Source organism: Pseudomonas sp. LS.1a (assembly GCF_022533585.1).
Taxonomy (GTDB): Bacteria; Pseudomonadota; Gammaproteobacteria; order Pseudomonadales; family Pseudomonadaceae; genus Aquipseudomonas.
Genome location: NZ_CP092827.1, coordinates 4125332 through 4925000, shown reverse-complemented (window position 1 = coordinate 4925000; position 799669 = coordinate 4125332). Strand labels below are relative to the sequence as shown.

Annotated in this window: 702 protein-coding genes, 12 tRNA genes, 5 rRNA genes, 1 other RNA gene and 7 pseudogenes (2 of these 727 cut by a window edge); 410 read left to right on the top strand and 317 right to left on the bottom strand. The window is 63.3% G+C overall.

Going from position 1 to position 799669, the window contains the following annotated elements:
* From MKK04_RS22735 to MKK04_RS22700, 8 genes are all read left to right on the top strand, one after another.
* Window positions 1–441, top strand: a 23S ribosomal RNA gene (locus MKK04_RS22735); it begins 2451 nt to the left of the window's first position.
* A gap of 130 nt (window positions 442–571) precedes the next feature.
* Window positions 572–687 (top strand): 5S ribosomal RNA (rrf, locus tag MKK04_RS22730).
* A gap of 260 nt (window positions 688–947) precedes the next feature.
* Complete coding sequence (gene recC, locus MKK04_RS22725) at window positions 948–4430, top strand: exodeoxyribonuclease V subunit gamma (RefSeq protein WP_207837894.1); 3483 nt, start codon at window positions 948–950, stop codon at window positions 4428–4430.
* Window positions 4427–8104, top strand: a complete 3678-nt coding sequence (gene recB / locus MKK04_RS22720; RefSeq protein ID WP_241106006.1) for an exodeoxyribonuclease V subunit beta — start codon at window positions 4427–4429, stop codon at window positions 8102–8104. The genes recC and recB overlap by 4 nt, the downstream gene beginning before the upstream one ends.
* Complete coding sequence (recD, locus tag MKK04_RS22715) at window positions 8101–10176, top strand: exodeoxyribonuclease V subunit alpha (RefSeq protein WP_207837890.1); 2076 nt, start codon at window positions 8101–8103, stop codon at window positions 10174–10176. Before recB ends, recD begins: the two co-directional genes overlap by 4 nt.
* Window positions 10177–10381: 205 nt before the next feature.
* The gene (locus tag MKK04_RS22710) at window positions 10382–10948 is read left to right on the top strand and encodes a YfiR family protein (protein ID WP_241106005.1); all 567 of its coding nucleotides are present in this window, start codon (window positions 10382–10384) and stop codon (window positions 10946–10948) included.
* Window positions 10945–12216, top strand: coding sequence for a diguanylate cyclase domain-containing protein (locus tag MKK04_RS22705; protein ID WP_207837886.1), 1272 nt, complete (start codon window positions 10945–10947; stop codon window positions 12214–12216). Before MKK04_RS22710 ends, MKK04_RS22705 begins: the two co-directional genes overlap by 4 nt.
* A 4-nt stretch (window positions 12217–12220) precedes the next feature.
* Complete coding sequence (locus MKK04_RS22700; RefSeq protein WP_207837879.1) at window positions 12221–12712, top strand: OmpA family protein; 492 nt, start codon at window positions 12221–12223, stop codon at window positions 12710–12712.
* A gap of 188 nt (window positions 12713–12900) precedes the next feature.
* Here the strand turns inward: MKK04_RS22700 and MKK04_RS22695 are convergent, their stop codons facing one another.
* Window positions 12901–13851 (bottom strand): LysR family transcriptional regulator, encoded by a 951-nt coding sequence (locus tag MKK04_RS22695; RefSeq protein WP_207837876.1) that lies wholly within the window; start codon window positions 13849–13851, stop codon window positions 12901–12903.
* Between the two features lie 132 nt (window positions 13852–13983).
* Here MKK04_RS22695 and MKK04_RS22690 point away from each other — a divergent pair, with 132 nt between their 5' ends.
* Together MKK04_RS22690 and mmsB are read left to right on the top strand one after the other, a co-directional pair.
* Window positions 13984–15510, top strand: a complete 1527-nt coding sequence (locus tag MKK04_RS22690; protein ID WP_063913430.1) for a CoA-acylating methylmalonate-semialdehyde dehydrogenase — start codon at window positions 13984–13986, stop codon at window positions 15508–15510.
* 10 nt (window positions 15511–15520) lie between these two features.
* Complete coding sequence (gene mmsB, locus MKK04_RS22685; RefSeq protein ID WP_063913429.1) at window positions 15521–16408, top strand: 3-hydroxyisobutyrate dehydrogenase; 888 nt, start codon at window positions 15521–15523, stop codon at window positions 16406–16408.
* A gap of 480 nt (window positions 16409–16888) precedes the next feature.
* Here mmsB and MKK04_RS22680 read toward each other — a convergent pair whose 3' ends face one another.
* The 4 genes from MKK04_RS22680 to dmeF all read right to left on the bottom strand — a co-directional run bounded on the left by MKK04_RS22680 (window position 16889) and on the right by dmeF (window position 20055).
* Window positions 16889–17866, bottom strand: a complete 978-nt coding sequence (locus tag MKK04_RS22680) for a hypothetical protein (protein ID WP_241106004.1) — start codon at window positions 17864–17866, stop codon at window positions 16889–16891.
* A 10-nt stretch (window positions 17867–17876) separates the two neighbouring features.
* Window positions 17877–18365: an Hcp family type VI secretion system effector gene (locus MKK04_RS22675; protein ID WP_207837871.1), complete on the bottom strand. Its 489-nt coding sequence runs from the start codon at window positions 18363–18365 to the stop codon at window positions 17877–17879.
* A gap of 307 nt (window positions 18366–18672) precedes the next feature.
* Complete coding sequence (locus tag MKK04_RS22670; RefSeq protein ID WP_003258412.1) at window positions 18673–19017, bottom strand: cupin domain-containing protein; 345 nt, start codon at window positions 19015–19017, stop codon at window positions 18673–18675.
* 96 nt (window positions 19018–19113) lie between these two features.
* The gene (gene dmeF, locus MKK04_RS22665) at window positions 19114–20055 is read right to left on the bottom strand and encodes a CDF family Co(II)/Ni(II) efflux transporter DmeF (protein ID WP_207837868.1); all 942 of its coding nucleotides are present in this window, start codon (window positions 20053–20055) and stop codon (window positions 19114–19116) included.
* Between the two features lie 70 nt (window positions 20056–20125).
* Here dmeF and MKK04_RS22660 point away from each other — a divergent pair, with 70 nt between their 5' ends.
* Window positions 20126–20401: a metal/formaldehyde-sensitive transcriptional repressor gene (locus tag MKK04_RS22660; RefSeq protein WP_207837861.1), complete on the top strand. Its 276-nt coding sequence runs from the start codon at window positions 20126–20128 to the stop codon at window positions 20399–20401.
* Window positions 20402–20795: 394 nt separating this feature from the next.
* On the opposite strand, the gene MKK04_RS22655 is transcribed toward MKK04_RS22660, so the two are convergent.
* From MKK04_RS22655 to MKK04_RS22625, 7 genes are all read right to left on the bottom strand, one after another.
* Window positions 20796–21728 carry a phosphatidate cytidylyltransferase gene (locus MKK04_RS22655; protein WP_063913426.1) on the bottom strand — a complete coding sequence of 311 codons (933 nt, stop codon included), beginning with the start codon at window positions 21726–21728 and terminating at the stop codon, window positions 20796–20798.
* A gap of 1 nt (window position 21729) precedes the next feature.
* On the bottom strand, window positions 21730–22353 hold the full coding sequence (locus MKK04_RS22650; RefSeq protein WP_087503209.1) for a lysophospholipid acyltransferase family protein: 624 nt from the start codon (window positions 22351–22353) through the stop codon (window positions 21730–21732).
* Between the two features lie 10 nt (window positions 22354–22363).
* Complete coding sequence (locus MKK04_RS22645; RefSeq protein ID WP_233687090.1) at window positions 22364–22795, bottom strand: hypothetical protein; 432 nt, start codon at window positions 22793–22795, stop codon at window positions 22364–22366.
* Window positions 22792–24177 carry a phosphatase PAP2/dual specificity phosphatase family protein gene (locus MKK04_RS22640; protein WP_233687089.1) on the bottom strand — a complete coding sequence of 462 codons (1386 nt, stop codon included), beginning with the start codon at window positions 24175–24177 and terminating at the stop codon, window positions 22792–22794. Before MKK04_RS22640 ends, MKK04_RS22645 begins: the two co-directional genes overlap by 4 nt.
* Complete coding sequence (locus MKK04_RS22635) at window positions 24178–25932, bottom strand: bifunctional alpha/beta hydrolase/class I SAM-dependent methyltransferase (RefSeq protein ID WP_207837855.1); 1755 nt, start codon at window positions 25930–25932, stop codon at window positions 24178–24180.
* Window positions 25933–25962: 30 nt separating this feature from the next.
* Window positions 25963–26568: a CDP-alcohol phosphatidyltransferase family protein gene (locus MKK04_RS22630; RefSeq protein ID WP_233694098.1), complete on the bottom strand. Its 606-nt coding sequence runs from the start codon at window positions 26566–26568 to the stop codon at window positions 25963–25965.
* Between the two features lie 161 nt (window positions 26569–26729).
* Entirely contained in the window at window positions 26730–27611 is an 882-nt protein-coding gene (locus MKK04_RS22625) for a LysR substrate-binding domain-containing protein (RefSeq protein WP_241106003.1), read from the bottom strand.
* A 77-nt stretch (window positions 27612–27688) separates the two neighbouring features.
* On the opposite strand from MKK04_RS22625, the gene MKK04_RS22620 reads away from it, so the two are divergent.
* Window positions 27689–28453, top strand: coding sequence for a sulfite exporter TauE/SafE family protein (locus tag MKK04_RS22620; protein ID WP_207837847.1), 765 nt, complete (start codon window positions 27689–27691; stop codon window positions 28451–28453).
* On the opposite strand, the gene MKK04_RS22615 is transcribed toward MKK04_RS22620, so the two are convergent.
* Window positions 28443–28757, bottom strand: a complete 315-nt coding sequence (locus tag MKK04_RS22615; RefSeq protein ID WP_063913418.1) for a putative quinol monooxygenase — start codon at window positions 28755–28757, stop codon at window positions 28443–28445. The two genes, MKK04_RS22620 and MKK04_RS22615, sit on opposite strands and share 11 nt — an antisense overlap.
* A gap of 154 nt (window positions 28758–28911) precedes the next feature.
* Between MKK04_RS22615 and MKK04_RS22610 the strand changes: the two genes are divergently transcribed.
* The 3 genes from MKK04_RS22610 to ggt all read left to right on the top strand — a co-directional run bounded on the left by MKK04_RS22610 (window position 28912) and on the right by ggt (window position 32367).
* Entirely contained in the window at window positions 28912–29502 is a 591-nt protein-coding gene (locus tag MKK04_RS22610; RefSeq protein WP_233687086.1) for an NAD(P)H-dependent oxidoreductase, read from the top strand.
* Between the two features lie 183 nt (window positions 29503–29685).
* Window positions 29686–30582 carry a LysR substrate-binding domain-containing protein gene (locus tag MKK04_RS22605; RefSeq protein WP_063913416.1) on the top strand — a complete coding sequence of 299 codons (897 nt, stop codon included), beginning with the start codon at window positions 29686–29688 and terminating at the stop codon, window positions 30580–30582.
* Between the two features lie 117 nt (window positions 30583–30699).
* Window positions 30700–32367 (top strand): gamma-glutamyltransferase, encoded by a 1668-nt coding sequence (gene ggt / locus MKK04_RS22600; protein ID WP_233694102.1) that lies wholly within the window; start codon window positions 30700–30702, stop codon window positions 32365–32367.
* A 136-nt stretch (window positions 32368–32503) separates the two neighbouring features.
* Here ggt and MKK04_RS26760 read toward each other — a convergent pair whose 3' ends face one another.
* The 3 genes and pseudogenes from MKK04_RS26760 to ypfJ all read right to left on the bottom strand — a co-directional run bounded on the left by MKK04_RS26760 (window position 32504) and on the right by ypfJ (window position 35484).
* Window positions 32504–33367 carry a methyl-accepting chemotaxis protein gene (locus MKK04_RS26760; RefSeq protein WP_416775519.1) on the bottom strand — a complete coding sequence of 288 codons (864 nt, stop codon included), beginning with the start codon at window positions 33365–33367 and terminating at the stop codon, window positions 32504–32506.
* Window positions 33359–34288 (bottom strand): annotated as a pseudogene (locus tag MKK04_RS26755) (methyl-accepting chemotaxis protein); the annotation flags it as partial. The pseudogene MKK04_RS26755 and the gene MKK04_RS26760, both read right to left, overlap by 9 nt.
* Before the next feature lie 308 nt (window positions 34289–34596).
* Window positions 34597–35484, bottom strand: a complete 888-nt coding sequence (ypfJ, locus tag MKK04_RS22590) for a KPN_02809 family neutral zinc metallopeptidase (RefSeq protein ID WP_207837835.1) — start codon at window positions 35482–35484, stop codon at window positions 34597–34599.
* A 227-nt stretch (window positions 35485–35711) separates the two neighbouring features.
* Here ypfJ and pcaH point away from each other — a divergent pair, with 227 nt between their 5' ends.
* Together pcaH and pcaG are read left to right on the top strand one after the other, a co-directional pair.
* A complete protein-coding gene (gene pcaH / locus MKK04_RS22585; protein ID WP_003251597.1) occupies window positions 35712–36431 on the top strand; it encodes a protocatechuate 3,4-dioxygenase subunit beta in 720 nt (239 codons plus the stop codon).
* Window positions 36432–36441: 10 nt separating this feature from the next.
* Window positions 36442–37047: a protocatechuate 3,4-dioxygenase subunit alpha gene (gene pcaG / locus MKK04_RS22580; RefSeq protein WP_046616363.1), complete on the top strand. Its 606-nt coding sequence runs from the start codon at window positions 36442–36444 to the stop codon at window positions 37045–37047.
* 87 nt (window positions 37048–37134) lie between these two features.
* Here the strand turns inward: pcaG and MKK04_RS22575 are convergent, their stop codons facing one another.
* From MKK04_RS22575 to MKK04_RS22560, 4 genes are all read right to left on the bottom strand, one after another.
* Complete coding sequence (locus MKK04_RS22575; RefSeq protein WP_241106002.1) at window positions 37135–37575, bottom strand: cupin domain-containing protein; 441 nt, start codon at window positions 37573–37575, stop codon at window positions 37135–37137.
* Window positions 37576–37697: 122 nt separating this feature from the next.
* A complete protein-coding gene (trmA, locus tag MKK04_RS22570) occupies window positions 37698–38783 on the bottom strand; it encodes a tRNA (uridine(54)-C5)-methyltransferase TrmA (protein WP_233694103.1) in 1086 nt (361 codons plus the stop codon).
* Complete coding sequence (locus tag MKK04_RS22565; protein ID WP_233687084.1) at window positions 38780–40075, bottom strand: NCS2 family permease; 1296 nt, start codon at window positions 40073–40075, stop codon at window positions 38780–38782. Before MKK04_RS22565 ends, trmA begins: the two co-directional genes overlap by 4 nt.
* Before the next feature lie 279 nt (window positions 40076–40354).
* Complete coding sequence (locus MKK04_RS22560) at window positions 40355–41575, bottom strand: MFS transporter (RefSeq protein WP_207838223.1); 1221 nt, start codon at window positions 41573–41575, stop codon at window positions 40355–40357.
* A gap of 344 nt (window positions 41576–41919) precedes the next feature.
* On the opposite strand from MKK04_RS22560, the gene MKK04_RS22555 reads away from it, so the two are divergent.
* The 3 genes from MKK04_RS22555 to MKK04_RS22545 are packed head-to-tail and all read left to right on the top strand — an operon-like array spanning window position 41920 to window position 44532.
* Window positions 41920–43356 carry a cytochrome ubiquinol oxidase subunit I gene (locus tag MKK04_RS22555; protein ID WP_233687083.1) on the top strand — a complete coding sequence of 479 codons (1437 nt, stop codon included), beginning with the start codon at window positions 41920–41922 and terminating at the stop codon, window positions 43354–43356.
* Between the two features lie 3 nt (window positions 43357–43359).
* The gene (cydB, locus tag MKK04_RS22550; protein WP_063913408.1) at window positions 43360–44367 is read left to right on the top strand and encodes a cytochrome d ubiquinol oxidase subunit II; all 1008 of its coding nucleotides are present in this window, start codon (window positions 43360–43362) and stop codon (window positions 44365–44367) included.
* Window positions 44368–44376: 9 nt separating this feature from the next.
* Window positions 44377–44532, top strand: coding sequence for a DUF2474 domain-containing protein (locus MKK04_RS22545; RefSeq protein WP_085626848.1), 156 nt, complete (start codon window positions 44377–44379; stop codon window positions 44530–44532).
* A gap of 117 nt (window positions 44533–44649) precedes the next feature.
* Here MKK04_RS22545 and MKK04_RS22540 read toward each other — a convergent pair whose 3' ends face one another.
* Complete coding sequence (locus MKK04_RS22540) at window positions 44650–45774, bottom strand: methyltransferase (RefSeq protein WP_241106001.1); 1125 nt, start codon at window positions 45772–45774, stop codon at window positions 44650–44652.
* 96 nt (window positions 45775–45870) lie between these two features.
* On the bottom strand, window positions 45871–46578 hold the full coding sequence (locus MKK04_RS22535) for an autoinducer binding domain-containing protein (RefSeq protein ID WP_207836546.1): 708 nt from the start codon (window positions 46576–46578) through the stop codon (window positions 45871–45873).
* A gap of 213 nt (window positions 46579–46791) precedes the next feature.
* Between MKK04_RS22535 and MKK04_RS22530 the strand changes: the two genes are divergently transcribed.
* Window positions 46792–47568, top strand: coding sequence for a ferredoxin--NADP reductase (locus MKK04_RS22530; RefSeq protein ID WP_207836544.1), 777 nt, complete (start codon window positions 46792–46794; stop codon window positions 47566–47568).
* 123 nt (window positions 47569–47691) lie between these two features.
* Here MKK04_RS22530 and mscL read toward each other — a convergent pair whose 3' ends face one another.
* Entirely contained in the window at window positions 47692–48111 is a 420-nt protein-coding gene (mscL, locus tag MKK04_RS22525) for a large-conductance mechanosensitive channel protein MscL (protein ID WP_207836542.1), read from the bottom strand.
* 177 nt (window positions 48112–48288) lie between these two features.
* Here mscL and radA point away from each other — a divergent pair, with 177 nt between their 5' ends.
* Complete coding sequence (gene radA, locus MKK04_RS22520; RefSeq protein ID WP_207836540.1) at window positions 48289–49659, top strand: DNA repair protein RadA; 1371 nt, start codon at window positions 48289–48291, stop codon at window positions 49657–49659.
* Window positions 49660–49836: 177 nt separating this feature from the next.
* On the opposite strand, the gene MKK04_RS22515 is transcribed toward radA, so the two are convergent.
* Window positions 49837–51354 carry a nucleobase:cation symporter-2 family protein gene (locus MKK04_RS22515; RefSeq protein ID WP_207836538.1) on the bottom strand — a complete coding sequence of 506 codons (1518 nt, stop codon included), beginning with the start codon at window positions 51352–51354 and terminating at the stop codon, window positions 49837–49839.
* Between the two features lie 263 nt (window positions 51355–51617).
* The gene (locus MKK04_RS22510) at window positions 51618–51977 is read right to left on the bottom strand and encodes a PilZ domain-containing protein (RefSeq protein ID WP_207836536.1); all 360 of its coding nucleotides are present in this window, start codon (window positions 51975–51977) and stop codon (window positions 51618–51620) included.
* Between the two features lie 178 nt (window positions 51978–52155).
* On the opposite strand from MKK04_RS22510, the gene MKK04_RS22505 reads away from it, so the two are divergent.
* The 3 genes from MKK04_RS22505 (at window position 52156) to yjiA (ending at window position 55535) form a co-directional block, all read left to right on the top strand.
* Window positions 52156–54222: a carbon starvation CstA family protein gene (locus tag MKK04_RS22505; protein ID WP_063913400.1), complete on the top strand. Its 2067-nt coding sequence runs from the start codon at window positions 52156–52158 to the stop codon at window positions 54220–54222.
* A gap of 13 nt (window positions 54223–54235) precedes the next feature.
* Window positions 54236–54433 (top strand): YbdD/YjiX family protein, encoded by a 198-nt coding sequence (locus MKK04_RS22500; RefSeq protein ID WP_013974210.1) that lies wholly within the window; start codon window positions 54236–54238, stop codon window positions 54431–54433.
* Between the two features lie 124 nt (window positions 54434–54557).
* Entirely contained in the window at window positions 54558–55535 is a 978-nt protein-coding gene (yjiA, locus tag MKK04_RS22495; protein WP_233694104.1) for a GTPase, read from the top strand.
* Here yjiA and MKK04_RS22490 read toward each other — a convergent pair.
* Complete coding sequence (locus MKK04_RS22490; protein ID WP_241106000.1) at window positions 55495–56982, bottom strand: methylenetetrahydrofolate reductase C-terminal domain-containing protein; 1488 nt, start codon at window positions 56980–56982, stop codon at window positions 55495–55497. The two genes, yjiA and MKK04_RS22490, sit on opposite strands and share 41 nt — an antisense overlap.
* A gap of 315 nt (window positions 56983–57297) precedes the next feature.
* On the opposite strand from MKK04_RS22490, the gene metE reads away from it, so the two are divergent.
* Together metE and MKK04_RS22480 are read left to right on the top strand one after the other, a co-directional pair.
* Window positions 57298–59589: a 5-methyltetrahydropteroyltriglutamate--homocysteine S-methyltransferase gene (gene metE / locus MKK04_RS22485; protein ID WP_241105999.1), complete on the top strand. Its 2292-nt coding sequence runs from the start codon at window positions 57298–57300 to the stop codon at window positions 59587–59589.
* 173 nt (window positions 59590–59762) lie between these two features.
* Complete coding sequence (locus MKK04_RS22480) at window positions 59763–60482, top strand: SDR family NAD(P)-dependent oxidoreductase (protein ID WP_241105998.1); 720 nt, start codon at window positions 59763–59765, stop codon at window positions 60480–60482.
* Window positions 60483–60545: 63 nt separating this feature from the next.
* Here MKK04_RS22480 and MKK04_RS22475 read toward each other — a convergent pair whose 3' ends face one another.
* A complete protein-coding gene (locus tag MKK04_RS22475; protein WP_233687078.1) occupies window positions 60546–61724 on the bottom strand; it encodes an acetyl-CoA C-acetyltransferase in 1179 nt (392 codons plus the stop codon).
* A gap of 175 nt (window positions 61725–61899) precedes the next feature.
* Between MKK04_RS22475 and MKK04_RS22470 the strand changes: the two genes are divergently transcribed.
* Both MKK04_RS22470 and MKK04_RS22465 read left to right on the top strand, forming a co-directional pair.
* Window positions 61900–62166, top strand: a complete 267-nt coding sequence (locus MKK04_RS22470; protein WP_063913395.1) for a PepSY domain-containing protein — start codon at window positions 61900–61902, stop codon at window positions 62164–62166.
* On the top strand, window positions 62163–62699 hold the full coding sequence (locus tag MKK04_RS22465; protein WP_233687076.1) for a cytochrome b/b6 domain-containing protein: 537 nt from the start codon (window positions 62163–62165) through the stop codon (window positions 62697–62699). Before MKK04_RS22470 ends, MKK04_RS22465 begins: the two co-directional genes overlap by 4 nt.
* 55 nt (window positions 62700–62754) lie before the next feature.
* On the opposite strand, the gene MKK04_RS22460 is transcribed toward MKK04_RS22465, so the two are convergent.
* The 4 genes from MKK04_RS22460 to MKK04_RS22445 are packed head-to-tail and all read right to left on the bottom strand — an operon-like array spanning window position 62755 to window position 66877.
* Window positions 62755–63852 (bottom strand): agmatine deiminase family protein, encoded by a 1098-nt coding sequence (locus MKK04_RS22460; RefSeq protein WP_241105997.1) that lies wholly within the window; start codon window positions 63850–63852, stop codon window positions 62755–62757.
* A gap of 3 nt (window positions 63853–63855) precedes the next feature.
* Window positions 63856–64941: an extracellular solute-binding protein gene (locus tag MKK04_RS22455; protein WP_241105996.1), complete on the bottom strand. Its 1086-nt coding sequence runs from the start codon at window positions 64939–64941 to the stop codon at window positions 63856–63858.
* Window positions 64942–64943: 2 nt separating this feature from the next.
* On the bottom strand, window positions 64944–65840 hold the full coding sequence (aguB, locus tag MKK04_RS22450) for an N-carbamoylputrescine amidase (RefSeq protein WP_207836475.1): 897 nt from the start codon (window positions 65838–65840) through the stop codon (window positions 64944–64946).
* A complete protein-coding gene (locus tag MKK04_RS22445; protein ID WP_241105995.1) occupies window positions 65837–66877 on the bottom strand; it encodes an agmatine deiminase family protein in 1041 nt (346 codons plus the stop codon). The genes aguB and MKK04_RS22445 overlap by 4 nt, the downstream gene beginning before the upstream one ends.
* Before the next feature lie 135 nt (window positions 66878–67012).
* On the opposite strand from MKK04_RS22445, the gene MKK04_RS22440 reads away from it, so the two are divergent.
* From MKK04_RS22440 to MKK04_RS22430, 3 genes are all read left to right on the top strand, one after another.
* Window positions 67013–67873: a LysR substrate-binding domain-containing protein gene (locus MKK04_RS22440; protein WP_207836471.1), complete on the top strand. Its 861-nt coding sequence runs from the start codon at window positions 67013–67015 to the stop codon at window positions 67871–67873.
* A gap of 251 nt (window positions 67874–68124) precedes the next feature.
* The gene (gene fabV / locus MKK04_RS22435) at window positions 68125–69336 is read left to right on the top strand and encodes an enoyl-ACP reductase FabV (RefSeq protein ID WP_087503177.1); all 1212 of its coding nucleotides are present in this window, start codon (window positions 68125–68127) and stop codon (window positions 69334–69336) included.
* A 167-nt stretch (window positions 69337–69503) separates the two neighbouring features.
* Window positions 69504–70412: an alpha/beta hydrolase family protein gene (locus MKK04_RS22430; RefSeq protein ID WP_241105994.1), complete on the top strand. Its 909-nt coding sequence runs from the start codon at window positions 69504–69506 to the stop codon at window positions 70410–70412.
* Between the two features lie 44 nt (window positions 70413–70456).
* Here MKK04_RS22430 and MKK04_RS22425 read toward each other — a convergent pair whose 3' ends face one another.
* The 4 genes from MKK04_RS22425 to MKK04_RS22410 are packed head-to-tail and all read right to left on the bottom strand — an operon-like array spanning window position 70457 to window position 72428.
* A complete protein-coding gene (locus tag MKK04_RS22425) occupies window positions 70457–70798 on the bottom strand; it encodes a HopJ type III effector protein (RefSeq protein ID WP_207836460.1) in 342 nt (113 codons plus the stop codon).
* Window positions 70791–71087, bottom strand: coding sequence for a DUF1244 domain-containing protein (locus MKK04_RS22420; protein WP_003260708.1), 297 nt, complete (start codon window positions 71085–71087; stop codon window positions 70791–70793). The genes MKK04_RS22425 and MKK04_RS22420 overlap by 8 nt, the downstream gene beginning before the upstream one ends.
* Before the next feature lie 9 nt (window positions 71088–71096).
* Window positions 71097–71834 (bottom strand): dihydromonapterin reductase, encoded by a 738-nt coding sequence (gene folM, locus MKK04_RS22415; RefSeq protein ID WP_063913386.1) that lies wholly within the window; start codon window positions 71832–71834, stop codon window positions 71097–71099.
* A gap of 33 nt (window positions 71835–71867) precedes the next feature.
* Entirely contained in the window at window positions 71868–72428 is a 561-nt protein-coding gene (locus tag MKK04_RS22410) for an antibiotic biosynthesis monooxygenase (protein WP_087503172.1), read from the bottom strand.
* Window positions 72429–72647: 219 nt separating this feature from the next.
* On the opposite strand from MKK04_RS22410, the gene MKK04_RS22405 reads away from it, so the two are divergent.
* On the top strand, window positions 72648–73583 hold the full coding sequence (locus MKK04_RS22405; protein ID WP_207836459.1) for a MerR family transcriptional regulator: 936 nt from the start codon (window positions 72648–72650) through the stop codon (window positions 73581–73583).
* On the opposite strand, the gene MKK04_RS22400 is transcribed toward MKK04_RS22405, so the two are convergent.
* Complete coding sequence (locus tag MKK04_RS22400) at window positions 73568–74185, bottom strand: hypothetical protein (RefSeq protein ID WP_207836457.1); 618 nt, start codon at window positions 74183–74185, stop codon at window positions 73568–73570. The two genes, MKK04_RS22405 and MKK04_RS22400, sit on opposite strands and share 16 nt — an antisense overlap.
* A gap of 59 nt (window positions 74186–74244) precedes the next feature.
* A complete protein-coding gene (locus MKK04_RS22395; protein ID WP_207836446.1) occupies window positions 74245–74673 on the bottom strand; it encodes a PAS domain S-box protein in 429 nt (142 codons plus the stop codon).
* 127 nt (window positions 74674–74800) lie between these two features.
* Between MKK04_RS22395 and MKK04_RS22390 the strand changes: the two genes are divergently transcribed.
* Window positions 74801–75256: a flavodoxin gene (locus MKK04_RS22390; protein ID WP_241105993.1), complete on the top strand. Its 456-nt coding sequence runs from the start codon at window positions 74801–74803 to the stop codon at window positions 75254–75256.
* A gap of 127 nt (window positions 75257–75383) precedes the next feature.
* Here the strand turns inward: MKK04_RS22390 and MKK04_RS22385 are convergent, their stop codons facing one another.
* Complete coding sequence (locus MKK04_RS22385) at window positions 75384–76280, bottom strand: LysR family transcriptional regulator (RefSeq protein WP_241105992.1); 897 nt, start codon at window positions 76278–76280, stop codon at window positions 75384–75386.
* Window positions 76281–76376: 96 nt separating this feature from the next.
* On the opposite strand from MKK04_RS22385, the gene MKK04_RS22380 reads away from it, so the two are divergent.
* The 4 genes from MKK04_RS22380 to MKK04_RS22365 all read left to right on the top strand — a co-directional run bounded on the left by MKK04_RS22380 (window position 76377) and on the right by MKK04_RS22365 (window position 79576).
* A complete protein-coding gene (locus tag MKK04_RS22380) occupies window positions 76377–76763 on the top strand; it encodes a CidA/LrgA family protein (protein WP_207836417.1) in 387 nt (128 codons plus the stop codon).
* Entirely contained in the window at window positions 76753–77439 is a 687-nt protein-coding gene (locus MKK04_RS22375) for an LrgB family protein (RefSeq protein WP_024087732.1), read from the top strand. The genes MKK04_RS22380 and MKK04_RS22375 overlap by 11 nt, the downstream gene beginning before the upstream one ends.
* Window positions 77440–77615: 176 nt before the next feature.
* Window positions 77616–78521 carry an alpha/beta fold hydrolase gene (locus MKK04_RS22370; protein ID WP_207836415.1) on the top strand — a complete coding sequence of 302 codons (906 nt, stop codon included), beginning with the start codon at window positions 77616–77618 and terminating at the stop codon, window positions 78519–78521.
* A 140-nt stretch (window positions 78522–78661) separates the two neighbouring features.
* Window positions 78662–79576, top strand: coding sequence for an SDR family oxidoreductase (locus MKK04_RS22365; protein ID WP_207836413.1), 915 nt, complete (start codon window positions 78662–78664; stop codon window positions 79574–79576).
* Window positions 79577–79929: 353 nt separating this feature from the next.
* Here the strand turns inward: MKK04_RS22365 and MKK04_RS22360 are convergent, their stop codons facing one another.
* The gene (locus MKK04_RS22360) at window positions 79930–80712 is read right to left on the bottom strand and encodes an IclR family transcriptional regulator (RefSeq protein ID WP_241105991.1); all 783 of its coding nucleotides are present in this window, start codon (window positions 80710–80712) and stop codon (window positions 79930–79932) included.
* A gap of 174 nt (window positions 80713–80886) precedes the next feature.
* On the opposite strand from MKK04_RS22360, the gene hmgA reads away from it, so the two are divergent.
* The 3 genes from hmgA to maiA are packed head-to-tail and all read left to right on the top strand — an operon-like array spanning window position 80887 to window position 84128.
* A complete protein-coding gene (gene hmgA, locus MKK04_RS22355) occupies window positions 80887–82188 on the top strand; it encodes a homogentisate 1,2-dioxygenase (RefSeq protein WP_207836411.1) in 1302 nt (433 codons plus the stop codon).
* A 2-nt stretch (window positions 82189–82190) separates the two neighbouring features.
* A complete protein-coding gene (gene fahA / locus MKK04_RS22350; protein WP_207836409.1) occupies window positions 82191–83483 on the top strand; it encodes a fumarylacetoacetase in 1293 nt (430 codons plus the stop codon).
* A 12-nt stretch (window positions 83484–83495) separates the two neighbouring features.
* Window positions 83496–84128 (top strand): maleylacetoacetate isomerase, encoded by a 633-nt coding sequence (gene maiA, locus MKK04_RS22345; RefSeq protein WP_207836406.1) that lies wholly within the window; start codon window positions 83496–83498, stop codon window positions 84126–84128.
* On the opposite strand, the gene MKK04_RS22340 is transcribed toward maiA, so the two are convergent.
* The gene (locus MKK04_RS22340) at window positions 84122–84928 is read right to left on the bottom strand and encodes a SirB1 family protein (RefSeq protein ID WP_207836398.1); all 807 of its coding nucleotides are present in this window, start codon (window positions 84926–84928) and stop codon (window positions 84122–84124) included. The two genes, maiA and MKK04_RS22340, sit on opposite strands and share 7 nt — an antisense overlap.
* A 124-nt stretch (window positions 84929–85052) precedes the next feature.
* Between MKK04_RS22340 and MKK04_RS22335 the strand changes: the two genes are divergently transcribed.
* Complete coding sequence (locus MKK04_RS22335; protein ID WP_207836396.1) at window positions 85053–86072, top strand: Leu/Phe/Val dehydrogenase; 1020 nt, start codon at window positions 85053–85055, stop codon at window positions 86070–86072.
* Window positions 86073–86299: 227 nt separating this feature from the next.
* Here MKK04_RS22335 and MKK04_RS22330 read toward each other — a convergent pair whose 3' ends face one another.
* The 3 genes from MKK04_RS22330 to MKK04_RS22320 all read right to left on the bottom strand — a co-directional run bounded on the left by MKK04_RS22330 (window position 86300) and on the right by MKK04_RS22320 (window position 87328).
* Window positions 86300–86563, bottom strand: a complete 264-nt coding sequence (locus MKK04_RS22330; protein ID WP_063913370.1) for a YebG family protein — start codon at window positions 86561–86563, stop codon at window positions 86300–86302.
* Window positions 86564–86665: 102 nt separating this feature from the next.
* The gene (locus MKK04_RS22325) at window positions 86666–86929 is read right to left on the bottom strand and encodes a DUF3077 domain-containing protein (RefSeq protein WP_063913369.1); all 264 of its coding nucleotides are present in this window, start codon (window positions 86927–86929) and stop codon (window positions 86666–86668) included.
* A gap of 156 nt (window positions 86930–87085) precedes the next feature.
* Window positions 87086–87328 (bottom strand): hypothetical protein, encoded by a 243-nt coding sequence (locus tag MKK04_RS22320; RefSeq protein ID WP_241105990.1) that lies wholly within the window; start codon window positions 87326–87328, stop codon window positions 87086–87088.
* Window positions 87329–87775: 447 nt separating this feature from the next.
* Between MKK04_RS22320 and MKK04_RS22315 the strand changes: the two genes are divergently transcribed.
* On the top strand, window positions 87776–88246 hold the full coding sequence (locus MKK04_RS22315; RefSeq protein ID WP_087500522.1) for a phosphate-starvation-inducible protein PsiE: 471 nt from the start codon (window positions 87776–87778) through the stop codon (window positions 88244–88246).
* A gap of 3 nt (window positions 88247–88249) precedes the next feature.
* On the opposite strand, the gene MKK04_RS22310 is transcribed toward MKK04_RS22315, so the two are convergent.
* Together MKK04_RS22310 and MKK04_RS22305 are read right to left on the bottom strand one after the other, a co-directional pair.
* Complete coding sequence (locus tag MKK04_RS22310; RefSeq protein WP_241105989.1) at window positions 88250–88540, bottom strand: DUF3509 domain-containing protein; 291 nt, start codon at window positions 88538–88540, stop codon at window positions 88250–88252.
* 121 nt (window positions 88541–88661) lie between these two features.
* Window positions 88662–89009 (bottom strand): HPF/RaiA family ribosome-associated protein, encoded by a 348-nt coding sequence (locus tag MKK04_RS22305; protein ID WP_063913366.1) that lies wholly within the window; start codon window positions 89007–89009, stop codon window positions 88662–88664.
* Between the two features lie 232 nt (window positions 89010–89241).
* Here MKK04_RS22305 and MKK04_RS22300 point away from each other — a divergent pair, with 232 nt between their 5' ends.
* The 6 genes from MKK04_RS22300 (at window position 89242) to MKK04_RS22275 (ending at window position 95624) form a co-directional block, all read left to right on the top strand.
* Entirely contained in the window at window positions 89242–89547 is a 306-nt protein-coding gene (locus MKK04_RS22300; protein WP_207836392.1) for a DUF3649 domain-containing protein, read from the top strand.
* Window positions 89544–91121: a PepSY-associated TM helix domain-containing protein gene (locus MKK04_RS22295; protein WP_241105988.1), complete on the top strand. Its 1578-nt coding sequence runs from the start codon at window positions 89544–89546 to the stop codon at window positions 91119–91121. The genes MKK04_RS22300 and MKK04_RS22295 overlap by 4 nt, the downstream gene beginning before the upstream one ends.
* Window positions 91121–91447, top strand: a complete 327-nt coding sequence (locus MKK04_RS22290) for a DUF3325 domain-containing protein (protein ID WP_207836388.1) — start codon at window positions 91121–91123, stop codon at window positions 91445–91447. Before MKK04_RS22295 ends, MKK04_RS22290 begins: the two co-directional genes overlap by 1 nt.
* Before the next feature lie 22 nt (window positions 91448–91469).
* A complete protein-coding gene (locus tag MKK04_RS22285; RefSeq protein ID WP_172827532.1) occupies window positions 91470–92027 on the top strand; it encodes an RNA polymerase sigma factor in 558 nt (185 codons plus the stop codon).
* A complete protein-coding gene (locus MKK04_RS22280; RefSeq protein ID WP_233694115.1) occupies window positions 92024–93001 on the top strand; it encodes a FecR family protein in 978 nt (325 codons plus the stop codon). Before MKK04_RS22285 ends, MKK04_RS22280 begins: the two co-directional genes overlap by 4 nt.
* A 220-nt stretch (window positions 93002–93221) precedes the next feature.
* The gene (locus tag MKK04_RS22275) at window positions 93222–95624 is read left to right on the top strand and encodes a TonB-dependent siderophore receptor (RefSeq protein WP_233687068.1); all 2403 of its coding nucleotides are present in this window, start codon (window positions 93222–93224) and stop codon (window positions 95622–95624) included.
* Window positions 95625–95653: 29 nt separating this feature from the next.
* Here the strand turns inward: MKK04_RS22275 and MKK04_RS22270 are convergent, their stop codons facing one another.
* Window positions 95654–96529, bottom strand: coding sequence for a helix-turn-helix domain-containing protein (locus MKK04_RS22270; protein ID WP_207836375.1), 876 nt, complete (start codon window positions 96527–96529; stop codon window positions 95654–95656).
* A 263-nt stretch (window positions 96530–96792) separates the two neighbouring features.
* Here MKK04_RS22270 and MKK04_RS22265 point away from each other — a divergent pair, with 263 nt between their 5' ends.
* Window positions 96793–97695 carry a DMT family transporter gene (locus MKK04_RS22265; RefSeq protein ID WP_233687067.1) on the top strand — a complete coding sequence of 301 codons (903 nt, stop codon included), beginning with the start codon at window positions 96793–96795 and terminating at the stop codon, window positions 97693–97695.
* Between the two features lie 134 nt (window positions 97696–97829).
* Here MKK04_RS22265 and MKK04_RS22260 read toward each other — a convergent pair whose 3' ends face one another.
* Window positions 97830–98804, bottom strand: coding sequence for a 2-hydroxyacid dehydrogenase (locus MKK04_RS22260; RefSeq protein WP_241105987.1), 975 nt, complete (start codon window positions 98802–98804; stop codon window positions 97830–97832).
* Window positions 98805–98983: 179 nt separating this feature from the next.
* Complete coding sequence (locus MKK04_RS22255) at window positions 98984–99931, bottom strand: LysR family transcriptional regulator (protein WP_015271759.1); 948 nt, start codon at window positions 99929–99931, stop codon at window positions 98984–98986.
* 191 nt (window positions 99932–100122) lie between these two features.
* Here MKK04_RS22255 and MKK04_RS22250 point away from each other — a divergent pair, with 191 nt between their 5' ends.
* The 4 genes from MKK04_RS22250 to MKK04_RS22235 are packed head-to-tail and all read left to right on the top strand — an operon-like array spanning window position 100123 to window position 104902.
* The gene (locus tag MKK04_RS22250) at window positions 100123–101652 is read left to right on the top strand and encodes an efflux transporter outer membrane subunit (RefSeq protein ID WP_241105986.1); all 1530 of its coding nucleotides are present in this window, start codon (window positions 100123–100125) and stop codon (window positions 101650–101652) included.
* Entirely contained in the window at window positions 101649–103826 is a 2178-nt protein-coding gene (locus MKK04_RS22245; protein ID WP_207836354.1) for an FUSC family protein, read from the top strand. The genes MKK04_RS22250 and MKK04_RS22245 overlap by 4 nt, the downstream gene beginning before the upstream one ends.
* A gap of 4 nt (window positions 103827–103830) precedes the next feature.
* A complete protein-coding gene (locus tag MKK04_RS22240; RefSeq protein ID WP_008097766.1) occupies window positions 103831–104031 on the top strand; it encodes a DUF1656 domain-containing protein in 201 nt (66 codons plus the stop codon).
* A gap of 10 nt (window positions 104032–104041) precedes the next feature.
* On the top strand, window positions 104042–104902 hold the full coding sequence (locus tag MKK04_RS22235; RefSeq protein WP_207836351.1) for an efflux RND transporter periplasmic adaptor subunit: 861 nt from the start codon (window positions 104042–104044) through the stop codon (window positions 104900–104902).
* 85 nt (window positions 104903–104987) lie between these two features.
* On the opposite strand, the gene MKK04_RS22230 is transcribed toward MKK04_RS22235, so the two are convergent.
* Window positions 104988–105437 (bottom strand): universal stress protein, encoded by a 450-nt coding sequence (locus MKK04_RS22230; RefSeq protein ID WP_241105985.1) that lies wholly within the window; start codon window positions 105435–105437, stop codon window positions 104988–104990.
* Window positions 105438–105708: 271 nt separating this feature from the next.
* Between MKK04_RS22230 and MKK04_RS22225 the strand changes: the two genes are divergently transcribed.
* The 5 genes from MKK04_RS22225 (at window position 105709) to MKK04_RS22205 (ending at window position 111782) form a co-directional block, all read left to right on the top strand.
* A complete protein-coding gene (locus MKK04_RS22225; protein ID WP_063913352.1) occupies window positions 105709–106617 on the top strand; it encodes a LysR family transcriptional regulator in 909 nt (302 codons plus the stop codon).
* Window positions 106618–106852: 235 nt separating this feature from the next.
* Window positions 106853–108394, top strand: a complete 1542-nt coding sequence (locus MKK04_RS22220; protein WP_241105984.1) for an MFS transporter — start codon at window positions 106853–106855, stop codon at window positions 108392–108394.
* Window positions 108395–108422: 28 nt separating this feature from the next.
* Window positions 108423–109484 carry an HlyD family secretion protein gene (locus tag MKK04_RS22215; protein ID WP_087500494.1) on the top strand — a complete coding sequence of 354 codons (1062 nt, stop codon included), beginning with the start codon at window positions 108423–108425 and terminating at the stop codon, window positions 109482–109484.
* Window positions 109481–110932 carry an efflux transporter outer membrane subunit gene (locus tag MKK04_RS22210; RefSeq protein ID WP_241105983.1) on the top strand — a complete coding sequence of 484 codons (1452 nt, stop codon included), beginning with the start codon at window positions 109481–109483 and terminating at the stop codon, window positions 110930–110932. The genes MKK04_RS22215 and MKK04_RS22210 overlap by 4 nt, the downstream gene beginning before the upstream one ends.
* 55 nt (window positions 110933–110987) lie before the next feature.
* Window positions 110988–111782, top strand: a complete 795-nt coding sequence (locus tag MKK04_RS22205; RefSeq protein WP_207836330.1) for an SDR family NAD(P)-dependent oxidoreductase — start codon at window positions 110988–110990, stop codon at window positions 111780–111782.
* Window positions 111783–111911: 129 nt separating this feature from the next.
* Here the strand turns inward: MKK04_RS22205 and MKK04_RS22200 are convergent, their stop codons facing one another.
* From MKK04_RS22200 to yaaA, 15 genes are all read right to left on the bottom strand, one after another.
* Window positions 111912–112724: an SDR family oxidoreductase gene (locus MKK04_RS22200; RefSeq protein ID WP_233687062.1), complete on the bottom strand. Its 813-nt coding sequence runs from the start codon at window positions 112722–112724 to the stop codon at window positions 111912–111914.
* A gap of 151 nt (window positions 112725–112875) precedes the next feature.
* On the bottom strand, window positions 112876–113340 hold the full coding sequence (locus tag MKK04_RS22195) for a hypothetical protein (protein WP_015271749.1): 465 nt from the start codon (window positions 113338–113340) through the stop codon (window positions 112876–112878).
* A gap of 98 nt (window positions 113341–113438) precedes the next feature.
* Complete coding sequence (locus tag MKK04_RS22190; protein ID WP_207836554.1) at window positions 113439–114893, bottom strand: mannose-1-phosphate guanylyltransferase/mannose-6-phosphate isomerase; 1455 nt, start codon at window positions 114891–114893, stop codon at window positions 113439–113441.
* Window positions 114894–114928: 35 nt separating this feature from the next.
* On the bottom strand, window positions 114929–115576 hold the full coding sequence (locus MKK04_RS22185) for an alginate O-acetyltransferase AlgF (protein WP_063913345.1): 648 nt from the start codon (window positions 115574–115576) through the stop codon (window positions 114929–114931).
* Between the two features lie 17 nt (window positions 115577–115593).
* Complete coding sequence (locus MKK04_RS22180; protein WP_233694124.1) at window positions 115594–116751, bottom strand: alginate O-acetyltransferase; 1158 nt, start codon at window positions 116749–116751, stop codon at window positions 115594–115596.
* Between the two features lie 10 nt (window positions 116752–116761).
* A complete protein-coding gene (locus MKK04_RS22175; RefSeq protein WP_063913343.1) occupies window positions 116762–118219 on the bottom strand; it encodes an MBOAT family O-acyltransferase in 1458 nt (485 codons plus the stop codon).
* Between the two features lie 182 nt (window positions 118220–118401).
* Window positions 118402–119505 (bottom strand): mannuronate-specific alginate lyase, encoded by a 1104-nt coding sequence (locus MKK04_RS22170; protein ID WP_207836321.1) that lies wholly within the window; start codon window positions 119503–119505, stop codon window positions 118402–118404.
* Window positions 119506–119512: 7 nt separating this feature from the next.
* The gene (locus tag MKK04_RS22165) at window positions 119513–120955 is read right to left on the bottom strand and encodes an alginate O-acetyltransferase (RefSeq protein WP_063913341.1); all 1443 of its coding nucleotides are present in this window, start codon (window positions 120953–120955) and stop codon (window positions 119513–119515) included.
* 13 nt (window positions 120956–120968) lie between these two features.
* A complete protein-coding gene (gene algG, locus MKK04_RS22160) occupies window positions 120969–122528 on the bottom strand; it encodes a mannuronan 5-epimerase AlgG (protein ID WP_063913340.1) in 1560 nt (519 codons plus the stop codon).
* A gap of 22 nt (window positions 122529–122550) precedes the next feature.
* Entirely contained in the window at window positions 122551–124029 is a 1479-nt protein-coding gene (locus MKK04_RS22155) for an alginate export family protein (RefSeq protein WP_063913339.1), read from the bottom strand.
* Entirely contained in the window at window positions 124026–125453 is a 1428-nt protein-coding gene (gene algK, locus MKK04_RS22150) for an alginate biosynthesis TPR repeat lipoprotein AlgK (protein ID WP_233694126.1), read from the bottom strand. Before algK ends, MKK04_RS22155 begins: the two co-directional genes overlap by 4 nt.
* Window positions 125454–125465: 12 nt before the next feature.
* Complete coding sequence (locus MKK04_RS22145; protein ID WP_063913337.1) at window positions 125466–126632, bottom strand: alginate biosynthesis protein Alg44; 1167 nt, start codon at window positions 126630–126632, stop codon at window positions 125466–125468.
* 36 nt (window positions 126633–126668) lie between these two features.
* On the bottom strand, window positions 126669–128150 hold the full coding sequence (locus MKK04_RS22140; RefSeq protein WP_207836306.1) for a glycosyltransferase family 2 protein: 1482 nt from the start codon (window positions 128148–128150) through the stop codon (window positions 126669–126671).
* A 73-nt stretch (window positions 128151–128223) separates the two neighbouring features.
* Window positions 128224–129540 carry a nucleotide sugar dehydrogenase gene (locus MKK04_RS22135; RefSeq protein ID WP_063913336.1) on the bottom strand — a complete coding sequence of 439 codons (1317 nt, stop codon included), beginning with the start codon at window positions 129538–129540 and terminating at the stop codon, window positions 128224–128226.
* Between the two features lie 867 nt (window positions 129541–130407).
* Window positions 130408–131187 (bottom strand): peroxide stress protein YaaA, encoded by a 780-nt coding sequence (gene yaaA / locus MKK04_RS22130; RefSeq protein WP_061552453.1) that lies wholly within the window; start codon window positions 131185–131187, stop codon window positions 130408–130410.
* A 137-nt stretch (window positions 131188–131324) separates the two neighbouring features.
* Here yaaA and MKK04_RS22125 point away from each other — a divergent pair, with 137 nt between their 5' ends.
* From MKK04_RS22125 to moaE, 5 genes are all read left to right on the top strand, one after another.
* A complete protein-coding gene (locus tag MKK04_RS22125) occupies window positions 131325–132452 on the top strand; it encodes a polysaccharide deacetylase family protein (RefSeq protein ID WP_233694127.1) in 1128 nt (375 codons plus the stop codon).
* Window positions 132453–132814: 362 nt separating this feature from the next.
* On the top strand, window positions 132815–134209 hold the full coding sequence (locus MKK04_RS22120) for a PhoH family protein (RefSeq protein WP_013974146.1): 1395 nt from the start codon (window positions 132815–132817) through the stop codon (window positions 134207–134209).
* Window positions 134210–134345: 136 nt separating this feature from the next.
* Window positions 134346–134816 carry a cyclic pyranopterin monophosphate synthase MoaC gene (moaC, locus tag MKK04_RS22115; protein ID WP_003251775.1) on the top strand — a complete coding sequence of 157 codons (471 nt, stop codon included), beginning with the start codon at window positions 134346–134348 and terminating at the stop codon, window positions 134814–134816.
* Complete coding sequence (gene moaD / locus MKK04_RS22110; RefSeq protein WP_207836551.1) at window positions 134816–135061, top strand: molybdopterin converting factor subunit 1; 246 nt, start codon at window positions 134816–134818, stop codon at window positions 135059–135061. The genes moaC and moaD overlap by 1 nt, the downstream gene beginning before the upstream one ends.
* Before the next feature lie 2 nt (window positions 135062–135063).
* Window positions 135064–135510: a molybdopterin synthase catalytic subunit MoaE gene (gene moaE, locus MKK04_RS22105; protein WP_025340575.1), complete on the top strand. Its 447-nt coding sequence runs from the start codon at window positions 135064–135066 to the stop codon at window positions 135508–135510.
* A gap of 131 nt (window positions 135511–135641) precedes the next feature.
* On the opposite strand, the gene rhlB is transcribed toward moaE, so the two are convergent.
* A complete protein-coding gene (gene rhlB / locus MKK04_RS22100) occupies window positions 135642–137105 on the bottom strand; it encodes an ATP-dependent RNA helicase RhlB (protein WP_207836302.1) in 1464 nt (487 codons plus the stop codon).
* A 101-nt stretch (window positions 137106–137206) separates the two neighbouring features.
* Window positions 137207–137863: an alpha/beta hydrolase gene (locus MKK04_RS22095; protein WP_233687060.1), complete on the bottom strand. Its 657-nt coding sequence runs from the start codon at window positions 137861–137863 to the stop codon at window positions 137207–137209.
* 332 nt (window positions 137864–138195) lie between these two features.
* On the opposite strand from MKK04_RS22095, the gene MKK04_RS22090 reads away from it, so the two are divergent.
* The 4 genes from MKK04_RS22090 (at window position 138196) to MKK04_RS22075 (ending at window position 142353) form a co-directional block, all read left to right on the top strand.
* Window positions 138196–139224, top strand: coding sequence for an amino acid ABC transporter substrate-binding protein (locus MKK04_RS22090; RefSeq protein WP_013974141.1), 1029 nt, complete (start codon window positions 138196–138198; stop codon window positions 139222–139224).
* A gap of 67 nt (window positions 139225–139291) precedes the next feature.
* Entirely contained in the window at window positions 139292–140470 is a 1179-nt protein-coding gene (locus tag MKK04_RS22085) for an amino acid ABC transporter permease (RefSeq protein WP_207834461.1), read from the top strand.
* A 10-nt stretch (window positions 140471–140480) separates the two neighbouring features.
* Window positions 140481–141578, top strand: coding sequence for an amino acid ABC transporter permease (locus MKK04_RS22080; protein WP_207834463.1), 1098 nt, complete (start codon window positions 140481–140483; stop codon window positions 141576–141578).
* A gap of 10 nt (window positions 141579–141588) precedes the next feature.
* Window positions 141589–142353, top strand: a complete 765-nt coding sequence (locus MKK04_RS22075) for an amino acid ABC transporter ATP-binding protein (RefSeq protein ID WP_003251792.1) — start codon at window positions 141589–141591, stop codon at window positions 142351–142353.
* 172 nt (window positions 142354–142525) lie between these two features.
* On the opposite strand, the gene algW is transcribed toward MKK04_RS22075, so the two are convergent.
* The gene (gene algW, locus MKK04_RS22070; protein ID WP_207834471.1) at window positions 142526–143689 is read right to left on the bottom strand and encodes a Do family serine endopeptidase AlgW; all 1164 of its coding nucleotides are present in this window, start codon (window positions 143687–143689) and stop codon (window positions 142526–142528) included.
* Window positions 143690–143856: 167 nt separating this feature from the next.
* On the opposite strand from algW, the gene MKK04_RS22065 reads away from it, so the two are divergent.
* The 4 genes from MKK04_RS22065 to MKK04_RS22050 all read left to right on the top strand — a co-directional run bounded on the left by MKK04_RS22065 (window position 143857) and on the right by MKK04_RS22050 (window position 148900).
* A complete protein-coding gene (locus MKK04_RS22065) occupies window positions 143857–144615 on the top strand; it encodes a Nif3-like dinuclear metal center hexameric protein (protein ID WP_063913327.1) in 759 nt (252 codons plus the stop codon).
* A gap of 237 nt (window positions 144616–144852) precedes the next feature.
* On the top strand, window positions 144853–145770 hold the full coding sequence (gene cysD, locus MKK04_RS22060) for a sulfate adenylyltransferase subunit CysD (RefSeq protein WP_013974136.1): 918 nt from the start codon (window positions 144853–144855) through the stop codon (window positions 145768–145770).
* A 15-nt stretch (window positions 145771–145785) separates the two neighbouring features.
* Window positions 145786–147687: a sulfate adenylyltransferase subunit CysN gene (gene cysN / locus MKK04_RS22055; protein WP_241105982.1), complete on the top strand. Its 1902-nt coding sequence runs from the start codon at window positions 145786–145788 to the stop codon at window positions 147685–147687.
* A 688-nt stretch (window positions 147688–148375) separates the two neighbouring features.
* Window positions 148376–148900 (top strand): hypothetical protein, encoded by a 525-nt coding sequence (locus tag MKK04_RS22050; protein ID WP_241105981.1) that lies wholly within the window; start codon window positions 148376–148378, stop codon window positions 148898–148900.
* A 96-nt stretch (window positions 148901–148996) separates the two neighbouring features.
* Here the strand turns inward: MKK04_RS22050 and MKK04_RS22045 are convergent, their stop codons facing one another.
* Window positions 148997–149476: an Lrp/AsnC family transcriptional regulator gene (locus MKK04_RS22045; protein ID WP_241105980.1), complete on the bottom strand. Its 480-nt coding sequence runs from the start codon at window positions 149474–149476 to the stop codon at window positions 148997–148999.
* A gap of 127 nt (window positions 149477–149603) precedes the next feature.
* On the opposite strand from MKK04_RS22045, the gene MKK04_RS22040 reads away from it, so the two are divergent.
* Complete coding sequence (locus MKK04_RS22040; RefSeq protein WP_207834484.1) at window positions 149604–150800, top strand: methionine gamma-lyase; 1197 nt, start codon at window positions 149604–149606, stop codon at window positions 150798–150800.
* Between the two features lie 198 nt (window positions 150801–150998).
* On the opposite strand, the gene MKK04_RS22035 is transcribed toward MKK04_RS22040, so the two are convergent.
* Together MKK04_RS22035 and MKK04_RS22030 are read right to left on the bottom strand one after the other, a co-directional pair.
* Window positions 150999–151424, bottom strand: a complete 426-nt coding sequence (locus MKK04_RS22035) for a hypothetical protein (protein WP_241105979.1) — start codon at window positions 151422–151424, stop codon at window positions 150999–151001.
* Between the two features lie 93 nt (window positions 151425–151517).
* Complete coding sequence (locus MKK04_RS22030; protein WP_241105978.1) at window positions 151518–152336, bottom strand: lipid II-degrading bacteriocin; 819 nt, start codon at window positions 152334–152336, stop codon at window positions 151518–151520.
* Between the two features lie 246 nt (window positions 152337–152582).
* Here MKK04_RS22030 and MKK04_RS22025 point away from each other — a divergent pair.
* Window positions 152583–152720: pseudogene (locus tag MKK04_RS22025) on the top strand (PLP-dependent transferase); the annotation flags it as partial.
* 265 nt (window positions 152721–152985) lie between these two features.
* Here the strand turns inward: MKK04_RS22025 and MKK04_RS22020 are convergent.
* Window positions 152986–153423 (bottom strand): YhcB family protein, encoded by a 438-nt coding sequence (locus MKK04_RS22020; protein ID WP_207834492.1) that lies wholly within the window; start codon window positions 153421–153423, stop codon window positions 152986–152988.
* A gap of 135 nt (window positions 153424–153558) precedes the next feature.
* Here MKK04_RS22020 and MKK04_RS22015 point away from each other — a divergent pair, with 135 nt between their 5' ends.
* From MKK04_RS22015 to zapE, 3 genes are all read left to right on the top strand, one after another.
* A complete protein-coding gene (locus MKK04_RS22015) occupies window positions 153559–154194 on the top strand; it encodes an alpha/beta hydrolase (protein ID WP_015271727.1) in 636 nt (211 codons plus the stop codon).
* A 25-nt stretch (window positions 154195–154219) separates the two neighbouring features.
* Window positions 154220–155569, top strand: a complete 1350-nt coding sequence (locus tag MKK04_RS22010; protein WP_233687059.1) for a tryptophan--tRNA ligase — start codon at window positions 154220–154222, stop codon at window positions 155567–155569.
* A gap of 164 nt (window positions 155570–155733) precedes the next feature.
* Entirely contained in the window at window positions 155734–156828 is a 1095-nt protein-coding gene (gene zapE, locus MKK04_RS22005) for a cell division protein ZapE (protein WP_207834496.1), read from the top strand.
* Between the two features lie 33 nt (window positions 156829–156861).
* Here the strand turns inward: zapE and MKK04_RS22000 are convergent, their stop codons facing one another.
* Both MKK04_RS22000 and MKK04_RS21995 read right to left on the bottom strand, forming a co-directional pair.
* The gene (locus tag MKK04_RS22000; RefSeq protein ID WP_207834649.1) at window positions 156862–157782 is read right to left on the bottom strand and encodes a GlxA family transcriptional regulator; all 921 of its coding nucleotides are present in this window, start codon (window positions 157780–157782) and stop codon (window positions 156862–156864) included.
* Window positions 157783–157994: 212 nt separating this feature from the next.
* On the bottom strand, window positions 157995–159035 hold the full coding sequence (locus MKK04_RS21995; RefSeq protein WP_233687058.1) for an NADP(H)-dependent aldo-keto reductase: 1041 nt from the start codon (window positions 159033–159035) through the stop codon (window positions 157995–157997).
* 256 nt (window positions 159036–159291) lie between these two features.
* On the opposite strand from MKK04_RS21995, the gene rplM reads away from it, so the two are divergent.
* From rplM to MKK04_RS21960, 7 genes are all read left to right on the top strand, one after another.
* The gene (gene rplM / locus MKK04_RS21990) at window positions 159292–159720 is read left to right on the top strand and encodes a 50S ribosomal protein L13 (RefSeq protein ID WP_003260798.1); all 429 of its coding nucleotides are present in this window, start codon (window positions 159292–159294) and stop codon (window positions 159718–159720) included.
* A 14-nt stretch (window positions 159721–159734) separates the two neighbouring features.
* Complete coding sequence (gene rpsI / locus MKK04_RS21985; RefSeq protein ID WP_003260797.1) at window positions 159735–160127, top strand: 30S ribosomal protein S9; 393 nt, start codon at window positions 159735–159737, stop codon at window positions 160125–160127.
* Window positions 160128–160391: 264 nt separating this feature from the next.
* The gene (gene petA, locus MKK04_RS21980; RefSeq protein WP_015271723.1) at window positions 160392–160985 is read left to right on the top strand and encodes a ubiquinol-cytochrome c reductase iron-sulfur subunit; all 594 of its coding nucleotides are present in this window, start codon (window positions 160392–160394) and stop codon (window positions 160983–160985) included.
* Window positions 160985–162196, top strand: coding sequence for a cytochrome b (locus tag MKK04_RS21975; RefSeq protein ID WP_025340560.1), 1212 nt, complete (start codon window positions 160985–160987; stop codon window positions 162194–162196). Before petA ends, MKK04_RS21975 begins: the two co-directional genes overlap by 1 nt.
* Complete coding sequence (locus tag MKK04_RS21970; RefSeq protein ID WP_207834506.1) at window positions 162196–162975, top strand: cytochrome c1; 780 nt, start codon at window positions 162196–162198, stop codon at window positions 162973–162975. The genes MKK04_RS21975 and MKK04_RS21970 overlap by 1 nt, the downstream gene beginning before the upstream one ends.
* A 117-nt stretch (window positions 162976–163092) precedes the next feature.
* Window positions 163093–163716 (top strand): glutathione S-transferase N-terminal domain-containing protein, encoded by a 624-nt coding sequence (locus MKK04_RS21965; protein WP_241105977.1) that lies wholly within the window; start codon window positions 163093–163095, stop codon window positions 163714–163716.
* Between the two features lie 10 nt (window positions 163717–163726).
* Complete coding sequence (locus tag MKK04_RS21960; protein ID WP_207834508.1) at window positions 163727–164152, top strand: ClpXP protease specificity-enhancing factor; 426 nt, start codon at window positions 163727–163729, stop codon at window positions 164150–164152.
* Window positions 164153–164203: 51 nt separating this feature from the next.
* On the opposite strand, the gene MKK04_RS21955 is transcribed toward MKK04_RS21960, so the two are convergent.
* The 5 genes from MKK04_RS21955 to MKK04_RS21935 form a co-directional block, all read right to left on the bottom strand.
* Complete coding sequence (locus tag MKK04_RS21955; RefSeq protein ID WP_046616516.1) at window positions 164204–164422, bottom strand: YgdI/YgdR family lipoprotein; 219 nt, start codon at window positions 164420–164422, stop codon at window positions 164204–164206.
* 101 nt (window positions 164423–164523) lie between these two features.
* Window positions 164524–165102 (bottom strand): BON domain-containing protein, encoded by a 579-nt coding sequence (locus tag MKK04_RS21950; protein WP_063913315.1) that lies wholly within the window; start codon window positions 165100–165102, stop codon window positions 164524–164526.
* Window positions 165099–165692 carry a phosphoheptose isomerase gene (locus MKK04_RS21945; protein ID WP_012274070.1) on the bottom strand — a complete coding sequence of 198 codons (594 nt, stop codon included), beginning with the start codon at window positions 165690–165692 and terminating at the stop codon, window positions 165099–165101. Before MKK04_RS21945 ends, MKK04_RS21950 begins: the two co-directional genes overlap by 4 nt.
* Window positions 165693–165778: 86 nt before the next feature.
* A complete protein-coding gene (locus MKK04_RS21940; protein WP_051098564.1) occupies window positions 165779–166150 on the bottom strand; it encodes a YraN family protein in 372 nt (123 codons plus the stop codon).
* Entirely contained in the window at window positions 166150–167967 is a 1818-nt protein-coding gene (locus MKK04_RS21935) for a penicillin-binding protein activator (protein WP_207834512.1), read from the bottom strand. The genes MKK04_RS21940 and MKK04_RS21935 overlap by 1 nt, the downstream gene beginning before the upstream one ends.
* Before the next feature lie 186 nt (window positions 167968–168153).
* Between MKK04_RS21935 and rsmI the strand changes: the two genes are divergently transcribed.
* From rsmI to lpxC, 18 genes are all read left to right on the top strand, one after another.
* A complete protein-coding gene (gene rsmI, locus MKK04_RS21930; RefSeq protein ID WP_207834514.1) occupies window positions 168154–169029 on the top strand; it encodes a 16S rRNA (cytidine(1402)-2'-O)-methyltransferase in 876 nt (291 codons plus the stop codon).
* 67 nt (window positions 169030–169096) lie between these two features.
* Window positions 169097–169456: RNase P RNA component class A (rnpB, locus tag MKK04_RS21925), an RNA gene on the top strand.
* Window positions 169457–169764: 308 nt separating this feature from the next.
* Window positions 169765–170220 carry a division/cell wall cluster transcriptional repressor MraZ gene (gene mraZ / locus MKK04_RS21920; RefSeq protein WP_004575120.1) on the top strand — a complete coding sequence of 152 codons (456 nt, stop codon included), beginning with the start codon at window positions 169765–169767 and terminating at the stop codon, window positions 170218–170220.
* Window positions 170217–171164 (top strand): 16S rRNA (cytosine(1402)-N(4))-methyltransferase RsmH, encoded by a 948-nt coding sequence (gene rsmH / locus MKK04_RS21915; protein WP_063913311.1) that lies wholly within the window; start codon window positions 170217–170219, stop codon window positions 171162–171164. The genes mraZ and rsmH overlap by 4 nt, the downstream gene beginning before the upstream one ends.
* Entirely contained in the window at window positions 171161–171454 is a 294-nt protein-coding gene (gene ftsL, locus MKK04_RS21910; RefSeq protein WP_025340552.1) for a cell division protein FtsL, read from the top strand. The genes rsmH and ftsL overlap by 4 nt, the downstream gene beginning before the upstream one ends.
* Window positions 171454–173196: a peptidoglycan D,D-transpeptidase FtsI family protein gene (locus MKK04_RS21905; protein WP_172827529.1), complete on the top strand. Its 1743-nt coding sequence runs from the start codon at window positions 171454–171456 to the stop codon at window positions 173194–173196. The genes ftsL and MKK04_RS21905 overlap by 1 nt, the downstream gene beginning before the upstream one ends.
* Window positions 173193–174683, top strand: coding sequence for a UDP-N-acetylmuramoyl-L-alanyl-D-glutamate--2,6-diaminopimelate ligase (locus MKK04_RS21900; protein ID WP_241105976.1), 1491 nt, complete (start codon window positions 173193–173195; stop codon window positions 174681–174683). Before MKK04_RS21905 ends, MKK04_RS21900 begins: the two co-directional genes overlap by 4 nt.
* The gene (locus tag MKK04_RS21895; RefSeq protein WP_207834518.1) at window positions 174676–176043 is read left to right on the top strand and encodes a UDP-N-acetylmuramoyl-tripeptide--D-alanyl-D-alanine ligase; all 1368 of its coding nucleotides are present in this window, start codon (window positions 174676–174678) and stop codon (window positions 176041–176043) included. The genes MKK04_RS21900 and MKK04_RS21895 overlap by 8 nt, the downstream gene beginning before the upstream one ends.
* On the top strand, window positions 176043–177125 hold the full coding sequence (mraY, locus tag MKK04_RS21890; protein WP_063913308.1) for a phospho-N-acetylmuramoyl-pentapeptide-transferase: 1083 nt from the start codon (window positions 176043–176045) through the stop codon (window positions 177123–177125). The genes MKK04_RS21895 and mraY overlap by 1 nt, the downstream gene beginning before the upstream one ends.
* Window positions 177126–177131: 6 nt before the next feature.
* Complete coding sequence (murD, locus tag MKK04_RS21885; RefSeq protein WP_063913445.1) at window positions 177132–178478, top strand: UDP-N-acetylmuramoyl-L-alanine--D-glutamate ligase; 1347 nt, start codon at window positions 177132–177134, stop codon at window positions 178476–178478.
* Complete coding sequence (gene ftsW / locus MKK04_RS21880; RefSeq protein ID WP_063913307.1) at window positions 178475–179689, top strand: putative lipid II flippase FtsW; 1215 nt, start codon at window positions 178475–178477, stop codon at window positions 179687–179689. Before murD ends, ftsW begins: the two co-directional genes overlap by 4 nt.
* The gene (murG, locus tag MKK04_RS21875) at window positions 179679–180758 is read left to right on the top strand and encodes an undecaprenyldiphospho-muramoylpentapeptide beta-N-acetylglucosaminyltransferase (protein WP_063913306.1); all 1080 of its coding nucleotides are present in this window, start codon (window positions 179679–179681) and stop codon (window positions 180756–180758) included. Before ftsW ends, murG begins: the two co-directional genes overlap by 11 nt.
* On the top strand, window positions 180751–182199 hold the full coding sequence (gene murC / locus MKK04_RS21870) for a UDP-N-acetylmuramate--L-alanine ligase (protein ID WP_063913305.1): 1449 nt from the start codon (window positions 180751–180753) through the stop codon (window positions 182197–182199). The genes murG and murC overlap by 8 nt, the downstream gene beginning before the upstream one ends.
* Complete coding sequence (locus MKK04_RS21865; protein ID WP_207834520.1) at window positions 182196–183152, top strand: D-alanine--D-alanine ligase; 957 nt, start codon at window positions 182196–182198, stop codon at window positions 183150–183152. The genes murC and MKK04_RS21865 overlap by 4 nt, the downstream gene beginning before the upstream one ends.
* A 5-nt stretch (window positions 183153–183157) precedes the next feature.
* A complete protein-coding gene (locus tag MKK04_RS21860; RefSeq protein ID WP_012274056.1) occupies window positions 183158–184027 on the top strand; it encodes a cell division protein FtsQ/DivIB in 870 nt (289 codons plus the stop codon).
* Window positions 184028–184041: 14 nt separating this feature from the next.
* The gene (gene ftsA / locus MKK04_RS21855) at window positions 184042–185298 is read left to right on the top strand and encodes a cell division protein FtsA (RefSeq protein WP_015271706.1); all 1257 of its coding nucleotides are present in this window, start codon (window positions 184042–184044) and stop codon (window positions 185296–185298) included.
* 55 nt (window positions 185299–185353) lie between these two features.
* Window positions 185354–186550 (top strand): cell division protein FtsZ, encoded by a 1197-nt coding sequence (ftsZ, locus tag MKK04_RS21850; RefSeq protein WP_003260772.1) that lies wholly within the window; start codon window positions 185354–185356, stop codon window positions 186548–186550.
* A 112-nt stretch (window positions 186551–186662) separates the two neighbouring features.
* Window positions 186663–187574: a UDP-3-O-acyl-N-acetylglucosamine deacetylase gene (lpxC, locus tag MKK04_RS21845; RefSeq protein WP_207834522.1), complete on the top strand. Its 912-nt coding sequence runs from the start codon at window positions 186663–186665 to the stop codon at window positions 187572–187574.
* 192 nt (window positions 187575–187766) lie between these two features.
* On the opposite strand, the gene MKK04_RS21840 is transcribed toward lpxC, so the two are convergent.
* Window positions 187767–188222 carry a DUF721 domain-containing protein gene (locus tag MKK04_RS21840; RefSeq protein ID WP_063913301.1) on the bottom strand — a complete coding sequence of 152 codons (456 nt, stop codon included), beginning with the start codon at window positions 188220–188222 and terminating at the stop codon, window positions 187767–187769.
* A 321-nt stretch (window positions 188223–188543) separates the two neighbouring features.
* On the opposite strand from MKK04_RS21840, the gene secA reads away from it, so the two are divergent.
* The 4 genes from secA (at window position 188544) to MKK04_RS21820 (ending at window position 194375) form a co-directional block, all read left to right on the top strand.
* Window positions 188544–191279 (top strand): preprotein translocase subunit SecA, encoded by a 2736-nt coding sequence (gene secA, locus MKK04_RS21835; RefSeq protein WP_207834524.1) that lies wholly within the window; start codon window positions 188544–188546, stop codon window positions 191277–191279.
* A 172-nt stretch (window positions 191280–191451) separates the two neighbouring features.
* The gene (gene argJ, locus MKK04_RS21830) at window positions 191452–192669 is read left to right on the top strand and encodes a bifunctional glutamate N-acetyltransferase/amino-acid acetyltransferase ArgJ (RefSeq protein ID WP_063913299.1); all 1218 of its coding nucleotides are present in this window, start codon (window positions 191452–191454) and stop codon (window positions 192667–192669) included.
* Window positions 192670–192801: 132 nt separating this feature from the next.
* The gene (locus MKK04_RS21825; RefSeq protein WP_207834526.1) at window positions 192802–193434 is read left to right on the top strand and encodes a glutathione S-transferase family protein; all 633 of its coding nucleotides are present in this window, start codon (window positions 192802–192804) and stop codon (window positions 193432–193434) included.
* Window positions 193431–194375, top strand: a complete 945-nt coding sequence (locus tag MKK04_RS21820; RefSeq protein WP_061303700.1) for a Nudix family hydrolase — start codon at window positions 193431–193433, stop codon at window positions 194373–194375. The genes MKK04_RS21825 and MKK04_RS21820 overlap by 4 nt, the downstream gene beginning before the upstream one ends.
* A 142-nt stretch (window positions 194376–194517) precedes the next feature.
* Here MKK04_RS21820 and MKK04_RS21815 read toward each other — a convergent pair whose 3' ends face one another.
* Genes MKK04_RS21815 through MKK04_RS21805 form a run of 3 tightly spaced genes read right to left on the bottom strand, consistent with a single transcriptional unit; the run spans window position 194518 to window position 198071 of the window.
* Entirely contained in the window at window positions 194518–195084 is a 567-nt protein-coding gene (locus tag MKK04_RS21815; RefSeq protein ID WP_241105975.1) for a cob(I)yrinic acid a,c-diamide adenosyltransferase, read from the bottom strand.
* 1 nt (window position 195085) lies between these two features.
* A complete protein-coding gene (locus MKK04_RS21810; RefSeq protein WP_233687055.1) occupies window positions 195086–197116 on the bottom strand; it encodes a sensor histidine kinase in 2031 nt (676 codons plus the stop codon).
* Window positions 197117–197153: 37 nt separating this feature from the next.
* On the bottom strand, window positions 197154–198071 hold the full coding sequence (locus MKK04_RS21805) for a putative 2-dehydropantoate 2-reductase (protein ID WP_241105974.1): 918 nt from the start codon (window positions 198069–198071) through the stop codon (window positions 197154–197156).
* Window positions 198072–198171: 100 nt separating this feature from the next.
* Here MKK04_RS21805 and MKK04_RS21800 point away from each other — a divergent pair, with 100 nt between their 5' ends.
* From MKK04_RS21800 to MKK04_RS21790, 3 genes are all read left to right on the top strand, one after another.
* Window positions 198172–198657, top strand: a complete 486-nt coding sequence (locus MKK04_RS21800; RefSeq protein WP_013974099.1) for a YajQ family cyclic di-GMP-binding protein — start codon at window positions 198172–198174, stop codon at window positions 198655–198657.
* 113 nt (window positions 198658–198770) lie between these two features.
* Window positions 198771–199613, top strand: a complete 843-nt coding sequence (locus tag MKK04_RS21795; RefSeq protein WP_207834551.1) for a mechanosensitive ion channel family protein — start codon at window positions 198771–198773, stop codon at window positions 199611–199613.
* A gap of 116 nt (window positions 199614–199729) precedes the next feature.
* Entirely contained in the window at window positions 199730–200974 is a 1245-nt protein-coding gene (locus tag MKK04_RS21790) for an MFS transporter (RefSeq protein ID WP_207834553.1), read from the top strand.
* A 133-nt stretch (window positions 200975–201107) separates the two neighbouring features.
* Here the strand turns inward: MKK04_RS21790 and MKK04_RS21785 are convergent, their stop codons facing one another.
* Window positions 201108–202655, bottom strand: a complete 1548-nt coding sequence (locus MKK04_RS21785; RefSeq protein ID WP_013974096.1) for an AmpG family muropeptide MFS transporter — start codon at window positions 202653–202655, stop codon at window positions 201108–201110.
* 43 nt (window positions 202656–202698) lie between these two features.
* Window positions 202699–203052 carry an MGMT family protein gene (locus tag MKK04_RS21780; RefSeq protein ID WP_233694137.1) on the bottom strand — a complete coding sequence of 118 codons (354 nt, stop codon included), beginning with the start codon at window positions 203050–203052 and terminating at the stop codon, window positions 202699–202701.
* A 166-nt stretch (window positions 203053–203218) separates the two neighbouring features.
* Between MKK04_RS21780 and MKK04_RS21775 the strand changes: the two genes are divergently transcribed.
* The 5 genes from MKK04_RS21775 to groL all read left to right on the top strand — a co-directional run bounded on the left by MKK04_RS21775 (window position 203219) and on the right by groL (window position 207989).
* A complete protein-coding gene (locus tag MKK04_RS21775; protein WP_207834555.1) occupies window positions 203219–204229 on the top strand; it encodes a DUF481 domain-containing protein in 1011 nt (336 codons plus the stop codon).
* 182 nt (window positions 204230–204411) lie between these two features.
* Window positions 204412–205143, top strand: coding sequence for a HugZ family pyridoxamine 5'-phosphate oxidase (locus MKK04_RS21770; RefSeq protein WP_063913289.1), 732 nt, complete (start codon window positions 204412–204414; stop codon window positions 205141–205143).
* A gap of 67 nt (window positions 205144–205210) precedes the next feature.
* A complete protein-coding gene (locus MKK04_RS21765; RefSeq protein ID WP_063913288.1) occupies window positions 205211–205672 on the top strand; it encodes an FxsA family protein in 462 nt (153 codons plus the stop codon).
* Window positions 205673–206006: 334 nt separating this feature from the next.
* Window positions 206007–206300 carry a co-chaperone GroES gene (locus MKK04_RS21760; RefSeq protein WP_003260750.1) on the top strand — a complete coding sequence of 98 codons (294 nt, stop codon included), beginning with the start codon at window positions 206007–206009 and terminating at the stop codon, window positions 206298–206300.
* A gap of 48 nt (window positions 206301–206348) precedes the next feature.
* Window positions 206349–207989 (top strand): chaperonin GroEL, encoded by a 1641-nt coding sequence (gene groL, locus MKK04_RS21755; protein WP_063913287.1) that lies wholly within the window; start codon window positions 206349–206351, stop codon window positions 207987–207989.
* A gap of 393 nt (window positions 207990–208382) precedes the next feature.
* Here the strand turns inward: groL and MKK04_RS21750 are convergent, their stop codons facing one another.
* Complete coding sequence (locus MKK04_RS21750; RefSeq protein WP_207834565.1) at window positions 208383–209111, bottom strand: phosphatase PAP2 family protein; 729 nt, start codon at window positions 209109–209111, stop codon at window positions 208383–208385.
* Between the two features lie 183 nt (window positions 209112–209294).
* Between MKK04_RS21750 and colR the strand changes: the two genes are divergently transcribed.
* The 5 genes from colR (at window position 209295) to MKK04_RS21725 (ending at window position 213007) form a co-directional block, all read left to right on the top strand.
* Window positions 209295–209978, top strand: coding sequence for a two-component system response regulator ColR (gene colR, locus MKK04_RS21745; RefSeq protein WP_063913285.1), 684 nt, complete (start codon window positions 209295–209297; stop codon window positions 209976–209978).
* Complete coding sequence (locus MKK04_RS21740; RefSeq protein WP_241105973.1) at window positions 209968–211275, top strand: sensor histidine kinase; 1308 nt, start codon at window positions 209968–209970, stop codon at window positions 211273–211275. The genes colR and MKK04_RS21740 overlap by 11 nt, the downstream gene beginning before the upstream one ends.
* 110 nt (window positions 211276–211385) lie before the next feature.
* Window positions 211386–212069, top strand: coding sequence for a class I SAM-dependent methyltransferase (locus MKK04_RS21735; RefSeq protein ID WP_207834569.1), 684 nt, complete (start codon window positions 211386–211388; stop codon window positions 212067–212069).
* 6 nt (window positions 212070–212075) lie between these two features.
* Entirely contained in the window at window positions 212076–212777 is a 702-nt protein-coding gene (locus MKK04_RS21730) for a lipopolysaccharide kinase InaA family protein (protein WP_063913282.1), read from the top strand.
* Window positions 212774–213007 carry a hypothetical protein gene (locus MKK04_RS21725; protein WP_063913281.1) on the top strand — a complete coding sequence of 78 codons (234 nt, stop codon included), beginning with the start codon at window positions 212774–212776 and terminating at the stop codon, window positions 213005–213007. The genes MKK04_RS21730 and MKK04_RS21725 overlap by 4 nt, the downstream gene beginning before the upstream one ends.
* A 167-nt stretch (window positions 213008–213174) precedes the next feature.
* Here the strand turns inward: MKK04_RS21725 and MKK04_RS21720 are convergent, their stop codons facing one another.
* The 11 genes from MKK04_RS21720 to MKK04_RS21670 form a co-directional block, all read right to left on the bottom strand.
* The gene (locus MKK04_RS21720; RefSeq protein ID WP_207834571.1) at window positions 213175–216219 is read right to left on the bottom strand and encodes a multidrug efflux RND transporter permease subunit; all 3045 of its coding nucleotides are present in this window, start codon (window positions 216217–216219) and stop codon (window positions 213175–213177) included.
* A 12-nt stretch (window positions 216220–216231) separates the two neighbouring features.
* A complete protein-coding gene (locus tag MKK04_RS21715; protein ID WP_207834573.1) occupies window positions 216232–217380 on the bottom strand; it encodes an efflux RND transporter periplasmic adaptor subunit in 1149 nt (382 codons plus the stop codon).
* A 233-nt stretch (window positions 217381–217613) separates the two neighbouring features.
* The gene (locus tag MKK04_RS21710; protein ID WP_207834575.1) at window positions 217614–218711 is read right to left on the bottom strand and encodes a DUF1513 domain-containing protein; all 1098 of its coding nucleotides are present in this window, start codon (window positions 218709–218711) and stop codon (window positions 217614–217616) included.
* 2 nt (window positions 218712–218713) lie between these two features.
* On the bottom strand, window positions 218714–219778 hold the full coding sequence (locus tag MKK04_RS21705; RefSeq protein WP_207834578.1) for an imelysin family protein: 1065 nt from the start codon (window positions 219776–219778) through the stop codon (window positions 218714–218716).
* Window positions 219779–219798: 20 nt separating this feature from the next.
* A complete protein-coding gene (locus MKK04_RS21700) occupies window positions 219799–221226 on the bottom strand; it encodes a di-heme oxidoreductase family protein (protein WP_241105972.1) in 1428 nt (475 codons plus the stop codon).
* 196 nt (window positions 221227–221422) lie between these two features.
* Window positions 221423–222760, bottom strand: a complete 1338-nt coding sequence (locus MKK04_RS21695) for an imelysin family protein (RefSeq protein WP_207834582.1) — start codon at window positions 222758–222760, stop codon at window positions 221423–221425.
* A gap of 157 nt (window positions 222761–222917) precedes the next feature.
* Complete coding sequence (locus MKK04_RS21690) at window positions 222918–224972, bottom strand: putative bifunctional diguanylate cyclase/phosphodiesterase (RefSeq protein WP_207834585.1); 2055 nt, start codon at window positions 224970–224972, stop codon at window positions 222918–222920.
* Window positions 224973–225397: 425 nt separating this feature from the next.
* A complete protein-coding gene (locus tag MKK04_RS21685) occupies window positions 225398–226366 on the bottom strand; it encodes a TauD/TfdA family dioxygenase (protein WP_144171236.1) in 969 nt (322 codons plus the stop codon).
* A gap of 29 nt (window positions 226367–226395) precedes the next feature.
* A complete protein-coding gene (locus MKK04_RS21680) occupies window positions 226396–227133 on the bottom strand; it encodes a TSUP family transporter (protein ID WP_043935892.1) in 738 nt (245 codons plus the stop codon).
* Between the two features lie 190 nt (window positions 227134–227323).
* Entirely contained in the window at window positions 227324–229780 is a 2457-nt protein-coding gene (locus MKK04_RS21675; RefSeq protein WP_207834587.1) for a membrane-bound PQQ-dependent dehydrogenase, glucose/quinate/shikimate family, read from the bottom strand.
* A 212-nt stretch (window positions 229781–229992) separates the two neighbouring features.
* Entirely contained in the window at window positions 229993–230895 is a 903-nt protein-coding gene (locus MKK04_RS21670) for a GntR family transcriptional regulator (RefSeq protein ID WP_015271681.1), read from the bottom strand.
* A 93-nt stretch (window positions 230896–230988) separates the two neighbouring features.
* On the opposite strand from MKK04_RS21670, the gene MKK04_RS21665 reads away from it, so the two are divergent.
* Window positions 230989–231738: a hydroxypyruvate isomerase family protein gene (locus tag MKK04_RS21665; RefSeq protein WP_054573318.1), complete on the top strand. Its 750-nt coding sequence runs from the start codon at window positions 230989–230991 to the stop codon at window positions 231736–231738.
* Window positions 231739–231856: 118 nt separating this feature from the next.
* Here MKK04_RS21665 and MKK04_RS21660 read toward each other — a convergent pair whose 3' ends face one another.
* Window positions 231857–232453, bottom strand: coding sequence for a superoxide dismutase (locus tag MKK04_RS21660; protein WP_039612983.1), 597 nt, complete (start codon window positions 232451–232453; stop codon window positions 231857–231859).
* Window positions 232454–232736: 283 nt separating this feature from the next.
* Entirely contained in the window at window positions 232737–233336 is a 600-nt protein-coding gene (locus MKK04_RS21655) for a LysE/ArgO family amino acid transporter (protein ID WP_207834591.1), read from the bottom strand.
* A gap of 104 nt (window positions 233337–233440) precedes the next feature.
* Between MKK04_RS21655 and MKK04_RS21650 the strand changes: the two genes are divergently transcribed.
* The 3 genes from MKK04_RS21650 to MKK04_RS21640 all read left to right on the top strand — a co-directional run bounded on the left by MKK04_RS21650 (window position 233441) and on the right by MKK04_RS21640 (window position 236333).
* Window positions 233441–234331, top strand: coding sequence for a LysR family transcriptional regulator ArgP (locus MKK04_RS21650; protein WP_207834594.1), 891 nt, complete (start codon window positions 233441–233443; stop codon window positions 234329–234331).
* Window positions 234332–234380: 49 nt separating this feature from the next.
* Complete coding sequence (locus MKK04_RS21645; protein ID WP_207834596.1) at window positions 234381–235376, top strand: NAD-dependent epimerase/dehydratase family protein; 996 nt, start codon at window positions 234381–234383, stop codon at window positions 235374–235376.
* Between the two features lie 87 nt (window positions 235377–235463).
* Window positions 235464–236333: an ATPase gene (locus MKK04_RS21640; protein WP_207834598.1), complete on the top strand. Its 870-nt coding sequence runs from the start codon at window positions 235464–235466 to the stop codon at window positions 236331–236333.
* Between the two features lie 107 nt (window positions 236334–236440).
* On the opposite strand, the gene MKK04_RS21635 is transcribed toward MKK04_RS21640, so the two are convergent.
* A complete protein-coding gene (locus MKK04_RS21635; protein WP_207834600.1) occupies window positions 236441–237490 on the bottom strand; it encodes an alkene reductase in 1050 nt (349 codons plus the stop codon).
* Between the two features lie 17 nt (window positions 237491–237507).
* Complete coding sequence (locus MKK04_RS21630; RefSeq protein WP_063913266.1) at window positions 237508–237810, bottom strand: ArsR/SmtB family transcription factor; 303 nt, start codon at window positions 237808–237810, stop codon at window positions 237508–237510.
* A gap of 150 nt (window positions 237811–237960) precedes the next feature.
* On the opposite strand from MKK04_RS21630, the gene MKK04_RS21625 reads away from it, so the two are divergent.
* The gene (locus tag MKK04_RS21625; protein ID WP_207834602.1) at window positions 237961–238545 is read left to right on the top strand and encodes an acyl carrier protein phosphodiesterase; all 585 of its coding nucleotides are present in this window, start codon (window positions 237961–237963) and stop codon (window positions 238543–238545) included.
* Window positions 238546–238667: 122 nt separating this feature from the next.
* Here the strand turns inward: MKK04_RS21625 and MKK04_RS21620 are convergent, their stop codons facing one another.
* Entirely contained in the window at window positions 238668–239456 is a 789-nt protein-coding gene (locus MKK04_RS21620; RefSeq protein WP_207834604.1) for a lysophospholipid acyltransferase family protein, read from the bottom strand.
* Complete coding sequence (gene olsB / locus MKK04_RS21615; RefSeq protein ID WP_207834606.1) at window positions 239456–240211, bottom strand: L-ornithine N(alpha)-acyltransferase; 756 nt, start codon at window positions 240209–240211, stop codon at window positions 239456–239458. The genes MKK04_RS21620 and olsB overlap by 1 nt, the downstream gene beginning before the upstream one ends.
* A gap of 161 nt (window positions 240212–240372) precedes the next feature.
* Here olsB and MKK04_RS21610 point away from each other — a divergent pair, with 161 nt between their 5' ends.
* The 6 genes from MKK04_RS21610 to MKK04_RS21585 all read left to right on the top strand — a co-directional run bounded on the left by MKK04_RS21610 (window position 240373) and on the right by MKK04_RS21585 (window position 245225).
* The gene (locus MKK04_RS21610) at window positions 240373–241260 is read left to right on the top strand and encodes an acyl-CoA dehydrogenase family protein (RefSeq protein WP_241105971.1); all 888 of its coding nucleotides are present in this window, start codon (window positions 240373–240375) and stop codon (window positions 241258–241260) included.
* A 175-nt stretch (window positions 241261–241435) separates the two neighbouring features.
* Window positions 241436–242518 carry a serine hydrolase domain-containing protein gene (locus tag MKK04_RS21605; protein WP_207834610.1) on the top strand — a complete coding sequence of 361 codons (1083 nt, stop codon included), beginning with the start codon at window positions 241436–241438 and terminating at the stop codon, window positions 242516–242518.
* On the top strand, window positions 242515–242811 hold the full coding sequence (locus MKK04_RS21600) for a hypothetical protein (RefSeq protein ID WP_063913260.1): 297 nt from the start codon (window positions 242515–242517) through the stop codon (window positions 242809–242811). Before MKK04_RS21605 ends, MKK04_RS21600 begins: the two co-directional genes overlap by 4 nt.
* Before the next feature lie 44 nt (window positions 242812–242855).
* On the top strand, window positions 242856–243437 hold the full coding sequence (locus tag MKK04_RS21595; protein ID WP_207834612.1) for a YceI family protein: 582 nt from the start codon (window positions 242856–242858) through the stop codon (window positions 243435–243437).
* A 1-nt stretch (window position 243438) separates the two neighbouring features.
* Complete coding sequence (locus MKK04_RS21590) at window positions 243439–244596, top strand: phospholipase D-like domain-containing protein (protein WP_207834614.1); 1158 nt, start codon at window positions 243439–243441, stop codon at window positions 244594–244596.
* Window positions 244597–244646: 50 nt separating this feature from the next.
* Window positions 244647–245225 (top strand): DJ-1/PfpI family protein, encoded by a 579-nt coding sequence (locus MKK04_RS21585; protein WP_233687045.1) that lies wholly within the window; start codon window positions 244647–244649, stop codon window positions 245223–245225.
* A 118-nt stretch (window positions 245226–245343) separates the two neighbouring features.
* On the opposite strand, the gene MKK04_RS21580 is transcribed toward MKK04_RS21585, so the two are convergent.
* Window positions 245344–245742: a nuclear transport factor 2 family protein gene (locus MKK04_RS21580; RefSeq protein ID WP_025340507.1), complete on the bottom strand. Its 399-nt coding sequence runs from the start codon at window positions 245740–245742 to the stop codon at window positions 245344–245346.
* Between the two features lie 115 nt (window positions 245743–245857).
* Here MKK04_RS21580 and MKK04_RS21575 point away from each other — a divergent pair, with 115 nt between their 5' ends.
* Both MKK04_RS21575 and MKK04_RS21570 read left to right on the top strand, forming a co-directional pair.
* Window positions 245858–246448 (top strand): GNAT family N-acetyltransferase, encoded by a 591-nt coding sequence (locus tag MKK04_RS21575; protein ID WP_063913256.1) that lies wholly within the window; start codon window positions 245858–245860, stop codon window positions 246446–246448.
* Window positions 246445–247317 carry a carbon-nitrogen hydrolase family protein gene (locus tag MKK04_RS21570; protein WP_233694143.1) on the top strand — a complete coding sequence of 291 codons (873 nt, stop codon included), beginning with the start codon at window positions 246445–246447 and terminating at the stop codon, window positions 247315–247317. Before MKK04_RS21575 ends, MKK04_RS21570 begins: the two co-directional genes overlap by 4 nt.
* Window positions 247318–247436: 119 nt before the next feature.
* On the opposite strand, the gene MKK04_RS21565 is transcribed toward MKK04_RS21570, so the two are convergent.
* Window positions 247437–248960 (bottom strand): fumarate hydratase, encoded by a 1524-nt coding sequence (locus MKK04_RS21565; protein ID WP_025340505.1) that lies wholly within the window; start codon window positions 248958–248960, stop codon window positions 247437–247439.
* A 277-nt stretch (window positions 248961–249237) separates the two neighbouring features.
* Here MKK04_RS21565 and MKK04_RS21560 point away from each other — a divergent pair, with 277 nt between their 5' ends.
* Window positions 249238–250158: an iron-sulfur-binding ferredoxin reductase gene (locus tag MKK04_RS21560; protein WP_233694144.1), complete on the top strand. Its 921-nt coding sequence runs from the start codon at window positions 249238–249240 to the stop codon at window positions 250156–250158.
* Between the two features lie 136 nt (window positions 250159–250294).
* Here the strand turns inward: MKK04_RS21560 and pyk are convergent, their stop codons facing one another.
* A complete protein-coding gene (pyk, locus tag MKK04_RS21555; protein WP_063913252.1) occupies window positions 250295–251749 on the bottom strand; it encodes a pyruvate kinase in 1455 nt (484 codons plus the stop codon).
* 179 nt (window positions 251750–251928) lie between these two features.
* Here pyk and MKK04_RS21550 point away from each other — a divergent pair, with 179 nt between their 5' ends.
* From MKK04_RS21550 to sbcB, 3 genes are all read left to right on the top strand, one after another.
* Window positions 251929–252315, top strand: a complete 387-nt coding sequence (locus MKK04_RS21550; RefSeq protein WP_207834621.1) for a tetratricopeptide repeat protein — start codon at window positions 251929–251931, stop codon at window positions 252313–252315.
* Window positions 252316–252438: 123 nt separating this feature from the next.
* Window positions 252439–252798 (top strand): PilZ domain-containing protein, encoded by a 360-nt coding sequence (locus tag MKK04_RS21545; RefSeq protein ID WP_207834632.1) that lies wholly within the window; start codon window positions 252439–252441, stop codon window positions 252796–252798.
* A gap of 75 nt (window positions 252799–252873) precedes the next feature.
* Complete coding sequence (gene sbcB / locus MKK04_RS21540; RefSeq protein WP_233694145.1) at window positions 252874–254307, top strand: exodeoxyribonuclease I; 1434 nt, start codon at window positions 252874–252876, stop codon at window positions 254305–254307.
* Window positions 254308–254391: 84 nt separating this feature from the next.
* Here sbcB and mvaT read toward each other — a convergent pair whose 3' ends face one another.
* A complete protein-coding gene (mvaT, locus tag MKK04_RS21535) occupies window positions 254392–254769 on the bottom strand; it encodes a histone-like nucleoid-structuring protein MvaT (protein WP_063913248.1) in 378 nt (125 codons plus the stop codon).
* 282 nt (window positions 254770–255051) lie between these two features.
* Here mvaT and purU point away from each other — a divergent pair, with 282 nt between their 5' ends.
* Window positions 255052–255903 carry a formyltetrahydrofolate deformylase gene (gene purU / locus MKK04_RS21530; protein ID WP_023662871.1) on the top strand — a complete coding sequence of 284 codons (852 nt, stop codon included), beginning with the start codon at window positions 255052–255054 and terminating at the stop codon, window positions 255901–255903.
* 296 nt (window positions 255904–256199) lie between these two features.
* Here purU and MKK04_RS21520 read toward each other — a convergent pair whose 3' ends face one another.
* The 5 genes and pseudogenes from MKK04_RS21520 to MKK04_RS26745 form a co-directional block, all read right to left on the bottom strand.
* A complete protein-coding gene (locus MKK04_RS21520) occupies window positions 256200–257192 on the bottom strand; it encodes a lysylphosphatidylglycerol synthase transmembrane domain-containing protein (RefSeq protein ID WP_207838239.1) in 993 nt (330 codons plus the stop codon).
* A complete protein-coding gene (locus MKK04_RS21515; RefSeq protein ID WP_207838237.1) occupies window positions 257189–257953 on the bottom strand; it encodes a DUF2334 domain-containing protein in 765 nt (254 codons plus the stop codon). The genes MKK04_RS21520 and MKK04_RS21515 overlap by 4 nt, the downstream gene beginning before the upstream one ends.
* Window positions 257946–259067, bottom strand: coding sequence for a glycosyltransferase family 4 protein (locus MKK04_RS21510; protein ID WP_207838236.1), 1122 nt, complete (start codon window positions 259065–259067; stop codon window positions 257946–257948). The genes MKK04_RS21515 and MKK04_RS21510 overlap by 8 nt, the downstream gene beginning before the upstream one ends.
* A gap of 226 nt (window positions 259068–259293) precedes the next feature.
* Complete coding sequence (locus tag MKK04_RS26750) at window positions 259294–260058, bottom strand: methyl-accepting chemotaxis protein (RefSeq protein ID WP_370464237.1); 765 nt, start codon at window positions 260056–260058, stop codon at window positions 259294–259296.
* Between the two features lie 93 nt (window positions 260059–260151).
* Window positions 260152–261168, bottom strand: a pseudogene (locus tag MKK04_RS26745) (cache domain-containing protein); the annotation flags it as partial.
* 169 nt (window positions 261169–261337) lie between these two features.
* On the opposite strand from MKK04_RS26745, the gene MKK04_RS21500 reads away from it, so the two are divergent.
* Window positions 261338–262813, top strand: a complete 1476-nt coding sequence (locus tag MKK04_RS21500; RefSeq protein ID WP_241105970.1) for a helicase HerA-like domain-containing protein — start codon at window positions 261338–261340, stop codon at window positions 262811–262813.
* Between the two features lie 156 nt (window positions 262814–262969).
* On the opposite strand, the gene MKK04_RS21495 is transcribed toward MKK04_RS21500, so the two are convergent.
* Together MKK04_RS21495 and MKK04_RS21490 are read right to left on the bottom strand one after the other, a co-directional pair.
* The gene (locus MKK04_RS21495; RefSeq protein WP_085590382.1) at window positions 262970–264442 is read right to left on the bottom strand and encodes an inorganic phosphate transporter; all 1473 of its coding nucleotides are present in this window, start codon (window positions 264440–264442) and stop codon (window positions 262970–262972) included.
* A 312-nt stretch (window positions 264443–264754) separates the two neighbouring features.
* Window positions 264755–264955 (bottom strand): hypothetical protein, encoded by a 201-nt coding sequence (locus tag MKK04_RS21490; RefSeq protein WP_063913241.1) that lies wholly within the window; start codon window positions 264953–264955, stop codon window positions 264755–264757.
* A gap of 488 nt (window positions 264956–265443) precedes the next feature.
* Between MKK04_RS21490 and pcaR the strand changes: the two genes are divergently transcribed.
* The 9 genes from pcaR (at window position 265444) to pcaC (ending at window position 275132) form a co-directional block, all read left to right on the top strand.
* Complete coding sequence (pcaR, locus tag MKK04_RS21485; protein WP_063913240.1) at window positions 265444–266334, top strand: pca regulon transcriptional regulator PcaR; 891 nt, start codon at window positions 265444–265446, stop codon at window positions 266332–266334.
* A gap of 326 nt (window positions 266335–266660) precedes the next feature.
* A complete protein-coding gene (locus MKK04_RS21480) occupies window positions 266661–268007 on the top strand; it encodes an MFS transporter (RefSeq protein ID WP_207836748.1) in 1347 nt (448 codons plus the stop codon).
* Window positions 268008–268244: 237 nt separating this feature from the next.
* Complete coding sequence (locus tag MKK04_RS21475; RefSeq protein ID WP_015271654.1) at window positions 268245–269105, top strand: CoA transferase subunit A; 861 nt, start codon at window positions 268245–268247, stop codon at window positions 269103–269105.
* On the top strand, window positions 269102–269881 hold the full coding sequence (locus MKK04_RS21470) for a CoA-transferase subunit beta (protein ID WP_063913238.1): 780 nt from the start codon (window positions 269102–269104) through the stop codon (window positions 269879–269881). The genes MKK04_RS21475 and MKK04_RS21470 overlap by 4 nt, the downstream gene beginning before the upstream one ends.
* Window positions 269878–271083 carry a 3-oxoadipyl-CoA thiolase gene (gene pcaF / locus MKK04_RS21465; protein WP_207836767.1) on the top strand — a complete coding sequence of 402 codons (1206 nt, stop codon included), beginning with the start codon at window positions 269878–269880 and terminating at the stop codon, window positions 271081–271083. The genes MKK04_RS21470 and pcaF overlap by 4 nt, the downstream gene beginning before the upstream one ends.
* 188 nt (window positions 271084–271271) lie before the next feature.
* Window positions 271272–272561 (top strand): MFS family transporter, encoded by a 1290-nt coding sequence (locus MKK04_RS21460; RefSeq protein WP_207836746.1) that lies wholly within the window; start codon window positions 271272–271274, stop codon window positions 272559–272561.
* A gap of 9 nt (window positions 272562–272570) precedes the next feature.
* Window positions 272571–273923 (top strand): 3-carboxy-cis,cis-muconate cycloisomerase, encoded by a 1353-nt coding sequence (locus MKK04_RS21455; RefSeq protein ID WP_207836745.1) that lies wholly within the window; start codon window positions 272571–272573, stop codon window positions 273921–273923.
* A gap of 11 nt (window positions 273924–273934) precedes the next feature.
* Window positions 273935–274726 (top strand): 3-oxoadipate enol-lactonase, encoded by a 792-nt coding sequence (pcaD, locus tag MKK04_RS21450; protein ID WP_207836742.1) that lies wholly within the window; start codon window positions 273935–273937, stop codon window positions 274724–274726.
* Between the two features lie 10 nt (window positions 274727–274736).
* Window positions 274737–275132 (top strand): 4-carboxymuconolactone decarboxylase, encoded by a 396-nt coding sequence (gene pcaC, locus MKK04_RS21445; protein ID WP_003259581.1) that lies wholly within the window; start codon window positions 274737–274739, stop codon window positions 275130–275132.
* 112 nt (window positions 275133–275244) lie between these two features.
* On the opposite strand, the gene MKK04_RS21440 is transcribed toward pcaC, so the two are convergent.
* The 6 genes from MKK04_RS21440 to ttgA all read right to left on the bottom strand — a co-directional run bounded on the left by MKK04_RS21440 (window position 275245) and on the right by ttgA (window position 284472).
* A complete protein-coding gene (locus MKK04_RS21440; RefSeq protein ID WP_241105969.1) occupies window positions 275245–275769 on the bottom strand; it encodes an Mpo1 family 2-hydroxy fatty acid dioxygenase in 525 nt (174 codons plus the stop codon).
* Between the two features lie 193 nt (window positions 275770–275962).
* The gene (locus MKK04_RS21435; RefSeq protein ID WP_207836738.1) at window positions 275963–276886 is read right to left on the bottom strand and encodes a LysR family transcriptional regulator; all 924 of its coding nucleotides are present in this window, start codon (window positions 276884–276886) and stop codon (window positions 275963–275965) included.
* Window positions 276887–277087: 201 nt separating this feature from the next.
* Complete coding sequence (locus MKK04_RS21430; protein WP_241105968.1) at window positions 277088–278344, bottom strand: OprD family porin; 1257 nt, start codon at window positions 278342–278344, stop codon at window positions 277088–277090.
* 363 nt (window positions 278345–278707) lie between these two features.
* The gene (locus MKK04_RS21425; RefSeq protein WP_063913230.1) at window positions 278708–280165 is read right to left on the bottom strand and encodes an AdeC/AdeK/OprM family multidrug efflux complex outer membrane factor; all 1458 of its coding nucleotides are present in this window, start codon (window positions 280163–280165) and stop codon (window positions 278708–278710) included.
* Window positions 280162–283314 (bottom strand): multidrug efflux RND transporter permease subunit TtgB, encoded by a 3153-nt coding sequence (ttgB, locus tag MKK04_RS21420; protein WP_207836723.1) that lies wholly within the window; start codon window positions 283312–283314, stop codon window positions 280162–280164. Before ttgB ends, MKK04_RS21425 begins: the two co-directional genes overlap by 4 nt.
* Window positions 283315–283317: 3 nt before the next feature.
* Window positions 283318–284472, bottom strand: a complete 1155-nt coding sequence (ttgA, locus tag MKK04_RS21415; protein WP_063913228.1) for a toluene efflux RND transporter periplasmic adaptor subunit TtgA — start codon at window positions 284470–284472, stop codon at window positions 283318–283320.
* Between the two features lie 258 nt (window positions 284473–284730).
* On the opposite strand from ttgA, the gene ttgR reads away from it, so the two are divergent.
* Entirely contained in the window at window positions 284731–285363 is a 633-nt protein-coding gene (gene ttgR / locus MKK04_RS21410; protein ID WP_207836720.1) for an efflux transport transcriptional regulator TtgR, read from the top strand.
* Between the two features lie 252 nt (window positions 285364–285615).
* Here the strand turns inward: ttgR and MKK04_RS21405 are convergent, their stop codons facing one another.
* Window positions 285616–287067, bottom strand: a complete 1452-nt coding sequence (locus MKK04_RS21405) for an MDR family MFS transporter (protein ID WP_241105967.1) — start codon at window positions 287065–287067, stop codon at window positions 285616–285618.
* A gap of 440 nt (window positions 287068–287507) precedes the next feature.
* Between MKK04_RS21405 and MKK04_RS21400 the strand changes: the two genes are divergently transcribed.
* Window positions 287508–288377, top strand: a complete 870-nt coding sequence (locus MKK04_RS21400; RefSeq protein WP_003259571.1) for an isocitrate lyase/PEP mutase family protein — start codon at window positions 287508–287510, stop codon at window positions 288375–288377.
* Window positions 288378–288399: 22 nt separating this feature from the next.
* Here the strand turns inward: MKK04_RS21400 and MKK04_RS21395 are convergent, their stop codons facing one another.
* Window positions 288400–289305, bottom strand: coding sequence for a LysR family transcriptional regulator (locus tag MKK04_RS21395; protein ID WP_207836705.1), 906 nt, complete (start codon window positions 289303–289305; stop codon window positions 288400–288402).
* A 103-nt stretch (window positions 289306–289408) separates the two neighbouring features.
* On the opposite strand from MKK04_RS21395, the gene MKK04_RS21390 reads away from it, so the two are divergent.
* Window positions 289409–290284, top strand: a complete 876-nt coding sequence (locus MKK04_RS21390) for an MBL fold metallo-hydrolase (protein WP_207836703.1) — start codon at window positions 289409–289411, stop codon at window positions 290282–290284.
* Between the two features lie 27 nt (window positions 290285–290311).
* Window positions 290312–290926 (top strand): NAD(P)-dependent oxidoreductase, encoded by a 615-nt coding sequence (locus tag MKK04_RS21385; RefSeq protein ID WP_233694150.1) that lies wholly within the window; start codon window positions 290312–290314, stop codon window positions 290924–290926.
* Between the two features lie 98 nt (window positions 290927–291024).
* On the opposite strand, the gene MKK04_RS21380 is transcribed toward MKK04_RS21385, so the two are convergent.
* Window positions 291025–291900, bottom strand: coding sequence for a LysR substrate-binding domain-containing protein (locus MKK04_RS21380; RefSeq protein ID WP_207836698.1), 876 nt, complete (start codon window positions 291898–291900; stop codon window positions 291025–291027).
* A gap of 114 nt (window positions 291901–292014) precedes the next feature.
* Here MKK04_RS21380 and MKK04_RS21375 point away from each other — a divergent pair, with 114 nt between their 5' ends.
* Window positions 292015–293652: a 5-guanidino-2-oxopentanoate decarboxylase gene (locus MKK04_RS21375; RefSeq protein ID WP_207836692.1), complete on the top strand. Its 1638-nt coding sequence runs from the start codon at window positions 292015–292017 to the stop codon at window positions 293650–293652.
* Between the two features lie 136 nt (window positions 293653–293788).
* Here MKK04_RS21375 and MKK04_RS21370 read toward each other — a convergent pair whose 3' ends face one another.
* Entirely contained in the window at window positions 293789–294709 is a 921-nt protein-coding gene (locus tag MKK04_RS21370) for an AraC family transcriptional regulator (RefSeq protein ID WP_196178570.1), read from the bottom strand.
* Between the two features lie 202 nt (window positions 294710–294911).
* Here MKK04_RS21370 and MKK04_RS21365 point away from each other — a divergent pair, with 202 nt between their 5' ends.
* On the top strand, window positions 294912–295205 hold the full coding sequence (locus MKK04_RS21365) for a putative quinol monooxygenase (protein WP_063913220.1): 294 nt from the start codon (window positions 294912–294914) through the stop codon (window positions 295203–295205).
* Between the two features lie 82 nt (window positions 295206–295287).
* Entirely contained in the window at window positions 295288–295521 is a 234-nt protein-coding gene (locus MKK04_RS21360) for a hypothetical protein (RefSeq protein ID WP_207836682.1), read from the top strand.
* Here the strand turns inward: MKK04_RS21360 and MKK04_RS21355 are convergent, their stop codons facing one another.
* Both MKK04_RS21355 and MKK04_RS21350 read right to left on the bottom strand, forming a co-directional pair.
* The gene (locus MKK04_RS21355; protein ID WP_063913219.1) at window positions 295522–296127 is read right to left on the bottom strand and encodes a flavin reductase family protein; all 606 of its coding nucleotides are present in this window, start codon (window positions 296125–296127) and stop codon (window positions 295522–295524) included.
* A 118-nt stretch (window positions 296128–296245) separates the two neighbouring features.
* Entirely contained in the window at window positions 296246–296611 is a 366-nt protein-coding gene (locus tag MKK04_RS21350) for a heme utilization protein (protein ID WP_241105966.1), read from the bottom strand.
* 343 nt (window positions 296612–296954) lie between these two features.
* On the opposite strand from MKK04_RS21350, the gene MKK04_RS21345 reads away from it, so the two are divergent.
* Window positions 296955–297707: a COG4705 family protein gene (locus MKK04_RS21345; protein ID WP_063913217.1), complete on the top strand. Its 753-nt coding sequence runs from the start codon at window positions 296955–296957 to the stop codon at window positions 297705–297707.
* A 243-nt stretch (window positions 297708–297950) separates the two neighbouring features.
* On the opposite strand, the gene MKK04_RS21340 is transcribed toward MKK04_RS21345, so the two are convergent.
* The 4 genes from MKK04_RS21340 to bglX form a co-directional block, all read right to left on the bottom strand.
* On the bottom strand, window positions 297951–299270 hold the full coding sequence (locus tag MKK04_RS21340) for an MFS transporter (protein WP_063913444.1): 1320 nt from the start codon (window positions 299268–299270) through the stop codon (window positions 297951–297953).
* Between the two features lie 278 nt (window positions 299271–299548).
* Window positions 299549–300883: a sigma-54-dependent transcriptional regulator gene (locus MKK04_RS21335; RefSeq protein ID WP_241105965.1), complete on the bottom strand. Its 1335-nt coding sequence runs from the start codon at window positions 300881–300883 to the stop codon at window positions 299549–299551.
* Entirely contained in the window at window positions 300877–302634 is a 1758-nt protein-coding gene (locus tag MKK04_RS21330) for a sensor histidine kinase (RefSeq protein WP_063913215.1), read from the bottom strand. The genes MKK04_RS21335 and MKK04_RS21330 overlap by 7 nt, the downstream gene beginning before the upstream one ends.
* Before the next feature lie 147 nt (window positions 302635–302781).
* Window positions 302782–305073, bottom strand: coding sequence for a beta-glucosidase BglX (gene bglX / locus MKK04_RS21325; protein ID WP_233694152.1), 2292 nt, complete (start codon window positions 305071–305073; stop codon window positions 302782–302784).
* 186 nt (window positions 305074–305259) lie between these two features.
* Here bglX and MKK04_RS21320 point away from each other — a divergent pair, with 186 nt between their 5' ends.
* Both MKK04_RS21320 and MKK04_RS21315 read left to right on the top strand, forming a co-directional pair.
* The gene (locus tag MKK04_RS21320) at window positions 305260–305877 is read left to right on the top strand and encodes a TPM domain-containing protein (RefSeq protein WP_241105964.1); all 618 of its coding nucleotides are present in this window, start codon (window positions 305260–305262) and stop codon (window positions 305875–305877) included.
* A 345-nt stretch (window positions 305878–306222) separates the two neighbouring features.
* Window positions 306223–307437 (top strand): class I SAM-dependent methyltransferase, encoded by a 1215-nt coding sequence (locus tag MKK04_RS21315; RefSeq protein ID WP_207836649.1) that lies wholly within the window; start codon window positions 306223–306225, stop codon window positions 307435–307437.
* A gap of 146 nt (window positions 307438–307583) precedes the next feature.
* Here the strand turns inward: MKK04_RS21315 and MKK04_RS21310 are convergent, their stop codons facing one another.
* From MKK04_RS21310 to MKK04_RS21300, 4 genes and pseudogenes are all read right to left on the bottom strand, one after another.
* Window positions 307584–308351, bottom strand: coding sequence for a sulfite exporter TauE/SafE family protein (locus tag MKK04_RS21310; protein WP_207836647.1), 768 nt, complete (start codon window positions 308349–308351; stop codon window positions 307584–307586).
* A gap of 76 nt (window positions 308352–308427) precedes the next feature.
* On the bottom strand, window positions 308428–309402 hold the full coding sequence (locus MKK04_RS21305) for a hypothetical protein (RefSeq protein ID WP_241105963.1): 975 nt from the start codon (window positions 309400–309402) through the stop codon (window positions 308428–308430).
* Between the two features lie 562 nt (window positions 309403–309964).
* Window positions 309965–310078: pseudogene (locus MKK04_RS26740) on the bottom strand (DUF4917 family protein); the annotation flags it as partial.
* Window positions 310079–310162: 84 nt separating this feature from the next.
* Window positions 310163–311044: a helix-turn-helix domain-containing protein gene (locus tag MKK04_RS21300; RefSeq protein WP_241105962.1), complete on the bottom strand. Its 882-nt coding sequence runs from the start codon at window positions 311042–311044 to the stop codon at window positions 310163–310165.
* 445 nt (window positions 311045–311489) lie between these two features.
* Between MKK04_RS21300 and MKK04_RS21295 the strand changes: the two genes are divergently transcribed.
* From MKK04_RS21295 to MKK04_RS21230, 14 genes are all read left to right on the top strand, one after another.
* Complete coding sequence (locus MKK04_RS21295; RefSeq protein ID WP_207836634.1) at window positions 311490–311684, top strand: Flp family type IVb pilin; 195 nt, start codon at window positions 311490–311492, stop codon at window positions 311682–311684.
* 36 nt (window positions 311685–311720) lie between these two features.
* Window positions 311721–312239, top strand: coding sequence for an A24 family peptidase (locus MKK04_RS21290; RefSeq protein WP_241105961.1), 519 nt, complete (start codon window positions 311721–311723; stop codon window positions 312237–312239).
* A gap of 15 nt (window positions 312240–312254) precedes the next feature.
* Window positions 312255–313589 (top strand): AAA family ATPase, encoded by a 1335-nt coding sequence (locus tag MKK04_RS21285; protein ID WP_207836622.1) that lies wholly within the window; start codon window positions 312255–312257, stop codon window positions 313587–313589.
* Between the two features lie 12 nt (window positions 313590–313601).
* Window positions 313602–314414, top strand: coding sequence for a Flp pilus assembly protein CpaB (gene cpaB / locus MKK04_RS21280; RefSeq protein WP_063913207.1), 813 nt, complete (start codon window positions 313602–313604; stop codon window positions 314412–314414).
* Window positions 314415–314477: 63 nt separating this feature from the next.
* Window positions 314478–315989 (top strand): type II and III secretion system protein family protein, encoded by a 1512-nt coding sequence (locus MKK04_RS21275; protein WP_233687033.1) that lies wholly within the window; start codon window positions 314478–314480, stop codon window positions 315987–315989.
* A 15-nt stretch (window positions 315990–316004) separates the two neighbouring features.
* Complete coding sequence (locus MKK04_RS21270) at window positions 316005–316286, top strand: hypothetical protein (RefSeq protein WP_063913206.1); 282 nt, start codon at window positions 316005–316007, stop codon at window positions 316284–316286.
* Between the two features lie 14 nt (window positions 316287–316300).
* On the top strand, window positions 316301–317644 hold the full coding sequence (locus MKK04_RS21265) for a TadE/TadG family type IV pilus assembly protein (protein WP_241105960.1): 1344 nt from the start codon (window positions 316301–316303) through the stop codon (window positions 317642–317644).
* A 9-nt stretch (window positions 317645–317653) separates the two neighbouring features.
* Window positions 317654–318124, top strand: a complete 471-nt coding sequence (locus MKK04_RS21260; protein ID WP_233694157.1) for a TadE/TadG family type IV pilus assembly protein — start codon at window positions 317654–317656, stop codon at window positions 318122–318124.
* Window positions 318124–318630, top strand: a complete 507-nt coding sequence (locus MKK04_RS21255) for a TadE/TadG family type IV pilus assembly protein (protein WP_063913203.1) — start codon at window positions 318124–318126, stop codon at window positions 318628–318630. The genes MKK04_RS21260 and MKK04_RS21255 overlap by 1 nt, the downstream gene beginning before the upstream one ends.
* Window positions 318624–319841: an AAA family ATPase gene (locus tag MKK04_RS21250; RefSeq protein ID WP_207836596.1), complete on the top strand. Its 1218-nt coding sequence runs from the start codon at window positions 318624–318626 to the stop codon at window positions 319839–319841. The genes MKK04_RS21255 and MKK04_RS21250 overlap by 7 nt, the downstream gene beginning before the upstream one ends.
* Before the next feature lie 3 nt (window positions 319842–319844).
* On the top strand, window positions 319845–321287 hold the full coding sequence (locus tag MKK04_RS21245; protein WP_233687029.1) for a CpaF family protein: 1443 nt from the start codon (window positions 319845–319847) through the stop codon (window positions 321285–321287).
* Entirely contained in the window at window positions 321284–322270 is a 987-nt protein-coding gene (locus MKK04_RS21240) for a type II secretion system F family protein (protein ID WP_241105959.1), read from the top strand. Before MKK04_RS21245 ends, MKK04_RS21240 begins: the two co-directional genes overlap by 4 nt.
* Before the next feature lie 26 nt (window positions 322271–322296).
* Window positions 322297–323265: a type II secretion system F family protein gene (locus MKK04_RS21235; RefSeq protein ID WP_207836585.1), complete on the top strand. Its 969-nt coding sequence runs from the start codon at window positions 322297–322299 to the stop codon at window positions 323263–323265.
* Between the two features lies 1 nt (window position 323266).
* Complete coding sequence (locus MKK04_RS21230; RefSeq protein ID WP_207836582.1) at window positions 323267–324310, top strand: tetratricopeptide repeat protein; 1044 nt, start codon at window positions 323267–323269, stop codon at window positions 324308–324310.
* Window positions 324311–324342: 32 nt separating this feature from the next.
* Here MKK04_RS21230 and MKK04_RS21225 read toward each other — a convergent pair whose 3' ends face one another.
* The 6 genes from MKK04_RS21225 to MKK04_RS21200 form a co-directional block, all read right to left on the bottom strand.
* Window positions 324343–325353, bottom strand: a complete 1011-nt coding sequence (locus tag MKK04_RS21225; protein ID WP_241105958.1) for a DUF4917 family protein — start codon at window positions 325351–325353, stop codon at window positions 324343–324345.
* 210 nt (window positions 325354–325563) lie between these two features.
* Window positions 325564–327270: a SulP family inorganic anion transporter gene (locus tag MKK04_RS21220; RefSeq protein WP_207836578.1), complete on the bottom strand. Its 1707-nt coding sequence runs from the start codon at window positions 327268–327270 to the stop codon at window positions 325564–325566.
* A 164-nt stretch (window positions 327271–327434) separates the two neighbouring features.
* Window positions 327435–327508, bottom strand: a tRNA-Gly gene (locus MKK04_RS21215).
* A gap of 111 nt (window positions 327509–327619) precedes the next feature.
* Window positions 327620–328507, bottom strand: a complete 888-nt coding sequence (gene phaG / locus MKK04_RS21210) for a (R)-3-hydroxydecanoyl-ACP:CoA transacylase (RefSeq protein ID WP_207836576.1) — start codon at window positions 328505–328507, stop codon at window positions 327620–327622.
* 449 nt (window positions 328508–328956) lie between these two features.
* Entirely contained in the window at window positions 328957–329649 is a 693-nt protein-coding gene (locus tag MKK04_RS21205) for a pseudouridine synthase (protein ID WP_233694161.1), read from the bottom strand.
* 9 nt (window positions 329650–329658) lie between these two features.
* On the bottom strand, window positions 329659–329871 hold the full coding sequence (locus MKK04_RS21200) for a cysteine-rich CWC family protein (RefSeq protein WP_233694162.1): 213 nt from the start codon (window positions 329869–329871) through the stop codon (window positions 329659–329661).
* A gap of 143 nt (window positions 329872–330014) precedes the next feature.
* Between MKK04_RS21200 and MKK04_RS21195 the strand changes: the two genes are divergently transcribed.
* On the top strand, window positions 330015–330464 hold the full coding sequence (locus MKK04_RS21195; RefSeq protein ID WP_241105957.1) for a hypothetical protein: 450 nt from the start codon (window positions 330015–330017) through the stop codon (window positions 330462–330464).
* 147 nt (window positions 330465–330611) lie between these two features.
* On the opposite strand, the gene MKK04_RS21190 is transcribed toward MKK04_RS21195, so the two are convergent.
* On the bottom strand, window positions 330612–331718 hold the full coding sequence (locus MKK04_RS21190) for an enoyl-CoA hydratase/isomerase family protein (protein WP_233687025.1): 1107 nt from the start codon (window positions 331716–331718) through the stop codon (window positions 330612–330614).
* A 126-nt stretch (window positions 331719–331844) separates the two neighbouring features.
* Between MKK04_RS21190 and ung the strand changes: the two genes are divergently transcribed.
* On the top strand, window positions 331845–332537 hold the full coding sequence (gene ung / locus MKK04_RS21185; RefSeq protein WP_063913189.1) for a uracil-DNA glycosylase: 693 nt from the start codon (window positions 331845–331847) through the stop codon (window positions 332535–332537).
* Window positions 332538–332657: 120 nt separating this feature from the next.
* On the opposite strand, the gene MKK04_RS21180 is transcribed toward ung, so the two are convergent.
* The 5 genes from MKK04_RS21180 to MKK04_RS21160 all read right to left on the bottom strand — a co-directional run bounded on the left by MKK04_RS21180 (window position 332658) and on the right by MKK04_RS21160 (window position 338174).
* A complete protein-coding gene (locus MKK04_RS21180; protein ID WP_207833014.1) occupies window positions 332658–333689 on the bottom strand; it encodes an AbrB family transcriptional regulator in 1032 nt (343 codons plus the stop codon).
* Window positions 333682–335196, bottom strand: a complete 1515-nt coding sequence (locus MKK04_RS21175; protein ID WP_207833012.1) for a tripartite tricarboxylate transporter permease — start codon at window positions 335194–335196, stop codon at window positions 333682–333684. The genes MKK04_RS21180 and MKK04_RS21175 overlap by 8 nt, the downstream gene beginning before the upstream one ends.
* 3 nt (window positions 335197–335199) lie before the next feature.
* Entirely contained in the window at window positions 335200–335658 is a 459-nt protein-coding gene (locus MKK04_RS21170) for a tripartite tricarboxylate transporter TctB family protein (RefSeq protein WP_207833009.1), read from the bottom strand.
* A 199-nt stretch (window positions 335659–335857) separates the two neighbouring features.
* Complete coding sequence (locus MKK04_RS21165; protein ID WP_207833007.1) at window positions 335858–336838, bottom strand: Bug family tripartite tricarboxylate transporter substrate binding protein; 981 nt, start codon at window positions 336836–336838, stop codon at window positions 335858–335860.
* A gap of 46 nt (window positions 336839–336884) precedes the next feature.
* A complete protein-coding gene (locus MKK04_RS21160; protein WP_207833022.1) occupies window positions 336885–338174 on the bottom strand; it encodes an OprD family porin in 1290 nt (429 codons plus the stop codon).
* A gap of 200 nt (window positions 338175–338374) precedes the next feature.
* Between MKK04_RS21160 and MKK04_RS21155 the strand changes: the two genes are divergently transcribed.
* Both MKK04_RS21155 and MKK04_RS21150 read left to right on the top strand, forming a co-directional pair.
* Complete coding sequence (locus tag MKK04_RS21155) at window positions 338375–339046, top strand: response regulator (protein ID WP_063913183.1); 672 nt, start codon at window positions 338375–338377, stop codon at window positions 339044–339046.
* A complete protein-coding gene (locus MKK04_RS21150) occupies window positions 339039–340418 on the top strand; it encodes a sensor histidine kinase (protein WP_207833005.1) in 1380 nt (459 codons plus the stop codon). Before MKK04_RS21155 ends, MKK04_RS21150 begins: the two co-directional genes overlap by 8 nt.
* Before the next feature lie 109 nt (window positions 340419–340527).
* Here the strand turns inward: MKK04_RS21150 and MKK04_RS21145 are convergent, their stop codons facing one another.
* The gene (locus MKK04_RS21145; protein WP_207833003.1) at window positions 340528–341334 is read right to left on the bottom strand and encodes an HDOD domain-containing protein; all 807 of its coding nucleotides are present in this window, start codon (window positions 341332–341334) and stop codon (window positions 340528–340530) included.
* A 55-nt stretch (window positions 341335–341389) separates the two neighbouring features.
* Window positions 341390–342331, bottom strand: a complete 942-nt coding sequence (gene ygfZ / locus MKK04_RS21140; protein WP_241105956.1) for a CAF17-like 4Fe-4S cluster assembly/insertion protein YgfZ — start codon at window positions 342329–342331, stop codon at window positions 341390–341392.
* 133 nt (window positions 342332–342464) lie between these two features.
* Between ygfZ and MKK04_RS21135 the strand changes: the two genes are divergently transcribed.
* Both MKK04_RS21135 and MKK04_RS21130 read left to right on the top strand, forming a co-directional pair.
* On the top strand, window positions 342465–342719 hold the full coding sequence (locus tag MKK04_RS21135; protein WP_003252043.1) for an FAD assembly factor SdhE: 255 nt from the start codon (window positions 342465–342467) through the stop codon (window positions 342717–342719).
* The gene (locus MKK04_RS21130) at window positions 342703–343161 is read left to right on the top strand and encodes a protein YgfX (RefSeq protein WP_241105955.1); all 459 of its coding nucleotides are present in this window, start codon (window positions 342703–342705) and stop codon (window positions 343159–343161) included. Before MKK04_RS21135 ends, MKK04_RS21130 begins: the two co-directional genes overlap by 17 nt.
* A 118-nt stretch (window positions 343162–343279) precedes the next feature.
* On the opposite strand, the gene nadB is transcribed toward MKK04_RS21130, so the two are convergent.
* Window positions 343280–344884 carry an L-aspartate oxidase gene (gene nadB / locus MKK04_RS21125; RefSeq protein ID WP_241105954.1) on the bottom strand — a complete coding sequence of 535 codons (1605 nt, stop codon included), beginning with the start codon at window positions 344882–344884 and terminating at the stop codon, window positions 343280–343282.
* Between the two features lie 434 nt (window positions 344885–345318).
* Between nadB and rpoE the strand changes: the two genes are divergently transcribed.
* The 10 genes from rpoE (at window position 345319) to pdxJ (ending at window position 355346) form a co-directional block, all read left to right on the top strand.
* Entirely contained in the window at window positions 345319–345900 is a 582-nt protein-coding gene (gene rpoE / locus MKK04_RS21120) for an RNA polymerase sigma factor RpoE (RefSeq protein WP_003252049.1), read from the top strand.
* A 31-nt stretch (window positions 345901–345931) separates the two neighbouring features.
* Complete coding sequence (locus tag MKK04_RS21115; RefSeq protein WP_063913177.1) at window positions 345932–346522, top strand: sigma-E factor negative regulatory protein; 591 nt, start codon at window positions 345932–345934, stop codon at window positions 346520–346522.
* A gap of 12 nt (window positions 346523–346534) precedes the next feature.
* The gene (locus MKK04_RS21110) at window positions 346535–347500 is read left to right on the top strand and encodes a MucB/RseB C-terminal domain-containing protein (protein WP_241105953.1); all 966 of its coding nucleotides are present in this window, start codon (window positions 346535–346537) and stop codon (window positions 347498–347500) included.
* A 222-nt stretch (window positions 347501–347722) separates the two neighbouring features.
* Window positions 347723–349123: a DegQ family serine endoprotease gene (locus tag MKK04_RS21105; RefSeq protein WP_370464236.1), complete on the top strand. Its 1401-nt coding sequence runs from the start codon at window positions 347723–347725 to the stop codon at window positions 349121–349123.
* A 181-nt stretch (window positions 349124–349304) separates the two neighbouring features.
* Complete coding sequence (gene lepA, locus MKK04_RS21100; RefSeq protein ID WP_025340425.1) at window positions 349305–351104, top strand: translation elongation factor 4; 1800 nt, start codon at window positions 349305–349307, stop codon at window positions 351102–351104.
* Between the two features lie 5 nt (window positions 351105–351109).
* Window positions 351110–351964 carry a signal peptidase I gene (lepB, locus tag MKK04_RS21095; RefSeq protein ID WP_063913173.1) on the top strand — a complete coding sequence of 285 codons (855 nt, stop codon included), beginning with the start codon at window positions 351110–351112 and terminating at the stop codon, window positions 351962–351964.
* 161 nt (window positions 351965–352125) lie between these two features.
* Window positions 352126–352815 carry a ribonuclease III gene (gene rnc, locus MKK04_RS21090; RefSeq protein ID WP_003258487.1) on the top strand — a complete coding sequence of 230 codons (690 nt, stop codon included), beginning with the start codon at window positions 352126–352128 and terminating at the stop codon, window positions 352813–352815.
* Window positions 352808–353710, top strand: coding sequence for a GTPase Era (gene era / locus MKK04_RS21085; RefSeq protein WP_063913172.1), 903 nt, complete (start codon window positions 352808–352810; stop codon window positions 353708–353710). The genes rnc and era overlap by 8 nt, the downstream gene beginning before the upstream one ends.
* Window positions 353711–353878: 168 nt before the next feature.
* Window positions 353879–354562, top strand: a complete 684-nt coding sequence (recO, locus tag MKK04_RS21080) for a DNA repair protein RecO (RefSeq protein WP_241105952.1) — start codon at window positions 353879–353881, stop codon at window positions 354560–354562.
* 61 nt (window positions 354563–354623) lie between these two features.
* On the top strand, window positions 354624–355346 hold the full coding sequence (pdxJ, locus tag MKK04_RS21075) for a pyridoxine 5'-phosphate synthase (protein ID WP_153670549.1): 723 nt from the start codon (window positions 354624–354626) through the stop codon (window positions 355344–355346).
* A gap of 125 nt (window positions 355347–355471) precedes the next feature.
* Here pdxJ and MKK04_RS21070 read toward each other — a convergent pair whose 3' ends face one another.
* Together MKK04_RS21070 and MKK04_RS21065 are read right to left on the bottom strand one after the other, a co-directional pair.
* Window positions 355472–356854, bottom strand: a complete 1383-nt coding sequence (locus tag MKK04_RS21070; protein WP_241105951.1) for a heavy metal sensor histidine kinase — start codon at window positions 356852–356854, stop codon at window positions 355472–355474.
* Window positions 356851–357525 carry a heavy metal response regulator transcription factor gene (locus tag MKK04_RS21065; RefSeq protein ID WP_207832990.1) on the bottom strand — a complete coding sequence of 225 codons (675 nt, stop codon included), beginning with the start codon at window positions 357523–357525 and terminating at the stop codon, window positions 356851–356853. The genes MKK04_RS21070 and MKK04_RS21065 overlap by 4 nt, the downstream gene beginning before the upstream one ends.
* Before the next feature lie 348 nt (window positions 357526–357873).
* Between MKK04_RS21065 and MKK04_RS21060 the strand changes: the two genes are divergently transcribed.
* Window positions 357874–358077, top strand: coding sequence for a hypothetical protein (locus MKK04_RS21060; protein WP_207832988.1), 204 nt, complete (start codon window positions 357874–357876; stop codon window positions 358075–358077).
* A 69-nt stretch (window positions 358078–358146) separates the two neighbouring features.
* Here the strand turns inward: MKK04_RS21060 and cmoB are convergent, their stop codons facing one another.
* Window positions 358147–359103: a tRNA 5-methoxyuridine(34)/uridine 5-oxyacetic acid(34) synthase CmoB gene (cmoB, locus tag MKK04_RS21055; RefSeq protein WP_207832986.1), complete on the bottom strand. Its 957-nt coding sequence runs from the start codon at window positions 359101–359103 to the stop codon at window positions 358147–358149.
* Entirely contained in the window at window positions 359100–359843 is a 744-nt protein-coding gene (gene cmoA / locus MKK04_RS21050) for a carboxy-S-adenosyl-L-methionine synthase CmoA (RefSeq protein ID WP_207832984.1), read from the bottom strand. The genes cmoB and cmoA overlap by 4 nt, the downstream gene beginning before the upstream one ends.
* 214 nt (window positions 359844–360057) lie before the next feature.
* On the opposite strand from cmoA, the gene MKK04_RS21045 reads away from it, so the two are divergent.
* The gene (locus tag MKK04_RS21045) at window positions 360058–361248 is read left to right on the top strand and encodes an alpha-xenorhabdolysin family binary toxin subunit A (protein ID WP_207832981.1); all 1191 of its coding nucleotides are present in this window, start codon (window positions 360058–360060) and stop codon (window positions 361246–361248) included.
* A 1-nt stretch (window position 361249) separates the two neighbouring features.
* Window positions 361250–362185: an alpha-xenorhabdolysin family binary toxin subunit B gene (locus MKK04_RS21040; RefSeq protein WP_207832979.1), complete on the top strand. Its 936-nt coding sequence runs from the start codon at window positions 361250–361252 to the stop codon at window positions 362183–362185.
* A 6-nt stretch (window positions 362186–362191) separates the two neighbouring features.
* On the opposite strand, the gene MKK04_RS21035 is transcribed toward MKK04_RS21040, so the two are convergent.
* From MKK04_RS21035 to MKK04_RS21015, 5 genes are all read right to left on the bottom strand, one after another.
* Window positions 362192–362584, bottom strand: a complete 393-nt coding sequence (locus MKK04_RS21035) for a protease inhibitor I42 family protein (protein WP_207832976.1) — start codon at window positions 362582–362584, stop codon at window positions 362192–362194.
* A gap of 170 nt (window positions 362585–362754) precedes the next feature.
* Window positions 362755–365175: an endopeptidase La gene (gene lon, locus MKK04_RS21030; protein WP_207832975.1), complete on the bottom strand. Its 2421-nt coding sequence runs from the start codon at window positions 365173–365175 to the stop codon at window positions 362755–362757.
* Between the two features lie 217 nt (window positions 365176–365392).
* The gene (locus tag MKK04_RS21025) at window positions 365393–367804 is read right to left on the bottom strand and encodes a glucose/quinate/shikimate family membrane-bound PQQ-dependent dehydrogenase (protein WP_063913161.1); all 2412 of its coding nucleotides are present in this window, start codon (window positions 367802–367804) and stop codon (window positions 365393–365395) included.
* Window positions 367805–367836: 32 nt separating this feature from the next.
* Window positions 367837–369171 (bottom strand): carbohydrate porin, encoded by a 1335-nt coding sequence (locus MKK04_RS21020; protein WP_233694167.1) that lies wholly within the window; start codon window positions 369169–369171, stop codon window positions 367837–367839.
* Window positions 369172–369473: 302 nt separating this feature from the next.
* The gene (locus MKK04_RS21015; RefSeq protein ID WP_207832970.1) at window positions 369474–371519 is read right to left on the bottom strand and encodes a TonB-dependent receptor; all 2046 of its coding nucleotides are present in this window, start codon (window positions 371517–371519) and stop codon (window positions 369474–369476) included.
* Window positions 371520–371684: 165 nt separating this feature from the next.
* On the opposite strand from MKK04_RS21015, the gene MKK04_RS21010 reads away from it, so the two are divergent.
* Window positions 371685–371906, top strand: a complete 222-nt coding sequence (locus MKK04_RS21010) for a VF530 family DNA-binding protein (RefSeq protein WP_003252112.1) — start codon at window positions 371685–371687, stop codon at window positions 371904–371906.
* A 1-nt stretch (window position 371907) separates the two neighbouring features.
* Window positions 371908–372543 (top strand): Pr6Pr family membrane protein, encoded by a 636-nt coding sequence (locus tag MKK04_RS21005; RefSeq protein ID WP_063913158.1) that lies wholly within the window; start codon window positions 371908–371910, stop codon window positions 372541–372543.
* Window positions 372544–372589: 46 nt separating this feature from the next.
* Here the strand turns inward: MKK04_RS21005 and MKK04_RS21000 are convergent, their stop codons facing one another.
* The 3 genes from MKK04_RS21000 to MKK04_RS20990 all read right to left on the bottom strand — a co-directional run bounded on the left by MKK04_RS21000 (window position 372590) and on the right by MKK04_RS20990 (window position 377128).
* Window positions 372590–373351, bottom strand: a complete 762-nt coding sequence (locus MKK04_RS21000) for a siderophore-interacting protein (protein WP_207832967.1) — start codon at window positions 373349–373351, stop codon at window positions 372590–372592.
* The gene (locus tag MKK04_RS20995; RefSeq protein WP_207832965.1) at window positions 373344–373889 is read right to left on the bottom strand and encodes a PadR family transcriptional regulator; all 546 of its coding nucleotides are present in this window, start codon (window positions 373887–373889) and stop codon (window positions 373344–373346) included. The genes MKK04_RS21000 and MKK04_RS20995 overlap by 8 nt, the downstream gene beginning before the upstream one ends.
* A gap of 89 nt (window positions 373890–373978) precedes the next feature.
* Window positions 373979–377128 carry a transglycosylase domain-containing protein gene (locus tag MKK04_RS20990; protein ID WP_207832962.1) on the bottom strand — a complete coding sequence of 1050 codons (3150 nt, stop codon included), beginning with the start codon at window positions 377126–377128 and terminating at the stop codon, window positions 373979–373981.
* Between the two features lie 420 nt (window positions 377129–377548).
* Here MKK04_RS20990 and MKK04_RS20985 point away from each other — a divergent pair, with 420 nt between their 5' ends.
* The gene (locus tag MKK04_RS20985) at window positions 377549–378967 is read left to right on the top strand and encodes an amino acid permease (RefSeq protein WP_207832959.1); all 1419 of its coding nucleotides are present in this window, start codon (window positions 377549–377551) and stop codon (window positions 378965–378967) included.
* A 123-nt stretch (window positions 378968–379090) separates the two neighbouring features.
* Here the strand turns inward: MKK04_RS20985 and MKK04_RS20980 are convergent, their stop codons facing one another.
* Entirely contained in the window at window positions 379091–380710 is a 1620-nt protein-coding gene (locus tag MKK04_RS20980) for an FMN-binding glutamate synthase family protein (protein ID WP_207832957.1), read from the bottom strand.
* A 182-nt stretch (window positions 380711–380892) separates the two neighbouring features.
* Complete coding sequence (locus tag MKK04_RS20975) at window positions 380893–385161, bottom strand: DEAD/DEAH box helicase (RefSeq protein WP_241105950.1); 4269 nt, start codon at window positions 385159–385161, stop codon at window positions 380893–380895.
* Between the two features lie 136 nt (window positions 385162–385297).
* Here MKK04_RS20975 and MKK04_RS20970 point away from each other — a divergent pair, with 136 nt between their 5' ends.
* A complete protein-coding gene (locus tag MKK04_RS20970) occupies window positions 385298–385711 on the top strand; it encodes an NUDIX hydrolase (RefSeq protein WP_233687020.1) in 414 nt (137 codons plus the stop codon).
* On the opposite strand, the gene metR is transcribed toward MKK04_RS20970, so the two are convergent.
* Window positions 385695–386612, bottom strand: coding sequence for a transcriptional regulator MetR (gene metR / locus MKK04_RS20965; RefSeq protein WP_207832952.1), 918 nt, complete (start codon window positions 386610–386612; stop codon window positions 385695–385697). The genes MKK04_RS20970 and metR overlap by 17 nt on opposite strands.
* A gap of 196 nt (window positions 386613–386808) precedes the next feature.
* Here metR and MKK04_RS20960 point away from each other — a divergent pair, with 196 nt between their 5' ends.
* A complete protein-coding gene (locus MKK04_RS20960) occupies window positions 386809–387804 on the top strand; it encodes an alpha/beta fold hydrolase (protein WP_241105949.1) in 996 nt (331 codons plus the stop codon).
* Window positions 387805–387903: 99 nt separating this feature from the next.
* Here MKK04_RS20960 and MKK04_RS20955 read toward each other — a convergent pair whose 3' ends face one another.
* The 7 genes from MKK04_RS20955 to MKK04_RS20925 form a co-directional block, all read right to left on the bottom strand.
* The gene (locus tag MKK04_RS20955) at window positions 387904–388239 is read right to left on the bottom strand and encodes a GlpM family protein (protein ID WP_025754578.1); all 336 of its coding nucleotides are present in this window, start codon (window positions 388237–388239) and stop codon (window positions 387904–387906) included.
* 26 nt (window positions 388240–388265) lie between these two features.
* Window positions 388266–389594: a sigma-54-dependent transcriptional regulator gene (locus MKK04_RS20950; protein WP_013973972.1), complete on the bottom strand. Its 1329-nt coding sequence runs from the start codon at window positions 389592–389594 to the stop codon at window positions 388266–388268.
* Window positions 389591–391495, bottom strand: a complete 1905-nt coding sequence (locus MKK04_RS20945) for a sensor histidine kinase (protein WP_207832950.1) — start codon at window positions 391493–391495, stop codon at window positions 389591–389593. The genes MKK04_RS20950 and MKK04_RS20945 overlap by 4 nt, the downstream gene beginning before the upstream one ends.
* Before the next feature lie 73 nt (window positions 391496–391568).
* Window positions 391569–392303 carry an amino acid ABC transporter ATP-binding protein gene (locus MKK04_RS20940; protein WP_003258023.1) on the bottom strand — a complete coding sequence of 245 codons (735 nt, stop codon included), beginning with the start codon at window positions 392301–392303 and terminating at the stop codon, window positions 391569–391571.
* Entirely contained in the window at window positions 392300–392971 is a 672-nt protein-coding gene (locus MKK04_RS20935; RefSeq protein WP_047595781.1) for an amino acid ABC transporter permease, read from the bottom strand. The genes MKK04_RS20940 and MKK04_RS20935 overlap by 4 nt, the downstream gene beginning before the upstream one ends.
* Complete coding sequence (locus MKK04_RS20930) at window positions 392972–393718, bottom strand: amino acid ABC transporter permease (RefSeq protein ID WP_063913147.1); 747 nt, start codon at window positions 393716–393718, stop codon at window positions 392972–392974.
* 142 nt (window positions 393719–393860) lie between these two features.
* Window positions 393861–394778 carry a glutamate/aspartate ABC transporter substrate-binding protein gene (locus MKK04_RS20925; protein ID WP_025340398.1) on the bottom strand — a complete coding sequence of 306 codons (918 nt, stop codon included), beginning with the start codon at window positions 394776–394778 and terminating at the stop codon, window positions 393861–393863.
* 451 nt (window positions 394779–395229) lie between these two features.
* Between MKK04_RS20925 and MKK04_RS20920 the strand changes: the two genes are divergently transcribed.
* Window positions 395230–399255, top strand: coding sequence for an NEL-type E3 ubiquitin ligase domain-containing protein (locus MKK04_RS20920; RefSeq protein ID WP_241105948.1), 4026 nt, complete (start codon window positions 395230–395232; stop codon window positions 399253–399255).
* A gap of 43 nt (window positions 399256–399298) precedes the next feature.
* On the opposite strand, the gene glpD is transcribed toward MKK04_RS20920, so the two are convergent.
* From glpD to MKK04_RS20900, 4 genes are all read right to left on the bottom strand, one after another.
* The gene (gene glpD, locus MKK04_RS20915; RefSeq protein WP_207833020.1) at window positions 399299–400837 is read right to left on the bottom strand and encodes a glycerol-3-phosphate dehydrogenase; all 1539 of its coding nucleotides are present in this window, start codon (window positions 400835–400837) and stop codon (window positions 399299–399301) included.
* 242 nt (window positions 400838–401079) lie between these two features.
* Window positions 401080–401835, bottom strand: a complete 756-nt coding sequence (gene glpR / locus MKK04_RS20910) for a DNA-binding transcriptional repressor GlpR (protein ID WP_207832945.1) — start codon at window positions 401833–401835, stop codon at window positions 401080–401082.
* 244 nt (window positions 401836–402079) lie between these two features.
* Entirely contained in the window at window positions 402080–403579 is a 1500-nt protein-coding gene (gene glpK, locus MKK04_RS20905) for a glycerol kinase GlpK (protein WP_207832943.1), read from the bottom strand.
* Between the two features lie 51 nt (window positions 403580–403630).
* Window positions 403631–404482 (bottom strand): MIP/aquaporin family protein, encoded by an 852-nt coding sequence (locus MKK04_RS20900; RefSeq protein WP_063913144.1) that lies wholly within the window; start codon window positions 404480–404482, stop codon window positions 403631–403633.
* Between the two features lie 303 nt (window positions 404483–404785).
* Between MKK04_RS20900 and ybaK the strand changes: the two genes are divergently transcribed.
* On the top strand, window positions 404786–405256 hold the full coding sequence (gene ybaK, locus MKK04_RS20895; RefSeq protein WP_016488787.1) for a Cys-tRNA(Pro) deacylase: 471 nt from the start codon (window positions 404786–404788) through the stop codon (window positions 405254–405256).
* Between the two features lie 141 nt (window positions 405257–405397).
* Here ybaK and MKK04_RS20890 read toward each other — a convergent pair whose 3' ends face one another.
* Both MKK04_RS20890 and argF read right to left on the bottom strand, forming a co-directional pair.
* Window positions 405398–406507: an ABC transporter ATP-binding protein gene (locus tag MKK04_RS20890; RefSeq protein ID WP_207832941.1), complete on the bottom strand. Its 1110-nt coding sequence runs from the start codon at window positions 406505–406507 to the stop codon at window positions 405398–405400.
* Window positions 406504–407424, bottom strand: a complete 921-nt coding sequence (gene argF, locus MKK04_RS20885; protein WP_207832939.1) for an ornithine carbamoyltransferase — start codon at window positions 407422–407424, stop codon at window positions 406504–406506. Before argF ends, MKK04_RS20890 begins: the two co-directional genes overlap by 4 nt.
* A 398-nt stretch (window positions 407425–407822) precedes the next feature.
* On the opposite strand from argF, the gene MKK04_RS20880 reads away from it, so the two are divergent.
* Together MKK04_RS20880 and grxD are read left to right on the top strand one after the other, a co-directional pair.
* Window positions 407823–409931, top strand: coding sequence for a molybdopterin-dependent oxidoreductase (locus tag MKK04_RS20880; protein ID WP_241105947.1), 2109 nt, complete (start codon window positions 407823–407825; stop codon window positions 409929–409931).
* A gap of 91 nt (window positions 409932–410022) precedes the next feature.
* A complete protein-coding gene (grxD, locus tag MKK04_RS20875) occupies window positions 410023–410358 on the top strand; it encodes a Grx4 family monothiol glutaredoxin (RefSeq protein ID WP_003254949.1) in 336 nt (111 codons plus the stop codon).
* A gap of 57 nt (window positions 410359–410415) precedes the next feature.
* Here the strand turns inward: grxD and bfr are convergent, their stop codons facing one another.
* On the bottom strand, window positions 410416–410889 hold the full coding sequence (bfr, locus tag MKK04_RS20870) for a bacterioferritin (RefSeq protein WP_063913140.1): 474 nt from the start codon (window positions 410887–410889) through the stop codon (window positions 410416–410418).
* Between the two features lie 201 nt (window positions 410890–411090).
* Window positions 411091–411309, bottom strand: coding sequence for a bacterioferritin-associated ferredoxin (locus tag MKK04_RS20865; RefSeq protein ID WP_003254947.1), 219 nt, complete (start codon window positions 411307–411309; stop codon window positions 411091–411093).
* A 224-nt stretch (window positions 411310–411533) separates the two neighbouring features.
* Here MKK04_RS20865 and MKK04_RS20860 point away from each other — a divergent pair, with 224 nt between their 5' ends.
* Complete coding sequence (locus MKK04_RS20860; RefSeq protein ID WP_003254945.1) at window positions 411534–412136, top strand: peroxiredoxin; 603 nt, start codon at window positions 411534–411536, stop codon at window positions 412134–412136.
* 159 nt (window positions 412137–412295) lie between these two features.
* On the opposite strand, the gene rnt is transcribed toward MKK04_RS20860, so the two are convergent.
* Together rnt and pyrC are read right to left on the bottom strand one after the other, a co-directional pair.
* Entirely contained in the window at window positions 412296–412907 is a 612-nt protein-coding gene (gene rnt, locus MKK04_RS20855) for a ribonuclease T (RefSeq protein ID WP_243434194.1), read from the bottom strand.
* Window positions 412908–412966: 59 nt separating this feature from the next.
* A complete protein-coding gene (gene pyrC / locus MKK04_RS20850; RefSeq protein WP_207832935.1) occupies window positions 412967–414013 on the bottom strand; it encodes a dihydroorotase in 1047 nt (348 codons plus the stop codon).
* Between the two features lie 130 nt (window positions 414014–414143).
* Between pyrC and MKK04_RS20845 the strand changes: the two genes are divergently transcribed.
* A complete protein-coding gene (locus tag MKK04_RS20845) occupies window positions 414144–415118 on the top strand; it encodes a flagellar protein MotY (protein WP_241105946.1) in 975 nt (324 codons plus the stop codon).
* Between the two features lie 293 nt (window positions 415119–415411).
* The gene (locus tag MKK04_RS20840; RefSeq protein ID WP_013973956.1) at window positions 415412–416629 is read left to right on the top strand and encodes an argininosuccinate synthase; all 1218 of its coding nucleotides are present in this window, start codon (window positions 415412–415414) and stop codon (window positions 416627–416629) included.
* A 69-nt stretch (window positions 416630–416698) separates the two neighbouring features.
* On the opposite strand, the gene MKK04_RS20835 is transcribed toward MKK04_RS20840, so the two are convergent.
* Window positions 416699–417181 carry a hypothetical protein gene (locus MKK04_RS20835; RefSeq protein WP_207832931.1) on the bottom strand — a complete coding sequence of 161 codons (483 nt, stop codon included), beginning with the start codon at window positions 417179–417181 and terminating at the stop codon, window positions 416699–416701.
* 366 nt (window positions 417182–417547) lie between these two features.
* Between MKK04_RS20835 and MKK04_RS20830 the strand changes: the two genes are divergently transcribed.
* Window positions 417548–418171 (top strand): response regulator transcription factor, encoded by a 624-nt coding sequence (locus tag MKK04_RS20830; protein WP_207832929.1) that lies wholly within the window; start codon window positions 417548–417550, stop codon window positions 418169–418171.
* Window positions 418172–418228: 57 nt separating this feature from the next.
* Here the strand turns inward: MKK04_RS20830 and MKK04_RS20825 are convergent, their stop codons facing one another.
* The 7 genes from MKK04_RS20825 to metG all read right to left on the bottom strand — a co-directional run bounded on the left by MKK04_RS20825 (window position 418229) and on the right by metG (window position 423980).
* Entirely contained in the window at window positions 418229–418405 is a 177-nt protein-coding gene (locus MKK04_RS20825) for a PA3496 family putative envelope integrity protein (protein ID WP_207832927.1), read from the bottom strand.
* 104 nt (window positions 418406–418509) lie between these two features.
* Window positions 418510–419148 (bottom strand): endonuclease III, encoded by a 639-nt coding sequence (gene nth / locus MKK04_RS20820; protein WP_013973953.1) that lies wholly within the window; start codon window positions 419146–419148, stop codon window positions 418510–418512.
* 4 nt (window positions 419149–419152) lie between these two features.
* A complete protein-coding gene (locus MKK04_RS20815) occupies window positions 419153–419677 on the bottom strand; it encodes an Rnf-Nqr domain containing protein (RefSeq protein WP_233694760.1) in 525 nt (174 codons plus the stop codon).
* A complete protein-coding gene (locus MKK04_RS20810; protein ID WP_233694761.1) occupies window positions 419670–420272 on the bottom strand; it encodes an RnfABCDGE type electron transport complex subunit G in 603 nt (200 codons plus the stop codon). Before MKK04_RS20810 ends, MKK04_RS20815 begins: the two co-directional genes overlap by 8 nt.
* A complete protein-coding gene (locus tag MKK04_RS20805; protein ID WP_207832921.1) occupies window positions 420269–421243 on the bottom strand; it encodes an RnfABCDGE type electron transport complex subunit D in 975 nt (324 codons plus the stop codon). Before MKK04_RS20805 ends, MKK04_RS20810 begins: the two co-directional genes overlap by 4 nt.
* On the bottom strand, window positions 421240–421788 hold the full coding sequence (locus MKK04_RS20800) for an Rnf-Nqr domain containing protein (RefSeq protein ID WP_241105945.1): 549 nt from the start codon (window positions 421786–421788) through the stop codon (window positions 421240–421242). The genes MKK04_RS20805 and MKK04_RS20800 overlap by 4 nt, the downstream gene beginning before the upstream one ends.
* Window positions 421789–421940: 152 nt before the next feature.
* Window positions 421941–423980: a methionine--tRNA ligase gene (gene metG / locus MKK04_RS20795; RefSeq protein ID WP_063913130.1), complete on the bottom strand. Its 2040-nt coding sequence runs from the start codon at window positions 423978–423980 to the stop codon at window positions 421941–421943.
* Between the two features lie 158 nt (window positions 423981–424138).
* Between metG and apbC the strand changes: the two genes are divergently transcribed.
* Window positions 424139–425233 (top strand): iron-sulfur cluster carrier protein ApbC, encoded by a 1095-nt coding sequence (gene apbC, locus MKK04_RS20790; RefSeq protein WP_016713757.1) that lies wholly within the window; start codon window positions 424139–424141, stop codon window positions 425231–425233.
* Between the two features lie 167 nt (window positions 425234–425400).
* On the opposite strand, the gene MKK04_RS20785 is transcribed toward apbC, so the two are convergent.
* Window positions 425401–425610, bottom strand: a complete 210-nt coding sequence (locus tag MKK04_RS20785) for a cold-shock protein (RefSeq protein WP_003254922.1) — start codon at window positions 425608–425610, stop codon at window positions 425401–425403.
* Between the two features lie 327 nt (window positions 425611–425937).
* Here MKK04_RS20785 and dcd point away from each other — a divergent pair, with 327 nt between their 5' ends.
* Together dcd and MKK04_RS20775 are read left to right on the top strand one after the other, a co-directional pair.
* Complete coding sequence (gene dcd / locus MKK04_RS20780) at window positions 425938–426504, top strand: dCTP deaminase (RefSeq protein WP_003258001.1); 567 nt, start codon at window positions 425938–425940, stop codon at window positions 426502–426504.
* A 94-nt stretch (window positions 426505–426598) separates the two neighbouring features.
* Window positions 426599–426826, top strand: coding sequence for a hypothetical protein (locus tag MKK04_RS20775; RefSeq protein ID WP_063913128.1), 228 nt, complete (start codon window positions 426599–426601; stop codon window positions 426824–426826).
* Window positions 426827–426850: 24 nt separating this feature from the next.
* Here the strand turns inward: MKK04_RS20775 and MKK04_RS20770 are convergent, their stop codons facing one another.
* The 4 genes from MKK04_RS20770 to MKK04_RS20755 form a co-directional block, all read right to left on the bottom strand.
* Window positions 426851–427966, bottom strand: coding sequence for a succinylglutamate desuccinylase/aspartoacylase family protein (locus MKK04_RS20770; RefSeq protein ID WP_207832917.1), 1116 nt, complete (start codon window positions 427964–427966; stop codon window positions 426851–426853).
* A 234-nt stretch (window positions 427967–428200) separates the two neighbouring features.
* Window positions 428201–428539: a hypothetical protein gene (locus MKK04_RS20765; protein WP_233687016.1), complete on the bottom strand. Its 339-nt coding sequence runs from the start codon at window positions 428537–428539 to the stop codon at window positions 428201–428203.
* A gap of 107 nt (window positions 428540–428646) precedes the next feature.
* Complete coding sequence (locus tag MKK04_RS20760) at window positions 428647–431088, bottom strand: penicillin acylase family protein (protein ID WP_241105944.1); 2442 nt, start codon at window positions 431086–431088, stop codon at window positions 428647–428649.
* A 378-nt stretch (window positions 431089–431466) separates the two neighbouring features.
* The gene (locus MKK04_RS20755) at window positions 431467–432807 is read right to left on the bottom strand and encodes an aminotransferase-like domain-containing protein (protein ID WP_207832910.1); all 1341 of its coding nucleotides are present in this window, start codon (window positions 432805–432807) and stop codon (window positions 431467–431469) included.
* 155 nt (window positions 432808–432962) lie between these two features.
* Here MKK04_RS20755 and MKK04_RS20750 point away from each other — a divergent pair, with 155 nt between their 5' ends.
* A complete protein-coding gene (locus MKK04_RS20750; protein WP_241105943.1) occupies window positions 432963–434159 on the top strand; it encodes an MFS transporter in 1197 nt (398 codons plus the stop codon).
* Window positions 434160–434221: 62 nt separating this feature from the next.
* Here the strand turns inward: MKK04_RS20750 and MKK04_RS20745 are convergent, their stop codons facing one another.
* From MKK04_RS20745 to MKK04_RS20730, 4 genes are read right to left on the bottom strand one after another with little or no spacing between them, the layout of a single operon-like run.
* On the bottom strand, window positions 434222–434419 hold the full coding sequence (locus MKK04_RS20745) for an SEC-C metal-binding domain-containing protein (protein WP_003258907.1): 198 nt from the start codon (window positions 434417–434419) through the stop codon (window positions 434222–434224).
* A gap of 7 nt (window positions 434420–434426) precedes the next feature.
* Window positions 434427–434912: an LEA type 2 family protein gene (locus MKK04_RS20740; protein WP_207832906.1), complete on the bottom strand. Its 486-nt coding sequence runs from the start codon at window positions 434910–434912 to the stop codon at window positions 434427–434429.
* Window positions 434913–434914: 2 nt separating this feature from the next.
* Entirely contained in the window at window positions 434915–435391 is a 477-nt protein-coding gene (locus MKK04_RS20735; protein ID WP_063913121.1) for a YchJ family protein, read from the bottom strand.
* 2 nt (window positions 435392–435393) lie between these two features.
* Window positions 435394–435888 carry a DUF6231 family protein gene (locus MKK04_RS20730; protein WP_207832904.1) on the bottom strand — a complete coding sequence of 165 codons (495 nt, stop codon included), beginning with the start codon at window positions 435886–435888 and terminating at the stop codon, window positions 435394–435396.
* Between the two features lie 159 nt (window positions 435889–436047).
* On the opposite strand from MKK04_RS20730, the gene MKK04_RS20725 reads away from it, so the two are divergent.
* The 4 genes from MKK04_RS20725 (at window position 436048) to MKK04_RS20710 (ending at window position 438674) form a co-directional block, all read left to right on the top strand.
* Window positions 436048–436740: an OmpA family protein gene (locus MKK04_RS20725; RefSeq protein WP_063913119.1), complete on the top strand. Its 693-nt coding sequence runs from the start codon at window positions 436048–436050 to the stop codon at window positions 436738–436740.
* Between the two features lie 89 nt (window positions 436741–436829).
* Window positions 436830–437549 carry an OmpA family protein gene (locus tag MKK04_RS20720; protein WP_207832902.1) on the top strand — a complete coding sequence of 240 codons (720 nt, stop codon included), beginning with the start codon at window positions 436830–436832 and terminating at the stop codon, window positions 437547–437549.
* Between the two features lie 98 nt (window positions 437550–437647).
* On the top strand, window positions 437648–437923 hold the full coding sequence (locus MKK04_RS20715; RefSeq protein ID WP_051100302.1) for a DUF1145 domain-containing protein: 276 nt from the start codon (window positions 437648–437650) through the stop codon (window positions 437921–437923).
* Complete coding sequence (locus MKK04_RS20710) at window positions 437916–438674, top strand: collagen-like protein (RefSeq protein WP_207832900.1); 759 nt, start codon at window positions 437916–437918, stop codon at window positions 438672–438674. Before MKK04_RS20715 ends, MKK04_RS20710 begins: the two co-directional genes overlap by 8 nt.
* 85 nt (window positions 438675–438759) lie before the next feature.
* Here MKK04_RS20710 and MKK04_RS20705 read toward each other — a convergent pair whose 3' ends face one another.
* The gene (locus MKK04_RS20705) at window positions 438760–439224 is read right to left on the bottom strand and encodes a CopD family protein (protein ID WP_207832898.1); all 465 of its coding nucleotides are present in this window, start codon (window positions 439222–439224) and stop codon (window positions 438760–438762) included.
* Between the two features lie 98 nt (window positions 439225–439322).
* Here MKK04_RS20705 and dinG point away from each other — a divergent pair, with 98 nt between their 5' ends.
* The 5 genes from dinG (at window position 439323) to pdxH (ending at window position 446886) form a co-directional block, all read left to right on the top strand.
* On the top strand, window positions 439323–441467 hold the full coding sequence (gene dinG, locus MKK04_RS20700; protein ID WP_207832895.1) for an ATP-dependent DNA helicase DinG: 2145 nt from the start codon (window positions 439323–439325) through the stop codon (window positions 441465–441467).
* 79 nt (window positions 441468–441546) lie between these two features.
* Complete coding sequence (locus MKK04_RS20695) at window positions 441547–443781, top strand: beta-galactosidase (RefSeq protein ID WP_241105942.1); 2235 nt, start codon at window positions 441547–441549, stop codon at window positions 443779–443781.
* 216 nt (window positions 443782–443997) lie between these two features.
* Window positions 443998–445143 (top strand): serine hydrolase domain-containing protein, encoded by a 1146-nt coding sequence (locus MKK04_RS20690; protein ID WP_207832891.1) that lies wholly within the window; start codon window positions 443998–444000, stop codon window positions 445141–445143.
* Between the two features lie 99 nt (window positions 445144–445242).
* Complete coding sequence (locus tag MKK04_RS20685; RefSeq protein WP_241105941.1) at window positions 445243–446220, top strand: OmpA family protein; 978 nt, start codon at window positions 445243–445245, stop codon at window positions 446218–446220.
* Window positions 446221–446238: 18 nt separating this feature from the next.
* Window positions 446239–446886 (top strand): pyridoxamine 5'-phosphate oxidase, encoded by a 648-nt coding sequence (gene pdxH / locus MKK04_RS20680; RefSeq protein ID WP_063913111.1) that lies wholly within the window; start codon window positions 446239–446241, stop codon window positions 446884–446886.
* A gap of 127 nt (window positions 446887–447013) precedes the next feature.
* Here the strand turns inward: pdxH and MKK04_RS20675 are convergent, their stop codons facing one another.
* Complete coding sequence (locus tag MKK04_RS20675) at window positions 447014–447247, bottom strand: hypothetical protein (protein WP_207832887.1); 234 nt, start codon at window positions 447245–447247, stop codon at window positions 447014–447016.
* Window positions 447248–447394: 147 nt separating this feature from the next.
* Between MKK04_RS20675 and MKK04_RS20670 the strand changes: the two genes are divergently transcribed.
* Complete coding sequence (locus MKK04_RS20670) at window positions 447395–447859, top strand: glycine zipper 2TM domain-containing protein (protein ID WP_207832885.1); 465 nt, start codon at window positions 447395–447397, stop codon at window positions 447857–447859.
* 69 nt (window positions 447860–447928) lie between these two features.
* Here MKK04_RS20670 and nhaA read toward each other — a convergent pair whose 3' ends face one another.
* The 8 genes from nhaA to MKK04_RS20630 all read right to left on the bottom strand — a co-directional run bounded on the left by nhaA (window position 447929) and on the right by MKK04_RS20630 (window position 456977).
* Entirely contained in the window at window positions 447929–449104 is a 1176-nt protein-coding gene (nhaA, locus tag MKK04_RS20665) for a Na+/H+ antiporter NhaA (protein WP_207832883.1), read from the bottom strand.
* 304 nt (window positions 449105–449408) lie between these two features.
* A complete protein-coding gene (locus tag MKK04_RS20660; protein ID WP_015271531.1) occupies window positions 449409–451016 on the bottom strand; it encodes an NAD(P)/FAD-dependent oxidoreductase in 1608 nt (535 codons plus the stop codon).
* A 103-nt stretch (window positions 451017–451119) separates the two neighbouring features.
* Complete coding sequence (locus MKK04_RS20655; RefSeq protein ID WP_241105940.1) at window positions 451120–451794, bottom strand: COG3650 family protein; 675 nt, start codon at window positions 451792–451794, stop codon at window positions 451120–451122.
* Window positions 451795–452034: 240 nt separating this feature from the next.
* Window positions 452035–452736, bottom strand: coding sequence for an ABC transporter ATP-binding protein (locus MKK04_RS20650; RefSeq protein WP_013973921.1), 702 nt, complete (start codon window positions 452734–452736; stop codon window positions 452035–452037).
* Window positions 452737–453504, bottom strand: a complete 768-nt coding sequence (gene livG / locus MKK04_RS20645) for a high-affinity branched-chain amino acid ABC transporter ATP-binding protein LivG (protein ID WP_063913106.1) — start codon at window positions 453502–453504, stop codon at window positions 452737–452739.
* Entirely contained in the window at window positions 453501–454757 is a 1257-nt protein-coding gene (locus tag MKK04_RS20640; RefSeq protein WP_063913105.1) for a high-affinity branched-chain amino acid ABC transporter permease LivM, read from the bottom strand. The genes livG and MKK04_RS20640 overlap by 4 nt, the downstream gene beginning before the upstream one ends.
* Complete coding sequence (gene livH / locus MKK04_RS20635) at window positions 454754–455677, bottom strand: high-affinity branched-chain amino acid ABC transporter permease LivH (protein WP_025340356.1); 924 nt, start codon at window positions 455675–455677, stop codon at window positions 454754–454756. The genes MKK04_RS20640 and livH overlap by 4 nt, the downstream gene beginning before the upstream one ends.
* A gap of 184 nt (window positions 455678–455861) precedes the next feature.
* Window positions 455862–456977 carry a branched-chain amino acid ABC transporter substrate-binding protein gene (locus tag MKK04_RS20630; RefSeq protein WP_075046119.1) on the bottom strand — a complete coding sequence of 372 codons (1116 nt, stop codon included), beginning with the start codon at window positions 456975–456977 and terminating at the stop codon, window positions 455862–455864.
* 358 nt (window positions 456978–457335) lie between these two features.
* Here MKK04_RS20630 and MKK04_RS20625 point away from each other — a divergent pair, with 358 nt between their 5' ends.
* On the top strand, window positions 457336–457647 hold the full coding sequence (locus MKK04_RS20625) for a DUF2288 domain-containing protein (protein WP_207832877.1): 312 nt from the start codon (window positions 457336–457338) through the stop codon (window positions 457645–457647).
* A 204-nt stretch (window positions 457648–457851) separates the two neighbouring features.
* Complete coding sequence (locus tag MKK04_RS20620; RefSeq protein WP_207832876.1) at window positions 457852–458739, top strand: NAD(P)-dependent oxidoreductase; 888 nt, start codon at window positions 457852–457854, stop codon at window positions 458737–458739.
* Here MKK04_RS20620 and MKK04_RS20615 read toward each other — a convergent pair.
* Both MKK04_RS20615 and rapA read right to left on the bottom strand, forming a co-directional pair.
* Complete coding sequence (locus tag MKK04_RS20615) at window positions 458639–460903, bottom strand: putative bifunctional diguanylate cyclase/phosphodiesterase (protein WP_241106819.1); 2265 nt, start codon at window positions 460901–460903, stop codon at window positions 458639–458641. The genes MKK04_RS20620 and MKK04_RS20615 overlap by 101 nt on opposite strands.
* 319 nt (window positions 460904–461222) lie before the next feature.
* On the bottom strand, window positions 461223–464069 hold the full coding sequence (gene rapA / locus MKK04_RS20610; RefSeq protein ID WP_241105939.1) for an RNA polymerase-associated protein RapA: 2847 nt from the start codon (window positions 464067–464069) through the stop codon (window positions 461223–461225).
* Window positions 464070–464232: 163 nt separating this feature from the next.
* Here rapA and MKK04_RS20605 point away from each other — a divergent pair, with 163 nt between their 5' ends.
* The 7 genes from MKK04_RS20605 to MKK04_RS20580 all read left to right on the top strand — a co-directional run bounded on the left by MKK04_RS20605 (window position 464233) and on the right by MKK04_RS20580 (window position 469120).
* Entirely contained in the window at window positions 464233–464928 is a 696-nt protein-coding gene (locus tag MKK04_RS20605; protein ID WP_207832872.1) for a M949_RS01915 family surface polysaccharide biosynthesis protein, read from the top strand.
* Window positions 464929–464991: 63 nt separating this feature from the next.
* Window positions 464992–465321 (top strand): aspartate-semialdehyde dehydrogenase, encoded by a 330-nt coding sequence (locus tag MKK04_RS20600; RefSeq protein ID WP_207832870.1) that lies wholly within the window; start codon window positions 464992–464994, stop codon window positions 465319–465321.
* Window positions 465322–465388: 67 nt separating this feature from the next.
* Entirely contained in the window at window positions 465389–465550 is a 162-nt protein-coding gene (locus MKK04_RS20595) for a hypothetical protein (RefSeq protein ID WP_075046112.1), read from the top strand.
* Between the two features lie 135 nt (window positions 465551–465685).
* Window positions 465686–465802 carry a cytochrome c oxidase subunit CcoM gene (ccoM, locus tag MKK04_RS26550; RefSeq protein WP_003254862.1) on the top strand — a complete coding sequence of 39 codons (117 nt, stop codon included), beginning with the start codon at window positions 465686–465688 and terminating at the stop codon, window positions 465800–465802.
* A 266-nt stretch (window positions 465803–466068) separates the two neighbouring features.
* Window positions 466069–468057, top strand: a complete 1989-nt coding sequence (locus MKK04_RS20590; protein WP_207832868.1) for an FUSC family protein — start codon at window positions 466069–466071, stop codon at window positions 468055–468057.
* Complete coding sequence (locus MKK04_RS20585; protein ID WP_207832866.1) at window positions 468044–468250, top strand: DUF1656 domain-containing protein; 207 nt, start codon at window positions 468044–468046, stop codon at window positions 468248–468250. Before MKK04_RS20590 ends, MKK04_RS20585 begins: the two co-directional genes overlap by 14 nt.
* A gap of 12 nt (window positions 468251–468262) precedes the next feature.
* Complete coding sequence (locus tag MKK04_RS20580) at window positions 468263–469120, top strand: efflux RND transporter periplasmic adaptor subunit (RefSeq protein ID WP_241105938.1); 858 nt, start codon at window positions 468263–468265, stop codon at window positions 469118–469120.
* An 81-nt stretch (window positions 469121–469201) separates the two neighbouring features.
* Here MKK04_RS20580 and MKK04_RS20575 read toward each other — a convergent pair whose 3' ends face one another.
* A complete protein-coding gene (locus tag MKK04_RS20575; RefSeq protein WP_241105937.1) occupies window positions 469202–469960 on the bottom strand; it encodes an SDR family NAD(P)-dependent oxidoreductase in 759 nt (252 codons plus the stop codon).
* A 111-nt stretch (window positions 469961–470071) separates the two neighbouring features.
* Between MKK04_RS20575 and MKK04_RS20570 the strand changes: the two genes are divergently transcribed.
* Together MKK04_RS20570 and MKK04_RS20565 are read left to right on the top strand one after the other, a co-directional pair.
* Window positions 470072–470980, top strand: coding sequence for a LysR family transcriptional regulator (locus MKK04_RS20570; protein ID WP_207832860.1), 909 nt, complete (start codon window positions 470072–470074; stop codon window positions 470978–470980).
* A gap of 122 nt (window positions 470981–471102) precedes the next feature.
* The gene (locus tag MKK04_RS20565; RefSeq protein ID WP_015271519.1) at window positions 471103–471432 is read left to right on the top strand and encodes a DUF2025 family protein; all 330 of its coding nucleotides are present in this window, start codon (window positions 471103–471105) and stop codon (window positions 471430–471432) included.
* Window positions 471433–471565: 133 nt separating this feature from the next.
* Here MKK04_RS20565 and MKK04_RS20560 read toward each other — a convergent pair whose 3' ends face one another.
* The gene (locus tag MKK04_RS20560; protein ID WP_207832857.1) at window positions 471566–474151 is read right to left on the bottom strand and encodes a bifunctional diguanylate cyclase/phosphodiesterase; all 2586 of its coding nucleotides are present in this window, start codon (window positions 474149–474151) and stop codon (window positions 471566–471568) included.
* Window positions 474152–474202: 51 nt separating this feature from the next.
* Window positions 474203–475277 (bottom strand): annotated as a pseudogene (locus MKK04_RS20555) (diguanylate cyclase).
* Between the two features lie 130 nt (window positions 475278–475407).
* Here MKK04_RS20555 and MKK04_RS20550 point away from each other — a divergent pair.
* The 16 genes from MKK04_RS20550 (at window position 475408) to MKK04_RS20475 (ending at window position 493289) form a co-directional block, all read left to right on the top strand.
* Entirely contained in the window at window positions 475408–476499 is a 1092-nt protein-coding gene (locus MKK04_RS20550) for an MBL fold metallo-hydrolase (RefSeq protein ID WP_233694771.1), read from the top strand.
* A 647-nt stretch (window positions 476500–477146) separates the two neighbouring features.
* Window positions 477147–478683: ribosomal RNA gene (locus tag MKK04_RS20545) — 16S ribosomal RNA — on the top strand.
* A gap of 85 nt (window positions 478684–478768) precedes the next feature.
* Window positions 478769–478845: transfer RNA gene (locus MKK04_RS20540), tRNA-Ile, on the top strand.
* A 26-nt stretch (window positions 478846–478871) separates the two neighbouring features.
* Window positions 478872–478947 (top strand) — tRNA-Ala (locus MKK04_RS20535).
* A gap of 233 nt (window positions 478948–479180) precedes the next feature.
* Window positions 479181–482072 (top strand): 23S ribosomal RNA (locus tag MKK04_RS20530).
* A gap of 130 nt (window positions 482073–482202) precedes the next feature.
* A 5S ribosomal RNA gene (gene rrf, locus MKK04_RS20525) occupies window positions 482203–482318 on the top strand.
* Together the 16S, 23S and 5S rRNA genes with 2 tRNA genes alongside form the textbook arrangement of a ribosomal RNA operon.
* Window positions 482319–482661: 343 nt before the next feature.
* Window positions 482662–484305 carry an acetolactate synthase large subunit gene (locus tag MKK04_RS20520; RefSeq protein ID WP_241105936.1) on the top strand — a complete coding sequence of 548 codons (1644 nt, stop codon included), beginning with the start codon at window positions 482662–482664 and terminating at the stop codon, window positions 484303–484305.
* A 298-nt stretch (window positions 484306–484603) separates the two neighbouring features.
* A complete protein-coding gene (locus tag MKK04_RS20515; protein WP_241105935.1) occupies window positions 484604–485500 on the top strand; it encodes a nitrilase family protein in 897 nt (298 codons plus the stop codon).
* A gap of 10 nt (window positions 485501–485510) precedes the next feature.
* The gene (locus tag MKK04_RS20510) at window positions 485511–486665 is read left to right on the top strand and encodes a hypothetical protein (protein WP_207838185.1); all 1155 of its coding nucleotides are present in this window, start codon (window positions 485511–485513) and stop codon (window positions 486663–486665) included.
* Window positions 486662–487651, top strand: coding sequence for an asparaginase (locus MKK04_RS20505; RefSeq protein ID WP_063913054.1), 990 nt, complete (start codon window positions 486662–486664; stop codon window positions 487649–487651). The genes MKK04_RS20510 and MKK04_RS20505 overlap by 4 nt, the downstream gene beginning before the upstream one ends.
* A 90-nt stretch (window positions 487652–487741) precedes the next feature.
* Entirely contained in the window at window positions 487742–488293 is a 552-nt protein-coding gene (locus MKK04_RS20500) for a UPF0149 family protein (RefSeq protein ID WP_241105934.1), read from the top strand.
* Between the two features lie 360 nt (window positions 488294–488653).
* Complete coding sequence (locus MKK04_RS20495) at window positions 488654–489283, top strand: glutathione S-transferase family protein (protein ID WP_207838193.1); 630 nt, start codon at window positions 488654–488656, stop codon at window positions 489281–489283.
* Between the two features lie 27 nt (window positions 489284–489310).
* Window positions 489311–491347 (top strand): pyridoxamine 5'-phosphate oxidase family protein, encoded by a 2037-nt coding sequence (locus MKK04_RS20490; protein WP_233688339.1) that lies wholly within the window; start codon window positions 489311–489313, stop codon window positions 491345–491347.
* A gap of 173 nt (window positions 491348–491520) precedes the next feature.
* Window positions 491521–492417 (top strand): LysR family transcriptional regulator, encoded by an 897-nt coding sequence (locus tag MKK04_RS20485; RefSeq protein ID WP_241105933.1) that lies wholly within the window; start codon window positions 491521–491523, stop codon window positions 492415–492417.
* A 355-nt stretch (window positions 492418–492772) separates the two neighbouring features.
* Window positions 492773–493012 (top strand): type II toxin-antitoxin system RelB/DinJ family antitoxin, encoded by a 240-nt coding sequence (locus tag MKK04_RS20480; RefSeq protein WP_207838200.1) that lies wholly within the window; start codon window positions 492773–492775, stop codon window positions 493010–493012.
* Complete coding sequence (locus tag MKK04_RS20475) at window positions 493002–493289, top strand: type II toxin-antitoxin system RelE family toxin (protein ID WP_241105932.1); 288 nt, start codon at window positions 493002–493004, stop codon at window positions 493287–493289. Before MKK04_RS20480 ends, MKK04_RS20475 begins: the two co-directional genes overlap by 11 nt.
* 299 nt (window positions 493290–493588) lie before the next feature.
* On the opposite strand, the gene MKK04_RS20470 is transcribed toward MKK04_RS20475, so the two are convergent.
* The 3 genes from MKK04_RS20470 to MKK04_RS20460 all read right to left on the bottom strand — a co-directional run bounded on the left by MKK04_RS20470 (window position 493589) and on the right by MKK04_RS20460 (window position 498702).
* Window positions 493589–494125, bottom strand: coding sequence for a BRO-N domain-containing protein (locus tag MKK04_RS20470; protein ID WP_241105931.1), 537 nt, complete (start codon window positions 494123–494125; stop codon window positions 493589–493591).
* A gap of 200 nt (window positions 494126–494325) precedes the next feature.
* Complete coding sequence (locus MKK04_RS20465) at window positions 494326–495576, bottom strand: ribonucleotide-diphosphate reductase subunit beta (protein WP_087502863.1); 1251 nt, start codon at window positions 495574–495576, stop codon at window positions 494326–494328.
* Between the two features lie 246 nt (window positions 495577–495822).
* Window positions 495823–498702 carry a ribonucleoside-diphosphate reductase subunit alpha gene (locus MKK04_RS20460; RefSeq protein ID WP_207830696.1) on the bottom strand — a complete coding sequence of 960 codons (2880 nt, stop codon included), beginning with the start codon at window positions 498700–498702 and terminating at the stop codon, window positions 495823–495825.
* Window positions 498703–499531: 829 nt separating this feature from the next.
* On the opposite strand from MKK04_RS20460, the gene MKK04_RS20455 reads away from it, so the two are divergent.
* Window positions 499532–500230, top strand: a complete 699-nt coding sequence (locus MKK04_RS20455; RefSeq protein ID WP_207830699.1) for a response regulator transcription factor — start codon at window positions 499532–499534, stop codon at window positions 500228–500230.
* Window positions 500227–501834, top strand: coding sequence for an ATP-binding protein (locus MKK04_RS20450; protein WP_207830700.1), 1608 nt, complete (start codon window positions 500227–500229; stop codon window positions 501832–501834). Before MKK04_RS20455 ends, MKK04_RS20450 begins: the two co-directional genes overlap by 4 nt.
* A 3-nt stretch (window positions 501835–501837) precedes the next feature.
* Here MKK04_RS20450 and MKK04_RS20445 read toward each other — a convergent pair whose 3' ends face one another.
* Both MKK04_RS20445 and MKK04_RS20440 read right to left on the bottom strand, forming a co-directional pair.
* Complete coding sequence (locus MKK04_RS20445; protein ID WP_207830702.1) at window positions 501838–502539, bottom strand: 4'-phosphopantetheinyl transferase family protein; 702 nt, start codon at window positions 502537–502539, stop codon at window positions 501838–501840.
* Between the two features lie 109 nt (window positions 502540–502648).
* Entirely contained in the window at window positions 502649–503440 is a 792-nt protein-coding gene (locus MKK04_RS20440) for a dienelactone hydrolase family protein (protein WP_233688334.1), read from the bottom strand.
* A gap of 129 nt (window positions 503441–503569) precedes the next feature.
* Between MKK04_RS20440 and MKK04_RS20435 the strand changes: the two genes are divergently transcribed.
* From MKK04_RS20435 to MKK04_RS20420, 4 genes are all read left to right on the top strand, one after another.
* Window positions 503570–504175, top strand: a complete 606-nt coding sequence (locus tag MKK04_RS20435; protein WP_013973837.1) for an outer membrane beta-barrel protein — start codon at window positions 503570–503572, stop codon at window positions 504173–504175.
* Between the two features lie 150 nt (window positions 504176–504325).
* Window positions 504326–505003: a response regulator gene (locus MKK04_RS20430; RefSeq protein ID WP_233688333.1), complete on the top strand. Its 678-nt coding sequence runs from the start codon at window positions 504326–504328 to the stop codon at window positions 505001–505003.
* On the top strand, window positions 505000–506346 hold the full coding sequence (locus MKK04_RS20425) for an ATP-binding protein (protein ID WP_241105930.1): 1347 nt from the start codon (window positions 505000–505002) through the stop codon (window positions 506344–506346). Before MKK04_RS20430 ends, MKK04_RS20425 begins: the two co-directional genes overlap by 4 nt.
* Window positions 506347–506757: 411 nt before the next feature.
* Complete coding sequence (locus MKK04_RS20420; protein WP_025340279.1) at window positions 506758–508080, top strand: dicarboxylate/amino acid:cation symporter; 1323 nt, start codon at window positions 506758–506760, stop codon at window positions 508078–508080.
* Between the two features lie 204 nt (window positions 508081–508284).
* On the opposite strand, the gene tsaA is transcribed toward MKK04_RS20420, so the two are convergent.
* From tsaA to MKK04_RS20400, 4 genes are all read right to left on the bottom strand, one after another.
* Window positions 508285–508977 (bottom strand): tRNA (N6-threonylcarbamoyladenosine(37)-N6)-methyltransferase TrmO, encoded by a 693-nt coding sequence (gene tsaA, locus MKK04_RS20415; protein ID WP_063913040.1) that lies wholly within the window; start codon window positions 508975–508977, stop codon window positions 508285–508287.
* Window positions 508978–508983: 6 nt separating this feature from the next.
* Entirely contained in the window at window positions 508984–509445 is a 462-nt protein-coding gene (locus MKK04_RS20410; protein WP_013973832.1) for a DUF1456 family protein, read from the bottom strand.
* 48 nt (window positions 509446–509493) lie between these two features.
* Entirely contained in the window at window positions 509494–510204 is a 711-nt protein-coding gene (locus MKK04_RS20405; RefSeq protein ID WP_207830709.1) for an rRNA pseudouridine synthase, read from the bottom strand.
* Between the two features lie 77 nt (window positions 510205–510281).
* Window positions 510282–510734 (bottom strand): GNAT family N-acetyltransferase, encoded by a 453-nt coding sequence (locus MKK04_RS20400; protein WP_063913038.1) that lies wholly within the window; start codon window positions 510732–510734, stop codon window positions 510282–510284.
* Between the two features lie 213 nt (window positions 510735–510947).
* Between MKK04_RS20400 and MKK04_RS20390 the strand changes: the two genes are divergently transcribed.
* From MKK04_RS20390 to MKK04_RS20375, 4 genes are all read left to right on the top strand, one after another.
* Window positions 510948–511661, top strand: a complete 714-nt coding sequence (locus MKK04_RS20390; RefSeq protein WP_442964573.1) for a hypothetical protein — start codon at window positions 510948–510950, stop codon at window positions 511659–511661.
* Window positions 511662–511858: 197 nt separating this feature from the next.
* On the top strand, window positions 511859–512704 hold the full coding sequence (locus MKK04_RS20385; RefSeq protein ID WP_207830714.1) for a DUF6502 family protein: 846 nt from the start codon (window positions 511859–511861) through the stop codon (window positions 512702–512704).
* A complete protein-coding gene (locus tag MKK04_RS20380) occupies window positions 512701–514374 on the top strand; it encodes a DUF5666 domain-containing protein (RefSeq protein WP_241105927.1) in 1674 nt (557 codons plus the stop codon). Before MKK04_RS20385 ends, MKK04_RS20380 begins: the two co-directional genes overlap by 4 nt.
* A gap of 54 nt (window positions 514375–514428) precedes the next feature.
* On the top strand, window positions 514429–515178 hold the full coding sequence (locus tag MKK04_RS20375) for a hypothetical protein (protein WP_241105926.1): 750 nt from the start codon (window positions 514429–514431) through the stop codon (window positions 515176–515178).
* 71 nt (window positions 515179–515249) lie between these two features.
* Here MKK04_RS20375 and rimO read toward each other — a convergent pair whose 3' ends face one another.
* Window positions 515250–516581: a 30S ribosomal protein S12 methylthiotransferase RimO gene (gene rimO, locus MKK04_RS20370; RefSeq protein ID WP_063913033.1), complete on the bottom strand. Its 1332-nt coding sequence runs from the start codon at window positions 516579–516581 to the stop codon at window positions 515250–515252.
* Window positions 516582–516816: 235 nt separating this feature from the next.
* Between rimO and MKK04_RS20365 the strand changes: the two genes are divergently transcribed.
* Complete coding sequence (locus MKK04_RS20365; protein ID WP_207830722.1) at window positions 516817–518727, top strand: potassium transporter Kup; 1911 nt, start codon at window positions 516817–516819, stop codon at window positions 518725–518727.
* A 285-nt stretch (window positions 518728–519012) separates the two neighbouring features.
* Here MKK04_RS20365 and MKK04_RS20360 read toward each other — a convergent pair whose 3' ends face one another.
* The 4 genes from MKK04_RS20360 to MKK04_RS20345 all read right to left on the bottom strand — a co-directional run bounded on the left by MKK04_RS20360 (window position 519013) and on the right by MKK04_RS20345 (window position 523496).
* Window positions 519013–520305: a virulence factor family protein gene (locus tag MKK04_RS20360; RefSeq protein WP_241105925.1), complete on the bottom strand. Its 1293-nt coding sequence runs from the start codon at window positions 520303–520305 to the stop codon at window positions 519013–519015.
* On the bottom strand, window positions 520305–522947 hold the full coding sequence (gene mprF / locus MKK04_RS20355) for a bifunctional lysylphosphatidylglycerol flippase/synthetase MprF (RefSeq protein WP_207830726.1): 2643 nt from the start codon (window positions 522945–522947) through the stop codon (window positions 520305–520307). The genes MKK04_RS20360 and mprF overlap by 1 nt, the downstream gene beginning before the upstream one ends.
* Window positions 522948–523208: 261 nt before the next feature.
* Window positions 523209–523285: transfer RNA gene (locus MKK04_RS20350), tRNA-Met, on the bottom strand.
* Between the two features lie 134 nt (window positions 523286–523419).
* Window positions 523420–523496, bottom strand: a tRNA-Met gene (locus tag MKK04_RS20345).
* 221 nt (window positions 523497–523717) lie between these two features.
* Here MKK04_RS20345 and dinB point away from each other — a divergent pair.
* The gene (gene dinB / locus MKK04_RS20340) at window positions 523718–524776 is read left to right on the top strand and encodes a DNA polymerase IV (protein ID WP_241106818.1); all 1059 of its coding nucleotides are present in this window, start codon (window positions 523718–523720) and stop codon (window positions 524774–524776) included.
* Window positions 524777–524944: 168 nt separating this feature from the next.
* Here the strand turns inward: dinB and MKK04_RS20335 are convergent, their stop codons facing one another.
* The 3 genes from MKK04_RS20335 to MKK04_RS20325 all read right to left on the bottom strand — a co-directional run bounded on the left by MKK04_RS20335 (window position 524945) and on the right by MKK04_RS20325 (window position 529060).
* Window positions 524945–525898, bottom strand: a complete 954-nt coding sequence (locus MKK04_RS20335) for a hypothetical protein (protein WP_063913028.1) — start codon at window positions 525896–525898, stop codon at window positions 524945–524947.
* A gap of 20 nt (window positions 525899–525918) precedes the next feature.
* On the bottom strand, window positions 525919–527634 hold the full coding sequence (locus MKK04_RS20330) for a proline--tRNA ligase (RefSeq protein ID WP_063913027.1): 1716 nt from the start codon (window positions 527632–527634) through the stop codon (window positions 525919–525921).
* Window positions 527635–527794: 160 nt separating this feature from the next.
* Window positions 527795–529060 (bottom strand): OprD family porin, encoded by a 1266-nt coding sequence (locus tag MKK04_RS20325; protein ID WP_207830729.1) that lies wholly within the window; start codon window positions 529058–529060, stop codon window positions 527795–527797.
* A gap of 690 nt (window positions 529061–529750) precedes the next feature.
* On the opposite strand from MKK04_RS20325, the gene MKK04_RS20320 reads away from it, so the two are divergent.
* Together MKK04_RS20320 and MKK04_RS20315 are read left to right on the top strand one after the other, a co-directional pair.
* Complete coding sequence (locus MKK04_RS20320; protein ID WP_207830731.1) at window positions 529751–530170, top strand: HIT family protein; 420 nt, start codon at window positions 529751–529753, stop codon at window positions 530168–530170.
* On the top strand, window positions 530171–530377 hold the full coding sequence (locus MKK04_RS20315) for a SlyX family protein (protein WP_063913024.1): 207 nt from the start codon (window positions 530171–530173) through the stop codon (window positions 530375–530377).
* A gap of 172 nt (window positions 530378–530549) precedes the next feature.
* Here MKK04_RS20315 and MKK04_RS26520 read toward each other — a convergent pair whose 3' ends face one another.
* Window positions 530550–531143: a cold-shock protein gene (locus MKK04_RS26520; RefSeq protein WP_207830733.1), complete on the bottom strand. Its 594-nt coding sequence runs from the start codon at window positions 531141–531143 to the stop codon at window positions 530550–530552.
* 281 nt (window positions 531144–531424) lie between these two features.
* Between MKK04_RS26520 and MKK04_RS20305 the strand changes: the two genes are divergently transcribed.
* The 17 genes from MKK04_RS20305 to MKK04_RS20225 all read left to right on the top strand — a co-directional run bounded on the left by MKK04_RS20305 (window position 531425) and on the right by MKK04_RS20225 (window position 544433).
* On the top strand, window positions 531425–531754 hold the full coding sequence (locus MKK04_RS20305; RefSeq protein WP_207830735.1) for a ribbon-helix-helix domain-containing protein: 330 nt from the start codon (window positions 531425–531427) through the stop codon (window positions 531752–531754).
* Window positions 531755–531846: 92 nt separating this feature from the next.
* Window positions 531847–532068 (top strand): FmdB family zinc ribbon protein, encoded by a 222-nt coding sequence (locus MKK04_RS20300; protein WP_003254776.1) that lies wholly within the window; start codon window positions 531847–531849, stop codon window positions 532066–532068.
* Between the two features lie 93 nt (window positions 532069–532161).
* Window positions 532162–533937, top strand: coding sequence for an aspartate--tRNA ligase (gene aspS, locus MKK04_RS20295; RefSeq protein ID WP_207830737.1), 1776 nt, complete (start codon window positions 532162–532164; stop codon window positions 533935–533937).
* A gap of 114 nt (window positions 533938–534051) precedes the next feature.
* Window positions 534052–534798 (top strand): YebC/PmpR family DNA-binding transcriptional regulator, encoded by a 747-nt coding sequence (locus tag MKK04_RS20290; RefSeq protein WP_013973810.1) that lies wholly within the window; start codon window positions 534052–534054, stop codon window positions 534796–534798.
* Between the two features lie 186 nt (window positions 534799–534984).
* A complete protein-coding gene (ruvC, locus tag MKK04_RS20285) occupies window positions 534985–535509 on the top strand; it encodes a crossover junction endodeoxyribonuclease RuvC (protein WP_004375291.1) in 525 nt (174 codons plus the stop codon).
* Window positions 535510–535618: 109 nt separating this feature from the next.
* A complete protein-coding gene (ruvA, locus tag MKK04_RS20280; protein ID WP_015271473.1) occupies window positions 535619–536236 on the top strand; it encodes a Holliday junction branch migration protein RuvA in 618 nt (205 codons plus the stop codon).
* The gene (gene ruvB / locus MKK04_RS20275) at window positions 536233–537279 is read left to right on the top strand and encodes a Holliday junction branch migration DNA helicase RuvB (protein ID WP_087502834.1); all 1047 of its coding nucleotides are present in this window, start codon (window positions 536233–536235) and stop codon (window positions 537277–537279) included. The genes ruvA and ruvB overlap by 4 nt, the downstream gene beginning before the upstream one ends.
* A 125-nt stretch (window positions 537280–537404) precedes the next feature.
* Window positions 537405–537857, top strand: coding sequence for a tol-pal system-associated acyl-CoA thioesterase (gene ybgC, locus MKK04_RS20270; protein ID WP_015271472.1), 453 nt, complete (start codon window positions 537405–537407; stop codon window positions 537855–537857).
* A 2-nt stretch (window positions 537858–537859) separates the two neighbouring features.
* Window positions 537860–538555 carry a protein TolQ gene (gene tolQ / locus MKK04_RS20265; protein WP_063913019.1) on the top strand — a complete coding sequence of 232 codons (696 nt, stop codon included), beginning with the start codon at window positions 537860–537862 and terminating at the stop codon, window positions 538553–538555.
* A 14-nt stretch (window positions 538556–538569) separates the two neighbouring features.
* Window positions 538570–539022 carry a protein TolR gene (tolR, locus tag MKK04_RS20260; protein ID WP_003254760.1) on the top strand — a complete coding sequence of 151 codons (453 nt, stop codon included), beginning with the start codon at window positions 538570–538572 and terminating at the stop codon, window positions 539020–539022.
* Complete coding sequence (gene tolA / locus MKK04_RS20255; RefSeq protein WP_063913018.1) at window positions 539022–540131, top strand: cell envelope integrity protein TolA; 1110 nt, start codon at window positions 539022–539024, stop codon at window positions 540129–540131. The genes tolR and tolA overlap by 1 nt, the downstream gene beginning before the upstream one ends.
* Before the next feature lie 26 nt (window positions 540132–540157).
* Window positions 540158–541429 (top strand): Tol-Pal system beta propeller repeat protein TolB, encoded by a 1272-nt coding sequence (gene tolB / locus MKK04_RS20250; protein WP_063913017.1) that lies wholly within the window; start codon window positions 540158–540160, stop codon window positions 541427–541429.
* A gap of 54 nt (window positions 541430–541483) precedes the next feature.
* Window positions 541484–541984, top strand: coding sequence for a peptidoglycan-associated lipoprotein Pal (gene pal / locus MKK04_RS20245; protein ID WP_015271469.1), 501 nt, complete (start codon window positions 541484–541486; stop codon window positions 541982–541984).
* Window positions 541985–541990: 6 nt separating this feature from the next.
* Window positions 541991–542797 (top strand): tol-pal system protein YbgF, encoded by an 807-nt coding sequence (gene ybgF / locus MKK04_RS20240; RefSeq protein ID WP_233687520.1) that lies wholly within the window; start codon window positions 541991–541993, stop codon window positions 542795–542797.
* A gap of 160 nt (window positions 542798–542957) precedes the next feature.
* Window positions 542958–543605, top strand: a complete 648-nt coding sequence (gene queE / locus MKK04_RS20235) for a 7-carboxy-7-deazaguanine synthase QueE (RefSeq protein WP_207830739.1) — start codon at window positions 542958–542960, stop codon at window positions 543603–543605.
* Window positions 543606–543622: 17 nt separating this feature from the next.
* Window positions 543623–544297, top strand: coding sequence for a 7-cyano-7-deazaguanine synthase QueC (queC, locus tag MKK04_RS20230; protein WP_207830742.1), 675 nt, complete (start codon window positions 543623–543625; stop codon window positions 544295–544297).
* A 60-nt stretch (window positions 544298–544357) separates the two neighbouring features.
* A tRNA-Lys gene (locus MKK04_RS20225) sits at window positions 544358–544433 on the top strand.
* 314 nt (window positions 544434–544747) lie between these two features.
* Here MKK04_RS20225 and MKK04_RS20220 read toward each other — a convergent pair.
* The 4 genes and pseudogenes from MKK04_RS20220 to MKK04_RS20210 form a co-directional block, all read right to left on the bottom strand.
* A complete protein-coding gene (locus tag MKK04_RS20220; protein WP_241105924.1) occupies window positions 544748–545707 on the bottom strand; it encodes a cation diffusion facilitator family transporter in 960 nt (319 codons plus the stop codon).
* A 155-nt stretch (window positions 545708–545862) separates the two neighbouring features.
* A complete protein-coding gene (locus MKK04_RS26735; RefSeq protein ID WP_402799486.1) occupies window positions 545863–546618 on the bottom strand; it encodes a methyl-accepting chemotaxis protein in 756 nt (251 codons plus the stop codon).
* 102 nt (window positions 546619–546720) lie between these two features.
* Window positions 546721–547707 (bottom strand): annotated as a pseudogene (locus tag MKK04_RS26730) (PDC sensor domain-containing protein); the annotation flags it as partial.
* Window positions 547708–547992: 285 nt separating this feature from the next.
* On the bottom strand, window positions 547993–549345 hold the full coding sequence (locus tag MKK04_RS20210) for an APC family permease (RefSeq protein ID WP_241105923.1): 1353 nt from the start codon (window positions 549343–549345) through the stop codon (window positions 547993–547995).
* A gap of 445 nt (window positions 549346–549790) precedes the next feature.
* Here MKK04_RS20210 and MKK04_RS20205 point away from each other — a divergent pair, with 445 nt between their 5' ends.
* Together MKK04_RS20205 and nadA are read left to right on the top strand one after the other, a co-directional pair.
* On the top strand, window positions 549791–551299 hold the full coding sequence (locus tag MKK04_RS20205; RefSeq protein WP_241105922.1) for a YdgA family protein: 1509 nt from the start codon (window positions 549791–549793) through the stop codon (window positions 551297–551299).
* Window positions 551300–551576: 277 nt separating this feature from the next.
* Entirely contained in the window at window positions 551577–552635 is a 1059-nt protein-coding gene (gene nadA / locus MKK04_RS20200) for a quinolinate synthase NadA (RefSeq protein ID WP_241105921.1), read from the top strand.
* A 109-nt stretch (window positions 552636–552744) separates the two neighbouring features.
* Here the strand turns inward: nadA and MKK04_RS20195 are convergent, their stop codons facing one another.
* Window positions 552745–554181 (bottom strand): M48 family metalloprotease, encoded by a 1437-nt coding sequence (locus MKK04_RS20195; RefSeq protein WP_063913009.1) that lies wholly within the window; start codon window positions 554179–554181, stop codon window positions 552745–552747.
* A 122-nt stretch (window positions 554182–554303) separates the two neighbouring features.
* On the opposite strand from MKK04_RS20195, the gene MKK04_RS20190 reads away from it, so the two are divergent.
* Together MKK04_RS20190 and MKK04_RS20185 are read left to right on the top strand one after the other, a co-directional pair.
* A complete protein-coding gene (locus MKK04_RS20190) occupies window positions 554304–554543 on the top strand; it encodes a sulfurtransferase TusA family protein (RefSeq protein WP_008097503.1) in 240 nt (79 codons plus the stop codon).
* A gap of 19 nt (window positions 554544–554562) precedes the next feature.
* Window positions 554563–555633, top strand: a complete 1071-nt coding sequence (locus MKK04_RS20185) for an AI-2E family transporter (RefSeq protein WP_063913008.1) — start codon at window positions 554563–554565, stop codon at window positions 555631–555633.
* An 89-nt stretch (window positions 555634–555722) separates the two neighbouring features.
* Here the strand turns inward: MKK04_RS20185 and MKK04_RS20180 are convergent, their stop codons facing one another.
* Both MKK04_RS20180 and MKK04_RS20175 read right to left on the bottom strand, forming a co-directional pair.
* Window positions 555723–556196: a peroxiredoxin gene (locus tag MKK04_RS20180; protein WP_241105920.1), complete on the bottom strand. Its 474-nt coding sequence runs from the start codon at window positions 556194–556196 to the stop codon at window positions 555723–555725.
* An 11-nt stretch (window positions 556197–556207) separates the two neighbouring features.
* On the bottom strand, window positions 556208–556768 hold the full coding sequence (locus MKK04_RS20175) for a glycine cleavage system protein R (RefSeq protein ID WP_013973793.1): 561 nt from the start codon (window positions 556766–556768) through the stop codon (window positions 556208–556210).
* Between the two features lie 259 nt (window positions 556769–557027).
* Here MKK04_RS20175 and dapA point away from each other — a divergent pair, with 259 nt between their 5' ends.
* The 5 genes from dapA to MKK04_RS20150 all read left to right on the top strand — a co-directional run bounded on the left by dapA (window position 557028) and on the right by MKK04_RS20150 (window position 560733).
* Window positions 557028–557915, top strand: coding sequence for a 4-hydroxy-tetrahydrodipicolinate synthase (gene dapA / locus MKK04_RS20170; protein ID WP_063913006.1), 888 nt, complete (start codon window positions 557028–557030; stop codon window positions 557913–557915).
* A gap of 15 nt (window positions 557916–557930) precedes the next feature.
* Window positions 557931–559052, top strand: a complete 1122-nt coding sequence (gene bamC, locus MKK04_RS20165; RefSeq protein ID WP_207830760.1) for an outer membrane protein assembly factor BamC — start codon at window positions 557931–557933, stop codon at window positions 559050–559052.
* Entirely contained in the window at window positions 559053–559811 is a 759-nt protein-coding gene (locus MKK04_RS20160; protein ID WP_207830762.1) for an MBL fold metallo-hydrolase, read from the top strand.
* Between the two features lie 30 nt (window positions 559812–559841).
* Complete coding sequence (gene purC / locus MKK04_RS20155; RefSeq protein ID WP_004375217.1) at window positions 559842–560552, top strand: phosphoribosylaminoimidazolesuccinocarboxamide synthase; 711 nt, start codon at window positions 559842–559844, stop codon at window positions 560550–560552.
* A 91-nt stretch (window positions 560553–560643) separates the two neighbouring features.
* Window positions 560644–560733, top strand: a tRNA-Ser gene (locus tag MKK04_RS20150).
* A gap of 53 nt (window positions 560734–560786) precedes the next feature.
* Here MKK04_RS20150 and MKK04_RS20145 read toward each other — a convergent pair.
* The 3 genes from MKK04_RS20145 to MKK04_RS20135 form a co-directional block, all read right to left on the bottom strand.
* The gene (locus MKK04_RS20145) at window positions 560787–561059 is read right to left on the bottom strand and encodes a DUF3077 domain-containing protein (protein WP_025340252.1); all 273 of its coding nucleotides are present in this window, start codon (window positions 561057–561059) and stop codon (window positions 560787–560789) included.
* Between the two features lie 138 nt (window positions 561060–561197).
* A complete protein-coding gene (locus tag MKK04_RS20140; RefSeq protein WP_144174751.1) occupies window positions 561198–561461 on the bottom strand; it encodes a hypothetical protein in 264 nt (87 codons plus the stop codon).
* A gap of 333 nt (window positions 561462–561794) precedes the next feature.
* Entirely contained in the window at window positions 561795–562412 is a 618-nt protein-coding gene (locus MKK04_RS20135; protein WP_063913001.1) for a LysE family transporter, read from the bottom strand.
* Between the two features lie 254 nt (window positions 562413–562666).
* On the opposite strand from MKK04_RS20135, the gene MKK04_RS20130 reads away from it, so the two are divergent.
* Both MKK04_RS20130 and mqo read left to right on the top strand, forming a co-directional pair.
* Entirely contained in the window at window positions 562667–562858 is a 192-nt protein-coding gene (locus MKK04_RS20130; protein ID WP_003254720.1) for a YhfL family protein, read from the top strand.
* Between the two features lie 328 nt (window positions 562859–563186).
* Window positions 563187–564824 (top strand): malate dehydrogenase (quinone), encoded by a 1638-nt coding sequence (gene mqo, locus MKK04_RS20125; protein ID WP_207830766.1) that lies wholly within the window; start codon window positions 563187–563189, stop codon window positions 564822–564824.
* A gap of 167 nt (window positions 564825–564991) precedes the next feature.
* On the opposite strand, the gene MKK04_RS20120 is transcribed toward mqo, so the two are convergent.
* On the bottom strand, window positions 564992–565327 hold the full coding sequence (locus MKK04_RS20120) for an ArsR/SmtB family transcription factor (RefSeq protein ID WP_207830768.1): 336 nt from the start codon (window positions 565325–565327) through the stop codon (window positions 564992–564994).
* 50 nt (window positions 565328–565377) lie between these two features.
* On the opposite strand from MKK04_RS20120, the gene xenA reads away from it, so the two are divergent.
* Entirely contained in the window at window positions 565378–566469 is a 1092-nt protein-coding gene (gene xenA, locus MKK04_RS20115) for an NADH:flavin oxidoreductase/NADH oxidase (protein ID WP_233687523.1), read from the top strand.
* Window positions 566470–566592: 123 nt separating this feature from the next.
* On the opposite strand, the gene MKK04_RS20110 is transcribed toward xenA, so the two are convergent.
* The 5 genes from MKK04_RS20110 to MKK04_RS20090 all read right to left on the bottom strand — a co-directional run bounded on the left by MKK04_RS20110 (window position 566593) and on the right by MKK04_RS20090 (window position 573135).
* Entirely contained in the window at window positions 566593–567840 is a 1248-nt protein-coding gene (locus MKK04_RS20110) for an NAD(P)/FAD-dependent oxidoreductase (RefSeq protein WP_241105919.1), read from the bottom strand.
* Window positions 567841–567842: 2 nt separating this feature from the next.
* Complete coding sequence (locus MKK04_RS20105; protein ID WP_233693761.1) at window positions 567843–569420, bottom strand: aldehyde dehydrogenase (NADP(+)); 1578 nt, start codon at window positions 569418–569420, stop codon at window positions 567843–567845.
* Window positions 569421–569576: 156 nt separating this feature from the next.
* Entirely contained in the window at window positions 569577–570524 is a 948-nt protein-coding gene (locus MKK04_RS20100) for a dihydrodipicolinate synthase family protein (protein WP_063912993.1), read from the bottom strand.
* A gap of 44 nt (window positions 570525–570568) precedes the next feature.
* Window positions 570569–571495, bottom strand: a complete 927-nt coding sequence (locus MKK04_RS20095) for a 4-hydroxyproline epimerase (protein ID WP_241105918.1) — start codon at window positions 571493–571495, stop codon at window positions 570569–570571.
* A gap of 23 nt (window positions 571496–571518) precedes the next feature.
* Window positions 571519–573135, bottom strand: a complete 1617-nt coding sequence (locus tag MKK04_RS20090) for an APC family permease (protein ID WP_063912991.1) — start codon at window positions 573133–573135, stop codon at window positions 571519–571521.
* Window positions 573136–573513: 378 nt separating this feature from the next.
* On the opposite strand from MKK04_RS20090, the gene MKK04_RS20085 reads away from it, so the two are divergent.
* A complete protein-coding gene (locus MKK04_RS20085) occupies window positions 573514–574296 on the top strand; it encodes an AraC family transcriptional regulator (RefSeq protein ID WP_207830783.1) in 783 nt (260 codons plus the stop codon).
* Here the strand turns inward: MKK04_RS20085 and MKK04_RS20080 are convergent.
* Window positions 574284–575171 (bottom strand): LysR family transcriptional regulator, encoded by an 888-nt coding sequence (locus tag MKK04_RS20080; RefSeq protein WP_207830786.1) that lies wholly within the window; start codon window positions 575169–575171, stop codon window positions 574284–574286. The two genes, MKK04_RS20085 and MKK04_RS20080, sit on opposite strands and share 13 nt — an antisense overlap.
* A 140-nt stretch (window positions 575172–575311) precedes the next feature.
* Between MKK04_RS20080 and moaB the strand changes: the two genes are divergently transcribed.
* Window positions 575312–575851, top strand: coding sequence for a molybdenum cofactor biosynthesis protein B (gene moaB, locus MKK04_RS20075; protein ID WP_241105917.1), 540 nt, complete (start codon window positions 575312–575314; stop codon window positions 575849–575851).
* Between the two features lie 130 nt (window positions 575852–575981).
* On the opposite strand, the gene MKK04_RS20070 is transcribed toward moaB, so the two are convergent.
* Both MKK04_RS20070 and moaA read right to left on the bottom strand, forming a co-directional pair.
* Complete coding sequence (locus MKK04_RS20070; protein ID WP_207830788.1) at window positions 575982–576881, bottom strand: bestrophin family protein; 900 nt, start codon at window positions 576879–576881, stop codon at window positions 575982–575984.
* Window positions 576882–576901: 20 nt separating this feature from the next.
* Window positions 576902–577906, bottom strand: a complete 1005-nt coding sequence (gene moaA, locus MKK04_RS20065) for a GTP 3',8-cyclase MoaA (protein WP_207830792.1) — start codon at window positions 577904–577906, stop codon at window positions 576902–576904.
* A 339-nt stretch (window positions 577907–578245) separates the two neighbouring features.
* Here moaA and MKK04_RS20060 point away from each other — a divergent pair, with 339 nt between their 5' ends.
* Complete coding sequence (locus MKK04_RS20060) at window positions 578246–580576, top strand: FdhF/YdeP family oxidoreductase (protein ID WP_207830795.1); 2331 nt, start codon at window positions 578246–578248, stop codon at window positions 580574–580576.
* A gap of 117 nt (window positions 580577–580693) precedes the next feature.
* Here MKK04_RS20060 and MKK04_RS20055 read toward each other — a convergent pair whose 3' ends face one another.
* Complete coding sequence (locus MKK04_RS20055; RefSeq protein WP_046616476.1) at window positions 580694–581155, bottom strand: Lrp/AsnC family transcriptional regulator; 462 nt, start codon at window positions 581153–581155, stop codon at window positions 580694–580696.
* A 92-nt stretch (window positions 581156–581247) separates the two neighbouring features.
* Between MKK04_RS20055 and MKK04_RS20050 the strand changes: the two genes are divergently transcribed.
* Window positions 581248–582429: a trans-sulfuration enzyme family protein gene (locus MKK04_RS20050; RefSeq protein WP_063912985.1), complete on the top strand. Its 1182-nt coding sequence runs from the start codon at window positions 581248–581250 to the stop codon at window positions 582427–582429.
* A 123-nt stretch (window positions 582430–582552) separates the two neighbouring features.
* Here the strand turns inward: MKK04_RS20050 and MKK04_RS20045 are convergent, their stop codons facing one another.
* Window positions 582553–582789, bottom strand: a complete 237-nt coding sequence (locus tag MKK04_RS20045) for a YdcH family protein (protein WP_207830797.1) — start codon at window positions 582787–582789, stop codon at window positions 582553–582555.
* Window positions 582790–582906: 117 nt separating this feature from the next.
* On the opposite strand from MKK04_RS20045, the gene MKK04_RS20040 reads away from it, so the two are divergent.
* From MKK04_RS20040 to MKK04_RS20020, 5 genes are all read left to right on the top strand, one after another.
* Window positions 582907–583272: a 5-carboxymethyl-2-hydroxymuconate Delta-isomerase gene (locus MKK04_RS20040; protein WP_207830800.1), complete on the top strand. Its 366-nt coding sequence runs from the start codon at window positions 582907–582909 to the stop codon at window positions 583270–583272.
* A 164-nt stretch (window positions 583273–583436) separates the two neighbouring features.
* Complete coding sequence (locus tag MKK04_RS20035; RefSeq protein WP_241105916.1) at window positions 583437–585074, top strand: phosphoethanolamine transferase; 1638 nt, start codon at window positions 583437–583439, stop codon at window positions 585072–585074.
* 200 nt (window positions 585075–585274) lie between these two features.
* Window positions 585275–586408 carry a ribonuclease D gene (gene rnd / locus MKK04_RS20030; protein ID WP_207830805.1) on the top strand — a complete coding sequence of 378 codons (1134 nt, stop codon included), beginning with the start codon at window positions 585275–585277 and terminating at the stop codon, window positions 586406–586408.
* A complete protein-coding gene (locus MKK04_RS20025; RefSeq protein ID WP_063912980.1) occupies window positions 586405–586698 on the top strand; it encodes a YcgL domain-containing protein in 294 nt (97 codons plus the stop codon). Before rnd ends, MKK04_RS20025 begins: the two co-directional genes overlap by 4 nt.
* A 2-nt stretch (window positions 586699–586700) precedes the next feature.
* On the top strand, window positions 586701–587633 hold the full coding sequence (locus MKK04_RS20020; protein WP_207830807.1) for a D-2-hydroxyacid dehydrogenase: 933 nt from the start codon (window positions 586701–586703) through the stop codon (window positions 587631–587633).
* 131 nt (window positions 587634–587764) lie between these two features.
* On the opposite strand, the gene MKK04_RS20015 is transcribed toward MKK04_RS20020, so the two are convergent.
* Window positions 587765–588358 carry a nitroreductase family protein gene (locus tag MKK04_RS20015; protein WP_241105915.1) on the bottom strand — a complete coding sequence of 198 codons (594 nt, stop codon included), beginning with the start codon at window positions 588356–588358 and terminating at the stop codon, window positions 587765–587767.
* Window positions 588359–588502: 144 nt separating this feature from the next.
* Here MKK04_RS20015 and MKK04_RS20010 point away from each other — a divergent pair, with 144 nt between their 5' ends.
* Both MKK04_RS20010 and MKK04_RS20005 read left to right on the top strand, forming a co-directional pair.
* Entirely contained in the window at window positions 588503–588952 is a 450-nt protein-coding gene (locus MKK04_RS20010; RefSeq protein WP_063912977.1) for a YcgN family cysteine cluster protein, read from the top strand.
* Window positions 588953–588993: 41 nt separating this feature from the next.
* A complete protein-coding gene (locus MKK04_RS20005; protein WP_241105914.1) occupies window positions 588994–590202 on the top strand; it encodes a hypothetical protein in 1209 nt (402 codons plus the stop codon).
* 130 nt (window positions 590203–590332) lie between these two features.
* Here the strand turns inward: MKK04_RS20005 and MKK04_RS20000 are convergent, their stop codons facing one another.
* From MKK04_RS20000 to MKK04_RS19990, 3 genes are all read right to left on the bottom strand, one after another.
* Window positions 590333–590671: a DUF2892 domain-containing protein gene (locus MKK04_RS20000; protein WP_207830813.1), complete on the bottom strand. Its 339-nt coding sequence runs from the start codon at window positions 590669–590671 to the stop codon at window positions 590333–590335.
* A 62-nt stretch (window positions 590672–590733) separates the two neighbouring features.
* Window positions 590734–591204, bottom strand: a complete 471-nt coding sequence (locus MKK04_RS19995; protein ID WP_015271348.1) for an RNA methyltransferase — start codon at window positions 591202–591204, stop codon at window positions 590734–590736.
* Window positions 591205–591276: 72 nt separating this feature from the next.
* Window positions 591277–591648, bottom strand: a complete 372-nt coding sequence (locus MKK04_RS19990) for a YajD family HNH nuclease (protein ID WP_003259546.1) — start codon at window positions 591646–591648, stop codon at window positions 591277–591279.
* Between the two features lie 132 nt (window positions 591649–591780).
* On the opposite strand from MKK04_RS19990, the gene MKK04_RS19985 reads away from it, so the two are divergent.
* Complete coding sequence (locus MKK04_RS19985; protein ID WP_207830815.1) at window positions 591781–592059, top strand: hypothetical protein; 279 nt, start codon at window positions 591781–591783, stop codon at window positions 592057–592059.
* A gap of 154 nt (window positions 592060–592213) precedes the next feature.
* Here the strand turns inward: MKK04_RS19985 and MKK04_RS19980 are convergent, their stop codons facing one another.
* Entirely contained in the window at window positions 592214–594256 is a 2043-nt protein-coding gene (locus MKK04_RS19980) for a S9 family peptidase (RefSeq protein WP_241105913.1), read from the bottom strand.
* Between the two features lie 138 nt (window positions 594257–594394).
* Between MKK04_RS19980 and MKK04_RS19975 the strand changes: the two genes are divergently transcribed.
* Genes MKK04_RS19975 through MKK04_RS19965 form a run of 3 tightly spaced genes read left to right on the top strand, consistent with a single transcriptional unit; the run spans window position 594395 to window position 596220 of the window.
* A complete protein-coding gene (locus MKK04_RS19975) occupies window positions 594395–594901 on the top strand; it encodes a hypothetical protein (protein WP_063912972.1) in 507 nt (168 codons plus the stop codon).
* Between the two features lie 14 nt (window positions 594902–594915).
* On the top strand, window positions 594916–595689 hold the full coding sequence (locus MKK04_RS19970; RefSeq protein WP_013973756.1) for a class II glutamine amidotransferase: 774 nt from the start codon (window positions 594916–594918) through the stop codon (window positions 595687–595689).
* 9 nt (window positions 595690–595698) lie between these two features.
* Window positions 595699–596220 (top strand): DUF2937 family protein, encoded by a 522-nt coding sequence (locus MKK04_RS19965; RefSeq protein ID WP_207830821.1) that lies wholly within the window; start codon window positions 595699–595701, stop codon window positions 596218–596220.
* A gap of 134 nt (window positions 596221–596354) precedes the next feature.
* On the opposite strand, the gene MKK04_RS19960 is transcribed toward MKK04_RS19965, so the two are convergent.
* Entirely contained in the window at window positions 596355–597266 is a 912-nt protein-coding gene (locus MKK04_RS19960; RefSeq protein WP_063912969.1) for a LysR family transcriptional regulator, read from the bottom strand.
* A gap of 128 nt (window positions 597267–597394) precedes the next feature.
* On the opposite strand from MKK04_RS19960, the gene MKK04_RS19955 reads away from it, so the two are divergent.
* Genes MKK04_RS19955 through MKK04_RS19940 form a run of 4 tightly spaced genes read left to right on the top strand, consistent with a single transcriptional unit; the run spans window position 597395 to window position 601067 of the window.
* Complete coding sequence (locus MKK04_RS19955) at window positions 597395–598681, top strand: MFS transporter (RefSeq protein ID WP_013973753.1); 1287 nt, start codon at window positions 597395–597397, stop codon at window positions 598679–598681.
* Window positions 598682–598690: 9 nt separating this feature from the next.
* On the top strand, window positions 598691–599470 hold the full coding sequence (locus MKK04_RS19950; RefSeq protein ID WP_233693757.1) for a 5-oxoprolinase subunit PxpA: 780 nt from the start codon (window positions 598691–598693) through the stop codon (window positions 599468–599470).
* Window positions 599467–600153: a 5-oxoprolinase subunit PxpB gene (pxpB, locus tag MKK04_RS19945; protein ID WP_207830832.1), complete on the top strand. Its 687-nt coding sequence runs from the start codon at window positions 599467–599469 to the stop codon at window positions 600151–600153. Before MKK04_RS19950 ends, pxpB begins: the two co-directional genes overlap by 4 nt.
* Window positions 600150–601067 (top strand): biotin-dependent carboxyltransferase family protein, encoded by a 918-nt coding sequence (locus tag MKK04_RS19940; protein WP_233693756.1) that lies wholly within the window; start codon window positions 600150–600152, stop codon window positions 601065–601067. Before pxpB ends, MKK04_RS19940 begins: the two co-directional genes overlap by 4 nt.
* A 114-nt stretch (window positions 601068–601181) precedes the next feature.
* On the opposite strand, the gene MKK04_RS19935 is transcribed toward MKK04_RS19940, so the two are convergent.
* The 3 genes from MKK04_RS19935 to MKK04_RS19925 form a co-directional block, all read right to left on the bottom strand.
* Window positions 601182–602360, bottom strand: coding sequence for a vWA domain-containing protein (locus tag MKK04_RS19935; RefSeq protein ID WP_013973749.1), 1179 nt, complete (start codon window positions 602358–602360; stop codon window positions 601182–601184).
* Between the two features lie 13 nt (window positions 602361–602373).
* Window positions 602374–603219 (bottom strand): AAA family ATPase, encoded by an 846-nt coding sequence (locus tag MKK04_RS19930; protein WP_013973748.1) that lies wholly within the window; start codon window positions 603217–603219, stop codon window positions 602374–602376.
* 210 nt (window positions 603220–603429) lie between these two features.
* Window positions 603430–604503, bottom strand: coding sequence for a DUF748 domain-containing protein (locus MKK04_RS19925; RefSeq protein ID WP_207830836.1), 1074 nt, complete (start codon window positions 604501–604503; stop codon window positions 603430–603432).
* 134 nt (window positions 604504–604637) lie between these two features.
* On the opposite strand from MKK04_RS19925, the gene cysK reads away from it, so the two are divergent.
* Window positions 604638–605612, top strand: a complete 975-nt coding sequence (gene cysK, locus MKK04_RS19920) for a cysteine synthase A (RefSeq protein WP_241105912.1) — start codon at window positions 604638–604640, stop codon at window positions 605610–605612.
* A 173-nt stretch (window positions 605613–605785) separates the two neighbouring features.
* The gene (locus tag MKK04_RS19915; RefSeq protein ID WP_063912961.1) at window positions 605786–606721 is read left to right on the top strand and encodes an aspartyl/asparaginyl beta-hydroxylase domain-containing protein; all 936 of its coding nucleotides are present in this window, start codon (window positions 605786–605788) and stop codon (window positions 606719–606721) included.
* A 245-nt stretch (window positions 606722–606966) separates the two neighbouring features.
* Here MKK04_RS19915 and MKK04_RS19910 read toward each other — a convergent pair whose 3' ends face one another.
* Complete coding sequence (locus MKK04_RS19910; RefSeq protein WP_207830839.1) at window positions 606967–608619, bottom strand: cyclic peptide export ABC transporter; 1653 nt, start codon at window positions 608617–608619, stop codon at window positions 606967–606969.
* A gap of 32 nt (window positions 608620–608651) precedes the next feature.
* A complete protein-coding gene (gene azu, locus MKK04_RS19905) occupies window positions 608652–609101 on the bottom strand; it encodes an azurin (protein ID WP_063912959.1) in 450 nt (149 codons plus the stop codon).
* A 181-nt stretch (window positions 609102–609282) separates the two neighbouring features.
* Here azu and MKK04_RS19900 point away from each other — a divergent pair, with 181 nt between their 5' ends.
* Both MKK04_RS19900 and MKK04_RS19895 read left to right on the top strand, forming a co-directional pair.
* Complete coding sequence (locus MKK04_RS19900) at window positions 609283–610266, top strand: TauD/TfdA family dioxygenase (protein ID WP_241105911.1); 984 nt, start codon at window positions 609283–609285, stop codon at window positions 610264–610266.
* Between the two features lie 644 nt (window positions 610267–610910).
* Entirely contained in the window at window positions 610911–611171 is a 261-nt protein-coding gene (locus MKK04_RS19895; RefSeq protein ID WP_015271332.1) for a DUF3077 domain-containing protein, read from the top strand.
* A 172-nt stretch (window positions 611172–611343) separates the two neighbouring features.
* Here the strand turns inward: MKK04_RS19895 and MKK04_RS19890 are convergent, their stop codons facing one another.
* The gene (locus MKK04_RS19890; protein WP_241105910.1) at window positions 611344–612288 is read right to left on the bottom strand and encodes an RHS repeat-associated core domain-containing protein; all 945 of its coding nucleotides are present in this window, start codon (window positions 612286–612288) and stop codon (window positions 611344–611346) included.
* Between the two features lie 493 nt (window positions 612289–612781).
* Here MKK04_RS19890 and MKK04_RS19885 point away from each other — a divergent pair, with 493 nt between their 5' ends.
* From MKK04_RS19885 to MKK04_RS19870, 4 genes are read left to right on the top strand one after another with little or no spacing between them, the layout of a single operon-like run.
* Window positions 612782–619249 carry a non-ribosomal peptide synthetase gene (locus tag MKK04_RS19885; RefSeq protein WP_241105909.1) on the top strand — a complete coding sequence of 2156 codons (6468 nt, stop codon included), beginning with the start codon at window positions 612782–612784 and terminating at the stop codon, window positions 619247–619249.
* A 1-nt stretch (window position 619250) separates the two neighbouring features.
* Window positions 619251–627074, top strand: a complete 7824-nt coding sequence (locus MKK04_RS19880; protein WP_241105908.1) for a non-ribosomal peptide synthetase — start codon at window positions 619251–619253, stop codon at window positions 627072–627074.
* A 1-nt stretch (window position 627075) separates the two neighbouring features.
* A complete protein-coding gene (locus tag MKK04_RS19875; protein WP_241105907.1) occupies window positions 627076–630420 on the top strand; it encodes an amino acid adenylation domain-containing protein in 3345 nt (1114 codons plus the stop codon).
* A gap of 12 nt (window positions 630421–630432) precedes the next feature.
* On the top strand, window positions 630433–642264 hold the full coding sequence (locus MKK04_RS19870) for a non-ribosomal peptide synthetase (protein WP_241105906.1): 11832 nt from the start codon (window positions 630433–630435) through the stop codon (window positions 642262–642264).
* Window positions 642265–642533: 269 nt separating this feature from the next.
* On the opposite strand, the gene MKK04_RS19865 is transcribed toward MKK04_RS19870, so the two are convergent.
* Together MKK04_RS19865 and pvdO are read right to left on the bottom strand one after the other, a co-directional pair.
* Window positions 642534–644987: a TonB-dependent siderophore receptor gene (locus MKK04_RS19865; RefSeq protein WP_241105905.1), complete on the bottom strand. Its 2454-nt coding sequence runs from the start codon at window positions 644985–644987 to the stop codon at window positions 642534–642536.
* A 126-nt stretch (window positions 644988–645113) separates the two neighbouring features.
* A complete protein-coding gene (gene pvdO / locus MKK04_RS19860) occupies window positions 645114–645974 on the bottom strand; it encodes a dihydropyoverdine dehydrogenase (protein WP_241105904.1) in 861 nt (286 codons plus the stop codon).
* Between the two features lie 646 nt (window positions 645975–646620).
* Between pvdO and MKK04_RS19855 the strand changes: the two genes are divergently transcribed.
* Complete coding sequence (locus MKK04_RS19855; RefSeq protein ID WP_207830857.1) at window positions 646621–647502, top strand: DMT family transporter; 882 nt, start codon at window positions 646621–646623, stop codon at window positions 647500–647502.
* 3 nt (window positions 647503–647505) lie between these two features.
* Here the strand turns inward: MKK04_RS19855 and MKK04_RS19850 are convergent, their stop codons facing one another.
* A complete protein-coding gene (locus MKK04_RS19850) occupies window positions 647506–647964 on the bottom strand; it encodes a DUF4265 domain-containing protein (RefSeq protein WP_207830860.1) in 459 nt (152 codons plus the stop codon).
* Window positions 647965–647977: 13 nt separating this feature from the next.
* Window positions 647978–648853: a DMT family transporter gene (locus MKK04_RS19845; RefSeq protein WP_063912951.1), complete on the bottom strand. Its 876-nt coding sequence runs from the start codon at window positions 648851–648853 to the stop codon at window positions 647978–647980.
* A 250-nt stretch (window positions 648854–649103) separates the two neighbouring features.
* Between MKK04_RS19845 and aceK the strand changes: the two genes are divergently transcribed.
* Window positions 649104–650819, top strand: coding sequence for a bifunctional isocitrate dehydrogenase kinase/phosphatase (gene aceK, locus MKK04_RS19840; RefSeq protein ID WP_233693744.1), 1716 nt, complete (start codon window positions 649104–649106; stop codon window positions 650817–650819).
* Window positions 650820–650930: 111 nt separating this feature from the next.
* Here aceK and MKK04_RS19835 read toward each other — a convergent pair whose 3' ends face one another.
* Complete coding sequence (locus tag MKK04_RS19835; RefSeq protein WP_241105903.1) at window positions 650931–651791, bottom strand: DUF6279 family lipoprotein; 861 nt, start codon at window positions 651789–651791, stop codon at window positions 650931–650933.
* A gap of 131 nt (window positions 651792–651922) precedes the next feature.
* Here MKK04_RS19835 and MKK04_RS19830 point away from each other — a divergent pair, with 131 nt between their 5' ends.
* A complete protein-coding gene (locus MKK04_RS19830; protein WP_013973728.1) occupies window positions 651923–652759 on the top strand; it encodes a CvfB family protein in 837 nt (278 codons plus the stop codon).
* Here MKK04_RS19830 and MKK04_RS19825 read toward each other — a convergent pair whose 3' ends face one another.
* Entirely contained in the window at window positions 652760–653140 is a 381-nt protein-coding gene (locus MKK04_RS19825) for a hypothetical protein (protein ID WP_013973727.1), read from the bottom strand.
* A 294-nt stretch (window positions 653141–653434) separates the two neighbouring features.
* Here MKK04_RS19825 and MKK04_RS19820 point away from each other — a divergent pair, with 294 nt between their 5' ends.
* A complete protein-coding gene (locus MKK04_RS19820) occupies window positions 653435–654394 on the top strand; it encodes a YihY/virulence factor BrkB family protein (RefSeq protein WP_207830868.1) in 960 nt (319 codons plus the stop codon).
* Entirely contained in the window at window positions 654391–654927 is a 537-nt protein-coding gene (gene def, locus MKK04_RS19815; protein WP_063912947.1) for a peptide deformylase, read from the top strand. Before MKK04_RS19820 ends, def begins: the two co-directional genes overlap by 4 nt.
* On the opposite strand, the gene MKK04_RS19810 is transcribed toward def, so the two are convergent.
* A complete protein-coding gene (locus MKK04_RS19810; protein ID WP_233687546.1) occupies window positions 654882–655250 on the bottom strand; it encodes a GNAT family N-acetyltransferase in 369 nt (122 codons plus the stop codon). The two genes, def and MKK04_RS19810, sit on opposite strands and share 46 nt — an antisense overlap.
* Before the next feature lie 354 nt (window positions 655251–655604).
* On the opposite strand from MKK04_RS19810, the gene MKK04_RS19805 reads away from it, so the two are divergent.
* The 5 genes from MKK04_RS19805 to MKK04_RS19785 all read left to right on the top strand — a co-directional run bounded on the left by MKK04_RS19805 (window position 655605) and on the right by MKK04_RS19785 (window position 658682).
* The gene (locus MKK04_RS19805; protein WP_003254632.1) at window positions 655605–655862 is read left to right on the top strand and encodes a DUF2790 domain-containing protein; all 258 of its coding nucleotides are present in this window, start codon (window positions 655605–655607) and stop codon (window positions 655860–655862) included.
* Between the two features lie 261 nt (window positions 655863–656123).
* A complete protein-coding gene (locus MKK04_RS19800) occupies window positions 656124–656549 on the top strand; it encodes a YybH family protein (protein ID WP_207830876.1) in 426 nt (141 codons plus the stop codon).
* Between the two features lie 43 nt (window positions 656550–656592).
* Window positions 656593–656937, top strand: a complete 345-nt coding sequence (locus MKK04_RS19795; protein WP_013973721.1) for a YciI family protein — start codon at window positions 656593–656595, stop codon at window positions 656935–656937.
* 21 nt (window positions 656938–656958) lie between these two features.
* Window positions 656959–657444, top strand: coding sequence for an SRPBCC family protein (locus tag MKK04_RS19790; RefSeq protein ID WP_063912944.1), 486 nt, complete (start codon window positions 656959–656961; stop codon window positions 657442–657444).
* On the top strand, window positions 657444–658682 hold the full coding sequence (locus MKK04_RS19785) for an RNA polymerase sigma factor (protein ID WP_207830879.1): 1239 nt from the start codon (window positions 657444–657446) through the stop codon (window positions 658680–658682). Before MKK04_RS19790 ends, MKK04_RS19785 begins: the two co-directional genes overlap by 1 nt.
* Before the next feature lie 126 nt (window positions 658683–658808).
* Here MKK04_RS19785 and MKK04_RS19780 read toward each other — a convergent pair whose 3' ends face one another.
* Entirely contained in the window at window positions 658809–659279 is a 471-nt protein-coding gene (locus MKK04_RS19780) for a MaoC family dehydratase (protein WP_196182458.1), read from the bottom strand.
* 34 nt (window positions 659280–659313) lie between these two features.
* Complete coding sequence (locus tag MKK04_RS19775) at window positions 659314–660258, bottom strand: alpha/beta hydrolase (protein ID WP_207830882.1); 945 nt, start codon at window positions 660256–660258, stop codon at window positions 659314–659316.
* A 219-nt stretch (window positions 660259–660477) separates the two neighbouring features.
* Between MKK04_RS19775 and fadD2 the strand changes: the two genes are divergently transcribed.
* On the top strand, window positions 660478–662166 hold the full coding sequence (gene fadD2 / locus MKK04_RS19770; RefSeq protein WP_241105902.1) for a long-chain-fatty-acid--CoA ligase FadD2: 1689 nt from the start codon (window positions 660478–660480) through the stop codon (window positions 662164–662166).
* A 359-nt stretch (window positions 662167–662525) separates the two neighbouring features.
* Window positions 662526–664223, top strand: coding sequence for a long-chain-fatty-acid--CoA ligase FadD1 (gene fadD1 / locus MKK04_RS19765; protein ID WP_233687548.1), 1698 nt, complete (start codon window positions 662526–662528; stop codon window positions 664221–664223).
* Between the two features lie 149 nt (window positions 664224–664372).
* Here fadD1 and MKK04_RS19760 read toward each other — a convergent pair whose 3' ends face one another.
* Window positions 664373–665680 (bottom strand): NAD(P)/FAD-dependent oxidoreductase, encoded by a 1308-nt coding sequence (locus MKK04_RS19760; RefSeq protein WP_241105901.1) that lies wholly within the window; start codon window positions 665678–665680, stop codon window positions 664373–664375.
* A 24-nt stretch (window positions 665681–665704) separates the two neighbouring features.
* Entirely contained in the window at window positions 665705–667069 is a 1365-nt protein-coding gene (locus MKK04_RS19755; RefSeq protein ID WP_207830889.1) for a glutamine synthetase family protein, read from the bottom strand.
* Between the two features lie 534 nt (window positions 667070–667603).
* Between MKK04_RS19755 and hrpA the strand changes: the two genes are divergently transcribed.
* Both hrpA and MKK04_RS19745 read left to right on the top strand, forming a co-directional pair.
* Window positions 667604–671509, top strand: coding sequence for an ATP-dependent RNA helicase HrpA (hrpA, locus tag MKK04_RS19750; protein ID WP_207830891.1), 3906 nt, complete (start codon window positions 667604–667606; stop codon window positions 671507–671509).
* 237 nt (window positions 671510–671746) lie between these two features.
* The gene (locus MKK04_RS19745; RefSeq protein WP_233693743.1) at window positions 671747–672868 is read left to right on the top strand and encodes a beta-ketoacyl-ACP synthase III; all 1122 of its coding nucleotides are present in this window, start codon (window positions 671747–671749) and stop codon (window positions 672866–672868) included.
* A 198-nt stretch (window positions 672869–673066) separates the two neighbouring features.
* Here MKK04_RS19745 and MKK04_RS19740 read toward each other — a convergent pair whose 3' ends face one another.
* A complete protein-coding gene (locus MKK04_RS19740) occupies window positions 673067–674311 on the bottom strand; it encodes a putative porin (RefSeq protein ID WP_025340175.1) in 1245 nt (414 codons plus the stop codon).
* 262 nt (window positions 674312–674573) lie between these two features.
* Between MKK04_RS19740 and MKK04_RS19735 the strand changes: the two genes are divergently transcribed.
* Complete coding sequence (locus MKK04_RS19735; RefSeq protein WP_207830895.1) at window positions 674574–675701, top strand: GNAT family N-acetyltransferase; 1128 nt, start codon at window positions 674574–674576, stop codon at window positions 675699–675701.
* A 125-nt stretch (window positions 675702–675826) separates the two neighbouring features.
* Here the strand turns inward: MKK04_RS19735 and MKK04_RS19730 are convergent, their stop codons facing one another.
* From MKK04_RS19730 to MKK04_RS19715, 4 genes are all read right to left on the bottom strand, one after another.
* Window positions 675827–677659, bottom strand: a complete 1833-nt coding sequence (locus MKK04_RS19730) for an ABC transporter ATP-binding protein (protein WP_207830897.1) — start codon at window positions 677657–677659, stop codon at window positions 675827–675829.
* Window positions 677660–677722: 63 nt separating this feature from the next.
* Window positions 677723–678280: a peptidylprolyl isomerase gene (locus tag MKK04_RS19725; protein ID WP_207830899.1), complete on the bottom strand. Its 558-nt coding sequence runs from the start codon at window positions 678278–678280 to the stop codon at window positions 677723–677725.
* Window positions 678274–679086: an alpha/beta fold hydrolase gene (locus MKK04_RS19720; protein ID WP_063912932.1), complete on the bottom strand. Its 813-nt coding sequence runs from the start codon at window positions 679084–679086 to the stop codon at window positions 678274–678276. Before MKK04_RS19720 ends, MKK04_RS19725 begins: the two co-directional genes overlap by 7 nt.
* 13 nt (window positions 679087–679099) lie before the next feature.
* A complete protein-coding gene (locus tag MKK04_RS19715; protein ID WP_012273620.1) occupies window positions 679100–680023 on the bottom strand; it encodes a LysR family transcriptional regulator in 924 nt (307 codons plus the stop codon).
* 48 nt (window positions 680024–680071) lie between these two features.
* Between MKK04_RS19715 and MKK04_RS19710 the strand changes: the two genes are divergently transcribed.
* The 4 genes from MKK04_RS19710 to MKK04_RS19695 all read left to right on the top strand — a co-directional run bounded on the left by MKK04_RS19710 (window position 680072) and on the right by MKK04_RS19695 (window position 683713).
* Complete coding sequence (locus MKK04_RS19710) at window positions 680072–680386, top strand: hypothetical protein (RefSeq protein WP_063912931.1); 315 nt, start codon at window positions 680072–680074, stop codon at window positions 680384–680386.
* A gap of 111 nt (window positions 680387–680497) precedes the next feature.
* Entirely contained in the window at window positions 680498–681097 is a 600-nt protein-coding gene (locus tag MKK04_RS19705; protein WP_039612586.1) for an FMN-dependent NADH-azoreductase, read from the top strand.
* A 285-nt stretch (window positions 681098–681382) separates the two neighbouring features.
* Complete coding sequence (locus MKK04_RS19700) at window positions 681383–682264, top strand: carboxylate/amino acid/amine transporter (RefSeq protein ID WP_233693741.1); 882 nt, start codon at window positions 681383–681385, stop codon at window positions 682262–682264.
* A gap of 72 nt (window positions 682265–682336) precedes the next feature.
* Window positions 682337–683713 carry a purine-cytosine permease family protein gene (locus tag MKK04_RS19695; RefSeq protein ID WP_207830906.1) on the top strand — a complete coding sequence of 459 codons (1377 nt, stop codon included), beginning with the start codon at window positions 682337–682339 and terminating at the stop codon, window positions 683711–683713.
* A 321-nt stretch (window positions 683714–684034) separates the two neighbouring features.
* On the opposite strand, the gene MKK04_RS19690 is transcribed toward MKK04_RS19695, so the two are convergent.
* Entirely contained in the window at window positions 684035–685336 is a 1302-nt protein-coding gene (locus MKK04_RS19690) for a mechanosensitive ion channel family protein (protein ID WP_207830909.1), read from the bottom strand.
* Window positions 685337–685439: 103 nt separating this feature from the next.
* Between MKK04_RS19690 and MKK04_RS19685 the strand changes: the two genes are divergently transcribed.
* Window positions 685440–686801 (top strand): DEAD/DEAH box helicase, encoded by a 1362-nt coding sequence (locus MKK04_RS19685; protein ID WP_241105900.1) that lies wholly within the window; start codon window positions 685440–685442, stop codon window positions 686799–686801.
* Window positions 686802–686926: 125 nt separating this feature from the next.
* Here the strand turns inward: MKK04_RS19685 and MKK04_RS19680 are convergent, their stop codons facing one another.
* A complete protein-coding gene (locus tag MKK04_RS19680) occupies window positions 686927–687199 on the bottom strand; it encodes a hypothetical protein (RefSeq protein ID WP_025340165.1) in 273 nt (90 codons plus the stop codon).
* A 268-nt stretch (window positions 687200–687467) separates the two neighbouring features.
* On the opposite strand from MKK04_RS19680, the gene MKK04_RS19675 reads away from it, so the two are divergent.
* From MKK04_RS19675 to MKK04_RS19660, 4 genes are all read left to right on the top strand, one after another.
* Window positions 687468–687746 carry a BrnT family toxin gene (locus tag MKK04_RS19675; protein ID WP_207830913.1) on the top strand — a complete coding sequence of 93 codons (279 nt, stop codon included), beginning with the start codon at window positions 687468–687470 and terminating at the stop codon, window positions 687744–687746.
* Window positions 687724–687978 (top strand): BrnA antitoxin family protein, encoded by a 255-nt coding sequence (locus MKK04_RS19670; RefSeq protein WP_046614667.1) that lies wholly within the window; start codon window positions 687724–687726, stop codon window positions 687976–687978. Before MKK04_RS19675 ends, MKK04_RS19670 begins: the two co-directional genes overlap by 23 nt.
* 77 nt (window positions 687979–688055) lie before the next feature.
* Window positions 688056–688451: a transcriptional regulator gene (locus MKK04_RS19665; RefSeq protein WP_241105899.1), complete on the top strand. Its 396-nt coding sequence runs from the start codon at window positions 688056–688058 to the stop codon at window positions 688449–688451.
* 106 nt (window positions 688452–688557) lie between these two features.
* Window positions 688558–689484 (top strand): DMT family transporter, encoded by a 927-nt coding sequence (locus tag MKK04_RS19660; RefSeq protein ID WP_233687551.1) that lies wholly within the window; start codon window positions 688558–688560, stop codon window positions 689482–689484.
* Window positions 689485–689610: 126 nt separating this feature from the next.
* Here the strand turns inward: MKK04_RS19660 and MKK04_RS19655 are convergent.
* Window positions 689611–690782: pseudogene (locus MKK04_RS19655) on the bottom strand (MFS transporter).
* Between the two features lie 106 nt (window positions 690783–690888).
* Here MKK04_RS19655 and ptrR point away from each other — a divergent pair.
* Complete coding sequence (gene ptrR, locus MKK04_RS19650; RefSeq protein ID WP_207830922.1) at window positions 690889–691782, top strand: putrescine utilization regulator PtrR; 894 nt, start codon at window positions 690889–690891, stop codon at window positions 691780–691782.
* A gap of 124 nt (window positions 691783–691906) precedes the next feature.
* Window positions 691907–692035 (top strand): PA1414 family protein, encoded by a 129-nt coding sequence (locus MKK04_RS26515; RefSeq protein WP_009683677.1) that lies wholly within the window; start codon window positions 691907–691909, stop codon window positions 692033–692035.
* A gap of 183 nt (window positions 692036–692218) precedes the next feature.
* Here MKK04_RS26515 and MKK04_RS19645 read toward each other — a convergent pair whose 3' ends face one another.
* Both MKK04_RS19645 and speB read right to left on the bottom strand, forming a co-directional pair.
* Window positions 692219–693598: a sodium:solute symporter gene (locus MKK04_RS19645; RefSeq protein WP_207830924.1), complete on the bottom strand. Its 1380-nt coding sequence runs from the start codon at window positions 693596–693598 to the stop codon at window positions 692219–692221.
* Window positions 693599–693731: 133 nt separating this feature from the next.
* Window positions 693732–694682, bottom strand: a complete 951-nt coding sequence (gene speB, locus MKK04_RS19640; protein WP_063912914.1) for an agmatinase — start codon at window positions 694680–694682, stop codon at window positions 693732–693734.
* A 224-nt stretch (window positions 694683–694906) separates the two neighbouring features.
* Between speB and MKK04_RS19635 the strand changes: the two genes are divergently transcribed.
* The 3 genes from MKK04_RS19635 to MKK04_RS19625 all read left to right on the top strand — a co-directional run bounded on the left by MKK04_RS19635 (window position 694907) and on the right by MKK04_RS19625 (window position 698289).
* Window positions 694907–695800: a LysR family transcriptional regulator gene (locus MKK04_RS19635; RefSeq protein WP_063912913.1), complete on the top strand. Its 894-nt coding sequence runs from the start codon at window positions 694907–694909 to the stop codon at window positions 695798–695800.
* Between the two features lie 141 nt (window positions 695801–695941).
* Window positions 695942–697507, top strand: coding sequence for a methyl-accepting chemotaxis protein (locus MKK04_RS19630; protein WP_233693740.1), 1566 nt, complete (start codon window positions 695942–695944; stop codon window positions 697505–697507).
* Window positions 697508–697689: 182 nt separating this feature from the next.
* A complete protein-coding gene (locus MKK04_RS19625) occupies window positions 697690–698289 on the top strand; it encodes a tRNA-uridine aminocarboxypropyltransferase (protein ID WP_233687554.1) in 600 nt (199 codons plus the stop codon).
* Window positions 698290–698386: 97 nt separating this feature from the next.
* On the opposite strand, the gene MKK04_RS19620 is transcribed toward MKK04_RS19625, so the two are convergent.
* The 3 genes from MKK04_RS19620 to MKK04_RS19610 all read right to left on the bottom strand — a co-directional run bounded on the left by MKK04_RS19620 (window position 698387) and on the right by MKK04_RS19610 (window position 701018).
* On the bottom strand, window positions 698387–699745 hold the full coding sequence (locus tag MKK04_RS19620) for a TolC family outer membrane protein (RefSeq protein ID WP_207830932.1): 1359 nt from the start codon (window positions 699743–699745) through the stop codon (window positions 698387–698389).
* 312 nt (window positions 699746–700057) lie between these two features.
* Window positions 700058–700423, bottom strand: a complete 366-nt coding sequence (locus MKK04_RS19615; protein WP_207830934.1) for a YbaN family protein — start codon at window positions 700421–700423, stop codon at window positions 700058–700060.
* 7 nt (window positions 700424–700430) lie between these two features.
* Window positions 700431–701018 (bottom strand): YecA/YgfB family protein, encoded by a 588-nt coding sequence (locus tag MKK04_RS19610; RefSeq protein WP_025340148.1) that lies wholly within the window; start codon window positions 701016–701018, stop codon window positions 700431–700433.
* Between the two features lie 246 nt (window positions 701019–701264).
* Between MKK04_RS19610 and recQ the strand changes: the two genes are divergently transcribed.
* Window positions 701265–703412 (top strand): DNA helicase RecQ, encoded by a 2148-nt coding sequence (recQ, locus tag MKK04_RS19605; protein ID WP_207830937.1) that lies wholly within the window; start codon window positions 701265–701267, stop codon window positions 703410–703412.
* Between the two features lie 150 nt (window positions 703413–703562).
* Entirely contained in the window at window positions 703563–704000 is a 438-nt protein-coding gene (locus MKK04_RS19600) for a MarR family transcriptional regulator (RefSeq protein WP_207830940.1), read from the top strand.
* A 161-nt stretch (window positions 704001–704161) separates the two neighbouring features.
* On the opposite strand, the gene MKK04_RS19595 is transcribed toward MKK04_RS19600, so the two are convergent.
* Window positions 704162–706348, bottom strand: coding sequence for a patatin-like phospholipase family protein (locus tag MKK04_RS19595; protein WP_207830942.1), 2187 nt, complete (start codon window positions 706346–706348; stop codon window positions 704162–704164).
* A gap of 67 nt (window positions 706349–706415) precedes the next feature.
* Here MKK04_RS19595 and MKK04_RS19590 point away from each other — a divergent pair, with 67 nt between their 5' ends.
* The gene (locus MKK04_RS19590) at window positions 706416–706697 is read left to right on the top strand and encodes a SelT/SelW/SelH family protein (protein ID WP_003259082.1); all 282 of its coding nucleotides are present in this window, start codon (window positions 706416–706418) and stop codon (window positions 706695–706697) included.
* 1 nt (window position 706698) lies between these two features.
* Here MKK04_RS19590 and MKK04_RS19585 read toward each other — a convergent pair whose 3' ends face one another.
* Window positions 706699–707589: a DMT family transporter gene (locus MKK04_RS19585; protein ID WP_233693738.1), complete on the bottom strand. Its 891-nt coding sequence runs from the start codon at window positions 707587–707589 to the stop codon at window positions 706699–706701.
* A 184-nt stretch (window positions 707590–707773) separates the two neighbouring features.
* Window positions 707774–708541, bottom strand: coding sequence for a helix-turn-helix transcriptional regulator (locus MKK04_RS19580; RefSeq protein ID WP_241105897.1), 768 nt, complete (start codon window positions 708539–708541; stop codon window positions 707774–707776).
* 131 nt (window positions 708542–708672) lie between these two features.
* On the opposite strand from MKK04_RS19580, the gene MKK04_RS19575 reads away from it, so the two are divergent.
* On the top strand, window positions 708673–709485 hold the full coding sequence (locus tag MKK04_RS19575; protein WP_207830947.1) for a UDP-2,3-diacylglucosamine diphosphatase: 813 nt from the start codon (window positions 708673–708675) through the stop codon (window positions 709483–709485).
* Between the two features lie 41 nt (window positions 709486–709526).
* Here MKK04_RS19575 and MKK04_RS19570 read toward each other — a convergent pair whose 3' ends face one another.
* Complete coding sequence (locus tag MKK04_RS19570; RefSeq protein ID WP_015271286.1) at window positions 709527–709838, bottom strand: DUF962 domain-containing protein; 312 nt, start codon at window positions 709836–709838, stop codon at window positions 709527–709529.
* A 153-nt stretch (window positions 709839–709991) separates the two neighbouring features.
* Between MKK04_RS19570 and MKK04_RS19565 the strand changes: the two genes are divergently transcribed.
* Window positions 709992–711053, top strand: coding sequence for an AraC family transcriptional regulator (locus MKK04_RS19565; protein WP_207830949.1), 1062 nt, complete (start codon window positions 709992–709994; stop codon window positions 711051–711053).
* Here MKK04_RS19565 and MKK04_RS19560 read toward each other — a convergent pair.
* Window positions 711010–712464, bottom strand: coding sequence for a TrkH family potassium uptake protein (locus tag MKK04_RS19560; protein WP_207830951.1), 1455 nt, complete (start codon window positions 712462–712464; stop codon window positions 711010–711012). The genes MKK04_RS19565 and MKK04_RS19560 overlap by 44 nt on opposite strands.
* 102 nt (window positions 712465–712566) lie before the next feature.
* Between MKK04_RS19560 and MKK04_RS19555 the strand changes: the two genes are divergently transcribed.
* On the top strand, window positions 712567–713124 hold the full coding sequence (locus MKK04_RS19555) for an NAD(P)H nitroreductase (protein ID WP_207830955.1): 558 nt from the start codon (window positions 712567–712569) through the stop codon (window positions 713122–713124).
* Between the two features lie 145 nt (window positions 713125–713269).
* On the opposite strand, the gene MKK04_RS19550 is transcribed toward MKK04_RS19555, so the two are convergent.
* The 5 genes from MKK04_RS19550 to MKK04_RS19530 all read right to left on the bottom strand — a co-directional run bounded on the left by MKK04_RS19550 (window position 713270) and on the right by MKK04_RS19530 (window position 716967).
* Complete coding sequence (locus MKK04_RS19550; protein ID WP_207830975.1) at window positions 713270–714610, bottom strand: sensor histidine kinase; 1341 nt, start codon at window positions 714608–714610, stop codon at window positions 713270–713272.
* Between the two features lie 60 nt (window positions 714611–714670).
* Window positions 714671–715087 (bottom strand): Spy/CpxP family protein refolding chaperone, encoded by a 417-nt coding sequence (locus MKK04_RS19545; RefSeq protein WP_025340137.1) that lies wholly within the window; start codon window positions 715085–715087, stop codon window positions 714671–714673.
* A gap of 102 nt (window positions 715088–715189) precedes the next feature.
* Window positions 715190–715867, bottom strand: coding sequence for a response regulator transcription factor (locus tag MKK04_RS19540; RefSeq protein WP_025340136.1), 678 nt, complete (start codon window positions 715865–715867; stop codon window positions 715190–715192).
* Window positions 715868–716072: 205 nt separating this feature from the next.
* Window positions 716073–716372, bottom strand: a complete 300-nt coding sequence (locus MKK04_RS19535) for a YciI family protein (RefSeq protein WP_012273585.1) — start codon at window positions 716370–716372, stop codon at window positions 716073–716075.
* A 1-nt stretch (window position 716373) separates the two neighbouring features.
* A complete protein-coding gene (locus MKK04_RS19530) occupies window positions 716374–716967 on the bottom strand; it encodes a septation protein A (RefSeq protein WP_063912900.1) in 594 nt (197 codons plus the stop codon).
* Window positions 716968–717034: 67 nt separating this feature from the next.
* On the opposite strand from MKK04_RS19530, the gene MKK04_RS19525 reads away from it, so the two are divergent.
* The 6 genes from MKK04_RS19525 to MKK04_RS19500 all read left to right on the top strand — a co-directional run bounded on the left by MKK04_RS19525 (window position 717035) and on the right by MKK04_RS19500 (window position 723635).
* Window positions 717035–717895: a PHP domain-containing protein gene (locus MKK04_RS19525; RefSeq protein ID WP_207830958.1), complete on the top strand. Its 861-nt coding sequence runs from the start codon at window positions 717035–717037 to the stop codon at window positions 717893–717895.
* A 13-nt stretch (window positions 717896–717908) separates the two neighbouring features.
* Window positions 717909–718538 carry an L-threonylcarbamoyladenylate synthase gene (locus MKK04_RS19520; protein WP_207830960.1) on the top strand — a complete coding sequence of 210 codons (630 nt, stop codon included), beginning with the start codon at window positions 717909–717911 and terminating at the stop codon, window positions 718536–718538.
* 125 nt (window positions 718539–718663) lie between these two features.
* Window positions 718664–719389 (top strand): segregation and condensation protein A, encoded by a 726-nt coding sequence (locus tag MKK04_RS19515; protein WP_207830977.1) that lies wholly within the window; start codon window positions 718664–718666, stop codon window positions 719387–719389.
* On the top strand, window positions 719376–720146 hold the full coding sequence (gene scpB / locus MKK04_RS19510; RefSeq protein ID WP_207830963.1) for an SMC-Scp complex subunit ScpB: 771 nt from the start codon (window positions 719376–719378) through the stop codon (window positions 720144–720146). The genes MKK04_RS19515 and scpB overlap by 14 nt, the downstream gene beginning before the upstream one ends.
* 274 nt (window positions 720147–720420) lie before the next feature.
* Entirely contained in the window at window positions 720421–721488 is a 1068-nt protein-coding gene (gene rluB / locus MKK04_RS19505) for a 23S rRNA pseudouridine(2605) synthase RluB (RefSeq protein ID WP_207830965.1), read from the top strand.
* Window positions 721489–722216: 728 nt separating this feature from the next.
* Window positions 722217–723635: an amino acid permease gene (locus MKK04_RS19500; RefSeq protein WP_172827514.1), complete on the top strand. Its 1419-nt coding sequence runs from the start codon at window positions 722217–722219 to the stop codon at window positions 723633–723635.
* Between the two features lie 176 nt (window positions 723636–723811).
* On the opposite strand, the gene MKK04_RS19495 is transcribed toward MKK04_RS19500, so the two are convergent.
* Window positions 723812–724696 (bottom strand): LysR substrate-binding domain-containing protein, encoded by an 885-nt coding sequence (locus MKK04_RS19495; RefSeq protein WP_207829551.1) that lies wholly within the window; start codon window positions 724694–724696, stop codon window positions 723812–723814.
* Between the two features lie 151 nt (window positions 724697–724847).
* On the opposite strand from MKK04_RS19495, the gene ydiJ reads away from it, so the two are divergent.
* Window positions 724848–727868 carry a D-2-hydroxyglutarate dehydrogenase YdiJ gene (ydiJ, locus tag MKK04_RS19490; protein WP_233693733.1) on the top strand — a complete coding sequence of 1007 codons (3021 nt, stop codon included), beginning with the start codon at window positions 724848–724850 and terminating at the stop codon, window positions 727866–727868.
* A 140-nt stretch (window positions 727869–728008) separates the two neighbouring features.
* On the opposite strand, the gene MKK04_RS19485 is transcribed toward ydiJ, so the two are convergent.
* The 4 genes from MKK04_RS19485 to phhA all read right to left on the bottom strand — a co-directional run bounded on the left by MKK04_RS19485 (window position 728009) and on the right by phhA (window position 730901).
* Window positions 728009–729205, bottom strand: coding sequence for an MFS transporter (locus MKK04_RS19485; protein WP_207829555.1), 1197 nt, complete (start codon window positions 729203–729205; stop codon window positions 728009–728011).
* 91 nt (window positions 729206–729296) lie between these two features.
* A complete protein-coding gene (locus tag MKK04_RS26510) occupies window positions 729297–729425 on the bottom strand; it encodes a hypothetical protein (RefSeq protein ID WP_256202935.1) in 129 nt (42 codons plus the stop codon).
* 291 nt (window positions 729426–729716) lie between these two features.
* Window positions 729717–730073, bottom strand: coding sequence for a 4a-hydroxytetrahydrobiopterin dehydratase (locus MKK04_RS19480; RefSeq protein WP_003254532.1), 357 nt, complete (start codon window positions 730071–730073; stop codon window positions 729717–729719).
* Between the two features lie 39 nt (window positions 730074–730112).
* Window positions 730113–730901, bottom strand: a complete 789-nt coding sequence (gene phhA / locus MKK04_RS19475; RefSeq protein WP_003260109.1) for a phenylalanine 4-monooxygenase — start codon at window positions 730899–730901, stop codon at window positions 730113–730115.
* A gap of 256 nt (window positions 730902–731157) precedes the next feature.
* Between phhA and MKK04_RS19470 the strand changes: the two genes are divergently transcribed.
* Entirely contained in the window at window positions 731158–732717 is a 1560-nt protein-coding gene (locus tag MKK04_RS19470) for a sigma-54-dependent transcriptional regulator (protein WP_233687559.1), read from the top strand.
* 155 nt (window positions 732718–732872) lie between these two features.
* Here MKK04_RS19470 and MKK04_RS19465 read toward each other — a convergent pair whose 3' ends face one another.
* Window positions 732873–733127 (bottom strand): DUF2790 domain-containing protein, encoded by a 255-nt coding sequence (locus tag MKK04_RS19465; protein ID WP_003260110.1) that lies wholly within the window; start codon window positions 733125–733127, stop codon window positions 732873–732875.
* Between the two features lie 396 nt (window positions 733128–733523).
* Between MKK04_RS19465 and acs the strand changes: the two genes are divergently transcribed.
* The 13 genes from acs to astE all read left to right on the top strand — a co-directional run bounded on the left by acs (window position 733524) and on the right by astE (window position 748319).
* The gene (gene acs, locus MKK04_RS19460; RefSeq protein WP_207829557.1) at window positions 733524–735485 is read left to right on the top strand and encodes an acetate--CoA ligase; all 1962 of its coding nucleotides are present in this window, start codon (window positions 733524–733526) and stop codon (window positions 735483–735485) included.
* 629 nt (window positions 735486–736114) lie between these two features.
* On the top strand, window positions 736115–736900 hold the full coding sequence (locus tag MKK04_RS19455; RefSeq protein WP_233693731.1) for an ABC transporter substrate-binding protein: 786 nt from the start codon (window positions 736115–736117) through the stop codon (window positions 736898–736900).
* Window positions 736901–736988: 88 nt separating this feature from the next.
* Window positions 736989–737678 carry an ABC transporter permease gene (locus tag MKK04_RS19450; RefSeq protein WP_003260113.1) on the top strand — a complete coding sequence of 230 codons (690 nt, stop codon included), beginning with the start codon at window positions 736989–736991 and terminating at the stop codon, window positions 737676–737678.
* The gene (locus tag MKK04_RS19445; RefSeq protein WP_063912889.1) at window positions 737675–738373 is read left to right on the top strand and encodes an ABC transporter permease; all 699 of its coding nucleotides are present in this window, start codon (window positions 737675–737677) and stop codon (window positions 738371–738373) included. The genes MKK04_RS19450 and MKK04_RS19445 overlap by 4 nt, the downstream gene beginning before the upstream one ends.
* A 22-nt stretch (window positions 738374–738395) precedes the next feature.
* A complete protein-coding gene (locus MKK04_RS19440; RefSeq protein WP_025340127.1) occupies window positions 738396–739160 on the top strand; it encodes an ABC transporter ATP-binding protein in 765 nt (254 codons plus the stop codon).
* A 98-nt stretch (window positions 739161–739258) separates the two neighbouring features.
* Window positions 739259–740239 (top strand): transcriptional regulator ArgR, encoded by a 981-nt coding sequence (gene argR / locus MKK04_RS19435; protein WP_207829567.1) that lies wholly within the window; start codon window positions 739259–739261, stop codon window positions 740237–740239.
* Window positions 740240–740669: 430 nt separating this feature from the next.
* On the top strand, window positions 740670–741890 hold the full coding sequence (locus MKK04_RS19430; RefSeq protein WP_241105896.1) for an aspartate aminotransferase family protein: 1221 nt from the start codon (window positions 740670–740672) through the stop codon (window positions 741888–741890).
* A gap of 142 nt (window positions 741891–742032) precedes the next feature.
* Complete coding sequence (gene aruF, locus MKK04_RS19425; protein ID WP_063912886.1) at window positions 742033–743052, top strand: arginine/ornithine succinyltransferase subunit alpha; 1020 nt, start codon at window positions 742033–742035, stop codon at window positions 743050–743052.
* A 78-nt stretch (window positions 743053–743130) separates the two neighbouring features.
* A complete protein-coding gene (astA, locus tag MKK04_RS19420) occupies window positions 743131–744159 on the top strand; it encodes an arginine N-succinyltransferase (RefSeq protein ID WP_063912885.1) in 1029 nt (342 codons plus the stop codon).
* A complete protein-coding gene (astD, locus tag MKK04_RS19415) occupies window positions 744160–745623 on the top strand; it encodes a succinylglutamate-semialdehyde dehydrogenase (RefSeq protein WP_233693730.1) in 1464 nt (487 codons plus the stop codon). It begins immediately after the preceding gene.
* Window positions 745624–745646: 23 nt separating this feature from the next.
* A complete protein-coding gene (gene astB, locus MKK04_RS19410) occupies window positions 745647–746996 on the top strand; it encodes an N-succinylarginine dihydrolase (protein WP_241105895.1) in 1350 nt (449 codons plus the stop codon).
* 14 nt (window positions 746997–747010) lie between these two features.
* Window positions 747011–747301, top strand: a complete 291-nt coding sequence (locus MKK04_RS19405) for a hypothetical protein (protein WP_063912882.1) — start codon at window positions 747011–747013, stop codon at window positions 747299–747301.
* 10 nt (window positions 747302–747311) lie between these two features.
* Window positions 747312–748319, top strand: coding sequence for a succinylglutamate desuccinylase (gene astE, locus MKK04_RS19400; protein ID WP_207830131.1), 1008 nt, complete (start codon window positions 747312–747314; stop codon window positions 748317–748319).
* Between the two features lie 21 nt (window positions 748320–748340).
* Here astE and MKK04_RS19395 read toward each other — a convergent pair whose 3' ends face one another.
* Window positions 748341–749618: a M91 family zinc metallopeptidase gene (locus tag MKK04_RS19395; protein ID WP_241105894.1), complete on the bottom strand. Its 1278-nt coding sequence runs from the start codon at window positions 749616–749618 to the stop codon at window positions 748341–748343.
* A 265-nt stretch (window positions 749619–749883) separates the two neighbouring features.
* On the opposite strand from MKK04_RS19395, the gene alaS reads away from it, so the two are divergent.
* From alaS to mgtE, 8 genes are all read left to right on the top strand, one after another.
* Window positions 749884–752508, top strand: a complete 2625-nt coding sequence (gene alaS / locus MKK04_RS19390; RefSeq protein WP_207829579.1) for an alanine--tRNA ligase — start codon at window positions 749884–749886, stop codon at window positions 752506–752508.
* Window positions 752509–752610: 102 nt separating this feature from the next.
* Window positions 752611–753846, top strand: coding sequence for an aspartate kinase (locus tag MKK04_RS19385; RefSeq protein ID WP_013973645.1), 1236 nt, complete (start codon window positions 752611–752613; stop codon window positions 753844–753846).
* 165 nt (window positions 753847–754011) lie between these two features.
* Window positions 754012–754200, top strand: a complete 189-nt coding sequence (gene csrA, locus MKK04_RS19380) for a carbon storage regulator CsrA (RefSeq protein ID WP_003254503.1) — start codon at window positions 754012–754014, stop codon at window positions 754198–754200.
* Between the two features lie 72 nt (window positions 754201–754272).
* A tRNA-Ser gene (locus MKK04_RS19375) sits at window positions 754273–754363 on the top strand.
* A 106-nt stretch (window positions 754364–754469) separates the two neighbouring features.
* Window positions 754470–754546: transfer RNA gene (locus MKK04_RS19370), tRNA-Arg, on the top strand.
* A gap of 71 nt (window positions 754547–754617) precedes the next feature.
* Window positions 754618–754694, top strand: a tRNA-Arg gene (locus MKK04_RS19365).
* Between the two features lie 72 nt (window positions 754695–754766).
* A tRNA-Arg gene (locus tag MKK04_RS19360) sits at window positions 754767–754843 on the top strand.
* A 432-nt stretch (window positions 754844–755275) separates the two neighbouring features.
* Window positions 755276–756718, top strand: coding sequence for a magnesium transporter (gene mgtE / locus MKK04_RS19355; protein WP_025340118.1), 1443 nt, complete (start codon window positions 755276–755278; stop codon window positions 756716–756718).
* Window positions 756719–756943: 225 nt separating this feature from the next.
* Here the strand turns inward: mgtE and MKK04_RS19350 are convergent, their stop codons facing one another.
* Entirely contained in the window at window positions 756944–757270 is a 327-nt protein-coding gene (locus tag MKK04_RS19350) for an Arc family DNA-binding protein (protein WP_003254499.1), read from the bottom strand.
* A gap of 69 nt (window positions 757271–757339) precedes the next feature.
* On the opposite strand from MKK04_RS19350, the gene MKK04_RS19345 reads away from it, so the two are divergent.
* From MKK04_RS19345 to MKK04_RS19335, 3 genes are all read left to right on the top strand, one after another.
* Entirely contained in the window at window positions 757340–757627 is a 288-nt protein-coding gene (locus MKK04_RS19345; protein ID WP_207830141.1) for a hypothetical protein, read from the top strand.
* Entirely contained in the window at window positions 757617–758210 is a 594-nt protein-coding gene (gene phnN / locus MKK04_RS19340) for a phosphonate metabolism protein/1,5-bisphosphokinase (PRPP-forming) PhnN (RefSeq protein WP_241105893.1), read from the top strand. The genes MKK04_RS19345 and phnN overlap by 11 nt, the downstream gene beginning before the upstream one ends.
* Window positions 758211–758321: 111 nt before the next feature.
* Window positions 758322–758398 (top strand) — tRNA-Arg (locus MKK04_RS19335).
* Window positions 758399–758415: 17 nt separating this feature from the next.
* Here the strand turns inward: MKK04_RS19335 and MKK04_RS19330 are convergent.
* From MKK04_RS19330 to MKK04_RS19320, 3 genes are all read right to left on the bottom strand, one after another.
* On the bottom strand, window positions 758416–758742 hold the full coding sequence (locus MKK04_RS19330) for an AzlD domain-containing protein (protein WP_233687563.1): 327 nt from the start codon (window positions 758740–758742) through the stop codon (window positions 758416–758418).
* Window positions 758739–759473 carry an AzlC family ABC transporter permease gene (locus MKK04_RS19325; protein WP_241105892.1) on the bottom strand — a complete coding sequence of 245 codons (735 nt, stop codon included), beginning with the start codon at window positions 759471–759473 and terminating at the stop codon, window positions 758739–758741. Before MKK04_RS19325 ends, MKK04_RS19330 begins: the two co-directional genes overlap by 4 nt.
* A 335-nt stretch (window positions 759474–759808) precedes the next feature.
* Window positions 759809–760342 carry a hypothetical protein gene (locus MKK04_RS19320; protein WP_063912875.1) on the bottom strand — a complete coding sequence of 178 codons (534 nt, stop codon included), beginning with the start codon at window positions 760340–760342 and terminating at the stop codon, window positions 759809–759811.
* A 215-nt stretch (window positions 760343–760557) separates the two neighbouring features.
* Between MKK04_RS19320 and MKK04_RS19315 the strand changes: the two genes are divergently transcribed.
* Complete coding sequence (locus MKK04_RS19315) at window positions 760558–761556, top strand: sensor domain-containing diguanylate cyclase (RefSeq protein WP_207829596.1); 999 nt, start codon at window positions 760558–760560, stop codon at window positions 761554–761556.
* A gap of 206 nt (window positions 761557–761762) precedes the next feature.
* On the opposite strand, the gene lpdA is transcribed toward MKK04_RS19315, so the two are convergent.
* Genes lpdA through MKK04_RS19295 form a run of 4 tightly spaced genes read right to left on the bottom strand, consistent with a single transcriptional unit; the run spans window position 761763 to window position 766709 of the window.
* Window positions 761763–763142 (bottom strand): dihydrolipoyl dehydrogenase, encoded by a 1380-nt coding sequence (gene lpdA / locus MKK04_RS19310; RefSeq protein ID WP_063912873.1) that lies wholly within the window; start codon window positions 763140–763142, stop codon window positions 761763–761765.
* Between the two features lie 2 nt (window positions 763143–763144).
* A complete protein-coding gene (locus MKK04_RS19305; RefSeq protein WP_207829599.1) occupies window positions 763145–764416 on the bottom strand; it encodes a dihydrolipoamide acetyltransferase family protein in 1272 nt (423 codons plus the stop codon).
* The gene (locus MKK04_RS19300; RefSeq protein WP_013973637.1) at window positions 764417–765475 is read right to left on the bottom strand and encodes an alpha-ketoacid dehydrogenase subunit beta; all 1059 of its coding nucleotides are present in this window, start codon (window positions 765473–765475) and stop codon (window positions 764417–764419) included.
* A gap of 1 nt (window position 765476) precedes the next feature.
* A complete protein-coding gene (locus tag MKK04_RS19295; protein ID WP_233687567.1) occupies window positions 765477–766709 on the bottom strand; it encodes a 3-methyl-2-oxobutanoate dehydrogenase (2-methylpropanoyl-transferring) subunit alpha in 1233 nt (410 codons plus the stop codon).
* Window positions 766710–766907: 198 nt separating this feature from the next.
* Here MKK04_RS19295 and bkdR point away from each other — a divergent pair, with 198 nt between their 5' ends.
* The 3 genes from bkdR (at window position 766908) to MKK04_RS19280 (ending at window position 770375) form a co-directional block, all read left to right on the top strand.
* A complete protein-coding gene (gene bkdR, locus MKK04_RS19290; RefSeq protein WP_012273540.1) occupies window positions 766908–767393 on the top strand; it encodes a Bkd operon transcriptional regulator BkdR in 486 nt (161 codons plus the stop codon).
* A 273-nt stretch (window positions 767394–767666) separates the two neighbouring features.
* A complete protein-coding gene (locus MKK04_RS19285) occupies window positions 767667–768908 on the top strand; it encodes a glutamine synthetase family protein (protein ID WP_241106817.1) in 1242 nt (413 codons plus the stop codon).
* Window positions 768909–769034: 126 nt separating this feature from the next.
* Window positions 769035–770375, top strand: coding sequence for an MFS transporter (locus tag MKK04_RS19280; protein WP_063912867.1), 1341 nt, complete (start codon window positions 769035–769037; stop codon window positions 770373–770375).
* Window positions 770376–770575: 200 nt separating this feature from the next.
* Here MKK04_RS19280 and MKK04_RS19275 read toward each other — a convergent pair whose 3' ends face one another.
* From MKK04_RS19275 to flgA, 5 genes are all read right to left on the bottom strand, one after another.
* A complete protein-coding gene (locus MKK04_RS19275; protein WP_241105891.1) occupies window positions 770576–771145 on the bottom strand; it encodes a hypothetical protein in 570 nt (189 codons plus the stop codon).
* A gap of 149 nt (window positions 771146–771294) precedes the next feature.
* A complete protein-coding gene (locus MKK04_RS19270; protein WP_207829625.1) occupies window positions 771295–772038 on the bottom strand; it encodes a flagellar brake protein in 744 nt (247 codons plus the stop codon).
* Window positions 772039–772118: 80 nt separating this feature from the next.
* The gene (locus tag MKK04_RS19265; protein ID WP_207829627.1) at window positions 772119–772586 is read right to left on the bottom strand and encodes a flagella synthesis protein FlgN; all 468 of its coding nucleotides are present in this window, start codon (window positions 772584–772586) and stop codon (window positions 772119–772121) included.
* 49 nt (window positions 772587–772635) lie between these two features.
* Window positions 772636–772950, bottom strand: coding sequence for a flagellar biosynthesis anti-sigma factor FlgM (gene flgM / locus MKK04_RS19260; RefSeq protein ID WP_063912863.1), 315 nt, complete (start codon window positions 772948–772950; stop codon window positions 772636–772638).
* Between the two features lie 164 nt (window positions 772951–773114).
* Window positions 773115–773867 (bottom strand): flagellar basal body P-ring formation chaperone FlgA, encoded by a 753-nt coding sequence (gene flgA, locus MKK04_RS19255; RefSeq protein ID WP_207829642.1) that lies wholly within the window; start codon window positions 773865–773867, stop codon window positions 773115–773117.
* 77 nt (window positions 773868–773944) lie between these two features.
* On the opposite strand from flgA, the gene MKK04_RS19250 reads away from it, so the two are divergent.
* The 25 genes from MKK04_RS19250 to fliF form a co-directional block, all read left to right on the top strand.
* Window positions 773945–774874, top strand: a complete 930-nt coding sequence (locus MKK04_RS19250; protein ID WP_207829652.1) for a chemotaxis protein CheV — start codon at window positions 773945–773947, stop codon at window positions 774872–774874.
* A 51-nt stretch (window positions 774875–774925) separates the two neighbouring features.
* Window positions 774926–775753, top strand: coding sequence for a protein-glutamate O-methyltransferase CheR (gene cheR / locus MKK04_RS19245; protein WP_233687569.1), 828 nt, complete (start codon window positions 774926–774928; stop codon window positions 775751–775753).
* Between the two features lie 366 nt (window positions 775754–776119).
* Entirely contained in the window at window positions 776120–776530 is a 411-nt protein-coding gene (gene flgB / locus MKK04_RS19240; protein ID WP_063912859.1) for a flagellar basal body rod protein FlgB, read from the top strand.
* Window positions 776531–776532: 2 nt separating this feature from the next.
* A complete protein-coding gene (gene flgC / locus MKK04_RS19235; protein WP_024087485.1) occupies window positions 776533–776976 on the top strand; it encodes a flagellar basal body rod protein FlgC in 444 nt (147 codons plus the stop codon).
* A gap of 12 nt (window positions 776977–776988) precedes the next feature.
* Window positions 776989–777690, top strand: a complete 702-nt coding sequence (flgD, locus tag MKK04_RS19230) for a flagellar hook assembly protein FlgD (protein WP_241105890.1) — start codon at window positions 776989–776991, stop codon at window positions 777688–777690.
* 28 nt (window positions 777691–777718) lie between these two features.
* Window positions 777719–779041, top strand: coding sequence for a flagellar hook protein FlgE (flgE, locus tag MKK04_RS19225; protein ID WP_207829663.1), 1323 nt, complete (start codon window positions 777719–777721; stop codon window positions 779039–779041).
* Window positions 779042–779089: 48 nt separating this feature from the next.
* Complete coding sequence (locus tag MKK04_RS19220; RefSeq protein ID WP_025340098.1) at window positions 779090–779272, top strand: hypothetical protein; 183 nt, start codon at window positions 779090–779092, stop codon at window positions 779270–779272.
* Window positions 779273–779432: 160 nt separating this feature from the next.
* Complete coding sequence (gene flgF / locus MKK04_RS19215) at window positions 779433–780173, top strand: flagellar basal-body rod protein FlgF (protein WP_233687571.1); 741 nt, start codon at window positions 779433–779435, stop codon at window positions 780171–780173.
* 47 nt (window positions 780174–780220) lie between these two features.
* The gene (gene flgG, locus MKK04_RS19210; RefSeq protein ID WP_013973621.1) at window positions 780221–781006 is read left to right on the top strand and encodes a flagellar basal-body rod protein FlgG; all 786 of its coding nucleotides are present in this window, start codon (window positions 780221–780223) and stop codon (window positions 781004–781006) included.
* Window positions 781007–781041: 35 nt separating this feature from the next.
* Window positions 781042–781737: a flagellar basal body L-ring protein FlgH gene (gene flgH / locus MKK04_RS19205; protein WP_013973620.1), complete on the top strand. Its 696-nt coding sequence runs from the start codon at window positions 781042–781044 to the stop codon at window positions 781735–781737.
* A gap of 12 nt (window positions 781738–781749) precedes the next feature.
* Window positions 781750–782859 carry a flagellar basal body P-ring protein FlgI gene (locus tag MKK04_RS19200; RefSeq protein ID WP_015271237.1) on the top strand — a complete coding sequence of 370 codons (1110 nt, stop codon included), beginning with the start codon at window positions 781750–781752 and terminating at the stop codon, window positions 782857–782859.
* 11 nt (window positions 782860–782870) lie between these two features.
* Window positions 782871–784025 (top strand): flagellar assembly peptidoglycan hydrolase FlgJ, encoded by a 1155-nt coding sequence (flgJ, locus tag MKK04_RS19195; RefSeq protein WP_241105889.1) that lies wholly within the window; start codon window positions 782871–782873, stop codon window positions 784023–784025.
* 12 nt (window positions 784026–784037) lie between these two features.
* Complete coding sequence (flgK, locus tag MKK04_RS19190) at window positions 784038–786080, top strand: flagellar hook-associated protein FlgK (protein WP_207829691.1); 2043 nt, start codon at window positions 784038–784040, stop codon at window positions 786078–786080.
* Between the two features lie 13 nt (window positions 786081–786093).
* A complete protein-coding gene (locus tag MKK04_RS19185) occupies window positions 786094–787656 on the top strand; it encodes a flagellar hook-associated protein 3 (protein WP_207829705.1) in 1563 nt (520 codons plus the stop codon).
* A gap of 377 nt (window positions 787657–788033) precedes the next feature.
* Window positions 788034–788963 (top strand): ketoacyl-ACP synthase III, encoded by a 930-nt coding sequence (locus tag MKK04_RS19180; RefSeq protein WP_025340093.1) that lies wholly within the window; start codon window positions 788034–788036, stop codon window positions 788961–788963.
* A gap of 410 nt (window positions 788964–789373) precedes the next feature.
* Window positions 789374–790813: a flagellin N-terminal helical domain-containing protein gene (locus MKK04_RS19175; RefSeq protein WP_233687573.1), complete on the top strand. Its 1440-nt coding sequence runs from the start codon at window positions 789374–789376 to the stop codon at window positions 790811–790813.
* Between the two features lie 76 nt (window positions 790814–790889).
* The gene (locus tag MKK04_RS19170) at window positions 790890–791243 is read left to right on the top strand and encodes a flagellar protein FlaG (protein WP_233693726.1); all 354 of its coding nucleotides are present in this window, start codon (window positions 790890–790892) and stop codon (window positions 791241–791243) included.
* A gap of 83 nt (window positions 791244–791326) precedes the next feature.
* The gene (gene fliD, locus MKK04_RS19165; protein WP_233693725.1) at window positions 791327–792715 is read left to right on the top strand and encodes a flagellar filament capping protein FliD; all 1389 of its coding nucleotides are present in this window, start codon (window positions 791327–791329) and stop codon (window positions 792713–792715) included.
* A gap of 127 nt (window positions 792716–792842) precedes the next feature.
* The gene (gene fliS / locus MKK04_RS19160; RefSeq protein ID WP_061304368.1) at window positions 792843–793244 is read left to right on the top strand and encodes a flagellar export chaperone FliS; all 402 of its coding nucleotides are present in this window, start codon (window positions 792843–792845) and stop codon (window positions 793242–793244) included.
* Between the two features lie 16 nt (window positions 793245–793260).
* On the top strand, window positions 793261–793554 hold the full coding sequence (locus tag MKK04_RS19155; protein ID WP_241105888.1) for a flagellar protein FliT: 294 nt from the start codon (window positions 793261–793263) through the stop codon (window positions 793552–793554).
* A gap of 165 nt (window positions 793555–793719) precedes the next feature.
* Complete coding sequence (fleQ, locus tag MKK04_RS19150) at window positions 793720–795195, top strand: transcriptional regulator FleQ (protein ID WP_063912846.1); 1476 nt, start codon at window positions 793720–793722, stop codon at window positions 795193–795195.
* 189 nt (window positions 795196–795384) lie between these two features.
* A complete protein-coding gene (locus MKK04_RS19145; RefSeq protein ID WP_207829744.1) occupies window positions 795385–796602 on the top strand; it encodes a sensor histidine kinase in 1218 nt (405 codons plus the stop codon).
* Window positions 796602–797957: a sigma-54-dependent transcriptional regulator gene (locus tag MKK04_RS19140; protein WP_063912844.1), complete on the top strand. Its 1356-nt coding sequence runs from the start codon at window positions 796602–796604 to the stop codon at window positions 797955–797957. Before MKK04_RS19145 ends, MKK04_RS19140 begins: the two co-directional genes overlap by 1 nt.
* A 221-nt stretch (window positions 797958–798178) precedes the next feature.
* Complete coding sequence (gene fliE / locus MKK04_RS19135) at window positions 798179–798511, top strand: flagellar hook-basal body complex protein FliE (protein WP_013973606.1); 333 nt, start codon at window positions 798179–798181, stop codon at window positions 798509–798511.
* A 15-nt stretch (window positions 798512–798526) separates the two neighbouring features.
* On the top strand, window positions 798527–799669 hold the 5' portion of the coding sequence (fliF, locus tag MKK04_RS19130; protein ID WP_207829745.1) for a flagellar basal-body MS-ring/collar protein FliF. 636 nt of this gene lie beyond the right edge of the window; only the first 1143 of its 1779 coding nucleotides appear in the window; its start codon is at window positions 798527–798529; the stop codon falls past the right edge of the window.

Here is a 799669-nt window from a genome sequence, read left to right as displayed (position 1 = left end):
GCCCAAGAGTTCATATCGACGGCGGTGTTTGGCACCTCGATGTCGGCTCATCACATCCTGGGGCTGAAGCCGGTCCCAAGGGTATGGCTGTTCGCCATTTAAAGTGGTACGCGAGCTGGGTTTAGAACGTCGTGAGACAGTTCGGTCCCTATCTGCCGTGGACGTTTGAGATTTGAGAGGGGCTGCTCCTAGTACGAGAGGACCGGAGTGGACGAACCTCTGGTGTTCCGGTTGTCACGCCAGTGGCATTGCCGGGTAGCTATGTTCGGAAGAGATAACCGCTGAAAGCATCTAAGCGGGAAACTTGCCTCAAGATGAGATCTCACTGGGATCTTGAATCCCCTAAAGGGCCGTCGAAGACTACGACGTTGATAGGTTGGGTGTGTAAGCGCTGTGAGGCGTTGAGCTAACCAATACTAATTGCCCGTGAGGCTTGACCATATAACACCCAAGCAATTTGCTAGCGCAGATTGCGGTGGTGAAGACGAAAGAACCGAAAGTTCGCAACTTCACAAGATCACATATCCGGATTCGCTGGGCTGTCCATATGGACATTCTGGCAACAGAATTTCTTGACGACCATAGAGCATTGGAACCACCTGATCCCATCCCGAACTCAGTAGTGAAACGATGCATCGCCGATGGTAGTGTGGGGTTTCCCCATGTGAGAGTAGGTCATCGTCAAGATTCATTTCGCAAAACCCCTATCTGCGCCTGCAGGTAGGGGTTTTGTCTTTGTGGCGCAAAAACTCCCGGGCATACGCGCCCCCTGTGGGAGCGGGTTCACCCGCGAACACCGGCAAAGCCGGTGCCATCCACCGCGTCGCCTGTTTCGCGGGCTCGCCCGCTCCCACACTGATCGCGTCAGCCTGATGGCACTCGGCCCTTTCAGGCATCCGCGTGATATCGTTCCCCCTCAGCCACCAGCGCCTGCCAGAGACCTCCCGATGCCCAACACCACCCACCTCCACCCCGGCTTCATGATCGTCCACGGCAACCGCCTCGACGACCTGCGCAGCCTGGTGGTGAGCTGGATGCGTCGCTACCCCTTGGCGCCGCTGGAAAACGAAATCGCCCTGGTACAAAGCAATGGCATTGCCCAATGGCTCAAGCTGGCCCTGGCCGAAGACCCGCAGGACGATGACCAGGGCGGCTGTGGCATCGCCGCCGCCATCGACGTGCAACTGCCGGGCAGCTTCATGTGGCAGCTTTACCGCAGCGTGTTGGGCCGTGACGAAATTCCCGAAGTGTCCCTGCTCGACAAGGCACCGCTGACCTGGCGCCTGATGCGCCTGCTCCCGGCCTTGATCGAACGCCCGCATTTCGAGCCGCTGCGGCGCTTCCTCACCGACGACAGCGACCTGCGCAAGCGCTACCAGCTCGCCGAGCGGCTGGCCGACCTGTTCGACCAGTATCAGGTCTACCGCGCCGACTGGCTCAAGGATTGGGCCGCTGGCGAGCACATCCTCAACACCGCTCGCGGCGAGCGCAAGGCGCTGCCCCCGGGCAACCGCTGGCAGGCCGAGCTATGGCGTGCATTGCTGGAGGATGTGGGCGAGCAGGGCATGGCGCAGAGCCGCGCCGGGGTCCATCAGCGCTTCATCGAACGGATCAACAGCCTGGAACAGGCACCTGCCGGTCTGCCGGCCCGGGTGATCGTATTCGGCATCTCCTCGCTGCCAGCCCAGGCCCTTGAGGCACTGGCCGGTCTGGCACGCTTCAGCCAGGTGCTGCTGTGCGTGCACAACCCCTGTCGCCACCACTGGGCCGATATCGTTGCCGACAAGGACCTGCTGCGCCACCAGTACAAGCGCCAGCAACGCAAGCAGGGCATGCCCCTGCAGCTGGACGACCAGTCGCTGCACCAGCATGCCCATCCCTTGCTGGCCGCCTGGGGCAAGCAAGGCCGCGACTACATCAACCTGCTCGACAGCTACGACGACCCTGGCAGTTACCAGGGCGTGTTCAGCGATGGCCGCATCGACCTGTTCAGTGACGGCTCGCCCACCACGCTGCTCAACCAGCTGCAGGACGATATCCTCGAACTGCGCCCGCTCGCCGAAACCCGCGAGCGGTGGCATCCAGTTGACCCGGCGAAGGACCGCTCGATCCGCTTCCACATCGCCCATAGCCCGCAACGCGAAGTGGAGATCCTCCACGATCAGCTGCTGGCCCGGTTCAGTGCCGACCCTACCCTGCGCCCACGTGACGTGATCGTCATGCTGCCGGCCATCGACACCTACGCGCCGCATATCCGCGCCGTATTCGGCCAGTTGCAGCGCAACGACCTGCGTTACATACCGTTTACCCTGACCGACCAGGGCCAGCGTGGCCGCGAACCCTTGCTGATTGCCCTCGAACACCTGCTCAAGCTGCCGGACAGCCGCTTCGCGGTCAGCGAAGTGCTCGACCTGCTGGACGTACCGGCAGTGCGGGCCCGTTTCGGCATTCGTGAAAACGACCTGCCCACGCTGCACCGCTGGATCGAGGGGGCCGGCATCCGCTGGGGCCTCAATGCCGAGCAGCGGGCCAGCCTGGGCTTGCCCGCAGGGCTTGAGCAGAACAGCTGGCGGTTCGGCCTGCGGCGCATGCTGCTGGGTTATGCCGTGGGCGTGGGCGAGGCCTGTGATGGCATCGAACCCTACGATGAAATCGGTGGCCTGGATGCGGCACTGATCGGCCCGCTGGTCGCCTTGCTCGACGCCCTCGACGTGGCCAGCCAGGCCTTGTCCGAGCCTGCCACTGTCAGCCAGTGGGGCGAGCGCCTGCATGCCTTGCTGCAGGTGTTTTTCCTGGCCGAGGGCGAGCGCGACGAGTTCCTGCTGATGCAGTTGCAGGATCTGCGCGATAGCTGGCTTGAAGTGTGCGAGGCCGTCGGCCTGCAAGACCCATTGCCGCTGACCGTAGTGCGTGAAGCCTGGCTGTCGGGCCTTGACCAGGGCAAGTTGTCCCAGCGCTTCCTCGCCGGCTCGGTGAACTTCTGCACCCTCATGCCGATGCGCGCCATCCCGTTCCGGGTGGTCTGCCTGCTGGGCATGAACGATGGCGATTACCCCCGCGCCCAACAGCCGCTGGACTTCGACCTGATGGCCAGCGACTATCGCCCCGGCGACCGCTCGCGCCGTGAGGATGACCGTTACCTGCTGCTCGAAGCGCTGCTGTCGGCACGCGACCAGCTGTATGTCAGCTGGGTCGGGCGCAGTATCCGCGACAACAGCGAACGCCCGGCCTCGGTGCTGATCGGCCAGTTGCGCGATCACCTGGCGGCCGGCTGGCAGCTGGCAGGCGCGGAGCAGGGGCAGCCAGCACAACCGGGTGAGCACCTGTTGCACGCCCTGACCCAGGAGCACCCGCTGCAACCGTTCAGCCCACGCTACTTCCAGAAGGGCAGCCCGCTGTTCAGCTTTGCCCACGAATGGCAGGTGCTGCACCAGCAGGGCCAGGAAGACGAGCAGGGCGACCCAGGCCTGCCGCCTTACCATGACGATGAGGCCTTGAGCCTGACCCAGCTGAATGACTTCCTGCGCCACCCGGTGCGGCACTTCTTCAGCCAGCGTTTGAAGGTGTACTTCGAAGCGCTGGAAGCGCCGACCCCGGACGAGGAACCCTTCGTCCTCGACACCCTGCAACGCTACGGCGCCAGTGAAAGCCTGCTTGGTGCAGCGCTGGCCGAGCCGGACAATGCCGAACAGGCCCTGCAGGCCCAGGCTCGGCGCTTGCAGGCCTGCGGCATGCTGCCACTGGCCGGTTTCGGCGAACTGCTGCAGCGCGAGCTGATCGAGCCCCTGCCAGACCTGCTGCAACGCCACCGCCAGCTATTGCAACGCTGGCCACAGCTGGTCGAAGGCGCATTGCCGGTGCATTTCGAGCACGGCCCGCACCGTCTTGAAGGCTGGCTGGGCCGGGTATTCCAGGCGGATGACCAGAGCCTGCTCGGCATCACCACCGTACCCAACACCATCAGCGCCGGGCGTAACGCCCTCAAGTGGCACCGCCTGATTGCGCCCTGGGTCACGCACCTGGCGGCCTGCGCAGCGGGTTACCCCTATAACAGCGCGTTGGTGGCCAGCGACCTGACCCTGCTGCTTGCGCCGCTGCCGCAAGCGCAGGCGGCGCAACTGCTGGGCGACCTGCTGGTGGCCCGCCAGGCGGCGATGAATGCGCCGTTGCCGGTCGCGGCCAAGACCGCGTTCGCCTGGCTGGCCCAGGACGATAGCGACAAAGCCCTGGCTGCTGCAGCCCGCGCCTACGAAGGTGACGAGCGCACCAGCTTCGGCGAGCGCAGTGAAAGCATCGCCCTGGCCCGCCAGTTCCGCGACTTTGCCGCGCTCACCGCCGATGAAACCTTCGAAGGCTGGTGCGAAGCCTTGTACCGCCCATTGTTCAACGCCCCGTGGCAAACCCTGGGCAACCCGGAGAAAGGCGCATGACCCAGGACCGTCCCCTGGCACTGAGTTTCCCCCTGCATGGCAGCCAGCTGATCGAGGCCAGCGCCGGCACGGGCAAAACCTTCACCATTTCGGCGCTGTACCTGCGCCTGATCCTCGGTCACGGTGGCGAGCAGGGCTTCGACCGCGAGCTGCTACCACCGCAAATCCTCGTGGTGACCTTCACCGACGCCGCCACCAAGGAACTGCGTGAACGTATCCGTGCGCGCCTGGCCGAAGCTGCGCGGTTCTTCCGTGGCGAGCTGGAGGCGGCCGACCCGCTGCTGCACCAACTGCGTGACGACTACCCGGAAGAAGCCTGGCCACGTTGTGCCGGCCGCCTGGAAATCGCCGTGCAGTGGATGGACGAGGCTGCGGTGTCGACCATTCACGGCTGGTGCCAGCGCATGCTGCGCGAACATGCCTTCGACAGCGGCAGCCTGTTCACCCAGACCCTGGAAACCGACCACAGCGAGCTGCTGGGTCAGGTCATGCGCGACTACTGGCGGCGCTTCTGCTACGGCATGCAAGGCGATGCGCTGGCCTGGGTGCGTGGCCACTGGGGCAGCCCCGACGCCTTGCTGCCGCGGATCCGCCCGCTGTTCGGTCGCGTGCGCGCCCAGCAGGACGGGCCAGAGCCGGCGGCGCTGATCCAGGCATCGCTGCAGCAGCGTGGCGAGCAGTTGGCCCGGCTCAAGGCGCCCTGGGCGCAGTGGGCCGAGGAATTGCGGCAGATCTGCCGTGATGCGCTGGCCGCCAAGCAGGTCGACGGCCGCAAGATGCAGGCCCGTTACTTCGAACCTTGGTTCGACAAGCTCTGCGCCTGGGCCGCAGACGAACAACTGGTGGAGCTCGACCTGGGCACCGGCTTCACCCGCCTGACCCCGGCGGGCATGGCGGAAGCCTGGAAGGGCGAGCCACCCGAGCACCCGGCCCTCTATGCCATGCAGAGCTTGCAGCAGCAGTTGCAGGCGCTGGATAGCCCGGATGCCCCATTGCTCGAGCATGCCGCCAACTGGGTATCGGCGCGCTTCGAAGTGGAGAAACGCCGGCGTGCGGAAATGGGCTTCGACGACATGCTCCTGCGCCTGCAGCACGCCCTGGCCAGCGAGGCCGGCGAGCGCCTGGCCAGCCTGATTCGCGAACAGTTCCCGGTGGCGTTGATCGACGAGTTCCAGGACACCGACCCGGTGCAGTACGGCATCTTCGAGCGCATCTACCAGATCAGCGAAAACCGCGCCGAAACCGGCCTGTTCATGATTGGCGACCCCAAGCAGGCGATCTATGCCTTCCGTGGCGCCGACATCTACACCTACCTTGCCGCCCGCCGTGCCACTAGTGGTCGGCTGCACAGCCTGGACACCAACTACCGCTCCAGCAAGGCCATGGTCGCGGCGGTCAATCAGGTGTTCCTGCAGGCCGAAGCGCGTCAGGCAGGGCGCGGTGCATTCCTGTTCCGCGAGGCCGATGACAACCCGCTGCCGTTCATCGAGGTCCGCGCCAAAGGCCGTGGCGAGCAGCTGTTGATCGACGGTGAAACCTGCGCAGCGCTGCAATGCTGGCATCTGCAGAGCGAAGAACCGGTCTCCGGCAGCGTTTACCGCCAGCAACTGGCAGCCAGTTGCGCCAGCCATATCGTCGCCTTGCTCAATGGTGGCCAGCAGGGCACGGCTGGTTTCCAGAATGCCGATGGCGAACTGCGCCCGTGCCTGCCATCGGACATCGCCATCCTGGTGCGCGATGGCCATGAGGCGCAAATGGTCCGCGCTGAGCTGGCCGCGCGCGAGGTGCGTAGCGTGTACCTCTCCGACAAGGACTCGGTATTCGCCGCCCAGGAAGCCCACGACCTGCTGGCCTGGCTCAAGGCCTGCGCCGAGCCCGACTCGGAGCGCCTGCTCAAGGCCGCCCTGGCCAGCCTCACCCTCGATCTGTCGCTGGCTGCGCTGGACCGCCTGAACCAGGACGAGCGGGTCTGGGAAGACTGGGTCATGCGTTTTCGGCGTTACCGCGACACCTGGCAGCGCCAGGGCGTGCTGCCAATGCTGCGGCACCTGCTGCATGACTTCCAGCTGCCGCGCACGCTGATCCGCCGCAGCGACGGCGAGCGGGTGCTGACCAACCTGCTGCACCTGGCCGAGTTGCTGCAACAGGCCGCAGGCGAGCTGGACGGCGAACAGGCGCTGATCCGCCACCTGGCCGAGCACCTGGCCAGTTCCGGGCAGGCCGGTGAAGAGCAGATCCTGCGCCTGGAGAGTGACGAGCAGCTGGTGAAAGTGGTGACCATCCACAAGTCCAAGGGCCTGGAATACCCCTTGGTCTACCTGCCGTTCATCTGCACCAGCAAGCCGGTGGACGGCAGCCGCCTGCCGCTGGCCTGGCATGATAGCCAGGGCAACGCCCATCTCACCCTCACACCGGACCAGGAACAGATCGACCGTGCCGACGACGAGCGCCTGGCCGAAGACCTGCGCCTGCTCTACGTGGCCCTGACCCGTGCCCAGCATGCCTGCTGGCTGGGTGTCGCCGACCTCAAGCGTGGCAACCAGAAGAGCTCGCAACTGCACCGCTCGGCGCTCGGCTACCTGCTGGGTGGCGGCCTCGCCTTGCCGGGCTCGCAGCAACTGACGGACTGGTTGCAGGCCCTGGCCGCGACGTGTCCGCACATCAGCTGCCCGGGCTTGCCGCAGGCGGATGAACAGGTGTATCGCATGCCGCACGCCGAAAGCGAGTTGCTGCCTGCTCGCAAGCCGCGCCGTGCGGCGGGGGCCGAGCATTGGTGGATTGCCTCGTACAGTGCCCTGCGCGTCGGCGACCAGACCCTCGGTGCCGACAGCTCCCAGGCCCAGCAGTTACTGGATGATGAAGTGGTCGATACCCAGGTGCTGCGTGAGGTCCCGGCCGACAGTGGCGATATCCACCGCTTCCCGCGCGGGTCCAACCCCGGCACCTTCCTGCATGGCTTGCTGGAATGGGTTGGCCGCGAGGGCTTCAGCCAGGTCAGCGGCAATGCGCAACTGATCGAGCGAACCGTTGGCCAGCGCTGCAACCGTCGTGACTGGATCGGCTGGATTCCCACCCTGACCCACTGGCTGCAGCGCCTGCTGGGCGAAGCGCTGCCGCTGCCGGGCAACGACCTCAGCGTGACGCTCGGGCAGTTGCGCCACTACCAGATAGAAATGGAGTTCTGGTTCGCCAGCCACCAGGTCGATGCCGAACAACTCGATCGCCTGGTGGCACGCCACACTCACCCTGGCCTGGCACGCCCGGCGGCGCAGCCGACCGTGCTCAATGGCATGTTCAAAGGGTTCATCGACCTGGCCTTCGAGCTGGACGGGCGTTACTACGTGACCGACTACAAGTCCAACTGGCTGGGCCCGGACATCCAGGCCTACGATGCCCTGGCCATGGAAAAGGCCATCCTCGAACATCGCTACGACCTGCAGTACGTGCTGTACCTGCTGGCCCTGCACCGCCAGTTGCGCGCCCGCCTGCCGGACTACGACTACGACCGCCATGTCGGCGGCGCCCTGTTCATCTTCTTGCGAGGCGCCAGCAGCAGCGGCCACGGCGTTTACCACGCCAAGCCACCGCGTGAGCTGATCGAAAGCCTCGATGCGCTGTTCCGTGGCGAGCACCCGCCCGCACAGCAGGACCTGTTTGCCGGAGCCGTGATATGAGCCGAAGCCTTGTCGACCTGTTGCCCACCCCGCTGCACGCCGAGCACCTGCTCGCACTGGCGCCACAGCGTGACAGCGGCGACCTGCTGCAACTGCTCGACCGCTGGGTAGAGCGGGGCTGGCTGCGTGCCCTGGACCGTGCGTTCGTATCGTTCCTGGAAGAGCGAGTCCCTGGTAGCGACCCCCTGCTGTTGCTGGCCGCCGCCCTGGCCAGTCACCAGCTGGGCCACGGCCATGTCTGCCTCGACCTGCAGCAAACCCTGGCCGAGCCCGATTTCGCCCTGTCGTTGCCGCCCGAAGGCGACGCCTTGACCGGCCCCTTGCTGCTGCCCTCGCAATTGCTGGCCAACCTCGACCTGCACGCCTGGCGCCAGCGCATTGCCGCCAGCCCCCTGGTGGCCGCCGGCGATACCCCTGGCCAGCAGGCGCGGCCTCTGGTGCTTAGCGGCGAGCGCCTGTACCTGCGCCGTTACTGGAGTTACGAGCGGCGCATCGACCATACCCTGCGCCAGCGCCTGACCCTGGCCGAAGCGCCTCCAGCCGACCTGCCTGGCCGCCTCGCGCAGCTGTTCGACGGTGGTGCGCCGGCTGGCCAGGTGGACTGGCAGAAGCTCGCCTGTGCCCTGGCCACCCGCGCCGGCTTCAGCATCATCACCGGCGGCCCCGGCACGGGTAAGACCACTACCGTGGTGCGCCTTTTGGCCTTGCTGCAGGCGCCGGCGGTGGAGCAGGGCAGGCCGCTGCGCATTCGCCTGGCCGCGCCGACCGGCAAGGCAGCCGCGCGCCTGACCGAATCCATTGGCCAGCAGGTCGAGCGCCTGCAGGTCAGCGCCGAGGTGCGCGGGCAAATCCCGACCGAGGTCAGCACCGTGCACCGCTTGCTCGGCAGCCGCCCCGGTTCGCGGCACTTCCGCCACCATGCCGGCAACCCGCTGCCGTTGGACGTGCTGGTGGTCGATGAAGCGTCGATGATCGACCTGGAAATGATGGCCAACCTGCTCGATGCCCTGCCGCCACGGGCACGCCTGGTGCTGCTGGGCGACAAGGACCAGCTGGCCTCGGTCGAGGCCGGTGCGGTATTGGGTGACCTGTGTCGGGATGCCGAGGAGGGCTGTTACTCCCCGGCGACCGAGGCGTGGCTGGAACAGACCGGTGGTGAGTCGCTGGCGGGCAGTGGCCTCAAGGCCGGCGATGAGCAACGCAACCCGTTGGCCCAGCAGGTGGTGATGCTGCGCTTTTCGCGGCGTTTCGGCGAAGGTAGCGGCATTGGCCAACTGGCCCGGCTGGTCAATCGTCAGGACTCCCACGCGGCACGCAACCTGCTGGCCGCACCGCCGCCCGATGTGCACAGCCTGGCCCTGAAGCACGAACAGGACCGTGCCTTCGACCGCCTGCTGCTCGACGGCCTCAACCGCGGCAGCGACGGCCCGCAGGGTTACCGCAGCTACCTGCGCACCCTTGGCCGCTTCCGCCCGGCACTCGATACCGCCGTTGACGACCCCGCGTGGGAGCAATGGGCGGGCAAGGTGCTGCACAGCTTCGAGGACTTCCAGCTGCTGTGCGCGGTACGCCGGGGCGCCTGGGGTGTCGAAGGCCTCAACGAGCGGGTGGCGCGGGTGCTGCACAATGCGGGGCTGATCGACAGCCAGCAGCCCTGGTACGAAGGGCGCCCGGTGCTGGTGACCCGCAACGACTACGGCCTGGGCCTGATGAACGGTGACATCGGCATTGCCCTGCGCCTGCCGGATGAGCGCGGCGAGCCCCTGCTGCGCGTGGCCTTCCCGCGTAACGACGGCAGTGGCGGCGTGCGCTTCGTCCTGCCCAGCCGGCTGAATGAAGTGGAAACGGTATTCGCCATGACCGTGCACAAGTCCCAGGGCTCGGAGTTCAGCCACACCGCGCTGGTGCTACCGGATGCGCTCAACCCGGTGCTGACCAAGGAGCTGGTATACACCGGCATCACCCGCGCCAAGCACTGCTTTAGCCTGGTCGAGCCTCGCCAGGGTATTTTCGAAGAAGCGGTTGCGCGCAAGGTGCGGCGTATTTCCGGGTTGATGCTGGAGCAGGTTTAGCCCTGTAGTGAGCCAAAAGGAGATCCTCTGTGGGAGCGGGCGCGCCCGCGAACACGGGCGCAGCCTGTGCCAACCACCGTGGTGCCTGCTTCGCGGGCACGCCCGCTCCCACAGGGATCGCATTAGCTCCGCGCCTTTCATACAAGCATGCGGCCATGTGCTATCGTTGCGCCGATATTGGAAAGGGCCTTAAGAGATTTCCCACATGAACATGGCCGCCAGGCGAGTGATGAGCTGTGCGCTTTCGCTATTGCTGGCCGCCCTGTTCCTTTCCGCAGGCCCGGCCCAGGCAGACCCCGCCATGACTGCCGCCCAGGCGCAGCAACGGGCCAAGGCCGTCACCCAGGTGGTGCTGGGCATCTTCAGCTATGCCCGCTGGCCCGTCGAACCCTCGCCTTTGCGCCTGTGCCTGGTCGGCCCGACCGAATACGCCGATGACCTGATCAAAGGCCATGTGCAGGAGTCCGGCCGACCGCTGCAGGTGCGGCGTCTGCTGGCAGGCGATAGCCAGGTCGCCCAGGCCTGCGACGCCATCTACATCGGCAAGCTCGACCAAGGCCAGCGCGACCGGCTGTTCGAGCGTGTCAGTGGCCACCCGGTGCTGAGCATCAGCGAGGCAGACGACCCGTGCACGGTCGGCAGCCTGTTCTGCTTGCGGGTCAGCGACCAGCAGGTAGCCTTCGAAGTCAACCTCGACTCGGTGGCACGTTCCGGCGTGCGCATCCACCCCAGCGTGCTGCAATTGTCGCGGCGCCGGGCAGGTCAGCCATGAAGCCGACCCGTAAGCGCGGCGTGCGCCCGACCCTGCGTTCGGTGCTGGGCCGTGGCCACCTCAGCGTCGCCTTGCTCGCCGTGGGCCTGGCCGGTATTTCCCTGACCCTGCTGGGCGTGCTCGCCCTGCGTGTTTACGCCAACGACAACCTGCAGCTGATCGCCCGCTCGATCAGCTACACCGTGGAAGCGGCGGTGGTGTTTGACGACAGCGCTGCGGCCAATGAATCGCTAGCGCTGATCGCCAGTGCCGAGGAAGTGGCCGAAGCCAGGGTCTTCAATAGCGAAGGCGAGCAACTGGCGCATTGGCAGCGCAGCGATACCGGCGTGCTAGCGCGGCTGGAGACGCAGGTTGCCACCGCCTTGCTGGATGAACCGGTCAATCTGCCGATTACGCACCAGCAACAGCAGGTCGGGCGCATCGAACTGGTCGGCCAGGGGCGAAGCCTGTTGCTGTTCCTGCTCAGTGGACTGGCCGGCATCCTGTTCTGCACGGTGCTCAGCGCCTTGGCTGCCCAATACCTGTCGCGGCGTCTGCTCAGTGATATCGTCCGCCCGCTGCGCGGCCTGGCCAGTGTTGCTCACGCCGCCCGCCGCGAGCGCAGTTTCGACCGGCGCGTGCCGGAAGCGCCGATTGCCGAGCTCAACGAACTGGGCAATGACTTCAATGCCCTGCTGGACGAGCTGGAGGTTTGGCACAGCCACCTGCAAAACGAAAACCAGACCCTGGCCCACCAGGCCAGCCATGACAGCCTGACCGGCCTGCCCAACCGCGCCTTCTTCGAGGGGCGCCTGAGCCGCAGCGTGCGCAATGCAGAACGGAAGCAGGACCACCTAGCGCTGCTGTTTCTCGACAGCGACCACTTCAAGCAGATCAACGACACCCTCGGCCATGCGGTGGGCGACGAAGTGCTGATCAGCGTGGCCGACCGCGTGCGCGCCCAGTTGCGCGAGCACGACCTGGTGGCGCGCCTGGGTGGCGACGAGTTCGCCGTGCTGCTGACGCCTTTGCAGTCGCGCCAGGACGCCGAGGACATTGCCGAGAAGATCGTTGCCAGCATGAAGTTGCCGGTGCAGCTGGACAGTGGCCGCAGTATCGCCACCTCGTTGAGTGTCGGTATTGCCTATTACCCGGATGACGGCGCTGACCCCGCCAGTCTTCTGAATGCTGCCGATGCGGCGATGTACCAGGCCAAGCGCAAACGCCGTGGCCATTGGCAAGTGGCGCAGACGGAACAGTCCGCCGGTGAAAACAACAACAGGAGTTGAACCCGTGATACAGGCTTTGCGTTTCCCCCTTTGGGCATTGCTGCTCGCCGTGCTGGCACTGACCGGTTGCCAGAGCACGCCACCCAAAGGCCTGACGGCCGAACAGATTGCCGTGCTCAAGCGTGAAGGTTTTACCCCGACCGACGAAGGATGGGCCTACGACTTGTCCGGCAAGGTGCTGTTCGGCAGCGATCTGGACAGCCTCAACAGCCAGAGCCAGGCGATCGTCGAGCGCATTGGCAAGGCGCTACTCAGCGTTGGCATCCAGGGCGTGCGGGTGGACGGGCATGCCGATTCGTCGGGCAAGGCGGCGTATAACCAGCAACTCTCAGAGCGCCGCGCGCAGAGCGTGGCCAAGGCGCTGGTCGAGGTAGGCATGCAGGCGCAGAACATCCAGTCCCGTGGCCTTGGCAGTAGCCAGCCGGTGGCGGACAACCGCACCAGCGCCGGGCGTACCGAGAACCGGCGCGTGTCCATTGTGGTGGCTTCCTACTGACCGCAGCCTCACAGGCCAGCACATCCGCGTGGAACGGGCTTGCCCGCGAAGCAGGCGACTCGGTGCCTGGCACCGGCTGCGCCGGTGTTCGCGGGCACACCCGCTCCTACAGGTCCTGCGCATGCCTTGAATCCGGCGCAGACCTTGTGGGGAGCTGGCTTGCCGGCGATGGCTACGCAGCAGCCCCCTCATTCCTGAGCAAAGCGCATCTCTCGGGTCTCGCCCATCAACAACGGCGCATTCGCCTCCGTCACCCCTCGGATGTAATCCCAAAGCAGGGTAATCCGCTTCAACTTGCGCAAATCCTCCCGGCAATACATCCAGAACTGCCGCGTCACCTCGATCTCTTCCGGCAACACCGTCACCAGCCGCGGGTCCTGCGCAGCCAGGAAGCACGGCAAGATCGCCAGCCCACGCCCCTGCAACGCTGCCGTGTACTGCGCAATCACGCTGGTACTGCGCAAATGCGCGCTGGCGCTGGGGATCAGGTTGGCCAGGTACAGCAGCTCCGAACTGAACGCCAGGTCGTCCACGTAACTGATGAACGGGTGCCTGGCCAGGTCCGCGATCTGGTTGATCGGTGCGTGGTTGTCCAGGTAGTCCTGGGTCGCGTACAGCCGCAAGCGGTAGTCGCACAGCTTGCAACATACATAAGGGCCGTGTTCCGGCCGCTCCAGGGCGATGACGATGTCCGCCTCGCGCTTGGACAGGCTGATGAAGTGCGGCAGCGGCAGGATATCCACCGAAATCGCCGGGTAGGCATCGACAAAGTGGCTTAGCTGCGGGGTGACGAAGAAGCTGCCGAAGCCTTCGGTGCAGCCCATGCGCACGTGCCCCGACAACGCCACGCCTGACCCCGACACCTGCTCGCAAGCCATGTGCAGCGTGCTCTCGATCGACTCGGCATAACTCAGCAGGCGTTGGCCCTCGGCGGTGAGGACAAAGCCGTTGGTCCGGGATTTCTCGAACAGCAAGGTGCCCAGTGCCCCCTCCAGCGAGCTGATGCGCCTCGACACCGTGGTGTAGTCCACGTTCAGGCGCTTGGCGGCGCTGCTGGCCTTGCGGGTACGCGCCACTTCAAGGAAGAACTTCAGGTCGTCCCAGTTGAGTGCACTCAGGGATGTGAGGTCTTTTTGCATGATGATCCGGTTTTTTTGTGCGTTCTTGTTGGATGTTTGCACATCTATACTCGAAACAAGCCTCAGGACGCCACCTCGCGTTTGCCCGGCAATGGCGATCTCGTCCCGACAATAATTCCAAGGAGAACGCAGATGAACGCACCGCAATCCCCTAACCAGACCAAAATCGAGCAGGTCAAGCTGCTGATCGACGGCCAATGGGTCGAGTCCAAGACCACCGAATGGCGCGACATCGTCAACCCGGCTACCCAAGAAGTGCTGGCGCGCGTACCGTTCGCCACCGTCGAAGAAGTCGACGCAGCCGTCGCCGCTGCCCACCGCGCCTTCCAGACCTGGCGTAACACGCCGATCGGCGCGCGCATGCGCATCATGCTCAAGCTGCAGGCGCTGATCCGCGAACACACCAAACGCATCGCCCAGGTCCTCAGTGCCGAGCAGGGCAAGACCCTGGCTGACGCCGAAGGCGATATCTTCCGCGGCCTGGAAGTGGTCGAGCACGCCGCCTCCATCGGCACCCTGCAGATGGGCGAATTCGCCGAGAACGTTGCCGGCGGCGTCGATACCTACACCCTGCGCCAGCCGATCGGCGTGTGCGCCGGCATCACCCCGTTCAACTTCCCGGCGATGATCCCGCTGTGGATGTTCCCCATGGCCATCGTCTGCGGCAATACCTTCGTGCTCAAGCCGTCCGAGCAGGACCCGCTGTCGACCATGCTGCTGGTCGAGCTGGCGCTGGAAGCCGGCATACCGGCCGGCGTGCTCAACGTGGTGCACGGCGGCAAGCAGGTGGTGGATGCCATTTGCACCCACCAGGACATCAAGGCGATTTCCTTCGTCGGCTCCACCGAAGTGGGCACCCACGTGTACAACCTGGGCAGCCAGCACGGCAAGCGCGTGCAGTCGATGATGGGCGCCAAGAACCACGCGGTGGTGCTGCCCGATGCCAACCGCACGCAAACCGTCAACGCCCTGGTCGGTGCCGCCTTCGGCGCGGCGGGCCAGCGCTGCATGGCCACTTCGGTGGCGGTGCTGGTGGGCAAGGCCCGCGAATGGCTGCCGGATATCAAGGAAGCGGCCAGCAAGCTCAAGGTCAGTGCCGGCTGCGAGCCAGGCACCGATGTCGGCCCGGTGGTTTCCAAGCGCGCCAAGGAGCGTGTGCTGGGCCTGATCGAAAGCGGTATCAAGGAAGGCGCCAAGCTGGAGCTCGACGGCCGTGACGTCAAGGTGCCAGGTTACGAGCAAGGCAATTTCGTCGGCCCGACCCTGTTCTCGGGCGTGAAGACCGACATGCAGGTTTACACCCAGGAAATCTTCGGCCCGGTGCTGGTGACCCTGGAGGTCGATACCCTCGATGAGGCCATCGCCCTGGTCAACGCCAACCCGTTCGGCAATGGCACCGGCCTGTTCACCCAGAGCGGCGCGGCAGCACGCAAGTTCCAGAGCGAAATCGACATTGGCCAGGTCGGTATCAACATCCCGATCCCGGTACCGGTACCGTTCTTCAGCTTCACCGGCTCGCGTGGCTCCAAGCTCGGCGACCTCGGCCCGTACGGCAAGCAAGTGGTGCAGTTCTACACTCAGACCAAGACCGTCACCGCCCGCTGGTTCGATGACGACAGTGTCAATGACGGTGTGAACACCACCATCAGCCTGCGTTAAGGAGACAGTCATGCGTATCGCATTCATCGGCCTCGGCAACATGGGCGCACCCATGGCCCGCAACCTGATCAAGGCCGGGCACCAACTGAACCTGTTCGACCTGAACAAGGTCGTGCTGGCCGAGCTGGCAGAACTGGGCGGGCAGGTCAGCCCCTCGCCCAAGGACGCGGCGGCCAACAGCGAGCTGGTGATCACCATGCTGCCGGCTGCTGCGCATGTGCGCAGCGTGTACCTGAACGAAGACGGTGTGCTGGCAGGCATTCGCCCGGGCACGCCGACCGTGGATTGCAGCACCATCGACCCGCAGACTGCGCGTGATGTGTCCAAGGCCGCAGCGGCCAAGGGCGTGGACATGGGTGATGCGCCGGTGTCCGGTGGCACTGGCGGCGCGGCGGCAGGCACCCTGACCTTCATGGTGGGTGCCAGCGCCGAGTTGTTCGCCACCCTCAAGCCGGTACTGGAGCAGATGGGCCGCAACATCGTGCACTGCGGTGAAGTCGGCACCGGGCAGATTGCCAAGATCTGCAACAACCTGCTGCTGGGCATCTCGATGATCGGCGTGTCCGAGGCCATGGCCCTGGGCAACGCGCTGGGCATCGACACCAAGGTGCTGGCCGGTATCATCAACAGTTCGACCGGGCGTTGCTGGAGCTCGGACACCTACAACCCGTGGCCGGGCATCATCGAAACCGCGCCGGCCTCGCGTGGCTATACCGGTGGCTTTGGCGCCGAGCTGATGCTCAAGGACCTGGGGCTGGCCACCGAGGCAGCACGCCAGGCACATCAACCGGTGATCCTGGGGGCCGTGGCCCAGCAGCTGTACCAGGCCATGAGCCTGCGCGGCGAGGGTGGCAAGGACTTCTCGGCGATCGTCGAGGGTTATCGTAAGAAGGATTGACGAGCGAGGACTTTATCGCGGGCCGGGCGGCCTTCCCTCTGTAACTGCGCACCAGAGGGGAGGGGGCCCGTACTGCGATGTTTTTTGAGCATTATTTAGGCAAGGGGGGTAAGTAATACATGAAAACTCCCAAACCAAAAAATGCGATAGTCAATATCAAAAGCGAGGAGCCCATGAAGATTAGGAGGGTCTTGATTTTTGAAGGTAGATTATTTATTTCCTTGATGTCAATGAGGTTTTTTCGTGCATAGATTTTAGGAGTGAGCAGTATGAATGATATATTCGTTAGTCGAAAGAATTTTCCCATCAAGCCAGCATGTAGCCAGAGTTTCTTTTCGCCGGTTATTGCATTGCAATTTAATAAAAATCCTTCAATGTAATCAATTTTGCGGTGAGCGATATATATTGTTAATGCCAGGTTCAAGAAAAGTAAAGTTGTGACTGTCATGCTGTAGACTAAAAAAATCCAGTGCATGATTGTCATGTTGCTACTGCCTCGTATAGAAGTTCCCCAGCCCAGGCGCCTGCTTCATTCCCAAATTTTCCGCCTGCCATTCCCCCCACTGTACCGCCGAATATCCCACAAGCGAGTGCTCCGGTTCCACCTGTCGCTACGCCAAACACCACGCTGCAAGCAGCACCAAGAAGAAGCTTGCCACTGGCTGCCCCAGCAGTAGTACCCAACAAGCCCAAGGTTAATGAACTAACCTCGACATAATGCGCCTTTTTGCATTCCTCCTCGCGTCCGAGCGTACAGGCTTTATGTATCTCCAGTCCCGTGGCAGCGACGTCTAATGCAATCCCTACATACGTTCCTTTCTTGATCAAATTAGCAGCCGTCGCCACGCCTGAGACTTTGTTGGCATATCCTGCAATCTCGCCGGTATGCAAATAACTCTTTGTGGATATCCCCAGCGTCCTTTTGATCGAGCCTTTGTTCCTTATCCCGGAACCGTAAGCAGCCAGCTTGTTCAGCTGCTCATCCAACTTCATGAACAAGACGGCACGCTTTGCATAGAACTGATCGCGAGCCGCCATGGCCCCTGACCCGAGATGCTGTTGATGCAGCTTCTCGATATCCATCAAGGTGGCCTCGATGGCTTTCAGGTGCTTGCTCCACCCTTCACTGACTACACCAGCGCCCACAGATGCATGCGCGATGAGGCTCTTCAAGGTCTCGAAATTGTCCAGGAAAAAGTTATCCACACCTTGGCCGTTGCGCATCAGCCCCATGTGCGCAATTGTCGCCTGTCTCATCATCCAGGCTTCCTGGCTGGTGCAGGAAGCCGTGGTGGGATCGCCGATGATGATAAGTTCACCGCTACGGACCACAGTATTGGCGATGTGCGAATTCAGCACGTCAAACTTTTCCAGGGAATGACCGGCCAGCGCCAGGTCGGATTTCAGCCTATGATAGTTTTGCAGCTTGAGATTGAGAAACGCCCGGGCTTCAGACATAGCCTTGTCCTCACGCGTATTTCTTGTTGCCGATCCGGTCCCAGCCGCCGGCGATATTGCCGCCACCGGCGCCATCAATGCGGCGTTGCTGGGTATAGGTGGTCTTGATCCGGCCGTAGTTGAGCTGCACCACTTCCAGCGGTACGCCGGTGTCCACGCTTTGCGAATACTCGGCGATGATCACTTCCTCGAGGATGATTTCGTAGTACTTGAGTTTGTCACCACCCGCGCGGCAGAGTGCCAGTTTCACTTCCTTGAGATGTTGCCCGGTGCAACTGGCTTCCATCAGTTTGCAACTGGCACTGTCGAGGTATTTGGTGAAAGTGAAGTTGGTGACAGAGGTCCGTCCGGAAGTAGCGCCGCCAGCGGAGCTTGCAGTGGCGGATGTGCTTTGGCTGACCCCGAAGTCGTAGCCAAGCACTTCGATCCATTTACTGTATTGCGCGTCCAGTGCTTCACCTGGAATGTTGTCGATTTGAATGTAGGCGTCGAAAGCCATGTTTTCTTCTCCCTGACAATTGAATCAATTGGGTATTGCTGCCCGACGCCCCGGCTGATTTTCAGAGCCTAGGCCTGCGATGAATCGGGGGCAATGCTTCAGGGGATGAAGAGGTGCAGTTCAGAAATGGACTACAAATGAAGGGGGAAAGCTGAATTCATATGTCAAAAAATGTAACTGTTATCCTTGCAATAGGATGGTTGTTATTCAGCTCTTGGTTCCTTTGGTCATCATGTTTAATTGCGAGCAGAGTCATGTGGGAATTTTCGCTCATCCCACATGACCCAAACCAAGGTCCGCTTATGAATCAGGCAAAGACGAAGTACTTGCGCACAGTCTCGACCACTTCCCAGGTGCCTTTCATTCCCGGCTCGATCACGAACACATCACCCGCTTTCAGGTGCTTCGGCTCTTCGCCTTCCGGGGTGATGATGCAGTAGCCATCGAGGAAGTGGCAGAACTCCCACTTCTCATAGTTGACCTCGAACTTGCCCGGGGTGCAGATCCAGGTGCCCATGATCTTGCTGCCGTCGGCCGACAGGTAGGCGTTGAGGTTGACGGTGTGCGGATCGCCGCCGATGCGCTTCCACTTGGTGGCGTCCACGACCGGTGTCGGGCAGGTTTCGCGCAGGACGGTGATGAAATCGGACATGGCACAACTCCTGGTGACTGGCTGAATGACTCGTCACCATAGGGCCATCGGCCGAGCCGCAGTTGCCTGGGCTCGACGTCCAGCTGTCTGGTCGCGCTATGCCAGGCGGTTGACCTCGACGGTGATGTGCGCCAGTTCTTCGTGTACGCCCAGGGCCATGCGCACGCTGTCGGCGCTGAGCTCGGCCCGGGCGGCCAGGCCGAGAATGCAGGCGTACTGGTCCTTGCCCACGCGCCACACGTGCAGGTCGGTGATGCTGGCCGGCACTGGCAGCTGCGCCACCACTTCACGGATTTCTTCCACCACCGGCGCATCCATCTCCGCATCCAGCAGCACCCGCCCGGTATCGCGCAGCAGGCCACGGGCCCACAGCGCCACCAGCAGCGCACCGACCAGGCCCATGACCGGGTCGAGCCAGCCGGCGCCCCAGTACTTGCCGGCCAGCAGGGCGACGATCGCCAGCACCGAGGTAGCGGCGTCGGCCATCACATGCAGGTAGGCCGAGCGCAGGTTCAGGTCGTGGTGATGGTGGCCGTGGTCGTGGTGATGATCATGGCCATGGTGGTGATGATCGTGATGGTGATGGTCGTCACGCAGCAGCCAGGCACAGATCAGGTTGACGGCCAGGCCCACGGCGGCGATGAAGATCGCCTCGTCATAGTGGATCGGCCCCGGTGTCAGCAGGCGCTCCACCGACTGGAACGCCATCAGCCCGGCCACGCCCAGTAACAGCAGGGCGCTGGAGTAGCCGCCGAGAATCTCGATCTTCCAGGTGCCGAAGGCAAAGCGCCGGTCGCCGGCATAGCGCCGAGCGGCGGCGTAGGCCAGCAGCGACAGGCCCAAGGCCAGGGCATGGGAACTCATGTGCCAGCCGTCGGCCAGCAACGCCATGGAATTGAAGAACCAGCCCCCGGTAATTTCCGCCACCATCATCACCGCGGTCAGCCACACCGCCAGGCGCGTCTTGCGCTCGGCGCCCAGGTTGCTGGTATGGAACTGGTGGCTGTGCTGCCAGCGGTCTGAGGTTTGTGTCGCCATGGTTTATCATGCTCCCGGAACATCGAGAAATATACTATACCCCAGTATACCTAGCATGGTGTGGAACCCAATGGCACATACCCTGAAGAGCAAGAAGCAACTGCTGACCCGGGTGCGCAAGATCAAAGGCCAGGCCGCTGCCCTGGAGACAGCGCTGGAGCAGGACAAGGACTGCCTGGCGATCCTGCAGCAGATCGCCGCCGTGCGCGGCGCGGTGAACGGGCTGATGGCCGAAGTGATGGAAGGGCATATCCGCGAACACCTGGTGGCGGACGGGCTAAGTGCCGAGCAACGGCAGGACGAGGCGGACAAGGTGGCGGCGTTGCTGCGGTCGTACCTCAAGTAGCCGGTTGAAACGATCGGGGATACCCAGGGGGTAAACGTTCTTCACGGAGTGGTGGGAATTAGCAACCGGCGATGTGCTCGTCGGAAGATAGGCTCAAGGCTACCAGATGTCAGTCTTGAGTTTTGAGGTGATGCGTAAATCGAGCGCCGCCCGCGCGGCGCATCGCGAGCTGCGCTCGCTCCTACGTTTGTTTCGGGCCAGTAACGCCTATGACAGGCGCGCGCGACCGCCTTGTTTGTACGACGCGATATCAAGCCATGCGCCAAAGCGTTCGCGCGCAAATCCCCCAGGAATAATTGGCCCGAAACAAACGTAGGAGCGAGCGCAGCTCGCGATGCGCCGCGCGGGCGGCGCTCGATCTTGCAGGCACTAGAAAACCAAAGGTGAACACATACTAAGCCCACCAATACCGCACAAAGTGGAAGAACACCGGCGCGGCAAAGCACACCGAATCCATACGGTCGAGCATGCCGCCGTGGCCTTCGATCATGTGCCCCCAGTCCTTCACCCCGCGGTCGCGCTTGATCGCCGACATCACCAGCCCGCCGAAGAAGCCCATGGCGTTTACCGCCAGCGCCATCAGCGCGGCCTGCCAGAAGGTGAACGGGGTGATCCAGCACAGCAGCGCGCCGATCAGGGTGGCCAGGGCCACGCCACCGGCCAGCCCTTCGACGGTCTTGGACGGCGACAGGTTGGGCGCCACCTTGTGCTTGCCGAACAGCTTGCCGCACACGTACTGCAGCACGTCGCTGATCTGCACCACCAGGATCAGCCAGGCGATCAGCAGCAGGTTGCGGCCCTCGTAACCCGGGATGTCCAGGGTCATCAATGCCGGCACCGATGACACGCAGTACACCGCGATCATCAGCCCCCACTGCACCTTCGAGGCGCGCTCGAGAAAGCGCGTGGTGTCGCCGCCGAAGCTGGCCAGGATCGGCAGCAACAGGAACAGGTACACCGGGATGAAGATGCTGAACAGGCCGTACCAGTCCATGGCGATCAGCACGTACTGCACCGGCAGTGCCACATAGAACGCCGCCACCAGTGCCGGGTAGTCACTGCGCCGGGTCGGGGTGAGGGTCATGAACTCGCGCAGGGCGTAGAACGATACGCCGTAGAACAGCACGATCACGCCGTACTTGCCGAACACAAAGGCGATGCCGATCACCAGCACCATCACCCACCAGGCGTTGATGCGGGCGTTGAGGTTGTCGATCACCGCGTGCGGGGCCGGGCCGGCGCGCCATTTGAGCAGGCGGCCGATCACGCTGGCGAGCAGCAGCAGGGCGCCGATGCCGGCGAACAGGGAAAGGGTGTTGTCGTCCATCTCAGGCATCCTTGGGGGCCAGGTTCAGCAGGGCCTGGCTGGCCCGCTCGAGGAAGGCTGGCTTGCTTTCATCCGGCTGCAGGTGCAGCGGTTCGCCAAAGCTCAATGTGCACAGCAACGGCAATGGCAGGGCGCGGCCCTTGGGCATCACCCGGTTCAGGTTGGCGATCCACACCGGCACCAGCTCGACGTCGGGGTTGGCTGCTGCCAGGTGGTACAGCCCACTCCTGAACGGCATCAGCGGCTCGTCGCCGAGATTGCGGGTACCCTCCGGGAAGAAGATCAGCGAGTCGCCCTGGGCCACGGCTTCGAGGATCGGCTGCAACGGGCTGCCCTGGCCGGCGCTGTGCTGTCGGTTGATCAGCACACCATTGAAGACCTTGCGGATAAGAAAATCGCGAATGCCCGGCCTGGCCCAGTAATCGGCACCGGCTACCGGACGGGTACGCTTGCGCAGCGGCTGTGGCAGCGAGGCCCACAGCAGTACGAAGTCGCCATGGCTGCTGTGGTTGGCGAAGTACAGGCGCTGCACTGGCAGCGGCGTACAACCCAGCCACAGGGCACGGGCGCCGGTGATCAGACGGGCGGCGGAAGTGATGAGGTAGGCGGTCAGGTTGGCGAGCATGGATCGGTAGTCATCCCTTCAAAGGCAGTGTCAGCAGGGTAGCCAGCGCCAGCGACAGCTGCAGGCCCAGGCACACTGCCTGGCGGCGTAACAGGGCCAGCGCGGCCTGGCTGCGGGCAGGCCAGGCGCGGGCGTCGGCGGCCTGCGGTTTGAGTTTCAGCTCGAACAAGGCGCGGTCCAGGGCCTGGGTGTCTGCCGCCAGGTCGCGGCTAGCGGCCAGGTAGGCGAACAGTTCGGCATCCACGGCGACGCGGATGGCCCAGTACTTGTGCAGTACGCCGAGTACCAGCAGCGCAATGCACAGCAGGCTGGCCAGCGGTTGCAACTGGGCACCCAGCAAGGGCGCCAGGCCGTAGGCCAGGGCCAGCAAGGTGAGGCCGTCCGACAGGCGTTCCAGTTGTTTGCCACGGCCCAGCAGGCTGGCCACCACATACAGCGTCATGGTTGTGTCCCTAGCTGTTGCAAGGCTTGGCGATGTGCGCTGTGCAGGACCACGCCGGGGCGGGCCTTGCGGATCAGCGCTTCGGCCTGGCGAGCATCACTGCAGCGGCCTGTGAGTACCAGCCAGGCGGCCACGGCGCTGGCGCTGCGCGAATAGCCCAGGGCGCAGCAGACCAGTACCGGGCCTTGGGAGCGCAGGCGTTCGATGGCGATGGCGGCCTGGTGCAGCAATGGGCTTTCCGGGGCGATCAGGTCCAGGGTAGGAAAACATGCGTAGCCATGCGCTGCCTGACCGGCTGACGCGGACCCTGTGGGAGCGCCCTTTCGCGACACAAGGCCGCTCCCACAAGTGTCTGCGACAGGGCGGCCAACAATGCACGGTAGCTCTGCACACAAATCGACCACCGCAGCGAACTGCGCGCCATGCCCTGGAATCCGCCCCAGGTAGACGCCTTCACACACTTCATCCGCCTGCGGATGCCGCCAGGTCCATAGCCGCGAATTGACCCACGCCCCCACCAGGTACGGCGCCAGCAGCCAGCTGGCTGCATTCGACAAGCGCCCATCGGCGCCTTTCTGGAACCCGCCTGCGCCGAGCACGGCATAGTTCAGCGCCACCAAAACCAGCGACACGGCCGGCCAGCTCAACCACAGCCAGGTACCGCCGAACGTAACGGCAGGCACTGCGCACAGCAGCCCACCCACTGTATAGAACAACGCCAACCGCCAACGCTTGGCATCCCGCGCAAGGCTTACCTGCTGCCACGGCAGCGGCCCCCGATATGGCCACAACCAGACGCAGACAAACCCGGCCAATGCCCCTGTGGGAACATCGACGAAATGGTGCTGCCAGGTGGTCAGCACCGATACCCCGATCAGTGCCATCCAGCCGTGCATCAGCCAACGCCAGGGCTGGCGCTGCACGTGCCGGGCAAACATCGTCCAGATGATCACCAGCAGGGCAATATGCAGCGAAGGCGCCTGGTTGAACGGCTGGTCGAAGCCCATCAGCACATCGAACATCCAGCCGAATACCCCGCCCAGTTCCGGCCGCTCGAAGGTGAAGCGCAGCGGCCAGAGCAGGAAGCAGCTGACGCTGATCAGTTGCGCGGTGAGCAGCGCCAGCGCGTGCCGGTCCATTTCCTGGCGCGTGCGCGGCAGCAGGAAGGACAAGCCGTAGAGCAGGTCGATCGACCAGTACGGGATGATCGTCCACGGCCACAGCGGCATGTTGCGTTCCCAGCCAAACACCAGGCTGCCGACATCACTGCGCCCGGCCGTGTGATTGTTCGCCAACCCGTAGCTGAGGAAAAACAGCGGCCCCAGCAGCAGAAGCCAGAACACGCCTCGGCGGATCAGCCCTGGCTCGCGTGATGGGCTCATTCAGCGCACCCGTTGTGCCAGGCTGACGCTGAAAATGCCCCATTCATCGATGCGCTGGGCCAGCTTGCGGAAGCCCGCCGCCTCTACCAGCTGGTCCATTTCGGCCTGGCTGCGGCGGCGCATCACCCAGGCTTCGCCGCCGCGGTGGCTGGTGAGGGCGCGGGCGATCATTTCCAGTTGCGGGTGCCACGGCTGGCCGGTGTAGACCAGGTAGCCGCCATCCTCCAGCGCGTCCGCCAGGCCCGCCAGCGAGTTGCCCACCAACTGGTTGCTGGCGAACAGCTCGTACAAGCCGGAGACCACGGCCAGGGTCGGAGGTTGTTCCAGGGTGGCCAGGCTCTGGCGGTCGAAGGCATCGCCGTGGACGAAGCGGGCGATGTCGGCCAGGCCCTTTTCGGCGATCAGTGCGCTGCCTTGCTGCACGTTCAGTTCGCTGTAGTCGCGCAGCAGGACCGAGTCCGGCAGCTGTTCGAGTTCCTGCAGGGCCTCGAGGATGTAGCGGCCATGACCGGCGGCGATATCGACAATGTGCACCGGCCGTTGCTGTTCGCGCAGGTGGGCGATGGCCAGGCGCAGCAGTTCCTCTACGTGCAGCTTGCGCTGGCGGATGCCGCGCCAGCCGATGGCGTTGAGGTAGTTCTGGTCGACCAGGCGGCCGAGCTTGCCTTTGCCGGTCGGCTGGTTGCGGTACACGTAGTCGAGGGTACTGCCCGAATCGAAACCGGTGTCGAAACCCAGCTTCACCCCTTCGGACAGCCCTTTGCCCAGGCGTAGCCCGGCGCGGGTAGCACGCCAGTAAAGGTCGCGGGGCGAGTTGCGCGGTAGCGGTGCGGCCAGGCTTTCGGCCTCGGCGCAGCTGGCGCCGGTCTTGTCGGCATCGAGCAGCGATGGCAGGGCGGCGGGGCTGGCGAAGCAATGTTCGACAAACCGCTCGATGCGCCGCAGGGCATGGGCCCGATCACGCTCGCCAAGGGTGTCATGGAAGAAGCCTGGCAGGATGTGCATTTCCTTGCGCGCACTGCCCAGGCGTTCGAAGAAGCGTTCCTGCGGCTGGCGTTCGACCACGAAGTCGGCACCGGATACCAGCAGCTGGGTCGGCAGCTGAATGGCCTGGGCGTCCGCCACCACCCGGTCGGCGGCTTCGTACAGGCCCAGCAGCATGGTCACCGAAATCGGCCGGCTGATCAGCGGGTCGGCCACGTACGACATGACCCGCTCAGGGTCGTGGGTAAGCAGGCGAGGCTTGACGTAGCTGTTGACGAAGAAGTTGCCGCGCAGGGCCTTCAGCAGCTTCAGGCCGGTGCGGGCGAACGGCACGTACAGTTTGACCTTGAACGCTGGCGAGGCCAGCACCAGGCAGCGCACCTTGGGCGCGTAGTCGTGGGCCCAGGTGGCGACCAGCACGGCCCCGACGCTCTGCGCCAGCACCACCAGGTCCTGTTCGGCGATACCGTGGCGGGCCTGGATATGCTCGATGAAGGTCTGCACATCGCGCACGCTGGTGGCGAACCCCGGGCTGTCGCCGCGCGCGCCCGGCGACTGGCCGTGGCCACGGGCATCCCAGGCGAAGAAATCGTAGCCTGGCATGTCCAGTTCATCGGCCAGGTGGGCCATGCGCCCGCCGTGTTCGTGACCGCGGTGGAACATCACCACGGCCCGGCGTGGCTGGTGTTGGTTGCGGGTGGCAGGCCAGTGACGGTAGTGCAGCTCGACGCCGTCATGGGTGGAGAAGTGCAGCGCTTGCGCTTGGCGCATGGTCGACATCCTTTTGCGACGGCAGTGGGCTCAGCGGGTTTCGGCCAGCCCTTGGCGAACCCGGTTGTAGAGGGTATAGAGCGAGAGTGCGAGGATGACCAGCAACAAGCCGTTGACCCAGGTGCCATTCAGCAGGCCGAAGGCGACACCGGTGCCCAGCACACCGAAGGCAAAGGCCCGGTCGCTCTTGCCCATGGGCCCGTCGTAGCGCCTTGAGGCGCCGGCCAGCGGGCCCATGACACCGGCGTATTCGCTGAAGGTGGCGCTGAGCACTACGAGTACGACCAAGGTTGGCGAGACACCGACCAGCAGGGCGAAGGGCAGGTACAGCGCGGCGTCGGCGATCACGTCGCAGAGTTCGTTGAGGTAGGCGCCGAGGGTGGATTGCTGGCCGAATTCCCGGGCGAGCATGCCGTCGACGGCGTTCAGCGCCATGCGCAGCAGCATCCAGACCGGTACCAGGATGAACAGCCAGGTGAGATGGGGCAGGGCGGCCAGCAGCAGGCCCAGCAGGACTGACAGCAGGGCCGCGGCGACGGTGACCTGGTTGGCGCTGACACCGCGGTCGTAAAGGCGCTGGACTGCTGGGCGGAGCAGGGCCTGGAAGCGCGGTTTGAGCTGGTAGATCGATGCCACTGGAAAGTCCTTTTCGGTGGGTCGTTAGGGCACCATTGTGTGTGAGCATTCTTCGCGGGTAAACCCGCTCCCACAGGTACTGTGTCAATCTGAGAGACAGCGCATACCTGTGGGAGCGGGTTCACCCGCGAACACGGGCGAAGCCCGTGCCATCCAGTCCGTCAGCGGGTGAGGGTGGTTACCAACCCTGCGGCATACCCCGGCAATGCCGCAAAATCCCGTGCACATACCAGCAACCGACGGTTGGCCCATGGTTCCGTCAGCGCCACCCAGTGCAACGGCAGCACCCCCTGCCAACGCTTCACCGCGGCCAGCGGCACCACCCCCACCCCGGCCCCGCCCGCGACCATGCGGATCACCCCATCGAACCCCTCGGCCCGCACCCGAACCCGCATGCGCCGCCCTTCGCGCAGCGCCTGCTCTTCCAGGTACAACGCCAATGCACTACTGGCCCCCAGGCCGACATAGCCATGGGCCAGGCTATCGATGAAGCTGGGTGCGACCTCGCTGGCCAACGGGTGGCGCAGCGGCGTTACCAGCACCAGCGGGTCGTCGCGAAACGGCCGGGTCTGCAGGTGCTCGCTGGGGGCAGCGGTGGACACGATGCCCAGGTCTGCCATGCCCTGGGTAATCGACTGCACGATGCGCAAGCTCGGCAACTCCTGCACATCCACGCTGACCCCGGGGTTTTCAGCCAGGTAGCCGGCCAGCAGTTCCGGCAGGTACTCCGTGAGCGCCGCCGTGTTGCACAGCAGGCGCACCTGGCCCTGCTGCCCTTGCGCGTACTGGCCCAGGTCGAACTGCAGGCGTTCGACCTGCTGCGTTATCAACCGGGCATGCTGCAGCAGCGCCTGCCCGGCCGGAGTTGGTTGCACGCCACGGCGGTTGCGTTCCAGCAAAGGGATGCCCAGCGATGCCTCCATGGCACGGATGCGCGCACTGGCTGCCGCCAGTGACAGATGGCTGCGGCTGGCGCCGGCGGTGATGTTGCCGCACTCCAGGGTGTGCTGGAACAGCCTGAGGTCGATCAGGTCGAAATGCATGTGGCTCTGTCCTGGCAAGAGTCTGGCTGAGTATATGGCAGATTTTCAGCCTGGCCGGCGCACGCCATCATCGGCCCATGAATACCTTGCTAGCTTTCTACCAGAACATTGGCCCAGCGCTGTCGCTGCTGGTGGTAATGACCTTCCTGCTGGCCGGCGCGGTGAAAGGGGTGATCGGCCTCGGCCTGCCGACCATCGCCATGGGCCTGCTGGGCCTGGCTATGCAACCGGCGCAGGCTGCGGCGTTGCTGATCGTGCCCTCGACCCTCACCAATCTGTGGCAGTTGGCCAGCGGCGGGCACCTGCGGGAGTTGCTGGTGCGCCTGGGGCCAATGCTGGCGATGATCTTCGTCGGTACCGTGCTCGGCAGCGCCTGGCTGGGGATCAACAGCGGCCCGTGGGCCGTGCATGCACTGGGCGCGGCCTTGCTGGTGTATGCGCTGTACGGGCTGGTCGGCCCGGGCTTGCACCTGGCGCCGGGGCGGGAGCGTTGGCTGGGGCCGCTTTGCGGGCTGGTTACGGGCGTGGTCACGGCCGCGACCGGGGTATTCGTGATGCCGGCGGTGCCCTACCTGCAGAGCCTGGGCTTGAGCCGGGAGCAGATGATCCAGGCCCTGGGCCTGTCGTTCACGGTTTCGACGCTGGCCTTGGCCATTGGCCTGGCCGGGCAGGATGCCCTGGGTGGCCAGGCACTGGGTGCTTCGCTGCTGATGCTGGCGCCGGCCTTGCTCGGCATGCTGGCCGGCCAGTGGCTGCGTCAGCGTATCAGCGCGTTGCTGTTCAAACGGTGCTTCTTCATCGGCCTGGCCGCACTCGGCGGCCATCTGCTGATCAGCGGCTAGCGCTTGAGGCGCTGAGCATGTCGATCATCTGGATGTCGAAATCGCGCTCCAGGTAGTCCATGCGCTTTTCGAAGAACGCGGTCATGTGCGGCAGTGCCGAATGCACATCCAGCGCGGCCTTGTCGGCCCACACCTCGAAGAATACGAACAGGCTCGGGTCCTGCTTGTCGCGCAGCATGTGGTACTCGATGCAGCCCGGCTCCTGGCGGCTTGGCTCGACGTAGGCGCGGAACAGGGTTTCGAACGCTTCAGCCATTTCCGGGCGGGTCTTGGCTTTGAGGATGAAGGCGTACTGCTCACTCATGGGTCGCTACTCGGTGATGGGAGGTGATGCGATTCTAATGCAATAATGTGTTGTTTATTCGTGACTTGAAGTCAATTGTATTTTGCCCCTGCATGCCTGTATCCCGTGCCCGCGAGCCCCTAACCTGCCGGCCTGAATTTTCCGCGAGGCGCGCATGAAAAAGATCCTTTTGCTCAACGGTGGTAAACAGTTCGCTCATTCCGATGGTCGCCTCAACGCGACCTTGCATGAAGCGGCCATCGCTCATCTGGACCGGGCGGGATTCGATGTGCGCCAGACCTTCATCGACGGTGGCTATGATGCCCGGGAAGAAGTGGAGAAGTTCCTCTGGGCCGATGTGGTGATCTACCAGATGCCAGGCTGGTGGATGGGCGCGCCATGGACCGTAAAGAAATACGTCGATGACGTGTTCACTGCAGGCCACGGCAGCCTGTATGCCAACGATGGCCGTACCCGTGCGGACCACTCGCAGAAGTACGGCAGCGGTGGCCTGGTGCATGGCAAGCAGTACATGCTTTCGCTGACCTGGAATGCGCCGCAGCAGGCATTCGACGACCCGAGCGATTTCTTCGAGGGCAAGGGTGTGGATGCGGTGTATTTCCCGTTCCACAAGGCCAACCAGTTCCTCGGCATGACCGGGCTGCCGACTTTCCTGGCGGTGGATGTGATGAAGCGGCCGGATGTGCCGGCTGCCTTGGCGGCCTATGAGGCGCACCTGGACAAGGTATTCGGCAAGGCACGGTAAGGTTCTACCTGTGCCGGCCTCTTCGCGGGTAAACCCGCTCCCACAGGTACTCCACAGTCTTTGAGAACCGCGCAGCACTTGTGGGAGCGGGTTTACCCGCGAAGAGGCCCGTACAGGCACCGCTGGACTTGGCCTCGACAAGCGGCTATCTAATCCCTGCAGAGACCAACCACAGGCGCAAATGTGAAAACCCGATCCGAAGAACTTCAGGTATTCGTCGCCGTCATCGACAGCGGCTCGATTTCCGCCGCTGCCGAGCAGATAGGCCAGACCCCGTCTGCCGTCAGCCGCACCCTGTCGCGCCTGGAGGGCAAGCTGGGCACCACACTGGTCAACCGCACCACCCGGCGCATGGACCTGACCGAGGAGGGCCGCTTCTTCCTCGAACGCGCGCGGCTGATCCTGGAGCAGATGGACGAGATGGAAGAGCGCCTGTCGATGAACCGCCAGACCCCCACCGGGCGCCTGCGCATCAACGCTGCCGCGCCGTTCATGCTGCATGCCATCCTGCCGTGGATCGGCGAGTTCCGCCGCCAATACCCTGGCATCGAACTGGAGCTCAATACCGACGACCTGATCATCGACCTGCTGGAGCAGAGCACCGATGTGGCGATTCGCATCGGCGAACTGGCCGACTCCAGCCTGCACGCGCGCAGCCTGGGGTGCAGCCCGGTACAGGTGCTGGCCAGCCCGGCCTACCTCGAACAGCACGGCACACCGCAGCGGGTCGAGGACCTGGCCAACCACTGCCTGCTCGGCTTCAGCCAGCCCGAATCGCTCAACCACTGGCCTCTGCGCCATGCCCAGGGTGACCGCTGGAGCATCCGCCCGTCGCTGATCGCCTCCAGCGGCGAAACCTTGCGCCAACTTGCGCTGGCCGGCGAGGGCATTGTCAGCCTGTCGCACTTCATGACCCACGAGGACATCCGCACCGGGCGCCTGCAGGTGTTGCTGAGCGAAGCCAACAACGGCTACCGCCAGCCGATTCATGCGGTGTATTACCGCAACACCCAGCTGGCGCTGCGTATCCAGTGTTTCCTCGATTTCATCCAGCGCAAGTTGGCGATGTACGCCAGCTGAGTTGCCTGAACGCGACAGATCCTGTCCACAGGCGGCGAAACTTCCTGCGGTTGATTGCACAGTCGAAGCGCTTCGGCCTTACTGAACGCTCAACAAAAACAACACCAAGGAAGTGTCATGCGTATTGTTCCGTTCCAGTACCTTGCCCTCGCAGCCGCGATCCTGAGCGGTTCCTCGGTTTATGCCGCCTCCCTGGAGGGCGGCGCGGTGGCTGCGCCTGATCAATATGGTGCACAGGTGGCCGCCGACATCCTCAAGAAAGGCGGCAACGCGGTGGATGCGGCAGTGGCCACGGCGTTCACCCTGGCGGTGACTTATCCGGAGGCCGGCAACATCGGCGGTGGCGGGTTCATGACCCTGTTCGTCGACGGCAAACCCTACTTCCTCGACTACCGCGAAGTCGCGCCCAAGGCCGCCACGCGCAACATGTACCTGGACGACAAGGGTGAGGTCATCGAGAACCTCAGCCTGGTCGGGGCACGCGCTGCTGGCGTACCTGGCACGGTGATGGGGTTGTGGGAGGCGCACCAGAAGTTCGGCAAGCTGCCCTGGAGCGAACTGCTGACCCCGGCCATCGGTTATGCGAAAAACGGCTTCAAGGTGGCGGCAAAGCAGTACCAGTACCGCAACGATGCCCAAGGCATGTTCAAGACCGCGACCAATTTCAACGACTACTTCGGCAACATGAAGGTTGGCGAGCTGTTCAAGCAACCGGAAATGGCCCAGACCCTGGAGCGCATTGCCGACAAGGGTGTGAGCGAGTTCTACCAGGGCAAGACCGCCGACCTGCTGGTGGCGCAGATGCGGGCCGACAAGGGCCTGATCACCAAGCAAGACCTCCAGGACTACAAGGCCGTATGGCGTGAGCCGATGGCCGTGAGCTGGCGTGGCAACGTGGTCTATACCGCGCCACCACCTAGCTCCGGTGGCGTCGCCCTGGCCCAGCTGCTGGGCATCAAGGAAAACCGCGCGGCGGACTTCAAGGGGGTGGCGCACAACTCGGCGCAGTACATCCACCTGTTGGCCGAGATCGAGAAGCGCGTATTCGCCGACCGCGCCGACTACCTCGGCGACCCGGCCTTCACCAAAGTGCCTGTGGACCAGCTGGTGGCCAAGGACTACCTGGCCAAGCGCGCCGCGCAGGTCAACCCGAAAGCGATTTCCGACACTGACCAGGTCAAACCGGGCCTGGAGCCGCACCAGACCACGCACTTCTCGATCGTCGACAAACAGGGCAACGCGGTCAGCAACACCTACACCCTCAACCTCGACTACGGCAGTGGTGTGGTGGTGAAAGGCGCCGGCTTCCTGCTCAACGACGAGATGGACGATTTCAGCGCCAAGCCGGGGGCGGCGAATGCCTTTGGCGTGGTGGGCGGCGATGCCAATGCCATTGCGCCGGGCAAGCGCATGCTGTCGTCCATGAGCCCCAGCCTGATGACCCGCGATGGCAAGGTCGAACTGGTCATCGGTACCCCGGGTGGCTCGCGGATCTTCACTTCGATCTTCCAGGTGATGAACAACCTGTACGACTACGGCATGCCGCTGGACAAGGCAGTGGCGGCACAACGTGTGCACCATCAGTTGCTGCCCAAGGACACCATCTATTTCGACAGCTACGCACCCCTGACCGGGCCTGTGGCTGATGAACTGAAGAAGATGGGCTATGTGCTGGAGGACCAGGGCTGGGAGATGGGGGATATCCAGGCGATCCGGGTGGATGGGACGAAACTGGAGACCGCTTCCGATCCGCGTGGGCGTGGGGTAGGGATGATCGTCAAGTAATACCTGTTCCATCGCTGGGAGGGCTGTGCCCTCCTTTCGCGACACAAGGCTGCCCCCACAAAGACCTGCGTACGCCGATCAATGTGGGAGCGGCCTTGTGTCGCGATGGGCCGCAAAGCGGCCCCGAATTCCAGGATCAGACGCGGAACTGGCTGACCAGCGTCTGCAACTGCCCACCCAACCGCGCCAGCTCCACGCTGGATGCCGCCGTCTCGTCACTGGCCGCCGCCGTCTGCTCCGACACGTCGCGCACATTCAGGATGCTGCGGCTGATCTCCTCCGCCACCGCACTCTGCTGCTCCGCCGCTGCGGCAATCTGCTGGTTCATCGACTGGATGCTCGATACCGTGCTGGTGATGCTCTCCAGCGAAGCCCCGGCCTTGCGCGCCAGCTCTACGCTGCTGTCGGTCAGGGTGCGGCTGCCGTGCATGGCCGTAGCCACTTGCTGGGTGCCGTGCTGCAGGCTGGCGATCAGCTCTTCGATCTCTTCGGTGGATTTTTGCGTGCGCTGGGCCAGGCCGCGCACTTCATCGGCGACCACGGCAAAGCCACGCCCGGCCTCGCCGGCACGCGCCGCTTCGATCGCCGCGTTCAGCGCCAGCAGGTTGGTCTGTTCGGCCACCGACTTGATCACGTCCATCACGCTGCCGATCTTCTGGCTTTCCTGCTGCAGCAGGTTCATGGCCTCGGTGGAGCGGTGCATGTCTTCGGCCAGGCGCTCGATCTGGCCAATCGCCTCACCCACCACGCGGTCGCCGGCACGGGCTTCGTCATCGGCACCGGTGGCAGCATGCGAGGCCTGTTCGGCATTACGTGCCACTTCCTGAACGGTAGCGGCCATTTCGTGCATGGCGGTGGCCACCTGGTCGGTCTCGACCTTCTGGCTGTTGGCGCCGGCGCTGGTCTGCTCGGTCACCGCCGACAGTTCCTCGGCGGCGCTGGCGATCTGGGTGACGCCGTCGCGGATGCCGCTGATCAGCTCGCGCAGGGTGCTGCCCATGCGCGCGATGCCCTGCTGCAGCACGCCCAGTTCGTCGCGGCGGGTAACCCGCAACTGCTGGGTGAGGTCGCCGCTGGCGATCTTTTCCACCGCCACCAGGGTGTCGCGCAGCGGGCGGGTGATCTGCCGGGTGATCAGCACTGCCGCCAGTACGCCGACCAGCAGCGCCAGCAGCGTGGCGATGGTCTGCAGGCTGCGCGCCTGAGTGCTCTCGATGTCGCGGCGCTGCAGCTGGATCTGGTACAGCGCGTCGCTGCGCTTGACGATGTCGGCACCCTGTACGGTCATTTCGGCGCGCGCAGTGGTGATGTTGGCGACTGCATCGCGGAACTGGCGCACGGCGTCACGGTAGGCCAGCACCGAGCCTTCGAACTGTTGCACGCGCGTGTCTTCGGCGGGCAGCTGGCGCTTGAGGTTGTCGATTTCGGCCAGGGCGGCGTCCAGCTGGCGCAGGGCGGCCTGCTCGTTGGTGGCGCTGTTGTCGGCGATGTAGCCGCGGACGTCGATGCGTACCTGCAGCAGTTGCTGGCGAGCCTTGCTGATCAGCTGGTACTGGGCCAGGCGCACGCTGTCGGCTTCGGGGCGTGCCATGACTTCCTGGCTGAGGATGTCCATGGCCTGGTCGGCGCGGCTGGCCGAGCCGTCCATGGCCGTGCGCGCGGTGCGGGTGGCGTCGTAGCCCTGGCGCATTTTGTTCAGCGACACCTTGTAGGCGCTGATGGTTTCGCCCAGTTCACCCAGCAGCTTGATGTTTTCCGGGCTCTTGAAGGTGCTGGCCAGGTAGGCCTGCTGCTTGCTGAAGGCGTCCAGCTTGGCCTGGGTGTTGGCGGCGGCGGCATCGTCGCCGTTGGCGATCATGTACTGCAGGCGCGCAATACGCAGGTCGGTCAGGTCCTTGTTGAGCTGGCCGATATCGCCCATCCAGTTGCTGCGGTCGATCAGGCTGCCCAGGCTGGTCCAGCCGGTCAGGGCCAGCAGGCCGGTGAGAATCAGTACCAGGCCGAAGCCCAGGCCGAGTTTGAGGTTGACGCTGATGTTGGCGAACCAGTTGTTCATGCACGCTCTCCAGAAATTTTTTCGCTCGCTTGATCGTCGATCGCCAGGCGTTGTTGTTCTGGATGCCTGCTGACTCGTGCAGGGGTTATCGGCAGTGATGGGGGAAGCTGAAACGCTTTTTCAGCAGATTTGTAACTGACTTGATTGGGGCTGCATGGCAGCCCCATGAAGCCTTAGAGGTTGCGCGCACTGAAGGTATCGCAGCGGTTCACCTCACCCTCGGCAAACCCGGCCTTGAACCAGCGCACCCGCTGCGCCGAGGTGCCATGGGTGAAGGAGTCCGGCACCACGCGGCCGCGGCCCTGCTGCTGCAGGCGGTCATCGCCAATGGCATTGGCCGCGTTCAGCGCCTCTTCGACGTCACCCGGCTCCAGCCAGTTCAGGCGCTTCTGCGCCTGGTAGGCCCATACGCCGGCCAGGCAGTCGGCCTGCAGCTCCTGGCGCACCAGCAGGCCGTTGTCGCCTTCCATGCGCTGGCCACTGCGGCGCGCGGCATCGACCTTGGCCGACACGCCCAGCAGGGTTTGCACATGATGGCCGATTTCGTGGGCGATCACGTAGGCCTGGGCAAAGTCGCCGGCGGCGGCGAAGCGGGTTTCCATTTCGCGGAAGAACGACATGTCCAGGTAAACCCGCTGGTCCGCCGGGCAGTAGAACGGCCCCACCGCCGCCGAGGCAAAGCCACAGGCCGAATTGACCTGGCCGCTGAACAGCACCAGCTTGGGGTCGCGGTACTGCTTGCCGCCCTCGGCGAACAGGGCTTTCCAGGTGTCTTCGGTATCGCCCAGGATCGAGGCGACGAACTCGGCCTGCTGGTCGTTGGCCGGCGGGGCCTTGCCACCCGCACCGCTGGGCACCTGCTGTTGCTGCTGCTCCATCTGGCCGGCGAGCTGGCCGAGAATCTGCAACGGGTCCTGGCCGGTGAGCCAACCGATGCCGACAATCAGCAGCACTGCGCCAAGCCCCAGCCCCTTGCCGCCGCCGAAACGCATGCCGCCGCCACCACCTTCACCTCGGGCATCGACCACATTGTCGCTGCGTCGGCCTTTTCGCCATTCCATGAATGTTCTCCGGAGCTTGAAACAAGAAGGCAAAGATTAGTCCACGACAGCGGCGAGTGTCAGGCCAAGGTGTTTATCCATAACCAAATGGTTATGTTTGAAATGCCTGATTTCAATATTCATTGCGCGCTACCTGCCTGAAACTGCATGTGGGAGCGGGCTTGCCCGCGACAGGGTTTCGTAGAAGCCCCCCTCGCATTTCCATAATTCCAAGAGAGGAAACCGGCATGCCCGCCCAGGACAACAGCCGCTTTGTGATCCGTGATCGCAACTGGCACCCGAAAGCCCTTACGCCTGACTACAAGACGTCCATTGCCCGCTCGCCGCGCCAGGCGCTGGTCAGCATCCCGCAGTCGATCAGCGAAACCACCGGTCCGGACTTTTCCCACCTGGGCTTCGGCGCCCATGACCATGACCTGCTGCTGAACTTCAATAACGGCGGCTTGCCGATCGGTGAGCGCATCATCGTCGCCGGCCGTGTAGTCGATCAGTACGGCAAGCCAGTACCGAACACCCTGGTGGAAATGTGGCAGGCCAACGCCGGCGGCCGCTACCGTCACAAGAACGACCGCTACCTGGCACCGCTGGACCCGAACTTCGGTGGCGTCGGCCGCTGCCTGACCGACCGTGACGGCTACTACAGCTTCCGCACCATCAAGCCGGGCCCGTACCCATGGCGCAACGGCCCGAACGACTGGCGCCCGGCGCACATCCACTTCGCCATCAGTGGCCCGTCGATCGCCACCAAGCTGATCACCCAGCTGTACTTCGAGGGTGACCCGCTGATCCCGATGTGCCCGATCGTCAAGTCGATCGCCAACCCGCAAGCCGTGCAGCAGTTGATCGCCAAGCTCGACATGAGCAACGCCAACCCGATGGACTGCCTGGCCTACCGCTTCGACATCGTGCTGCGTGGCCAGCGCAAGACCCACTTCGAAAACTGCTGAGGACCCCGCCATGCCAATCGAACTGCTGCCGGAAACCCCTTCGCAGACCGCCGGCCCCTACGTGCACATCGGCCTGGCCCTGGAAGCGGCCGGCAACCCGACCCGCGACCAGGAAATCTGGAACCGCCTGGCCAAGCCGGATGCGCCCGGCGAGCATATTCTGCTGATCGGCCATGTGTATGACGGCAATGGCCACCTGGTGCGGGACTCGTTCCTGGAGCTCTGGCAAGCCGACGCCAACGGTGAGTACCAGGATGCCTACAACCTGGAAAACGCCTTCAACAGCTTTGGCCGCACGGCTACCACCTTTGACGCGGGTGAGTGGACGGCGCATACGGTGAAGCCAGGCGTGGTGAAAAACGCCGCCGGTGTGCCAATGGCACCGCACATCAACATCAGCCTGTTTGCCCGGGGGATCAACATCCACCTGCACACGCGCCTGTATTTCGATGATGAGGCCGAGGCCAATGCCAAGTGCCCGGTGCTCAATCTGATCGAGCAGCCGCAGCGGCGCGAGACCCTGGTGGCCAAGCGTTGTGAGGTGGACGGGAAGACGGCGTATCGCTTCGATATCCGTATTCAGGGGGAAGGGGAGACAGTCTTCTTCGACTTTTGAATCAGGCCGTTCGCGATCTGCCGACTAAGCTGCGCCCCGTGTTGCGTCAAGCCACGCGCGCTGACAAGCGTGGCTTGGCGCATGGGTTTAAGGCTGTTTCGAAGTCTGCTCGACATCGTAGCCTTTGGGTTGATGAACGTAGAGCAGGCAGTTAGAGGCAGCAACGCAGCCGCTTTCATGGGCAACTCCTGCAGGTATCCGCAGGAAGCTGCCCGTCGGGTATTCGGTGCGCGTGCCCTCGACCACTGTGAAAGCGGTTCCTTCAAGCACCACTTTCGAAATGCTGGCGCTGTGAGTGTGAGCAAAGGCGTGTGTTCCCTTCCTGATCTTGATAAGCGCGGAATAGGGCTGTGCCCCAGTCAATTCACCCATCAGATTGGCGTAACTGATCATGGCTCCTCCGGGCGGTAAAGGCTTCCATTCCAGTTCAGCATGATCAGGTATGGAAATTACATCCTCATTACCGGCATTGGCCATCGCAGCACTGACGAGCAGCATGATCAGTAGGGTTGTGTTGAGTTTGGGCATGGGGTCTGGCCTCCGATGGTCGAAGGCCTGAACTTAACGGCGTGCAATTGCTTTTTCCATTTGGAATAGCTTCTCGCTGGATGGAGCTTTGGCAAGCCAGGGTGACCCTTTTATCCGCGCCTCTATCGGCGTACCAGCAATACCCCACTTTCCATGTGGTGGGTATAAGGGAACTGGTCAAACAATGCGCACCGCTCGATGCGGTGGGTGTCGTGCAACTGGGCAATGTTCGCTGCCAGTGTCTCCGGGTTGCACGAGATGTACAGGATCCGCTCGAAACGCCGGGTCAGCTCGCAGGTATCCGGATCCATCCCCGCCCGCGGCGGGTCGACGAACACCGTACCGAACGCGTAGCTCTTCAGGTCGATGCCTTCCAGTCGGCGGAACGGTCGCACCTCATTCAGCGCCTGGGTCAGCTCTTCTGCCGACAGGCGCACCAGCCGCACGTTATCCACAGCGTTCTCGTCGAGGTTGCTCAATGCGGCATTGACCGAGGTCTTGCTGATCTCGGTAGCCAGCACCTGGCGCACGCGAGTGGCCAGCGGCAGGGTGAAGTTGCCGTTGCCGCAGTACAGCTCCAGCAGGTCGTCGTCACGCTCGCCAATGGCCTCGAAGGCCCAGCTCAGCATCTTCTGGTTCACCGCGCCGTTGGGCTGGGTGAACGCGCCTTCCGGCTGGCGATAGCTGAACACACGGCCAGCGACGTCGAGCTTTTCCACCGCGTAGTCACGGCCGATCACCAGGCGCTTGCCCTTGGAGCGGCCAATGATGCTCACGCCCAGCTCTTCGGCCAGTTGCCGTGCGGCCACTTCCCAGGCCTCGTCCAGCGGGCGGTGGTAGCACAGGGTGACCATGGCATCGCCGGCCAGGGTGGTGAGGAACTCCACCTGGAACAGGCGGTTGCCCAGTTCCTCGCTGGCCTGCCAGGCCGCCTTCAGGCGTGGCATCAGTGCATTGATGCGCTGGCTGGCGATGGGGAAGTCGTCGATCAGGATCGCCTTGTGCTTCTCGCCCGGGGCGAACATGGCGTAGTGGCGCTGGCCGTCTTCGCGCCACAGGCGGAACTCGGCGCGCAGGCGGTAATGCTCGCGCGGCGAGTCGAAAACAGCCGGCTCCGGCGCGCCGAACGGCGCCAGCAGCTCGCGCAGCCGGGCCACCTTGGCGTCCAGCTGGGTGGCGTAGGAGGAGGGGTCGAAAGCAGCACTCATGCGTTGAACCAGCCCAGCTTGATGACGAACAGGATGGAAAGGATCACCAGGGCCGGGTTCAGGTCGCGGTGGCGGCCGGAGATCAGCTTGACGGCGGTCCAGGAAATGAAGCCGAAGGCGATGCCGTTGGCGATCGAGTAGGTCAGCGGCATGGCCAGGGCGGTCACTACCACCGGTGCGGCTTCGGTGACGTCGTCCCAGTTTATTTCCGCCAGGCCCGAGGCCATCAGCACCGCGACGAACAGCAGCGCCGGGGCCGTGGCGAAGGCCGGCACGCTACCGGCCAGCGGGGCGAAGAACAGCGCCAGCAGGAACAGTACCGCGACCACGATGGCGGTCAGGCCGGTGCGGCCACCAGCGCTCACGCCTGCGGCGGATTCGATGTAGCTGGTGGTGGTCGAGGTGCCCAGCAGGGAGCCGGCCATGGCTGCAGTGCTGTCGGCGATCAGGGCACGGCCCATCTTCGGCATGTGGCCGTCCTTGCCCATCAGCCCGGCGCGCTTGGCCACGCCGATCAGGGTACCGGAGTTGTCGAACAGGTCGACGAACAGGAAGGCGAAGATCACGCTGATCAAGCCCACGTCCAGCGCGCCGGCGATGTCCAGTTGCAGGAAGGTCGGGGCCAGCGATGGCGGCATCGAGACCACGCCGCCGAATGGTGTCACGCCCATCAGGATCGAGGCGATGGTTACGGCGAGAATGCCGATCAGCACGGCGCCGCGCACTTTCAGCGACTCCAGGCCGACGATCAGGAAGAAGCCCAGGGTGGCGAGGATCGGTGCTGGCTGCTTGAGGTCGCCCAGGCCCACCAGGGTAGCCGGGTTATCGACGACGATGCCCGCGTTATGCAGAGCAATCAGCGCCAGGAACAGGCCGATACCCGCGGCGATGGCCGAACGCAGCGGCAGCGGGATGCTGTTCACGATCCATTCGCGGATGCGGAAGATCGACAGCAGGAAGAACATCACCGCTGACAGGAACACCGCGCCCAGCGCCACTTGCCAGGTGTGGCCCATGTGCAGGACCACGGTGTAGGTAAAGAACGCGTTCAGGCCCATGCCCGGCGCCAGGGCGATCGGGTAGTTGGCGATCAGGCCCATGGTCACCGAGCCGATGGCCGCGGCCAGGCAGGTGGCGACGAAGATCGCACCCTTGTCCATGCCGGTCTCGCCGAGGATGCTCGGGTTGACGAACAGGATGTAGGCCATGGCCAGGAAGGTGGTGACGCCCGCGAGAATCTCGGTGCGCACATTGGTGTTGTGTGCTTTCAGTTGAAACAGCCTTTCCAGCATGCCCGCTCCCAAGGCGCCCCCGGCGCCATGAATGTATCGACCCCATCAGCAAAGCACAGACCGTACCGGTTGCCGTGGTTTTGTGTGGGGCGGAAAAAAGCCGCGCATCATACCAGCATGCTTGGCGGGGGCCTATCGCCGTTGGGGAATGGTAATTTTTTCCCTGTGCCGGCCTCTTCGCGGGTGAACCCGCTCCCACAGGTACCCCACCAGGCCTGATGGCGACGCGCTCCTGGTGGGAGCGGGTTTACCCGCGAAAGGGCCGGTACAGGCTACAGATCAACCGTTATGCAACCGATCTCGCTTGGCCAGTGTGGGGAACAGTCTTATCCACACCCCAGTCACCACTAAAGTGCCCACTCCGCCCAGTACCACCGCCGGCACCGTCCCAAACCAGTGCGCCGTAACCCCCGATTCGAACTCGCCGAGCTGGTTCGAGGCACCAATGAACAAGCCGTTCACCGCGCTCACCCGCCCGCGCATTTCGTCCGGCGTCTCCAGCTGCACGAAGGCGCCGCGGATGACCATGCTGATCATGTCCGCCGCGCCCAGCACCACCAGTACTGCCAGCGAGAACCAGAACGAGGTCGACAGGCCAAAGGCGATGGTCGCCACGCCGAACACGCCCACTGCCGTGAACATGGTCCGCCCAACGTTGCGCTCGAACGGGAAGCGCGCCAGCCAAAGCGACATCAGCAACGCTCCCACCGCTGGCGCCGAGCGCAGCAGGCCCAGGCCCAGCGGGCCGGTCAGCAGGATGTCCTTGGCGAACACTGGCAGCAGCGCGGTGGCCCCGCCCAGCAGTACGGCGAACAGGTCCAGCGAGATGGCGCCCAGAATGTCGGGCCGGCTACGGATGAAGCGGATACCGGCCAGCAGCGATTCGATGCTGGCGCGCCCGCGCTGGGCCACCTGGCCGCGTGCCTGCAGGCTCAAGGTCAGCACACAGGCGATGGCGTACAGGGCTACGGTGGGGCCGTATACCCAGATGCTGCCGAAGGCATACAGGAAACCGCCCACCGCCGGTGCCACGATGGTTGCCGTCTGGGTGGCCGAGGCCGAAGCCGCCACCGCGCGCGGGAACAGCCCGGCCGGTACCACGTTGGGCAGCAGCGCCTGGGTCGCCGGCATTTCGAACGAACGCGTGGCACCGAGCAGGAAGGCGAGGGCGAAGATCAGCTCGCGGGTGACGTTGTCGGTTGCGCTGCCCAGCGCCAGTGCCAGGGCTATCAGCCCCTGCAGGCTCTGGCACAGCGCTGCGACCTTGCGCCGGTCATAGCGGTCGGCGACATGCCCGGTGTGCAGCATGAACAGCACCCGAGGGGCGAACTCGACCAGGCCGACCAGGCCCAGGTCCAGCACATTGCCGGTCAACTGGTAGAGGTGCCAGCCAATGGCCACGGTAAGCATCTGGAAGCCGCTGGCGGTGAACACGCGGGCCAGCCAGAAGGCCAGGAAAGGGCGGTGGTGACGCAACAACTGCGGTGCGGAATCGGACATCGGAAACCAGGGGCCTCGGCGCAGTAGAGGGGGGCGCAGCGTATCATCTGTTTGTAACAACCGGTTACTGTTTGCCGGGGTCGGCACTTTTTCACGCGTCATGAAAGGGGGTGGGGCAACGGGTCACGCGGCAATCAACCACACGGCCCGTCAGGCCATTCAGGACTATGCTTCCTAGCAATCGTTGATCTGGATCAATCGTTCCAGATGTAACGATCGGGCCCTCGGGCCGAAATCCCTGCGATCGAACAGAACAATTCCAACGCGCCGCACTCGACTACCGTGGGGGCAGTGGGCGACGGGGCCAGCGGCCCGGACGCCGGATTATCTGAAGAGGAAGCACCATGTTCGGAATAGAGGCCTTGGAACTCGCCCGAATGCAGTTTGCCTTTACCGTGTCGTTTCATATCCTGTTCCCGGCCATCACCATTGGCCTGGCGAGCTACCTGGCAGTCCTCGAAGGCCTCTGGCTGCGGACCAATAACCAGGTCTACCGTGACCTTTATCACTTCTGGTCGAAAATCTTCGCCGTCAACTTCGGCATGGGCGTGGTTTCCGGGTTGGTCATGGCCTACCAGTTCGGCACCAACTGGAGCCGCTTCTCCGACTTCGCCGGCGCCATTACCGGCCCGCTGCTCACTTACGAGGTGCTGACCGCGTTCTTTCTCGAGGCCGGCTTCCTGGGGGTCATGCTGTTTGGCTGGAACCGCGTCGGCCGTGGCTTGCACTTCTTCTCCACGGTGATGGTGGCGCTTGGCACCCTGGTCTCGACCTTCTGGATCCTCGCCTCCAACAGTTGGATGCAGACCCCACAAGGCCACGAGATCATCGATGGCCGGGTGGTGCCGGTGGACTGGCTGGCAGTGGTGTTCAACCCCTCGTTCCCCTACCGCCTGGCGCACATGGCCACTGCCGCGTTCGTCTCCACTGCCTTCTTCGTCGGTGCCTCGGCGGCCTGGCACCTGCTGCGCGGGCGTGACAACCCGGCAGTGCGCAAGATGCTGTCGATGGCCATGTGGATGGCGCTGATCGTCGCCCCGATCCAGGCGGTGATCGGTGACTTCCATGGCCTCAACACGCTCAAGCACCAGCCGGTGAAGATCGCCGCCATCGAAGGCCACTGGGAGAACGTGCCCGGCGAGCCGACCCCGCTGATCTTGTTCGGCATCCCCGACATGCAGGCCGAAACCACCCGCTTCAAGCTCGAGATTCCGGCACTCGGCAGCCTGATCCTGACCCACAGCCTGGACAAGCAGGTGCCGGCGATGAAGGAGTTCCCGCCCGAAGACCGGCCTAACTCGACCATCGTCTTCTGGTCGTTCCGGATCATGGTCGGGCTGGGTTTCCTGATGATCTTCGTCGGCCTGTGGAGCCTCTGGCTGCGCAAGCGCGGCACGCTCTACACCTCGCGGCCGTTCCTGTACCTGGCCCTGTGGATGGGGCCTTCCGGGTTGATCGCGCTGCTGGCCGGCTGGTTCACCACCGAAATCGGCCGCCAACCCTGGGTGGTGTATGGCCTGATGCGCACGGCAGACGGTGTGTCGAACCACAGTTATGCCCAGCTCGGCTTCACCCTGGTGGCCTTCGTGGTGGTGTACTTCGCCCTGTTCGGCACCGGCCTTGGCTACATGATGCGCCTGGTGCGCAAAGGGCCGCAGACCGGTGAGGGTGACGAGCACAGCCCCGGTGGCCCAGGCACCAAACGCACGCCGGCGCGGCCGCTGTCCGCCGCCGATGATGGCCGAGAGGCCAACTCCGCCAGCCTGAGCAAGGGGAACTGAACCATGGGTATCGACCTTCCGCTGATCTGGGCCGTGATCATCATCTTCGGCGTCATGATGTATGTGGTGATGGATGGTTTCGACCTGGGGATCGGCATGCTCTTCCCGTTCGTCAAGGGCGAGCATGACCGCGATGTGATGATGAACACCGTCGCCCCCGTGTGGGACGGCAACGAAACCTGGCTGGTGCTGGGCGGTGCCGGGCTGTTCGGGGCATTCCCGATGGCTTATTCGGTAGTGCTGGAGGCCCTGTACCTGCCATTGATCCTGATGCTGATCGGCCTGATCTTCCGCGGCGTGGCCTTCGAGTTCCGCTTCAAGGCCAAGGCCGACAAGCGCCATATCTGGGACAAGGCGTTCATCTGGGGCTCGCTGATTGCCACCTTCTTCCAGGGCGTGGCGCTGGGCGCCTTCCTCGAAGGCTTCAAGGTGGTCGACCGGCATTTCGCCGGCGGCACACTTGACTGGCTGACCCCGTTCAGCCTGTTCTGCGGCCTGGGGCTGATCGTTGCCTACACCCTGTTGGGCTGCACCTGGCTGATCATGAAGACCGAAGGGGCGCTGCAGCAGAAGATGCACGACATCGCCCGGCCGTTGGCGCTGGTGCTGCTGGTGGTGATCGGCATCGTCAGCCTGTGGACACCGATCGCCTACCCGCAGATTGCCGAGCGCTGGTTCAGCATGCCTAACCTGGTCTGGTTCATGCCGGTGCCGCTGCTGGTGCTGGTAACCTTCTACGGGTTGCTCAAGGCGGTGGCGCGCAATGCCCACTACACGCCGTTCCTGCTGACGTTGGTGCTGATCTTCCTTGGTTACAGCGGCCTGGGCATCAGCCTGTGGCCGAATATCATCCCGCCGTCAATCTCGATCTGGGACGCCGCGGCGCCACCGCAGAGCCAGGGCTTCATGCTGGTGGGCACCCTGTTCATCCTGCCGTTCATCCTCATGTATACCTTCTGGAGCTATTACGTGTTCCGCGGCAAGGTTACCCATGAAGACGGCTATCACTAGGAGGGCCGCATGATGACCGGCAAGCATGGTTTGGACGAGAAGAAACCCCTGTGGCAGCGGCTGGGTTGGCTGCTGCTGATCTGGGCGATGAGCGTGGCGGCTCTGGGTGTGGCGGCCTGGGTGATGCGCCTGTTCATGGGGGCCGCGGGGCTGACCACCCATTGAGATAAGCCTGTTCTGGCCCTATCGCCGGCAAACCAGCTCCCACAGGTACTGCACTGCCCGTGAATGCAGTGCAGTACCTGCTGGAGCTGGCTTGCCGGCGATAGGGCCGGTACAGGCTTACTTGCGGGCTTTCAGGATAACGAACTTGGGCGTTGCGGCCACCTGCTCAACCCCACGGAACAACCGCGCCAGCTTGCTGTGATAGCCCAGGTGCCGGTTACCCACGATATACAGCGCACCGCCCACCACCAGCGCTTCCCGCGCCTGCTGGAACATGCGCCAGGCGAGGAAGTCACCCACTACCTGCTGCTGGTGGAACGGCGGGTTGCACAGCACCACGTCCAGCGACTGCTTCTCCACCCCCGCCAACCCATCGGCTGCCTCGAACACCGCCGGGCGCTCACCCAGCGCGGCCTGCCAGTTCTCTTGTGCCGATTGCACCGCCATGTACGACTCGTCGACCAGGGTGTACTGGGCATCCGGGTTGTCCAGGGCGCTGGCTATCGCCAGCACGCCGTTGCCGCAACCCAGGTCCGCCACCCGCGCACGGCCCAGTTCGCGGGGCAGGTGCGGGAGGAACGCCCGGGTGCCGATGTCCAGACCCTCACGGCAGAACACGTTGGCGTGGTTGACCAACTCCAGCGCCGGCGCGTCAAGACGGTAGCGGCTAGGGTAGGGCGAGCGGGCGACAGGCCGTTCGGCCACCGTTGCTGTCAGCAACCGAGCCTTTTTTTGCGCCAGCGAGGCCTGCACCGGGCCGATGTACTTCTCCATAAGGTCACCGGCAGCCCGTGGCAGGTGCTTGATCATCGCCCCGGCAATCACCTGTGCACCGGGCGCCAGGTGGCCTTGCAGGCGGATCAGCTGTTCTTCGAGCAGGGCCAGGGTCTTGGGCACGCGCACCAGCACCCGGTCGAACGGGCCTTGCCAGTATTCGCTGGCCGGCACGAACGGCACGCTGTCGAACGGCAGGCCATTGCGCGCCAGGTTCTTTTCCAGGGCCAGGTGCGCCAGGTGCGAATCGCCACTGCTGACCACCTGCAGCTTGCCCGCCAGGCTGGCGGCCAGGGCGCCAAAGCTGTCATTGAGCACCAGCACCCGGCAGTTGGCCGCGGGGGCCTGTTCGTGCAGCTGCGCAAGCAGGTACTCGTCGGCGGCATCGAAAGCCTGCAGCGGGTCGTTGGCCTGTTCCGGCTGGCGGATCAGGTCGAGTTCGGCGTAGGGGGTGGTCAACAGGGGCATGGCGTCTGGCTCGGGTACGAAACTGCCCGTTGCGGTTCGCTCCGGGCTTTGCCGGGCGATTCTACAGGGCTTTGCCCAAGGTCGCAGGTTTGAAGGTCAGATCCAGCCACGCAGGGCGGCGATGGCGATGGCGCCGGCCTTGTTGGCGGCGTTGGTCTTGGTGATGACACTGCGGATATGGAAGTTCACCGTGCTTTGCGACAGCGACAGGATGCAGGCCACGTCGGCGGCGGTCTTGCCGGCGGCCGACCATTTCAGCACTTCAAGTTCCCGATCGCTCATTTTCGGCGCCGGCGGGCACAGTGCATTGAGGTGGTGTTCGCCAAGCACCGCATGCAGGGTGTGGCACAGCCACTGCACGTTGCCGGCCTTGCCGTAGAGCTCTGCCATATTGATGCTGCCGGCAGGCCTGGCCACGCTGATCTGGCTTTCGTTGTGATGCAGATCGTGCAGCGACTGTGTCCAGCCATGGCGCAGACCGTGCTGGCAGGCGATTTCACGAAACTGCGGGGCTTCACGATACAGCTCGTCGGTCCATTGCACTGGCATGGTCGAGGTGTGGCTCAGGTATGCGGCCGCGTCCTGCTTGTAGAGCTCGTCGCCCTGATAGCGCTCGATCCAGCCGCTCGGGTAATTGCTGTAAAGGTACAGTCTGGGTGTTTGCGTGGCGATCTGGATGCGAATGTTCAGCCCGAGATATTCCATGCCCAGGTCCTGTGCCAGGCAAACCGCGATGTCGAACAGCTTCCGTGGGCTGCGTTCGCTGGCAAACGTATGAAGATGCTCGGGTTTCCAGTGAAGCATCTGAACAACTCCTTGGGTTCCAGGATTCATTCCGTTTGGGTGCCCGGATGATTGTAGGAAAAGACCTACGATCCCGCTGGGAATTTTTTGTTATAGCACTCAGGATTTTCTGCGACTTCGGCAGGATCGCCGCAGATGAGGCCCTACAAAGCAGTGGTTTTTATCCGCGCTACTTTGCGCGACACTGTGCGCACGCCAAACCTGGAGCCCGATATGACCGCTAGCGCCGAAAAGTTCACCCGCCAGACCCTGCTCGATGTTCAGCCACTGACGCCGAACCTCTTCAGCCTGCGGGTTACGCGCGATGCGGGGTTCCGCTTCCGTTCCGGCCAGTTCGCCCGCCTGGGCGTGACCAAGGCCGATGGCAGTGTAGTGTGGCGTGCCTACTCCATGGTCAGCGCGCCCCATGACGAGCACCTGGACTTCTTCTCCATCGTGGTGCCTGGTGGGGAATTCACCAGTGAGCTGAGCAGGCTGGGGGCGGGCGATGCTCTGCTGATCGATCGCCAGGCCTTCGGCTTCCTTACCCTCGACCGCTTCGTCGGTGGCCGCGACCTGTGGTTGCTGGCGACCGGTACTGGCATTGCGCCGTTCATGTCGATCCTGCAGGACTTCGAGGCTTGGGAGCGTTTCGACAACATCAAGCTGGTGTATTCGGTGCGCGAAGCGAAAGAGCTGGCCTATGTGGATGAAATCGCCGGGCTGGAGCAGCGCGATTACCTGGCCGAGTTCGCCGGCAAGTTGCAGTTCATTCCGGTGGTGACCCGTGAACAGCACCCGGGGGCGTTGAACCAGCGTATTACCACGCTGATCGAGAATGGCGAACTGGAGAAGGCGGCGGGGCTGGAGCTGTCGCCGGAACATTCGCGGGTGATGCTGTGTGGCAACCCGCAGATGATTGACGATACGCGCAAGGTACTGAAGGCGCGCGACCTGCAATTGAGCCTGAGCAAGCGGCCGGGGCAGGTGGCGGTAGAGAATTACTGGTAAGGCCGTTGGGGGAGCGGCGGTGCGGCGGTCCGATCTGCCCGCGAACACCGGCGGAGCCGGTGCCATCCACCGCGTTGGATTCTTCGCGGGCCTGCCCGCTCCCACAGCGCTCCCTATCTAACCTCAGGGCAAACGGTTCTGGTTCTGCGCCTTGAGCAAATCGCGGATCTCGGTCAGCAAGGTCTCTTCGGCAGTCGGCACAGGCGGTGCAGTCGGCGCCACGGCCTCTTCACGCTTGAGCTTGTTGATCGCCTTCACCCCCATGAAGATGGCAAAGGCCACGATCACGAAGTCGATCACGGTCTGGATGAACTTGCCATAGGCCAGCACCACCGCCGGAACGTCACCTTCGGCAGCCTTCAGGGTAACTGCCAGGTCGCTGAAGTCCATGCCACCGATCAACAGGCCCAGTGGCGGCATGACCACGTCACCGACGAAAGACGAGACGATCTTGCCGAAGGCCGCGCCGATGATGATACCGACCGCCATGTCGACGACATTGCCTTTGACCGCGAAGGCCTTGAACTCACTGATCATGCCCATGTTTGGTTCCTTGTAACAAAAGGTAAGGTTTACGCAGTGTAAGCCACTTGAACGCTTCATGCGTTGTGCTCTGGGCTACTGACTGCGGTTAGAACGAATAGTTTTGTCGCATCCCGAGGCGTTCGAGGCACGTCCAGCTCGGCTATCATGGCGGTTTTTTCCAGGAGACCCCCAGCCATGGCCAAGGCCAAGCGCTTGTATGGCTGCACCGAGTGCGGTGCGACCTTCCCCAAATGGGCCGGCCAGTGTGGCGAATGCGGGGCCTGGAACACTTTGGTCGAGACCATGATCGAAAGCGGCGGCGCCGCTGCGCCCAGTAGCGGCCGTGCCGGCTGGACCGGTCAGCAGGCGCAGATCAAGACCCTGGCCGAAGTCAGCGTCGAGGAAATCCCGCGCTTCACCACCAGCAGCACCGAACTGGACCGCGTGCTGGGCGGTGGCCTGGTGGATGGCTCGGTGGTGTTGATCGGTGGCGACCCCGGCATCGGCAAGTCGACCATCCTGCTGCAAACCTTGTGCAACATTGCCGTGGGCATGCCGGCGCTGTATGTCACCGGCGAGGAGTCGCAGCAGCAGGTGGCCATGCGCTCGCGGCGCCTGGGCCTGCCCCAGGACCAGCTCAAGGTGATGACCGAAACCTGTATCGAGACCATCATCGCCACGGCGCGCCAGGAAAAGCCACGGGTGATGGTAATCGACTCGATCCAGACCATTTTCACCGAGCAGCTGCAATCGGCGCCCGGCGGCGTGGCTCAGGTACGCGAGAGCACGGCGTTGCTGGTGCGCTACGCCAAACAGAGCGGTACGGCGATTTTCCTGGTCGGCCACGTGACCAAGGAGGGCTCGCTGGCCGGGCCACGGGTACTTGAGCACATGGTCGATACCGTGCTGTATTTCGAGGGCGAGTCCGATGGCCGCCTGCGCCTGCTGCGGGCGGTGAAGAACCGCTTTGGCGCGGTCAACGAGCTGGGCGTGTTCGGCATGACCGACCGTGGCCTTAAAGAAGTGTCCAATCCGTCGGCGATCTTCCTCAACCGCACCCAGGAGGAAGTGCCGGGCAGCGTGGTGATGGCGACCTGGGAGGGCACCCGGCCGATGCTGGTTGAAGTGCAGGCGCTGGTCGACGACAGCCACCTGGCCAACCCGCGCCGGGTGACCCTGGGCCTGGACCAGAACCGCCTTGCCATGTTGCTGGCAGTGCTGCACCGCCATGGCGGTATTCCTACCCATGACCAGGACGTGTTCCTCAACGTGGTCGGCGGGGTGAAGGTGCTGGAAACGGCTTCGGACCTGGCGCTGCTGGCGGCGGTGATGTCCAGCCTGCGCAACCGTCCCCTGGCCCATGGCCTGCTGGTGTTTGGCGAGATCGGCCTGTCCGGCGAGGTGCGGCCGGTGCCCAGTGGCCAGGAGCGCTTGAAGGAGGCGGCCAAGCACGGCTTCAAGCGGGCCATCGTGCCCAAGGGCAATGCGCCGAAAGAGGCGCCGGCGGGGTTGCAGGTGATTGCCGTGACCCGGCTGGAGCAGGCCCTGGATGCGCTATTTGAGTAATTTGTAGCTTGTACCGGCCCTTTCGCGGGTAAACCCGCTCCCACAGGTACCGCATCAGCTTCAGGGTTGTGCAAACCCTGTGGGAGCGGGTTTACCCGCGAAAGGGCCGGCACAGGCAAAACGAAAAAGGGGCCGACGATGCGCATCGGCCCCCCCACCTCACCGCTCAGTCAGCAGTCAATGCTCGGCAACCGCACTGCGCCTGACCGTTTCATTGCCATGCTCGTCCAGTTCCAGCATCGGCACTTCATTACCCTCGGCATCGAACAGCTTGCCATCCTTGAAGTAGTCGCCATCACGCAGCGCTGAAATGTCCGAGTACTGGATGGTGCGCTCGTACGCGGCGGCAAACACCGACTGCTGGTCCGAGTTGCCGGCGGTGAAGTGGTTGAAGATCAGGTTCAGCAGGATGGCCATGATCGCCGCCGAGCTGATGCCCGAGTGGAAGATGGTCTCGAACCAGTTCGGGAAGTGGTGGTAGAAGGTCGGTGCGGCAATCGGGATCATGCCGAAGCCCAGCGAGGCAGCGACGATGATCAGGTTGACGTTGTTCTTGTAGCTGACCTTGGACAGCGTACGGATACCGCTGGCCGCCACGGTGCCGAACAGCACGATGCCTGCGCCACCCAGTACCGGGGTAGGGACTGCTGCTATCACCCGGCCCATGATCGGCAACAGGCCCAGCACCACCAGGATCACGCCACCGGTGGCCACCACGTAGCGGCTCTTGACCCCGGTCACGGCTACCAGGCCGACGTTCTGGGCGAATGCGCTCTGGGTGAACGAGCCGAAGATCGGCGCCAGGACGCTCGACGCCATGTCGGCGCGCAGGCCGTTGCCCAGGCGCTTGGAGTCGACCTTGGTGTCGATGATCTCACCCACGGCGAGGATGTCGGCCGAGGTTTCAACCAAGGTCACCATGATCACGATGCACATCGACAGGATTGCGGCGATGTGGAATTCCGGCATGCCGAAATGAAACGGCGTGGGGAAGGCGAACATCGGGCCCTCGGTGACCTTGCTGAAGTCGGCCATGCCCAGCGCCCAGGCGATCAGGGTGCCGACCACCATGGCCAGCAGGATCGACAGGCGCGAGATGGCCGCGCTGCCCAGCTTGCTCAACAGCAGCACGATGGCGAAGGTCAGTGCTGCCAGGCCGATATTGGCCACGCTGCCGAACTCCGGCGATGCGCTGTTGCCACCCATTACCCAGCGGGCGGCCACGGGCATCAGGGTCAGGCCGATGGTGGTGATGACAATGCCGGTCACCAGCGGTGGAAAGAACTTGGTGATGCGCGAGAACACCGGGGTGATCAGAAAGCCGATCAGCGACGCTGCCATGACCGCGCCGAGCACGCCTGGCAGGCCACCGCCGCCCTCGCTGCTGAGGATTGCCCCCATGGTTGCCACACCGGCGAACGAAACACCCTGCACCAGCGGCAACTGGCAGCCGAAGAACGGCAAACCGAGGGTTTGCAGCAGGGTGGCCAGGCCACCGGCAAACAGCGAAGCGGCGATCAGCATGCCGATTTCGGCGCCGTTCAGGCCCGCGGCCTGCCCCAGGATCAGGGGTACCGCGACGATCCCCCCGTACATGGTCAGCACATGCTGCAGACCATAGGCCAGGTTGGCCCCAAGGCCGAGGTTTTCATCCTCGGGGCGCTTGGCGGGAGACGTGCTAGTGGACGTAGTCATGGAGCAGGCTCTCTGTTTATTGTTGTGGCGCTACTGTAGACACTTCCTGCAAATGATTTCCACAAGAATTGTATACAATATTTTGATTGGAGCGCGCACAAGAGCGCCCGCAAGGTGTGTGAGCATCCAATGCAGAACGCGTACCAACTCTTCAGAGGCTGTACTAGAGGGGTGTGTACAAAACGCTGCTACCCAGGCTTAAAGCTGTCTGGGTAGACAGGAAACACAAGGTGAGGAAGCCATTAGCTAGCTAAGAGATTTCATTATTCGATGAGTTCGCGCAGCTCACGCATCATTTCGGTGCTGTCGGCCACGTTCAATTCCACAAGACGGTGCAAATGGCTCATCGACTCGAGGTCGATGTACAGGCAGATGAAGCCCAGGCGGTCCGGTTCTTCATGGCGCAGTTCAACTTGCATCTGCACACGTGTATCGGGGTCCAGTTGAATGATGGCGTCGAAATCCTGGGTCAGGTCGGCATCCCAGTTGGCCGGGCGCTCGATCAGCAAACCCTTGAGTGAAAGGTCCAGCAGCTTGGCAGGCCAGCGTTGCAGGCCCTGGCGCAGTTCGGTGGGGGCGTCGAAATCGATGCGCTGAAAGCGGCGGCGTTCGTGTTCGCTCATGGGATAGATCCTCGAATAGGTCCTCAGGGGACATCCTGACTATAGTTAGAGTGGTATGTGCATCAGGTACCGCAATCTGGCCGCAGAGGCTCTAGACCAAAGCAAGTGTGGCAATGCGCGATGACTCGCCCTAGACTCGATGGGCGGTCTTTTCCAATCCACCAGCTGGAAGCAAACCATGAACAACAATAATAGCCTGCTACGCCACATTCCGTGGCTGGCGCTGGCAGTCATAGGAGCCTGTGCGCTGGGTGTGGTTGCCCTGCGTCGCGGCGAGGCGATCAATGCCTTGTGGATCGTGGTCGCGGCGGTGGCCCTCTACCTGGTCGCCTATCGTTACTACAGCCTGTTCATCGCCACCAAGGTGATGCAACTCGACCCGCGCCGAGCCACCCCGGCGGTGCTCAACAACGACGGCCTGGACTACGTCCCGACCAACAAACACATCCTCTTCGGTCACCACTTCGCCGCCATCGCTGGCGCAGGTCCCTTGGTCGGCCCGGTACTCGCCGCGCAGATGGGCTACCTGCCCGGCACGCTGTGGCTGATCGCCGGCGTGGTGCTGGCCGGTGCGGTGCAGGACTTCATGGTCCTGTTCCTGTCCACCCGCCGTAACGGCCGTTCGCTGGGCGACATGGTGCGCGAGGAGATGGGCCGCATTCCGGGCACCATTGCCCTGTTCGGCTGCTTCCTGATCATGATCATCATCCTTGCGGTGCTGGCGTTGATCGTGGTCAAGGCCCTGGCCGAAAGCCCGTGGGGCATGTTCACGGTGATGGCGACCATCCCGATCGCGATGTTCATGGGCATCTACATGCGCTACATCCGCCCGGGCCACATCGGTGAGATTTCGGTCATCGGCGTGGTGCTGCTGCTGGCCTCGATCTGGCTGGGGGGCCAGATTGCCGCAGATCCGACCTGGGGTCCGGCGTTCACCTTCACCGGCGTGCAGATCACCTGGATGCTGGTGGGCTATGGTTTCGTCGCCGCAGTACTGCCGGTATGGCTGGTACTGGCGCCACGTGACTACCTGTCGACCTTCCTCAAGATCGGCACCATCGTTGGCCTGGCCATCGGTATCCTGATCATCGCGCCCGAGCTGAAAATGCCGGCGCTGACCCAGTTCACCGACGGCACCGGCCCGGTGTGGAAGGGCACCCTGTTCCCGTTCCTGTTCATCACCATCGCCTGTGGTGCGGTGTCCGGCTTCCACGCGCTGATCTCCTCGGGGACCACGCCGAAGCTGCTGGACAACGAAACCAACGCCCGCTACATCGGCTACGGCGGCATGCTGATGGAATCGTTCGTCGCCATCATGGCCATGGTCGCCGCTTCGGTAATCGAGCCGGGCGTGTACTTCGCCATGAACAGCCCGGCCGCGGTGGTCGGTGCCGACGTGGCGTCGGTGGCGCAAACGGTCAGCAGCTGGGGCTTCCTGATCACCCCTGAGCAGCTCGAGGCCACCGCCCGCGACATTGGCGAGCACACTGTGCTGGCCCGTGCCGGTGGCGCACCAACCCTGGCGGTGGGTATCGCGCAGATCCTGCACCAGGTGCTGCCGGGTGAAAACACCATGGCCTTCTGGTACCACTTCGCGATCCTGTTCGAGGCCCTGTTCATCCTCACTGCGGTAGACGCCGGCACCCGTGCCGGGCGCTTCATGCTGCAGGACCTGCTGGGCAGCTTCGTGCCGGCGCTCAAACGCACCGAATCGTGGACCGCCAACCTGATCGGTACTGCCGGCTGCGTGGCCCTGTGGGGCTACCTGCTGTACCAAGGCGTGATCGACCCGCTGGGTGGCATCAACACCTTGTGGCCGTTGTTCGGCATCTCCAACCAGATGCTGGCCGGTATCGCCCTGATGCTCGGCACCGTGGTGCTGATCAAGATGAAGCGCCAGCGCTACGTCTGGGTCACCCTGCTGCCGGCCGTGTGGCTGCTGATCTGCACCACTACCGCAGGCCTGATCAAGCTGTTCGACCCGAACCCGGCAGTCGGCTTCCTGGCCCTGGCCAAGAAGTACAGCACTGCACTGGACGCCGGCCAGGTACTGGCCCCGGCCAAGGACATCGGGCAGATGCAGCATGTGATCTTCAATGCCTACACCAACGCCGGCCTGACCGTGCTGTTCCTGTTGGTGGTGTTCAGCGTGCTGTTCTTCGCTGTCAAGGTCGGCTTCGCCGCCCTCGGCCGCAAGGAACGTACCGACAAGGAAACCCCGTTCCAGGCCCTGCCGGACGCTTGAGAGGACTGCTGCGATGTTCAACGACCTGGGTCGACTGGGTAAATACCTGGGGCAGGCAGCCCGCCTGATGGTCGGCATGCCCGACTACGACAACTACGTCGAGCACATGCAGACCAAGCACCCGGACAAGCCGGTCATGACGTACGAGGAGTTCTTCCGCGAACGCCAGGAAGCGCGTTACGGCGGCAAGTCCGGGCCCAAGTGCTGCTAACGGCCCGCGCTAGCCTGATCGGCTAGCGCGGTCTTTGTGGGAGCGGCCTCGTGTCGCGATAGGGCCGCTCCCACAAGGGCCGTGGTACACCTTCAAAATTCTCACTGCACAGGAGATGTTCTGCGTGCAGACGCCTATTCCCGTAACCGTGCTCACTGGCTTCCTCGGTGCCGGCAAGACCACCTTGCTCAAGCACATGCTCAAGGCCGAGCACGGCCTGAAAATCGCCGTGATCGAAAACGAATTCAGCGAGGCCGGCATCGACAGCCAGCTGCTGGGCGACGAGCCGGTGCAGGTGATGACCCTGGCCAATGGCTGTGTGTGCTGCAGCATCCACGGCGACCTGACCCGCGCCTTGTACCTGCTGCTCGAACGCCTGGATGCCGGCGAGATCGCCTTCGACCGCCTGGTAATCGAATGCACCGGCCTGGCCGACCCGGCGCCGGTGGCACAAACCTTCTTCATCGACGAGGAACTGCGTGAGCGCTATATCCTCGATGGCATCCTCACCCTGGTCGATGCCGCCCACGCCGAGCTGCACCTGACCCAGACCATCGCCCAGGCCCAGGTCGGCTTTGCCGATCGCCTGCTGCTGAGCAAGACCGACCTGGTCGAGCCCGCTGCGGTCGAGGCCCTGCGCGAGCGCCTGGCCCGCATCAATGGCCGGGCCGCGATCCGTGTGGTCGAGCATGGTCGCATCGACCTGGCTGAACTGCTGGATGTGCGTGGTTTCAACCTCAACCCCGATCTGGGCGCGAACCTGCGGCCGGCGCTGCGCCCGCTGCTCAAGCCCGCTACCCCGGACCGGATCTCCACCTTGGTGCTGCGCACGGAAACCGCGCTGGACATCGACCGCCTCAGCGACTTCATGAACGAACTGCTGGAAACCCACGGCAAGCAGCTGCTGCGCTACAAGGGCGTGCTGAACATTGCCGGTGAAGCGCGCAAGCTGGTGTTCCAGGGCGTGCTCAAGCTCTACGGCTTCGACTGGGATGCCGAGTGGGCCGAAGATGAAACCCGCGAGAGCGTGATGGTGTTCATCGCCGACGAATTGCCCGAAGCTAGGATTCGGGCTGGGTTCGAGGCGCTGGCTGCGGGCTGAGCTGACGCGGTGTCTGGGCCTGGAACCACTGCGGCCATGAACTGCGGTGGCGTGTCTCCAGCTCGATACACGGGATCAGGCGCTCGGTCAGCAGCGCCGTTTGCCGCACCGCCTTGGCAGTGCGGTACTTGGCGCTGTGGATGCACTCGCGGTCGCCGAACTCGCAGCGGTTCAGCGCCGTGCCGCCGCAGGGGCCATTGGCCAGGCCCTTGGGGCAGGTTTCCGGGCAGATGTACAGGGTGTCCTCCAGGCGGCAACGGCCGCAGGTGTCGCAGCCTACCAGCGGGTGCTTCACCGCGTGTTCCACCTTGTGCAGCACCCGCGCGCCAAGGCGTGTAGTCCACAAAGGCTGGCGCACGGCCCAGCCAAATGCCTTGCTCAGGCCATTACGGCGGCTGAACAGCAGCGAATGCATGCCGTGCATCAGGTGATAGCGCGCTTTTTCTTTGAACGACGCATCGACCCGTGACTCGCCCTGGCGCCAGCTCGCCTGTGGCGGGTGGAAGCTGACTGCCGGCAGACCGGGCATCTGCCAGCTGGCATGCCAGGCCGGCGCCCATTGTTCCAGCGTGTGGATTTGCGCCTGCCAGTGCTCGATGCGTGCTTCCAGGGCCAGCAGTTGCTTGAGTTCGTGAACCCCCGACAGATGCACGCCGGCATAGCCCATCAGCTTCACGCCGATGATCTGCAAGGCCAGGCGGTCGATGCTGCGCGCCTGGGCAAAGGCCTTGGACTGCGCCGCTTCCGCTTCGAGCATGTCGCGCATGGACGGCGTGACGGTCACGCCCGCCACGTGCTCGAGCATCGTCGCCCGCCCGTGGGTGAGGCTCATCAGGCAGGCCAGCATCGGCCTGGGCGTGGCCTGGCGGCTCATCCAGTGCATGGCTTCCTGGTGTTTGCCAGCATCGAAACCCAGTTGCAGGGTGAGGAAGTCGGCGCCTGCCGCCAGCTTTTTCTCGGCCTTGAAGTATTGGGCACCGCCTTCTTCCTCGCAGTACTTGAACGGGTTCAGCGCAGCGCCAAGCAGCCAGTGCGGGCAGGCCTGGCGGGCGATCTGCAGGGCTGCGACCGATTCCAGGTAGCGCACCGGGCGCTGGCCAGGCTGGTGGCCGGGCAGGCGGTCGCCGGTGAGCAGCAACAACTGGTCCAGGCCGGCGGCATCCATGCGTTGCAGTTGGGCGAGCAGGTGGTGGCGTTCGCGGTCCTTGCCGGAGAAATGCGGCAGGGCGGGTACCGGGTTGCTGAACGAGGCGAGGGCGTCCAGTGGCGACATGTCCAGCGGGCTGCCGACGCGGTCGCCAATGGCCACGGTCATTGGCCAGCCGCACAGGTGCGCACGGGCCAGGATCGCCTCCATGGCGGCGAAGCGTTCTGCGGAGGCTTTGGGGACGAACTCCATGACGCAGACGAAGGTGTTTTCGCGCAGCGCGGTTTTCAGCAGGCTCATGGGGCCGGGTACCTGGTGTGGTCAGGGTGGCATTGTGCGGCAGAAGGCGGGTGAGGTCATGTCCGAATGCGCAGGGTGGTGCTCTGAATGAGACATCCAAGGTTGCCTGTAGCGGCCCTTTCGCGGCTAAAGCCGCTCCCACAGGGTGGCGCGGTACCGGTGGGAGCGGCTTTAGCCGCGAAAGGGCCGGTACAGGCAGCACAACAACATGAACATGAGTAAATCTTGAGTTCATCTCAAATTTAATGAGTTTGTCTCAAGATGCAAGCATCCGGAAAATCCCCTCATTCATTTATGCATGCTGAGGGACAAGACATGGCACTGGCACACAACCTGGGCTTTCCACGTATCGGTCGCGACCGCGAACTGAAAAAGGCCCTGGAAGCCTACTGGAAGGGTGAACTCGACGAAGCCGGCCTGCGCGCCGTCGGCCGTGAGCTGCGTGCCCGCCACTGGCAGGTGCAGAAAGACGCCGGCATCGAACTGCTGCCGGTCGGCGACTTCGCCTGGTACGACCAGGTGCTGACCCACTCGCTGACCTTCGGCGTGATTCCGCAGCGTTTCCGCAGCCAGGACACTGCCAGGCCGACCCTGCAGACCCTGTTCGCCATGGCCCGTGGCGCCGTGGGTGACAGTTGCTGCGGTGGCGCACACGCCCAGGAATTGACCAAGTGGTTCGACACCAACTACCACTACCTGGTCCCCGAATTCACCGTCGACCAGCAGTTCGCCCTGAGCTGGGAGCAGTTGTTCGAAGAAGTGGCAGAGGCCCAGGCCCTGGGCCACGCGGTCAAGCCGGTAGTAATCGGCCCGCTGACCTACCTGTGGCTGGGCAAGGCCAAGGGTGGCGATTTCGACAAGCTGGAGCTGCTCGACCGCCTGCTGCCAGTGTATGACCAGATCCTCAACCGCCTGGCTGCCCAAGGTGTGGAATGGGTGCAGATCGATGAGCCGATCCTGGCCCTGGACCTGCCTCAGGACTGGAAGAACGCTTACGAGCGCGTCTACAACATCCTTCAGCGGGCGCCACTGAAAAAGCTGATCGCCACCTACTTCGGCGGCCTGGAAGACAACCTGGGCCTCGCCGTCAACCTGCCAGTCGATGGCCTGCACATTGACCTGGTACGGGCGCCCGAGCAGTACCCGACCATCCTCGATCGCCTGCCGGCCTACAAGGTGCTGTCGCTGGGCCTGGTCAACGGCCGCAACGTCTGGCGCTGCGACCTGGAAAAGGCGCTGGCGGTACTGCGCCATGCCCATGAGCGCCTGGGCGAGCGGCTGTGGGTGGCGCCGTCCTGCTCGCTGCTGCACAGCCCGGTGGACCTGGCCCGTGAGGACCAGCTCGATGCCGAACTGCACAGCTGGCTGGCCTTTGCCGTGCAGAAGTGCCAGGAAGTGGCGCTGCTGGCCAAGGCCATCAATGTTCCGCAAGCCGACGACGTGACCACAGCACTGGCGCAGAGCCAGGCCGTGCAGGCCAGCCGCGCCGCTTCGCCGCGTATTCACAAGCCTGCCGTGCAAGCCCGCCTGGCGGCCATCAAGCCCGCTGACAGCCAGCGTCAGTCGGCGTTTGCCCAACGTATCGTCAAGCAACGTGCGGGGCTCGACCTGCCGGCGTTCCCGACCACCACCATCGGCTCGTTCCCGCAGACCTCGGCGATTCGCCTGGCACGCCAGGCCTACAGGCAGGGCAAGCTGACCGAGGCCGATTACGTCGAGGCCATGCACAGCGAGATCCGCCATGCGGTGAAAACCCAGGAGGACCTGGGCCTGGATGTGCTGGTACACGGTGAGGCCGAGCGCAACGACATGGTCGAGTACTTCGCCGAGCAGATCGATGGCTATGCATTCACCCGCTTCGGCTGGGTGCAGAGCTATGGTTCGCGCTGTGTGAAGCCTGCGGTAATCGTTGGTGACCTGAGTCGGCCGAAGGCCATGACCGTGGAATGGATCAAGTACGCCCAAGGCCTGACCAGCAAGGTGATGAAGGGCATGCTGACCGGCCCGGTGACCATGCTGATGTGGTCGTTCCCGCGTGAAGACGTGAGCCGCGAAGTGCAGGCGCGCCAGCTGGCTCTGGCAATCCGTGACGAAGTGGTCGATCTGGAAGCGGCGGGTATCAGGATTGTGCAGATCGACGAAGCGGCTTTCCGTGAAGGCCTGCCGCTGCGCCACGGTGCCTGGGCCCACTACCTGGAGTGGGCCACCGAGGCCTTCCGCCTGTGTGCCTCGGGGGTGCGTGACGAAACCCAGATCCACACCCACATGTGCTACAGCGAGTTCAACGACGTGATCGAGTCGATCGCGGCGATGGATGCCGACGTGATCACCATCGAAACCTCGCGGTCGGACATGGAGTTGCTGGCGGCGTTCGAGCGCTTTGCCTACCCCAACGAGATCGGCCCGGGTGTGTATGACATTCACTCGCCACGGGTGCCGACCCGTGAGGAGATGGTCAAGCTGCTGCGCAAGGCTGCCCGGCGTATCCCGGCCGAGCGTCTGTGGGTCAACCCGGATTGCGGGCTGAAGACCCGTGCCTGGCCGGAGACCGAGGCCGCGCTGATCAATATGGTTGCCGCTGCTCGTGAGTTGCGCGCTACCGCCTGATCATTTACTGCCGGTACCGGCCTCTTCGCGGGTAAACCCGCTCCCACAGGGACCGTGCATATCTTGAATGCAGTGGTGCGCCTGTGGGAGCGGGTTCACCCGCGAAGAGGCCGACACAGGCACTACAAACTCCTAGAATGCCGACTTCAATCAAATCGACAGGAAGTGATGCGATGCGAGTTCTGGTAGTCGGCGCCAGCAAGGGCCTGGGCAAGGCGTTCATGGAAGGTTTGGGTAAACCGGGCGACACCTTGATTGGTGTGTCGCGCAACAAGCCAGCGGCAGTGAGCGTTGGCAAGGATGTCCAGGCCCAGTGGATCGAGGCCGATCTCGGCCAGCCGGTCGCCGCCGTCGAGGCAATTTTCCGCGTGCTGGCCGAGGGTGGCGTGGATACGCTCATTTATAACCTCGGCCTGTGGGAAGCGGAGGCCTTCGAGGCGCACTACAGCTTCCTCGATGATCGTGATGTGGAATTGCAGCGCATGGTCGATTGCAACATCACCGCGACCATCCTGCTGATCAAGCGCTTGCTGCCGTTGCTGCTCGAAAGCGGAAAACCACGGATCATCCTTACCGGTTCCACCTCGGGCCTGCCCCAGAGTGGTCGCCCTGAAGTGACTTTCGCCGCCTCCAAATTCGCCCTGCGCGGCATCGCCGAGGCATTGCGTGAAGGTTATCGCGGGCAGGGGCTTGGGGTGACGTGCCTGAACCTGGGCTACCTGAATACCGAGGATGGCCTGGATGTGCCGTTGCCCGAGGCTGCAGCACGTGGGGAAGGGGGGCTGATACCGCTGCATGACGTGGTGCTGATGGTGCGCACGCTGCTGGAGTTGTCGGCGGCGAGCTATGTGCGCGAACTGACCCTACCGGCTATTGCCGATGAGCGGTTCTGAAGCCTGAGGTTACTCAGTAAGCAGGCCCGGCCTCTTCGCGGGCCTGCTCATATCAATCCGAGATCACCGCTCGATTGCCAAGGCTACCCCTTGGCCGCCACCAATGCACAGTGTCGCCAGGCCTTTCCTGGCATCGCGCTTGATCATCTCGTGCAGCAGGGTCACCAGCACCCGGCACCCGGACGCACCAATCGGGTGGCCGAGGGCAATCGCCCCGCCATTCACGTTGACCCGCGCGGCATCCCATTCCAGCGCCTTGCCCACGGCCAACGCCTGCGCGGCAAAGGCTTCGTTGGCTTCGATCAGGTCTAGCTCGGCCAGTTGCCATCCGGCCTTGTCCAGGCAGCGCTGGGTGGCCGAAACCGGGCCAATGCCCATGATCGCCGGGTCTACGCCGGCACTGGCATAGGCCGCGATCCTGGCCAGCACCGGCAGGCCCAGGGCCTTGGCCTTGGCGGCGCTCATCAGCAGCACGGCGGCGGCGCCGTCATTCAGGCTTGAGGCGTTGCCGGCGGTAACGCTGCCGTCCTTCTTGAACGCCGGGCGCAGTTTGCCCAGGGATTCGGCAGTGGTATCCGGACGCGGCTGCTCGTCCCGCGCGAAGACTTTGGGTTCTCCCTTTTTCTGCGGCAGCACGATCGGGGTGATTTCATCATCGAAGCGGCCGGCCTCTATCGCGGCCACTGCCTTGCGCTGCGACTCGGCGGCGAAGGCGTCCTGCTGCTCCCGGCTGAGGCCGTACTGGTCCACCAGGTTTTCGGCGGTGATACCCATGTGATAGTCGTTGAAGGCATCCCACAGGCCGTCGGTGATCATGCTGTCGATCAGCTGGCCATGGCCCATGCGCTGGCCGGTGCGGGCCGAGGGCATTACGTAGGGGGCAAGGCTCATGTTCTCCTGGCCGCCGGCGATTACCACCTCGGCGTCACCGCAGCGGATGGCCTGAGCGGCCAGGTGTAGCGCCTTGAGGCCCGAGCCGCAGACCTTGTTCAGGGTCAGTGCCGGTACGCTGAAGGGCAGGCCGGCCTTGATCGCAGCCTGGCGTGCCGGGTTCTGCCCGGCGCCGGCGGTAAGCACCTGGCCGAGGATGACTTCGTCGACCTGCGCCGGGGCCAGACCGGTCTGCTCCAGCAGGCGCTTGATCACGGCGGCACCGAGGTCTACTGCAGGCACAGTGGCCAAGGCGCCCTGGAAGCTGCCGATGGCGGTACGGGTTGCAGCGACGATGACCACGTCGTTCATGTTGTTGTTCTCCGTGCGATGGGCGTAATGCCTCAAGCATCGGTGGCTTTGGCTCATTTGTTAAGTTTGTTTTTCTTTGCGATTGATGTGCAAAGCAAATGAATGAGCGTAAAGCGGCGTGCAGAACTATGCTAAGGGATGCGCTACTACATTCATCTGGATGGAGTTCACGCCCATGCGTACATTGATCGCGCTGACCCTTTTGATTGGCAGCAGCACAGTATTCGCCGCCACCGAATGCACCACCGCCGACAAAAGCACCTGGCAGGATCAGGAAAAATTCCAGGCGCAGCTCAAGGAGCAGGGCTACAAGATCAACAAGTTCAAAGTCACCAAGGGCAACTGTTACGAGATCTATGGTTTCGACAAGGATGGCAAGAAGGTCGAGATCTACCATGACCCAGTGACTGGCAAGGCAGTCAAGAGCGAGTACCACGAGTGAACAGCGACGGCACGGTGCAGCTGTGGGATCCCCTACTGCGGCTGTGCCACTTGTCGATGGCCGTGGTGTTTTTCGCCAACTACTTCTTCAACGAAGCGGGAGAAGACTGGCACCAATGGTTGGGCTATTACGCACTGGCCGTTGTGGTGGTGCGTGTGATCTGGGGTTTTGTCGGGCCACGCAGCGCGCGCTGGGCCGACTTCTGGCCAACCCCGGCAAGCCTGGTCGGGCATGCCCGGGCGCTGCTGCATGGGGAGCTTGACCATCACATGGGGCATTCGCCGATTGGCGCCCTGGTGATGGTGCTGATGATGACCGGCATCGCCGGTCTGGGCCTGACCGGGTGGGCCTCACAGGAGGTGGACGCGCTGTTTGGTGTCGACTGGCCGTTGGACCTGCACAGCTGGTTGGCCAACGCGGTGCTGGTGCTGGTTTGCGTGCATGTGCTGGGCGCTATCTACGAGAGCGTGCGCATGCGGGAAAACCTGCCGTGGTCGATGATCACCGGGCGCCGTCGGCAGCCCCGCGATTGACAGTGCCGGCCTCTTCGCGGGCTTGCCCGCGAGAGGCCAGCACAGGCAGCATCTGCTACACCGCCGGGCACTGATGGGTCACACAGTGAATCCCCCCACCCCCGGCAGCAATGGCATCGATATCCAGCTGCACGATATCCCGCCCCGGATACAACGCCGTCAGCAGCCCCCGCGCTTTCTCGTCCGCCGCCCCATCGCCAAACTGTGGCGCAATGATCGCGCCATTGAGCACGAAGTAATTGATGTACCCCGCGGCAAAGTCGTCATTGCCTTTGCTGAACCTGTTACGCCGCCCGTGCAGCGGCGGCGACACGACATGCACCTGCAACTTGCGGCCCTCGGCATCGGTGGCCCGTTTGAGGATCTCCAGGTGCTGGCGCGTCACGGCGTAGTCATACGAGTCCGGGTCGTTATCCAGGTTGGCAATCACCACCCCTGGCCTCACGAAGCGGGCATAGAAGTCCACGTGCCCGTCGGTGATGTCCTGGCTGGCGATGCCCGGTAGCCAGATGATCTTGCTCAGCCCCAGGCGCTCCTTGAGCTCTGCCTCGACCTGCGCCTTGCTCCAGCCTTTGTTGCGGTTGGCATTGACCCAGCTGCTCTCGGTCATGATGCCGGTGCCGTGGCCGTCCACTTCGATGGCGCCGCCTTCACCCACCAGGGCGCTGCGCTGGTAGCGGGCGCCGGCCAGCGTGGTGACGCGTCTGGCCAACTGGACATCGTTGCTGTGACGCTGCTTGTTGCCCCAGCCATTGAAGTTGAAGTCTACCGCCGCCAGGGCTCCGTCATCATCGACGACGAAGTTGGCGCCGATGTCGCGCATCCAGATGTCGTCCAGCTCGCACTCGACGAAACGTGTGCGATGGCTGCCACAGTGCTGCTCGGCCAGCTTGCGCTCGCTGGCCCGGCAGAACACTGTCACCGGCTGATAGCGCGCGATGGCCTGGGCGATGCGACCGAGGGCGGCCCGTACATCGGCGGTGAAATCCTCCCAGATCGCATCCTGGGCACCAAAGGCGATGAACGCGCGCTGCTGCGGCTCGCCTTCGTCCGGCATGAACCAGCGTCCGGGTTCTTCGGCACGGGCCAGGCCCAGCGGCAGGCCGAGGCTGGCGACCAGCGACAGTTGCAGGAAGGTTCTACGGCTTGGCATGGCTCAGTCCTGTGCAGTCTTGAAACGTGTCCACACGCGCATGCGTGCGCGCATGTCGGCCTGTGGGATATCGCGGCCCGGGATCAGCCGGGCATAAGTGGCTTGGTCGAGGTAGATATCGGGGTTGTCGCGCATGCGCGGGTCCACCGCCTGGCGTGCCTTGGCGCTGGCGGTGGGGTAGCCGGTGAAGTTGCTGATGGCCGTCATGTTCGCCGGGCGCATGACGAAATTGATGAAACGATAGGCGTATTCCGGGTGCTTGGCATCGGCCGGGATGGCCATGGTATCCATCCACACTGTGGTGCCCTGGCGCGGCACGCGGTACTGGAAATCGAGATGCTTGCCCGCGGCCTCGGCGGTACGCTGCGCCTGGATCACATCACCGCTGTAGCCCAGTGACAGGCACAGGTTCTCGTTGACCAGTTCGGTCACTGGTTGCGACTGGAATTTGCGTATGTACGGGCGAATCGCCTTGAGCAGTTCACTGGCTGCAGCCAGATCTTCGCGCTTGGCACTGCGTGGCTCGCGGCCCAGGTAGTTGAGGACCACTGCCAGCACTTCGTCGGGCGAGTCGATGACCGAAATGCCGCAGTCGGCGAACCTGGCGGCCAGCTCCGGCTTGAACAGCAGGTCGAGGTTGTCCAGCGGCGCATCGGGCATGCGCTGGCGGACTTTGTCGGTATTCACCGTCAGACCGATGGTGCCCCAGGTGTAGGGCACGGTCGCCTGGCTGGCCCTGGGGTACCGGGCGTGCAGCTGGCGCAGCCCGGGCTCGATGTCGTCAAGGGCCTCCAGGCGGCTGTGGTCCAGTGGCTGCAGGCTGCCGGCGCGCATCAGGCGCTCGGCGACGGTATCGCCGGGGAAGACCAGGTCGTAGCCACTGCGCCCGGACATCAGCTTGGCCTCGAGCACTTCGCTGCCGTCCATCACATCGTAGATTACCTGGATGCCGGTTTCGGCTGTGAACTGCTTGAGGATGTCCTCGGCAAAATAGTCGGCCCAGTTGTACAGGTGCAGCACGGGCTGCTCGGCCTGGGCCTGGCAGGCGCAGACGGCCAGCGCCAATGCAGCTAGAGTGTGGCGTTTCATGCTCAGGCCCTCAGGGTGTGTGGGAGGCGGCCGTCCAGGGTCAGCAGCGTGGCGTACATTTCCGGGCGGCGATCGCGGTAGATGCCCCAGCTCAGGCGGTCTTCCCGCATGCCGGCCAGATCCAGGTCGTGCAGCCAGATGCCGCTGCTGTCGCGGTCGGCTTCGGCAAGCATGGCGCCCTTGTGGTCGCAGATGAACGACGAGCCGTAGAAGCGCATGGCCAACCCGGCATCGCTGGCGGCGACCTCCTCGCCCACGCGGTTGGCCGCTACCACCGGCAGCAGGTTGGCGGCGGCATGGCCGCGCATGGCTACCTGCCAGTGGTCGCGCGAGTCCAGGTCGGCACAGCCGGGCTCGGAGCCGATGGCGGTGGGGAACAGCAGCACTTCGGCGCCCATCAGTGCCAGGCAGCGGGCGGTCTCGGGGAACCACTGGTCCCAGCAGATACCGATGCCCAGGCGGCCAAAGGCGGTGTCCCAGACCTTGAAGCCGGTGTCGCCGGGGCTGAAGTATTCCTTCTCCTGGTAGCCGATGGCGTTGGGGATGTGGGTCTTGCGGTATACGCCAAGCAGGCGGCCGTCGGCATCGGCCACGGTCAACGAGTTGAAGAAAGCATTGCCTGCGCGCTCATACCAGCTCAGCGGCAGCACCACGCCCAGCTCGCCGGCCAGTGCGGCGAAGCGCTGCAGGATCGGGCTGGCGGGGTAGGGCTGGGCGAGGGCCTGGTGCTGGTGGTCTTGTTCGATGCAGAAGTACGGGGTGGCGAACAGTTCCTGCAGCAGGATCACCTGGGCGCCTTCGGCGGCGGCCTGGCGTACCAGTTGTTCGGCGCGGTCGAGGTTGCCGGGCAGGTCCCAGCTGCACGGCATCTGGGTGGTGGCGACGCGCAGCAGGTTCATGGCTGCACCTCGGGCTGTTGCTGGGTGATGCAATGAATGCCGCCACCGCCATGGGCAATGTGGTCGATGCGCACCGGTACGATCTCCCGCCCCGGGAAGGCGTGGGCCAGTTGCGCGGCGGCTTCCTGGTCGGCGGCGATGCCATAGGCCGGCATGATGATCGCGCCGTTGGCAATGTAGAAGTTGGTGTACGAGGCGCAGAATACCTCGGCGTCCTGGTCGACGGCGGCGCTGGCTTCATACAGATCGAGCAGTTCGAAGTGCCGGCCTTGGGCGTCGGTGGCCAGTTCCAGGGCGCGGCGGTTTTCCCGCACCACTTCGGCGTACACCGAGTGCTGGTCATGGATGGCGTCGACCAGCAGCACGCCAGGGCGGGCGAAGGCGCATACGCCGTCGATGTGGCCGTCGGTCATGTCGCCGGTGATGTACTGTGGGTCGCCTGGTAGCCAGATGGTCTTGCGGATGCCCAGGTAGCGGGCGAAGCAGGCCTCGAACTCGGCCTTGCTCACACCAGGGTTGCGGTTGGGGTTGAGCAGCACCGACTCGGTGGTGATCAGAGTGCCTTCGCCGTCCACATGAATCGCCCCGCCTTCGTTGCGCAGCGATGTGCTGAAACCGTCCAGGCCCAGGTGGTCGAGGATGCGCCGGCCAAGGCTGCGGTCCTGGCCGTGTCGAGACTTGCCACCCCAGGCGTTGAAGCGCCAGCTCAAACCGGCCAGGCCATGCTGTGGGTGGCAGATGAAGCTCGGGCCGCTGTCCCGGCACCAGCTGTCGTCCACGGTCATTTCGACCAGCTCGATATTGGCGCCGCAGAGGGCGCGGGCGCTTTGCAAGGCCGAAGGGTCGACCACCATCTTCACTGGCTCGAAGCGGGCGATGGCCGCCGCGACCCGGGCGTAGTCCTGCTGTACGTCGGCCAGGTGCACGTGCCAGCCGCTTTCCCACAGGGCCTGGTTGTGCGGCCAGACCATCCAGGTTGCAGCGTGGCGGGCCCATTCGGCGGGCATGCGCCAGCCGCTGTCGAGGGACAGGTGCATAGTGAACTCCGATCTATTAAGGATTTTTATCAACGAAGCCCGCCGTCGCGGGTGTTGAGGTCCATGCTATGGCTAGGCCTGGCCGACGACAAACGATAGATTTAGCGCACATCTGATCAGCAGGGCTTATCAAACATGCTCAAACACTGGCCACCCCTGAATGCCTTGCGCGGCTTCGAGGCCGCTGCGCGGCTGGGCAGCTTTCACAAGGCCGCCGAAGCGCTGAACCTGACCCAGTCGGCCATCAGCCAGCAGATTCGCAGCCTGGAAACCTACCTGGAGCAGCCGCTGTTCCACCGCAGTGGCCGAAGCGTGAGCCTGACCGACGCCGGGCACGACCTGCTCAGCACCACGCAATCGCTGCTGCAGCACCTGGCCGTTGGCATTCGCCGGCTCGACCAGTACCGCAAGCCCAACCAGCTGGTGGTCAACACCAGCCCGGCCTTTGCCAGGCACTGGCTGCTGCCGCGGCTGGCCGACTTTCATCAGCGCTGCCCGGATGTCGACTTGTGGTTGTTCACCAGTTTCGAAGTGCCGGAGATGGCGACCGAGACCATCGACCTGGCCATCCGCGACGACCTCAGTGCCCAGGCCGAGTGCAGCTTCAGCGTGCTGCACCAGGACCAGCTGTACCCGGCCTGCCACCCGGCATTGCTGCAAACGCCGATGTCGCGGCGCACCACCTTGCATGGCGAGCGCGAGATGGACTGGAGCCACTGGCAGCTGGAGGGGGGCGAGGACGTGGGGCAGCAGGGCAAGGGGCTGAACTTTTCCGACCCCGGGCTGCTGCTGGATGCGGCGAGCGAGGGGTTGGGGGTGGCCCTGGTCAGCCAGTTGCTGGCGCGGCGGGCGGTGGAGGAGGGGCGTTTGCAGGCGTTGTCGGCGCAGCGCGTGCGTGGGCCGGCGTGGGCTTGCCTGGTGCATCGGGATAGCCAGGATGATCCGTTGGCCCGGCAATTCCTGGAGTGGCTGAAAGAGGCTCTCTTGTCAGATTGATGTTGCCAGTGCCGGCCTCTTCGCGGGTGAACCCGCTCCCACAGGTATTGCGCAGCCCAAAGGATTTGCGCGGTTCCTGTGGGGGCGGGTTCAGCCGCGAAGAGGACGGCGAAGGAAAACCTCGGTTTTGCATCCCCAAGATCACCCCGTAATATGTGTCGGATAACCTGCGGGGGTAGTCTCACCCTCTGATCAATCGGAATCGCCCATGGCGGCGCTTCCCCCGGCATAAACCTGACGAGGTACAGACATTGGCCATCATTCATCCTAAGGTCCGCGGTTTCATCTGCACCACGACTCACCCGAAGGGCTGCGAGCTCAACGTCCGTGACCAGATCGAAGCCACCCGCAAGCTGGGCGTGCGCGAGGATGGCCCGAAGAAGGTCCTGGTCATCGGTGCTTCCAGCGGCTACGGCCTGGCAGCCCGCATCACCGCGGCGTTCGGCTTCAAGGCCGACACCCTGGGCGTGTTCTTCGAAAAGCCAGGCACCGAGACCAAGGCCGGCACCGCTGGCTGGTACAACGCTGCCGCCTTCGACAAGTTCGCCAAGGCCGAAGGCCTGTACAGCAAGTCGATCAATGGTGACGCCTTCTCCGACGAAGCCCGCGCCAAGGTCATCGAGCTGATCAAGAACGAAATGGGCGGCAAGGTCGACCTGGTCATCTACTCGCTGGCCTCGCCGGTGCGCAAGCTGCCGCAGACCGGTGAACTGGTGCGTTCGGCCCTGAAACCGATCGGCCAGCCGTACAAGTCGACCGCCATCGACACCAACAAGGACACCATCATCGAGGCCAGCATCGAGCCGGCTACCGAGCAGGAAATCGCCGACACCGTCACCGTCATGGGTGGCCAGGACTGGCAGCTGTGGATCGACGCCCTGGCTGGCGCCAACGTGCTGGCCGAAGGCGCCCGCACCGTGGCCTTCAGCTACATCGGCACCGAAATCACCTGGCCGATCTACTGGCACGGTGCGCTGGGCCAGGCCAAGCAGGACCTGGACGAAACCGCCCTGCGCCTGGACAAGAAACTGGCCGGCGAAATCAAGGGCGGCGCCAACGTGGCGGTGCTGAAGTCGGTGGTTACCCAGGCCAGCTCGGCCATCCCGGTGATGCCGCTGTACCTGTCGATGGTGTTCAAGATCATGCAGGAGAAGGGTGTTCACGAAGGCACCCAGGACCAGCTGGACCGCATGTACCGTGACCGCATGTACCGTGCCGACGGCGCGCCGGCCGAGGTCGACGAGAAAGGCCGCCTGCGCCTGGACGACTGGGAACTGCGTGATGACGTGCAGGATGCCTGCAAGGCCCTGTGGCCACAGGTGACCACCGAGAACCTGTTCGAGCTGACCGACTATGCCGGTTACAAGAAGCAGTTCCTCAACCTGTTCGGCTTCGAGCGCGCTGACGTCAACTACGACGAAGACGTGGCTACCGATGTGAAGTTCGACTGCATCGAGCTGTAATCGGCTTTAGCCTGTACCGGCCTCTTCGCGGGTAAACCCGCTCCCACAGGCATCTCACCAAGCCTGAAGGGAGTGGGGAACCTGTGGGAGCGGGTTTACCCGCGAAGAGGCCGGTACAGGCTATAAAATCTTTGCTAGCTTTGGCGCACGACAACAGGGAATGTGCCATGAGCAGCCTCACCCAGCCCGCCACTGCCTTTCGCCACACCGCAGCCGACGGTTACAGCCTCGGCGGCTTCCGCTGGCGCCACGCCCGACCTGACCCCCAGCGCCCGCTGGTGATCATCAACGCTGCCACCTCGGTACGCTGCCGCTACTACTCGCGTTTCGCCGACTACCTGTTCGCCCAGGGTTGCGATGTGCTGACCTACGACTACCGTGGCATCGGCGAATCCCGGCCGGCCTCGCTGCGCGGCTTCCAGGCTTCCTGGAGCGACTGGGGCCGGCTGGATTTCGAAGCCATGCTGGTGCACGCCGCAGAACATTTCCCCGGCCAGCCGGTGGACGTGGTGGGGCACAGTTTTGGCGGCTGCGCAGTGGGGCTGGCACCGTCGGCGAGCAAGGTACGCCGGGTGGTGATGGTCGGCGCGCAATTCGCCTACTGGCGCGATTACGCGGCCGACCAGCGCTGGCAACTGTTCGGCAAGTGGCATGTGGTCATGCCGCTGCTCACCCGGGTGTTCGGTTATTTTCCCGGCAAGCGCCTGGGTTGGCTGGAGGACACGCCATCCGGCGTGGTGCACGACTGGACCACCCGTACCCCACGCTATGAGCACCGACCCAGCGGGCGTACGCTGGAGGCACTACCGTTCGCCCAGGTGCGGGCGGCAACGCTGGCCATCAGCCTGACCGATGACCCCTTTGGTACCGTGGCGGCGACCGAGCGTTTGCTGGGTTATTTGCAGGGCGGCGAACGCCAGCACCTGCGCATTGCGCCTGTGGATATCTCGGTCGATGAAATTGGCCATTTCGCGTTTTTCCATGACCGGTTTCGCGAAAGCCTGTGGCCGGTGGCCTTGCAGTGGTTGCAGCAGGGTGGGTTGGCGGGTGGGGTGCCGGGAACCATCATGGATTGATGGTGGGGTGGAAAATCTGGGGCCGCAAAGCGGCCCCGGCTATCTCAAGCCTTGCGCGCAAGCGGCAGCTCGGCAAACTTGACGCCCGCCAGCCCATGCTTGATCAGCGCGCGGATATTGCCATGGTCGCTGCCCTCGGGCGTGGCCACCACGTCACGGTAGTGTTCGCCAAAGGCCAGCAGTGCTTCCTGGTCACTCAGCCCTTCCAGCAGCGCCAGCCCCAGGGTCTTGCAGGAACCTTCGTTCTGCCCGGCCGCATTCGCCACGCCGCCATTGTCGAAGGCCTGAGGCTGGTAGTTGTAGTTGTCGGCAATGAACGCCAGGGTGTCGGCAAACACGTGTTGGCCGCTGGCCAGGCTGGCGCGCAGGGTGTTCAGGTCAGTCACGGGGTTTTCCTTTTTCGAACGCCGCCTGTTGGTCGGCGCTGGCTTCTTTCTGGTATTGGGCTTTCCACTCGGCGTAGGGCATGCCGTACACCGCTTCGCGGGCGTCATCCAGGCTCAGGTCGAGCTGGCGCTCGTCAGCCGCGGCCTTGTACCACTTGGACAGGCAGTTGCGGCAGAAGCCGGACAGGTTCATCAGGTCGATATTCTGCACGTCGGTGCGCTTTTGCAGGTGTTCGACCAGGCGCCGGAACGCGGCGGCCTCGAGTTCGAGCTGTTGCTGTGGGGTCATGGGCTTCTCTCAGGTCATGCGGTTCTTCAGGTGGCGGCCACCGTTGATGACCACCTGGCTGCCGGTGCTGTACTGGCTGGCGAGCAGGTACTTGACCGTTTCGATCAGCGGGCCGGCGCCGGGTTCGAACTCCAGCAGGGCCTTTTTCAGGGTTTGCTGGCGGTAGGCTTCGTCACCCCCTTCCTTGAGGATCAGCAGCCCGGGCAGGATACCGTTCACATGCACCTTGGGCGCATATTTTTCGGCGAACGACAGCACCATGTTCTGCAACGCGGCCTTGGTCGCGGCATAGCCGATGTGGCTTTTGCTGCCGCGCGATGAGGTTTCGTCGCAAATGTGGATGATGTCGGCCTTTTCCACCTTGGCCAGCAGGTCGCCCAGGGCCAGGTTGAGGTGGTAGGGCGCTTCGACGTGCAGGCGGAACATGGTCTCGAGGTTGTCGAGGCCATCGTCGAGCCACAGCGAGGCGTTGTGGATGATGGCGCGCAGGCCGTCGTAATGGTTGTGCAGGTAGTCGATCAGGGCCTGGCGGTCGGCCGCCTGGCACAGGTCGGCCTGGAACTGCACGATGTTCGGGTGGGCCGCCTGTGGCTGGACGCTGCGGCTGGCACTGACCACCGTATGGCCGGCCTGTGCCAGTTCAAGGGCCAGGGCCAGCCCGACGCGCTGGCTGGCTCCGGTAACGAGAATGGGGCTGTTCATGTTCGGGGCGGTCAACTTGTCTGTCCTTTGGTTGCCGCCCAGCATACCCGAACTGTCTACCGCGTGTACGGCCTGGCCTCAGCGGCTGCGCAGGGCGCCAGCAGTGGCCGGGGAGGCATGCAGCCAGCCGGCCAGCAGGCGGGTGGACAGGGGGATGAACAGGTAGACCATCACCGGTGTCAGGCCCAGGGTGCTGAGCAGTACCCGAGGCACCAGGTCCAGTGCTGCCAGCCAGTGGCCGAACACCAGGTTGAACACCAGTGAAACCGGGAAGAAGGCCAGCCAGATGGCCACGGCCTGCTTCCAACGCGGCGGTTTTTGCACCATATTGGTGCCAAACCAGTCGTCGATGCCGCTCACGCGCGCCTCTTTGGGGCGTTCGAACAGGCCGTTGCCGCGTTGCAACCAGGCTCGGCGCGAGGCGGAATGCTCCCAGGCATGCAGGGTCGGTTCGTCGCTGAAGCGGAAGATGATCTGGAACTCGTCGCTATCGCGGGGTGGCGCGAGGATGCCCGAGCCAAGGTAGCCGGGGAAGTCGGTGGCCAGCTGTTCGCCTTCATGCAGCCAGGCCAGCAGGTCCTGGTAGCGGCCATGGGCGGCGCGGCGCGACACCATCAGGGTGACGGGTGGGGTAGACATCGTGTATCTCCTGGCAACGGGGCTGGCGGGTAACCGGCCCCTTTGGCTGCGTGGCCCGGGGTGTTGGGCGACGCAGGCATACATGCAAGAATCGGGCGCGGATTATCGCCCATGTGCGATGCTCGGTAACTGTCAGCTGGCAAACGGTCGCGGCCCAGCGTCTGGTATTGTCGTAGTAAACTAGGTGTTCAACTTGCGCACACAGGGTACCCCGTGCAGATGAACGAACAGGGACGTAGTCCGGTAATCGATGCGGGCCTCGCGCAGCAGGACCTGTTTCCGATCCGTGAAGTTTCCCGCCTGACCGGCGTCAACGCCGTGACCTTGCGTGCCTGGGAGCGCCGCCATGGCCTGATCCAGCCAACTCGCACCGACAGTGGCCACCGCCTGTATTCCCAGGCCGACATCGATGACATCCGCCGCATCCTTGGCTGGCTGGAGCGTGGTGTGGCGGTGAGCAAGGTCGCCAGCATCCTCGCGCGCGGCCATGCCCTGGCCGGGCAGGCAGGTGGCGCGACGGACACCTGGGTGCGCTGGCAGCAGCAGATTCGCCAGGCGCTGCAATGTTTTGACGTGGCCGGCCTGGACCGCCTGTTCGACGAGGTGTTTGCCGCCTGCACCCTGGACCAGGTATTCAGCGAAGTGTTCATGCCGGTATGGCATGACCTGGCGGTCGGGAAAGGTGGCTACGGGCAGGTCAGCGAGTGGTTGTTCCTCGATCAGTTCCTGCGTGGCCGGGTGTTAGCCCGCTTGCAACTTGCCCGTGCACCGCGCAGCCGCAGGGTGCTGCTGGCGCCGTTGCCGGGGCAGTGCCACGAGCTGGAATTGCTGGTGACCAGCCTGACTCTGGGCAGCGATGAAGTTGGCGTGACGCCACTGGCGAGCGGGCAGCCGCTGGCGGAACTGGCACTGGTCTGCGAGCGCTTGAAGCCGGATGCCCTGGTGCTGTTTTCCCACCAGTCGCCCACGATGGAACTCACCCGGCGCCTGACGCGCCTGGTGGCAGGGCTGGAGTGCCCGTTGTTACTGGCGGGTGAAGCGGCGGAACTGGCACAGGACAGCCTGGCTGGCAGCCCGATCGCCTGCCTGGGCGCGCAGGGCAGCGTGATGCGCCAGCGTTTGCGGCAGTTTCTGGCCGGTCAGCTCGATACCTGAGTGTGAAGCTCGGGGTGGGCGCGGCGATGGGCCTGGAGGATATAGTCGCGCAGGCGTTCGATCTCTTCGGTGGGGCTTTGGCTAAGGTCGTAGGCGGCCAGGTCCTGGCCGATGCGCCGGCCCAGCACGCCATGCAGTTCGATGGGAGGGATGCCGCCAGGGGCAAAGCGCAGTTCGAAGCGGGCTGGTGCCGCTGGCAGGCCACGGACTTCCAGCAATGTACCCTTGAACGAGATATCGCGAACCCACAGGCCGCTTTCCTGCCCATGGGTATCGAGCAGTGCACTCGGCTGCTCCATCGACAGGCGCCAGGGGCGCAGCATGGGGCCGTCCTCGTAGATTTCCGGTGAGCCCAGTTGCAGGTGCAGGGCGTGGAACTCGTCCTCCACCAGTTGCAGCGGGAAGCTGATCTGCTGGTTGTTGAACTGGGCCTGCAAGGTTACCTGCTCGTTGGCCACCAGGCGGGTGAGCAAGCTCTGAATGCGGCGGTCGCCATTGACCAGCAGGCTCGACATGGGGTCAGCCAGGTTCAACTGTGGCGAATGCTGCATGTTCTGTATGAAATCCAGTTCGTCCTGGGTCAGGAGCGCTTCTGCTTGCATGATCGAACTCGGTGGTGGCGATTTCTTCAACGGAATTGACCGTGCGTGACGTACTTGGTTCAGGCGCGTTCGTCGGGTTTCGGACGAACGCGCAGTTCGGCCAGTTCCCGCTCCAGTTCGACCTGGCGAGTGACGTCTTTCTGGATACCGATGAAGTAGGTGCGCTGTTCAGCGTCGTGCCTTACCGGGGTGATCGACAGCTCGTTCCAGAAGGCGCTGCCATCCTTGCGGTAGTTGCGCAGCACTTCGCGGCACGGGCGGCCTTCGGCCAGGGCCTTGCGGATGCGGGCGCGGCCAAGCTGGTCACGGTCGTCGGCCTGCAGGAAGCGGCAATCCTGGTAGAGGATTTCGTCACGGCTGTAGCCGGTCAGGCGTTCGAAGGCGGCGTTCACGTAGATGAGGATGGTGTCGTCGCCTTCCTGTTCGGCGACCACGATGCCGTCATTGGACGCATCGACCATGGATTGCAGCAGTTGCGCGTTGATCATGTTCGGGCCATTGAGTAAACAAGGGTGCGAAGCAGGCTGAGGATGGTGACTTTGGTAGAGGCGGCCTTTTGCCAGCGCCGGATGCTAGTATCCTACGTTTTCACTCAGTTTCGGAATCCTCTACCCGATGAAAGTCGCCATTATTTCCGGATCGGTCTACGGCACCGCCGAAGAAGTCGCCCGTCACGCTGAAACGCTGCTCAAGGCTGCGGGCCTGGAGGCCTGGCATGCGGCGCGCGCTACCTTGCAGGACCTTGAAGGTTTTGCCCCCGATGCCTTGCTGACTGTGACCTCGACCACAGGCATGGGCGAGCTGCCGGACAACCTCATGCCGTTGTACAGCAGCATTCGCGATACCCTGCCCGCGGCCTGGCGTGGCCTGCCGGGTGCGGTGATTGCGCTGGGCGACTCCAGCTATGGCGATACCTATTGTGGTGGTGGCGAGCAGATGCGCGAGCTGTTCGCCGAACTGGGCGTGCGGGAAGTGCAACCGATGCTGCGCCTGGATGCCAGCGAGACGGTGACCCCGGAGGCGGATGCAGAGCCTTGGTTGGCTGAGTTGGTGAGTACACTTAAAGCCTGACGGTTATTTTTCGCCTGTACCGGCCGCTTCGCGGGTGAACCCGCTCCCACAGGTACTGCACAGATTTCAGCGGCTGTGGTGTTCCTGTGGGAGCGGTTTTACCCGCGAAGAGGCCAGCAAGGGCAACTCATTCCTTGCTGTCGAGCACCGGCCACTCGTTCACCAACGCCAACCACGCCTGCGCCGCCCGTGACAGGTACGCCCCACGCCGCCAGATGAACGCGATATCCCAACGCAAATCCTCTGGCGAGCGCAGCGGCAAACGCACCACCCCGGGGCGTTCCAGCGCTTTCGCCACCACACGGGGCAGCAACACCACGCCCTGGCCCGCCGCCACCAGCGCCGCGAGGAAGTCCGCCTGGCCACTGCGCCCGCCTTCTTTCGGGGTGAAACCCTGCTGCTGGCACGCCTTCAGCAATCGGTCATTGAGCACGAAGCTGCGCTGGTAAAGCAGGAACGGGGTATCGGCCAGCTGCTGCAGGTCCACCCTGTCCTCGCCCGCCAGCGCGTGGCCGACCGGCAGCAGGGCGTCCAGCGGTTCGTTGCAGAACGGCTGGTAGTCGAACGCCTCGTCACTGGGCGTCAGGCTACCACCCAGTTCCAGTTCGCCACTCCTGACCGCCTGTTCGATGTTGCGGCTGCCGCCTTCGAGCAACTGGATCGCGATGTTCGGGTGACGCCGCCGATACTCGGCGAACAACCCGGCGAACAGTGCGTCGCTGCCCAGCATCGGCAAGCCCAGGCGCAGTTCGCCGCGGCCCATCTGGCTGAGGTCGTCCAGTTCGCTGAGCAGCGCCTGACGTTGGCGCAGCAAGGCTTCGCCTCGCTCCAGCACAATGCGTCCGGCAGCGGTCAGGTGTAGCTGCGAGGCCTGGCGCTCCAGCAGCGGATGGCCCACATCTTGCTCCAGCTGGGCCACCTGTTTGCTCACTGCCGACTGGCTGATGTGCAGGGTCTGCGCCGCCTGGGTGAAACCGCCGCGGTGGACCACTTCGATAAAGCTGCGCAGCTGTTTGAATTCCATGATCGCAATTCCATTCTGGAATGGTGTTCAGTCTAACAATTCGCTTCTGGCCTAGGCAGCCGAATCTTAAAATGAGGGCCTGTCGAGGATCCCCCCATGAAACCTGCGTTATTGAAAAAAGCCCTGCGCCTGCTTGTCGAGCTGGCGATCCTCTGTGCCCTGTTCCTGCTCGGCGGCCAGCTTGCCACCTGGCTGGGCTGGCCGATTCCCGGCGGCGTGATGGGCCTGGCACTGCTGCTGTTGCTGTTCGCCTCGGGTGTGCTCAAGCCGGCCATGCTGCAACTGGGCGCCGGCTGGCTGATGGCTGAGATGCTGTTGTTCTTCATCCCGGCGCTGATGAGCCTGCTCGATTACGGCGCCCTGATCCGTGCTGAGGGCTGGCGCATCTTGCTGGTGATCGCCGTGAGCACCCTGATGGTAATGGTGGTGACCGCGTTGACCGTGGAACTGGTGTGCCGCTGGAGGTTGCGCCATGAGCCTTGAACCCATGCCGCTGTTCTGGCTGGCCCTGACCTTGCTGGCCTACCTGGGCAGCCGCTGGTTGTACCGGCGCAGCGGGCGCTACCTGCTGTCGCCGCTGATCCTGGTGCCGGTACTGTTGCTGGCGGTGGCCGTGCCGCTGCACACCGCCTATGCCGAGTACGCCCGCAACACCCACTGGCTGATGAGTGTGCTTGGCCCGGTGACCGTGGCCTTCGCGGTGCCGATCTGGCAGCAACGGGCCATGCTGGCGCGCCACTGGCCGGCACTGATGGTGGGCATGGTCGCTGGCAGCAGTGCTTCGATCGCCAGTTCCTGGGGGTTGGCTCATATGTTGGCGCTGGACAGTGCGACCAGCCTGTCGCTGGTGCCGCGTTCGATCACCACGCCCTTTGCCATGCCATTGGCCCATGACCTGGGTGGCGTACCGGAACTGACGGCGGTGTTCGTGATGTTCACTGGTGTGCTGGGTGCCATGTTCGGCGGCGTGCTGCTGCGCTGGTTGCCGTTGCGCACGCCGCTGGCACGGGGCGCGCTGTTTGGTGTCGGCGCCCATGGCGCCGGGGTCAGCCGGGCACAGGAGGTGGGCCGCGAGGAAGGCTCGGTGGCCGGCCTGGTCATGGTCCTGACCGGGCTGCTCAACCTGTTCGCGGCACCGCTGCTGGCCATGCTGCTCTGACCGTTCGTGCCACTGACTCGCCAAGTCATCAAGCTGGCTGGCAACGCAAGTTCCAGCCCATGGGCTGCTGGCTAGACTCAGCCTCGACATAGAGAGCACATGTAAGTGCCGAGGTGACATGCAATGACCGCAGCCTTGCTCTATTCCGCCAACACCACTTCACCGGGACCGTTCTGATGCCTATGGCCGAAATTCCATTGTGCGTCTGGCGTACCCGGGGACAGAGTTTCGATTTCCGGGGCCAGAGCATCCGCTACTGGACCGCAGGGCAAGGAGAGCCCCTGCTTCTGTTGCACGGTTTCCCCACCGCCAGTTGGGATTGGCACTACCTGTGGGGGCCTCTGGCCCAGCGCTTCCGGGTTATCGCCTGCGACATGCTTGGCTTTGGCGATTCGGCCAAACCGGTCGATCACGTCTACAGCCTGATGGAGCAGGCCGACCTGCAGCAGGCCTTGCTCGCCGAGCTGAGGGTCGACCAGCCGGTGCATCTGCTGGCCCACGATTACGGCGGCAGTGTGGCCCAGGAACTGCTGGCGCGGCATCATGAACAGCGCGCCAGTATTGCCAGCTGCGCGTTCCTCAACAGCGGGCTGTTCCCCGAAAGCTGCCGCATGCTGCTGATCCAGAAGCTGCTGCTCAGCCGCCTGGGCTGGCTGGTAGGGCGCTCGTTCGGGCGCGACGACCTGGTGCGCAACGTGACCCAGGTCTACGGCCCTTGCTCCCACCCCAGTGAAAGCGTGCTGGATGACTTCTGGAGCCTGATCACCGCCAACCGTGGCACGCGCATCCTGCACAAGCTGGTGGGATACGTGCCGGAGCGCAGGTTGCACCGCGACCGCTGGGTTGGCGCGATGCAGCATGAAGGCGTGCCGCTGCGCTTCATCAATGGCATGGTCGACCCGCTGTCCGGCGCGCACATGGTGGAGCGCTACCGGCAACTGGTGCCGGAGCCGGACACCGTACAGTTGCAGGGCATCGGCCATTACCCGCATACCGAAGCGCCGGTGCAGGTGCTGCGCCATTACCTGGCCTTTCGTGAACAACCGCCGAGCTATCACCAGCAGAAAGTGGCGTGGTACTGACAGGGCCTCATCGCCGGCAAGCCGGCCCCATAACCATCGCGCTGCGTTATTGCCAGGCATTCAGCCTGCGTGAGCTTGATTGTTCACCCGCCGCTGGCGGCGGACACTCGGCTGACCTGAATCTGCCTGGAGCCATGAGCATGAGCGAGCCTGTCCGTCTGCAAGATCGCGTGGTGATCGTCACCGGAGCCGGCGGCGGCCTGGGCCGCGCCCATGCGCTGCTGTTTGCTGCGCGTGGCGCCCGGGTAGTGGTCAACGACCTCGGCGGCTCCACCCATGGTGAAGGTGCCAGCGCCTCCGCCGCCGACCGGGTGGTAGAGGAGATTCGTGCAGCCGGTGGCCATGCCATTGCCAACCATGATTCGGTCAGCCACGGCGCGCGTATTGTCGAGCAGGCCCTGGACAGCTTCGGCCGGGTCGATGTGCTGGTGAACAATGCCGGCATCCTGCGTGACAAGACCTTCCACAAGATGGAGGACAGCGACTGGGAGCAGGTCTACCAGGTGCATGTCGAGGGGGCTTACAAGGTCACCCGCGCCGCCTGGCCGCACATGCGCGAGCAGAACTGGGGGCGGGTGATCTTCACCGCTTCCACGTCCGGCATCTACGGCAACTTCGGCCAGGCCAACTACGGCATGGCCAAGCTGGGCCTGTATGGGCTGACGCGTACTTTGGCAATCGAAGGGCGCAAGCATGGCATCCTGGTCAATGCCATCGCTCCCACGGGTGGCACCCGCATGACCGAAGGGCTGATCCCGCCCCAGGTGTTCGAGCGGCTCAAGCCTGAGCTGGTCAGCCCACTGGTGGTGTACCTGGGCAGCGAACAGTGCCAGGGCAGCGGTGAGCTGTTCGAAGTGGGCGGCGGCTGGGTGGGCAAGGTGCGGTGGGAGCGCAGCTTGGGGGTAGGCTTCGATCCGCGTGAAGGCTTTACCCCGGAGCAGGTGGCGGAGAACTGGGCACGGATTGGCGACTTCGACGGGGCGGTGCACCCTCAGGACAGCTTGCAGGCGTTGCAGCAGATGATGGCGAACTTGCAGAAGTATCCGCTGGGCTGAGCTTTGTACTACCTGTGCTGGCCTCTTCGCGGGTAAACCCGCTCCCACAGGTACACCACAAGCCTCTGGGGTCTGTGCAATACCTGTGGGAGCGGGTTTACCCGCGAAGAGGCCAGCACAGGCGAAAAATTTTTCAGGGCAGATAAAAAAGGCCGCTGCAAGCCGCAGCGGCCAATCGAGACGTCAGATCAAGGAGCTTCAAAATCTACGTCGGTGAACCTCGCAGGCCTGAAAGGCGGGGGGGAGAGCCCTTCATGCCGGCCAGTGAGTTAAGAATAAGCGCCTGATCCTGTAGGAAAAATAGCCGCTTATGACATTCACCTTTACGTATCGGGCAATAGTGCCGCAGGCGCTCAACCTGCGGGCGAATAGCCCATGCGCCAGCTGGTTTCCCGCGCTGCCGCCAGCAGCCGTTGCGCCGCCGGGCCATGCTCGTCGGCATGGAAGATCGACGTAGGCCCGACCACGGTCATCACCGCAGCGATCTGCCCCATGGCATTGAACACCGGTGCCGACAGCGCATCCACGCCCGGCATCAACAGCCCGTGTACATGGTGCAGGCCACGTTCACGAATGCCCGCCAGTACCGCCTGGTAGTCGGCGGCGCTGTTCTGCAGGGCGGCCAGTTCCCGGTCACGCAACTCCACGGTCTCGCGCTCGGGCAGGTAGGCGGCGAACACCAGCCCGGTAGACGACGTGAGCAGCGGCAGTACCGAGCCGATCTGCGTTACCACGGTGACCGCGCGCACTGCCGGCTCGATGCTGACCACTGTCGCGCCCTGGTTGCCCCATACGGCAACGAAGCAGCTTTCGTTCAGTTCATCGCGCAGTTGCGACAATGGCAGCGCGGCAATCTTCAGCACATCGATGCTGCCCAGCGCCGCCAGCCCTACCCGCAGTGCCTCGCGCCCCAGGCCGTAATGGTTGGTGGCCGCATCCTGCTCGGCAAAACCGCTGGCGATCAATGCCTGCAGGTAACGGTGCACCTTGCTCGCCGGCATCTGCACATGTTCTGCCAGGCGCGACAGGGAGGTGGACGGAGAGAGCTCGGCAAGGGCCTTGAGGATGTCGGTGCCGACCTCCGCCGAGCGGACTTTCTGCTTGCCGTTGTCGGCGGGGGAGCTGGCTTTGGCCATGGACATCTTCTTCCGGATTCTTCGAGTCGCGCCTTTATAGCTTGACGCATTGTCCGTAGCAAATTACGTTATTCGTAATCTGATTACGATAAAAACAATGCAGACGCGCTGCCACCCCGCCCCGGGCCAGCAGCCAGCTGCCAGCAACGGCTCGGCCAGAGCCCGGAGGCATCGATGAATCGCGATACGTCACCCGACCTTCACTACCTCAGCGGCTTCGGCAACGAGTTTGCCAGCGAAGCGCTGCCGGGGGCCTTGCCGGTCGGGCAGAATTCGCCGCAGAAGGCGCCCTATGGGCTGTATGCCGAGTTGCTCTCGGGCACGGCGTTCACCATGACCCGCAGCGAGCAGCGCCGCACCTGGCTGTACCGTATTCGCCCGTCTGCCTTGCACCCGCGTTTCGAGCGCCTGGCGCGCCAGCCGCTGACCGGCCCGCTGGGGGCCATCACCCCCAACCGCCTGCGCTGGAACCCCCAGCCGATCCCCGCCGAGCCGACCGACTTCATCGAAGGCTGGCTGCCCATGGTGGCCAACGCCGCCGCGCAAAAACCGGCCGGCGTGAGCATCTACATCTACCGCGCCAACCGCTCAATGGAGCGGGTGTTCTTCAACGCCGACGGTGAGCTGCTGCTGGTGCCGGAACAGGGCCGCCTGCGCATCGCCACCGAACTGGGGGTGATGGAGGTCGAGCCGCTGGAAATTGCGGTGATCCCGCGTGGCATGAAGTTCCGCGTCGAACTGCTCGACGGCCAGGCCCGTGGCTACATTGCCGAAAACCACGGCGCGCCGCTGCGCATCCCGGACCTGGGCCCGATCGGCAGCAACGGTCTGGCCAACCCGCGCGACTTCCTCACCCCGGTGGCGCACTACGAAGAGGCCGATGGCCCGGTGCAACTGGTGCAGAAGTTTCTTGGCGAACACTGGGCCTGCGAACTGCAGCACTCGCCACTGGACGTGGTCGCCTGGCACGGCAGCAACGTGCCGTACAAGTACGACCTGCGCCGCTTCAACACCATCGGCACGGTCAGCTTCGACCACCCGGACCCGTCGATCTTCACCGTGCTGACCTCGCCGACCAGCGTGCATGGCCTGGCCAACATGGACTTCGTGATCTTCCCGCCACGCTGGATGGTGGCCGAAAACACCTTCCGTCCACCATGGTTCCACCGCAACCTGATGAACGAGTTCATGGGCCTGATCAACGGTGCCTACGACGCCAAGGCCGAGGGCTTCGTGCCGGGCGGTGCCTCGCTGCACGGGGTGATGAGCGCCCATGGCCCCGACGCCGAAACCTGCGAAAAGGCTATTGCCGCCGACCTGGCGCCGCACAAGATCGACAACACCATGGCCTTCATGTTCGAGACCAGCCAAGTGCTGCGCCCGAGCCTGCAAGCCCTTGAATGCCCGCAGTTGCAGGCCGACTACGATAGTTGCTGGGCCACCTTGCCGAGCACCTTCAACCCGAACCGGAGATAACCATGAACCAGACCGCCATTGCCCGTAGCTGGGTCGAGCACGCCAACGGGCACAGCGACTTCCCGCTGCAGAACCTGCCGTTGGGCATCTTCAGCCGGCCGGGTGAAGCCAGGCGCTGTGGCGTGGCCATCGGCGACGCGATCCTCGACCTGGAGGCGGTGCTTGCCGCCGGCCTGTTCGACGGTGCCGCCAAGGCCGCCGTCGAGGCCACCCGTGGTGGGGCGTTGAACGCATTCTTCGCCCTCGGCCGCGGTGCCCGTGTTGCCCTGCGCGAGCGCCTGCTGGTGCTGCTGGGCGAGCACAGCGAACACCAGGCGGCGCTGCAGGCTGCACTGTATCCGGCCAGCGCTTGCCAGCTGCATGTACCGGCGCAGATCGGTGACTACACCGACTTCTACGTGGGCATCGAGCACGCCAAGAACGTGGGCAAGCTGTTCCGCCCCGACAACCCGCTGCTGCCCAACTACAAGTACGTGCCGATCGGTTATCACGGCCGCGCCTCGACCATTCGCCCGTCCGGCACCGATGTACGCCGGCCCAAGGGCCAGACCCTGCCGGCCGGGCACACCGAGCCGAGCTTCGGCCCCTGCGCGCGCCTGGACTATGAACTGGAACTGGGCATCTGGATCGGTCAGGGCAATGACATGGGCCAGGCGATTCCGGTAGGCGATGCCGCCGAGCACGTGGCCGGCCTGTGCCTGCTCAACGACTGGTCGGCGCGCGATATCCAGGCCTGGGAATACCAGCCGCTGGGCCCGTTCCTGTCCAAGAGTTTCATCACCACCGTCTCGCCCTGGGTGGTCACCGCCGAAGCGCTGGAGCCGTTCCGCTGTGCCCAGCCGGCACGCCCGGAAGGCGACCCGCAGCCACTGTCGTATCTGCTGGACAAGCGCGACCAGGCCGCCGGTGCATACGATATCGAGCTGGAGGTGCTGCTGCTGACCGAGCGCATGCGCGAGCAGGGCCTTGCCCCGCACCGCCTGACCTTGAGCAACACCCGCAGCATGTACTGGACCGTGGCGCAGTTGGTCGCGCACCACAGCGTCAACGGCTGCCAGCTGCAACCGGGCGACCTGTTCGGTTCGGGCACGCTGTCGGGCGCCACGCCAGGTTCGTTCGGCAGCCTGCTGGAGATCACCGAAGGCGGCAAGCACCCGGTGGAGCTGGCCAGCGGCGAGGTGCGCAAGTTCCTCGAAGACGGCGACGAGATCATCCTGCGTGCCCGCTGTGCGCGTGATGGTGTGGCCAGCATCGGCTTCGGCGAATGCCGTGGCACGGTCATCGCGGCCAACTGAGGAGGCAGGGGCATGGAGCTGTACACCTATTACCGTTCCACCTCGTCCTACCGGGTGCGCATTGCCCTGGCACTGAAGGGGCTGGCCTACCAGTCCCTGCCGGTCAACCTGCTGCAGGGTGAGCAGCGTGGTGCAGGCTATGTCGCCGTCAACCCGCAGGGCCGCGTGCCGGCCTTGCGCACTGACGGCGGTGAGCTGCTGGTGCAGTCGCCGGCGATCATCGAGTACCTGGAAGAGGTTTATCCACAGCCCGCGCTGCTGCCTGCCACGGCCGAGGCGCGCGCCAAGGTGCGGGGAGTGGCGGCGATCATCGGCTGCGACATCCATCCATTGCACAACGTCAGCGTGCTCAACCGGCTGCGTCAGGCCGGCCAGGACGAGAGCCAGGTCAACCAGTGGATCGGCCACTGGATCAGCCAGGGGCTGGCGGCAGTGGAGCAACTGATTGGCGATCACGGCTTCTGCTTCGGTGATGAGCCGGGCCTGGCGGATGTCTACCTGATCCCGCAGTTGTACGCGGCCGAACGCTTCAACATCGACCTCGACAGCTTCCCGCGCATCCTGCGGGTTGCCGCCCTGGCGGCCGGTCACCCGGCGTTCGCCCAGGCCCACCCCGCACAGCAGCCGGACAGCCCGGCTCAGTGAATGGAACGGTTCGCCGCCGGAAGCTTGCCGATACGTTCGGACAGCTTCAGGCGCTGGACCGGGTCTTCCGTCAGCAGTAACGCATGCTCCAGGTCGAAGCGCTCGGCCTGCGGGCAATCCAGGTGCTGGTAGAGCGAGGCACGGGTCACGTAGTCGCTGACCTGTACCGGCCCCAGTTGCATGACTCGCTCGGCATCGATCAGCGCCGCCAGGTGGTCGTCGTTGCTCATGTGCAACTGGCGCAGGTTGCGCGAAAGGCGTTGCAGCATCTGCTGCGGGCTGGCGCTGCGCATGTGCTCGGCAGTCAGCGCTACCTGCGGGCCGAACTGGCGCGCCAGCAGCTCACGGCAATCGTTAGGGTACAGGCGCCGGCCACCACAGGGGTCGAGCAGGTGATCGGCACCTGGTACGCGCAGCAGGAAATGGCCGGGGAAGCCGACGCCCTCAAGGGGGATGGAGAGGCGCCAGGCCAGTTCCAGGGCGAGGATGGCCAGGGTCAGCGGTTGGCCACGGCGGCGCTGCAGCACCTTGTCCATCATCGCGGCATGCGGGCGCAGCGGGTGGTATTCATCCTGCTGGAAGCCCAGGGCAGTGAGTTGGCGCAGCAGTGGCTGGGCCAGTTCGCACAGCGGCAGCATCGGCAGGTTGGCGCTGATCTCGCGCTGCAGGTCATGCAGCTTGGCAAGGCTGGCCGCGGGCTCGACGCTGGGGTCGTGCTCGGCGGCAATCCACAATGCGGCTTCCAGCAGGGCGACGGGCTCGCGTTCCAGGCAGGCCAGGCAGGCTTGACGTGGCTTCATGGGGCTTCTCCACACACGCTTGAGTATTAGCCGCGGCGCGCGGTTTCGTCCAGTGGTCCGGCGGCGGCGCCAGCCCAAGGGCCGTGCCTATACTGGAAGGAGCACCTCGTAGGGGAGCCTGTCGATGTTCGCGCTGATGCAAAGCACCCGTACCCAGTCGTTGCACTTGTTCACCCACCCGCCCACCGGCCTGAAGGCCGTGGTGGTGATCCACAGCGAGCAGCTGGGCCCGGCCATGGGCGGCTGCCGCTACCTGCCTTACGCCGATGATGAAAGCGCCATGACCGACGCCATTCGCCTGGCCCAGGGCATGAGCTACAAGGCGGCGCTGGCCGGCCTGCCACTGGGGGGCGGCAAGGCGGTGATCATGCGCAACCCGCATGTGGAAAACCGTGCTGCGCTGTTCGAGGCCTTTGGCCGCTTCATCGACACCTTGCAAGGGCGCTTCATCATCGCCGTGGACAGTGGCACCTCGACCCTGGACATGGACTGCATTGCCCAGAGTACTCCGCATGTGACCAGCACCACGGCCTCGGGTGACCCCTCACCGCATGCGGCGATGGGGGTTTTTGCCGGCATTCGTGCGACCACTTCGTTCCGCCTTGGCAGTGATGACCTGCAAGGGCTGCGGGTGGCGGTGCAAGGGCTGGGCAATGTCGGTTATGCGCTGGCGGAGCAACTGCATGCGGCGGGTGCGGACCTGCTGGTGAGTGATCTGGACCCTGGGCGGGTGCGGCTGGCGGTGGAGCAGTTCAATGCCCATCCGGTGACCAACGATGCGTTGATCAGCACCCCTTGCGACATCTTTGCCCCTTGCGGCGTGGGGCCGGTGTTGAACGGGCAGAGCGTGATGCAGTTGCGTTGCGCGGCAGTGGCGGGGGCGGCGAACAACCAGTTGACCACCTTGCAGGTAGCCGACCAGCTGGAGTCGCGCGGGATACTGTATGCACCCGACTACGTGATCAATGCCGGTGGGTTGATCTATGTGGCGCTCAAGCATCGTGGCGAAGACCTGGGCACCATCACTGCGCACCTGGCGCGGATACCTTCGCGGCTGACCGAAGTGTTTGGCCATGCGCAGGCAGAGAAGCGCTCGCCGGCACGGGTGGCGCAGATGCTGGCGGAGCGGTTGCTCTACGGCTGAAGGTTGATACCGGCTTTGCTGGCCTCTTCGCGGGCACGCCCGCTCTCATGGAGTTGCACATAACTCATTGAATTAGCAGGGACTCTGTGGGAGCGGCTTTAGCCGCGAACACCGGCGCAGCCGGTGCCATGCACCGCGTTGGATTCTTCGCGGCTAAAGCCGCTCCCACAGGAATACCTCCAGCCCAGCGCTTGTGCCGTACCTGCTGGAGCGGCCAGTGCAGGCAATTACTCGGCCGCTGGCGCTTCGAGCAACTCGGCCAACGCATCCGGCTGGCTCTTGAACGCCCTTGCGAACACATCGCGGTTCCTGGCCATGTAGATACCGGCTTCCTCGACCTGCTGCTCGGTCAGCGAGGGTACAGCCTTGTGCAGTACTTCGGCCAGGCGCTCGGCCAGTTCGAGCATCTTGTCGTGACGGTCTGCTTCGGCCTTATCCATGAACAAGCGCTCCGGGTCGCGGCTGCTGCGGTACACCACTTCGACGGCCATTCATCACCTCTATGCCTTTTGCTGGGTTTATACTGTATCCATATACAGTAATGGCAATGTTGATTGGTTCGCAAGCAGAAATTGTAGCGTGGCGCAAAGGGCTTACTGCTTCATGCCCAACTCAGCATCATCCATCAGCGCCTTGGCCATCGCGCTCAAGTAGTGCGCAGCCCAGATCATCATCGGTTTCTCGTCCATCAGGCCGGTGATGGTCAGTTCGCGTACATAGCCCATCAGCTCTGAGGACTGCTCGCGGGCGTCCCGGCAAGGGATGCCTGGCTCGATGCGGAAGAGTGGGTGGGTGCCGTTTTCACCTTGGAAGAAGGTGGTTTTGCCGACGGTGAATTGGGTGTCTTCTGTGGTCATTTTTGAATCCCCTGAAAATTCTCGACTGCCTGGACGGGCCCTTTCGCGGGTGAACCCGCTCCCACAGGTACTGCATCTACCTCAGGGCCTGTGGAGATCCTGTGGGAGCGGGTTTACCCGCGAAGAGGCCAGCCCAGACAACGCAACACTCAAACCTCAGTGCAAAGTCCGAGGCTCAGCGGGCCTCTGCACCTGAACTAGTGCCGACTCAAGCAAAGCCCGCAACGTCTCCAGCTCATGCATTGAGGTCATCATCAAAATCGATGCTGGCGACTTGGGCTGAAGCAACAAGGCCTGATGCACCACGGTGGCTGCGCACAACGCATAGTCCGTAGCCTGGATCAGGGTGTCTTCAAGGGAAGGGGGGGTGTGGGGTGGATCGGGGACTACTTTCAGCATGATGAAGGCCTGTTCAAGTTTGGGCCACCACCTCCTGCTGTCAAACAGGAAGGCGGCAGCTGTGCATGGGTTGACAGACCGGTGAACAGAACCAAAAGCCGGCGCACACGAGGTGCCCCATGACAGCTGCCATAAAGGCAAAGCCATGTGGTTAGTTCAGGGCGGCCTGTCAAAGCCGGTCGCTGTTTGGCAGCGACGATCCGAGACTAGTGCCCATCCCCGAACACCACAATGGCAGGGAGTATCTTTGGGAAATGCCCTACAAGGAAGGGGTTAAATCTGATTTTTCCCAGCACAGGGCCGTGTTTCTGGCAACTTGCCACGCCTCAAGGTGCCTTGCGGCAATCGGTCGCCTTCCAAGGCAGGGGCCTGGCCCTTTAACTGCATGGCACAAGCGTCACAGCGGTGACGCATCATCCTTCAAGACGTATCGGGGAATGGAACATCGTGAACATCAAATGGGCAGAAAAGCTGCGCAAGGGCCTGCACGGCTCGGCCGACTCGCTGGGCAACCTGTGCGTCGAGGCATTCCATTACCTGGCACTGTTCGGCATCGGCGCGATCACCGCCTATGCGGCGGTGATGACGTTCATGGACATGCTCGGCAAGGGTGGGGTCAGTGTCGATGACATCCTGCTGCTGTTCATCTACCTGGAACTGGGGGCGATGGTCGGTATCTACTTCAAGACCAACCACATGCCGATCCGCTTCCTGCTGTACGTGGCCATCACTGCGCTGACCCGCCTGCTGATCGGCGACGTCTCGCACCACAAGGCGCCGGACGCAGGGCTGTTGTACGTGTGCGGTGGCATCCTGTTGCTGGCGTTCGCGATCCTGGTGGTGCGCTACGCCTCTTACCGCTACCCCTCGACCAAGGCGCTGGATGCCAGCGGCAAGGAAGTGGAGGAGGGCAAGTAGCCCTCAGTTGGCCATGAAGTGGCGCGGCTCGTGGCGTGCATCGCGGGTCAATGCGGCCAGCACCTGCATGGGGTTCTGGCTGAGTTCGATGGCCAGGCCCAGGCGGATGCTGTCGATTACCCGCTGCAGGCGCACCGGGTCATTGCGCTGGGCCTGGGTGATGAGGCGCTTGGCGACCACGCCGGCGTCGTCGGACAGGGTCAGCATGATGCTGCCGTCGAGGTTTGCAATACTCAGGTTGACCCGGTATTCGGGGGCGAATGCAGCACTGATTCGTTCGAATGGGTTGCTCATGGTCTTGCTTCTGCGCTGAATGGATGCAGCAGTTGACCGGGAGTATCGCCGGTTGGTTCAGCGCCAGCGATCGATACAAACGAAAACGCCCGGCATCAGGCCGGGCGTTTTGCATTGCCGATCAGGCGTCCGGATCACTCAGCTCCAGGGCGCCGCGCTTGCTGCGCAGTTTGCCGTAGAAGTGTTCCAGCGCGTGGTTGAGCTTGGCGGCGGCACCGTCGACCGCCTGGTCCAGCGAAGTGGCGGTGTGGGTCACCGAAATCGGTTGATGGCCTTTGGGGCGAGCCTCCATCTGGCAGCGTTTGTCATGCGGTCCGGGCTTGGCGCCGTTCTCGTCGCGCAGGTGAACCTCGATGCGGGTGAGGTCGTCCTCGTAACGTTCCAGCGAGTTCTGCAGTGTGCTGCGGACCCACTGGTCGAGCCGGGCATTGCCTTCGAAATGGTTGCTGCTGTTGACCTGGATTTGCATGATTCAATCCTTATTCAGCTTGCTCGCATGGAGACGCGCCTAGGCCTTTGAGACCCTTGGTATTTCTGCGTCTCTTGACTCTAAGGTCAGGCAATGGCGTGACGAATTCAAGCCCTTTTTGAAAATAAATTTCTTGTTGCATTCAAGGCGACAGGCGGCGAATCGCTCGGCCTTTGCTTATGAGAATTGAAATCATTATTATTGCAGCCCCGTAAACGCCCGGACCTTCGCCATGACGCGCAAAACCGCCGGCCTCTCGCTCAGCTATCGCATGGCCGTGACCTCACGCAGCCTGGCCGCGCTGCTGGGCGGCTACCTGCTGGCGTCCATGGCCAGCGTCTGTATTGCCCTGGTAGCGCCACTGCCACAGGTCGATGCCACGCTCACCGGCCTGCTGCTGTCATTCGTCTTCTACCTGCTGGCGTTCATCTGGTGCTTCGCCTGCCGCAGCGCTTTGCGCGCCTGGCTGGGCGTGCTGGCGCCAAGCGTGCTGCTGGGGGTGATCAGCGGGTTGGCCTACTGGATGAAAACCCCATGAAAGAAGGCTTCCGCCAGGCCATGGCCTGGCTGCACACCTGGACCGGACTGATCTTCGGCTGGCTGTTGTTCGCCATCTTCCTCACCGGCACGCTGTCGTATTTCAAGGAAGAAATTACCCACTGGTCGCAGCCCGAAGTGCGCAGCCATGCACTGGACCCAATCCATAGCCTGGAGGTGGCCCAGCGTTACCTGCAGGATAACGCCGGGCACTCGGGCACCTGGCTGATCCGCATGCCCAACGCACGCGAGGCCGCCTTGAGCGTGGGCTATCGCGACCCCAATGGCGGGCCGCGCGGCTTCGCCAGCAAGACACTCGATACCCAGACCGGCCAGCCGGTCGAGGCACGCGACAGTCGCGGTGGCGAGTTCTTCTACCGCTTCCACTTCCAGTTGCAGATGCCTCACCCCTTCGGCCGCTGGCTGTCGACGTTCTGTGCCTTCATCATGCTGCTGGGCCTGGTCACCGGCATCATCACCCACAAGAAGATCTTCAAGGAGTTCTTCACCTTCCGCCCCGGCAAGGGCCAGCGCTCCTGGCTGGACGGGCACAACGCCATCGGCGTGCTGGTGCTGCCGTTCCATCTGATGATCAGCTACAGCAGCCTGGTGCTGTTCATGTACCTGGTGATGCCGGCCGGCATCATGGCCAGCTACGGCAATGACACCGGCAAGTACTTCAACGACCTGTTCGGCCGTAACGATGCGCCCAAGGCGGCCCAGGTGGCCGCGCCGCTGGTACCGTTGCCGAGCCTGTATGCCAAGGTGCAGGACCTGCAACCGGGCGCGCGTATCGGCCGTATCCAGGTGGACAATGCCGGCGACAGCAATGCCCGCGTCACCTTCACCCAGTCTGCGGCCGACCATGTGGCCTATCGGCGCAGCGCCAACTGGACCTTCGATGGTGCCAGTGGTGCGCTGCTGAGCCAGGGCAAGCCGGAGAGCGGGGCGATGATGACCGCCTTCAGCTTTGCCGGCCTGCACATGGGCAACTTCGCCAGGCCCTGGCTGCGCTGGCTGTACTTCTTCTTTGGCGTGGCCGGTACTGCGGTGATCGGTACCGGGTTGGTGATGTGGCTGGGCAAGCGCCAGCTCAAGCATGCCAGGAGCGAACGGCTGCCGGGTGGACTGCGCCTGGTCGAAGTGCTCAATATCGCCAGCATGAGCGGCCTGCTGCTGGCCGTGGCGGGCTTCTTCTGGGCCAACCGCCTGATCCCCATGGGCGTCGAAGGCCGGGCCGACTGGGAGGTCAATGCCTTTTTCATCACCTGGGGCCTTTCGCTGGTGCATGCCGTGCTGCGCAGCGGGCGCCGGGCCTGGGGCGAGCAACTGGTACTCGGCGCGCTGGCCTTCGCCTTGCTGCCGCTGCTCAATGGCCTGACCACCGGCCAGGGCTTGAACCATTCGCTGCAGGCGGGTGACTGGGCCATGGCCGGCTTCGACCTGACCGCGCTAGGCACCGGCCTGTTCCTGGCCTGGCTGGCCGGCAAGATGTTGCGCAGCCCCAAGCCAGTGGCCAAGCGCGCCCCTCGTGCAGCAAAAAAACCGAGCACTGAAACGGCGGAGGCAAGCTGATGCTGGGTAATGCACTGATCGCCTTCGCAGGCTTCGTTGCCCTGTGCCTGGCCATGGAGAAACATTTCACCGACCTGCTCGGGCGCAAGCCGCGCCCGGGGCAGTTGCGCCTGTTGCGCAGCGCCGGCTGGCTGCTGCTGGTGCTTTCGCTGCTGCTCAGCGTGCACCTGCGCGGCATGGCCCATGGCCTGGTGGAGTGGACTGCAGTGCTGATGGCCGGGGTGACCCTGTGGGTGTTCGGCCTGCCATACCAGCCCCGCCTGCTGCTGGGCCTGGCGGCCGCCAGCGTGGTGCTGGGGCCGTTGCTGGCCGTGTTCGCCGAGTGACCCGGTGAGCGAGCCGGGCGACATGACCGAGGCGGATGCCGAAAGCGGCGGCGGGCGTGCGCGCTTCGTCCAGGTGTTCCTGGCCCAGCGGGCACGCATGGAGGCACTGGTGAGCCGCCGGGTCGGCTGCCGGGCCACGGCATCGGACCTGGTCCAGGAGCTGTTCCTGCGCTTCTGGCGCCGCCCTGAGGTCAAGGTCGAGGCGCTGGACACCTACCTGCTGCGTTGCGCCGGCAACCTGGCCATCGACCACCTGCGCAGCGAAGGCAGCCGTGAACGTGCGGCCGAAGCTGTGTTGCCGGTGGATGCAGCGGCCATGGCCCAGGCGCCGGAGCAGGCCGTGGAGGTCGACCACGACTTGCAGCGCATCGAAGCTGCCTTGCGTGCCTTGCCTGAACGCACCCGGCAGATCTTCCTGCTCAACCGCATCCACGGCTGCAAGTACGGCGAGATCGCCAAGGCCATGCAACTGTCCCAGAGTGCTGTGGAAAAGCATATGATGCGCGCCCTCGAAGCGTGCAAGGCGAGTGTTGCCGAGCCCGCGTCCACCCCACGCCGGCCAGGGAGTGCCCGTCGATGAGCCGTTTACCGCAGATCACCGAGGCGCAGTCCCGGGCCGCGCTGCAATGGCTCAGCCGAATCAACGAGCAGCCCGCGCAGGCCGAGGGGGCGGCGTTCAAGCGTTGGTTGTTGGCCGACCCCGGGCATCGCGCAGCCTACGAACAGGCCCAGGCGCTGTGGCAGAGAAGTGCCATCCCGGCGGCGCGCCTGGCTGATGAAGAGCATGAAGGCCTGCAGCGCTACCTGGATGCCATGGCCAGGCCACCGGCCACGCGCCGGTGGCGGGTCGGGGCGATTGCAGTGGCGGCCTGCCTGGTACTGGCCTTTGGTGTCGCCGGTGGTTGGCACCCGGGATACTGGTTGCAGGACCTGCGAGCCGACTACAGCAGCACCGGGCAAGTTCGCCAGGTAACGTTGGCTGACCAGTCACAAGTGACGCTGGATGCGGGTAGTGCGATTGCGGTGGATTTCGCCCACGGCGAGCGTCGTGTGCGGCTGTTACATGGCGCGGCGTTCTTTCAGGTCTCGCATACCGGCGAGCCGTTCGTGGTCGAAGCAGGTGGTGGCGAGGTGCGGGTGCTCGGCACCCAGTTCGAAGTGCGCGAGCAGGACGATGGTGCCCACGTCACGGTACGCAGCGGGCGGGTGGCGGTGAGCCCGGCACCGGGCGCCATATCGCGTGAACTGACGGCCAACCAACAGGTGGCCTACGCTGCCGGTCGGGTGGGCGATACCCAGGCAGTGGACAGCGACAACCGCCTGGCCTGGCGACAGGGCTGGCTGAATTACTACCAGGTGCCGCTGGCACAGGTGGTCGAGGACCTGGGGCGCTATTACCCGGGGCGCATCCTGTTGCTCGATGGTGAGCTGGGGCAGCGCAAGGTCAGTGGTAGTTTCCCGGTGGCCGAGCCGTTGCTGGCGCTGGATTCGCTGGGCAAGGTAATGGGCTTTTCGCGGCAGACTGTGCTGGGGCGGTTGACCCTGGTCCGGTAGGCGCCTGTGCCGGCCTCTTCGCGGGCTTGCCCGCTCCCACAGGTACTGCACCGGATTCGAAACTTGTGCAGTCCCTGTAGGAGCGGGCAAGCCCGCGAAGAGGCCGGCACAGGCAGAAAATATTTTTCAGTCAACAGGTGAGGTAACAGGACGTGGCATCCGTGTAATGAGTGGAAGTGCGATTCATTCGCAGTCAAATCCCTCTCACAGGTCAGCGTCCATGAAGTTCACCCCGCGTTGTGTCCCCCTCTGGCTAGGCCTTTCCGTGCTCCCGGCACTCGCTGTCGCCCCCCTGGCCTGCGCCGCCGAGCAACAGCAGGCGTACGCCTTTGCCCAGCCGGCGCAACCCCTGGTCCAGGCACTCAGCGCCTTCAGCCGCACCACCGGCCAGAGCGTGGTCTACACCCTGGAACTGCCCGGCGTGCAGGCGCCGGCGCTGAACGGCAGGTTCAGCGCCGAGCAGGCCCTGCAACAGCTGCTGGGCACTACCGGGCTGGCCTGGCGCCGCGTCGATGCACGCACCCTCACCCTTGAGGCGGTGGACACCTCCGGCGCCCTCAACCTGCAGGCCACCACCGTGACCTCGCAACTGGACGACTACAGCTACCAGCCCCCGGCTACCGCCTCGATCATGCGCGGGCAGGGCCCGAGCCAGGACATCCCCCAGGCAATCAATGTGGTACCGGCCCAGGTCATCCGTGACCAGGCCCCGCGCAACCTCGACGACGCCCTGGCCAACGTCAGCGGCATCACCCAGGGCAACAACTTCGGCGGTACCTCCGACACGGTGATGAAGCGCGGCTTCGGCGACAACCGCGACGGCTCGATCATGCGCGATGGCATGCCCGTCGTGCAGGGCCGCAACCTCAGCGCCAGCACCGAGCGGGTCGAAGTGCTCAAGGGCCCGGCCTCGCTGCTGTACGGCATCCAGGACCCGGGCGGGGTGATCAACGTGGTCAGCAAGCGCCCGCAACTCGAGCAGTACAACGCCCTGACCGTGCGCGGGTCCACCTACGGCAGCGGCAAGAACGGCAGCGGCGGCGGGCTCGACAGCACCGGTGCGCTGGGCGACAGCAACTTCGCCTATCGCCTGATCGTCGATCACGAGGATGAGGACTACTGGCGCAACTACGGCGTGCACCGCGAATCGCTGGTGGCGCCGTCGCTGGCCTGGCTGGGTGAAGATACCCAGGTGGTACTGGCCTACGAGCACCGCGAATTTCTCTCCCCCTTCGACCGTGGTACGGCGTTCGGCAACAACGGCCACCCGCTGGACATCCCGGCCACGCGGCGCCTTGACGAGCCGTTCAACGACATGGAGGGGCGTTCCGACCTGTACCGTCTGGAAGTCGACCACCAACTGGCCGATGACTGGAAGCTGCACTTCGGCTACAGCTTCAACCGCGAAACCTATGATGCCAGCCAGGTGCGGGTGACCGGCGTAAATGAAGAAAGCGGCACGCTGGCGCGCAGCATCGACGGCACCCACAACGCCATGAGCCGTGACCAGTTCGCCACGCTGAGCCTGGCCGGTAATGTGGAACTGGCCGGGATGCAGAACGACCTGCTGTTCGGTGTCGATCATGAGGACCGCAAGATCTTCCGCGGCGACCTGATCCGGCAGACGGCCCGATCCACCTTCAGCTATGTGAGCCCGGTCTACGGTCAGGAAGTGGAGGGCACCCAAGTCGGTGCCAAGGAGAGCGACCAGACCGACAAGCTGCGTACTGATTCGCTGTTCTTCCAGGATGCCCTGCACCTGGACGACCACTGGATCCTGGTGGCTGGCGCACGCTTCCAGCAATACGACCAGTTGGCCGGGCGCGGCCGGCCGTTCCTGGTCAACACCGACACCAGCGGCCAGAGCTGGGTACCGCATGCCGGTGTGGTCTACAAGGTCGATGAGCAGCTGTCGCTCTATGCCAGCTACAGCGAATCGTTCAAGCCCAACTCGACGATTGCACCCTTGAGCATTGGCGGTGGCCTTACCCAGACCCTCGACGGCAGCTTTGCCCCGGAGGAAGGCAAATCATGGGAGCTGGGCGCCAAACTCGACATGCCTGGCCGTGTCACGGGCACTCTGGCGTTGTTCGATATCACCAAGCGCAACGTGCTCGTTTCCAACTTTGACACCAGTACGCGCGAAACGGTGTACAGCAATGCCGGGGAGGTCAGCTCACGGGGCGTCGAGCTGGACCTGACCGGCCAGCTGAGTGAGCGCTGGAGCCTGATCGGCAGCTACGCCTTCACCGATGCGCAAGTGACCAAGGACCCGGACCTCAAGGGCAACCGCCTGCAAAACGTGGCCCGGCACAGTGGTTCGCTGTCGGCGGTGTATGACTATGGCAGCCTGTTCGGTGGCGATCGCCTGCGCATTGGCGCGGGGGCGCGGTACGTGGGCGAGCGCGCTGGCAACCCGACCAACACCTTCGACCTGCCGTCCTATACCGTGGCCGATGCCTTTGCCAGCTACGAGACCAGGCTCGACGAGCACAAGGTGCTGTTGCAGCTGAACGTGAAGAACCTGTTCGACAAGGTTTACTACAGCTCGGCGGTGAACCAGTACTTTGTGGCCATTGGCGATGCACGGCAGGTGAGCTTGTCCAGTACCTTCGAGTTCTAGGTATTTGGGGCCGCAAAGCGGCCCCAGTTTCACGAATTGAAGGCTAAACGGTATTCGCCCGGTGTTGCACCGACCGCCTGGCGGAACCGGTTGCTGAAATGGCTGGCACTGGCAAACCCGCACAACAGGGCAATCTCCCCCAACGGCATCCCCCCCAGCCGCAACAGCTGGCAGGCCCGATGCAGCCGCCGGGCCAGCAGGTACTGGTGCGGCGGCAGCCCGAAACTGGCGCGGAACATGCGGGCAAAGTGGTATTCGGACAGGTTGCAGCGCAAGGCCAGTTCACCCAGGGTGATGGGCTGGTCGAGGTGCGCTTCGATGTAGTCGACCAGCTGCCGGCGCAGGTTCGGTGCCAGCCCGCCTTTCAGGCGCAGGCCCTGGCGCAGCCCGACCTGGCTGAGCAGCGCATGGTCGACGATCTCGTGTGCAAGGCTGCTGGCCAGCAGGCGTTCGCCAGGTTCATCCCAGTCCAGGGTTATCAGCTGGCGAAAGCGCGTGGCTTGTTGCGGGTCATCGAGAAAGGTCGCTTCCTGCAGTTGCAGCTCACGCGGTTCACGGTCGAGCAGGCGCACGCAGCCCAGGGCGAATTGCGCCTCGCTGACATACAGGTGTGCCAGGCGGATCGCGCCATTGACCACCCAGTTCGACTCGTGCCCGGCCGGCATCACGCACAGCTTGTCGGGCGCCCCTTTGTCGCCCGGGCGCTGGCGGCGGAAGGTGCCAGTGCCGTCGGCGATGTAGCACGACAGGGTGTGATGGCTCGGTGCCTGGTAGTCGCGGGCATCATCGCGGTTGCTCCACAACGCCGCTGCCAGCCCGTCGCCCAGGTGCGCGCTCAGCTCCAGCCGGGCGTGGGGCGAGGCGTGCATGGCGTTGAACACTTGCAGCTGGGTGAGTGGGGTCATGGGCGGTTCCTCTTGCCAGCCATCCTACTGCGCCTTGGGCAGGCTTACAGCTACCCGCGGGACAAATGCGCAAGTTTGTGCAAGCGCGTGGGTGTTCGACAGGAGAACACTGAAATGCCTCGGCGAGGGCTGCGCCCTCGATTCGCGGCTAAAGCCGCTCCCACAGGGACCGCGCAGCCCAGTGAGCTGCGCGGTCCCTGTGGGAGCGGCTTTAGCCGCGAAGCGCCGGGCACCGATCTTGAAAGGCCCAAGGAACCGCCGCCATGAACCTGTCACTCTACCTGCTCACCGTCCTGATCTGGGGCACCACCTGGATCGCCCTGAAACTCCAGCTGGGCGTGGTCGCCATTCCGGTCTCGATCGTCTACCGCTTTGCCTTGGCCGGGCTGATCCTGTTCGCCTTCCTGCTGCTCACCCGGCGCCTGCAGCCGATGAACCGACGTGGCCACCAGATCTGCCTGGCCCAGGGCCTGTGCCTGTTCTGCGTCAACTTCATCTGCTTCCTCAGTGCCAGCCAGTGGATCGCCAGCGGCCTGATCGCCGTAGTGTTCTCCACCGCCACCCTGTGGAACGCGCTGAACGCACGGATCTTCTTTGGCCAGAAGATCGCCAGCAATGTGCTCGGCGGCGGCGCCTTGGGCTTGCTCGGCCTGGGCCTGCTGTTCTGGCCGGAGCTGTCGCACCAGGCGGCCAGCCGCGAAACCCTGTACGGCCTCGGCCTGGCCCTGCTCGGCACGCTATGCTTCTCGGCCGGCAACATGCTGTCGAGCATGCAGCAGAAGGCCGGGCTCAAGCCCATGACCACCAATGCCTGGGGCATGGTCTACGGGGCAGCGATGCTGGCGGTGTTCTGTGTGGTCAGTGGCGTGCCGTTCAGCATGGAGTGGAACGTGCGCTACATCGGCTCGTTGCTGTACCTGGTGGTGCCGGGCTCGGTGATCGCCTTTACCGCCTACTTGACCCTGGTCGGGCGCATGGGGCCGGAGCGGGCAGCGTACTGCACGGTGCTGTTCCCGTTGGTGGCGTTGAATGTGTCGGCGGTGGCCGAGGGATATCAGTGGACGGCGCCGGCCTTGTTGGGGCTGGTGGCGGTGATGGCGGGGAATGTGCTGGTGTTTCGCAAGCCCAGAGTCAAGTTGGCTGAGGGTGTTGTGGTGGCCAAATAGGTAATGTGTTGCCTGCACCGGCCTCTTCGCGGGTAAACCCGCTCCCACAGCTACCCCGCAGCCCTCAGAGCCTGTGCAATACCTGTGGGAGCGGGTTTACCCGCGAAAGGGCCGGTGCCGGCAGTAGAGGGCTATCAGCCCTTCCACACCTGCGGGTTCACCAGGTCCCGCGGCCGCTCACCCAGCAGGGCCGCGCGCAGGTTGTCGATTGCCCGGTTGGCCATGGCCTCGCGGGTTTCGGCGGTAGCTGAGCCAACGTGCGGCAAGGTCAGCGCATTGGGCAGCTTGAACAGCGGCGAATCGCTCAGCGGCTCTTTCTCGTACACGTCCAGGCCCGCACCACGAATGGTACCGTTCTGCAGTGCATCGATCAGCGCAGCTTCATCCACCACCGGCCCGCGGGCGATGTTGATCAGGAACGCGCTCGGCTTCATCAGTTGCAACTCACGCGCACCGATCAGCTTGCGGGTGGCATCGGACAACGGCACCACGATGCAGACGAAATCGGCTTCGGTCAGCAGTTGCTCCAGGCTGCGGAACTGCGCCCCCAGCTCTTGCTCCAGCGCGGTCTTGCGGCTATTGCCGGAATAGATGACCGGCATGTTGAAACCGAACCGGCCGCGACGGGCAATGGCGGCACCGATGTTGCCCATGCCGACGATGCCCAGGGTCTTGCCATGCACATCGCTGCCGAAGTGGGCCGGGCCCACGGTGGCCTGCCAGTTGCCGGCCTTGGTCCAGGCATCCAGCTCGGCGGTGCGGCGGGCGCAGCCCATGATCAGCGAAAAGCCCAGGTCGGCGGTGCTTTCGGTCAGCACGTCGGGGGTGTTGGTCAGGGCGATGCCGCGCTCGTTGAAGTAGTCCAGGTCGTAGTTGTCGTAGCCGACCGACACGCTGGATACCACCTCCAGCCTGGCCGCGCCTTCAAGCTGCGCCCGGCCGAGCTTGCGGCCAACGCCGATCAGGCCATGGGCCTCGGGCAGGGCTTCGTTGAACTGGGCGTTGATATCGCCGAGCTTGGGGTTCGGGATGATCACGTTGAAGTCTTGCTGCAGGCGTTCGGCCATGGCCGGGGTGATACGGCTGAAGGCCAGGACGGTCTTTTTCATCGGGCTACGTCTCTGCAAGGCGGTGGGGCGGTGGTGGTTTCTTCGCGGGTGAACCCGCTCCCACAGGTATTGCACAGGCGTGGAAGGCAGTGGTGTACCTGTGGGAGCGGGTTTACCCGCGAAGAGGTCGGCAATGGTTAGCAACCTACCATTGTCCGCCCCCGCAATACAGCAGCTTTTTAGTTGGCGATCATCACCTGATGGGTTTTCAGGTCCGCCTCATGCGCCGCGAGAATCTCCGGCAGCGAGTTGCGCAGGTACTCGACCCAGGTCTTGATCTTGGCATCCAGGTACTGCCGCGACGGGTAGATGGCGTACAGGTTGAGCTCCTGCAGCCGGTACTCGGGCAGTACCCGCACCAGGCTGCCGTCGCGCAGGCCGTCGATGGCCGAATAGATCGGCAGCACGCCCACACCCATGCCGCTGCGGATCGCAGTCTTCATGGCATCGGCAGTATTGACCATGAACGGCGAGCTGGTGATGTTGACCATTTCCTGGCCTTCCGGCCCGTCGAACAGCCATTTCTCCAGCGGGATCACCGGGCTGACCATGCGCAGGCAGGCGTGCTTGAGCAGGTCGGCAGGCTTGTGCGCCACGCCGTGGCGGGCGATGTAGGCGGGCGAGGCGCAGACGATGCTGTAGGTGATGCCCAGCCGTTGGGACACGAACCCTGAGTCGGGCAGTTCGGTGGCCAGCACGATGGACACGTCATAGCCCTCGTCGAGCAGGTCGGGCACGCGGTTGGCCATGGTCAGGTCGAAGGTCACGTCCGGGTGCGATTCGCGATAGCGGGCGATGGCGTCGACCACGAAGTGCTGACCGACCCCGGTCATCGAGTGCACCTTCAACATCCCGGCCGGGCGGGCATGGGCATCGCTGGCCTCGGCCTCGGCTTCTTCGACATAGGTAAGAATCTGTTCGCAACGCATCAGGTAGCGCTTGCCGGCTTCGGTCAGCGCAATGCGGCGGGTGGTACGGTTGAGCAGCCTTGTTTGCAGATGGGCTTCCAGGTTGGAGACCGCCCGCGACACGTTCGCGGTGGTCGTATCCAGTTGCCCGGCGGCAGCGGTAAAGCTGCCGAGTTGGGCTACGCAACTGAAAGCACGCATGTTTTGCAGGGTGTCCATGGGTCACTCTCGATGTAGAGGACAAAATTGTGTCACGAAGTAACGTAAAAGAGATGAAAAGTTGCCTTCGACCAAAGGCGGATTATCGCCGTTTTGGTAACAAAGATTCGCAGGAATCCACGCTTATCGCCAGTGCTGACGCCCCCTAGAATTGCCCGGCCTCTTCACCTCTTCCTCGGGAAATCGCAGCTGTGCCGCGTCGCATCATCAGAACGCTCAATGCGTTCAGTGCCTGTGCCCTTGCCCTCACCTTGAGCGGCTGTATCGGAACCTGGGGCATTGCCCCGCAAAGCAAGACGCTGCAAGCCAACACCCTGACCACCGACGCGGCCATACGTGAAGCCGCGACCGACGCCCATTGGCCCGACCAGCAGTGGTGGCGCGCCTATGGCGACCCACAGCTGGACCGCTGGGTTGCCCTGGCCGTGGCCGGCAGCCCGAGCCTGGCCATGGCTGCGGCGCGGGTACGCGAAGCCAGGGCCATGGCCGGTGTGGTCGAGTCGGCGGAAAAGCTCCAGGCCAATGGCCAGGCCACGCTCAAGCGCCACAACTGGCCTGAAGACCAGTTCTACGGCCCGGGCGCGCTGTCCGGCGCCAACACCTGGGACAACAACGCCGCGATTGGCTTCAGCTACGCGCTCGACTTGTGGGGCCGCGAACGCAATGCCAGCGAGCAGGCCGTGGACCAGGCGCACATGAGCGTGGCCGAAGCCCGCCAGGCGCAGCTGGAGCTGCAGAACAACGTGGTGCGCGCCTACATTCAGCTGAGCCTGCACTTCGCCCAGCGCGATATCGTCAAGGCCGAGCTGGAACAGCAGGAGCAGATCCTGGCCCTGGCCAAGCGCCGTCTGGATGCCGGCATCGGCACCCACTTCGAAGTCAGCCAGGCTGAAGCGCCGTTGCCGGAAACCCACCGCCAGCTCGACAGCCTCGACGAAGAAATTGCCCTGGCCCGCAACCAGCTGGCCGCCCTGGCCGGCAAGGGCCCGGGGGAGGGTACGCAGTTGCAGCGCCCGAGCCTGGCCCTGGCCGCGCCACTTAAGCTGCCGTCGAACCTGCCGGCCGAACTGGTCGGCCAGCGCCCTGACGTGGTTGCCAGCCGTTGGCAGGTAGCCGCTCAGGCGCGTGGCATCGATGTTGCCCACGCCGGCTTCTTCCCCAACGTCGACCTGGTCGGCAGCCTTGGCTTCATGGCCACCGGCGGTGGCCCGCTGGAATTCCTCACCGGGCGCAAGTTCAACTACAACGTCGGCCCGGCCATCAGCCTGCCGATCTTCGACGGTGGCCGCCTGCGCTCGCAGCTGGGCGTGGCCTCGGCGGGCTATGACGTGGCCGTGGCGCGCTACAACCAGACCGTGGTCGGTGCGCTGAAGAACATCTCCGACCAGCTGATCCGCCGCGAGTCGATGAAAGAGCAGTCGCACTTCGCCGCCGAGTCGGTCGCGGCCGCGCAGAAAACCTACGACATCGCCATGGTCGCTTTCCAGCGTGGCCTTACCGACTACCTCAACGTGCTCAACGCCCAGACCTTGCTGTTCCGCCAGCAGCAGGTGCAACAGCAGGTGCAGGCCGCCCGCCTGATTGCCCATGCCGAGCTGGTCACCGCCCTGGGCGGCGGCTTGCAGGCCGGTCAGGACGTGCCGGAAGAGGAGCGTCAGGCAGCACCGAAAACCCCGGCCACCCTGGCCATTTTCGACAAGAAGCCGGATAACGCCGAATGAGCACTTCCAGTTTGCCCTTGCGCTGGCTGCAGAGCCTGGAATGGCGCCGGGGCTTCTTTGCCTGGGCGCGCACCGACGGGGTGACCTGGGTGTACATCTTCAAGGTGCTGGCCGCTGCATTCATCACCCTGTGGCTGGCCATGCGCCTGGAGCTGCCGCAACCGCGCACGGCGATGATCACCGTGTTCATCGTCATGCAGCCGCAAAGCGGGCATGTGTTCGCCAAGAGCTTCTACCGGGTGCTCGGCACCCTGGCCGGCTCGGCGATGATGGTGGCGCTGATCGCCATCTTCCCGCAGAACACCGAGCTGTTCCTGCCCAGCCTGGCCCTGTGGGTAGGCCTGTGCTCGGCCGGTGCCATGCGCTACCGCACTTTCCGCGCCTATGGCTTCGTGCTGGCCGGCTACACCGCGGCGATGATCGGCCTGCCGGTGCTGCAGCACCCCGACCAGGCGTTCATGGCGGCGGTATGGCGGGTGCTGGAAATCGCCCTGGGCATTCTGGTGTCGACCTTCGTCAGCGCCGCGATCCTGCCGCAGTCGGCCAGTGCCGCCATGCGCAACGCCCTGTACCAGCGCTTTGGCGTGTTCGCCGGGGTGGTGGTCGAGGCCCTGCGTGGCGACAGCCAGCGGGACCGCTTCGAGAGCAGCAACGTGCGCTTCGTCGCTGAAGCAGTGGGCCTTGAGAGCCTGCGCAACGTCACCGCCTTCGAGGACCCGCACATGCGCCGGCGTTCTGGTCGCCTGGTGCGCATGAACAGCGAATTCATGGCCATCACCACGCGCTTCAATGCCCTGCACCGTTTGCTGGAGCGCCTGCGCGCCCGTGGCCCGCTGCAGATCGTCGGCGCCATCGAACCGGGCCTGAACACCCTGGTGGAACTGTTGCAACCTTACGTGGGCCGGGCGCTGACCGACGCCGATGCGCTGCGCCTGACCCTGGAGCTGGCCGCCTACAAGGAAGGCCTGCAGGCCCAGGTGCGCGGCCTGCGCGCCGAGTACCTGGCGACCGAGCCGAGCGAGTCCGACCTGCTCGACTTCCACACCGCCTTCGAGCTGCTTTACCGCTTCGTCGACGAGATGTACAGCTACGCCGAAACCCACGCCTCGCTGGCCGCGCACCGGCACGAACGCGAGCAGTGGGATGAGCCCTACGTGGCGCAGACCAGCTGGCTGGTGTCGTTGGCCGCCGGTGTGCGCGCCTCGGCGGTGCTGTTGCTGCTGGGCAGCTACTGGCTGTTCAGCGACTGGCCCAGCGGCGCCATGATGACCCTGATCGCCACCGTCACCGTGGGCCTCTCGGCGGCCTCGCCGAACCCCAAGCGCATGTCGTTCCAGATGGCTTGCGGCACAGCGATCGGTGCCTTTGTCGGCTTCTTCGAAACCTTCTTCGTGTTCCCCTGGATCGACGGTTTCCCACTGCTGTGCATGGTCCTGGCACCGGTGTTCGTGCTGGGCGCGTTCCTCTCGTCACGGCCAGCCTATGCCGGCTACGGCATCGGCCTGCTGGTGTTCTTCGCCATCGGTTCGGTGCCGAACAACCTCACCGTGTATGACCCGTACACCTTCATCAACGACTATATCGGCATGGTCATTGGCATGTTCGTCTGTGCCGCGGCCGGGGCGATCATCCTGCCGCCCAACAGCCGCTGGCTGTGGAGCCGCCTGGAGCAGGAGCTGCGCGAGCAGGTGCTGTTTGCCATCAGCGGCCGCCTGCGAGGCATCGGCACCGCCTTCGAAAGCCGCACCCGTGACCTGCTGCACCAGGCCTATGGCCTGGCCGCTGGCAAGCCGCAGGTGCAGAGCCAGCTGATGGGCTGGATGTTCACCGTGCTGGAGATCGGCCACGCGGTCATCGAGCTGCGCAAGGAGCAGGCCCGTGCGCCGGTGCACCCGGCCTACGCCGAGTCGCAGCCCTGGCGCCAGGCGATCCGCGTGATGGGCCGTGCCCTGGCCCGGCTGTTCCTGCAGCCCAGCGCCAGCAACCACGAACGCGCGCTGGTGGCAGTGGACCACGCCATCGCCCGTGTGCAGGCCACCGACGAGCCCTTCGCTCGTCACTTCGACACCTCGGTGCTGCGCCGCGCGCAAAGCTACCTGCATTTCATCCGTTCTTCCCTGCTCGACCCACAGTCGCCGTTGGCACCGGCGAAAGGACTGCACGATGCTCCGTGAAACCATGCCCCGTGAAATCGCCTTCCATGGCGTGTACATGCCCACCATGACCTTGATGTTCCTGTTCGCCCTGGGCCTGGCCTGGGGCCTGGACCGGTTCATCGCCAGCCATGATGGCTACCGCTTCTTCTGGCACCCGGCGCTGCTGCGCCTGAGCCTGTTCGTCTGCCTGTTCGGCGCCCTGGCGCTGTCGCTCTACTGGTGAGAATCCTTCGATGAAAAAGTTCTTCAGCCTGATCGCCACCCTGCTGGTGCTGACCGCTGCCGTGGTGATCGGTCGCCAGTTGTGGCTGCATTACATGACCACGCCATGGACCCGCGACGGCCGCGTGCGTGCCGATATCATCAACGTCGCCGCCGACGTGCCCGGCTATGTGGTGGACGTGCCGGTCAAGGACAACCAGCGGGTGAAGAAGGGCGACTTGCTGATCCAGATCGACCCCGAGCACTACCAGCTGGCAGTCGACCAGGCCAAGGCGCAGGTTGCATCGCGCAAGGCCACCTGGGAGATGCGCAAGGTCAACGCCAAGCGCCGTGCCGACATGGACAACCTGGTGATCTCCAAGGAAAACCGAGACGACGCCAGCAACATCGCCAACTCCGCCCAGGCGGACTACCAGCAGGCCCTCGCCGAACTGGCCGCAGCCGAGCTGAACCTCAAGCGCACGCAGATCGTGGCCACCGTGGACGGCTACGTGACCAACCTGAATATCCACAAGGGTGACTATGCGCGCACCGGTGAAGCGGTGATGGCGGTGGTCGACGAAAACTCGTTCTGGGTGTATGGATTCTTCGAGGAGACCAAGCTGCCGCATGTGAAGGTGGGTGACCAGGCCGAGCTGCAGATGATGAGCGGCGAGCGCATCAAGGGCCATGTGGAGAGCATCGCCCGCGGCATCTACGACCGCGACAACCCGCAGAGCCGCGAGTTGATCGCCGATGTTAACCCGACCTTCAACTGGGTACGACTGGCGCAGCGGGTGCCGGTGCGCATTCATATCGATGAAGTGCCGGACGGGTTTTTGCTGGCGGCGGGGACGACTTGTACGGTGGTGGTGAAGCCGAGCGAGGGATGAGCCGGGGTGAGGAAGTGCGGCTCCTGGCCTCTTCGCGGGCTGCCCGCGAAGAGGCCAGGAGCAATGAACACTTCTCGCAGAGCAGTTAGCTCGCAGCCCCTACCAACACTGGCACCTTCACCCGATCAATCACCTTGGCGCTGATCGACGGGTCCAGCAACCGCCCCAGCCGCGACAGGTGGCGGTGGCCCATGATGATCAGTTCACAATTCAGTTCCTGCGCCTTGGCCACGATCGCCTCGACCGGCTGCCCGGCTACCATGCAGCTCTGGCTGGCGAAGCCGGCTTGCTGCAGCTCGCGCACCGCCTTGGCCACGGCCTGGTCGGCCTGGTGCTGCTCTTCGCAGGCGGCGGGGTATTCTTCCAGTTCCTCGGCGGTGTAGGGCGCGGGCTGGTCGTGGACGGCGAAGGTAGAGTCGATGGCCAGCAGCACGTGCAGTTCGTGCTCGTCGGGGCGGCAGTAGCGGCGGGCGAGGGTGAGCAGGGCGGTGGATGCAGGGGAGGCATCGATGGCGATCAGGACGGGGCTGGGCATGTGGAATCCTTGTTCCAGGCTGGCTGAGGGGTTGTCTGTTCTGGCCTCTTCGCGGGTAAACCCGCTCCCACAGGTGCGCCACAATATTCAGAATCTGTGCAGTCTCTGTGGGAGCGGGTTCACCCGCGAAGAGGCCGAACCTGCCGTTCCTCATTCTTGGCTCAACCCACCCTCAGGATAAATGCCCCACCACGCACGAGCGCATTGCGTCTGGTGCATTCCACCAACCTGCTACCATCGCCATTCCTCACAGCTGTAACGGAAAACGGCCATGCAACTCCCGGACATGAACCTGCTCGTCGCCCTCGATGCCCTGCTCGACGAGGGCAGCGTGGTTGGCGCGGCGCAGCGCATGAACCTGAGCCCGGCGGCGATGAGCCGGACCCTGGGGCGTATCCGCGATGCATTGGGGGACCCGATTCTTGTCCGCGCCGGCCGTGGCCTGGTGCCGACGCCGCGGGCGTTGGCCCTGCGCGAGCAGGTGGCGGCACTGGTGGAACAGGCTGGCGAGGTGTTCCGCAGTGCCGACGAGGTCGACCTGCCCAAGCTCGACCGGGCCTTCAACATTCGCACCAATGACCTGTTCATCGCCCTTTACGGCGCCCAGTTGCTGCGGCGCATGCACGAGCAGGCGCCGCGCACGGTGCTGCGCTTCGTGCCGGAAAGCCCCGGCGGCGATGACGACAGCGTGCTGCGCGACGGCCGTACCGACCTGATCATCAGCTCGACCGTGGACCTGGGCCCGGAGATCAAGGTGCAGAGCCTGTTCCAGACCTACTACGTGGGCCTGGCGCGGCGTGACCACCCAATCTTCGAGCAACCGATCACGCCGACCAGCTTTGCCAGTTATCCACAGATCAGCGTGTCCCGCCGTGGTCGGGCCAACGGGCCGATCGATGTGGAGCTGGCCAACTTCAAGGTGCAGCGGCGGGTGGCGCTGATCACCCCGAGCTTTCACTCGGCGCTGTTCTCGCTGCCGGATTCCGACCTGATCCTGCCGATGCCGGCGAACATCCTCAACAGCGTGCACAAGCTTGGGCTGCCGCTGCGCTCGTTCCAGATCCCGGTGCCGCTGGAGCGGGTGACCGTGCTGCAGGCATGGCACCCACGGTTTCACAATGACCCGGCGCATCGCTGGTTGCGGCAGACCCTGAAGGCTTGCTGCAGTGTCGACCCTTGAGTGATGTTCCGCCTGTGCCGGCCTCTTCGCGGGTGAACCCGCTCCCACAGGACAGCACAAGCCTTGAGAGGTGTGGTGTACCTGTGGGAGCGGGTTCACCCGCGAAGCAGGCGACTCGGTTTTGAAGTGAATTGCGTCTAACGCAACATAAACCTACCGAGAAGTCAGTTTTCGTCAGCATTCGACCTTCTTAGACTTGCTCCAGTCGCAAATTTGTTGCTGGAGATGTCTGCCCATGAGTTCCCTGTCCGCCCCGTCTGCCGCGCTTGCCGCCGCCCCCGCGCCGGCCGCGCCTGCGCAGACTGCGTTTGGCCTGCAGGTAGTGGTCGGGCTGTTCGGCGTGTTGCTGGCCGTGCTGTGCGCGGGCCTCAACGAGTCGGTGACCAAGATCTCCCTGGCCGATATCCGCGGGGCCATGGGCATCGGTGCCGACGAAGGCGCCTGGCTGCTGGCGGTTTACAGCGCCGCCTCGGTCTCGGCCATGGCCTTCGCGCCATGGCTGGCCACCACGTTCTCGCTGCGGCGCTTCACCATGAGCGCCATCGGCCTGTTCGCCGTGCTCGGCCTGCTGCAACCGTTCGCCCCCAACCTGCACAGCCTGATGCTGCTGCGTGTGCTCCAGGGCTTCGCCTCTGGCGCGTTGCCACCGATGCTGATGAGCGTGGCGCTGCGCTTCCTGCCGCCGGGCATCAAGGTCTATGGCCTGGCCTGCTATGCCCTCACCGCTACCTTCGGCCCCAACCTCGGCACACCGCTGGCAGGGCTGTGGACCGAATACGTCGGCTGGCAATGGGCGTTCTGGCAGATCATCCTGCCCGCGGCGCTGGCTGCTGCCTGCGTCGGTTGGGGCCTGCCGCAGGACCCGCTGCGCCTGGAGCGCTTCAAGCAGTTCGACTGGCGCGGCCTGCTGCTCGGCCTGCCGGCCATCAGTTGCATCGTGCTGGGCCTGTCGCTGGGCGACCGCTGGGGCTGGTTCGATTCGCCGCTGATCTGCTGGCTGCTCGGCGGTGGCCTGCTGTTGCTGGTGCTGTTCATGTACAACGAATGGTCCGAGCCGCTGCCGTTCTTCCAGTTGCGCATGCTGTCGCGGCGCAACCTGAGTTTCGCCCTGGTGACCCTGGCTGGCGTGCTGATCGTGCTCTCGGGCGTGGGCAGCATCCCGTCGGCCTACCTGGCGCAGATCCAGGGCTACCGCCCGGCGCAGACCAGCCCGCTGATGATGCTGGTCGCCATGCCACAGCTCATCGCCCTGCCGCTGACGGCGGCGCTGTGCAACATCCGTGCGGTGGACTGCCGCTGGGTGCTGGGTATCGGCCTGGCGATGCTGGCGGTGTCCTGCGTGGGCAGCAGCCTGTTGACCAGCCAGTGGATCCGTGGCGATTTCTACCCGTTCTACCTGCTGCAGGTGTTCGGCCAGCCGATGGCGGTGCTGCCGTTGCTGATGCTGTCCACCAACGGCATGACCCCGCAGGAAGGCCCGTTCGCCTCCAGCTGGTTCAACACCGTCAAGGGCATCGCCGCAGTGATCGCCGGTGGCCTGCTGGACGCCTTGGGCACCCTGCGCCGGCACTTCCATTCCAACCACCTGGTGGACAGCCTGGGCAACGCCCCGCTGGTCGACGATAACGCAGCCGGCCTGGCCAGGCGTATCCACGACCAGGCGCTGGTGCTGACCTCGGCCGACCTCTATCTGGTCATGGCCTGCATTGCCGTAGCCCTGATCTGCCTGATTCCTTTCGTGCCTACCCGGGTCTATCCGCCGCGCGCGGTGGCCTGAACCCTGGATGAATTCGAGAACCACTGAAATGACCAACAACCGCAAAACCCTGTTCATCGGCTCGGTGCTGGCCGTGGCCGTCCTGGCCGGCATCGTCGGCCCCTGGATGTTCGGCAGCGACCACCGCCAGAGCACCAATGACGCCTATGTGATCGCTGACTACACCGTGGTCGCGCCCAAGGTCGCCGGCTTCATCAAGGAGGTGCTGGTGGAAGACAACCAGCAGGTCAAGGCCGGTCAGTTGCTGGCAACCATCGATGCCCGTGACTACCAGGCCGCGCTGGATGCCGCACAGGCGCAGTTGCTGGTGGCCCAGGCGCAAAGCGCCGATGCCCGCGCCACCCTCGAGCGCCAGGCGTCGCTGATTGCCCAGGCTGAGGCGGCGGTGAAGGCGGCCCAGGCCGAAGCTGCGTTCGCCGACCATGAGGTCAACCGCTACAGCCGCCTGGCCGAGCAGGGTGCCGGCACCGTGCAGAACGCCCAGCAGGCGCGCAGCGGGGTCGACCAGGCCCGTGCGCGCCTGGCCAATGCCCAGGCGGCACTGGTCGCGGCGCGCAAGCAGGTGGATATCCTTACCGCCCAGGTGGCCAGCGCCGACGGCCAGTTGAAGCGGGCCGAAGCGGGGCTGGAAAAGGCTCAGCTCGACTTGTCCTACACCCGCATCACCGCGCCAGTGGACGGCATGGTCGGCGAGCGCGCCTTGCGTGTCGGTGCCTACGTCAACCCGGGCGCTCGCCTGCTGTCGGTGGTGCCGTTGCAGCATGCCTACGTGGTCGGCAACTTCCAGGAAACCCAGCTGACCCACGTGCAGCCCGGCCAGGCGGTGAGCATCAGCGTCGACACCTTTGCCGGTGAGAAGCTGCAAGGCCATGTGGAAAGCATCGCTCCGGCCACCGGCGTGACCTTCGCCGCCGTAAAGCCGGATAACGCCACCGGCAACTTCACCAAGGTGGTGCAGCGCATCCCGGTGAAGATCGTTTTCGATGATGGCCAGCCGCTGCTTGCCCGCCTGCGCGTGGGCATGTCGGTGGAAGCGACCATCGACACCCGTGGCGACAAGCTCGACGGCAAAGAGGTAAGCGCACGATGAAACCGGCATTACGCTTGAGCCCGTTGCTGCTGGCCGTGTTGATGGCTGGCTGCACGCTGGGCCCGGACTTCCAGCGCCCTGACAGCCAGGCACCGCAGCAGTGGGCGCCGCTGCAAGGTGAGGCGGCAGTCAGCCAGCCGCAGGCCGAACCGCTGGAACTGCGCTGGTGGGAAAGCTTCCACGACGCCCGCCTGAGTGCCTTGATCCAGCGCGTTGCCGAGCGCAACCTCGACCTGCAGATGGCCAGCGCCCGCCTGCTGCAAAGCCGCGCCCTGCGCAGCACCGTGGCTGCCGACGAAGTACCGTCGGTGGATGTGAATGCTGGCTACAGCCGCGCGCGCAACAGTGCCGAAGGCCTGAGTGACCCGTCCGGCAAGGCGGGCAAGGAAGCCTTCAACCTCTGGCAGGGCGACCTGGTGGCTGGTTGGGAGCTGGACCTGTGGGGCCGCGTGCGGCGCCAGGTCGAGGCTGCCGATGCCACGGTCGAAGTGGCCGAGAACGATCGCCGTGGCGTGCTGCTGGCATTGCTTGCGGAAACCGCCGGCAACTACATCCAGCTGCGCGCCGTGCAGCACACCATCGATGTGACCCGCGACAACCTCAAAGTTGCCCAGCACAGCCTGAAGTTGTCTGAAAACCGCCAGGCCGAAGGTGTCGCCACGCGTCTGGACGTGGCCCAGGCCAGTGCCCAGGTCGCCTCGATCGTGTCGCGCCTGCCAAGCCTGGAAGCACGGCGCGATGACCTGATCAACGCCCTCAGCCTGCTCGCCGCCGAACCGCCGCGCAGCCTGCAGGCCGAGTTGCTGCAGGGCGGCGAACTGCCTGCGCCGCAGCAGACGTTCGCCATTGGCTTGCCGTCCGAACTGGCTGAGCGCCGCCCGGACATTCGCCAGGCCGAGGCCCGCCTGCATGCCGCCACCGCCAGCATTGGCGTGGCCAAGGCCGACTTCTACCCCAGCATCCGGCTGTCGGGCAGTGTCGGGTTCCAGGCCATGCAGCTGTCCGATTTCGGCGCCTGGGATTCGCGCCGCTTCGCCTTCGGGCCGCAGCTGTCGCTGCCGATCTTCGAGGGTGGCCGGCTCACGGGCACCCTGGAACTGCGCGAGGCGCAACAGCAGGAAGCGGCGCTGAACTACCGCAAGGTGGTGTTGGGCGCCTGGCATGAAATCGACGATGTGCTACGCCTGTACAACGCCAGCCAGCTGCGCCGCGATCACTTGGCCGAGGCAGTGCGGCAGAACCGCATCGCCCTGGAAACTGCCCAGCGCCAGTATGTGGAAGGGGCAGTGGACTTTCTCAATGTGCTGACGGTGCAGGGTGCATTGCTGGCCAGCGAGGAGCAGTGGATTGACAGTTCGGCGGCGGTGTCGCAGGCGCTGGTGGGGCTGTACAAGGCTCTGGGGGGGGGCTGGCAGGCGTTTGATGAGCAGCCTGTGAAGAAAGTGTGATTTTTGGGGCTGCCAAGCAGCCCCGGCAATTGTCCTGATTACCGAGGAGGCACAAATGCACATTTCCCTGAACGGCAAGCGCGCCATCGTCAGCGGCTCCACCGCCGGCATTGGCCTGGCCATTGTCACTGGCCTGGCCGAGGCGGGGGCCGAAGTGGTCCTCAACGGTCGCACCCAGGCCCGGGTCGACGAAGCCCTCAAGGCCGTGCGCGAGCGCCTGCCGCAGGCGCGCATCATCGGCATTGCTGCCGACCTGGGCACCCAGGCCGGTGCGCAGCAGCTGTTCAACCAGGTGCCGCACACCGACATCCTGGTCAACAACCTGGGTATCTTCGAGCCCAAGCCGTTCTTCGAGATCGGGGATGAGGACTGGCAGCGTTTCTTCGACGTCAATGTGCTCAGTGCCGTTCGCCTGTCGCGCCACTATGCCCAGGGTATGGCCGAGCGCAAATGGGGGCGGGTGGTGTTCCTGTCCAGTGAGTCGGCGCTGCAGATTCCGACCGAGATGATTCATTACGGCATGACCAAGACGGCGTTGCTGGCGGTGTCGCGCGGGTTGGCCGAGACGCTGGCTGGTACCGGGGTGACGGTGAATTCGGTGCTGCCGGGGCCTACGCGTTCGGAGGGGGTGGGTGACTTCTTTGCCAAGCTGGCCGAGGAGCAGGGGGTGTCGACTGCAGAACTGGAAGCCAACTTCCTGGCTGAGCACCGGCCGACCTCGCTGATCAAGCGGCTGGCGACGGTGGAGGAGGTGGCGAACATGGTGGTGTACCTGGCATCGATGCAGGCCAGTGCTACCACCGGGGCTGCCTTGCGGGTGGATGGCGGGGTGCTGCGTTCCATTGCCTGATCTGTTTTGCCTGTACCGGCCTCTTCGCGGGTAAACCCGCTCCCACAGGGAGAGTGTGATTCCGAAGATTGCACTGTACCTGTGGGAGCGGGTTTACCCGCGAAGAGGCCAGCACAGGCAACCCGTCAATCAGAGCGGGCGCAGTAGGCCAAACCGCTTGCGTAGCGCCCAATCCAGCAACCGCCGCGGTAGTAACCGGGCCATCAACGGCAACGCCATGCTGCCATTGCCCAACCGCACCACCGCCGGCACCGGCGACTTCCCGACCGCCGCCAGCACGCCCTGGGCAAACACCGCCGCTGAAGTAGGTTTGTCCTGCGAAGCCCGCGCCCGAGCCTGCACCTGCTCGCGCAACGGCCACCATGCCGAATCCGCCGCCAGCACCTGCTCGGCCTGGCGCTGGGCATTGCTGGCGAACTGCGAGGCAATCGCTCCTGGCTGCACTTCCATGACCTGCACACCAAACGGCGCCAGTTCCAGGCGCAAGGCATCGCTCAGGGCGTGCACGGCTGCTTTCGAGGCGCAGTAGGCGCCGGCGAACGGGGTGACCAGCACGCCTGATACGCTGCCGATGTTCACCACCAGGCCCCGTGAGCGGCGTAGCTGTGGGAACAATGCGCGGGTAACGCCAACCACGGCGAAGACGTTGGTTTCGAACTGCTGGCGCAGGGCATCCACACCGCCATCGAGCAGCGGGCCCATGGCGCCGTAGCCGGCGTTGTTGATCAGGATATCGAGGTTTTCCAGTTCCTCGGCCAGGCGGGCCAGCGCCTCGCTGTCGTTTACATCAAGTTGCCGGGCGGTGTAACCAGCGGCACTCAGCTGTGCGACATCCTCTGGTTTGCGGGCGGTGGCCCAGACTTGGTGGCCGGCGTCGCGGAAGGCGTCGGCCAGGGCGCGGCCGATGCCGCTGGAACAACCGGTGATCAGGACGGTGGGCATGGTTGGGGCCTGTTGTCAGGGAGGATTGGTTTTTCCTGTGCGGGCCTCTTCGCGGGTAAACCCGCTCCCACAGGTACACCACAGAATTTGAGACCTGTGTGGTCCCTGTGGGAGCGGGTTTACCCGCGAAGAGGCCCGCACAGGCGATAAATCAGTTGGCAAACGTACCTTGCAGGTGCTCTGCCCGAAATTCCAGGGTCTGCGGCCGGTACCCGGAGCGCAGGGGTGGCAATGGCAGGCAGTCTTTCCACTCGGCCCCTGGCTGCAGTTCACCCGGCCCACGGTAGCGCGGGGCGTTGTAGGTATTCTCGGCCAGGTTCACGGTATCGCCCGGCGCATAGGCCGCCACTCGCCAGCGCAGTTCGGTGAGCGGCACGTCGTTGCCGTTCTTCATGCGCACCTGCAGGGCGCGGTCGGCGGGGCAGTGTTCGGGGGCGTAGGTCAGGCGCAGGTCCAGACGGGCCAGTTGCGAGGTTTCGCGGGTGTCCTGCCAGACGACGAACAGGGCCACCAGGCCCAGGCCGCATACGGCAGCCAGCGAGATCGGCAGGGCCTTGGCCGGGTAGCGCAGCAGCAGCACCAGCCAGGTGAGGATGAGGAAGGCACCGATGATCATGGGGCGGGCAGACCTTGATTGCGCGGGGTCTGACCATCGTAGCCCGAAATGGGGAGTGGCTCAAAAAGCGGGGCCGCAAAGCGGCCCCAGGGTCTTGCTTACTGCGCGATGGTCTTCACCGAAATACCACGCTCGATCGGTGTGGAGGTACGCCCATACACATCCTCGAAGCGTTCGATGTCATCCTCGCCCAGGTAGCTGCCGGACTGCACTTCGATGATCTCCAGCGGGATCTTGCCCGGGTTGCGCAGGCGGTGCACCGAGGCGATCGGGATGTAGGTCGACTGGTTCTCGGTCAGCAGGAACACGTTCTCGTCACAGGTCACCTCGGCGGTGCCGGACACCACGATCCAGTGCTCGGCGCGGTGGTGGTGCATCTGCAGCGACAGGCTGGCGCCCGGCTTGACGGTGATGTGCTTGACCTGGAAGCGGCCACCCATGTCCACCGAGTCGTACGAGCCCCATGGGCGATACACTTCCAGGTGGTTCTGGGTTTCGCTGCGGCCCTGCTCGTCGAGGGTCTTGACCATCTGCTTGACGCCCTGGACCTTGTCCTTGTGGGCAATCATCATGGCGTCCTTGGTCTCGACCACCACGATGTTCTCCAGGCCGATCACCGACACCAGCTTGCCGTTGCCGTGGATCATGCAGTTGCGGCTGTCCTGCACCACCACATCGCCCTTGGTGACGTTGCCGTTGTCGTCCTTCTCGTGCACTTCCCACAGCGACGACCAGCAGCCAACGTCGCTCCAGCCGGCCGACATCGGCACCACGCAGGCGCGCTGGGTCTTTTCCATCACCGCGTAGTCGATGGAGTTGTCCGGGCAGCAGGCGAAGGTGGCCTCGTCGATGCTCAGCACATCACCGTCTTCCTGGCTGCGCTCCAGCGCCAGTACGCAGGTGTCGTAGATGTCGCCGTCGTGCTTCTTCAGCTCTTCGAGGAAGCGGCTGGCACGGAACAGGAACATGCCGCTGTTCCAGAAGTAGCCGCCGGCCTGGACGAACTCGGCGGCGCGTTTTTCGTCGGGCTTCTCGACGAACTGCGCCACGCGCGCCACGCCTTCAGGCAGCAGGGCGTCCTGGCTGGAACGGATGTAGCCGTAGCCGGTTTCCGGCTTGGTCGCCGGCACGCCGAACAGCACCATCTCGCCACGCTCGGCGGCCACGGTGGCCAGGGCCAGGGCGCGTTGCAGGGCCTTCTGGTCCTCGATCACGTGGTCGGCGGGCAGCACCAGCATCAGCTCGTCGCGGCCTTCGTTGACCAGTTTCATGGCCGCCATGGCCACGGCCGGCGCGGTGTTGCGGCCGAACGGTTCCATCAGGATGCCTTGGGTTTCCAGCTTCAGCGCGGCCAGTTGCTCCTGGACGATGAACTTGTGGTCCTTGTTGCAGACCACGATCGGCGTGTCCATGCCTTCGAACACCAGGCGCTCGAGGGTTTGCTGGAACAGCGTGTGTTCACTGGTCAGGGCCAGGAACTGTTTGGGGAACTGCTTGCGCGACAGAGGCCACAGACGGGAACCGCTACCACCAGAAAGAATTACCGGGATCATCATGTTTCTCCAATAGTCGTTGAGAGGCAGGGGAATCAGTTGCTAGCCACGGGGCGAGTTACCCACACCGGCGACAAGGCGTTGCCGGAACCCGTTACGTACAGCACTGCGGCTTCGCCGCGCTCCAGGGCGACGGGTTTGACGTCACCCACTTTCTTGTCTCCTTGGTACAGCGCCAGGTTGACCTTGACCGGGTTGATTTCGCGTTCGCCACGGCCGTTGGCGGCCACCGGCTTGACCACTTCGGTCTTGCCGTCGGCAGTCTTCAGGGTCAGTTGCTGGTCGCTCAGGTTCTGCACGCGAACCAGGGCTTTCTGCTTGTTCTTGAACGGCGGCTCTTCGATCAGCTGCGGGTTGCCGCTGGCGCTGTTGACCAGGGTGTAGTACTTGTCCGAGGCCAGCTTGACCGGCACGCTCTTGCCGCCGACCTGGGCGGTGTAGTCGCCCCCTGGCAGGAAGCTGAAGTCGCTGCTGGCCTGGGCGCCAACCTGCTTGATCTGGGTGTTGCCGACCGAGGCTGCAGCCGGTGCGCTGGAGGCGTTGTACAGGCGTACGAAGGTCGAGCCTTTCGGTGCGCTCGGGCCGTACAGCGCGGCGTCGGCGCCGGCGAAGGCCTGCATGGAGGCCAGGGACAGGCCGGCTGCGAGGGTGAGGGCTTTGGCAATGGAAGTCTTGGTAGTCATGTGTATGTTTCCTCTGATCAGTGGGTTGTCCGGGTGGACGACAAAGCCAGGTTTTCTTCGGATTTACGGGTGTTCTTCAGCTGGGCGATCCACTGTGGATCGAAGCTGCTGAGGTCGTTCTTCATTGGCAGATAACGTTCGGGGAATTCCCACACCACCACTTGCGGGGCGGCGTTCTTGAAAGCATCGCTTTGCAGGTACTTGAGCATCGGCAGTAGCGGGCCATGGCCGTCTTCGGCGTAGTTGGCCACGTCGCTGCGCAAGGCCTGCTGCAGCGCGCCGAGGAAGTTCCAGTGCGGGTTGGCGCTGTAGCTGGTGCCTACCAGCGCAACCGGGATCTGTGTGTCGGCAAACAGTGCGTCACCGGCTTCACCTTCGGCCTCGACCGGGCGAGTGGTGCGCTGCTGCAGGTTGTCCGGGGCCGGCAGCAGGTTGCTGAACAGCGGGTCCAGTGGCAGGAAGTTGGTCAGGTCGCCCTTGTACGGCGCGGTACTGCCGGCTTCGGTGATGAACGTCTGTGGGGCGCCATTGAGCAGGCTCTGGCGGCTTACCGCTTCGGCCAGTGCCTGTGCCGCCACTTCGGCGCCCATCGGCGTCCAGTGGGTGTCGGTGCGCAGGAACACCTGGCCGCGGGCCTTGGCCTGCTCCATAGGTGCCATCAGGTCCGGGGCGAACACGTTGGCCTGGCGCACCTGGGCATGGAACTGGTTGTACAGGTCGTCATGCAGGCTGGTCGGCAGCTCATTGCCCAGGTACTCGGCATACACCCGCGCCTTGGCCGGCACGATCGCCAGCACCAGCTGGCTGCCGTGCTGCTGCAGGGTGTCGCGCACGCCACGGATCAGCGCCAGGTTTTCCTGCATCAGCTGCTCGGCACCGGCGGTGGGCTTGAACTCTTCGTCACTGAACAGCCACTGGTCGCGGCCCAGAACCACGCCGGGGCGGCCTTCGTTGAACAGCTTGAAGTCCATCGCCGCCCACAGGTTGGTGCCCAGGCGCTTGATCGGGAACTGCTCGTCGTAGTGGGTCTCGGCGGCCTTGGCCAGCTTGCCGTTGAGCAGGGTCATCTGCTCGGTACGCTGGAAGCTTTGCAGGCCACCGGTGGACCACACGCCCATGCCCACCAGCAGGCCAAGGAACGACAGCGAATAGGTAATGCGTAATGTCCGGGTCATGTCATCAACCTCAGAACTGGAAGTAAAGGAACGGCGAGTAGCTCTGCGCCGAAAGCTTGAGGATCGAGGCCACGAACAGCAGCAGCACCAGGGCGCGGGTCATCACCCGGGTCCAGTCCAGGCCGATCGAACCGTCGTTGTTGACCTCCACCGGGGTGGCCTTGGGCGTTGGCCTGGCGTTGCGGTAGAAGTCGCGCAGGCCGAAGAACGCCAGGGTGATGTAGGCGACCACCAGGGTGGCTACCTGCAGGCCGGTGAGCTGGGCACGGTTGAGTTCCGACAGCTGCCAGTCGCCGAAGCTGAACATGGCGCCGTACATGCGGCCGGCCACTTCCAGGTTCTCGGCACGGAAGATCACCCAGCCGACCACCACCAGCAGGAAGGTGAACGCCCACTTCACCGGGTTGAAACGCTGCGGGTTGGTGTCGATGCCCAGCGCGCGCTCGATGGCCAGCCACATGCCGTGCCAGGCACCCCAGATGATGTAGGTGAAGTTGGCGCCGTGCCACAGGCCGCCCAGCAGCATGGTCAGGAACAGGTTGCGGTAGGTGTTGAAGGTGCCTTTGCGGTTACCACCCAGGGTGATGTACAGGTAGTCGCGCAGCCAGGTCGACAGGCTGATGTGCCAGCGCCGCCAGAACTCGGTGATCGACTGGCTGATGTACGGCTGCTTGAAGTTTTCCATGAAGCGGAAGCCCATCATCAGGCCCAGGCCGATGGCCATGTCGCTGTAGCCGCTGAAGTCGAAGTACAGCTGCGCGGTGTAGGCCAGGGCGCCGAGCCAGGCATCGCCGGTGGTCGGGTTCTGCAGGGCGAAACAGTGGTCTGCCACTACCGCCAGGGTGTCGGCGATGAACACTTTCTTGATGAAGCCCTGCATGAAGCGGGTGCAGCCTTCGGAGAACTTGTCCAGGGTGTGGGTACGGTTGTTGAACTGGTCGACCAGGTCCTTGAAGCGCAGCACGGGGCCGGCGATCAGGTGCGGGAAGATCGCCACGAACGCCGCGAAGTCGATCAGGTTGCGGGTGGCCGGGGTATCGCCGCGGTACACGTCGATGATGTAGCTGATCGACTCGAAGATGTAGAACGAGATACCGATCGGCAGCAGCACATGGGTGAGGATGAACGGCTCCAGGCCGAACGAGGAGATGATCGCGTTGAGGCTGTCGACGCCGAAGTTGGCGTACTTGAAGTAGCCGAGGATCGCCAGGTCGACACCGACGCCGAGCAGCAGCCAGCGCTGCGCGGGCTTGGTGCGTACACCGGCGGCGCCGACTTTCAGGCCGATCCAGTAGTTCCACAGGGTGACCCCGGCGAACAGGGCCAGGAAGTCCACCCGCCACCAGGCGTAGAAGATGTAGCTGGCGACCAGCAGCAGCAGGTTGCGATAACGTTGCCCGCTCAAGTAGTACAGGCCGAGGAAGATCGGCAAGAACAGGAACAGGAACACGTTGGACGAGAAGACCATCCCGGTTCTCCTTTTTGTTCACAGCATCCGGGGCAAAGCGCCCCCCAAACCCCCCACATGTTCGTGGCGGGCTACCTAGATTCCTGTGGGAGCGGGTTTACCCGCGAAGAGGCCGGCACAGGCACCGCACATGGCAGGTCTGGCCTTTTCGCGGGTAAACCCGCTCCCACAGGGGTTTTGCGTTACTTTTTCGATTCTGCGCTCGGGTCGTAGACCCGGGTCAGGTCGCCGCCCAGCCGGAAGCTGTTGAACGGCTGCATGCCACGCTTGCGTTGCAGGGTGTCGCCACTGCACGCATACAGGCTGCAGTAGGGCTCCATCCACGCGTACTTGCTGTCGATCTTCAGGTCTTTCATGTCCTGTTTCTCGCCATTGCGGGCCTTGAACGCGCTGGGGTCCTTCGACCCGTTCAGCACCCGCTGCGCCAGGCGCTGCAGGGCGTTGTTGTTCTCGCCACGCACATCCACGCCATTGACCTGGGCGAAGCTGGCGATCATCGCCAGCGGTGGCAGGGCGTAGTTGTGGTAGGCCAGGGCGCGTTGCTTGCGTTTCAGTTCGTTGGGCAGGAAGCCCTGCTGGTCGACCTGGTTGGCGCCAACCCGGTATTCCTTCACGGCCCAGTCGAACAGGTCGCGACGGTCGGTGGCCACGGCGCTGGCCATTACCGCCCAGGCTGCCCAGTAGCTGTGGTTGTTGATCTTCTCCAGCGGCAGGTCGCTCCAGTCGCGCACGGTCTGTTCGGCCAGCCGGGCAAACCATTTTTCGATCAGCTCGGCTTCGGCCTGGTGCGCGGCCAGCGGCTGCGAACTGGAGAACTTCAGGCGCAGCCACGAACCGCTCATGCTGCCCAGTGCCCATTTGCGCATCGACTTGCCGGTGTGGTTGTAGTCGGTGGACATCAGCGCATCGGCGCGGGCCCAGCTGCCCAGCCAGGCCAGGGTGCAGTCGAGCTGTGCCGGGCGGCCGTCACGCATGTACTGGCCGATCATCTTGCTCACACCTTTCTCAAGGGTGGTGATGTCTTCGGTGGACTTGCGAAAGGCCTTTTCCGAGGCGGCATTGAGCGTGGCCCGCGCCTTGTCCGAGCCTTCGTACTTGCTGCGGAACTGCAGGGCGCCGGTGTACGGCTTGGGGGCAGCCTCGCAGCGGAAGTTGCCGTCGCCGGTCTTGAGCTTTTCGATCCCCTCGTAGTAACCCTGGGGTGGTACCAGCGCGGCGTGCGCGGCACCGCCGCACAACGCAAGGGCAAGCAGGGCGGGGCGGGAAATTCGCTTGAACGGGATCATGGTCGCCTCACTGGCCGGCCTGCGCGGTCTGCGCGGGCACGGCGAAGTTGTTGCGTTTGCAGAGCTTGGCTTCGACCTTCTGGGTACCGCTTTCCGGCCCCTGCACCTCGAACGCCAACAGGCTCTGGCTGGCCCAGTCCTCGTCTTCGCGCATCTGGAAGACGAAGCGGCCGTCGGTGTCGGAGGTTTCCGGTTTCTCCAGCTTGATGTCCTCGTGGCGGCCGTTGAGGTACCAGAGGGTGGCCTGCAGCACCTTCACCGACGGGTCTTCGAACTTCACGTCCATTTGTATGTTGCGGTTGACCAGGTCCTTGAGCACGCCACCCTTGCCGTTGACCATCAGCTCGTTCTTGCCGGGCTTGAGGGTGGCGCTGGCGCTCATCAGGGCCGGGCGGTCATCGCAGCCGTCGTCGAGCAGGCCAAGGATTTGCCGCCAGATGGTTTCCTGGTCCAGGCGATACAGCGGGGAGAATTCCCAGATCAGGATCTTCGGCGGGTTCTTCTGGAATTCTTCGCTGCCCAGGTACTGGATCATCGAGCCTTCCAGGCCACCGCCAGGGAAGGCCACGTTCAATACATCGGCACCAATGTACTGTTGCAGGAAGCCCGCAAAGTTGTAGTTCTTGCCGCTGTGACTGGTACCCACCAACGTGATCTGCGCGTTGCCGGCGTCACCGAACAGGTCGTCACCGCCACCGTCGGAGCCTTTCGGCTCGGTGGCGAACTGGTCCATGTACTGAACGGCGTAACTGGTGCCACAGAGCTGGCCGGCGACGTTATGCAAGGTGCCGGTCTTGCCCATGCGCCCGGACTTCTTCGTCTCGAACTCCTTGCGCGGGATGCCTTCGAAGGCCGGCATCTTGTGCACGGTGTCGGCCACGATCTTCGCCGCACGCTCGGCGCCATACGGCGTCCAGTGCTGGTCGCCACGGAAGTAGAAGTCCTTGCCCTGGTCGGCAGCGGCCAGCTGTTCGTTGGTCAGTGGCGACAGGTCGGGCACGTTGTAGCCCATGCTGGCGAAGCGCTTGAGCATGGCCTGGTAGTTGCCCAGGGCCTTCTGGTAGTCGAAGGCGGCTTTTTCCGCCGGGTTGAGCATGTTGCGGTTCACCAGGCCACGGGTCGGCTGGTACACCACCACCAGTTCCACGCCGCGCTTCTTGAACGCGTCGTGCACCTGCTGCAGGCGCTTGTAGCCGGCAGGGGTGGTGTTGAACTCGGTGCGCAGGTCTTCGCGGGTACGGAACAGCCAGTCGCCCTGGGCCTGCACCAGCGTGGTGAAGTTCTGCTGGTAGCGGGTTGTGTAGCGGCTGGCGTCATGTGCTTCAGGGCACAGCTGGCAGCAGGGCTCGGCGCTGAAGGTGGGGGCCTTGACGTCTTCGGCGCGCACGCCCTGGCTGATCGCCAGGAGGGCGGCGGACAGGCCCAGCAGTTTCATCAGATGTGGCGTCATGGTCTGGGCTTCCTTAATCGATCATTTCGGTCTGGCGTTCGACCGGGTCGATCAGCACAGCCTTTTGCTGGCGTACCAGCAGGTCGAGGATTTCGTCCTGGCGTTCGCCGAGGACGCCGTTGAGGCTGATGCCGCTGGCCTTGCGCGGGGCGAGCATGGACACCTTGTACAGTTCGACCGACAGTGGCGAGTCGATCGACAGTGGGCCGGAGCCGTTGGCCGACAGTTCGCCACCGACCAGAATCAGCGACACCTTGGTGTCGAACGGGTCGAGGGCGATGTCGCGGTCGGTATCGGACAGGTCCTTGATGTGGCCGTACACACCCACCAGGCCGTTGGCCATGGCGACGTTTTCGTACAGGCGAATGTTCACGCTGTTACGCACGCGGATGCCGTGGCGGCGGTTGTTGATCAGCTTGTTGCCCCAGATCAGGTTGTCGCCGCTTTCGTACAGGGTGATACCGTCGGTGTGGTTGCGGTAGATCTCGTTGTAGGCGATCAGGTTGTTGACGCTGTTACGGTCGATCACCACGCCCGAGAGCTTGTTGTCGAAGCTCTTGTTGTTGATGATCCAGCTGTCGTTGACCTCACGCGACACGATGATGCCGTGCTTCTTCTTGGTGCCGTACACCGTGTTGCCGGCGATGATCAGCCGGTGCGAGCGGTCGTGCGGGTCGATGCCGTAGACGATGTTGTCGCGGTAGGTGCTGTCCTTGACCACGAAGTCCTGGGTCTCGTAGCAGTAGAAGCCGTACCACATGTCGCTGAACTCGGAGCCGATGATCCAGCCGGTGGGTTCAGGGCGGCCCATGCGCTTGGCCATGTTCGGCGTGTACTGCGAGATACTCACGCCATACGACTTGGACTTGGCATAGCCGAAGCTGGCCATTTTCGTATTGACGATGTAGGTCTCGGTGCCGCCCCACGACAGCAGGAACGGGCGGAATTCCTTGGGCGAGCGGAAGGTCGCCGGGCCGTTGTCCTTTTCCCGCCAGCCGGTCACCTGGGTGTCGGTGACGAACAGCTTGCCGTCGTTGACCAGGAACGAACCGCCTTCCTGGGACAGGCGCAGTTGCTTGACCTTACCGTCGATCTCGAGGATGCCCTTCGGCCCGACCACGATCGGCAGGCGCGCCAGGTAAACGCCCGGCTCGACTTCGCTGAGGTACTGCCTGGGTACCTTCTTGCTCAGTTCGACCAGGTCGACATGGCCGTCATCGACGAAGATCGCCTGCGGAATGCCATGCTGGCGCTGGACCCACTCGGCCGCCTTGTTGTCGCCACCGACGAATTCCTTGAGGGTATCCTCCTGGAACATGCGGCGCAGGCTGACCTTGCCCTTGTGGCGGCGGTCGATTTTTTTCTGCACCGCATCAAAGGTGTAGCCGGTCAGGTCAGGCAGCTTCGGCGGGTCCATGTGCAGCGGCTCGATCGGTGCGCTGGAGACCGTATAGGTCTTGGCTTGCTGCAGTTCCTTGGCGATCACCTGGGGTTCTGCGGCAGCGACCAGGCCACTGGCCAGCAGCAAGGCGCTGGCCAACAGGCTGTGGCGTAAGTGCGGGTGAAGGTTCATAACGGTAAGTCCTCTACCGGCCTCAGAAGCGCCAGATCACATCGACGAAGGCGCGGTGCATGTACGAGTCCGCTTCCTTGCCGTAGGCATCGCCCGGCTTGAACACACCGGCACGCAGACGCACCAGGGCAGATGGCTCGTCGATGGCCTGGCTCATCGAAGCTGGCAGCAGGCCTTGCTTGAAGTACTTGGTCACGACCACGTCCATCTCCTGGCCAAGGTCTTTTTCGCCATCGACCAGTGGGCGGTTCACACCGTTGTCGTTGACCACCGCGTTGATGCCGCTGGAACCGATGTTCTGGTTGCCATCGACACGCCAGAACTTGTGGTAGATGAAGCTGGCGTCGTAGTCGTCGCGCAGCTGCCAGGAGGCGAACAGGGTGGCCGCCTGCAGGTTGCCCAGCTCGCCACGGAAGGCTTCACCAAAGCGGTGTACGCGCGAACGGGTACCGGTGTAGTTGGAGCGGTTGCTCTCCAGGCCGGTCTGCTCGTAGTTGCTCGAACCGTCGTCGCCACCACCGCCGCTGCCACGGGCGTAGGCCGCACCAACCTGCCATTGCGGGTCGAGGCGCAGGCGGACGCCGAAGTCGGTGGCCCAGGCGTTGACGTCACCGCTCTGCTTGCCGGTGGCCACGGTCTGGTCGCCGACGACCTGGCTGCTGAGGGTGTCGCGGTCACCGGTCAGCCAGGTGACGCTGCCCCAGTAGTTGACGGTGTGATCGTTGCGCCAGTTGTAGGCGTCGCTGTTGGCTTCCAGGCCCAGCCAGGTGAGGTCGCCGGTGCGGGTCTTGTCCAGCGCATCGACGGTTTCGCCCGGGTTCTTCAGGCTGCCGCCGTCGTGGGTGTGGTGGGCGCGTACGCCGACCCAGTGGCCAGGGGTCCACTGCGTGGCGACGTTGCCGTAGAGGTGTGTGCGGTCCTTGTCTTCCGGGGCCAGCTCGGTGAGGTCGGTGCGGTATTCGCTGAAGCGCTGGGCCACACCCAGGTCGGCCTTGAGCAACGTGGTGTCGAAGGTCCAGTTCAGCGCCTCGATGTTGGTGTCACGCCACATGCCATCGTCGCTGCGCAGGCGCTGGCGACCGAAACGCAGTTGCTCGCCAGGGTAGGCGGTGAGGCCGCTGTAGCCGACCCAGAATTCGCGCATGGCCAGGTAGCTCTTGTCCTGCTCGCGGCCGTCGGCGGCGGTGTCGGTGCTGGTGCCGTCGTCGTTCTGGCGCAGGGTGTCGGTTTCGATGGTGTCGGTGGCGGTGACGGCCTGGCCCATGGCATAGGCGCTCCAGTTGCCACGCTCGCCATATACCCAGGGGCGCAGATCGAGACCGAGGCCGTTGACGTCGCCGCCGGAGCGGGTGCCCAGGTCACGGTCGTCTTCCGACTGGCCGGTGATTTTCACATCCAGGCCGAAGTTCTTTTCAGCGGTCATTGCCGCCAGGGTCGGGCAGGACCACAGCAGGGCGAAGCTCAGGCCGATGCCAGCTTTCACGAGGGGATTGAGCGTCATAGCGAGTCCTCACCGGTTACTTCTTTTTCGTCGTCTTGCAGGGCTTCGATGGCCAAGGTGCTGTTGGCGCCTTGGCTCATGCTGCCGCGCGCCTGTTTTTCTTGGGCCAGCAGTTGCTGGGCCTGGCTGCGCTGGTCAGGCGTGAGTTGCTGGTCGAGCTGCTGCAGCAGTTCAGCGGACTGTGGCGTCGGGTTGACCTGGGCCAGCTGGGCGAAGACCCAGGCGTTACCCGGTTGCGGGCGAATGCCGTGGCCTTCGCTGAACAGCTGGGCCAGGGCATAGTCGGCGCTGTTCTGCCCACCGCGGGCGGCGGCCAGCAGGTGGTCGACGGCCTTTTGCGGCTCGACGTTGCCCAGGTAGCCGCGGCGGTAGAGCTGGCCCAGGTAGTAATGGGCGCTGACTTCGCCGGCGTCGGCGGCAGCCTGCAGGTGTTGTTCGGCTTTGGCCGCATCCGCAGGTACGGTCTTGCCTTCGTAGTACAGGCGGCCCAGCAACAGTTCGGCGCGTGGCTGTTCAGCTTCGCGGCCTTTGTCGATGTAGGCCATCAGCTGGTCGGTATCGCCCAGCTCGGGGAAGTCGTACACCAGCTGCGCCAGGCTGACCCAGGACGCCGGGTTGGCCGGGGCTACCTGTTCGAGCAGGTCCTTGGCGGTTTTCTCGTCGGTCTGGCCGAGGCTGCGGTCAGCCAGTACCCGGGCAACGCTGTCGACCCGGGTGGCCGGTACTGCACCACGGGCGTAGGCAGCCTTGAGCTGGCCGAGCAGGGCGGCCTGCTGGTCGGCCTGGCCACGCTTCTGGTACACGGTGGCCAGCTCGACGTAGCAGATGTCGGTGCTGTTCAGCGCGGCCTTGCAGATGTTCTCCACTTCGCCCAGGTGCTGGTCGTAGGTGCCCTGGGTGCGGTACAGCAGCACCTGGGCCAGGCCCGCTTCCGGGTTGCCGCCGGCGCGCCACTGGTCGATCTGCTGTTGCGCGTTGACCTTGGGGAAGCTTTGCGGGTAGCTCAGGTAGAGCATCGCCAGCGGGATCAGGGTGTTGCTTTCGCCCTGCCTGGCGGCTTGCTTGAGCAGGGTCTCGGCTTCTTCGCGCTCGGCCTGGGTGCTGTCGGGCTTGGCCACCAGCAGGCGGCCCAGGCGCGCCTGGGCACGCGGCGAAATGGCGGCCGCGGCGCGGTAGGTGGCCTCGGCTTCCTTGATTTTCGCGGGGTCGCGGGTGGCGACCTTGATGTCGGCCAGGCCCACTTGCGCTTCGCTGTAGCCCAGGTCGGCCAGGGCCTTGTAGTTGCGCTCGGCCAGTGCCGTGTCACCGCGCTTCATGGCTTCGTTGGCCAGGCGCTGGTCGGGCAGGCCGGCACAGCCAGCCAGGGTGATGGCTGCAGCCAGGGCACACAGGCCCAGGCTGGCGCTTTTCTTGTAGGGAATCATGTTGTGATCCTCTTACAGCCCACGGGCCATGGCTTTGTCGATCAGCCAGTTCAGCGACGGGCCACGGTCGCTGTTGACCGAAGCCGGGCGGCCGGCGAGTTCGGCGGGCAGGGCGCTGTCGGGCTTGATCTGCACGCGGATGTCGGCGGCCAGGTCTTCGCTGTTGAGGCTGGCGCTGCTGACGATCTGGCCGGTGCGCACTTCGTCTTCGCCGGCTACCTGGAAGTTGACCCGGGTACCTGGCTTGACCTCGTCGAACTGGCGGTAGGTGAAGCGCGCCTCGATCATCGGGTTGGTGGTGCGCGGGATCAGCTGGAAGATCGGCTGGCCCTTGGCGGCGTACTGGCCGTTGTCCACCAGCTGGCGGGCGACCACGCAATCACATGGGCTGGTAAGGGTGCCGGACAGCTGCTTGCCGAACAGTTCCTCGATCTTCGCCGGCTCCAGCTGTGCGTCCTCCAGGTTGCCCTTGAGCATGTCCAGCATGCTGGTGGTGAAGCTGGCCAGTGGCGCGCCCTTGGCGATCTGCCCACCGCTGTCGACCAGGCTGTTCACGGTGCCGTCGCGCGGCATGGTGATGGTGGTGGTGGGCACTGCGACCACGCCGGCTTCGGCATGGCTGACGAAGTACATGCCGTACAGCGACTTGGCGATGAAGCCGAAGGCGGCGACACCGACCACGAACACGCCGAGGGTGACGGTGACCGCCTTGAGGCGGCCGAAGGCGCTCAGGCCACTGCCGCCATCCTTCTGCTTGCGTGCCTTGGTGAAGTTGTCGCGCTGCAAGGTGCTGAGCACATCGCCGGCAGTGATCAGCTCACCCGAGAGGTGCGAAGTGATGATATGGCGCAGCGTGGCGATGTCGCGTGGCTCGAGGTTCTGGAACTGCGCGCCGGTGCGGCCACTGTCCGGGTGGTAGGAGCGCACCTGGAACTCGATGTCCATCGACAGGCCGAGGTTGTCGACCGTGAACTGCAGCCGTCCGCGTAGTACGTCGCCAACCGTCAGTTGTTGCTTGGTGTGGAAGCTCAGGCCACCGGCAGAGAGGTCGTCGACCTTCACATCGTGGGCCTGGCGCTGAGGGTCGAGGAACCGTAGCTTGGCGGGGATGCGTACCCGGGCATGCTGGCGCTGGGCTTCGGACTCATGCACGACGTTGACGTTCACGGCGGTATTCATGTGGTTTGTTCCTGTTAGTTCCGATCCGGGTTGGGCTCACACGACCATGAACAGCACAGCGACGAAGATGCTGGCAGCCGAGAAGGTCATGGTCCGCGAGGACCAGGTGTTGAACCATTGTTGAAAGCTGGCGAGGTCACGCTTGAGGGCAGTGGGCTGACGCGTCCAGGACTGCTTGTCGAGGCGGAAGAACACGTAGATCTTCATCAGCGCGCCGATGATCTGGTTGTAATAGAGAATCAGCGGGTAGGCCGGGCCTACGTTGTGGCCGGAGCACAGCAGCATGATGGTGAGGATCAGGCGGGTGATGCCGATCCACAGCAGGTACACCAGCAGGAAGCCCAGGCCGAACTTGAGGCTGGCGATCACCGCCACGGTCAGGCCCAGCAGGCTGGTCCACATCGACACGCGCTGGTCGAACAGGACGATGCTGGTGAACAGCCCCAGGCGGCGCAGGCCCAGGCCAAGCGCGCGGGAGTTCTGCCGCAGGTTGTTGCCGTACCAGCGGTACATCAGCTTGCGGCTGGCCTTGAGGAAGCTCTTCTCCGGCGGGTGCTCGACCGTGTTGATGGCGGCGTCCGGCACGTAGAAAGTGTCGTAGCCCAGGCGCATCAGGCTGAACCAGCTGGACTTGTCGTCACCGGTAAGGAACTTGAAGCGGCCCAGGCGCCAGTGCATCAGCGAGTCGCTTTCGACGTCGGCGATGAACTCGGGGTTGGTCACCACGCTGGCGCGGAACATCGACATGCGCCCGGTCATGGTCAGCACGCGCTTGGACAGGGCCATCGAGCACATGTTGATGTGGCGCTGGGCGAAGCGCAGCTTGTGCCACTCGCTCATGATGTAGCCGCCACGCACTTCGCAGAACTCGTTGGTGGTCAGGCCGCCGACGTTGGGGAACAGCTTGAACCACGGCACGGTCTTGCGTACCACGCCATCGCCCAGCACGGTGTCGCCGTCGATCACCGCCACCACGGCGTTGTCGTCCGGCAGCATGCGCGAGATGGCACGGAAGCCGTAGGCCAGGCCGTCACGCTTGCCGGTACCGGCGATGCGCACGATGTCCAGCTTCACGTGGGCTGGCGGGTTGTATTTGGCCCACAGGCTTTTCACCAGCAGTTCGTCCGACATTTCCACCAGCGAGCAGACCACGGTGGTGGGGAAGCCACAGTTGATCGCTTCGCGGATCACCGAGCTGTACACCTGGGCGGTGGTGAGTGCTTCGATGCGGAAGCTGGTCACCATCAGGTACACGTGGGACGGGTCGGTGTCCTTGCCCATCTTCTGCACCTTGCGGCGCAGGTACGGATACACGCCGTAGAGGAAGATCATGCCGCGGATGAAATGGGTGGCGCCCATGGAATAGCGCCAGATGCCGACTGCGCCGACCAGGAAGATGAAGTGCTTCGACTGCGAGTCGAAGATATCGGCTGGCAGGGCCAGGGCGATCAGCATGAGCAGACTCATGTAGAGCAGCCAACCGGCGCACTGCAACAGCACTGTCTGGAGCCTTTGCATGTTCAGCATCCGTCGAGAATTCGGGAAAAGGTGGGCAGCGGGGGTGGGGAGGCCCCCGCTGCCCGGCCAGCACTTACCAGCAGATGCCTTCGGTGCGGCTGGTGGCGCAGGTCGGTTTGCTCATGAAGCCGACCAGGTCGATCACGTGCTTGCCGGCCGGTGCTTGCTGGGCCAGTGCACGGAACTGCTCGTCACGGTTGCCCAGGACGATGATGTCGGCGTTGTCGATCACCTTCTGGAAGTCGGCGTTGAGCAGCGACGACACGTGCGGGATCTTCGATTCGATGTAGTCCTTGTTGGCGCCGTGGACGCGGGCGTACTGGACGTTCTCGTCGTAGATGTCCAGCTGGTAGCCCTTGCCGATCAGGCGCTCGGCCAGTTCCACCAGCGGGCTTTCACGCAGGTCGTCGGTGCCGGCCTTGAAGCTCAGGCCGAGCAGGGCGACCTTGCGCTTGTCGTGGGCTTCGATCAGCTCGAAGGCGTTCTGCACCTGCGACTCGTTGCTGCGCATCAGCGAGTCGAGCAGCGGTGCGCGTACATCGAGGCTGGCGGCACGATAGGTGAGGGCGCGCACGTCCTTGGGCAGGCACGAGCCGCCGAAGGCGAAGCCAGGGCGCATGTAGTACTGGGACAGGTTCAGCACTTTGTCCTGGCAGACCACGTCCATCACCTCACGGCCATCCACGCCTACGGCTTTGGCGATGTTGCCGATCTCGTTGGCGAAGGTGACCTTGGTGGCGTGCCATACGTTGCAGGTGTACTTGATCATCTCGGCCACTTCGATCGGCTTGCGGATGATCGGTGCGTCGAGCTCTTCGTACAGGGCCTGCAGGATGTCGCCGCTGGCGCTGTCCAGTTCGCCGATGACGGTCATCGGTGGCTGGTCGTAGTCCTTGATCGCGGTGCTTTCACGCAGGAATTCCGGGTTGACCGCGACACCGAAGTCGACGCCGGCTTTCTTGCCCGAGCAGTCTTCGAGGATCGGGATCACCACGTTCTTCACGGTGCCTGGCAGCACGGTGCTGCGTACCACGATGGTGTGACGGCGCTCGCTATCGCGCAGTACGTAGCCGATTTCGCGGCACACCGACTCGATGTATTCCAGGCCCAGGTCGCCGTTCTTCTTGCTTGGGGTACCCACGCAGATCATCGATACGTCGCTGGCACGGATGGCTTCGGCGAAATCGGTAGTACCGCGCAGGCGGCCGTTGGCGATGCCCTGTTGCAGCAGTGCTTCCAGGCCAGGTTCGACGATGGGGGACTTGCCCTGATTGATCAGGTCGATCTTGGTGCTGGACACGTCCACACCGATCACTTCATGGCCTCGCGCCGTCAGGCAGCCTGCACAGACTGCACCCACATAACCCAAACCAAAGATGCTGATACGCATCGCTATCACCTCATGTGTTTATCACGCCGGCCTCTCCGGGAAGAGCCGGGCTGGGTTGATTAACAACAGTTTTCGGGCGCACGGATCCATGGCGAAATGCACACTTCGCCGAGCGCAGGCAAAATAAATCCGGAGCGCAAAAAGTTATGCACTCAAATGTGGCAGTAAAAAGCCATTAATTAAAAAACGTGCCCTGGAATGCAGCCGTCTTTATTGCAATGCGCTACATGGCGCGTTGCTGTGCTTGTTTTTTCAAGTGGAAAAATCCTTTGAAATCAACCACTAGGACGATATGTAAGGGACGCGTCTCTCCTGCGTGGACAGGGTTTTCAGGGGGTGCCTGTCATACCTGTCGAAGTTGTTGGGGCTGGTAGTGGATACCTGCCGTTGTCACTTGTAAGTCATCTCTCACAGCCCGGGGGCAGGAAAATCGTTACGGCACTATGAGCGATTCGTCGTAGCAGAAGTTCCGGAGTGGGTTCGGCGCGGATGAAAGATTTCTAAATATTTTTTCAGTGGCGGACAATTTCAATCTGATAGCACACGGGTGTTTTACCCCGATATATAAAGGGCGAAACTGTTGCGAGATATTTTTATGCCAGCATCGAAAAATATTTTGAAAAATTCGTCAAAAAAGCTACGAACGGTCTTATGGCGTTTGGCTATAAGTAGGGTGGTGGCGATTTATTGACGCCAGGTTTATGACGTAATGGCGATATGAAGTGCGCCCTGTTGCGGGGCAGGAGAGGTGCGTAATGGCTGCTGGCCTCTTCGCGGCTAAAGCCGCTCCCACAGGTTTTGCACTGGTCTTGAGTTCAGTGGGGGGGCTGTGGGAGCGGCTTCAGCCGCGAAGAGGGCGTGACAGGATCACTCGGAAGGATGATCGCGCAGGAACACCAGGTGGTCAGGCTTCGACTGCTCGGCACTGTAGTAGTACCCCTGCACATCGAACTGCTTGAGCTGCTCCGGGTCACTGATGCGCTGCTGGATGACGAAGCGGCTCATCATGCCGCGGGCTTTCTTGGCGTAGAAGCTGATGATCTTGTACTGGCCGTTCTTCAGGTCCTTGAAGTCGACGTTGATCACCCGGGCCTTGAGCGCACTGCGTTTCACCGCACTGAAATACTCGTTGCTGGCCAGGTTCAGCAGCACGTCATCGCCCTGTTCGGCCAGGGCCTGGTTCAGCCATTCGCTGATGCGTGTGCCCCAGAAGGCGTACAGGTCCTTGCCGCGGGCGTTGGCCAGCTTGGTGCCCATTTCCAGGCGGTAGGGTTGCATCAGGTCGAGCGGGCGCAGCAGGCCGTACAGGCCCGAAAGCATGCGCAGGTGCTGCTGGGCGTAGCTGAAGTCATCCTCGCCCAGGCTCTCGGCGTCGAGGCCGGTGTACACGTCACCCTTGAACGCCAGCAGCGCCTGCTTGGCATTGGCCGGGGTGAAGTCCGGGGTCCAGCTGCCGAAGCGCGCGGCATTCAGGCCGGCGAGCTTGTCGGACAGGTGCATCAGTTCGCTGATCTGCGCCGGCGACAGGTCGCGCAGTTGCTGGATCAGTTCCTGGGAGTCGTCCAGGTACTGGGGCAGGGTGAAACGCTCGGTCACCGGCGGGGTGTCGTAATCGAGGGTCTTGGCGGGGGAAATCACCGTCAGCATCGGGTCGGCTCCTGGCATCGTTGACCGTGGATTCTACGGGCTGGGCGGTGCAAGTCCAAACTATGGCGACGATAGTCACAGACCATGGCCGGTGCAGGCGCTATAGTGCGCGTTTTGCCGTTGCGGAGCCTTCAACCGTGCGCATTGCCTCTGCCTTGCTGGCCGCTCTGCTGAGCCTGGCCGTGCAAGCTGCCCCGTTACCCCAGGCGAGCCTGGACCGCAGCCTGTGGCCCGAACAGCTGGACAGCCCGGCGCTGTTCGATGTGGCCTCGCGCGCCGAAATCCTCTCGTTCGCCCAGGTGCTGCACGAAAGCGAGCAGTTGGACGACGCAGCGCTGGCGGCACGCTTGGGGCTGCGGCAGATCAACCTGCAGAAGGTGCGCCTGGTGCGGGCGCGCATGTGGCAGCGGTTGTGGGAAGGTTATCAACAGGCGCAGCGCAGTTGCGAGCAGGATGCGTCGTTCTGTTACCCGGTAACGTCGATGGCGGAGTTGCGTGCTCAAGCGGCGACGTTCGCTGCCGATGTCGGCACGTTCTACACCGGCTGGGTCGAGCCGAGTCACCAGTTCCATGTGCGCTACCTGGACGAGCAACTGCGCAAGGCTGCGTTGCTGCCACAGACCAGTAGCGAGCTGGAGCGGCTGTCCTCGCGCGAGCGCAACGGGGATGAACTGAACGACCGCATGTTCCTGCTGACCTTCGTCGGCGGGCCCGGGCCGGAGGGCGGCAGCACCGACCTGCTGGCTGATTACCTGCGCCGGCAAAAGCTTGAAGGCACGTTCTTCGTGCTCGGCAACCGCCTGCAGCAACGCCGCGACGCCGGGGTGGCGAATGCCTTGCGTCAGCTCTATGGCGGGCAGTGCGTGGGGATACAGGGTTGGGAGTACCGCTCCCATGCGCTGTGGAATGGTTGGCAGGACTCGTTGCGGCGTAGCCAGGCGCGGGTGCAGGCAGACCTGCCGGAGCAGTATGTGCCGTTGTTCCGGCCACCTTACGGGCAGCGTCGGGCCGATGGCGAGGCATTCATGGCCAGCCAGCAGTTGCGGGTGTCATTGTGGGACATCGATGCCCAGGATGATGGCGCACTGAGCGCCGAGGCCTCGGCGCAGCGGGTGCTGACCTTGATGCTGCTGTGGCGCAAAGGGGTGATCCAGTTCCATGACAGCCTGCCCAAGGCGCAGCCGGCGGTGGAGTGGTTGTTGCGCAATACCGCGCAGAGCGGGATTGGTTGGGAGGACTGTCAGGCGTATGCCTGGCGGGAGTAGGGGGCCGCTTTGCGGCCCATCGCCGGCACGCCAGCTTCCACAGGTACCGTGCATGGGCTGCTGGCGATGGCCTCGGCAAGGCCAGCCTGAATTTTTACTGTAGTCCTCACGCGCCCCCTCGCCAACCCCTGTTCGTCATTTGGAAAAATAAACTTCACCTACACGTAAAAAGACTTTTTTTAGTCATCATTTTTGCGGTATGAAGAAACCAGACAGCCGATTCCTGCAGCACAGGTGGCGTCATCCAGGCCCACCTAGCCAGGTTCGCTTCCCGCCCGTAACAACGCGGATACGGGGACAGCGGCAGTCACTCTGCGGCGTAACAGACCACGCCGTGTGGCTTCGACATAAGGTGACCGAGTATGGATGACCAAGGACGCAACCCTTCCTCCAGCAAGCCTATCCTGTATGTGCTCGATACCAACGTCCTGATTCACGACCCTAACGCGTTACTGAACTTCGAGGAGCACCATGTCGCCATCCCGATGACGGTGCTGGAGGAACTCGACAAGCTCAAGACCGGCAAACAGACCATCGCCGCCGAATGCCGCCAGGCCATTCGCCTGATCGACCAGACCCTGGGTGACGCCTCGCCCAGCGATGTCGAGCAGGGCGTTCCGATCCAGCGTGGCAAGAGCGGGCCCAAGGGCTTCCTGTCCATCCTGATGACCCCGCGCAACGAGCCGAACAAGCTGCTGCCGGAAAACCTCAACGACAACATCATCATCAACCAGTTGCTCGAAGTACGGGCCCGGCGCACCGACCTGGACGTTGTGCTGGTCACCAAAGACATCAACATGCGCCTGAAGGCACGTGCCTGTGGCATCGCGGCCGAGGACTACAGCACCGACCAGCTGGTCGATGACGTGTCCTTGCTGTCCAAGGGCTACCATTCGGTCACCGGCTCGTTCTGGGACCGGGTGAGCAAGGTCGATACCCGCCAGGAGCGTGGCCGTACCTGGCACCGCGTGCAATTGATCGACAACCTGCCGGCGGTGCATGTCAACGAGTTCATCATCGATGAACAGGGCTTCGTCGGCTGGATCAAGGGTATCCGCAACGATGAGTTGCTGTTGCTCGACCTGCACCAGGAACCGCTACTGCACCAGGAAGCCTGGGGCCTGAAGCCGCGGGACATCCATCAGAGCCTGGCGCTGTTCGCCCTGCTCGACCCGGATATCCACCTGGTCAACCTGACCGGCGCCGCCGGTTCCGGCAAGACCATCCTGGCCCTGGCCGCGGCCATCGAGCAGACCATGGTCAGCAAGCGCTACCGGCGCATCATCGCCACCCGCAGTGTGCAGGGGCTGGACCAGGAGATCGGCTTCCTGCCGGGCACCGAGGCCGAGAAGATGGAGCCCTGGCTGGGCGCCATCACCGACAACCTCGAAGCCTTGCACATGGATGACGAAAGCACCCATGGCAGCGTCGAGTACATCCTCGAACGCGTGCCGTTGCAGTTCAAGTCGCTGAACTACATCCGTGGCCGTAGCTTCCAGCAGAGCCTGATCCTGATCGACGAGTGCCAGAACCTGACACCGCACCAGATGAAAACCATCATCACCCGTGCCGGCTCCGGCTCCAAGGTGGTCTGCCTGGGTAACCTGGCGCAGATCGACACCCCCTACCTGTCCGCGACCAGCTCGGGCCTGACCTACCTGACCGAGCGCTTCAAGGACTTCCCCCATGGCGTGCACATCACCCTGCAGGGCGTGCCACGCTCGGTGCTGGCCGAGTACGCCGAGTCGCATCTGTAACCCTCTGCGCCGGGCGGTTCGCCGCCCGGCCTCTTCGCGGGCACGCCCGCGAAGAGCCCGTACCGGTTGACGCATCCCTCTGCTCAAACCTGACTCACAGGTTTACACTGCGAGTTCCCTTCACAGGAGCAGAGCAGTGCTGACACATCTTGATTCCCAGGGGCGGGCCAACATGGTCGACGTCACTGAAAAGGCCGTGACCGAGCGCGAGGCCACCGCCGAGGCGCGGGTGCGCATGTTGCCGCAGACCTTGCAGATGATTGTCGACGGTGAACACCCCAAGGGCGACGTGTTCGCCGTGGCGCGCATCGCCGGGATCCAGGCGGCCAAGAAGACCAGCGACCTGATCCCGCTGTGCCACCCGCTGATGCTGACCAGCGTCAAGGTCGAGCTCAGTGCCGAGGGGCAGGACGCCGTGCGCATCGTCGCCCGCTGCAAGCTGGCCGGGCAGACTGGCGTGGAGATGGAGGCGCTGACCGCCGCCAGCGTGGCCGCGCTGACGATCTACGACATGTGCAAGGCTGTGGATAAAGGTATGGTCATCGAGCAGGTGCGCCTGCTGGAAAAACTTGGCGGCAAGAGCGGCCACTACAAGGTGGAGGCGTGATGAAGGTCAAGGTGATGTACTTCGCCCGTTACCGCGAACTGTTGGGCGTGGATGCCGAGCGGGTGGAGGGCGTGTTCAAGGTGCTCGATGATGTGCGCCAGGCTTTGGTGGCCAAGGGCGGGCAGTACGAAGTGCTGGCCGAGCAGAACCTGATGTGTGCGCGCAACGAAGAGCTGTGCAAGCTCGATGAGCCGCTGGCAGAGGGCGATGAAGTGGCGTTCTTCCCGCCGGTGACCGGAGGCTGAACATGGCTGTGCGAGTACAGGAAGGCGCGTTCGACCCGGGGGCCGAGACCAATGCCATGCATGCGGCCAATGTCGGCGTAGGTGCGGTGGTCGGTTTTGTCGGTTATGTGCGGGACTTCAACGATGGCCGCGAAGTGGCGGGGATGTTCCTTGAGCACTATCCGGGCATGACCGAAAAGGCGCTGGCCAAGATCGTGGTCGAGGCCGAGCAGCGCTGGCCGTTGCTCAAGGTGGAGGTGCTGCACCGCATCGGTGCGCTGGAACCGGGCGAGCCGATCGTGTTCGTCGGCGTGGCCAGTGCCCATCGGCAGGCGGCGTTCGATGCCTGCAACTTCATCATGGACTACCTGAAGACCCGGGCGCCGTTCTGGAAGAAGGAAAATACTCAGGAAGGGGCAAGGTGGGTGGAAGGGAAGCAGAGTGACCAGGATGCCGCTGGGCGCTGGTAGATCCTTGTTTGATGGCCGGGGCGTAGCCCCGGTTCGACGGGTAAACCCGCTCCCACAGGTACTGCACAGGTTTCGAAAGCTGTGGAGTACCTCTGTGGGAGCGGGTTTACCCGCGAAGAGGCCGGCACAGGTCAATGGTGCTTGCGCGGCACCGGCTTCAGCAGCTCATCCGGCGGCATTTCACACTTGATCTTGCGCCCCAGCAGCTCTTCGATCGCCGGCAGCTGGTAGGAGTCATCCTCGCCGGCAAAGCTGATCGACACGCCACTGGTCCCCGCACGGCCGGTCCGGCCAATGCGGTGCACATAGTCGTCCGGGTCTTCCGGCAGGGTGAAGTTGATCACGTGGCTGATGCCATCGATGTGAATACCACGCCCTGCCACGTCGGTGGCCACCAGCACGGTGATTCGCCCTTCGCGGAAGTTTTCCAGGGTACGGATACGCTTGTGCTGCGGCACGTCGCCCGACAACTGCGCGGCATTGATGCCGTCGCGCACCAGTTTTTCCTCGATGCGCCGCACTTCGTCCTTGCGGTTGGCGAATACCATCACCCGTTCCCACTTGTTCTGGGTCACCAGGTTGTACAGCAGCTTGTACTTGTCGCTGCCGGCCACCGCATACACGTGCTGCTCCACCGTTTCGCTGGCCACGTTTTCCGGCTCGATCTCGACGATGGCCGGGTTGGTGGTCCACTGCTTGGCCAGGTTCATCACGTCGTCGGTGAAGGTGGCGGAGAACAGCAGGGTCTGGCGCTCGCTTTTCGGCGGCGTCTGGCGAATGATCTGGCGTACCTGGGGGATGAAGCCCATGTCGAGCATGCGGTCGGCTTCGTCCAGCACCATTACCTCGACCATGTCCAGGTGCACCTCACCGCGCTGGTTGAAGTCCAGCAGGCGGCCCGGGGTGGCCACCAGGATGTCGCAGTGGCGCGCTTCCAGGGCCTTGAGCTGCTTGTCGAAGTCCATGCCGCCGACAAAGCTCATCACGTTCAGGCCGGTGTACTTGGTCAGGGCGATGGCGTCCTTGGCGATCTGCACCACCAGCTCGCGGGTGGGCGCGATGATCAGCGCGCGTGGCTCGCCCATGTAGCGTTCCTTCGGCGGCGGCGTCTGCTGCAGCTGGGAAATGATCGAGATCAGGAACGCCGCCGTCTTGCCGGTACCGGTCTGGGCCCGGCCGATGGCGTCCTGGCCACGCAGGGTGTAACCCAGCACCTGTGCCTGGATCGGTGTGCAGTACGGGAAGCCCAGGTCGTGGATGGCGTGCATCAGCTCGTTGGACAGCTTGAAGTCGTGGAAGCGGGTCTTGCCTTCTTGCGGCTCGACCACGAAGTCTTCGGGTTTCCACAGGCTGGCCTGCGGCTTGGGCTTGCGCTCGCGACGCGGTTTGTCCTTGGCCGGCTTGTCGGTGGCTGGCGTAACGGCGGCAGGCTGTTCAGCCTCGGCAGTGCGGTTGGCGCGCGGGGTGGCCGGCTTTGCTGCGGGCCGGGCCTCGCTGGCTGGCGCGGGCACAGGCGGGGTCACGCTGGCAGCAGGAGCGACGGCCTGTGGCGCGGCGTCTCCCTTGCCGAATATTTTCTTGAGTGCCTTGAGCACGATCGTCTCATCAACTGGTTAAGGAATGTACGCCGGGCAGTGTAATGCAAGATTCAGGCGCGGCGTAGCGGAATAGCCTCACAACTACAGGCTGCCTTGGCTTATTGCAATTGCTGGCCCAGCCAGTCGTGGATGTCGTTCAGCTCTTCCACCGCCACTTCATGTTCCATCGGGTATTCGTGCCAGCGGGCGGCGACGCCCCAGGTATTCAGGTACTCGAAGGCGGTGCGGCCCATGGACGGGATCACCACCGGGTCGTGCACGCCGTGCAGGCACAGGGCCGGGGTGCGTTGCTGGCAGGCGCTCAACTGATGCTGGTCGTTGAAGGTGGGGGCGTAGGTGGACAGGGCGATCACGCCACCCAGCGCTTCTTGCCACTTTATATAGGCAGTGTGCAGCACCACCGCACCGCCTTGGGAGAAACCGGCCAGGAAGATCCGCGACAGGCTGATGCCCTTGGCCTGCTCGGCCTTGATCAGGGCAATGAGCTGTTCGGCCGATTCTTCCAGCTGTGCTTCGTCGATGGCGCGGGCCGGGGTCATGGCCTTGATGTCATACCAGCTGGGCATGGCATAGCCGCCGTTGATGGTTACCGGGCGGGTGGGTGCCTGGGGCATGACGAAACGGGTGCTGAGCAGGCGTTCCTGCATGAATTCGGCCACTGGTAGGAAGTCGTAACGGTCGGCACCCAGACCGTGCAACCAGATCACACAGGCGTCTGCGGTTTTCTGCGGTTCGAGAATCAACGGGTTGGTCATGACTGCTCCGAAAGTGTGCGGGTCTTGTTATGGCGTGCGTGAAAAGAAGGCGCTGGAAATGATTGTCTGAAAAAGAATGTCGCAACGATACAACTTTCCCTACTTGACGAGCGCTTAAACGCTACAGCCAGAAATTTTGGTACGCGCTTTGCAATTCAACCTGTGATGCAAAGGGCAGGCCGTGACGGTAACACCCTTAGCACGCGAAGGCTGTCACAGAACAGTCCATTGCGCCATTTGACCCAATAACAAGCCAATACGGGTCGGACACGCCTCAAAAGGGTGCGGTGCAATTCCGGCTCGATACAACAAGAGCGATTTGGAGGTTGTGAATGAAGATGTTGAAAACCACCCTGGCAGTCCTGACCGCTGCCGCCGCGCTGGGCGCCGTGAGCAACGCCCAGGCCGGCGCCACCCTCGATGCGGTAAAGAAGAAGGGCTTCGTCCAGTGTGGCGTGAGCGACGGTCTTCCAGGCTTCTCGGTACCTGATGCGCAGGGCAAGATCGTTGGTATCGACGCCGACGTGTGCCGCGCCGTGGCCGCCGCCGTGTTCGGCGATGCCACCAAGGTCAAGTTCAGCCAGCTCAACGCCAAGGAACGCTTTACCGCCCTGCAGTCGGGCGAAGTCGACGTGCTGTCGCGCAACACCACCTGGACCAGCTCGCGTGATGCCGGCATGGGCCTGGTATTCGCCGGTGTTACCTACTACGACGGCGTTGGCTTCCTGGCCAACAAAAAGCTGGGTGTATCCAGTGCCAAGGAACTCGATGGCGCGACTATCTGCATCCAGGCCGGTACCACCACCGAGCTGAACGTATCGGACTACTTCCGCGCCAATGGCCTGAAGTACACCCCGATCACCTTCGACACCTCGGACGAAAGCGCCAAGTCGCTGGAGTCGGGCCGTTGCGACGTGCTGACCTCGGACAAGTCGCAGCTGTTCGCCCAGCGCTCCAAGCTGGCCGCGCCGACCGAGTACGTGGTACTGCCGGAAACCATCTCCAAGGAACCGCTGGGCCCGGTGGTGCGCAAGGGCGACGAAGAATGGTTCAGCATCGTCAAGTGGACCCTGTTCGCCATGCTCAACGCCGAAGAGGCGGGCATCACCTCGAAGAATGTCGAGGCCGAAGCCAAGAGCACCAAGAACCCGGACGTCGCCCGCCTGCTGGGCGCGGATGGTGAGTACGGCAAGGACCTCAAGCTGCCCAAGGACTGGGTAGTGCAAATCGTGAAGCAAGTCGGTAACTACGGCGAAGTGTTCGAGAAGAACCTGGGCCAGAGCACCGACCTGAAGATCGACCGTGGCATGAACGCCCTGTGGAACAACGGCGGCATCCAGTACGCGCCACCTGTGCGCTGATGGCTGCACCCTGCGGCGGCATCCCGCCGCCGCAGGCTGTTCGAATCCCTACTGTCCGGGGCACTTCATGCAAAATCAAATCGGCGCACCCAAGGGCTTGTCCCTTAACGATCCGCGTGTGCGCGCGTGGCTGTTCCAGATCCTCACGATCGTCTTCGTGGTCGGCCTGGGCTGGTACCTGTTCCACAACACGCAAACCAACCTGCAACACCGGGGTATCACCTCGGGCTTCGACTTTCTCGACCGCAGTGCCGGCTTCGGCATCGCCCAGCACCTGATTCCCTATGTGGAATCCGACAGCTATGCGCGGGTGTTCGTCATCGGCCTGCTCAACACCCTGCTGGTGACCTTCATCGGTGTGGTGCTGGCGACCATCCTCGGCTTCATCATCGGTGTGGCGCGGTTGTCGCCGAACTGGATGATCAACAAGCTGGCGACCGTGTATGTGGAGACCTTCCGCAACATCCCGCCGTTGTTGCAGATCCTGTTCTGGTACTTCGCCGTGTTCCTAACCCTGCCGGGACCGCGGGGCAGTATCAATATCGACGACACCTTCTTCATCAGCAACCGTGGCCTTAACATGCCCGGCGCGTCCATGGCCGAAGGCTTCTGGCCGTTCGTCGTGGCCCTGGTCCTGGCGCTGCTGGCCATCGTGGTAATGGTGCGCTTTGCCAACAAGCGCTTCGACGAGACCGGTGTACCGTTCCACAAGTTCTGGGTGGGGCTGGCGCTGTTCATCGCCATTCCGGGCGTTTGCGTACTGCTGTTCGGCAGCCCGGTGCACTGGGAAGTGCCGCAATTGAAAGGATTCAACTTCGTCGGCGGGTGGGTGCTGATCCCCGAGCTGCTGGCGTTGACCCTGGCGTTGACCATCTATACCGCAGCGTTCATCGCCGAAATCGTGCGCTCCGGTATCCGTTCGGTCAGCCATGGCCAGACCGAGGCCGCGCGCTCGCTGGGCCTGCGCGAGGGCCCGACCCTGCGCAAGGTGATCATCCCCCAGGCACTGCGGGTGATCATTCCGCCGCTGACCAGCCAGTACCTGAACCTGGCGAAGAACTCGTCGCTGGCGGCCGGTATCGGCTACCCGGAGATGGTTTCGCTGTTCGCCGGTACCGTGCTCAACCAGACCGGCCAGGCCATCGAGGTGATCGCCATCACCATGAGTGTCTATCTCGCCATCAGCATCAGCATTTCGCTGCTGATGAACTGGTACAACAAGCGCATTGCGCTGATCGAGCGGTGAGGATACGCCCGTGAATGCCCATGTTTTCAAACCCGATATGCCGCCACCGGTGAAAACCGTCGGCGTGCTCGCATGGATGCGTGCCAATCTGTTCTCCAGCTGGCTCAACACGCTGCTGACCCTGTTCGCCATCTATCTGGTGTGGCTGATCGTGCCGCCGTTGCTGCAGTGGGCGTTGCTTGACGCCAACTGGGTCGGCACCACCCGTGCCGACTGCACCAAGGAGGGCGCCTGCTGGGTGTTCGTGCAGCAGCGCTTCGGCCAGTTCATGTACGGCTACTACCCGGCCGAGCTGCGCTGGCGCGTGGACCTGACCGTGTGGCTTGCCGTGCTCGGCACCGCGCCACTGTTCATCAAGCGTTTCCCGCGCAAGGCCTTCTATGGCCTGGGCTTCCTGGTGCTGTACCCCGTGCTGGCCTACACCCTGCTGCACGGGGGCGTCCTGGGCCTGGAAAACGTAGCGACCAGCCAGTGGGGCGGGCTGATGCTGACCCTGGTGATCGCCACCGTGGGCATCGTCGGCGCCTTGCCGCTGGGCATCCTGCTGGCCCTGGGGCGGCGTTCGAAGATGCCGGCGGTGAAGGTGGTGTGCGTGACCTTCATCGAGTTCTGGCGCGGCGTGCCGTTGATCACGGTGCTGTTCATGTCGTCGGTGATGCTGCCTTTGTTCCTGCCCGAGGGCATGAGCTTCGACAAGCTGCTGCGGGCGATGATCGGCGTGATCCTGTTCCAGTCGGCGTACATCGCCGAGGTGGTGCGGGGCGGCCTGCAGGCCATCCCCAAGGGCCAGTACGAAGCCGCCGCGGCCATGGGCCTGGGTTACTGGCGGGCGATGGGCCTGGTGATTCTGCCGCAGGCGCTCAAGCTGGTGATCCCTGGCATCGTCAACACCTTCATTGCCCTGTTCAAGGACACCAGCCTGGTGATCATCATCGGCCTGTTCGACCTGCTGAACAGCGTCAAGCAAGCTGCCGCCGACCCGGCCTGGCTGGGCATGGCTACCGAGGGCTACGTGTTCGCCGCCCTGGTGTTCTGGATTTTCTGTTTCGGTATGTCCCGCTACTCCATGCATCTGGAGCGCAAGCTGGACACTGGCCACAAGCGTTAGGAGTTTCGAAATGAGTGAAGCGATCAAGCAGCCTGCCGGCCCCGAAGGCATCATCCAGATGCAGGGCGTGAACAAGTGGTACGGCCAGTTCCATGTGCTCAAGGACATCAACCTGAACGTGCGCCAGGGCGAGCGCATCGTGCTGTGCGGGCCGTCCGGCTCGGGCAAGTCCACCACTATCCGTTGCCTCAACCGCCTGGAAGAGCACCAGCAGGGGCGCATTGTGGTCGATGGCGTGGAGCTGACCAACGATCTCAAGCAGATCGAGGCGATCCGCCGTGAGGTGGGCATGGTGTTCCAGCATTTCAACCTGTTCCCGCACCTGAGCATCCTGGAGAACTGCACCCTGGCACCGATGTGGGTGCGCAAGATGCCCCGGCGCAAGGCCGAGGAAATCGCCATGCATTACCTGGAGCGGGTGCGTATTCCGGAGCAGGCGCACAAGTACCCTGGGCAGTTGTCCGGTGGCCAGCAGCAGCGTGTGGCGATTGCCCGTGCGTTGTGCATGAAGCCGAAGATCATGCTGTTCGACGAACCGACCTCGGCGCTGGACCCGGAAATGGTCAAGGAAGTGCTCGATACCATGGTGGGCCTGGCCGAAGATGGCATGACCATGCTTTGCGTGACCCACGAGATGGGCTTTGCCCGGACCGTGGCGAACCGGGTGATCTTCATGGACAAGGGCGAGATCGTCGAGCAGGCGGCGCCGGATGACTTCTTCGACCGGCCGCGCAGTGACCGGACCAAGTTGTTCCTGAGCCAGATCCTGCATTGATGCAAGAGGGGCCGCTGACGCGGTCCACTGTGGGAGCGGCCTTGCGTCGCGAAAGGGCCGCAAAGCGGCCCCAGGCATTTATGCTGCGAAGCTGAAATCCTGGGGCCGCTTTGCGCCCCATCGCGACGCAAGGCCGCTCCCACAGGTTTGCGAAACAGCCAGGATTGCAGCGTTACTTCTCTTCTTCTTTGGCGACTGCCGGCGCCGGTGGCGGCCGCAGCCCCACCTCGGCGATCAGCTTCAACTGCTGCCCATTGCGCATCACCTCGATGGTGATCTTCTCGTTGGGCTTGATCCGCGCCACCTGGTTCATCGATTTGCGCCCGTCGCCGGCTGGCTCGCCGTTGATGCTCAGGATCACGTCACCCAGCTGCAGCCCGGCCTTCGCCGCCGGCCCCTCGCGGAAGATTCCCGCCACCACGATGCCCGGGCGGTCCTTCATGCCGAACGACTCGGCCAGTTCCTGGCTCAGCGGCTGTACCTCGATGCCCAGCCAGCCACGGATGACCTGGCCGTGCTCGACGATCGACTTCATCACCTCCAGCGCCAGTTTTACCGGGATGGCAAAACCGATGCCCTGCGAACCACCGGATTTGGAGAAGATCGCGGTGTTGATGCCGATCAGGTTGCCGTTGGCATCCACCAGCGCACCCCCGGAGTTGCCCGGGTTGATCGCCGCGTCGGTCTGGATGAAGTCTTCGTAGTTGTTCAGGCCCAGCTGGTTGCGGCCGGTGGCGCTGATGATGCCCATGGTCACGGTCTGGCCGACGCCGAACGGGTTGCCGATGGCCAGCGACACGTCGCCGATGTGAATGTTGTCGGAGCGGCCGATGGTGATCGCTGGCAGGCTCTTCAGGTCGATCTTCAGCACCGCCAGGTCGGTTTCCGGGTCGCTACCAATCACCCGGGCCAAGGTTTCGCGGCCATCCTTCAGGGCGACGACGATCTGGTCGGCGCCACTGGTGACGTGGTTGTTGGTCAGCAGGTAGCCCTCGGGGCTCATGATCACCGCCGAGCCCAGGCTCGATTCCCAGCGGCGCTGCTTGGGCAGGTTGTCACCGAAGAAACGGCGGAACTGCGGGTCTTCGAACAGCGGGTGGGCGCTCTTGTTCACCACCTTGGTGGTGTACAGGTTGACCACCGCCGGGGCGGCCAGGGTCACGGCATCGGCGTAGGACACCGGGCCTTGCATGATCCGCGAGGTCTGCGGTGCCTGCTGCAGGTTGACGTCCTGGCTGGGCAGGCCGACCCATTCCGGGAAGCGCTGGATGATCAGCATGGCGATCAGTAGGCCGGTAAGCAGGGGCCAGCCAAAGTAACGCAAAGCCTTGAACATGAATGAATCCTGGAAAGAGCGGGTACGGTGGCCGCGCGGTGGGGCATGAGCGCGCGCGATCATACACCGGTTCCCCCAGTGCCGGCGACGGCTCATAATGGCCGGCATTATACGGGCGTTGCATGGGCGTTGTGCCCGAGAAAAACGCAGATTTCGAGGAGATTTTCATGGCTGTCGCTCTGAACACCCTGGTCGAGGAAGCCGAGCGTTACCTGGGCAGCGCGAAGATCCAGGATTATTGCCCCAACGGTTTGCAGGTAGAAGGCCGGCCGCAGGTCAGCCGCATCGTCAGCGGTGTTACCGCCAGCCAGGCGTTGCTGGATGCGGCGGTCGAGGCCCAGGCCGACCTGGTGCTGGTGCACCATGGCTACTTCTGGAAGGGTGAGAACCCGTGCGTCACCGGTATCCGGCAGCGCCGGCTGAAGACCCTGTTGAACAACGACATCAGTCTGCTGGCCTTCCACCTGCCGCTGGACGTGCACCCGGATGTGGGCAACAACGTGCAACTGGCGCGGCAGCTGGACATCACCGTCGAAGGGCCGCTGGACCCGGAAAACCCCAAGGTGGTCGGGCTGGTCGGCTCGCTGGCCGAGCCAGTGACCGCGCGCGACTTTGCCCGGCGGGTGCGAGAGGTGCTGGGGCGTGAGCCGTTGCTGGTCGAAGGCGAGCAGATGATCAGTCGGGTCGGCTGGTGCACCGGGGGCGGGCAGGGCTACATCGACACGGCGATCGCGGCCGGGGTAGACCTGTACCTGACGGGCGAGGCGTCGGAGCAGACCTATCATAGTGCCCGCGAGAATGGTGTCAGCTTCATTGCCGCCGGGCACCATGCCACCGAGCGCTATGGGGTGCAGGCGCTGGGTGATTACCTGGCGCGGCGGTTTGCCGTGGAGCACCTGTTCATCGATTGCCCGAACCCGATCTGACATCGGCGTCGCCTTCTTCGCGGGTGCGCCCGCTCCCACAAGTACGCGCTGCACCTGTGGGAGCGGGCGTGCCCGCGAAAGGCCGCAGAGCGGCCCAATTCCAGCCCAAACCCCCAGTCATATCGTTAGACTTTTTCGATCTAGCCGGCCTCCTAAATAGAAGCAGCCGCTGTGATAAAGTGGCTCGCTCGAACACGGCCCGCAGGCCGTCCATAAGATCGTTTTTCGTGAGTAGCCATGGTCGACAAACTGACGCACTTGAAACAGCTGGAGGCGGAGAGCATCCACATCATCCGCGAGGTGGCCGCCGAGTTCGACAACCCGGTGATGCTGTACTCGATCGGCAAGGATTCCGCCGTGATGCTGCACCTGGCGCGCAAGGCCTTCTTCCCGGGCAAGCTGCCGTTCCCGGTGATGCACGTCGACACCCAGTGGAAATTCCAGGAGATGTACAGCTTCCGCGACAAGATGGTCGAGGAAATGGGCCTGGAGCTGATCACCCACGTCAACCCCGAGGGTGTGGCGCAGGGCATCAACCCGTTCACCCATGGCAGCTCCAAGCACACCGACATCATGAAGACCCAGGGCCTGAAGCAGGCGCTGGACAAGCATGGTTTCGACGCCGCCTTCGGTGGCGCGCGCCGCGACGAAGAGAAGTCGCGGGCCAAGGAGCGCGTGTACTCGTTCCGTGACAGCAAGCACCGCTGGGACCCGAAGAACCAGCGCCCGGAACTGTGGAACGTGTACAACGGCAAGGTCAACAAGGGCGAGTCGATCCGTGTCTTCCCGCTGTCGAACTGGACCGAGCTGGACATCTGGCAGTACATCTACCTCGAAGGTATCCCGATCGTGCCGCTGTACTTCGCCGCCGAGCGTGAGGTCATCGAGAAGAACGGCACCCTGATCATGATCGACGACGAGCGCATCCTCGAACATCTCACCGATGAAGAGAAAGCGCGCATCGTCAAGAAGAAGGTGCGTTTCCGTACCCTCGGCTGCTACCCGCTGACGGGCGCTGTCGAGTCGGAAGCCGAGACCCTGACGGACATCATTCAGGAAATGCTCCTGACTCGTACGTCCGAACGCCAGGGCCGTGTCATCGACCACGATGGCGCCGGTTCCATGGAAGACAAGAAACGCCAAGGCTACTTCTAATTTCAGGGTTACTCCATGTCGCACCAATCTGATCTGATCAGCGAGGACATCCTCGCCTACCTGGCCCAGCACGAGCGCAAGGAACTGCTGCGCTTCCTGACCTGCGGCAACGTCGACGACGGCAAGAGCACCCTGATCGGGCGTCTGCTGCACGACTCGAAGATGATCTACGAGGACCACCTCGAGGCCATCACCCGTGATTCGAAGAAAGTCGGCACCACCGGCGAGGAAGTCGACCTGGCACTGCTGGTCGACGGCCTGCAGGCCGAGCGCGAGCAGGGCATCACCATTGATGTCGCCTACCGCTACTTCTCCACCGCCAAGCGCAAGTTCATCATTGCCGATACCCCGGGCCATGAGCAGTACACCCGCAACATGGCCACCGGCGCGTCCACCTGCGACCTGGCGATCATCCTGGTCGACGCCCGCTACGGCGTGCAGACCCAGACCCGCCGCCACAGCTACATTGCCTCGTTGCTGGGCATCAAGCACATCGTGGTCGCGGTCAACAAGATGGACCTCAAAGGCTTCGATCAGGACGTCTTCGAGTCGATCAAGGCCGACTACCTGAAGTTCGCCGACGCCATCAACCTGACCCCGAGCAGCCTGCACTTCGTGCCGATGTCGGCGCTCAAGGGTGACAACGTGGTCAACCCCAGCGAGCGTTCGCCGTGGTACGCCGGCCCGACGCTGATGGAAATCCTCGAAACCGTCGAAGTGTCGGCCGACCGTAACTTCACCGACCTGCGCTTCCCGGTGCAGTACGTCAACCGCCCCAACCTGAACTTCCGTGGCTTCGCCGGTACCATTGCCAGCGGCGTGGTGCACAAGGGTGACGAAATCGTCGTGCTGCCGTCGGGCAAGAGCAGCCGCGTCAAGTCCATCGTCACCTACGAAGGTGAGCTGGAAAACGCAGGCCCTGGCCAGGCCGTGACCCTGACCATGGAAGACGAGATCGACATCTCCCGTGGCGACCTGCTGGTGCATGCCGACAACGTCCCGCCGGTCACCGACCAGTTTGACGCCATGCTGGTGTGGATGGCCGAGGAGCCGATGCTCCCGGGCAAGAAATACGACATCAAGCGCGCTACCAGCTACGTGCCGGGCTCGATTGCCAGCATCACCCACAAGGTCGATGTGAACACCCTGGAGCAGGGCGCTGCCAGCGCACTGCAACTGAACGAGATCGGCCGCGTCAAGGTGTCCCTGGACGCCTCGATCGCCCTGGACGGTTACGACAGCAACCGCACCACCGGTGCGTTCATCGTCATCGACCGCCTGACCAACGGTACCGTCGGCGCGGGCATGATCATCGCCCCGCCAGTGTTGCCGCACGGCAGCACCGGTCATCATGGCAAGCTGTGCCATGTGGCCACCGAAGAGCGCGCCCTGCGCTTCGGCCAGCAGCCAGCCACCGTGCTGTTCAGCGGCCTGTCCGGCGCAGGCAAGAGCACCCTGGCCTACGCCGTGGAGCGCAAGCTGTTCGACATGGGCCGAGCGGTGTACGTGCTCGACGGCCAGAACCTGCGCCACGACCTGAACAAGGGCCTGCCGCAGGACCGCGCCGGCCGTACCGAGAACTGGCGCCGCGCCGCCCATGTGGCGCGCCAGTTCAACGAAGCCGGTCTGCTGACCCTGGCCGCGTTCGTGGCTCCGGATGCCGAGGGCCGTGAGCAGGCCAAGGCGCTGATCGGCAAGGAACGCCTGCTGACCGTTTACGTCCAGGCCTCGCCGCTGGCCTGCCGCGAGCGTGACCCGCAAGGCCTGTACGCTGCCGGTGGCGACAACATCCCGGGCGAAAGCTTCCCGTACGATGTGCCGCTGGACGCCGACCTGGTGATCGATACCCAGTCCACCAGTGTGGACGAGGGCGTCAAACAGGTGCTGGACCTGCTGCGTCAGCGTGGCGCGATCTAAGCACTGGCTTGCAAGAAAAACCCCGCTTCGGCGGGGTTTTTTGTTTTTGCCCGACTTGCGTGCGCGGCCCCTTGTAGGAGCGGCCTTGTGTCGCGATGGGCTGCGCAGCAGCCCCAGCATAGCCACGATCCGTACAGACTTCATATGAGTAACCGCGCAAAGCGTGAGGCTGTCGCTGGCAGGTCCGTTTCGTTTGAACGGTTGAAGTGACTTGCGCAGCGTCACTTCACGGGTGTTTTTATCAGTCGGAAGTGCTCTTGGTAGTCTTTCATCCGTTCGCACCCCTGTTTGTAGGGGTCCATATCACAGCTGAATTTTTCATGCTCACGGTCAGGAAGTATTAGGGGGCGCTCACCGCTGCACCCTGATAACAGCAGGACACTGAGTAATGTCAGATGTTTCATGGATATGATCTCCTGGTGATGACTGAAACCTGCTTTTGTCGCAAGTCAAGGTTGGTGTTTTTAAAGATTGCAATCGTATTGGTGCTGTTTTGCGTAGGTATTATCTCGCGCTCTGTAAGTTGAGTCTGCGGGAATTTATGTGGTCTTGATCTTCTTAGGCTGTAAGATTTTTTACTGGTTCCATCGGGGGGATTTCTGGCTGTTTATAAGGGGCGGTTCCGAGGAAAATGGGCTTGCAAGCTTAGGTAGACGGCTTGTTAACTTTCTTGAAATCGAGGTTTGTAATGGGGAAGAGTAAATATCGGAAGATTCAATACAAGCCGTTTCAGAATTCTGGAGGCGAATTGCTTCCTCCAAATGAGGCGATGCAGCCGGGACAATTCATCAGGTCCCGCAGCGGCAGGTTTCTGCTTCGTCTCCGGCACGATGGAAACCTGGTCCTAGAAGAGAATGGCTCCGTTATCTGGGTCGCAGACGAAAGGCAGGCATATAGTTATACGCTCCATACCAAGAAGCGTGAACCGCTGCAGTTCGTCGTCAGTAATTCTGGTTTTCTGTATGACCCGGCTCGCGAGCGACTGTGGGCCGCAGCGAGTACGGAAACACTTGATAGATCCTATTGGGAGAATAATTATCTCAACGTAACCGACACTGGCAATATCTTGATTTTTGATGGACGCAATGCAGAGGTTCGATGGGCGCGGTTTGGTTTCGTGCCGGGACGGATACCCGAAAAACCAAAAATTTACCCAGAGATATATCCGCCAATTCCACGTCCGTTGATTAGCATTCCTCATGATTTTCCATAGGGATTATCGTGCTCTTTGATTGTAGTAACGTTATAAGCTGCAAGCATGTCTTGCAGCTTATAATGTGTCCCTGGATAGGTGGGCTGAGTTTATCGCTCAGATGTGTCGTTCTGTTACCGGAATTACTCGTTTGCTTTTCACCTCTTTGTAGGAAAAGCTCGAGTAGATCTCCTTTACGCCTGGCAATCGCTGCAAAACCTCTCGCGCAAACTCCCCAAACGACTCCAGGTCCCGCGCCAGGATCTCCAGCAGAAAATCATACCTCCCGGAAATGTTGTGGCAGGCGACAATCTCGGGAATCTCCATCAACCGCTGCTCGAACGCCAGCGCCATGTCCTTGGTGTGCGAGTCCATCATGATGCTGACGAACGCGGTCACGCCAAACCCCAGCGACTTGGGCGAGAGGATGGCCTGGTAGCCGGTGATGTAGCCGTTGTCCTCCAACAGCTTGACCCGTCGCCAGCAGGGCGAGGTGGTCAGTGCCACCTTGTCGGCCAGTTCGGCAACGGTGAGGCGGGCGTTGTCCTGCAGGGCGGCGAGCAGGGCGCGGTCGGTGCGGTCGAGGCTTGAAGGCATGTTTTGCCCTCCTGATCCGGTAATTATTGTTTTTGTTCCAGCAAACACGCGGATGCGTGGGTAACTTTGGAAAAAATCGGGCAGCTCGGTGGCATAAGCTTATAACAAACCACAAGAGGCTGTTGCGATGCGCGACTCCCATAACAACACCGGTTTTTCCACACGGGCCATTCACCATGGCTACGACCCGCTTTCCCACGGCGGCGCCCTGGTGCCGCCGGTGTACCAGACCGCTACCTATGCCTTCCCCACCGTGGAATACGGCGCTGCGTGCTTCGCAGGGGAGGAGCCCGGCCATTTCTACAGCCGCATCTCCAACCCGACCCTGGCCCTGCTGGAACAGCGCATGGCCTCGCTGGAGGGCGGCGAGGCGGGGCTGGCATTGGCGTCGGGCATGGGGGCCATTACCTCGACGATCTGGACCCTGCTGCGGCCCGGTGACGAGCTGATCGTCGGGCGCACGCTGTATGGCTGCACCTTTGCCTTCCTGCACCATGGCATTGGCGAATTCGGCGTGAAAATCCGCCATGTCGACCTGAACGATGCCAAGGCCCTGAAGTCGGCGATCAACAGCAAAACACGAATGATCTACTTCGAAACGCCGGCCAACCCCAACATGCAACTGGTGGATATCGCCGCGGTGGCCGAGGCGGTGCGCGGGCATGATGTACATGTGGTGGTCGACAACACCTACTGCACGCCCTACCTGCAGCGGCCGCTGGAGCTGGGAGCGGACCTGGTGGTGCATTCGGCGACCAAGTACCTCAGTGGCCACGGTGATATCACTGCCGGCCTGGTGGTGGGACGCAAGGCGCTGATTGACCGTATCCGCCTGGAAGGGTTGAAGGATATGACCGGGGCGGTCCTGTCACCCCACGACGCAGCGCTGCTGATGCGCGGGATCAAGACCTTGGCCCTGCGCATGGACCGACATTGCGCCAATGCCCAGCAGGTGGCGGAGTTTCTGGCTCGGCAGCCGCAGGTGGAGCTGATTCACTACCCGGGGTTGCCGACGTTTGCCCAGTACGAGCTGGCGCAGCGGCAGATGCGTTTGCCGGGCGGGATGATCGCCTTCGAGCTCAAGGGCGGTATCGAGGCCGGGCGCAGGTTCATGAATGCCCTGCAACTGTTTGCCCGGGCGGTGAGCCTGGGCGATGCCGAGTCGCTGGCGCAGCACCCGGCGAGCATGACCCATTCCAGCTATACGCCGCAGGAGCGGGCGCATCACGGGATATCGGAGGGGCTGGTGCGCTTGTCGGTGGGGCTGGAGGATGTGGAGGACCTGCTGGCGGATGTCGAGCAGGCGCTGGACGCGTGTAGGTAAATTGCCGAAGCTCTCTCTTCGCGGCAAAAACCGTTACGGCATCACTGGATGCTGACATCAAGCTAGTTAGGTGGTGCAAAGCTGATGTCAATGGTGTGGTCGCCCGAAGAGAGAGCAAACAACGGCGTATCGTCAATGTCGTAGAGCATACGGTTCCTGATGATCAGGCCGCCACTGTTGCAGCCGAGAACCTGATAGTCAGGTCCGCTTCCTGGGTTTCTTTTGAAGAAAAATCGCAGTAGCAAGTGAGAATCCGGCTGATAGGAAATAAATAAGCGCAGTCATGTTCATCGATATTGTGTTGTCGGTGTAAGCGAAGGAAACAAAAATACCAAGAGTTGCTGTCGCGAAAGTTGGGATAAATTCAAGAAAAAGTCTGATGGCCTTGGGTAGTTTGCCAGTGAGCAGCTTGTTTGCTATCGTTCCTCCAAGCATGAAAAATACTGAAAATGTGGTAGAAATTATTAGCAGTACTATATACATCGATAACGCGGGTATGCCTGAAGTGTCATACGGGTCACCAGGGTTTTCGAGCGCAGCTTCCGAAGCGCTAAACAATAGTGCTGTTGCAATTACGTTCAAGGCTGAGGCCGTGGCTGTACAGAGCGTTTTCGAGATATTCATAATCCACCTTGAATTCAGTGGGCTAAGATAGTATAGAATAAAAGCCAATTCAATGGTGTCGCCCGTGCTGCGCTTCGTTGTCGCGGCCTCCCATTAATTTGCTATGTTTAGCGGTAGGTCGCCTTCAATTAGAATTTCGTAGTCTTGTGCATTTGCAACGCGCCCAACTTCACGAAGCAGTGTCGTGGCTTTCTCGTCGAAGCCGCCGCGGTGGCTGCTCGCATTTGCATCATATTTATCCGAATAGGCGCGAACCACACCGACGAAAATGAGCTTTCCGTCACTACCCTTATTCAGGTCGCCAATAACTCGTAGGGTAATAGAACCTAGGTAGATGCGTGATATATTACTATCCATGCCTGTGTTATATGGGAAGGTGACATCAATCCGACTAGTGCCTGCGCTTGCTCTAGCGAATGTTGCCTGTAGTTGAGGAATTTTATGCAATTCGGGTGCGATGCCTATATTGTTTATGTTGACTTTAGCCTGCTGCCCTTTCCCTAAAAGCCAGTGTGCAATTGCTCTGAACGGAGTGAACCACCCCCCAGAAAATTCAATAGGTTGAGCTAAGGGGGCAGTATCAAGATTTTCTTTGGTGTACTCAAATGCTTTGTTCCAAGCATCTGGAATACTGATGCTCGAATTGGCCAGCATTATTGCGTCTGCACCAGACCCAGCTTTGAGTTCACGAATCAGGAAACCGTCAAGCGTAAAAGCGATGGGACGGGTGTACTGCATTTTAGGAAGATGCAGGTTTAGCATTTCCCTCCAGTGGCCTTGTGCATAGCCAGCGCTACGCTCCTCAATGGCACGACCTATCATGGCTGCGGGGTGTGGTGTTTGTAAGCCATTAGGACGACTTGTGCCGTAATTATTTGGATAGATATACAAAGCCGGAAGTTCAATACTCATATGTCATCTCTGAGTGGGTTATTGAAAATTTCAGTAGGGAAGCCCTGCGAGCGCTCTTGGTTACGCGAATGGACATGAGAGGGTGTTTCAATATTCTTATGCCATAGGCCGTTCTGAATGTTTTTATAGTGTGCCTAATGACGACTTTTTTGTATGTCAGAAGAGCGGCCAAACAGGGTGTAGGACCACACCTGATGATTTGTAGGATCTTGCTGCTTGGGCGCATCAAGGCAGGCTGGGCGATGCATTACGCACTCCAGCCATACTGCGAAGGAGCGGGCGCATCACGGGATATCGGAGGGGCTGGTGCGCTTGTCGGTGGGGTTGGAAGATGTGGAGGACCTGCTGGCGGATGTCGAGCAGGCGTTAAAGGCTTGCAGCTAGGTTGCCTGGGGCGGTCCTCTTCGCGGGCACGCTCCTTTCATAGAACTGCCCATAACTCATTGAGTTAGCAGGGGCCCTGTGGGATTGCTCGCAATTTCATTTATCTACGCGACAGTGCAGGCCAAGGGCTGGGCAATCTCCCACAGGCATTGCGCAGATTTCGGATGCGGTGGCGTACCTGTGGGAGCGGGCGTGCCCGCGAAGAGGCCAGTGAATCCAGCCCACAAAAAAGGCCTCTTGCGAGGCCTTTGTCATGTTCGGCAGATCAACGCTTGAGCCCGTAGCTCTCGTCGAGCATGCCCGGCGCGTTCGGCGCTTTCGGCGCGTAGTCGCGTGGCACTTCGGCGGTGTCCTTCGGTGGGGTCAGGCGGTCGCGTGGGCCCTGGCTGCCTTCGGAGTGCAGGGCGGCCAGCAGGCGCTGGCGCGTGACGTCATCAAGGGCCAGGCTGTTGGCGCCTTCGGCCAGGTGGTCCTGGACGTCCTGGTAGCTCTGGGTCAGTTTCTTGACCAGCACGGCGGTGCTATTGAAGTGGGTGACCACTTCGTTCTGGTAGCTGTCGAAACGCTTCTGGATGTCATCCAGCTGACGCTGGGTGCTGCTCGGCGCGGCATTGGGCAGCAGGCGAGCGACGACGAAACCGACTACCACGCCGATGACCAGGGCCAGGGTCGGCAACAACCAAACAAGGAGCGAGAGTTCCACGAGTCCTTCCTCTATAAACGGCTTTGCTTTACGTTAACGGCTCAGACCTGCGCTGTATACCGCGAGCGATCGCAAATCAGAACAGAATTCCTCACCTAGACGAATCGACCCCTCCCGAGGTCACGGAGTAGTGCCTTGCTTGTCCGCGAAACCCCCTTGTTCATCGATGGCCCCAGTGGCCAGCTGGAAGCCTTGTACCTGGACGTGGCCAATGCCCGTGGCGTGGTGCTGATCTGCCACCCCAACCCGGTCCAGGGCGGCACCATGCTCAACAAGGTGGTCTCGACCCTGCAGCGCACCGCCCGTGACGCCGGCTATGTGACCCTGCGTTTCAACTACCGTGGCGTCGGGCAGAGCGCCGGCAGTCATGACATGGGCGCTGGCGAAGTGGCCGATGCCGAGGCCGCTGCGGCCTGGTTGCGCGAAAAGCACCTGGGCCTGCCGCTGGTGCTGATGGGTTTCTCGTTCGGCGGCTTCGTCGCCACCAGCCTGGCCGGCCGCCTGGAAGCTGCCGGAGTAGAGCTGCAACAGCTGTTCATGATCGCCCCGGCGGTCATGCGCCTGACGGCGGAGTTCCCGCTGCCGCAGCGCTGCCCGATCACCGTGGTGCAGCCGGACGCCGACGAAGTCGTCGCGCCGCAGCTGGTTTACGATTGGTCCGACAGCCTGTCGCGCCCCCATGAGCTGCTGAAAGTGGCAGAATGCGGACACTTCTTCCATGGCAAGCTGACCGATCTGAAGGATCTGCTGCTGCCGCGCCTTTCGAACTGAGCCAAGCCTGAATAAGCGAACACCCATGACCACGCGCATTCTTACCGGTATCACCACCACCGGCACTCCGCACCTGGGCAACTACGCCGGCGCCATTCGCCCGGCGATCCGTGCCAGCCAGCAGCCCGGTGTCGACTCGTTCTACTTCCTGGCCGACTACCACGCCCTGATCAAGTGCGACGACCCGCTGCGCATCCAGCGTTCGCGCCTGGAAATCGCCGCCACCTGGCTGGCCGGTGGCCTCGACCCGGACAAGGTGACCTTCTACCGCCAGTCCGACATCCCGGAAATCCCCGAGCTGACCTGGCTGCTGACCTGCGTCAGCGCCAAGGGGCTGCTCAATCGCGCGCATGCCTACAAGGCTTCGGTGGACAAGAACCTGGAAAACGGCGAAGACCCGGATGCCGGCGTGACCATGGGCCTGTACAGCTACCCGGTGCTGATGGCCGCGGACATCCTGATGTTCAACGCCAACAAGGTGCCGGTCGGCCGTGACCAGATCCAGCACGTGGAAATGGCCCGCGACATCGGCCAGCGCTTCAATCACCTGTTCGGCCAGGGCAAGGACTTCTTCGCCCTGCCGGAAGCGGTGATCGAGGAGAGCGTGGCGACCCTGCCGGGCCTGGACGGGCGCAAGATGTCCAAGAGCTACGACAACACCATCCCGCTGTTCACCAGCGCCAAGGACATGAAGGACGCCATCTCGCGCATTGTCACCGACTCGCGTGCGCCTGGCGAAGCGAAAGACCCGGACAACGCGCACCTGTTCACCCTGTTCCAGGCCTTCTCGACGCCGGCGCAGTGCGCCGAGTTCCGTGAAGAGCTGCTGCAGGGCCTGGGCTGGGGTGAAGCCAAGCAGCGGCTGTTCCAGCTGCTGGATGGCCAGCTGGCCGAGAAGCGCGAGTACTACCACCAGCTGATCGCCCGCCCGGCGGACCTGGAAGACATCCTGCTGGCCGGCGCCGCCAAGGCCCGCAAGATCGCCACGCCGTTCCTCGAGCAGTTGCGCGAGGCCGTTGGCCTGCGTTCGTTCCGCAGCAGCGTGCAGGCCAGCACCGAAGTGAAGAAGAAGGCCGCCAAGAGTGCACGTTTTGTCAGCTTCCGTGACGACGACGGCAGCTTCCGCTTCCGTCTGCTGGCCGCCGACGGTGAACAACTGCTGCTGTCGCGCAGCTTCGCCGACGGCAAGAGCGCCGGCGCCGTGAGCAAGCAGTTGCAGCAGGGTGGCGAGGCGGATGTGCGCGTCGAAGGCCTGGGCTTTGGCCTGTGGCTGAACGGCGAACAGGTTGCCGACGGGCCGCAGTTCGACAGCGCCGAAGCCCGTGATGCAGCCATTCAAAGCCTGCGTGCAGCGCTTCAGCCACAACAGGACTGAGGCATTTCGCCTGTAGGAGCGGGTTTACCCGCGAACACCGGCAAAGCCGGTGCCATCCAGCACTTAGTTGGTCTGGATGAGGCATATTGACGCAAGTCGCATTGCCATTAAGCGGGCCTGTCGCTACAGTGACGGCCCGTTTTTTGTTGCCTCGCTAACGAATCATGACGCCCCTAGAACGATATCAAGCAGATCTGAAACGTCCCGACTTCTTCCATGACGCGGCGCAGGAAACTGCGGTGCGTCACCTGCAGCGCCTGTACGACGACCTGGTACACGCGCAGAACAACAAGCCGGGCGTGTTCGGCAAGCTGTTCGGCAAGAAGGAGCAGACCCCGGTCAAGGGCCTGTACTTCTGGGGTGGGGTAGGGCGCGGCAAGACCTACCTGGTCGATACCTTTTTCGAGGCGCTGCCGTTCAAGCAGAAGATGCGCACGCACTTCCACCGCTTCATGAAGCGTGTGCACGAGGAAATGAAAACCCTCAAGGGCGAGAAGAACCCGCTGACCATCATCGCCAGGCGCTTCAGCGAAGAAGCCAAGGTGATCTGCTTCGACGAATTCTTCGTGTCGGACATTACCGACGCGATGATCCTCGGCACCCTGATGGAAGAGTTGTTCAAGAACGGCGTATCGCTGGTGGCTACCTCCAACATCGTGCCCGACGGCCTGTACAAGGACGGCCTGCAGCGCGCGCGCTTCCTGCCGGCCATCGCCATGATCAAGCAGTACACCGACGTGGTGAACGTCGACAGCGGGGTCGACTATCGTCTGCGTCACCTCGAGCAGGCCGAACTGTACCACTACCCGCTCGATGAGGCGGCGCACCAGAGCCTGCGCGCCAGCTTCAAGGCCTTGACTCCTGAGTGCACCCAGGCGGTCGAGAACGACGTGCTGATGATCGAGAATCGCCCGATCCAGGCCCTGCTGACCTGTGACGACGTGGCCTGGTTCGACTTCCGCGCGCTGTGCGACGGCCCTCGTAGCCAGAACGACTACATCGAACTGGGCAAGATCTTCCATGCCGTGCTGTTGAGCAACGTGGAGCAGATGGGCGTCACCACCGACGACATCGCCCGCCGCTTCATCAACATGGTGGACGAGTTCTACGACCGCAACGTCAAGCTGATCATCTCGGCCGAGGTGGAGCTCAAGGACCTGTATACCGGCGGGCGCTTGGCCTTCGAGTTCCAGCGCACCCTGAGCCGCTTGCTGGAGATGCAGTCGCACGAGTTCCTGGCGCGGGCGCACAAGCCCTGAGAATCCGGGGCTGCAAAGCAGCCCCGGAAGGCCTCAAGCCTCCTGCATGAACTGCTGCCGATACTGGTTCGGCGACAACTCGGTGTGCTGGCGGAACAGCCGCGCAAAGAAACTGGCATCGTCATAGCCGACCTCGTAACTGATGGTCTTGATGCTCTTGCGCGTGCTCGACAGCAACCCCTTGGCCGTCTCGATCCTCAACCGTTGCAGGTAGTGCAGCGGTTTGTCCCCCGTCGCGCCCTGGAAGCGGCGCATGAAGTTGCGAATGCTCATGCCGTGGTTGCGAGCCACGTCCTCGAAGCGGAACTTGTCGGCGAAGTGTTCCTCCAGCCAATGCTGGATCTGCAGGATGATCAGGTCCTGGTGCAGCTTCTGCCCGCCAAAGCCCATGCGCCCGGGGGTGTAGTTGCGCTGTACTTCGTAGAGGATGTCGCGGGACACGGCGCGGGCCACGTTGGCGCCGCAGAAGCGTTCGATCAGGTAGATGTACAGGTCGCAGGCTGAAGTGGCGCCGCCAGCACAATAGATATTGTCGGCGTCGGTCAGGTGCTTGTCTTGGTTCAGGCGGATCTTCGGGAAGCGTTCGGCAAAGCTGGTGAAGAAGCGCCAGTAGGTGGTCGCTTCCTTGCCGTCGAGCAGGCCGGACTCGGCCAGCCAGAACACGCCACTGGCCTCGGCGCACAGCACCGCGCCGCGGGCATGCTGTTCACGCAGCCACGGCAGCACCTGTGGATAACGTTGCAGCAGGTTGTCGAAGTCGTCCCAGAAAGCCGGGAGGATGATCACATCGGCGTCGTCCAGGCCGCCGTCGACCGGCAGTTGCACATGGCTGAAGCTGTCCACGGGCTGGCCGTCCGGGCTCACCAGGCGGATCTCGAACATGGGCTGCAGGCCCAGGCCCAGCTGTTTGCCGTAGCGCAAGCTGGCGAGGTGGAAGAAGTCCTTGGCCTGCATCAAGGTCGAAGCGAACACCTTGTCAATGGCCAGGATGCTGACGCGCCGCAGCGACGCGGGGGGTTGGGTAAACATCATTGTCATTGTTCTTATAGGGTAGAGTGGTCAATCACCGGCTGGATCGTCTTATTTTTTGGCGATTGTGTCTAGCCTGCCGGACTGCGCGTGTTTCTTCGCGGGCTCGCCCGCGAAGAAACCGGTACAGGGTCGGCTCAAGGTGCCGGGTTTGGCTGCTCTTGGTGAATCGCCTCGATCGCCGCCAGCAGTTCATCACTCAGGCTCAGCTCGAGGCTGGCCAGGTTGCTGTCCAGCTGCTCGAGGCTGGTCGCACCAATGATGTTGCTGGTCACGAACGGCTGCCGGGTGACGAACGCCAGGGCCATCTGCGCCGGGTCCAGGCCATGTTCGCGGGCCAGTTGCACATAGCGGCTGCAGGCCGCCACGGTCTGTGGGTTGGAGTAGCGGGCAAAGCGGCTGAACAGGGTCAGGCGTGCGTTTTCCGGGCGTGCGCCGTTCTCGTATTTGCCGGAAAGCATGCCGAACGCCAGCGGCGAATAGGCCAGCAGGCCGCACTGTTCGCGGATGGCCACTTCCGCCAGGCCCACTTCGAAGCTGCGGTTGAGCAGGTTGTACGGGTTCTGGATCGATACCGCCCGTGGCCAGCCGCGGCTTTCGGCCAGTTGCAGGAACTTCATGGTGCCCCACGGCGTTTCGTTGGACAGGCCGATGTGGCGGATCTTGCCTGCGCGCACCTGCTCGTCGAGCACTTCGAGGGTTTCTTCCAACGGGGTGAAGTGGTCCTGTGGCAGGTGCTGGTAGCCCAGCTTGCCGAAGAAGTTGGTGCTGCGCTCGGGCCAGTGCAGCTGGTACAGGTCGATGCGGTCGGTCTGCAGGCGCTTGAGGCTCTCGTCCAGCGCCGCGACGATGTGCTGGCGATTATGCTTGAGCTGGCCGTCGCGGATGTGGCTGATGCCGTTGCCGGGGCCGGCGACCTTGCTGGCCAGCACCCAGTCGTCGCGATCGCCATTGTCACGGAACCAGTTGCCGATGATGCGCTCGGTGGCGGCATAGGTTTCGGGGCGGGGCGGCACCGGGTACATCTCGGCGGTGTCGATGAAGTTGACCCCCGCGGCCTTGGCCCGGGCAATCTGCTCGAAGGCCTCGGCCTGGACGTTCTGTTCGCCCCAGGTCATGGTGCCCAGGCACAGGGCGCTGACGGTGAGGTCGGTACGGCCGAGCTGGCGGTATTCCATCGGGTAGACACTCCTTGGCAAAGAAGCTCATCAAAGCAGGTTGAAATTTTTCGCGCAATCTGGATAATTCGGCACCTCTCCGTGTGGCGGAAGTGATGCACCACCACGCAGGAAGAACCCCGTCGAACATTGGCGTGCCTGACCCGAGCCCCCAAAGCGTCAGCGTTCGGCTGCGCGCTTGCCCTTGGCAAGCTGTGCACTATCCAGTAAGATTCGCCGTCTATTTTTCGCTGGGCGGCCTCTGAGGCTTTAGAGAATGAAAACTTTTACTGCTAAACCGGAAACAGTAAAGCGCGAGTGGTTCGTAGTCGACGCCGCTGGCCAGACCCTGGGTCGTCTGGCTACCGAAATCGCTAGCCGTCTGCGTGGCAAACACAAACCAGAATACACCCCTCACGTTGACACCGGCGACTACATCGTCGTTATCAACGCTGAACAGGTTCGTGTGACTGGTGCCAAGTCTTCCGACAAGATGTACTACTCCCACTCCGGTTTCCCGGGCGGCATCAAGGAAATCAACTTCGAGAAGTTGATCGCCAAGGCCCCTGAGCGTGTTATCGAAACTGCGGTCAAAGGCATGCTGCCGAAGAACCCGCTGGGTCGCGACATGTACCGCAAGCTGAAAGTGTACGCGGGTGCTGCTCACCCACACACTGCTCAGCAGCCTCAAGAACTGAAGATCTAACGGGATAGTTCATTATGTCGGCGACTCAAAACTACGGCACTGGCCGTCGCAAGACCGCAACCGCTCGCGTATTCCTGCGTCCGGGTACTGGTAACATTTCCATCAACAACCGTTCTCTGGACGTGTTCTTCGGTCGCGAAACCGCTCGCATGGTTGTTCGTCAGCCGCTCGAGCTGACCGAAACCGTTGAGAAGTTCGACATCTACGTCACCGTTTCCGGTGGTGGTGTCAGCGGTCAAGCCGGTGCGATCCGTCACGGTATCACCCGCGCTCTGATGGAATACGACGAAACCCTGCGTGGCGCTCTGCGTCGTGCTGGCTACGTCACCCGCGACGCTCGTGAAGTCGAGCGTAAGAAAGTGGGTCTGCGTAAAGCGCGTAAGCGTCCTCAGTACTCCAAGCGTTAATACCGCTTCGGCAGTCGAAAAAAGCCCGGTTCCTTGGAACCGGGCTTTTTTTATGTCTTGAACTAACCTGTCAGCATGTCAGTGACCACTTGTCGCATAGACGCAGATCAAGCAAAGCACGGGTAGTCGCCCCTGGTTGGGGTAATCACCTTGTCAGTGTGTGGATTTGTTTCTTACCATGGCGGCCAATTTTTAGCGCCATTGACACAACCTAAGTACAGGGTCTGGTTCAACAGGCCAAGCAAGCTGATGGGAGAGGACTGAATGAGCAATGACGGCGTCAACGCAGGCCGGCGCCGCTTCCTCGTAGCCGCGACATCCGTAGTCGGGGCGGCGGGGGCAGTGGGGGCTGCGGTACCGTTCGTGGGGTCATGGTTTCCCAGTGCCAAGGCGAAAGCCGCGGGTGCACCGGTGAAGGTCAATATCGCCAAGGTCGAGGCCGGGCAGCAGATGGTGGCCGAGTGGCGTGGCCAGCCTGTGTTCATCGTGCGGCGAACGGACGAGATTCTCGGCAACCTGAAAAAAGTCGTCGGTGATCTGGCTGACCCCGAGTCCAAGGCCTCGGTTCAGCCGACCTACGTCGATCCGCAGGTTCGTTCGATCAAACCGGAAATCCTCATCCTCGTCGGCCTGTGCACGCACCTGGGCTGCTCGCCTACCTTCCGCCCGGAAGTCGCACCCGCCGACCTCGGCCCGAAATGGGTCGGTGGCTATTTCTGCCCGTGCCACGGCTCCCACTACGACCTGGCTGGCCGTGTCTACAAGTCGCAGCCGGCGCCTCTCAACCTGCCCGTGCCACCGCACTCTTACGAGTCGGACGAGATCGTCGTCATCGGCGTTGACCAGGAGAACGCATGATGAGCAAGTTCATGGACTGGATTGATGCTCGCTTCCCCGCCACCAAAATGTGGGAAGACCACCTGAGCAAGTATTACGCGCCCAAGAACTTCAACTTCCTGTACTTCTTCGGCTCCCTGGCGCTGCTGGTGCTGGTCAACCAGATCGTCACCGGTGTGTGGCTGACCATGAGCTTCACGCCCTCGGCGGAAGAGGCGTTCGCCTCGGTCGAGTACATCATGCGTGACGTGGAATACGGCTGGATCCTGCGCTACCTGCACTCCACCGGTGCATCGGCGTTCTTCATCGTGGTCTACCTGCACATGTTCCGAGGCCTGCTCTACGGCTCCTACCAGAAGCCGCGTGAACTGGTATGGCTGTTCGGCATGCTGATCTACCTGGCGCTGATGGCCGAAGCGTTCATGGGCTACCTGCTGCCGTGGGGCCAGATGTCGTACTGGGGTGCCCAGGTGATCATCTCGCTGTTCGGTGCCATCCCGGTGATCGGTGGCGACCTTACCCAGTGGATCCGCGGTGACTACCTGATCTCGGGCATCACCCTGAACCGCTTCTTCGCCCTGCACGTGGTCGCCCTGCCAATCGTGATTCTCGGCCTGGTGGTGCTGCACATCCTTGCCCTTCACGAAGTGGGTTCGAACAACCCCGATGGCGTCGACATCAAGAAGAAAAAGGACGAAAACGGTATCCCGCTGGACGGTATCCCGTTCCACCCGTACTACACCGTCAAGGACATTGTCGGCGTGGTGGTGTTCCTGTTCGTGTTCTGCGCCGTGGTGTTCTTCTTCCCGGAAATGGGCGGTTACTTCCTGGAAAAACCGAACTTCGAGCAGGCCAACGCCTTCAAGACCCCAGAGCACATTGCGCCTGTGTGGTACTTCACACCGTTCTACGCGATCTTGCGTGCGGTACCTGACAAGCTGATGGGTGTTATCGCCATGGGTGCGGCGATTGCCGTGCTGTTCGTGCTGCCCTGGCTCGACCGCAGCCCGGTGCGTTCAATGCGCTACAAGGGCTGGATCAGCAAGCTCTTCCTGCTGGTGTTCTGCGTGGCCTTCGTCATCCTCGGCGTGCTGGGCGTACTGGCGCCGACACCTGGGCGTACCTTGCTGTCGCAGGTGTGCACGGTGTTGTACTTCGCCTACTTCCTGCTGATGCCGTTCTACACAAGGCTCGAGAAGACCAAACCGGTTCCGGAAAGGGTGACTGGCTGATGAAAAAGTTGATTGCAGTATTTTTGCTGGCAGTGATGCCTGCCTTTTCCTTCGCGGCCGAACCCGGCCTGGAGCTGGACAAGGTCGACATCGACCTGAGTGACAAGGCCGCCATGCAGGACGGTGCGCGTACCTTTGCCAACTATTGCATGGGTTGCCACAGTGCCAAGTTCCAGCGTTACGAGCGGGTGGCCGATGACCTGGGCATCCCGCACGAGCTGATGCTGGAGAAGCTGGTGTTCACGGGGGCAAAGATCGGTGACCACATGCAGATCGGCATGAAGCCCAGTGACGCCAAGACCTGGTTCGGTGCGGCACCGCCCGACCTGACCCTGGTTGCCCGGGTGCGTGGCACCGACTGGCTGTACACCTACCTGCGCAGCTTCTACGAGGACCCGTCGCGGCCTTACGGGGTGAACAACAAGGTGTTCCCGAACGTCGGCATGCCCAACGTACTGGTTGGCCTGCAGGGCAACCAGCATGTTGGTTGCAAGCAGGTGCAGACCGTGATCGATGGCAAGAAGCAATTCGACCCGTTGACCGGCACCCCGATAACCCATGAAGCCTGCGACCAGCTGACCATTACGCCGAATTCCGGTACCCTGACGACCGAGCAGTTCGACGAGAAGGTCAAGAACCTGGTGACCTTCCTGGCCTATTCGGCCAACCCGGTCAAACTGGAAAGCCAGCGCATCGGTACCTACGTGTTGCTGTACCTGGCTTTCTTCTTCGTATTCGCCTACTTGCTCAAGCGTGAATACTGGAAGGACGTGCACTGATCACGCAGTAGTTTCTGGTTGTTGAACGCGCCCGTGGTGGCTTGGCAGATCTGCCAGGTCACCACGGGCGCGTTTTCATTTACAGTTTCACAAGCATCCCGTGCGAGGAGCCGCTACATGGGCGCAACCAACAGGTTAGCCTGCTATTCCGACCCCGCTGATCACTATTCTCATCGGGTACGCCTTGTGCTCGCCGAGAAGGGCGTCAGCGTGCAGGTCATCGATGTCGACCCTGGTCGCCTGCCACCCAAGCTGGTCGAGGTGAACCCTTACGGCAGCGTGCCGACCCTGGTCGATCGTGACCTGGCGTTGTATGAATCGACCGTGGTGATGGAATACCTCGAGGAGCGTTACCCGCATCCGCCGTTGATGCCGGTGTACCCCGTTGCGCGCGGCAACAGCCGTTTGCTGATGCACCGTATCCAGCGCGACTGGTGTGCCCTGGCCGATACCGTGCTCGACCCGCGTAGCAGCGAGGCTGCTCGTGCCGAGGCGCGCAAGGCCTTGCGCGAAAGCCTGACCGGGGTCTCGCCATTGTTCGGCGAGTTCGCCTGTTTCATGAGCGAGGAGCAAAGCCTGGTCGATTGTTGTCTACTGCCCATACTCTGGCGTTTGCCGGTGTTGGGAATCGAGTTGCCGCGGCAAGCCAAGCCGCTGCTGGATTACATGGAGCGGCAGTTCGCCCGCGAGCCTTTCCAGGCGAGCCTGTCCTCCGTAGAACGTGAAATGCGCAAGCTTTAAGGAGCCGTTGATGAACTCCAGTCGCCCCTATCTGGTTCGAGCACTGTACGAGTGGATCGTCGACAACGATTGCACGCCCCATATGCTGGTCAATGCCGAGTTCCCGAAAGTCCAGGTGCCGGACGGTTTCGCCAGTGATGGCCAGATCGTCTTGAATATCTCGCCAAGCGCCGTGCGCAGCCTGCACATGGACAACGATGCGGTCAGCTTCGAGGGCCGTTTCGGCGGCGTGGCTCACTCGCTGTTCGTGCCGGTTGGCGCCATCCTGGGCATCTACGCCCGCGAAAATGGCCAGGGTATGGTCTTCGAACTGGAGTCGCCGGATGGCGACGACCTTGAGGACGATGATGTACAGCCGGATGACGATGGCCCGCCGGAAGGGGGCGGCCAGCCGCCGCGTCCGACTGGGCGACCAAGCCTGAAAGTGGTCAAGTGACAAAAAAGGCGATCCAACCGGATCGCCTTTTTCTTTGCCGCCAACTTTGGGTTACAGGTCGCTGATGGTGCGTACCTGGTCCTTGTTGATGCGGGTGCGCTTGCCGTCGAGTTGCTGGAACTCGTAGAAGCCGGCGTCGCGGTCGAACTTCGGTGCGTCGACGGCCTGGATTTCACGGCCATCGTTGAGGGTGATCAGGCTTGGGGTGGAGCAGCCGGCCAGGGTGGCGAAAGTGCCGAACAGCAGGGCGGGCAGCAGAAGCTTTTTCATGCGGTGTTTCCTGGGTTTACGAAAGGTGGGGCAGTGTTGTTGCCTGTGCTGGCCTCTTCGCGGGCTTGCCCGCGAAGAGGCCAGCACAGGCAATCAGTGAATCAGTCGATGTACTCGAACAGCTTGACGATCTTCTGCACGCCCGACACACCCTGTACCACGGCAGTGGCCGAGTTGGCCTCCTGCTGGGTCACCAGGCCGAGCAGGTAGACGATGCCGTTCTCGGTAATCACCTTGATGCGCGAGCTGGGGACGGCATTGTCGGTCAGCATCTGGGCCTTGATCTTGGTGGTCAACCAGGCGTCGTTGTTGCGCGCCAGGATGGAAGAGGGCTGCATCACCTGCAGTTCGTTGTGCACTTTCTTGACCCGCTGCACCTGGCTGGCGGTCTGCTCGGCGAGGCTCTTGAGGTCGGCACGTGGGGTCTGGCCGGCCAGCAGGACGATGCCGTTGTAGCTGCTGACAACGATGTGCGAACCTTTGTCCAGGTCAGGGCTGGCCTTGGCGATATTGACCGAGGCCTTGGTTTCGATCAGCGAATCGTCGATCTTGCTGCCGATGGTGCGCGTGCCGCGATCATCTTCGATCGGCGAATTGCGGGTAGAGGTCAGTACCGAGCTGCAACCGGTGACGCTCAGGCACAGGGTCAGGGCCATCAGGCCGAGGCGCATAGGGGTCATTCTTCACTCCCGAACAGTTGGCTGTCGATCAGATCACACAGGCAGTGGATCGCCAGCAGGTGGACTTCCTGGATGCGTGCGGTAACCGTCGAAGGTACGCGGATTTCCACGTCTTCGGGCAGCAGCAGCGAAGCCATGCCGCCGCCGTCACGGCCAGTCAATGCTACGACAATCATTTCGCGGTCATGTGCGGCCTGGATCGCCTGGATGACGTTGGCCGAGTTGCCGCTGGTGGAAATCGCCAGCAGAACGTCGCCGGGCTGGCCCAGGGCGCGGATCTGCTTGGAAAAGACTTCGTTGTAGCTGTAGTCGTTGGCGATCGAGGTCAGGGTCGAGCTGTCGGTGGTCAGCGCGATGGCCGGCAGGCTCGGGCGTTCGCGCTCGAAGCGGTTGAGCAGCTCCGAGGAAAAATGCTGGGCATCGCCGGCCGAGCCGCCGTTGCCGCAGGCGAGCATCTTGCCCTCGTTGAGCAGCGCGTTGACCATGACCAGGCTGGCCTGCTCGATGTGCGGTGCCAGGATGTCCATTGCCTGTTGCTTGGTATCGATGCTGGCCTGGAACAGCCGGCGAATTCGGGATTGCATGTCCATCTGGTGACCTTAAATGGGGCGGTGGCCTTTGCTACGCGCAACAACGACCAGCCCGCGAAACATAGAGCAAAAAAATCGGAGTGGGTTCAGCATTCGAAGGCATTTTTCAGCCATTGAAGCGGTCTGCCTGCATGGTGGCTGCCCTGCAGGGCGACTACGTCGAAGCGGCAGGGGTGGTTGCCCCAGTGGGGCTCCTTCTGCAGGAACAGGCTGGCGGCGAGCACCAACCGTTTCTGCTTGCGCCCGTCGATACTGCCGAGGGCGCCACCGAAGCCCGCGTGCAACCGGTAGCGGACTTCGACGAATACTACTGTATCGGCGTCGAGCATGACCAGATCAAGCTCTCCACCTTTGCATCGCCAGTTGCGCGCCAGCAGTTGCAGACCCTGCCCTTGAAGGTACTCAAGGGCCTGGGTTTCTGCTGCCTGCCCGGCGCGGGTGGGCGACGCTGCTGCCATCAGCGAGGGGTGTCAGGCAGGCGCTGGACCTGGCCGCCGGAGAACTCGGCCCAGGGCAACTGGCGTTCGACGCGCTGGTTGGCGTTCATGCTCAGGCTGCCCGAAAGGCCCAGTACGCGGTTGTCCGGCAGCGCTTTCAGCTGGCCCAGGCGTGGCGCCAGGCTGTAGGCATCGATGCCCATGGCATACAGGCGGCCCAGGCTGCCGGCGGCTTGCGGCCACTGCTGCACGACCTGCTGGCGCAGGCTGTTGCTGGTGTCGAGCAGCCACGGCGTTTCGCAGAAGCGGATGCCGTTCATGTCGTTGTACTGGTTGACGTCACCACTGGCGCTGTACAGGTTCGAGGTGGCGTAGACCGGTACGTCACCGGCGTACTGGAAGTTCAAGGTCGGCTTGATCTGCTGGGCCTGTTGCGGGGTCGAGGCGAGGAAGATGAAGTCGATGTCCTGGCGGCGCGACGGCTGTGCGGCGATGCTGCCGCCTACCGTGCTCTGCAGGCTCTTGGCGCGGCCCTCGCTCTGGCGCAGTTGGAACAGGTCGGCAATCTGCTGGGCCAGGGCGACCGGCTGGGCGATGCGCTCGGCGGCGAGCAGGGTGCCACCGTTGCCCTCCCAGTCCTGGCGGAAGGCGGCAAGCACGCGGTCGCCCCATTCGCCGCTCGGCACCAGGGCTACGGCGCGGACCATGCCATCGGCGCGGGCGCGGCGTGCCACTTCACGGGCTTCGTCTTCGGCAGCCAGGCCGAACTGGAACAGCTGCGGCGGAGCCTTCTGGCCGGCGTCGGCGTAGTTCAGGGCCAGGGTAGTGATCGGCAGTTGTGGCTTGGCAGCCAGTTGCTTGACCAGCGGTTTTTCCAGCGGGCCAATGACCAGCTGTACGCCAGCGGCCTGGGCCTGGCGATAGAAGTCGTCGAGCGAGCCGATGCGCGAGCTGTCGAATACCTGCACGGCTGGCGCCTGCTGGCCGGCTTGCTGGGCCTGGAAGTGCGCAGCCATGAAGCCGTCACGCAAGGCGCGGGCAACACCGGCCAGCGGGCCTTCCTGGGGCAGCAGCAGGGCAATCTTGGTCAGCGGCTGGCTGGCCAGCTCCTTGAGCTTGGTCAGCGCCAGCGGCAGTTGCTGGGCGGCCGGGTGGTCCGGGTGCTGCTTGACCCAGGCTTCGATAGCCGCTTGCTGCTGCTCCAGGGTGCCGGCGCTTTTTACCGCGAAGGCCAGGCTGGTCCAGCCGGCCAGGGTCTGGTCGTTGCCTGGCTGCTGCAGTTGCTCTGCCGGCAGCGAGGCGACCAGGGCCCAGATGGCGTCATTGTTGGCGCTGGCGGCCTGGCCGCTGAGCAGCGGGGCCAGCAGTACGCGCTGTTGCGCGGCGGCCAGGGCCTGGCCATCGGCTTCGAGGGCGGCTGCGTGCACGCTGTAGGTGCGCGCCTGTTGTTGTTCTGGCAGTTCGGCGACGCGTTGCAGGCTGGGGTGAGCCAGGGCGGTCAGTGCAGCCTTGGGCTGGTTGCGGCTCATGGCCAGCTCGGCACCGAGGGTGCTGGCGAACACTTGCTGGGCCGGCTTGAGCGTGTCCAGCGGCACCTGCTCAAGGATGCGTGCGGCGCGTGGGAAGTCCTTCTGCTTGTAGGCCAGGTCGGCTGCGCTCAGGCGCAGCAGGGCGGCGTCTTCCGCGGACTTGCTGGAAGCTGCCTTTTCGAGCAGTTGCTCGATGCTGGCGTCCGGGGTGCGTGGCAGTTCGCCCAGGCTGGATGAGGGCGAGCTGGCACAGGCTGCCAGCAGGGCGGCAAGGCAGAGGGCTGTGAACAGCCGCAGGCAAGCGATCATGTAAAGGTCCTGTTACTCGATCAAGGTGGCCGGCAATTGTACCCAAGCGCTGGCCGGGGCGCGATGTCGCCGTGTCGATCCTTCACTATAGGTGGCCTGCCATCGGTCGTCGGCGAGTTTCTTTGCGCCCTGTTGCAGGCGCTCGGGCTACAATGGCGCCTTTGATCCGAACGACAGGTGTGCGCAGTGACTGATGTGGCAGGGGCTTCGAAATCCACCGTGGGGACGCTGTACGTGGTCGCAACCCCCATCGGTAACCTCGACGACATGAGCGCTCGGGCGCTGAAGGTGCTGGCGGACGTGGCCCTGATCGCGGCGGAAGATACCCGTCATTCGATCCGCCTGCTGCAGCACTTCGGCATCGACACGCCGCTGGCGGCCTGCCATGAGCACAACGAGCGTGACGAGGGCGGGCGTTTTCTTGCCAAGTTGCTGGCGGGTGAGAATGTGGCGTTGGTTTCCGATGCAGGCACGCCGCTGATTTCCGATCCGGGCTACCACCTGGTGCGTCAGGCGCGGGCTGCAGGGGTGAACGTGGTGCCGGTGCCGGGCGCCTGCGCGCTGATCGCCGCACTGTCGGCGGCCGGCCTGCCGTCGGACCGCTTCATCTTCGAAGGCTTCCTGCCGGCCAAGGCGGCGGGGCGTCGGGCGCGCCTGGAGCAGGTAAAGGAGGAACCGCGCACGCTGATCTTCTATGAGGCCCCGCACCGTATCCTGGAGTGCCTTGAAGACATGGAGGCGGTATTCGGTGGCGAGCGCCCGGCGCTGTTGGCGCGAGAGCTGACCAAGACCTTCGAGACCCTCAAGGGCCTGCCCCTGGCCGAACTGCGCGCATTCGTTGCCGGTGACAGCAACCAGCAGCGCGGTGAGTGCGTGGTGCTGGTCGGTGGCTGGAGTGCGCCGGAGGGCGAGCAGGCGATCAGTGCCGAGGCGCGGCGGGTGCTCGACCTGCTGCTGGCCGAGCTCCCGCTCAAGCGGGCGGCGGCGCTGGCCGCGGAAATTACCGGGGTGCGCAAGAACCTGCTGTATCAACTTGCCCTGGAAAAGCAGAAAACCGAGTAGTGGCTAATTGATATAAATGCCGGTATTGCTTGTCCTTGGGCGCGCGTGCCGTTAATCTTGGCGGTGGAGAGTCGATCGGACAGTCGCTGCCTGCTTTTGTTCCGCAATAGCAGGGGGAGGAAAGTCCGGGCTCCATAGGGCAGAGTGCCAGGTAACGCCTGGGAGGCGCGAGCCTACGGAAAGTGCCACAGAAAATAACCGCCTAAGCACTTCGGTGCCGGTAAGGGTGAAAAGGTGCGGTAAGAGCGCACCGCACGGCTGGCAACAGTTCGTGGCTAGGTAAACCCCACTCGGAGCAAGACCAAATAGGGTTCCATCAGGCGTGGCCCGCGTCGGAACCGGGTAGGTTGCTAGAGGCGTCCAGCGATGGCCGTCGTAGAGGAATGACTGTCCTCGACAAAACCCGGCTTACAGATCGACTCTCCACCTTTCCTTCCCTGCTTGATTCGATAGCAGATGCCCGCTGGTAATACCGAAAAAATCTTACTCTTGATAAATCACTTTAACTTCGAACTCCACCTGCTTGCGTGGGTTTGATTTTTCTCGTGTTTTTTTCTCCTTGGTAATCCTTCCGCATTCCCTTATTGCGCTAAATCTCGGTCCTGTAAGGCTTTTCCTTCCGAACGTGCCTTGACGGTGCTGCGGGCGGATTCCTATAGTGTGCGCAAGTGGCAGAAAGTGGGATGAAGTGGGTTTTCTGGCACAAAAAAGCTAACATTGTGGGGAATCGCAGCCGTGTTCCGCGGAGCCAACGCCGTCAGCCTCGATGCCAAGGGCCGTCTCGCCATGCCGAGCCGGTACCGTGACGAGCTCGATTCGCGTTGCAATGGTCAGCTGATCGTGACCATCGACGCCGTTGACCCCTGCTTGTGTGTTTATCCCCTCGATGAGTGGGAACAGATAGAAGCCAAGTTGCGTGCCTTGCCATCGTTGCGTGAGGAAAACCGCCGCCTGCAGCGTTTGCTGATCGGTAATGCGGTTGACCTGGAGCTCGATGGCAGTGGGCGTTTCCTGGTGCCGCCCCGTCTGCGTGAGTACGCCAAGCTCGACAAGAAGGCGATGCTGGTGGGGCAACTGAACAAATTCCAGCTGTGGGATGAGGATGCCTGGAACGCGGTTTCGGCAGCTGACCTTGCAGCTATTCAACAACCGGGCGCCATGCCCGACGAATTGCGTGACCTGATCCTGTGACCATAGATAGCGGCTTCAACCACATTACCGTCCTGCTCGACGAAGCTGTCGAGGCATTGGCCCTGCGCGCCGACGGTTGCTATCTGGACGGCACCTTTGGCCGTGGCGGGCACAGCCGGTTGATTCTCAGCAAGCTCGGGCCGCAAGGGCGGCTGCTGGGTTTCGACAAAGATCCACAGGCGATTGCCACGGGGCAAGCGCTGGCGGCCGAAGACGGCCGCTTTGTCATTGTGCAGCGCAGCTTTGCCGAGCTGGGCGCGGAAGTGGCCGAGCGCGGCCTGGATGGCAAGGTCAGCGGCGTATTGCTGGACCTGGGCGTTTCCTCGCCGCAGCTGGATGACCCTGAGCGGGGCTTCAGCTTCCTCAATGATGGCCCGCTGGACATGCGCATGAACCCGGACCAGGGCATCAGTGCCGCCGAGTTCATCGCCACTGCACCTGAAGAAGAAATTGCCCGCGTGTTCAAGGAATACGGCGAAGAGCGCTTCGCCAAGCGCATGGCTCGCGCCGTGGTGCAGCGCCGCGAACAGCAACCGTTCACCCGCACCGGTGACCTCGCCGAGGTGCTGAAGGTGGCCAACCCGGCCTGGGAGAAGGGCAAGAACCCGGCGACCCGCGCCTTCCAGGGCCTGCGCATTCACGTCAACAACGAACTGGGTGACCTCGAGGCGGGCCTCGAGGCCGCGATCGATGCGCTGGAAGTTGGGGGCCGCCTGGCGGTGATCAGCTTCCACTCGCTGGAAGACCGCATCGTCAAACTGTTCATGCGCAAGCTGGCCAAGGGAGAGGCCGACAACCTGCCGCGCAACCTGCCGGTTCAGCACAAGGTCTTCGAGCCGAAAATCAAGCTCATCGGCAAGGCCCAGTTCGCCTCCGAAGCCGAGCTCAAGGCCAACCCACGGTCGCGTAGCGCCGTGATGCGCGTGGCGGAGAAACTGCGGTGAGCAGGCTGTTTGCCAAACCCTTGCCAGGCGGAAGCTTCCTGATGCTTCTGCTGTTCGTTGCCGTGCTGATTTCGGCCATCGCCGTGTCCTACAGCGCGCACTGGAACCGTCAGTTGCTCAATACCCTGTACGGCGAGTTGAACGAGCGCGACAAGGCCCAGGCCGAGTGGGGCCGGCTGATCCTCGAACAAAGCACCTGGACCGCCGCCAGCCGCATCGAAAACCTGGCCTCCGAGCAACTGAAGATGCGCGTACCTTCGGCTGACGAAGTACGGATGGTGGCGCCATGATGAAGCTCGAAGGTGCACTCTACCCGTGGCGCTTCCGCGTGGTGATCGGCTTGCTGGCGCTGATGGTCGGTGCCATTTGCTGGCGCATCATCGACCTGCAGGTGGTCGACCGTGACTTCCTCAAGGGCCAGGGCGATGCGCGCAGCCTGCGTCACATCCCTATCCCGGCGCACCGTGGGCTGATCACCGACCGTAACGGCGAACCGCTGGCAGTCAGCACCCCGGTCACCACCCTGTGGGCCAACCCCAAGGAAATGCAGGCCTCCAAAGACCGCTGGCCACAGCTGGCCGCCGCGCTGGGGCAGAACCCGCAGCAACTGACCGAGCGCCTGACCCAACAGGCCAGCAAAGAGTTCATCTACCTGGTCCGCGGCCTGACCCCGGAGCAGGGCCAGCATGTGCTCGACCTGAAAGTGCCGGGTGTATACGGCCTGGAAGAATTCCGCCGCTTCTACCCGGCCGGTGATGTCACCGCGCACATGGTCGGCTTTACCGACCTCGATGACCACGGTCGCGAAGGGGTGGAACTGGCCTATGACGAGTGGCTGGCCGGTGTACCCGGCAAGCGGCAGGTGATCAAGGACCGGCGCGGCCGGCTGATCAAGGACATTCAGGTAACCAAGAACGCCAAGGCAGGGAAGACCTTGGCGTTGTCGATAGACCTGCGCCTGCAGTACCTGGCCACCCGCGAACTGCGCAACGCCATTGCCGAACAGGACGCCAAGGCCGGCAGCCTGGTGATCATGGACGTCAAGACCGGTGAGGTTCTGGCCATGGTCAACCAGCCGACCTACAACCCCAACAACCGCCGCAGCATGTTCCCGGCCGCAATGCGCAACCGCGCGATCATCGACGTGTTCGAGCCAGGCTCCACGGTCAAGCCGATCTCCATGAGCGCGGCGCTGCAGAGTGGCCGCTGGAAGCCGACCGACAAGGTCGAGGTGTACCCCGGCAGCCTGCAGATCGGCCGCTACACCATCAAGGACGTGTCCAAGAGCGAGGGCCCGATCCTCGACCTGACCGGCATCCTGATCAACTCCAGTAACGTCGGCATGAGCAAGATCGCCTTCGACATCGGTGGCGAGGCCATCTACCGGGTCATGTCCCAGGTCGGCCTGGGCCAGTACACCGGCCTTGGCTTCCCCGGCGAGCGCGTCGGCAACCTGCCAAACCACCGCGAGTGGCGCAAGGCCGAGACCGCGACCCTGTCCTATGGCTACGGCGTGTCGGTGACCGCCCTGCAGCTGGTGCATGCCTACGCGGCGCTGGCCAACGACGGCAAGATGGTGCCGCTGTCGATCCTCAAGGTCGACAAGGCCCCGGAAGCCGTGCAGGCCATTCCGAAGGAAACCGCCGAGACCGTCCAGGGCATGCTGCAGCAGGTGATCGAAGCTCCGCGCGGCGTGTTCCGCGCCCAGGTGCCGTTCTACCACGTGGCCGGCAAGTCCGGTACCGCGCGCAAGGCCACCGTGGGGTCCAAGGGCTACACCGAAAACGCCTACCGCTCACTGTTCGCCGGCTTCGGGCCGATGAGCGACCCACGCTACGCCATCGTCGTGGTCATCGACGAACCGGGCAAGGGCGGCTACTTCGGTGGCCTGGTTTCGGCACCGGTGTTCAGCAAGGTCATGTCCGGCACGCTGCGCCTGATGAACGTGCCGCCAGACAACCTGCCGCCACCAGCCCCCGTCGAACAATCGCAAGTCAATGCAGCAGCAACCGCCAAGGGAGGGCGTGGATGATGACAATGCCATTGAGCAAGCTTTTCGCTCACGCCAGCCGTGACCCGCTGATCCGTGAACTGACCCTGGACAGTCGCAACGTGCGCCCGGGCGACCTGTTCCTGGCCGTGCCGGGTGCCAAGGTCGATGGCCGCGAGCATATCGCCGATGCCCTGGCCCGTGGCGCTGCCGCCGTGGCCTATGAAGAACAGGGCGCGAGCGTGTTGCCAATCACCGATGTGCCGCTGATCCCGGTCAAGGGCCTGATCGCCCAGCTTTCGGATATCGCAGGTCGCTTCTATGGCGAGCCGAGCCGCCAGCTGAACCTGGTGGGCGTGACCGGCACCAACGGCAAGACCAGCGTCACCCAGCTGGTGGCCCAGGCGCTGGACGTGCTTGGCCAGCGTTGTGGCCTGATCGGCACCCTGGGTACCGGCTTCTATGGTGAGCTGCAGAGTGGCCGCCTGACCACGCCCGACCCGATCGCCGTGCAGTCGACCCTCAACGACCTCAGGAAAGGCGGCGCCAAGGCCGTGGCCATGGAGGTTTCCTCCCATGCCCTGGAGCAGGGGCGTGTCGCCGCGCTGGAGTTCGACATCGCGGTCATGACCAACCTGTCCCGCGACCATCTGGACTACCACGGCAGCATGGAGGCCTACGAGGCCGCCAAGGCCAAGTTGTTCGCCTGGCCGGGCCTGCGTTGTCAGGTGGTCAACCTGGATGATGACTTTGGCCGTCGCCTGGCCGCGGACTTTGCCCGCCGCCCGAGTGCCGACCATATCGAGACCCGGTTGCTCAGCTATAGCCTGGAGAACCCGGAGGCCTCGCTGTTCTGCCGTGAGGCCGTGTTCAATGACGATGGCGTGCGCGCCACCCTGGTCACCGCCCAGGGTGAACGTACCCTGCGTAGCCAGTTGCTGGGCCGCTTCAACCTGAGCAACATGCTCGCCGCCGTGGCGACCCTGCTGGCGCTGGACTATGCGCTGGATGAAATCCTCAAGGTCACCCCGCAGCTGCAGGGGCCGGTCGGCCGCATGCAGCGCCTGGGAGGCGGTGACAAGCCGCTGGTGGTGGTCGACTACGCACACACCCCGGACGCCCTGGAAAAAGTACTCGAAGCCCTGCGCCCGCACGCCCACGGCAAGTTGCTGTGCCTGTTCGGCTGCGGCGGCGACCGTGACCGCGGCAAGCGCCCGCTGATGGCCGAAGTGGCCGAGCGCCTGGCTGACCGCGTGCTGGTCACCGACGACAATCCGCGTACTGAAGACCCGCTGCGCATCTTTGACGACATCCGCCCGGGCTTCACCAAGCCTGCCGAAGTCGAGTTCGTTGCCGGTCGTGGCGAAGCCATCGCGCATCTGATCGCTACCGCCGCTGCCAACGATGTGATCGTGCTGGCCGGCAAGGGGCACGAGGATTACCAGGAGATCAATGGCGAGCGCCATGACTTCTCCGATCTGACCGAGGCCGAAAAGGCACTTGTAGCCTGGGAGGCTCCACATGCTTAAGCCGATGTCACTCAGCCAGCTGACCACAGCACTGAGTGGTCAACAAGTCGGTGCCGACGCCACGTTCACCGGCGTCAGCATCGACAGCCGCAGTGTTGGCGCCGGGCAGCTGTTCGTTGCCCTGGCCGGCCCGCGCTTCGATGGCCACGACTACCTGGCCGATGTAAAGGCCAAGGGCGCTGTCGCGGCCCTGGTCGAGCGTGAAGTGGCCGATGTAGACCTGCCGCAGCTGTTGGTGGCCGATTGCCGCCTGGCCCTCGGCCAGCTTGGCGCGCTGAACCGTGCTGCCTTCGACAAGCCGGTGGTGGCCATCACCGGTTCCAGCGGCAAGACCACGGTCAAGGAGATGCTCGCCAGCATCCTGCGTACCCGTGGCCTGGTGCACGCCACCCGCGGCAACCTGAACAACGACCTCGGTGCGCCACTGACCCTGCTGGAGATCGCCCCAGAGCACAGCGCCGCGGTGATCGAGCTGGGCGCCTCGCGCATTGGCGAGATCCGCTACACCGTCGGCCTGACCCGGCCTCAGGTGGTCATCATCAACAACGCCGGTACCGCCCACGTTGGCGAGTTCGGCGGCCCGGAAAAGATCGTCGAAGCCAAGGGCGAGATTCTCGAAGGCCTGGGCGAGGGCGGCACTGCCATCCTCAATCTGGCCGACAAGGCCTTCGATATCTGGCGCAAACGTGCCGGCAACCACCGCATCCTCAGCTTTGCCCTGGACAACCCGCAGGCTGACTTCCATGCCAGTGACATCGGCCGTGATGCCCGTGGCTGCCCGTCGTTCACCCTGCATGGGCCTGATGGCAAGGTGCCGGTGCAGTTGAACCTGCTGGGTACGCATAACGTCAGCAACGCCCTGGCCGCCGCCGCCGCTGCCCATGCCGTTGGTCTGAGCCTGAGCGGCATCGCCGCCGGCCTGGCTGCCGTGCAACCGGTCAAGGGCCGTACCGTGGCGCAGATCGCGCCGAACGGCGTGCGGGTGATCGACGACAGTTACAACGCAAATCCCACCTCCATGTGCGCAGCCATTGATATACTCGCCGGCTTTTCCGGACGCACCATCCTGGTGCTTGGGGATATCGGCGAACTGGGGCAATGGGCGGAGGAAGGCCACCGTCAGGTGGGTGACTACGCGCGTGGCAAGGTAGACGCCCTGTACGCGGTGGGCACCAACATGACACACGCGGTCAAGGCGTTCGGCGCCAATGGCCACCATTTCGCTACTCAAGCTGAACTGATCGACGCGGTTGGCGCCGAGAATGCCAGCGACACCACTATCTTGATCAAGGGCTCGCGCAGCGCTGCGATGGAAAACGTCGTGGCGGCATTGTGCGGTGCCAGCGGGGAGAAACATTAATGCTGCTGCTGTTGGCCGAGTATCTGCAACAGTTCCACAAAGGCTTCGCGGTCTTCCAGTACCTGTCCCTGCGCGGGATTCTGGGTGTGCTGACCGCGTTGTCCCTGGCGCTGTGGCTGGGGCCGTGGATGATCCGTACCCTGCAAATCCGCCAGATCGGCCAGGCCGTGCGTAACGACGGCCCGCAATCGCACCTGTCCAAGTCCGGCACCCCGACCATGGGCGGGGCGCTGATCCTGTCCGCCATCGCCGTCAGCACCCTGCTGTGGGCCGACCTGACCAACCGCTACGTGTGGGTGGTGCTGATCGTTACCCTGGCATTCGGTGCCATCGGCTGGGTCGACGACTACCGCAAGGTGATCGAAAAGAACTCGCGCGGCCTGCCAAGCCGCTGGAAGTACTTCTGGCAGTCGGTGTTCGGCCTGGCAGCCGCCATCTTCCTGTACAAGACCGCACCGACCAGCGTCGAAACCACGCTGATCCTGCCGTTCGTAAAGGATGTCACCATTCCGCTGGGCATCGGCTTCGTCGTGCTGACCTACTTCGTCATTGTCGGCTCGAGCAACGCGGTCAACCTTACCGACGGCCTCGACGGCCTGGCGATCATGCCGACGGTGATGGTCGGTGGTGCCCTGGGCATCTTCTGCTACCTGTCGGGCAACGTGAAGTTCGCCGAATACCTGCTGATCCCCTATGTGCCGGGCTCGGGCGAGCTGATCGTGTTCTGCGGCGCGCTGATCGGTGCCGGCCTGGGCTTCCTGTGGTTCAACACCTACCCGGCGCAGGTGTTCATGGGTGACGTTGGCGCACTGGCGTTGGGCGCCGCGCTGGGCACCATCGCCGTGATCGTTCGCCAGGAAATCGTGCTGTTCATCATGGGCGGCGTGTTCGTCATGGAAACCCTGTCGGTGGTGATCCAGGTTGCCTCCTTCAAGCTGACCGGCAAGCGCGTGTTCCGCATGGCGCCGATCCACCACCACTTTGAACTCAAGGGCTGGCCAGAGCCACGGGTGATCGTCCGTTTCTGGATCATCACCGTGATCCTCGTGCTGATCGGCCTTGCAACCCTGAAACTGAGGTAGATGAGCGTGTCTTTGATCGCTTCCGACCAATTCCGCATCGTTGTCGGCCTCGGCAAGAGCGGCATGTCCCTGGTTCGCTTCCTGGCGAGCCGGGGCGTTGCCTTTGCGGTCGCCGACACCCGCGAGCAACCGCCGGAACTGGACACCCTGCGCCGTGATTACCCGCAGGTGGAAGTGCGCTGTGGTGAGCTGGACGTGGACTTCCTGTGCCGCGCCAACGAGCTGTACGTAAGCCCCGGCCTGGCCCTGGCCACCCCGGCCCTGCAGCAGGCGGCCGCGCGTGGCGTGAAGCTGTCCGGTGACATCGAACTGTTCGCCCGCTACGCCAAGGCCCCGATCATTGCCATCAGCGGCTCCAACGCCAAGAGCACCGTCACCACCCTGGTTGGCGAAATGGCCGCCAAGGCCGGCAAGCGCGTGGCGGTGGGCGGCAACCTCGGTACCCCGGCGCTGGACTTGCTGGCCGATGATGTCGAGCTGTACGTGCTGGAACTGTCCAGCTTCCAGCTGGAAACCACTGACCAGCTCAACGCCGAAGTGGCCACGGTGCTGAACATCAGCGAAGACCACATGGACCGCTACAGCGGCCTGCCGGCCTACCACCTGGCCAAGCACCGGATCTTCCGTGGCGCCAAACAGGTTGTCGTCAATCGTCAGGACGCCCTGAGCCGCCCACTGCCGGTCGAAGGCCGCCCATGCTGGACCTTCGGCCTCAACCAGCCAGACTTCAAGGCCTTTGGCCTGCGCGAAGTGGACGGTGAGAAATACCTGGCATTCGAGTTCCAGGCGCTGATGCCGGTGCGCGAACTGAAGATTCGTGGTGCCCACAACCAGAGCAATGCCTTGGCGGCGTTGGCCCTGGGGCATGCTGCCGGCCTGCCGTTCGAGCCGATGCTCGAAGCCCTGCGCGAGTTCGGTGGCCTGGCCCATCGCTGCCAGTGGGTGCGCGAGCGCAACGGCGTGAACTGGTACGACGATTCCAAGGCCACCAACGTCGGTGCTGCCCTGGCCGCCATCGAGGGCCTGGGTGCCGATATCGAAGGCAAGCTGGTGCTGATCGCCGGTGGCGATGGCAAGGGCGCCGACTTCGCTGCACTGCGCGAGCCGGTCCAGCGCTTCTGCCGTGCTGTGGTACTGCTTGGCCGTGATGCCGAGCGCCTGGCCGAAGCCCTTGGCGATGGTGTGCAACTGGTCCGCGTGAAAACCCTCGACGATGCCGTGCAGCAATGCGCCGAACTGGCCCAGGCGGGTGATGCCGTGCTGCTGTCGCCGGCGTGCGCCAGCCTCGACATGTTCAGGAACTTCGAAGAACGCGGGCGCCTGTTCGCCCAGGCAGCGGGAGGCCTTGCATGATCTTCGGCATCCTCAAGCCCTATCCGTCGCCGCTGATCAGCGGCCGTGGCATCGACCTGGACTTTGCGATGCTCGCTGGCTGCCTGGCATTGCTGGGCCTGGGCCTGGTGATGATCACCTCGGCGTCCTCGGAAGTGGCTGCGGTGCAGTCGGGCAACCCGCTTTACCACATGTTCCGCCACCTGGTGTACGTGTTCCTCGGCCTGGTCGCCTGTGGCGCCACCATGCTGGTGCCGATCGCCACCTGGCAGCGCATGGGCTTCATGATGCTGCTGGGGGCCTTCGGCCTGCTGGTGCTGGTGCTGGTGCCGGGTATCGGCCGCGAAGTGAACGGCTCCATGCGCTGGATCGGCTTCAGCTTCTTCAACGTGCAGCCCTCGGAAATCGCCAAGGTGTTCGTGGTCATTTACCTGGCCGGCTACCTTGTACGCCGGCAGACCGAGGTACGCGAAACCTGGATGGGCTTCTTCAAACCGTTCATCGTGCTGCTGCCCATGGCGGCCCTGCTGCTGATGGAGCCGGACTTCGGTGCCACCGTGGTGATGATGGGCGCGGCGGCGGCCATGCTGTTCCTGGGCGGTGTGGGGCTGTTCCGCTTCAGCCTGATGGTGGTGCTGGCGGTGGTCGCGGTGTTCGTCCTGGTACAGGCGCAGCCTTACCGCATGGCGCGCCTGATTACCTTTACCGACCCGTGGTCCGACCAGTTCGGCTCGGGCTACCAGCTGACCCAGGCGCTGATTGCCTTCGGCCGTGGCGAGTGGCTGGGCGTTGGCCTGGGCAACAGCGTGCAGAAGCAGTTCTACCTGCCTGAAGCGCACACCGACTTCGTGTTCTCGGTACTGGCCGAAGAACTCGGCGTGGTCGGCTCGCTGCTGACCATCGCGCTCTTCGTGTTCGTGACCGTGCGTGCCCTGTACATCGGCCTGTGGGCTGAAAAAGCCAAGCAGTTCTTTGCCGCTTATGTCGCCTTCGGGCTGGCGTTCCTGTGGATCGGCCAGTTCCTGATCAACATCGGTGTGAACGTCGGCCTGCTGCCGACCAAGGGCCTGACCCTGCCGTTCCTCAGCTACGGGGGCAGCTCGCTGGTGATCTGCTGTGCCTGCGTGGGGCTGTTGCTGCGTATCGAGTGGGAAAGCCGCACGCACCTGGGCAGTGAGGAACACGAGTTCAGCGAAAGCGATTTTGCCGAGGAGACCAATCATGGCCGCTGACGGCAAGAATGTACTGATCATGGCGGGCGGCACCGGGGGCCACGTGTTCCCGGCCCTGGCCTGCGCCCGTGAGTTCCAGGCACGTGGTTACAGCGTGCACTGGCTGGGCACCCCGCGTGGCATCGAGAATGAACTGGTGCCCCAGGCTGGCCTGCCGTTGCACCTGATCCAGGTCAGTGGCCTGCGCGGCAAGAGCAAGCTGTCGTTGCTCAAGGCGCCGTTCACCCTGGTCAAGGCCGTGCTGCAGGCGCGGCGTATCGTGCGTGAGCTCAAGCCGGTATGCGTGGTCGGCTTCGGTGGCTATGTGACCGGCCCGGGCGGCGTCGCCGCACGCCTGTGCGGCGTACCGCTGGTGATCCATGAGCAGAACGCCCGCGCCGGCACTGCCAACCGGTTGCTGGTGCCACTCTCGGCACGGGTTTGCGAAGCTTTCCCGAACACCTTCGAGGCCAGCGACAAACGTCGCACCACCGGCAACCCGGTGCGCCCGGAGCTGTTCATGGACGCGCATCGCGCGCCCCTGACCGAGCGCCGTGCACGCCTGTTGGTGCTCGGTGGCAGCCTGGGCGCGGAACCATTGAACAAATTGTTGCCTAAGGCCCTGTCCGAGGTGCCCGCCGCGCTGCGGCCAGAGGTGTTCCACCAGGCTGGCAAGCAACACGCGCCGATCACCGCCGAGCGTTATCACGAGGCGGGTGTCGAGGCGCAGGTAGAGCCCTTCATCAAGGACATGGCCCAAGCCTATGGCTGGGCCGACATGGTGGTGTGCCGGGCCGGTGCCCTGACCGTCAGCGAGCTGGCGGCAGCAGGCCTGCCTTCGGTGCTGGTGCCATTGCCCCACGCGATCGACGACCACCAGACCCACAACGCCCAATATCTGGCCCGGGAAGGTGCTGCCTTCCTGATGCCACAAGCGACAACTGGCGCAGCGCAGCTCGCTGAACGCCTGAACGAGGTGCTGATGCAACCCGAGAAACTCAACGTCATGGCAGGCACCGCACGGCGCCTGGCCAAACCTGCCGCAACCAGCACCGTGGTCGATATCTGCCTGGAGGTGGCCCATGGTTGAGAGCCAGAAAGCCATGCCCCAGCCGAAGATGGGCCGTATCCGCCGTATTCACTTCGTCGGTATCGGCGGCGTGGGCATGTGCGGCATTGCCGAAGTGTTGCTGAACCTGGGCTATGAAGTGTCCGGTTCCGACCTGAAGGCCTCGCCGGTCACCGAGCGCCTGGAATCGTTCGGTGCCGAGATCTTCGTCGGCCACCGCGCCGAGAACGCCGCCACCGCCGATGTGCTGGTGGTGTCCAGCGCCATCAACCCGGCCAACCCGGAAGTCGCCACCGCCCTGGAGCGGCGCATTCCGGTGGTGCCGCGTGCCGAGATGCTCGCCGAGCTGATGCGCTACCGCCATGGCGTGGCCGTTGCCGGTACCCACGGCAAGACCACCACCACCAGCCTGCTGGCTTCGGTGTTCGCTGCCGGCGGCCTGGACCCGACCTTCGTCATCGGCGGCCGCCTGACCGCTGCCGGCACCAATGCCCAGCTCGGCACCAGCCGCTACCTGATTGCCGAAGCGGACGAGAGCGATGCCAGCTTCCTGCACCTGCAGCCGATGGTGGCCGTGGTCACCAACATCGACGCCGACCACATGGCGACCTACGAAGGTGACTTCAACAAACTGAAGAAAACCTTCGTCGAGTTCCTGCACAACCTGCCGTTCTACGGCCTGGCCGTGATGTGCCTGGACGACCCGGTAGTGCGCGAGATCCTGCCACAGGTCAAGCGCCCGACCGTGACCTATGGCTTCAGCGACGAGGCCGACATCCGCGCCATCAACGTGCGCCAGAAGGGCATGCAGACCCACTTCACCGTGCTGCGCCGTGACCGCGAGCCGCTGGAGGTGTCGGTGAACATGCCCGGCAACCACAACGTGCTCAACGCCTTGGCCACCATCGCCATCGCCACCGACGAAGGCATCACTGACGAGGCCATCGTCCAGGGCCTGTCCGGCTTCCAGGGCGTCGGCCGCCGCTTCCAGGTGTATGGCGAACTGCCGGTCGAAGGCGGCAGCGTGATGCTGGTCGACGACTATGGCCACCACCCGACCGAAGTGGCTGCGGTGATCAAGGCCGTGCGCGGTGGCTGGCCAAGCCGCCGCCTGGTGATCGTCTACCAGCCGCATCGCTACAGCCGTACCCGCGACCTGTACGACGATTTCGTCCAGGTGCTGGGCGATGCCAACGTGCTGCTGCTGATGGAAGTCTACCCGGCTGGCGAAGAGCCGATCCCCGGTGCCGACAGCCGCCAGCTGTGCCACAGCATCCGCCAGCGCGGCAAGCTGGACCCGATCTACATCGAACGTGGCGTCGACCTGGCGCCACTGGTCAAGCCACTGCTGCGTGCTGGCGACATCCTGATCTGCCAGGGTGCCGGTGATGTCGGCGGCCTGGCCCCGCAATTGATGAAAAGCCCGCTGTTCGCTGGCGCCAAGCAGGAGAAGTCGAAATGACCAGCGCCTACGAAAAGCTGCACTCGACCCTGGACGTCAAGGCGTTCGGCCGTGTTGCCGTGCTGTACGGCGGCAAGAGTGCCGAGCGTGAAGTGTCGCTCAAATCCGGCGCTGCGGTGATCGACGCGCTGACTACCGCCGGTGTCGACGTGGTCGCCATCGACGTGGGTGACGACCTGCTCGACCGCCTGCAAAGCGAGAAGATCGACCGCGCCTTCATCATCCTCCACGGCCGTGGCGGTGAAGACGGCAGCATGCAAGGCCTGCTCGAGTGCCTGGGCATCCCGTACACCGGCAGTGGCATCCTTGCCTCGGCACTGGCCATGGACAAGCTGCGTACCAAGCAGGTGTGGCAGAGCCTGGGCATTCCGACCCCGCGCCACGCCGTGCTGGCGAGCGAAAGCGATTGTTTGCAGGCCGCTACGGAACTGGGCTTCCCGCTTATCGTCAAACCGGCCCATGAAGGTTCCAGCATCGGCATGGCCAAGGTGAACAGCGCCCAGGAACTGGTCGCCGCCTGGCAGGATGCTGCCAGATACGATTCCCAGGTACTGGTGGAGCAGTGGATCCACGGGCCGGAGTTCACCGTCGCGGTATTGCGTGGCCAGGTGCTGCCACCGATCGCCCTGGGTACGCCGCACGTGTTCTACGACTACGACGCCAAGTACATCGCCAACGATACCCAGTACCGCATTCCGTGCGGCCTGGACAGCGTCAAGGAACAGGAACTGATCGACCTGACCGCGCGCGCCTGCGATGCCATCGGCATCGAAGGCTGGGGGCGGCTGGACGTGATGCAGGACGAGCAGGGCCGGTTCTGGCTGCTCGAAGTCAACACCGCACCCGGCATGACCGATCATAGCCTGGTGCCCATGGCGGCCCGCGCGGCCGGCCTGGACTTCCAGCAACTGGTGCTGGCAATCCTGGCCGAAAGCGTGGCGACGCGAGGTTAACAACCATGCAAGGCGCGATGATACGTCAGCAGCAACCCGTTACCGGCCGTAGCAAGCCGGTGCCGCGTGGTGCCAGTCGGCTGGTGGCTGACGAGCCCGTATCGGCGCGCCTGCCGCGGCCAAGCCTGGGGGGGCTCAAGCGCCTGCTGTGGCCGGTGCTGCTGGTGGCGGCCGGGTTTGGCGCCTATGAGGGCGCCATTCGCCTGATGCCATACGCCGACCGGCCGATCACCAAGATCGACGTGCAGGGTGACCTCAGCTACATCAGCCAGCAGTCGGTGCAGCAGCGTATCGCGCCCTACGTGGCGGCGAGCTTCTTCAGCGTCGACCTGCCGGCGATGCGCGCCGAGCTCGAACAGATGCCGTGGATTGCCCATGCCGAAGTGCGCCGGGTATGGCCCGACGAGGTGGTGATCCGCCTGGAAGAACAGTTGCCGGTGGCACGCTGGGGTGACGAAGCCTTGCTCAACAACCAGGGCCAGGCATTCACCCCGCGCGAGCTGGCCAACTACGAGCATCTGCCGCAGCTGGCCGGGCCGCAGCGTGCTCAGCAACAAGTCATGCAGCAGTATCAGGTATTGAGCCAGATGCTGCGCCCCCTGGGCTTTTCCATCGCTCGCCTGGAGCTGCGCGAGCGAGGCAGCTGGTTCCTGACCACCGGCGCGAGCAGCGCCGGGCCGGGCATCGAGCTGCTGCTGGGGCGCGACCATCTGGTGGAGAAAATGCGCCGTTTCATTGCCATATACGACAAAACACTCAAAGACCAGATCACCACTATCGCCCGCATTGATCTGCGTTATTCCAACGGACTTGCCGTTGGTTGGCGGGAACCGATTGCACCGACGACGGCCCAACCCGCCGTTGCGAAGAATTAGAGAGAGGCAGGACCATGGCAAACGCGCATAGCGGCAAAATGATCGTCGGGCTGGACATCGGCACCTCCAAGGTGGTGGCGCTGGTGGGCGAAGTGGGCGAGGACGGTACCCTGGAGATCGTCGGGATCGGTACCCATCCCTCCCGTGGCCTGAAAAAAGGCGTGGTGGTGAACATCGAGTCCACCGTGCAGTCGATCCAGCGCGCCGTGGAAGAGGCGCAGCTGATGGCCGGCTGCCGCATCCACTCGGCCTTCGTCGGCGTGGCCGGCAACCACATCCGCAGCCTGAACTCCCACGGCATCGTCGCCATCCGCGACCGCGAGGTCAGCCTGGCCGACCTGGAGCGCGTACTCGACGCCGCCCAGGCCGTGGCCATCCCGGCCGACCAGCGCGTGCTGCACACCCTGCCGCAGGACTACGTGATCGACAACCAGGAAGGCGTGCGCGAGCCGCTGGGCATGTCGGGCGTACGTCTGGAAGCCAAGGTCCACGTGGTCACCTGCGCGGTCAACGCGGCGCAGAACATCGAGAAGTGCGTCCGCCGCTGCGGCCTGGAAATCGACGACATCATCCTCGAACAGCTGGCCTCGGCCTACTCGGTGCTGACCGACGATGAAAAAGAACTGGGCGTGTGCCTGGTGGACATTGGTGGTGGCACCACCGACATCGCCATCTTCACCGAGGGCGCGATCCGTCACACCGCGGTGATCCCGATTGCCGGCGACCAGGTGACCAACGATATCGCCATGGCCCTGCGTACCCCGACCCAGTACGCCGAAGAAATCAAGATCCGCTACGCCTGCGCCCTGGCCAAACTGGCTGGCGCCGGCGAGACCATCAAGGTGCCGAGCGTGGGTGATCGCCCACCGCGCGAGCTGTCGCGCCAGGCCCTGGCCGAGGTGGTGGAGCCACGTTACGACGAGCTCTTCACCTTGATCCAGGCCGAATTGCGCCGCAGCGGCTACGAGGACCTGGTGCCGGCCGGCATCGTCCTGACCGGCGGCACCGCGAAGATGGAAGGCGCCGTGGAACTGGCCGAGGAAATCTTCCACATGCCGGTACGCCTGGGCGTACCGCACAGCGTTCGGGGGCTTAGCGACGTGGTTCGCAACCCGATCTATTCCACCGGCGTGGGCTTGCTCACCTACGGCCTGCAGAAGCAGACCGAAGACCTGCCCTTGACCGGTAACAGCAGCAACAACAGCTATGGCGATGAACCGAAGGCTCCAGTGCTTGAACGCTTCAAGCGCTGGGTCCAGGGCAACTTCTAAGTTTCAAAGCAGTAGTGGTAGGCGCGACAACTAGAGAACTGTAAGGAGAGGGAAAATGTTCGAGCTCGTAGACAACGTCCCGCAAAGCCCGGTCATCAAGGTGATCGGCGTTGGTGGTGGTGGTGGCAACGCCGTCAATCACATGGTCAAGAGCAGCATCGAAGGCGTGGAATTCATCTGCGCCAACACCGATGCCCAGGCGCTGAAAAACATCGGCGCGCGCACCATCCTGCAATTGGGCACTGGCGTGACCAAAGGCCTGGGTGCCGGTGCCAACCCGGAAGTCGGCCGCCAGGCCGCGCTGGAAGACCGTGAGCGCATCGCTGAAGTGCTGCAGGGCACCAACATGGTGTTCATCACCACTGGCATGGGCGGCGGTACCGGTACCGGTGCAGCGCCGATCATCGCCGAAGTGGCCAAGGAAATGGGCATTCTCACCGTTGCCGTGGTGACCCGTCCGTTCCCGTTCGAAGGCCGCAAGCGCATGCAGATTGCCGATGAAGGCATCCGCATGCTGGCTGAAAGCGTCGACTCGTTGATTACCATCCCCAACGAGAAGCTGCTGACCATCCTGGGCAAGGATGCCAGCCTGCTGTCCGCCTTCGCCAAGGCTGACGACGTACTGGCCGGTGCCGTGCGTGGTATCTCCGATATCATCAAGCGCCCGGGCATGATCAACGTCGACTTCGCCGACGTGCGTACCGTGATGGGTGAAATGGGCATGGCCATGATGGGTACTGGCTGTGCCAGCGGCCCGAACCGTGCGCGTGAAGCCACCGAGGCAGCAATTCGCAACCCGCTGCTGGAAGACGTCAACCTGCAGGGCGCCCGCGGTATCCTGGTGAACATCACCGCAGGCCCGGACCTGTCGCTGGGCGAGTACTCCGACGTGGGTAGCATCATCGAAGCCTTCGCCTCCGACCACGCCATGGTCAAGGTCGGTACCGTGATCGACCCGGACATGCGTGACGAGCTGCACGTGACCGTAGTGGCCACTGGCCTTGGCGCGCGCATCGAGAAGCCTGTGAAGGTGGTCGACAACACCCTGCAGACTGCCCAGCAGGTGTACGAGGCATCCAACCCGGCGCCGGTTCGCCAGGAGCAGCCTGCGGTCAACTACCGTGACCTGGAGCGCCCGACCGTAATGCGCAACCAGGCCCATGCAGGGGCTGCTGCAGCCGCTAAACTGAACCCTCAGGATGACCTGGACTACCTTGATATCCCGGCATTCCTGCGTCGTCAGGCTGATTAATGGAATTTATCAGGGGTATAAAGGTGATTGGTATTCATCAAAGGTTGGGTCTGTTATCATCCCCAGCCTTTGTTGATACCTGTTCGCAATTTGCGCTGAAGCGGCCAATGCCATGATTAAACAACGCACCCTGAAGAATACCATCCGTGCCACAGGTGTCGGTCTGCACTCCGGGGAGAAGGTTTACCTGACCCTCAAGCCTGCACCTGTTGACACCGGCATCGTCTTCCGCCGCGCCGACCTCGACCCTGTGGTCGAAATCCCGGCGCGCGCGGCCAACGTCGGCGAGACAACCATGTCGACGACGCTGGTCAACGGTGACGTCAAGGTCGATACGGTCGAGCACCTGCTCTCCGCCATGGCGGGCCTGGGCATCGATAACGCCTACGTCGAGCTCTCCGCCTCGGAAGTGCCGATCATGGATGGCAGCGCCGGACCCTTTGTATTCCTGATTCAGTCTGCCGGCCTGGAAGAACAGGACGCAGCCAAGAAGTTCATCCGCATCCTGCGTGAGGTAACCGTGGAAGAGGGCGACAAGCGCGCCACGTTCCTGCCTTTCGACGGCTTCAAGGTGAGCTTCGAGATCGACTTCGATCACCCGGTCCTCAAGGGCCAGACCCAGAGTGCGGTCGTCGACTTCTCCAGCACCTCGTTCGTGAAGGAAGTCAGCCGCGCGCGTACCTTCGGCTTCATGCGTGACATCGAGTACCTGCGCAAGCACAACCTTGCGTTGGGTGGCAGTGTCGAGAACGCCATCGTGGTCGACGAGACCGGTGTGCTCAACGAAGACGGCCTTCGTTCCGATGACGAATTCGTCAAGCACAAGATCCTCGACGCCATTGGCGACCTTTATCTGCTGGGCAACAGCCTGATCGGCGAGTTCAAGGGCTACAAGTCCGGACACGCGCTGAACAACCAGCTGCTGCGCAAGCTGATTGCCGAAAAAGACGCCTGGGAAGTGGTCACTTTCGAAGATGCCAGCACGGCACCGATCTCGTACATGCGCCCTGTTGCGGCCGTGTAAGTTCGAACACTCTCTAGTTCATTAAGGCCACCTTCGGGTGGCCTTTTTTATGGCTGACGCATTTTGCCCGGCAGGTCCGGCCATTCGCGGGCACGCCCGCTCCCACAGAGTCCCCGCTAATTCAATGAGTTATGTGCAGTTCTATGAGAGCCGGCGTGCCCGCGAATGGACTGCGCAGTAGTCCCGAAGGTGTCAGCGCTTGTCCTGGGCATGAGCTGCCAGCCTTTCCAGTGCCGCGCGCAGCTTGGGGTCGTTGATGCCCTCGGCGGTATCGCGCAGGCTCTCGGCCGCGTTGTTCGACAGCTCTGCGGCATGGCCACCACGCTTGGCCGGCACCAGCGGCGGCTGCACCTTGTACAGGATACGCCTGAGGTTGCCGAATGCTTCCATCGCCTGTAATGCCGCCAGCAAGCGTTTTTGCTGATAGCGCAGACGAGTGGCCCAGTGGCCGTCGGTTACCACCAGCAACAATGTGCCATCGCGCCACGACGCCACATGGCAGTGCTCGCGGGCGGCCGGTTGCAGCTGGCTTTCCAGCAGGCGCTGCAGGTGTTCCAGGCGTTCAGCCTGGTTCAGCAGCAGGCGCAGCGGGCGCACCTGGCGGAGCAGGGCGGAGGGCGGCTGGGCGGGGGAGGGTTTGTAGGCCATGGGAGTACGCATGAGGTTACATGGTCCGCAGTCTAACACCTCTATAGCCTGTCCCGGCCTCTTCGCGGGTGAACCCGCTCCCACAGTTAACAAGAGACAAGACTCATTCTCGATACGTTTCATCTTCCCGAACCTTGAACTCAGGGAAAATGCCCCTATCTAAAACAAGCCCCCGCCAAAACGCTGTACAAGCATCGTGGCAATCCACCACTTTCTTCACCATCGTTTCCGGGTAGAATGCTCGTTCGCATGCGGCCTCAGGGCTGCACGGGCGACTCATGGGGCCGCCCTCCATCCCTACGTGTGGAAGATCCTGCCGATATGTTTGCGCCTTTGTTAAAGAAACTTTTTGGAAGCAAGAACGAGCGTGAAGTCAAACGCATGCTCAAGACGGTGAACATCGTCAATGCTCTCGAAGAGAAGATGGTGGCCCTCTCCGACGAGCAACTGCGGGGCAAGACCGCAGAGTTCAAGGAGCGCCTGGCCAAAGGCGAGACACTGGACCAGTTGCTGCCTGAAGCCTTCGCCGTGGCCCGTGAGGCCGGCAAGCGCGTGATGGGCATGCGCCACTTCGACGTGCAGCTGATCGGTGGCATGACCCTGCACGAGGGCATGATCGCAGAAATGCGTACCGGTGAAGGCAAGACCTTGGTCGGTACCCTGGCCGTGTACCTCAACGCACTGTCCGGCAAGGGCGTGCACGTGGTCACCGTCAACGACTACCTGGCCCGCCGCGACGCCAACTGGATGCGCCCGCTGTACGAGTTCCTCGGCCTGTCGGTCGGCATCGTCTCGGCCTTCCAGCCGCCGGAAGAAAAGCGCGCCGCCTACGCGTCCGACATCACCTACGGCACCAACAACGAATTCGGTTTCGACTACCTGCGCGACAACATGGCGTTCAGCCAGGAGGAGAAGTTCCAGCGTGAACTGAACTTCGCCGTGATCGACGAAGTCGACTCCATCCTCATCGACGAAGCGCGTACCCCGCTGATCATCTCCGGCCAGGCCGAGGACAGCTCCAAGCTGTACATCGAGATCAACCGCCTGATCCCGCGCCTGAAGCAGCACATCGAGGAAGTGGAAGGCCAGGTCACCCAGGAAGGCCACTTCACCATCGACGAGAAGAGCCGCCAGGTCGAGCTGAACGAAGCCGGTCACCAGTACATCGAGGAAATGCTCACCCAGTCGGGCCTGCTGGCCGAGGGCGAGAGCCTGTACTCGGCGCACAACCTGAGCCTGCTGACCCACGTCTACGCCGGCCTGCGCGCGCACAAGCTGTTCCACCGCAACGTCGAGTACATTGTCCAGGACGGCCAGGTCCTGCTGATCGACGAACACACCGGCCGTACCATGCCCGGCCGTCGCCTGTCCGAAGGCCTGCACCAGGCCATCGAAGCGAAAGAAAACCTGAACATCCAGGCCGAGAGCCAGACCCTGGCTTCGACCACCTTCCAGAACTACTTCCGCCTGTACACCAAGCTGTCCGGCATGACCGGTACCGCCGATACCGAAGCGTTCGAGTTCGCCCAGATCTACGCCCTCAACGTGATGGTCATTCCGCCGAACAAGCCGCTGGCGCGCAAGGACTTCAACGACCTGGTGTACCTGACCGCCGACGAGAAATACGCCGCGATCATCGCCGACATCAAGGAAAGCATGACCCAGGGCCGCCCGGTGCTGGTGGGTACTGCGACCATCGAAACCTCCGAGCACATGTCCAACCTCCTGAAGAAGGAAGGTATCGACCACAAGGTGCTCAACGCCAAGTACCACGAGAAGGAAGCCGAGATCATCGCGCAAGCCGGTGCGCCAGGTGCCCTGACCATCGCCACCAACATGGCCGGTCGTGGTACCGACATCCTGCTGGGCGGTAACTGGGAAGCCGAAGTGGCCGCCCTGGAAAACCCCACCGCCGAGCAGATCGCCCAGATCAAGGCCGACTGGCAGAAGCGCCACCAGCAAGTGATCGAGTCGGGTGGCCTGCACGTGATCGCTTCCGAGCGCCACGAATCGCGCCGTATCGACAACCAGCTGCGTGGCCGTTCCGGCCGTCAGGGCGACCCGGGTTCCAGCCGCTTCTACCTGTCGCTGGAAGACAGCCTGATGCGTATCTTCGCCTCTGACCGGGTGAAGAACTTCATGAAGGCGCTGGGCATGCAGTCGGGCGAGGCCATCGAGCATCGCATGGTCACCAACGCCATCGAGAAGGCCCAGCGCAAGGTCGAAGGCCGCAACTTCGACATCCGCAAGCAGTTGCTGGAATACGACGACGTGGCCAACGAGCAGCGCAAGGTGATCTACCACATGCGCAACAGCCTGCTGGCCGCCGAGAACATCGGCGACACCATCGTCGAATTCCGCAAGGAAGTACTGGACGCTACCATCAGCCAGCACATTCCGCCGCAGTCGCTGCCCGAGCAGTGGGACGTGGCCGGCCTGGAAGCTTCGCTGGCCAGCGATTTCGCCATGAAGCTGCCGATCCAGCAGTGGCTCGACGAGGACGATCACCTCTACGAAGAGACCCTGCGCGAGAAGCTGCTGAACGAAATCACCAGCGCGTACACCGAGAAGGAAGACCAGGCCGGTATCGAAGCCCTGCGTACCTTCGAGAAGCAGATCCTGCTGCGCGTGCTGGACGACCTGTGGAAAGACCACCTGTCGACCATGGACCACCTGCGTCACGGTATTCACCTGCGTGGATATGCGCAGAAAAACCCGAAGCAGGAGTACAAGCGCGAATCCTTCAGCCTGTTCCAGGAGCTGCTCGAGTCGATCAAGCGCGACACCATCCGTGTGCTGTCACACGTTCAGGTACGCCGCGAAGACCCGGTCGAAGAGGAAGCCCGCCTGCGCCGCGAGGCCGAGGAACTGGCCAGCCGCATGCAGTTCCAGCATGCCGCCGCTCCGGGCCTGGAAAGCGAGCAACTGAGCGAGGAGGGCGTCGAAGTGGCCGTCGCCTCGGCACCGGTGCGCAACGAACAAAAGCTGGGCCGCAACGAGCCGTGCTGGTGTGGTTCGGGCAAGAAGTTCAAGCATTGCCACGGGCAGATCGAGTGATCTGACCTGAATGGGGCCGCGTTGCGGCCCTGTCGCGACACAAGGCCGCTCCCACAGGGATAGCGCACAGCCGCAACGCTGCGCCGTCCTATGTGGGAGCGGCCTTGTGTCGCGATGGGGCGCGAAGCGGCCCCGCTTTTCGATATCAACCGTATTTTCTAGGAGCGCTCTAATGGCTGTTGGTCTTGGTCCTTTGCCCACCCTGCACCCGGTTCCGGGTTTTGAACTCGGCATCGCTTCTGCCGGCATCAAGCGCCCGGGGCGCAAGGATGTGGTGGTCATGCGCTGTGCCGAAGGCTCCAGCGTGGCTGGCGTGTTCACCCTCAACGCCTTCTGCGCGGCGCCGGTGATCCTGTCCAAGCAGCGTGTACAGGGCACCGTGCGCTACCTGCTGACCAACACCGGTAACGCCAACGCCGGCACCGGCGCGCCAGGCCTGGCCGCCGCCGAACGCACGTGCGCCAAGCTGGCCGAACTGGCCGGTGTACCGGCCGAGTCGGTACTGCCGTTCTCCACCGGTGTAATCGGCGAGCCGCTGCCGGTCGAGAAGATCGAAGGCGCGCTGCAGGCCGCCCTCGACAACCTGTCGGAAAACCACTGGGCCGAAGCTGCCACCGGCATCATGACCACCGACACCCTGCCCAAGGGTGCCAGCCGCCAGTTCCAGCACGATGGCGTGACCGTTACCGTCACCGGCATCAGCAAGGGGGCAGGCATGATCCGTCCGAACATGGCCACCATGCTCGGCTACATCGCCACCGACGCCAAGGTGGCACCAAAGGTGCTCAAGGACCTGATGCTGGACGGCGCCAACAAGTCGTTCAACCGTATCACCATCGATGGCGACACCTCGACCAACGACTGCTGCATGCTGATCGCCACCGGCAAGGCCAACCTGCCGGAAGTCACCGAAGCCAGCGGCGCACTGTTCGAAGCGCTGAAGAAGGCGGTGTTTGAAGTGTGCATGGAAGTGGCCCAGGCCATCGTCCGTGACGGCGAAGGCGCTACCAAGTTCGTGACCGTGCAGGTCAACGGCGGTGGCAACCACCAGGAGTGCCTGGACGTCGGCTATGCCGTGGCCCACTCGCCACTGATCAAGACCGCGCTGTTCGCTTCCGACCCGAACTGGGGCCGCATCCTCGCTGCCGTTGGCCGTGCCGGCGTACCAGAGCTGGATGTGAGCCTGATCGATGTGTACCTGGACAGCGTGTGCATTGCCAGCAAAGGCGGCCGCAGCCCGAGCTACACCGAAGACCAGGGTGCCAAGGTAATGGCCCAGGAAGAGATCACCATCCGTATCGAGCTGGGCCGTGGCCAGTGCAGCGAAACCATCTGGACCACCGACCTGTCCCACGAGTACGTGAAGATCAACGCCGAGTACCGTACCTGATGTAATTGGGGCCGCTTTGCGGCCCTTTCGCGACACAAGGCTCCTGCGTACACCGCTTCATGTGGGAGCGGCCTTGTGTCGCGAGAGGGGCTGCAGAGCAGCCCCAAAATTCCCAAACGATGGAGCCGAACCATGAGCTATCACCTGATCATCGGCGACAAGCTGTATTCCTCCTGGTCGCTGCGTGGCGCCCTGGCTCTCGAGCTGGCTGGCGTGCCCTACGAAGAAACCCTGATCAAACTCAACCAGCCTGACACCCGTCAGCGCATCCTCGCCTTCTCTGCCACCGGCAAGGTACCGCTGCTCAAGACCGGGCACGGTGTGATCGCCGACTCGCTGGCCATTGCCGAATACCTCAACGAACGCCACCCCGACGCCCAGCTGTGGCCTGCCGACGTGGCGGCCCGGGCCCAGGCCCGTTCGGCCTGCGCGCAGATGCACAGTGGCTTCTTCGCCCTGCGCGGCGCGATGCCGTTCGACCTGTCGCGCGACCAGGCGCTGGACAGCGTGCCGCTGGAGGTTCAAATCGATATCGACCGTATCGTTGCACTGTGGTCGGAATGCCGCCTGGCGGCCAAGGACAGCGGCCCGTTCCTGTTCGGCAAGCCGAGCCTGGCCGATGCCTTCTTCGCCCCGGTGGCCGTGCGCCTGCGCACCTACCGCGTGGAAGTGCCTGCGCAGGCGGCTGCCTATATCGAAACCATTTACCAGTGGCCGGCCTTCCAGGCCTGGCAGCAGGCTGGCCTGGCGGAGCGTGAAGGGTGAAACGGATTCATGTTGTAGCCGCCGTCATTCGTGGTACTGACGGCCGCATTCTGATCGCACGCCGTGCCGATACCCAGCACCAGGGCGGCCTGTGGGAATTCCCGGGCGGCAAGGTGGAAGAGGGTGAAGGTGTCGAGGCAGCGCTGGCCCGCGAGCTGCGCGAGGAGCTGGGCATCGAGGTGAGCCGTTCGCGCGCGCTGATCAAGGTCAGCCACGACTACCCGGACAAGCAGGTGCTGCTGGACGTGCGCGAAGTCGAGGCGTTCACTGGCGAGCCGCATGGCGCCGAGGGCCAGCCACTGGAATGGGTTGCCCCACGCGATTTGCCTCAGTACGAATTCCCCGAGGCCAATAAACCGATCGTTGCGGCCGCGCGCCTGCCGGACCAGTACCTGATCACCCCCGATGGCCTGGAAGTGCCGCAGATGCTCAAGGGCATCCAGAAGGCGGTGGCCAGCGGCATTCGCCTGATCCAGTTGCGTGCCCCGGACATGTACGACCCCAAGTACCGCGATGTGGCGGTGGATGCGGTCGGCCTGTGCGCGGGCAAGGCGCAGCTGATGCTCAAGGGGCCGCTGGAGTGGCTGGGTGACTTTCCTGCCGCGGGTTGGCACCTGACGGCTGCACAACTGCGCAAGTATGCCGCCAACGGCCGGCCGTTCCCCAAGGAGCGCTGGCTGGCGGCGTCCTGTCACAGTGCTGAAGAGTTGGCGCTGGCGGAGCAGATGGGCGTGGACTTTGTCACCCTGTCGCCTGTCCAGGCGACCCGGACTCACCCCGAGGCGGTGCCGTTGGGGTGGGATGAGGCGCAGCGGTTGATCGCCGGCTTCAACAAGCCGGTCTACCTGCTGGGTGGGGTAGGGCCGGGTGAGCGCGAGCAGGCTTGGGAAGCGGGGGCGCAGGGTGTTGCCGGGATCCGGGCGTTCTGGCCCGAGATCTGATTCGCCTGTAATTGGGGCCGCTTTGCGGCCCGATCGCGACACAAGGCCGCTCCCACAAGGACGGCGCAGCGTTGCGGCTGTGCGCTATCCCTGTGGGAGCGGCCTTGTGTCGCGATAGGGCCGCAAAGCGGCCCCAGAAATATCAGCCTTTCGGTTTCTCAGCAGGCTGCCACAAAACCTCTGCCACCCCCTGCCGTCGCCCAATGATCCGCGCCGCCACAAACAGCAGGTCCGAAAGCCGGTTGATATACGCCAGCCCAACCCCCGCCAACGGCTCCAGCGCATTCAACTGTTGACACCGCCGCTCCGCACTGCGCGCCAGGCTGCGGCACACATGTGCCTGTGCCACCAGCGCCGAACCACTGGGCAAAATGAAGTTCTTCAACGGCCCCAGCTCTTCGTTCCACACATCGATCGCCGCCTCCAGCCGTTCCACCTCCGCCTGGTTCAACGCCTGGTAACTGGGCATCGCCAGCTCACCACCCAGGTCGAACAAGCGGTGCTGACACGGCGCCAACACCGCGCTCACTTCATCCAGCCCTTGTTCGGCCAGCCCCGCCAGTAGCAAACCCAACTGGCTGTTCAGGCTGTCCACCTCGCCAATGGCCTCGATCCGTGGGTGGTCCTTGGGCACCCGGCGTCCGTCGCCCAGGCCTGTTTCGCCTTTGTCGCCGGTGCGGGTGTAGATCTTCGACAGGCGGTAGCCCATGTCACTTCTCCGTTTTGGCCGGCGCCGCCGTTGCCGGCTGGCCGAGGGGCAGGCGCAGGGTGAAGCAGGTGCCCTGGCCGGGCGTGGACTGTACTTCCATCTGCCCCTTGTGGTTGTTGGTGATGATGAAGTACGAGACCGACAGGCCCAGGCCGGTGCCCTGGCCGATTTCCTTGGTGGTGAAGAACGGCTCGAAAGTGCGCTTGCGCACCCCCTCGGGCATGCCGACGCCGTTGTCCTCGACCTGGATTTCCGCCCATGGCGGGTTCAAGCGGGTACGCAGGATGATGCGCCCGGGCTCGCTCGGCTGCGGCCGCTGGTGGATGGCCTGGGCGGCGTTTTTCAGCAGGTTGAGCAGCACCTGCTCCAGTTCGTTGGCGGTGCATGGCACCGGCCCCAGTTCGGGGTCGAACTGGCGCACGATGGCCTGGCCCTTGAAGTCGAAGCCGATGGCCAGGTCGAAGTCGTTGCTGGCAATCTCCACCGCCTGGTCGATCAGCGCCGGCAGGTCGCATGGCGCCAGCTGGCGATTGCTGCGTCGGCTGAAACTGAGCATGTGGGTGACGATCTTTGCCGCCCGGGCACCGGCCTGCTGGATGCCGTCGAGCAATTGCGGCACTTCGCGGCTCTCCAGGTAGCGGTTGACCGTGGGCAGGTCGATGCCCAGTTCCTCGGCCTGCTCCTGGTTGCGCGGCAGCTCTGGTGACAGGCGCCGGCGGATGTTCTGCACGTTGTGCAGGATCGCGCCTAGCGGGTTGTTGATCTCGTGGGCCATCCCGGCGGCCAGGCCACCGACCGAAAGCATCTTCTCCGATTGCACCATCATTTCTTCCAGCGACAGGCGCTGGGTGATGTCGTCGATGCGGATGACCACGCCACGGCCGCCGCCACCGGTCAGCGGGTAGAAGGTCAGGGCGTAGTGGCGCAGGTCGTCGCCCTTGGGCCAGGTGACCCGCTCGATCTTCGCAACGCGGTGTTTCTCCACGGTTTCCTTCAACTGCGGCAGGAACGGCTTGAGCGGTTCGAAGGCGATGAAGATCGGCTGGTTCAGCGCTTCGTCCAGTGGCGTGCCGGAAAGCACCGTGGCTTCGTGGTTCCACTGGGTCACGTAGAGCTGTTCGTCGAGGGCGATCAGCGCCGAGGGCATCGAGTCGATGATGCTGTTGAGGTAGTTCTGGAAACCGGTGAGTTTTTTCTCGATCTTGCTGCGCACCTGGACTTCCAGCTCCAGTTTGCGGTTGGTGTGGCGGGTTTCCTCGGCCAGGCCCTGGGCCTGGTCATAGGCCTCCTGGAACTCGTCGCGGGTGCGCTTGAGTTGCTGTTCGCGGGCCTCGATGCGCGAGAGCATGGTGTTGAACGCTTCGGCCAGGCTGCCGATTTCGTCGTCGTTGCCGCGCTGCGCACGCAGGGCATAGCTCTCTTCGCGGGTGACCTGGCGGCTGAGCTCTTCGAGCTGGTTGATCGGCTGGGTGATCAGGCGTTTGATTTGCCGGGCAATGACGATCCACAGCAGGATGCTGAACACAAGGATGCCCAGGCTGGCACTGAGAGTGCCGGTGTAGAAGGCTGTGGGCAATTCGCTGCTGGCCACCAGCAGCAGGTGCGCTGGCGGGTTGGCGTCACGTGGCATGCGGATCAGCTGGGTGCTGCGAAACTCCATCAGGCGCCAGCCGTCAATGTCGCGAAAACGCCTGGGCAGGGCCAGCGGCTCGCCGTGCTGCAACTGCGCCAGTATGCGGCCATCGCCTCCATAGACAGCGGCGGCGCGCAGCGGCGTATAGCTGTCCAGTTCCTTGAGCAGGGCGCTGGCGGTGTCCGGCGCATCGCCGGCGCGTGCCGCCAGCTGCGGGTTGGCCACCAGCCGGCCGATGGTGTGCAGTGCCTGCGGTGCCATGCTTTCCTGGGTAATCCAGTAGGCGGCGCTGATGAAAGTGAGGTTGGCCACCAGCAAGATGGTCACCAGCAACACCAGCAGGGCCGCCAGCAGTTTCTGCCCGACCGGGAGGTTTTCCAGGCGTTGGCGCAAGGTCATGGGCTAGGCAATATCCGTATCCGTTTAAAGGGCCGCGTCAGTCGCAGGGCAAACCACGCACGCGCAGGTTATCGACCAGGCGCTGCAGCAGGCGTTCCAGCTCTGGCAGCTGCAGGCCATGGCGGCCGGCGGCGCGACAGGCGTGGCCAAGCAGGTAGTGCACCTCGGTGCGTCGGCCTGCGCGTACATCCTGGTACATGGAAGAGTAGTTGGCCGCGGTGGCGAGGATCACCCGCTGTACTTCTTCGTCCAGCCCGTCTGCCGCTTCTGGCTGGCCACAGCGGCGCAGCAGTTGGGCCAGCTCGTCGCACAGGGCATCCACTTCACCCAGGTGCCCCAGCAGCCCGCCGTTCTGGCAGTCGTGCAGTACGGTCAGCGGGTTGATGGCACAGTTGAGCGCCAGCTTGCGCCACAGGCGGGTGAGGATGTCCAGCGTCCACTCGGCGGGGATACCCGCCTGGTGCAGGTCGTCGAACCAGGCCGGGATCGTCGGGTTGCGTGGGTCACCCAGCCAGTTGAAGCCGTGGCCGGCAAAGCGTACCTGCCAGTCACCCTCGCGAAACGCCCCTTCGGTACTGGAGGCGAAGATGCAGCGCGTGCGCGGCACCAGGTCGGCGACTTCGTCCTGGCTGCCCAGGCCGTTCTGCAGCAGTAGCACTTCGGCGCCCTCGGCCAGACGCGGTGCCACACCGGCAATAGCCGGGGCGGCGTCGTAGGCCTTGCAGGCCACCAGCAGGCGATGGATCGGGCCGGGTGCCTGCGCGGTTTCGGCGGGGATGGCGTAGTGGCGGGGCTGTTCCTGTTCGACCAGGGTCAGGCCGCCGGCCTGCTGGTAGGCCTGCAGCCGTTGCCCGTCACGCAGGATCAGGCGCACTGCCTTGCCCGCGCGCGCCAGGCGGCAAGCCCATAGGCTGCCCAGGCTGCCGGCGCCGAGAATATGCCAGGTGCTGCTCATATGCGTTTCGCAACCCGTTATAATGAGCCCGCATTTTAACCGTCAAACCCAGCGCGCTCCATCTTCAGCCTGAGCGCGCTTTTATTTTGGGAGAACAACCATGCCTTCGTTCGACGTGGTATCGGAACTGGACAAGCACGAAGTGCAGAACGCGGTCGACAACGCCATCAAGGATCTGGACCGCCGCTACGACCTCAAGGGCAAGGGTACCTTCGAGTTCAAGGACAAAGAGCAGACCGTGATGCTCACCGCCGAGGAAGAGTTCCAGCTCGAAGCGATGCTGGAAATCCTGCGCCTGGCGCTGGTCAAGCGCAAGATCGACGTGAAGTGCCTGGAAACCAAGGACCCGTACGCCTCGGGCAAGGAAAAGAAGCAGGAAGCCAAATTCCGCGAAGGCATCGACAAGGACCTGGCGAAGAAGATCGTCGCCACCATCAAGGATGCCAAGCTGAAAGTGCAGGCCGCGATCCAGGGCGAGCAGGTGCGCGTTACCGGTAAAAAGCGTGACGACCTGCAGGAAGCCATTGCCCTGCTGCGTACCAAGGAATTCGACATGCCGCTGCAGTTCAACAACTTCCGCGACTGATCGCAGGGTTGTCCGGAACCCCGATGGCGTAATGATGTCCATGGGGGCCATGGCCGCCGAACCGACGGCGGCCTGCTATACGTGTACATGCCGCTCGGCATCAGGAGATGAATATGGATTTGAGCGCTGAAGTCGATCAGCTGGTCCGCCAATCGCAGACCTGGGTCCCCTTGATCATGGAATACGGCAGCCGCCTGCTGCTGGCACTGCTGACCTTGGCGATCGGCTGGTGGCTTACCAACGTGGTCAGTGATCGACTCGCCAGGCTGGTGGGTTTGCGCGTACAAGACCCGGCACTGCAGGGCTTCATCCGCACCCTGGCTAACATCATCCTCAAGGTCATGCTGGCGATCAGCGTTGCCTCGATGATCGGCATTGAGACCACTTCGTTCGTGGCCGCGATTGGTGGTGCCACGCTGGCCATCGGTCTGGCGTTGCAGGGCAGCCTGGCAAACTTCGCCGGTGGTGTGCTGATCCTGCTATTCCGCCCGTTCCGCATCGGCGACTGGATCGAGGCGCAAGGCGTGGCCGGTACCGTTGACAGCATCCAGATCTTCCACACCGTGGTGCGTACCGGTGACAACAAGACCGTGATCATGCCCAACGGCAGCCTGTCCAACGGCATCATCACCAACACCAACCGCCAGCCGACGCGCAAGGTGGTATTCGACGTGGGCGTGGACTATGAGGCCGACCTGCAGAAGGCCCGCAACGTGTTGCTGGAGCTGGCGCAGGACCCGCGTGTGCTGTCCGACCCGGCGCCGCAGGCGGTGGTCGCGACCCTGGGCGACAGCTCGATCACCGTGTCGTTGCGCTTGTGGACCAAGACCGCCGATTACTGGGATGTGATGTTCATGCTCAACGAGCATGCGCGTGACCGGTTGAAGGCCGAAGGGATCGACATTCCGTTCCCGCAGCGGGTGATTCGCGTGGTGCAGGAGACTGCAGCGCAGTAATACCGCGCTGAAGCCGGGGCACAAAGCGGCCCCGGCTTTTTTACACTTGTTCACAGCAATACCCCGGGATTTCTGGCATATAGCCTGACCCCACCTGCCACACCCGATACGCCATCATGAAACCACTGCTGTACATCACCCCCCTGCGCGCCTTGCTGTTCGGCCTGACCCTGGCCCTGTTCGAGCTGCTCACCTACCTGGCCAGCGACGCCGTCATGCCGGCCATGCCGGTGGTGGTCGGCGACCTGAACGCCAGCCCCGAATACATTCCCCACGCCCTCAACCTGTACCTGCTGGGCGGCGTGGTGCTGCAATGGCTGATCGGCCCGCTGGCCGACCGCTATGGCCGGCGCCCGTTGCTGCTGACCGGTTGCGCGTTCTTTGGCGCGGCCTGCCTGGCCTCCTTCTGGGTCCACGACATCGGCCTGTTCAACGTGCTGCGCCTGCTGCAGGGTATCGGCCTGGGCTTTGTGGTCACGGTCAGCTACCCGGCCCTGAACGAAGCCTTCAGTGAGGCGGACGCCGTGCGCATGATGGCCCTGCTGGCCAATATCGCCTTGCTCTCGCCACTGCTCGGGCCGCTGGTGGGCACCTTGTTGCTGCAGTGGCTGGACTGGCGCTGGCTGTTCGTGGCCTTTGCCATCGGCGCGGTCGTGGCCTGGCTGCTGCTGTACCGGCTGATGCCGGAAACCCTGGGCGTGGAGCGCCGTGACGGCTCGCGCCTGGCGTTCACGCCGATCCACCTGCTGCCGCTGCTGGCCGGTTACGGCCAGTTGCTGGCCAACCGTCGCTTTGTCGCTGGCAGCGCAGCCCTGGGCCTGGTCGGTTTGCCGCTGATTGGCTGGATTGGCCTGTCACCGGTGCTGCTGATCCACGACGAGGGGTTGAGCACCATGGCGTACGCCTTGTGGCAGTTGCCGGTGTTTGGCGGACTGATCCTTGGCAACCTGATCATCAACCGCATCGCCGACCGCTATCCGTTGCCGGCGCTGGTGCGCGGTGCGTTGTGGCCTTACCTGGCCGGCCTGTGCCTGATGCTGCTGGCGACCTGGTACTGGCCAAGCGTGACCAGCGTGGTGGCGGGCATGTCGCTGTACGCGCTGGGGTTGGGCGTGGCCAACGCGGTGCTGTATCGCATGACGCTGTTCGCCAGCGAGCAGAGCAAAGGCCTGGTCTCGGCCATGCTGGGGATGATCACCATTGCCTTGCTGGGGCTGGGTGGGGCGGTGCTGGCGATGATTGGTGCCGGGGCCAGCTTGCTGCACTTTGCCCTGGCGGCGGGTGTGGCGGGGGCCTTGGCGCTGTGGCCGCTGTGGTTCGTGGTGGGTGGGCGGCCTGGGGAAGGGGCTGTCACTCAGTAATCTTTGATTACCTGTACCGGCCTCTTCGCGGGCTTGCCCGCTCCCACAGGTACTGCACAGCTCTCAAGGGCTGTGCTTTACCTGTGGGAGCGGGCAAGCCCGCGAAGAGGCCGGTACAGGCAATACAAATCTGTCAGGGCCGCTCGGCCGCCGAACCTTCCTCAGCCACCGGCTTGCCCGGCCCGGCTTCCTGGCGCCACTGCAGGGCAATCAGGATCAACGTCGGCACGCCCAGCAGGGCAGTGATCAGGAAGAAGTCGTGGTAACCGAACTTCTCCACCATGACCCCTGAATACCCCCCGATCAGCCTCGGCAACAGCAGCATGATCGAGCTGAGCAACGCATACTGGGTAGCCGAGAACTTCAGGTTGGTCAGGCTCGACAGGTAAGCGACGAAAGCCGAAGTGGCCAGGCCGGAGCTGAAGTTGTCCAGCGAGATGGTTACCACCAGCATTTGCAGGTTCGGGCCCATGTCGGCCAGCATCAGGAACAGGATGTTGGTGCCCGCCGAGGCCGCACCGCCGATGAACAGGATGGGCATGATGCCGAAGCGCACGATCAGCAGGCCGCCAACCCCGGCGCCGACCAAAGTCATGATCAGGCCGAAGATCTTGCTGACGCTGGCGATCTGGTCCTTGGTGAAGCCCATGTCGATGTAGAACACGTTGGCCATCACGCCCATGACCGTGTCCGACATGCGATAGGTGGCGATCAGGCCGAGCAACAGCAAGGCCTGCCAGCGGTAGCGGGCGATGAAGTCGTTGACCGGGGTCAGCACCGGGGCCAGGCCGCGACGGCCCAGGCTCGACAGGCACGCCCAGGTCAGCAGCACATAGAGGATCAGGCGCAGGAAGGCGCGGTCTTCCAGCAGCAGGTCCAGTGGCGTGGCATCACCGGAGATGACGCTGGACCAGCCGGTATTGAACATCTGGGTGAAGCTGGCCGGTACTGACACCAGCAGGATGATCAGCACGAACACCGAGGCCAGTTGGTGCACCAGCCCATAGCGCGCTGCCGACAGCTGGGTACGCATGGGCACGGGTGGCTCGCGCATGATCAGGGTGGTGAATACGGCGGGCAGCATCATCACCGCGAACATGACGTAGGTGCCGGCCCAGGCCTTGTGCAGGTAGCTGAAACCGGTGGAGCCGAACCACTCGGCGAAGAACAGTGCACCAGCCGTGGCCAGCAGGGCCGCCACCCGGTAGCCGGCCATGTAGCTGGCGGCGAGCGCGGCCTGGCGCTGGTCGTCGGCGATTTCCAGGCGGTAGGCATCGACGGCGATGTCCTGGGTGGCCGAAGCGAAGGCCACCAGTACCGCCAGGGCGATCAGCCATGACAGGTGCTGCTGCGGGTCGCACAGGCTCATGCCGACCAGCCCGATCACCACCAGCGCCTGCGACAGCAGCAGCCACGAACGCCGGCGCCCCAGGCTGCCGAGCAGCGGCAGGCGCCATTGGTCGAGCAGCGGTGACCACACCCACTTGAAGGCGTAGGCCAGGCCGATCAGGCTGGCGTAACCAATGGTCTCGCGGGCCACGCCCGCTTCGCGCAACCACACCGAAAGGGTGGAGAACACCAGCATGTAGGGCAGACCGGCGGCGAAGCCGAGCAGCAAAAGTACCAAGGTTGACGGGCTGGCATAGGCAGCAAGCGCAGCGCGCCAGGTTTTACGGGGCATGGGCCAACATCTGCCTCAAGTTTGCGAAAACAAAGCGCGCACTCTAACCGCTGTGCTCCATCGGGCGCCAGCCATGGCGCGTCATATCCACACGATTGTTGGTTACATTTACACCCTCCGCGCGCAGCCGCGCCCGTTGTTCATCCCCCGACGGGGTACCCAGTGCCAGGCTCAGCCGGCCGCCTGCGCCGAGCACCCGGTGCCAGGGCAGACGGGTGTCCGCGGGCAGTTGCCCAAGGGTGCGCCCGACCCAGCGTGCCGCCCGCCCAAGCCCCGCCAGCTCGGCCAGCTGGCCATAGCTGACCACCTTGCCGGCCGGTACTTGGCCGAGTACCGAATACAGCGCCGTCCGTCGGCCCTCGGCGGTGTCGAGGGCATGCTCATATCCATCAGACATCAGGCCCCCCCTGGGCTGCAGATGAAACCGGACCGGCGGTCTGGCAAATGAGAGTTGAACTCAACGGCATGCTCCCGGTCTGTCCTTGCTCTGGTCGTCGTTATCTGGATAATGCCCGGCTTTTTTCGTCAAATCGAACCCGTAGTCTGCAAACAATAGCCCGCTTATGTATTCTAGATCCTTGTTGTGCCTGCTTGCTGTTTCCCTGTGCGCCTCCCCGGTGTTCGCCGACACCGTGTGGATGAAGAACGGTGATCGGCTCAGCGGCAAGATCAAAGTCTTCGACGGCGGCAAGCTGCTGCTGGAAACCCCCTATGGCGGTTCCATCGCCCTGGACTGGAAAGAGGTCCAGACCCTGCAGAGCGACCAGGAAATGCTGGTCAAGCAGGACGCCTACAGCGGTGAGCGGGCCAAGTCGCTGAAGGCCGCCGAGCCCGGCAAGGTGACCCTGGCCAATGGCGATGCGCCGAAGACCGTGGAGCTGGCCAGCATCGAGCAGATCATGAAGCCCAAGCCGCTGGTCGAGGACTTCGTGTGGAAGGGCAACGTTGACGTGGCGCTGGACTACAAGCGCGCCGAGAACGACACCGACGACTACGACGTCGGTTTCAAGACCAGCGCCCGCCATGGCCGCTGGCGGCACAACGCCGAAGGCGAATACAACCGCGAGACCAAGGACGACGTCACCACCACCGACAACTGGAGTGCCGAGTATGCCCTGGACCGCTTCCTCACCGAGAAGTGGTTCTGGCAGGGGCGCATGGAGTACAAGCGCGACCGCATCGAAGACCTGGCTCGCCAGCGCACCGTGGGTACCGGCCCGGGTTACCAGTTCTGGGATGACGAACTGGGCGCGTTCTCGCTGGGTTCGCTGATCAACCGCACCGACTTCGAATACCAGGATGGCGCCAAGGACAACTTCTATTCTGCGGCGGTGAAGTGGGACTACACCCGCTACCTGATCGGCAAGAACGTGCAGCTGTTCACCAACGGCGAGTTCGCCAAACCGCTGGGTGGCGTGGCCGATTATGCACTGGATGCCGAGGTTGGCCTGCGCTACAAGGTCACCGAGTGGGCCTCGCTCAACCTCAAGGCGGAGAAGGACATCATCACCGGTACGCGGGACAGTGACCTGGACAAGACCCGCTATACCGCAGGCTTCGGCGTTACCTGGTAAACCGCCGGGCGCGCGTTGCGCCCCTTTCGCCACACAAGGCCGCTCCCACAAAGGCAAGATGTACATCGGTCTCTGTGGGAGCGGCCTTGTGTCGCGATGGGCTGCAAAGCAGCCCCATTGGCACTGGATCTGATAATGCTTATCTTGTCCCCATCCAGTCTGCCGCCAGGAGCCGCCCCCAAGTGAGTACCAACGCCATCCGTCCCGCCCGGGAGCTGCTGCTGAAGGAATACCGCGGCGTGCTCTCGACCCATTCCAAGTCGATGCCCGGCTACCCCTTCGGCTCGGTCGTGCCGTACTGCCTGGACGCCCAGGGCAACCCGCTGATCCTGATCAGCCGCATCGCCCAGCACACCCACAACCTGCAGAAAGACCCCAAGTGCTCGCTGCTGGTAGGTGAGCGCGAAGCCGAGGACGTACAGGCCGTGGGGCGCCTGACGGTGATGGCCGAGGCACACAAGCTGGTGGAGGAGGCCGCCATCGAGGCCGCCGCCGAGCGTTACTACCGCTATTTCCCGGACGCAGCCAACTACCACAAGGCCCACGACTTCGACTTCTGGGTGCTGCAGCCGGTGCGCCACCGCTACATCGGCGGCTTCGGCGCAATCCACTGGCTCGACCAGGTGACCCTGGCCAACCCGTTCGCCGGCAAGGCCGAGGCGAGCATGGTCGAGCACATGAACAATGACCACGCCAACGCCATCGCCCATTATGTGGAGCTGACCGATTTGCCACGCCATGCGCCGGCGCAAATGGTCGGGGTGGACAGCGAAGGCATGCACCTGCGTATTGGTCAGGCGGTGCACTGGTTACCTTTCCCCAGTACTTGCAACACACCGACACAAGTCCGCGAAGCCCTGGTTTTACTGGCCCGCGCCGACCAGTGGCCGGTTGCGACGGAAGTCGAGGGTTGAAAAGCCGAGCGCACGCATCCATCTGTTGGTCTTACAGGAAGGTTCTCTTCCAACGAGGAATGCTTTGATGCGTGCTTTTCTATTGTTGTTTCTCCTGTTTCCCGTGCTGGAGCTGTTCGTCTTCGTGAAGGTCAGTGCCGCCATCGGTTTTTTCCCGGCGCTGCTGCTGATCATCGCCGGCTCCGCCCTGGGTGTGCTGGTGATGCGGGTGGCCGGGCTGGCCACCGCATTGCGCGCCCGTGAAAGCCTGCAGCGCGGCGAACTGCCCGCCGAGGACATGTTCCAGGGCATGATGCTGGCTGTTGGTGGTGGCCTGCTGTTGCTGCCAGGTTTCATCAGCGACGTGCTGGGCCTGCTGTGCCTGCTGCCATTCACCCGTCACCTGGCTGCGCGCAAGATGCGCGAGCGTGCCGAGGCCCAGGCCATGCGCCAGCGCGCCTTCCAGGACGACCCGTTCCAGGCACAGCCGCGTGATGGCGGGCACCGTCCGAACGTGATCGAAGGCGAGTACGAGCGCCGCGACAAGTAACAACCGGGGGCCGCTTCGCGCCCCTTTCCCGACGCAAGGCCGCTCCGGCAGGGGACGCATACCTCCTGTGGGAGCGGCCTTGTGTCGCGAAAGGGGCGCGAAGCGGCCCCAGCTTTTTACGGGGCCAAAGACGCTAGTGAAAAATTTTCTGAAGCAAGCCTTGTAATTGAATATGGCGGCCTCATGTAGTGGTCACCGCAAGGTTTCTGGTGGCAACACCAGGCATAACTCAGGTGGTTCGCCCATTGCGGGCCACCCCCGGCAACGCCGGACAGCATCAACCCGCCGGTGTCGACACCGGCCGATGAAAACCACTATTTGGGAGAGATCGACAATGAAGCTTCGTCCTCTGCATGACCGCGTAGTCATCCGTCGCAGCGAAGAAGAATCGAAAACCGCTGGCGGTATCGTCCTGCCAGGTTCGGCCGCTGAAAAACCAAACCGCGGCGAAGTTGTCGCCGTCGGCACCGGTCGCATCCTGGACAACGGCGAAGTGCGTGCGCTGGCCGTGAAAGTGGGTGACAAAGTGGTTTTCGGCCCTTACTCGGGCAGCAACACCGTGAAAGTCGATGGCGAAGACCTGCTGGTCATGGCCGAGAACGAAATTCTCGCCGTTATCGAAGGCTGATTTCCCCGACTTCCCGTTACTCCAAAGAATTCCAAGGATTAAACGATCATGGCTGCTAAAGACGTAAAATTCGGCGATTCCGCTCGTAAAAAAATGCTGGTTGGTGTCAACGTTCTGGCTGACGCGGTAAAAGCTACCCTGGGCCCGAAAGGCCGCAACGTAGTGTTGGCCAAGAGCTTCGGCGCGCCGACCATCACCAAGGACGGCGTATCCGTCGCCAAAGAAATCGAGCTGAAAGACGCTTTCGAAAACATGGGCGCCCAGCTGGTCAAGGAAGTTGCTTCCAAGGCCAACGACGCTGCCGGTGACGGCACCACCACCGCTACCGTTCTGGCTCAGGCCATCGTCAACGAAGGCCTGAAAGCCGTCGCTGCCGGCATGAACCCGATGGACCTGAAGCGCGGCATCGACAAGGCCACCGCTGCCGTTGTCGCCGAGCTGAAGAACCTGTCCAAGCCATGCGCCGACTCCAAGGCCATCGCCCAGGTAGGTACCATCTCCGCCAACTCCGACAACTCCATCGGTGAGATCATCGCCGAAGCCATGGAAAAAGTCGGTAAAGAAGGCGTGATCACCGTTGAAGAAGGCTCGGGCCTGGAAAACGAACTGTCCGTTGTAGAGGGCATGCAGTTCGACCGTGGCTACCTGTCGCCGTACTTCGTCAACAAGCCGGACACCATGGTTGCCGAGCTGGAAGGCCCGCTGCTGCTGCTGGTCGACAAGAAGATCTCCAACATCCGTGAGCTGCTGCCAGTTCTGGAAGCCGTTGCCAAGGCCGGCCGCCCACTGCTGATCGTTGCCGAAGACGTTGAAGGCGAAGCCCTGGCTACCCTGGTAGTCAACAACATGCGCGGCATCGTCAAGGTTGCAGCGGTCAAGGCCCCAGGCTTCGGCGACCGTCGCAAGGCCATGCTGCAGGACATCGCCGTCCTGACTGGCGGCCAGGTCATCTCCGAAGAAATCGGCCTGTCCCTGGAAACCGCTACCCTGGAGCACCTGGGTAACGCCAAGCGCGTCATCCTGTCCAAGGAAAACACCACCATCATCGACGGCGCTGGCGCCGACGGCGAGATCGAAGCACGCGTCAAGCAGATCCGTGCCCAGATCGAAGAGACTTCCTCGGACTACGACCGTGAGAAGCTGCAAGAGCGTCTGGCCAAGCTGGCTGGCGGTGTTGCCGTGATCAAGGTGGGTGCCGGCACCGAAGTTGAAATGAAAGAGAAGAAAGCCCGCGTTGAAGACGCCCTGCACGCTACCCGTGCAGCCGTTGAAGAAGGCGTGGTGCCTGGCGGTGGTGTGGCCCTGGTTCGCTCCCTGGCTGCCATTGCCAACCTCAAAGGCGACAACGAAGACCAGAACGTCGGTATCGCCCTGCTGCGTCGCGCCGTTGAAGCGCCGCTGCGCCAGATCACTGCCAACGCCGGCGACGAGCCAAGCGTTGTCGCTGACAAGGTCAAGCAAGGTTCGGGTAACTTCGGTTACAACGCTGCCACCGGCGAATACGGCGACATGATCGAGATGGGCATCCTGGACCCAGCCAAGGTCACCCGTTCGGCGCTGCAAGCTGCTGCTTCGATCGGCGGTCTGATGATCACCACCGAAGCCATGGTTGCCGACCTGCCGGAAGACAAGCCAGCTGCTGGCATGCCTGACATGGGCGGCATGGGTGGCATGGGCGGCATGATGTAAGCCAGCCTTACCCCCTGCACCATCAGAAAGCCCCGGCTCGTGAGAGCCGGGGCTTTTTTATTGTCGTGGGTTGTGTGGCGCCTGGGAGATCGAGCGCCGCCCGCGCGGCGCATCGCGAGCGAAGCTCGCTCCTACATTTGTTTCGGGCCAATTATTCCTGTGGGATTTGCGCGCGAACGCCTTGGCGCATGGTTCGATATCGCGTCGTACAAACAAGGCGGTCGCGCGCGCTGGCACAGGCGATACTGGCCCGAAACAGATGTAGGAGCGAGCTTCGCTCGCGATGCGCCGCGCGGGCGGCGCTCGATTTACGCACCACCTCAAAACTCAAGACAGGCACCTGGTAGCCTTGAGCCCATCTCCCGGCGAAAGGGCCGCAATGCGGCCCCTGGGTCAGGCGACGCTACGCTCAGCGGCAGGTACCTCAGCCATTCCCCGACGATACAGAACCAGGTAATACGACCCCAACCCGATCAACCAGCAGAACACCGCCGTCCACACGTTATGCGAAAGGAAGTGCGCCCCTTGCATCATCCTGCCAACCGACAGCACTGAGCCGGCTATCAGCGCCACTGCAAATGCCACCCGCGCCAGCCGCGGCTTGCGGTCACGCAGCATGAAGAACAAGCCAAACAGGCAGAACCCGGTCGCCGCATGCCCGCCCGGCCAGCACAGCCCGGGCTTTTCGGTTGCCGGTCGCGGTTCCAGCAGCTTGCTGTAGGTCTCGGTGCCGCCAAACTGGGTCAGGCTCCACGGGCACTGCACCTGGGTGACCTTTTTCAGCGGCGTGACAAACGCCGTGGACAGGCCCAGTGCCAGCACCAGGCAGCCCAGTTCACGGCGCCAGCCGAACAGGCGCTTCACGAAGAAGCTGGCGGCAAAGGTCAGTAGCGACAGCACGCCCAGCAGGATCACCACTTGCTTGACCCGGTCATGCAGGATGTTCTCCAGCAAATAACTGTGGCGGCCGATGAACTGCCCGGCAGCAGGGTCGAAGAACAGGTTGGCAATGTCCATGTCGATCGAGGTCAGTTCCAGCAGGATCAAGCCCAGCGCGGTCGCCAGGGGGAGCCCAAGGTACAGCCAGAAATTGATCGGGCGAGGGCGGGTTGGTTGCTGCATGACGGCTCCAGGGCGCGAAAAAGATCGGGCATTGTCGACCGCCCGCTATCCTGTGTCCGTGAAGGATCAGTGAAAAAACCGTCAAGTGCGGTGAATTATCCCTGGGGCTGGCACCCTGCAGGCATAGGCCTTAAGCTGCGCCTGCCGCGCACCACAGCGAGAAGCGCCGCACAGGAGAAACCGATGCGCATTCTTTTGGTTGAAGACAACCGCGATATCCTGGCCAACCTGGCCGATTACCTGGGCATGAAAGGCTACACCGTCGACTGCGCCCAGGATGGCCTGTCCGGCCTGCACCTGGCTGCCACCGAGCACTACGACCTGATCGTGCTCGACATCATGCTGCCCGGCATCGACGGCTATACCCTGTGCAAGCGCCTGCGCGAAGACGCCCGCCGTGACACGCCGGTGATCATGCTCACCGCCCGCGACCAACTGGACGACCGCCTGCAAGGCTTCCGCTCCGGTGCCGACGACTACCTGCTCAAGCCCTTCGCCCTGTCGGAGCTGGCAGCCCGCATCGAAGCTGTGCTGCGCCGAGCCCAGGGTGGCGGGCGCCGCACCCTGCAGGTGGCCGACCTCAGCTATGACCTCGACACCCTTGAAGTCAGCCGCCAGGGCCGCCTGCTCAAGCTCAACCCGGTCGGCCTCAAGCTGCTGGCGGTGCTGATGCAGAAAAGCCCGCACGTATTGCGCCGCGAAGTGCTGGAGGAAGCCCTGTGGGGCGATGATTGCCCCGACAGCGACAGCCTGCGCAGCCACGTGCACCAACTGCGCCAGGTGATCGACAAACCGTTCGAAAAACCGCTGCTGCATACCGTCCATGGCGTCGGCTATCGCCTCGCCGAGGGCCGTGATGGAGTTTAAGCAAAGCCTTGCCCAGCGCATCATCATCGCCTTTGCCCTGATGAGCGCGTTGGTGGCCGGGGCCTTCGCCTTCGGCATTGTCGGCACCGTGCACCTGGTCGAAGAGCGGCTGATTTCCTCGGTGCTGGGCGGTGACCTGCAGCGCCTGCTGCGCATGGACAGCGTCAGCGACTGGAGCCACCGGCCACGCCCCGACCAGTTGTTCTACTTCAGTGGCGGGCGTGACGACTTCGAGCTGCCCAAGGACCTGCGTCATCTCGACCGCGGCTTCCACGAGGTATTCCGCGACCAGCTGTCGTACCACGCCATGGTCGAGATCGTCGATGGCCGCCGTTATGTGCTGCTGCAGGACCAGAGCGACTTCGAAGAGCGCGAGCGCGTGCTGTTTGCGGTAGTGGTAGTGGGCTTCGTGCTCAGCCTGGTGCTGGCGGTCATCCTCGGCTGGTTGGTGGCGCGTCGGGTGATGGCGCCGGTGATCCGCCTGGCGCGCCAGGTTCGTCACCGCGACCAGTTGCTGGGCCTGGCCCCGCCGCTGGCGCCGGACTATGCCGCGGACGAAGTCGGCCAGCTGGCGGTAGCCTTCGACGATACCTTGGGCCGCCTGCGCGATGCGCTGACCCGCGAACGGTTGTTCACCAGCGACGTCAGCCACGAACTGCGCACGCCCTTGATGGTGCTGGCCACTTCGTGCGAACTGCTGATGGAGAACCCGACGCTGGACGCCCGCTCGCGCAGCCAGGTGGAACGTGTGGCGCGTGCCACGGAAGAAATGCGTGAACTGGTCAAGACCTTTCTGATGCTGGCCCGGGCACAGCGCGACGAGGGCGCGGTGGCTTCACGGGCCACCCTGCGGGAAGTGGCCGACGAACTCGTCGGGGTCTGGCGCGACACCATCGAGCAGAAAGGCCTGGCCTTGTATTTCGATGGCCGCGTCAGTGCCAGCCCGGTGCTGTACAACGCCACCTTCCTGCAGTCGGTGATGGGCAACTTGCTGCGCAATGCTGCGCATTACACCGACAGCGGCTACATCCGCCTGAGCCTGGAAGCCAACGGTTTCAGCGTAGAGGACAGTGGCGTGGGTATCCCGGAAGAACAGCGCGAGGCGATGTTCCGGCCGTTCGTGCGCGGCGATGAGCGGCGCGGCGAGGGCCTGGGCCTGGGCCTGTCGCTGGTGCAGCGGATCTGTGACGACCAGGGCTGGCGTGTCACCCTGACATCGACCTTGCCGCACGGCTGCCGTTTCAGGGTGGACCTGAGCAATACTGCGGCCAAGGGCGACCCGGAGGCTTTGGTCTAGTAATTTGTCGTAACAGGTCATGCGGGGCTCAACATTTTTTTCACATCGGCATGACCTGATTCCTACGCTCGCTTACCTAATGTGGGCGGAATGGAGTCAGGAGATGCCCAATGCGTAGCCCCATCAAGCTTGAATTTTCCGAGAAGTACGACAAAGAACATGCGCGCGAGTACTTTCTCAAGCACCAGGATGGCCTGGCGCGTCGCCTTTCCCACAAGCGAGATGAGCAGCTGGCGCGTCGCGCCCTGGCATTGGCGGGTGAGCCTGGCCTGGTCCTCGACCTGCCATGCGGTGCCGGCCGCTTCTGGCCGTTGCTGGCAGAAAAGCCCAACCGGGTGATCATCGGCGCCGACAACTCCGAAGCGATGATCGAGACAGCCTGTACCGCGCAACCGCCAGAGGTGGTGGCGCGGGTACGTCCTTTGCAGACATCGGCGTTTGCCATCGACTTGCCAGACAACTCGGTGGACAGCATTTTCTGCATGCGCCTGTTCCACCACATTGGCGAAGCGGCCCACAGAAAAACCATTCTTTCGGAATTTCAACGGGTTAGCCGTGATAGTGTGATCCTGTCATTGTGGGTGGACGGTAATTTCAAAGCCTGGCGCCGGAAGAAGCTGGAACAGCGTCGCAGCGCCAGGAAGGGCGACCAGGACAATTACCAGAACCGATTTGTGTTACCGGCCGAAACGGTCGAAGAAGAATTCCGAGCCGCCGGCTTCAGAATCCAGGAACGCCTCGACTTCCTGCCGTTCTATGCCATGTGGCGGGTCTATGTATTGCGTAAGGGGTAGTGTTTGATGGCTGTAGCCCAGAAAGGGGAGTCGCGGTTCGATTTTTACTGGCGCCAGCAGGGCGAGTGGGTCGAGGAGCCTAACCAGCGCCGTGGTGGCGAGAGTGGTGTGCAACGCCTCAACGATGGCAATGGCAAGCTGCTGTATGCCAAGCGCCAGGTCGGGCATATCTACCGGAGCCTGCTGCACCCTTTCGGTCGGCCAACCGTATTGCGTGAACTCGATGCGCTGAACAGCTTCGAGCAACTGGGCGTGCGCGTACCGCGCATCGTCTTCTGTGGCGCCGAGCGTGATGCCGACCACCAGTGGCGTGCGCTGCTGGTGAGCGAAGCACTCGACGGTTTCGTCGAGCTCGACACCTGGCATGCCGAAGGTGCCCGCGAGCGTTACCCGCAGGTGGTGCATGAGCGCATGCTCAAGGACCTGGCGGACAACCTGGCGCGGATGCACCTGGGGCACTGGCAGCACGGCTGCCTGTATGGCAAGCACGTGTTCATCAAGGTAATTGGCGAGGGTGAGCAGGCTCGGGTCGAAGTCGCGCTGCTGGACCTGGAAAAGTGTCGGCGACGTATCAGCTGCCAGCGCGCGGCGGGCAATGACCTGCGCCAGCTGCGCCGCCATTCGTCGATCAATGACGCAGAATGGCAAACCCTGCTCTACTTTTACCAGATGGCGTTTGGCAGCGCTGTCAAAGGGTTAGGGCAATGAAACTAGAAATAGCTCGAGCTTTGTTCCTGGTAGCTGGCCTGGCGGTGACCACCGTGGCGGTGGCCGCCTGGGAAGAGCCGAGGCCGACAGTGTTCAGCAAGGCCGAGACGGCTGACCAGTGCGCGTTGCCGCGGGAAGTGAAACCGCAGCAACAGGCCGAGGTCGCGCCGGATCAGGACCTGCTGCTATTCCTGTTCGGCATGCGCCAGGGGTTGCGGCCGTTCGGTTGAACCCGGTGTAGATGGATGCCAGAGGCCTCGCGATTGCGGGGCCTCTGGCATTTTTGCTTCTGCATTGCCGGCCTCTTCGCGGGTAAACCCGCTCCCACAGGTACTGCACCAATTTCGGATACCGGTGCCGTACCTGTGGGAGCGGTTTTACCCGCGAAGAGGCCGGTTCAGGCAACCGATGTCTGTCTGGCCACCTCTTTGTGCGCCAGCAAGGTGTAGATACAAGGCAACACAAACAGGGTGAACAGCGTGCCAATCGACATCCCGGTCGCAATCACCGTGCCGATGTCAAAACGGCTGACCGCCCCCGCCCCGGTCGCCAGGATCAGCGGCACCATGCCGAACACCATCGCTGCCGTGGTCATCAGCACTGGTCGCAGGCGAATCGCCGCGGCTTCCTCGATCGCTTCGCGCACGCTCAGGCCGCGTTCCTCACGCAACTGGTTGGCAAACTCGACAATCAGGATGCCGTGCTTGCTGATCAGCCCGATCAGCGTCACCAGCCCGACCTGGGTGTAGATGTTCATGCTCGATACGCCGAGGAACAGCGGCAGCAGCGCGCCACAGATCGACAACGGCACGGTCACCAGAATCACCAGCGGGTCGCGGAAGCTTTCAAATTGCGCCGCCAGCACCAGGAAGATGATTGCCAACGCCAGGCCGAAGGTCACCCACAGCGCACTGCCTTCCTGCACGTACTGGCGGGCCACGCCGGCATAGTCGAAGGCGAAGCCTTCCGGAGCCTCTTCGCGGGCGATGCCCTGCACGGTCTGCAGTGCCTCGCCCAGGCTGACCATGGGCACGCCCTGGATGATCGCCGAATTCAGCTGCTGGAACTGGTTGAGCTGGCGCGGACGGGCGCGGTCGGTGAGGGTGATCAGGGTCGATAGCGGCAGCAACTGGCCCTGGTCGTTCTTCACGTAGTAGTTGTTCAGCCAGCCGGGGTTATCGCGGTACGGCCGCTCGACCTGGGCAATCACCTTGTAGCTGCGGCCTTCGAGGGTGAAACGGTTGATTTCCGCTTCGCCCAGCAAGGTCGCCAGGGTGCCGCCCAAGGTGTCCATCGACACCCCCATCTGCGCCGCCTTGGCCCGGTCGATGTCCACCACCACCTCGGGTTTGTCGAAGGCCAGGTCGATGTCGAGGAAGGCGAACTTGCCGGACTCCTGGGCGCGGGCCTTGATGCGCTGAGCCACATCCAGCAGTGCCGGGTAGTCGCCAGCGCTGTTGATCACGAACTGGAATGGCAGGCCCTCGCCGGTGCCGGGCAGCGACGGCAGGTTGAAGCCGAAGATCTGCAGGCCGCTGATTTCCTCAAGCTTGCTCTGCACCAGCGGCAGCAGTTCCATCTGCGTGCGCTCGCGCTCGTTCCAGGGCTTGAGCAGGAAGCCGCCGATGCCGGTCTGCACGCCATTGAAGCCGTTGATCTGGAATGACGAGTAATACTCCGGGAACGCCTTGAACAGCGGAGTGAATTGGTCGGTGTAGGCGTTGAGGTAATCAAGGTTGGCCGGCTGCGGCGAGCTGCTCATCATGAAGATCACCCCCTGGTCCTCGTTGGGCGCCAGTTCGTTCTGGGTGAACTTCAGCAGCACCGGGATCAGGCACAGGATGATCACGGCGAACACCAGCACCACTGGCCGGCTGTCGAGGGTAGCGTGCAGCAGGCGCTGGTAGCGCACCTTCAGGCGTTCGAACAGCACGTCCAGGCGATGGGCCAGGCCGCTGGGGTTCTGCTCCTGGCGCAGCAGCAGGGCACACATCATCGGCGACAGGGTGAGGGCAACGATGCCGGAGATGATCACTGCACCGGCCAAGGTCAGGGCAAACTCCTTGAACAGTGCGCCGGTGAGCCCGGTAAGGAAGCCGATCGGCGCATACACTGCCGCCAGGGTAATGGTCATGGACACCACCGGCATGGCGATTTCCCGGGCGCCCTCAAGGGCCGCGTCGAACGGCGATTTGCCTTCTTCCATGTGCCGGTGGATGTTCTCCACCACGACAATCGCATCGTCCACCACCAGGCCGATGGCCAGCACCATGGCCAGCAGGGTCAGCAGGTTGAGCGAGTAGCCCATCATCTGCATGAAGAACAGCACGCCGATCATCGACAGCGGGATGGTCACCACCGGGATCAGCACCGAGCGCAGGGCACCGAGGAACAGGAACACCACCACGATGACGATCAGTACCGCTTCGCCGAGGGTCTTGATCACTTCGTCGATGGAGGCCTGGATGAACAGCGTGGCGTCGTAGGCGATCGATACCTTCAGCGCCGAGGGCAGCTGGCTTTCCAGCTCGGGCATGATACGCCGGACTTCCTTGATGACGTCCAGCGGGTTGGCGGCCGGTGTAGCCTTGATGCCGATGTACACCGATGGGGTGCCGTCGAACGAGCTGACCGTGTCGTAGTTTTCCGCACCCATCTCGACCCGCGCCACATCGCCCAGCAACACGCGGCTGTCGCCACTGGTCTTGACCGGTAGCGCGGCGAACGCTTCGGCCGACTTCAGTTCGGTGCTGGCGTTGATGCTGGTGACCACGTATTCGCCCTTTACCTCACCGGCCGCGGAGAGGAAGTTGTAGCGGCGTACGGCATTGGTCACGTCGGTGGCCGACAGGCCGAAGCCTGCCAGTTTCACCGGGTCGATCCAGATGCGCATGGCGAACACCTGGTTGCCGAGGATCTCCGCTTCGGCCATGCCCGGCAGGGTGGCCAGCTTGGGCTGGATCACCCGCGACAGGTAGTCGGTGATTTGCGGGTTGCTCATCTCCTTGCTGTAGAAACTGATGTACATCAGCGCCGAGGCATCGGCGGCTTCCTTGCTCAGTACCGGGTCTTCCGAGTCCTGGGGCAGCTTGTTGCGCACTTCGTTGGCCTTGGCCAGCAGCTCGGTGAACAACCGGTCGCTGTCAGCGCCGATACGTGCGTAGATGGAAATGATCGAGAAGTTCTGCCGGCTCACCGAGGTCATGTAGTCGATGCCTTCGGCGCTGGCCAGGCTTTGCTGCAGCGGCTGGGTGATATAGCCCTGGATGGTCTCGGCGTTGGCACCGGGGTAGGCAGTGGTCACCGTGATCAGGGCGTTTTCCATTTGCGGGTACTGGCGGATCTGCAGCTTGTTCCAGGCCTGGAAGCCCAGCAGCAGGATCAGCAGGCTGACCACGCTGGCCAGCACCGGGCGGCGGATGAACGGGTCGGTGAACGCCATGCCAGCCTCCTGTCAGTCCTTGCCCGGCGCGCCCTGTGCGGGCTTGAGGGCTTTGTCCTGGCCAATGCGGATTGCGGCGCCGGGGGTGAGCTTCAGTTGGCCGGCGGTGACCACCTGTTCCCCCGCCTGCAGGCCCTTGCTGACCACCACCACGCCGTCACGGCGCTCGCCGGTCTGCACCGTGCGCTGCTCGGCGGTGAGCTGCGGCTGGCCCTTGTCGTCGTTTTCCGGCTTGCCGTCCTTGTCCTTCTTCGGCGTGGCGACGTACACCGAGTTGCCATACAGGGTGTAGGTGATGGCGCTTTCCGGCACTACCACCTGTGGCTGCGGGTTGGGCAGCAGAATCAGCAGGCTGGCGAACATGCCCGGCAGCAGCTTGCCGTCCGGGTTGGCCATGGTTGCGCGCACCAGCAGGTTGCGCGTGGTTTCCTCGACCTTGGGGTTGATGGCGCTGAGGCTGGCGGGGAAGGTCTGGCCCGGGTAGGCGGCCACCTGCACCAGTACCTGCTGGCCCAGGCTGAGGTGTGGTAGAGCCTGTTCCGGTACGTTGAAGTCGACGTAGAGGCTGGATGTGTCCTGCAGGGTGGCGATCACCGTGCCGGCGGCCAGGTAGTCGCCAACGTCCACCTGGCGAATACCGATGGTGCCGCTGAACGGGGCGCTGATGCTTTTCTTGGTCTTCGATGCCTTGAGCTGGTCGACCACCGCCTGGTTCCGTCGGTACTGGGCGGTGAGGCGGTCAAACTCGCCGCGGGAGATGGCCGAGTCGCCGACCAGCTGGCTGCCACGGCCGAAATCGACCTTGGCCAGGCCCAGGTCGGCCTGGGCGGTGCCGAGCAGGGCGGTTTCCTGGTCGTCATTGAGCTGCAGCAGCAGCTGCCCGGCCTTTACCTGCTGGCCCGAGTCGAAGTGCAGGGCTTTGACGATGCCTTCCACCTCCAGGCTCAGCTCCACGCCCTGTAGCGCCTTGAGGCTGCCGACGGCGGGCAGGCGCTCTTGCCACGGGCGCTGTTCGGCCAAGGCGGCCGCCACGGTGATGGGCGGCTTGGGGGCAGTGAAGATCTGGATCTGCTGGTAGATCGAAAAGGCTTTGTAGCCCCCCAGGGCCAGCACGATCAGCAGAACCACGGCCAACATGATGAGCATGCGGCGGCGCAGCATAGGTCCGGTTCCTTGGATGCGGTTGTTATTCGCTTGGACACGACAACGGGCGATCCTGCCCACGTGTGAATGGGGGAAGTATTGACTGTTTTTTGTTGGATGGAGGGATAAATGCCTGTGAGGGCCCCTTCGCGGCTAAAGCCGCTCCCACAGGGACCGCGCAGTCAGTGGGTTGCGCGGTTCCTGTGGGAGCGGCTTTAGCCGCGAAGGGGCCAGTACAGCCAACCCGAAAATCAGACGAGATGCAGGTGGTTGTCCCAGAAACCGGACGGCAGGTTCATCGGCTGCCCGACCAGCTCGGCCTTGCGGCAATCATAGAACCGGCAACGGCCCTGCCCGGAGGTGACGACAAAACCGTCCTGCACCGCGCCCACCCCCGCACAATCGGGCATTGGCGCATCCAGCCGTACCGCGCCACTGTCCAGGTCCCAGATGAACAGGCGATTGGCCCGTGGCGCGGTCAGCGCTACCAGCCGCAGCTCACTGTGGATAGCCACGCTGGCGGTGTACTGGGCCATGGCCTGCAACTGCCGCTCCGGCACCGGGAAGGCCTTGAACGGCTCGCCCGGGCGCTTGATTGCCAGCAGTTCGGCGGTTTCATCGGCATCGCCCATGAACTGTTGGCAGGCGGCGATCGTGCCATCGCTGCCCACCGCCAGGTGGCGCACGCTGTTCATCTGCTGGGCCAGGGTTTCCTTGCTCAGCAGGGTACCGTCGCGCTGCATCAGCACCAGGCTCGGTTCCATGGCGTCGAGGTTCATCTCCACCCGGCTTTCGGCTTCGGTGCGGATACCACCATTGGCCACGATCAGCGTCTCGCCGTCCGGCAGCCAGGCCACTTCGTGCGGGCCGATGCCGTGGGTCGGAATCTCGCCGCTATGCACCAGGCGCTCGCCCTCGAAGCGGTATACACCGAGTACGCCACGCCCCGGGTCGGTGGTGTCGTTCTCGGTGGCATACAGCCATTCGCCACCTTTGTGGATGACCGCGTGGCCGTAGAAGTGCCGGTTCGGCTGCGAGGTGACGGTCTGCAGCAGGCGCCCGTCGCGCAGGTCGACCAGGTAGCTTTCAGTGCCGGGCCGGCGGGCGACGAACAGGGCGATCGGTAGTTGCGGGTGATGGATGATGGCATGGCAACGTTGGGCGACCTGGGTGCTGAACACCGGGGTGCCGTCCAGGCGGAACCCGACCGCATAGTGCTTGCCGTCGCCGTCGTCACGCGCCGACAGCAGCAGGGGCTCGCTGCCTTTGTTGCGGAACAGGCTCCAGCCGCCCAGGGTGAGGGCGCTGAGCAATACGCTACCGAGTTTGAGGGCCTGGCGTCGCAGCATGATCAGTCACCGTCGTTGGCATTGAAGCCCAGCTGGATGTTCAACGCCTTGGCCAGGTCGCCTTCGTGCAGGCGGTGGACGGCGTTGAGGCTGTCGTAGATCTGGTTCAGGGTTTGCTGGCCGGCGTCGTCGGCCAGCAGCTCGCCCAAGGTCTTCTGGTTGTCGGCCAGCAGTTTGAGCGAGGCAGCGTAGGCGGCGTCGATCTTGTCCGCCAGGGCTTTCTGATCGCTGGACAGCAAGCCGCGCAGGCCTCGGTTGTCGACCCCGACCCAGACCGCTTCGGCGGCCTTGAGGCTGGCCTCCAGGCTCTTGAGCGAGCTGTGGCTGCGCCAGGCTTCGGCCTGCAGTGGCTGCGGGATACCCTTGCTCTGGCGGCCCATCGGTGCACCGAGCTTTTTCTTCAGGCTGTCCAGGGCGGTGACCTGGGCGCGCAGCAGGTCGGCGATGGCCTCGTGGGAATCGGCGTAGCGCTGGTTGGGGAACTTGGTCATCTGCGAGAGCATGCCGTCGGTGCTGTTCCAGCCCTTGAGGATCTCTTCGGCCAGGGCTTTCTGGTGTTCAGCGATGGCCACCAGCAACGGGCAGTAGCGGGCTTTCTGCTCGGCAGTGGCGATATCCGGCTTGCTGTCGAAGAGGATGTACTCGTAGGCCGACAGGCCACGTACCACCACGCTGGCCTTGCCCAGGGCCGCGGCATCGACCGGCTGGTCGGCGTTGACCAGCTGCTCGACCTGGCGGCCGACCAGGTTCTTCTTGTCGGGCCAGAACTGTACCTGCCAGGCACGGTTGCCTTCGGCCAGCGGGCCGACCAGCAGCGGTTGCAGCTCGGCCCAGGCCTTTTGCGCGTTGAGGAAGTCGGTACGGGCCTTGTCCAGGGTTTCCTTGCCTTCGCAGTAGGCCAGGGCGCTGGCGGCCAACGTGCGGTCGGCTTCGACCCAGCGGCTGTAGGTAGGCAGGATCACCTGCTTGGCGATGGCAGCGGAGGTCACGGCTTGCGGGTCCTGCGGCGAGCAGGCGCCGAGGGCGAGTGCGGCGAGGCTGGTGAACAACAGTTTGGGTCGGAACATGCCCGGCTCCTATGCGCTTTTTAAAGTGAGTTCAGGAACGCCAGCAACGCGGCACGTTGCCCGGCATTGAAAGTGAGTACGAAATTGCGTGCCGCCTCGGCCTCTCCTCCGTGCCAGAGCACGGCTTCGAGCAGGTTGCGGGCGCGGCCGTCGTGCAGGAACTGGCTGTGCCCACTGACCGTTTCGCTCAGGCCGATGCCCCACAGTGGCGGGGTGCGCCAGTCCTGGCCGTTGGCGGCGAACTCGGTGCGCTCGTCGGCCAGGCCCGGGCCCATGTCATGCAACAGCAGGTCGCTGTAGGGGCGGATCAGCTGGTTGGCCAGCTCCGGCTCGGCGGCATTGGCGGCGGTGGTGAACTGCGGCGTATGGCAGCCCTGGCAGCCGGCCTGGTAGAACAGGTTCTTGCCCGCCAGCACCTGCAGCGAGCCCACATCGCGGCGGGCCGGCACGGCCAGGTTGCGGGTGTAGAAGGTGACCAGGCGCAGGATGTTGTCGCTGACTTCCTTCTCGTCACCGGCACCGTTGCCGTTGGGCGCGGCCAGGCAGTCGGCCTGCGCCGCGGTGCAGTCGTCGTTGGGCAGCAGGGTGGTGGTCAGGCCCATGTCGCCGGCAAAGGCGTGCACGTTCTGCTGGTTGACGTTGGGCTGCCCGGCCTTCCAGCCGAAGCGGCCGACCACGGTCTTGCCCTGGGCGTCGTCCCACACCCGGTTGGCCCGGCCGCGGATGCCGTCGCGGTTACGGTCGTCGGGGTCTTCGTTGGCCAGCAGGTCGGCTTCGGGGATGGCTTCGAGCAGGCCCAAGCCGATCATTGGCGGCGCCACCCGCGCCGAAAAGCGCGTGTCGGGGTGCATCACGCCATAGCCAAGCTGGGTGATCTGCAGGGCCGGCTTGCGCAGTTCGACCTGGTGGCCGTCCTTGAACGACACCTTTTCGCTGGTATAGCTCACCCGCACCTTGCCTTCTGGCGTCACGCCCGGGATGGCCATGTCCTGCAGCTGGGTGCCATAGACCGGTTCCGGCACCACGCCGAGGCGCTCCACCACCTTGGCCAGGTAGGGCTGGTCGGGGATTGACAGGCGTACCAGCATCGATACGGCATTGCTGTCGTCCGGTTCTGGCGGGTGGCCGCGGCCGTCACGTACGTGGCAGTTCTGGCAGGCATTGGTGTTGAACAGCGGGCCCAGGCCGTCACGTGCGGTGGTGGTGGACGGGGCGATTACCCAGGGGTTGCGGAAGAAACTGTTGCCGACGGCGAAGTCCAGGCGCCGCTCGGGCGAGAGGTTGGCCGAGGGCAGGGAATAGGCATTGCGGTCAGTGCGCTGCACGGTGGCGTTGCCGCCCGACAGCGCTTCGCCGGGCTCGGCCTGGGTGAAACGCGGGGCGTCGTCACAGGCGGCGAGGGCAAAGGCCAGCAGCAGGGGGGAGAGTCGGGACAGCGACAAGGACATCGAGAATCCTGGGCGTGAGCGAAAAACCGGCGTGCAAGCTTAGCAGGGTGGGGGAGTTTGAATAAGAGCAATTTGCAATTGCTGGATGAAATCGGTGTCAGTTGGCCATGGTTTGTGGGTGCCTGGTCGGGCCCAATCGCCGGCAAGCAAAAAAGGCGACCCGAAGGCCGCCTTTTTCAGAACCGCTACAGCAGGATCAGAACTCGTGATCCGCGGTATCCGGGTTCAGGTTGGCAATACCCAGCTTGCCCGCGGCCTGCTCGATCGCACCGGTCTGCTTGACCAGGGCGGCAATGGCGTCGCGTACGATCTGGTTGCCGGCAGCGTTGTCGGCCGCGATCAGCTGATCGTAGTGCTCGCCCTTGAGGGCGTGGTCGACGATCACCTGGATCTTGGCTTCGGTGGCTTCGAGGTCGGCCTTGAGGGTGGCGTCGGCGGCCGGGTCGACCTTGGCCACCAGTGACGACAGGCTCGGGCCGGTCACCTTGGTGCCGTCCGGGCGGGTGTACTCGCCCAGGTAGACGTTGCGGATACCCTTGGCGTCGTAGAAGTGCGAGTAGTGGGTGTTGTCGCTGAAGCAGTCCTGCTCGTCTTCCGGCGAGTTGGCTTCCAGCGAAACCTTCATGCGCTCGCCAGCCAGTTCGCCCAGCGACAGGCTGCCCATGCCGAACAGCATCTTGCGCAGGCCGTCGTTGACCGGCTCGGCTTCCAGCTTGGCTCGGTAGTTGTCTGCCACGTTGGGTGCCCAGTTGCCGACCATCTCTTCGAGGTCCTTGACCAGCAGGTCGGTGGCTGCTTTCAGGTAGGCACGGCGGCGGTCGTTGTGGCCGCCGGTGGCGCCCTTGCCTTCCAGGTAGTCCGACGCAGGGCGGTTGCCAGCGCCCGGGCCGGTGCCGTTCAGGTCCTGGCCCCAGAGCAGGAACTCGATGGCGTGGTAGCCGGTGGCAACGTTGGCTTCGGAGCCGCCCAGCTCGTTCAGGCTGGCCAGCTTCTCGGGGGTGATGTCCTTGACATCGACCTTCTCTTCGCCCACCTGGATCTCGGTGTTGGCGATGATGTTGGCGCTGGCCGCCGGGTTGCCCAGAGCGTGCTCGTAGCTCTTGTCGACGTAGTCGATCAGGCCTTCGTCCAGCGGCCAGGCGTTCACCTGGCCTTCCCAGTCGTCGATGATGGTGTTGCCAAAGCGGAAGGCTTCGGTCTGCAGGTACGGAACGCGCGAGGCGAACCAGGCTTCCTTGGCGGCCTTCAGGGTTTCGTCGTTGGGCTTGGCCAGGAACGCGTCGACCGCGGTCTGCAGGGCCTTGGCGGTGCTCAGCGAGTCGCTGTAGACGGTGTAGACCAGCTCGGCGTAGTGCTTGACCACGGCTTTGCCGGCAGCTTCGTCGACAGCCCCGGGCGCTGCAGCGGTGGTGCTGGCGGCAGCAGGTGCCTGGGCTTGCGGCGCGGCGGCCTTGTCGTCCTTGCCTTCACCGCAACCGGCGAGAGCGATGGCAATGGCCAGCAGACTGGCGGAGGCCAGAGGCATTCGAATCATTATTGGTTTTCCTGCATCGTGTGGTTGGACCAAGGGGTGGACCGTGCGCCGTGGCACGCGAAACCACAACATCATGCGAAAGATTTGCATTTGCTGTAAAGGGGCGGGCGTGCAATTCGGGTAAATGCCGGTCACGGCCTGTAACCGGGCAGGCGGTTCAGAACATCGAAACCTGGTTGCGCTGCGCCTGCTTGAGGAAGTTGGTCAGCTCACGGGCCGACAGCGGCTTGCTGTAGTGGTAGCCCTGGCCTTCGTGGCAGCCCTGGGCGACGATGTAGGTTTCCTGTTCGGCGGTTTCCACGCCTTCAGCGATCACCTGCATCCCCAGGCTCTTGCCCAGCTGGATGATGGCGCGAACGATGGTGGCGTCATCATCGTCGTCCAGCAGGTCCTGGACGAAGCTCTTGTCGATCTTGATCTTGTCCAGCGGCAGCGATTTCAGGTAGCTGAGCGACGAGTAGCCGGTGCCGAAGTCGTCGATGGCAATCAGTGCTCCGGAGCGGCGCAGGCTCAGCAGGTGCTGGGCGGCGGTGCTGATGTCTTCCATCAGGCCGGTCTCGGTGACTTCCAGCTCCAGGCTGCGTGGCGGCAGGCGGTAGGCCTGCAGCAGGTTGTTGACCACCCGCGGCAGTTCGTTGTGGTGCAGCTGTACGGTGGACAGATTGACCGCCATGCGCAGGTCGCTGAAGCCCATGTCGTGCCATTCGCGCAGCTGCCGGCAGGCCTGGTCGAGCACCCACTCGCCGATGCTGATGATGCTGCCGTTCTGTTCGGCGAGGGGGATGAACTGATCTGGCGGCACCATGCCCAGCTCCGGGTGCTGCCAGCGCAGCAGTGCCTCGACACCAACCACGCTGTGGTCGCGGTAGCTGATCTGTGGTTGGTACACCAGGTACAGCTGGTTGCGCGCCTGGGCTTCGCGCAGGTCCTTTTCCAGCTCGCGACGGCGGCGCATCTCGCTGTCGACGCTGGCGATGTAGAACTGGTAGCGGTTGCGCGAACGGGCCTTGGCCAGGGTCATGGTCTGTTCGGCTTTCTGCAGCAGCTTCTCGGTGCTGTCGCCGTCTTCCGGGAACAGGGTGATGCCGATGGTGGCGCGTAGGCGGATCTGCTGGTGGTGGTCGAGGTCGAACGGCACTTCCAGGTCGTCGAGGATACTCTGTGCCAGCTCGGCCGCCTCGTAGGGCTGCTCGATATTGGCCTGTACCAGGGCGAACTGGTCACCGCCCAACCGTGCCAGGGCGCCCAGGCGGCCGCTGTGGGCGCGCAGGCGGTCGGCCAAGGCCAGCAGCAGCTGGTCGCCGACCTGGTAGCTGAACTGCTCGTTGATGCCCTTGAAGTCGTCCAGGCCTACGCATAGCACCGCCACACGGTGTTGCAGGCGGCCGCCGTCGACGAGGATCTTGTCCAGTTGCTGCTGCAACTGCTGGCGGTTGGGCAGGCCTGTGAGGAAGTCGTACTGCGCCATGCGTTGCAGGCTGTTTTCCGCTTCATGGCGCAGGTGGGTATTGCGCTCGATCGAGGCCAGCAACTGGTTGGCGGTGTTTACCCACAAGCCCAGTTCGTTCTTCTCGTGGCCCTTTAGCAGCGGCAGTTGGTGCTGGCTGGGGCGGTCGGGGTTGATCTGGGTAAGGTGCTCGATGATCTTCGACAGCGGTTTGGTCAGTAGCCAGTGGTAGACCAGGTACAGCACCAGGCCCATGGCCAGGGCCCGCAGCACACCGGAAATGAAGATGATCACGGCGTTGATCAGAAAGTCTTCGCCGTAGGACGAGGTGTCGAGGGTGATGCTCAGGTCGCCATAGTATTCGCTGTAGGGGCCGCGGCCGACCAGTTGCGTGGTGTAGGTACGTTCCTGGCCGAGGATAAGGTCGGTCAGCCAGCGCATGGGCGTGTCCTGCAGCGGGCGGGACTTTTCTGCCAGCATGGTTTCGTTGGGATGGCCGATGGACGCCATGCGTACCGATTCGTCCTGGAACAGGCCTTCCATCACCTGCATGCCCATTTCGCGGTCCAGGCTATATACCGCCTGGGTCGAGGGGTCGCGGAACATGTCGAGGATGCGCTGGGCATCGTTGTTCACGGCCTGGCGGGTCTTGTAGGTGTCGTAGACGATTTGCGCACAGCTGAGCACGACACCGACCGCCAGCGCCGACAGCAGCACGACCCTGAGCAACTTGACCGACAAGCTGTTCCGCAATTCCAGCTTCAATGGGGTTTCCTTAATCCATACGCATGGCATCATTTTGCCATCAACGATGACGATACACTATCGGCCGACCATTAGTAGTGTATCGGTTGCCTGACCCCGCAACTTGAATGCGCTGTATCAATCTTCCAGAGGTTTGATGTTAGCGTGGTATGCGGGTTGAGCAAGCATTTTGCGGGTGGGGCGCAGGTGAAAACTGTGCAGGCCACTTCGCGGGCAAGCCCGCCCCCACAGGCATTGCACATTCTTCGAACAGTGTAAAGCCTGTGGGAGCGGACCGGGATTTGCTCGCCGCTGGAGAAGCGGACGGATCCCTGCGATGAAAGGCAACCACCTGTGTACGCATGCAGACGAGCACAGCATCCGCCATCAGGCAGGCACTGTGAAGGCACGCGTTATCGGGCAGTTACAGTAGTGCGGGGAAAGGGTTATTGGCGATTGGCACTGCTGGCCGGCCATTGTTCAAGTTCGGCACAGGGCGGGGTCAGGAACATGTCCGACTGAAACCGAATCCCGCAACTGTAATCGATGAAGGCAGGCGCGTTCTCGGCGGCGGCAATATTGTATTTCTGGAACGGCAACATGGCCCTGCGCACCGGCGACTGGTTGAGAATATTCTTGAATACCATGCTGGTGTCATCGGCAATCCACAGCCGACGGACTTTTCTTTTCATGTTGCCGTCAGTGAACTGGTGGCGTGCATGCAATACTCGCAAGTTGTCCATGACCAGGATTTCGCCGGGTTCCAGGCTAATGTTGGTGATGTAGTCCGGGTTGGTTGAATATTTATCCTGGATATATTGGAAGGCGGAACTGGCCCATTCCGGACTGAACGCAGTGCTGTCATAGCGGTAGCGAATACGCAGTTTGTTCTCGTTGACCTTTTCGAAGACAGAACAATCGATCGACAGAAGGTCATCACGGCAGTACGTGACACTGCCACTGGTCATCAGGATCTTCAGGATGTCGGGATGATTCACCAGCAGGTCATTATAAATGCGTTGCCCATCCACCAGGAAGTTATCACCGCCAAACTGCGGTTTGGAAACGCACTGCAGAATGACGTATTTGGGCGGGGTAATCTTCCTGGCAACCCCATCGATATACGCCATGCCATTGAGGAACGAGCCATCCGTATGGGGATAGAAGTCGCTCGACAGTTCGCCGTGGTAGTCGTCCCTGAACGCTTGCCAGTCCTTGTTGATCGGATCGCCGCCGCCGACCACGCCAGTCTTGTCGGATTTGGTATGGAACTGGATCAGGCCGAACCGGCCTGCCACCGCGCGAAAGGCCTCGAGCGAATCGTCCTCGGGGTTGATTACACAATATCCATGTTCATGAAGAAAAGTCGAGATCCCCTGGGTGTCCTTGGAATCAAACTTTTTACGCGCGATCATTTCAAACTCCTTGTTTGAATGGATGAAGCTCAGACGTTTTGAATAAAATGGTCCACAATCATTTTCAAACCGAAGAACGTCACCCCGGCTTTAAGCAGGATGGCGCCAACACGTTGCGATATTCGATTTCGAAGAAAGCCGCCCAGGTAGGAACCGGCGGTGGAGGCGGTGATCATGATGATGATCAACTGGGCATAGTCCATGAAGGCAAAGCCGGCAAAGACAAAGGCAGCTACTTTCAGACCGTGCAATACACTCATCTGCATGGCGTGGGTGACGATGACCTGATCCTTGTTGATGTTCATCCTCATCAGGATCGGCTGGGAAATAAGCCCGGTGACGGCAACGAACAGTGATAGAAACGTTTGCAGGAAGCCAACGATGGCAAAGTTTTTCAGGACAAAGCCGAGCGAGGCGACCAGCTTGGTCCAGGTAATCGCCAGGATGAAGATGCCGAGAATCAACGACAGGTACTTTTCCGGGAAATGCCCAATGAAGAAGTAACCGATGGCTGCCCCTGAAAGGCAGCCGATGACATAACGCGGGAGAATCTCGATTTTTGCGTGCTTGTAATCGAAGGCGAAGCGGCTGCCGTTGCTGACCATCTGAATCAGGCCATGCACCGGCACAACGGCAGAAATGGGCAGGAACTGCGGCATGACTGCCAATAGGCCAATCCCGCCGCCTACGCCGATAGCGGCAGTCATCAAAGAAGTTAGAAAGCTGACGCCCACCAAAACATATAGGCCAGCGGATAGTTCAAACATTGTCACTCCTGTCTGATTGACATGAATTCAAGCGGGCACTTCTGTACCGCAGTTGCTCGTTGCTGTTTGTGGCGCGCACGCAGCCACCCGACGGCGCACGGCGCGCCATCGGCTGTCGATGATTGGTTGATAGCGGGTATGTCAGCGCCTGGCTTTCAGTGCCGAGCAGCGCCTTTACGCAGCGGGCGCGCTATTTCTCCGGCAGCGCCCAGGCAATGATGCTGTCACCCAGCTTGGTCGGAATCCGGTCATGCCCGCCGACCACGGCAACAACGTACTGCCGCCCTTCGCTCATGTAGGTCAGGGGCGAAGCCTGGTTGCCGGCCGGTAGGCGCTCCTCCCACAGCAATTCACCACTTTCGCTGTTGTAGGCGCGCATGAAACGGTCGATGGCAGCGCCAATGAAGGTCACGCCTCCTGCTGTAGCCACGCCAGTGGCGTCGCTCGGAGTGCCGATTTCGAAGCGCAGTTTCGAGGCGATGCCCAAGGGCCCACTGTCATAGCCGGTGCCGAACGGGCGGCTCCAGCGCACTTCACGTGTGCGCAGGTCGATAGCGGAGATGAACCCCCAGGGTGGTGCGATGCACGGCTGTTCCAGCGCTGACATCCATGGGTCCTTGATTGCCCCGAACGGCAGACCGGCCTGGACGCGGAACCCCTGGTTATTGCCTGGCGACTCCTGGAACGACTTGGCATTGATCGCATCGAGCTGCTCCCGTGGAACCAGCCCCTGCATGTACGGCAGCCGCTGGTTGTTGATGATCAGCAGGCCTCGTTGCAGGTCCACCATCACCCCGCCCCAGTTCAGGCCGCCGTGATGGCCGGGGAAGATCAGGCTTTGCTGGCCGACCACCGGTGGCGTAAAGATCCCTTCGTAACGCGCCTGGCGAAACTCGATGCGGCATTGCAACTGATCGAACGGCGTCAGGCCCCAGGCATTGGTTTCGTTCAGCACTTCCGGGGTTTTCGATGGGCGGCCCATGGTGCTCGGCATGCCCGGTGACAGCGGCTGCGTGGCCGCGGTGTAGTCCCCAGGGGCCGTGCCTTGCGGGACGGCAGCCTGCACGACATCGACCAGCGGTTCGCCGGTGGCGCGGTCGAGGACGAACAACTGGCCTGATTTGGTGGCTTGAATGACTGCCGGGCGTGGGCCGCTGCTCGTGGGGAAATCGATCAGCGCCGGTTGTGGGCTCAGGTCGTAGTCCCAGAGGTCGTGATGGACGGTCTGGAAATGCCATTTGACCTTGCCGGTGAGCGCATCCAGGGCCACCAGTGAAGAGCTGAACTTGTCTTCCTGTTCGGTACGGGTACCGCCATAGAAGTCGCCTGCAGCATTGCCGGTGGTGATGTAGACCAGCCCCAGTTCGTCGTCGGCGGAAATCGGCGCCCATGAGTTGGGCGTGCTGAGCGTATAGGTTTCATCGGCGTCGGCAGGCGCAGTGCTGTCGGGGCGACCGAGGTCCCAGGCCCACTTCTGTTTGCCGCTGACTGCGTCGTAGGCGCGAACCACACCTGACGGCGCCGGGCGCACATCCGAGTCAAGCACCCGGCCACCGGTAATGACCACACCGCGGATTACCAATGGTGCAGAAGTGATGCCGGTGGAGCCTTTGCGGAACGTGCCCAGGCCGTCCTTGAGGTCGGCAAAGCCTGCCGTGCCGAAATCTGGGCAGGCCTGCCCGGTGAGCGCATCAACTGCACCCAGGCGGATGTCGTTGGTGCCCCAGATGATGCGTTTGGCGCACAGGCCACTGGCATTGGGTACTTCGTAGTACGAGACACCACGGCAATAGGCACCACCGTTGGCGAAATAGTCCGGGTCGACTTTCGAGTCGTAGCGCCAGTTCTCCTTGCCGGTAGTGGCGTTCAACGAAATGATGATTTGCTTGGGCGTGCAGGTATACAGCGAGTCGCCAACCTTGATTGGCGTGGCCTCGTTCAGATACTTGGTTTTTTCGCCAGGCTGTTTCACATCGCCATGATGATACTCCCAGGCCTTGACCAGGCCGGAAACGTTGCTTGGGGTAATCTGCGCCGCAGCGGAATAGTGGTTGCCGAGGTTGGAGCCGGCATAGGCGGTCCAGTTGGTCTTGTCGTGGGACGCGGCGACATTGGCGTCCGGTGAGGTCACAGTACTGCGGCTGAAGGGTTGCTGTGTATGCGCGGTGATAGCGGGCGAGTCGGCCAGGTGAACGGTGTTGGGGAAGAACAGCGGTGTCAGGATGGTGGCCGCCATCAGCAGCGGCAGCCCCCCCATGATGCTGAAATACAGTGCCTTGTTGACTTTGGCAAAGTCGCGCCGGACAAGAGGCCAGAAGGCCAGAAAGATCACACTGAGAAGTACCAGCCATGCCAGACGTGGGATATAGGCCCAGCCGTTGTAGCCGGATTCCCAGATTGCCCAGCCGTAGGTGGCCAGGGATGCTGCACCGTAGAGATAGATGCCGAGCGACTTCTTCAGGCCCATGAGTGCGGCTGACAGCAGCAATGCGGTACCCATCATTGCGTAGTAAGGCGAGCCGCCGGCACTGACCAGCGTGCTTCCCTGACAGGCCAGCGTCAGGCCAAGCAGGGCCAGCAGAATCGTGTACACCCCGAACAGCAGGCTGGAGACCCCCGTCCCGTTAGCCAACGTTCCTTGTTTCATTGCAATCATCCCTGTGTGATTCGGTGCCACAGTGCGTCCGAGCGGCGCGCATAATTGCTTATTCTTGCAATGAAATACAATAAGTGGCGCGAAATTTACTCCTGGCGCTGAATCTCAGGGCGGTTTTGTATCTTGCGTGAAAAGAAGGCAATGTCTAAGCTGCCTTCCCTGATCTGAACGCGCGGGTAATGAAAGGTAGGCGGGGGAAGGGGTTACGCCTGCTGGCTTTCCAGCAAGGCATCCTGACGGGTCTTGAGCCGGCCGACTTCGTCCAGATGTTTCCAGAGAAACTGAGCGGCTTCTTCACGCCGACCGGACTCGATCAAGTCGAGCAGGTGCAGGTGCTCCAGGCATTGCGTCATCAGGCGACTGCGGTCGACGTTGGCTTTGTAGCTCATGAAGCGTCTGAGCTGGTTTTGCCGGCGTATGGCATCTATGAAGAAGAGATTGCCCGAGCACTGCACGATCATTTCGTGAAACTGGGCGCCAATTTCGAACAGTTGGGCACGTGACAGCTGGTGAATTTCGCCGTCGAGCATGGCCTGCTGTTGCTCCCGGGCTTTGGCAAATGCGGCCTGGTTGACCTTGTAGCCTGGCTCGCGCAGTGCGGCCGGCTCGATGGCCATGCGGAAGCGGTAGCTCTGGATGTGGGTCTGGGCGTTGTGTACGAATTCGTTAAGGCTCCAGCCTTGCCCGGGCTTGCGCTCGACCATGGCTTCGCTGGCCAGCCGGTTGAGGACCTTGAGCAGTTGCCCGCGGGGCACGGAGTAGCGTCGCAGTAATTGGGCCTCAAAGAATTCGGCAGGGACTTCCCCGCTGAGGATGTCGTCCACCACGCGCAGGTAGAAGTCTTCGAATGGGTCGCAGGTGGGCGGTACAGTGGTTTCCTGGATCTGCCCGGCGTCCTGTTTCAGAAAGTAGCCGCGATTGGGCTCCTGCACCGCGATGTTCCACTCGGCGAGCAGGGCAAATACCCTGCGAATGGGGGAGCGGGAGACATCGAAGGCTTGGGCGAAGGTCTGCTCGCGCAATGGCTCGCCGGCCTTCATCGACCGGGCGCGGATCATCTCGATGACGCGAGGGGCCAGCTGCAGGGCGAGATCTTTCTTTATCACAGGCTGTATTCCGAATGGTTATCTTCAGTCGATCCAGCAGATTCGGGTCGGACTGGGGGCAGGAAAATACCACACACGGATGGATCTATACGCATGCTCAAATTCAATGCTCATCTCGGCTTCCAGTTCAATGAACTGCCTTTTCTGCAGCGTATCGAAGCCGCTGCCGCCGCCGGATTTCGTGCGGTGGAATTCCCGTCGCCCTATGAATTCGATGCGAGTTTGTTGGCTGATCAACTGGCGCAATATGGGTTGCCATTGGTCCAGTTCGCTGCGCCGGCTGGCGTTTCCAAGGGTATTGCCGCGGTGGCGGGCAAGGAGCCCGAGTTCCGTGACGGGTTACGCCAGGCCGTCAGCTATGCCCGCGCACTGGCGTGTGCGGATGTGCACCTGATGTCCGGGGTAACCCATGAGGATGGCGCCGACAAGGTGTATGCGAGCAACCTGGACTATGCCGTGAAGTATTTTGAAGACCAGGGGCTGCGGCCATTGATCGAGGTGATCTGCACGCAGGCAATGCCGGGGTATTACATGTCCGACTTCGGCAAGGCGCAGCGGGTACTGGAGGCGCATCCCGGTATGGGGCTGATCCTTGATCTTTATCATGCACAGTTGCTGACCGGAAATGCTGCCGATGTGCTGGCGCAGTTCTTTGAGCGGACAGTGCATGTGCAGGTGGCCGACTGCCCGGGGCGGCATCAGCCGGGGACGGGGCAGATGGATGTTGCAGGGTTGCTGGCGGCGCTGGAGCAGCGCGGGTATGCAGGGTGGGTTGGATGTGAGTATCGGCCTACGGGTGCCACTGTAGATAGCCTTGGCTGGCTTGATCGGTACGTTTCCTGAAAATACGGCGTTCTGGCCCCTCGCATGCCCCGAAAAAAAATCCGATACCAGAGGACTGGCATCGGATTTTCGAAGAGCCCCGGCGTGGCGCCGGGGTTCTGTCTCAAGGCTGGATGACTCAGGCCTTGAAGGTCTTGCCTTCGAACTGTTCGGCAACGAAGGCCCAGTTGACCAGGTTCCAGAATGCCTCGACGTACTTGGGACGCAGGTTGCGGTAGTCGATGTAGTAGGCGTGTTCCCAGACGTCGCAGGTCAGCAGCGGGGTGTCGCCGCTGGTCAGCGGGCAGCCGGCGCCGATGGTGCTGGCCAGGGCCAGGGAACCGTCAGCCTTCTTCACCAGCCAGCCCCAGCCGGAACCGAAGGTGCCAACCGAGGTCTTGGTGAACTCTTCCTTGAACTTGTCGAAGGAACCGAAAGCGGCGTTGATGGCGTCAGCCAGGGCACCGGTCGGCTGGCCACCGGCGTTTGGTGCCAGGCAGTTCCAGTAGAAGGTGTGGTTCCAGACTTGAGCGGCGTTGTTGAAGATGCCGCCCGAAGAGGTCTTGACGATCTCTTCCAGGGTCTTGCCTTCGAATTCGGTGCCTGGGACCAGGTTGTTCAGGTTCACGACATAGGTGTTGTGGTGCTTGTCGTGGTGATACTCCAGGGTTTCCTTGGAGATGTGCGGCTGCAGGGCATCGTGGGCGTACGGCAGCGGCGGCAATTCAAAAGCCATGGTGGATCTCCTGATTCAGGTCTGTTTGCGGTTTGCGCAAGGCCGATCACGGGCGGCCCGATGAGCGTCGGCGAGTTTGTACTCTTTGCGACGCAAGGGCTGGATCATAGCACCGGGCCCGGCGCATAACCACGCAACAAAGATAGGGAATAGAGGTTCCAGAGCGGGTGGGGCGTGCCGACCGGTGGTGCTCGGCTTACCCCTTGTGGCGCCTGTGAGATCGAGCGCCGCCCGCGCGGCGCTCGATCTCACAGGCGCTAAAAATGTTGTGACAAGCCCAGAGTCAGTTGAAGATCAACTGCGCCGCCACCGCGAACATCATCACCGCCACCATGAGGTCGAGCATGCGCCAGGTCGCTGGCCGGGCCAGCCACGGTGCCAGCCAGGCCGCGCCGATTGCCAGGGTCGAGAACCACAGCAGCGAGGCACTGGCGGCACCGGCCACGTAGGCACCAGGTGCGGTCTGCTGGGCACCCAGCGAGCCGATCAGCAACACCGTGTCGAGGTACACGTGCGGGTTCAGCAGGGTCACCGCCAGGGCACTGAGCAATACCGCGCGGCGTGAGCGTGCTCCCTGGCCTTGCTGATGCTGCAGGCTCTGCCTGGAGCAGGCGCTGCGCAAAGCCTTGGCGCCGTACCAGATCAGGAACACCGCGCCGCCCCAGCGGGCGATCGCCAGCAAGGTCGGGTTGTGCGCCAGCACCGTCGCCAGGCCGAACACCCCGGCGGCCACCAGAATGGCGTCACAAATGATGCACAGGGCCGCCACCGGCAGGTGATGCTCGCGGCGCAAGCTCTGGGCGAGGACGAAGGCGTTCTGTGCACCGATGGCCATGATCAGGCCGAAGGCCACGAGCATGCCGTTGAGATAGCTTTGCCACATGGCGTGCTCTCCAGAAATGAATTGCCGTAAAAGATGCTGGCCATTGTGATGAACTGCGCTGTATAAGAAAAACAAATAGAGCTGATCAGTCATTAGGGAAATCGATGTTCGACTACAAGCTGCTGGCCGCCCTCGCCGCGGTGATCGAACAGGGTGGTTTCGAACGCGCGGCGCAGGTGCTTGGGTTGTCGCAGTCGGCCATCTCCCAGCGCATCAAGCTGCTTGAGGCGCGGGTCGGCCAGCCGGTGCTGGTGCGAGCCACACCGCCAAGCCCGACCGAAGTCGGCCGCCAGTTGCTCAACCATGTGCAGCAGGTGCGCCTGCTTGAACGCGACCTGCAGCGCCAGGTGCCGGCGCTGGACGAGGAGGGCATGCCGGAGCGCCTGCGCATCGCCCTCAACGCCGACAGCCTGGCCACCTGGTGGGCCGGCGCAGTGGGCAATTTCTGCGCACAGCAGAACGTGCTGACCGACCTGGTGGTGGAGGACCAGGAAGTGGGCCTGAAACGCATGCGTGCGGGCGAAGTGGCGGCCTGCCTGTGTGGCAGCGAGCGGCCGGTGGCCGGGGCGCGCAGCCTGCCACTGGGCGCCATGCGCTACCGGGCGCTGGCCAGCCCCGGGTTCATGGCGCGGCATTTTCCGCAGGGCTTCGCTGCCAGCCGCCTGGCCCGTACCCCGGCGATCGTGTACGGCCCGGACGACTTCCTGCAACACCGCTACCTGGCATCGCTGGGCATCGCGGATGGCTTCCTGCACCACTTGTGCCCGTCGTCCGAAGGCTTCCTGCGCATGACCGAAGCCGGCCTGGGCTGGGGCCTGGTGCCCGAATTGCAGGCCCGCGAGCAACTGGCCAGCGGCCAGTTGGTGGAAATCTGCAGCGATACCCCCATCGATGTGCCGCTGTACTGGCATCATTGGCGCAATGGCGGGCAACTGCTCGCGCAACTGACCGACCACCTGCGGCACACCGCACGGCAATGGCTGGTGCCCTTGTAGCCACGGCTGGCGTCAGTTGCATCTGAAATCTGGCAAGACGGAGTCTTACATGCGAATTCTGGTCACCGGCGCGAGTGGCTTCATTGGCGGGCGCTTTGCGCGCTTTGCCCTGGAGCAGGGCCTGGACGTGCGGGTCAGCGGCCGTCGGGCCGAAGGGGTCGAGCACCTGGTCAAGCGCGGCGCCCAGTTCATCCCCGGCGACCTGGGTGATGCCGAGCTGGCCCGTCGCCTGTGCCAGGGCGTCGAGGCCGTGGTGCACTGCGCTGGCGCGGTGGGCAACTGGGGGCGCTACCAGGACTTCTACCAAGGCAATGTGGTGGTCACCGAAAACGTGGTCGAGGGCTGTTTGAAGGAGCACGTACGACGCCTGGTGCACCTGTCATCGCCATCGATCTACTTCAATGGCCGCTCGCGCCTGGATATCCGTGAAGACCAGGTGCCGCGCCGCTTCCACGACCACTATGGGCAGACCAAGTACATGGCCGAGCAGAAAGTGTTCGGTGCCCAGGAGTTCGGCCTTGAGGTGCTGGCGCTGCGTCCGCGTTTCGTCACCGGCGCCGGCGATGCCAGTATCTTCCCGCGGCTGATGCAGATGCAGCGCAAGGGGCGTGTGGCGATCATCGGCAACGGCCTGAACAAAGTCGATTTCACCAGCGTGCACAACCTCAACGAAGCGCTGCTCAGCGCCCTGCTCGCCGACGACCGGGCGCTGGGCCAGGCCTACAACATCAGCAACGGCCAGCCGTTGCCGCTATGGGACGTGGTCAACTACGTGATGCGCCAGATGCAGCTGCCGCAAGTTACCCGCTACCGCTCCTACGGCCTGGCCTACAGCCTGGCCGCGCTGAACGAGGCGGCCTGCATGTTGTGGCCGGGGCGCCCGCAACCGACCCTGTCGCGCCTGGGGATGCAGGTGATGAGCCGCGATTTCACCCTGGATATCAGTCGCGCCCGGCAGTACCTGGACTACCAGCCCAAGGTCAGCCTGTGGACGGCGCTGGATGAGTTCTGTGCCTGGTGGAAGCACCAGCCGCCGGGGCAGTGAAGCCGCCGGGCCGACAATGGACATCAACACGCCGCGCTGGCGGTTTATACTCGTGCCTCTTTGCGACTACCGCGGTTGAATGTATCCATGCGTAACCATGCTCACGATGACTACGATGACGTGCCTACCCTGCGGGCCGGCACCCATGACGATGACGAACTGATGCCGGCGCACGTGGTGCGCAGCCGCCAGAAAGCCGCTCGCGGTGCCAGCACGGCACCGCTGTGGGCATTGCTCGGGGCCTCGTTCATCGCCTTGGCGGGCCTCGGCTGGTGGAGCTTCCAGCAGATCTCGCTGATGGAGCAGCAGCTGGTGGCGACCCAGGAAAGCTTTGCCCGCATCAGCGAAGAGGCGGCCGGGCGCCTGCAGGCGATCAGCGGCAAGGTGGCGGCCAGCGAGTCCGGCGCCACTACCAGCAGCGAGGCGCTGAAGCTGCAGCTGCGCCAGTTGCAGAAGGGGGTGGCCGGGCAGACCGGCGACCTGGGCAAGCGCCTGGAGCAAGTGCTGGCCGATACCCGTGAACAGCAGAAGGCCGTGACCGAGCTGCAAAGCCAGTTGCAGGCGCAGTTGAAGCTGGTGAATGGCGAACTGGCCGCGTTGCGCTCGGGTCAGGTCGATGGTGGCAAGCTGGATACCCAGTTCAAGGGCCTGAACGAACAGGTTGCTGCGCTGAAGGCCGCGCAGGTGGATGGCGCCAAGCTGGACGGGCAGCTCAAGAGCCTGGGCAGCGAAGTGGCGGCGCTGAAGAAGCAGGGTAACCCGAGCGCGGCCATCCAGGACCTGGAGCAGGACATCCTGGTGCTCAAGAGCCAGATCGACAACCGCCCGGCTGCGTCGTCGGCGGGTGGTGCTTCGGTGCAGGAGTTCGATGCGTTCCGGGCGCAGACGACCCGCAACCTGAATACCTTGCAGAGCCAGATCCAGAACCTGCAGCAGCAGATCAACGCCCGGCCCTGAGATTACCTGAGCCTTCTTCGCGGGCACGCCCGCTCCCACAGGGGCAGCACAATCTTCAAGCTTGTGCTGTACCTGTGGGAGCGGGCGTGCCCGCGAATGGCCCTCAATCACAACCGCGGATAGTCGATATACCCCACCGCCCCCTTGCCATAGAAGGTCTCCGGCCGCGCCTCGTTCAGCGGCGCATCCGCCGCCAGCCGCGCCGGCAGGTCAGGGTTGGCGATGAACGGCACGCCAAACGCCACTGCATCGGCCTTGCCACTGGCCAGGGCCGCATTGGCGCTGGCCTTGTCAAACCGCTCATTGACGATGTACGGGCCACCGAACGCCTCTTTGATCAGCGGGCCGATGCTGTCATCGGCTTCCCGTTCCCGCGAGCAGATGAAGGCGATGCCCCGCTTGCCCAGCTCACGGGCCACGTAGGTAAAGGTTTCGGCACGGTCGGCATCGCCCATGTCATGGGCATCGGCACGCGGCGCCAGGTGCACGCCCACGCGGTTCGCGCCCCACACCTCGATGGCCGCATCGGTCACTTCCAGCAGCAGGCGCGCACGGTTTTCCAGCGAGCCGCCGTAGTGGTCGGTGCGCTGGTTGGTGCTGCTCTGCAGGAACTGGTCGAGCAAATAACCGTTGGCACCGTGGATCTCCACGCCATCGAAACCGGCAGCCTTGGCATTCTCGGCGCCGCTGCGGTAGGCCTCGACGATGTCGATGATTTCTTCGGTTTCCAGCGCGCGCGGGGTGGGGTAGTCGCTGAGCGGGCGCACCAGGCTTACATGGCCCTTGGGCTGGATCGCGCTGGGGGCCACCGGCAGTTCACCGTTCAGGTAGCTGGGGTGGGAGATGCGGCCAACGTGCCACAGCTGCAGGAAGATGCGCCCGCCAGCGGCATGCACGGCCTTGGTCACGTTGTTCCAGCCACGCACCTGCTCGTCGTTCCAGATACCGGGGGTATCCGGGTAGCCGACGCCCATGGCGCTGACCGAAGTCGCCTCGCTGAGAATCAGCCCGGCACTGGCGCGCTGCACGTAGTACTCGGCCATCAGCGCATTGGGCACGCGGCCTTCGTCGGCCCGGCAGCGGGTGAGCGGGGCCATGATGATGCGGTTGGGCAGTTGCAGGTCGCCCAGGGTGATCGGATCGAAAAGCGTGGTCATGACGGTTACCTGCCTGTTCAGAGTGCTTGGCGCAGTTGTTCGAGAAACGCCTGGATGGTGGTTTCGTTACGTTTGAAGAAGTGCCATTGGCCGATCTTCTGGCTGCTGATCAGCCCGGCGCGCTGCAGGGTGGCCAGGTGGGCGGAAACGGTCGACTGCGACAGGCCGCAGCGTTGGTCGATCTGCCCGGCACACACACCGTTCTCGGTGCTGTGGTACTGGTCGGGAAACTGCGTTGCCGGGTCCTTCAGCCAGCTGAGGATTTCTCGCCTGACCGGGTGGGCCAGCGCTTTTATGATTTCGTCGAGATCGAGAGGCATGGGTTGAGGCTCGTTGTAGCGGTATATCGCGATAGGGCGAAATGTAAATCGTGGTTTCCCGATATACAAATACCAAGAGGTTCTGAGCTGAGTGCGAATCGCTATATCGCGTTATAACGATATACTGGCCGGCGGTGTTAGACTGCGCTCATGAACTACCTCGCACACCTGCACCTCGGCGGCCCGGCGCCGCAACAACTGCTTGGCAGCCTGTATGGCGACTTCGTCAAGGGCTCGCTGGAAGGGCGCTTCCCACCTGCGCTGGAGGCGGCCATCCGGCTGCATCGGCATATCGACAGCTATACCGACCAGCACCCGTTGGTGCAGGCGGCACTGGCGCGCTTCCCACGGGAACGGCGGCGTTTTGCCGGCATTGTTCTGGATGTGTTTTTCGACCATTGCCTGGCGCGGCATTGGCGGGATTATGCCGAGCAACCGTTGGAGCAGTTCACCGGGGACTTTTATCGGGTGTTGCTGGCGGAGCCCGAGTTGCCGGGGCGGCTGGCGCGGATTGCGCCGTTCATGGCGGCGGATGACTGGCTGGGGGCGTATGGGGATTTTGCCACGCTGGAGCAGGTGTTCAACGGCATTGCCCGGCGCTTGTCGCGGCCGGAGGGGATGGTTGGGGTGATGGGGGAGCTGGAGCGGCTGTATGAGCCATTGCTGGCGGACTTCAGGGCGTTTTATCCGCAGTTGCAGGTGTTTGCAGCGGCTGGCCGGTTGTCTGGCTGTTAGTCCTGTGCCAGCTTCTTCGCGGGTGAACCCGCTCCCACAGGTACAGCGCTATCTTCGGGATCACACTATCCCTGTGGGAGCGGGTTTACCCGCGAAGAGGCCGGTACTGGCAGTGCAAGAATTCAGGCTGCCCGCGCCTGCCGCCGTGGCGCCAGCTCAACGTCTTCAACCCCGAACAACGCCAGGTGAATCGCCTGCTGCGCCTGCAACGCCAGCACCGCTCGCTCCTTGCCCACGCTGCCGATCGGCTGCAGCAGCTGAATGCAAACCTCCCCACGCGGCTGGGCGAACAGGCGCATCAGGTGCGACACCAGGTCATCATCACCAATGAACGGCGCAATCGGGTCGATCTGGCCAGCGCGCAGGTACTGGATGGCGACCGGCTGCACCGCCACGCCGCGGTCGATGGCGCCTGCCAGCAGGCGGCCATGGAAGGTGCGCAGGTTACGGCCGTTGGTGGTGGTGCCTTCCGGGAAGATCAGCAGCGGCCGGGCCAGGCCCAGTTGCCCGGCGATCTGTTCACGCAGGCGCTGGCTGTCGCCCCCGCCACGGCGGATGAACAGGGTGCCGGCCTTCTCCGCCAGCCAGCCGGCCACCGGCCAGTGGCGCACCTCGGCCTTGGACAGGAACGACAGCGGCAGCAGCATGCCGAGCAGGGGGATATCGGTCCAGGACACATGGTTGCTGACCCACAGCATCGGCCGCTGCGGCAGCTCGCCAACCACCCGCACATCGAAGGGCAGGGCCGCGACCAGGCGCTTCATGAACAGGCAGGTCCAGCGCTGGCGGCGCTCGATGGGCGCCTTGAACCCCAGGCGTTCGCCCAGGGCGATCACGCTGGCCATCAGCATGCCCTGCAGCAGTACCAGCAGCAGTCGAGTCAGGCGGGCCAGTACCCGCAGCTTCGGCATCAGACCGCTGCCTTGAAGTGGCGGGCGTAGCGCGGGCACAGCTCGTCGCGCTTGAGCAGGATGAACACGTCGGCCACCTGGAAGTCTTCGTCCCAGCATGGCTCGCCGCAAATCTTCGCGCCCAGGCGCATGTACGCCTTGAGCAGCGGTGGCATTTCGGCGATGACGTTGTGTGGCAGGGCCAGGTTGGGCAACGGGTTCTTTGGCTCGGCACGCAGGTGCTCGGTGCACAGGTAGCGGTCACGCAGGCGCTGCATCACCGCGTGGGCCTGTACTCCGCCATCTTGCATGGGGATGCTGGCGCAGCCCATCAGGTAGCTGTAGCGGCCTTCGTTGAGCACTTCGGCCAGTTCGCCCCAGAGCACGGCGATGGTGCCTCCGTTGCGGTAGTCGGGGGCTACGCAGGTGCGGCCCAGCTCCAGGATCGGGCCCTGCAGCTGCAACAGGCCGTGCAGGCTGAATTCTTCTTCGCTATAGAAGCGGCCCAGGCTGCTGGCGGCCTGATGGTCGAGCAGGCGGGTGGTGGCGACCAGCTCGCCGGTACTCAGGTCGCGTACGCCAATGTGGCGGCAGTGCACGTCGTAGTCGTCCATGTCCAGGCCTTGCTCGGCACCTTTGAGCCTGGCCTTGAATTCGGCGCTGAACACTTTGTAGCGCAGGGCCTGGGCTTCTTGCAGGGCCGCGGCGCCAACCAGGCGTTCGGCTTGCAGACGGCGTTCGGTGCTGTTGTCGCCAGCGTGAGCGATCCGAGTCATTACGAGTCTCCATAAGCCAGCCATGAAGGGTTGCGGCCGGTCGGCTTTGTTGTGCAAAGTCAGCCTAGGTAGACGGGGTGTCACCCCTGTGAATCTTTGGTGATGCTTGCGTGACACCCCCCTGAGTCTTAACAGAAAGCCCCTCAGCAAGGAGCCGACCGATGGCCTGGTTGCAACGACTCAACGACCCGCTTCGCCAAGGGTTGGCGGGCACCCTGGGCGAAACCTACGCAGTGCTGCTCGAGCGCCTTGGCCCGGTTGCCCCGTTCGAACTGGCGGTGCTCGGTGGGCGCGCAATGGCCACCCCGGGCCTGGCTTTCCTGGTCGGCTACCAGGCCGCCTTGCGCGTGCTGTGGCCCAGTGCCCCACCCAGCCTCGGTGCCCTGTGTGCCACCGAACGGCGCAGCGTGCGGCCGGCGGACATGCGCACGCGCCTGGACGGCTTGCGGCTGACCGGCAGCAAGGATTTCGTCACTGCGGGCCTGGAGGCGGAATGGCTGCTGGTGGCGGCGCGCAGCGAGGCGACGGGGGCGGCGCCGCAGTTGAACCTGGCGGTGGTCTACCCCGGGGAGCCAGGGGTGACGCTGGAAGCGCTGCCCACCCTGCCGCTGATGCCAGAGGTGGGCCATGGGCGGCTGGTGCTGGAGCAGGCTGCGTGCGAGTTGCTGGCCGGTGATGGTTGGGATGCCTATGTGAAGCCGTTCCGTTCGCTGGAGGACTTGTATGTGCTTACGGCGTTGACGGCCTGGCTGTATGGCGTTGGGCAGGAGTGCGCCTGGCCGCAGGCCCTGCGCCTGCAGTTGCTTGGGCTGCTGGCCGGGTGTGCCGAGGGTAGCCGGCAGTGTGCCGATAGCGTTGGCTGCCATTTGTTGCTGGGCGGGTTGTTTGCGCAGTTCCAGGCGCTGCGGGGGGAAATCGATGCCGCGTTGGCGGCGGGGGCGGCGCATTGGGCGCAGATCTGGCAGCGTGACCAAGGGGTGATGGCGCTGGCGGCGGCGGCGCGGGAGAAGCGGCTGAACAAGGCGTGGGCTGCTGCGGGATTGTCATGAATGCCTGGTAGGTTGGTGTGATCCGATGATTCCTGGGGCCGCTGTGCGGCCCTTCGCGGGCTTGCCCGCTCCCACAGGTATGTCGCTGACTCCATGAATGGTGCGATCCCTGTGGGAGCGGGCGGGCCCGCGAAGGGCTGCAAGGCAGCCCCAAATAACGCGAGCCTGTACTGGGATGCTGAAAGGTCTGCTGCTGTTTTTTTGTATGGCCATGGCCCCTGCCAAGGCTGAGGTCTGGCCTGACCCTGACTGGCACAACGACCCTGCCCCCCTCGACTGGCAAGCCGTCGACGCCTACGCCTTCCCCGCACGCACCACTGCCGAACGCAGCGGCATCCGCACCGACGCGCTGCTGATCATCCGCGACGGGCGCATCCTCCACGAACGCTACGCCCCCCCGACCAGCGCCGCCACCGCCCACCTCACCTGGTCGATCAGCAAGAGCGTGCTTGCCACGCTGCTGGGGGTAGCCCAGGGCGAAGGCCGCTTCCAGCTGCAGGACCCGGTCACCCGCTTCTACCCGGCCATGCAGGCCCATCCTGGCGTGCGCATGGCCGACCTGCTGCATTGGGCCAGCGGCCTGGACTGGCAGGAGGACTACGAGTACGCCCCGCTCAAGTCATCAGTGGTTGCCATGCTGTATACCCGTGGCCGCGAGGACATGGCGGCCTATACGGCAGCGCGGGACACGGTGGCCAGCCCGGGCCAGCGGTTTCTCTACTCCAGTGGCGACAGCAACCTGCTGGCCGCCGCGCTGCGCGGCATGCTCGATGCCAGTCAGTACCCCGACTACCCCTGGCATGCGCTGTTCACCCCGTTAGGGATCGACAGCGCGGTATGGGAGCGTGACAGGGCGGGGACCTACGTGGGCTCGTCCTACCTGTACCTCAGCGCTCGCGACCTGGCACGCATCGGCCTGCTGATGCAGCGTGAGGGGCGCTGGCAGGATCGGCAATTGCTGCCCAGGCCCTGGGTGGCCTTCAACCGCACGCCGTTCGCCGCGGCCGAAGCAGTGCCCGGCGAGGCCAACCCCGGCGGACACTGGTGGCTCAACCAGCCGCTGGCCGGCGCTGCACGGCCTTGGCCGAGTGCGCCTGCCGACACCTACGCAGCCCTTGGCCACTGGGGCCAGGCGCTGTACGTGCTGCCCGCGCAAAAGCTGGTGATCGTGCGATACGCCGATGACCGCGACGGCAGCTACCAGCACGACGAGATGCTCAGGCGAATACTGGTGGCGCTGGCCGGGAAGGGGGCATGAAGCGGGTAGTACTGCTGGTATTGCTGGGGCTGGTGTACTGGGCCTGGCACGAGCGCCAGGCCCTGGCGGACTTCCCCGGTATCCTTTCGGCCTACTCGGCCAAGGAATACTGCTCGTGCCGCTTCGTCATGGGTTTCGAACCGGCGTATTGCCAAGGCTACGTGAAGCAATGGCTGCCGCTGAGCCTGCTGGAGGAAAACAGCCAACAGCGGCAGGTCACCGCCGAAGGCCTGGGCCGACGCAATCAGGCCGCCTGGCAAGGCCCGCGCGAGGGCTGCCGCTTGCTGCCATGAAGGCGGGCGGGTAAGGTTGGCGGTCTGGTTTCACGAGATCTGTCATGTTCAAGCTGCCCCGCCTGCTGCCCGCCTTGTTGCTGGCTTTTTGCCTGCCCGCCCACGCCAACTGGCACCTCGATGGCGAGTCTTCGCGCCTTTCGTTCATTACCGGCAAGAACGGTAACACCGCCGAAGTGCACCGCTTTCTGGTGCTGCATGGCACGGTCGACCGCAAGGGCGTTGCCGGGCTGAGTATCGAGATGGACTCGGTGAGCAGTGGCGTTCCGCTGCGTGACGAACGCATGCGCGAGGACCTGTTCGAGGTCGAGCGTTTTGCCGAAGCCAAGGTGCAGGCGCAACTGGACCTGCGGCCGATCAACGACCTGGCCAACGGTGCCCAGATCGAGCTGCGCCTGCCGCTGACGGTGACTCTGCATGGCCAGTCGCACAGCTACAACGCTTTGCTGCTGGCCACCCGCCTGGACGAGCGACGCTTCCAGGTGGTGACCCTTGAGCCCCTGGTGCTGCGCGCCGAGGATTTCGGCCTGCTGCCCGGGCTGCAACGCCTGCGCAAGTTCGCCGGGCTCACGTCCATCAACCCGTCGGTGCCGGTTAGCGCGGTGCTGATCTTCACCGCCCGCTGACATGCCGGGGCCGGTCTTCCCCTGGCGGGATGGCAACCAGTTCGAACTGCTGATCGACGGCCCCGAGTTCTTTCCGCGCATGCTCCTGGCGATCATGCGCGCCGAAATCCAGGTCGACCTGGAGCTGTACCTGGTCGAGGCCGGTGACTGCGCGGATGCGGTGGTCGAAGCGTTGGAGCAGGCCGCCCGACGCGGCGTGCGGGTGCGCTGCCTGTTCGACGACTATGGCTCGCTGGCTTTCAACAGCAAGCTGCGTCAGCGCCTGCTGGACGCGGGTGTGTACCTGCGCTGGTACAACCGCCTGCGCTGGAAGCGCGGCCTGCGCAACCTGTACCGCGATCACCGCAAACTGCTGCTGGTGGATGAGCGCTGGGCCGTGGTGGGCGGCACGGGCGTTACCGACGAGTTCTGGACGCCGGGCGAGGCGACCAGTGAATGGCACGAGGTGATGGTGCAGATGCAGGGGCCTGTGGTGAACGACTGGCAGTTGCTGTTCGACCGCCAGTGGCACGCCAACAACCGTCGCACCGCCTGGCGCCCCGCCGAGGGCTTTGGCCTGCCGCGCCTGCCCAAGGTGCCTGCGCAGGGGCAGGGCATGGGCCGGGTAGCCTATGCCGACGCCCGCCAGCACCAGGACATCCTGCATTCGCTGGTGCGGGCGATCAACAGCGGCAAGCAGCGAGTGTGGCTGGCCACACCTTACTTCCTGCCGACCTGGAGCGTGCGCCGCTCGCTGCGACGGGCTGCCGGCAAGGGGGTCGATGTGCGGCTGCTGCTGACCGGTCCGCGCACTGATCACCCCTCGGTACGTTACGCCGGGCACCGCTATTACCCCCGTTTGCTGCGCGCCGGGGTGCGCATCTACGAGTATCAACCGTGTTTCCTGCACCTGAAGATGGTTTTGATCGACGACTGGGTCAGTATCGGCTCATGCAATTTCGATCACTGGAACCTGCGCTTCAACCTCGAGGCCAATATCGAGGCCCTCGACCCGCCGCTGACGGCGGCCGTGCAGGCCAGCTTCGAGCGTGATTTTGCCTTGAGCGAGGTGGTCGACCTCGGGCAGTGGCATGCCCGGCCGCTATGGCGCCGGGTGAAGCAGCGGTTGTGGGGTTGGCTGGACCGGTTGGTGGTCAACTTGCTCGACCGTCGCGACTGAGACCGGCTATCGTGCAGTGACTTCTCAAGGCAATCGAAGGAGTGGGTGCGATGACGGCGAAGAAAATTCTCATGCTGGTTGGTGACTACGTCGAAGACTACGAGGTCATGGTGCCGTTCCAGGCGCTGAGCATGGTCGGGCACACGGTGCATGCGGTATGCCCGGAAAAGGTCGCGGGGCAGACGGTGCGTACCGCGATTCATGATTTTGAGGGCGAACAGACCTACAGCGAAAAGCCGGGGCACAACTTTGCCTTGAATTATGACTTTGTGCGGGTGCGGGCCGAGAGTTACGACGCGTTGTTGATCCCGGGTGGCCGTGCGCCAGAGTACCTGCGTCTGGATGAAAAGGTGCTGGAGCTGGTGCGTGCGTTCGACCAGGCCGGCAAGCCGATCGCGGCGGTATGCCATGGTGCCCAGTTGCTGGCAGCGGCCGGTGTGCTGGAAGGGCGTGAATGCAGTGCGTACCCGGCGTGTGCGCCGGAAGTGCGCCTGGCGGGTGGGACATTCATCGATATCGCGGTGGACCAGGCGCATGTGGACGGCAACCTGGTGACGGCACCGGCATGGCCGGCGCATCCGGCGTGGCTGGCTGCCTTCCTCAAGGTGCTTGGTACCCGTATAGCCTGACAGGGCCTCTTCGCGGGCATGCCCGCTCCCACATGTACCTCACTGCTCTGAAGTCGTGTGGGATCCTTGTGGGAGCGGGCGTGCCCGCGAAGAGGCCAGTACAGGCAATCCCCCCTGATCAGGCCACCTGCTCGACCCAGTCATTGAGGTTGTAGTAGTTGGTCACCCGGGCAATCTTCCCACAGTGGATATAGAAGAACGCCCCCGCCGGCAGCACATAGGTCTGCCCGTTGGCCGCCGGCAACCCTTCGTCATCGGCCAGATATTCCCCATGCACGGTGAACTCCGCCGCCGCGCGGCTGCCGTCGGCGTTCTGCATCACCACGATATCGGCCAGGCGCTCGCGGTAGCAGCGGTTCATCTTGTCCATGAACGCTGCAAACCGGGCCTTGCCCATCTGCCGCTCGCCCTGGTTGATGTCGTGGATCACATCCTCGCTGAGCAGGGCGAGAAAGGCGGGCATGTCTCCAGCGTTGAAGGCGGCGTAGTAAGCATTTACCAGTTCGGTAGCGGTCATGGAACAATACCTGTCGTGGAGGGAAAAGGCGGGTCGTTGCTCCGGATGATAGGGTTTCCCCTCAAGCCCGGCTTAGCCGAGCGCGTCATCCACATCGACAAAACGACCGCCAAGCATGGAAATACGCCTGTTGCACGGCGCCGCTATCGCGCCTTACATCGATGACCTCGCTCGCCTGCGCCTTACCGTGTTCCGCGAGTTTCCCTACCTTTATGACGGCACCCCGGAGTACGAGGCCGAGTACCTGGCCACCTATGCGCGCTCCGGGCGCAGCCTGGTGGTGCTGGCGCTGGACGACGGCAAGGTGGTCGGCGCCTCCACCGGCCTGCCGCTGGTGGATGTCGCCCCCGAGTTCCAGCAGCCGTTCCTGGCCCAGGGGCGTGACCCGGCCAGCGTGTACTACTTCGGTGAATCGGTAGTACTGCCCGAATACCGTGGCCAGGGCCTGGGGGTGCGCTTTTTCATCGAGCGCGAGTCCTACGCGCACAAGCTGGCCGAGTTCGATTACTGCGCGTTCTGCGCGGTCGAGCGGCCAGGGGTGCATCCGCGGCGGCCAGTGGACTACAAGCCGTTGCACGGCTTCTGGCGGAACCGCGGCTTCCTGCACGACCCGTCGCTGCGCACCAGCTACGCCTGGCGTGACCTGGACGAGCAGGAAAGCTCCGACAAGCTGATGTCGTTCTGGCTCAAGGAACTGCCGATATGATCCGTCTGGCTGCCTGCCAGTACGCCATCGAGCTGCATGAAACCTGGGACGCCTACGCCGACCACCTGCAAGGCCTGTGCGCCGAGGCGGTGGAGGCGGGGGCCCGCCTGCTGCTGTTGCCGGAGTACGCCGGGCTGGTGCTGAGCGGGCAGCTGAGTGCCGAGCAGCGGGGTGACCTGAAGGCTTCCATCGCCGGCATCCAGCCGCTGATCGAGCCATGGAAGGCGCTGTGCGAGAGCCTTGCCAGGCGCTGGGGGATCTACCTGCAACCGGGCAGCGTACCGGTGCTGGACAGTGATGGGCGCTACCGCAACCGTGCCTGGCTGTTCGGCCCCAAGGGTGTAATGGGCTACCAGGACAAGCTGATGATGACCCGCTTCGAGCGGGAGCAGTGGGACATAGCCGCGGGCCAGGGGCTGCAGGTGTTTGAAACCGAACTGGGGCGCCTGGGGATCCTGATCTGCTACGACAACGAATTCCCGATGCTGGCCCGGCGCCTGGCCGAGGCTGGTGCCGACCTGATCCTGGCGCCGAGCTGTACCGACACCGAGGCCGGTTACCACCGGGTGCGCATTGGCGCGCAGGCGCGGGCGTTGGAGAACCAGCTTGCGGTGTTGCAGAGCCCTACGGTCGGGCTGGCGCCCTGGTCGCCGGCGCTGGACGAGAATATCGGCCGGGCAGGGTTGTTCGTACCGCCGGATCACGGGATGCCGGGGGATGGGGTGGTGGCCTTGAGTGAGGCATTGAGCCCGGTGTGCAGCCAGTGGCTGGTGTGTGAGGTGGATCTGGAGGAAGTGCGGCGAGTGAGGCGGGAAGGGCAGGTTTTTACCCGCAGGGACTGGCCGGAGCAGTTCGAACGAATTGTGTAGAACAGGGGCGGCCTCTTCGCGGGTGAACCCGCTCCCACAGGTAGCGCGTAGCCCCAGGCTTGCGCTGTCCCTGTGGGAGCGGGTTTACCCGCGAAGAAGGCGACACGGTTACATCAGGCTTACTTCACTTCGACTGCCAGGCTCTGGGCAATCTTGCTCTGCCACAGGGCAGGGCCAGTGATGTGTACCGACTCACCGTTGCTGTCCACGGCGACGGTCACCGGCATGTCCTTGACCTCGAACTCGTAGATCGCTTCCATGCCCAGTTCGGCGAAGGCCAGGACCTTCGACTTGCGGATGGCCTGGGCCACCAGGTAGGCAGCGCCGCCAACGGCCATCAGGTACACGGCCTTGTTGTCCTTGATCGCTTCGATGGCGGCAGGGCCGCGCTCGGACTTGCCGATCATGCCCAGCAGGCCGGTCTGTTCGAGGATCTGGCGGGTGAACTTGTCCATGCGGGTAGCGGTGGTCGGGCCGGCTGGGCCTACCACTTCGTCACCGACCGGGTCGACCGGGCCGACGTAGTAGATGAAGCGGCCTTTCAGGTCCACCGGCAGCTCTTCGCCGCGGTTGAGCATTTCGACCATGCGCTTGTGCGCGGCATCGCGGCCGGTCAGCATCTTGCCGTTGAGCAGGATGGTTTCGCCCGGCTTCCAGCTGGCGACTTCTTCCGGGGTGATGGCGTCGAGGTTGACGCGACGGGCGCTCGGGCCGGCTTCCCAGACGATTTCCGGGTAGGCGTCCAGCGACGGCGCTTCCAGCTCGGCCGGGCCGGAGCCATCGAGCACGAAGTGGGCGTGGCGGGTGGCGGCGCAGTTGGGGATCATGCACACCGGCAGCGAAGCGGCGTGGGTCGGGTAGTCCATGATCTTGACGTCGAGCACGGTGGTCAGGCCACCCAGGCCCTGGGCGCCGATGCCCAGCTGGTTGACCTTCTCGAACAGCTCCAGGCGGATTTCTTCCAGGCGGTTCTGCGGGCCACGGGCTTTCAGTTCGTGGATGTCGATGGACTCCATCAACACTTCCTTGGCCATCACTGCGGCCTTCTCGGCGGTACCGCCGATGCCGATGCCGAGCATGCCAGGCGGGCACCAGCCAGCGCCCATGGTCGGGACGGTCTTCAGTACCCAGTCGACGATCGAGTCGGACGGGTTGAGCATGGCCATCTTCGACTTGTTCTCCGAGCCGCCGCCCTTGGCCGCGACATCGACCTCGACCTTGTCGCCGGGGACGATGGAGTAGTGGATCACTGCCGGGGTGTTGTCCTTGGTGTTCTTGCGGGCACCGGCCGGGTCGGCCAGGATCGAAGCGCGCAGGACGTTTTCAGGCAGGTTGTAGGCGCGACGCACACCTTCGTTGATCATGTCGTCGACGCTCAGGGTGGCGCCGTCCCAACGCACGTCCATGCCCACGCGCACGAACACGGTGACAATACCGGTGTCCTGGCAGATCGGGCGGTGGCCGGTGGCGCACATGCGCGAGTTGATCAGGATCTGGGCGATGGAATCGCGCGCAGCAGGCGACTCTTCACGCAGATAGGCCTCGTGCATGGCCTGGATGAAATCGACGGGGTGGTAGTACGAGATGAATTGCAGGGCATCGGCGACGCTCTGAATCAGGTCGTCTTGCTTGATCACGGTCATGCAGCGCGCTCCTCTTAAAGACGGGAACATTCATATAGACGCTCGACGGTGCCGACCAGCGTGTCGAAACGCCTTGCAAAGGCGCGCCGGCAGCATGGCCGACGCAAAAGGGCGCGGCAGTATAGCGTGCCTCTCCGTCTGAAACACCTGCGAGTGGTCTGGACCATGGTCGGCAGGGGGCAGGCATTGTTCTTGCTGCCTTGCTGTAGAGATAGGATGCTGGGAGGGGGCCGCAACGCGGCCCCGGAAACCCAAGAGCTGGAAGAGATAGCTGAACATGCCCGAACTTTGCGTGGGCGAGCGCCGCTGGGCGGTGCCGGCCGGCAGCAACCTGCTCGATGCCTTGAACGAGGCCGGGCTGAACGTGCCTTACAGCTGCCGCGCCGGCAGCTGCCATGCCTGCCTGGTGCACTGCCTGGCCGGGCAACCGCTGGATGCGCTGCCCGAGGCCATGGCGCTGGACAAGCATGCCTTGGGCTGGCGTCTGGCTTGCCAGTGCCGTGTGGTCGAGGACCTGCATGTAGCGTTGTTCGACCCGCAACAGGATGGTGTGCCGGCTCAGGTCTGTGCCCTGGACTGGTTCGGCGATGTGTTGCGCGTGCGGCTGCGGCCCGAGCGGGCACTGCGTTACCAGGCGGGGCAGCATGTGGTGTTGTGGAAGGGTTCGGTAGCGCGGCCGTATTCCCTGGCCAGCCTGCCGGGGGAAGATGACTTTCTGGAGTTTCACATCGATTGCCAGCGCCCAGGTGCTTTTTGCGACAAGGTCCGTGGCCTGCAGGTGGGTGATGTGCTGCGCCTGGGTGAATTCAGGGGCGGGGCTTTGCATTACGACCCGGACTGGCAGGATCGGCCGCTCTGGCTGCTGGCTGCCGGAACGGGGCTTGCTCCGCTGTGGGGCATCTTGCGCGAGGCAGTACGGCAGGGGCACCGTGGCGAGATTCGGGTACTGCATGTGGCGCGGGACAGCACCGGGCATTACTTGGCAGAGCCGTTGCGGGAAATGGCGAATGTGAATGTCGAGTTGGTACTGGTGGAGCAGTTGGATGAAGCGTTGGCCGGGTTGCGGCCTTCAACGCGGCAGACGGTGGCGCTGGTGTGCGGGGCACCGGGGAGTGTCGAGCGGTTTGCCCGACGGCTGTTCATTGCCGGGGTGCCGCGGGGGCAGGTGTTTGCTGACGTGTTTGTGGAGCATGCCTGAGGCATTTGTGTTGATCGTGCCGGCCCATTCGCGGGCACGACCGCTCCCACAGGTGCAGCGCTAGCCTCAGGCTTGTTGCTAACCCTGTGGGAGGGCGTGCCCGCGAACGGGGCCATGGCGCGGCCCCTTGGCGGGATCAACCGACCAGCGGATCACCGACATGCAGGATCTTCATGCCATTGGTGCCACCGATGGTGTGGTAGCTGTCACCTTTGGTCAGGATCACCCAGTCACCTTGCTCCACCAGGCCACGCTTGAGCAGTTCGTCGACCGCTGCCTGGCTCACCTTGTCGGCCGGCAGCGAGGCCGGGTCGAAGGCGATCGGGTACACGCCGCGGAACATCGAGGCACGCGCCTGGGTAGCACGGTGCGGCGACAGGGCGAAGATCGGCACGTGCGAACGCAGGCGCGACATGATCAGCGGGGTGTAGCCACTCTCGGTCAGGGCGATGATCGCCTTCACGCCCGGGAAGTGGTTGGCGGTGTACATGGCCGCCAGGGCGATGCTCTCGTCGCAGCGCTCGAAGGTGGTGTGCAGGCGGTGGCTGGACTTCTGGCTGGTCGGGTGCTTTTCGGCACCCAGGCAGATGCGGGCCATGGCCTGGACGGCTTCGATCGGGTAGGCACCGGCGGCACTTTCAGCCGACAGCATTACCGCGTCGGTGTTGTCCAGCACGGCGTTGGCCACGTCGGACACTTCGGCGCGGGTCGGCATCGGGTTCTGGATCATCGACTCCATCATCTGGGTCGCCACGATCACCGCCTTGTTGTTGCGGCGGGCGTGCTGGATGATCTTCTTCTGGATGGCGATCAGCTCGGCGTCGCCGATTTCCACGCCCAGGTCGCCACGGGCAACCATCACGGCGTCGGAGGCGGCAATCAGCTTGTCGAGGGTCTCGTCGTCGGCAACGGCTTCGGCGCGCTCGATCTTGGCCACCAGCCAGGCGCTGCCGCCGGCTTCGTCACGCAGCTTGCGCGCGTATTCCATGTCGCTGGCGTCACGCGGGAAGGACACGGCCAGGTAGTCCAGGTCCATTTCCGCGGCCAGCTTGATGTCGGCCTTGTCTTTTTCGGTCAGGGCCGGCGCGGTCAGGCCGCCACCTTTACGGTTGATGCCTTTGTGGTCCGACAGCGGGCCACCGATGATCACCACGCAGTGCAGGGCGTCTGCGGTGGCGGTCTCGACGCGCATGACCACGCGGCCATCGTCGAGCAGCAATTCGTCACCAACGCCGCAGTCCTTGACCAGGTCCGGGTAGTCGATACCGACGATGTCCTGGTTGCCTTCGGTCAGCGGGTGGGCGGTGGAGAAGGTGAACTTGTCACCGATCTTCAGTTCGATGCGCTTGTTGGCGAACTTGGCGATGCGGATCTTCGGACCCTGCAGGTCGCCCAGCAGTGCAACATGGCGGCCGTTCTTGGCGGCGATGTCTCGGATCAGGCGCGCGCGGGCCTTGTGCTCGTCCGGAGTGCCGTGGGAGAAGTTCAGGCGTGCCACGTCCAGGCCGGCGAGGATCAGCTGTTCGATCACTTCCGGCGAGTTGCTGGCGGGGCCAAGGGTGGCGACGATTTTGGTACGGCGGATGCTCATGCACAGACTCCTATAGTGAAGCGCAGCGAAAGGCTACTCCTCAATTGCGCTGTAGTCATTGTTCCGTTGCACTACCTGCGACCAAGGCAGGGTGGCATTTGAACGGGCAGGGTATCCTTGCAAAAGGGTGTGAAGATTTGCCGGCAAAGGCCGATACACTGGCATCAAAGGAGACCCCCATGCGAGCCCTGATCGTTTTAGTCTTGGCGGCCAGCGCCGTCGGCTGCACCCGCTGGTCCATGGACCACCACCTGAACAACGCCTACCGCGCCTACGACCGTGGCGATTGCGCACGGGTCATGCTCGAGCTGTCGCAGGTCGACCGCACCAGCCGTGCGCGCCCGTTCATCCACCCCGAAGTGTCACTGCTGCGCGGCCAGTGCCTGGAGCGCCAGGCGTTGTACGTGGATGCCGCGCAAACCTACCAGTACCTGATCCAGCAGTACCCGGGCAATGAGTATGCCTATCGCGCCCAGGCACGCCTGCAGACCCTGGAGAAACTCGGCCATTTGCGCGGCGCCGAAGCCGCCGTGGCCCACCCGGTGAGTGCCGCACCTTGGCGTTAACACCAAGGTGTGATTTATTTCACGGGATTTGCCGCGCGCGCTGCGCTAATCTGTAACTCAGCTGTTACAACAACCGCCAGTTCCTCGTATTCCTGGCATCGGATACGGACTGCACTTGCGATCATGTTCAACAAGCGCCACATCGAACGCCATCAGCTGCCTTGTGTTCTCAAGGTGTTCAACCGCTTTACCGGTCAGTCGATCGGCCAGCTGGGCAACGCCTCCGAAGACGGGCTGATGCTGATCAGCCAGCTACCTGTACTGGTAGGGCCCGACTATGAGCTGCAATTGCGCCTGCCGCTGGTCGGCGGCGGGCATCAGTTCGTCAACCTCACCGCCAGCTGCCTGTGGTGCCGCGAAGACCAGACGCCCGGCCACTACGATTCGGGCTTCATGCTGCTGCAGGCGCCCCGCGAGTACGACGAATTCGTCCGCTCGTTGCGTGACTATTTCAGTTTCCGCCCTGCCAACGCTTCCGTCTGAGCCCCGCGCTCTGGCTCGCTGGAGTCGTGCCGGAATCGCGCTAGAATCGGGTCGACCTCGATACAGGACGACCCCGTGACCTCCAGCATTTTCTGGCACGACTACGAAACCACCGGCATCAACCCGCGCTGTGACCGGCCGCTGCAGGTGGCCGGCGTGCGCACCGACTTCGACCTCAACGAAATCGACGAGCCGATCAGCCTTTATTGCCGGCCCTCCGACGATATCCTGCCGCACCCGGCCGCCTGCCTGGTGACCGGCATCACCCCGCAACTGCTGGCCGAGCAGGGCTTGTGCGAAGCCGAGTTCATGACCCGGGTGCACGCGCAACTGGCGCTCCCAGGTACCTGCGGCGCCGGCTACAACACCCTGCGCTTCGACGACGAAGTGACCCGCTACAGCCTGTACCGCAACTTTTTCGACCCTTATGCCCGAGAATGGCAGGGCGGCAATAGCCGCTGGGACCTGATCGACATCGTGCGCACGGCCTATGCATTGCGCCCGGACGGCATCGAGTGGCCACAACAGGATGGGCGCACCAGCCTGCGTCTGGAACTGCTGAGCAAGGCCAATGGCATCGACCATGGGCATGCCCACGAAGCGCTTTCCGACGTGCGGGCAACCATCGCCCTGGCCCGCCTGATCCGGCAGAAACAGCCCAAGTTGTATGAGTGGCTGTTCCAGTTGCGCAGTAAGCATAAAGTGATGGAGCAGGTCCGTTTGTTGCAGCCACTGGTGCATATATCCGGGCGCTTTTCGGCGGCACGTAATTACCTTGGTGTCATATTGCCATTAGCCTGGCACCCGCGTAATCGCAATGCACTGATTGTGTGCGACCTGCATCAGGAAACCCTACCGTTACTACGGGAAAGTGCTGAAGTTCTACGCCAGCGTTTGTATACCCGCCATGAAGAACTGGCCGAGGGTGAATTACCCGTGCCGCTCAAACTGGTGCAGATCAATCGCTGCCCGGTACTGGCGCCACTCTCGGTATTGCGCCCGGCCGATCAACAACGGTTGGGCCTGGACTTGACGTTGTTACAATTGCGCGGCGAAGCATTGGCCAAGCAACAGGCGCAATGGCAAGACAAGCTGGAACACATCTACGGCAAGGAAGACTTCACCCCGAGTGAAGACCCGGAACAACAGTTGTATGACGGTTTTCTGGGGGACCGTGACCGCCGCTTATGCGAGCAAGTTCGTGCACTGGAACCGGCGCAGTTGGGCCGCGGGCACTGGATGTTCGATGATCCGCGCCTGCCTGAACTGTTGTTCCGCTATCGGGCGCGCAACTTCCCGGAGACCTTGACCGGCGAAGAGCGGCAACGCTGGTTCAGCTTCTGCCAGCAACGCCTGAGTGACCCGCAGTGGGGGGCGCCGAATACGCTGGGCGACTTCGAACGGGCGCGGCAGCAGGCCTGGGAAGGCGCCGACGAGGCGGGGCGGCGTGTGCTGGAGGCCTGGCAGGTGCATGCCCGGCAATTGCAGGCACAGTTTGCAGTTGGCTGAGCGCTGAAAAAAACGCGGACAAACAAAAACGCCGGCAATGTGCCGGCGTTTTCGTTGCGATAAGCAAAAGGCGTATGCGGACTATCAGTCCAGCAGGGTTGCCCAGCTTTCAACCACATCGCCACCCCACTTGGCTTTCCACTCTTTCAGGGTCTTGTGGTTGCCGCCTTTGGTTTCGATCACTTCATTGTTGTGCGGGTTCTTGTATTGCTTGACCTTGCGCGCACGCTTGGTGGCGGTAGTCTTGACCGCACCACGAGGGGCTTTGCTCAGTTTCGAATCTGGGTCGAGCAGGGCAATCACGTCGCGCAGCGACTTGGAGTACTCGCCCATCAGGGTGCGCAGTTTGCCTTCGAACTCCAGTTCTTTCTTCAGCTTGTCATCCTGCGACAGGTTGGCCAGGCGGGCCTGAAGTTCCTTGATGGCTTCTTCGGTAGCGCGGTACTCGTTGATCAGGGACATGGAGTGTTCCTTAATGCGTTTCAGAAATGTGTGGGGCAATAATAGACAGGCGATACTCGCAAGTAAACATATTGTTGGGCAATTAACTGTTAATTAAGCTGTGACAACATATCTCTGCGTGAACAAAAATTTACAATTAACCCGGCATTTCGTCATGTCTGTCAGAGAGTGACGGCGGTGCATCTCGACAGCTACACAGGCTACGGCCGCTGCGATCAATACTGCGTTTTTCCTGGCGGGCCGCTAGAATGAGCGCCTTTGCGAAGTTCTGGAGTCTCATTCATGCGCACCTATCGTCTGGTGATCGCCTGCCCCGACCGTGTTGGCATCGTGGCGAAAGTCAGTAATTTCCTGGCCTTGTACAATGGCTGGATCAACGAAGCCAGCCACCACTCCGATGAGCAGAGCGGTTGGTTCTTCATGCGCCATGAAATCCGCGCCGAATCGCTGCCGTTCGGTATCGAAGCCTTCCGCGAAGCGTTTGCGCCGATCGCCGAAGAGTTCTCCATGACCTGGCGCATTACCGACTCGGCGCAGAAAAAGCGCGTGGTGCTGATGGCCAGCCGCGAGTCGCACTGCCTGGCCGACCTGCTGCACCGCTGGCACACCGATGAGCTGGACTGCGAGATCCCCTGCGTGATTTCCAACCACAACGACCTGCGCAGCATGGTCGAGTGGCACGGTATTCCGTTCTTCCATGTACCGGTCGACCCCAAGGACAAGGCCCCGGCCTTTGCCGAAGTGTCGCGCCTGGTGCAGGAGCACGCTGCCGATGTGGTGGTGCTGGCCCGCTACATGCAGATCCTGCCGCCGCAACTGTGCCAGGACTATGCTGAAAAGGTGATCAACATCCACCACAGCTTCCTGCCGTCGTTCGTCGGCGCCAAGCCGTATCACCAGGCCGCCCTGCGTGGTGTGAAGCTGATCGGCGCGACTTGCCACTACGTCACCGAAGAGCTGGACGCCGGCCCGATCATCGAGCAGGACGTGGTGCGTGTCAGCCATGCCGACAGCATCGACGACATGGTCCGCTTTGGCCGTGATGTGGAGAAGATGGTGCTGGCCCGTGGCCTGCGTTACCACCTGGAAGACCGGGTGCTGGTGCATGGCAACAAGACTGTGGTGTTTGACTGACAGAGTCGGGTTGTCGGTGAGATCCTGGGGCTGCTGCGCAGCCCTTTCGCGACGCAAGGCCGCTCCCACAAAGTGAGGTGCGCCCCATTCCATGTGGGAGCGGCCTTGTGTCGTGAAAGGGGCGCAAGGCGTCCCCGGCAATCCTGAGGGATACGCAATGGCCAAGACCCGCAACAACCCCACCGCCTCACCCCCACCCACCCTCGGTGAAGGCTGCCTGGCGCGCTACGACCCCGAAGCCCTGGCCGACACCGATGGCACCGATTTCCCCGGCGCCGCCGAACTTTGGCAGCAGCTCAACCCGCCTGACGCCGCCAGCGCTCCAGCAGCGGGCGCGCCAGCAGGCACACGAACACTGGCCCACCCGCCAGCAGATAAAAGTAGTAAGTGACCGCCCGCCATATCAGGATCGCCGCAGCCGCGGTCGAACTGCCCACCAGTGGCGTCAGCAGGCTGGCCGAAGTCAGCTCGGCGGCACCGGCACCGCCAGGCAGCAGGCTGAACTGGCCGGCACTGAGCGACAGCATCTGCACCAGGAAGCTGGGGATCCACGCCAGGTCTACCCCCAACCCTCTCAATACCAGGTACAACACGCTGTAGCGCAGGCCCCAGTGGGCGCAGGTCAGGGTGAACACCAGGGTCAGCGTGCGCTTGGGCAGGCGCCAGGTCTGCGCCAGTGCGTCGATGAAGCGCAGCAGTTTGCGCGCCCAGCGGCGCTTGCGCTGTCGGCTCATGCCCAGCCGGCGCAGCAATCTGCCGTTCACGCGCATCACCGTGCGCCGGTAGCGCAACAGGCCGATCACCCCGGCCAATGCCGTGCACAGCAGCAACGCGCTACCTAGTAACATGCTCTCCTGGCTGCGGCCCAGACTGTGGAACAGCGCATAGCCGGCAATCGCCAGCATCGCGCAGAAAAAGAACACCAGGTCGTTCAACTGGTCCATGGCAAACACCGCGCCGCTGCGCGCCGGGCCGATACGGTCGCGTGCCAGCAGGGCCATCAGGGTCAAGGGGCCACCGCTGCCACCGGGGGTGGTACAGATGGCGAACTCGGTGGCCATCACCACGCCCAGGCTACGCAGGCGCCCAAGCCTTGCCCCTTGCTGGCCAAGCAGCAGGCGCAGGCGAATGGCGTTGATGACCCAGCACAGCAGGATCATGCCCAGCAAGGTCAGCATCAGGCTGGGTGCGAAGCGCTGCAGCCTTGGCAGCAGCTCACTGCCACCGAGCAGGGCCGGCACCAGCACGGCGCCGAGCAGTGCCAGGGCCAGCCAGGCCAGACGGCTCATGCGCTGGCCTGGCGGTCGAGCCAGGTGGACTTGGTCAGGGGCTCGCGGCCCTGTGCCAGCAGGGTGCGCACGGTGTTCAGCCAATAGTCGCGCGATGCGCGATGGCGCATGTCCACCGGATGCAGGCCCAGGCGCAGGGTCTCGGCGTCGCGCCAGCGCCGGCATTGCCAGTCGCACAGCACCCGTGACAGGCCGCGACGCCAGGCGCTGCGGGCGCTCCAGACCAGCCCAGGAGCCTTGATCGCGGTAAAGTCTGGCAAGCGGTACAGGTGCTGTGGGGTGCTGGTGTAGCGCAGCGGCAGGCAGCGCAAGGCCTGGCGGGTGCCTTCGCTCATCAGCCAGGCGGGCGCGACGAAGCCGGCCACTGGCCAGCCCTGCTGGCCGAACAGGGCCAGGCCTTGCTCCAGGCGTTGCAGGGCCTGCTGCCGGTCGAGGGCGTAGAACTCACCTTCATGGGTATAGATGCGGCGCATGAAGTATTCGCCGGGCGTGCGCGGTGGCGGGCCGTTGTCGGCATGGTAGAAACCGTGCAGGGCGAGCTCGTCGCCACGGGCCAGGCGCCGTTCGAGCAAGCGACAGAAGGTGGGCGAGCGCTGCAGCGCGTTGCGGTGATGAAAGTCCGGCACCACCAGCCAGGTCATGGGGATGCCGCCGATGGCGTCGATGGCCTGGACGAAGGGTTGGTAGTCGGGCCAGGTCTCGGGTGCTACATCGTGCAGCACCAGCATCAGGCTGCGCGACGCTGGCAGTGGCTCAGCCATGGGCACGAACCTGCGGCTGGTGGCCGAGCACGGCCTGGTAGTGCTGCAGCAGGCCGGCGACCACGTTGTCCCAGGAATAGTGCTGCTCGGCATGGCGACGGGCCTGTGCCCCGAGTTTGCGCACGCCGGCCTCGAACGCCTCTTGTACGGCCGTCGCCATGGCCTGGCTATCGTTGGGGCGGCACAGGCGCCCGCACTGTTCGTTGACGATTTCGCCGAAGGCCCCGGCGCGCACGGCCACCACCGGTGTGGCGCTGGCCATTGCTTCGAGAATGACCAGGCCGAAGGTTTCCTGGTCGCCGGCGTGTACCAGCAGGTCGGCGCTGGCCATCAGCCGGGCGACTTCCGGCGCCGGGCAGAAGTGGTCGATCACACTGACGTTCTGGGGCACGTTGGCCGGCATGTTCGAGCCCACCAGCAACAGGTGGTAGGGGTGGCCCAGGTGCTGCATGCAGTCGAGCAGCACCGGCAGGTTCTTTTCCCGTGAGCCACGGCCGGCGTAGATCAGCAGGCGACTGGTGTCGGCAATGCCCAGTTCGGCACGCAGCTGCGGGTCGCGCCGGCTGGGGTGGAAGGTGGCCAGGTCCACGCCCAGGCGCTGCACATGCACATCGCGCACCCCGAGGCGGCGCAGCTTGTCGGCCATGACCTGGCTTGGGGCCAGGACCCGGTCGAAATTGCCGTACAGTTTGCTGACATAGGCTTCAACGTTAGGGGTGAACCAGTTGCCCATGCGGTTGCTGACCAGCAGCGGCAGATCGGAATGGTAGAAGCCGATCACCGGCACATCGAGCTTGCGTCGGGCCTCCAGCGCAGCCCAGGCGGTCAGGTAGGGGTCGCCGACTTCGATCAGGTCGGGTTTGAGCCTGCGCAGTACATTGCACCAGGGGGCCAGGCGCACCGGGAAGCGGTAGCCATTGCCGAACGGCAGCGGTGGTGCGGGTACCTGGTAGATACCATCGGCGTGTTGCGCGCTGGCACCGGGTATCAGCAAGCTGTGGCGCACGCCCTGGATGGCGTCGAGGCGGTGGTGTTTGGCATCAAGATAGGTACGTACGCCGCCGCTGGCGGGGGCGTAGAACATGGTGATGTCGGCGATGTGCACGATCAGCATCCCTCCGGGATCGTCTTCGGGTCCGTCATCCGGCGCTAGCGGGCCGGCGATGACGCGCCTAAAGGTTGACCTATCAGAAGGATAGTTTGTTCGATCGGGGTTGGGTGGGGCAGGGTAAGGCGGGGGAGCGGTGTGGGCTTCTTCGCGGGCTTGCCCGCTCCCACAGGAATTACACAGGCCTCAGGGGCTGTGCAGTTGCTGTGGAAGCGGGCGACGCGGTGTGTGATCAGATGCGGAAGCTGCCCACCAGATGCTTCAGGCGGCCGGCCTGCTGCTCCAGGTCGGAGCAGGCGCGCAGGGTGGCCTGCAGGTTTTCCACGCCTTCCTGGTTGAGCATGTTGATCTCGTTGATATCCATGTTGATCGCCTCGACCACGGCGGTCTGCTCTTCGGTGGCGGTGGCCACCGACTGGTTCATGCCGTCGATCTCGCCGATACGTACGGTAACGCTGTCCAGCCGCTCACCGGCCTGGTTGGCGATCTGCATGCTGTCCTGGCTGTGGCGCTGGCTCTGGTCCATGGTTTCGACCGACTCGCGGGCGCCAACCTGCAGTTCTTCGATCATGGTCTGCACCTGCTGCGCTGACTCCTGGGTGCGGTGCGCCAGGTTGCGTACTTCATCGGCGACCACGGCAAAACCACGCCCGGCTTCACCGGCACGGGCCGCTTCGATGGCCGCGTTCAGCGCCAGCAGGTTGGTCTGCTGGGAAATGCTGGTGATCACTTCGAGGATCTGGCCGATGTTGACGGTCTTGCTGTTCAGCGTCTCGATGTGCGCACTGGAGGTGACGATCAGGTCGGACAGGCGGTTCATCGCCGCAATGTTGCGCTCCACCACCTGTTGCCCTTCCTCGGCCAGCAACCGCGCCGAGCTGGCGTGCTGCGAAGCCTGGGCGGCGTTGCCGGCAATTTCCTGGGCGGCGGCGCCCAGTTCGTTGATGGCGGCAGCTACGCTGTTGGTGCGGTTGGACTGCTCGTCGGAGTTGGTCATCGACGAGTTCGAGGCACTGATGACCCGCAGGGCCACTTCGTTGACCTGTTCGGTGGCCGAGGACACTTCGCGGATCGAGTTGTGGATACGCTCGACGAAACGGTTGAAGGCGCTGCCCAGGATGCCGAATTCGTCGTGGTTGTGGATGCGCAGGCGCTTGGTCAGGTCGCCTTCACCTTCGGCGATGTCTTCCATGGCGCGGGTCATGGTGTGCAGCGGCTGCATCAGCACGCGGATCAGCAGGCCGAGCAGGCCGATGATGATCACCACCGCTACCAGCGTGGCGATCACCGCCGAGGTGCGGAAGGTGCTGAGCATCGAGAAGGCCTTGTCCTTGTCCACCGACAGGCCGATGTACCAGTTGGCCGACGGCAGGCCGCTGATCGGAGTGAAGGTCAGCAGGCGGGCCTGGCCTTCGCTCTGCACTTCGGTCAGTTCACCGGTCAGTTTCGGCGTGTGCTGCGGGAACAGGTCCGACAGCGACTTCATCACCAGGTCTTTGTCCGGGTGCACCAGGATCTTGCCCTGGTCGTTGACCAGGAAGGCGTAGCCCATGCCGCCGAAGTTCAGCGAGTTGATGATCTGCACCAGGCCGTCCAGGGCCAGGTCGCCACCGACCACACCGACACCACTGGACACTTTGTCGATGATGCCGATGACCATCTTGTTGGTGGCCATGTCGATGTACGGCTCGGTCAGGATCGCACCGGCGGCGTTCATGCCGTCCTTGTACCAGGGGCGGGTGCGTGGGTCGTAGCCGTCGGGCATCTTCGTGTCCGGGCGCACGCTGAAGCCGCCGTCGACCTTGCCCACGTATACCGTGAGAAAGCTTGAGATCAGTGCATTCTGGCCCAACAGGGTTTCGGCGTTTGTCGGGTCCTGGGCAATGTTCTGTGCCAGGTTTTCCACCAGCTTGATACGGCCTTCGAACAGGTTGCGGATGTTGGTTGAAGTGGAGGCGCCCATTTCAGCCAGATAGTTTTCCAGGTCCTCGCGGATCGCATTACGCTGGAGGTAATCGTTGTAGAGCGTGAACAGGCTGAAGGCGAGTATCACGATCAGTGATGCGGCCAAAAGAATCTTGTGGCTGAAACGAAGGCTTTTGTTCATGGCGTAATCGGTTCCGCTAAGGTTTTATATCAGGCGTTTGCACCCGTGGAGTCACAATGCAGTGCAACATCCCGAAAAGTCCCTTTTCGGTTGTCCCTCTCTATTAAGGCGAATATCACCCACAGGTATCGGCCGAATTAAGGCAAAGCTTGAGCAGAGGATTAAAGAGATGTCGGAATTTTCGACCATCGTTGTAGGCGCTGGCCCGGATGGCCAGCCAGTTGGGCAAGCGATGAGGCTGGCCAACCGCCATGGCCTGGTGGCGGGTGCGACGGGTACTGGCAAGACCGTCACCCTGCAGCATCTGGCGGAAGCGTTCAGTGATGCGGGGGTGGCCGTGTTCGCCGCCGATGTCAAAGGCGACCTGTGCGGCCTGGGCGCTGCTGCTGCGCCGCAGGGCAAGGTGGCCGAGCGTATCGCCGGCATGCCCTGGCTAGGGCACAGGCCGCAGGCTTACCCGGTGAGCCTGTGGGACATTGCGGGCCAGTCCGGCCACCCGCTGCGCACCACCCTCAGTGAAATGGGGCCGCTGCTGCTGGGCAACTTGCTGGAGCTGACCGACAGTCAACAGGCGGCGCTGTATGCGGCGTTCAAGGTGGCCGACCGCGAAGGCCTGCTGCTGCTCGACCTCAAGGACCTCAAGGCGCTGCTCGCGCACCTGAAGGACAACCCGCAACTGCTGGGCGAAGACAGTGCGCTGATGACCACGGCCTCCACCCAGGCCCTGTTGCGCCGGCTGGCTACCCTGGAGCAGCAGGGCGCCGAGGCGCTGTTCGGTGAACCTGGCTTGCAGCTCGAGGACCTCTTGCGGCCAGACCCGGACGGCCGTGGGCGTATCCACCTGCTGGACGCGAGCCGGTTGGTGCACGAGGCGCCCAAGGTGTACGCGACCTTCCTGTTGTGGCTGCTGGCCGAGTTGTTCGAGCAGTTGCCCGAGCGCGGCGATGCCGACAAGCCGGTACTGGCGTTGTTCTTCGATGAAGCGCACTTGCTGTTCAACGATACGCCCAAGGCATTGCAGGATCGCCTGGAACAGGTGGTGCGGCTGATCCGCTCCAAGGGCGTGGGGGTGTACTTCGTCACCCAGTCGCCGGGGGACTTGCCGGATGCGGTGCTGGCCCAGTTGGGCTTGCGCATTCAGCATGGCTTGCGGGCATTTACCGCCAAAGAGCAGAAGTCGCTGCGGGCGGTGGCCGATGGCTTCCGCCCCAACCCGGCGTTCGACACCCTGGCGGTGCTGACCGAGCTGGGGATTGGCGAGGCGCTGGTGGGGACGCTGGAAGAGAAGGGCACGCCTGCGATGGTGCAACGGGTACTGATTGCACCACCGCAGTCGCGTATCGGGCCGTTGAGCGGGACTGAGCGCAGTGCGCTGATTGCCGCTTCGCCGCTGGCGGGGCGTTATGACAAGCCGGTGGATCGTGAGTCGGCCTATGAGATGCTGACCCAGCGCAAGGGCGAACCGGTGGAGCCGGCGCCGCAACCCAAGGCGGATGAGGAGAGCTTTGCCGACAAGGCCGGTGAGTTCTTGCAGAGTGCGGCGGGGCAGGCGATCAAGTCGGCGGTGCGCCAGGCGGCCAACCAGTTGGGGCGCCAGTTGGTGCGGGGCTTGATGGGGTCGTTGCTGGGGGGCAAGAAAAGGTAGGTTGCCTGTAGCGGCCTCTTCGCGGGTAAACCCGCTCCCACAGGTTCTCCACAGATATCAAGAGCTGTGCATGAGCTGTGGGAGCGGGTTTGCCCGCGAAGGGGCCGCTACAGAAAAAAGGCGACCCGAAGGCCGCCTCTTTCAGAACCGTATCACTCAGCCAATGGCTTTGGACGCCAGCCAGAACAGGCCGGCCGCCAGGCCCATCGACGCAGGCAGGGTCAGTACCCAGGCCAGCAGGATGGTCTTCACGGTGCCGCCTTGCAGGCCGCTCTTGTTGGCAACCATGGTACCGGCCACGCCGGACGACAGCACGTGGGTGGTCGATACCGGCAGGGCGAAGATGTTGGCCATGCCGATGGCGCAAGCCGCGGTGATCTGCGCCGACATGCCCTGGGCATAGGTCATGCCCTGCTTGCCGATCTTCTCGCCAACGGTCAGTACCACGCGCTTCCAGCCGACCATGGTACCCAGGCCCAGGGCCAGGGCGACGGCCACGATTACCCAGAACGGGGCGTACTCGGTGGTTGCGGTCAGGTCTTTGCGCAGTTTTTCCAGGTCGGCCTTTTCACGGGCTTCCAGGCCCGGCAGCTTGCCGACCTTCTTCGCCGTGTCGTCCAGGCACAGCAGGTAGCGACGCACTTCGACACGCTTGTCGGCACTCAGGCTGTGGTAGTCGGTAACGCCTTGCAGCGAGGACTGCAGCGCGGCAATGGTCGGCTCGGTCTGCTGCGGGTTGCAGCTGAACTGCTCCGGCAGGTCGCTGGACTTGGCCTTGCCCAGTGCCAGGAACTCGCCCAGGGTGGCGGCGTTGCGCTGGTAGAACTGGCTCATGTGCAGGGTGGCGTCGCGGGTACGCTCGATCTGGTAGGTGGTGCTGTTCAGGTCGAGGACGAACTTGGCCGGGACGATACCGATCAGCACCAGCATGATCAGGCCGATGCCTTTCTGGCCGTCGTTGGAGCCGTGCACGAAGCTCACGCCCATGGCCGAAACCACCAGTACCAGGCGGTTCCAGAACGGCGGGTGCTTCTTGTCGTCGAGCTTGCGGCGCTGCTCGGGGGTCTTGTGCATCTTCGACAGCGGGCGCCACCACTTCAGGCCGATCAGCACCAGTGCTGCAACGGCGAAGCCGGCCATGGGCGAGACCACCAGCGACATGGCGATGTCGATCGCCTTCTGCCAGTTGACACCGTCGCCCAGCGGGATGTCGTTGATCAGGGCATTGGCCAGGCCGACACCGAGGATGGAGCCGATCAGCGTGTGCGAGCTGGAGGCGGGGATACCGAAGTACCAGGTGCCCAGGTTCCAGGTGATGGCCGCAGCCAGCAGCGAGAAGACCATGGCCAGGCCGTGTCCGGTGTTCACATTGATCAGCAGCTCTACCGGCAGCAGGTGCACGATGGCATAGGCCACCCCGACACCGCCGAGCAGAACGCCAAGGAAGTTGAACACGCCGGAGAAGAACACGGCGAGGTGCGGCGGCATGGCTTTGGTATAGATGACGGTAGCTACCGCATTGGCGGTGTCATGAAAGCCATTGATGAACTCGAAGGCGAGTACGAAGGTCAAGGCGAGCAGCAGGCTCACCAACACCCAGGCATCCAGTCCGCTGAATAATTCGATCATGAAGGTTGTCTGGCGGTCTTAGGGGGGCGGGATTATGCCAGAAAACGTTGGCAATCGATGCATCTGCGACAGACCGACGGCAATCTTCCTGACGTGAGCGCGATGTGCATGTCAGGGCGTGCAGGCAGGGAAATGTCTGCGAAAAATCGCGAAATCTGGCTAAAACCGGCAAAATGATGGAGAAAAAGCCGCTTCCCTACTATTCAAACGGTCGTATGAAATTTGTGTGATTCCATTTCATCTTCGGCCTGACAGTAAAGATCGACCGCGCCCGGCTGGCCGGGCGGCGACGCGCTGGCGTGGTCCCGTGAGTCAGGGATTGTCGCTGCGCAGTTCCTTTTCCATACGTTCCAGTTCCTGGCTGAAGGCCTGGTCGCGCACGCTGGCACGCTTGCGCCAAGGTTTGCGTTCCGGGTCCGGTTGTGCGGCGTAAGTGGTGACTTCACCACCGTAAACATCCTTGTAACGCTCCGCCTGGCGCTCGAGTTCCGCGCGCAGTTCATCTTTCGTCACAGTAGTACCTGAATCAAGTTCGATGAGTATTGTTGTGCGTTGTACCGCGTGCACATGCCTTGCTGGCCGCAACGGCTTGATACAGCGGAAGGTTCCGTTACCACGGCATCGTCGAGGCCTGCGCAATCGATTATAGCAACCGATATTGCGCCGAACATCGTTGTTTACCCAACCCTTACATCACCTGACGCAAGTAACGGGATGCGTCCGACAACAGTTTGGGCCTTTCGTGCAAGTTTGAAAGGCAAGACGGACAAAAGTTCGCTGCAATGCAGTAGCGGGTCCGTTGACCGGGAGGGTAATGAAAAACGGCCTCGCCAAAAGGCGAGGCCGTTGCCTGGGGACTTCTACGGTGGGTACCTGACCAGTCTCTCCAAAGAAGCCACAAGTGGCAGGAGAAAGGTATAAGTAAAAGTGTCAGCGGTCAATTGCGATTATCGGCCGTTTGTTCGATAATCGCACGAGTGGGCGTTTTTTTGAGGTGTGCGATGAGTGACGAAACCCTGGTCAACGATTCCGTCAATCCAGAGTCGGCCAATCCAGAGCAGGCACGATCTGCCTCGGCAGCCCTGGCACCGCCGATCGTGGCTTCCCCGGCCAAACGCATCCAGGCCTTTACCGGCGACCCGGACTTCATGACCTCCCTGGCGCGTGGCCTGGCTGTGATCCAGGCCTTCCAGGAACGCAAGCGCCACCTGACCATCGCCCAGATCAGCCACCGCACCGAAATCCCCCGGGCGGCGGTGCGCCGTTGCCTGCACACGCTGATCAAGCTGGGTTACGCCACCACCGACGGGCGCACCTATTCGCTGTTGCCCAAAGTGCTGACGCTGGGGCATGCGTACCTGTCGTCGACGCCGCTGGCGATTTCTGCCCAGCCTTACCTGGACCGCATCAGCGATCAGCTGCACGAGGCGGCCAACATGGCCACGCTCGAAGGTGACGACATTCTTTATATAGCCCGTTCGGCCACGGTGGAGCGGCTGATCTCGGTCGACCTGTCGGTGGGCGGGCGCCTGCCGGCCTATTGCACATCGATGGGGCGCATTCTGTTGGCGGCCATGGATGACACCAGCCTGCGTGAATACCTGGAACGTGCCGACCTGAAGGCGCGAACCAGCCGTACCTTGCATGACCCCGAGTCGCTGTTCGCCTGTATCCAGCAGGTGCGTGCCCAGGGCTGGTGCGTGGTGGACCAGGAGCTGGAGCAGGGGCTGCGCTCGATTGCCGTGCCGGTGTATGACGCCTCGGGGCAGGTGTTGGCTGCGTTGAATGTGAGTACCCATGTCGGGCGGGTGACGCGCAGTGAGCTGGAGCAGCGGTTCCTGCCGATTTTGCTGGCGGCTAGCCGGGACCTTTGTCATCAGCTGTTTGGCTGAGCCTGCAGGGGGCCGCAAAGCGCCCCCTTTCAAATCTGGAACAGGCAAAACCGTTTCCTGTGCGATAAACGCACAGTGTCGTTCGCAGTCAATTGCGCCTCCACCGCCCGCTGATTAATGTCTCCGCAGTCGGCTATGCCGACCGAACAAGAAAAACATAAGAGGCACTTACCATGAATACTGTCCCCTCGCTGCCGCGGCCGCACCCGTGCGCAGTACCGTTGTATCCAGGCTGACGCCGGCTCCATTCCCCCAAAACCATTGTCCTCTGTACCGTTTGATCGTGTGCAGTGGCCTGGCTGTGCCCCTCATTCTGGATAACAATAATGAACCAAGCGCAAACCAACGTCGGCAAAAGCCTCGACGTCCAGTCGTTCATCAATCAGCAGCCGCTGTCCCGCTACCAGTGGCGGGTGGTGCTGTTGTGCTTCCTGATCGTCTTCCTCGATGGCCTGGACACCGCCGCCATGGGCTTCATCGCCCCGGCCCTGTCGCAGGAGTGGGGGATTGACCGCGCCAGCCTCGGCCCGGTCATGAGTGCTGCATTGATCGGCATGGTGTTCGGTGCCCTCGGCTCCGGCCCGTTGGCCGACCGCTTTGGCCGCAAGGGCGTGCTGGTGGGCGCAGTACTGGTGTTCGGCGGCTTCAGCCTGGCCTCGGCCTTCGCCACCAACGTCGACCAGTTGCTGGTATTGCGCTTCCTGACCGGCCTGGGCCTTGGCGCAGGCATGCCCAACGCCACCACGCTGTTGTCTGAATACACCCCCGAGCGCCTCAAGTCGCTGCTGGTGACCAGCATGTTCTGTGGCTTCAACCTGGGTATGGCCGGTGGTGGTTTCATTTCCGCCAAGATGATCCCTGCCTACGGTTGGCACAGCCTGCTGGTGATCGGTGGCGTGCTGCCGTTGCTGCTGGCGCTGGTGCTGATGGTGTGGTTGCCGGAGTCGGCGCGGTTCCTGGTGGTGCGCAACCGGGGCACCGACAAGGTGCGCAAGACCTTGTCGCCCATCGCGCCACAGGTGGTGGCCGAGGCGGGCAGCTTCAGCGTGCCGGAACAGAAGGCGGTGGCCGCGCGCAACGTGTTTGCGCTGATTTTCTCCGGCACCTACGGCATGGGCACCATGCTGCTGTGGTTGACCTACTTCATGGGCCTGGTGATCGTCTATCTGCTGACCAGCTGGCTGCCAACCTTGATGCGCGACAGCGGTGCGAGCATGGAGCAGGCTGCCTTCATCGGCGCACTGTTCCAGTTCGGTGGCGTGCTGAGTGCCGTCGGCGTGGGCTGGGCCATGGACCGCTTCAATCCGCACAAGGTGATCGGCATTTTCTACCTGCTGGCCGGGGTCTTCGCCTACGCCGTGGGGCAGAGCCTGGGCAATATCACCGTATTGGCCACGCTGGTGCTGGTTGCCGGCATGTGCGTGAACGGCGCCCAGTCGGCGATGCCGTCGCTGGCGGCGCGCTTCTATCCGACCCAGAGCCGCGCCACGGGCGTATCGTGGATGCTGGGTATTGGCCGCTTTGGGGCGATTCTCGGCGCCTGGAGTGGTGCGACGCTGCTGGGGCTGGGCTGGACCTTCGAACAGGTGCTCACGGCATTGCTGGTGCCGGCGGGGCTGGCGACCGTAGGTGTGATCGTGAAAGGGCTGGTGAGCCACGCTGACGCGACCTGACGCAATGGCCTCATCGCCGGCAAGCCAGCTCACACAGGAATGCATCAGGCCCAGGGCCGGTGCCGTGCCTGTGGGCGCTGGCTTGCCGGCGATAAGGCAGTACAGCAGCCAGGGGAGATAGGTAGGGATGCAATAATTGGTTCGATAATCGCACGAATAGTCGATTATCGGATTGTAAGCCGCCCATGAGTCTCCTTAATCTGAGCTTACCGAAGCACCCTGACCAGGAGTCTCCAAATGGCTGCAATTCTCCCGCTTCACGAAGCCGTGAAGCAGTTCATCCAGGATGGCGATACCGTCGCCCTCGAAGGTTTCACTCACCTGATCCCGACAGCCGCCGGCCACGAGATCATCCGTCAGGGCAAGCGCGACCTGACCCTGGTGCGCATGACTCCGGACCTGATCTACGACCAGCTGATCGGCGCCGGTTGCGCCAGCAAGCTGATCTTCTCCTGGGGTGGTAACCCGGGTGTCGGTTCGCTGCACCGCCTGCGTGATGCCGTCGAGAAGCAGTGGCCACACGCCATCGAAATCGAAGAGCACAGCCACGCCGACCTGGCCAACGCCTATGTCGCCGGTGCTTCGGGCCTGCCGTTCGCCGTGCTGCGTGCCTACGCCGGCTCCGACCTGCCGAAGGTCAACCCGCTGATCAAGAGCGTCACCTGCCCGTTCACTGGTGAAGTGCTGGCAGCCGTGCCCTCGGTACGCCCGGACGTGACCGTGATCCACGCGCAAAAGGCCGACCGCAAAGGCAACGTGCTGCTGTGGGGCATCCTCGGTGTGCAGAAGGAGGCCGCCCTGGCCGCCAAGCGCTGCATCGTCACCGTCGAGGAAATCGTCGACGACCTGCAGGCCCCGATGAACGCCTGCGTGCTGCCGACCTGGGCGCTGAGCGCGGTATGCCTGGTACCGGGTGGTGCGCACCCGTCCTATGCCCACGGCTACTACGAGCGTGACAACCGCTTCTACCAGGCCTGGGACCCGATCGCGCGTAGCCGTGAATCGTTCACCGCCTGGATCGACACCTACATCCGTGGCACTGCCGATTTCAACGAATTCAAGGCCAAGCTGGCCAGCACTGCGGAGGCCGCACAATGAGCTACTCCACTTCCGAAATGATGACCGTCGCCGCAGCCCGTCGCCTGCGCAACGGTGCTGTGTGCTTCGTCGGCATCGGCCTGCCGTCCAAGGCTGCCAACCTGGCGCGCCTGACCTCGTCGCCTGACGTGGTGCTGATCTACGAATCCGGCCCGATCGGCGCCAAGCCAAGCGTGCTGCCGCTGTCGATCGGTGACGGCGAGCTGGCCGAAACCGCTGACACCGTGGTGCCGACCGGCGAGATCTTCCGCTATTGGCTGCAAGGTGGTCGCATCGACGTCGGCTTCCTTGGCGCCGCCCAGGTCGACCGCTTCGGCAACATCAACACTACCGTGGTCGGTGACTACCACGCCCCGAAAACCCGCCTGCCGGGTGCCGGTGGCGCACCGGAAATCGCCGGTTCCGCCAAGCAGGTGCTGATCATCCTCAAGCAGTCGCCGCGTGCCTTCGTCGACAAGCTGGACTTCATCACCTCGGTTGGCCACGGTGAAGGTGGCGACTCGCGCAAACGCCTTGGCCTGCCAGGCGATGGCCCGGTCGGCATCATCACCGACCTGTGCATCATGGAGCCGGAAGCCGGCACCCATGAATTCGTCGTCACCGCCATCCACCCGGGCGTGACCCGTGAGCAGATCATCGCTGCCACTGGCTGGGCGATCCGCTTTGCCGATGATGTGCAGACCACTGCCGAACCTACCGAAGTCGAGCTGTCCGCCCTGCGTGACCTCGAAGCCCGCACCGCCGTGGCCCATGGCCAGGTGGCAGGAGAAGCCTGATGCGCGACGTATTCATCTGTGACGCCATCCGCACCCCGATCGGCCGCTTCGGCGGCGCCCTGGCCGGCGTGCGGGCCGACGACCTGGCCGCCGTGCCGCTGAAGGCGCTGATCGAGCGCAACCCCGGCGTGCAGTGGGATCAGGTTGACGAAGTGTTCTTCGGCTGCGCCAACCAGGCCGGTGAAGACAACCGCAACGTGGCGCGCATGGCGCTGCTGCTGGCCGGCCTGCCGGAGAGCATCCCGGGCGTTACCCTGAACCGCTTGTGCGCGTCGGGCATGGATGCCGTTGGCACTGCCTTCCGCGCCATTGCCAGCGGCGAAATGGAACTGGCGATTGCCGGCGGCGTCGAGTCGATGTCGCGTGCCCCGTTCGTCATGGGCAAGGCCGAAAGCGGCTATTCGCGCAACATGAAGCTTGAAGACACCACCATCGGCTGGCGTTTCATCAACCCGCTGATGAAGAGCCAGTATGGTGTGCACTCCATGCCGGAAACTGCCGACAACGTGGCCGACGATTACCAGGTTTCGCGCGCTGACCAGGACGCTTTCGCCCTGCGCAGCCAGCAGAAGGCAGCTGCCGCCCAGGCCGCCGGCTTCTTCGCCGAAGAGATCGTGCCGGTGCGTATCGCGCACAAGAAAGGCGAGACCATCGTCGAGCATGACGAGCACCTGCGCCCGGAAACCACACTGGAAGCCCTGACCAGGCTCAAGCCGGTCAACGGCCCGGACAAGACCGTCACCGCTGGCAATGCCTCGGGCGTTAACGACGGTGCTGCGGCGCTAATCCTGGCTTCGGCCGAGGCGGTGAAGAAGCACGGCCTGACCCCACGTGCCCGAGTACTGGGCATGGCCAGTGCCGGTGTTGCACCGCGGGTGATGGGTATTGGCCCGGTGCCGGCGGTGCGCAAGCTGACCGAGCGCCTGGGTATGGCGGTGAATGATTTCGATGTGATCGAGCTCAACGAAGCCTTTGCCAGCCAAGGTTTGGCGGTGCTGCGCGAGCTGGGTGTGGCCGACGATGCGCCGCAGGTGAACCCTAACGGCGGTGCCATCGCCTTGGGCCATCCGCTGGGCATGAGCGGTGCGCGTCTGGTGCTGACCGCGCTTCACCAGCTGGAGAAGAGTGGTGGGCGCAAGGGCCTGGCGACCATGTGTGTGGGTGTCGGCCAAGGTTTGGCGCTGGCCATCGAGCGGGTTTGACCTGTACCGGCCTCTTCGCGGGCACGCCCGCTCCCACAGGGGGACCACGCCTCCCGCTGTGGGAGCGGGTTTACCCGCGAAGAGGCCGGCCCTGCCAGACACAAGGCCAATTGCCAGCCAGATTGCGGAACGAGTGTGTTACCAGGTGTGTCTAGAATTACCTGCGACCCTCCAGGAGTAAAACCGTCATGACCTCAGCCTATTACACCGGCGAAGAACGCAGCAAACGCATCTTCGCTATCGTTGGTGCCTCTTCAGGCAACCTGGTGGAATGGTTCGACTTCTACGTCTACGCCTTCTGCGCAATCTACTTTGCCCCGGCTTTCTTCCCCTCCGACGACCCCACCGTGCAGCTGTTGAACACGGCGGGCGTATTCGCCGCGGGCTTTTTGATGCGCCCCATCGGTGGCTGGATCTTCGGCCGCCTCGCTGACCGCCATGGTCGCAAGAATTCCCTGATGATCTCGGTGCTGATGATGTGTTTCGGCTCCCTGATGATCGCCTGCCTGCCTACCTACGCCAGCATCGGCACCTGGGCCCCGGCGCTGCTGTTGCTGGCCCGGCTGATCCAGGGCCTGTCGGTAGGCGGCGAATATGGCACCACTGCCACTTACATGAGTGAAGTGGCCCTGCGCGGCCAGCGCGGCTTCTTCGCCTCGTTCCAGTACGTGACCCTGATCGGTGGCCAGTTGCTGGCGGTGCTGGTGGTGGTGATCCTGCAGCAGTTGCTTACTGAAGAAGAGCTGCGCGCCTGGGGCTGGCGCATTCCGTTCGTGGTCGGTGCCATCGCCGCGCTGATCTCGCTGATGCTGCGCCGCTCGCTGCATGAGACCAGCAGCGCTGAAACCCGCAAGGACAAGGATGCCGGCACCATCAAGGGCCTGTTCCGCGACCACGCGGCGGCCTTCATCACCGTGCTCGGTTACACCGCAGGCGGTTCGCTGATCTTCTATACCTTCACCACGTACATGCAGAAGTACCTGGTCAACACCGCCGGCATGACCGCGAAAAACGCCAGCTACGTGATGACCGGTGCGCTGTTCCTGTTCATGGTGCTGCAGCCGTTCTTCGGCATGCTCTCCGACCGCATCGGCCGGCGTAATTCGATGATGCTGTTCGGCGCCCTGGGTACGCTGTTCACCGTGCCGCTGCTGATGGCGCTGAAAACCGTGAGCAGCCCGTTCATGGCCTTCGTGCTGATTACCCTGGCGTTGTGTATCGTCAGTTTCTACACATCGATCAGCGGTCTGGTGAAGGCTGAGATGTTCCCGCCGCAGGTGCGCGCGCTGGGTGTAGGCCTGGCCTATGCAGTGGCCAACGCGGCGTTCGGCGGTTCGGCCGAGTACGTGGCCCTGGGCCTGAAGACTCTGGGCATGGAAAACACTTTCTACTGGTACGTGACGGCGATGATGGCGATTGCCTTCCTGTTCAGCCTGCGCTTGCCGAAGCAGGCGGCGTACCTGCACCACGATAATTAAGGACGTGGCATGACCAACCAACTGTTCGACGCCTACTTCACCGCGCCGGCCATGCGCGAGATCTTCTCCGACCGTGGCCGCCTGCAGGGCATGCTCGATTTCGAAGCGGCGCTGGCTCGGGCCGAGGCGGCTGCCGGGCTGGTCCCGCACAGCGCGGTAGCGGCCATCGAGGCGGCTTGCCACGCCGAGCGCTATGACGTTGGCGCCTTGGCCAATGCCATCGCCACTGCTGGCAACTCGGCGATCCCGCTGGTGAAGGCGTTGGGCAAGGTGATCGCCAGTGGCGTGCCCGAGGCCGAACGCTACGTGCACCTGGGCGCCACCAGCCAGGACGCGATGGACACCGGCCTGGTCCTGCAGCTGCGCGCTGCCCTCGACCTGATCGAGGCCGACCTTGGCAAGCTGGCCGATACCCTGTCGCGTCAGGCCTTGCAGCACGCCGACACGCCGCTGGTGGGGCGCACCTGGCTGCAGCACGCCACCCCGGTGACCCTGGGCATGAAACTGGCCGGTGTGCTGGGCGCCTTGACCCGTCACCGCCAGCGCCTGCAGGAGCTGCGCCCACGTTTGCTGGTGCTGCAGTTCGGCGGCGCCTCCGGCAGCCTGGCCGCCCTGGGCAGCAAGGCGATGCCGGTGGCCGAAGCCCTGGCCGAGCAGCTCCAGCTGACCCTGCCCGAGCAGCCCTGGCACACCCAGCGCGACCGCCTGGTGGAGTTTGCCTCGGTGCTGGGCCTGGTTGCCGGTAGCCTGGGCAAGTTCGGCCGTGATGTCAGCCTGCTGATGCAGACGGAGGCGGGGGAGCTGTTCGAGCCTTCCGCGCCGGGCAAAGGCGGTTCCTCGACCATGCCGCACAAGCGCAACCCGGTGGGCGCCGCAGTGCTGATCGGTGCCGCGACCCGGGTGCCGGGCCTGGTATCGACGCTGTTCGCGGCCATGCCTCAGGAGCACGAACGCAGCCTTGGCTTGTGGCATGCCGAATGGGAAACCCTGCCGGACATCTGCTGCCTGGTCTCTGGTGCGCTGCGCCAGGCCCAGGTGATTGCCGAGGGCATGGAAGTGGATGCCGCGCGTATGCGCCGTAACCTCGACCTGACCCAGGGCCTGGTGCTGGCCGAAGCGGTGAGCATCGTCCTCGCCCAGCGCCTGGGCCGCGACCGCGCCCACCACCTGCTGGAGCAGTGCTGCCAGCGCGCCGTGGCCGAACAGCGCCACCTGCGCACCGTGCTGGGTGACGAGCCGCAGGTCAGCGCCGAACTGTCCGCCGAAGAACTCGATCGCTTGCTCGACCCTGCCCATTACCTGGGGCAGGCCCGCGTCTGGGTGGCGCGCGCCGTGTCCGAACATCAACGTTTCACTGCCTGAAGGAGACCGCTGTGGCGCACTTGCAACTGGCCGATGGCGTTTTGAACTACCAGATCGATGGCCCGGAAAACGCCCCGGTGCTGGTCCTGTCCAACTCGCTGGGCACTGACCTGGGCATGTGGGACACGCAGATTCCACTGTGGAGCCAGCACTTTCGCGTGCTGCGCTACGACACCCGTGGCCACGGTGGGTCGCTGGTCACTGAAGGCCCTTACCGCATCGAACAGCTGGGGCGTGACGTGCTGGCCCTGCTCGATGGCCTGGACATCGCCAAGGCGCATTTCGTCGGCCTGTCGATGGGTGGCCTGATCGGCCAGTGGCTGGGCATCAATGCAGGCCAGCGCCTGCACAGCCTGACCTTGTGCAACACCGCAGCCAAGATCGCCAACGACGAGGTGTGGAACACCCGTATCGACACCGTGCTCAAGGGTGGCCAGCAGGCCATGGTCGACCTGCGCGATGCCTCCATCGCCCGCTGGTTTACCCCGGGTTTCGCCCAGGCCCAGCCAGCGCAAGCCCAGCGTATCTGTCAGATGCTGGCGCAAACCAGCCCGCAAGGCTATGCCGGCAACTGCGCCGCGGTGCGGGATGCCGACTACCGCGAGCAGTTGGGCCGCATCCAGGTGCCTACGCTGATCGTTGCCGGTACCGAAGACGTGGTGACCACCCCGGAGCACGGCCGCTTCATGCAGGCCGGTATCGCGGGTGCCGAGTACGTCGACTTCCCGGCGGCGCACCTGTCCAATGTCGAGATCGGCGAGCGCTTCAGCCGCCGCGTGCTCGATTTCCTGCTGGCTCACTGAGGACACCGCCATGGATGAGAAACAACGTTACGACGCCGGCATGCAAGTACGCCGTGCTGTGCTTGGCGATGCCCACGTGGACCGCAGCCTGGAGAAGCTCAACGACTTCAACGGCGAGTTTCAGGAGATGATCACCCGCCACGCCTGGGGTGACATCTGGACCCGCCCGGGCCTACCGCGGCATACCCGTAGCCTGATTACCATCGCCATGCTGATCGGCATGAACCGCAACGACGAGCTGAAGCTGCACCTGCGCGCGGCGGCCAACAACGGCGTGACCCGCGACGAGATCAAGGAAGTGCTGATGCAGAGCGCGATCTATTGCGGCATTCCGGCGGCCAATGCCACCTTCCACATGGCGGAGTCGGTGTGGGATGAGCTGGGCGTGGAGTCGCGACAGCAGTAATGCCTGTACCGGCCCTATCGCCGGCAAGCCAGCTCCCACAGCGACCGTATCGACCGCAAGTCATGTGCAGTTCCTGTGGGAGCTGGCTTGCCGGCGATAGGGCCATGAATGTTTACAGGGTCGCATTCTTCTGCCGCATGGTCACGGGCCCGGCGTTGGCCTCGACGGCGCGTTTCAGGGCCGGGCACAGGCCGAGCATGAACGCAGCTTCTGCCACCACGAACAACGGCCCGATGATCAGCCCGCTGACATCATCGACAAACGCCGGCTTGCGGCCTTCGTAGTAATGGCCGACGAACTGGATGATCCAGCCCACCACGAACGCCCCCAGCCCGGCTCCGAGCCACAGCGCTGTCGTCTGCATTGCCAGTACCTGGCCGACCCACAGGCATAGCCCCAGCAACAACCCCATCACCAGCCCGAAGCGCAGGTCCAGACGCAGGTAGAACCAGACCGAGGCTGCTGCTGCCAGCAGGGCAGGGGACAGCCACATGCCGGCCACGTCCCAACCCGGGCGCGACAGCAGGATGGTGACCGCCAGTACGATCATCGGGATACCGACGAAGTGGGTGGCGATATTGCGTGGGTCGCGGTGATAGCTGGCGTATTGGCTCAGGTGGTCGACGAGGGTTTTCATGGTTGTGCCTCCCTGGTTGCCTGATCGAGGTGTATTGCCTGTTCTGGCCTCTTCGCGGGTGAACCCGCTCCCACAGGTACAGCGCAGCCCTCAGGAACTGTGGTGACCCTGTGGGAGCGGGTTCACCCGCGAAAGGGCCGCTACAGGCGACCGGTATAGCTCAGGATAGACCGCCCCTGCCACCATCATCAGCTCAGCGAATGGCAGCAGCCCGCACTGGCGTATCCAGCCCCACCAGCGTCTCGATCATCGCCCGCGCCGCCGGCGACAGTCGGTAACCGCTGCGGCTGACGACGCCACAGCGCACGCTCAGCACCTCCAGCGCCGGCGGCAGGTTGCGCCAGTGCAGGCGCACCAGGCGGCCGCTGGCCAGGTCTTCGGCAACGGCCTCCTCGCTGGCGCTGCCGATGGCGTCGCTGGCCAGCACCACACTGCGCAGCACTGCGAGGTGCTCGGTCTGCAGGTGCGGGGTGAAGTCACTGCGCCCGCTCAGGTTGGCCAGGCGCTTGCGCACACCAGGGGCGAGCAGGGCGCTGGCCAGCGGGTAGCTGAACAGGTCGTTGGTCGACAGGCTGTCCTTGGCCAGCAACGGGTGCCCCGGGCGGCAGAAGAACAGGCCGGGGCGCGGTGAAAGGGGCTCGGTGTGGAAGTTGGGGTCGGCTTCGAACGGGCGTATATCGTCGACGAAAAACTCGATCTGTTCCCGGCGCAGGGCCTGGCCGAGGCGTTCGGCGTTGTCCACCAGCAGCGAGGTGCGGATGCCAGGGTAGCGTTCGAGGAAGTGGCGCAGGGCATCGGGCACCAGGCGCACGGCCAGCGCCGGGCCGCTACCGAAATGCAGCTCGCCGGCGTCGAGCTTGGTCATCTGCAGCACTTCGTTGCTCAGTTGTGTGGCACCTTGTACCAGGCGCCGGGCATGTTGCAGCACCACCAGGCCTTCGGGGGTGGGCGGCAGGGCTTTGCTGGCGCGATCGACCAGTGGGCAGCCGAAGCTGTGCTCCAGGCTCTGGATGGCGCGGCTGAAGGCGGGTTGGGTGATACCCATGGCCTCGGCGGCGCGGACGAAGCTGCGGTATTCGGTGAGGGCGATGAAGTAACGCAGCTGACGGAGGTCCATTTCACGGCTCTGGGGCGGGGATCAGGGACCTATTCAAGCGGTTGCTGCATATGTCGTCAAAGAAGGTTTATTGATTTGTTTATAGCTTGAAGTTATTTGTGGTGGCATCTGGCCTCTTCGCGGGTAAACCCGCTCCCACAGGTTCACCACAGATTCTGAAACTGTGGTGAACCTGTGGGAGCGGGTTTACCCGCGAAGAATTCAAAGCAGATTCAGCGGGTAACTCACGATCAACCGGTTCTCGTCGAACGAGTTGGTGCTGAAGTCCCGGCGCATGGTGGAGTTGCGCCACTTCACCGACAGGTCCTTGAAGCTGCCCGACTGCACCACGTAGGCCAGCTCGGTTTCCCGCGCCCATTCCTTGCCATCGTCCACGCCGCCTGCGGTGACGTTGTCACCTTTGATGTAGCGGTTCATCAGGGTCAGGCCTGGCACGCCGACGGTGGCGAAGTTGAAGTCATGACGCACCTGCCAGGAGCGTTCCTTGGCATTGTCGAAGCTGGAGTTGTAGCTGTCGTTGGCCAGGGTGCCGCCGCTGGTGCCGTTGACCCGCATCCAGGCGTTGTCGCCGCTGACCTTCTGCAGGCCGACGTAGAAGGTGTGGCCCTGGTACCGCGCCGAGAGCATGGCCGAGGCGGTGCGGTTGTCCAGTTCGCCAGCGCGTTCGGCGCCGTCTTCCTTGCCAATGAAGTAGCCCAGGTTGGCGCCCAGGGTCCAGTCGCCCAAGGGTTGGCTGTGCACCAGGTTGAAGTACTGCTGGCGGTAGATGTCCTTGAGCTGGGCATCCCACAGGCCGATCATGGTGCGCTTGTCGTTGAAGGTGTACTCGCCGCCGCCAAAATTGAAACGGTCGGAGGTGAACGCGGCCTTACCGTTCAGCGACATGTCCTCCATGCTGGCGTCGTTGCGTGGGCTGTTGCCGCGGAACTGGCCGGCGTACAGGGTCAGACCGGCGATTTCCTTCGAGGTCAGCTGGCCGCCGCGGAAGGTCTGCGGCAGCGAGCGGCCATCGTCCGAGCGCAGGATCGGCAGTACCGGCATCCATTCACCCACTTTCAGCTCGGTTTCGGACAGCTTGGCCTTCAGTGCCACGCCCAGGCGGCCGAAGTCATCGGCGGGGCGGCCATCGTCGTGCACCGGCAACAGATGGGTGTTGGTGGTGCCTTTGCCGCCGTCGAGCTTGACCGAGTACAGGCCCAGTACGTCCACGCCAAAACCGACGGTGCCCTGGGTGAAGCCGGAGCGGGCGTCGAGGATGAAGCTCTGCGTCCATTCCTCGGCCTTGGCCTGCGGGTGGGCCGGGTCGACGAAGTTGCGGTTGATGTAGAAGTTGCGCAGGTTGAGGGTGGCCTTGGCGTCTTCCAGGAAGCCACCGTTTTCGGCGGCGAACACGGGGAGTGCGCAGGACATGGCCAACAGGCCGGGCAGCAGCTGGCGTGCGGGTTGCAAAGTGCTCATCTGTCGTGGATCTCTTGTTTTTATGGGCGAGCCGGTGCGCTGCAGGATGCGGCCTGCAGGTGCGGGTCTTTTTGGATGAACCGGGGCAACGTTGCGTGGGGAGGATGGTGCGGGGTAGGGCAGGGGTGAGGCAATTCGCCGCAAACGGAAACGGGCGATAATCGAACGGAATGTTCCGGTTGGTTAATTGTTTTCCTGTACTGGCCTCTTCGCGGGTAAACCCGCTCCCACAGGTACTGCACTGCCTTCAGAATTCGTGCAAAACCCTGTGGGAGCTGGTTTACCCGCGAAGAGGCCTGTACAGGCAACCGACAAACAAAAAGCCCACCGTTAAAGGTGGGCTCTTTGCTGTAACAGGGCTGATCAGCTCTTCGGTGCTTCCACCGCTGCCTGCTGGTTGTTGCCCTGCCCGGTCTGCTCGTACCAGCCACCGCCAAGCGCCTTGTACAGGTTGACCTCGCTGGTCAGCTGCGACAGGCGGTCGCCGATCAGCGCCTGCTGGGCGCTGAACAGGTTGCGTTGGGCGTCGAGGAAGGTCAGGTTGCTGTCGATACCGATGCGATAGCGGCGTTCGGCCAGGCGGTAGTAATCCTGGTTCGCCTGCACCAGGTCGCGTTGTGCCTGCAGCTGCTCTTCGAAGGTCTTGCGCGCCGCCAGGCCATCGGAGACTTCCTGGAAGGCGGTCTGGATGGTCTTTTCGTACTTGGCGACGTTGATGTCCTTCTGGATCTTCGAGTAGTCCAGGCTGGCCTTCAGGCTGCCGGCGTTGAAGATCGGCAGATTGATCTGCGGCTGGAACAGCCAGGTACCCTGGCCGCCCGAGAACAGGTGGCCCATGTCGGGGCTCAGGCTGCCGGCATTGGCGGTCAGGCTGATGCTCGGGAAGAACGCTGCGCGGGCCGCGCCAATGTTGGCATTGGCGGCCTTGAGCAGGTGCTCGGCTTCCTGGATGTCCGGACGACGCTGGAGGATGTCCGACGGCAGGCCGGCCGGTACTTCGGCCAGCTGGTCGGCATTGAGCTCCAGTGGCTTGGCCAGGTCGGCGGGAATGCCGGTGCCCAGCAGCACGGTCAGGCTGTTGACGTCCTGGGCGACCAGGCGCTGGTACTGCGAGTACTTGACCCGGGCGCCTTCCACGGCGGTACGCGCCTGGCTGACGTCGAGTGCCGAGGCTACGCCGACTTCGTTGCTGCGACGGGTGAGGTTGTAGCTTTCCTCGTAGGTCTTCAGCGTTTCTTCGGTCAGCTTGAACAGCGCCTGGTCGGCCTGCCAGGTGTAGTAGGCGTTAGCCACGCTGGCTACCAGGCTGATCTGCGTGGAGCGACGCGCCTGCTCGCTGGACAGGTAGGTTTCCAGGGCCTGCTCGGTCAGGCTGCGTACACGGCCGAACAGGTCCAGCTCATAGGCGCTGACGCCCAGAGTGGCCGAGTACTGGCTGGTGATACCTGCTTCGCCCGTCTGCGACATGTTTGCCGGTACGCGTTGGCGGCTGCCACTGCCGGTGGCCGAAACCGCCGGGAACAGGTCGGCACGCTGGATACGGTACTGCGCACGGTAGGCGTCGATGTTCAACGCGGCGACGCGCAGGTCGCGGTTGTTGACCAGCGCGGTCTGGATCAGCTGCTGCAGTGCCGGGTCATGGAAGAACTGGCGCCAGCCCTGTTCGGCGGCGGCAACCTCCGCCGATTGCGTCGGCGAGTACGCAGGGCCTTGCGGCCACTGCTCAGCCACCGGCGATTCCGGGGTCTGGTAGTCGGGGATCAGCGAGCAGCCGCCAAGAATGAAAGCGGTTACCGCCAGGGACAACAAAGACTTGGTCATTGCCCAGCCTCATAACGTGGAGTTTCAGGGGTGGCGTCTTTTTCCGGCTCTTTGCTGCCGAACAGCGACGACACTGCGACGAAGAACAGCGGTACCCAGAAGATAGCCAGCACGGTCGCACTGATCATGCCGCCGATCACGCCAGTGCCGATGGCGTGCTGGCTGCCGGCGCCGGCGCCACTGGCGATGGTCAACGGTACCACGCCGAGGATGAACGCCAGCGAGGTCATGATGATCGGGCGCAGACGCATGCGGCACGCCTCGATCGCCGCGTCGTACAGGCTGCGGCCCTGCTCGTGCAGTTCCTTGGCGAACTCGACGATCAGAATGGCGTTTTTCGCCGCCAGGCCGATGGTGGTCAACAGGCCGACCAGGAAGTACACGTCGTTGGACAACCCGCGCAGGCTGGTGGCGATCAGGGCACCGATGATACCCAGCGGTACTACCAGCACCACGGCGATCGGGATCGACCAGCTTTCGTACAGGGCTGCCAGGCACAGGAACACGAACAGTACCGAGAGGGCGAACAGCGCCGGCATCTGCGAGCCGGAGAGTTTTTCCTCGTAGGACATGCCGGTCCAGGAGAAGCCGATGCCGCTTGGCAGTTCGCCAGCAATGCGCTCGACTTCGGCCATGGCTTCACCGGTACTGTAGCCCGGGGCCGGTGCACCGAGGATTTCCATTGCCTCGACGCCGTTGTAACGCGACAGCTTCGGCGAGCCGTAGGTCCATTCGCCCTTGGCGAAGGAGGAGAACGGCACCATTTCGCCGGCGCCATTGCGCACGTACCACTTCTGCAGGTCTTCCGGACTCATCCGCGCGTTCGGTTCGCCCTGGATGTACACCTTCTTGACCCGGCCACGGTCGATGAAGTCGTTGACGTAGCTGGCACCCAGGGCAATCGACAGGGTGTTGTTGATGTCGGCGATGGTCACGCCCAGGGCGCTGGCACGTTCGTCATCGATGGTCAGCTGGTACTGCGGCTCATCGTTCAGACCGTTCGGGCGCACGGCGCTCAGGATCTTGCTCTGCGCGGCCTTGGCCAGGAACTGGTTGCGTGCCTCCATCAGCTTGGTATGGCCGACACCACCGCGGTCCTGCAGGAACACGTCGAAGCCGGTGGCGTTACCCAGTTCCAGCACCGCAGGCGGGGCAAAGGCGAACACCATTGCATCGCGGAAGGTGAAGAAGTGCTGCTGGGCGCGCTGGGCAAGGGCGAACACGCTGTTTTCCTTGGAGCGTTCATCCCACGGCTTGAGCATGATGAATGCCATACCCGAGCTCTGGCCGCGGCCGGCAAAGTTGAAGCCGTTGACGGTGAACACCGAAGCCACGGTGTCGGCCTCTTCGCTGAGCAGGTACTCACGCATCTGGTCGACCACCACCTGGGTGCGCTCGGCACTGGAGCCGGCCGGGGTCTGTACCTGGGCGAACAGTACGCCCTGGTCCTCTTCCGGCAGGAACGCGGTCGGGATGCGGGCGAACAGCCAGATCATGCCGACCACGATCAGCGCGTAGGCCAGCAGGAACGGAGCCTTGTTGCGCAGGATGGTGCCCACGCTGCGCTCGTAGCCGGTAACGCTGCGGTCGAAGTTGCGGTTGAACCAGCCAAAGAAGCCGCGCTTGGCCACATGGTGCTCGCCCTTCTTCAGCGGCTTGAGCATGGTGGCGCACAGGGCCGGGGTGAAGATCAGCGCCACCAGTACCGACAGGCCCATGGCCGAGACGATGGTGATGGAGAACTGCCGGTAGATCACACCTGTGGAGCCGCCGAAGAACGCCATGGGCAGCAGTACCGCCGACAGCACCAGGGCGATACCCACCAGGGCACCCTGGATCTGCTCCATCGAGCGCTTGGTCGCTTCCTTGGGCGGCAAGCCTTCCTCGGACATCACCCGCTCGACGTTCTCCACCACGACGATGGCGTCGTCCACCAGCAAGCCGATGGCCAGGACCATGGCGAACATGGTCAGGGTGTTGATGCTGAAGCCGGCAGCGGCAAGGATGCCGAAGGTACCCAGCAACACCACCGGTACGGTCATGGTGGTGATGATGGTGGCGCGGAAGTTCTGCAGGAACAGGTACATCACCAGGAACACCAGGACCACGGCTTCGATCAGGGTGTGGATCACGCCGCTGATCGATTCGGTGACCACCGGAGTGGTGTCATACGGGAATACCGCTTTCACCCCTGGCGGGAAGAACGGTTCCAGGTCGGCGATGGTCTGGCGCAGGGCCTTGGCGGTGTCCAGGGCGTTGGCGCCGGTGGCCAGTTTTACAGCCAGGCCGGAAGCCGGCTTGCCGTTGAACTGTGCGCTGACGGCGTAGTTTTCACCACCCAGGCCAACCTGGGCGACATCACCCAGACGCACCTGCGAACCGTCGCTGTTGACCTTGAGCAGGATCTTCTCGAACTGCTCGGCAGTCTGCAGGCGGGTCTTGCCGATGATGGTGGCGTTCAGCTGGGTACCCGGCATGGCCGGCAGGCCGCCGAGCTGGCCAGAGGACACCTGCACGTTCTGCGCGGCCACGGCGGTCTTGACGTCGACCGGGGTCAGCTGGAACTTGTTCAGCTTGGCCGGATCGAGCCAGATACGCATGGCGTACTGTGCACCGAACACCTGGAAGTCACCCACACCGGCAGTCCGCGAGATCGGGTCCTGCATGTTGGAGACGATGTAGTTGGCCAGGTCGTCCTTGGTCATGCTGCCGTCTTCGGACACCAGGCCGATCACCAGCAGGAAGTTCTTCACTGCCTTGGTGACGCGGATACCTTGTTGCTGCACTTCCTGCGGCAGCAGCGGGGTGGCCAGGTTCAGCTTGTTCTGCACCTGCACCTGCGCGGTGTCGGGGTTGGTGCCCTGCTCGAAGGTGGCGGTAATGGTCATGCTGCCGTCGGAGTTACTTTCCGACGACACATAACGCAGGTTGTCGATACCGTTGAGCTGCTGCTCGATTACCTGTACCACGGTGTCCTGCACGGTTTGCGCCGAGGCGCCCGGGTAGGTCACGGCGATGGCGATGGCCGGCGGCGCGATGCTCGGGTACTGGTTGATCGGCAGCTTCAGGATCGACAAGGCGCCGACCAGCATGATCACCAGGGCGATCACCCAGGCGAAGATCGGGCGATCGATAAAGAACTTCGACATGGTTTACTCCGCTTTGGCGTCTGCTTTCGCCGCATTGGCCTGAACAGGGCTGGCCGGCTTCTTGACGTTGGTGGCTTCGCTGACCTTGACCTCGACGCCCGGGCGCACGTACTGCAGCCCTTCGGTGATCAGGCGGTCGCCCGGGTTCAGGCCTTCCTCGATCAGCCAGTCGCTGCCCAGGGTACGGTTGGCCTTGAGCTGGCGCAGTTCGACCTTGTTCTCCTGGTTGACCACCAGCGCGGTCGGCGCGCCTTTCAGGTCGCGGGTCACGCCCTGTTGCGGGGCCAGGATGGCGTTGGCGTTGACCCCGGCCTTGAGCCGTGCATGCACGAACATGCCTGGCAGCAGGGTGTGATCGGGGTTGGGGAACAGGGCGCGCAGGGTGACCGAGCCCGTGGTCTCGTCGACCGCGACTTCGGAGAACTCCAGGCGGCCTTCCTGCTTGAACAGGCTGCCGTCTTCCAGCACCAGCTGCACCGAGGCGGCGTTGTCGCCGGCCTTCTGCAGCTGGCCGCTTTCCAGGTCACGGCGCAGCTTGAGCAGCTCGGCGGTGGACTGGGTGACGTCGACGTAGATCGGGTCGAGTTGCTGGATGGTGGCCATGGCGTTGGCCTGGCCATTGCTCACCAGTGCACCTTCGGTGAACGAAGAACGGCCGATACGGCCGCTGATCGGTGCCAGGACCTTGGTGTAGCGCAGGTCGATCTGCGCGCTCTTGAGCGAAGCCTCGGCCTGCAATCGTTTGGCATTGGCGTCGTCGTATTCCTGCTTGGAGACAGCCTGTTCGTCGATCAGCTGCTTGTAGCGCTCGGCCAGCGAGCGGGTGGCCTGCAGGTTGGCCTGGGCATTGGCCAGGTTGGCTTCGTACACGGCAGGGTCGATCTGGTACAGCTGCTGGCCTTCCTTGACCTCACTGCCTTCCTTGAACAGGCGCTTGAGGATGATGCCGTTGACCTGCGGGCGCACTTCGGCGACGCGGTAGGCACTGGTACGCCCCGGCAATTCCGAGGTCAGGGTGAAGGCTTGGGGCTGAATGGTCACGACGCCGACCTGAGGAGCCTGCGCCGCTGGCGCTGCTTCTTCTTTCTTACAGCCACTGAGCAGGGTGGCCAGGGCGACGGCGGAAACCAGAGCGGTAACGGCTGGCTTGAATTGCATGAGGATCCTCGGGTCGCTGGAGCTGGGAGACGCTCAAGAGTAGTGGAAGAGTCTTGATCTGGAAAAATTGCTATCCGGTGGATAAATAGCTTGCTAAGGAATATACTTACATTCATGGTTGTTTGTAAATACCGCTGGGTTGTACTCGGGTACTGCCACAGTCCTTGATTAGCTCATCCGCGAGGCACCCTGCAGAGGTGCCCCCGGAGTGTTCCCCGCACGCGCTGCGCGTTCGGGGCAGATGAGGTTTGTACTGCCATGGTCCGTCGAACCAAAGAAGAAGCCCAGGAAACCCGCGCCCAGATCATCGAGGCGGCGGAAAAGGCCTTCTACAAGCGCGGGGTTGCGCGAACCACCCTGGCCGACATCGCCGAACTGGCGGGTGTGACGCGGGGGGCTATCTACTGGCACTTCAACAACAAGGCCGAGTTGGTGCAGGCGCTGCTCGACAGCCTGCATGAAACCCATGACCACCTGGCGCGGGCGAGCGAAAGCGAGGACGAAGTGGACCCGCTTGGCTGCATGCGCAAGTTGTTGCTGCAAGTGTTCAACGAGTTGGTGCTCGATGCCCGAACCCGGCGTATCAATGAAATCCTGCATCACAAGTGCGAGTTCACCGATGACATGTGTGAAATTCGCCAGCAGCGCCAGGGGGCGGTGCTGGATTGCCACAAGGGCATCACCCTGGCGTTGGCCAATGCCGCGCGCCGGGGCCAGTTGCCAGGCGAGCTGGATGTCGAGCGCGCAGCGGTGGCCATGTTCGCCTATGTCGATGGCCTGATCGGGCGCTGGCTGTTGCTGCCTGACAGTGTCGATCTGTTGAAGGATGTCGAAAAATGGGTCGACACCGGGCTGGATATGCTGCGCTTGAGCCCGGCTCTGCGCAAATGACTCTTTGTGAAGGATTGTGAGGGAGTGTTACCCCTTTGTGTTAAGGGGCGATTAATGCTTTTCGGATTGCTCAGCCGTGCAGGTTCTGCCGACGCGCCGAGATCTCTGTGGGAGCGGGTTTACCCGCGAACACCGGCGAAGCCGGTGCCATTCACCGCGCAGCCTTCTTCGCGGGTGAACCCGCTCCCACAGGGATCGCACAAGATGCAGGTTTGCAGCAAGGCAGCAGCCCCCACAAGAGTACGGCCGCCTTCAGCGTCCGCGCAGTTGCCGGTCGGGCAATGCAAACGCTGCAAACAGTCCCAGCACAGCTACCCCGGCACTCCCCATCAACAATTGCCGGAAAGTCTCCAGCAACCGCCCCTGTGTCACCAGGTCCACTTCGCCGGCCTTCAGGCTCCCCAGCAACGGATTACCCAGCGACTCGAACCCGCCCTGGTGCAGCAGCGCCAGCAGCAGGCTGGACATGCACGCCACCCCCATGGCCCCGCCCAGCGAGCGGAACAGGTTGGTGGTGCTGGTGGCCACGCCGATGTCCTTGCTGTCCACCGCGCTTTGCGTACCTACCAGCGAGGTCGGGAACTGCAGCCCGCAGGCGATGCCGGTCAGCAACATGAACAGCGCACTGGGCAAGGCCGACTGTGGCGGGGTCAGTGCCATGGCGAAAATGGCCAGCGGCATCAGCAGCGCGCCGGCCAGGATCTGCGGCTTGTAGCGCCCGGTCAGGCTGGTCATGCGCCCGCCGGTGAAGGCACCCATGGGCAGCCCCATCACTAGCGGCAGAAGGTGCAGGGCCGCGCTGTCGGCACCGGCGCCGGTGATGCCCTGGTAGCGCAACGGCATGAGCATGGTCAGAGAGATCGACTGGAAGCTGGCGAAGAAGATCACGCCCCAGCACAGCACCGCCACTCGGTTGCCGAACAGGCCGAGCGGCAGCAGTGGCTCCGGGCAGCGGCGTTCATGGGCGATGAACAGCACCAGGCCCAGCGCGGCGCAGGCGAACAGGGCCAGCACGGGTGGGTCGGCCCAGGCGTGGCCCTGGCCAACCAGGGTAATGCCCAGCAACAGGCTACCCAGGCCAAGGATCAGCAGCATGGCGCCGAGGTAGTCCACCTGCGCCTTGCGGCGCTGTGCCGGCATGCCGCCGAGGGCGCGGCGGATCGCCCACAGTGCAACCAGCCCCAGCGGCAGGTTGATCCAGAACACCCCGCGCCAGGACAGGTATTCGGTCAGCCAGCCGCCCAGCACCGGCCCGGCGACGCTGGCCACCGCGTACATGCTGCTGAAGTAGCCCTGGTAGCGGCCGCGTTCTCGCGGGGGCACGAAGTCGCCGATGATCGCCTGGCTCACCGAGACCATGCCGCCTGCGCCAATGCCCTGCAGTACCCGGGCCAGCACCAGTTGCTGCATGTCCTGGGCCAGGGCGCAGGCGATCGAGGCCAGGGTGAACAGGCTGATGCCGGTGAGGATCATCCGGCGCCGCCCATACAGATCACCCAACTTGCCGTAGATCGGCACGGCCACGGTCATCGCCACCATGTAGCCGGAGATGACCCAGGCCAGCAGGCCGACATCGTTGAACTGCGCCGAGATCGCCGGCAGCGAGACGGCGACGATGGTCTGGTCCAGGGCGCCGAGGAAGATGGCCAGCATCAGGGCGGTGAGCACGTTGCGCAGAGTGGTGGGGGGCAGGGCGGCGGTCACGGGGATACCTTGTTTGTCTTTGGCAGCCTCTTCGCGGGTGAACCCGCTCCCACAGGTATGTCGCTGTTCCTGAGGGCAACGCCGTACCTGTGGGAGCGGGTTTACCCGCGAAAGGGCCCTTGGATTGTAACCTGAGTTAGGTAGCTTCCTATGTACTATCTGCATCCCCTATGCAAGATCGGCATTGGCGCATTCATCCAGTGCGGCATGGCTGCGTGATATCGTTGGTATGCCACAGAGGCTGAAAACCGCGGCCTGCACCAGCTTGGTGCAGCATTATGCCGCAGGGTTTTCGCGCCGCTGTCTCCCACACCTTTTATTCCTCTGCCTGCATGTCGAGCATGACCGCCCAGATGGCGACGGTTGGAACAGCCCAGGTAGACCCGATTACAGGGGTCGGTAGTTACCGTTCGAATTTCAACTTATTTTGCGGAGTGATCATGCCCAAGGCTTCCCATCAAGATCTGCGTTTTGCCTTCCGCGAGCTGCTCGCTTCAGGTTCCTGTTATCACACCGCATCGGTGTTCGACCCGATGTCGGCACGCATTGCCGCAGACCTGGGCTTCGAGGTCGGCATCCTCGGTGGTTCCGTCGCTTCGTTGCAGGTACTGGCCGCACCGGATTTCGCCCTGATTACCCTCAGCGAGTTCGTCGAGCAGGCCACCCGTATTGGTCGCGTGGCGCAACTGCCGGTGCTGGCTGATGCCGACCACGGCTATGGCAACGCGCTGAACGTCATGCGCACGGTCATCGAACTGGAGCGCGCCGGCGTGGCTGCGCTGACCATCGAGGACACCCTGCTGCCGGCCCAGTTCGGGCGCAAGTCCACCGACCTGATCCCGGTTGAAGAGGGCGTCGGCAAGATCCGTGCGGCGCTGGAGGCGCGGGTCGATTCGTCACTGTCGATCATTGCCAGGACCAACGCTGGCGTGCTCACCACCGAAGAAATCATCGTGCGTACCCAGAGTTACCAGAAGGCCGGAGCCGACGGTATCTGCATGGTGGGGGTGAAGGACTTCGAGCAGCTTGAGCAGATTGCCGAGCACCTGACGGTGCCGCTGATGCTGGTGACCTACGGCAACCCGAACCTGCGCGACGACGAGCGCCTGGCGCGCCTGGGCGTGCGCATCGTGGTCGATGGTCACGCAGCCTACTTTGCCGCGATCAAGGCCACCTACGACTGCCTGCGGCTGCAGCGTGGCCAGCAGAACAAGTCGGAAAACCTCAGCGCCACCGAGCTCTCGCACACCTACACCCAGCCCGAGGACTACATCCGCTGGGCCAAGGAATACATGAGCGTCGAGGAGTGACAGCGCGCTCCCTGTAGGAGCGTCACAGGTCCCGATCCCACTCGGGTTCGTCCTGGAACCGCTGCACGAGAAAATCCAGCATGCTGCGCAAGGTCGCCGGCATGTGCTTGCGTGAGGTGTACACCGCATTCAGGTTCAGCTCGCGCGGCCTGGCCTCGGGCAGCAGGCGCACCAGCTCGCCCCGGCGCAGGGCCTGCGCAGCCTGGTAGGTCGGCAGCATGGCGATACCAGCGCCGGCCAGCGCCGCCTTCTGCAGTGTCATCGCCTCGTTGGCACTGATGTTCCCCGCCACCGGCACAGCGACCTGCTGGCCGGCCACCTCGAAATGCCACAGGCTGTGGCCGAAGTAGGCATGGGTCAGGCAGTTGTGCCGGCTCAGTTCCTCGACCCGTTGCGGCGTGCCGTGCTCGCGCAGGTAGGCCGGTGCCGCACATACCACCGAGCGGCACACGCTCAGACGCCGGGCGATCAGGTTGGGGTCCAGGTCATTGCTGGTGCGGATGGCCAGGTCGATGCGCTCGTCCACCAGGTTGACTGTGCGATCGAGCATCTGCAGTTCCACCTTCACCCCGGGGTAGCGCCGGACGTAGGCGGCCACTGCATCCACCAGCTGTGCCTGGCCGAACGAGGTGCTGACACTGATGCGCAGCGCGCCCTTGGGCGCGTCATCCGGCTGCTGCACCGCGGCCTGCAGGTCGCCGGCCAGTTCCAGCAGTTGCCGGCAGCGGGGCAGGGTTTCCTGGCCGGCTGCGGTGAGGCTGAGCTTGCGCGTGGTGCGCTGCATCAGCCTTGCGCCAACCCAGTCTTCCAGCTCTGCCAGGTAGCGCGACACCACCGGTCGGGACAGTTGCAGATGATCCGCCGCCGCCGACTGGCTGCCCAGGTCGACGACGGTGACGAAAACGCGCATGGCGTTGAGACGGTCCATGATTTGCCCGATTTCAGAAACAAACTATGTTCGAGCATCGCATTTTTTGTCATGGATTGGGCAACTAAGCTGGTGGGCATTGTTCATCTGACGGGTGTTTGCGATGTCTCTTTTCACTCCCTTGCGTGGTCTGCTGCTGGCCTGCGTGACTCTGGCCGGCCCGGTGCTGGCTGCCGAACCCTTGCGGCTGGAGGTGTACAACCCCGGGCACGAGGCGATTTTCCCGGTCAGTTCGGTGATCGTCAGTGGCGAGCACGACGCCATCCTCGTCGATGCCCAGTTCGGCAAGGCCCAGGCCGAGCAGCTGGTGCAGCGCCTGCGGGCAGGTGGCAAGCAGCTGACCAGCATCTACATCAGCCATGGCGACCCGGACTACTACTTCGGCCTGGATACCCTGACCCAGGCCTTCCCCGACGCCAAGGTGCTGGCTTCGGCCGCCACGGTTGCCCATATCCGCCAGACCATGGATGCCAAGCTGGCTTACTGGGGCCCGCAGATGGGCACGGACAAGCCAGCGCGGCTGGTGCTGCCACAGGTGCTCGAAGGCAACCGCCTGACGCTGGAAGGGCAGGCCCTCGAGGTGGTCGGCCTGGACGGCCCGCAACCTGACCGCAGTTTTGTGTGGATCCCGTCGATCAAGGCGGTGGTCGGTGGCGTGGTGGTGTCGGAGAACATTCATGTGTGGATGGCCGACACTCAAACGGCCAAATCCCACGCCGACTGGCTCGGCACCCTGGCGCACATCGAAGCGCTGGCGCCGCGCACGGTCATCCCCGGGCACTACCTGGGGGACAGCAGCCGATCGCTGGAGTCCGTGCATTTCACGGCGAACTATATTCGTGATTTCGATGCCGAGACCGCCAAGGCGAAGGACGCCGGTGCGTTGATCGCGGCGATGAAGCGACGTTACCCGGGCCTGGCCGATGAAAGCTCGCTGGAGCTGGGGGCCAAGGTCGCCAAGGGCGAGATGAAGTGGTAATTCCGTTCAACTGATGGAGAGTATCCCATGAGCAAGATCGCAATCATCGGTGCCACTGGCCGCGCTGGCAGCCAGTTGCTGGAAGAGGCCCTGCGCCGTGGCCACAGTGTGCTGGCCATCGCCCGCGACCCGTCGCGGCTGCAGGGGCGGGACGGGGTGACCGTCAAGGCGCTGGATGCCAGGGACAGCGGGGCCCTGCAAGCGGCGGTCGCGGGTATGGATGCGGTGCTGAGTGCGGCGCATTTCTCGACCATCGAACCGCACGCCATCATTGAGCCGGTCAAGCGGGCCGGGGTCAGGCGCCTGCTGGTGGTCGGTGGTGCCGGCAGCCTGTTGCTGCCATCGGGGCATCGAGTGATCGACAGCCCGGACTTCCCCGAGGCATACAAGGCCGAGGCCACTGCCGGGGTGCGTTTTCTGGAGGTGTTGCAACGGGAACCGAACCTGGACTGGACCTTCCTGTCGCCGTCGGCGGAGTTCGTTGAAGGTGAGCGCAGCGGGCACTACACGCTGGGCAAGGATCATCTGCTGATCGGCGCGGATGGCAAGAGCTGGATCACCTTTGCCGATTACGCGATTGCCATGCTCGACGAGCTGGAAAAGCCGCAACATTCGCGGCAGCGATTCACGGTCGGGTACTGAGTCGCCTGCTTCGCGGGCACGCCCGCTCCCACAGGTAAAGCACAGGTCTTGGAATCTGTGCAGTACCTGTGGGAGCGGGCGTGCCCGCGAAGAGGCCCTCACTGGCTGGCCTGGTGTTCCAGCCAATCCAGCAACTCCCCCAACCCCGCCGGCAAGCTCCTGGCCTGGCTCACCAGGTAATACCCCTTGCCGGTCATCACCTTCAGCGCAAACGGCATGCACAACCGCCCCCCGCGCAAGTCATCGCCGATCAGCGACCAGTCGCCGATGGCCACGCCGGTCCCCTGCGAGGCCATGGCCATCGCCATGTCCAGCGTCTCGAAATGCTGCTTCGGCCCTTGAGTGCCCAGCGTCACCCCCGCTGCCTGCAGCCACAACCGCCAGTCATGCTCATCCCGCGACGGGTGCAGCAGCATGTGTCGCGCCAGGTCCTCGACCTGCTGCAACGGTACCGGCCCCTGGCGCAATGACGGCGCGCACACCGGCGTCAGCTGCTCATCGAACAGCTTGCGCACGCGCAGCCCGTGGTTCGGCGCCTCGCCGTAGACCACCGCCGCATCGAAACCCTCGCGGCGGAAATCCACCCCATGCTGCACCGTGGTGGTCAGCTCCACCGGTACATCCGGGCGTAACGCCTGCCATTCCATCAGGCGCGGCAGCAGCCAGCGCATCACGCAGGTCGGAGCCTTGAGCTGCAAGGTAGTGCTGCGCCCACCTACCTCACGCACCCCTTGTTCGATCAGCGCGAACACCTGCTGCACTCGTGGCAGCCAGTCCTGGCCTTCACGGGTCAGGCTCAGCCCGCGGGCCTGGCGCTGGAACAAGGCATAACCCAGGTGCTCCTCGAGCGCTGCTATCTGCCGGCTGACGGCGCCCTGGGTGATATGCAACTGCTGCCCGGCACGGGTGAAGTTGCAGTGCTGGGCGGTGACCAGAAAGGTATGCAGGGCGGGTAGGGGCGGGAGGCGTTTCATTGCGCTAAGCCATGATTACAGGACATGGCTAGTATGTGTTTTTTTGCATTGTGGCGATAGCCGTGGCTGGGTCCAATAAGGGCATAACCCAACCAAGATTCATGGTGAAACCCGATGGCAACCTGCGGCGAAGTACTGGTAAAACTCCTTGAAGGCTATGGCGTGGACCATGTCTTCGGCATTCCTGGTGTACATACCGTGGAGCTCTACCGCGGCCTGGCCGGCTCGTCCATCCGTCATGTCACCCCGCGCCACGAGCAGGGTGCCGGGTTCATGGCCGACGGCTATGCGCGGACCCGCGGCAAGCCCGGGGTGTGCTTCATCATCACCGGCCCGGGCATGACCAACATCACCACCGCCATGGGCCAGGCCTATGCCGACTCGATCCCGATGCTGGTGATTTCCAGCGTGCAGTCCCGCGACCAGCTGGGCGGTGGCCGCGGCAAGCTGCATGAGCTGCCCAACCAGGCGGCACTGGTGTCGGGTGTTGCTGCGTTTTCCCACACCTTGATGAGTGCCGATGACCTGCCACAGGTGCTGGCCCGGGCGTTCGCCGTGTTCGAAGGCGCCCGCCCGCGGCCGGTGCATATCGAGATCCCGCTCGATGTGCTGGTCGAACCGGCCGATCACCTGCTGCCGGGGCGTCCGGTGCATGGCAGCCGGGCGGGGGCAGCGCCACAGGGCGTGGCGCAGATGGCCGAGCGCCTGGCCAATGCACGGCGGCCCTTGATCCTGGCCGGGGGCGGCGCGTTGGCTGCCGGCGCTGCGCTGGCGCGCCTGGCCGAACACCTTCAGGCCCCGGTGGCGCTGACCATCAATGCCAAGGGCTTGCTGCCGTCCAGCCACCCGCTGCAGATCGGCTCGACGCAGTCGTTGCCGGCCACACGGGCGCTGGTGGCCGAGGCCGACGTGGTACTGGCAATCGGTACCGAATTGGCCGAAACCGACTATGACGTGACCTTCAAGGGTGGTTTCGAGATCCCGGGCAGCCTGTTGCGCATCGATATCGACCCGGACCAGACCGTGCGCAATTACCTGCCGGAGCTTTCGCTGGTGGCTGATGCCGCACTGGCCGCCGAAGCGCTGCTCGGTGCCTTGCAAGCCCTGCCGCAGCCGATGCGCGAAAGCACCTGGGGTGTGGCGCGCGTGGCCAATCTGCGCCAGGCACTGGCGACGGGGTGGGATCAGCCGACCCTGAGCCAGACGCGCTTGCTGACGGCGATTCTCGAGCGCCTGCCCAATGCCATTCTGGTGGGCGATTCGACCCAGCCGGTGTACACCGGCAACCTGACCCTGGACATGGAGCAGCCACGGCGTTGGTTCAATGCCTCGACCGGCTACGGCACCCTGGGTTATGCGTTGCCGGCGGCTATGGGCGCCTGGCTGGGCAGCGCGGAACAGGTCGGCGAGCGTGCGCCTGCGGTGTGCCTGATTGGTGATGGCGGTTTGCAGTTCACCTTGCCGGAGCTGGCCAGCGCGGTGGAGGCGCAAGTGCCGCTGATCGTGCTGCTGTGGAACAACCAGGGGTATGAGGAGATCAAGAAATACATGGTCAACCGGGCGATCGAGCCGGTCGGGGTGGATATCCATACCCCGGACTTCATTGGTGTGGCGCGGGCCTTGGGCGCTGCGGCGGAGCAGGTGGCGGATGTGGCGCAGTTGCAGGCGGCGTTGGGGCACGCGGTGGAGCGCAAGGGGCCGACCCTGATCCAGGTTGACCAGAATCAGTGGCAGGGGGCTGTGTTGGGTTGAGGAATTGCTATTGCCTGTGCTGGCCTCTTCGCGGGCACGCCCGCTCCCACAGGTACTGCACAGATTTCAAGACCTGTGCATTACCTGTGGGAGCGGGTTTACCCGCGAAAGGGCCGGGGCAGGCGAAAGCTGAACTTCAGCCAGCAGTCGCCCGCAACCTGGCCACATCACGAATCGGCGGCGCGCCATACAGCCGGCTGTATTCACGGCTGAACTGTGACGGGCTTTCATACCCCACCCGATAGGCCGCCACCGCTGCCTCCAGCCCGTCATTGAGCATCAACCGCCGCGCCTCCTGCAGGCGCAGTTGCTTCTGGTACTGCAACGGGCTCATCGACGTCACGGCCTTGAACCGGTGGTGCAAGGTCGAGGTGCTGAGGTTGACCTCCCGTGCCAGGTCCTCGATGCGCAAAGGCAGCTGGTAGTTCTGGTTGAGCCAGGTAATGGCCTGGCAAACCCGGTGGGTCTGGCTGTTGGCCAAGGCGATTTCGTACAGCCGATAACCCTGCGGCCCACGCAGCAGGCGGTAGAGAATCTCCCGGCGGAACAGTGGCGCCAGCATCGCGATGTCGCGCGGGGTATCCAGCAGGCGGATCAGCCGCAGCAGGGCGTCGAGCAACGCGGCATCGGTTCTCTCCACATACAGGCCACGGCCGGAAGGCCGGTTGGGCACCAGCATCGGCCCGCTTTCGGCGATCAGCTGGCTGATCTCGGCCGGGTCCAGGTCCATGCGCAGGCCAAGGCTGGGGTGCTCGGGGCTGGCGTCGAGCCTCACGCCGCTCAACGGCAAGGTTACCGAAACCACCATGTAGTGCAGCGGGTCGTAGGCGTACTGTTCGTCCCCGAGGAACAGGCTCTTGCTGCCCTGGGCGAGGATGCACAGCGCGGGTTGCGCCAGGGTCGGCACCGAGCGCACGTTCTCGGTGTAGCGCACCAGGTACAGGTCATCGATGGCCGATGCCGGGCCGTGAGGCTCGCCGGCGTGGCGGCGGATCAGCTCGGCCAGCTCCTGGCGTTGCAGTTCCAGGCTCGGGTCGATGGACGTGGCGGTGGTCATGATGGCTTTCCTCTGCTGACCGACGCAGCATAGGTTTGGGCAATGGCGGGCGCTAGTCAAAAGCTGCACGTCGATTGCCTGATCCTGCCGCGCCGCAGGATCAGGCAATCGCCGAGCAGTAATGGCCTAACGCGCCGCGCGGGTGAGCCCCTAACCTTGGCAACCTGGCTTTTCCGTCCGCCTGCTTCAAGGAGATTGTGCAATGACCCCGACACAACCGGTCACCCACCTTGCTTTCATCCGTGCCAGCAGCGGGCGCTCGGCGGAGCTGGGCGCGCGCCTGCGTGACCTGCTCGAGCCCTCACTGCGGGCACCGGGTTGCCTGAGTTTCACGGTGCAGCGTTCCCAGGCAGATGCCGACCTATGGTTGCTCAGTGGAAGCTGGCGTGACCAGCAGGCGATGAGTGGGTACTTTGCTTCGCCAACGCTGGAGGTGTTTGGCGAGCTGGTGCAGGCACGGGTGGTCAGCAGCCTGGATCTGCATACCTTTGATTGATCTGTCGCCTGTACCGGCGATAGGGCCGGTACAGGCAAATAGGGTAAAATGCCGGCCCTCGATCAACGAAGCGGACAGCAACATGGCACGTAGGGAGTTCCCGCATTTCGAAGCGGTTTCGGCGATGGTCCCGGTGGAAGGCGGCGGTTACAACGCGGCCATCGCGACCAAGGCCTTGGGCATGGGCGGTGCGCCGCGCTTTCACAAGATTCTCGACGGCCAGGTGTTCAAGGGCGCCGTGGCCGCCGACGAAGCGGCCACGGCCGAGTTGCAACGCCTGCAGGGCGTCAGCGAAGAAGGTGAGCTGATCTGGTGATCAGGCCGGCGGGCGGGCCATCTTGAACAGGTTGCCCAGCTCGAAATAGTCTGCCGGGCCACCGCCACGCAGGATCGGTTCGGCAGCAGCGGTATCGTAGATGCCGTTCTTCAACAGGTGCTCGGCAATGTGCACCGCCACCACTTCACCCAGGATCAGCCAGCTGGGCACCGGTTCCTGATCGGCCCGCTTGAGCTGGACGATCTGGCTGACCTTGCACTCGAAGGCCACCGGGGTTTCGCCGACACGCGGCACGTTGACAATGCTCGACGCTGTGGCAGTGAGGCCGCTCAATTCGAATTCGTTTATCTCGGCGGCAACCGGTGCGCAGCTCTGGTTCATCTGCTCGGCCAACGGGCGGGTGGCCAGGTTCCAGACGAATTCGCCGGTCTGCTCGATGTTGTTCAGGCTGTCTTTGCGCCCGACGCTGCAGAAACCGATGATCGGCGGGATGTAGTTGAAGGCGTTGAAGAAGCTGTAGGGCGCAAGGTTCAGGCGGCCTTCGCGGTCCTGTGAGGAGATCCAGCCGATAGGGCGGGGGCCGACGATGGCGTTGAACGGGTCGTGGGGCAGGCCGTGGCCTTTGGCGGGTTCGTAGTAATACATCTGTGCTGGGCTTGCTGGCCCTACCTCCTGGTGGACAAGGTGCCTAGTGTGCCAAGCCTGTGCCCGCCTGCAAATGATCAAGCCCGGCCGAAGCCGGGCTGGGGGCGCGCATCAGGGATCAGCTGATGCGGTGGGCGTTGGTGCGCTCGAAGCCGTCTTCGGCGAAGCGCTGGCCACCGGTGCGCTCGAAGCCGTCTTCGGCGAAGCGCTGGCCACCGGTGCGGTCGAAGCCGTCTTCGGCGAAGCGCTGGCCACCGGTGCGATCGAAACCGTCTTCGGCGAAGCGCTGGCCACCGGTGCGGTCGAAGCCGTCTTCGGCGAAGCGCTGGCCGCCAGTGCGGTCGAAACCATCTTCAGCGTAGGCAGCGGATTGGCTCTGGGTCGCTGCGAAGGTGTGGGCGTTGGTGCGGTTGAAGCCATCTTCGGCGAAGGCGCCAGTAGCGAAAACCGAGAGGGCCAGGGTGAGGATCAGTTTGTTTTTCATGGTCGTTGCTCCAGGGGTTTTTGGGGTTGTTTGTTTCTATGGGTTTAATCCTACGCCGATTAATTTGATTAAAAAGCGCAAATAATAGTGCTTAAAAATCGAGTAATTCGATATATGTTGGCGTGGATCCTGTGGCTCTGGCAGCGGTTCTGGCTCAGGATGTGCCTTCCCATAAGGCGACGTTCTGCCAGCCATTTCAGCTTGAGCGGGGGGAATTAATGGGGCGTTAAGGATGAAAGATCTTTCATTGAAGGCTGCTCAACGCATTTTTCATACATCACCAACCGATTTTTCAAATGCTGCTCAGCACCATCGCCGCACCTCAAACCGGAGCGGCACAACAATGAACAAACTCCCGCAAATCACCTTGGCCTTCTGGGTCATGAAGATCTGCGCTACCACTCTTGGCGAAACGGCAGGTGACTTGCTGTCGATGACCCTGAACATCGGCTATGCCCTTAGCTCGCTGCTGCTGATCAGCGTGTTCCTGCTGACCCTGCTCGGCCAGCTGTACTCGCGCCGCTACCACCCGATGCTGTACTGGCTGGTGATCCTCTCTACCAGTACTGCCGGCACCACCATGTCCGACTTCATGGACCGCACCCTGGGCCTGGGCTATGCCGCAGGTTCGGCCATCCTCATCGGCATCCTGCTGTTGACCTTCCTGGTATGGCGCCTGAGCGGCAACCCACTGGATGTCACCCGCATCAAGAACCGCACGGGCGAGCTGTTCTACTGGGTGGCGATCCTGTTTTCCAACACGCTGGGCACTGCTCTGGGCGACTACCTGGCCGATGACTCGGGGCTCGGGTTTGCCGGTGGTGCATTGCTGATCGGCAGTGCCATCGCCTTGGTGGTGGTGGCCCGCTACTGGACGCGCATCCCCGGCGTGGTGTTGTTCTGGGTTGCGTTCGTGCTCACCCGGCCGTTCGGCGCCACCTTGGGCGACTTCCTCACCAAGCCCCACGAGAAGGGCGGCCTGGACTTCGGCACGGTCGGCTCTTCGGCGGTATTGGGCGGGGTGTTGCTGGTGCTGGTGCTGATGGCCACCTGGTACCAGCGCCGTGAACCGCGTCAGGTGTTGGAGATGTCCTGAGCCTGCTTTCAGGTACTTATGAGCCGAATAGGATTTCTAATCGGCTCGTCAGAGGGTTTTGGAGGTATGGCTTGATGTTTGCGGTGTTGCTGAAATCGAGCGCCGCCCGCGCGGCGCTCGATCTGATAGGCGCTGAACCGCTCACGACGAACGCCTGGCAACCCTGACATATCCTCAAACGCCCGATAAAAAAGGGGCGCCCCATGCACTGGAGCGCCCCTTTTCAGTATTGCCAGGCCAGCATCACTCAGTGGTAATTCGCGAGTGCTGCTTGGTGTCCTTCATGGTCGCGTACACCAGCAACGAGCAGGCGATGCAGGCGGTGACGTACCAGTAGAAGCCGCTCTCCATGCCCGCGCTCTTGAACCACAGGGCCACGTACTCGGCGGTGCCGCCGAAGATCGACACGGTCAGGGCATACGGCAGGCCCACGCCCAGGGCGCGGATTTCAGTGGGGAACAGCTCGGCTTTGACCACGGCGTTGATCGAGGTGTAGCCACTGACGATGATCAGCGCCGCCATGATCAGGAAGAACGCGCCCCACCAGGTCTGGATGGTGTGCAGGGTGCTGAGGATCGGTACGGTGAACAGGGTGCCGAGCACGCCGAAGGCGATCAGGATCGGGCGTCGACCGATCTTGTCGGACAGGCCGCCGATCACCGGCTGCAGGCACATGAACAGGAACAGCGTAGCGGCCGAGATGGTGGTCGAGTCGCTGATGCTCATGCCCACGGTGTTGACCAGGTACTTCTGCATGTAGGTGGTGTAGGTGTAGAAGGCCAGGGTGCCGCCCATGGTCAGGCCGACCACGGTCATCAGCTCCTTGGGGTGGCGCAGCAGGGTGCGCATCAGGCTTTCCTTGGCCTTTTCCTTCTTGGTGAACGAGGCGGTTTCTTCCATGCCGCGACGCAGGTACAGGGCTACCACGGCGCACAGCGCACCGATCACGAACGGAACGCGCCAGCCCCAGGCATACAGCTGCTCGGTGGTCAGGGTCTGTTGCAGGACGATCAGTACCGCCAGGGCGATGAGCTGGCCGGAGATCAGGGTCACGTACTGGAAGCTGGAGAAGAAGCCACGGCGGTCCTTGCTGGCCATTTCGCTCAGGTAGGTAGCCGAGGTGCCGTATTCACCGCCCACCGACAGGCCCTGCATCAGGCGTGCGATGACCAGCAGGATTGGCGCGGCGACGCCGATGGTTTCGTAACCCGGGGTCAGGGCGATGACCAGCGAGCCGGCGCACATCAGCAGCACCGAAGCCATCAGTGCGGCCTTGCGGCCTTTGCGGTCGGCGTACAGGCCCATCAGCCAGCCACCGATCGGGCGCATGAGGAAGCCCACAGCGAAGATCGCGGCGGTATTGAGCAATTGTGCGGTGGAGTCGCCGGCCGGGAAGAAGGCCTTGGCGAAGTACAGCGAGAATGCGGCGTAGACGTACCAGTCGTACCATTCGACCATGTTGCCGATGGACCCGCTGAAGATCGACTTCAGGCGGCTGGCGGTGGTTTTTTCTGCGGCAGGCGCGGTGGCCGCCCCGGCGGGCAGGGAGGTGGCATTATCCATCAGGGATACCTTCTCGTTGTTTTTGTGGAGCGCGCCGTGGCGCAGCTTGCACAGGTGATTGCAGAAGGTGTGCCAAATGGGTGCATGGGGCTTCAAATGGGGGCGCTGTGCGCCCCTTCGCGGGCACGCCGGCTCCCACAGGTACCGCGTGGCGCCTGACGTGTCGCAGTTCTTTGTAGGAGCGGGCGTGCCCGCGAAGGGCTGCAACGCAGCCCCAAAAAATCTTGAAAATGAGCGGCTTTTTGCTTACTGGTTGAGCGCTATAGGCGGATTTTCGCTCATTCCCGCCCAATAAAATCCTCGCGTACCAAACCATGCCGCAGCATCTTTTCGTTAAGCGTGCGCCGCGGCAGCTGCAAGGCCTCCATCACCGCCTTGATTTCGCCCCCATGCTGGCGCAGCGCCGCGCGCAGGCATTGCGCCTCGAACGCTTCCATCTGCTCGCCCAGCGACTGCCCGGCAGGCGCCACCTCGATGTTCGGCGAACCCAGCCCCAACGCATGGCGTTCCGCCGCATTGGCCAGTTCACGCACGTTGCCTGGCCAGTCATGCGACAGCAGCTGCGCCAGTTGTGCACCCGACAGCGGCTGGGCCGCACGGCCAAGCTTTTCGGCAGCGGCACGGGCAAAGTGCTCGAACAGCAGTGGAATGTCCTCACGCCGCTCACGCAATGGCGCCAGGCGCAACTCGGCCACGTTCAGGCGATAGGCAAGGTCTTCGCGGAAGCGCCCGGCGCGGGCTTCTTCGAGCAGGTCGGGCTTGGTCGCGGCAATGATGCGCAGGTCGACGCTGATGCTCTGGTTGGCCCCCAGGCGCTCCAGCTTCTGTTCCTGGATCACCCGCAGCAGCTTGGCCTGTTGGGCCAGTGGCATGCTTTCGATTTCGTCGAGGAACACTGTGCCACCGTTGGCGTACTCCAGCTTGCCGATGCGCTTGCCCTGAGCGCCGGTAAAGGCGCCGCTTTCATGGCCGAACAGCTCGGCCTCGAACAGCGACTCGGGGATGGCTGCACAGTTGAGGGCGACGAACGGCTTGCCGGCGCGCGGGCCAAAATCGTGCAGGCAGCGGGCCACGCGCTCCTTGCCACTGCCGGTTTCGCCACGGATCAGCACATTGACCGGCAGGCTGGCCAGGTCCAGCACTTGCCGACGCAGCTGTTGCAGGCCCTGGGACATGCCCAGTAGCGTGCCTTCCAGGCGTGACTTGAGGTCGGCCTGCTCGTGCAGCCGGCGGTTTTCCAGCACCAGCTGGCGCTTTTCCAGGGCCCGGCGCAGGCTGCCCAGCAGGTGCTGCGGGGTGAAGGGTTTTTCCAGGAAGTCATAGGCTCCGCTGCGCATGGCTTCCACCGCCATGGGCACATCGCCGTGGCCGGTCAGCAGGATCACCGGCAAGTCGGGGTCGTCTGCCTGCAGGCGTTCGAGCAATTGCAGGCCATCCATGCCCGGCATGCGCACATCGCTGATGATCACCCCGGGAAAGTGCCGCGGCAGGTGCGCCAGGCATTCCTCGGCGCGGGCGAACAGTTGCACGCTGAAGCCGGACAGGCTCAGCCATTGTTCGACCGCAGTGCGGATACTGGCTTCATCGTCGACGACGATCACTGAATTCAACATACAGGCTCCAGGTCACGGGGCAGGGTAAGGCTCAGGCGCGCACCGCCGGGCAGGTTTTCGGCCTGCAGTTGGCCACCGGCCTCATGGACGATACCGTAGGAAATGGCCAGGCCCAGCCCCAGGCCTTCGCCCACCGGCTTGGTGGTGAAGAACGGGTCGAAGACCTTGGCCAGGTCGGCCTCGGCGATGCCGCCACCCGAATCCAGCACGCTCAGGCGCCACAGTTCGCCGTCGGGCTCGATGCGGATTTCCAGGCGTTTGTAGCGCTTGTCGGCCATGGCGTCGAGGGCATTGCGCAGCAGGTTGATCAGCACCTGCTCCAGGCGAATGGCATCGCCGCGCACCCAGGCCGGGCGCGCCAGGTACAGGGCTACCTCCACTTCTTCACTGCGGATGCGCGCTTCCAGCAGGTGCAAGGCCTGGTCGACCACGGTGGCCAGGTCGAGGCGCTCGCGCAGGCCGACCGGGCTGTTGCGGGCGAAGGTTTTCAGGTGGCTGGTGAGCGCGGCCATGCGCGTGAGCATCTGCTCCAGCGGTTCCAGCGCCCGGCGTGCTTCGTCATGGCGGCCATGGTCGAGCAGCAGGCGCAGGGTTTCCAGCTGCATGCGCTGGGTGGTCAGCGGCTGGTTGATTTCATGGGCCATGGCTGCCGACATCTGCCCCAGCGCGGCCAGCTTGGCCGATTGCACCAGGCCTTCCTGGGCGGTGCGCAGCTCCCGGGTGCGCTCCTCGACCTGGCGCTTGAGCTCCTCCCGGCTGCGCTGGCGCAGGCGGGCCAGGCGCAGGCGCTGGCTGACGAACAGCGCAGCGAACACCAGGCTCAGCCATACGGCGGCGGCGCCGAGCGCGGCATTGCGGCCGTCGGCGGCGACCTGCGGCTTGCGCAGCAGGTGCAGCGTCCAGTTCTCGCCCTCCAGCGGCAGGCTTTCCCACAGGTACTCGGCATTGCCCTCCGGGCCTTGCACGCGGCTAAGGGTGCTATTGGCGGCAAAGCGCGTCAGCACCTGGTGCTGCAGCGGCACCAGCGGTTGCTTGTCGTACTGACGGGTTTCGGCCAGCTCGGCACGGTCGGCGCCACTGAGTGGCTGCAGCTCGCGGTAGCGCCAGCCGTCCTGGTTGGCGATGAAGGTGATGCCACGGGCATCGCTGACCAGCAGGATATCGCTGCCCTGGCGCCACTCGCGCTCCAGTTCGGGAAACTCCAGCTTCACCACCATGGCACCGAGGAAGCGGCCATGCTCGTCGTTCACCGCGCTGGCGAGGAAGTAGCCCGGCACGCCACTGGTCACGCCCACGGCGTAGAAGCGGCCACTGCCCTGGCTGCGGGCTTGCTTGAAATAGGGGCGGAAACCGTAGTTGGAGCCCACGTAGCTGCTGGGCAGTCGCCAGTTGCTGGCGGCGATGGCCAGGCCGGTGCGGTCGAGCAGTTCGAGGGTAGAGGAATTGGCCGCTCCGTTGATGCGCTCAAGCTTGCGGTTCAGGGCGTCCTGCACCGGTTCGCTGACCGGGCCGCGCAGAGCGGCGATCAGTTCCGGGTCCAGCGCCAGCACGGCGGGCAGGGCGCGGTAGCGGTCGATCAGGGTGTGCAGGGCATTGGCGTACAGGCCCAACTGCTGGCTGGCACGCCGGGCGTCGTCTTCCATGGCCTGGCGCTTGGCCTGGTGCATGGCCCAGCCGGCGCTGAAGGCGGTGCCCAGCACGATCAGCAGGGTGATCAGCCCCAGACGCAGGGCGCGAACGGAAAAGGGCATGGGGCGGATCCGGATGAATGGGACATCAGGGCCGGCCTGTTCGCGGGTGAACCCGCTCCCACAGGTATCGCGCAGGCCATCTGCTTGCGGAGTACCTGTGGGAGCGGGTTTGCCCGCGAAGGGGCCGGTACAGGCAAAACCTGTCAGTTACAGCAGTTCAAAGCTCTGCTGCTGCACCGCCTGGGAATCCAGCCCTACCTGGACATTGAACTCCCCTGGCTCGGCAACCCGCTGCAGCTGGCCATTGTAGAACTTCAGGTCTTCCTCGCTGATGCGGAAGCTCAATGTGCGCGACTCGCCAGGCTTGAGCATCAGTTTCTGGAAGTTCTTCAGTTCCTTGACCGGGCGGCTCATGGACGCCGACACATCCTGCAAGTACAGCTGCACCACGGTTTCACCGTCACGCTTGCCGGTGTTCGTCACTGTTACCTTGGCCAACAGTGTGTCGCCACGCTTGAGGTTGTTGGTGGACAAGGTCAGGTCCGACAGCTCGAAGCTGCTGTAGCTCAGGCCATAGCCGAACGGGTACAGCGGGCCATTGGGCTCCTCGAAGTACTGCGAGGTGTAGTTGCCCGGCTTGCCCGGCGTGAAGGGGCGGCCAATACGGGTGTGGTTGTAGTACATCGGGATTTGCCCGACCGAACGGGGGAAGGTGATGGCCAGCTTGCCGGACGGGTTGTAATCGCCGAACAGCACGTCGGCGATCGCGTTGCCGCCTTCGGTACCGGCGAACCAGGTTTCGAGGATGGCGTCGGCTTGCTCGCGTTCCCAGGCAATCGACAGTGGGCGGCCGTTCATCAACACCAGCACCAGCGGCTTGCCGGTGGCCTTCAGGGCCTTGATCAGCTCACGCTGGCTGGCCGGGATTTCCAGGGTGGTGCGGCTCGACGACTCGTGAGACATGCCGCGGGATTCGCCGACCACTGCCACTACCACGTCGGACTGCTTCGCCGCCTTCACCGCTTCGTCGATCAGCACTGCAGGCGGACGCGGGTCGTCGACGATTTCCGGGGCATCGAAGTTGAGGAAGTTCAGGTAATCGAACATCGCCTTGTCGCCGGTGACGTTGGAACCTTTGGCGTAGACCAGCTTGGCCTTGCCCTCCACGGCACGGCGCAGGCCTTCGCGCACAGTCACCGAGTGCATCGGTTTGCCGTCGGCAGCCCAGCTGCCCATCATGTCGATCGGGGCGTCGGCCAGTGGGCCGACCAGGGCGATGGTGCCGGCCTTTTTCAGCGGCAGGGTCTGGTTGCGGTTTTCCAGCAGCACCAGGCTGCGGCGCGCCACGTCACGCGCGGCGTCGCGGTGCAGGCGGTCGTTGCCGTAGTAGTCCTTCAGGTCGGTTTCGGCCTTGCCGATGCGTACGTACGGGTCCTTGAACAGGCCCATGTCGTACTTGGCACCGAGTACTTCGCGCACCGCCTGGTCCAGCTCGCCCTGGGTAACTTCACCGGACTTCAGCAGGCCTGGCAGCTCTTCGCCGTACAAGGTGTCGTTCATGCTCATGTCGATGCCGGCCTTGATCGCCAGCTTGGCGGCTTCGCGGCCGTCGCGGGCGACGCCATGGCGGATCAGTTCCTGGATGGCGCCGTGGTCGCTGATGGTCACGCCCTTGAAGCCCCACTCCTTGCGCAGCAGGTCGTTCATCAGCCAGGTGTTGGAGGTGGCCGGCACGCCGTTGATCGAGTTCAACGCCACCATCACCCCGCCGGCACCCGCGTCGAGTGCGGCGCGGTAGGGCGGCAGGTAGTCGTTGTACATTTTCGGCAGGCTCATATCGACCGTGTTGTAGTCGCGCCCGCCTTCCACCGCGCCATACAGGGCGAAGTGCTTGACGATGGCCATGATGCTGTCGGGGTTGGCCGGGCTGCTGCCCTGGAACGAGCGGACCATCACCTGGCCGATCTTCGAGGTCAGGTAGGTATCTTCACCGAAGCCTTCACTGGTGCGGCCCCAGCGCGGGTCGCGGGCGATATCGACCATCGGTGCGAAGGTCATGTCCAGGGCGTCGGCAGCGGCTTCGATGGCAGCGGTGCGGCCGACTTTGGCAACGGCGTCCATGTCCCAGGTCGCGGCCATGCCCAGACCGATCGGGAAAATGGTGCGCTCGCCGTGAACGGTGTCGTAGGCGAAGAACATCGGAATCTTCAGCCGGCTGCGCATCGCCGCGTCCTGCATGGGGCGGTTCTCGGGGGCCGTGCGTGAGTTGAAGGTACCGCCGATGCGCCCGGCGGCAATTTCCTCGCGGATCTTATCCTTGGGCATTTCCGGCCCGATGCTGATCAGGCGCAGCTGGCCGATCTTCTCGGCTTCGGTCATCTGGCTGATCAGATGGTCGATGAACGCCTGCTTGTCCTGCAGGGGCGGGGCGGAGGGGGCGGCGAGGGCCGCCTGACTGGCAAGGCCCATGGCCAGGCCCAGCAAAGACAGTTTCATCATCAATTCCGTTATGGGGCCTCTGCCGTATCCACGGTGATACGTGCGCGGCCGAGTTTTTCAGGCGGCTATTGTTGTACGATTTGCAGGCATTTCTTCCAGCGGCGGATTATGCCTGAATATGTCGCCTGCGGACGAAGCCCCGAATGCCGGGACAACAACTATAAGAACGCTCAAGAGACCGACGGCATGACCCCCCTCGACGAATACCATCAGCGCCAGATCGCTGAAGCCATTGCCCGTGCCGAGCGGCGCACCGATGCCGAACTGGTGACGGTGCTGGCCCGCCGTGCCGATGATTACGCCTATTGGCCTTTGTTCTGGGCCGCCGTGCTGGCGCTGGCCGTGCCGTGCCTGATGCACTGGCTGCTGGGCTGGCCCGGCGTGCGTGGCCTGCTGGTGGCCAATGTGCTGCTGTTCGTCGGCCTGTGCCTGCTGCTGCGCAACCCACGCCTGGCCGGCTGGCTGATCCCCCGGGCATTGCGCCGCTGGCGCGCTTCGCGCCTGGCCCGCCAACAGTTTCGCGAGCAGAACCTGCAGCGTACTGCTGGAGCCACGGGCGTACTGATTTTCGTCAGCGAGGCGGAGCGGCATGTGGAGATCCTGGTCGACCGCGGCATCGAGCACTACCTGGATGCCACCGCCCGCGCGGCCATCGTCGCCCGCTTTGCCGAACAGGTACGCCAGGGCCGCACCTTGCAGGGTTTTGTCGAGTGCATCGAGGCGTGCGGCGAGCTGCTCAGCGAGCACGTGCCACCTACCCATGCGCGTAACGAGTTGCCCAACCGGCTGGTGATTCTCGATTGAGTCGGCGTCCGATGGCTTGATGCTTCCCCTGTGGGAGCGGGCGCGCCCGCGAAACAGGCAACGCGGTGTATGGCACCGGCTTCGCCGGTGTTCGCGGGCAAGCCCGCTCCCACAAAATTGTACATAACTCATTGAATTAGCGGGGATTCTGTGGGAGCGGCTTTAGCCGCGAACACCGGCGCAGCCGGTGCCATGCACACAGGGTACGCGGGCCGCTTGCGAATTCAGCTCTCTACGCGACAGCGCAGCCCAAAGGACTGGGCGATCTCCCACAGGAAGTTAGCCACCCTGTAGAATGTGTGCATTGCGCCAAGCGCTCCCCGCTATCCGAGGCACCGTTTCTCCATGTCCGCCAGTTCTTCTGCCCCATCCGCGCCGGATGCGCGCACCCAGTTTCTCGACCTGCTGAAAGCCGCCTTGCATGGCAATACCTTGGTCAAACTGGTGCTGGCGCGCCATGTCGGTGCCGACCAGACCTTGCAACGGATCATCGCCAAGCCGCTGCAGGTCAAGGGCCAGCCGTGCCTGTCGCTGGTCTACCGCCACCAGACCCGCGACATCACCCGCAACCTGGCGCTGGACCAGGCCCAGGCGCTGGTCACCGAGCTGCTGCCGGACAGCTTCCGCAACGCGCACCTGTTCGACGCCGACGGTGAAGTGCAGCTGACCTTCAGCAAGAAGGGCAAGCCCATGCTTCAGCGCCACGGCGCACAGGCCCCGCGTGAAGCTGCCACCAGCAGTGGCCATGACCGCGAGAAGAAGCGCTACCTGGAGTTGTCACGGCCGTTCCTGCGTGACCTCGGCGTAACTGACGCACAAGGCGCGCTGATCCCGTCCATGTCGCGCAAGTGGAAGCAGATCAACAAGTTCATCGAAGTCTTCGACCACGCCCTGGCCAGCGCCCCGGTGCCGGTGGAGCAGGCGCTGCGGGTGGCCGACTTCGGCTCGGGCAAGGGCTACCTGACCTTTGCCATGCACGACTACCTGCGCAACAGCCTGGGCCGCGAAGCGCAGGTAACCGGCGTCGAGTTGCGCCAGGACATGGTCGACCTGTGCAACGCCGCCGCCTCGCGCCTGGAACACCCAGGCCTGGAATTCCAGTGTGGCGACGTGCGTAGCGTGGTGCCCGAGGCCATCGAGGTGATGATCGCCCTGCATGCCTGTGACATCGCCACCGACTACGCCATCCACACCGGCATTCGCTGCAACGCCGCGATCATCATGTGCTCCCCGTGCTGCCACAAGCAGATCCGCCCGCAACTGCACAGCCCGGGGTTGTTGCAACCGATGCTGCAGTACGGCCTGCACCTGGGCCAGCAGGCCGAGATGTTGACCGACAGCCTGCGCGCGCTGTACCTGGAAGCCTGCGGGTACGAGACCAAGGTGTTCGAGTTCATCTCGCTGGAGCACACCAACAAGAACAAGATGATTCTTGCGGTGAAGCGGCGCCAGGCAGGGGACAACGGGGCGTTGCTGGAGAAGATTGCCCAGCTCAAGGCGTTCTATGGGGTGCAGGAGCATTGCCTGGAAACGTTGTTGCGGGCGGATGGGTTGCTCTGATTGTTGCCACCGTTTGACCTGCTCACGCGTGCCTCTGTGGGAGCGGGCGTGCCCGCGAACACCGGCGAAGCCGGTGCCAGCCTCCGCGTTGTATTCTTCGCGGGCATGCCCGCTCCCACAGCGCTCCCAAAGGGCTTGGCGTACTCCTACAGGAATAGCGAAACGCCCATTCTTCCTATCAGAAAGATCAAGAGGATTAAAAAGAAGGTGCGGATAAACCGGCTTCCGTAACGTAATGCCAGGAAAGTACCCGTCAACGAACCTGCAACATTGCAGGCAGCCACCACACCACCGATTGTCCATAGCACATGGCCGGAGGGGATGAAGAAAAGCAGTGCCGCAGTAAATGTACCCAGGTTGACCAACTTTGCAGAGGCCGATGCGTTCAGGAAGTCGAAACCAAAATATTTGACGAAAATGAACAGCAGCAAGCTGCCACTGCCGGGTCCAAAGATACCATCGTAGAAGCCGATGGTGCCACCAAAGAAAATACCCAGTACGATTTCTTTCTTGCCGCATTGTATAGATGTATGGGTTTGCCCAAGGTCTTTCTTGATGAATGTATAAATTGCCATTGCTACCAGAACGACGAAGACAATGTACTCCATCAAGGCTTTGGGCGCCAGCGAGACAGAGTAGGCGCCCAGGAATGCAAAGACAAACGCAGAAAGTGCTGTCGGTAGCATCAGTCGCCATACGATCTTGATTCGTTTCGCATAGCTCAGGGTGGAGAAAATGTTACCCGCGAAAACAGCGACTTTGTTAGTGCCAAATACGGTGGCCAAACTGTGGTTTGGCAGTGCGTGAAGGAGGGCGGGGACTTGCACAAGCCCTCCGCCACCTACTGCTGCATCAATTAATCCGCCGCAAAAAGCGAAAAGGCCCAGAGTGATCAGAGCGTGCTCGAATTCCATGGGTGACACCAGGTTTATGAGTGGAGATCTATCGGCTTTTTGATACGGCAGTCAGGCGTGTGGCCGATCAAATCGGTCAGTTAATTTGGCTCAAGACCTCGCGAAGGTTATAAAACGCCTTGCCAACACGTTGGTTGTAATCAAGCATGATCGTCTGCAGTCGAACTGGGTCAAAGGTCAGTCCTGTAACCCGGCCATACGCTTGCGCAGCGGCCAAGGCATGCAGACCATGCTTGTTCTCGACTTCGCCGGAATGGCTGAGTACATAGCCTTTTGCGTTTCTTAGATCATTGGTATTTGAACCAAGTGACGGGTTGATAGCCAAAAGTTTATCTTCAATGTGTTGGGCGAGAAAATTGTACTCGCGTCCATTCCAGAGTTCAGATGCGATGGAGACCATCATGGCATTCATCATGGATTGCATATATTCGATAGAATTCATCGGAAGTTTATTCCCTGCTACGCCAACGCTGTAGAGGAAACCGGAGAAATAGTTACACTGCTTTACAGAGAATCGGTCTTGACTCCAGTCGGTTGCGCTGAAGGCGCCTGTCATGTTCGGGTACATTCCATCATGTCCCTCATGTCCTAAGCCGAAATCATCTTTTGCAACTTCGTGCATGTGGGCCATGACGATGCAATGACCACTTTGCTTCTCCAGCGGTAGGGATAGGGTGTCATTCGACAATCGCATGATGACCTTTGCGGAGACCAAGCTTGTCGTTTTATGTGTCTCATTCCATCCGTTGAAGAACTTTAAAACTCCTATGTCAGTATTTTTCTTTTCTAGAAAGAGTTGAAAGGCACTTTCGGTAAGGTGGTGAGAGTCCTGCGTGATGGGATGGTTGAGCACTTCGATCATTGCTTTTTGAATTGCAGGTATGTCCTCAATCTTGGCGAGTAGAGGTTTTCTTCTATGGTCTATGCTGAGTTGTCGTCCAGGTATTTTCAGGTTTTGCAAGTGGCTGGGTAATGATTCGATAAATTTATGTCCAAACTCCTGCATTGATATCGTGTTTTTGAAGAGGCTTTTCCTGTTGTTTTTGGGCATGTGTACACCTATAAGCAAGCGAGTGAGTGGCCAATGTCGTACTGATGGATAAGGTGTGGAAGGTAGCTAATTTTGTGTTGAATATTATTGTTGTTATGGGTAGTGGTGGTAGGTCCTGATGGTTTTTCTAGGGTATTTAAAGTTCGGCACGAAGAGGCGTGAGCTTTTTGTTAGGGTAGAAAGATGCATGGATGACATTGAGTTTGTCCCTGTTTGGCCTTTGTTTTTTGAGGTCCATTTCGTGCAATAATGACATCACTGTTTTTTTGCTGAAGTCAACAGGTTTTTTAGGGTGTTTGTTTCTGGGGGTAGTTAAGTGCTGGTGGGCGGTGTTATTCCTACGGAAGTTTCTTTTAAAGCTGTAGGAAAGTTCTTTGTTCTTAAGTGGGTTGTGTTTTTGCATTCGTAGGTGCGATCACAGGCTTCGTTATCTTTTGGTTATGGAGCTTGAGTTTGTCTTGAACTCTCAGTTCTCTACCTGTAGTCGTATAGATGCATTCCTCGACCTCTTGAGAGCGATGGATTATTTCAACGCCCTGATCGGCATGCCCTGTGATCGTCAATGCAGCGCTGGCCCCCACAAGCTCCTGAGTCGCTCGACAAAGTGCTGCTTCTGGTTGACCACCGAAGCCTCGCTCAACGGCCGGATGGCAATCGACAGGTGCACCGGACGCGCGTTTGGTGAATAGCCAAACGGCTTCCATAACGCCAGGCTGGCGCCATTGCTTCTCAGCAGAGTGAGCCTTGGGCAAATGATTTATCAGCGGCTCTTGTGAAGCGCAGCACTCGGTAACACGTTATCCGGCACGGACGCATTTGCACCTTTCAGGGGCTCGGCTTCGCTGGCTGATGCTCCAGGCTGACGGGCCTGCCGATATTCGCTGGGCGTGCAGTTGCTGACCTGCTTGAAGGCGCGGGCGAAGTAGGACGGGTCCTTGAAACCTGCCTCATAGCCGATGCTGGTAATCGGCATCTGGCTGTTGACCAGCAGGTCCATGGCCAGGTTCATGCGCTTGCTCAGGATGTAATCCAGAAACCCCACGCCGTTGACCTCCTTGAACAGGCGGCTGAAGCGAGCGGTAGTCATTCCGCAGCGCTGCGCCAGGTCCTTTTGATCGATGCATTCGCGAAAATGCTGGTCGATGTACGGCATCACCTTGCTGAGCGCCCGGTGCTTGTGGTGTTCGCCAGTCAGGCGAATGCTGTCGGGCAGCGACGGCAGATGGTCGATCTGCTGCGAATTGCCCTGACTCTTGATAGTGCGGCGGACTTCGCAAAGCTGCTTCAGGACGCCGAGGTAGCGACTCATCTCGCTGGCTGTAAGCGGCAATACCAGATATTCCCAGACACGCGAACGCATGGCCCAGACGGCCAGTTCTTCGGAGTGCTGCACTGTGAGCATGGTGATCGGGATGGCAGGCGAGCTGCGTTTTACCTCAAGGAGCAGGTTGAGGTTCAGGGTGTCGGGACGATCGAAATGCATGCAGATCATGTCTGCCTGCTGACGTTCGGAATGCGCGACCGTCTTTGCCAGCTTGCAATCGCAGACATGACTGAACTGTGCCATCAAGGCTTCGGTGGAGCGATCACGTGTCAGATCGAACCACAACAACAGGGGCTTTTTGCCCGGGTTAGACATCATGACTTAACCTGCTCCTGAGGGTGTCCCTACGTGCTGCAGTATTGACAACATGCCATCAGCTCGCCGATTGATTTGGTTATTAGGCTAGCTAGTTTTTGTCTATTGCGTTCTATGTGTTGTCTAAAGCCCTGATGTTAGACGGGCTGCGGATTTTTGTTGGTGTTTGGCCAGAACGACCGCTTGTCGCCTTTGACTGAGTGGGCCGTACGCTTATGCTGAATCGAGTGCAAATGCGTTCGAAAGTGCTTCTCACATTATCCTTTCCCGCTTGTTTCCCTGGTGGCCTGTCGCTTTTTTCGATGCTGGCAAATGGCCGCAAAAAAGTCCTAGCGATTCGCAAAAATCTCCTAACCACCACTGTCACCCTCTGACTAGGATTCCCAACAGGTAGTGCAAAACACCACTGCCTGGGAATAAAAATAATGTCCTTAGCGAGGTGAGCGAAATGAATATGCAAACTTTCAAGGCTTCGTTGATGAAGTTCGTCAAAGATGAAGATGGCCTGACCGTCGTGGAATATGCGGTAGCAGGTGGGTTGGTTGCCCTCGCCCTTATTACTGCGTTCACCAACTTGGGAACCGCGGTCAAGGGGAAAATCAACGGGCTGATCACTGCGCTTGGAGGCACCGCTGCCCCTTGAACTCATTCTTAACTAAGCCCCAAGGGGGATGCAGCAATGTCAGCAGAGTCTCTGTTCGCCATTGTCGTGCTGCTAGGGCTGCTGGGTATTGCGGTGGTCGGGGATCTTCGTAACCACCGCATTCCCAACTTTCTGGTCTTGCTGGGGTTGGGGTTGGGGTTGGCGGGCCAGGTTTATTCCGCAGAAATTACCGGGCTAGGTTATGGCGTACTGGGTATGTTTATCGGATTTGCCGTGTTTATTCCGATGTACGCGCTGGGGGGCATGGCAGCCGGCGACGTCAAACTTATGGCCATGGTCGGTAGTTTTCTTACACCGCCTGACGCACTTTCAGCAGCACTTTTTAGCCTGATCGCCGGTGGCGTGTGCGGGATGTTGATAGTGCTCCTGCGCGGACAGTTGAAACAGACGTTAGAACGCTACTGGTTGATCTTGACTGCGCAGGCCTATTTTGCGCCGAAGGCGGATGAGGTGGCAGGTAAACCGTTCCCTTATTCAGTCGCGATCCTGTCCGGAACCCTTGTCAGCCTTTATTGGCAACCGCTTGGCCTATAGCCTGGGAGGCTAACAATGTACGCACTCAGAGACAGTGGTGCCTGCGCCTGTGCCAAGGACGCAGTGCAGGGCCTGGCACCTCAGCCACGTACGGTTCGCGAGACTGGCCTGGCAGAAAGCTTTCTCGGTGATTTGTTGTGCAAGCACCTGCATGACGCCGGTACGCTGGACCTGTCGCGTCTGGTGGAGCGCCTGGCGCTGACCGGTGCGGTGGTGGAAGAAGTGCTGGCCTTTCTGCGCAAGGATGGCCGCGTCGAAGTACTGGGCCAGGTCGGTGTGCAAACGGGGGGGCAGGTGCTGCGCTACGGCTTGACCGAACGTGGTCGCGGTACCGCCCGTGATGCACTGGCGCGCAGCGGCTACATCGGCGCGGCGCCCTTCCCGGTAAGTGCCTACCGTGACCTGCTCAAGCTGCAGACCATTCACCATGGACGCATCACTACGCAGGACATGCATACGGCCTTCACCGGTGTCGTGCTTTCGGAGAGCATGCTCGATCAACTGGGCGTAGCGCTGAACTCCGGGCGCGCAATCATGATTTACGGCCCCGCAGGCACCGGCAAGACCTACGTCAGCAGCCGGTTGATTCGCCTGTTCGCCGAATACATCTGGGTCCCTCATGCCATAGAGATCAACGAGTCGGTCATCGAGGTGTATGACCCCCAGGTGCATCAGCGCCTGGAGGAAGAGAGCCAACCGAACAGCCTGTTGCTCAACGAAGGAATCGATCGCCGGCTGGTGCGATGTAAGCGCCCGGTCGTTATCACCGGCGGTGAACTGGGCATGGAGCAACTGGATGTCCGTTTCGATCCCATTACCCGTCAGTACCAGGCCTCCCTGCAGCTCAAGGCCAGCAATGGCCTGTTCATCATCGACGACATGGGGCGCCAGCGCATGGCCCCGGCCGAACTGCTCAACCGCTGGATCGTGCCGATGGAAGAGAAGCGCGACTTCCTCAACCTTGGCGGCGGGCGTCATTGCGAGCTGCCGTTCGATCTGGTGCTGGTGTTCTCCACCAACCTCAACCCGCTGGAGCTGGCTGACGAGGCTTTCTTGCGGCGCATTGGCTACAAGCTGCAGTTCAGCTACCTGAAAGTCGATGAGTACGAACGCATCTGGCGCCAGGAATGCGAACGCCTGGGCCTGGCTTACGATCCGTCGCTGTTGCGCTATGCGCTACAGACGCTGTACGAGGCCGAAGGCGTGCCGCTGGTGCCATGCCACCCTCGCGACCTGCTGAGCATGGCGCTCGACCGCCAGCGATACCAGGGCGGCGATGGTCCGCTGTCGCCGCAGGAGCTGGAATGGGCCTGGCACAGCTACTTCGTTCAGATCGACTTCCTCGGATAAGGAGTTGCAGACATGAGCGCCCGTACGCTTACCCTGATTGCTGTTTCCCTGACCCTGGGGCTTGGTGCCGCCTGGATGGCCAACAACTGGCTCAATGGGCGGCTCAACACCACCCCGGATGACAACATGAAGAACGTGGTGGTCGCCACGGTGGAGATCCCGTTCGGGCAGATGATCGAGGCCCAGCAGGTTGCCATCGTGCGCATGCCCAAGGATGCGGTACCTGATGATGCCTTCGACAGCAACGAAAAGGTGCTGGGCAAGATCGCCACCTTCGCCCTGCTGCGCGGCGATGTCCTGCGCAGCGCACGCCTGGCCGAGCACCTGGGTGGCAGTACCCTGGCTTCGTTGATCGCTCCTGACAAACGTGCCATTTCGGTGCGTGTCGATGACGTGGTCGGGGTGGGGGGCTTCCTCTTGCCGGGTAACCGGGTCGATGTACTGGCGACCAGGCAAAGCAATGGCAGCAGTAATGAAGCAGAGTCCACGACCATCCTCCAGGACTTGCGGGTGTTGGCCGTGGACCAGACCGCGGGGACGGACAAGACGCAACCGGTGGTGGTGCGTGCCGTGACCCTGGAAATGTCGGCCAAAGAGGCCGAGGTCCTGGTCAAGGCGCAATCGGAAGGGAGGTTGCAACTGGCCCTGCGCAACCCGCTGGACGCTCAGAAGCAGCCACCAGTCGTTGCCACTGTCGAGCCGGCCAAGGCCGCGCCGCCAGCCGCCAGGCCGCAACCAAAACCGGTGGTGAATCGCAGCAGTGGCGTTGGCGCGGTCACCATCATCCGCGGGACTGAAGTCGAGATAGCAAAAGCAAGGTTTTAAGGCAGCTGGCTTCCGAATAGCTAACCTTCGGCAGGAACAAGATCACCTCGCAGGGAGTAGTCAATGAATACTTTGCAGAGACTAGGGCTGTACCTGTTGTGTGGGCTGGGTACGCAGCTGCTGTTCGCTGGCGTGGCGCAGGCTGAAGGACCGGGGGCGGGATACAGCGCCATGCCGGCGGCCAATACCAACATGATCCAGGTACCCATCTACAAGTCGCGGACGATCAGCGCTCGTACACCGGTCAGGAAAATCTCGGTCGGCAACCCGGATATTGCCGACATCCTCATCACCAGCCCGACCCAGCTCTACCTGCTCGGCCGTTCTCTGGGCACTACCAACGTGTTGCTTTGGGACAGCAACAACCGCTTGATCGAGACCCTGGATGTGGAGGTCGTGCATGACCTCACCGGGCTCAAGACCAAACTGCACCAGCTGCTGCCCGAGGAAAACATCGAGGTGTTCAGTGCCCAGGGCGCGCTGGTGCTGCGTGGCCAGGTGCGCAGCGCTGCCGCCATGGACACGGCGATGAAGGTTGCCAAGACCTATGCCGCGCAAACCGCCAGCGTGGTGCAAGGCAAGGGTGAAGCTGCTGAGGCGACGCCGACCCAGTCGCTGGAGGTGATCAACCTGCTCAGTGTCGGTGGCAGCCAGCAGGTAATGCTGGAAGTCAAGGTGGCGGAGATGCAGCGCAGCCTGATCAAGAACCTCAACGTGCGCTTCAATGCCCTTGGCACCTCCGGCAACTGGAGCGGTGGCGGGTTCAACAATGGTCAAGGGCTGGGCCTGACTCCCGGTGGCGGGTCGATCCTTTCGCCTGGTTCGTTGATTGGTGGCGGCAAAGGGTTGTTCGCCCAGTTCCTGTCCGACGATTTCCTCTTCAACGTGGTGCTGGAGGCGTCCAAGGACAATGGTTCGGCCAAAGTGCTGGCTGAACCCACCCTCACCACGCTGACCGGCCAGCAGGCGGAGTTCATTTCAGGTGGCGAGTTCCCGGTGCCGATCACCGAGGATGACGGCATCACCGTCGAATACAAGGAATTCGGGGTCGGGGTGAAGTTCCTGCCGGTGGTGCTCGACTCCGGGCGCATCAACCTCAACCTGAATGTCTCGGTGAGCGAGCTTTCCAACGTCAACTCGCTGGTGCTGGACACGGGCCTGAGCAGTGTCCTGGGCGATGGTGTTACCCAGGTCATTCCGTCGCTGACCAAGCGCAGTGCCGAGTCCACGGTCGAACTTGGCAATGGCCAGACCATCGCCATTGCCGGCTTGATCAGTGAGAACACCCGCGATTTCGTCAGCCGTTTCCCAGGGCTGGGGGACCTGCCGATACTCGGGCACCTGTTCCGCAGCCAATCGTTCATCAACGGTGAAACCGAACTGGTGATCCTGGTGACGCCGCACCTCGCCAAGCCTGTGGATGCCAAGGCGGTGCGCCTGCCCACCGAGAAGTTCGTCGAGCCCAGTGACCTGGACTTCTACCTGCTCGGCAAGACCAAGGGCAGTGAGCCTGGGCGCGCGGTGCCCGTCAGCCTCGGGGTCAGCGGTGGCAACTTTGGCCATGATGTGAACTGATCGGAGAGAACCAGCATGAAAAGCATGATCGTGGGTTGCGCGCTTGTATCGGGGTTGTCCGGCTGCATGACGTATGACGAAGGGCGCGTTGGTCCGTTGGGCTACAGCGTCTACCAGACCACCTACCAGCAGATTGCCGACAAGCAAGTGGCCGCCAACCCAGGCACCGAACTGCCTGCCGCCGGCGCCGATGGGCCATTGCTGGAGAATGTGATCAATGGTTATCGGGGGGCGACTGGCGATGCGCAGCAGGTCGGTCAGCCGATCCAGATCCAAGTCACTGATTCAACTCGCTGATTGAGGGTGTGACCATGTCTCCTCGAGCTCAACGGATGTTCACCGCGCGGCCAGGCCAACAGCGGGGGGCAGTGACTGTCATGATCGTGATCGCTCTGGTAGCGATATTGATGATGGCAGCGTTGGTGCTCGACGGGGGCCACATGCTGTTGAACAAGACACGCTTGCAGAATGCTGTGGACGCTGCCGCCCTGAGTGGCGCAAAGACCCTGAGCCAGGTGATGGGCTCTGGCAATAGTGCCAGTACCGCGCGAGCCGCCGCGCTCTTCACCCTGAACGAAAATGCCAAGGCCGCAGGCAACAACGAACTGTTGACGGCAATCGGCGGCAACCCTGGAGCATTCGCCGTGGTGGAGCTGGCAGACAATGTCTATGGGCCTTTCTCCTTCCCGGGGCCGGTAAATGCCACTTATGTGCGGGTCTCGGTATCGAATTACTCACTGGCGGGTTTTTTCTGGAGCTTCGCCCAGTCAATCGGTACGGGAACCGTGGGGGCCAAGAGCGTGACGGCGATTGCCACCGCCGGGCCGAGCCCGACCAGCCCATGCGATCTTGCGCCGCTGCTGGTGTGTGGCAACCCGGCTCAATACAACCCGGATGCGGGCATGTTCTGGGGCTATCGTTTCGGTGACCTGGAGGTCTTGAAGTCAGCCGCCAAGAACAGTGACCCCATTGGCCCCGGCAATTTCCAGCTGCTCGATTTTGGCTCGGGCGGCAAGGAGGTTGGCGAACTCATGGCTGGCGGCGGCTCGGTTTGCCGCAATGTCGGGGAAAACGTCGACACCAAGCCAGGCAACACGGTGGGCCCTTCCGTTCAAGGTTTGAATACGCGCTTTGGCGACTACACAGGGTCGTTCAAGGGGACGGACTATCCGCCCGACCTGGTGACGACCTACGACAACCCGAAGATCAAGTACAACGACAGCACCACACCGGCGCGACTGGAGCATCAGGGCCAACCTGTCACTTCGAGCAATGGCAACCTCTCTGCTGGCGGTACGTCGCTGTTCGATTACAACGATTATGCCGCTCAGAGCGCCGCATGTGTCGCCGGCGGGGGGACGGGGTGCCAGTCAAACGGAGTTTTCGAGCGGCGGATACTGAAGATCGTAGTGGGCAACTGCTCGGGCAAGAACGCGGGGGCATCCTCGATTCCGGTCCTCGGTTTCGGTTGCTTCTATGTAGTGCAGCCGGCCGACAACTCGGGTGGGGATTCGCAGATCTTCGGCCAGTTCGTCAAGCAATGCGAAGGCGACGGTGTGCCGGGGCCCACGCCGCAGGATGATTCCGGCCCGCAGATCATCCAGCTGTACAAAACCTTTCTCAACGGCAGTGGCACACCGAGCATCGACTCCTGAGGAACTGTCATGGAACTTCACCGGCTCAAGCGTGCGCAGCGCCAGCAAGGGGTGGCAATCGTCGAGTTCACCATCACCCTGCCGCTGTTGCTCCTGACCTTGCTGGCCTTTGGCGAATTTGGCCGCATGCTTTACCAGTACAACAGTCTGCTGCAAGGCAGCCGTGATGCCGCGCGCTTCGTCGCCAGCCAGGCCTGGAACTCGACCTTGGGCAAGGTCGAGGTGAGCGCTGATCTCGAGTGCATGACCAAGAAAGTGGCGGTGTACGGTGCACCTTCCGCGCCGCCCTGCAGCCTGACCGGCATGCCGGCCAACATCACTGTGCAGGTGGCCAAGGTGGCGGGCACCAGCGACCACGTGCAGGTGACCATCAGCTCTGTCTTTTCCCCGCTGGTCGCCAACGGCATTCCTGCCTTTATTGGCGGCAGCACGGCGCTGAACTTCCCATTGGTCGCCACCACCGTGATGAGGGCACTGTGATGAAGCGCAGAGGCATGCAGGAAGGCGTCTACGTCGTAGAGTTCGCGATCATCAGCGCATTGCTGTTCACGCTGTTGTTCGGGGTGCTGGAAATAGGCCGGTTGTACTACACCGTGAACGTGCTGAATGAATCCGTTCGGCGTGGCGCACGTCTGGCAGCGGTCTGCAACATCAGCGACCCGGTAGTGCTGCGTCGGGCGATATTCAACAGCGCCGGCAACAGTGGCGCCAGTACCCTGCTGGCCGACCTGGACACCGGGGACCTGACCCTGCGTTACCTGGACAAGAACGGCGCGCTGGTAGCCAACCCCGGTGATCTGGTGAGTGCCACCGGGTTTGCCGCTGTCCGCTATGTCCAGCTGACCCTGCAGAACTTTCAATTCAGCCTGTTTATTCCAGGTTTTGGGGTGCCCATTACCCTGCCAGTATTCAAGGCGACCTTACCTCGCGAAAGCCTCGGGCGTCATACCGAGGCGGATGTCGCACCGGAGATCACGCCATGCTGAATCTTAGGGAGTCTTCCGTATCCGCTACCTCCATCAAGCCCGGGATGCGTCTGTTGATCAGCAGCTCCGACGCCTTGGCCTTGCGTCAGTTGCAAGAAATCTGTCAGCGCATCTCCGGTCTGGAGGTGAATGTTCGCCAGGTGAGCAATGGGCATTCCGACCCGCTTTTCGGGCTGGACCGGAAGCCCGACTTCTTGCTCTTGCGCGTTGGCCACTTGTGGCGTGAGGAGCTGGCAGCCCTGTTGCAACGCCCGGCCCATGAACGCCCGCCGCTGTTGGTGTGCGGCCTGCTGGACGATCGGGAAGGCATGCGCCTGGCAATGCAGGCCGGTGCCCGCGATTTTCTGCCGGAACCCATCGTTGCCACGGAGCTGATCGCAGCCTTGAACCGTATGGTCATGGAGACCCAGACCAGCAGTACGGCAACCGGGAAACTGATCGCCGTGATGAATGCCAAGGGTGGCTCCGGCGGCACGGTACTGGCTTGTAACCTGGCGCATCAGCTCAGCCTCAAGGGCAACGCGCTGTTGCTTGACCTGGACTTGCAGTTTGGCAGTGTGTCGCATCACCTGGATGTCGCGCAGTCGCACACCCAACTGGATGTGTTGCAGCAGATAAAAGAGATGGACGGGGTGGCACTGCGCGGGTTCTGCAGCCATTTCAGCCCGTCCTTGCATGTGCTTGGCAGTCGCGCCAATGAGCTGTGCTTGCCGCAGGATGTCCAGGCCGAACAGCTCGATGCGCTGCTGCAGTTGGCGCGCGCCAACTATGATTGGGTCGTGGCGGACCTGCCACGGCAGATCGACCACATCACCGCGTCAGTGCTGGAGCAGGCGGACCGGGTGTACGTCGTGGTGCAGCAGAGCGTCAACCACCTGCGCGACGCCAGTTCCCTGGCGCGCATTCTGCGCGATGACCTGGGCGTACGCGGCAATCAGCTGGAGGTGGTGGTCAACCGCTACGACAAGGCGGCACCGGTCAGTCTCAAGGATATCGGCGAGGCGATGCGCTGCACCAATATCGTGAAGCTGCCCAATGACTTCAGCGTCATCAACCAGAGTCAGAACACGGGTGTGCCATTAGGCCTGCAAGCACCTCGGTCGGCGATCACCCAGGCGCTGCGTGGGATGGCCGAGGAACTGGTTGGCAAGCAGGTGGCCACTGACAGTGGACTGTTCAAACGCGCCTTCAAGCGTGTTTTTCGGGGGTGAACCATGCTTAGCGATTTCCGTAACCGTTTGCGCAAACAGGCAGTCACCCCCGAGGCATCGACGCCGTCGAAGCAGGGTGGCGCTGCGAAGGATCCGGCTGAGGCGATGATGGCCTGGGAGCATTCAGCGCCGGACGTTCTTTTTGAAACCAGAAGCCAGGTCACCCAGGTGGAAGCCGAGTGGCGGGAGAAGACCTATCAGCAACTGCTCAAGGTCATGGACTTGTCCTTGCTCGACTCGCTCGAGCAGGCCGAGGCCGTGCGGCAGATCCGCGATATCTGCCAACGTCTGCTCGATGAGCATTCGGCGCCGGTGAGCTCTGTCAGCCGCCAGCTGATCATCAAGCAGATCACCGATGAAGTGCTTGGCCTTGGCCCGCTGGAGCCGCTGCTGGCCGACCACACGGTGTCCGACATTCTGGTCAACGGGCATGACTCGGTGTACGTCGAGCGGTTCGGCAAGTTGCAGCGCACCGATGTGCGTTTTCGCGACGATCAGCACCTGCTCAACATTATCGACCGCATCGTCTCCAGCCTCGGCCGGCGTATCGACGAGTCTTCGCCGTTGGTCGATGCCCGCCTCAAGGATGGTTCGCGGGTCAATGCGATCATCCCGCCGCTGGCCATCGATGGGCCAAGTATCTCGATCCGCCGCTTTGCGGTGGACCTGCTCAATACCGACAGCCTGATCCAGGCGGGCGCCCTGACCCCGGCCATCGCGTTGCTGCTCAAGGCGATCGTGCGGGGCCGGCTGAACGTGCTGATCTCGGGCGGCACCGGCTGTGGCAAGACCACCATGCTCAATGTGCTGTCCAGTTTCATTCCCCACAACGAGCGCATTGTCACCATCGAGGACTCTGCCGAGCTGCAACTGCAGCAGCCACATGTGGTGCGCCTGGAAACACGGCCTGCGAACATCGAGGGGCGCGGCGAGGTGGGCCAGCGGGAGCTGGTGCGCAACAGCCTGCGGATGCGCCCGGACCGTATCGTGATCGGTGAGGTGCGTGGTGCCGAGGCGCTGGACATGCTGACGGCGATGAACACCGGCCACGATGGCTCACTGACTACCATCCACGCCAACACCGCGCGCGATGCGTTGGGCCGGGTCGAGAACATGGTCCTGATGTCTGGCGCCACGTTCCCGATCAAGGCCATGCGTCAGCAGATCGCATCGGCCATCGATGTGGTGATCCAGCTGGAGCGGCAGGAAGACGGCAAGCGGCGGTTGGTAAGCGTGCAGGAGATCAACGGCATGGAAGGCGAAATCATCACCATGACCGAGATCTTCTCTTTTGTCCGCAATGGTGTGGGCGAGCAGGGCCAGGTGCTTGGCGACTTCCGGCCGAGTGGCATGGTCCCGGCCTTTCGCGATGCCTTGGCCAAGCGCGGGATCGAACTGCCGCTGACGATGTTCAGGCCTGAATGGATGGAGGCTCGTCAGCCATGAGCCAGATACCCGGTGAATACATCCTGATATTTCTCGGCATGGTGTTCATTGCCGTGTTTCTCCTCAGCCAAGGGTTGGTGGTGCCGGTGTTCGGCGAGGCGGGCAAGGTACGTAAACGTATTCGCAGCCGACTGGTGATCCTGGAGCGCGCAAGCCATCTGCCGAACATGCAGACCGTGTTGCGGCAGAAATACCTGACTCGTTTGTCGCCGCTGGAGGCGTGGCTCGAGCAGTTACCCTTCATGGCGACGCTGACGCAAATGATCGAGCAGGCCGGGCATGAGTACCGGGCCTATCGGGTACTGCTGTTGGGGCTCGTGCTGGCAGCGGCTGCCGGGATGCTGGCCTGGCTGTTCTTTCCTTACTGGTGGTTGGCGCTGGCGGCTGCGTTCGTGGCGTTCTGGCTGCCGCTGCTGAAAATCACCCATGACCGTGGCAAGCGTTTCGCCCAGTTCGAAGAGGGTTTGCCGGATGCGCTGGAGGCCATGTGCCGGGCATTGCGCGCCGGACACCCCTTCAATGAAACCCTGCGCCTGGTGGCAGAGGAACACAAGGGGCCGGTGGCGCAGGAATTCGGCCTGACCTTCGCCGATATCAACTACGGAAATGATGTGCGCCGGGCCATGCTTGGCCTGCTGGAGCGGATGCCCAGCATGACGGTGATGATGCTGGTCACCTCGATCCTCATTCACCGAGAGACCGGCGGCAACCTGACCGAAGTACTGGAGCGCCTGAGCAACCTGATCCGCGGGCGTTTCCGCTTTCAGCGCAAGGTCAAGACCATGTCGGCCGAAGGGCGTATGTCGGCTTGGGTGTTGGTGGCCATACCCTTCCTGTTGGCGGCAGCGATCATTATCACGAGCCCGGACTACCTGACGTTACTGATCAAGGATCCCACTGGGCAAATGTTGGTCATGGGGGCTTTTGGCTCAATGTTGGTGGGGATTTTCTGGATTCGTAAAATTATCCGTATCCAGATTTAGGCAGTTCTCGCATGGGGGCGTCGGTCATGGACTATTTGCTCGGTTTGTTGAGTGGGGTGACGGACAACGAGGCATTGGCACGCCTGCTGATCGTCGGTGCGATCGGGATGAGCACGGTCATTGCGGTCATCACCGTGACGTTGCTTGTGCTGGGGTTGCAGAGCCCGCTGCAACGCCGTCTTGCATTGATCAAGCGTGACCACTCCAGCGCTGCGCCCGGGCGGGAGGCGCCAGGAAACCTTCAGCTTCTACTGGAGCGGGTTGGTCGGCGCGTTACCCCGTCTACGGATGGACAGGTGTCAGCCACTCGAACCCTGTTGACCCACGCGGGTTATGGTTCGGCGTCGGCGGTACAGGTGTATTGGGCAGTGCGTTTGCTGTTGCCGTTGCTGCTGGTAGGCGTTTCGCTGTTGGTATTGCCACTGGTTCCGAACCTTTCCCTGATGACGGGCATGGGAGTGGTGGCCATGGGGGCTGCTAGCGGATGGCTATTGCCGGCAATGTATGTCGACAAGCGCAAGACGGCTCGGCAGGGGCGGTTGCGTGCGGCCTTTCCTGACGCCCTGGACCTGATGGTGGTGTGCGTGGAGTCGGGCCTGGCGTTACCCCAGGCTATCGAGCGGGTGGCCGAAGAAATGGCGGTCAGCCAGGCCGAGCTGGCCGAGGAACTGGCGTTGGTCAATGCGCAGATCCGCGCCGGCATTTCCAGTACCGAAGCGCTCAGGCAACTGGCTGATCGCACCGGTCTGGAAGACATCCAGGGCCTGGTGAGCTTGTTGGCCCAGAGCATCCGCTTCGGTACCAGCGTAGCGGCTACCTTGCGCATCTATGCCGAGGAGTTTCGTGACCGGCGCATGCAGGCCGCCGAGGAAATGGGCGCGAAAATCGGGACAAAGCTGGTTTTTCCGCTAATTTTCTGTCTGTGGCCAAGCTTCTTTCTGGTAGCCATCGGCCCGGTGATCATCGGGATACTTAAAACGTTCGGGAAGCCATGACATGAACAGGATCAGCTTGCTGTTGACGATGATAGCCGTGCTCTCAGGTTGCCAGAGCACGGGGCCAGACCTGAATGGTGTACGTTCTGTCTACTCCGCTGGCAATTCGGTGCTCTACCAGGTGCAGTCGCAAAGCAACTCGCCCGACCAGGCGATGCAGGTGGCGGCAATGGCTTACCAGGCCGGTGACCTGGACCAGGCGCTGTACCAGTACTTGCGCGTCCTTGAGCTGGCACCCGAACGTTATGAGGCGCTGGTCTGGGTTGGCCGTATCCACCGCGAACGCGGCAATAACCAGCTGGCCGAGATGGCCTTCACCGAGGTGCTGGGCAAGGCACCTGAAAACCCCGATGCCCTGACCGAAATGGGCCTGCTGAATCTGTCCATGCGTAAACATGAGCAAGCCAAGGCGATGCTGTTGAAGGCAGTTGCCGTGGATCAGCAGCGCTTCACCAAGGACCCGGCCAATACCCAGACAGGGGCGGCTGCGCTCAGGGTCGACAGCAAGTCACCGCTCAAGGCCTACAACGGGCTGGGGGTGCTCGCGGATCTGGCCGACAACTTCGCCGAGGCGCAGACGTACTACCGCCTGGCCGAGCTCATCGATCCACGTTCGGCGTTGGTGCAGAACAGCCTGGGGTATTCCTACTACATGGCCGGGCAATGGGCCGATGCCGAGCTACGCTACAAACGTGGCGTGAGCTACGACGGGACCTACAAACCGCTTTGGCGCAACTATGGGTTGCTGCTGGCTCGCATGGGGCGCTATGAGGAGGCTGTGTCTGCCTTCGAACAGGTCGAAAAGCGTGCCGAAGCCAGCAATGATGTCGGCTATGTCTGCCTGGTGGAAGGCAAGCTGGATGTGGCCGAGCAGTTTTTCCGCAGCGCCATCGAGTTGTCGCCGGGGCACTATCCCATCGCCTGGGAAAACCTGAACAGGGTCCAGCAGATTCGGCAAATCCGCCAGATGGGCGGCGATGTGGCGATGCCCGAGCCCATTGCAGTTGGCCCGGCCGTGCAGGTGACAACGGCATCGGCGCCTTGATGGGCCGCAAAGCGGCCCCTGATGGGTTCATTTCACCTGTGGGTGAGCGGTGCTTCAATAGCCAGCGCTGCTTGCCCCAACGGATGCGTACCGGCATCAAAGAAATGCAGCGCTGTCCCCGGCATATCCCCGAAGCGATCGATGAAATGCTGCTTCTGGTTGATCACCGATGCCTCGCTCAACGGCCTTATGGCAATCGACAGATGCGTCGGTCGGGCCAGCCGGATGGCTTCGAGCAGGTGCTGGTCACTGCTGTCCAGGTGCTGCCCGAACAGGCATAGCCCTTGGCTTTCCCGCGCCAGTTGCCCCAGGCACCAGCCCAGGTAATCCGAGTTGCGGATGGCGCGCAGTTTCTCGTCGCTGCGGTCTTCGTTGACGAACAGCGGCACTTCGCCCGGGATGTTCACGGCAAAACCATCGAGCAGTTCGGCGCTGTCGGCGCTGCGTTGACGGGTGGTGCCGTCGGGCAGCTTCAGCAGGTGCAGGCCACCATGCAGGTGCAGCACCCGGGTGCCTTTGCCGCTGGTGCGGCGCACGTCGAAGAAACCTTGCTCGTCGAACAGTTCGGCGAAGCCGTGCGGGGCGTGTCGCACGGCCCAGGGTAGCAGCAGGTCATAGTTGCTGGTGTAGACGCTGCGGTAGCCGCGCAGGGCCTGGTTGAGGGTTGCCAGGGTGGCCGCCGGCATGAGTGGCCACGGCAGATGCACCGTGCGTACGGCGTGGATCAGCGCTTCCTTGATCGAGTAGTAGCGGTTCAGCGGCGCGGTGGAGTTGATGGCCAGTGCGGCGTTGGCGCGCACTGTGGTGTTGAGGGTGCTGAGTACCGGCTCGAACAGTTCCGTGCCCAGCGACTTGAACAATGCCTGGTCGCTGACGGCCAGGCCTTTCTTGCGACCGGCGCGTTGCGCTTCCTCGAACAGCGAGAAGTAACCGAACGGCTTCCACAGCGCGCGGCTGGCGCCGTTGCCCAGCAGTAGTGCGTCGCAAGGGTGTAGGGCGGCGAGTTCTGGCCAGGGGGTGAGGGTGGCGTCGAGTGCGGGCATGCTGGGGTCCGTTGGGTGGAGCGGGAACGGGGGCGACTTTAGCATGTCATGCAAGGTGTGCGAGGGTTGTATCCAGGCAAGGGCCTTGTGTCGGCAATGCCGGCCTCTTCGCGGGTGAACCCGCTCCCACAGGTACTGCACTGAATTCGAGGGCAGTACCTGTGGGAGCTGGCTAGCCGGCGACAGGGGCAGTGGCAACAATGCATCTCTTCAACCTTGCTCAGCCACCTTCACACTGCGACTCCTGTTACGCCACAGCCGATACGCGCGGATGCCCGCCCGCACCGAGCCGAACAGCAGTTTGTCTTCCATCTCCCTTGCCATCCCCGAGCGCACCAGCATGCGCAGGAAGGTGCCGCGGGCGCGGGCGATGGCGAAGAAGATGCCCTGGGCCGCCAGGGTGTCGCGTACCTCGCGCAGGGCGGCGATGCCGCTGACGTCGATACTGGTTACCGCTTCGGCGTCGAACAGCACGGCCTTGGGCTGGTCCTGGCTCTGCACCGCTTCGAGCAGGCGCATCTTGAAGTAGTCGGCGTTGAAGAACAGGATCGCGTCGTCGAAGCGGTATACCACCAGGCCTGGCACGGTACGGGCATCCTTGTGTTTGTGGATGTCCACCTGGCCTTCGGTGCCCGGCAGCCAGCCCAGTACCGCGTCGGTGGGCTGGTAGATGCTGTACAGCAGGCGCAGGATCGCCAGGGTCACGGCAAACACGATGCCGGGCAGCACGCCCAGGCTCAGCACGCCAACCGTGGTAAGCAGGCACAGCCAGAACTCGAAGCGGCTCAGGCGGCGGATGTGCCTAAGCGACTTGATATCGATCAGCCCCCAGCCGGCCATCAGCAGCACGGCGCCCAGCGCAGCCTGCGGGATCCACGCCATCGGTGCGGTGAAGAACAGCAGGATCAGGGCGATGACCAGCGCAGCAATGATGCCCACCAGCTGGCTTTTGCCACCGACCATGTCGTTGACCGCAGTGCGCGAGTCGGCGCCGCTGATGGCAAAGCCTTGGGAAACCCCGGCTGCCAGGTTGCTTACGCCCAGGGCGACGAATTCGTGGTTGGCGTTGATCGCGTAGCCGTGCCGGGCGGCAAAGCTGCGTGCGGTGAGCATGGCGCTGCAGAAGCTGACGGTGGCGATACCCAGGGCATCGCGCAGCAGGCTTTTCATTTCTGCCAGGTTACTGTGTGGCCAGGCCAGCTGCGGGATGCCGGCAGGTACCGGACCGAGTATGGCGACGCCGAAGCGATCGAGGCCGAACAGGCCGACCAGCAGCATGAACAGCGCCACTACCGTTAGTGCCGCGGGCAGGCGCGGGTAGCGCCGTGGCAGCCAGATCAGCAGGCCCAGTGCGGCGATGCCGATGAGCAGCGTCACCCAGTGGATTTCGCCCAGGCGCTGGAGGAAGTTGATCAGGCTGAGGATAAAGCCGTCGCCCTCGATCTTGAACCCCACCACCTTGGACAACTGCCCGGCGATCAGGCTCAGGCCGATGCCGTTGAGATAGCCGATCAGGATCGGCCGCGAGAAGAAGCTGGCGATGAACCCGGCCCGGGCCACGCCGGCAGCGATCAGCATTACCCCGACCAGCAGGGTGACGATCACCGACAGTTCGGCAATCCGGTGCGGCTCGCCCATGGCCAACGGCGCCACGGCGCCGGCGATCATCGCGCAGGTGGCGGCGTCGGGGCCAACCATCAGCTGGCGTGAGCTGCCGATCAGGGCGTAGACCATCATCGGCAGCACGCAGGCGTACAGGCCGTACTGCGGCGGCAGGCCGACGATCTGCGCGTAGGCGATGGCAATGGGAATCTGGATCGCCGCCACCGAGAGGCCAGCCTGCAAGTCGGCGTGGAACCACTCGCGGCGGTAGTGCAGCAGGTTGGCAAGGCCCGGTAGCCAGCGGGAGAGAAACATGCGTCGTCCTTTCGAAATGTTTCACGAAACCATCCACGCATTGAAGCGGATCGGCAGGCAAATGGCCATGGGACAGGTCAACGGAGGGGGCAGAAACGAAAAAAGGAGCCAAGGCTCCTTTTGACAGCGATGACGTTAATGGAACGCCATGCGGTAATGCGATGTGGAGCGGGTAGAGGGAATCGAACCCTCAACTAAAGCTTGGGAAGCTTTCGTTTTGCCACTAAACTATACCCGCATCTGCGCTGCACTTTTTACCAGAACCCTCCACGAATTAGAAGCCCAAGTTATAAAAAAGCTTGTCGGCACCCCATAGCCTGCGGGTATCACCTACGGGGCGCCGATGCGCTCAGATGGCCAATGCATGCTGCCCCTGTTGTACGTGCTGGTAGCGTTGACGGGGCTCGCGCACGGTCGGCTTGAGGAAGCCGAGCAAGACGCTGCGGGTGTCCTCGCAGGCGGCCTTGTTTTCCATGTCGAGGAAGTGGCCCGCGTCACGGATCACGCTGAACTGGCTCTTGCCCACATGCTTGCTGAACTGCCGGGCATCTTCGACCGTGGTGTATTCATCGCGGTCGCCGTTGATGAACAGCACCGGGATGTCGATGTTGCGCGCGCCATTCAGGGCCCGTTCCAGGTCGTGCTGCAGCACTTCGTTGATGTGGAAGTGCATCTGCGCGTACTCGTGGCTGTCCAGGCTGCTGACGTGCCGGTAGTTGAAGCGCTTGAACAGTGATGGCAGGTGCTTGCCGATGGTGTCGTTGACCAGGTTGCCGACCTGATAGCGGTCGCAGGCGGCCAGGTACTGGCAGCCACGGGCCAGGTAATCGCGCATCGGTTCGTTGATCACCGGCGAGAACGAGCTTACCACCGCTTTCTTCACGTACCGCGGCTGGTGCGCCAGCGCCAGCAGTGTGCTTGCGCCACCCCACGAGAACGACATCACGTGGTCTGCCTGGAAGTGATCGATCAGCTCAAGGAGGATATGTGCTTCGGTCTCCTTGCTGATCAGGCGTTCCTGGCGATTGTGAGGCTTGGACTTGCCCGCGTATGGCTGGTCGAACAGTACTACGTTGAACTGCGGGTGCAGATTACGTACCGTCTGGGCGAACGAGGCCGTGGTGGCCAGCGAGCCGTTGATCAGGATGATCGTTTTCTCGGCTGCATCCGCGCGATAGAACTCCGTGTAAACCCGATACTGACCTTGGATATCAAGTACAGCGATTTCTGGCCTCATGTCATCGACTCCTGGCGCAAAAAGGGTATTCGCGTCACCTAGGGTGCACGTTCTTTATGACAGGTAGGCATTTGCCTGAAGAGAAACCGGGGGGCCCTGTGTCGATCCTTGGCACGTGCGTCGACGGTATTGTTTTTGGCGGGCAATTTGCCGTGCCCCAAGGCATCGAGGCCCCGGGTGGCCGACAAAAGGTGTCTTCGACCGCAATCGTGACTTGGTAGTCACATGCAGACTGACGATTTGGATTCAAGCAGTGGGTGGGGAATCCCGCAAGTGCCGTTCGGGGGAAAATGTGACTTTTGCCGCTGGGCGGTCGTATGACGCACCCCGTGCGGTCTGTTCCTGCCTCTTCGCGGGCACGCCCGCTCCCACAGGGATCACACCAGCCCGGAGGCCAGGGGTGTACCTGTGGGAGCGGGCGTGCCCGCGAAGAGGCAGGAACAGGCTGACTAGACCGTGGCTATTTCATCCGCCGTGAGCTCACGAAATGCCCCTGGCGCCAACCCCGGGTCCAGCCGGATCGCCCCCATGCTCTCGCGATGCAACCCCACTACCTTGTTGTCGAAATGGCCGAACATGCGCTTGACCTGGTGATATCGCCCTTCGACGATTGCCAGCCGCGCCTGGCGCGGCCCCAGGATGTCCAGCTGGGCGGGCAGGGTGGTGAGGTTTTCGAAGGCGAAGTAGAAACCTTCGAGGAACTTGGCCACATAGTGCTCGCCAATCTCGTCCTCGGTTTCCACCAGGTAGTGCTTGGGCAGCTTGGTCGCGGGCTGGGTAAGCCGCCGTGACCACTGGCCATCGTTGGTCAGGATCATCAGGCCGGTGGTGTTGAAGTCCAGGCGCCCGGCAATGTGCAGGTCCTCACGCAACGCGGCGGGCAGCAGGTCGAGCACGGTGCGGTGTTGCGGGTCCTGGGTGGCGCTGACACAGCCAGTGGGCTTGTGCAGCATCAGGTAGCGCGCCGGGCGGCCAGCCTGCAGCAACTGGTCGTCCAGCTCCACACGGCTGAATTCGCGCACCTCGGCCAGCGGGTCACTGACCACTTGGCCATCTACCCGCACGCGGCGTTGCGCCAGCATCAGGCGGACTTGCTGGCGGTTGTGGTTGGGCAGGTTGGCGAGGAAACGGTCGAGGCGCATGGCAAACGGTCAGTGGGAAGCGGGTGAGCGGAGTTGTTCTTCAACGGCGGCGCAGCGCGGGCACAGGCAGGCTTTGTCGCGCAGCTCGGCGGGCAGGGCCTGGAGCACGGCAGGGTCGATGCTCACGCCGAAGCACCAGCAGGTCTGGGTGGCCCGACGCGGGTCGGCCAGGCTGCACTGGTTGAGGGCACCACAGGCGGGGCAGTGCTGGTTGTCATGCATGGCTGCCGCTCACATGTATCAAATTGTTGCAGAAATGGCACTGCACTTCGGCGCCACTGTCTTATTCGATGTCGATGATCGCATTTCACATCGACGCTCGCCAGCGCCGCTGTTCGGGCACTCCAGCGGTCCAGGAGGCCGCCATGTTCTATCGAATCCTGTTGATCGCCCTGCTGGGGCTGATGACTTCCGCCTGCGTTCCGTACTACGAGAGCGGGGGCTATTACCGGTCTGACCACTACTATTCCGACCGTTATGTATCACCGGATTATTACCGCTATGACCGTTATTACGTGACGCCGCAACCGCGCTATTACTATCAGCCGGCGCCGCGCTACTACTACCGCTCGGCGCCAGCGCCTCATTACCGGTCTTATCCGCAGCCGCGGATGCAGCAGTGGCATGGCAACCCGCGCCATGACTATGGCAACCGCCAGCGGTATGACTATGGGCGCGACCGGGACCGTCATGATTATCGCGGTGGCAGCCAGCGCTACCAGAATGACCGTTGGCACTCCAACGGGCGGGGGGACGGTGACCGGCGTTGGGACGGGCGGCGTGGGCACGGGCAAGGGGGGAACTGGCAGCGGTAGGTGAATTGAAAACCGGGGGCGCTTTGCGCCCCAATCGCGACGCAAGGCCGCTCCCACAGGTACAGCGCAGCATTCGAAACCAGCGCTGTACCTGTGGGAGCGGCCTTGTGTCGCGATGGGCTGCAAAGCAGCCCCAGACTCTCGAAGCTACCCGAGATCCGCCAGCGGATGCCGCCCCTCCCACACCTTGGCAAAATGCGCCTCGACCACCGCCGCCGGCACTTGCGCCACATCGGGCCAGTGCCAGCGCGGCTGGTTGTCCTTGTCCAGCAAGCGCGCCCGCACACCTTCGCTGAATTCCGGGTGGCGGCAACAGTTCAGGCTCATGCTGTATTCCATCTGGAACACCTGCGCCAACGACAGGTGCCGTGCCCGGCGAATTTGTTCCCACACCAGGTGGGCGGTCAGCGGGCAACCTTCATGCAACCGCTGGCCGGCATCTGCCAGCAGCGGGTCGTCGTGGTGCTTGAGCCCCTCCAGCGCGCGCCAGGCGGCGGCGGCATCGGCCACGTCAAGCAACTGATCGATCACCTGCCGTCGCGGCAGCCACTGGGCTTCAGGCAACTCGGCGCAGGCGCGGTGCTGTTCGGCCTTGAGCAGGCTGTTCAGTTGCAGGGCGGTCTGTTCCTGCCAGTTCAATTGCAGCAGTTCCTCGATCAGCGCATCTTGCTGGTGTTCGCCCAGGAAGCGGTCGGCCAGGTCCAGGTCAAGGGCGTCGTGGGCATTGATCGGCGCGCCCGTCAGAGCGAGGAACAACCCCAGCTTGCCCGGCAGGCGGGCAAGGAACCAGCTGGCGCCCACGTCCGGGTACAGGCCGATGCTGATTTCCGGCATGGCCAGCCGACTGCTGGGGGTGACGATGCGCACATTGGCGCCCTGCAGCAGGCCCATGCCACCGCCCAGCACATGCCCATGGCCCCAGCACAGCAGCGGCTTGGGATAGGTATGCAGGGCGAAGTCCAGGCGGTATTCGGCGGCGAAGAAGGCGGCGGCCAGCGGCGGCACGCTGCCGGGGTGGTCGCGGCAGGCTTGTACCAGCGCACGCACATCGCCGCCGGCGCAGAAGGCCTTGGCACCGTTGCCGCGTAGCAGTACGCAGACGATCCCCGGGTCGCGAGCCCAGGCGTGCAACTGTTCGCCCAATACCTCGATCATCGGCAGGTTCAGCGCATTGAGCGCCTTGGGCGCATCCAGGGTGGCGATGCCGATGCGGGCGCCATCGGCGCCGGTGAGTACCTCGCAATGAATGGCCATGGACAACCTCGCGCAAGTCATCGCACAAGTATGGCTTGCCTGGCCGAACATGCCGGTCGTCGGTCGGATCGTTTGACAAGCGGGAAGGGCTTACCTAGTGTCGCGCCATTGTTTATGGAAGGCCCCATGACTGACGACGATCGCATCAAACTCGAACCCAGCTGGAAGGCCGCCTTGCGCGCCGAATTCGACCAGCCCTACATGCATCAGCTGCGCGAGTTCCTGCGCAGCGAATACGCCGCCGGCAAAGAGATCTACCCGCCAGGGCCGTTGATCTTCAATGCCCTCAACTCGACGCCGCTGGACCAGGTGAAGGTGGTCATCCTCGGCCAGGACCCTTACCACGGGCCGGGCCAGGCCCATGGCCTGTGCTTCTCGGTGCAGCCGGGCGTGGCCACGCCACCGTCGCTGGTCAACATCTACAAGGAGCTGCAGCGCGACCTGAACATCCCGATTGCCAATCATGGCTACCTGCAGAGCTGGGCCGAGCAGGGTGTGCTGTTGCTCAACACGACCATGACCGTGGAGCGCGCCAATGCCGCGTCGCATGCCAAGAAGGGGTGGGAGTTCTTTACCGACCGGGTCATCCAGGTGGTCAGCGAGCAGTGCCCGAACGTGGTGTTCCTGTTGTGGGGCTCGCATGCGCAAAGCAAGCAGAAGCTGATCGACGGGACCAAGCACCTGGTGCTGAAGTCGGTGCATCCGTCGCCGTTGTCGGCTTACCGTGGGTTCCTGGGGTGCGGGCATTTCAGCCGGGCCAACAGTTTCCTCCAGCAGCGCGGGCTGGCGCCGATCAACTGGGCGTTGCCGCCGCTGTGATCACCTGAAAGACCGCGTCGCCTTCTTCGCGGGTGAACCCGCTCCCACAGGTACAGCGCTACCCTCAGGGCCTGTGTGGTCCCTGTGGGAGCGGGTTTACCCGCGAAGAGGCCGTCACAGTCATTCCGGGGTTGCATTCCACACCCGGAACAACGGCTCCGCCAGAAACAGCACGAACAACAAGCGCATCACCTGCAGTGCCGTCACCAGCGGCACCGACAACTGCAGGGTCTCTGCCGTCAGGCTCATCTCGGCAATCCCGCCCGGCATCATCCCTAGCGTCAGCGAACGCAAATCCAGCCCGCTCATCACGCTCAATACCCAGGCCGCACTGCCGGCAATCGCCATGCACAACGCCGTGGCCACCAGGGTACGCCCAAGGAACCAGGGGGCGCGGCGGAAGAACGCCCGGTTGAAGTGGCAGGCCAGGCCGCTGCCGATCAGCCACTGGCCGATCTGGCTGGCGCCATTGGGCAGGGCAATCTGCAGGTTGCCGGCAAGGCTCACCGTCGCTGCCACCAGCAATGGCCCGAACAACCACGGGTTGGGCTGGCGCAAACGCTGCCAGAGCAACGCAGCGGCAATGCCCAGCGGGGCAATCAATGCCAGCCAGCCCCAGTTCACGCTGCCGGTGTGATTCAACGGCACCCCGTCACCCAGCAGGAACTTGAACAGCGCCGGCACGCACAGTACCACCGCCAGTACGCGCAGGCTCTGCGCCGCCGCCACCTGGCTGAGCACTGCGCCATTGCGCGCGCCAAGGTTGACCATCTCCCCCGAACCGCCCGGCATGCTGGCGAAGAACGCAGTGGCACGATCCTCACCGCTGCGCCGCAGCAGCCATACGCTGATCACGCTGGACAGGGTGGTGAACAGTGCGCCGAAGAAGATCAGTGCGAAATGGCTGGCCACCTGCTCGATCACCGCCGGGGTGAAGTGCAGGCCAATGCCGATGCCGATGATCCACTGCCCGCACTTGCGGCCATTGGGGATTTCCGGCAGCTGCCAGCGTGTCAGGCAGCGTACCAGGATGATCGCCAGCAGCGAGCCGACCATCCACGGCAAAGGCCAGCCGACCTTGCTGGCGGCAAAACCGCCAGCAAGGCCGACCAGCCCGGTTGCGACAAACAACGGCAACCAGCGATCAGGCATCGGCCATCGCCCGGCGCTGCAGGCTGCGTTTGCGCCAGATACGCAGCAGCGGCAGGGTCAGCATGCAAAGGGTCAGTACCCACACCGACATGCTGATCGGGCTCGACCAGAGGATGCCCAGTTCGCCGTTGGAGATCGACAGCGCCCGGCGCAGGTTTTGCTCCATCAGCCCTCCGAGGATGAAGCCGAGCAGAATCGGCGACAGCGGGAAGTCGAGCTTGCGCAGGATATAGCCCATGATGCCGATGCCGACCATCAGGAACAGGTCGAAGGTGGTGGCATGCACTGCATACACGCCGATCGCCGTGATGATGGCGATCACCGGCACCAGCGCCCAGTTCGGCACGGCGAGGATGCGGGTGAAGATGCGGATCATCGGGATGTTGAGGATCACCAGCATGATGTTGGCGATGAACAGCGAGGCGATCAGGCCCCAGACGATGTCTGGCTGCTGTTCGAACAACAGTGGGCCAGGGGTGATGTTGTACAGGGTCAGTGCGCCGATCATCACCGCGGTGGTGCCCGAGCCGGGTACGCCCAAGGTCAGCATCGGTACCAGGGCGCCGCAGCAGGAGGCGCCAATGGCGGTTTCCGGGGCGGCCAGGCCACGGGCGTCGCCCTTGCCGAATTGGCCTTTTTCACCTGCCAGGCGTTTTTCGGTCATGTAGGCCACGGCACTCGCCAGTGTTGCACCGGCACCTGGCAGCACACCCATGATGAAGCCCAGCAGGCCGCAGCGGATATTGACCATGAACACCGACGCCGCTTCCTTGAGGTTGAACAGCATGCGCCCGGTGGCCTTGACCGCCTGGTGGCCATGGTGGGTCTTTTCCAGCAGCAGGAGGATTTCGCTGATGGAGAACAGGCCCAGCACCAGCACCACGAACTGGATGCCGTCGGCCAGGTGCACGCTGTCGCCGGTGAAGCGGTACACGCCACTGTTGGCATCGATACCGACTGCCGACAGGAACAGGCCGATCAGTGCGGCAATGAAGGTTTTCAACGGCTTGTCGCCGGCCATGCCGCCAAGGGCGACGATGGCGAACACCATCAGCACGAAGTACTCAGCCGGGCCGAAGGCGATTGCCCATTTCGCCAGCAGCGGGGCGAACAGCACCATGCCGCAGGTGGCAATCAGCGCACCGATGAACGAACTCCAGGCCGACAGCGACAGCGCGACGCCCGCCAGGCCATTGCGGGCCATCGGGTAGCCGTCGAGGGTGGTCATTACCGTCGAGGCTTCGCCGGGGATGTTCAGCAGGATCGAACTGATGCGCCCACCGTACTCGCAGCCCAGGTACACCGCCGCCAGCAGGATCAGCGCCGATTCCGGCGGCAGGCCGAGGGCGAAGGCGATGGGGATCAGCAGGGCCACGCCGTTGATCGGGCCCAGGCCCGGCAGCAGGCCGACCACGGTACCGATCAGCGTGCCGGACAGGGCGGTGACCAGGTTGTAGGGGGACAGGGCGACGCCGAAGCCCTGGCCCAGGTAGCTCAAGGTATCCATGTGTCAGTTCTCCAGTGCGCTCAGCAGGCCAAGGGGCAGGGGCACGTCCATGACGCGGTCGAACAGCCAGTAGAGGAACAGGCTCATGCCCGCCACCACGATGAAGCTGTGCAGCCAGCGGCCGCCGTACAGGCGGGCCATGGGCACGCCGACCAGGATGGCGCTGAGGATGAAGCCCAAGGCTTCGAAGGTGCTGGCGAAAACGATCAGCAGGCCGACGCAGGCGGCGATCTTGGTCAGGGTTTCACGGTCCAGTTCCGGCTCGTCGTCCTTGCGCACGATGGGCGTGGGGCGGAACACCAGGTACAGCAGGCCCAGGCCCATCAGGCCGAGCATCAACAGCGGGTAGGCGCGCGGGCCCACCGGTTCATAGGAAAACGCCGCCTGGTAAGGCCAGGCCATCACGGCCAGGGCGGCGCACACCGCCAGCAGGGCCAGGGCGAAGATGCGTTGCAGGATCATCAGAGAGTCCTCGTTGGGATCGCTCAAGCGAGATGCAAATCCTGTGGGAGCGGCCTTGCGTCGCGATCGGGCGCGAAGCGGCCGCAAACCTGCCACTGCGATCTGTCTGAAGCATCGCATCGGCTGATACAGGGGCCGCCGTGCGGCCCATCGCGGCACAAGGCCGCTCCCACAGGGATTGTGGTGACTCCGGCCAGTGTTACTGGATCAGGCCAAATTCCCTGGCCAGCGCCTTGTAGTCAGCCACTTGCTTCTTCACATAGCCGTCCAGCTCTTCGCCGGTCATGGCGAACGGGAACAGCTCGCGCTGGTCACGCAGCTTGGCGAAGTCTTCCGAGGCCAGCATCTTGTCGAACGACTGCTTCCACCAGGCGTAATCCTCGTCGCTCACCTTTGGCCCCAGGTAGAAGCCGCGCACCACTGGCCAGACGATGTCGTAGCCCTGTTCCTTGGCGGTGGGGATGTCTTTCATCTCGGGCTCGTCCAGGCGCTTTTCCGAGAACACCGCGAGGATGCGCATGTTGCCGCTCTGAATGTGTGGCATGGAGTCGGAGATGTCGGTCGAGCCGACCTGGATATGCCCGCCCAGCAACGCCGTGGCAATTTCGCCGCCGCCTTCCAGCGCCACGTAGCGCAGGTCGCGCGGGTTGATGCCGGCGGCCTTGGCGATCAGCGCCGTCTGCATCCAGTCCTGGCTACCCACGGTGCCGCCAGAGCCGATCACCACCTTGCTCGGGTCTTTTTTCAGCGCTGCGACCAGGTCGTCGAGGGTCTTGTAGGGCGAGTCGCTCTTCACCGCGATGGCGCCGTAGCTGGTGCCGACGGCGGCCAGCCATTTCACGGCGTTCTCGTCGAAGCGGCCGAACTTGCCCTGGGCCAGGTTCAGCAACGAGCCGCTGGACCAGGCCACCAGGGTGCCGGCATCGGCCGGGCGCTGGGCGACCACGGCGTTGTAGGCCACCGCGCCGACACCACCGGGCATGTAGGTGACGCGCATCGGCTTGCTGAGAATCTTCTCCTGCACCAGGGCGCTTTGTACCAGCTTGCAGGTCAGGTCGAAGCCACCACCGGGCGAGGCGGGGGCAATGCATTCGGGGCGTTTAGGTTCGGCAGCGAGGGCGTTGCCGGCCAGCAGCAGGCAGCCGGTAGCGAGGACGAGGCGGCGCAGTGAAAAGGTCATCGTCAATCTCCGTGAGCGTTGTTGTTATCAAGTTATCGCTATGGGGTTACCACAGCGCCACGCTGTAGCTCACCAGCAGCCGTACCTCGTCCGCGTCGCGGGCGAAGTTGGAGCGGAAGGTGGCGTTGCGCAGGCGCACGGCGACGTTCTTCAACGGGCCGCTTTGTACCACGTACTTCAGTTCGGTGTTGCGCTCCCACTCCTTGCCCTCGCCACCGGCGGCGCGGCTGACGTTGTCGCCGCTGATGTAGCGGGTCATGAAGGTCAGGCCGGGTACGCCGAGTGCGGCAAAGTTGTAGTCGTAGCGCGCTTGCCAGGAGCGCTCGTCGGCGCCGGCGAAGTCGTTGATCTGGACGAAGTTGACCAGGTACGGGTCGGCACCATCGACGTACGGGAAGGCGCTGTCGCCGGACAGCTGCTGCCAGGCGGCGCTGACCTTGTGCCCGCCCAGGGCGTAGCTGAGCATGCCGTTGACAGTGGTGTTGTCGATGTTGCCGGCCTTGGCGGCGCCGGCGTCGTCACTCACGGCCAGGCGCAGGTCGGCGCCGAAGGTACCCGGGCCCCACGGCTGGGTGGCGACCATGCCGATGAAGTGCTGGCGGTAGATATCGTCGAGCTGGGCAAAGTGGTAGCTGCCGGTGATGCGATCGGTGAACTGGTAGTCGAGGCCGGCCAGGTCCAGGTTATCGGCGCTGAACGAGCCACCGAAACGGCCGTTCTTGTTGTTCAGGGCCAGGTCTTCCCAGTTGGTGTCGTTGCGGTCCTTGGCCTTGTCCAGTCGGCCGCCGGTGAAGGTCAGGCCCTTGACCTCCTTCGAGGTGAGCAGGCCACCTTCGAAGGTTTGCGGCAGGATGCGCCCGTCGTTGGGCTGCAGGGTCGGCAGTTCGGGGATCAGGGTGCCGATCTTCAGTTCGGTCTGCGACACCTTCACCTTGCCGGTCAGGCCGAGCTTGGAGTATTCGTCGGCGGCCTTGCCGTCATCGTGGGTCGGCAGCAGGCCGGTGTCGGTGCGGTCGGGGCTGGAGTCGAGCTTGATGCCGAGCATGCCCAGCGCATCCAGGCCGAAGCCCACGGTGCCATCGGTGTAGCCAGACTCGAAGTTGAGCATGAAGCCCTGGGCCCACTCGTCGCGCTTGGATTGCTGCGCACTGGTGCCGTCGCGGAAGTCGCGGTTGAAGTACATGTTGCGGGTTTCGAAGGTGGCCGTGCTGTCTTCGAAGAAGGCGGCCTGGCTCAGCGGGGCGACACCGGCAAGCGCGAGGGCGCTGGCGATGGCGGAGGGGCGTGCGGCAAAGGGACGGGTAGGCGCAAACGCCTGCGGCTGCAATGACAGCATCACTGATGGCTCCGTTTATTGTTCTTATTCGTTGCACCTTGCTGGTGCTTTTTTCGGCGCGAAGGGCGACCGTGGTGCGATGCTAGGTAACCAACCTTTCGCTAACCTTTCAGCGTGAAAGGTTTGTCGACAGGGGCTTCACAGGCCTGCCGACAGCGGTACACTCCGCGCCACCGTCCCACCCGAGCAGGGAGATTCCGATGCGTGTGCTGCTGGTCGAAGACCACCTGCAACTGGCCGAAAGCGTGGCCCAGGCCTTGAAGAGCCATGGCCTGACCGTTGATGTGCTGCATGACGGCGTGGCCGCCGACCTGGCCCTGGCCAGCGAGGAATACGCCGTGGCCGTGCTGGATGTCGGCTTGCCGCGCATGGACGGCTTCGAGGTGCTGGCGCGCTTGCGTGGCCGTGGCAAGACCCTGCCGGTGCTGATGCTGACCGCACGCAGCGACGTCAAGGACCGGGTCCACGGTCTTAACCTGGGCGCCGACGACTACCTGGCCAAACCGTTCGAGCTGACCGAGCTGGAAGCACGGGTCAAGGCCCTGCTGCGCCGCAGCGTGCTCGGTGGCGAGCGCCAGCAACGCTGCGGGCCGCTGGTGTACGACCTGGACACCCGGCGCTTCACGCTGGGTGGCGACAACCTGACCCTGACCTCACGCGAGCAAAGCGTACTGGAAGCGCTGATCGCCCGTCCGGGCCGGGTGATGAGCAAGGAGCAACTGGCCGCCCAGGTGTTCGGCCTGGATGAAGAGGCCAGCCCCGACGCCATCGAAATCTACATCCACCGCCTGCGCAAGAAGCTCGACGGCCAGCCGGTGGCCATTGTCACCTTCCGTGGCCTGGGCTACCTGCTCGAGCACCGCGATGCGTGACAACGGCAGCCTGCGCGGGCGCTTGCTCGGCAACCTGGCCTTGCTGCTGGTGGTGCTGATGCTGGCCAGCGGCCTGAGCGCCTACTGGAACGGTCGCGAGGCTGCTGACACTGCCTACGACCGGACCCTGCTGGCCTCGGCGCGGACCATTGCCGCGGGCCTGTCCCAGCGGGATGGTTCGCTGAGCGCGGATGTGCCCTACGTGGCCCTGGACACCTTCGCCTACGACAGTGCCGGGCGCATCTACTACCAGGTGCTGGACATCCAGCAGCGGCTGATTTCCGGTTACGAGAACCTGCCAGCGCCGCCGCCGGGCACGCCACGTACCGACGACTACCCGGCGTTGGCGCGGTTCTACAACGCCACCTATCTGGGCCAGGACGTGCGCGTGGTCAGCCTGCTGAAGCCAGTGAGCGAGCCGAACATGAACGGCATGGCGGAAATCCGTGTGGCCGAAACCGAGGAAGCGCGGATACGCATGGCCCGTGGTTTGATGGCCGACACCCTGCTGCGCCTGGGCATGCTGGCGCTGGGCGCGCTGGTGATGGTGTGGTTTGCCGTGAGTGCCGCGTTGCGGCCGTTGGAGCGCCTGCGCACCGCGGTGGAAGAGCGCCAGCCGGACGACCTGCGGGCCTTGCCGGTGGTGCAGGTGCAGCGTGAGCTGAGCCCGCTGGTGCGGGCTTTGAACCACTTCACCGAGCGTTTGCGCGGCCAGTTCGAGCGCCAGGCGCAGTTCATCGCCGATGCAGCCCACGAGTTGCGCACACCACTGGCCGCGCTGAAGGCGCGGATCGAGTTGGGCTTGCGTTCGGCCGAGCCGCAGGAGTGGCGGCAGACGCTGGAGGCTGCCGCCCAGGGCACTGATCGGCTGACCCACCTGGCCAACCAGTTGCTGTCGCTGGCGCGGGTCGAGAACGGCGCCCGGGCGATTGCCGAAGGCGGCGCGCAGCGCCTGGACCTGGGCCAGTTGGCTCGTGAGCTGGGCATGGCGATGGCACCGCTGGCGCACAAGCGCGGGGTAGCGCTGGCCCTGGAGGCCGAGGCGCCGGTGTGGCTGAAGGGTGAGCCGACGCTGCTCAACGAGCTGTTGAGCAACCTGGTGGACAATGCCCTGGCCCATACGCCGGCGGGCGGCAACGTGATCTTGCGGGTGCTGGCGCCGGCGGTGCTGGAGGTGGAGGACGACGGGCCGGGGATTCCCGAGGCCGAGCGTGAGCGGGTGTTCGAGCGCTTCTACCGGCGCAGTGCGCAGGGCAGTGGGCTTGGCCTGGCGATCGTTGGCGAGATCTGCCGGGCGCACCTGGCGCAGGTGAGCCTGCATGACGGTGCGAAGGGCGGGTTGCGGGTGCGGGTGAGTTTTATCGCGGATTGATGTGTTGCCTGTACCGGCCCTTTCGCGGGTAAACCCGCTCCCACAGGGACCGCGCCGCTGCTGAAGGCTGCGCTATACCCGCGAAGAGGCCGGCACAGGCTGACACCGGTCAGCGCAACATGCTCCGCGCCTCGATCAGTTCATCCACTTCCAGCTCGGTACCAAACGGCAAGCCCAGGTGGCGGTATGCCGGTAGTGCCGCCAGCGGCCGGTGGCGCCCGGGCTGGCTGATGCAGCGGGCGATCTGCACGATGTCGATGTAGTCGATCTTGCCGGTCTGTCGGTCCAGGTCCTGTACCTGGCTCGGCAGATTGACCAGTTGCTCCGGAAACTCCCAGGCCTTGAGGATCTTGTCGCCCAGCACCGGCTGGATCTGCTCGATCACATAATGCAGGCACACCGGGTCGGACAGCAGTTCGTTGTGCTCTTCGGCATAGATCAGCACCGGCAGCGCGCCAATCTGGTTGACCAGCCCGCCGAGGGTGGCCTGGTCGGGCTTGAGTTGCGTGTACCGGCGGCAGATTTCGTAGCTGATACCCGCCACATCCAGGCTGTTGGCCCAGATGTCGCGCAGTTTTTGCTCAACCGCCGGCGCGCGGGCATGGAAAATCTGCTCGATCACCAGGCCAATGGCCAGGTTGCAGCTGTAGTTGATGCCCAGCCGCGTGATGGCGGTGTGCAGGTCGGTGACCTCGACCGCCGCGCGCAGCAGCGGGCTGTTGACGACCTTGATCAGGCGCGCTGAAAGGGCCGCATCGCGACCGATCACCTTGCTCAGGGCCGCTACGCTGATCTCGCTGTCTTCCGCTGCCTCGCGGATGCTCAAGGCAACCTCGGGCAGGGTCGGCAGGACCAGGTCATCCTTTTCGATGGCATCGAGCAACTGTGCTTGAACCATCTCGGCCAGCTTGTTCATGGGCGTGTCTACCGCAGTGGTGGTGCGGCCCCGCCACGTCGGCGGGGCAGGCTGGTCAGCGTTGGATTTCCCGGTCGCGGTCCAGTTCGTAGGGCAGGGTCAGCACCTGCAGGCGCGGGCCTTCAAGGCTGCCCAGGTGCAGGTTGTCGTCTTCCACCGCTTCGGCGCTGAGCACCGCGAGCAGTTCGCAGCCTGCGCCGTTGCCGGCAGCCATGACCACTTCACCGACAGACGAACCATGGGTGGGCGAGAAGATCTCGGCGCCCGGGGCCGGAATTGCCTGCTGGTCCAGTGCCAGGCGGTACTGGCGGCGCTTGAGCTTGCCCAGGTACTGCATGCGCGCAACAATTTCCTGGCCGGTGTAGCAGCCTTTCTTGAAGCTGACGCCGTCCACGGCCTGCAGGTTGATCATCTGCGGGATGAACAGCTCGCGGGTCGGCCCCATGACCTGGCCGATCCCGGCACGAATCTGCCCCAGCAGCCAGTCGTTGAGGCTGCCTTCGGGCAATGCGGCGGCCAGCGCCTGGCAAATGCTGGCGGCGTTCTCCGCAGGCACCCACAGCTCCACGCGGCCAGCGGACACGGCAATGGCGATCAACCCGTCGTGGCGCACGGTGCTGCCAGCTGCTGCAGGCACATCGAGCCCCAGCGCCTGCAGCGCCGCATCGCCGCCTTGCAGGCCGAAGCGTGCCCAGGCAGCGCTTTCATCGGTCAGCGTGGCCTTGGAGAACACGGCGTACTTCTTCAGGTCTGCCAGCTGGGCGTCGAGCAGCTCGCTGGCCATGGCCAGCAGGTAGCCGTTGCCTTCGGGCAGGATGCGGAAACTCGACTGCATGCGCCCCTTGACCATGCAGCGGGCGCCGAGGCTGGCGTGTTCCTGGCTGAGGTAGTTGATGTTGCAGGTCAGCTGGCCCTGCAGGAACTTGCCTGCATCGGAGCCGCGGACGGCGAGGATGCCCTCGTGGGACAGGGGGCAGAAGAAAGCGGAATCGGCCATGGGTCATCGCGGTGGCTAAAGACTGGCGGCCATCATAGAACGCCGGTAACAAAATAGGTAGGTGACTAGACCAACGCCCGGTGTCGCTTCGCTCGCCTGGCTGTATACTGGCGGGCCATTCGAGGAGGGCCCCATGGTCGAACAAACTGAACTCAACCGGCTTTTCTGGCACAGCCGCCGCGGCATGCTGGAACTGGACGTACTGCTGGTGCCTTTCACCCAGGAAGTCTACCCCACGCTCAACGAGACCGACCGCGAACTCTACGTGCGTCTGTTGAGCTGCGAGGATCAGGACATGTTCGGCTGGTTCATGGAGCGCACCGAGTCCGAAGACCCGGAGCTGCAGCGCATGGTCCGCATCATCCTGGACCGTGTCCAGCCCAAGTGAGTGCTTCGAGTGCCGCTGGCAAGGCTCGCGCCTGCTGCTGGCGGCCTACCTGGGTTGCCAGGTACTGGCGTGGTTCGCCGTATGGGCGAGCCCGCTGCCCGGGTGGTTGACCCTTGCTGTTGTCGCTACCTGTATTGCCCACGCTGGCTGGGCCATTCCCCGACGTATTTTGCTGACGCATGAACATGCTGTTGTTGGCTTGCGCCGTGATGTGCGCGGTTGGCAGGTGTTCAGCCGTGCCCGTGGCTGGCAGCCGGTGCGCTTGTGCCGGGACAGTGTGGCGTTGCCAGGGCTTGTAGTGTTGCGCTTTGTGCGGGCCGGGTGCTGGTTGGGGCGGAGCCAATGCGTACCGCGTGATGCGTTGGGGGCTGATGAGCACCGGCGCTTGCGGGTGCGGCTGAAGTTCAGCCGGCGCAGGTGGGCAGAGGTGAGCCGGGCATAGCGTCATACCGAGTTGGCTTCTTCGCGGGCTTGCCCGCTCCCACAGGTACTGCGCAAGACTGCAAGGCAGTGGAGTTCCTGTGGGAGCGGGCGAGCCCGCGAAGAAGGTGACGCCGATTTCAGAGCGGGCTTAGAATGGTGTCCTTGGCCTCGTCCAGCATCCCCGGGTAATCCAGGGTGTAATGCAGCCCGCGGCTTTCTTTGCGCTGCATGGCCGACAGGATCATCAGCTCGGCCACCTGCGCCAGGTTGCGCAATTCGATCAGGTCGCGGCTGACCTTGTAGTTGCTATAGAACTCATCGATTTCGTCCAGCAGCAGGCGAATGCGGTGCTGCGCTCGCTGCAGGCGCTTGCTGGTGCGCACGATGCCGACGTAGTCCCACATGAAGCGCCGCAGTTCGTCCCAGTTGTGCGCAATGATCACATCCTCGTCCGAGTCGGTGACCTGGCTGGCATCCCAGCCGGGCAGGGCCTTGGGCATGGCCACTTCATCCAGGTGCGCCTGGATGTCGGACGCAGCGGCACGGCCATAGACAAAGCATTCCAGCAGCGAGTTGCTGGCCATGCGGTTGGCACCGTGCAGGCCGGTGAAGCTGGTTTCGCCAATGGCGTACAGGCCCGGCACGTCGGTGTGGCCACGGTCGTCGACCATCACCCCGCCGCAGGTGTAGTGCGCCGCCGGTACCACCGGGATCGGCTGGCGAGTGATGTCGATGCCAAACGCCAGGCAACGCTCGTACACGGTGGGGAAGTGGCTCTTGATGAAGTCGACCGGTTTGTGGGTGATGTCCAGGTATACGCAGTCCACGCCCAGGCGCTTCATCTCGTGGTCGATGGCGCGGGCGACGATGTCGCGCGGGGCCAGTTCTTCACGCGGGTCGAAGCGTGGCATGAAACGCTCACCATTGGGCAAGCGCAGGAGCGCGCCTTCGCCGCGCAGGGCTTCGGTGATCAGGAAGCTCTTGGCCTGTGGATGGTACAGGCAGGTCGGGTGAAACTGGTTGAACTCCAGGTTCGCCACCCGGCAGCCGGCCCGCCAGGCCATGGCGATGCCGTCGCCGCAGGCGCCATCGGGGTTGCTGGTATACAGGTAGACCTTGGCCGCGCCGCCAGTAGCCAGCACGGTGAAGCGCGCGCCGAAGGTGTCCACTTCGCCGGTGTTGCGGTCGAGCACGTAGGCGCCCAGGCAGCGCTCGCCGGGCAGGCCGAGGCGGCGTTCGGTGATCAGGTCGACCGCCACGCGTTGCTCCAGTAACTGGATGTTCGGGCGTTTGCGGGCCTGCTCCAGCAGCGTGGTGAAGATGGCTGCACCGGTGGCGTCGGCGGCGTGGATGATACGTCGGTGGCTATGGCCGCCTTCGCGGGTCAGGTGGAACTCGAAGCCGCCGTCGTCGACGCTGTAGTGCTCGTCGCGGGTAAAGGGCACGCCTTGCTCGATCAACCACTCGATGGCTTCGCGGCTGTGCTCGACGGTAAAGCGCACCGCCTCTTCATGGCACAGACCGCCGCCGGCATTGAGCGTGTCCTCGACATGCGACTGCACGGTATCGGTATTGTCCAGTACCGCCGCGACACCGCCCTGGGCCCAGAAGGTCGAGCCGTTGGCCAGGTCGCCCTTGCTGAGTACGGCGACTCGCAGGTGGCCGGGGAGGTTCAGTGCCAGGCTGAGACCGGCGGCGCCGCTGCCGATCACCAGGACATCATGTTGGAATTGTTGGCTCATGTCGGGACACTAGTATTCTTTGGAAGGGGCGCGGCACAATAGTCACGCGCCGATGGCATTGTGAAACTATCGTTAAAGCTGGCCGGGTTGCCTTTATAGCAGCCCCGGGTGGCCAATTTCCATGCCACTTGCCTGGTCGCGACAACCTTTGTGGGAACTTTCCGACATGGCCGGAAATCCTATGAAGGCTGCCCACGCGCCACAACATGCCGCGGCGACGCAGGGTGGCAGGCCCGTCCTGGCTGTCCCTGCGTACTCGAAACCTGATTATCGACGTAGCCGGCCGTGACCGCGCCGCGTCTTCCGTGCAAGCCGACCAAGGGCTGCAGGAAACTTGCTTGGAGGGGAGAACTTTTGCGCAAAGCCCGAGTCTATGGTTGCAAGCCTGAACGATGGCCGTTGCAGCGCTCCTTCGAGTTCACTGAGGAGTGTTCATGCTAACCCAGGAAGAGGATCAGCAGCTTGTAGAGCGCGTTCAGCGCGGTGACAGGCGAGCGTTCGATCTGTTGGTGCTGAAGTATCAGCACAAGATTCTCGGGTTGATCGTGCGGTTCGTTCACGACACCCACGAGGCCCAGGATGTAGCACAGGAAGCCTTCATCAAGGCCTACCGTGCGCTTGGCAACTTCCGCGGAGACAGTGCGTTCTATACGTGGCTGTACCGCATCGCCATCAACACGGCGAAGAACTACCTGGTGTCCCGTGGAAGACGGCCGCCAGACAGCGATGTGAGCTCCGAGGATGCGGAGTTTTATGACGGCGATCATGGTCTCAAGGATCTCGAGTCCCCAGAACGCTCCTTGTTGCGGGATGAAATCGAAGGCACCGTCCATCGCACCATCCAGCAGCTGCCTGAAGACCTGCGCACGGCACTTACCCTGCGCGAGTTCGACGGGCTGAGTTACGAAGACATTGCCAGTGTCATGCAATGTCCGGTGGGTACCGTGCGCTCTCGAATCTTCCGCGCTCGGGAGGCCATAGACAAAGCCCTGCAACCTTTGCTGCAGGAAACCTGAGACAGCGGCGACAGCCAAGAGAGGAACCGCCATGAGTCGTGAAGCTTTGCAGGAATCGCTGTCCGCGGTGATGGATAACGAAGCGGACGAGCTTGAACTGCGTCGGGTGTTGAACGCCGTAGACGATGCTGAAACCCGTGCCACCTGGTCGCGTTACCAGGTTGCCCGCGCAGCCATGCACAAGGAGCTGCTGCTGCCTAACCTGGATATCGCCTCGGCGGTGTCTGCAGCGCTGGCTGACGAAGCCGTGCCGGCCAAGGTCAAGAAAGGCCCATGGCGCAGCATTGGCCGCCTGGCGGTAGCTGCCTCGGTCACTCTGGCGGTGCTGGCTGGTGTACGCATGTACAACCAGGACGAGATCACTGGCGCCGAGCTGGCTGCCCAGCAACCTGCCCAGCAAGGCCTGAGTGTGCCACAAGCGCAAGGCCCAGCCGTTTTGGCAGGCTATAGTGAGAGCAGTGAGCAACCGACCGGGCCGATGGCCAACGGCGTGCTGCAGAACCAGGCCGGCTGGGATCAGCGTCTGCCAGGCTACCTGCGCCAGCATGCTCAGGAATCTGCGCTCAAGGGCACTGAAACCGCATTGCCGTATGCCCGCGCCGCCAGCCTGGAAAACCGTTAAGTAAGGAGGATCATGCGCGCGCTACCTCTCCTGTCGCTGCTGATTGGCAGCTGCATGACGGTGCCAGCATTGGCGGCCAATTCCTCGCCCGAGGCGAGCGAGTGGCTGAACAAGCTGGCACAGGCCGAGCAAAAGCAGAGCTACCAGGGCTCTTTTGTCTACGAACGCAATGGCAGCTTCTCTTCCCACGAGATCTGGCACAGGGTCGACGACGGCAAGGTCAGCGAGCGGCTGTTGCAGCTCGATGGCGCCGCCCAGGAAATCGTGCGCGTGGATGGCAAGGCAGAGTGCGTCAGCGGGGCCTTGGCAAGTGGTGTTACGACACCCCCGGACGCCGCGCCGCGTGGGCTTGATCCGCTGAAACTGATGGGCTGGTATGACTTGAGCGTGGCGGGCAAGTCACGGGTCGCCGGGCGCGATGCCGTGATCGTGACGCTCACCCCGCGCGACCAGCATCGCTATGCCTTCGAATTGCACCTGGACCGTTCTACCGGCCTGCCGCTGCGCTCATTGATGATCAATGACAAGGGGCAGTTGCTGGAGCGCTTCCAGATGACCCGCCTCGAAACCGACGAGCTGCCCAGCGACGATGACCTGCGCCCCAGCGCTGCGTGCAAGCCGGTGCAGCAGGTGGCTGCTGCCGGTAATGACAGGGTCGTCGGCTGGCGTTCGGACTGGCTGCCGCCAGGCTTCGAGTTGGTCAACAGCTCGGTACGCCGCGATCCGAAGCATGACAGCACGGTCAGCAGCCTGATGTATGACGATGGCCTGGCGCGCTTCTCGGTATTCCTCGAACCGGTGAAGGATGAGGGGGGTACTGACATGCGTACCCAGCTTGGCCCGACTTCGGCGGTTTCGCGTCGGCTGAACACGCCAAAGGGCAGGGTAATGGTCACTGTGGTCGGCGAAATTCCGCTGGGTACCGCAGAGCGCGTGGCGCTGTCGATGCGCCCTCAGGATGACCAGGCGCGCCAGTGATGGTGCGCTTTTGCGGGCCTGGTGTGCGGGCCATGCCAAGGCGCGCAGGCATGCCGCTGAAATGAAATTAAAGCATTGTCATTTGCAATCCTTCGGCAAATTTTCTATAGGTCAGGCTTCTTGGAGCTTGGCCTTTCCTGCTTTGCGCAGGGGCCTTTCTAAACTACCGCTCGTTGTGACGGGAGCCGTATGTCAATACCACGCTTGAAATCCTACCTATCGATGTTCGCCGCCGTGCTGATGCTCGGCCAGGTGCTCAGCGCCCAGGCCGAGGAAGCCCTGCCGGACTTCACTACCCTGGTCGAGCAGGCCTCGCCAGCCGTGGTCAACATCAGTACCAAGCAGAAGCTGCCGGACCGCCGCATGGCCGCCGGGCAGATGCCCGACCTGGAAGGCCTGCCGCCGATGTTCCGCGAGTTCTTCGAGCGCAACATGCCGCAGCAGCCGCGCTCGCCGCGTGGCGACCGCCAGCGCGAGGCCCAGTCGCTGGGTTCGGGCTTCATCATTTCCAGCGATGGCTACGTGCTGACCAACAACCACGTGGTAGCCGATGCCGACGAGATCATCGTCCGCCTGTCGGACCGCAGCGAGCTGCAGGCCAAGCTGGTCGGCACCGACCCGCGCACCGACGTGGCCCTGCTCAAGGTCGAGGGCAAGAACCTGCCGACCGTCAAGCTGGGTGACTCCGAGAAACTCAAGGTGGGCGAGTGGGTGCTGGCCATCGGTTCGCCGTTCGGCTTCGACCATTCGGTGACCAAAGGTATCGTCAGCGCCAAGGGCCGTACCCTGCCTAACGACACCTACGTACCGTTCATCCAGACCGACGTGGCCATCAACCCGGGCAACTCCGGTGGCCCGCTGTTCAACATGAACGGTGAAGTGGTGGGTATCAACTCGCAGATCTTCACCCGTTCCGGCGGTTTCATGGGCCTGTCGTTCGCCATCCCGATCGACGTGGCGATCGACGTTTCCAATCAGCTGAAGAAAGACGGCAAGGTCAGCCGCGGCTGGCTGGGCGTGGTGATCCAGGAGGTCAACAAGGACCTGGCTGAATCGTTCGGCCTGGACAAGCCGGCTGGCGCCCTGGTGGCCCAGGTGCTGGAAAACGGCCCGGCGGCCAAGGGCGGCCTGCAGGTGGGTGACGTGATCCTGAGCATGAACGGCCAGCCGATCATCATGTCGGCCGACCTGCCGCATCTGGTCGGCAGCCTCAAGGATGGTGAAAAGGCCAAGCTGGAGATCATTCGCAACGGCAAGCGCCAGAACCTCGACATCAGCGTTGGCGCACTGCCGGACGACGATGCCGACATCGCTGCCGGCGCCGAAGGCAGCGCCGAGCGCAGCAGCAACCGCCTGGGCGTTTCGGTAGCCGATCTGACCGCCGAGCAGAAGAAAGCCCTGGAGCTCAAGGGTGGCGTGGTCATCAAGGAAGTCCAGGATGGCCCGGCCGCGATGATCGGCCTGCGCCCGGGTGACGTCATCAGCCACCTGAACAACCAGGCCATCGGTTCGGCCAAGGAATTCACCGAAATCGCCAAGGAACTGCCGAAGAACCGTTCGGTGTCGATGCGCGTGCTGCGTCAGGGCCGTGCCAGCTTCATTACCTTCAAGCTGGCTGAATAAGCGGCTTCGCAAGGAGAAAAGGGGCAGCTTCGGCTGCCCTTTTTCATGAAAGTTCACAATTCAGGGGCCAATGCTGTGTACAGCCCGATAGAGGAATCTCCCATATCCCGGCAGCTTAAGGTACAATTCCCGGCTATTTTTCGGCGGGCGTCCGGCTCGCAGCCTTTTCGAGTGTTGACCCGTGAGTGATTTGAGTCATATCCGCAATTTCTCCATCATCGCCCACATCGACCATGGCAAGTCGACGCTGGCCGACCGTTTCATCCAGATGTGCGGTGGCCTGTCGGCACGCGAGATGGAAGCCCAGGTGCTCGATTCCATGGACCTGGAGCGTGAGCGCGGTATCACCATCAAGGCCCACAGCGTCACGCTCAACTACAAGGCGCAGGACGGCAAGGTCTACCAGCTGAACTTCATCGATACCCCCGGCCACGTCGACTTCACCTACGAAGTCTCGCGCTCGCTGGCGGCCTGTGAAGGCGCGCTGTTGGTGGTGGACGCCGGCCAGGGCGTCGAGGCCCAGTCCGTGGCCAACTGCTACACCGCCATTGAGCAGGGCCTGGAGGTCATGCCGGTACTGAACAAGATGGACCTGCCCCAGGCCGACCCGGATCGCGTCAAGGACGAGATCGAGAAGATCATCGGCATCGACGCCACCGACGCCGTGGCCTGCAGTGCCAAGAGCGGCATGGGCGTGGACGAGGTGCTTGAGCGCCTGGTGCAGACCATCCCTGCGCCGGAAGGCGATATCGAGGCGCCGCTGCAGGCGCTGATCATCGACTCCTGGTTCGACAACTACCTGGGCGTGGTCTCGCTGGTGCGCGTGCGCCACGGCCGCGTCAAGAAAGGCGACAAGATCCTGGTCAAGTCCACCGGCAAGGTGCACCTGGTCGACAGCGTGGGCGTGTTCACCCCGAAACACACCCAGACCGCCGACCTGAAAGCCGGCGAAGTGGGCTTCATCATCGCCAGCATCAAGGACATTCACGGTGCCCCGGTCGGTGACACCCTGACCCTGTCCAGCACCCCTGAGGTCGAGGTGCTGCCAGGCTTCAAGAAGATCCAGCCGCAGGTTTACGCCGGCCTGTTCCCGGTCAGCTCCGACGACTTCGAGGACTTCCGCGATGCGCTGCAGAAGCTGACCCTGAACGACTCGTCGCTGCAATACATGCCGGAAAGCTCCGACGCCCTGGGCTTCGGCTTCCGTTGCGGCTTCCTCGGCATGCTGCACATGGAGATCATCCAGGAGCGCCTGGAGCGCGAATACGACCTGGACCTGATCACCACTGCGCCAAGCGTGATCTACGAACTGGAACTGAAAACCGGCGAGACCATCACCGTCGACAACCCATCGAAGCTGCCAGACGTCTCGGCGGTCGCCGATTTCCGCGAGCCGATCGTCACCGCCACCATCCTGGTGCCGCAGGAGCACCTGGGCAACGTCATTACCCTGTGCATCGAGAAGCGTGGCGTGCAGCGCGACATGCAGTTCCTCGGCAGCCAGGTGCAGGTGCGCTACGACCTGCCGATGAACGAAGTGGTGCTGGACTTCTTCGACCGCCTCAAGTCCACCAGCCGTGGCTATGCTTCGCTGGACTATCATTTCGATCGCTACCAGTCGGCCAACCTGGTCAAGCTGGACGTACTGATCAACGGCGACAAGGTCGATGCCCTGGCATTGATCGTGCACCGCGACAACGCGGCCTACAAGGGCCGTGCGTTGACCGAGAAGATGAAGGAACTGATCCCTCGGCAGATGTTCGACGTGGCGATCCAGGCAGCTATCGGCGGCCAGATCATTGCGCGGACAACCGTCAAGGCGCTCAGAAAGAACGTACTGGCCAAGTGCTACGGTGGTGACGTCAGCCGTAAGAAGAAACTGCTGGAGAAGCAGAAGGCCGGTAAGAAACGCATGAAACAGGTGGGCAACGTGGAGATTCCACAGGAAGCCTTCCTCGCCGTGCTCAGGTTGGATAGCTAGGTCCTATGTCGCTAAATTTCCCGCTGTTGCTAGTCATCGCCGTCTTCGTCTGCGGCTTGCTGGGCTTGATCGACCTGCTGTTCCTGGCCCCGCGCCGGCGTGCGGCAATCGCCAACTACCAGGGCAGCGTCAGCCAGCCCGAGATGGCGGTGGTCGAGCGCCTGGGCAAGGAGCCGCTGCTGGTGGAGTACGGCAAGTCGTTCTTCCCGGTGCTGTTCATCGTGCTGGTGCTGCGTTCGTTCCTGGTCGAGCCTTTCCAGATCCCTTCGGGGTCGATGAAGCCGACCCTGGAAGTGGGCGACTTCATCCTGGTGAACAAGTTCTCGTACGGCATTCGCCTGCCGGTGATCGACAAGAAGGTCATCGAGGTGGGTGACCCGCAACGCGGTGATGTGATGGTCTTCCGTTACCCGAGCGACCCGAACGTCAACTACATCAAGCGTGTGGTCGGCCTGCCAGGCGACGTGGTGCGCTACACCAACGACAAACGGTTGTTCGTCAACGGCCAGCCGATTGCCGAACAACTGGTGGGCACCGAGCCGGGCACCCTGGGCAGCGCCGAGCTGTACAAGGAAAAGCTCGGCGAGGCCGAGCACCTGATCCGCAAGGAAATGAGCCGTTACCGCATGCCGCCGGACCAGCAATGGACCGTGCCGGCAGGCCATTACTTCATGATGGGCGACAACCGCGACAACTCCAACGACAGCCGTTACTGGGATGACCCGAACATCCCGAAGGAACTGCACGGCATGGTTCCGGACCGGAACATCGTCGGCAAGGCCTTCGCGGTGTGGATGAGCTGGCCAGAGCCCAAGCTCAGCCACCTGCCCAACCTGTCGCGGGTCGGTCTGATCCATTGATACCCATCGGCGCTGGCCAGCAGGCAGCGCCGAATGCATTTCTGACATAGGCTGTGTTCTCAGGGATCGGGAGATTCGTCGCAAGTCGCGGCGGACCACAGCCAAACAGTCTTTCAGGATGTTGATTTGAACAACGCGTTGAACAACGAACGGGTGGCTGCATGAGTGCTCCCCTTGCCCGTCTGGAGCGAAAGCTCGGTTATACCTTCAAGAACCAGGACCAGATGCTCCTGGCACTGACCCATCGCAGCTACGCCGGGCGCAACAACGAGCGCCTGGAGTTTCTCGGTGACGCCATTCTCAACTTCGTCGCCGGCGAAGCGCTGTTCGAGCGCTTCCCGCAGGCCCGCGAAGGCCAGCTGTCGCGCCTGCGTGCGCGCCTGGTCAAGGGTGAAACCCTGGCCCGCCTGGCCCGTGGTTTCGACCTGGGTGATCACCTGCGCCTGGGTTCGGGCGAGCTCAAGAGCGGTGGCTTCCGCCGCGAGTCGATCCTGGCCGACGCCCTGGAGGCGCTGATTGGCGCCATCTACCTGGACGCCGACATGGAAACGGCGCGGGAGCGCGTGCTGGCCTGGCTGGCCGATGAGTTCGAAGGCCTGACCCTGGTCGATACCAACAAGGACCCCAAGACCCGCCTGCAGGAGTTCCTGCAGTCGCGCAGCTGTGAGCTGCCGCGTTACGAAGTGGTGGATATCCAGGGCGAACCGCACTGCCGGACCTTCTTCGTCGAATGCGAAGTGGTGCTGCTGAACAACAAGAGCCGTGGCCAGGGCGTTAGCCGGCGTATCGCCGAGCAAGTCGCCGCCGCGTCTGCACTGATCGCCCTGGGCGTGGAGAATGGCAATGACTGATAGCAACCCGACCCGCTGCGGCTACGTGGCCATTGTCGGCCGCCCGAACGTGGGCAAGTCGACCCTGCTCAACCACATCCTCGGCCAGAAGCTGGCGATCACTTCGCGCAAGCCGCAGACCACCCGCCACAACATGCTCGGCATCAAGACCGAGGGTGACGTGCAGGCGATCTACGTCGATACCCCCGGTATGCACAAGGCCAACGACAAGGCCTTGAACCGCTACATGAACCGCAACGCCTCGGCGGCCCTGAAGGACGTCGACGTGGTGATCTTCGTGGTCGACCGCACCAAGTGGACCGACGAGGACCAACTGGTACTGGAGCGCGTGCAGTACGTGACCGGCCCACTGATCATCGCGGTCAACAAGACCGATCGCATGGAAGAGAAGGCCGAACTGATCCCGCACTTGCAATGGCTGCAGGAGCAGTTGCCGAACGCCGAAGTGATGCCGATTTCCGCACAGCAGGGGCACAACCTCCAGGCGCTGGAAGCACAGATCGCCAAGCACCTGCCCGAGAACGATCACTTTTTCCCGGAAGACCAGATCACTGACCGCAGCAGCCGCTTCCTGGCCGCCGAACTGGTGCGCGAGAAGATCATGCGTCAGCTGGGTGCGGAATTGCCGTACCAGATCACCGTGGAAATTGAAGAATTCAAGCAGCAGGGCCACGTGCTGCACATTCACGCGCTGATCCTGGTCGAGCGCGACGGTCAGAAAAAGATCATCATTGGCGACAAGGGCGAGCGCATCAAGCGCATCGGCTCCGAGGCGCGCAAGGACATGGAAGTGCTGTTCGACTCCAAGGTCATGCTCAACCTGTGGGTCAAGGTGAAAGGCGGCTGGTCCGACGACGAGCGCGCCCTGCGCTCGCTGGGCTACGGCGACCTGTAAGCCTCGCACGGCCCCCCTTTGTGGGAGCGGCCTTGCGTCGCGATAGGGCTGCGAAGCGGCCCCAGGATTTCAGCAACACCCCATGACTTGGGGCCGCTTTGCGGCCCTATCGCGACGCAAGGCCGCTCCCACAGGGATTTGCATCAAACTTGGGCTGAGTGATCTTCCATGGAACAACCTGTCGGCCAGCCAGCCTACGTGCTGCACAGCCGTGCCTACAAGGAAACCAGCGCGCTGGTGGACTTCTTCACCCCGCAGGGCCGCATGCGCGCCGTGCTGCGCCGTGCGCGTGGCAAGGGTGGCAGCCTGGTACGGCCGTTCGTGCCGCTGGAACTGGAGCTGCGCGGACGTGGCGAGCTGAAGAATGTCGGGCGGATGGACAGCGCCGGCATCGCCGCCTGGCTGCATGGCGATGCCCTGTTCAGCGGGTTGTACCTCAACGAACTGCTCATGCGCCTGCTGCCCGCCGAAGCGCCTTTCCCGGCGCTGTTCGAGCACTACACCCTGACCCTGCAGGCCCTGGCCGCCGGTCGTCCGCTGGAGCCGCTGCTGCGCTCCTTCGAATGGCGGCTGCTGGACGAGCTCGGTTATGCGTTTTCGTTGCACCACGACGTCAATGATCAGCCGATCACGGCCGACGGCCTGTACCGCTTGCGTGTGGATGCCGGCCTGGAGCGGATCGAGCTGGTGCAACCCGGGCTGTTTCGCGGTACCGAACTGCTGGCCCTGGCCGAAGCCGACTGGGATGCCCCCGGCGCCTTGCTAGCCGCCAAGCGCCTGATGCGCCAGGCGTTGGCCGTTCACCTGGGGGCAAAACCACTGGTCAGCCGGGAACTGTTTCGCAAGCGCTGATCACGACGTATGCTGTGGGGCTCAATCTTCAGGAGAGCCTTTCGTGACTCACAGCAACCGCATGCTTCTTGGCGTAAACATCGACCACGTGGCGACCCTGCGCCAGGCCCGGGGCACGCGTTACCCTGATCCGGTCAAGGCTGCCCTGGATGCCGAGGAAGCAGGCGCCGATGGCATCACCGTGCACCTGCGTGAAGACCGCCGGCACATCCAGGAGCGTGACGTGGTACTGCTCAAGGATGTGCTGCAGACCCGCATGAACTTCGAGATGGGCGTCACCGAAGAGATGATGGCCTTTGCCGAGAAGATTCGCCCGGCGCACATCTGCCTGGTACCGGAAACCCGTCAGGAACTGACCACCGAAGGTGGCCTGGACGTGGCGGGCCAGGAGGCGCGGATCAAGGCGGCGGTTGAACGCCTGTCGCGTACCGGTGCCGAAGTGTCGCTGTTCATCGATGCCGACGAGCGGCAGATCGAGGCATCGCGCCGGGTTGGTGCGCCAGCCATCGAGCTGCACACCGGGCGCTACGCCGATGCCGAAACCCCGACCGAAGTGGCCGAGGAACTCAAGCGTATCGTCGATGGCGTGGCGTTTGGCGTGGGGCAGGGGCTGATCGTCAATGCCGGCCACGGGTTGCATTACCACAACGTCGAGGCGGTGGCGGCGATCAAGGGCATCAATGAGCTGAACATCGGTCATGCGCTGGTGGCGCATGCGCTGTTCGTCGGCTTCAAGGCCGCAGTGGCCGAGATGAAGGCGCTGATCGTGGCGGCTTCGCGCTAACCGCTGGTCGCCTGTACCGGCCTCTTCGCGGGTAAACCCGCTCCCACAGGTACTCTACAGGCCTGAGGCGTGTGCGATCCCTGTGGGAGCGGGTTTACCCGCGAAGAGGCCGGCACAGGCAGCGATCAATCGGCAGGAAACACCAGGGTAAAGCGGGTAGGCCCCAAGGGGCTGCTGCTAACCTCGACCCGCCCGCCATGCAACTGCATGATCGATTTCACGATCGCCAGCCCCAACCCGGTCCCACCCTCCAGCCGCGAGCGCCCCGAGCCCACCCGGTAAAACCGCTCGAACAAGCGCGACTGATGCTCTTGAGCAATACCATGCCCCTGGTTTTCCACCGACAGCCGAACTTCGCTGCCCAGGCGCTCGATGCGCAGCTCCACAGGCTTGCCATCGGGACAGTGCCGAATGGCATTGCTCAACAGGTTCGACAATGCCCGCTGAAACATCAGCCGATCACCCTGCGCCGTCCCCCAGCCCTGAACACGCAATTCAATCCCTTTCAGCTCGGCACTGAAGGCAAACAGCTCGACGACCCGCGCAGTCTCGTCGGCCAATGCCATGGGCTTGAGGGCAACCTGGGCCTGGGGTTGGCTGACCTGGGCGAGAAACAGCATGTCGTTGATGATGCGGTTGAGCCGGGTCAGCTCTTCGATGCTGTCTTCCAGCACTTCCCGGTAATTCGCGTTGTCCCGTTCGCGGGCCAGCGTCACTTGCGCCTTGCCCATCAGGTTGCTCAACGGTGTGCGCAGTTCATGGGCCAGGTCGTCAGAAAACTGCGACAGCTGGCTGACACCCTGGTCGAGGCGGTCGAGCATCACGTTGATGCTGCGGGCCAGCTCTGCCAGCTCCAGCGGCAGACCGGTAGCGGGCAGGCGATGTTGCAGGTCCTGGGCCGACACCTGGCCGGCAATGCGCCGGAAGTGCCGCAGTGGTTTCAGGCCGCGCTGCATCAGCCACCAGGCGCCGGCACCGATCAGCAGTAACAGCAGCGGCAGCGCGAGCAAGGTGGAGTGCAGGTAGGCCTGTAGCAGGGCGTTGTCGTCGGCGCGGTTGAGCGACATCATCACCTTGACCGGGGTGTCGTCGCGCAGGCGCATCAGCCGGGTCGCGGTGAGTATCTGGTTGCCATTGCTGTCGCGCCACGCATGAAAGGCCAGGCGGGCCTCGGTGCGCAGCTCGCCAACCTGCGATTCCAGTGCTGGCCCCAGGCTGAGCAGGTGCGGGTGGCGGCTTTCGAGGGCCAGCACGCTGAGGCTGAGGTTGTCGTGCCCCATCACCAGGTCGAGCAAAGGATGGGCGCGGGTGCCCAGGTCTTCGCTGCGCAGGTCTACGCGCAGGTTGTGCTCGACCTGCAGCATCTTGCGCGCCAGGTCCTTGCGTGCGCGGCTGTCCAGTTCGTGATCGAGGGCAAACACGGCCAGGCAGGCCAGCAGCATCACCAGTGCGGCGCCCATCAGCGTCATGCTCAGGCCCAGGCGCAGTGACAGGCTGGCGTTTTTCAAAAGCGTGCCTCGAGCACGTAGCCGACGCCACGCAGGGTATGGATCAGCTTGTTGTCGAACGGGTCGTCGATCTTTGCCCGCAGGCGCCGGATCGAAACCTCCACCACATTGGTGTCGCAGTCGAAGTTCATGTCCCACACCAGCGAGATGATCTGGGTGCGCGACAGCACCTCGCCGGTCTGGCGCATCAGCAGGTGCAGCAGGGCGAATTCCTTGGCGGTGAGGTCGATACGCTGCCCGGCACGGTAGGCACGGTGGCGGCCGGGGTCCAGCTCCAGATCGGCGACGCGCAGGGTGCTGGGCTGCAGTTGCTGGTCGTTGCGGCGCAGCAGGCTGCGGATGCGTGCCAGCAGTTCCGGGAACTCGAAGGGTTTGAGCAGGTAATCGTCGGCACCCAGGTCCAGGCCCTTGACCCGGTCGGCCAGGCGGCCGTGGGCGGTGAGCATCATGATGCGCGTGGCCGATTCGGCGCGCAGCCGCTGCAGCACGGTCCAGCCATCGATTTCGGGCAGGTTGACATCGAGGATGACCAGGTCGTAGGGCTGCTGGCGGGCCAGGTGCAGGCCGTCGGTGCCGGTGTGGGCGCAGTCGATCGCGTAGCCGTTCTCGCGCAGGCCCTGTTGCAGGTAGTCGGCGGTACGCAGTTCGTCCTCGATGATCAGTAGGCGCATGGGTGGGCTCGGTGTGATGAAAGGGGGCGATTCTCGACCCTGTAGTGGCATCAGGGTCAAGGCGCAGGATGTTACGGCATGAGTAAGGGCGCGCGGCGCAGATAACGGATTTGTAATGCTGCTGTTATCTGGCTGTCTGTTGCGGCCCTTTCGCGGGTAAACCCGCTCCCACAGGAACTTACAGACGCTGAAATCTGTGCAGTTCCTGTGGGAGCGGGTTTACCCGCGAAGAGGCCAGCACAGACAACACAGGGCCACATTGCAAGACTGTAATCCCCGCCTCACCTTGCCGTTAGCTAACCCTCGCTAGGATGGCCCTGTCTGATCGGTTATCACGAGGCAACCACGATGAACCTGACCAAGTACCTGCTGTTGGCCACCCTTGCCCTGGGCAGCGCCAGTGTTTATGCCGAGGGCGGCGCGGAACGTTCGAAACAATTCTGGCAAGCGTTCCGCGAAGACCAGCAGCGCCTGTACGGCGACAAGCAACAGGCCGTTGTCGAGCGTGAGCGTAAAGCACAGGAGAAGGCCCGCGAGTTGGCCAAGGACTGAGTTAACAGCACCTGCGCCGTGACAGCTCCTCGGCGCAGGTGTATTCAGGCGCCCATCCGGGCGCTTTTTTTATTTGCGCGCCAGCAGGGTGGCTCGGCGTGGGGCCGGCAGGCCTTCGATGGTCTTGCTGTGGTCGTTCGGGTCAAGGAAGTCGCCCAGTGACTGGTAGCGCATCCACTCGGTGCTGCGCTGTTCCTCTACGCTGGTCACGCTGACATCGACGCAACGCACATCGCTGAAACCGGCACGGCGCAACCAGCGCGCCAGGGCCGGCACCGACGGCAGGTACCAGACGTTGCGCATCTGCGCGTAGCGGTCCTCAGGTACCAGCACCTGGTTTTCGTCACCCTCGATCACCAGGGTTTCCAGCACCAGTTCACCACCTTTGACCAGGCAGTCCTTGAGCGCCAGCAGGTGCTCGATGGGTGAGCGGCGGTGGTAGAACACACCCATGGAAAACACCGTGTCGAAACCTTCGAGGTTGGCCGGCAGGTCTTCCAGGGCGAACGGCAGGTGCCAGGCGGGCAGCTCGGGCAGGTACTGCTGTACGGCCTGGAACTGGCAGAAGAACAGCCAGTTGGGGTCGACGCCAATCACCATGTCGGCGCCGGCACCGAGCATGCGCCACTGGTAGTAGCCGTTGCCGCAGCCCACGTCGAGCACGCGCTTGCCCTTGAGGTCCAGGTGCGGGCCAACCCGGGACCATTTCCAGTCCGAACGCCATTCGGTGTCCACATGCACGCCGAACAGGTCGAACGGCCCTTTGCGCCAGGGCGACAGGCCCATCAGTGCCTGGCGCATCTGTGTGCGGGTTGCGTCGTCGCAATCGCAGTCCAGGCGCAGCCCGTTGACCAGGTCGATTTCGCTTGGCTGCAGGGCGGGCAGGGCCTCCAGCGCACCGCGCCAGCGGTCGAGGTCACCGTGGCCCTTCTCCAGCTTGGCTTCCAGTTGCGCTTGCAGGCCTTGCGACCAGGAAGCCAGGGGCGTACCCGCCAGGCGGCGGACGAGGGGGGACAGATCGATCATGGCAGGGCTATCAAAGAGGCGAAGTTAAGGCATTGGAACCAAGGCACCACCTTCGAGAAGCCGGCTGCGCGCAGGCGCGCCTGGTGGGCTTCGAGGGTGTCGGGCCTCATCACGTTCTCGATGGCGCTGCGCTTCTGGGCAATTTCCAGTTCGCTGTAACCATTGGCACGTTTGAAGTCCAGGTGCAGTTCATTGAGCAGGTCCTGCTGTTCAGCATCGGCGAAGCACAGTTTTTCCGAGAGGATCAGCGCGCCACCGGGCAACAGCGCCTGGCGGATGCGGCCGAGCAGCGCCAGGCGCTGGTCGGGGGCGATGAATTGCAGGGTGAAGTTCATCGCCACCACCGAGGCGGGCTCGAAGGGCAGGGCCAGGATGTCGGCTTCCAGCACCTGCACCGGCAGCAGTTCCTGGAACATCGAGTCCTGGGCGGTGAGGTACTGACGGCAACGCTCGACCATGGCTGCGGAGTTGTCCACGGCAATCACCCGGCAGCCGTCACTTCGCACATGGCGACGCAGCGACTGGGTAACGGCCCCCAGCGAAGCACCCAGGTCGTACAGCGCGGTATGCGGTTGGGCAAAACGTGCAGCCAGCACGCCGAGGTTCTCGACGATGGTCGGATAGCCCGGCACCGAGCGCTTGATCATGTCCGGGAACACGCGCACCACATCCTCGTTGAAGACGAAGTCGGGCACCTGCTCCAGGGGCTGGGCGAAAAGGCGGTCGGGTTGTTTGCTCACGGCAGGCTCGATACAGGGTGAAACGGAGGCGCATTTTAGCCAAAGGCCACGCGTCTTGCCATGGCAATGCTACGAGAGGGCTGGACAGTTAGCCCAGCATAAATCGAAGTTTCCCACATCGATACGTTATCAAAGCGACAGTATCGAGGCCGACGAAGAAACAAAATTCAAGCGCATGACTGTGCATGCTGTAGTCAATAGCTTGAGGTGAGTAATGGCTGTCGCAACTGACTTGGAAAAATGTACCGTAGATGAAATGGATCCGCTTAGCAAAGTTAAAATGCTACCGGAGCGCTATTTTGAGTTTCTTGAAAGCCGGCTGAGCAGTGGTCAGCAAGCAGGGGGCTTGTTGACTGCGGAGAACCTGAAAGCGATAAAAAGGTACGCCAATGTGGTGAGTCAGTTGCCGCGTACCTTGGGTCAGGTCGAGAAGGAAGTTGATTACGCAGCCTTGGGGCTGGACGCTGCGCTTGTGTATGAGCTTTATCGTGCGCTACACAGGCATATCGATGAATGGGACAAACTCGAGCGTAGCGTCAAGCAACTGGGCCCGGAAATCGAGCTGTTCGCGGAGAGCCTGGTACAGCGTGGTGGCACCTTGTTGAACAACCTGGAAAGCAGCGATGTATTTCTGACGATCAAGAGAGCCAGGGCCGAACAAGGTGACGACGTGTATATCACGGCGTTGAGTGAAGAGGAGCAGGCGCAGCTAAAGAGTGTGCTGGCACCCGGCATTACCGAATTGGTAAGGGAAATCGAAGGCACTCGGCGCCGCATCGATGAAGTGGACGCCCGCGCCAATTGGTTCAATAGTGAAATCAAGCGCGAGATCAAGCCGCGCCTGGGGCGCTTGATCGCGCATTTCGACGAAAAGGCTTCCAGTGAAGTCATCATGCAAAAACGGCAGCAACTCGATGAATGGGATGAAAAGATCGATCAGCTGGCGTCTGATTATTCTACCAACGTGGGCTATGCATTCACTGGTCTTTGGTTCGGACCGATTGGGGTCGCCGTGACCGGCGGCGTCTTCGGCTCGAAAGCCGAAAGCATTCGTGCAGAAAAGAATGCACTGATCGAAAAGCGTGATGAGCTGACGCAAGAAATGGCAAAGCTCTTGCCAGCCCTCCAAGACTTCGAGCGTATCTCGACATTGGTCAGGGATTTGCAATTCAGGTGCAAGGACCTGTCATCGGCAACCCGGCGCCTGGCGGATGTCTGGTTGTTCCTGGCCTCGTATGCCAACAATTCGGTAAACGAAGCAAACGAGTTGAAGGATATGAACCAGTTGGAGGCGTTCGTTCATGATTTTTCGGAAGTTATCAAGCCCTGGACAAAGATAGGAAGCATCTGCCACACGCTGTCTGAACTGTTTGATGAACTCGTTGAAGAGTATGAGGATGCCTGACATGGACGTAATAGATATTAAAGCCGCTGTACCCGATTTTGTACGCATGCAGCAAGTGCAAGATCAGATATTCAGCCTTGTAGACGCATGGGGCATGAAAGTGCTCCCGCGGGCGCGTGAGCAACTTGGTGATTTGCGAACACTGTTGCTTGCGGTCGAGCGTTCTTTCAAGGAAAGCCTGATAGGCGCTATCGTGTTGCTGGAGGATCGGCAGTTTGTTTCGAGCCAACCAGGCGCTGATCCCCACCACAGACTTGCAACTGTTCTGAATCGTCTGAGTCAGCTTCACTCGGTATTGGCCAGGCAAAATCAGCGCTTGGAGCTCTTCTCGTTAGCCACCTTGATTGAGTTACTGCCGGAACTCGAAAGCCGCGTCGACCTGCATAGGCAACAAGTCGTGGCATTCGATGAGCGTTTGGCTGAACTGCGGCAAAAACAGTCAGATATTGTCGCGGCTATCGAGGTATTGGAAAAGCCTTCTGTTGCCAGTGCCTTGAAGGGGCTGATACCGAAAGATGACGACATTGACCAGATAGCAGGCTTGATCACGGATCCGAAAATCGATTTGAGTGTGATCAAGGCAGCAACACAAAAGCTGCGCGAGCATGCCGATGTGCTGGAGGGGGTCAAGACATTCAGTGACTTGAGTGACGCCTGCAGCAGGCTTGATGCAAGAATCGAGGGGGCGCTGAGTGACCGGCGGCATGTTCAGCAAACCTTGGAAAGCACCTTGGATGAGCGCGATGCCGTCAAGGCGTTGGTCCGGGTCGAGCCACTCAAGAATGAGTGGCTGCAAGAGCTTCGCAAGTTGGAACTGCAGTGGCAGGCTCAAGCTGCAAAGCTCGACCCGACGATGGCGTTGCCGGATGGCACGGCCGCTTTGCAGGAGTTCTGCGAATATCTGATGGTGGTTCAGATGGCGTATGACCGCAGCTGATTGCCCTCAACGGACGATGACTTTGCATTCGAAGATCTGCACCGGGGCGACATCTGTAGCCCAGGGTTGTTGGTAAACCAGCACCAACTGGGATGTGCCGACGCTGTTGGCCTGGTAGCGCCAGGTGGATACACCGGCGCTGCCGACCACGTCTTCTTCTTCGGGGGCGTTGTACACCTCTGGGCCCAGGCTTTGCAGCACGTTCGCGGCGGGGTCTTCAACGCGCCAGCGATAGCCGGTGGAGGGGTTGCTGGGCAAGGTCAGGGTCAGTGTCTGGCCAACTTGCAGGCGCGTCGGGCATTCGCTTTCGGCGTCCAGTGCGACAGGTTGCGTGGGCTGTTGGGCGCAGGCAGAAAGCAGGGCGAAGCTCAGGGGAACGAGCAGACGAAGGGCGGTCATGTTGGCTCCGTAGGCTGGCGATGGCCTGAGGATAACCGATGCTGGTGGGCTTTTGTGTTGCCAGTACTTGCCCTTTCGCGGGTAAACCCGCTCCCACAGGGGGCTCACTGGGCTCAAGCCCTGCGCTATCCCTGTGGGAGCGGGTTTACCCGCGAAGAGGCCGGTGCTGGCTAGAACAGAACTTTGGCCACGTCGGCAAAGCGCTTGGCGAAATGCACGGTCAGGCCTTCGCGCAGGTAGTCCGGCAGTTCTTCGTAATCGCCACGGTTAGGCTCCGGCAAGATCAGCTCGAAGATCTTCTGCCGCCGCGCCGCAATCACCTTCTCGCGCACACCACCAATCGGCAGTACTTGCCCGGTCAGGGTCAGCTCGCCGGTCATGGCCACGCCCTTCTTCGGTACCTGGTCACGGGCCAGCGACAGCAGGGCGCTGGCCATGGTGATGCCGGCACTCGGGCCGTCCTTGGGCGTGGCGCCTTCGGGCACGTGCAGGTGAATGAACGCTTCGTTGAAGAAACCAGGGTCGCCACCAAACTGCTTGAGGTTGGAGCTGACGTAGCTGTAGGCAATTTCGGCCGACTCTTTCATCACCTCGCCCAGCTTGCCAGTCAGCTTGAAGCCGCGGTTGAGGGTGTGGATGCGGGTAGCTTCGATCGGCAGCGTGGCGCCGCCCATGCTGGTCCAGGCCAGGCCGGTGATCACGCCTTTGCCGGCCAGCACCTGCTCGCTGCGGAACACTGGCATGCCGAGCGCGGCTTCCAGGTCCCTGGTGCCGATCTTGAGCTTGGCATCGGGGTTTTCCAGCAGCTTGACCACGGCCTTGCGCACCAGCTTGCCCAGTTGCTTCTCCAGCTGGCGTACCCCGGCTTCGCGGGCATAGCCTTCGATCACCGTGCGCAGGGCGCTGTCGCTGATGCCGAGGCTGGTCTTGGCCACGCCGGCCTTTTCCAGCTGTTTGGGCCACAGGTGGCGCTTGGCGATGGCCAGTTTTTCTTCGGTGATATAGCCGGACAGGCGAATCACTTCCATGCGGTCGAGCAATGGCCCGGGGATCGAGTCCAGGGTGTTGGCGGTGCACACGAACAGCACCTTGGACAGGTCCAGGCGCAGGTCCAGGTAGTGGTCGAGGAAGTCGACGTTCTGCTCCGGGTCGAGGGTTTCCAGCAGCGCTGAAGCCGGGTCGCCCTGGTAGCTCTGGCCCATCTTGTCGATCTCGTCGAGCATGATCACCGGGTTCATCACTTCGACGTCCTTCAGGGCCTGCACCAGCTTGCCGGGCTGGGCGCCGATGTAGGTGCGGCGATGGCCCTTGATCTCGGCTTCGTCACGCATGCCGCCGACGCTGAAGCGGTAGAACGGCCGGCCGAGCGATTCGGCGATGGACTTGCCGATGCTGGTCTTGCCCACCCCGGGCGGGCCCACCAGCAGCACGATCGAGCCGCTGATCTCGCCTTTCCAGGCGCCTACGGCGAGGAATTCGAGAATGCGCTCCTTGATGTCGTCGAGACCGGCGTGGTGCTGGTCGAGGACTTTGCGCGCGTGCTTGAGGTCGAGCTTGTCCTTGCCGTACACGCCCCAGGGCAGGGCGGTGGCCCAGTCCAGGTAGTTGCGGGTGACGGCGTATTCGGGCGAGCCGGTTTCGAGGATGGCCAGCTTGCCCATCTCTTCATCGATACGCTTGCGCGCCTGCTCCGGCAGGGTTTTGCCTTCGAGGCGCTGCTCGAACTGTTCGAGGTCGGCGCTGCGGTCGTCCTTGGTCAGGCCCAGCTCCTGCTGGATGACCTTGAGCTGTTCCTTGAGGAAGAACTCGCGCTGGTGCTCACCGATCTGCCGGTTGACCTCGGCCGAGATCTCGTTCTGCAGGCGCGCGACTTCCACCTCTTTGCGCAGCATCGGCAGGACCTTTTCCATGCGCTTGAGCATGGGCACGCAGTCGAGCACTTCCTGCAACTGGCTGCCGGTGGCCGAGGTGAGGGCGGCGGCGAAGTCGGTGAGCGGCGACGGGTCGTTGGGGCTGAAGCGGTTGAGGTAGTTCTTCAGCTCCTCGCTGTATAGCGGGTTGAGCGGCAGCAGCTCCTTGATCGCGTTGATCAGCGCCATGCCATAGGCCTTGACCTCGTCAGTCGGCTCGGCGGGCTGACGCGGGTATTCGACCTCGACCAGGTACGGCGGACGGTGGTGCTTGAGCCAGGTGCGGATGCGTACCCGGGTCAGGCCCTGGGCGACGAACTGCAGCTTGCCGTTTTCGCGGCTGGCGTGGTGCACCTTCACCAGCGTGCCGTACTCCGGCAGCGCCGAGGTGTCGAAGTGACGGTGGTCTTCTGGCGGGGTGTCCATGAAGAACAGGGCCAGGCAGTGGTCTGGTGACTTGGCGACCAGGTCGAGGGTTTCTGCCCAAGGCTCTTCATTGACGATGACCGGCAGCACCTGGGCCGGGAAGAACGGACGGTTGTGGATGGGGATCACGTAGACCTTGTCCGGCAGCTGCTGGCCGGGCAGGGCGAGGGCGTGGCCGGCTTCGGCCTGGTGGGGAGTGTGCTCGACTTCGCTGTGTTCGTCGGGATGTTCCGGGAAATCCTGCTGGTCGCTCATGGGGCACCTGCGTGAATGACTATGGTGCTTAGATGGGGCGCGGGGGGATGGGTTTCAATGGTAGATGATGGGTGTAGAGAGGAGTGATGCCTGGACCGGCCTCTTCGCGGGTAAACCCGCTCCCACAGGTATGGCGCCGAGCTTGGGAACAGCGCCGTACCTGTGGGAGCGGGTTTACCCGCAAATGCGGCAGCAGGTTCACTGCCGCATCTCTGGATTACTCAGCCAGCTTGTAGGCGATGATGTAGTCGCCCATCCTGGTGCCCAGCGAGCCATGCCCGCCGGCAGTCACCAGCACGTACTGCTTGCCATCCTTGCCGCTGTAGCTCATCGGCGTGGCCTGGCCACCCGCTGGCAGGCGGGCTTTCCACAGTTCCTTGCCGTTGTTCACGTCATAGGCGCGCAGGTACTGGTCCAGGGTGCCGCTGAGGAAGCCGACGCCACCGGCGGTGACGATCGAGCCGCCCATGCTCGGCACGCCAACCGGCAAGCCGATCGGCACCGGGGTGCTGTCGCGGGTAGTGCCGTTCTTGTGCTTCCACACCACTTTGTTGGTGAACAGGTCGATGGCGGCGACATAGCCCCAGGCCGGGGCCTGGCACGGTACGCCCAGTGGCGACATGAACGGGTGCATGGTCACGGCATACGGCGCGCCGGTGTTCGGCTGCACGCCGCTGGTTTCGCTTTCGCGCTTGCTGCCTTCGGCCACCTGCTCACGCGGGATCATCTTCGACACGAAGGCCATGTAGTTGGGCGAGGTGAACAGCAGTTGGCGCACCGGGTCGACCGACACGCTACCCCAGTTGAACACACCGACGTTACCCGGGTACACCAGCGAGCCTTGCTCGGACGGCGGGGTGTACTGGCCTTCGTAACGCAGCTCGCGGAACTGGATGCGGCACAGCATCTGGTCGAACGGCGTGGCGCCCCACATGGCCTGTTCGGTCAGCTCGGGGCCGAGCAGGTTGAGGTCGGAGCGGGCCTGGGTCGGCGAGGTGTGATCGCCCTTCACCGCACCTTGCGGGGTGGGGATTTCGCGGATCGGCACGATCGGCGTACCGTCGCGGCGGTCGAGCACGTACAGGCTGCCTTGCTTGGTCGGCACGATGATTGCCGGCTTCACGCCGTCGTCGGTCTTCAGGTGGACCAGGGTCGGCTGGCTACCCACATCCATGTCCCACAGGTCGTGGTGGGTGAACTGGTAGTTCCAGCGGGCCTTGCCGGTGGCAAGGTCCAGGGCGACCACGCCGGCGCTGTACTTCTCGGCGCCCGGGGTACGGTCGGCGCCCCACTGGTCGGGCGTCTGGTTGCCCAGCGGCAGGTAGATCATGCCGAGGTCTTCGTCGACGCTGGCGATCGACCACATGTTGGCCGAGTTGCGGCTGTACATCTTGCCGGGAGCCAGTGGCTGGGTGTCGTCCGGGTTGTTGCTGTCCCAGTTCCACACCAGGTGGCCATCGTGCACGTCATACGCGCGGATCACGCCGGACGGCTCGTTGGTCGACTCGTTGTCGGTGACGTGGCCACCGATGATTACCAGGTCACGGGTGACCGCAGCAGGCGAGGTGGAGTAGTAGCCACCAGCGGTGAACGGGCCGATGCCGGTGGTAAGGTCGATCACGCCCTGGTTGGCGAAGCCTTCGCAGACCTTGCCGTTGTCGGCGTTGATGGCAATCAGGCGGGCGTCCGCAGTCGGCAGGTAGAGGCGGCGCGGGCAAGCCTGGGCCACGGCCTGGCCTGCGTCGGTAATTTTCGGTGCCGGGCTGCCGTCGCGGCTGACATAGCGGTTTTCGTCATAGTACGAAACGCCACGGCAGGTCATGTGGGCAAAGCCTTTGAAGGTACCGACCGGGCTCTTGACCTGTGGGTCATAGCGCCAGATTTCCGCGCCGGTGTCCGGGTCCAGGGCCAGCAAGCGGCTGTGCGCGGTGCAGGCATAGAGCATGCCGTTGACCTTCAGCGGGGTGTTCTGGTTGGTCAGCTCCACCGGGTCGTTTTCGGTCGGCAGGTCACCGGTGCGGATGCGCCAGGCCTCTTCCAGGCGGTAGGCGTTCTGCGGGGTGATCTGGCGCAGCGGCGAATAGCGGTCGCCGTGTTCGGTGCGACCGTAGGCCTGCCATTCACCGTCGGGCATGGCCGGGGCGGCGCTGGCCATTTCGCTGCTGTCGCGGCCCAGTTCGCCGAACACTTCACCGGGGTGGGTGAACTGGCTGCCCACGGCGCAAGCGCCCGAAGCGATCACTGCAACGCTGAGCAGCGCAGTGTTGGCCTTGCTGGCCGGGCCGCTCAGCGGGCGACGCGCCCAGGGCAGCAGCAGGACCACGCCGATGGCGAACCAGATGGCCAGGCGCGGTACCAGTTGCCACCAGTCCAGGCCCACTTCGAGCAGGGCCCACACGGTACTGCCCAACAGTACCAGACCGTACAGGCCCAGGGCGATGCGGCGCTGGGCCAGCAGCAGGATGCCCGACAGGGCAAAGCCGATACCGGCGATCAGGTAGTACAGCGATCCGCCCAGCTGGCTCAGCTTGATGCCGCCGGCCAGCAGAGCCAGGCCCATCAGCAACAGCAGCGCGCCGATCAGGCGCGGTAGCCAGCGGCTTCCATTGTTGGCACCTTCAGTGCTCATCGTAGGTTCTCCGTCAGGTCAAAAAGGGGGGGTTAGAAACTGCTCTGGATCTTCAGGCCGCCGATCAGGGCGCCATCGACCTGCGACACCCCACCCGGGTGGCGGATGTACTGCAGGTTGGGGCGGACCGTGAGCCAGTCGGCCAGGTGGATGCCGTAGTACAGCTCGGCGCTGTACTCGGTGTCCTGCACTGGCAGGAAACCGGGGTTGTCGTAGTCGTCGAGGCCGGCGGCCTGGTTGGCCAGGCGCGCGTTCTTGCGATAGGCAGGGTTGACGTGCACGCGGGCCAGGGCGAAACCGATGTCGTCCTTGGCGCGGGCGTCGAAGGGCCCTTTGTACACCAGTCCTGCCTGCACATAGTTGTCGATGGCATTGGTTTTCTTGTCGTGTACCGTGGCATTGGCGAACAGGCTCAGACCACGCGACTGGTCGGACGCCAGCGAAGTCACCTGCTGCTGGGCGCCGAGCCACAAGCCGTGCTTGCTCGAACTGCTGCGGTAGGCGGCGCCGCTGAGGGCTGCCGGCTGGCCGTTGCTGTCCTTGAGAACATCCTGTGCCTTGGCATTACTGTAGTAGTAGCCGGCGCGATATTCCCCTTTCAGACCATTGACCTGTGGGCTCCATACCAGTTCTATCGGCATTACCGCGCCTTGGGTGCCGCTGCCGCTGAGCTTGAAGCCGTTGCCCGACTCCAGGTTGGAGGGGTTCTGCTCGAACACGCCGACCTGGGCGTAAAGCGCGTCGCTGAGGTTGTAGCGCACGCGCAGGGCCCACTGGCTGACCGGCCAGTTGTACCAGATGCCGCCCACCCAGTTGCCTACCTGCGAGCCGCAGAAGGCCAGGTTCTGGAAATCGCAGGGGAAGCTGTTGAAGTCCTCGCCTTCGCCGAAACGGCCGAATTTCACGTCCAGTGCGCCATCGAAGTACTTCTGCTTGATCCACATTTGCGTCAGCCGCCAGGTTTCGCCACGGCCCCACACTTCCTGGGCCGAGGTAAAGCCGCCGACTCGCGGGTCGTTGATGCGGTCGTTGCTGATGTTGTCGCCGTGGCGCTCGGTGATGGTCAGCTGGAATTCGGTGTCGTGCCAGCCAAGGATCTTCTCCAGGTCCAGGTGGCTGCCGAAGGTGAACTGGTCGCTGTAGCGCGCGGTGCGGTCGTGGTCGTAGCCACCGTGCAGGTTGCTGCCCATCTCGCCGGTGTAGCCGAGGGTGAAGTCGTAGCCTTTTTCCAGCAGTTCGCTGCGGGTGCCGCCCCAGTCGCCGAGCATCCATGGGGAGTCGCTGGCGAACATCTCGCTGGCACTGGTGGAGGTCGCCAGGGCACTGAAGGCAAGGCCGATGTAACAGGTTTTGGGCAGTTGGAGCATGAGATAGCGCTATCTTTTGATTGTTGAACAAACGGCAAGCGCATCGAAGGGCGGGCCCTCCAATGGATATGGCGACAAGATGGTTTCGATGAAGCGATTCAGCTTGCGGCGGGGAGGATATAGGGGAAGTTGTAAGAAAAAAAGACAAATTGTCGCAGTGGATTGTTGCCGATCTGGCAACAGTCCAAAGCTTGCGAGATCTTGTGGGAGCGGGCGTGCCCGCGAACACCGGCGAAGCCGGTGCCATCCACCGCGTTGGATTCTTCGCGGGCATGCCCGCTCCCACAGATACTCATTTGCAATCAGAAGGTGGTACGCAGGCCCACTTCCACACTACGCCCCGGCGCCGGGGCGATATCGCGCAGGATCGAGCTGGCATAGCGTACGGTCTGGTCGGTCAGGTTCTCGCCGCGTACAAACGCCAGCCACTGGCTCTGGCCAACGTCAAAGCGGTAACCAACGCTGGCCCCCAGCGTGGTGTAGCCATCGGTGCTGGTTTCGTTGGCCGGCTTGCGGTGCTGCGACGCAGCATGCTGCACATCGACCCGCGCCTGCCAGCGCTCCAGCTCCCAGACCAGGCCGCTGTTCAGACGCAGCGGGGCGATGCGGGGCAGTGGCTCGCCACTGTCGAGGTTCTTCGCCCGGGTGTAGTCACCGGAGAGCTCCAGCGCGAAGCTGCCATAACGGTTCTCGACCAGTTGCCAGCGGTCCTGGGCCTCGATGCCATAGAAGCGCGCCCGCACGCCCTGGTACTGGTATTCCGGGAAGCCATCATGGTCATGATCGTGGTCGTGGTCATCCTCATCATGGTCGTGGTCATGCCCCTCGCGGATGTTGCCGGTGCCGATCAGGCCGATGTAGTTGCGGAAGTGGCTGTAGAACACCCCGACACTGCCCTTGTGGGTGCCGTTGTCGAACCGCAGCGCCAGGTCGGCGGAAATGGCTTTTTCCTTGTTAAGGCTGGCATCGCCGACTTCAAAGGCCCCGGTGGCCACGTGGGCACCATTGGCATACAACTCGTAGAAGGTCGGGGCGCGCTCGGTGTAGCCGAGGTTGGCGGCCAGCGACCAGATCGGGTCGAGCTGGTACACCGCCCCGGAAGACAGGCTGAAGGCGTTGAAGCTGCTGGCGCTGTCGGCATCGACGAAGTTCTCGTTGCCTTTGGCATCCGGGTCGACCCGTGTGTGCTCCATGCGAGCGCCCAGGCTCAGGTTCAGGCGCTCGGTGGCTTGCCACTGTTCCAGCATGAACAGCGCCAGGCTGTCGGTGTCGGTGTGCGGAACGAAGGCTTCCTCGCCCAGGGCGGAGAATTCATTGCGGCTGACCTGGGCGCCGATCACGCCTTCCACCGGCCCGAACGGTTGGTGGCGGGCTTCGATGCGTGTTTCATAGCCCTTGTTCCTGAAGGTGGTGTGGACTTCGCCTTCTTCGATTTCACGGTGCTCGTAGTCGGTATAGCCGGCATCGACCTTGAGCGAAGTGAACGGGCCGTCCAGGTCACGCAGCTCGGAGGCGAAGGCGTAGTGGTCCTGCTTCATGTCCAGGCGCACACCTGGTTCGGCCACCGAGCCATAGTTGCTGTCGTAGTGGCTGTACGACAGGCCGGCGTAACCTTGGTCCCAATGGTAGGCGCCGCCCACGGCGCCACCGTCCTGGCGGCCGTCGCTGTTTTCCAGGCGGTGTTTGCTACCGGGCTCGTCGGCATCACGCACCTTGGAACTGCGCGCGTAACCGGGGATGCGCAGGTCGTTGAACTGGCGGCTGTTGGCATCCAGGTGCAGGGCGAAGGCACCGTTGCCGGCCTCCAGCTTGCCAGCGCTGCTGCGGGTGGTGTCGGCGCCGCCGTAGCGCAGTTCACCGGCACCGTGGATGCCCTCGATGGGGGTGTCCGGGATGCGGTTGTCGAAGGTGTTGACCACACCACCAATGGCGTTGCCGCCGTAGAGCAGGGCAGCCGGGCCACGGACGATCTCGACGCGGTCGACGGTGACCGGGTCCAGCGGCACGGCGTGGTCGTAGGACAGCGACGAAGCATCCAGGGCGCCGACGCCGTTGCGCAGGATGCGAATGCGGTCGCCATCCAGGCCACGAATTACCGGGCGACTGGCGCCAGGGCCGAACCAGGTGGAGGCGACCCCGGGCTGCTTGTTCAGGGTTTCACCGAGGCTGCCGTGCTGCTGTTGCAGCAGGTTGTCGCCTTCGAGCACGCTGCTGGGGGCGGCCAGCTGGCGGTTGCCCAAAGGGTTGGCGGTGATGACCTGGGGTTCGAGTTCCACTGCGTGGCCGGGTGCTGCGGCCAGCCACAGCGCGACGGCGAGGGGAGAGAGGCGAAGCGGTGTGTACAGCATGGGGATGGGGCGTTCCTTGGCAGATGCTTTCGTATTGTTACAATATAACATCTCTATTTCAGCACAGAGGTTTTGCGCCTGGCCAGCGGTTTTTCTGTCGACTCGCCTGATCCCACCCACCACTACACTCGTGTAAGGTGCGCATCTTTCCTATGGAGCACTGGCATGAGCACGGCCCAACACAACGCGCTGCACGGCAAGACCCTCGAACAGATCCTCACCGAGCTGGTGGCGCACTACCAATGGCAGGGCCTGGCCGAGCGCATCGATGTACGCTGCTTCAAGAGCAACCCGACCATCAAGTCGAGCCTGACCTTCCTGCGCAAGACACCGTGGGCACGGGAAAAGGTCGAGCAGTTGTACGTGAAACTGCAGCGCCAGGCCTGACATGCCGCGTCGTACCTGGCTGACCGGCATGGCCGTGCTGGGCTGGTTCGGTTTGACCGTGCAGGTGTACCTGGTGCTGCTGGCGCGTTGGCAGGAACAGGCCAGCCTGGTTGGCGGCCTGATCAATGTGTTCGGGTATTTCACCGTATTGACCAATACCCTGGTGGCAACGGTGCTCAGTTATGCGGCGTTCGGCCGGGAAGGCCGTGCCAAGCGTTTTTTCCTGTCGCCTTCGGTGGGTTCCGCGGTGGCCGCCAGCATCGTGCTGGTGGCATTGGCCTACAGCGTGCTGTTGCGTCACTTGTGGCAACCGCAGGGCTGGCAATGGCTGGCGGACGAGTTGCTGCACGATGTGATGCCCGTGCTCTATGCCTTGTACTGGTGGTGCGAAGTGCCCAAGGGCAGGTTGCGGCTATGGCACTTGCTGGTCTGGGCGGTGTACCCGGCGGTGTATTTTGCCTACGCGCTGTGGCGAGGGAGCGAGATTGGCGTATATGCCTACCCGTTCATCGATGTGGCGAGCCTGGGGTATGGGCAGGTGATGCTCAATGCCCTGGGAGTGCTGGCGGGGTTCTGGGGGATTGGGCTGGTGTTGCTGGGGCTGGATCGGTGGCGGGGGCTGCACAGATTGGCTTGAGCTGCACTGGCCCTCTCGCCGGCAAGCCAGTGCAGGCAATAAACAATCATTCGTCGTCCGCAGTCCCGTCGGCACGCCAGTAGGCCACAGCCTTCAGCGCATCCTCAGGCAGGCCTTTCTCCAGCAACAGCGCCTTGGCCTGGCGGGTCAGGGCTTTTTCCAGCGCCACCCAGCCGTACAACCGGCCTTTTGGCAAGGTCAGGTTCTTCACCAGTGCCAGCAAGTCTTCCTGTTGGCGACGTACCCAGATCACCTCCACCTGTGCCTTGCTCGGCAGTGGCTGGCGTTCCTGCTCGTCTTCGATCTGGATAACCGCCAGCACCTGGCGGCCTGCCGGCAATTCCTCCAACCGGCGGCCAATGGCCGGAATGGCGGTTTCGTCGCCGATCAGCAGATAGCTGTCGAAGATGTCCGGCACCACCATCGAAGCCCGCGGCCCGGCGATGTCCAGGGTTTGCCCGGGTGCGGCCTGGGCGGCCCAGGTGGAGGCAGGGCCATCGCCGTGCAGCACGAAGTCGATATCCAGCTCATTGGCCACCAGGTCGATGCGCCGCGGCGTGTATTCGCGCATGGTGGGCCGTGCGCCACCTTCTCGGCCCAGATTACGGGCCTCGATGGCTTGCTGTTGCTCCGGCGTTTCGGCGAACAGCAGCTTGATATGGTCGTCGCTGCCCACGCTGGTGAAGCCTTGCAGCTCGGCACCACCGAGGGTGATGCGGCGCATGCGCGGGGTCAGTTCGGTGACCCGCAGCACCTGCAGGCGGCGTTGGCGGATCTCGTGGTTGACGCGGTGAATGGTGTCACTCATGGGGTGTCTCCCTGACAGGTTCGGCCGGCCCGGAGGCGATGGCCTTGGCGGTGTGGTTGAGCAGGTCGCGGACCCGCTCGATTTCTTCCGGTGTCCAGCGGCCGCTGTGCATGTGCAGTGCGTGGCGCAGGTTGCCGACCGCTTCATGAATCTCTGGCGGGCGGTCGTGGCCGCGCAGGGCGCGTTTGCTGACTTCGATGCGCATGCGCACGCCGTCCAGGGCAACGGCCTGTTCGGCCAGGGCGGTGCGGCCGGCTTCAGTGATGGCATAGAGGCGTTTGCTGCCCTGCACCTGGCCGCTGATCAGCTCGGCCTCCTCAAGGAAGTTGAGGGTGGGGTAGATCACCCCGGGACTTGGGCTGTAGCTGCCGTCGAACAGGTTCTCGATCTGGCGGATCAGGTCGTAGCCGTGGCCTGGCTGCTCGGCGAGCAGGGCCAGCATCAGCAGCTTGAGGTCGCCGGGGGCGAAGACGCGAGGGCCGCGTTCGCCACGGCCGGGGCGCCGCTCGAAGGGGTCATGGGGGGTAGGTTCGCGCATGGGGAAAGGGCTCCGTCGTTTGCGATATATCGTAAGATATTACTCAAGATATATCTAAAGACAAGCCCTTAATTGCAGATGATTATCATCTAGTTGTTCGATGCATCCCCTTGTGGCGTGGCTGTGTGCGTGGCCACCTGCGGCGGTTTGCACTCATTCGGATTGCCCGGTTGCAGGTATGGCATGAGAATCGGCGCCATGCCCTTGAGTACCTGCACCGGCAGCGCCGAGGTGAACTTGAAGGCCTCTGCCGAGCGCCCCGGCACGAATGCGGTCAAGGTGCCGAAGTGGTTGTCACCCAGGAAGAACACGAAGGTGGCGGTACGGTTCAGCGAGCGCGAGCCGATCAGCCGGCCGCCAGCACCAAAGCTTTCGATGCGGTTGTCACCGGTACCGGTCTTGCCGCCCATTACCAATGGCGTGCCGTCCTGCAGCTTGAAGCTGCCGGAAATACGCCGCGCGGTGCCCGCATCCACCACCTGCGACATGGCGCCTTTGAGGGCGCGCGCCACTTCGACCGGCAGAATCCGTACGCCCCGGTCCGGGTCGGTGACCAGCTTGGTCTCGTAAGGCGTGTTGGCCGCAAAGTGCAGGGTGTCGATACGCAAGGTCGGCAGGCGCACGCCGTCGTTCTGGATGATGCCAACCAGTTCGGAGAGGGCGGCAGGGCGGTCGCCCGAGCTGCCGATGGCGGTGGCCAGCGAAGGCACCAGGTGGTCGAACGGATAGCCCACGCGCTTCCAGCGCTGGTGAATGTCGAGGAACGCTTCGATCTCGACCATGGTGCGAATACGGCTGTCACGGGCGCCCTGATGGCGGCTCTTGAACAGCCAGCCGTAGACCTCCTGGCGCTCGAAGCGGCTGGCATTGACCATTTCGGTCAAGGTCGAGCCGGGGTTCTTCAGCAGGTAACCGAGCAGCCACAAGTCCAGCGGGTGGACCTTGGCGATATAGCCCTGGTCGGGCAGGTCGTACTTGCCCGGGCCATAGGCGTCGTACATCTCCGACAGACGGCCATCGGTCAGTTTGCCCAGGACGATCTTGTCGCCCTTGAGGTGGGCGCGGACGAAGGCGTTGAAGGTTTCCTGGCCAGCCTCGGGGAACAGGTAGCGGTGCACGGCCGCCAACCGTTGCGGGGTCACGCGCATGCTGTCGAGGAAGGTGTCCAGGCGCTGCTGCGAGGTCTTGCGCTGGTATTTCTTCCAGAAGCGCATCAGGTAGTTGGTGCCTTCCTTGTCGGCGAAACGGGCCAGGTATTCCTGGCGGCGCGGGTCGGAGTCGTCCTTGAGCAGCGGCACACGGTTATACGGCTGCTGGTAGGTCACGTAGCGCACCAGGTCGCGCATCAGGCGGATGAACGGCAGGTTGATCGATTCGCGCAACGCATCCTTGAGGGTCGGGTTGCGGCTGTTGTCTTCCTTGCGGAAGTTGTTGAACACATGCATGCCGCCGCCGGTGAAGAAGGCTTCGCCGGTGTTGGCCGAATACTTGCGTTCCAGAGCGGCATCGAGCATGGCGTCCAGGCTCTGGTTCTTGCTGTTCTGCGCCAGCCATTCCAGCGACCACTGGCTGATGCGGTCGAGTTCGGCGACTTCGACTTTCTTCAACTCCGCGGCAGGCTTGCCGGCGTACTTGTCGTGCAGCTCGGCGATGATCTCCAGGTAGGTGGTGAGCACCCGCAACTTGGCGGTGGAGCCCAGCTCCAGCTTGCTGCCTTCGTTGATGTCGAAGGGCTGGTCGGTGCTGTCGGTCTGCACCCGCACCCGCGAGCCGTCGGCGGTGCGCTCGAACAAGGTGAAGCTGTAGCTCACCTGGTCGGTGGTCTTGGCCGTGAGCAGGCGTTCGCCGATCAGGCCGATCTGCGCCGCGAATTCAGGGTCGGCAAGGTTTTTCAGGTACTGGCTGACCTGCAACTGCAGGTCGGACTGCAGGGTACTGGTGGCCGACACGTCGAGCCGGTCGAGGTCGTACAGCGGGCGGTTGAGCATGGCCGCCAGACGGTTGCGTGCCAGGCTGATGCCCTTGTTGGTGACGATCGGCACGATGGTCGGTTGCGCCACCCAGTCGCGGTATACCGCCTTGCTGGCCAGTGCTGCGTCGGCCAGTGGCTGCTCGATGACCTTGTTGGCGGCCAGTACGCGGATGTGCGCGTCGGTCAGTTCGGCCAGCTCGACCCGCCCCTTGGACAGATAGTGCGAGGGCCGACGCTGGGCAATCATCAGTGACAGCACCTGGCGCAGGGCCAGGCCGCGCGCGGCCATGCTCTCGGGGTCGCTGGCGGTGGAACTCAGGGCCTGGTTGACCTGGTCGAAGTCGGCGCCATACCACACCCGCAGGCCTTCGGCCATGCCATGCACTTCGCCATGCCCAGGCACTGCCGACAGCGGCACGCTGTTGAGGTAGTCACGCACGATGCGCTGGCGCGCCTCGGTAGTGTCCGGGCCGCCCTGGTAGGCGCGCACGCTGGCGGAAATCATCTGGCGGATCTTCTCGGCGCCGGACACGGTCAGGCCGTCCGGTGAATGGCGGTACTTTTCCAGCTGCGTGGCCAAGGTACTGCCGCCAGCGGACTGGCCGGGCAAGGCCAGGTACTTGGCCACCTGGCTGTAGGCGGCCTTGGCGAAGCGCGGCCAGTCCACGGCCGGGTTGTTACGCGGGTCCTTGGTGTCGAGCAGGTCGCGGTTCTCGATGAACAGCAGGCTGTTGACGATCACCGGCGGGATCGCCGCAAAGTCCGGGTACAGGTGTTGCGGGTAGTTGTACTGGTACAGCATGTCGCCGCGGCAGTCGGTGATCGACAGGCCCGCCTGGATTTTCTCGATATAGGGGGCGAACAGCCCATGATCGACGTAGTTCATCAACGCCGGCGAGAACCTCACCTGCTCGCTGATCAGGTAGTCGCGCTTGAGCAGGCGCGGCAGGAACTCGCCCAGGGCGCTGTAGCCAAGGCGTTTGTCGAACGGCCCCTCACCGGGGTAGACGATGGCATCGCTGGGGCCTGGCTGCAGCGAATAGGTGAGGGTGCTGGCCAGTTTGCTGAATTCCCGCGACTGCAGGTTGGAGGTGCGGAATTCGTCATACGCAGCGAAGCCGATGGCCACCAGCGCCACCAGCAGGATGAGGATGATCAGCCGCCACCATAGCCGACGCTGACGGGGGGATTCGGGTTGTGGCGTCTCGGCCGGAGGTATCTCGGGTGCTTCCGTTCTGCTTGGTTCCGATTGCCACAGTGCGCCCATAGTCTTCTATCCGGCCAGGTATTTTCGTCTTGCTTGTCTGAAGCTTAGACGTTGAGCGGGTGAGGTGAAAATTTTGTAAGAGGTGGAGAAAAGTGGTGTAGGGCTATGCGGCTTTGGTGTGGGTTTCTTCATACGGCGATGTTGCTATGGTGCCGCAGGAAATTTTGCGGGCGCTTTGCGCCTGATCGCAGGCAAGCCAGCTCCCACAGAGCCCGATTTCTTGCCAAATTTCTGCATATTTATAGTGAAAACTCCTACAACGGTCTTCCTATACTGCTTGCCCCCTTCGCCCTGCCGGCCGCTCTATTCCGGTACACGGGCCGGCCCACGAGGCCAGCCCGGCAAGCCAACGCCACGCCTATCGGCCTGGCCGGTGCTGCACGAAGGTCAAATCCAATAACAAAATGAGGTTGTATTGCTATGCCAGTCGGCAACCACCCTGCCCACGGCCAGGCCACTGAAGGCGGCCCGCTCAAACGTGAACTGGGCGAACGGCACATCCGCCTGATGGCGCTGGGCGCCTGTATCGGTGTCGGTCTCTTCCTCGGTTCGGCCAAGGCCATCGAAATGGCCGGCCCCGCCATCATGCTGTCCTACATCATCGGCGGCCTGGCCATTCTGGTGATCATGCGCGCCCTTGGCGAAATGGCCGTGCACAACCCTGTCGCCGGTTCGTTCAGCCGTTATGCCCAGGACTACCTTGGCCCGCTGGCGGGCTTCCTTACCGGTTGGAACTACTGGTTCCTGTGGCTGGTGACCTGCGTTGCCGAAATCACCGCGGTGGCCATCTACATGGGCATCTGGTTCCCCGACGTACCGCGCTGGATCTGGGCCCTGGCGGCGCTGGGCAGCATGGGTGCGGTCAACCTGGTGGCAGTGAAGGCCTTTGGTGAATTCGAGTTCTGGTTCGCCCTGATCAAGATTGTCACCATCATCGCCATGGTCCTTGGCGGCATCGGCATCATTGCCTTTGGCTTCGGCAATGACGGCGTGGCAATGGGTATCTCCAACCTGTGGAGCAATGGCGGCTTCATGCCCAACGGCGTGACCGGCGTGCTGATGTCGCTGCAGATGGTGATGTTCGCCTACCTGGGCGTGGAAATGATCGGCCTGACCGCCGGTGAAGCACGCAACCCGCAAAAGACCATTCCGCAGGCCATCGGCTCGGTGTTCTGGCGCATCCTGCTGTTCTATGTCGGTGCGCTGTTCGTGATCCTGTCGATCTACCCGTGGAACGAGATCGGCAGCCAGGGTAGCCCGTTCGTCATGACCTTCGAGCGCCTCGGCATCAAGACCGCCGCCGGCATCATCAACTTCGTGGTCATCACTGCAGCGCTGTCGTCGTGCAACGGCGGCATCTTCAGCACCGGGCGCATGCTCTACAGCCTGGCGCAGAACGGCCAGGCCCCGGCGACCTTCGCTCGCACCTCGAAGAACGGCGTACCGCGCAATGCGCTGCTGCTGTCGATCGGTGCGCTGCTGCTGGGCGTGCTGGCCAACTACCTGGTGCCGGAGAAGGTCTTCGTCTGGGTTACTTCCATCGCCACCTTCGGCGCGATCTGGACCTGGGTGATGATCCTGCTGGCACAGCTGAAGTTCCGCGCCGGCCTCACCACTGCCGAGCGCAAGGCACTGAAGTACCGTATGTGGTTGTGGCCGCTGAGCTCGTACCTGGCGCTGGCCTTCCTGGTGCTGGTGGTCGGCCTGATGGCCTACTTCGAGGATACCCGCGTGGCCCTGTACATCGGCCCGGCGTTCCTGGTGCTGCTGACGGTGCTGTACTACGCCTTGCGCCTGGCGCCGAAAGACGCGCAGGGTGTGGCCAGTACTGCTTCCTGATCTGAAATGGCTGGGGCCGCTTTGCGGCCCTTTCGCGACACAAGGCCGCTCCCACAGGAGATCGCGTACTCCTGTGGGAGCGGCCTTGTGTCGCGATGGGCTGGGTAGCAGCCCCAGGTTCAATCAGGCCGCCACCTCGCTGTGCGGCTCGAAGCTGTCCGCCCGCGCCAGTTGCCACATGCGCGAATAGAACTGCCCGTTCACCTCGCCAGTCAGCAGTTCACCCGGCTTCAGGAACACATGCATCTGCGAGAACAGCTTGATCTCGGTGGCCGAGATGCGCCGCACCAGGTGCTTGGCTTCCAGTTGCGCAGGGTGCTCCAGGCCCGCTGCCGCAAGCATTTCGGCCAGGGCCCGCAAGGTGTTGTGGTGGAAGTTCACCACCCGCTGGGCTTTATCCGGCACCACCAGCGCCCGCTGGCGCAGCGGGTCTTGCGTGGCCACACCGGTCGGGCACTTGTTGGTGTGGCAGCTCTGCGACTGGATACAGCCGATGGCGAACATGAAGCCGCGTGCCGAGTTGGCCCAGTCGGCGCCAATGGCCAGCACGCTGGCAATGTCGAAGGCGCTGACGATCTTGCCGCTGGCGCCCAGCTTGATCTTGTCGCGCAGGTTCAGGCCGACCAGGGTGTTGTGCACGAACAGCAGCCCTTCGCGCAGCGGTACGCCAATGTGGTCGGTGAACTCCACTGGCGCCGCGCCGGTGCCGCCTTCCTTGCCGTCGACGACGATGAAGTCGGGCAGGATGCCGGTTTCCAGCATGGCCTTGGCGATGCCCATGAACTCCCACGGGTGGCCCAGGCAGAATTTGAAGCCCACCGGTTTGCCGCCAGACAGCTCACGCAACCGGGCAATGAACTGCATCATCTCGATGGGGGTGGAGAAGGCGCTGTGGCGCGACGGCGAGATGCAGTCTTCGCCCATCAGCACGCCACGGGTTTCGGCAATTTCCCGAGTTACCTTGTGCTTGGGCAGGATACCGCCATGGCCGGGCTTGGCGCCCTGGCTCATCTTGATCTCGATCATCCGCACCTGCGGGCTGCGCGCCTGGGCGGCGAAGCGTTCGGGGTCGAAGCGCCCATCTGGCGTGCGGCACCCGAAGTAGCCGCTGCCCAGTTCCCAGACCAGGTCGCCGCCGTGCTCGCGGTGATAGGGGCTGATGCTGCCTTCGCCAGTATCATGGTGGAAATTGCCCAGCTTGGCGCCCTGGTTGAGGGCACGGATGGCATTGGCGCTGAGCGAGCCAAAGCTCATCGCCGATATGTTGAAGATCGACGCCGAGTAGGGCTGGCTGCACTGCGGCCCGCCGACGACGACCCGGAAGCTGGCCGGGTCGGCCAATGGCGCCGGACGCATGGAGTGGCCGATGAACTCGAAGCCAGACTCGTACACGTCGATCAGGGTGCCGAAGGGTTTGTCCGAGGCTTCGTTCTTCGCCCGCGCGTACACCAGCGAGCGCTGGGCGCGGGAGAACGGCAGGGCGTCGCTGTCGGCCTCCAGCAGGTACTGGCGGATTTCCGGGCGAATGGCCTCGACCAGGTAGCGGATGTTGCCCAGGATCGGGTAGTTGCGGCGTACTGCGTGGCGTTGCTGCAGCAGGTCGAACAGGCCGATCAGGCTGAGGATGGCAGTGGTCAGGGTGAACGGCCACAACCATTCGTGGTGGGTGAAGGGCAGGCTCGCCAGGGTGAACAGCACACAGGCGGCGAAGAAGGCATAGCGGCTGAGAAGTGACAGGCTCATACAGGGTCCTTGCGATGGCGCGGTCAGGCTCAGGGCCTGGGGCAAACCCCGACCATAGCCAAGTTGCACGGCTGTGCAAATTAAAATCGGGGTAGCGAAAATCATTCTCGCCAAGCCTTGTGCAGGCTATACGGGCCCTATCGCCGGCTTGCCGGCGATAGGGCCCGTACAGCAAAAAACATTCAGATGGTGTCGCGCAGCAGCTTCTGCCGCCAGCTTTCCTGCTCTTGTGCCGGCGCTTCGACCAGGTACGAATAGTGCCCGGCCACCCGCACCGCCACTGGTACCCCGTCGCGATACAACAGGCGGTTGCCACTGACCGCCGGCACTTTCGCCCCCGGTAGCAACGACCCGACCAGGTTCAGCGGGTCACTGGCGCTCACCACTACCAGTGCCCCGTCCAGCTCACGCCGCCGCACCTGCCGCAGCAGCCCCACCGCCTCTGGCAAGGCGAATTGTTCACCGGCCAGCCCGGCAATGAAGCGCCCGCCACGAATCTCGCCACGCGCTTCCAGCCGGTGATAGCAGCGCAGCAGCTCGCGCCACGGCGGCAGCACATCGCTTTCGCGCTCCAGCAGCCGCCAGCACACCACGCCATAGCGCCGTAGCAAGGCACGGGCGATGTGCTCCAGACGCTGGCTGTCGTCCACCGCGCCCGTGCGCAACAAGGCCCAGCGCCCGGCATGGGACATGCTGCTGGACAGCGGCGGGTGGCCGCGTCGGCTGTTGCGTGAAGCGCGTTTCGCCGCCGGGGTGATCAGGCTGCGCAGGCCGGTGAAACTGTCGGCCCCAACCAGGCCTGCACCTACCAGCTCCTGCAAGACCGTCTCCAGTTCGCTGGGCAGCAGGTGGGCATCCTGTGTCAGCTCGTCGAAGAACAGCGCGCCATGTGCATGCAGCACCTCGTGGACGCGTTGCGCCCGTGCGCCGAGGCTATCCAGGGCTGGCACGGGGGCAAGGCTGCGCCACAGGCCAAGGTGCTCGCGCGGCAGCAGCACCAGCGGTGTGCTCGACAAGGTGTTGCTCGACACGGTCGCCGCCAGCCGGCTCCAGGCGAACTGCCCGCTACGGCAGGCATCGTCGAGCCAGTGCGGGCTGTAGTCCTTGATGCGTGCCGGCAGCAGTTCGGCCTCCCAGGCGCCAGCGGCACTCGGGAAGCCTTGCAATTGGCCCAGTACCTCGGCCACCGCTTGCGGGCCGCGCAGGCGTGTGTCGTTGGCCAGGTGCTGCCAGTCGAACAGAAAGCGCATGAAGTCCTGCAGGCTGACCGGCTCGATCTCCCGCCGCAGGCGTTTGACCGTGTAGCGGTGGATACGCGCCAGCAAATGGCGCTCGCACCACTGCAGTTCGCTTGCCCCGGGGCTGAAATGCCCACGCAGCACATAGCCTTCGGTTTCCAGGCGGGCCAGTGCCTGTTCGATGGCCGGCAGCGGTTTGCCAAGTGCTGCCGCAATCTGCGCACGGGTCAGCGGGCCATGGCCGCTCAGGCGGGCTCGCAGCAGTTCGACCAGCGCAATGTCCGGCTCGATGGCCTGATCGAAGCCTGGCAGTACCTGCAACGCAGGTTCCAGCCGGGAGCCGGGATACAGCACCTGCAGCAGGCTCAACCGCTCGCGCGCCAGCCACAGCTTTTCATCCACCAGGCGCAAGGCCCGGCCGGCTTGGGCCAACTGCCTGAGTAGCAGCTCCCAACTGGCATTGTCCTGCACTTCGTCCTGGCTGATGGCACCCAGGCCCATCAACGCCTCATGCATTTCATCGGCATTGCCCGGCTGCGGCCAGGCCTCGGCAGCAACGGCGGCAATGGCATCGGCGTCCAGTGCGCCCAGGGCGTCGCCGCTGTGCACCTCGTTCCAGCGCCGGTTGAGCACCGCCTGAGTGCGCCGTTCTTCCAGCGGCGCATCATCCAGAAAGGCATAGGGACGGGCATTGAGGATGGCCGAAGCCAGCGGCGAAGGGGCGGGCAGGTCGCGGCACAGCAGGCGCACCGTGCCGCTTTCCATTCGCCGCAACAGCGCCAGCCAGCCTTCGCAGTCCATCGCCTCGTGCAGACAGTCGTCGAGGGTTTGCTCGACCAGCGGATGATCAGGAATCTGCCGTTCGCCGACGATATTCTCCAGGCAGGCGATCTGGTCGGGGAACACGGCGGCAATCAGGTCTTCGCTCTTCATCCGCTGGATCTGTGGCGCCACCTTGCGCCCACCGACAAAGCGCGGCAGGGCCAGGGCCACGCTGGCGTTCCAGCGCCAGCGCACGCCAAACAGCGGCGCATCGAGCAGCGCCTGGACAAGAATCGGCTCGGCGCTGCGGCTATTCAGGTAACGCCACACATCGTCCAGTTCGAAACTGTGGCTGGTGGACAGCGACAGCACGATGGCGTCCTCGCTGGCTGCCGCCTGCAACTCGAAGTTGAAGGTGCGGCAGAAGCGCTTGCGCAGGGCCAGGCCCCAGGCGCGGTTGATGCGGCTGCCGTAGGGCGAATGGATGATCAGCTGGGTCCCGCCGGACTCATCGAAGAAGCGCTCCATCACCAGCGTGTCCTGCGAGGGCAGGGCGCCGAGCACTTCGCGGGTGCGGGCCAGGTAGTCGAGCAACTGGCCGGCGGCGGCTTCGCCCAGGTCGAAGGTGTCCTGCAACCAGGCCAGCACCTCGGCCTGGTTGGCGCTCGCCAGCTGTTGGTCGATCTGTGCCTGCAGCCGGGCCACCGCGGCAGACAGCTCGTTGCTGCGCCCCGGCGCCTCGCCCAGCCAGAATGGAATGGTCGGCGGCAGGCCATGGGCATCCTCCACCCGCACCCGGCCCGGCTCGACGCGCAGGATGCGATAGGAGGCGTTGCCCAGCTGGAAGATGTCGCCGGCGATGCTTTCCACCGCAAAGTCTTCGTTGACGCTGCCGATGTTCAGCGCCTGCGGTTCGAGCAGCACGGCGTAGTCGGCGTTGTCGGGGATGGTGCCGCCGCTGGTCAGAGCGGTCAGCTGGCTGCCACGGCGGCCACGCAGCGTGCCGCTCACCGCATCGCGGTGCAGGTAGGCACTGCGCACGCCCTGGCGACCGTTGAAGCCCTCGGCGAGCATGCGCAGCAGGGCCTGAAAGTGTTGCCGGTCGAGTTCTGCGTAGGGCGTGGCCTGGCGCAGGCAGTCGAACAGCGCCTGTTCGTGCCAGGGCTGGTTGCTGGCTTCGGCAACGATCTGCTGGGCCAGCACATCCAGCGGCGCCCGGGGAAGGTGCAGTTCGTCCAGCTCGCCCCGGCGTATGCAGTCGAGCAGGGCCACGCATTCGATCAGGTCATCGCGCGAGGTCGGGAACAAGCGCCCCTTGGGCACGCCATCGACCTGGTGGCCGGCGCGTCCAACCCGCTGCAGCAAGGCCGCGATCGAGCCTGGCGAAGCGATCTGGCAGACCAGTTCGATGTCGCCGATATCGATGCCCAGTTCCAGCGATGCAGTGGCCACCAGCACCTGCAGCTGGCCGTGTTTCAGGCGTTGTTCCGCCTCCAGGCGCAGCTCCTTGGCCAGGCTGCCATGGTGCGCGGCAACCGCCTCTTTTCCCAGGCGGTCGCTGAGGTGACGGGTGATGCGCTCGGCCAGGCGCCGGGTGTTGACGAACACCAAGGTGGTGCGGTGTTCGCGCGCCAGGGTAGCCAGGCGGTCGTAGACCAGGCCCCAGACATCGGTGGCCATCACCGCACCCAGCGGCACTGGCGGCACCTCGATGGCCAGGTCGCGCTGCCGGGCATGGCCGACATCGACGATGGCGCAGGTGCGGCCGTTGCCGACCAGGAATTGCGCCACCCGCTCGACCGGGCGTTGCGTGGCTGACAGGCCGATACGCCGCAGTGGCTGGTTGCACAGGGCTTGCAGGCGCTCCAGGGTCAATGCCAGGTGGGCGCCGCGCTTGTTGCCGGCCAGGGCATGGATTTCGTCGACGATCACCGTGTGCACGCTGGCCAGGCCTTCACGGCCCGACGCCGAGCCCATCAGCACGTACAGCGATTCGGGTGTGGTCACCAGGATATGCGGCGCCAGCTTGCGCATGGCGGCACGCTCCTTCTGCGGAGTGTCGCCGGTACGTACGGCCGTACTGATGCGTGGGGCGTTCAGGCCCTGGTCCGCAAGGGCCTGGCTAATGCCTTCGAGCGGGGCTTGCAGGTTCAGGCGGATATCGTTGGACAGCGCCTTGAGTGGCGAAACGTAGACTACCTGGGTTTGCGCAGGCAGCTCGCCCTGGTGCTCCAGGCCCTGGCGGAACAGTTCGTCGAGCACGGCCAGGAACGCGCTGAGGGTCTTGCCCGAGCCGGTCGGCGCGGCCAGCAGCATCGAATTGCCCGCGTGGATCAACGGCCAGGCCTTGGCCTGGGCATCGGTGACCGTGGCGAAATGGCGACGGAACCAGGTGCGCACAGCAGGGTGAAACAGCTCGAGCACCGGGTGGTGTTTGGCGGGCAGGTTCATGTGTTGGTTATGGCGGGTGTGGGACGGGTTGGCAAGGGGCCGTTCGTCTGGCAGGCCGGCACAGGAAACACTGGCCTTGTCAGGTCAGGACCCCCATGGGATCCTCCCCGGCCATTGTTTCAAGTGAGCCCAGCCCATGCCCAAGACCATCCGCATCGCCGCCGCCCTGCTGATCGACCCCCAGGGCCGCACCTTGCTGGTTCGCAAGCGCGGCACCCAGGCCTTCATGCAACCTGGCGGCAAGATCGATGCTGGCGAATCCCCGCTGCAGGCGCTGGTGCGCGAGCTGCATGAGGAACTGGGCCTGCACCTCGACCCGGCCCAGGCCGTGCACCTGGGCCAGTTCAGCGCCCCGGCCGCCAACGAGCCGGGCTTCGAGGTACAGGCCGAACTGTTCCGTGTCGACAGCGCCGCCGCCGTGCGCCCGGCCGCGGAGATCGAAGAGGTGGTTTGGCTGGCCGCTGACCAGGTACCCGCCATGCACCTGGCTCCCCTGACCCGCGACCTGATCCTGCCGCTGTACCGCCAGGCCGTCAGCGCACCGCGCTGACACCATCGAGGGTGGCGAACGAGGTGTCCTTGGCTGTCAGCAAGAAGTCGCGCATGTACGGCGCATCGAGCATGTCGGTGCGCACGGCGGCGTAAAGCGTGGCGAACAGGCCTTTCTCGCCCAGGCGCTTGCCCTTCACATACCCGCGCGAGCTGTACTCGTGCAGCGCCCAGTGCGGCATGCCGCAAACGCCACGGCCGCTGGCCACCAGTTGCATCATCATCACCGTCAGCTCCGACGTGCGCACGGCGGCCGGCTCGATGTCGGCCGGCTCCAGGAAGCGGGTGAAGATGTCCAGGCGATCGCGCTCCACCGGGTAGGTGATCAGGGTCTGGTCGAGCAGGTCCTGCGGCACGATGTAGGGTTTGCTGGCCAACGGATGCTGGTTGGCCACCGCCAGCATCGCCTCGTAGGTGAACAGCGGTACGTAGGTGATGCCCGCCAGGTCCAGCGGGTCGGAGGTCACCACCAGGTCGAGGTCGCCGCGGGCCAGGGCCGGCAGCGGGGCAAAGGCAAAGCCTGAGGCCAGGTCCAGCTCCACTTCCGGCCAGGCATCGCGGAACTGGTCGATGGTCGGCATCAGCCACTGGAAGCAGCTGTGGCATTCGATGGCCATGTGCAGGCGCCCGGCGGTGCCACCGGCCAGGCGCGCGATGTCTCGTTCGGCGCTGCGCAGCAGCGGCAGGGTGGCATCGGCCAATTGCAGCAGGCGTAGCCCGGCGCTGGTGAAGCGGATCGGCTTGGTCTTGCGTACGAACAGCGGCAGGCCCAGGCGCTCTTCCAGCTCCTTGAACTGGTGCGACAGCGCCGACTGGGTCAGGTGCAGGCGCTCGGCAGCCTCCACCAGGCTGTCGGCCTCGCGCAGGGCATGAAGGGTTTTCAGGTGACGGATCTCCAGCACAGCTGACTCCGGGGTGTGGATTTGAGGAAACAGGGAATGAGTTGAGTTTCCCTCATGTTGCCGCGCCTGTCGACTGGGCGTTCGGTCGCACCGCCTGGCGGGAGTCATCAAACTGTCACTGAACTGTGGCAGCGCGCCCGAACAGAATTCATCAGACTCGCGCTCTACTGGGGATCTGCATTCTGGTGTTTCTTTCATGCGGGCTTTTTGGCTTTTTCTTTTCTGTGTATTCGGCGTACCTGCGAGTTTCGCTGAACAGCGTTGTGACGCCCAGGTGCCGGTGCAGCGGGCCGAGCTGGGGGCGGTCAGCCTGGTGTACCAGAGTGTCGGTGCGCCACGCGACCCTGCCTTGCTGCTGGTGATGGGCCTGGGCGGGCAGCTGATCCACTGGCCGGACGATGTGGTCGAGGCGTTGTGCCGCCAGGGCTTTCGGGTGATCCGCTATGACAACCGCGATGTCGGCCTGTCACGCTGGAGCCAGTTGCCACCGTCGGCCAACCTGACGGTCGAATTGCTGCGCTACAAACTGGGCCTGCCGGTGGTTGCGCCTTATACGCTGACCGACATGGCGGACGATGGTCTGCGCCTGATGGATGCGTTGGGCGTGCGCCAGTTCCACGTGCTGGGGGTGAGCATGGGCGGCATGATTGCCCAGCACCTGGCGGCCATGGCGCCCGAGCGCGTGCGCAGCCTGACGCTGGTCATGTCCAGTTCAGGGGCGGCGGGGTTGCCGGCGCCGGATCCGGCGCTGGTGCAACTGCTGGCCCGGCGCAGCGCGCCGAACCGCGAAGTGGCCATCGAACAGCAGGCCGACCTGCTGGCGGCGCTGGGCAGCCCCGAGGTGCATGACGACCGTGCAGCCTTGCTGCAGCAGGCGGCCGTGGCCTACGACCGGGCGTTCAACCCTGACGGGGCCAAGCGCCAGATCATGGCAATCCTGGCCGAGCCGAGCCGCGTCGAGCTATTGAACCGGTTGAGGGTGCCGACATTGGTGGTGCATGGTACGGCCGACCCATTGCTGCCGGTAATGCATGGCGTGCACCTTGCGGCACATATTCAAGGTAGCCAGTTGCTTTTGATACCGGGGTTGGCGCACCGCTTCCAGGAGCCGTTCAAGGCGCCGCTGCTGGGGGCTGTGTTGCCCTACCTGCAGGCGCATCGGCAGGATGTCACGCATATCGCAGGGCTCTGAATCCGCGTTGGCCTCTTCGCGGGTACGGCACAGACCTCAGGCAATGTGAGGAACCTGTGGGAGCGGGTTTACCCGCGAAGAGGCCAGCGCCGATTCCGATCAGTGCATCCGCACCCACAAGGTCACCAGCACGGTCGCGGCCATCAGCCAGGCCACCGTGGCCAGTGCCAGCGATGCCTCCAGGCGCAGGCGGTCGACCAGCACATACAAGGTCGCCAGGTACACGAAGTACGGAATGATCGACCACATGCCGAACAGGATGGTGGTCTTCAGGTCGGCAATGCTGCGCCCTTTGCCGACGATGTAATGGGCAATCAGGGCGAAGGTAGGGAACAGCGGCACCAGCCCGGCGATGTAGTAATTGCGCGTCTTCGACAGCACCGCCAGCAGCAGCACCACGCCAGCGCCAAGGGCCGCTTTGAATACCAGGTCCACGTTGTCTTTCCAGGTTGGGTTTGAGGTCAGCCGAGGCCGTATTTTTTCACTTTGTCGAACAGCGTGGTCTTGGCCATGCCCAGCTCCTGGCTGGCCTGGCTCAGGTTGCCGCCAGTGCGTTGCAGGGCGTCGCTGAGCAGGTTGCGCTCGAACGCTTCCACCGCCTCGGCAAAGCCCAGACCTTGGCTGGCACCACCGCTGGGGCCTTTCTTGAACGCCGGCAGGCCGAGGGCATAGCGTTCGGCGACGTTGCGCAGCTCACGCACGTTGCCCGGCCAGTCGTGGGCCATCAGGCGCGACAGGGTCTGGCTGTCCAGGGCAGGTGTTTCACGGTCGAAGCGCAGGGCAGACTGCTGCAGGAAGTGTTCGAACAGCTGCAGGATGTCTTCGCGGCGCTCGCGCAGCGGCGGCAGCTCCAGGGTTACCACGTTCAGCCGGTAATACAGGTCGCTGCGGAACTGGCCGCTCTGGCCCATGGCATCCAGGTCGGACTTGGTGGCGGCGATGACCCGGCAGTCCACCGGAATGCTCTGGTTCGAGCCCAGCCGCTCCAGGGTGCGCTCCTGCAGCACGCGCAACAGCTTGATCTGCAGGTTGATCGGCATGCTCTCCACTTCGTCGAGGAACAGCGTGCCGCCGTTGGCGTGTTCGATCTTGCCGATGCGGCGTTTGCCGGCGCCGGTGAAGGCGTTGGCTTCGTGGCCGAAAATCTCGCTTTCGAACAGGTTTTCCGGCAGGCCGCCACAGTTCAGCGCCACGAACGGCTGGCCCTGGCGGCGGCTGAAGTCGTGCAGGCAGCGGGCGACCAGTTCCTTGCCGGTACCGGTCTCGCCTTCGATCAACACGTTGGCCGAGGTATCGGCAACGTTGGCGATCAGTTCGCGCAGGTGCTCCATGGCTGGCGAGCGGCCAATGATGCGCCCCTCCAGGCTGCTTTGCTCGGCCAACTGGCGGCGCAGGGCCACCACTTCGCGCGACAGCCCGCGCTGTTCAAGGGCGCGGCGCACCACGTCGACCAGGCGCTCCGGGGAGAAGGGCTTTTCCATGAAGTCGTAGGCGCCATTGCGCATGGCGCCGACCGCCATGTCGATATCGCCGTGGCCGGTGATCAGCACCACCGGCAGGCTGCGGTCGCGGGCCTTGAGGCGGTTGAGCAGCTCCAGGCCATCGATGCCCGGCAGGCGGATATCGCTGACGACGATGCCGGCGAAGTCGTCGCCGATGCGTTCCAGCGCTTGCTCGGCGCTGCCCACGCCTTCACAGGCGATGTCTTCCAGGGCCAGCGCCTGCTGGCAGCCGAGCAGCACATGCGGGTCGTCTTCGACGATCAGGACGGTAAGAGGCGCTTGGTTCATGGGTGCTCTGCCGATTCGCTAGGGGGGGATACCAGCGGCAGGGCCAGGACGAAGGCCGTGCCGCCGCTGGCGGGGTGCTCGACGTTGAGGCTGCCCTTGGCGGCGGCGGCAAGGCTCGCCGACAGGGTCAGGCCCAGGCCCAGGCCGTGTTCGCCCGGTTTGGTGGTGAAGAAAGGTTCGAACAGGTGCTTGCGCGCCTCGGCGTCGATGCCGTGGCCATTGTCGCGCACCTGCAAACGGTACTTGTCGCCCTGCAGCTCGCCTTCCAGCCACAGCTGCGGCAGTGGCTGGGCGGCCATGGCATCCAGGGCGTTGCCGATCAGGTTGACCAGGATCTGCTCCAGGCGGGTCTGGTCGATGGCCAGTTGCTGGTCCTCGAACTGATTGTGCAACTGCAGGTGGCAGGCGCTGATGCGGTTGGCCAGCACCTGCAGGGTTGCGTCCACCGCCTTGGCCAGCGAGGCCTGGCCGCTGTCGTCAGCGCGCCGGGCGAACGAGCGCAGGCTGGCGGTGATACGGCCCATGCGGTCAATCAGGTCGTTCATGGTGCGCAGGTTGGTGCTGGCGGTTTCCAGCGCCCCGCGTTCGAGGAAGCGCACGGTATTGCCGGACAGGGTGCGCAGCGCGGCCAGCGGCTGGTTCAGTTCGTGGGCGATGCTGGTCGACATCTGCCCGATGGCGGCCAGCTTGCCGGCCTGTACCAGCTCATCCTGGGCGTGGCGCAGGGTTTGCTCGGCATGCCGGCGCTCGCGAATCTGGCCCTTCAGGCGTTCGTTGCTGGCGCGCAGGTCGGCCGTGCGTTCGGCGATCCGTCGCTCCAGCTGACTGTTGGCTTCCTGCAGGGCCTCGCGGGCTGCCAGGCGGGTGGCGATGACCTTGCGCCGTTCGTTCCAGGCGATGCCGAGGATCGCCAGCAAGGCGAAGGCCACGCCCACCAGGATGCCTTGCACCATGGATTCGCGGCGCAGGTCCTGCAGCGGGGTCAGCAGGGTGAAGTGCCAGGGTGTATCGGCCAGGCGCCGGGTCTGGGCCAGGTAGGCCACTTCGTGGGCCTTGCCCTGTGCGGTTTCGCTGTTGGCCGGGAAGGTCAGCTTTTCCACGCCATCGGCCAGGGTTTCCCGGGCCAGGGGTTGCAGCTCGTTCAGCGGCCACCAGTAGTACTGCAGGCTTCGGGCCAGGCGCTCCTTGATTTGCGGGGTCAGCGGGCGTACCGACTTCAGGCGCCGGGCCGGGTCGCTGGAGAGGATGATGATGCCGTTCTCGTCGCTGACGAACGCCTCCAGGCGGGCACGCTGCCAGCGCTCCTCGAGGGTGTCCAGGCGCACTTTGATCACCGCCACGCCAATGATCTTGCCGTGCTCTTCCAGGCCATGGGCCAGGTAATATCCGGCCTCGCCGGTGGTGCTGCCGATACCGTAGAAACGCCCGGGCTCGCCGCGCACGGCGGTCTGGAAGTAGGCCCGGAACGACAGGTCCTCGCCGAGGAACGAGTCGGCATCGCGCCAGTTGCTGGTGGCCTGGACCCGGCCGTTGGTGTCGAGGACGAAGATGGCCCGGCTGCGGCTGCGCCGGTTCAGGCCTTCGAGGTATTCGTTGACGGTCTGCCGCGAGCCGCCGTCAGGGTCGGTGAGCAGGTGCGAGACGCTGTCTTCCAGCTCCAGCAGGCTCGGCAGGTAGGTGTACTTGCTGATTTCGCTCTCGACCGTGCGCGCGTGCAGCTCCAGCTGGCGCTCGCCGTTTTCGCTGAGGGTGCGGATGCCGTTGCTCTCGCTGATCAGGTAGCCAGCCATGCCCAGGCCGACCATCAGCAGGATGATCAGTGGCGGCAACAGCAATTGGCGGAGGAGGCGGGATTTCACGGCAGGCTTGGCAGGGAGAAGAAGCGAAGGATCGCATTTCATCACAGTGGCCTTGTCACGACCAGCGCCTGCTGCCCGAAAGGGCAGCGGCGCCGACCGCTTCAGTGAAGCAAAATCAGTGCTGCAGGATCTTGCTGAGGAAGTGCTGGGTACGTTCGTGGCGGGCGCTCGGGTTGCCGAAGAAGTCTTCCTTCTGGCAATCCTCGATGATGTTGCCCTTGTCCATGAAGATCACGCGGTTGGCCACCTTGCGGGCGAAGCCCATTTCATGGGTCACGCACATCATGGTCATGCCCTCGTGGGCCAGCTCGACCATCACGTCCAGTACTTCGTTGACCATTTCCGGGTCCAGCGCCGAGGTCGGTTCGTCGAACAGCATGACGATCGGATCCATCGACAGGGCGCGGGCGATGGCCACGCGCTGCTGCTGGCCGCCGGACAGCTGGCCGGGGTGCTTCTTGGCGTGGGCACCGAGGCCGACGCGGTCGAGCAGGGCCAGGCCCTTCTTGGTCGCTTCCGCTTCGCTGCGGCCGAGCACCTTGCGCTGGGCAATGGTCAGGTTCTCGGTGATGGACAGGTGCGGGAACAGCTCGAAGTGCTGGAACACCATGCCAACGCGCGAACGCAGCTTGGGCAGGTTGGTCTTGGGGTCGGCAATCGAGGTGCCGTCGACCACGATGTCACCTTTCTGGAACGGCTCCAGGGCGTTGACACACTTGATCAGGGTGGACTTGCCCGAGCCCGACGGGCCACATACCACCACCACTTCACCCTTCTTGACCTCGGTGCTGCAGTCGGTCAGTACCTGGAAGTCCCCGTACCACTTGTTGACGTTCTTGATGGAAATCATACGGCGATCCTTTTTTGCAGACGCTTGACCAGCCACGAAGCGGAGAAGCTGATGAGGAAGTACACGACACCGGCGAAGATCAGGAACTCATGGGAGCGCCCGATGATGTCGCCGTTGGAGCGTGCCGAGTTGAGGAAGTCCACCAGGCCCACGGTGTATACCAGCGAGGTGTCCTGGAACAGGATGATGCTCTGCTGCAGCAGCAGCGGGGTCATCTTGCGGAAGGCCTGGGGCAGGATGATCAGGCGCATGGTCTGGCCGTAGGTCATGCCCAGGGCCTGGGCGGCGCCCATCTGGCCCTTGGAGATCGACTGCACACCGGCGCGGACGATTTCGCAGAAGTACGCGGCCTCGAACATCATGAATGCCACCACGCAGGAGGTGAAGGCACCCACCGGGGTGTCCTCGCCGGTGATCCAGCGCAGCACGAACGGTACCGCCAGGTAGAACCAGGTGATTACCAGCAGCAGCGGGATCGAGCGGAAGTAGTTGACGTAGGCACCGGCCACGTTCGACAGCAGCTTGCTCGACGACAGGCGCATCAAAGCCAGGATGGTCCCCAGGACGATGCCGCCGACCACGCCCATGACCATCAGCTGCAGGGTCATGACCATGCCTTCCCACAGGGCAGGCAGGGCCGGGATGATTTCGCTGAAATCCATGTCCATTTATTTGCCCCCTACGGAAATCAGGCCGGGCACCGAGACTTTCTTCTCGACCATGCGCATCAGCAGCATCAGGCCCATGTTCAGGGTGAAGTAGATCAGCGTGGCCAGGGTGAAGGCCTCGAACAGGTTGGCCGAGAATTCGGCGGTCTGCTTGGTCTGCGCCAGCAGTTCCATCAGGCCGATCAGCGACGCCACCGACGAGTTCTTGAACACGTTCAGGAATTCCGAAGTGAGCGGCGGAATGATGATCCGGTAGGCTTGCGGCAGCAGCACGTTGGTGTAGATCTGCGACAGGCTGAAGCCCATGGCGCGGGCGGCGGCTTCCTGGCCGCGGGGCAGCGCCTGGATGCCGGTACGCACCTGTTCGCACACGCGGGCGGCGGTGAACAGGCCCAGGCAGATGACCACGCTGATCAGCGCCGAGGTGGTCGGGTTGAGGTCCTGCTTGAACCATTCCTGCAGGCCTTCTGGCAGCAGGTCCGGCACCAGGAAGTACCAGATGAACAGCTGCACCAGCAGCGGCACGTTGCGGAACAGCTCCACGTAGGCAGTGGCGATACCTGCTACCACACGGTTCGGCACGGTGCGCATGACGCCGAGGAGCGAACCCAGCAGCAAGGCGATGATCCAGGCGGTGATGGCGATGGCGATGGTCCAGCCCAGACCGGTGACGTACCAGTCCAGATAGGTTTCGCTGCCCACGCCGGTGGACTTGAAGAACACGCCCCAGTCCCAGTTGTAATTCATCGGGATTTCCCCTCAGACGGTTGTTTCACGGGCACCTTCCAGCATCCGAGGGCGTAAGGCCCTCGGATGAAAGGTTAGACACTAACAGGTGGCCTGCAGGTTTAATTCGCGCGTTGCAGCGCAGCAGGCCACTGGCTGGGGATCAGGACTTCTTCTCGTCCGCGGCCTTGTCGGTCGGCTCGGCGATCAGTTTCTTCAGCTCGTCGCTCATCGGGAACTGCAGGTTCAGGCCCTTTGGCGGGATTGGTTGCTGGAACCACTTGTCGTAGCTCTTGTTGACTTCGCCCGACTTGAAGTAACCGACGATGGCGTCATCGACCGCTTTCTTGAAGGCGGCGTCATCCTTGCGCACCATGCAGCCGTAGATTTCGTACGACTGTGGGGTACCGGTGATGACCCAGTCCGATGGCTTGCGCGCCTTGGCCATTTCGCCGGCGAGCAGGGCGTCGTCCATCATGAAGGCCACGGCGCGGCCGCTTTCGAGCATGTTGAAGGCTTCACCGTGGTCCTTGGCGGAAATCACGTTCATCTTCATCTGCTTGTCGGCGTTCATCGCCTTGAGGATGCGCTCGGAGGTGGTACCGGCGGTGGTCACCACGTTCTTGCCGGCCAGGTCCGGGAAGTCCTTGTATGCTGGCTGACCGTCCTTGACCTTGGTCAGCAGGCGGGTACCGACTTCGAAGATGCCGACCGAGAAACCGACCTGCTGCTGGCGCTCGACGTTGTTGGTGGTGGAGCCGCACTCGAGGTCCACGGTGCCGTTCTGCACCAGCGGGATGCGGGTCTGGGAAGTGACCAGGTTGTAGCGGACCTTGATGTCCGTACCCAGTTGCTTCTTCAGGGCGTCGACGACAGCCAGCTGGATGTCATGCGAGTAGCCCACGGGCTCGGGCTTGCCGGCCAGGTAGGAAAACGGGATGGAGGAGTCGCGGTGGCCCAGGGTGATGGTGCCCGAATCCTTGATCTTCTTCAGGGTGCCGGTCAGTTCTTCGGCCATGGCCGGCGAAGCGATCACAGCGGCCGCGATGGCGGCGCCCAGCAATTGACGAACGATACGCATCAAATTTTCCTCGACGTGTTTGTTTTTTTTATGGAGCCGTTGGCGGACTCTTTCGTTCAACGAATACCGCAAGAAGCGAGTGCATTCGGCTACCAAGTGTAGAGCATGAGTCGTGCCAAGCCCTGATATCGATCATAACGTCGCATATTCCGAGGGATACAAGCGATTTTTCATGCTGCAGGCTCGCTGTGTCGTGACGGGTTTCCGAACGAATGCCGGGATGGCGTTCGGAAACCCGAATGGCTGATCGGCGAGCTGTATCAAGCTCGACATATTTACCGCGGGGTGGATCAACGCACGTGCTCACATCCGGGCTTTCCAGACTGGAGATCCCTCTGTGGCTGCCATTCATTCCTTCGCCCAAACCTCTGTCGATCACTTGATAGCGCGACAACTACCTTCATGGCTCGTCAATGCCGAGGTTGCGCATGCGCGGGCCTTTCGCCAGGCCTTGTCAGCCCAGCAGGCCTGCGCCGAGCGTTTGCGCCAGGTAATGCAGCCTGTTCCTTCGATCGAGACGTTTGCCCTGGCGCGGCTGGAAACGGCCTTGCGCGACGCGGGGCTGGAGCAGGTCGATCCTCGGCAGGCGTTCGTCTTGATCGAAGAGCAGTTCAAACTGCCTTCGGCCGCCGAGAAACTGTATCAACCCACGGTAACCTACAAGTCACAGCACAGTTTGCTGGCGGCGGCTTTGCACAACTTCCAGGACCAGGAAACCCGGCCTTGGCTGTTGCGCAAGGCAAAGCTGGTCGGCGCCCAAGGCGTAGCCTTGCCCCTTTCGTTCGAGCATTTTGCCGCGTTGTGCCGCAGCCTGGATGTTGGTGCGGGCTATCAGGCACTGCTGAAGAATGTGCTGCAGCCCAAGTCGGGCCGTGGTCAACCCAGGGATCAGGCGCGCAAGGAAATCGAGCAGCTTTTCCAGGACTGCCAGCGCACCCGCCTGGAAGCTTCGCTGTACGAGGCCAGGATCAAGGGGCATATGGACGAAGCGGACCTGCGGCGATTGCTGTCATGTTTCACCTCACAGAGTGGAAAGGATGGTGCCAACGGCACTCTGATTGCGCGTCAGCTCTATTTGCTTGGCAAGTGCATCATCGGTGTAATCGCCTTCGAATGGCGAGTGGCCGGCAGCGATGTGATCGACGAAATCATCCTGTGGGTGCCTGATGACCCTGAAAAAGCCATCCGTCACTACGATAGTTGGCAGGATGTCTACCAGGACATGGGCATGCGCTTGCGTGCGCCCTCGTTCCGCCGGTTTTTCGAGCGGTTCATCAAGGCACGCGACTGCAACGGATTCACCCAGGCGTTGACCAGTCTGCTTGCAGCATCCGCCCCTGGTTCGCCGCTGCAGCTCGACGGCCGAAACCTGCCCGTCACGGGTGATGTGTTCGCCCACGTCCAGGCGCAGCAGATGGCCAGGATCTTCGACGATGCGCGTTTCATTGCCGTGCCCACGGATGATGAAGATCGCCAGAGCAGGCAGCAGCGGTTGCAGCAGATGCTGTCCGCAGGGCTGGACCTGTTGGGGATGGCGGCTTTTTTCATACCCACGCTGGGCGAGGTGCTGCTGGTGATCAACGCCGCACAGTTGCTGGACGAGGTCTACGAAGGCTATGAGGCCTGGCGATTAGGGGATCGCCAAGCAGCGCTGGCTCACCTGTTCAGCGTTGCCGAGAACCTGGCACTGGCCGGGGCGGTTTCCGGGACCATGCATGTATTGCCGCGCATTCCGTTTGTCGATGCGCTGGAACCTGGACTGGCCGCAGGGGGCAAGGTGAAGCTCAGGCACGGCAGCACGCATGCGCACGTGGAGCAAAGTCCTGCAGCGCTATTGCAAGCTCTCGCCCCACAAACGCTCGGCAGTGTGCTGGAGGATGATGCGCGCACGCTTGTGGCTGTCACCGGCTACGGCACCGATGAGCTGCGGCGCCTGTGCGTAGAGCTGGCGCCGGTCCCGGCACGGATCCAGGACATGCATGAGCGCATAGGCCTGCATCGCAGTTCAGCCGGGCTTGAAGGCCCATTGTTCGAAGAGGCGTTCGCCGCCCTGAGCGAACCCCTTGATTCAGACCAGGTGATTCTGATGCAGGCGTTCAAGGGCCTGACGCCTCATGGGGCTGCGGAAATCATCAGGCACACCAGCACTGCTCAGCTGGAAAGCTTCCGTACCACCGGGCGCCTGCCGCTGAGCATGGCTGAACGGGCGCGCCGGTATGCTCGGGACAGCCGTCTGGACAAGGCCTGCCTCGGCATGCGCTTGCATGGCATGATCAACGCAGACAGCGAGCAGTTGGTGATGGGGCTGGTTGCGAAGAAGGCGCCATGGCCCTCTTCGCACCCTGTGGAGCTGCGCTCGGGCAGCCGCAATGGTCGCGTGCAGTTTGCCAGTCATCCCGAGTCGAAAGCCCAGGCCAGGGTCATCGTGAGGAGCGGGGCAGGTTACCGCCTCGACAAGGGCGATGGTGCGAACACGGAGGGTGCTGGTCAGTCGTTGCTGAAGGTGGTGGTGCAATGCCTGGACGAAGAGCAGAAGGTCGCACTGGGCTCCAGTAGCCTCGATGCCAGGCAACTACGTGACTGGTTGATGGAAGCAGCCAGTGCCGATCGCGAACTGGCTGGCCGGCTGATTGGCTTGGCGCCATCGGGTGAAGGCATCCATCTGCCCAGGCGCTTTGGCGACGGACGCCTGGGCTACAGGCTCAGCGGCGGTGGGGAGAGCAGCCAGCAAGCGATCAGGCGCGGGATTCACCAGATCTTTCCGACGCTCAGCGAGTTGCAGCTGCAGGCTTATCTGAACGCTGTGCGGGCGCAAGGCCATAGTCTCTGGGATCACTACCAGCTGCTGCAACGCCAGCTTGCGGAGCTGCGGCAGGCCTTGAGCGAATGGCAAGGCCAATGGCGAACACCTGCCGATGCCGTGAGGCGCCGTCGGGTCGCCGAAACCTTGCGTCGCAGCTGGCGGCGCAAGCTGGTGGATGCCAATGACGAATACGAGCTGGTAATCGATGGCGAGCATGTCGGTGAGCTGCCGACGCTGCCTGCGGGGCTCGAATTTGCGCATGTGCAACGGTTGGTCCTGCGCAATATGAACCTGGCGAGCATCGAAGCGGATTTTCTCCACCGCTTCCCCAACCTGGTCGAACTGGACCTGAGCGAAAACCGCCTCACTCAGGTGCCGCCGGGAATAGAAAGGCTGGTACACCTGCGCCGCCTGAATCTTGCACGTAACCAGATCGTGATCAACGCCGAAGCCAATCATCGCTTTGCCCAGCTAACGTTGCTGGATACGATCGAGCTGAGTTTCAATCCGCTACGTCAGGCGCCGGACCTGTCAGGTTTGCGTCATGTGCGGCAACTGCATCTGCGTGCGACCGAGTTGGTGGATTTGGAGGAGTTGCTGGCACGCGCCTCCTGGAGAGCGTTGATTGACGCACGAGAAAACCGGATTCGCGAACTGCAGCGGGAAATGCAAGGGCTGAACTTGCGACTGGCGCGAATCGAGCTGCATGACAACCCGTTGAGCCGGGCCAGCCATGAGCAGCTCGACCGTGCGCATGTCGGCACAATCCCGGGCACCCGAGGAAGTACCTCCTACAAGCATCGTGAAGCCAGTGTGGAGGTCCGCGAGCTGTGGACGCAAACCCGTGACCCGGCGCTGCGCAGGCAGCGCGAGGCGACCTGGGATCGGTTGCAGCAGGAGGTCGGGTCGCGCGACCTGTTCCGGTTTCTGGCTGATCTGAGCCAGGGGGACGATTTTACGGAACACCCGGGCCACTACCGTCGGCGCATATGGCGCATCCTGGATGCCTGTGAGCAGAGCGAAGTGGTGCGCGAGCAGTTGTTCCGCGAGGTCGGGGGGCCGCGCAGTTGTGAAGACCGTTTGCTGTTGATATTGAATCAGCTGGAAGTCGGTGTGCTGGTACAGCAGGGTGTCACCGGTGTACCACCGGCCATGATGGAACAAAGCCTGGTACGGCTGGGGCGCCAGCTTTACCGGCTGGATCTGGTGGACGCGATCGCAGCCCGGCATGTGCAGCGCATGCGCGCAGGTGCCATTGACCGGGTCGATGAAATCGAGGTCAGGCTGTTGTTCCGTAACCAGCTGGCGCAGGCGCTTGAATTGCCGATCCATGTCGAGGACATGCATTACGCGTCATATGCCAATATAACGGACGCCGAACTGGTCGAAGCTCGACTGGAGGTACTGGAAACCGAGACGCCTCAGGCCATTCAGCAGGCCCTGGCACAGAGGCCGTTCTGGGTGGACTACACAAGGCGGCGGTACGCCGAACGGTTCGAGCAGCTTGCGGAGCCTTACCACCAGCGCCTGGCCGAGTATGAGGCGCAAGCTGCAAGCGCCAGCGAGCAGCTCTACCTGCAAAAAGCCGACGAGCTGATGCATGAGCTGGAAGCGGCCGAGCGTGAGTTGCTGCGGGCACTGGCCGAGGAGGCGTGGAGGCGCTTTGCCGAGTGAGGCAGGGTGGCCATCCGCGTTGCGGGCTGGCTACCCTGGCATGTCAGGCCGCGCGAGTTGCGGCCTGGGTTGCCTGCTTGTGGCGAAGGTACTCAATCAGCGCTTCTTGCTCCGTGACGCTGGTGAACAGGCCGAGCTTGGTGCGACGCCAGAGGATGTCGTCCGCGCTCATGGCCCATTCTTCCCGCATGAGGTAGTCCACTTCATGAGCGAACAACCCGCCACCGATGGACTGCCCCAGGTCCTGCGGCCCTTGCACACCCTCGAGCAACTGCCATACGCGGCTGCCGTAAGTCAGAGCCCAGCGCTTGGCGATATCGACCGGCAGCCATCCGCAACGGGCCAGCACGGCATCGACCAAGGCTTGCACGGTGGTCATCCGTTCGCCGCCCGGCAGTGGCGAGCTGGCTGTCCAGCTGCCGCGCATTTGCGGGAAGTGCGGCTTGAGCTCGGCCATGGCTGACTCGGCCAGCTTGCGGTAGGTGGTCAGCTTGCCGCCGAACACCGAGAGCAACGGTGCCTGGCCTTCCCCGGCGGACAACGCCAGGGTGTAGTCGCGAGTTACTGCCGATGGGTTGTCGGATTCGTCGTTGCACAGCGGGCGGACGCCCGAATAGGTGTGCAGGATATCGCTGCGGCCCAGTTGATGGTTGAAATGCGCGTTGACCACTTTCAACAGGTAGTCGGTTTCCTGGTCGGTGATCGCCACCTTGGCTGGGTCGCCGGTGTATTCGCGGTCGGTCGTGCCGATCAGGGTGAAGCGGTCGAGGTAGGGAATGCAGAAGACGATGCGCTGGTCTTCGTTCTGCAGGATGTAGGCGTGTTCCCCCTCGTACAGGCGCGGCACGATCAAGTGGCTGCCCTGGATCAGGCGGATACCATAGGGCGCATCGAGCTTGAGGTCATCCTTGATGAAACTGGCTACCCACGGGCCGGCCGCATTGACCAGGGCGCGAGCGCGGATGGTCTGCAGGCTGCCATCGGCGTGCTGCAGCTCGACTTGCCAGACCCCTTCGCTGCGCTCTGCGCGCAAGCAACGAGTGCGGGTGCGGATGTGCGCGCCGTTTTCACGGGCGGCCATGGCATTGAGTATGACAAGGCGCGCATCGTCCACCGCGCAGTCGGCATATTCGAAACCACGGGTGATCTCTGGCTTGAGCGGGTAGCCGGCGCCAAAGCGCAGGCTGCGCGAGGCGCCCAGGCGTTTGCGTTTGCCCAGGTGGTCATACAGGAACAGGCCGGCGCGAATCATCCAGGCCGGGCGCAGGTGCGGGCGGTGCGGTAGCACGAAGCGCATGGGCTTGACGATGTGCGGGGCTTTGGCCAGCAACACTTCGCGCTCGGCCAGCGCTTCACGCACCAGGCGGAACTCGTAGTGCTCCAGGTAGCGCAGGCCGCCGTGGATCAACTTGCTGCTGGCCGACGAGGTGTGCTGGGCGAGGTCATCCTTTTCGCACAGGAACACTTTGAGGCCGCGGCCGGCCGCATCGGCAGCGATGCCCACGCCATTGATGCCGCCGCCGATCACAGCGAGGTCATAGCAGTCAGCGAGTGGGGGCTGGGACGAAACGGGCTTGGACACGGGCAAGGCCTCCTGGTAGCTGTTCATATCGATTATGAACATTGATGTTCGTTTTCGAAAATATTAGCGCAACAGAAAGCCGGTCGCCAGCCAGTCTTTATAGAAAAAACTGATCAGATGACAATGAAGTGAACATTTACGAAAATTTCGGGTGATCGGTGTGAAAGGTGAGGCGCCTGTGAGATCGAGCGCCGCGCGATCTCGCAGGCGCTACAAAACCTGTGGCATGCGCCTGTCAGCCCTCACACCACCTCAAGCCGAATCTTGTACTGGTTGAGCAACTGGGTGAGGGCGGGGGCTGGCGCCTGGTCGGTCACAAGGCAGTCGACCATGCTGATCGAGCCCATGCGCACCATGGCGTTGCGCCCGAATTTGCTGGAGTCGGCGGCAAGGATCACTTGCCTGGCATTGGCGATGATCGCCTGGGATACCCGTACTTCCTGATAGTCGAAATCGAGCAGGCTACCGTCTTCGTCGATGCCACTGATGCCCACCAGGGCGAAGTCGACCTTGAACTGGTTGATGAAATCGACACTGGCCTGGCCGACCACGCCGCCATCACGACGCACCGTGCCTCCCGCCACCAGCACTTCGAAATCGTCCTTGGCGGCAAGGATTGCGGCCACGTGCAGGTTATTGGTGATGACCTTCAGGTGATTATGGTTGAGCAGCGCCCGGGCAATGGACTCGGTGGTCGTGCCAATGTTGATGAACACCGAAGCATGGTCGGGAATCTGCTGGGCTACGGCTTCGGCGATGCGTTGCTTTTCGTCGCGCATCTGGTCGGCACGCATGGCGTAGGCGGTGTTCTCGATGCTCGAGTCGTAGGCGGCGCCACCGTGGTAACGGCGCAACAGGTTGAGCTCGGCCAGTTGGTTGATATCACGGCGGATAGTCTGTGGCGTGACGACGAACAGCTGCGCCATTTCTTCGATACTGACGTAACCGCGTTCACGCACCAGTTCGAGGATTTGTTGTTGGCGAGGGGGCAGATTCATGGGCGGTCCTTTGGGGCTGCCGGACAAATGCTGCAATGATGCCGTAGGACGCGGACTACGGCCAGTAGACTAACGGGCCTGCTGTTTCACGCGGTCCCTGCCGCGGCGCCCGCCATCCACAAAACCCGGAAGCTTGCACTGGTCCCTGTGGGAACGGCTTTAGCCGCGAACACCGGCGCAGCCGGTGCCATCTTCACGGGTAACGCCGCTCCCACAGGATTTGGGCATGCTTTCGCGCCGGGGATCAGGCCTCGTGATCTTCCCAGTCACGGGTACGCTCGACCGCTTTTTTCCAGCCGGCATACAACTTCTCTTTCTGCGCTTCGTCCAGCTGTGGGCTGAATTCGCGTTCGATGATCGCCTTGTCGCGCAGCTCGTCCAGACCGCTCCAGAAGCCACAGGCAAGGCCCGCCAGATAGGCCGCGCCCAATGCCGTGGTCTCGCGCATCTTCGGCCGCTCCACGCAGGTGCCGAGGATGTCGGCCTGGAACTGCATGAGGAAGTTGTTGGCCACCGCACCGCCGTCCACACGCAGCTCGGACAGGCGCTGGCCGCAGTCCTGCTGCATGGCGTCGAGCACATCCCGGGTCTGGTAGGCGATCGACTCCAGTGCCGCGCGGATAATGTGGTCCACCTTAACGCCACGGGTCAGGCCGAACAGCGCGCCGCGGGCATACGGGTCCCAGTACGGAGCGCCCAGGCCGGTGAAGGCGGGCACCAGGTATACGCCGTTGCTGTCCTTGACCTTGCTGGCGAAGTATTCGGTATCCAGGGCGTCGTTGACGATCTTCAGCTCGTCACGCAGCCACTGCACGGTAGAGCCACCGTTGAACACAGCGCCCTCCAGGGCATAGGCCACTTCGCCCCGCGGACCGCAAGCGATGGTGGTGAGCAGGCCATGGGATGACTTCACCGCCTGGTCGCCGGTGTTCATCAGCAGGAAGCAACCGGTGCCGTAGGTGTTCTTGGCCTGGCCCGGCTCCACGCACATCTGGCCAAACAGCGCCGACTGCTGGTCGCCGGCGATACCGGCAATGGCGATGCCGCTCTTGGTGTGGCCGTAGACCTCGGAGGAAGGGCGTACCTCGGGCAGCATCTGCCGTGGGATGCCGAGGATTTCCAGGAGCTTGTCGTCCCACTGCAGGCTGTGGATGTTGAACATCAGCGTGCGCGAGGCGTTGGTGTAATCGGTGACATGCACCTTGCCTCCGGAGAACTTCCAGATCAGCCAGGTATCGATGGTGCCGAACAGCAGCTCGCCGCGCTCGGCGCGTTCGCGGGCGCCCTCGACGTTGTCGAGGATCCATTTCAGCTTGGTGCCGGAGAAGTACGGGTCGGTGACCAGGCCGGTGGTTTCGCGAATGTAGTCTTCATGGCCGTCGCGCTTGAGCTGGGCGCAGATCTCGGTGCTGCGGCGGCACTGCCAGACGATGGCGTTGTACACCGGGCGACCGGTTTCCTTGTCCCACACCACGGTGGTTTCACGCTGGTTGGTGATACCCAGCGCGGCGACCTGGGCGTGGCTGATACCCGCCTGGGCCAAGGCCTCGACCATGGTCGCGCTCTGTGTGGCGAAGATTTCCATCGGGTCATGCTCGACCCAGCCTGCCTGCGGGTAGTGCTGGGCGAACTCGCGCTGGGAGGTACCCACCACATTGGCGTCGCGGTCGAAAATGATGGCCCGCGAACTGGTGGTGCCCTGGTCCAGGGCGATGATGTAGTTCTTATCCTGGGTGTCTGTCATGGTCGTAGGCCTTGCGAAAATAGGGGTTCAGGGCTGGGCTTGATGCCGGCGTCAATTGACTTGAGTATCGCCCTGGCGATTGTCATTTGTCTCAGGGTTCACGGCGGCTGCCATTGGCAGGTTGCGGGCGATCAGGCCGCGATAGGTCGCGGCCCCCAGGCAGGCGCCAAGGATCGGTGCGAACACCGGAACCAGGAAATAAGGCATGTCCCGACCGCCAGTGAAGGCGATTTCGCCCCAACCGGCCAGGAAGGTCATGAGTTTTGGCCCGAAATCGCGGGCCGGGTTCATGGCAAAGCCGGTCAACGGGCCCATTGCGCTGCCGATCACGGCGATCAACAGGCCGATCAGCAGCGGGGCCATGGCGCCGCGCGGCAGGCCGTTGTTGTCGTCGGTCAGGGCCATGATCACGGCCATCAGGATGGCGGTGATGACCACTTCGACCAGGAACGCCTGGCCGGTGGACAGCGACGGGTGCGGATAGGTGGAGAACACCGAGGCCAGCTCCAGGCTGGCTTCGCTACCGCGCAACATGGCGTGGGCCTGTTCGAAATCGAAGAACAGGTTGCTGTACAGGGTGTAGACCAACGCTGCGCCACAGAACGCGCCGCATACCTGGGCCAGCATGTAGAAGGGCAGCTTGCGCTTGTCGAAACCGGCGAACAGGGTGAGGGCGATGCTCACCGCCGGGTTCAGGTGCGCGCCGGAAATGCCGGCGGTGAGGTAGATCGCCATGCTGACGCCCACGCCCCAGATGATGCTGATTTCCCACAGGCCGAAGCTGGCGCCCGCGACCTTGAGCGCGGCGACGCAGCCGGTACCGAAGAAGATGAGCAGTGCAGTACCGAGGAACTCGGCCAGGCATTGGCTGGACAGCGTGGGTTGGCGTAGAGCAGTCGTCATGTATGACCTCGTTTTTTTTGTTGTGAGGCGCGTGGCGCTCGACAGCAAAGCCTGGAGTCTATCCCCATTGACCCCAGGCAGATGTAGGAAATGCACCTTAAAAGTGCACCATTTATTCAGAAACGAAAAAATATAGACAAGAAACGCTGATGTCAAAGGTCGAAAGTGAACGGTCGGTCACGAGCTGGCTGCTGATTTCCGGTGCGGATCCGCGTACTAGAGGGGTGCGCTTGCTGTGCGCTGGCTGCGATGTGGGAATTATCCTAAAGTAGCCACCGAGCCGTCCCCGACCGGAGCCCCTGCATGACCCCCGCCCTAGACCTGTTGAAGAAGCACCGCGCCGAGCATCGTGTGCACAGTTACGAACATGACCCCAAGTCGGCGTCATATGGTCTTGAGGCTGCGGAAAAGCTCGGTCTCGACCCGCAGCAGGTGTTCAAGACCTTGCTGGCGAGCAGCGAGAAGGGGGAGTTGCTGGTGGCGGTGGTGCCTGTGGTGGGCACGCTGGACCTCAAGGCCCTGGCCCATGCTGCCGGGGTGAAAAAGTGCGAGATGGCCGACCCGGCGGCGGCGCAGCGGGCCACGGGGTACCTGGTGGGAGGGATCAGCCCGTTGGGGCAGAAGAAGCGCCTGCGCACCTTTATCGATGACTCGGCACAGAACTTTGCAACCATCCATGTCAGCGCCGGGCGGCGTGGGCTGGAGGTGGAGTTGGCGGCAGCGGTATTGGCCGAGCATACCCAGGGCAAGTTTGCCGGGATCGGGCGGGGCTGAGAATTTTCGGGGCTGCTTTGCAGCCCTTTCGCGACTCAAGGCCGCTCCCACAGGTACAACGCCGCCCGTGAATGGTGCGCTGTACCTGTGGGAGCGGCCTTGAGTCGCGAAAGGGCCGCAAAGCGGCCTCAGGATTTTGAATCAGGTCGCCGAACTGTATCGACGCACGCCGTTTTCCTGCCGCGGCAACTGCGCCGCCACGCTACCCGGCACGGGGAACAGCACCAGGTGATCGGCCTTTACCGCAATCCCCACATCCTCACCGACCTGATGGTCGTCATGGCTAGGGAAGATCGCCTCCAGCTGGCTGCCGGTCGGCAACTGCAGGCGGTACAAGGTCGATGCACCAAGGAAGCTTTTGCCGACGATGTTCGCTTGCAGCGCGCTGCCCGGTGCGTGGACGATATCGTCAGGGCGCAGCAGCACATCCACCGAGCTGCCCGGCGCCATGATGTAGGCACGGTTGCCGCGCAGTTCACCCAGCTCGGTATTGACTGCCTCGTGGCTGCTCATCTGCCCACGGATGAAATACCCCTGGCCGATGAAGCTGGCCACGAACGGCGTCTGCGGCTCGTGGTAAAGGTTGTAGGGCGTGTCCCACTGCTCCAGGCGGCCTTCCTTGAACACGCCGACCTGGTCGCTGACGGCAAAGGCTTCTTCCTGGTCATGGGTCACCAGGATGGCGCTGGTGCCACGGCTCTTGAGGATGTCGCGCACCTCATGGCTCAGGCGCCGGCGCAGCTCCACGTCGAGGTTGGAGAATGGCTCGTCGAGCAGCAGCAGTTGCGGCTCCGGTGCCAGCGCACGGGCCAGGGCGACCCGTTGCTGTTGGCCGCCGGACAGTTCGTGCGGGTAGCGCCCGCCCAGGCCGCCCAGCTTGACCAGCTCGAGCATCTCTTCGATGACCTCGGCCTGGCGCGGGTGCTTGGCGATGCCGAAGGCAACGTTCTGCGCCACGGTCAGGTGCGGGAACAGCGCATAGTCCTGGAACACCATGCCGATGCGGCGTTTTTCCGGGGCCAGGGTGAAACCGGCGCGGGAAATGACCTCGCCCGCCAGCTGGATCTCGCCGTCGTGCACCGGCTCGAAACCGGCGATGGCGCGCAGGGTGGTGGTCTTGCCGCAACCGGATGAACCCAGCAGGCAACCGATGTCGCCTGCGTTCAGGTGCAGATTGAGGTTCTGGACGATGCGCTGGTCGCCATAGCCGCAGGCGAGGTTGCGCAGGTTGAGCAGTAGGGGTTGACTCATGCGTGGTGGTAAGCCGGTTCTACAAGGAATTCGAGAAGGGCCTTCTGTGCATGCAGGCGGTTTTCAGCCTGGTCCCAGGCGACCGAACGAGGGTCGTCGAGCAGGTCATGGCTGATTTCCTCACCACGGTGGGCTGGCAGGCAGTGCATGAACAGGGCGTCGGGTGCCGCCAGGTCGAGCAGTGCGCGGGTGACCTGGTAAGGCGCGAAATGCGCCAGGCGCCGTGCAGTTTCCTCCTCCTGGCCCATGGAAGTCCAGACATCCGTGGTCACCAGGTGGGCGCCGCGCACGGCTTCCTTCGGGTCGCGCACGATCTGCACGTGGTCGCCGCCAATGGCCATGAAGCGTGGGTCCGGCTCGTAGCCTTCGGGGCAGGCGATGCGCAGCTGGAAGTCGAACTGCCTGGCCGCCTCGATGTACGAGTTGCACATGTTGAAGCCGTCGCCGATCCAGGCCACGGTCTTGCCCTGGATCGAGCCGCGGTGTTCGAGGAAGGTCTGCATGTCGGCCAGCAGCTGGCACGGGTGCGACTCGTCGGACAGGGCGTTGATCACCGGCACACGCGAGTTGGCGGCGAATTCGGTCAGGGTGCTGTGGGCGTGGGTACGGATCATCACCACGTCGAGCATGCTCGACAGCACGATGGCGCTGTCGCCGATCGGCTCGCCACGGCCCAGCTGGGTGTCGCGCGGGGACAGGAAGATGGCCTGGCCGCCGAGCTGGATCATGCCGGCCTCGAACGACACGCGGGTACGGGTCGAGGACTTCTCGAAGATCATGCCCAGCACGCGGTTCTTCAGGGGCTCGAACAACACGCTTCGCTTGCGCAGGTCCTTCAGCTCGATGCCGCGGCGGATCACACCGAGCAATTCGTCGGTGGTGAAGTCCAGCAGGGAGAGAAAGTGCCTAGCGCTCATGATTGACTACCTTATCTGCAACGGTATGCAGGTCGACCGTATGGTTTTTTTTGACAACGGGAGTGACCTGCGGCGTAAGCCGCACGGGGGCGGACGAAATAGGGAAAGGCGCAATACTATAAGTAAATGTCGCCTGAAGCCAAGAGGGGAAACAGCTGCCCAATACCAAAGGGTGTTGCAAAGGGTGTCTTTATCCGACGGGCTGTGCTGTTTTTTATTTGCTACAGAGGGTTGTACACGGCTTGCTGGCAATTTGGCAAATGGCTGTCGCAAATCGTGTGCCTGATGTCGGTGGATTCACGCCGCGAAGCGCGCTGGCCGGTGGTGGGGGCTGGGTGCATAGTCGATGTTCGACAACTCTTCACAACTACCTCCACGACAACAAGGCAGAGGCGGCCATGACCAAGACCCTGCATCACCGTGCCTGTCACCTGTGCGAAGCGATCTGTGGGCTGAATATCGAAGTCAGCCATGACGACGATGGGCGGGCGCTGATCAGTTCGATCAAGGGCGACCCCCAGGACCCGTTCAGCCGTGGTCATGTCTGCCCAAAGGCCGTGGCCCTGCAGGACATCCAGAACGACCCTGACCGCCTGCGCCAGCCGCACAAGCGGGTGGGCGAGCACTGGCAGGCCATCGGCTGGGATGAGGCTTTTGCCCTGGCCGCCGACAGGCTGTGGGCGATCCAGCAGGCCCATGGGCGCAATGCCGTGGCGGTGTACCAAGGCAACCCGAGCGTGCACAACTACGGTTTGATGACCCACAGCAACTACTTCCTGGGCCTGCTGAAAACCCGCAACCGCTTTTCTGCCACCTCGGTGGACCAGTTGCCGCAGCACCTGGTCAGCCACTTGATGTACGGCCATGGCCTGCTGCTGCCGATCCCGGATATCGACCAGACCGGTTTCATGCTGATCCTTGGCGGCAACCCGCTGGCCTCCAATGGCAGCATCATGACCGTGCCGGACGTGGAAAAGCGCCTGAAGGCCCTGCGCGCCCGGGGCGGGCGCCTGGTGGTGGTGGACCCGCGGCGCAGCGAAACGGCGGCCATGGCCGACAGTCACCTGTTCATCCGCCCGGGAGGGGATGCGGCCTTGTTGTGTGGCTTGCTCAACACCCTGTTCGCTGAAGGCCTGGCGCGTGGCTCGCACTTGCCGGTCACCGGCCTGCAGCAGGTGCGCGAAGCAATCGCGCCGTTCAGCGCAGAGGCCATGAGCGCGCACTGTGGCATTGCCGCGACAGACATTCGCCAGCTGGCACGGGACTTCGCCGCGGCCGACAAGGCTGTGTGCTATGGCCGCATGGGGGTTTCGACCCAGACCTTCGGCACCCTTTGCCATTGGCTGGTGCAACTGATCAACCTGGTGACCGGCAACCTTGACCGTGAAGGCGGCGCGTTGTGCACCGAGCCTGCCGTCGATCTGGTGGCGACCACCTCGGGTGGCCATTTCAACGCCTGGCAGAGCCGGGTGTCGGGGTTGCCCGAGTACGGCGGTGAACTACCCGTGGCGGCGTTGGCCGAAGAAGTGCTGACACCCGGCGAAGGGCAGGTGCGTGCCCTGGTGACGGTGGCCGGCAACCCGGTGCTGTCCACACCCAATGGCCGCCAGCTGGATACGGCGCTGGAGGGGTTGGAATTCATGCTCAGCATCGACCTGTACATCAACGAGACTACCCGCCATGCCGACCTGATCCTGCCTTCCACCTGGGCGCTGGAAAACGACCATTACGACAGCACGTTCAACCTGCTGGCCGTGCGCAACGTGACGCGCTTCAACCGGGCGATCCTGGCCAAGCCCGAAGGGGCACTGCATGACTGGGAGATTTTCGTTGGGCTGGCACAAGCGTTCGCCAGGCGCGCCGGGCTGGAGTTGAAACCGACCTGGGCGCCAGCGCAGATGATCGACCTGGCTCTGCGCAAGGGGCGCTATGGTGAGGCGACGCCCTGGCAATTGTCGCTGGCAGTGCTGGACGAGCACCCGCATGGCCTTGACCTGGGGCCACTGCGCGCCAACCTCGCCGCACGGCTGACGACTGCCAGCAAGGCTGTCGAAGCGGCGCCCCAGGTGTTGCTGGACGACCTGCGCCGGCTGGCCCAACAAGCCCCCCCGATGCCGGGCGAACTGCTGCTGATCGGCCGCCGCCATGTCCGCAGCAACAACTCGTGGATGCACAACTGCCATCGTCTGGTGAAAGGCAAACCGCGACATCAGTTGTTGATGCACCCGCAAGACCTGCAGCAGCGGCAGTTGCAGGACGGCCAGCGGGTTCGTATCCGCTCGCGTACCGGGGACCTTGAAGTCGAGGTGCAGGCCTGCGAGGACATGATGCCGGGTGTGGTCAGCCTGCCCCATGGCTTCGGTCATTCTCGCCAGGGCGTGCACATGCAGATCGCCCAGGCGCAACCTGGCGTGAGTGCCAACGACCTCACCGATGAGCGCCTGCGTGACCAGGTTTCCGGCAATGCCGCCCTCAATGGCGTACCCGTGCAGGTAGAGGCCGCGTAAGGAACGGTAAGGCCGAGCATGCTGCTCGGCTTTCCGTTACAATGCGTCACCGTGCCGACGACCGCGTCGGAAAGTTCAGCCGAGGTGCTACATGGATATCATCGAAACGATCAAAGAGCAGATTGCCAACAACACCATTCTGCTTTACATGAAAGGCTCGCCGAATGCCCCGCAGTGTGGCTTCTCTGCGCGTGCATCGCAGGCCGTGATGGGTTGTGGCGAGAAGTTCGCCTACGTCGACATCCTGCAGAACCCGGAAATCCGCGCGAACCTGCCAAAATACGCCAACTGGCCGACCTTCCCGCAGCTGTGGGTAGCCGGTGAACTGGTCGGCGGCAGCGACATCATGCTGGAAATGTTCGAGAAGGGTGAGCTGCAAACCCTGATCAAGGAAGCGGCTGCCAAGGCCAAGGCTTCCGAGGCCTGATTTTCCGGCAAGCATGAAAAAACCCGCTGATCGCGGGTTTTTTCATGGGGCGAATATTTATTCTTCGCCCATCTGCGACTGCAGGTAGTTCTCGATACCGATCTTGTCGATCAGCCCCAGCTGGGTTTCCAGCCAGTCGATGTGTTCTTCCTCGGACTCGAGGATATCTTCGAGCATGTCACGCGAGCCGAAGTCGCCAGCGGTTTCGCAATGAGCGATGGCTGCTTTCAGGTCGGCCAGGCCTTTCTGTTCGATCTTCAGGTCGCATTCGAGCATCTCTTTGGTGTGCTCGCCAATCAGCAGCTTGCCCAGGTCCTGGACGTTGGGGATGCCTTCGAGGAAGAGAATACGCTTGATCAGTTTGTCAGCGTGCTTCATCTCGTCGATGGATTCCTTGTACTCGTGCTTGCCGAGTTTGTTCAGGCCCCAATCTTCGTACATGCGTGCGTGCAGGAAGTACTGGTTGATCGCGACCAGCTCGTTTCCGAGGATCTTGTTGAGATGCTGGATGACGCTTACGTCGCCTTTCATGTCGGGTTCCTGCCCTGTAGAAGTGTGCCAATGCAGGGAAGTTTGAGCCCGATACTTAGGTGTGTCAAACCTAAGTTCTTGAATAATAAGTGAAAATTAATGGAAATAAGAATGTTTGTGAACCGCGTTGGAGCGCTAACTTATTGAATTGCGGGCATAAAAAAACCGGACGCCAGGTCCGGTTCTTTGAATTCTGGGTTTTCAGGCCGCGGTAAATTCCACAGGGTAGGGCAGGGCTGCCTGGCTGACCTGGAGCTCGGTCAGGGTCTCGCGGACCACCTGCTTGGCCACGCAGGCACATTTACCACACTGGCTGGCGACGTTGGTCGCGGCTCGCACTTCCTTGTAGCTGCAGCATCCTTCATAGATCGCATCGCGGATCTGTCCGTCGGTAACGCCGACACAAAGACACACATACATAAAGGCTGACCATCGTTGGTGGGCTCGATGGGGTGGAGCTTAATGTTAATGAGAATGCTTGTCAAAAGAGTTTCTGGAAGGGCCGTGCTTGAGCGACCGGCGGTTGCTTTGTCGTTGGAGTCGGCCTGTCATCAGAAGCCGTGTATGATGGTCGGCCTTTGTTGGATGTCGGGCAAGCCCGTCTGGCCCGGCAAACGGTTTTTCACCCTCATCAGGAGATTACAATGAGCGTACTCGTTGGTAAGAAAGCCCCCGATTTCACCGTTCCGGCCGTGCTGGGCAATGGCGAGATCGTCGACAGCTTCAACCTGGCTTCGGCCATCAAGGGCAAGTACGGCCTGGTGTTCTTCTACCCGCTGGACTTCACCTTCGTCTGCCCGTCCGAGCTGATCGCCCTGGACAACCGCATCCCTGACTTCCAGGCGCGCAACGTGGAAGTGATCGGCGTGTCGATCGACTCGCACTTCACCCACAACGCCTGGCGTAACACCCCGGTCAACAACGGCGGTATCGGCCAGGTCAAGTACACCCTGGCTGCCGACATGACCCACGAAATCTGCAAGGCCTACGACGTCGAGTCCGAAGGCGGCGTGGCCTTCCGTGGCGCCTTCCTGATCGACACCAACGGTGTTGTCCGTTCGCAGATCGTCAACGACCTGCCACTGGGCCGCAACATGGACGAGCTGCTGCGCCTGGTCGACGCCCTGCAGTTCCACGAAGAGCACGGCGAAGTCTGCCCTGCCAACTGGAAAAAAGGCGACAAAGGCATGAACGCTTCGCCAGAAGGTGTTGCTGCCTACCTGAGCGAGAACGCTGGCAAGCTGTAATTGCTGCCTGCATGAAAAAACCGGCCCTGGTGGCCGGTTTTTTTGTGCCGTCCTGTGCCGGCCTCTTCGCGGGTAAACCCGCTCCCACAGGTGCCCCACAGGCCTCAGCCATGGTGTGATCCCTGTGGGAGCGGGCATGCCCGCGAATGCTTTTTCGACTCAGTCGTTGAAGTCGCGCCAGCCGCCCATCTCTTTCCAGCGGTTGACGATGCCGCAGAACAGCTCGGCCGTCTTCTCGGTGTCGTAACGCGCCGAGTGCGCCTCACGCCCGTCGAAGTCGATGTCGGCGCTCTGGCAGGCCCGCGCCAGCACGGTCTGGCCATAGGCCAGGCCCGCCAGGGTAGCGGTGTCGAAGCTGGAGAACGGGTGGAACGGGTTGCGCTTCAGGTCATTGCGCGTCACCGCCGCATTGAGGAAACCCAGGTCGAAGCTGCTGTTGTGGCCGACCAGGATCGCCCGCTTGCAGCCATTGGCCTTGAGCGCCTTGCGTACGCCACGGAAGATGTCGGTCAGCGCGCTTTCCTCGCTTACCGCCATGCGCAGTGGGTGGTCCAGCTTGATCCCGGTGAACTCCAGCGCTGCCGGCTCGATGTTGGCGCCTTCGAACGGCTCCACCCGGTGGAAGTAGGTGTGCTCGGGGAACAGGAAGCCCTTTTCGTCCATGCCGATGGTGACCGCGGCAATTTCCAGCAGGGCATCGGTGGCGCTGTTGAAACCACCGGTCTCCACATCCACCACCACCGGCAGGTAGCCGCGGAAGCGCTCGGCCATCGGGTGGCGCGAGCCGCTGCTGCCCTGGGTGTCCAGGTCATCTTCGTAGAGGTCTTCGCTCACGCGTTTTCCTCCAGCAGGCGCCAGCGCAGTTTTTCGCCGGCACGCAGCGGGACCACGGTCTGCTCGCCAAACGGCAGGCTGTCCGGGGCGGTCCATTCTTCGCGGACCAGGGTAATGGTGTCGGTGTTCGCCGGCAGGCCATAGAAGGCCGGGCCGTGCAGGCTGGCGAAGCCTTCCAGCTTGTCCAGCGCGTTACGCTGTTCGAATGCTTCGGCGTACATCTCGATGGCCGCGTAGGCGGTGTAGCAACCGGCGCAACCGCAGGCAGCTTCCTTGGCGTGACGGGCGTGGGGAGCCGAGTCGGTACCCAGGAAGAACTTCGGGCTGCCGCTGGTGGCAGCGTCCAGCAGCGCCACCTGGTGGGTATTGCGCTTGAGGATCGGCAGGCAGTAGAAGTGCGGGCGAATGCCGCCAACCAGCATGTGGTTGCGGTTGTACAGCAGGTGCTGGGCAGTGATGGTCGCGCCAACGTTGGCCGGGGCCTCGGTGACGAACTGCGCGGCGTCGCTGGTGGTGATGTGCTCGAACACCACTTTCAGCGTGGGGAAGCGCTCGACCACACGGCGCATGTGCTCGTCGATGAAGCGCTTCTCGCGGTCGAACACGTCGATTTCGCTGCGGGTCACTTCGCCATGCACCAGTAGTGGCATGCCAACTTCCGCCAGCGCTTCGATGGCCGGGAAGATGTTGTCGATGCTGGTCACGCCCGAATCGGAGTTGGTGGTGGCGCCGGCCGGGTACAGCTTGGCGGCGTACACGAAGCCGCTGGCCTTGGCCGCGCGGATGTCCTCGGGGCTGGTGCGGTCGGTGAGGTAAAGCACCATCAGCGGTTCGAAGCGGCTGCCGGCCGGACGGGCGGCCAGGATGCGCTCACGGTAGGCGCCAGCCTCGGCGGCATTGCGCACCGGCGGAACCAGGTTGGGCATGATGATGGCACGGGCGAAAGTACGCGCCACGTCGCCAACGGTGTGGGGCAGGACGGCACCATCGCGCAGATGGATGTGCCAGTCGTCGGGACGCAGGAGGGTCAGGCGATCGGACATTGGGGATTCCAGGCGGGTCGAACTCAAGCCCCAATGCTACCGGAAAACCCTGGGTGGAGCACGGCTATCAAGTTTTCCGGCAGGCGCCCGATAGCCTGCAGGTAAGCCGTCAGAATTTGTGGAGCCGCCCGTGCGCCAGCGTTACCTAGCCCTGTTGACCCTGTTCGCCAGCCTGCCGGCCGGCGCACTGACTTTCCAGACGCGCATGGAGAACATTGCCTGGAAGGTCGAGGGGGACCAGTTCGAATGCCGGCTGATCCAGCCGATCGACGGTTTTGGCAGTGGTGAGTTCGTACGCCGCGCGGGCGAACAGCCGGTGTTCCAGCTGCGCTCGGACAGCAACGTACTGGGTGCGGGCACGGCCACTTTGCTGGCAGCCGCTGCGCCGTGGCAACCCGGGCGCAGCGACATCAGCCTGGGCAGCGTGCGCCTGGCTCGCACCGGGGTGTTGTTCAGTTCGTCCCAGGGCCAGGCCAGCCGCCTGATCAACGGCCTGCTCGACGGGCGCAGCACGGTGGTGCGCAATTACGCCGGCGAGGCGGGCAGGCCGATGGAAGTGCGTGTGCTGCCGGTCAGTTTCGCCAAGGCCTACAGCGACTACCAAGCCTGTGCCGGCAAGCTGCTGCCGATGAACTACGACCAGGTGCGCCAGACCCAGGTGGGTTTCCCCGGCGGAGGTATCGAGCTGGATGGCGCGGCCAAGGCGCGGCTGGATGTGATCCTCGACTACATGAAAGCCGACCCGACGGTGAACCATGTCGAGCTCAACGGCCACTCCGACAACAGCGGCAACCGCCTGACCAATCGCGACACGTCTCGCCGCCGGGCACTGGCCGTGGCCGACTACCTCAAGGCCCAGGGCGTGCCGGAAGAGCAGATTACCGTGCGTTTTCATGGTGAGCGTTATCCGTTGGCGAAGAACAACAGTGCTGCCAACCGGGCACGTAATCGTCGGGTGAATATTGAACTGGATCGGGTGGCGGTGGTTGAGAAACCGGTGGAGAAGCCGGTTGAGCAGGCAGCGCCTGCTGCTCCGGCGGCAGCGCCAGCCAGTCCGCCTGCTGCCGCTCCGGCCTCGGGCGCGCCGGGGGCGAAGGCGCCCTGAGGTCGGGTTGGCCATCGTGGGCATGGCTGGGGATTGCATCGGGGCCACCAGGTGTTCGCCACAACATTTTCAGCGCCTGTGAGATCGAGCGCCGCGCGGGCGGCGCTCGATCTCACAGGCGCTGAAAATGGCGAGGCATGCATCTGGCACCCCTGATCAAATCCCCCTCCGCCGCCCGTCGCCCTTCCGAAAGTTCCTGTCGCTTTGTCGTCAGAAGCTGTCGCCCCACTGTAAATTTATCTGCAACGTCGTTAGAATCGATCCCTTTCCGTACAACCCCGTGGAGTGATGGCATGGCGGACGTAAAAAAGGTCGTACTGGCGTATTCCGGCGGCCTTGATACTTCGGTGATTCTCAAGTGGCTGCAGGATACCTACAACTGCGAAGTGGTGACCTTCACCGCTGACCTGGGTCAGGGCGAAGAGGTCGAGCCGGCCCGTGCCAAGGCCCAGGCAATGGGCGTTAAAGAGATCTACATCGACGACCTGCGCGAAGAATTCGTACGTGATTTCGTGTTCCCGATGTTCCGCGCCAACACCGTCTACGAGGGCGAGTACCTGCTGGGTACCTCCATCGCCCGTCCGCTGATCGCCAAGCGCCTGATCGAAATCGCCAACGAAACCGGCGCTGACGCCATTTCCCATGGCGCCACCGGCAAAGGCAACGACCAGGTGCGTTTCGAACTGGGCGCCTACGCCCTGAAACCAGGCGTCAAGGTCATCGCCCCATGGCGTGAGTGGGACCTGCTGTCCCGCGAGAAGCTGATGGACTACGCCGAGAAGCACGGCATCCCGATCGAGCGCCACGGCAAGAAGAAGTCGCCGTACTCGATGGACGCCAACCTGCTGCACATCTCCTACGAAGGCGGTGTCCTGGAAGATACCTGGACCGAGCACGAAGAAGACATGTGGCGCTGGAGCGTCTCGCCCGAGAACGCCCCGGACCAGGCTACCTACATCGAGCTGACCTACCGCAACGGTGACATCGTTGCCATCGACGGCGTCGAGAAGACCCCGGCCACCGTCCTGGCCGACCTGAACCGTATCGGTGGTGCCAACGGCATCGGCCGTCTGGATATCGTCGAGAACCGTTACGTCGGCATGAAGTCGCGTGGTTGCTACGAGACCCCTGGTGGCACCATCATGCTCAAGGCCCACCGTGCCATCGAGTCGATCACCCTGGACCGCGAAGTCGCTCACCTGAAGGATGAGCTGATGCCGAAGTATGCCAGCCTGATCTACACCGGCTACTGGTGGAGCCCGGAGCGTCTGATGCTGCAGCAGATGATCGACGCTTCGCAGGTCAACGTGAACGGCGTGGTACGCCTGAAACTGTACAAGGGCAACGTCACCGTGGTTGGCCGCAAGTCGGACGATTCGCTGTTCGATGCCAATATCGCCACCTTCGAGGAAGATGGCGGCGCCTACAACCAGGCGGACGCTGCCGGCTTCATCAAGCTCAACGCCCTGCGTATGCGCATTGCTGCCAACAAGGGCCGCTCGCTGCTCTGATCGCTGGCATGTGCAGTAAAAACCCCGGCCCAGGCCGGGGTTTTTTTTGCCTGTGGAAAGCCTTGGGCATCAATGGCCATCGTTTGCCATCTGACCCTCAAGCACGCTGATCGACAGTTGTGCGCATTGGCGTTTATCCAGGTTGCAAAAGCGCCAGGTGCGCGCTGGCAGAGGCGGTTGGGCAAGGGTGAGCAGCACTTGTTGCTCCATCATGCGATTGGCATCGGGGCCGGAAAACATGAACGTGACAGGCTCGCCCTGTAGCGCTTCGCTGGCATCACTGGGCATTGCAGGTTTGGCCTGGGCGTTCAATGTCGGCGTGTTGTCGTTTGCCGTTCTGTTTGGCGACGGGCTGTAGAAGGACTTGTAATTGAAGTTGAGCGTGAGGAAGAACAGGGCCGTCAGAAAGAACGGGAAGCCCACCAGGAACCAAGTATAGAGATTTTGGCTGGACTCGCTGAGAAACGGCAGTGTGGCAAGGGCAGAGGCTTCGATAATCCCCGCGAAGATGGCAATGATCGTCAGCGGGGCGACAGGTTGTGCTTGGGGCATATGGGCCGTCTCCAGCGATTTTGCCCATCATTACCCTACAGCAACGCTCAACTAAAGACTGGATTGTTTCCCGGGTGAGGAATAATCGGCCGAAATCCTGACAGCCTTGTTTGTTCAGCGTGTTCGCATTGGATAATTCCTCAGGTAATGGCCAGTTTTCAACTGGGCACTTTTGCAGGTGGGTGATACCGTTCATTCCGGTAATAAGGAATTTGATTGTTACAACTACAGTAGTTGTGTGTAGGAAATTTCTGTAAGTGCTGTAGGTTTTATCTGCTCATGTGTTTCGCCGGTAAATCACCGCGCCAGCAAGCGTTCTGTCGGTTATCTTGGCGGACCAAAGCAAAAACAATGAATGGATATCGCATGAATAAAGTGCTTATCGTAGATGATCATCCGGTCATACGCTTGGCCGTACGCATGCTGATGGAGCGGCATGGGTATGACGTCGTGGCGGAGACCGACAACGGGGTGGCTGCATTGCAGCTGACACGGCAACACCTGCCGGATATCGTGGTGCTCGATATCGGTATTCCCAAACTGGATGGCCTGGAGGTGATCGCCCGTATGGCGACCTTCAGCCCGGGCAGCAAGGTGCTGGTGCTGACATCGCAGCCCCCAGGCAATTTCTCGATGCGCTGCATGCAGGCGGGGGCGGCGGGCTATGTGTGCAAGCAACAGGAACTCACCGAGCTGCTGAGCGCCATCAAGGCCGTATTGTCGGGCTACAGCTACTTCCCCAACCAGGCTCTGCATCCGTCACGTGGCAGGGGAGGCGGGAGTGAGACAGATATGGTCAACCGCCTCTCGGCGCGCGAGATGACAGTGTTGCAGCAACTGGCACGAGGGCGTTCGAACAAGGAGATTGCCGACAGCATGTTCCTCAGCAACAAGACGGTCAGTACCTACAAGTCGCGTCTGTTGCTCAAGCTCAACGCGCGGTCGCTGGTCGACCTGATCGAGCTGGCGCAACGGCAAGGGTTGAACTGACCGCCAAGGCCGTAAAGCCTCCTGCCTGGAGGCTTTGCCAAGGCTGCTGGTCCCGGGCTACAGATCGTAGTCGAAGTCGGCCAGCTGCTTCTGCAGGCGCCTTTCTTCCAGCATATTGTCGATAGTGCGGCGTTTGCTCAGGTTGGTTTTTGCGGTTTCCACCTGGGGTTCCACATCATCCTCTGCGGCAACAAAATCATCTTCGATCGACAGGTCGTCTTTATCGCTACTCATGAGTCGCTCCAAGCCAAGGGGCCATTGGCCGTCCTTATAACCAGAAAGCAGACGCTGGTAAAAAAGATTTTTTCAATCGTCACAGGTGGTTTCCAGCTATCGACTCAATCGTCGGAGGTCTTGTGCTTGTACTCGCACAGGTCTTCGATCCGGCAACTGCCGCACCGTGGTTTGCGTGCCTGGCACACATAGCGCCCGTGCAGGATCAGCCAGTGGTGGGCGTCGAGCAGGTAATCTTTTGGTACGAACTTGATCAGCTTCTTCTCCACTTCCAGCACCGTCTTGCCTGGCGCAATGCCTGTGCGGTTGCTGACCCGGAAGATATGGGTATCCACCGCCATGGTCGGCTGGCGGAACGCTGTGTTGAGCACTACGTTGGCGGTCTTGCGGCCCACGCCGGGCAGCGCCTCCAGGGCTTCGCGGGTTTGCGGTACCTGGCTGTCATGGCGTTCGATCAGCAGCCGGCAGGCTTCGATGACGTTCTTGGCCTTGCTGTTGTACAAACCAATGGTCTTGATGTACTCGCTCAGGCCTTCGACGCCCAGGGCATAGATGGCCTCGGGGGTGTTGGCGACCGGGAACAGGCGGGCGGTGGCCTTGTTGACGCCGACATCGGTGGACTGCGCGGACAGTGTCACGGCAACCAGCAGTTCGAACGGCGTGGTGTAGGCCAGTTCGGTCTTTGGGTCGGGATTGTCTTCGTGCAGCCTGCGAAAGATCTCCAGGCGTTTGGCGGCATTCATGAAATCAGCGCTTTCCTTGACGACGTGGTTGGGCAGGGCCCGGACGCAGGCGATTGTACAAGGCCAACAGCAGTCCGAGCAGTAGCAAGGCGCCGGGGGCCAGGCTGGCCAGATGCAGGCTGGCACCGTCGGTCAGCCATTGGCGGCTGGCACCGAGCAGCAGGCAGCTGGCAAACAGCGTGCACAGGTGACTGGCGAGCAGGCGCCAGCGCCCTTGATCGGGCAGCAGGTGGTCAGTGGCCAGGCATTGCAGGCATAGCAGTGCGGGATAGTGGCCGAGGGCGAGAGCCGTTGGCAGCAGCCAGGCACGCAGGGCCAGTTGCAGGCAACTGGCCAGGGCCGCCAGCAGCAGCAGGCTGGCCAGCACACGGGGCCAGGTGGTGAGCCGCTGGCGAAGGGGGGCCAGCAACAGTTGGTGAAGGCTGCTCATCAGCACCGCGCACACGCCGATGGTGGCGCCTTCGCTCAGTGTCCGGGTGGCGCCCAGCAGGGGCACAAGGCTTGCGCCCAGCAGGTAGAACCTATTCATGCGTGGGGCCCTCCAGCAGCACGCTGCGCTGCTGATCGAAGTAACTCAGCGCTTCCTGTAGTGCGCCGATCACTGCCCGTGAGGTAACGGTTGCCCCGGCCAACTGGTCAAAGTCGCCCTGGTCGCGCTTCAGCGCCCAGTGATCGCTCAACTGACGGTTGGCAAATTGCCCCAACCAGTTCACCTGCGGATCACCCAGGCGTGCGCCCAGCCCGGGGCTTTCCTGTTGCTCGACCAGCTGGCTGCCGATCAGTCGGCCGTCCGCGGCAATGGCCACGCTCAGCACGATCGGCCCGGCATAGCCCTGGGCCTGGGTGACCAGGATGATGGCGGCCGGTTTGCCCGCCAGGGTGGCCCGGTAAGCTGCCAGGATACGGCTGTTTGGCCGCTGTGCGGCGGGCCTGGGCAGCGGATTGTCCAGTGGCTGGTTGTCGTAACTGCCTTCTGGCAGCACCGCCAGCCGCTGGCGGCTATTCAGTTGTTTCTCGGCGTCGGCGATGGCCGGGCTGGTCCAGTGCCGCCAGGCCAGGGTGGTCGACAGCGCCAGTGCCGCGGTCAGCAGCAGCAGGCCCACATCACGTACCAGGCGCTTCATCGGGCAACCTGCTGGCGCTGCACGGCCAGGCGTTCGAGGCTTGGCGTCATGAGGTTCATCAGCAGGATGGCAAACGCGGTACCGTCCGGGTAGCTGCCCCAGGTGCGGATCAGGTAGATCAGCAGGCCCGCTCCCAGGCCGAACCCTAGCTTCGCCCACTCCTGCCGGGGGCCGGACACCGGTTCGGTGGCAATGAAGAACGCCGCCATCATGGTCGAGCCGGAGAACAGGTGCAGCAGGGGTGAGCCGTTTGAGTCCGAACCCGAGCCATTCCAGCCCAGCAGGCTGAACAGGAGCAACCCTGCCAGCAAACCAACCGGCGCATGCCAGGTGATCACCTTGCGTTGCAGCAGGAACAGGCCGCCCAGCAGGAACGCCAGGTTGACCCATTCGCTGCCCCGCCCACCGATGCTGCCGAAGCCCGGGTGGCTGGCGAACAGCTCTTCGATGGTCAGGCTGCGGTTGTGGCGCAGGCCGTCGAGCAGTGTCGGCCGGGCCCAGGCATCGATCTGCGCGCTGCCGGTGAACACCTGCTGCAGGCTGTCGAGCAGGCCTGGCGCCGGCCCTGGCCAATGGTTCATCTGCAGCGGGAAGCTCAGCAGCGCGAAGGCGTAGCCGACCATGGCCGGGTTGAACAGATTGCGCCCGACCCCGCCAAAGGCCTGTTTGCCGATGCCGATGGCAACACTGGCAGCCACCACCGGCAACCACCACGGCGCCAGGGTGGGCAGGGCGGCGGTCAGCAGCACGGCGGTCACCAGCGCGCTGCCGTCGTTCAGCGCCATGCGCAGCGGTTGTGCTCGCAAAGTGAGCAGCAACGCCTCGCACAGCAGCGCGGCACTCGCGCACAGCAACAGGTTCAGTAGCAAACTCCAGCCATGCAGCCAGAACAGCGTCAGCAAGCCAGGCAGGCAGGCCAGCAACACCAGGCCCATGCTGGTGCGTAGCCGCGGGTCGGGTTTGGCGGTCATTGGGCGAACAGCCCGTTGAAGCCGGAAAACGCCATGGCCATCACCCCGGCACCGAGCAGTTCGATGGGCAGGCCGCGCAGCGCCCCGGGGACGTCGACATGGGCGCTGCGTTGGCGCAGGTCGGCGAACAAGACCAGCGCCAGCCAGAAGCCACCGCCGGCCAGCAGGCCTTGCAGCAGCGTGGCGAGCCATGTGCTGTCGTCGCTTGCCTGTTGCAGGGTCAACCCCAGTACTGCCGCATTGCTCAACAGCAACGCAGGCAACTCCGTCATCGGCCAGGTCGGGCGCCACCTTGTCAGCAGCCATGGCACGCCCCAGGCGAGCACGGCCAGCCAGGGCAACAACAGGAACAGGGCAAGGTCCTGAGCCTGCAGCGGGGCAAGCACCACCTGCAACAGCAGCTGCGCGCCGAACATGCCCAAGGCGAAGCACAGTGCGCAGGCAAGGCCGTGTACGTGCAGGTGCAGCCTGGGGAGTGGCTGTTGTTGCAGGCACAGGTGATTGACCAGCGCGGCGCTGATCAGGACCAGGATGTAGTCGCTCATGAGATGACGATAGCCGGGAATCGGGGCGATTGTCCGGGTTCCGGAGTCATTGTGGGAGCGGGCGTGCCCGCGAACACCGGCAACGCCAGTGCCATGCACCGCGCAGTCCGTTTCGCGGGCACGCCCGCTCCCACAAGGTCCAGCAGGTTTTGTTACTTGATGCGCTGGCCTGGCTTGGCACCGCTGTCCGGGCTCAGCAGGTAAATCTCCTCACCGCCAGGGCCGGCCGCCATGACCATGCCTTCGGAGACACCAAAGCGCATCTTTCGTGGCTTGAGGTTGGCCACCATCATGGTCAGGCGGCCTTCCAGCTGGGACGGGTCGGGGTAGGCCGACTTGATGCCGGAGAACACGTTGCGGCGCTCGTCACCGATGTCCAGGGTCAGTTGCAGCAGCTTGTCGGCACCCGGTACGGCTTCGGCCTTGACGATCAGCGCCACGCGCAGGTCGACGGCTGCGAAGGTGTCGAACTCGATTTCCGCCGACAGTGGGTCCTTGGCCAGCTCGCCGTTGCCGGCCGGGGCCTTGGCTTCGGCGGCCAGCAGGTCTTCCTTGCTGGCGGCGACCATGGCTTCTACCTTGGCCGGTTCGATGCGGCTCATCAGTGCCTTGAACGGGTTCAGCTGGTGGTTTTCCAGGCGCGACAGGTGGTCGTTCCAGGTCAGCGGGGCCACGTTGAGGAAGGCCTCGGCGTCGGCAGCCAGCACCGGCAGCACCGGCTTGAGGAAGATCACCAGCTGGCGGAACAGGTTGATACCCTGGGCGCAGATGGCCTGCACTTCATCCTGCTTGCCTTCCTGTTTGGCCAGCGACCATGGAGCCTTGTCGGCGATCCAGGCATTGGCGCGGTCGGCCAGCGCCATGATTTCGCGCATGGCACGGCCAAAGTCGCGGCCTTCATAGGCATCGGCGATCGACGGGGCGGCCGCCAGGAAGGCTTCGGTCAGCTCCGGTGCGGCATCGCCAGCCACCATCACGCCTTCGTTGCCCTTGTGGATGAACCCGGCGCAACGGCTGGCGATGTTGACCACCTTGCCGACCAGGTCGGAGTTGACCTTCTGCACGAAGTCTTCCAGGTTCAGGTCCAGGTCATCGACGCCACGGCCCAGCTTGGCCGCGTAGTAGTAACGCAGGTATTCCGGCTGCAGGTGGTCGAGGTAGGTGCGGGCCTTGATGAAGGTACCGCGCGACTTGGACATCTTGGCGCCGTTCACGGTCAGGTAGCCGTGCACGTTGACTGCGCTCGGCTTGCGGAAGCCGGCGCCTTCGAGCATGGCTGGCCAGAACAGGGCGTGGAAGTTGACGATGTCCTTGCCGATGAAGTGGTACAGCTCGGCCTTGGAGCCTTCGTTCCAGAACGCGTCGAAGTCCAGCTCCGGGCGGCGTGCGCAGAGGTTCTTGAAGCTGGCCATGTAGCCGATCGGCGCATCCAGCCACACGTAGAAGTACTTGCCTGGCTCGCCCGGGATTTCGAAGCCGAAGTATGGCGCGTCGCGGGAGATGTCCCATTCCTGCAGGCCCGAATCGAGCCATTCGGCCAGCTTGTTGGCTACTGCGTCCTGCAGGGTGCCGCTACGGGTCCACTGCTGCAGCATGGCCTGGAAGTCCGGCAGCTTGAAGAAGAAGTGCTGGGAATCACGCAGTACCGGGGTGGCACCGGAAATGGCCGACTTGGGGTTCTTCAGCTCGGTGGGCGCGTAGGTTGCGCCGCATTTTTCGCAGTTGTCGCCGTACTGGTCTTCGGCCGCGCACTTGGGGCAGGTGCCCTTGATGAAGCGGTCGGCGAGGAACATGCCCTTTTCCGGGTCGAAATACTGGGTCACCGAACGGGTGGCGATGTGCCCGGCTTCACGCAGGCGCGTGTAGATCAGGCCCGACAGCTCGCGGTTCTCTTCGCTGTGGGTGGAGTGGAAGTTGTCGAAATCCACCAGGAAGTCGGCGAAGTCGCTGCTGTGCTCGGCCTGGACATTGGCGATCAGCTGTTCCGGAGTGATGCCTTCCTTCTCGGCGCGCAGCATGATGGCCGAACCGTGGGCGTCGTCGGCGCAGACGTAGATGCACTGGTTGCCGCGCAGCTTCTGGAAGCGCACCCACATGTCCGTCTGGATGTACTCCAGCATATGGCCAAGATGGATCGATCCATTGGCATAGGGCAGGGCGCTGGTGACGAGAATCTGGCGTGGCTCGGACATGGTGGCTCGGCTACTTATCTGGCGACGGGGTAAAAATGAGGTTGATCGGCAACTATAAAGGGCTGGCGAATATATTTCACCCAGCAGAAGCATCTGCTGACGATTGACGGGTTAGGATAGGCGTCTGTTTTACATTCAGTTTGCCAATGGGAGTCTCCATGAGTGCCGTCACCCGTGCCGCCGTCGAAGGCGTGCTTCGCCAGTACACCGACCCCTACCTGAACCAGGACCCGGTCAGCGCCGGCTGCGTGCGCGCCATCGATATCCAGGGCGGGCAGGTCAGCGTGCAGTTGCAGCTGGGTTATGCCGCAGGGCTGTTCAAGAACGGCTGGGCCCAGGTGCTGCAGACCGCGATCGGCAACCTCGAGGGCGTCAGCAGTGCCCAGGTGTCGATCGACTGCGTGGTGGCCGCGCACAAGGCCCAGGCCCAGGTGCCGGCCATGGCCAACGTCAAGAACATCATCGCCGTGGCCTCGGGCAAGGGCGGTGTGGGCAAGTCGACCACCGCAGCCAACCTGGCCCTGGCGCTGGCCCGCGAAGGTGCGCGGGTGGGCATTCTCGATGCCGACATCTATGGCCCCAGCCAGGGCGTGATGTTCGGTATCGCCGAAGGTACCCGCCCGCAGATTCGCGAGCAGAAGTGGTTCGTGCCGATCAAGGCCCATGGCGTGGAAGTCATGTCCATGGCGTTCCTCACCGACGACAACACGCCGATGGTCTGGCGTGGCCCGATGGTTTCCGGCGCGCTGCTGCAACTGGTGACCCAGACTGCCTGGGACGACCTGGATTACCTGGTGATCGACATGCCGCCGGGCACCGGTGACATCCAGCTGACGCTGGCGCAGAAGGTGCCGGTGGCCGGCTCGGTAATCGTCACCACCCCGCAGGATCTGGCCCTGCTGGACGCCAAGAAGGGCGTGGAGATGTTCCGCAAGGTCAACATTCCGGTGCTGGGCGTGGTGGAGAACATGGCTGTGCACATCTGCTCGAACTGCGGCCATGCCGAGCACCTGTTCGGCGAAGGCGGTGGCGAGAAGCTGGCGAGCCAGTATGGTGTCGACCTGCTGGCGTCGTTGCCGCTGTCGATGCTGATTCGCGAGCAGGCCGATAGCGGCAAGCCGACGGCGATTGCCGAGCCGGAAAGCCAGATTGCCATGGTCTACCAGGAGCTGGCCCGTCAGGTGGGCGCGCGGATCGTGCTGCAGGAAGCGGCGGCGCCGGCAATGCCTAGCATTACCATCAGCGAAGATTGACTGGCAGACCGAGTCGCCTGCTTCGCGGGTAAACCCGCTCCCACAGGTACAGCGCTGTCCCTGTGGGAGCGGGTTTACCCGCAAAGAGGCCGACTCGGTCTTTCGGCCAGGCATAAAAAAACCCGCCGGAAGGCGGGTTTTTTGAAAGCAAGGAAGCTTCGATCGACTTAGGCGATCTGAACTTCTTCAGCCTGCATGCCTTTCTGGCCGCGGGTAGCGACGAAAGTAACAGCCTGGCCTTCTTTCAGGGTTTTGAAGCCGTCAGCTTGGATGGCTTTGAAGTGCACGAACAGGTCGTCGCCCGACTGAGGGGTGATGAAGCCGTAGCCTTTCTCATCGTTGAACCACTTAACAACACCGGATTGACGGTTGGACATTTTTCTGTCTCCTTGGACAATTTGATAACGGTCAGGAAAAACCCTGGCCGGGACTGAGCGCAAAGAGAGCAGAAAATTCAGCGATGGGCCGATCAGGATCGTGCATCAAACTAGAGATTCTCGGTGTCACGTGCAGCACAGTGGCGTCACCTTACCCCACTTTCCGCAACCTGCCAATGGTCAGAAGGCGCTTTACGCAAATTCGGATCGACGGCGGCTGCAGCCCCCGCCCGGCGCGGGATGAGGCAAGGAACTTTAACCCGGGCGCGGGGACCGGTAAGATGCGCGTCTGGTTTTTCCCCTCGCAACTCTTCAGGACACCCCGCCATGAGCATCAAATCGGACAAGTGGATTCGCCGCATGGCGCAGGAACACGGCATGATCGAACCGTTCGTCGAGCGCCAGGTGCGCGGCGAACAGGACAGCCGGGTGATCTCCTTCGGCGTCTCCAGCTACGGCTATGACGTGCGCTGCGCCGATGAATTCAAGGTGTTTACCAACATCAACTCGGCCACCGTCGACCCGAAAAACTTCGATGCCGGTAGTTTCGTCGACATCAAGAGCGACGTGTGCATCATCCCGCCGAACTCCTTCGCCCTGGCGCGCACCGTCGAGTATTTCCGCATTCCGCGCGATGTGCTGACCATCTGCCTGGGCAAGAGCACCTACGCCCGTTGCGGCATCATCGTCAACGTCACCCCGCTCGAACCCGAGTGGGAAGGCCACGTGACGCTGGAGTTCTCCAACACCACCACGCTGCCGGCGAAGATCTACGCCAACGAAGGTGTGGCACAGATGCTGTTCCTGCAGTCCGACGAAGAATGCGAAGTGTCGTACAAGGACCGTGGCGGCAAGTACCAGGGCCAGCGCGGCGTCACCCTGCCGCGCACCTGAGCCGACGAGCGCGGGGAATTTCCCCGCGCCTTTGGCACTCCAATGGGTAACGCCGGTGCGCATGATGCGCAACGGCTCTCGCCAGGAGCTGCCAATGAAACTCCACCCCGCAATCAGTGCCAAGCTGGCTGGCCTGCAGCCCAATCACGTCGGTTTGCTGCCATGGTCATTGCTGGCGTACCCGCTGCCTATGCAAGCGGGGGGCGTACCTCACCAGCCAGATCCCGATGACCCGCAGCCACCGGACCCCGGTGAAAAGCCACCTATGGAGCCGGGCGAGCCGACCCTGCCTGACGAGCCGCCACCCGCGCCTGTGGCCTGAGCAACGCGGCAACGGTTTGCCTGGTCAGTTACCCAGCAGATAACCGCTGCGGCATACCTGTTCGCCGGCGACATGGGCGATGACCATGCCGGCAGTTGCCATGCGCCGCACGCTGCGGGCATACAGCAGGCCGGGCTGGCTGTTGTGCACGGCGGTCACCCGGTCGTTGAGTGGGTCGATGACTTCGGCAATCAGCTGGCCGGCCTCAAGATGCTGCCCCGGTCTGGCGTGGTACACCAGTAGCCCCCCCAGTGGCGCTATCACCGGTTCGACGGCGGCCAGCGGCGTGGCCGGGCAGCGCAAGGCGGGCAGGGCGGCTGCGGCACCTTCAATCACCCCCGCGTGGGTCAGGAAGTCGAGGATCGCCTGGCAGTCCTTGCTGGCCAGGTCGTGGCTGACATCTGCCTGGCCACGCAGCTCCACGGTGACCGAGCAGCAGCCCAGCGGGATCGGGAAACGCTTGCCGAAGCGTTGCTGCAACTGCCACCAGACCAGGCTGAAGCATTCATCGAACGACTGCCCGCCCGAGTCGGTGGCCAGCAGGCTGGCCTGGGCCCCCAGATAGCGGGCCAGCGGTTCGATTTGCGGCCAGGCGTCTGGCGTGGTGTACAGGTGTTCGACTGCCTCGAAGTCGCAGTGCAGGTCCAGCACCATGTCGGCATCGCAGGCCAGGCGTTGCAGAATCAGGCGCTGAGCCTGTAGCGGGGTGCGCGCGGGGTGTGCGTCCAGCCCTCGGCGCAGGTATTCGCGGATCAGCTCAAGGTTGTGTGCTGGATCCTCGGTCAGGTGCTGTTCGATCTGGTCGCCGATGTTGTCCGACAGATCGACGAAATTACGGTTGAAGTTTTCTCCGCTTTGCAGCTCGAAACGCCCCAGTGGCGCGTCCAGCAGCACCTGTTCCAGGCCAACCGGGTTGGCTACCGGGACCAGGATGATCTCGCGCTGCAGGCGGCCTTGCTGTTCCAGTTCGCCCAGGTGGCGCTTGAGGTGCCAGGCTACCAGCATGCCGGGCAGCTCGTCGGCATGCAGCGAGGCCTGGATATAGACCTTGCCGCCACCGCGGGGGCCGAAGTGGAAACTGTGCAGTTGGCGCGTGACGCCCGGAACGGGGGAAAGCAGGTCGTGGGTTGAATGGTGCATGGTGGTCCTGGCTGCGTGGCGAAAACGGTCTGCGACACGGGTCGGCACACAGATAGAAGCATAGATTTGCCGCGTCTGCCTCATTCCGGATGTGTTCGGCCGGTACAGGCAACTTGGCTACTGCAGGCGTGCAATGCCTGCCAAGGTCGCCAGGTCATCTGCCTCTTGCACCGGCTTGTCCAGCGGCCATCGCACCCAGGGGAGGGGCGATGGCCATTACTAGTCAGTCACTGCTCAGCGCAAGGACATTTTCCAGCCGGATGCCAAGGCCTCCGCCACGCTGATCTTTTCTGCGTAGGCGATATTCTTGATCAACCCTCCCTGCACCAGCCTGGGAGATGTGTGGAAGTAGTCCCAGCTGGAGGTACCGTCTTCAATTTGCAGTTCCTGTACATTGACAGGAACTTCAAAGGTGACCGGTGAGGTAACTGCCGGTTTGCAAATTTCAACGTCGATCATGCTGTAGCTTGCATTTTCATCACCGGCCCACAGCTGTAACTCGATGGTGCTGCCATCTGGAATTTCTTGCGTTTCTGGCCAGGAGACTTCGATCTTCAGGGTTTCAGTGGTCATGACGAACATCCTCTAAATGAATGGAAACCGCGTGTTCCGATACAGCACACGCGGTCCGGAGGAGGTTAAAGACCTGGATGGAGGATAAGGAGTTGGAACCTTAACCCTTAGCGAGCCGGTACTAGCGTCAGCCGCTGGTTGCCATACGCTCGCCCGAAGTTCTGCTGCTGCAGCGGCAGGCTCATGAAGCGCCCCTTGAACCAGGCGTCCAGGCCGTCGCTGTAATGCTTGCTGGCCGGGTTACCGGACTGTCCGCTGCTGGTCAGCACCTGCAACGGCTCGGCCTGGCCGAAGTCGACGATCATCCGTGCCGAGGCCGGCAGGCGGGTGTCGAAGTCACTGCCCCAGGCGTATGGCGTCAGGGCCAGGGTGGTGAAGTCGCCACCGGCAGCCAGCGGCGAGCGGCTGATGGTATCGCCCAGGCCGTGGTAGGCCGGTGCCGGCCAGCGGTACTGGTGCAGTTTGCCCCACTGCCAGGCGCGGCGGTCGGCACCCAGTTGCGCAGTGCCGGCATCCACTGCGCCAGCCAGGCTGCGGGCCAGGATGGCCGGCTTGTCTTCCTTCTGCGGGGTGCTGCGGTCATCCCAGAACGGGCTGTCGTCGCGGCCCAGCAGGTGGTCTGCCTGTGCCGAGAACGACAACCGCGCATTGCTGACGAAGGCCTGCCAGGCCGGGCCGGATTCCGGGCCCAGGTCGTCGAGGAAGGTTTGCCGGGCCACTTCCTGGAGGAACAGTTCGTACAATGCGGCATCGCTCGATACCGGGCTCAGGCGGCCATCGAAGGCCTTGAGCCGGGCCAGCGCGTCCCGCGCCTTGTCGCGCTGTGCAGCGGGCAGGGCGTCGATGGCCTGCTTGAGTGGCTGGGCCATGCCGGGGGCGTCGAACATCTGCTTGAGCTTGTCGGCCAGCAGGGTGGTCTGGTCGTTCTGCAGGGCCATCAGGCTGCGGCTGTCGTGACGGCCATTGCCGGCCAGCTGGGCCAGACGTTCGGCGCGTTCGGGGTAGTACCAGGTGCTGGACAGCTGCATGCCATAGCCACGCGGCAGGCTGCGCTGGTTGGCGTGGCCGATCCAGCCGGCGGGCGGGTCCTGGTCGTAAGGGTGCAGCATCGGGTCGGCATAGCCGTCCCAGTCGTAGCGCCCGTCCCAGCCCGGCGAGGGCAGCAGGCCCTGGCCTTCGCGGCGGTTGGGGTAGCGCCCACTGACTTGCCAGCCGATGTGCTCGGGTTCGGCAAAGATGAAGTTGAGGGCGGCGGCGGTCACTTCACGGGTACTGTCGAAGGCACGCTCCACGCTCTTGGCCCGGGTCAGGTCGAACAGTGCATCCAGGCTGCGGTCGCCCTTGAACTGAGGCAGGTTCAGCGCCAGGCCGAGGCTGGCATTGCCTGGCTGGGCCAACAGGGTGCCGTGGCGGGTGTCGTACATCACCTCGCGCAGTGGGCGCTGGCCGCGGACGAAGAAGGTTTCGCTACGGGCGCGGGCCGGCAGCCATTTGCCGTCGGCCAGGTAGCTCAGCTGGCTGCCCTGCTGGCGCAGTTGCTCCAGGTACAGGTCCTGGTTGTCGGCCATGACCGCGCTGCTGCTCCAGGCCAGCTTGCCGTTGTAGCCGGCCAGCACGATCGGCAGGCCGGGCAACGACAGGCCGGCGACCTGGTACTTGCCGGTGTGGATCTGCACCGGGCTCAGGGCCCAGGCAGCTCGGCTGTCGCTGGCCAGCAGGCTCTTGCCGCTGTGGCTGCGCTGCGGCGCCAGGGCCAGGTTGGCCGAGCCAGGGCTGCCCAGAAGGTCGAGGTCGGCGAGCTTCTGGCTGGCAGCCGCCAGGGCCGGCAGGCCCGGTAACTGGCTGGCCAGGTTCAGGCCCTTGAGCTTGTCCACTTCGGCTTCGGCCAACGGCTCGTCCGGGGCGCCGGGCAGCAGCCAGGCCAGTTTGTCGCTGCCGGCTTTCTGCGCCAGGGCCAGGGCGCTCAGTTCTTCCTGCAGGTTCACCGACTGGCTGAAGGCGTACAGGCTGAAGATCAGGGCCGAGTCTTCGGGCTTCCAGTACTCGGGGCGGTAGCCACTGCTGGCCAGGCCGGCGGGCAGCTTGTCGCGGTAGCGGAACAGGTAGGCGTTGACCCCGCGTGCATACACTTCGAAGAAGCGCTTGAGCCGTGGCGAGGCATCGGCGTACTGCTGGGCGGCGCTCTGCTTGAGGTTGGCCGCGCGCATCAGGCGGTCGATGTCCAGCGCGTCGCTGCCGGCCAGCTCGGCCAGCCGGCCCTGGGCCAGCAGGCGCATGGCGACCATCTGCTCGATGCGGTCGCCGGCGTGCACATAGCCCAGGCTGAACAGGGCGTCATGGAAGCTGCTGCTTTCGATCAGTGGCGCGCCCATGGCGTTGCGCCGTACCGAGACGTTCTGCGCCAGGCCCTTGAGCGGCTGCACGCCGCTGGTCGGTGGCACGCTGTCCTGGTAGCCGCCCGTCTGGCAGCCGGCCAGCCCGAGCATGCCGAGCAGCGTGGCAGCGGTTGCGAACCGCGGGCGGAAGGGAGGAAAGGCGGGGGCGGCCATGACAAGGGCTCCTGCAAGGCGTGGCGGTTTTGGAAAGGCGCTAAGGTAGTTAGCGCGCAGGCGCCGTGCAAGGTCCCTGGGCGCTTTATTTTTTGTGCTTGGCGTGGGGTGTGTGGCGCCTGTGGGATCGAGCGCCGCCCGCACGGCGCATCGCGAGCGAAGCTCGCTCCTACATTTGTTTCGGGCCAATTATTCCTGTGGGATTTGCGCGCGAACGCCTTGGCGCATGGCTCGATATCGCGTCGTACAAACAAGGCGGTCGCGTGCGCTGGCACAGGCGATACTGGCCCGAAACAGATGTAGGAGCGAGCTTCGCTCGCGATGCGCCGCGCGGGCGGCGCTCGATTTACGCACCCTCTCAAAACTCAAGACAGGCACTCAAACCTTGAAATGCTCGGCCACGGCGTCGGAAAAGTGCGTGCAGTTGATGCGCGCATGGCGTTGATAGTCACGGCTGACGGCGAAGGCCGAGCCTGGCATCAATAGCACCTTGTGCTGTTCCAGGCGATGCATGAAGGGCTGCAGGTCGGCCAGTTCGGGGTGGTAGACCCACAGGAACATGCCGCCTTGCGGCGTTATGTCGAACTGCCAGCCACGTTCCCTTAACAACCGTTGGGTCTGCGCCTGCTGGCGGATCAGGCGCTGCTGCAGGTCTTGCATGTGCCGGGCATAGGTGCCGTCGGACAGGATGGTGTTGACGAAGCGTTCGCAAAACGCCGGCACCGCCACGCAGGTCAGCAGTTTCAGGCGTGTCAGCGGCTCTATCAGGTCGGTCGAGCAGGCGATGTAGCCCACGCGCAATGAAGCGGACAGGCATTTGGAGAAGCTGCCGATGTAGATGACCCGCTCAAGGTTGTCCAGTTCGGCAAAGGTCTGGCGCACGCCCGGGCTGAAGTCGCCGTAGACATCATCCTCGACCACGAAGAAGTCGTGTTCCACCGCCAGACGCAAGATGCTGAAGGCATTGTGCGGGCTGATATTGCCGCCGGTCGGGTTGTGGAAGGTGCTGTTGCAGAAGAACGCCTTGACCTTGTGCCTGGCCAGGTGCTCTTTCATGTCTTCCACGTTCGGTCCGTCCTGGGTTCGCCGCACCCCGACCACGTGGCCACCGGCCAACTGGATCAGCTTGATCAGGTTGCCATTGCCGGGCTCGTCGACGAACACGTGATCGCCTGGCTTGATCAGCAACCGCGCCACCAGGTCCAGCGCTTGCGTGGCGCCCAGAGTGGTCAGCAACTGGCCTGGCTGGGCATCGACACGGGTCAGGCGTTTCAAGTGCACGCACAGCTGTTTGCGCATGGGCAGGTAGCCCTGGATGTCGCCATATTCCGCCAGCGAACTCTGCTCCAGCCGCGCGGTGCGCCGAATCGCCTTGGCCAGCAGCTCGGTGTCACGCCAGGCGGGTGGCAGCCAGCCGCTGCCCAGTTTGGTGTAGTGCTGGCCCCCCTGCAGCAGCCTGAACAATGGGTCGCCGGCCATGCCTGTGGGCGCATCCACCGTGCCGGTTTGCCGTGTATGGCTGGCGACGAAGTAGCCGCGGCCAGGAATGGCGGTCAACACACCTTCGCTGACCAGCCGGGCATAGCTGGAGACGACATCGTGGTAACTGCAGTTGACCGCCGCCTTCAGCTTGCGGATGGACGGCATGCGCTGCCCAGGCAGCCATTCGCCGGCTTCAAGGCGCTGTTTCAACTGGTCATGAAGGCTATGCGGGCGCATGTCGGGTCCTGCAACTGTTAGAAAAAATAGCCTAACAGTTAACCGGAAAGCGCGTCGACTGTTCGCATTTCAGAGCGCGGCAGATGCGACCATGCAGCTGTCGGCACTTTTCGCGATGTCGAAATCACCCCGTCCACCTACCGTGAGCACACGCTATGTCGAGCACACTACCGCGGCGCACTTATCTGTTTTTCACCGCGCAATCGATCAATCTGACGACTGCGGTCATGTCCGTGACCATGGCGGCCATTGTCGGGGCGGCACTGGCACCTGCCGCCACGTGGTCCACGGTGCCTTACGGTTTTCAGTTTCTCTGCATGATGCTGGCTACCTACCCGGTCTCCGGGCTGATGAGCCGTATCGGCCGCAAGCGGGCGTTCATGCTGGGCTCGATACCTTTGGCGGTGTCCGGCATCACCGGCTATCTGGCCGTGCTGTACCAGCACTTCCCGACGCTGGTGGTCAGTCATTCGGCATTGGGCATCTACATTGCGTTTGCCAACTTCAACCGCTTCGCGGCCACCGACAATCTGGCCCAGAACCTGAAGCCAAGAGCGCTTTCGCTGGTCGTGGCAGGTGGGGTGATCGCTGCCGTGGTCGGGCCGGCGCTCACCGAATGGCTGCGCGACCTTGGCGGGTATCCGTTGTTTTCGCTGTGTTACGCCGCCTTTGTCGGCCTGGCGGTGATGTCCTTACTCATTGCGGTTTGCCTGCCCGACGACAGCGGTATCGCCGATACCGACCGTGCAGCGAAACCGGCTGGTACAGCCGCTGAGCCGCTGAGCCCGGTGGTCGCCTTGGCCATGGCAGTGGCCGCGCTGGGCTACGGAATCATGAATTTGCTGATGATCCAGGCGTCGATGCACATGAAACACATGCATGAGGACTTTTCCGACGTTCGCCTGGCGATTCAATGGCATGTGATTGCCATGTTCGCCCCGTCGTTCTTCACTGGCGCCATCATCCACAAGCTCGGGATCAGGGCCACCATCTGTCTAGGCCTGGGCCTGTTGATCGGTTGCACGGCCATGAACCTGTGGTCGCACAGCTACGCGATGATGACCTTGGCGCTGATAGCCCTCGGCCTGGGCTGGAACCTGACCTACGTGGGTGGGGGGGCGCTGTTGGCGCAAACGCTGCAAAACAGCCCGGCTGCGATGCAGATGCAGGGGAAAAACGATCTGGCCATTGCGGTGTTCGCGACCATTGGCGCATTCAGCCCGTCGCTGTTGCTGGGCTCGGTCGGCTGGGACGGCACCAATGCCATTTGCATGGCCCTGTGCATCGTGCTGCTCATGGCCACCGCCGGGGTGCTGCAGCGCAAGGTAGCCGGGCCTGCAAGGGCCAGCTAGGCAGGAAGGCCCCGACTACCCACAGCGCGGCCCGCAGCAGGGACGCGCAAGTGCTGTTCAGGTCAGGCGCCGTGGCACTTCTTGAACTTTTTCTGGCTACCGCACGGGCAAGGGTCGTTACGGCCAACGTCTTTCAGGGCGTTGCGTACCGGCTCCTGGTGGCCGTGGTTGCAGTGCGGGCCGTGTACATGGCCATGATCGTGGTGGTGATCATGATCGTGGTTGCAGTCAGGGCCATGAACGTGGGGTTGTTGGGACATTGCAGGGTTACTCCGGGTTGTAATCGCCGGGGATTATCTCACCACTGCGCGACAAGTGCAGGTCCCGATGGATGAGCAACCCGGTCGCCAGCTCGCCCTGCAGGTTGTAATGCAACGGTTGCTCGCTTTTCAGCAGCTTGGCCAGCGGTTTCAGGTGCTGCCACAGGTTGGTCCGCGCGGTGATCTTGAAGGTGCGCCGGGCATGCCCGCCGACACTGCGCCACAGGCTGGTTTCATCCTGCACCAGCAACAGGTCGTTGAGGCGTATGGCATACGACAGGTTGCGGATGAACAGGCGGCTGTCATTGGGGTTGTCGACCCGCAGGTGTAGCACGAACTCCTGCTCCAGCAACCTGGCCTTGACTGTCTCCACCTTGACCAGGTGCACCTCGGGCTCGCGCCAGTCATCACCGCCCCAGCTGGCGCAGCCCGCCAGCAGTGCCAGCCATGCCATCAGGGCGGCGAACAGCAGCGGGCGGGGGCGGGCGATCATGTTCAGCTACCCACGTAACTGGCGCAGCATTTCTTGAACTTCTGGCCGCTGGCGCAGGGGCAGGGGTCGTTGCGCCCGGCCTTGAGCCCGACCGTGGGGTCGATGAAGTACCAGCGCCCGGCATGCTGGACGAATGCCGAGCGCTCGCGGTGCTGATGGTCGCCCTCCTGGTCGTGCCAGCGAGCGGTAAAGGTGACGAAACCGTGCTCCGGCTGGCCGCCCAGCACTTCTGCGCTTTCCACCTCCAGGCCCAGCCAGGTGCTCTGGGCACTCCAGGCGGCCATGGCGGCGCGGTCCAGGCCGGCTTGCTGGGCCGGCAGGGTGGTGGCCACCAGGTAGTCGACCAGGCCCAGCACGTAGGCACTGTAGCGCGAGCGCATCAGGGCCTGGGCATCCGGTGCCGGGGTGCCGGCATGGTAATGCCCGCAGCAGGCTTCGAGCAGGTTGCCACTGCCACAAGGGCAGACCGAGACACTCATCATCACCACCAGTACTTGCCGAAGTTTTCAGGGTTGGCCCAGAACTTGGCGTTGAGCCAGTCCGGTACCTGTTTGTAGTCATGTAGATCATAGGTGAACAGGCTCAATACCTGCTGGTCACGGCGGAATTTCTCGCTGGCCGACAGGGCCAGGGCAAAGAAATCGGTGTCTTGCCAGCCACAGGCGGCCAGGTCGGTCAGCACCGCGACCCGGCTGGCATTGAGGTTGCGAATGCCACCGAGCAGTTCCAGGCCGGTGCGTTTGGGCAGGTGCTCCAGGCAGTCCACCAGTACCGCCAGGTCAAAGCGCTGGGCTGCCAGTTCGGCCGGTAGCGGGCCTGGGGCGGCAGTGGCGATGGTTACCTGTGGGTGCGCCTGGGCGAAAGCGTCCAGCGCCGGGAAGCGCGTGCCTACCAGCAGCAGGCGTTGCGGGGTGAAGCGCTCCAGCAGGGCCGCCAGGGCCTGCTGCGGGGTGCGCTGGGAAAAACCGTCGGTCATTGGCAATCCTCGTTGAAGTCGTCCAAGACTAGCGGGCCGCAGCGTGCGGGCAAAGAGGCATGTGACCGTGTCGTGGCTTATTGGTGGCAGGGATCAAATGCTCGGTCTTTACTCCCAGAGATCGGCCTTATGCCGATTCCCCCTAGGAGAAGCAATGAAATGAGCATAGTACGCACAGCGATACCCCTGGTCCTGCTCACCAGTGTGTTGACTGGTTGTGCAGGTTTGCAAAAGACCGACTGGCCGAAATGTGCTGCCGTCGGGGGTGTAGGCGGCGCTGCCCTGGGCGCCATCGAGAGTTCCAGCTGGGCTGGCTGGGGCGCGTTGCTGGGCGGTGGCCTGGCGGCGGGCTATTGCTGGGCCCATGGCGATGGCGACGAGGATGGCGACGGCGTGCCGGACAGCCGTGACAAGTGCCCTGGCACCCCGCGTGGTGTGCAGGTGGATGCCAACGGTTGCCCGCCGCAGCCGGCTGCGGTGGTGGAGGAAGTGGTGGTGCAGAAGGAAGAAGTCATCGTCATCCGCGATGTGCACTTCGAGTTTGACTCTGCGCGCCTGACCGCCAGCGACAAGGAGCGCCTGAACACCATTGCCACGCGCCTGAAGCAGGAAGCGCCGTCTGCCCGCCTGAGCGTCAGCGGCCATACCGACAGCGTCGGCTCCGACAGCTACAACCAGAAACTGTCCGAGCGCCGTGCCCACTCGGTGACCGATTACCTGGTCGAGAGCGGTGTGCCGCGCAGCAGCTTCGTGTCGGTGGTCGGTGCCGGTGAAACCCAGCCGGTGGCCGACAACGCCACGGCCGACGGGCGTGCCATGAACCGCCGTACCGAGATCAAGATCCAGCGGTAGAACGGCGTGCGCCCGTGCCTTGAGCAGTGGCACGGGCGTGCCTTGACGGCGGTCAGCCGTTAGTGGCCAATGACACAGGAGCATTCAGCATGAGTGTGACGTCGAAGGCGGCGCTGCCGCTGTTGGTGGCTGCCAGCCTGCTCACGGGCTGCGCCACCCACAGCGATGGCAGCGCGCCCCTCAACCAAAGGACCTGGCCCATCTGCAGCCTGCTCGGCGGCCTGGTCGGTGGTGGCCTGGGGGCCATCGAAAGTTCAAGCTGGGCGGCCGGCGGCGGTGCCCTTGGTGCCATTGCCGGGGGCCTGATCTGTTACGCCCAGGATGGTGACGAAGATGGCGACGGCATTTTCGACCGCCGCGATCGTTGCCCCGATACCCCTGCCAACACTACGGTCGACCACATGGGTTGCCCGTTGAAAGTGTACCCCGCATCGCCGCCTGCCACTGAACCTGAACCCTCGCCAGAGGTGATCATCCTGGATGACAACGGCGCAGTGATGTTCGCCTTCGACTCCGCCGAGCTGACCCCGGCGGCCCAACAGCGCCTGCAGGGCCTGGTGGCGAAACTCGATTCACCGACGGTGACCAAGGTCAGCGTGATCGGGCATACCGACAACGTAGGCTCCGACAGCTATAACCAGGCGCTTTCCGAGCGCCGCGCCGGCAGCGTGGCCGAGTACTTGATCGGCCAGGGGCTGGCGCCGGGCAAGGTCACCAGTCAGGGGCGCGGCGAGAGTGAACCGCTTACCGACAACGAAAGCGAGGAGGGCCGCGCCCGCAACCGACGGGTGGAGCTGCACCTCAACTGAGCGGTGCTGGCGCCTGCCTTGGCATTGCAGTTAATGTTGGTCGCACGGCCCGCTCGAACGGGCCGTCTCGACATAACAACAATCCATGGGGGCGGGGTATGAAGTTCATCCTGGGCCTGGGCAAGGTCCTGACAGTCGCTTTCTGGGGTGTGGTGTTGTTCAATCAGTTGATGCCACAACCTTTGCCCTTCAACCTGCTGATCAACGCCGCGGGCATCGCCTTGCTGGGCCTGCACCTGCTCGAAGTGCTGTTCTTCAATGGCAGCTTGCGCGGGCGCAGCCACCGCTGGTTCGATCGTCTGCAGATCCTGTTGACGGGTATCTTCCATGTCATGTCCATTCCCCGTGCGCAGGAGGCGCCGCGAAATGCGTAATCTGATGTTGCTGGCCATGTTGGCCGCTCCCCTGGCCCAGGCCGAAAGCCTGGTGGTCGCTGCCAACTCCATGCTGCGCCTGCCCGACAAGTCGGCCAGCGTGCACCTTGCGCACCTGCGTGTCGCTGACGCCGCAACCCTGCTGCTGCCTGCCTCGCTCGCGGAACTGAAGGTCGACCAGCTGGAACTGGGGCGCGATGCGCGTATCGCCATTGCACCGTCCGATAGCCCGTTGCTGATCGAGGCGCGCAGCGCGCGGCTGGGTGAGGGCAGCGAATTCAGTGCGCCGGGGGCGGCGGGCACCTACCAGCGGGGAGCCCGGTCGGGTCGCAGCCTGGACCTGAAACTGGCTGAAGTGGATGCCGAGCGGCTGGCGATCGATGCCCGTGGCGGTGCCGGTGCGCCGGGTTACGTGGGGCTCGATGGCGCCAACGGCCAGGCCGGTGGCTGCACCTGGGGCCAGGCCAGCCGCGGTGCCAATGGCGATGACGGCGGCAACGGGCACGATGGCGCGCCGGGTGGGCGCATCCGCCTGAGCGTGCCGCAGGGCTTCCCGCAGGAGCGCATCGTGGTGCGCCTGGACGGTGGTGCACCGGGCAAGGCCGGGGCTGCTGGCAAGGCCGGTAAAGGCGGGGCGAGCAAGGGCTGCCTGGTGTACCGCACCGACGCCGGTGCCAATGGCCGCCCGGGGCAGCCGGGCCAGCCCGGGTTGGCGGGGGCAGCGGGCGAACTGATCCTGCAGCGCCTGTGAAACCTGTACTGGCCCTATCGCCGGCAAGCCATGGGTAGTACCTGTGGGAGCTGGCTTGCCGGCGATAGGGCCGGTGCAGGCAGCATCAGATCATCAGGCGCGAACTGGCCACTGCGACCACGGCCAGGCCCAGCAGCAGGTTGATCCCGACCATCCGCCGAATCCGCCCCAGCACTGCCGCACCCGCCGGCCAGTCCTCGGCCTGCACCGCCGCCTTCAGTTCCGGCAACAGCAATGCCTGGATGCGCATGAACAGGGCAAACATGGCGATGCCCCCACCGATCATCACCTGCACATACTTCGGTGCAGTCTCGAAGCCGCTGAAGCGCATGTGCAACATGCCGATACCACTTATCGCCAAAATCGCCACGGCCAGCCAGACCCAGCCGAAGAAGCGTCGGAAAACTTCCACCCACAAGCGCAGCCGGGCAGGCCCTTCAAGGGCTGCAACCGTTGCCGGGCGCAGCACCAGCCAGGCGAAGAACATGCCGCCGACCCACACCAGGGCGGCCAGTACATGCAGTGTGTAGGGCAGGGCAAAGGCAAGCATCCGGATCTCCATGCGGCATAAAGGGCAATAGCGGGGTATGATAGCCGCCCCATGCGAAACACTGAAAATATATCCAGCCCTCCGGGCGCCTGCAGACCATGATCAGCAACGAACTCAAAGCCACCATCCAGGGCGCCTATACGCGTTTTCTCGAAGCCAAGAGCCTCAAGCCACGCTATGGCCAGCGTCTGATGATCGCCGAAGTGGCCAAGGTGCTCGGCGACATCGCCTGTGACGAAGAAGGCCGCCGTGCTGGCGAGCCTGCCGTGGTGGCAGTGGAGGCAGGCACCGGTACCGGCAAGACGGTAGCCTACAGCCTGGCTGCCATTCCGGCCGCCAAGGCTGCCGGCAAGCGCCTGGTGATCGCCACCGCCACCGTGGCGCTGCAGGAGCAGATCGTCTTCAAGGACCTGCCCGACCTGATGCGTAGCAGCGGGCTGAACTTCAGCTTCGCCCTGGCCAAGGGCCGTGGCCGTTACCTGTGCCTGTCCAAGCTCGACATCCTGCTGCAGGAGGGCCACGCCCAGTCGGCCACCGCCCAGCTGTTCGAGGAAGAAGGCTTCCGCATCGAAGTCGACGAGCGCAGCCAGAAACTGTTCAACAGCATGATCGAGAAGCTTGCCGGCAACCGCTGGGACGGTGACCGCGACAGCTGGCCCGAAGCCCTGGAAGACCAGGACTGGGCGCGCCTGACCACCGACCACAGCCAGTGCACCGGCCGTCATTGCCCGAACTTCCAGCAGTGCGTGTTCTACAAGGCCCGCGAAGGCATGGGCAAGGTCGACGTGATCGTCACCAACCACGACATGGTGCTGGCCGACCTGGCCCTGGGCGGCGGTGCGGTATTGCCCGACCCGCGCGACACCATGTACGTGTTCGACGAAGGCCACCACCTGCCAGACAAGGCCATCGGCCATTTCGCCCACTATTCGCGCCTGCGCTCCACTGCCGACTGGCTGGAGCAGACCGCCAAGAATCTTACCAAGCTGCTGGCCCAGCACCCGCTGCCCGGTGACCTGGGCAAGTACATCGAGCAGGTGCCAGAGCTTGCGCGGGAAGTGCGCACGCAGCAGCAGTTCATGTTCACCCTGTGCGAGCAGGTTGCCGACTTCCGCCCCAGCGAGGACAACGAAGGCCGTGAGCGCCCCCGCTACCGCTTCGAAGGCGGCGTGGTGCCGGAGCAGATCCGCGAAGTGGGCATCGAGCTGAAAAAGGGCTTTGCCCGCCTCAACGACCTGTTCACCCGCCTGGCCGACCTGCTCAAGGAAGGCATGGACGGCGAGGTCAGCATCGGCATCGCCAGCCACCAGGCCGAGGAGTGGTACCCGCTGTTCGGTAGCCTGGTCACCCGCGCCCAGGGCAACTGGGAGCTGTGGACGGCCTTTACCGCCGAAGACCCGGAAGACAGCCCGCCCATGGCCCGCTGGCTGACCCTGGCCGAGAGCGGTGCGCTGTTCGACATCGAAGTCAACGCCAGCCCCATCCTGGCCGCCGAAATGCTTCGCCGCAGCCTGTGGAGCGTGGCCCATGGCGCGCTGGTGACGTCGGCGACGCTGACCGCGCTGGGCAAGTTCGACCGCTTCCGCATGCGCTCGGGGTTACCGCGTGACGCGGTTACCTGCGTGGTGCCCAGCCCGTTCGTGCATGGCGATGCCGGCCTGCTACGGGTCCCCGACCTCAAGGCCGACCCGCGCGATGCGGCGGCGCATACCGCGGCGATCATCCGCGAGCTGCCGAACATCGTCGAGGACGCCCGCGGCGCGCTGGTGCTGTTCTCCTCGCGCAAGCAGATGCAGGACGTGTTCGATGGCCTGGACCGTGACTGGCGCAAGCTGGTGCTGATCCAGGGCAACCTGTCCAAGCAGGAAACCCTGAACAAGCACAAGGCGCGGGTCGACGATGGCCAGCACAGCGTACTGTTCGGCCTGGCCAGCTTTGCCGAGGGTGTCGACCTGCCGGGCGCCTACTGCGAACACGTGGTAATCGCCAAGATTCCCTTTGCCGTGCCCGACGACCCGGTCGAAGCGGCGCTGGCGGAGTGGATCGAGGCCCGTGGCGGCAACCCGTTCATGGAAATTGCCGTGCCTGACGCTTCGCTGCGGTTGATCCAGGCCTGCGGCCGCCTGCTGCGAACCGAACAGGATCGCGGTGTCATCACCTTGCTTGACCGGCGCCTGGTCACCCAGCGCTACGGCAAGGCTATTCTCAATGCGCTGCCGCCGTTCCGGCGGGAAATTTCCTGACCGCCGGAGCACTTGCTCCGGCGCGTTGTCCATTACTCAGTCTTGGGCCATGAGGGCCCTGAAGGAGAGCCCCAGCCTTATGGTCCGCCGCACCCTGCCCGCCGTTTTCGCCCTGTTGTTCAGCTCGCCCTTGCTGGCTGGGCAGCAGACGCTGTTCAGCTTCGTGCGCCCGGCCTCGGTGGTCAATGTGGCGACCGAGGATGCCGGCATGCCGCAGTACAACGCGGAGCAGACGGCCGAAGGCGAGGTGTTGCGGCGCGTGGTGTTCAACCCGGCCCAGCGGCCGACCCTGCGCCTGAGCCCGCAAAGCGGTGTGTGGGACTGGTCCAGCGGGCAATTCCTGACGTTGCGCCTGCAAAGCGCGATGGATTGGGCGCTGACCGTGGATGTCATGGTGCAGGGCAGTGATGGCCGCACGTTGACCAGCCGCATCGACCTGCCTGCCGGTCCTGCACAAACCGTGATGGTGCCGCTGACGGCCAGCTCGCCGCTGAGCCAGGGCATGCGCGCCGGCCCGCCCATGCCCTGGAGCCATGGCGGCCAGCGCCTGCTGCTGACCAGCAGCACCGGCGCGGTCGACCTCAAGCAGGTGGCCTCGGTCAGCCTGAGCATCCCCAACCCCAAGGTGGCGCAGAACCTGCTGATCGAACGGGTGGGCATCCAGGATGACGACCAGGCCTACAAGGCGGCCTACCACGAGCTGATCGATGCCTATGGCCAGTCCACCCGCGGCCATTGGCCAGAGAAGGTTGCCAATGACGAGCAGCTCAAGGCGGCCGATGTGCGCGAGCAGCAACAGCTCAAAGGCTGGCTGGCAGAGCGTGGCAAGCAGCAACTGGACGCGTACGGTGGCCTGCTGGCGGGACCAGCGTTCGAGGCCAAAGGCTTCTTCCGCACGGAAAAACGTGACGGCCGCTGGTACCTGGTAACACCCGAGGGGCACCCGTTCTATTCCCTGGGGGTGAATGCCGTGGCCGCGGATGGCGGGCGAACCTACGTTGCCGGGCGTGAGGGGATGTTCAAGGCGTTGCCGGGCGAGGGCGATGCACTGGCCGCATTCTATGGCGAGGGCAACAACGACGACGGCAACGCTTCGTCGCAAGGGCGCAACTTCAAACAGGGGCGCTGGTTCGATTTCTATGCCGCCAACCTGCAGCGCACCTATGGCAAACCCTGCCCGCCCGCGGCAGAGGGGCAGCCGGCCAACTGCCCGCCGTTGGCGCTGGATGCCGCCCGCTGGCAGGCGCATGCACTCGACCGCCTGCAGGCCTGGGGTTTCAACACGGTCGGCAACTGGAGCGAGCCGGCCCTGGGCCAGGCCAAGCGCATGCCGTACACCTTGCCGCTGTCGATCGTGGGGGATTACGCCAGCATCAGCACCGGTATGGACTGGTGGGGCAGCATGCCCGACCCGTTCGACCCGCGTTTTGCCATGGCCACCGAGCGCGCCGTGGCCATTGCCGCCCGCGATCACCGTGACGACCCCTGGCTGATCGGTTATTTCGCCGACAACGAACTGGCCTGGGCCGCCCCCGGTAGCGACCCCAAGGCGCGTTACGGCCTGGCCTATGGAACCTTGCGCCTGACCACCGACGTGCCGGCCAAGCGCGCCTTCCTCAAGCAGTTGCGCGACAAGTACCGCAACCAGGAAGGGCTGTCCAAGGCCTGGGGCATCGAGCTGACCGCCTGGGAGCTGATGGAGGACCCGGGCTTCGAGGCACCGTTGCCCGACCCGGAGCACCCGGAAATCGAGCGTGACTACCAGCACTTCCAGCAGGTGTTTGCAGAAACCTACTTCAGGACCATTGCCGACTCGTTGAAGTGGCATGCGCCCAATCACCTGTTGCTGGGGGGGCGCTATGCCGTCAGCACGCCTGAGGCGGTCAAGGCCTGTGCCGAGTTCTGCGATGTGCTCAGCTTCAACTTCTATACCCTCAAGCCGCAGGATGGCTACGACTTCGCCAGCCTGGCCGAGCTGGACAAGCCGGTGTTGGTGTCCGAGTTCCAGTTCGGCTCGCGCGATCGCGGGCCGTTCTGGCCGGGGCCGCTGGAATTGGCGCGTGAAGAAGACCGCGGCCCGGCCTACGGCAACTTCCTCAAGGCGGCCCTGGCGCAGCCGATGATCGTTGGCGCGCACTGGTTCCAGTACCTCGACCAGCCGGCCAGCGGGCGCCTGCTCGATGGCGAGAACGGCCACCTGGGGTTGGTGGCGATCACCGATATGCCTTACCCCGGGTTTGTCGATGCCGTGCGCAAGAGCAACTTGCAGGCAATGAGCCAGCTACGTACTCAGTTGGAAAAACCGACTCCCTGACTAGTGCAAATGGATGTGGGAGCGGGCGTGCCCGCGAATCAGGCGACCGGGTGGATGGCACCGGCTATGCCGGTGTTCGCGGGCACGCCCGCTCCCACATTAAGTCCAGCCTGGCTACCGTTCATCGTAACCACCCAGCCCAAGCCAGTTTGCAAAACGCCAAACTACTGAAACAATGCACACCATTTTCGGAATTGGTCGTACGGAGAACAGCGGGTGCAGATCCAGGGTCACTATGAGCTGAAGTTCGAAGCAGTGCGCGAAGCCTTTGCCGCGCTGTTCGATGATCCCCAGGAGCGTGGCGCCGCGCTGTGCATCCAGGTCGGTGGCGAAACCGTGGTCGACCTGTGGGCCGGCAGTGCCGACAAGGATGGCCAGCAGGCCTGGCACAGCGACACCATCGCCAACCTGTTCTCCTGCACCAAGACCTTCACCGCCGTCACCGCCCTGCAACTGGTCGGCGAAGGCAAGCTGGCCCTCGATGCCCCGGTAGCCAACTATTGGCCCGAGTTCGCCCAGGCCGGTAAACAGGCGATCACCCTGCGCCAGTTGCTCAGCCACCGTGCCGGCTTGCCGGCCATCCGTGAGCTGCTGCCGGCCGAAGCGCTGTATGACTGGCAGGCCATGGTCGATGCGCTGGCTGCCGAAACGCCCTGGTGGACACCCGGCACCGAGCACGGCTATGCCGCCATCACCTACGGCTGGCTGATCGGCGAGCTGATCCGCCGTGCCGATGGCCGTGGCCCCGGCGACTCGATCGTCGCCCGTACCGCGAGGCCGTTGGGGCTGGATTTTCATGTCGGCCTGGCGGACGACGAGTTCCATCGCGTGGCGCATATCGCCCGTGGCAAGGGCAACGCCGGGGATGCTGCGGCGCAGCGCCTGCTGCAGGTGACCATGCGCGAACCCGAGGCCCTGTCGACCCGGGCCTTCACTAATCCGCCGGCGATCCTGACCAGCACCAACAAGCCGGAATGGCGGCGCATGCAGCAGCCAGCGGCCAATGGCCATGGCAATGCGCGCAGCCTGGCGGGCTTCTATGCCGGGTTGCTGGACGGCAGCCTGCTCGAATCCGAACTTCTCGACGAACTGACCCGTGAGCACAGCCTCGGCCAGGACCGTACCTTGCTCACCCAGACCCGTTTTGGCCTGGGCTGCATGCTCGACCAGCCCGACGTGGCCAATGCCACCTTCGGCCTCGGTGCCCGCGCCTTTGGCCACCCCGGTGCCGGTGGTTCGGTCGGTTTCGCCGACCCGGAGTACGACGTGGCCTTCGGTTTCGTGGTCAATACCCTTGGCCCTTATGTGCTCATGGACCCGCGAGCCCAGAACCTGGTACGTGTCCTTGCCAGTTGCCTTTGATCGGGTAATGCGGGTATTGCCCCACCCCTTTGACTATCCTCAATGCCAACGCCTGAAGGGCGTAGACAAAATTTCTTTCTATTTCATGGTGTATCGCTGATGTCTTCACACAAAACCTTAGCACTCGCCCTGTGCCTGACCGCCGTTACCGGCTGTGCCAGTCACCCCCAGGACGGCTCGAAGGACAGCGCCTCGAGCTGGTGGCCCTTCGGTTCGGACAAGGTTGCCGAGCAGGAAGTGAAGCAAGCCGTCACTGAAAACGTGGCCAAGGCCGACGCCAAGTCCGAGAATGCCAGCCGTTGGTGGTGGCCGTTCGGCGCTGACGAGAAGCAGGCCAAGGGGCCGGTGGTACCGAAGATCGACCAGAAGGCCACCCAGGCCTGGCTGGACGAGTACGAGCCCAAGCTGCGTGAGGCGATCAAGGGCAGCAAGCTGGAGCTCGAGCGCCGCGACAATGTGCTGGCCGTAACCATTCCGGTGGACGGCTCGTACAACCCTGACCGTCCGAACATGCTGCTGCCGATGACCCTGGGCCCGATTACCCGTGTGGCCAAGACCGTCGAAGGCGATGCCAAGACCGCCGTGCTGGTGCTTGGCCATGCCGACAACAGCGGTGTCGCTGCCGCCAACCAGAAGCTCAGCCTGGAACGTGCCGCTTCGGTGTCGGCCATCTTCCGCCTCAGCGGCCTGCAGCGTGACCGCCTGACCCTCAAGGGCATGGGCTCGGAAATGCCGCGCGCCGCCAACGACAGCGCCGAAGGCCGTGCCCTGAACCGCCGCGTGGAAATGCTGCTGACCCCGCAGAACACCATGGTCGCCCTGTTGGCCAAGTACCAGCAAGCCGCCCCGGCGCGGGCCCCGATGGTGGCGGTACAGGATGTAAAAGCGCCTGCGGCCAAGGCTGCCGACAGCAAGCCTGCCGCCAAGGCTGCGGCGAAGAAGCCTGTAGCCAAAGCCAAGGCCAAGTCGCCAGCCAAGACCACGGCCAAGAAAAAAGCCGCGCCGGCCAAGCCCGTCGCCAAGAAAGCTACCGCTGACAAGAAAGTAGCTGCCAACAGCCCTGCGAAGACCAACTGATCGTCAAGGAACGCAGCAATGACCCAATCCCTGGCCGATATGCGCCGCGACTACACCCGTGATGGCCTGGCTGAAGCCCAGGCCCCGGGGGAGCCGTTCGCCCTGTTTCACCAGTGGTTCGCCGATGCGGTGAAAACCGAGCAGGTACCGGTGGAAGCCAACGCCATGACCCTGGCCACTGTCGATGGTGAAGGCCGCCCTCACTGCCGCATCTTGCTGCTGAAGGGGCTCGATGAGCGTGGTTTCACCTTCTTCACCAACTACGACAGTGCCAAGGGCCAGCAACTGCTGGTTAACCCCTTCGCCGCCATGACGTTCTTCTGGCCAGCGCTGGAGCGCCAGGTACGTATCGAAGGGCGGGTGGAAAAGGTCACGGCCCAGGAGTCGGACGCCTACTACCAGGTACGCCCGCTGGGCAGCCGCCTGGGGGCCTGGGCTTCACCGCAGAGCCAGGTGATTGCCGGCCGCGAGGAGCTGGAGGCGCTGGTCAAGGCCACCGAGGCGCGCTTCTCCGACACCCAGCCGCATTGCCCGGAGCATTGGGGGGGGTATCGTTTGCTGCCTGAACGCATCGAGTTCTGGCAGGGGCGGGCTAGCCGCCTGCACGACCGGCTGAACTACCGGCTGGTGGACGGGCAATGGCTGCGGGAGAGGCTGGCGCCCTGAGGTTCCGGGGCTGCTGCGCAGCCCATCGCGACGCAAGGCCGCTCCCACAGGTACAGCGCAGACCCAATCCGTGGGAGCGGCCTTGTGTCGCGAAAGGGCCGCAAAGCGGCCCCAGCAATTACCAAGGCTACCCCGGATACCCCGCAGCCTCCCGCTCCAACCACCCCGCCAACTGCTTGCGCCCCACCTTCTCCATCCGCGCCTGCTCCAGCCTTTGCAGCATATACGCGCGTTTTCCAGGGTCCGACCCGGCCAGCGACAACGCCAGGTCACGGTCCATCCAGCGGTGCATGCGCACATACAGCCACCAGTGGAAATACAGCCCCGCAACGGTGGTGACCACGACGATGAAGTAATCCATGGCTATCCTTGGTCTCACTTGAAAAGGCCTCGACACAGCCACGCAGGCTGTACCTCGGCTGAATGAAAACAATTTTATTGCGTTTGTACCGTGACAGCCGTCAACGTGCAGCGTCTAATGAGCACCTGACTTATGGAGACCTTACCCATGCGTAAATCCGCTTTGCTGGTGGCAACCTTTACCACCCTGTCGCTGTTGCTGGGTGGCTGTGCCTCGAGCCTGACCGGTGACAGCTACTCCCGTGATGAGGCCCGCCGCGTGCAAACCGTGCGTATGGGCACCATCGAATCCCTGCGCCCGGTCAAGATCGAAGGTACCAAGACCCCGATCGGCGGTGGTGCTGGCGCCATCGTCGGTGGCGTGGCCGGCAGCGCCGTGGGCGGTGGTCGTGGCAGCATCGTCGCCGCCGTGATCGGTGCCGTTGCTGGTGGCCTGGCGGGTTCTGCCGCCGAAGAAGGCCTGACTCGCACCCAGGGTGTCGAAATCACCGTGCGTGAGGACGATGGCAGCATGCGTGCCTATGTGCAGGCTGTGCAGCAGAACGAGATCTTCCGCGTTGGCGACCGCGTGCGCATCATGACCGTCGACGGTACCAGCCGCGTCTCGCACTGACCGTAGCGCAATAAAACAAAACCCCGACATGGCGCTCGCCAGTCGGGGTTTTTTCATGCTGTGGCCAAGTCAGTCGATGCTGGGCTTGCGGCTGGCCATGGCGGTTACCGCATAGCCGATCACGGCGGCGAAGAACGAACCGGTGAGAATACCCATGCGGTCCATCCCGGCGAAATCACTGCTGCCCGGCACAAAGGCGAGTGAGCCAACGAACAGGCTCATGGTGAAGCCGATACCGCAGAGTATCGCCACACCCAGCAATTGCCCCCAACTGGCGCCGACAGGCAGTGCGGCCAGGCGCAGTTTGACCGCAATCCAGGTCAGGCCGAAGACACCTATGGTCTTGCCCAGCAGCAGCCCGACGGCGATGCCCAGCGGCACCGGGTGGGTGAAGCTTTCTACGGTCATGCCTGCGAGCGATACACCGGCATTGGCGAAAGCGAACAGCGGCAGGATGGCGTAGGCGACCCACGGATGCAGGGCGTGTTCCAGGGCGAGCGACGGCGAGCGCTCGGCATGGCGTGTGCGCAGCGGGATGCACAGCGCCAGGGCAACGCCAGCGAGGGTGGCATGCACGCCGCTCTTGAGCACGCAGACCCACAGGATCAGGCCAACGACCATGTACGGCCCAAGCTTGACCACGCCAAGCCGGTTCATGGCCACCAGCACGACCAGGCAGGTGGCGGCCAGCAGCAGTGACACGCTCGACAGGGTACCCGAGTAGAACAGGGCAATGACGATGATCGCACCCAGGTCGTCGATGATCGCCAGGGTCATCAGGAACAGTTTCAGTGACACCGGCACGCGCTTGCCCAGCAGGGCCAGCACACCGAGGGCGAAGGCGATGTCAGTGGCGGTCGGGATCGCCCAGCCGGCCACGGCCGCGGGGTTGTCACGGTTGATGAACCAGTAGATCAGTGCCGGTATCACCATGCCGCCCACTGCGGCGGTGGCAGGCAGGATTACCTGGGAGGGCTTGGACAGGTGGCCGTCGACCACTTCGCGCTTGACCTCCAGGCCGATGAGCAGGAAGAACAGGGCCATCAGGCCGTCGTTGATCCACAGCAGCAACGGTTTGGCGATGTGCAGTGCGCCGACCTGGACGGCGACGGGAACGTCGAGCAGGCCGCTGTACAGGTACGACAGCGGTGAATTGTTGATGACCAGGGCCAGGATGGCCGCAGCAATCAGTAGCAGGCCGCTGGCGGCTTCGAGCTGGATGAAACGGGTTAACAGGCTACGCACGGGCTATAGGCTCTCCATGAGCAGTTTACGATTGGAGCGGGCTTACACCCTAGCCTGTGACGATATGCTTTAAAACAAAAACTATATTCTTTTTTGTTATATGTTGTTGCCGGCTGGGCTGAGGCAAGCCTAGATGTAGTTGGGGAAGGCTGGGGGAGGGGAAGTCTGACGTTGGTTGTGGATTTTTCTGATGCCTGTCAGGGCCCTTTCGCGGGCACGCCCGCTCCCACAGGTACTGCACGGTTTTCAAAGGCTGTGCTGTACCTGTGGGAGCGGGCGTGCCCGCGAAAGGGTCGATGCAAAATTACAGGCCGAGCATATCCCGCGCCACCGCCTCGGCAATGCGAATCCCATCGACACCGGCGGACAGGATCCCGCCCGCATACCCGGCCCCTTCACCCGCCGGGAACAGACCCTTCAGGTTCAGGCTCTGGAAGTCCTCGCCGCGGGTAATGCGCAGCGGCGACGACGTACGGGTCTCGATCCCGGTCAACACCGCATCATGCAGGTTGTAGCCCTTGATCTGCCGGTCGAACGCCGGCAGCGCTTCGCGAATGGCCTCGATGGCGAAGTCCGGCAGGCTCGGCGCCAGGTCACCCAGGGTCACGCCCGGTTTGTAGGAGGGCTCGACACTGCCCAGCGCAGTCGACGGCCGGCCGGCGACGAAGTCACCCACCAGCTGCGCCGGGGCCTGGTAGTTGCTGCCGCCCATCACGTAGGCGTGGGCTTCCAGGCGTTCCTGCAGCTCGATGCCGGCCAGCGGGCCGCCCGGGTAATCGCGCTCGGGGTCGATACCCACGACGATGCCGGAGTTGGCGTTGCGCTCGTTACGCGAGTACTGGCTCATGCCATTGGTAACCACCCGGCCCGGCTCGCTGGTGGCGGCGACCACGGTGCCGCCCGGGCACATGCAGAAGCTGTACACCGAACGGCCGTTCTTGGCGTGGTACACCAGCTTGTAGTCGGCGGCACCGAGTTTCGGGTGGCCGGCGTACTTGCCCAGGCGCGCCTTGTCGATCAGTGTTTGCGGGTGCTCGATACGGAAGCCCACCGAGAACGGCTTGGCTTCCATGTACACGCCCTTGGCGTGCAGCATGCGGAAGGTGTCGCGGGCACTGTGGCCCAGGGCCAGAACCACATGGCGCGAGTGCAGCTGTTCGCCGCTCTCCAGCACCACGCCGGTCAGCTGGCCATCCTCGATCAGCAGGTCGGTGACCTTCTGCTGGAAGCGCACTTCGGCACCGAGGGCGATCATGTCCTGACGCATCTGCTCGACCATGCCGGTGAGGCGGAAGGTACCGATGTGCGGCTTGTTGATGTACAGGATCTCGTCCGGCGCACCGGCCTTGACGAATTCTTCCAGCACTTTGCGGCCGTGGTGCTGCGGGTCCTTGATCTGGCTGTACAGCTTGCCGTCGGAGAAGGTGCCGGCGCCGCCTTCGCCGAACTGCACGTTGGACTCGGGGTTGAGCACGCTCTTGCGCCACAGGCCCCAGGTGTCCTTGGTACGCTGGCGTACTTCCTTGCCGCGCTCGAGAATGATCGGCTTGAAGCCCATCTGTGCCAGCAACAGGCCGGCGAAGATGCCGCACGGGCCGAAGCCGACCACGATCGGGCGCTCCTGCAGATCGGCCGGGGCCTTGCCGACGAACTTGTAGGTTACGTCTGGTGCCGGGCCGATGTTGCGATCGTCGGCGAACTTGCTGAGCAGCTCGGCTTCGTTGCTGGCTTCCAGGTCGATGGTGTAGATGAACAGCAGTTCGCTGTTCTTCTTGCGCGCATCGTAGCTGCGCTTGAACAGGTTGAAGCTGAGCAGTTGCTCGTCGCGGATGCCCAGGCGCTGGACGATGGCTTCACGCAGGGCTTCGTCGGGATGGTCCAGGGGCAGCTTCAGTTCGGTGATTCGTAGCATGGCAGGGTCCAGTATCCCGGCCATGGGCGGCCGGCGGCTTTACACAAACCGCCAAGTATAAGCTGTTAGCCGCCTCGACTGGCAGGATAAAAGCGCCCGGCGATCAGTTGTCGCGCGCACCGCCGTAGTAACCGCAGCCCTGCAGGGTCTTGCCGTCGATGCGCAGTTCGGCGCGCAGGTGGTGGATGGCACCGGTGGCGGTGTCTACGCAGCGTTGTGGCGCAACCCACAGCTCCACGTGCTGGCCGTTGGCTTCGCTGGTCAGGGTCAGGCCGCCGCCGGGCACTTGTTCTTCCAGGAAGGGCAGGGGCAGGGGTTCCTGGCCGACGCGGTTGAGCACCATGCCTTTGCCGCTGGCCTTGATGTCCCAGTCTGGCTCGTGGCCGTTGGCACGCAGGGTCAGCTGCTTGAAGTTGGGGTCTTCGCAAGCGCGGGTGGAAGGTTCCAGGCGGTACAGGCGACGAACTTCCAGCTGGCCGTCGTTGTTGGCCTGCTTGCTGCCGGTGAGGCGGCCACGGACGTCGGCGAACAGCTTGTCGTTGGCGTCCTTGGCGAGGTTGGCGGCTTCCTGCAGGATGCCGGTAGCGGCGACGTCGTTGATCACGAAAGTGCGGTTTTCACTGCACGGCTTGAACAGCAGCTGGCCACCGGCAGCACGCAGCTCGCCCTGCATGCGCGTGGTGCCGATGTTCGGGGCGCTGGGGGCGTCAGCCATGAGCTGGCAGCCGGCGAACAGGGGCAGCAGGGCGGTGAGCAGCAGGGTGGGGGTGAGGCGCATGAGGCGGGCTCCGGGGGATCTTTGCCAAAGAGCTGGCCACGTTACTCAGGCTCGGCGGGGATCACAAGCCTTTGGTAAACCTGTGCCGGCCTCTTCGCGGGCTTGCCCGCTCCCACAAGTTCGGCACAGGCTTCGAATACTGTGCGATACCTGTGGGAGCGGGCAAGCCCGCGAAGAGGCCGATACAGGCGATACAAAATCCGGCAGGCAGAAAAAAGGGCCCGAAGGCCCTTTTCCCGATCAACCCCCCAGGTACGCGTCGCGTACCTTCGGGTCAGTCAGCAGTGCCTCACCGGTACCCTGCATCACCACCCGGCCGTTCTCCAGCACATAGGCCCGGTCTGCGATCTTCAGCGCCTGGTTGGCGTTCTGCTCCACCAGGAACACCGTCACGCCATCACGACGCAGCTGTTCGATGATGTCGAAGATCTGCTGGATGATGATCGGCGCCAGACCCAGCGAGGGCTCGTCGAGCAGCAGCAGTTTGGGCTTGCTCATCAACGCCCGGCCAATGGCGAGCATCTGCTGCTCGCCACCGGACATGGTGCCGCCACGCTGGATATAACGCTCCTTCAGGCGCGGGAACAGTTGCAGTACCTTGTCCAGCTGCTCCTGGTAATCGCCCTTGTCGGTAAAGAAGCCACCCATCGCCAGGTTTTCCTCGACGGTCAGGCGGGAGAACACACGGCGCCCTTCCGGCACCACCGCGATGCTCTTGCGCATGATGTGCGAAGACGGCTGGCCGACCAGTTCTTCACCCAGGTACTTGATGCTGCCGCTGTGCGCCTGCGGCGAGCCGCACAGGGTCATCAGCAAGGTCGACTTGCCGGCACCGTTGGCGCCGATCAGGGTAACGATCTCGCCCTGGTTGATCTCCACATTGACGCTGTGCAGCGCCTGGATCTTGCCGTAGAAGGTGGAAACGTTCTCGAACTTCAGCATTTACGCTTCCCCCAGGTAGGCTTTGATCACGTCAGGGTTGTCGCGGATCTCTTCCGGCGTACCGTGGGCCAGGGGGGTACCCTGGTTGATCACCACGATATGGTCGGAAATGCTCATCACCAGCTTCATGTCGTGCTCGATCAGCAGCACGGTGACGTTGTGCGACTCACGCAGGTAGGCAATCAGCGCCTTGAGGTCTTCGGTCTCCTTCGGGTTCAGGCCCGCTGCCGGTTCGTCGAGCATGATGATGCGCGGCTGGGTCATCATGCAGCGGGCGATTTCCAGGCGGCGCTGCTGGCCGTAGGCGAGGGTGCCGGCGGTACGGTTGGCGAACTCGGTCAGGTGGACCTTCTCCAGCCAGTACTGCGCGCGTTCCATGGCCTCCTTCTCGCTGCGGCGGAAGTTCGGGGTCTTGAACAGGCCGGCGAAGAAGTTGGTATTCAGGTGGCGGTGCTGGGCGATCAGCAGGTTTTCCAGTGCGGTCATTTCCTTGAACAGGCGCACGTTCTGGAAGGTCCGCACCACGCCCTTGCGGGCGATCTGGTGCCCGGCCAGGCCCTGGATCGGCTGGCCATCGAGCAGGATGGTGCCGCCGCTGGGCTTGTAGAAGCCGGTCAGGCAGTTGAACACGGTGGTCTTGCCGGCACCGTTCGGGCCGATCAATGCCACCACCTGTTTTTCCTTGACGGTCAGGCCCACGCCGTTGACCGCCAACAAGCCGCCGAAGCGCATGCTCAGGCCGCTGACTTGCAAAATTTCGCGGCTCATCGACGCAGCTCCATGTGTGGACGTTGCATAGGCAGCAGGCCTTGCGGACGCCAGATCATCATCAACACCATCAGCGCACCGAACATCAGCATCCGGTATTCGCTGAACTCACGCATCAGCTCGGGCAGCAGGATCATCACGATGGCCGCGAGGATCACGCCCAGTTGTGAGCCCATGCCGCCGAGCACGACGATGGCGAGGATGATCGCCGACTCGATGAAGGTGAACGACTCCGGCGTCACCAGCCCCTGGCGCGCAGCGAAGAAGCTGCCGGCGAAACCGGCGAAGCAGGCGCCCAGGGTGAATGCCGACAGCTTGATCACGGTCGGGTTCAGGCCCAGGGCGCGGCAGGCGATTTCGTCTTCGCGCAGGGCTTCCCAGGCGCGACCAATCGGCATGCGCAGCAGGCGGTTGATCACGAACAGCGCCAGCAGGGCCAGCAGCAGGGCCACCAGGTAGAGGAAGATGACCTTGTTGATCGAGTTGTATTCCAGCCCGAAGAACTCATGGAAGGTCTGCATGCCCTCGGCGGCACGGCGTTCGAAGGTCAGGCCGAAGAACTCCGGCTTGGGGATGTTGCTGATGCCGTTGGGGCCGCCGGTCCAGTCGGTGAGGTTGCGCAGGAACAGGCGGATGATCTCGCCGAAGCCAAGGGTCACGATCGCCAGGTAGTCACCGCGCAGGCGCAACACCGGGAAGCCGAGCAGGAAGCCGAAGGTAGCGGCCATCAGGCCGGCGATCGGCAGGCAAACCCAGAAGCTCCAGCCCAGGTAGTGCGAGAGCATGGCATAGCTGTAGGCGCCGACGGCATAGAAGCCGACGTAACCCAGGTCGAGCAGGCCCGCCAGGCCGACCACGATGTTCAGGCCCAGGCCCAGCAACACGTAGATCAGGATCAGCGTGGCAATGTCGACCGCACCGCGCGAGCCGAAGAACGGCCACACCAGTGCCGCGACGATCAGGCCCATGATCACGTAGCGCTGGGTCTTCGGCAGGGTCAGGTAGTTGCTGACGGCCGGCGGGATCAGCTTGCGATCCGAACGGCGGCCCATTACCGAACTCCACTGCTTGTCGAACAGCACGCGCAGGAACATCAGCACCGAGCACAGGGCAATGATGCTGAGGTTGAACGAACCCTGGCTGTGCACGGACAGGCTGATGCCGTCGATGCTCAGTTTCAGGCCCAGTACCGGGAAGGCCACGGCCCATACCAGCAAGGCGCTGAAGAACGCCTGTTTGAGATTTCTGTTCATACTTTTTCAACCTCCGGGCGGCCCAGGATGCCGGTCGGCCGGAATAGCAGGACAAGAACCAACAAGCCGAATGCCACTACGTCCTTGTACTGGTCGCCGAAGATGTCGGCACCGAACGCTTCGGCCACGCCGAGCACCAGCCCGCCGAGCATGGCGCCCGGGATGCTGCCGATGCCACCCAGCACCGCCGCGGTGAAGGCCTTCAGGCCCACCAGGAAACCGGCGTTGGGGTTGATCACCCCGTACTGCATGCTCAGCAGCACGGCCGCCACTGCCGCCAAAGCGGCACCGATGACGAAGGTGAGGGCGATGATGTTGTTGGTGTTGATGCCCAGCAGGTTGGCCATCTTGATGTCCTCGGCGCAGGCGCGGCAGGCGCGGCCCAGGCGGGAACGGGAGATGAACAGGGTGAGGCAGGTCATGGCTACCAGGGTGACCACGAACACCAGGATCTGCATGTAGCTGATCAGTACTTCTTCAGCACCGCCCGGCCCGAACGAGAAGCTGCCGGGGATCAGGTTGGGGATGGACTTGTCCTTGGAGTCTTGCGACAGCAAGACGGTGTTCTGCAGGAAGATCGACATGCCGATGGCGGAAATCAGCGGGATCAGGCGGTTGCTGTTGCGCAGGGGGCGGTAGGCAACCCGTTCGATGCTGTAGCCATAGGCACTGGTGACGAAGATCGTCGCGACGAAGGCGACGGTCATCAGGATCGGCAGCGAATGGATGCCCATCATGGCCAGGCCCGCCAGGGCGATGAAGGCCACGTAGGAACCGATCATGTACACCTCGCCGTGGGCGAAGTTGATCATGCCAATGATGCCGTACACCATCGTGTAGCCGATGGCGATCAAGGCATAGGTACTGCCGATGGTCAATCCATTAACCAGTTGTTGGAAGAAATGGTAGATCTCAGGCATTACAGCGCTCCTAAAAACCTGATTTGCATTTCGCTGGCGGGGGTAGGCCAGGAAACCGCGGGTGACGGTTTTAAGATTTTCAGGTGAGCCGGCCCCCGGATCGCGGGGATCAGGCCCATGAACCTCGTAAAACAAAGCCCACTGCTCGCACAGTGGGCTCCTAGGTCAGCTATTAGTCACGCAGTTACTGAGGGGAGACTTCGGTCTTCGGCTTGCCGAAGTGCCATTCGTAGACCACGAACTTGAAGTCTTTCAGGTCGCCTTTGGCGTCGTAGGACAGTTCGCCCGTCGGAGTCTTGAAGGTGCCGGCGTGGATGGCCTCGGCCACCTTCTCGGCGTCTTCGGACTTGGCTGCCTTGATGCCCTGGGCGATCAGCTCGACAGCCGAGTAGGCCGGGAACACGAACGGGCCGCTTGGGTCCTTGCCGTCAGCCTTGATGGCGTCGACGATCTTCTTGTTCGCAGGGTCGGCGTCGAACGACTTTGGCAGGGTTACCAGCAGGCCTTCGGAGGCGTTCTGGGCGATCTGCGAGATGGAGTCGTTGCCCACGCCTTCCGGGCCCATGAACTTGGCTTTCAGGCCTTTTTCCTGAGCCTGGCGCAGGATCAGACCCAGTTCTGGGTGGTAGCCGCCGTAGTAGACGAAGTCGACGTTGTTCTGCTTGAGCTTCTGGATGATCGAGGAGAAGTCCTTGTCACCGGCGTTCAGGCCTTCGAACACGGCAACCTTGGTGCCTTTGCCTTCCAGGGTCTGCTTGACCGCGGTGGCGATGCCTTCACCGTACTGCTGCTTGTCGTGCAGGACGGCGACCACCTTCGGCTTGACGTGGTCGGCGATGTAGTTGCCGGCGGCCGGGCCCTGGGCGCTGTCCAGGCCGATGGTACGGAAGATCAGCTTGTAGCCACGGGCGGTGATTTCCGGGGAGGTGGCAGCCGGGGTGATCATGATCACGCCTTCGTCTTCGTAGATGTCGGACGCAGGCTGGGTGGAGCTGGAGCACAGGTGGCCGATGACGAACTTGACGCCGTCGTTGACCACTTTGTTGGCGACTGCTACGGCCTGTTTAGGGTCGCAGGCGTCGTCGTATTCCTTGGCTTCGAGCATCTTGCCATCTACGCCGCCCGCGGCGTTGATATCCTTGATGGCTTGCTTGGCGCCGATGAACTGCATGTCGCCGTATTGGGTCACAGGGCCGGTCTTGGGGCCCGCGATCCCGATCTTGATGGTATCGGCGGCAAACGAATGGCTGGCTACCCCGGCCAGAACCATTGCGGCGAACAGCTTGGAAATCTTGATCATAGTGCTCCACTCATTCTGTTGTAATTCTTATAGTCCTGGCGGCCAGGGCTACAGACCGGGCGGGATTTGCGGCGTGGCCATGCCAACGCGCAAGCCCACCGTCCCCCGGAACATGTCCCGGAACTGTACCGGTGCAGTGTAGAGCGCTGTTCGAGCGCTTGAAAAGCGGTCGAAAAGTGCCTGCTTCCTGGGTTGTCGCTTGGTCGACACAAAAGTACAGAAAGGCGCCATCAAACTGCCTGCATCTGCGACTCCATCCCGCAACTTCGGGATGATTCGACCAAATTACATATTTGAAACCGGGTTTTTCTGCAAAAATGCCGGCCTTTTCATTGGCCGATTTTTGTGGATACCACCCATGAGTGATCAAACAAGCACCCTCTATGCCAAATTGCTTGGCGAGACGGCAATCATCGAGTGGAAAGCGCTGGAGCGTTTCTGGGCCAAGGGTGACCTGATTTGGGTCGACCCAACCCTCGACCTGATCGCCGTTGCCGAGGCGATGGCCGAGAATCGCAGCGAGATCTTCGCCAAGTGGCGTAGTGATGGCACCGTTGGGCCGGTGACTGCCGAGCAGGCCCAGGATCTGCAAAGCCGCGATCCAGAGATCTGGGCGGTGGTGGTTTCGCCGTTTATCGTGATCCAGGTGAAGCGCACCGCAGAGGCATGATCGTTTTTGGTGCGCGAAAATGCGCAACAGGCCCATTTTGGTGCTTGATGGCGCTCAAGGTGGGTAGAGGGAAGTAACAATTCGGCGTGGCGGTAACAGTTTACGGGATGCGTAATGCCCCACCGTCTTCCAGGCGACGCGAAACCCTGTGGGAGCGGCCTTGTGGTCTGCCTGGAAAATGTTCGAACCAGTCAGGAGTAATCGATGAGCACTGCACTACCTTCGCTTGGATTTGCCGGCATCGGCCTGATGGGCCTGCCCATGTGCCGGCGCCTGCTGGCAGCGGGCTACCCGCTGACCGTGTGGAACCGCAGCCCGGACAAGTGCGCTGCGCTGGTCGCCGCCGGCGCGCGACTGGCCAGCAGCCCTGCCGAACTGTGCCGCGACAGCGACATGCTGCTGCTGTGCCTGGCCGACACGGCCGTGGTGCGCGAGGTGGTGTTCGGTGAGCAAGGCATTGCCCAGGGCGGCCGCAGCGGCCAGTTGCTGATCGATTTTTCCAGTCTCGAACCCACCGCCACCCGTGAAATGGCTGCCGAGCTGGCGGCACTGTGCGGCATGGCCTGGCTGGATGCGCCAGTGTCCGGTGGCACACCCGGGGCCGAAGCCGGCACCCTGGCGATCATGGTCGGTGGCGAGGCGGCCGACCTGCAGCGCGCCCGCCCGGTGCTGCAGGTACTTGGCCAGCGTGTGACGCACATGGGGGCGGTAGGCGCGGGCCAGGTGACCAAGGCCTGCAACCAGATGATCGTGGCCTGCAATGCCTTGGTGATCGCCGAAGTGGTGGCCTTGGCTGAACAGTCCGGTGTCGATGCGACGCTGATCGCCGAAGCGCTGGCTGGCGGCTTTGCCGACTCCAGGCCGTTGCAGATCCTCGCGCCGCAAATGGCCGAGAGCCGCTTCGAACCGATCAAGTGGCACGTGCGCACGCTGCTCAAGGATCTCGATGGCGCGGTCAAGTTGTCCCGCGAGCAAGGCTCGGCGACGCCGCTCAGTGGCCTCGCTGCGCAATTGATGCGCCTGCACGCAAGCCAGGGGTACCTGCAAAAAGATCCGGCGACCCTGGTTGAACTGTACCGCAGCAAGGGTTGAACACACCGCTCTGGTGCTGCAGCCGCTCCAGCAGCGGCCGCAGTTCGGCCAGCGGCTCCGGGCGGCCCAGCAGGTAGCCTTGCAGGTAGTCGCAGCCGTGAGCTTCGAGGAATGCCAGCTGTTTGGTAGTCTCCACGCCCTCGCTGATCACCTGTAAATGCAGGGTATGCGCCATGACGATGATCGCCTGGACGATCTCGCGGTCCTTCTGGCTACCCGGTACATCCTGCAGGAAGCTGCGGTCGATCTTCAGCACGTTGAGCGGCAGGCGCTTGAGGTAGGCCAGTGACGAGTAGCCGGTGCCGAAGTCATCGATTGACAGTGCCACGCCCAGAGCGCGCACGCGCTTGAGCAGGTTGACCGTGCGCTGGATGTCACCCATCAGGGCGTTCTCGGTAACCTCCAGTTCGAGCTGCCAGGGCGCGAGCCCGGCGTGGAACAGTGCCTTCTCCACTTCATTGGGCAGTTCGTCGTGGCTGAGGGTGACGGCCGAGCAATTGACCGTGACCTTGAGGCTGCCATAGCCGTGCCGCTGCAGGTAGGCCAGGTCGGCGCAGGCGTGGCGCAGCACCCACAGGTCGAGGTCGATGATCAGGCCATTGGCTTCGGCGATCGCGACAAAACGCTCGGGCCCGAGCAGGCCGTGTTGCGGGTGTTGCCAGCGCACCAGGGCTTCCAGTTTGGCCACTTGCCTGCTGCGCAGGTCGAAGATTGGCTGGTAGTGCACACACAGCCCATGCTCCTCGAGCAGGGCCAGGCGCAGTTCTTCTTCCAGTTGCAAGGCAATCGAGGCCCGGGTCTTCAGGCTGTCGTTGAAGAAGTTCAGGCTGTTGCGTCCGCTGCCCTTGGACTGGTACAGGGCGAGGTCGGCATGCTTTAGCAGCTCTTCGGCGGTGGTGCCGTCGTCGGGGAAGACGCTGATGCCGATGCTGGTGGTCATGACCATGCGTCGGCCACCCAGGTCGATGGGCTCTTTCATCCTTTGCATGATGCGCTGGGCCAGGTGGCGGGCTTCGTCGCGGCTGTTGAGGCTGGTGACCACGCAGAACTCGTCGCCACCAAAGCGCGCGACCAGGTCGTGGTTGCGGGTGGCGGCCTTGATGTGGCTGGCGATCACTTTGAGCAGTTCGTCACCGGCGTCGTGGCCGAGGCTGTCGTTGATGCGTTTGAAATGGTCGATGTCGAGAAACATTACCGCCAGGCGGCTCTCTGTGGCCTGGTGTTCGGCCAGGCGTTCGGCGAACACCTGGTTGAAACCGCGGCGGTTGACCAGGTTGGTCAGGGCATCGTAGTGCGCGGCCTGCTGCAGCGACGCGCGGGCCTGGTCCAGCTGGCTGAGCAGCACGCTGACCCGGCGCAGGTCGTGCTCCTTGCTTTGCAGCTTCTTGTCGGCCAGCGCGCTACTGATGCTGGCACCACTGATCAGCAGGGTGATGAAGCCGATGCCCAGCCCCAGTTGCAGGCTGTTGTCGCCAGAGGGCAGGCGCAGGGCGGTGTCGGCCGGGATGACCAGGGTCATGGCGGACATCGCGGTGAAGTGGGTGGCGACGATGCCGCCGGCCATCAGCAGGCTGGCGCCGTATTTCATGGCTTGGTGAAGGGTACCGCTGCCATGACGGAAGTAGCGGGCCAGGCAAAGCGCCGCCAGGCTGGTGAGCATGGCAATGGCGGCAGAGGCCAGCAGCAGGCCGGTCTGGTAGTACTGGCGGGCGCCGGTTTCCAGGGCGGCCATGCCGACGTAGTGCATCAGAATGATCCCCAGGCCGATCAGCACTGCACTTGGCAGGTAATGGTGTGCGCGCATATGCCTGCGGTCGAGGCTATGCATGGCCAGCCAGGCGACGGCCAGGGCGATGAGCAGCGAAAGGATGGTCAGGGACGCGTCGTAGTGCACTTCCACTGGTGCCTGGAAGGCCAGCATGCTGATGAAGTGCATGGCCCAGATACCACCGGCCAGGCAGCAGGCACCGAGCATGTTCCATTGTCGGTGGGCGGTGGGGTCTTCGCTGTGGGATTGGCGCTCGGCCATGTCCAGTGTGGCGAAGCAGGCCGCACAGGCGACGAAGTAGGCGAGCAGAACCAGGAACGGGTCATGTCGGCAATCGATGACGATGCGCCCGGTTGCCGGCAGGTCGGCGAACAGTTGCAGCCCCAGCCATTCCATGGAATGCCTCATGATCGAGTTTTCACTCGTCTGCGCTACAACCCTGTGCAGACTGTCCAGAGGCAGTATAGGAAGAGGTGTTTAAGCCTTCCTGACTAATAGCACATTGATTTCTACGATTTGGTTATGAACCTGATCGCAGCCTGGAATATGTACGTGGGTTCTGAAAATTGGCCCCCTGTGGGAGCGGCCTTGTGTCGCGAAAGGGCCGCAACGCGGCCCCGGCAATTTCAATTATTGCGCTTCAATTCTGGGGCCGCGTTGCGGCCCTTTCGCGACACAAGGCCGCTCCCACAAAGGCGGCGGTTTCTGAACTGTATTAGCCAGCCACCAGCACGCGAATGGCTTCCAGGCGCAGTGCGGCCTTGTCCAGCATCGCCAGGCCCTCTTCGCGCTGCTTGCGCAACGCTTCGATCTCGCTGTCGCGCACGCTCGGGTTGACCGCTTGCAGCGCGACCAGACGGGCCAGTTCTTCGTCGGCTTCCGCTGTCAGGCGGCGCTGGGCTTCGGCCACGCGCTCGACGTGGGCCGGCATGACCTTGGCCTCGCCACTGCCAATGCGCTGGGCCAGCACGTCACGCTGGGCCTGGACGAACTTGTTGGCGCTGGCGCGCGGCACGCTTTCCAGCTGGTCGTTGAGGGTTTCGAAGGCCACGCGGGACGCCAGGTCGTTGCCGTTGGCATCGAGCAGGCAGCGCAGTGCCGCCGGTGGCAGGTAACGGCCCAGCTGCAGGCTACGCGGTGCCACCACCTCGCTGACGAACAGCAGTTCAAGCAGCACGGTGCCGGGTTTGAGCGCCTTGTTCTTGATCAGCGCCACGGCGGTGTTGCCCATCGAGCCGGACAGCACCAGGTCCATGCCGCCTTGCACCATCGGGTGTTCCCAGGTGAGGAACTGCATGTCCTCGCGCGACAGCGCCTGGCCACGGTCGTAGGTGATGGTCACGCCTTCGTCGTCGCCCAGCGGGAAGCTGGCGTCGAGCATCTTCTCGCTTGGTTTGAGGATCAGGGCGTTCTCGGAATGGTCTTCGCTGTCGATGCCGAAGGCGTCGAACAGGGTTTCCATGTAGATCGGCAGGGCGAACTGGTCGTCCTGTTCGAGAATGTCCTCGACCAACGCCTGGCCTTCGCCGGCACCGCCGGAGTTGAGCTCCAGCAGGCGGTCACGGCCAGTATGCAGTTCGGCTTCCAGGCGTTCGCGCTCGCTGCGGGCGTCGGCCACCAGGGCTTCCCAGGCCTTGCTTTCGCCACCTTCGAGCAGCGGCAGCAGGCGCGGGCCGAACTGGTGCTGCAGGGCGTTGCCGGTAGGGCAGGTATTGAGGAAGGCGTTGAGGCCTTCGTGGTACCACTGGAACAGGCGTTCTTGCGGGCTGTCCTGCAGGTACGGGATATGCAGCTGGATGGTGTGCTTCTGGCCGATACGGTCGAGGCGGCCGATGCGCTGTTCGAGCAGGTCCGGGTGCGCCGGCAGGTCGAACATCACCAGATGGTGGGCAAACTGGAAGTTGCGGCCTTCGCTGCCGATCTCGGAACAGATCAGCACCTGCGCACCGAACTCTTCGTCGGCGAAGTAGGCGGCGGCGCGGTCGCGCTCAAGGATGCTCATGCCTTCATGGAATACCGAGGCCGGGATGCCGGAGCGCACGCGCAGGGCATCTTCCAGGTCCATCGCGGTTTCGGCATGGGCGCAGATCACCAGCACCTTGGTGCGCTTGAGCATCTTCAGGGTGTCGATCAGCCAGTCGACGCGCGGGTCGAAACGCCACCAGCGCTCGTCCTCGGCCACCTCGCCCTGGGCCTGGAAGGCAACTTCCGGGTACAACTCGGCATGTTCGCCTGCTGGCAGGTCGCGGTACTGCTCGGGCATGGCCAGTGGGTAAGGGTGCAGCTGGCGCTCAGGGAAGCCCTGGATCGCCGCGCGGGTGTTACGGAACAGCACGCGGCCGGTGCCGTGGCGGTCGAGCAGTTCACGGATCAGGCGCGCGCTGGCCTGGGTATCGCCGTCGTTGACCGCGGCCAGCAGGGCTTCGCCTTCGGCACCCAGGAAGCCCTGGATGGTGGCGTGGGCCTTGGGCGACAGGCGGCCTTCGTCGAGCAGTTCCTGTACGGCTTCGGCCACCGGGCGATAGTGTTCGCTTTCGGCGCGGAAGGCGGCAAGGTCGTGGAAACGGTTGGGGTCGAGCAGGCGCAGGCGGGCGAAGTGGCTGTCCTGGCCGAGCTGTTCGGGGGTGGCCGTGAGCAGCAGCACGCCCGGGATCACCTGGGCCAGCTGTTCGACCAGGCCGTATTCGGCGCTGACCTGGTCTTCGTGCCAGACCAGGTGGTGGGCTTCGTCCACCGCCATCAGGTCCCAGCCGGCGGCGAACAGCGCGTCCTGGGCCTTTTCGTCGTCGACCAGCCACTCCAGGGCCACCAGCGCCAGCTGGGCATCCTCGAACGGGTTGCTGGCGTCGCTTTCGATGAAGCGTTCGGCGTCGAACAGGGCCACCTGCAGGTTGAAGCGGCGGCGCATTTCCACCAGCCACTGGTGCTGGAGGTTTTCCGGCACCAGGATCAGTACGCGGCTGGCGCGGCCAGACAGCAGTTGGCGGTGGATCACCAGGCCGGCCTCGATGGTTTTACCCAGGCCCACTTCGTCGGCCAGCAAAACGCGCGGCGCGCTGCGGTCGGCGACTTCGCGGGCGATGTGCAGTTGGTGGGCGATGGGTTGGGCACGGCAGCCGCCCAGGCCCCACAGCGCCGACTGCATCTGCTTGCTGTTGTGCTGCAGGGTGTTGTAGCGCAGGCTGAACCACGACAGCGGGTCGATCTGCCCGGCGAACAGGCGGTCGCTGGCCAGGCGGAACTGGATGAAGTTCGACAGCTGGGTTTCTGGCAGGGTGCGCGGCTGGTTTTGCCCGTCCAGGCCGTGGTAGACCATCAGCCCGTCGATGTCCTCGACCTCGCGCACGGTCAGCTTCCAGCCTTCGAAGTGGGTGATCTGGTCACCTGGCGAGAAGCGCACGCGGGTCAGCGGCGCATTGCGCAGGGAATACTGGCGGGTGTCGCCAGTGGCCGGGTAGAGCACGGTCAACAGGCGGCCATCCTGCGCCAGGATGGTACCCAGGCCGAGCTCGGCTTCGCTGTCGCTGATCCAGCGTTGCCCCGGTTGATACTGCTGCGCCATACTGCCTGAACTCCCGCGATGAAAAAGCCGATTATGTTAACGGATCGGCCGGTCAGACCAAAGTGCCGAGCGCATCGAAAGGTGCCGAAGTGCGAAAGCTAGTGCAACAGTCTAGCCGCTTCATCGCCCCCCACCGTGCTGCCGACGAGGGCCCCGGATCAACATGTCTGCCAAGCACCGCTGGATCAGCACTTCGATGGCCGTGGGCAGCCTGTTGCTGCTGGCCGCCTGCGAGCAGAAAAACTTCGAGACCTTGCCCGCCATCCCGATGGAGCAGCTTGAGGTACTGGGCGTGCAGACGCCGATCAAGAGCGTGCACTTTCGTGACCGCGATGGTGAAGGCTTGCTGGTATTGAGCCGCAGCGATGGCCAGGCCAGCGACCCGGAAAGCGAGCAGGAAGTGGACAAGGTGGTACTCAAGGCCACGCTGTACGGGCGCACCGCCGAAAGCGACGCGTTCAAGGCGCGCTGGCAGATCGAGCAGGAAACCACCTGCCCGGGCCTGGACCTGGATGTGGACTTCTATAACGACGTCAGCGATGTCGGCGACCTGAACAAGGATGGCGTCGCCGAGGTGACGGTTGCCAGCCACGCCTTCTGCGGCGGCGGTATCGACCCGCACGACATCGTCATCGAGATGCGCGAAGGGCAGGCCAGCTACAGCATCACCGGCCAGTCGCTGATTACCCCGGCAGGTGAAGAGCCGATCGGTGGTGAGCGCGAGGACAGTGCCTCGCTCAAAGGCGCGCCGCAGGTGCTGCGCGAGCACATGGACGCGGTCTGGCAGCAGGTGTACAAGCGGCCCTGGAGCGAAGCCAGCCCGCCAAGCGACGACGACCCTGACGAAGAAGCCGAATAAGTGTCGTGCGTACCATCAAGGTAAACCCGCGCCTGCCGATACAGGGGGCATAGGAGAACGTCCATGCTGCCGCCGATCATTCCGCTCAGTGCCGCCCCGGTGACTTCGCAACAGGACCCGGTCAAACCGACCCCCGACATCAAGCCGGTGGTGCCGACGCAGCCTGCATCCGGTGAAAGTGCCATCGACCTCAAGCACCAGCGTGACCCGCAGGAGCAGACGTTGCTGCTGCGCGATGAGCAGCGCCGCCAGCAGCAACGCCGGCAGAAGGGCGACGACGAACGCTACACGGCGATGCCGGGTGACGAGGTCAACGCCGACAACACCGTGCCGGTGGCACCGTTGATGGGCGAGCATGTCCGCCAGGGGCTGCTGGTAGACATCGAAGTCTGACGCGGGGCTGGTCAGAGCCTGCGCCTGGCTTCATCATGCAAGTCTCAGTTGATCGTCGAGCCCACCCATGAGCCAAGACAACCTCATCGATTTCGATGCTGAACGCGCCAAGCGCGTCCATGACCTCAAGGAAAAGCGCCTGAACGAAATGCGCAATGCGTTCGAGCAGGCCCTGCCGTTGAACACCGCCAAGAAAAAGAAGCCCAAGGGCAAGCCGAAGAAGCGCTGAAATTTGACGCAGGTCAACCCTGCACCCGCCTCGCGTGCCCGGCCCCGGGCACCATTGACACCGATCAATTTTTCCCGCCCCCACATTGGTTAACTTGCACCCATCGGACAACGGCAAACGAATGGGGAGGCCAGCATGTTCTTCGACAACGTGGTTATCGCCGGAGTGGTAACGGTCGGGTTGATGGTCGCCTTCTTTGCCGGTCTGGGCATTTTCATCTGGAAGGACTCGAACAAGCGCAAGCCGCGCTGACCTTCCGGGTACACGAGCACGCAAGGCATTTAGGGCGACTTCGGTCGCCCATTTTTTTTGCCTGCAATTCTTGTGTTGCCTGTAGCGACCCCACAGGGTTCGGATTTTGCGCGATCGCTTGCAGGAGCGGGGGGGCCCGCGAAGAGGTCCGCACAGGAGGACCTGTCGATCATAAAGATGATTAGCTAGCTAATTAATCGTCTCTGCTTTATCCTTCCCATCATTGTCTATCTTTTCTACAAGAACATCCCCGCAAGGTCCGCCTCGTGCCCATCACCCTCCAGGCCCTGTTCGCCCCCAGCAGCCTCGCCCTCAAGTTCGCCATCAAGACCCTGCTCGGTGGTGGCCTGGCGCTGTGGCTGGCGATGCGCTGGGGCCTGGAGCAACCGTCCTGGGCACTGATGACCGCTTTCATCGTCGCCCAGCCACTGTCGGGCATGGTGGTGCAGAAGGGCTTGGCGCGGCTGGCCGGCACCCTGGTCGGTACGTTTGCGTCGGTACTGTTCATCGGCCTGTTCGCCCAGACCCCATGGCTGTTCCTGCTTACCTTGGCCCTGTGGCTGGCCCTGTGTACCGCCGCCTCCACCCAGCTGCGCAGCGCCTGGGCCTATGCCTTCGTGCTGGCTGGCTACACCGCGGCGATCATCGCCCTGCCGGCTATCAACCACCCTTTGCAGGTGTTCGACCAGGCTGTGGCGCGCTGTACCGAGATCTGCCTGGGTATCTTCTGTGCCACCGCCAGCAGTGCCTTGCTCTGGCCCATGCGGGTAGAGCAGCAACTGGGTGGACAGGCCCGCCAGGCCTGGCAGAACGGCCTGCAGGCCGCCAGTGCCATGTTGGGCGGCGAAGACGAGGCGCGCAAAGGCTTGCTGGAGAGCCTGGGGCGTATCGTTGCCATCGACAGCCAGCGCGAACACGCCTGGTTCGAAGGCACCCGCGGGCGCCAGCGTGCCCGCGCCATTCGTGGCCTGAGCCAGAAACTGATGGTGCTGCTGCGCATCTCCCGCTCGGTGCGCCGGCAATGGCGGCAACTTGATGAGCGCGAAGCCGAACGCCTGGCGCCCTGGCTGGAGGAGGTGCGGGCCCTGCTGGGCAAGCCCGACCAGCCCAGCCTGTTGCTGTTGCGCCAGCGCATCTGGGATGCCGCCCACGATGAACAGATCAGCCCGGCGGAGCACTTCTGCCTGGCGCGCATGGCACTGCTGCTGGATTACGCCATGGCCGCCAGCCAGGCGCTGGAGGATGTGGAAGCGGGCAGGGCGCCCAAGGATGTGTCCCAGGGCCTGGCCGCGCACCGCGACTGGTCGCTGGCCTTGCTGTTCGGCTCACGCAGTGCGCTGGCCTTTCTGGTAATGAGCGGCTTCTGGCTGGCCACCGCCTGGCCTTCGGCACCGGGGGGCCTGGTGCTGACCTGCGTGGTCTGCAGCCTGTTCGCCAGCCGCGAGAACGGTGCGCAGATCGGCCTGAGCTTTTTGCGCGGGATCTGCCTGGCGATACCCGCGGCGTTTCTGGTCGGGCAGATACTGCTGCCGCAATGGAGCAGCTTTGCCATGCTCTGCCTGGGCATGGGCGTGCCGCTGTTTTTTGGGGCACTGGGCATGGCTCACCCACGGACCGGGGCCACGGCCACCTCCTATTGCCTGCACTTCATCGTGCTGGTGTCGCCGCTCAACGCCATGCAGTTCGGCGTGGCCAGCATGCTCAACAGTGCCTTGGCCATGCTGGTGGGAGTGTCGGCGGCGGTGATGGCCTTCCGTTTGTTGGTGTTTCGCCACCCGGCCTGGCTGGGCCGGCGCCTGCGCGCGGCGACCCAGAGCGACCTGGTGCGCCTGACCCGGCGCGACCTGCGCGGGGCCGACAGCTGGTTTGGCGGGCGCATGGCCGACCGCCTGATGCAACTGGCGCGGCATGCCGGCGAGCTACCCGAGAGCGAGCGCCAGCGCTGGGACGATGGCCTGCACGGCCTGGATATCGGCGATGAACTGGTGCACCTGCGCATGTGCCTGGCGGTTGCCCAGGCCCCGTTGGGGCGGGCCGAGCGCGAGTACCTGCAGCAGGTAGAGGCAGTGCTGGCCAAGGGGCCGGCGCCCGGGCGTGGTCAGCGCCTGGATGCTGCCAGCGAACAGTTCATTGGCGCCTTGCGCCGGCTACCCTCAAGCGATCCGCTGCGGTTGGCCGAAGGGGCGGTGCTGCAATTGCAGAAAAGCTGGGGCAAGTGGTGCCGCTGGCAGGAGGAAGCCCATGGGGTTGCGTGAGTGGGAAGTGGGCGGCGTGCTGTTCAGTCCCTTTCTGGTTTATGTGTTGCTGGCGCTGGTGCTCACCGGGTTGCTGCGTCTGCTGGTGCAGGCCACGCCGTTGGGGCGCTGGATCTGGCATGAGGCGCTGTTCGACGCGGCGCTGTTCGTTTGTGTGTTGTTCCTGGTGGTGCGACTGTTGGGAACCTTATAAAGGAGTGTTTCGATGCGTGCGGCCGTACGTACCCTGATCACCTTGTGTGTGGTGGCCCTTGCCGTGTTCGCCGGCTATCAGCTGTGGCAGTACTACATGCTCACCCCCTGGACCCGCGATGCCCGTGTGCGCGCCGATGTGGTGGTGATCGCCCCCGATGTGTCTGGCTGGGTGCGCGAGCTGAAGGCCCGTGACAACCAGCAGGTCAAGGCCGGCGACCTGCTGATGAGCATCGATCGCGAGCGTTTCCAGGCGGCCTTCGACCAGGCCAGCGCCGTGACCGAGACCCGCACCCAGCAACTGCACCTGCGCGAGCGTGAAGCGGCCCGGCGTACCGCCCTGGGGCCGGAGGCGATCAGTGCCGAATTGCGGGAAAATGCACAGATCAATGCGGCCATAGCCCGCGGTGAGCTGCACGAGGCCCAGGCGCAGTTGCAGGTTGCCAGGATCAACCTGGCGCGCAGTGAAGTGCGGGCACCGCGCAGCGGGCATATCACCAACCTGCGCCTGGCCGAGGGCAACTATGTGAACACCGGGGAGTCGGTGATGGCCTTGGTGGACGATTCAACCTTCTATATCCAGGCCTATTTCGAGGAAACCAAGCTGCCGCGCATTCGCGTGGGGGATGCGGTGAAAGTCTGGCTGATGGGCGCGGGCGAGCCGATGCAAGGGCATGTTGAGAGCATCAGCCGCGGTATCACCGACCGCAACAGCAACCCGGACAGCCAGTTGCTGCCGGAGGTTGAGCCAACCTTCAACTGGGTGCGCCTGGCGCAGCGCATACCGGTGAGGATTCGCCTGGACCAGGTGCCGGAGGGGGTGACCCTGAGTGCGGGGATGACCGCCAGTGTGCAGGTGCATGAGCAATGAGGCAGGGGGCCACTCCGTGGCCCGATCGCCGGCAAGCCAGGCTCATGCGATGGGCCGCAAAGCGGCCCCAGATTCTCGATTTCAGAGGAACATCCCGCCCGAAACCTCCAGCCGTTGCCCGTTGATCCAGCCATTGCCATCTTCCAGCAACAGCGCAATCGCTGCCCCGATATCATCCGGCAAGCCCACGCGCCCCAGCGCCGTGTTGCCGGCAATGTATTCATTCACCTGGCGGTTGTCCCGCACCACGCCGCCGCCAAAGTCCGTCTCGATCGCCCCCGGCGCCAGAATGTTCACGCGAATACCACGCGCCCCCAGTTCCTTGGCCTGGTAGCGGGTCAGCACCTCCATCGCCCCCTTCATCGCGGCATAGGCGGCATACCCCGGCAGCGCAAAGCGCGCCAGGCCAGTGGAAATGTTGACGATGCGGCCATTGTCGACCAGCAGCGGCAGCAGGCGCTGGGTGAGGAAGAACGGTCCTTTCAGCTGGATGTTCAGCAACTGGTCGAACTGCGCTTCGCTGGTTTCGGTGTATGGCACGTTCAAGCCGATCCCGGCATTGTTCACCAGAAAGTCGAAACGCTCGCGACCGAAGTGTTGCTGCAAGGTTGCCCCCAGGCGTTCGGCGAAGCCGGCAAAGCTGGTGCTGTCGCTGACGTCCAGTTGCAGCATGGCGGCCTTGACCCCCGCCTGCTCCAGCCGCGCGGCCACGGCCTGGGCTTCCTCGGCCTTGCTGTGGTAAGTGCCGATGACATCGATGCCGCGTGCGGCCAGGTGTTCGGCAGTGTTGCGGCCCAGGCCGCGGCTGGCGCCAGTGATCAGGGCAATCTTGCGGGTCATGGTGAAAACCTCATGGTGGGCTGATGAGCACAGGTTATTGGTCGGTGTTGTGCTGATAAATCCAGAAAATATGGAAATACTGTTCGGTAAAACCGGATAGACGAGGTTCAAGTGAACAAGCTGGAGTTGTTGCGCACCTTTGTGCGGGTGAGCGAGGTCAGCAGTTTCACCCTGGCTGCCGAGAGCCTGGGGCTGCCCCGTTCGACCGTGTCGGAGCAGGTCAGGGCGCTGGAGCGTTTGCTGGGTACACAGCTGTTCAACCGCACCACCCGCCGGGTGCAGGCAACCCAGGATGGCGCCTTGCTGTACGAGCGCAGCAAGGACCTGCTGTCGGGCATGGACGAGATCGAGAGCCTGTTCTGCGCCGACGATGCCGAGCTGGCCGGGCGCCTGCGGGTCGACTTGCCGACCATGATGGCCCGCCGGGTCATCATCCCGGCGCTGCCGCAGTTTCTGCAGCGCTTCCCGCGCCTGGAGGTGGAGCTCAGTTGCACCGACCGCCAGGTCGACCTGCTGCGTGAAGGCTTCGATTGTGTGATGCGCATTGGTGCCCTGCATGACCTGGACGTGGTGGCGCGCCCGGTCGGGCAACTGAGCATGCGCAACTGTGCCAGCCCTGGCTACCTGGCCCGCCATGGCGTGCCGCGCACGCTGCAGGACCTGGCCGAGCACCACCTGGTGCATTACGTGCGCACCCTGGGGGGGCGCAGTGCCGGTTTCGAATACCTGCAGGGCGGTGAACTGCGCTTCCAGGCCATGGCCGGTGTGGTCACGGTCAACAATGCCGAGGCCTACTCGGCAGCCTGCCTGGCCGGGCTGGGGCTGATCCAGGTGCCGGCGGTGGGCGTGGCCGAGCACCTGCAGCGCGGCGAGCTGGTTTCGGTACTGGAAGGCTGGCAGGCCCCGGCCATGCCCGTGTCACTGCTGTATGCCCGGCAACGGCACGTGCCACGCCGGGTGCAGGCCTTCATGCAGTGGCTGGGCGAGGTGCTGCATTCGCAGGTTGACGGTGGCCGCTGATCGATGAAAAGCGTGGCACCTGTGCGACGGCTTGCGTTAGGCTGCCAGTCACGAGTTGCCCGGTAGAGGCAACCACCCCCGCCTGGCGTGCGTATCTTCCGATTTCATTGCGAGGTTACGTCATGGCCATCACTTCCCAGGACATCTGCAACGCTGCCGACCAGCTCAAGGGCTTTGTCGGTTTTCATGGCAAGCGCGGTGTGCATATCGTGCGTTTTTCCGAAGATTCGTTCGGCATGGACGTGGCCGACGCCAGCATTACGCCCTGCAGCGAGTTTGTCTGGCGGCCCGAGCAAGGGCAGCGCATGGCCCTGTGCCGTGAACGGCTGGCGCTGTTGCTGGAGCAGCATGTGGATGACCGTTTGAACATCGGTGAACCGCTACGCACCTACCTGCGCCGGCGCGACCTGCCGGAAATCGTGGCTGAGCGCAGCTTGCGGCAGCTGTGCTGAAAATCCCTGTGGGAGCGGGCGTGCCCGCGAAGAATGCAACTCGGTGGATGGCACCGGCTTCGCCGGTGTTCGCGGCGGTTCGACGCCTCGACGCGCCCGCTCCCACAGGGCCTGCGCAAGCCTTCAAACTACGCTACGGGTAGGGTGCCGAGCGCTGGGCTGCCTGCTGCAACAACGCCTCCAGCCCGGCACTGTCCAGCGGTCGGCTCATGTAATAGCCCTGCACTTCGTGGCAACGGTCCTTCGCCAGCGCCCTGAGCTGCTGCTCGCTCTCCACCCCTTCGGCCGTCACCGTAAGCCCCATTGCTTCGCCCAGGTTGATGATGGCCTGGACCACGGCGCGGTCGCTGCCACCGGTGTTGTTCAGTCCGCCGATGAAGCGTTTGTCGATCTTGATGCTGTCGAACGGGTAGGTGCGCAGGTAGCCCAGCGACGAGTAGCCGGTGCCGAAGTCGTCCATGTTCAGGCGTACGCCCAGCTCCTTGAGCGACAGCATGGTACCCAGCGCACCTTCAATATCGTTGAGCATCACGTTTTCGGTAATTTCCAGCTCCAGACGCTGGGCTGGGAAGGCGGTTTCCAGCAGGATCTCGCGTACATCAGCCACTACATCGCTGCGCAGGAATTGCGCAGGTGACAGGTTCACCGAAACCAGCATGTCGGCAGGCCAGTCGTGGGCGGTGCGGCAGGCTTCACGCAACACCCAGCGGCCCAGTGCGACAATGATGTCGCTCTGCTCGGCCAACGGGATGAAGGTGTCCGGCCCAAGCAACCCCTCCTGCGGATGCTGCCAGCGCAGCAAGGCCTCGACCGCGACGATGCGCAGGTCGCTGAGGCGGTAGCGCGGCTGGTAATACAGCTCGAACTCCTGGTTGCGCAGGGCCCGCCGCATGTCGTTCTCCAGCTGGCGGCGGTACTGGATCTGCTGGTTCATTTCGGCAGCGAAATAGCGCCAGGTGTTCTTGCCGTCGGCCTTGGCCTGGTACAGGGCGATGTCGGCGCAGCGGATCAGCTCGCCGGCATCGAAGCCCTGGGTGCGGGTCTGGGCGACCCCGATGCTGGCGCCAACGTGCAGGGGCTGGCTATCGAAGACGATCGGTTGCTGCAGCAGGCTGATCAGGCGCGCACAGAAGCGGTCGATCTCACTGCGGTTGTCCATGCCGCTGAGCACCAGGAGGAACTCGTCGCCGCCCAGGCGCGCGACCATGTCGCCATCGCGGGTACTGTCGCGCAGGCGCGTTGCTACCTCCTGCAGCACGGCGTCACCGGCGGCATGGCCGAGGGAGTCGTTGATCGGCTTGAAGTTGTCCAGGTCCAGCAGCAGCAAGGTCAGTGGCGGCGAATCGCTGCCGCGCAATAGTGCCTGCTCGAGATGCCGGGCGAGTTTGTTGCGGTTGGCCAGCCCGGTCAGCGGGTCGTGCAGCGAAAGGTGCTGGATGCGGGCATGGGCGTCGACCTCGTCGGTGATGTCGCTGGCGGTGCCGCGATAACCGACGGGCTTGCCGTCGTACCAGATGGCGCGGGCCGAAATCCGGCAGTAGCGGTTCTGGCCATTCTGGTCGCGGTAGGTGCAGCGCAGGTTGGCCAGTTGTTGCGGGTCGGCCGCGGCCAGGGCATCCAGCCACGGCGAGAGCGGCGTGGTATCGCAGGCCAGTAACTGATTGAGCGGTTGACCGAGCCAGTCGTCCACCGGGTAGCCGGTGACGTTGACAAAGCGTTGCGACAGGTAGGTCAGGCGTTGGTGCCGGTCGGTTTCCCAGATCCAGTCGGAGGCCGACTCGGCCACTGCGCGAAAACGCTGCTCGCTGGCCTCCAGGGCCTGGTTGCTCTGCTGCAGATGGGCGAGCGTGAGGTCGATCGCCCGCGAACTGCGCAAGGCATGACGGAACAGGTACAGCATGATCAGGCCGAGTATCAGCAAGGCACCAGCCAGTGGCGGCAACACTGCCCGCAACAACTGGTGCCCAGGCAGCGGGCTGCTCCAGGACAGGTGGTAGCCGGTATCGCCGAGGTCGATGCGCAAGTGGTCGTGCTCACCCACATCATTGTTTTCCACGTGCATGCCGGTCAGGCCGGCAGCGCTGCTCAGCTGTGCCAGCTTTTCCTCGGTGAGCTGGTCGACGAACAGCATCACCGGCGCCTGGCTCACCTCGCTATCGGTGACATCCCGGTCCGGGCGCACCGCCGCGGCACTGAGCACGGCCGGCCAACCGTTGAACAGGACGAAACGGGTAATCTGTTCACGTGGGACGGCCGCCGCCCGGGCCTGGTCGATGATTGGCTGAAGCGCCGCATTGATATAGGTATTGGCCGCTGCCTGGGTAGGCTGGCCTTTGAACAAGGCATAGGTGGTGCGTGCGTCCTCCACTACGAACACCCCTTCATAGCCGCTGGCGCTGTACAGCGACTCGCCCACGTTCTTTTCTTCGTAGGCCCATTTCCAGTCAGCCTGGCCTGCCAGGTGCTCGAAGGCCGCATCCCAAACGGCGTAGCTGGACAGGAACTGGCGCGAGGCGAGGAGCCTTTGTTCCAGCGCCTTGGTCGCCTGCAAGGCACTGCGCTGGCGCTCCTGGTGGTCAAGAGTGCCCGCGATATTGAACAGGGCGCCGAGGATGACCAGACAGACCAGGCCGAAAACTGCGCTGAAGCCGGCAATGAGGCGACGCACCTGGAAACGCGGTGTAGGGCTAGCGGGTGGAGGGTTGGCGGTCCTGGCCATGCGCGAGCGGCTCCTTCAGGCAGCCTCCCGCCAGGTAGTCAGGAAGGAGGTTCAATCAGGATAGGCCAGCCTGAGCGCCGCGGCGTCGCTGTGGGCAAAAATTGACCTGGTCGCGGCCAGCATGCTTGGCGGTGTATAGCGCCTTGTCCGCCTGTTCGAGCCAGTGCTCGGGTGACGCCAGGTCGGCCTCGAATGCCGACAGGCCGATGCTCAGGCTGATGCGCAGGTGTGGCAACTGCGGGTTGCGGTAGCTGGCGACCCGCTCGCGCAGGCGCTCCATGGCCTGGCAGGCCTGGGCCTCGCTGGTGTCCGGCAGGATCACGCAAAATTCGTCACCGCCGTAGCGCCCGGCCTGGTCGCCTTCGCGCAGGTTGCGCCGTAGCTCGGCGCTGAGCTGGCGCAACACGCAGTCGCCGACCACGTGGCCGAAGGTGTCGTTGATGGTCTTGAAGTGGTCGATGTCGATCAGGGCAATCACCGCGTGCCCTTGTTGCTGCTGGCAGGCCTGGAACTTCAGCAGCAGCAGGTCTTTCCAGGCGCCATGGTTGAGCAAGCCGGTCAGGCTGTCGGTGAGGCTCAGGGCGCTCAGGCGGCGCTTGTGGTCGGCGAGCTTGATCGCCAGCTGGTAGCAGACCCAGCCCAGCGCCAGCGGGTAGAGCGTCAGCATCGGCAGGCAGGCATAGACCTGCAGAGGTGTGGCGTTCAGTTGCAGGCCGGGGCCGAGCAGCAGGATGGCGACGAGCATGCCGGCCAGCTGGGCCAGCACCCCGCGAAAGACCATGCGTTTGCCGCCGGCGGCAACGTTGTTCATGGTCATCATCGACAGCACGGTCACGCTGGGCAATGGGTTGAAGTGCATGGCGGCGGTCCAGAACCCACCCATCAGTGAGTCGAGCACCAGGTTGCGCTGTTCTGCATGGTAGGGTGCGGCCGAACGAGAGGCCCACAGGTAGGCCACATGCGGCCACAGCAGGCCGTTGAACAGCACCAGCAGCCACGCCCAGGTAGGCGGTGACAGCGGGGCCATGGCGGCCATGACGCTGAACAGGCCGATCCCCAGGCCGATGACACGCGGCAGGTAGATGCGTTTGACGAATGAAAGGCCTTTGCCGCTGCGTTTATCCATCTTGGTCATCGTTCTTCTGCCGGAGCGCCGTTTATCGCATAACTCGCATGAATATTGTTGAACAGTGTTTCATCGACGACAAATGACCTTACAAGCCAATTCACGGTTGATCCGATCACTGTGGGGTAACATGAAGGCTTTCCTGTTGCTCGGAGTGTTGCTGATGGTCCCTTTGGCCAACCCCGCAGGCGAGCCGGCGCCCCAGCGGGAAGGACGTTTTCACAACCAGGCGTTGTTGCCACAGGATGGCGTATTGAAGAAGCTGCGCATCGGGCTCAAGTACCTGTTCCTGCGCAAGCCGCCTGAAACCCGGCCGGCCACACCGGTGAGCCTCCAGCCCATGACCCGCCAACAGGTGCTCGACGCACCTGATCGTAGCCTGTGGCGCCTGGGGCACTCCACGGTATTGCTCAAGTTGTGCGGGCGTTTCTTCATTACCGACCCGGTGTTCGCCGAGCGCGCCTCGCCGGTGCAGTGGGCCGGTCCGCTGCGTTTCCATGCGCCGCCTCTGGCGCTGGACCAGTTGCCGCCGTTGGCTGCGGTGGTATTGTCCCACGATCACTTCGACCATCTGGACGAACAGGCCATTCGCCAACTGGCACCACGCACGGGCGTGTTCCTCGCGCCGTTGGGCGTAGGCAACCGGCTGATGACCTGGGGCGTAGCATCGGCGAAGGTGCGGCAGCTGGACTGGTGGCAGGAAAGCGAGGTCGAGGGCGTACGCTTCGTTGCCACCCCGGCGCAGCACTTTTCCGGGCGCGGGCTGCTGGACAGCAACCGGACCTTGTGGGCGTCATGGGTGATCGTCGACGAGGATGTGCGGGTATTCTTCAGTGGTGATACCGGCTACTTCGATGGGTTCAAGCAGATTGGCGAGCGCTTCGGGCCATTCGACCTGACCCTGATCGAGACCGGAGCCTACAACGTCGCCTGGCCCGATGTGCACATGCAACCGGAGCAGAGCCTGCAGGCCCATCTGGATTTGCGCGGGCGCTGGCTGTTGCCGATTCACAACGGTACCTTCGACTTGTCCATCCATGGCTGGCAGGAGCCGTTCGAACGCATCCTGGCACTGGCCAATCAGGCGCAGGTGCGCTTGAGCACGCCGCAGATGGGGGAACGGGTCAGCCTTGTCTCTCCGCACGCCGGGCAGAACTGGTGGCAGCCGCGGCCCGTGCGTCAGCGGGGGCAGGCGAATGAGCGCGTGGTAGCGACGCGCTGAGGGTCAGCGGTTGTGAAAGGTGCCTGCCTTTGTTCTTCTGGTGCCTGTGAGATCGAGCGCCGCCCGCGCGGCGCTCGATCTCACAGGCGCAGAAGGTGTTGTGGCGAGCACCTGGTGGCCTTGATACGGTCTTTCACTCTTATATTTCAATTTCTTGAAATTAAAGGTTGACGCCCCTTCGAATCCCCTTATAATGCGCCCCACTTCCAGCGACAACGGAACGACAAACTCCTTGAAATTCAACGAGTTAGACGATTCGGAAGGTGCTGAAAGGGCTTCGATCAAATGATCGATGGCGGTTGAGGTGAAGGTTGACAGCGGTTTTAAACGCTGTATTATTCGCCTCCCGCTACGAGAGATCGTAGCGAGTCAAGTGTTTGAAGCTAAACGAGTTTCTCGCAAAAAACTTCAAAATAAACGCTTGACAGCAAATGAGGAAAGCGTAGAATTCGCGCCTCGGTTGAGACGAAAAGCTCTTAACCAAACGCTCTTTAACAAATCGAATCAAGCAATTCGTGTGGGTGCTTGTGAGTACGGACTGATAGTCACAAAGATTATCAGCATCACAAGTGGCCATGCGAGAAATCACATAGTCATTTGAGATTGCTGAGCCAAGTTTAGGGTTTCTTAAAAACCCAAGCAGTATTGAACTGAAGAGTTTGATCATGGCTCAGATTGAACGCTGGCGGCAGGCCTAACACATGCAAGTCGAGCGGATGACGGGAGCTTGCTCCTTGATTCAGCGGCGGACGGGTGAGTAATGCCTAGGAATCTGCCTGGTAGTGGGGGACAACGTTTCGAAAGGAACGCTAATACCGCATACGTCCTACGGGAGAAAGCAGGGGACCTTCGGGCCTTGCGCTATCAGATGAGCCTAGGTCGGATTAGCTAGTTGGTGGGGTAATGGCTCACCAAGGCGACGATCCGTAACTGGTCTGAGAGGATGATCAGTCACACTGGAACTGAGACACGGTCCAGACTCCTACGGGAGGCAGCAGTGGGGAATATTGGACAATGGGCGAAAGCCTGATCCAGCCATGCCGCGTGTGTGAAGAAGGTCTTCGGATTGTAAAGCACTTTAAGTTGGGAGGAAGGGCAGTAAGTTAATACCTTGCTGTTTTGACGTTACCGACAGAATAAGCACCGGCTAACTCTGTGCCAGCAGCCGCGGTAATACAGAGGGTGCAAGCGTTAATCGGAATTACTGGGCGTAAAGCGCGCGTAGGTGGTTCGTTAAGTTGGATGTGAAAGCCCCGGGCTCAACCTGGGAACTGCATCCAAAACTGGCGAGCTAGAGTACGGTAGAGGGTGGTGGAATTTCCTGTGTAGCGGTGAAATGCGTAGATATAGGAAGGAACACCAGTGGCGAAGGCGACCACCTGGACTGATACTGACACTGAGGTGCGAAAGCGTGGGGAGCAAACAGGATTAGATACCCTGGTAGTCCACGCCGTAAACGATGTCAACTAGCCGTTGGAATCCTTGAGATTTTAGTGGCGCAGCTAACGCATTAAGTTGACCGCCTGGGGAGTACGGCCGCAAGGTTAAAACTCAAATGAATTGACGGGGGCCCGCACAAGCGGTGGAGCATGTGGTTTAATTCGAAGCAACGCGAAGAACCTTACCAGGCCTTGACATGCAGAGAACTTTCCAGAGATGGATTGGTGCCTTCGGGAACTCTGACACAGGTGCTGCATGGCTGTCGTCAGCTCGTGTCGTGAGATGTTGGGTTAAGTCCCGTAACGAGCGCAACCCTTGTCCTTAGTTACCAGCACGTTATGGTGGGCACTCTAAGGAGACTGCCGGTGACAAACCGGAGGAAGGTGGGGATGACGTCAAGTCATCATGGCCCTTACGGCCTGGGCTACACACGTGCTACAATGGTCGGTACAGAGGGTTGCCAAGCCGCGAGGTGGAGCTAATCTCACAAAACCGATCGTAGTCCGGATCGCAGTCTGCAACTCGACTGCGTGAAGTCGGAATCGCTAGTAATCGCGAATCAGAATGTCGCGGTGAATACGTTCCCGGGCCTTGTACACACCGCCCGTCACACCATGGGAGTGGGTTGCACCAGAAGTAGCTAGTCTAACCTTCGGGGGGACGGTTACCACGGTGTGATTCATGACTGGGGTGAAGTCGTAACAAGGTAGCCGTAGGGGAACCTGCGGCTGGATCACCTCCTTAATCGACGACATCAGCCTGCTGATGAGCTCCCACACGAATTGCTTGATTCATTGTAAAAGACGATGCTGTAACGCGACCCTGTTATAGGTCTGTAGCTCAGTTGGTTAGAGCGCACCCCTGATAAGGGTGAGGTCGGCAGTTCAAATCTGCCCAGACCTACCATTACATGGTTCAGCCGTAGAATACACGGGGCCATAGCTCAGCTGGGAGAGCGCCTGCCTTGCACGCAGGAGGTCAGCGGTTCGATCCCGCTTGGCTCCACCACTTGCTTTACTTGATCAAACTCAGAAATGAGCATTCGCTTCGAATGTTGATTTCTGGCTTTTGTCAGATCGTTCTTTAAAAATTCGGATATGTGATAGATATAGACTGATGGCCAGTTTCACTGCTGGTTAATCAGGCTAAGGTAAAATTTGTGAGTTCTGCTCGAAAGAGCAACATGCGAATTTTCGGCGAATGTCGTCTTCACAGTATAACCAGATTGCTTGGGGTTATATGGTCAAGTGAAGAAGCGCATACGGTGGATGCCTTGGCAGTCAGAGGCGATGAAAGACGTGGTAGCCTGCGATAAGCTTTGGGGAGTCGGCAAACAGACTGTGATCCAGAGATCTCTGAATGGGGGAACCCACTCAGCATAAGCTGAGTATCTTGTACTGAATACATAGGTGCAAGAGGCGAACCAGGGGAACTGAAACATCTAAGTACCCTGAGGAAAAGAAATCAACCGAGATTCCCTTAGTAGTGGCGAGCGAACGGGGACCAGCCCTTAAGTTGATTTGAGATTAGTGGAACGCTCTGGAAAGTGCGGCCATAGTGGGTGATAGCCCCGTACACGAAAATCTCTTGTCAATGAAATCGAGTAGGACGGAGCACGAGAAACTTTGTCTGAATATGGGGGGACCATCCTCCAAGGCTAAATACTACTGACTGACCGATAGTGAACCAGTACCGTGAGGGAAAGGCGAAAAGAACCCCGGAGAGGGGAGTGAAATAGAACCTGAAACCGTATGCGTACAAGCAGTGGGAGCCTACTTTGTTAGGTGACTGCGTACCTTTTGTATAATGGGTCAGCGACTTATATTCAGTGGCGAGCTTAACCGAATAGGGGAGGCGTAGCGAAAGCGAGTCTTAATAGGGCGTTTAGTCGCTGGGTATAGACCCGAAACCGGGCGATCTATCCATGGGCAGGTTGAAGGTTAGGTAACACTGACTGGAGGACCGAACCGACTACCGTTGAAAAGTTAGCGGATGACCTGTGGATCGGAGTGAAAGGCTAATCAAGCTCGGAGATAGCTGGTTCTCCTCGAAAGCTATTTAGGTAGCGCCTCATGTATCACTCCAGGGGGTAGAGCACTGTTTCGGCTAGGGGGTCATCCCGACTTACCAAACCGATGCAAACTCCGAATACCTGGAAGTGCCGAGCATGGGAGACACACGGCGGGTGCTAACGTCCGTCGTGAAAAGGGAAACAACCCAGACCGTCAGCTAAGGTCCCAAAGTCATGGTTAAGTGGGAAACGATGTGGGAAGGCTTAGACAGCTAGGAGGTTGGCTTAGAAGCAGCCACCCTTTAAAGAAAGCGTAATAGCTCACTAGTCGAGTCGGCCTGCGCGGAAGATGTAACGGGGCTCAAACCATGCACCGAAGCTACGGGTGTCATCTTTGATGACGCGGTAGAGGAGCGTTCTGTAAGCCTGTGAAGGTGAGTTGAGAAGCTTGCTGGAGGTATCAGAAGTGCGAATGCTGACATGAGTAACGACAATGCGAGTGAAAAACTCGCACGCCGAAAGACCAAGGTTTCCTGCGCAACGTTAATCGACGCAGGGTTAGTCGGTCCCTAAGGCGAGGCTGAAAAGCGTAGTCGATGGAAAACAGGTTAATATTCCTGTACTTCCAGTTATTGCGATGGAGGGACGGAGAAGGTTAGGCCAGCCTGGCGTTGGTTGTCCAGGTTTAAGGTGGTAGGCTGAAATCTTAGGCAAATCCGGGATTTCAAGGCCGAGAGCTGATGACGAGTTGCCTCTAGGCGACGAAGTGGTTGATACCATGCTTCCAAGAAAAGCTCCTAAGCTTCAGATAACTGGGAACCGTACCCCAAACCGACACAGGTGGTTAGGTAGAGAATACCAAGGCGCTTGAGAGAACTCGGGTGAAGGAACTAGGCAAAATGGCACCGTAACTTCGGGAGAAGGTGCGCCGGCGAGGGTGAAGGACTTGCTCCGTAAGCCCATGCCGGTCGAAGATACCAGGCCGCTGCGACTGTTTATTAAAAACACAGCACTCTGCAAACACGAAAGTGGACGTATAGGGTGTGACGCCTGCCCGGTGCCGGAAGGTTAATTGATGGGGTTAGCGCAAGCGAAGCTCTTGATCGAAGCCCCGGTAAACGGCGGCCGTAACTATAACGGTCCTAAGGTAGCGAAATTCCTTGTCGGGTAAGTTCCGACCTGCACGAATGGCGTAACGATGGCGGCGCTGTCTCCACCCGAGACTCAGTGAAATTGAAATCGCTGTGAAGATGCAGTGTATCCGCGGCTAGACGGAAAGACCCCGTGAACCTTTACTATAGCTTTGCACTGGACTTTGAATTTGCTTGTGTAGGATAGGTGGGAGGCTTTGAAGTGGGGACGCCAGTTCTCATGGAGCCATCCTTGAAATACCACCCTGGCAACTTTGAGGTTCTAACTCAGGTCCGTTATCCGGATCGAGGACAGTGTATGGTGGGTAGTTTGACTGGGGCGGTCTCCTCCCAAAGAGTAACGGAGGAGTACGAAGGTGCGCTCAGACCGGTCGGAAATCGGTCGTAGAGTATAAAGGCAAAAGCGCGCTTGACTGCGAGACAAACACGTCGAGCAGGTACGAAAGTAGGTCTTAGTGATCCGGTGGTTCTGTATGGAAGGGCCATCGCTCAACGGATAAAAGGTACTCCGGGGATAACAGGCTGATACCGCCCAAGAGTTCATATCGACGGCGGTGTTTGGCACCTCGATGTCGGCTCATCACATCCTGGGGCTGAAGCCGGTCCCAAGGGTATGGCTGTTCGCCATTTAAAGTGGTACGCGAGCTGGGTTTAGAACGTCGTGAGACAGTTCGGTCCCTATCTGCCGTGGACGTTTGAGATTTGAGAGGGGCTGCTCCTAGTACGAGAGGACCGGAGTGGACGAACCTCTGGTGTTCCGGTTGTCACGCCAGTGGCATTGCCGGGTAGCTATGTTCGGAAGAGATAACCGCTGAAAGCATCTAAGCGGGAAACTTGCCTCAAGATGAGATCTCACTGGGATCTTGAATCCCCTAAAGGGCCGTCGAAGACTACGACGTTGATAGGTTGGGTGTGTAAGCGCTGTGAGGCGTTGAGCTAACCAATACTAATTGCCCGTGAGGCTTGACCATATAACACCCAAGCAATTTGCTAGCGCAGATTGCGGTGGTGAAGACGAAAGAACCGAAAGTTCGCAACTTCACAAGATCACATATCCGAATTCGCTGGGCTGTCCATCTGGACATTCTGGCAACAGAATTTCTTGACGACCATAGAGCATTGGAACCACCTGATCCCATCCCGAACTCAGCAGTGAAACGATGCATCGCCGATGGTAGTGTGGGGTTTCCCCATGTGAGAGTAGGTCATCGTCAAGATTCATTTCGCAAAACCCCTATCTGCGCCTGCAGGTAGGGGTTTTGTCTTTGTGGCCCTAAAAATCCCCAAGCCTCACCCAACCCCTTGTGGGAGCGGGTTCACCCGCGAACACCGGCAAAGCCGGTGCCATCCTCCGCGTCGCCTGCTCCCACAGCTCCCACACCGAGCGCGTAATATCCTGGGTGCGACAATATTCCCGTCACATTTACGTGACTTTCCCGCGCCCACCCTACGTCAAGACTCTGGTTCGGGGCACTCCTGACCCTGGGCTGAGCGATGCCAGCGTACCGTGCTGCGCATTTCTGGACTTCCACCGTCCCATCACTTGAGGTAGCAAGCAAGATGGCCAAGGCCGCCGATGTCGTTGTGCAATGCCTGGAAAACGAAGGTGTCGAGTATGTATTCGGTATTCCCGGTGAGGAAAACCTCGACCTGCTCGAATCCCTGCGCAAGTCGAAGATCAAGCTGGTACTGACCCGTCACGAGCAGTCCGCAGGCTTCATGGCCGCCACCTACGGCCGCCTGACCGGCAAGACCGGCGTCAGCCTGTCGACCCTCGGCCCTGGCGCCACCAACCTGGTCACCGCCAGCGCCTACGCCTACCTGGGCGGCATGCCGATGATGATGATCACCGGCCAGAAGCCGATCAAGAAGTCCAAGCAGGGCCGCTTCCAGATCATCGACGTGTGCGGCATGATGGACCCCATCACCAAGTACACCCACCAATTCGCCTCGGCCGACAACATCCCGGCCCGTATGCGCGAAGCCTTCCGCCTGGCTGAGGAAGAAAAGCCGGGTGCCGTGCACCTGGAGCTACCGGAAGACATCGCCGCCGAGCAGACCGACAGCCTGCCGATCCCGCCTAGCCTGAGCCGTCGCCCGCTGGCCGAGCACAAGGCCATCGAAGCTGCCGTGGAGAAACTGCAGAACGCCCGTAACCCGATCCTGGTGATCGGCGCCGGCGCCAACCGCAAGATGACCGCCAAGGTCCTCAAGCAACTGATCGACAAGACCGGCATCCCGTTCATCACCACCCAGATGGGTAAAGGTGTGGTCGACGAGCGTCACCCACGCTTCCTGGGCAACGCCGCGCTGTCGTCGGGTGACTTCGTGCACCGCGCCGTCGAAGCTGCCGACCTGATCGTCAACATCGGTCACGACGTGATCGAGAAGCCACCGTTCTTCATGGTCCGTGGCGGCACCGAGGTCATCCACATCAACTTCCGCTCTGCCGAAGTCGATGCCGTGTACTTCCCGCAGGTGGAAGTGATTGGCGACATCGCCAACGCCGTGTGGCAGATCAGCGAAGCGCTGAGTGACACCACACACTGGGACTTCACTCGCCTGATGGCCATCCGTGAAGCCAACGAAGCACAGATCGCCGAAGGGGCCGACGACAACCGCTTCCCGGTCTACCCGCAGCGCATGGTCGCCGACATCCGTCGCGTGCTGCCGTCCGAAGGCATCGTTGCCCTGGACAACGGCATCTACAAGATCTGGTTCGCCCGTAACTACAAGGCGCACAAGCCGAACACCGTACTGCTGGACAACGCCCTGGCGACCATGGGCGCCGGCCTGCCATCGGCCATGGCTGCGCACCTGGTGCACCCGGACCGCCCGGTGATCTCGGTTTGCGGTGACGGCGGCTTCATGATGAACAGCCAGGAGCTGGAGACTGCGGTACGCTTGGGGATGCACATCACCGTGGTGATCCTGCGTGACGACGGCTACGGCATGATCCGCTGGAAGCAGGCGAACATGGGCTTCACCGATTTCGGCCTGGACTACGGCAACCCGGACTTCGTCAAGTACGCCGAAGCCTACGGTGCCAACGGCCACCGCGTGGAAAGCGCCGAAGGCCTGCTGCCGCTGCTCGAGCACTGCATCAAGACCCCGGGCGTGCACGTGATCGACTGCCCGGTCGATTACAGCGAGAACGACCGCATCCTCAACAGCGAGCTGCGTGAGCGCGCGCTGGCGGTGTAAGGCCTGAGGCCCCCTACAGGTATGGCGCCTGTGGGAGCGGCCTTGTGTCGCGAGAGGGCTGCAAAGCAGCCCCGGCAATTTTTGCCATGTCGCTGAAATCCTGGGGCCGCTCTGCGGCCCTTTCGCGACACAAGGCCGCTCCCACACTGATCGCATTGACCTCTGCGGCGTGTAAGGCCCTTCCTGTCATACCCATCCCCTATTCCTACAAGCTTGCAGGAATACCCCGACTGTCACTCCCCAGCCCAACCCCGCTTTACTGGCGCCCTTCCAAAACAACCATAAGAAGGAAGTCGCCATGTCCGAACATTGCCCCCCCGTCAGCCCCGTACGCATCGCCGTCATCCAGTACGACCCCCAGGTCGGGCTCGAGCATTGCGACGGTAACCTGAGCAGAGGCCTGGCATTGGCCCGGCGGGCAGTGCGTGAAGGTGCCAACCTGATCGTGCTGCCCGAGTTGGCCAACACCGGCTACACCTTCCACACCCGTGCAGAGGCCTATGCCCATGCCGAAACGCTGGAGGAAGGTCGCAGCCTGAACCTCTGGGCGGATTTCGCCAGGGAGTATCAGGTGTACCTGGCTGCGGGTTTTGCCGAACGCGAGGGGCTGAAACTCTACGACAGTGCCGTACTGTTCGGTCCGCAAGGCTTGCTCGGGCATTACCGCAAGGCTCACCTGTGGAACCAGGAAAAGCTCTGGTTCACCCCTGGCAACCTAGGCTTCCCCGTGTTCGAGACGCCGATCGGCCGTATCGGTCTGCTGATCTGCTGGGATATCTGGTTCCCGGAGGTGCCGCGGCTGATGACCGCACAAGGCGCCGACATCATCTGCAGCCTGAACAACTGGGTATGGACACCACCGCCGCTGTTCGATGAAGCCGGGCGCTGCATGGCTTCCTACCTGACCATGACGGCGGCACACGTCAACAACGTCTACATCGCTGCCGCCAACCGCATAGGCAGCGAGCGGGGAGGGCGCTTCCTGGGCTGTTCGCTGATTGCCGGTACCAATGGCTGGCCAATTGGCGAGGTGGCCAGTGCAGAGGAGGAGGGCATTCTCTACGCCGATGTCGACCTCAGCAGCGCACGCTCGGCACCGATCTGGAACAGCCTCAACGACCTGCCGCGAGACCGGCGTACCGATCTCTATGATGCAACCCTTGGCTATCGCCTGCATGCACCGATGCCGCGCTGAGGAGTCGCACATGAAAACCCTACTCTTCCCCAACCGGCAGCGTTCGTCGGTGTTGATCCTCGCCTGCCTGCTGGTGCTGCTGGCTGCCAGCCTCGTCCAGGGCCAATGGCCGGACTACACGCAACTGGCAGCGACGCTCGATCAGCCGTTAAGCCGCCTGCGCTGGATAGTCGGTGATATCAGCGAAGTAGCCTTCTACAAGCATGAGTTGCCCGCGCTGGGCTTGCTACTGGGGGCTTGCCTGGCGCACTGGGCCCATGTGCATGGGTATCGCTGGCAGGGCTTTGCCATCTGCTACGGCAGCGGATTATGGCCATGGGTATTCACCAGTTCGCTGCTGGGCTTGCTGCTCAGTCACGCGTTGTGGGGATGGACCTTGGCCAGTGGCACCTGGCAACCGACTTTCGTCGCTTTCGTATCGTTGCCAGCGGCCATGGTGCTGCTATTTGGCGCGGGTTGGCAGGTGACGATCAGCGGCGCACTGCTGGGGGCACTGCTGGTAACGCCAGCCAGCCTGTTGATGGTCAACTACCTGTGCTACCCGTTGCAGTTGCCGGTGGTAGTCGGCAACGTAAGTGGCATGGCGCTGGCGAGCGTCGTGGCGTTCACGCTGTGCTGGCGCTTTCCATCATGGGTGCGGCCCAGCCACAAGCCCGCCGCGCCCGAACCCGTTGCGGCCCAACCCGATTACGGCGTGGTCTGGACCCTGCGGCGTGTGCTGGCCGATTTCAGCGAAGCGCCATTCTTCGGTAATGAACTGGCCAGCCTCGGGCTACTGCTGGGGGTGTTCCTGGCTTACATGCTGGCCCCCGCTGCACCGGCCTACGGTTCGCTGCTGCTGATACCGATGGTTGCCGGGCAGGCGCTGGCGTCACTGGTTGGGGTCGTGTTCTGGCGTCGCCAGTGGCAGGCGCGAGGGTGGTACCCCACTTACATTCCCATCGTCTCGATCGTCCCTGCCGCTGTGCTTACCCACGGTGGAGGCTGGCAAGTGGTCGTAGCCAGTGCAGTGCTGGGCGCGCTGGTAGCTCCACCTTTGGCAGTGGCCATCACTCAGCGCTTGCCGGCTTACATGCATGGCTACATCGGTAATGTGGTGTCGATGGCCATCAGCACACTGGGGATCGTGCCGCTGGTCGGGGTGCTTGCGGGAGGTGGCGTATGAAAGCGCATGCAAACCTGCCCAAGCTGTCGATCGCTGGCCTGGGTGGCACGGTGAGCATGGAGGCAAGTGCCAGCGGATGCGGGGTGATGCCCAAGCTTGACTGCAATGGGCAACTGGCCAAGTTGCCACAACTGCGCGAAATGGCCCATCTTGAAACTGCCACTCTGGGCCTGCTCCCCAGTGCCTCGCTGGGCTTTGCTGCGCTGCTCGAGGTGCTGGCCTGGGCTCGGGGTGAGGTGGAGCGCGGAGCGCACGCGGTGGTACTGACCCAGGGTACCGACAGTCTTGAGGAAACGGCGTATTTCCTCGATCTGCTATGGCCGTTCGATGCGCCATTGGTGATGACCGGTGCCATGCGCGCGGCCAGCCAGCCGGGCAACGACGGCCCGGCCAATTTGCTGGCTGCGGCGCAGGTTGCACTGGCCCCGAGCAGCCGTGGGCGCGGCGTTCTGGTGCTGATGAATGATCAGGTCCACTGTGCCGCGAGGGTTCGCAAGACGGCCAGCCTGGCGATGGCTGCATTCGAATCGCCCGGCTGCGGACCGCTGGGCGATGTTGTGGAGGGTGTTGTGGCATATCGTCAACCGCCTGGCCCGCGAGAGGTGCTGCCGTTACCGCATCGCACCGAGCATCGGGTTGCACTGCTGGAAGCGTGCCTGGATGCGGATACGGCGTTGCTCAATGCCATGGCGGTACTGGGCTACGAGGGACTGGTCATCGCTGGCTTTGGTGCTGGTCACGTTTCCGGTAGCTGGTCCGAAGTGCTGGGCTATCTCGCGCCCACCTTCCCAGTGATTGTTGCCACCCGCACAGGCAGTGGTCCCACAGCCTCGGCATCCTACGGTTTTGCCGGTGCCGAGATCGATTTGCAGAGCAAAGGGGTACACATGGCGGGGCAATTGTGTCCGCGCAAGTGCCGCATCCTGTTGTGGCTGTTGATCGGTACGGGCAGGCAGCAGCAGCTGCATTGCTGGTTGCCACGTTAAGCAATCTGCTCGCGTACCTGTAAGCGCGGGCAGCCCTTGGGCTGTTCTGTGCTAGGGTGCACACACTTTTGCTTCCCAGGACTTTCACCCATGCTCCCCGCACTCAGCGAAAAAGAACTCGACCGCCTTGAAGACCTGCTGATCACCTACGGCAATGACTACTCGGTACTCAACCTGGCCGAGCTCAATGGCTTTTTCACTGCATTGGCCAGCTCGCCATCCACCGTCACCCCGGAACAGTGGCTGCCCGCGGTGGCCGGCGGCAAGGTGCCGAAGTTCAAGAAGCCGGCGCATGAAGAGGCTTATACGGCGTTGATGCTGCGCTATGCCAGCCAGGTGGCGGAGGAGTTGGGTGACGACGTCGATCACTTCGAGCCGCTGTTCGAGGAAAACGAAGACGAGGTAGGCACGGTGATCGTGATGGAGGAATGGTGCTTCGGCTATATGCGCGGCACCCAGGTCGCCGGCTGGGCCGAGCTGCCGCCAGAGCAGGATCAACTGCTCAAGGCCATTTCGCTGCATGGGTTGGAGGACAACTTCGAGCTGCTGGATCAGATGAGCGAAGAGGATATCCAGGCTTGCGTGCCGCAGGTGGTCGAGGCTGCGCGTGGGTTGTTCCGGTATTTCAACAAACTGCACTGATCTTGCATCTGCATTGATGCTACCGGCCCCAGCGCCGACAACCGACCGCGTTAACCGATCCAGTGGGAGCAACTGTCTTGCTCAATATCTAAAAACTGGCGCGAGCCCTGTGGGAGCGGGTTCACCCGCGAACACCGGCACAGCCGGTGCCATACGCCGCGTTGCATTCTTCGCGGGTAAACCCGCTCCCACATGGACCGCACAAGCCCCCGGCCGGTGCGTTCTTCTGTGGGAGCCGGCCTCACGATTATTCCGCCCCGCGAAATTATGGTTTCCCCGCCACACGGATTCTGCTGCCAGCCGAACCGGTGCAGCATGTGCTCCATCAGCCCACCCCGGCGCTGACCAGGAGCCAAGCCCATGTCGAACCCGATCAAGCTTTACAACTTCCCCAAGTCCGGCCATGCCCACCGCATCGAGCTGATGCTCTCGCTGCTGAACCTGCCCACCGAGCTGGTGTTCGTCGACCTCGCCAAAGGTGCGCACAAGCAGCCGGACTTCCTGGCCCTCAACCCGTTCGGCCAGGTCCCGGTCATCGATGACAACGGTACGGTGATCGCCGATTCCAACGCCATCCTGGTGTACCTGGCCAAGAAGTACGACAACGGCACCTGGCTCCCCGAGGAGCCCGCCGCCGCCGCCCGCGTGCAGCGCTGGCTGTCGGTCGCTGCCGGCCCGCTGGCCTTCGGCCCTGCCGCCGCGCGCCTGGTGACCGTATTCGGCGCCGCGTTCAACACCGACGAGGTCATTGCCCGCGCCCACACCCTGCTCAAGGTGATCGACGCCGAGCTGGCCAAAACGCCGTTCCTGGTCGGTAGCACACCCACCATCGCCGATATCGCCAACTACTCGTACATCGCCCACGCACCGGAGGGCAATGTTTCGCTGGAGCCCTATGCCAACGTACGCAGCTGGCTGGCGCGGATTGAGGCGCTGCCTGGCTTCGTGCCCATGCCACGCACCGTGATCGGGCTGCAGACCAGCGCCTGACATCCCGCCACCGCGAGGAACGCCGCCATGCAAAAGAACCCGGAGCACCACCCCTCGCCCTGGCATGCGGGGGAGAAAACCCTGCAGGAAAAAGCCGGTGTCGCGGAGCGCATGGAGGCGTTCGGGCAGAAGGTCATTCGTGACTACATGCCCGACCAGCATCGTATTTTCTATCACCAGTTGCCGTTCATGGTCGCCGCCAGCGTGGACGACCGGGGGAGGCCCTGGGCAACATTGTTGGAAGGGCCGGAAGGTTTCGTCAGCTCGCCGAACCCACGCCAGCTGACGATCAACACTCAGCTGGCAGCAGACGATCCCGCTACCCCGGGGCTGTCTGCCGGACAGGCGGTCGGCCTGTTGGGTATCGAACTGCACACCCGTCGACGCAACCGCCTCAACGGGCAGGTCCACGAGGCCGGCGACGGGCAACTGCAGGTGACTGTGGAGCAGTCGTTCGGCAACTGCCCGCAGTACATTCAGCTGCGTGACTACACCCGCGTCGCGGAACCCGCGCAAGGGCGTGTCGATGCAGCGACACTCGATGCCACGGCTGCCCGCATGATCCAGACAGCCGACACTTTCTTTGTCGCCAGCTATGTCGAGCAAGGCGACGGCCAGCGCTCGGTGGATGTCTCCCACCGTGGCGGGCGGCCCGGGTTCGTCAAGGTTGAAGGCAACCGCCTGACCATTCCCGACTATGCTGGCAACCTGCACTTCAATACCCTGGGCAACCTGCTGGTGAACCCGCAAGCAGGGTTGCTGTTCATCGATTTCAGCAACGGCAACGTGTTGCAGCTATACGGGCATGCCGAGTTGCTGTTGGACAGCCCCGCCATCCAGGCGTTCGAAGGCGCCGAGCGCTTGTGGACGCTGGAGGTCGAGCAGGTGGTGTGGCGCCCGGCTGCCGTTTCCCTGCGGTGGGCCTTCAAGGAGTACGCGCCGACCAGCCTGATGACCGGCACCTGGGCCGAGGCCGACGCGCGCCTGCAGCAACGCCAGCGACAGCGCCAATGGCAGGCCTGGCGTGTGCAGCGGGTGGAGCAGGAGAGCCGCGACATCCGCTCGTTCTACCTTGAGCCACCTGCTGGCAGTGCGACGGCCTTTGCGCCAGGGCAACATGTTCCGGTGCAGATCCAGCTCGACGGCGAGGCGGCACTGATCCGCACCTACAGCCTGTCCAGCGCGCCTTCCGATGGCTACCTGCGCATCAGCGTCAAAGCCCAGGGCCAGGCCTCGCGGCACCTGCATGAGCACGTTGTGGCAGGCGATGTGCTGAACGTGCGCCCGCCGATGGGCAGCTTCACGCTGGACCAGCAGAGCACACGGCCGCTGGTGCTGATCGGCGCGGGTGTGGGTATCACGCCGTTACTGGCCATGCTGCGCGAGCAGTTGAACAAGGGGAGGACACGGCGCATTCATCTGTTCCATGGTGCGCGCAGCCTGGCCGACCTGCCGTTCCGTGAGGAGCTGGCGAGCTTGCAACAACGGGCCGGCGGCCTGCTGCAGGTGCACCGCGCCCTGAGCCAGCCGGAAGCGCATGCGTTGGCGGGGCGTGATTACGCGTTTGCCGGTCGGCTGGGTATCGAGCAGGTCAAGGCGACGCTGGCGCTGGACGACTACGATTTCTACCTGTGCGGCCCGGGCAGTTTTACCCAGGACCTGTACGAAGGGCTGCGCGGGGTGCATGTGCCGGATGCGCGGATCCATGCCGAAGCCTTTGGCCCGTCGACGCTCCGGCGGCACACCGACGATGACCAACCCACATTGCAACAGCCACCTGCTGCCAGCGAGCCGGTGCCGGTGTACTTTGCAGCTTCGGCGAAGGAGGCGCGCTGGGCGCCCGGCAGCGGGACGCTGCTGGAGTTGGCCGAGGCGCGTGGGCTGGCGCCGGAGTTCAGTTGCCGGGGCGGGTCGTGCGGTACCTGCAAGACCCGCTTGGTCAGTGGCCAGGTGCATTACCCGAACCCGCCGGCCGAACTGCCGGAGGCGGGTTCGGTATTGATCTGCTGTGCCGTGCCGGCCCGGTCAGAGGAGGGGACGCAGGCGTTGGTGCTGGATCTGTAAGGTAGCCTGTCCCGGCCCTTTCGCGGGCTTGCCCGCTCCCACAGGTACTCCACTGCCCTCAGGAGCGGTGAATAACCTGTGGGAGCGGGCAAGCCCGCGAAAGGGCCGGTATTGGCAACACAAAATGCCCAGATGAAAGATAATCCCGGCACCTCACAATCCCAGGAGCCCGCATGGACCAGATCCACCTGATGAAGGTGTTCGTCGCCGTAGGCGAACTGGAAAGCTTCGCCGCCGCTGCACGCCGCCTGGACATTTCCCCAGCCGCAGTCACCCGTGCCGTCAGCGCCCTGGAAGAGCAGCTCGGGGTCAAGTTGGTGCTGCGCACCACCCGCAGCGTGCGCCTGACCGAAGCGGGTGGCCGTTACCTGGAAGACACCCGGCTTATCCTCGCCAGCATCCACGAGGCCAACGAAGCGGCTGCCGGCATCAATGCCACACCCAAAGGTGACCTGGCCGTCACCGCGCCGATCCTGTTCGGCAAGAAGTACGTCATGCCGTGCATCGTCCGCTACCTGCAGCAGTACCCCGAGGTTGACGTTTCCGCCTACTTCCTCGACCGCATAGTGAACATGGTCGAGGAGGGTATGGACGTGGCCGTACGCATCGGCCCCTTGCCAGACTCCGGCCTGAAAGCGCTGCGGGTGGGCAGGGTGCGGCGCATGTTGTGTGCGTCCCCCGACTACCTGGCGCGCCATGGCGTGCCGATGCACCCGTCCGACCTGGCGGGGCATGCGGTGATCGGCACCACCAACCTGTCGCCACGTGCCGGCTGGCGCTTCGGCGTGACCGAGGAGCCGACCCTGGTGCGCGTGAAGCCCCGCCTGACGGTGACCAGCAATGATGGGGCGATAGCGGCTGCTAGTGGCGGACTGGGGATTGCTCGCCTGCTGTCGTACCAGGTGGCGGATGAACTGGCCAGCGGGCAGCTGCAGGTGATCCTGGCCGAGTACGAAGAGGCGCCATGGCCGATTCATGTACTGCACCGGGAGAGCAAGTACGGCTCGTCCAAGGTCAGGGCCTTCATCGACATGCTGGCGCAGGATTTGCGGGCCCAGCAGCTGGATTGAAGTCGCGGACGGTAGCTCTACCCTGAGCTATCTTCAGAACTGGCCTCGCCCACGACCACGTAGACTGGCATGTCCAGTCCCGGCACCTTGTGGTGCCGCACCCCCTTTGTCGGCGTGGGCGAGGCCTCTCAATTCGTATTTGGCCGCCCAAGGCGGTCGAACCTGCTCGACCACTGCCATTCTGAAATCTCCCGAGCTACGCGATCCCCCGTGGGAGCGGCCTTGTGCCGCGAAAGGGCTGCGCCGCAACCCCAGCAGTTCATGTCGCACTGCTGAGCCCCAGACAAACTGCCATTGCGAAATCGAAAAGACGCGTGCATTGTAATGACAAACGTCTTTACCTTAGGGCCGCCCCATGGCATCCATCAACATACGTGTCGACGACGAACTCAAAGCCCGCGCATACAAAGAGCTTGAGCGCCTCGGCGTTACCCCCTCCGAACTCATGCGCCAGGCTCTGCAGTATGTTGCAGAGCGAGGCAAGCTGCCCTTCCGCCCTGTCCTGATGACTGAGGACGATGAAGATCTCATTGCGACTGTGAAAGAGCGGCTTGCTTCCCCGCAGCGCGTGAGGGTCCAGTTGGATGACCTATAGCCTCGACTTCGATTCACGTGCATTGAAAGAGTGGAAGAAGCTGGGCGATACGGTGCGTCAGCAGTTCAAGAAGAAACTGGCGGAAGTTCTGCTGAACCCTCGAATCGAGGCAAATCGCCTTCACTCGCTGCCTGACTGCTACAAGATAAAGCTGCGCAGCAGCGGGTATCGACTGGTCTATCAGGTCATTGACCAAGAGATCGTGGTTTTTGTCGTCGCTGTTGATCGTCGCGAACGGGACCAGGCATACAAGAAGGCTGCCGAGCGGCTCGAATAGACTTCAGGATCTGGCGGTTCCAAGGCTGCAATCTCAGGGTACAGCGCAGCCCATAAGCTAGCGCTGTACCTGTGGGAGCGGGCGTGCCCGCGAAGAATACGACGCGGTGCATGGCACCGGCTGCGCCGGTGTTCGCGGGTAAACCCGCTCCCACAGGTTTTGCATCAGCCCAGAGTGCCTATTGCCAACTCCGGCACTTACCTCTGTTCTTGGCCTGCTTACCAAGAACATCTGGCAAACTGAGCCATCTGTGGGAGCGGGTTCACCCGCGAAGAGGCCAGCACAGGCAAAACCGCCTGCTAAACCCCATGCATCCGCAGCGCTCGCTGCGCACACGCCCGCCAACTCAACTTCCGCTTCTCCACCGGCCCCTGCTGATCAACTTCCCCAGCCAGCACCACAGGCATATCCCGCATCCTCACCCAAGGCTCACTCTGCCAATACAACAACGTCGCGCTCCGCCCTCCAGGCCAGCACATCTGCCCCAGTCGCGGCGCATCCTCTACCCCGTCAGCTTGCCCATCGCGCAGCACCGCCACCACTTCATGCGTCAGCCACCAACGCAAATGGCGGTTCTCCGGCACATGGTGATGCGCCAGCAAGGTATAGGCTCCGGACTCGCTGACCATGGTGGTCTCCTGGTACTTGCCATAGCGCAGCAGCTGCACAGTGCGGTACTGATCCGGGTCGAGCTTGCGCATGCAGTGTTCGTCGAAGAAGTGCCCACTCAGCCGGCCGAGTTCGTGGGCGCAGAACCAGGCTTGGGATTCGAACCAGAGGGTGTGGAGTGGGCGGTTGTGACGGGTGAAGAGGGTGGGTGTATTGAGGCTGTTCATGTTTGGCTATCCTGATATTGGAGAGCCGTTGCTAACGGGAACGGGATTCCGCTGCGTGAGCGTTCTTAAGCGCCATAAGACGTTATCGCGATGCCCTAAAAGTAACAATGCCAAACCCTGTAGGAAGCTTCCTGTTCGGCCATTTTCCAAGCAAAAAAAGGCTGCCAATTGGCAGCCTTCTCGATGCTCAGCCCGGACGATCAGTCCCAGCTCAGTGCACCACCCGTCTGATACTCGATCACACGAGTCTCGAAGAAGTTCTTCTCTTTCTTCAAGTCCATGATCTCGCTCATCCAAGGGAACGGGTTGGTAGTCCCTGGGTACTCTTCCTTCAGACCAATCTGGGTCAGGCGACGGTTGGCGATGAACTTGAGGTAGTCCTCCATCATCGCTGCGTTCATGCCCAGCACGCCGCGTGGCATGGTGTCACGGGCGTATTCGATCTCCAGCTGGGTCCCTTGCAGGATCATCTGGGTCGCTTCTTCCTTCATCGCCGCGTCCCACAGGTGCGGGTTCTCGATCTTGATCTGGTTGATCACGTCGATACCGAAGTTCAGGTGCATCGACTCGTCACGCAGGATGTACTGGAACTGCTCGGCCACGCCGGTCATCTTGTTGCGGCGGCCCATGGACAGGATCTGGGTGAAGCCGCAGTAGAAGAAGATGCCTTCCAGTACGCAGTAGTAGGCGATCAGGTTGCGCAGCAGCTCTTTGTCGGTTTCGACGGTGCCGGTGTTGAATTCCGGATCGGAGATGGCGCGGGTGTACTTCAGGCCCCAGGCGGCTTTCTTCGCGACCGACGGGATCTCGTGGTACATGTTGAAGATCTCGCCTTCATCCATGCCCAGCGACTCGATGCAGTACTGGTAGGCGTGGGTGTGGATCGCCTCTTCGAAGGCCTGGCGCAGGATGTACTGGCGGCACTCCGGGTTGGTGATCAGGCGGTACACGGCCAGGGCCAGGTTGTTGGCGACCAGCGAGTCGGCGGTGGAGAAGAAACCGAGGTTGCGCATGACGATGCGACGCTCGTCTTCGGTCAGGCCGTCCATGCTCTTCCACAGGGCGATGTCGGCGGTCATGTTGACCTCTTGCGGCATCCAGTGGTTGGCGCAGCCGTCCAGGTACTTCTGCCAGGCCCAGTCGTACTTGAACGGTACCAGCTGGTTGAGGTCGGCGCGGCAGTTGATCATGCGCTTTTCGTCAACGCGCACGCGGGCGCTGGAGCCTTCCAGCTCGGCCAGGCCTTCGGCGATGTCGAGGTCGTTCAGGGCAGCCTTGGCGCGCTTGACCGCGTCGGAGTCGTCGGCGGTGGCGACACGGGCTTCCAGGGCGGCGGCACCACCGGCGCTGTCGAGCTTGTCGAGGGTGGCGGCGGCAGCGGCCTGCGCAGGGGTGTTGCCTTTGGCGGCTACTTCGCCGTCTTCTTTATCGAATTCGTCCCAGCTCAGCATGGTGAGATTCTCCTGCTTGAGGGCCATCTATCAAGTATGGCCGGTGGATCTTGGTTGCGGTGCGGTGCACGCAAATCTGAAGTGCCCGAAAAGGGCTGGCCGCGGCTTTGCAGCCACGGCTTGTTGTGTCTGGCTGTGGAGAGGCGGCGGGAGTGCCGGCCTCATCGCGGGTGAACCCGCTCCCACAGGGTCCGCAGTGGTGCGCAAAACGCGTTGAGGCTTCCCGTAGGAAGCCTCGGCCTGGCCTTACTGGCAGGCTTCGCAGTCAGGCTCGTCGATCGCGCAGGCCTTCGGCACTGGCGCAGGGCCGGCTGCCTGGACCGGGGCGCTGTCGCCACCGCTGGAAACGGCATTGAGCTTGCCGGTGTTGATGGTCGACTTCTCGGTGCTGGTCGCGGCCAGGGCACGGAGGTAGTAGGTGGTCTTCAGACCACGGTACCAGGCCATGCGGTAGGTCACGTCCAGCTTCTTGCCCGAGGCGCCGGCGATGTACAGGTTCAGCGACTGGGCCTGGTCGATCCACTTCTGGCGACGCGAGGCGGCATCGACGATCCACTTGGTCTCGACTTCGAACGCGGTGGCGTACAGGTCTTTCAGCTCTTGCGGGATACGCTCGATCTGCTGCACCGAACCGTCGTAGTACTTCAGGTCGTTGATCATTACCGAGTCCCACAGGCCACGGGCCTTCAGGTCGCGGACCAGGTACGGGTTGATCACGGTGAACTCGCCCGACAGGTTCGATTTCACGTACAGGTTCTGGTAGGTCGGCTCGATGGACTGCGACACGCCGGTGATGTTGGCGATGGTCGCGGTCGGCGCGATGGCCATGATGTTCGAGTTACGAATACCTTTCTTGACGCGCTCGCGCACCGGGGCCCAGTCCAGGGACTCTTCCAGGTTGACGTCGATGTACTTGGCACCACGGGCTTCGATCAGGATCTGTTGCGAATCCAGCGGCAGGATGCCCTTGGACCACAGCGAACCCTGGAAGGTCTCGTACGCACCGCGCTCGTCGGCCAGGTCGCAGGACGCCTGGATGGCGTAGTAGCTGACCGCTTCCATCGACTTGTCGGCGAACTCGACGGCGGCATCGGAACCGTACGGAATGTGCTGCAGGTACAGCGCATCCTGGAAGCCCATGATGCCCAGGCCGACCGGGCGGTGCTTGAAGTTCGAGTTACGCGCTTGCGGCACCGAGTAGTAGTTGATGTCGATCACGTTGTCGAGCATGCGCACGGCGGTGTTCACGGTGCGTTGCAGCTTGGCGGTGTCCAGCTTGCCGTCGACGATGTGGTTCGGCAGGTTGATCGAGCCCAGGTTGCAGACCGCGATCTCGTCCTTGTTGGTGTTCAGGGTGATCTCGGTGCACAGGTTCGAGCTGTGGACCACGCCCACGTGCTGCTGCGGCGAACGCAGGTTGCACGGGTCCTTGAAGGTCAGCCACGGGTGGCCGGTCTCGAACAGCATCGACAGCATCTTGCGCCACAGGTCTTTGGCCTGGATGGTCTTGAACACCTTGATCTTGTTGTACTCGGTCAGGGCTTCGTAGTACTCGTAGCGCTCTTCGAAGGCCTTGCCGGTCAGGTCGTGCAGGTCTGGCACTTCCGAAGGCGAGAACAGGGTCCACTTGCCGTCATCGAAGACACGCTTCATGAACAGGTCAGGGATCCAGTTGGCGGTGTTCATGTCGTGGGTACGACGACGGTCATCACCGGTGTTCTTGCGCAGCTCGATGAACTCTTCGATGTCCAGGTGCCAGGTTTCCAGGTAGGCACACACGGCGCCCTTGCGCTTGCCACCCTGGTTCACGGCAACGGCGGTGTCGTTGACTACTTTCAGGAACGGAACCACGCCCTGCGACTTGCCGTTGGTGCCCTTGATGTAGGAGCCCAGTGCACGCACAGGGGTCCAGTCGTTGCCCAGGCCACCGGCGAATTTCGACAGCATGGCGTTGTCGTGGATCGCGTGGTAGATGCCCGACAGGTCGTCCGGCACGGTGGTCAGGTAGCAGCTGGACAGCTGCGGGCGCAGGGTGCCGGCGTTGAACAGGGTCGGGGTCGAGGCCATGTAGTCGAACGACGACAACAGGTTGTAGAACTCGATCGCACGGGCTTCCTTGTCTTTCTCTTCCAGCGCCAGGCCCATGGCCACACGCATGAAGAATACCTGTGGCAGCTCGAAGCGCACGCCATCCTTGTGGATGAAGTAGCGGTCGTACAGGGTCTGCAGGCCCAGGTAGGTGAATTGCTGGTCACGCTCGTGGTCGATGGCCTTGCCCAGGCGGTCCAGGTCGTAGCCTTTCAGGGCCGGGTCCAGCAGCTCGAACTCGACGCCTTTGTCGATGTAGGCTGGCAGGGCCTTGGCGTACAGGTCGGCCATTTCGTGGTGGGTGGCGCTCTCGGCCACGTTCAGGAAGCCCAGGCCTTCGGCGCGCAGGGTGTCCATCAGCAGGCGGGCGGTCACGAACGAGTAGTTCGGCTCGCGCTCTACCAGGGTACGGGCGGTCATTACCAGGGCGGTGTTGACGTCCTTGATGGCCACGCCGTCGTACAGGTTCTTCAGGGTGTCGCGCTGGATCAGGTCGCCATCGACTTCGGCCAGGCCTTCGCAGGCTTCGCTGATGATGGTGTTCAGGCGGGCCATGTCGAGCGGCGCCAGGCTGCCGTCGGCCAGGGTGATGCGGATGGACGGGTGCGGCTCGACCACGGACTCGGCGTTCACGCGGGTGGCGCGCTCCTTGGCGCGCTGCTCGCGGTAGATCACGTAGTCACGGGCGACTTTCTGCTCGCCGGCGCGCATCAGGGCCAGTTCGACCTGGTCCTGGATTTCTTCGATGTGGATGGTGCCACCCGATGGCATGCGACGCTTGAACGTGGCGGTGACCTGCTCGGTCAGGCGCGCGACGGTGTCGTGGATGCGCGACGAAGCGGCGGCGGTGCCGCCTTCAACTGCGAGGAACGCCTTGGTGATGGCAACGGTGATCTTGTCGTCGGTGTAGGGGACGACAGTGCCGTTACGCTTGATCACGCGCAGTTGGCCGGGGGCGGTGGCGGCCAGATCCTGGTTGGAATCGGCGGCCTGCGGCACCTTGGCCTGCGGGTTCTCGCGAGTTGTGTCGGTTTGCATGGGTGGGTGTCTCCACAGTTTCTATATTGTTCAGGCGCCTTTTGGGCGCCCACCGTTCCGTCCACTTGCTCGATGGCCTGGCGGGGATGGGCAATGCATGCGCATCCGCCCGCGCGGGCGTACCGACTTCGGGACAGACTCAGGAATAAGGGGCAATGGCTTGCCGCTCCCTGGCCGAAGTCAAAGGTTCTGGGCCGTGCCCAAAAACTGTTGCTGATGGATGCCAGGCCTGGCCTGCCACACCCATACCCGAACAAGGCCCTGGAAGGGCTTGCCTCGGTCGCCTCCGCAGGAGCGGTTTGGCTGCTGAAATCACTTGAAGTTCACCCGAAAAATCGCTTGATTTTGCGGGTTGACTTTTGTGTGTGATTTTGCACGAAACCCTATATCTAGTGGTTCGCTGCGATCGGGATACAAGATAATGCGGTATTGGGGGCTTTGCAAGGCGAGCGCCTGTGGATAACTTGTGCGTACTTTGTGAGTGAATGGTGGGTATTCGCTGTAGGCCTTGTGCCAAGTGGTTTGCAGTATTTTTCTGCGCCTTGCCGGTTCTGGGCAGAATTTTTCGGGCGCGAACCTTGTCACAAAAAACGGTTCAGTCGAGGGGCTGCTGGCAGGTTGGCAGTGCCTGGGGGCGGGACGTAGTATCCGAAGCAGATGTTGCCTTTTGGTTAAAGGGTCATGTTTCCTGCACCGGCCCCTTCGCGGGCTCGCCCGCTCCCACAGGTACTGTACAAGCCTTGAAAGGGGCGCGGTCCCTGTGGGAACGGGCGTGCCCGCGAACAGGCCGGTACAGGCCACAGAAAAACAACAAGCAAAGGCACAAGCCATGGACCACCCCGCACCCCGTATCCTCATCGTCGAAGACGACCAGCGCCTGGCCGAGCTCACCGCCGAGTACCTGCAGGCCAACGGCTTCGAAGTCAGCGTCGAGGGCGATGGCGCCCGCGCTGCGCGGCGCATCGTCGACAGCCAGCCCGACCTGGTCATTCTCGACCTGATGCTGCCCGGCGAGGACGGCCTGAGCATCTGCCGCCGGGTGCGCAGCCAGTACCCCGGCCCGATCCTCATGCTGACCGCACGCAGCGATGAACTCGACCAGGTCCAGGGCCTGGACCTGGGGGCCGACGACTACGTCTGCAAACCCGTACGCCCACGCCTGCTGCTGGCGCGCATCCAGGCCCTGCTGCGCCGCAGCGAAGCACCGGACAGCAAGCGCCAGGACCTGGCCTTCGGCGCGCTGCGCATCGACAATCGCCTGCGCGAGGCGCGTCTGGGTGAACAACTGATCGAGCTGACCGGCGCCGAATTCGACCTGCTCTGGCTGCTGGCCAGCAACGCCGGCCGGGTGCTGACGCGCGAGCAGATCTTCACCGCGCTACGTGGCGTCGGCTACGACGGCCAGGACCGTTCCATCGACATACGCATTTCCAGGATCCGCCCCAAGATCGGCGACGACCCGCTCCAGCCAAGGCTGATCAAGACCCTGCGCAGCAAAGGCTACCTGTTCGTTGGCGAGGCCTCATGAACAACTCGATCTTCCTGCGCATCTATGGCGGCATGCTGGCCGTGCTGGTGCTGGTGGCCCTGCTCGGGGTGCTCAGCCTGCACCTGGTCAACGAAGTGCGTGCCGCCCAGCACCGCGAGGGCCTGGCCCAGGGTACTTTCAGCCTGATGGCCGACAACCTGGCGCTGCAGAACGACACCGAGCGCAAGCGTTCACTGCTGATCTGGGAGCGCCTGCTTGGCGTGCCGTTGGCGCTGCAGCCAATGACCGCGCGCACCCTCGATGGTGGCCAGCGGGCGCGCCTGTACCGCGGCCTGGTGGTGGTCGAGAAGACCGGCCCGCATGCGGCCCAGGTACTGCGCAAGGTCGGCCAGGAAGACCTGATGCTGGTAGCGCAGATCAAGCAGATAAGCGAGCAACTGGCGCGGGCCACCCTCTACCTGCTGGCCGACGAACTGGTGCGCTACCCGGTAACCGAGCAGCAGCAGCGCCTGGCACAGATCAAGAAAGAAAAGGGTTTCGGCTTTGGCGTGGCCCTGCAGCGCATCGAGCGGGTGAGCCTGGACGATGACCAGCGGCGCCGGGTCGAGGAGGGCGACACGGTCATGGCCCTGGGCAAGGATGGTGACTCGATCCGCGTGTTCGCCGGGCTGGCTGGCTCGCCCTGGGTGCTGGAAATCGGCCCGCTGTACCAGCTCAACCCGTATCCGCCGCAGTTGCTGATCCTGATCGCCTTTCTCGGCCTGTGCCTGATCGGCCTGGTGGTCTACCTGCTGGTGCGCCAGCTGGAGCGGCGCGTGTCGGGCCTGGAGATTGCCGCCACGCGTATCGCTCAGGGTAGCCTGGACACCCGCGTGCCGGCCGGCGACGCCGACTCGGTAGGGCGCCTGGCTGCAGCCTTCAACGGCATGGCCGAGCACCTGCAGCGCTCGCTGACCATGCAGCGTGAGCTGGTGCGGGCGGTTTCCCACGAGCTGCGCACGCCGGTGGCCCGCCTGCGTTTTGGCCTGGAGATGATCGAGAACGCCACCACCGAGCAGGCACGGGCCAAACACCTGGCGGGCATGGACGGCGATATCCAGGATCTCGACAAGCTGGTCGACGAGATGCTCACCTATGCCCGTCTGGAGCAGGGGGCGCCGGCCTTGAAGTTCCAGCGGATCGACCTGGATGCCTTGCTTGACCGGGTGATCGAAGAGCTCGCGCCGCTGCGTGCCGAGGTACGGGTGGTGCGAGGTGAATGCCAGGGCGCCGATGCCGAAGGTGCCTGGGTCGAGGCCGAGCCGCGCTACCTGCACCGGGCCCTGCAGAACCTGGTGGGCAACGCCATGCGCCATGCCGAGGCCGAGGTGCGCCTTAGCTACCAGTTGGGGCAGCAACGCTGCCGTATCGATGTGGAGGATGACGGCCCGGGGATCCCCGAGGGCTTCTGGGACCGCATCTTCACACCGTTCACCCGCCTCGACGACAGCCGCACCCGCGCCTCGGGCGGGCATGGCCTGGGCCTGTCGATCGTGCGGCGGATCATTTACTGGCACGCGGGCCGGGCCACGGTGGGGCGCAGCGCCGCGCTGGGCGGGGCCTGCTTCAGCCTGAACTGGCCACGGCAGCAGGCACCGTTGTGACGGTCAGACGCTGACCAGGCTGAGCAGGTGGCCGTCCTGCAGGCAGAACTGGCCCTGCAGTTCGCTGCCATGCCGCCACTGCGGCGACAGGTCGGTGAGCAGGCGCAGGCGGGCCAGGCCTTCGGCGGACCAGTCCAGCACTTCGGCGTGCTCGAAGTAGAAGCGCTGGCGGGTCAGCGGGTAAAGGGTCTTGAACAGGCTTTCCTTGAGCGAGAAAGTCAGGGTGACGGCAAGGCCGAGCTGGCGGCGGTCCAGGCGTTCGACTTCGGGTGGGGTGAGGATTTCGCCCATCAACCGCTCGGCGCGCTGGTCATCCAGCAGTGCTTCCTGATCCAGGCCCAGGCCCTGGCAACTGCCCTCGGCGGCGACCACGGCAGCGGCCCAGCCTTTGCCGTGGGTGATCGAGCCGTGGATACCGGCTGGCCAGATGGGCGAGCGGTCTTCGTGGGTGCCGGGCACGTAGTCACGGCCGTCCAGGCGTAGCAGCGCGGCGCGGGCGCACACCCGGCCGGCCAGGTACTCGGCCTGGCGCTTGGCCACCGAGCGCTGCAGGCTGGCGCCTGGCACGACGCCGGCGCGCTGGAAGTCGTCGGGTGCCAGTCGTGTGGGGTCGAAGGCGCAACTGACCAGCACCGCGCCGGGTAGCGGGCGGGGCAGGGGCCAGTGGTGCTGGAGCGGGGCGCAGCAGGCGGGGAGTGTGTTCATGGGGGGTATTGTGCCAGCTGTACGGGCACTAAGGGAGCTAGCGTGGCAATGCATCCTTGGGGCAGCGGCCTTGCGTCGCGAAAGGGGCGCAGGGCGCCCCCGGCAATCCTTACTTGAACACCTTCCTGAAGAACGCCTGCATATCCGCCCAGGAGCTTTCATCCGCCGCCTTGTTGTAGCCGATATCCGGCCCGCCATGCTCGCCATGGCTCAGCCGGTCTGCATCCGGGTTGGTAAACCCATGCTTGGCCCCTTCGATACTGACAAACTCATAGTCGACCTTGGCTGCATCCATCTCGGCCTTGAACGCCTCCACCTGCTGCGAGGTAACCATGCTGTCTGCCGCGCCGTGCTCGACCAGGATCTGCGCGCGTACCACCCCAGGCTTGGCCGGAGTCTGGGTGGCCAGTGCGCCATGGAAGCTCACCACGCCGTCCAGTTTTTCGCCGCGGCGTGCGGCATCCAGCACCACCTTGCCGCCGAAGCAATAACCGACCGCGCCCAACTGGTGCTTGTTGGTGTTCGGCTGCAGTTTCAGTAGTTCGAGGCCGGCATCGAAGCGCCGCTCCGCGGCCTTGGGGTCCTTCATCGCCTCTGCCATGAACGTCTGGGCGTCGGCCGGGTGCTCGGTGTGCTTGCCGTCGCCATACATGTCGATGGCCAGTGCGTTGTAGCCCAGCGCCGCGAGCTCGCGGGCGCGGCGCTTGACGTAGTCGTTCAGCCCCCACCACTCATGCACCACGACAATGCCGGGGCGCTTGCCTTCTAGGGCGTCGTCATAGGCGTAGTAGCCGACCAGGCGGTTGCCGTCGGCGTCCTGGTAGGGGATCTCGCGGGTTTGTACCGCCGCTTGGGCGAGGGCGGCGCAGCACATCAGGGTCAAGGCCAGCAGGGCACGCATGGTCACTACTCCTTGTTCTGCAAATGGTTCGTTCAGCCGGGGTTCAGCCAGGGTTCAGTCACGGTTCAGGGTGCCCTGCTTACTCTAGCTTCCAGACCGAAACAGCGCACCCAACTGGAGTATCCAGCCATGAAAACCTTCAACACCCTGCTTGCCGCCATGGCCGTCTGCGCCGCTGGCATCACCACCGCCCAGGCCGCGGACGACAACTTCGCCAGCCTGACCTACGGCCAGACCAGCGACAAGGTTCGCAAGTCCGGCCTGCTGCAGCGCAACACCGACCACCTCAACGCCGACGGCATCATCGGCAAGGACGACACCTGGGGTGTGCGGGTGGGCAAGATCAATGACCAGGGCCGCTACTACATGACTTACGACAACGTCTCGGGCGACCACAGTGGCCTGAAGTTGCGCCAGGAGAACCTGCTGGGCAGCTACGACCTGTTCCTGCCGGTGGGTGATACCACCAAGCTGTTTGGCGGTGGCAGCCTGGGCGTGACCAAGCTGACCCAGGACTCGCCAGGTGCCAGCCGGGATACCGACTACGGTTACGCGTATGGCCTGCAGGCCGGTGTGATCCAGGACATCACCGACAAGGCCTCGGTGGAACTGGGCTACCGTTACCTGCGCACCAATGCCGCCACCGAAGTGGGTGCGCACGGCGGGCCGAAGGACGGCACCCTGCGCCTGACCAGCAGCGCGCAGACCTACCTGGCTGCAAGCTACAAGTTCTGACCGGCGAGCCGGGTTATCCTGTACCGGCCCTTTCGCGGCTAAAGCCGCTCCCACAGGGATCGCACAGTCCATAAAACCTGTGCAATACCTGTGGGAGCGGCTTTAGCCGCGAAAGGGCCGGTACAGGCAATACATATCAAGGAGCTGCACATGAAACTGCTGGTGGTCGAGGACGAAGCCCTGCTTCGCCATCACCTCTACACCCGCCTGGGCGAAAGCGGCCATGTGGTCGAGGCCGTCGCCGATGCCGAGGAGGCGCTGTACCAGGCCGGGCAATACCACTTCGACCTGGCCGTCATCGACCTGGGCCTGCCCGGCATCGGCGGGCTGGACCTGATCACACGCCTGCGCAGCCAGGACAAGACCTTCCCCATTCTCATCCTCACCGCCCGCGGCAACTGGCAGGACAAGGTCGAGGGCCTGGCCGCCGGTGCCGACGACTACCTGGTCAAGCCGTTCCAGTTCGAAGAACTCGAAGCACGCCTGAATGCCCTGCTGCGCCGCTCCAGCGGCTTCACTCAGTCAACCATCGCCGCCGGCCCGCTGGTGCTCGACCTCAACCGCAAGCAGGCGACGCTGGACGAGCAACCCCTGGCCCTGACTGCCTACGAATACCGCATCCTCGAATACCTCATGCGCCATCACCAGCAGGTGGTGGCCAAGGACCGTCTGATGGAACAGCTGTACCCGGGTGATGATGAACGTGACCCGAATGTCATCGAAGTACTGGTCGGCCGCCTGCGGCGCAAGCTTGAGGGCGAGCGCGGCTTCAAACCCATCGACACCGTGCGCGGTCTGGGCTACCTGTTCACCGAGCGCTGCCGATGATCCGTTCGCTGCGGGTGCGCCTGATGCTGGCGGCCGCGGTGCTGGCGCTGCTGTTCATGCTGGCGCTGCTGCCGGCCCTGCAGAAAGCCTTCAGCCTGGCCCTGCAGGAGTCGATCGAACAACGCCTGGCCTCGGATGTGACCACGCTGATTTCCGCTGCGCGCATCGAGCACGGCCAGTTGCAGATGCCGACCCTGCTGCCGGACGAGCGTTACAACCTGCCGTACACCGGCCTGCTCGGCTATATCTTCGACCGCGATGGCAAGCTGGTCTGGCAGTCGCGGGCCACCGCCGCGCAGAACATCAACTACCGCCCGCGCTACGACGGCCGCGGCAACGAATTCGCCCGCATTCACCAGGCCGATGGCGAAGAGTTCTTCGTCTATGACGTCGAGATCAAGCTGCTGGGTGGCCAGAGCGCCGCCTACAGCATTGTCGCCCTGCAACCGGTGCGCGAATACCAGCACACCCTCGACGGCCTGCGCGAAAAGCTCTACCTCGGCTTTGGCGCGGCCCTGCTGGCGTTGCTGGTGCTGTTGTGGGCCGGCCTGACCTGGGGCCTGCGTTCGTTGCGCCGGCTCAGCCTCGAGCTGGACGACGTGGAGTCGGGGGCGCGGGATGGCCTGAGCCGCGAACACCCGCGTGAGCTGCTGCGCCTGACCGGCTCGCTGAACCGCCTGTTGCACAGCGAGCGCGAGCAGCGCCAACGCTACCGCGATTCGCTCGATGACCTGGCGCACAGCCTGAAGACGCCGCTGGCGGTGTTGCAGGGGGTGGGCGAAAGCCTGCAGCAGCGTAGCGGCGAGCGCGAGCAGGCGCGCGTGCTGCAGAGCCAGATCGAGCGCATGAGCCAGCAGATCGACTACCAGTTGCAACGCGCCAGCCTGCGCAAGAGTGGCCTGGTGCGCCACAGCGTGTTGCTGCGACCGTTGCTCGACAGCCTGTGCAGTACCTTGGCCAAGGTGTACCGGGACAAGCGGGTGAACGTGACCCTGCAACTGCCCGAGGCGGCGCAGGTGCCGATGGAGCAGGGCGCGTTGCTGGAGCTGCTGGGCAACTTGCTGGAGAACGCCTACCGCCTGAGCCTGGGCCAGGTGCGTGTGAGCCTGGAGCAGGCGCCTGGGCAGTTGACCTTGTGCGTCGAGGACGACGGGCCTGGGGTGCCGGCCGACCAGCGTGAGCGCATTCTCGAACGGGGTGAACGGCTGGACAGCCAGCACCCGGGGCAGGGGATCGGCTTGGCGGTGGTCAAGGATATCGTCGACAGCTATGACGCCGAGCTGAGCCTGGGAGATTCGCCCTTGGGCGGTGCGGCGTTCAGAATCACCTTCAACCTGGATTGATTTGTAGCCTGTGCCGGCCCTTTCGCGGGTGAACCCGCTCCCACAGGTACCGCACAGGTCCTGAGCCCTGCGCGGCACCTGTGGGAGCGGGCGAGCCCGCGAAAGGGCCGGCGCAGGCAAAACACAATGGGCGGATTCCCGCCAACACCCCTGTACAAATCCCGCCACCGGGCGGAAATCCGCCAGCCTTTCTCCGCAGAATCGCCCCGTCGTTGGGCGTTTATCCCAGGCAAATACGGCCCTTGCACCCTTCGTGGGCATTTTGGCACCACCCTTGCTATTGATCCTCGCAGAGGCCTGCCCAGGCAGCTCGAACACAACGACAAATCCCTCCATGTGCAGGAGGGTTAGCGATTCAGGTGCCACATCGCCCTGGGAAGGGTGAACCGGCACACTTGAGGAAAATCAGCCATGACGACACGTCAGCCGCTTTACAAATCCCTGTATGTCCAGGTGTTGGTCGCCATCACCATCGGTATCCTGCTCGGCCACTACTACCCGGAGACGGGCGTCGCTCTCAAACCCTTGGGAGACGGCTTCGTCAAACTGATCAAGATGGTCATCGCCCCGATCATCTTCTGCACCGTGGTCAGCGGCATCGCCGGCATGCAGAGCATGAAGTCGGTCGGCAAGACCGGTGGCTACGCGCTGCTGTACTTTGAAATCGTCTCCACCATCGCCCTGATCATCGGCCTCGTCGTCGTCAACGTGGTCAAGCCGGGCGCTGGCATGCACATTGACGTCAGCACCCTGAACGCCAGCAGCGTGGCTGCCTACGCCGCCGCCGGCGCGCAGCAGACCACCGTCGGCTTCCTGCTCAACGTCATTCCCAACACCGTGGTCGGCGCCTTCGCCAACGGCGACATCCTGCAAGTGCTGATGTTCTCCGTGCTGTTCGGCTTCGCCCTGCACCGCCTGGGCAGCTACGGCAAGCCGGTGCTGGACATGATCGACCGCTTCGCCCACGTCATGTTCAACATCATCAACATGATCATGAAGCTCGCCCCAGTCGGTGCCTTTGGTGCAATGGCCTTCACCATCGGCCAGTACGGCGTTGGCTCGCTGGTGCAACTGGGCTACCTGATGGCCTGCTTCTACATCACCTGCCTGCTGTTCGTGCTGGTGGTGCTGGGCGGTATCTGCCGCGCCCACGGTTTCAGTGTCCTCAAGCTGATCCGCTACATCCGTGAAGAACTGCTGATCGTGCTGGGCACTTCCTCCTCGGAATCGGCCCTGCCACGCATGCTGGCCAAGATGGAGCGTCTGGGTGCGAAGAAGTCGGTGGTTGGCCTGGTCATCCCGACCGGTTACTCGTTCAACCTCGACGGCACCTCGATCTACCTGACCATGGCTGCAGTGTTCATCGCCCAGGCCACCGACACCACCATGGACATCACTCACCAGATCACCCTGCTGCTGGTGCTGCTGGTGGCTTCCAAAGGTGCTGCCGGCGTTACCGGCTCGGGCTTCATCGTCCTGGCTGCCACCCTGTCGGCCGTAGGCCACTTGCCGGTTGCCGGCCTGGCGCTGATCCTCGGCATCGACCGCTTCATGTCTGAAGCCCGTGCCCTGACCAACCTGGTAGGCAACGCCGTTGCCACTGTGGTCGTGGCCAAGTGGGTGAAGGAAATGGACAACGACAAGCTGGCATCGGAGCTGGCCTCCGGTGGTGCGCCGCTGGTCGACACCCGTCCGACCGACGACCTGGGCGTGGCTGAAGGCCCGGCTCGCTGATCGCGGGTTGGTGAAAAGAAAAAGGCGACCTCAGGGTCGCCTTTTTCATGTCTGTGCGGTGCGCGGTTCCTTGTGGGAGCGGCCTTGTATCGCGAAGGGGGCGCGCAGCGGCCCCAGGATATCAGCCATCCTGCAAGATTGCCGGGGCTGCTGCGCAGCCCTTTCGCGACACAAGGCCGCTCCCACAAGGTCTGCACACGCCCTTCAGGCCAGCACCACCTCCAACACCCGGATCACCTCCGGCTGCGGGTAATGCCACCTTACCTGCACATCCCAGAACTTCACCCCATACACCCGCTCTGCCGGTGGCACCTGGTAGGCCGGTCGGGGGTCCTGTGCCAGGCATTGCTCGATCAGTTCCACCAACGGTTCACCCAGGCGCAGTGCATGTTCACGGGCCTGGGGCAGGGCGTTGTCGCCCCACTGCACGGCGATCGCGGCAGGTGCTTCGCTGGCCATCTGGTTGCTGGCGCCAGCGATGCTGTCGGCGTACGGCACATACGGTTTGATGTCCAGCACTGGCGTGCCATCGAGCAGGTCGATCCCGGACAGCAGCAGGCGCCCTGGCTCCACGCCTTCCAGACGCACCACCGACTGGCCGATACCATTGGGCCGGTGAGTGGCGCGGGTGGCGAACACGCCCATGCTCTTGTTGCCGCCCAGGCGCGGTGGCCGCACCTTCAGGCGGGGTTTGTCTTCCAGCGCCTGGTGGAACAGGAACAGCAGCCAGACATGGCTGACCTGCTCCAGACCCTCGACCGCATCACCCTGGTCGAACGGTGGCAGCAGTTCGAGCACACCGCGTGCAGCGGGCGCCAGTTGTGGCTGGCGCGGGATGGCGAACTTCTCCTTGAAACAGGAGCGGATGATGCCGACCGGGGTAACCGTATGCTGCATGGCCACTCAGCCGCGCACGCGCAGGGTCAGGCCCTTGAGGAAGTTGCGCAGCAACTGGTCGCCGCACGGGCGGTAGTTGTCGTGGCCGGCCTTGCGGAACAGCGCGCTGAGTTCGGGCTTGCTGACCGGGAAGTTGACCGACTTGAGGATCGCATGCAGGTCGTCTTCCTTGAGCTCGAAGGCCACCCGCAGTTTCTTGAGGATGAGGTTGTTGGTCACCGGCAGCTCGATCGGCTGCGGCGGGCGGCTGTCATCCTTGCCGCGGCGGTGGATCACCAGGCCGTCGAGAAAGTGCGCCATGACCCGTTCCGGGCAACGCACGAACCCTTCCTCGTCTTCCTTCTTCAGGTAGGTGGCCAGCACCAGGGGATGCACGTCGAGGCCGGATAGCCCGATGATTTCGGCCATCTTGGCGTCATTCACCTTGAGCATGTAGCGCAGGCTGCGCAGGACGTCGTTGTGGTTCATTGTTGCAGAATCCTGTTCAGGTGCCGCACCTGTCGCGCGGCGTATTGCTTAGAAACGTTCGGTAGTGGCCAGGTAGCGCCACTGGCCCAAGGGCAGCTTGCCCATCGACACGCCACCCAGGCGAATGCGGCGCATGCCTACCAGCTCCAGGCGCAGATAGGCGCACAGCTCGGCAATCTGCCCTGGCTGCGGGTTTTTCAGGACCATGCGCAGGTGGGTCTCGTTCTGCCAGCTGGCCTTGGTCCTGGGCAGCTCGCGGTCATTGCGGGTGGCACCGCGTGCCAGGCGTTCCAGCGCCTGGGGCGTGGTCTCGCCGCGCACTTCAACGATGAATTCCTGTTCCAGGCGGCGCAGGTCGGCGTCGATCTTGCGGGTTACCCGCCAGTCCTGGGTGAAGACCTGCAGGCCGCTGGCGCCGCGCTCCAGCGGTGCCACGCAGGCCTGCCGGGCAAAATGCCCGTGCAGGGCGCGTACACCCTCGCGATGGGCCTCGCTGAGGCTGCCCATGTTCATGCTGGCGCGGGCGATTTCGCTGTCCACGTTGGCTGGCTGGTTCAGCAGCAGGGTTACCGGTTCCAGCGTTTCGGCACGAGCACCCGGCAGCAGTTCGACGCGCTGCTGCCCGACCTTGAACTGCGGTTGCTCGACCACCACGCCATCGACCGTGACCCAGCCGCCTTCGATATACAGCTCGGCCTCCCGACGGGAGCAGCCAAGCTGCTCGATAAGGCGTTTGGACAGGCGGACGGGTTCGGACATGACGGCAATTCGCAAAGGCAGGGAAAGACCTGCATTGTACCTGCCCGCGCGGCAGAGGGGCTGGGAATCTGTGTCATTTACGCCGTTTTGCGCAGGCGCATGTGCAGCAAGGGATAGGGCTGCCCCAGGCCGTCGGTTTCCGAACGGCCGATCACCTCGAAGCCTTCATGCAGGTAGAAGCCCAAGGCTTGCGGGTTCTGTTCGTTGACGTCCAGGCGCTCGGCATTCAGCTCGTCGATCGCATAGTGCAGCAGGCGCTTGCCAACCCCTTTGCCCCGGTAGGCAGGTGCGACGAACAGCATGTCCACGCGCCCGTTGGCGACCCCGGCGAAGCCGCAGATGCGTTGGCGGTCCTTGCAGCAGATCAGCATCACCGCGTCGAGGTAGCGACGCAGTACCTGTTCGCGCAGCAAGACGATGTAGCCATCGGGCAGGAAGTCGTGGGTGGCGCGTACCGAGTCCTCCCACACCTGTACCAGTTCGCCGTAGTCACTCAAGCGCGGGGTTTGCAACGTCAGTACCGAATGCATGCCGGTGTTCCTCCGTGACGATAAGGCAAACATAGCAGGCCAACCACCGGTCGGCTTTTCCGTGCGGTGCTTGAACCTCGGGGTGTAGAGGTCTATTACTTTTACGTGGGAAAAAATCCCACGCAGCAAGAAGCAAAAAACTGAACACAGAATTTCCGGCTTGATTTGGCGTTTCTCATGGCGACGACCTGGAGACGAAACATGCACATCCATATGCTGTTCAAAAAGGCGCTATTGGCGGCTGCCGTTGCTGGCGTGCTGTCGACTTCCATCGTTCTGATCCCTGACTCGATATCCAATGGTTCCAGTGCCTACGCCAAGGATGGCGGCGGCGGTGGCGGCCATGGTGGTGGCGGCGGTGGTCACGGTGGTGGCGGTGGCGGCCATGGTGGCGGCGGTGGTGGTCACGGTGGTGGCGGTGGCGGCCATGGTGGCGGCGGTGGTGGTCACGGTGGCGGCGGTGGCGGCCATGGTGGCGGCGGCGGCGGCGGTGGCGGTGGTCACGGTGGCGGCGGTGGTGGTCATGGTGGTGGCGGCCATGGTGGTGAAGGCGGCGGCCACGGCGGCCACGGCGATGGCCATGCCGGCAACAGTGGTCGCGGCCATGACGGTCCCTCAAACTCTGGGCGCAGCGGTAACCACGCTGAAGCGGGTGATGATCATGGCAATCACGTTGGCGGTGAGCCTGGGGACGATCACGGCAATCACGTTGGCGGTGAACCCGGTGACGATCATGGCAATCACGTTGGCGGTGAGCCCGGGGACGATCATGGCAATCATGTTGGCGGTGAGCCTGGCGATGACCGCGGCAATCACGTTGGTGGTGAACCTGGTGATGATCGTGGCGACCATCTGGGTGGCGAACCGGGTGATGACCGCGGTGAGCATGCCGCAGGCGAACCGGGTGATGACAACAGCCGGAGCTGACTGGCTCTGAACGGTTTCATGCAGCGCCCTCGGGGCGGGCCTGCATGAGGCCAGGTTCGGATGCACGGCAGCCCCACTCAACGCGAATGCAATGAGCGCTGAAGACCATCCCTCATCTCGTCCGGGATAGGGTCACAGTTGGTGTGGGATGTTTTCCCGCGTCGTATACTGGGTTCATCTGTCAAGGAACGCGCTCAATGCAATCGCCTACCATCCCCCCTTCGATGTTAAGCGCACTGCGGCGTGTCATGCGCCCTCTGGTGCGCCTGATGCTGCGCAAAGGGGTCACCTATACGATGTTCGCCGACTTGCTCAAGGAAGTGTTCGTCGATGTGGCCCATCGCGAGTTTCGCCTGGATGGCACGGTGCCGACCGACAGCCGTGTCAGCCTGCTTACAGGCGTGCATCGCAAGGATGTACGGCGTTTGCGCAGCGAGGGTGGCACGTCGCTCGCTGCGCTGCCGGAAAACATCACGTTAGGCGCACAGTTGGTCAATATGTGGACCACTGGCAAACCGTTCTGCTCGGAGCCTGGCCAGGCGCTGCCGTTACCGCGCCTGGCGAGTGTCGGCGGCGATTGCTCTTTCGATGCCCTGGTGGCGAAGATCAGTACCGACATTCGCGGGCGGGTGGTGCTGGATGAGTGGTTGCGCCTGGGCATCGTCCGGCTCGACGAGCAGGACTGTGTCCACCTGGAAGCCCAGGCATTCGTGCCGCAGAAGGGCTTTGATGAAAAGGCTGCGTACTTCGGCCACAACCTGCATGACCATGCCTGCGCAGCAGTGCACAACCTGACAGGTGAAGGGCAGCCGTTCTTTGAACGCAGTGTGCACTACGACGCTTTGAGCCCGGCCAGCGTCGACCATCTGCGCGAAGCGGTGGACAAGGAAGGCATGCAGACGCTGCTTGCCTTCAGCCGGCTTGCATCAGACCTGGAAGATGCCGATGTACCCAGCGCCGAGCAGCGTCAGCGCATCACTGTCGGGCTTTATTTCTACACTGAAACCACCGACCCCGATCTGTCGAAGACACCAGACCCATGACTTTCCTCGCGCGCTGCCTCAGTGTCGTCACACTGGCCCTGGGTTTCGGGCTGAACCTGATGGCGCCTGCCGAGGTGGCCGCAGCACCGGTGTGTGTCAGCCGTGACGAAGTGGGTATGGCGGGGGCAGCGGGCTTGCAGTTTCCGGGTGGTATTGGTGGTACCGGGGCCAGAACGGGCGGTGTCGGTGGTACTGGGGTACGCAGTGAAAACGGTGGTGTGGGTGGCACCGGTGCGCCGCTGCAGCAGCGTCCCGGCGGCACAGGCGGGACCGGTGCGGTGGCCGACGGTGTGGACGGCACCTTTATCGATCACGGCGGTGTCGGCGGTACCGGCGCGCCGATCCTGCGCCCGGGCGGCACCGGTGGCACGGGCATCGTCGGCACCATCACCGGGTTCGCTTCGATCTGCGTCAATGGCCTGGAAGTGCACTTTGGCAAAGACGTACCGGTGAGTGAAAACGGTGCGCCTGCCAGTAGCGCTCACCTGGCAATCGGCCAGGTTGTTGCGGTGGAGGCATTTGCCAGCAAACGCGGCCTGCAAGCAGGGCGCATCTCGATCCTCAACGTTTACGAAGGGCCGCTGACGGCACTGCCGAATGCTTCGGCCCCTCTGCGGGTCATGGGCCAACCTGTGCGGCTTGCTGCAGGCGCGCGGGTGGCTGAAGGGCTGCGCCCGGGCGAGCCGGTCAGGGTCAGTGGCCTGCGCGATGCCAGGGGCGAAGTGGTAGCCAGTCGTATCGAACGGGCGCCGGGGCTCAGGGAAGCCAGTGCCATCGGTGCGGTTGATCGTACTGGTAGCCTCCAGGGGCTGAAGCTGGGAACCCGCGTGGCACCCGCGCGGGAAGTGCTGGTGCGTGGGCAGTGGACCGGGCGTCAGTTGGAAGTGGCGCAAACCCGCCCAGACCCGAGCCTGCCTTTTGCTGGCCGTGTGCAGACGGCGGTGATCGAGGGGCTGGTACAGCGCAGCCACGCACAGCAGTTGGTGGTCGCCGGCATCAAGGTGACGCTGGGGCAGGGCACCGTGATCGTTGGCAAGCAGCCCGCGGCATTGGCGCTCGATCAACGTGTGCGGGTGAGCGGGGTGTTCAGTGGCAAGCACGAGCTGCGGGCAACCCGCGTGGAGTTCCATGACGACCGTGCCGACAACCCGGACAGAGGGCATTCGGGGCGGGGCAGCGAGCACGGCACTGGTGAATCTGAAGGCGCCAGCAATAGCGGGCATGGCGGGCGCGATGCGACCAGCGTTCGCATTGAAAGCAGTGATGATCACAGCGGGCACGGCGGCGTTGACGATTCCAGCGGTCGTGACAGTACTGAAAGCCTGGACAAGTCCGGGAAGTCGGAACATGTCGACACCGTGGAGCAGCCCGAGAGCAGCAATAGTGGGAGCTCTGGTCGGGTAGAGAAGGTCGAGCTTGAACGGGTGGAAAAAGTAGAGAAGGTTGAAAAGGTAGAAAAAGTCGAGAAGGTGGAGAAGCCCGAAAAAGTCGAGAAAATCGAAAAGCCTGAGAAAGTCGAGAAGGTAGAAAAAGTCGAGAAGGTCGAAAGAGTAGAGAAGGTCGAGAAAGTCGAAAAGGTCGAAAAGGTCGAAAAGGTCGAAAAGGTCGAAAGGCCCGAGACGGTAGAGAAAATCGAAAAAGTGGAGCATCCAGAGCGGTCCGGGCATTAGGCAACTAGGCTGGGTAAGTGCGATCACACTTCCCGCCGGAATACCGAGGTGCAGATGAGACCCACGCTCCCTCTTTTCGCCTGCTTGCTGTCATGCACCAGCGCCTCGGTCCTGGGCGATACCTTCAGCGCCGCCATCGGCATGGACTATTCAAGTGGCGACTATGGCACGGGTACCACCTCGGAAATCTGGTACGTCCCCGTGGTCGGCAAGTATGAAACCGGCCCCATGACCTACAAGGTCACCGTGCCCTGGCTGCGCATCACCGACCCTGAAGTGGGCCCGAATGGCGACCCCTTGCCCGGTGGCTGCCGGGATGTGGAAAGCGGGCTGGGAGATACGGTTGCCAGCGCCGGTTATGCCCTGCTCGATGGCAGTGACGGCGGCCTGATGCTGGACCTGATCGGCAAGGTCAAATTCCCCACTGCCGATGAAGACCAGTGTCTGGGCACCGGTGAATACGACTACACCGGCCAGGTCGACATCGCCAAGGCCTTTGGCCCGGTGACCGGCTTTGCGACCCTGGGCTGGAAGAAGTTCGGCGACCCGCCCGACAGCGATTTCGACGACCCGGTATTTGCCAGTCTCGGCTTCGCCATGCCGGTGGCCGCAGGCACTTCGGCGGGTGCCTCCTACGACTGGCGGCAGAAAGTCGTCTCGACGGGCGCACAGATCAAGGAACTTACCCTGTTCCTGACCCACAAGCTCAACCAGCAGTGGAAAGTGCAACTCTACGCAGTCAAGGGCTTCTCGGATGCCAGCCCGGATGCAGAGGGTGGCCTGATGCTATTTCATGCGTTCTGACGAAAAAGCCCCTGCACCGGCAGTTCCTTGCGGGGAATACCGGGGCAGGGGCTTTTCAGGCTCCGGCTGCGTCAGATGGGTTCAGCCCACATGTCGTATTCGTCGGCATCCACTACGCGGCAACGTACCTTGTCACCCGGCTTGAAGCCGTGGTCGCCATCGATGAACACGCTGCCGTCGATCTCCGGGGCATCGAAGAAGCTGCGGCCAACCGAGCCTTGCTCTTCCACTTCATCGATCAGCACGTCGATTTCCTTGCCGATGCGCAGTTGCAGGCGGGCGGCGCTGATGGCCTGCTGGTGGGCCATGAAGCGGTCCCAGCGCTCCTGCTTGACGTCGTCCGGTACTTCTTCCAGGCCCAGGTCGTTGGCCGGGGCGCCCTCCACCGGCGAGTACTGGAAGCAGCCAACGCGGTCCAGCTGGGCTTCGGTCAGCCAGTCCAGCAGGTACTGGAAGTCTTCCTCGGTCTCGCCCGGGAAGCCGACGATGAAGGTGGAGCGAATCACCAGCTCCGGGCACTGCTCGCGCCAGTTCTTGATACGCGCCAGGGTGCGGTCTTCGAAGGCCGGGCGCTTCATGGCCTTGAGCACCTTCGGGCTGGCGTGCTGGAACGGGATGTCCAGGTACGGCAGGATCTTGCCGGCGGCCATCAGCGGGATCACGTCGTCGACGTTCGGGTACGGGTACACGTAGTGCAGGCGGACCCAGGCGCCCAGGCTGCTCAGGGCTTCGCACAGTTCGAGCATGCGGGTCTTGACCGGGCGGCCGTTCCAGAAGTCGGTCTTGTACTTGACGTCGACGCCGTAGGCGCTGGTGTCCTGGGAAATCACCAGGATCTCCTTGACCCCGGCCTTGACCAGGCGCTCTGCCTCGCTCAGCACTTCGCCGACCGGGCGGCTGACCAGCTTGCCGCGCATCGACGGGATGATGCAGAAGCTGCAGCTGTGGTTGCAGCCTTCGGAAATCTTCAGGTACGCATAGTGGCGAGGGGTCAGCTTGACGCCCTGAGGTGGAACCAGGTCGATCAGCGGGTTGTGATCCTGGCGTGGCGGCACGACTTCGTGCACGGCGCTGACCACCTGCTCGTACTGCTGCGGGCCGGTAACCGACAGCACGCTCGGGTGCACGTCACGGATGCTGCCTTCCTCGACACCCATGCAGCCGGTGACGATGACCTTGCCGTTTTCCTTGATCGCTTCGCCGATCACTTCCAGCGACTCGGCCTTGGCGCTGTCGATGAAGCCGCAGGTGTTGACCACCACCACGTCGGCGTCCTCGTAGGTGGGCACGACTTCATAGCCTTCCATGCGCAGCTGGGTCAGGATGCGCTCGGAATCGACCAGGGCTTTTGGGCAACCCAGGCTTACGAAACCTACCTTGGGGGTGGCGGGCGTGGTGGACATGACTAACCTCGGTATTGAATGCAGGTCGCCCGACCGGAATCGCGGGCGATCTTGACGGGCGCTTTTGGCGCCTCTGATCAAAAAGTGCGCAATTCTAGCGAGCGCAGGATCGCTTGACCAGCAGAAATACGACGAACGCTGCGCTATGCTTCGCGCCATTGCGTCGGGGGTATCCGTATCACCTGGCGCATGGGGAATTCTACTGGCCTTGCAAGGCCGTCTGCGGGAGTGGTCGATGGTTCAGGCAAGCAGTCACGCCGAGGGCGGGCACGAGGGGAAGCAGGGGGCGATGCGGTCGATGAGCCTGCTCGTGGCGGCGGTCGGGGTAGTTTATGGCGATATCGGTACCAGCCCGTTGTATACCCTCAAGGAAGTCTTCAGCGGCGGGTACGGGGTACCGGTCAACCATGACGGCGTGCTGGGGATCCTGTCGCTGATCCTGTGGTCGCTGCTGTGGGTGGTGTCGTTCAAGTACGTGATGTTCATCCTGCGCGCCGACAACCAGGGCGAGGGCGGTACCATGGCGTTGACCGCGCTGGCGCGGCGGGCCACGGCGGCCTACCCGAGGTTGCGCACGTTGATGGTGGTGTGCGGGTTGATCGGCGCTTCGCTGTTCTATGGCGACAGTATGATCACGCCGGCGGTGTCTGTGCTGTCGGCGGTGGAAGGCATGGGGCTGGCGTTCGATGGTATCGATCACTGGGTGGTACCGATTTCGCTGGTGATACTGGTGGCGCTGTTCCTGGTGCAGAAGCACGGCACCGAGAAGATCGGCAAGCTGTTCGGCCCGATCATGGTCACCTGGTTCGTGGCGCTGGGCGCGCTGGGGGTGCATGGCATCTCGCAGAGCCCGGAAGTGCTCAAGGCGTTCAACCCGGTCTGGGCAGTGAACTTCTTCGTGGTCCACCCCGGCATCGGCGTGGCTGTCCTCGGCGCGGTGGTGCTGGCGCTGACCGGTGCCGAGGCGCTGTACGCCGACATGGGCCACTTTGGCCGCAAGCCGATCGCCCGGGCCTGGTTCGCCCTGGTGCTGCCGGCGCTGGTGCTCAATTACTTTGGTCAGGGCGCGTTGCTGCTGCAGGACCCGGATGCGGCACGTAACCCGTTCTACCTGCTGGCGCCGGGTTGGGCACTGTTGCCGATGGTCGGCCTGGCTACCATGGCCACGGTGATCGCTTCGCAGGCGGTGATCTCGGGGGCGTTCTCCCTGACCCGCCAGGCCATCCAGCTGGGCTACATCCCACGCATGCAGATCCAGCACACCTCCAGCGATGAACAGGGGCAGATCTACATCGGCGCGATTAACTGGACGCTGATGGTCGGCGTGGTACTGCTGGTGCTCGGTTTCGAGTCATCCGGTGCCCTGGCGGCGGCTTACGGCGTGGCTGTGACCGGTACCATGCTGATGACCACCATCCTGGTTTCGGCGGTGATGCTGCTGCTATGGAAGTGGCCACCGGTGCTGGCGGTGCCGATCCTGATGGGTTTTCTGTTGGTGGATGGGCTGTTCTTCGCCGCCAACGTACCGAAGATCATCCAGGGTGGTGCGTTCCCGGTGCTGGCTGGTGGCGTGCTGTACCTGTTGATGAGCACCTGGAAGCGCGGCAAGCAGATCCTGATGGAGCGTATCGACGAAGGCGCGCTGCCGCTGCAGCTGTTCATCAGCAGCATACGCATTCAGCCGCCGCACCGGGTCGAAGGCACGGCGGTGTTCCTTACGGCGCGCTCCGATGCGGTGCCCCATGCGCTGTTGCACAACATGCTGCATAACCAGGTGCTGCACAGCCAGGTGGTGCTGTTGACGGTGGTCAGTGAGGACCGACCGCGGGTGCCGGAGCATGAGCGTTTTGAAGTGGAGGCCTATGGCGACGGGTTCTTCCGCGTGTTGCTGCACTTCGGCTTCATGGACGAACCGGACGTACCGGCGGCGTTGAAGCTGTGCCACCTGGAAGACCTGGACTTCAGCCCGATGCGCACCACCTACTTCCTCAGCCGCGAGACCGTGATCGCCTCACGGCTGGAGGGGATGTCGCGCTGGCGGGGCAACCTGTTTGCGTTCCTGCTGAAGAATGCCAACGGCAACTTGCGCTTCTTCAACCTGCCACTGAACCGGGTGATCGAGCTGGGGACCCAGGTCGAGATCTGAGGCTCAACTCGCCCCAAGTGGGAGCGGGCGTGCCCGCGAAGCCGGCAACTCGGTGTAGGGCACCGGCTTCGCCGGTGTTCGCGGGCATGCCCGCTCCCACATGGGCCGCATAGCTTTCAAGGCTTGCGCTGGACCTGTGGGAGATGGCTCAGCCTTTTGGGCTGCGCTGGCGCGTAGATAACTGAAATTGCAAGCAAACCGCTCCCACAGGGGCCCCGCTAATTCAATGAGTTATGTGCAGTTCGATGAGAGCGGGTTTACCCGCGAATGGGCCGCAAGGTCCTATCAGTTCTGCTCAGCCACGCTGGACTTGCCCTGGCGCGTCTCGATCTCGCCAATCAAGCGCTTGGCCAGTGCCGGGTAGTTTTCGTCGAAGTGGTGCCCACCCGGCAGCTTGAGGCGTTCACCCACCGCAGTCTTGTCGGTGCAACCGCTCTCATCGGCCTCTTCCACACCATACACGCACACCACCTTGGACGCCGGCAGTCTGGCCATTTCCGGCCCGGTTGGCGCTTCCTGGCCTTCCTTGCCCAGCCAGCCCTCGACTTCGATCTCGAAGCTGCCGCTGCGGGCAAAGGCCAGTAGCATCACCGCGTCGATCCGTTGCTGGTCCTCGGCCGGCAGGCGGTTGTAGATCGCCGGCAGCACGTCGGCACCGAACGAATAGCCGGTCAGCACGAAGCGCTTGGTGCCCCACTTCTGACGGTAGTGCTGCATCAGTTCGGACAGGTCGGCGGCGCTTTGCTCCGGGGTCTTGTGCTGCCAGTAGTAGCGCAGCGTGTCGATGCCCACCACCGGGTAGCCCAGCTTGGCCATTTCCCCGGCCACATCGCGGTCCAGGTCACGCCAGCCACCATCACCGGAAAGGAACAGGGTAACCGTGTCGGTGGTCTGCCCGGCTGGCACTTCGACCACCGGGATAGCCAGGGCGTTGCCGTCGTGGCCGACCAGGGCCTGGGTCAGCTGGGCCTTGAGCACTTGTGGCAGGTGGATGTCGTAGTCGCTGATGCTGGTCTCGGCATTGGCCTGGTCGCGCACGAAGGCGGCGCTGGCGTCATCCGGGTTGTCGTTCCAGGCGACGTTCCAGTGGCCGTGGGCGGCCGACTTCGGCAGTGGGGCCTGGCAGCCGGGTTGTTCCAGGCTGAAGTCCACGGAAATCGCCCGCGCCTTGTCGTTGTTCTGGCTGGCCAGCCAGCGCCAGGCCTGGGCGGCGCCAGGGCCGATACCAGCGACCAGGGTCGGTTTCTCCGACAGCTGGCCCAGGGCTTGGTCCAGGGCCTGTTGCTGCTTGCCGCAATCGTTGGGCGGCAGGATCACCTGCACCAGCTGCGCTTCGCCGGCCTGGGCAAGGTCCAGCAGCTGCCTGTCGGTCAGCGCCTGGTCCTGGGGTACACCGATGGCTACCCGGGCCTTAGGGTGCACGCCTGGGGTCACGCGGGTGATGCGGGTGTCATTGATGCTCAGTTGTTCCAGGCGTGCCTCGGGAGCCGGGCGCGTCCACAACCAGAATGCCAGCGCACCTCCCAGGGTGGCCAACAGCAGGGGAACCAGCAGGTACAGCCAAAAGCGTCGGGTCATCAACGTTTCACCAATCCAGTCAGGCCGCCTGCGATCAGGGCGGCGGTGTCGGCCAGTGCCACCAGCGGGTCGAGCCCGGCCGGCACGGCCATGTAGCGGGGTTCCCAGTCCGGTTGGAATTTGTCCTTGAAGCGACGAAGCCCCTGGAAGTTGTACAGCTGCTCGCCACGGCGGAACACCATCGAGCCCAGGCGTTGGGTCAAGGGCGCGCCCCGTCGCGGCTGCAGGCCGGACAGCGGCACCATGCCCAGGCTGAAGCGGGCGTAGTCATGGCTTTTGTAGTGCAGGATCAGGCCGATCATCATGAATTCCATGGTCAGCTTCGGGGCCTCGGGGTGCGCACGCATCAGGTCGAGGCTGGCCAGTTCGTTGCCATGGGTTTCCAGCAGGTTGGCGAAAGCCACCGGGCGGCCCTGGAAGCGGATCAGGGCAATACGGAAGTGCTGCAGGTATTCAGGGCTGAAGCGCCCCAGCGAGAAGCCTTTCTCGCGCACGTTCTTGCCGCCGAGCCAGGCATCGGAAATTTCCTTCAGCTCTGCCAGCGGGGCATGGCCGGGTTCGTGGATTTCCAGGCTCAAACCGTCACGGCCACCACGGTTCCAGGTGTAGCGCAGGTCCTTCATCTCCTTGCCCTTGGCTTCGAGGTCGAAGCGGCGCAGGTCGACCCGGGCTTCTTCGCCCAGCTTCAGCGCGGTCAGGCCGATGTCCATGTAGAACGGCAGGTTCTCGGCGCGCACCTGGTAGAACACCGGGCGGGCATGGTGCAGATCGCACAGGTCACGGAACTGCCAGATCATCTCGGCGCGCTCCTGGGCCGGGCCGATCGGGTCGTACAGGGCCACCAGGCTGCGGCCGCGACGGGCGTACATGAGGAAGGCGTTGTCGCGAGGGTGGAACAGCAGCGCCTTGTCGCCGGTCAGGGCCAGGCCGCCATCGGGCTGGTCGGAGGCCAGCAGAATGCGGTTGGCACGCCGCAGCTCCTCTTCGTCGGGCAGGTGGATCACCGGCGGTGCCGTGCGCAATAGCCAGGTCAGGGCCACGGCCGCCAGCAGCAAGGCGCTGCCCATGGCGGCGCGCAGGCCACGCGGGGCGTCGGCATCGAGGGTGAACTGCCACCACAGCTGATGGCTGTAGGGCACATCCTGGTAGGCGAACAGCAACAGCCATATCGATGCGCCGACCACACAGGCGCTGGCCACCAGAAACACCGGCGAGAACGGCAACTCGAGCAAGCGGCTGGGGCGGTAGAAGGAACGCCGGAACAGCGCGAGCAGGGTAGCTGTGAGGGTCAGCAGGCAGGCTTCTTCCCAATCGAAGCCCTTGAGCAGCGACAGCAAGGCGCCGACCAGCAACAGTACAGTGGTCAGCAGCCAGGCGGCGGACAGGCGCCGGCGCAGGCCCTGGGCCAGCAGCAGGCACAGCACGCCGATCAGGCTGGCACCGAAGTGCGAGGCATCGATCAGACGGTGCGGCACCAGAAAGCCCATGTGCTCCAGGCGTGTGTCTATCTCGGGCGTGGCCCCGGAGAACAGCAGCACCACCCCGGACAGAAATACCAGAATCGACAGGATCGGCGCGGCCAGCCCGGAAGCGGCCTTGATAGCCTGTTGCGCGAACAGCAGGCGCCGGGCTTCGTTGGCCAGCAGCAACACGCAGGCCAGCAGCAGTGGTAGCACCACGTAGATCAGCCGATACAGCAACAGGGCCGCTGCCAACGGCGCCGCGCCGAGCTGGTCGGCAAAAGCCGCCAGCAGGATCGCTTCGAACACCCCGACGCCGCCCGGTACATGGCTGAGCACACCTGCAGCCAAGGCCAGCAGGTACACCAGGACAAAGGCACCGAATGGCGGTGCTTCGGGCAGCAGCAGGTACAGCACCGTGGCGGCAGCGGCGACATCCAGTGCGGTGATCAGCAATTGCAGGGCTGCCAGGCGTGCACCCGGCAGGCGCAGTGTGCGGCGGCCCAGTTGTACCAGCAGGTTATTGGCCAGTGGTTGTTCAGCCAGGCGCCGGCGGTACAAGCCGAACACCAGCACGCTGCACGCCAGCAGCACTGCTGTGGCGATACCCGCCAGCAAGCCAGGCGCCAAACCCAGTGCGGCCGAGGCTGCCGACAGGTCGCTCAAGGTCGCCAAGGCGGCCAGAGGCGGCAGCGCGCAGCCCAGTGACAGGCTGGCAAAAACGGTCATCCGTGCAACTTCACCTGCACCGACCCCTTGGCGTGCATACAGGCGGTAGCGCACCGAGCCGCCCGAAAGCATCGACAGGCCGATGGCGTTGCCGATGGCAAAGGCGCTGAAACCGCCCAGCACCAAGCTGCGCGTCGGCAGTTTCACACCGGCATAGCGGCTGGCCGACCACTCGTAACCCAGCAGGATCACGAAACCGAGCACGGTTGCCAGCAAGGCACCGAGTAGCGACTGGGCCGGTACGCTGAGCATGGCATCATGCAGGGCGTAGATGTCCAGCTCGCTCAGCAGGTGGCGACAGGCGATCAAGCCCATGGTGAACAACACCAGGGTCACCACCAGCCCAATGGGCTGGCGGTAGCGGCTCAAGCGTTCGAGCAAGGGCAGGCGTTGCACGGCACCGGGTAGCGCCGAGGCAAGCGGCACCGGGGGTTCGGGGTTGTGCGAAGTCATGGATTGCCCCGGGCATGCAGCGCGAGGTGAGGGGAAGGTGTGGCCAAGTGAAAGTCCCTTAGGAAAACGTATCCAATGTTACTCCGGCCTCAGGCACTTGCAGCGGCCTGGCAGGGTTAAAGATAGTTCATCCAGGGCACGACCTCTCAAGCCTGCGGGTTGGCTGGAGGGCGAGGGATTTTGGGGGCGACGAAAAGCAGGAAGGGAAAAGCAACAAACCCCGCACTGCTGTTACACAGGCGGGGTTTGTTCTGACGAATATGGTTGCGGGAGCCGGATTTGAACCGACGACCTTCGGGTTATGAGCCCGACGAGCTACCAGGCTGCTCCATCCCGCGTCAGTGGGGCGAATTCTACAGTTTTCAGAATGGATGTCAAGCGCTAGTCGTTGATTTTTTTAATATTTCTACGAATGCATTATTTGACGCAAAAGAAAAAGGCCACTGTGTGAACAGTGGCCTTTTCTCGAATCTGGTTGCGGGAGCCGGATTTGAACCGACGACCTTCGGGTTATGAGCCCGACGAGCTACCAGGCTGCTCCATCCCGCGCCTGTGAGATCGAATTCTACGGATTTACCCGTGGGTGTCAAGCTTTTTTCTGAAAAAAACCTTTCCTGTTCAAACTCTTAGCGTTTGAATATGACGCGCAGCTCAGGCACGACGGGGCTTTCAGGCCGATTATCGAGCAATGCCGCCTACAGGCTGCATACCCCGAGGGCGCATGCGATACTATCTGTATGAATTTACAGTGCTGACGGTCATCCATGTCCTTGCGCAAGATCATCCATGTCGACTGCGATTGCTTCTATGCCGCGATCGAAATGCGTGACGACCCACGCCTGGCCGGGCGGCCCATGGCAGTGGGGGGCTCGCCCGACCATCGAGGGGTGATCGCTACCTGCAACTATGAAGCGCGTGCCTATGGCGTGCGCTCGGCCATGTCGTCGCGGCATGCGCTGAAGCTGTGCCCGGACTTGCTGATCGTCAAGCCGCGCTTCGAGGCCTACCGTGAGGCCTCGCGGGAAATCCACACGATCTTCCGCGACTACACCGAGCTGATCGAGCCGCTGTCGCTGGACGAGGCCTACCTGGATGTGAGCGACAGCCAGTGGTACTCGGGCAGCGCCACGCGTATTGCCGAGGATATCCGCCGGCGCGTCGCCCGCACCCTGCATATAACCGTCTCGGCCGGTGTGGCGCCGAACAAGTTCCTGGCCAAGATCGCCAGTGACTGGCGCAAGCCCAATGGCCTGTTCGTGATTACCCCCGGCGAAGTGGAGGCGTTCGTCGCCGCCCTGCCGGTGGCCAGGTTGCACGGGGTGGGCAAGGTAATGGCAGACAAGCTGGCGCGGTTGGGTATCGAAACCTGCCTGGAGCTGCGCGAATGGTCGCGTCTGGCGCTGGTGCGCGAGTTCGGCAGCTTTGGCGAGCGTTTGTGGGGGCTGGCGCGGGGTATCGATGAGCGTGCAGTGCACAATGACAGCCGCCGGCAGTCGGTCAGTGTGGAAAACACCTACGACACCGACCTTCCGGACCTGGCCAGTTGCCTGGCACGGCTCCCCGAGTTGCTGGAAAGCCTGAACGAGCGTATTGCCCGCATGGACAGCAGTTACCGGCCGGAAAAACCCTTCGTCAAGGTCAAGTTCCATGACTTCAGCCAGACCACCATGGAGCAGGCGGGGGCGGGCAGGGACCTGGAGAGTTATCGACAGTTGCTGGGGCAGGCGTTTGCCCGGGGTGGCAAGCCGGTGCGCTTGCTGGGGGTAGGCGTAAGGTTGCGCGACTTGCGCGGGGCGCATGAGCAGCTGGAGCTGTTCCCGCCTCAATAAATGGCCTGGCCTGGCTGCACGGCCCCCTGTGGGAGCGGCCTTGTGTCGCGAAAGGGCCGCGCAGCGGCCCCAGGATTTCTGCAATGATGCATCAATTGTCGGGGCTGCTGTGCAGCCCTTTCGCGACACAAGGCCGCTCCCACGGGGGGATGCGTTGCCCCGCAGCAGTTACTGCACGCCCGGATCAGCCACCAACCGGCCAGTGGCCTTGGTCAGCGACTGCAGAAACTCCTGCTGCAGCTCCGGGTCGTTGCGGGTCAGTTCGATCAGGCTCTGTTCCATTTCACTGGCTTCCTCTTCCAGGCCCAGTTCGGACAAGCGCTTGACCCGGTGTACCCATTGGCCGACATCGTCGTCTTCCAGGTCATCGAAGATCAGTTCATGGGCTTCGAGCAGCTTGTTGCGCAGGGTGGCGCTGACCAGCAGGCTGGCATCGCCACGTACCGCGTTGTCCTCGTCCAGCACCTGCAGGTGCAGGGTGCCGATGTGGTTGAGGTTCTGCTCGGAGAACGGGCTGTCGAGCAGGTTCAGGCGCAGCACGCCGTTCCTGTCGGTGGTCAGCTCGTGGGTCATCTTGCCGGCCTTGACCTCGACCAGGCGCTCGCTCCAGGGCACGCTGGTAGATTCCTCGCGCTTGCCTTTCTGCACTTCGCTGATCCCGGCCAGGTTCTGCTGGGCACGACCGTTGGACGGCACGTTCATGAACGGGTTGAGCCCGTCCACGCCGTAGCTGAGCCAGTCGTGGGTGATGCTTTCCGGCAGGTTGCCCAGGGCAAAGACGTTGACCACGTTGGCACCGACGCCCGCTACTACCGCCACCGCACCCAGCGGGATCTCGTAGATCTCCCGCCAGGGCTGGTAAGGCGTGTAGCGGTCATAGCTGCGGGTGACTTCGAACTCGGTGACTTCGAAGCGCTTCTGCTCATGCACCCGCACACGTCGCTGCGGAAGCTCCATCACCTTCGGCTCGCCGACATCGATCTGCAGGGTGTGCTCGAGCAGTTTGCGCTCGATGCGCTCCTCATGGTCGCTGCGCTGGGACATCTGGTTGGCGCAGCCGCTGACGAGCAGGGCGCCGCACAGTGCGGCGCCCCCCAGGGGAAAGGTACTTCGCTTGAACATGATCACTCGTGCATTGGTTATCAGCGGCGAACGCGGGCCTGCAGGAAGGTCAGCACTTCATTGAGCGGCAACGGCTGGGCGTCCTGCTCGGTGCGGTGCTTGTACTCCAGGTTGCCTTCGGCCAGGCCGCGATCGCTGACGACGATGCGGTGCGGGATACCGATCAGCTCCATGTCGGCAAACTTGATGCCTGGGCTGGTCTTCTTGTCACGGTCGTCCAGCAGCACTTCGTAGCCGGCAGCAGTCAGCTCGGCGTACAGCTTGTCGGTCGCCTCGCGAACCACGTCGGTCTCGTAGCGCAGCGGTACCAGGGCGATCTGGAACGGGGCCAGGGCGTCGTTCCAGATGATGCCCTTGTCGTCGTAGCTCTGCTCGATGGCAGCGGCGACCACGCGGGACACGCCGATGCCGTAGCAGCCCATGGACAGGGTTACCGGCTTGCCGTTCTCGCCCAGTACCTGGCACTTCAGCGCCTCGCTGTACTTGGTGCCGAGCTGGAAGATGTGGCCCACTTCGATGCCGCGCTTGATCACCAGGGTGCCCTGGCCGTCCGGGCTCGGGTCACCTTCGACCACGTTACGCAGGTCGGCGACCTGTGGAACCGGCAGGTCGCGCTCCCAGTTCACGCCGAAGTAGTGCTTGTCGTCGATGTTGGCGCCAATGCCGAAGTCGCTCATCAGGGCAACCGAACGGTCGATCACGCATTCCAGTGGCAGGTTCAGCGGGCCGAGCGAGCCGGCGCCGGCACCAATGGCCTCGCGCAGCTCGGCGTCGGTAGCCATGACCAGCGGGTCGGCAACCTGTTCCAGCTTGGCCGCCTTGATTTCGTTCAGCTCGTGGTCGCCACGTACCACCAGGGCAACCAGCTTGCCTTCCTCGGCGCCGCGCACGATCAGGGTCTTGACGGTTTTCTCGATCGGCAGGCCGAAGTTTTCCACCAGCTGGGCGATGGTCTTGGCGTTCGGCGTGTCGACCAGGCGCAGCTCCTCGGTAGGGGCTGGGCGCACGGTTTCGCGCGGGATGGCCTCGGCCTTCTCGATGTTGGCGGCGTAGTCGGAGCTGTCGCTGAAGATCACGTCGTCTTCGCCGGACTCGGCCAGTACGTGGAACTCGTGCGAGTAGCTGCCACCGATAGAGCCGGTGTCAGCCTGTACTGGACGGAAGTCCAGGCCCAGGCGGGTGAACACGTTGCTGTACGCCTGGTGCATGCGGTCGTAGGTTTCCTGCAGGGAAGCCTGGTCGGCATGGAACGAGTAGGCGTCCTTCATGATGAACTCGCGGCCGCGCATCAGGCCGAAGCGCGGGCGGATCTCGTCACGGAACTTGGTCTGGATCTGGTACATGTTGAGCGGCAGCTGTTTATAGCTGGACAGCTCGTTGCGGGCCAGGTCGGTGATGACTTCTTCGTGGGTCGGGCCGACGCAGAAGTCGCGCTGGTGGCGGTCTTTCAGGCGCAGCAGCTCGGGGCCGTACTGTTCCCAGCGGCCGGATTCCTGCCACAGTTCGGCGGGCTGGATGCTGGGCATCAGCACTTCCAGGGCGCCGGCGGCGTTCATTTCCTCACGCACCACGGCCTCGACCTTGCGCATCACCCGCAAGCCCATCGGCAGCCAGGTGTACAGGCCGGAGGCCAGTTTGCGGATCATGCCGGCACGCAGCATGAGCTGATGGCTGATGACCACTGCGTCGGCAGGGGTTTCTTTCTGGGTGGCGAGCAAATATTGACTGGTGCGCATGGTGAGCCGTGTCGATTGCCTAAGACATTGAAATGACCCCGCATTGTACGGGGGCGAAACGAAGGCGTACAGGATGCCCCAGGGCGTGACACTTGTCAGCCAAGAAAAAGCCCGGCGTGATCGCCGGGCTTTTTCAGGTGCGGGGCACTGCAAGCCAGGCTTACAGGATGCTCAGCGGGTACTCCACGATCAGGCGCAGTTCGTCGATCGATGGGGAATCGTAGTAAACGCCATCGGAAGAGCGGTAGGTGGCCTGACGTACGCGGAAGCTCAGGTCTTTCGCCGGGCCGCTCTGCAGTACGTACTTGATATCGACGTCGCGTTCCCATTCCTTGCCGTTGCTGGTGCCGGCGACGTTGGCGTCGGTACCGCGTACATAACGGGTCATGAAGGTCAGGCCCGGGATGCCGTATTCGGCGAAGTTCAGGTCGTAGCGAGCCTGCCAGGATTTCTCGTCTTCGGCGTTGAAGTCGGAACGGGCAATGGAGTTGGCCAGGAAGATGGTGCCGCCACCGTCGATGCCATAGCCATAGTCGCCGTCGCCGGTGACTTTCTGGTAGGCCAGGGTGAAGGTGTGCGCGCCGATGTTGTAGGCGCCCGACAGGCTGAACGCGCGGTTGTCCAGCTTGTCGCCGTCGAACGCGCGGTACTCGGCCGAGCCTTCGCTCTTGGTGTCATAAATGTTGAAGTCGAACACCAGGCCTTGCTTGTCGGAGATCGGCAGCGCCCAGTTGACGTTGGCGTAGTACTTGCGCCAGTAGTCTTCGACCTTCGAGTAGTACAGGCTGGTGCTGAGGTTGTCGGTGAAGGCGTAGGTACCACCGACCACGTTGGCTTCCTTCAGGCCGAAGCTGTCGCGGTTGGTCTGCTCCTGGGCGGTCAGGCTGGTGAAGTGACCAGCGTGCAGGGTCAGGCCCTCGATCTCGTTGCTGGTGATCAGGGTGCCCTGAGCGATTTCTGGCAGCAGGCGGCTGTCGTCGGTAGCGAAGACCGGCAGTGCGGTGAACTGGTCACCCACTTTCAGCACGGTGTCGGAGATACGGAACTTAACCGCACCACCGCCCTTGGAGTAATCATCCTGCGAACGGCCGTCGGAGCCGGTCGGGAACAGGCCGGTACCGGCGCGGCCCTTGCCGCTGTCCAGTTTCAGGCCGAGCATGCCGATGGCATCGACACCCACACCCACGGTGCCCTGGGTGAAGCCGGACTCGAAGGTGCCGAGGAAGCCCAGGCCGGTTTCTTCGCGACGGCTCTGGCCGCCTTCGTTGTTACGGAAGTCACGGCTGAAGTACAGCATGCGGGTCTTGACGTTCAGCTTGCTGTCTTCGATGAAACCTTTGGACTCGTCCTGGGAAGAGGCCAATGCCAACTGCGAGGTCCCTGCCGCAACGGCCAGGGCGATCATGCTCCACTTCATCACGCGCATCGTGATTTGCTCCTTTGGTTTTTAGGAAGAGTACCGCTGCGTCCAAGTCTTTTAGTTATATGGGGCAGCTCTTTCTTGTTATGTCGGCGAAAATGTATAGCACGCAGACTGTTGTTGGCGATATGGGTATAAACATCCTTTTCGGAACTTTTTCACCATGTCGCTTCTAGGTATTTCCATGTCGCAAATCACGCCCCGGTTCAAGGGCCGTACAACCCCAGCGCTGTTCCTGTCACCGTAATGAATCTGTAACTACCGATTCCGGTTGGGGAAACTCCCTGGTAACCAATGTCGCTGTTGTTATTTGTCGCGTACACCCGCTGTTGCAGATGTCGTGCCGACTTGGCGTGAAAGGAATGCAACAAGCGTGCTCAAAATTCGCAACGCTTCATGAAATTTTCACAAAACCTGCTACCGGGGGTCGGAAAGTGCCGTAAACACGGGGCGGGAGCCGTCTGGTGGCGTATTGCTGTCGAGAATCATTAAAAATTGAAAAGCTGCCATGAAAGTCAATGTGTTACCGCAACTTGTTCATGCAGCGTCACCTGTGGGTGGCAAGTGTGGTGGGAGGTGTACCGGCGGCCTCATTTTGGTGCGAAAAGTAGCGCTGTGTTACCGGGAACGTGCAAGGTATCCTTGCAGGCCTGTTTTCCGCGTGAAGCGGTTGGTTCTGCCTCAAGGAGATTTGCCGTGTTCGTCCTCGATTCGCGTTTGCAGCAGGATTCCCTGGTGCTGGGGGAGTTTGCGCTGTGCCAGTTGTTGCTGAGCAAGGATGCCAACTATCCGTGGTTCATCCTGGTGCCCAAGCGCGCCGGTATCAGCGAACTGTTCGAGCTCGATGCTGCGGAGCAGCAGCAGTTGTGGCAGGAAACCACCAGTCTGGCCGAGGCACTGAAGGCCAGCTACAACGCCGACAAGATGAACGTGGCTACCCTGGGCAATGTGGTGAGCCAGTTGCACATGCACGTGATCGTGCGCCAGCGCGACGACGCCGCCTGGCCGGCACCGGTGTGGGGCAAGTGCCCGGCGGTGGCCTACACCGACGACCAGGTGCAAGCCATTCGCCAGCGCCTGCGCGGGCTGCAACTTGCCGGCTACCAGGAGGCCTGAATGTCGCTTGAATTACGAGTGGTCGAACTGGAAACCCGCCAGGCGTTCCAGGATGACACCATCCAGGCGCTGAATGACGTGGTGGTCGAGCAGGGGCGGGTGATCGAACGGCTGCAGTTGCAGATGGCCGAGCTGATCAAGCGTTACGAAGAGATGGTTGGCCAGTACGGCAGCGAAGGGGACGAGGCGCCGCCGCCTCATTATTGATACCTTTCAGGGCCCTGTCGCCGGCAAGCCAGCTCTCATGGAGCTGCACATGACTCATTGAATTGGCAGGGCCCCTGTGGGAGCGGACCGCTTGCGAATTCAGTTCGCTGCGCGACAGCGCAGCCCGAAGGGCTGGGCTGTCTCCCACAAGGGATGGTTTCTGCAAATGGAATCAGCGGCGGGTTACCGCAACCACATCCTCGGCCTGCAGGCCCTTGTCGCGGTGCATCACGGAAAATTCCACGCGCTGGCCTTCCACCAGGATGCGGTGGCCTTCACCGCGAATGGCGCGAAAGTGCACGAAGATATCATCGCCCGAGTCGCGGGAGATGAAGCCAAAGCCTTTGGATGTGTTGAACCACTTCACGGTACCGGTATCACGATTGCCGGCATCCTGCGCCGCGTGCTGGCTGGCGCGTGCCTTGCGCGGGCTGCGGGCAAAGCCCACGGCCAGGTGCACGGCCACAGCCAGCGCCGCGCAGACCAGAGCGGCCAGGTTGCCCATTTCCGGGCGGGCCAGCAGTGTCAGGGTCTGCAGCACCACGGCCACCACCAGCAGGGCGCAGGCCAGGTGCTGCAGCTGTTGCCGTGCGCCGCGGTAGTACAGTGGCACGACCGGGGCCAGCACCAGGTTGAGCAGGCCGAGCAGGGCCAGGTAGACCGCGTCGGGTTGTTGAAGGAAGGGGGTCGCATCGGTTTTCAGGCTGGGTAGGAGCGATAGCAGCAATGCTGCCACGCCCGTCACCAGATGGACGATCTTGAACATGGGGTTGGCTCACAGTTGATAAGGCCGATCACAGGAAGAGCTGGCGGCACGGTGCGCATGAGGTGTAGAGCGCGAACACGGGACAGGCCAGCCTATGCACCCGGCAATGACAATCTGCACGGGTGGCACCATGCCTATTTAACAGTAAAGCCGCAGGCTACTCAAACCGCAGGCTGCGCGGCGGGTAATGCAGCTTGTGCAGGAAGATTTTGCCGCTGCTTTAACCACGCCCGTCAGCGCTTCATAGGCCACCTGGTACCTGTGACGAGGAAGTGTGGCGCATGATGCAAGCGAGCAAACGTGTGGCTGGCCAGGGGCGCTGGCCGGGAAAACAGTGCATCGATCCGTTCAGGGCGGATTTCGACATGTTGCAGACCCAGCCGGTGTCGCGTTCGGTGCGGCTCAACGGCTTTTCCACCTGCCTGCGGCTGGAGGCCGTCTATTGGGGCATCCTGGAGCGCATCGCCGCGGCCAACCGCTGCTCGGTCAGCGCGGTGCTGTCCTATGTGGACCGCGAAGTGCACCTGCGCCAGGGTGGGGTGCGCAACTTCAGCGGGCTGATCCGGGTGATCTGCGTCGCCTGGCTTCAGGACCCGCCAAGTGCGCGCTGATCGCCTGGCGGGCTGCGCAGTGCTTGCTAACCATATATAATCCCGCTTTTTGCTGCCCCGGCAGCCAGCGTTATGGTTGACGAGAGACACCCATGCCCCTTTATGACTATCAATGTGCATCCTGCGAGCACCGCATGGAAGTGCTGCAGAAGATCAGCGCCGCGCCGCTGACCGATTGCCCGGCCTGCCAGGCGCCGGCGCTGAAGAAGCTGCTGTCGGTGCCAGGCTTCCGCCTGAGCGGTAACGGTTGGTACGAAACCGACTTCAAGACCGGGGCGAAAAAGAATCTGGCAGGCGGCGACAAGGCCGACTGAGTTGAATGCTGTGACCGGGTCTTGCAGTATTAGCCCTCCGGGCGGCCAAGGCCTCCACCGAATACACGAATCACGAGAAGCGAAACCACCATCATGATGCGCAGCCATTATTGCGGCCAACTGAACGAGAGCCTGGACGGCCAGGAAGTCACCCTTTGCGGCTGGGTCCATCGTCGCCGCGACCACGGCGGGGTGATCTTCCTCGACATCCGTGACCGCGAAGGCATGGCCCAGGTCGTGTTCGACCCGGATCGCGCCGAAACCTTCGCCGCTGCCGACCGCGTGCGCAGCGAATACGTCGTGCAGATCACCGGCAAGGTCCGCAAGCGCCCTGAAGGTGCGGTGAATGCCAACATGGCTTCCGGTGCCATCGAGATCCTCGGCTACCAGCTGAACGTGCTCAACGAAGCGGAAACCCCACCGTTCCCGCTGAACGAATACTCCGACGTCGGCGAGGAAACCCGCCTGCGCTACCGCTTCATCGACCTGCGTCGCCCGGAAATGGCCGACAAGCTGCGCCTGCGTTCGCGCATCACCAGCAGCATTCGTCGCTTCCTTGACGAAAACGGCTTCCTCGACGTCGAGACGCCGATCCTGACCCGTGCCACCCCGGAAGGCGCGCGTGACTACCTGGTGCCTAGCCGTACCCACGCCGGTAGCTTCTTCGCCCTGCCGCAGTCGCCACAGCTGTTCAAGCAGCTGCTGATGGTCGCCGGCTTCGACCGCTACTACCAGATCGCCAAGTGCTTCCGTGACGAAGACCTGCGTGCCGACCGCCAGCCGGAATTCACCCAGATCGACATCGAGACCAGCTTCCTCGATGAAAGCGAGATCATGGGCCTGACCGAAAGCATGATCCGCAAGCTGTTCAAGGAAGTGCTGGACCTGGAATTCGGCGAATTCCCGCACATGACCTTCGAAGAGGCCATGCGCCGCTACGGCTCCGACAAGCCGGACCTGCGCATTCCGCTGGAACTGGTCGACGTTGCCGACCAGCTCAAGGACGTCGACTTCAAGGTGTTCGCCGGCCCGGCCAACGATCCGAAATGCCGCGTTACCGCCCTGCGCCTGCCAGGCGGCGCCAGCATGCCGCGCAGCAAGATCGACGAGTACACCAAGTTCGTCGGCATCTACGGTGCCAAGGGCCTGGCCTACATCAAGGTCAACGAGCGCGCCAAGGGCGTCGAAGGCCTGCAGTCGCCGATCGTCAAGAACATCCCCGAGGCCAACCTCAACACCATCCTCGATCGCGTTGGCGCCGTTGACGGCGACATCGTGTTCTTCGGTGCCGACAAGTTCAAGGTGGTCAGCGAAGCCCTGGGCGCGCTGCGTATCCGTCTGGGCCACGACTTCGAGCTGCTGACCTGCGAGTGGGCACCGATGTGGGTGGTCGACTTCCCGATGTTCGAAGAGAACGAAGACGGCAGCTTCACCGCGCTGCACCACCCGTTCACCGCGCCGAAATGCACTCCGGAAGAGCTCGAGGCCAACCCGGCCAGCGCTCTGTCGCGTGCCTACGACATGGTCCTGAACGGTACCGAACTGGGTGGCGGTTCGATCCGTATCCACCGCAAGGAGATGCAACAGGCCGTGTTCCGCCTGCTGGGCATCGAAGCGGCAGAACAGGAAGAGAAGTTCGGCTTCCTGCTCGACGCCCTGAAGTTCGGTGCACCGCCTCACGGTGGCCTGGCCTTCGGCCTGGACCGCCTGGTCATGCTGATGACCGGCGCCCAGTCGATCCGTGAAGTGATCGCCTTCCCGAAAACCCAGAGCGCCGCGTGTGTCATGACCCAGGCCCCAGGCATGGTCGACGCCAAGGCCCTGCGCGAGCTGCACATCCGGCTGCGCGAACAGACCAAGGTCGAGTAAGCAGTCCCCGGGCGCATCCACATGGATGCGCCTTTGCGTTTCGGCGCAGGCAATTTCCCGTCCCGCCCCGCACAGGGGCGGGGCTGTTTGTGATTCAAAGGATTCGGAGTCGTTATGGCTGGTCATTCCAAGTGGGCAAACATCAAGCACCGCAAAGAGCGCCAGGATGCCAAGAGAGGCAAGATCTTCACCAAGTGGATCCGCGAGCTGACGGTCGCCGCCAAGCAGGGCGGTGCTGACCCGGCCTCCAACCCACGCCTGCGCCTGGCGCTGGACAAGGCCCTGGGCGCCAACATGAGCCGCGACATCATCGATCGCGCCGTGGCCCGTGGTGCCGGTACCAACGAAAGCGACAACGTCGAAGAACTCAGCTACGAAGGCTACGGCCCGGGTGGCGTGGCGATCATGGTCGAGGCCATGACCGACAACCGCAACCGTACCGCCGCCGCCGTGCGTCATGCCTTCACCAAGTGTGGTGGCAACCTGGGTACCGACGGTTCGGTGGCCTACCTGTTCGAGCGCAAGGGGCAGATCAGCTTTGCCCCGGGCGTGGAGGAAGACGCGCTGATGGAAGCGGCGATGGAAGCCGATGCCGACGACGTGGTGGCCAACGATGACGGCTCGTTCGACGTGTTCACCTCGTTCAACAGCTTCTACGCCGTGCGCAATGCCCTGGAAGAGGCGGGCTTCAAGGCCGCTGACGCGGAAATCGTCATGCAGCCGACCACCAGCGCCGAACTCGACCAGGACGGTGCCGAAAAGGTGCTCAAACTGATCGACATGCTCGAAGACCTGGATGACGTGCAGAACGTCTACTCCAATGCCCAGATTTCCGACGAGATCATGGAAAACCTCGGCTAAGGTGTCCTGGCTATCCAGGCCAGTTCTTCAAGTTTGTCAGCGCCTGTACCGGCCCTTTCGCGGGTAAACCCGCTCCCACAGGTACTGCACCACATTCAGAATCGGTGCAGTACCTGTGGGAGCGGGTTTACCCGCGAAAGGGCCGGTACAGTTTGCACAGATGCATCAATTTTTTTGACAGGCACTATGACTCTGATTCTTGGTATCGACCCCGGTTCGCGCATCACCGGCTATGGCGTGGTACGCCAGACCGCCCGTGGTTGCGAGTACGTGGCGTCGGGCTGCATTCGCACCGGCAGCGGCGAGCTGCACGAGCGGCTGCAGATCGTCTTTCGTGGCGTGGGTGAAATCATCGCCCAGCACGGCCCGGTCACCATGGGCATCGAGCGGGTGTTCATGGCCCGTAACGCCGACTCGGCGCTCAAGCTTGGCCAGGCCCGTGGCGCGGCCATCGTCGCCGCCGCCGAAGCCGGCCTGGAAATCGCCGAATACAGCGCCACTCAGGTCAAGCAGGCGGTAGCCGGTACCGGCGGGGCCAACAAGGAGCAGGTGATGATGATGGTCATGCACCTGCTGAAACTGACGCAGAAGCCGCAGATCGACGCCTCCGATGCCTTGGCCATCGCCTTGTGCCACGCCCATACCCGCTCCAGCCTGGTGCCGCATGGCCTGGCCACGGCGCGGCGACGCGGAGGGCGCTTGCGTCTGTAGGCGCTTCATGCGCTGATACACATTTTGTTCGGGTGATGCGTTCACCCGCTGCATTTGCTGATAGGGTTGAGCGGTCTTTGACCGGCTCCCCGAGAGGAAGGATCGGAACGTGATTGGACGTTTGCGCGGCACCCTGGCGGAAAAACAGCCGCCGCACCTGATTATCGACGTCAACGGCGTGGGTTACGAACTGGAAGTTCCCATGACCACGCTGTACCGTCTGCCCAAGGTGGGCGAACCCGTAACCGTGCATACCCACCTGGTGGTGCGCGAGGACGCTCACCTGCTCTACGGTTTTGCCGAAAAGCGCGAGCGCGAGCTGTTCCGCGAGCTCATCCGCCTGAACGGCGTAGGGCCGAAGCTGGCCCTGGCGCTGATGTCCGGGCTGGAAGTGGACGAGCTGGTGCGCTGCGTGCAGGCCCAGGACACCTCGGCCCTGGTGCGCGTGCCCGGTGTCGGCAAGAAGACCGCCGAACGCCTGCTGGTAGAGCTCAAGGACCGCTTCAAGGCTTGGGAAACTTCCCCGGCCATGTTCACCCTGGTCTCCGACGGGCCGCTGCCGGTGGCCAGCGCATCCACAGCCGAAGCTGACGCAGTCAGCGCCCTGGTTTCGCTCGGCTACAAGCCGCAGGAAGCCAGCAAGGCGATCGCCGCGATCAAGGACAAGGCCGGCCTGAGCAGTGAAGAACTGATCCGTCGCAGCCTGAAAGGGATGATTACCAAGTGATCGAAGCCGACCGCCTGATCGCCGCCAGTGGCCGCGACCGTGAAGAAGTCCAGGACCGTGCGATCCGCCCGCTGCGGCTGGACGAGTACATCGGCCAGCCGGTGGTGCGCGAGCAGATGGCGCTGTTCATCCAGGCCGCCCGTGGCCGCAGCGAATCGCTCGACCATACGCTGATCTTCGGCCCGCCCGGCCTTGGCAAGACCACCCTGGCCAACATCATCGCCCATGAAATGGGCGTGTCGGTCAAGAGTACCTCGGGGCCGATCCTCGAGCGCCCGGGCGACCTCGCGGCCATGCTGACCAACCTCGAACCGCACGACGTGCTGTTCATCGACGAGATCCACCGGCTGTCACCGGTCGTCGAAGAAGTGCTGTACCCGGCGATGGAGGACTTCCAGCTCGACATCATGATCGGCGAAGGGCCGGCGGCCCGTTCTATCAAGCTCGACCTGCCGCCGTTCACCCTGGTCGGTGCCACCACCCGTGCGGGCATGCTCACCAACCCGCTGCGGGACCGTTTCGGTATCGTCCAGCGCCTGGAGTTCTACAGCGACAAGGACTTGGCCACCATCGTCAGCCGTTCGGCCGGCATCCTCGGCCTGGCCATCGAAGACCAGGGGGCCTACGAGATCGCCCGTCGGGCCCGCGGCACGCCACGTATCGCCAACCGCCTGCTGCGCCGCGTGCGCGACTACGCCGAGGTGCGCGGCAAGGGCCAGATCACCAAGGCCGTGGCCGACATGGCGCTCAATCTGCTGGATGTCGACGAGCGCGGTTTCGACCACTCCGACCGCCGCCTGCTGCTGACCATGATCGAGAAGTTCGACGGTGGCCCGGTCGGCGTGGACAACCTGGCGGCAGCCATCAGCGAAGAGCGCCACACCATCGAGGACGTGCTCGAGCCGTACCTCATCCAGCAAGGCTACATCATGCGCACGCCGCGCGGCCGCGTGGTCACCCGGCATGCCTACCTGCACTTTGGCCTGAACGTACCCGGGCGCCTGGGGGAGGGTGGGGATTTTTCCGAAACGGGCGATGAGTGACAGATCGAAAACAGCTTTTCGTGGTCCTACCGCTGGCATGCCGAGGGTGCGCTGGCAATAGGACATAAATGAAGAAAAAACAGTTGCCACAGCGGATTGGCAAGCTGAGGAGTAAGCACTAGAGTATGCGCGCGCAAAATGGCCTGGAACCGTTCGCACACCGTTGTCGTGTCTATTACGAGGATACCGATGCCGGTGGTGTGGTGTATTACGTCAATTACCTGAAATTCATGGAGCGCGCGCGTACCGAGCGGCTGCGGCACCTGGGCTTTTCCCAGGCGCAACTGGCCGAAGACAACCTGCTGTTCGTGGTCCACTCCAGCGAAGCGCGCTATCACGCGCCGGCGCGGCTGGACGACGAGCTTCGGGTTACCGCGCAAGTACTTGAACTCAATCGCGCCAGCCTGCGCTTCGTGCAGCAGGTCTGGCGGGAAAAGGATGAAACGCTGCTCTGCGAAGGGCAGTTCCTGGTGGCCGCCGTGCGCGCCGACACTTTCAAACCCCGAGCCATACCCCCGGAGCTGCGTGACGCCTTTGCGGCGGACGGCTCGGGTACTCAATCGAATGCAGGAGAATAAGCGTGGAAGCTAACGTCGTCGACCATACCTCCATGTGGAGTCTGGTCAGCAATGCCAGCGTGTTGGTACAGCTGGTAATGCTGATCCTGGTGGCCGCCTCGGTCACCTCATGGATCATGATCTTTCAGCGCAGCACCATGCTGCGCGCCGGTCGTCGTGCGCTGGATGCCTTCGAGGAGCGCTTCTGGTCGGGTATCGACCTGTCCAAGCTGTACCGCCAGGCAGGCAGCAACCCGGACCCGGACTCCGGGGTCGAGCAGGTCTTCCGTGCCGGCTTCAAGGAATTTTCGCGTCTGCGCCAGCAGTCGGGCGTTGATCCGGACGCGGTCATGGAGGGTGTTGCCCGTGCCATGCGCGTAGCCATCTCGCGCGAGGAAGAAAAACTCGAGCAGAGCCTGCCGTTCCTGGCCACCGTCGGTTCGACCAGCCCGTACATCGGCCTGTTCGGTACCGTATGGGGCATCATGAACTCCTTCCGCGGCCTGGCCAGCGCCCAGCAGGCCACCCTGGCCACGGTTGCCCCGGGTATCGCCGAAGCGCTGATCGCCACCGCCATCGGCCTGTTCGCGGCAATCCCGGCGGTCATCGCCTACAACCGCTTCTCGGCCCGCAGCGAAGTGCTGATCGGCCGTTACTACACCTTCGCCGACGAGTTCCAGGCGATCCTGCACCGCAAAGTGCACACCAGCGAAGAGTAATCAGGTAGAAGCCCATGGCCCGAGTTCGCCACAAACGCAAGCCCGTCGCCGAGATGAACGTGGTGCCCTACATCGACGTGATGCTGGTACTGCTGGTCATTTTCATGGTGACGGCGCCCATGCTCAACCAGGGCGTGAAGGTAGACCTGCCCAAGGTTTCCAGTGAAGCCTTGCCGCAGGACAACAACGTCCAGATCCTCACCATCTCCATCAAGGCTGACAAGACCTACTACTGGAACCTCGGCAGCGAAGTCGATACCGACAAGCAGATGGACAAGGCCATGACCTTGCCTGCCATGACCGACGCGGTGACCAAGATCATTGCCGCCGGCCGTGACCAGGGCAAGCAGACCCAGGTGTTCATTCGTGGCGACAAGGCTGTCGACTATGGCGCGGTCATGGGTGCCATGGGCGGGTTGCAGAAGGCCGGTGTCGGTAACGTTGGCCTGATTACCGAGGCGCCCTGATGCAACAGCGAGAGCCATCCGCCTCGGAAAGCTACTTCTGGCCCAGTGTCTGGGCCATCGGCCTGCATGTGCTGGTGTTCGCCCTGCTGTTCGTCAGTTTTGCCATGACGCCTGAGCTGCCGCCATCCAAGCCGATCGTCCAGGCTACCCTGTACCAGCTCAAGTCCAAGAGCCAGGCGACCACCCAGACCAATCAGAAGATTGCCGGGGAAGCGAAGAAAACCGCTTCGCGCCAGACCGAGGTCGAGCAGCTGGAACAGAAGAAGGTCGAGCAGGAGGCCGTGAAGGCCGCGGAACAAAAGAAAGCCGACGCCGCTCAAAAGGCCGAAGAGGCCCGCGAGGCCGCCGAAGCCAAGAAAGCCGAGGCAGCGGCCGAAGCCGCCAAGGCTGCCGAGGCCAAGAAAGCCGCCGAAGCCAAGAAGGCCGAAGAGGCGAAGAAGGCTGCCGAGAAGCAGCAGGCCGACATCGCCAAGAAGAAGGCCGAAGAAGAAGCCAAGAAAAAAGCCGAAGAAGAGGCCAAGAAAGAGGCCGCTGAAGAGGCGAAGAAACAAGCCGCCGAGGACGCCAAGAAAAAGGCAGCCGAAGAGGCCAAGAAGAAAGCTGCCGAGGACGCCAAGAAGAAAGCGGCGGCCGAGGAAGCGAAGAAGAAGGCAGCTGAAGAGGCCAAGAAAAAGGCCGCTGCAGACGCCCAGAAGAAAAAGGCACAGGAAGCGGCCCGCAAGGCGGCGGAAGACAAGAAAGCCCAGGCCCTGGCCGAGCTGTTGTCCGACACCACCGAACGGCAGCAGGCGCTGGCCGACGAGCAGGGTGACCAGGTGGCTGGCGACTTCGACGACCTGATCCGCTTGCGCGCGGCCGAGGGTTGGGCGCGTCCGCCTTCCGCGCGCAAGGGCATGACGGTGGTCCTGCAGATCAACATGTTGCCGGACGGTACCATCACCAACGTCAGCGTGGCCCGGTCCAGTGGTGACGGCCCGTACGACAGTTCGGCGGTGGCTGCGGTGAAGAACATTGGTCGTTTGACCGAGATGCAGGGTATGAAGCCGAGCGATTTCAACCAATATCGTTCGTTCAAGATGACATTTACACCTGAGGATCTAGCGTTGTGATTAAACGTCTGAGAGGACTGCTGGTCATGCTGTGCTGCGTGGCAGGCATGGCCGTGGCAGAGGAAAAGAACATCCTGGTCACCAGCGGCAGCGACCGGGCCACGCCCATCGCGGTAGTGCCGTTTGGTCTGCAGGGCGGCAGCGTGCTGCCGGAAGACATGGCCGACATCATCGGCAACGACCTGCGCAACTCCGGCTACTACTCGCCGATTCCGCGGCAGAACATGATCAGCCAGCCGTCGCAGGCCAGCGAAGTGATCTTCCGTGACTGGAAAGCGCTGGGCGCGCAGTACGTGATGGTCGGCAGCATCGTGCCGTCGGGCGGTCGCCTGCAGGTGCAGTACGCGCTGTTCAACGTCGCCACCGAGCAGCAAGTGCTGACCGGTAGCGTGGCGGGCAGCGTCGACCAGCTGCGCGACATGGCGCACTACATTTCCGACCAGTCGTTCGAGAAGCTCACCGGCATCAAGGGTGCGTTCTCCACCCGCATGCTGTACGTGACGGCCGAGCGTTTCTCCACCAACAACACCCGCTATACCCTGCAGCGTTCGGACTACGACGGTGCACGTGCGGTCACCCTGCTGCAATCGCGTGAACCGATCCTGTCGCCACGCTTTGCACCGGATGGCAAGCGCATCGCCTATGTCTCGTTCGAGCAGAAGCGCCCGCGCATCTTCGTCCAGCACATCGATACCGGTCGCCGCGAGCAGGTCACCAACTTCGAAGGCCTGAACGGCGCGCCAGCCTGGTCGCCGGACGGCTCGCGCCTGGCGTTCGTGCTGTCGAAGGACGGCAACCCGGACATCTACGTGATGAACGTGGCTTCGCGCCAGATCAGCCGTGTCACCGCTGGCCCGGGCATCAACACCGAGCCGTTCTGGGGCAAGGATGGCAACACCCTGTACTTCACCTCCGACCGTGGCGGCAAGCCGCAGATCTACAAGCAGTCGGTCGGTGGCGGTGGCGCCGAGCGTGTAACGTTCGTGGGTAACTACAACGCCAACCCGAAACTGTCGGCGGACGAAAAGACCCTGGTGATGATCCATCGCCAGCAGGGCTTCACCAACTTCAAAGTTGCGGCCCAGGATTTGCAGCGCGGAAGTGTAAAGATTCTCTCGGAAACGAGTCTTGATGAGTCTCCCACTGTTGCGCCAAACGGCACCATGCTAATCTACGCCACCCGCCAGCAGGGCCGGGGAGTCTTGATGCTCGTGTCGCTTAATGGCCGCGTGAGGCTCCCACTTCCTACCGCTCAAGGCGAAGTCAGAGAACCGTCCTGGTCCCCTTACCTGAACTGATTGCGGCGTAATAATTTTTGCTTAACACACTGGGGTTTCATTAGGAGTTTCACGATGGAAATGCTGAAGTTTGGTAAATTTGCTGCGCTGGCTCTGGCCATGGCCGTAGCTGTAGGTTGCTCCTCGAAGGGCGGTGACAACGCAGGCGAAGGCGCTGCTGTAGATCCGAACGCTGGCTACGGTGCCAACGCTGGCGCTGTTGACGGCTCCCTGAGCGAAGAAGCTGCCCTGCGCGCAATCACCACCTTCTACTTCGAATACGACAGCTCGGACCTGAAGCCAGAAGCCATGCGCGCTCTGGACGTTCACGCCAAGGACCTGAAAGCCAACGGCAACCGCGTTGTCCTGGAAGGCAACACCGACGAGCGCGGCACCCGCGAGTACAACATGGCTCTGGGTGAGCGTCGTGCCAAGGCCGTTCAGCGCTACCTGGTTCTGCAGGGCGTTTCCCCTGCTCAGCTGGAACTGGTCTCCTACGGTGAAGAGCGTCCGGTTGCCACTGGCAACGACGAGCAGTCCTGGGCTCAGAACCGTCGCGTAGAACTGCGTAAGTAAGTTCTTATGCGTATGTGCCGCCGTGTAGTAACCGTCCTCGCACTCAGCCTGCCGCTCGCGGCCTGGGCTGAGGTCCCTGTAATTGATGACAACGCAGGCAGTTATCCGCCTGCGGGTTATGGCACGAGCGGCGCCTATGCCGGGTCGGGGGCTTCGGCCCCTGCCTCTGCACAGGGCCAGCTGTTCATGCAGCTGCAACAGATGCAGGATCAGCTTTCCCGCCAGCAAGGCATCATCGAAGAGCTGCAGAACGATGTGTCGCGCATGAAGCAGGAAAACCTGGAGCGTTACCAGGACCTGGACCGTCGCATCAACAGTGGCGCCGCGCCTGCCGCGACCCCTGACAATTCCTCCGGTGGTGGTGCATCCAGTGCCGCCCCCGATGCAGCAGCAGGTGCTGCTGCGCAACAACCGGCCGCCAGTAGCGAGCCCGGTGATCCGGCGAAAGAAAAGCTCTATTACGATGCCGCTTTCGACCTGATCAAGCAGAAAGACTTCGACAAGGCCAGCCAGGCGTTCAACGCCTTCCTGCGCAAGTACCCCAACAGCCAGTACGCGGGCAATGCCCAGTATTGGCTGGGTGAAGTGAACCTGGCCAAGGGCGACCTGCCAGCCGCCAGCCAGGCTTTTGCCCAGGTCAGCCAGAAGTATCCGAAGCACAGCAAGGTGCCGGATTCGCTGTACAAGCTGGCCGATGTCGAGCGCCGCATGGGCCATACCGACAAGGTCAAGGGTATCCTGCAGCAGGTCATCTCCCAGTATCCTGGCACCTCGGCCGCGCAACTGGCCCAGCGTGACCTGCAGAAGCTCTAAGCAGCACCGTTTGAAAGAAACCCGCGCCTGTCGCGGGTTTTTTCGTTAGAATCACTGCCCTTTTTTCGTAAACACGCTGCTGCGGATAACGCTATGTCGAGTCCGCGACAGTGCCTGACGGAGGCGGGCAGCCTGTTTAGCTGTCACGCCCGTGGCGAGCATGCAAGACACATTACGCATCACCGAAGTCTTTTACTCTTTGCAGGGTGAAACGCGAACGGCCGGGTTGCCCACGGTATTCGTGCGCCTCACCGGTTGCCCCCTGCGCTGCCAGTACTGCGACAGTGCCTATGCCTTCAGTGGCGGTACCCTTCGCACCCTCGATTCGATCCTTGAGCAGGTCGCCGGCTTCAAGCCGCGCTACGTCTGCGTCACCGGTGGCGAGCCATTGGCCCAGCCCAATGCCTTGCCGCTGTTGCAGCGCCTGTGTGACGCCGGTTACAAGGTGTCGCTGGAGACCAGCGGCGCGCTGGATATTGCCGGCACCGACACCCGCGTCAGCCGCGTGGTCGACCTGAAGACCCCAGGCTCCGAAGAGTCGCACCGTAACCGCTACGAGAACATCGAGCAGCTGACCCGCAACGACCAGGTCAAGTTTGTCATCTGTTCCCGTGAGGACTACGACTGGGCGGTCTCCAAGCTGATCCAGTACAACCTGGCCGAGCGTGCCGGCGAGGTGTTGTTCTCGCCCAGCCACCACCAGGTGAACGCCAGCGACCTGGCGGACTGGATCGTCGCCGACAACCTGCCCGTACGCTTCCAGCTGCAGCTGCACAAGCTGCTGTGGAACGACGAACCCGGACGTTGATTGAGGAGCAAGCACACATGACCGACAAACGCGCAGTCATCCTGTTGTCCGGCGGCCTGGACTCGGCCACCGTGGTCGCCATGGCCAAGGCCGAAGGCTACAGCTGCTACACCATGAGTTTCGACTACGGCCAGCGCCACCGCGCCGAACTGAACGCCGCTGCCCGCGTTGCCCGCGACCTGGGTGTGGTCGAGCACAAGGTGATTGGCCTGAACCTGAACGGTATCGGCGGCTCGGCATTGACCGACAGCAGTATCGACGTGCCTGAAACCCCGGGTGAAGGCATCCCGGTCACCTACGTGCCGGCGCGCAACACCGTGTTCCTGTCCCTGGCCCTGGGCTGGGCAGAAGTACTGGATGCCCGTGACATCTTCATTGGCGTCAATGCCGTGGATTACTCCGGCTACCCCGATTGCCGCCCCGAGTTCGTCGAAGCCTTCGAGCGCATGGCCAACCTGGCGACCAAGGCCGGTGTCGAAGGGCGGGGCTTCCGCATCCAGGCGCCGCTGCAGAACATGAGCAAGGCGCAGATCGTACAGGCCGGCATGGCCCGCGGCGTGGACTACAGCCTGACCGTTTCCTGCTACCAGGCCGACGATGACGGGCGTGCCTGCGGCAAATGCGACAGCTGCCGCCTGCGTGCCGACGGCTTCAAGGCAGCCGGTGTCGCAGACCCGACGCGATACTTTTGAAAAAACTTTGATGGGGTGTTGATTTCCTGTTAGAAATCAGTATTATACGCGCCATCCAACGGGTCGTTAGCTCAGTTGGTAGAGCAGTTGGCTTTTAACCAATTGGTCGTAGGTTCGAATCCTACACGACCCACCATATGCAGTACGTCAAAGCCCGCTACCGGCAACGGTCGCGGGCTTTTTCGTTTTCGGCTGCTTGTACTGGCCTCATCGCCGGCAAGCCAGCTCTCATGGAACAACACATAAATCATTGATTTAGCAGGGCTCTGTGGGAGCGGGCGTGCCCGCTCCCACAAGGGATTGTGACGCGCTCTCGAACATTGTTCCCTGTGCGACAGCGCAGCCCAAAGGGCTGGGCAATCTCCCACAGGTAAAGCACAGGCCTTGAGAGCCGTGCGGACGTTGTGGGAGCGGCCTTGTGTCGCGAAAGGGGCGCAAAGCGCCCCCAGCTTACTCAGCCCACTCCGGATCCCCGGTAAACACAACCGTAAGCCAGCGGTCCGGCCCTTCACCTCCCACGGCATCACCGATCTCGTTGCGCCACGCATCCCATTCATCGATGGTTTTTGCGGCCATGGCCTTGGGCACGATGAAGTACAACTCGATCTCCCGCGAGCGCCCGACCTTGGCCACATAAGCCCGGTACGACTGCAACCCATGGCGTGCGACGAAGGCTTTGGCGACTTCGTCCACATGCAGCTTGAGGTCGCCAGGGGTCACCAGGAAAATTTCCGAAAGGGCCTGGCGCACCACAGACATCGGCAACGGTACGATCACCAGGCAAACCAGCGCCAGCACTGCCGGGTCGATGTAGGGCGATACCCATTCCAGTGAAGTGCCCTGTACCGCGTAACCAAAGCAGAAGGCGATCAGCAGCGCGGCGGTAATGCTGGCTGACATCACCCAGCCTTTCACGTCCATGCGCACGAAATCCGAGCCCAGCTTGCGGTTGGCGCGGGCCTCGACAATGGCGATGGTCACGCAGGCGATCACGGTCAGCAGCGCGTAGACCATGGCGATGCCGAACTCCAGGTGGCGCCCGCCTTGCAGCAAGCTGCTGACGGCGTTGATCAGTGCATAGATGGCCACGCCGCTGAGCAGGATGCCGTTGAGCGCCAGCACCATCGGCTCCAGGTGCCAGAAGCCCATGGTGAAGCGCTCGCGCAGCTTGCGCGACATCTGCACGCTGGTGGTGTGCGCGGTAATCAGCCTGACCACCACCAGCGACAGCCCGCTCATGCTGGCATCGACCAGCGAATAGACGCCGTCGAAGACGATGGAGAACGAGCCGGAGGCCAGGCCGAAGGCGATGCCGATGATGGCGATGAACAGGGTGACGGCAATCGAGGTGCGTAACAGGCCCTGTTCGCTGGTGATGTCGAAGAAGGTGGATCTGGTTGCGGTTTGCATAAAATGTGCTCTAGAAGAAACGGTGATGCTGTATTGCTTGTCAGGGCCTCTTCGCGGGTGAACCCGCTCCCACAGGTTGGCGTCGCCTTGGAGATCGGCGCAAAACCCTGTGGGAGCGGGTTCACCCGCGAAGAAGGCGCATTGGCCCTGACAGGTTAGACGCGGAATTGCTCCATCAACGCCTGCTGCTGGTTGGCCAGCCGGTTCAGGGCCTGGCTGATCCGCGCCGACTCATCGGCCTGGCCTGCCAGCGATTCGGTCACATCGCGAATGCCGGCCACATTGCGGTTCACCTCTTCGGCCACCGCGCTCTGCTCTTCGGCTGCCGAGGCAATTTGCAGGTTCATGTCGCTGATCACCGCCACTGCCTCGCCAATCCGTTGTAGCGCCGGCAGCGCCTGCTCCATGCGCGTGGCGCTGTCTTGCGCCTGGCGCTGACCTTCGTGCATGGCGCCCACCACATCCTGGGTGCCTTGCTGCAAGCCCTCGATGACCTGGCGAATTTCCTCCACCGATGTCTGCGTGCGCTGGGCCAGGCCACGCACTTCATCGGCTACCACGGCAAAACCACGCCCGGCTTCGCCCGCGCGGGCGGCTTCGATGGCGGCGTTGAGCGCCAGCAGGTTGGTTTGCTCGGCAATGGTACGGATCACTTCCAGCACCGAACCGATCTGCCCGCTGCGGCCCTCCAGCGCGCGCGCCTCGTCCATGGCGGTGTTCATGCCGGCAGCCAGGCGGTCGATGCCCTGGCGGGTGCTGTCGATCAGTTGCAGGCCTTCGCGGCTGGCCTGGTCGGCTGCGCGTGCAGCCTGGGCCGCCTGCGAGGCGTTATGGGCGACATCCAGGGCGGTGGCGCTCATCTCGTTGGCAGCGGTGGCCACCTGTTCGATTTCACGGTGCTGTTGCTGCATGCCGTCGCTGGTCTGGCTGGCGATGGCGGCCGACTGGTCGGCGGTACCACGTGCTTCCTGCAGTGAGCCTTTGACCTGGGCAATGACCGGTTGCAGCTTGTCGAGAAAGCGGTTGAACCAGCCGGTGAGCTGGCCCAGTTCATCCTGGCGGGCGTAGTCCAGGCGACGGGTGAGGTCGCCTTCGCCGCTGGCGATGTCTTCCAGGCGTGCGGCCACGGCCAGGATTGGTCGGGTCACGCCACGCGCGGTCAGCCACACCAGCAGCAAACCGACTACCGCAGCGCCCAGGCCAACCAGCAGGCTGGTGAGGTTGGCGCTGTGGTTGTGCGCGTCCAGGCGCTGGTTGAGGGCGACGGCAGGCGCCTGCAGCACGCTTTCCGGCAGTTCCAGCAGTACCTGCCAAGGGGCGGCATCAGGGATCGGCGTGAATGGGTGGGCAACACGCAGCAGGCCATCGGCTACCGTCTTGTCCATGGGCTCGCCGAGTTTGCTGTCGTCGCGGCTGTTGCCGGCCAGCAGGCCGGCTGCGCTGGCGATGCTGACCTGGCCCTGGCCATCGAACAGCTCCCGGCGGCCGTCCAGGCTCAACTGCTGCAGGTTGGCCAGGCCGATGTCCAGGCCAACCACGCCGACCACCTTGCCATGCTCCAGCAGCGGCAGGGCGATGCTGGTCATCAGCACCTGGCGGCCATTCACCTCGTCGAGGTATGGCTCAAGCATGCAGGTTCTGGCGGTGTCCTGCGGGCAGGTCAGCCAGCGGTTCTTTGCCACGCCGTTGCTGCCGATGCTGGCGTCACCGAGCATCGATTCCGGCATGGCTTCAAGCTCCAGAGTGCCGGGGCGGGGTTGTGACCAGTACAGTGAGAAACGCCCGCTTTCGTTGCTGCCCACGGCATCCTGGCCGAGGTACTGGCTGTCCTGGTCCAGGGCGTCGGGCTGGAAAACCAGGTACAGGCCGATCACGTCCGGGTTGCCGGCCAGGCTGGTGCGGGCCTGGCGCGTCAGCTCGGCGCGCAGGTCGCTGCCGCCACGGGCCTTGAGCACCTGTACCAGGCGGGCAAAGCCATTGCCGTACTGGTAGGCGTCCATGAAATAGCGCTGGATGCGCAGGGCCTGGGCTTCGGCATGGGCCTGCAGGCGCAGGCGTGCGCTGCTGTCGAGCATTTCGGTGTTGGCCTGGTTGACCAGTGCCGCGCTGCGCCGCGCCTGGGCCAGCGACGTAGTCACCAGCAAGGCGACGATGGCCAGCAGGCACAGGCCGGCGAGCAGGGTGATCTTCCACTGGATGGAGAGGCGGCGCAGCGGCATGAGGGCTTTCCTTTTCGATCAAGTACAACGCCCGCGTTCAGGCGCGGGCGTTGTCGGCAGCGTGGGTCATTCAGCGATGTAGTTGGGCGGGGTGTCCCTGAAGGCTTTGGTCAGCCAGGCCAGGTACAGCAGGCCGAGCAGTGCCCAGACGCCACCGAACAGCAGCGAATGCGCGTTCAGGTCCAGCCACAGCGAAACGATGATGCAGAAGCCAATGGTGGGCGCCACCAGATACGTCAGCTGGTTGGCCAGGCCTTGGCGCTTGCCTTCGCGCAGGTAGCAGTGGTTGATCACTGACAGGTTGACGAAGCTGAACGCGACCAGTGCGCCAAAGTTGATGATCGAGGTGGCGGTGACCAGGTCGAAGAAGATCGCTGACAGCGAAATCAGCCCCACCACCGCGATGTTCAACACTGGCGTCTTGTAGCGGGAATGCAGGCGGGCGAACAGGCTGGCCGGGATCACGTTGTCGCGGCCCATCACGTACAGCAGGCGCGACACGCTGGTCTGCGAGGCCAGGCCCGAGGCGATGGTGTTGATCACGGTGCAGGCGATGAAAATCGACTGGAACAGCTTGCCGCCGACGTACAGGGCGATTTCCGGCAGTGCCGCTTCCTGGTCATGGAAGCGGGACATGGTCGGGAAGTAGGCCTGGATGAAGTACGACACGGTGATGAACACCATGCCGCCGATCAGTGCGGTGAGGAAGATTGCCCGAGGGATGGTCTTGCCCGGGTCGCGGGTTTCTTCGGACAGGCAGGTGACCGCGTCGAAGCCCAGGAACGAGAAGCACAGGATGGTCGCACCGGCGGCCAGGGCGCTGAGCTGGGTCTGGTTGTCGGCGAATGGCAGCAGGCTCCAGGCGGTACCCAGCCCTTCACCTTGGTCCAGGCCGCGCACGCACAGGTAGATGAACACGGCGATGATCGCCACCTGCACGGCCACGAACAGCAGGTTGAAGTGCGCCACCAGGTTCACGCTGCGCATGTTGATCAGGCTGATCAGGGTGACGAAGCCAGCCACCCACATCCACTCCGGTACTTCCGGGAACATGGCCGAAAGGTACAGCTTGGCCAGCAACGCATTGACCATTGGCAGCAGCAGGTAGTCCAGCAACGACGACCAGCCGACCAGGAAGCCCACGTGCGGGTTGATCGCACGCTGGGTGTAGGTATAGGCCGAGCCCGACTGTGGGAAGCGTCGTACCAGGGTGCCGTAGCTCACGGCGGTGAACAGGATTCCGGCCAGCGCCAGGATGTAGGCGCTGGGTACGTGCCCGGCGGTAATCCCGGATACGATGCCGAAGGTGTCGAACACGGTCATCGGGGTCAGGTAGGCCAGGCCGATGATGATCACGTGCCAGAGACGCAGGGTTTTGCTAAGTTGGCCATTGCCGGAGGCGCTGTGGTCATGCTGCATGCTGGCATGGCTCCTGCGGCTGGGCGTAAACGGCGGGCACGGTGTACTGCGCATGCGGCAAGGGCGAGCGGGTGGGCTCCATGTTGTTCACCTTTATTGTTGGAGCGGCGGGGACGCGGGGGAGCGCGCAAAGTGGTGAAAATAAAAAACGATGGGTAGCTGGGTGTCAAGTTAAACATGACAAGATGTTGCTGAATTGAAATATTTATCGATTCAAGTGGGGTTTTGTTCGGTTATTGCGCGTTTTTTTGCGGTTTTGATCAATTTGAGTGTTCGTAAAAATTAACGAATGCCGGTCTCCCATGGAAAGGCTGTCAGGCGTTTCCCAAAAGCGGGATTTCTCGAGCCGGGCCAGCGCCAGGCCTGGGCTGCGGTGGTACTCTTGGCGTTCTGTGTGGCCCTTGGCCGCCTACGAAGCCCTTACGGACAGCAATCGGTTCTATTCATGAAGAAATCAGTTGGCATCCTTTCCGGCCTGGCTATCGCCATCGCCGTCGCAATCACCGCTGGCGCCTGGTACACCGGCAAGCAGCTGCCTGCGGAGCTGGACAACGCCCTCGTCCGCAGCAACGCCGAACTCAAGAAGGCCCTGGTGAGCACCGGTGGCAGCATGAGTATCGAGCGGGTATCGCTGGAGCAGCATTTCTTCAGCAGTACCGCCCAGTACCGGCTCAAGGCCCGCGATATCAACCTGGGCGAAGGCGAAGTGGTGAATTTCGACGTGGGCGTGACCGACCAGATCGAGCATGGCCCGTTCCCCTGGTCGCGGGTAAAGGCGTTGAAGCTGATGCCGGTGCTGGCGGTCAGCAACAGCACGCTGCAGAAGGACGACGCCACTGCGCCGTGGTTCGCCGCCGCAGGCGAGCAGGCACCGGTCAGCGCGCAGACCAGCCTGGGTTACGACGGCAATGTGGTCAGCCAGATCCAGCTGGCGCCGGTCAAGCTTGACGAAGCGGATGGCAACAGCCTCGACTTCTCGGGCATGCAGTTGCAAGTAAGCGGTGATCAGGAAGGCAAAGCCTCGCGCTTCCACGGCCAGGCCGACCGTTTCGTGATGAAGCTGGTGCGCGATGACCAGCCGCCTGCCACCTTCGAGCTCAACGGCCTGAAGGTCGGCGGCCAGCTGGCGGCCACCGCGCACGAGGCCATCTATGTGGGCAACGTCGACCTGGCGCTGGCCGAAACCAAGGTCACTCTGGGGCCCAGGCAGCAGGTGCTGGTGGTCAAGGGCCTGGAGCAGAACGCCCTGCAAACCCTTGACGGCCCGGATACCGTGGGTGGCCGCGTGGAGTACAAGGTTGGGGATATCACCTGGGATGGCCGTGCGGTGGGCAAGGCGCAAATGGCGGTGAGCATCACGTCGGTCAACGCCCCGGCGCTGCAGGCGCTGTCGACGTGGTACCAGGCGCACCTGCCGGAATTCGAGGCCGCAGCCGCAGCCGGCCAGCCGGTGCCGGAAATCCAGATGGACGATGTGGAGAAGGCCAGGTTCCAGGGCGAGCTGCAGAAACTGCTGGCTGCCAAGCCCCGGGTGGCGGTGGAAAACCTGTCGTTCAAGACCGCCAATGGCGAAAGCCGCTTTGACCTTTCGATGGGCTTCGCTGCCCCGGCCAGCTTCGACCTGCCGCCTGACCAGTTGAGCAAGCAACTGATCACCGAGGTTAAGGGCAAGCTGTCGTTGTCCAAGCCGATGATCGGTGACCTGGCAACCTTGCAGGCGCTGCTGGATGGCCAGACCGACGCCCAGGCCATTGCCATGCAATCGAGCCAGGCCGGGGAAATGGTCGGCATGATGGCGTTGCAGAGCGGCATGGCCACCGTGCAGGGCGATGATGTGGTAAGCAGCTTGCACTATGCCGATGGCATGGTCGATTTCAACGGCCAGAAAATGACCGTGGAAGAGTTCGCGATGCTCATGGCCTCGCACCTGGCGGCCCTGTCGCCGCAGGGCTGATCGAAAGCCTGTACCGGCCTCTTCGCGGGTAAACCCGCTCCCACAGGAGTTTGGCAGATTCTGTGGGAGCGGGTTCACCCGCGAAAGGGCCAGCACAGGCAACACAAAAACCACTTTAGAATTCGCTGGATTGTCTGTAGCCTTCGGCCTCCGATAATAATCCGCGCCCGCAGAGGGCCGTGGCGGCCTGCGTGCCGTCCGGCGCCCCTAGCCGATCTGTCAGGGCCGGGTGATACACTCGATTTGACGCGCACAAGCGCCTGCAGGTCCAGCGATCATGACCCAGATTTCCGAACGCCTGTTGGTTCAGGCCCACCTCGACGCCAAGCAGCCCAACCCGCTGACAGCCGAGCAGGAGACCGAATACCGTGCGGCCATCGCTGCCGAGCTCAAGGCCCAGAACGCCGTGCTGGTCGCCCACTATTACTGCGACCCGGTCATCCAGGCGCTGGCCGAAGAAACCGGCGGCTGCGTGTCCGACTCGTTGGAAATGGCCCGCTTCGGCAAGAACCACCCGGCCGAAACCGTGATCGTTGCCGGTGTGCGCTTCATGGGCGAGACGGCGAAAATCCTCACCCCGGAAAAGCGCGTGCTGATGCCCACCCTGGAGGCTACCTGCTCGCTCGACCTGGGCTGCCCGGTGGAAGAGTTCTCGGCCTTCTGCGACCAGCACCCGGAGCGTACCGTGGTGGTCTATGCCAACACTTCCGCTGCCGTGAAGGCCCGTGCCGACTGGGTGGTCACCTCGAGCTGCGCGCTGGAAATCGTCGAAAGCCTGATGGACAACGGCGAGACCATCATCTGGGGCCCGGACCAGCACCTGGGGCGTTACATCCAGAAGCAAACCGGTGCCGACATGCTGCTGTGGGACGGTGCCTGCATCGTTCACGAAGAGTTCAAGTCGCGCCAGTTGGCCGACATGAAGGCGCTGTACCCGGATGCAGCGATTCTGGTGCACCCCGAGTCGCCGGAAGCGGTGATCGAACTGGCCGACGCGGTGGGTTCCACCAGCCAGCTGATCAAGGCTGCCCAGACCCTGCCGAACAAGACCTTCATCGTCGCCACCGACCGCGGCATCTTCTACAAGATGCAGCAGCTGTGCCCGGACAAGGAGTTCGTCGAAGCCCCGACCGCCGGTAACGGCGCGGCATGCCGCAGCTGCGCGCACTGCCCGTGGATGGCGATGAACACCCTGGAGCGTGTGCTGGATTGCCTGCGTAATGGGTCTAACGAGATTTTTGTCGACCCGGCGCTGGTGCCGAAAGCGATCAAGCCGCTGAACCGGATGCTGGACTTTACCCAGGCGGCGCGCCTGAAGTTGTCCGGTAACGCCTGACGCTGTACCGCGTCGCTTTCTTCGCGGGTAAACCCGCTCCCACAGGTACAGCGCAGCGCTCACGGGCTGCGCTGTCCCTGTGGGAGCGGGTTTACCCGCGAAAGGGCCTTCAACGCCCCATCATTTCCTGAACCATGCGCTGCTGCTCCATGACCTCGCGCTGGCGCTGGTCAATCTGTGCTGCCAGCGGGAAGTTCCCGCCCGCACGGCGCTTGGCGTAATCCAGCTGCTGGATGGCCTGGTCAAAATCGCCCACCAGTGTGAAGTACTCGGCACGCGCCCGGTGCAAACCAATGGTATTGCCCGAAAGGCCCCGCACTTCGGCCATGTCGTACCACACGTCCGGGTCATCCGGCCGGCTCTTCACCAGCTCGTTCAACACCTTCTCCGCCTCGGCGGGCTTGTTCTGCTTCACCAGCAAGTCGGCACGCACCTGTTTCAGCGGGTAGTTGCCCGGGTACAGGCCCTGCATGCGTTCGGCCCGCTGCTGCGCGTCGGCCAGGCGGTTGTTGGTGATATCCAGGTCGATCTGCGCCAGGTTGTAGGTAATGTCGTTGGGCGCCTTGGCCAGCAGCGGCTTGAGCAGTTCGCGCGCCTCGTTCAGCTGGCCACCCTTGATCTGCGCCAGGGCCAGGCCGTAACGCGCGGCGTCCAGCTTGGGGTCTTCGTCCAGCTGGGCGCGGAAGCGTTTGGCTGCCAGCCCCGGGGTGCCTTCGTAGGTCAGCGCCACCCGGGCACGGATCAGCTGGTAGCGCATGCTGTCCTCGACGCCGCCCTTGGGGGCCTGCTCGGCACGGTTGCGGGTGTCGGCGATACGCGACTCGGTTACCGGGTGGGTCAGCAAGAATTCCGGTGGCTTGGCGTCGTAGCGGTACTGCCGGGCCAGGCGCTCGAACATGGTCGGCATGTTGCGCGGGTCGTAGCCGGCCTTTTCCAGGTTCTGGATGCCGATACGGTCGGCTTCCTGTTCGTTTTGCCGAGAGAAGCGCCGCTGTTCCTGGATCGCCGCTGCCTGGGTGCCGGCGATCACGCCGATACCGGCATCACCGCCACCACCGGCGGCCAGCACGATACCGGCCAGCAACGCCGCCATCATCGGCAACTGCATGCGCTGCTGGGCCTCGACGCCGCGGGCGAAGTGGCGTTGCGACAAGTGCGCCAGTTCGTGGGCCAGTACCGAGGCGTACTCGCCTTCGGTCTGGGCGTTGAGGAACAGCCCGCCGTTGACCCCGACGATGCCGCCCGGGGCGGCAAAGGCGTTGAGCTCGCGGCTATCGATAAGGATGAATTCCAGGCGTCGGTCCTGCAGTTGGCTGGTTTCGGCCAGGCGATACACGCTGGTTTCGACGTAATCTTTCAGCTGCGGGTCGTTGAGCTGGTTGACCTGGCCACGCAGCAGGCTCAGCCAGGCACGGCCGAGCTGGTGCTCCTGTTGTGGCGAGACGATCGCGGAACTGGCGTCGCCCAGTGATGGCAGGTCGTCAGCGTGGCCGGGGAGGGCCAACAGGCAGGCCAGCGTCAGCAGGGTAGGGCGCAGTAGATTCATGCATGAAGCTCGCGTCGGTCAAAGATACCTACTGTAGCGGGCTCACACGTTGGCGACCAGTGGCGCTATCCTAGCCGGCCAAATCCAGATACAGCCTGGCAATGCCTTTGGAGAGCCCCACGATGAGTGACACCCTGACCTGTGACGCCGAGCTGGACGCCAGCGGGCTGAATTGCCCTTTGCCGCTGCTGAAGGCCAAGATGGAGCTCAACCGCCTGGCCAGCGGCGCGGTGCTCAAGGTCATCGCCACCGACGCCGGCTCACAACGCGACTTCCGCACTTTCGCCCAGTTGGCAGGTCATACCCTGCTGCGGGAAACGGCCGAGGCCGGTACCTACACTTACTGGCTGCGCAAGGCCTGAGTCTTTCCAAGGATCGTCAATGTTCAAAGTGCTTCGCGACTGGATGCAGCGCTACTTCTCCGATGAGGAAGCGGTGGTGCTGGCGGTCCTGTTGTTCCTGGCTTTTACCGCGGTACTCACCCTGGGTGGCATGCTTGCACCGGTGTTGGCGGGCATGGTGCTGGCGTTTCTGATGCAGGGGCTGGTCAATGCCCTGGAGCGCGTGCGGGTACCGACCCGGCTGGCGGTGATGCTGGTGTTCGCCCTGTTCATGGGCGCGCTGGCTGTGTTCATGCTGGTGCTGGTGCCGCTACTGTGGCACCAGTTGATCACCCTGTTCAACGAACTGCCGGGCATGCTCGGCAAGTGGCAGTCGCTGCTGTTGCTGTTGCCCGAGCGTTACCCGCACCTGGTGTCGGACGAACAGGTGCTGCATGCCATCGAGTCGGTGCGCGGGGAAATCGGAAAGTTCGGCCAGTGGGCACTGACCTTCTCGCTGTCGAGCCTGCCGTTGCTGGTCAATGCCATGATCTACCTGGTGCTGGTGCCGATCCTGGTGTTTTTCTTTCTCAAGGACCGTGAACTGATCGGCCGTTGGGTCAGCGGCTACCTGCCACGCCAGCGCAGCCTGCTGAACCGCGTGGGCAGCGAGATGAACCGGCAGATCGCCAACTACATCCGCGGCAAGGGCATCGAGATCCTGATCTGCGGCATTGCCACCTACATCGCCTTCATCAGCCTGGGGCTCAACTACGCCGCGTTGCTGGCGCTGCTGGTGGGGCTGTCGGTGGTGGTGCCTTACGTGGGCGCGGTGGTGGTGACCGTGCCGGTGACGCTGATCGCACTGTTCCAGTGGGGCTGGGGTGACCAGTTCATCTACCTGATGACGGTGTACGCGATCATCCAGGCGCTGGACGGCAACGTGCTGGTGCCGCTGCTGTTCTCCGAGGCGGTGAGCCTGCACCCGGTGGCGATCATTTGCGCAGTGCTGCTGTTTGGCGGGTTGTGGGGGTTCTGGGGGATCTTCTTCGCCATCCCGCTGGCGACGCTGATCAAGGCCGTGCTGGATGCCTGGCCGCGGCAGGAGCCTAGCGTTTCGCCGATGCTCTGAATGCAAATGGGGCCGCTTTGCGGCCCATTCGCGGACCTTGTGGGAGCGGCCTTGTGTCGCGAAAGGGGCGCAAAGCGCCCCCAACGATCTCAAGCCTTGTTCAGGGCCTGGGCAGCAGCCAGTACTGCATCCACATGCCCGGGCACCTTCACCCCGCGCCATTCCTGGCGCAGCACACCGTCCTTGTCGATCAGGAAGGTGCTGCGGTCAACGCCCATGTATTCCTTGCCATACAGCTTCTTCAGCTTGATCACGTCGAACAGCTGGCACAGGGCTTCGTCCTTGTCGCTGATCAGCTCGAACGGGAAGCCTTGCTTGGCCTTGAAGTTCTCGTGCGACTTGATGCCATCGCGCGACACGCCGAACACCACGGTGTTGGCCGCGGCAAAGGCATCATGCTGGTCACGGAAACCCTGGCCCTCGGTGGTGCAGCCCGGGGTGCTGTCCTTCGGGTAGAAGTACACCACCACTTGCTGGCCCTTGAGCTCGGCCAGGCTGACGGTTTGCCCGCTGGTGGCCAGGGCCTGGAAGTCGGCAACGGGTTGGTCGAGTGCTACAGCCATGGTCGGTTTCCTTACATTGGGTTCTGTGGACGCCATGGCTCGATCAGCGCATCGAGGTTCAGGGCATCGGCAAAGTCCAGGAACTGGTCACGCAGCCAGCTGATCTGGGTGCCGGCCGGCAGAATCACGGTGAACTGGGCGTTGAGCATGCTGCTGCCGGTCTGCGGCGCCAGGTAGGTGTCGCAGGTCATGGCTTCCAGCTCGACGCGGTGGTCGAGGAAGAACTGGCACAGCTCGTTGATGATGTCCGGGCGGTAGGCGGCGCTGACGTAGGCCACGTAGGGCAGGGCCTGCGGGCGCACTTCCTGGTCGGCGCTGCGCACCACGTCCAGGGTCAGGCCGTGTTTCTTGCCCAGGCCCGGCAGCATGGCTTCGAGGCGCGCCAGGGCGTCCCAGCTGCCGCCCACCTGCAGTACCAGGGCGCTGGTCTCGCCGTGGCGGCTCAGGCGCGAGGTGACCACCGCGCAGCGGTTTTCGAAGGCAGCGCGGCTGAGGACGTTGGCCAGCTCCATGGGGTTGGGGCCCAAGGCGCTGATGACAAGGAATTGTTCGCGGACGGTGGGGGTGGACATGCAGCATTCCTAAAGCGATGAGCGGTCGGCACAGGACGGGCGAAAGCCTCCAGTCGGCAGGGCCCGGGGCTCGCATGCGAGGTCGTGGACGCTGGCGGGGAGCAAGGTCGACGGCCCGGCGGGCCGCGCTGCACCGATCAAAGCAGCAAGGGTAGCGAAATAAGGCGCCGAGGGGAATGCTCCACCCGCCTGCTTCGCTTGTGCAAGGCCGATGCCCCCAGTACCATTACCGCTCTCTTTTTCCGGCAGGAGCAGTTACATGATTGCGGGCAGTATGGTGGCATTGGTCACTCCCATGGATGCACAAGGGCGTCTTGACTGGGACAGCCTCGACAAACTTGTAGACTTCCACCTGGAAAACGGCACCCATGCGATCGTCGCTGTCGGCACCACCGGTGAGTCCGCCACGCTGGATGTCGAAGAACATATCCTGGTCATCAAGCACGTGGTCGAGCGCGTCAAGCGCAGCACCCGCCGCATCCCGGTCATCGCCGGTACCGGTGCCAACTCCACTGCCGAAGCCGTGCACCTGACCCAGAACGCCAAGAGCGCCGGTGCCGACGCCTGCCTGCTGGTAGTGCCGTACTACAACAAGCCGACGCAAGAAGGCCTGTACCAGCACTTCAAGCACATTGCCGAAGCCGTCGACATCCCGCAGATCCTCTACAACGTACCCGGCCGCACCTCCTGCGACATGCAGGCCGATACCGTGATCCGCCTGTCGAAGGTCAAGAACATCATCGGTATCAAGGAAGCCACCGGCGACCTGGTACGCGCCAAGGCGATCCTCGATGGCGTCGATAGCGACTTCATCGTCCTGTCCGGCGACGACCCGACCGCCGTCGAGCTGATCCTGATGGGCGGCAAGGGCAACATTTCCGTCACCGCCAACGTCGCCCCGCGCGAAATGGCCGACCTGTGCGAGGCCGCCCTTGAGGGCAATGCCGAGAAGGCCCGCGCAATCAACGAAAAACTCATGCCGCTGCACAAAGACCTGTTCTGCGAGTCCAACCCGATCCCGGTGAAATGGGCACTCGTCGAAATGGGCCTGATGCACAAAGGCATTCGCCTGCCGCTGACCTGGTTGAGCGAAGGCTGCCACGAAAAAGTCCGTACTGCCTTGCGCCAGTCCGGCGTACTGGTTTAAGAGGAAGTACACCGCATGAAGCGACTGGCTGGTCTTTCCGCCCTTGCCCTGATCATCTCCAGCACCAGCGGGTGTGGCTGGCTGTGGGGCGAGGATGGCTATTTCCGCGACCGCGGCAGCGATTACCTGCAGGCGCGCCCGACCGCGCCTATGCAACTGCCGCCGGACGCCAGCAACGTCAAGCGCCTTGACCCGCTGCTGCCGATCCCGCGTAACGTCGCCGACGACAGCGCCACCGGCGAGTTCGAGGTGCCGCGCCCGCAACCGATGACCGGTGGCGCCGCCCAGATTACCGACTACAGCCTGCAGCGCAGCGGCAGCAGCCGTTGGGTGCTGGCCCAGCATTCGCCGGCCGAAGTATGGCCGGTGGCCCGCCAGTTCTTCGAGGACAACGGCTTCCGCATCGCCGAAGAGCGCCCGCAGACCGGCGAATTCAACACGACCTGGCAGCGTTTCGACGAACTGTCGGCATCGCTCGGCCAGCGTCTGGCCAGCACTGCCAGCAGCGCTGACAGCGAAGTGCGCGTGCGTGTGCGCATGGAGCCTGGCGTGCAGCGCAACACCTCCGAGGTGTATGTGGTCAGCGTCGAGCGCCCGGCCGGCAGCACTGCCGAGCCCGATTTCCCGTCCACCTCCAGCAACACCGGTGCCGATGCCCTGCTGGTCGACGAAATGCTTGCCAGCATGAACCGCAGCGCCGAGAAGGGCGGTTCGGTGTCGCTGCTGGCCGCGCGCGATTTCGACGCGCCAAGCCGCGTGAGCCTGAGCGAAGACGGCAGCGGCAACCCGGTGCTGTACCTGGGCGCCGACCTGGACCGCGCCTGGTCCAGCGTGGGCCGTGCCCTGGAGCAGGGTGGCGAGTGGCGTGTCGAGGACATCAACCGCAGCCTGGGCCTGTACTACATCAACCTGTCGGAAAAGCCTGACGACAAGCAGAACCAGCCTGGCTTCTTTGGCCGCATGTTCGGCAGCGAGCCGACCAAGGAAGAGCGTGAAGCCCGTGCCGAGCGCTACCAGGTTCGCCTGAGCAAGGTGGGTGAGAGCGTGCAGGTCACGGTCGAGAAGAACATCAACACCGTGGCTCCGGCCGATGTCGCCCGCCGCGTGCTGAGCGCCATTCAGGACCACCTGGGCTAAGTGCGCTTCGCGGTACTCGGAAGCGGCAGCCAGGGAAACGGCACGCTGATCGCCAGTGGTGACACGTTCATCCTGGTCGATTGCGGGTTTTCCCTGCGCGAGACCGAGCGGCGCCTGGCGCTGCTCGGGGTGTCGGCGGCCCAGCTCAGTGCGGTACTGGTCACCCACGAACATGCCGACCACGTGCATGGGGTCGGCTTGCTGTCACGGCGCTACAATGTACCGGTCTACCTCAGCCAAGGGACCTTGCGCGGCATGCGCAAGCCGGTGGAGGTGGCCGGTTTTCTCGCTTGTGGCGACAGCCTGCGTATCGGCAGCCTGGAAGTGACCGCGGCGCGGGTCGAGCACGACGCCTACGAGCCGCTGCAGTACGTGGTCAGTGACGGCCAGCGGCGCTTCGGCATGCTGACCGACCTGGGTTCGTACGACGCGCTGCTGCTGGAGCGTTACCAGGGCCTGGATGCACTGCTGATCGAGGCCAACCACTGCCGCGACCTGCTGGCACGCGGTCACTACCCGGCCTTCCTGAAGCAGCGGGTGGGTGGCATGCAAGGGCATTTGAACAATCACCAGGCCGCGCGCCTGGTGCATGAGTTGGGCTGGCACAACCTGCAGCACCTGGTGCTGGCCCACCTCAGCAGCAAGAACAACCTGCCACACTTGGCTCGCCAGTGCTTCGTCGACACCCTTGGGTGCGACCCGGACTGGCTCCAGGTGGCGAATCAGGAACACGGGCTCGACTGGCGCGAAATCGCCTAGCCCAACACCTCAAGCAAGCGGAGCCCAATCATGGAAAAACGCGACGAACTTTACCGCGGCAAGGCCAAATCGGTTTACAAGACCGACGACGCCGACCGCTTGATCCTGCTGTTCCGTAACGACACCTCGGCGTTCGACGGCAAGCGTATCGAACAGCTCGACCGCAAAGGCATGGTGAACAACAAGTTCAACGCCTTCATCATGCAGAAACTGGAAGAAGCCGGCGTGCCGACCCAGTTCGACAAGCTGCTGGGCGACAACGAGTGCCTGGTGAAGAAGCTGGACATGATCCCGGTCGAGTGCGTGGTGCGCAACTACGCCGCCGGCAGCCTGGTCAAGCGCCTGGGCGTGGAGGAGGGCATCAAGCTGGAGCCGTCCACCTTCGAGCTGTTCCTGAAGAACGACGAGAAGGGCGACCCCTTCATCAACGAATCCCACGTTGTCGCGTTCGGCTGGGGCACCGCCGAGCAGCTGGCCGAAATGAAAAAGCTGTCGCTGAAGGTCAACGAAGTGCTGAGCAAGCTGTTCGATGACGCCGGCCTGCTGCTGGTCGACTTCAAGCTGGAATTCGGCGTATTCCACGGCCAGATCGTGCTGGGCGACGAGTTCAGCCCGGACGGCTGCCGCCTGTGGGACAAAGAGACCCGCAAGAAGATGGACAAGGACCGCTTCCGCCAGGGTCTGGGCGACGTGATCGAAGCCTACGAAGAAGTTGCCAAGCGCCTGGGCGTGCCGCTGTAAGCGGCACGTTCACGCAAGCGCCTGATACCACGCGATTTTTTTGAAAAAAAGGTTTGCGTTTTAAAAGAACGCTGGTATGATGCGCGGCATTGGAGAGATGCCGGAGTGGTCGAACGGGACGGATTCGAAATCCGTTGTACTGGCAACAGTACCTAGGGTTCAAATCCCTATCTCTCCGCCATACAAGATGAAGCCCCTGGGAACGAAAGTTTCCAGGGGCTTTTTCGTTGTGCCTTATTTTTTCATCATCCCCAATTCAGCATCATCCAGCAGCGCCTTTGCCATCGCACTCAGGTAATGCGAGGCCCAGATCAGTTTCTGGTCGCCATCCATCAAACCGGTGATGATCAGGTCGCGGACGTAGCCCATCAGTTCCGATGCCTGTTCGCGGGCGTCCTGGCAGGGGATGCCGGGTTCGATGCGAAACAGCGGGTGGGTGTTGTTTTCGCCTTGGTAGAAGCAGGTCTTGCCGACTGTGGTGGGTTGCTTTGTGTCGTCGGTGGGCATTGGTGAATCTCCCTGGGATTTTGGGTGTCTGTACAGGCCTCTTCGCGGGTGAACCCGCTCCCACAGGTACGGCGCAGTACTTGAGGGCAATGATTACCCCTGTGGGAGCGGGTTTACCCGCGAAGAGGCCAGACCTGCTTAGTGCAAGGTGCGCGGCTCAACCGGTAAATGGGCCTGCATCTGCAATTGCATCAATGCCGACTCGACCAGGCCCTGTACTGCTTCCATTTCATGGATCACAGCCTGCATCACGATCGAACTTGGGGCCGTGGGTTTGAGTTGCACGGATTGGCGGGCCACGAACAGGGCGCAGAGTACGTACTCTGAGGACTGGACCAGGGTGTCTTGCAGAGCCTGGGTGGAATCGAGGGAGTGGGGTGGATCGGGGACCATCTTGCGCATGTAAAGCTCCTTGGGTAAGTGGAGCCGCCTGGCAACGCTGTCAAACGAATGGGGGCAGCTATACATGGGTTGACAGACCGGTTACCCAAGACCCGGCGCACACGAATGTGCCCCATGCACAGCTGCCATAACGCGCTGCAACGGAAACTTGAGTAGTCGGCCTGTCAAAGCCGGTCGTTGATTTTGCAACGACAAACCGAGACTAGAGCGCGACCCAATCCGTCGCAACAGTTTGAGCGGGTTGGCAGTATGTTTGGGAAATGGCCTACAAGGAAGGGGATTATTCTGAGTTTCAACTGTAGGACCGGGAGCGCAAAGCGCCCCCCAGGGCCCTCAGCGCATCGCCGCCAGCTTGATGCCAAACCCCACCAGGCAAGCCCCCGCCAACCGCTCGAACATATTGGATATCCGCGGATTGGCGCGCATGCGTTCGGCCAACTGGTGCGTCAGTACCACCGCAATCAACCCGTACAGGAAGGTCACCACCGCCACCGTCGCCGCGAGGAAGCCGAAGGTCACCAGCCCCTGGTGTTTCACCGGGTCGACGAACAGCGGGAAGAACGCCATGTAGAACATGATCGCCTTGGGGTTGAGCAGGGTGATCATCATGGTCTGGCGCAGGTACTGGCCGTTGTCCATGCGGCTGGCCCGCGGCGCGCCACCGGGTTTGCTCAGCAGCATGCGCAGGCCCAGGTACGCCAGGTACGCGGCACCGGCCCACTGCACCACATGGAAGGCGGCAGGGTAGGCGGCCAGCAGGGTGGCAACGCCAGCCACCGCCAGCCACAGCAGCACTTGGTCACCCAGGATTACCCCACAGGTCGCAGCCATGCCGGCCTTGATCCCGCCCTTGCCCGTGGCGGTGATCAGGGCGAAGTTGCCCGGGCCGGGGATGGCCAGGACGATGATAAAGGCGATGACGAACGCGCCGTAGTCGGTGACGCCGAGCATGGGGAACTCCTGTAGGGCAGTGAGAAAGCAGCGTTCAAGACTATCGTCGCCACCCGCTCACTTTTCAACCATGCATTGCGAATTGGACATAACATCCGGTTTCAGGAAAGTGAGACATTGCTTGCAACCGCAACGTATTGTTGCGCGGCTGCAACGAACAAGTGCCATCCGCTGCTTGGATCCAATGCCCAGGTTCTGTATCATCCCGCCGCCATCAGACGATGGCCGAAGATGATTCATTTAAAGGACTTAGTATGAAAAAGCTGTTCAAGGCCACCGTAGCCGTTGCTGTCGTTTCGGGTGTTGCCCTGCTGTCGGGTTGCACTGGCCAGGTTTACAACCAGCCGAAAAACTGCACCTACGACTACCTGTTCCACCCTTCGGTTTCCATCTCCAAGATCATCGGTGGCTGCGGCCCGATCGATAAACTGCCTCAGCAGCAGTAATCTTGGCGGTACCCAGATCGCGACGCTTGCGACGTGATCCAAGGCCCCCGGTCATGTACATGATCGGGGGTTTTTGTTTTTCGGCGTGACAATCTGCCACTGGGGCAACCCGTCGCCTTGACGCTCCGACCGGTAATTTGTTTGTGCTGGCATTTAAGCTACAATCGGAAAAACGATTCAGCCTTGTCGGTCAATTCGACAAAAGGCCGAGTCGTTTTCTGGTTCTCTGGCTGCTGAATAACGATCAACAACAAGCCTGCGCTGCAGAACACGCTTTACCTGGGCCAGCCACAGGCCCGCCCTCTGTTCTCCTGACTGGAATCGATCAATGTTCAAGAAAGCTGGCAAGACCTTGCTGGGTCTGGCTGTCGCTGCAAGCGTCATGCAAGCGCACGCCGCAGAAACCAAGAAAGTAGATGTGCTGCTGGTCGGCGGCGGCATCATGAGTTCGACACTGGCCGTGTGGCTGCACGAGCTGGAGCCAAGCTGGTCGATGGAAATGGTCGAGCGCCTGGATGGCGTGGCCGAAGAAAGCTCCAACGGCTGGAACAACGCCGGTACCGGCCACTCCGCGCTGGCCGAGCTGAACTACACCCCGGAAGACAAAGACGGTAACGTCAACATCGCCAAGGCCATCGAAATCAACGAAGCCTTCCAGGTCTCCCGCCAGTTCTGGGCGTGGCAGGTCCGCCAGGGCGTGCTGAAGAACCCGCACTCGTTCATCAACACCACGCCGCACATGAGCTTCGTGTGGGGCGATGACAACATCAAGTTCCTGAAGAAGCGTTATGACGCGCTGCAGGCCAGCCCGCTGTTCCGCCCGATGCAGTACTCCGAGGACCACGCGCAGATCGCCAAGTGGGTCCCGCTGATGATGGAAGGCCGCGACCCGAACCAGAAACTGGCCGTGACCTGGACGCCGATCGGCACCGACGTCAACTTCGGCGAGATCACCCGCCAGTTCGTCGGCCACCTGAAAACCCAGGAAAACTTCGACCTGAAGCTGTCCAGCGAAGTGCAGGACATCACCCGCAACAAGGACGGTTCGTGGCACGTCGAGTACAAGAACCTGAAGGACGGTAGCGAATCGGCCACCGACGCCAAGTTCCTGTTCATCGGTGCCGGCGGCGGCGCGCTGAAGCTGCTGCAGAAGTCGGGCATTCCTGAAGCCAAGGAATACGCAGGCTTCCCGGTGGGTGGCTCGTTCCTGGTGACCGAGAACCCGACCGTGGCCATGCAGCACATGGCCAAGGCCTACGGCATCGCCTCGACCGGCGCACCACCCATGTCGGTACCGCACCTGGACACCCGCGTGCTGGACGGCAAGCGCGTGATCCTGTTTGGCCCATTCGCCACCTTCTCGACCAAGTTCCTGAAGAACGGCTCGTACCTGGACCTGTTGAGCAGCACCACCACCCACAACGTGTGGCCGATGACCAAGGTCGGCATCGACCAGTACCCGCTGGTGGAGTACCTCGCTGGCCAGCTGATGCTGTCTGACGACGACCGCTTCGAAGCCCTGCGCACCTACTTCCCGAACGCCAAGAAGGAAGACTGGCGCCTGTGGCAGGCCGGCCAGCGCGTGCAGATCATCAAGCGTGATGCCGAGAAGGGCGGCGTGCTGAAGCTGGGCACTGAAGTGGTCGCTTCCGAAGACCGCACCATTGCCGGCCTGCTGGGTGCATCGCCAGGTGCTTCGACTGCTGCACCGATCATGCTGAACGTGCTGGAAACCGTGTTCAAGGAGAAGGTCGCTACCCCTGAGTGGCAGGCCAAGATCAAGCAGATCGTGCCGAGCTATGGCACCAAGCTGAACGACTCGGCGGCGGCCACCCAGAAAGAGTGGAACTACACCGCTGAAGTGCTGCAACTGGAGAAGCCACCGGTGATCGACGAAAGCGTCGGCACTGCGGTTGCACCGAGCCAGCCGGTCGAGAGCAAGCCTGAGAATGACATGGCGCTGTAATCGGCCATTGTTGTGAAAGAAGCCACGGGGGAGACCTCGTGGGTTTTGTGTTGCCTGTGCCGGCCTCTTCGCGGGTAAACCCGCTCCCACAGGGATAGCGCCAAGCCTGTGGCCAACGCGGTCCGTGTGGGAGCGGGTTTACCCGCGAAGAGGCCGGCACAGGAAAATCATTGCTGCCGCAGAATGCAGTCCAGCAACCCGGGAAACCGCTCCCCCAGCATCTCGCTACGCAACGAATTCATATGGGTAGTCCCCACATTGCGGGTATGCACCAACCCCGCATCACGCAGCACGCGAAAGTGGTGGGACATGCTCGACTTCGGCCGGCCGCCGTCCAGCTCGCCGCAGCTGGCTTCGGCCACGCCCGCCAGGTGGCGCACGATACCCAGGCGCACCGGGTCGCTCAGGGCATAGAGCAGGCGTTCCAGGGTGAGGTCTTCGGAATTGGGATGTTGATAAGCTCGCATGGTGTTCATGATAACGGGGCTATCATTAATTGCCATAGTTCGATTATGATCGAACTATCGTAATCAAATAGCCCAGGAGCTTGCCCATGTCCGCCTTGTTCGAACCGTACACCCTCAAGGACGTTACCCTGCGCAACCGCATTGCCATCCCGCCGATGTGCCAGTACATGGCCGAGGACGGCATGATCAACGACTGGCACCACGTGCACCTGGCCGGTCTGGCCCGTGGCGGTGCCGGCCTGCTGGTGGTCGAGGCCACTGCAGTAGCCCCGGAAGGGCGCATCACCCCCGGTTGCGCCGGTATCTGGAGCGATGCCCACGCCCAGGCTTTCGTGCCAGTGGTGCAGGCAATCAAGGCCGCCGGTTCCGTGCCGGGTATCCAGATTGCCCATGCCGGGCGCAAGGCCAGCGCCAACCGCCCGTGGGAAGGTGATGACCACATCGCTGCCGGCGACCCCCGCGGCTGGGAAACCATCGCCCCGTCCGCCATCGCCTTCGGTGCACACCTGCCGCAAGTGCCGCGCGAGATGACCCTGGACGACATCGCCCGGGTCAAGCAGGACTTCGTCGATGCCGCCCGCCGGGCGCGTGATGCCGGCTTCGAGTGGATCGAACTGCACTTTGCCCATGGCTACCTGGGCCAGAGCTTCTTCTCCGAACACTCCAACAAGCGTACCGATGCCTACGGTGGCAGCTTCGACAACCGTAGCCGCTTCTTGCTGGAAACCCTGGCAGCGGTGCGTGAGGTATGGCCAGAAAACCTGCCACTGACCGCGCGTTTTGGTGTGCTGGAATACGATGGCCGCGATGAGCAGACCCTGGAAGAGTCGATCGAACTGGCGCGCCGCTTCAAGGCCGGTGGCCTTGACCTGCTGAGCGTGAGTGTCGGCTTCACCATTCCTGACACCAAGATCCCGTGGGGCCCGGCGTTCATGGGGCCGATTGCCGAGCGTGTGCGCCGCGAGGCGAAGCTGCCGGTGACCTCGGCGTGGGGTTTTGGTACGCCGCAACTGGCGGAAGCAGCGCTGCAGGCCAACCAGCTGGACCTGGTGTCGGTAGGGCGTGCGCACCTGGCTGACCCGCACTGGGCATATTTTGCGGCCAAGGAGCTGGGGGTGGAGAAAGCCTCCTGGACCTTGCCGGCACCGTATGCGCACTGGCTGGAGCGTTATCGCTGAGGCATGAAGGGGCCGCTTTGCGGCCCATTCGCGGGTAAACCCGCTCCCACAGGATCTCCACTGCCCTCAAGGCCTGTGCGATCCCTGTGGGAGCGGGTTCACCCGCGAAGAGGCCAGTACAGGCTAAAACCGGTCCAACCGGTAAGCCGCCATATCAGCCCCACTGTCCCTGTCAGCCAACCGCCCCACCCACTCCGCCGTCACCGCCGCCTGGGTCAACCCCAGGTGCTGATGCCCGAACGCCAACAGCACCCGCCCGTCACACACCCGGTCGATCACCGGCAACGAATCCGGCAACGAAGGCCGGAAGCCCATCCACGGCGTCGCTCCCTCCACACTCAAGTCCCGCTGGAACAAGCCCTTGCTCAACCGGTGCAACTGCCACGCTCGTTGCATGCTCGGCGGCGCGTCCAGCCCGGCGAATTCCACGGTGCCGGCCAAGCGCAAACCCTCGGCCATGGGCGTCATGATGAACTTGCGTTCCAGCGATGTGACTGCAAACGGCAGGCGCTGATGCTCGCCAGGCAACATCAGGTGGTAGCCGCGCTCGGTATCCAGTGGCACCTGCTTGCCGGTCAGCGCGCCGGTCAACCGCGCAGAGTGCGCGCCACAACTGATCAGCACCTGGCGGGCATCGAGCGTGCCCAGGTCGCTGGCCAGGCTGACTCCGCCGCTGTGCAGCCGCCCGCCATCGACCTGTGCCTGGACAAAGCGCACACCACTGGCCTTGGCAGCTTCGAACAATTCGCACACTACCCGGTAGGGATCGATGAAGTGGCCGGTACGCGGAAAGAACAGCCCGCCCAACAGTGACGGGCTCAACTGCGGCGCCGCCTCGCGCACGGTGTCGGCCGACCAGAAGTCCACCGGCACCGCCTGCTGTTGCAAGCGTGCGCGCAAGGCCTCCAGCGCCTGGCGCGACTCAGGCCGTTCGAACACCAGCAACGAGCCATCTTCCTGGAACAGTGCGCTGCGCCCGATCGAACCCAGCAACCGCTGCCAGGCACCCAGGCTGCCTTCGTTCAATGTGCGAATGCCGGCCACGCTGCGCTGAAACGGGCCCGGGCGCAGGTTGAGCAGCAGGCGGGTGAACCAGGGCATGGCCTTGGGCAGGTACTTCCAGTCCAGGCGTAGCGGGCCCATCGGGTCCAGCAGCATGCGCGGCAGGCGTTTGAGGATCGACAGGTCGGCAATCGGGAATACCTGCTCGGTAGCCAGGTGCCCGGCGTTGCCGTAGGACGCGCCCTGGCCGGGTGCCTGGCGGTCGACCAGGGTTACCCGGCGGCCCTGGCGGGCCAGTTGCAGGGCACAGGCGACGCCGACAATGCCGGCGCCGACCACGGCGATATCGGTTTCAGCGGTTTCGACCATGCTCAGCCTTCCCGTTTACCGTCGAGCAGGCGCCGCAGTTGCAGCGGGTTGCCGTGTTTCAGCGCCGGCGGCAGCAGGGCATCGGGGAAGTCCTGGTAGCACACCGGGCGCAGGAAGCGCAGGATTGCCGCCGTGCCCACCGAGGTGGTGCGGGCGTCGGAGGTGGCCGGGAACGGCCCGCCGTGGACCATCGCGTCGCATACCTCTACACCGGTCGGCCAGCCATTGACCAGAATGCGGCCAGCCTTGCGCTCAAGGGTCGGCAGCAGGGCGCGGGCGTTGTCGATGTCGGCATCGTCCAGTTGCAGGGTGGCGGTCAGTTGGCCTTCCAGATGCTCGGCCACCTGGCGGACCTGCTCATCGTTGGCGCAGGCCACCACCAGCGACGCCGCGCCGAAGACCTCAGCCTGCAACGCCGGATCGGCGAGGAACGCTTCGGCCTGGGTCACGAACAGCTGCGCCTGGCACTGGTTGGGGCCTTGCCCGGCCTGGCCACTGGCGGCGGTCTGGGCATTGGCGTTTGCGGCCAGGGCGCCGACACCGGCCTGGTAGGCACTGAAGATGCCTGGGGTGAGCATGGTCTGTGCAGCAGCCTGGCGCACGTGTTCGCTGGCGGCGTTGATGAAACGCTGCAAGTCGGGCCCTTGGCGGGCTATCACCAGGCCGGGGTTGGTGCAGAACTGGCCGGCGCCCTGGGTCAGCGAGGCGACGAAGCCTTGAGCCAGTGCCTCGGCGCGGGCTTGCAGGGCACCGTCGAACAGGAACACCGGGTTGATCGAGCTCATTTCGGCGTACACCGGGATTGGCTCCGGGCGGGCCTGGGCCGCCCGGCACAGCGCAATGCCGCCGCTGCGCGAGCCGGTAAAGCCAACGGCCTTGATGCGCGGGTCGCTGACCAGCGCAATGCCCACTTCACGACCGGAGCCGTACAACAGCGAAAACACGCCGGCCGGCAAGCCGCATTGCTTCACTGCTTGTGCCACTGCCTGGCCTACCAGCTCGCTGGTGCCCGGGTGGGCGCCGTGGGCCTTGACCACCACCGGGCAACCGGCAGCCAGGGCCGAGGCGGTGTCGCCACCGGCCACCGAGAAGGCCAAGGGGAAATTGCTGGCGCCGAATACGGCCACCGGCCCCAGGGCCACCTGGCGCTGGCGCAGGTCGGCACGCGGCAGGGGCTGGCGCTCGGGCAGCGCGTTGTCGACCCGCACATCCAGCCATTCGCCGGCCCGTACCACGCGGGCGAAGGTGCGCAGTTGGGTGCAGGTGCGGCCACGTTCGCCCTGGATGCGCGCCTTGGGCAGGCCGCTTTCGGCCACGGCGCGGTCGATCAGGGCATCGCCCAGCGCTTCGATCTGCGCGGCGATGGTTTCGAGGAATTGTGCCCGTTGTTCGAGCGAGGTTTCGCGGTAGCTATCGAACGCCGCCCAGGCCAAGGCGCAGGCCTGGGTTACGTGTTCGCTGCTGCCACCGAGGTAGGCCGGTTCCAGCGCCTGGCCGGTGGCCGGGTCGATGGCACGGATGGCTTCGCGGCTGCCGGTTACCGGTGTCTGGCCGATCAGCAGGTTGCCTGTGAGGGTCATGGGGCCTCCTTTGGAATCAATATCAAGGGAGACCGCAGCTCTTGTGGGAGCGGGTTTACCCGCGAAGCAGGCGACTCGGTGCCTGGCACCGGCTTCGCCGGTGTTCGCGGGTGAACCCGCTCCCACAGGGGCTGCGGCTCGGCCTGAATCAGGCGATCAGGCGATGTTCTGCTCGGCCGACCAGCTGGCGTACCAGGTGCGGAACAGCGCGTACTGCTGCTCGGCATAATTGCGCTGGGCGTCGGTCAGCAGGTCGGTTTCGTTGAAGTGCAGGCTGTATTCGCTGTCGCCGTTCAGCACCATCAGGTGCTTGTAGTACAGCACCAGGTCGCAGCCCTCATCGAACGACGACAGCACCGCCAGCGCCGCTTCCAGTTCCCGTGCCAGGCGGCGGGCCTTGGCGTCACCCTTGGCCGCCTGCTTGCTCAGGCTCACCAGGTGCAGCACCTCACGCGGCAGGGCGTTGCCGATGCCGGTGATAGCGCCCGTGGCGTTGCAGTTGACGAAGCCATGCACCACCTGGGTGTCCACGCCAACCATCAGGGTCACGTCGTCATCCTTGGACGTGATGTGTTCGGCGGCATAGCGCAGGTCGGCGCCACCGCCGAACTCCTTGAAGCCGATCAGGTTGGGGAACTCGCGGCGCAGTTCGAAAAACAGGTCGGCGCGGGTGGCGAAGCCGTAGTACGGGCTGTTGTAGATCACCGCCGGCAGCTTCGGCGCGGCTGCCAGGATGGCCGAGAAGTGGTGCTTCTGGGCAATCAGCGAGGCACCGCGGCTGAGTACGCGGGGGATGACCATCAGGCCGGCGGCACCGACCTTGGCCGCGTGGGCGGCGTGAGATACCGCCTCACGGGTGTTCACCGCGCCGGTACCGACGATGGTCGGGATGCCGGCGGCCACCAGGCGTGCCACGCCTTCCTGGCGCTCGGCCTCGGTCAGCAGCGGCCAGTCGCCCATCGAGCCGCAGTACACCACGGCGCTCATGCCGGCCTCGATCAGCTCGCGGCCCTTGCGCACCAGGGCGTCGAAGTCCGGCTTGCGCTCGGCGGTGCAGGGGGTCATCAGGGCGGGCATGGTGCCGGTGAAGATATTGTTGGTCATTGTTGTTACTCCTCGCACTATTCGTTTTTTGGAAAAAGCCGGGGTCAGATGCCCCAGGCGAACGGGTCCTGTTCGTCGATCAGCAGGGTGCTGTCGGCGGTCATGTAGGCGCGGCCGGTGATGAACGGGCGAATGCGTTCGCCGTCGCGCTCGTAGCGGCCATGGAACTGGCTGCCGGTGATGCTGGCCTGAACCCAGGTCTGGCCTTCGTCGAGCTTGCCGTCGGCGGCCAGGCAGGCCAGCTTGGCGCTGGTGCCGGTGCCGCAGGGCGAGCGGTCGTAGGCCTTGCCGGGGCACATCACGAAGTTGCGGCTGTCGGCGTTGGCGTCGTCGGCAAACAGTTCGACGTGGTCGATGGGGGCACCGTTTTCACCGGTGATGCCCTGGGCTTCGAGGGCCTTGAGCATGGCCCAGGTGTATTCGGTCAGCGCCTCGCGGTTGGCCAGTTCGATGCGCTGGCCGTGTTCGGAGACGAGGAAAAACCAGTTGCCACCCCAGGCGATGTCGCCGCGCACCAGGCCATGGCCGGGCACGTCCACCAGCACCTGCTGGCGGTAGCGATAGGACGGCACGTTGCCGACGGTGATGGCGCCGTCTTCATGCAGGGTGGCGCTGACCTGGCCGACCGGGGTGTCGATCTTGTGCACGCCCGGTGCGATCAGGCCCAGGTGTTGCAGCGAGGCGATCAGGCCGATGGTGCCGTGGCCGCACATGTTCAGGTAGCCAGCGTTGTTGAAGAAGATCACCCCGCATGTGGCGTCGGCCGACACCGGTGGGCAGTACAGCGCACCGACCAGCACATCGTTGCCACGTGGTTCCAGCAGGCAGGCGCGGCGCCATTGGTCGTGCAGCTCGCGCAGTTCGTCGCGTTGCTCGGCCATGCTGCGGCCATGCAGTTGCGGGAAGCCTTTCATCACCAGGCGGGTGGGTTCGCCGCCGGTGTGGGAGTCGATGACGTGAATCTGTTTCATGAGCTTGTCCATTCCGGAGTGGGTCAGGAGGCGACGGCGGCAGGGCGCTGGCCTGGGTAGCTTTCGGCAGAGGCTTCGCTTTCATCCTCACCCTCCAGGCGCACCAGGTGGGCAGGCACGCCGGTGGCCGCGCCCCAGTAGTAGATGCCCAGCGCACAAGCGGCCACGACCACGGTGTCGAACGGGTGGCCGAGCACTCCCAGGCCGCCGAAGCTGCCCAGCCACGACAGCAGGATGGTCACTGCGTAGAAGCCGATCAGCCACGCCGACGAGCGCACTTGCTGGGCCAGCGACAGGTGCTGGGTCGGCACGAAGCGGCCGCACAGCAGGTACAGCACGAACATCACGATCTGCAGGGCCAGCAGCCATGACACGGTCTTCCAGCCCGACCAGTACACGATCAGCGCGGCGATGATGAACGACAGCGGGCCGAGCACGCCCATGCCCTTGACCCGGAACGGGCGCGGCATGTCGGGGGCGTTGCGGCGCAGGGCGGCGACGGTGACCGGGGCCACGGCGTAGCTCAGTACCAGGGCGGCGGAAACCACGTTGATCAGTGCTTCCCAGGACGGGAATGGCAGGGTCCAGAACACCGACAGGCCAAAGGTCAGCCACAGCGCCGGGCGCGGGATGCCGGACTCGGCGTCGATGCGGGTGAAGTACTTGAAGAAGGTGCCGGTCTGCGCCCAGCCATAGACCACGCGCGGGGTGGCGTTCATGTAGATGTTGCCGCAGCCGCTGGGCGAGATCACTGCGTCGGCCACCACCAGGTAGGCCAGCCAACCCACACCCAGGGCCAGGGCGATGTCACGGTAGGGCAGGGCCAGTTCCTTGGTCACGGCGGCCCAGCCGTTGCTCAGCATTTCGGTTGGCACGCTGCCAAGGAAGGCCAGTTGCAGCAGGGCGTAGATCGCGGTGGACAGCAGTACCGAGAGGATCAGTGCGATCGGGATGGTGCGTTGCGGGTTCTTCACCTCGCTGGCCACCGAAATGATCGGTGTCAGGCCCAGGTAGGCGAAGATGATGCCACCGGCCGATACCGCCATTTCAACACCGGACAGACCGAACGGGGCAAAGCCCTGGACCTCGAAGTTTTCCGGCTTGAAGAAGGTGAACAGCACGCCGATTACCAGCAGCGGCACGATGAACTTGAACACACTGACCAGGTTGTTGGCCTTGGCGAAGGTTTTCACGCTGCGGTAGTTGAGGAAGAAGAACAGCCCCAGCAGGGCGAACTGCACCAGCCAGCCGAGCACGGTCGGGTCGCTGGAGCCGGCCTTGGTCAGCCCGGGGAACCAGGCGGCGGCGTATTGGCGCGAGGCGACCACTTCGATGGCGATCAGGCTGGAAAAGGCGATCAGGGTAATGAAGCCCATCAGGTAGCCCAGCAGCGGGCCGTGGGAGTAAACCGGGTAGCGCACCACGCCCCCGGCGCGCGGCAGGGCAGCGCCCAGTTCGCAATAGACGATGCCCAGCAACAGCACGGCGAAGCCGCCAAGGAACCAGGACAGGATGCCGGCCGGGCCGGCGATGGCCGAGACGTGGCTGGCGGCGAACAGCCAGCCGGAGCCGAAGATGGCGCCTAGGCCGATGAAGGTGAGGTCCAGCAATGACAACTGTTTTTTGAATTTGCCTGACATGGGTTCGCCTTTTTGTTGGTTATTGGATAGGCAGGTCTGATGTCACGAGATGCGGCTTTTTGGGCCGCGCTCTTGTAGGACTTGGGGCGGCTTGCGTGGGGCATAGAGTGGACCGATCAGGGCGGCGGATCTTGATGGTTTTCTGCAGGGCTGATGACGAAATCGGCACAGTTGCAGAAAAACAGTGGCGAGAGGAACGGGGGGTGAATAGGCTGTAAGCCATACCGCATAAGGGTTGTAGACATTTACTCGCTGTGCCGGCCCTTTCGCGGGTAAACCCGCTCCCACAGGTACCCCCGCAGCTTCGAGGGCTGCGCAGTACCTGTGGGAGCGGGTTTACCCGCGAAAGGGCCGGCACAGCAGACCGAGACAGAGCAGATGACCAACACCCCCCTGGCAACCCTGTACCAGTCCCTCGACCAGCACCGCCCCGCCAGCCTCGAGGCGCTGCTCGCCGGCGTATCCCTGCTGTTGCCAATCCTCGACGCCATCCCCAACGCCGCGATCTTCATCAAGGACCCGGCCGCCCGCTACGTGCTGGCCAACAACACCCTGGTACAGCGCTGCGGCCTCAAGCGCCTGCAACCGCTGCTAGGCAAGACCAGCGCCGAAGTGTTCCCGGCACAGCTGGGCCCCGGCTACACCGAGCAGGATCGTCGTGTACTCAAGGAAGGGTTGGTATTGGCAGACCAGCTGGAACTGCACCTGTACGGCAGCCGCGAGCCTGGCTGGTGCCTGACCCACAAGCGCCCGCTGTACAACCAGGCCGGCGAGATCATCGGCCTGGTCGGCATCTCGGTCGATTTGCAATCAGCCGCCGACAGCCACCCCGCGTACCAGCGCCTAGCCGCGGTGGACGAGCATATCCGCCGGCATTTCCACCAGCCGATCAGCATGGGCGAGCTGACCCGTATCGCCGGCATCTCCGTGGCCCAGCTGGAGCGTTACTGCAAGCGAGTGTTCCACCTCACGCCAAGGCAGATGATCCACAAGGCGCGCCTGGAACACGCTCACCGCCTGCTCCACTCGGAAATGCCGATCACTGATGTGGCGATGCGCTGCGGCTATACCGACCACAGCGCCTTCAGCCGCCAGTTCAAGCAACTGACCGGCTTCACCCCGCGCCAGTACCGCCAGGCGACCAGCGCTCAGCTGGCCTGAAACAGCGCCCGCGCCTCATCGAAGCACTGCTCGGCAATGGCCGAACGCGGCTCGCTACGGCGCAGCAGCAGGCCGACCGGGCTGTGGATCGCGGCGTCGGCCACCGGCAGGATGCGCAGGTGCTCGCTCAGGTCTTCCAGGCCGCAGTCCAGTGGCATGACCGCGCAGCACATGCCGGTGTTGATGGCCTGGATCAGCTGGAAGCTCGAGTCGCTTTCCAGCACCGCATTCGGCTCCAGGCCACGGCTGCGGAAACTCAGGTCCAGCGACTGGCGGTAATGCATGCCTTTGCTCAGCAGGCCCAGCGGAATGTCGCCCAGCTCGTCCCAGCGCAGGGTATCGCTGGTGAACTGGAAGTGCCGGGTATCGTGCAGCAGGCCCATGGTGGTGGTGCCCAGTTCGATCACTTCGAAGAAGCTGGTGTTGACCTGGTCGAGGTAGCAGATGCCCAGGTCGAGCTGGTTGCGGCTGAGTCCGTCGATGATCTGTTCCGAGCTGAGCGAACTGAGCTGGAAGTGCAGTTCAGGGTATTTTTCACGCAGCGGCAGCAACAGGTGCATGGGGTTGAAACTGGCCAGCGGCACCGTGCCCAGGCGCAGGCTGCCGACCACCTGGCCACGGCAGCTGGCGGCTTCGGCCTGCAGGCCGTCGTGCGCGGCGAGCAGGGTGCGGGCCCAGGCCAGGATGCGCTCGCCGGCCTCGGTGAAACCCTCGAAGCGCTGGCCACGCTTGACCAGCACCAGGTCCAGTTCGTCTTCCAGGTTGCGCAGGCGCATGGACAGCGTCGGCTGGGTGATATGGCACAGCGCCGCCGCCTGGCCGAAGTGGCGGGTCTGGTCGAGGGCGATGAGGAATTTGAGCTGCTTGATGTCCATGGAAGTGCCTGGTAGCGGGTTGTGCAGACCTTAACCCACGTCTGCGATAGATGTCATTGATCAGTCGGTACGCCATATCGATTGGACGCTCCTGGGCCATGCCTCTAGCGTGGCGGCAATGCCACTCAAGGAGCCTCCCCGTGCGTGTCCAACCCGACGCGGTCTTCGTACCGCTCAATATCGCCGTGCTGACTGTCAGCGACACCCGTACCTACGACAACGACACCTCCGGTGAGCTGCTGGCCAGCCGCTCGGTAGAGATTGGTCACCGCCTGGTGGCGCGGGCGTTGCTCAAGGACGACCTTTACAAGATTCGCGCCCAGGTCGCCACCTGGATTGCCGACGAGCAGGTGCAGGTGGTGCTGATCACGGGCGGTACTGGTTTTACCGGCCGTGACAGCACGCCGGAAGCGGTCGAGTGCCTGCTGGACAAGCGCATCGATGGCTTTGGCGAACTGTTCCGGGCCCTGTCGATTCTCGATATCGGTACCTCGACCGTGCAGAGCCGGGCGCTGGCCGGGCTGTCCAACCGCACGTTGGTGTGCTGCCTGCCGGGGGCCACCGGGGCCTGCCGTACGGCGTGGGAGGGCATCCTGGCGGAGCAGCTGGATGCGCGGCACCGGCCGTGCAACTTCGTCAAGCACCTGAAACCGATCGAGGCCTGCGCAAGCCGGGGCTGAGTTTTCTCCTGTACCGGCCTCTTCGCGGGTAAACCCGCTCCCACAGGTAACGCGCAGGGTTCGAAACCTGTGGGGGCCCTGTGGGAGCGGGTTTACCCGCGAAAGGGCCGGCACAGGCCACTGCATTCGGTCAGCTCAATACATGGTCTACAGGCAACAACGCCGGCGGCAGCTGTTGTTCTCCCAACCCCGCCAGCACATCGCGCTCCACGGTCCGTACCATGGCATCGGTCGGCAGGTCGTTCTCATCGCGCCCGAACGGGTCCTCCAGTTCGTTGCCAATCGCATCCAGCCCGAAGAACGTGTACCCCACGATGGTGGTGAATAGCGGTGCCAGCCAGCCCAGCGGCTCGGCCAGGGCAAACGGCAGCAGCAGGCAGAAGATGTAGATGGTGCGGTGCAGCAACAGTGTGTAGGGGAATGGCAACGGCGTGCCCTTGATCCGCTCGCAGGTGGCCTGCACTTCGGTCAGGCCCACCAGCCGCTGCTCCAGCAGGCTGTAGCGCCAGTCACTGATCTGCTGCCGTTCAGCCAGCCGCGAGCAATGCCCGCCAACTTCGCGAAGGATAGCGTCGCATACATTGTGCGGGCTGATCACCTCGGGGCGGGCCAGCCAGGGCCGGGCGGCGGCCAGTTCGTCCTCGCTGCGCAGCCGAGCATTCAGCGCATGGGCAAAGCCGCACAGGCTGCGCAACAGTTCGGCACGCAGGGGTTCGTCGGTAATCACCAGGCTTTCGCGCACGAACGAGCGGGTTTCGATGATCAGCTTGCCCCAGGCCTTGCGCCCCTCCCACCAGCGGTCATAGCAGGCGTTGTTGCGAAAGCTCATGAAAATCGACAGTGACAGGCCCAGCAAGGTGAACGGGGTGGCGCTGACCGGGTAGAAAAACGCCGGGAAATGCCGCTCGACCAACACGATCAGCGCGGCCAGCAGGGTGATCGTCAGGCAGCGCAGGGCAATGCGCTTGACGATCGATCCCTTGAGTGTGAACAGCACACGCAGCACATCGGGGGTGGGATGGACGATCATGGAAATCCAGGGACGGCTGCCTAGCCGCCGGTCATGTTCATGAAACGCAGGATCTGCACGTCGCCACCGACTTCGAAGTGATGGCGGTAGGGCTTGAGGTGCAACGAGTCACGAATGGCCTTTTCCAGGCGTTCGGGGTCGCCGGGGTGGGCGCGCAGCACCTGTTTCAGGTCTACCGAGTGTTCATTGCCCAGGCACAGCAGCAGGCGGCCTTCGACGGTGAGGCGCACGCGGTTGCAGGTGGCGCAGAAGTTGTGGCTGTGTGGCGAAATGAAGCCGACCCGAGTGTTGGCGGCTTCGGCCAGGCGCCAGTAGCGGGCCGGGCCCTGGGACGACTCGGTCGATTCGACCAGGGTGAACTGCTCGGCCAGCAGCGCGCGTACTTCATCGCTGGAGCAGAACGACTCGCCGCGTTCATGTTCGCTGATCACGCCCAAGGGCATTTCTTCGATGAAGGTGATGTCCAGCTCGCGGTCGATGGCAAAGCGCACCAGGTCGACCAGTTCATGGTCGTTGCGGCCCTTGAGCACCACGCAGTTGAGCTTGGTGCGCTTGAAGCCGGCCTGGCGGGCGGCGTCGATGCCGGCGATTACCTGGTGCAGGTCGCCGGTGCGGGTCAGTTGCTTGAAACGGTCTGCGTCCAGGCTGTCGAGGCTGATGTTCAGGCGCGTCACGCCAGCGTCGAACAGCGGCTGGGCCAGGCGCCCGAGTTGCGAGCCGTTGCTGGTCAGGCACAACTCGCGCAGGCCGGGCAGGGCGGCGATGCGCCCGCACAGGTCGACGATGCCCCGGCGCACCAGAGGCTCGCCACCGGTCAGGCGAATTTTGCGGGTGCCAAGGGCGACGAAGCGCTCGGCTACCTGGAACAGTTCCTCGAGGCTGAGGATTTGCTGGCGCGGCAGGAACTGCATGTCTTCGGCCATGCAGTACACGCAACGGAAGTCGCAGCGGTCGGTGACCGACATCCGCAGGTAGTCGATTTTCCGGTTGAAGCCGTCGATCAGGGCCCGGCTGTTCTGTTCCACGTTCGCGCTCGAATGGCTTGGGACTCGATTCAAGCTATAACTTGGGCGCAGGGCCGTCAAATTGCTTTGTCCGACCGATTGATCGATGGCCTCTATCATGGCTGCAGGCCACGTATTTCATCGCGTCGCCCAATTCGCGGGTAAACCCGCTCCCACAGGTAAAGCGCAGGACTCGAAACCTGTGGGGGCCCTGTGGGAGCGGGTTCACCCGCGAAGGCCGTGACGCGGTTCCAGCCCATGATCGAAACCGCCTATCACCCCGTAAGATCTTTCGATTGGACGGCTCTACCCCACGCTCCATAGGCTGAAAAAAAGCATCGAAGCGTGAGGATTCACCGCATGAGCCAGGACCAACATATCAGGGACTACAAGGGCGCCGCCGCCGGCTGGGGTGCGCTCAAGAGCGTGACCAAGAGCTGGCTGGGCAGCGACAATGCCTTCAAGAACCTGCGGGCCATGCTCAAGACCAACCAGAACGGCGGCTTCGACTGCCCCGGCTGCGCCTGGGGCGAGTCGCCGGAAAACGACATGGTCAAGTTCTGCGAAAACGGCGCCAAGGCGGTCAACTGGGAGGCCACCGGCCGCTCGGTGGACCCGGCGTTCTTCGCCAGGTACAGCGTCAGTGCGCTGGCCGAGCAGACCGACTACTGGCTGGAGTACCAGGGCCGCCTGACCCACCCGATGCGCTACGACGCGGCCACCGACCACTATGTGGAAACCAGTTGGGAAGAAGCCTTCGCGCTGGTTGCCCAACATTTGCGCGCTCTCGAATCGCCCGACCAGGCCGAGTTCTACACCTCGGGCCGGGCCAGCAACGAGGCGGCGTTCCTCTACCAGCTGTTCGTCCGCGCCTACGGCACCAACAACTTCCCCGACTGCTCGAACATGTGCCATGAGGCCAGCGGCGTGGGCATGTCGGAAACCCTGGGCGTGGGCAAGGGCACCGTGGTGTTCCACGACCTGGAACTGGCCGACGCCATCTTCGTCATCGGCCAGAACCCCGGCACCAACCACCCGCGTATGCTCGAACCGCTGCGTGAAGCGGTCAAGCGTGGTGCCCAGGTGGTCTGCTTCAACCCACTCAAGGAGCGCGGCCTGGAGCGCTTCCAGCACCCGCAGCACCCGTTCGAGATGCTCAGCAATGGCTCCGAGCCAACCAACACTGCCTACTTCCGCCCGGCACTGGGTGGCGACATGGCGGTGATGCGCGGTATTGCCAAGTACCTGCTGCAGTGGGAGCGTGAAGCCCAGGCCAAGGGCGAACCGGCGGTGTTCGACCATGCCTTCATCGCCGAGCACACCAGTGGCATCGACGCATACCTGGAAGCCGTGGATGCCACGCCCTGGGCGCACATCGTCGAGCAGTCGGGCCTGACCCAGGCCGAGATCGAACTGGCCGCGCGCATGTACCGCAAGGCCGAGCGGGTGATCATGTGCTGGGCCATGGGCGTCACCCAGCACCGCCACTCGGTGCCGACCGTTCAGGAAATCGTCAACCTGCAGCTGCTGCGCGGTAACGTTGGCAAGCCCGGCGCCGGCCTGTCACCGGTGCGTGGCCACAGCAACGTGCAGGGCGACCGCACCATGGGCATCGACGAGAAGCCCGGGGCGGCACTGCTCGATGCCATTGAAAAACGCTTCCGGTTCCGCGTGCCGCGCGCCCACGGGCACAACGCGGTGCTGGCGATCAAGGCCATGGAAGAGGGGCGGGCCAAGGTGTTCATCGGCCTGGGTGGCAACTTTGCCCAGGCTACGCCGGATACGCCGCGCACCCATGCGGCCATGCGCAATTGCGCGCTGACCGTGCAGATTTCCACCAAGCTCAACCGCTCGCACCTGGTCACCGGCCGCGACGCGCTGATCCTGCCGTGCCTGGGCCGTACCGAAATCGACATGCAGGCCAGCGGGCCGCAAGGCGTGACCGTGGAGGACACCTTCAGCATGGTGCACATCTCCCACGGCCAGCTGCGCCCGCGCTCGCCGCACCTGCGCTCGGAGCCTTGGATCATCGCCGGCATGGCCCAGGCGACCCTGGGCAAGCAGCCGATCGACTGGGAGTACGCTGTTGCCGACTACGGCCGTATCCGCAGCATGATTGCCGATGTGATCCCCGGCTTTACCGATTTCAACGAGCGCCTGCAACACCCGGGCGGCTTCCACCTGGGCAACAACGCCGCCGACCGTACCTGGCGCACGGCCACTGGCAAGGCGCGCTTCAGCCCGCACCTGCTGCCGGAGCAACTGGTGAATGCCAAGGTGCTGGCGCGCGGTGACAAGCCCGACCTGATCCTGCAGACCCTGCGTTCGCACGACCAGTACAACACCACCCTGTATGGCCTGGACGACCGTTATCGCGGGGTGTTCGGCCTGCGTGAAGTGGTGTTCGTCAACGAGGTCGACATCCGCCGGATGGGCTTCGAGCCAGGCGAGCACGTCGACCTGGTGTCGCTGTGGGAGGATGGCGTGGAGCGGCGGGTGTCGGGCTTCCGCCTGGTGGCGTATGACGTGCCCGAAGGGCAGGCGGCGGCCTATTACCCGGAGACCAACCCGCTGGTGCCGCTGGAAAGCTACGGCGAGGGGACTTATACGCCGACCTCGAAGTTCGTGGCGATCAAGGTGGAGAAAGCCAAGGCGGGGAACCGGATCGCGGCGGTGCTTGCTTCGGAATGATGGGTTGCCTGTGCTGGCCTCTTCGCGGGTAAACCCGCTCCCACAGGGACCTTACAGGCCTGAGGGCAGCGGTGATCCTTGTGGGAGCGGGTTTACCCGCGAAGCATCCAGCACCGATCAGGAACGATGCACCGGGTAAGCCGTGGTGTACTTCATCTGCTCCATGGCAAAACTGGAAGTAATGTTCGACAGCCCATCAGTACTGGTAATCAGCTTCTTGTAGAACCGGTCATACGCCGCAATATCCCCCACCACCACCCGCAGCATGTAATCCCAGTCCCCCGACATGCGGTAGAACTCCATCACTTCCTCGAACCCGGTCACGGTCGCGGCAAACTGCTCCAGCCAGGCGCTGTCGTGGCGCTGGGTCTTGAGCTGGACGAACACCGTCAGCCCCAGCCCCAGCCGTTGCGGGTCCAGCAGGGCAACGCGGCCGACAATGTAGCCGTCCTCCTCCAGGCGCCTGACCCGCTTCCAGCACGGCGTGGTGGACAGGTTGACGGCCTCTGCCAGGTCCTTGAGCGAGATCGAGGCGTCGCGCTGAAGCAGGGTGAGAATGTGCTGGTCGAAGCTGTCCATATTGCATGTGGGCCGTGGAGAAAAATTTTTCACAGATTACCCCAAGGCCAGAAGATTTGGGTTGTGCGATAGTGGCAACTTTCATTCTGCCAATGGGCCTGACCATGTCCGACAAGCCGCGCAATTTCGCCACCCGTACCATTCACGCCGGTGAGCAGTTCAGCGTCGCCGATAACGCTATCTTTCCGGCGATCGTCACCGCCAGCTCGTTCACCAAGCGCAGCCTGGATGACAAACCGGAATACTCCTACAGCCGCGTCGGCAACCCCACCCGGCATGCCTACGAAACCTGTGTCGCCGCCCTGGAAGAAGGGGTGGGCGCGGTTGCCTGCGCCTCGGGTGTGAACGCCACCGCCACCGTGCTGGAGCTGCTGCCCAAGGATGCCCACGTGGTGGTGATGAACGGTGTGTACGGCGGTACTTTCCGCATCCTCGAAGACTACCGTAGCCGCACCTCGGGCCTGACCACCACCTACGTCGACCTCAACGACCTCGAGGCGGTGGCTGCCGCCATCAAGCCGGAAACCCAGCTGATCTGGATCGAATCGCCGACCAACCCTTTGTTGCACCTGGTCGATATCAAGGCTGTGTGCGACCTGGCCAAGGCGCGGGGCATCCTTACCTGCATCGACAACACCTTCTGCTCGCCATGGAACCAGCGCCCCATCACCCTGGGTGTGGACCTGGTGATGCACTCGGCCAGCAAGTACATCGGCGGCCACTCCGACCTTACCGGTGGCGTGGTGGTAGCCGCCAATGATGCGCTGTTGGCGCGCCTGCGCCGAATCAGCATGGCGATTGGCGCGGTGCAGGGGCCGTTCGACTGCTACCTGGCCCTGCGCGGCCTGAAGACCCTGGATGTGCGCATGGAGCGCCAGTGTGCCAATGCCCTGCAGGTAGCGCGCTTCCTCGAAAGCCACGCGCAGATCGAGCAGGTGTATTACCCGGGGCTGGAAAGCCACCCGCAGCATGAGCTGTGCAAACGCCAGATGCGCAGTGGCGGGGCGGTGGTGGCGATGAAGGTCAAGGGCGACCGGGCCGCGCTCAATCGGCTGGTCGAGGCGCTGCAGATCTTCGTGCTGGCCGACTCGCTGGGCGGGGTGGAGAGCATGATCAACCACTCCTGGAGCATGTCGCACTGCTCGCTGAGCCCGGAGCAGAAGGGCGTGATGGGGATCAGCGAGAACCTGCTGCGGTTGTCGGTGGGGATCGAGGATTACCGCGACCTGGTCGAGGACCTGGATGGGGCGTTGAAGGCTGCGGCTGCTGTGTAAGGGCTGCTGGCCTCTTCGCGGGTAAACCCGCTCCCACAGGGACTCGGCTGCCATCAGGGCTGGCGCTGTACCTGTGGGAGCGGGTTCACCCGCGAAGAGGTCGGTGGATTCAATGAATTCCTGTCAGGATTTGGGCGGATGAATGATCCGTTCGATCTTGTCCTTGATCAGCAACCGCTCCTTGCGCAGGCGGTTGACGGCCTCGTCGTTGGTACCGTTGCTTTCGGCGGCGACCACCTCCTTGTCTTTGGCGTTGTATTCCTTGTGCAGTGAGTGCAGCGTCTGGTCCTTGTCGATGAGCGCCTGGAATGCATCAGCGGTAACGTGCAGGTCAGCGAGCAGATCATGCGGAACTGGCATTTCTTCACCTCTGTCGGGGGTTGGCGAATGGTTCTGACCTTTGAGGATAGTCGCCTTTGCGCAGGTAGGGGACTGGGTTAGGCTGTCGCATCTCTCCCGTGACCCGGAACCTGCACCATGCCCCACCTGAACCTGGAATACAGCGACAACCTGCGCGAGCTGAACGTCGATACCCTGCTGTTGCGCCTGAACCACGCCCTGGTCGGCAGTGGCCAGTTTGCCGACGAGGCCGACATCAAGAGCCGCGCCCAGGCCTTCGGCCAGTTTCGCGTGGGTACCGCGCCAGGCGAGCGCGCCTTTGCCCATGTGCGCCTGGCCATTCTCAGCGGGCGCTCGCCCGAGGTGAAGACGCAACTGTCCGCCAGCCTGCTGGAGGTACTGCGTGAAGCCATTCCCGAGCAACCCGGGCTGGACATTCAGCTGTGCGTGGAAGTGCTGGACATCGACCGCGAGCCATACGCCAAGGCGCGCCTGCCAGGCTGAACAGTGCTGAATGAACTTCTTTTAATGTAGAAAAGGCGCCTGCTCACGAATTTGTTGGCGTCTTTTTCACAAAAAATTGATGGTGCGCTTTCTAGAGTTCAGCCCAGTTTCCCCGGTGCCGCGCAGGCCCTTGGGCTGATAATCACTCTTGATTGCGAACACTAATGCTCAACTTCAAATCCCTGCGGACTGAATGGGTCACGCTGCTGGCCAGCCTTTACCTGCTGATCGGCTTCAATGTCTTCCTCTGGCAGCACCTTGAACAGATCGTTCCGCCCGGTTTGCCGGGGCTTTGGCTGAGCCTGGCGTTTGCCGTGCTGATGTTGTTCGCATTCAACCTGATCCTTACGCTGGTCGCCTTCCGTTATGTATTGAAACCAATACTTGTCGTGTTATTCATGAGTGGCGCGGGGGTGGCTTACTTCATGAACCAATACGGTGTACTTATTGACGCGGGTATGTTCCGCAATATGGCGGAAACCAACGTGGCGGAAGTGCGTGACTTGCTTTCGTTGAAGTTTGCCTTGTATATCCTGGGCCTCGGTGTAGTGCCTTCGGTACTGTTGTGGAAGGCGCCGATCGCCTATCGCGTCTGGCACCGTGAACTGCTCGGCAAACTGGTGGTTGGCGGTGCCTGCGTGGTGGCCCTGGGCTCGGTGGCACTGGTCAACTACCAGGGGCTGTCGTCGCTGTTTCGCAATCACCACGAACTGCGCCTGATGCTCACCCCCAGCAATATCGTGGGTGCCTCCATCGGTTATGTCAGCGAGCGCGTCGGTACCGCATCGCGGCCCTTCCAGCATTTTGGCGAAGATGCCAAGCGTGATGCCGCCTGGCAAAAACATGAACGCAAGTCGCTGACCGTACTGGTAGTGGGCGAAAGTGCGCGGGCAGACCACTTCGGCGTGCTCGGCTACAACCGCGATACCACGCCGAACCTTGCCAAAGAGCAGGGCCTGCTGGCGTTCTCCGATGTGCACTCCTGCGGCACGGAAACCGCCGTCTCGGTGCCGTGCATGTTCTCTGGCATGAAGCGCAAGGACTACGATGCCCGCGTGGCGAAGAACCGCGAAGGGTTACTGGACATCCTCCAGCGTTCCGGCCTGGCGGTGCAGTGGCGTGACAACCAGTCGGGCTGCAAGGGCACCTGCGACCGTGTGCAGTTCATCGATGTCAGCAACCTCAAGGACCCGCAGCTGTGCGCTGACGGAGAATGCCATGACCAGATCCTGCTGCAGGGCCTGGGTGAGCTGCTCGACAACCTCGACAAGGACACCGTGCTGGTGCTGCACCAGATGGGCAGCCACGGGCCTGAATACTTCAAGCGCTACCCCGGCGCCGACCAGCGCTTTGCCCCGGTGTGCCAGAGCAACGCGCTGGACCAGTGCAGCGAGCAGGAAATCATCAACGGCTACGACAACACCCTGGCCTATACCGACAAGGTGCTGGCCTCGCTGATCGACACCCTGCGCAGCAAGCAGGACAAGGTCGACACGGCGATGATCTACCTGTCCGACCATGGCGAGTCGCTGGGTGAGTACAACCTGTTCCTGCACGGCACGCCTTACGCCATCGCCCCCGAGCAGCAGAAGCACGTGCCGCTGCTGACCTGGTTCTCCGACAGCTACAAGGAGGACTTCGGCGTCGACACCGACTGCCTGGCCAAGCTCAGCGATGCGCCGCTGTCGCAGGACAACCTGTTCCACTCGATGCTCGGCCTGTTGCAGGTGCACACCGAGGTCTACCAGCAGTCGCTGGACATGTTCGCCAGCTGCCGGCCGTGGCTGGCCGCCAAGCGCTGAGTCGAAGCGCGTTCCATACTTGGGCTTGCGCGGTCTTTGTGGGAGCGGGCATGCCCGCTCCCACAGGGATCGCGAAGCTTGCGGATATTGCGCACTGAACATGCACAACAGCACCACTGATCGATATCAAGGATGGCCCGGGTTTCACCAGCAGTGCCCGCGCCGTATATACTGCGCGCCAATGTTAGTGGGAGAGCCTCGTGGCTATCGAAATACACTGGATCCGTGACGACCAGAGCCTGGCCGAACACTGCCGCGACTGGCACCAGCTGCCCTTTGTCGCCGTCGACACCGAATTCATGCGGGTCGACACCTTCTACCCGAAAGCCGGGCTGATCCAGATCGGCGACGGCCAGCGTGCCTTCCTGATCGACCCGCTGCTGATCGGCAACTGGCAACCCTTGGCCGAACTGCTGGATGACAGCGGGGTGGTCAAAGTGCTGCATGCCTGCAGCGAAGACCTCGAAGTGCTGCTGCGCCTGACCGGCAAACTGCCACAGCCGCTGTTCGACACCCAGCTGGCCGCCGGTTACCTGAACCTGGGCTTCTCCATGGGCTATTCGCGCCTGGTGCAGGAAGTGCTGGGCATCGAACTGCCCAAGGGCGAAACCCGCTCCGACTGGTTGCAGCGCCCACTGTCCGATACCCAGGTCAGCTATGCCGCCGAAGATGCCGTGCACCTGGCCGAGCTGTTCACTGTGTTGCGCCCGCGCCTGAGTGACGACAAGTACGCCTGGGTGCTGGAGGACGGCGCCGAGCTGGTGGCCGCATTGCGCCGCGAAGTCGAGCCCGAGAGCCTGTACCGCGATGTCAAGCTGGCCTGGAAGCTGGCCCCCCAGCAACTGGCAGTGCTGCGTGAGCTGTGCGCCTGGCGCGAGCGTGAAGCGCGCAACCGCGACGTGCCGCGCAACCGCATCCTCAAGGAACACTCGCTGTGGCCCATGGCCAAGAGCCAGCCGAACAACCTGTCGGCGCTGGCCAAGATCGACGAGATGCATCCGCGCACCATTCGTCAGGACGGTGAGTTCCTCATCCAGCTGATCAAGCGTGCCGCCAGCCTGCCAGCCGAGCAATGGCCCCAGGCCTTGCCCGAGCCTTTGCCAATCGAGGCCGCCGGTATCCTCAAGCAGCTGCGTGCCATCGGCCAGGCCGAAGGCGAGCGGCTGGGCATTGCCCCCGAGCTGATGCTGCGCAAGAAAGCCCTGGAAGCGCTGCTCAAGAGCGGCTACCCCAATGGCCCCTATCAATTGCCCGATTCGCTGCGCGGCTGGCGCCGTGAGCGTATGGGCCAGGCCCTGCTGGACAGCCTGGCAGGCGCCGGAGAGACCCGATGAAACGCATTTGCTCTATCTACAAGAGCCCCCGCAAGAACGAAATGTACCTTTACGTGCTCAAGGCCGACGGCCTGGAGCGCGTGCCCGAAGGCCTGCTGCCGTTCTTCGGCACGCCCATGCATGCCTTTGACCTGGTGTTGACCCCCGAGCGCAAGCTGGCCCGCGAGGACATCGCCAAGGTGCTGGAAAACCTCGACAACCAGGGTTACCACCTGCAGATGCCGCCGCCGGAAGACGACTACATCGAGCACCTGCCCGAAGAGTTGCTGCGACGTAACGACCCGGCCTGATCATGCGAGTACTGATTGCTGAGCATGATCATGCTCGATACGCCGAGATTTTGCGCGCAGCCGCACCTGAACTGGAAATCCTCACCAGCGGTGACTCCGCCGAACTGGCCCTCCAGGCGCCGCAGTGCCCGGTGTGGCTGGGCCAGCCGGACCTGCTGGCAAGCCTGCTGCGCCAGGGCCACAAGCCGGGCTGGATGCAATCCACCTGGGCCGGTATCACTCCGCTGCTGGCCGAGGGCCTGCCGCGTGACTATCGCCTGACCCGCGCCGTGGGCATCTTTGGCCAGGTGATGGCCGAGTACATGCTCACCTACATGCTCGGCCATGAGCGCGAGGTGCTGTCGCGCCTGGTCAGCCAGGTGGAGCGGCGGTGGGATGATCGCCCGGGGCGTACCCTGGAGGGGCGCAAGGTGCTGATCGTCGGCACTGGCGACATTGGTCAGCGGGTGGCCGAGTTCCTGCAGGCGTTCGGCGTGGTGCTGTATGGCGTTGCCAGCAGCGCCCGCGAGCAGGCGCCGTTCGTCGAGGTAGCGGCGCTGGCCGACCTGCCGCGCATGGTTGGCCAGGCCGACTACGTGCTCAACCTGCTGCCCGATACCCCGGCCACCCACGACCTGTATGACGCGGCGTTGTTCAAATGCTTCCAGCCCACGGCGCTGTTCATCAATGCCGGGCGTGGGGTGGCGGTGGTCGACGCCGACCTGGTCGAAGCGCTGAAGGAAGGGCACCTGGCGGGGGCGGTGATCGATGTCTGCCGGCAGGAGCCACTGCCCAGGCAGCATCCGTTCTGGACGGCGTGGGGCCTGCTGCTGACCGGGCACAGCTCGGCGCCTACCTCGCCGGCGGCGATGGTGCGGTTGTTTGTCGAGAATGTGCGGGCGTTTGCGGCGGGGCAGGCATTGCGTGGGGAAGTGGACTTCGCCCGGGGCTACTGAATTTGTAATGCCTGTGCCGGCCTCTTCGCGGGTAAACCCGCTCCCACAGGGTCTCCATGGCCCTCAGGTTCTGTGGGGCACCTGTGGGAGCGGGTTTACCCGCGAAGAGGCCAGTACAGCAAGTGCAAGGCTTACAGGCTGAAATCACCCTCGGCAGCCAGCTCGCTCAGTGGCTTGCGCGGGCTCGGCACTTCACGCGCCTGCAGGGCTTCGTTCAGGCTGGCCTTGTCACCCAGCTTGCCGATCGCCACCATGGCATGCAGCACGTAGCCCTCAGGCACCTTCAGCTCCTGACGCGCCAGCGCCTGGTCGAAACCGGCCATGCCATGGGTGTGCCAGCCGCTGAGGCTGGCTTGCAGGGCCAGGTGCCCCCAGGCGGAGCCGGTATCGAAGGTGTGCCACAGCGCCGGTTTTTCTTCCGTGGTGCCCGGGGCGGCGTAGGTGGTCTTGGAAATCACCAGCACCAGTGCCGAAGCCTGTTGCGCCCAGCTGCGGTTGGCCGGCACCAGCAGGTTCAGGTAACGCTCCCAGTTCGGCGTGTCACGGCGGGCATAGAGGAAGCGCCAAGGTTGCGAGTTGTTCGCCGACGGTGCCCAGCGTGCGGCTTCAAGGAAGCTCAGCAGGGTTTCTTCGCTGATCGGCTCGGCGGTGAAGGCGCGTGGCGACCAGCGGTTGATGAACTGCTCGTTGATGGCGTAATCGGCAATGCGGGGGTTGGCGCTCATGGCGGCTCCTGCAAAAGGACGGGAAACGCGCACGCTACTGCGTCGCGTCGCGACTGACAAGCGGTCTGGCTTTGCCGAAGGCCAGGCTCTAGACTGGCGCCGCCGCGCGCCGTGGCCCCAAGATGAATGCAGGAAACCCGTGTCATGATCGCTGAAAACGCGCCGTTCTGGCGGCGCAAGACCCTCGAGCAACTCAGCCCGCAAGAGTGGGAGTCGCTGTGTGACGGCTGCGGCCTGTGCTGCCTGCAAAAGCTCGAGGACGAGGACGACAACAGCGTCTATTACACGCGCATCGCCTGCAAACTGCTGGATCTGGACACCTGCCAGTGCAGCGATTACCCCAACCGCTTCGCCCAGGTACCTGACTGCATCCAGCTCACCCCGGGCAAGGCCGACCAGTTCAAGTGGCTACCGAGCACCTGTGGCTACCGCCTGGTCAGCGAGGGCAAGGACCTGCCGGCCTGGCATCACCTGGTCTGCGGCGATCGCCAGCAGGTCCATGAACAGCGCATTTCCCAGTCGGGGCGCATGCTCAGTGAGCATGATGTGCACGAAGACGACTGGGAAGACCACCTGATCTTCCGCGCCAGCTGACCGGCGCGGCCCGCTGCCACGGGGAAACAAGGAGTTTCTGTATGCGTTGCCAGCTGTTGTTGCTGTTGGGCCTGATGGCCAGTTCGCCGGCCTGGGCGAAAAAGGTCGACCTCGACTATCAGGTGCGCCTGTTACCGGCCAGTGGCCAGGCGGAAGTCCGCCTCACCTTGGCCGAAGGCAGTGCCGTGCGCAGCCTGGACTTCGACCTGGGCAAGGCCGGAGCCTACAGCGGCTTCCAGGCTGATGGCCAATGGCATCTGCAAGGCCAGCGCGGCGTGTGGCAACCGGCGGCCGGCAAGACCAGCCTCAGCTACCGCGTGCAACTGGACCAGAAGCGCGGCAGCGGCGCCTATTCTTCGCGCATTACCCCGCATTGGGCGCTGTTCCTCGGCGACCAGCTGGTACCGCCTGCACGGCTCGACCAGCAGGATGGCACCGAGCTGGTGGCGCGCCTGGCGTTCGACCTGCCCGAGGGCTGGAAGAGCATCGAGACCTCGTGGCCGCGCATCGGCAAGGACAAGTTCCGCATCGACAACGTTTCGCGGCTGTTCGACCGGCCCACTGGCTGGATGCTCGCCGGCGACCTGGGCAGCCGCCGCGCCCGCCTGGGCGAATCCGAGGTGACTGTGGCCGCCCCGGTGGGGCAGGGTATGCGGCGCATGGACAACCTGACCTTGCTGACTTTTGTCTGGCCGCAATTGCAGGCGGTGTTCCCGCGGAATCCGCCGAAGCTGTTGTTGGTCGGCGCCCGCGACGGCATGTGGCGCGGGGCCATGGCTGCGCAAGGCTCGTTGTACCTGCACAGTACCCGGCCGATGATCAGCGAGAACGGCAGCAGCCCGTTGCTGCGCGAAGTGGTGCAACTGTTTGCGCAGATCCGTGGGCGTGACGGCAGTGACTGGCTGGTGGAAAGCCTGACCGACTACTACGCCAGCGAGTTGCTGCGTCGCTCGGGCGGGGTGAGTGACGACCGTTACCAGGCCTGGCAGGCGCGCCTGAGCAAGCAGGGTGCCAAAGTCACCCGGCTCAAGGGCGAGCATGCCACCCCGGCGCAGGTGGCGCGTGGGGTGATGTTACTGCAGGCGCTGGACAAGGAAATCCGCATCCACACCCAGGCCAAACGCTCGCTGGACGATGTGGCACGCGGGCTGATGCGCTTGCCAAGCGTGAGCACCGAAGACTTCGTGCAGATCAGCGAGAACGTGCTGGGGCGGCGCTCCGAGGTGTTGCAGAGCAAGGCGTTGCGCTAGCCATCTCTGTACCTGTGCCGGCCTCTTCGCGGGTAAACCCGCTCCCACAGGTACGGCGAAGAGGCCGAAGCCTTGGTGATCCTGTGGGAGCGGGTTTACCCGCGAAAGGGCCGGCACAGGCAGTGCAAAATCAATTGGCCAAGGGATCCTTCCCGGTCACCGTCACCCCCCGCGTCGCTGCGTCGGCACTGGCCTTCAATGCCTTCAGCTCCGCCGCGCTGCGCTCGATGTCCGAACGCAAGCGGTGATATTCCTGCCGATGCCGCTGCCACCAGGCCTTGGTCGCACAACGCCCGCTGAAGCCCCGAGCCAGTGCCAGGCCGCCAACTGCGATCTGCAACAACCCGACCAGGCCGCCGTGGCGCAACCCCTTGCTTACCATCAACGCGCCACCAGCCAGCGAACTGGCGCGCTCCAGGCCACGAACGTTGTTGTCCTGCGATGTCGCTGCCGAATGGATATCAAGCATGGCAAGGTCTCCGTCTGAAGTGTATGCAGGTGACCTGTCGGCCACCGTCATCGTTCAGTCGGCTATTTGAACCTGGGCCCCGAACGGGTATTCAGCCCCTTGGCCATGCGGTCATACAGCACCACATTCACTGTCGCCGCCAGGTTCATGCAGCCTTCGGTCGGAATGTAGATGGTCTCTTCGCACCACGCCCGTACATCGGCACTGAGGCTGCCGTCTTCCGGCCCGAAGATGTAGATGGCCCGGTCCGGGTGGGTGTACTCCGGCAATGGCCGCGCACCTTCAACCAGTTCTACAGCCACCGGCGTGCAGCCCAGCGGGATGATGCGCTGCAGGTCGTCGATGCCGATCAGCGGGATGTCGTAGTGCACGCGCTTGGTGTCGGTGACGAAGTCACGGGCGCGCTCGTAGCGTTTGCCGGTGTAGAACACCGAGTTGACGCCGTAGCAACCCGCGGCGCGCATCACCGAGCCGACATTTTCTGCCGACTTGGGGTTGAACAGGCCGATGCAGCTGTATCGTTTGTTTGCCACGTACCGGGGCCCTTCGCGAAAAAAAGCGCGATTATACGGGCTGCCCGGTAGCAGCGGGGGGCGAATCGATGGTCAGTCTTTCTTCAGCATGCCCGCCAGCCCGGCGAACGGGTTGTGGGTGGCCTTGGCGATGCTCGGGGTGCTGGTGGAGCCTTCGCTGAAGTACTGCTGGTCGGTGTAGCGCGAGTGCTCGTTGTCGTGGCAGTACAGGCACAGCAACTCCCAGTTGGAGCCGTCCTGCGGGTTGTTGTCGTGGTTGTGGTCGCGGTGGTGCACGGTCAGCTCGCTCAGGCGCTTGCCGGAGAACTCGCGGGCGCAGCGGCCGCAGACGTGCGGGTACATTTTCAGGGCCTTGTCGCGGTAGCCCATTTCCTTGTCGCGCTTGGCATCGGCCAGGATGCGGTCCAGGCGCGCGGTGGCGGCGGCAGAAGAGGTGGAGCTCATGGTGTTTCCTTTGTTCTGATCAGGCAGATGACGGTTATGCCATTGAGTCTAGCGCGCTTGCGGGGCCGGGGGACAGGCGAAAGCTTCGATTTAGGCGTAGCCTGTAGGAAGGTTCCCGACAGGAGGTTGCTGATGTTTCGCGCGATCCTCGCTGTGCTGTTGTTGGCCGGCCTGTCCATGGCCGAAGCTGCCAGCACGCCACCCCGGCTGACCACGCCGGTGCCCGGTGCACCGGGTACGCCTACGCCTACGCCATACCCGCAGATTACCCCGAGTACGCCGCCCAAGGCCTACGACAACCAGCCGGGGGCGCCCCTGTTGCCGCCGATGCCGGTGCCCGGGCCGCCGAAGGACCAGCCATTGCCGGGGTTGCGCCAGGATCCGCCGAAGCAGCCGGTGCAGGATGACTGAGAGGGCTGTGTTGGCTGTGGGATTTTGGGGCTGCCTTGCAGCCCATCGCGACACAAGGCCGCTCCCACAGGGATCGCACAGGATTCAGGGCATGCGCGGTACCTGTGGGAGCGGCCTTGTGTCGCGAAAGGGGCGCAAGGCGCCCCCAGCCATATCAAACGATACCTAGCTCGGCGAATACGAACGCATACTCAAGGGCCACATCCTTGAGCCCTTGATACCGCCCGCTCATCCCGCCATGCCCAGCCCCCATTTCGGTCTTGAGCAGCAGCAGGTTGCTGTCGGTCTTGCGCGTGCGCAGCCGCGCCACCCACTTGGCCGCCTCCCAGTACTGCACGCGGCTGTCGTTGTAGCCCGCCACCACCAGCATCGCCGGGTAGGCCTGTGCCTTCACGTTCTCATACGGCGCGTAGGCCTTGATCCGCTCATACACCTGCGGCTCCTCAGGGTTGCCCCATTCGTCGTACTCGGTCACGGTCAGCGGCAGCTCGGGGTCGAGCATGGTGTTGAGCACGTCGACGAACGGCACTTCGGCAATGGCACAGCGGAACAGCTCGGGGCGCAGGTTGAGTACCGCGCCCATCAGCAGGCCACCGGCACTGCCGCCACTGATGGCCAGGCGGTCGGCAGCCGTCACACCTTCGGCGATCAGGTGCTCGGCACAGGCGATGAAGTCGCTGAAGGTGTTGTGCTTGTGCTCCTGCTTGCCGGCGCGGTACCAGGCTTCGCCCAGTTCGCCACCGCCACGCACATGGGCGATGGCAAAGGCCACGCCGCGCTCCAGCAGGCTCAGGCGCGCATGCGAGAACCACGGGTCGAGGCTTTCGCCATAGGCGCCGTAGCCATACAGGTACAGCGGTACGGTCCGGCCCAGGTCCTGGCGGCGGCGCACCAGGCTGATCGGTACCCGGGTGCCGTCCGCTGCAGTGGCCCACAGGCGCTCGCTGACATAGTCGTCGGCATCGAACGGCCCCAGCACCGGGGTTTGCTTGAGTACCGCCTGGGCACCGCTGGCCAGCTCCAGCTGGCGTACCTGGGCGGGGCGGTTGAGTGCTTCATAGCGCAGGCGCAGGCGTGGGCTGGCGAACTCCAGGCTGTCCTGCACGTACAGGCTGTAGGCCGCGTCGGGAAGCTCGACGCGGTAAGCCGCCAGGCCCTGCGGGCGTACCTCGATGATCGGCAGGCCACCTTCGCGCAGGCTCAGGGTCAGCGCCCCGGCATTCAGGCTGAGGCCTTCGAGCATGATCGTGTCGCGGTGCGCGACCAGCAACTGCCATTGCTCGCGGCTGGGCACCGGTGCGACCGGGGCGTGGTACAGGGCGAAGTTGATGCCGTCCTGGTTGGTGCGGATGAACCAGCGCCACTGGCCGTCGAGCTGGCCGTGGTCGGGGAAGTACTCGTGGCCTTCGATGCGTGGCGCCAGGCAGGTGAACGGTGCCTGCGGGGTTTCCGCGTCCAGCACCCAGGCCTCGCTGGTGGTCTTGCTGTTGAGCAGCAGCACCAGCTGGCGCTCGGAGCTGGTGCGGTAGCAATGCAGGAAGAAGCGCCCGTCGGGCTCCTCGAACACGGTCTGCGCGCCTTCGCTGCCCAGGGTGTGGCGACGCAGGCGCCACGGGCGGTGGGTGTCGTCCAGTTCGGCGAAGAACAGCGTCTGGCTGTCGTTGGCCCAGGTCAGGCTGCCGTCGCAGTCGTCGAAGGGCAGGGTGGTGACGCTGCCACTGGCCAGGTCCTTGACGTACAGGGTGAAGATTTCGTCGCCGCTGGTGTCGAGGCTGTAGGCCAGCAGGCGGTGGTCGGGGCTGACGTTGAACGCGCCAAGGGACAGGAAGCCGCCGTTGGCCAGGGCGTTGGGGTCAAGCAACAGTTGCTCCTGGCTTTCATCGACCGTGTTGGAGTCATCGGCAGGGCGCGGGCAGCGGTAGTGGCGCGGGTATTCGTCGCCTGCGGTGGTACGGGTGTAGTACAGGTAGGGGCCCCAGGGCGCCGGCAGCGACAGGTCGGTTTCCAGGATGCGGCCCTTGATCTCTTCGAACAGTTGCTCGCGCAGTGGCGCCTGATCGGCCAGGCAGGCTTCCTGGTAGGCGTTCTCGGCCTGCAGGTAGGCAAGCACCTCGGGGGTGTCGCGCTGTTGCAGCCAGGCGTACGGGTCGGCGGTCTGGGCCTGGTGGGCAATCGGGGGTTGGGGCTTGGTTGGCATTGAGGATCTCTTGATTGGGGGTGCCTGTACCGGCCTCTTCGCGGGCAAGCCCGCGAAGAGGCCGGTACAGGCAAACACTGTCTGCGCCCGGAAAAGTGTTTATCATAGGCATCTCTTTGCCTGGCTTGCACGAACACCATGACCGAGAACGACTACACCCTCGCCTGGGGCCTTTACGCGGTTGCCGCCCTGGGCTGCCTGCTGGTGGGCTTCAAGCTCACCGGCTGGATGTGGCGCTGGCTGCGCGAACCGCTGCGGGTGGTGCTGGCGGTGCTGCTGCTGACCCCGACCATCGTCGACCCGGTCAAGGACAGTTTCGCCCCGGCCATCGCCATCACCGCCCTGGATGTCGCCTTCAAGGTCGGCAACAACGCCTGGCGCGCGGTGTCCGACTTCGCCATGTACGGCATGGGCGCCTTTTCCCTGTATTTCCTCTTCGTACTGCTGCGCTTTCCGCTGGAAAAACGCGCCCGCGAGCGCCGTGCACAGGCCGAGGCCGCTGCCCAGCGCCAGGCGGCCGAAGATGAACAGCTCGGTGCCCATGCCCCGCTGGCCGCCGAGCGCCGCGACCGTTACCGTGACGCGCCACCCCCTGCCGCCCCAGCCGCCACTCGTGGCGGTGGCCGGGTCGAGCCCCGTCTGTAAGCGGAGACACGCCTATGTGCGAACTGCTGGGCATGAGTGCCAACGTCCCCACCGACATCGTCTTCAGCTTCACCGGCCTGATGCAGCGCGGTGGCCGTACCGGCCCGCACCGTGACGGCTGGGGTATCGGCTTCTACGAAGGCCGAGGCCTGCGCCTGTTCCAGGACCCGGCCGCCAGCAGCGAGTCGGAAGTGGCCAACCTGGTGCAGCGTTACCCGATCAAGAGTGAGGTGGTCATCGGCCATATCCGCCAGGCCAACGTCGGCAAGGTGTGCCTGTCCAACACTCACCCCTTCGTGCGGGAAATGTGGGGCCGCAACTGGTGCTTTGCGCACAACGGCCAGTTGGGCGACTTCAAGGGCCAGGCCAGTTTCTACCGGCCGGTGGGCGACACCGACAGCGAGGCGGCTTTCTGCGACCTGCTCAACCGCATCCGCAGCGCCTTCCCCGAGCCCGTGCCGGTGGAGCAGCTGTTGCCGGTGCTGGTCGAAGCCTGTGCCGGTTACCGTGGCCAGGGCGTGTTCAACTGCATGCTCAGCGACGGCGACTGGCTGTTCTGCTTCTGTTCGACCAAGCTGGTGCACATCACCCGCCGTGCACCTTTTGGTGCGGCGCGGTTGAAGGATGTCGACCTGATCGTCGATTTTCACACCGAAACCACCCCCAACGACGTGGTCACGGTAATCGCCACCGAGGCCTTGACCGAAAACGAGACCTGGCAGCGCTACGAGCCGGGTCAGTGGGCCCTGTGGCGGCACGGCGAGTGCGTGGCACACGGCCAGAGCTAAGGACGCGGCATGTTCAGAAGTTACCTGCGGTTGCTGCTGTTCACCTTCGGCTTGCTGGCCGGTATCCAGGTCCCGGGGCTGGTCAAGGACTACAGCCAGCGGGTCGAGGCGCACCTGTTCGAGTCGCGCGAGGCGCTCGACGGCTTCCGGCAGACCGCCGAACGCTTCTTCAATGGCGACCTGCAGGCGCTGCTGCGGCATTACCGCACTAGCGACGACCCGGTCTTCAACAGTGATGCCAACAGCATCGAAAGCCTGATGATCCGCAACGAACTGCTGGAAAACGAATGGCAGGCGCTGCAAGGGCCATGGGTGCAGCGTACCTGGCATGTGCTGGTGCAGGCCGACCCGCAGTTGCGCGAAGAAACCCTCAATGGCTACAGCTACCAGATCCTGCTGGTGCCCGAGGCGGTTGGCTGGGGGCTTGGTGCAGGGTTTGTGCTGGCCTTTGTGGTCGAGAGCCTGTTGCTGGGGATTGGCTGGGTGATCCTGGGCGGGCGGCGTGGGGCGGTGAAAGAGAGCTGGCGCTAAGGCATCCTGTGCCTGTGCTGGCCTCTTCGCGGGTAAACCCGCTCCCACAGGTACAGCGCAGCCTTCAAGATCTGTGGTGATCCTGTGGGAGCGGGTTTACCCGCGAAGAGGCCAGCACAGGCACTGCAAATCTGTCAGACCAACACAATCCGTTGCCCACCCACATCCCGCGCATACCCCTCCAGCACCTGCCGGCACACCCCGACCACTTCATCCACCAACGCCACCCCGGTCTGCCAGGCCACCACCAGCTCCAGGCTTGGCGGCGGTTGCAACCCTTGCAACAACACCAGCTCACCCCGGCTCAACTCGGCATCCACCAGCGCCGGGGGTAGTGCGCCAATGCCAAACCCGTCGCGCAACAGCCGGGTAATCGCCGCCACCGAGTTCACGCAGTTCAGCCGCGGCGCTTCGGCCCCCGCGCCCTGCAGCAGGCTCAGCACTTCCTGGTGCGGCCGCGAGTTCTTCGAGAAGGTGATGATGCGTTCCCGCCCAAGCTCGGCCAGTGAAGCGTAGTCGCGGTGCTGGTGCGATCCGGCGGCCACCACCCAACCCATCGGGTAGCGCGCCAGGTCGAGACTGCGGATCGACTGCTCGCGCAGCAGGTCGGTCTGCAGGATCACGTCGAGAAAGCCCTTCTGCAATTGCTCGCGAAGGTTCAGCGCCGTGTCGGCCACCAGTTCGATCTCCACCTGCGGGTAACGCTCGGTCAGCTCCGCCACCAGCGCGCTCATCCAGGTGTGGATCACCGTGTCCATCACCCCGATACGAATGCGCCCGACCTTGGCCCGGTCGCTGTCCAGCGACTGTTTCATGGCCTTGGCGGTTTCCAGCATGCGCTCGGCATATTCCAGCACCTTGCCGCCTTCCGGGGTCAGGCTGACGCCGCGTGAGTCGCGCAGCAGCAGCTTCACGCCCAGGTCGGCTTCCAGCGCGGCAATGCGGCTGGACACCGAGGCCTGGGTGGTAAACAGCTTCTCCGCGGTCAGGCGGAAGCTCTTGAGCCGGGCGACCCAGACGAAGGTTTCGAGGAAGCGAAGGTTCATGATCAGTTTTTCTTGTTCCAGACCGGCGGTTTTTCTCGTTGGACGCAGGTGGCGCGGCCTCTGAACAATGGCGCTCAGGCCGCGACCCTTTGTCGCCTATAAAACAATACCAACAAGCCGAGGCAAGCATGAACCCTACCGGCGTGCAGCAGCAGGTCAGTTCCCCCTCTTCGTCCGGGCCTTTCGCCTGGTACCGCGACATCGACTCACAGCAACGCCGGACATTCTGGAGCTGCAAGATCGGCTATGGCCTGGACGGCATGGACACGCAGATGCTCAGTTTCGTCATCCCCACGCTGATCATGCTGTGGGGCATCACCACCACCGAAGCCGGGCTGATCCATACCAGCACGTTGATCGCCTCGGCCGTGGGTGGCTGGGTGGCCGGCATACTCTCCGACCGTATTGGCCGCGTACGCACCCTGCAACTGACGGTGCTGTGGTTTGCCTTCTTCACCTTCCTCTGCGGCTTCGCCCAGAACTACGAACAGCTGCTGATTGCCCGTACCCTGATGGGCTTTGGCTTTGGCGGTGAGTGGACCGCCGGCGCGGTGCTGATCGGCGAGGTGATCCGCGCCCAGGACCGTGGCAAGGCGGTGGGCATGGTGCAGTCCGGCTGGGCCCTTGGCTGGGGCCTCACCGCCATCCTCTACGCGCTGCTGTTCTCCTGGCTGCCGGCAGAGCAGGCCTGGCGCGCGCTGTTCCTGCTGGGCCTGGTACCGGCGATCTTCGTGATCTTCGTCCGCCGCCTGGTCAAGGACCCCGAGGTATACCGCGAGGCCAAGGCGGTGGAAAACGCCGAGGCGCCTGCGCAGTTCTATGAAATCTTTGCCCCAGGCATGCTCTGGACCACCGTGCGTGCGTCCCTGCTGACCACTGGCGCACTGGGCGGCTACTACGCCATTACTTCGTGGCTGCCGACCTTCCTCAAGAACGAGCGCGGCCTGAGCGTGCTGGGTACCGGTGGCTACCTGGCCATGGTGATCGTCGGCTCCTACGTCGGCTATGTGGTCAGTGCGTACCTGTCCGACCTGCTGGGGCGCAAGAAGAACTTCATCCTGTTCGCCGTGGGCTCGTTCGTCATCGTGCTGCTGTACACGCAAATGCAGGTCAGTGACGGCGTGATGCTGTGGCTGGGCTTCCCGCTGGGCTTCTTCGCCTCGGGCATCTTCAGCGGCATGGGCGCGTTCCTCACCGAACTGTTCCCCACGCGTATCCGCGGTTCGGGGCAGGGCTTCTGCTACAACATCGGCAAGGTCATCGCGGCACTGTTCCCGCTGCTGATCGGCGTGCTCGGCCAGAAGGTACCGCTGGGCCTGGGTATCGGCGTGTTCTCTGCCGTGTCCTATGGGGTGGTGATCGTGGCGGCACTGAGCCTGCCGGAAACCCGCGGCAAACAGCTGCAGGCGCGTTAAGGTAGGCATATGAACAACGACAACGGAGGCCGTGCGGTGGAACGCCTGCTACTCAATTGCGACATGGGCGAGAGTTTCGGCAGCTGGCGCATGGGCCTGGATGCCGAAGTCATGCCCTACATCGATTGCGCCAACATCGCCTGCGGCTACCACGCCGGCGACCCCGGCATCATGCGCCGCACCGTGGCGCTGGCGCTGGAGCACGGGGTGACCATCGGCGCGCACCCGGCCTACCCGGACCTGGTCGGCTTCGGCCGCCGTTCCATGGCCTGCAGCCCGGAGGAAATCCGCGACCTGCTGCACTACCAGATCGGTGCGCTGGAGGGTATCTGCAAAGTGCTGGGCGGCCGCGTGGCCTATGTGAAACCCCATGGTGCGCTGTACAACGACATGATGGCCGACCCGCTCAAGCTGCGTACCGTACTGGAAGCTGTGGCGGCCTACGGCGGCGACCTGCCGCTGATGCTGATGGCCACTGCCGACAACTGCGCCGCCCAGGCCCTGGGTGATGAAATTGGCGTGCCGCTGTGGTTCGAAGCATTCGCCGACCGCGCCTACACCGCCAGCGGTCATCTGGTGTCGCGGCGTCTGCCGGGCGCGGTTCACCACGATCCGGCACTGGTGGTGGAGCAGGCCGTGCGCCTGGCCCGTGGCGATACGCTGGTGGCGGATGATGGCAGTGCCTTGAGGCTTGTGGCCAGCACGCTGTGCGTGCACGGCGACAACGACAGTTCGGTGGCGGCAGTGCGGCAGATTCGCCAGGCCCTCGATGCCCTGGAGTCGCGATGAAACCGCGCATTGAAGTCGTGGCCATCGACAGCCTGATGGTGCGCCTGTTCGATGGTATCGACGAGGGCAACATGCCGTGGATGCTCGCCGCCAGCCAGCGCTTGCACGCGGCGTTCGGCGAGCACTTGCTGGACCTGGTGCCGTCCTACACCACGCTGATGGTGCAGTTCGACCTGCCACCGGGTGAGGCGAGGGCGCTGATCATCCGTGCGCTGGAAGGCTTGCAGCCCGACACGGGCAGCGCTGGCCGCCGCCATGAGATCCCGGTGTGGTACGACGCCAGTGTCGGCCCGGAACTGCCGGTGTTGGCGGCCCGTAGTGGCTTGAGTGAAGCAGAGGTGGTCCGCTTGCACAGCCAGCGTGAGTACCCGGTGTTCGCCCTGGGTTTCGCCCCCGGTTTCGGCTTCATGGGCCTGGTGGACGAACGACTGGCCAGCCCGCGCCTGAGCACCCCGCGCAAGCGCGTGGCGGCCGGCAGCGTCGGCATTGCCGAGCGCCAGACGGCAGCCTATCCGGCGGTATCGCCGGGGGGCTGGAACCTGATCGGGCGTACCCCGGTGCGCCTGTTCGACCGTGAACGCGAGGGCTACAGCCTGCTGCAACCCGGTGACCGGGTGCGCTTCGTGCCGGTTTCGCGCAGCGAGTTCCTGGCGTTGGGCGGTGATGTGGAGGCACAAGCATGAAGCAGTTGAAGATCGAGGCCAGTACGCCGCTGTGCCAGTTGCAGGATGCCGGGCGTTTTGGCGTACGCCACCTGGGCGTGACCCAGGGCGGGGCGCTGGACTGGGTGGCGATGCACTGGGCCAACTGGCTGCTGGGCAACCCGTTGGCGGCACCGGTGGTGGAGGTGGCGCTGGGCGGTTTCTGTGTGGTCGCTGAACAGGATTGTGTGCTGGCCCTGGCCGGTGCCGACCTGGATGCGCGGGTCGATGACCAGCCGCTGGCGCCCTGGCGCAGCTTTGCCTTGGCCAAGGGGCAGCGGTTGAGCCTGAAACAGCCGAAGCAGGGCGTGCGGGCGTATCTGGCAGCACCTGGCGGTTTTCTGGGCGAGGATGTGCTGGGCAGTTGTGCCACGGTCGTGCGCGAAGAACTGGGCGGTATCGATGGCCACGGCTCTGCGCTCGGCAAAGGCCAGGCGCTGGCATTTTCAGGCACGTCGGCGACCCTGCGTGAGGTACCGGAAGCGCTGCGGCCACAGTACGCACAAAAGCCTGTGCTTGACCTGGTGATGGGCGCACAGATCGGTGACTTCAGCGGTACCAGCCTGTTCGAGGCGTTCAACCGTGAGTGGACGCTGGACAGTCGGGCCGACCGCATGGGCATCCGCCTGCTGGGGCCGCAGCTGGTCTACCAGGGTGCGCCGATGATTTCCGAGGGGATTCCGCTGGGGGCGGTGCAGGTGCCGCCGGATGGGCAGCCGATCGTGTTGCTCAATGACCGGCAGACCATTGGCGGCTATCCGCGGCTGGGGGCGTTGACGCCGTTGGCGCTGGCGCAACTGGCGCAGTGCATGCCGGGGGCTGTGGTGCGGTTCAGGGCGGTGGTGCAGGACGAGGCCTGGCGGGAGCAGCAGGTATACCTGGACCGTTGGCGTTAAGGCTGCCGGCCTCTTCGCGGGTGAACCCGCTCCCACAGGTACCCCACAGGCCTCAAGGCTTGCGCAATACCTGTGGGAGCGGGTTCACCCGCGAAAGGGCCGGTACCGGCAACATCACTTGGACAGGTAACGCATCCCTTCCTCCAACCCCTGCAGGGTCAGCGGGTACATCTTGTCCTCGATCAAGTCCCGCACCAGATGGGTCGATGCGGTGTAGTCCCAGGCCTGCTTGGGATACGGGTTGATCCAGATGATCTTCCTGAACTTCTCCATGAAACGCTGCATCCACACATACCCGGCTTCTTCGTTCCAGTGCTCCACGCTGCCACCCGGCTGGGTAATCTCGTAGGGCGCCATGGCCGCGTCGCCGACGAACACAACCTTGTAGTCATCACCGTACTTGTGCAGCAGGTCGAAGGTGGAATAGCGCTCCGAGGTGCGGCGCAGGTTGTTCTTCCACACCGACTCGTACACGAAGTTGTGGAAGTAGTAGTACTCCAGGTGCTTGAACTCGGTCTTGCACGCCGAGAATAGCTCTTCGCAGACCTTGACGTGGGCGTCCATCGAGCCACCGATGTCGAACAGCAACAGCAGCTTCACCGTGTTGCGCCGCTCGGGGCGCATCTGGATGTTCAGCAGCCCGGCATCCCGTGCGGTGTGGTCGATGGTGCCGTCGATGTCCAGCTCTTCGGCAGCGCCTTCACGGGCGAACTTGCGCAGCCGGCGCAACGCCAGCTTGATGTTGCGCGTGCCCAGCTCCACCTGGTCGTCCAGGTTCTTGTATTCGCGCTGGTCCCACACTTTCACCGCCTTGCCCTGGCGCTTGCCGGCCTCGCCCACGCGGATGCCCTCGGGGTTGAAACCGCCCGAGCCGAACGGGCTGGTGCCGCCGGTGCCGATCCACTTGTTGCCGCCGGCGTGACGTTCCTTCTGCTCTTCGAGGCGCTTCTTGAACTCCTCGATCAGCTTGTCCAGGCCGCCCAGCGACTGGATCTGCGCGCGCTCCTCGTCGGTCAGCGAACGCTCGAATTCCTTGCGCAGCCAGTCTTCGGGGATCAGCGCCTCGATGTGCCGGTCGAGGTTCTCCAGGCCCTTGAAGTAGGCGGCGAAGGCCCGGTCGAACTTGTCGAAGTGGCGCTCGTCCTTCACCAGGATGGCGCGGGCGAGGTAGTAGAACTCGTCCATGTCGGCGAACACCACGCGCTTTTGCAGGGCCTGGTGCAGGTCGAGCAGTTCGCGTACCGACACCGGCACCTTGGCCGCGCGCATTTCATTGAACAGGTTGAGCAGCATGGCCCGGCTCCTGTCAGCGGTTGCCGCGCCGGCTCATGAAGGCCAGCCGTTCGAGCAGCTGCACGTCCTGCTCGTTCTTCACCAGCGCGCCGGCCAGCGGCGGAATGGCCTTGGTCGGGTCGCGTTCGCGCAGCACCGCTTCACCGATGTTGTCGGCCATCAGCAGCTTGAGCCAGTCGACCAGTTCGGAGGTGGAGGGCTTTTTCTTCAGGCCCGGTACCTTGCGCACGTCGAAGAATACGTCCAGCGCCTCGCTGACCAGCGACTGGCTGATGTTCGGGTAGTGCACGTCGACGATCTGCTGCAGGGTGGTGCGGTCAGGGAAGGCGATGTAGTGGAAGAAGCAGCGACGCAGGAAGGCGTCCGGCAGCTCCTTTTCGTTGTTGGAGGTGATGATGATGATCGGGCGCTGTCTGGCCTTGATGGTCTCGTCGATTTCGTAGACGTAGAACTCCATCTTGTCGAGCTCTTGCAGCAGGTCGTTGGGGAACTCGATGTCGGCCTTGTCGATTTCGTCGATCAGCAGGATGACCCGTTCCTCGGCCTCGAAGGCTTCCCACAGCTTGCCCTTTTTCAGGTAGTTGCGCACGTCGTGGACCTTGTCCACGCCCAGTTGTGAGTCACGCAGGCGGCTGACCGCGTCGTACTCGTAGAGGCCCTGGTGGGCCTTGGTGGTGGACTTGATGTGCCAGGTGATCAGGCGCGCACCGAACGAGGCCGCCAGCTGCTCGGCGAGCATGGTCTTGCCGGTGCCGGGTTCGCCCTTCACCAGCAAGGGGCGTTCGAGGGTGATGGCCGCGTTTACCGCCAGTTTCAGGTCGTCTGTGGCGACGTAGTCGCGGGTGCCTTCGAACTTCATGGGTCTGTCCTCTGCTGGAAGCCTGCACCGGCCCTTTCGCGGGTAAACCCGCTCCCACAGGTATTCCACAAACCTCAAGAAAGGTGGGGTACCCGCGAAGAGGCCAGCACAAGCAGTACATATTTTGATTTGTCACCGACTATAACGCGGGGTTCGTCGACTGGAAACGCAGACCAGGTATTCAGTCCCTGAATGCCCCGTCACGCGCTCCTAGTCGGAATCCGGCGCGTCACGCTCATACCGCGCATTGAACGCCTGAATGAACCCGTTGCGCAGTATCTGCAAAAACGCCTCGAAGGCGCTGATATCCTGCTTGTGCACGCTCCCGCTGAGCTCGACACGGGTCGCGAACTGGTTCTTTGGCTGGTTTTTCAATACCGTCTCGGTCGCGCCCACCAGCGCTTCCCAGACTGAGCGGAAGAAGCCTTTGTCCTTTTCCTGCACATCCTGCTGCCAGTCGAACACATCCACATCCCGCAACAGTGGCTTGATATACCCATTCAATCGGCCGTCGGTCGCCTCGGCCTCTATCACCACATCGCCGTGCCCGGCATTGAAGTCGAACTTGCCGTAGGCGCTGGCGAAGTCATTGAGCTTGCGCAGCTCGATACCGGTGGCGCGCAGGCGGAACTCGAAGTCGTCGAAATCGCTGAAGGGGTCGAAAGTGGCGCGACTTTCCACCTTGGCCTCGCCGACGATCAGCGCGGTGCCATCAAAGCTGGCATCGCGTCGGCCCTTTTCGTCACGAATGTTGGTGAGGTTGCGAATACTGGCATCGAGCTGGGTGGCCTTGAGGTTGACCGGTGGCCTGGAGTTGAAGTTGCGGAACGTCAGCACGCCTTTGTCGATGCGAACCTCGTTCAGGGTGATCGGCAGCAGTTTTTCCAGTTGCTGGCGCCAGTCGGTGCCCTGACCGGTCTGCGAGTTCTGTTTGTTGCCGCCATCGACGAAGTTGAGCTCCGGCCGGTCGAACACCACTTCGGCAACCACTGCGCGGTCGTGCCACAGGGCGTGCCAGCTCACCGACAGGTCGATCAGCGGCGCGTCGAGAAACGGCACCGGCACCTTTCCGGTGGTCTTGACGATCTTCAGCCCGTTGATCTGGTACGCGCCGCGCCACCAGGCCAGGTCCACATCGGCCACCTGGCCACGGTAGTCGCCCATGTCGGCCAGTTTGTCGTTGAGGTAGTCGCGCACCAGATAGGGCAGGGCCAGGTGCAGCGCCACCAACAGCACGATCAGGCTGGCCAGGCCGATCAACGGCCAGCGATAACGGGCTCTCATCGAAGTGTCTCCAAGGCAGGATGTGCGGTTGACCGCAACGTGTCTGGCTGAGTTCGAACAGGCTTTACGGGCCACCGGCCCGGGCTTACCCTTGAGGTCTTTCCCTGCTTTTATTCATGCCAAGGACCCCTGCCATGAGCCGTATCTTTGCAGACAACGCCCACTCCATCGGTAACACGCCGCTGGTGCAGATCAACCGCATTGCCCCGCGCGGCGTGACCATCCTGGCCAAGATCGAAGGGCGTAACCCGGGTTATTCGGTCAAATGCCGCATCGGCGCGAACATGGTCTGGGACGCCGAAAGCAGCGGCAAGCTCAAGCCGGGCATGACCATCGTCGAGCCGACCTCGGGCAACACCGGCATTGGCCTGGCTTTCGTTGCCGCTGCCCGTGGCTACAAACTGATGCTGACCATGCCCGCCTCGATGAGCCTGGAGCGCCGCAAGGTGCTGAAGGCGCTGGGCGCTGAACTGGTATTGACCGATCCGGCCAAAGGCATGAAGGGCGCCATCGAGAAGGCCAATGAAATCGTCGCCTCCGAGCCGGCCCAGTACTTCCTGCCGGGCCAGTTCGAAAACCCGGCCAACCCGGCGATCCACGAGAAAACCACCGGCCCGGAAATCTGGAACGACACCGATGGCGCGGTCGACGTGCTGGTGGCGGGCGTCGGTACCGGCGGCACCATCACCGGTGTGTCGCGCTACATCAAGCATACGCAGGGCAAGGCGATCCTGTCGGTGGCAGTGGAGCCAGCGGCATCGCCGCTGATCAGCCAGACCCTGGCCGGCGAAGAACTCAAGCCGAGCCCGCACAAGATCCAGGGCATCGGCGCCGGCTTCGTGCCGAAGAACCTCGACCTGTCGATTGTCGACCAGGTGGAGACGGTCACCGATGAAGAGTCCAAGGCCATGGCCATCCGCCTGATGCAGGAGGAGGGCATCCTCTGCGGTATTTCCTGTGGTGCGGCGATGGCGGCAGCCGTGCGCCTGGCCGAAAAGCCGGAAATGCAGGGTAAGACCATCGTCGTAATTTTGCCGGACTCCGGCGAGCGCTACCTGTCGAGCATGCTGTTCAGCGACATGTTCAGCGAGCAGGAAAACCAGCAGTAATCGGCCTTGCCGCTGATCCGGCGCAACGTTCGGCGGCTTGGTTCATTGCAAAATCTTCATGATTGAGTTGCCGCCCAGGTTGTTTTTACCTCGGCGGCATCAGTTTATGATGGCAGGATGATTTATCGGAGAGCAGGGTGCGTACCCCTGTTGCTTCCTCAAGGAGTGAAAGCATGACCTTTTCCTTTGCAGCCAAGGCGGGTGTCTTGCTGGTGTTTTTCGGCAGCGTGCTGTTCGTGCACCTGCGCGGCAAGGCTCGCCTGCCGGTGTTGCGCCAGTTCGTCAACCATTCGGCGCTGTTCGCCCCTTATAACAGCCTGATGTACCTGTTCTCCGGCGTACCGTCCAAGCCCTACCTGGACCGCCAGCGCTTCCCCGAGCTGGACGTGCTTAAGGACAACTGGCAGGAAATCCGCGAAGAGGCCATGCGCCTGTTCGACGAGGGCTACATCCGCGCCGCCGAGAAGGATAACGACGCCGGCTTTGGTTCGTTCTTCAAGAAAGGCTGGAAGCGCTTTTACCTGAAGTGGTACGACAAGCCGTTGCCGTCGGCCGAAACCCTGTGCCCGCGCACCGTCGAGCTGGTCAGCAGCATCCCCAACGTCAAGGGTGCGATGTTCGCCCTGCTGCCCGGCGGCAGCCACCTGAACCCGCACCGCGACCCGTTCGCCGGTTCCCTGCGCTACCACCTTGGCCTGTCCACCCCCAACTCCGATGCTTGCCGCATCTACGTCGATGGCGAGGAATATGCCTGGCGTGATGGCGAGGATGTGATGTTCGACGAAACCTACGTGCACTGGGTCAAGAACGAGACCGACGTCACCCGGGTGATCCTGTTCTGCGACATCGAACGCCCGCTGAGCAGCCCGCTGATGACCCGCATCAACCGCCAGGTCAGCGCCTTCCTCGGCCGTGCTACTGCGCCGCAGAACACCGATGACGAGCGTGTGGGCGGGATCAACCAGGCGTATGCCTGGAGCAAGCGCTTCAGCAACCGGATCAGTGGCCAGGTGAAGCAGTTCAAGCGCGCCAACCCCAAGGCCTACCGCGTACTGCGGCCGGTGCTGGCGGCGGTGGTGGCGTATCTGCTGTATCGCTGGTTGTTCTGATTCTGCCGGTTGGGGCTGCTTTGCAGCCCATCGCGACACAAGGCCGCTCCCACAGCTACCGCGCCACTTCCTGGAATTGCGCAGCATCTGTGGGAGCGGCCTTGTGTCGCGACAGGGGCGCAAAGCGACCCCCGGCGTCCTCTCAGGAAACCACTCTGGTTCGGTGTTTATAGGGAATTATAGACAGACTATAGAGCGATTATAGATTGTGGTTGATGAGGGGGGGCAGCCCCCCCTTTGCTGTCTCAAGCCGGCTCCAACGCCTCGACCACTTTCCCTCGGCTAAGGTGCACCACCTTGTCCGCCGTATCGAAATACCGGTCATCATGCGAAATCACGATGATGGTCTTGCCCATGCGCTTCAGGTCCGGCAGCAGCTCGGTGTAGAACACCCGGCGGAAGGTCGGGTCCTGGTCCGCCGCCCATTCGTCGAACACCAGCACCGGCCGCCCGTCCAGCCAGGCATTGACCAGTGCCAGGCGCTTGCGCTGGCCGGTCGACAGGTCGGTGGTGGTAAAGGCACCATCGCGCACGCTCACCTTGTGGGCGATCTCTAGCCGCTCCAGATAGCGCGTGGCATCGCTGGGCAGGCTGTGCTCGTGCTCGGGCAGGTCGTCGAACAGGTAATAGTCGGCGAACACCGTGGTGAACAGCTGGCGATAGTCATCCAGCCCCTCCGGGCCGACGGCCTTGCCGTTCAGGCGCACTTCGCCGCGTTGCGGGGTGTACAGGCCCAGCAGCAGCTTGATCAGCGAGGTCTTGCCGCAGCCGTTCTCGCCGACGATGAACAGGATCTCGCCCGGTTCGATGCTCAGGTTCACCGGCCCGACGCGGAACGGCTCGTTGCCGTCCACCGGCGGGTAGGCGTACTCGACGTTGTGCAGCTCCAGGTGCGCGCTGGCCGGGGCGGCGCGCTTGACCGGCGGCTCCAGCAGCAGGTGCGGCTCGGGCGAGGAAAAGCGCTCGGACAGGTCGGCGATGCGACGGAACGCCACCTGGGCGCGGCCGAGGATAGGCAGGTTGCCGATCAGTGTTTCCAGCGGGCCTTTCATGTACAGCAGCACCAGCACGAAGCCGCTCATCACCGCCGGGTCGTTGCTCGGCCATAGCGATTGCAGGGCCAGGGTCAGGCCGATGACCACGAAGAACAGCATCGACCCCAGGCTCTTGGCCGCGACGAAGATGTTGATGGCGCGGATATGGGTGTTGGCGATGAAGTCGGCGGTGCCCTGGATGTTGCGGGTCAGCATGGCGTGGCGGCGGCGGCGGTCGATGCGCAGCTCCTTGGCGCCCTCGGCGATGGCCGAGTAGTGCTTTTGCAGGTTGTCTTCGGCATCGCGGGCAGCGTTGAAACCGGCAACGCCTTTTTGCCGGGCGATGTACTGCACGCCGCTGCCGATGCCGATGGCTGCCAGGGTGATGAGGAAAATCGGCCACGACAGCCAGGCCAGGTAGGCCATGCAGCCGGTCACGGTGGTGAGCGAGATGGCCAGCGGAGCGAAGGCGAAGGCAAAGTCGCTAATGGTGTCGACGTCGCGGGTCAGCACCGGGATCAGGCGGTGGGTGCGGTAACGCTCGATCTGCTCGATGGGGGCCGACAGCACCTTGGCGCCGAGGTCCTTGCGCAATCGGGCGATGACTTTCTGCCCTACGTAGTTGGTGCCGCTGTCGGCCGCCACACTGCTGACCAGGGCCAGCACGCACAGGCCGGCGAAGGCCAGGATCACGCCCTGGCTCATGCCGCCCGCCGCATGCAGGCCCTGGTTGACGGTGGCCAGCAGGGCGGTCACGGCCAGGCCGCCGAGCATGCCCAGCAGCACCGAGACGATTACCGCCGGGCGGTAGGGTTTCAGCAGGCCCAGCAATTCGCGGATGGCCCCGGGGGAGGAGGTTTTCATGAAGCGTGATCTCGCTGGTGAAGTGGGCGGGGTCAGCTGCCGAGGGTCAGGGTGCCCTTCATCAAGGTGCTGTGGAACGGGAACGAGCAGTAGAAGCTGTAGGCGGTACCGGCCTTGAGCGACCGGGTGTCGAGGGTGACGCTGTCTGTTTCACCGCCGCCGATCAGGCGGGTGTGGGCGATGACCCGGGTGTCGCCGGGCTTCACGTAGTCCTGCGCTTCGCCGGCTTTCAGGCCGTCGTCGAGCACGCCCTGCATGTCGGCCTGGGTGCTCAGCACCCAGTTGTGGCCCATCACGTTCTTCGGCATGGCGCCGGGGTGGGTGAGGGTGACGGTGAACGCGGTGCAGGCCTTGGGCACGCTGATGGCGGCCTTGTCGAAGGTCATCTGGTCGGTGCCATGGATTTCCACGGCGCATGGCTCTGCCGACCACGCGGCAGGGGCCGCGGCGAGCAGGGCGAGGAGCAGAAGCTGGCGAGTCATGTACGGTTCCTGGGCGATAAACGGGTGCACATCGTTCAGACGAACCGGCGCGTGCCAGCTTTACCTGTGTGTGTGGCCCTGGTGAATTTCCCCATGGCCCGCTCGTTCATCTAGTCAGGCGCCGACATGGCGCACATCCCGATTTCGCCGCCTATGCGGCCCTGGCTTGAGGTGACCGGACATGAGTGAACTGCTGAGCTTTGCGATCGAACCCCTGGACGCCGCGCGCGGCAACCTGCCGCTGCTGGTACGCGCGTCGGAGCCGGGTATCGACCTGCTGGAAGCCTTTGCCGAGTTGCAGCCGCTGGTGGACCAGCACCTGCTGCAGGCCGGCGGCATCCTGTTTCGCGGGTTCGAGGTGGGTGGTGCCGAAGCGTTCCGCCAGTTTGCCGCTTCTTTCGGTCACCCGCTGCTCAACTACGAGTTTGGCTCCACCCCGCGCAGCAACGTGACCAAGGGTGTGTACACCTCCACCGAGTACCCGGCGCACCAGAGCATCCCCCTGCACAACGAGCAGGCCTATACCCTGGAATGGCCGATGAAGATCTGGTTCTACAGCGTGATCCCCGCCGAGACCGGTGGCCAGACGCCGATTGCCGACAGCCGCGAGGTGTACCGGAGCATGCCGGCGCGTATTCGTGAGCGGCTGGTGGAGAAGGGGCTGATGTACGTGCGCAACTACGGCAACGGCCTTGATGTGGAATGGTCGCAGGTGTTCAACACTGAAGACCCGCGCCAGGTCGAGGCCTATTGCCGGGCGCATGCCATCGAGTGCATCTGGAAGGATGACGGCGAATTGCGCACCCGTCAGCGCTGCCAGGTGGTGGCGCGTCACCCGGTGACCGGGGAGGACGTGTGGTTCAACCAGGCGCACCTGTTCCATGTGTCGAACCTGCAGCCAGAAGTGCGCGAGTCGTTGATGGACATCGTCGAGGAAGAGGACCTGCCGCGTAACGTGTATTACGGCGACGGTACGACCATCGAGGATTCACTGCTGGATGAAGTGCGTGGGGTGCTGGATGAATGCACCATCAGCTTCCCTTGGCTGGAGAACGATGTGCTGATGCTGGATAACATGCTCGCGGCGCATGCGCGGTCGCCGTTTACCGGCAAGCGCAAGGTGGTGGTGGCGATGGCGCAGGGGCATAGGGAGGTGTTGGGCTGACAGGTGTTCGCCTTGGCAGGTGTGGCGCCTGTGAGATCGAGCGCCGCCCGCGCGGCGCATCGCGAGCGAAGCTCGCTCCTACATCTGTTTCGGGCCAATTATTCCTGAGGCATTGGCGCGCGGCCCCTTGGCGTTCGACTGGATATCGTGTGGGACAAACAAGGCGGCCGCGCGCGCTGGCACAGGCAATACTGGCCCGAAACAAATGTAGGAGCGAGCTTCGCTCGCGATGCGCCGCGCGGGCGGCGCTCGATCTCATAGGCGCTGAACCTGTCATGGCGAACACCTGTCAGCCCTGACGCATTCTCAAGACATGCCCCCAGCAACCTACAAAAATCCCAGACTCTTCCTACGCCTCGGGACTGGCAACTCCACCCCCTGCGAAATACCCTACAACCTCTGTCGACACGCGTCTGATTGTTCCTGCAAATCCCGCACTCTAGGCTTTGCCTGTCGCTGACGGTTCAGCGATCGGGTGTGGAAACCTGGCAAGACATATGATGATTGTTGACACGACAGCTGTACGCGGGAGGCTTTCGGGCCTACCGGGTTCATCATATGCCTGGTTTTCCACCCCGTGTGCAGCTGTCACCCCAATGTGTGGAAACGGACGGGTGGCACATAACTCATATGATGACCATTCCATGACCGACGAAACCAAAACCACCCCCGGTGTCACCTACTTCTACCAAGGCGAAGGCCAAACCCATCCACTGTTCCGTATCGCTGAGGGCATCCCCTGCCGCAGCGCCCGGGAGCAAGCCTCGGAATTGATGGGCTATGCACGCGACTTGTCACTGACCGGTTTGATGGACGGCGATCAGCAGATGCTCTGGGCTTCGCATTACTTCGCAGCCATGGCCAAGGCGCTGCTGGATGATGCCGAGTTGGGTTTGCTGCGCTGATCATTGTTATGGCTGTACCAGCCTATAGCTAGTGCGGTGTTCCAGAAATACCGCTGAAAATTTGACCTAGGGATTCTCCAATCAAGTCAGCACAGGTCAGACGGCCTGTGCTGACTTGATTGGAGAATCCCTAGGGTCCAACTTGAAGTTATTGATGGCGTGACTGTGATACTCATTTTTCTTCAGGGAAACCTATCCATCGATACTTTCGCTTGGTAAGGTCGCGTGTATCATTGTCTTGTCTGATTTCTTTGTTTGCAATTACTTCCCGGTTAGTGGCCGTCATTAGTCGGGTAAGAATGTTTTTTTCGATTGTATAATTTTTGGATTGTAGTTCGTCGAGCTTCTCTTTTACTAGGCGGTCTCGAAAGTTGTCGACTGTTTGCTCCTGAGCGTAAATTGCGTCACTCAACTCTGAACTTTCTGGATCTAACGCTACCAAACGGTCAATTTCAAGGTCGCGGGCCGATCGTGCTGGTGGGCGCGATGATTGTGGGTGTGCGTTGTTTTTTAGCACGCCCTTTGTTGCCTTGCCATGCATTGGCTTGAATGCCGGAGTTTCACTGGCGTCGTATGTATGCTGATAATGGGGGCCTGCAGGTATCTTAACTATTTTTTTTGTAGCAGGGCTCGGGTTCGGAGTTTTGAAAGAAGCCCGCATAAACCCACTGGGATCAAAGTAATTTACAGGGTCGCCGCTGCAATAGCAGTAGGAGTTTAGGTTGCCAGGAATGAAAGGGCTCATGATGTCAGGCGAGAGAAATCTCATAAATGCCGTGCTGTAAAATCTTCGTCCTTGGCCTAAAGCATATAAGCTGGAAAAGTATTTCATTTCGCCGTTGAAGTTTGTTAGAAGTGTCGGGTTGCTCCCGGTAGGGGAGTTTCCATACGGGGAATACGTTAAGGTCTCATCGAAGTCTGCGTTTCTTGCGCGTGTTGTGCTGGAGTGGTTGTCAGTCGAGATCAAAGTATTCTGTGTCTGCACGTCAGTATGCATAATTTCTGCGGCGGGGTAATGATGGCGAAGAACCCGTGTACTTTGTGTTGGTGTGGTCAAAGTTGAGATGTGTTCTGAATTGTAGAAAAAAAAGTGTTTTTCTGTTGAGCCGTTGTTCATGGGTGATCTTCCTGTCAGGGGTTGTTCAGGTACTCTTGCATGTGTATGGCTGTTTTTAAACTGGCATTACTGTCAGTTTGATAATAGAAATTCTTTGTCAAAATACATGGTTTTGGAAGTGCCAGTCGGTTCCTGGCATCTTCGCGGCGAACCGTCGCTCCCGCAGGAAAATCGAATTGGCCACCGCCGCAGCCGCCACCGCATTCGCGGTGAACCCGCTCCTACATTGATCGGTGGTGCACACACACCTCGGTGGTTCGGCACAGCACGTTGTAGGAGCGGGTTTACCCGCGAAAGGGCCGGGCCTGCTGGCCAATATCCCAGGCCAGTCACCGCCGCAGCCGCCACCGCGTTCGCGGGTGAACCCGCTCCTACACTGATCGATGGTGCTCACACATTGGTGGCTCGGCACCGCCTACCTGCTGCCCCCCTAAATCAACCCCCCACACCTTCGTCTGACAGTTACCGCTCGACTGCCAGGACACCGCTCGACATGAATGCCGACCAAACCCTCAAGCTCGCCCGCCGCTTCATCGAACTCAGCCCCGACAAGCGCCGCCTGTTCCTCAAGGCGCTGCAGGGCGAGGGCATGGATTTTTCCGTGCTGCCGATCGCGCCCGGGGTGGAGGTGGCCGAGCGTGACCAGCTGTCGTACGCCCAGCGGCGCATGTGGTTCCTCTGGCAGCTCGACCCACAAGGTGCGGCGTACAACCTGCCCATGGCCGTGCGCCTGAATGGCCCGCTGGACCTGGCTGCCCTGCAGCATGCCTTCGATGCCCTGGTGGCCCGCCACGAAACCCTGCGCACCCGCTTTGTCGCCGACGGCGATGACGTGCGCCAGCAGGTCGATGCCAGCGCCGCCCCGTTGCAGCTGCACCAGGATGCCCTGGCCGGCCTGGACGAGGTGGCCCGTCAGGCCGCCATCGAAACCATCGCCGAAGCCGAAGCCCTGGCCCCCTTCGACCTGGCCAGCGGCCCGCTGCTGCGTGTACGCCTGCTGCAACTGGCGGCACAGGAGCACATTCTGCTGCTGACCCTGCACCACATCGTCGCCGACGGCTGGTCGATGAACGTGCTGATCGACGAATTCCTGCACCTGTACGACGCCGCCGTGGCCGGCAGCGAAGCCCGCCTGGAACCGCTGCCGATCCAGTACCGCGACTACGCCCTGTGGCAGCGCAGCTGGCTCCAGGCCGGTGAGCAGGAGCGCCAGCTGGCCTACTGGCAGGCGCGCCTGGGCGACGACCATTCACCGCTGGCGCTGCCACTGGACCGCAACCGCCAGGGCCGCCCCAGCTATCGCGGCGCGCGCTACGAGTTCCCCATCGCCGCCGATGTCGCCGAACGCCTGCGCGGCCTGGCACGCAAGCATAACGTCACCCTGTTCATGGTCCTGCTGGCCGCCTTCAAGCTGCTGCTGCAACGCTACAGTGGCCAGTCGGCGATCCGCGTCGGCGTGCCTATCGCCAACCGTAACCGCGCCGAAAGCCAAGGGCTGATCGGCTGCTTCATCAATACCCAGGTACTGCACACCGAAATCGACCCTTTGCTGGACATCGCCGGTCTGTTGCAGCGCGTGCGCGAAACCGCCGTGGGCGCGCAAAGCCATCAGGACCTGCCGTTCGAACAACTGGTCGAAGCCCTGGACCTGCCGCGCAGCAGCGAAAGCCCGCTGTTCCGCGTGCTGTTCAACCACCAGGCGCAGGTGGCGGATGTGCAGGCCATCGAGACCCGCTCCGGCCTGAGCCTGGCGCCGGTCGTGCTGGCAAAGCACAGCGCCCGCTTCGACCTGGCGCTGGATACCCATGAGCGAGCGGGGCAGCTGCACGCAGCGTTCACCTATGCGACCGACGTGTTCGATGCGGCCACCGTCGAAGCCCTTGGCGAGCAGTGGCTGGCCCTGGTGCAGGCGTTGGCCGACGAGGCGGGTGGCGCAGTCGGCGAGCTGCCATTACCAGGCCTGGCTACTGCCATTGGCGCGCCTGCGCAGGCTGACGCAACGCTGCTGGTCCACCAGCGCTTTGCCGCCGCCGCCAAGCGCCACCCCGAGCGCACGGCGGTGATGGCTGCGGGCGCGCAGGCCAGCTTCGCCGAGCTCGATGCCCGCGCCGAGGCCATTGCAGGTCGGCTGGTGGAAGCCGGAGCAGGGCCGGACACACTGGTCGGCGTGCTGGCCAACCGCAGTGTCGGCATGCTCGCCAGTATCCTCGGCGTGCTCAAGGCCGGTGGCGCCTACCTGCCACTGGAGCCCGAGCAGCCGGCCGAACGCCTGGCCTACATGCTTGCCGACAGCGGCGCGCGCCTGCTGCTGGCGCCTGATGACTGGCAGGCCGAACTGCCCGAGAGCGTGCAGCGTCTGGACTGGACGCAAACCGGCAATGGCCGCGCCGCCCGCATCGTCCCGGCACCGGCCAACCTGGCCTACGTGATCTACACCTCCGGCACCACCGGCCAGCCCAAGGGCGTGGCGATCAGCCACGGCGCCCTGGCCAACTACGTCGAAGGCGTCAGCGCGCGTTTGCCGGTCGAGCGTATCCGCAGCATGGCCCAGGTCTCGACCCCGGCTGCCGACCTTGGCCACACCATGCTGTTCGGCGCCCTGTGCGGCGGCCACACCCTGCATTTGCTGTTACGCGAGCAGGTGCTGGATGCCGAAGGCTTCGCCGCCTACCTGGCCGAGCACCAGGTAGACGCGCTGAAGATCGTACCGTCGCACCTGGAGGCCATGTTGGTGGCAGGCCGCTCGGCGCTGCCGGCGCAGTGCCTGGTGCTCGGCGGCGAGGCCATCAGCCCGAGCCTGCTGGGCAAGGTCCGCAACCTGGCCCCGGCGCTCAAGGTGTTCAACCATTACGGCCCGACCGAGACCACCGTCGGTGTGCTGGTCGCCGAGCTGAACGAGCAGGCCAGCCTCGGCCAGCCGCTGGCCAACACCCGCGTCGCGGTGCTCGACCACTGCCTGCAAGCCCTGCCGACCAAGGCCAAGGGTGAGCTGTATATCGGCGGCGCCGGCCTGGCCCGTGGCTACCTGAACCGTCCGGCACTCACCGCCGAGCGCTTCGTCCCCGACCCTAGCGGCAGCCACGGCCAACGCCTGTACCGCAGCGGTGACTGGGTACGCCAAGGCAGCGACCTGCAGTTTGCCGGGCGCATGGATGGCCTGGTGAAGATCCGTGGCTATCGCGTGGAACTGGCCGAAATCGAAAACCGGCTGCGTGCCCTGGATGGCGTTGCCAATGCCCTGGTTCGCGTGCATGGCCAGGCGCCGCAACTGCAACTGGCTGCCTGGCTGGTGCCCAGCCAGATGCCGGCCGACAGCCTGGCCTGGCAGGAATCGATCCGCGCCAGCCTCAAAAGCCTGCTGCCCGAGCATATGGTGCCGACCCACCTGATGGTGCTGGAGCACCTGCCGGTCACGGTCAACGGCAAGATCGATGTCAAGGCGCTGCCGGAGCCCGTCGCCACCCAGGTGGCCTACCAGGCGCCGCAGACCCCGCTGCAAACGCAATTGGCGCAGATCTGGGCGCAAGTCCTGCAAGTACCGCAGGTAGGCCTGAGCGACAACTTCTTTGCCCTTGGCGGCCATTCGCTGCTGGCCACCCAGGCGGTATCGCGGATACGCAAGCAACTGGGCGTGGATATCCCGCTGCGCACCCTGTTCGACACCGTCGACCTGCAGGCCTTTGCCCAGGCTGTGGCCGAAGGCGAGCAGGGCGCGGGCCTGGACATCGAAATCCTCGACCGCCAGCAACCCCTGCCGGTGTCCCGTTCGCAAAACCGCCAGTGGCTGTTCTGGAAGCTCAACCCCGAAAGCCTGGCCTACAACACGCCGATGGCCGTGCGCATGCAGGGCCACCTCGACCGCGCCGCCGTGCAGGCCGCACTGGATGCCTTGGTGGCCCGCCATGAATCGTTGCGCACAGTGTTCGTCGAGGCCGACGGCCTGCCCTGGCAGCGCATCTTGCCGGCGGCCACGGTCCCGATCGCTTTCGAAGACCTCAGCGGCCAGGACCACGCCGCGCAGATGCGCAAGCTGGAAGCCGAAGCCTTCGTGCCGTTCGACCTGGAGCGCGGTCCGCTGCTGCGTGCCCGGCTGTTCAAGGTGCATGCACAGGAGCACCTGCTGTCGCTGACCTTGCACCATATCGTTTCCGATGGCTGGTCGATGAGCCTGCTGGTGCGCGAGTTCGCCGCCGCCTACAACGCCGCCGCCACGGGCCAGGCGCAAACCCTCGAGCCGCTGCCGGTGCAGTACGCCGATTTCGCCGCCTGGCAGCGCAAGTGGCTGGCCGAGGGGCAGATGCAGGCGCAGATCGGCTACTGGAAGGCCCGCCTGGAAGACGACTTCGAAGTGCTGGAACTGCCCGCCGATCGCATTCGCCCACAGGTCAAAAGCTACCAGGGCAGCCGCTTCGACGTGCGCCTGCCGCAGGCCCTCACCGAGCGCCTGCGGGCACTGGCGGTGGCATCCAACACCACGCTGTTCCATGTGTTCCTGGCGGCGTATGCCATCGTGCTGTCGCGCTACAGCCGCAAGGGCACGCTCAACATCGGCGTGCCGGTCACCAACCGCAATCGCCTGGAGCTGGAGGGGCTGATCGGCTTCTTCATCAACGTGGTGGTGGCCCGCATCAGTGTCGATGGCAGCCAGCCGTTCCCGCAGTTGCTGGCGGCGATCAAGGAAACCACCTTGCAGGCCCAGGCCAACAAGGATGTACCGTTCCTGGAGGTAGCCGAAGCGCTGTACCCGGAGCGCGACCAGGGCGTGAACCCGTTCTTCCAGGTGCTGTACAACCACCTGCGCGACCTTGGCGAGCAGGTTTCCAGCGATGCCTTGCACGGCCTGCAGGTCAAGGAAGTGGACCTGCAGGAGCCGGGCGCGCAGTACGACATTTCGCTCAACACCCTGGAGCGCTCCGATGGCGTAACCGCTTCGTTCAACTATTCCACCGACCTGTTCGATGCCGCACGCATCGAGCGCATGGCCGGGCATTGGCAAGCACTGCTGCAAGCCATCTGCGCCGAACCGCAGCGCTGCATTGCCGAGCTGGACTTCCTCGGCAGTGTCGAACGCCAGCAGCTGACCTACGGCTGGAACCCGGCACCCCTGGCTGGCAGCGGCTTGTGCGCGCACCAGTTGCTGGAGCGCCAGGCGCGTGAGCGGCCGGATGCGCTGGCGCTGATCTTCGACGACCAGCAGATGACCTATGCCGAACTGGACCGCAGCAGCAACCAGCTGGCCCACCGCCTGCGGGCGCTGGGCGTGGGGCCGGATTGCCTGGTCGGCGTGGCCGTCGAGCGCGGCCTGGGCATGGCCCTGGCGCTGGTCGCCATTCACAAGGCAGGTGGCGCTTACGTGCCGCTGGACCCGGACTACCCGCAAGAGCGTCTGGCCTACATGGTCGAGGACAGCAACATCGGCCTGCTGCTGGCCGACGCGCCCTCGCGTGAGCGCCTGCAAGCGGGCAAGCAACTGCCCTGCGTGGTACTGGAACCGGGCACCGAGTGGCTGCATGCCTGGCCCGCCGAGCCGCTGGCCAACCTGGCTGCACCGCACAACCTCGCCTATGTCATCTACACCTCCGGCTCCACCGGCATGCCCAAGGGCGTGGCCATCGACCACCAGGCCCTGTCGGTGTTCTGCCAGGTGGCCGGCGACTATTCGCGCCTCAGCCCGGATGATCGAGTGCTGCAGTTCGCCACCGTCAGTTTCGACGGCTTCATCGAGCAGTTCTTCCCGCCGCTGGCCCAGGGCGCCTGTGTGGTGCTGCGCGACCTGCGGCTGTGGGATACCGCCATCCTGCTGGACGAGATCAACCGCCACGGCGTGACCGTGGCCGACCTGCCGGCGGCCTATTGGCGCCTGCTGGCGCTGGAGCGCCGAGCCCCCGAGGCCTATAGCCGGCTGAAACAGATTCACGTGGGGGGTGAGGCGGTGCCGGAAGATGCCCTGCGCGCCTGGCTGGCCGATGGCCCGCCAGCGGTGCGTCTGCTGAACACCTACGGCCCGACCGAAGCCACCGTGGTCGCCACCACCTACGACTGCTCGCAGATGACCGTGGAGCAGGTCAGCCAGGGTGGCGTGCCGATCGGCCGTGCCTTGCCGGGGCGTACCTTGCATGCCTTGGACGACGGCCTGGCGCCGACACCGGTAGGCGTGCCCGGCGAGCTGTTCATTGGCGGGGCAGGGTGCCTGGCGCGCGGTTATCACCAGCGGCCGTCACTCACCGCCGAGCGTTTCATCCCCGACCCGTTCGACCCGGTTGGTGGTGGCCGTCTGTACCGCACCGGCGACCTCGGCTGTTATGACGAAAACGGTCAGCTGGCCTATCGCGGCCGGGTCGACCACCAGGTGAAGGTGCGCGGCTTCCGTATCGAGCTGGGCGAGATCGAGCAGTACCTGCGGGCGCACCCGGACGTACGCGAAGCCACCGTGCTGGCCATCGACCTGCCCAGTGGCAAGCAGCTGTGCGCCTACGCGGTGCCGGCCGAAGGCTACCGCGGCGATCTGCGCCTGGCCCTGAAGCAGTACCTCAAGGCCAGGCTGCCGGACTACATGATCCCGGCCTACCTGGTGACCCTGCCGAGCATGCCGCTGACCCCCAGCGGCAAACTCGACCGCAAGGCCCTGCCGCTACCCGACCCGAACCAGCCACAGCATGACTACCAGGCGCCGCAGACCGAGCGGCAACAGCAGCTGGCGAGCATCTGGGCGCAGTTGCTCAACGTTGCCCGGGTCGGCCTGAACGACAACTTCTTCGAACTGGGCGGCCACTCCTTGCTGGCGGCCCAGGCCGTGTCGCGGATCAACGTCGAGCTGGGGCTCGACATCCCCCTGCGGCTGATCTTCAGCCACCCCGAATTGCGCGCGTTCGCCCAGGCGCTGGACGAACAGGGCCTGTCGCTCTCCGACGACGGCCTGAGCGATATCGAACAAATGATGAATGCATTCACAGAGGCCTGACATGGAACTCACTGCCGCACAACGCATCGCCCAACGTTTCGTTGGCCTCCCCGTGGAACAACGCCAGCAGATCCTGGAAAAGATGCAGGCCAGCGGGCAGAGCTTCCGCCTGCTGCCCATCGTGCCTGCGCGCCAGGGCCTGGCGCGTATTCCGCTGTCTTACGCCCAGCAGCGTCTGCTGTTTCTCTGGCAGCTGGAGCCCGACAGCCCGGCCTACAACGTGCCGATGGCGGTACGCCTGAAGGGCGCCCTGGACCAGGCGGTGCTGCAACAGGCGCTGGATGCGCTGGTGCAACGCCACGAGTCGCTGCGCACGCGCTTCGCCTCGGAGGAGGGCGAGTTCCACCAGGAAATCCTTGAGCACTGCCCGCTGGCGCTGGAACTGGTGATGTTCGACGGTGCCGCCGATGAGGCAGCGCTGAGCGTGGCCGTGGACGCGGCCCTCAAGCAGCCCTTCGACCTGCTGACCGGTCCGCTGCTGCGGGTGACCCTGCTGCGCGTGGCCGCCGATCACCACGTGCTGGCGCTGAGCATGCACCACATCATCTCCGACGGCTGGTCCAGCGATGTGCTGGTGCAGGAATTCATCCAGCTGTACAGCGCCCTGGCCGAAGGCCGGCAGGCCGAGTTGCCGGCGCTGCCGATCCAGTACGCCGACTACGCCATCTGGCAGCGCGCCTGGCTTGAGGCCGGTGAAGCGCAGCGCCAGCTGGCCTACTGGCAGGCCCAGCTGGGCGACGAGCAGCCGGTGCTGAGCCTGCCGCTGGACTTCGAGCGCCCGGCCACGCCCAGCCAGCGTGGCGCGGTGGTGCGCGTGGACATTGGCGCCGAGCAGGCCGAGGCCCTGCGCAGCCAGGCGCGCAAGGGTGGCCACACGTTATTCGTGCTGGTACTGGCGGCCATGGCGGTGGTGTTGTCGCGCTACAGCGGCCAGGCTGATATCCGCATCGGTGCTCCGAACGCCGGGCGCAACCGCAAGGAGCTGGAAGGCCTGATCGGCTTCTTCATCAACACCCAGGTGTTGCGTGTTCAGGTGGACGAGCGCGCCACCTTCGCCGCGTTGCTGGAGCAGGTCAAAGACGTGATCGGCGGCGCCCAGTCGCACCAGGAACTGCCGTTCGAGCACCTGGTCGATGCCTTGCTGCCCGAGCGCAACCTGGCCCACAACCCGCTGTTCGAGTTCAAGATCAACCAGCACGTGGCCGCCAGCGATGCAGGGCGCAGGCGCCTGGGCGCGCTGGAGGTGGAAGGTTTTGCCCGTGATGGTGGCGATGCCCGCTTCGACCTGGCGTTCGACTTCTCCGACAAGGCTGACGGCATCGAAGGCTACTTCACCTACGCCACCGACCTGTTCGAACAGGCCACCATCGAACGCATGGCCGCTTCGCTGCGCCAGGTGCTGGATGCGCTGATCCGCGACCCGCAGCAGGCGATCGTCGATAGCCCGCAAGTGGCGACGCTGCTGCCAGCGGCCACGCAGGCCTACCCGTACGGCAACTTCCTCGCCCTGTGGCGCCAGGCACTGGCGCAAGGCCAGGCCCACGGCGGTGTGCGTGCCGGTGACCGGTTCATGACCCAGGCCGGGCTGGAGGCGGCGTCCAACCGCCTGGCCGACTACCTGCGCCAGCACGGCGTCGGTGCCGGCAGCATCGTTGCCCTGTGCCTGCCGCGCTCCATCGATTGGATCAGCGCCTTGCTCGCAGTGCTCAAGACCGGTGCCGCCTACCTGCCGCTGGACACCCAGCAACCGCAGGAGCGCCTGCAACAACTGGTTGCCGACAGTGGCGCCGCCGTGCTGATGCACGAACCGGGCGACCTGCGCTTTGCTGGCCTGGACGGCGTGCAGCTGATTGCCTGCGATCACACCGCCTGGGCTACCTGCAGTGACAGCCCGGTCGAAGTGGCCATCGCCGCCGAACAACCGGCCTATCTGATCTACACCTCGGGTTCGACCGGCCAGCCGAAAGGCGTGGTGGTCAGCCACGGCGCACTTGCCAGCTACATTCAGGCGGTGCTGGAGCGCCTGCAACTGCCGGCCGCAGCGAGCATGGCGATGGTCTCCACCACCGCGGCCGACCTGGGCCACACCGTGCTGTTCGGTGCCCTGGCCTCGGGCCGCCTGCTGCACCTGCTACCGCAGGAACTGGCGTTCGACCCGGATGGCTTCGCCAGCTACATGGCGCAGCACCAGGTCGGCGTGCTCAAGCTGGTGCCGAGCCACCTGCAAGGGCTGCTGCAAGCGGCTCGCGCCGCCGATGTGCTGCCCGCCGAAGCGCTGATCCTGGGGGGCGAGGCATGCAGTTGGGGCTTGTTGGAAAAGGTCCGCGAGCTGCGCCCGGCCTGCCGGGTCATCAACCACTACGGCCCGACCGAAACCACTGTCGGCGTGCTCACCTTCGAGCCGGGTCAGCCGCTGCCAGATTGCCGCACGGTGCCGGTCGGGCGCCCGCTGGGCAACGCCTGCGCCCAGGTGCTGGATGGCTACCTCAACCCGTTGGCGGCGCAGGTGCCCGGTGAGCTTTTCCTGGGCGGGCAAGGCGTCGCCCAGGGCTACCTGGGCCAGCCAGCGTTGACCGCCGAACGCTTCGTGCCGACCGAGGGTGGTGCCCGCTTGTACCGCACCGGCGACAGCGCGCGGCTCACTGCCGATGGCCTGGTCGAGTTCATTGGCCGTGCTGACGACCAGGTGAAAATCCGTGGTTATCGTGTGGAGCCGGGTGAAGTCGGCCGGGTGCTGGCCGGCCTGCCCGGTGTCAGCGAGGCCGTGGTACTGGCCTTGCCGCTGGAGGGCGACGCCGAGCGCCTGCAACTGGTGGCCTACGGGGTAGCCGACGCAGGCGTGACCGTGCAGCAGTTGCAGGCGCAACTGCAGGCACGCCTGCCGGACTACATGGTGCCGGCGCAGATACTGCTGCTGGAGCGCCTGCCACTGACTGCCAACGGCAAGCTCGACAAGCGCGCCTTGCCGGCACCGGGCGCGGTCAGCCGTGGCTATGTGGCGCCGCAAGGCGAAATCGAGGAAAAGCTGGCCGCAGTGTGGGCCGATGTGCTCAAGCTGGAGCAGGTCGGCAGCACCGACAACTTCTTCGAACTGGGCGGCGACTCGATCCTCAGCCTGCAGATCATCGCCCGGGCCAAACGCCAGGGCATCAGGATCACCCCCAAGCAGCTGTTCGAACAACAGACCATCGCCCAGCTGGCCCAGGTAGCCAAGCGCATCGAGCCCAAGCAAGCGGTTGCGGCCGCAGCCGTGGACACCGCCACCAGCGGTGAGGTGGCATTGCTGCCGGCCCAGGCGCGTTTCTTCGAGATGGAGATCGCCCAGCCGGCGCACTGGAACCAGTCGGTGCTGCTCAAGCCGGCCAGCCCGGTGCAGGTGCAACACCTGGAGGCAGCCCTGCGCGCCGTGGTCGAGCAGCACGATGCCCTGCGCCTGCGCTTCAGCCGTGGCGAAAGCCAGTGGCAGGCGCGCTTCCAGCCGCTGGCCAATGCACCACTGCTGCACCAGCGCAACCTGGCCGCACTGAATGAACTGGACGCCGCCGGCAACCAGGTACAGGCCAGCCTGAACCTGGAGCACGGGCCGCTGCTGCGCGCCGAACTGTTCGACTTCGCCGATGGCCAACAGCGTCTGCTACTGGTAGTCCATCACCTGGTGGTCGACGGCGTGTCGTGGCGGGTATTGCTGGAAGACCTGCAAGCGGCCTACCGGCAACTGCTGAACGGCCAGGCCGTGAGCCTGCCCGCCAAGACCACCTCGGTAAAAACCTGGGCCGAGCGCCTGGTCAGCCATGCCGGCAGCCCGGCGCTGCATGCACAGCGCGACTACTGGCTGCAGGCCCTGGCCGGCGACCACGGCGAACTGCCGCGTGACAACCCGCAGGGCAGCCTGGCCAACACCCATGCCCGCTCCGCCGCCACGCGGCTGGATGCCGAGCGCACTGCCAAGCTGCTGAAACAGGCCCCGGCGGCCTACCGCACGCAGATCAACGACCTGCTGCTGACCGCGCTGGCGCGCACCCTTTGCCAGTGGAGCGCACGGGACAACGTGCAGGTACTGCTGGAAGGCCATGGCCGCGAAGACCTGTTCGACGACCTCGACCTCAGCCGCACCGTGGGCTGGTTCACCAGCCTGTTCCCGGTGCGCCTCACACCCGCCCAGGACCTTGGCCAGTCGATCAAGGCGATCAAGGAGCAACTGCGCGGCGTGCCGGACAGAGGCCTCGGCTACGGCCTGTTGCGCTACTTCGGCGATGCTGAAGTGCGTGACCGGCTCGAGCGTGCCACCCAGGCCCGTGTCACCTTCAACTACCTGGGCCAGTTCGATACCAGCTTCGATGCCGAGGCCGGCACCCTGTTCACCCCGAGCGGGGAAAGTGCAGGCCGTACCCAATGTGCCGGCGCACAGCTGGGCAACTGGCTGAGCATCACCGGCCAGGTGTACGGCGGCGAGCTGTTCCTGGAGTGGACCTACAGCGCCGACGTTCATCACCCGGCCACCATCGAGAAGCTGGCCCAGGCCTACGGGCAGGCCTTGGCAGAGCTGGTCGAGCACTGCTGCGATACCCGGCACCAGGGCGTGACACCGTCGGACTTCCCGCTGGCCGCGCTGACCCAGGCGCAACTGGACAGCCTGCCGCTGGAGCCCGGGCAGATCGCCGACGTGTACCCGCTGTCACCCATGCAGCAGGGCATGTTGTTCCACACCCTTTACGACCAGCAGGCCGGCAACTACATCAACCAGCTGCGCGTGGATGTGGACGGGCTGGATGTGCAGCGTTTCCAGCAGGCCTGGCAGGCCACGCTCGATGCCCACGACATCCTGCGCAGCGGTTTCATCCTGCAGGGCGAGCTGGAGCAGGCCGTGCAGGTGGTACGCAAGGCCGTCGAACTGCCGTGCAGCGAGCACGACTGGCGTGGCCAGCCGGCGCTGGAGCAGGCATTGCAGGCACTGGCCGAGGGTGAGCGCCAGCGCGGCTTCGACCTGTCTGCCGCGCCGCTGCTGCGCCTGGTACTGGTGCGCACGGGCGATACCCGCCACCACCTGATCTATACCAACCATCACATCCTCATGGACGGCTGGAGCACCTCGCGCCTGTTGGGTGAAGTGCTGCAGCGCTATGCCGGCCTGGCGCCGCAGGCCCAGGCCACGCACTACCGCGACTACATCGCCTGGCTGCAGGGCCAGGACGCGGCCGTTGCCGAAGCCTTCTGGAAAGGCCAGCTTGCGGCCCTGGACGAGCCGACCCGTCTGGCCCAGGCCATCGCCGGCAGCGCAGGCGCAAACGGCAGCGGCCATGGCGACCACCGCCTGGCCTTCGACCGCGAGCAGACCGCACGCATCGAAGCCTTCGCCCGGGCCAACCGGGTCACGGTCAACACTCTGGTGCAATCGGCCTGGCTGCTGCTGTTGCAGCGCTGCACCGGCCAGGCCAGCGTGTGCTTCGGCGCCACGGTCGCCGGCCGCCCGGCAGACCTGCCGGGCGTAGAGGAGCAGATCGGCCTGTTCATCAACACCTTGCCGGTGATTGGCGCCCCGCGTGCCGAGCAGACCGTGGCCGAATGGATCGGCCAGGTGCAGGCCGGCAACCTGGCCGTGCGCGAGTTCGAGCATACCCCGCTGTACGACGTGCAGCGCTGGGCGGGGCAGGGCGGTGACGCCTTGTTCGACAGCATCCTGGTGTTCGAGAACTACCCGGTGGCCGAGGCGCTGCAACAGGGCGCGCCCGGTGGCCTGCGCTTCGGCGACGTGTCCGTGCAGGAGCAGACCAACTACCCGCTGACCCTGGTGGTGGAACTGGGCACCACGCTGTCGATGCAGTACAGCCACGACCGTGCGCTGTGGAGCGACGAGAGCATTGGCCGCCTGGCTGGCTACTTTGCCAACCTGCTGCAAGCGCTGGTGGAGAATGCCGACGCGGTGGTGGGCGAGCTGCCAATGCTGGGCCTGCCAGAACAGCAGCAAATGGTCGAAGGCTGGAACGAAACCCAGGCGACGTACCCGGACGAGCGCAGCCTCCACCAGCTGATCGAAGCCCAGGTGTTCGCCACCCCGGACGCGCCGGCGCTGGCCTTTGGCGAGCAGACCCTGAGCTATGCCGAGCTCAACCGCCGTGGCAACCAGCTGGCGCACAAGCTGCGCGAGCAGGGCGTGGGCCCGGACGTGCTGGTGGGCATCGCCATGGAGCGCAGCCTGGAGATGGTCATCGGCCTGCTGGGCATCGTGAAGGCCGGTGGCGCCTATGTGCCGCTGGACCCGGAGTACCCCCAGGACCGCCTGAGCTACATGTTCGAGGACAGCGGCATCGCCTTGCTGCTGACCCAGTCGCACTTGCACCAAGCCCTGCCGATCCCGGCCGGCTTGCGCAGCCTGGACCTGGATACCGAGAACCTCGACGGCTACAGCGATGCCAACCTGAACATCGACGTGGCGCCGCTGAACCTCGCCTACGTGATCTACACCTCCGGCTCCACCGGTCGCCCGAAGGGCGCTGGCAACAGCCATCAGGCGCTGGTCAACCGGCTGTGGTGGATGCAGAAGGCCTACGGCCTGGACGCCAGCGACAGCGTGCTGCAGAAAACCCCGTTCAGCTTCGACGTGTCGGTGTGGGAGTTCTTCTGGCCGCTGATGACCGGGGCACGCCTGGTGGTGGCCCAGCCGGGCGCGCACCGCGACCCGCAGCTACTGGTGGAAACCATCAACCATTACGGCATCAGCACGCTGCACTTCGTGCCGTCGATGCTGCAGGCGTTCATGACCCACGAAGCGGTCGAAAGCTGCGTCAGCCTCAAGCGCGTGGTGTGCAGCGGTGAAGCACTGCCGGCCGAGCTGGCCCGCCAGACCCTGCAGCGCCTGCCGGCGGCGGGCCTGTACAACCTGTACGGCCCGACCGAAGCGGCGATCGACGTCACCCACTGGACCTGCCAGCCGGACGAAAGCATCAGCGTGCCGATCGGCCAGCCGATCGACAACCTCAAGACCCACATCCTCGAAGGCAGCCTGCAACCGGCGGTACGCGGCAGTGCCGGCGAGCTGTACCTCGGCGGTGTCGGCCTGGCCCGTGGTTACCACCAGCGCCCGGCGCTGACTGCCGAACGCTTCGTGCCGGATCCGTTCAGCGACAATGGCGGGCGCCTGTACCGCACCGGCGACCTGGCGCGCTACCGCGCCGATGGTGTGATCGACTACGCCGGGCGCATCGACCACCAGGTGAAGATCCGCGGCCTGCGCATCGAACTGGGCGAGATCGAGGCGCGCCTGCTGGAGCTGCCGAGCGTGCAGGAAGCCGTGGTGTTGGCCTTGGACGGGCCAAGCGGCAAGCAGCTGGTGGGTTATGTGGTGCCTGCCGACAGCTCGCAAGACGAAGGTGCATTGCGCGACAGCCTGCGCGAGGCGCTGAAGGCCGGTTTGCCGGACTACATGGTGCCGGCGCACCTGCTGCTGCTTGGCAAACTGCCAGTGACGCCGAACGGCAAGCTGGACCGCAAGGCCCTGCCGCAGCCGGATGCCAGTCAGTTGCAGGGCGAGTACATCGCGCCCCAGAGTGATCTGGAGCAGCAGATCGCGGCGATCTGGGCGGATGTGCTGAAGCTGGAGCGGGTCGGGCTGAGCGACAACTTCTTCCAGCTTGGCGGGCATTCCCTGCTCGCCACGCAAGCGGTGGCGCGCCTGCAGATGGAACTGGGTGCGGATACACCCCTGGCCCTGATTTTCCAGACCGACAACCTTGGTGACTACGCCGCCGCCGTCAGCGCAGCAATTACCGAATGCACGGCAGACCTGGACGAGTTCCACGATTTCATGAATGAGCTTGAGGCAGTTTGAGATGAGCACCGATAACCGCAACACCGATCTGGTTCACCGCTTCATTCGGCTGCCGCTCGAGCAGCGCAAGCTGTTTCTGGAAAAGCTGGCATCCAAGGGCGGCAGCCTGGCGCAACTGCCCATTCCGCAGGTGCGCGGAGACTTCGAGCAGCTGCCGCTTTCCTACGCCCAGCTACGCCAGTGGTTCCTATGGAAGCTGGACCCGGCGAGCGCGGTGTATAACATTTCCTCGGCCTTGCGGTTCAAGGGGAGCCTGGACCGGGCAGCCCTGCAGCGAGCCTTCGACAGCCTGCTGGCCAGGCACGATGCGCTGCGTACCACCTTCCACCAACAGGACGGGCAGGTGCAGCAGGTGGTTCACCCACACCTTGCGTTGACGGTGACCTATGAACAGCTGAATGGGGCAGGCGAGGAGGCCTTGCGCGAGCAAGTGGAGCACGAGGCACGTCAAGGCTTCGACCTGGAGCATGGGCCGCTGCTGAGGGTAAAACTGCTGGCGCGCGATACGCACGAGCACGTGCTGGTGCTGACCCTCCATCATATCATTGCCGATGGCTGGTCCATGTCGTTGATGGTGGAAGAACTCATGCGTCTGTATGAGGCCTATAGCCAGGGCGGTGATGTGCAGCTGCCCGCGCTGCCCATCCAGTACACCGACTACGCCATCTGGCAGCGTAGCTGGATGGAGGCCGGTGAGCAGGCACGGCAACTGGCCTACTGGACCGCGCGACTGGGTGGCGAGGACACGGTACTGGAAATGCCGATGGACCGCCCCCGACCAGCGGTCAGCAGCCTCAAGGGAGGGCGGCTTGCTATTGACCTGCAGGAACAGCAGGCGCGTGCGCTCAAGCAGTTCGCCCAGCAACAGGGCGTAACGCCGTTCATGCTGCTGCTGGCCAGCTTCCAGATCCTGTTGCACCGCTATTCGGGGCAGGCTGATATCCGCGTCGGCGTGCCGGTAGCCAACCGTAACCGGGTGGAAACAGAACGCCTGATCGGCCTGTTCGTCAACACTCAGATACTGCGGGCCGAGTTCGACGTGCAGATGACCTTCACGGATTTCCTGGGCCAGGTCAAACAGCGTGTGGTCGAGGCTCAGGCCCATCAAGACCTGCCGTTCGAGCAACTGGTGGAGGCCCTGCAACCAGAGCGCAGCCTTAACCACAGCCCGCTGTTCCAGGTGATGTTCAACCATCAGACCCAGGCCAGGGGCGAGCGCCGCAGTCTGCCGGGGCTGGAACTGGAAGCTGTGGCGTGGGACAACCACACGGCCAAGTTCGACCTGACCCTGGAAACCTTCGAACACGAAACCGGTATCGGCGCTGCACTGGTCTATGCCACCGACCTGTTCGATGCCTCGACTGCCTGCAGCCTGGCCCGACACTGGCAGAACCTGCTGACGGCCATCGTCGAGCAGCCCACCCAGCGCATCGCAGACCTGGCCCTGCTGGACGCCAATGAGCACCGGCAGATCATCGAAGACTGGAACGCTACCCAGGCCAGCTACCCGAATGCCAGTTGCATCCACCAGCTGTTCGAGGCGCAAGTGGCGAAAACCCCGGATGCCCCGGCGCTGATCTTCGGCGAGCAGACGCTGAGCTATGCCGCCCTCAACCGCCGGGCCAACCAGTTGGCGCACAAGCTACGCGAACAGGGGGTTGGCCCGGATGTGCTGGTGGGCATCGCCATGCAGCGCACCCTGGAAATGGTCGTCGGCCTGCTGGCTATTCTCAAGGCGGGTGGCGCCTACGTGCCGCTGGACCCGGAATACCCGCAGGACCGCCTGGAATACATGCTCGAAGACAGCCAGGCGATCCTGCTGCTGTCGGAGACCAGCCTGATTGCCCGAATGCCCGGGCAGTTCCAGTCGCGCACGCTGCTGCTCGACCAGCTGTCGCTGGAAGGCTACCCGGACACCGAGCTGACCTGTGTGACCAGCCCTCGCAACCTTATCTACTGCATCTACACATCAGGCTCGACGGGCAAGCCCAAGGGCGTGCAGGTCGAGCACCGCAGCGTGGCGGCGCTGATCGGCTGGTCGCTGTCGGTTTACAGCCAGGCAGACCTGTGTGGCGTGCTGTTCTCCACCTCGATCTGCTTCGACTTGTCGGTCTGGGAGCTGTTCGTCACCCTGTCGGCCGGTGGCTATGCGGTGCTGGCTGCCAATGCCCTCGAGCTACCGAACCTGGCTGCCAAGGACCGGGTGCGGCTGGTGAATACCGTGCCCTCGGCCATCAAGCAGTTGTGCGAAACCGGTAACATTCCGCCATCGGTCAAAACCATCAACCTCTGTGGTGAAGCACTGAAGCAGTCGATTGTCGATGACCTCTACCACCTGGAGCATGTGAGTGATGTGTACGACCTGTATGGCCCGTCCGAAGACACGACCTATTCCACCTGCACGCTGAGGGCGGCCGGTGGTAAGGCCAACATCGGCCGGCCTTTGCACAACAGTGCTGCCTACGTGTTGAGCGGTGCACTGCAACCGGTGCCGGTGGGCGTCGTCGGTGAGTTGTACCTGGCCGGTGCCGGTTTGGCCCGTGGTTACCTGAGGCGCCCGGGGCTCAGCGCCGAGCGCTTCATTCCCAACCCCTTCGATGCGCAGGGCGGGCGCATCTACCGGACCGGTGACCTGGCCCGTTATCGGCCTGATGGTGTGCTGGAGTACGTCGGCCGGGTGGACCATCAGGTGAAAGTCCGCGGCTTCCGCATCGAACTGGGCGAGATCGAGGTGCGCCTGCAGCAGGAGGCTGTGCGCGAAGCCGTGGTCATGGCCGTTGACGGGCCCGCTGGCCAGCACCTGGTGGCCTATGTGGTGCCTGCCGATGCTGGCGTGATGGTCGATGCCGCTGCGCAATCGTTCCTGCGTGACCACCTGCGCGCTGCATTGAGGAAACACCTGCCGGAATACATGGTGCCTTCCTACCTGTTGCTGCTCGACAAGCTTCCACTGACACCAAACGGCAAGCTGGACCGTAAGGCGCTGCCACGCCCGGACGTTGGCCTGTCGGAAGAAGTCCATGTGCCGCCGCGCACTCCCTTGCAACAGCAGGTGGCCGCCATCTGGGCAGATGTGCTGAAAGTCGAACGGGTTGGCCTGGGTGACAACTTCTTCCTGCTGGGTGGGCACTCGCTGATCGCAACCCAGGTAACCAGTCGGGTCCAGGAACAGGCCGGGCTGCCGGTCAGTCTGAAGGCGCTGTTCGAACACCCCGATCTGGGCGACTACTGCGCGCAGCTTGAGCAGCTCATGCCACAGGTAGACCCCGTTCAGAATGAACTGGCTAAATCCCTGGAGGCCCTGAAACGTCTAACTACGGAGGAAATTGAAAAGCTGGTTTCTTAGGAGATTTTGACTGTGCAAGAGCTGCTTGAGTCTGTAAAGCTACTGTCCACCAAAGAGCGCCAGGCCCTGGCAGCCTTGCTCAAGCAACAGGGGGTGAACCTGTATGGCGTCACCCCGATCTTCAAGCGTGAGCCTGAAGCGTCGCCGCCCCTCTCCTATGCCCAGCAGCGGCAATGGTTTCTCTGGCAACTGGAGCCTGCCGCATCGATCTATAACCTACCAGCGGCCTTGCGCCTGCAAGGTCATTTGGATGTCGAGGCGTTGCAGCGCAGTTTCGATGCGCTGATTGCCCGCCACGAAACCCTGCGCACCACCTTCAGCGAAGAAGGGCAGGGCGCCGTACAGGTCATTCACCCCGAACACACTCTGGCGCTGGATATCCAGACGCTGCAATGCGCCGACGAAACCAAGGTGCGTGAGCAGGTGGAAGCCGAGGCACGCCGCCCGTTCGATCTCCAGCAGGGGCCACTGCTGCGGGGCAAGTTGCTGCGCCTGGGCCAGAACGAGCATGTGCTGGTCGTGACCATGCATCACATCGTGTCCGATGGCTGGTCGATGCCGCTGATGATCGATGAGTTGATGCAGCTGTATGCGGGTTACAGCCAAGGCCAGGAGGTGCAGCTGCCGACGCTGCCGGTCCAGTATGCCGACTATGCGATCTGGCAACGCCAGTGGATGGAAGCGGGCGAACAGGAACGGCAACTGGCGTACTGGAAGGCACAGCTTGGCGATGAGCAGCCAGTGCTCGAATTACCGACCGATCGCCCCCGTGCTGTGTCCAGTAGCCACCGAGGCGCCCGGCATGAGGTTCGGCTGCCCGAGGCCCTGGTGCATTCGCTCAGGCAGTTGGCCCAGCGTCAGGGCGCAACACTGTTCATGTTGCTGTTGGCCAGTTTCCAGACCCTGCTGCACCGCTATTCCGGGCAGTCGGACATCCGTGTCGGGGTCCCGGTTGCCAACCGCAACCGGGTGGAAACCGAACGGCTGATCGGCTTTTTCGTCAATACCCAGGTATTGCGCGCCGAGTTCGATCTGCAGATGACCTTCAGTGACCTGCTGGCGCAGGTCAAACAGCGTGCGCTGGGCGCGCAGAGCCACCAGGACCTGCCATTCGAGCAGTTGGTGGATGCCCTTCAGCCCGAACGGAGCCTGAGCCACAGCCCATTGTTCCAGGTGATGTACAACCACCAGATGCAGGCCAAGGGCAAGCAGCGCAGCGTGCCGGGGCTGCAGGTGGAGGGGTTGACCTGGGACCACGACACGGCCAAGTTCGACCTGACCCTGGACACCTTTGAATACGAGCACAGCCTCGGCGCTGCCCTGAGTTACGCGACCGACCTGTTCGATGCCGCGACCATCGAACAGATGGCACAACACTGGGTGAACCTGCTGGAGGCGATCGTGCGCCAGCCCGGGCAGCGCGTAGTCGATCTGCCGCTGGTCAGCCTGGCGCAGCAGGATCAGACCGTGCAGGCCTGGAACCCGGCCTTGACGCTTTTCCCAGGCGAGCAGCCCCTTCATCAACTGATCGAGGCCCAGGTCCAAGCCGCTCCGAATGCGGTGGCGCTGGTCTGCCGCGAGCAGACCCTGAGTTACGCCGAGCTCAACCGACGGGCAAACCAGTTGGCGCACAAACTGCTGGAGCTGGGTGCCGGGCCGGATGTGCTGGTTGGCCTGGCCGTTGAGCGCAGCCTTGAGATGGTCATCGGCCTGCTGGGCATTCTCAAGGCGGGCGCTGCCTACGTGCCACTCGACCCGGAGTATCCACAGGACCGCCTCAGCTACCTGTTCGAGGACAGCGGCATACGCCTGTTGCTGACCCAGCAGCACCTGCGTGACGCGCTACCCGTACCGGCAGGCGTGCAGACACTGATGCTGGACGGCGATACCGAGTTGGCCGGCTACAGCGAAGCCAACCCTGCCTGCCAGGTGAGCGCGGACAACCTGGCTTATGTGATCTATACCTCGGGCTCTACCGGCAAGCCCAAAGGGACGCTGCTGCCGCATCGGAACGTGGTGCGCCTGTTTGCAGCTACCCGCCACTGGTTCCATTTCGACGCCAGTGACGTATGGACGGTGTTCCACTCCTACGCCTTCGACTTCTCGGTATGGGAGCTGTATGGCGCGTTGCTGTATGGCGGCCGAGCGGTCATCGTGCCCAAGGATGTGGCACGTTCCAGCGAAGACTTCCATGCCTTGCTGGTACGTGAGCAGGTTACCGTACTCAATCAGACGCCATCAGCCTTCAAGCCGCTTGTCCCGGTAGCCTGCGAGGCGGCGAAGGCCGGCCAGGGCCTGAACCTGCGATACGTGGTGTTTGGCGGCGAAGCCCTGGAGGTGAGCAGCCTCAAGCCTTGGTTCGACGTGTTTGGTGACCGCACGCCGCGCTTGATCAACATGTACGGCATTACCGAAACAACCGTGCACGTGACCTACCGGCCGATCACCCTCGAAGACTTGCAAAAGGGTGCCAGCAGCCCGATCGGCGAGGTGATTCCCGACCTGTCGTGGTACCTGCTCGATGCGGCATTGAACCCGATCATGCCGGGCTGCACAGGTGAAATGCTGATTGGCCAGGCGGGCCTGGCGCGGGGTTATCACGGTCGCCCCGGGTTGACCGCCGAGCGCTTCGTGCCAAACCCCTTCGATGACAACGGTGGCCGCCTGTACCGTTCGGGCGACCTGGCCCGTTACCGTACCGACGGGGTCATCGAATACATCGGGCGTATCGACCATCAGGTGAAGATTCGCGGTTTCCGTATTGAACTGGGTGAGGTCGAAGCACGCTTGCTCGAACAACCTGCGGTGCGCCAGGTAGCGGTGCTGGCGGTGGATGGCGCCAGTGGCAAGCAACTGGTGGGCTACGTAGTACCCGTCGACGCTGGCTTGCTGCAGGGGGCTGAACAGCAGGCCGTGTTGCGTGACAGCCTGCGCGCCGAACTGAAGGCCAGCCTGCCTGAGCACATGGTACCTGCGCATCTGCTGTTCCTGGAGCAGCTGCCGCTGACCGGTAACGGCAAGCTCGACCGCAAGGCCTTGCCGGCGCCGGATGCCAGCTTGCTGCAGGGTGAATATGTTGCGCCGCAAACCGAGCTGGAGCAGCAGATCGCGGCGATCTGGGCCGATGTGCTGAAGTTGGAGAAGGTTGGCCTTGCCGATAACTTCTTCGAGTTGGGCGGCGACTCGATCATGTCGCTGCAGGTGGTCAGCCGTGCTCGTCAGCTGGACATCCAGTTCACCCCCAAGGAGCTGTTCCAGCACCAGACTGTGCAGGGGCTGGCGGCGATTGCACGACGAAACACCGGTACTGCAATCGATCAAGGGCGGGTGGAAGGCAGCATGCCGCTGACTCCGATCCAGCACTGGTTCTTCGAATCGGACATCGTCGAGCGGCATCACTGGAACCAGTCGGTGATGCTGCGCGCCAGCGAGACGCTGGATGAACACCACCTGCAAGCAGCGTTGCAATCGCTGGTCGAACACCACGATGCACTACGCCTGCAGTTCGTCCAGGAGCATGGCCGTTGGCAGGCCAGCTTCGGCGGTGCCGGGCAGGCTCTGTTGTGGCGTCGAGAGGTGGCAGATGCTGGGGCGCTGACATCGTTGGCCAACGAGGCCCAGTGCAGCCTGAACCTGGAGCACGGCCCGTTGCTGCGTGCCGTTCTGGCCGACTTGCCGGACGGCAGCCAACGCCTGTTGCTGGTCATCCATCACCTGGTTGTGGACGGCGTGTCCTGGCGGGTGCTGCTGGAAGATCTGCAGCTGGCCTACCAGGCGTTGCGCAGAGGCGAGCTGGTGCAATTACAGGCCAAGACAACGTCATTCAAAGCCTGGGCCGAGCAGTTACGGGGCCATGCGACTAGCGCAGCGCTGCAAGCGGAGCTCGGCTATTGGCAGGCGCAACTGCACGGCGCCAGCGATGTCCTGCCGTGCGACCGCCCACAAGGCAGCAACCTGGGGCGGCATGCCACCTCGGTCAGTACCCGCCTTGACCGCGAGCTGACCCGGAAACTGCTGCAGGACGCACCGGCAGCCTACCGCACACAGGTCAACGATCTGTTGCTGACAGCACTCGCCCGGGTGATCAGCCGTTGGACGGGTAACGCCGATGTGCTCGTGCGCCTGGAGGGCCATGGGCGTGAAGACCTGTTCGAGGGGGTCGACTTGAGCCGCACCGTGGGTTGGTTCACCAGCATGTATCCGGTCAGGCTCAGCCCGCAGGCCGGAATGGCCGATTCGCTCAAAGCCATCAAGGAGCAGTTGCGCGCGGTGCCCAACAAAGGGCTTGGGTATGGTCTGCTGCGCTACCAGGGCGACGCCGAGGCGCAGGCGACCCTGGCGGCCTTGCCGCGTGGCGAGATCGTGTTCAACTATCTCGGCCAGTTTGACGCCAGCTTCGACGAGCAAGCGGGGTTGTTCGAGCCAGCCAAGGAGTACCCTGGCTCCACCTGTGACGAAGATGCGTCGCTGGGCAGCCTGTTGGCACTGAACGGGCAGGTGTATGGAGGTGAACTGAAACTGGGCTGGAGCTTCAGCCGCGAAGTGTTCGACGAGGCTACTGTCCAGCACCTGGCCGACGATTATGCGCAAGAGCTGGCGCTGCTTATCGCCCATTGCAGCCAGCCACAGCACCGTGGCGTCACGCCCTCGGACTTCCCGCTGGCCTTCCTGACGCAGGCGCAGCTGGACAACCTGCCCGTGCAGGTCGAGCAGGTCGCCGATCTCTATCCGTTGTCGCCGATGCAGCAGGGCATGCTGTTCCATACCCTGTACGAACAGCAGTCCGGTGACTACATCAACCAGATGCGCGTGGATGTCCAGGGGCTGGACGTGGAGCGCTTCCACCAGGCCTGGCAGGCGGCGGTGAATAACCACGCTATCCTGCGCAGCAGTTTTATCTGGCAGGGTGAGTTGGAGCAGGCCGTGCAGGTGGTGCACAAGGAAGTTGTGCAGGCGCTGGTCGAGCACGACTGGCGCGGCCAGTCGGCATTGGAACAGGCACTGCAAACCTTGGCCGAGGGTGACCGCCAAGCTGGTTTCGCGCTAGACCAGGCACCACTGCAACGGCTGACGCTGGTGCGCACGGCGGATGACTGCCACCATTTGATCTACACCAACCATCACATCCTGATGGATGGCTGGAGCACTTCACGCCTGCTGGGAGAGGTGCTGCAGCGTTATGCCGGGCGGCAGGTCACGGCACAGACGGCACCATATCGCGACTATATCGCTTGGCTGCAGCGCCAGGACGCAGCGGCAGCCGAAGCGTTCTGGAAGGCTCGGTTGGCGCCGCTGGGGGAGCCGACCCGGCTGTCCCAGGCGGTGCGCCGAGGCGCTCCACCGCAGCAAGGCCAGGGTGAGCACTATCAACTGTTCGATCGCGAGATAACCCAGCGAATCGAAGGCTTCGCGCGTGCCAACCGGGTTACCGTCAATACCCTGGTGCAGTCTGCCTGGTTGCTGTTGTTGCAACGCTACACCGGGCAGCCTGCCGTATGCTTTGGTGCCACCGTGGCGGGGCGCCCTGCGGACCTGCCGGGGGTGGAGGAGCAGATCGGCCTGTTCATCAATACCTTGCCGGTCATCGGTGCGCCGCGCAGCGAGCAGACCGTGGCCGAATGGGTTGCCCAGGTGCAGGCCTGCAACCTGGCCATGCGCGAGTTCGAGCATACTCCGTTGAACGAGGTGCAGCGCTGGGCCGGCCTGGGCGGCGAATCGCTGTTCGACAGCCTGCTGGTGTTCGAGAACTACCCGGTTTCGCAGGCTCTGCAAGAGGGTGCACCAGAGGGGCTGCGCTTCGGTCCGGTGGCCAACCTGGAGCAGACCAACTACCCCCTGACCCTGGCCGCCACCTTGGGTGAGACCCTGTCCATCCAGTACAGCCACAACCGCGCCAACTGGGACGATGTGGCTATCCAGCGCTTGGCCGAGCATTTCGGCAATCTGTTGCGGGCACTGGTCGATGATGCTACGACGGCTATTGGTGAGCTGTCGTTGCTGGGTGGGGCCGAGCGCCAACGGGTGCTGCATGACTGGAACCCTAGCGCGGCAATTACCCCGTCCGGCATGTGTGCTCACCAGTTGTTCGAGGCGCAAGCCCGTGAGCGACCCGATGCGTTGGCGCTGGTGTTCGGTGAGGAGCAATTGACCTACCGCGAGCTGGACCTGCGCACCAATCGCCTTGCGCACTTGCTGGTTGCGCACGGTGTTACTGCCAACAGCCTGGTGGGCGTTGCTGCCGAACGCGGCCTGGCACTGGCCGTGGCGTTGGTTGCCATCCACAAGGCCGGCGCGGCTTACGTGCCACTGGACCCGGACTACCCACAGGACCGCCTGGCCTACCTGATCCAGGACAGCGGCATTGGCGCGCTGCTGGGCGACGCTGAGGCCATGGCGCGCATGCCGGTGCCTGCAGGCCTGCCATGCATCGACCTGCAGCCGGGTGAGCAGTGGCTGCAAGCTTTTAGTGAGCAGTCGCTGCCCTGTGAGGTTTCGCTCGACAGCCTGGCCTATGTTATCTACACCTCAGGTTCCACCGGCATGCCGAAGGGCGTGGCCATTGCTCACCAAACGCTGTCGGTGTTTTGTGACGTCGCCAGTGTCTACTCGCAGTTGACCCCGCAAGACCGGGTACTGCAGTTCGCCACATTCAGTTTCGACGGGTTCATCGAGCAGTTCTTCCCACCGTTGTCGCGTGGTGCGTGCGTGGTGATGCGCGACCAGCAGCTGTGGGACACCGACACCTTCAGCGAGCAGGTCATTCGCCATGGCGTCACTGTGGCTGACCTGCCAGCGGCCTACTGGCGTTTGCTGGCGCTGGATCGCCGCGCTGCGCACACCTATGGCCGTTTGAAACAGATCCATGTCGGCGGTGAAGCCGTGGCCCTGGACGGGCTGCAGGCATGGCTGGAGGATGGGCCGGTGCAGGTACGCTTGCTCAATACCTACGGCCCCACTGAAGCTACCGTGGTCGCTACCACCTATGATTGCTCGCGTCTGGCACAGGTGCCCGGCGCGCAGAACGGCGTGCCGATCGGTCGTGCGCTGGCCGGGCGCGTCATGCGTGCCCTGGATGATGGCCTGTCGCCTACGCCAATCGGTGTGTCGGGTGAACTGTACATCGGTGGTGACGGCTGCCTGGCTCGTGGCTACCACCAGCGGCCGTCGCTGACCGCCGAGCGCTTCATTCCGGACCCGCTGGCTGAAACACCGGGCGCGCGCCTGTACCGTACCGGTGACCTGGGATACTTCGACGAGCAGGGTGAGCTCGCCTACCGTGGCCGGGCCGATCATCAGGTGAAGGTACGTGGCTTTCGCATCGAGCTGGGCGAGATCGAGCAACACTTGCAAGCGCATCCACGGGTCCGCCAGGCAGCGGTTATCGCCGCCGACCATGCAGGCGTCAAGCAGCTGTGCGGATATGTGGTGCCTGTTGACCAAACCGTTGAAAGTGCGGATTTGTGCGCGGCGCTGAAGCAGGCACTGAAGGCCAGCCTGCCGGACTACATGGTGCCGACCTACCTGATGCTGCTCGAGCGCATGCCCATGACCCCGAGTGGCAAGCTTGACCGCAAGCAGCTCCCGGGTATCGATCAGGCGCAGGCGCACAGTGAGCATGTGGCACCGCGTAATGCGCTTGAGCGGCAACTGGCGGATATCTGGGCTGGCGTGCTGAAAGTGGCGCAAGTCGGGATTACCGACAACTTCTTCGAGCTAGGTGGCGATTCGATCATTTCGATTCAGCTGGTCAGCCGCGCGCGCCAGGCGGGTATCCGCTTTACGCCCAAGCAACTGTTCCAGCACCAGACGGTGGAACTGCTGGCTGGCGTTGCAGAAGTTGGCGTGCAAGTTAGCGATGATCAGGTCACAGGCAGCCAACCGGTATCCTTGGCTGGCCTGACCCAGGCGCAGCTGGATCGGCTGCCGGTACCCGTGGAGCAGATTGACGATATCTACCCTCTGTCACCGATGCAGCAAGGCATGCTGTTCTATAGCGCCCAGGGTGGGGACGCGGCGCTCTACCTCAACCAGACGTCGGTAGCGGTTGACGGCCTGGATATCGAGCGTTTTGCAGAGGCCTGGAAACAGGTGGTGGCGCGGCATGACATCCTGCGCACCGGGTTCTGGTCCGACGCGCAACTGACACAACCGATGCAAATCGTTCATCGCCATGCCGAACTGTCGATCCGGGTGCTTGACTGGCGTGACCGTGAGGTCGAGGCCGCGGCTTTGCAGGCCTTGGTCGACAGCGACGCCGAGCAGGCCTTCGACATGTCGCAGGCCCCGTTGATGCGGATAACGCTGGTGCGTCTGGATGGCCAGCGCATGCAACTGATCTGGACCCGTCATCACATCCTGATGGATGGCTGGAGCAACTCGCGCCTGCTGGGTGAAGTGTTCCAGGCCTATCATGGACAGGCGCTGGACACGCTTGTACCGCGCTTTGGCGACTACATCCGCTGGCTCGAGGCACAACCTCAGGCCGAGCTCGAGGCGTTCTGGACGCGCAAGCTTGCCGCGCTGGAAAGCCCAACTCTGCTGGAACAGGCGTTGCTGCCACGGCCGGATGCCAACCTGTCAGGGCATGCAGCGCTCTACCTGCATTGGGATGCCCAGCGTACCCAGCGCCTGCGTGCTCTGGCTCAGCGCCTGCGGGTAACACCCAATACCTTGGTGCAGGCCGCCTGGTTGCTGCTGTTGCAGCGCTACAGCGGGCAACAGGCTGTCTGTTTCGGCGCTACCGTGGCCGGCCGGCCGGCGAACCTGCCGGGTGTGGACAACATGCTCGGCTTGTTCATCAATACGCTCCCCGTCGTGCAGGCGCCTGCCGCACATTGGCGCGTCAGCGACTGGCTGCGGCAACTGCAGGACTACAACCTTGAGTTGCGTGACCACGAACATGCGGCGTTGTCGAATGTTCAGCGCTGGGCCGGGCGCCCGGGGCAACCGTTGTTCGATAGCATCATCGTGTTCGAGAACTACCCGCTGGACGATCGTCTGCACGACAGCAGCGATAACGCCTTGCAGTTTGGCGCCGTGACCGAGCGAGGTGTGACCAACTATGCAATGGACCTTGCCGTACACCTGACCGATGTTCTCTCGGTGGAGTTCATGTACCTGCGTGGCAGCTTCAGTGAGGCCGCTACCGCGGTTATCCGTGGCAGCTTCGAGCGCCTGCTCGAAGGTATGCTGGACAACCCGAATGCCGCCCTGGGCAGCCTGCAAATGCTGACATCAGGGCAAGTGCAGCAGGCCAACGAGCGCAACCTGATGGTGCCAGGCACAGCGGATGTGCCGGGTTTGGCCCAGCGTATCGCCGAGCACGCTCGACTGCAGCCTGATGCCCCGGCAGTGGTCTGCGCTGGTCAGCAGTTGAGCTATGCGCAGCTTGACCAGCGTGCCAACCGCCTGGCGCACCACCTGCTTGCCCTGGGTGCCAGGCCGGAAACCACGGTTGGTATTGCCCTGGAACGCTCGGTAGAGGTGATTGTCGCCTTCCTCGCGGTGATGAAGACCGGTGCTGCCTACGTACCGCTGGACATCGATTATCCTCAGGAGCGTTTGCAGTGGATCGTCGAAGACTCGGCCATGCACTTGCTGCTGACCAACAGTGCCTTGCGCGAGCGTTTCACCGAGGTGGAGCAGTGCGTCGAGCTTGACCGCCTGGAGCTGGCAGGCCTGCCTGCCAGTGTGCCGCACGTGCCGGTGCTGGACGACAACCTGGCCTATCTGATCTACACCTCTGGCTCGACTGGCAAGCCCAAGGGGGTAGCAGTCAGCCACGGGCAGATCCGTATGCATTGCCAGGCCATTGTTCAGCTTTATGAGATGGACGAAAGCACACGTGAGCTACTGTTCATGTCGTTCGCTTTCGATGGTGCCCAGGAGCGCTGGCTGTCGACGCTGTCGTCAGGTGGCTGCCTGGTGGTCCGTGGCAATCGCTTGTGGACTGCGGAGGAAACCTGGCAAGTCCTCCATGAGCAGCGCATCGATATCGCCTGCTTCCCGCCGGCCTATCTGCAACAGTTGGCCGAGTTCGGCGAGAGCCAGCAACAGGCTGCGCCGCCTGTGCGCATTTACTGCTTTGGTGGCGATGCGGTGCCCGATGCCCTGTTCGAACTGGTCAAGCGTTCGCTACGGCCGCAATACCTGACCAACGGCTACGGGCCTACCGAGACGGTGGTCACGCCGTTGCTGTGGAAGGTATCGGCCATGCAGTCCTGCCAGGCAGTGTATGCGCCGATCGGTGATCGGGTCGGCCTGCGTACCCTGCATGTGCTCGATCAAGACCTCAATCCACTGCCTGATGGCGTGGCGGGTGAGTTGTACATCGGTGGAGAAGGGCTTGCGCGGGGCTATCACCAGCGTGCGGCGCTTACCGCCGAGCGCTTTGTCGCCGACCCGTTCGCCGACGGTGCGCGCCTTTACCGTACCGGCGACCGCGTACGCCGCCGTGCCGATGGCACCGTCGACTTCATCGGCCGACTCGACAACCAGTTGAAGATTCGCGGGTTTCGCATCGAGCCAGGCGAGATCGAAGCACGCCTGCGCAACCTGGCTGGGGTGCGCGATGCAGTGGTAGTGGCGCGTGAAGGTGCCACCGGCAAGCAACTGGTTGGATATGTGGTCAGCAGTAGTGTGGTCACCACGCCGGCACAATTGCGCGAAGCCCTGCGTGCGGAGCTGCCGGATTACATGGTACCAGCGCAACTGGTGCTGCTTGATGCGATGCCCCTGACACCCAACGGCAAGATCGACCGCAATGCGCTGCCGGCACCTGATTTTGTAGGGCAGCGCCTGCGTCTTGCGCCGCGCAATGAGGTTGAGCAGGCCTTGGCGCAAATCTGGCAAGAGGTGCTGAGTATTGAGGAAGTCGGTATGGACGACAATTTCTTCGAGCTGGGTGGCGATTCGCTACGGGTGCTGAAAATGCTTTCCAAAGTGCGTGGGCACAGCGGCTTGCAGTTGGACCTGAAGTTGCGTGACGTAATGGCCAGACCGACCATTGGTGAGCTGTCGGGCTACTCGGCTACTGAAGCCAGCCTGGACCCGGTGCTATTGCTCAACACCCGTATCGCCAGTGGCACGCCGCTGTTCTGCCTGCATGCAGGCTTCGGCACGGTGTTCGACTACGAGCCTCTGGCGCGTCGCCTGGAAGGTGTGTGCAGTGTCTATGGCGTGCAGTGCCGCATGCTGCTGGACCGCACGTGGCAGGACGAGTCGCTGCAGGCGATGGCTATCGACTATGCGCAGTACATCCGCCAGAAGCAGCCTGAAGGGCCGTATCGGCTGGTTGGCTGGTCGCTGGGTGGCACCTTGGCGGTGCTGGTAACCCAGGAGCTGGAGCGACAGGGGCAGGCAGTGGCATTGCTTGGCTTGGTGGACAGCTTTGTGCCAAATGCGTCACATGCTGAGGTGGTCGAGGACTGGAAGGACGATTTGCAGGGTTTCCTCAGCGTGTTGCTGGGCGTACCCAAGCAACAGCTGGCAGTGCCCGCCGTGGCCGTGGGTACTGATGTTCAGTCGCTGCAGGGCGTTATTGGGCAGATACGCGCCGCGCAGGCCGGCCAGTCACGTTATGCCGATATCGACAGTGCCGAATTGGCCCACACATTTGTGGTGGCGATGCGCTTGAAAGCCTTGTCGGCGAACCTGACCAGCCTGCCGCGGACCCGGGCATTGGCAACCTGCTGGTGGGCTGGCCGGGATGGCGACCCGGCCTGGACCTTCGAAACAGAGGGTAACCATACGGTCGAGGCGGGGCACTATGACATTCTCAGGCAGCCTGAAGTGATCGAAGGCTTGGCCATGCACTGGACGATGGAGGACGCCATGGCTGATTGAAGGACGCTGACGGGCTGACCTGATGTCATCACCCATCGCCCCGCACTGGCAGCCCGGAAGCTGCTGATGCGGGGCGATGTCGTTTACTCACAGGGTTGACGTAGCCTTGCACCCCTCGGGGGCTGCGCTTGCACGGACAGGAATGACTTGCAAGGGCGGCACGCAATGTGTGGTAGCAAGGGGAGAGGAAACAGCAGAGGGCGCAGGGAGGGCGAAGCGGGGGAAGTGTGGCCAGACCCGGTGCATGTCCCGGGTCTGCCCTGTGCGGCTTAGAAGTCGTAGCGCAGAGTCACCGTGGCGTTGCGCGGCGCACCGTAGTGGCCGTAACTGCCTGCCATGCCTGCGTAGTACTTCTTGTCGAAGAGGTTGTTGACGTTCAGCGTGGCCGCCAGGTTCTGGTTGATACGGTACCGAGCCATCAGGCTGGCGACGTAGTAGTCATCCTGGGTGACGTGGCTGTTGTAGCGCGGATACTGCAGTGTGGACTTGGAGTTCCAGTTCACGCCACCGCCCAAGGTCAGCTTGTCCCAATCGCCTGGCAGGCGGTAGGTGTTCCAGAAGCGGAATGTGTCCATCGGCAGTTGGGTGGTCTGGCGAACGCCATCTGCGTCCTCGGTACGGGAATGACTGTAGCCGGTATAGACGTTCCAGCCAGGCAGTACTTCGCCCGAGAGTTCCAGGTCCACGCCTTTGGTCTCTGCACCGTCAATCGCTTTGAAGGCATTGCCGCCGGTCGGCGACTTTTCGGTGGTCTCCTCGGCGAAGTTGTCCCTTTGTACCAAGTAGACGGCAACGTTGGCGTTGACACGGCCATCCAGGAATTCACCCTTCCAACCCATTTCGTAGTTCTTGCCGACCTCCGGGTCAAGAGGTTTGCCGCTGGCGTCGATATTGCTCTGTGGTTTGAAGATATCGGTATAGCTGACGTACACCGATTGCTCTTCTGTCAGGTCGTAGACGAGACCGGCATACGGCGTCACTACTCCATGCTCTTTCTGGGTATCAGGCGTGATTGGTTTACCGATGATGCCCAGGCTGTAGTCGAAGCGGTAGTCGGAAGCACGCGCACCCAGAATCAGGTGCAGGTCGTCAGTGAAGTTGAACCGTCCGGCGACGTAGTAGCCGCTCTGGCGGTTGAAGATATCGAATTTGATGCTTGGCGAAAGCTCGTCTTTGCCTGGCTTGGGCGTCACGTTTTCCCAAGTGAAGTAATTGATTTTCTGGTCAGGGCCGGCGTATTCGCGATGCTTGTTCTCATACTCCAGGTAGTTGTAGCCGAAAATGAGTTCATGAGATTGTCCAAACAACTGGAAAGGCCCTTGGAGGGAAACGTCAGCAGCTTTCTGGTATTGGTCCGCCGATGCAACGCCAGCGTTGATGGTCGTCGAGCCATCAGGTTCCAGGTACGACCTGTTGGTTCTGGTAGAAATATAGGAAGAGAACGTGTCGCGATCGACGTCCATGTACAGAGTGGAAACTTTCAGTTGCCAATCGTTGGCCAGTTGCTGCTCAAGCGTCAGTGTATAGTTGGTGGTTTCGTAGTCATCGTAACCCCAGCGAGCATCGGAACTTTTCGACCGGGAAAAGTTGGTGGGCTGGCCGTTGGTGAAAATCAGCGGAACGCCTGAGGCACCATTGACCTTGTAGGTCTGTCGGTCGATACCGAAACGAACCAGGGTGGTGTCGGTAAGGTCCGCTTCCAGTACGCCGTACAGGATGCTCCGGTCCTGGGTGTACCAGTCCATGAAGGTGTGGTTGTTCTGCTGTGCGGCGACAAAGCGTCCGCGTACGTTGCCTTCTTCGGTCAGTGGGCCGGAAACGTCCGCTTCTGCGCGGTAGTAATCCCAGGAACCAGCGCCGCCCTGGATATAGGACTTGAACTCCCGCGTCGGGCGTTTGCGGATCAGGTTGACCACGGCACTGGGGTCGCCGGCACCGGTCATCAGGCCCGTTGCACCGCGGACGATTTCCACCCGGTCATACAGGGCCACATCCAGCAAGGTGCTGGGCATGTTACGGGTCTGGTTATCCTGAAACGTGGTGACGCCATCGAACTGGTAAGTGTTGATTGCGCTGCCGCGAGAATAGATGTTGAAGCGCTCGCCCCCATCCTGGGACATGGTAATGCCAGGGGTCTCTCTCAGCACGTCGGTCATGCTGCTCAGGTGCTGGTCATCCATGCGTTGGCGGGTCACCACCGTGATGGTTTGCGGCGTCTCACGGATCGACAGGTTCATCTTGGTGGCGGTGTTGGTCACACCGGTGGTGTAGGAACCCGTGCCTTCGGTAGTGGCACCAAGCCCCACGCTATTGACGTTGGTTGCCGAAAGCTCGACCTGGCCGTCCTGTGCCGCCGAACCGGCTGTCACTGTCACGGTGTTGCCATCAATCTGGTAACGCAGCCCGGTGCCTTGCAGTAATGTCTGCAGCGAAGACTGCAGGTCATGCCGGCCCTTGAGGGCCGTGGAACGTAATCCGCTGATGTCCTCCGGGCTATACAGCAACTGGGTATCGGTCTGCCTGGCCAGTGCCTGCAACGCCGAGTTCATCGACTGCGCGGGAATATCCAGGGTCCACTCCTGCGCCTGCACCTGGGCGACCATCGCAGCGGATATCGCCAGGCCCAGGCCGATGCGTGTGAACGCGCGCTGGGGACGAAGGGAATGACGGATCAGTAGTGCTTTGGCAAGCGGGTTGAGCGAGCCGGGGAGGGACTTGGACATCTATTGCGGTCTCGTTGGCAGAGGGTTTTTTTCTATGTCAGCTATAGGACGCAGCACCTGTGAAAAACCGGAACGATTCTTATTGACGATTTTTTTAACCGATGCTGCGTTAACCGCGTCACAACTTCACAGTTCGCGTGCTACGCGAAAGCCGAGGAAGTCACCGCGGGTGGTCTTGAGGCGGTCGTTGCGGTTGGCCGAGCGGGAGAAGATCGGCGGCTCGCCCCAGTCGTTGCCACGCATGTGCGCGCGAATGCACGTGGGGTCCTGGATCCAGGCGCTGCCGTCGGTGGGGGCGCCTTCATAGCTGTCGTGGTAGCAGTCGGCGACCCATTCGTAGACGTTGCCGTGCATGTCGTACATGCCGAAGGCATTGGGTGGGTAGCTGCCCACCGGGGCGGTGAAGGTATGACCGTCCTTGGGGCCATAGGTGTTGGCGTGCTTGCTGATCTCGTACTTGCCCGGTTCGTCGAAGGGGAAGGGGAACGGGCCGCTGGAGCCGGCACGGGCGGCATATTCGCGTTCGGCTTCGCTGACCATGCGGTACGGCTTGCCGGTGGTTTTCGCCAGCCATTGGGTGTAGGCCTGCACTTCGTCGTAGTCGACGCACACCGCCGGCTGGCGGGGGCCTTGCTTGTAAGTGGGCTTGCTGGCTTCGCACCAGCGGCCGGGGCGGTCGTCGCCGCTCTTGATGACGGTGCCGGTGGCCTTGATATAGGCGTCCAGTTCGCCGGCGGTGACCTGGTAGCGGCTCATGGCAAAGGGCTTGGCGAAGGTCACGGTGTGCAGCGGGCCCTCGTCGGGCTGGCGGCCGACTTCGTCGTCGGGGGCCCCCATCAGGTAGCTGCCGGCGGGCAGCACGACCATCTCGGGGCAGTCCTTGCAGTCTTTGAACACATCGCCGGGCTTGGCGGCGTGGGCGTAGGCGCTGACCAGCAGCAGGCAGGTGATCTGGGCTGGCCGGTAGAGCCAGGCGGTTACGTTCATCGGTGGTCCTCGAAACGGGTGAATGCGGGCTGCGTTTCGCATTCAGACGAATCGGGGCGGTGAAAAATTAACCAATAGAGATGCGATCCCATGGTCGCGGCTGGCTTGAAGAAACTGGAGGGTTGCCTGAACCTCCTGTGTGCGGGTTTATCGAGGCGTCGAACCGCCGCGAACAGTCCGACGCAGTGAATGGCACCGGCTGCGCCGGTGTTCGCGGGTGAACCCGCTCCCACAGGGATCGCGGCAGCTTCAAGACAATGAGCAGGCAGTTGCCCTACTGGCGCGAGGGTGAGTTTGGGGAGGTTGCCAGCTGCCTGGCACCGGGCTATAGTCCAGCCCATTGTTCTTTTCCCGAAGACCTGTTCATGCCAGCCAGCCCTTCCACCACAAGCTTTGCCATCGCGCCAGTCGCGGGCATGGTCGTGCGTGGCTGCCAGCAGCCGGCGATGATCAGTCACTATCCACCACCACCTGTCAGTGGCGTCGTAGGCGGCGTAGCTCCGCCTCCTTGCGTGGTCGTGCTGGGCTGATCGGCTTCTGGCCGCATCCCTACGCACACGCAACCTACTGAACACGGTCGGCGACTTCCCACGCTGAAGCGCACGCCGTCCGTCTGGCTTATTCGCCTTATATCAGGTGGCAATACATGTCTGTCCTTAGCAAAGCATCCGTGGCCTCGGCGGCCACGACCAGCCTGTTCGTCCTGCTGTGGAGCAGTGGGGCGATCGTCTCCAAGCTGGGCCTGGCGCATGCCAGCCCGTTTGCCTTCCTGCTGTTGCGCTCGGCGCTGGCCCTGGCCGGCCTGCTGCTGATCGGCCCGCTGCTGGGGCTGCGCTGGCCGCGCAGTCGCGGGGCCATCCTGCGGGCCCTGGGCACCGGCTGCGTGTTGCTCGGCGCCTACCAGATCTTCTACCTGCTGGCGCTCGCCACCCATGTCACTCCCGGCGTGATGGCCACGGTGATGGGGGTACAACCGATCCTGACCGTGGTACTGATGGAACGCCAGCGCTCCTGGAGCCGCCTGTTCGGCCTGGGGTTGGGGCTTGGCGGGTTGATCATGGTGGTCTACCAGGGCATCAACCTGGGCGGGGTGTCGCTGGCGGGGATGCTGTTCGCCTTGCTGGCGCTGGCCAGCATGACCTTTGGCTCGATCCTGCAGAAGCGCATCACCGACAACCCCATGGGCACGCTGCCGCTGCAGTACCTGGCCGGCTTTGCCATGTGCGCGCTGTTCGCGCCGCTGCAGCCGCTGCATGTGGAATGGACTGGCGGTTTCGTCGGCGCGCTGCTGTGGATGGGGCTGGTGGTCTCGCTGCTGGCGACCCTGCTGCTGTACCGGCTGATCGCCAAGGGTAACCTGGTCAATGTCACCAGCCTGTTCTACCTGGTGCCGGCAGTGACCGCGGTGATGGACCTGCTGATCTTTGGCAACCGCCTGGCGCCGCTCAGCCTGCTGGGCATGGGGCTGATCGTGGTGGGCCTGCTGTTCGTGTTCCGCAAGCCCGCCGCGCGCCTGGCCGAGGCGTAGGCCCTAGCGGAATTCTTCGGGGATGGCGTGGCGTAGTACGCCTTCCTCGAAGTCCAGCAGGCCGGCTTCGCGCTGGGTGAGCAGGTAGTAGAGCAAGGTGTCGAGCGAGCGCTGCGGCGGGACCTCGACCGCCAGCATCTTCACTGCCTGCTCGGTTTCGCAGTTGCAGCCGAAGTCGTGCAAGGCCGCGCGTACCTGGTCCAGGGTTTCCGGGGGCTTGACGATAACCCGGAACACCGAGCTGCCGCTGCTGCGGCGCAGTTCGGCGAACCAGGTTTCGCCGGCTTCCTCACGGGTGCCGATCAGGTCGCCCGGGGCGATGCCGTAGACATGGAAGGGAATGTTGTCGACGGCATAGCCGCCTTCCACGGCCTTGGCCCACAGGCCCTCGACCGAGGCGGGCGGGTAGCCGTTTTCGTCTTGCTCCAGGCGGAACAGGACTTTCTTGTACGCGCTGTTCATCCTGTACTCCGCTTCAGCTGCGCGCCGGGCGCAGCACCAGCCACAATGCCAGGCCAATCAGCAGGCCGCCGTACAGGTGCGCCATCGACAGCGGTTCGTCCAGCAGCCACGCCCCCCACAATACGCCGAATACCGGGATCAGGAAGGTCACGGTGCTGGCCTTGACCGGGCCGATCTCCTCCAGCAGGCGGAAGTACAGGATGTAGGCGAACGCTGTGCACAGCAGGCCCAGGCCCAGCAGCGACAGCCACACCTGCCAGCCGCCCCAGCTGGCCGGTGGCTGGCTCAGCGCGCTCCAGGCAAACAGCGGGCTCAGCATCAGGGTGGCGCCGAGCATGCTGCCCAGTGCCGACAGGCGGCTGTCCAGGCCGCTGACCCAGCGGCGGGCGAGGAAGCCGGCAAAGCCGTAGCAGGTAGTGGCCGCCAGGCAGGCGAGGGCGCCTTGCAGCAATGCCAGGTCCAGAGCCACCGGGCCGGCGCCGCTTAGAATGCCGACGCCGAACAGGCCCAGGAAGATGCCGCAGAGCTTGGCCAGGGTCATTGGTTCGCGGAAGAACAGCGCGCCGACCAGCACACCCATCAGCGGCGTGGTGGCGTTGAAGATTGCCGAGTAGCCGGCGGGCAACACCTGGGCGGCCACGGAGTAGAAGGTGGCGGGGATACCGGAGTTGATCATGCCCAGTACCAGGCAGGCGCCGAGCTTGCCCTGGAAGTCCCAGCGCACGCGGGCGGCGGCGAGCAGGGCGACCAGGCCCAGGCAGGCGATGGACACGCGGAAGAACGCCGTCGGCACCGTGCCCAGCTCGGGGGCGATGATGCGCATGAACAGGAAACTCGCCCCCCAGACGGCGGCAAGGGTCAGCAGGCGGGCTAGGGCGATGGGGCTCACGACGGTCTCCGGAGGCAGGGCAGGGGCGCGAGTGTACGCCAGGGGGGCAGGGGATTCTTGTGCTTTCTTGCGGTGTAAACCTGTACTGGCCTCTTCGCGGGTAAACCCGCTCCCACAGGATTACTCACAGGGCCTGAGCATTGCAGAGAAGCTGTGGGAGCGGGTTTACCCGCGAAGAGGCCAGTACAGGCGCCGTATTCCGGACAGGCAGACTAAGCTCTGTATCTCACCCTTGCACCGAGGTCTTCGCATGCCCCAGCCCTGGCCCGCTGTCGAAATCGCCCGGATGATCCTTGCCGGCTTCGACGACTACCGCGACCACTTCCAGCGCATCACCCTAGGTGCCCGCCAGCGCTTCGAGCAGGCGCGCTGGCAGGATATCCAGCGTGCCTCCGCCGCCCGCATCAACCTCTATGAAGAGAAGGTCGCCGAGGTCAACGGCTGGCTGCGCCAGGGCTTTGCCGAGGACGTGCTGCTGGATGTGGAACAATGGCCACTGGTGAAGAACGCCTACATCCACCTGATCGACCCACGGCTGGACGACGAACTGTCCGAGACCTGGTACAACTCGCTGTTCTGCAGCCTGTTCAGCCACGACCTGATCAGCGACGGCTGCATGTTCATCCACACCACCCGACCCTCCATGCGCGGCCGTGAGCGCGCCGCGCAAACCCGTACCTATCGGCCTGACGCTGGGCTCAAGGGCCTGCTGCGGGCGGTGTTCACCGATTACCCGTTCGATGTGCCGTACGGTGACCTGGAAGGCGACCTGGTGCGCCTTGAAGAGCAACTGCGCGACTGCCTGCCGGACTGGGTATGCAAGGACCCGTCCCTGGCGGTAGAGCTGTTTTCGCCGGTGCTGTACCGCAACAAGGGCGCCTATCTGGTTGGCCGACTGTTCAACAGCGATGAGCAGTGGCCGCTGGTCATCCCGCTGCTGCACCGCGAAGGGCATGGTATCGAGGCCGATGCGCTGATCACCGACGAGGCCGAGGTGTCGATCATCTTTTCCTTCACCCGCTCGTACTTCATGGTCGATGTGCCGGTGCCGGCAGAGTTCGTCAACTTCCTCAAGCGCATCTTGCCGGGCAAGCACATCGCCGAGCTGTACACCTCCATCGGCTTCTACAAGCATGGCAAGTCGGAGTTCTACCGGGCGTTGATCAACCACCTGGCCAGCAGCGACGACCGCTTCGTCATGGCGCCCGGGGTGCGTGGCATGGTCATGAGCGTGTTCACCCTGCCGGGCTTCAACACGGTGTTCAAGATCATCAAGGACCGTTTTTCGCCGTCCAAGACAGTCGATCGCGCCACGGTGATCGACAAGTACCGGCTGGTGAAAAGCGTCGACCGCGTCGGGCGCATGGCCGATACCCAGGAGTTCGCCGATTTTCGCTTCCCGCGTAGCAAGTTCGAGCCGGAGTGCCTGGCCGAACTGCTGGAGGTGGCGCCATCGACCGTGGCGCTGGAGGGGGACACGGTGCTGATCCGTCACTGCTGGACCGAGCGGCGCATGACACCGCTGAACCTGTACCTGGAGCACGCCAGCGAGGGCCAGGTGCTGGAGGCGCTGGAGGATTACGGCCTGGCCATCAAGCAGCTGGCGGCGGCGAATATCTTCCCTGGCGACATGCTGCTGAAGAACTTTGGCGTTACCCGCCATGGCCGGGTGGTGTTCTATGACTATGACGAGATCAGCTTCCTGACCGAGGTGAACTTCCGCCATATCCCGCCGCCGCGTTACCCGGAAGACGAGATGTCGGGTGAGCCGTGGTACTCGATCGGGCCGCATGACGTGTTCCCCGAGGAGTTTCCACCGTTTCTGTTTGCCGATATCGGCCAGCGGCGCTTGTTCAGCCGCTTGCATGGGGAGTTGTATGACGCGGACTACTGGAAGGGGCTGCAGGCAGCGATTCGTGAAGGGAAGGTGATCGATGTGTTTCCGTATCGGCGCAAGGGCCGGTGACTGTGCTTTAGCAAGCCCGGCCTCTTCGCGGGTACGGTACAGGATTCGAAACCAGTGGGGTCCCTGTGGGAGCGGGTTTACCCGCGAAGAGGCCGGGCCTGCTTTTCCCGGTCACCCCTTCAAGCACTTCAATTCACTGAAATCGCTACGCACCTTGCCCAACCGCTCCTGCAGGAACCGCCGCTGCTGCGGGGTACTCTGGTGCACCAGATCCACCAGCAAGCTGCGCGCCTGCTGCTCGGTATGCTGATAGGCCGCCCGGTACTCCGGCGTCCACAAGCTCTCCTTGCGCTGCAACAACGTCGCCAGGCGCGGCTCGAAGCTGGGGTCGTTGCGCTGGTTCATCGCCAGCAGCAATTGCTGCTGCCAGTGTGCGCGGTTGGCGATCCATTCGCGGTTCTGGTCGCCCAGCGACGCGGACCAGGCCTGCACGCGCTGCTTCTGCACCGCGGTCAGCTCGCCAAACCACGGCGTCAGGCGTTTCTCCATGCGTTCGGCACGGCGGGCGATCTGCCTGGCCAGCGGCGTATCCACATACAGCTTCTGCCGTTCGCTGATGTCCTCGCGGAATGCCTCGCGCATCTCCGCTACCTGGGCATCGCTCATGCCGCGCAACAACTCGGTGGCCGAAGGGGTGATTTCCTCGGCCACCCGGCCAATCGCCTCGCGGGCTTCGCGGGTGCGCTGCTGCAGGGCCTGGTCGGTCACCTGGTCGTCGGCGACCATGCCGCGTACCCGGTCCAGCCAGTCGAGGTAGCCGGGCAGCTGGGTCTTGCAATGCCAGGCCAGGTGCTCCCGCAGCCGATCGTCAAGCATGGCCTTCTGCTCACGGTTCATGGCCAGGTAGTCGCCCAGCGACCAAGGCACCAGGCGGTCGAGGTTGCGGTAGGCCAGGTCGATACGGCTGCAGGCGGCCAGAGCCAGGGCGAAGCCGATGGCGACGAGCAGGGCTTTGGACAGGCGTAGCGGCATGGGCTGTTCCTTGCGGGTGCTGGCCCGACGGTAGACGCAAGGGGGACGCTGACGGTTCCACTGCATCAGCGGTCGGGCGGCGCGCTGGCTTCAGGTGTAGAATAGCCGCCTTGTCTTGAGGAACATCGGAAATGGCTCTGCTTGGGCGTTACAACAGTTTGCAAATCGTGAAACACGTGGACTTCGGCCTGTACCTGGACGGCGGCGCCGACGGCGAGATCCTGCTGCCCGGGCGCTACATCCCGAAAAACGCCGAAACCGAAGTGGATGACTGGCTGAACGTGTTCATCTACCTGGACAGCGAAGACCAGCTGATCGCCACCACCGAGAAGCCCAAGGTGCAGGTTGGCGAGTTCGCCAGCCTCAAGGTCAAGGACATCAACGGTGCCGGCATCTTCCTCGACTGGGGTCTGTCCAAGGACCTGCTGATGCCGTATTCGGAAGAGGCGCGGCCGCTGAAGATCGGCGACTACTGCGTGGTGCACGTGTACCTCGACAAGCGCACCCGTCGCATCACTGCCACTTCACGCCTGGACCGCTACCTGGACCGCACCCCGGCAGACTACCAGGTGGGCCAGCCGGTCGAGCTGCTGGTGGCCGGCGAGACGCCGATGGGCTTCAAGGCGATCATCAACAACCGCCACTGGGGCCTGATCCACAAGAACGAGGTGTTCAAGTTCCTGCGCTCGGGCATGCACGAGAAGGGCTTCATCAAGGAAGTGCGCGCGGACGGCAAGATCGCCTTGAGCCTGCAACCGGTCGGCGCGGCCCTGGCCGACAGCCTGCAGGAGCAGATCATGGCGCGCCTGGAGGCCGAAGGCGGGGTGCTGGGGGTGTGCGACAAGAGCGACCCGGCGCTGATCAGCAAGCTGTTCAACGTCAGCAAGGGCAACTTCAAGAAGGCCATTGGCGGGTTGTTCAAGCAGGGCCGCATCGTCATCCATGACGATCGCATCGAAAAGGCCTGATCAGGCCTGCACGAAGGTTCGGAAGTCCAGCTGCTCGCCACCCGGGCGGGTGTCGCGCAGCAGCGAGTCGCGGTCGGCGCTGAGGGCCAGGCTGATGGTCGAGCGGCGCTTGCCGGGGTTGCGCACTTCCATCTGTTCCTGGTGAGCACGCAGGAAGTTGGTCGGCACCTTCAGGTGCTGCAGCTCGTCGCTTTCCGGGGTGTGCAGCAGCAGGTTGACCCAGTCGGGCTGGCCCTTGCGCAGCAGCGCCACCGGCACCTCGAACCACCACAGGTTGCGCTTGCGGTCGAGGATGGCGAACAGGGTGTTGCTGCTGGTCAGCACCGGGCGGGCCAGTGCTTCGTTGCGCCGGGCAATGGCGGCGGGTTTGTCGAGTTTCATGCAGGTTCCTGCGGGTTGACGCTATGAAGGCCTGCATTGTGAGGGGTGGCGGGTAGTGGGGCAAGGTTTGCCATCTGTTCTGCCTGTAGCGGCCTCTTCGCGGGTAAACCCGCTCCCACAGGTACACCACAGGTCTCAAGGGCAGTGGAAGACCTGTGGGAGCGGGTTTACCCGCGAAGAGGCCAGTACAGGCGTAAGCAAATTCTCGCAGCATGGCCGGGATCAGCACAGCAACGGCATGGTCTATTAGACTTACCCGTGGTACTCACGAATCAAGCGGCGAAAGGAGACGCTATGATTTTCCCCGACCTGCGCGGCCTGCCCCTGCACCGCGTGCTGGTACGCACCGTCAAGGAATTCCTCGACGACGAGATGTCGACCTACGCTTCCGCGCTGGCCTACCAGATGCTGTTCTCGCTGTTCCCGTTCCTGCTGTTCCTGATTGCCCTGATCGGTTTCCTGCACCTGCCGGACTTCTTCTCCTGGCTGCGTCTGCAATCGGAACTGGTGCTGCCACCCCAGGCGCTGGAGCAGGTGAACCCGGTGATCGACCAGTTGCAGCAGTCCAAGGGCGGGCTGTTGTCGGTGGGTATCGTGATTGCCTTGTGGACCGCATCGGCCGGTGTGCGCCTGATGATGAGCGCGATGAACGCCGCCTACGATGTGCCCGAGGGGCGCCCGGTGTGGAAGCGCATTCCGTTGTCGATCATCTACACCGTGGGCATCGCCGGCATGCTGCTGGTGGCTGCGGCGCTGATGGTGCTGGGGCCGCAGGTGATGGAGTGGATTGCCGCCCAGGTCGGCATGCAAGAGGTGATCGTCACGGTGTGGACCATCCTGCGCTGGCCGGCGATCATCATCCTGATGATGGTGGCGGTGGCGCTGATCTATTACGTGATGCCCGATGTGAAGCAGCAGTTCCGCTTCATCACCCCGGGCTCGGTGCTGGCGGTGGTGGTGTGGATCGTGGCGTCGCTGGGCTTTGCCTACTACGTGAAGACCTTTGCCGACTACAACGCCATGTACGGCAGTATCGGTGCAATCATCGTACTATTGCTGTATTTCTATATTTCCGCCGCCGTGTTGCTGCTGGGCGCGGAGATGAACGCAGTGATCGAGCACATGTCGAACGAGGGCAAGAACCCTGGCGAAAAGGACTTCGGTGAGCACAAGCCCCGCGAGACCATTACCGTGCTGGGCCATGAGCACCCGATACCGAGCGAGCACCAACCTTCCGAGCCGAACCCCCGATGATCCGTGACATTCTCAAGATGGGCGACGAACGCCTGCTGCGCATCGCCCCGCCAGTGCCCGACCATATGCTCGGCAGTGCCGAACTGCAGCAACTGATCGACGACATGTTCGAAACCATGCGCCATGTGGGGGGCGTGGGCCTGGCTGCGCCACAGATCGGCATCGACCTGCAGCTGGTGATCTTCGGCTTCGAGCGCAGCGAGCGTTACCCGGATGCCGAACCGGTGCCGCAGACTATCCTGCTCAACCCGGTCATCACGCCAACGTCCAGCGAGCTCGAGGACGGTTGGGAAGGTTGCCTGTCGGTGCCCGGCCTGCGCGGCGTGGTGCCGCGCTTCAAGCACATCTGCTATGAAGGCATCGATCCCCAGGGCAACCCGATCAACCGCTTTGCCGACGGCTTCCATGCGCGGGTGGTGCAACATGAATGCGACCACCTGATCGGTCGGCTGTACCCGTCACGCATCCAGGACTTTTCCCGGTTCGGCTACACCGAGGTGCTGTTCCCCGGGCTCGACGCCAGCGACGACTGACCCCGCTGCAGTGCCACCAGGCGCTTGCTGCGCTGGTAGCGCTGCAGGCGCCCAGCCAGGGCTTGCGGCAGTTGCCGGGCCACGTCGAAGCCCAGGCGCTGGTAGAAGGGCGCAAGGTCCGGGTGGCAGAACAGCCAGGTGGGCCCGCCAGCCTGTGCCAGCGCCGCCTCGACCAACCGCCCGGCCACCCCTCGGCTGCGCCGCTGCGGGTCGACGAACAACCCGGTCAGCCAGAAGCCATCGCCCACCGGGCTCAGGCTCAAGCCCGCGATGATGCCGGGGCCCCGCGCTACCCACAGTTGAGCGTCGCCCGCAGCACGCATGCGTGAGCCGTGCTGGCGGTAAAAGTGGTCCAGCAGCCGGCGTTCCGGGTCCGAAAGTTTCGAACAGTACAGGTTTTCAGAAATTGCGCGTCCTACCCTGAAAGGCGGCCAGGGGCTCTGGCTCGATATTTTGCGGTTAATTTGTCGCAGATTGTTGCATATTCGGCAAGGGTGAATGTCCGAGTTCGGGGTTCAACTATTCCGGGCCGGGAGTAGACTTTTACCCATCCCCCCTGGCAGTACGAAGCGGGATCGGTACTTCGTGCCATCTCCACCGCAGATGGCAACTTCTCCGCGCCGGTTACGGCAATAGAAGTCAATCGATCAGCTTGAATGCTCAAAAGGCTCAAACACATGAAACCACTACTGATTCTTGCATTGGTCGGTATGTCCTCGTTCGCCCTCGCCGATGAGGCCAAACCCGTCTCCAGCGAGCCCGTGGCCCAGCAGTACGACTACTCCATGAACCTGGACATCAAGCGGGTGATCAACCTGTCGACCATCCCCAACGTCTGCGAAGTGGTCCCTGCGACCATGACCTACGAAGACCATCAAGGCCAGGTGCACACCATCCAGTACCGGGCCATGGGTGAGGGGTGCCAGCAGGGTTGAGCCCGCCAAGGGCCCGCCACAGCATTTTCAGCGCCTGTGAGATCGAGCGCCGCCCGCGCGGCGCTCGATCTCACAGGCACCACCCCACCCAAGGCATACACCTTGTGGCCCTGACACCATCCCCCCGACATGCATCTCAACCACAATCAGACCAGAATAATTTCCTCGACCTGTCGATTCCTCCGTCCCCCGTTCGACCATAGGTGAGAGCACGTTGCACCCCCGTGCCCATTCACCCATGACCTGTCGGAGGAACCCCCGATGAGCACCGCAGCCGAAACCGAGATCCGCCAGTTGATCGAGCGCTGGATGCAGGCCGTGCGCGACCGCGACATCCCCAACATCGTCGCTCCCTATGCCGACGACATCGTCGCCTTCGATGCCATCCAGGCCCTGCAATTCAAAGGCAAGGCCACCTACCAGGCGCACTGGGAAATGTGCATGGGCATGTGCCCCGGCCCCATGGTTTTCGATTTTGCCGAGCTTACCGTGCATGCCGCTGGCGACCTGGCCCTGGCTCACTGGCTGAACCGCTGTGGCCCGGCGGACAACGAAAGCCAGTGCGGCTTCATGCGCGCCACCGTGGGCTATCGTCGTCAAGGTGGCCAGTGGCTGGTAATCCACGAGCACTGGTCGGCGCCGTTCGACATGGAAACCCAGAAAGCCCTGTTCGATCTCAAGCCCTGAGCCGTTATCGCCAAACGCACTTTGCCAATGCCTGGAGGTGACCATGAAATACCTGTGCCTGGTCTATTGTGACGAGGGGCTGCTGCACAGCCTGCCCGACAGCCCGGAAGACGCCGAATGCATGGCGTATGCCGAATCCATTCAAGGCTCCGGGCGAATGCTGGCGGCCGAGGCGCTGAAGCCGGTGCAGACCGCCACCACCGTGCGCATGCGCAACGGCCACATGAGCCTGACCGACGGCCCGTTCGCCGAGACCAAGGAGCAACTGGCGGGGTTCTACCTGGTGGAGGCCCGCGACCTGAACGAGGCACTGAACATCGCCAAGGGCATCCCCGCCGCGCGGGTCGGCAGTGTCGAGGTGCGGCCGGTGCGCGAACTGCAACCCTGACAGCAACGGAGACCTACCAGCATGAGCCTTGCACACCCCGCGCAAGCGCAACACGAGTTGTCCATCAGCCGCCTGATCGACGCGCCGCCGGCCAAGGTGTTCCGCGCCTGGACCGACCCCCAGTGGCTGATGCAGTGGTGGGGGCCGCATGGCATGACCACGCCGGAGTGCGAGATGCAACTGTGGATCGGTGGCCTGTTCCGCACCCTGATGCGGGCACCGGATGGCAGCGAGTACCCGAACCAGGGCGTGTTTCTGGAAATCGCCGCGCCGCGGCGGCTGGTGTTCACCGATGCCTTCGGCCCGGGCTGGGTGCCTTCGGACAAGGCCTTCATGACCGCCGTGATCAGTTTTGACGAGGAACAGGGCAAAACCCGCTACACCGCGCGCGCCTGGCACTGGAATGCCGCCGACTGCCGCGCCCATGAGGAAATGGGCTTCCACCAGGGCTGGGGAGAGAGCCTGGACCGCCTGGTGGAGGTGGTAACCCAGCGGATGCCCGACTGATGACGGCACTGGCGCAGGTACGTGCCGAGGTCGAGGCGGTCTATCGGCGCGAGTCGCGGCGCATCCTGGCGACGCTGATCCGCCTGCTGGGTGATTTCGACCTGGCCGAGGAGGCCATGCACGATGCCTTCTTCATCGCCGTCGAGCGCTGGCAGCGTGACGGTATCCCCGAAAACCCGCGGGCGTGGCTGGTCTCAACCGGTCGCTTCAAGGCGATCGATGCGCTGCGCCGGCGCGCCCGTTTCGATCGTTCCCAGGTGGACCTGAGCATGCTGCTCGACGGCCAGGCGCAGGACCCCAGCGAAGAAGAACTGCTGGCCGACGACCGCCTGCGGCTGATCTTCACCTGCTGCCACCCGGCCTTGTCCGCCGATGCCCAGGTGCCGCTGACCCTGCGTGAAGTGTGCGACCTGACCACCGAGCAGATCGCCCGGGCTTTCCTGCAAAGCCCGGCCACCATCGCCCAGCGCATCGTGCGTGCCAAGGCCAAGATCCGCGATGCCGGCATCCCTTATCAGGTGCCGGAACTGAACGAGCTGCCCGAGCGGCTGGAGAGCGTGCTGCGAGTGATCTACCTGGTGTTCAACGAGGGCTATTCGGCGTCGTCGGGCGAGGCGCTGTTGCAGCAGGAACTGAGCGATGAAGCCATTCGCCTGGCGCGGCTGCTGGTGCAGTTGTTGCCCGACCCGGAGGCGGTCGGCCTGCTGGCCTTGATGTTGCTGCAAGCGTCCCGGCAGCGGGCGCGTACCGATGGCCAGGGCAACCTGGTATTGCTGGAGCAGCAGGACCGTAGCCTGTGGGACCGGCAACGCATTGCCGAAGGCTGCGAACTGGTGCGCCAGGCCCTGCAAAGCCGGGCGTTCGGTGCCTATACCGTGCAGGCAGCGATTGCAGCGGTGCATGCCGAAGCGGCGACCGCCGACGCGACCGACTGGGCGGAGATCGTCGGGCTGTATGACGTGTTGCAGCGGCATTGGCCGTCAGCAGTGGTAGAGCTGAACCGGGCCGTGGCGCTGGCGAAGCGGGATGGGCCGGAGGCTGGCCTGCGGGAGGTCGAAGGGATTCTGGCGCGGGGTGAACTGCTGGACTATCACCTGGCCCATGCGGCGCGGGCCGAGCTGTATTACCAGCTGGGGCATGTGGAGCAGGCGCGTGCGGCCTGGCGGCAGGCGCTGGCGCTGACCCGCCAGGAGCCGGAGCGCAGGCATATCGAGCGGCGGTTGCAGGCTATCGAATGATGTTGGCTGTGCCGGCCTCTTCGCGGGTAAACCCGCTCCCACAGGATTGCGTCACGGCTTGATGCTGTGAGGTCCATGTGGGAGCGGGTTTACCCGCGAAAGGGCCGGTACTGCCTGCATCAATCTTCAGCTAGCCACAAAATTCGGCGGCGAAACCAGCTCGACGGTCTGCTGCTTGCGCGGCGCAAGGATCTCGGCCTCGCCCTGGACTACCAGCTCATCATTCTGGTTGAACACATTGGTGGCGATGCGCACCTTGAACTTGGGCAGCTTCTCCAGGATTTCCAGGCGTACGGTCAGGGTATCGCCAATTTTCACCGGCTTCTGGAAGCTCATTTGCTGACCCAGGTAGATGGTGCCAGGGCCAGGCAGGGTGCAGGCCACTGCAGCACTGATCAGGGCACCGCTGAACATGCCGTGGGCGATGCGCTCGCGGAACATGCTCTTGGCAGCGAACTCGGCATCCAGGTGCACCGGGTTGTGGTCACCGGACATCGCGGCGAACAGCTGGATGTCGCGTTCTTCAACGGACTTCTTGTACTCGGCCTTCTGGCCGACTTCGAGGGCTTCGTAAGGCGTGTTGGTGACCTGGGACATCGGGGCTTCCTTAAGCGGTAGAGGAGGGCGGCTATCATTCACTGCGCACAGGGCGGCCAAGGGCAAGCGCCTGTTCAAGCCAGCCGAGAATATCGGCGGTGACCTCGTCACGGTTGGTTTCGTTGAGTACTTCATGCCGTGCCTCAGGATAGACGCGCAGCTGTACATGTCGATTGCCGGTCGCGCGCAGGGCGTCGGCCAGGTGGGTGAGACGCTTGCCGGCACTGACCGGATCACATTCACCCCCGATCACCAGCAACGGCAGGTTCGGATCGATCTGCGCGAGGTTACTCGGCTGGCTGATCTGCGCCAAGCCTTGCAGCAGGTCGAGCCACAACTGGTTGCTGCAGCGAAAGCCGCACAGCGGGTCGTTGACGTACAGATCGACCTGCGCCGGGTCGCGGCTGAGCCAGTCGAACGCGGTGCGGTTGGGCTTGAAGGCCTTGTTGAACGAGCCGAACGACAACCATTCGATCAGCGCGCTCTTGCCCAGCGGCCCCTGGCGCCAGGCCTCCAGCCGGGCAATCAGCCGCGCCACGCGGTACAGCGCCGCCGGCTGGTAGTTGGAGCCGCTGAGGATCGCCCCATGCAGGCTGGCGCTGTGGTGCAGCAGATAGGCCTGGGCGATGTAACTGCCCATGCTGTGGCCGAACAGGAACAACGGCGTGCACGGGTACTGCTGGCCGATGTGCTGGGCCAGCAGCCCGAGGTCGTTGACCACGGCATTCCAGCCATGATGGCGGGCGAACAGGCCGAGGCTGCCCAGTTCGGCGGTGCGCCCATGGCCGCGCTGGTCGGCGGCGAACAGGGCAAAGCCGGCCGCGCTCAGGGCATGGCCCAGGTGCTGGTAGCGCCCGGCATGTTCGGCCATGCCGTGGGCCAGCAGCACCACGGCTTTTACCGGCGTGGCCGGTAGCCATTGGTGCACGTACAGGCTGCAGTGCTCGCTGGCGGGCAGCCAGAAGGCGTCGTGAGGCATGGCGGGTCCTTGTGCGCACAGGTATCCGGACAGTGTATGCACAACCGACCGGATTGCAGGAAGGACACAAATAAGATTCACAATGTTAATGGCGGCACTTGGCGTATATGCCGCCTTGAGCTTACCTGCTAACGTCGGATCAACGCCTTTTCGCTTTCGGGCGGGCAGGTGAAAGGACTACAGGACTCACAGCAGGTCCAGGCAGAGGAACAATAATAAATGCAAGCCGACTTCTGGAATGACAAGCGCCCGGCGGGCGTGCCTTCGACCATCGACATCAATGCCTACACCTCGGTCGTCGAGGTGTTCGAGCGCTCCTGTAAACGCTTCGCCGACCGCCCGGCCTTCAGCAACCTGGGCGTGACCCTGAACTACGCGGAGCTGGAACGCCATTCGGCGGCCTTCGCCGCCTGGTTGCAGCAGCATACCGACCTCAAACCGGGTGACCGCATCGCGGTGCAGATGCCCAACGTGCTGCAATACCCCATCGCCGTGTTCGGTGCCCTGCGCGCAGGCCTGATCGTGGTCAACACCAACCCGCTGTACACCGAGCGCGAGATGCGTCACCAGTTCAAGGACAGCGGCGCACGTGCGCTGGTGTACCTGAACATGTTCGGCAAGCGCGTGCAGGAGGTGCTGCCCGATACCGGCATCGAGTACCTGATCGAGGCGAAGATGGGCGACTTGCTGCCTACCGCCAAGGGCTGGCTGGTCAACACCGTGGTCGACAAGCTGAAGAAAATGGTGCCGGCCTACCAGCTGCCCCAGGCGGTGCCGTTCAAGCAGGTGCTGCGCCAGGGCCGCGAGCTGTCGCACAAGCCGGTGCCGCTCTGCCTGGACGACATCGCCGTGCTGCAATACACCGGCGGCACTACCGGCCTGGCCAAGGGCGCCATGCTCACCCACGGCAACCTGGTGGCCAACATGCTGCAGGTGCTGGCCTGCTTCTCGCAGCACGGGCCGGACGGGCAGAAGCTGATCAAGGAAGGCCAGGAGGTGATGATCGCACCACTGCCGCTGTATCACATCTATGCCTTTACCGCGAACTGCATGTGCATGATGGTCACCGGCAATCACAACGTGCTGATCACCAATCCGCGTGATATCCCCGGCTTCATCAAGGAGCTGGGCAAATGGCGTTTTTCCGCCTTGCTGGGCCTGAACACCCTGTTCGTCGCGCTGATGGACCACCCGGGCTTCCGCCAGCTCGACTTTTCGGCGCTGAAGGTCACCAATTCCGGCGGCACCGCGCTGGTCAAGGCCACGGCCGAGCGTTGGGAGGCGCTTACCGGTTGCCGCATTGTCGAAGGCTACGGCCTGACCGAAACCTCGCCAGTGGCCAGCACCAACCCTTACGGCCAGTTGGCGCGCCTGGGCACGGTGGGCATCCCGGTGGCGGGCACCGCCTTCAAGGTGATCGACGATGACGGCAACGAGCTGCCGCTGGGCGAGCGGGGCGAGCTGTGCATCAAGGGCCCGCAGGTGATGAAAGGTTACTGGCAGCAGCCCGAGGCCACGGCCCAGGCCCTGGATGCGGAAGGCTGGTTCAAGACTGGCGACATCGCGGTGATCGACCCGGACGGCTTCACCCGCATCGTCGACCGCAAGAAGGACATGATCATCGTCTCGGGTTTCAACGTGTACCCCAACGAGATCGAGGACGTGGTGATGGGCCACCCCAAGGTCGCCAACTGCGCAGCCATCGGCGTGCCGGACGAGCGCTCCGGCGAGGCGGTGAAGCTGTTCGTGGTGCCGCGCGAAGGCGGGCTGAGCGTGGATGAGCTGAAGGCCTACTGCAAGGCCAACTTTACCGGCTACAAGGTGCCCAAGCACATCGTGCTGCGCGAGTCGTTGCCGATGACACCGGTGGGCAAGATCCTGCGGCGGGAGCTGCGGGATATCGCTTGAGACCGAGTTGGATTCTTCGCGGGTGAACCCGCTCCCACAGGGGCTTGCAGTTCTCAAGGCCTGTGCAGTACCTGTGTGGGAGCGGGTTCACCCGCGAATGCTTTCAAACAGCTCTAGCAGGCTTTTTACAGCCCGATCTGCAACATTTTGGATAATTACTCTAAAAATGACCTGTATTGTTCATTGAGTCATTTTTGTGACCGTGAGGCCTGTTTTGGCCTCTAGGCGACCCCAGGCAAAGCTGTTACTCTCGGCCCGCTTTCAGATGATCCGGTTTGCAACGAGCCGTCATCTCATATCAATAATAAGCGCATCGACGCGTGAATCGAACTTCGCTGTTGCTGAAGGAGTGGGCTTCCATGATCGAACATTTTTGGAAGGATAAGTACCCAGCCGGGATTACGGCGGAAATCAATCCTGACGAATTCCCCAATATCCAGGCGGTACTCAAGCAATCCTGCCAACGCTTTGCCGACAAACCGGCCTTTAGCAACCTGGGCAAGACTATCACTTATGGCGAGCTGTATGCGCTGTCGGGGGCGTTTGCCGCCTGGTTGCAGCAGCATACCGACCTCAAGCCGGGTGACCGCATTGCCGTGCAGCTGCCTAACGTACTGCAATACCCGGTGGCGGTATTCGGTGCCATGCGTGCCGGGCTGATCGTGGTCAACACCAACCCGCTGTACACCGCACGGGAAATGGAACACCAGTTCAACGACTCCGGCGCCAAGGCCCTGGTGTGCCTGGCCAACATGGCCCACCTGGCCGAGAAGGTGGTGCCCAAGACCCAGGTCAGGCACGTCATCGTCACCGAAGTGGCCGACCTGCTGCCGCCGCTCAAGCGCCTGCTGATCAACAGCGTGATCAAGTATGTGAAGAAGATGGTACCGGCCTACAACCTGCCGCGTGCCGTACGCTTCAACGACGCACTGGCGCTGGGCAAGGGCCAGCCGGTGACCGAGGCCAACCCGCAGGCCAACGACGTGGCGGTGCTGCAGTACACCGGCGGCACCACCGGCGTGGCCAAGGGCGCGATGCTGACTCACCGCAACCTGGTGGCCAACATGCTGCAGTGCCGGGCACTGATGGGCGCCAACCTGCACGAAGGCTGTGAAATCCTCATCACCCCACTGCCGCTGTACCACATCTACGCCTTTACCTTCCATTGCATGGCCATGATGCTGATCGGTAACCACAACGTGCTGATCAGCAATCCGCGTGACCTGCCGGCCATGGTCAAGGAATTGGGCAAGTGGAAGTTCAGCGGCTTCGTCGGCCTCAACACCCTGTTCGTTGCCCTGTGCAACAACGAGGCCTTCCGCGCCCTGGACTTCTCGGCGCTGAAGATCACCCTGTCTGGTGGCATGGCCCTGCAGCTGAGCGTGGCCGAGCGCTGGAAGGCCGTGACCGGCTGCGCCATCTGCGAAGGCTATGGCATGACCGAGACCAGCCCGGTGGCCGCGGTGAACCCCTCAGAGGCCAACCAGGTCGGCACCATCGGCATTCCGGTGCCGTCCACCCTGTGCAAGGTCATCGACGATAACGGCAACGAGCTGCCGCTGGGCGAGGTGGGCGAGTTGTGCGTCAAGGGCCCGCAGGTGATGAAGGGTTACTGGCAGCGCGAGGAGGCTACCGCCGAGATCCTCGACAGCAATGGCTGGCTGAAGACCGGTGACATCGCCGTGATCCAGCCGGACGGCTACATGCGCATCGTCGACCGCAAGAAGGACATGATCCTGGTCTCGGGCTTCAACGTGTATCCCAACGAGCTGGAAGATGTGCTGGCGGCCCTGCCGGGCGTGCTGCAGTGCGCGGCCATCGGCGTGCCGGACGAGAAGTCCGGTGAAGTGATCAAGGTGTTCATCGTGGTCAAGCCGGGCATGACCGTGACCAAGGAACAGGTGATGGAGCACATGCGCGCCAACGTCACCGGCTACAAGGTTCCGCGCCAGATCGAGTTCCGCGATGCGCTGCCGACCACCAACGTGGGCAAGATCCTGCGCCGCGAACTGCGCGATGAAGAGCTGAAGAAGCAGGGTTTGAAGAAGATCGCCTGATCAGAGCCCTGCACGCTCAATGTGGGAGCGGCCTTGTGTCGCGAAAGGGCCGCAAAGCGGCCCCAGCAATTTCAGCATCACCGCTGAGACCCTAGGGCCGCTTTGCGGCCCTTTCGCGACACAAGGCCGCTCCCACAGTTACCGCGTAATCAGCGCAGTTTCTCCAGCATCTGGTAGTACCACATCCCCGCCGCCAGCAGCGGGTTGCCCAGCAAATCCCCCATCGGCACCCGCACATGCTTGCACTGGGCAAAGGTGTCGAACTTCTCCAGCGTCCCGGTCAGCGCCTCGGCCATGATCTCGCCCATGATGTGGCTGGTGGCAATCCCGTGCCCCGAATAGCCCTGGCAATACCACACGTTGTCCGACAGCTTGCCCAACTGGGGGATGCGGTTGACCACGATGCCCATGGCGCAGCTCCACTGGAACTCGATCGGCACGCCTTTCAATGCCGGGAAGGTGCGCTCGATGCACGGGCGCAGTTCGCCTTCGATATCCCGTGAATCACGGCCGGAATAGTTGGCGCCACCGCCAAACAGCAGGCGCTTGTCGGCGGTCAGGCGGTAGTAGTCGAGCACGAAGCGGCAGTCGTACACCGCCAGGTCCTGCGGGTTGATCTGCTCGGCCAGTTCCCCCAGCGGTGCGGTGGTGACAATGCCGCCCATGGCCGGGAAGATCTTGCCCTTGAGCTGGCGCTTTTCCAGCTTGTGGTACACATCGCCAGCCAGCATCACCTGGCGCGCCTCGACCCGCCCGTGAGCAGTGACCACCGCCGGGCGCAGGCCGTGGACGATGTCCAGCACTTCGGAGTTCTCGAAAATCAGCGCCCCCAGGCCATGGGCTGCACGGGCCTCGCCCAGGCACAGGTTGAGCGGGTGCAGGTGCAGGTTGCGCAGGTTCTTCAGCGCGCCCAGGTACAGCGGGCTTTGCAGGTGCTCGGCCATGCCGTTGCGGTCCAGCAGTTGCACCTGCTCGCCCATGCCGCGCCGCCGGGCCTCGGCTTCGAATGCGCGCAGCTCGTCCATGTGCGAGGGCTTCATCGCGGCATGCAGGTGGCCGCGCTTGAGGTCGCAGTCGATGCCGTAGCGCGCCACGCGCTGCTCGATCACCTGGTGCCCGCGCCAGCGCAAGTGCCAGATGAAGTCATCGACCTCGGCACCCAGGCGGTTGCGCATCTGCGTGCGCATGGCTTCGTCGCCCGACAGGCTGCCGGTGACCTGGCCGCCGTTGCGCCCGCTGGCACCCCAGCCGATGCGGTTGGTTTCGACGATGGCCACTTTCAGGCCACGCTCGGCCAGTTCCACCGCCGTGGCCACGCCGGTAAAGCCGCCACCGATGATCGCCACATCCACTTGTACCGTGCCCTTGAGCTGCGGGTACTCGGTGTGGTCGTTGAGGGTGGCGCTGTAGTAGGACGGCGCGCGCTGCGCCGGGCCCTTGTTCAATGCTGCGTTCATGGGTGTTCCTTGTTAGGTGGGGGCTCAGGCCTGGTGCAGGTACCAGCGCCAGTCCTGCTCGCTGACTTCGGCCATGAACTGGCGGTACTCGGCGCGCTTGACCTTCAGGTACACGCCAAGGAAGTCCTCGCCCAGTGCTTCGCGAGCCCAGCTGGAATGCTGCAGGGCATCGAGAGCGGTCAGCCAGTCGGTGGGCAGGTGTTCGGTGGCCTGGGCATAGCCGTTGCCTTCTACCGGTGCCCCCGGGTCAAGTTGTTCACGGATGCCCCGGTGGCTGGCGGCAAGGATCGCCGCAGCGGCCAGGTAGGGGTTGGCGTCGGCGCCGCAGATGCGGTGCTCCACATGCCGGCTGTTGGCCGGGCCGCCCGGTATGCGCAGGCTCACGGTACGGTTGTCCACGCCCCAGGTCGGCGCCAGCGGTGCATAGCTGTTGGCCTGGAAGCGGCGGAACGAGTTGGCGTTGGGGCAGAACAGCAGCAGCGAGTCGCGCAGGTGGCGCAGCATGCCGGCCACGGCCTGGCGCAGCAGCGGGGTACCGGCCTTGTCCTCACTGGCGAACAGGTTGTTGCCGGCGCTGTCGGCCAGGCTCAGGTGCATGTGCATGCCGGTGCCGGCCAGTTGCGCGAACGGCTTGGCCATGAAGCAGGCCTGCATGCCATGGGCATGGGCCACGCCTTTGACCAGGCGCTTGTAGCGTACGGCCTGGTCCATCGCCTGCAGGGCGTCGCCGTGTTCGAGGGTGATTTCCACCTGGCCGGGGGCGTATTCCGAAATCGCCGTGCGGGCCGGGATGCCCTGGGCTTTGCAGGCGGCATAGAGGTCGGCGAGGAACGGCTCGATCTGCTCCAGTTCGCGCAGGCCATACACCTGGGTGGTGCGTGGGCGACCGCCATCGTTGTCCAGCGCCGGTTGCGGGCGGCCCTGGGCATCTGGTTGCTGGTCGAGCAGGTAGAACTCCAGCTCGCAGGCCATCACCGGATGGTAGCCGTCGGCTTTCAACGCCTCGATGGTTCGCAGCAGCACGTGGCGCGGGTCGGCGATGCTGGCCGGCAGGCCCTCGCTTGGGTGCATGCTCACCTGCACTGCGGCGGTCGGCACCCGGCGCCAGGGCAGGCGCACCAGGCTGCCTTCAAGCGGGTAGGCGCGGCAGTCGATATCGCCGACGTCCCACACCAGGCCGGAGTTTTCCACGTCGTCGCCGTTCAGGGTCAGGCCGAGGATGGTGCTGGGCAGCGGCCGGCCGGTCTGGTACACGGCCAGCAGTTCCTCGCGGTGCAGCAGCTTGCCGCGCGGTACGCCGTTGGCGTCGAGGATGAACAGTTCAAACAGCTCGATATCGGGGTTGTCGGCCAGAAAACGGCTGGCCTGCTCTACGGGTGCAAAGTGCATGATGGATTCGCTCACGGGCGCACAGGGCCACCGCGCATGCAGGCGGCCCGGCTGATTCAAACGGCCAGACGACGGCCGGGTTGGGTCACGAAGGCGTGAGCGAGAAATCCGGTGGGCGCGCGTGACGGCAGTGCCACAGGGCCCAGAAGGCAAGGATGATGTGGACCAGCGGATTTTCACCGGCACGGCGCCGGGCCTTCGGCAGCGAAGGGCGGGACAGCGGTGGGGCGATGGGCTGGACGGGAGTCATGCCTTTGATACTCACATGCGGCGTAAGGTTGATTAAAGCAGTGAATGGCAACCTTTACATCGCATTTGGCTAAACATATGTGCTGTTGCAACTGGCCTCTTCGCGGGTGAACCCGCTCCCACAGGATCGCATCAAGGCTGAGAGCTGTGGGGTACCTGTGGGAGCGGGTTTACCCGCGAAGAGGCCGGCACAGGCAGCAGAGAACCGGCAAATCTGCGACAATCGCGCATCCTTCGAATGCCGATCATGAAAAAGCAGGCCCACCTGCATCACTAAAAAGCCCCATGACTGACCACGCCATCGACAAACTGCTGCAAAACCTCGACCACGCCATGATCGCCGACCGCCATCGCCTGCGCCGGCAATTGCACGAACTGCGCAAGCGCCCAGACGAGGCAAAGCTGGCGCAGTGGGTGGAAAAGGTCCAGGCGTCCTGCGCCCAGGTCACCGCGCGCCAGCAGAGCGTGCCGACCGTGCGCTACGACGACAGCCTGCCCATCGCTGCCAAGCGTGACGAAATCAAGAAGGCCTTGGCCGAACACCAGGTGCTTGTGATCGCCGGCGAAACCGGTTCGGGCAAGACCACCCAGTTGCCGAAGATCTGCCTGGAACTGGGCCGTGGCAGCCATGGCCTGATCGCCCACACCCAGCCACGCCGGATCGCCGCCCGCAGCGTTGCTGCGCGGGTCGCCGAAGAACTGGGCACGCCCCTGGGCGGGCTGGTCGGCTACCAGGTGCGCTTCGAGGACCAGAGCGACGCCAACACCCTGGTCAAGCTGATGACCGACGGCATCCTGCTGGCCGAAACCCAGCACGACCGTTTCCTCGAACGCTACGACACGATCATCGTCGACGAAGCCCATGAACGCAGCCTGAACATCGACTTCCTGCTCGGCTACCTGAAGACCCTGCTGCACCGTCGCCCGGACCTGAAGCTGATCATCACCTCGGCTACCATCGACCTGGAACGCTTCTCCAAACACTTCGACGGCGCACCGATCATCGAGGTGTCCGGGCGTACCTTCCCGGTGGAAACCTGGTACCGCCCGCTGACCAGCGAGCAGGACGAGGAGGGCAACCAGATCGAGGACGACCTCACCGTCGACCAGGCCATCCTCGCCACGCTGGATGAGCTGGCGCACCACGAGCGGAGTGAGGGCAAGGGCCCCGGCGATGTACTGATCTTCCTGCCGGGCGAGCGGGAGATCCGCGATGCCGCCGAGATCTTGCGCAAGGCGCAACTGCGCCATACCGAGATCCTGCCGTTGTACGCGCGCCTGTCGCCGGCCGAGCAGCAGCGCATCTTCCAGCCGCACACCGGGCGCCGCGTGGTGCTGGCCACCAACGTCGCGGAAACCTCGCTGACCGTGCCTGGCATCCGCTATGTGATCGACACCGGTACCGCACGCATCAGCCGCTACAGCTACCGCGCCAAGGTCCAGCGCCTGCCCATCGAGGCCGTGTCGCAGGCCAGTGCCAACCAGCGCAAGGGCCGCTGTGGCCGGGTCGAGCCGGGCATCTGCGTGCGCCTGTACAGCGAAGAGGATTTCAACAGCCGGCCGGCGTTCACCGACCCGGAGATCCTGCGCACCAACCTGGCGGCGGTGATCCTGCAGATGCTGCACCTGCGCCTGGGCGCGATCGATGCCTTCCCGTTCATCGAGCCGCCGGATGGCAAGGCCATCAGCGACGGTTTCAACCTGCTGCAGGAGCTGTCGGCGGTCAACCGCGAGAACCAGCTGACGCCGATCGGCCGCCAGCTGGCGCGCCTGCCGATCGACCCGCGGTTGGGGCGCATGCTGCTCGAAGGCGCCCGCCTGGGCAGCCTGCAGGAAGTGCTGATCGTCACCAGTGCGCTGTCGGTGCAAGACCCGCGCGAACGCCCGCCGGAGCGTCAGCAGGCCGCCGACCAGGCCCACGCGCAATGGAAGGACGTGGATTCCGACTTTGCCGCGCTGGTCAACCTGTGGCGTGGCTTCGAGGAACAGCGCCAGGCGCTGACCGCCAACCCGCTGCGCAACTGGTGCCGCAAGAACTTCCTGAATTACCTGCGCCTGCGCGAATGGCGCGATGCCCATCGCCAGCTGGCGCTGATCTGCCGTGACCTGCAACTGACGGTGAACAAGGACCCGTCCGACTACCCGAAAATGCACAAGGCCATTCTCAGCGGCCTGCTCAGCCAGATCGGCCAGAAGACCGAAGAGGGCGACTACCAGGGCGCCCGCCAGCGGCGCTTCTGGGTGCACCCGTCGTCGGGCCTGGGGCGCAAGCGCCCGCAGTGGGTGATGGCTGCCGAACTGGTCGAAACCACCAAGCTGTACGCACGCATGGTGGCCAGGATCGAGCCGGACTGGATCGAGCCGCTGGCCGGCCACCTGGTCAAGAAGAACCACTTCGAGCCGCACTGGGAGAAGAAGCGCGGGCAGGTGGTGGCCTACGAGCAGATCACCCTGTACGGCCTGATCCTGGTCGGCCGTCGACCGGTGCATTTCGGCCCCATCGACCCGGTCACCTCGCGCGAGCTGTTCATCCGCGAAGGCCTGGTGCGTGGCGAAATCCAGTCGCGGGCCAAGTGCCTGGCGGCCAACAAGCGCCTGCTGGAAGAGCTCGACGAACTGGAGGCCAAGGCCCGCCGCCGTGACATCCTCGCCGACGAAGAGACGCTGTACGCCTTCTACGAAGCGCGCCTGCCGGCGGAAATCCACCAGACCGCGACCTTCGACAGCTGGTACCGCATGGGCAGCCAGAAGGACGCCAACCTGCTGATCATGCGCGAGGAAGACGTGTTGGCCCGTGAGGCCAGCGAAGTCACCGCCGCGCAATACCCCGACAGCATGCAGGTGGGCGAGCTGCGCCTGCCGCTGAGTTACCACTTCGAGCCCGGCCACCCCCGCGATGGCGTGACCGTACGGGTGCCGGCACCGCTGCTGCCGAGCCTGCCGGGCGAGCGCCTGGAATGGCTGGTGCCGGGCCTGCTGGAAGCCAAGTGCGTGGCGCTGGTGCGCAACCTGCCCAAGGCCCTGCGCAAGAACTTCGTGCCGGTGCCGGACTTCGTCAAGGCCTCGCTGGCGCGCATGACCTTTGGCCAGGGCGCATTGCCGCAGGCCCTGGGCCAGGAGCTGCTGCGCATGACCGGCGCCCGTGTGCCTGACGAGGCCTGGGACGAGTCGGTCAACCTGGTTGAAGGCCACCTGCGCATGAACATCGAAGTGGTCGACGGCCAGGGCAAGTTCCTGGGTGAAGGCCGCGACCTGGCCGAGCTGACCGCGCGCTTTGCCGCCGCCAGCCAGGCAGCGCTGGCCGTGCCGCGTGACGCCAAGAGCGAGCAACCGGTGCAGGCCAAGGCTTTCAGTGAGGTGAAGCAGACCGCGCAGCAGAAGATCGCCGGCCTGTCGATGACCGTATACCCGGCGCTGGTGGAGGAGGGCGGCACCGTGCGCGAGGGGCGCTTCTCGACTCAGGCCGAAGCCGAGTTCCAGCACCGCCGCGCCTTGCAGCGCCTGTTGCTGCAGCAGTTGGCCGAGCCGGCCAAGTACCTGCGCGGCAAGCTGCCGGGACTGACCGAGCTGGGCCTGCTGTACCGGGAAATGGGCCGGGTCGAGGCGCTGGTCGAGGATATTCTGCTGGCCAGCCTGGACAGCTGCATCCTTGAAGGCGAACAGCCGCTGCCACGCGATGGTGCGGCCCTGGCTGGCCTGGCCGAGCGCAAGCGCGGCAGCTGGGCCGAGCATGCCGAGCGCCTGGCACGGCAGACGTTGGAAGTGCTGAAGCTGTGGCATGGGCTGCAGAAGCGCTTCAAGGGCAAGATCGACCTGAGCCAGGCGGTGGCGCTGAACGACATCAAGCAACAGCTGGGCAACCTGGTGTACCCGGGCTTCGTGCGCGAAACCCCCGGGGCCTGGTTCAAGGAGCTGCCGCGTTACCTCAAGGCGGTGGAACTGCGCCTGGAGAAGCTGGGTTCGCAGGTACAGAAGGACCGGGTGTGGAGCGGCGAGCTGGCCAACCTGTGGGCGCAGTACAAGGCCCGTGCCGACAAGCATGCCCAGGAAGGCAAGCGCGATGAACAGTTGACCCTGTACCGCTGGTGGCTGGAGGAATATCGGGTGTCGCTGTTCGCCCAGCAGTTGGGGACCAAGGTGCCGATTTCCGACAAGCGATTGAGCAAGCAATGGAGCCAGGTGGAGGGCTAAACTTCCGCAGATGTGGCAATATTGATGCAATTTGGGGCCGCTTTGCGGCCCCTTCGCGGGCACGCCCGCTCCCACAGGTGATGTGCAAGGTTCGCTGCCTGTGCTGTACCTGTGGGAGCGGGCGTGCCCGCGAACGAGGGCGCAGCCCTCGCCTTTAAATTGGCACTAAAGTGCCATTAACCTGTCATGTTTCCAGCCAGCGCCCCGTGGCGATGGCCTTTGACCAGAGGAACGACCGTGCATAACGTCGTGATCAGCGGCACCGGCCTGTACACCCCGGCCCAGAGCATTTCCAACGAAGAACTGGTGGCTTCCTTCAACACCTGGTCGCAGCAGTTCAACCAGGACAACGCCGCTGCCATCGAGCGCGGTGAAGTCGAAGCGGCGCCGCTGTCCGACGCGGCGTTCATCGAAAAGGCCTCGGGCATCAAGAGCCGCTTCGTCATGGACAAGGCCGGCATCCTCGACCCGCAGCGCATGAAACCGCGCCTGCCCGAGCGCTCCAACGACGAACCGTCGGTGCTCTGCGAAATGGCCGTGGCCGCTGCCCGCCAGGCCCTGGAGCGCGCCGGCCGCAGCGCTGCCGATGTCGACGGGGTGATCGTCGCCTGCTCCAACCTGCAGCGCCCGTACCCGGCCATCGCCATCGAAGTGCAGCAGGCGCTGGGCATCCAGGGCTTTGCCTTCGACATGAACGTGGCCTGTTCGTCGGCCACTTTCGGCATCCAGACTGCCGCCAACAGCGTGGCCCTGGGGCAGGCGCGTGCGGTGCTGATGGTCAACCCGGAGGTGTGCACCGGCCACCTGAACTTCCGTGACCGTGACAGCCACTTCATCTTTGGTGATGCCGCCACCGCGGTGTTGCTCGAACGTGCCGACAAGGCCACCTCGGCGCACCAGTTCGATATCGTCAGCAGCAAGCTGTGGACCGAGTTCTCCAACAACATCCGCAACAACTTCGGCTTCCTCAACCGCGCGGCGGAAGAGGGCGAGGGTGCGGCAGACAAACTGTTCATCCAGGAAGGCCGCAAGGTGTTCCGCGAGGTGTGCCCGAAGGTGGCCGAGCTGATCGGTGAGCACCTGCAGGAAAACGGGCTGCAACCAGGCGATGTGAAACGCTTCTGGCTGCACCAGGCCAACCTCAGCATGAACCACCTGATCGTCAAGAAACTGCTGGGGCGTGAAGTGGCCGAGGAAGATGCACCGGTGATTCTCGACCGTTATGCCAATACCAGTTCGGCGGGGTCGGTGATTGCTTTCCACCTGTACCAGGACGACCTGGCCAAGGGCTCGCTGGGGGTGTTGAGCTCGTTTGGTGCGGGGTACTCGATTGGTAGCGTGATCCTGCGCAAGCGCTGATTGAGCGCAAGCCAGTACCGGCCTCTTCGCGGGTGAACCCGCTCCCACAGGGACACCACAGCATTCGAATCTGTGATATCCCTGTGGGAGCGGGTTTACCCGCGAAGAGGCCGGTGCATTTGTCACAGGCAAAAAAAGCGGGAAATGCCGGATGGGGTCGGCATTTCCCGCTTCAGCTGAAGCAGTGCAGGGTGTCGCTTAGAACTTGGCTTCCAGGTCTACCTGCAGCGTGTCTACGTCAGCATCGCTGTTCGGCAGGTTGGAGAAGTCGGTCTTGGCCATCATGTAGGCCGCGCCGAGGGCGAAGTTCTTGTCGATTTCGTAACCCACCTTGAACTTGTGGCCACGGGAACCGGTGAAGCCGTTACCGAAGTCGGAGTCGGTGAACAGGCTGACTACACCGTTACGCTGCACGTCGCGGTAGTTGTAGTCCAGGCTCCAGGCACCGATCTTGCTCTTCAGGCCAGCCAGCCAGGCCTTGTCCTTGCCATCGGTGCTTTCGGTGTTCTTGACGAACTGGCCGTAGGCCGACAGCGGGATGGCGAAGCCGGTGAAGTCGACCTGGCCGAAACCTTCCACCAGCTGGAACTCGTTGGTGGTGTTGCCCAGCGAACGCAGGGCAGCAGATTCCTTGTCGTTGTCGTAGCCGTAGATGCTGCCACCGACGGTGACCTTGACGGTGTCAGCCGCGTTGAACTTGGTACCCAGCTGGGCCGCGTACAGTTGTGCGTCGTGCTTGAACTGCACGCCGTCGCCGTCGACGTTGTCCTTCAGGTTGTAGTGGCCGATGCTGCCGAACACTTCGGCCGGGCCGAGGTTGGTCTTGTAGGTCGCGGCCAGGCCTTCCGGGTTGATGTCGCTGTCCCAGATGATGTCGCCCATGCTCACCCATGGCTGCAGCATCTTGCCGCCGATCAGGTGCAGGTTCGGGACGGCAGTCGGGTGCCAGTCGAGGTAGGCCAGGTCAACCCACAGCGATTTCTTCTCGAAGTAGTTGTCCAGGCTCTGGTTGGTCGAGCGGGCATCGGCGCTGCTGCCGGTGGCCACACGCACGCCGGCGTCGACCTGCGGGTTGATCTCGCTGTAGAAGCCGACACGGGCACGTACACGTTCACGGTCCTGGTTGCCGCTGCGAGCGATCGGGTCGTCGACGTTGACGTCTTCGTAACGCAGGCGCACATCACCCTTGATCTGAGTCTTGGCGGCCCATGCCACTTTCTGTTCAAAGGAGCTCATCCGTTCGGACTGAGCTTTCTGAGCGGCCTTTTCCTTGGTTTCTTGAGCCAGGTCCGCCTGCAGTTCGTTGTACTGCGCCTGGTTGATCGAGCCATTGGCGCGGAGCATTTCGAGCAGCTTGGCGTCGACAGCTGCACTGGCCGGAGTACTCAGAGCCAGCATCATGCCGGTGAGGCTCACTCCGGTAAGTGTAGAAACAAGACGCATAAGGTTCTCCCTGTTGAATAAGATGGGGGAGGCTCAAGCGCCCGCCCCGTGTTGGCATGTCTTCGGAAAGGGCCTGAATAGACAGGTTCTGGGGTTCCGGAAAACAGGCGCAAGTATTGCGGGGGCGAATGACAGATTAATGTCGAATTAGTGGCACTGCGGTTAAGTAATTGAGAATGAAAGGATCTGGCCCGGCGTTGGTGATTTGAGTGGCGGGCCTTCCTTGGGGATACTGGGTACCTTGAGACAGCGAGCCAAAACCGTGACCAGCCTGTATAGCCTTGCCCATTTGCGTGATCTTCCGGCGGCCACCTGGGATGCCCTGGTGCCGGCCGGCCAACCGTTCCTGCGCCATGCGTTTCTCAGTGCCATGGAGGACAGCGGCAGCGTCGCACGCAGCACCGGCTGGGCCGCCGAGCACCTGGTGCTGGAGCGGGACGGGCAGGTACGGGCACTGCTGCCGGCGTACCGCAAATGGCACTCGTTTGGCGAGTACGTGTTCGACCATGGCTGGGCCGATGCCTGTGAGCGGGCCGGCATCGCCTACTACCCCAAGCTGCTGGGTGCCGTGCCGTTCAGCCCGGTCAGCGGCCCGCGCCTGCTCGCCGCCGACCCAGCCGATGGCTTGCTGGTGCTGCAGGCGTTGCCGGAGTATCTGGGCAAGGGTGGGCTGTCTGGCGCGCACATCAATTTCACCGAGCCGGCGCTGGACGAACAACTGGCCAGCCAGCCGGGCTGGATGGAGCGCCTGGGTTGCCAGTTCCATTGGCGCAACCACGGCTACCGCGACTTCCAGGATTTTCTCGACAGCCTGAGTTCGCGCAAGCGCAAGCAGATGCGCAAGGAACGTGAACAGGTGGCCGGGCACGGCATTGAGTTCCGCTGGTACCGTGGGGGAGAACTGGATGAGGCGCAGTGGGATTTCGTCTACCGCTGCTACGCCAACACCTATGCGGTGCGCCGCCGTGCGCCCTATCTGACACGCGCGTTTTTCAGCCTGCTGGCAGAACGCATGCCCGAGGCGTTGCGTGTGGTGATGGCGCGGCAGGGTGGGCGTGATGTGGCCATGGCCCTGAGCCTGGTGGGGGGCGACAGCCTGTTTGGCCGCTACTGGGGGTGCCTGGATGAATTCGACCGGCTGCATTTCGAAACGTGTTTCTACCAGGGCATGGACTTTGCCATTGCCGAGGGGTTGCAGCGCTTCGATGCCGGGGCGCAGGGGGAGCACAAGCTGATTCGCGGGTTCGAGCCGGTGCTGACGCGGTCGTGGCACTACCTGCTGCACCCGGGGTTGCGGCGGGCGGTGGAGGATTTTCTGGTGCAGGAGCGGGAAGGGGTGCGGGCCTATGCCGAGGAGGCCCGGGGGATGTTGCCCTATCGCCGGGACTGATCCATTCATATTGCCTGTGCCGGCCCTTTCGCGGGTGAACCCGCTCCCACAGGTACTGCATAGACCGTGAAATTTGTGCGGTCCCTGTGGGAGCGGGTTCACCCGCGAAGAGGCCAGTACAGGAATCAGTCGACCCCGACAAATCCTCCCGTCTGGTGATGCCACAACCGGGCATACAAGCCTTGCTGCTCCAGCAGTTCACTGTGGCTGCCACTTTCTACAATCCGCCCCTTGTCCAGCACCACCAGCCGGTCCATCCGCGCAATGGTGGACAGCCGGTGGGCAATGGCGATCACTGTCTTGCCCTGCATCAGCGTCTCCAGGCTTTCCTGGATCGCTGCCTCCACCTCCGAGTCCAGCGCCGAGGTGGCCTCGTCCATGATCAGGATCGGTGCATTCTTCAACAGCACCCGGGCGATGGCGATGCGTTGGCGCTGGCCGCCCGACAGCTTGACCCCGCGCTCGCCCACGTGGGCATCGAAGCCGGTGCGGCCCAGGGCATCCGACAGCTGCGGGATGAACTCGTCAGCCCGCGCCCGGCGTACTGCTTCGAGCAGCTCGGCCTCGCTGGCACCGGGGCGGCCATACAGCAGGTTGTCGCGGATCGAGCGGTGCAGCAGCGAGGTGTCCTGGGTGATCATGCCGATCTGCGCGCGCAGGCTGGCCTGGCTTACCTCGGCAATGTCCTGGCCGTCGATGAGGATGCGCCCGCCCTGCACGTCGTACAGCCGTAGCAGCAGGTTGACCAGGGTCGACTTGCCCGCCCCGGACGGGCCGATCAGGCCGATCTTCTCGCCCGGTCGGATGTCCAGGTCTAGCCCTTCGATCACATTGGCGGCCTTGCCGTAATGGAAGTCCACATCATCGAAACGCACCGCGCCGCGGCTGACCTTGAGCGCTGGCGCGTTGGGCCGGTCGGTGACGGTGACCGGCTGGGCGATGGTCTGCAGGCCGTCCTGGACCATGCCGATGTTTTCGAAGATGCCGTTGACCACCCACATGATCCAGCCCGACATGTTGACGATGCGGATCACCAGACCGGTGGCCAGGGCGATGGCGCCGACGGTGATCAGCGACTGGCTCCACAACCACAGCGCCAGACCGGTGGTGGCGACCACCAGCAAGCCGTTGAGGGTGGTGATGACCACGTCCATGCTGGTGACCACGCGCGCTGCCAGCTGGGTTTTCTCGGTCTGTTCGCTGATCGCTTCGCGGGCGTACTGCTGTTCGTAGTCGGTATGGGCGAACAGCTTGAGGGTGGCGATGTTGGTGTAGCCATCGACGATTCGCCCCATCAGCTTGGAGCGGGCATCGGAGGAAATAACCGAACGTTCCTTCACCCGTGGCACAAAGTAGTACAGCGCGGCGATGTAGCCGATGATCCACAGCAGCAGCGGCAGCATCAGGCGCCAGTCGGCCTCGGCGAACAGCACCAGCGAGGTGATGGCGTAGATCAGCACATGCCACAGCGCATCCACCGCCTGCACGGCGGAGTCGCGCAGCGAGTTGCCGGTCTGCATGATGCGCTGGGCGATGCGCCCGGCGAAATCGCTCTGGAAGAAGTTCAGGCTCTGCTTGAGCACGTACGTGTGGTTCTGCCAGCGGATCAGGCTGGTCATGCCGGGGTTGATGGTCTGGTGCACCAGCAGATCGTGCAGGCCGAAGAACACCGGCCGCAGCAGCAGGATCACCACCAGCATCCAGATCAGCTCGCCACTGTGCTCACTGAAGAAGTTGGCATTGGGTGTGCCTTGGGCCAGGTCGATGATGCGGCTCAGGTAGCTGAACATCGCCACCTCGATCAGTGAGGCGAACAGGCCGACCACCAGCAGGGCGAGAAAGCTCGGCCACACCTGGCGCAGGTAATACAGGTAGAACGGCCAGACCTGGCCGGGCGGCGACTCGCTGGGCGCGTCGCGGAAGATGTCGATCAGTTGTTCGAAACGGCGGTACAGCATGGGTGACGACACTCCTGTTTCATCCGGCCCTCAGGCGGTTTCACGTCCCTGTGAAGCCTGCGGTCAGTCGATGCGTTTGGCCGACTTGATGTAGACCGGGTCGGCCGGTACATCGCGCATGCCTTTCTTGATGGTGGTCGGCGAATTGACGATCTGGTCGACCACCTCCATGCCCTTGGTCACCTTGCCGAACACGGCATAGCCACGGTCACGCCCAGGGTTGAGGAAGTCGTTGTCGGCCACGTTGATGAAGAACTGGCTGGTGGCCGAGTTCGGGTCCTGGGTACGGGCCATGGCCAGCGTGCCACGGGTGTTCTGCAGGCCGTTGCCGGCTTCGTTGGTGATCGGGGCGCGGGTGTTCTTCTGCACCATCTGGTCGGTGAAGCCGCCGCCCTGGACCATGAAGCCCGGGATTACACGGTGGAAGATGGTGTTGTTGTAGAAGCCGCTGTCGACGTACTCGAGGAAGTTCTTGGTACTGACCGGCGCCTTCTCGGCATTCAGCTCGATTTCGACCTGGCCGAAGCTGGTGTCCAGCAATACGTGCGGGGTCTTGTCGGAGGCCATGACGCTGGTGGCGAAGGCGACCGAGCAGGCGGTGAGCAGGAGTTTTTTCAGCATGGGCTCAAAGATCCTTGAGAGGTGGAAGCGGCTGCAAGGAATTGCAGCAGGGTCTGGTTGAAGACCTCGGGTTGGTCGAGGGGTGTAGCGTGCCGGGAATCGTCGATGACCACCAGCCTGGCGTGAGGCATCAGGGCGACGTAGCGCTGCTTCAGTTGTATCGGCGTGTAATCGTGGTCGGCGGCAACCACCAGGGTAGGACAGTGGATCTGCCCGATGCGTTCCTGCACGCCCCAGTCGACGATGGCGTCGAAGCTCTTGAGGTAGGCGCGCTTGTCGTTGCGTGCCCAGCGCTGGGCCATTTTCTGCCGCAGTTCGGCCTGCTGCGGTTTGGGAAACAGCCGCTCGGCCAGGCCCTTGCCGACGGTTTCGACACTGAGCAGGCGCGCCAGGCCCCAGCGCTTGAGCCACCACAGCCAGTCATTGCGGGTGCGGCGCTTGACCTCGGGGGCGCTGTTGACGATGCACAGGCTGCGCAGCCATTGCGGGTGGTCGACGGCAAACTGGAAGCCGACCATGCCGCCCATGGACAGGCCGACGAAGTGCACGGGGCCGGTGTGCAGGTGTTCGAGCAGGGCCAGCAGGTCGGCACTGAAGGTGGCGATCTGGTAACCGTCGCGTGGCTTGTCGGAGCGGCCGTGGCCACGGATGTCCATGAGGATCACCCGGTAGTGGCGGCTGAGCACCGGCACCTGCAGCTCCCAGTCCTGGCAGCTGGAGCCCAGGCCATGCAGCAATACCAAGGGTTCGCCCTGGCCATATTCCTCGTAATGCAGTGCGCATCCTTCGTGTTCGAAATAGGCCATGGGCGCGGTCCTCTCAGGCTTGTGGGGGGGCTGCGAAGGGCACGTCCAGTGGGGCGGTGTCGAAATTGCGCAGCAGGTCGATGAGAATCTGCGTGGCCGGGCCCAAGGTCTTCTCTTTGCTCGAATAAAGGTAGAACAGTGGGTGGCGGCTGCCACCCTGATCCAGCGGCAACGGCTTGAGCACGCCTTCGCGCAGCTCGCGCTCGATCATGTGCCGGGGCAGCCAGGCAAAGCCCAGGCCGCTGCTGACGAAGGTAGCGGCGGTGCCCAGGCTGCCGACGGTCCAGCGCTGCTCGGCACCCAGCCAGCCGACATCGCGCGGCTGAGCGCGGCCGGAGTCGCGGATTACCACCTGCAACTGGCTTTCCAGGTCCTGGAAGGTCAGCTCGCGGCCCAGGCGGTGCAGGCTGTGTTCGGGGTGGGCAACGGCGACGAACTCCACCGCGCTCAGTTCGGCGCCCAGGTAGCCGCCGATGCTGTAGCTGCTGATGGCCAGGTCGGCGATGCCTTCGTGCATCACTTCCTCGACGCCAGACAGCACTTCTTCACGCAGGCGCACGCGGCAGCCGCGGCTCTGCGGCATGAACGCGGCCAGGGCGCGTACCAGGCGGGCGCTGGGGTAGGCGGCATCGACCACCAGGCGTACCTCGGCCTCCCAACCCTGTTCCATGTGGTGGGCGAGGTCTTCGAGCTGGCTGGCCTGCTTGACCAGATGGCGGGAGCGGCGCAGCAGGACATTGCCGGCCTCGGTGAGTACCGCCTTGCGGCCGTCGATGCGCAGCAGCGGCACGCCCAGTTGCTCCTGCATGCGGGCCACGGTGTAGCTGACCGATGACTGCGAGCGGTGCAGTGCCTCGGCGGCCTGGGCAAACCCGCCGTGATCGACCACTGCTTGCAGGGTTCGCCACTGGTCAAGGGTTACGCGCGGCGCTTTCATCTTTCGCTCCTGTTGTCCTAAGCTGCGCTCTTTCAAGGAGAGCGGCCCATGAAGAAATGTTGTGCGGCAATACTGATGTGCCTGCCCCTCGGGGCCATGGCTTATCCCATCGACGTGGAGAAGGAACTGACCGGAGTCAAGCTCGACTACACCGCCTATGACACGGCCTATGACATTGGCGCCATCACCCTCAACAACTATGGGCAGGTACCGGCCGCGTGCAAGGTGACCTTCCGCAACGGCCCGGAAGCACCACGGGTGCGCCGGGTGATGGTACCGGCCGGGAAAAGTGTCGATGTCACCGCCAAGTTCAACCGGCAGATCATCAAACTACGGATCGCCTTGAACTGCACTGCAGAATAAGCTGATAAATCGATAGATTGAACCCATTTTTTACGCTTTTTTATCGATAGGTCAAGCCGTAATCTCACCTCCATCGAATCGCAACCCTTTTTGCCGATGGAGGCACCCCCAATGTCCCGCGTACTGATCATCGAAAGCAGCGCCCGCCAGCAGGATTCCGTTTCCCGTCAGCTGACCCGTGATTTCATCCAGCAGTGGCAGGCCGCCCACCCGGCCGATCAGATCAGCGTGCGCGACCTGGCCGTGAACCCGGTGCCGCACCTGGACGCCAACCTGCTGGGTGGCTGGATGAAGCCTGAAGAACAGCGCAGCGCTGCCGAACTGGAAGCGCTGGCCCGATCCAACCAACTGACTGATGAATTGCTTGCTGCCGATGTGCTGGTGATGGCTGCGCCGATGTACAACTTCACCATCCCCAGCACCCTCAAGGCCTGGCTGGACCACGTGCTGCGTGCCGGCATCACCTTCAAGTACACCCCCACCGGCCCGCAGGGCTTGCTGACCGGCAAGCGCGCCATTGTCCTGACGGCCCGTGGCGGCATCCACGCCGGTGCCACCAGCGACCACCAGGAACCGTACCTGCGCCAGGTAATGGCCTTCATCGGCATTCACGATGTCGACTTCATCCATGCCGAAGGCCTGAACATGAGCGGCGAGTTCCACGAGAAGGGCGTCAACCAGGCCAAGGCCAAGCTGGCGGCGGTGGCCTGAAGCTTAGCGAATTCCCAACCCTGACACCTGTTGTTGCTCCTTTGGGTGTACCTGCCCGGCCCGCATGGCCGGGCTTTTTTATGCCTGTGAATTTTGTGGGGGCCTGTGCCGGCCTCTTCGCGGGTAAACCCGCTCCCACAGGAATATCACGGCACCTGAGATCAGTAGTGTCCCTGTGGGAGCGGGTTTACCCGCGAAGAGGCCGGCACAGCCCCACATTCCTCATGGTTGAACTCATTCATCGCAACCCGCTAAGGTCGCGGCCTTGATCCACGAGAGGCAACCATGGGCTACCTGATAATCGTCGCGCTGATCCAGGCGTTTTCCTTCAGCCTGATTGGCGAGTACCTGGCCGGGCACGTCGACAGCTACTTTGCCGTGCTCGCGCGCGTGGTGCTGGCTGGCCTGGTGTTCCTGCCGCTGACCCGCTGGCGCCAGGTCGAGCCGCGCTTCATGCGCGCGATGCTGCTGATCGGTGCGCTGCAGTACGGCATCACCTACGTCTGCCTGTACCTGAGCTTTCGCGTGCTCACCGTACCGGAGGTGCTGCTGTTCACCATTCTCACGCCGTTGCACGTGACGCTGATCGAAGACGCCATGAACCGGCGCTTCAACCCGTGGGCCCTGGTGGCAGCGCTGGTGGCGGTGGCCGGTGCTGCGGTGATCCGCTTCGACACCATCAGCGGCGAGTTCTTCATCGGCTTCCTGCTGCTGCAACTGGCCAACTTTACCTATGCCGCCGGCCAGGTGCTGTACCGCCACCTGGTCGCACGCCACCCCAGCGACCTGCCGCACTACAAGCGCTTTGGCTATTTCTACCTGGGCGCGTTGATCGTGGTGTTGCCGGCCTTCCTGCTGTTTGGCAATGCCCAGCATTTGCCGACCAGCAACGTGCAGTGGCTGGTGTTGCTGTTCCTGGGCCTGTGCCCGACGGCGCTGGGGCTGTATTGGTGGAACAAGGGCGCCTGCCTGGTTTCGGGCGCGACGCTGGCGGTGATGAACAACCTGCATGTACCGGTAGGGCTGCTGATCAATTTGCTGATCTGGAACCAGGACGAACCACTGGGCAGGCTGTTCATCGGCGGGGCGGTGATCCTGGCGTCGGTGTGGATGAGCCGCCTGGGTACCCTGACGTTATCAAGCAAGCCATGGCGCAGTCAGCTATGACGCGTTCGTTACTGAACCCAAATCCCGCCGGTACCTACCCGATAATCATGAAAATAAAATCGGGAGACCGGCGTGAAGCTAGAAACGCGAAGTATCGAATTTGTCCCACACGCTGAGCGTTATGGCACGCCTAAACGATTGTTCACCATCTGGTTCAGCTCCAACTTCCAGATAACCGCCCTGATGGTCGGCACCCTGGGCGTGGCCTCGGGGCTGAGCCTGGGCTGGACCTTGCTGGGCCTGTTGGTCGGCAACCTGATCGGCACCGTGTTCATGGCCGCGCACTCTGCCCAGGGGCCACACCTGGGCGTGCCACAGATGATCCAGAGCCGGGCCCAGTTCGGTGTCCATGGCGCGGCGCTCCCACTGCTGGTGATGGTCACGGCCGCAGTCCTGTTCCTCGCCGCCAGCGGCGTGCTGATGCGCAATGCCCTGCAGGCCCTGGTGCCCATGAGCGATGACCAGGCGATCGTGGTGGTTGGCTTGCTGACCTTTGTCATCGGCTTTGTCGGCTACGAACTCATCCACCGCCTCGGGGCGTGGATGAGCCTGTTGTCCACCTTGGTTTTTGCTGGTGCCCTGGTGCTGATTCTGCTGCACCCCGGCGACATGGCAACCACAACGGCGGTGAGTACCGGCTTTTCGTTCACCGCGTTCAACCTGATCGTTGCCCAGTCGGCCTCGTGGACGCTGGGGTATGGCCCGTATGTGGCCGATTACTCGCGCTACCTCCCGGCCAACGTCAACCCGCGCGCCACGTTCTGGGCCACCTATTGCGGTTGTGCGCTGGGCTCCTTCGCCATGATGGCATTGGGCGCGCTGGTAGCCGTGGAGCTGCCCTCGGCACTGGGGCATGACCCGGCCACAGCCATTGCCGCGTTGTTTGGCCCGTGGGCGCCGTTGGCGCTGGCAGTGATTGCGCTGGGGGTGATCCAGTACAACGTCCTGTGCCTGTACAGTGCCTACATGTCGTCGGTCACGATCTTTGGCGCCTTCAAGACCATCCGGCGCGTGACCGCGACTGCCAAGGCCCTGGTAATGGCTGGCCTGACCGCAGCGGCAACGGTGATCGCCATCGCCACCCAGTACAATTTCGATACGTTCTTTGCCGACATCCTGATCGGCCAGCTGTACCTGCTGATTCCATGGAGCGCGATCAACCTGGTGGATTACTACTGGGTGTGCCGCGGCCACTATGATGTGGGGGCGCTGTATGACGCCAAGGGGCGTTATGGCTGCTTCAATCGTCGAAGCCTGGCGGTGTACGCCGTGTCGATCATCGGTACCATCCCGTTCATGAAGCTGTCGTTCTACACGGGCTTCGTGGCCGAGTGGCTGGGGGCGGACATCAGTTGGGCGATGGGGTTGATCCTGGCTGGCGCGCTGTATTGCATGGTCCATGGACGCGAGAGCAAGCCGCTTTCGACAACCTGGAATGCGCACCCCTGACTCGGCCTTGGCACGGAAAGGGGCTGCTTAAACACCCCTCAGGCGTAATGCCTGTCAATCAAGCAATTTGGGGCCGCTTTGCGGCCCATCGCCGGCAAGCCAGCTCTCATTGAACTGCACATAACTCATTGAATTAGCAGGGGCCCTGTGGGAGCGGCTTTAGCCGCGAACACCGGCGCAGCCGGTGCCATGCACCGCGTTGGATTCTTCGCGGCTAAAGCCGCTCCCACAGGGTGCGCGGATTGCTTGCAATTTCAGTTATCTACGCGACAGCGCAGCCCAAAGGGCTGGGCCATGGGCTACGAAGCAGCCCTGGCAATCTCAAGCCTCGCTCATTTCTTCCAGCCGACGCGGCACAGGCTCTTGCGATACACGCCCGCTCAACCCCACCCGCATGTCGTTGCCACTCGGCTGCTGATACAGGCTCAAGCCAAATTCCGGCAACACCGCTAGCAGGTAGTCGAAGATATCCCCCTGGATCCGCTCGTAATCGGCCCACACGGTGGTGGTGGTAAAGCAGTAGATCTCCAGCGGTACGCCCTCGGCGGTGGTCTGCATCTGCCGTACCATGCAGGTCATGTTCGGGTGAACATTGGGGTGGTTCTTCAGGTAGGCCAGGGCAAACGCGCGGAAGGTGCCTATGTTGGTGAGCTTGCGGCGGTTGGCCGACAGCTCGGCCACCGGCCCCATGGCCTCGTTCCAGCGCTGCAGTTCCTGACGCTTGGCGGCCAGGTAGTCGGCCAGCAGGTGCACCTGGCTCAGGCGGTGTTCCTCTTCGCGGGTGAGAAAGCGCACCCCGGCCGCATCGATGAACAGGCTGCGCTTGATGCGCCGGCCACCGGACTGCTGCATGCCGCGGTAGTTGCGGAACGACTCGCTCATCAGGCGCCAGGTGGGGATGGAGACGATGGTCTTGTCGAAGTTCTGCACCTTCACGGTGTGCAGGGTGATGTCCACCACGTCGCCATCGGCGCCCACCTGGGGCATTTCGATCCAGTCGCCCACGTGCAGCATGTCGTTGCTGGTCAGCTGCACGCTGGCGACGAACGACAGCAGGGTGTCCTTGTACACCAACAGCAGCACCGCCGACATGGCACCCAGGCCCGACAGCAGCAACAGTGGCGAGCGGTCGATCAGGGTGGCGACGATGACGATGGCGGCGAAGATCCACAACATCATCTTGGCCAGCTGCACGTAGCCCTTGATCGAGCGGGTGCGGGCGTGTTCGGTGCGGGCATAGATGTCGAGCAGGGCATCCAGCAGGCACGACAGCGCCATGGTCATGAACAGCAGGGTAAAGGCCAGAGCGACATTGCCGAGGAAGTGCTGGGCGGTGTCGGACAGCTCGGGCACCAGTTTCAGGCCGAACTGCAGCACCAGTGACGGCGTGGTCTGCGCCAGGCGGTGGAACACCTTGTTGTTGCGCAGGTCATCCAGCCACTTCAGCGCTGGCTGGCGGGCCAGCAGGCGGGCGCCATGCAGCACCAGGAAGCGCGCCAGGCGGCCGATGACCAGGGAAACCAGCAGCAGCACCGCCAGGCCGATGGCCGCGTGCAACATCGGATGTTGGTCAAGGGTGCCCCACAGGTCGAGGGAGTCACGCCAGATTCGTTGGATATCCATGGGCTTGCGTACAGTCTTGTTGCCAAACGAAGCGCCATTAGAGCGCGTATGGCGACAAAGTTGCCAAAAGAAATTCGGCTAAGGCGGCAGAAAACGTTACCCTATGCAACTGAATTTCCCGCACTTGCCTGAGGTTACCTCCGTGTTCTCCCAATTCGCCCTGCACGAACGCCTGCTTAAAGCCGTGGCCGAGCTTAACTTTGTCGAGCCAACCCCGGTGCAGGCCGCGGCCATCCCCCTGGCCCTGCAAGGGCGTGACCTGCGCGTGACCGCGCAGACCGGCAGCGGCAAGACCGCAGCCTTCGTGCTGCCGCTGCTCAACCGCCTGGTCGACCTGCGCGAGCGCCGCGTGGAGATCCGTGCGCTGATCCTGCTGCCGACCCGTGAACTGGCCCAGCAGACCCTCAAGCAGGTGCAGCTGTTCTCGCAGTTCACCTACATCAAGTCGGGCCTGGTCACCGGTGGTGAAGACTTCAAGGAACAGGCCGCCATGCTGCGCAAGGTGCCGGACGTGCTGATCGGCACCCCGGGTCGCCTGCTGGAGCAGCTGAACGCCGGCAACCTCGACCTGTCCCACGTGCAGGTGCTGATCCTCGACGAAGCCGACCGCATGCTCGACATGGGCTTCGCCGAAGACATGGAGCGCCTGTGCAAGGAGTGCGAGAACCGCCAGCAGACCCTGCTGTTCTCTGCCACCACCGGTGGTGCGGCCCTGCGCGACATGATCGGCAAGGTGCTGAAAGACCCTGAGCACCTGATGCTCAACAGCGTTTCGCAGCTGGCCGAAGGCACCCGCCAGCAGATCATCACCGCCGACCACGACCAGCACAAAGAGCAGATCGTGCAGTGGCTGCTGGCCAACGAAACCTTCGACAAGGCGATCATCTTCACCAACACCCGCGCCCTGGCCGACCGTATCTACGGCCACCTGGTGGCCAAGGACGTGAAGGCCTTCGTGCTGCATGGCGAGAAGGACCAGAAGGACCGCAAGCTGGCCCTGGACCGCTTCAAGCAGGGCAGCTCCAAGGTACTGGTGGCTACCGACGTTGCGGCCCGTGGCCTGGACATCGACGGCCTGGACCTGGTGATCAACTTCGACATGCCGCGCAGCGGTGACGAGTACGTGCACCGCGTGGGCCGTACCGGCCGTGCCGGTGGCGAAGGCCTGGCGATCTCGCTGATCACCCACAACGACTGGAACCTGATGTCGAGCATCGAGCGCTACCTCAAGCAGCAATTCGAGCGCCGGGTAATCAAGGAAGTGAAGGGCACCTACAACGGGCCTAAGAAGGTCAAGGCCTCGGGCAAGGCGGCGGGCAGCAAGAAGAAAAAGGTCGAGAAGAAGACCGGTGACAAGAAGGCAGCCGCCAAGCGCAAGCCAACCGCCAAGCCGAAGGCCAACGCACCGCTGGCCAGCGCTGACGGCCTGGCGCCGCTGAAGAAGCGCAAGCCTGCGGCTGAGTAACGCTCGGTAACGGTGTTAGCTTCTTCGCGGGTGAACCCGCTCCCACAGCGACCCTACAGGCTTCCAGGCCTGTGCGATCCCTGTGGGAGCGGGTTTACCCGCGAAGAGGCCAGCACAGGCGGCCACTATTCAGCCTTTTTCTCCGCCTCTTTCAACTCCTTGATCCGCTTGTCGATCAGCTGACACTTGTCGGGCAAATCCTTGCTCGCCGTCCCAAGCTCCATCCCTTGAAGCTCGTCATTGATCTCCTTGGCCTTCTGCGGGTTCTGCTCGGTCAACTGGGTGACCAACCCGGCCAGCTCTTCGCGTTTCTGCGTCGCTTCTTCCGGTGTGCAGGCCCAGGCGGGCAGGGCGCAGAACAGGGCAGTGGCGCAGGCAATGGGCAGCAGCAGTTTCATCCTTCCTACCTCCGGCGGTGGTAATGCCCGGTGGAGGCATGTGCCTGGCCGTTAGTTCAGCGCCTTCGACCGGTGGCACTTCATGGTCAGCCTGTCCGCAGCCGGGCATCTGACCTAGCCTTGTGAGCCATTTGGCCAGGCCACTTCCCTCCAGGTTGTAATCCCTTTCCCAAAACCTCCTGAAGCTATTGAAGAGTGGGCGATCGCTCCCTAGCCTTGGCCTGGATCAGGAGGTATCGTATGTACAGATGTAAATACGGAGCGTCCCATGTTCTTTGAATGGGACGATGCCAAGAACCAGATAAACATCCGCAAGCACGGCATCGACTTCAGCGATGTTCCGGATATGTTCAATCACCCGATGCTGATTCGCCGCGATGACAATCCGGACCACGATGAGGAACGCTGGGTCTGCCTGGGCTGGCTGAAGTGTCTGATAGGCGTGGTCGTGTACACGGAAAGGCAGGGTGATGTCATTCGCATCATTTCTGCATGCAAAGCCACCAGATGGGAGGCCAAACATTATGACCAAAGCATCGAAAACTGACTGGAGTCGCCTGGCTCGACAGGACGACCAGGCTATTGATACCTCGGATATTCCTGAGCTGGATGAAAATTTCTTCCGAGAGGCCGAGCTGCGAGTTCCAGCCAAGCAGACGGTGACCATTCGCCTCGATTCCGATGTCCTCGCCTGGTTCAAAGAGCAGGGTAGTGGCTACCAGACCCGGATCAACCAGTTGCTGCGCCAGTACATGCAAGCGCAACAACGCCAGCGCTGAGATATTTCGGAACGCCGGGCAACCTCGACAGGTCCCAACCTGTGTACCCCTTCCGTCCACAGCAGGAGCCCGTAGCCATGAGCATCGCCTACGACTGGGACCTGATCGAGCGTTTGCTGCACGAGGTGCAGAACGGCGCCGGTCACAGCTTCACGCCACGCCCCTATGCCGAGCAGCACGCTGCGGCACTGGCCGCCAAGGGGGAGCCGGTGGGCGACCTGGACCACCTGAAAACCCGTGCCTGCGAGTACGAAAGGCTGCTGTTCGAACGTGGCTTTATCGAAGCCCGGCCCGAAGAGGACGGTGGCAATGGCGAGAACTTCGTGCTGACCGAGCGCGGTTCGCGGCTGCTGAGCCTGATCGACAGCAGCATCCCCGGCTTCGAGCACCCGCGCCAGGTGCTGGACGAGCAGGAGGACGCGCTGGACGAAACCACCTTCGAGCAGGTGTCGGCGAAGGCACAGATCGCCTGAGGTCGTTTTGAGGCTGGCAAGGGCGGCCATGGACACCCGATAATCGGTAGTTCCTGAACACTGCCGAGCCCTTGCCCATGCCAATGACCATTTCAGAGGCCCGCCCATGAGCGCGGTCCGCAAGAACCCTGATGCCTTTGCCTTCCAGGTGATGCTGGGGCTGTGCCTGATCTGGGGCTGCCAGCAGGTGTTGATCAAGACCGCCGCTGTCGATATCGCCCCGGTGATGCAGGCGGCCTTGCGCAACGGCATCGCCGCCGTGCTGGTGGGCCTGATGCTGTGCTGGCGTGGTGGCTGGGAGCAGGTCGGCAGCACCTGGCGTGCCGGGGTGGTGGCGGGCGGGCTGTTCGGCCTGGAGTTCCTGTTCATTGCCGAGGGGCTGAAGCTGACCTCGGCGGCGCACATGTCGGTGTTCCTCTATACCGCGCCGGTGTTCACCGCGTTGGGCCTGCATTTCCGGTTGCCCAGCGAACGCCTGCGGCTGCTGCAGTGGCTGGGGATTCTGCTGGCCTTCGGCGGCATTGCCATGGCATTTGCCGGCGGTATGTCGTTCGAGCACATGGATGGCCGCACCCTGTTGGGGGATGCGTTTGGCGTGATTGCGGGGCTGGCCTGGGGCGCGACCACGGTGGTGGTGCGTTGCTCGCGGCTGTCGGAAGCGCCGGCCACCCTGACCCTGTTCTATCAGTTGGCGGTGGGCTTTGCCGGGTTGCTGCTGATTGCCTTGCTCAGTGGGCAGATCGGCGCGGTGTCGTTTACACCGTTGGCGATGGGTAGCGTGCTGTTCCAGGGGATTGTGGTGTCGTTCATCAGCTACCTGACCTGGTTCTGGTTGCTGCGCAAGTACCTGGCGTCGAACCTGGCGGTGTTTTCGTTCATCACCCCGCTGTTCGGGGTGACCTTTGGCGTGTTGCTGCTGGATGAGCCGCTGAGCCTGAACTTTGTGGTTGGCGCGTTGATGGTGCTGCTGGGGGTGATCCTGGTGAGTGCCGAGCCTTGGGTGAAGCAGCAACTGCGTAAGCTTGTTGGGTAATCTGTAGCCTGTGCCGGCCTCTTCGCGGGTAAACCCGCTCCCACAGGGGGGCACGATCCTCAAGACCTGTGCAGTACCTGTGGGAGCGGGTTTACCCGCGAAGAGGCCGGCACAGGCAACTGCAATTCAGGATGCAGCCTTGGCCTGACAGGCGCTGCCCTGCGGTGCAGAGCCGGCAAACAGCACCAACCCCCAGCCACCACCAACCCTCCCGCCGCCACCATCAGCGCCGGCTGCAGCCCGCCGCTGTAATGGCTGCTGAGCGCGGCCAGCAACGGCCCGCTCAACTGCCCCAGGGCAAAGCACGCCGTCAGCAGCCCGGCATTGCGCTGCGTGGCATGCGGCGCCAGCTCCCGCGAGCGCTGCATCACCAGCTGCATGCAGGCCAGGAACGGCCCGCCACACAGCACCACGCCCAACGCCAGCCCGACACCCCCGCCCATCAGGCAGGCCAGCACGCCCAGCCCCTGCAACCACAGGGTGGCGGTCAACCAGGTCGAGGTGCGGCCACCACGCCGCAGGCTCACCAGCAGCACCCCCAGCGCCGCCGCCAGGCCGAACGCCGGCCAGAACAAGTCGGCCAGCCACTGCCCGCGGAACTGTTGGTTGGCCATCTGCGACAGAAAGGTGGCCGGCAGGATGTAACCCACGCCATACAGGGCATAAACCAGCCCCAGGCGGCCGATGCCGACACTGCGCGTCGGGCCCTGGCCTGCAGCCGACGGCACCGGCGCCGCTTGCAGCGCCCGGGGCAGCCAAGGCCGGAGCGCCAGCAGCATCACCAGCGCGGCCACGGCATAGATCAGCCACAGTGCAGCCGAGCCCAGTCCCCACAAATGCGCCACCAGCGCCAGCAAACCCGTCAGCGCAATGCCCAGGCCGGGCCCGGCGAACACCAGGGCACCCAGGCGCTGGCGGTTGTTGGCATTGGCTACCTGCTGGCTGAGGCTGGTGATCATCACCAGCACCCAGGCGCTGGCCACGCCGGTGCCGAAGCGCAGCAACAGGTGGCTCCAGAACCCGTCGGCGGCCCATGAGGCCAGGGTCAGCAGCACGCACAGCCACAGCCCGCCATGCAGGCGCAGGCGCACCTGGCCCGGCGCGCGGGCGAACATGGCGTCGACCGCGCCGATGAAGTAACCCAGGTAGTTGGCCGCTGCCACCAGCCCGGCGACCGTCAGGTCGAACTGGCCTTCGGCGATCAGTTGCGGCAGCTGCGGGGTAAGGGCGAAGCGGCCGATGCCCATGGCCATCATCAGCGCCACGGCGCTGGCCAGCAGTTGAATGAGTGGCGACATGGCAAGTCTCCTGCACGGATGTAAGCGATGGCTGGCAGGTTAGGGCGGTTTCTTTTTCAATAAAATTGAATAATGATGATCAAGTTGTTCTGTTTTGGAGAATGTCGTGGAATTCAGCCAGCTGCGTATCTTCCAGGCCGTGGCCGAGGAGGGTTCGGTCACCCGCGCCGCAGAGCGCCTGCATCGGGTGCCGTCGAACCTGTCGACGCGCTTGCGCCAGCTCGAAGAGCAGCTGGGTGTCGAGCTGTTCCTGCGCGAGCGCCAGCGCCTGCAGCTGTCGCCGGCGGGCAAGGTGCTGCTGGACTACGCCAGCCGCATGTCAGCCTTGCGCGACGAGGCGCTGGCCGCCGTGCGGGGTGGCCAACCGGCCGGGGACTTCGTGCTGGGGACCATGTACAGCACGGCAGCGACCCATTTGCCGGCGTTGCTGGCGCGTTATCATCAGGCCTACCCGGCGGTGAACCTGCAGGTGCGCGCCGCGCCCAGTGGCGAACTGCTGGAAGGCCTGCTCAACCACAGCCTGGACGCGGCCCTGGTGGACGGGCCGCCGAGCCTGGCGGGGCTGGATGGCGTGCCGTTGTGCGAGGAGGAACTGGTGCTGATCACCAGCCCTGAGCATCCTGTGGTGCACACTGCCAAGGATGTGGCGGGCAAGGCGGTGTTCACCTTCCGTCAGGGCTGCTCGTACCGCATGCGTCTGGAGGCCTGGTATGCCCATGCCCATACGCCCATGGGCCGGGTGATGGAGATCGAGTCTTACCAGAGCATGCTGGCCTGTGTGATCGCCGGCGCGGGGGTGGCGATGATGGCCCGGTCGATGCTCGACAGCCTGCCCGGGCGCGACCGGGTGCGGGTGCACCAACTGCAGGCACCGTTCGATCAGGCGGTCACCTGGTTGATGTGGCGCCAGGGCATGCGCGGGGCGAATTTGCAGGCCTGGATCGACCTGCAACAAAGCGAAACGATTAACCAGTCGTCGGAATGCGCCGCTACGGCTTGATCCGTATCAAAATGGCCCGTATCTGTAGGTGTAGAGGCATGCGTAATACAGGACATAGGGCTATGATCTGTATGAAACATCGCAGGATTGAATTGCCGTGAGGCTGACCCGTCAAGGGGGCATTATGAATAAACCACTGTCCAACTGGCTCCACGACCTGGCTGTCGCCTTGGGGCTGATTCCACCACCCTTGCAGCCGGTGCCGATCCCGACTGATGAGGAGCAGCGCAAACGCCAACCGCGTCGTCGCTGATAAATACAAAGGCCGCTGCACCTGGGTGGGTGCAGCGGCCTTTTCGTGTCTGCCAGTTGTGTGTTGCCTGTACCGGCCTCTTCGCGGGCTTGCCCGCTCCCACAGGTACCCCATGAATTTCAAGGCTTGTGGTATCCCTGTGGGAGCGGGCGAGCCCGCGAAGAGGCCAGTTCAGGCTGTAGATCAGGCCAGTTTCACCGCCGCCACCGATTTACGCGACATCAGGCTAACGACCACAAAACTCACCAGGCCAACCGCCAGGCTGTAGTAGATCGGCGTATTGGCCTCCAGCCCATCCTTGAACATGAACAGCAGCGCGGTAGCGAAGCCCAGCGACATGCTGGCGATCGCCCCGGCGGTGGTAGCGCGTTTCCAGAAGATCGCCCCGATCAGCGGGATCAGCATGCCGCCGACCAGCAGGTTGTAGGCCAAAGTCAGGGCGTTGATCACATCGTTCACCATCAGGGCGATGCCCAGCACCACCAGCCCGGTGAGCAGGGTGAACAGGCGGCTGACGCCCAGGCTCGACTGCTTGCCGCCACGCAGCTTGGGCAGCAGGTCTTCGGTCAGGGTGGTCGACGCAGCCAGCAGGCCGGCGCTGGCGGTGGACATCATGGCGGCCAGCGCCGCTGCCATCAGCAGGCCACGGATGCCATCGGGCAGGGTGGTCTTGATCATCTCGGCAAAGGCATTGTTCGGGTTGGCCAGGTCGGGCATCAGCACGTGCGCAGCCATGCCGATCGTGGCGCAGGCCAGGCCGTACAGTACGCAGTACACACCGGCAGTGGTACCGGCACGCTGGCAGACCTTCTCGTCACGGGCAGTGAACACCCGCTGCCAGATGTCCTGGCCGATGAGGATGCCGAAGAAGTAGATCAGGAAGTAGGTGATGATGGTGTCCCAGCCAATGGTGGTCAGCTGGAAGCTGGCCGCCGGCAGCTTGGCCACCAGGGTGTCCCAGCCACCGGCCTTGTACAGGCACACTGGCAGCAGGATGAACATCAGGCCGACGGTCTTGATCACGAACTGGACGATGTCGGTCAGGGTCAGCGACCACATGCCGCCAATGGTCGAGTACAGCACCACCACACCACCACCCAGCAGCAGCGAAGCCCAGAACGGCAGGTCCAGCAGCACCTGCAATACGGTGGCCATGGCCAGGGTCGAGGTGACGCCGATCATCAGTGCGTAGGCCAGCATGATCACGGCGCTGGCCTGGCGTGCGGTCGGGTTGTAGCGCTGCTCCAGTACCTGGGTCACGGTGAAGATGCGCAGCCGCAGCAAGGGTTTGGCCAGGAACAGGTTGAGGGCGATGATGCCCAGGCCCAGGGCTGCGCACAGCCAGAAGCCGGAGATGCCGTGGACGTAGCCCAGGCGTACGGTGCCGACGGTAGACGCACCACCGAGCACGGTAGTGGCCATGGTGCCCATGTACAGGACCGGGCCGAGGTTGCGCCCGGCCACCAGGTAGTCCTCATGGGTTTTCGCGCGCCGCATGCCATACCAGCCAAGCCCGAGCATGCCGACGGTATAGATCATTACAACAATGATGTCCAAGGCCATTGGGGGTCTCCCGATTATCTTTATTATGGCGAGATCGACCACGCGGGCGGGTTCACGGCGCCCGGCGGTCTTGTCGTGTTGTTGGCGGGCCTCTGTGGCCCTCCCTCATGGCTCCTGCCGGGGTGTAGCGGTATTAACGACGCACTACGCCTGGTAGCACGCAGAGCATTTCGAACAGCAGGTTGGCACCGAGCAGCGAGGTGTTGCCGGTGGTGTCGTAAGGCGGGGAGACTTCGACAAGGTCACAGCCGATCAGGTCCAGGCCGTGGCAGCCGCGAATGATCTCCATCGCCTGGATGGTGGTCAAGCCGCCGATTTCCGGGGTGCCGGTGCCTGGTGCCCAGGCCGGGTCGATGCCGTCGATATCGAACGACAGGTACACCGGGCCACCGCCGACCTTTTCCCGCACTTCGGCCATCAGTGGCGCCAGCGACTTGTGCCAGCACTCTTCGGCCTGGACCACGCGGAAGCCCTGGCGGCGGCTCCAGTTGAAGTCATCGGCGGTGTAACCCTGGGCGCGCAGGCCGATCTGCACCACGCGCTCGCAATCGAGCAGGCCTTCTTCCACGGCGCGGCGGAAGGTGGTGCCGTGGGCGATCTTCTCGCCGAACATGTGGTCGTTGACGTCGGCATGGGCATCGATGTGCACCAGGCCGATCTTGCCGTGCTTCTTGTGCAGCGCGCGCAGGATCGGCAGGGTGATGGTGTGGTCGCCACCCAGGGTCAGCGGGATGACGTTGTGCTCGAGGATCTCGTCATACGCTTCTTCGATGATGCGTACGGCATCCAGCAGGTTGAAAGTGTTGATTGCCACGTCACCGATGTCGGCCACCGACAACGAGTCGAACGGTGCAGCCCCGGTGGCCATGTTGTACGGGCGGATCATCACCGATTCGGCGCGGATCTGCCGCGGGCCGAAGCGGGTGCCGGAGCGCAGCGAGGTGCCGATGTCCAGTGGCACGCCGATGAACGCGGCGTCCAGGCCTTGGGCACTTTGCAGGTGGGGGAGGCGGAGCATGGTGGCGATGCCGCCGAAACGCGGCATTTCGTTGCCGCCCAGTGGTTGGTGGAGGATCTTGTCCACGGTGGGCCTCATCAGTCGGTCGATTGTTCTGGTTGTTCGAACCTGTGCCGCCGCGCGCCTTCCAGGTGTGGTCTTGCTGGCGGGCAGGGACATTTCGGCCAAGTCTGCTGAAGGTAGTGCCGGGGAAAAATCGCTACCGGCAAATACTTAGTTCAGGAATTTCTGAACTAAAGGCCGGCAGAGCGGTTAGACTGCGCGCAAATACCCTTGCGGAACGTTGCACCATGGCCTCGACCCTGCCCGACCTGAAACTGCTGCGCATCTTCGTCAGCGTGGTGCGCCACCAGGGTTTCGCCAACGCCCAGCGCGAGCTGAACCTGTCGACCTCGGCCATCAGCACCTACATGAGCCAGCTGGAAGGCGCCCTGGGGATCGTGCTGTGCCACCGCGGCCGTGGCGGTTTCAGCCTGACCAGCAAGGGCGAGCTGTTCCATCAGGAGACCCTGCGCCTGCTGGCCGAGCTGGACGGTTTCGAGCAGTATGCCGCCGCCCTGAAGGGCGAGTTGCGCGGCACCCTCAACCTGGGGGTGATCGACTCCACCGTCGGTGACCGGGCCTTGCCGCTGGCCGAAGCCATCGGCGCCTACAGCCAGGAACACCCGGCGGTGCACCTGCACCTGTCGGTGTCCAGCCCTTACGAGCTGCAGCTGGGCGTGCAGGACAACCGCCTGGACCTTGCCATCGGGGCGTTTTCCTCGCGCATGAGCGGGCTGCTTTACCAGCCGCTGTACCGTGAGCAGCACTGGCTGTACTGCAGCAGCCGCCACCCGTTGTATGCCGAACGGCGCATTCCCGAGCCGGTGGTGACCCAGCAGCGCATGGTCGGACGGGGCTACTGGAGCCAGGCCGAGCTGGCCCGGCATGGCTTCAAGCACAGCGCAGCGACGGTGGAGAGCATGGAGGCGCAGTTGATCCTGATTCTCTCCGGGGCCTACATCGGCTACCTGCCCGAGCACTATGCCCAGGCCTGGGTCGACAAGGGCGACTTGCGCGTGCTGTCGCCGTCTACTTTCGGTTACCAGGCACCGTTCTCGCTGATCATTCGCCGCGGGCGCAGTCGCGAGCCGTTGATCCAGACTTTCCGCGACCTGCTCAAAAGCCAGCTCAACGTCGGCTGAGGGGCGGCGCCTGTCTGTAGTTTGTCGGCGTGCGCTAAATTCTTGGCGCCGCTGACCGACAACATAATGGCGTCCTGCTATACATCACATGTGCGTGTGTTGCTGACCCTCCCCCTTTACTCCTTGCAAGGATTGCCCAAGATGCGCATGAATTTGCCCGTCACTGAGCACGAAAGAACCTTTCCCAACGATCAGCGCCTGATTTCCACCACAGACCTCAACAGCCGCATCACCTACTGCAACGACGCTTTCGTGGCGATCAGCGGGTTCACCTACGACGAGCTGGTCGGCCAACCCCACAACCTGGTGCGCCACCCGGACATGCCGCCGGCGGTGTTCGGCCACATGTGGGAAACCATCAAACAGGGCAAACCCTGGATGGGCGTGGTCAAGAACCGTGCGAAGAACGGCGATTACTACTGGGTCAGCGCCTATGTCACGGCCATCTACGAACAGGGCCGCATCAGTGGCTACGAGTCGGTGCGCTCGGTGCCCACCCGCGAGCAGATCCGCCGCGCCGAGGCGTTGTACGCTCGCTTGCGGGCCGGCCGCGCGCCGGTGCCGTGGGCGGCCCGGCTTGGGCATGGCCTGGGCCACGGGTGGCCCTTGATCGGTGCGGGCCTGCTGTCGGCGGCGGGCTACCTGTGGCTGCCGACTTATGCGGCGCTCGGGGTGCTGATGGCCAGCCTGCTGCTGGCCTGGTATCTGGTCGAGCACCGGCAGAACCAGGCCATCCGCCACACGCTGGCCGAGCATCCCAAGGCCTTCACCAGCCCGCTGGTGGCGCTGACCTACAGCGATAACCCGGGCCTGCAGGGCCAGCTCGACCTGGCCATCATCAGTGAGGAGGCACGCCTGCAAACGGCCTTGACCCGCCTGGTGGATGCCGGGGTCGGGGTGAAGTCGCGGGCGGCGCAGTCGTCCGACTTGTCCGATGCCCAGGCCCAGATGCTCGACCGCCAGCGCAACGAGACCGACCAGTCCGCCACTGCCATTGCGCAGATGGCGGCGACCATCCAGGAGGTTACCCACAACGTGCAGAGCACGGCGCACGCAGCGGGTGATGCCGACCAGCTGGCGCAGCAGGGCAGCGAGCTGGCCCTGCAGAGCCTGAAAGCCATGGGCAGCATGAGCGATGCCGTCAATGACATTGGCCAGGCGGTGAACGCCTTGGCCGAGCAGACCCAGTCGATCGGCAGCGTGGTCGATGTGATCACTTCGATTGCCGAGCAGACCAACCTGCTGGCGCTCAATGCCGCCATTGAAGCGGCACGCGCCGGCGAACAGGGGCGCGGGTTTGCCGTGGTGGCGGATGAGGTGCGTTCGTTGGCCCAGCGCACTCGTGCCTCGACCGAGGAAATCCATCACATCATCGCGTCGTTGCGCGCCGGGGCAGAGCGTGCGGTCAGTACGGCGAACCGTGGTGAGCAGATCTCGCGGGACAGCGTGCACAGTGTCGAGGCTGTGCAGGCGGCATTGAGCGGGATTGCCCAGGCGGTCAGCCGCATCACTGGCATGAGCCAGCAGATGGCGACGGCGTCGGAGCAGCAGAGCCATGTAGCCGAGGACATCAACCAGCAGATCGTGAGGATTGCCCAGCTGTGCGACCAGAGTGCCGGGCAGGCCAGGCAGGGCGCGGAAATCAGCCAGGACCTGGAGCGCATGGCAGAGTACCTGCATAGCTTGGCGGAGCGGTTCAACCGTTGAGATCGCAAGGGCTGCTTTGCAGCCCTTTCGCCCTGTAGGAGCGGGTTTACCCGCGATCACGGGCGAAGCCCGTGCCAGCCACCGCATTGCCTGCATCGCGGGCAAGCCCGCTCCTACAGGGCGAAAGGCCCGCAAAGCGGGCCCCGGTTCTGTGGCAAACTGTTCCCGCCAAGGAGAACCCCATGCCCAGACCCCGCTGCGAGCGCTGCCAGCGCCCGCTCGACCATTGCCTCTGCCCACTGATCCCCGCGCTCGACAGCCGCACCCGCGTCATCCTGCTGCAGCACCCCAGTGAAACCGCCCATGCCCTGAACACTGCCCGCCTGGCCGCCCTTGGCCTGAACAATGCCGAGTTGCGGGTAGGTGAGGTGTTCGATGACCTGAACGAACTGCTGGCTACCCCCGGTTACCGGCCGGCCCTGCTGTTCCCGGGTGACGACGCCCAGGTGCTGCAGGCCTATGGCGAGACGGAAGACAAACCCTTGCTGTTGATCGTGCCCGACGGTACCTGGCGCAAGGCGCGCAAGCTGCTGTACCTGAACCCGGTGCTGGTGGCGTTGCCGCGGGTGACGCTGGGGGCTGTCGCGCCTTCACGCTACCGGCTGCGCAAGGCGCCGGAGGCGGGGGCGCTGTCGACTATCGAGGCGGTGGTGGGGGCGCTCGATGCGCTGGAGCAACCGGCCTGCTTCGATGCGTTGCTGGCGCCGTTCGAGGCGTTGATCGAAGGGCAGATCAGGGCCATGGGCGAGGAGACGTTCCAGCGCAACCATGGCACCGAGTGAGCGCAAGGGGGCTGCTCTGCAGCCCTTTCGCGACACAAGGCCGCTCCCACAGTAGTTGATCCTCCTGTGGGAGTGGCCCCGGCGATCTCGAACCCGATCAACGCATCTCAGGCAAACGCGCCTCGGTGCGTACTTCGGTGGTAGCCAGCGCTTCCGGCGGCAGCGAAATACGCTGCTTGCTCAGCAGCTCACCCATGGTCGCCAGTACACGGTAGCGCGAGAACTCCTCGGTATAACGCACCTCGGTGTAGCGGCGGTCGGCGTTGTACAGCTCGTTTTCACTGTCGAGCAGGTCGAGCAGGGTGCGCTGGCCCAGGCCGAACTGGTCCTGGTAGGCGGCACGCACGCGCTTGGTGGTCTCGGCGTATTCACGCGCGGTTGGCAACTGCTTGCTGGCGTTGTTCATGGCGTTCCACGCCAGGCTCAGGTTCTCGGTCAGCTCACGCAGGGCGTTGTTGCGAATGTCCAGGGCCTGGTTGATCTTGTGCGCGTCGGACTGCAGGCGAGCCTTGTCGCTGCCACCGCGGAACAGGTTGTAGTTCATTTCAACGCCAGCTTGCCAGTCGTTGTTGTTGTGGCCTTTCTCGCCGCCGGTGTTGTTGTTGGCACCAGTGGCCAGAATGGCGTCGAAGCGTGGGTAGAAGGTCGACTTGGCCACTTCGTATTGCTGCTCGGCAGCATTCACGTCAGCCTGGGCAGACTTGATGTACGGGTTGTTCTGGCGCATGCCGTCGCGGGCTTCATCGAGGGTGCCAGGCACCTCGCCCTTGATGGTCTGCGGGCTTTCCAGCTCGTCCGGCATACGGCCGACGACGCTGAAGAAGTTGGCCTCGGCGTCGGCCAGGTCGACTTCGGCGGTGTCCAGGTTGTTTTCTGCCAGGGCGCGACGTGCGCGGGACTGGTCAAGGTCGGCGGTGCTGCCGACACCGCGCTCGTTGCGCAGGCCAATCTGGTCGTTGACGCGCAGGTGGGCTTGCAGGTTGTTCCTGGCCAGGGCTACCAGTTCACGGCGTTTGAGCACTTCCAGGTACACCTCGACTGCACGCAGGGCGACATCCTGGGCGACGGCCTGGGTGTAGTAGGCGCGGGAGGTGGAGACCGCTTCGGTGCGGCCCACTTCATTCGCGGTGTTGAAGCCGTCGAAGATCATCTGCCGCAGGCGCAGTTCGGACTGGGTGTAGTTGAGGGTTTCCTTGTTGTGGTTGCCCTCGGCACGGGTAGTGGTGTTGTCCGAACGCTGGCGGCCATAGCCGGCGACCAAATCCACGGAAGGGTAGTAGCCACCACGCGCAAACTTCACATCTTCATCGGCCGACAGCTTGCTGTTGCGATTGGAGCTGACTTGCGGATGGTAGTCCACGGCGCTCTGGACAGCCTCTGTGATCGACATCGCCTGTACGTTGGCACTCGCCAGGGCCAACAGTAATGCACTGGTGATGGGGTTCAAAACGCGCATGGTACATCTCCCTGATCCTGGAATTGATCCTGCTGCTCGCCAAAAAAATGACGATAAAGTTACCGCGTATAGTGTTGCAGGTTTTTAACAACACAGCTAAGTACATTCAACGCGATAGATAAGAAGATTTCTTCATATCAAGTTGCCATATAAGACATATATTGTCTAATTGGTTCGCGAAAAAAACACAGGCTGCGGCACCGTTAAAAGCCGTGAAAGCCAATGGATACAGGGTTCGTGCGCGGTTCCAGAACTATTTCGGATAAGAGAAATATCAGTTAGGCGAAATTGATATTTGGCGACAAAATATTGTCACTTTGGCTTCTGCAGAGTTTTCTGGCTGAGGATATACAGGCTTACCAGTACGGCGCTGGTCAACATGAAGGTGCGCGCCCAGAACAGCGGCACCAGATAGCACGACAGGCCGATGCTGGCCCACATCAGGCCGATGGCGTAGACCTTGCCCTTGAGGGGGATGCCTTCACCACTGAGGTAGTCGCGGATCCACGGCCCGAGCTTCGGGTGATGGACCAGCCAGTGGTGAAAGCGCGGCGAGCTGCGGGCAAAGCAGGCCGCCGCCAATAGCAGGAACGGGGTGGTGGGCAGTACCGGCAGGAAAATCCCCAACACCCCCAACGCGACGCTGAGCCAGCCGGTGGCCAGCAGCAGGTATCGCATAGGCGACTTAGTGGTGGCGTGGTTTGAGCAGCGCCGGCTTTTCGTCAGGGGCGTGCAGCAGCAGGAACAGCGCAGTCAGCGCTTCGGGGATCTGTACGATCATGTCGTCCTGCAGGTTGGCGTTGCTGGCGATATCGGCGAACTCTGGCTGCTCGTCGAACAGGCCCGAGCCGACCATGATCGGCAGCAGCATCTCGCTGACTTCTTCTTCGGCGTTCTCGAACCAGGCCTCTTCACGCAGGAATACGCCTTCCATGAAGCCGATGCACCAGCCGCGCAGGTCGGAATCGTCCGGCTCGTCGGTCAGGTCCAGGTCGCACGGCAGCTCGAACTCGTCGTCGCTGGCCAGCTGGCGGGCGATATGCGCCTTGAGCGCCACCAGGGTGGCTTCGATCTCGGTGCGCTGAGCGTCGCTGGCGTAGTGCGGCTCTTCGGCGAACAGGGCGTCGATCCATTCGCGCTCGGGCACTTCCTCGGCATTGATCGACAGGGCGGTGAGGTAGCCGTGGGCGGCGACATAGTCCAGCGCTTCTTCGTGCAGCTCGTCGGCGTCGAGGAAGGCTTGCAGGCGGGTCAGTTGCTCGGCGAAGGACATTACAGGGCTACCTTGGGGAATAAACGATACCGAATTCTAGCACCTTGCGACGGCGGCGGGGCAAAGGGAACGTCTATCGCCGTGGTGCCCTGCGCGGGGCGGTGCTGCGGTATACTCCGCGATTTTTCATCCAGGGGCAGGTTTTGCCGGCTGCCTGGCAAAAACCGCTTACGCATTTGGCGTGTGCGGGGCGGGTTTTTCGTCCAGCCTGTATCCAGGATGGTACGGCGATTTGTGGAGTTGCACATGCTCGAACAGGCTCAGCGCGTTCTCAAGGACGTCTTCGGCTACGACAGTTTCCGCGGGCGCCAGGCAGCGATCATCGACTGCGTGGCCAATGGCGGCGATGCCCTGGTGCTGATGCCTACCGGTGGCGGCAAGTCGTTGTGTTTCCAGGTGCCGGGGTTGTTGCGCCCAGGCCTGACGGTGGTGGTTTCGCCACTGATCGCGTTGATGGACGACCAGGTCGCCACGCTCGACGAACTCGGTGTGCCAGCTGCCGCGCTGAACTCCACGCTGACGCCGGAGCAGCAGCGTGACCTGGCCGGGCGCCTGCGCCGTGGCGAAGTGAAGATGCTGTACCTGGCGCCGGAGCGCCTGGTGCAGCCGCGCATGCTCGACTTCCTGCGCGACCTGGATATCGCGTTGTTCGCCATCGACGAGGCCCACTGCGTGTCGCAATGGGGCCACGATTTCCGCCCCGAATACCTGCAACTGGGCCAACTGGCCGAGCTGTTCCCGCATGTGCCGCGCATCGCGCTGACCGCCACCGCCGACATGCGCACCCGCGAAGAGATTGTCCAGCGCCTGCACCTGCAAGGCGCCGAGCGCTTCCTGTCGAGTTTCGACCGGCCCAACATCTTCTACCGCATCGTGCCCAAGGAGGCACCGCGCAAGCAGCTGATGGCCTTCCTCGGCGAGCGCCGCGGCAACGCCGGCATCGTCTATTGCCTGTCACGCAAGAAGGTCGACGAAACTGCCGCCTTCCTCTGTGACCAGGGCTTCCCGGCGCTGCCGTATCACGCCGGCCTGGCTGCCGAGACGCGCGCGGCCAACCAGCACCGCTTCCTCAACGAGGAAGGGCTGATCATGGTTGCCACCATCGCCTTCGGCATGGGTATCGACAAGCCCAACGTGCGCTTCGTCGCCCACCTTGACCTGCCCAAGTCGCTCGAGGCGTACTACCAGGAGACCGGCCGTGCCGGCCGTGACGGGCTGCCGTCCGATGCCTGGATGGCCTACGGGCTGCAGGACATGGTGATGCTCAAGCAGATGCTGCAGAACTCCGAAGGTGACGAGCGCCACAAGCGCATCGAGCAGCACAAGCTCGACGCCATGCTGGCCCTGTGCGAAGAAACCCGCTGCCGCCGCCAGTCGCTGCTGGCCTATTTTGACGAAACCCTCGAGCAACCGTGCGGGCACTGCGACAACTGTGTCGACCAGGTGCAGACCTGGGACGCCACCGAGCCGGCCCGCCAGGCGCTGTCGGCGGTGTTCCGCACCGGTCAGCGCTACGGCGTCGGTCACCTGGTCGACGTGCTGCTGGGCAAGGACACCGAGAAGGTGCGCAATTTCGGCCACGAGAAGCTCTCGGTGTTTGGCGTCGGCAAAGGCCTGGCCGAGGTCGAGTGGCGTTCGCTGTTCCGCCAGCTGGTGGCACGCGGCCTGGTCGACATCGACCTGGAGGGTTACGGCGGCCTGCGCCTGTCCGACAGCTGCCGGCCGCTGCTGCGTGGCGAGGTGACCTTGCAGCTGCGCCGAGACCTCAAGCCACAGACTACCGCCAAGACTTCGTCGTCCAGTGGCGGCAGCCCGGCCAGCCAACTGGTGCGTGCCGAAGAGCGCGAGCTGTGGGAAGCACTGCGCACCCTGCGGCGCAAGCTGGCCGAGGAGCACAGTGTGCCGCCCTACGTCATCTTCCCCGACTCGACGTTGCTGGAGATGCTGCGCAGCCAGCCGGTCAGCCTCAGCGACATGGCCCAGGTCAGCGGCGTGGGGGCGCGCAAGCTGGAGCGTTATGGCCAGGCCTTCCTCGAGGTACTGAACAACAGCGGCGGCACCGACGAGGCGCCGAAAGTGGTGCTGGACCTGCGCCACGAACTGGTCAGCCTGGCCCGCGCCGGGATGACCCCGGCGCAGATCGCCGGGCAGCTCAACTGCAGCGAGAAGAACGTCTACAGCCTGCTGGCCGAGGCGCTGGGCCGCCAGGAGCTGAGCCTGGAGCAGGCCCTGGACTTGCCGGAAGACCTGCTGATGGAAGTGCAGGATGCCTTCCTCGATGGCGAGGGCGAACTGCCACCGGTGTCGGCGATTGCGCCGCTGTTCGGGGCCCGGGTGCCGGAGGGCGTGCTCTACTGCGTGCGTGCGGCGCTGGCGGCCGAGTTCGAACTGTGAGTGGCGACAGGATCGAGGTCAGAACGGTTATCTGCTGACCTTCGTCATGTTTTTTGACGATTATCGAACATTCCAGGGTGCCCGAGCCTTGCCTCGTGGGACGGGCCATGGTTAGCTGCCTAATAATTAGATCTGTTCAATGAGTTGCTTATGCCCCTGACCGACAATCAACACCGCTTCGGCATGCAGCTGGCCCAGATGTCCCGCGGTTGGCGTGCCGAGCTGGACCGCCGCCTGGCCGGGCTCAACCTGTCCCAGGCGCGCTGGCTGGTGTTGCTGCACCTGGCCCGTTTCGAAGATGCCCCGACCCAGCGCGAGCTGGCCCAGAGCGTGGGTGTCGAAGGCCCGACCCTGGCGCGCCTGCTCGACAGCCTGGAAGCGCAGGGGCTGGTACGCCGGCAGGCGGTGCTGGAAGATCGGCGGGCGAAGAAGATTGTGCTGTGCCCGCCGGCCAAGCCGCTGATCGACCAGATCGAGACCATTGCCAATCAACTGCGGGTGGAGCTGTTCACCGGGGTGGACGAGGCGGAACTGCAGGTGTGCATGCGGGTGCATGCCAGGATCCTGGCCAACCTCGAAAAATCCTGAGGGGCCCTGGGGCCGCTTTGCGGCCTTCAAGTTGGCGCTGTCCCTGTGGGAGCGGCTTTAGCCGCGAACACCGGCGCAGCCGGTGCCATGCACCGCGTCGCCTGCTTCGCGGGTGAATCCGCTCCCACAGGGATCTCACCGGCCCTGAAAGCGATGAAGCCCTAGAAGGTATGCCCCAGGTTCAGGTACACCGCCTGCTCATGCGCACTGTTGGCCCCGTAACTCAGGTTCAATGGCCCCAGCGGCGTCTCCAGCCCCAGGAAGATGCTCGCCGCATTGATGTAGCCACTGTCGAATTCGTTATCGTTGTTCCACGCCCGCCCACGCTCCAGCGACCCGCCGATGTACAGCGGGAAGTCCAGCGGCACGTAGGCTCGTGGCGTCAGGCGGCGGTAGTAGACCATGCGCATCAGGCTCACGTTCTGCCCCGACACCGAGTCCTGGCGGAAGCCTGACAGCTCCCGCGCCCCGCCCAGCACGAAGCTCGATGTCACCACTTCGGTCTCATCCAGCGTGCGCCCGTAGCGCCCGCCCAGCACGAAGGTGTTCGGCCCGCTGCTGAGGGCCTTGTCCAGGTTGAACATCCACTGCCGGTAGTCCTGGTCGGAATCCAGCGACTGGTCATACTTGCGCAAGGTCAGGCCGATATCCTCGCCGCGGTGCGGGAAGTACACATTGTCGAGGGTGTCGAACGAGTACTTCAGCTCGTAGAAACCTTCGTTGAAACTGACCTTGGGCAGGTCCTGGTCGCCGATGCGCACCTCGGCCTCGCCCCAGGCCTTGCCCACGCCCAGGCGCACTTCACCGTTGGTGCCGATCTGCCGCCCCACGTTCAGGCCGAAGCCGTAACGCTCCAGGCGGTATTCGGCGACCGGGTCGTTGTCCAGGGTGGCTTCGATGTTTTGCGAACCGAAGTCCAGGTAGGGCGCGATGAAATAGCGCGAGCCCACGTCCAGCGGCTGGTAGAACTCGCTGTACAGTTCCTGCTGGTCGCCGATCTGGCCACGGGTCAGCCATTCGGCGCCGAGGCTGTTGATGCCGTTGACCCGGTAGCTGGCGCCCAGGTTGAAGGCGCTGTCGCCGCGCAGGTCGTCCGACAGGTTCAGGCCCAGGCGCAGGTAGTCGGTGCCACCGCGGCGGCCTCGGGCGTTGATCACCAGGGTGTTGTCGTCACCCTTGTGCACCACGCGGTACTGCACCCGGTCGAAGTAGTCCAGGCCATACAGCGTGCCCATGTCGGTCTGCAGGCGGTCCAGCTCCAGCGGGGCATTGATGGGCTGGCGGATGTACGAGCGGATGACGTCGTCGCTGACCTTGGAGTCGTTCTCGATCCTGATCGCGGTGATCGTCGGCGTGCGTTGGCGTGGCGAACGGGCCACGGCCAGGCTGCTGTCGCCTTCGGGCTGGCGCAGGGCGAGCAGGCGCGGGTCGAGCAGGCGGGTGGCGCGGTAGCCGGCCTCGATCATTTCCCGGGCGCGGCCAAAATCGGTGACGCCGAAGGCGGTCAGCGGCGGCTGGATGAGGATGTCGTCACGGTGCAGGCTGGCCAGTTGTTCCTCCGAGTTGCGCCGGGTCATCAGGGTGATCGACTGGTTGAGCACGTCGACCACCGTGGCCAGCTGCTTGCGGTCACGCAGCGGGGTGCCGATGTCGACCACGATGGCCAGGTCCACACCCATTTCGCGGGCAACGTCCAGCGGGATGTTGTCGACCATGCCGCCGTCCACCAGCAGCCGGCCGTCCAGCTCGACCGGGGCGAACACCGCCGGGATCGACATGCTGGCGCGGATCACCTGGGGCAGGTGGCCACGGCGGAACACTACCTTTTCGCCGCTGGCGATGTCGGTGGCCACTGCACGGAAGGGGATGGGCAGCTTGTCGAAGTCACGGGTGTCGGCGGTGTGCGCCAGCTTGCTTTCCAGCAGCAGCGCCAGGTTCTGGCCCTGGATCACGCCCAGCGGCAGGCCCAGGCTGCCGTCGTCGCGAAAACTGAGCTTCTGCTTGACCAGGAAGTCGCGGTCATCCTGCTTGCGCCGGAATGGCACGTCCTTGCGCGGCGGGGCATCGGACAGTGCCTGTTGCCAGTCGAGGGTGGTGGCGAGCTTTTCCAGCTCATCGACACTGTAGCCCGAGGCGTACAGGCCGCCGACCACTGCGCCCATGCTGGTGCCGGCGATGGCGTCGATGCGCACACCCTGTTCCTCCAGGGCCTTGAGCACTCCGATGTGGGCCAGGCCACGGGCCGCGCCACCCGACAGCACCAGGCCAACCTTGGGCCTGGCCGCTTCCGCGGCGAATACCGTGAGGGAGGTAAGGGTAAGCAGGAAACAGAACAGCAAACGGCGCATCGTGAGTCTCAAACCGTGGGCTAAAGACCGCTAGTATAAGCGGCCCCTCACCTGGAGATGCCTCACCATGGCCGACAGCAAACCGGAAATCGTCATCACATATTGCACCCAGTGCCAATGGCTGCTGCGTGCCGCCTGGCTGGCCCAGGAACTGCTCAGCACCTTCGCTGACGACCTTGGCCGAGTGGCGCTGGAGCCTGGCACCGGCGGTATCTTCCGCATCACCTGCAATGGTGTGCAGATCTGGGAGCGCAAGGCCGACGGGGGCTTCCCCGAGGCCAAGGTGCTGAAGCAGCGGGTGCGTGACCAGATCGACCCGCAACGCGACCTGGGCCACAACGACCGCTGAATCAGGCGCCCTCGGCCAGTGGCCGCTGCCTGGGCGGTTGCTCGGCGGCCAGGCGGCTGGACAGCACGATGGCGAAGATGATCAGTGCGCCGCCCAGCAGCATGCGCAAGGTCGGGGTTTCGGCGAACACCACCCAGGCCACGGCTATGCCGTAGACCGGTTCCATGGCGAACACCACGGCGGCGGTGCGCGCCTTGATCACCGACAGGCTGGCGACGAACAGGCTGTGTGCCACGCCGGTGCAGAAGATGCCGAGCAGGGCGATCCACAGCCAGTCCATGGTGGTTACGCCGGCCAGGTCCGGTGCTGCGAACGGCAGCAGGCACAAGCCCACCACCAGGTTCTGCCACAGCGCCGCCTGCACTGCGGGCAGGCGGCCGGAGCCGGCGCGGTTGGTGAGTGACAACAGGGAGAACAGCAGCCCCGACAGCAATGACCAGAGCAGGCCGCCGGTAGCTTCACTGGCCAGGTCGAATGCCGGTGTGACCAGCACCAGGCCAATGCTGACCAGCAATACCAGCACAGCCTCGTTGCGGCGGATGCGCTCGCGGAACAGCAGGCCTTCGAGGATTACGGTAAAGGCCGGGAAGCTGGCGAAGCCGAGGGTGGCGATGGCCACGCCGGCAACCTTTACCGCGATGAAGAAGCTGACCCAATGGCCGGCCAGCAGCACACCGCCGAGCAGCAGGCGGCGGGCGTCCTGGCCGCTCAGGCGTTGCCAGCCCGGCCCGGTCAGGCTGGCGAACAGGGCCAGGGCGAGCACGGCGAAGGCGGCGCGGCCGAAGACGATTATCGCCGGGCTGGCGCTGGTAGCCAGTTTGCCGAAGACGCCGGTGAGGCCGAAGAACAGCGCGCCGATATGCAGGGCCCCGAGGGCGGTGCGGTGGTTCATGGGTGGTCCTTGCTCAAGATCTCTACTGGCTGTGCCGGCCCTTTCGCGGGTAAACCCGCTCCCACAGGTACTGCACAGGCTTTGAAAGCGGTGCAGTACCTGTGGGAGCGGGTTTACCCGCGAAAGGGCCGGCACAGGCAAAGTGTACAGGCTCAGGCAAACGCGTTCTGTCGCAAGACTGGCGTCAGTTGTCGCCAGACTCTCGCCGCAATGCCAACGGCGTACACCCGAACGCCCGCAACATCGCCGCCGAAAACGCACTCTGCGAGCTGTACCCCACCTGCGCCGCAATCTCGCCCATCGGTAGCAAGGTCTGCACCACCAGGCGTCGCGCCTTGAGCAAGCGCCGCTGGCGAATGTAGTCCATCGGCGTCATCCCGCACTCCGCAGTAAAGCGCGCATGCAGGCGGGCACTGGACAACCCGGCGATGCGCGCCAGGTCAGCCACTTGCAGCGGATAGGCGGCATGCTGCTCGATATGCGCATCGAAGGCAGCATAGGGCAGGCGCTGGCTGGCGCTGACCCTGGCGGCCGCCGTGGGGTTGAGGCTGGCCAGCAGCAGCGCTGCCCCTTGCCGGGCAATCAATGGGTCATGCATGGGGCTGGCCGCCAGCCAGTCCACCAGCTGCTGCTGGCGCTCATCCAGGCCCAGGGCGCCGGGGCGGTCGAGCAGACGGCGGCTGGCATCGGCATGTTCGCCCAGTTGCTCGCGCAACCAGTGGTCCCCGGGCACATCCAGCACCAGGCAATCGCTGCCGCCATCGCTGGCGCAGGTGTGATGGGCACCCGCCGGTACCACGATCAGCCCCTGCCGATCGATCCCGGCGCCATGCCCCTGCACCTCGAACTCCAGGCGGCCGCGCAGGCCGAACACCAGTTGCGGGTGTTCGTGGCTGTGGGCGATCAGGCTGTCGCGGTAATGGCGCAGCGAGAGGATCGGGCCGGTGGTCATGGGTAGCGTCGTCCTCGCAGGGCAGAAGCGCATTGTGCCTCATTCCCTGCAACCCATCACTCGTAACGGTTTTGCCACTGCGCTGTCATCCGCGCCTGCCAGTCTCCAGCAAACTGCGCCGGAGCCTGCCCATGACCCATGCCGAACTGTCCCGCCCCTCGCGCAAGCAACGCGTGCGTACCCTGTGGATTTCCGATGTGCATCTGGGCACCCGCGACTGCCAGGCCGAACACCTGTCGCAGTTCCTCAAGGGGTACCAGGCCGACCGCATCTACCTGGTGGGCGATATCATCGATGGCTGGAAGCTGCGCGGCGGTATCTACTGGCCACAAGCCCACACCAACGTGATCCGCCGGTTGCTGACCATGAGCAAGCGGGGCACCGAGGTGATCTACGTCACTGGCAACCATGACGAATTCCTGCGCCGTTACTCCAGGCTGATCCTCGGCAACATCCAACTGGTGGACGAGGCCGAGCACCTCACCGCCGATGGCCGCCGCCTGCTGGTGATCCATGGCGACCAGTTCGACGTGATTACCCGTTACCACCGCTGGCTGGCGTTCCTCGGTGACCGTGCCTACGAGTTCACCCTGGTGCTCAACCGCTGGCTCAACCACTGGCGTGCCCGCTATGGATACGGCTATTGGTCACTGTCGGCGTACCTGAAGCACAAGGTCAAAGGCGCGGTGAACTTCATCAGCGACTTCGAGGATGCCATTGCCCATGAGTGCACCCGCCGTGGTTTTCACGGGGTGGTGTGTGGGCATATCCACCATGCCGAGATTCGCCAGGTGGGGGAGGTGGAGTACCTCAATTGTGGGGATTGGGTGGAATCGTGCACGGCGCTGATCGAGCATTGGGATGGCACGATCGAGCTTTATCGGCTGGCGCAGGCGCAGGCGCGAGAGGCGCAGGCAGCAGCGGCGGTGCGCGAACAGGCGTAGGGCTTGAGGGCCCTGGGGGCTGCAAAGCAGCCCCAAAAAATCTACAGGCTGATCTTGCCCAGCAGGATATCCCGAAACATCACGAAATCCCCTATCAGGCTGTACAGCGGATGGGTAAAGGTCGCTGGCCGGTTCTTTTCGAAAAAGAAATGCCCGACCCAGGCAAAGCCGTAGCCGAACACCGGCAAGGCCAGTAGCAGCAACCATTTGCCACTGCCAATGGTATAGGCCAGCAAAGCAATCACCAGGCTGGTGCCGACAAAGTGCAGGCGGCGACAGGTGGGGTTGCTGTGCTCCCCCAGGTAATAAGGGTAGAACTCGGCAAAACTGCGAAACTGCGCTGTGCGGTTCATGGCAGTGCTCCGGTATTAATACTTCTGGACAAGATGCACGGCGTGGAGCCTGATTCGAGTCTAGAGTGACTGGCGAGGCCTATCAGTGACAATAGGCGCCAATTGAATATCCGTGGGGTTCACCGCAGGAGCGGTCAGCATAAAATGCCTGTCATGAGCGAAAGAACCACGTCGGCCAGCTGGGCATCAGGGATCGTGAAGGCACTCGAACTGGAAGGGCTGGACTGCCGGGCCATGTTCAAGCAGCTGGGGCTGGATTTCGCTGCGCTCGACGACCCCGACGCGCGTTTCCCCCAGGACTCCATGACACGCCTGTGGCAACTGGCGGTGGAACTGTCGGGCAACGAGGCCATAGGCCTGAACATGGCGCGGGTGGTGCGCCCGGCATCGTTCCATGTGGTGGGTTATGCGTTGATGTCCAGCCGCACCCTGGCCGAAGGCTTCGAGCGCCTGGTGCGTTACCAGCGCATCATCGCCGAGAGCTCCGACCTCAGCTTCTCTCTCGGCCCCGAGGGCTATTCGCTGATCCTGACCGTACATGGCGACCATCTGCCGCCGACCCGGCACAGTGCCGAAGCATCGCTGGCCTGTGCGCTGGCGCTGTGCAGCTGGCTCAGCGGTCGGCCGGTGCAACCGCGCCGGGTGCTGGTGCAGGGGCCGCAGCCAAAGAATATCGAGCCGTACAAAGCGGCGTTTCATTCGCCGCTGGTGTTTGGTGCGCCGCACGATGCGCTGGTGTTCGAGCGCGCCGACATGGAGGCACCGCTGCCCACCGCCAATGAAGCCATGGCCATCCTGCATGACCGCTTTGCCGGCGAATACCTGGCGCGTTTCTCGGAAAGCCGGGTCACCCACCGCGTGCGCCAGGTGCTGTGCCGTATCCTGCCGCAGGGCGAGCCCAAGCGCGAAACCCTGGCTCAGGCCCTGCACCTGTCGCAGCGCACTTTGCAGCGGCGGTTGCAGGAAGAAGGCACCAGCTTCCAGACCCTGCTCGATGACACCCGCCGCGAACTGGCCGAACAGTACCTGGCGCAGCCAGGCATGACCCTGATGGAGACCGCCTACCTGCTGGGCTTTGCCGACCCCAGCAACTTCTACCGGGCGTTCCGCCGCTGGTACGATGCCACGCCTGGTGAGTACCGCGCGCGTCTGGGCGCGGAGCCCGAGGTGGTCAGTGGCGCCAGAACGCCGGCATGCACAACACTAGCACCGTGATGATTTCCAGGCGGCCGAGCAGCATGCCGCTGGCGAGAATCCACTTGGCAGCGTCCGGCAGCGTGGCGTAGTTGCCCGACGGGCCGATCACTTCACCCAGGCCCGGGCCTACACCCGAGACCGTGCCGGCAGCGCCAGTCAGGGCGGTCATCCAGTCTACGCCAAGCAACGACAGCAGCAGCGCCATGACGCATATGGTAATGGCGAAGAAGAACGAGAAGGTCAGGATCGAACGCACGATTTCTTCGTCGAGGCGGTGGCCGTTGTACTTCTGCTTGATCACCGCGCGCGGGTGGATCAGCTGGTTGAGGCTGGCCTTGAGCAGGATGTAGGCGACCTGGAAGCGGAAGATCTTGATGCCACCTGCCGTCGAGCCGGAGCAGCCGCCGACGAAGCCCAGGTAGAAGAACAGCATCAGCGAGAAGTTGCCCCACAGGCTGTAGTCACCCAGGGCGAAACCGGTGGTGGTGACCACCGAGGTCACGTTCAGCGCCACGTGGCGCAGGGCATCGAGCCAGTGCAGATTGGTGGTGGCCCAGTACCAGGTGCCAAGCACCAGCCAGGTGGCCACCAGCATGCCCAGCAAGCCTTGCACCTGCTGGTCGCGGATCAGTGCCTTGCGGTTGCCACGCAGGGTGGCCACGTAGAGGGTGAAGGGCAGGCTGCCGAGGATCATCACCACCACCGCGACCCAGTGCACGGCCGGGATATCCCACTTGGCCAGCGACTGGTCGGAGGTGGAAAACCCGCCAGTGGAGATCGCCGACATGGCGTGGTTGATTGCATCGAACGGGTTCATGCCGGCCCACCAGAAGCCCAGCGCGCCCAGGATCGAGAAGCCGACGTATACCCCCACGATCGACTTGGCGACCATGTGCGAGCGCGGCATGACCTTCTCCGAGCGGTCGGACGATTCGGTCTGGAACAGGCGCATGCCACCGATGCGCAGCAGCGGCAGGATCGCAACCGCCATGCCGATGAAGCCGATGCCGCCGAGCCAGTGCAGCATCGAACGCCACATCAGGATGCCTGGAGACATGTTATCGAGCCCGCTGAGCACGGTGGCACCGGTGGCGGTGATACCCGACATGCTTTCGAAGAAGGCGTCGGTGTAGCTGATGTGCTGGGTCAGCAGGAACGGCAGGGCGGCGAATACACACACCACCAGCCAGCTGCTGACGGTCAGCAGGTACATATCGCGCGGGCGCAGGTGCACATGCTCGGGGCGACCCTGAAGCACCAGGGCCAGGCCGGCGACAAAGGTGATCAGGCTCGACCAGAGGAACGACGGCATGTCACGGGTGCGTTCGAAGATCACCAGGGTCGCCATGGGCACTGCCATGCTGACGGCGAGGGTAATCAGGAAGATGCCGATGATGAAACCAATGATCCTTAAGGTCGGCAACGCCATGTGATCTGCTCTGACTCGAAACGGAAGGGCGCCATTCTACCTATGGGTCTGGTGATGTAAACGCTAGAATGGCCGCACATTTACCTGCCAGGAGGGTAGCCGATGGAGGCTCTCGACGCATTGCTCAACCGTGTTTCCGTGCCACGCCTGACCGACCCGGCGCCCAATGCCGCCCAGCGCGAGGCGCTGTTCCAGGCCGCCCTGCGCGCCCCGGACCACGGCCAGTTGCGGCCGTGGCGGTTCCTCACCATCGAAGGCCAGGGCCGCGAGAAGCTGGGTGAGCTGTTCGCCGAAGCGTTGCAGCACAAGGGGGATGCCAGCCAGGCTGCCCTGGACAAGGCCCGCGCCATGCCCCTGCGGGCGCCGTTGCTGATCGTGGTGATTGCCAAGCTGCAGGATCACTTCAAGGTGCCCAGGTCCGAGCAGCGGCTGGCGGCGGGCTGTGCGGCGCACGGCATCCTGATTGCGGCGCATGCGCAAGGTATCGGTGCGGTGTGGCGTACCGGGGATATGGCCTTCGATGCCCACGTGCACAAGGGCTTGGGGCTGGCCGAGAACGAGGAACTGATCGGTTACCTGTATGTTGGTACGCCGCTGACCGAGCCGCGTACGGCGCCCATTCTGGAAACCGCTGATTTCGTAAGTGCCTGGGGCGAGTAACGCAGCCTTGGGCTGATTGCTTTATCAGGGCTGCTGGCCCTTTCGCGGGTAAACCCGCTCCCACAGGGACGGCGCAGGCTTCAAGCTTGCACTTTCCCTGCGGGAGCGGGTTTACCCGCGAAGAAGGCCAGAGGCCTTTACATTATCAACTGCCGGTTGCCTCAGTCACAGGCAGCTCCAGCCGAGCTACAAATCCACCCTGCGGATGGTTCTCCAGCACCAGGCTGCCACCATGCCGCTCGGCCGCCTTGCGTGCAATCGCCAGCCCCAGCCCATGCCCCGGCGCGTCCTGCCCCGGCGCACGGAAGAACGGCTCGCCCAACTGCGCCAGGTGCTCCGCCGCTGCCCCAGGCCCATGGTCGCGCACGCTCAACACGATACGCTCCTGCTCGCGCACGGCGCTGATTTCGATCGGCTGGCCCGGCGGGTTGAAGCGCAGGGCGTTGCGTAGCAGGTTGTCCACGGCACGCTCGATCAGTGTGGGCCAACCCTGCAAGGTCAACCCAGGCTGTGCCTCCAGGCGCACGTCCTGCTCCGGTGCGCTGAGCTGGGCGTCCTTGCGCACGCTGCCGAGCAGGGCATTGAGGTCTACCGGTTCGGCGTGAGCCTGTTCGGCATCGACCCGCGCCAGGGCGAGGATTTCGCTGATCAGGTCTTCCAGGCGGTCACATTCGCGAGTCAGGCGTGGCCACAGGGCTTCACGTTGCTCGGGCTCGGCGCGCTCGGCCAAGGCCAGGGCGATGCGCAACCTGGCCAGTGGTGAGCGCAGTTCATGGGACACATCGCGCAGCAACTGGCGCTGGCTGCCGATGGTGCTTTGCAGGCGCGCACCCATCTTGTTGAAGTCCTTGGCCAGCACGCCGAACTCGTCACGCCGCGCCGCCAGCTGCGCCAGGCTGTTCTGCTGGTAGGTGGTCTGGCCCAGGTCATGCACGGCGCTGCGCAGGCGGCTGAGCGGGCGGGTGATGGACAGGGTCACCAGCAGGCTGAACAGGGTCAGCACCACCAAAGCAATGCCCAGCGCACTGAGCGGCCACAACAGGCTTTCGCGGTGCCAGGCATCCAGCGCCGGGTGGGGGATGCGGTAGATCAGCAGGTAGGTCTCGCCGGTGTCGGGGCTGGTGTATTCCTCGGTCAGCCGGCGCCACGGCAGGCGCCGCTGGTCATTGTGCTGGCGTGCCTCGAAGGCCGCCGCACGGCGCGGGAAGGTGCCGGGCACCACGGCTTCGCCACTGTCATCGAGCACCTGCACGTCGATCTTGTAGCGGTCCTTGCGCCGTTCCAGGAAGTGCTGTGCCGAAGCCAGGCCTTCCTGCTCGTAATGCTTGGCCCACTTGCTGGCCAGGGTATTAAGGCCCGGGTGGCGGCTGAGGATCCAGGCGTCCTGGTTGAGCATATGGCCCAGCAGGATCGACAGGCCCGCAACCAGGGTGATGGCCAGCCAGAAACTGGCCAGGATGCGCCAGAACAGTGAACGCAAGTGCACCTCCTGCAAACGAGAAACGCCCGGCTCGCACTGAGGCGGGCCGGGCATCGGGCGGACAGCTTACTGGGCCTTGTTGCCTTTTTCAGCTTTCCAGGCCTGGAACTCCTGCCATTCTGCTTTCTGTGCGGCGCGTTCCTTCTGCAGTTCGTCGAACTTCTTCTGCTGCTCAGGCTTGAGCAGGGCACGGACCGCGCTGTCGGTCTTGTCGCGGTTGGCCTGCAGTTCGTCCTTCATCGCTTTCTGGTCGGCGGCCGGCAGCTTGGACAGGTAGCGCTCGGTGATGTCGCGGCGCTGTTTCATCTGCTCGCCCATCAGCTTGCCGATCTGCTGGCGCTGGTCACGGCTCAGGTCCAGTTGGTGGAAAGGCGCATCACCGCGATGATGCGGGCCGTCGTGGCGCGGGCCGCCTTCAGGCATGGCCATGGCCACGGTCGGCAGGGCGGCGGCGAACATCAGGGCGATAAGGGTCTTGCGCATGGTGTCTCTCCTTTACATAGGCCGGTGGTTACCGGATGAGCACAGTCTAGGGAGATCACCGTCAAGCGCGGTCAGCGGATGGTAAAGGCTCGGTAAAGATGTTCAGAGGCAGTAGTAATAGCCGCGGCTGCGCAGGGCGACGATGCGTGGCCGGCCATCGGCGTGGGGGCCGATCTTCTTGCGCAGGTTGCTGACGTGCATGTCCAGGCTGCGGTCGTACAGGGTCAGCTTGCGGCCCAGGCCGATCTGCGCCAGTTCCTGCTTGTCCAGCGGCTCGCCGGGTTGGCGCAGCAGGGCCTCGAGAATGCGGCTTTCGGACAGGGTCAGGGTCATTTCGCGGCCATCGATGCTGGCCACGCCACGAGCCGGGCTGTAGACCAGGTCGCCCAGTTCCACCTGGCTGGTGGTGGCGGTGGGGTGGCTGCGGCGCAGCACGGCACGCAGGCGAGCGGTGAGTTCACGCGGGTCGCAGGGTTTGGCCAGATAGTCATCGGCGCCCAGTTCCAGGCCGAGGATGCGGTCCAGCGGCTCGCCGCGGGCCGAGAGCATCAGCACCGGCAGCTCGGCATGCTCGCTGCGCAACTGCTTGAGCAGTTCCAGGCCACTGCCGTCGGGCAGCATCACGTCCAGCACCACGGCTGCCGGGGCATGCGTAGCCAGGGCCTGGCGGGCGCTCTGGCCATCGTGGCAGGCGCGCACGGTAAATCCCTCCTGGGTCAGCCAGCTGCCGAGCAGCTCGCACAGCTCCTGGTCATCATCAATCAGTAACAGCTCGCTCATGACTCACTCAATTCAACCATTGACGGCGGCTAAATCGGCCCGCCAGTGGCAAAGATACCGCAGACTGATGGCAACAGTATAACTGCTGGTACCGCGTGGCCTTCTTCGCGGGTAAACCCGCTCCCGCAGGGAAAGTGCAAGCTTGAAGCCTGCGCCGTCCCTGTGGGAGCGGGTTTACCCGCGAAGAAGCCCACGCGGTCTCAGATCAAGGCAGTACTTGCTTGAACGGCTTGACCACCACCTTGTCGTACACACCGGCCGCAATGTAAGGGTCGGCATCGGCCCAGGCCTGTGCCGCAGCCAGCGATTCGAACTCGGCAACGATCAGGCTACCGCTGAAACCCGCTTCGCCCGGGTCGTTGCTGTCGATGGCCGGGTGCGGGCCGGCCAGTACCACGCGGCCCTCGGCCTTCAGCTGCTGCAGGCGTTCGATGTGCGCCGGGCGGGCAGCCAGGCGCTTTTCCAGGGAGTTTGCGACGTCGCTGGCGATGATGGCGTAGAGCATGTCAATCCTTGGGTTTGGAGGTAGATGGGTCGTCGTGCAGGTGGCGCGACAGGTACACGCCCTGCGCCACCAGGAATATCACGGTCATGCCCAGGCTGCCGAACACCTTGAAGTCGACCCAGAAGTCCTGGAAGGTGAAGGCGACGAACAGGTTGGCCGCGCCGCAGAACAGGAAGAAGCCGATCCATGCCAGGTTCAGGCGGGCCCAGATGGCATCGGGCAGGCTCAGGGCGTGGCCCATGATGCGCTTGATCAGCACCCGGTCGCCGACGAAGTGGCTGCCGGCGAAGCCCAGGGCGAACAGCCAGTTCACCACCGGCGCCTTCCACTTGAGGAAGGTTTCGCTGTGGAAGGTCAGGGTCAGGCCGCCGAACACCAGGCAGGCCACCAGGGTCAGCCACTGGCCCTTTTCCAGCTTGCGCTGGCGCAGGAACAGCGCGCCGTAGACCACCAGCGAGCTGATGATCAGCATGGCCGTGGCGCTGTAGATACCACCGAATTCGAAGCTGTGGCCGGCGACTTCCATAGGGCGCGGGTCGAGCTTGTAGACGATGAAGAACAGCAGCAGCGGGATGAAATCGATGAATTGTTTCACAATGGCAGCCAGAATCGGGATGTGACGGCATAATAACAAACATCGATTCCAGCGAAAGCGCTCCTCCATGAATGTTGATCTGCACTGTCACAGCACGGCCTCCGACGGCGCCCTGTCGCCCTCGACACTGGTCGCCCGGGCCCATGAGCACGGGGTGCAAACGCTGGCACTGACCGACCATGACACCATCGAAGGCCTGCCCGAGGCGCGCCAGGCCTGCTGCGACAAGGGCATGCACTGGGTCAGCGGGGTGGAGCTGTCGTGCACCTGGGGTGGCGCGACCATCCATGTGCTGGGCTACGACTTCCCGCTCGACGCACCGCCCCTGCTGGCGGCGATCGAAGCGCTGCACCGTGGCCGCTGGTTGCGCGCCGAAGAAATCGACAAACGGCTGGCGGCCAAGGGCATGCCCGGTACCCTCGAAGGCGCCCGCGCCGTGCAGCACGAGCTGGGCGATAGCGGCAATGCGCCGGCGCGCCCGCATTTTGCCGAGTACCTGGTGCGTGCCGGGCACGTCAAGGACCGCGGCGAGGCGTTTCGCAAATGGCTGGGCGCCGGCAAGCTGGGGGACGTCAAGCAGCACTGGCCGACCCTCGATGAAACCGTCGCCACCCTGCGCCAGTCCAATGCCTGGGTGAGCCTGGCGCACCCCATGCACTACGATCTGACCCGCAGCAAGCGCAGAAGGCTGATTGCCGACTATATTCAGGCAGGCGGGCAGGCACTTGAAGTGGTCAACGGAATGATGCCAGCCGAGCAGGTGGGCACGATGTCCATCCTCACCCGTGAGTTCGGCCTGCTGGCAAGTGCCGGCAGTGACTTCCACGGCCCCGGCACCTGGGGCGAGATCGGTGCCTACCGGCCTTTGCCCGAGGACCTGCCACCCCTGTGGCGCCGATTCAGCCATGAACAGCCTTTGGCGGTATGAACAGGACGACTACGTGAGCCAATTTTTCCAGATTCATGCGGAGAATCCGCAGGTGCGCCTGATCAAACAGGCCGTCGAGATCATTCGCAAGGGTGGCGTGGTGGTGTATCCGACCGACTCGGCCTATGCCCTGGGGTGCCAGATCGGTAACAAGGCAGCGATCGAGCGGGTGCGCCGCCTGCGTGGCCTGGACAAGACCCACAACTTCACCCTGATGTGCTGCGACATGTCGCAGTTGGGGTTGTATGCCAAGGTCGACACTGGCACTTTCCGCCTGCTCAAGGCCCATGTGCCCGGGCCTTACACTTTCATTCTCAATGGTACCCGCGAGGTCCCGCGCCTGCTGCTGCACGAAAAACGCCGCACCATCGGCCTGCGCGTGCCGGACCATGCCATCACCTTGGCCTTGCTGGCCGAGCTGGGCGAGCCGCTGATGAGCGTGAGCCTGATCCTGCCGGGTGATGACGAGCCGATGACCGACCCTCACGAGATCCGCGAGCGCCTGGAGCATCATGTCGACCTGGTAATCGACGGCGGTTTCGGTGACCTCAAGGCATCGACCATCATTGACCTGTCCGGCGATGAACCGGAACTGGTCCGTGAAGGCTGCGGCGACCCCACGCCATTCCTGGTCAACGCGTGAGCCAGGTGGAAACGCCCGAGGCACCGGCCGAACAGGCCGAGACGCCTCGGCAGCTGCAACTGGCCCTGGTCTATGGCGAAGCCCTGACCGAGCTGCCGCTGGACCTGTACATCCCGCCGGACGCCCTGGAAGTCATCCTCGAAGCCTTCGAAGGCCCGCTGGACCTGTTGCTGTACCTGATCCGCAAGCAGAATATCGACATCCTCGACATCCCGGTGGCGGAAATCACCCGCCAGTACATGGGCTACGTGGAGCTGATGAAGAGCGTGCGCCTGGAGCTGGCCGCCGAGTACCTGGTGATGGCGGCCATGCTGGCCGAGATCAAGTCGCGCATGTTGCTGCCGCGCTCGGCCGACGTCGAGGAGGAGGAGGGTGACCCGCGCGCCGAACTGATCCGCCGCCTGCAGGAATACGAGCGCTTCAAGGCCGCCGCCGAAGGCATCGATGCGTTGCCACGGGTTGGCCGCGAGGTGGTGGTGCCGCGCCTGGAGGCGCCGCAGGCCAAGGTGCGCAAGCTGTTGCCCCAGGTCAGCCTGGAAGAGCTGCTGGTGTCGATGGCCGAGGTGATGCGCCGCAACGACCTGTTCGAAAGCCACCAGATCACCCGCGAGACCTTGTCCACCCGCGAGCGCATGAGCCAGGTGCTGGAACGCCTGAAAGGCGGCGGTTTCGTGCCATTCGTCGAGCTGTTCGCCGCCGAGGAGGGCAAGCTGGGTGTGGTGGTGACCTTCATGGCGATTCTTGAGCTGGTGAAGGAATCGCTGATCGAACTGGTGCAGAATGAACCTTTCGCCGCCATTCACGTGCGGCTCCGCCCGGCGCTTGTTGAAGAACCTGATGAACCTGAATGAACCCCGCGACCTGGCGTCGCTGATCGAAGCCTTTCTGCTGGCTTCGGGCAAGCCGCAATCCCTGGAGCGCCTGTACGAACTGTTCGAAGAGGCCGAGCGCCCCGAACCCAAGGTGTTCAAGCAGGCCCTGGAGGTGCTGGGTAAGTCGTGTAACGGCCGCGCTTTCGAGTTGAAGGAAGTGGCCAGCGGCTACCGCCTGCAAATTCGCGAGGACTATGCCCCTTGGGTCGGGCGCCTGTGGGAAGAGCGCCCGCAACGTTATTCACGTGCGCTGCTCGAGACTCTGGCCCTGATCGCCTATCGCCAGCCCATCACCCGGGGCGAAATCGAGGATGTGCGTGGCGTGGCGGTGAACAGCAACATCATCAAGACCCTGATGGAGCGCGAGTGGATCCGCGTGGTCGGCTACCGCGAAGTGCCCGGCCGGCCGGCGATGTTTGCCACCACCAAGGCGTTTCTTGACCACTTCAACCTCAAGAGCCTGGATGAGCTGCCGGCCTTGGCCGAGCTGCGCGAAATGGAGCCGGAGCCGCTGCTCGACCCGGACGATGCGCCGGTGCCGGCCCACTTGCAGGCGTTGGCCGATGCCAGCCTTGGGGAGGAGGAAGAGGTTGTTGAGCCGAAGGAGGAAACCAGCTTCCGAAGCTTGCTGGTGGAACTGGATGCCATGGAAGAAGGGCTGAAGACCGATTTTGATGATTTGCGTGAGGAAGAGCCTGAGGCCTCGGTGGAGGAAGAGGGCAAGTCACTGCCCTGATTCCTTTGTTGTCTGTACTGGCCTCTTCGCGGGCACGCCCGCTCCCACAGGGATATCACAGGTCCTGAGGGCTGCGCTATACCTGTGGGAGCGGGCGTGCCCGCGAAAGGGCCGGTACAGACAACACATCACCATTAGGCAGAAACCCCTCGCAAAGCCCACAAAACCCTCTACCCTCCAGTGCGTTCCCCCGCCGAACCGCGTATGATGCGCGGCCTTTTGGCGCGTTCGTCGCCAGAACCCTTATTTCATTCCTACACCGGGAGGTGCCCAGATGAGTGAGCAAGACCTGCAAGATACCGAAATCACCCCTCCATCCGGCGAAAAGCTGCAGAAAGTGCTGGCGCGCATCGGCGTTGGCTCGCGCCGTGACGTCGAAGCCTGGATCAGCCAGGGCCGCATCAAGGTCAACGGTGTCGAGGCCACCCTCGGCCAGCGCGTCGACCTGCACGACGCCATTGCCGTGGATGGCAAGCTGATCAAGCGCGAAGAGGCCGCCGAGGCCACCCGCCGGGTGATCATGTACAACAAGCCCGATGGCGAAATCTGCACCCGTGACGACCCGGAAGGCCGCCCGACCGTGTTCGACCGCCTGCCACGGCCCAAAGAAGGCCGCTGGATCAACATCGGCCGCCTCGACATCAACACCACCGGCCTGCTGCTGTTCACCACCGACGGTGAACTGGCCAACCGCCTGATGCACCCGTCCTACGAGATGGACCGTGAATACGCGGTACGTGTGCGGGGTGAGGTCGACGACGAGATGATCGAGCGCCTGAAGGCCGGCGTGATGCTGGAAGATGGTCCGGCCAAGTTTACCGACATCCAGAAAGCTCCCGGTGGCGAAGGCTTCAACCACTGGTACCACTGCGTGGTGATGGAAGGCCGTAACCGTGAAGTGCGTCGCCTGTGGGAGTCCCAGGGCATGGTGGTCAGCCGCCTGAAGCGCGTGCGTTTCGGCCCGGTGTTCCTCAACTCCGACCTGCCGATGGGCCGCTGGCGTGAAATGACCCAGGGCGAAATCGACATCCTCGCCGCTGAAGTGGGCCTGCAGCCGGTGGCGCTGCCAGCCATGAAGCTCAAGGCCAAGGACAAGATGGAGCGCCTGCAGCGCAAGTCCACCCGTCCGCTGGGCCGTGGCGAGCGCGTGCGCAACCTGCGCCCGGCTCACGAAGGCGCTGCAGCCGAGCAACGCCCGGCGCGCCAGCCGCGTGAAGAGTCTCCACGCAAGAGCGGCCGTGGCAGCACCGTGGCCGAGCGCCCGAGCGAGATGCGCAAGCGTCCGGGCAAGCCTGAAGGCGACAAGCCGGCAGGCCGTGGCCGCGGCAAGCCGCGTGGCTGATTGGCCTGTGCAGCAATGAGAAACCAGCCTTCGGGCTGGTTTTTTTATGCCTGTGAGAATTTGGGGGCTGCTGTGCAGCCCATCGCGACACAAGGCCGCTCCCACAATAAAACGCGTCACATGCGGGAGCGGCCGTGTGTTGCGAAAGGGCCGCAAAGCGGCCCCAAGATATTGAACAAAAAGAAATTTTCGGACAACTGGCAAGTTCTCGAACCACCCTGTAAAGAAATTTGTACATTTGTGGCCGAATTCAGCCCTGATTTCAGATTGATCCCGGCTGTGTAAACAAACCTTGCCGCTGCCAACGCGCCAAAGCCGCCGCCCCGCCCCCGCCCACCCTTGCTCAAACCCCCGCCCCACGGTGTTATAGCCGTCATTGCCGTGTGCAAAAGCCTGTCCACAGAGCCAGGCTGACAAAACAACAAATGGAGGCGCCATGTACGCCGATCACTCCGCCTTTCTAGGCCCACACCACAGGATCGCTGCGTTTTTTCCCAAGGAAACGATGCAACGCGTTGACGCCTGCGCGTTTGCAGGGGTATACAGTGCGCCGCGTTTTACCTGTGACTCCTTTGCGTACCGCGCACTCTTGATCACGCCTGGTTGACCCGCCCCGGCGGCACCTGAGGTCAAGAAACCCAAGGTAATCACCTTGCCCATTCCGCTGCGCCACGAGCGCGGTGGGTCCGATTCCGTCACAGATAAAAACAATGCAGGTGACTTCGTTCATGAGTGGACAAAACATGCATTCAGGCGAGCTCAAGCGGGGCCTGAAGAACCGCCATATCCAGTTGATCGCCCTCGGTGGTGCGATTGGTACCGGCCTGTTCCTCGGCTCGGCAGGCGTGATGAAATCCGCTGGCCCGTCGATGATCCTTGGCTACGCCATCTGCGGCTTCATCGCCTTCATGATCATGCGCCAGCTCGGCGAAATGATCGTCGAAGAGCCGGTGGCCGGCTCGTTCAGCCATTTCGCCCACACCTACTGGGGTGGTTTCGCCGGCTTCCTGTCAGGCTGGAACTGCTGGGTGCTGTACATCCTGGTGGGCATGTCGGAGCTTTCGGCGGTCGGCAAGTATGTTCACTACTGGTGGCCGGAGATCCCCACCTGGGTCACGGCGGCAGCGTTCTTCGTGCTGATCAACGCCATCAACCTGATGAACGTGAAGTTCTTCGGTGAGGCCGAGTTCTGGTTTGCCATCATCAAGGTGGTGGCCATCGTCAGCATGATCGGCCTGGGTGCCTACCTGCTGACCAGCGGCAGCGGCGGCCCTGAAGCCACCGTGGCCAACCTGTGGTCGCATGGCGGCTTCTTCCCCAACGGTGTCAGCGGGCTGGTGATGGCCCTGGCCTTCATCATGTTCTCCTTCGGTGGCCTGGAAATGCTCGGTTTCACCGCCGCCGAGGCCGACAAGCCGAAGACCGTGATCCCCAAGGCGATCAACCAGGTCATCTACCGTATCCTGATCTTCTATGTCGGTGCCCTGGTGGTGCTGCTGTCGCTGACCCCGTGGGACAACCTGGTCGCCAGCATCGATGCGTCCGGTGGCAGCTACGGCAGCAGCCCGTTCGTACAGGTGTTCTCGCTGCTGGGCAGTGACGTGGCCGCCCACCTGTTGAACTTCGTGGTCCTGACTGCGGCACTGTCGGTGTACAACAGCGGCACCTACTGCAACGCCCGCATGCTGCTGGGCATGGCCGAACAAGGTGACGCCCCGGCGGCGCTGGCCAAGGTCGACAGCCGCGGTGTACCGGTGCGCTCGATCCTGGTGTCGGCAGCCGTGACCCTGATTGCCGTGCTGCTCAACTACCTGATGCCGTCGAACGCGCTGGAACTGCTGATGTCGCTGGTGGTGGCCACCCTGGTGATCAACTGGGCGATGATCAGCTACTCGCACCTGAAGTTCCGCCAGCACCTGGACCGCACCGGCCAGAAGCCGCTGTTCAAGGCGCTGTGGTACCCCTATGGCAACTACATCTGCCTGGCGTTCGTGGTGCTGATCCTGGGCATCATGCTGATGATCCCGGGTATCCAGGTTTCCGTGTATGCAATCCCGGTGTGGCTGTTCGCCATGTTCGTGGCCTACATGATCAAGCCGCGTCGCAAGGCGCAGGCTGTTGGGGCTGCTGGTAGCGTGGCCCGATAAGGCGCTACAGGTAGCGTATGAAAAACCCGAAGTCAGGAACTGGCTTCGGGTTTTTTATTGCCTGTACCGGCCTCTTCGCGGGTAAACCCGCTCCCACAGGGATATCACCTGACCCGAGAGCAGCGCTACATCTGTGGGAGCGGGTTTACCCGCGAAGAGGCCGGCACAGCCAGAAATCAGATCTGCTCCAGCAACCAGCTACGAAACGCCCGCAGCGACGGCAACGCCTCATTCCTCGGCGGGTAGATCAGGTAATAACTGCGCTGGCTGGCAAATGCCCCCCCGGGGCTGTACAGCTCACCCTTGGCCAGTTCCTCCTCCACCAGTATGCGCGGCACCAGGCCGATGCCAATCCCGGCTCGTACCGCCTGGATCAGGTGCGAGGTCAGTTCGAAGCTCGGCCCCAGGCGCATCGCCCGGTGCGCCAGGCCATGGTGCGAGAACCACTCGCCCCAGGCATGCGGGTTGTTGGCCACATTCAGCAGCACCTCTTCACTGATGCGTGCCGGGCTCCAGCCCTGGCTGTCCGCGCCAGCCTCCGGCGGCAATATCACCACCAGTTCCTCGGCATGCAGCCGATGACAGACCAGCCCCGGCAGGTCGTGGCTGGCCACGCCGATGGCGGCGTCGATTTCGCTGGTGTCGAAGTTGATGGCTTCGATGCGTGAATGAATGTGCACCAGCATGCCCGGGTGGGCGCTGTAGAACGCATGCAGCCGTGGTAGCAGCCATTTCGAGCCGAAGGTGGGCAGGGTGGCCAGGCGCAAGGTGCCCACCCCCGACTGGTAGGCCAGTGCCTGCAAGGTGGCGCTGCGGATGCGCCCCAGTGCCTCGCTGAGCTCGCGCTGGTACAGGCGACCTACATCGGTCAGCTGCACCTGGCGCCCTTCGCGGCGGAACAGGGTCAGGCCCAGCTGCTGCTCCAGTGCCTGCACCTGGCGGCTGACCGCGCTCTGGGTCAGCGACAGCTCGGCGGCGGCGCGGGTGTAGCTTTCATGCCGGGCGGCGGCCTCGAAAGCCAGCAGCAGCGACATGGATGGGGTCAGGTGGCGGTAATTCATTCATGAAAGTCATCGATAGCGGCAGGATTATCCGTTTGCCCCTGAAGCGAAACTACAGGAACATTGGCTTATACGTCATCCCTGCATGTCATTATCCATGCCGGAACGACAGGAATCCCGTGATTAGCCAATATCAAGAGGCCATCCTTCGATGATCGCCCAGCTGCCGACCATTGCCCCGAGCGCCAATTACCCCGAATTCCTCGAAGCCCTGCGCAACAGCGGCTTCCGTGGCCAGATCAGTGCCGACTACGGCACCCGCACGGTGCTGGCCACCGACAACTCGATCTACCAGCGCTTGCCGCAGGCGGCGGTGTTCCCGCTGGACGCCGACGATGTGGCGCGGGTCGCCACGCTGATGGCCGAGGCGCGCTTCCAGCAGGTCAAGCTGACCCCGCGCGGCGGTGGCACCGGCACCAACGGCCAGTCGCTGACCGACGGTATCGTCGTCGACCTGTCGCGGCACATGAACAAGATCCTCGAAATCAACGTCGAGGAACGCTGGGTACGGGTGCAGGCCGGTACGGTCAAGGACCAGCTCAACGCCGCGCTCAAGCCGCACGGGCTGTTCTTCGCCCCCGAGCTGTCCACTTCCAACCGCGCCACTGTCGGCGGCATGATCAACACCGATGCCAGCGGTCAGGGCAGCTGCACCTATGGCAAGACCCGTGACCACGTACTGGAACTGCACAGCGTGCTGCTCGGTGGCGAGCGCCTGCACAGCCTGCCGATCGACGATGCCGCGCTGGAACAGGCCTGTGCCGCGCCCGGCCGGGTCGGCGAGGTGTACCGCATGGCGCGCCAGATCCAGGAAACCCAGGCGGATCTCATCGAAACCACCTTCCCCAAGCTCAACCGTTGCCTGACCGGCTATGACCTGGCGCACCTGCGCGACGAGCAGGGCCGCTTCAACCTCAACAGCGTGCTGTGCGGTGCCGAGGGCTCGCTGGGCTATGTGGTCGAGGCCAAGCTTAATGTGCTGCCGATCCCCAAATATGCCGTGCTGGTCAACGTGCGCTACACCAGCTTCATGGATGCCCTGCGTGACGCCAATGCGCTGATGGCGCACAAGCCGCTGTCGATCGAGACCGTCGACTCCAAGGTGCTGATGCTGGCGATGAAGGACATCGTCTGGCACAGCGTCGCCGAGTACTTCCCGGCCGACCCCGAGCGCCCGACCCTGGGCATCAACCTGGTGGAGTTCTGCGGCGACGAGCCGGCCGAGGTCAATGCCAAGGTGCAGGCGTTCATCCAGCACCTGCAGAGCGACACCAGCGTCGAGCGCCTGGGCCACACCCTGGCCGAGGGTGCCGAAGCGGTAACCCGCGTCTATACCATGCGCAAGCGTTCGGTGGGCCTGCTGGGCAACGTCGAGGGTGAGGTACGCCCGCAACCGTTCGTGGAAGACACCGCGGTACCGCCAGAGCAACTGGCCGACTACATTGCCGACTTCCGTGCGCTGCTGGATGGCTACGGCCTGGCCTACGGCATGTTCGGCCACGTCGATGCCGGCGTGCTGCACGTGCGCCCGGCGCTGGACATGAAGGACCCTGCCCAGGCCGCACTGGTCAAGCCGATTTCCGACGCCGTGGCGGCACTGACCAAAAGCTACGGAGGCTTGCTGTGGGGCGAGCACGGCAAGGGCCTGCGCTCGGAATACGTGCCGGAGTACTTCGGCGAGCTGTACCCGGCGCTGCAGCGCCTGAAGGGCGCTTTCGACCCGCACAACCAGCTCAACCCGGGCAAGATCTGCACCCCGTTGGGCAGTGCCGAGGGCCTGACCCCGGTCGATGGCGTGACCCTGCGCGGCGACCTCGACCGTACCATCGACGAGCGCGTGTGGCAGGACTTCGGCAGCGCCGTGCACTGTAACGGCAACGGCGCCTGCTACAACTACGACCCCAACGACGCCATGTGCCCGTCGTGGAAGGCCACCCGTGAACGCCAGCACTCGCCCAAGGGCCGCGCCTCGCTGATGCGCGAATGGCTGCGCCTGCAGGGCGAGGCGAACATCGACGTGCTGGCGGCAGCGCGCAACAAGGTGTCCTGGCTCAAGGGCCTGCCGGCGCGGCTGCGCAACAACCGCGCGCGCAGCCAGGGCCAGGAAGACTTCTCCCATGAGGTGTACGACGCCATGGCCGGCTGCCTGGCGTGCAAGTCGTGCGCCGGGCAGTGCCCGATCAAGGTCAACGTGCCGGACTTCCGCTCGCGCTTCCTCGAGCTGTACCACGGCCGCTACCAGCGCCCGTTGCGTGACTACCTGATCGGCTCGCTGGAGTTCACCATCCCGTACCTGGCCCATGCGCCCGGGCTGTACAACGCGGTGATGGGCTCAAAGTGGGTGAGCAAGCTGCTGGCCGACAAGGTCGGCATGGTCGACAGCCCGCTGATCAGCCGCTTCAACTTCCAGGCTACCCTGACCCGCTGCCGCGTCGGCGTGGCCAGCGTGCCGGCCCTGCGTGAACTGACCCCGGCCCAGCGCGAGCGCAGCATCGTGCTGGTGCAGGATGCCTTTACCCGTTACTTCGAGACGCCGCTGTTGTCGGCCTTCATCGACCTGGCGCACCGCCTGGGCCACCGGGTGTTCCTGGCGCCTTACAGCGCCAACGGCAAGCCGCTGCACGTGCAAGGCTTCCTCGGTGCGTTCGCCAAGGCGGCGATCCGCAACGCCACCCAGCTCAAGGCCCTGGCCGACTGCGGCGTGCCGCTGGTGGGCCTGGACCCGGCGATGACCCTGGTGTATCGCCAGGAGTACCAGAAAGTACCGGGCCTGGACGGTTGCCCGCAGGTGCTGTTGCCGCAGGAGTGGTTGATGGATGTGCTGCCGGAGCAGGCAGCGACCGCGCCGGGCAATTTCCGCCTGATGGCGCACTGCACCGAGAAGACCAACGTGCCGGCCAGCACCAGGCAGTGGGAGCAGGTGTTCGCTCGCCTGGGCCTGAAGCTGGTGACCGAGGCGACTGGCTGCTGCGGCATGTCCGGTACCTATGGGCACGAGGCGCGCAACCAGGACACCTCGCGGACCATCTTCGAGCAGTCGTGGGCGACCAAGCTGGACAAGGAAGGCGAGCCGCTGGCCACGGGCTACTCGTGCCGCAGCCAGGTCAAGCGCATGACCGAACGGCAGATGCGCCACCCGCTGGAAGTGGTGCTCCAGTACGCCCGGCGCTGACCTTCAGGGCCTCGGGGGCTGCCTTGCAGCCCTCCTGGTTTACGCCGTCCTTGTAGGAGCAGCCTTGTGCTGCGAAGAGGCCGGTAGAGCCAATAGGTTTTCTTCGGCAGTAATGGCCTCTTCGCAGCACAAGGCTGCTCCTACAAGTCCCGTGCATGCCTTGAAGATGATGCCTGCCGATACAGATACAGACTCAACACCAACCCACAAGCCGCCGCCGCCGCGGCAAACAGAAACATCGAAGCAAAACCGAACCCCGCCGCCACCGCGCCCACCAGCGGCCCGGTCACCCCCAGCGACAAATCGATGAACAGCGAATACGCCCCCACCGCCGCCCCGCGGTTGGCCGCCGACACCTGATTCACCGCCTCCACCCCCAGTGCCGGGAACACCAGCGAGAAGCCGAACCCGCTCAGCGCGGCCCCCGCCAAGGCCATTTCGGCGTTGGGCGCCAGCCACAACATCAGCAGCCCAAGCGTTTCCACCGACAGGCAGGCGATCGCCACCCGGAACCCGCCAATCCGGTTGATCAGGTTGCCGAACAGCAGTCGCGCGCTGATGAAGCTGGCGCCGAACAGGCTCAGGGTCAGCGCTGCATTGGCCCAGCCGTGGCTGGCGTAGTACAAGGTGATGAAGGTGGCGATGGTGCCAAAGCCGATCGAGCCCAGGGCCAGCCCCGAGCCGTGCGGGAACACCTTGCCCAGCACCCGCAGGAACGGCAGGCGCACGCCACTGACGATCGGCGCGGCTTGCCTGGGCCACGCCAGCAGCAACCCGAGTGCACACAGCAGGATGATGCTCACGCCCATGCTCCACAGCCCCAGGCCCTTGACCATCAGCACGCCCAGCGGGGCGCCGATGGCCAGTGCGCCATAGCTGGCGATGCCGTTCCAGGAGATGACCTTGGCCGTGTTTTCAGCGCCCACCCGGCCAATGCCCCAGCCAATCGCACCGGAGCCCACCAGGCTTTCGGCACTGCCGAGCACCAGGCGGCCTAGCAGCAGGCAGGCCAGGCTCAGCCACGGCAGGTGGGTGAGGAAGGCGCAGGCCAGCATGAACACCCCGCTGAGCCCGCAGCCGGCCAGGCCATACATGACCGCCTTCTTGCTGCCGTGGTTGTCGATGATGCGGCTGGCGGTGGGGCGGCTGAGCAGGGTGGCGAGGTATTGCACGCTGATCACCAGGCCCGCGACCACGGCACTGAAGCCCAGATCGTTGTGCACATAGCCGGGCAATACGGCCAGCGGGATGCCGATGTTCAGGTAGCCGATGAAGGTGAAGAGGACGATGGAGACGACTTGCAGGGTGACCGCAAGGGGGCGCGGTGAGTGGGGCATGAGGGCCTACGTGGATTCTGGACGGTGTGAAAACGTGATGACGGGGGTGGCCCGCAGGTCAGCCGTTTTCACACAGTCGGGGGATGCGCGGTTATTCCTGGTCAGCGCTGGATTGATCGTCACCATCCTGCTCGACGGCAGTTGCCGGTTCGGCGTGAACGGTCACGGTTGGCTCTTCTGGGTTCAGGCTTGGGAAGGGAAGATTCGGGATTTCATGCATCTCGTCGTTCCTCGCAAGTGTGAGTGAAAAGTCTGCGCCAGGCGCGTTTGAAGCTTCGCAAAGCTGGGGCAGGATACACAAGTCTGGATGACAGTTTGGGTTTTTTACCGATCGTTTGTCGGTTTTGCGGACGAACAGCGGACATTTTTCCTTCAAAAAACTGGGGCCGCTTCGCGCCCCTTCGCGGGCTTGCCCGCTCCCACAGGTATTGCGAAGGCCAAGGCTTACGCAGTACCTGTGGGAGCGGGCAAGCCCGCGAAGGGGCGCGAAGCGGCCCCAATTCCCAAGCGGTTACTTGCGGCCTTCAGCCGTCTCCGCCACCTTGTCGGTGCGCGCGCACATGATGAAATCATTGCGGTGCAGGCCTTTGATCGAGTGGCTCCACCAGGTCACGGTGACCTTGCCCCACTCGGTCAGCAGGCCCGGGTGATGGCCTTCGGCCTCGGCGATCTCGCCCACGGCATTGGTGAACGCCAGGGCGTGCTTGAAGTTCTTGAACAGGAACACGCGCTCCAGCTCCATGTGGCCGTCACGTACTTCGATGTTCCAGTCCGGGATTTCGCGAATCAGCTCGGCCAGTTCTTCGTCGGTGACCTTTGGTGCGTCGGCGCGGCAGGCTTCGCAATGGGCTTGGTTCAAGGCATTCATGTGGTGTTTTCCGGTTCGAGTTGTTATCGGCAAGGTCGCTCAGGCAGCGACCTTGGGTGGAAACTTCGGTGCGTGCAGGCCCAGCTGCATGGCTTTGTGAACCATGCCCATGATGTCTTCGTGGGCCAGGTCGAACAGGCGCTTCATGTTCGGCAGTACGAAATACAGCGGCTGCAGGATATCGATGCGGTACGGTGTGCGCATGGCCTCGATCGGGTCGAAGGCCTGGTGCTCAGGCTCGCCAGACAGGCTGTAGACGGTCTCTTTTGGCGACGAAAGGATACCGCCACCATAGATCTTGCGGCCCTGCGCGGTTTCCATCAGGCCGAACTCGATGGTCATCCAGTACAGGCGCGCCAGGTATACGCGTTGTTCCTTGGTCGCGGCCAGGCCGAGCTTGCCATAGGTGTGGGTGAATTCGGCGAACCAGGGGTTGGTCAGCAGCGGGCAGTGGCCGAAAATCTCGTGGAAGATGTCGGGCTCTTGCAGGTAGTCCAGTTCTTCCGGGGTGCGGATGAAGGTGGCCACCGGGAAGCGCTTGCTGGCCAGCAGTTCGAAGAAGGTCTGGAAGGGAATCAGTGCCGGTACCCGGGCAACCTGCCAGCCGGTGGTGGCGCCCAGCACCTTGTTGATCTCGCCCAGTTGCGGAATGCGGTCATGGGGCAGCTTGAGCTGGTCGATGCCGTCCAGGTATTCCTGGCAAGCGCGGCCTTCGATCACTTTCAGCTGACGGGTGATCAGGGTGTTCCATACCGCATGCTCTTGCTGCGGGTAATCGATAAAACCATGCGCATCGGGCTCGCGTGCCACGTATTGCGTCTGTTTCATGTGGCTCTCCTGGTGAGGGCTTTTCTTGTTATGTGCAGGACATGCCTAAGGAATATCCCTTCGCTGGCCGCTTTGCACGGGGGTGGGCCACTGGCGGGGTCGGCTACTGGGGGTGATTTCGTAACGATAATTTTACAAAAAGGCGCAGGTGTCGGAAAATCCGAGGCATCTGGCTGATGCTTCGGCTGTTTTTGTCAGCTTATCTTTACGACTTTTCCGCGCGATGTTGAAAAACATTGGCGCTTCGAGAGCCCTCATGCGTATCAAAGTGCATTGCCAGAACCGCATTGGCATCCTGCGCGACATCCTCAACCTGCTGGTGGAATACGGCATCAACGTGCTGCGCGGCGAGGTGGGTGGTGACCATGGCAACGCCATCTACCTGCATTGCCCGAACCTGATCAATTTGCAGTTCCAGGCGCTGCGGCCGAAGTTCGAGGCCATCGCCGGAGTGTTCGGCGTCAAGCGTGTGGGGCTGATGCCCAGCGAGCGTCGGCACATGGAGCTGAATGCGTTGCTGGGGGCGCTGGACTTCCCGGTGCTGTCGATCGACATGGGTGGCAGCATCGTCGCCGCCAACCGTGCCGCTGCGCAGCTGCTGGGGGTGCGGGTGGACGAGGTGCCAGGCATGCCGCTGGCGCGTTATGTGGAGGACTTCGACCTGCCGGAGCTGGTGCGGGCCAACAAGTCGCGCATCAACGGCCTGCGCATCAAGGTCAAGGGTGATGTGTTCCTGGCCGATATCGCGCCGCTGCAGTCCGAGCACGACGACAGCGAGGCACTGGCCGGTGCAGTGTTGACCCTGCACCGCGCCGACCGTATCGGTGAGCGCATCTACAACGTGCGCAAGCAGGAGCTGCGCGGTTTCGACAGTATCTTCCAGAGCTCGCGGGTGATGGCGGCGGTGGTGCGTGAGGCGCGGCGCATGGCGCCGCTGGATGCGCCATTGCTGATCGAGGGTGAGACCGGCACCGGCAAGGAGTTGCTGGCGCGTGCCTGCCACTTGGCCAGCCCGCGCGGCCAGTCGCCGCTGATGGCACTCAATTGCGCCGGGTTGCCCGAGTCGATGGCCGAGACCGAGTTGTTCGGTTACGGCCCCGGGGCCTTCGAAGGGGCGCGGGCCGAGGGCAAGCTGGGGCTGCTGGAGCTGACCGCCGGTGGCACGCTGTTCCTTGACGGGGTAGGGGAGATGAGCCCGCGCCTGCAGGTAAAGCTGCTGCGTTTTCTGCAGGATGGCTGCTTCCGTCGCGTAGGCAGCGATGAAGAGGTGTACCTGGATGTGCGGGTGATCTGCGCGACCCAGGTGGATTTGTCCGAGTTGTGTGCCCGTGGCGAGTTTCGTCAGGACCTGTATCACCGGCTCAATGTGTTGTCGCTGCACATTCCGCCATTGCGCGAATGCATGGATGGCCTGGAAGGGCTGGTGCAGCACTTTCTCGATCAGGCCAGCCGGCAGATCGGCTGCGCCATGCCGCGCCTGGCGCCGGCAGCGATGGACAAACTCAGCCAGTACCATTGGCCGGGTAATGTCAGGCAGTTGGAAAACGTGTTGTTCCAGGCAGTTTCGTTATGCGAAGGCGGTGTGGTTAAAAGTGAACATATACGTTTGCCGGATTATGGTGTGCGTCAACCGCTGGGTGAGTTTTCGCTGGACGGGGATCTTTCGCAGATTGTCGGGCGCTTTGAAAAAGCGGTGCTGGAAAGTTTGATGGGGGAATTCCCGAGTAGTCGGGCTTTAGGGAAAAGACTGGGTGTTTCACATACCACGATTGCCAACAAGTTGAGAGATTATTCGTTGGGCAAGTCAGCGGATTAAGTAGTCGTTAATTAATAACCTGTTAATCAGTCGGTGGCTGCTTCGCGGGTAAGCCCGCTCCCACAGGTATAGCGCTGGACTCAAGGCAGGCGCTGTTCCTGTGGGAGCGGGTTTACCCGCGAATGGGGCCCGCAGGGCCCCCAATTCACAAGGTGTCAGCCGTTGGAGCAGCCGTTCCCCATCACGCGGTATTCGAGAATGTGCTTCTGGCCCTTGGAGTCCTCGTAGGTCATGCGCGCTGGCACGACTTCGCACACATTGGGCACTTCGCTCATGGAAATGACGCGGGCAATGTCCAGGTGCTGCGAGTAACTGTATTGTTCAACCGGAATCTGCTCGGCATCTTTGGCTTCGCCGGCCATCGCCGCGCCGCAAAGACTGCCAAGTACCAATACCAGTAAAGCTTTCATTTTCTATTTACCTGTCTAAGGTCGTGAGGGGGCACGCGGCGCTTATGGCGCCGCGAGTATTGCTGGTTTTAACTATCGGGTTTGGATGGGGATTAACGTTGCCTTCGTGGGGGCTGTTACCAGTTGTTAATCGCCTTGCCGTTGCTGGCGAGGTGAATTTTATGGCTGGGGCCCAGGCTGAAACAGTGGCTCTTTTGATAAAGTGTTTTGACAGAATCTGTAACAATCCTCGGGCAAACGGCCCCATTTTTCCTCGTCAGGGCTGGAAGGCGCATTCCAGAGCGCTTTGTCAGAACGGGCGTACCAAATTACTACCAACGTCGAATGGTTTTTGTCGCTCTGGTACAGTTACAAACGGTTCCATACAAAAACAACTATTACACCGAGGTAACACAGATGAGTGCGGCTCCACTGTATCCCGTTCGTCCCGAGGTTGCGGCCACCACCCTGACCGACGAGGCCACCTACAAGGCCATGTACCAGAAATCGGTGATCAACCCGGACGGCTTCTGGCGCGAGCAGGCCCAGCGCATCGACTGGATCAAGCCGTTCACCAAGGTCAAGCAGACCTCCTTCGATGACCATCACGTCGATATCAAATGGTTCGCCGATGGCACTCTGAACGTGTCCTCCAACTGCCTGGACCGCCACCTCGAACAGCGCGGCGACCAGCTGGCCATCATCTGGGAAGGCGACGACCCTTCCGAGCACCGCAACATCACCTACCGCGAACTGCACGAGCAGGTCTGCAAGTTCGCCAACGCCCTGCGTGGCCAGGATGTGCACCGGGGTGACGTGGTCACCATCTATATGCCGATGATCCCCGAGGCCGTGGTCGCCATGCTGGCCTGTGCCCGTATCGGTGCTATCCATTCGGTGGTGTTCGGCGGCTTCTCGCCCGAGGCACTGGCCGGCCGTATCATCGACTGCAAGTCCAAGGTCGTGATCACCGCCGACGAAGGCGTGCGCGGCGGCCGACGTACCCCGCTAAAGGCCAACGTCGACCTGGCGCTGACCAACCCTGAAACCAACAGCGTGCAGAAAATCATCGTGTGCAAGCGCACCGGTGGCGACATTGCCTGGCACCAGCACCGTGACATCTGGTACGAAGACCTGATGAAAGTGGCCTCCAGCCACTGCGCGCCGAAAGAGATGGGTGCCGAGGAAGCGCTGTTCATCCTTTATACCTCCGGTTCCACCGGCAAGCCGAAGGGCGTGCTGCACACTACCGGTGGCTATCTGGTATATGCCGCGCTGACCCATGAGCGCGTGTTCGACTATCGCCCGGGCGAGGTGTACTGGTGCACCGCCGACGTGGGCTGGGTCACTGGCCACAGCTACATCGTCTACGGCCCGCTGGCCAATGGCGCCACCACCCTGCTGTTCGAGGGCGTGCCGAACTACCCGGACATCACCCGTGTGTCGAAGATCATCGACAAGCACAAGGTCAACATCCTGTACACCGCGCCAACCGCCATCCGCGCGATGATGGCTGAAGGCGAGGCCGCGGTTGCCGGTGCCGATGGCTCCAGCCTGCGTCTGCTTGGCTCGGTGGGTGAGCCGATCAACCCTGAAGCCTGGAACTGGTACTACAAGGCTGTGGGCAAGGAGCGTTGCCCGATCGTCGACACCTGGTGGCAGACCGAGACGGGCGGCATCCTGATCAGCCCGCTGCCGGGCGCTACCGGCCTCAAGCCGGGCTCGGCAACCCGTCCGTTCTTCGGCGTGGTGCCAGCGTTGGTGGACAACCTGGGCAACCTGATCGAAGGTGCCGCCGAGGGCAACCTGGTAATCCTCGATTCCTGGCCGGGGCAGTCGCGCTCGCTGTACGGCGACCACGACCGTTTCGTCGACACCTACTTCAAGACCTTCCGTGGCATGTACTTCACCGGCGACGGTGCGCGCCGCGACGAGGATGGCTACTACTGGATCACCGGCCGCGTGGATGACGTGCTGAACGTGTCCGGTCACCGCATGGGTACTGCCGAGATCGAAAGCGCCATGGTGGCGCATGCGAAAGTGGCCGAGGCGGCGGTGGTGGGTGTGCCGCACGACATCAAGGGGCAGGGTATCTATGTGTATGTCACCCTCAATGCCGGTGTCGAGGCCAGCGAGCAGTTGCGCCTGGAGCTGAAGAACTGGGTGCGCAAGGAAATCGGCCCGATCGCCTCGCCGGATGTGATCCAGTGGGCGCCGGGGCTGCCGAAGACTCGTTCGGGCAAGATCATGCGCCGCATCCTGCGCAAGATTGCCACGGGTGAGTACGGTGCCCTGGGCGATATCTCGACGCTGGCCGACCCGGGTGTGGTGCAGCACCTGATCGATACCCACAAGGCCATGAGCCTGGCTTCGGCCTGATAGCGAAGCAGGGCGCACGCTGAAGGCTTTGTGCGATCCCTGTGGGAGCGGCTTTAGCCGCGAAGAACCCAGCGCGGTAGATGGCACCGGCGTTGCCGGTGTTCGCGGCTGAAGCCGCTCCCACAGGGTAAGGCGTGTGCTGTACCTGTGAGATCAGCCAGTAAGAACCCCGTCCGGGCAACCGGCGGGGTTTTTTGCTTTACTGTTACCCGACATTCATCGGTAACTGTTCTGTCACCGGCCCCGCACCCTATCGGGGCGCCAGGAAACAATTGCGGCCCGTTTCGGTGCGTTCCCGCAGCCATTTTTTGCAACACAGCACGCTGCACTTGCCGTACTACAAGGCTTTGCCAATAATAGGCCCGGGAATTGCTAGGTCTATAGGTTCTATTTCTTGCGCTTTTGCATATTTTGCAATGGCTGTCAACATTGCCCGCTGCGGTTTCAAGCGCTTCTGTAAGTAGTTGTCGCTTTGAAGAAATATCGACTACCGGGCTGTCGTTAAAATGCCACTCACTCGCTCGTGGTCTGCGGCCTTGGTCGAACCCTGCGCGGCTCGCGTTGTACCCATTCGCATATCGGGCAGCCGTTACCTGCCTTGTATTGCCCCGTACCGATGGAGTTACCTGATGAAGAAGCTCGCACTGCTTGGCGCCCTGGCGCTGTCCGTGTTTTCCCTGGTGTCGCAGGCCGATGAAAAGCCGCTGAAAATCGGCATCGAAGCCGCTTACCCACCCTTCGCCTTCAAGCAGTCAGACGGCAGTATCGCCGGTTTTGACTACGACATCGGCAACGCCCTGTGCGAAGAGATGAAAGCCAAGTGCACCTGGGTCGAGCTGGAGTTCGACGGCCTGATCCCGGCGCTGAAAGTGCGCAAGATCGACGCCATCCTGTCGTCCATGTCGATCACCGAAGACCGCAAGAAATCGGTCGACTTCACCAAGCGCTACTACCTGACTCCGGCGCGCCTGGTGATGAAGGAAGGCACCGCTGTCAGCGACAGCCTGGATGAACTCAAAGGCAAGAAGATTGGTGTGCAGCGCGGCTCGATCCATGACCGCTTCGCCAAGGAAGTGCTGGGCGCCAAAGGTGCGACCGTGGTTCCTTACGGCACCCAGAACGAAATCTACCTGGACGTTGCGGCTGGCCGCCTCGATGGCACCGTGGCTGACGCCACCCTGCTGGAAGACGGTTTCCTCAAGACCGACGCCGGCAAGGGCTTCGCCTTCGTAGGCCCGTCCTTCACCGACGCCAAGTACTTCGGTGACGGCATCGGCATTGCCGTGCGCAAGGGTGACAAGGCCAACGTCGACCGCATCAACGCGGCCATCGACGCCATCCGTGCCAACGGCAAGTACAAAGGAATCGAGAAAAAGTACTTCAACTTCGATATCTACGGTCCAGACTCGAACTAAGACGTCGGGTTTCACCTGTGCAATGGTGCAAACAGCAGAGGCTCTGAGGTTTGCACCATTTTTCATTCTCTAGGTCGAGGACCTCATCATGTTGAAAGGCTACGGGGCAGTCATCCTCGACGGGGCGTGGCTGACGCTTCAGCTCGCCCTGTCGTCGATGGCCCTGGCCATCGTGCTCGGCCTGATCGGTGTGGCGCTGCGCTTGTCGCCGGTGCGCTGGCTGGCCTGGCTGGGCGATCTGTATTCCACGGTGATTCGTGGCATTCCGGACCTGGTCCTGATCCTGCTGATCTTCTACGGCGGTCAGGACATCATCAACCGGGTGGCGCCGCTGCTCGGCTATGAAGACTACATCGACCTGAACCCGCTGATCGCGGGTATCGGTACCCTGGGCTTCATTTTTGGCGCCTACCTGTCGGAAACCTTCCGCGGTGCGTTCCTCGGTATTCCGAAAGGCCAGGCCGAAGCGGGCGTGGCGTACGGCATGAGCAACCGCCAGGTGTTCTTCCGCATCCAGGTGCCGCAAATGATTCGCCTGGCGATCCCGGGCTTCACCAACAACTGGCTGGTGCTGACCAAGGCCACCGCGCTGATCTCGGTGGTGGGCCTGCAGGACATGATGTTCAAGGCCAAGCAGGCGGCTGACGCCACCCGCGAGCCTTTCACCTTCTTCCTGGCGGTGGCGGCCCTGTACCTGGTGCTGACCAGCATCTCGCTGCTGGCCCTGAAGTATCTCGAGCGCCGCTACTCGGTGGGCGTCAAGGTGGCTGAACTATGATCTTCGACTACAACGTCGTCTGGGAGGCATTGCCGATGTACTTCGGCGGCCTGCTGACCACCCTCAAGCTGCTGGCGATTTCGCTGTTCTTCGGCCTGCTGGCGGCCATTCCGCTGGGCCTGATGCGGGTGTCCAGGCAGCCAGCGGTCAATTTCGTGGCGTGGCTGTACACCTACGTGATCCGCGGCACGCCAATGCTGGTGCAGCTGTTCCTGATCTACTACGGTCTGGCGCAGTTCGAGGCGGTGCGCGAAAGCTTCCTCTGGCCGCTGCTGTCCAGCGCTACCTTCTGCGCCTGCCTGGCATTCGGCATCAACACCAGCGCCTACACCGCCGAAATCATCGCCGGCAGCCTCAAGGCCACGCCCCATGGCGAAATCGAGGCGGCCAAGGCCATGGGCATGTCGCGCATGAAGATGTACCGGCGCATCCTGCTGCCGTCGGCCCTGCGCCGGGCGCTGCCGCAGTACAGCAACGAAGTGATCATGATGCTGCAGACCACCAGCCTGGCGTCGATCGTCACCCTGATCGACATCACTGGCGCTGCGCGCACGGTCAATGCCCAGTACTACCTGCCTTTCGAGGCCTACATCACGGCGGGCGTGTTCTACCTGTGCCTGACCTTCATCCTGGTGCGCCTGTTCAAGATGGCCGAACGCCGCTGGCTCGGCTACCTGGCGCCGCGCAAGCACTGACCGCTTTGTGAGAATCGACAGCATGTACAAACTCGAAGTCCAAGACCTGCACAAGCGCTACGGCAGCCATGAAGTGCTCAAGGGCGTGTCCCTGTCGGCCAAGGCAGGCGATGTCATCAGCATTATCGGCTCCAGCGGTTCGGGCAAGTCGACCTTCCTGCGCTGCATCAACCTGCTGGAGCAGCCGCACGCCGGCAAGATCCTGCTCAACAATGAAGAGTTGAAGCTGGTGCCGGGCAAGGACGGCGCGCTCAAGGCTGCCGACCCGCGTCAGCTGCAGCGTATGCGCTCGCGCCTGTCGATGGTTTTCCAGCACTTCAACCTGTGGTCGCACATGACTGCGCTGGAAAACATCATCGAAGCGCCGGTCCATGTGCTGGGCGTGAACCGCAAGGAGGCCCTGGAAAAGGCCGAGCACTACCTGGCCAAGGTTGGTGTCGCGCACCGCAAGGACGCCTTCCCTGGGCACATGTCCGGCGGTGAGCAGCAACGGGTGGCCATTGCCCGGGCGCTGGCCATGGAGCCGGAGGTCATGCTGTTCGACGAGCCGACCTCGGCGCTGGACCCGGAGCTGGTGGGCGATGTGCTAAAAGTGATGCAGGCGCTGGCCCAGGAAGGCCGCACCATGGTGGTGGTGACCCACGAAATGGGCTTTGCCCGCGAGGTGTCCAACCAGCTGGTGTTCCTGCACAAGGGCCTGGTGGAAGAAACCGGTTGCCCGCGCGAAGTGCTGGCCAACCCGCAGTCGGAGCGCCTGAAGCAGTTCCTCTCCGGCAGCCTGAAGTAAAAACTGCATTTTTGCACCAGAATAGGGCATGCTGCGCGGCGAGCGCAGCCTGACCCGGCGCACAGACTCGAACGACCTCAGGTTTCGGACCGCACCCTATGACCACCCAGCGAATCGGTTTTCTCATCTGGCCCAGCACCAGGCCCCTGACCCTGGCGCTGGCCGAGGAAGTGTTGCTGGTGGCGCAGCGGGTGCATCCGGAGGTGGCCTATGAACTGGTCTTCTTGCAGGCGGAGCCGGCGCAGGAGGGCAGCTGGCGTCTGCCGGGCGAGGCGTGGAATGGTCGCCTGGATGGGTGTCACAAGCTGTTTCTGGTGGCCGACGAGCCGCCATCGGCGGTGGGGGCGGCGTTGTCGGCGGCGCTCAAGCAGCTGGCGCGCAGTGGCTGCATGATCGGCGGCCTGTCGGCCGGGGTTTATCCCCTGGCGATGCTGGGCATGCTCGACGGTTACCGCGCTGCGGTGCACTGGCGCTGGCAGGATGATTTTGCCGAGCGCTTCCCCAAGGTCATCGCCACCAGCCACCTGTTCGACTGGGACCGCGATCGCCTGACTGCCTGTGGCGGCATGGCCGTGACCGACCTGCTGCTGGCGGTGCTGGCCCGTGACCATGGCGCGGAGCTGGCCGGGGCGGTGTCGGAGGAGCTGGTGGTCGAGCGCATCCGCGAGGGTGGCGAGCGCCAGCGCATTCCGCTGCAGAACCGCCTGGGTTCGAGCCATCCCAAGCTGACCCAGGCGGTGCTGCTGATGGAGGCCAACATCGAAGAGCCGCTGACCACCGACGAAATTGCCCAGCACGTGTGCGTGTCGCGCCGGCAGCTGGAGCGCATCTTCAAGCAGTACCTGAACCGCGTGCCGAGCCAGTATTACCTGGAGCTGCGGCTGAACAAGGCGCGCCAGATGCTGATGCAGACCAGCAAGTCGATCATCCAGATCGGGCTGTCCTGCGGCTTCTCGTCGGGGCCGCATTTTTCCAGTGCCTACCGCAACTTCTTTGGCGCAACGCCGCGGGAAGACCGTAACCAGCGGCGCAGCAGCAGCCCGTTCGAACTGAGCTCGGCGCCTGCCGAAAAAGGCTGATATTTCCTTATCCTGTACCGGCCCTTTCGCGGCTAAAGCCGCTCCCACAGGGATCGCACAAGCTTCAAATCCTGCGCAGGTCGTGTGGGAGCGGGTTCACCCGCGAAGGGGCCAGTGCAGGCAGCACCATTTCTCTCGGGGCTGTGCGGTGTTTGAAACCTGTGCGGTCCATGTGGGAGCGGGCGTGCCCGCGAATGGGCCAGCACAGGCAACCACGCTTCTACATGTGAACACCCGTTCACCCAGCCCCCTCTCTCCCGTACACTGCGCGATTGCGACAGTGTTTGTCGCATTGCCGAAAGCCTTGTCAAAACTGGGTTTTGCGCTGTAACAAGTTGTCGCTTGGCCGCAAGGACAGGCGCGGATCAGTCCTTACAATCCCCCCATCGCTCGCCACTTCCAGGCCAGCGTTCCTCTTCAGGAGACTCAGATGTCCGTTGAGCAAGCCCCGGTGCAACGTGCCGATTTCGACCAGGTCATGGTCCCCAACTATTCTCCGGCGGCCTTCATTCCTGTGCGAGGCGAGGGTTCCCGTGTTTGGGACCAGTCAGGTCGCGAGCTGATCGACTTTGCCGGTGGCATCGCGGTCAACGCCCTGGGCCACTGCCACCCGGCACTGGTCAAGGCCCTGACCGAGCAGGCCAACACCCTCTGGCACGTATCCAACGTGTTCACCAACGAGCCGGCCCTGCGCCTGGCCCACAAGCTGGTGGACGCTACCTTTGCCGACCGTGCGTTCTTCTGCAACTCCGGCGCCGAGTCCAACGAGGCCGCCTTCAAGCTGGCCCGTCGCGTTGCCCATGACCGCTTCGGCCCGGAAAAGCACGAAATCATCGCCACCCTGAACAGCTTCCACGGCCGTACCCTGTTCACCGTCAGCGTCGGTGGCCAGCCGAAGTACTCCGACGGCTTCGGCCCGAAGATCACCGGCATCAGCCATGTGCCGTACAACGACCTGGAAGCGCTGAAGGCACAGATTTCCGACAAGACCTGCGCCGTGGTGATCGAGCCGATCCAGGGCGAGAGCGGCGTGGTGCCGGCCGACAAGGCCTACCTGGAAGGCGCGCGCAAACTGTGTGACGAACACAACGCCCTGCTGATCTTCGACGAAGTGCAGACCGGCGTGGGCCGTACCGGTTCGCTGTATGCCTACCAGCACTACGGCGTGACCCCGGACATCCTGACCAGCGCCAAGAGCCTGGGCGGCGGCTTCCCGATCGGCGCCATGCTGACCACCACCGAGCTGGCCAAGCACCTGGCTGTCGGCACCCACGGTACCACCTACGGCGGCAACCCGCTGGGCTGCGCCGTTGCCTGCGCGGTGCTGGACGTGGTCAACACTCCGGAAACCCTGGGCGGCATCAAGACCAAGCATGAGCGCTTCAAGGCCCGTCTGGAGCAGATCGGCCAGAAGTACAACCTGTTCAGCCAGGTGCGTGGCGTTGGCCTGCTGCTGGGCTGCGTGCTGACCGAGGCCTGGAAAGGCAAGGCCAAGGACGTGCTCAACGCTGCCGAGAAAGAAGGCGTGATGGTGCTGCAGGCCGGCCCGGACGTGGTCCGCTTCGCGCCAAGCCTGGTGGTTGAAGACGCCGACATCGATGAAGGCCTGGACCGCTTCGAGCGCGCCGTGGCTACCCTGACCCAGGGCTGATCCGCCTGCTGTCCCCTCACCGGCCACGGCGCAGGCTCAGCCCGTGCCTGGGCCGGTGATACCCGATTCCAGTGCAGGTGCCAATGCACCTGCCGTTTTTCCGTGCCGCCGTGAGCGGCCCGTATTCCAAAGGAGTGACACCATGCTGGTGATGCGCCCCGCGCAAATGGCTGATCTGAACGAAGTGCAGCGCATGGCTGCAGACAGCCCCATTGGTGTCACCTCGTTGCCGGACGACGCTGCTCGCCTGGGCGACAAGATCGCCGCTTCCGAGACTTCCTTCGCCGCCGAGGTCAGCTTCAACGGTGAAGAAAGCTACTTCTTCGTGCTCGAAGACAGCGAAACCGGCAAGCTGGCCGGCTGCTCGGCCATCGTCGCTTCGGCCGGCTATTCCGAGCCGTTCTACAGCTTTCGTAACGAGACCTTCGTGCATGCCTCGCGCGAGCTGAAGATCCACAACAAGATCCACGTGCTGTCGCTGTGTCACGACCTGACCGGCAACAGCCTGCTGACCAGCTTCTATGTGCTGCCGGAACTGGTGAACAGTGCCTGGGCCGAGCTCAATTCGCGTGGCCGCCTGCTGTTCATGGCCGCGCACCCGGAGCGTTTCGCCGACTCGGTGGTGACCGAGATCGTCGGCTACAGCGACGAACAGGGTGAATCGCCGTTCTGGGATGCCATCGGCCGCAACTTCTTCGACCTCAACTACGCCGACGCCGAGCGCCTGTGCGGCCTGAAGAGCCGCACCTTCCTCGCCGAGCTGATGCCGCACTACCCGATCTACGTACCGCTGCTGCCGGACCTGGCGCAAGAGGCCATGGGCCAGGTGCACCCGCGTGCGCAGATTACCTTCGACATCCTCATGCGCGAAGGCTTCGAGACCGAGCACTACATCGACATCTTCGACGGTGGCCCGACCCTGCATGCGCGTACCTCGGGTATCCGCTCGATCGCCCAGAGCCGGGTGGTGCCGGTGAAGATCGAGGACGCGCCGGTCAAGGGCGGGCGCCCATACCTGGTGTGCAACGGCCAGTTGCAGGACTACCGCGCAGTGCTGCTGGACCTGGACTGGGTGCCTGGCAAGCCGGTCAGCCTGAACCTGGCTGCCGCCGAGGCGCTGGGGGTGGGCGAGGGTGCCAGCGTGCGCCTGGTCGCGGTCTGAGGTCTGGCAACAGACGTTTGCGGATTGATGCGTTAGCAGAGTTTCGCGCCGGCTGCCGCCGTCGCACAAGGAGATAGCATGATCGTTCGTCCTGTACGCAGCAGCGATTTGCCTGCGTTGATCGAATTGGCACGCAGCACCGGGACCACCGGGCTGACCACGCTGCCGGCCAACGAAGAGCGCCTGGGGCATCGCGTTGGCTGGGCGGAAAAAAGCTTCCGTGGCGAAGCCGAGCGCGCCGACACCGACTACCTGTTCGTGCTGGAAAACGACGAAGGCCTGGTGGTTGGCATCAGTGCCATCGCCGGTGCCGTCGGCCTGCGCGAGCCCTGGTACAACTACCGGGTCGGCCTGACCGTCAGCGCCTCGCAGGAGCTGAAGATCTACCGCGAAATCCCCACCCTGTTCCTGGCCAACGACCTGACTGGCAACTCCGAGTTGTGCTCGCTGTTCCTGCGCAGCGACTACCGCTCGGGCCTCAATGGCCGCCTGTTGTCGCGGGCGCGCATGCTGTTCATGGCCGAGTTCCCCGAGCTGTTCGGCAAGAAGATCATTGCCGAAATGCGCGGCATGTCCGACGAGCAGGGCCGCTCGCCGTTCTGGGAAAGCCTGGGCCGGCACTTCTTCAAGATGGAGTTCAGCCAGGCCGACTACCTCACCGGCGTGGGCAACAAGTCGTTCATTGCCGAGCTGATGCCGAAGTTCCCGCTGTATACCTGCTTCCTGTCCGAGGCAGCGCGCAACGTGATCGGCCGTGTGCACAAAGACACCGAACCGGCGCTGGCGATGCTCAAGCAGGAAGGCTTCAACTACCAAGGCTACGTCGACATTTTCGATGCCGGCCCTGCCATCGAGTGCGACACCGACAAGATCCGCGCCGTACGCGAAAGCCAGACCCTGGTGCTGGCCGTGGGCACACCGGGCGATGACGCCACTCCTTACATCATTCACAACCGCAAGCGCGACGACTGCCGCATCACGGCTGCACCTGCGCGGTTGGCCGCCGGTACCCTGGTGGTCGACCCCTTGACGGCCAAGCGCCTGCGCATGGGTGCCGGCGACAACGTGCGCGCGGTGCCGCTGTCGGCAAGCCGGGAGGCCAAATAAATGACCACGCATTACATCGCAGGCAACTGGCAGGCCGGCCAGGGCGAAACCCTGCAGTCGCTCAACCCGGTGACGCAAGCTGTCGTATGGGAGGGGCAGGGCGCCGACGCCAGCCAGGTGGAGGCTGCCGTGCAGGCTGCGCGCCATGCCTTCCCGGCCTGGGCGCAGCTGAGCCTGGACGCGCGCATCGATGTGCTGGAGAAGTTCGCCTCGCAACTGAAGGCGCATGCCGAAGCGATGGCCCAGTGCATTGGCGAGGAAACCGGCAAGCCCCTGTGGGAGTCGGCGACCGAAGTCACCAGCATGATCAACAAGGTGGCGATCTCGGTGCAGAGCTATCGCGAGCGCACCGGCGAAAAGAGCGGCCCGCTGGCCGATGCCACGGCCGTGCTGCGGCACAAGCCCCACGGTGTGGTGGCGGTGTTCGGCCCGTACAACTTCCCCGGCCACCTGCCCAACGGCCATATCGTGCCGGCGCTGCTGGCGGGCAACTGCGTGGTGTTCAAGCCCAGTGAGCTGACGCCCAAGGTCGCCGAACTGACCGTCAATTGCTGGATTGCCGCCGGGCTGCCGGCGGGTGTGCTCAACCTGGTGCAGGGCGCGCGTGAAACCGGTGTGGCGCTGGCCGCCAACCCGGGCATCGATGGCCTGTTCTTCACCGGCTCCAGCCGCACCGGCAACCTGCTGCACCAGCAGTTCGCCGGCCGCCCGGACAAGATCCTGGCCCTGGAAATGGGTGGCAACAACCCGCTGGTGGTGGATGAGGTCAAGGACCTCGATGCGGCGGTGTACACCATTATCCAGTCGGCGTTCATTTCCGCCGGCCAGCGCTGCACCTGCGCCCGTCGTCTGCTGGTACCGCAAGGCGCCTGGGGCGATGCGCTGATCGCGCGGCTGGTCGAGGTGAGCAGATCCATCACGGTTGGCACGTTCGACCAGCAGCCGGCGCCGTTCATGGGCTCGGTGATTTCGCTGCAGGCGGCGCGGGCGCTGATTGCGGCCCAGGCCGAACTGGTCGCCAAGGGGGGCGTGAAACTGCTGGAAATGACCCAGCCGCAGGCCGACGCAGCACTGCTGACTCCAGGCATCGTCGATGTCACCGCTGTGGCCGAGCGCCCGGACGAAGAGTTCTTCGGCCCGCTGTTGCAGGTAATCCGCTACGCCGACTTCGATGCTGCCATCGATGAGGCCAACAACACCCAGTACGGCCTGGCCGCCGGCTTGCTGTCCGATTCCCGTGCCCGTTACCAGTACTTCTGGCTGCGCAGTCGCGCAGGCATCGTCAACTGGAACAAGCAACTGACCGGTGCCGCCAGCAGTGCGCCGTTCGGCGGCGTGGGTGCCAGTGGCAACCATCGCGCCAGCGCCTATTACGCGGCGGACTACTGCGCGTACCCCGTGGCTTCGCTGGAGACCGCCAGCCTTGCCTTGCCGGCAACCCTGACGCCGGGCGTCACCCTATAACAACAGGTCACGGAGCCTAGCCGATGAAATCCTACGAAGTGAATTTTGATGGCCTGGTGGGGCCTACCCACAACTATGGCGGCCTGTCCTACGGCAACGTGGCTTCGCAGAGCAACAGCCAACAGGCTTCCAACCCGCGCGAAGCTGCGCGCCAGGGCCTGGCGAAGATGAAAGCGCTGGCCGACATGGGCTTCAAGCAGGGCGTGCTGGCGCCGCAGGAGCGCCCGGACGTGGCCGCACTGCGCCGCCTGGGCTTCAGCGGCAGCGATGCCGAAGTGATCCAGCGCGCCGCCAGGGAGGCCATGCCATTGCTGGTGGCCAGCTGCTCGGCCTCGAGCATGTGGGTGGCCAACGCCGCCACGGTCAGCCCCAGTGCCGACACCGCCGACGGCCGCGTGCACTTCACTGCTGCCAACCTCAACTGCAAGTACCATCGCAGCATCGAGCACCCGACCACCAGACGCGTGCTGGGTGCCATGTTCAGCAACGACAAACACTTTGCCCACCACGCAGCGCTGCCTGCCGTGGCGCAGTTCGGTGACGAGGGCGCAGCCAACCACACGCGCTTCTGCCGTGCGTACGGCGAGGCCGGCGTGGAGTTCTTCGTCTACGGCCGCAGTGCCTTCGACAGCCGCTTCCCGGCACCGCAGAAGTACCCGGCCCGGCAAACCCTGGAAGCCTCCCAGGCCGTGGCTCGGCTGCATGGCCTGAGCGATGACGGCGTGGTCTACGCTCAACAGAACCCGGCCGTGATCGACCAGGGCGTATTCCACAACGATGTGATTTCGGTGGGCAACGGCGAGGTGCTGTTCTACCACGAGGACGCGTTCCTCGAGACCGACGCGGTACTTGGCCAGCTGCGGGCTAAACTGGCCAGCAAGGGTGGCAACTTCCAGGCCATCTGCGTGCCGCGGGCAGCGGTGACGGTGGAGGACGCGGTGCGTTCCTACCTGTTCAACAGCCAGCTGCTCAGCCGCGACGACGGCTCCATGCTGCTGGTGGTGCCGGAAGAGTGCCGCAACAACGAGCGGGTCTGGGCCTACCTCGGCCAGCTGACCGCCCAGGGCGGCGCGGTGAAGGAGGTCAAGGTGTTCGACCTCAAGCAGAGCATGCAGAACGGCGGTGGACCGGCTTGCCTGCGTTTGCGCGTGGCGTTGAAGGAAACGGAACTGGCAGCGGTCAACCAAGGCGTTATCATGACCGCCTCGCTGTACGACACTCTGGTGCAGTGGGTCGACAAGCACTACCGCGATCGCCTTGGCGAAGCGGACCTGGCCGACCCGCAGCTACTGGTGGAATGCCGTACGGCACTGGACGAATTGACCCAGATCCTGAAGTTGGGCTCGGTGTATCCGTTCCAACGCCAACCTTGAAGAGAGACTTTGCAATGACCGACGCCCTGCGCCTGATCCTCGAAGATGAAGACGGCACCCAGCTGGAAACTTCCTGCACCCGCTTTGCCGTGGTCTGGCAGGGCAAGGAAGTGTGGATTCAGCAGGATGGCCGTGGCCAGCTGCTGATCGGCGTGGATGTCGAGGAAGACGACACCGAGTACGCCAACCTGCTGTTGCGTCCGATGGCCACCAACCTGGTCAGCCTGCAGCTGGAAATGGAGCCGGCTGAAGTCGCTGAAGACGACGATCACGTCCATGGCCCTGACTGCGGCCACCACCACTAAGGAAGTCCCTATGCTCGCCCTTGGCAAATTGCTTGAGCTGACCCTCACCGATCACGAACCGGCCGAGAAGACCCAAGTGACACCCAAGGGCGCGCGTTTGCGCTGGCTGGGGGAGGGCGCGCTCGAAGTGCGCCCGGCCGAAAACGAGGATTGCGGGCTGGACTTGCTGTTGTCCGCCGGCATCCATGGCAACGAAACGGCACCGATCGAATTGCTCGAGCGGCTGCTGCATGGCGTGGCCAACGGCAAGATCCTGCCCAAGGCGCGGGTGCTGTTCCTGTTCGGCAACCCGGCTGCGATCCGTAAGGGCGAGCGCTTCATCGAGCAGGACATCAACCGCCTGTTCAACGGGCGCCACGAGCTGTCCAGTGGCCTCGAGGCATTGCGTGCCGCCGAGCTGGAACAGTTCGCCCGGGTGTTCTTCAGCAAGCCGGGGCGCAGCCGCCTGCATTACGACCTGCATACTGCCATCCGAGGCTCGAAGATCGAGCAGTTCGCCTTGTACCCCTATAAAGAGGGGCGCAAGCACTCCCGTCGCGAGCTGGCACGCCTGGCGGCGGCGGGCATGGAGGCGGTGTTGTTGCAAAGCAAGTCTTCCATTACCTTCAGCGCCTTCACCTACGAGCAGCTCGAGGCCGAAGCCTTCACCCTGGAGCTGGGCAAGGCTCGACCGTTTGGCCAGAACGAGCTGGTCAACCTCGACAAGCTGGAAGCGCGGCTGATCCACATCATCGAAGACACCGAGCCGCAGGGCGAAAGCTCGCTGGATGGCCTGCAACTGTTCAGTGTCTCCCGCGAGATCATCAAGCACAGCGACAGCTTCCACCTGCACTTGCCGGCGGACATCGAGAATTTCTCCGAGCTGAGCAAGGGTTACCTGCTGGCCGAAGACCTGGCCGAAACACGCTGGGTGGTCGAGGAGGAAGGGGCACGCATCATCTTCCCCAACCCCAAGGTCAAGAATGGCCTCAGGGCGGGGATTCTGATCGTGCCCGACTCCGGTCAGCGACTAGGCTGAGCTTGCCGCAATGGCCGGGGCTTACGCCTGTGTGCGCAGCTCCAGTTGTAGCGCCTGCCGTAGCCCGTTTTCAGTGAAGTCGGGTGGATTGGTGTTCAGGGCGGTGCTGGTGTCGAATGTGAACTTGCAATCGGTAGGCAAGCCGATGCTCTGTAGCAGCAGGTTGTCCACCGGGTAAACGCCGTTTTTTCCTTGAACCTCTGTCTGGCCTGGAAAGACGGTTCCTGACACCGAGTTCCAGCCTTGGCACAGGCAGCGGTACAGGTCGAGTAGTGGCAGTTGCGCAGCGGTCGACCAGCCTGGGTTGTAGGCCAGGGTGCCACCGCTGTAACCCCAGCTGCTCTGGCTTTCATCGATGATGAAGTGGCCTTCGTCTTCATCCTCTTCATGATCGCTGGGTGTATAGGCGGTGAACTGGTGCCTGGAAGCTTCGATCACGCTGATCGGGTTCCCGGACTGCCCGGCTTTTTCATCCAGGCCCGCCAGCAGCGCCTGGCCGCAGGGGAGTTTGCGCAGTAGCTCCAGTGCGTCCTGAACCGCTTGCCGGAAATGGTCGCTACCTGTCACTCGGATGCCGACGTTGCCCAGGGACTGGTGTTCGGCCGCGACAGGTCTGGCCAGTTGCGCATCGTTTTCGGTATTGCGGTAGAGCTCTACCCTGGAAGATTCACGGCCAAGCAAGCGGTGCCCCGTGACGTTGACAACCGCGTCGCCTTTGTCGATGAGCACCGGGCCGCTACCCGCCACAATCTGGTGCGTGCCGGTGTGGGCATCGATGTGGACGATACCTGCGCCTGTCTCGATTTTGTTGCCGCTCCCTATCATGTCGATCAGCACCCTCTTCTTCACCTCCGGGGCGATGACAAGGTGGTGATTGCCATCCGTGAGGCGAATGGCAATGGCTTGAGCGGTATGCGCGGCGACCATGAATACTGCATCGTTGATGGTCACTTCCAGCAGGCATTCGCCAGGGGCGATACGTACCCGCTTTTTTTGCTCTTCCGGGCGCACCACGCGCGGGGCCACGTTGAAGACCAGCAGCTCGCTGTTCTGTGTGTTGCGGTGATAGCGCCGCCCCAATGGATAGGTGCGCTCCAGGGTGATTCGCACATTGGTGTCAGCCTGGATGTACTTGACCTCGGTCTGCTGCTGAGGGTTCTTTTCATTGTCGAAAGCGGTCTGGGCGTAACCAGGTCGGCGAGCGTCGATGTAGTAGATCGGGTTCGGATTGGCCAGGATGGCCTTGTGGGGCAGCGGGTGTGGGTCCGAGTGGAGTTTGGACAGATCTGGCTCAGGCATCGTGTGCTCCGGAATCAGGGATGGGGGAGCATCCTCCCATCGCGCCCGGGGGCTCAGGTGTTGTTTATGTATAGCCTGCCTAACCCGTCAGGCTCGCTTTGCGGTGTTGGTCATGTTCATGAACGCCTTTTCATCCGCCGATTGCTGTTCTGGTGTACAAACACGCTGTATCTCCTGTTCAGGCTAGCTATAATGGCGCCCTTTGCCGTCGTTTCGTCGATTCGACGTATTAGCCCAAACGGCCGCCGTTTCCGTGGAAGAACCTATGAAAAGCGCAGAAATCCGTGAAGCCTTCCTTCGCTTCTTCGAAGAGCAGGGACATACCCGAGTCGCCTCCAGTTCGCTGATCCCGAACAACGACCCGACCCTGCTGTTCACCAACGCCGGCATGAACCAGTTCAAGGACTGCTTCCTCGGTGCGGAGAAGCGTGCCTACACCCGTGCCGTCAGCAGCCAGAAGTGCGTGCGCGCCGGTGGCAAGCACAACGACCTGGAAAACGTCGGTTACACCGCGCGTCACCACACCTTCTTCGAAATGCTGGGCAACTTCAGCTTCGGCGACTATTTCAAGCGCGACGCCATTACCTTCGCCTGGACCTTCCTGACTTCGGAAAAATGGCTGAACCTGCCCAAGGAAAAGCTCTGGGTCACCGTCTACGCCACTGACGACGAAGCCTACGATATCTGGACCAAGGAAGTCGGCGTGCCGGCCGAGCGCATGGTGCGCATCGGCGACAACAAGGGCGCCCCATACGCCTCCGACAACTTCTGGACCATGGGCGACACCGGCCCGTGCGGCCCATGCACCGAGATCTTCTACGACCACGGCCCGGACATCTGGGGCGGCCCACCCGGCTCGCCGGAAGAAGACGGCGATCGCTACATCGAGATCTGGAACAACGTCTTCATGCAGTTCAACCGCACCGCCGACGGCGTGCTGCACCCGCTGCCAGCGCCGTCGGTGGACACCGGCATGGGCCTGGAGCGCGTCAGCGCCGTGCTGCAGCACGTGCACTCGAATTACGAGATCGACCTGTTCCAGAACCTGCTGGCGGCAGCGGCCAAGGCCATCGGTTGCAGCAATGACGGCCAGGCCTCGCTGAAAGTGGTCGCCGACCACATCCGTTCGTGCGGCTTCCTGATTGCCGACGGCGTGCTGCCGTCCAACGAAGGCCGTGGCTACGTGCTGCGCCGCATCATTCGCCGTGCCTGCCGCCACGGTAACAAGCTGGGCGCCAAAGGCAGCTTCTTCTACCAGATCGTTGCCGCGCTGGTTGCTGAAATGGGCGAGGCCTTCCCGGAACTGAACAGCCAGCAGGCGCACATCGAGCGCGTGCTCAAGGCTGAAGAAGAACAGTTCGCCAAGACCCTGGAGCAGGGCCTGCGCATCCTCGAGCAGGACCTGGCCCAGCTCAAGGGCGAGGTAGTGCCGGGCGATGTGGTGTTCAAGCTGTACGACACCTACGGTTTCCCGATGGACCTGACCGCCGACATCGCCCGCGAGCGCGAGCTGACCATCGACGAGGCCGGCTTCGAACGCGAGATGGACGCCCAGCGTGAGCGTGCCCGTTCTGCCAGCGCCTTCGGCATGGACTACAACAGCCTGGTCAAGGTCGACAGCGCCACCGAGTTCCTCGGCTACGATGCCACTGAAGGCCAGGGCAAGATCATCGCCCTGTACAAGGACGGCCAGGCCGTCGACCAGCTGGGCGAAGGCGAGCAAGGCGTGGTCGTGCTCGACCGCACGCCGTTCTACGCCGAGTCCGGTGGCCAGGTGGGTGACACCGGCTTCCTGCAGGCCGGTGCTGCGCGCTTCGACGTGCGCGACACCACCAAGACCGGCGGTGCCTTCCTGCACCACGGCGTGGTTGCCAGCGGTGCGCTGGTGATCGGTTCGCCAGTCGTGGCCAAGGTCGATGCCGACGTGCAGCACGCCACCTCGCTGAACCACTCCGCCACCCACCTGCTGCACGAAGCGCTGCGCCAGGTACTGGGCGAGCACGTACAGCAGAAAGGCTCGCTGGTCGACAGCCAGCGCCTGCGTTTCGACTTCAGCCACTTCGAGGCGGTGAAACCAGAGCAGATCAAGGCCCTGGAAGACATCGTCAACCGCGAAGTGCGCAAGAACACTGCGGTGGAAACCGAACTGACCGACATCGAAACCGCCAAGGCCAAGGGTGCCATGGCGCTGTTCGGCGAGAAGTACGGCGACACCGTGCGTGTGCTGAGCATGGGCGGCGATTTCTCGGTGGAGCTGTGCGGCGGTATCCACGCCAAGCGCACCGGTGACATCAGCCTGTTCAAGATCATCAGCGAAGGCGGCGTGGCTTCTGGCGTGCGCCGTATCGAAGCGGTCACCGGCGCTGCTGCGCTGGCCTACCTGAACGCTGCCGAAGAGCAGGTCAAGGAAGCCGCACAGCTGGTGAAGGGTAACCGCGACAACCTGATCGACAAGCTGTCGGCTGTGCTCGAGCGCAACCGCCAGCTGGAGAAGCAGCTGGAACAGCTGCAGGCCAAGGCCGCCAGCGCCGCCGGGGACGATCTCTCCAACGCGGCCGTTGAGGTCAAAGGCGCCAAGGTGCTCGCCGCCCGCCTGGATGGGCAGGACGGCAAGGCCCTGCTGGCGCTGGTCGATCAGCTGAAGAACAAGCTCGGCCATGCAGTGATCCTGCTGGGCAGCGAGCATGAGGGCAAGGTCGTGCTGGTGGCCGGTGTGACCAAGGACCTCTCCAGCCAACTCAAGGCTGGCGATCTGATGAAACAAGCCGCTGCGGCGGTGGGTGGCAAGGGCGGTGGCCGTCCGGACATGGCCCAGGGTGGTGGCGTCGACGTCGCTGCACTGGACCAGGCCCTGGCGCTGGCCGTGCCATTCGCAGAGCAGGGACTTTGAGATGAGGGGGCCGGCGGTCTAGTGGCCACACAGGCCACTCCTGCCGGCCTCTTCATGTTGGATTGTTTTTTGGGGCCCTGTATGGGCTGAGGCACCATTGAAATGGCGTTGATCGTACAGAAATTTGGCGGCACCTCTGTCGGTTCCATCGAGCGGATCGAGCAGGTAGCCGATAAGGTCAAGAAACACCGTGAGGCGGGCGACGACCTGGTGGTTGTGTTGTCGGCCATGAGCGGTGAAACCAATCGCCTGATCGACCTGGCCAAGCAGATCACCGATCAGCCGGTTCCGCGTGAACTGGACGTGATCGTGTCGACCGGTGAGCAGGTCACCATTGCCTTGCTGACCATGGCCTTGATCAAGCGTGGTGTGCCAGCGGTGTCCTACACCGGCAACCAGGTGCGCATTCTCACCGACAGCGCGCACAACAAGGCGCGCATCCTGCAGATCGACGACCAGAAGATTCGTGCCGACCTCAAGGAAGGCCGCGTGGTCGTGGTGGCGGGCTTCCAGGGCGTCGACGAGCACGGCAGCATCACCACCCTGGGCCGTGGCGGCTCCGACACCACGGGCGTGGCCCTGGCGGCTGCGCTGAAGGCTGACGAGTGCCAGATCTACACCGACGTCGATGGCGTCTACACCACCGACCCGCGCGTTGTGCCACAGGCCCAGCGCCTGGAGAAGATCACCTTCGAAGAGATGCTGGAAATGGCCAGCCTCGGTTCCAAGGTGCTGCAGATCCGTTCGGTGGAGTTCGCCGGCAAGTACAACGTTCCGCTGCGCGTGCTGCACAGCTTCAAGGAGGGTCCGGGTACCCTCATTACCATTGATGAAGAGGAATCCATGGAACAGCCGATCATTTCCGGTATCGCCTTCAACCGTGATGAAGCCAAGCTGACCATTCGCGGCGTGCCGGACACCCCGGGCGTGGCCTTCAAGATCCTCGGCCCGATCAGCGCCTCGAACATCGAGGTCGACATGATCGTGCAGAACGTTGCCCACGATAACACCACCGACTTCACCTTCACCGTACACCGCAACGAGTACGAGAAGGCGCAGAGCGTGCTGGAAAACACTGCCCGCGAAATCGGTGCCCGTGAAGTGATCGGCGACACCAAGATCGCCAAGGTTTCGATCGTCGGCGTCGGCATGCGTTCGCACGCCGGTGTTGCCAGCCGCATGTTCGAAGCCCTGGCCAAGGAGAGCATCAACATCCAGATGATCTCCACCTCCGAGATCAAGGTTTCGGTCGTGATCGAAGAGAAGTACCTGGAGCTGGCCGTACGCGCGCTGCACACCGCGTTCGAGCTCGACGCTCCGGCACGACAGAGCGAGTAATACGCTGCCTGGAAGGGCGCGGCTTGCCGCGCCCTTCGCGTTTCTGCTCGCCACGCAGGCCTGTCCTGCCCTGTGTGGCGATCAACCGGGCCCTGGTCGTCGTCCACGACCAGGCCGCGACACCCAAGACTGTTACCCCTGAATGTTTTGCGTAAGGAGAAAGCTATGTTGATTCTGACTCGTCGGTGCGCCGAGAGCCTGATCATTGGAGACGGCGAGATCACCGTGACGGTGCTCGGCGTCAAAGGCAACCAGGTGCGTATTGGCGTCAGTGCCCCGAAAGAAGTGGCTGTGCACCGCGAAGAAATCTACCTGCGGATCAAGAAAGAGAAGGACGAGGAGCCAAGCCTTTAATTTTTTTGAAGTTTTTTTCAAAAAAAGGGTTGCAAACGAGGAAGAGCCTGTTTAATATTCGCCTCGTGTTGCGGTGAGGTGGCCGAGTGGCCGAAGGCGCTCCCCTGCTAAGGGAGTATACCTCATAAGGGTATCGGGGGTTCGAATCCCCCCTTCACCGCCATTATTCGCTTAGGGCGCTGTAAACAGTAAGAACGCTAAGTAGTTGATTTTAAACGAAAAAGTTCTTGCAAAAATGTTTCAGCGACCTATAATGCGCGGCAAGACACGGACTCATAGCTCAGCTGGATAGAGTACTCGGCTACGAACCGAGCGGTCGGAGGTTCGAATCCTCCTGAGTCCGCCACTTTTGAAGTGGCTTTGCTTGCAAGGCTGCTTCAAGCAACCAGTGGTAACCTGGTCTAAAACTACCATCGCGGACTCATAGCTCAGCTGGATAGAGTACTCGGCTACGAACCGAGCGGTCGCAGGTTCGAATCCTGCTGAGTCCGCCACTTTTTGAAGTGGCTCTGCTTGCAAAGGCGCTTCAACCAACCAGTGGTAACCTGGTCTAAAACTACCACCACGGACTCATAGCTCAGCTGGATAGAGTACTCGGCTACGAACCGAGCGGTCGGAGGTTCGAATCCTCCTGAGTCCGCCACACCCAATCAAGAAGCCCGCTCAATTGAGCGGGCTTTTTGTTTTTCTGCGCCAATGAATTGTTGGTGATGTCGATCTAAGCTCTTCTGTAGATTGAGCATGTGCCTTTGGGGGCTGCAAAGCAGCCCCAAGATCGATCAGGCACCGCATACACATCCAGGCACACAACAAATGTAACTTGACCGCCAGACCCGCCGTCGCACTGATAGCTTCGAGCGTTGTCCCAGCTTTATCACGCAAACGATTGTTCTGGCCAAAATTTTAAGCGATCTGACAGCTCTAGCAGTGTATGATTGCGCCCGTCAGCCCCGCCGGGGCTTGTGGAAAACCACCATGGACTTACCCAGTAGTTACTCGCTAACAAGATTCATACAGAAAGATCTGACCGATTGATTCTCCCGGCGTGCTCCGCTGCTGGGAGTGGAGTTCGCCTATGACTGAAGTAGAAGTAAAAAAAGCGCAGGAAAGCCTGCAGGACCGCCTGGCCCAGGTGGTCGAACTGCTGCAACGCCAGCGCGTGGTCGAAGACCTGACCCACCGTCAGGAGGGCGCCCACAACGACCTGGTGGAAAACCTGGTCCACCGCCAGAACCTCGTCGAGCTGCAGCGCAAACTCGATGACCTGCACCCCGCCGACATCGCCTACATCCTCGAAGCCTTGCCCCTGGAAGACCGCCTGACGGTCTGGCAGCTGGTGCGCTCGGATCGCGACGGCGACATCCTGCTGGAAGTTTCCGACGCCGTGCGGCAATCGCTGATCGCCGACATGGACGATCACGAGCTGCTCGCCGCCGCCAAGGAAATGGACGCCGACGAGCTGGCCGACCTGGCGCCTGAGCTGCCGCGTGACGTTGTTCACGAGCTGATGGAAACCCTCGATGCCCAGCAACGCGAGCGCGTGCGTTCGGCGCTGAGCTACGACGAGGAGCAGGTCGGTGCGCTGATGGACTTCGAGATGGTCACCATCCGCGAAGACGTCAGCCTGGAAGTGGTGTTGCGCTACCTGCGCCGCCTGAAAGAGCTGCCGAACCACACCGACAAACTGTTCGTGGTCGACTATGACGGCATCCTCAAGGGCGTATTGCCGATCAAGCGCCTGCTGGTCAACGACCCGGAGAAGAAGGTGGCGGAGGTCATGGCGACCGACCCGGTCTCCTTCCACCCCGAGGAAGATGCCTATGATGCGGCGCAGGCCTTCGAGCGTTATGACCTGGTGTCAGCGCCGGTTGTGGACAAGAACGAACGCCTGATCGGCCGCTTGACCATCGACGAAATGGTCGACCTGATTCGTGAAGAAAGCGAAAGCGAAGTGCTGAACATGGCCGGTTTGCGCGAGGAGGAAGATATCTTCGCCTCGGTCTGGCGTTCGCTGCGCAACCGCTGGGCCTGGCTGGCCATCAACCTGATTACCGCTTTCGTTGCGTCGCGAGTGATCGGCCTGTTCGAAGGTTCGATCGAGAAGCTGGTGGCCCTGGCCGCGTTGATGCCGATCGTGGCGGGTATTGGTGGCAACTCCGGCAACCAGACCATCACCATGATCGTGCGTGCCATGGCGCTGGACCAGGTGTCGCCGGGCAACACCAGCCGCCTGATGCGCAAGGAGCTGGCGGTATCGCTGCTCAACGGCCTGATCTGGGGTGGGGTGATCGGTGCGGTGGCATTCTGGCTGTATGGCAGCTGGTCGTTGGGCCTGGTGATGACCGCGGCGATGACCTTGAACCTGCTGTTGGCAGCCTTGATGGGGGTGTTGATCCCGATGACGCTGACTCGTCTGGGGCGCGACCCGGCGATGGGGTCGAGTGTGATGATTACTGCCGTTACCGACAGCGGTGGCTTCTTCATCTTCCTCGGCCTGGCCACACTGTTCCTGCTGTAACCGATTAACTTCCAGACGCTGATGAGGTCTCTGTGGGAGCGGCCTTGTGTCGCGAAAGGGCTGCGAAGCAGCCCCGGAAATTTGAGCGGCGCTGCTGAAATCGTGGGGCCGCTCTGCGGCCCTTTCGCGACACAAGGCCGCTCCCACGGAGATAGTGATCCCACAGCCGTGGTGAGCCCACAAAAAAGCCAGCTTACGCTGGCTTTTTCATGTTCGCTGCAAACCTCAGGAGGCGTCGGCGGCCATTTCCACATCGTGAGCGATGAGGGCAACCAGCGCGTTCTGCTGGCGGTGGGACAGTTGGCGGAAGCGTTGCAGCAACTCGCGTTCATGCAGGGACAGTTCGGGGCTGTCCAGACGCATGCTCAGCTCGTCACCCAACGCACCTTCCTGGATGAGGCTCTGTTCCAGGCGCGCGATGATCTCGGAGTTCATGCTGCGGTGATGGTTGCGCGCTACCTCGGCAATGCGCTCACGCATTCCGTCTGGCAGGCGGACGACGAACTTGTCAGCGGTGCGGCTCGAATAAATAGCCTGTTTCATTGGGCGCATATAAATTGACCGGATTTTGGTTCAGGGGAAGCGGTTCTCAAATTGGCCGCACGGGGTGGTAGTACGACCGTGACGACGACAAAATGTTCAACCGTCGGTGAAAAATGGATGCTCATCTTGCCTCATGGTCGCCGTTTCCTTGGCGTCAATTCTGTGACAAATAGTGAGCCGGATAAAGGCTTTATGCCAGTACCAATTATCAGAAATGAGTACTGGTTTGAAAAGTTTTACATGCGCCGGCTTGCCAAACTGTCAGACTTTTGCCGTCAAAAACTGGTAAAACGCAGCAAAAGGCCTGGAAAACCCCTAGAATGCGCCGGTTTCCCTTTCATAGAGCATAGTGGCTATGCAACATGACGCAAGCGACCGCCAAACAGGGACAGGCCGGTTGATATTTCTTATAGGACCGTCGGGGTCAGGGAAAGATTCCCTGATCGACGCTTCACGTGAGCGACTGGCCGCCGCCGGGGTGGAAGTCGCCCGTCGCGTTATTACCCGTTCGGCCGAAGCCAAGGGCGAAGCCGCCCATGGGGTCACGCCCGAGCAGTTCGAAACACTGCGCGCGCAGGGGGCGTTCGCCATGCATTGGCGTGCCAATGGCCTGGATTACGGTATTCCGCAACAGGTGGACCAGTGGTTGGCGGCGGGCAGGGCGGTACTGGTGAATGGTTCGCGGGCGTACCTGGCCGAGGCGCGCCAGCGTTACCCGAACCTGTTGGCAGTGCTGGTCGAGGTCAGGGCCGAGGTGCTGCGCGAGCGCTTGCTGGCCCGCGGCCGGGAAAGCACAGAGGAAGTCGAGCAGCGCCTGGCACGTAATGACCGTTTGCAGGCGCTGGCCGATCCGTCGGTGCATGTGCTGGACAACTCCACCACCCTGGAAGCAGCGGTCGCGGCATTGTTCACGCTGCTGCGTGATGAAGGTGTGTTGCCGCAGGTGTAGCATTGGCAGAAAAGGATTACGCGAAAAAGCCCGGTTGAGGCATGACAAATGCCAGCATGCTGGTTAACATGCTGGCCGTCCCGCTGTGCAGCGCTCGCTGTCGGCACTTGCGTCTCAGTAGCTCAATTGGATAGAGCATCCCCCTCCTAAGGGGAAGGTTGCAGGTTCAATTCCTGCCTGGGACGCCATTTCTCATCGCGTTTTCCTAGCCCCCCAAGTGCTTCAAAGCCCACAGCGCTCCCATGCCCACGATCAGCGTCAGCATCGTGCTGCGCGTACGCCACGCTACCAGCGCGGCCAGTATCGCTGCGGGTATCTGCGGGTTCATCCAGTCGAACCCCGCCAGCCGGTCAGGGAACACCACGGCCGGCAGTACCAATGCCGCCAGTACGCTGGCCGGCACATACGCCAGGGCACGGCGAAACAGTGGGGGGATGCGCAGCACCGTGTGCAGCTCGATGAACGACAGGCGGATGGCGAAGGTGCCCAGGCCGATCAGCATGAAGGTTATCCACTGGGTCGTTTCGCTCATGATGCTTCCTGCTCGGTGTTGGCTTCAGGCCCGGTTTGCTGTTTTTGCCAGCTTTCGATGGCCAGCCCGGCAATGATGCCGCCCAGCGCGCCGGTCAGCAGGCCCAGGTTGTAGGGCAGATTGGCTGCCAGTACCGCCAGCACGCCCCCGGTAAGCGCCGCACCGAGGGTGGCAGCGTTACGAATACCAGGTATCAGCAATGCCAGGAACGACAACGGGATGGCGAAGCCCAGCGACCAGTCTTCAGGAATGCTCGCGCCCAGGTACATGCCCGCCAACACCGAGAGGTTCCAGCCGAAGAACATGGTGATTGCCGTACCGGCATAGTAGGGGTAGGTATACTGCCCCAGCCCACCCGAGCCCATCTTCAGTGTGCACAGGGCAAAGGACTGGTCTGACAGCATGTACGCCATGGGCCATTTGCGGTGACGTGGCAGCTGGCCCAGGTGCGGCGCAAGGCTGGCGCTGTACATCAGAAAGCGCAGGTTGATCACCAACGCGGTGACCACCATGGTCACCGGCAGGGCGGCGCTTTGCATCAACTGCATCACCACCATCTGCGCCGAACCGGAGTAGAACAGCAGGGTCATGCCGATGGCATCGGCCGGCGACAGGCCCATGCCGATCGCCGTGACCCCGGTGATCAGGCCGAAGGGCACGATGCCGGAGGTCAACGGCAGGGCGCTGTGGGCCCCCTGCCTGAACGCTTGGGTCCCGCTTGGATACGGCATTTGAGTTCCTTGAATGTACAGACGGTGCAACGGCGCTACCCCCCACGTTAATGCGTGTGAAAGTTGGACACAACGCTGCCAGGTGGCCGCTGTGGAAGAGGCGTCGTTGCAGTTGGCTTGAGCGCCCTCAAGCCCTGTGCAGTATCTGTGGGAGATGGCCCAGCCCTTTGGGCTGCGCTGTCGCGTAGATAACTGAAATTGCACGCAATCCGCGTACCCTGTGGGAGCGGCTAAAGCCGCTCCCACAACGCCCCTGCCATTCAATGAGTCATGTGCAGTTCAATGAGCGGGCGTGCCCGCGAACACCGGCGAAGCCGGTGCCATTCATCGCGGCGTCAGGCTTGAACTGTGCGCGCTGCCAGGTCCTGCTCATCCTCGGCGGTTTCCCGCGGGGCGGCCTGGGCGTTGATCTTCGCCTGAGTCTTTATCTCCACGTCTTCCTGCATGCGTTGGGCAAGCTGCTGGTCGATCTTTTTCCTCTGTTCGGGCGGCAAGGCGTTGTACTCGTCCTCGGTCAGGCCCAACTCACGCAACAGCTTCTCCTTGATCAACTCGCCCGGCGTCTTTTCCATGTAGTCGTGAAAGGCCTGGCGGGCGCTGCTGGTTTCTGTGGTCGCCACGTTACCCTGCTGGCTGGCGGCTGCCTCGGGGTTCTGCAGCTGTACCTTGAGCTTGGCAAAGGCTTCCTCGCGGGCGTCCTCGGCATCCTGCTGCGCAGTATTGCCCTGGCTGTTCTGTTGCGCCGTGGCATTGCCGGCGGCCACCGGCGGGCGGAACTGCGGTACATCGGCCAGGGTTTGCTCGTTGCTGGTGCGTTGTTGCTGATGCACTGTGGCCTGCCAGCCGAGGCCGGTGATGGCAATCGTCATGGGGTCCTCCTTGGAAAGGTGATTGGCAGGGTGGCGTGGCAAATGCCATGCCAGTCGTCAACACCGCGAAAACAGGGCGGTGGGGTATTCCGATGGCACCACGCTGGGCATATGCTTGCCCGTCAGAGGCATGACCTTGCCGCCTGCGGCAATGACCACCACTGTCGGCAGCCCCTTGATCGGAGCGCAGTTGCTGGGCATCAGGGAGAGCATCCATGAGTCAGGAAACCCGGCCGGTACCCGCCGGCTTCAGTGAGCAGCAGTTGCATACGCTGTTCGATTTGATCAGCGATGGTATCTGGGACTGGAATGCCAATACCGGCTACGTCTATCGCAACCCGGGCTGGTACGCCATGCTCGGCTACCCCAGCCACTCCATGGCCAACTCGGTGCTTACCTGGGAAAGCGTGATCCACCCGGAGGACTACCCGCGGGTAATGGCGCATTTCGAGGCGTACATCAATCAGCGCAATGAGCACTACCTGATCGAATACCGCTGTCGTTGCCACGATGGCAGCTACCTGTGGATCGAGGACAGCGGCTACATCATCGGCCATAACGAGGACGGCTCGGTGGCGCGCATGCTCGGTGCCCACCGCAATATCGACGCCAACAAGCGCCTGGTGGCGCAGCTGGAACAGAGAAACCAGTCCCTGGAAAGCCAGGTGGCCGAGCGCACCCGCGAGCTGTCCTGGGTGAACCAGCAGTTGCAGCGGCAACTGGACGAAAACCGCGAGCTGGCCGAGCGCGATGCGTTGACCCGCACTGCCAACCGCTATCGGTTGGAGAAGGCGCTGCAGCTGGAGTGCGAGCGTGCCCAGCGCTTCCGCCAGCCGTTGTCGCTGATAGCCATGGACCTGGACGACTTCAAACCGATCAACGACCGCTATGGCCATGCCCGTGGCGATGCGGCGCTGGTACGGGTGGTCGACAACCTGCATACCTGCCTGCGTGAGCTGGACCTGCTGGCGCGCTGGGGTGGTGACGAGTTCATCATCGTACTGCCGCAGACCTCGCTGGGTGAGGCGCTGGAGGTGGCAGCGCGCTTGCGCCAGGCGATGGCGCAGGTGGAGCCGGTGGGCGACTGCCGGTTGACCATGAGCTATGGCGTGGTGCAATGGGAGGAAGGGGAGGACCGGCATGCGCTGCTGGCGCGTGCCGACAAGGCGCTGTACCGGGCCAAGGGGAACGGCAAGAACGCGATAGCCCAATAGATCGCGATCATTGTGGGAGCGGGCGCGCCCGCGAACACCGGCGGAGCCGGTGCCAAACACCGTGTTGGGGGCTTCGCGGGCATGCCCGCTCCCACAGAGACCGCGGTGGTTTCAGGTTTTGTGTTGGACCGCCGTAAGGGCTGAATGAAAAAAGACCCGCGGCGCCTTGGGCGCAGCGGGCCAAATCGGCCTCGGCCGCTTCAGTGTCAGATATGCAGGGCGTGCCCAAGGGCGCGCAGTGCTGCTTCCTGTACCGCTTCACCCAGTGTCGGGTGGGCATGGATGGTGCCGGCCACATCCTCCAGGCAGGCGCCCATCTCCAGCGACTGGGCAAACGCCGTCGACAACTCGGAAACCGCTACGCCAACCGCCTGCCAACCCAGGATCAGGTGGTTGTCACGGCGCGCCACCACTCGCACGAAACCGCTTTTCGATTCCAGGCTCATGGCCCGGCCATTGGCGGCGAACGGGAACTGCGCGACGATGCAGTCCAGCCCTTGCTGGCTGGCTTGCTCCGGGGTCTTGCCGACCACTACCACTTCCGGGTCGGTGAAACACACCGCGGCAATTGCGCTGGGTTCGAAACGGCGTGCCTTGCCGGCGATGATCTCCGCGACCATTTCGCCCTGGGCCATGGCCCGGTGCGCCAGCATCGGTTCACCGGCCACGTCGCCGATGGCCCAGACGTTGCGCATGCTGGTCTGGCAGCGCTCGTCGATGGCGACGGCAGCGCCGTTCATCTTCAGGTCCAGGCACTCCAGGTTGAAACCTTGTGTGCGCGGCCGGCGGCCCACGGCCACCAGTACCTGGTCGGCTTCCAGGCGCAGTTGCCCGCCCTGGCCATCACGGGCCAGCAGGTAGCCGCCTTCGTAACCCTCGACGCTATGGCCCAGGTGCAGGGCGATACCCAGCTTCTTCAGCGATTCGGCCACCGGGGCGGTCAGCTCGCTGTCGTAGGTCGGCAGGATGCGCTCGCGCGCTTCCACCACGCTGACCCGCGCACCCAGCTTGCGGTAGGCGATGCCCAGCTCCAGGCCGATATAGCCGCCGCCCACCACCACCAGGTGCTGCGGCAGGGCTTTCGGCGCCAGGGCTTCGGTCGAGGAAATGATCGGCCCGCCCAGGGGCAGCATCGGCAGTTCGACACTGCTGGAGCCAGTGGCCAGCAACAGGTGCTCGCACTGGATACGCTGGCCATCGACCTCGACCTGCTTGCCGTCGAGCACCTTCGCCCAGCCATGGATCACCTTGACCCCGTGCTTTTTCAGCAGGGCGGCAACGCCAGTGGTCAGGCGGTCGACGATGCCGTCCTTCCAGGCCACGCTCTGGCCGATGTCCAGGCGCGGCGAAGCGACGCTGATGCCCAGCTCCGACGGCCCGGCAAAGCGCGAGGTCTGGTGAAACTGCTCGGCCACGTGGATCAGCGCCTTGGACGGGATGCAGCCGATGTTCAGGCAGGTACCGCCCAGTGCCTGGCCTTCCACCAGCACGGTGGGGATGCCCAGTTGTCCGGCGCGGATGGCAGCCACGTAGCCGCCAGGGCCGCCGCCGATGATCAACAGGGTAGTCTGGATAGTCTGTTGCATGCTCACTCCACGAACAGGCAGGCGGGTTGTTCGAGCAGGCCGCGCACGGCCTGGATGAACAGCGCGGCGTCCATGCCATCGACCACGCGGTGGTCGAACGAGCTGGACAGGTTCATCATCTTGCGCACCACGATCTGGCCGTCGATCACCACAGGCCGCTCGACCATGCGGTTGACGCCGACGATCGCCACTTCCGGGGTGTTGACCACCGGCGTGCTGACGATACCGCCCAGGGCACCCAGGCTGGTCAGGGTGATGGTCGAACCGGACAGCTCATCGCGGTTGGCCTTGTTGTTGCGGGCAGCGTTGGCCAGGCGGGCGATTTCGCCAGCATTGCTCCACAGGCTGCCTGCTTCGGCATGGCGCAGCACCGGCACCATCAGGCCGTTGTCACCTTGGGTGGCGATGCCCACATGCACCGCGCCATGGCGGGTGATGACCTGGGCTTCGTCGTCATAGGTGGCGTTGATCTGCGGGAAGTCGCGCAGCGCCACGACCAGTGCGCGCACCAGGAACGGCAGCAGGGTCAGCTTGCCGCGGCTGTCGCCGTGCTTGCTGTTGAGTTGCTGGCGCAGGGCCTCCAGCGCGGTGACGTCGATTTCTTCCACATAGCTGAAGTGCGCGACCCGGCGCTTGGCGTCCTGCATGCGCTGGGCGATCTTGCGGCGCAGGCCGATCACCGGCACCTGCTCGCTGTCGGTGCGCTTGGCATAGCCACTCGATGCTTGCCCGCCAGCGCTCTGCGGCTTGCTCATGAAGGCGTCGAGGTCTTCGTGGAGGATACGCCCGGCCGGGCCGCTACCATGCACGTAACGCAGTTCGATACCGGCATCCAGGGCGCGTTTGCGAACCGCCGGCGAGGCCAGCGGTTTGTCGCCCGGCTGGCGCGGCACGATCGGGGCTGCCTCGTGATTGACAGGCGCCTGGCACGCAGCCGGTCTGGCTTCCTTCTGCGGCTCTGGCTTGGTGGCCGCCGGGGCGGCAGGGGCTTCCACCTGCTTGGCTTGCGGCACATCCACGTGGTTGCCGCTGCCTTCCACTTCGATACGGATCAGCTCGCTGCCGACCGCCATCACTTCACCCGGCTGGCCACCCAGGGCCAGCACCTTGCCGCTGACCGGCGAAGGGATTTCCACGGTGGCCTTGTCGGTCATGACATCGGCCACCACCTGGTCTTCGGCGATCATGTCGCCGACCTTGACGAACCACTCGACCAACTCGACCTGCGCGATGCCTTCGCCAATGTCCGGCATCTTGATGACGTGCGTGCCCATTCAGACCTCCATGACCTTTTTCAATGCCGCACCTACCCGCGAAGGCCCTGGGAAGTAAGCCCATTCCTGTGCGTGAGGGTAGGGGGTGTCCCAGCCGGTGACGCGCTCGATCGGCGCCTCCAGGTGGTGGAAGCAGTGTTCCTGCACCAGTGACACCAGTTCGGCGCCGAAGCCGCAGGTACGGGTGGCTTCGTGTACCACCACGCAGCGGCCGGTCTTTTTCACCGACTCGACGATGGTGTCCAGGTCTAGCGGCCATAGGCTGCGCAGGTCGATCACTTCGGCGTCGACACCGGTTTCTTCGGCAGCCACCTGGGCCACGTACACCGTGGTGCCGTAGGTCAGCACGGTGACGTCATTGCCGGGGCGGGTAATGGCTGCCTTGTCCAGCGGCACGCTGTAGTAGCCATCGGGCACGGCGCTTTGCGGGTGCTTCGACCAGGGGGTGACAGGGCGGTCGTGGTGGCCGTCGAACGGGCCGTTGTACAGGCGCTTGGGTTCGAGGAAGATCACCGGGTCATCGCATTCGATCGAGGCGATCAGCAGGCCCTTGGCGTCATACGGGTTGGACGGCATGACAGTGCGCAGGCCGCACACCTGGGTGAACATCGCTTCCGGGCTCTGGCTGTGAGTCTGGCCGCCATAGATCCCGCCGCCGCAGGGCATGCGCAGGGTCAGCGGGGCGATGAATTCGCCGGCCGAACGGTAACGCAGGCGCGCCATCTCGGAAACGATCTGGTCGGAGGCCGGGTAGAAGTAGTCGGCAAACTGGATTTCCACCACCGGGCGCAGGCCGTAGGCCCCCATGCCCACGGCGGTGCCGACGATGCCGCTCTCGGAGATCGGCGCGTCGAACACGCGAGACTTGCCGTACTTGTTCTGCAGGCCTTCGGTGCAGCGGAACACGCCGCCAAAGTAACCGACGTCCTGGCCGTAGATCACCACATTGTCGTCGCGCTCGAGCATGACATCCATGGCCGAGCGCAGGGCCTGGATCATGGTCATGGTAGTGGTGGCCATGGCGGTTTCCGGGTTGATGCTGTTGTTGTGGTCGTTCATCTCAAACCCCCAGTTCCTGGCGTTGACGGCGCAGGTGGTCAGGCATTTCCTTGTACACGTCCTCGAACATCGAGGCGGCACTCGGGATGTGACCGTTGGCCAGGGTGCCGTACTGCTCGGCTTCCTTCTGCGCGGCGATCACCGCGGCTTCGAGCTCGGCAGTGGTGGCCTGGTGTTCTTCTTCGGACCAGTGGCCGATCTTGATCAGGTGCTGCTTCAGGCGGGCGATCGGGTCGCCCAGCGGGAAGTGGCTCCAGTCATCGGCCGGGCGGTACTTGGACGGGTCGTCCGAGGTCGAGTGCGGGCCGGCACGGTAGGTGACCCACTCGATCAGGCATGGGCCCAGGCCGCGACGGGCGCGTTCGGCGGCCCAGCGCGAGGCCGCGTACACAGCGACGAAGTCGTTGCCGTCAACCCGCAGCGAGGCGATGCCGCAACCCACGCCACGGCCGGCGAAGGTGGTCGACTCGCCACCGGCGATGGCCTGGAAGGTGGAGATCGCCCACTGGTTGTTGACCACGTTGAGGATCACCGGAGCGCGGTACACGTGGGCGAAGGTGAGGGCGGTGTGGAAGTCCGACTCGGCAGTGGCGCCGTCGCCGATCCACGCGGAGGCGATCTTGGTATCGCCCTTGATCGCCGAGGCCATGGCCCAGCCGACCGCCTGCACGAACTGGGTCGCCAGGTTGCCGCTGATGGTGAAGAAACCGGCCTCGCGCACCGAATACATGATCGGCAGCTGGCGGCCCTTGAGCGGGTCGCGCTCGTTGGACAGCAGCTGGCAGATCATCTCGACCAGCGACACGTCGCGGGCCATCAGGATGCTTTGCTGGCGGTAGGTGGGGAAGCACATGTCGGTGCGGTTCAGCGCCAGGGCCTGGCCGCTGCCGATGGCTTCTTCACCCAGGCTCTGCATGTAGAAGGACATCTTCTTCTGGCGCTGGGCGACCACCATGCGGCTGTCGAAAATCCGCGTCTTGAGCATGGCGCGCATGCCTTGGCGGAGAACTTGCGGGTCGATGTCTTCGGCCCATGGGCCTTGCGCGTTGCCTTGCTCGTCGAGCACGCGGACCAGGCTGTAGGCCAGGTCGGCGGTGTCGGCAGCATCGACGTCGACAGGGGGCTTGCGGGTTTGACCTGCATCGTTCAGGCGCAGGTAGGAGAAATCGGTCTGGCAGCCTGGCCGGCCGGTAGGCTCGGGCACATGCAAACGCAGGGGGGCGTACTCGTTCATGCTTTTTACGCTCGCTCGGGTATTTGTTTTTGTGAGCTCTGAAGCGGCCGCCGCTGAGTACCGGCTTGTGACTGGTAGGTCAGCGTCCCCTACATCTTAGTGGCCCGGCAGGAGAATTTTTCTCTCAAGTTGATTGCCTTTGCCGAGCGGGGCAGATAAACATTCCGTATAAACACAAAAAACCGGTGATTTTGTCTCATGCGCAAACTCGATCGTACCGATATCGGCATTCTCAACAGCCTGCAGGAAAATGCCCGCATCACCAACGCCGAGCTGGCCCGCTCGGTGAACCTGTCACCCACGCCCTGTTTCAACCGGGTGCGGGCCATGGAAGAACTGGGGGTGATCCGCCAGCAGGTGACTTTGCTGTCGCCCGAGGCGTTGGGGCTGGATGTGAACGTGTTCATCCATGTAAGCCTGGAAAAACAGGTGGAGCAGTCGTTGCACCGCTTCGAGGAAGAAATTGCCGAACGGCCCGAGGTGATGGAGTGCTATTTGATGACCGGCGACCCGGATTACCTGCTGCGGGTGTTGTTGCCGAGCATCCAGGCGCTGGAGCGTTTTCTCGATTACCTGACGCGGTTGCCGGGGGTGGCCAACATACGTTCGAGTTTTGCCCTCAAGCAGGTTCGCTACAAGACCGCCTTGCCACTGCCGGCCAATGGCATGACCTTGCGGGAATAGCTGTCTCCTGTGCCGGCCTCTTCGCGGGCTCGCCCGCTCCCACAGCGGTACCACTGCCCTCAAGGCCAGCGCGGTCCCTGTAGGAGCGGGCATGCCCGCGAAGAGAGCCACGCGGTATCGAGAGTGCTGCTTGATATTTTAAACACCCCCAGCCTATGTTGTTGTCAGCCGACCACAACAAGGACAAGCGTCATGAACACCGGGCACCTGCAGGGCATCGATGAAATCGAATGCGTCACTCCCGACCTCAACGGCGTCCCGCGCGGCAAGGTGATGACCGCCGAAGGCTTCCGCGAAGGCCGCCGCCTGCAGATGGCCCGGGGTGTGCTGCTGCAATGCATCATGGGCGGCTACCCGCCGGCTAAGTTCTACGGCAGCGACGACGGCGACCTGGCGCTGGTGCCTGACTCCGGCCAGGTCCACCGCCTGCCCTGGAGCGACGACGGCCGTGCCCTGGCGATCTGCGATGCCAACGAACTGGATGGCCGGCCTTCGGCATTGTCCACCCGGGGGCATCTCAAAGCCGTGATCGCCCGCTATGCGGCGCTGGGCCTGGCGCCAGTGGTGGCGACCGAGTTGGAGTTCTTTGTCTTTGCTCCGAATACCGACCCGCAACAGCCGTTCCAGCCGCCCGTGGGCATCGACGGCCGCCGCGAGCTGGGCCATTCGGCGTTCAGTGTCAGCTCCAACAACGGCCTGCGCCCGTTCTTCAAGGAGGTGTACCGGTGCATGGCCGCGCTCGGCTTGCCGCGCGACACCTTCATGCACGAAATGGGCACCAGCCAGTTCGAGATCAATCTGCTGCACGGCGACCCGTTGCTGCTGGCCGACCAGACCTTGCTGTTCAAGCACCTGCTCAAGGAAGTGGCGCTCAAGCACGGCCTGACCGTGGTGTGCATGGCCAAACCGCTGGCACGCACGCCCGGCAGCTCCATGCACATTCACCAGAGCCTGGTGGAGGTGGGCAGCGGGCGTAATGTGTTCAGCGATGAGCAAGGTTTGCCGACCGAGACCTTCCACCATTTCATTGGCGGCCTGCAGGCGTGCATGGCCGACTTCACTGCGCTGTTCGCGCCCAATGTCAACTCCTACCAGCGGCTGTGCCACCCCTATGCCTCGCCGAACAATGCCTGCTGGTCCGAGGACAACCGTGCCGCAGGCCTGCGCATCCCGGCCAGCGCACCGGTGGCGCGGCGGGTCGAGAACCGCCTGCCCGGCGCCGACGCCAACCCGTACCTGGCCATCGCGGCCAGCCTGGCCGCCGGGCTGCACGGCATCGAGCAGCGCCTGCAGCCGTCGCCGGCCATCCAGGGTGAGTTCGAAGTGCCGGAGCACCTGAGCCTGCCGTGCACCCTGCATGCCGCACTGGAGCGGTTAAAGCGTAGCGCGCTGGCGCGGGAGCTGTTCGGCAGCGAGTTCATCGACGGCTATGTCGCCAGCAAGACCCTGGAGCTGAGTGATTTCTTCGACGAGATCACGCCGTGGGAGCGTCGGGTACTGGCGGCACAGGCCTGATCGCGACACGACCGACACCGGATACGCCCCCGCTGCACCAAATCGCTAGCGGGGGCCTGCGCCGGGCGTTTTTTCCCCTTATGCTTCTAGCACCCCGCCACCTGAACAGGGAGCTTTACGGGACCTATGCGAAATATATGGAAGCCGTTTCAGTCGTTGTATTTCGCCGCGCTGATGATGTTGATCGGCTCGGGCCTGCTCAGTACCTACCTGGCCCTGCGCCTGGCTGCCGACCATGTCGACAGCCTGTGGGTAGGTGCGTTGATGGCAGCCAACTACTTTGGCCTGGCGGTCGGCGGCAAGGTAGGCCACCGGTTGATTGGCCGGGTCGGGCACATACGCGCCTATGCCACCTGCGCCGGTATCGTCGGTGCGGCGGTGCTCGGCCATGGCCTGACCAGCTGGTTGCCGGCCTGGGTCGGGCTGCGGATGATCGTCGGCCTGGGGATGATGTGCCAGTACATGGTCATCGAGAGCTGGCTAAACGAGCAGGCCGATGTGAAGCACCGCGGCGCGGTGTTCAGCGGCTACATGATCGCCTCGTACCTGGGCTTGGTGCTCGGCCAGCTGATTCTGGTGGTGCACCCTCAGCTTGGCCTGGAGCTGCTGATGCTGGTGGCCATGTGTTTCACCCTGTGCCTGGTACCGGTCGCCATGACCCGGCGCATTCACCCGGCGCCGTTGCGCCCGGCACCAATGGAGCCGAAGTTCTTCATCAAGCGCGTGCCGCAGTCGCTCAGCACGGTGCTGGGCTCGGGGCTGATCGTCGGCTCGTTCTATGGCCTGGCGCCGTTGTACGCCGCCGGCCAGGGCATGACTACCGAGCAGGTCGGCCTGTTCATGGGTAGCTGCATTTTTGCCGGCCTGCTGGTGCAGTGGCCGCTGGGCTGGTTGTCCGACCGCTACGACCGGGCAGTGCTGATCCGCAGCGTGGCGGTAGGCCTGGCGCTGGCCTCGGCGCCGCTGGCGATACTGCCCAGCGTGCCGCTGGAGTTGCTGTTCGGCATAGGCTTTGTGATTTCGTTGCTGCAGTTCTGCCTGTACCCGCTGGCGGTGGCGTTTTCCAACGACCATGTGGAAAGCGAGCGACGGGTGTCGCTGACCGCGATGCTGCTGGTGACCTACGGCGTCGGCGCGTGCATCGGGCCGCTGGCTGCAGGCGTGCTGATGAAGGTGCTGGGTCCGCAGATGCTGTATGCCTTCTTCGTGTTCTTTGCCCTGGTGCTGGTGTGGCGCATTCGGCCGAAGGCGGTCACCGGGCTGCACCAGGTGCAGGATGCGCCGTTGGGCCACGTGGCCATGCCGGCGGCCGGTTCGCCGTTGTCGGCGGCGCTGGACCCACGGGTGGATGAGCAGACGGTGCAGGACATGATGCAGGCTCCGGTGGCGGCCGAAGATACCGAGGCGGAAGAGAAGGGGGCTGATAAGGCGCCTGAGCCGGAGGGTGAGGTAAGCAAATCGGTGTAAGCCTGTACCGGCCTCTTCGCGGGTAAACCCGCTCCCACAGGGGGTAACACCAACTCTGGGGGGCAGCGCATTACCTGTGGGAGCGGGTTCACCCGCGAAAGGGCCAGCACAGGAAAAGCACAAATGAAAACGCCACCTTGGCAGGTGGCGTTTTTGCATTCGGCCGACGATCATCGCTCGTTTTTGTCGAACCGCAGCTGTCAGGTGGCGCGGATGTCGCGCAGTTTGAAGCGTATCTTCTTCTGAGCTTCCTTGTTCACGCTCACATAGTTGGCAAATGTAGAACTGACGGTCGCTCTTTTGCCGATTTCACCAGACGGAGAGACGGAGTCGTGCCTGTATGATTCTATCGACATCGCCTGGCCATACCTGTCCAGCAAATGAAACTCCACATTCCCCAAGGTTTTCAAATCGCCGTCCCATTCGCTCAGAGTCCGTATTCGCCAGCGTGGATCCGGGCCACGGGAGTTGGCCGCTGTCACATAATCCACAAGCCTGCCGACGACACCCAGCCCGTAAAGGCCCACCCACCCGGTAGTACTTGTCTGGACCAATGCGCCGGTATAGGCCCAACCCTCTGCAGCGCTGATGTGGTAGGACTTATCCCCGTCATGTTCACCTTGCAAGGTGAACGTAAACCTCATGGGCGAGAATTGGTCATGATTACTCGGGCATAGCCAGCCGTCCAGGCGTGGATTCAGGGTGGAGTCAACGACCCCGATAGTGCCTCGATCGGAACCCAGTTCGGCGGTGAAACTGTTAGCGTTCATGAAGCCTCCTGCTCAAAGGGCACCCGGTAGTGAGTGCGAGCAGGTACGATCGGCGCAGGGCTGTGCTCAAGGCAGCGGGAAGGTTTGCAGCGTGAGGGTAATGCGGTCAAAGGGAATGGGCGTTGCAATGACGCCCATCCACGGCAGGATCAGTAGTCGTCTTTGTCGAACCGCCGCGCTTCACGCTGCAGCTGGTACACAAAGCTCTCGACCTTGCGTTGCGCCTGCCCGGTGAGGTTATGGAAGCGCACGCCGGCAAAGGTGGTATTGATCCGCTCTTCATAGTGCAGGTGGCGCAGCTCGACCATGGTGTCGACCAGGCCCAGCGGGTTGCCCGCCTTGAAACGCTCGTACACCTGGCCCAGTTGCAGGCGATCCTCGACATTGCCTTCGAAGCGCAGTTTGCAGCCGGTGGCGGAGATGTCCAGCAGCTTGCCACGCAGGGCGCCGTTACCCTTGAGGTGGGCGCCATCGAGGATGATATCGACCAGCTGTGACAGCTTCAGCGCGGCGCGGAAGGCGTTGCGGCGCTGGTGGTAGGTCATCTCCTGGGGCATGGCGCCGCGGTAGCAGCGGTGGCCGTCGACTTCACTGATCTTCAACTCCTGGTTGCAGTCCCAGGCGATGCGTACGCCATCGTGGAAGCCTTCGACGCGGAAGTGTTCGCCGTTCTCGATGAATTTCTCACCGTCGCGCGGGATCATCTCGTCCAGCGCCAGGGTGTTGCTTTCACGGTCCACGTGCACCACGTAGCTCTGGAAACGCTGGCTGCGGTCATGGAAGGTGATGATCAGGGGGTCGTGGCTTTCCTGCAGCTGCCGCAAGTTGGCCGCAATCTCCAAAGGGGTGTTCAGCACCTTTGGCGGCTGCGGGGCATCGGATTCATTGAACACGGCTTATCGTTCTCCAGGCAAAAGCGACACACGCAATTAACGGCATTTTGCCAGTATGTTCCGTGCCTTGATAGAAAAAATCACACTTGGCTGAGGGCCCGTGGCTTGGCCAGCGGCGAGGTGCTGCCGCGGCTGTCGTAGAGCGACGGAGAATCGCCGCCCATGAGGATGCGGATCTGGTTGTTGGTGACGTGTTGCTGCACCTGGATGATCCGGCCATTGGTCTGATTGACCTGCTGGCAGCTGTCCATCAGTTGCGACAGCATGTCGAGCCGTTGCAGCATCGCTTCGCCATGGGGCGATTGCGCGGCCACCGCCTGCACACCGGCCCGATCGGCACTCAGGCCCAGGCTGCCGAGCAACTGGCTGCGGCGCTGGCCGTGCTGCTCGAGCAAGATGATCAACGACTGCTTGCGCGCCAGGATCTGCTCCAGCAGCGGCATGTCGCGGCCATGCAGGGCTATCGCTTCTTTTTGCAGAAGGTCCAGCAGTTCCTGCATCGGGGCAATGTCATCTTCGATCAGTTGCAGCAAGGTGGTGTCGTGCATGGCTAACTCTTGGCTTTTCTGGCGTCCGTGAAGTCAGCGCGCCGAACGGTCAGCGCTGGGCTTCGAAATCGAGCAGTTTGCTGGCGACCCGGCCGGCATCGACCTGGTAGCTGCCGTCGGCGATTGCCTGTTTCAACTGGGCCACACGGGCACTGTTGACCACCGGCTCGTCGCGCAGCTTGTCGCTGATCTTCTGCAACTGCTGGGCCTCTTGGCTGAGGTGTACCGCTTCTCCGCTGGCGCTGGTGGCGGTTGCCGCTTCCTGGCTGGCTGCCGGTTTTTCGGCGCTGCCGGGCGCGGTGTTGCCGCGCACGCCGCCCGTGACGGACGGAGAGTTATTCAAACGACTGAAGTCGATGACCATGATCAGAAACCTCTGGGTATTTGGACGCTTGCCTTGTTTTCGGCCAACCCGAAAGAAACTTTAGGCACAAATGCATAGCCGCCTGTCAGCAAGCTCGCGAACCCGTTTTCTGACACAGTTTAGGAAAAGCGGTTCCTTACCGCCAGCGCAAATCCGTGGGCTGGCTACATACTGACCTCGACCTGGCCGGGGCCGGTCACCCTGGCCTTGACCACCCGTTTGGAATTGAGGTTGCGCACCCGGATCTGCTCGCTCAGGCCACCCTTGCTCAGGGCTTCGCCTGGCATGCGCACGCTCAGGCTGCCACTGCGGGCGATGATCACCACGTGGTCGCCCTTGCGTACCACCTCGGCCTGTTCCAGGTGTTGCGGGGTGAGGACCTGGTCGATCACCGTGGGGCGCAGCATCTTCATGCCCACCGCCTGATCCAGTTCGGTGAGGAAACCTTGGCCCAGGGTGCCGACATCGCGCTCGCGCAGGGCCACGTCGCCTTCGCCCACCACGTTGTCGCGCTTGAGCGGGCGGGTCACCACCACCACGTCGCGGAACAGCCGCACGGTGGCCGGCACGAACACGGTCCACGGTGCCGAGCCTTCGCAGCGCACCTTTACCGTGACGCGGCCCAGCGGCTGGGCCGGGCTTTCCAGCGAGGCGTCCAGTTGCTGGCTGCACAGCGGCATGCGCAGGCGCGGGTCCAGCGGGTTGACCTGGATTTCGTAGCGGCCGGCGGTCTGGGTGGTGGCCAGGTAATCTTCAACGCTGAATTCAAGAAACCCTTGGGTGACACCGATAAGCTGTTCAGGCAAGGTAAACGCGTCCGCTACTGTGCGAACGCCGGGCAGCAACAGGCACAGCATCGCCAGCGAGCCAGTCAGCAGGCGTGTCAATCGTCGGGAAAATGTCGTTTTCGTGTACATGGCGCTCAAAAAAGCAAAGCCCGTGCCGACTCTCTACCTGAGTTGCAACGAAAGGCTGAAACATAAAGGAGTCTGGCATGGCAGGAGTGATGGATTCGGTCAACCAGCGCACGCAGCTGGTGGGGCAGAATCGCCTGGAATTGCTGCTGTTCCGCCTCAATGGTGAACAGCTATACGGCATCAACGTATTCAAGGTCAGGGAAGTGCTGCAATGCCCTGCGCTGACCCTGCTGCCCAAGGCGCACCCGGTGGTGCGTGGTGTCGCCAATATTCGCGGGGCGACCATCCCGATCCTCGACTTGTCGATGGCCACCGGGTTGCGGTCGCTGCAGGAAGACACGCGCAACAGCTTCGTGATCATCACCGAGTACAACACCAAGACCCAGGGCTTCCTGGTGCACTCGGTGGAGCGCATCGTCAACATGAACTGGGAAGAGATCCATCCGCCACCCAAGGGCACCGGCCGCGACCACTACCTCACCGCGGTCACCCGGGTGGATAACCGCATGGTCGAAATCATCGACGTGGAGAAGGTGCTGGCCGAAGTGGCGCCGTCGTCCGAGTCGGTGTCGGACGGGGTGATCGATGCCGAGGTGCAGGACAAGGCCGTGCTGCTGCGGGTGCTTACCGTCGACGATTCGTCGGTGGCGCGCAAGCAGGTCAGTCGCTGCCTGCAGACCGTGGGGGTCGAGGTGGTGGCGCTCAACGACGGCCGCCAGGCCCTGAACTACCTGCGCCAGCTGGTGGATGAGGGCAAGAAGCCGGAAGAAGAGTTCCTGATGATGATCTCGGACATTGAAATGCCGGAAATGGATGGCTATACGCTAACGGCAGAGATCCGCAGCGATCCGCGCATGCAAAAATTGCACATCTGCCTGCATACTTCGCTTTCCGGGGTGTTCAACCAGGCAATGGTCAAGAAGGTCGGTGCCGATGACTTCCTGGCCAAGTTCAAACCGGACGACCTGGCCCAGCGGGTGGTCGACCGGATCAAGGCAACGCATTGACGCGGCCGGGGGCAGGCCCCCGGCACCAGTGATTGAAAAGAGGCGGCAGTAGTGTCTACGGGTAATTTGGATTTCGAACAGTTCCGGGTATTCCTGGAGAAAGCCTGTGGCATCCTGCTGGGCGAGAATAAGCAGTACCTGGTTTCCAGCCGTCTCAACAAGCTGATGGAGCAACAGGGCATCAAGAGCCTGGGCGAGCTGGTGCAGCGCATCCAGGTCCAGCCGCGTGGCGGCTTGCGCGAGCAGGTGGTCGATGCCATGACCACCAACGAGACCCTGTGGTTTCGTGATACCTACCCGTTCGAGGTGCTGAAGAACAAGGTCATCCCCGAGTTCATCCGCAACAACCCCGGCCAGCGCCTGCGCATGTGGTCGGCGGCCTGTTCGTCGGGGCAGGAGCCGTATTCCATCTCGATGGCCATCGACGAGTTCGAGCGCAGCAACCTCGGCCAGTTGAAGATGGGGGCGCAGATCGTTGCCACCGACCTGTCCGGCACCATGCTGACCAACTGCAAGACCGGCGAATACGACAGCCTGGCGATTGCCCGCGGTTTGTCCCAGGAGCGCCTGCAGCGTTACTTCGACACCAAGGGGCCGGGGCGCTGGGCGGTCAAGCCGGCGATTCGCAGTCGCGTCGAGTTCCGCGCCTTCAACCTGCTCGACAGCTACGCCAGTCTGGGCAAGTTCGATGTGGTGTTCTGCCGCAACGTGCTGATCTACTTCTCGGCGCAGGTGAAGAAGGACATCCTGTTGCGCATTCACAGTACCTTGAAGCCAGGTGGGTATCTGTTCCTCGGGGCTTCCGAGGCGCTGAACGGGCTGCCGGACCATTACCAGATGGTGCAGTGCAGCCCGGGGATCATCTACCAGGCCAAGTAACCAAGAGGGCCGGCAGCGAAAGTTGCCGGCCTTTTTGTTTGCCTGAGCCGGCCTCTTCGCGGGCATGCCCGCTCCCACAGGAACCATGCAAACCTCAGGGTCGCACTCTACCTGTGGGAGCGGGCGCGCCCGCGAAGAGGCCGGCTCAGGCAAAATGCTGACGTCAATTTTTTGTTTTGCCGCTTTTGCCGCCCGGCAATTGCCGCTTTCGCCACCCAAGGCGGAAGGCCTTTGCCGCTTTTCTGGCATCACTCTGACAGCACTGCGCCCTGCAGGCCCGTATTTCCGGGCTTTCCGTTGGTTGGCACAGCCCTTGCTATACCTTGCCCAACGATATTCCGGTCAACCTCCGAAGGTTTCCCCGACATGAGCATCAGCTTCGACAAGGCGCTTGGTATCCACGAAAAGGCCCTGGGCTTCCGCGCCCAGCGCGCCGAAGTGCTGGCCAACAACATCGCCAACGCCGACACGCCCAACTACAAGGCGCGTGACATGGACTTCGCCTCGGTGCTCGCCGCCGAAAGCGACAAGCAGCAGAGCGGTGGCCGCTTCAGCCTCGAACGTACCAACAGCCGTCATATCGAGGCCGAGGGCCTGGCCATGGCCGACGATACCCTCAAGTACCGCACGCCAACGCAGCCGTCGATCGACCAGAACACCGTGGACGCGCAGATCGAGCAATCGAACTACACCGAAAACGCCGTCGGCTTCCAGGCCAGCTTCACCTTGCTCAACAGTAAATTCAAAGGGCTGGTTTCGGCCCTGCGGGGAGAATGACCATGTCCCTTTCCAGTGTCTTCAACATTGCCGGTAGCGGCATGAGTGCGCAGAACACGCGCCTGAACACCGTTGCTTCGAACATCGCCAACGCCGAGACCGTGTCCTCGAGCATCGACCAGACCTACCGCGCGCGCCACCCGGTGTTCGCCACCACCTTCCAGGACGCGCAGGCCGGCAGCAGCCAGTCGCTGTTCGAGGACCAGGGCGAGGCAGGGCAGGGCGTGCAGGTAAAAGGCATCGTCGAGGACCAGAGCACCCTGGAGGCCCGTTACGAGCCCAACCACCCGGCGGCGAACAAGGACGGCTACGTCTACTACCCGAACGTCAACGTGGTCGAGGAAATGGCTGACATGATCTCTGCCAGCCGCGCGTTCCAGACCAATGCCGAGCTGATGAACACGGCCAAGAGCATGATGCAGAAAGTTCTGACCCTGGGGCAGTGATAGGAAGCCGACATGACCACCACCAATTCCACAACCGAGGTCGGCAGCGCGTACCTGACCTCGCTGCAGAAGCAGACGTCGAAAACCGACAGCAGCACCGGCGCTGCCGGCAGCGCCCTGGGCAAGGATGCATTCCTGCAGCTGCTGGTTACCCAGATGAAGAACCAGAACCCGCTCGATCCGCAGGAAAACGGCGAGTTCGTGGCACAGCTGGCGCAGTTCAGCAGCCTCGAAAGCATGCAGTCGCTGAATGATTCGGTGACCTATATCGCGGCGGGGCTGCAGTCATCCCAGGCCCTGCAGGCGTCGTCGCTGGTCGGGCGCAATGTCATTGTCGAGACCAACAAGGCTGTGGTCGACACCAGCAAGGACATGAAAGGCACTGTCAACCTGACGTCGTCCAGCACTGCCACCTCGGTTGGTATCTACGACAAGGACGACAAACTGGTGCGCACCATCGACCTGGGTACGCAGAAAGCCGGCAAGATCGACTTTACCTGGGATGGCCTGAATGACGACGGCGAAGCCGTGGCGGCAGGTACCTATACCTTCAAGGCCACCGCTTCGATCGACGGCAAGGCCACCACCATGACCACCAACCTGCCGGCCTCGGTCACCAGTGTGACCATGGGTACCAGCGGTTCGGAGATGACGCTCAACCTGGCTGGGCTGGGCAGTGTTGCGCTTTCCAAAATCCAAAGCATCGGCATCTAGGGCCTGAGCAAAACGACAGGAGTTACACATGTCTTTCAATATCGGCCTTAGCGGCCTCTATGCAGCAAACAAGGCCCTGAACGTAACTGGCAACAACATTGCCAACGTTGCCACCACCGGCTTCAAGTCGTCGCGTGCCGAGTTCGCCGACCAGTACTCCAACTCCGTGCGCGGCACCAGTGCCGGCAAGAACGTGGTGGGTACTGGCGTGAAGACTGCTGCCGTGTCGCAGATGTTCACCCCGGGCAACATCAATGGCACCGGCCAGGCGCTGGACATGGCCATCGATGGCAACGGCTTCTTCGTGATGAACGACAACGGCTCGAAGATCTACACCCGTGCCGGTGCGTTCTACAGCGACAAGGACGGTTACGTGGTCAGCTCGTCGGGCGCCAACCTGCAAGGTTATGCCGTGGATGCCAACGGCAAGATCATCCAGGGCGTGCTGACCAACCTGCAGATCGATACCTCGAACCTGACGCCGAACCCGACCGGAAAAATCTCCGAGAATGTCAACCTGAACTCCAGTGCTACCGCACCGGCCATTACGCCGTTCGATCCTGCCAATACCGGCAGCTACAACTACACGTTCAACACCGATGTGTACGACAGCCAGGGTAACGCGCACCAGTTGAACCAGTACTTCGTCAAGGATGCCGCCAGCAATTCCTGGACCATGTACACCACCATCGACGGTCGCAACCCCGCCGACCCGACCTCGACCACGCCACTGGCCAACAAGCTGCCGTTCAAGTCCGACGGCACCCTTGATACTGCTGCCATGACTGCAGGCCCGGTAGCCGGTGGCATGACCATCGCCGCCGACAAGACCTTCACCCTCGACAACTGGATTCCGGCACAGAAGAACGCTGCCGGCGTATGGAGCCCGAACGGCGCCACTGCCAACCTGGCCGGGGTGAACCTGGACATGCTCGGCACCACTCAGTACAACGCAGCAAGCGCCACCACCGCCAAGAGCCAGGATGGCTTCGCTACCGGCGAGTTGTCGGGTCTGACCATCGATCAAAGCGGCAACATGTTCGCCAACTTCACCAACGGCCAGGACAAGGTCATCGGCCAGGTGGCCATCGCCAACTTCGCCAACCTGCAGGGCCTGACCCCGGTTGGCGGTACCAGCTGGAAAGAGTCCTACGCCTCGGGCGTACCGGTGATCGGCGCCCCGGACACCGGCACCCTGGGCCAGATCACTGGCGGTGCGCTGGAAGATTCCAACGTCGACCTGACCGGCGAGCTGGTCAACCTGATCAAGGCGCAGAGCAACTACCAGGCCAACGCCAAGACCATCTCCACCGAAAGCACCATCATGCAGACCATCATCCAGATGACCTGATGGTTATTGGGGCCGCAAAGCGGCCCCAAATTCTCGAGGTCTCAACGCATGAAACGGCTAATGCTCACAGCCCTGCTGGCCATGGCCCTGCCACTCGCGGCCGCTCCCGCCCCGTTCTACCAATGGCAAAGCCTGGCTACCGGTCGCTACATGTGCTCGGCCAGCAGCCCGGGCGAAGGCTGGGTGCGCCATTCCGGCCCCTACAACAACGCCGCTTGCCGCACCTTCTGAGCAAACCCTTGCCGCAGACGGCAAACATCCGCCGACAAACTGACGTTTATTGCCTCTCACCACGCTGAAACCCCTGTAAACAAGGGCTTTCAGACTTGGTTCGATTATTGCTTTGAACCTGCGCAGTGACAGCGCGGCAGCTACGCGCAGAGGAGATACTGTGGACAAGTTGCTTTATGTGGCCATGACCGGTGCCAGCCAGAACGCGCTGGCGCAGAAGGCCCACGCCAACAACCTGGCGAACATTTCCACCAACGGTTTCCAGCGTGACCTGGAGCAGGCGCGCTCGATGCCGGTGTTCGGCGACAGCTTTCCGTCGCGCGCCTTTGCCATGACCGAGCGCCCGGCCACCGACTTCAGCGAAGGCCCGCTGGTCGAGACCGGTCGCGACCTGGACGTCGCGGTGACCGGCAAGGGCTTCATTGCCGTGCAGGCGCCCGATGGCAGCGAAGCCTACGTGCGTACCGGCAGCCTGAACATCGACGCCCTTGGCGTGCTGCGTGCCGGCAACGGCATGCCGGTGATCGGCAACGGTGGCCCGATCGCCATTCCACCGGAGCAGAAGGTGGAAGTGGGGGCCGACGGCACCATCAGCATTCGCTCCATGGGTGAAGACCCGCGGGTAATGGCCGAGGTCGACCGCATCAAGCTGGTCAATCCGGACACCAAAGGCCTGACCAAGGGCCTGGATGGCCTGATCCATACCCGCGACGGCCAGCCGGCCGCCGCCGACGTCAATGTGCGGGTGGTGTCGGGCTTCCTGGAAGGCAGCAACGTCAATGCCGTCGAGGAAATGACCTCGGTGCTGGCGCTGTCCCGCCAGTTCGAACTGCACGTCAAGATGATGAACACGGCCAAGGAAGGCGACGAAGCCATGGCTCGGGTTTTGCAAATCGGCTAATCACTTTTGAACGGGTGCCGTAAAACAGGCGCACGAGGAGAATCAACATGCTTCCGGCTCTTTGGGTCGCTAAAACCGGCCTGTCCGCCCAGGACACCAACCTGACGGTCATTTCCAACAACCTGGCCAACGTCTCGACCACCGGTTTCAAACGTGACCGTGCCGAGTTCCAGGACCTGCTGTATCAGATCCGTCGTCAGCCCGGCGCCCAGTCGACCCAGGACAGCGAGCTGCCCTCGGGCCTGCAGGTCGGTACCGGTGTGCGCATCGTTGGCACCCAGAAAAGCTTTGTCGCCGGTAGCCTGCAGACCACCGAAAACCCGCTGGACATGGCGGTCAACGGTCGTGGCTTCTTCCAGATCCTGCAGCCGGATGGCACGGTTTCGTATACCCGTGACGGTACCTTCCACCTGAACTCCGACGGCCAGATCGTCACCGCCAACGGTTACGCCCTGGAGCCTGCCATCGTCGTGCCGAACGATGCGCAGACCTTCACCGTTGGCCAGGACGGCACCGTGTCGATCACCACCGCCGGCAACCCGGCAGCGCAGGTGATCGGCAACATCCAGACCGCCGACTTCATCAACCCGGCCGGCCTGCAGGCGATCGGCGACAACCTGTTCCTTGAGACCGCCGCCAGTGGCGCGCCGCAAGTCGGCACCCCGGGCCTGAACGGTTTCGGCACCACCCTGCAGCAGACCCTGGAAAACTCCAACGTCAGCACCGTGGAAGAGCTGGTGAACATGATCACTACCCAGCGTGCCTACGAGATGAACTCCAAGGTCATTTCCACCGCTGACCAGATGCTGTCGTTCGTCACTCAACAGCTCTAAACCAGTCACTCTGTTGCACCCGTGAGGTAAGCGTCATGAATCGTCTGTTGTCCGTTTTCGCCCTGGGGGGGGCGGTGTTGCTGGCAGGTTGCGTCGCGCCGACGCCCAAGCCCAACGACCCGTACTACGCGCCGGTACTGCCGCGCACCCCGTTGCCGGCAGCGGCCAACAACGGTTCGATCTACCAGGCCGGTTTCGAGCAGAACCTGTACAGCGACCGCAAGGCGTTCCGGGTGGGTGACATCATCACCATCACCCTCAACGAGCGCACATCGGCCAGCAAGAACGCCGGCTCGCAGATCCAGAAGAACAGCAACGCCAATATCGGCCTGACCTCGTTGTTTGGCAGCACGCCGAGCACCAACAACCCGTTCGGCAGTGGTGACCTGTCGCTGGAGGCCGGCTACAGCGGCGAGCGCGCCACCAAGGGCGACAGCAAGGCCACCCAGGGCAACACCCTGACCGGTTCCATTACCGTGACCGTGGCCGAAGTGCTGCCCAACGGCATCATCGCCGTGCGCGGCGAGAAGTGGCTGACCCTGAACACCGGCGAAGAGCTGGTGCGCATTGCCGGCATGATCCGCGCCGACGACATCGCCACCGACAACACCGTGCCGTCCACCCGTGTGGCCGATGCACGCATCACCTATTCCGGTACCGGCTCGTTCGCCGATGCCAGCCAGCCCGGGTGGCTGGACCGCTTCTTCATCAGCCCGCTTTGGCCTTTCTGAGTACGGATGACCATGTTCAACGTGAGGCAGCTGATTGCCGCAACCCTGCTTCTGTCCTGTGCCTTTGGCGCCCAGGCCGAGCGCCTGAAGGACATTGCCAGCATTTCTGGCGTGCGCTCCAACCAGCTGATCGGTTACGGCCTGGTGGTGGGGCTCAATGGTACGGGTGACCAGACCACCCAGACGCCGTTCACCCTGCAGACCTTCAACAACATGTTGTCGCAGTTCGGCATCAAGGTGCCGGCCGGCTCCGGCAACGTGCAGCTGAAAAACGTCGCGGCCGTGTCGGTGCATGCCGACCTGCCGGCGTTCGCCAAGCCAGGCCAGGTGGTGGACATTACCGTGTCCTCGATCGGTAACTCCAAGAGCCTGCGCGGCGGCAGCCTGCTGATGACCCCGCTCAAAGGTATCGACGGCAACGTCTATGCCGTGGCCCAGGGCAACCTGGTGGTGGGCGGCTTCGATGCCGAGGGCCGCGATGGTTCGAAAATCACCGTCAACGTTCCGTCGGCTGGTCGTATTCCTGGCGGTGCTACCGTCGAGCGTGCAGTGCCGAGCGGCTTCAACCAGGGCAACAGCCTGACCCTGAACCTCAACCGCCCCGACTTCACCACCGCCAAACGCATCGTCGACAAGGTCAACGACCTGCTCGGCCCAGGCGTGGCCCAGGCCGTGGACGGCGGTTCGGTGCGGGTCACTGCGCCGATGGATCCGAGCCAGCGCGTGGACTACCTGTCGATTCTCGAGAACCTCGAGATCGACCCGGGCCAGGCAGTGGCCAAGGTCATCATCAACTCGCGTACCGGCACCATCGTCATCGGCCAGAACGTCAAGGTGTCGCCGGCCGCGGTGACCCACGGCAGCCTGACCGTGACCATTACCGAAGACCCGATCGTCAGCCAGCCGGGCCCGTTCTCCAACGGCCAGACCGCCGTGGTGCCGCGCTCGCGGGTCAACGCCGAGCAGGAAGCCAAACCGATGTTCAAGTTCGGCCCGGGCACCACGCTGGATGAGATCGTCCGCGCGGTGAACCAGGTGGGCGCAGCGCCCAGCGACCTGATGGCCATCCTCGAAGCCCTGAAACAGGCCGGCGCCTTGCAGGCCGACCTGATCGTGATCTGAGGACGGCGCGGATGAACAGCAAAAGCCTGGTTTCCGGTAGCGTCGACAGCGGCGCCTACACCGACCTCAACCGCCTCAGCTCGCTGAAGGTGGGGGATCGCGACAGCGAAGCCAACGTGCGCAAGGTGGCCCAGGAGTTCGAATCGCTGTTCATCAGCGAAATGCTCAAGGCCTCGCGCAAGGCCAGCGACGTGCTGGCCGACGACAATCCGATGAACACCGAAACGGTGAAGCAGTACCGCGACATGTACGACCAGCAGCTGGCCGTGAGCATGTCCCGCGAAGGTGGCGGTATCGGCCTGCAGGACGTGCTGGTGCGCCAGCTGACCAAGGGCCGCAGCACATCCATCAATACCAGCCCGTTCCCGCGCGCCGAGGGCGGTGGCCCGGCGTTGTGGGGCAACAAGGTGGCGCAGCCGGTGCATGCCAATGATTCGGCAGCTACCCGCAACGACGTTGCCGCGCTCAACTCGCGGCGCCTGGCGTTGCCGAGCAAACTCACTGACCGCTTGCTGGCCGGCATCGTGCCGTCGGCGGCCACCGCCAACAGCGCTGCCGTACCGGCCCGTGACGGCCAGCAGGTAGCCCAGGCCTTCGCCGTGCCGGACAACGGCCTGCGCATCCTCGGCCGCGCCGTGGCCCAGCCGCCACTGGCACCGAACAAGGCTTTCGCCGACAGTGACGAATTCGTCGCCACCATGCTGCCGATGGCCGAACAGGCCGCCAAACGCATTGGTATCGACCCGCGCTACCTGGTGGCCCAGGCCGCCCTGGAAACCGGTTGGGGCAAATCGGTAATGCGCAACACCGATGGCAGCAGCAGCCACAACCTGTTCGGCATCAAGGCCACCGGTAACTGGCAGGGCGAGCAGGCGCGGGCGATCACCAGCGAGTTCCGTGACGGCCAGTTCGTCAAGGAAACGGCGGCGTTCCGCAGCTACGACTCGTACCAGGACAGCTTCCACGACCTGGTAAGCCTGTTGCAGAGCAATTCCCGCTATCAAGATGCACTGGATTCGGCCGATAACCCTGAGCAGTTTGCAAGAGAGCTGCAAAAGGCAGGTTATGCGACCGACCCGGGCTATGCGAAGAAAATCATCAGCATCGCCCGGCAAATGCAAGCAACCCCGCAATACGCCATGGCTGGCAGAACCACGAATCTATAAAAGGACTAAATCATGTCGAGCCTGATTTCTATCGGCCTGAGTGGCCTGAGTGCCAGCCAGGCGGCATTGTCGGTAACCAGTAACAACATCGCCAACGCCGCAACCAGTGGCTATTCGCGCCAGCAGACGATTCAGGCAGCGGGCCCTTCGCACAACATCGGCGCGGGCTTCCTGGGTACCGGCACCACGCTGTCGGACGTGCGCCGCATCTACAGTGCCTACCTGGACAACCAGCTGCAGACCGCCACCTCGCTGCAGGCCGACTCGGTCGCCTTCCAGGACCAGATCACCACCGTCGACAAGCTGCTGGCCGACCGTGACACCGGTATCAGCTCGGTCCTTACCGCATTCTTCTCGGCCCTGCAGACCGCAGCGGCCAAGCCCGGTGACGTCGCCTCGCGGCAGTTGCTGCTGACCCAGGCGCAGACCTTGAGCAACCGCTTCAATGCAGTGTCCACCCAGCTGAGCCAGCAGAACGATGTGATCAACTCCCAGCTCGATACGCTGGCGGGGCAAGTCAACAAGCTCACCGGCAGCATCGCCGAGTACAACAAGCAGATCGCCGCGGCCAGTGGCACCGGCAATACCCCCAACAGCCTGCTGGATGCGCGCAGCGAAGCCGTGCGTCAGCTCAACGAGCTGGTGGGTGTGACGGTGCAGGAGCGTGACGGCAACTACGACGTATACCTGGGCAGTGGCCAGTCGCTGGTCACCGGCAACAAGGCCAATACCCTGTCGGTGCAGCCGGGTGCTGCCGACAAGAGCCAGGCCAGCCTGCGCATCAACTACGAGTCGTTCAGCTCCGACGTGACCTCGGTGATTACCGGTGGCACCATCGGCGGCCTGTTGCGCTATCGCCAGGATGTGCTGACGCCGTCGATGAACGAGCTCGGCCGTGTCGCCCTGGTGGTGGCCGACAGCATCAACAGCCAGTTGGGCCAGGGCCTGGATGCCAACGGGCAGTTCGGCAGCTCGCTGTTCTCCAGCATCAACAGTGCCACCGCCATTGCCCAGCGCAGCCTGGCCTCGTCGAACAACAGCTCCGGCTCTGGCAACCTCGATGTGACCATTGCTGACAGTGGCAAGCTGACCACCTACGACTACGAGGTGAAGTTCACCAGCGCCAACCAGTACAGCGTGCGCCGTTCCGACGGCACCGACATGGGCACCTTCGACCTCAGCGCCGACCCGGCGCCGGTGATCGACGGCTTCAGCCTGTCGCTCAATGGCGGTGGCCTGGCGGCAGGGGACAGCTTCAAGGTGATCCCCACCCGTGCGGCAGCCGGCAGCATCACCACCACCCTCACCGATGCCAACAAGCTGGCTTTCGCCGGGCCGATCAGTGCCACGGCGGGCAGTGGCAATAGCGGCACCGGCACCATCACCCAGCCGACGCTGGGCGAATCGCTGGACATCTATGGCGGTGCCGATACCGCGCTGGTGCAGCAGGCGATTCGCGACTCGATGCCGGTGCGCGTGGTGTTCGACGCCGCCAGTGGCGGCTCCCAGGGCTACAAGCTGTACGATGCCAAAGGTACCCAGATAGGCACCGGCAGCGTGGTGCCAGGTACCGACAACAAACTGTCGGTGGCTGTGCCGATGCTCGATGCTGCTGGCAACCCGATTCTCGACGGCAGTGGCAACCCGCGCACCTTCGCGGTCGAGACCACCATCGGTGGCAGCCCGGCGGCCAACGACAGCTTCACCCTGTCGTTCAATGCCGACGGCAAGGCCGACAACCGCAATGCCACGGCGCTGCTGGGCCTGCAGACCAAGTCGACGGTGAACACCGGCTCTGGCGGCGGCACCAGCTTCACCTCGGCCTATGCCTCGCTGGTCGAGCGCGTGGGGGCCAAGGCCAACCAGGCCACCATCGACACCACGGCGACCCAGGCGGTGCTCAAGTCCGCCAGCGAAAGCCGCAGCGCGGTGTCCGGGGTGAACCTGGATGACGAGGCGGCCAGCCTGGTGAAGTTCCAGCATTACTACACAGCGTCGTCGCAGATCATCAAGGCGGCGCAAGAAACCTTCAGCACCCTGATCAATGCCTTGTAAGGAGTAGACTCTCGTGCGTATTTCCACCGCTCAGTTCTATGAGTCCAGCGCCAGCAGCTACTCCAAGAACTTCTCCAGCATGAACAAGACCAACGATCAGGTGACGTCGGGTATCCGCATCCAGACTGCGGCCGATGACCCGGTCGGCGCTGCGCGCCTGTTGCTGCTGCAACAGCAGCAGTCGCTGCTGGACCAGTACAGCAGCAACATCAATACGGTGAGCAATGCCCTGCTGCAGGAGGAGAGCGTGCTCTCCACCATCAACGATGCCATGCAGCGTGCCAGTGAGCTGGCAATCCGCGCCGGTGGTGCCGGGGTTACCGATTCCGACCGCGTGGCCATCAGCACCGAGCTGAAAGAGATCGAGGCAAACATTTTCGGCCTGCTCAACTCGCGCGATGCCAATGGCGACTACATGTTCGGCGGCTCCAAGAGCACCTCGCCGCCCTATGTGCGCAACTCCGACGGCACCTACAGCTACCACGGTGACCAGACCCAGTTGAGCCTGCAGGTGTCCGACACCCTGAACCTGGCGACCAACGACACCGGCTTCACCATCTTCGACTCGGCCAGCAACAAGAGCCGCACCCAGTCGACCCTGCTGGTGCCGGCCACCGACGATGGCGTGGTCGGGGTATCGCCAGGCCTGATGACCTCGAGCAGCAGCTACAACAACAGCTTCACTGCGGGCCAGCCGTACAAGCTGACCTTCACCAGTGCGACCCAGTACGTGATTACCGACGCCAATGGCAACGACGTCACTGCTGAAACCGCCACCAACGGTACCTTCGACAGCAAGACCGAAGGTGCCAACCGCATTGCCTTGCGTGGCGTGGAGTTCGAAATCACCGTCACCCTGGAGGAGGGCGCCGATGCCGATGCCGCCGTGGCGGGGCGTGAATTTTCCCTGGCGGCGCGTCCGGATTCGTTCAACACCACCCGCAGCGCAGGCAACACTTCCAGCGCCCAGGTCACCAGCAGCACCGTAACCGACCAGGCCGCCTATCGCAGCACCTTCCCCAGCAATGGTGCGGTGATCAAGTTCACCGGGCCGGGCAGCTACGAGTTCTACGCCCAGCCGATGACAGCCGATAGCAAGCCGGTAGCCACGGGCACCTTCACTGCGCCGGCGTTGACGGTGGCCGGTGTGACCTACCAGGTCTCCGGTTCGCCGCAGGCGGGTGACCAGTTTGCGGTCACGGCCAACACCCACCAGAACCAGAACGTGCTGGAAACCCTCAGTCAGCTGCGCGCGGCGCTGGACACGCCGGTGACCGGTATTGGCCAGGCCAATGCGTTGAAGGATTCGGTGGCTTCGGCAATCGCTAACCTGGCCAGCGCTCGTGAGCAAATTGACATCACTCGCGGTTCGATCGGTGCCCGTGGCAACTCGCTGGAGATCCAGCGCCAGGAGAACACCAGCCTGGGCCTGGCCAACAAGACTACCCAGAACGCCATCGGCAACACCGACATGTCCCAGGCGGCCATCACCCTGACCTTGCAGCAGGCCATGCTCGAAGCCTCGCAACTGGCCTTCTCGCGCATTTCTCAGCTGAGCCTGTTCAACAAGCTCTGATCGGTGGTTTAAAAAGATGGGGCTGCTTTGCAGCCCTTCGCGGGCGCGCCCGCTCCCACAGGAACTGCATGGGCCTCAAGCTCATGTCAAACCTGTGGGAGCGGGCGTGCCCGCGAAGGGGCGCAAAGCGGCCCCGCCTTTTTCCTGCCTGCGAAACGCCCAGTCCGCACACCCTCGCCACGGCTTTCGTAGCATTTCAATGTGACCAATGAGTCAAAACGGTCATCTTCCCTGTATTCTATGCAGCAGCTGTTGCAGCATTTTGTTACCGGTGCGCAGGCGAGCACTGCCTTCAACCCCCAGCGGTGACGTTCCGGTATTTGGCGCCCTCAATTCATCGAGTGGTGGTCTTTGGCTGTTTTCATTGGGAAGCCAGAATGATTGGCATCAAAAGCATTGCGAGTTACGTGCCCACCGCTGGCCTGGACAACTATGTCCAGGGTGCGAAGTTCGGCAAGGACGAAGAGTTCATGTTCGGCAAGATCGGCGCGTCGTTCCTGCCGCGCAAGGCCGCTGAACAGGAAACCTCCGACCTGTGCGTGGAAGCCGCCCAGGCACTGTTCGCCAGCAACCCCGACCTCGACCCGCAATCGATCGATGCGCTGATCGTGGTCACCCAGAACGGTGACGAAGAAGGCCTGCCGCACACCGCCGCCATCGTCCAGAGCAAGCTCGGCCTGTCCACCCGCGTGGCGGCGTTCGACGTGTCGCTGGGCTGCTCCGGCTATGTGTACGGCTTGTACGCCATCAAGGGCTTCATGGAAGCGGCAGGGCTGAAGAACGGCCTGCTGATCACCGCCGACCCGTATTCGAAGATCGTCGACCCGGAAGACCGCAACACCACCATGTTGTTCGGTGATGCGGCCACGGCCACCTGGATGGGTGAAAACGCGGTATGGAACCTGGGCCAGGCGCGCTTCGGCACCGACGGTTCCGGCGCCGAGCACCTCAAGGTCAGTGATGGCAAGTTCTTCATGAACGGCCGCCAGGTGTTCAACTTTGCCCTGGTCAAGGTGCCGGCGCACCTGCACGAACTGCTGGATGCCAGTGGCCTGAAGTCGTCGGATATCGACGCCTTCTGCATCCACCAGGGCAGTGCGGCGATTGTCGATGCCGTGGCCCGGCGTTTCGAAGAGGACCACCCGGAGAAGTTCGTGAAAGACATGCTGGAAACCGGCAATACCGTTTCCTCCAGCGTGCCGCTGCTGCTGCAGAAGCACATGCTCGACGGCAGCTGGAAGCGCGTGGCGATCAGCGGCTTTGGCGTGGGCCTGTCGTGGGGCTCGGCCATCCTGTATCGCGACTGATCCCTCAGCAGTCCAAAAAAAGCGCCCGGCGGCCACCGCCCGGCGCTTTTTTAATGCTCGAAAGAAAATCGTGGCCGTCACACGGTTTCTGTGGGAGCGGGCATGCCCACGAACACCGGCGAAGCCGGTGCCAACCACCGAGTTGCCTTCTTCGCGGGCGCGCCCGCTCCCACAGGGGAGGGATGGTGCTACTGATATGGCATTTAGCCTGCTCTCGCACGGTTTTTGACGCCAATAAACCGCCCTTAACCCCTTGATTTCTCTGGGCTGGCCTCGTGCCAGCATTTTTTTTTCAAAAAGGCCCTCAAGCAACCCGCGCACCCGACGATAACTATTACGAAGGTTCTCTAGGCCAATCCGGCGGTTGCCAAGGCCGGAAGCCGCAGTACCCATCCAACGAGGATTTCGTCATGCCGTTAACCGTTAACACCAACATTGCGTCGATCACCACTCAGGGCAACCTGACCAAGGCCAGCAACGCCCAGACCACTTCGATGCAGCGTCTGTCCTCGGGCCTGCGCATCAACAGCGCCAAAGACGACGCTGCCGGCCTGCAGATCGCCAACCGTCTGACCAGCCAGATCAACGGCCTGGGCCAGGCTGTGAAGAACGCCAACGACGGTATCTCGATCGCTCAGACCGCTGAAGGTGCAATGCAGGCTTCGACCGACATCCTGCAGAAAATGCGTACCCTGGCCCTGTCCTCGGCTACTGGCTCGCTGAGCGCCGACGACCGTAAGTCGAACAACGACGAATACCAGGCTCTGACCGCTGAGCTGAACCGTATCTCGGAAACCACCACCTTCGGTGGCCAGAAGCTGCTGGACGGCTCGTACGGCACCAAGGCCATCCAGGTCGGCGCCAACGCCAACGAAACCATCAACCTGGCCCTGGATAACGTTTCGGCCAAGAGCATCGGTTCGCAGCAGATCAAGTCCGGCACCATCGCTCCTTCCGCGACTGGCCTGGCTGCTGCCGATCTGGTTGTAACCGGTAACGGTCAGACCAAAACCGTGAGCTACGCCGCTGGTGCTTCGGCCAAAGACATTGCCGCCCAGCTCAATGGTGCAATCGGTGGCCTGACTGCAGCTGCCAGCACCGAAGTCAAGCTCTCCGTTGGCGCCGCTGCTGCTACCACTCCAGCCAACTTCGACCTGACTGTAGGCGGCAGCACCGTCAGCTTCATCGGCGTAACCGATACTGCAAGCCTGGCTGACCAGCTGAAGTCCAACGCCGCCAAACTGGGTATCAGCGTCAACTACGACGAATCGACCCAGAACCTGGAGGTCAAATCCGACACCGGTGAAAACCTGACCTTCAAGTCGCAGGCCGGCGGTGACGCCATCTCCGTGGGTGCGAAGAACGGCAGCGGCGCCTATCCTGCCCTGACTGCACTGTCCGCTACCGCAGGTACCGACTCGGTGGTAACTGGCCAGGTTTCCCTGGACTCTGCCAAAGGCTACTCCATCGCCAACGGCGCTACCGGTACTGGTGCTACCGACCTGTTCGGTGCCGCTTCGGTTTCGTCGGCCAAGACCACCATCGCCGATACCGACGTGACCAATGCCGTCAACGCCCAGAATGCTCTGGCCGTTATCGACAAGGCCATCGGTTCGATCGACAGCGTCCGTTCGGGCCTGGGTGCTACCCAGAACCGTCTGCAAACCACCGTCGACAACCTGCAGAACATCCAGAAGAACTCCACCGCTGCCCGCTCTACCGTGCAGGACGTGGACTTCGCTTCGGAAACTGCCGAGCTGACCAAGCAGCAGACTCTGCAACAGGCTTCGACTGCAATCCTGTCGCAGGCTAACCAGCTGCCATCCTCGGTCCTGAAACTGCTCCAGTAATTCAGGCGCCTGAGTAAAGGGTGAAAGGGTGCGTTTACGTGCCCTTTCACCCTTTTTGACATGAGGAGTTCGAAACATGGACATGAGTGTCAAGCTGGGTCAGGTGTATCCCTCTACGTTGCCCCCGGCGCCTGTTGCTGATCGGGATCCGCTGGTACCTGCCAAGGTGCAGGAAGCTGCGGCCACCGAAAAAAAACAGCCACACTCGCGCGAAGACCTGGAAAAGGCAGTTGACGAGATCCGGGATTTCGTCCAGTCGAGCCAGCGTCAGCTGGATTTTTCCATTGATGATTCCACCGGTCGGGTCGTGGTCAAGGTGATTGCCACCCAGTCGGGAGAAGTGATCCGGCAACTTCCGTCGGAAACGGCACTGAAGCTCGCCCAGAGCCTGAGTGAAGCCGGCAGCCTGCTGTTCGATGATCAGGTATAGGCTGGCATGATTTTTGTTGCTGTCGACTTTTTGATGGATTCATTCGCCAAGGATCCGGCAGCTACTGAACAAGGAGAGCAATGATGGCAGGTACAACAGTCAGCGGTATTGGCTCGGGCATCGATACCCAGGCGATCGTGGAATCCCTGGTGGCCGCGCAGAAGGCGCCGAAGCAGGCGCAGATCAATACCCAAACGCTGAAGGCAACCACCACGTTGTCCTCGATCGGCAAGATCCAGGCGGCCCTGGATGCCTTCCGCGGCGCTTTGACCAACATGACCGATACCAACAGTTTCGGCGGTCTGAGCTTGAAATCCTCGGATGAGAAGGTTGCGACCGTGACCATGGGCACGGGGGCGGCCAACGGTTCATTCTCGTTGGTGGTCAGCAAGCTTGCGACTGCCTCGAAAGTGTCGACCAAGGTTTATGCCGGCGGCGCCGGCTCGGTAGTCAATTCCGGCTCCACTCCGACCACCTTGAAGATCAGCCAGAGTGGCAAGGATTACGACCTCAGCGTTCCCCCGGGCGCGACACTGCAGCAGGTGCGGGATAGCATCAACAGCCAGTTCGGCGTGGCGGGCCTGAGTGCCAACGTGCTGACGGATGCCTCGGGCTCGCGCTTGATCATTACCTCGACCAAGATGGGTGAGGGTTCCGATATCACGCTTTCGGGAAATTCCGGCATCGATACCGGTTACACCGTCATCGATCCGCCCACCGATGCCGAGTACACGCTTGATGGCATTGCCATGAAGTCCAAGACCAATGACATCACTGATGCGGTCAGCGGCCTGAACATCAAGCTGGTCGGCACGTCTCCGAAAAACGCCACGAGCGGGGAGCTGACGCCCACCGTGCTCTCGCTGAGTACCAGCAGCACCGCGCTGAAGTCCGGCCTCAAAGGCTTCATTGATACCTACAATGCTTTGCTGACGGTGCTCAACACGGAAACCAAAGTCACCAAGAATGCCGATGGTTCCATGACCGCAGCAGCGCTGACGGGTGATGCGTCGATGCGTGCACTGATGACGTCCATTCGTGAAGAGCTCAATGCCGTATCCGGCAATGGCACGTTGAAGTCCCTTGCCGCGTTCGGCGTGACTTCGTCCCAGGACGGCGGCCTGCTGAGCCTGGACGACAAGAAGTGGGACAAGGCGGCTACCAGCAATGCGGCCGACCTGACCAGTATCTTCAATGGCAAGGACGGCCTGTTGGCGCGTTTGCAGAAGGTGACCGAGCCGTTTGCCAAGGCCAGCACCGGTACCCTTGCCGAGCGCTCCAAGACCCTGAGCGAGAGCCTGACCAAGCTCAAGACCGAACAGGACACCCTGGATGCGCGTATGGAAGCCCTGCAAAAGAGCTTGCAGGACAAGTACAACAACATGGATACCCTGGTCACCCAGCTGCGCCAGCAGCAGAACTCGGTGCTGAGTACCCTCAACGCGCTGAACAAAGCCAATAGCGACGATTAATCCGTGAACATTGCATGAAGTCCGGGCATGATGCCCGGCTTCATGTCATCGGCCGGTAAAGTTTTTCGCCGCCTGCCCGATACAGGGAATATCACCCCTTTAAGTCTGCCCGTCACGAGGTCGCAAGATGAATCCCATGAGAGCCCTTCGTCAGTACCAGAAGGTCAATTCCCATGCCCAGATTTCCGAAGCCACGCCCCATCGCCTGGTGCAGATGCTGATGGAGGGCGGCCTCGATCGCATGGCCCAGGCCAAGGGCGCCATGGCGCGCGGCGATATCGCGGAGAAGGGCCTGATGCTCGGCAAGGCGATCGACATCATCATCGGCTTGCGCGACGGCTTGTCGCCTGAAAAAAGCGAAAACCCGGAGTATGTCGAGAAGCTCGACGCCTTGTATGTGTACATGACCAATCGCCTGATGCAGGCCAACGTCGACAACGATGCCGGCATCATCGATGAAGTTGCCCAGTTGCTGATTACCGTTAAAAGCGGTTGGGACGGGATCGCCGACGCCCAGCCCGCCAGCTGACGGCAAGGAGAATACCGTGAACGCACTGCAACGCCTCGATGACACCTGCGATGCCCTGATCGGCGCCTTGGGTGAGCGTGACTGGGATGCCATTGCCAAGCTGGATGTGGCCTGCCGTGCGTGCATCGACGAGGTGCTGAAAACCCATGCGATGGACCAGGCGTTGCTGCGCGAGAAGCTGGAAGGGGTGCTGCAGGTCTACCGCAGTCTGATCGATGTGACAACCGGTGAACGCCAGGCTATTGCCGAAGAGATGATGCGGATCAATCAGGCGAAAAATGCTTCGAAGGTTTACCATCTCTTCAGTTAAGATGCGCACAACTGAATGAAAGGCGCCATAAATTTGACTGTGCGGGCCTTTTTGACTTTACTAGTGGCTGTTTTCGAATTTCAGACGTCCGAACACTGACCATTCAGTCGGAATGATGTCGAGCACGCCTTCGGGCGCCGATATGACTAGGGAAGTTGCTATTGCATGTGGCGTGAAACCAAGATTCTGCTGATCGACGACGACAGCGCACGCCGCCGCGACCTGGCGGTGGTGCTGAACTTTCTCGGCGAAGAAAACCTCGCTTGCTCCAGCCAGGACTGGCAGCAAGTGGTCGAGCCGTTGTCTTCGAGTCGCGAAGTGCTGTGCGTGCTCATTGGCACTGTAAACGCTCCGGGCAATCTCCTTGGGCTCGTTAAGACAGTGGCAGGGTGGGATGAGTTCCTTCCAGTTCTGCTTTTAGGTGAAATTTCTTCTGCGGAGTTCCCGGAAGACCTTCGCCGCCGGGTGCTTTCCAATTTGGAAATGCCGCCAAGCTACAGCCAACTGCTGGATTCGCTGCACCGTGCCCAGGTCTATCGCGAGATGTACGACCAGGCGCGCGAGCGTGGGCGCCAGCGCGAACCCAACCTGTTCCGCAGCCTGGTTGGCACCAGTCGTGCCATCCAGCACGTGCGGCAGATGATGCAGCAGGTGGCCGATACCGATGCCAGCGTGCTGATCCTGGGTGAGTCCGGCACCGGCAAGGAAGTGGTTGCGCGCAACCTGCACTACCATTCCAAGCGCCGCGAAGCGCCATTCGTGCCGGTCAACTGCGGCGCGATCCCGGCCGAACTGCTGGAAAGCGAACTGTTCGGCCACGAGAAGGGCGCCTTTACCGGGGCGATCACCAGCCGTGCCGGGCGTTTCGAGCTGGCCAACGGCGGCACCCTGTTCCTCGACGAAATCGGCGACATGCCGTTGCCGATGCAGGTCAAGCTGCTGCGCGTGCTGCAGGAGCGTACCTTCGAGCGCGTGGGTAGCAACAAGACCCAGAGCATCGATGTGCGCATCATCGCCGCGACCCACAAGAACCTCGAGACCATGATCGAGGAGGGTACGTTCCGCGAAGACCTGTACTACCGCCTCAACGTGTTCCCCATCGAGATGGCGCCGCTGCGCGAGCGGGTGGAAGACATCCCGCTGCTGATGAACGAGCTGATCTCGCGCATGGAGCACGAGAAGCGCGGCTCCATCCGCTTCAACTCGGCATCGATCATGTCGCTGTGTCGCCATGGCTGGCCGGGCAACGTGCGCGAGCTGGCCAACCTGGTCGAGCGTATGGCGATCATGCACCCCTATGGGGTGATTGGCGTGTCCGAGCTGCCGAAGAAATTCCGTTACGTCGATGACGAAGACGAGCAGATGGTCGACAGCCTGCGCAGCGACCTGGAAGAGCGTGTGGCGATCAACGGCCATACGCCGAATTTCAGCGGCCACGCCATGCTGCCGCCTGAAGGCCTGGACCTGAAGGACTACCTGGGTAGCCTGGAGCAGGGCCTGATCCAGCAGGCGCTGGACGATGCCAACGGTATCGTTGCGCGCGCGGCTGAACGTTTGCGCATTCGTCGTACCACCCTGGTCGAGAAGATGCGCAAGTACGGCATGAGCCGTCAGGGTGGCGAGGAACAGGCGGAGGATTGACGGTCGGGCCGGGGTGTTCGGCTTGGTCTTGATGGCGCCTGTGAGATCGAGCGCCGCGCGGGCGGCGCTCGATTTGCGCCCCGCCACAAATCTCAAGCCATGCGTTAAATCCCCCATCTCCGGCACGGCTATTGCTACATCGCTGGCACCACACCGTTTTTATGACGGTCAGCCACGCGAGAGAGCAAGATGCCCCAGGCCGCCCACGTATCCCGAGCCCCCGTTCCGCAGGGGCGAACCCCGGTCGAGCAGGAAAGTCGCCAGGGTGTCGAGCAGGCCTTCGCCCTGTTCAATCAGGTATCCAGCCAGCTGAGCCAGTCCTACAGCCTGCTCGAAGCCCGGGTCAGCGAGCTCAAGGGTGAGCTGGCAGTGGTCAGCGCCCAGCGCATCGACGAACTTGGCGAAAAGGAACGCCTGGCCAACCGCCTGCAGAACCTGCTGGACCTGCTGCCCGGCGGGGTGATCGTGATCGATGGCCAGGGCTTGGTACGCGAAGCCAACCCGGCCGCCTGCGAATTGCTCGGCGAGCCGCTGGTTGGCCAGCTGTGGCGCCAGGTGATCGCCCGCAGCTTTGCCCCGCGCAAGGATGATGGTCACGAAGTCTCGCTGCGCGACGGTCGCCGTCTGTCCATTGCCACCCGCTCGCTGGATGCCGAGCCCGGCCAGTTGGTGCTGCTCAACGACCTGACCGAGACCCGCCGGCTGCAAGATCAGTTGGCCCGCCACGAGCGCCTGTCGTCGCTGGGGCGCATGGTCGCCTCGCTGGCGCACCAGATCCGCACGCCACTGTCGGCGGCCATGCTCTACGCCAGCCACCTGGCTGACCCTGAACAAGACCTGGGTGCGGAAACCCGCCAGCGCTTTGCCGGTACCCTGAAAGAACGCCTGCACGAACTGGAGCACCAGGTGCGCGACATGCTGGTGTTCGCCCGTGGCGAGCTGCCGCTGGGTGATCGGGTCACGCCAAAAGCCCTGTTCCAGGCCTTGCAGCAAGCGGCTCAAGCGCATGTGCAAGGGCACGCGGTGCGCTGGCAGTGCGACAGCCACCTGGGTGAACTGCTGTGCAACCGCGACACCCTGGTCGGTGCCCTGCTCAACCTGATCGAAAATGCGCTGCAAGCCAGCGACGGCCCGGCGCGACTGAAAGTGCACCTGTTCCGCCGCGAGCGTAGCCTGCAGTTGTGCATCAGCGACGCCGGCAGTGGCATCGACGCAGACCTGCTCGGCCGCCTGGGTGAGCCGTTCCTGACCACCAAGGCCACTGGCACTGGCCTGGGCCTGGCGGTGGTCAAGGCGGTGGTGCGCGCGCACCAGGGCAAGATCGGCCTGCGTTCGAAGGTCGGTCGTGGCACCTGTGTGCGGGTGGAGCTGCCGTTGATCGACGGGCAACTGGCGGAGGGCATGTAGTGGCGATCAAGGTACTGCTGGTCGAGGACGACCGCGTATTGCGCCAGGCATTGGGCGATACCCTGGAAATCGGCGGTTTCGACTACCTGGCGGTGGGCAGTGCCGAGGAGGCGCTGGAGGCGGTGCTGGAAGAGGCTTTCAGCCTGGTGGTCAGTGATGTGAACATGCCTGGCATGGATGGGCACCAACTGCTGGCCCAGCTGCGCCGCCAGCACCCGCAATTGCCCGTGTTGCTGATGACCGCGCATGCCGCGGTGGAGCGTGCCGTCGAGGCGATGCGCCAGGGGGCCGCCGACTATCTGGTCAAGCCGTTCGAGCCCAAGGCGTTGCTCAGCCTGGTCGAGCGGCATGCCGCCGGGCGGGTGGTTGAAGAAGAAGGCCCGGTGGCGTGCGAGCCGGCCAGTCGTCAGCTGCTGGAGCTGGCCGCGCGCGTGGCGCGCAGTGACTCGACCGTGCTGATTTCCGGCGAGTCCGGCACCGGCAAGGAAGTGCTGGCGCGTTACATTCACCAGCAGTCGCCGCGGGCGGCGCAGCCCTTCGTGGCAATCAACTGCGCGGCCATCCCTGACAACATGCTCGAGGCCACCCTGTTCGGCCACGAGAAGGGTGCCTTTACCGGCGCCATTGCTGCCCAGGCCGGCAAGTTCGAGCAGGCCGAAGGCGGCACTCTGCTGCTAGATGAAATCTCGGAAATGCCAATGGCCTTGCAGGCCAAGCTGCTGCGCGTGCTGCAGGAGCGCGAGGTGGAGCGGGTAGGCGGGCGCAAGCCGATCAGCCTGGATATCCGCGTGCTGGCCACCACCAACCGTGACCTGGCTGGCGAAGTGGCTGCCGGGCGTTTCCGTGAAGACCTGTACTACCGCCTGTCGGTGTTCCCTCTGGCCTGGCGCCCGCTGCGCGAACGCCCAGGGGACATCCTGCAACTGGCCGAGCGCCTGTTGGCGCGTCATGTGGCGAAGATGAAGCATGCCCCGGTTCGCCTGTCGCCCCAGGCCCGGGCCTGCCTGCAGACGTATGCCTGGCCGGGCAACGTGCGCGAACTGGACAACGCTTTGCAACGGGCGCTGATCCTGCAGCAGGGCGGGGTGATCGAGGCGGCGGATTTTTGTCTGGCAGGCGCCATTCCATTGTCGGCTAGCATCGAGCCATCCCCTGAGGTGGTGGTCGAGGCTGGCGGGCTGGGCGATGACATGCGTCGTCATGAGTACCAGATGATCATCGACACCCTGCGCGCCGAGCGCGGTCGCCGCAAAGAGGCGGCCGAACGCCTGGGGATAAGCCCGCGCACCTTGCGCTACAAGCTGGCACAGATGCGTGATGCCGGATTCGACGTCGAGGCCAGTCTGTTCGGCTGACTGACACCGCATCCTGCTGCGCGTGCGGCCCTTGTGGGAGCGGGTTTACCCGCGAACACCGGCGAAGCCGGTGCCATACACCGTGTCGCATTCTTCGCGGGTGAACCCGCTCCCGCAGGGCTATGTTGCCTGAGCCCTGTAGGCTGGCACCTTTGTTGCTTTAGGTTGGCTATTCGCCGCATGACTGTCAAAAAAATGCGGCCGCAGGAGAGAGAAGGGTCATGAGCCAAGGTGTTGAATTCAATCGTCTGATGTTGGACATGCGGGCCATGCAGGCCGATGCCATGTCGCTGCCCAAGGTGGCCGCAGCCCCCGAGCTGGCACCGGGGCAGAGTACCTTTGCCGACATGCTCGGCCAGGCCATCGGCAAGGTGCATGAGACGCAGCAGGCTTCGACCCAGTTGGCCAACGCCTTCGAGATCGGCAAGAGTGGCGTCGACCTGACCGACGTGATGATCGCTTCGCAAAAGGCCAGCGTGTCGATGCAGGCCCTGACCCAGGTACGCAACAAGCTGGTCCAGGCGTACCAGGACATCATGCAGATGCCGGTTTGAGGATGGATGTAAACCATGGCTGAAGCAGTCGTCGACAACGCCCCCGCCAAAAGCGGCCCGCCAGCGGCCAAACCACCGCTGTTCGGCATGGCGTTTCTGGAAAACATCGCGCAGATGCCCATGCTGCGTCAGATCGGCCTCATGGTCGGCCTGGCCGCCAGCGTGGCGATCGGCTTTGCCGTGGTGCTGTGGTCGCAACAACCCGATTACCGCCCGCTGTACGGCAGCCTGGCGGGTATGGACACCAAGCAGGTCATGGACACCCTGGCCGCTGCCGACATCCCTTACAACGTTGAGCCCAATTCCGGCGCTCTGCTGGTCAAGGCCGACGACCTCTCCCGTGCGCGCCTGAAGCTGGCGGCTGCTGGTGTGGCGCCGAGCGATGGCAATGTCGGCTTCGAGCTGCTCGACAAGGAGCAGGGCCTGGGCACCAGCCAGTTCATGGAAGCCACCCGTTACCGTCGCAGCCTGGAAGGCGAACTGGCGCGTACCGTGTCCAGCCTGAACAACGTCAAGGGCGCGCGCGTGCACCTGGCTATCCCGAAAAGTTCGGTGTTCGTGCGTGACGAACGCAAGCCCAGTGCCTCGGTACTGGTCGAGCTGTACCCGGGCCGTGCCCTGGAAGCCGGGCAGGTGATGGCCATCGTCAACCTGGTCGCCACCAGCGTGCCGGAACTGGACAAGTCCCAGGTCACCGTGGTCGACCAGAAGGGCAACCTGCTGTCCGAGCAGATCCAGGACACCGCCCTGACCCAGGCAGGCAAGCAGTTCGACTACAGCCGCCGGGTGGAAAGCATGCTCACCCAGCGGGTGCACAACATCCTGCAGCCGGTGCTGGGCAATGACCGCTACAAGGCCGAAGTGTCCGCCGACCTCGACTTCAGCGCGGTCGAGTCCACCTCCGAGCAGTTCAACCCCGACCAGCCGGCGCTGCGCAGCGAGCAGTCGGTCGACGAGCAACGTGCCAGCAGCCAGGGCCCGCAAGGTGTGCCCGGCGCGCTGAGCAACCAGCCGCCAGGCCCTGCCTCGGCACCGCAGACCACTGGTGGTGCCGCTACCCCGGCCGCGGCCATCCAGCCTGGCCAGCCGCTGGTGGATGCCAACGGCCAGCAGATCATGGACCCGGCCACCGGTCAGCCAATGCTCGCGCCGTACCCG

Coding starts and splice junctions, on each gene's coding strand:
- ttgB (WP_207836723.1), bottom strand. CDS start 283,314: ATGTCGAAGTTCTTTATCGATCGCCCGATCTTCGCCTGGGTGATCGCC.
- MKK04_RS19585 (WP_233693738.1), bottom strand. CDS start 707,589: ATGAACCACCGCACCGCCCTCGGGGCCCTGCATATCGGCGCGCTGTTC.
- MKK04_RS21000 (WP_207832967.1), bottom strand. CDS start 373,351: ATGAGTGACACCATTCACCGCGTCAACCACGAGATCCGCCAACGCCGC.
- MKK04_RS21775 (WP_207834555.1), top strand. CDS start 203,219: ATGTATTCTAGATCCTTGTTGTGCCTGCTTGCTGTTTCCCTGTGCGCC.
- algW (WP_207834471.1), bottom strand. CDS start 143,689: ATGTTCAAGGCTTTGCGTTACTTTGGCTGGCCCCTGCTTACCGGCCTA.
- bkdR (WP_012273540.1), top strand. CDS start 766,908: ATGCGCAAACTCGATCGTACCGATATCGGCATTCTCAACAGCCTGCAG.
- argF (WP_207832939.1), bottom strand. CDS start 407,424: ATGAGCGCTAGGCACTTTCTCTCCCTGCTGGACTTCACCACCGACGAA.
- MKK04_RS22200 (WP_233687062.1), bottom strand. CDS start 112,724: ATGCCCACCGTCCTGATCACCGGTTGTTCCAGCGGCATCGGCCGCGCC.
- livG (WP_063913106.1), bottom strand. CDS start 453,504: ATGAGCCGCGAAATTTTGCAAGTCAGCGGCCTGAGCATGCGCTTCGGC.
- MKK04_RS20085 (WP_207830783.1), top strand. CDS start 573,514: ATGACCAACACCCCCCTGGCAACCCTGTACCAGTCCCTCGACCAGCAC.
- MKK04_RS22085 (WP_207834461.1), top strand. CDS start 139,292: ATGCAAAATCAAATCGGCGCACCCAAGGGCTTGTCCCTTAACGATCCG.
- pcaC (WP_003259581.1), top strand. CDS start 274,737: ATGGATGAGAAACAACGTTACGACGCCGGCATGCAAGTACGCCGTGCT.
- mprF (WP_207830726.1), bottom strand. CDS start 522,947: ATGACTTCGCACAACCCCGAACCCCCGGTGCCGCTTGCCTCGGCGCTA.
- MKK04_RS20010 (WP_063912977.1), top strand. CDS start 588,503: ATGATCGCTGAAAACGCGCCGTTCTGGCGGCGCAAGACCCTCGAGCAA.
- MKK04_RS21695 (WP_207834582.1), bottom strand. CDS start 222,760: ATGATTCGAATGCCTCTGGCCTCCGCCAGTCTGCTGGCCATTGCCATC.
- MKK04_RS20460 (WP_207830696.1), bottom strand. CDS start 498,702: ATGCAAACCGACACAACTCGCGAGAACCCGCAGGCCAAGGTGCCGCAG.
- MKK04_RS22565 (WP_233687084.1), bottom strand. CDS start 40,075: ATGCTGGAAAGGCTGTTTCAACTGAAAGCACACAACACCAATGTGCGC.
- MKK04_RS20300 (WP_003254776.1), top strand. CDS start 531,847: ATGCCCCTTTATGACTATCAATGTGCATCCTGCGAGCACCGCATGGAA.
- MKK04_RS20750 (WP_241105943.1), top strand. CDS start 432,963: ATGTCGAGCACACTACCGCGGCGCACTTATCTGTTTTTCACCGCGCAA.
- MKK04_RS22710 (WP_241106005.1), top strand. CDS start 10,382: ATGAACATGGCCGCCAGGCGAGTGATGAGCTGTGCGCTTTCGCTATTG.
- pcaR (WP_063913240.1), top strand. CDS start 265,444: ATGAGTGACGAAACCCTGGTCAACGATTCCGTCAATCCAGAGTCGGCC.
- MKK04_RS20865 (WP_003254947.1), bottom strand. CDS start 411,309: ATGTATGTGTGTCTTTGTGTCGGCGTTACCGACGGACAGATCCGCGAT.
- MKK04_RS21510 (WP_207838236.1), bottom strand. CDS start 259,067: ATGCTGATCGTGCACATCGCCGACATCACCATGTTCTACGCCCCCGCC.
- MKK04_RS19720 (WP_063912932.1), bottom strand. CDS start 679,086: ATGGCCTATTTCGAACACGAAGGATGCGCACTGCATTACGAGGAATAT.
- bglX (WP_233694152.1), bottom strand. CDS start 305,073: ATGATGAAACTGTCTTTGCTGGGCCTGGCCATGGGCCTTGCCAGTCAG.
- flgA (WP_207829642.1), bottom strand. CDS start 773,867: ATGTACACGAAAACGACATTTTCCCGACGATTGACACGCCTGCTGACT.
- MKK04_RS20650 (WP_013973921.1), bottom strand. CDS start 452,736: ATGCTGAAGTTCGAGAACGTTTCCACCTTCTACGGCAAGATCCAGGCG.
- flgB (WP_063912859.1), top strand. CDS start 776,120: ATGAGCATCAGCTTCGACAAGGCGCTTGGTATCCACGAAAAGGCCCTG.
- mscL (WP_207836542.1), bottom strand. CDS start 48,111: ATGGGCATGATCAGTGAGTTCAAGGCCTTCGCGGTCAAAGGCAATGTC.
- MKK04_RS22395 (WP_207836446.1), bottom strand. CDS start 74,673: ATGATCAACGCGCAACTGCTGCAATCCATGGTCGATGCGTCCAATGAC.
- MKK04_RS19715 (WP_012273620.1), bottom strand. CDS start 680,023: ATGAAAGCGCCGCGCGTAACCCTTGACCAGTGGCGAACCCTGCAAGCA.
- MKK04_RS20705 (WP_207832898.1), bottom strand. CDS start 439,224: ATGCTTGCCTTTGCCCTGCCCTACACACTGCATGTACTGGCCGCCCTG.
- MKK04_RS19725 (WP_207830899.1), bottom strand. CDS start 678,280: ATGCTGAAAAAACTCCTGCTCACCGCCTGCTCGGTCGCCTTCGCCACC.
- MKK04_RS20360 (WP_241105925.1), bottom strand. CDS start 520,305: ATGACCCGACGCTTTTGGCTGTACCTGCTGGTTCCCCTGCTGTTGGCC.
- phnN (WP_241105893.1), top strand. CDS start 757,617: ATGCAACATGACGCAAGCGACCGCCAAACAGGGACAGGCCGGTTGATA.
- MKK04_RS21860 (WP_012274056.1), top strand. CDS start 183,158: ATGCAAGGCGCGATGATACGTCAGCAGCAACCCGTTACCGGCCGTAGC.
- MKK04_RS21790 (WP_207834553.1), top strand. CDS start 199,730: ATGAAACCACTGCTGTACATCACCCCCCTGCGCGCCTTGCTGTTCGGC.
- MKK04_RS19965 (WP_207830821.1), top strand. CDS start 595,699: ATGTTCAGAAGTTACCTGCGGTTGCTGCTGTTCACCTTCGGCTTGCTG.
- MKK04_RS20455 (WP_207830699.1), top strand. CDS start 499,532: ATGGACCACCCCGCACCCCGTATCCTCATCGTCGAAGACGACCAGCGC.
- MKK04_RS21155 (WP_063913183.1), top strand. CDS start 338,375: ATGCGTGTGCTGCTGGTCGAAGACCACCTGCAACTGGCCGAAAGCGTG.
- MKK04_RS21965 (WP_241105977.1), top strand. CDS start 163,093: ATGGGCGCAACCAACAGGTTAGCCTGCTATTCCGACCCCGCTGATCAC.
- MKK04_RS20135 (WP_063913001.1), bottom strand. CDS start 562,412: ATGCTCGGCGTCACCGACTACGGCGCGTTCGTCATCGCCTTTATCATC.
- MKK04_RS21250 (WP_207836596.1), top strand. CDS start 318,624: ATGCTGAATCTTAGGGAGTCTTCCGTATCCGCTACCTCCATCAAGCCC.
- MKK04_RS20575 (WP_241105937.1), bottom strand. CDS start 469,960: ATGACCCGCAAGATTGCCCTGATCACTGGCGCCAGCCGCGGCCTGGGC.
- MKK04_RS21645 (WP_207834596.1), top strand. CDS start 234,381: ATGCGAATTCTGGTCACCGGCGCGAGTGGCTTCATTGGCGGGCGCTTT.
- MKK04_RS19540 (WP_025340136.1), bottom strand. CDS start 715,867: ATGAGCGAGCTGTTACTGATTGATGATGACCAGGAGCTGTGCGAGCTG.
- MKK04_RS19430 (WP_241105896.1), top strand. CDS start 740,670: ATGTCCGTTGAGCAAGCCCCGGTGCAACGTGCCGATTTCGACCAGGTC.
- MKK04_RS19690 (WP_207830909.1), bottom strand. CDS start 685,336: ATGGATATCCAACGAATCTGGCGTGACTCCCTCGACCTGTGGGGCACC.
- MKK04_RS21600 (WP_063913260.1), top strand. CDS start 242,515: ATGAAGCGGGTAGTACTGCTGGTATTGCTGGGGCTGGTGTACTGGGCC.
- MKK04_RS21705 (WP_207834578.1), bottom strand. CDS start 219,778: ATGTTCCGACCCAAACTGTTGTTCACCAGCCTCGCCGCACTCGCCCTC.
- MKK04_RS20840 (WP_013973956.1), top strand. CDS start 415,412: ATGGCGGACGTAAAAAAGGTCGTACTGGCGTATTCCGGCGGCCTTGAT.
- MKK04_RS21060 (WP_207832988.1), top strand. CDS start 357,874: ATGAACCTGACCAAGTACCTGCTGTTGGCCACCCTTGCCCTGGGCAGC.
- MKK04_RS20305 (WP_207830735.1), top strand. CDS start 531,425: ATGATGCAAGCGAGCAAACGTGTGGCTGGCCAGGGGCGCTGGCCGGGA.
- MKK04_RS22455 (WP_241105996.1), bottom strand. CDS start 64,941: ATGAAACGCCACACTCTAGCTGCATTGGCGCTGGCCGTCTGCGCCTGC.
- MKK04_RS22140 (WP_207836306.1), bottom strand. CDS start 128,150: ATGCAAAGGCTCCAGACAGTGCTGTTGCAGTGCGCCGGTTGGCTGCTC.
- MKK04_RS20685 (WP_241105941.1), top strand. CDS start 445,243: ATGTCTTCACACAAAACCTTAGCACTCGCCCTGTGCCTGACCGCCGTT.
- MKK04_RS21320 (WP_241105964.1), top strand. CDS start 305,260: ATGACCCCCCTCGACGAATACCATCAGCGCCAGATCGCTGAAGCCATT.
- hrpA (WP_207830891.1), top strand. CDS start 667,604: ATGACTGACCACGCCATCGACAAACTGCTGCAAAACCTCGACCACGCC.
- MKK04_RS19545 (WP_025340137.1), bottom strand. CDS start 715,087: ATGCGCAAGACCCTTATCGCCCTGATGTTCGCCGCCGCCCTGCCGACC.
- MKK04_RS20220 (WP_241105924.1), bottom strand. CDS start 545,707: ATGCAAACCGCAACCAGATCCACCTTCTTCGACATCACCAGCGAACAG.
- MKK04_RS21225 (WP_241105958.1), bottom strand. CDS start 325,353: ATGCCCGCACTCGACGCCACCCTCACCCCCTGGCCAGAACTCGCCGCC.
- MKK04_RS22180 (WP_233694124.1), bottom strand. CDS start 116,751: ATGACCCGGACATTACGCATTACCTATTCGCTGTCGTTCCTTGGCCTG.
- folM (WP_063913386.1), bottom strand. CDS start 71,834: ATGCTGGGCGGCAACCAAAGGACAGACAAGTTGACCGCCCCGAACATG.
- MKK04_RS20880 (WP_241105947.1), top strand. CDS start 407,823: ATGACCAAGACCCTGCATCACCGTGCCTGTCACCTGTGCGAAGCGATC.
- MKK04_RS20055 (WP_046616476.1), bottom strand. CDS start 581,155: ATGGACAGCTTCGACCAGCACATTCTCACCCTGCTTCAGCGCGACGCC.
- phaG (WP_207836576.1), bottom strand. CDS start 328,507: ATGAGGCCAGAAATCGCTGTACTTGATATCCAAGGTCAGTATCGGGTT.
- dapA (WP_063913006.1), top strand. CDS start 557,028: ATGATTGCGGGCAGTATGGTGGCATTGGTCACTCCCATGGATGCACAA.
- ttgA (WP_063913228.1), bottom strand. CDS start 284,472: ATGCAATTCAAGCCAGCCGTTACCGCTCTGGTTTCCGCCGTCGCCCTG.
- MKK04_RS20430 (WP_233688333.1), top strand. CDS start 504,326: ATGAAACTGCTGGTGGTCGAGGACGAAGCCCTGCTTCGCCATCACCTC.
- recC (WP_207837894.1), top strand. CDS start 948: ATGCCCAACACCACCCACCTCCACCCCGGCTTCATGATCGTCCACGGC.
- MKK04_RS21300 (WP_241105962.1), bottom strand. CDS start 311,044: ATGATGTCTAACCCGGGCAAAAAGCCCCTGTTGTTGTGGTTCGATCTG.
- MKK04_RS21565 (WP_025340505.1), bottom strand. CDS start 248,960: ATGACCGTGATCAAGCAAGACGACCTGATTCAGAGCGTCGCCGATGCC.
- MKK04_RS21005 (WP_063913158.1), top strand. CDS start 371,908: ATGCCGCGTCGTACCTGGCTGACCGGCATGGCCGTGCTGGGCTGGTTC.
- apbC (WP_016713757.1), top strand. CDS start 424,139: ATGAGTGCCGTCACCCGTGCCGCCGTCGAAGGCGTGCTTCGCCAGTAC.
- argJ (WP_063913299.1), top strand. CDS start 191,452: ATGGCTGTTGGTCTTGGTCCTTTGCCCACCCTGCACCCGGTTCCGGGT.
- MKK04_RS19820 (WP_207830868.1), top strand. CDS start 653,435: ATGATTTTCCCCGACCTGCGCGGCCTGCCCCTGCACCGCGTGCTGGTA.
- MKK04_RS19980 (WP_241105913.1), bottom strand. CDS start 594,256: ATGCCAACCAAGCCCCAACCCCCGATTGCCCACCAGGCCCAGACCGCC.
- MKK04_RS21815 (WP_241105975.1), bottom strand. CDS start 195,084: ATGGGCTACCGCCTGTCGAAGATCTACACCCGCACCGGCGACAAAGGC.
- MKK04_RS21035 (WP_207832976.1), bottom strand. CDS start 362,584: ATGACCGCCCTTCGTCTGCTCGTTCCCCTGAGCTTCGCCCTGCTTTCT.
- dmeF (WP_207837868.1), bottom strand. CDS start 20,055: ATGGCGACACAAACCTCAGACCGCTGGCAGCACAGCCACCAGTTCCAT.
- MKK04_RS21935 (WP_207834512.1), bottom strand. CDS start 167,967: ATGATCGCTTGCCTGCGGCTGTTCACAGCCCTCTGCCTTGCCGCCCTG.
- MKK04_RS20670 (WP_207832885.1), top strand. CDS start 447,395: ATGCGTAAATCCGCTTTGCTGGTGGCAACCTTTACCACCCTGTCGCTG.
- MKK04_RS20925 (WP_025340398.1), bottom strand. CDS start 394,778: ATGCGTATCGTTCGTCAATTGCTGGGCGCCGCCATCGCGGCCGCTGTG.
- rnt (WP_243434194.1), bottom strand. CDS start 412,907: ATGGCCGAGCGCTTCCGCGGCTACCTGCCGGTGGTGGTGGATGTGGAG.
- queE (WP_207830739.1), top strand. CDS start 542,958: ATGCAAGACACATTACGCATCACCGAAGTCTTTTACTCTTTGCAGGGT.
- MKK04_RS20605 (WP_207832872.1), top strand. CDS start 464,233: ATGTCTGCCAAGCACCGCTGGATCAGCACTTCGATGGCCGTGGGCAGC.
- MKK04_RS19710 (WP_063912931.1), top strand. CDS start 680,072: ATGAAGAAATGTTGTGCGGCAATACTGATGTGCCTGCCCCTCGGGGCC.
- MKK04_RS20405 (WP_207830709.1), bottom strand. CDS start 510,204: ATGTCCGAACCCGTCCGCCTGTCCAAACGCCTTATCGAGCAGCTTGGC.
- MKK04_RS21785 (WP_013974096.1), bottom strand. CDS start 202,655: ATGCCCCGTAAAACCTGGCGCGCTGCGCTTGCTGCCTATGCCAGCCCG.
- MKK04_RS19890 (WP_241105910.1), bottom strand. CDS start 612,288: ATGAACAACGGCTCAACAGAAAAACACTTTTTTTTCTACAATTCAGAA.
- MKK04_RS19740 (WP_025340175.1), bottom strand. CDS start 674,311: ATGCGTCTTGTTTCTACACTTACCGGAGTGAGCCTCACCGGCATGATG.
- MKK04_RS21010 (WP_003252112.1), top strand. CDS start 371,685: ATGAGCACGGCCCAACACAACGCGCTGCACGGCAAGACCCTCGAACAG.
- astE (WP_207830131.1), top strand. CDS start 747,312: ATGCTCGCCCTTGGCAAATTGCTTGAGCTGACCCTCACCGATCACGAA.
- MKK04_RS22245 (WP_207836354.1), top strand. CDS start 101,649: ATGAGCACTTCCAGTTTGCCCTTGCGCTGGCTGCAGAGCCTGGAATGG.
- MKK04_RS21840 (WP_063913301.1), bottom strand. CDS start 188,222: ATGGCCTACAAACCCTCCCCCGCCCAGCCGCCCTCCGCCCTGCTCCGC.
- MKK04_RS21305 (WP_241105963.1), bottom strand. CDS start 309,402: ATGCCCAAAAACAACAGGAAAAGCCTCTTCAAAAACACGATATCAATG.
- MKK04_RS20755 (WP_207832910.1), bottom strand. CDS start 432,807: ATGCGCCCGCATAGCCTTCATGACCAGTTGAAACAGCGCCTTGAAGCC.
- MKK04_RS19760 (WP_241105901.1), bottom strand. CDS start 665,680: ATGAACGCAGCATTGAACAAGGGCCCGGCGCAGCGCGCGCCGTCCTAC.
- MKK04_RS20980 (WP_207832957.1), bottom strand. CDS start 380,710: ATGAGCCTGTCACTTCTCAGCCGCTATGCCTTCTTCGCCGCCTGTGTG.
- MKK04_RS22220 (WP_241105984.1), top strand. CDS start 106,853: ATGAGTTCCCTGTCCGCCCCGTCTGCCGCGCTTGCCGCCGCCCCCGCG.
- ypfJ (WP_207837835.1), bottom strand. CDS start 35,484: ATGGAATGGCGAAAAGGCCGACGCAGCGACAATGTGGTCGATGCCCGA.
- astA (WP_063912885.1), top strand. CDS start 743,131: ATGATCGTTCGTCCTGTACGCAGCAGCGATTTGCCTGCGTTGATCGAA.
- MKK04_RS21630 (WP_063913266.1), bottom strand. CDS start 237,810: ATGCCTCTCGATCTCGACGAAATCATAAAAGCGCTGGCCCACCCGGTC.
- yaaA (WP_061552453.1), bottom strand. CDS start 131,187: ATGCTGACGGTGATTTCCCCCGCCAAGACCCTCGATTACGACACCCCG.
- lon (WP_207832975.1), bottom strand. CDS start 365,175: ATGAGCGACCAGCAGGATTTCCCGGAACATCCCGACGAACACAGCGAA.
- MKK04_RS21655 (WP_207834591.1), bottom strand. CDS start 233,336: ATGTGGCAAAGCTATCTCAACGGCATGCTCGTGGCCTTCGGCCTGATC.
- MKK04_RS19440 (WP_025340127.1), top strand. CDS start 738,396: ATGTACAAACTCGAAGTCCAAGACCTGCACAAGCGCTACGGCAGCCAT.
- MKK04_RS22680 (WP_241106004.1), bottom strand. CDS start 17,866: ATGTCTGAAGCCCGGGCGTTTCTCAATCTCAAGCTGCAAAACTATCAT.
- pyk (WP_063913252.1), bottom strand. CDS start 251,749: ATGAGCATCCGCCGTACCAAAATCGTCGCCACCCTTGGCCCCGCCAGC.
- tolR (WP_003254760.1), top strand. CDS start 538,570: ATGGCCCGAGTTCGCCACAAACGCAAGCCCGTCGCCGAGATGAACGTG.
- MKK04_RS22135 (WP_063913336.1), bottom strand. CDS start 129,540: ATGCGTATCAGCATCTTTGGTTTGGGTTATGTGGGTGCAGTCTGTGCA.
- petA (WP_015271723.1), top strand. CDS start 160,392: ATGAGCAATGACGGCGTCAACGCAGGCCGGCGCCGCTTCCTCGTAGCC.
- MKK04_RS20390 (WP_442964573.1), top strand. CDS start 510,948: ATGCTGTTCAAAAAGGCGCTATTGGCGGCTGCCGTTGCTGGCGTGCTG.
- MKK04_RS20740 (WP_207832906.1), bottom strand. CDS start 434,912: ATGATCGCCCGCCCCCGCCCGCTGCTGTTCGCCGCCCTGATGGCATGG.
- MKK04_RS19600 (WP_207830940.1), top strand. CDS start 703,563: ATGCCCCTGACCGACAATCAACACCGCTTCGGCATGCAGCTGGCCCAG.
- MKK04_RS21190 (WP_233687025.1), bottom strand. CDS start 331,718: ATGGCCATTCATTGCGAGGTACTCACCGGCGCCGATGGCGCCCGCATC.
- MKK04_RS19300 (WP_013973637.1), bottom strand. CDS start 765,475: ATGAACGACCACAACAACAGCATCAACCCGGAAACCGCCATGGCCACC.
- MKK04_RS20050 (WP_063912985.1), top strand. CDS start 581,248: ATGGGCCTGACCATGTCCGACAAGCCGCGCAATTTCGCCACCCGTACC.
- MKK04_RS22390 (WP_241105993.1), top strand. CDS start 74,801: ATGAAAGTCGCCATTATTTCCGGATCGGTCTACGGCACCGCCGAAGAA.
- ccoM (WP_003254862.1), top strand. CDS start 465,686: ATGTTCTTCGACAACGTGGTTATCGCCGGAGTGGTAACGGTCGGGTTG.
- MKK04_RS21350 (WP_241105966.1), bottom strand. CDS start 296,611: ATGAAAAACAAACTGATCCTCACCCTGGCCCTCTCGGTTTTCGCTACT.
- MKK04_RS21900 (WP_241105976.1), top strand. CDS start 173,193: ATGATGACAATGCCATTGAGCAAGCTTTTCGCTCACGCCAGCCGTGAC.
- MKK04_RS22000 (WP_207834649.1), bottom strand. CDS start 157,782: ATGCAGGCCAAGGACTTCTTCCACCTCGCCAGCTTGCGCTACGGCAAA.
- flgE (WP_207829663.1), top strand. CDS start 777,719: ATGTCTTTCAATATCGGCCTTAGCGGCCTCTATGCAGCAAACAAGGCC.
- cysK (WP_241105912.1), top strand. CDS start 604,638: ATGAGCCGTATCTTTGCAGACAACGCCCACTCCATCGGTAACACGCCG.
- MKK04_RS22475 (WP_233687078.1), bottom strand. CDS start 61,724: ATGAACGACGTGGTCATCGTCGCTGCAACCCGTACCGCCATCGGCAGC.
- MKK04_RS20655 (WP_241105940.1), bottom strand. CDS start 451,794: ATGCGCCTCACCCCCACCCTGCTGCTCACCGCCCTGCTGCCCCTGTTC.
- MKK04_RS21105 (WP_370464236.1), top strand. CDS start 347,723: ATGTTCGCCGCCGTGCTGATGCTCGGCCAGGTGCTCAGCGCCCAGGCC.
- MKK04_RS20990 (WP_207832962.1), bottom strand. CDS start 377,128: ATGGGCGCACTGTGGCAATCGGAACCAAGCAGAACGGAAGCACCCGAG.
- ybgC (WP_015271472.1), top strand. CDS start 537,405: ATGCGCGCGCAAAATGGCCTGGAACCGTTCGCACACCGTTGTCGTGTC.
- MKK04_RS21170 (WP_207833009.1), bottom strand. CDS start 335,658: ATGATCCTGCAACGCATCTTCGCCCTGGCCCTGCTGGCGGTGTGCGCC.
- MKK04_RS20175 (WP_013973793.1), bottom strand. CDS start 556,768: ATGTCCACCCCCACCGTCCGCGAACAATTCCTTGTCATCAGCGCCTTG.
- MKK04_RS20095 (WP_241105918.1), bottom strand. CDS start 571,495: ATGAAACAGATTCACGTCATCGACTCCCACACCGGCGGCGAACCCACC.
- MKK04_RS22040 (WP_207834484.1), top strand. CDS start 149,604: ATGCGCGACTCCCATAACAACACCGGTTTTTCCACACGGGCCATTCAC.
- MKK04_RS20145 (WP_025340252.1), bottom strand. CDS start 561,059: ATGCCCACCGACGACACAAAGCAACCCACCACAGTCGGCAAGACCTGC.
- olsB (WP_207834606.1), bottom strand. CDS start 240,211: ATGACTCGGATCGCTCACGCTGGCGACAACAGCACCGAACGCCGTCTG.
- MKK04_RS21460 (WP_207836746.1), top strand. CDS start 271,272: ATGACCTCAGCCTATTACACCGGCGAAGAACGCAGCAAACGCATCTTC.
- MKK04_RS19625 (WP_233687554.1), top strand. CDS start 697,690: ATGCCCAGACCCCGCTGCGAGCGCTGCCAGCGCCCGCTCGACCATTGC.
- flgC (WP_024087485.1), top strand. CDS start 776,533: ATGTCCCTTTCCAGTGTCTTCAACATTGCCGGTAGCGGCATGAGTGCG.
- MKK04_RS20470 (WP_241105931.1), bottom strand. CDS start 494,125: ATGAACAGCCTCAATACACCCACCCTCTTCACCCGTCACAACCGCCCA.
- livH (WP_025340356.1), bottom strand. CDS start 455,677: ATGCCTGAGATCTACCATTTCTTCCAACAACTGGTTAATGGATTGACC.
- MKK04_RS19495 (WP_207829551.1), bottom strand. CDS start 724,696: ATGAATTACCGCCACCTGACCCCATCCATGTCGCTGCTGCTGGCTTTC.
- rluB (WP_207830965.1), top strand. CDS start 720,421: ATGAGTGAGCAAGACCTGCAAGATACCGAAATCACCCCTCCATCCGGC.
- MKK04_RS19705 (WP_039612586.1), top strand. CDS start 680,498: ATGTCCCGCGTACTGATCATCGAAAGCAGCGCCCGCCAGCAGGATTCC.
- MKK04_RS21605 (WP_207834610.1), top strand. CDS start 241,436: ATGCTGAAAGGTCTGCTGCTGTTTTTTTGTATGGCCATGGCCCCTGCC.
- MKK04_RS21960 (WP_207834508.1), top strand. CDS start 163,727: ATGAACTCCAGTCGCCCCTATCTGGTTCGAGCACTGTACGAGTGGATC.
- murG (WP_063913306.1), top strand. CDS start 179,679: ATGGCCGCTGACGGCAAGAATGTACTGATCATGGCGGGCGGCACCGGG.
- MKK04_RS21715 (WP_207834573.1), bottom strand. CDS start 217,380: ATGCTGCGCCGCCGCATGCTCATCATGTTGGCCGTGGTTCTGCTGATC.
- MKK04_RS22145 (WP_063913337.1), bottom strand. CDS start 126,632: ATGAATACCGCCGTGAACGTCAACGTCGTGCATGAGTCCGAAGCCCAG.
- MKK04_RS19615 (WP_207830934.1), bottom strand. CDS start 700,423: ATGCGATACCTGCTGCTGGCCACCGGCTGGCTCAGCGTCGCGTTGGGG.
- MKK04_RS19970 (WP_013973756.1), top strand. CDS start 594,916: ATGTGCGAACTGCTGGGCATGAGTGCCAACGTCCCCACCGACATCGTC.
- MKK04_RS19875 (WP_241105907.1), top strand. CDS start 627,076: ATGAGCACCGATAACCGCAACACCGATCTGGTTCACCGCTTCATTCGG.
- MKK04_RS19265 (WP_207829627.1), bottom strand. CDS start 772,586: ATGCACGACACCACCTTGCTGCAACTGATCGAAGATGACATTGCCCCG.
- MKK04_RS22310 (WP_241105989.1), bottom strand. CDS start 88,540: ATGAGCAACCCATTCGAACGAATCAGTGCTGCATTCGCCCCCGAATAC.
- ygfZ (WP_241105956.1), bottom strand. CDS start 342,331: ATGGCCGATTCCGCTTTCTTCTGCCCCCTGTCCCACGAGGGCATCCTC.
- MKK04_RS21110 (WP_241105953.1), top strand. CDS start 346,535: ATGCGCGCGCTACCTCTCCTGTCGCTGCTGATTGGCAGCTGCATGACG.
- MKK04_RS21580 (WP_025340507.1), bottom strand. CDS start 245,742: ATGACCGCTACCGAACTGGTAAATGCTTACTACGCCGCCTTCAACGCT.
- MKK04_RS19320 (WP_063912875.1), bottom strand. CDS start 760,342: ATGACGATTGCCATCACCGGCCTCGGCTGGCAGGCCACAGTGCATCAG.
- MKK04_RS20000 (WP_207830813.1), bottom strand. CDS start 590,671: ATGCTTGATATCCATTCGGCAGCGACATCGCAGGACAACAACGTTCGT.
- pal (WP_015271469.1), top strand. CDS start 541,484: ATGGAAATGCTGAAGTTTGGTAAATTTGCTGCGCTGGCTCTGGCCATG.
- MKK04_RS19790 (WP_063912944.1), top strand. CDS start 656,959: ATGAGCCTTGCACACCCCGCGCAAGCGCAACACGAGTTGTCCATCAGC.
- MKK04_RS21065 (WP_207832990.1), bottom strand. CDS start 357,525: ATGCGCCTACTGATCATCGAGGACGAACTGCGTACCGCCGACTACCTG.
- MKK04_RS19450 (WP_003260113.1), top strand. CDS start 736,989: ATGTTGAAAGGCTACGGGGCAGTCATCCTCGACGGGGCGTGGCTGACG.
- recD (WP_207837890.1), top strand. CDS start 8,101: ATGAGCCGAAGCCTTGTCGACCTGTTGCCCACCCCGCTGCACGCCGAG.
- pcaG (WP_046616363.1), top strand. CDS start 36,442: ATGCCAATCGAACTGCTGCCGGAAACCCCTTCGCAGACCGCCGGCCCC.
- MKK04_RS22560 (WP_207838223.1), bottom strand. CDS start 41,575: ATGTCCGATTCCGCACCGCAGTTGTTGCGTCACCACCGCCCTTTCCTG.
- MKK04_RS21610 (WP_241105971.1), top strand. CDS start 240,373: ATGGCCTGGTTGCAACGACTCAACGACCCGCTTCGCCAAGGGTTGGCG.
- MKK04_RS20745 (WP_003258907.1), bottom strand. CDS start 434,419: ATGTCCCAACAACCCCACGTTCATGGCCCTGACTGCAACCACGATCAT.
- MKK04_RS20960 (WP_241105949.1), top strand. CDS start 386,809: ATGCGGGCTTTTTGGCTTTTTCTTTTCTGTGTATTCGGCGTACCTGCG.
- MKK04_RS21275 (WP_233687033.1), top strand. CDS start 314,478: ATGAATACTTTGCAGAGACTAGGGCTGTACCTGTTGTGTGGGCTGGGT.
- algG (WP_063913340.1), bottom strand. CDS start 122,528: ATGAACCTTCACCCGCACTTACGCCACAGCCTGTTGGCCAGCGCCTTG.
- MKK04_RS21020 (WP_233694167.1), bottom strand. CDS start 369,171: ATGCTCCAACTGCCCAAAACCTGTTACATCGGCCTTGCCTTCAGTGCC.
- murC (WP_063913305.1), top strand. CDS start 180,751: ATGGTTGAGAGCCAGAAAGCCATGCCCCAGCCGAAGATGGGCCGTATC.
- MKK04_RS19445 (WP_063912889.1), top strand. CDS start 737,675: ATGATCTTCGACTACAACGTCGTCTGGGAGGCATTGCCGATGTACTTC.
- MKK04_RS22010 (WP_233687059.1), top strand. CDS start 154,220: ATGACCACGCGCATTCTTACCGGTATCACCACCACCGGCACTCCGCAC.
- MKK04_RS21330 (WP_063913215.1), bottom strand. CDS start 302,634: ATGCCCTTTTCCGTTCGCGCCCTGCGTCTGGGGCTGATCACCCTGCTG.
- ybaK (WP_016488787.1), top strand. CDS start 404,786: ATGACCCCCGCCCTAGACCTGTTGAAGAAGCACCGCGCCGAGCATCGT.
- MKK04_RS19620 (WP_207830932.1), bottom strand. CDS start 699,745: ATGCGCGTTTTGAACCCCATCACCAGTGCATTACTGTTGGCCCTGGCG.
- MKK04_RS22155 (WP_063913339.1), bottom strand. CDS start 124,029: ATGACGCTCAATCCCCTCGTGAAAGCTGGCATCGGCCTGAGCTTCGCC.
- MKK04_RS20550 (WP_233694771.1), top strand. CDS start 475,408: ATGAAGGCTTTCCTGTTGCTCGGAGTGTTGCTGATGGTCCCTTTGGCC.
- MKK04_RS21620 (WP_207834604.1), bottom strand. CDS start 239,456: ATGCCGAAGCTGCGGGTACTGGCCCGCCTGACTCGACTGCTGCTGGTA.
- MKK04_RS21375 (WP_207836692.1), top strand. CDS start 292,015: ATGGCAACCTGCGGCGAAGTACTGGTAAAACTCCTTGAAGGCTATGGC.
- mgtE (WP_025340118.1), top strand. CDS start 755,276: ATGACTGAAGTAGAAGTAAAAAAAGCGCAGGAAAGCCTGCAGGACCGC.
- MKK04_RS20110 (WP_241105919.1), bottom strand. CDS start 567,840: ATGGTCGAAACCGCTGAAACCGATATCGCCGTGGTCGGCGCCGGCATT.
- MKK04_RS20120 (WP_207830768.1), bottom strand. CDS start 565,327: ATGGCAATTAATGATAGCCCCGTTATCATGAACACCATGCGAGCTTAT.
- MKK04_RS21865 (WP_207834520.1), top strand. CDS start 182,196: ATGACCAGCGCCTACGAAAAGCTGCACTCGACCCTGGACGTCAAGGCG.
- MKK04_RS22505 (WP_063913400.1), top strand. CDS start 52,156: ATGAACAACAATAATAGCCTGCTACGCCACATTCCGTGGCTGGCGCTG.
- MKK04_RS20375 (WP_241105926.1), top strand. CDS start 514,429: ATGAGACCCACGCTCCCTCTTTTCGCCTGCTTGCTGTCATGCACCAGC.
- mraY (WP_063913308.1), top strand. CDS start 176,043: ATGCTGCTGCTGTTGGCCGAGTATCTGCAACAGTTCCACAAAGGCTTC.
- MKK04_RS20490 (WP_233688339.1), top strand. CDS start 489,311: ATGCAAAAGAACCCGGAGCACCACCCCTCGCCCTGGCATGCGGGGGAG.
- MKK04_RS20940 (WP_003258023.1), bottom strand. CDS start 392,303: ATGATTTCCATCAAGAACGTCAACAAGTGGTACGGGGACTTCCAGGTA.
- MKK04_RS19610 (WP_025340148.1), bottom strand. CDS start 701,018: ATGTCCTTCGCCGAGCAACTGACCCGCCTGCAAGCCTTCCTCGACGCC.
- MKK04_RS21760 (WP_003260750.1), top strand. CDS start 206,007: ATGAAGCTTCGTCCTCTGCATGACCGCGTAGTCATCCGTCGCAGCGAA.
- MKK04_RS22375 (WP_024087732.1), top strand. CDS start 76,753: ATGAGCCTTGAACCCATGCCGCTGTTCTGGCTGGCCCTGACCTTGCTG.
- bfr (WP_063913140.1), bottom strand. CDS start 410,889: ATGAAAGGCGACGTAAGCGTCATCCAGCATCTCAACAAGATCCTCGGA.
- MKK04_RS19955 (WP_013973753.1), top strand. CDS start 597,395: ATGAACCCTACCGGCGTGCAGCAGCAGGTCAGTTCCCCCTCTTCGTCC.
- MKK04_RS19535 (WP_012273585.1), bottom strand. CDS start 716,372: ATGCTCTACGCCATCATCGCCAGCGACGTCGCAAACTCCCTGGAAAAG.
- mmsB (WP_063913429.1), top strand. CDS start 15,521: ATGCGTATCGCATTCATCGGCCTCGGCAACATGGGCGCACCCATGGCC.
- MKK04_RS21160 (WP_207833022.1), bottom strand. CDS start 338,174: ATGCTGTCATTGCAGCCGCAGGCGTTTGCGCCTACCCGTCCCTTTGCC.
- mqo (WP_207830766.1), top strand. CDS start 563,187: ATGTTCAAGAAAGCTGGCAAGACCTTGCTGGGTCTGGCTGTCGCTGCA.
- MKK04_RS22065 (WP_063913327.1), top strand. CDS start 143,857: ATGGCTGTCGCTCTGAACACCCTGGTCGAGGAAGCCGAGCGTTACCTG.
- MKK04_RS21200 (WP_233694162.1), bottom strand. CDS start 329,871: ATGCATGACAACCAGCACTGCCCCGCCTGTGGTGCCCTCAACCAGTGC.
- MKK04_RS20045 (WP_207830797.1), bottom strand. CDS start 582,789: ATGCCAGTTCCGCATGATCTGCTCGCTGACCTGCACGTTACCGCTGAT.
- MKK04_RS21255 (WP_063913203.1), top strand. CDS start 318,124: ATGAAGCGCAGAGGCATGCAGGAAGGCGTCTACGTCGTAGAGTTCGCG.
- MKK04_RS22035 (WP_241105979.1), bottom strand. CDS start 151,424: ATGAATATCTCGAAAACGCTCTGTACAGCCACGGCCTCAGCCTTGAAC.
- MKK04_RS22510 (WP_207836536.1), bottom strand. CDS start 51,977: ATGAGCGAACACGAACGCCGCCGCTTTCAGCGCATCGATTTCGACGCC.
- MKK04_RS21905 (WP_172827529.1), top strand. CDS start 171,454: ATGAAGCTCGAAGGTGCACTCTACCCGTGGCGCTTCCGCGTGGTGATC.
- MKK04_RS20380 (WP_241105927.1), top strand. CDS start 512,701: ATGACTTTCCTCGCGCGCTGCCTCAGTGTCGTCACACTGGCCCTGGGT.
- MKK04_RS22625 (WP_241106003.1), bottom strand. CDS start 27,611: ATGCATTTCGACCTGATCGACCTCAGGCTGTTCCAGCACACCCTGGAG.
- MKK04_RS21975 (WP_025340560.1), top strand. CDS start 160,985: ATGAGCAAGTTCATGGACTGGATTGATGCTCGCTTCCCCGCCACCAAA.
- MKK04_RS22090 (WP_013974141.1), top strand. CDS start 138,196: ATGAAGATGTTGAAAACCACCCTGGCAGTCCTGACCGCTGCCGCCGCG.
- MKK04_RS20800 (WP_241105945.1), bottom strand. CDS start 421,788: ATGAGCGACTACATCCTGGTCCTGATCAGCGCCGCGCTGGTCAATCAC.
- MKK04_RS20505 (WP_063913054.1), top strand. CDS start 486,662: ATGAAAGCGCATGCAAACCTGCCCAAGCTGTCGATCGCTGGCCTGGGT.
- MKK04_RS22430 (WP_241105994.1), top strand. CDS start 69,504: ATGAGCAGCCTCACCCAGCCCGCCACTGCCTTTCGCCACACCGCAGCC.
- MKK04_RS22260 (WP_241105987.1), bottom strand. CDS start 98,804: ATGAAAAAGACCGTCCTGGCCTTCAGCCGTATCACCCCGGCCATGGCC.
- MKK04_RS20070 (WP_207830788.1), bottom strand. CDS start 576,881: ATGATCGTCCATCCCACCCCCGATGTGCTGCGTGTGCTGTTCACACTC.
- MKK04_RS20090 (WP_063912991.1), bottom strand. CDS start 573,135: ATGTCAGGCAAATTCAAAAAACAGTTGTCATTGCTGGACCTCACCTTC.
- MKK04_RS20330 (WP_063913027.1), bottom strand. CDS start 527,634: ATGCGCACCAGTCAATATTTGCTCGCCACCCAGAAAGAAACCCCTGCC.
- MKK04_RS20930 (WP_063913147.1), bottom strand. CDS start 393,718: ATGAATTACAACTGGGACTGGGGCGTGTTCTTCAAGTCCACCGGCGTG.
- MKK04_RS19785 (WP_207830879.1), top strand. CDS start 657,444: ATGACGGCACTGGCGCAGGTACGTGCCGAGGTCGAGGCGGTCTATCGG.
- rnc (WP_003258487.1), top strand. CDS start 352,126: ATGAGTGCTCCCCTTGCCCGTCTGGAGCGAAAGCTCGGTTATACCTTC.
- nth (WP_013973953.1), bottom strand. CDS start 419,148: ATGAATGCCGCCAAACGCCTGGAGATCTTTCGCAGGCTGCACGAAGAC.
- tolB (WP_063913017.1), top strand. CDS start 540,158: ATGCTGTGCTGCGTGGCAGGCATGGCCGTGGCAGAGGAAAAGAACATC.
- MKK04_RS21135 (WP_003252043.1), top strand. CDS start 342,465: ATGGTCGAACAAACTGAACTCAACCGGCTTTTCTGGCACAGCCGCCGC.
- MKK04_RS20580 (WP_241105938.1), top strand. CDS start 468,263: ATGCGTGCGGCCGTACGTACCCTGATCACCTTGTGTGTGGTGGCCCTT.
- lpxC (WP_207834522.1), top strand. CDS start 186,663: ATGATTAAACAACGCACCCTGAAGAATACCATCCGTGCCACAGGTGTC.
- MKK04_RS20600 (WP_207832870.1), top strand. CDS start 464,992: ATGCTGCCGCCGATCATTCCGCTCAGTGCCGCCCCGGTGACTTCGCAA.
- MKK04_RS21370 (WP_196178570.1), bottom strand. CDS start 294,709: ATGACCACCGCCACGTCCATCGACCCGAGCCTGGAACTGCAACGCCAG.
- MKK04_RS20035 (WP_241105916.1), top strand. CDS start 583,437: ATGCTCAACTTCAAATCCCTGCGGACTGAATGGGTCACGCTGCTGGCC.
- moaE (WP_025340575.1), top strand. CDS start 135,064: ATGGCTGTGCGAGTACAGGAAGGCGCGTTCGACCCGGGGGCCGAGACC.
- azu (WP_063912959.1), bottom strand. CDS start 609,101: ATGACTCGCCAGCTTCTGCTCCTCGCCCTGCTCGCCGCGGCCCCTGCC.
- MKK04_RS21150 (WP_207833005.1), top strand. CDS start 339,039: ATGCGTGACAACGGCAGCCTGCGCGGGCGCTTGCTCGGCAACCTGGCC.
- MKK04_RS21435 (WP_207836738.1), bottom strand. CDS start 276,886: ATGGACCTCCGTCAGCTGCGTTACTTCATCGCCCTCACCGAATACCGC.
- MKK04_RS19685 (WP_241105900.1), top strand. CDS start 685,440: ATGCAACTGAATTTCCCGCACTTGCCTGAGGTTACCTCCGTGTTCTCC.
- MKK04_RS26735 (WP_402799486.1), bottom strand. CDS start 546,618: ATGCAGCAACAGCACCGTGAAATCGAACAGGTGGCCACCGCTGCCAAC.
- MKK04_RS21220 (WP_207836578.1), bottom strand. CDS start 327,270: ATGTTTCTCTCCCGCTGGCTACCGGGCCTTGCCAACCTGCTGCACTAC.
- MKK04_RS20585 (WP_207832866.1), top strand. CDS start 468,044: ATGGGGTTGCGTGAGTGGGAAGTGGGCGGCGTGCTGTTCAGTCCCTTT.
- MKK04_RS19855 (WP_207830857.1), top strand. CDS start 646,621: ATGTCTGTCCTTAGCAAAGCATCCGTGGCCTCGGCGGCCACGACCAGC.
- aruF (WP_063912886.1), top strand. CDS start 742,033: ATGCTGGTGATGCGCCCCGCGCAAATGGCTGATCTGAACGAAGTGCAG.
- MKK04_RS20675 (WP_207832887.1), bottom strand. CDS start 447,247: ATGGATTACTTCATCGTCGTGGTCACCACCGTTGCGGGGCTGTATTTC.
- colR (WP_063913285.1), top strand. CDS start 209,295: ATGCGCATTCTTTTGGTTGAAGACAACCGCGATATCCTGGCCAACCTG.
- MKK04_RS21045 (WP_207832981.1), top strand. CDS start 360,058: ATGGCTGTCGCAACTGACTTGGAAAAATGTACCGTAGATGAAATGGAT.
- MKK04_RS20140 (WP_144174751.1), bottom strand. CDS start 561,461: ATGCGCAAGATGGTCCCCGATCCACCCCACTCCCTCGATTCCACCCAG.
- MKK04_RS19500 (WP_172827514.1), top strand. CDS start 722,217: ATGAGTGGACAAAACATGCATTCAGGCGAGCTCAAGCGGGGCCTGAAG.
- MKK04_RS22225 (WP_063913352.1), top strand. CDS start 105,709: ATGCAACTCCCGGACATGAACCTGCTCGTCGCCCTCGATGCCCTGCTC.
- MKK04_RS22210 (WP_241105983.1), top strand. CDS start 109,481: ATGAAACCGGCATTACGCTTGAGCCCGTTGCTGCTGGCCGTGTTGATG.
- MKK04_RS22515 (WP_207836538.1), bottom strand. CDS start 51,354: ATGACTACGTCCACTAGCACGTCTCCCGCCAAGCGCCCCGAGGATGAA.
- glpR (WP_207832945.1), bottom strand. CDS start 401,835: ATGAATCTGCCCCCTCGCCAACAACAAATCCTCGAACTGGTGCGTGAA.
- queC (WP_207830742.1), top strand. CDS start 543,623: ATGACCGACAAACGCGCAGTCATCCTGTTGTCCGGCGGCCTGGACTCG.
- MKK04_RS19350 (WP_003254499.1), bottom strand. CDS start 757,270: ATGCGCCCAATGAAACAGGCTATTTATTCGAGCCGCACCGCTGACAAG.
- nadB (WP_241105954.1), bottom strand. CDS start 344,884: ATGAGCCAACAATTCCAACATGATGTCCTGGTGATCGGCAGCGGCGCC.
- flgJ (WP_241105889.1), top strand. CDS start 782,871: ATGAACAGCAAAAGCCTGGTTTCCGGTAGCGTCGACAGCGGCGCCTAC.
- MKK04_RS21390 (WP_207836703.1), top strand. CDS start 289,409: ATGTCTCTTTTCACTCCCTTGCGTGGTCTGCTGCTGGCCTGCGTGACT.
- MKK04_RS20935 (WP_047595781.1), bottom strand. CDS start 392,971: ATGGACATGGATTTCAGCGAAATCATCCCGGCCCTGCCTGCCCTGTGG.
- MKK04_RS22275 (WP_233687068.1), top strand. CDS start 93,222: ATGAAGTTCACCCCGCGTTGTGTCCCCCTCTGGCTAGGCCTTTCCGTG.
- aceK (WP_233693744.1), top strand. CDS start 649,104: ATGCCCCAGCCCTGGCCCGCTGTCGAAATCGCCCGGATGATCCTTGCC.
- MKK04_RS19285 (WP_241106817.1), top strand. CDS start 767,667: ATGACCGCCGAAGGCTTCCGCGAAGGCCGCCGCCTGCAGATGGCCCGG.
- aguB (WP_207836475.1), bottom strand. CDS start 65,840: ATGAACCTGCTGCGCGTCGCCACCACCCAGATGCCGTGCAGCTGGGAC.
- MKK04_RS19985 (WP_207830815.1), top strand. CDS start 591,781: ATGTTTCGCGCGATCCTCGCTGTGCTGTTGTTGGCCGGCCTGTCCATG.
- fliD (WP_233693725.1), top strand. CDS start 791,327: ATGGCAGGTACAACAGTCAGCGGTATTGGCTCGGGCATCGATACCCAG.
- MKK04_RS21550 (WP_207834621.1), top strand. CDS start 251,929: ATGCGAGCCCTGATCGTTTTAGTCTTGGCGGCCAGCGCCGTCGGCTGC.
- MKK04_RS19895 (WP_015271332.1), top strand. CDS start 610,911: ATGACCGACGAAACCAAAACCACCCCCGGTGTCACCTACTTCTACCAA.
- MKK04_RS20185 (WP_063913008.1), top strand. CDS start 554,563: ATGTTCAAAGTGCTTCGCGACTGGATGCAGCGCTACTTCTCCGATGAG.
- MKK04_RS20810 (WP_233694761.1), bottom strand. CDS start 420,272: ATGAAGCGCCTGGTACGTGATGTGGGCCTGCTGCTGCTGACCGCGGCA.
- MKK04_RS21700 (WP_241105972.1), bottom strand. CDS start 221,226: ATGTCCTTGTCGCTGTCCCGACTCTCCCCCCTGCTGCTGGCCTTTGCC.
- MKK04_RS20130 (WP_003254720.1), top strand. CDS start 562,667: ATGAAAAAGCTGTTCAAGGCCACCGTAGCCGTTGCTGTCGTTTCGGGT.
- rplM (WP_003260798.1), top strand. CDS start 159,292: ATGAAAACTTTTACTGCTAAACCGGAAACAGTAAAGCGCGAGTGGTTC.
- MKK04_RS21825 (WP_207834526.1), top strand. CDS start 192,802: ATGAGCTATCACCTGATCATCGGCGACAAGCTGTATTCCTCCTGGTCG.
- MKK04_RS20335 (WP_063913028.1), bottom strand. CDS start 525,898: ATGTTCAAGCGAAGTACCTTTCCCCTGGGGGGCGCCGCACTGTGCGGC.
- MKK04_RS19940 (WP_233693756.1), top strand. CDS start 600,150: ATGAAGCAGTTGAAGATCGAGGCCAGTACGCCGCTGTGCCAGTTGCAG.
- MKK04_RS20290 (WP_013973810.1), top strand. CDS start 534,052: ATGGCTGGTCATTCCAAGTGGGCAAACATCAAGCACCGCAAAGAGCGC.
- MKK04_RS22165 (WP_063913341.1), bottom strand. CDS start 120,955: ATGACGCCACATCTGATGAAACTGCTGGGCCTGTCCGCCGCCCTCCTG.
- MKK04_RS20995 (WP_207832965.1), bottom strand. CDS start 373,889: ATGCGCGAACCTACCCCCCATGACCCCTTCGAGCGGCGCCCCGGCCGT.
- MKK04_RS22205 (WP_207836330.1), top strand. CDS start 110,988: ATGCACATTTCCCTGAACGGCAAGCGCGCCATCGTCAGCGGCTCCACC.
- MKK04_RS20725 (WP_063913119.1), top strand. CDS start 436,048: ATGAGCATAGTACGCACAGCGATACCCCTGGTCCTGCTCACCAGTGTG.
- MKK04_RS21260 (WP_233694157.1), top strand. CDS start 317,654: ATGGAACTTCACCGGCTCAAGCGTGCGCAGCGCCAGCAAGGGGTGGCA.
- fliE (WP_013973606.1), top strand. CDS start 798,179: ATGAGCCAAGGTGTTGAATTCAATCGTCTGATGTTGGACATGCGGGCC.
- MKK04_RS19330 (WP_233687563.1), bottom strand. CDS start 758,742: ATGAGCGAAACGACCCAGTGGATAACCTTCATGCTGATCGGCCTGGGC.
- MKK04_RS21675 (WP_207834587.1), bottom strand. CDS start 229,780: ATGAAACAAGGAACGTTGGCTAACGGGACGGGGGTCTCCAGCCTGCTG.
- MKK04_RS20825 (WP_207832927.1), bottom strand. CDS start 418,405: ATGAGTAGCGATAAAGACGACCTGTCGATCGAAGATGATTTTGTTGCC.
- MKK04_RS19570 (WP_015271286.1), bottom strand. CDS start 709,838: ATGAACCGCACAGCGCAGTTTCGCAGTTTTGCCGAGTTCTACCCTTAT.
- cysD (WP_013974136.1), top strand. CDS start 144,853: ATGGTCGACAAACTGACGCACTTGAAACAGCTGGAGGCGGAGAGCATC.
- MKK04_RS20630 (WP_075046119.1), bottom strand. CDS start 456,977: ATGATCAAGATTTCCAAGCTGTTCGCCGCAATGGTTCTGGCCGGGGTA.
- tsaA (WP_063913040.1), bottom strand. CDS start 508,977: ATGCAGCATACGGTTACCCCGGTCGGCATCATCCGCTCCTGTTTCAAG.
- ybgF (WP_233687520.1), top strand. CDS start 541,991: ATGCGTATGTGCCGCCGTGTAGTAACCGTCCTCGCACTCAGCCTGCCG.
- flgK (WP_207829691.1), top strand. CDS start 784,038: ATGTCGAGCCTGATTTCTATCGGCCTGAGTGGCCTGAGTGCCAGCCAG.
- MKK04_RS20485 (WP_241105933.1), top strand. CDS start 491,521: ATGGACCAGATCCACCTGATGAAGGTGTTCGTCGCCGTAGGCGAACTG.
- rimO (WP_063913033.1), bottom strand. CDS start 516,581: ATGTCCACCACGCCCGCCACCCCCAAGGTAGGTTTCGTAAGCCTGGGT.
- MKK04_RS21270 (WP_063913206.1), top strand. CDS start 316,005: ATGAAAAGCATGATCGTGGGTTGCGCGCTTGTATCGGGGTTGTCCGGC.
- MKK04_RS19755 (WP_207830889.1), bottom strand. CDS start 667,069: ATGCACTTTGCACCCGTAGAGCAGGCCAGCCGTTTTCTGGCCGACAAC.
- MKK04_RS19170 (WP_233693726.1), top strand. CDS start 790,890: ATGGACATGAGTGTCAAGCTGGGTCAGGTGTATCCCTCTACGTTGCCC.
- MKK04_RS19485 (WP_207829555.1), bottom strand. CDS start 729,205: ATGCCCCACTCACCGCGCCCCCTTGCGGTCACCCTGCAAGTCGTCTCC.
- MKK04_RS22325 (WP_063913369.1), bottom strand. CDS start 86,929: ATGACCACAGAAGACACCCAATTCACCGTCGGCAAAACCACCTTCTTC.
- MKK04_RS21315 (WP_207836649.1), top strand. CDS start 306,223: ATGTCCGCCAGTTCTTCTGCCCCATCCGCGCCGGATGCGCGCACCCAG.
- MKK04_RS21015 (WP_207832970.1), bottom strand. CDS start 371,519: ATGCTGTACACACCGCTTCGCCTCTCTCCCCTCGCCGTCGCGCTGTGG.
- MKK04_RS21810 (WP_233687055.1), bottom strand. CDS start 197,116: ATGACCTTGCGCCAACGCCTGGAAAACCTCCCGGTCGGGCAGAAACTG.
- MKK04_RS20890 (WP_207832941.1), bottom strand. CDS start 406,507: ATGAGTCAACCCCTACTGCTCAACCTGCGCAACCTCGCCTGCGGCTAT.
- cpaB (WP_063913207.1), top strand. CDS start 313,602: ATGAGCGCCCGTACGCTTACCCTGATTGCTGTTTCCCTGACCCTGGGG.
- aspS (WP_207830737.1), top strand. CDS start 532,162: ATGATGCGCAGCCATTATTGCGGCCAACTGAACGAGAGCCTGGACGGC.
- MKK04_RS22050 (WP_241105981.1), top strand. CDS start 148,376: ATGGGGAAGAGTAAATATCGGAAGATTCAATACAAGCCGTTTCAGAAT.
- MKK04_RS22330 (WP_063913370.1), bottom strand. CDS start 86,563: ATGGCCGTCGAAGTGGTGTACCGCAGCAGCCGCGACCCGGAGCGCTTG.
- MKK04_RS21650 (WP_207834594.1), top strand. CDS start 233,441: ATGTTCGACTACAAGCTGCTGGCCGCCCTCGCCGCGGTGATCGAACAG.
- MKK04_RS19925 (WP_207830836.1), bottom strand. CDS start 604,503: ATGAGAGCCCGTTATCGCTGGCCGTTGATCGGCCTGGCCAGCCTGATC.
- MKK04_RS19660 (WP_233687551.1), top strand. CDS start 688,558: ATGAGCGCGGTCCGCAAGAACCCTGATGCCTTTGCCTTCCAGGTGATG.
- MKK04_RS21895 (WP_207834518.1), top strand. CDS start 174,676: ATGCTTAAGCCGATGTCACTCAGCCAGCTGACCACAGCACTGAGTGGT.
- MKK04_RS22555 (WP_233687083.1), top strand. CDS start 41,920: ATGTTCGGAATAGAGGCCTTGGAACTCGCCCGAATGCAGTTTGCCTTT.
- MKK04_RS21380 (WP_207836698.1), bottom strand. CDS start 291,900: ATGAAACGCCTCCCGCCCCTACCCGCCCTGCATACCTTTCTGGTCACC.
- MKK04_RS21400 (WP_003259571.1), top strand. CDS start 287,508: ATGCCCAAGGCTTCCCATCAAGATCTGCGTTTTGCCTTCCGCGAGCTG.
- MKK04_RS21455 (WP_207836745.1), top strand. CDS start 272,571: ATGACCAACCAACTGTTCGACGCCTACTTCACCGCGCCGGCCATGCGC.
- MKK04_RS22360 (WP_241105991.1), bottom strand. CDS start 80,712: ATGGCCAAAGCCAGCTCCCCCGCCGACAACGGCAAGCAGAAAGTCCGC.
- MKK04_RS21345 (WP_063913217.1), top strand. CDS start 296,955: ATGAACAAACTCCCGCAAATCACCTTGGCCTTCTGGGTCATGAAGATC.
- dcd (WP_003258001.1), top strand. CDS start 425,938: ATGAGCATCAAATCGGACAAGTGGATTCGCCGCATGGCGCAGGAACAC.
- alaS (WP_207829579.1), top strand. CDS start 749,884: ATGAAAAGCGCAGAAATCCGTGAAGCCTTCCTTCGCTTCTTCGAAGAG.
- bamC (WP_207830760.1), top strand. CDS start 557,931: ATGAAGCGACTGGCTGGTCTTTCCGCCCTTGCCCTGATCATCTCCAGC.
- MKK04_RS20775 (WP_063913128.1), top strand. CDS start 426,599: ATGAAACTCCACCCCGCAATCAGTGCCAAGCTGGCTGGCCTGCAGCCC.
- MKK04_RS21575 (WP_063913256.1), top strand. CDS start 245,858: ATGGAAATACGCCTGTTGCACGGCGCCGCTATCGCGCCTTACATCGAT.
- MKK04_RS20195 (WP_063913009.1), bottom strand. CDS start 554,181: ATGAATCTACTGCGCCCTACCCTGCTGACGCTGGCCTGCCTGTTGGCC.
- MKK04_RS19480 (WP_003254532.1), bottom strand. CDS start 730,073: ATGAATGCCTTGAACCAAGCCCATTGCGAAGCCTGCCGCGCCGACGCA.
- MKK04_RS20465 (WP_087502863.1), bottom strand. CDS start 495,576: ATGCTGAGCTGGGACGAATTCGATAAAGAAGACGGCGAAGTAGCCGCC.
- MKK04_RS22300 (WP_207836392.1), top strand. CDS start 89,242: ATGACGCGCAAAACCGCCGGCCTCTCGCTCAGCTATCGCATGGCCGTG.
- fleQ (WP_063912846.1), top strand. CDS start 793,720: ATGTGGCGTGAAACCAAGATTCTGCTGATCGACGACGACAGCGCACGC.
- pcaH (WP_003251597.1), top strand. CDS start 35,712: ATGCCCGCCCAGGACAACAGCCGCTTTGTGATCCGTGATCGCAACTGG.
- metE (WP_241105999.1), top strand. CDS start 57,298: ATGGCACTGGCACACAACCTGGGCTTTCCACGTATCGGTCGCGACCGC.
- MKK04_RS20325 (WP_207830729.1), bottom strand. CDS start 529,060: ATGCGCGTGATGAAGTGGAGCATGATCGCCCTGGCCGTTGCGGCAGGG.
- MKK04_RS22120 (WP_013974146.1), top strand. CDS start 132,815: ATGGATGACCAAGGACGCAACCCTTCCTCCAGCAAGCCTATCCTGTAT.
- MKK04_RS19670 (WP_046614667.1), top strand. CDS start 687,724: ATGACCAAAGCATCGAAAACTGACTGGAGTCGCCTGGCTCGACAGGAC.
- MKK04_RS19145 (WP_207829744.1), top strand. CDS start 795,385: ATGCCCCAGGCCGCCCACGTATCCCGAGCCCCCGTTCCGCAGGGGCGA.
- MKK04_RS19810 (WP_233687546.1), bottom strand. CDS start 655,250: ATGCGTGCTGCGGGCGACGCTCAACTGTGGGTAGCGCGGGGCCCCGGC.
- pdxH (WP_063913111.1), top strand. CDS start 446,239: ATGACCCAATCCCTGGCCGATATGCGCCGCGACTACACCCGTGATGGC.
- MKK04_RS20975 (WP_241105950.1), bottom strand. CDS start 385,161: ATGAACCTGCCCGCCAAACACCACCCGGTGCTCGAGCTGTTTCACCCT.
- MKK04_RS22340 (WP_207836398.1), bottom strand. CDS start 84,928: ATGAAGCCACGTCAAGCCTGCCTGGCCTGCCTGGAACGCGAGCCCGTC.
- argR (WP_207829567.1), top strand. CDS start 739,259: ATGACCACCCAGCGAATCGGTTTTCTCATCTGGCCCAGCACCAGGCCC.
- MKK04_RS21360 (WP_207836682.1), top strand. CDS start 295,288: ATGGCACGTAGGGAGTTCCCGCATTTCGAAGCGGTTTCGGCGATGGTC.
- metG (WP_063913130.1), bottom strand. CDS start 423,980: ATGTCCGAGCCACGCCAGATTCTCGTCACCAGCGCCCTGCCCTATGCC.
- trmA (WP_233694103.1), bottom strand. CDS start 38,783: ATGAGTGCTGCTTTCGACCCCTCCTCCTACGCCACCCAGCTGGACGCC.
- MKK04_RS21310 (WP_207836647.1), bottom strand. CDS start 308,351: ATGGAATTCGAGCACGCTCTGATCACTCTGGGCCTTTTCGCTTTTTGC.
- MKK04_RS19780 (WP_196182458.1), bottom strand. CDS start 659,279: ATGTCCCAGGTCACCAACACGCCTTACGAAGCCCTCGAAGTCGGCCAG.
- MKK04_RS26760 (WP_416775519.1), bottom strand. CDS start 33,367: ATGGGCAGCACCCTGCGCGAGCTGATCAGCGGCATCCGCGACGGCGTC.
- MKK04_RS20565 (WP_015271519.1), top strand. CDS start 471,103: ATGGCCATCACTTCCCAGGACATCTGCAACGCTGCCGACCAGCTCAAG.
- MKK04_RS19730 (WP_207830897.1), bottom strand. CDS start 677,659: ATGCTGTACCGCCGTTTCGAACAACTGATCGACATCTTCCGCGACGCG.
- MKK04_RS22385 (WP_241105992.1), bottom strand. CDS start 76,280: ATGGAATTCAAACAGCTGCGCAGCTTTATCGAAGTGGTCCACCGCGGC.
- MKK04_RS19575 (WP_207830947.1), top strand. CDS start 708,673: ATGACCCATGCCGAACTGTCCCGCCCCTCGCGCAAGCAACGCGTGCGT.
- MKK04_RS20620 (WP_207832876.1), top strand. CDS start 457,852: ATGAGCACTGCACTACCTTCGCTTGGATTTGCCGGCATCGGCCTGATG.
- MKK04_RS21145 (WP_207833003.1), bottom strand. CDS start 341,334: ATGAACAAGCTGGCCGAGATGGTTCAAGCACAGTTGCTCGATGCCATC.
- MKK04_RS19580 (WP_241105897.1), bottom strand. CDS start 708,541: ATGACCACCGGCCCGATCCTCTCGCTGCGCCATTACCGCGACAGCCTG.
- flgM (WP_063912863.1), bottom strand. CDS start 772,950: ATGGTCATCGACTTCAGTCGTTTGAATAACTCTCCGTCCGTCACGGGC.
- MKK04_RS20495 (WP_207838193.1), top strand. CDS start 488,654: ATGTCGAACCCGATCAAGCTTTACAACTTCCCCAAGTCCGGCCATGCC.
- MKK04_RS21945 (WP_012274070.1), bottom strand. CDS start 165,692: ATGGACATGCAATCCCGAATTCGCCGGCTGTTCCAGGCCAGCATCGAT.
- MKK04_RS21365 (WP_063913220.1), top strand. CDS start 294,912: ATGACCCCGACACAACCGGTCACCCACCTTGCTTTCATCCGTGCCAGC.
- MKK04_RS21635 (WP_207834600.1), bottom strand. CDS start 237,490: ATGACCACGCTTTTCGATCCGATCACCCTGGGCGACCTGCAACTGCCC.
- MKK04_RS21025 (WP_063913161.1), bottom strand. CDS start 367,804: ATGAGCACTGAAGGTGCCAACAATGGAAGCCGCTGGCTACCGCGCCTG.
- MKK04_RS21230 (WP_207836582.1), top strand. CDS start 323,267: ATGAACAGGATCAGCTTGCTGTTGACGATGATAGCCGTGCTCTCAGGT.
- MKK04_RS21795 (WP_207834551.1), top strand. CDS start 198,771: ATGGATTTGAGCGCTGAAGTCGATCAGCTGGTCCGCCAATCGCAGACC.
- MKK04_RS21570 (WP_233694143.1), top strand. CDS start 246,445: ATGATCCGTCTGGCTGCCTGCCAGTACGCCATCGAGCTGCATGAAACC.
- MKK04_RS22030 (WP_241105978.1), bottom strand. CDS start 152,336: ATGAGTATTGAACTTCCGGCTTTGTATATCTATCCAAATAATTACGGC.
- MKK04_RS21515 (WP_207838237.1), bottom strand. CDS start 257,953: ATGGCTGAGCCACTGCCAGCGTCGCGCAGCCTGATGCTGGTGCTGCAC.
- MKK04_RS21355 (WP_063913219.1), bottom strand. CDS start 296,127: ATGTATTACTACGAACCCGCCAAAGGCCACGGCCTGCCCCACGACCCG.
- MKK04_RS21340 (WP_063913444.1), bottom strand. CDS start 299,270: ATGGATAATGCCACCTCCCTGCCCGCCGGGGCGGCCACCGCGCCTGCC.
- MKK04_RS22305 (WP_063913366.1), bottom strand. CDS start 89,009: ATGCAAATCCAGGTCAACAGCAGCAACCATTTCGAAGGCAATGCCCGG.
- MKK04_RS22530 (WP_207836544.1), top strand. CDS start 46,792: ATGACCGCTAGCGCCGAAAAGTTCACCCGCCAGACCCTGCTCGATGTT.
- MKK04_RS20040 (WP_207830800.1), top strand. CDS start 582,907: ATGCCCCACCTGAACCTGGAATACAGCGACAACCTGCGCGAGCTGAAC.
- MKK04_RS22705 (WP_207837886.1), top strand. CDS start 10,945: ATGAAGCCGACCCGTAAGCGCGGCGTGCGCCCGACCCTGCGTTCGGTG.
- MKK04_RS22660 (WP_207837861.1), top strand. CDS start 20,126: ATGGCACATACCCTGAAGAGCAAGAAGCAACTGCTGACCCGGGTGCGC.
- MKK04_RS21495 (WP_085590382.1), bottom strand. CDS start 264,442: ATGATCGAATTATTCAGCGGACTGGATGCCTGGGTGTTGGTGAGCCTG.
- ttgR (WP_207836720.1), top strand. CDS start 284,731: ATGGTCCGTCGAACCAAAGAAGAAGCCCAGGAAACCCGCGCCCAGATC.
- algK (WP_233694126.1), bottom strand. CDS start 125,453: ATGATTCCCTACAAGAAAAGCGCCAGCCTGGGCCTGTGTGCCCTGGCT.
- MKK04_RS22370 (WP_207836415.1), top strand. CDS start 77,616: ATGCCTATGGCCGAAATTCCATTGTGCGTCTGGCGTACCCGGGGACAG.
- MKK04_RS21115 (WP_063913177.1), top strand. CDS start 345,932: ATGAGTCGTGAAGCTTTGCAGGAATCGCTGTCCGCGGTGATGGATAAC.
- MKK04_RS26750 (WP_370464237.1), bottom strand. CDS start 260,058: ATGACCAACTCCGACGAGCAGTCCAACCGCACCAACAGCGTAGCTGCC.
- MKK04_RS19220 (WP_025340098.1), top strand. CDS start 779,090: ATGAAACGGCTAATGCTCACAGCCCTGCTGGCCATGGCCCTGCCACTC.
- fahA (WP_207836409.1), top strand. CDS start 82,191: ATGAACCAGACCGCCATTGCCCGTAGCTGGGTCGAGCACGCCAACGGG.
- MKK04_RS19675 (WP_207830913.1), top strand. CDS start 687,468: ATGTTCTTTGAATGGGACGATGCCAAGAACCAGATAAACATCCGCAAG.
- MKK04_RS19830 (WP_013973728.1), top strand. CDS start 651,923: ATGGCTCTGCTTGGGCGTTACAACAGTTTGCAAATCGTGAAACACGTG.
- zapE (WP_207834496.1), top strand. CDS start 155,734: ATGACGCCCCTAGAACGATATCAAGCAGATCTGAAACGTCCCGACTTC.
- MKK04_RS20020 (WP_207830807.1), top strand. CDS start 586,701: ATGCGAGTACTGATTGCTGAGCATGATCATGCTCGATACGCCGAGATT.
- MKK04_RS22045 (WP_241105980.1), bottom strand. CDS start 149,476: ATGCCTTCAAGCCTCGACCGCACCGACCGCGCCCTGCTCGCCGCCCTG.
- MKK04_RS21950 (WP_063913315.1), bottom strand. CDS start 165,102: ATGACCCCTATGCGCCTCGGCCTGATGGCCCTGACCCTGTGCCTGAGC.
- MKK04_RS20105 (WP_233693761.1), bottom strand. CDS start 569,420: ATGACCCTCACAGGCAACCTGCTGATCGGCCAGACACCGGTAACCGGC.
- MKK04_RS22400 (WP_207836457.1), bottom strand. CDS start 74,185: ATGCAAGCAGAAGCGCTCCTGACCCAGGACGAACTGGATTTCATACAG.
- MKK04_RS21730 (WP_063913282.1), top strand. CDS start 212,076: ATGGCTGTAGCCCAGAAAGGGGAGTCGCGGTTCGATTTTTACTGGCGC.
- MKK04_RS22230 (WP_241105985.1), bottom strand. CDS start 105,437: ATGCCCAGCCCCGTCCTGATCGCCATCGATGCCTCCCCTGCATCCACC.
- MKK04_RS19325 (WP_241105892.1), bottom strand. CDS start 759,473: ATGCCGTATCCAAGCGGGACCCAAGCGTTCAGGCAGGGGGCCCACAGC.
- secA (WP_207834524.1), top strand. CDS start 188,544: ATGTTTGCGCCTTTGTTAAAGAAACTTTTTGGAAGCAAGAACGAGCGT.
- MKK04_RS22380 (WP_207836417.1), top strand. CDS start 76,377: ATGAAACCTGCGTTATTGAAAAAAGCCCTGCGCCTGCTTGTCGAGCTG.
- MKK04_RS21520 (WP_207838239.1), bottom strand. CDS start 257,192: ATGAGCCGTCTGGCCTGGCTGGCCCTGGCACTGCTCGGCGCCGTGCTG.
- MKK04_RS19800 (WP_207830876.1), top strand. CDS start 656,124: ATGAGCACCGCAGCCGAAACCGAGATCCGCCAGTTGATCGAGCGCTGG.
- MKK04_RS19470 (WP_233687559.1), top strand. CDS start 731,158: ATGCGTATCAAAGTGCATTGCCAGAACCGCATTGGCATCCTGCGCGAC.
- MKK04_RS20625 (WP_207832877.1), top strand. CDS start 457,336: ATGAGTGATCAAACAAGCACCCTCTATGCCAAATTGCTTGGCGAGACG.
- ruvC (WP_004375291.1), top strand. CDS start 534,985: ATGACTCTGATTCTTGGTATCGACCCCGGTTCGCGCATCACCGGCTAT.
- MKK04_RS22265 (WP_233687067.1), top strand. CDS start 96,793: ATGAACCTGTCACTCTACCTGCTCACCGTCCTGATCTGGGGCACCACC.
- MKK04_RS22095 (WP_233687060.1), bottom strand. CDS start 137,863: ATGACCAACCCGTTGATTCTCGAACCGCAGAAAACCGCAGACGCCTGT.
- MKK04_RS20835 (WP_207832931.1), bottom strand. CDS start 417,181: ATGCCCCAAGCACAACCTGTCGCCCCGCTGACGATCATTGCCATCTTC.
- MKK04_RS19275 (WP_241105891.1), bottom strand. CDS start 771,145: ATGAACGCTAACAGTTTCACCGCCGAACTGGGTTCCGATCGAGGCACT.
- MKK04_RS21750 (WP_207834565.1), bottom strand. CDS start 209,111: ATGCAGCAACCAACCCGCCCTCGCCCGATCAATTTCTGGCTGTACCTT.
- MKK04_RS19850 (WP_207830860.1), bottom strand. CDS start 647,964: ATGAACAGCGCGTACAAGAAAGTCCTGTTCCGCCTGGAGCAAGACGAA.
- MKK04_RS22490 (WP_241106000.1), bottom strand. CDS start 56,982: ATGAGCCTGCTGAAAACCGCGCTGCGCGAAAACACCTTCGTCTGCGTC.
- flgH (WP_013973620.1), top strand. CDS start 781,042: ATGAATCGTCTGTTGTCCGTTTTCGCCCTGGGGGGGGCGGTGTTGCTG.
- MKK04_RS19825 (WP_013973727.1), bottom strand. CDS start 653,140: ATGAAACTCGACAAACCCGCCGCCATTGCCCGGCGCAACGAAGCACTG.
- MKK04_RS22285 (WP_172827532.1), top strand. CDS start 91,470: ATGACCGAGGCGGATGCCGAAAGCGGCGGCGGGCGTGCGCGCTTCGTC.
- MKK04_RS19910 (WP_207830839.1), bottom strand. CDS start 608,619: ATGAAAACCTCCTCCCCCGGGGCCATCCGCGAATTGCTGGGCCTGCTG.
- MKK04_RS20410 (WP_013973832.1), bottom strand. CDS start 509,445: ATGAACCACAACGACGTCCTGCGCAGCCTGCGCTACATGCTCAAGGTG.
- MKK04_RS20945 (WP_207832950.1), bottom strand. CDS start 391,495: ATGAAATGCGATCCTTCGCTTCTTCTCCCTGCCAAGCCTGCCGTGAAA.
- MKK04_RS19315 (WP_207829596.1), top strand. CDS start 760,558: ATGAGTCAGGAAACCCGGCCGGTACCCGCCGGCTTCAGTGAGCAGCAG.
- flgD (WP_241105890.1), top strand. CDS start 776,989: ATGACCACCACCAATTCCACAACCGAGGTCGGCAGCGCGTACCTGACC.
- MKK04_RS22540 (WP_241106001.1), bottom strand. CDS start 45,774: ATGCCCCTGTTGACCACCCCCTACGCCGAACTCGACCTGATCCGCCAG.
- MKK04_RS20695 (WP_241105942.1), top strand. CDS start 441,547: ATGGTCCGCCGCACCCTGCCCGCCGTTTTCGCCCTGTTGTTCAGCTCG.
- mvaT (WP_063913248.1), bottom strand. CDS start 254,769: ATGTCCCTGATCAACGAGTACCGCGCTACCGAAGAAGCCATCAAGGAA.
- MKK04_RS20720 (WP_207832902.1), top strand. CDS start 436,830: ATGAGTGTGACGTCGAAGGCGGCGCTGCCGCTGTTGGTGGCTGCCAGC.
- MKK04_RS20500 (WP_241105934.1), top strand. CDS start 487,742: ATGCTCCCCGCACTCAGCGAAAAAGAACTCGACCGCCTTGAAGACCTG.
- MKK04_RS19385 (WP_013973645.1), top strand. CDS start 752,611: ATGGCGTTGATCGTACAGAAATTTGGCGGCACCTCTGTCGGTTCCATC.
- MKK04_RS19805 (WP_003254632.1), top strand. CDS start 655,605: ATGAAACCACTACTGATTCTTGCATTGGTCGGTATGTCCTCGTTCGCC.
- ftsW (WP_063913307.1), top strand. CDS start 178,475: ATGATCTTCGGCATCCTCAAGCCCTATCCGTCGCCGCTGATCAGCGGC.
- MKK04_RS20710 (WP_207832900.1), top strand. CDS start 437,916: ATGCGTAATCTGATGTTGCTGGCCATGTTGGCCGCTCCCCTGGCCCAG.
- MKK04_RS19555 (WP_207830955.1), top strand. CDS start 712,567: ATGGAGGCTCTCGACGCATTGCTCAACCGTGTTTCCGTGCCACGCCTG.
- MKK04_RS21040 (WP_207832979.1), top strand. CDS start 361,250: ATGGACGTAATAGATATTAAAGCCGCTGTACCCGATTTTGTACGCATG.
- MKK04_RS22240 (WP_008097766.1), top strand. CDS start 103,831: ATGCCCCGTGAAATCGCCTTCCATGGCGTGTACATGCCCACCATGACC.
- MKK04_RS22635 (WP_207837855.1), bottom strand. CDS start 25,932: ATGCGCCAAGCGCAAGCGCTGCACTTCTCCACCCATGACGGCGTCGAG.
- MKK04_RS22410 (WP_087503172.1), bottom strand. CDS start 72,428: ATGTCTACCCCACCCGTCACCCTGATGGTGTCGCGCCGCGCCGCCCAT.
- MKK04_RS21940 (WP_051098564.1), bottom strand. CDS start 166,150: ATGGCAGCAGCGTCGCCCACCCGCGCCGGGCAGGCAGCAGAAACCCAG.
- MKK04_RS20560 (WP_207832857.1), bottom strand. CDS start 474,151: ATGGCCAGGACCGCCAACCCTCCACCCGCTAGCCCTACACCGCGTTTC.
- MKK04_RS19295 (WP_233687567.1), bottom strand. CDS start 766,709: ATGAACGAGTACGCCCCCCTGCGTTTGCATGTGCCCGAGCCTACCGGC.
- MKK04_RS19305 (WP_207829599.1), bottom strand. CDS start 764,416: ATGGGCACGCACGTCATCAAGATGCCGGACATTGGCGAAGGCATCGCG.
- MKK04_RS20420 (WP_025340279.1), top strand. CDS start 506,758: ATGACGACACGTCAGCCGCTTTACAAATCCCTGTATGTCCAGGTGTTG.
- astB (WP_241105895.1), top strand. CDS start 745,647: ATGAAATCCTACGAAGTGAATTTTGATGGCCTGGTGGGGCCTACCCAC.
- MKK04_RS22335 (WP_207836396.1), top strand. CDS start 85,053: ATGTTCGCGCTGATGCAAAGCACCCGTACCCAGTCGTTGCACTTGTTC.
- MKK04_RS22075 (WP_003251792.1), top strand. CDS start 141,589: ATGAGTGAAGCGATCAAGCAGCCTGCCGGCCCCGAAGGCATCATCCAG.
- MKK04_RS20730 (WP_207832904.1), bottom strand. CDS start 435,888: ATGACCGACGGTTTTTCCCAGCGCACCCCGCAGCAGGCCCTGGCGGCC.
- MKK04_RS21440 (WP_241105969.1), bottom strand. CDS start 275,769: ATGAAAACCCTCGTCGACCACCTGAGCCAATACGCCAGCTATCACCGC.
- MKK04_RS19700 (WP_233693741.1), top strand. CDS start 681,383: ATGGGCTACCTGATAATCGTCGCGCTGATCCAGGCGTTTTCCTTCAGC.
- MKK04_RS20210 (WP_241105923.1), bottom strand. CDS start 549,345: ATGCAGCATGACCACAGCGCCTCCGGCAATGGCCAACTTAGCAAAACC.
- MKK04_RS21295 (WP_207836634.1), top strand. CDS start 311,490: ATGAATATGCAAACTTTCAAGGCTTCGTTGATGAAGTTCGTCAAAGAT.
- MKK04_RS21640 (WP_207834598.1), top strand. CDS start 235,464: ATGCGTAACCATGCTCACGATGACTACGATGACGTGCCTACCCTGCGG.
- MKK04_RS21385 (WP_233694150.1), top strand. CDS start 290,312: ATGAGCAAGATCGCAATCATCGGTGCCACTGGCCGCGCTGGCAGCCAG.
- MKK04_RS22535 (WP_207836546.1), bottom strand. CDS start 46,578: ATGCTTCACTGGAAACCCGAGCATCTTCATACGTTTGCCAGCGAACGC.
- MKK04_RS22295 (WP_241105988.1), top strand. CDS start 89,544: ATGAAAGAAGGCTTCCGCCAGGCCATGGCCTGGCTGCACACCTGGACC.
- glpK (WP_207832943.1), bottom strand. CDS start 403,579: ATGACAGACACCCAGGATAAGAACTACATCATCGCCCTGGACCAGGGC.
- MKK04_RS21195 (WP_241105957.1), top strand. CDS start 330,015: ATGTTCTATCGAATCCTGTTGATCGCCCTGCTGGGGCTGATGACTTCC.
- MKK04_RS20765 (WP_233687016.1), bottom strand. CDS start 428,539: ATGACCACTGAAACCCTGAAGATCGAAGTCTCCTGGCCAGAAACGCAA.
- MKK04_RS19630 (WP_233693740.1), top strand. CDS start 695,942: ATGCGCATGAATTTGCCCGTCACTGAGCACGAAAGAACCTTTCCCAAC.
- def (WP_063912947.1), top strand. CDS start 654,391: ATGATCCGTGACATTCTCAAGATGGGCGACGAACGCCTGCTGCGCATC.
- MKK04_RS19465 (WP_003260110.1), bottom strand. CDS start 733,127: ATGAAAGCTTTACTGGTATTGGTACTTGGCAGTCTTTGCGGCGCGGCG.
- MKK04_RS20950 (WP_013973972.1), bottom strand. CDS start 389,594: ATGAACCAAGCGCCTCTTACCGTCCTGATCGTCGAAGACGACCCGCAT.
- MKK04_RS20660 (WP_015271531.1), bottom strand. CDS start 451,016: ATGCTACGAATCACCGAACTGAAGCTGCCCCTGGACCATCCCGACGAA.
- MKK04_RS21660 (WP_039612983.1), bottom strand. CDS start 232,453: ATGGCTTTTGAATTGCCGCCGCTGCCGTACGCCCACGATGCCCTGCAG.
- MKK04_RS20615 (WP_241106819.1), bottom strand. CDS start 460,903: ATGGAATGGCTGGGGCTGCAACTGTTCGCCGACCTGCCGGCAACCGGG.
- MKK04_RS20805 (WP_207832921.1), bottom strand. CDS start 421,243: ATGACCGCCAAACCCGACCCGCGGCTACGCACCAGCATGGGCCTGGTG.
- MKK04_RS22280 (WP_233694115.1), top strand. CDS start 92,024: ATGAGCCGTTTACCGCAGATCACCGAGGCGCAGTCCCGGGCCGCGCTG.
- MKK04_RS19595 (WP_207830942.1), bottom strand. CDS start 706,348: ATGCGCCGTTTGCTGTTCTGTTTCCTGCTTACCCTTACCTCCCTCACG.
- MKK04_RS21780 (WP_233694137.1), bottom strand. CDS start 203,052: ATGTCTGATGGATATGAGCATGCCCTCGACACCGCCGAGGGCCGACGG.
- MKK04_RS21585 (WP_233687045.1), top strand. CDS start 244,647: ATGACGGCGAAGAAAATTCTCATGCTGGTTGGTGACTACGTCGAAGAC.
- MKK04_RS20785 (WP_003254922.1), bottom strand. CDS start 425,610: ATGTCCAACCGTCAATCCGGTGTTGTTAAGTGGTTCAACGATGAGAAA.
- purC (WP_004375217.1), top strand. CDS start 559,842: ATGGAAAAACGCGACGAACTTTACCGCGGCAAGGCCAAATCGGTTTAC.
- MKK04_RS22170 (WP_207836321.1), bottom strand. CDS start 119,505: ATGATCCCGTTCAAGCGAATTTCCCGCCCCGCCCTGCTTGCCCTTGCG.
- MKK04_RS19915 (WP_063912961.1), top strand. CDS start 605,786: ATGACCTTTTCCTTTGCAGCCAAGGCGGGTGTCTTGCTGGTGTTTTTC.
- MKK04_RS20315 (WP_063913024.1), top strand. CDS start 530,171: ATGTCGCTTGAATTACGAGTGGTCGAACTGGAAACCCGCCAGGCGTTC.
- cydB (WP_063913408.1), top strand. CDS start 43,360: ATGGGTATCGACCTTCCGCTGATCTGGGCCGTGATCATCATCTTCGGC.
- MKK04_RS19405 (WP_063912882.1), top strand. CDS start 747,011: ATGACCGACGCCCTGCGCCTGATCCTCGAAGATGAAGACGGCACCCAG.
- MKK04_RS19950 (WP_233693757.1), top strand. CDS start 598,691: ATGAACAACGACAACGGAGGCCGTGCGGTGGAACGCCTGCTACTCAAT.
- groL (WP_063913287.1), top strand. CDS start 206,349: ATGGCTGCTAAAGACGTAAAATTCGGCGATTCCGCTCGTAAAAAAATG.
- MKK04_RS19865 (WP_241105905.1), bottom strand. CDS start 644,987: ATGTCCAAGTCCCTCCCCGGCTCGCTCAACCCGCTTGCCAAAGCACTA.
- MKK04_RS21205 (WP_233694161.1), bottom strand. CDS start 329,649: ATGCGCCTCGACCGTTTCCTCGCCAACCTGCCCAACCACAACCGCCAG.
- radA (WP_207836540.1), top strand. CDS start 48,289: ATGGCCAAGGCCAAGCGCTTGTATGGCTGCACCGAGTGCGGTGCGACC.
- MKK04_RS20205 (WP_241105922.1), top strand. CDS start 549,791: ATGAAGAAATCAGTTGGCATCCTTTCCGGCCTGGCTATCGCCATCGCC.
- MKK04_RS20365 (WP_207830722.1), top strand. CDS start 516,817: ATGGTTCAGGCAAGCAGTCACGCCGAGGGCGGGCACGAGGGGAAGCAG.
- MKK04_RS21500 (WP_241105970.1), top strand. CDS start 261,338: ATGTCGGAATTTTCGACCATCGTTGTAGGCGCTGGCCCGGATGGCCAG.
- MKK04_RS21685 (WP_144171236.1), bottom strand. CDS start 226,366: ATGATCGCGCGTAAAAAGTTTGATTCCAAGGACACCCAGGGGATCTCG.
- maiA (WP_207836406.1), top strand. CDS start 83,496: ATGGAGCTGTACACCTATTACCGTTCCACCTCGTCCTACCGGGTGCGC.
- MKK04_RS26520 (WP_207830733.1), bottom strand. CDS start 531,143: ATGTTCAAGATCGTCCATCTGGTGACGGGCGTGGCAGCATTGCTGCTA.
- MKK04_RS22650 (WP_087503209.1), bottom strand. CDS start 22,353: ATGCTCGCCAACCTGACCGCCTACCTCATCACTTCCGCCGCCCGTCTG.
- ydiJ (WP_233693733.1), top strand. CDS start 724,848: ATGATCGCCCAGCTGCCGACCATTGCCCCGAGCGCCAATTACCCCGAA.
- lepB (WP_063913173.1), top strand. CDS start 351,110: ATGTCGCTAAATTTCCCGCTGTTGCTAGTCATCGCCGTCTTCGTCTGC.
- rpoE (WP_003252049.1), top strand. CDS start 345,319: ATGCTAACCCAGGAAGAGGATCAGCAGCTTGTAGAGCGCGTTCAGCGC.
- MKK04_RS21625 (WP_207834602.1), top strand. CDS start 237,961: ATGAACTACCTCGCACACCTGCACCTCGGCGGCCCGGCGCCGCAACAA.
- csrA (WP_003254503.1), top strand. CDS start 754,012: ATGTTGATTCTGACTCGTCGGTGCGCCGAGAGCCTGATCATTGGAGAC.
- fadD1 (WP_233687548.1), top strand. CDS start 662,526: ATGATCGAACATTTTTGGAAGGATAAGTACCCAGCCGGGATTACGGCG.
- pxpB (WP_207830832.1), top strand. CDS start 599,467: ATGAAACCGCGCATTGAAGTCGTGGCCATCGACAGCCTGATGGTGCGC.
- MKK04_RS21175 (WP_207833012.1), bottom strand. CDS start 335,196: ATGGATACCTTGAGCTACCTGGGCCAGGGCTTCGGCGTCGCCCTGTCC.
- MKK04_RS21740 (WP_241105973.1), top strand. CDS start 209,968: ATGGAGTTTAAGCAAAGCCTTGCCCAGCGCATCATCATCGCCTTTGCC.
- MKK04_RS21430 (WP_241105968.1), bottom strand. CDS start 278,344: ATGAGCACTTTGCAACCCGCACGCCAGCTGCTGCCCGGCCTGTTGGCC.
- MKK04_RS21970 (WP_207834506.1), top strand. CDS start 162,196: ATGAAAAAGTTGATTGCAGTATTTTTGCTGGCAGTGATGCCTGCCTTT.
- MKK04_RS22610 (WP_233687086.1), top strand. CDS start 28,912: ATGAAAAAGATCCTTTTGCTCAACGGTGGTAAACAGTTCGCTCATTCC.
- MKK04_RS21665 (WP_054573318.1), top strand. CDS start 230,989: ATGCTCAAATTCAATGCTCATCTCGGCTTCCAGTTCAATGAACTGCCT.
- MKK04_RS22270 (WP_207836375.1), bottom strand. CDS start 96,529: ATGACCCCACTCACCCAGCTGCAAGTGTTCAACGCCATGCACGCCTCG.
- MKK04_RS21425 (WP_063913230.1), bottom strand. CDS start 280,165: ATGACCAAGTCTTTGTTGTCCCTGGCGGTAACCGCTTTCATTCTTGGC.
- MKK04_RS20715 (WP_051100302.1), top strand. CDS start 437,648: ATGAAGTTCATCCTGGGCCTGGGCAAGGTCCTGACAGTCGCTTTCTGG.
- MKK04_RS19395 (WP_241105894.1), bottom strand. CDS start 749,618: ATGCCTGAGCCAGATCTGTCCAAACTCCACTCGGACCCACACCCGCTG.
- MKK04_RS22640 (WP_233687089.1), bottom strand. CDS start 24,177: ATGAGCCCATCACGCGAGCCAGGGCTGATCCGCCGAGGCGTGTTCTGG.
- MKK04_RS21240 (WP_241105959.1), top strand. CDS start 321,284: ATGAGCCAGATACCCGGTGAATACATCCTGATATTTCTCGGCATGGTG.
- MKK04_RS20385 (WP_207830714.1), top strand. CDS start 511,859: ATGCAATCGCCTACCATCCCCCCTTCGATGTTAAGCGCACTGCGGCGT.
- MKK04_RS20970 (WP_233687020.1), top strand. CDS start 385,298: ATGCCCAAGACCATCCGCATCGCCGCCGCCCTGCTGATCGACCCCCAG.
- MKK04_RS26510 (WP_256202935.1), bottom strand. CDS start 729,425: ATGCATGAAATCCCGAATCTTCCCTTCCCAAGCCTGAACCCAGAAGAG.
- MKK04_RS19645 (WP_207830924.1), bottom strand. CDS start 693,598: ATGGCCTTGGACATCATTGTTGTAATGATCTATACCGTCGGCATGCTC.
- recQ (WP_207830937.1), top strand. CDS start 701,265: ATGCTCGAACAGGCTCAGCGCGTTCTCAAGGACGTCTTCGGCTACGAC.
- MKK04_RS19990 (WP_003259546.1), bottom strand. CDS start 591,648: ATGAGCTCCACCTCTTCTGCCGCCGCCACCGCGCGCCTGGACCGCATC.
- MKK04_RS21955 (WP_046616516.1), bottom strand. CDS start 164,422: ATGAAAAAGCTTCTGCTGCCCGCCCTGCTGTTCGGCACTTTCGCCACC.
- MKK04_RS19525 (WP_207830958.1), top strand. CDS start 717,035: ATGAATGTTGATCTGCACTGTCACAGCACGGCCTCCGACGGCGCCCTG.
- MKK04_RS22695 (WP_207837876.1), bottom strand. CDS start 13,851: ATGCAAAAAGACCTCACATCCCTGAGTGCACTCAACTGGGACGACCTG.
- astD (WP_233693730.1), top strand. CDS start 744,160: ATGACCACGCATTACATCGCAGGCAACTGGCAGGCCGGCCAGGGCGAA.
- MKK04_RS20985 (WP_207832959.1), top strand. CDS start 377,549: ATGCCAGTCGGCAACCACCCTGCCCACGGCCAGGCCACTGAAGGCGGC.
- ftsA (WP_015271706.1), top strand. CDS start 184,042: ATGGCAAACGCGCATAGCGGCAAAATGATCGTCGGGCTGGACATCGGC.
- ung (WP_063913189.1), top strand. CDS start 331,845: ATGACTGACGACGATCGCATCAAACTCGAACCCAGCTGGAAGGCCGCC.
- MKK04_RS21995 (WP_233687058.1), bottom strand. CDS start 159,035: ATGGAATACCGCCAGCTCGGCCGTACCGACCTCACCGTCAGCGCCCTG.
- era (WP_063913172.1), top strand. CDS start 352,808: ATGACTGATAGCAACCCGACCCGCTGCGGCTACGTGGCCATTGTCGGC.
- pdxJ (WP_153670549.1), top strand. CDS start 354,624: ATGCTTCTTGGCGTAAACATCGACCACGTGGCGACCCTGCGCCAGGCC.
- MKK04_RS19975 (WP_063912972.1), top strand. CDS start 594,395: ATGACCGAGAACGACTACACCCTCGCCTGGGGCCTTTACGCGGTTGCC.
- MKK04_RS22440 (WP_207836471.1), top strand. CDS start 67,013: ATGCTCAAACACTGGCCACCCCTGAATGCCTTGCGCGGCTTCGAGGCC.
- MKK04_RS21235 (WP_207836585.1), top strand. CDS start 322,297: ATGGACTATTTGCTCGGTTTGTTGAGTGGGGTGACGGACAACGAGGCA.
- recB (WP_241106006.1), top strand. CDS start 4,427: ATGACCCAGGACCGTCCCCTGGCACTGAGTTTCCCCCTGCATGGCAGC.
- MKK04_RS22215 (WP_087500494.1), top strand. CDS start 108,423: ATGACCAACAACCGCAAAACCCTGTTCATCGGCTCGGTGCTGGCCGTG.
- MKK04_RS22670 (WP_003258412.1), bottom strand. CDS start 19,017: ATGTCCGATTTCATCACCGTCCTGCGCGAAACCTGCCCGACACCGGTC.
- MKK04_RS21595 (WP_207834612.1), top strand. CDS start 242,856: ATGTTCAAGCTGCCCCGCCTGCTGCCCGCCTTGTTGCTGGCTTTTTGC.
- MKK04_RS20015 (WP_241105915.1), bottom strand. CDS start 588,358: ATGAGCGCCAACCCCCGCATTGCCGATTACGCCATCAACGAGCAGTTC.
- MKK04_RS21470 (WP_063913238.1), top strand. CDS start 269,102: ATGAGCTACTCCACTTCCGAAATGATGACCGTCGCCGCAGCCCGTCGC.
- MKK04_RS19250 (WP_207829652.1), top strand. CDS start 773,945: ATGGCAGGAGTGATGGATTCGGTCAACCAGCGCACGCAGCTGGTGGGG.
- hmgA (WP_207836411.1), top strand. CDS start 80,887: ATGAATCGCGATACGTCACCCGACCTTCACTACCTCAGCGGCTTCGGC.
- MKK04_RS19280 (WP_063912867.1), top strand. CDS start 769,035: ATGCGAAATATATGGAAGCCGTTTCAGTCGTTGTATTTCGCCGCGCTG.
- MKK04_RS19960 (WP_063912969.1), bottom strand. CDS start 597,266: ATGAACCTTCGCTTCCTCGAAACCTTCGTCTGGGTCGCCCGGCTCAAG.
- nadA (WP_241105921.1), top strand. CDS start 551,577: ATGACCCAGATTTCCGAACGCCTGTTGGTTCAGGCCCACCTCGACGCC.
- tolA (WP_063913018.1), top strand. CDS start 539,022: ATGCAACAGCGAGAGCCATCCGCCTCGGAAAGCTACTTCTGGCCCAGT.
- MKK04_RS21335 (WP_241105965.1), bottom strand. CDS start 300,883: ATGTTGAATTCAGTGATCGTCGTCGACGATGAAGCCAGTATCCGCACT.
- MKK04_RS22470 (WP_063913395.1), top strand. CDS start 61,900: ATGCGTACATTGATCGCGCTGACCCTTTTGATTGGCAGCAGCACAGTA.
- MKK04_RS22480 (WP_241105998.1), top strand. CDS start 59,763: ATGCGAGTTCTGGTAGTCGGCGCCAGCAAGGGCCTGGGCAAGGCGTTC.
- MKK04_RS22290 (WP_207836388.1), top strand. CDS start 91,121: ATGCTGGGTAATGCACTGATCGCCTTCGCAGGCTTCGTTGCCCTGTGC.
- MKK04_RS20435 (WP_013973837.1), top strand. CDS start 503,570: ATGAAAACCTTCAACACCCTGCTTGCCGCCATGGCCGTCTGCGCCGCT.
- MKK04_RS20515 (WP_241105935.1), top strand. CDS start 484,604: ATGTCCGAACATTGCCCCCCCGTCAGCCCCGTACGCATCGCCGTCATC.
- MKK04_RS20510 (WP_207838185.1), top strand. CDS start 485,511: ATGAAAACCCTACTCTTCCCCAACCGGCAGCGTTCGTCGGTGTTGATC.
- MKK04_RS20440 (WP_233688334.1), bottom strand. CDS start 503,440: ATGCGTGCCCTGCTGGCCTTGACCCTGATGTGCTGCGCCGCCCTCGCC.
- MKK04_RS22320 (WP_241105990.1), bottom strand. CDS start 87,328: ATGCTGAAAGTAGTCCCCGATCCACCCCACACCCCCCCTTCCCTTGAA.
- grxD (WP_003254949.1), top strand. CDS start 410,023: ATGGATATCATCGAAACGATCAAAGAGCAGATTGCCAACAACACCATT.
- ggt (WP_233694102.1), top strand. CDS start 30,700: ATGCGTATTGTTCCGTTCCAGTACCTTGCCCTCGCAGCCGCGATCCTG.
- MKK04_RS19665 (WP_241105899.1), top strand. CDS start 688,056: ATGAGCATCGCCTACGACTGGGACCTGATCGAGCGTTTGCTGCACGAG.
- MKK04_RS22190 (WP_207836554.1), bottom strand. CDS start 114,893: ATGATCCCGGTAATTCTTTCTGGTGGTAGCGGTTCCCGTCTGTGGCCT.
- MKK04_RS21265 (WP_241105960.1), top strand. CDS start 316,301: ATGTCTCCTCGAGCTCAACGGATGTTCACCGCGCGGCCAGGCCAACAG.
- MKK04_RS22575 (WP_241106002.1), bottom strand. CDS start 37,575: ATGCCCAAACTCAACACAACCCTACTGATCATGCTGCTCGTCAGTGCT.
- lpdA (WP_063912873.1), bottom strand. CDS start 763,142: ATGCAACAGACTATCCAGACTACCCTGTTGATCATCGGCGGCGGCCCT.
- acs (WP_207829557.1), top strand. CDS start 733,524: ATGAGTGCGGCTCCACTGTATCCCGTTCGTCCCGAGGTTGCGGCCACC.
- rpsI (WP_003260797.1), top strand. CDS start 159,735: ATGTCGGCGACTCAAAACTACGGCACTGGCCGTCGCAAGACCGCAACC.
- MKK04_RS20860 (WP_003254945.1), top strand. CDS start 411,534: ATGAGCGTACTCGTTGGTAAGAAAGCCCCCGATTTCACCGTTCCGGCC.
- MKK04_RS21165 (WP_207833007.1), bottom strand. CDS start 336,838: ATGACCTTTTCACTGCGCCGCCTCGTCCTCGCTACCGGCTGCCTGCTG.
- MKK04_RS21725 (WP_063913281.1), top strand. CDS start 212,774: ATGAAACTAGAAATAGCTCGAGCTTTGTTCCTGGTAGCTGGCCTGGCG.
- MKK04_RS21720 (WP_207834571.1), bottom strand. CDS start 216,219: ATGGCGTTCACCGACCCGTTCATCCGCCGCCCGGTGCTGGCCAGCGTG.
- MKK04_RS19900 (WP_241105911.1), top strand. CDS start 609,283: ATGAGTGAACTGCTGAGCTTTGCGATCGAACCCCTGGACGCCGCGCGC.
- MKK04_RS20180 (WP_241105920.1), bottom strand. CDS start 556,196: ATGGCTGTAGCACTCGACCAACCCGTTGCCGACTTCCAGGCCCTGGCC.
- MKK04_RS20080 (WP_207830786.1), bottom strand. CDS start 575,171: ATGGACATCAAGCAGCTCAAATTCCTCATCGCCCTCGACCAGACCCGC.
- MKK04_RS20025 (WP_063912980.1), top strand. CDS start 586,405: ATGAAACGCATTTGCTCTATCTACAAGAGCCCCCGCAAGAACGAAATG.
- MKK04_RS22235 (WP_207836351.1), top strand. CDS start 104,042: ATGAAAAAGTTCTTCAGCCTGATCGCCACCCTGCTGGTGCTGACCGCT.
- MKK04_RS20640 (WP_063913105.1), bottom strand. CDS start 454,757: ATGAACAGAAATCTCAAACAGGCGTTCTTCAGCGCCTTGCTGGTATGG.
- MKK04_RS21735 (WP_207834569.1), top strand. CDS start 211,386: ATGCGTAGCCCCATCAAGCTTGAATTTTCCGAGAAGTACGACAAAGAA.
- MKK04_RS22445 (WP_241105995.1), bottom strand. CDS start 66,877: ATGCACCTGTCCCTCGACAGCGGCTGGCGCATGCCCGCCGAATGGGCC.
- MKK04_RS22405 (WP_207836459.1), top strand. CDS start 72,648: ATGAACGAACAGGGACGTAGTCCGGTAATCGATGCGGGCCTCGCGCAG.
- MKK04_RS20425 (WP_241105930.1), top strand. CDS start 505,000: ATGATCCGTTCGCTGCGGGTGCGCCTGATGCTGGCGGCCGCGGTGCTG.
- dinG (WP_207832895.1), top strand. CDS start 439,323: ATGATCAGCAACGAACTCAAAGCCACCATCCAGGGCGCCTATACGCGT.
- MKK04_RS20770 (WP_207832917.1), bottom strand. CDS start 427,966: ATGCACCATTCAACCCACGACCTGCTTTCCCCCGTTCCGGGCGTCACG.
- moaD (WP_207836551.1), top strand. CDS start 134,816: ATGAAGGTCAAGGTGATGTACTTCGCCCGTTACCGCGAACTGTTGGGC.
- MKK04_RS22655 (WP_063913426.1), bottom strand. CDS start 21,728: ATGGACGACAACACCCTTTCCCTGTTCGCCGGCATCGGCGCCCTGCTG.
- MKK04_RS22675 (WP_207837871.1), bottom strand. CDS start 18,365: ATGGCTTTCGACGCCTACATTCAAATCGACAACATTCCAGGTGAAGCA.
- MKK04_RS19795 (WP_013973721.1), top strand. CDS start 656,593: ATGAAATACCTGTGCCTGGTCTATTGTGACGAGGGGCTGCTGCACAGC.
- MKK04_RS21590 (WP_207834614.1), top strand. CDS start 243,439: ATGCCGGGGCCGGTCTTCCCCTGGCGGGATGGCAACCAGTTCGAACTG.
- MKK04_RS19880 (WP_241105908.1), top strand. CDS start 619,251: ATGGAACTCACTGCCGCACAACGCATCGCCCAACGTTTCGTTGGCCTC.
- cysN (WP_241105982.1), top strand. CDS start 145,786: ATGTCGCACCAATCTGATCTGATCAGCGAGGACATCCTCGCCTACCTG.
- fadD2 (WP_241105902.1), top strand. CDS start 660,478: ATGCAAGCCGACTTCTGGAATGACAAGCGCCCGGCGGGCGTGCCTTCG.
- MKK04_RS20100 (WP_063912993.1), bottom strand. CDS start 570,524: ATGACCAACAATATCTTCACCGGCACCATGCCCGCCCTGATGACCCCC.
- MKK04_RS22645 (WP_233687090.1), bottom strand. CDS start 22,795: ATGACGCTGTATGTGGTGGCCAGCCTGCTGGGCCGTGGCAAACAACTG.
- purU (WP_023662871.1), top strand. CDS start 255,052: ATGCGCACCTATCGTCTGGTGATCGCCTGCCCCGACCGTGTTGGCATC.
- MKK04_RS20060 (WP_207830795.1), top strand. CDS start 578,246: ATGAGCCAGGACCAACATATCAGGGACTACAAGGGCGCCGCCGCCGGC.
- MKK04_RS20450 (WP_207830700.1), top strand. CDS start 500,227: ATGAACAACTCGATCTTCCTGCGCATCTATGGCGGCATGCTGGCCGTG.
- MKK04_RS19175 (WP_233687573.1), top strand. CDS start 789,374: ATGCCGTTAACCGTTAACACCAACATTGCGTCGATCACCACTCAGGGC.
- MKK04_RS19930 (WP_013973748.1), bottom strand. CDS start 603,219: ATGAAGTTCGAAGGCACCCGCGACTACGTCGCCACAGACGACCTGAAA.
- MKK04_RS22620 (WP_207837847.1), top strand. CDS start 27,689: ATGAATACCTTGCTAGCTTTCTACCAGAACATTGGCCCAGCGCTGTCG.
- recO (WP_241105952.1), top strand. CDS start 353,879: ATGGAACAACCTGTCGGCCAGCCAGCCTACGTGCTGCACAGCCGTGCC.
- MKK04_RS26515 (WP_009683677.1), top strand. CDS start 691,907: ATGAATAAACCACTGTCCAACTGGCTCCACGACCTGGCTGTCGCCTTG.
- scpB (WP_207830963.1), top strand. CDS start 719,376: ATGAACCTGAATGAACCCCGCGACCTGGCGTCGCTGATCGAAGCCTTT.
- rapA (WP_241105939.1), bottom strand. CDS start 464,069: ATGGCGCAGCAGTATCAACCGGGGCAACGCTGGATCAGCGACAGCGAA.
- MKK04_RS21800 (WP_013974099.1), top strand. CDS start 198,172: ATGCCTTCGTTCGACGTGGTATCGGAACTGGACAAGCACGAAGTGCAG.
- phhA (WP_003260109.1), bottom strand. CDS start 730,901: ATGAAACAGACGCAATACGTGGCACGCGAGCCCGATGCGCATGGTTTT.
- MKK04_RS19885 (WP_241105909.1), top strand. CDS start 612,782: ATGAATGCCGACCAAACCCTCAAGCTCGCCCGCCGCTTCATCGAACTC.
- MKK04_RS22545 (WP_085626848.1), top strand. CDS start 44,377: ATGATGACCGGCAAGCATGGTTTGGACGAGAAGAAACCCCTGTGGCAG.
- cmoB (WP_207832986.1), bottom strand. CDS start 359,103: ATGATCGATCTGTCCCCCCTCGTCCGCCGCCTGGCGGGTACGCCCCTG.
- MKK04_RS22185 (WP_063913345.1), bottom strand. CDS start 115,576: ATGACTACCAAGACTTCCATTGCCAAAGCCCTCACCCTCGCAGCCGGC.
- MKK04_RS20900 (WP_063913144.1), bottom strand. CDS start 404,482: ATGACGACTGCTCTACGCCAACCCACGCTGTCCAGCCAATGCCTGGCC.
- MKK04_RS22420 (WP_003260708.1), bottom strand. CDS start 71,087: ATGACCCCACAGCAACAGCTCGAACTCGAGGCCGCCGCGTTCCGGCGC.
- MKK04_RS20480 (WP_207838200.1), top strand. CDS start 492,773: ATGGCATCCATCAACATACGTGTCGACGACGAACTCAAAGCCCGCGCA.
- MKK04_RS19635 (WP_063912913.1), top strand. CDS start 694,907: ATGGCCTCGACCCTGCCCGACCTGAAACTGCTGCGCATCTTCGTCAGC.
- MKK04_RS20190 (WP_008097503.1), top strand. CDS start 554,304: ATGAGTGACACCCTGACCTGTGACGCCGAGCTGGACGCCAGCGGGCTG.
- MKK04_RS22500 (WP_013974210.1), top strand. CDS start 54,236: ATGTTCAACGACCTGGGTCGACTGGGTAAATACCTGGGGCAGGCAGCC.
- MKK04_RS20475 (WP_241105932.1), top strand. CDS start 493,002: ATGACCTATAGCCTCGACTTCGATTCACGTGCATTGAAAGAGTGGAAG.
- MKK04_RS21285 (WP_207836622.1), top strand. CDS start 312,255: ATGTACGCACTCAGAGACAGTGGTGCCTGCGCCTGTGCCAAGGACGCA.
- MKK04_RS22615 (WP_063913418.1), bottom strand. CDS start 28,757: ATGAGTGAGCAGTACGCCTTCATCCTCAAAGCCAAGACCCGCCCGGAA.
- MKK04_RS21710 (WP_207834575.1), bottom strand. CDS start 218,711: ATGCTGCGACGCCAGGCCCTCAAACTCGGTAGCGTATTGCTCAGCGCC.
- pyrC (WP_207832935.1), bottom strand. CDS start 414,013: ATGTCCGATCGCCTGACCCTCCTGCGTCCCGACGACTGGCACATCCAT.
- MKK04_RS19680 (WP_025340165.1), bottom strand. CDS start 687,199: ATGAAACTGCTGCTGCCCATTGCCTGCGCCACTGCCCTGTTCTGCGCC.
- MKK04_RS21680 (WP_043935892.1), bottom strand. CDS start 227,133: ATGTTTGAACTATCCGCTGGCCTATATGTTTTGGTGGGCGTCAGCTTT.
- MKK04_RS20735 (WP_063913121.1), bottom strand. CDS start 435,391: ATGAGTGTCTCGGTCTGCCCTTGTGGCAGTGGCAACCTGCTCGAAGCC.
- MKK04_RS20760 (WP_241105944.1), bottom strand. CDS start 431,088: ATGGCCGCCCCCGCCTTTCCTCCCTTCCGCCCGCGGTTCGCAACCGCT.
- fliS (WP_061304368.1), top strand. CDS start 792,843: ATGAATCCCATGAGAGCCCTTCGTCAGTACCAGAAGGTCAATTCCCAT.
- MKK04_RS20400 (WP_063913038.1), bottom strand. CDS start 510,734: ATGCATTCGGTACTGACGTTGCAAACCCCGCGCTTGAGTGACTACGGC.
- MKK04_RS19560 (WP_207830951.1), bottom strand. CDS start 712,464: ATGGCGTTGCCGACCTTAAGGATCATTGGTTTCATCATCGGCATCTTC.
- MKK04_RS20445 (WP_207830702.1), bottom strand. CDS start 502,539: ATGAACACACTCCCCGCCTGCTGCGCCCCGCTCCAGCACCACTGGCCC.
- MKK04_RS20830 (WP_207832929.1), top strand. CDS start 417,548: ATGAATAAAGTGCTTATCGTAGATGATCATCCGGTCATACGCTTGGCC.
- MKK04_RS19935 (WP_013973749.1), bottom strand. CDS start 602,360: ATGCTGCTCAACCTGTTCAATGAAATGCGCGCGGCCAAGGTGCCGGTG.
- MKK04_RS19775 (WP_207830882.1), bottom strand. CDS start 660,258: ATGCCTCACGACGCCTTCTGGCTGCCCGCCAGCGAGCACTGCAGCCTG.
- MKK04_RS21290 (WP_241105961.1), top strand. CDS start 311,721: ATGTCAGCAGAGTCTCTGTTCGCCATTGTCGTGCTGCTAGGGCTGCTG.
- MKK04_RS22255 (WP_015271759.1), bottom strand. CDS start 99,931: ATGGACACCCTGCAAAACATGCGTGCTTTCAGTTGCGTAGCCCAACTC.
- MKK04_RS22195 (WP_015271749.1), bottom strand. CDS start 113,340: ATGATCATCGGTGCCTTCCTCATCCTCACCTGGCTGGTGCTGCTGCTG.
- MKK04_RS20005 (WP_241105914.1), top strand. CDS start 588,994: ATGCGTTGCCAGCTGTTGTTGCTGTTGGGCCTGATGGCCAGTTCGCCG.
- pvdO (WP_241105904.1), bottom strand. CDS start 645,974: ATGAACGTAACCGCCTGGCTCTACCGGCCAGCCCAGATCACCTGCCTG.
- MKK04_RS19590 (WP_003259082.1), top strand. CDS start 706,416: ATGGCCGACAGCAAACCGGAAATCGTCATCACATATTGCACCCAGTGC.
- MKK04_RS19835 (WP_241105903.1), bottom strand. CDS start 651,791: ATGCCGCTACGCCTGTCCAAAGCCCTGCTCGTCGCCATCGGCTTCGCC.
- xenA (WP_233687523.1), top strand. CDS start 565,378: ATGTCCGCCTTGTTCGAACCGTACACCCTCAAGGACGTTACCCTGCGC.
- flgG (WP_013973621.1), top strand. CDS start 780,221: ATGCTTCCGGCTCTTTGGGTCGCTAAAACCGGCCTGTCCGCCCAGGAC.
- MKK04_RS21180 (WP_207833014.1), bottom strand. CDS start 333,689: ATGCCTGATCGCTGGTTGCCGTTGTTTGTCGCAACCGGGCTGGTCGGC.
- MKK04_RS22175 (WP_063913343.1), bottom strand. CDS start 118,219: ATGGTCTTCTCGTCCAACGTGTTCCTGTTCCTGTTCTTGCCGATCTTC.
- MKK04_RS19180 (WP_025340093.1), top strand. CDS start 788,034: ATGATTGGCATCAAAAGCATTGCGAGTTACGTGCCCACCGCTGGCCTG.
- MKK04_RS19200 (WP_015271237.1), top strand. CDS start 781,750: ATGTTCAACGTGAGGCAGCTGATTGCCGCAACCCTGCTTCTGTCCTGT.
- MKK04_RS21475 (WP_015271654.1), top strand. CDS start 268,245: ATGGCTGCAATTCTCCCGCTTCACGAAGCCGTGAAGCAGTTCATCCAG.
- MKK04_RS22690 (WP_063913430.1), top strand. CDS start 13,984: ATGAACGCACCGCAATCCCCTAACCAGACCAAAATCGAGCAGGTCAAG.
- ftsZ (WP_003260772.1), top strand. CDS start 185,354: ATGTTCGAGCTCGTAGACAACGTCCCGCAAAGCCCGGTCATCAAGGTG.
- MKK04_RS20520 (WP_241105936.1), top strand. CDS start 482,662: ATGGCCAAGGCCGCCGATGTCGTTGTGCAATGCCTGGAAAACGAAGGT.
- MKK04_RS21245 (WP_233687029.1), top strand. CDS start 319,845: ATGCTTAGCGATTTCCGTAACCGTTTGCGCAAACAGGCAGTCACCCCC.
- MKK04_RS21765 (WP_063913288.1), top strand. CDS start 205,211: ATGCGTGCTTTTCTATTGTTGTTTCTCCTGTTTCCCGTGCTGGAGCTG.
- MKK04_RS21480 (WP_207836748.1), top strand. CDS start 266,661: ATGAACCAAGCGCAAACCAACGTCGGCAAAAGCCTCGACGTCCAGTCG.
- MKK04_RS21395 (WP_207836705.1), bottom strand. CDS start 289,305: ATGGACCGTCTCAACGCCATGCGCGTTTTCGTCACCGTCGTCGACCTG.
- MKK04_RS19565 (WP_207830949.1), top strand. CDS start 709,992: ATGAGCGAAAGAACCACGTCGGCCAGCTGGGCATCAGGGATCGTGAAG.
- MKK04_RS21545 (WP_207834632.1), top strand. CDS start 252,439: ATGTTCAACAAGCGCCACATCGAACGCCATCAGCTGCCTTGTGTTCTC.
- MKK04_RS22365 (WP_207836413.1), top strand. CDS start 78,662: ATGAGCGAGCCTGTCCGTCTGCAAGATCGCGTGGTGATCGTCACCGGA.
- MKK04_RS21560 (WP_233694144.1), top strand. CDS start 249,238: ATGCCCGAACTTTGCGTGGGCGAGCGCCGCTGGGCGGTGCCGGCCGGC.
- MKK04_RS20815 (WP_233694760.1), bottom strand. CDS start 419,677: ATGAATAGGTTCTACCTGCTGGGCGCAAGCCTTGTGCCCCTGCTGGGC.
- MKK04_RS20595 (WP_075046112.1), top strand. CDS start 465,389: ATGAGCCAAGACAACCTCATCGATTTCGATGCTGAACGCGCCAAGCGC.
- MKK04_RS21805 (WP_241105974.1), bottom strand. CDS start 198,071: ATGAGCAGCACCTGGCATATTCTCGGCGCCGGCAGCCTGGGCAGCCTA.
- MKK04_RS19455 (WP_233693731.1), top strand. CDS start 736,115: ATGAAGAAGCTCGCACTGCTTGGCGCCCTGGCGCTGTCCGTGTTTTCC.
- MKK04_RS22460 (WP_241105997.1), bottom strand. CDS start 63,852: ATGCCAAGCCGTAGAACCTTCCTGCAACTGTCGCTGGTCGCCAGCCTC.